Source organism: Paenibacillus sp. FSL K6-1217 (assembly GCF_045040735.1).
GTDB lineage: Bacteria > Bacillota > Bacilli > Paenibacillales > Paenibacillaceae > Paenibacillus_AQ.
In genome coordinates, this window is record NZ_CP150271.1 from 749731 (window position 1) to 1672476 (window position 922746).

The 922746-nt window shown below is 52.6% G+C and carries 815 protein-coding genes, 1 tRNA gene, 7 pseudogenes and 2 riboswitches (2 of these 825 cut by a window edge); of the genes and pseudogenes, 642 read left to right on the forward strand and 181 right to left on the reverse strand.

The features are described 5' to 3' along the window. The 14 genes from MHH28_RS03035 to MHH28_RS03100 all read left to right on the forward strand — a co-directional run. Positions 1-645, forward strand: partial view of a hypothetical protein gene (locus MHH28_RS03035; protein ID WP_405111615.1) — the final stretch only. The gene continues 1557 nt to the left of window position 1, outside the view; only the last 645 of its 2202 coding nucleotides appear in the window; the start codon falls outside the window, past its left edge; it ends in the stop codon at positions 643-645. A gap of 57 nt (positions 646-702) precedes the next feature. Continuing rightward, a complete protein-coding gene (locus MHH28_RS03040; protein ID WP_405111618.1) occupies positions 703-1749 on the forward strand; it encodes an RICIN domain-containing protein in 1047 nt (348 codons plus the stop codon). Positions 1750-1813: 64 nt separating this feature from the next. Beyond that, positions 1814-2986: a hypothetical protein gene (locus MHH28_RS03045; protein ID WP_405111621.1), complete on the forward strand. Its 1173-nt coding sequence runs from the start codon at positions 1814-1816 to the stop codon at positions 2984-2986. 37 nt (positions 2987-3023) lie between these two features. Then, on the forward strand, positions 3024-8492 hold the full coding sequence (locus MHH28_RS03050; RefSeq protein ID WP_405111623.1) for an RHS repeat domain-containing protein: 5469 nt from the start codon (positions 3024-3026) through the stop codon (positions 8490-8492). 13 nt (positions 8493-8505) lie between these two features. Continuing rightward, complete coding sequence (locus MHH28_RS03055) at positions 8506-8712, forward strand: hypothetical protein (protein WP_405111626.1); 207 nt, start codon at positions 8506-8508, stop codon at positions 8710-8712. An 85-nt stretch (positions 8713-8797) separates the two neighbouring features. Next, complete coding sequence (locus tag MHH28_RS03060) at positions 8798-9007, forward strand: hypothetical protein (RefSeq protein ID WP_405111628.1); 210 nt, start codon at positions 8798-8800, stop codon at positions 9005-9007. Positions 9008-9059: 52 nt separating this feature from the next. Then, on the forward strand, positions 9060-9683 hold the full coding sequence (locus tag MHH28_RS03065; RefSeq protein WP_405111631.1) for a DUF4279 domain-containing protein: 624 nt from the start codon (positions 9060-9062) through the stop codon (positions 9681-9683). Between the two features lie 258 nt (positions 9684-9941). Next, on the forward strand, positions 9942-10499 hold the full coding sequence (locus MHH28_RS03070; protein ID WP_405111633.1) for a hypothetical protein: 558 nt from the start codon (positions 9942-9944) through the stop codon (positions 10497-10499). Then, on the forward strand, positions 10496-10711 hold the full coding sequence (locus tag MHH28_RS03075; protein WP_405111636.1) for a hypothetical protein: 216 nt from the start codon (positions 10496-10498) through the stop codon (positions 10709-10711). Before MHH28_RS03070 ends, MHH28_RS03075 begins: the two co-directional genes overlap by 4 nt. Before the next feature lie 261 nt (positions 10712-10972). Further along, a complete protein-coding gene (locus MHH28_RS03080) occupies positions 10973-11200 on the forward strand; it encodes a hypothetical protein (RefSeq protein ID WP_405111639.1) in 228 nt (75 codons plus the stop codon). Between the two features lie 200 nt (positions 11201-11400). Beyond that, on the forward strand, positions 11401-14778 hold the full coding sequence (locus MHH28_RS03085; protein ID WP_405111642.1) for a X2-like carbohydrate binding domain-containing protein: 3378 nt from the start codon (positions 11401-11403) through the stop codon (positions 14776-14778). Positions 14779-14957: 179 nt separating this feature from the next. After that, a complete protein-coding gene (locus tag MHH28_RS03090; RefSeq protein ID WP_405111645.1) occupies positions 14958-15551 on the forward strand; it encodes a sigma-70 family RNA polymerase sigma factor in 594 nt (197 codons plus the stop codon). Then, positions 15530-16522 (forward strand): hypothetical protein, encoded by a 993-nt coding sequence (locus MHH28_RS03095; RefSeq protein ID WP_405111648.1) that lies wholly within the window; start codon positions 15530-15532, stop codon positions 16520-16522. The genes MHH28_RS03090 and MHH28_RS03095 overlap by 22 nt, the downstream gene beginning before the upstream one ends. A 640-nt stretch (positions 16523-17162) precedes the next feature. Next, positions 17163-17771, forward strand: coding sequence for a hypothetical protein (locus MHH28_RS03100; RefSeq protein ID WP_405111651.1), 609 nt, complete (start codon positions 17163-17165; stop codon positions 17769-17771). 76 nt (positions 17772-17847) lie between these two features. Here the strand turns inward: MHH28_RS03100 and MHH28_RS03105 are convergent, their stop codons facing one another. Beyond that, complete coding sequence (locus MHH28_RS03105; RefSeq protein ID WP_405111653.1) at positions 17848-18465, reverse strand: nitroreductase family protein; 618 nt, start codon at positions 18463-18465, stop codon at positions 17848-17850. Between the two features lie 324 nt (positions 18466-18789). Between MHH28_RS03105 and MHH28_RS03110 the strand changes: the two genes are divergently transcribed. The 10 genes from MHH28_RS03110 to MHH28_RS03155 all read left to right on the forward strand — a co-directional run bounded on the left by MHH28_RS03110 (position 18790) and on the right by MHH28_RS03155 (position 27942). Beyond that, positions 18790-19227, forward strand: coding sequence for a DUF1641 domain-containing protein (locus tag MHH28_RS03110; protein WP_405111656.1), 438 nt, complete (start codon positions 18790-18792; stop codon positions 19225-19227). Between the two features lie 31 nt (positions 19228-19258). Then, a complete protein-coding gene (locus MHH28_RS03115; protein ID WP_405111659.1) occupies positions 19259-20437 on the forward strand; it encodes an NAD(P)/FAD-dependent oxidoreductase in 1179 nt (392 codons plus the stop codon). Positions 20438-20603: 166 nt separating this feature from the next. Beyond that, a complete protein-coding gene (locus MHH28_RS03120) occupies positions 20604-21233 on the forward strand; it encodes an SGNH/GDSL hydrolase family protein (protein WP_405111662.1) in 630 nt (209 codons plus the stop codon). 218 nt (positions 21234-21451) lie between these two features. Beyond that, on the forward strand, positions 21452-22198 hold the full coding sequence (gene map, locus MHH28_RS03125) for a type I methionyl aminopeptidase (protein WP_405111665.1): 747 nt from the start codon (positions 21452-21454) through the stop codon (positions 22196-22198). A gap of 153 nt (positions 22199-22351) precedes the next feature. After that, a complete protein-coding gene (locus MHH28_RS03130) occupies positions 22352-22639 on the forward strand; it encodes a carboxymuconolactone decarboxylase family protein (protein ID WP_405111668.1) in 288 nt (95 codons plus the stop codon). A 107-nt stretch (positions 22640-22746) separates the two neighbouring features. Continuing rightward, positions 22747-23169 (forward strand): Rrf2 family transcriptional regulator, encoded by a 423-nt coding sequence (locus MHH28_RS03135; RefSeq protein WP_405111671.1) that lies wholly within the window; start codon positions 22747-22749, stop codon positions 23167-23169. A 382-nt stretch (positions 23170-23551) separates the two neighbouring features. After that, on the forward strand, positions 23552-23944 hold the full coding sequence (locus MHH28_RS03140) for a hypothetical protein (protein WP_405111674.1): 393 nt from the start codon (positions 23552-23554) through the stop codon (positions 23942-23944). Between the two features lie 38 nt (positions 23945-23982). Beyond that, positions 23983-24657, forward strand: coding sequence for a DUF4085 family protein (locus MHH28_RS03145; RefSeq protein ID WP_405111677.1), 675 nt, complete (start codon positions 23983-23985; stop codon positions 24655-24657). Between the two features lie 208 nt (positions 24658-24865). After that, entirely contained in the window at positions 24866-25732 is an 867-nt protein-coding gene (locus MHH28_RS03150; protein WP_405111680.1) for a VOC family protein, read from the forward strand. A gap of 179 nt (positions 25733-25911) precedes the next feature. Continuing rightward, entirely contained in the window at positions 25912-27942 is a 2031-nt protein-coding gene (locus tag MHH28_RS03155; protein ID WP_405111683.1) for a Na+/H+ antiporter, read from the forward strand. A 205-nt stretch (positions 27943-28147) separates the two neighbouring features. On the opposite strand, the gene MHH28_RS03160 is transcribed toward MHH28_RS03155, so the two are convergent. The 5 genes from MHH28_RS03160 to MHH28_RS03180 form a co-directional block, all read right to left on the reverse strand. Then, entirely contained in the window at positions 28148-28579 is a 432-nt protein-coding gene (locus MHH28_RS03160; RefSeq protein ID WP_405111685.1) for a threonine/serine exporter family protein, read from the reverse strand. 27 nt (positions 28580-28606) lie between these two features. Beyond that, positions 28607-29374 (reverse strand): threonine/serine exporter family protein, encoded by a 768-nt coding sequence (locus MHH28_RS03165; RefSeq protein ID WP_405111688.1) that lies wholly within the window; start codon positions 29372-29374, stop codon positions 28607-28609. A 151-nt stretch (positions 29375-29525) separates the two neighbouring features. After that, positions 29526-30107, reverse strand: coding sequence for a YitT family protein (locus MHH28_RS03170; RefSeq protein ID WP_405111691.1), 582 nt, complete (start codon positions 30105-30107; stop codon positions 29526-29528). Between the two features lie 197 nt (positions 30108-30304). After that, positions 30305-32740 carry a GH36-type glycosyl hydrolase domain-containing protein gene (locus MHH28_RS03175; protein WP_405111693.1) on the reverse strand — a complete coding sequence of 812 codons (2436 nt, stop codon included), beginning with the start codon at positions 32738-32740 and terminating at the stop codon, positions 30305-30307. 113 nt (positions 32741-32853) lie between these two features. After that, positions 32854-33912, reverse strand: a complete 1059-nt coding sequence (locus MHH28_RS03180; protein WP_405111696.1) for a LacI family DNA-binding transcriptional regulator — start codon at positions 33910-33912, stop codon at positions 32854-32856. Between the two features lie 191 nt (positions 33913-34103). On the opposite strand from MHH28_RS03180, the gene MHH28_RS03185 reads away from it, so the two are divergent. The 7 genes from MHH28_RS03185 (at position 34104) to MHH28_RS03215 (ending at position 43348) form a co-directional block, all read left to right on the forward strand. Next, on the forward strand, positions 34104-35927 hold the full coding sequence (locus MHH28_RS03185) for a sensor histidine kinase (protein ID WP_405116812.1): 1824 nt from the start codon (positions 34104-34106) through the stop codon (positions 35925-35927). Next, positions 35902-37509 carry a response regulator gene (locus MHH28_RS03190; RefSeq protein ID WP_405111699.1) on the forward strand — a complete coding sequence of 536 codons (1608 nt, stop codon included), beginning with the start codon at positions 35902-35904 and terminating at the stop codon, positions 37507-37509. Before MHH28_RS03185 ends, MHH28_RS03190 begins: the two co-directional genes overlap by 26 nt. Positions 37510-37572: 63 nt before the next feature. Next, complete coding sequence (locus MHH28_RS03195; RefSeq protein ID WP_405111702.1) at positions 37573-38487, forward strand: carbohydrate ABC transporter permease; 915 nt, start codon at positions 37573-37575, stop codon at positions 38485-38487. A 3-nt stretch (positions 38488-38490) separates the two neighbouring features. Next, positions 38491-39330 carry a carbohydrate ABC transporter permease gene (locus MHH28_RS03200; protein ID WP_405111705.1) on the forward strand — a complete coding sequence of 280 codons (840 nt, stop codon included), beginning with the start codon at positions 38491-38493 and terminating at the stop codon, positions 39328-39330. A gap of 36 nt (positions 39331-39366) precedes the next feature. Continuing rightward, positions 39367-40686 (forward strand): ABC transporter substrate-binding protein, encoded by a 1320-nt coding sequence (locus MHH28_RS03205; RefSeq protein ID WP_405111707.1) that lies wholly within the window; start codon positions 39367-39369, stop codon positions 40684-40686. Between the two features lie 84 nt (positions 40687-40770). Next, positions 40771-42423, forward strand: coding sequence for an MGH1-like glycoside hydrolase domain-containing protein (locus MHH28_RS03210; protein ID WP_405111709.1), 1653 nt, complete (start codon positions 40771-40773; stop codon positions 42421-42423). A gap of 25 nt (positions 42424-42448) precedes the next feature. Next, a complete protein-coding gene (locus tag MHH28_RS03215) occupies positions 42449-43348 on the forward strand; it encodes a glycoside hydrolase family 43 protein (protein WP_405111711.1) in 900 nt (299 codons plus the stop codon). 60 nt (positions 43349-43408) lie between these two features. Here MHH28_RS03215 and MHH28_RS03220 read toward each other — a convergent pair whose 3' ends face one another. Beyond that, positions 43409-44686, reverse strand: coding sequence for a hypothetical protein (locus MHH28_RS03220; RefSeq protein ID WP_405111714.1), 1278 nt, complete (start codon positions 44684-44686; stop codon positions 43409-43411). A 168-nt stretch (positions 44687-44854) separates the two neighbouring features. On the opposite strand from MHH28_RS03220, the gene MHH28_RS03225 reads away from it, so the two are divergent. The 7 genes from MHH28_RS03225 (at position 44855) to MHH28_RS03255 (ending at position 48527) form a co-directional block, all read left to right on the forward strand. Further along, the gene (locus MHH28_RS03225) at positions 44855-45070 is read left to right on the forward strand and encodes a hypothetical protein (protein ID WP_405111717.1); all 216 of its coding nucleotides are present in this window, start codon (positions 44855-44857) and stop codon (positions 45068-45070) included. A 164-nt stretch (positions 45071-45234) separates the two neighbouring features. Continuing rightward, positions 45235-45906, forward strand: a complete 672-nt coding sequence (locus tag MHH28_RS03230; RefSeq protein WP_405111720.1) for a stalk domain-containing protein — start codon at positions 45235-45237, stop codon at positions 45904-45906. A 168-nt stretch (positions 45907-46074) separates the two neighbouring features. After that, positions 46075-46641, forward strand: coding sequence for a hypothetical protein (locus MHH28_RS03235; protein WP_405111722.1), 567 nt, complete (start codon positions 46075-46077; stop codon positions 46639-46641). A gap of 183 nt (positions 46642-46824) precedes the next feature. Next, on the forward strand, positions 46825-47448 hold the full coding sequence (locus tag MHH28_RS03240) for a hypothetical protein (protein ID WP_405111725.1): 624 nt from the start codon (positions 46825-46827) through the stop codon (positions 47446-47448). Further along, positions 47441-47968: an accessory gene regulator ArgB-like protein gene (locus tag MHH28_RS03245; RefSeq protein ID WP_405111728.1), complete on the forward strand. Its 528-nt coding sequence runs from the start codon at positions 47441-47443 to the stop codon at positions 47966-47968. The genes MHH28_RS03240 and MHH28_RS03245 overlap by 8 nt, the downstream gene beginning before the upstream one ends. A gap of 2 nt (positions 47969-47970) precedes the next feature. Beyond that, a complete protein-coding gene (locus MHH28_RS03250) occupies positions 47971-48114 on the forward strand; it encodes a cyclic lactone autoinducer peptide (RefSeq protein WP_405116814.1) in 144 nt (47 codons plus the stop codon). 17 nt (positions 48115-48131) lie between these two features. Next, the gene (locus tag MHH28_RS03255; RefSeq protein ID WP_405111731.1) at positions 48132-48527 is read left to right on the forward strand and encodes a LytTR family transcriptional regulator DNA-binding domain-containing protein; all 396 of its coding nucleotides are present in this window, start codon (positions 48132-48134) and stop codon (positions 48525-48527) included. Positions 48528-48607: 80 nt separating this feature from the next. Here the strand turns inward: MHH28_RS03255 and MHH28_RS03260 are convergent, their stop codons facing one another. Then, positions 48608-49138 carry a GNAT family N-acetyltransferase gene (locus tag MHH28_RS03260; RefSeq protein WP_405111734.1) on the reverse strand — a complete coding sequence of 177 codons (531 nt, stop codon included), beginning with the start codon at positions 49136-49138 and terminating at the stop codon, positions 48608-48610. A 279-nt stretch (positions 49139-49417) separates the two neighbouring features. Here MHH28_RS03260 and MHH28_RS03265 point away from each other — a divergent pair, with 279 nt between their 5' ends. Then, complete coding sequence (locus MHH28_RS03265) at positions 49418-49960, forward strand: hypothetical protein (RefSeq protein WP_405111737.1); 543 nt, start codon at positions 49418-49420, stop codon at positions 49958-49960. A 482-nt stretch (positions 49961-50442) separates the two neighbouring features. Here MHH28_RS03265 and MHH28_RS03270 read toward each other — a convergent pair. Continuing rightward, positions 50443-50514 (reverse strand) — tRNA-Val (locus MHH28_RS03270). A gap of 170 nt (positions 50515-50684) precedes the next feature. On the opposite strand from MHH28_RS03270, the gene MHH28_RS03275 reads away from it, so the two are divergent. From MHH28_RS03275 to MHH28_RS03285, 3 genes are all read left to right on the forward strand, one after another. Beyond that, a complete protein-coding gene (locus tag MHH28_RS03275) occupies positions 50685-51107 on the forward strand; it encodes an NUDIX domain-containing protein (protein WP_405111740.1) in 423 nt (140 codons plus the stop codon). Positions 51108-51169: 62 nt separating this feature from the next. Then, the gene (locus MHH28_RS03280; RefSeq protein ID WP_405111743.1) at positions 51170-51979 is read left to right on the forward strand and encodes a helix-turn-helix transcriptional regulator; all 810 of its coding nucleotides are present in this window, start codon (positions 51170-51172) and stop codon (positions 51977-51979) included. Positions 51980-52131: 152 nt separating this feature from the next. Beyond that, positions 52132-53085, forward strand: a complete 954-nt coding sequence (locus MHH28_RS03285; RefSeq protein ID WP_405111745.1) for an aldo/keto reductase — start codon at positions 52132-52134, stop codon at positions 53083-53085. A 153-nt stretch (positions 53086-53238) separates the two neighbouring features. Here the strand turns inward: MHH28_RS03285 and metG are convergent, their stop codons facing one another. After that, the gene (metG, locus tag MHH28_RS03290) at positions 53239-54891 is read right to left on the reverse strand and encodes a methionine--tRNA ligase (RefSeq protein ID WP_405111748.1); all 1653 of its coding nucleotides are present in this window, start codon (positions 54889-54891) and stop codon (positions 53239-53241) included. A 504-nt stretch (positions 54892-55395) separates the two neighbouring features. Here metG and MHH28_RS03295 point away from each other — a divergent pair. From MHH28_RS03295 to MHH28_RS03320, 6 genes are all read left to right on the forward strand, one after another. After that, on the forward strand, positions 55396-56472 hold the full coding sequence (locus tag MHH28_RS03295) for a site-2 protease family protein (RefSeq protein WP_405111751.1): 1077 nt from the start codon (positions 55396-55398) through the stop codon (positions 56470-56472). A gap of 76 nt (positions 56473-56548) precedes the next feature. Further along, positions 56549-56758, forward strand: a complete 210-nt coding sequence (locus MHH28_RS03300; protein WP_405111754.1) for a hypothetical protein — start codon at positions 56549-56551, stop codon at positions 56756-56758. A gap of 123 nt (positions 56759-56881) precedes the next feature. Beyond that, on the forward strand, positions 56882-57325 hold the full coding sequence (locus MHH28_RS03305) for a GNAT family N-acetyltransferase (RefSeq protein ID WP_405111756.1): 444 nt from the start codon (positions 56882-56884) through the stop codon (positions 57323-57325). A 92-nt stretch (positions 57326-57417) separates the two neighbouring features. Beyond that, positions 57418-57654, forward strand: coding sequence for a DUF3892 domain-containing protein (locus MHH28_RS03310; RefSeq protein ID WP_405111759.1), 237 nt, complete (start codon positions 57418-57420; stop codon positions 57652-57654). Positions 57655-57911: 257 nt separating this feature from the next. Next, complete coding sequence (locus tag MHH28_RS03315) at positions 57912-58466, forward strand: copper amine oxidase (RefSeq protein ID WP_405111762.1); 555 nt, start codon at positions 57912-57914, stop codon at positions 58464-58466. A gap of 83 nt (positions 58467-58549) precedes the next feature. Beyond that, a complete protein-coding gene (locus tag MHH28_RS03320) occupies positions 58550-58873 on the forward strand; it encodes a DUF1292 domain-containing protein (protein ID WP_019911532.1) in 324 nt (107 codons plus the stop codon). A 76-nt stretch (positions 58874-58949) separates the two neighbouring features. Here MHH28_RS03320 and MHH28_RS03325 read toward each other — a convergent pair whose 3' ends face one another. Next, on the reverse strand, positions 58950-60425 hold the full coding sequence (locus MHH28_RS03325) for an aminotransferase class I/II-fold pyridoxal phosphate-dependent enzyme (RefSeq protein WP_340754106.1): 1476 nt from the start codon (positions 60423-60425) through the stop codon (positions 58950-58952). Between the two features lie 145 nt (positions 60426-60570). Here MHH28_RS03325 and MHH28_RS03330 point away from each other — a divergent pair, with 145 nt between their 5' ends. From MHH28_RS03330 to MHH28_RS03345, 4 genes are all read left to right on the forward strand, one after another. Beyond that, on the forward strand, positions 60571-61860 hold the full coding sequence (locus tag MHH28_RS03330; RefSeq protein ID WP_405111767.1) for an MFS transporter: 1290 nt from the start codon (positions 60571-60573) through the stop codon (positions 61858-61860). Between the two features lie 330 nt (positions 61861-62190). After that, positions 62191-62787: a hypothetical protein gene (locus MHH28_RS03335; RefSeq protein ID WP_405111770.1), complete on the forward strand. Its 597-nt coding sequence runs from the start codon at positions 62191-62193 to the stop codon at positions 62785-62787. 265 nt (positions 62788-63052) lie between these two features. After that, positions 63053-64465: an NADP-dependent phosphogluconate dehydrogenase gene (gene gndA / locus MHH28_RS03340; protein WP_405111773.1), complete on the forward strand. Its 1413-nt coding sequence runs from the start codon at positions 63053-63055 to the stop codon at positions 64463-64465. Positions 64466-64659: 194 nt separating this feature from the next. Next, positions 64660-65166, forward strand: a complete 507-nt coding sequence (locus MHH28_RS03345; protein WP_405111775.1) for a shikimate kinase — start codon at positions 64660-64662, stop codon at positions 65164-65166. Between the two features lie 42 nt (positions 65167-65208). Here the strand turns inward: MHH28_RS03345 and MHH28_RS03350 are convergent, their stop codons facing one another. Further along, a complete protein-coding gene (locus MHH28_RS03350) occupies positions 65209-65514 on the reverse strand; it encodes a rhodanese-like domain-containing protein (RefSeq protein WP_405111777.1) in 306 nt (101 codons plus the stop codon). 127 nt (positions 65515-65641) lie between these two features. Between MHH28_RS03350 and aroA the strand changes: the two genes are divergently transcribed. From aroA to MHH28_RS03390, 8 genes are all read left to right on the forward strand, one after another. After that, on the forward strand, positions 65642-66934 hold the full coding sequence (gene aroA / locus MHH28_RS03355; RefSeq protein WP_405111780.1) for a 3-phosphoshikimate 1-carboxyvinyltransferase: 1293 nt from the start codon (positions 65642-65644) through the stop codon (positions 66932-66934). Next, positions 66931-67473 carry a GNAT family N-acetyltransferase gene (locus MHH28_RS03360; RefSeq protein WP_405111783.1) on the forward strand — a complete coding sequence of 181 codons (543 nt, stop codon included), beginning with the start codon at positions 66931-66933 and terminating at the stop codon, positions 67471-67473. The genes aroA and MHH28_RS03360 overlap by 4 nt, the downstream gene beginning before the upstream one ends. Before the next feature lie 215 nt (positions 67474-67688). Next, positions 67689-68123, forward strand: coding sequence for a CoA-binding protein (locus MHH28_RS03365; RefSeq protein WP_405111786.1), 435 nt, complete (start codon positions 67689-67691; stop codon positions 68121-68123). A 256-nt stretch (positions 68124-68379) separates the two neighbouring features. Beyond that, positions 68380-69051 carry a hypothetical protein gene (locus MHH28_RS03370; protein ID WP_405111788.1) on the forward strand — a complete coding sequence of 224 codons (672 nt, stop codon included), beginning with the start codon at positions 68380-68382 and terminating at the stop codon, positions 69049-69051. A gap of 523 nt (positions 69052-69574) precedes the next feature. Next, on the forward strand, positions 69575-71461 hold the full coding sequence (locus tag MHH28_RS03375; RefSeq protein ID WP_405111791.1) for a glucose PTS transporter subunit IIA: 1887 nt from the start codon (positions 69575-69577) through the stop codon (positions 71459-71461). After that, on the forward strand, positions 71458-73224 hold the full coding sequence (gene ptsP / locus MHH28_RS03380; RefSeq protein ID WP_405111794.1) for a phosphoenolpyruvate--protein phosphotransferase: 1767 nt from the start codon (positions 71458-71460) through the stop codon (positions 73222-73224). Before MHH28_RS03375 ends, ptsP begins: the two co-directional genes overlap by 4 nt. A gap of 248 nt (positions 73225-73472) precedes the next feature. After that, on the forward strand, positions 73473-73997 hold the full coding sequence (locus tag MHH28_RS03385) for an RNA polymerase sigma factor (protein ID WP_405111797.1): 525 nt from the start codon (positions 73473-73475) through the stop codon (positions 73995-73997). Position 73998: 1 nt separating this feature from the next. Continuing rightward, positions 73999-75402, forward strand: coding sequence for a hypothetical protein (locus MHH28_RS03390; RefSeq protein WP_405111800.1), 1404 nt, complete (start codon positions 73999-74001; stop codon positions 75400-75402). A 105-nt stretch (positions 75403-75507) separates the two neighbouring features. Here the strand turns inward: MHH28_RS03390 and MHH28_RS03395 are convergent, their stop codons facing one another. Continuing rightward, positions 75508-76032 (reverse strand): type 1 glutamine amidotransferase domain-containing protein, encoded by a 525-nt coding sequence (locus MHH28_RS03395; protein ID WP_405111802.1) that lies wholly within the window; start codon positions 76030-76032, stop codon positions 75508-75510. Positions 76033-76267: 235 nt separating this feature from the next. On the opposite strand from MHH28_RS03395, the gene MHH28_RS03400 reads away from it, so the two are divergent. The 3 genes from MHH28_RS03400 to MHH28_RS03410 all read left to right on the forward strand — a co-directional run bounded on the left by MHH28_RS03400 (position 76268) and on the right by MHH28_RS03410 (position 78875). Further along, on the forward strand, positions 76268-76705 hold the full coding sequence (locus tag MHH28_RS03400) for a hypothetical protein (RefSeq protein ID WP_405111805.1): 438 nt from the start codon (positions 76268-76270) through the stop codon (positions 76703-76705). A 318-nt stretch (positions 76706-77023) separates the two neighbouring features. Continuing rightward, entirely contained in the window at positions 77024-78034 is a 1011-nt protein-coding gene (gene ccpA, locus MHH28_RS03405; protein ID WP_405111808.1) for a catabolite control protein A, read from the forward strand. Between the two features lie 145 nt (positions 78035-78179). Then, on the forward strand, positions 78180-78875 hold the full coding sequence (locus MHH28_RS03410) for a 5'-methylthioadenosine/adenosylhomocysteine nucleosidase (RefSeq protein WP_405111810.1): 696 nt from the start codon (positions 78180-78182) through the stop codon (positions 78873-78875). A 20-nt stretch (positions 78876-78895) separates the two neighbouring features. On the opposite strand, the gene MHH28_RS03415 is transcribed toward MHH28_RS03410, so the two are convergent. Next, positions 78896-79528 carry a GNAT family N-acetyltransferase gene (locus MHH28_RS03415; protein ID WP_405111813.1) on the reverse strand — a complete coding sequence of 211 codons (633 nt, stop codon included), beginning with the start codon at positions 79526-79528 and terminating at the stop codon, positions 78896-78898. A 161-nt stretch (positions 79529-79689) separates the two neighbouring features. On the opposite strand from MHH28_RS03415, the gene acsA reads away from it, so the two are divergent. Further along, on the forward strand, positions 79690-81414 hold the full coding sequence (gene acsA / locus MHH28_RS03420) for an acetate--CoA ligase (RefSeq protein ID WP_405111816.1): 1725 nt from the start codon (positions 79690-79692) through the stop codon (positions 81412-81414). Between the two features lie 149 nt (positions 81415-81563). Here acsA and MHH28_RS03425 read toward each other — a convergent pair whose 3' ends face one another. Beyond that, positions 81564-84560, reverse strand: coding sequence for a transglycosylase domain-containing protein (locus MHH28_RS03425; RefSeq protein WP_405111819.1), 2997 nt, complete (start codon positions 84558-84560; stop codon positions 81564-81566). A 223-nt stretch (positions 84561-84783) separates the two neighbouring features. Then, entirely contained in the window at positions 84784-85383 is a 600-nt protein-coding gene (gene rpsD, locus MHH28_RS03430) for a 30S ribosomal protein S4 (protein WP_405111822.1), read from the reverse strand. Positions 85384-85867: 484 nt separating this feature from the next. Between rpsD and MHH28_RS03435 the strand changes: the two genes are divergently transcribed. The 5 genes from MHH28_RS03435 to MHH28_RS03455 all read left to right on the forward strand — a co-directional run bounded on the left by MHH28_RS03435 (position 85868) and on the right by MHH28_RS03455 (position 90914). After that, positions 85868-87874, forward strand: a complete 2007-nt coding sequence (locus MHH28_RS03435) for a GGDEF domain-containing protein (protein ID WP_405111825.1) — start codon at positions 85868-85870, stop codon at positions 87872-87874. A gap of 97 nt (positions 87875-87971) precedes the next feature. Further along, a complete protein-coding gene (locus MHH28_RS03440; RefSeq protein WP_405111828.1) occupies positions 87972-88835 on the forward strand; it encodes a hypothetical protein in 864 nt (287 codons plus the stop codon). A gap of 97 nt (positions 88836-88932) precedes the next feature. Continuing rightward, positions 88933-90048: an aminopeptidase gene (locus MHH28_RS03445; RefSeq protein WP_405111831.1), complete on the forward strand. Its 1116-nt coding sequence runs from the start codon at positions 88933-88935 to the stop codon at positions 90046-90048. A 139-nt stretch (positions 90049-90187) separates the two neighbouring features. Beyond that, positions 90188-90430, forward strand: a complete 243-nt coding sequence (locus MHH28_RS03450; RefSeq protein ID WP_036695008.1) for an HPr family phosphocarrier protein — start codon at positions 90188-90190, stop codon at positions 90428-90430. A gap of 181 nt (positions 90431-90611) precedes the next feature. Further along, complete coding sequence (locus tag MHH28_RS03455) at positions 90612-90914, forward strand: YlaN family protein (RefSeq protein WP_036695007.1); 303 nt, start codon at positions 90612-90614, stop codon at positions 90912-90914. Positions 90915-91012: 98 nt separating this feature from the next. Here MHH28_RS03455 and cax read toward each other — a convergent pair whose 3' ends face one another. Further along, on the reverse strand, positions 91013-92083 hold the full coding sequence (gene cax / locus MHH28_RS03460) for a calcium/proton exchanger (RefSeq protein WP_405111834.1): 1071 nt from the start codon (positions 92081-92083) through the stop codon (positions 91013-91015). Between the two features lie 154 nt (positions 92084-92237). Between cax and MHH28_RS03465 the strand changes: the two genes are divergently transcribed. Beyond that, complete coding sequence (locus tag MHH28_RS03465) at positions 92238-92603, forward strand: Asp23/Gls24 family envelope stress response protein (protein ID WP_019911482.1); 366 nt, start codon at positions 92238-92240, stop codon at positions 92601-92603. Between the two features lie 78 nt (positions 92604-92681). Here MHH28_RS03465 and ftsW read toward each other — a convergent pair whose 3' ends face one another. Together ftsW and MHH28_RS03475 are read right to left on the reverse strand one after the other, a co-directional pair. Beyond that, positions 92682-93950 (reverse strand): putative lipid II flippase FtsW, encoded by a 1269-nt coding sequence (gene ftsW, locus MHH28_RS03470; RefSeq protein ID WP_405111840.1) that lies wholly within the window; start codon positions 93948-93950, stop codon positions 92682-92684. Next, positions 93947-94294 (reverse strand): YugN family protein, encoded by a 348-nt coding sequence (locus tag MHH28_RS03475; protein WP_405111843.1) that lies wholly within the window; start codon positions 94292-94294, stop codon positions 93947-93949. Before MHH28_RS03475 ends, ftsW begins: the two co-directional genes overlap by 4 nt. A 240-nt stretch (positions 94295-94534) precedes the next feature. Between MHH28_RS03475 and MHH28_RS03480 the strand changes: the two genes are divergently transcribed. From MHH28_RS03480 to MHH28_RS03525, 10 genes are all read left to right on the forward strand, one after another. Next, complete coding sequence (locus tag MHH28_RS03480; protein ID WP_405111846.1) at positions 94535-95716, forward strand: amidohydrolase; 1182 nt, start codon at positions 94535-94537, stop codon at positions 95714-95716. A gap of 340 nt (positions 95717-96056) precedes the next feature. Continuing rightward, complete coding sequence (locus MHH28_RS03485) at positions 96057-97769, forward strand: DNA repair helicase XPB (protein ID WP_405111848.1); 1713 nt, start codon at positions 96057-96059, stop codon at positions 97767-97769. Beyond that, a complete protein-coding gene (locus MHH28_RS03490; RefSeq protein ID WP_405116817.1) occupies positions 97769-99826 on the forward strand; it encodes a helicase-associated domain-containing protein in 2058 nt (685 codons plus the stop codon). Before MHH28_RS03485 ends, MHH28_RS03490 begins: the two co-directional genes overlap by 1 nt. 46 nt (positions 99827-99872) lie before the next feature. Then, positions 99873-100310, forward strand: coding sequence for a YlbF family regulator (locus MHH28_RS03495; RefSeq protein WP_405111851.1), 438 nt, complete (start codon positions 99873-99875; stop codon positions 100308-100310). A gap of 42 nt (positions 100311-100352) precedes the next feature. Beyond that, entirely contained in the window at positions 100353-100616 is a 264-nt protein-coding gene (locus MHH28_RS03500; RefSeq protein ID WP_405111854.1) for a YlbG family protein, read from the forward strand. 65 nt (positions 100617-100681) lie between these two features. Next, positions 100682-101161, forward strand: coding sequence for a MarR family transcriptional regulator (locus MHH28_RS03505; protein ID WP_405111857.1), 480 nt, complete (start codon positions 100682-100684; stop codon positions 101159-101161). 159 nt (positions 101162-101320) lie between these two features. Further along, positions 101321-102568 carry an MFS transporter gene (locus MHH28_RS03510; RefSeq protein ID WP_405111859.1) on the forward strand — a complete coding sequence of 416 codons (1248 nt, stop codon included), beginning with the start codon at positions 101321-101323 and terminating at the stop codon, positions 102566-102568. A 162-nt stretch (positions 102569-102730) separates the two neighbouring features. Continuing rightward, positions 102731-103174 (forward strand): hypothetical protein, encoded by a 444-nt coding sequence (locus MHH28_RS03515; RefSeq protein ID WP_405116819.1) that lies wholly within the window; start codon positions 102731-102733, stop codon positions 103172-103174. Between the two features lie 84 nt (positions 103175-103258). Continuing rightward, positions 103259-104158, forward strand: coding sequence for a selenium metabolism-associated LysR family transcriptional regulator (locus MHH28_RS03520; RefSeq protein WP_405111862.1), 900 nt, complete (start codon positions 103259-103261; stop codon positions 104156-104158). A gap of 69 nt (positions 104159-104227) precedes the next feature. Next, positions 104228-105142, forward strand: coding sequence for a PHP domain-containing protein (locus MHH28_RS03525; protein WP_405111865.1), 915 nt, complete (start codon positions 104228-104230; stop codon positions 105140-105142). A gap of 679 nt (positions 105143-105821) precedes the next feature. Here the strand turns inward: MHH28_RS03525 and MHH28_RS03530 are convergent. Beyond that, a complete protein-coding gene (locus tag MHH28_RS03530) occupies positions 105822-107708 on the reverse strand; it encodes an NFACT family protein (protein WP_405111868.1) in 1887 nt (628 codons plus the stop codon). A 191-nt stretch (positions 107709-107899) separates the two neighbouring features. Here MHH28_RS03530 and MHH28_RS03535 point away from each other — a divergent pair, with 191 nt between their 5' ends. The 5 genes from MHH28_RS03535 (at position 107900) to MHH28_RS03555 (ending at position 115871) form a co-directional block, all read left to right on the forward strand. Continuing rightward, a complete protein-coding gene (locus MHH28_RS03535) occupies positions 107900-110710 on the forward strand; it encodes a calcium-translocating P-type ATPase, SERCA-type (protein WP_405111871.1) in 2811 nt (936 codons plus the stop codon). A gap of 115 nt (positions 110711-110825) precedes the next feature. Continuing rightward, positions 110826-111662, forward strand: coding sequence for a diaminopimelate epimerase (dapF, locus tag MHH28_RS03540; protein WP_405111874.1), 837 nt, complete (start codon positions 110826-110828; stop codon positions 111660-111662). Positions 111663-111817: 155 nt separating this feature from the next. Further along, complete coding sequence (locus MHH28_RS03545; RefSeq protein ID WP_405111877.1) at positions 111818-113554, forward strand: spore germination protein; 1737 nt, start codon at positions 111818-111820, stop codon at positions 113552-113554. Continuing rightward, a complete protein-coding gene (locus MHH28_RS03550; RefSeq protein ID WP_405111880.1) occupies positions 113544-114746 on the forward strand; it encodes a Ger(x)C family spore germination protein in 1203 nt (400 codons plus the stop codon). Before MHH28_RS03545 ends, MHH28_RS03550 begins: the two co-directional genes overlap by 11 nt. A gap of 24 nt (positions 114747-114770) precedes the next feature. After that, positions 114771-115871 carry a GerAB/ArcD/ProY family transporter gene (locus MHH28_RS03555; protein WP_405111883.1) on the forward strand — a complete coding sequence of 367 codons (1101 nt, stop codon included), beginning with the start codon at positions 114771-114773 and terminating at the stop codon, positions 115869-115871. Here MHH28_RS03555 and MHH28_RS03560 read toward each other — a convergent pair. After that, the gene (locus MHH28_RS03560) at positions 115844-116098 is read right to left on the reverse strand and encodes a hypothetical protein (RefSeq protein ID WP_405111886.1); all 255 of its coding nucleotides are present in this window, start codon (positions 116096-116098) and stop codon (positions 115844-115846) included. The genes MHH28_RS03555 and MHH28_RS03560 overlap by 28 nt on opposite strands. 166 nt (positions 116099-116264) lie before the next feature. Here MHH28_RS03560 and MHH28_RS03565 point away from each other — a divergent pair, with 166 nt between their 5' ends. From MHH28_RS03565 to spoVM, 16 genes are all read left to right on the forward strand, one after another. After that, positions 116265-118139, forward strand: a complete 1875-nt coding sequence (locus MHH28_RS03565) for a bifunctional homocysteine S-methyltransferase/methylenetetrahydrofolate reductase (protein ID WP_405111889.1) — start codon at positions 116265-116267, stop codon at positions 118137-118139. 38 nt (positions 118140-118177) lie between these two features. After that, positions 118178-119068 carry a YicC/YloC family endoribonuclease gene (locus MHH28_RS03570; RefSeq protein WP_405111891.1) on the forward strand — a complete coding sequence of 297 codons (891 nt, stop codon included), beginning with the start codon at positions 118178-118180 and terminating at the stop codon, positions 119066-119068. A 52-nt stretch (positions 119069-119120) separates the two neighbouring features. Continuing rightward, positions 119121-119381, forward strand: a complete 261-nt coding sequence (remA, locus tag MHH28_RS03575; RefSeq protein ID WP_006209218.1) for an extracellular matrix/biofilm regulator RemA — start codon at positions 119121-119123, stop codon at positions 119379-119381. An 18-nt stretch (positions 119382-119399) separates the two neighbouring features. Continuing rightward, positions 119400-119969, forward strand: coding sequence for a guanylate kinase (gmk, locus tag MHH28_RS03580; RefSeq protein ID WP_173126280.1), 570 nt, complete (start codon positions 119400-119402; stop codon positions 119967-119969). A gap of 55 nt (positions 119970-120024) precedes the next feature. After that, positions 120025-120225 carry a DNA-directed RNA polymerase subunit omega gene (gene rpoZ / locus MHH28_RS03585; RefSeq protein ID WP_405111905.1) on the forward strand — a complete coding sequence of 67 codons (201 nt, stop codon included), beginning with the start codon at positions 120025-120027 and terminating at the stop codon, positions 120223-120225. A gap of 239 nt (positions 120226-120464) precedes the next feature. Next, positions 120465-121697 (forward strand): bifunctional phosphopantothenoylcysteine decarboxylase/phosphopantothenate--cysteine ligase CoaBC, encoded by a 1233-nt coding sequence (gene coaBC, locus MHH28_RS03590; protein ID WP_405111908.1) that lies wholly within the window; start codon positions 120465-120467, stop codon positions 121695-121697. Continuing rightward, the gene (gene priA / locus MHH28_RS03595; protein WP_405111911.1) at positions 121697-124228 is read left to right on the forward strand and encodes a primosomal protein N'; all 2532 of its coding nucleotides are present in this window, start codon (positions 121697-121699) and stop codon (positions 124226-124228) included. The genes coaBC and priA overlap by 1 nt, the downstream gene beginning before the upstream one ends. Before the next feature lie 109 nt (positions 124229-124337). Then, positions 124338-124823: a peptide deformylase gene (def, locus tag MHH28_RS03600; protein WP_405111914.1), complete on the forward strand. Its 486-nt coding sequence runs from the start codon at positions 124338-124340 to the stop codon at positions 124821-124823. Between the two features lie 5 nt (positions 124824-124828). Then, positions 124829-125770: a methionyl-tRNA formyltransferase gene (gene fmt / locus MHH28_RS03605; protein WP_405111917.1), complete on the forward strand. Its 942-nt coding sequence runs from the start codon at positions 124829-124831 to the stop codon at positions 125768-125770. After that, entirely contained in the window at positions 125767-127227 is a 1461-nt protein-coding gene (gene rsmB, locus MHH28_RS03610; protein ID WP_405111920.1) for a 16S rRNA (cytosine(967)-C(5))-methyltransferase RsmB, read from the forward strand. The genes fmt and rsmB overlap by 4 nt, the downstream gene beginning before the upstream one ends. Before the next feature lie 149 nt (positions 127228-127376). Then, positions 127377-128417 (forward strand): 23S rRNA (adenine(2503)-C(2))-methyltransferase RlmN, encoded by a 1041-nt coding sequence (rlmN, locus tag MHH28_RS03615; protein ID WP_405111923.1) that lies wholly within the window; start codon positions 127377-127379, stop codon positions 128415-128417. 6 nt (positions 128418-128423) lie between these two features. Further along, positions 128424-129200: a Stp1/IreP family PP2C-type Ser/Thr phosphatase gene (locus MHH28_RS03620; RefSeq protein WP_405111925.1), complete on the forward strand. Its 777-nt coding sequence runs from the start codon at positions 128424-128426 to the stop codon at positions 129198-129200. Continuing rightward, the gene (gene pknB / locus MHH28_RS03625; RefSeq protein ID WP_405111928.1) at positions 129197-131467 is read left to right on the forward strand and encodes a Stk1 family PASTA domain-containing Ser/Thr kinase; all 2271 of its coding nucleotides are present in this window, start codon (positions 129197-129199) and stop codon (positions 131465-131467) included. Before MHH28_RS03620 ends, pknB begins: the two co-directional genes overlap by 4 nt. 126 nt (positions 131468-131593) lie before the next feature. Further along, entirely contained in the window at positions 131594-132499 is a 906-nt protein-coding gene (gene rsgA / locus MHH28_RS03630; protein WP_405111931.1) for a ribosome small subunit-dependent GTPase A, read from the forward strand. Between the two features lie 4 nt (positions 132500-132503). Next, positions 132504-133175 carry a ribulose-phosphate 3-epimerase gene (gene rpe, locus MHH28_RS03635; RefSeq protein WP_405111935.1) on the forward strand — a complete coding sequence of 224 codons (672 nt, stop codon included), beginning with the start codon at positions 132504-132506 and terminating at the stop codon, positions 133173-133175. 214 nt (positions 133176-133389) lie between these two features. Next, positions 133390-133470 (forward strand): stage V sporulation protein SpoVM, encoded by an 81-nt coding sequence (gene spoVM, locus MHH28_RS03640; RefSeq protein ID WP_020431362.1) that lies wholly within the window; start codon positions 133390-133392, stop codon positions 133468-133470. A 173-nt stretch (positions 133471-133643) separates the two neighbouring features. Here spoVM and rpmB read toward each other — a convergent pair whose 3' ends face one another. Continuing rightward, on the reverse strand, positions 133644-133832 hold the full coding sequence (gene rpmB / locus MHH28_RS03645; RefSeq protein WP_076074411.1) for a 50S ribosomal protein L28: 189 nt from the start codon (positions 133830-133832) through the stop codon (positions 133644-133646). Between the two features lie 191 nt (positions 133833-134023). Here rpmB and MHH28_RS03650 point away from each other — a divergent pair, with 191 nt between their 5' ends. The 4 genes from MHH28_RS03650 (at position 134024) to MHH28_RS03665 (ending at position 139153) form a co-directional block, all read left to right on the forward strand. After that, complete coding sequence (locus MHH28_RS03650; protein WP_405111938.1) at positions 134024-135808, forward strand: DAK2 domain-containing protein; 1785 nt, start codon at positions 134024-134026, stop codon at positions 135806-135808. A 63-nt stretch (positions 135809-135871) separates the two neighbouring features. Next, positions 135872-136732, forward strand: a complete 861-nt coding sequence (locus MHH28_RS03655; protein WP_405111941.1) for a DegV family protein — start codon at positions 135872-135874, stop codon at positions 136730-136732. Positions 136733-136747: 15 nt separating this feature from the next. After that, positions 136748-138799, forward strand: a complete 2052-nt coding sequence (gene recG / locus MHH28_RS03660; protein WP_405111944.1) for an ATP-dependent DNA helicase RecG — start codon at positions 136748-136750, stop codon at positions 138797-138799. A gap of 66 nt (positions 138800-138865) precedes the next feature. Then, positions 138866-139153, forward strand: a complete 288-nt coding sequence (locus tag MHH28_RS03665) for a stage VI sporulation protein F (RefSeq protein WP_036694485.1) — start codon at positions 138866-138868, stop codon at positions 139151-139153. Between the two features lie 423 nt (positions 139154-139576). Here MHH28_RS03665 and MHH28_RS03670 read toward each other — a convergent pair whose 3' ends face one another. After that, positions 139577-140449, reverse strand: a complete 873-nt coding sequence (locus MHH28_RS03670; protein WP_405111947.1) for a YitT family protein — start codon at positions 140447-140449, stop codon at positions 139577-139579. A 409-nt stretch (positions 140450-140858) separates the two neighbouring features. Between MHH28_RS03670 and MHH28_RS03675 the strand changes: the two genes are divergently transcribed. Together MHH28_RS03675 and MHH28_RS03680 are read left to right on the forward strand one after the other, a co-directional pair. Beyond that, a complete protein-coding gene (locus tag MHH28_RS03675; RefSeq protein WP_405111950.1) occupies positions 140859-141203 on the forward strand; it encodes a DUF2500 domain-containing protein in 345 nt (114 codons plus the stop codon). 137 nt (positions 141204-141340) lie between these two features. Continuing rightward, complete coding sequence (locus tag MHH28_RS03680) at positions 141341-144076, forward strand: calcium-translocating P-type ATPase, SERCA-type (RefSeq protein ID WP_405111952.1); 2736 nt, start codon at positions 141341-141343, stop codon at positions 144074-144076. An 85-nt stretch (positions 144077-144161) separates the two neighbouring features. On the opposite strand, the gene MHH28_RS03685 is transcribed toward MHH28_RS03680, so the two are convergent. Next, entirely contained in the window at positions 144162-145097 is a 936-nt protein-coding gene (locus MHH28_RS03685; RefSeq protein ID WP_405111955.1) for an NlpC/P60 family protein, read from the reverse strand. A gap of 326 nt (positions 145098-145423) precedes the next feature. Here MHH28_RS03685 and MHH28_RS03690 point away from each other — a divergent pair, with 326 nt between their 5' ends. The 7 genes from MHH28_RS03690 (at position 145424) to MHH28_RS03720 (ending at position 153477) form a co-directional block, all read left to right on the forward strand. Then, a complete protein-coding gene (locus tag MHH28_RS03690; protein ID WP_405111958.1) occupies positions 145424-146497 on the forward strand; it encodes an ABC transporter substrate-binding protein in 1074 nt (357 codons plus the stop codon). A 68-nt stretch (positions 146498-146565) separates the two neighbouring features. Continuing rightward, positions 146566-147495 (forward strand): ABC transporter permease, encoded by a 930-nt coding sequence (locus MHH28_RS03695; RefSeq protein WP_405111961.1) that lies wholly within the window; start codon positions 146566-146568, stop codon positions 147493-147495. Next, a complete protein-coding gene (locus tag MHH28_RS03700; protein WP_405111964.1) occupies positions 147482-148276 on the forward strand; it encodes an ABC transporter ATP-binding protein in 795 nt (264 codons plus the stop codon). The genes MHH28_RS03695 and MHH28_RS03700 overlap by 14 nt, the downstream gene beginning before the upstream one ends. A gap of 168 nt (positions 148277-148444) precedes the next feature. Beyond that, a complete protein-coding gene (locus tag MHH28_RS03705; RefSeq protein WP_405111966.1) occupies positions 148445-149236 on the forward strand; it encodes an SDR family oxidoreductase in 792 nt (263 codons plus the stop codon). Between the two features lie 238 nt (positions 149237-149474). Next, positions 149475-150197: an MgtC/SapB family protein gene (locus MHH28_RS03710; protein WP_405116822.1), complete on the forward strand. Its 723-nt coding sequence runs from the start codon at positions 149475-149477 to the stop codon at positions 150195-150197. An 81-nt stretch (positions 150198-150278) separates the two neighbouring features. Then, a complete protein-coding gene (locus MHH28_RS03715; RefSeq protein ID WP_405111969.1) occupies positions 150279-151274 on the forward strand; it encodes an aldose 1-epimerase in 996 nt (331 codons plus the stop codon). A 418-nt stretch (positions 151275-151692) separates the two neighbouring features. Further along, entirely contained in the window at positions 151693-153477 is a 1785-nt protein-coding gene (locus tag MHH28_RS03720) for an LTA synthase family protein (protein WP_405111971.1), read from the forward strand. 14 nt (positions 153478-153491) lie between these two features. Here MHH28_RS03720 and MHH28_RS03725 read toward each other — a convergent pair whose 3' ends face one another. The 4 genes from MHH28_RS03725 to MHH28_RS03740 all read right to left on the reverse strand — a co-directional run bounded on the left by MHH28_RS03725 (position 153492) and on the right by MHH28_RS03740 (position 156735). Continuing rightward, on the reverse strand, positions 153492-154490 hold the full coding sequence (locus tag MHH28_RS03725; protein ID WP_405111974.1) for a hypothetical protein: 999 nt from the start codon (positions 154488-154490) through the stop codon (positions 153492-153494). Then, on the reverse strand, positions 154487-155494 hold the full coding sequence (locus MHH28_RS03730) for a hypothetical protein (protein ID WP_405111976.1): 1008 nt from the start codon (positions 155492-155494) through the stop codon (positions 154487-154489). The genes MHH28_RS03725 and MHH28_RS03730 overlap by 4 nt, the downstream gene beginning before the upstream one ends. Beyond that, on the reverse strand, positions 155491-156405 hold the full coding sequence (locus MHH28_RS03735) for a helix-turn-helix transcriptional regulator (protein WP_405111978.1): 915 nt from the start codon (positions 156403-156405) through the stop codon (positions 155491-155493). The genes MHH28_RS03730 and MHH28_RS03735 overlap by 4 nt, the downstream gene beginning before the upstream one ends. Positions 156406-156546: 141 nt before the next feature. Continuing rightward, the gene (locus MHH28_RS03740; RefSeq protein WP_405111981.1) at positions 156547-156735 is read right to left on the reverse strand and encodes a hypothetical protein; all 189 of its coding nucleotides are present in this window, start codon (positions 156733-156735) and stop codon (positions 156547-156549) included. A gap of 211 nt (positions 156736-156946) precedes the next feature. Between MHH28_RS03740 and MHH28_RS03745 the strand changes: the two genes are divergently transcribed. From MHH28_RS03745 to dnaN, 13 genes are all read left to right on the forward strand, one after another. Beyond that, complete coding sequence (locus MHH28_RS03745) at positions 156947-157960, forward strand: substrate-binding domain-containing protein (RefSeq protein ID WP_405111984.1); 1014 nt, start codon at positions 156947-156949, stop codon at positions 157958-157960. 21 nt (positions 157961-157981) lie between these two features. Continuing rightward, complete coding sequence (locus MHH28_RS03750) at positions 157982-159865, forward strand: sensor histidine kinase (protein WP_405111987.1); 1884 nt, start codon at positions 157982-157984, stop codon at positions 159863-159865. 7 nt (positions 159866-159872) lie between these two features. Beyond that, complete coding sequence (locus tag MHH28_RS03755; RefSeq protein ID WP_405111989.1) at positions 159873-161108, forward strand: response regulator; 1236 nt, start codon at positions 159873-159875, stop codon at positions 161106-161108. Positions 161109-161519: 411 nt separating this feature from the next. After that, positions 161520-162632, forward strand: a complete 1113-nt coding sequence (chvE, locus tag MHH28_RS03760) for a multiple monosaccharide ABC transporter substrate-binding protein (RefSeq protein WP_405111992.1) — start codon at positions 161520-161522, stop codon at positions 162630-162632. Positions 162633-162754: 122 nt separating this feature from the next. Beyond that, complete coding sequence (gene mmsA / locus MHH28_RS03765; RefSeq protein ID WP_405111993.1) at positions 162755-164263, forward strand: multiple monosaccharide ABC transporter ATP-binding protein; 1509 nt, start codon at positions 162755-162757, stop codon at positions 164261-164263. Between the two features lie 6 nt (positions 164264-164269). Continuing rightward, positions 164270-165433, forward strand: coding sequence for a multiple monosaccharide ABC transporter permease (gene mmsB / locus MHH28_RS03770; protein WP_405111996.1), 1164 nt, complete (start codon positions 164270-164272; stop codon positions 165431-165433). A gap of 201 nt (positions 165434-165634) precedes the next feature. Then, positions 165635-166303: a TraX family protein gene (locus MHH28_RS03775; protein ID WP_405111998.1), complete on the forward strand. Its 669-nt coding sequence runs from the start codon at positions 165635-165637 to the stop codon at positions 166301-166303. Between the two features lie 92 nt (positions 166304-166395). Then, on the forward strand, positions 166396-167904 hold the full coding sequence (locus MHH28_RS03780; RefSeq protein WP_405112001.1) for a copper amine oxidase N-terminal domain-containing protein: 1509 nt from the start codon (positions 166396-166398) through the stop codon (positions 167902-167904). A gap of 264 nt (positions 167905-168168) precedes the next feature. Beyond that, a complete protein-coding gene (locus tag MHH28_RS03785) occupies positions 168169-168528 on the forward strand; it encodes a BlaI/MecI/CopY family transcriptional regulator (RefSeq protein ID WP_405112004.1) in 360 nt (119 codons plus the stop codon). Next, positions 168525-169952 (forward strand): M56 family metallopeptidase, encoded by a 1428-nt coding sequence (locus tag MHH28_RS03790; protein WP_405112007.1) that lies wholly within the window; start codon positions 168525-168527, stop codon positions 169950-169952. Before MHH28_RS03785 ends, MHH28_RS03790 begins: the two co-directional genes overlap by 4 nt. 150 nt (positions 169953-170102) lie before the next feature. Beyond that, positions 170103-171317, forward strand: a complete 1215-nt coding sequence (locus MHH28_RS03795; protein WP_405112010.1) for a chromate transporter — start codon at positions 170103-170105, stop codon at positions 171315-171317. Positions 171318-171588: 271 nt separating this feature from the next. Continuing rightward, positions 171589-171765 (forward strand): ribbon-helix-helix protein, CopG family, encoded by a 177-nt coding sequence (locus MHH28_RS03800; protein WP_405116824.1) that lies wholly within the window; start codon positions 171589-171591, stop codon positions 171763-171765. 27 nt (positions 171766-171792) lie between these two features. Further along, a complete protein-coding gene (gene dnaN, locus MHH28_RS03805) occupies positions 171793-172920 on the forward strand; it encodes a DNA polymerase III subunit beta (RefSeq protein WP_405112013.1) in 1128 nt (375 codons plus the stop codon). Between the two features lie 214 nt (positions 172921-173134). On the opposite strand, the gene MHH28_RS03810 is transcribed toward dnaN, so the two are convergent. Further along, the gene (locus tag MHH28_RS03810) at positions 173135-174550 is read right to left on the reverse strand and encodes a metallophosphoesterase (RefSeq protein WP_405112015.1); all 1416 of its coding nucleotides are present in this window, start codon (positions 174548-174550) and stop codon (positions 173135-173137) included. A 277-nt stretch (positions 174551-174827) separates the two neighbouring features. Here MHH28_RS03810 and MHH28_RS03815 point away from each other — a divergent pair, with 277 nt between their 5' ends. Beyond that, positions 174828-175427, forward strand: coding sequence for a nitroreductase family protein (locus tag MHH28_RS03815; protein ID WP_405112018.1), 600 nt, complete (start codon positions 174828-174830; stop codon positions 175425-175427). A 79-nt stretch (positions 175428-175506) separates the two neighbouring features. Further along, entirely contained in the window at positions 175507-175701 is a 195-nt protein-coding gene (locus tag MHH28_RS03820) for a DUF2188 domain-containing protein (RefSeq protein WP_405116826.1), read from the forward strand. Positions 175702-175865: 164 nt separating this feature from the next. Here the strand turns inward: MHH28_RS03820 and MHH28_RS03825 are convergent, their stop codons facing one another. Next, complete coding sequence (locus MHH28_RS03825) at positions 175866-177068, reverse strand: peptidylprolyl isomerase (protein WP_405112021.1); 1203 nt, start codon at positions 177066-177068, stop codon at positions 175866-175868. Between the two features lie 245 nt (positions 177069-177313). After that, positions 177314-177649 (reverse strand): LytTR family transcriptional regulator DNA-binding domain-containing protein, encoded by a 336-nt coding sequence (locus MHH28_RS03830; RefSeq protein WP_173126417.1) that lies wholly within the window; start codon positions 177647-177649, stop codon positions 177314-177316. Between the two features lie 185 nt (positions 177650-177834). Here MHH28_RS03830 and MHH28_RS03835 point away from each other — a divergent pair, with 185 nt between their 5' ends. Then, positions 177835-178941, forward strand: coding sequence for a lactonase family protein (locus tag MHH28_RS03835; RefSeq protein ID WP_405112024.1), 1107 nt, complete (start codon positions 177835-177837; stop codon positions 178939-178941). Positions 178942-179078: 137 nt separating this feature from the next. Here MHH28_RS03835 and hfq read toward each other — a convergent pair whose 3' ends face one another. After that, positions 179079-179300: an RNA chaperone Hfq gene (hfq, locus tag MHH28_RS03840; RefSeq protein WP_173126423.1), complete on the reverse strand. Its 222-nt coding sequence runs from the start codon at positions 179298-179300 to the stop codon at positions 179079-179081. A 112-nt stretch (positions 179301-179412) separates the two neighbouring features. Here hfq and MHH28_RS03845 point away from each other — a divergent pair, with 112 nt between their 5' ends. Then, complete coding sequence (locus MHH28_RS03845) at positions 179413-180096, forward strand: phosphatase PAP2 family protein (RefSeq protein ID WP_405112027.1); 684 nt, start codon at positions 179413-179415, stop codon at positions 180094-180096. A gap of 97 nt (positions 180097-180193) precedes the next feature. Here the strand turns inward: MHH28_RS03845 and MHH28_RS03850 are convergent, their stop codons facing one another. Continuing rightward, complete coding sequence (locus tag MHH28_RS03850) at positions 180194-180694, reverse strand: hypothetical protein (protein ID WP_405112030.1); 501 nt, start codon at positions 180692-180694, stop codon at positions 180194-180196. Between the two features lie 230 nt (positions 180695-180924). Here MHH28_RS03850 and MHH28_RS03855 point away from each other — a divergent pair, with 230 nt between their 5' ends. Both MHH28_RS03855 and helD read left to right on the forward strand, forming a co-directional pair. Further along, positions 180925-181980, forward strand: a complete 1056-nt coding sequence (locus tag MHH28_RS03855) for an FUSC family protein (protein WP_405112033.1) — start codon at positions 180925-180927, stop codon at positions 181978-181980. 29 nt (positions 181981-182009) lie between these two features. Further along, complete coding sequence (gene helD / locus MHH28_RS03860) at positions 182010-184367, forward strand: RNA polymerase recycling motor HelD (RefSeq protein ID WP_405112035.1); 2358 nt, start codon at positions 182010-182012, stop codon at positions 184365-184367. A gap of 457 nt (positions 184368-184824) precedes the next feature. Here the strand turns inward: helD and MHH28_RS03865 are convergent, their stop codons facing one another. The 3 genes from MHH28_RS03865 to fsa all read right to left on the reverse strand — a co-directional run bounded on the left by MHH28_RS03865 (position 184825) and on the right by fsa (position 187355). Continuing rightward, a complete protein-coding gene (locus MHH28_RS03865; RefSeq protein ID WP_405112038.1) occupies positions 184825-186018 on the reverse strand; it encodes an MFS transporter in 1194 nt (397 codons plus the stop codon). A gap of 12 nt (positions 186019-186030) precedes the next feature. Beyond that, positions 186031-186474, reverse strand: coding sequence for a MarR family winged helix-turn-helix transcriptional regulator (locus MHH28_RS03870; protein WP_405112041.1), 444 nt, complete (start codon positions 186472-186474; stop codon positions 186031-186033). A 233-nt stretch (positions 186475-186707) separates the two neighbouring features. Beyond that, positions 186708-187355, reverse strand: coding sequence for a fructose-6-phosphate aldolase (gene fsa / locus MHH28_RS03875; protein WP_036694437.1), 648 nt, complete (start codon positions 187353-187355; stop codon positions 186708-186710). Positions 187356-187584: 229 nt separating this feature from the next. Between fsa and MHH28_RS03880 the strand changes: the two genes are divergently transcribed. Then, entirely contained in the window at positions 187585-188052 is a 468-nt protein-coding gene (locus tag MHH28_RS03880; protein ID WP_405112044.1) for a hypothetical protein, read from the forward strand. Then, entirely contained in the window at positions 188036-188590 is a 555-nt protein-coding gene (locus tag MHH28_RS03885; protein WP_405112047.1) for a macro domain-containing protein, read from the forward strand. The genes MHH28_RS03880 and MHH28_RS03885 overlap by 17 nt, the downstream gene beginning before the upstream one ends. Before the next feature lie 51 nt (positions 188591-188641). On the opposite strand, the gene MHH28_RS03890 is transcribed toward MHH28_RS03885, so the two are convergent. Then, a complete protein-coding gene (locus MHH28_RS03890; protein WP_405112050.1) occupies positions 188642-188839 on the reverse strand; it encodes a hypothetical protein in 198 nt (65 codons plus the stop codon). 124 nt (positions 188840-188963) lie between these two features. On the opposite strand from MHH28_RS03890, the gene rpiA reads away from it, so the two are divergent. From rpiA to MHH28_RS03925, 7 genes are all read left to right on the forward strand, one after another. Beyond that, the gene (gene rpiA / locus MHH28_RS03895; RefSeq protein ID WP_405116828.1) at positions 188964-189644 is read left to right on the forward strand and encodes a ribose-5-phosphate isomerase RpiA; all 681 of its coding nucleotides are present in this window, start codon (positions 188964-188966) and stop codon (positions 189642-189644) included. Further along, positions 189613-190119 (forward strand): VanZ family protein, encoded by a 507-nt coding sequence (locus MHH28_RS03900; RefSeq protein WP_405112052.1) that lies wholly within the window; start codon positions 189613-189615, stop codon positions 190117-190119. The genes rpiA and MHH28_RS03900 overlap by 32 nt, the downstream gene beginning before the upstream one ends. A gap of 60 nt (positions 190120-190179) precedes the next feature. After that, positions 190180-190620: a GNAT family N-acetyltransferase gene (locus MHH28_RS03905; protein ID WP_405112055.1), complete on the forward strand. Its 441-nt coding sequence runs from the start codon at positions 190180-190182 to the stop codon at positions 190618-190620. A 195-nt stretch (positions 190621-190815) separates the two neighbouring features. After that, positions 190816-191268, forward strand: a complete 453-nt coding sequence (locus MHH28_RS03910; RefSeq protein WP_405112058.1) for a MarR family winged helix-turn-helix transcriptional regulator — start codon at positions 190816-190818, stop codon at positions 191266-191268. Beyond that, positions 191265-194423 carry an MMPL family transporter gene (locus tag MHH28_RS03915; protein ID WP_405112061.1) on the forward strand — a complete coding sequence of 1053 codons (3159 nt, stop codon included), beginning with the start codon at positions 191265-191267 and terminating at the stop codon, positions 194421-194423. Before MHH28_RS03910 ends, MHH28_RS03915 begins: the two co-directional genes overlap by 4 nt. A 202-nt stretch (positions 194424-194625) precedes the next feature. Then, positions 194626-195159 (forward strand): sigma-70 family RNA polymerase sigma factor, encoded by a 534-nt coding sequence (locus tag MHH28_RS03920; protein WP_405112064.1) that lies wholly within the window; start codon positions 194626-194628, stop codon positions 195157-195159. After that, complete coding sequence (locus tag MHH28_RS03925) at positions 195156-196301, forward strand: DUF4179 domain-containing protein (RefSeq protein ID WP_405112067.1); 1146 nt, start codon at positions 195156-195158, stop codon at positions 196299-196301. The genes MHH28_RS03920 and MHH28_RS03925 overlap by 4 nt, the downstream gene beginning before the upstream one ends. Positions 196302-196373: 72 nt before the next feature. Here MHH28_RS03925 and MHH28_RS03930 read toward each other — a convergent pair whose 3' ends face one another. Then, positions 196374-197045: a tetratricopeptide repeat protein gene (locus tag MHH28_RS03930; protein WP_405112070.1), complete on the reverse strand. Its 672-nt coding sequence runs from the start codon at positions 197043-197045 to the stop codon at positions 196374-196376. Positions 197046-197314: 269 nt separating this feature from the next. Between MHH28_RS03930 and MHH28_RS03935 the strand changes: the two genes are divergently transcribed. The 5 genes from MHH28_RS03935 (at position 197315) to MHH28_RS03955 (ending at position 200572) form a co-directional block, all read left to right on the forward strand. After that, positions 197315-198316, forward strand: coding sequence for an aldo/keto reductase (locus MHH28_RS03935; RefSeq protein ID WP_405112073.1), 1002 nt, complete (start codon positions 197315-197317; stop codon positions 198314-198316). Between the two features lie 36 nt (positions 198317-198352). Then, positions 198353-198715 carry a hypothetical protein gene (locus MHH28_RS03940; RefSeq protein WP_405112076.1) on the forward strand — a complete coding sequence of 121 codons (363 nt, stop codon included), beginning with the start codon at positions 198353-198355 and terminating at the stop codon, positions 198713-198715. A gap of 174 nt (positions 198716-198889) precedes the next feature. Next, on the forward strand, positions 198890-199528 hold the full coding sequence (locus tag MHH28_RS03945) for an Hsp33 family molecular chaperone HslO (protein WP_405112078.1): 639 nt from the start codon (positions 198890-198892) through the stop codon (positions 199526-199528). Between the two features lie 5 nt (positions 199529-199533). Next, entirely contained in the window at positions 199534-200220 is a 687-nt protein-coding gene (locus MHH28_RS03950; RefSeq protein ID WP_405112081.1) for a MerR family transcriptional regulator, read from the forward strand. 193 nt (positions 200221-200413) lie between these two features. Next, on the forward strand, positions 200414-200572 hold the full coding sequence (locus tag MHH28_RS03955) for a hypothetical protein (RefSeq protein ID WP_405112084.1): 159 nt from the start codon (positions 200414-200416) through the stop codon (positions 200570-200572). A gap of 384 nt (positions 200573-200956) precedes the next feature. Here the strand turns inward: MHH28_RS03955 and MHH28_RS03960 are convergent, their stop codons facing one another. The 3 genes from MHH28_RS03960 to MHH28_RS03970 form a co-directional block, all read right to left on the reverse strand. After that, entirely contained in the window at positions 200957-201304 is a 348-nt protein-coding gene (locus MHH28_RS03960; protein WP_405112086.1) for an HNH endonuclease, read from the reverse strand. 3 nt (positions 201305-201307) lie between these two features. After that, positions 201308-201520: a hypothetical protein gene (locus MHH28_RS03965; RefSeq protein WP_209873220.1), complete on the reverse strand. Its 213-nt coding sequence runs from the start codon at positions 201518-201520 to the stop codon at positions 201308-201310. A 185-nt stretch (positions 201521-201705) separates the two neighbouring features. Next, complete coding sequence (locus MHH28_RS03970) at positions 201706-202788, reverse strand: thermonuclease family protein (RefSeq protein WP_405112089.1); 1083 nt, start codon at positions 202786-202788, stop codon at positions 201706-201708. Between the two features lie 199 nt (positions 202789-202987). On the opposite strand from MHH28_RS03970, the gene MHH28_RS03975 reads away from it, so the two are divergent. The 18 genes from MHH28_RS03975 to MHH28_RS04060 all read left to right on the forward strand — a co-directional run bounded on the left by MHH28_RS03975 (position 202988) and on the right by MHH28_RS04060 (position 226235). After that, positions 202988-204349: an extracellular solute-binding protein gene (locus tag MHH28_RS03975; RefSeq protein ID WP_405112092.1), complete on the forward strand. Its 1362-nt coding sequence runs from the start codon at positions 202988-202990 to the stop codon at positions 204347-204349. 99 nt (positions 204350-204448) lie between these two features. Further along, entirely contained in the window at positions 204449-205399 is a 951-nt protein-coding gene (locus tag MHH28_RS03980; RefSeq protein WP_405112095.1) for a carbohydrate ABC transporter permease, read from the forward strand. Further along, complete coding sequence (locus MHH28_RS03985; RefSeq protein ID WP_405112098.1) at positions 205396-206259, forward strand: carbohydrate ABC transporter permease; 864 nt, start codon at positions 205396-205398, stop codon at positions 206257-206259. Before MHH28_RS03980 ends, MHH28_RS03985 begins: the two co-directional genes overlap by 4 nt. A 186-nt stretch (positions 206260-206445) precedes the next feature. Beyond that, the gene (locus MHH28_RS03990; RefSeq protein WP_405112100.1) at positions 206446-208173 is read left to right on the forward strand and encodes a sensor histidine kinase; all 1728 of its coding nucleotides are present in this window, start codon (positions 206446-206448) and stop codon (positions 208171-208173) included. A gap of 14 nt (positions 208174-208187) precedes the next feature. Next, positions 208188-209555: an ABC transporter substrate-binding protein gene (locus tag MHH28_RS03995; protein ID WP_405112103.1), complete on the forward strand. Its 1368-nt coding sequence runs from the start codon at positions 208188-208190 to the stop codon at positions 209553-209555. Between the two features lie 17 nt (positions 209556-209572). After that, entirely contained in the window at positions 209573-211168 is a 1596-nt protein-coding gene (locus tag MHH28_RS04000; RefSeq protein ID WP_405112106.1) for a response regulator, read from the forward strand. A gap of 329 nt (positions 211169-211497) precedes the next feature. Continuing rightward, positions 211498-212565 carry a fatty acid desaturase gene (locus tag MHH28_RS04005; protein WP_405112109.1) on the forward strand — a complete coding sequence of 356 codons (1068 nt, stop codon included), beginning with the start codon at positions 211498-211500 and terminating at the stop codon, positions 212563-212565. A 171-nt stretch (positions 212566-212736) separates the two neighbouring features. Then, positions 212737-213876, forward strand: a complete 1140-nt coding sequence (locus MHH28_RS04010) for a sensor histidine kinase (RefSeq protein WP_405112112.1) — start codon at positions 212737-212739, stop codon at positions 213874-213876. After that, the gene (locus MHH28_RS04015) at positions 213873-214475 is read left to right on the forward strand and encodes a response regulator (protein ID WP_405112115.1); all 603 of its coding nucleotides are present in this window, start codon (positions 213873-213875) and stop codon (positions 214473-214475) included. Before MHH28_RS04010 ends, MHH28_RS04015 begins: the two co-directional genes overlap by 4 nt. 296 nt (positions 214476-214771) lie before the next feature. After that, the gene (locus MHH28_RS04020) at positions 214772-216217 is read left to right on the forward strand and encodes an SWIM zinc finger family protein (RefSeq protein WP_405112118.1); all 1446 of its coding nucleotides are present in this window, start codon (positions 214772-214774) and stop codon (positions 216215-216217) included. Positions 216218-216276: 59 nt separating this feature from the next. Continuing rightward, positions 216277-218133 (forward strand): HEAT repeat domain-containing protein, encoded by a 1857-nt coding sequence (locus tag MHH28_RS04025; RefSeq protein ID WP_405112121.1) that lies wholly within the window; start codon positions 216277-216279, stop codon positions 218131-218133. Positions 218134-218216: 83 nt separating this feature from the next. Next, entirely contained in the window at positions 218217-219320 is a 1104-nt protein-coding gene (locus MHH28_RS04030) for an AAA family ATPase (protein WP_405112124.1), read from the forward strand. Further along, positions 219317-221662 carry a DUF5682 family protein gene (locus MHH28_RS04035; protein WP_405112126.1) on the forward strand — a complete coding sequence of 782 codons (2346 nt, stop codon included), beginning with the start codon at positions 219317-219319 and terminating at the stop codon, positions 221660-221662. Before MHH28_RS04030 ends, MHH28_RS04035 begins: the two co-directional genes overlap by 4 nt. Next, positions 221663-222904, forward strand: coding sequence for a VWA domain-containing protein (locus MHH28_RS04040; RefSeq protein ID WP_405112129.1), 1242 nt, complete (start codon positions 221663-221665; stop codon positions 222902-222904). Between the two features lie 122 nt (positions 222905-223026). Beyond that, positions 223027-224112 carry an aspartate-semialdehyde dehydrogenase gene (asd, locus tag MHH28_RS04045; protein ID WP_405112132.1) on the forward strand — a complete coding sequence of 362 codons (1086 nt, stop codon included), beginning with the start codon at positions 223027-223029 and terminating at the stop codon, positions 224110-224112. Positions 224113-224257: 145 nt separating this feature from the next. Next, positions 224258-224440 (forward strand): DUF3934 family protein, encoded by a 183-nt coding sequence (locus MHH28_RS04050; RefSeq protein ID WP_405116829.1) that lies wholly within the window; start codon positions 224258-224260, stop codon positions 224438-224440. 117 nt (positions 224441-224557) lie between these two features. Beyond that, entirely contained in the window at positions 224558-225253 is a 696-nt protein-coding gene (locus MHH28_RS04055; RefSeq protein WP_405112135.1) for a pseudouridine synthase, read from the forward strand. A gap of 37 nt (positions 225254-225290) precedes the next feature. Continuing rightward, the gene (locus MHH28_RS04060; protein ID WP_405112138.1) at positions 225291-226235 is read left to right on the forward strand and encodes a hypothetical protein; all 945 of its coding nucleotides are present in this window, start codon (positions 225291-225293) and stop codon (positions 226233-226235) included. Between the two features lie 85 nt (positions 226236-226320). Here the strand turns inward: MHH28_RS04060 and MHH28_RS04065 are convergent, their stop codons facing one another. Beyond that, positions 226321-228147, reverse strand: a complete 1827-nt coding sequence (locus MHH28_RS04065; RefSeq protein ID WP_405112141.1) for an ABC transporter ATP-binding protein — start codon at positions 228145-228147, stop codon at positions 226321-226323. Positions 228148-228322: 175 nt separating this feature from the next. Here MHH28_RS04065 and MHH28_RS04070 point away from each other — a divergent pair, with 175 nt between their 5' ends. Continuing rightward, positions 228323-228895, forward strand: a complete 573-nt coding sequence (locus MHH28_RS04070; RefSeq protein ID WP_405112144.1) for a GNAT family N-acetyltransferase — start codon at positions 228323-228325, stop codon at positions 228893-228895. Between the two features lie 133 nt (positions 228896-229028). On the opposite strand, the gene thiE is transcribed toward MHH28_RS04070, so the two are convergent. The 7 genes from thiE to MHH28_RS04105 form a co-directional block, all read right to left on the reverse strand. Beyond that, a complete protein-coding gene (gene thiE / locus MHH28_RS04075; protein ID WP_405112146.1) occupies positions 229029-229694 on the reverse strand; it encodes a thiamine phosphate synthase in 666 nt (221 codons plus the stop codon). Next, positions 229691-230518, reverse strand: coding sequence for a bifunctional hydroxymethylpyrimidine kinase/phosphomethylpyrimidine kinase (thiD, locus tag MHH28_RS04080; RefSeq protein ID WP_405112149.1), 828 nt, complete (start codon positions 230516-230518; stop codon positions 229691-229693). The genes thiE and thiD overlap by 4 nt, the downstream gene beginning before the upstream one ends. Before the next feature lie 28 nt (positions 230519-230546). Continuing rightward, the gene (gene thiM / locus MHH28_RS04085) at positions 230547-231350 is read right to left on the reverse strand and encodes a hydroxyethylthiazole kinase (RefSeq protein WP_405116831.1); all 804 of its coding nucleotides are present in this window, start codon (positions 231348-231350) and stop codon (positions 230547-230549) included. A gap of 110 nt (positions 231351-231460) precedes the next feature. Further along, positions 231461-232543: an ABC transporter substrate-binding protein gene (locus MHH28_RS04090; protein ID WP_405112152.1), complete on the reverse strand. Its 1083-nt coding sequence runs from the start codon at positions 232541-232543 to the stop codon at positions 231461-231463. Then, entirely contained in the window at positions 232540-233316 is a 777-nt protein-coding gene (locus MHH28_RS04095; protein ID WP_405112154.1) for an ABC transporter permease, read from the reverse strand. Before MHH28_RS04095 ends, MHH28_RS04090 begins: the two co-directional genes overlap by 4 nt. Beyond that, positions 233297-234076 carry an ABC transporter ATP-binding protein gene (locus MHH28_RS04100; protein ID WP_405112157.1) on the reverse strand — a complete coding sequence of 260 codons (780 nt, stop codon included), beginning with the start codon at positions 234074-234076 and terminating at the stop codon, positions 233297-233299. Before MHH28_RS04100 ends, MHH28_RS04095 begins: the two co-directional genes overlap by 20 nt. A 130-nt stretch (positions 234077-234206) precedes the next feature. Further along, positions 234207-234309: riboswitch (TPP riboswitch) on the reverse strand. A gap of 68 nt (positions 234310-234377) precedes the next feature. Then, entirely contained in the window at positions 234378-235034 is a 657-nt protein-coding gene (locus tag MHH28_RS04105) for a TetR/AcrR family transcriptional regulator (protein ID WP_405112160.1), read from the reverse strand. 181 nt (positions 235035-235215) lie between these two features. On the opposite strand from MHH28_RS04105, the gene MHH28_RS04110 reads away from it, so the two are divergent. The 4 genes from MHH28_RS04110 to MHH28_RS04125 all read left to right on the forward strand — a co-directional run bounded on the left by MHH28_RS04110 (position 235216) and on the right by MHH28_RS04125 (position 239395). Next, positions 235216-236736: a DHA2 family efflux MFS transporter permease subunit gene (locus MHH28_RS04110; RefSeq protein ID WP_405112163.1), complete on the forward strand. Its 1521-nt coding sequence runs from the start codon at positions 235216-235218 to the stop codon at positions 236734-236736. Between the two features lie 273 nt (positions 236737-237009). Then, positions 237010-237864 (forward strand): amino acid ABC transporter substrate-binding protein, encoded by an 855-nt coding sequence (locus tag MHH28_RS04115; RefSeq protein ID WP_405112166.1) that lies wholly within the window; start codon positions 237010-237012, stop codon positions 237862-237864. 94 nt (positions 237865-237958) lie between these two features. Further along, the gene (locus MHH28_RS04120) at positions 237959-238627 is read left to right on the forward strand and encodes an amino acid ABC transporter permease (protein WP_405116833.1); all 669 of its coding nucleotides are present in this window, start codon (positions 237959-237961) and stop codon (positions 238625-238627) included. Between the two features lie 18 nt (positions 238628-238645). Continuing rightward, positions 238646-239395, forward strand: coding sequence for an amino acid ABC transporter ATP-binding protein (locus MHH28_RS04125; protein ID WP_405112169.1), 750 nt, complete (start codon positions 238646-238648; stop codon positions 239393-239395). A gap of 409 nt (positions 239396-239804) precedes the next feature. Here the strand turns inward: MHH28_RS04125 and MHH28_RS04130 are convergent, their stop codons facing one another. Beyond that, positions 239805-240479, reverse strand: coding sequence for an S-layer homology domain-containing protein (locus tag MHH28_RS04130; RefSeq protein ID WP_405112171.1), 675 nt, complete (start codon positions 240477-240479; stop codon positions 239805-239807). Between the two features lie 83 nt (positions 240480-240562). Next, complete coding sequence (locus MHH28_RS04135; RefSeq protein ID WP_405112174.1) at positions 240563-241138, reverse strand: hypothetical protein; 576 nt, start codon at positions 241136-241138, stop codon at positions 240563-240565. Positions 241139-241526: 388 nt separating this feature from the next. Here MHH28_RS04135 and MHH28_RS04140 point away from each other — a divergent pair, with 388 nt between their 5' ends. Then, a complete protein-coding gene (locus MHH28_RS04140; RefSeq protein WP_405112177.1) occupies positions 241527-242000 on the forward strand; it encodes a Fur family transcriptional regulator in 474 nt (157 codons plus the stop codon). 97 nt (positions 242001-242097) lie between these two features. On the opposite strand, the gene MHH28_RS04145 is transcribed toward MHH28_RS04140, so the two are convergent. Both MHH28_RS04145 and MHH28_RS04150 read right to left on the reverse strand, forming a co-directional pair. Beyond that, complete coding sequence (locus tag MHH28_RS04145) at positions 242098-242778, reverse strand: TIGR00266 family protein (RefSeq protein ID WP_405112180.1); 681 nt, start codon at positions 242776-242778, stop codon at positions 242098-242100. A gap of 459 nt (positions 242779-243237) precedes the next feature. Beyond that, positions 243238-244056 carry a helix-turn-helix domain-containing protein gene (locus MHH28_RS04150; RefSeq protein ID WP_405112182.1) on the reverse strand — a complete coding sequence of 273 codons (819 nt, stop codon included), beginning with the start codon at positions 244054-244056 and terminating at the stop codon, positions 243238-243240. A gap of 312 nt (positions 244057-244368) precedes the next feature. Here MHH28_RS04150 and MHH28_RS04155 point away from each other — a divergent pair, with 312 nt between their 5' ends. Genes MHH28_RS04155 through MHH28_RS04175 form a run of 5 tightly spaced genes read left to right on the forward strand, consistent with a single transcriptional unit; the run spans position 244369 to position 249330 of the window. Continuing rightward, the gene (locus MHH28_RS04155; RefSeq protein WP_405112185.1) at positions 244369-245136 is read left to right on the forward strand and encodes a sugar phosphate isomerase/epimerase family protein; all 768 of its coding nucleotides are present in this window, start codon (positions 244369-244371) and stop codon (positions 245134-245136) included. After that, positions 245129-246226 carry a Gfo/Idh/MocA family protein gene (locus MHH28_RS04160; protein WP_405112188.1) on the forward strand — a complete coding sequence of 366 codons (1098 nt, stop codon included), beginning with the start codon at positions 245129-245131 and terminating at the stop codon, positions 246224-246226. The genes MHH28_RS04155 and MHH28_RS04160 overlap by 8 nt, the downstream gene beginning before the upstream one ends. Before the next feature lie 48 nt (positions 246227-246274). Next, complete coding sequence (locus MHH28_RS04165) at positions 246275-247345, forward strand: Gfo/Idh/MocA family protein (protein ID WP_405112191.1); 1071 nt, start codon at positions 246275-246277, stop codon at positions 247343-247345. Between the two features lie 41 nt (positions 247346-247386). Further along, on the forward strand, positions 247387-248355 hold the full coding sequence (locus tag MHH28_RS04170; RefSeq protein WP_405112194.1) for a sugar phosphate isomerase/epimerase family protein: 969 nt from the start codon (positions 247387-247389) through the stop codon (positions 248353-248355). Positions 248356-248358: 3 nt separating this feature from the next. Then, on the forward strand, positions 248359-249330 hold the full coding sequence (locus tag MHH28_RS04175) for a phosphotransferase family protein (protein ID WP_405112196.1): 972 nt from the start codon (positions 248359-248361) through the stop codon (positions 249328-249330). 55 nt (positions 249331-249385) lie between these two features. On the opposite strand, the gene fabV is transcribed toward MHH28_RS04175, so the two are convergent. Beyond that, a complete protein-coding gene (gene fabV / locus MHH28_RS04180) occupies positions 249386-250576 on the reverse strand; it encodes an enoyl-ACP reductase FabV (RefSeq protein ID WP_405112199.1) in 1191 nt (396 codons plus the stop codon). A 315-nt stretch (positions 250577-250891) separates the two neighbouring features. Between fabV and MHH28_RS04185 the strand changes: the two genes are divergently transcribed. After that, entirely contained in the window at positions 250892-251962 is a 1071-nt protein-coding gene (locus tag MHH28_RS04185; protein WP_405112202.1) for an ABC transporter ATP-binding protein, read from the forward strand. 431 nt (positions 251963-252393) lie between these two features. Next, entirely contained in the window at positions 252394-253827 is a 1434-nt protein-coding gene (locus tag MHH28_RS04190; protein ID WP_405112205.1) for a glycoside hydrolase family 43 protein, read from the forward strand. Between the two features lie 135 nt (positions 253828-253962). Here the strand turns inward: MHH28_RS04190 and fabF (MHH28_RS04195) are convergent, their stop codons facing one another. After that, on the reverse strand, positions 253963-255201 hold the full coding sequence (gene fabF / locus MHH28_RS04195; protein ID WP_405112207.1) for a beta-ketoacyl-ACP synthase II: 1239 nt from the start codon (positions 255199-255201) through the stop codon (positions 253963-253965). A gap of 132 nt (positions 255202-255333) precedes the next feature. Here fabF (MHH28_RS04195) and MHH28_RS04200 point away from each other — a divergent pair, with 132 nt between their 5' ends. Together MHH28_RS04200 and MHH28_RS04205 are read left to right on the forward strand one after the other, a co-directional pair. Next, positions 255334-256185: a helix-turn-helix transcriptional regulator gene (locus MHH28_RS04200; RefSeq protein WP_405112209.1), complete on the forward strand. Its 852-nt coding sequence runs from the start codon at positions 255334-255336 to the stop codon at positions 256183-256185. Between the two features lie 115 nt (positions 256186-256300). Then, entirely contained in the window at positions 256301-257410 is a 1110-nt protein-coding gene (locus MHH28_RS04205; protein ID WP_405112211.1) for a citrate/2-methylcitrate synthase, read from the forward strand. Between the two features lie 183 nt (positions 257411-257593). Here MHH28_RS04205 and MHH28_RS04210 read toward each other — a convergent pair whose 3' ends face one another. Both MHH28_RS04210 and MHH28_RS04215 read right to left on the reverse strand, forming a co-directional pair. After that, the gene (locus MHH28_RS04210; protein ID WP_405112214.1) at positions 257594-258076 is read right to left on the reverse strand and encodes a hypothetical protein; all 483 of its coding nucleotides are present in this window, start codon (positions 258074-258076) and stop codon (positions 257594-257596) included. A 232-nt stretch (positions 258077-258308) separates the two neighbouring features. Then, entirely contained in the window at positions 258309-258596 is a 288-nt protein-coding gene (locus tag MHH28_RS04215; RefSeq protein ID WP_340023200.1) for a hypothetical protein, read from the reverse strand. 175 nt (positions 258597-258771) lie between these two features. On the opposite strand from MHH28_RS04215, the gene MHH28_RS04220 reads away from it, so the two are divergent. Continuing rightward, positions 258772-259539: an exodeoxyribonuclease III gene (locus MHH28_RS04220; RefSeq protein ID WP_405116836.1), complete on the forward strand. Its 768-nt coding sequence runs from the start codon at positions 258772-258774 to the stop codon at positions 259537-259539. Between the two features lie 178 nt (positions 259540-259717). On the opposite strand, the gene MHH28_RS04225 is transcribed toward MHH28_RS04220, so the two are convergent. Continuing rightward, the gene (locus MHH28_RS04225; protein WP_405112217.1) at positions 259718-261286 is read right to left on the reverse strand and encodes an amidase family protein; all 1569 of its coding nucleotides are present in this window, start codon (positions 261284-261286) and stop codon (positions 259718-259720) included. A 15-nt stretch (positions 261287-261301) separates the two neighbouring features. Further along, a complete protein-coding gene (locus MHH28_RS04230) occupies positions 261302-262447 on the reverse strand; it encodes a VanZ family protein (protein WP_405112220.1) in 1146 nt (381 codons plus the stop codon). Between the two features lie 132 nt (positions 262448-262579). On the opposite strand from MHH28_RS04230, the gene MHH28_RS04235 reads away from it, so the two are divergent. The 4 genes from MHH28_RS04235 to MHH28_RS04250 all read left to right on the forward strand — a co-directional run bounded on the left by MHH28_RS04235 (position 262580) and on the right by MHH28_RS04250 (position 266533). Next, entirely contained in the window at positions 262580-262927 is a 348-nt protein-coding gene (locus MHH28_RS04235; protein WP_405112223.1) for a hypothetical protein, read from the forward strand. Between the two features lie 137 nt (positions 262928-263064). Then, positions 263065-264297 (forward strand): aminopeptidase, encoded by a 1233-nt coding sequence (locus tag MHH28_RS04240; protein WP_405112226.1) that lies wholly within the window; start codon positions 263065-263067, stop codon positions 264295-264297. A gap of 576 nt (positions 264298-264873) precedes the next feature. After that, positions 264874-265410, forward strand: a complete 537-nt coding sequence (locus MHH28_RS04245) for a sigma-70 family RNA polymerase sigma factor (RefSeq protein WP_405112228.1) — start codon at positions 264874-264876, stop codon at positions 265408-265410. Continuing rightward, positions 265400-266533, forward strand: coding sequence for a DUF4179 domain-containing protein (locus MHH28_RS04250; RefSeq protein ID WP_405112231.1), 1134 nt, complete (start codon positions 265400-265402; stop codon positions 266531-266533). Before MHH28_RS04245 ends, MHH28_RS04250 begins: the two co-directional genes overlap by 11 nt. 78 nt (positions 266534-266611) lie before the next feature. Here the strand turns inward: MHH28_RS04250 and MHH28_RS04255 are convergent, their stop codons facing one another. From MHH28_RS04255 to MHH28_RS04265, 3 genes are all read right to left on the reverse strand, one after another. Further along, complete coding sequence (locus tag MHH28_RS04255) at positions 266612-267160, reverse strand: hypothetical protein (RefSeq protein WP_405112234.1); 549 nt, start codon at positions 267158-267160, stop codon at positions 266612-266614. A gap of 170 nt (positions 267161-267330) precedes the next feature. Beyond that, the gene (locus tag MHH28_RS04260) at positions 267331-268632 is read right to left on the reverse strand and encodes a DUF5050 domain-containing protein (RefSeq protein ID WP_405112236.1); all 1302 of its coding nucleotides are present in this window, start codon (positions 268630-268632) and stop codon (positions 267331-267333) included. A gap of 159 nt (positions 268633-268791) precedes the next feature. Next, positions 268792-269640 (reverse strand): ornithine carbamoyltransferase, encoded by an 849-nt coding sequence (locus MHH28_RS04265; RefSeq protein ID WP_405112239.1) that lies wholly within the window; start codon positions 269638-269640, stop codon positions 268792-268794. A gap of 229 nt (positions 269641-269869) precedes the next feature. Here MHH28_RS04265 and MHH28_RS04270 point away from each other — a divergent pair, with 229 nt between their 5' ends. Next, positions 269870-270793, forward strand: coding sequence for a helix-turn-helix transcriptional regulator (locus MHH28_RS04270; protein ID WP_405112241.1), 924 nt, complete (start codon positions 269870-269872; stop codon positions 270791-270793). A 123-nt stretch (positions 270794-270916) separates the two neighbouring features. Here the strand turns inward: MHH28_RS04270 and MHH28_RS04275 are convergent, their stop codons facing one another. Genes MHH28_RS04275 through MHH28_RS04285 form a run of 3 tightly spaced genes read right to left on the reverse strand, consistent with a single transcriptional unit; the run spans position 270917 to position 274494 of the window. After that, the gene (locus tag MHH28_RS04275) at positions 270917-272056 is read right to left on the reverse strand and encodes a toxic anion resistance protein (RefSeq protein ID WP_405112243.1); all 1140 of its coding nucleotides are present in this window, start codon (positions 272054-272056) and stop codon (positions 270917-270919) included. A 26-nt stretch (positions 272057-272082) separates the two neighbouring features. Then, positions 272083-273768: a VWA domain-containing protein gene (locus MHH28_RS04280; protein ID WP_405112246.1), complete on the reverse strand. Its 1686-nt coding sequence runs from the start codon at positions 273766-273768 to the stop codon at positions 272083-272085. Positions 273769-273786: 18 nt separating this feature from the next. Further along, positions 273787-274494: a hypothetical protein gene (locus tag MHH28_RS04285; protein WP_405112249.1), complete on the reverse strand. Its 708-nt coding sequence runs from the start codon at positions 274492-274494 to the stop codon at positions 273787-273789. 341 nt (positions 274495-274835) lie between these two features. On the opposite strand from MHH28_RS04285, the gene MHH28_RS04290 reads away from it, so the two are divergent. From MHH28_RS04290 to MHH28_RS04335, 10 genes are all read left to right on the forward strand, one after another. Next, positions 274836-275198: a BlaI/MecI/CopY family transcriptional regulator gene (locus MHH28_RS04290; protein ID WP_405112252.1), complete on the forward strand. Its 363-nt coding sequence runs from the start codon at positions 274836-274838 to the stop codon at positions 275196-275198. Between the two features lie 2 nt (positions 275199-275200). Beyond that, positions 275201-277333 carry a M56 family metallopeptidase gene (locus MHH28_RS04295; protein WP_405112255.1) on the forward strand — a complete coding sequence of 711 codons (2133 nt, stop codon included), beginning with the start codon at positions 275201-275203 and terminating at the stop codon, positions 277331-277333. A gap of 302 nt (positions 277334-277635) precedes the next feature. Continuing rightward, positions 277636-278598 (forward strand): EamA family transporter, encoded by a 963-nt coding sequence (locus MHH28_RS04300; protein WP_405116839.1) that lies wholly within the window; start codon positions 277636-277638, stop codon positions 278596-278598. Between the two features lie 353 nt (positions 278599-278951). Further along, entirely contained in the window at positions 278952-279788 is an 837-nt protein-coding gene (licT, locus tag MHH28_RS04305) for a BglG family transcription antiterminator LicT (protein ID WP_405112257.1), read from the forward strand. Between the two features lie 109 nt (positions 279789-279897). Beyond that, entirely contained in the window at positions 279898-281796 is a 1899-nt protein-coding gene (locus MHH28_RS04310; protein WP_405112260.1) for a beta-glucoside-specific PTS transporter subunit IIABC, read from the forward strand. Positions 281797-281830: 34 nt separating this feature from the next. Next, positions 281831-283312, forward strand: a complete 1482-nt coding sequence (locus MHH28_RS04315) for a glycoside hydrolase family 1 protein (protein ID WP_405112262.1) — start codon at positions 281831-281833, stop codon at positions 283310-283312. A gap of 103 nt (positions 283313-283415) precedes the next feature. Further along, a complete protein-coding gene (locus tag MHH28_RS04320) occupies positions 283416-283739 on the forward strand; it encodes a hypothetical protein (protein WP_405112265.1) in 324 nt (107 codons plus the stop codon). 181 nt (positions 283740-283920) lie between these two features. Beyond that, complete coding sequence (locus tag MHH28_RS04325) at positions 283921-284220, forward strand: heme biosynthesis protein HemY (RefSeq protein ID WP_036729071.1); 300 nt, start codon at positions 283921-283923, stop codon at positions 284218-284220. Between the two features lie 115 nt (positions 284221-284335). Further along, positions 284336-285139 carry an Rpn family recombination-promoting nuclease/putative transposase gene (locus MHH28_RS04330; protein ID WP_405112268.1) on the forward strand — a complete coding sequence of 268 codons (804 nt, stop codon included), beginning with the start codon at positions 284336-284338 and terminating at the stop codon, positions 285137-285139. Positions 285140-285332: 193 nt separating this feature from the next. Further along, complete coding sequence (locus MHH28_RS04335; protein ID WP_405112271.1) at positions 285333-286922, forward strand: ABC transporter substrate-binding protein; 1590 nt, start codon at positions 285333-285335, stop codon at positions 286920-286922. Positions 286923-287005: 83 nt separating this feature from the next. Here the strand turns inward: MHH28_RS04335 and MHH28_RS04340 are convergent, their stop codons facing one another. Further along, entirely contained in the window at positions 287006-288358 is a 1353-nt protein-coding gene (locus MHH28_RS04340; protein WP_405112274.1) for an FAD-binding oxidoreductase, read from the reverse strand. 220 nt (positions 288359-288578) lie between these two features. On the opposite strand from MHH28_RS04340, the gene MHH28_RS04345 reads away from it, so the two are divergent. Continuing rightward, entirely contained in the window at positions 288579-289562 is a 984-nt protein-coding gene (locus MHH28_RS04345) for a diaminopimelate dehydrogenase (RefSeq protein ID WP_405112277.1), read from the forward strand. A gap of 365 nt (positions 289563-289927) precedes the next feature. Here the strand turns inward: MHH28_RS04345 and gdhA are convergent, their stop codons facing one another. Beyond that, positions 289928-291304, reverse strand: coding sequence for an NADP-specific glutamate dehydrogenase (gene gdhA / locus MHH28_RS04350; protein WP_405116842.1), 1377 nt, complete (start codon positions 291302-291304; stop codon positions 289928-289930). A gap of 274 nt (positions 291305-291578) precedes the next feature. On the opposite strand from gdhA, the gene MHH28_RS04355 reads away from it, so the two are divergent. The 9 genes from MHH28_RS04355 to mnhG (MHH28_RS04395) all read left to right on the forward strand — a co-directional run bounded on the left by MHH28_RS04355 (position 291579) and on the right by mnhG (MHH28_RS04395) (position 299745). Next, entirely contained in the window at positions 291579-292241 is a 663-nt protein-coding gene (locus tag MHH28_RS04355; protein ID WP_405112279.1) for a DUF2625 family protein, read from the forward strand. Continuing rightward, a complete protein-coding gene (locus tag MHH28_RS04360) occupies positions 292238-293086 on the forward strand; it encodes a metallophosphoesterase (RefSeq protein ID WP_405112281.1) in 849 nt (282 codons plus the stop codon). The genes MHH28_RS04355 and MHH28_RS04360 overlap by 4 nt, the downstream gene beginning before the upstream one ends. A gap of 162 nt (positions 293087-293248) precedes the next feature. Continuing rightward, positions 293249-293857: a universal stress protein gene (locus tag MHH28_RS04365; protein WP_341186164.1), complete on the forward strand. Its 609-nt coding sequence runs from the start codon at positions 293249-293251 to the stop codon at positions 293855-293857. A 67-nt stretch (positions 293858-293924) separates the two neighbouring features. Beyond that, a complete protein-coding gene (locus MHH28_RS04370) occupies positions 293925-296792 on the forward strand; it encodes a Na+/H+ antiporter subunit A (RefSeq protein WP_405112286.1) in 2868 nt (955 codons plus the stop codon). Next, positions 296792-297127 carry a Na(+)/H(+) antiporter subunit C gene (locus MHH28_RS04375; protein ID WP_039306114.1) on the forward strand — a complete coding sequence of 112 codons (336 nt, stop codon included), beginning with the start codon at positions 296792-296794 and terminating at the stop codon, positions 297125-297127. The genes MHH28_RS04370 and MHH28_RS04375 overlap by 1 nt, the downstream gene beginning before the upstream one ends. Next, positions 297124-298602, forward strand: a complete 1479-nt coding sequence (locus tag MHH28_RS04380) for a Na+/H+ antiporter subunit D (RefSeq protein ID WP_405112289.1) — start codon at positions 297124-297126, stop codon at positions 298600-298602. Before MHH28_RS04375 ends, MHH28_RS04380 begins: the two co-directional genes overlap by 4 nt. A 6-nt stretch (positions 298603-298608) precedes the next feature. Further along, entirely contained in the window at positions 298609-299088 is a 480-nt protein-coding gene (locus tag MHH28_RS04385; RefSeq protein ID WP_405112292.1) for a Na+/H+ antiporter subunit E, read from the forward strand. Further along, positions 299085-299378, forward strand: coding sequence for a Na(+)/H(+) antiporter subunit F1 (locus MHH28_RS04390; protein WP_405112295.1), 294 nt, complete (start codon positions 299085-299087; stop codon positions 299376-299378). Before MHH28_RS04385 ends, MHH28_RS04390 begins: the two co-directional genes overlap by 4 nt. Beyond that, positions 299353-299745, forward strand: coding sequence for a monovalent cation/H(+) antiporter subunit G (gene mnhG / locus MHH28_RS04395; RefSeq protein WP_405116845.1), 393 nt, complete (start codon positions 299353-299355; stop codon positions 299743-299745). The genes MHH28_RS04390 and mnhG (MHH28_RS04395) overlap by 26 nt, the downstream gene beginning before the upstream one ends. Positions 299746-299809: 64 nt before the next feature. Here mnhG (MHH28_RS04395) and MHH28_RS04400 read toward each other — a convergent pair whose 3' ends face one another. Beyond that, on the reverse strand, positions 299810-301042 hold the full coding sequence (locus MHH28_RS04400; RefSeq protein ID WP_405112298.1) for an MFS transporter: 1233 nt from the start codon (positions 301040-301042) through the stop codon (positions 299810-299812). A 174-nt stretch (positions 301043-301216) separates the two neighbouring features. On the opposite strand from MHH28_RS04400, the gene MHH28_RS04405 reads away from it, so the two are divergent. From MHH28_RS04405 to MHH28_RS04420, 4 genes are all read left to right on the forward strand, one after another. After that, complete coding sequence (locus MHH28_RS04405) at positions 301217-302329, forward strand: metallophosphoesterase (protein WP_405112301.1); 1113 nt, start codon at positions 301217-301219, stop codon at positions 302327-302329. Positions 302330-302452: 123 nt separating this feature from the next. Then, on the forward strand, positions 302453-302839 hold the full coding sequence (locus MHH28_RS04410) for a GntR family transcriptional regulator (protein WP_405112304.1): 387 nt from the start codon (positions 302453-302455) through the stop codon (positions 302837-302839). Then, positions 302829-303692, forward strand: a complete 864-nt coding sequence (locus MHH28_RS04415) for an ABC transporter ATP-binding protein (protein WP_405112307.1) — start codon at positions 302829-302831, stop codon at positions 303690-303692. The genes MHH28_RS04410 and MHH28_RS04415 overlap by 11 nt, the downstream gene beginning before the upstream one ends. A 1-nt stretch (position 303693) precedes the next feature. Continuing rightward, positions 303694-304332, forward strand: coding sequence for an ABC-2 transporter permease (locus MHH28_RS04420; protein WP_405112310.1), 639 nt, complete (start codon positions 303694-303696; stop codon positions 304330-304332). On the opposite strand, the gene MHH28_RS04425 is transcribed toward MHH28_RS04420, so the two are convergent. Further along, a complete protein-coding gene (locus tag MHH28_RS04425; RefSeq protein WP_405112311.1) occupies positions 304311-304835 on the reverse strand; it encodes a MepB family protein in 525 nt (174 codons plus the stop codon). The two genes, MHH28_RS04420 and MHH28_RS04425, sit on opposite strands and share 22 nt — an antisense overlap. 154 nt (positions 304836-304989) lie before the next feature. Between MHH28_RS04425 and MHH28_RS04430 the strand changes: the two genes are divergently transcribed. Further along, complete coding sequence (locus tag MHH28_RS04430) at positions 304990-306912, forward strand: serine hydrolase domain-containing protein (RefSeq protein WP_405112314.1); 1923 nt, start codon at positions 304990-304992, stop codon at positions 306910-306912. A 367-nt stretch (positions 306913-307279) separates the two neighbouring features. On the opposite strand, the gene MHH28_RS04435 is transcribed toward MHH28_RS04430, so the two are convergent. Next, positions 307280-307759 carry a MarR family transcriptional regulator gene (locus MHH28_RS04435; protein WP_405112316.1) on the reverse strand — a complete coding sequence of 160 codons (480 nt, stop codon included), beginning with the start codon at positions 307757-307759 and terminating at the stop codon, positions 307280-307282. A gap of 286 nt (positions 307760-308045) precedes the next feature. Between MHH28_RS04435 and MHH28_RS04440 the strand changes: the two genes are divergently transcribed. Both MHH28_RS04440 and MHH28_RS04445 read left to right on the forward strand, forming a co-directional pair. After that, entirely contained in the window at positions 308046-308447 is a 402-nt protein-coding gene (locus tag MHH28_RS04440) for a RidA family protein (protein WP_405112319.1), read from the forward strand. A 24-nt stretch (positions 308448-308471) separates the two neighbouring features. After that, complete coding sequence (locus MHH28_RS04445; protein WP_405112321.1) at positions 308472-309968, forward strand: monooxygenase; 1497 nt, start codon at positions 308472-308474, stop codon at positions 309966-309968. A gap of 150 nt (positions 309969-310118) precedes the next feature. Here the strand turns inward: MHH28_RS04445 and MHH28_RS04450 are convergent, their stop codons facing one another. From MHH28_RS04450 to MHH28_RS04470, 5 genes are all read right to left on the reverse strand, one after another. Further along, complete coding sequence (locus MHH28_RS04450; protein WP_405112324.1) at positions 310119-311048, reverse strand: carbohydrate ABC transporter permease; 930 nt, start codon at positions 311046-311048, stop codon at positions 310119-310121. 17 nt (positions 311049-311065) lie between these two features. Next, complete coding sequence (locus MHH28_RS04455) at positions 311066-312025, reverse strand: ABC transporter permease (RefSeq protein ID WP_405112327.1); 960 nt, start codon at positions 312023-312025, stop codon at positions 311066-311068. A gap of 118 nt (positions 312026-312143) precedes the next feature. Continuing rightward, positions 312144-313826, reverse strand: coding sequence for an ABC transporter substrate-binding protein (locus MHH28_RS04460; RefSeq protein WP_405112330.1), 1683 nt, complete (start codon positions 313824-313826; stop codon positions 312144-312146). 122 nt (positions 313827-313948) lie between these two features. Next, positions 313949-315691, reverse strand: a complete 1743-nt coding sequence (locus MHH28_RS04465) for a sensor histidine kinase (protein ID WP_405112332.1) — start codon at positions 315689-315691, stop codon at positions 313949-313951. 18 nt (positions 315692-315709) lie between these two features. Further along, positions 315710-317263: a response regulator gene (locus MHH28_RS04470; RefSeq protein WP_405116848.1), complete on the reverse strand. Its 1554-nt coding sequence runs from the start codon at positions 317261-317263 to the stop codon at positions 315710-315712. 460 nt (positions 317264-317723) lie between these two features. On the opposite strand from MHH28_RS04470, the gene MHH28_RS04475 reads away from it, so the two are divergent. After that, the gene (locus MHH28_RS04475; protein WP_405112334.1) at positions 317724-317909 is read left to right on the forward strand and encodes a hypothetical protein; all 186 of its coding nucleotides are present in this window, start codon (positions 317724-317726) and stop codon (positions 317907-317909) included. 107 nt (positions 317910-318016) lie between these two features. Here MHH28_RS04475 and MHH28_RS04480 read toward each other — a convergent pair whose 3' ends face one another. Together MHH28_RS04480 and MHH28_RS04485 are read right to left on the reverse strand one after the other, a co-directional pair. Further along, positions 318017-318385, reverse strand: a complete 369-nt coding sequence (locus MHH28_RS04480) for a nuclear transport factor 2 family protein (protein WP_405112337.1) — start codon at positions 318383-318385, stop codon at positions 318017-318019. 39 nt (positions 318386-318424) lie between these two features. Continuing rightward, positions 318425-319324 carry an SUMF1/EgtB/PvdO family nonheme iron enzyme gene (locus tag MHH28_RS04485; protein WP_405112340.1) on the reverse strand — a complete coding sequence of 300 codons (900 nt, stop codon included), beginning with the start codon at positions 319322-319324 and terminating at the stop codon, positions 318425-318427. 203 nt (positions 319325-319527) lie between these two features. Here MHH28_RS04485 and MHH28_RS04490 point away from each other — a divergent pair, with 203 nt between their 5' ends. Continuing rightward, positions 319528-320811: a hypothetical protein gene (locus tag MHH28_RS04490; protein ID WP_405112343.1), complete on the forward strand. Its 1284-nt coding sequence runs from the start codon at positions 319528-319530 to the stop codon at positions 320809-320811. 81 nt (positions 320812-320892) lie between these two features. Here MHH28_RS04490 and MHH28_RS04495 read toward each other — a convergent pair whose 3' ends face one another. The 7 genes from MHH28_RS04495 to MHH28_RS04525 all read right to left on the reverse strand — a co-directional run bounded on the left by MHH28_RS04495 (position 320893) and on the right by MHH28_RS04525 (position 330277). Next, a complete protein-coding gene (locus MHH28_RS04495; protein ID WP_405112346.1) occupies positions 320893-322953 on the reverse strand; it encodes a methyl-accepting chemotaxis protein in 2061 nt (686 codons plus the stop codon). Between the two features lie 158 nt (positions 322954-323111). Then, the gene (locus MHH28_RS04500) at positions 323112-323858 is read right to left on the reverse strand and encodes a (2Fe-2S)-binding protein (protein ID WP_405112349.1); all 747 of its coding nucleotides are present in this window, start codon (positions 323856-323858) and stop codon (positions 323112-323114) included. A gap of 14 nt (positions 323859-323872) precedes the next feature. Further along, positions 323873-324802, reverse strand: coding sequence for an ABC transporter substrate-binding protein (locus tag MHH28_RS04505; protein ID WP_405112352.1), 930 nt, complete (start codon positions 324800-324802; stop codon positions 323873-323875). A 153-nt stretch (positions 324803-324955) separates the two neighbouring features. Next, positions 324956-326602, reverse strand: a complete 1647-nt coding sequence (locus tag MHH28_RS04510) for a helix-turn-helix domain-containing protein (RefSeq protein ID WP_405112355.1) — start codon at positions 326600-326602, stop codon at positions 324956-324958. A gap of 201 nt (positions 326603-326803) precedes the next feature. After that, a complete protein-coding gene (locus MHH28_RS04515) occupies positions 326804-328297 on the reverse strand; it encodes a 4-hydroxyphenylacetate 3-hydroxylase family protein (RefSeq protein ID WP_405112358.1) in 1494 nt (497 codons plus the stop codon). 423 nt (positions 328298-328720) lie between these two features. Beyond that, positions 328721-329167: an OsmC family protein gene (locus MHH28_RS04520; RefSeq protein WP_405112361.1), complete on the reverse strand. Its 447-nt coding sequence runs from the start codon at positions 329165-329167 to the stop codon at positions 328721-328723. Positions 329168-329389: 222 nt separating this feature from the next. After that, on the reverse strand, positions 329390-330277 hold the full coding sequence (locus MHH28_RS04525) for a sulfurtransferase (RefSeq protein WP_405112364.1): 888 nt from the start codon (positions 330275-330277) through the stop codon (positions 329390-329392). A gap of 134 nt (positions 330278-330411) precedes the next feature. Between MHH28_RS04525 and MHH28_RS04530 the strand changes: the two genes are divergently transcribed. Beyond that, on the forward strand, positions 330412-331380 hold the full coding sequence (locus MHH28_RS04530) for a phosphotransferase (protein WP_405112366.1): 969 nt from the start codon (positions 330412-330414) through the stop codon (positions 331378-331380). Between the two features lie 17 nt (positions 331381-331397). On the opposite strand, the gene MHH28_RS04535 is transcribed toward MHH28_RS04530, so the two are convergent. The 3 genes from MHH28_RS04535 to MHH28_RS04545 form a co-directional block, all read right to left on the reverse strand. Next, positions 331398-332333 (reverse strand): aminoglycoside phosphotransferase family protein, encoded by a 936-nt coding sequence (locus MHH28_RS04535; protein WP_405112369.1) that lies wholly within the window; start codon positions 332331-332333, stop codon positions 331398-331400. Positions 332334-332668: 335 nt separating this feature from the next. Further along, positions 332669-333337, reverse strand: coding sequence for a hypothetical protein (locus MHH28_RS04540; RefSeq protein WP_405112372.1), 669 nt, complete (start codon positions 333335-333337; stop codon positions 332669-332671). 142 nt (positions 333338-333479) lie between these two features. Then, a complete protein-coding gene (locus MHH28_RS04545; protein ID WP_405112374.1) occupies positions 333480-333851 on the reverse strand; it encodes a hypothetical protein in 372 nt (123 codons plus the stop codon). A gap of 257 nt (positions 333852-334108) precedes the next feature. On the opposite strand from MHH28_RS04545, the gene MHH28_RS04550 reads away from it, so the two are divergent. Genes MHH28_RS04550 through MHH28_RS04570 form a run of 5 tightly spaced genes read left to right on the forward strand, consistent with a single transcriptional unit; the run spans position 334109 to position 337640 of the window. Further along, positions 334109-335083, forward strand: coding sequence for an ABC transporter ATP-binding protein (locus MHH28_RS04550; RefSeq protein WP_405112377.1), 975 nt, complete (start codon positions 334109-334111; stop codon positions 335081-335083). Next, complete coding sequence (locus tag MHH28_RS04555) at positions 335076-335822, forward strand: ABC transporter permease (protein WP_405112380.1); 747 nt, start codon at positions 335076-335078, stop codon at positions 335820-335822. Before MHH28_RS04550 ends, MHH28_RS04555 begins: the two co-directional genes overlap by 8 nt. Then, positions 335822-336205: a GntR family transcriptional regulator gene (locus MHH28_RS04560; RefSeq protein WP_405112383.1), complete on the forward strand. Its 384-nt coding sequence runs from the start codon at positions 335822-335824 to the stop codon at positions 336203-336205. Before MHH28_RS04555 ends, MHH28_RS04560 begins: the two co-directional genes overlap by 1 nt. A gap of 5 nt (positions 336206-336210) precedes the next feature. Then, entirely contained in the window at positions 336211-336912 is a 702-nt protein-coding gene (locus tag MHH28_RS04565) for an ABC transporter ATP-binding protein (protein ID WP_405112386.1), read from the forward strand. Then, entirely contained in the window at positions 336906-337640 is a 735-nt protein-coding gene (locus MHH28_RS04570) for a hypothetical protein (protein WP_405112389.1), read from the forward strand. The genes MHH28_RS04565 and MHH28_RS04570 overlap by 7 nt, the downstream gene beginning before the upstream one ends. A 107-nt stretch (positions 337641-337747) precedes the next feature. On the opposite strand, the gene MHH28_RS04575 is transcribed toward MHH28_RS04570, so the two are convergent. Then, on the reverse strand, positions 337748-338023 hold the full coding sequence (locus tag MHH28_RS04575) for a PilZ domain-containing protein (protein ID WP_405112392.1): 276 nt from the start codon (positions 338021-338023) through the stop codon (positions 337748-337750). A 248-nt stretch (positions 338024-338271) separates the two neighbouring features. Between MHH28_RS04575 and MHH28_RS04580 the strand changes: the two genes are divergently transcribed. From MHH28_RS04580 to MHH28_RS04590, 3 genes are all read left to right on the forward strand, one after another. Further along, entirely contained in the window at positions 338272-338877 is a 606-nt protein-coding gene (locus MHH28_RS04580) for a pentapeptide repeat-containing protein (protein WP_405112395.1), read from the forward strand. A gap of 185 nt (positions 338878-339062) precedes the next feature. Further along, on the forward strand, positions 339063-340694 hold the full coding sequence (locus MHH28_RS04585; RefSeq protein WP_405112398.1) for a diguanylate cyclase domain-containing protein: 1632 nt from the start codon (positions 339063-339065) through the stop codon (positions 340692-340694). A 415-nt stretch (positions 340695-341109) separates the two neighbouring features. Further along, positions 341110-341208, forward strand: a complete 99-nt coding sequence (locus tag MHH28_RS04590; RefSeq protein WP_405112401.1) for a YjcZ family sporulation protein — start codon at positions 341110-341112, stop codon at positions 341206-341208. A gap of 93 nt (positions 341209-341301) precedes the next feature. Here MHH28_RS04590 and MHH28_RS04595 read toward each other — a convergent pair whose 3' ends face one another. Together MHH28_RS04595 and MHH28_RS04600 are read right to left on the reverse strand one after the other, a co-directional pair. Further along, positions 341302-342066, reverse strand: a complete 765-nt coding sequence (locus MHH28_RS04595) for a DUF3169 family protein (protein WP_405112404.1) — start codon at positions 342064-342066, stop codon at positions 341302-341304. Beyond that, positions 342059-342286 carry a helix-turn-helix transcriptional regulator gene (locus MHH28_RS04600; RefSeq protein WP_405112407.1) on the reverse strand — a complete coding sequence of 76 codons (228 nt, stop codon included), beginning with the start codon at positions 342284-342286 and terminating at the stop codon, positions 342059-342061. Before MHH28_RS04600 ends, MHH28_RS04595 begins: the two co-directional genes overlap by 8 nt. Positions 342287-342484: 198 nt before the next feature. Here MHH28_RS04600 and MHH28_RS04605 point away from each other — a divergent pair, with 198 nt between their 5' ends. From MHH28_RS04605 to MHH28_RS04625, 5 genes are all read left to right on the forward strand, one after another. Continuing rightward, positions 342485-343288 (forward strand): glucosaminidase domain-containing protein, encoded by an 804-nt coding sequence (locus tag MHH28_RS04605; protein ID WP_405112410.1) that lies wholly within the window; start codon positions 342485-342487, stop codon positions 343286-343288. A 5-nt stretch (positions 343289-343293) separates the two neighbouring features. Further along, positions 343294-343575: a holin gene (locus MHH28_RS04610; RefSeq protein WP_405112413.1), complete on the forward strand. Its 282-nt coding sequence runs from the start codon at positions 343294-343296 to the stop codon at positions 343573-343575. 118 nt (positions 343576-343693) lie between these two features. Continuing rightward, positions 343694-344116 carry a hypothetical protein gene (locus MHH28_RS04615; RefSeq protein WP_405112416.1) on the forward strand — a complete coding sequence of 141 codons (423 nt, stop codon included), beginning with the start codon at positions 343694-343696 and terminating at the stop codon, positions 344114-344116. 156 nt (positions 344117-344272) lie between these two features. After that, positions 344273-344407 carry a YjcZ family sporulation protein gene (locus MHH28_RS04620; RefSeq protein WP_405112418.1) on the forward strand — a complete coding sequence of 45 codons (135 nt, stop codon included), beginning with the start codon at positions 344273-344275 and terminating at the stop codon, positions 344405-344407. A gap of 177 nt (positions 344408-344584) precedes the next feature. Next, the gene (locus MHH28_RS04625; RefSeq protein ID WP_405112421.1) at positions 344585-344836 is read left to right on the forward strand and encodes a YjcQ family protein; all 252 of its coding nucleotides are present in this window, start codon (positions 344585-344587) and stop codon (positions 344834-344836) included. A 98-nt stretch (positions 344837-344934) separates the two neighbouring features. On the opposite strand, the gene MHH28_RS04630 is transcribed toward MHH28_RS04625, so the two are convergent. Further along, positions 344935-345510 carry a hypothetical protein gene (locus tag MHH28_RS04630; RefSeq protein ID WP_405112424.1) on the reverse strand — a complete coding sequence of 192 codons (576 nt, stop codon included), beginning with the start codon at positions 345508-345510 and terminating at the stop codon, positions 344935-344937. A 66-nt stretch (positions 345511-345576) separates the two neighbouring features. On the opposite strand from MHH28_RS04630, the gene MHH28_RS04635 reads away from it, so the two are divergent. From MHH28_RS04635 to coaD, 4 genes are all read left to right on the forward strand, one after another. Further along, positions 345577-345822, forward strand: a complete 246-nt coding sequence (locus MHH28_RS04635; RefSeq protein ID WP_405112427.1) for a hypothetical protein — start codon at positions 345577-345579, stop codon at positions 345820-345822. A gap of 75 nt (positions 345823-345897) precedes the next feature. Continuing rightward, positions 345898-346278, forward strand: a complete 381-nt coding sequence (locus MHH28_RS04640; RefSeq protein ID WP_405112430.1) for a hypothetical protein — start codon at positions 345898-345900, stop codon at positions 346276-346278. Between the two features lie 361 nt (positions 346279-346639). After that, complete coding sequence (rsmD, locus tag MHH28_RS04645; protein ID WP_405112433.1) at positions 346640-347248, forward strand: 16S rRNA (guanine(966)-N(2))-methyltransferase RsmD; 609 nt, start codon at positions 346640-346642, stop codon at positions 347246-347248. After that, a complete protein-coding gene (coaD, locus tag MHH28_RS04650) occupies positions 347232-347750 on the forward strand; it encodes a pantetheine-phosphate adenylyltransferase (protein WP_339256363.1) in 519 nt (172 codons plus the stop codon). Before rsmD ends, coaD begins: the two co-directional genes overlap by 17 nt. Here the strand turns inward: coaD and MHH28_RS04655 are convergent. Further along, on the reverse strand, positions 347722-348984 hold the full coding sequence (locus MHH28_RS04655; RefSeq protein ID WP_405112437.1) for a nucleoside recognition domain-containing protein: 1263 nt from the start codon (positions 348982-348984) through the stop codon (positions 347722-347724). The genes coaD and MHH28_RS04655 overlap by 29 nt on opposite strands. A gap of 101 nt (positions 348985-349085) precedes the next feature. On the opposite strand from MHH28_RS04655, the gene MHH28_RS04660 reads away from it, so the two are divergent. Beyond that, positions 349086-350126 carry a SepM family pheromone-processing serine protease gene (locus MHH28_RS04660; RefSeq protein WP_405112440.1) on the forward strand — a complete coding sequence of 347 codons (1041 nt, stop codon included), beginning with the start codon at positions 349086-349088 and terminating at the stop codon, positions 350124-350126. On the opposite strand, the gene MHH28_RS04665 is transcribed toward MHH28_RS04660, so the two are convergent. Next, on the reverse strand, positions 350116-351354 hold the full coding sequence (locus tag MHH28_RS04665) for a nucleotidyltransferase (RefSeq protein WP_405116850.1): 1239 nt from the start codon (positions 351352-351354) through the stop codon (positions 350116-350118). The two genes, MHH28_RS04660 and MHH28_RS04665, sit on opposite strands and share 11 nt — an antisense overlap. 139 nt (positions 351355-351493) lie before the next feature. Here MHH28_RS04665 and MHH28_RS04670 point away from each other — a divergent pair, with 139 nt between their 5' ends. From MHH28_RS04670 to MHH28_RS04775, 22 genes are all read left to right on the forward strand, one after another. Beyond that, complete coding sequence (locus MHH28_RS04670; protein ID WP_405112443.1) at positions 351494-352015, forward strand: YceD family protein; 522 nt, start codon at positions 351494-351496, stop codon at positions 352013-352015. Positions 352016-352066: 51 nt separating this feature from the next. Continuing rightward, positions 352067-352240, forward strand: a complete 174-nt coding sequence (rpmF, locus tag MHH28_RS04675; RefSeq protein WP_076154019.1) for a 50S ribosomal protein L32 — start codon at positions 352067-352069, stop codon at positions 352238-352240. A gap of 373 nt (positions 352241-352613) precedes the next feature. After that, positions 352614-353210: a transcription factor FapR gene (gene fapR / locus MHH28_RS04680; RefSeq protein ID WP_405112446.1), complete on the forward strand. Its 597-nt coding sequence runs from the start codon at positions 352614-352616 to the stop codon at positions 353208-353210. Further along, a complete protein-coding gene (plsX, locus tag MHH28_RS04685) occupies positions 353194-354183 on the forward strand; it encodes a phosphate acyltransferase PlsX (protein WP_405112449.1) in 990 nt (329 codons plus the stop codon). Before fapR ends, plsX begins: the two co-directional genes overlap by 17 nt. Positions 354184-354191: 8 nt before the next feature. Next, a complete protein-coding gene (locus tag MHH28_RS04690) occupies positions 354192-355181 on the forward strand; it encodes a beta-ketoacyl-ACP synthase III (RefSeq protein ID WP_405112452.1) in 990 nt (329 codons plus the stop codon). A gap of 90 nt (positions 355182-355271) precedes the next feature. Continuing rightward, positions 355272-356195 (forward strand): ACP S-malonyltransferase, encoded by a 924-nt coding sequence (gene fabD, locus MHH28_RS04695; protein WP_405112455.1) that lies wholly within the window; start codon positions 355272-355274, stop codon positions 356193-356195. A 51-nt stretch (positions 356196-356246) separates the two neighbouring features. Next, positions 356247-356996, forward strand: a complete 750-nt coding sequence (fabG, locus tag MHH28_RS04700; protein ID WP_405112458.1) for a 3-oxoacyl-ACP reductase FabG — start codon at positions 356247-356249, stop codon at positions 356994-356996. A 123-nt stretch (positions 356997-357119) separates the two neighbouring features. Then, on the forward strand, positions 357120-357353 hold the full coding sequence (locus MHH28_RS04705) for an acyl carrier protein (RefSeq protein ID WP_238655165.1): 234 nt from the start codon (positions 357120-357122) through the stop codon (positions 357351-357353). Between the two features lie 192 nt (positions 357354-357545). Continuing rightward, the gene (gene fabF / locus MHH28_RS04710; protein ID WP_405112461.1) at positions 357546-358784 is read left to right on the forward strand and encodes a beta-ketoacyl-ACP synthase II; all 1239 of its coding nucleotides are present in this window, start codon (positions 357546-357548) and stop codon (positions 358782-358784) included. A 14-nt stretch (positions 358785-358798) separates the two neighbouring features. Next, positions 358799-359503 carry a ribonuclease III gene (gene rnc, locus MHH28_RS04715; RefSeq protein WP_405112464.1) on the forward strand — a complete coding sequence of 235 codons (705 nt, stop codon included), beginning with the start codon at positions 358799-358801 and terminating at the stop codon, positions 359501-359503. 222 nt (positions 359504-359725) lie between these two features. Beyond that, positions 359726-363295 carry a chromosome segregation protein SMC gene (gene smc / locus MHH28_RS04720; RefSeq protein WP_405112467.1) on the forward strand — a complete coding sequence of 1190 codons (3570 nt, stop codon included), beginning with the start codon at positions 359726-359728 and terminating at the stop codon, positions 363293-363295. Positions 363296-363534: 239 nt separating this feature from the next. Then, positions 363535-364530: a signal recognition particle-docking protein FtsY gene (gene ftsY, locus MHH28_RS04725; RefSeq protein ID WP_405112470.1), complete on the forward strand. Its 996-nt coding sequence runs from the start codon at positions 363535-363537 to the stop codon at positions 364528-364530. 452 nt (positions 364531-364982) lie between these two features. After that, positions 364983-366446 carry a circularly permuted type 2 ATP-grasp protein gene (locus MHH28_RS04730; protein ID WP_405112473.1) on the forward strand — a complete coding sequence of 488 codons (1464 nt, stop codon included), beginning with the start codon at positions 364983-364985 and terminating at the stop codon, positions 366444-366446. Between the two features lie 34 nt (positions 366447-366480). After that, positions 366481-367434, forward strand: a complete 954-nt coding sequence (locus tag MHH28_RS04735) for an alpha-E domain-containing protein (protein ID WP_405112476.1) — start codon at positions 366481-366483, stop codon at positions 367432-367434. Next, positions 367431-368297, forward strand: a complete 867-nt coding sequence (locus MHH28_RS04740) for a transglutaminase N-terminal domain-containing protein (protein WP_405112479.1) — start codon at positions 367431-367433, stop codon at positions 368295-368297. Before MHH28_RS04735 ends, MHH28_RS04740 begins: the two co-directional genes overlap by 4 nt. Before the next feature lie 205 nt (positions 368298-368502). Beyond that, the gene (locus MHH28_RS04745) at positions 368503-369312 is read left to right on the forward strand and encodes an SDR family oxidoreductase (RefSeq protein WP_405112481.1); all 810 of its coding nucleotides are present in this window, start codon (positions 368503-368505) and stop codon (positions 369310-369312) included. 27 nt (positions 369313-369339) lie between these two features. Next, entirely contained in the window at positions 369340-369684 is a 345-nt protein-coding gene (locus MHH28_RS04750) for a DUF1801 domain-containing protein (RefSeq protein ID WP_405112484.1), read from the forward strand. Positions 369685-369859: 175 nt separating this feature from the next. Then, a complete protein-coding gene (locus MHH28_RS04755) occupies positions 369860-370627 on the forward strand; it encodes a DUF2087 domain-containing protein (RefSeq protein ID WP_405116852.1) in 768 nt (255 codons plus the stop codon). A 25-nt stretch (positions 370628-370652) separates the two neighbouring features. Further along, positions 370653-371033 carry a GIY-YIG nuclease family protein gene (locus MHH28_RS04760; protein ID WP_405112487.1) on the forward strand — a complete coding sequence of 127 codons (381 nt, stop codon included), beginning with the start codon at positions 370653-370655 and terminating at the stop codon, positions 371031-371033. Positions 371034-371068: 35 nt separating this feature from the next. Continuing rightward, complete coding sequence (locus tag MHH28_RS04765) at positions 371069-371467, forward strand: DUF1992 domain-containing protein (protein ID WP_405112490.1); 399 nt, start codon at positions 371069-371071, stop codon at positions 371465-371467. 984 nt (positions 371468-372451) lie between these two features. Further along, positions 372452-374944 (forward strand): ATP-dependent helicase HrpB, encoded by a 2493-nt coding sequence (hrpB, locus tag MHH28_RS04770; RefSeq protein WP_405112493.1) that lies wholly within the window; start codon positions 372452-372454, stop codon positions 374942-374944. A 119-nt stretch (positions 374945-375063) separates the two neighbouring features. Continuing rightward, positions 375064-375660: a general stress protein gene (locus MHH28_RS04775; RefSeq protein ID WP_405112496.1), complete on the forward strand. Its 597-nt coding sequence runs from the start codon at positions 375064-375066 to the stop codon at positions 375658-375660. A gap of 91 nt (positions 375661-375751) precedes the next feature. Here MHH28_RS04775 and MHH28_RS04780 read toward each other — a convergent pair whose 3' ends face one another. After that, a complete protein-coding gene (locus MHH28_RS04780) occupies positions 375752-376270 on the reverse strand; it encodes a GNAT family N-acetyltransferase (RefSeq protein WP_405112498.1) in 519 nt (172 codons plus the stop codon). A gap of 41 nt (positions 376271-376311) precedes the next feature. After that, entirely contained in the window at positions 376312-376764 is a 453-nt protein-coding gene (locus MHH28_RS04785; protein ID WP_405112501.1) for a MarR family winged helix-turn-helix transcriptional regulator, read from the reverse strand. A gap of 664 nt (positions 376765-377428) precedes the next feature. Here MHH28_RS04785 and MHH28_RS04790 point away from each other — a divergent pair. Further along, positions 377429-377788, forward strand: a complete 360-nt coding sequence (locus tag MHH28_RS04790) for a helix-turn-helix transcriptional regulator (protein ID WP_340941066.1) — start codon at positions 377429-377431, stop codon at positions 377786-377788. Between the two features lie 41 nt (positions 377789-377829). Here the strand turns inward: MHH28_RS04790 and MHH28_RS04795 are convergent, their stop codons facing one another. After that, complete coding sequence (locus MHH28_RS04795) at positions 377830-378393, reverse strand: TraR/DksA C4-type zinc finger protein (RefSeq protein WP_405112503.1); 564 nt, start codon at positions 378391-378393, stop codon at positions 377830-377832. A 188-nt stretch (positions 378394-378581) separates the two neighbouring features. Between MHH28_RS04795 and MHH28_RS04800 the strand changes: the two genes are divergently transcribed. From MHH28_RS04800 to MHH28_RS04825, 6 genes are all read left to right on the forward strand, one after another. After that, positions 378582-378977, forward strand: a complete 396-nt coding sequence (locus MHH28_RS04800) for a DivIVA domain-containing protein (RefSeq protein WP_340753844.1) — start codon at positions 378582-378584, stop codon at positions 378975-378977. Positions 378978-379050: 73 nt separating this feature from the next. Continuing rightward, positions 379051-381783, forward strand: a complete 2733-nt coding sequence (locus MHH28_RS04805) for a CHASE3 domain-containing protein (RefSeq protein ID WP_405112508.1) — start codon at positions 379051-379053, stop codon at positions 381781-381783. A 186-nt stretch (positions 381784-381969) separates the two neighbouring features. Beyond that, positions 381970-382836 (forward strand): PRD domain-containing protein, encoded by an 867-nt coding sequence (locus MHH28_RS04810; RefSeq protein ID WP_405112511.1) that lies wholly within the window; start codon positions 381970-381972, stop codon positions 382834-382836. A 21-nt stretch (positions 382837-382857) separates the two neighbouring features. Then, positions 382858-383373, forward strand: coding sequence for a PTS glucose transporter subunit IIA (locus MHH28_RS04815; protein WP_405112514.1), 516 nt, complete (start codon positions 382858-382860; stop codon positions 383371-383373). 43 nt (positions 383374-383416) lie between these two features. Continuing rightward, on the forward strand, positions 383417-384871 hold the full coding sequence (gene nagE / locus MHH28_RS04820) for an N-acetylglucosamine-specific PTS transporter subunit IIBC (protein ID WP_405112517.1): 1455 nt from the start codon (positions 383417-383419) through the stop codon (positions 384869-384871). 169 nt (positions 384872-385040) lie between these two features. Continuing rightward, a complete protein-coding gene (locus tag MHH28_RS04825) occupies positions 385041-386321 on the forward strand; it encodes a stalk domain-containing protein (protein WP_405112520.1) in 1281 nt (426 codons plus the stop codon). 208 nt (positions 386322-386529) lie between these two features. On the opposite strand, the gene MHH28_RS04830 is transcribed toward MHH28_RS04825, so the two are convergent. Next, a complete protein-coding gene (locus tag MHH28_RS04830; RefSeq protein ID WP_405112523.1) occupies positions 386530-387234 on the reverse strand; it encodes an NAD(P)-dependent oxidoreductase in 705 nt (234 codons plus the stop codon). Positions 387235-387399: 165 nt separating this feature from the next. Between MHH28_RS04830 and MHH28_RS04835 the strand changes: the two genes are divergently transcribed. From MHH28_RS04835 to MHH28_RS04855, 5 genes are all read left to right on the forward strand, one after another. Further along, positions 387400-387963 carry a TetR/AcrR family transcriptional regulator gene (locus MHH28_RS04835; protein WP_405112526.1) on the forward strand — a complete coding sequence of 188 codons (564 nt, stop codon included), beginning with the start codon at positions 387400-387402 and terminating at the stop codon, positions 387961-387963. A 61-nt stretch (positions 387964-388024) separates the two neighbouring features. Further along, complete coding sequence (locus MHH28_RS04840; RefSeq protein ID WP_405112528.1) at positions 388025-388540, forward strand: sigma-70 family RNA polymerase sigma factor; 516 nt, start codon at positions 388025-388027, stop codon at positions 388538-388540. A 23-nt stretch (positions 388541-388563) separates the two neighbouring features. Beyond that, positions 388564-389694, forward strand: a complete 1131-nt coding sequence (locus tag MHH28_RS04845; RefSeq protein ID WP_405112531.1) for a hypothetical protein — start codon at positions 388564-388566, stop codon at positions 389692-389694. Continuing rightward, on the forward strand, positions 389691-390686 hold the full coding sequence (locus MHH28_RS04850) for an ABC transporter ATP-binding protein (RefSeq protein WP_405112533.1): 996 nt from the start codon (positions 389691-389693) through the stop codon (positions 390684-390686). The genes MHH28_RS04845 and MHH28_RS04850 overlap by 4 nt, the downstream gene beginning before the upstream one ends. Continuing rightward, positions 390683-391564 carry an ABC transporter permease subunit gene (locus MHH28_RS04855; protein ID WP_405112536.1) on the forward strand — a complete coding sequence of 294 codons (882 nt, stop codon included), beginning with the start codon at positions 390683-390685 and terminating at the stop codon, positions 391562-391564. The genes MHH28_RS04850 and MHH28_RS04855 overlap by 4 nt, the downstream gene beginning before the upstream one ends. Before the next feature lie 95 nt (positions 391565-391659). Here the strand turns inward: MHH28_RS04855 and MHH28_RS04860 are convergent, their stop codons facing one another. Then, on the reverse strand, positions 391660-391986 hold the full coding sequence (locus MHH28_RS04860; protein WP_036728810.1) for a helix-turn-helix domain-containing protein: 327 nt from the start codon (positions 391984-391986) through the stop codon (positions 391660-391662). A gap of 245 nt (positions 391987-392231) precedes the next feature. Here MHH28_RS04860 and MHH28_RS04865 point away from each other — a divergent pair, with 245 nt between their 5' ends. The 17 genes from MHH28_RS04865 to MHH28_RS04945 all read left to right on the forward strand — a co-directional run bounded on the left by MHH28_RS04865 (position 392232) and on the right by MHH28_RS04945 (position 408674). Continuing rightward, positions 392232-393014: a GTP cyclohydrolase II gene (locus MHH28_RS04865; protein ID WP_405112539.1), complete on the forward strand. Its 783-nt coding sequence runs from the start codon at positions 392232-392234 to the stop codon at positions 393012-393014. Between the two features lie 75 nt (positions 393015-393089). Then, complete coding sequence (locus tag MHH28_RS04870; protein WP_405112542.1) at positions 393090-394145, forward strand: ATP-binding cassette domain-containing protein; 1056 nt, start codon at positions 393090-393092, stop codon at positions 394143-394145. Positions 394146-394215: 70 nt separating this feature from the next. Then, positions 394216-395010, forward strand: a complete 795-nt coding sequence (locus MHH28_RS04875) for an ABC transporter permease (RefSeq protein WP_405116855.1) — start codon at positions 394216-394218, stop codon at positions 395008-395010. A gap of 8 nt (positions 395011-395018) precedes the next feature. Then, on the forward strand, positions 395019-395804 hold the full coding sequence (locus MHH28_RS04880) for an ABC transporter permease (protein ID WP_405112544.1): 786 nt from the start codon (positions 395019-395021) through the stop codon (positions 395802-395804). A 235-nt stretch (positions 395805-396039) separates the two neighbouring features. Next, positions 396040-397023: an ROK family protein gene (locus tag MHH28_RS04885; RefSeq protein WP_405112547.1), complete on the forward strand. Its 984-nt coding sequence runs from the start codon at positions 396040-396042 to the stop codon at positions 397021-397023. Positions 397024-397700: 677 nt separating this feature from the next. Then, on the forward strand, positions 397701-398633 hold the full coding sequence (locus MHH28_RS04890; RefSeq protein WP_405112550.1) for an NAD-dependent epimerase/dehydratase family protein: 933 nt from the start codon (positions 397701-397703) through the stop codon (positions 398631-398633). A 115-nt stretch (positions 398634-398748) separates the two neighbouring features. Then, positions 398749-399279, forward strand: coding sequence for a hypothetical protein (locus MHH28_RS04895; RefSeq protein ID WP_405112553.1), 531 nt, complete (start codon positions 398749-398751; stop codon positions 399277-399279). Positions 399280-399327: 48 nt separating this feature from the next. Further along, positions 399328-399672: a DUF6054 family protein gene (locus MHH28_RS04900; RefSeq protein WP_405112555.1), complete on the forward strand. Its 345-nt coding sequence runs from the start codon at positions 399328-399330 to the stop codon at positions 399670-399672. Positions 399673-400028: 356 nt separating this feature from the next. Beyond that, complete coding sequence (locus MHH28_RS04905) at positions 400029-400499, forward strand: DinB family protein (RefSeq protein ID WP_405112558.1); 471 nt, start codon at positions 400029-400031, stop codon at positions 400497-400499. A 142-nt stretch (positions 400500-400641) separates the two neighbouring features. Continuing rightward, complete coding sequence (locus MHH28_RS04910) at positions 400642-401211, forward strand: TetR/AcrR family transcriptional regulator (protein ID WP_405112561.1); 570 nt, start codon at positions 400642-400644, stop codon at positions 401209-401211. Positions 401212-401278: 67 nt separating this feature from the next. Then, positions 401279-402733: a DHA2 family efflux MFS transporter permease subunit gene (locus MHH28_RS04915; RefSeq protein ID WP_405116858.1), complete on the forward strand. Its 1455-nt coding sequence runs from the start codon at positions 401279-401281 to the stop codon at positions 402731-402733. 201 nt (positions 402734-402934) lie between these two features. Then, positions 402935-403267 (forward strand): PadR family transcriptional regulator, encoded by a 333-nt coding sequence (locus MHH28_RS04920; RefSeq protein ID WP_405112564.1) that lies wholly within the window; start codon positions 402935-402937, stop codon positions 403265-403267. Then, positions 403264-404598, forward strand: coding sequence for an FtsW/RodA/SpoVE family cell cycle protein (locus MHH28_RS04925; protein WP_405112567.1), 1335 nt, complete (start codon positions 403264-403266; stop codon positions 404596-404598). The genes MHH28_RS04920 and MHH28_RS04925 overlap by 4 nt, the downstream gene beginning before the upstream one ends. A 69-nt stretch (positions 404599-404667) precedes the next feature. Then, positions 404668-405435, forward strand: coding sequence for a M15 family metallopeptidase (locus tag MHH28_RS04930; protein WP_405112569.1), 768 nt, complete (start codon positions 404668-404670; stop codon positions 405433-405435). 101 nt (positions 405436-405536) lie between these two features. Continuing rightward, on the forward strand, positions 405537-406313 hold the full coding sequence (locus MHH28_RS04935; RefSeq protein WP_405112572.1) for a stalk domain-containing protein: 777 nt from the start codon (positions 405537-405539) through the stop codon (positions 406311-406313). 204 nt (positions 406314-406517) lie between these two features. Next, positions 406518-407144, forward strand: a complete 627-nt coding sequence (locus MHH28_RS04940) for a TetR/AcrR family transcriptional regulator (RefSeq protein WP_405112575.1) — start codon at positions 406518-406520, stop codon at positions 407142-407144. A gap of 42 nt (positions 407145-407186) precedes the next feature. Then, a complete protein-coding gene (locus tag MHH28_RS04945; RefSeq protein ID WP_405112578.1) occupies positions 407187-408674 on the forward strand; it encodes a DHA2 family efflux MFS transporter permease subunit in 1488 nt (495 codons plus the stop codon). A gap of 634 nt (positions 408675-409308) precedes the next feature. On the opposite strand, the gene MHH28_RS04950 is transcribed toward MHH28_RS04945, so the two are convergent. Next, positions 409309-410208 carry a DMT family transporter gene (locus MHH28_RS04950; protein WP_405112581.1) on the reverse strand — a complete coding sequence of 300 codons (900 nt, stop codon included), beginning with the start codon at positions 410206-410208 and terminating at the stop codon, positions 409309-409311. A gap of 120 nt (positions 410209-410328) precedes the next feature. Here MHH28_RS04950 and MHH28_RS04955 point away from each other — a divergent pair, with 120 nt between their 5' ends. Continuing rightward, the gene (locus MHH28_RS04955; protein WP_405112584.1) at positions 410329-411204 is read left to right on the forward strand and encodes a LysR family transcriptional regulator; all 876 of its coding nucleotides are present in this window, start codon (positions 410329-410331) and stop codon (positions 411202-411204) included. Between the two features lie 112 nt (positions 411205-411316). On the opposite strand, the gene MHH28_RS04960 is transcribed toward MHH28_RS04955, so the two are convergent. Further along, positions 411317-412630, reverse strand: coding sequence for a transcriptional regulator (locus MHH28_RS04960; RefSeq protein ID WP_405112587.1), 1314 nt, complete (start codon positions 412628-412630; stop codon positions 411317-411319). 224 nt (positions 412631-412854) lie between these two features. Here MHH28_RS04960 and MHH28_RS04965 point away from each other — a divergent pair, with 224 nt between their 5' ends. The 5 genes from MHH28_RS04965 (at position 412855) to MHH28_RS04985 (ending at position 418394) form a co-directional block, all read left to right on the forward strand. After that, entirely contained in the window at positions 412855-414081 is a 1227-nt protein-coding gene (locus MHH28_RS04965; protein WP_405116860.1) for a M20 family metallopeptidase, read from the forward strand. A 29-nt stretch (positions 414082-414110) separates the two neighbouring features. Continuing rightward, positions 414111-414950 carry an enoyl-CoA hydratase/isomerase family protein gene (locus MHH28_RS04970; protein ID WP_405112590.1) on the forward strand — a complete coding sequence of 280 codons (840 nt, stop codon included), beginning with the start codon at positions 414111-414113 and terminating at the stop codon, positions 414948-414950. Continuing rightward, positions 414940-415773, forward strand: coding sequence for an enoyl-CoA hydratase/isomerase family protein (locus MHH28_RS04975; protein ID WP_405112593.1), 834 nt, complete (start codon positions 414940-414942; stop codon positions 415771-415773). The genes MHH28_RS04970 and MHH28_RS04975 overlap by 11 nt, the downstream gene beginning before the upstream one ends. A 65-nt stretch (positions 415774-415838) precedes the next feature. Then, positions 415839-417047, forward strand: a complete 1209-nt coding sequence (locus MHH28_RS04980) for an L-serine ammonia-lyase (protein ID WP_405112597.1) — start codon at positions 415839-415841, stop codon at positions 417045-417047. A 186-nt stretch (positions 417048-417233) separates the two neighbouring features. Continuing rightward, positions 417234-418394: a Gfo/Idh/MocA family protein gene (locus tag MHH28_RS04985; RefSeq protein ID WP_405112600.1), complete on the forward strand. Its 1161-nt coding sequence runs from the start codon at positions 417234-417236 to the stop codon at positions 418392-418394. Positions 418395-418561: 167 nt separating this feature from the next. Here the strand turns inward: MHH28_RS04985 and MHH28_RS04990 are convergent, their stop codons facing one another. Then, positions 418562-419455, reverse strand: coding sequence for a helix-turn-helix domain-containing protein (locus MHH28_RS04990; protein ID WP_405112603.1), 894 nt, complete (start codon positions 419453-419455; stop codon positions 418562-418564). A gap of 124 nt (positions 419456-419579) precedes the next feature. Between MHH28_RS04990 and MHH28_RS04995 the strand changes: the two genes are divergently transcribed. The 3 genes from MHH28_RS04995 to MHH28_RS05005 all read left to right on the forward strand — a co-directional run bounded on the left by MHH28_RS04995 (position 419580) and on the right by MHH28_RS05005 (position 422449). Further along, entirely contained in the window at positions 419580-420467 is an 888-nt protein-coding gene (locus MHH28_RS04995) for a sugar phosphate isomerase/epimerase family protein (RefSeq protein ID WP_405112606.1), read from the forward strand. 16 nt (positions 420468-420483) lie between these two features. Next, positions 420484-421548, forward strand: coding sequence for a Gfo/Idh/MocA family protein (locus MHH28_RS05000; protein ID WP_405112609.1), 1065 nt, complete (start codon positions 420484-420486; stop codon positions 421546-421548). A gap of 349 nt (positions 421549-421897) precedes the next feature. Then, a complete protein-coding gene (locus MHH28_RS05005) occupies positions 421898-422449 on the forward strand; it encodes a class I SAM-dependent methyltransferase (RefSeq protein WP_405112612.1) in 552 nt (183 codons plus the stop codon). A 91-nt stretch (positions 422450-422540) separates the two neighbouring features. Here MHH28_RS05005 and MHH28_RS05010 read toward each other — a convergent pair whose 3' ends face one another. Next, the gene (locus tag MHH28_RS05010) at positions 422541-422747 is read right to left on the reverse strand and encodes a DUF1657 domain-containing protein (protein WP_036728736.1); all 207 of its coding nucleotides are present in this window, start codon (positions 422745-422747) and stop codon (positions 422541-422543) included. Positions 422748-422967: 220 nt separating this feature from the next. Between MHH28_RS05010 and MHH28_RS05015 the strand changes: the two genes are divergently transcribed. The 5 genes from MHH28_RS05015 to MHH28_RS05035 all read left to right on the forward strand — a co-directional run bounded on the left by MHH28_RS05015 (position 422968) and on the right by MHH28_RS05035 (position 428479). Further along, positions 422968-423828 (forward strand): DUF421 domain-containing protein, encoded by an 861-nt coding sequence (locus tag MHH28_RS05015; protein WP_341186054.1) that lies wholly within the window; start codon positions 422968-422970, stop codon positions 423826-423828. 111 nt (positions 423829-423939) lie between these two features. Next, positions 423940-424917: an aldo/keto reductase gene (locus tag MHH28_RS05020; protein ID WP_405112617.1), complete on the forward strand. Its 978-nt coding sequence runs from the start codon at positions 423940-423942 to the stop codon at positions 424915-424917. A 164-nt stretch (positions 424918-425081) separates the two neighbouring features. Beyond that, complete coding sequence (locus tag MHH28_RS05025) at positions 425082-426059, forward strand: AAA family ATPase (RefSeq protein ID WP_405112620.1); 978 nt, start codon at positions 425082-425084, stop codon at positions 426057-426059. A 3-nt stretch (positions 426060-426062) separates the two neighbouring features. Further along, a complete protein-coding gene (locus tag MHH28_RS05030) occupies positions 426063-427151 on the forward strand; it encodes a DUF58 domain-containing protein (protein WP_405112623.1) in 1089 nt (362 codons plus the stop codon). Next, on the forward strand, positions 427148-428479 hold the full coding sequence (locus tag MHH28_RS05035) for a hypothetical protein (protein WP_405112625.1): 1332 nt from the start codon (positions 427148-427150) through the stop codon (positions 428477-428479). The genes MHH28_RS05030 and MHH28_RS05035 overlap by 4 nt, the downstream gene beginning before the upstream one ends. 178 nt (positions 428480-428657) lie before the next feature. Here MHH28_RS05035 and MHH28_RS05040 read toward each other — a convergent pair whose 3' ends face one another. From MHH28_RS05040 to MHH28_RS05050, 3 genes are all read right to left on the reverse strand, one after another. Next, positions 428658-428990: an AzlD domain-containing protein gene (locus MHH28_RS05040; protein WP_405112627.1), complete on the reverse strand. Its 333-nt coding sequence runs from the start codon at positions 428988-428990 to the stop codon at positions 428658-428660. Next, positions 428981-429745 (reverse strand): AzlC family ABC transporter permease, encoded by a 765-nt coding sequence (locus tag MHH28_RS05045; protein WP_405112629.1) that lies wholly within the window; start codon positions 429743-429745, stop codon positions 428981-428983. Before MHH28_RS05045 ends, MHH28_RS05040 begins: the two co-directional genes overlap by 10 nt. Before the next feature lie 575 nt (positions 429746-430320). After that, positions 430321-432384 (reverse strand): beta-galactosidase, encoded by a 2064-nt coding sequence (locus MHH28_RS05050; RefSeq protein WP_405112631.1) that lies wholly within the window; start codon positions 432382-432384, stop codon positions 430321-430323. 144 nt (positions 432385-432528) lie between these two features. On the opposite strand from MHH28_RS05050, the gene MHH28_RS05055 reads away from it, so the two are divergent. The 6 genes and pseudogenes from MHH28_RS05055 (at position 432529) to MHH28_RS05080 (ending at position 442579) form a co-directional block, all read left to right on the forward strand. Then, on the forward strand, positions 432529-433362 hold the full coding sequence (locus MHH28_RS05055) for an AraC family transcriptional regulator (protein ID WP_405112633.1): 834 nt from the start codon (positions 432529-432531) through the stop codon (positions 433360-433362). A gap of 184 nt (positions 433363-433546) precedes the next feature. Then, the gene (locus tag MHH28_RS05060) at positions 433547-436159 is read left to right on the forward strand and encodes a hypothetical protein (protein ID WP_405112635.1); all 2613 of its coding nucleotides are present in this window, start codon (positions 433547-433549) and stop codon (positions 436157-436159) included. Between the two features lie 54 nt (positions 436160-436213). After that, positions 436214-436879: pseudogene (locus MHH28_RS05065) on the forward strand (ABC transporter ATP-binding protein); the annotation flags it as partial. Between the two features lie 245 nt (positions 436880-437124). Continuing rightward, positions 437125-438513 (forward strand): ABC transporter permease, encoded by a 1389-nt coding sequence (locus MHH28_RS05070; protein ID WP_405112637.1) that lies wholly within the window; start codon positions 437125-437127, stop codon positions 438511-438513. Positions 438514-438539: 26 nt separating this feature from the next. Next, on the forward strand, positions 438540-439640 hold the full coding sequence (locus MHH28_RS05075) for an efflux RND transporter periplasmic adaptor subunit (RefSeq protein ID WP_405112639.1): 1101 nt from the start codon (positions 438540-438542) through the stop codon (positions 439638-439640). Between the two features lie 392 nt (positions 439641-440032). Next, entirely contained in the window at positions 440033-442579 is a 2547-nt protein-coding gene (locus MHH28_RS05080) for a Spaf_1101 family AAA-like ATPase (protein ID WP_405112641.1), read from the forward strand. A gap of 295 nt (positions 442580-442874) precedes the next feature. Here MHH28_RS05080 and nagZ read toward each other — a convergent pair whose 3' ends face one another. Next, the gene (gene nagZ, locus MHH28_RS05085; protein WP_405112643.1) at positions 442875-444206 is read right to left on the reverse strand and encodes a beta-N-acetylhexosaminidase; all 1332 of its coding nucleotides are present in this window, start codon (positions 444204-444206) and stop codon (positions 442875-442877) included. Between the two features lie 115 nt (positions 444207-444321). Between nagZ and MHH28_RS05090 the strand changes: the two genes are divergently transcribed. From MHH28_RS05090 to MHH28_RS05115, 6 genes are all read left to right on the forward strand, one after another. Continuing rightward, on the forward strand, positions 444322-444825 hold the full coding sequence (locus tag MHH28_RS05090) for a ferritin (protein WP_405112645.1): 504 nt from the start codon (positions 444322-444324) through the stop codon (positions 444823-444825). A 323-nt stretch (positions 444826-445148) separates the two neighbouring features. After that, entirely contained in the window at positions 445149-446012 is an 864-nt protein-coding gene (locus tag MHH28_RS05095; RefSeq protein ID WP_405112647.1) for a cation diffusion facilitator family transporter, read from the forward strand. A 195-nt stretch (positions 446013-446207) separates the two neighbouring features. Then, positions 446208-447113, forward strand: coding sequence for an NUDIX hydrolase (locus MHH28_RS05100; protein WP_405112650.1), 906 nt, complete (start codon positions 446208-446210; stop codon positions 447111-447113). A gap of 339 nt (positions 447114-447452) precedes the next feature. Next, positions 447453-447866: a bacteriohemerythrin gene (locus tag MHH28_RS05105; protein WP_405112653.1), complete on the forward strand. Its 414-nt coding sequence runs from the start codon at positions 447453-447455 to the stop codon at positions 447864-447866. 16 nt (positions 447867-447882) lie between these two features. After that, the gene (locus MHH28_RS05110; RefSeq protein ID WP_405112656.1) at positions 447883-448293 is read left to right on the forward strand and encodes an HIT family protein; all 411 of its coding nucleotides are present in this window, start codon (positions 447883-447885) and stop codon (positions 448291-448293) included. A 9-nt stretch (positions 448294-448302) separates the two neighbouring features. Further along, positions 448303-448464, forward strand: a complete 162-nt coding sequence (locus MHH28_RS05115) for a hypothetical protein (RefSeq protein ID WP_405112659.1) — start codon at positions 448303-448305, stop codon at positions 448462-448464. Between the two features lie 178 nt (positions 448465-448642). Here the strand turns inward: MHH28_RS05115 and MHH28_RS05120 are convergent, their stop codons facing one another. Next, a complete protein-coding gene (locus MHH28_RS05120; RefSeq protein WP_405106101.1) occupies positions 448643-449746 on the reverse strand; it encodes an IS4 family transposase in 1104 nt (367 codons plus the stop codon). Between the two features lie 374 nt (positions 449747-450120). Between MHH28_RS05120 and MHH28_RS05125 the strand changes: the two genes are divergently transcribed. The 7 genes from MHH28_RS05125 to MHH28_RS05155 all read left to right on the forward strand — a co-directional run bounded on the left by MHH28_RS05125 (position 450121) and on the right by MHH28_RS05155 (position 457056). After that, a complete protein-coding gene (locus tag MHH28_RS05125; RefSeq protein ID WP_405116862.1) occupies positions 450121-451311 on the forward strand; it encodes a metallophosphoesterase in 1191 nt (396 codons plus the stop codon). Between the two features lie 174 nt (positions 451312-451485). Further along, positions 451486-451929, forward strand: a complete 444-nt coding sequence (locus MHH28_RS05130) for a MarR family winged helix-turn-helix transcriptional regulator (RefSeq protein WP_405112661.1) — start codon at positions 451486-451488, stop codon at positions 451927-451929. 98 nt (positions 451930-452027) lie between these two features. Then, positions 452028-452843, forward strand: a complete 816-nt coding sequence (locus tag MHH28_RS05135) for an SDR family oxidoreductase (protein ID WP_405112664.1) — start codon at positions 452028-452030, stop codon at positions 452841-452843. 75 nt (positions 452844-452918) lie between these two features. Beyond that, a complete protein-coding gene (locus MHH28_RS05140) occupies positions 452919-453596 on the forward strand; it encodes a response regulator transcription factor (RefSeq protein WP_405112666.1) in 678 nt (225 codons plus the stop codon). A 17-nt stretch (positions 453597-453613) separates the two neighbouring features. Then, on the forward strand, positions 453614-454981 hold the full coding sequence (locus MHH28_RS05145; RefSeq protein WP_405112668.1) for a sensor histidine kinase: 1368 nt from the start codon (positions 453614-453616) through the stop codon (positions 454979-454981). 282 nt (positions 454982-455263) lie between these two features. Next, positions 455264-456382, forward strand: a complete 1119-nt coding sequence (locus MHH28_RS05150) for an ABC transporter permease (protein WP_405112671.1) — start codon at positions 455264-455266, stop codon at positions 456380-456382. Continuing rightward, positions 456379-457056: an ABC transporter ATP-binding protein gene (locus tag MHH28_RS05155; protein WP_405112674.1), complete on the forward strand. Its 678-nt coding sequence runs from the start codon at positions 456379-456381 to the stop codon at positions 457054-457056. Before MHH28_RS05150 ends, MHH28_RS05155 begins: the two co-directional genes overlap by 4 nt. Before the next feature lie 331 nt (positions 457057-457387). Here the strand turns inward: MHH28_RS05155 and MHH28_RS05160 are convergent, their stop codons facing one another. Together MHH28_RS05160 and MHH28_RS05165 are read right to left on the reverse strand one after the other, a co-directional pair. Next, complete coding sequence (locus tag MHH28_RS05160) at positions 457388-458242, reverse strand: SDR family oxidoreductase (RefSeq protein ID WP_405112676.1); 855 nt, start codon at positions 458240-458242, stop codon at positions 457388-457390. 55 nt (positions 458243-458297) lie between these two features. After that, positions 458298-458990 carry a GntR family transcriptional regulator gene (locus tag MHH28_RS05165; RefSeq protein WP_405112678.1) on the reverse strand — a complete coding sequence of 231 codons (693 nt, stop codon included), beginning with the start codon at positions 458988-458990 and terminating at the stop codon, positions 458298-458300. A gap of 154 nt (positions 458991-459144) precedes the next feature. Between MHH28_RS05165 and uxaC the strand changes: the two genes are divergently transcribed. Continuing rightward, positions 459145-460554, forward strand: a complete 1410-nt coding sequence (gene uxaC / locus MHH28_RS05170; protein ID WP_405112681.1) for a glucuronate isomerase — start codon at positions 459145-459147, stop codon at positions 460552-460554. A 106-nt stretch (positions 460555-460660) separates the two neighbouring features. Here uxaC and MHH28_RS05175 read toward each other — a convergent pair whose 3' ends face one another. Then, entirely contained in the window at positions 460661-461494 is an 834-nt protein-coding gene (locus MHH28_RS05175; RefSeq protein ID WP_405112683.1) for an AraC family transcriptional regulator, read from the reverse strand. Positions 461495-461653: 159 nt separating this feature from the next. On the opposite strand from MHH28_RS05175, the gene MHH28_RS05180 reads away from it, so the two are divergent. The 4 genes from MHH28_RS05180 to MHH28_RS05195 are packed head-to-tail and all read left to right on the forward strand — an operon-like array spanning position 461654 to position 465772. Next, entirely contained in the window at positions 461654-462817 is a 1164-nt protein-coding gene (locus MHH28_RS05180) for a Gfo/Idh/MocA family protein (protein ID WP_405112685.1), read from the forward strand. 38 nt (positions 462818-462855) lie between these two features. Beyond that, positions 462856-463632, forward strand: coding sequence for a sugar phosphate isomerase/epimerase family protein (locus MHH28_RS05185; protein ID WP_405112687.1), 777 nt, complete (start codon positions 462856-462858; stop codon positions 463630-463632). Next, positions 463629-464717 carry a Gfo/Idh/MocA family protein gene (locus tag MHH28_RS05190; protein ID WP_405112690.1) on the forward strand — a complete coding sequence of 363 codons (1089 nt, stop codon included), beginning with the start codon at positions 463629-463631 and terminating at the stop codon, positions 464715-464717. Before MHH28_RS05185 ends, MHH28_RS05190 begins: the two co-directional genes overlap by 4 nt. Before the next feature lie 38 nt (positions 464718-464755). Next, positions 464756-465772, forward strand: coding sequence for a Gfo/Idh/MocA family protein (locus tag MHH28_RS05195; protein ID WP_405112692.1), 1017 nt, complete (start codon positions 464756-464758; stop codon positions 465770-465772). A gap of 107 nt (positions 465773-465879) precedes the next feature. Here the strand turns inward: MHH28_RS05195 and MHH28_RS05200 are convergent, their stop codons facing one another. After that, positions 465880-466440: a TetR/AcrR family transcriptional regulator gene (locus MHH28_RS05200; RefSeq protein WP_405112695.1), complete on the reverse strand. Its 561-nt coding sequence runs from the start codon at positions 466438-466440 to the stop codon at positions 465880-465882. Positions 466441-466794: 354 nt separating this feature from the next. Between MHH28_RS05200 and msrA the strand changes: the two genes are divergently transcribed. Then, a complete protein-coding gene (gene msrA, locus MHH28_RS05205) occupies positions 466795-467316 on the forward strand; it encodes a peptide-methionine (S)-S-oxide reductase MsrA (RefSeq protein WP_405112697.1) in 522 nt (173 codons plus the stop codon). A 203-nt stretch (positions 467317-467519) separates the two neighbouring features. Continuing rightward, entirely contained in the window at positions 467520-468884 is a 1365-nt protein-coding gene (locus MHH28_RS05210; protein ID WP_405112699.1) for a glycoside hydrolase family 64 protein, read from the forward strand. On the opposite strand, the gene MHH28_RS05215 is transcribed toward MHH28_RS05210, so the two are convergent. Then, a complete protein-coding gene (locus MHH28_RS05215; protein WP_405112701.1) occupies positions 468865-469920 on the reverse strand; it encodes a hypothetical protein in 1056 nt (351 codons plus the stop codon). The two genes, MHH28_RS05210 and MHH28_RS05215, sit on opposite strands and share 20 nt — an antisense overlap. A gap of 73 nt (positions 469921-469993) precedes the next feature. Between MHH28_RS05215 and MHH28_RS05220 the strand changes: the two genes are divergently transcribed. The 9 genes from MHH28_RS05220 (at position 469994) to MHH28_RS05260 (ending at position 484561) form a co-directional block, all read left to right on the forward strand. Then, positions 469994-470713, forward strand: coding sequence for an HAD family hydrolase (locus MHH28_RS05220; RefSeq protein WP_405112703.1), 720 nt, complete (start codon positions 469994-469996; stop codon positions 470711-470713). A 484-nt stretch (positions 470714-471197) separates the two neighbouring features. After that, positions 471198-473111: a threonine--tRNA ligase gene (gene thrS, locus MHH28_RS05225; protein ID WP_405112705.1), complete on the forward strand. Its 1914-nt coding sequence runs from the start codon at positions 471198-471200 to the stop codon at positions 473109-473111. Between the two features lie 44 nt (positions 473112-473155). Then, positions 473156-473752, forward strand: coding sequence for a GNAT family N-acetyltransferase (locus tag MHH28_RS05230; RefSeq protein WP_405112707.1), 597 nt, complete (start codon positions 473156-473158; stop codon positions 473750-473752). 611 nt (positions 473753-474363) lie between these two features. After that, positions 474364-475869 carry a hypothetical protein gene (locus MHH28_RS05235; protein ID WP_405112710.1) on the forward strand — a complete coding sequence of 502 codons (1506 nt, stop codon included), beginning with the start codon at positions 474364-474366 and terminating at the stop codon, positions 475867-475869. A 12-nt stretch (positions 475870-475881) separates the two neighbouring features. After that, entirely contained in the window at positions 475882-476640 is a 759-nt protein-coding gene (locus MHH28_RS05240; protein WP_405112712.1) for a DUF6063 family protein, read from the forward strand. Next, positions 476627-481132, forward strand: coding sequence for a hypothetical protein (locus MHH28_RS05245; RefSeq protein WP_405112714.1), 4506 nt, complete (start codon positions 476627-476629; stop codon positions 481130-481132). The genes MHH28_RS05240 and MHH28_RS05245 overlap by 14 nt, the downstream gene beginning before the upstream one ends. 40 nt (positions 481133-481172) lie before the next feature. Beyond that, positions 481173-482003: an aldo/keto reductase gene (locus MHH28_RS05250; protein WP_405112716.1), complete on the forward strand. Its 831-nt coding sequence runs from the start codon at positions 481173-481175 to the stop codon at positions 482001-482003. A gap of 127 nt (positions 482004-482130) precedes the next feature. Next, positions 482131-483621, forward strand: coding sequence for a TPM domain-containing protein (locus tag MHH28_RS05255; RefSeq protein WP_405112719.1), 1491 nt, complete (start codon positions 482131-482133; stop codon positions 483619-483621). A 430-nt stretch (positions 483622-484051) separates the two neighbouring features. Continuing rightward, positions 484052-484561 carry a GNAT family N-acetyltransferase gene (locus MHH28_RS05260; protein ID WP_405112722.1) on the forward strand — a complete coding sequence of 170 codons (510 nt, stop codon included), beginning with the start codon at positions 484052-484054 and terminating at the stop codon, positions 484559-484561. A gap of 68 nt (positions 484562-484629) precedes the next feature. Here MHH28_RS05260 and MHH28_RS05265 read toward each other — a convergent pair whose 3' ends face one another. Further along, positions 484630-485355 (reverse strand): DUF4303 domain-containing protein, encoded by a 726-nt coding sequence (locus MHH28_RS05265; protein WP_405112725.1) that lies wholly within the window; start codon positions 485353-485355, stop codon positions 484630-484632. 149 nt (positions 485356-485504) lie between these two features. On the opposite strand from MHH28_RS05265, the gene MHH28_RS05270 reads away from it, so the two are divergent. From MHH28_RS05270 to MHH28_RS05285, 4 genes are all read left to right on the forward strand, one after another. Further along, entirely contained in the window at positions 485505-486644 is a 1140-nt protein-coding gene (locus MHH28_RS05270) for a phosphodiester glycosidase family protein (protein WP_405112727.1), read from the forward strand. A 125-nt stretch (positions 486645-486769) separates the two neighbouring features. Then, complete coding sequence (locus MHH28_RS05275) at positions 486770-487702, forward strand: LysR family transcriptional regulator (RefSeq protein WP_405112729.1); 933 nt, start codon at positions 486770-486772, stop codon at positions 487700-487702. 17 nt (positions 487703-487719) lie between these two features. Then, positions 487720-488838 (forward strand): 5-methyltetrahydropteroyltriglutamate--homocysteine S-methyltransferase, encoded by a 1119-nt coding sequence (locus MHH28_RS05280; protein ID WP_405112731.1) that lies wholly within the window; start codon positions 487720-487722, stop codon positions 488836-488838. Further along, entirely contained in the window at positions 488829-489149 is a 321-nt protein-coding gene (locus MHH28_RS05285) for a hypothetical protein (RefSeq protein WP_405112733.1), read from the forward strand. Before MHH28_RS05280 ends, MHH28_RS05285 begins: the two co-directional genes overlap by 10 nt. Positions 489150-489298: 149 nt before the next feature. Here MHH28_RS05285 and MHH28_RS05290 read toward each other — a convergent pair whose 3' ends face one another. Next, positions 489299-489709, reverse strand: a complete 411-nt coding sequence (locus MHH28_RS05290; RefSeq protein WP_405112735.1) for a hypothetical protein — start codon at positions 489707-489709, stop codon at positions 489299-489301. Positions 489710-489971: 262 nt separating this feature from the next. On the opposite strand from MHH28_RS05290, the gene MHH28_RS05295 reads away from it, so the two are divergent. The 11 genes from MHH28_RS05295 to MHH28_RS05345 all read left to right on the forward strand — a co-directional run bounded on the left by MHH28_RS05295 (position 489972) and on the right by MHH28_RS05345 (position 499536). Beyond that, a complete protein-coding gene (locus tag MHH28_RS05295; RefSeq protein ID WP_076078109.1) occupies positions 489972-490691 on the forward strand; it encodes a YebC/PmpR family DNA-binding transcriptional regulator in 720 nt (239 codons plus the stop codon). Positions 490692-490780: 89 nt separating this feature from the next. After that, positions 490781-491215, forward strand: a complete 435-nt coding sequence (locus MHH28_RS05300; RefSeq protein ID WP_405112737.1) for an NUDIX domain-containing protein — start codon at positions 490781-490783, stop codon at positions 491213-491215. Between the two features lie 29 nt (positions 491216-491244). Continuing rightward, on the forward strand, positions 491245-492009 hold the full coding sequence (locus tag MHH28_RS05305) for a TSUP family transporter (protein ID WP_405112739.1): 765 nt from the start codon (positions 491245-491247) through the stop codon (positions 492007-492009). Between the two features lie 80 nt (positions 492010-492089). After that, complete coding sequence (locus MHH28_RS05310; RefSeq protein WP_405112741.1) at positions 492090-493262, forward strand: alanyl-tRNA editing protein; 1173 nt, start codon at positions 492090-492092, stop codon at positions 493260-493262. Between the two features lie 104 nt (positions 493263-493366). Next, positions 493367-494191, forward strand: coding sequence for a GNAT family N-acetyltransferase (locus tag MHH28_RS05315; RefSeq protein ID WP_405112743.1), 825 nt, complete (start codon positions 493367-493369; stop codon positions 494189-494191). 61 nt (positions 494192-494252) lie between these two features. After that, complete coding sequence (locus tag MHH28_RS05320; RefSeq protein WP_405112745.1) at positions 494253-494813, forward strand: AAA family ATPase; 561 nt, start codon at positions 494253-494255, stop codon at positions 494811-494813. A gap of 142 nt (positions 494814-494955) precedes the next feature. Next, the gene (locus MHH28_RS05325) at positions 494956-495939 is read left to right on the forward strand and encodes an aldo/keto reductase (protein ID WP_405112747.1); all 984 of its coding nucleotides are present in this window, start codon (positions 494956-494958) and stop codon (positions 495937-495939) included. A gap of 9 nt (positions 495940-495948) precedes the next feature. Then, positions 495949-497985 (forward strand): GTP-binding protein, encoded by a 2037-nt coding sequence (locus MHH28_RS05330; RefSeq protein WP_405112749.1) that lies wholly within the window; start codon positions 495949-495951, stop codon positions 497983-497985. Beyond that, positions 497978-498379 carry an NUDIX domain-containing protein gene (locus MHH28_RS05335; protein WP_405112751.1) on the forward strand — a complete coding sequence of 134 codons (402 nt, stop codon included), beginning with the start codon at positions 497978-497980 and terminating at the stop codon, positions 498377-498379. Before MHH28_RS05330 ends, MHH28_RS05335 begins: the two co-directional genes overlap by 8 nt. A gap of 209 nt (positions 498380-498588) precedes the next feature. Continuing rightward, on the forward strand, positions 498589-499014 hold the full coding sequence (locus tag MHH28_RS05340; protein WP_405112752.1) for a DMT family transporter: 426 nt from the start codon (positions 498589-498591) through the stop codon (positions 499012-499014). An 18-nt stretch (positions 499015-499032) separates the two neighbouring features. After that, on the forward strand, positions 499033-499536 hold the full coding sequence (locus tag MHH28_RS05345) for a DMT family transporter (protein WP_405112754.1): 504 nt from the start codon (positions 499033-499035) through the stop codon (positions 499534-499536). A gap of 395 nt (positions 499537-499931) precedes the next feature. Here MHH28_RS05345 and MHH28_RS05350 read toward each other — a convergent pair whose 3' ends face one another. Both MHH28_RS05350 and MHH28_RS05355 read right to left on the reverse strand, forming a co-directional pair. Continuing rightward, positions 499932-500981, reverse strand: coding sequence for an anthranilate phosphoribosyltransferase (locus MHH28_RS05350; RefSeq protein ID WP_405112756.1), 1050 nt, complete (start codon positions 500979-500981; stop codon positions 499932-499934). A 12-nt stretch (positions 500982-500993) separates the two neighbouring features. Then, positions 500994-501590 carry an ANTAR domain-containing response regulator gene (locus tag MHH28_RS05355; protein WP_405112758.1) on the reverse strand — a complete coding sequence of 199 codons (597 nt, stop codon included), beginning with the start codon at positions 501588-501590 and terminating at the stop codon, positions 500994-500996. A 339-nt stretch (positions 501591-501929) separates the two neighbouring features. Here MHH28_RS05355 and nirB point away from each other — a divergent pair, with 339 nt between their 5' ends. From nirB to MHH28_RS05380, 5 genes are all read left to right on the forward strand, one after another. After that, a complete protein-coding gene (gene nirB, locus MHH28_RS05360) occupies positions 501930-504359 on the forward strand; it encodes a nitrite reductase large subunit NirB (RefSeq protein ID WP_405112760.1) in 2430 nt (809 codons plus the stop codon). An 18-nt stretch (positions 504360-504377) separates the two neighbouring features. Then, a complete protein-coding gene (gene nirD, locus MHH28_RS05365; protein ID WP_341186810.1) occupies positions 504378-504689 on the forward strand; it encodes a nitrite reductase small subunit NirD in 312 nt (103 codons plus the stop codon). Positions 504690-504726: 37 nt separating this feature from the next. Then, positions 504727-505596 carry a formate/nitrite transporter family protein gene (locus tag MHH28_RS05370; protein WP_405112762.1) on the forward strand — a complete coding sequence of 290 codons (870 nt, stop codon included), beginning with the start codon at positions 504727-504729 and terminating at the stop codon, positions 505594-505596. Further along, positions 505593-506360: a uroporphyrinogen-III C-methyltransferase gene (gene cobA, locus MHH28_RS05375; protein ID WP_405112764.1), complete on the forward strand. Its 768-nt coding sequence runs from the start codon at positions 505593-505595 to the stop codon at positions 506358-506360. The genes MHH28_RS05370 and cobA overlap by 4 nt, the downstream gene beginning before the upstream one ends. Positions 506361-506595: 235 nt before the next feature. Then, positions 506596-506916 (forward strand): iron-sulfur cluster biosynthesis family protein, encoded by a 321-nt coding sequence (locus tag MHH28_RS05380; protein WP_339256587.1) that lies wholly within the window; start codon positions 506596-506598, stop codon positions 506914-506916. Positions 506917-506995: 79 nt separating this feature from the next. On the opposite strand, the gene MHH28_RS05385 is transcribed toward MHH28_RS05380, so the two are convergent. Next, on the reverse strand, positions 506996-507754 hold the full coding sequence (locus MHH28_RS05385; RefSeq protein ID WP_405112766.1) for an SDR family oxidoreductase: 759 nt from the start codon (positions 507752-507754) through the stop codon (positions 506996-506998). A gap of 136 nt (positions 507755-507890) precedes the next feature. Here MHH28_RS05385 and MHH28_RS05390 point away from each other — a divergent pair, with 136 nt between their 5' ends. The 3 genes from MHH28_RS05390 to MHH28_RS05400 all read left to right on the forward strand — a co-directional run bounded on the left by MHH28_RS05390 (position 507891) and on the right by MHH28_RS05400 (position 511082). Further along, positions 507891-509264, forward strand: coding sequence for a sedoheptulokinase (locus MHH28_RS05390; RefSeq protein ID WP_405112768.1), 1374 nt, complete (start codon positions 507891-507893; stop codon positions 509262-509264). 132 nt (positions 509265-509396) lie between these two features. Continuing rightward, entirely contained in the window at positions 509397-510032 is a 636-nt protein-coding gene (locus tag MHH28_RS05395; RefSeq protein ID WP_405112770.1) for a type 1 glutamine amidotransferase family protein, read from the forward strand. Between the two features lie 132 nt (positions 510033-510164). Beyond that, entirely contained in the window at positions 510165-511082 is a 918-nt protein-coding gene (locus MHH28_RS05400; RefSeq protein ID WP_405112772.1) for a class I SAM-dependent methyltransferase, read from the forward strand. A gap of 23 nt (positions 511083-511105) precedes the next feature. Here MHH28_RS05400 and MHH28_RS05405 read toward each other — a convergent pair whose 3' ends face one another. Then, on the reverse strand, positions 511106-511699 hold the full coding sequence (locus tag MHH28_RS05405; protein WP_405112773.1) for a hypothetical protein: 594 nt from the start codon (positions 511697-511699) through the stop codon (positions 511106-511108). Between the two features lie 132 nt (positions 511700-511831). On the opposite strand from MHH28_RS05405, the gene MHH28_RS05410 reads away from it, so the two are divergent. From MHH28_RS05410 to MHH28_RS05440, 7 genes are all read left to right on the forward strand, one after another. Continuing rightward, positions 511832-512314 (forward strand): GNAT family N-acetyltransferase, encoded by a 483-nt coding sequence (locus tag MHH28_RS05410; protein ID WP_405112774.1) that lies wholly within the window; start codon positions 511832-511834, stop codon positions 512312-512314. 122 nt (positions 512315-512436) lie between these two features. Further along, the gene (locus tag MHH28_RS05415; RefSeq protein WP_405112776.1) at positions 512437-514590 is read left to right on the forward strand and encodes a hypothetical protein; all 2154 of its coding nucleotides are present in this window, start codon (positions 512437-512439) and stop codon (positions 514588-514590) included. Then, entirely contained in the window at positions 514591-515076 is a 486-nt protein-coding gene (locus tag MHH28_RS05420; protein ID WP_405112778.1) for a hypothetical protein, read from the forward strand. Between the two features lie 144 nt (positions 515077-515220). Beyond that, a complete protein-coding gene (locus MHH28_RS05425; protein ID WP_405112780.1) occupies positions 515221-515334 on the forward strand; it encodes a hypothetical protein in 114 nt (37 codons plus the stop codon). Beyond that, entirely contained in the window at positions 515312-515740 is a 429-nt protein-coding gene (locus tag MHH28_RS05430) for an SMI1/KNR4 family protein (protein ID WP_405112783.1), read from the forward strand. The genes MHH28_RS05425 and MHH28_RS05430 overlap by 23 nt, the downstream gene beginning before the upstream one ends. 294 nt (positions 515741-516034) lie before the next feature. Then, on the forward strand, positions 516035-519937 hold the full coding sequence (locus MHH28_RS05435; RefSeq protein WP_405112786.1) for a discoidin domain-containing protein: 3903 nt from the start codon (positions 516035-516037) through the stop codon (positions 519935-519937). A 351-nt stretch (positions 519938-520288) separates the two neighbouring features. Then, on the forward strand, positions 520289-521110 hold the full coding sequence (locus tag MHH28_RS05440; protein ID WP_405112789.1) for an RCC1 domain-containing protein: 822 nt from the start codon (positions 520289-520291) through the stop codon (positions 521108-521110). Between the two features lie 54 nt (positions 521111-521164). Here the strand turns inward: MHH28_RS05440 and MHH28_RS05445 are convergent, their stop codons facing one another. Further along, the gene (locus tag MHH28_RS05445) at positions 521165-522148 is read right to left on the reverse strand and encodes an SHOCT domain-containing protein (protein ID WP_405112791.1); all 984 of its coding nucleotides are present in this window, start codon (positions 522146-522148) and stop codon (positions 521165-521167) included. A 216-nt stretch (positions 522149-522364) separates the two neighbouring features. Here MHH28_RS05445 and MHH28_RS05450 point away from each other — a divergent pair, with 216 nt between their 5' ends. From MHH28_RS05450 to MHH28_RS05585, 28 genes are all read left to right on the forward strand, one after another. Beyond that, positions 522365-525025: a DUF4118 domain-containing protein gene (locus tag MHH28_RS05450; protein WP_405112793.1), complete on the forward strand. Its 2661-nt coding sequence runs from the start codon at positions 522365-522367 to the stop codon at positions 525023-525025. Further along, complete coding sequence (locus MHH28_RS05455) at positions 525018-525734, forward strand: response regulator (protein ID WP_405112795.1); 717 nt, start codon at positions 525018-525020, stop codon at positions 525732-525734. The genes MHH28_RS05450 and MHH28_RS05455 overlap by 8 nt, the downstream gene beginning before the upstream one ends. Before the next feature lie 257 nt (positions 525735-525991). Further along, on the forward strand, positions 525992-526330 hold the full coding sequence (locus tag MHH28_RS05460; protein ID WP_405112797.1) for a hypothetical protein: 339 nt from the start codon (positions 525992-525994) through the stop codon (positions 526328-526330). A gap of 231 nt (positions 526331-526561) precedes the next feature. Beyond that, positions 526562-526639 (forward strand): potassium-transporting ATPase subunit F, encoded by a 78-nt coding sequence (locus tag MHH28_RS05465; RefSeq protein ID WP_076154139.1) that lies wholly within the window; start codon positions 526562-526564, stop codon positions 526637-526639. A 98-nt stretch (positions 526640-526737) separates the two neighbouring features. After that, positions 526738-528414, forward strand: coding sequence for a potassium-transporting ATPase subunit KdpA (gene kdpA, locus MHH28_RS05470; RefSeq protein ID WP_405112799.1), 1677 nt, complete (start codon positions 526738-526740; stop codon positions 528412-528414). A gap of 18 nt (positions 528415-528432) precedes the next feature. Further along, the gene (gene kdpB, locus MHH28_RS05475) at positions 528433-530466 is read left to right on the forward strand and encodes a potassium-transporting ATPase subunit KdpB (protein WP_405112802.1); all 2034 of its coding nucleotides are present in this window, start codon (positions 528433-528435) and stop codon (positions 530464-530466) included. Positions 530467-530509: 43 nt separating this feature from the next. Then, on the forward strand, positions 530510-531130 hold the full coding sequence (kdpC, locus tag MHH28_RS05480) for a potassium-transporting ATPase subunit KdpC (RefSeq protein ID WP_405112804.1): 621 nt from the start codon (positions 530510-530512) through the stop codon (positions 531128-531130). A gap of 63 nt (positions 531131-531193) precedes the next feature. Continuing rightward, positions 531194-533515: a histidine kinase gene (locus MHH28_RS05485; protein ID WP_405112807.1), complete on the forward strand. Its 2322-nt coding sequence runs from the start codon at positions 531194-531196 to the stop codon at positions 533513-533515. Positions 533516-533685: 170 nt separating this feature from the next. After that, on the forward strand, positions 533686-534627 hold the full coding sequence (locus tag MHH28_RS05490; RefSeq protein WP_405112808.1) for a ketopantoate reductase family protein: 942 nt from the start codon (positions 533686-533688) through the stop codon (positions 534625-534627). 550 nt (positions 534628-535177) lie between these two features. After that, positions 535178-535663 carry a nitroreductase family protein gene (locus MHH28_RS05495; RefSeq protein ID WP_405112810.1) on the forward strand — a complete coding sequence of 162 codons (486 nt, stop codon included), beginning with the start codon at positions 535178-535180 and terminating at the stop codon, positions 535661-535663. A 45-nt stretch (positions 535664-535708) separates the two neighbouring features. Beyond that, positions 535709-537454 carry an ABC transporter ATP-binding protein gene (locus MHH28_RS05500; RefSeq protein ID WP_405112812.1) on the forward strand — a complete coding sequence of 582 codons (1746 nt, stop codon included), beginning with the start codon at positions 535709-535711 and terminating at the stop codon, positions 537452-537454. Next, a complete protein-coding gene (locus MHH28_RS05505) occupies positions 537438-539279 on the forward strand; it encodes an ABC transporter ATP-binding protein (RefSeq protein ID WP_405112814.1) in 1842 nt (613 codons plus the stop codon). The genes MHH28_RS05500 and MHH28_RS05505 overlap by 17 nt, the downstream gene beginning before the upstream one ends. A 770-nt stretch (positions 539280-540049) precedes the next feature. Further along, positions 540050-540730 (forward strand): response regulator transcription factor, encoded by a 681-nt coding sequence (locus MHH28_RS05510; RefSeq protein ID WP_405112817.1) that lies wholly within the window; start codon positions 540050-540052, stop codon positions 540728-540730. After that, positions 540727-542481, forward strand: coding sequence for a sensor histidine kinase (locus tag MHH28_RS05515; protein WP_405112819.1), 1755 nt, complete (start codon positions 540727-540729; stop codon positions 542479-542481). Before MHH28_RS05510 ends, MHH28_RS05515 begins: the two co-directional genes overlap by 4 nt. A gap of 40 nt (positions 542482-542521) precedes the next feature. After that, a complete protein-coding gene (pssA, locus tag MHH28_RS05520) occupies positions 542522-543046 on the forward strand; it encodes a CDP-diacylglycerol--serine O-phosphatidyltransferase (RefSeq protein WP_405112821.1) in 525 nt (174 codons plus the stop codon). A 6-nt stretch (positions 543047-543052) separates the two neighbouring features. Next, positions 543053-543547: a DedA family protein gene (locus tag MHH28_RS05525; protein ID WP_405112823.1), complete on the forward strand. Its 495-nt coding sequence runs from the start codon at positions 543053-543055 to the stop codon at positions 543545-543547. A 124-nt stretch (positions 543548-543671) separates the two neighbouring features. After that, entirely contained in the window at positions 543672-546788 is a 3117-nt protein-coding gene (locus MHH28_RS05530) for a GNAT family N-acetyltransferase (protein WP_405112825.1), read from the forward strand. 20 nt (positions 546789-546808) lie between these two features. Further along, positions 546809-547681 (forward strand): amidohydrolase family protein, encoded by an 873-nt coding sequence (locus MHH28_RS05535; RefSeq protein ID WP_405112827.1) that lies wholly within the window; start codon positions 546809-546811, stop codon positions 547679-547681. A 483-nt stretch (positions 547682-548164) separates the two neighbouring features. Continuing rightward, positions 548165-548674 carry an alpha/beta fold hydrolase gene (locus MHH28_RS05540; protein ID WP_405112829.1) on the forward strand — a complete coding sequence of 170 codons (510 nt, stop codon included), beginning with the start codon at positions 548165-548167 and terminating at the stop codon, positions 548672-548674. Then, entirely contained in the window at positions 548578-548856 is a 279-nt protein-coding gene (locus tag MHH28_RS05545; RefSeq protein WP_405112830.1) for an alpha/beta fold hydrolase, read from the forward strand. Before MHH28_RS05540 ends, MHH28_RS05545 begins: the two co-directional genes overlap by 97 nt. Before the next feature lie 36 nt (positions 548857-548892). After that, on the forward strand, positions 548893-550020 hold the full coding sequence (locus MHH28_RS05550; protein ID WP_405112832.1) for an NAD(P)/FAD-dependent oxidoreductase: 1128 nt from the start codon (positions 548893-548895) through the stop codon (positions 550018-550020). Between the two features lie 161 nt (positions 550021-550181). Then, a complete protein-coding gene (locus MHH28_RS05555; RefSeq protein ID WP_405112834.1) occupies positions 550182-551780 on the forward strand; it encodes an ABC transporter substrate-binding protein in 1599 nt (532 codons plus the stop codon). Then, positions 551777-552766 carry an ABC transporter permease gene (locus MHH28_RS05560; RefSeq protein WP_405112836.1) on the forward strand — a complete coding sequence of 330 codons (990 nt, stop codon included), beginning with the start codon at positions 551777-551779 and terminating at the stop codon, positions 552764-552766. The genes MHH28_RS05555 and MHH28_RS05560 overlap by 4 nt, the downstream gene beginning before the upstream one ends. After that, positions 552763-553629 carry an ABC transporter permease gene (locus MHH28_RS05565; RefSeq protein ID WP_405112839.1) on the forward strand — a complete coding sequence of 289 codons (867 nt, stop codon included), beginning with the start codon at positions 552763-552765 and terminating at the stop codon, positions 553627-553629. Before MHH28_RS05560 ends, MHH28_RS05565 begins: the two co-directional genes overlap by 4 nt. Further along, positions 553626-554384, forward strand: coding sequence for an ABC transporter ATP-binding protein (locus tag MHH28_RS05570; RefSeq protein ID WP_405112842.1), 759 nt, complete (start codon positions 553626-553628; stop codon positions 554382-554384). Before MHH28_RS05565 ends, MHH28_RS05570 begins: the two co-directional genes overlap by 4 nt. Then, positions 554381-555136 carry an ABC transporter ATP-binding protein gene (locus tag MHH28_RS05575; protein ID WP_405112844.1) on the forward strand — a complete coding sequence of 252 codons (756 nt, stop codon included), beginning with the start codon at positions 554381-554383 and terminating at the stop codon, positions 555134-555136. The genes MHH28_RS05570 and MHH28_RS05575 overlap by 4 nt, the downstream gene beginning before the upstream one ends. A 25-nt stretch (positions 555137-555161) precedes the next feature. Continuing rightward, positions 555162-556226 (forward strand): pyridoxal-phosphate-dependent aminotransferase family protein, encoded by a 1065-nt coding sequence (locus MHH28_RS05580; RefSeq protein ID WP_405112846.1) that lies wholly within the window; start codon positions 555162-555164, stop codon positions 556224-556226. Next, positions 556223-557377, forward strand: coding sequence for an amidohydrolase family protein (locus MHH28_RS05585; protein WP_405112849.1), 1155 nt, complete (start codon positions 556223-556225; stop codon positions 557375-557377). Before MHH28_RS05580 ends, MHH28_RS05585 begins: the two co-directional genes overlap by 4 nt. 189 nt (positions 557378-557566) lie before the next feature. Here MHH28_RS05585 and MHH28_RS05590 read toward each other — a convergent pair whose 3' ends face one another. Continuing rightward, positions 557567-558499, reverse strand: a complete 933-nt coding sequence (locus tag MHH28_RS05590; RefSeq protein ID WP_405112852.1) for a hypothetical protein — start codon at positions 558497-558499, stop codon at positions 557567-557569. 367 nt (positions 558500-558866) lie between these two features. On the opposite strand from MHH28_RS05590, the gene MHH28_RS05595 reads away from it, so the two are divergent. The 3 genes and pseudogenes from MHH28_RS05595 to MHH28_RS05605 all read left to right on the forward strand — a co-directional run. After that, positions 558867-559718 (forward strand): HAD family hydrolase, encoded by an 852-nt coding sequence (locus tag MHH28_RS05595; protein ID WP_405112854.1) that lies wholly within the window; start codon positions 558867-558869, stop codon positions 559716-559718. A gap of 300 nt (positions 559719-560018) precedes the next feature. Then, positions 560019-561500 (forward strand): Lsa family ABC-F type ribosomal protection protein, encoded by a 1482-nt coding sequence (locus MHH28_RS05600; protein WP_405112856.1) that lies wholly within the window; start codon positions 560019-560021, stop codon positions 561498-561500. A gap of 41 nt (positions 561501-561541) precedes the next feature. Continuing rightward, positions 561542-561865 (forward strand): annotated as a pseudogene (locus MHH28_RS05605) (aldo/keto reductase); the annotation flags it as partial. Between the two features lie 23 nt (positions 561866-561888). Here the strand turns inward: MHH28_RS05605 and MHH28_RS05610 are convergent. Next, the gene (locus tag MHH28_RS05610) at positions 561889-562782 is read right to left on the reverse strand and encodes a LysR family transcriptional regulator (RefSeq protein ID WP_405112858.1); all 894 of its coding nucleotides are present in this window, start codon (positions 562780-562782) and stop codon (positions 561889-561891) included. Between the two features lie 160 nt (positions 562783-562942). Between MHH28_RS05610 and MHH28_RS05615 the strand changes: the two genes are divergently transcribed. The 10 genes from MHH28_RS05615 (at position 562943) to MHH28_RS05660 (ending at position 571815) form a co-directional block, all read left to right on the forward strand. Beyond that, a complete protein-coding gene (locus MHH28_RS05615) occupies positions 562943-563737 on the forward strand; it encodes an SDR family oxidoreductase (protein WP_405112861.1) in 795 nt (264 codons plus the stop codon). A 471-nt stretch (positions 563738-564208) separates the two neighbouring features. Next, on the forward strand, positions 564209-564916 hold the full coding sequence (locus tag MHH28_RS05620; protein ID WP_405112863.1) for a response regulator transcription factor: 708 nt from the start codon (positions 564209-564211) through the stop codon (positions 564914-564916). Beyond that, a complete protein-coding gene (locus tag MHH28_RS05625; RefSeq protein WP_405112865.1) occupies positions 564894-566318 on the forward strand; it encodes a sensor histidine kinase in 1425 nt (474 codons plus the stop codon). Before MHH28_RS05620 ends, MHH28_RS05625 begins: the two co-directional genes overlap by 23 nt. Positions 566319-566342: 24 nt before the next feature. Then, a complete protein-coding gene (locus MHH28_RS05630) occupies positions 566343-566930 on the forward strand; it encodes a tunicamycin resistance protein (RefSeq protein WP_405112867.1) in 588 nt (195 codons plus the stop codon). Between the two features lie 129 nt (positions 566931-567059). Continuing rightward, positions 567060-568139 (forward strand): hypothetical protein, encoded by a 1080-nt coding sequence (locus MHH28_RS05635; RefSeq protein ID WP_405112869.1) that lies wholly within the window; start codon positions 567060-567062, stop codon positions 568137-568139. Positions 568140-568316: 177 nt separating this feature from the next. Beyond that, on the forward strand, positions 568317-568661 hold the full coding sequence (locus tag MHH28_RS05640) for a YojF family protein (protein ID WP_405112871.1): 345 nt from the start codon (positions 568317-568319) through the stop codon (positions 568659-568661). Between the two features lie 86 nt (positions 568662-568747). Next, the gene (bshB2, locus tag MHH28_RS05645) at positions 568748-569464 is read left to right on the forward strand and encodes a bacillithiol biosynthesis deacetylase BshB2 (protein ID WP_405112873.1); all 717 of its coding nucleotides are present in this window, start codon (positions 568748-568750) and stop codon (positions 569462-569464) included. A gap of 15 nt (positions 569465-569479) precedes the next feature. Next, complete coding sequence (locus MHH28_RS05650; protein ID WP_405112875.1) at positions 569480-570022, forward strand: GNAT family N-acetyltransferase; 543 nt, start codon at positions 569480-569482, stop codon at positions 570020-570022. A 56-nt stretch (positions 570023-570078) separates the two neighbouring features. After that, positions 570079-570387 carry a hypothetical protein gene (locus tag MHH28_RS05655; RefSeq protein ID WP_405112877.1) on the forward strand — a complete coding sequence of 103 codons (309 nt, stop codon included), beginning with the start codon at positions 570079-570081 and terminating at the stop codon, positions 570385-570387. 96 nt (positions 570388-570483) lie between these two features. After that, positions 570484-571815, forward strand: a complete 1332-nt coding sequence (locus MHH28_RS05660) for a serine hydrolase domain-containing protein (RefSeq protein ID WP_405112879.1) — start codon at positions 570484-570486, stop codon at positions 571813-571815. Positions 571816-571919: 104 nt separating this feature from the next. Here MHH28_RS05660 and MHH28_RS05665 read toward each other — a convergent pair whose 3' ends face one another. Further along, on the reverse strand, positions 571920-573302 hold the full coding sequence (locus tag MHH28_RS05665) for an MFS transporter (RefSeq protein ID WP_405112881.1): 1383 nt from the start codon (positions 573300-573302) through the stop codon (positions 571920-571922). A 111-nt stretch (positions 573303-573413) separates the two neighbouring features. On the opposite strand from MHH28_RS05665, the gene MHH28_RS05670 reads away from it, so the two are divergent. Genes MHH28_RS05670 through MHH28_RS05680 form a run of 3 tightly spaced genes read left to right on the forward strand, consistent with a single transcriptional unit; the run spans position 573414 to position 575635 of the window. Beyond that, entirely contained in the window at positions 573414-574286 is an 873-nt protein-coding gene (locus tag MHH28_RS05670) for a LysR family transcriptional regulator (protein ID WP_405112883.1), read from the forward strand. A gap of 22 nt (positions 574287-574308) precedes the next feature. Further along, a complete protein-coding gene (bshB2, locus tag MHH28_RS05675) occupies positions 574309-574995 on the forward strand; it encodes a bacillithiol biosynthesis deacetylase BshB2 (RefSeq protein ID WP_405112885.1) in 687 nt (228 codons plus the stop codon). 28 nt (positions 574996-575023) lie between these two features. Next, positions 575024-575635, forward strand: coding sequence for a sugar O-acetyltransferase (locus tag MHH28_RS05680; protein WP_405112887.1), 612 nt, complete (start codon positions 575024-575026; stop codon positions 575633-575635). A gap of 36 nt (positions 575636-575671) precedes the next feature. Here the strand turns inward: MHH28_RS05680 and MHH28_RS05685 are convergent, their stop codons facing one another. From MHH28_RS05685 to MHH28_RS05695, 3 genes are all read right to left on the reverse strand, one after another. Further along, positions 575672-576379, reverse strand: a complete 708-nt coding sequence (locus MHH28_RS05685) for a lactate utilization protein C (protein WP_405112889.1) — start codon at positions 576377-576379, stop codon at positions 575672-575674. After that, a complete protein-coding gene (locus tag MHH28_RS05690) occupies positions 576376-577803 on the reverse strand; it encodes a LutB/LldF family L-lactate oxidation iron-sulfur protein (protein WP_405112891.1) in 1428 nt (475 codons plus the stop codon). Before MHH28_RS05690 ends, MHH28_RS05685 begins: the two co-directional genes overlap by 4 nt. Before the next feature lie 113 nt (positions 577804-577916). Next, positions 577917-578648 (reverse strand): (Fe-S)-binding protein, encoded by a 732-nt coding sequence (locus MHH28_RS05695; protein WP_405112893.1) that lies wholly within the window; start codon positions 578646-578648, stop codon positions 577917-577919. A 206-nt stretch (positions 578649-578854) separates the two neighbouring features. On the opposite strand from MHH28_RS05695, the gene aldA reads away from it, so the two are divergent. The 5 genes from aldA to MHH28_RS05720 all read left to right on the forward strand — a co-directional run bounded on the left by aldA (position 578855) and on the right by MHH28_RS05720 (position 583962). Further along, positions 578855-580285 carry an aldehyde dehydrogenase gene (aldA, locus tag MHH28_RS05700; RefSeq protein WP_405116866.1) on the forward strand — a complete coding sequence of 477 codons (1431 nt, stop codon included), beginning with the start codon at positions 578855-578857 and terminating at the stop codon, positions 580283-580285. A 250-nt stretch (positions 580286-580535) separates the two neighbouring features. Beyond that, on the forward strand, positions 580536-581168 hold the full coding sequence (locus tag MHH28_RS05705; protein ID WP_405112895.1) for a DUF2239 family protein: 633 nt from the start codon (positions 580536-580538) through the stop codon (positions 581166-581168). Beyond that, the gene (locus MHH28_RS05710) at positions 581165-582055 is read left to right on the forward strand and encodes an alpha/beta fold hydrolase (protein ID WP_405112897.1); all 891 of its coding nucleotides are present in this window, start codon (positions 581165-581167) and stop codon (positions 582053-582055) included. The genes MHH28_RS05705 and MHH28_RS05710 overlap by 4 nt, the downstream gene beginning before the upstream one ends. An 89-nt stretch (positions 582056-582144) precedes the next feature. Beyond that, positions 582145-582519 (forward strand): BlaI/MecI/CopY family transcriptional regulator, encoded by a 375-nt coding sequence (locus MHH28_RS05715; protein ID WP_405112899.1) that lies wholly within the window; start codon positions 582145-582147, stop codon positions 582517-582519. Positions 582520-582528: 9 nt separating this feature from the next. After that, positions 582529-583962 (forward strand): M56 family metallopeptidase, encoded by a 1434-nt coding sequence (locus MHH28_RS05720; protein WP_405112901.1) that lies wholly within the window; start codon positions 582529-582531, stop codon positions 583960-583962. Between the two features lie 117 nt (positions 583963-584079). On the opposite strand, the gene MHH28_RS05725 is transcribed toward MHH28_RS05720, so the two are convergent. Next, positions 584080-585228: an epoxide hydrolase family protein gene (locus MHH28_RS05725; RefSeq protein ID WP_405112903.1), complete on the reverse strand. Its 1149-nt coding sequence runs from the start codon at positions 585226-585228 to the stop codon at positions 584080-584082. Between the two features lie 70 nt (positions 585229-585298). Between MHH28_RS05725 and MHH28_RS05730 the strand changes: the two genes are divergently transcribed. The 8 genes from MHH28_RS05730 (at position 585299) to MHH28_RS05765 (ending at position 593169) form a co-directional block, all read left to right on the forward strand. Then, positions 585299-586132: a class I SAM-dependent methyltransferase gene (locus tag MHH28_RS05730; RefSeq protein WP_405112905.1), complete on the forward strand. Its 834-nt coding sequence runs from the start codon at positions 585299-585301 to the stop codon at positions 586130-586132. 392 nt (positions 586133-586524) lie between these two features. Beyond that, on the forward strand, positions 586525-587763 hold the full coding sequence (locus MHH28_RS05735; protein ID WP_405112907.1) for an FprA family A-type flavoprotein: 1239 nt from the start codon (positions 586525-586527) through the stop codon (positions 587761-587763). Between the two features lie 16 nt (positions 587764-587779). Further along, complete coding sequence (locus tag MHH28_RS05740; RefSeq protein WP_405112908.1) at positions 587780-588991, forward strand: NAD(P)/FAD-dependent oxidoreductase; 1212 nt, start codon at positions 587780-587782, stop codon at positions 588989-588991. A 31-nt stretch (positions 588992-589022) separates the two neighbouring features. Beyond that, a complete protein-coding gene (gene rd / locus MHH28_RS05745; protein WP_405112910.1) occupies positions 589023-589205 on the forward strand; it encodes a rubredoxin in 183 nt (60 codons plus the stop codon). A 40-nt stretch (positions 589206-589245) separates the two neighbouring features. Next, positions 589246-589956 (forward strand): Crp/Fnr family transcriptional regulator, encoded by a 711-nt coding sequence (locus MHH28_RS05750; RefSeq protein WP_405112912.1) that lies wholly within the window; start codon positions 589246-589248, stop codon positions 589954-589956. 162 nt (positions 589957-590118) lie between these two features. Further along, positions 590119-591210 (forward strand): PRK06851 family protein, encoded by a 1092-nt coding sequence (locus MHH28_RS05755; RefSeq protein WP_405112914.1) that lies wholly within the window; start codon positions 590119-590121, stop codon positions 591208-591210. A 232-nt stretch (positions 591211-591442) separates the two neighbouring features. After that, on the forward strand, positions 591443-592213 hold the full coding sequence (locus tag MHH28_RS05760) for an endonuclease/exonuclease/phosphatase family protein (RefSeq protein ID WP_405112916.1): 771 nt from the start codon (positions 591443-591445) through the stop codon (positions 592211-592213). Positions 592214-592257: 44 nt separating this feature from the next. Further along, positions 592258-593169 (forward strand): glycerophosphodiester phosphodiesterase, encoded by a 912-nt coding sequence (locus MHH28_RS05765; protein ID WP_405112918.1) that lies wholly within the window; start codon positions 592258-592260, stop codon positions 593167-593169. Between the two features lie 110 nt (positions 593170-593279). Here the strand turns inward: MHH28_RS05765 and MHH28_RS05770 are convergent, their stop codons facing one another. Further along, positions 593280-594455, reverse strand: coding sequence for a serine hydrolase domain-containing protein (locus MHH28_RS05770; protein WP_405112920.1), 1176 nt, complete (start codon positions 594453-594455; stop codon positions 593280-593282). Positions 594456-594706: 251 nt separating this feature from the next. On the opposite strand from MHH28_RS05770, the gene MHH28_RS05775 reads away from it, so the two are divergent. Continuing rightward, on the forward strand, positions 594707-598183 hold the full coding sequence (locus MHH28_RS05775) for a glycosyl hydrolase 53 family protein (protein WP_405112922.1): 3477 nt from the start codon (positions 594707-594709) through the stop codon (positions 598181-598183). Between the two features lie 154 nt (positions 598184-598337). On the opposite strand, the gene MHH28_RS05780 is transcribed toward MHH28_RS05775, so the two are convergent. Continuing rightward, positions 598338-599300 carry a helix-turn-helix transcriptional regulator gene (locus MHH28_RS05780; RefSeq protein WP_405112924.1) on the reverse strand — a complete coding sequence of 321 codons (963 nt, stop codon included), beginning with the start codon at positions 599298-599300 and terminating at the stop codon, positions 598338-598340. Positions 599301-599398: 98 nt separating this feature from the next. Here MHH28_RS05780 and MHH28_RS05785 point away from each other — a divergent pair, with 98 nt between their 5' ends. Then, positions 599399-599884, forward strand: a complete 486-nt coding sequence (locus MHH28_RS05785; RefSeq protein WP_405112926.1) for a GyrI-like domain-containing protein — start codon at positions 599399-599401, stop codon at positions 599882-599884. A 23-nt stretch (positions 599885-599907) separates the two neighbouring features. Then, positions 599908-600372 carry a phage tail protein gene (locus MHH28_RS05790; protein ID WP_405112928.1) on the forward strand — a complete coding sequence of 155 codons (465 nt, stop codon included), beginning with the start codon at positions 599908-599910 and terminating at the stop codon, positions 600370-600372. A 124-nt stretch (positions 600373-600496) separates the two neighbouring features. Here the strand turns inward: MHH28_RS05790 and MHH28_RS05795 are convergent, their stop codons facing one another. Both MHH28_RS05795 and MHH28_RS05800 read right to left on the reverse strand, forming a co-directional pair. Next, on the reverse strand, positions 600497-601747 hold the full coding sequence (locus MHH28_RS05795; RefSeq protein WP_405112930.1) for an MFS transporter: 1251 nt from the start codon (positions 601745-601747) through the stop codon (positions 600497-600499). Then, on the reverse strand, positions 601744-602574 hold the full coding sequence (locus MHH28_RS05800) for a TrmB family transcriptional regulator (RefSeq protein ID WP_405112932.1): 831 nt from the start codon (positions 602572-602574) through the stop codon (positions 601744-601746). Before MHH28_RS05800 ends, MHH28_RS05795 begins: the two co-directional genes overlap by 4 nt. A 232-nt stretch (positions 602575-602806) precedes the next feature. Here MHH28_RS05800 and MHH28_RS05805 point away from each other — a divergent pair, with 232 nt between their 5' ends. Beyond that, positions 602807-603433 (forward strand): lysozyme inhibitor LprI family protein, encoded by a 627-nt coding sequence (locus MHH28_RS05805; RefSeq protein WP_405112934.1) that lies wholly within the window; start codon positions 602807-602809, stop codon positions 603431-603433. A gap of 280 nt (positions 603434-603713) precedes the next feature. Here the strand turns inward: MHH28_RS05805 and MHH28_RS05810 are convergent, their stop codons facing one another. Then, positions 603714-604613: a DUF1835 domain-containing protein gene (locus MHH28_RS05810; RefSeq protein WP_405112936.1), complete on the reverse strand. Its 900-nt coding sequence runs from the start codon at positions 604611-604613 to the stop codon at positions 603714-603716. A gap of 261 nt (positions 604614-604874) precedes the next feature. Between MHH28_RS05810 and MHH28_RS05815 the strand changes: the two genes are divergently transcribed. From MHH28_RS05815 to MHH28_RS05835, 5 genes are all read left to right on the forward strand, one after another. Continuing rightward, on the forward strand, positions 604875-611270 hold the full coding sequence (locus tag MHH28_RS05815) for a GDSL-type esterase/lipase family protein (protein WP_405112938.1): 6396 nt from the start codon (positions 604875-604877) through the stop codon (positions 611268-611270). Between the two features lie 783 nt (positions 611271-612053). After that, the gene (locus MHH28_RS05820) at positions 612054-613361 is read left to right on the forward strand and encodes a BNR-4 repeat-containing protein (protein ID WP_405112940.1); all 1308 of its coding nucleotides are present in this window, start codon (positions 612054-612056) and stop codon (positions 613359-613361) included. A gap of 296 nt (positions 613362-613657) precedes the next feature. Next, complete coding sequence (gene ppsA, locus MHH28_RS05825; protein WP_405112942.1) at positions 613658-616270, forward strand: phosphoenolpyruvate synthase; 2613 nt, start codon at positions 613658-613660, stop codon at positions 616268-616270. Positions 616271-616311: 41 nt separating this feature from the next. Next, on the forward strand, positions 616312-617085 hold the full coding sequence (locus tag MHH28_RS05830) for an ABC transporter ATP-binding protein (protein WP_405112944.1): 774 nt from the start codon (positions 616312-616314) through the stop codon (positions 617083-617085). 134 nt (positions 617086-617219) lie between these two features. Further along, on the forward strand, positions 617220-618476 hold the full coding sequence (locus tag MHH28_RS05835; protein ID WP_405112946.1) for a peptidase G2 autoproteolytic cleavage domain-containing protein: 1257 nt from the start codon (positions 617220-617222) through the stop codon (positions 618474-618476). A gap of 87 nt (positions 618477-618563) precedes the next feature. Here the strand turns inward: MHH28_RS05835 and MHH28_RS05840 are convergent, their stop codons facing one another. Continuing rightward, entirely contained in the window at positions 618564-619862 is a 1299-nt protein-coding gene (locus tag MHH28_RS05840; protein WP_405112948.1) for an alpha-glucosidase/alpha-galactosidase, read from the reverse strand. A 180-nt stretch (positions 619863-620042) separates the two neighbouring features. Between MHH28_RS05840 and MHH28_RS05845 the strand changes: the two genes are divergently transcribed. From MHH28_RS05845 to MHH28_RS05910, 14 genes are all read left to right on the forward strand, one after another. Then, entirely contained in the window at positions 620043-620939 is an 897-nt protein-coding gene (locus MHH28_RS05845) for a helix-turn-helix domain-containing protein (protein ID WP_405112950.1), read from the forward strand. Continuing rightward, positions 620936-621703, forward strand: coding sequence for an AIR synthase related protein (locus MHH28_RS05850; RefSeq protein WP_405112952.1), 768 nt, complete (start codon positions 620936-620938; stop codon positions 621701-621703). Before MHH28_RS05845 ends, MHH28_RS05850 begins: the two co-directional genes overlap by 4 nt. A gap of 293 nt (positions 621704-621996) precedes the next feature. Further along, positions 621997-622962 carry an NAD(P)/FAD-dependent oxidoreductase gene (locus MHH28_RS05855; protein ID WP_405112954.1) on the forward strand — a complete coding sequence of 322 codons (966 nt, stop codon included), beginning with the start codon at positions 621997-621999 and terminating at the stop codon, positions 622960-622962. A gap of 74 nt (positions 622963-623036) precedes the next feature. Then, on the forward strand, positions 623037-624461 hold the full coding sequence (locus tag MHH28_RS05860) for a spore germination protein (RefSeq protein ID WP_405112956.1): 1425 nt from the start codon (positions 623037-623039) through the stop codon (positions 624459-624461). Between the two features lie 35 nt (positions 624462-624496). Further along, the gene (locus MHH28_RS05865) at positions 624497-625606 is read left to right on the forward strand and encodes an endospore germination permease (RefSeq protein WP_405112958.1); all 1110 of its coding nucleotides are present in this window, start codon (positions 624497-624499) and stop codon (positions 625604-625606) included. 16 nt (positions 625607-625622) lie between these two features. Beyond that, positions 625623-626801, forward strand: a complete 1179-nt coding sequence (locus MHH28_RS05870; protein WP_405112960.1) for a Ger(x)C family spore germination protein — start codon at positions 625623-625625, stop codon at positions 626799-626801. A gap of 47 nt (positions 626802-626848) precedes the next feature. Beyond that, positions 626849-627067 carry a hypothetical protein gene (locus MHH28_RS05875; protein WP_405112962.1) on the forward strand — a complete coding sequence of 73 codons (219 nt, stop codon included), beginning with the start codon at positions 626849-626851 and terminating at the stop codon, positions 627065-627067. 137 nt (positions 627068-627204) lie between these two features. Next, positions 627205-628155 carry an ABC transporter permease gene (locus tag MHH28_RS05880; RefSeq protein ID WP_405112964.1) on the forward strand — a complete coding sequence of 317 codons (951 nt, stop codon included), beginning with the start codon at positions 627205-627207 and terminating at the stop codon, positions 628153-628155. After that, entirely contained in the window at positions 628149-629054 is a 906-nt protein-coding gene (locus MHH28_RS05885; RefSeq protein ID WP_405112966.1) for a carbohydrate ABC transporter permease, read from the forward strand. Before MHH28_RS05880 ends, MHH28_RS05885 begins: the two co-directional genes overlap by 7 nt. A gap of 147 nt (positions 629055-629201) precedes the next feature. Further along, the gene (locus tag MHH28_RS05890; protein ID WP_405112968.1) at positions 629202-630773 is read left to right on the forward strand and encodes an extracellular solute-binding protein; all 1572 of its coding nucleotides are present in this window, start codon (positions 629202-629204) and stop codon (positions 630771-630773) included. Positions 630774-630877: 104 nt separating this feature from the next. Further along, positions 630878-632344 carry a response regulator gene (locus tag MHH28_RS05895; RefSeq protein ID WP_405112970.1) on the forward strand — a complete coding sequence of 489 codons (1467 nt, stop codon included), beginning with the start codon at positions 630878-630880 and terminating at the stop codon, positions 632342-632344. Positions 632345-632484: 140 nt separating this feature from the next. Then, positions 632485-634179, forward strand: coding sequence for a sensor histidine kinase (locus MHH28_RS05900; protein ID WP_405112972.1), 1695 nt, complete (start codon positions 632485-632487; stop codon positions 634177-634179). Positions 634180-634694: 515 nt separating this feature from the next. Further along, on the forward strand, positions 634695-637817 hold the full coding sequence (locus MHH28_RS05905) for a family 43 glycosylhydrolase (protein ID WP_405112974.1): 3123 nt from the start codon (positions 634695-634697) through the stop codon (positions 637815-637817). Between the two features lie 20 nt (positions 637818-637837). Next, positions 637838-639550, forward strand: coding sequence for a hypothetical protein (locus MHH28_RS05910; protein WP_405112976.1), 1713 nt, complete (start codon positions 637838-637840; stop codon positions 639548-639550). Positions 639551-639632: 82 nt separating this feature from the next. Here the strand turns inward: MHH28_RS05910 and MHH28_RS05915 are convergent, their stop codons facing one another. Beyond that, the gene (locus MHH28_RS05915; protein WP_405112978.1) at positions 639633-640613 is read right to left on the reverse strand and encodes a biotin--[acetyl-CoA-carboxylase] ligase; all 981 of its coding nucleotides are present in this window, start codon (positions 640611-640613) and stop codon (positions 639633-639635) included. Between the two features lie 239 nt (positions 640614-640852). Here MHH28_RS05915 and MHH28_RS05920 point away from each other — a divergent pair, with 239 nt between their 5' ends. The 43 genes from MHH28_RS05920 (at position 640853) to MHH28_RS06130 (ending at position 689172) form a co-directional block, all read left to right on the forward strand. After that, positions 640853-641404: a biotin transporter BioY gene (locus MHH28_RS05920; protein WP_405112980.1), complete on the forward strand. Its 552-nt coding sequence runs from the start codon at positions 640853-640855 to the stop codon at positions 641402-641404. Between the two features lie 6 nt (positions 641405-641410). Continuing rightward, the gene (locus MHH28_RS05925; protein ID WP_405112982.1) at positions 641411-642901 is read left to right on the forward strand and encodes a class I adenylate-forming enzyme family protein; all 1491 of its coding nucleotides are present in this window, start codon (positions 641411-641413) and stop codon (positions 642899-642901) included. Continuing rightward, on the forward strand, positions 642898-644055 hold the full coding sequence (locus MHH28_RS05930; RefSeq protein WP_405112984.1) for a thiolase family protein: 1158 nt from the start codon (positions 642898-642900) through the stop codon (positions 644053-644055). The genes MHH28_RS05925 and MHH28_RS05930 overlap by 4 nt, the downstream gene beginning before the upstream one ends. A 41-nt stretch (positions 644056-644096) precedes the next feature. Further along, entirely contained in the window at positions 644097-644897 is an 801-nt protein-coding gene (locus tag MHH28_RS05935; protein ID WP_405112986.1) for an energy-coupling factor transporter ATPase, read from the forward strand. Further along, positions 644882-645736, forward strand: coding sequence for an ATP-binding cassette domain-containing protein (locus tag MHH28_RS05940; protein ID WP_405112988.1), 855 nt, complete (start codon positions 644882-644884; stop codon positions 645734-645736). The genes MHH28_RS05935 and MHH28_RS05940 overlap by 16 nt, the downstream gene beginning before the upstream one ends. Then, positions 645733-646488, forward strand: a complete 756-nt coding sequence (locus tag MHH28_RS05945; protein WP_405112990.1) for an energy-coupling factor transporter transmembrane component T family protein — start codon at positions 645733-645735, stop codon at positions 646486-646488. The genes MHH28_RS05940 and MHH28_RS05945 overlap by 4 nt, the downstream gene beginning before the upstream one ends. Positions 646489-646536: 48 nt before the next feature. Next, on the forward strand, positions 646537-647739 hold the full coding sequence (locus MHH28_RS05950; RefSeq protein ID WP_405112992.1) for a phosphoenolpyruvate hydrolase family protein: 1203 nt from the start codon (positions 646537-646539) through the stop codon (positions 647737-647739). A 74-nt stretch (positions 647740-647813) separates the two neighbouring features. Next, entirely contained in the window at positions 647814-649031 is a 1218-nt protein-coding gene (locus MHH28_RS05955; protein WP_405112994.1) for a Tm-1-like ATP-binding domain-containing protein, read from the forward strand. A 25-nt stretch (positions 649032-649056) separates the two neighbouring features. After that, complete coding sequence (locus MHH28_RS05960; RefSeq protein WP_405112996.1) at positions 649057-649887, forward strand: phosphoenolpyruvate hydrolase family protein; 831 nt, start codon at positions 649057-649059, stop codon at positions 649885-649887. Between the two features lie 411 nt (positions 649888-650298). Beyond that, positions 650299-651696: an erythromycin esterase family protein gene (locus MHH28_RS05965; protein WP_405112998.1), complete on the forward strand. Its 1398-nt coding sequence runs from the start codon at positions 650299-650301 to the stop codon at positions 651694-651696. 194 nt (positions 651697-651890) lie between these two features. Next, positions 651891-653213, forward strand: coding sequence for an ABC transporter substrate-binding protein (locus tag MHH28_RS05970; protein ID WP_405113000.1), 1323 nt, complete (start codon positions 651891-651893; stop codon positions 653211-653213). Positions 653214-653351: 138 nt separating this feature from the next. After that, complete coding sequence (locus tag MHH28_RS05975; protein ID WP_405113002.1) at positions 653352-654233, forward strand: carbohydrate ABC transporter permease; 882 nt, start codon at positions 653352-653354, stop codon at positions 654231-654233. Next, positions 654233-655051, forward strand: a complete 819-nt coding sequence (locus tag MHH28_RS05980) for a carbohydrate ABC transporter permease (RefSeq protein ID WP_405113004.1) — start codon at positions 654233-654235, stop codon at positions 655049-655051. The genes MHH28_RS05975 and MHH28_RS05980 overlap by 1 nt, the downstream gene beginning before the upstream one ends. Positions 655052-655069: 18 nt before the next feature. Next, entirely contained in the window at positions 655070-656773 is a 1704-nt protein-coding gene (locus MHH28_RS05985; protein WP_405113006.1) for a beta-N-acetylhexosaminidase family protein, read from the forward strand. Then, positions 656766-658295 (forward strand): DUF4127 family protein, encoded by a 1530-nt coding sequence (locus MHH28_RS05990; protein ID WP_405113008.1) that lies wholly within the window; start codon positions 656766-656768, stop codon positions 658293-658295. The genes MHH28_RS05985 and MHH28_RS05990 overlap by 8 nt, the downstream gene beginning before the upstream one ends. 42 nt (positions 658296-658337) lie before the next feature. Continuing rightward, a complete protein-coding gene (locus MHH28_RS05995; RefSeq protein WP_405116868.1) occupies positions 658338-659045 on the forward strand; it encodes an N-acetylmannosamine-6-phosphate 2-epimerase in 708 nt (235 codons plus the stop codon). Continuing rightward, on the forward strand, positions 659032-659865 hold the full coding sequence (locus tag MHH28_RS06000) for a MurR/RpiR family transcriptional regulator (protein WP_405113010.1): 834 nt from the start codon (positions 659032-659034) through the stop codon (positions 659863-659865). Before MHH28_RS05995 ends, MHH28_RS06000 begins: the two co-directional genes overlap by 14 nt. 372 nt (positions 659866-660237) lie before the next feature. Continuing rightward, positions 660238-661152 (forward strand): ROK family protein, encoded by a 915-nt coding sequence (locus MHH28_RS06005; protein ID WP_405113012.1) that lies wholly within the window; start codon positions 660238-660240, stop codon positions 661150-661152. A 26-nt stretch (positions 661153-661178) separates the two neighbouring features. After that, positions 661179-662765 carry an FAD-dependent oxidoreductase gene (locus tag MHH28_RS06010; RefSeq protein WP_405113014.1) on the forward strand — a complete coding sequence of 529 codons (1587 nt, stop codon included), beginning with the start codon at positions 661179-661181 and terminating at the stop codon, positions 662763-662765. A 169-nt stretch (positions 662766-662934) separates the two neighbouring features. Further along, positions 662935-664491 (forward strand): stalk domain-containing protein, encoded by a 1557-nt coding sequence (locus MHH28_RS06015; protein ID WP_405113016.1) that lies wholly within the window; start codon positions 662935-662937, stop codon positions 664489-664491. Positions 664492-664682: 191 nt separating this feature from the next. Then, complete coding sequence (locus tag MHH28_RS06020) at positions 664683-666230, forward strand: PAS domain-containing protein (protein WP_405113018.1); 1548 nt, start codon at positions 664683-664685, stop codon at positions 666228-666230. Positions 666231-666285: 55 nt separating this feature from the next. After that, positions 666286-666783 (forward strand): DinB family protein, encoded by a 498-nt coding sequence (locus MHH28_RS06025; protein WP_405113020.1) that lies wholly within the window; start codon positions 666286-666288, stop codon positions 666781-666783. Positions 666784-666984: 201 nt separating this feature from the next. After that, on the forward strand, positions 666985-667662 hold the full coding sequence (locus MHH28_RS06030) for an MBL fold metallo-hydrolase (RefSeq protein WP_405113022.1): 678 nt from the start codon (positions 666985-666987) through the stop codon (positions 667660-667662). Between the two features lie 28 nt (positions 667663-667690). Continuing rightward, entirely contained in the window at positions 667691-668695 is a 1005-nt protein-coding gene (locus MHH28_RS06035) for an acyltransferase domain-containing protein (RefSeq protein WP_405113024.1), read from the forward strand. After that, complete coding sequence (locus MHH28_RS06040) at positions 668664-669377, forward strand: response regulator transcription factor (RefSeq protein ID WP_405113026.1); 714 nt, start codon at positions 668664-668666, stop codon at positions 669375-669377. Before MHH28_RS06035 ends, MHH28_RS06040 begins: the two co-directional genes overlap by 32 nt. Further along, entirely contained in the window at positions 669374-670405 is a 1032-nt protein-coding gene (locus tag MHH28_RS06045; protein ID WP_405113028.1) for a sensor histidine kinase, read from the forward strand. Before MHH28_RS06040 ends, MHH28_RS06045 begins: the two co-directional genes overlap by 4 nt. A gap of 86 nt (positions 670406-670491) precedes the next feature. Next, positions 670492-671259 carry an ABC transporter ATP-binding protein gene (locus MHH28_RS06050; RefSeq protein WP_405113030.1) on the forward strand — a complete coding sequence of 256 codons (768 nt, stop codon included), beginning with the start codon at positions 670492-670494 and terminating at the stop codon, positions 671257-671259. Then, positions 671249-673207, forward strand: a complete 1959-nt coding sequence (locus tag MHH28_RS06055) for an FtsX-like permease family protein (RefSeq protein ID WP_405113032.1) — start codon at positions 671249-671251, stop codon at positions 673205-673207. The genes MHH28_RS06050 and MHH28_RS06055 overlap by 11 nt, the downstream gene beginning before the upstream one ends. A gap of 214 nt (positions 673208-673421) precedes the next feature. Then, positions 673422-675242, forward strand: a complete 1821-nt coding sequence (locus MHH28_RS06060; RefSeq protein ID WP_405113034.1) for a sensor histidine kinase — start codon at positions 673422-673424, stop codon at positions 675240-675242. Beyond that, the gene (locus MHH28_RS06065) at positions 675239-676087 is read left to right on the forward strand and encodes a response regulator (protein WP_405113036.1); all 849 of its coding nucleotides are present in this window, start codon (positions 675239-675241) and stop codon (positions 676085-676087) included. The genes MHH28_RS06060 and MHH28_RS06065 overlap by 4 nt, the downstream gene beginning before the upstream one ends. A 240-nt stretch (positions 676088-676327) precedes the next feature. Beyond that, a complete protein-coding gene (locus tag MHH28_RS06070) occupies positions 676328-677623 on the forward strand; it encodes an ABC transporter substrate-binding protein (RefSeq protein WP_405113037.1) in 1296 nt (431 codons plus the stop codon). Positions 677624-677708: 85 nt separating this feature from the next. Then, entirely contained in the window at positions 677709-678593 is an 885-nt protein-coding gene (locus MHH28_RS06075) for a carbohydrate ABC transporter permease (protein WP_405113039.1), read from the forward strand. Positions 678594-678605: 12 nt separating this feature from the next. Continuing rightward, positions 678606-679433, forward strand: coding sequence for a carbohydrate ABC transporter permease (locus tag MHH28_RS06080; protein ID WP_405113041.1), 828 nt, complete (start codon positions 678606-678608; stop codon positions 679431-679433). A gap of 22 nt (positions 679434-679455) precedes the next feature. Continuing rightward, a complete protein-coding gene (locus MHH28_RS06085) occupies positions 679456-681072 on the forward strand; it encodes a bifunctional metallophosphatase/5'-nucleotidase (protein WP_405113043.1) in 1617 nt (538 codons plus the stop codon). 158 nt (positions 681073-681230) lie between these two features. After that, on the forward strand, positions 681231-681686 hold the full coding sequence (locus MHH28_RS06090; RefSeq protein ID WP_339225041.1) for a GntR family transcriptional regulator: 456 nt from the start codon (positions 681231-681233) through the stop codon (positions 681684-681686). Then, entirely contained in the window at positions 681679-682368 is a 690-nt protein-coding gene (locus MHH28_RS06095) for an ATP-binding cassette domain-containing protein (RefSeq protein WP_405113045.1), read from the forward strand. The genes MHH28_RS06090 and MHH28_RS06095 overlap by 8 nt, the downstream gene beginning before the upstream one ends. Continuing rightward, entirely contained in the window at positions 682365-683174 is an 810-nt protein-coding gene (locus MHH28_RS06100; RefSeq protein ID WP_405113047.1) for a hypothetical protein, read from the forward strand. Before MHH28_RS06095 ends, MHH28_RS06100 begins: the two co-directional genes overlap by 4 nt. A 14-nt stretch (positions 683175-683188) precedes the next feature. Continuing rightward, on the forward strand, positions 683189-684451 hold the full coding sequence (locus MHH28_RS06105) for a hypothetical protein (RefSeq protein WP_405113049.1): 1263 nt from the start codon (positions 683189-683191) through the stop codon (positions 684449-684451). A gap of 119 nt (positions 684452-684570) precedes the next feature. Further along, positions 684571-685560 (forward strand): alpha/beta fold hydrolase, encoded by a 990-nt coding sequence (locus MHH28_RS06110; RefSeq protein ID WP_405113051.1) that lies wholly within the window; start codon positions 684571-684573, stop codon positions 685558-685560. A 183-nt stretch (positions 685561-685743) separates the two neighbouring features. Beyond that, positions 685744-685899: an N-acetylmuramoyl-L-alanine amidase gene (locus MHH28_RS06115; RefSeq protein WP_405116871.1), complete on the forward strand. Its 156-nt coding sequence runs from the start codon at positions 685744-685746 to the stop codon at positions 685897-685899. A 125-nt stretch (positions 685900-686024) separates the two neighbouring features. Then, on the forward strand, positions 686025-687269 hold the full coding sequence (locus MHH28_RS06120; RefSeq protein ID WP_405113053.1) for an MFS transporter: 1245 nt from the start codon (positions 686025-686027) through the stop codon (positions 687267-687269). A gap of 251 nt (positions 687270-687520) precedes the next feature. Continuing rightward, entirely contained in the window at positions 687521-688399 is an 879-nt protein-coding gene (locus MHH28_RS06125; RefSeq protein ID WP_405113055.1) for a type II CAAX prenyl endopeptidase Rce1 family protein, read from the forward strand. Positions 688400-688416: 17 nt separating this feature from the next. Then, a complete protein-coding gene (locus MHH28_RS06130) occupies positions 688417-689172 on the forward strand; it encodes a MerR family transcriptional regulator (RefSeq protein WP_405113057.1) in 756 nt (251 codons plus the stop codon). 42 nt (positions 689173-689214) lie between these two features. On the opposite strand, the gene MHH28_RS06135 is transcribed toward MHH28_RS06130, so the two are convergent. Then, a complete protein-coding gene (locus MHH28_RS06135) occupies positions 689215-691506 on the reverse strand; it encodes a helix-turn-helix transcriptional regulator (protein WP_405113059.1) in 2292 nt (763 codons plus the stop codon). Between the two features lie 261 nt (positions 691507-691767). Between MHH28_RS06135 and MHH28_RS06140 the strand changes: the two genes are divergently transcribed. The 38 genes from MHH28_RS06140 (at position 691768) to MHH28_RS06325 (ending at position 737396) form a co-directional block, all read left to right on the forward strand. After that, positions 691768-692736 carry an ABC transporter permease subunit gene (locus tag MHH28_RS06140; RefSeq protein WP_342478084.1) on the forward strand — a complete coding sequence of 323 codons (969 nt, stop codon included), beginning with the start codon at positions 691768-691770 and terminating at the stop codon, positions 692734-692736. Between the two features lie 15 nt (positions 692737-692751). Next, a complete protein-coding gene (locus MHH28_RS06145; RefSeq protein ID WP_341185793.1) occupies positions 692752-693621 on the forward strand; it encodes a carbohydrate ABC transporter permease in 870 nt (289 codons plus the stop codon). A gap of 43 nt (positions 693622-693664) precedes the next feature. Beyond that, the gene (locus tag MHH28_RS06150) at positions 693665-695233 is read left to right on the forward strand and encodes an extracellular solute-binding protein (RefSeq protein ID WP_405113062.1); all 1569 of its coding nucleotides are present in this window, start codon (positions 693665-693667) and stop codon (positions 695231-695233) included. Positions 695234-695317: 84 nt separating this feature from the next. Beyond that, positions 695318-698374, forward strand: coding sequence for a DNRLRE domain-containing protein (locus MHH28_RS06155; protein ID WP_405113064.1), 3057 nt, complete (start codon positions 695318-695320; stop codon positions 698372-698374). 197 nt (positions 698375-698571) lie between these two features. Then, positions 698572-699348, forward strand: a complete 777-nt coding sequence (locus MHH28_RS06160) for a glucosamine-6-phosphate deaminase (RefSeq protein WP_405113066.1) — start codon at positions 698572-698574, stop codon at positions 699346-699348. Continuing rightward, positions 699345-700511, forward strand: a complete 1167-nt coding sequence (locus MHH28_RS06165) for an N-acetylglucosamine-6-phosphate deacetylase (RefSeq protein WP_405113068.1) — start codon at positions 699345-699347, stop codon at positions 700509-700511. The genes MHH28_RS06160 and MHH28_RS06165 overlap by 4 nt, the downstream gene beginning before the upstream one ends. A 47-nt stretch (positions 700512-700558) precedes the next feature. After that, entirely contained in the window at positions 700559-702436 is a 1878-nt protein-coding gene (locus MHH28_RS06170; RefSeq protein ID WP_405113070.1) for a DUF4838 domain-containing protein, read from the forward strand. A 34-nt stretch (positions 702437-702470) separates the two neighbouring features. Then, the gene (locus MHH28_RS06175; RefSeq protein ID WP_405113072.1) at positions 702471-704024 is read left to right on the forward strand and encodes a glycoside hydrolase family 3 protein; all 1554 of its coding nucleotides are present in this window, start codon (positions 702471-702473) and stop codon (positions 704022-704024) included. Positions 704025-704218: 194 nt separating this feature from the next. Beyond that, the gene (locus MHH28_RS06180; protein ID WP_405113074.1) at positions 704219-704782 is read left to right on the forward strand and encodes a hypothetical protein; all 564 of its coding nucleotides are present in this window, start codon (positions 704219-704221) and stop codon (positions 704780-704782) included. A gap of 21 nt (positions 704783-704803) precedes the next feature. Beyond that, entirely contained in the window at positions 704804-705772 is a 969-nt protein-coding gene (locus MHH28_RS06185) for a hypothetical protein (RefSeq protein ID WP_405113076.1), read from the forward strand. A gap of 131 nt (positions 705773-705903) precedes the next feature. Beyond that, positions 705904-707766 (forward strand): beta-L-arabinofuranosidase domain-containing protein, encoded by a 1863-nt coding sequence (locus MHH28_RS06190; RefSeq protein WP_405113078.1) that lies wholly within the window; start codon positions 705904-705906, stop codon positions 707764-707766. A 175-nt stretch (positions 707767-707941) separates the two neighbouring features. Beyond that, positions 707942-708502: a TetR/AcrR family transcriptional regulator gene (locus tag MHH28_RS06195; protein WP_405116874.1), complete on the forward strand. Its 561-nt coding sequence runs from the start codon at positions 707942-707944 to the stop codon at positions 708500-708502. A 20-nt stretch (positions 708503-708522) separates the two neighbouring features. Then, positions 708523-709275: a (S)-benzoin forming benzil reductase gene (locus MHH28_RS06200; protein WP_405113080.1), complete on the forward strand. Its 753-nt coding sequence runs from the start codon at positions 708523-708525 to the stop codon at positions 709273-709275. A gap of 3 nt (positions 709276-709278) precedes the next feature. Next, complete coding sequence (locus MHH28_RS06205) at positions 709279-710295, forward strand: hypothetical protein (RefSeq protein WP_405113082.1); 1017 nt, start codon at positions 709279-709281, stop codon at positions 710293-710295. Positions 710296-710428: 133 nt separating this feature from the next. Continuing rightward, on the forward strand, positions 710429-711355 hold the full coding sequence (locus MHH28_RS06210; protein WP_405113084.1) for a hypothetical protein: 927 nt from the start codon (positions 710429-710431) through the stop codon (positions 711353-711355). A 597-nt stretch (positions 711356-711952) separates the two neighbouring features. Next, complete coding sequence (locus tag MHH28_RS06215) at positions 711953-713320, forward strand: transcriptional regulator (RefSeq protein WP_405113086.1); 1368 nt, start codon at positions 711953-711955, stop codon at positions 713318-713320. A gap of 257 nt (positions 713321-713577) precedes the next feature. Next, positions 713578-713793, forward strand: coding sequence for an aspartyl-phosphate phosphatase Spo0E family protein (locus MHH28_RS06220; RefSeq protein ID WP_405113088.1), 216 nt, complete (start codon positions 713578-713580; stop codon positions 713791-713793). Beyond that, positions 713768-714445, forward strand: coding sequence for a response regulator transcription factor (locus tag MHH28_RS06225; RefSeq protein ID WP_405113090.1), 678 nt, complete (start codon positions 713768-713770; stop codon positions 714443-714445). The genes MHH28_RS06220 and MHH28_RS06225 overlap by 26 nt, the downstream gene beginning before the upstream one ends. Beyond that, a complete protein-coding gene (locus MHH28_RS06230) occupies positions 714442-715452 on the forward strand; it encodes a histidine kinase dimerization/phospho-acceptor domain-containing protein (RefSeq protein ID WP_405113092.1) in 1011 nt (336 codons plus the stop codon). Before MHH28_RS06225 ends, MHH28_RS06230 begins: the two co-directional genes overlap by 4 nt. Positions 715453-715543: 91 nt before the next feature. Next, complete coding sequence (locus tag MHH28_RS06235; protein WP_405113094.1) at positions 715544-716257, forward strand: ABC transporter ATP-binding protein; 714 nt, start codon at positions 715544-715546, stop codon at positions 716255-716257. Beyond that, complete coding sequence (locus MHH28_RS06240) at positions 716254-717039, forward strand: ABC transporter permease (protein WP_405113096.1); 786 nt, start codon at positions 716254-716256, stop codon at positions 717037-717039. The genes MHH28_RS06235 and MHH28_RS06240 overlap by 4 nt, the downstream gene beginning before the upstream one ends. Further along, a complete protein-coding gene (locus MHH28_RS06245; protein ID WP_405113098.1) occupies positions 717036-717785 on the forward strand; it encodes an ABC transporter permease in 750 nt (249 codons plus the stop codon). The genes MHH28_RS06240 and MHH28_RS06245 overlap by 4 nt, the downstream gene beginning before the upstream one ends. A 108-nt stretch (positions 717786-717893) precedes the next feature. Next, positions 717894-718061: a hypothetical protein gene (locus MHH28_RS06250; RefSeq protein ID WP_405113100.1), complete on the forward strand. Its 168-nt coding sequence runs from the start codon at positions 717894-717896 to the stop codon at positions 718059-718061. Positions 718062-718382: 321 nt separating this feature from the next. Continuing rightward, positions 718383-720629, forward strand: coding sequence for a hypothetical protein (locus MHH28_RS06255; protein WP_405113102.1), 2247 nt, complete (start codon positions 718383-718385; stop codon positions 720627-720629). Positions 720630-720909: 280 nt separating this feature from the next. Beyond that, positions 720910-722634, forward strand: a complete 1725-nt coding sequence (locus tag MHH28_RS06260) for an ABC transporter permease (protein ID WP_405113104.1) — start codon at positions 720910-720912, stop codon at positions 722632-722634. A gap of 11 nt (positions 722635-722645) precedes the next feature. Beyond that, positions 722646-723926, forward strand: coding sequence for a nitrate/sulfonate/bicarbonate ABC transporter ATP-binding protein (locus MHH28_RS06265; RefSeq protein ID WP_405113106.1), 1281 nt, complete (start codon positions 722646-722648; stop codon positions 723924-723926). Further along, positions 723919-724314, forward strand: a complete 396-nt coding sequence (locus MHH28_RS06270) for a GNAT family N-acetyltransferase (protein WP_405113108.1) — start codon at positions 723919-723921, stop codon at positions 724312-724314. The genes MHH28_RS06265 and MHH28_RS06270 overlap by 8 nt, the downstream gene beginning before the upstream one ends. 79 nt (positions 724315-724393) lie before the next feature. Further along, complete coding sequence (locus MHH28_RS06275) at positions 724394-725968, forward strand: peptide ABC transporter substrate-binding protein (protein ID WP_405113110.1); 1575 nt, start codon at positions 724394-724396, stop codon at positions 725966-725968. A 552-nt stretch (positions 725969-726520) separates the two neighbouring features. Continuing rightward, positions 726521-728260: an ABC transporter ATP-binding protein gene (locus MHH28_RS06280; protein ID WP_405113112.1), complete on the forward strand. Its 1740-nt coding sequence runs from the start codon at positions 726521-726523 to the stop codon at positions 728258-728260. Between the two features lie 150 nt (positions 728261-728410). Further along, on the forward strand, positions 728411-729157 hold the full coding sequence (locus MHH28_RS06285) for an SDR family NAD(P)-dependent oxidoreductase (RefSeq protein WP_405113114.1): 747 nt from the start codon (positions 728411-728413) through the stop codon (positions 729155-729157). Positions 729158-729200: 43 nt separating this feature from the next. Continuing rightward, a complete protein-coding gene (locus tag MHH28_RS06290) occupies positions 729201-729548 on the forward strand; it encodes a winged helix-turn-helix transcriptional regulator (protein WP_405113116.1) in 348 nt (115 codons plus the stop codon). Positions 729549-729761: 213 nt separating this feature from the next. Further along, a complete protein-coding gene (locus tag MHH28_RS06295) occupies positions 729762-731654 on the forward strand; it encodes a beta-glucoside-specific PTS transporter subunit IIABC (protein WP_405113118.1) in 1893 nt (630 codons plus the stop codon). 47 nt (positions 731655-731701) lie between these two features. Continuing rightward, complete coding sequence (licT, locus tag MHH28_RS06300; RefSeq protein WP_405113120.1) at positions 731702-732541, forward strand: BglG family transcription antiterminator LicT; 840 nt, start codon at positions 731702-731704, stop codon at positions 732539-732541. Between the two features lie 10 nt (positions 732542-732551). Beyond that, positions 732552-734018 (forward strand): glycoside hydrolase family 1 protein, encoded by a 1467-nt coding sequence (locus MHH28_RS06305; protein WP_405116877.1) that lies wholly within the window; start codon positions 732552-732554, stop codon positions 734016-734018. 488 nt (positions 734019-734506) lie between these two features. Next, on the forward strand, positions 734507-735343 hold the full coding sequence (locus MHH28_RS06310) for a class I SAM-dependent methyltransferase (protein ID WP_405113122.1): 837 nt from the start codon (positions 734507-734509) through the stop codon (positions 735341-735343). Between the two features lie 92 nt (positions 735344-735435). Then, positions 735436-736467, forward strand: a complete 1032-nt coding sequence (locus MHH28_RS06315; protein ID WP_405113124.1) for a hypothetical protein — start codon at positions 735436-735438, stop codon at positions 736465-736467. A 23-nt stretch (positions 736468-736490) separates the two neighbouring features. Beyond that, the gene (locus MHH28_RS06320) at positions 736491-736793 is read left to right on the forward strand and encodes a MazG-like family protein (protein ID WP_405113126.1); all 303 of its coding nucleotides are present in this window, start codon (positions 736491-736493) and stop codon (positions 736791-736793) included. Positions 736794-736811: 18 nt separating this feature from the next. After that, positions 736812-737396: a GNAT family N-acetyltransferase gene (locus MHH28_RS06325; protein WP_405113128.1), complete on the forward strand. Its 585-nt coding sequence runs from the start codon at positions 736812-736814 to the stop codon at positions 737394-737396. 89 nt (positions 737397-737485) lie between these two features. Here MHH28_RS06325 and MHH28_RS06330 read toward each other — a convergent pair whose 3' ends face one another. Together MHH28_RS06330 and MHH28_RS06335 are read right to left on the reverse strand one after the other, a co-directional pair. Beyond that, a complete protein-coding gene (locus MHH28_RS06330; protein WP_405113130.1) occupies positions 737486-737791 on the reverse strand; it encodes a spore coat protein in 306 nt (101 codons plus the stop codon). Between the two features lie 12 nt (positions 737792-737803). Then, positions 737804-737992, reverse strand: a complete 189-nt coding sequence (locus MHH28_RS06335) for a spore coat protein (RefSeq protein WP_405113132.1) — start codon at positions 737990-737992, stop codon at positions 737804-737806. A 361-nt stretch (positions 737993-738353) separates the two neighbouring features. Here MHH28_RS06335 and MHH28_RS06340 point away from each other — a divergent pair, with 361 nt between their 5' ends. From MHH28_RS06340 to MHH28_RS06390, 11 genes are all read left to right on the forward strand, one after another. Further along, a complete protein-coding gene (locus MHH28_RS06340; RefSeq protein ID WP_405113134.1) occupies positions 738354-738545 on the forward strand; it encodes a hypothetical protein in 192 nt (63 codons plus the stop codon). Between the two features lie 126 nt (positions 738546-738671). Beyond that, the gene (locus MHH28_RS06345) at positions 738672-740228 is read left to right on the forward strand and encodes a BCCT family transporter (protein ID WP_405113136.1); all 1557 of its coding nucleotides are present in this window, start codon (positions 738672-738674) and stop codon (positions 740226-740228) included. A 138-nt stretch (positions 740229-740366) separates the two neighbouring features. Beyond that, the gene (locus MHH28_RS06350; protein ID WP_405113138.1) at positions 740367-740618 is read left to right on the forward strand and encodes an ATP-binding cassette domain-containing protein; all 252 of its coding nucleotides are present in this window, start codon (positions 740367-740369) and stop codon (positions 740616-740618) included. Between the two features lie 29 nt (positions 740619-740647). Continuing rightward, on the forward strand, positions 740648-740896 hold the full coding sequence (locus MHH28_RS06355; RefSeq protein ID WP_405113140.1) for a hypothetical protein: 249 nt from the start codon (positions 740648-740650) through the stop codon (positions 740894-740896). 121 nt (positions 740897-741017) lie between these two features. Further along, positions 741018-741956, forward strand: coding sequence for a nickel ABC transporter permease (gene nikB / locus MHH28_RS06360; protein ID WP_405116880.1), 939 nt, complete (start codon positions 741018-741020; stop codon positions 741954-741956). A gap of 23 nt (positions 741957-741979) precedes the next feature. After that, positions 741980-742885, forward strand: coding sequence for a nickel transporter permease (gene nikC / locus MHH28_RS06365; RefSeq protein ID WP_405113142.1), 906 nt, complete (start codon positions 741980-741982; stop codon positions 742883-742885). Next, positions 742821-743606, forward strand: a complete 786-nt coding sequence (locus MHH28_RS06370) for an ABC transporter ATP-binding protein (protein ID WP_405113144.1) — start codon at positions 742821-742823, stop codon at positions 743604-743606. Before nikC ends, MHH28_RS06370 begins: the two co-directional genes overlap by 65 nt. A 40-nt stretch (positions 743607-743646) precedes the next feature. Further along, entirely contained in the window at positions 743647-744480 is an 834-nt protein-coding gene (locus tag MHH28_RS06375; RefSeq protein ID WP_405113146.1) for an ATP-binding cassette domain-containing protein, read from the forward strand. 116 nt (positions 744481-744596) lie between these two features. Then, positions 744597-746117, forward strand: coding sequence for a nickel ABC transporter substrate-binding protein (locus MHH28_RS06380; protein WP_405113148.1), 1521 nt, complete (start codon positions 744597-744599; stop codon positions 746115-746117). A 31-nt stretch (positions 746118-746148) separates the two neighbouring features. Continuing rightward, a complete protein-coding gene (locus MHH28_RS06385) occupies positions 746149-746898 on the forward strand; it encodes a class I SAM-dependent methyltransferase (RefSeq protein WP_405113150.1) in 750 nt (249 codons plus the stop codon). Positions 746899-747111: 213 nt separating this feature from the next. After that, complete coding sequence (locus MHH28_RS06390) at positions 747112-748575, forward strand: alpha/beta hydrolase family protein (protein WP_405113152.1); 1464 nt, start codon at positions 747112-747114, stop codon at positions 748573-748575. 267 nt (positions 748576-748842) lie between these two features. On the opposite strand, the gene MHH28_RS06395 is transcribed toward MHH28_RS06390, so the two are convergent. Beyond that, positions 748843-749742, reverse strand: a complete 900-nt coding sequence (locus MHH28_RS06395; RefSeq protein ID WP_405113154.1) for a helix-turn-helix domain-containing protein — start codon at positions 749740-749742, stop codon at positions 748843-748845. Positions 749743-750062: 320 nt separating this feature from the next. On the opposite strand from MHH28_RS06395, the gene MHH28_RS06400 reads away from it, so the two are divergent. The 6 genes from MHH28_RS06400 (at position 750063) to MHH28_RS06425 (ending at position 756865) form a co-directional block, all read left to right on the forward strand. Then, positions 750063-751484 (forward strand): MDR family MFS transporter, encoded by a 1422-nt coding sequence (locus MHH28_RS06400; RefSeq protein WP_405113156.1) that lies wholly within the window; start codon positions 750063-750065, stop codon positions 751482-751484. A gap of 35 nt (positions 751485-751519) precedes the next feature. Next, complete coding sequence (locus MHH28_RS06405; protein ID WP_405113158.1) at positions 751520-752692, forward strand: FAD-dependent oxidoreductase; 1173 nt, start codon at positions 751520-751522, stop codon at positions 752690-752692. Positions 752693-752747: 55 nt separating this feature from the next. Next, a complete protein-coding gene (locus tag MHH28_RS06410; protein ID WP_405113160.1) occupies positions 752748-753434 on the forward strand; it encodes a TetR/AcrR family transcriptional regulator in 687 nt (228 codons plus the stop codon). 37 nt (positions 753435-753471) lie between these two features. Continuing rightward, complete coding sequence (locus MHH28_RS06415) at positions 753472-753897, forward strand: SRPBCC family protein (protein WP_405113162.1); 426 nt, start codon at positions 753472-753474, stop codon at positions 753895-753897. Between the two features lie 141 nt (positions 753898-754038). Next, positions 754039-754605 carry a dihydrofolate reductase family protein gene (locus tag MHH28_RS06420; RefSeq protein WP_405113164.1) on the forward strand — a complete coding sequence of 189 codons (567 nt, stop codon included), beginning with the start codon at positions 754039-754041 and terminating at the stop codon, positions 754603-754605. Beyond that, on the forward strand, positions 754583-756865 hold the full coding sequence (locus tag MHH28_RS06425; protein WP_405116883.1) for an ATP-binding cassette domain-containing protein: 2283 nt from the start codon (positions 754583-754585) through the stop codon (positions 756863-756865). The genes MHH28_RS06420 and MHH28_RS06425 overlap by 23 nt, the downstream gene beginning before the upstream one ends. A 13-nt stretch (positions 756866-756878) precedes the next feature. On the opposite strand, the pseudogene MHH28_RS06430 reads toward MHH28_RS06425, so the two are convergent. Beyond that, positions 756879-757181 (reverse strand): annotated as a pseudogene (locus MHH28_RS06430) (DUF2306 domain-containing protein); the annotation flags it as partial. Between the two features lie 19 nt (positions 757182-757200). Then, positions 757201-758137 (reverse strand): annotated as a pseudogene (locus MHH28_RS06435) (DJ-1/PfpI family protein). A 182-nt stretch (positions 758138-758319) separates the two neighbouring features. Between MHH28_RS06435 and MHH28_RS06440 the strand changes: the two are divergent. The 9 genes from MHH28_RS06440 to MHH28_RS06480 all read left to right on the forward strand — a co-directional run bounded on the left by MHH28_RS06440 (position 758320) and on the right by MHH28_RS06480 (position 767114). Beyond that, entirely contained in the window at positions 758320-759006 is a 687-nt protein-coding gene (locus MHH28_RS06440; RefSeq protein WP_405113166.1) for a response regulator transcription factor, read from the forward strand. A gap of 1 nt (position 759007) precedes the next feature. Beyond that, complete coding sequence (locus MHH28_RS06445) at positions 759008-760345, forward strand: sensor histidine kinase (protein ID WP_405113168.1); 1338 nt, start codon at positions 759008-759010, stop codon at positions 760343-760345. A gap of 113 nt (positions 760346-760458) precedes the next feature. Continuing rightward, positions 760459-761466 (forward strand): LacI family DNA-binding transcriptional regulator, encoded by a 1008-nt coding sequence (locus tag MHH28_RS06450; protein ID WP_405113170.1) that lies wholly within the window; start codon positions 760459-760461, stop codon positions 761464-761466. 408 nt (positions 761467-761874) lie between these two features. Next, positions 761875-762138 (forward strand): hypothetical protein, encoded by a 264-nt coding sequence (locus MHH28_RS06455; protein ID WP_405113172.1) that lies wholly within the window; start codon positions 761875-761877, stop codon positions 762136-762138. Beyond that, positions 762135-763148, forward strand: a complete 1014-nt coding sequence (locus MHH28_RS06460) for a CehA/McbA family metallohydrolase (protein ID WP_405113174.1) — start codon at positions 762135-762137, stop codon at positions 763146-763148. The genes MHH28_RS06455 and MHH28_RS06460 overlap by 4 nt, the downstream gene beginning before the upstream one ends. A gap of 19 nt (positions 763149-763167) precedes the next feature. Beyond that, the gene (locus MHH28_RS06465; RefSeq protein ID WP_405113176.1) at positions 763168-763869 is read left to right on the forward strand and encodes a glycerophosphodiester phosphodiesterase; all 702 of its coding nucleotides are present in this window, start codon (positions 763168-763170) and stop codon (positions 763867-763869) included. Then, positions 763866-764783, forward strand: coding sequence for a carbohydrate ABC transporter permease (locus MHH28_RS06470; RefSeq protein WP_405113178.1), 918 nt, complete (start codon positions 763866-763868; stop codon positions 764781-764783). Before MHH28_RS06465 ends, MHH28_RS06470 begins: the two co-directional genes overlap by 4 nt. A 16-nt stretch (positions 764784-764799) precedes the next feature. Beyond that, positions 764800-765645, forward strand: a complete 846-nt coding sequence (locus MHH28_RS06475; protein ID WP_405113180.1) for a carbohydrate ABC transporter permease — start codon at positions 764800-764802, stop codon at positions 765643-765645. An 89-nt stretch (positions 765646-765734) separates the two neighbouring features. After that, positions 765735-767114 (forward strand): extracellular solute-binding protein, encoded by a 1380-nt coding sequence (locus tag MHH28_RS06480; protein WP_405113182.1) that lies wholly within the window; start codon positions 765735-765737, stop codon positions 767112-767114. 181 nt (positions 767115-767295) lie between these two features. Here MHH28_RS06480 and MHH28_RS06485 read toward each other — a convergent pair whose 3' ends face one another. After that, a complete protein-coding gene (locus tag MHH28_RS06485; RefSeq protein ID WP_405113184.1) occupies positions 767296-769059 on the reverse strand; it encodes a sensor histidine kinase in 1764 nt (587 codons plus the stop codon). Next, positions 769056-769781, reverse strand: coding sequence for a response regulator transcription factor (locus tag MHH28_RS06490; RefSeq protein WP_405113186.1), 726 nt, complete (start codon positions 769779-769781; stop codon positions 769056-769058). Before MHH28_RS06490 ends, MHH28_RS06485 begins: the two co-directional genes overlap by 4 nt. A 209-nt stretch (positions 769782-769990) precedes the next feature. Between MHH28_RS06490 and MHH28_RS06495 the strand changes: the two genes are divergently transcribed. Continuing rightward, positions 769991-771031 carry a M23 family metallopeptidase gene (locus MHH28_RS06495; protein WP_405113188.1) on the forward strand — a complete coding sequence of 347 codons (1041 nt, stop codon included), beginning with the start codon at positions 769991-769993 and terminating at the stop codon, positions 771029-771031. 251 nt (positions 771032-771282) lie between these two features. Here MHH28_RS06495 and MHH28_RS06500 read toward each other — a convergent pair whose 3' ends face one another. Continuing rightward, positions 771283-771699: a VOC family protein gene (locus MHH28_RS06500; protein ID WP_405113190.1), complete on the reverse strand. Its 417-nt coding sequence runs from the start codon at positions 771697-771699 to the stop codon at positions 771283-771285. Between the two features lie 176 nt (positions 771700-771875). Between MHH28_RS06500 and MHH28_RS06505 the strand changes: the two genes are divergently transcribed. The 10 genes from MHH28_RS06505 (at position 771876) to MHH28_RS06550 (ending at position 782576) form a co-directional block, all read left to right on the forward strand. Next, positions 771876-772538, forward strand: a complete 663-nt coding sequence (locus MHH28_RS06505; protein ID WP_405113192.1) for an MBL fold metallo-hydrolase — start codon at positions 771876-771878, stop codon at positions 772536-772538. Positions 772539-772690: 152 nt separating this feature from the next. Then, a complete protein-coding gene (locus MHH28_RS06510; RefSeq protein ID WP_405113194.1) occupies positions 772691-773539 on the forward strand; it encodes a hypothetical protein in 849 nt (282 codons plus the stop codon). Positions 773540-773812: 273 nt separating this feature from the next. Beyond that, positions 773813-774676 (forward strand): AraC family transcriptional regulator, encoded by an 864-nt coding sequence (locus MHH28_RS06515; protein WP_405113196.1) that lies wholly within the window; start codon positions 773813-773815, stop codon positions 774674-774676. Between the two features lie 149 nt (positions 774677-774825). Then, the gene (locus MHH28_RS06520; RefSeq protein WP_405113198.1) at positions 774826-776166 is read left to right on the forward strand and encodes an ABC transporter substrate-binding protein; all 1341 of its coding nucleotides are present in this window, start codon (positions 774826-774828) and stop codon (positions 776164-776166) included. Continuing rightward, positions 776163-777029 (forward strand): carbohydrate ABC transporter permease, encoded by an 867-nt coding sequence (locus tag MHH28_RS06525; RefSeq protein ID WP_405113200.1) that lies wholly within the window; start codon positions 776163-776165, stop codon positions 777027-777029. Before MHH28_RS06520 ends, MHH28_RS06525 begins: the two co-directional genes overlap by 4 nt. A 12-nt stretch (positions 777030-777041) precedes the next feature. Then, the gene (locus MHH28_RS06530) at positions 777042-777917 is read left to right on the forward strand and encodes a carbohydrate ABC transporter permease (RefSeq protein WP_405113202.1); all 876 of its coding nucleotides are present in this window, start codon (positions 777042-777044) and stop codon (positions 777915-777917) included. Between the two features lie 33 nt (positions 777918-777950). After that, the gene (locus MHH28_RS06535; protein WP_405113204.1) at positions 777951-778904 is read left to right on the forward strand and encodes a family 43 glycosylhydrolase; all 954 of its coding nucleotides are present in this window, start codon (positions 777951-777953) and stop codon (positions 778902-778904) included. A gap of 57 nt (positions 778905-778961) precedes the next feature. Continuing rightward, the gene (locus tag MHH28_RS06540) at positions 778962-780950 is read left to right on the forward strand and encodes an AbfB domain-containing protein (protein ID WP_405113206.1); all 1989 of its coding nucleotides are present in this window, start codon (positions 778962-778964) and stop codon (positions 780948-780950) included. A gap of 167 nt (positions 780951-781117) precedes the next feature. Continuing rightward, positions 781118-781684, forward strand: coding sequence for a TetR/AcrR family transcriptional regulator (locus MHH28_RS06545; protein WP_405113208.1), 567 nt, complete (start codon positions 781118-781120; stop codon positions 781682-781684). A 160-nt stretch (positions 781685-781844) separates the two neighbouring features. Further along, positions 781845-782576 (forward strand): SDR family oxidoreductase, encoded by a 732-nt coding sequence (locus MHH28_RS06550; RefSeq protein WP_405113210.1) that lies wholly within the window; start codon positions 781845-781847, stop codon positions 782574-782576. Between the two features lie 18 nt (positions 782577-782594). Here the strand turns inward: MHH28_RS06550 and MHH28_RS06555 are convergent. Further along, a pseudogene (locus tag MHH28_RS06555) lies at positions 782595-782705 on the reverse strand (M4 family metallopeptidase); the annotation flags it as partial. 6 nt (positions 782706-782711) lie between these two features. Between MHH28_RS06555 and MHH28_RS06560 the strand changes: the two are divergent. The 6 genes from MHH28_RS06560 to MHH28_RS06585 all read left to right on the forward strand — a co-directional run bounded on the left by MHH28_RS06560 (position 782712) and on the right by MHH28_RS06585 (position 790105). Further along, entirely contained in the window at positions 782712-782903 is a 192-nt protein-coding gene (locus MHH28_RS06560; RefSeq protein WP_405116886.1) for a 4-hydroxyphenylacetate 3-hydroxylase C-terminal domain-containing protein, read from the forward strand. Positions 782904-783043: 140 nt separating this feature from the next. Beyond that, positions 783044-783628 (forward strand): TetR/AcrR family transcriptional regulator, encoded by a 585-nt coding sequence (locus tag MHH28_RS06565; protein WP_405113212.1) that lies wholly within the window; start codon positions 783044-783046, stop codon positions 783626-783628. Between the two features lie 169 nt (positions 783629-783797). Beyond that, entirely contained in the window at positions 783798-785729 is a 1932-nt protein-coding gene (locus MHH28_RS06570) for an FAD-dependent oxidoreductase (protein ID WP_405113214.1), read from the forward strand. A gap of 188 nt (positions 785730-785917) precedes the next feature. Next, positions 785918-787084: a sensor histidine kinase gene (locus MHH28_RS06575; protein ID WP_405113216.1), complete on the forward strand. Its 1167-nt coding sequence runs from the start codon at positions 785918-785920 to the stop codon at positions 787082-787084. Positions 787085-787095: 11 nt separating this feature from the next. Then, a complete protein-coding gene (locus tag MHH28_RS06580; RefSeq protein WP_405113218.1) occupies positions 787096-787749 on the forward strand; it encodes a response regulator in 654 nt (217 codons plus the stop codon). Between the two features lie 244 nt (positions 787750-787993). Continuing rightward, on the forward strand, positions 787994-790105 hold the full coding sequence (locus MHH28_RS06585) for an MMPL family transporter (protein WP_405116889.1): 2112 nt from the start codon (positions 787994-787996) through the stop codon (positions 790103-790105). Positions 790106-790121: 16 nt separating this feature from the next. On the opposite strand, the gene MHH28_RS06590 is transcribed toward MHH28_RS06585, so the two are convergent. Beyond that, complete coding sequence (locus MHH28_RS06590) at positions 790122-790682, reverse strand: TetR/AcrR family transcriptional regulator (protein WP_405113220.1); 561 nt, start codon at positions 790680-790682, stop codon at positions 790122-790124. A 172-nt stretch (positions 790683-790854) separates the two neighbouring features. Between MHH28_RS06590 and MHH28_RS06595 the strand changes: the two genes are divergently transcribed. Next, complete coding sequence (locus MHH28_RS06595) at positions 790855-792387, forward strand: NAD-dependent epimerase/dehydratase family protein (protein ID WP_405113222.1); 1533 nt, start codon at positions 790855-790857, stop codon at positions 792385-792387. A gap of 38 nt (positions 792388-792425) precedes the next feature. Further along, positions 792426-792629, forward strand: coding sequence for a hypothetical protein (locus tag MHH28_RS06600; protein ID WP_405113224.1), 204 nt, complete (start codon positions 792426-792428; stop codon positions 792627-792629). Between the two features lie 129 nt (positions 792630-792758). Here the strand turns inward: MHH28_RS06600 and MHH28_RS06605 are convergent, their stop codons facing one another. Both MHH28_RS06605 and MHH28_RS06610 read right to left on the reverse strand, forming a co-directional pair. Further along, a complete protein-coding gene (locus tag MHH28_RS06605) occupies positions 792759-793601 on the reverse strand; it encodes an oxidoreductase (RefSeq protein WP_405113226.1) in 843 nt (280 codons plus the stop codon). Positions 793602-793691: 90 nt separating this feature from the next. Next, entirely contained in the window at positions 793692-794060 is a 369-nt protein-coding gene (locus MHH28_RS06610; protein ID WP_405113228.1) for a MerR family transcriptional regulator, read from the reverse strand. Between the two features lie 263 nt (positions 794061-794323). Here MHH28_RS06610 and MHH28_RS06615 point away from each other — a divergent pair, with 263 nt between their 5' ends. Then, a complete protein-coding gene (locus tag MHH28_RS06615) occupies positions 794324-794779 on the forward strand; it encodes a GNAT family N-acetyltransferase (RefSeq protein WP_405113230.1) in 456 nt (151 codons plus the stop codon). 125 nt (positions 794780-794904) lie between these two features. Here the strand turns inward: MHH28_RS06615 and MHH28_RS06620 are convergent, their stop codons facing one another. Then, on the reverse strand, positions 794905-795534 hold the full coding sequence (locus MHH28_RS06620) for a FadR/GntR family transcriptional regulator (protein WP_405113232.1): 630 nt from the start codon (positions 795532-795534) through the stop codon (positions 794905-794907). A gap of 260 nt (positions 795535-795794) precedes the next feature. Between MHH28_RS06620 and MHH28_RS06625 the strand changes: the two genes are divergently transcribed. The 26 genes and pseudogenes from MHH28_RS06625 (at position 795795) to MHH28_RS06750 (ending at position 828063) form a co-directional block, all read left to right on the forward strand. After that, a complete protein-coding gene (locus tag MHH28_RS06625; protein WP_405113234.1) occupies positions 795795-796751 on the forward strand; it encodes a sugar kinase in 957 nt (318 codons plus the stop codon). 31 nt (positions 796752-796782) lie between these two features. Continuing rightward, positions 796783-797448 carry a bifunctional 4-hydroxy-2-oxoglutarate aldolase/2-dehydro-3-deoxy-phosphogluconate aldolase gene (locus MHH28_RS06630; RefSeq protein WP_405113236.1) on the forward strand — a complete coding sequence of 222 codons (666 nt, stop codon included), beginning with the start codon at positions 796783-796785 and terminating at the stop codon, positions 797446-797448. A 3-nt stretch (positions 797449-797451) separates the two neighbouring features. Then, complete coding sequence (dgoD, locus tag MHH28_RS06635; RefSeq protein WP_405113238.1) at positions 797452-798600, forward strand: galactonate dehydratase; 1149 nt, start codon at positions 797452-797454, stop codon at positions 798598-798600. A gap of 240 nt (positions 798601-798840) precedes the next feature. Then, complete coding sequence (locus MHH28_RS06640) at positions 798841-800268, forward strand: VanZ family protein (protein ID WP_405113240.1); 1428 nt, start codon at positions 798841-798843, stop codon at positions 800266-800268. Positions 800269-800529: 261 nt separating this feature from the next. After that, positions 800530-801162: a universal stress protein gene (locus tag MHH28_RS06645; protein ID WP_405113242.1), complete on the forward strand. Its 633-nt coding sequence runs from the start codon at positions 800530-800532 to the stop codon at positions 801160-801162. Between the two features lie 34 nt (positions 801163-801196). Next, on the forward strand, positions 801197-804052 hold the full coding sequence (locus MHH28_RS06650) for a Na+/H+ antiporter subunit A (protein ID WP_405113244.1): 2856 nt from the start codon (positions 801197-801199) through the stop codon (positions 804050-804052). Then, positions 804040-804372 carry a Na(+)/H(+) antiporter subunit C gene (locus MHH28_RS06655; RefSeq protein WP_405113246.1) on the forward strand — a complete coding sequence of 111 codons (333 nt, stop codon included), beginning with the start codon at positions 804040-804042 and terminating at the stop codon, positions 804370-804372. The genes MHH28_RS06650 and MHH28_RS06655 overlap by 13 nt, the downstream gene beginning before the upstream one ends. Then, positions 804369-805844 carry a Na+/H+ antiporter subunit D gene (locus MHH28_RS06660; protein ID WP_405113248.1) on the forward strand — a complete coding sequence of 492 codons (1476 nt, stop codon included), beginning with the start codon at positions 804369-804371 and terminating at the stop codon, positions 805842-805844. Before MHH28_RS06655 ends, MHH28_RS06660 begins: the two co-directional genes overlap by 4 nt. A gap of 5 nt (positions 805845-805849) precedes the next feature. Further along, complete coding sequence (locus tag MHH28_RS06665; RefSeq protein WP_405113250.1) at positions 805850-806332, forward strand: Na+/H+ antiporter subunit E; 483 nt, start codon at positions 805850-805852, stop codon at positions 806330-806332. Next, positions 806332-806625: a Na(+)/H(+) antiporter subunit F1 gene (locus MHH28_RS06670; RefSeq protein ID WP_405113252.1), complete on the forward strand. Its 294-nt coding sequence runs from the start codon at positions 806332-806334 to the stop codon at positions 806623-806625. Before MHH28_RS06665 ends, MHH28_RS06670 begins: the two co-directional genes overlap by 1 nt. Continuing rightward, positions 806615-806974 carry a monovalent cation/H(+) antiporter subunit G gene (mnhG, locus tag MHH28_RS06675; protein ID WP_405113254.1) on the forward strand — a complete coding sequence of 120 codons (360 nt, stop codon included), beginning with the start codon at positions 806615-806617 and terminating at the stop codon, positions 806972-806974. The genes MHH28_RS06670 and mnhG (MHH28_RS06675) overlap by 11 nt, the downstream gene beginning before the upstream one ends. 178 nt (positions 806975-807152) lie before the next feature. Next, positions 807153-807455, forward strand: coding sequence for a transposase (locus MHH28_RS06680; RefSeq protein ID WP_405108415.1), 303 nt, complete (start codon positions 807153-807155; stop codon positions 807453-807455). Beyond that, a pseudogene (locus tag MHH28_RS06685) lies at positions 807365-808330 on the forward strand (IS3 family transposase); the annotation flags it as partial. The gene MHH28_RS06680 and the pseudogene MHH28_RS06685, both read left to right, overlap by 91 nt. A 248-nt stretch (positions 808331-808578) precedes the next feature. Further along, positions 808579-810888: a helix-turn-helix domain-containing protein gene (locus tag MHH28_RS06690; protein ID WP_405113256.1), complete on the forward strand. Its 2310-nt coding sequence runs from the start codon at positions 808579-808581 to the stop codon at positions 810886-810888. A gap of 156 nt (positions 810889-811044) precedes the next feature. Next, positions 811045-812679 carry a hypothetical protein gene (locus tag MHH28_RS06695; RefSeq protein ID WP_405113258.1) on the forward strand — a complete coding sequence of 545 codons (1635 nt, stop codon included), beginning with the start codon at positions 811045-811047 and terminating at the stop codon, positions 812677-812679. Positions 812680-812782: 103 nt separating this feature from the next. Continuing rightward, on the forward strand, positions 812783-813712 hold the full coding sequence (locus tag MHH28_RS06700) for an ABC transporter permease (RefSeq protein WP_405113260.1): 930 nt from the start codon (positions 812783-812785) through the stop codon (positions 813710-813712). 15 nt (positions 813713-813727) lie between these two features. Beyond that, a complete protein-coding gene (locus MHH28_RS06705; RefSeq protein ID WP_405113262.1) occupies positions 813728-814627 on the forward strand; it encodes a carbohydrate ABC transporter permease in 900 nt (299 codons plus the stop codon). A gap of 39 nt (positions 814628-814666) precedes the next feature. Beyond that, positions 814667-816511, forward strand: coding sequence for a hypothetical protein (locus MHH28_RS06710; protein ID WP_405113264.1), 1845 nt, complete (start codon positions 814667-814669; stop codon positions 816509-816511). 470 nt (positions 816512-816981) lie between these two features. Continuing rightward, on the forward strand, positions 816982-817647 hold the full coding sequence (locus MHH28_RS06715; protein ID WP_405113266.1) for a GntR family transcriptional regulator: 666 nt from the start codon (positions 816982-816984) through the stop codon (positions 817645-817647). A gap of 20 nt (positions 817648-817667) precedes the next feature. After that, positions 817668-819356, forward strand: coding sequence for a dihydroxy-acid dehydratase (ilvD, locus tag MHH28_RS06720; protein ID WP_405113268.1), 1689 nt, complete (start codon positions 817668-817670; stop codon positions 819354-819356). Between the two features lie 400 nt (positions 819357-819756). Continuing rightward, the gene (locus tag MHH28_RS06725) at positions 819757-820722 is read left to right on the forward strand and encodes an ABC transporter permease (RefSeq protein WP_405113270.1); all 966 of its coding nucleotides are present in this window, start codon (positions 819757-819759) and stop codon (positions 820720-820722) included. 13 nt (positions 820723-820735) lie between these two features. Further along, the gene (locus tag MHH28_RS06730) at positions 820736-821617 is read left to right on the forward strand and encodes a carbohydrate ABC transporter permease (protein ID WP_405113272.1); all 882 of its coding nucleotides are present in this window, start codon (positions 820736-820738) and stop codon (positions 821615-821617) included. A gap of 38 nt (positions 821618-821655) precedes the next feature. Further along, entirely contained in the window at positions 821656-823149 is a 1494-nt protein-coding gene (locus MHH28_RS06735) for an extracellular solute-binding protein (RefSeq protein ID WP_405113274.1), read from the forward strand. A 60-nt stretch (positions 823150-823209) separates the two neighbouring features. Continuing rightward, the gene (locus tag MHH28_RS06740; RefSeq protein ID WP_405113276.1) at positions 823210-825063 is read left to right on the forward strand and encodes a sensor histidine kinase; all 1854 of its coding nucleotides are present in this window, start codon (positions 823210-823212) and stop codon (positions 825061-825063) included. Continuing rightward, the gene (locus tag MHH28_RS06745) at positions 825044-826672 is read left to right on the forward strand and encodes a response regulator (protein WP_405113278.1); all 1629 of its coding nucleotides are present in this window, start codon (positions 825044-825046) and stop codon (positions 826670-826672) included. The genes MHH28_RS06740 and MHH28_RS06745 overlap by 20 nt, the downstream gene beginning before the upstream one ends. A gap of 41 nt (positions 826673-826713) precedes the next feature. Continuing rightward, the gene (locus MHH28_RS06750; RefSeq protein WP_405113280.1) at positions 826714-828063 is read left to right on the forward strand and encodes an FAD-dependent oxidoreductase; all 1350 of its coding nucleotides are present in this window, start codon (positions 826714-826716) and stop codon (positions 828061-828063) included. Between the two features lie 168 nt (positions 828064-828231). Here MHH28_RS06750 and MHH28_RS06755 read toward each other — a convergent pair whose 3' ends face one another. Further along, entirely contained in the window at positions 828232-828975 is a 744-nt protein-coding gene (locus MHH28_RS06755; RefSeq protein WP_405113282.1) for a suppressor of fused domain protein, read from the reverse strand. Positions 828976-829156: 181 nt separating this feature from the next. Between MHH28_RS06755 and MHH28_RS06760 the strand changes: the two are divergent. Continuing rightward, a pseudogene (locus tag MHH28_RS06760) lies at positions 829157-829291 on the forward strand (3'-5' exonuclease); the annotation flags it as partial. 19 nt (positions 829292-829310) lie between these two features. Here MHH28_RS06760 and MHH28_RS06765 read toward each other — a convergent pair. The 4 genes from MHH28_RS06765 to MHH28_RS06780 all read right to left on the reverse strand — a co-directional run bounded on the left by MHH28_RS06765 (position 829311) and on the right by MHH28_RS06780 (position 832525). Beyond that, positions 829311-829778, reverse strand: coding sequence for a hypothetical protein (locus MHH28_RS06765; protein WP_405113284.1), 468 nt, complete (start codon positions 829776-829778; stop codon positions 829311-829313). Positions 829779-829983: 205 nt separating this feature from the next. Beyond that, positions 829984-830147: riboswitch (cyclic di-AMP (ydaO/yuaA leader) on the reverse strand. A gap of 547 nt (positions 830148-830694) precedes the next feature. Next, positions 830695-831189 carry an arsinothricin resistance N-acetyltransferase ArsN1 family A gene (locus tag MHH28_RS06770; protein ID WP_405116892.1) on the reverse strand — a complete coding sequence of 165 codons (495 nt, stop codon included), beginning with the start codon at positions 831187-831189 and terminating at the stop codon, positions 830695-830697. A 21-nt stretch (positions 831190-831210) separates the two neighbouring features. Further along, positions 831211-832017, reverse strand: a complete 807-nt coding sequence (locus tag MHH28_RS06775; protein ID WP_405113286.1) for an arsenite methyltransferase — start codon at positions 832015-832017, stop codon at positions 831211-831213. A gap of 58 nt (positions 832018-832075) precedes the next feature. Next, positions 832076-832525, reverse strand: coding sequence for a MarR family winged helix-turn-helix transcriptional regulator (locus tag MHH28_RS06780; RefSeq protein ID WP_076075083.1), 450 nt, complete (start codon positions 832523-832525; stop codon positions 832076-832078). Between the two features lie 134 nt (positions 832526-832659). Here MHH28_RS06780 and MHH28_RS06785 point away from each other — a divergent pair, with 134 nt between their 5' ends. The 19 genes from MHH28_RS06785 to MHH28_RS06875 all read left to right on the forward strand — a co-directional run bounded on the left by MHH28_RS06785 (position 832660) and on the right by MHH28_RS06875 (position 857804). Then, the gene (locus MHH28_RS06785; RefSeq protein ID WP_405113289.1) at positions 832660-832986 is read left to right on the forward strand and encodes an ArsR/SmtB family transcription factor; all 327 of its coding nucleotides are present in this window, start codon (positions 832660-832662) and stop codon (positions 832984-832986) included. Positions 832987-833096: 110 nt separating this feature from the next. Next, positions 833097-834392 carry an arsenic transporter gene (locus MHH28_RS06790; RefSeq protein WP_405116894.1) on the forward strand — a complete coding sequence of 432 codons (1296 nt, stop codon included), beginning with the start codon at positions 833097-833099 and terminating at the stop codon, positions 834390-834392. A gap of 21 nt (positions 834393-834413) precedes the next feature. Further along, a complete protein-coding gene (arsC, locus tag MHH28_RS06795; RefSeq protein ID WP_076075075.1) occupies positions 834414-834833 on the forward strand; it encodes an arsenate reductase (thioredoxin) in 420 nt (139 codons plus the stop codon). 602 nt (positions 834834-835435) lie between these two features. After that, complete coding sequence (locus MHH28_RS06800; protein WP_405113291.1) at positions 835436-837412, forward strand: sigma-70 family RNA polymerase sigma factor; 1977 nt, start codon at positions 835436-835438, stop codon at positions 837410-837412. A gap of 596 nt (positions 837413-838008) precedes the next feature. Next, the gene (locus MHH28_RS06805; protein ID WP_405113293.1) at positions 838009-843336 is read left to right on the forward strand and encodes a sugar-binding protein; all 5328 of its coding nucleotides are present in this window, start codon (positions 838009-838011) and stop codon (positions 843334-843336) included. A 267-nt stretch (positions 843337-843603) separates the two neighbouring features. Beyond that, positions 843604-844752 (forward strand): AMP-binding protein, encoded by a 1149-nt coding sequence (locus tag MHH28_RS06810; protein WP_405113295.1) that lies wholly within the window; start codon positions 843604-843606, stop codon positions 844750-844752. Then, the gene (locus MHH28_RS06815) at positions 844745-845026 is read left to right on the forward strand and encodes a phosphopantetheine-binding protein (protein WP_405113297.1); all 282 of its coding nucleotides are present in this window, start codon (positions 844745-844747) and stop codon (positions 845024-845026) included. The genes MHH28_RS06810 and MHH28_RS06815 overlap by 8 nt, the downstream gene beginning before the upstream one ends. Before the next feature lie 20 nt (positions 845027-845046). Further along, entirely contained in the window at positions 845047-845325 is a 279-nt protein-coding gene (locus MHH28_RS06820) for an acyl carrier protein (RefSeq protein ID WP_405113299.1), read from the forward strand. Between the two features lies 1 nt (position 845326). Next, complete coding sequence (locus MHH28_RS06825) at positions 845327-846286, forward strand: DUF6005 family protein (RefSeq protein ID WP_405113301.1); 960 nt, start codon at positions 845327-845329, stop codon at positions 846284-846286. After that, a complete protein-coding gene (locus tag MHH28_RS06830; protein WP_405113303.1) occupies positions 846237-847610 on the forward strand; it encodes a glycosyltransferase family 4 protein in 1374 nt (457 codons plus the stop codon). The genes MHH28_RS06825 and MHH28_RS06830 overlap by 50 nt, the downstream gene beginning before the upstream one ends. Beyond that, the gene (locus MHH28_RS06835) at positions 847597-849393 is read left to right on the forward strand and encodes an ABC transporter ATP-binding protein (RefSeq protein ID WP_405113305.1); all 1797 of its coding nucleotides are present in this window, start codon (positions 847597-847599) and stop codon (positions 849391-849393) included. The genes MHH28_RS06830 and MHH28_RS06835 overlap by 14 nt, the downstream gene beginning before the upstream one ends. Continuing rightward, the gene (locus MHH28_RS06840) at positions 849390-850934 is read left to right on the forward strand and encodes a class I adenylate-forming enzyme family protein (RefSeq protein WP_405113307.1); all 1545 of its coding nucleotides are present in this window, start codon (positions 849390-849392) and stop codon (positions 850932-850934) included. Before MHH28_RS06835 ends, MHH28_RS06840 begins: the two co-directional genes overlap by 4 nt. Further along, entirely contained in the window at positions 850918-851175 is a 258-nt protein-coding gene (locus MHH28_RS06845) for an acyl carrier protein (RefSeq protein WP_405113308.1), read from the forward strand. The genes MHH28_RS06840 and MHH28_RS06845 overlap by 17 nt, the downstream gene beginning before the upstream one ends. Then, positions 851172-852314, forward strand: a complete 1143-nt coding sequence (locus tag MHH28_RS06850) for a hypothetical protein (protein WP_405113309.1) — start codon at positions 851172-851174, stop codon at positions 852312-852314. Before MHH28_RS06845 ends, MHH28_RS06850 begins: the two co-directional genes overlap by 4 nt. A 4-nt stretch (positions 852315-852318) precedes the next feature. Beyond that, on the forward strand, positions 852319-853311 hold the full coding sequence (locus MHH28_RS06855) for a hypothetical protein (protein ID WP_405113311.1): 993 nt from the start codon (positions 852319-852321) through the stop codon (positions 853309-853311). Between the two features lie 46 nt (positions 853312-853357). Then, the gene (locus MHH28_RS06860) at positions 853358-854170 is read left to right on the forward strand and encodes a sugar phosphate isomerase/epimerase family protein (RefSeq protein ID WP_405113313.1); all 813 of its coding nucleotides are present in this window, start codon (positions 853358-853360) and stop codon (positions 854168-854170) included. After that, complete coding sequence (locus MHH28_RS06865) at positions 854167-855453, forward strand: ATP-grasp domain-containing protein (RefSeq protein ID WP_405113315.1); 1287 nt, start codon at positions 854167-854169, stop codon at positions 855451-855453. The genes MHH28_RS06860 and MHH28_RS06865 overlap by 4 nt, the downstream gene beginning before the upstream one ends. After that, positions 855450-856721, forward strand: coding sequence for a hypothetical protein (locus tag MHH28_RS06870; protein WP_405113317.1), 1272 nt, complete (start codon positions 855450-855452; stop codon positions 856719-856721). The genes MHH28_RS06865 and MHH28_RS06870 overlap by 4 nt, the downstream gene beginning before the upstream one ends. 30 nt (positions 856722-856751) lie before the next feature. After that, on the forward strand, positions 856752-857804 hold the full coding sequence (locus MHH28_RS06875; protein WP_405113319.1) for a hypothetical protein: 1053 nt from the start codon (positions 856752-856754) through the stop codon (positions 857802-857804). A 101-nt stretch (positions 857805-857905) separates the two neighbouring features. On the opposite strand, the gene MHH28_RS06880 is transcribed toward MHH28_RS06875, so the two are convergent. Then, a complete protein-coding gene (locus tag MHH28_RS06880; protein ID WP_405113321.1) occupies positions 857906-858979 on the reverse strand; it encodes a substrate-binding domain-containing protein in 1074 nt (357 codons plus the stop codon). A 112-nt stretch (positions 858980-859091) separates the two neighbouring features. Then, positions 859092-860057 carry a DUF1861 family protein gene (locus MHH28_RS06885; protein ID WP_405113323.1) on the reverse strand — a complete coding sequence of 322 codons (966 nt, stop codon included), beginning with the start codon at positions 860055-860057 and terminating at the stop codon, positions 859092-859094. A 149-nt stretch (positions 860058-860206) separates the two neighbouring features. On the opposite strand from MHH28_RS06885, the gene MHH28_RS06890 reads away from it, so the two are divergent. The 7 genes from MHH28_RS06890 to MHH28_RS06920 all read left to right on the forward strand — a co-directional run bounded on the left by MHH28_RS06890 (position 860207) and on the right by MHH28_RS06920 (position 870410). Beyond that, positions 860207-861058, forward strand: coding sequence for an AraC family transcriptional regulator (locus tag MHH28_RS06890; protein WP_405113325.1), 852 nt, complete (start codon positions 860207-860209; stop codon positions 861056-861058). A 219-nt stretch (positions 861059-861277) separates the two neighbouring features. Further along, positions 861278-862192, forward strand: a complete 915-nt coding sequence (locus MHH28_RS06895; protein ID WP_405113327.1) for an ABC transporter permease — start codon at positions 861278-861280, stop codon at positions 862190-862192. A gap of 12 nt (positions 862193-862204) precedes the next feature. Next, a complete protein-coding gene (locus MHH28_RS06900; protein ID WP_405113329.1) occupies positions 862205-863101 on the forward strand; it encodes a carbohydrate ABC transporter permease in 897 nt (298 codons plus the stop codon). A 71-nt stretch (positions 863102-863172) separates the two neighbouring features. Continuing rightward, positions 863173-864798, forward strand: coding sequence for an extracellular solute-binding protein (locus tag MHH28_RS06905; protein WP_405113331.1), 1626 nt, complete (start codon positions 863173-863175; stop codon positions 864796-864798). Positions 864799-864883: 85 nt separating this feature from the next. Continuing rightward, the gene (locus MHH28_RS06910; RefSeq protein ID WP_405113332.1) at positions 864884-867883 is read left to right on the forward strand and encodes an alpha-mannosidase; all 3000 of its coding nucleotides are present in this window, start codon (positions 864884-864886) and stop codon (positions 867881-867883) included. A 5-nt stretch (positions 867884-867888) separates the two neighbouring features. Continuing rightward, entirely contained in the window at positions 867889-869538 is a 1650-nt protein-coding gene (locus MHH28_RS06915; RefSeq protein WP_405113334.1) for a hypothetical protein, read from the forward strand. Between the two features lie 29 nt (positions 869539-869567). After that, the gene (locus tag MHH28_RS06920) at positions 869568-870410 is read left to right on the forward strand and encodes a sugar phosphate isomerase/epimerase family protein (protein ID WP_405113336.1); all 843 of its coding nucleotides are present in this window, start codon (positions 869568-869570) and stop codon (positions 870408-870410) included. Between the two features lie 144 nt (positions 870411-870554). Here the strand turns inward: MHH28_RS06920 and MHH28_RS06925 are convergent, their stop codons facing one another. Then, entirely contained in the window at positions 870555-872807 is a 2253-nt protein-coding gene (locus MHH28_RS06925) for a helix-turn-helix domain-containing protein (protein WP_405113338.1), read from the reverse strand. A 331-nt stretch (positions 872808-873138) separates the two neighbouring features. On the opposite strand from MHH28_RS06925, the gene MHH28_RS06930 reads away from it, so the two are divergent. From MHH28_RS06930 to MHH28_RS06960, 7 genes are all read left to right on the forward strand, one after another. Beyond that, positions 873139-874005 carry an ABC transporter permease gene (locus MHH28_RS06930; RefSeq protein WP_405113340.1) on the forward strand — a complete coding sequence of 289 codons (867 nt, stop codon included), beginning with the start codon at positions 873139-873141 and terminating at the stop codon, positions 874003-874005. 30 nt (positions 874006-874035) lie between these two features. Then, positions 874036-874947, forward strand: a complete 912-nt coding sequence (locus MHH28_RS06935) for a carbohydrate ABC transporter permease (RefSeq protein ID WP_405113342.1) — start codon at positions 874036-874038, stop codon at positions 874945-874947. A gap of 38 nt (positions 874948-874985) precedes the next feature. Continuing rightward, entirely contained in the window at positions 874986-876524 is a 1539-nt protein-coding gene (locus MHH28_RS06940) for an extracellular solute-binding protein (RefSeq protein WP_405113344.1), read from the forward strand. Between the two features lie 39 nt (positions 876525-876563). Then, positions 876564-877586, forward strand: coding sequence for an SGNH/GDSL hydrolase family protein (locus MHH28_RS06945; protein ID WP_405113346.1), 1023 nt, complete (start codon positions 876564-876566; stop codon positions 877584-877586). A 54-nt stretch (positions 877587-877640) separates the two neighbouring features. Then, positions 877641-878114: a glutamine amidotransferase-related protein gene (locus MHH28_RS06950; protein ID WP_405116897.1), complete on the forward strand. Its 474-nt coding sequence runs from the start codon at positions 877641-877643 to the stop codon at positions 878112-878114. An 856-nt stretch (positions 878115-878970) separates the two neighbouring features. Beyond that, complete coding sequence (locus tag MHH28_RS06955) at positions 878971-879780, forward strand: AraC family transcriptional regulator (protein ID WP_405113348.1); 810 nt, start codon at positions 878971-878973, stop codon at positions 879778-879780. Positions 879781-879855: 75 nt separating this feature from the next. Further along, positions 879856-880827, forward strand: a complete 972-nt coding sequence (locus tag MHH28_RS06960; protein WP_405113350.1) for a proline dehydrogenase family protein — start codon at positions 879856-879858, stop codon at positions 880825-880827. A gap of 178 nt (positions 880828-881005) precedes the next feature. Here the strand turns inward: MHH28_RS06960 and MHH28_RS06965 are convergent, their stop codons facing one another. Both MHH28_RS06965 and MHH28_RS06970 read right to left on the reverse strand, forming a co-directional pair. Beyond that, the gene (locus tag MHH28_RS06965; protein WP_405113352.1) at positions 881006-881464 is read right to left on the reverse strand and encodes a zinc-binding dehydrogenase; all 459 of its coding nucleotides are present in this window, start codon (positions 881462-881464) and stop codon (positions 881006-881008) included. A gap of 1819 nt (positions 881465-883283) precedes the next feature. After that, entirely contained in the window at positions 883284-884477 is a 1194-nt protein-coding gene (locus MHH28_RS06970) for a hypothetical protein (RefSeq protein WP_405113354.1), read from the reverse strand. 450 nt (positions 884478-884927) lie between these two features. On the opposite strand from MHH28_RS06970, the gene MHH28_RS06975 reads away from it, so the two are divergent. Beyond that, positions 884928-885503: a dihydrofolate reductase family protein gene (locus MHH28_RS06975; RefSeq protein WP_405113356.1), complete on the forward strand. Its 576-nt coding sequence runs from the start codon at positions 884928-884930 to the stop codon at positions 885501-885503. 18 nt (positions 885504-885521) lie between these two features. Here the strand turns inward: MHH28_RS06975 and MHH28_RS06980 are convergent, their stop codons facing one another. Next, positions 885522-886415: a LysR substrate-binding domain-containing protein gene (locus tag MHH28_RS06980; RefSeq protein ID WP_405116899.1), complete on the reverse strand. Its 894-nt coding sequence runs from the start codon at positions 886413-886415 to the stop codon at positions 885522-885524. Between the two features lie 126 nt (positions 886416-886541). Between MHH28_RS06980 and MHH28_RS06985 the strand changes: the two genes are divergently transcribed. Further along, positions 886542-887582 (forward strand): YeiH family protein, encoded by a 1041-nt coding sequence (locus MHH28_RS06985; RefSeq protein ID WP_405113358.1) that lies wholly within the window; start codon positions 886542-886544, stop codon positions 887580-887582. 5 nt (positions 887583-887587) lie between these two features. Here MHH28_RS06985 and MHH28_RS06990 read toward each other — a convergent pair whose 3' ends face one another. Continuing rightward, complete coding sequence (locus tag MHH28_RS06990; RefSeq protein ID WP_405113360.1) at positions 887588-889405, reverse strand: ABC transporter ATP-binding protein; 1818 nt, start codon at positions 889403-889405, stop codon at positions 887588-887590. Then, the gene (locus tag MHH28_RS06995) at positions 889392-891134 is read right to left on the reverse strand and encodes an ABC transporter ATP-binding protein (RefSeq protein WP_405113362.1); all 1743 of its coding nucleotides are present in this window, start codon (positions 891132-891134) and stop codon (positions 889392-889394) included. Before MHH28_RS06995 ends, MHH28_RS06990 begins: the two co-directional genes overlap by 14 nt. Before the next feature lie 109 nt (positions 891135-891243). Between MHH28_RS06995 and MHH28_RS07000 the strand changes: the two genes are divergently transcribed. Then, positions 891244-892074 carry a MerR family transcriptional regulator gene (locus MHH28_RS07000; RefSeq protein ID WP_405113364.1) on the forward strand — a complete coding sequence of 277 codons (831 nt, stop codon included), beginning with the start codon at positions 891244-891246 and terminating at the stop codon, positions 892072-892074. Positions 892075-892156: 82 nt separating this feature from the next. On the opposite strand, the gene MHH28_RS07005 is transcribed toward MHH28_RS07000, so the two are convergent. Together MHH28_RS07005 and MHH28_RS07010 are read right to left on the reverse strand one after the other, a co-directional pair. After that, a complete protein-coding gene (locus tag MHH28_RS07005) occupies positions 892157-892630 on the reverse strand; it encodes a C40 family peptidase (RefSeq protein ID WP_405113366.1) in 474 nt (157 codons plus the stop codon). Between the two features lie 125 nt (positions 892631-892755). Continuing rightward, on the reverse strand, positions 892756-894534 hold the full coding sequence (locus tag MHH28_RS07010) for a glycoside hydrolase family 2 protein (RefSeq protein ID WP_405113368.1): 1779 nt from the start codon (positions 894532-894534) through the stop codon (positions 892756-892758). 134 nt (positions 894535-894668) lie between these two features. On the opposite strand from MHH28_RS07010, the gene MHH28_RS07015 reads away from it, so the two are divergent. Further along, a complete protein-coding gene (locus MHH28_RS07015; RefSeq protein ID WP_405113370.1) occupies positions 894669-895469 on the forward strand; it encodes a helix-turn-helix domain-containing protein in 801 nt (266 codons plus the stop codon). Here the strand turns inward: MHH28_RS07015 and MHH28_RS07020 are convergent. Then, positions 895437-895631 (reverse strand): hypothetical protein, encoded by a 195-nt coding sequence (locus tag MHH28_RS07020; RefSeq protein ID WP_405113372.1) that lies wholly within the window; start codon positions 895629-895631, stop codon positions 895437-895439. The genes MHH28_RS07015 and MHH28_RS07020 overlap by 33 nt on opposite strands. A 183-nt stretch (positions 895632-895814) precedes the next feature. On the opposite strand from MHH28_RS07020, the gene MHH28_RS07025 reads away from it, so the two are divergent. Then, entirely contained in the window at positions 895815-896396 is a 582-nt protein-coding gene (locus MHH28_RS07025; RefSeq protein WP_405113374.1) for a TetR/AcrR family transcriptional regulator, read from the forward strand. Here MHH28_RS07025 and MHH28_RS07030 read toward each other — a convergent pair. Continuing rightward, positions 896393-897346 (reverse strand): NADP-dependent oxidoreductase, encoded by a 954-nt coding sequence (locus MHH28_RS07030; RefSeq protein WP_405113376.1) that lies wholly within the window; start codon positions 897344-897346, stop codon positions 896393-896395. The genes MHH28_RS07025 and MHH28_RS07030 overlap by 4 nt on opposite strands. A 205-nt stretch (positions 897347-897551) precedes the next feature. Here MHH28_RS07030 and MHH28_RS07035 point away from each other — a divergent pair, with 205 nt between their 5' ends. Further along, a complete protein-coding gene (locus MHH28_RS07035; RefSeq protein WP_405113378.1) occupies positions 897552-897914 on the forward strand; it encodes a ribosomal protein L7/L12 in 363 nt (120 codons plus the stop codon). A gap of 91 nt (positions 897915-898005) precedes the next feature. Here MHH28_RS07035 and MHH28_RS07040 read toward each other — a convergent pair whose 3' ends face one another. From MHH28_RS07040 to MHH28_RS07060, 5 genes are all read right to left on the reverse strand, one after another. Beyond that, the gene (locus MHH28_RS07040) at positions 898006-898644 is read right to left on the reverse strand and encodes an ABC-2 transporter permease (RefSeq protein ID WP_405113379.1); all 639 of its coding nucleotides are present in this window, start codon (positions 898642-898644) and stop codon (positions 898006-898008) included. Beyond that, the gene (locus MHH28_RS07045) at positions 898637-899506 is read right to left on the reverse strand and encodes an ABC transporter ATP-binding protein (protein WP_405113381.1); all 870 of its coding nucleotides are present in this window, start codon (positions 899504-899506) and stop codon (positions 898637-898639) included. The genes MHH28_RS07040 and MHH28_RS07045 overlap by 8 nt, the downstream gene beginning before the upstream one ends. Further along, positions 899503-899883 carry a GntR family transcriptional regulator gene (locus tag MHH28_RS07050; protein ID WP_405113383.1) on the reverse strand — a complete coding sequence of 127 codons (381 nt, stop codon included), beginning with the start codon at positions 899881-899883 and terminating at the stop codon, positions 899503-899505. The genes MHH28_RS07045 and MHH28_RS07050 overlap by 4 nt, the downstream gene beginning before the upstream one ends. A gap of 190 nt (positions 899884-900073) precedes the next feature. Then, positions 900074-900754 carry a succinylglutamate desuccinylase/aspartoacylase family protein gene (locus MHH28_RS07055; protein ID WP_405113385.1) on the reverse strand — a complete coding sequence of 227 codons (681 nt, stop codon included), beginning with the start codon at positions 900752-900754 and terminating at the stop codon, positions 900074-900076. Between the two features lie 198 nt (positions 900755-900952). Beyond that, on the reverse strand, positions 900953-903499 hold the full coding sequence (locus tag MHH28_RS07060; RefSeq protein WP_405113387.1) for a diguanylate cyclase domain-containing protein: 2547 nt from the start codon (positions 903497-903499) through the stop codon (positions 900953-900955). Positions 903500-903717: 218 nt separating this feature from the next. On the opposite strand from MHH28_RS07060, the gene MHH28_RS07065 reads away from it, so the two are divergent. Both MHH28_RS07065 and MHH28_RS07070 read left to right on the forward strand, forming a co-directional pair. Beyond that, complete coding sequence (locus MHH28_RS07065; protein ID WP_405113389.1) at positions 903718-903840, forward strand: hypothetical protein; 123 nt, start codon at positions 903718-903720, stop codon at positions 903838-903840. A 308-nt stretch (positions 903841-904148) separates the two neighbouring features. Then, positions 904149-905306, forward strand: coding sequence for a C45 family autoproteolytic acyltransferase/hydolase (locus tag MHH28_RS07070; RefSeq protein ID WP_405113391.1), 1158 nt, complete (start codon positions 904149-904151; stop codon positions 905304-905306). Between the two features lie 7 nt (positions 905307-905313). Here MHH28_RS07070 and MHH28_RS07075 read toward each other — a convergent pair whose 3' ends face one another. Then, positions 905314-905844 carry a GrpB family protein gene (locus tag MHH28_RS07075; protein ID WP_405113393.1) on the reverse strand — a complete coding sequence of 177 codons (531 nt, stop codon included), beginning with the start codon at positions 905842-905844 and terminating at the stop codon, positions 905314-905316. A gap of 93 nt (positions 905845-905937) precedes the next feature. On the opposite strand from MHH28_RS07075, the gene MHH28_RS07080 reads away from it, so the two are divergent. The 3 genes from MHH28_RS07080 (at position 905938) to MHH28_RS07090 (ending at position 907843) form a co-directional block, all read left to right on the forward strand. After that, positions 905938-906108 carry a hypothetical protein gene (locus tag MHH28_RS07080; RefSeq protein WP_340753466.1) on the forward strand — a complete coding sequence of 57 codons (171 nt, stop codon included), beginning with the start codon at positions 905938-905940 and terminating at the stop codon, positions 906106-906108. Positions 906109-906239: 131 nt separating this feature from the next. Beyond that, complete coding sequence (gene murI, locus MHH28_RS07085) at positions 906240-907073, forward strand: glutamate racemase (protein ID WP_405113396.1); 834 nt, start codon at positions 906240-906242, stop codon at positions 907071-907073. Positions 907074-907090: 17 nt separating this feature from the next. Then, a complete protein-coding gene (locus MHH28_RS07090) occupies positions 907091-907843 on the forward strand; it encodes a GNAT family N-acetyltransferase (RefSeq protein ID WP_405113398.1) in 753 nt (250 codons plus the stop codon). 265 nt (positions 907844-908108) lie between these two features. Here the strand turns inward: MHH28_RS07090 and MHH28_RS07095 are convergent, their stop codons facing one another. The 11 genes from MHH28_RS07095 to MHH28_RS07145 form a co-directional block, all read right to left on the reverse strand. After that, positions 908109-909311, reverse strand: a complete 1203-nt coding sequence (locus tag MHH28_RS07095) for a response regulator (RefSeq protein ID WP_405113400.1) — start codon at positions 909309-909311, stop codon at positions 908109-908111. Then, positions 909308-911095, reverse strand: coding sequence for a sensor histidine kinase (locus tag MHH28_RS07100; protein WP_405113402.1), 1788 nt, complete (start codon positions 911093-911095; stop codon positions 909308-909310). Before MHH28_RS07100 ends, MHH28_RS07095 begins: the two co-directional genes overlap by 4 nt. A 91-nt stretch (positions 911096-911186) precedes the next feature. Next, positions 911187-912011, reverse strand: coding sequence for a carbohydrate ABC transporter permease (locus MHH28_RS07105; protein ID WP_405113404.1), 825 nt, complete (start codon positions 912009-912011; stop codon positions 911187-911189). An 18-nt stretch (positions 912012-912029) separates the two neighbouring features. Continuing rightward, complete coding sequence (locus MHH28_RS07110) at positions 912030-912920, reverse strand: carbohydrate ABC transporter permease (RefSeq protein WP_405113406.1); 891 nt, start codon at positions 912918-912920, stop codon at positions 912030-912032. Positions 912921-913090: 170 nt separating this feature from the next. Beyond that, positions 913091-914467: an extracellular solute-binding protein gene (locus tag MHH28_RS07115; protein WP_405113408.1), complete on the reverse strand. Its 1377-nt coding sequence runs from the start codon at positions 914465-914467 to the stop codon at positions 913091-913093. Between the two features lie 92 nt (positions 914468-914559). Beyond that, positions 914560-914997 carry a GNAT family N-acetyltransferase gene (locus tag MHH28_RS07120; protein WP_405113410.1) on the reverse strand — a complete coding sequence of 146 codons (438 nt, stop codon included), beginning with the start codon at positions 914995-914997 and terminating at the stop codon, positions 914560-914562. 1026 nt (positions 914998-916023) lie between these two features. Beyond that, the gene (gene yidC / locus MHH28_RS07125) at positions 916024-916863 is read right to left on the reverse strand and encodes a membrane protein insertase YidC (RefSeq protein ID WP_405113412.1); all 840 of its coding nucleotides are present in this window, start codon (positions 916861-916863) and stop codon (positions 916024-916026) included. A 395-nt stretch (positions 916864-917258) separates the two neighbouring features. Then, on the reverse strand, positions 917259-917900 hold the full coding sequence (locus tag MHH28_RS07130) for a hypothetical protein (protein ID WP_405113414.1): 642 nt from the start codon (positions 917898-917900) through the stop codon (positions 917259-917261). A 156-nt stretch (positions 917901-918056) separates the two neighbouring features. Beyond that, on the reverse strand, positions 918057-920258 hold the full coding sequence (locus MHH28_RS07135) for a DEAD/DEAH box helicase (protein WP_405113416.1): 2202 nt from the start codon (positions 920256-920258) through the stop codon (positions 918057-918059). Beyond that, positions 920255-921574, reverse strand: a complete 1320-nt coding sequence (locus MHH28_RS07140) for an ATP-binding protein (RefSeq protein WP_405113418.1) — start codon at positions 921572-921574, stop codon at positions 920255-920257. Before MHH28_RS07140 ends, MHH28_RS07135 begins: the two co-directional genes overlap by 4 nt. Positions 921575-921584: 10 nt before the next feature. Next, positions 921585-922746, reverse strand: partial view of a TerB N-terminal domain-containing protein gene (locus MHH28_RS07145; protein WP_405113420.1) — the 3' portion only. Its footprint extends 629 nt past the window's final position; the window shows 1162 of its 1791 coding nt (coding positions 630-1791); its start codon lies off the right edge, out of view — the gene reads right to left on this strand; it ends in the stop codon at positions 921585-921587.

Genomic DNA, 922746 nt, shown 5'->3' on the forward strand with positions numbered 1-922746 from the left:
AGTTCCAACTTATTGGATAACGCTGACTTTGAAGTAAGTAATTATGGGTCAGAAACACCGCTGAACTGGACCATTCATAAGCCTTTAGGAGTAGAGGATGAAATACGGTTGGTTGAGAATAGTCCGGCTAAGGGTGTAACTACTAATTCTTATTCGGCAGCGGGACGTTTGCTTAATCAGACGCTTGTACAAGGAACCCAGACTTATAATACATTTTACAAATATGATCTGAACGGAAATTTAACGAAGAAATCAACGGTGATAGGTACACTAGAGGCATTTCATGATCAAAAGTCAGTGGAAGTCAGGGGATTCGGGATTCCGGTTAATCAATTTGTTGGCATCTCTCAGACTCTACGTGTAATTCCTGATAAGTCTTACATGGTTACAGGGAAAATTAATATTAGCATGTTGAATCAATCCAGAGTGCAGATGTATATTGACTTTTATGCTATGGATGGGTCATTCGTCTCCAGCAGTATTAAAGACACCACTGAAGCGAATGGAAAGTATGTGTTACTGACGAATGAGGGGGTCATCCCAAGTAAAGCTGTATTCGCAAATGTATATTTTCTAATCAGATCTGCAGGAGATTCTGGGGCGGGGACGTTCTATCTTGATTCGGCTAGCTTTGATTATAGATGAAATTAGGAAGTAAGGGGTGATCACAATTGCACAATTCAATGGATGGGGAGATAACTTATGAAAAAAATTGCATTAGTTTTTTTAGTATTTGCTTTATTTATTAACTCTCAGACTGCCATAGCAATGAAATACACCTATTCCAGAACAGGTGGGTTAAATCTAATACGAATATCAGAAGAGAAGTATATGAATTTTCAGTATGATAACAACGGCAATTTAATTGGAAGGAAAAATCTAAATTGTAAACCATCTGAATACAAACTGTTGAATGTGAATAGCAATAAAGCACTAGATGTGTACGCTGGAAATACTGTGAACGGGACCAAAATTCAAATTGAAACAGATAACGGGACAGATGCACAGCGATGGTTGCTATGTTATGCAGAAAACAACTCTTTTAAGGTGATCAATGTTAATAGTGGGAAGGCACTAGATGTAGCAGGTGGAGAAACTTCCAACGGGACAAGGGTTCAGATATGGAACGATAATGGAACCGCAGCTCAGGTATGGCGTGTAGTTGAACAAGGGGACGGTTCATTTGAACTAATAAATATACATAGCGATAAAGCTCTCGATGTTGCAAATGGTGATACAGCGAATGGAACCCCAGTACAGATATGGGCCTCTAACGGAACAACTGCTCAGAAGTGGAGACTCATTAAAACGATTAGTAATGGAGCAGAATACAAAATATTAAATGCTGGTAATGGAAAAGCCTTGGATGTGACAGGGGGAAATACTACTGACGGTACTCCTATTCAGATATGGACCCGTAACGACACCGCATCCCAAAGATGGAGAGTCTATGATACTGGGGGCAATAACTATAAGTTAATCAATGTGATTAGCGGCAAGGCACTGGATGTGAATGGTGGAGGTACAACTAATGGTTCTGCTATTCAAATTTGGACGGAGAACGGTACAACCGCTCAACAGTGGAAATTCAAAGAGAATGCAGATGGATCAATTAGTTTCATCAATGTAAACAGTAATAAATTGCTTGATATTACAAATGGAAATAATGAAAACGGTACGCCCCTCCAAATATATGAGGATAACGGAACAAGCTCGCAAAGGTGGAGATTAATCAAATATATTGATTAGGGAACAGTTATTATTTAATACTTAATTCTAGATAGGAGTGTGTTTTTCTTTGAGAAGGATCTTCTTGATATTTCTATTTTTATTAACTTTAGGTGCTAGTCATGCTTATGCTTATCCCATTAATGAGAATATCAATGGAGGGTTTGAACAGGATCAGAACAACAATAACCTTCCTGATTTTTGGGAAACCGTTTGGAGAAATGGAACTAGCGTCGGCTCCAGCGCTTCAAAAGAAAGTTTCGAACCCATTGAAGGAAAATATCATTTCAGATTATACAATGGTAGTGGAGATAAGAATTCATATATGTATGCTTTATCGAATCCGGTTACTATCGAAAAAGACCATTTGTACAAAATTAATGCTTTTATGAGATATACTCTCCCTGTTGGAAGAGCAAGCATAACGATCATCGAAACTGACCGCTATAAGAATATTGTATATGAATCCAATCGTTCCTTCTCTAACGGCGGATGGCAATGGCATGATATTACCATATATCTAGCCCCCAAGGACAATACAGAATACATACAAATCCGCTTTGAAGTAGGCGGAGAAGAAAAAGCCTATTTAGATATCGATAAGGTCAATATTGATTCTATTGAAATTAACGAGAGCTTCGAAGATGATCTGAATAACAATAATCTACCGGATTTTTGGGAATCAGCATGGAGAAATGGAACGAGTAGTCAATCCAGTGTCTCAAAACCAGGTTATGAGCCTATTGAAGGGACCTCCCATTTAAGAATGTACAGTGGGACGGGAGATCCGCAATCCTTTGTTTATGCGCTGTCAGATCCTATTCCAGTTAGTAGTGGATATTCTTATGATATGAGTGCCTTTATGAGGTATACCTTACCAGAAGGAAGGGCGGAAATAACAATTATTGAAGTGGATAGCAATGATAGTGTTGTTACCGAGTATGAGAGGAGTATGAATAACGGCGGATGGAAATGGCATTATCATTCAGTTTTAATTACTCCTAACTATCAGACCAGTTACATACGAATACGTTTTGCGGTAGGGGGAGAAGAGAGAGCTTATTTGGATGTTGATCAAGTTTCTTTGAAAAGAGTTGCAAATCCAGCGGCATGGAAAATAGATATACCGAGTCAAAATCAAATACGCTACTTCTATGATGCTAACGGCAGGCTTCAATATGTGCTGCTGAATAATGGGAAGATTGTAGCATTTAAATATGACAGAAATGGATCACTGATTAAGAAAGAAGCATTATAACTAAATTTATTTAAAGCGAAGATTAGGAGAGTTACTAATGAAAATATCAGATTTATCTAAAAAAATTATATTGTTCTTGCTGTGTTTTGTTTTAATATTGCCAGATGAGCCTATGTTTGCGCAAACTAGCAAAGCAGTGATAGAACAGAAATCCGGACAGACACAAGACATCGACCCATGGGACAGTATGAGGAATCCCCAGAAGCCTGTAGATAATGGTCAACCATTGACCACTCAGGAGGTTGTGGAACCGACACCTCTCGATCTGCCACAGTTTGATGATGATTCGTTGGCTGAGGGCACAGATACGGCGTTGCGCCAAAACTCTGTTGTAGCAGATACCTATGAATCGGCAGACCCGACCCAACTTGAGATTCTGAAGCTAAAAGCGAAAACGCTGGAAAAGCAAGGTCTTCTACCGGCTAACGGAGCTTCCATGCAGCGGGGATTATCCGATGCGAATATCTCCAAGGCGTCCGATAAGAACTTATCCATCGAAGTGATCAAGGAGTTGGACCTGCGGGGGGCTACCAGGCTGGAATTTTACTGGATGAACCTGTTGTTTCAAGACCATCCGGATTGGAATCTGCCCGAGGTATGGGATTGGAAGCAAGAGTCCGGTTATGATTGGGAGACCATCTACAACAACCCAGCCTTATTCACAGCTTCTTCCTCACTTCAATTGAAGCGAAACGTAACCTCTCAGGTATATCAAGAAGAGGCACAGGATTGGAGTCCGGCAAGTGTAACTTCAGAGGTATATAATTCGCTGGAAGTGTCCAAGAACAGTTTAAGCTTTGCGGCTGTGAGCATGAGAGCCTTTGATAATGATGTGGACAACGTCACCAAAAACCGGTTGCAGGCTCAAATTAATCAGACCGGCAAGCCTCAATATGGAGACCGTTACAATGCGGGAGAATTCGTGGACCCCGTTACTGGCTCCCTGAGCTGGAAGCAGAATCAGATTCATCTGCCGGGAAGAGACGGCCTGGATCTGGATATTGGAATAAGGTATAGCTCCAACGAAGCCATGGCCTTCTATACGTCCAGCGACTATAATCCTAACTTCAACAGCTACGATGTGACAACTAGCCTATATAATTCGTCTGTTCTGGGAGCAGGCTGGTCCTTCCAGTTCCCGTACATTCAGAAGATTGGGGATTATAACTATTACTATCACGATGGCAACGGTAGTGTCTACCCTGTCGGTGATGGGGGTGGACTGTCGAGCTACACCCAACTGATAAATTATGAGGGCAAGGACAAGCGCTACATCTGGGAAACCTCGGTTTGGGAGAATGAATTCAGCAACGGTAAAATTGGCTCCAAGCACTATATTGAATATGCCGACAAAAGAAAAGAGTACTTCGACCGCGATGGGAAGTTACTCGGGATCAAAGACCGGTTCGGCAATACCATTACCTTCAAATATGAAGGACCGAACTCTTGGCAGCTCTCCTCCATTGTGGATTCCGTAGGTAGAGAAGTGAAGTTTACCTACGAAGATAACCTGATGAACAGCAATTTTAATGGGGAAAATGTAAGTATTCAAGTATTCGACGAGAACGGACGTCCCAGTGAATCAGTCATGCTAACCAAGGGCCGGCAAGCGATTAAAGTCAACGAACTTCAAACTTATGTACCCTTTCTGCAAAAGGTGACCAATCAAAAGGGGGATAAAATCTATTTTGACTATCAGCACGAGTTGGCCAGATACAATCCGCAGGGCATTAACCGCAACTATGAGAACAAGAATTACTATGCACTCTTAAAGAAGATTCAATTTCCGAATTCAAGCTCAGAATATAGCTACGACAAAGTCGTACGCAATCTTCCTTATGAAGATTCGGTAGAAGAATTCCGTATTAATTCCCGGAGCGATCATACTGGACTCAAAGCCTATAACCAGTATAAATACACCTATTGGAAAGATTATACGGGGGAACATTTCACCCAATGGCCGGGTCATCTCCCTGACGGTTATCAATACAGCACCAGTGTCATCCAGATCAGTGACTCAGCAAGCAATGGAACGACAGCGCTAAGAGTATTCGATAAAGATAACAAGCTACTGCGGACCGAGACTCAAGCACCGAATGGAGAAAAGAAAGTAGTCAATAACACTGCGTTCGATCCTACCTTTATCCATCGGCCGGTAAAGACAACTCTATCCGATTACGGAGTAGGCGACAGTGAGCAAACGGCGAATCACCTGTACACTGAAACGGTTTACAATGAGTGGGGCTCTGTTCACAAGGAGACATCACCGCTAACCTGGGAACAGTTGAACAACGCAGCCGTCAAAGAGCATTACACCACTACGTATGACTATGAGCCTAATTATCAATTTATCCGTGCCAAGACGTGGTATCAGAATGTATCCGATGTTGCACCGCGCAGCGAGACGTATACTTACACTGGAGACGGGCGTCCAGCACAGAGCGTCAATGCCATGGGGGAAGAAACCCGCTACAGCTATAGCTACGACTCCAGCAAGGTTGTAGTGGTACAAGCTGAAACCTGGGCCAATGGGCAGTGTGTCGCTACTGTCATCACCCGATACGGGCCGGAAAGCAAAAATGCGTATCCGACCGAACAGCGTCAAATGCAGAATCCCGGCGGTGGAGACAGGCAAGAAGTCATCACCAAGATGAGCTATGACCTGGGAACCGGGTTGCTGAGGAAGATGACAGATGGATTGGACCGTGTAACATCCTATGAATATGATCCGCTTGGTCGTCCCACCAAGATTACTTATCCCGAAGCGTTGAACGGTAATGGTAGCCGCTACACCCGGACTGAAGAATACAGCTACATGTACTATAGTCCAGACGGACTGGATGCGTTCAATGCAGGTACCCCGACCCTGCGGGTAGGAACCAGCACCAAACTGACCGAAGTGGCGACCGGCAAGCAGTCGTTCACGAGCGGAGAAACGTATTACAATGGGCTGGGACTGCCTATTCTAGAAAGTAACTGGGATGCCTTTGGTGCAGTATCGGTCATGAAGCAGTATCATTATGACGATCAAGGACGTCCGGTATACATGATGGACCCGGAAGGAAATATCGTGACCGTTGGCTATGATGCCTGGGGCCGTCCAAATGAATCTAAGGATGCCTTCGGCAATCGCATGATCGCAGAGTACCAGTTGAAGGCCCGTCAGGATGTCAGCTACCTAGTTCCAGCCGATGGCAGCGGAAATCTTAATTATATTCATCAGCAGTATGACCCATTAGGTCATGTAACCCAGCAAGTGACGTATAAAGACTGGCCTCAGAATACACAGCCCCTGACTGAAGACTATCAATACGATCTGGACGGGAATATCACGGCGTACACCGATGCGAACCGAAGCCGGAACAATGAAGGAGTGACCACTTCCTATCGGTATGATGCGCTGGGACGGTTAACATCCGTTAAAGATGCGCTTAACCAGACCACCCAGTACACCTATGACGGGACCGGACAGATTAAGGAGGCGTCGATCCAGGCGTTGGGAGGCGTAGCCCAGAAGATTTTCAGCAAAGGATTCAACGGGCTGAGTCAAATGACGATGAAAGAGGACCCCTCTTCTCAAAGGGAAAGCCTGACATATAATGAACTCGGACAGCTTGCTACCCGTACCGACCGGAATGGGACGTCGTTTACTTATGACTATGATGAGTGGGGACAACCTAAATCAGTGAAATTGGCAGGCGCTGGAACAGTAGCTCAGCAAAGTCTGGAGACAAAGTTCCGCATTAGTGGCAGCAGCATCTGGGATACCGTCACCGAAAAAAATGGCGGACCGGTAAAAGCGACACATACACAATGGAATGACAGCCTGAACCGTATCCGGGCTATATATGAAGAAGTGAACTGGAACGGAGCCGTTCACAACGCGAATATCACGAACACCCTGGACCGTATGGGCCGATATACACAGGTTAAGGATGCAAACCTGTCGTTCTCTACCAACTTCCAGTATGATCGGAGTCGGTTGTTGAAGGTACAGACCAATGGTGCGTCTGCTCTTAATGGAGCAGCTTCAGCGAATGCAGAGTATCGGTATTATCCGAATGGACTGGTGGAATCAATCACGTATCCGACGCTGGCAGATGGAAGCCGTCTGGTCACGAGATATACGTACAACAAAGCCCTGAACTGGGTTGAAACGGTAACGAACGAGAAGAGCGGTGTGGTCCTGTCGAAGTTCGACTATGGTTATGACAACAACGGCAACATCATAAAGGTAACTGAGAAGCGGCTAAATGAGGATGAACGGGTGACCGCCTATACCTACGATGCACTGAACCGTCTGCTGACCCTCAACCAATCTAATGGGGCGCGTGACGCCTATACTTATGATGTGCGCGGAAACCGCTTGACCCTGGAAAGCAGCGCCACGCTGAGTGCAGAATCAACGGAGACCAGCTATCAGTACGATTTGGAGAATACACTGACCGGACTGACCAAGGGAACACAGAAGACTGAGTTCGCTTACTATGCCAATGGTCTGCGTGTAGCCAAAGCGACCGGTGCCAAGAAAACAGAGTACAACTACAATTTCAACGGTGAAGTTATCTCGGAAGTGAAGAGCGGCAACGGAGCCTCGGAACAGTCCAATTACGTACGCGGCGACCGGGTACTGGTGAAGAAGGAACAGAAGACAGGCAAGGATTATTACTACCTATATAATGGACATGGCGATGTGGTGCAGATCGTAGATACCACGGGTAAGATTGTGAATAACTATGTGTACGATGAATGGGGCAACATCACCAGTCAGAAGGAAGAAATCTCGAACTCCTTCAAGTATGCCGGTGAAATTTATGACGAGGAGACTGGGCTCTATTACCTGCGGGCGCGCTATTATGATCCGAGTATGGGGCGGTTTTTGAATGAGGATACTGTTGAGGGGCAGATTGATAATCCGCTGAGTTTGAATTTGTATACGTATGTAGAAAATAACCCTCTTATGTTTAATGATCCAAGTGGTAATGTTAAAATGAGAGTTGATGGTAATCTCGCGCTTGAATTTTTCGGGATTACGTTCTCAGATTATCATCCTGATAATACAATAGTATGTAGAGGATCACTAACCTATGAGAGAAGTAAGGATAAAAAAAATCTACAAAAACATGAAAGGTATGTCGTTGATTTGTTGTTAGAGATGGGTAAGGATGTTTATTTAAATCCAGAGGCAAAGGGAGAATCTAAGCAGTATGATTTTAAAGTTGAAGGGTATTATAAGGTTGAATTAAAAACAGCTTTTCCTGAAGGTAGGAAGTTTAAACTAAGTAGTGCATTTACAGCTATAAAATACGGAATAGAGGACCAAAAAGCAAACGTTGTTATATATGATTTAACATTTTATAATGTTGAATACGAACTTACGGATATTATTAATCTTAATTCTGAATTGTACAATTATTTTGGAGATAAACCTTTTAGATATGATGTTCAAATTTGGACAAATGAAGGGATATACTTTTTTAGTGATAGAAAACCAACAATTATTTAGAAGGAGGGGTTTAATGGATAACAACGATATATTTATGAGTGGTTACATAAATAAAGTTATTAAAATCACATTTCTTGATAACTTATATGTGACGGGAACGTACGTTGATTATTGCTATTCTACCAATGTTGTGGTTTTAGTACCTGAGAACGGACATGGGAATGCTCGTCTTTTGATTCCTATGACTGCAATAAAAACTATAGGTCCCTGGCTCTATTGATTTATATCAATTTTTGTAGGAGCAAGATTTGCATTATTTTGTGCATATTTGAGACGAAAGTTAATTTATTGATAGGAGGATTATAATGGAGGAAAAAGAAATATTTATGCAGGGTTATTTAGATAAATATATTAAGATAACATTTCTCGATAATTTACATGTAATAGGGATGTATCTTAATTTTTACTCATTCAATAACACTATCGTTATCATGCCCGAGGAAGATCATGATGATACACGCCTGCTAATTCCGTTAAGTGCAGTGAAAACTATTGAGCCATGGCCGATTGATTAGTGTTCATCTAGGATAAAAAATGGGTTAGACCACGTGTGAGCCTAAACACTCCATGTGGTCTTTATCATTTAACAATATGGCAAGGCTTCAGCAGGACTACGAATTAGCAACACTAACATATGGATACTATTCCATAGAACCTGATCTGGTTTTAGTAAAAAATGTGAGTAAAGAGGAAATTGAATTTGTTGTGAAAAGATTATTTGAACAGAACTATTTTGAATATATACAGCCAATCGATGATGAGAATATCTATAGTCATTTTGAAATAAAATTGCAAAAAACGAATGTGAATATCGAGTTCATAATTTCAGGTGAAAGCTTTGACCCTAAACTTGTATCAACAATTTTTGGGCTGGATGAAGAGGGACATTATTTAAAAGGGGATAAGCTTTCTACTAGAGCCAGTGAGTTATCGCGCGGAGAAACTTGTTGGTTCTACAGTATCGGGTACAGTGAGACATATGATGTTAATTTGCAGATGGAGAAGATACTAGACATTTTTGAGAGCAAAGAAAATACTTTGATTAAGATGAAAGAAGAACTAAATCTGAATTATAAGTTGGTTGTATCAATACGCATAGAGAATGGTGAGATTCCTTCTATATACTTTTGCCAGAGAGTTATTTCATTTTCAAGTATGATACAAGCTGACATGGATATCGATATTAACTAAAATCGTGCCAAAATCCCCCTCTTTATGTTTTGAAAAATAAGTAAGGAGATAAATACCATGGACAAATACGATGATTGGATAGAGCAGTTTTATAAAGCGCAGAGGGGTTATAACTCTTTAACATCATTTCATTTCACCCGGACCTGCAAGGTTGCATTACATGCGGGTATCATACTAAAGAGGCTACAAGCTGGATATTGCAGGAACTGTATTGGCGCTTGATTATCTGTAATGTATATAGGGAACCAGGAGGAGGGAATGAAGATACAATTAAGACTAGAAAAACTATGGAAGAGGGCACGTATAGAAAGAAGCTACTTTAGTCTGGAGAAAATATCAGATAGATTTATTTTGGTGAAAATAGTATTTGACTATGATAAGGTGAAGGATTATTACGGGAGACTGGTATGGTGTTTTTATGATGAAGCTGAACCTCTCATTATTTACTTTGATAAAAGCAGGGAAACTTATACAAGTGAAGAAGTTTTGCTCCCTAATGAGTTGACATTTTTTGTTGACTCATTCTCAGATAAGTTTGTAAATTATCCGCAGGTAAGCACCTCCGGGCTTCCCGCTTTATCTTTAACATCAGTGGAAAGGATGGGTGATGACTTTCTTGTTGAGGAGAGAGGCGAGTTAACAGTGGCTTATAAAGACAACAGCATCTATTGCCTATTGAATGCAAGTCAACCTGACGAGATTGTACAAGTGGGAGAGAATATTGGTTTTTATTTCTCTAACAAAATGCTGTCTGGAATTAAGCTGCAGTTAACCGATCATGATAAACTGCTACTCCAGCAGGCCCATTTAATTTGACTAATACAGATTTATGGAGCGAGGTGATCCTAATAGCTGCTAATTTCAATATAGTCCTATATTCTAGAGACCTCATTGCCCCGGATAAGTTGCTGAGAATTGTGCGAGACAAGGGTTTTGCACCTGCCATCAATCATATCGAATCAATAAGAAATTGGGAATATGAAGATTTGAAAACCCACATGATTCAGGGACTGCTGGCAGCCGCTTAGGAAGAAGGAATCTATCTAACAAGTATTGCAATCAATACGCAACATTTAGATTACTTAGACGATATACTTAATGAACGTAACCAGCCCTTCTATGATGCACTATCAAACCTATTGTTATCTACCAAACTGACGAATGATTTCCTTGTTGCCGCATTAGGTGTGGAAGTGGTGGTAAACTACCATACCGACCCAAATAAGATGATGTGCAATAGTCACAACGTGCTGAAATGGATATTTAACACACCAAAGGAGGCTCCCGAAATGTCCCTATCCCGACAACAACTAATCGAACTCGTAACCAAAATAGTCAACGCCGAAGGAACGGAGGCGGAGTTGGACCAATGGCTGGAGATCGTAGCGAGCAATGTGGCTCATCCCGGCGTGAGTGATTTGATTTTCTGGCATGAGCCGGAGCTTACGCCGGAGGAGATTGTGGATTCTGCGCTAGGTTATCAGCCGATTGTGCTGCCGCCCCCTGCAGAGAGTTAACTCGCCATTCACCTTGCGACTAATGATTGCGAGGTTTTTTCAATTACACAGTACCCTAATCCCCAATTTCGCCAAGTGTGAAAATGGTGCGCTAATTGCTGACAAAATTCCCGCATAATCAACCATTTTCTCTCACAGCACGGGCGAAATCCGCTCTATAATGGAAGCGTTACCAAAGTATGCTTGGGGAGGTAAGGATCATGAGTCGAAAACGTACCCGAAGACTAGGAATACTCGTCCTGCTGGCAGCGATGTCAGGCTCTTTGTTGACCGTTTCTCCCGCAGTAACCCAGGCCGCAGCCAGTGAAGATTATAACTGGAACAGTGTGGTTACCGGTGCGGGCGGCGGTTTTGTGCCGGGGATTATTTTCAACCAGACGGAGCCGGATCTGATCTATGCACGGACGGATATCGGCGGGGCATACCGCTGGAATGAGGCGGACGGGAGCTGGATTCCGCTGACGGATACCGTCGGCTGGGCGGACTGGAACAAGAACGGTGTAGATGCGCTGGCGACCGATCCGGTTGACCCGGACAAGGTGTATATGGCAACCGGAACCTACACGAACTCCTGGGATGGCAATGGTCAGATTATGCGTTCCAGCGACCGGGGAGATACCTGGCAGTCCACGCCGCTTCCGTTCAAGGTTGGAGGCAATATGCCGGGACGTTCCGCCGGGGAACGGCTGGTGATTGACCCGAATAAGAACAGCATCCTGTTCTTCGGGGCGCGGAGCGGCAACGGTCTGTGGAAGAGTGTGGACTCCGGCGTGACCTGGTCCAAGGTTACCTCCTTCACTAATGTAGGGACGTATGTCCAGAATCCGGCGAATGAGTATCAGAGTGATATCGTGGGCTTGTCCTGGATTACTTTTGATAAAAGCACAGGTTCAGCGGGACAAGCCACCCAGAGTATCTATGTCGGCGTAGCGGATACCGCGAAAAGTGTGTTCCACAGCACGGACGGAGGAGCCACCTGGTCTGCACTGCCCGGCCAGCCCGTAGGCCTGCTTCCGCATCATGGGGAACTGTCCGCTACCGGCGATCTGTACCTTACCTACAGTGACGGGGTCGGGCCGTATGACGGACGCAAGGGCGAGGTGTGGAAATATAACACAACCAGCGGGATCTGGAAAAATATCAGCCCGTCCACAGGCGCCGACAACTTCTACGGCTTCGGGGGACTTGCGCTGGATGCCCAGCATCCGAATACACTTATGGTCGCCAGTCTCAATGCCTGGTGGCCGGATGAGGTGATCTTCCGCAGTAAGGACGGCGGGGAGACCTGGAGCCGGATCTGGGATTGGGGCTTCTACCCGGAACGCAATTATAAGTTCGAGATGGACATCACGGCGGCTCCGTGGCTTGATCATGGACTCTCATCGACATCACTTGATCCTGCGCCGAAGCTGGGCTGGATGATGGGGGACCTTGAGATTGACCCGTTCAACTCGGACCGGATGATGTACGGCACGGGTGCTACGATCTACGGTACGAATAACCTCGGAGACTGGGACACCGGCGGCAAAGTCAAGATATCCGTGATGGCAAAAGGAGTAGAAGAGACCGCAGTGCTCGGGCTGATCAGCCCGCCAGCGGGTGCCCACCTGATTACCGCGCTTGGCGATGTGTCCGGCTTCCGGTATGAAGATCTAACAGCGGCACCGGTCAAGTTCCAGACCAGTCCTTCCTGGGCTTCTACCACCGGCATTGATTATGCGGAGCTGGACCCGGCCTATGTCGTCCGTGTCGGCGGTGCGGACAAAGAGAAGTATCCGAACAGCAAGTCGATTGGGATTTCGAATGACAACGGCAAGAACTGGTATATGCCCAATGCGGAACCCTCCAGAAACGGCAGCACCACGGTAGGCCAGGGCCAGATTGCTGTATCGGCGAGCGGCAATGCGCTGCTGTGGAGCACCTCAGATATCGGGGTCTTTTATTCCAAGACCGGGGGCAATGCTTGGACCGCAAGCAGCGGCGTACCTGCCGGAGCGAAGATTGCCTCGGACCGGGTGAATCCGAATAAATTCTATGGCTTCTATGAGGGCAAGCTCTATGTCAGTACGGATAGCGGAGCTACCTTCACTGCTACGGCGGCCACCGGATTGCCTGCCAATAACGTGAACGGCCTGCAGCCCAGCCAGGCACAGGTCAGTCTTAAGGCGATGCCAGGCGTTGAAGGAGATATCTGGTTCGCCGGCGGACATGAGCAGGATAAGTATGGCATATGGCATTCTACCAATTCAGGTGCCAGCTTCACGAAGTTGAGCAACGTCGAAGAAGCGGACCTGATCGGATTCGGCAAGGCCGCACCGGGAGAGAATTATATGGCACTCTATACCGTTGCCCAGATTGACGGGGTAAGAGGAGTCTTCCGTTCGGATGACGCCGGAGCCAGCTGGGTGCGGATTAATGATGATAATCATCAGTATGCCAGAATTAATATGGCGATTACAGGTGATCCGCGGATCTATGGACGGGTGTATCTGGGGACCAACGGACGCGGAACTTTATATGCTGATCCCGTAAATCCTCCGGCGGCAGGCTCTGTAATTACACCGGTCACAGCCAGCTTCGATAAGAAGACAGGGAATCAGAGCGACATTGAAGTGACGATGACCTTGAACGGAAATACCCTGTCTTCCATCACCAATGGCTTAACTGCATTAACCGCCGGAACAGATTATACGGTGAGTGGTTCCACAGTGACGATTCACAAGTCTTATCTGGCAGCCCGGGCTGTGGGAACAACCACGCTGAGCTTCCATTTCAGTGCCGGAGCTGCGAAGACTTTAACGGTTACGGTGGCAGATACGACATCAACGGCCAATGATTCTGCGATAACACCGATCACAGCCAGCTTCGATAAGAAGACAGGGAATCAGAGCGATATCGAAGTGACGATGACCTTGAACGGAAATACTTTAGCTTCTATTAAAAATGGCCCGGCGGCGTTAACCGCCGGAACGGATTACACGGTCGCTGGTTCGGCAGTGACGATCCACAAGGCCTATCTGGTAGCACAGCCTGTGGGAACAACCACGCTGAGCTTCCAGTTCAGCGCTGGAGCTGCGAAGACCCTGGCGGTTACAATAGCCGATACGACTGCACCCGTGGATGGCGGTCTGAAGGTCCAGATGTTCAATAGCAGCACGGCTGCTGCTGTCAATGCCCTCAGCCCGCGGATTAAGCTGGTGAATACCGGCACGGCGGCGGTCTCGCTCGCTGATGTGAAGCTCAGATATTATTACACCAGTGACGGCGAGCAGGCTCAGAATTTCTTCTGTGACTGGTCGCAGGCGGGAAGCGCCAATGTGACCGGAACGTTCGTGAAGCTTCCGTCAGCCTTAGGTGGAGCGGATCATTATCTGGAGCTGGGCTTCACAGCAGCAGCAGGCTCGCTTGCTCCGGGAGCCAGCATCGATATCCAGATGCGGGCCTCCAAGGTGGACTGGACCAATTATAACCAGTCCGATGATTATTCCTTCAATGCAGCGGGCACAGCTCCTGCGGATTGGGCCAAGCTTCCGGCTTACCTCTCCGGCAATCTGATATGGGGGAATGAGCCCTTATAATCTGTTTAACGCATAGCCGGGCAGGTTCCGGCGGCAGCAGAATCACCGGTTGCACATGACGAAACTCATGGGCAGCCGGTTTTTGATATGTCAGGATGTAATAAATTGCCTAGCAAGGGAACCTTCCGCCTGTAGCGGACCAATATAGAGTGTAAGCAAGATAGAGAGGGGAGAGGAAGATGACAGAAGAAGAGCTTCGGGATTGTCTGCAAAGGCTGGGCAATGGAGATAAAGAAGCATTCACCTTACTACATAACAATATTAGGCAGCAGGTATACGGGACGGTCTGTCTGCTGGTGAACCGGCAGGCGGATGTGGCCGATGTAGTCAATGAAATCTACATCGAGCTGTTCCGCAGTCTGTCGAAGTATGATGGCAAGCGGCCATTCGGGGCATGGTTGAACGGAATGATTGTGAGACAATGCAGCAATTGGAAGCGGAGGAGCTGGCGCAGGCTGCGGCTCATGAACCGCAGCCGGGAGCATGCAGCTGAGAATCTATATCCGGGGGCGGACGCGCAGCTTCTGGTCCAGGAACAGCAGGGAGAGCTGATGCAGCTGGTCAGCGGACTGCCGCCTAAGCTCCGTAGCGTAATTGTCCTGCGTTACTATGGGGAATGCAGCTATGACGAGATTGCCTCGGCCCTGGACATACCGCTGGGCACTGCGAAGTCGAGGCATCACAAGGCGCTGCGTAAGCTGCGGCAGCAAGCGGCTTTTACGGAGGAAGAGGAGATGAAGGGGGAATGGACATGTCTGCCGAAAGTCAACTGAAACAGAAGTTCAACAGGTATAAACAACATACAACGATACCGGAGCCGCTAGAGCAGCGGTTAGCAGCGAGCTTTGAGCAATTCCATCAGCCGCAGCAGAGAGGAAATACTGTTACCGGGAGGCCCGTGCGCGTGCGCGGGACAGCGAGGATCGCCCTGGTACTCTGCGGACTGATGCTATTCGGCGGCGTGGTCTATGGTGCGGAGCGGCTATGGCAGGTTACCTATGGAGCCACCAGGCTGGAAGTGAACATTCAGCAGGAAGGGAATGAATCGGCAGCCTTTGCCAACAATACCCGGCGGATGATTGCGGATATTCAGTCTCAGCTTGGAGTGAATGAATCGGCTATGCTGTTAATTGCCAGGCCAAACGGAATGAAAGAGCTCCGTATGATTAACCGTCCGCAGATATTCAAGGATATCGAGAGCTGGAGGAAGGCTATAGAGCCTGTCGCTGGTGAGCTGAGCGTGCCGGGCAGATTGCCGGAAGGATATCATTTTGCCGAAGGAAGATCAGACAGTACGGTGGGCATTACCGATGATTCCTGGATTAAAAAATACACCAATGTTCTAACCAAACGGCTGAAGCCCGGTGCGCATTATGCCTGGATCAAGAGCTTCAACGTACCCAACCAGTTGGCCGGGACGGTAAGTCCTCAGCTGGTATATCAAGGTCCTAAGGGAGAGAATGATTTCATCTCCGTTACCTATTCCCCGCTCACTCCTTGGGCACAGCTTATGTCTGATGTTTGGGCGGATACAAAGGTTGAGCATCTGAAGGTAGGTTCTGAGGAGGCCTTGTATGTGGAGATTCACCAAGCATATGAGAATAACAGCAATGGCTATTATGCTTACATCCGCTGGATTGAGCTGCGGGAGAACGAGGAGAGAAATATAATGCATGAGGTAGGAACCGGATCGGCTGAAGTCACCAGAGAGATGCTGCTAAAAGTGGCTGAAGGCCTGCGTTAACCTAGAGCGGCGGTAAGACTGTGCAAACACATATAAACCTCTATTGTTGATCAGTACATCAACAATAGAGGTTTATATTGTTACCACTATACCCATGTTAGTCTCAGACTCCTTATCCTATCCTTTGTACTCAGCCGGGTAGAAATCGTCCGAGGCGGCAGTGAATTTTGCCTATCCTGCACATTCATACTGCTCTAACTGATCCTCTTGCCACGATAGGATTGGATGGTGTAGCCTGTGAGCTTTAAGAAGCTCATACCGTTTCGCGCAGGGATCGAGATTTAAAAGGCAGGAATGCCAGGATCAAAGATATAGTCTCAGTCACAAGGAGTAGCGCTGCTTAAGATTAGCTGCCGGAGATGCTGCCCTGGCCTATGCTCTTATTGCAGTGTGTATTTCCTTGAGCTGATACCTGAATTATATCGTCAGTGCCTGAAATAGTAAAAAGCCGAAATTTTTAAATTTGCACTTCCTGTTATGGGAATGGTCTTGTAAGCGCTCTTATTCTGCGGTTTGCTTAGAATCTGCTGCATTCAAATCCCTTAGCCTTTGCTGTATAATGGAAAGGATGGTTTCAATGCTTCGTACACTCCGGCAGTCTTGCCAGGAGGGAAAGGACACGGAAATGAGCTTGTATGGAATGAAGCTTGACGAAATCGGCAGCGGGCTGCTGAAGTCCTTTTTGGAGAATAATTATATATGTGCAGGCTATCCCGGCGTGGGTGATCTGGAGCATAACAGCAGAGAAGAGATTATTCGTAAGCTGGCTGCTGCCAGCTATCACGGGCAGGAGCTGGAAAGTGCAGCGAATACCCTGGATATCTTCGTCAATGCGATGCAGGATGGAGATTATGTGCTGATTGCCGATGAAGAGTGGGTATATCTCGGGGATCTTGGCGATTATTTCTATGATACCCGGCACAGCGGCACAGAGGATAGTACGGCCCACCGGCGCGGCGTCACCTGGCTGAAGAGTCTGCCCCGCACTGGGGTTCATCCGGCTGTAACAGAGCTGCTTGCATCTGACAGCAGAATAACTGCCTATTCAGGAGTGCTGCCCACAGCCCGAATCGATCTGTGGCTCGGGAATCAGGCTGGTGAAGGCGGGAGTACCGCCGGTTCCCCTTCGGTTCAAGTGGATGAAGCTACGGTAGCGCATGCACTGGCTATCCTTAAAGCGGCCTTGCACAGTACGGATGTGGAGCGGCAGGAGCGTGCGGCTGTGGCGATTTTGCAGTATGCCCGGTGAGTATGGGATTAAGAATACGGCATGATGGTATAGCTAAGGGTCTTCCGGTTTATTAGCCGGAGGACCCTTTTTGCGATCAGATAAATTCAACAAACTCATTCACCGGCTTGCGGTAGCCGCGCGGTCTGATCTTGTGCTGGTTATCCTTGCCGATGGTAATCAGCATCACCGGAACCAAATGGTCAGCGAGACCGAGGGTAGCCTTCACAGCCTCCGGATCGAAGCCGATCATCGGGCAGGTATCCCAGCCCTTATCCTTGGCAATCAGCATGAACTGCATCGCCGACAGCGAAGCATTGCGGATCGCTTCATCCCGCTGGAACGCATCGTTACCGGTATAAGCAGCATTAATGGATTGAATGGTTTGCTCATAAGCATCCTCGCTCATCGCTCCCAGCAGCTTAAGCCCGCTATAGATTTCAGGAGCCTGCAGGTAGGCATTCTTGTCCCCCAGCACCACAATAACAGCAGACGCGGTGTGAATCTTGTATTGACCGTACGCGTTACTGCGGATCGCTTCCTTCACCGTGTTATCACTGATTACCTTGTAATGTGCGTGCTGAAGATTATAAGCCGAGGGAGCCAGGCGGGCCAGGGAGAACATCTCTTCAAGTTCGCTCTGCGGGATGGTCACACCTTCCACGAAATTATTAGCGGATCTGCGGGACTGCACCAATTCGGAAAAAGTACTCATAAATAATTACCTCCATCTACATATGTATGCTGCTTAGTTAAAATCAATTGCTAATATTAATTAATAAACTTACATTTAGTTACTTGCTTAAGATATCACGACTCTCAGTATACGTCAATGAATAAATACATAATAAATTGAAAATTTATCCTGAACAAACGGCTGGATTCGATGAGTTTCCTTTGATAGTGATTAAAATCACAAAAAAATACTGAAAAACCAAAAAGATTGTGACAATAATAACAAATAGAGTGTTATAATAGTCACATAGTTTCACTTGGATATCATTGTGCAAAAATATCATTTGTAAAAGGAGACTTCGATATGTCAGAAACGGTTACCCAAACTATGCCTGAACAAGAAATACCAGAAGCAGCCCTTCCCAGAGAGGATGTGCTGAAAGAGCTTATGAAGCCGGAGGTTCAGCAATCTCTGATGGTTCTGGTAGAGCAGCTGCCGCAGATCACACAAATGGTCAGTGTATTATCCAAATCACTAGAGTTTGTGCAGTCCGTAGCCACGGATGAAGTACTGAAGAATGATACAGTTGGTGCGATCAAGGAAATAGCAGGACCTGTGGTGGACTCTGCCAAGAATCTGGCGGCCACTGCCATTGAAGCGAAAGACCGCGCGGATGCAAGCAGCGAGACGATCAGCGTATTCGGCATGATGAAGATGATCAAGGACCCGCAGGTACAGAAGGCGCTCCGGTTCATGAATGCCTATCTGCAGGTCAGCGGTGAACGTCAATCGGGCAAATAAGCCCGTACTACTTAATGATGGAGGAATAATCATGTCAAAACATATCGTGATTCTGGGCGCAGGCTACGGCGGTCTGCTGAGTGCCTTAACCGTACGCCAATATATGAGCAAAGCAGAAGCCAAAATTACAGTAGTCAATCAATATCCGACACATCAGATTATTACGGAATTGCACCGGCTTGCAGCGGGCAGTGCGTCTGAACAGGCCGTGGCCATGCCGCTGGCGAAGCTGTTCGCCGGTAAAGATATTGATTTGAGAATTGCCAAGGTCAATTCGTTCTCCGCAGAGAACAAGCAGGTTATTCTCTCGGACGGCGTCATGCTGACCTATGATGCTCTCGTGGTCGGTCTGGGCAGCACAACAGCGTATTTTGGGATTCCGGGACTTGAAGAGTACAGCATGGTGCTGAAATCAGCAGCGGATGCGCTCCGGATTCGCCGGCATATTGAAGACCGGATTCGTGACTACTCCAAAACACGCAACGCGGCGGATGCCACGATTCTGATCGGCGGCGGCGGACTGACCGGCGTGGAGCTGGTGGGCGAAATTGCTGACATCCTGCCTAAGCTGACTAAGCAGTACGGAGTGAATCCTGCGGAGATCAAGCTGCTGCTCGTTGAAGCGGGTCCAAAGATTCTCCCTGTCCTGCCGGATCATCTGATTGAACGTGCTACGGCCAGCCTCGAGAAGCGCGGGGTTCAGTTCCTGACCGGCCTTCCGGTTACAAAGGTGACTGACAACATTATTGATCTGAAGGACGGGCAGCAGATTGTGGCGAACACCTTCGTCTGGACAGGCGGCGTGCAGGGTAATCCGCTGGTTGGTGAATCCGGTCTTGAGGTCAACCGCGGCCGGGCCACGGTGAATGAGTTCCTGCAGTCCACTTCACATCCGAATGTATTTGTAGCCGGCGACAGCGCCGTTGTCTTCGCGCCGGATGGACGTCCTTATCCGCCAACGGCACAGATCGCCTGGCAGATGGGTGAACTGATTGGTTACAATCTGTTCGCTTATCTTCATGATCAACCGCAGGAAGCCTTCAGCCCGGTCAATTCCGGCACACTCGCCAGCCTGGGACGCAAAGACGGGGTAGCCATTGTCGGCGGCAACTCCACTCCGCTGAAGGGCCTGCCGGCTACGCTGATGAAGGAAGCGAGCAATATCCGTTACTTGACTCATATCCATGGCTTGTTCAGCCTGGCGTATTAATCGTCTATCCTAAGATCCCCCCGGGGCTGTCCTACGGCAGCCTAAGGGGGATTTCTAATTTAAATAGAAGGAATAATTTTCAATGAAAACGTGTCCGCAGGAAAGTCAATTTGCTATAATGATCATGTTTATATAATACAGATGTTTTCATAGGAGGATTTCAGGCATGCCATTTCAAAAGAACGATATCATCCTGTTCCAGGGGGATAGTATCACGGATTGCGGACGCAATTACGCCGATGCTTCATCGCTGGGTGTAGGTTACGCGCTGATGGCGGGCGCCCGGCTTGGACTGCAGTATGCAGAGCAGAACCTTACATTCCTGAACCGCGGGATCAGCGGCAACCGCGCGGTCGATCTGCAGGAGCGCTGGGAGCGGGATTGTCTTGCGCTGAAGCCAACCTGGGTGTCTATTTATATTGGAGTGAATGATACCTGGCGGCGGTATGATTCCGGTCAGGAGACTACAGCGGCTGAATTCGAGTCTTCGTATCGCGATCTGATTGAACGGACCAAGCAGCATCTGGATGCCAAGCTGGTGCTGGTGGAGCCGTTCGTATTGCCGGTGCCGGAAGACCGCAAGGGCTGGCGTCAGGATCTGGACCCCAAAATCCATGTGGTCCGTGAACTGGCCCGTGAATACGGCGCGGTGCTGGTGCCGCTGGACGGCCTGTTCGCAGCGGCATCCGTCAAGGCCGAGCCGGCCTTCTGGGCCGGGGATGGCGTGCATCCTTCCCCGGCGGGACATGCGTTAATCGCCGAAGCCTGGATGAAGGCCGTAGGTGCCATCCGCTAAAATGTAAAGCAGCGGGAGCATTGCTTAATATTGAAATCGCCGCGCTAACCGGTCCTTGCAAACGCAGGGGCCGGTTTTTTGACATTTATCTTGGCAGGCCCTTAGCCGCTGAACGGCAGGCGGCGTACCGTAGATTTCACTCTGCGTAACAAGGCTGTTATACTTGTAGGATACATACTCAAGGTGAAGCTTGGATAACGAGAGGAATGTGAGCCGGAATGACGAGCGAGACGCTCCAGGATATGCAGGGACTGAAAGCAGCGGGTGCAGTGGTAGGCCATACCATTGCGGAGATGAAGAAAAGTGTAGTTCCCGGAATGACGACAGCGGAGCTGGATGAAGTGGGGGCGAAGATTCTGAACCATTTTGGCGCAAAATCTGCTCCAAAGGTAACCTATAACTTCCCTGGCACCACCTGTATCAGTGTCAATGAAGAGGTGGCACATGGAATTCCGGGACAACGTGTGATTCAGGCCGGGGACCTGATCAATATTGATGTATCCGCCGAGCTGAACGGTTATTATGGCGATGCCGGGGTATCGTTTCAACTGCCTCCGTACAATGAGAAGCTGGTCCACCTCTGCCGGAGCACGGAAGAGACCATGATGAGCGTGATTAATCACCTCCGGGCGGGAATGAAGGTGAACGAGATCGGCCGGGTTATGGAGTCGGAAGCACGGAAGCGCGGCTATAAAGTAGTGCGTAACCTGTGCAGCCACGGCATCGGCAAGTCTTTGCATGAGAAGCCGTTTGAGATTCTGCCCTTTTATAATCCGCGTGTGACGACAGTGCTGAAAGAAGGCCAGGTTATTACCATCGAGCCGTTTCTGTCCACAGGCGCTGATTTTGTAGAGCAGCAGGCGGATGGCTGGACACTCAGCGTTGCTGACAACAGCCGCGTGGCCCAGTATGAACATACGATTGTGGTCACCAAGGGCAAGCCGATTATTCTGACCAGTGCGTGAAGATATATAGGAATATTTTACAGTTGTAATGTATGCATTACGCAGGAAACCCTCATACTAAAGATGATGTTATGATATGGAATGCAAGGATTTTTTTCCAGAATCGGAGGGTTAATTAAAGTGGACAATGTACCTCAAGTCAGTCAAGCCTTCATGACGTTTATGAAGGAAGCGCCGGAGCAGCAAAAGGCCCTGGGAGAAATTGTAAAGAAGCTGGATGCCGCAAGCAGCCTGGATGCCAAAACCGAAGAGATTGCCTATATTTCCGTACTTGCGGCGGTTAGGCTGGAGAGCGGACTGCCCTTCCATGTCAAGCATGCCAAAGCGCTCGGCGCGACCCGTGAGGAGATCATCAGCGCAGTGCTGCTGCCCCTTCCGGCGGTAGGCAATGTGGTGATTCAGGCTCTGCCGGTGGCTTTGCAGGCGTATGACAGTGAGTAGTGTTCTGTTGACTGCAAACTCCGTACAGGATTGACAATTGCTCTAAATGTAACTATTATAGTTGCATCTGGCGGAAGCATTCCGGCCAGTGTGAAGGAGTGATTGTCATGAACATCAGCACGCGGTTTGCGGTAGCTATTCATATTCTAACCTTAATCGACAGCAACAAAGACGGCAAAAGCACCTCCGAATGGATCGCCGGGAGCGTGAATACGAACCCGGTGGTGATCCGCCGCCTTACGGGTATGCTGAATAAGGCGGGACTGGTAGAGGTCCGGCCCGGTGTGGCCGGAGCGAAGCTGGCCCGCAGTGCAGCTGAGATTACGCTGCTGGAGATCTATAAGGCGGTGAATGCCGTGGAGGAGGATTCCCTCTTCTCTGTCCATGAGCATCCGAACCCGGAGTGTCCGGTAGGCAAGAACATTGCAGGAGCGATTGTTCCAGTGTTCTCCCTGGCGCAGAAGGCGATGGAGAATGTGCTGCAGGAGGTCACCCTGGATCAGATCGTACATCAGATTCCGGTCGCTTGAGACAGCAATCTGATGTCAGTAAATTTAAGGAAAATTTCAGCCCTGCTTTATGTCTTTTTAAGGTTCAGGGAGTATAGTGAAGTTCTCCACCCCCCAGTGGAACCATTTGTGGAAGACCCCGCCGTGATTCGGCAGGGTTTTTCTTTTTCCAGCGTGTATTCTATTCATTTTCATTAAACCTTTATGTACTTTTCATCTGGCTTTAAGCTTCACTCCTTATAGTAGACACATGACCCCCTTACAATAGACTTTGGCCCTGCCGGTTCCCGGCGGGGCCGCTTTTTTGACGGGGGAGCTGCTTAGCGTTAACTTTACACTTCAAATACTATGGTTTAGACTGACACATAGGTGACAGGGGAGTAATAGTAAGGAGATGCTGTACATGAAGAATCAATATACCATCCTGGGAGCTGCCCTGATTCTGGGCCTGTGTGTGGTGGCGGGCAGCTTTGTGATCGGCGATCGGCTTACAGCGAGGGATGAGATGCAGACACCTGCCGGAGTGCAGAGTGGAACGCAAGATACGGACCACCCTTTGATGACACTTGCAGAGACTGCACAGTTCCTGCGTCTGAGCGAAGATCAGGTCAAGAATATTATGAAGGCAGAAAATGCAGTGTTGCGCAATGACGGACCTTTTAAGGGGATGAAGCTCCCTTATCTCAGAATAGATAACGAATTCCTGTTCAACAAGCAGCAAGTGTCGGTCTGGATTCAGACGGCTTCGCAGGAGCACAGGGTATACCTGGGAGAGAAGCTGACCGGTAACCGGTAAATAAGGGTTGCTACAGGCAGAGTGGAGGAAGCGCCGGAATGAAATTTTTCACTGTACCCTGGTATGAAGAAATGCAGGTGCGCGGGTTCATGGTATTCCCGGAGTCAGAGCAGGACTGGGTGGAGGATGTGGCCTGGCATGCGGCGGAGGGGATCAGCTATGAGGAGCGGGCCGGGGATTTCCTGGACTATATGAAAGTAGACCTGCTGAAATACCTTCCCGCTTACTTCCATGCTTCAATACATGACGGAACGATAAATTCCACCTATCCGGCTCCTGAGTTCAAGGCAAAGGCGTTGCAGTGGGGCAAGGAATATGATGAACGGATGCAGGCGATCTTCAGGGAATACCGCAATGGCTATGAAGCTATTAAGCATGAACTCCCGGTCAATGCTGTAGAGTTAGTCGAGAAGAGTCTGCATGATGCGAGCGTAATCTCCTATGCGATGCCTGCAGAAGATGTGCTTGAGATGATGCTGGACTGCAGCGGGGCGATGCATTACCAGTGTGAGATTAGGCTGACGTTCAGCGGTGTGACGGGACTACGCTTGCCGGAGCCGCTTGAGCAGAAATATTGGCTGTATGATGAGATCTATGCTGTAGAGCAGGGATTCGAGCTTCGTGTGCTGATGGCTTCCCCGCCGGGTGAACTAAGAATTACTGCACAGGATGTATCGATAGAGCTGCTGGGTGAACCTGAATATCTGGAATGACTGCTCCGGAAGTCTGGCCTGTTGGCTGGGCTTTTTTTGTAGGGCATGAAACGTGTTGTAAAAGTAATTGACAAACATATAGATCGCAACTATACTTAAGTAAGTTAATGTGCAACGGAAATTGAAGTTACCTTTGCATGGACAGGGTAGGAATAGTAAAAACTAACCGTTATTATGTGTGATATGATTCATTTCAGGAGGGATTCCTATGACAGCAACAGCTATATTACCGCAAGCACTGGAAATCGGACTTGTACAGATCCGGGTAAGTAATTTGGAGCGCTCGCTCAGCTTTTATCAGAATGTGATCGGACTGAAGATCCTGCGGCAACAAGGGCGCGTGGCAGAGCTGACGGCGGACGGCCAGCAGGTGCTGCTTGTTCTGCGGGAGATTGAGCAGGCTCAGGTGCTGCGCCGGAACTCGGCAGCCGGACTGTATCATTTTGCAATTCTGCTGCCGGACCGTCCTGCTCTTGGACTGGTGCTGCGCAATCTGATCGACTCCGGGATATCCGTAGGCCAGGGTGATCATCTGGTCAGTGAAGCCCTGTACATTGAGGACCCTGATCATAACGGAATCGAGCTGTACCGCGACCGGCCCCGTGATACCTGGAAGTATGAAGCAACAGGCAATGTGGTCATGACCACAGATCCGGTGGATGTGGACGGCCTGCTGGCTGCCTCCGAAGGCATGAGCTGGACCGGGCTGCCTGCGGGCACTGTAATCGGTCATGTTCACTTCCATGTTGGCGATCTGGCGGAGGCCAAGAAATTCTACGTGGATGCCCTTGGATTCGCGGTGACTGCCCATTACGGCGATGCGGCCCTGTTCATCTCGGCAGGAGGGTATCATCATCATATGGGGTTGAATACCTGGGCTGGACAGGGGGCTCCGGCGGCTCCCGCCAATGCGGCAGGCATCGATTATTTCACCTTGCTGCTGCCGGATACCCGTGATGTGCAAGAAGTGGCCGAACGTGTGAAGCGTGCCGGATACCTTGTGGAAGAAGAAGGCGGGATTACGACGCTAAGGGACCCGTGGAATATAGGCATACAGTTGCTGGTGAAACGATAACATAACAAGGCAGGCGGCTTAGCGTTGCTGTTTACTGCGAACCGGCGGCGGAAGCTGTAACTTATAGGATAACGGAAGGTACGGGCGGAGGGTTGTCATTCCGCTGTGCCTTCCGTTTATTGACGTTCGCCGGGGCATCGCGATACTATACTTTAGAATCAGACGGGGAGATGATGGGCTTGGAGACTTTTCTGGCTGTGCTGTTAATGCTTGGACTAATCGCCGTATCGAATATCTTGAACCGCTTCATTCCGTTCGTCCCGGTTCCCCTGATTCAGATCGGACTTGGAATCATTGCCGCACTCATTCCGACAGGCATACATATGCACTTCGAGCCTGAGCTGTTTTTTGTATTATTCATCGCTCCGCTGCTGTTCAATGACGGGCGGCGGACGCCGCGTGGGGAGCTGTGGAACCTTAGGGCGCCTATTCTGCTGCTGGCGCTGGGACTGGTGTTTGTCACGGTATTTGTAGCAGGCTATGCGATTAACTGGATGATCCCTTCAATTCCGCTGGCCGCATCCTTCGCACTGGCCGCCATTCTGTCTCCTACCGATGCTGTTGCGGTAAGCGCGCTGGCTGGAAGGGTTCATCTGCCCAAAAGTATTCACCGGATTCTCGAAGGAGAATCGCTGATGAACGATGCCTCCGGCCTGGTCGCGTTCAAATTTGCGATTGCGGCCATGGTTACCGGAGTGTTCTCTCTGCCCAAGGCCTCGCTCAGCTTTGTGATGATTGCCGCAGGCGGACTGCTGCTCGGTGCGGTGCTGTCATTCCTGCTGATCCGGCTGAGCGTATTCATCCGCAGGTTCGGCATGGAGGATGTGACGATCCATGTGCTGCTGCAGATCCTTACACCGTTCATTATCTATCTGATTAGCGAAGAGATCGGGGTCTCGGGCATCCTGGCCGTTGTGGCGGGCGGTGTCATGTACGCCATTGAGAAGGACCGGGCGGTCTCCCCGCAATATAAGCTTCAGCTTGTATCCGCCAGCACCTGGTCTGTGCTGCTGCTGGTGCTGAACGGGCTGGTGTTCCTCATTCTAGGCGTATCCGTTCCGGATGTAGTTGAGGTCATTTACCGGGATCAGACGCTGAATAACTTCAAGGTTGCCGGTTATGTCCTGGCGATTACAGCGCTGCTGATTGTGCTGCGCTTTCTGTGGGTCTATGCGTATTCCTTATGGGAGAGCAAGCGCCTTAAGGCAGACAAGGCTCCGCTGAAGTCACAGATTATTACTTCGATCTCGGGAGTGCGGGGGGCTGTAACCCTTGCAGGTGCCTTCTCGATTCCCTTGGTGCTGGGTGACGGGGTGACGCCTTTTCCGGAGCGGGATCTCATTATTGCGCTGGCGGCAGGTGTAATTCTGATGTCGCTGGTTATCGCCAGCATCTTCCTTCCGCTGCTTGCGGACAGTGAAGAGACTGTGGTCCAGACCGCCGGGGGCGGCCACGGGAATAGGGAGCTGGTGGCCAGAAATGTGGTCATTGATGCCGGGATGTCGATGCTGCGAAGCCTGGTCGCAGAGAGCCCGGAGCGCTCAACGCAGCCCGTGCTGCTGGAATTCACAGACAAGGTTGACAGACTGTGTGCGGCGAGAACGGATTATGATCCGGCCCATGAGCAGTTCCTCCGGCTGGGAGTGGAGGCGCGCAAGAGCGCGCTTGAAGCCGAACGCACAGAGCTGCGGCGGATCATGGAGAACGGGGCGATACCAGAGCCGGTTGCCGTGAAAATGGAGGAGCTGCTGGATCATACGGAATCTCTGCTGTGCAAACGGCTGGATACGCAGATCAAATTCTCTTTTACAGAAATTCAGCGCCTGTTCTCCGGACTGTTCTCAGGTAAGCTCAGCGGGGCAGAAGGACGGCTCGCCTTGCAGAATGCCGAAAGCGCGCGGACGGCGAAGATCGCCATGTGCCAGGCGGCGGTATCCGCCGTTAGTGCGGGAATGAGTGATGAGAACCGGCTCGCGTCACAGAAGGTCATCGACAAGTACGAACGGCTGGAATCCCGGCTGGAGCAGAGAGACGGCTGGACCGAGGACGGTGTGCTGGACGATGAGAAGCTGGAGCTGAAGCTGCAGGCGATTCAGGAGCAGCGGAACACCGTACAGGAGATGTACCAGAACGGGGCGATTAATCTGAAGGTGGCGGGCAGGCTGCGGCGGTTCGTCGATCAGCTCGAAACCTCAATCTGGGAGGATTAAGTTCAGATATGAAAAGCCCGCTTGCCGCAGGGATCATCCCTTCCGGCAAGCGGGCTTTCTCTAGTTGCTGAAGCTTCCGGCTCATCTGCGGAGGCAGCCGCTGCTATCGCTAGGCGCTTTTTTTGAAATATAAGAAATTATAGGTTTCACACGATAATTTATCCTTCTATGTCTCGCTGAAACGGGTGCCGTCCCTGAAAGGACGTCAAGGCCGTTTCCACTTGATGCGCATGAACATCTGTCCGAGCACCTCGCTCAAGACCAGACCGGCCGCAATCGCTCCGGACAACAGAAGCGCCTGCACCCCATACTGGATGCCGTGGTTATTGTCGTTCTCCACGAACCTCCGCATGGCATCATAAGCAAGGCCGCCCGGCACGAGCGGAATAATGCCGCCGACACTGAAGATGATAACCGGCATCTTGAAGGAACGCGCAAAAAACTGGCTGATCAGCCCGACCACAACGGTAGCTCCGAAGGTAGCGACTACGGTATCGGAACTGTAATCCAGCAACAGGTACAGCATCCAGCCGATCATTCCGGCGAAGCCGCATTGCAGCAGCGCCCGCACCGGTGCATTGAATAGAATGCAGAAGGTGGAGGCAGCAATGAAACTGGTTATTAGTTGCAAAATCATGGAAGGACGACCTCTTTCACATAGGTGTTAAAAAATCGACAGGACCAGCCCGATCCCGGTCCCGATGGCAAATGCGGTCAGAAAGGCGTCGGCCCCCTTGGAGATGCCGGATACCAGATGGCCTGCCATCAGGTCACGCACCGCATTGGTGATGAGCAGCCCCGGTACAAGCGGCATGACGCAGCCGATGATAATCTTGTCCATCTCCAGTCCAACGCCAAGCCTGACGGAGTAGAAGGCCAGCAGGCCGATAATAAAGGAGGCAAGGAATTCTGCGAAAAAACGGATCTGCACCAGACGGTGAAGATAAGTTGCCGCAGCGAAGCCTGTCCCGGAGATCAGCAGGGACGGCAGCGCATCCCATAGGCTCCCCTTGAACATTACAGTGAAGCAGGCTCCGGTGAGCGCAGCGGCAACAATCTGCAGCCATACCGGGTAAGCGTGTGCCGCATCATCGACGACGTGAAGACGCTCAAGCGCCTCGGCCGCTGTCAGCTGGCGTTCGCTCAGCCGCCGGGAGATGTCATTGACCTCGGATACCTTTTGCAGGTCTGTCGTCCGTTCGGCAATCCGGAACAGCTTGACCGGCTCGGTCCGGCTGGTGGTGAACATAATGACCGTCGGCGTGACGTAGCTATGCGCACCGGGGAAGCCGAGTACCGCCGCCATCCGGCCCATCGTATCCTCCACACGGTAGGTCTCTGCACCGCTCTGCAGCATGATCTTGCCCGCCAGCAGGCACAGGTCGACAATGTCATGCGTGGAAGTATTGTTAGTAATGCTTGTGCTATCCAACTTCGTTGATCCTCCCCGGGAATGTTATCTATTCGATTGTCGCCTGAAAGTGTGAAAATTACAACCTTTATTCCCTAGCATCCGGCAAATCCCGGGTTTTTATCAGCAACAGCGCAGAAATCAGGCTCACGGGATGGTTATGGCTTAGCAGCTACTCTTCCAGCGTGCATAAGCCCGTAGCCACCCCTCCTGAAACAATCGTCAGAATCGAATGGAAAAAAGTCTCCTTGGAGATGAGCAAACCGCCTGCACCGATGATCAGGAAGTCCGTCAGGAAGATAATCAGTCCGACATTCAGCGGAAGGTAATGCTGGATGTATCTGGCCAGCAGATCTGTTCCGCCTGTACTGGCTTTGAACCGCAGCATCAGCCCGAGCCCGGTGCCCATCAGGAAGCCGCCGATAATGGCGCTTGAGATGGAGCCCAGCTCAATATAGTAGAGGAAGTAGTACTGAAGCGGGAAGAGCAGCTCGATCAGCAAGGAGGAGGCCAGCAGACCCAGGATGCTTTTGTAGAAAATCTCCCGCTCACGGAACCAGGCCAGCAGGAAGATAGGCAGACTGCACAGCATAATGCACAGTCCGATCTTGGCGCCGGAAATATAATTGATAATGAGGGCGATGCCGATAATTCCTCCATCGAGGATTTTGTAGGGGACCAGGAAGAAGTTGGTTCCAGTTGCAATCAGCAGGCTGGCCAGCAGAATAATAACATAGCTTGGATAAGATCGCATAGTCAACATCTCCGGAATTAAGGCATGTCTTAATCATTATGCGCCTATCTGGAAAAAAATAGCTAAAAATTCTGCCCTGTCCGAATTCGTTGACCATAAACCTTGCCCCGGCAGCCGTCTGTCCATAAACAAACAACCCGGCTGCACCGCTTAAGCGGGCAACCGGGTTGTTATGCTTTTATAGGAGTGACAGATAATTAGCCGAGAGTGACTACTACCTGATGAACCGCTCCGTCGCCCACAGGAGCGATGATGTTGCCTTCCACGGCAGCGCCGTCGAGGGTCAGGCTGGCTACACCTTTGGACACATGATTCGGATTCTGAATCGAGATCACATAAGTGTCGCCGCGGAAGACGCGGGTAATCTCGAAGCCATCCCACTCCGCAGGGATACAAGGGTCAACCTTGAGTCCGGCGAAGTCCGCCTGAATCCCGAGGATAGACTGTGTGATCGCTACATAGTTCCATGCAGCCGTACCTGTCAGCCAGGAGTTCTTGGCTTCGCCGTGACGGACGGCATCTTTACCGGCGATCATCTGCGAGTATACGTAAGGCTCCATGCGATGCACTTCGCTGATGTCCTCCAGGTAGGCCGGAGCGATTTTACGGTAGATGTCAAAAGCTCTGTCGCCATGTCCAAGCACCGTCTCGGCAATCATGATCCACGGGTTGTTATGGCAGAAGATCCCGGCGTTCTCTTTGTAGCCCGGAGGGTACGTGGAGATTTCACCCAGGTTCAGATAATACTTGGAGTATGGCGGCTGTTGCAGCACGATACCATAGTCCGTATCCAGACGTTCCTGCACGGAAGTCAGGGCGCGGGCCGCTTCACCGTTCTCCACACCGATACCGGCCATGACGCACATGCCCTGCGGCTCGATGAAGATCTGGCCTTCCTCGTTCTCCTTGCTGCCGATCTTGTCGCCATAGTGGTCATAAGCACGCAGGAACCAGTCGCCGTCGAAGCCGTGGGACAGGGTGATGGCACTCATGTTCTCGATCTTCGCAACTGCGTCAGCGGCTACATCATCCAGCCCGCGCATGCGGCAGATCTCGGCATAGTCCGGTCCGACGAAGACGAACAGGCCGGCGATGAACACCGATTCCGCCACGCCGCCAGCGATATTCTCAGTCGTCTGGAACGATTCGCCCGGCTCGGTGGAGAAGCAGTTCAGGTTCAGACAGTCATTCCAGTCCGCGCGTCCGATCAGCGGCAGGCCGTGAGGCCCGAGGTTGTTCGTGACATGCTCGAAGCTCAGCTTCAGGTGCTCGAACAGGGTAGCGGTGTGATTCGGGTTGCTGTCAAAAGGAACCTGCTCATCAAGAATCGAATAGTCACCGGTCTCCTTAATATACGCTGCTGTACCCGAGATCAGCCAGAGCGGATCATCATTGAAGCCGGAGCCGACTTCATTGTTGCCCTTCTTGGTAAGCGGCTGGTACTGGTGATACGCGCTGCCGTCAGGGAACTGGGTAGCGGCGATATCAAGAATACGTTCTCTGGCCCGCTCAGGAATCTGGTGGACGAAGCCGAGCAGATCCTGATTGGAGTCGCGGAAGCCCATGCCGCGGCCAATCCCGGATTCGAAGTACGAAGCGGAACGGGACATGTTGAACGTCACCATACACTGGTACGGATTCCAGATGTTCACCATCCGGTTCAGCTTGTCGTCCCCGCTCTGAATCTGGTATTTGGACAGCAGGTTATCCCAGTGCGCAGCCAGAACCTCAAGGGCGGCATCTACTTGGGCGTCGGTAGCGAACTGGTCGATTACAGCCTGGGCAGGCTTCTTGTTAATAACGTTCAGGGATTCCCATTTCTCATCTTCAGGATTCTCGATATAGCCAAGGACGAAGATGAAGCTTTGTTCTTCACCCGGCTCCAGCGTGATGTCCAGAGCGTGGGAGCCGATCGGCGACCAGCCGCTGGCCATAGAGTTCGAAGCTTCACCGGCAGCGACGGCCTGCGGAGCATCCAGACCATTGTACATGCCCACGAAGGATTCGCGGTCCGTATCGAAGCCGGCAATTTGCTTATTCACAGAATAGAAGGCGTAGTGGTTTCTGCGCTCGCGGTATTCAGTTTTGTGATAGATGACGGAATCCTTCACTTCCACTTCGCCGGTGCTGAGGTTACGCTGGAAGTTGGTCATATCATCGTTCGCATTCCACAGACAGAACTCGGCAAAAGAGAACAGCTTCACGCTCTTCTTCACATTGCCTGTGTTCTTAACGACCAAACGGTGGACTTCCGCATTGTGGCCCATCGGTACAAAAGCAAGCTGATTCACAGAAATACCGTTGCGCTCGCCTGTAATGGAAGTGTAGCCAAGGCCATGGCGGCATTCGTAGAAGTCGAGATCACGCTTCACCGGCATCCAGCCCGGGGTCCAGAAGTCCCCGCCATCGTACAGGTAGTAATAGCGGCCGCCGGTATCCAGCGGAATATTGTTATACCGGTAACGGGTAAGTCTTCTCATCCGCGCATCGCGGTAGAAGGTATAACCCCCGGCAGTATTAGAGATCAGGCCGAAAAACTGCTCGTTGCCGAGGTAGTTAATCCAAGGGTAAGGGGTTTTGGGGGTGTTGATTACATACTCCTTGCGGGTGTCGTCAAAATTTCCGAATTTCATGAGAGACAAGTCTCCTTTCGATTGTGAACGCGCGTTTACAAAACGGAGAAAAAATTCCCTCGGGGCAAGGGATTTTTCTGTAACCGGATATAAGTGCAATATGCTGTAGAACTTTAAGGCTTCTTCGGCGGCTGACAGGAATCTCTGGTGATCAGACGCGCCGGGAAACTGATGGTGCTGAAGGTCGGCGTTTGTGAATCACATAGCTCAATGACCTTCTCGACAGCGGCTTTGGACATTTCGTAAATCGGCAGACGGACAGAGGTCAGCTTGGGATGAATCCGCGCAGCAAGCTGCACATCGTCGAAGCCCGCAATGGAGATATCCTCCGGCACGGAAATGCCGTGCTCCGAGAATGCTTCCATGGCCGAAATAGCCATATCATCGTTGGAGGAGAAGAAAGCTGTGGGCAGCGGTCCGCCGGACTCCAGCAGCTTCTTCACTTCCTGATAGGCAGTCTCCTTGAGAAAATCGCCCTGAAGGACGAAGTCCTGCTGCAGGGCAAGTCCATGGCGCTTCAGCGTATCCTCGTAAGCCATGTAGCGCTCCCGCCCGGAATAAGTATTCATCCGCCCGCAGATCATGCCGATCTCCTGATGGCCGAGGCCGATTAAGTACTCAATGGCTTCTACCGTACCTTCATAATCCTTGGAATTCACAATAGCGAGATGATTGCGGTCCAGATGCTCGGACATAATCTCCGAAATGTCATAATCGATCAGCACAAGCGGAGCGCTGAGACCGACCATTTCCCGGACAATTTCGATATCCTTCTGGGTGCCGACAATGATGCCCCCGTCAATCCGCTTCTGCAGGAAGGCCTGCTTGACCTTCAGGAAGTCGTCGGGGGAATAGACGGTGTGAATCAGAACATAACAGCCGCGGGCATTCGACGTATCTACCACAGCATCGACGAACGGGGCAAAATAATTATTCTGATAGATTCGTGTCGCGTTCTCCTTCTCGTTCATACTGATGGCAAACAGCCCGATCGTGTCGGTCTTCTTGCCGGCCAGAGCCCGGGCGAAGCTGTTCGGCTCGTACTGATGCTGTTCAATCACCTTCAGCACCTTGGCCCGGGTCTCTTCAGGGACATTGGAATAGTTGTTGATCACACGGGATACGGTGCTTCGCGAAACCCCGGCCAGCTTGGCAATATCCTCGCTTCGCATAATGTACCCCCTTTAATGTAAACGCGCGTTTATGAACTCATTGTAGAATAAATCTGCCCAGCGGTCAATCGTCCGCCGCAACATTTTTGCCATGCGATAAGAGCGTTTCCACTTGCCGGATTCTCTGATCTGCGTTACAACTAGAGACAAATCATAGCTCCACAGAGCTGCAGGGAGAAGGAGGGCTAATTATCTTTTATTCGTTGAAAAACCGTTTGATCGCATTCTTCGTTGTGCTGCTGGTACTGTCCTTCGGCACGATGTCGCTGCTGCTGTTCAGCCAGTCACGCTCGATTATCCGCTCTTATATTGAATCCTCTGCCCTGGAGAAAATGGACGAGTACGGGTCGTTTATCAATATGGCATTGCAGCAGAGCTACGACTTGTCCTCTCTGGTCTATAACAGTGATATCACCCAGAAATGGGATGCCCAGCTTACGAATCCCGCTTCTACCGAAGGACAGAAGATGCTCGCAAACATCACTATGAGCAAATTCCTGACGCAGACGACCAACAATTATTCGATTGTCTCCTCCGTCAGCATCTACCGTGAGGAGGGGCTGCGGATCGGAGCCGAGAATCAGGTGGTTACAGATACCTCCTTCAGGCAGGAGGCCTGGTACCGCAATTTCATTGAACACAGCAATCATTGGGTCCCGGCCCATACCGATCAGGCGGAGATCAAGGGGGCCAAGCCATATGAGGTGGTGAGCCTGCTGCTGCCGATCGGGATCTTTGAGCCTTCGCTGGCCAAGAATGTCATGAAGGTAAATATTAAGGCGGACTTTCTGCTGGAGCCGCTGAATCGCATACACCTGGGTGAAAGCGGTACCATCTTCCTGCTGAATGAGCAAGGCAGCCCCATTCTGTCCCAGGAGGAGTACAGCGCTTATCCGGAAGCGGCGAAGGAGGTTGACCGGGTCAGGTCAGGCCGGACCTTGCAGGGGGTGAGCTACCTGGAGAATCAGCAGGGTGCCTCTCATATTCTGGTCTATAAAAAGCTGCCTATCACCAACTGGCTTCTGGTGGGCTTTGTCTCGGAGAGGGACCTGTATGCGAATCTGTTCAAGCTTCAGAGAAGTATCATTGTATTCGCTTCGATTATGCTGATAGCCGCCTTTGTACTGGCTTACTGGATCTCCTACGGGATTACCAAGCCGCTGTCCCGCCTGGTGTCGGCTATGCGCCATGTGCAGAAGGGGGACTTCGCCCAGGCCGAGCGGCTGACCCCGCCTGAGCGAAGGATACGGAGTGAGGTCGATTATGCCACCGATACCTTCCGTAACATGGTCCGGCAGCTGCGGCATCTGATCCGGACCGAGTTCGAACAGAAGCTCCTGCGCCAGCAGGCGGAATATAAGGCGCTGCTGATGCAGATGAATCCGCATTTCCTGTTCAATACGCTGGAGCTGATGAGCAGTCTGGCTATTCAGCAGCGGACGAAGGAGACCGTTACGGTCATTGATTCGCTGGGCAAAATGCTCAGGTTCTCGCTGCGCATCAGCGAGGATCTGATTCCGCTGCGCGAGGAGTTAAGGTATGTCCGCTATTATATGTCCATTCTGGAAATCCGCTTCGGTCCGGGTCTGGATCTGCGGCTGGAAGAGGAGGGGACGCTTGACGATCTGGAGATCGTCAAGTTCCTGCTTCAGCCGCTGATTGAGAATGCGGTGAAATATAGCTTCATTCACCAGGCGCATGCCAAGGTGCGGATTATAGTGAGACAGGACGGGGAACGGCTGGTTCTGTCCGTGGCTGACAATGGCATCGGGATGGACCCGGAGCTGCTGCGGCAGCTGCATCATCAGGATATGCGCCAGCAGCTGGAGCAGCTTCTGCAGAGCCGGACGCATCAGATTGGACTGCGCAATGTGCTGGCCCGGTGCTGGCTCTATTACGGCGATTTGTTCAGCTTCCGGATCGATTCGGATCAAGACAAGCGGGGCACCTCTATTGAGCTGAGCCTGCCCCTGCAGAGGAGGAATGAAGATGTATCGCGTATTGATCGTGGATGATGAGCCGGAGATCCGTCAGGGCCTGCGGCTCAAGGCGGACTTTGCCGGTCTCGGGATGAGCGTAACCGGTGAGGCAGGCAACGGGCTGGAAGCCATGGAACGGCTGACCCGTGAGCCGGTTGACATTGTGATCACAGATATGAATATGCCTGTCATGAACGGCGTCTCTGTGCTTGAGGATTGCCGCAGGCTCTACCCGGAGCTGAAGCTGATTGTGATTACCGGCTATGAGGATTTCCAGTATGCCAGAGCGGCGGTCCGCAATCAGGCGCGTGATTATTTGCTGAAGCCGGTGACCGGGGATGAACTGACGGCGGTACTCCTGAAGGTGAAGGAGGAGCTGGACCGGGAGCGTAGTGAACAGGACCGGCAGGCCTTCGCCCAGTGGCGTCTGTCCCAGTATTACAAGGAGATGAAGGAGCATTTCCTGGTGCAGCTGGTCAAAGAGGAGGTGGAGCAGGCGGCTGTGCTGAAGGAGCGTGCCGCGCTGTTCGAGCTGGGCGAGTGGGATCTCGCCGAAGTACGCTTCGTGACAGCCGGACTCCGCGAACGGACAGGGGATGCACCGCAGGCGCCGGAGCGCACGCCCGGTATGCTGCGTCTGCCGTTTGAGCTGCTGGGCAGAGAATTCGCAGGCGGATACGGCAGCCCTTGCTCTGTATTCCGCGATCCGAATTATCCGGGGCTGGTGCATTATATACTGCAAGATGGTGGAACAGATCTGGCACACTTCAGTGCGGAGCTGGCCGGATGTGTCACCGTACATCTCGGCTACGAGCCGGTCATCGGCTATAGCGGACTCAAGCTTGGCTTCAGCCAGTGGAAGGAAGGCTATCTGGAATCGTTGCTGTCCTGGAATCTCTCGGAGAATGCGGCCATCCCCTTGGCCGCAGGAAGGGCAGAACCGGAACCCGTTCTGACCGATGAGCTGGCACGGACCTTGCGCCGCCTGCTGCTTCAGGGAGAGCGGGACGCCACCCGGCAGACGGTGAGGCGTGAATTACAGGCAGCCTTCGCCCAGTCGCGGTCCTGCCTGGTGAAGCTGATCTTCCAGCTGTATTTGCTTGTGGATACTGCGGTTGGCGCTGCGGCAGACCGGGGCGGGCAGGCCCAGCAGCTATGGCTGTATCCCGAAATGGTCCATAGACTGGATTCGGTAGACAAGGCTGAACAATTCCTCATGGAGCTTATAGACCATGCGGACCGTGCGGTGCAGGCGGCTGGAGATGCCGAGGATTCGGTCATCCGTACGGCGACACAATATATCGACAGCAATTACATGTATGATCTCAACCTGACCCAGCTCGCCCAGCGGTTCAATTACAATTCATCGTATTTCTCGGAGCTGTTCAAAGCCAAGGTCGGCCGGAGCTTCATGGCCTATCTGACCGGCACCCGGATGGCCCAAGCCACGCATCTGCTGGTGAGTACAACCCTTGGACTCTGGGACATTGCCGAGCTTACCGGGTTCTCGAATGCCAGCTACTTCAGCGCAAGATTCAAAAAGATGTACGGCATCGCCCCGTCGGACTTCCGCCAGAACCCACCCGAAAAATTCAATAGCCAGCAGCCGAAGAAATAGCATTCAAGCAGGCGGCGCTTCTTCCTATAATGAGCCTATATCCATGAAGAGGAGGAGGCGCATATGAAGACAGCACACAGACCGGCTATGTGGAGAAGGAGCGGCACCGCTTACCTGTTCCTGCTCCCGTGGCTGATCGGATTTTTCGGACTGACCCTGGGTCCCATGCTGGGTTCGCTCTATCTGTCCCTGACCAAGTATAACCTGCTGAATGCCCCGGAATGGCTGGGGCTGGCGAATTACAGGCACATCTTCACAGCAGACGAATATTTCTACCAATCGCTGTCGGTAACCTTCCGGTATGTGCTATTCTCGGTTCCGCTGAAAATGGCCTTTGCCCTCTTGGTCGCCGTTGCCTTGAACAAAGGCATCCGGGCGCTGGGCATCTACCGGACCGTCTATTACATTCCCTCCCTGCTCGGGGGAAGCGTAGCGATCGCGATCGTCTGGCGTCAGATTTTTGACGGGGAAGGGCTGGTCAATCATTTCCTCGGCTGGTTCGGGATCGAGGGTCCGGCCTGGATCGCCCATCCCAGCTACATTCTCTCCACCATCGTCACCTTGTCGATCTGGCAGTTCGGCTCCGCGATGGTCATCTTCCTGGCTGGAATCAAGCAGATTCCGGCTGACCTGTACGAAGCGGCGCAGGTGGACGGAGCCGGGAAGCTGCGGCAATTCGCGCGGATTACACTGCCGATGCTGTCACCCGTGATCTTTTTTAACCTGGTCATGGGGATCATTAATTCCTTCCAGGTCTTCACACCGGGATACGTGATTGGGGACGGGCGGGGCGGTCCAGTCAACTCCACTCTGTTCTATACGCTGTATTTGTATCTCAAAGGCTTCTCCTTCTTCGATATGGGCTATGCCGCCGCTCTGGCGTGGATCATGCTGATCATTATCGGCCTGTTCACCTCGATCGTGTTCATAACCTCCCGGTTCTGGGTGTTCTATAGCGACGGAAAGGACGGGCGATAATTCATGGCTGAATCCAAAACGATCTTCAGGCTCGGCAAGCATGGCGTCATTATTCTGTTCGGGCTGCTGATGCTGTATCCGGTGCTGTGGCTGCTGTCCAGTTCCTTCAAGCCCAATGAGCTGATCTTCTCTCAGCCGGGTCTGTGGCCTGGAACATTCACGCTGGAGAACTATGTGAACGGGTGGAAGGGGCTTCAGGGAATTTCATTCAGCCGCTTCTTCCTTAATTCCGCTACCATCTCAGTGCTGTCGGTAATCGGCAATATTCTGACCTGTTCGCTGGCGGCTTACGCCTTTGCCCGGCTGGAGTTCCGCTTCAAAGGTATACTGTTCGCCTGCATGCTGGTGACGATTATGCTGCCATATCATGTCCTGCTGATTCCGCAATATATTATTTTCAGCAAGCTGGAGTGGGTGAACACATATCTGCCGCTGATCGTTCCCAAATGGCTGGCGCATGATTCGTTCTTCATTCTGCTGATGATCCAGTTCATCCGCGGCATTCCGAAGGAGCTGGATGAGAGTGCGACCATTGACGGCTGCGGACAGGGCCAGCTCTACTTCCGGATCATTATTCCGCTGCTGGTTCCGGCGCTGATTACTACGGCGATCTTCACGTTCATCTGGAGCTGGGATGACTTCTTCAGCCAGATGATCTATCTGAGCCGGATCAATCTGTTCACGGTACAACTGGGCATACGTTCGCTCTATGACCCCTCGGGATCATCCGACTGGGGCGCGCTTCTGGCGATGTCCGTGCTGTCGCTTGTGCCGATTATGACGATCTTTCTGCTCTTCCAAAAGCATTTCCTGGAGGGCATTGCTACAACCGGCCTGAAATGAGCAAGCGATTACAATCACTCTTGGGGGGACTTAATCATGAAAAAGATCTTGGGTCTTACATTGGCTGCACTACTGCTGGCGGGAACGGCTGGCTGCTCCGGCGGGAATAGCGGCAAGCCTGCGGCGGCGGGGAATAAGGATTCCGCAGAGCCATCCGGGGATCAGGTGGAGCTGCGGATCATGTGGTGGGGCGACCAGAAGCGGGCGGACAAGACGAACGAGGCGCTGCGCAAATTCGAGGAGAAGCATCCGAACATTAAGGTGGTCGGGGAGTTCGCCCCGAACTCCGGGTACTTTGACAAGCTGAACACGCAACTGGCTTCGGGGACGGCTCCTGATGTGTTTTTCCTGGGAGGGAATGTTACCGATTATGCCGATAAAGGCGTGCTGCTGGATCTGCAGCCCTATGTCGGCAAAGAGCTGGATCTGACCGATATGGATCAGACGATGATGGAGTACGGCACGCTTAAGGGCAAGCTGGTGCATATCTCGGCCGGAGCCAATGCCAGAGGCATGGTCCTGAATACCGAGCTGTTCAAAAAAGCGGGCATCGAGCTTCCGGCTGACGGCTGGAGCTGGGAGGATTACGCGAGCATCAGCAAAGAGATCTCCGGGAAGCTGGGCAAGGGCTTTTACGGTACCTATAATTTCACAGTCGAGGGCATGGACATCTATATGAAGCAGCGCGGGAAGCAGGTCTATGACATGGAGAAGGACGCGCTTGGCTTCGGCCAGCAGGATGCCGAGGACTGGTTCAACTACTGGAGCGGGCTGGCGGAGAGCGGCGGGATGGTGACCCCTTCGATGCAGGTATCCAATCCGCCGGGGGATACGAGTAAATCGCTGGTGGTGACGGGAAAAGTGGCGATGAGCCTGATTCCGTCCAACCAGTTCGCTGCCCATCAGAATCTGATTCAGGACACGCTGACCATGGTGCAGGTGCCGCGCGGACCTAAGGGAACGGGAGTCGTCTTCGAATCCAGCCAAGGGCTGTCCGGGTATGCGAAGACCGCGCATCCGAAGGAAGTGGCGGAACTCATGAACTACTGGATCAATGATCCCGATGCCGCCCGGATTCTGGGCAGTGACCGCGGCGTGCCGGTGACCTCGAAGATGCGCGATCTGCTGATGAAGGATGCGACTCCGCTGGAGCAGACGGTCTACGACTTCACGAGCCGGGTTTCGGAAGCGACGAAGAAGGAGCCTTTTGCCATCAGCTATAATCCGCCAAGCTTCACCGAGTTCACCAAGCTGGCCGAAACCGCTGTGCAGGAGATTGGCTTCGGGCAGAAAGATGTGAAGCAGGGAGTAGAGGACTTCTACAATGGGGCGATGCAGCTATTCGGTGCCAAATAGGCATGAAGGGAGAGAAGCAGGCTGCCCGGGCGAGTTGCTTCTCTGCTGCCGGACGGGCAAAGTGAAGATACAGGAGGGGACAGCATGACTGCTAACAGCATATTACAGCAGCTGCGGAAGATTACCGTGGAGGACAGGATCGGAGCGCTTACAAAGCTAGAGGACCGTGAATCTCTGGAGCAGTGGAAGCAATCGGGAGTGGTCTTCGCTGCCTCGTCTGCGGACATGGAGAATGTCTACTATTCCGCGCTGCATAAGCTCATGGATTGTATCGTGCCAATGGATGGGGGCGGCCTGGTCCTGCATGAAGGCGGGGTCTATCTCGGGAGCTGGCTGGAGAGTACCGGCACGATCAGCGCCGAACGGCTGTCACGCTTCATGCCGGAGGTGGCGGAGGCGACCTTCCGGCTGTTCGCGGAATATCAGCGGGAGGATGGGCTGATTCCCTACAAGGTAACCCCTGCTGGACCGGCGTTCCTGCAGATTCAAATGGTCACCCCGCTGGCCCGGAGTGTGTGGAATCATTATGAGCGGAACGGATGCAGCCGGGAATTCCTCAGCACCATGTACCAGGCAATGAGCCGGTTCGACGAATGGCTGGCGTCCCGGCGCGATACACAGGGTACAGGCTGCGTTGAAGCCTTCTGTACGTTCGATACCGGTCATGATCTCTCCCCGCGTTTCTGGCATGTTCCGGATACGCCCCATCTGGAGGATGCGGCCAGGTTTCATCCGGATTCGCCGCTGCTGCCCTTCCTGGCCCCTGATCTAACTGCCAATGTCTATTGCCAGCGGCAGTATCTGTCCAGGATCGCAGAGGAGCTGGGGGAGAGCGGGGCCGGGTGGCGGGCTAGAGCAGCAGCCAGCAGCCACAGCCTTTTCAGCCATTGTTATGACGGGGAGGATGCATTTTTCTATGACCGCGACCAAGGGGGAAGGCTGGTCCGGGTGCAATCGGATGTCTTGCTGCGGGTACTGGCCTGCGAAGTGGGGGACCGGGAGTTCTTTGATGCTGCACTGCGCCGTTACCTGCTGAATACCGGCAAGTTCTTCGCCAAATATCCATTCACCTCACTTGCGATGGATGATCCGAGGTTCGACCCTTCCTACGGTTATAACACCTGGGGAGGGACGACTAACTTCCTCAGTCTGATTCGTGCGCCGCATGCCTTCGAGCATCATGGGCGTTACGTCGAGCTAAGCTGGGTGCTGCAACCTATTCTGGCGGCATGCTCACGGATGACCCGGTTTGCCCAGACCTTAAGCCCGTGGACGGGAGAAGAAGGCTATACCGAAGCCTATTCACCGGCCATATTGTGCCTGCTCGATTATGTAGAGCGGTTGTGCGGCATTCTGCCGGCAGGTGGGGAGGAGCTATGGTTCACCTGTCTGCTCCCCTATAATATGGATCACGGCCGGGAGACGGCCCATGAGACAGGCTACCGCCGGATCGTGGATGGAACCGTATTTGAGCTGATTAATACGCATGAACAAGCTGTGATCTACCGCAATGAAGAGGAATACCTGCGCTGTCCGTTTGGAGTGCGGGTGGTGCTGGACCGGGCCGGACACCTGCGGAAGCTGATTGGCATGAGTGTCCGCCAGATTGAAGGAGAGGTCCGGTATCTGGGCAAGAGCCTTCCGTTTAAGGTCAAGGGAAATGAACAGTTGGAGTATGCGGATGGCGGATTTGTCAGCATCAGCGATATCGGAGTGGTACTGCCGGAATACCGGTAGTAAAGCCGGGAAGAGAGGAGATATTATGGTAGATAACAACGGCCTGCAGATCAGAGATCCGTTTGTGCTGCCGCTGGCCGGACAGAGGCAGGGAGAGGGACTCTACTATTTATATGGCAGCACGGACAGTAATATCTGGGGCAAGGGGACCGGCTTCAATGCGTATACCGGCAAGGATCTGGAGCATTGGGAGGGGCCATTCCCGGTATTCCGGCCGGGGACGGATTTCTATGCAGAGCGGAATTTCTGGGCACCGGAGGTCTATGAATACGGCGGCAGCTACCTCATGTTCGCTACCTTCCGGCGCAAGGACAATGATCTGCTGGGTACGGCTGTGTTAATCTCGCAACATCCGCTGGGCCCATTCCTCCCGCACAGTGAAGGACCGGTCACTCCGGCGGATTGGAGTTCGCTGGACGGAACGCTGTATGTAGATCAGCAGGGCCAGCCGTGGATGGTCTTCTGTCATGAATGGCAGCAGACTGGAGACGGGGAAGTGTGCGCTGTGCGGTTAACGGAGGATCTGCGGAGCGCCGCAGGAGAACCCGCCGTGCTCTTCCGGGCCTCGGAAGCTCCGTGGACGACTCCATTCGTATCTGCGCGTTATATGGATCAGCTCAATTATGTAACCGATGGGCCGTTTCTGTTCAGGGCAAACGGCGGTACGCTGTATCTGCTGTGGGCCAGCTTCATTAATAACACCTACGCACTGGGCATCGCCCGTTCCGGGAGCGGAGAGATCACCGGACCGTGGATTCATCAGGAAGAGCCGCTCTATACTAAGGACGGCGGACATGCCATGGTATTCCGCACCTTCAGCCATCAGCTGATGCTGGCGATTCATACACCGAATCAGACGCCGGAGGAACGGCCGGTTTTTGTGGAGCTGGAGGAAGAGAATGGTATGATGAGGGTGAGGGTGTAAAAAGAAAAACGATTGCCGGTCCATCACGGATCAGCAATCGTTGTGTTCTAACGATAGAGCTTATTCAATATCTATACTCCATTGTCCGTCTGCTTCCACAGAAAAGACATAAATTCCGTCGGTGTCGATTTTTTCCGCGGTAGAGCCGGAATAATTACCAATTTCATTCACCAGCCCGCTATCATTCAATCTGACGACAAAGTTCGATTCACCTGTATGTTTGGAGGTGAACCGGGTCAGCTTGCTTTGCAGCTTTGCAAACACAACATCGTTACCCTTACCGGATAACTTAACCGGTGCGCTCTTGATATTCTCAGGGATGCTCTGCTTAATGTCCGCCTTCCAGGAGCCATCCGACTCTACCTTCAGCATATACTTCCCGTCTTCGGGAATCACCACTAAAGACTTGCCCTTGTATGGTCCAATCTCATTAACTACATATTCTTCAAAGTCTCCAGTTTCATTATACATGTGGATAATAAAGTTAGAATTCCCGGCGTCTGAGGCCTCCACAATTGCGATCCCGCTATTAAGTTGGAAGAACTCTGTGGCCTGGTCTTTTTTTCCTTTGAGATGGATGGCTTCGTCCTTTGCCGCTGCTGGCGCTGGCGTAGCGTTTGCCGATGCTGAACTAGGTCTGCCTTGGTATAACGGCAGCAGCTCAGCGTATAGCTTTTCAACAGTTGCCTTGTCATCATCTTGAATGGCAAGGGCCATTTCCTTGAATTTGCTTTGATTTTCTTTATTTATAAACTCCAGACTATTGAGAATAACTGCTAATACTTCATCTCTAAGTTCTTGGGTGAGGTTCTTTTCCAGATAGCTTTTGGCTAAATTAAGAGATCTGGCTCCTAACTCCTGGTTTGCTTCATCAAAGGTGTTAATAGTATCCCCGCCAGAGGGTACATCCGTTGGATCGGGTGTGGGCGTAGGATCAGGATAGCGGGCTGCAACGGAAGCAGGTAGAACTCCACCAATTTTCGTAAAAATCTTCTTTACATTTTGCACATCATTTTTCTCAATAGAGTCAGCAATCTCCAGATAAGTGAAGGTATTCTCTTTATCCTCTCTGGCCTTAATCCGGATGTTCTCGGCAATTTCTTTGGACGACTCAGCATTCCAAGCACTGGTGCCGAAGTTCTCTAGGTATTCCTGCGTCTTATCCTTCACAGAGAAGTTCTTCAGCTCTGGCGCTGGAGTAGGAGACGCAGTCGGTGCAGCAGAAGGAGTCGCGGTTACAGCTTGCGTAACCTCGGCAGACCCGCCGCATCCGCTCAAAGTCACCAGTGAAGATAACAGAGCCAGCGCAACAGTACCTTTGGTTAATTTTACGTACATAAGTAATTTCCCCCAAATATTTAATTGTGCATAGCTAGTATAGCAAATTTAAATTATTTTTGGGTGAATATTCATAGAACTTTGCATTCTATCTGACTAATATGTCAAACTTATAGATGATTGGATGAAAGTGCATGAAATATCTAGATGAAAGGGGGTGTGGACAAATTGTATTTTACAGGTTTTGGGTCCTTGCTTGCCGGAGGGTTCAGCATTTTTGCTCTTTTGCTCTGGTTCACTTGTCTGGGGATGGGGATTTATTTATTTGTTCTGGTGGTGAAGCTTGCACGCAGGGGAATTGTTGCGCTGGACTTGTATAATCACTCCAAAAATCTGGAGATCCGCGAACGTTATGAATCCGTTGGGCGGAGAGATGGACTCTAAGTTGCTTTAGGGTACATAAGAGTATCGGATGCCCTGCCGGATTGGCGGGGTCTTTCTTTGGCTTGACAGGCTACTATATGTCATGTTGCATCTGATGGCAGGATTCATTATACTCCCAATATGGAATATTCAAATTTGTTATAAATGGAGAGGAGTTTGATCGAATGAAGAAGAAGATGACTGCTGCACTGACTGCATTTGCGGTACTTGGAGGAATGGGTACGGGCGTGTATGCCGGAGCCAACCTGCAGGAGATCAAGGCTTATCTGAATCCAAGCATCAAATTCAAGATGAACGGCCAGCCCGTACAGCTTAAGAACGGCAGCGGTGCAGTGATTGCCCCAATTTCCTATAAGGATACCACGTATCTGCCGGTCCGTTCCGTATCCGATCTGCTCGGGGTTACCGTCAAGTTCGATGCCGCAACGAATACGATCTCTCTGGGCGAGCAAACGGCAGGTGTACCGATTGCTACCGGCTTTGACAATATGTATCACACCAAAGACCCAGGCAAGACCGTCTATAAAGATAAGGACTACAAGGACGTCTTCTTCGATAACGGCAGCGGCGACCGCGGCAGTTCATTCATGCTGGAGCCGAACAAAAAATATCAGAAGCTCTATCTCCAGGTAGCTGCGATCGGTGGAGAGATCAAGGATTTCGAGGTACAGGATAGCGATACTAACACAGTGCTGAAGACGCAGACTATTGACCCGGCTAACGGGTTGACTACTATCGAAGTGGATATTGCCGGAGTCAGAAGCCTGTATGTCAACGGAGATGTGAAGGACGGAACAACGGTCTTCGTCCCGCTTACGACATCGTATTATAAATAATTCTCTGAACTTATAAATAAAGTCACAGATGACCCGGAAGCCTTGGTTTCCGGGCTTCTTTTTGTCTACATTTGTTGTTTGGAGGAATGTGAAAAGGGGTATTATCCGGTAAGCCATTGAATCTAACTGGCGATGTTAAAGTTCATTGAAATCATGAGGAGTGAGAAGATGTATACCAAAAAACTAATAATGACCTTATCCTTGACGTTGTCCCTTGTGGCCCTCAGCGCATGCAGTAATGCAGAGGATAAGCCGTCAACCGAATCGATGCAGACCTCGGCACCGACAACCGAGGCTGTGCAGACTCCTGAGCCGACGACAGACGCAGAGCAGACTCCAGCACCAACGGCAGAGCCGGAGCAGACTCCTGAGCCATCGTCCGGAAGCAATGATACGGCTGCCGGATCTGCGGACCTGCCGAAATATCTCCCGGAGGATTTCCCGATGCCGGAGAATGTAACAGAGACTGTCCTGTCCACTACAGCGGAGAATGAGGGCAAGAAGTCAGCCATGCTAATCTTTAGAACAACGGACAGTATGGAATCGGTAACGAAGCTCTATGACGATTATCTGGCCTCGAAGCTAGGCGATCAGTCTGTGAAGACTATTGATCCCAAGAACCTGATCATTCAAGGCAACACCAAGGACGGTAAGCAGAGCTGGTCCATCATTGGCGGTCCGCTTGCGTCCAAGGAGGGAACCGTGGAGCTTAACGTCATCTGGTCCGAAATTTAATACGAACAGCCAAGCTGTTATATACAGAGGAACATCCTTTGAGGCTCGATTCAGAGCATTCAACGGGTGTTTTTTTGACTTGAGCAAAAAGTGTCGAATTTTGTATTTAAGTAGTATACGCCAGGCATGATGGAGTTATATAATTATTCTTGTGAACGAAAATTAGTCAGGCGGTGTTTTGGTTTGTCGTGGGAACCTGTAGGCTTTATGTTTTTCTCTACGATAGAGACGCTTGCGCTCTATTATCTGATTATGTCTCTTTATAGATTCAAGTGGAGATGGTACATCTGGCAGGCTTTATTTGTCATCTTGCTTAACAATCTGCAAAGCTATTTGTTACGCAATGAACTGGGTATGTCGAATGTCGCACCGCTTGTATTAATCCTGATTTTCATCTTCTTTTTTGCTGCAGTGGTGAGGATGCCGCTGATTCTATCTATCATTGCAACGATATCAGGGTTTGCTATTTTCGCCGGGATTCAGACGTTGATTCTTTGGAGTGTCTTCCGCTCCGTTTCGAATATCGACAATAAGGCGAACGGGTATTTCCTTCAGGTTGCGACCGCTGCTATTGTCTTTGGAGTGTTCGGCTACCTTTACCGCAAAGGCAAGGGCTTCACCTTCGATCTGGATAAACTCCGCTTCAAAATAGAGGATATCCTGCTGTCCGTACTGATTTGTGCATTTGTAATAGTAGTATCTCTCCTGCTCTATTACAATGATATTTTGTTAAACGCACTGATTTTTTTGGTTATGTCTGTCTTCCTTCTATACTATTCCACCCGGAAGGAGCTGGAAGATGCTTGAGCACATGTCCGGCAAGCTTGCACTGCGCATTAAAAGTGTAGTCCCTGAGCATCCGGCATCCTTGGCGGTTTTGAAGTTCGCTATTGCTATCATCCTTAATGTGTTGTTCATTATCGGTCTGACCTTGGCGGTATCCCTTCTGACAGGCCGGACAACGGAAGCTCTGCTGATTCTGATCTCTTTTGCGTTATTGCGCCAGGTCTCCGGCGGGGTACACCTCAAATCGGGTATGGCCTGTGTTTTGTATACAGCAACCTTATTCACGCTCTTGTCCTTCATTGAAGTGGGCAGTACAGCGGTTCTGCTTATGAACGGAATTAGTCTGTTGATTGTACTGTGGCTAGCACCGATCGGAATTGAACGTCAGACCCGGATTCCCAGGCAGCACTGGCCTAAGCTGAAGGTCATAGCGGTAATCCTTGTGGCGGCCAATGTTGTGGCAGGGTCCCCGGTGGTTGCGGCCAGCTTTTTGGCTCAATCTGTCAGTCTGATTATGGCTAGAAGGGGGGTGAGAACTTGAGAATGAGGGGGTTAAAGACGCTGCAACGCAAAATAGTGTATAAATTAGCTTCCGGTTTATCCGCTATGGCTGCAATTGTTGTGTTAGTTACCGCCAGTGTGTTCTACGTTAACCAACCGGAGGTTCCTGAAGAGTTACTTAAATAACATTGGAGTTGATCCCTTTGAGCACGATATCTGTTACTAGAGACACAGAGGGAAACACTGGTGTATTCTCACTCGATATTGCGAAAATAACTTTTATGGAATTTGAACGGACTATCTATCGGATCATTGTCCATACGTACGATCAGACCTTTTATACAGTAGGTACGCTGAAATATTGGCTTAATACCCTGGCCAGTTCAGGATATAATTTCGTTCTAGCAGATAGAAACACGTTAATTCAGGTTTCTAATATTATCCAGTTGGATAAGACGTTTCATATTGCTTATTTTGGGGAAGACCACAGAGGAGTCGAGCAGAAGTGTTTTCTGTCAGAGAAGGGCTATAAAGAAATTCTCAAATACGTAAAAACATCCGCATCGGATATTAAATTAGTGGAGCTGCCCCAGTGGTAGCTTTATTTTTTATGGTATATAAAATAAGACTGACCCTGCGCTGTTCTGCTGCGTCCCGGGCCAGCCTTATTCAGGTTAGCTTAATCTGTAGCTAATTTGGAATACATACAGAGATCAATGAATGTTCCTTTGGACCGCTCACTCTGCCTTAAAGTTCCTTCCAGCGAAAAGTTTAATCTCTGCAGCACCTTAATAGAATTGATATTAGCAGGCTCGACCTTTGCTTCTACTCTATTGAAGTTCAGTGTATTAAATGCATAATCGATCAGAGCGAGAAGGGCTTCGGACACATAACCTTTTCCCCAAAACTCCCGGCCAAGGTCATAACCAATCTCTGTCTTGGCGTTGTCATTATCCAGACTATTGAAACCGCAGGAGCCTATGATCTGTTCAGACTCTGCCTTAATGATTGAATAGCGGATCGCCTGATTCTCTGCGGCCAACTTACCAAGCAGCTCAATCATTTCCACGGCTTGACTTTCATCCGTGAAGCTGCTGATATTCATGAACCGGGTGACTTCAGGATCAGACCAGATTGTGAAGAGGCTGGCTGAATCGGCTGTGCTCATTTGTCTCAATATTAATCTCTCAGTACGTAATTCAGTAATCAATATATTACCTCCATTAAAAGAATATTTGGCTTGTGGGGTTAAAATATTGATATCTGCGCATAGTTCAGTCCTTTCCGTGTGGAAGCTGCCTCTATTATATATAATTTAATGAATTTCCACAAAGAAGGATAATCGGCTTGGTAAGGATTTCTAACCAGAGACGTCGACCCCGGGTTTTACAAGTCAGATGACCAAGAGTTAACTGGATGCTTATTTGCAGCCTGTTTCTAAATCCGCTGAACATGGTAAGCTTTAGGTAAAAACATCCGGGAGGGCATTATGAAAAAAACCGTACTGATATTGTTGTTTCTGTTGGTATTAACAGCTTGTGCGAATTCAAAGGACGGGGTGACCACCAAAGACTTAGCCATCCAAAAGGTGGGGGACAGCAAAGCCATTGTTCAGTACGGAATGAGCCGTGCGGAAGCGGAAGAGGTGCTGGGCAAGGGGGAAGATAAGGGGCTCGCCAATTCATTCATGTATAGCGCTGGCGTAAGGATTATGTACCGGGAGGATAAAGTGGCCGGCATTACTCTGACAGAGGAATCGAAAGAGGCGTATGAAACCGTCGGCGGTTTCCAAATTGGCATGTCCAAAGATGACTTCAAACCAATCTATGGCGATCAATATCTGAACGATACGGAGCGTAACCTGGACTATGCTTATGATTCAATCAACAAGCGTTATTTGCAGGAAAAAGAATGGGCAGCGAAAGCGGAGGACGACACGAAAATATTTGTGATTTCAGCTCTGTTCAACGGAAAAGGTGAAGCAGACGGCGTTGTATTGGTGGATAAGCGAATGGCGATTATGTTTAGGTGAATGGGAGGTGCTGGTGAAGAATGATCCTGTGTTGAACAAGGCGATGCATACGCTGGATTTTCTGAGTCAGGGTTGGGCAGGGGAATCTGAGGCAAAATAGGGGCTGTTAAAGCCCCGGCAGATTATTTCCGTTTCTTTCGTCCAATTAAGCCGCCTACTATCCAAAAGATCAAAATCCCCACAAAGGCAAATACAATCCAAAAAGCAATACGCACAATTATCACTCCTTTAAAGCAACAATACGACAATAGTAAATTTTCCGCAATAAAAGGGGCTTTTATACCTGGGGAGGGAACAGATATACAGCGTATCATCCTGCTACAGCTATTAAGGGGCTGCCATAGGCTCTCCGCAGATAAACAATCTATTTATCTGGCATACCCCAATATTTTTTTATCCAAGAATGATGAGTAGATCAAAAAGTCTGCTTAACAAAAAGAAAAACCCTTATTTTATAAGGGTTTTTCTAAGATGATGCAGTATAGGACGGATGGGGTTCGAACCCATGACCCCTACCCTGTCAAGATAGTGCTCTCCCGCTGAGCTACCGTCCTGCAACGAAATTTATAATACCATAGGAGGGGAGGAGATGGCAAGAATTTTTTATTATGCACGACACCCCATCCGCAGTATATTACAATAAACGATGATGGTCTGGAAGAAACTCTCATTCCATCCTGTATACATAATGGCCAACAATGAACCAAAAAGGTGGAATTCTATCATGATCGTAACGTTGTATGAAGCGGAGCGCCCTGAGGTGAGTCTCAAGTATGTGGTAATTGTCATGAAGCAAGGGGAGGAATGGGTTCTGGTGCGGCACCGCGAGCGGTCCACATGGGAATTTGCCGGCGGGCATATTGAGGCAGGCGAGAGTCCAGGGGAAGCAGCGGTAAGAGAACTGTATGAAGAGACCGGTGCTGAAGAGTACGAGCTTCATTCATTATGCATCTATTCAGTTAGCAGTGAAGGGCTGGAGGAGAGCTTCGGGATGCTGTATTTTGCAGAGATTAAGAAGTTCGGAGCTTTGCCCCCTTATGAAATGGCGGAGCTTCGAAGCTTCAGCGAGCTGCCGCAGGCGATGACGTATCCGGGGATCTACCCGGCGTTATTTGCGAGAGTCATTGAACATGTGAAGCAACTGTGAGGTAACCGTGATCGCATTTCTGGTAGAATAGATACACGATTGGCTGAGAGGAGGCCCTGTTCATGAGTCATGGGATTACGAGGTTCAAGCGGCTTGGCGACTTTTTGAGATCACGCCGGGAGCGTCTGCAGCCTGAAGCTGTAGGGATCAAGGAGACGAACAGTCAGCGCAGAACACCTGGGCTGCGGCGGGAGGAGGTTGCCGTTCTAGCCGGTCTTAGCAGCACTTATTATGCGTGGCTGGAGCAAGGCAGGGAGGTTACCGCTTCCAGAGAGGTCATGGAGAGTCTCAGCCTGGCGCTGCGGTTGTCACCGGATGAGAAGAAGCATCTGTTCGAGCTATGGAATCCGGGTTTGCCGGATACCATTACTTCTATTAATGAGGGAAGTCCTGAGCTGAATCCGCAGTGGCGGGACATTATCGGCCAATTGTCCTATCCGTCTTTTATAACGAATGAGCGCTCTGAGGTGTTGGCCTGGAATGATGCGGCGGGTGAGGTTCTCAGTGACTTCGGAAATTTGCCTGCTTCAGAGCGTATTATGCTGCGTCTCTTATTCCTCGATCTGGAGCTGCGCCGCCGGATGCTGAACTGGGAGGAGTTCGCTCTCTATTCAGTGGGGGTGTTCAGAACCTATTATGACATGAATCTGCACGATCCCTGGTACAAGGAGATGGTCGATCAGCTTTGCGAGGACAGTGCGGATTTCGCCGGGATATGGAAGCAGCATCATATTCAAGGCAAGAGGGTCAACCGTGTGGTCATAGAGAGCCTTGGCACGAATCAGCCGGTAGTCTACGATATCAATTCTATGGCGAATCTGGCGGATCATCCGGGTCTGCATATTTGTATCTATACGCCTGTTATAACGTAGCAGACGATCTCGGGGGACATACGCCATACGTTTCCTCCGCTTCCTGGTAATGATCTTACTAGCATGAACGTACTGTGGCTGCTCCACGGCAGGACGGTTAGAATAAGGGCATGTTCACAAGATCCTTTACAGGGAAAAGAGGGAGACACCATATGCACACAAGAACACTCGGGAACGAAGGGCTGAGCGTATCGGCTCTGGGACTCGGAACGATGATGATGCCGGACAATGAAGAGTCTGTACGAACCATTCACGGCGCGCTTGATCTGGGAGTAACCCTGCTGGATACAGCGGACATCTATGGAGCCTTCGAGCAGCAGCGCTTCGGCGGCAATGAGCGGCTGCTTGGCCGGGCGCTTAAGGGCAGAAGGGATCAGGTTGTGATTGCAACCAAATTCGGCATTACGCATACTCAGGGACCCAAGGGAGACCCGGCTTATATCAAAAAATCTGTCGATGCCAGTCTGTATCAACTAGGCACAGATTATATCGACCTGTACTATCAGCACCGGCCTGATCCGAACACCCCTATTGAGGAAACAGCCGCTGCACTGGCTGACCTCGTCAAGGAAGGGAAGATCCGCTACATCGGCTTATCCGAGGCTTCGCCCGAACTGATCCGCCGGGCACATGCGGTGCATCCGCTCACGGCTCTGCAGACAGAGTACTCGCTCTGGAGCCGCGAGGTGGAGGATGAGATTCTGCCGCTGGTCAAGGAGCTGGGCATCGGCTTCGTTCCGTATAGCCCGCTGGGCCGGGGGTTTTTGACCGGCCAGATCAAGAGCTTCGATGATCTGCCGGAGGATGATTACCGCCGCCATTACCCGCGCTTCCAGGGAGAGAACTTCACCCGAAACCTGGAGGTCGTCTCGCTGATCGGGCAGATGGCAGAAGAGAAGGGCTGCGCTCCGGCACAGCTTGCGCTGGCCTGGCTTCTGGCACAAGGAGAGCAGATTGTGCCGATTCCCGGCACCAAGCGGCTGGAGCGTGTAGAAGAGAACCTCGGAGCGCTTCAGGTTACATTGTCGGCAGAGGAGCTCGCCCGGATTGAGCGGATATCCCCGCAAGGGGTTGCAGCCGGAGGACGTTACCCCGGGCAGAACTAAGTCATCACGAGGTATCAAGAGCCCTGAGCGTTCTTGCCTGTGCCGCTTGTTTGTGAGCGGTATGCGGGCGAGAACGCTTTTTCCACCTCCATTCCATCCAACCTCCCCCGGCACTCTTGTAACCCCCGGCATGTCACCGTTCCCGCTGCACATCTAGTTACCCATCCGCTCCACTTCCTCCTCTATGCGCTGCACATCTATCCGCTCAAACAGTAATTCAAGCTCTACGATAGGCTGCTGCGCACGTACGGATACCGGCTGCCAGACAGGCTGTTCCATGGACAGGAAGCCTCTAATCTTCCCGCAGGAGAAGGGGAGGAACGGGTTCAGCAGGTTAGACAGGTTGGCAATAATCTGAACACAAGTGTACAGCGTGTTGCCTCCGGCCGCAGGGTCATGCTTAATCTGTAGCCACGGCTGCTGCTGGTCGAAATACTTGTTGGCCTGGCGGATATACGAGAAGATGAATTCCAGCGCTTCCTTGAAGTGTCCGGCTTCAATCAGTCTCCCAGCTTCCGTATACAGATGTTCCAGACCATCAGCCCATGCTACGTTCAACGCGCCGTCTGGAACTTTGCCATTCCAGAACTTATTCACGAATACGAGACTGCGGTTGACGAAATTGCCGAACGCACCCAGCAGTTCACTGTTATGGCTATAGATGAACTCTCTCCAGGAGAAGTCGGCATCCCGCTTCTCAGGACCGTTCGCAGTTAGGAAATATCGGATGGAGTCCGGGTCATAACGGCTGAGAATATCCGGCACCCAGACCGCCCAGTTGCGGCTGGTGGAGAATTTTTGCCCTTCCAGGGTCAGGTATTCAGAAGAGAAGATCCGGTCCGGCAGATGCAGATCCTCAGCGCCCAGCAGGAGTGCCGGCCAGATCAGGCTGTGAAAAGGGATATTGTCCTTCCCGTGTACATAATAGGCAGTTATAGGCGGCTGCCCATCGTTATCCTGCCCGGATGGCACGGACCAGAAATCCTCCCACCGGTTGCCGGTCTCTGCCGCCCACTGCTTGCTGGCAGAGAGGTAGCCGCTGACGGCTTCGATCCAGACATAGATCTTCTTGTCTGTGAAGCCGGGAGCGGGGACATCCACGCCCCAGTCCAGATCGCGTGTGGCCGCGCGGTCCTGCAGTCCTTCCTGCAGATATCTGCGGGTCAGCCGGACCGCATTGTCTCTCCAGCCCTGGGCGGATTCAGCGTATTCCGTGAGTGCATGCTGGAAGCTGGACAGCGACAGATAGTAATGCAGGGTGGAGCGCAGCACAGGCGTGGACCCGCAGAGGGCACAGGTGCGCTCCAGCAGATCCACCGGATCGAGAATCGTGGAACAGTAATCGCATTGGTCCCCCCGGGCCTGCTGTCCGCAGACCGGACAGGTCCCATTCACATAACGGTCCGGCAAGTAGCGCCGGTCCTGTTCACAGTAGCACTGGAGCGTGGATTTCTGGTACAGATACCCGTGATCCAGCAGCTTAAGGAACAGCTCCTGCACTGTGCTGTGATGATGGGCCTGATCGGTCCGGGTATACAAATCATAGGTGAAGCCTAAGGCGCGGAAGCACTCTGCGAACTCCTCATGGTACCGGCTGGCGAATTCACCGGGCGATACCCCCTCCTGTCCCGCCTGTACAGCAACGGGGGTGCCGTGGCAGTCACTTCCCGATACATACAGTACAGCGTCGCCTTTGGCACGGTGGTAGCGGGCCAGAATATCTCCCGGAAGAATGCTGGCGAGTCTGCCCAGGTGCAGGGAGCCGTTGGCATAAGGCCAAGCCCCTCCGATAAAAATGTTAGTCATATCTCTCTCCTCCTCAAGTTGTATGGACGCAAAAAAGGCACTCATCCCCTAAAGGGACGAGAGCCTGTGCTCACGTGTTACCACCCAAATTCATCAATGCCTCGCGGCATCCACCTCTTCAGGTACGTCCGCAGAAAATAAGCGGGTATACCCTAGCATGGTAACGGATGCGGGTTCCGGCGCAGCCTACGTCCCGTTCATGCCGGGATTCGGTGCGCAGCTCTGAGACCATATTCCCGAGGGTTTTCTTTGCTCCTTTTCACCGGCCGGAGCTCTCTGTGGAAGAATTGCCAGGGTACTCTTTCTCTTCGCAGCTATTGTGGTTATCCTAATTACTGGATATCATATATGCAAGCCGGGAGATTTGTCAACACCCTAAGCCTATTTGCAATCCATAGCACTCCTGTGCGACAGTAGAGAATAAGGGCAAACAGGGAGCAGGGGAGCGCCTGACCCGTAGCCTGGAACTGGAGCGACACAGAGGTCAAAAGGAGATTGAGACTATTGCAGGAAAACAAACAGGAGAAAAAAAGCTCGGGTGCATGGGGATGGCTGGGCAGCGGGGCGGTCCTGCTGCTGCTTAAGGGGAAAGCCATTATCTCTCTGCTCAAGCTGGGGAAGATCGCAGGTCCGCTGATCTCCATGATGGTATCGATCTGGGCTTATGCCCTGATTTCACCATGGCAGTTTGCTGTGGGCTTCGTGGCGTTATTATTCGTCCATGAGATCGGCCATGTGATTGCTGCCAAGCGGATCGGCCTGCCGGTAAGCGCACCGCTGTTCATTCCTTTTATGGGCGCACTCATAACGATGAAGAAGCAGCCGCTGGATGCCAGAGAGGAAGCTTATGTCGCTTTTGGCGGGCCGGTGCTCGGAAGTATCGGCGCGCTGATTGTATTCGGTGCAGCCTATTATTATCATAGCCCCTTGTTATATTCACTGGCCTATATCGGCTTCTTCCTTAATCTGATTAACCTGCTGCCGATCCACCCGCTGGACGGGGGGAGAATTGCCACGGCAGTTACACGCTGGTTATGGCTGGTAGGGCTCATTGGCGGATTAGCTGTAATCATCTATCTGAAATCTATCCTGTTCGGTGTGATCTGGGTCATGTTCGCTTATGATATGTATAAGAAGTACATCAGCCGGCGTACGAAGAATCAGATGCATACTGTGCTCAAAAGCTTCCTGATCCCCATCGGGGATCTGCAGGAGCAAGGATATCTGATCCCCGGCCCTGAGCATAAGCGGGAGCTGCCGTTCACCACCTACAGCGAGTTGAACCGCCAGCAGTTCGTCGGGGTACGCTGGGATAATCTGGACTTCTACGGAACGACCACTATGCCCGTGCAGTCCCTGATCGGAAAAGTCAAAGTCGTGCAGCTCGACCAGCTGTACGTGGATGCCAGCCTCCAGCTGAAGATGACCTGTGAGATCAGCTTTACGATCCATGACAATGATAAGTATTATGAAGTGCCGGCTGCTTCCCGCTGGAGATATGGCGCTGCATATTTTGCGCTTGCCGCTTTTCTGGGGGGAATGATGTATCTTGTGCATGTGGTCGGCAATGTAAATCTGTAAAGCTCCGTTTATGAACCTCCTGATTCGTCAAAGCTGTAAAGAGCCAAGAAGGATGAGGGGGTTCGAAGCAATGCGCATGGCAAGAGTACGTATACTATCCATCGGAGTATGTCTTCTTGCGGGAATCGCCGGATGTACGTCCGGCCAAGAGGTCCCTGAATATACGGATGTTCACAGTATGACCGGACTGGACGGGGGCCTGGATTCACGGGATAGCCTGACCTCGCCGATTCTGCGGGATGTGTATGACCGCTCGATTCCCGAGGAAGTCTATGACACTCCGTAAGTAAGATGTTCGGCGGTTCCCTGCTCACGGGCCCAGCCCGGAAGGTCTCAGGCTCTATACAGGATATTAATAATTCTGTATAATGCTCAATATTGATTGGACCTACAGAGAGGAGCCAGGGGGATGGCAGTGGAAATCGTACATGTAACTACAGAGGAGCAGCTTCAGATGGCGCTGGAGATCCGCAAGAAGGTATTTGTGGAAGAACAGAAGGTGCCGGTAGAAGAAGAAATCGACGAATATGATGCCATCAACGAGCATGTGCATCATTTCCTGCTCATGGAGGGCGGGCAGCCGGCTGCAACCGGCCGGCTGATCTACTATAAGGCGGACACCGCCAAGATGCAGCGGATTGCTGTGCACCAAGCCTTCCGCACCAAGGGATACGGACGTATCCTGCTGCTGGCTATGGAAGAACGGGCCCGTGAGCTGGGTCTGCAGGCTTCCGTTCTGGATGCCCAGTGCCAGGCACAACCATTTTACAGCAAGCTCGGCTATGAAGTGATCTCCAAGGAGCCCTTCTATGATGCCGGGATTCTGCATGTTAGAATGAATAAGGCTCTGTAATCTGCCGGGGTACATACTCTTCCGCTGCTATGGACAAGCTAGAATTAGGCCATATGGATGGCTAATTCTTAGTGCGAAGGAGACGATCCTAAGTGATGAATCAAGAACGGGAACGCTTTATTGCCGCCAAACGCAACGGTGACGGAGATTTAACCGGGTTCCAGACCTCCTCCGGGCGTGAGCTGGATTATCAGCAGGCACTTCAGGAGGTTCAGTCCGGGAGCATCGAAGGGGTCAATGTCTTTAAGGGAAAAGACGGCGAAATGTATATCCGCGGCGATGCAGACGGAGATCCTACGAACAATCTGGATCAGCTTCCGCAATTTTAGCCGGGCATAGATAAAAGGGGGAAAGGCCGGACTGGCGTCTTAAGGACGCTGAAGTCCGGCCTTTTCTATGTATCAGGGGAGAGTACGGCTCCTCCGATAATGCTGCGTTGACGGCTGCCGTACAAGCCGAAACCGGTTGCACAAGGGCTTGATTTTCTTTTCTTCTGCAAAAAGAAATAATTCCCTGAATTCTGCGCAACTTGTCGATGGCTTAGCAGTATACATTAACAGCATGAATTATTTGGAGGGGCTTTGCAATGAGATGGAGAAAAATTGCTCTGTGTACGGTTGTGTTTTTCATGATGGGAAGCTCCTATTTGTTCGCGGATGCTGTGAACCAGAAGATCAAGGTATGGAGCAATGGAAAGGAAATAGCCGATGGCGGCTATTTGATTGACGGCAAGACCTATATTCCCGCCAGGGAGGCAGGGGGTGTCGTCAGCTGGGACGGCTCGGGCAGAGTGACGATCCTGAAGCCGAATGTTCATATCGTACTGTTCAAGGGCGACACCGTGTTCGGCAATGTCAATACAGGCAAGCTGAAAATGAAGATTCTGACGCAGGTCGACAGCCTGAAGGACAGCATCGCTGCCGTGAAGGTGGCAATCACCGATCCGGCCGGGAATGTGAAGGATATTCTTGAGGATGCCGGCGGCTCCAAGAACGAGGATTTCTGGTTCTCCACACCGGAATTCACCTATGATTTCAAGGAACCGGGCAAATATAGCGTAGGCTTCTTCATGAAGGCCTCCAAGAGCGGAGATTACATTCTTGTGTCCGAGAAGGTAGTTACAGCTTCATCCAAGAATTAAGTCCCTCCTCTAAATTGACCTGTACTTATCTTACGTGTTACGATACCAAATGTAGGATAAATCAATTAAAGTGAGGTATTTCAATGAGCGATCACAAACATGAGCATGGCCATGAACATGGTGAAGCATGCGGTTGCGGACATGATCACGACCATGAGCACGAGGAGTTTGTGCTGACCTTGACGAACGAGCAGGGCGAAGATGTAGAGATGGTACTGGTGGAAACGTTCGACGTAGGCGAGAAGTTGTACGCCCTCCTGCTTGAGCGCGAGAACCCGGAAGCAGACGGAATCATCCTTCGTATGGAAGAAGAAGACGAAGAAATGGTTCTGTACAACATTGAAGATGAAGCTGAATGGAAAGCTGTTGAAGAAGCTTATAACGAGCTGCTTGCCCAGCAAGAATAGATTTCAGGCATTCATGCAGAACCCCGATACATAATACGTATCGGGGTTTTGCATGTCGTATGCCAGCGGACAAGTCTTAGGAGATTGGCTCTGCTTCGACAATCACTTTTATATTGGTAATGCTGCGGTCCTCGGGTCCTTTGACAGGTAATCCGATTTCTACATGGTCGATGATATAGTCGATATTATCCTGGGTAATAACTTCTCCAGGGAGAAGAATAGGAATACCCGGCGGATACACGTAGATGAATTCTGCAATGATGTAGCCGGCAGACTCCCGGAAGGGGATCAGCTGCGTATCCGCGTAGAAGGCATCTCTCGGGATAAGGGCCAGCTGCGGAATATTCGGCACCTGCACCTTAAGCTCGTAGATCTCACCCTTGCTGTAATGGATCGCTGAGAGCACCTGCAGAGCCGCAAGCAGCTTATCTACAGATTCCTTAGTATCTCCAGGGGTAATCAGGCAAAGAATATTATACATGTCGCTGAGTTCAACTTCGATGTTATACTTCTGCCGGAGCCAGTTCTCGGTCTCGTAGCCGGTAATCCCCAGGTGCCGGACATGAATGTTCAGCTTCGTCGGATCATGATTGAAGGTGGCTTCGGTTCCGAGAATTTCTTTGCCGAAGCTGTACAGTCCCTCGATCTCGTTAATCGAATTGCGGGCATAATTGGACAGGGCAATGGTTCTCGCCGCCATCTCATGGCCGTTCAGGGCAAGGTTGCGTCTGGAGGTATCCAGAGAGGCAAGCAGAATATATGAGGTTGAAGTGGTGGTCAGCATGCTGAGAATGGTCTGCACCCGCTGTGGGTTGACAAGACCCGTCTTGGCATTGAGATTCAGTACCGAGCTCTGCGTCATGGAGCCGCCCAGCTTATGCACGCTGGTTGCTGCCAAGTCTGCACCGGCCTGCATGGCCGATACCGGTAAGTCCTCATGAAAATGAATCAGTACTCCATGTGCCTCGTCCACAAGTACGGGAACCCCGTAACTATGGGCCAGGTCGACAATCGAACGGAGGTCGGCGCATACGCCGAAATACGTCGGATTGATAACGAGGACACCCTTGGCATCCGGATGGCGCCTTAAAGCCCGTTCCAGCGAGCTGGTGGTTATGCCGTGGTCTATCCCAAGATTCTCATCCTGTACAGGAGAGACGAAAATAGGCTTGGCTCCGGAGAAAATAATGGCCGACATCACCGATTTGTGAATATTGCGCGGCACAATAATTTTGTCTCCTTCTGAGCAGACAGAGAGGATCATAGTCATGATGGCATTGCTCGTGCCCTGTACACTGAAATACGTGTAGTCGGCGCCGAAAGCCTCTGCAGCCAGCTTCTGAGCTTCAAGAATAACCCCGGTGGGCTGATGAAGATCATCAAGCGGTGCAATATTGATCAAATCTATGGATAGAGCGTTATCGCCGATAAACTCACGGAATTCGGCATCGGTCCCGAGCCCCTTCTTATGCCCCGGAATATGGAATTGAACTGGATTTCCGGCGGCATGCTTTTTGAGAGCAGTGAAGAGGGGAGTAGCTTGTTGATTCATTTAATGCTGTCACAACCTTTCGCGAAGAGTGGTTTTTTAGGTTTCGCTGAAGCATAAGGCGTCCCCGGAGGGACGGAATACCCATTTCTACTTGAGCAAGCATCAGTATAACAAATCAATCAACATAATACTAGGATGTGATGAAATGTCTGGCAAAGTAGCGCAACGTATGCATATCAGTTTATCCTCACCGTTCATATTGGAAATGTGGATCATTATTTTCCTGGTCGAATTCGTCAAAGGCTCGCTGCTGGTAGCCCTGCTGCCGGTCTATATGGAGAATATTCTGGGCCTCTCCGTCACGGTGGTCGGATTCGCCTTCGCGCTGCAGTATCTGGGGGATAACCTGTTCCGCAGCCCGTTCGGCTGGGTGATGGAGCGGATCGGCTACCGCTGGACGATGACAGGGGCGCTGCTGCTGCTGGTCGTGGCTGTCGGGCTGATTATCTATGCCAAAGATGCCGTAAGCTTGTCTATCGCCTGTCTGATTCTGGGGATTGGCACCTCGCCGCTGTGGCCTTGCACGATGACAGGCATCACCGAGCTGGCGGGCTCAACCAAGAGCGGCAGCAGCGGCGCAGCTATGGGGGCGGTGGAGATGGCTTCCCTGGCCGGAACCGGAGTCGGGCCGATTATCGTCAACTTCATGATGGATCATGGCGGACAGGGCTACCGGACGGTCTTCCTGGTGCTGATGGGCTTCGCTGCCGCCGTTGTAGCCGTGGCGCTGTTCCTGCCTTCGAAGATCGGCGGGCATGCGCCGCGTGTGGTCCGCGAGGTATCGGCAGAGGGGCCGCCGGTACCGCGTAAGCCGGTAAGACCCTTGCAGAGTCTGAAGCGGACCTGGAAGCAGGTGACCTCCTCTCTGAAGGTAAGCCGCCTGCTGTTTCCTGCCTTGTTCCTGCAGGCTTTTGCCATCGGGCTGATGACGCCGGTGGTTACCCTGTTCGCACGCTCAGAGCTGCATGTCACTCCCAACCAGTTCAGCCTGCTGCTGATTGCCGGAGGGGGGATCACTGTACTGACCCTTATACCGGCCGGGAAGCTGGTCGACAAGGTCGGCACCTCCATCTTCCTCAACATCGGCTTCCTGCTGGCAGCCTGCTCCATGGCCTTCTTCTCACAGGTCCGCTGGCTGCCGCTGGCCTTCGTCGCTGTGGCACTAGTCGGGATCAGCTATGCGCTGATTCTTCCGGCGTGGAACGCCTTCCTGGCCAAGCAGGTGCCGGAGGGCGAGCGCGGGACCGTCTGGGGGCTCTTCCTGACCTTGCAGGGCTCTGGCATGGTTGCCGGTCCGGTGGTGTCAGGCAAGCTGTGGGACACCGTCAGCCACGGTGCACCTTTTCTGGCCAGCGCCGGAGTCATGGTTATATTATTCGGTCTGCATCTGCTGATTGTCCGCCGGACAAGGCTGAAGCACGGCAGAGCGCACTGAGCAGAGCAAGCACCGGGTAGTGAGCCCGGGGACGGAGATCAAGAAGCCGCAGACCGCCTGAAAACGAGCGGAATGCGGCTTTTTTGCTGTTTTTGCGTATAATAAGGCTCGTCACTAAGCTCAAAAGCAGCCCCCGGCGTTTGGAAAAGGCCTAAAACGGGTAAAAATAGTCAATAAACCAAGTTACCGCTACATAAGATGAAGTATAAAATAAGTGTAAGCCAAACACTAAATCCACAAGGTTCAAGCGGAGGTCCGGCAGTCTGTTCTGCTCTTAGGTTAGGCCATGAAGCTGACAATGCTCAAATCAAGCCGTTAGGGGGGAGTGCCGTGAACAAGAACGATGAAGTGGAGTATTGTAATCTGGAGCTGCGGTTCGACAGACAGCATATCCAGGATTTAATCAAGGATCTGATCCAGGAAGGCTATTCCCTGTACTGGAGTGAGAACGAGAATGTTTTTCTTATTTCGGTGCGCACCGGCCGCAAGCTTGTGAAGCTGCGCTTCCAGCGGATTAAGGACGGCTTCAAGCTGGTGGGAGATTACATGATCCGTGATGCGCGCCTGTCAGAATGGATGGAGAAGCTGATTGGGGATATGAGAGGTCATGCCGTTGTCAAGCGCTTCCGCGACCGTCAGATTATTATAGAGAATATTTTATTCGGTGAAGTCATCCGCCTAGTGGAGATTTCAGGTTATCAGCAGCGGGTGCTGTACCAGAAGGGGCCGCTGCTGTCGGATCAGGAGCTGACGAAGCTGTTCTACTCCATTGAGGGCGAAGAGCGAATCCGTGACCGCAGGCTTGCGGTGGATGAAGAGCTCGACCGGCTGAGTGAAGCGATGCGTGGCAGCGATACTGATGCAGTGGCGGCCAGCACAGCGAGGCTTGAGCAATTGACCAGGGAGCTGGCAGCGCTGGAGTGGTAGGGTGCGAAGTGAATACAGGCGGTTAAGGGCATCCCAACGCGGGGTGTCCTTTTATTGAGCCTTTCTTGAGGACGGGGGTTCACTTCTGCGGACAAAACCGTTAAAATAGTCATTGTGAGCAATTTCCCTGATGGATCGAAGTTTGTCAATGAAATTGATCTCTCTTTCGCAGGCAGAACTTTGCTGTCTCTGACAAAGGGTGGTATTCTTATACTGCGAGAAATGGATTTCACAAAAATACAGGGTGCAAAGGGTGGAGAACCAGATGTCAAAACAACAAATCGGCGTTATTGGCTTGGCGGTAATGGGCAAAAATTTGGCTCTTAACATCGAGAGCAAAGGCTTCAGCGTATCCGTGTTTAACCGTTCCCCGGAGAAGACACATGATCTGGTCGCAGAAGCAGCAGGCAAGAACCTGGTGGGCACGTTCTCCGTTGAAGAGTTCGTACAATCACTGGAAGTACCGCGCAAGATTCTGATCATGGTTCAGGCTGGCCAGGCAACCGATGCCACCATTGAGCAGCTTCTGCCTTACTTGGATCAGGGTGATATCATCATCGATGGCGGTAATGCTTATTTCCCTGACACGGTACGCCGCAGCAAATATCTTGAAGACAAAGGCTTCCGCTTCGTCGGTACCGGTGTGTCCGGCGGTGAAGAAGGCGCGCTCAAGGGACCTTCCATTATGCCAGGCGGTCAAGAAAGCGCATATAAGCTGGTTGAACCTATTCTTACGGCGATTTCAGCTCACGTGGGCGGAGAGCCTTGCTGTACATATATCGGGCCGGACGGTGCAGGACACTATGTGAAAATGGTGCATAACGGCATCGAGTACGGTGACATGCAGCTGATCGGCGAAGCCTACCACCTGCTCAAGGACGTCCTGGGTCTGGATGCCAAGGAGCTGCACAGCACCTTCGCAGAGTGGAACAACGGCGAGCTGGACAGCTATCTGATCGAGATCACGAAGGATATCTTCGCCCAGTATGACGAAGAGACCGGCAAGCCGATGGTTGATGTTATCCTTGACGCAGCCGGACAAAAGGGTACCGGCAAGTGGACAAGCCAAAGCTCGCTGGATCTCGGCGTGCCGCTGTCCATGATTACCGAATCCGTCTTCTCCCGCTTCCTGTCGGCGATGAAGGAAGAACGCGTTGAAGCCAGCAAAGTGCTTAGCGGACCTCCTGCGGTAGCCTTCGACGGCGACAAGGCAGAATTCATCGAGAACGTGCGCAAGGCATTGTTCGCCAGCAAGATCGTATCGTATGCCCAGGGCTTCGCCCAGCTGCGTGTAGCTTCTGACGAATACGGCTGGGATCTGAAATACGGCGAGCTGGCCAAGATCTGGCGCGGCGGCTGCATCATCCGTTCCCGGTTCCTGCAGAACATCACAGATGCTTATGCTAATAATGCAGACCTGAAGAACCTGCTGCTTGATCCGTTCTTCAAGAATGTTATGGATAACTACCAGTCGGCTTGGCGCAAAGTTATCGCTTCGGCTGTAACTCTGGGCATTCCGGTTCCGGGATTCGCCAGCGCTCTTGCATATTACGACAGCTATCGTACAGAACGTCTTCCGGCGAACCTGCTGCAGGCGCAGCGCGATTACTTCGGCGCCCACACCTTCAAGCGTGTGGACAAAGAAGGCGTGTTTCACCACAACTGGCTGGCAGAATAACAGGCAGCCGCTTCGCTTCATGCTCAGGAACCCGAGATGCTTTCCGCTTCATGCGGAGGGCTTTCGGGTTTTTTGCATGGATGAGGCAGGGCAGGCGGCAGGCACAGCCGTCTTCAAATTGGAGGCCGCCCGGCATTGTGCAAACTTTTCACCCTGTGTTATGATATGACAAATGTCGCGGCTTGGAGGTAGTTATGAACGATCGAAATATCATTCTCGTCGGGATGATGGCTACTGGGAAATCGACAGTAGGCGCCATTCTGGCCGGGGAGCTTGACTATGAATTGATAGATCTGGATGCAGTGATTACCGGAAGAGAGGGCCGCAGCATTGCGGATATCTTCGCAGAAGGCGGAGAGCAGGCGTTCCGGAGCATTGAATCAGCGGTCCTCCAGGAGATGCTGCAGGGAGAACGCAGAGTGATCTCTACAGGCGGGGGGGCGGTACTTGCGCCCGGGAATGCCGAGCTTATGCTGGAGCATGGATTCGTTGTGGCGCTTACAGCCTCCGAGGAGACGATTATTGAACGGGTCAGCGGGGATGAGAACCGGCCGCTGCTCGCCGGCAATGCCGAAGAACGGATACGCTCCATTATGGAACAGCGCAGGGAGGCTTACCGTTTCGCACATTGCACGGTCGATACAACGGAGCTGAATGTGGCCGAGGTCTCGCAATACATTTTACTGCGTTACCGCGCTTGAGCTTTTATGTGTGTTGGCGCTTAAGCTTCAGGATGAAGTTCATTACGCTTCCGTTTCGTCCCACTCAATCATGCCGCCGCTCAGGTTCGAGCCCTTAATGCCGAATTGCTGCAAATATTCACAGACACGCTGGCTGCGGCCGCCGGAGCGGCATATGAAGATGATCTCCGTATCAGCTGGAAGCTCCTCCGTCTGCTGCGGAATCTGGCCCATCGGGATATGCTGCGCACCGGGAATCATGCCGAAGGCAACCTCATCGTCTTCACGGACGTCGATCAGCAGAAGTTCTTCACCGGATGCGAGTCGCTTACGCAGCTCCTGCGGTGTAATTTGCGGAATCTCATTCATGGTAGTACCCTCTTTTCTGTTCGAATATTTATGGACTGGCTTCACGCAATGATAACACAACTGCGGATTACCCTGTCAAACAGGACCGTACATACAGACTACTATATTATGAAGGAGCGCTTATACTATGGACGTTATTGTTAGGCCTACGCCGACGCTGCAAGGAGAATTTGGAGCCCTGTCCTCCAAAAACTATACGACTCGCTATCTGCTGGTAGCCGCCCTCTCTGAAGGTGTCAGCACGATCTATCATCCCGCACACAGCGAGGACAGCGACGCCATCCGCAGATGCATCGCCGATCTCGGCGCAGTTCTGACCGAGGATGATGAGAAAATCGTAGTGCAAGGATTCGGGCGTCATCCCCGTAATGTCAAGGAGCTTAATGTCGGGAATGCCGGTGCAGTACTACGGTTCCTGATGGCGGTGGCTGCGCTCAGCCCGGAGGTTACCTTCGTGAATACGTACCCGGATTCCCTCGGCAAACGGCCGCATGATGATCTGATCCAGGCGCTGGGTCAGCTCGGCGTCGAGGTGGAGCATAACCAGGGCAGGCTGCCGATCACGATCCGCGGCGGCAAGCCGCAGGGTGGACGGATTACCGTCTCCGGCGCTGTCAGCTCGCAGTATCTGAGCGCACTCTTATTCCTGACTCCGCTGCTTGAAGAAGACAGTGAGATCATCGTGCTGGATGATCTGAAATCCAAGGTCGTCATCGGCCAGACGCTGGAGGTCATGGAGCAGGCCGGAATTATCGTGCATGCGGCGGACGATTATATGTCCTTCCGGGTGCCGGGCCGCCAGGCTTATGCAGCCAAGTCCTACACGGTTCAAGGGGATTATCCGGGGTCAGCCGCAGTGCTTGCTGCCGCAGCGGTGACGAAATCGGATGTGACCATTCACCGGCTGGCTGAGAGAAGCAAGCAGGGGGAGCGGGCCATTGTCGATGTGCTGCGGATGATGGAGGTGCCGCTCACCCATGAGAACGGTTCGGTGCATGTGCAGGGGAACGGCATCCTGAAGGCGGTGGAATTCGACGGGGATGCGGCAACCGATGCTGTGCTGGCGATGGTGGCCGCAGCCGTATTCGCTGAAGGGACCTCGCGCTTCTACAATGTAGAGAATCTGCGCTACAAGGAATGCGACCGCATCACAGATTACCTGGCCGAGCTGACCCGTGCCGGTGCGAAGGTTGAAGAACGCCGGGACGAGATTATTGTGCATGGCACACCCGAAGGGGTGGAGGGCGGGGTAACCATTAATGCCCACTATGACCACCGTGTGATCATGGCGCTTACTGTAGTTGGCCTGCGTGCCCGCCAGCCGCTGCGCATCAAGGATGCCCACCATGTGGCGAAGTCTTATCCGCAGTATTTCGATCACTTGCGTTCGCTGGGTGCAGATGTGGAATGGGTGGAGTGAGAACTTTAGATTCATTAAGTATCACACCTCTTGCTCCGAAGGACATCCCTTCCGTATCGAAGCTGTTCAAGGTGACGATCGCCGACGCCTTCGAACGGGAAGGAATGGGTCACCTGCAGGCAGACATCCGGCAGGAGATCGCAGCCAAGATACAGATGGCCAATGCTGCGTTGAATCCGCAGGATACGGATGTGTATTTCTGGCTGGCCAGAAGCGGCGGAGTGGTTATCGGCACTGTTTCTTATGCGCCTTGCGGAGAGGACATACGGAACTGCACCGATAACCGCCTATCGGCTGTCGGTGAGCTGGGAAGCTTGTATGTCCTGCCTGAATTTCAGGGACAGGGTGTAGGCTCAGCTTTAATTGAGGAGGTCATGGTCTTTCTCAGAAAGCGGGGAATTTCCGGATTCTGCCTGGACAGCGGATATAAGCGGGCGCAGGACAGATGGCTGCGGAAGTTCGGAACGCCCTATGCAGCAGTTAAGGATTATTGGGGGCCGGATTCTGTTCATATGGTGTGGCTGTGTACTGTGAACTGAAAATGCCGCTTCACAGCAGGCATATAACTACAAAGTGTATAATCCTTACCTTAGTGAGATGAACAATACAGCTGGATCATGCGGACGGTCCGGATTTGGAACTTTTCCTGATGCGCGGTATGATGTAGTTGTAGCTGAATCTGGTATGTGCCGTGGGCTAAGCAGCCTTGTGCTGAGGATACCACGGGCACGATCAACGGGAAGGGGTAATACACATGAGCTTTGAGAACCCAAGCAGGGATCAAATTGGAGACATACTGGCGGCGGCAGGCAATATTGCCGTAGTAGGCCTATCGGACAAAACAGACCGCACCTCTTATATGGTCGCAGGCGCGATGCAGAGCCGGGGGTACCGGATCATTCCGGTCAACCCGTCAGTGGACGGGGAGATCCTGGGCGAGAAGTGTTATCACACCCTGGCGGAGATTCCTGAGCCGGTGGATATTGTAAATGTGTTCCGCCGCAGTGAATACTGCGCGGCTGTTGCGCAGGAGGCGGCTGATATCGGGGCGCGTGTTCTCTGGCTGCAGCAAGGGATCATTAGTCAAGAGGCGGCGGACATCGCCGCTGCGAATGATATGATCGCAATCATGGACCGCTGCATCAAGGTGGAGGAAGCGATCACGATGAAGGGCCGGAACCGGGGCTAAGGATTTTATAGTAGAGGCTTTGAGATAAGGGCTTTAGGGTAAGAGCTTCGAGGGAAGAGCTTCAAGGGAAGAATCTTAGGAACTCCGGCTTCCGCAGGTATACCAGCCAGGCTGTCACAACCGGCAGCGCTGCTCATACAGAAGAATAGATTGAAGGCTTAGCTATTTGTTATAATTAACGCAGACGAAGAACGTCCTTTATCCGCTCATGGCGGGAAAGGGCGTTTTTTGTATTTTGCGGGAGGGGGAGATAGAGGTGGAATTTGATCAGGCACACGGCAGCTTCATTGAAGCACATACGAATGGGAGGACGGGTGAACGGCGGGGGCGGCTGCTGCGCGGACATAACTATGCGGAGAAGCTGTTTTTGCTGAATGTATGGTGGCCGCTATTCGAATCACTGGAGCATTTGCACCCTGAATATGAGGTGTACGATTGGAACCGGAAGTCGCAGTTTCTGGATTTTGCCTTTCTGCCGCAGAACGGAACCCGCTTTGGGATTGAGTGTGACGGCTATCAGAGCCATATCAAGGATATGGACCGGGAGAAGTTCAACTATGCGCTGAACCGGGATACCTTCCTGACAGCCATGGGCTGGAAAATGCTGCACTTCTCGTTCGACGACATCCAGCAGCGCCCTGAAGTCTGCCGGATGCTGCTGCAGCTGGCGCTGGCGCCGTATTTGGCGCGGAGCAGAGTTGCCGGAGAACATCTGTTGTCTGGAGAAAAAGATGTGTTACGTTTAGCCTGGCAGATGGGCAGAGCACTTCGTCCTAAGGATGTAACGGATTATTTCGAGATTAACTTTAGAACGGCACGCAAACTGTTGAACGCTCTGAGCGAGAAAGGACTGCTTCAGCCTGTCGGTGGCGGGAGAGGGATAAGATCCTATGAACTGAGGCCTATGCATCAGGATCAAAGTTGGTGAGAAGACGGGACATCATTGTTTAAAAGGCTTTGAATAGTCGCAGCCGCACCAGTGTGAATGTATTTTGTACATTAGAATTTAGTCAAAACCCGCGATTTCGAGCTTCTGTTGCTTTTTATACAGTAGAATTTTGATTTATGGTTGGTTATGATGTAATTCTGAGATTTCTAATGTACGAAATACAATAGATCGTGGATATGAGCGGAATTTCGGCCAATCTGTTGTATAAAATACAATCACCGCTCTATTGGTAGGCTGTCTATGCCCATGCTACACTTTAGCGGGTGCGAAGGGTGCGAAGGGTGCGAAGGGTGCGAAGGGTGCGAAGGGTGCGAAGGGTGCGAAGGGTGCGAAGGGTGCGAAGGGTGCGAAGGGTGCGAAGGGTGCGAAGGGTGCGAAGGGTGCGAAGGCGCGAAGGTGCCGTCTTCGTAGCGCGCTTCACCTCCGGTTCATCCCCAGATTCTTTTGACAAAAACTGTTGCAGCGCTTACCATTCAATATAGAAAGAAAGGAGAGGGTCGCCTTGAATTGGCTCGGATCTTTGCAGCAGTTGGGCAGAGCCATTATGCTTCCTACCATGGTGCTTCCGGCTGCAGCCATCCTGCTGAGTCTGGGCAGTCTGCCGTGGTCTGCATGGGGACTTTCTTCGGTATCCGAAGTGACGACGTACGCGGGGCAAGGAATATTCTATTTCATGCCTTATTTGTTTGCTGTCGGTGTGGCGTGGGGGTTGTCCAATCAGGCCGGACCGGCCGGACTGGCCGCACTCGCCGGGATGTTCACTTATGACCGGATTGTTTCCAACATGGGAGACGGGGCTGTACAGCCTGCAACATTAATTGGAATTATCCTTGGGATTGTAGCCGGTGTAGCGCATAACCGGTTTAAGAATATCAAGCTGCCGGAGGCGATCCAGTTTTTTGGAGGGTCGCGTTTTGTTCTGCTGTTCATGGGCTTATTCTCGGCGCTGTTCGCCTGGGTGATGCTCGGAGTGTCCCCGCTCCTGCAGGAGCTGCTCAATGAGCTGTTCAGGGTGGTGCAGGTAACCGGCGGGTATGGTGTGTTTGTCTACGGGGTGCTGTACAGGGTGCTGACGGCCTTCGGCCTGCACCATATCCTGAATAATGTATTCTGGTTCCAGCTGGGCTCCTTCACGACGCCTGACGGCAGTGCGGTCGTGCAGGGGGATTTGCCGCGCTTTTTTGCCGGCGACCCTACAGCGGGTGTGTTCATGGCCGGGCTGTTCCCGATCATGATGTTCGCCCTGCCCGCAATTGCCTTTGCGATCATTCAGGAAGCGCGCGAGGACCTCAAGCCCAAGATCAAGAAGACTTTTTTGCGTGCAGCGTTGGTGTGCTTCCTGACCGGCGTGTCGGAGCAGATTGAATTTGCCTTCCTGTTCGCGTCGCCGTATTTGTTTGCACTGCATGTGGTCATGTCCGGGCTGGCGATGGTGCTGACCTATTCGCTCGGGATTCATCACGGCTTCTCCTATTCCGCCGGGACCATCGACTTCTTCCTCAACATGCATCTGTCCCAGCGGGCCTGGCTGCTGATTCCGATCGGAATCGGCTACGGCATTGTCTACTATAATGTGTTCCGCTGGGCGATCCGCCGGTTCCAGATTCCTACGCCGGGCCGTGAAGAGGGCTCGGAGCTGGGCGACTGGGCAGGCAATATCCCGTATCAGGCTCCGCTGATTCTGGAGGCGCTGGGCGGCAAGGAGAATATTGTGCAGGTACAGGCCTGCATCACCCGGCTGAGATTAACGGTCCATAATGACCGCTTCATCGATACAGGGGCGCTTAAGGGGCTGGGCTCTGCAGGCATTATCAAGCTGGGCGGCGGCAACGTGCAGGTCGTCTTCGGGACGTATTCGGAGCTGATCCGCGAGGAGATCGATAAGCTGATGCTGCGCGATCTGCCGCAGGTGCTGTTCAGCTCGCCGATTCAGGGCCGGATGATGCCGATTGAAGAAGTGCCGGACCATATTTTTGCCGCGAAGCTGGTGGGAGATGGAGTGGCCTTTGTCCCGGACAAAGGAGAGCTGGTCTCGCCTGTATTCGGCAAGGTGATGCACGTATACCCTACGATGCACGCAGTGGGCATTGCTACGCCCGAAGGGCTGGAGGTGCTCATGCATATCGGGATCGATACTTCGCAGCTTAAAGGGCCGTTTGAGGCGCTTGTACAGGAAGGTGACAGTGTGGAGCCGGGGCAGCTGCTGGTCAAGTTCGATCTGGCCTTCCTGAAGGAGCATGCGGCTTCGCTGGCGACACCGATGGTCATCACCAACCCGGACCGGGTCAAATCCTGGAGCTACGCGCCATTCAAAAACGTGAAAAAGGGGCAGTCTTCCGTCATGTCCGTGGTACTACATGAAAGCAATGTTGGAGGGATCGAAGCATGATACAAGGCATAGGCGCTGCAGCAGGTGTTGCCATCGGGAAGGCCTTTGTCTTGCCGAACTGGGAATGGAGTCTGCCGGACACCCAGGTGAATCCGGTGGATCTGGCCAAGGAGTTCGAACGGTTGTACGAAGGCATCCGGACCTCCAAGGACGAGATCGAATTTATCAAAAAAGAATTCCGTGAGGTCGTTGGACCGGAGGAATCGAGTATTTTCGATGCCCATCTGGCGATCCTGGATGATCCGGTGTTCATGAGCGAAATCCGTGGCATTATCGAACGCCAATACAAAGCGGCCGAGGTAGCGGTCAAGGAAGCAATCGACCACTTTGTAGCGATGTTCGATCTGCTGGACGATGAATATATGAAGGAACGGGCCGTGGATATCAAGGATGTCGGCAACCGCCTATTGAAGCATCTGCTGGGTGCGCCGGAAGTTACACTACCGTCCGATACCCAGCCGTACATTCTTGTGGCGAAGGAGCTGTCTCCCTCCCAGCTGGCCCACTTGAATCCGGCGTATGTGCTGGGCATCGTGACGATGATGGGCGGCAAAACCTCGCATTCCTCCATCATGGCCCGCGCGCTCGGCATTCCGCTGGTGGCTGGCCTGGAGAACAAGCTCCTGACCCCGATCCAGACCGGGGATATGCTGGTACTTGATGGCGAGACCGGGACGGTTATGCTTCATCCAGATGAAGCGACACTGGATGACTTCTACACCAGACGGGCGAAGCAGCAGCGGAAGCGGGAGCAGCTGGAGCTGCTTGCTACTGTCGAAGCGGTGACGAAGGACGGTGTATCGCTGCGGCTGGCAGGCAATATCAGTTCCGTGAAGGAGCTGAACATCGCGCTGAAATACGGGGCCGAGGGAGTCGGGCTTTTCCGCACCGAATTCCTGTATATGGACCGCAGCTCCTTCCCGACTGAAGATGAGCAATTCGAAGTCTATAAGCTGGTCGCGGAAAAAGTCGGCAAGGAGTCCGTGGTCATCCGTACGCTTGATATCGGGGGGGACAAGCACCTGGATTACTTCCAGCTGCCGGAGGAGCAGAACCCGTTCCTCGGCTACCGGGCCATCCGGATCAGCCTGGACCGCAAGGACATGTTCAAAACGCAAATATCGGCGATTCTGCGGGCCAGTCATTACGGCAATGTCAGAATGATGTTCCCGATGATCTCCTCTGTAGAGGAGGTGCAGGCGGCCAAAGCGGTGCTGAACGAAGTGAAGAGCGAGCTGGACAGCCAGGGTGTGCCGTATAACCGCGAGATAAAGGTGGGGATAATGATCGAGGTTCCCGCCGCAGTGATGATAGCCGACCTGTTGGCGGAAGAAGTGGACTTCTTCAGTATCGGCACGAATGACTTGGTGCAGTATGTACTGGCGGTGGACCGGATGAATGAGCAGATTGCCCATATGTATCATCCCTATCACCCGGGAGTGCTGCGCATGATCCGCATGACGGTGGATGCGGCACACAGCGCGGGCATCGACGTCAGTGTCTGCGGCGAGATGGCCGCGGACGAGCGTTCACTCCCGCTCTGGCTGGAGCTTGGGATCAGCGTGCTGAGCATGTCACCGCAGGCCCTGCTGAAGGTGAAGCACCGCACGCTGAACACGCTGGCCTCCGAGGCCAGGGAGATCGCGAAGCTCTGCTTCCGCAACCGGACCAGCACGGAGACAGAGGCGCAGCTCACTGCTTATGTTGGGCGCAGCGGATTCCCGCTGGGGGCCGGCGGAGATCCCAAAGGGAAGATGTCATAGCCGTGGAACGGCCGAACATTAAGGGCTTACAAGACAAATAGAAAGAATACCCATATATAGTCCGGTGTGAGGGTCCAGGGGGCCATACACACCGGGCTTTTTGCTGTAGAGGGAAGCGCAATCATCCACTACTGGGCTGCTGCTTCATTCACGGGCAACAGCTTCATTCTGCAAAAAGTAAAACCGTTTGGACTACTGGACAGTCAGTATATACAGAAGTCAAAAAAGAAGGGGGAGACTAAGCCTCGATGGAACATACATGGGAAGGCGAGCGGGTGAGCCACTTGAATGATCAAGAGCAGCTGTTTATCGGACGGGTACTGGAACAGAAGAAAATACTCTACAGCATTGCGTACAGTTACTTGCGCAGCGAGGCGGAGGCACTTGAAATGGTTCAGGAAACTACATACCGGGCCTGGGCCAAGCGCGGGAGCCTGAAGGACAAGGAACGGTTTGCACCCTGGCTGACCCGGATTCTGATCAACTGCTGCAAGGATGAACTGAAGCGCAGGAAGCGGATGGCGGCTCCAGTGCCGGAACAGGCGGGCGGCGGACTGCAGGAGATGACCAGCGACCGCAAGCTGGATATGGAGCAGGCCCTGGAAGCGGTGAAGCCGAAATACCGCCAGGTGCTTGTGCTGAAGTATTACCGGGATATGACGCTGACGGAAATTGCCGAAGTGCTGGGCAAGCCGGAAGGAACGGTCAAGACCTGGCTGAACAAAGGACTCAAGCAGTTGCGAGACAAAATGAGAATTAAAGGGGGACTATAGCATGGTCAGAACTGAAGAGGAACTGCTGAAGGAGTACTATCACAGTCTGTCGGCAGAGGCGGAAGAGGTCGCAGAGCTGAAGCTTAATACGGCAATCCGCAGAGGGATCACCCGTTCACGCAGAAGCTCTATGTCACTCAGGAAGCGCTATGCTCTGGGTATAGCGGCTGTGCTGGCCTTTGTGCTGCTGTTCTCCTTTCCATGGGCAGGCAGGATGTTGAAGCCCCAAGGGGCTGTCATGCATACGGGAGCTATGAACCAGAATAATTTGAAATTTGAAAAGTACCTTACAAACGTATGGAGCAACACCACCGTATCCTCAGCCGTTGATGCAGGATTAGTACAGCGGATCAGCGGGGTTACGGCGGAGCAGAACGGATTGGTCCTGACCGTAGATGGAATTGCTGCAGACCGGAAGGGAATTATCCTTCTGTATTCATTACAGAATAATACGAACAAGAACGTTGCTGTGAATTCTATGCAGCTTACAGGAAGTAGCATGAACTCACTGCATTCGTCCCGGGGGCCAGGTGTGTCGAATACTCCGAACAGTATAACCTATGGTTATGAAGTAAGGCAGTGGGAGAGCGATTACAGCTCGCTTCCGGATCAGATTAAGTTTGAGCTGGAGCTTGGTGAGAATAAGCAGTTCACCTCTGCTTCGGCAGACGCCCCCCCCACCAAGCTGTCTGTAGCCATTCCGCTGGACCGGAATCAGATGGCCAAGGCAGGGGAAACCATACGTGTTGACCAAACACTGTCGATAGACGGCCAGGAACTCGGAATTAATGAAGTCTATCTTGCCGCCTCGGGCATTTATCTGGACTACACCAGCAACCCGCAGAACTCCAAACAAATCTTCTCCATGTATAAACCGCGTTTGTTGGCAGGTAGCGGCAATGACTATACGCTTCTGGAATTACGCTCCGCCAGCTTTACAGACAGTAAGAGCAGACTGATTTTTGCGAACGACAGCCGTTTGAACCAGTCGCTCCAGCTGCAAATTAGTGGAATTATGGCGCTGGATAAGAAGGCAACCCAATTAGTGATTGATACGGACAAGCAACAAATCATCAAGGCTCCCGATCAAACTCTGCAAATGTCCGTGCACAACACGGAGAAGGGCTCCACGATGGTTTTGGAATATGATACTGAAGCCCAGAGTAACTCGATCTACAATACATTGATGCTGGGTCAAACATTTACCGATGGAGCAGGTACAGTCCATGCGGCATACAAGTTTGACATTGATATTCCGCAGCGCACCGAGCAGGGGAATGGGAAGTCAATCCCTGTTCTGTACTATCAAGGTCTGGGCAGCAATAAATACCCGCAGCCGCTGACATTCATCCTTGAGGCCTACCCAGCCCTGATTAAAGAGAAGCTGTCCGTCCCTATCCGCTAATCCCCCTTTAAAAGCAGCAAGAAGCCCTGAACCCTGTCGGCAGACAGGTCAGGGCTTCTTGGTTAGTTTGTTGCGTTGCTTGAATTATTCCAGGTCCGCTTCAGCTTATACTCCTGCCAGCGCATCACAGAACGCTTTGCCGTAAGGCGGCAGGTCCGGCGGACGGCGGGCGGAGATGATATGGCCGTCAGTGACGACAGGCTCATCCTTCCAGATGGCCCCGGCATTCTCCATATCGTCACGGATGCCCGGGGTGGAGGTGACGGTGACGCCTTCGAGAATTTTGGCGGAGATCAGGACCCACCCGGCATGGCAGATCTGCCCAATCGGCTTCTTCGCGGTATTGAAATCCTGCACCAGCTTCAGCACTGCGTCGTACCGGCGGATTTTGTCGGGTGCCCAGCCTCCGGGAACAAGGATGCCGTCATAATCGGCAGCCTTCAGCTCGTCCCAGCTATATTCAGCGGTGGCGGGTACGCCATATTTGCCGACATACGTCTTGCCCTTCGTGAGGCCTGCCAAATGAACCTCAGCCCCTTCCTCACGAACGCGGTATACGGGATACCACAGCTCCAAGTCTTCGAATTCATCGTCTACAAGCGCAATGACTTTTTTACCGGTCAGTCTCATTGCTTACAGCTCCCTTCAGCATTAACTTCCTGAGTTCTATGTCATTCTATCAAAAGAGAAACTTGAAGTCACTTTTCAATATGGGAATTCTTAATACTATTGCCAATTTAAACATGATATGCAAACTGGCAGGGATTCAGGGGAATGAAGTCGAATACTAGATTAGGGAAAAGGCAGAACTATGCCTTTTTTAAAAGATCATTCTGAGGTGTGGGAGATGTATAAGGAACAATTAATGAAGAAGTCTTGTGGCTGCGGCGGGATCATGACCATACATATGCATACACTGATTTATAGTGCGAAGATCAAAATTACTCATGTCCCTGTATATACCTGCGGGCAATGCGCCCGTTATGAGCCCCTGCCGGTTATTAAGCGCGACCTGGGTCAGCTGATCAAGGAGCTTGGAGAACGTCCCCCGGGCAAGCTGAACCTTTCCTTTGCGGACCGCAATGAGTGGGCCAGTGTGCTGAAGGATACATTGGCTGCGGGCCTGTTTGCCGGCGGGATGCCGGAACTGGAGGAGTCCATCCGTAAGGCTATGCAGAGCCGTATTGATCTGCTGCTGGATGTATACCGCACGGCGGCGGATCTGTCCGACCGGAAGTGGATGGAAGAGATCGGTCTCCGGCTCTCCCAGCTGACGGCTCATTCGGCAGAAAGTGCCAAATAAAGAGCATTTTTTGACATTTTGAAAAAAAACCTGCAAAAACAATGAAAAAGTTTCAACGAATGTTGGATTTTTCACGCGCTTTTTGATACGATAGAGAAAGCATACAGAATTCTTGAAATTTTAAGGGCTTTCAACTGGAAGCTATTGGAGAATCAGGAATTGGCGGAAGGCGTCAAAGCCGCGCCAGGACTGGCGTTTCAACCTTTGAAAGAAATTTTGAAAGGAAAATGAAGCGTTATCATTGCACAATTGTACAAAGTGTCGTATCATAATTTTAATTAGTCGAACGATAAAATTTATCGCAATGGAGAGAGTAATTTGACGGTAACCATTTACGATGTAGCTCGAGAAGCAGGCGTATCTATGGCTACGGTATCACGGGTTGTGAATAATAACCCCAACGTGAAACCGCAGACCCGGAAGAAGGTTTTTGAAGCGATTGAGCGTTTGGGCTATCGTCCGAATGCTGTGGCGAGAGGTCTCGCCAGCAAGAAAACGACAACCGTAGGGGTTGTTATCCCTGATATCTCAAACTCGATTTTTGCGGAAATTGCACGCGGGATTGAAGATATTGCCAATATGTATCACTACAACATTATTCTCTGTAACGCAGACAAGCGCAAAGAGAAAGAAATTCGTGTCATTAACACCTTGCTGGAGAAGCAGGTGGACGGGCTGCTGTTCATGGGCGGAACGGTTACGGAAGAGCATATTCAGGCTTTCCAGACCTCTGCTGTGCCAATCGTTCTCTGTGCGACCCGCGATGAGAAGGGGACGTATCCTTCTGTCGATATCGACCATGAGACGGCTGCATTCGATGCAGTGAATACACTAATCCGCCACGGTCACCGTGAGATTGCAATGATCAGCGGCACGCTGCAGGACCCTGCGAACGGCTATGCCCGGTTCCACGGCTACAAGAAGGCGCTGGAAGCGGCAGGTATCGAGTATCAGGAGGATCTGGTGCGCATCGGTAACTATCGTTACGAATCCGGTGTCGAAGCCATGAAGTACTTCCTGGGTCTGAAGAAGAAGCCGACAGCGGTCTTTGCCGCTACCGATGAGATGGCGATTGGTGCCATTCACAGCATTCAGGATGAAGGTCTCAAGGTACCGGATGATTTCTCGATTATCAGTGTAGACAATATCCGTATGGCTTCAATGGTTCGTCCGCTCCTCACCACTGTAGCGCAGCCAATGTATGATCTTGGTGCTGTAGCGATGAGACTGCTGACGAAGCTGATGAAGAAGGAGACGGTTGAGAATCCGCGGGTTATTTTGCCGCATGAGACCATTCTCCGGTTGTCTGTCAACCATGTCAACAAGTAAGATCTATACGTCCAGCATGAATAGATTTCATAAGAAGCTCCTTCGGGGGCTTTTTATGTTTCGGGTTAATGAACATCGGGAGGGAGAGCTGTCTCCCGCTATACATAGTGTAATATCAGACAAGCTACAAATGGAGGGGAATTCAATGAGTGAGGTTCTGGGCCTGATCGGCGCCATGGATGAAGAAATCAAGCTGCTGCTGGAAGAGATGGAGAATCCGCAGACAACGGTGAAGGCGGGGATTAGCTTTTATGCAGGCACAGTGTTCGGGAAATCGGCTGTAGTCTGCAAATCAGGGGTCGGTAAGGTGAACGCCGCAGTAACCACACAGATTCTCCTGGATAGCTTCTGCGTTAAGCGGGTGCTGTTCACCGGAGTGGCAGGGGCGCTGCATCCAGAGCTCAACATTGGAGATATTGTCATTTCGTCATCCTGCATTCAGCATGATATGGATGCTACAGCCCTGGGGTATGCCAGAGGTGTGATTCCTTATCAGGAGACCTCCGCCTTCCAGGCAGATCCGGTACTGGTGAAGCTGGCCGAAGAGGCCTGTCGAGAGCTGCAGCAGAAGTCTGTGACGGGCATTGTGCTGTCCGGGGATCAATTCATTGCCAGCAGGGCGTCTGTAGCTATGCTGCGTGAGCAGCTGGACGGGGCCTGTGCTGAGATGGAGGGAGCGGCGGTTGCCCAGGTCTGTCATATGAACGGGACGCCCTTTGTAATCGTACGTTCCATGTCGGACAAAGCAGACGGCTCAGCCCATGTGAATTACAGTGAGTTCACCGTGACGGCCTCGCAGCATTCGCATGCCATTCTAGAACATATGCTTAAGGCCATGTAATCCATGGGCAATACCTCCGGTTAATACATGAACCGCTGTCTGAAGCGCACCCGGTCGAAGGTCTCGCGGGAGGACAGCGGTACAGCCTGGCCCATACGGACCATCAGGCAATTGGCCGGGTGCGAGCAGATCTCCGGGTCATCGGTGGCATACCACACCATATCTACCGTCTTCATCAGCTTCTCCATCATCTGGCGGTACTCCCATACGGTAAGGCCGCTCCCCTTGAGGTCCCAGTGCCAATAATATTCAGTTGTGAATACGATGCAGTTCTCCAGTTGTCCCTTCTCAAAAGCGCTCGAAACCAGCAGCTTCGCAAGGCCGCTCCCGCGATACTCGTCAGCCACTTCGATGGCTCCCAGCTCGATCAGATCTTCCATCCCGCCCTGAGACCATAGCTCCAGCTCATCCGGGTAATGAAAAGTGACATACCCCACAATAACATCTGAGACCACTGCCGCCACGATACGTCCCTCAGGTAAGCCGGATATCTCTATCAAAGCTTCAAGCTGCTCCTGGGGCTTGCGGAAGGCATCCAGATCACGGTGCATGCTTAGCGTCTGAAGCGCGCCCGGGGATAGGGGTCCACGGACAGAAATCAGCCGGCCTTGGTGCTCTAGAGTATGAGATACAGGGATTTTATGGTGCTCCATGCTTGGCCTCCCTCCGGTTCACTATAATATGGAATGTAACCGTTTGCTGTGGTATACTGATTCCGACACGGAATATTCACAAATGAAACATTGACAGCAATTCATAGAATCAGATGGTTACTCTTAAAGCTTAAAGCAAACCAGTAGGGGAGGCAAGAGCAATGGGGCAAGTCCACAACGAAATTTTGCCGGGCCGGGTAACACATTCGAACATGGAGGATTATTCCCGGGCAGTTGATGAATTCCGGTGGGAGGATGTCGAGCGCAGCTTCTCCTGGCATGGGACCGGCAAGGTGAATATGGCGCATGAAGCCATAGACCGTCATGTGCAGGAGGGTCGGGGGGGCGCTACGGCGCTGATCTACAGCGACGCAGTGCGCGAGGAGCGGTACACCTTCGCCGACTTGCGGGAACGCTCGAATAAGTTCGGGAATGTGCTCCGTAAATACGGAATCGGCAAGGGCGACCGGGTGTTCATCTTCATGCCGCGTACGCCGGAGCTGTACTTCAGCCTGCTTGGCATTCTGAAGACGGGAGCGGTGGCAGGTCCGCTGTTCGAGGCGTTCATGGAGACGGCGGTGAAAGACCGCCTGGAGGATAGCGGAGCGGTGGCGCTGGTGACTACACCGGAGCTGCTGCACCGGGTGAAGCGTGAGCAGCTTCCCGGGCTGCGGCATATCTTTGTGGTCGGAGCCGCAGCGGACGAGGAATCCGGGCTGCTGAGCTATGAAGCGGAGATGGCTGAAGCCTCTGCCGAGCTGGAACCGGAATGGCTGAGCCTGGAGGACGGTCTGATTATGCATTACACCTCCGGTTCCACCGGGAAGCCCAAAGGCATCTACCATGTGCAGAGAGCCATGATCCAGCACTATTATACAGGCAAGGTGGTGCTGGATCTGCGGCCGGACGATGTGTACTGGTGCACCGCCGATCCGGGGTGGGTGACCGGGACCTCTTATGGAATCTTTGCTCCCTGGCTCAACGGGGTAGCGAATGTGGTCCGGGGAGGCCGCTTCAGCCCGCAGGACTGGTATAAGACGATTGAGCGCTTCGGTGTAACGGTATGGTACAGTGCGCCTACGGCATTCCGGATGCTGATGGGTGCAGGCAAGGAGAGCCTGGAGGCGGTTGACCTCAGCAGTCTGCGTCATGTGCTGTCTGTCGGCGAGCCGCTGAACCCGGAGGTCGTTCGCTGGGGAGACAAATTCTATCACCAGCGGATTCATGATACGTGGTGGATGACGGAGACGGGGGCACAGCTCATCTGCAACTACCCGGGAATGGACATCAAGCCCGGCTCCATGGGGCGGCCGCTGCCCGGGATTGAAGCCGCTATTCTGGATGACCGCGGCAATGTGCTGCCGCCGTATGCCATGGGCAATCTGGCTATCCGCACACCCTGGCCGTCCATGATGGGTAAGGTGTGGAATAACCAGGCCAAGTATGATGAGTACTTCAGAATTGAAGGCTGGTATATCTCCGGGGATTCGGCGTACATGGATGAAGACGGTTATTTCTGGTTTCAGGGCCGGATTGATGATGTGATTAATTCCTCCGGGGAACGGATCGGACCCTTCGAGGTCGAGAGCAAGCTGGTGGAGCATCCGGCTGTTGCGGAAGCGGGGGTAATCGGCAAGCCGGATGTCATGCGCGGAGAGATCATCAAAGCCTTCATCTCGCTGCGCGACGGATACACTCCGACCACGGAGCTGAAGGAAGAGATCGCGGCATTTGTCAAAGCAGGCCTGTCTGCCCATGCTGCACCGCGTGAGATCGAGTTCAAGGATAAGCTGCCCAAGACCCGGTCCGGCAAAATTATGCGCCGTGTACTGAAGGCCTGGGAGCTGCATCTTCCGGAAGGCGATTTGTCGACCATCGAGGATTGAGCGGCAGATCTGCAGCTGCTGCAATCATGCAAGCGGAAACGTATTTAGAAAAAAGCCCGTTCCCCTTATCCCGGGGAACGGGCTTTTGAAGCTTGCTCGAAAGTGATTATTTGCAGCATGCACTACAAGGTATACAGAGTCTGTTGAGCTTAGCGGCCGGTGTTGCCTGCCGCATTAGTGGCGGCACTGCCACCGGTATTCCCGCCAGTGCTCCCGCTGCCATTGCCTGCAGGCTTCCCGCTGTTAGTACCCGTGGCCTTCCCGCCACTGTTCCCGCCGGTTGCGTTGGTACCGCCTCGCGGAGTTGAAGTCTCCACAGCAGGCGGCTGAACAATGATCATGCCCGGGTCCTCTGTACTGTCCGGGATGATTCCGGCGTCCGGTGTAGACTCAGCTTCCGGCGTAGGTTCCGGTGTAGGCGTAGGCTCCGGTGTCGGCTTGATTCCGCCAGCCACACTGCCGGAGGCAGTCTCATGTCCGGCTACGTCCACAGCTGCCACATAGAAGGTGGCATTAGCGCCTGCCGGGGTTCCCGGCCTGAAGACGGTGCTCTCTCCGGCCGGGAGAACGTCCTGCTTCTGGAAAGATCCGCCGTTCAGGGAACGGTAGAGGCGGTAGCCGACAACATCCGGCGAACCGCTCGGGGTGAAGGTAACTACAGCCTTGCCGGTACTATAGGAGACGATGACTTCTCCGGGAGCACTTGGCCCGTTGCCGTCATCCACCCGCGGATCGACCTCAGTCGGATAATCGGTTTTGGCATCCTGCGGCATGTAGTAAGACAGTGATTCATGCGACTTCATGGCCGGGAAGGCGGCACGCAGCTCTTTGACCAGCTCCTGAATCGGCTTCTCGCGCTTGACTACGATCTTCTCCTTCAGGAAATCCTCGGGAGTTCCTTCCAGAGGGATGTAATTCACCCCGTTATAAGTGATGTACTTGGCCTTGGAAATTCCGTCGTCGCTCTCCTTGGGAACAAATTCAGCATTGAACAGATCTGTTGTGAATCTATCCGTCAGCTTGGAAGGCTTCTTGCCGCTGTATGCGGAGACTGTCGCCCTGACGATGCCCTCCGGCTTGGCGAATTCCTTCGTGCTGAACAGCTCGGGACGCTTGTCAATCACTGTATTCATTACCTTGGTCCACAAGGTCTGCGCCTGACGCTTCTGCGTATCCCCTTGGAGAGTATTAACCTGCTCTTTGTATCCCACCCATATTCCCAGGGTGACATCCGGGGAATAGCCCATGAACCAGACATCCCCATAGTTCTGGGTGGAACCGGTTTTGCCGACAATCGGTACTTCCTTGAAATGCTTGTAGTTCCTCTTCACTGTAGTTGCAGTTCCGTCAGTGATTACGGTCCGCAGCATATCTGTCATCAGATAAGCAGTCTGCTTGGAGAAGACCTGCTCCGGGTTCACTTTATGCTGGTAAACGATTTTGCCCTGATAGTCAACGATCTTCTCGATCATATAAGCATCATTGAAGGCACCCCCGTTACCGATGGAGGAATAGGCGTTGGTCAGCTCTTCCACCGATACTCCGTAACGGAGCCCCCCGATAACCCCGGTCTGTGCGCTATAGTCATTATCCTGAATGGTGGTAATCCCCAGCTTCTTGGAGAAGGCCCAGGCCTTCTCAATGCCGACCTTGTCATTGAATAGCTTAAGAGCCGGAAGGTTCAGGGATTTGTTCAGGGCATAACGTGCAGTAACCAGACCCTGGTAACGGTTGTTGGCATTCTTGGGAATGTGGTAGCCTTTGCCCCCGTCCTTCATGACGATTGGTGCATCATCCAGAATGCCGGCAGGCTGAATGAGCCCTGCATTAAGTGCAGGCAGATACGCTGCAATCGGCTTCATGGTGGAGCCGGGCTGGCGGATCATCTGGGTGGCGTAGTTCATTTGCTCGATGTTGAAATCGCGCCCTTCGATCATGCCGAGAATAGCCCCGGTCTTGTTGTTGATCATCATGCCGGCCGTCTGTTCCTTGCCTCTGGCCTTGCTGTCCTTCGTGAAATTACTGCTGTCATCCGAGATGCTGTGCATCGCGCTGTACACTTTCTTGTCAATGGTGGTGTACACCCGGTAGCCGCCGGTCATCAGCTGCTGGCGGGCTTCCTCCAGAAGCTGGGGGGAAGCGGTAGCTGCATCTGCCTTGTCTGACGTACCCTGATTCAGCTTCAGCAGGATCTCGGACGCTTTGCGTTCGGTCTCCATCATGAGATAAGGGAAGGTGGCATAGGCCTTCTTCGTATGCGGAGCAAGGGAGCTCTTGATATCGAAGAGCAGCGCCTCGTCATACTGGGAAGTAGTGATCTTGTTCTCCTCCAGCATCCGGCGTAAGACCAGCTTCTGACGTTCCATCGCCCGTCCGAAGGCGGTCTCGTTGAATTCGCCCACGCCGTTGAAGGCAGAGTACCTGGACGGGAGCTGGGGCAGACCGGCAAGATATGCCGCCTGGGCCACGTTCAGCTTCTCCAGATCATTGATGCCGAAGATGCCTTTGGCGGCGGCCTTGATGCCGAATACATTATAGCCGTTGGAACCGTTCCCGAAAGGAACCTTATTTAAATAAGCTGTTAAAATTTCCTGCTTGGACAAGAAGCGTTCCAGCCGCAGCGACAGCAGGATCTCCTTCACCTTACGGTCTTCCGTGCGGTCCAGGTTCAGGAACACGCGCCGGGCAAGCTGCTGGGTAAGGGTGCTGCCCCCGGTCTGAACGGATTCATTCAGTACCTTCTGCTTGACGGCCCGCAGGGTGCCGCTGAAATCCACCCCTTTATGATTGTAGAAATTATTGTCCTCTATAGCGAGAACGGCATCAATCACAAGCTGTGGAATATCGTTGAATTCAATAAGTCTGCGGTCTTCTTCCGTGCGGAGCTGGCCGATTGGCTGTCCGTCACTGAAATAGGCAAAGCCGGTAATGGCGTTCAGCCCAACCTGCTGCTGGATTAGTTCTTCGGGCCGGACCGGGTCGTTCTTCACTATGGAAGTGACGTAGCCAGCCACAGCGCCTCCCGCAAACAGGCAGCCGAGTATACCGAGTATGAACATCCACTTCACAACTGAACCGAACCTGCGGAGCCAGGATCTGCGCGGTGGACGCTGTTTTGCGGTCTTCTTTTTCTTCTCCTCAACCATCGACGATAATCCTCCTTTTAACGGAACTATTATAGCACAATTTGGCGATTTTGAATGCGCTTCTGCCGGTAGGAGCGATTTTTTAGCAGGAACCGGATGCAAAATAACCCCACAAAGTGAGGATTAAGCTTCGGGGAAGACTCAGGTACTTTGCCGTTATGTATAAAAAAAGCTCCCGGATAGAAATCCGGGAGCTTTGATCAGATTGCGCTGTAAGCGAATCTTAACGGTTGTAGAATTCGACGATTTGCTTCTCATCGATATCCTGGGACAGCTCGGCACGTTCTGGCAGACGAAGGAACTTGCCTTCGAATGATCCGTCAGCATATTCCAGGTAACCTGGAAGGTGGGAGCGGTTGTCAAGAGCTTCCTTGATTGAAGTCATAGTGCGGCTTCTTTCGCGGAGTCCGATAACGTCGCCAATGCTTACACGGTAAGAAGCGATGTCGACTTTTTTGCCGTTAACGGTTACGTGGCCGTGGGATACCAACTGGCGTGCGCCTGCACGGGAGTTAGCGAATCCAAGACGGTAAACCAGGTTGTCCAGGCGGCTTTCGAGCAGGAACATGAAGTTTTCGCCCGCAATACCCTGGAGCTTTTGTGCTTTGGTGAAAAGAGTTTTAAACTGCTTTTCGCCCAAGCCGTACATGTGGCGCAGCTTTTGTTTTTCCATAAGCTGCATGCCGTAGTTACTGATTTTTCTGCGTTGGTTAGCGCCGTGCTGTCCTGGAGGGAAAGGGCGTTTCAGGTCTTTGCCTGTACCGCTAAGGGAAATGCCCAGACGGCGGCTGAGTTTGAATTTAGGTCCGGTGTAACGTGCCATATTATAGTAGACTCCTTTTAATAAGAAAATGTATTGTAGGGCCTATTTGCGCCGCAAATCGTATCCGTGAAAGCGTTAAATGGTTTCACACTGCACAGGGAAGTTCAGCCGCTGCCCCGGCAGTAACGAAATGCGTAGAGGGTGACACAACGTTACGCCCAATAAGACTTGTTACAGTCTTGTTCAACAATAAATATTATATGAAAATGACAGTCAAAGTCAAGCGCAACTTAAAAGAGTTTTTGTCTTTCTTTGTCGTTAGTTCTTTGGTCCTAAAAAAAATCCCGGTTTTGCGGAAAATATAATGCAATACGTAAAGAAAGGGAGTAAAATATAACTAATTGGATGTTATCGGAAAACTGTGATTTCAAATGTCCTGACTATATTTACACTATATAACGCTGGATTGGTAATGTCTCTACTATAAGAATCAGGGGGCGTACTCTGGTCTGGCCTGATTGAAGATGCAAAGGAGGTCCTCTTTATGTCAGAGCAGGAGACATACGGCCATCAGGATCGGGACAGCCGTATGCTGTTACAGGACATGAGGCAATCAGGCGGAGAGGATGAAGATCCCGCCGCCTGGCTGAAGGAGACGGATATCGTGTCGCACGATTTTCCCTACGCCGCCAGCCTGATTGCCGAGAGCTTCAGGGAATGGCAGGGACAGGGAGTCCCCTCCTTCGCGAAGACCTGGAACTGGTGTGTGCTGAATTATAAAGGTGATTGGATTGAGCCCGGCTCTGAATTCCGGCAGGGGCGCTGGAATTCAGAGTGGGAGGAAGCGGCGGGGATCTGCCTGCAGACCGGCATGATGTATGCCGCCCGGATTCAGGAGGAAGGACAAGCCTATTCAATTCTGGCTCTGCCTGTATTTACGCGCGGGCACCGGGAAATATTTGCCGTCCTTGGCTGCAGGATGCCGGCCGAGCAGTACGAGACGGGCGGAAGGCATACAGCCGAAGCGATGTCGATGCATTTCCAGACCTGCTTTTATCACCGGTTTGAGCATGTGTTTGTCTCGGATCTTGCAGGGATACAGCTGCATGCCGAGCGTGAGGGCAGCCGCCGTTCGCTGCTTTTTCAGATTGTCCAGCGCATGCACGACAATATCGATGTGGATGCCGTGCTGACGGAGGTCATTGACAGCATCGCGGCGATGTATCCGGGGGCGCGGCTTGATCTCTTCATGTCCCAGGACCACCGCAGCGCGCATCCTCAGGTCAAGCCGCTTCCGCTGAACTGGGCCGGCGATGATGTCTGTGCCCGGGCCTTCAAGGATGGCCGGGTTACGCTTCATGCCGGGCGTGAAGAGAAAGGGACTGTGGAGGTAGGGCTTCCGCTTGGCGGCAAGCAGGGGGTATACGGCGTGTTCCATATGATTATGGACAAGGCCTCCTTCCATGAGCTGGATCTCAGCTTCCTGACGATGGTCGCGGATACCGCAGGTACAGCCTTTGAGAATGCGAAGCTCTATGAACGCTCCAACCAGCTGATCAGGGAGCTGCGCATGAGCAATGAGCTTACCCAGCGGCTTAATCAGAGCCTCAGACTCGGCGATATTTTTCAGTTTGCCTTCGAAGAGCTGCTGGCGATGTTCGAGGCGGATTATTGCTGTATCCTCCATAAGAATGAAGAACGTGGCGGCCTGGAGGTGATAGCCTGCAACCATCTGCCGCTGCTGGGCGAAATAGTGGAGACCGGTCAGGGACTCGGCAGCCAGGTCTATGTTACGGGGGAGCCGCTGCTGCTCTCTGATTACAAGTATGCTGTGGAGCAGACTTCAACGCTGATGGATGCAACCGGATCACAATCGCTGATCGCTACTCCGCTGTGTGTGGGAGGAGAGGTGCGCGGAGCCATTATGCTGGCCCATAAGCAGGCCCATTTCTTCTCCTATGACAGCTACAGGCTACTGCAGGCGATGGCCGGTCATATCGGGCTGGCTGTCGGGAATGCGAGGCTGCATGCCGAGGTGCGCCGCCTGGCGAACCGTGATACGCTGACCGGGCTCTTCGCCCGCCACTATCTGGATGAAGAGATCAAGCAGCGGCAGTCCAGTGATTTCTGCGGGACTCTGATTGTGGTGGATATTGACCAGTTCAAGATGGTGAACGACACCTATGGACACCAGAAGGGCGACAAAATCCTGAAGCAAGTCAGCGACATCGTGAAGACCTCGATCCGCCAGGGGGACGTCGCCGCCAGATGGGGCGGGGAAGAGCTTGCAGTCTATCTGCCGCAGCTTGGAGTGCAGCAGGCCGTATTCGTAGGTGAGCGTATCCGCAAGCGCGTGATGGGAGAGACGGAGCCGCAGGTGACCGTATCCTGCGGGGTCGCCGAGTGGAGCTGGACCGATGACCGGGTCAGCGTCGAATCGCTCTTTTACCGGGCGGACATGGCGCTCTACGAAGCCAAGAACAACGGGCGCAACCAGGTAGTGATCGATACCAGAACTGTGGAGAACCATTCGAAGAATCCTTGGGCGTAAGCCTTAAGGATTCTTTTGGTGTATAAGCTCCGTATTCAAGGAGACGCTAGGTAGAATGCATGTACACTCTACTTTTTGCGGAAAGGGCTTGATGGCCATGATGAAATTATTATGCGTCCGTACGGGAATCCTTGCACTGCTGGTACTCTCTATCCTTCCGTCCGGCGGGTGCGCGATGATGAAGGACAAACCGGCTGCGGAGGACTTGAATCTGGTAATGGCGGGGATGGATGGCAGTGACGGAGTGTCCTTTGAAGGGGCGGCTGCGCTGCTGATCGACGGGAAGACGGTCCCTGAATCCTCGCTCTACTATGGGGGAAAGACCATGGATCATAACCAGATCAGTCTCTATTCGCTCCTGCCGGACGGCGGTCATCCCGCTGCTGCGGCGGAATCCGGTCCGCATCCTCTGAAGCAGGGCAAGGGAGATGCGCCCGTCTATTATACCCGGATGGTGAAGGAGGACGGGAGATGGACGAGGAAGCAGGCCTCTCCGGCCTTGGACGGCAGCAATCCCCTGGAAGCGCTGAATCCGCTGCGCCAGCTGGAGGAGCTAGAGAAGGTGGACAAGAAGGTGACAGAGGAAGCGGGCAGCGCCAGAGGGACCCGGGTCCTGCGGATTGAATTAACGGCAGAGGAGGCGCGCAGGCAGCTCTCGGCAGAGCTGGAGGAGAAGATGCTGGCAATTAAGCCGGCTGCCCCGAGCGGGGCTGCTGCGCCGGCTGACACCCGCGCTAAGGCATTTGCGGCTAAGATCACACTATGGGAACAGAAGCAGGCGGAGCTGCAGCAGAGGCTGAACCAGGCGGATATCCGCACGGTGTACTATCTTAAAGTGGACCCGAAGCGGAATCTGCCTACCCGGCTGACCTCGAACCGCACCCTGACCTATCCCGGCAAGGCCGGAACAAGTACGGAAGAAACCTATATTACGCAGGTGGATTTCTATGGTTATAAGTGAGCGGTTCCCTTTCCGCAGATGGCTTGCGCTCCAGGACAGGCGTGCTACAATATAACGGTATGTTTATTTTCAGCAAGAGGAAGGAAGAGAGAGACAGATGAATGATCCCCGGATTCAAAAGCTGGCGGCGAACCTTGTAGGTTACTCCGTAAATGTTCAGCCCGGCGAGAATGTACTCGTCGAAATGATCGGCAGTGAACGAGATTTGATCAAAGCTGTTGTGGAGGAGATAGGTAAAGCCGGAGGCCATGCATTTGTACAGCTGACCGACCGTACCGTTCTGCGCAGTATGCTCAAATATGCAACACCTGAAGGAATCAAGACCTGGGCGGAGATCGACCTGAACCGGATGAAGCAGATGGACTGCTATATCGGCATCCGTGCCGGTGAGAATGTCAATGATCTGTCCGATGTGCCGGAAGAGAACATGAAGCTCTACAATTCCCTGTATTCCCACCCGGTACATAGCGAAGAGCGCGTCAAGCGCACCAAATGGGTAGTCCTGCGTTATCCTAACGCCAGTATGGCCCAGCTTGCCAACACGAGCACCGAGGCCTTTGAGGACTTCTACTTCGCAGTCTGCAACCTGGATTATGCCAAAATGGACAAGGCCCAGGATTCGCTGGCTGAGCTTATGCGCAGAACGGACAAGGTGCGTATCGCAGGTCCCGGAACAGACCTTACATTCTCTATCAAGGGAATCGGGGCGGAGAAATGCTCCGGCCAGAAAAATATTCCTGACGGAGAAGTGTACAGCGCGCCTGTCCGGGATTCCGTGAATGGAACGATCAGCTATAATGCCGCATCGATCTACAACGGCGTGACCTTCGAGAATGTGAAGTTCACGTTCGAGAACGGCCGGATCGTAGAGGCTTCCAGCAATGATACGCTGCGCCTGAATGAAATCTTAGATTCCGACGACGGCGCGCGCCATATCGGCGAGTTCGCCATCGGCTTCAACCCGTACATTCTGCATCCGATGAAGGATATTCTGTTCGATGAGAAGATTGCCGGCAGTCTGCACTTCACACCGGGCCAGGCTTATGATGTGACGGATAACGGCAACCGTTCGTCCATCCACTGGGACCTTGTCCTCATTCAGCGTCCCGATTACGGCGGCGGCGAGATTTATTTCGACGATGTGCTGATCCGTAAGGATGGAATTTTTGTGGTGCCGGAGCTGGAAGGTCTGAATCCGGAGAACCTGAAATAAAATGATACAAAAGCAGTGCTTACAAAAGCGCGCAAGGCTTGTTTCCAAGAAACACCTTGCGTGAGTAAGCGGATTCAATGTATCATGGAATTGGTAACAAGTGAACATAAGTTTATAATCAAGTTGCGGAGGGATTCCTATGTCCAACAATGCGGCAATCGTGGATATTGCACAGACAGCAAGCCAGTTTAATTCATCTATCGTTCTTCAAGCGGACAACAAGTACATTGATGTCAAGAGCATCCTTGGCTTGTTCACTACCTTGGTATCCAGCCAAAGCTATGAGCTGCACGTACATGGCACAGATGCCGAGGAAGCCAAGAAAGCCATGAGCGAAGTTTTCGCCAAACACAATTTGAATTTTACAGTAGTAGCAGAGTAATTGAAGATTCTCCTCAGACGTCCGGCCTTGCGGCTGGGCGTCTTTGCTGTGGAACCGGGTGCTTTTGCAGGAACTTCAGCAATAACCCAAACTGCAATCTTGTATTAGGTCCTAATTTCGACTAATATTAAGAATAATAAGCATTAGCAGCTGTAACTTTTGGACATGGGGGGGAAAATGCATGACTTCATCGGATTTGCAGGAACAGCTCAATATCAAAGCAATCAATCTTCTTCAAGAAGATGCCGATAAAATTCAGAAGCTCATTGAAGTACAGATGGAGAATTTGGCAACCCGTTACTGCCCTCTCTATGAGGAAGTGCTGGATACCCAGATGTACGGCTTCTCCCGAGAGGTCGATTTTGCGGTCAGAGCAGGGCTGGTGCCAGAGCTTACAGGCAAGCAGGTGCTGAGCAAGCTCGAACGCAATTTGGCTGTACTGTATGAGGCACTGAACAAGAAGGCTGAGGAGCGGGAGATGTAAGTCCCGGTCATTCATAGAAAACGCACATGAAAGACCCCGGGGTCGATCATGTGCGTTTTTTTATACAAATATAAGAAGGTATAAGCTGTGCGGCTGCTTCACACCAGATAGAACGATACGCCGAGAATCATGTAGACCGCCAGCAGCAGCAGACCCTCGTACCAGTTAGTTGCGCCGTCCTGGATAATCGACTTGGCGATGAACACCGATACGGCAATGGCTACGATCTCAATCGTGGTGAAGACAATCGACATGGTGTTGCCCATGAAATAACTGGCGAAGATCAGCACAGGGGCGACGAACAGGGCAATCTGCAGACTGCTTCCTACGGCGATCTCGACAGCGGCTCCGATCTTGTTCTTCATGGCGAGCATAATGGCAGCGCTGTGTTCTGCGGCGTTACCGATAATCGCTACGAGGAAGGCGCCGACGAACAGCTCACTGAAGCCGAAGCGCTCGGTAAGGGTCTCCAGCGTCCCGACCAGCCATTCACTGACGAACGCGACCATCACTGTGGCAAGGACCAGATAGAGGATCGAGCGGTTCCGTGACCAGACAGGGGCATGCTCATTCGGCAGTTCTTCCGCTCTATCGTCCGTAACATCCGCCAGATATTTCTTGTGGGTAATCATGGAGAAGACCAGCCAGGCGAGGTAGGCGGCAATCAGCAGGCCGGCGACGACAAGGCTCAGCACATTGGTGTCTTTCTCGGTAATAGAGTGGGTGTTGAAGAACATGGCCGGGACGAACAGGGCGATGACCGCAACAATCATCAGTGAGCCGTTCAGACCTGCGAGTGTGACATTGAAGTTCTGAACCTTGAACTTCATGCCCCCTGCAAAAATGCTAAGTCCGAGCACGAGCAGCAGATTGCCGATGATCGAGCCGGTCAGACTCGCTTTGACCATGTCAAACAGCCCTTCCTTGACCAGGAAGAAAGCGATAATCAGCTCGGCTGCATTGCCGAAGGTGGCGTTCAGGAACCCGCCGAGCCGCTGTCCGGCATAGTGGGCTACGCTCTCTGTGGCCCGGCCGAGGAAGCCGGCCACGAAGATGACCGAAACGGCGGACAATACGAACTGAAGGGTATGATCCCAATTCGCGTAATGCCCTATGGCGCTGAGGATGAAGCTGATGACCAGCAGCGCCGGTGAGATCCATTTTTTCAAGGGGAAGCACTCTCCAGTCTCTATATGTAGGTTGATTTCATAATCAATATACCCAAATTGTTCCTGGCTGTAAACGGGGGTGAGAGAAAGTCATTTGCTTTTTAGCCTGCTTTGGAATTACAATAATTGATAATGAGAGTAGGGGGGATATGGCATGGCAGAACAGCTTCAACTGGAAATGGGAAATATACGGATATCGAATGACGTAGTCTCAAAAATTGCCGGCCTGGCCGCGCTTGAGACTCCCGGAATTGCAGCCATGTCTGGCGGTTTGTCAGAGGGCTGGGCAAAGCGCCTGAGCGGCAAGAACGTGCAGAAGGGTGTTACTGTCGAAGTGGGCCAACTGGAAGCTGCAGTAGACTTACGCATCATCGTACTGTACGAAACGCCGATTCATGAAGTGTGCCGCATGCTTCAGCAGAATGTCCGCGAGGCTGTGGAGAGTATGACAGGGCTTCACATCGTAGAGGTTAACGTTAAGGTCGAAGGCGTGGCATTCAAGAACGACGAGATTTCTTAAGCACAATTATATTAGACATCCATGCAAAAGGCAGTCCGGAGATATTCCGGACTGCCTTTCTGTTCAATGTGCCACCCCTTAGCGTGCACGGGTGCCGGCACTTCTGTTGTTGCGCACCTGTCTGACTGTAGTCACGGACTTCACCACTTCCTCTTTGGCTGGACGGTTGGTCTCCCGTGAGATGCTGAGCATGATTCCCATGCAGAGCATGGTGACAAGCAGGGAGGAGCCGCCATAGCTGATAAAGGGTAGTGTAACCCCTGTAAGCGGAATCGTATTGGTCACACCGCCGATGTTGATGAAGGCCTGAATGGCGATGAGCCCCATGATGCCGATGCCGACCAGGGTACCGAAGGGATCGGTGCACCGCAGTGAAATCAGAATTCCTCTCCAGATAAAATACAGATAGAGCAGCAGGAACAAGGCGGTTCCGACAAATCCCAGCTCCTCACCGATGACGGAGAAGATAAAGTCGGTATACGGATACGGCAGATAATGCAGCTTCTGGATACTCTGGCCGAAGCCGGAGCCTTGTGTGCCCCCTTCGCCGATAGCGATCAGGGATTGCATGATATGATAGCCGCTGCCCTCGGAATTGGCCTGCGGGTCGAGGAAGGCTTCAATACGGCCCTGTCTGTAATCCTTCTGAACCTCAGCCTTCTCGGTGGGCGGGGACAAGGAATCAATGGCTGCCTTCGCGCCTATGACAAGGGCTACCCCCAGAATCAGCAGAGCGATCGATCCCATGATATGCTTCATGCTGGCGCCGCCGGCATAGATGACAAGCCCGCTGGTCGCTACGAGAATCATACAGGAGCCGAAATCCGGCTGCAGCATAATCAGTCCGGCTACGATGCCGACGATAATCATGACAGGGATATACCCTGTCCGCAAATCGCGCAGACGTTCGCCCTTCTTGGTGATCAGGGCAGCCAGATAGAGAATGATAGAGATCTTGGCCAATTCGGTCGGCTGAATCCCCAGAGTTCCGATACTCATCCAGCTCTTGGCGCCGTTAATCCCCTCGGTGGTCGCTACGAAAAGCAGCAGGACCAGTGTAAGTACGAAGATCGGAGCATACCACTTCTTGAACTTGCTGTAGTGGATATTCATTACGACGAACATAATGAAGCTGCCCAGCACAGCCCAGACCAATTGTCTTTTTACGAAAAAAAACGCATCATTGCTGAATTTGCCGCTGGCAAGGGTCAAGCTGGAGCTGGAGCTGAACACCATAAGCAGGCCGAAGCCCACGAACAGCAGGGTAAGAATAAGCAGCTGGAAATCGGGCGTCCCTCTTTTGGGCGTGCTGGCTTTGGCGGCCGTCTTTCCCCTCGCAGTACTCAAGCTTCGAGCAGCGCTTTCAATTCATCGATATGCTTCCGGGCCGCCTCAAGCACCGGCTGAGGCACCGGAGATTCGTACTCCAGCCCGTGGGGGAAGGTGGCCTTGCCCAGATATACGGCTTCAATCGCCAGCACCGCGTCCGCCTTCTCCAGCTTCCCCTCGACAGCACGGGTATTAATGCGCAGGAAGTATTCGCCGCCGTCCTTGCGGTCTTCTATCTTGCAGTCGTAAGTCGCGCGGTAGTATTCCCATTGCCATCTGATGAAGCCTGCCTTGGAGGCACTCTCGTCGAGATAAAGAAGGTCGCTCTTCAGTCCTTCGAGGCCCGTGTTCTCAAATATCATAGCGCACAACTCCCCTTAATGAAGTATAATGATTCATTTGTAATTAAAATTTGCTATTGTTCTTCCTCATGATAGTCTGTTTCCCGGGGTTGTGCAAGATAGAACGGGCTGATCGATACCTACTTTTTTGCGTTTCTGCTACAATAAAAGAAAGTTGGCAGGCTGCGGAGCGGGCAGAGCTGAATCGCTTGTACCGCAGGCTTATCCGCAGGATGCTGCCAGAGAAGGGAATGGGGAGTAATGGAGAGGCTAGAGATCGGGGAGCTGCTTCCGGAAATGGTCAAATGGCGCCGCCATCTGCACCGTCATCCGGAGCTGTCCTATCAGGAGAAGGAGACCTCCGCCTATGTCGCAGACAGGCTTACTGAGCTGGGGATTGAGATCCGGCAGAGTACAGCAGGCTACGGATTGACAGGTATACTTAAGGGCCGGGAGTCTGGCAGAACGGTAGTTCTGCGTGCAGATATGGACGCGCTGAATATTACGGAGGAGAGCGGCCGGGAATATGCTTCACAGCATCCCGGGGTGATGCATGCCTGCGGACATGACGGGCATACCGCCATGCTGCTGGCTGCCGCAGCCTATTACAGCTCCCGCCGGGAGGAGCTGAAGGGAGAGATCCGCTTTCTGTTCCAGCCGGCGGAAGAGATCTGTCCCGGCGGCGCAGTGGGCATGATTGCGGAAGGCGTGCTTGCGGGGGCGGATGCCGTCTACGGGCTGCATCTGTGGACACCGCTCCCGCTCGGGACGGTAGGCAGTGCGCCGGGGCCGCTGATGGCCTCAGCCGATGAGTTCTTCATTGATCTGATCGGCCGGGGCGGACACGGCGGTATGCCCCATCGTACAGCAGACAGCATTGTGGCCGGTGCGGCTCTGGTCACCGGGCTGCAGACGATTGTCAGCCGCAACGTTGACCCGCTGCGCCCTGCTGTCGTCAGCGTGGGAACGATTCAAGGCGGTTCAGCCCAGAATATCATTGCCGAGCGCTGCCGGATTACCGGGACGGTGCGGGCATTCGATGAAGAGACGCGTCATCTGATCCGCCGCCGGATTGAAGAGCTGGCGGCCTCCGTAGCCGCAGCGTATGGTACAGAGGCGAAGGTGGATTATCTGATGGGGTATCCGCCGCTGGTGAACGACATTGCTGAATATGAACGCTTCGCCCGTGTTGCCCCCGGGGCGCTGGGGGCAGATGCCCAGGTGATGCTGATGGAGAAGATTATGCCGGCGGAGGACTTCTCTTATTATGTGCAGGAGATTCCCGGCTGCTTCATCTTCGTCGGCGCAGGCAATGCGGCCAAGGATGCCGACTATCCGCACCATCACAGCAAATTTGATTTCGATGAGGATGCCATGCTCTACGGTGTGAAGCTGCTGGTCGCTATGGCCGACTCCTGCCTGAACGAGCCGCCATCTGTATAAATGTTACCGCTCCAGGAAAAACTACTCTCAAATGCCATGGATACGTGGACAGGAGGGTTCCTTCATGAAGATAGTCAAAGAAGTGATGACCGCGCATCCGGTGTCGGTCACTCTGCTGGACAATATCTATGAGGCCGCTGAGGCGCTCCATGCAATCTCGCAGCGGCAGCAGCTGCATTAATAGAATGACGAATGGCTCATATCCGTTAGGCGGAGGTGGGCTTTTTCGTTATCTGGAGGGCTAAATGAGCAAATGAGGAGCAGAAGCGCCCTATAATGCTGGCTGCCAACAGAAGCAGGGGAATAATGGTCAGATCTTAGCACACAAGGAGGGAACAGGATGAACGGAGCAGAGGCGGGGCCATGTATCACACGGAACGACTGGACGATTCTGCTGGAATGCGGACATCCCGGATTTGAGGAGGCGCGGACGGCTCTAAGCGGATTCGCCGAGCTGGTCAAAAGTCCTCCAGCCTACCACACTTACCGGATCACGCCGTTGTCACTATGGAACGCCGCAGCCGGGGGACAGTCTGCGGCAGAGGTCATTGAAGGGCTTCGCAGGCTGTCGAGGTGGGGGATTCCTTCCGGACTTGAGGGTGAGATGGAGCTGCTGATGTCCCGTTACGGAAGCTTGCGCCTGCATACCGATGAGAGTGACCCGCAGCTTGTTGTGTTAACCGCTGACCGGGCCGGTCTGCTGGAGGAACTGGAAGACTCTGAGGAGCTGAGGGAGCTGGGGCTGCACCGCACAGGAGAACAGGAGAGCCATTGCCCCAAGATAAACCGGGGCCTGCTGAAGCAGGAGTTGACCAGGCTGGGGTATCCGGTTCTTGACTATGCCGGTTACCGGGACGGTCAGCAGCTGAAGCTGGCCTGGCGGGAATTCGTAAGCGGGGCGGCGGGGCGGGGCGGCGCTGAATTCAGGCTCCGGGATTATCAGCGGGAGGCTGTCGTTAAGTTCCAGGGGATCGGCGGCCATGGAGGCAGCGGTGTGGTCGTGCTGCCCTGCGGGGCAGGCAAAACGGTTGTCGGCCTTGCGGTGTTGGAGCAGCTGCAGTGCGAAACGCTGATCCTTACTTCAAGCACGACTTCAGTAGAACAGTGGCGGGAAGAGCTGCTGCTGCGGACCACCCTGAGCACAGACGAAGTTGGGGAATATACCGGGGAGCTCCGGGAGGTGCGGCCTGTGACTATTGCGACCTATCAGATGCTGACCCACAGACGTTCCAAGGGCGGGGCGTTCGTCCACATGAATCTGTTCCAAGAACGGAATTGGGGGCTGATTATCTATGATGAGGTCCATCTGCTTCCGGCGCCTGTCTTCCGGGCGACCGCAGATATTCAGGCTACGCGGCGGCTGGGGCTGACGGCGACACTGGTCCGGGAGGACGGGCGGGAGGGCGATGTGTTCTCCCTGATCGGCCCGAGATGCTACGACCTGCCCTGGAAGGTGCTGGAGCAGCAGGGGTGGATTGCGGCTGTGGATTGCATCGAGGTCATCGTCCCGATGAACCAGAAGCTGCGGCAGCAATATCTGTATGCCGGAGCGAAGGAGCAGTTCCGGCTGGCGGCAGGCAATCAGGCCAAGGCGCAGGCGGCAGCGCAGATTGCAGCATCGCATCCCGCAGCGGCGATACTGGTGATCGGCCAGTATCTTGACCAGCTGGAGCAGCTGGCGGCGGAGCTTGCAGCCCCGCTGATCACGGGCAAGACTCCGCAGAAGGAGCGGAACGCGCTCTACGCCGCCTTCAATGAGGGCAAGGTGCCGGTGCTGATCGTCTCCAAGGTGGCGAACTTTGCTGTGAATCTGCCGGATGCCTCGGTGGCGATTGAGGTATCCGGCGCCTTCGGCTCCCGGCAGGAGGAGGCGCAGCGGCTGGGCCGCATCCTTCGGCCGAAGCCCGGGGATAACCGGGCGTATTTCTATACGCTGGTCACGGAAGACAGCCGGGAGCAAGACTTCGCCCTGCGCCGCCGGATGTTCCTGACGGAGCAGGGCTACGAATATGGGGTCCGTGTGCTGGACCTGGAGGAAGGAGCTGTTCTGTGATGGAGCTGATACCGGTATCACCGGCAGAGGATGTTAGTAATCTGTCTGCGGACGCCTGTGAGGTGCTGCTGCGGATAGCGGCCGCGTATGCGGCTTCGCCGTGTACAGCGGATGCTGTAGAGCGGCTGCGGCCTGAATTCCTGTGCAAGGCCGAGCAGGTGCTGGCCCTGGAGGAGCTGCTTCACGCAGGGATGCTGGAGCTGCGGCAGAAGGTCTGGGGCGAGCGGCTGTATCAGATTGCGGCACAGCAATACCCCCTGGTCCTGCGGAGCTTCTGGGCAGGCTGTCCGCAGGTGCGGGTGGAAGGGGCAGTCCGGGTGGAGCTTGCCGCCTGTTCAGAGCTGACAGGAGAGATATTTCAAGGGCTGCTGTTCATAGCGCAGGAAGGCCTGCCTCTGACGTCCAAGGGAGTGATACATAAGAAGCAGCTCAGCCGGTTAGCCGGACGGCTGTCCATACCGGAGGAGCCTCTCGCCCTGATTCGGTCGTCCTCAGGTCCGCTAAGCTATCCGCTGCAGGTGGCAGTAATTATGGATCTGCTGGGCGCGCTGGGGCTGTTGACCTCCGGCAACAGCGGGTATGGCATAGACAGAACGATGCTGCAGCGCTGGCTGGCTCTTCCCGCACAAGAGATGGCGGACACACTCTACACCTTGATCATCAGCCGGTACGGCGCTCCGCTGCCTGAAGACCAGCATTTCAGGCATTTGCTCTCGGCAGCAGCGTTTAAGGCGGATGAGTGGTATGCGTTAGCGCCTGTTCTGAACTGGATGAGACAGAATGGTCTTGCCGGGGAGCCGTCTGAGCCGGGGGCGGCAGGGACTGGCTCAGGACTTAATCAGACCGCCGTTGACTGGATTCGCCTTCTGGCCGGCTTCGGCTGGTGTGAGCTGGGAACTTCGGCGCAAGGGGAAGAGTGCTTCCGCTGGAAGATAGTGAAGCCGCAGCTAACGGGGGAGATGCCAGGAGGAACTCCGCAGACAGACATCAGCCATATCGTGTACAGCACCGCTGAAGCTCAGGATACTGTCCACGGCGCGCCGAAATCCGCAGAAGCTGAAGCGGTCCCGCTGCCGCCAGCACCGGCTTCAGCGTCCCCCGGCTTCATTGTTCAGCCGGATTTCGAGGTGCTGGTCCCGCCGGAGGTCCCTTATACGGTCCGCTGGATCTTGGCCGGGTGCGCGGAGCTGCTGCACCACGAGGATCTATGGAGCTTCCGGCTGACCCGGGAGCGGCTGGAAGCCGCAGCGGATCAAGGCAACGCTCCGGGTGAGGTGATCTCCTGGCTGAGCGCCCATGCCGCCGGAGGACTGCCGGAGCAGGTCGCGCCGGCGCTCCGGCAGTGGGCCAGAGCCATCGGGCGGACCGAACTAACGGAGGTGCTCCTGCTGTCCTGCGCCGGAGAGCAGGAGGGCGAGGATATCGCCGCCCATCCCCGGCTGCAGGACATCGTTACCCGGATCGGCCCGCTCCACTTCATCGTCCGGCCGGAGGCAGCCGGGCAGCTGCGCAAGGAGCTTGCAGCCGCCGGTCTGGCGCCGTCCGTAAGAGCCGGGGAGGTGAACGGGGCAGCCGGGCAGCAGCGGCTGTTCGAGTTCGAGCCGTCTGGACTGAACGGGCCCGCTCCGCGTTACGAGCTTCCTGCCGCAGCCGGGGAACGGGGCCTGCTGGGAGCGGCCCCCTCCCCGAAGCTCCTGCCGCTGGATAGAGGCGGCCCGGCAATGCTGGAGCTGCCGGGTGAGGAGACCGTACCGCAGATGTGGTTCAATCAGTGGAGGCAGTATCATATCACCACCGCGCAAAAGCTAATGGAGCAGGCATTAAGCTGGGGAATCAAGGTCCGCCTCTCTTGCCGGGGCCAGGCGGCGGACTTCATTCCCGAGCGGATCAGCGGACGTCCATGGAGGGTACGGGGCGTTCTGCTGCCTCCGGGAACGGAGACGGGAGAGGAGACTGAGCTTGCAGCGGAGGACTGGCAGGAAATCCAGCTGCTTCATCCGCTCAGGCACAGAAATTCTTCTTCTGCTGGGGCGGGCGGATATGTTATGATGAAGTAGTCTACCGCTGCGGTAGAACATTAAGCACAGAAAAGAGTTGGAGTTCATGAGCGTAGCGGAATTAAATACGGTTGATATGGCCGAAGTGCTGACATACGCCTATGAATTAGGCGATATGATTAATCAATCCGCAGAAGTGTCGGATTACCTATACTGGAAGGGCCAGGTGGATACCCATCCCGAAATCCAGGCCATGATCAAGCGGCTGCAGAGCAAGAAGGAGCTGTTTGAGGAGACACAGCGGTTTGGTCATTTTCACCCGAACTATCATTCAGCCAAGGATGAGGTTGCGGCTGTAGAACTGGAGCTGGAGCAGTTCGAGGCGGTGATCCGCTTCAAGAATGCGGAGAAGACGCTGGATGATATTCTCCATTCCATGTCTGAGGCAATCGCATTCTCAGTCTCGGACAGCATCAAGGTTCCAAGTAACGACCCGTCCCCTAAGGGCGGATGCGGCAGCGGCGGCAAATGTTCTTGCGGATAAGCTGACCCATGAAGAGACAGAGAAAGAGAGGCGGATGAGCTTATGTTTGCGGAACGGACAGGTTATATCGTATGGGTTAGCGACGTCAAGGCGGCGCGTAATCTGGAGAAATACGGCACGCTGCACTACGTTTCCCGTAAAATGCACTATGCAGTAATGTACGTCAATGCTGAGCGCGCCGAGGAAGTCATGAAGAATGTCCGCAGACTTTCCTATGTGCGCAAGATTGAGCGTTCTTACCGCAATGAGCTGAAGACGGAATACACCAGCAGCGGACCGGACAAGTCCCGGTACTTCGGTCTGTAATTCTTGTATAGCAGTTATTTTAGACAGGCGCCGCTGGCGTCTGTTTTTTTGGAGGGGGACCGGTAATGAATAAAGAGGAACAGGTCTTAACCGCTTTCCGGGAGTTATTCAATAAGATGACCTGGCTGAATAAGTCGAAGATGGAGAGCAGTCTGAAGGGCAACAAACCCTCTGAGGTCCACTGTATTGAATATATCGGAAGACATACAGACGTCAATGTGACCAAGCTTGCAGAGTCCTTGTACATGACCAGAGGGGCGATCAGCAAGATTACACGGAAGCTCCTGCACAAGGGGCTTATCGAGAGCTACCAGAAGCCGGAGAATCAGAAAGAAATCTATTTCAGGCTTACCGGTCAAGGCAGGGCTGTGTATCAGGTCCATGACGAATTGCACCGGGAGTTCCGGGAGCGGGACAAGCCTGTGTTTGAACAGGTGACCGACAGCCAGTACGACAGCATGCTCCGCTTCATGGAGAATTACAACAGACATTTGGATGAAGAAATTAAGCGGCAGGAGCTGGAGAACAGCACCGGAGAAGAATGATTTTCCTTATATCTCTATATTTCAGGCAGAGCTACATCCCCATTTCACCCGGCAGGGTGTTTTTTTATGAGAATTATTTTGTTTCCCCGGAATCAAAAATGTGTTAGAGTGGTATTGTTTCTTAGGAAACAAATAATCAGCTCTAAGGAGAGAAGATAGATGCCCACTTCCCGGCCGGATCACCATCATGATCCACATTCAGAACCAAAAATAGAAAAACACGCGCTCCTATTCGGACTAATCTCTGTATTTTTATGCGGAATCGGCTTCAGTATCATTGCTCCCGTAGTCCCTTTCCTGGTCCAGCCCTATGTTAGTGATCCCGGACAACAGGCGTTGATGGTTACCCTGCTGACTGCAGCGTATGCGGCCTGCGTGTTCTGTGCGGCGCCTGTGCTGGGAGCGCTGAGTGACAAATACGGCCGCCGTCCGCTGCTGCTGCTCTGCTTGCTTGGCTCTGCCGCCGGGTACTTCATCTTTGGCCTCGGAGGGGCCTTATGGGTGCTGTTCGCCGGGCGGATTATCGAAGGAATTACAGGCGGGAGCATCAGCACGATATTTGCCTATTTTGCAGACATCCTTCCGCCGGAGCAGCGGACCAAGTATTTCGGCTGGGTGAGCGCGGTGGTGGGGGCGGGTACCATTATTGGACCGGCGCTCGGCGGATTGCTGGCCAAATTCGGCTATTCGGTGCCGATGTATTTCGGAGCTGCGGTAACTTTGGTGAATGTGGGCTATGGCTTCTTCTATATGCCTGAGACCCTGGAGAAGCAGAAGCGGCTGAAGGAGATCTCCTGGCTGAGGCTCAATCCCTTCTCGCAGCTTGCAAATCTGCTGTCCATGAAGAACTTGAACAGGCTTCTGGTGTCGGCGTTCCTGCTGTGGATACCGAATGGATCATTGCAGGCCATCTTGTCACAGTTCACGGTGGATAATTTCAGCTGGAAGCCGGTCATCATCGGCCTGATGTTCTCGATCATGGGCTTACAGGATATTCTGTCCCAAGGATTCATAATGCCGAAGCTTTTACAGAGATACAGTGACAGACAGATCGCCCTGCTCGGAATGGTCTCGGAAATTGCGGGCTACGCCTTATTTGCCCTGTCAGCCTTGTTCGCCTTTTATCCTCTTTTTATCGCAGGGATGTTTATCTTCGGCTTCGGAGATTCGGTGTTCGGACCTTCGTTCAACGGGATGCTGTCCAAATCTGCCGCAGCGGGCGAGCAGGGACGGGTTCAAGGGGGCAGCCAATCGATTCAGGCACTGGCGAGAATGATCGGGCCGCTGATTGGCGGACAGCTCTATGTATCACTGGGACCGGCTGCACCGGCATGGATGGGGACGATTCTCATAGCAGCGGCGATACCCGTGCTGTATAAGATGAACCGGGCGGGAACCTTGTCGTAATAAGTCATGTCGATGACAGCGATATCAGTATGCACAGAACGGGCAGCTGAGGTTTCGCCCTGCAAGACTCCCGGGGATGGCGGTATGCTTGAACAACGGCCGTCAATGCGGTAAGATTGACAACAATAAGAGCATGCCAAGACCCTTTTTACGTGGAGTGTGATGACTATGCAGGGCAAGGGGATGGACTGGTGGGGGGAGTACGAGCCCTTCCATATCATGCTGAATAATTACGGGATTGCCGATATCGTGCTGACCCGGCATGCCAAGAGCCGTTATACGGACCGGGTAGCGGCTGAGGACAGTGCGAACATTGAGGTGACCGCCTGGATCTGGCAGGCTCTGAAGCAGAACCGGCTGAGGCCGTACTCGAGCAGTGACTATAATGCCTATCTGATCGATAATGATACGGTGATCGTGGCTGATTTCAGGCAGCTTGAGGGCGTGACGTCCCTCTCCGGAGAGCCGCTGTATGTCATGGTAATCGTGTCTTTTCTGGGCAAAATATCGGTGACTCCGCAGCTCCGGGATCTCAAGAGATACTATTCCTGGCTGCGCCATTCCCGGCGCATGAAGCTGTCCAAGAAACGCCGCAGGCGCAAGTAGGATATGTTGAACGAGGGAGGCATGCGGCTCAGGGCTGCGTGCCTTTTTGCTTGAAATCTGGAATTAGCGAAGGAGTAAGGCTCTATGAATTTTCATCAGCTTCATATTTTCTATACCGTATCGGAAAGGGGCAGCTTCTCGGCGGCGGCGCAGACTTTGCATATGACCCAGCCTGCGGTGACCATGCAGATTCAGGCGCTGGAGGATTATTTCGGAACCAAGCTGTTCGACCGGTCCACCAAAAAAATCATGCTCACCGAGGCCGGTCTGACGCTGATGCCGTTCGCGGTGCGCAGCATGCAGCTGATGCGCGAGACGGATCAGGCGATGTCGGCCTTCACCCACATGCTGGAGGGCCGCCTGATGCTCGGAGCCAGCCTGACCATCGGCGAATATGTGCTGCCCCGTCTGCTGGGGCCGTTCGGCAAGGAATATCCGAACATTTCCATTATGATGAAGGTGATGAACACCTCACAGATTATGGATGAGATTCACAAGCATCAGCTGAATTTCGGGCTGATTGAAGCGCCGGTCTCCCACCCGGATATGGTGAGTGAACCGGTCATGGGCGATGAGCTGAAGCTGATTGTGCCCGGGGATCATCCGCTGGCCGCTCAGGGGGAAGTGACGCTTGCACAGGCGCTCGCCTATCCGTTCGTGCTGCGTGAGCGCGGCTCTGGCACACGGCGGGTGATGGAGGAGCAGCTTGAGGCTAACGGGCTTGATCCTGCGGCAATGCAGATTGTGATGGAGCTGGGCAGTACAGGGGCGGTGAAGTCGGCGGTAGAGGCAGGGCTGGGAATTACGATTATCTCGACATCCTCGGTCAAGCATGAAGTGGCGCTCGGCCTGCTGAAGATTGTTAATCTGGCGGATGCTTCATTTAAGCGGCAATTCTATGCCATTCATCTGAAATCGACCTTGCTGCCGATCTCGGCGGTAACCTTCCTGAGCTTCCTGCGCCAGCATGCCGGTGGACAGTAACAGATAGGAGCAGCCGTGTACAGCTACAAGAAAGCACGTATAACCTGAATGAAAGAATGGAGGAATTCTATGGTATACCATAATCATCCCGGCAGAGCATCAGAGGCTGCCGCGTCAGGGACAGCGAGCCCTGCTGATACAGCCGGCAGATGCGATCTGCATACCCATACCCAGGCTTCGGACGGCATGCAGCCGCCGGCGGAGAATGTGCGGCTTGCCTATGAGGCAGGCTTGGCAGGGGTAGCGATTACCGACCATGATACGGTCAGCGGTGTGGCGGAAGCACTGGAAGCGGGCAAGCGGTACGGGATTACAGTGGTTCCCGGTGTAGAGATCAGCACCCGGCAAGGCGGTAAGGAGATCCATGTCCTCGGTTACTATATCGACACGGAGCAGGAGCTGCTGCTGTCCCGGCTGGAAGAGCAGCGAAATACCCGGCTTGGGCGCAATGAAGCGATTCTGGAGAAGCTGCGCGGACTGGGCATTGCGATCACCCTGGAGCAGGTAGTGTCCGGGCTTGGCCGGGAGCTGAAGCCGGACGAGAGCATCGGCCGCCCGCACATTGCAGATGAGCTGGTCCGGCTGGGTGCGGCCGTGGACATGCGGGATGCCTTCGACAAGTATCTGGGCGAAGGTGCGGCGGCGTATGTCTCGCCTCCGCGCATTACACCGGAGACGGCCTGCCGGTGGATTCGTGAAGCCGGCGGTGCGGCAGTGCTGGCACATCCGGGAATTTACGGAGATGACGGACTGGTGCGCAGCATTGTGGAACAATGTGACCTGGACGGCATCGAGGTGTATCATTCCGACCATGGCCCGGCAGAGCATGAGCGCTATCTTGCGCTGGCTGCGGAATTCAGCCTGCGGGTTACCGGCGGCTCGGATTTCCACGGTGCGCGGCAGGGGGTAGTATTCCACGGCGATATCGGCAGTGTGAGTGTGCCAGCCGCTGTGCTGGAGCAGCTTAAGGCTGCTAGAGGCTGACCGCAGGGCACAGAGCAAAGGGCATAGGATACACGAAACAGGATACAAAAAAACTGACACAAGGCACCAAACCACAGGACACCAAACCACAGGACACCAAACCACAGGACACCAAACCACAGGACACCAAAAACCCAATAAAACCTCCCTCCCTTAGCGCAGGCGCTACAGGAGGGAGGTTTTTTGTAGGAGCAATCCCTACTGTTGGTAAAGTGCATGAGCAGTAAGAGGAAACCACCTGCTATTGTGTGTTCGGTTTTGCGCATACATGGTGCCGATTACCTTTGCGCGAGCGGAATATATTCGGTTTTCCACATACATTTCGCCCACGCGTCTTGAGCGAGCCGATTGTGTGCTGTTTTCCGCATACATTTGACCCACGCGCCTTGAGCGAGCCGATTGTATGCTGTTTTCCGCATACATTTGGCCCACGCGCCTTCACTCGAGCCGATTGTATACTGTTTTCCGCATACATTTGGCCCATGCGCCTTGAGCGAGCCGATTGTATGCTGTTTTCCGCACACATTTGGCCCATGCGCCTTGAGCGAGCCGATTGTATGCTGTTTTCCGCACACATTTGACCCACGCGCCTTGAGCGAGCCGATTGTATGCTGTTTTCCGCATACAATGTGCCAGTTACCTTCGCGCGAGCTCAATTTGTTTGCACACTACTGGAGCCTTAACTCCGCAGCACGCTTGGGAGCTGCTTGATCCGTTCTTCATCCGGTGTGACGAACAGCGTCCGCTGATGATCGTAGATGACGAAGCCCGGCTTGGCCCCGCTTGGCTTGCGTACATAGCGGATCAGGGTGCAATCCACCGGCACGCTGCTGGATTGCTTAGCCTGGCTGTAATAGGCGGCGATCTGGGCGGCCTCCTCCAGGGTGGCATCTCCGAATTCCTCGCTGCGGATCACCACATGCGAGCCGGGAATATCCTTGGTATGCAGCCAGGTATCGTTCGGTGAAGCAAGCCGGTTGGTGACATATTCGTTCTGCAGATTGTTTTTGCCGACATAGATATCCACCCCTTCAGAGGAAGTGAACACCTGCAATGTGGGTTTGGCGGCCTTCTTTTTCTTCTTGCCTTTTTTGCTGCGGTCGCGCAGATAGCCTTGGCTGACCAGCTCCTCGCGGATCTCCTCGATGTCATTCAGTGAAGCATGAGCCAATTGCTGGAGCAGCAGCTCCATGTAGGCTATCTCTTCGTGTGTCTTCTGGACCTGCTCGCCGATCACCCGCAGGCTGTTCTTGTACTTGTTATACTTCTTGAAATACCGCTGGGCATTGTCCGTTGGGCTTAGCAGCGGGTCGAGCGGAACGGTAATCTCCGCCTGATTCTCGTCGTAGTAGTTCACCAGTGTTGCTTCCTTGTCGCCTTTGTTCAGGGTGTGCAGAGAAGCGAACAGCAGCTCTCCCCAGATCCGGAACTGGTCTGCATCCTCGGCTTCATTCAGATCCTTTTGCAGGTTGGCCAGCTTCTTGATATTCTTGCTGCGCTCGTTGCTGAGGAAGCGGAGAAGGTCGCTTACCCGCTGCTTAACCGTATCCTTCTCTGCCTTGTCTCCGTAATAATCCTCCAGGCACAGGCTAATCGAGCTGTAATGCTTCACATTCCCGCTCATCAGCTTCAGCGGAATAGCCGAAAAGATCGGCTTGCCCTTGACGTTCAGCCCGGTGACCGGAGCGAATTCCTGCTTCCTGACCGGCTCCATCACGGAATGGAAAGCTTCCCACAGCTGCACTGGCTTATCCATCACGCTGCGGTAATCTTCAGCTTCGCCGCCTGTCTCCTTGTACCGGTGGAGAATCTCCCCGGCAATCAGCGGACTTAGGCCGCTGAAGGCATGGACCAGCCATCCGGCCGGATCGGCTGAAGGGGCGGGCCCGCCGGAGCCGTCAGCCTGCGGTGCTTCCAGAGAGGCCAGCAGTCCGGCGATCTCGCCCTCGATCATATCCTCCTGAGGCTCGGGCGGATGCTCAGCGGCGAAGCGGGCCGCTTCCTCTGCCGAGGCCATCAGGGTGAGAAAATCGGTCTGGCTGATCTGCAGGGGATTCAGCTTATGCTGCTGCGGCGGCTGGGTATAGGCCGCTCCCGGCATAACGACCCGGTAGCTGCTGATCGATGGGGTGACATGATGAATGCCGTCGATAATCGTCCCCGTGGCCAGCTCGGTCAGAATGATATTGCTGTGGCGTCCCATCAGCTCGATGATGATTTTTTTGGCCGAGACATCCCCCAGCTCATCCCGGGTTCTGATGGTGATATGAATAATCCGCTCAAGCCCCACCTGGGTAATGCTCTCGATGGTGCCGCCTTCACAATGCTTGCGCATCAGCATGCAGAACATCGGCGCTTCCGCCGGGTTGATGCTGCTTCTCTCAGTCAGGTGCAGCCGGGGGTACGTCGGGTTCGCTGACAGCAGCAGCTTGCCGCCGCCGCCCGCACCGCGCAGAGTGAAGATGAGGTCATGTGTGCTGGGTTGATATATTTTGCCGACGCGTGCACCGATGAAGGGCTGAAGCTCGTGCACGATCGCTTGGGTAACAATGCCGTCTAATGCCATGATAAGTTTCTCCTGTCGCCTGATAATAAAGTACTCCCTCTATGATGCCATACTTTTACCGGTTCACGCAAAAGGAGAAACCTAGATGCGGTGATATTTTGGGACGACCATGAATACACTTGGACATGAACAGGTGGAAAAGCTGTGCGCCGCCGGAAGTCAAGAAACGACCGGGAGGGGAAAGATTAGTCATGGAACAAAAAAGCTGGCACCGGCTCGGTGCAGAGGAGCTGAAGGAGATGTTCGGCGTAGAGCCTGGAACGGGTCTAAGCGCCGAGGATGCCGCCGCAAGACGCAAAGAGAGCGGGTACAATGAGCTGTCCGAGGGCAAAAGGGTATCGCCTTTTACGCTGTTGCTCAATCAGTTCAAGGATTTCATGGTACTGGTGCTGATGGGGGCGACCCTGGTATCCGGCCTGCTCGGCGAATACTTAGACGCCATTACGATTGTCGCGATTATTCTGCTTAACGGGGCACTCGGGTTCGTGCAGGAGTTCCGCGCCGAGCGTTCGCTGCGGGCGCTGAAGCAGCTCTCCGCGCCTACGGCCAAGGTGATGCGCGGAGGGAAGCAGGAGGTGCTTCCGGCCAGAATGCTGGTTCCCGGAGATATCGTCCTGCTGGAGAGCGGAGACCGGATTCCGGCAGATGTCCGCTGGCTGCAGTGCAGCAGTGTCTATGCCGAAGAGTCGGCGCTGACAGGGGAATCGCTGCCGGTCTCCAAGCATGCCTCGGCGATCTATGCCGAAGAGATCCCGCTCGGCGATCAGAAGAATATCGGCTTCATGGGCACAATGGTGACCCGGGGAACCGGCCGGGCAATGGTCATCCGCACCGGCATGGCTACCGAGATGGGCAAGATTGCCGATCTGATCCAGAATACCGAATCTCAGGAGACCCCGCTGCAGCACCGCCTGGAGCAGCTCGGCAAGATTCTGATCTATGTCTCACTGGGGCTGACCATTGTGGTGGTCCTGGCAGGAATTCTGCACGGCCAGCCCGCAACGGCCATGTTCCTGGCCGGGGTGAGTCTGGCGGTAGCGGCAATTCCCGAAGGACTTCCGGCGATTGTGACGATTGCGCTCGCGCTGGGTGTCCAGCGGATGATCAAGCGCAAGGCGATTGTCCGCAAGCTGCCTTCGGTAGAGACTCTCGGCTGCGCCTCCGTGATCTGCTCGGATAAGACAGGAACCCTGACGCAGAACAAAATGACGGTCACCCGGCTCTGGAATGCCGGACGGACCCTTGAGGTGTCTGGAGAAGGTTATGCTCCGGTCGGCAGTGTGCTGCAGAAGGGCCGGCCCGTTGATCTGAAGAACGACCAGAGTCTCCGGCGCATGCTTCAGGTGGGCGCATTATGCAGCAATGCAGAGATCTATGAGAGCCTTCCTGATACCCGCAGCAAAAAGAAAGGCAAAGGCGCAGATGCCGATAAAGGATCTAACGCCCAGCCGGTCTGGGAACTGAAGGGCGATCCAACGGAAGGTGCGCTGGTCGCTTTGTCAGCTAAAATGGGACTAACTGCCCAGACTCTTGCCGTAACCTATACCCGGGAGACGGAGTTTCCGTTCGATTCTGAACGCAAGCTGATGTCGGTGATTGTGAATCATCCCGGCGGACGGATGATCTGCACCAAAGGCGCACCCGATGTACTGCTGAACTGCTGCACGTATATGCTGTGGGAGGGCGGAGTCGTGCCTTGTACGCCGACCTTGCGCCAGAAGGTGCTGGAGGCCAACGAACAGATGGCTTCCGGCGCGCTGCGTGTGCTGGGGATGGCTTACCGTGACCTGCGGAGCGGAGAAGTGGCCGGCAGCGAGAAGGAAGCGGAGAGCCAGCTTGTCTTCGTCGGGCTGGCCGGCATGATTGATCCGCCGCGCAAGGAAGTGCGTGATGCGATCAGCGTAACCCGCCGGGCGGGCATCAAGACGGTCATGATCACCGGCGACCATGGGACAACCGCCGAGGCCATTGCCCATCAGCTCGGCATTCTGCAGCGCGGCGGCACGGTTCTGACCGGGAGCGAGCTTACCCGGATGGACGATGATGCGCTCGACAAGGTATCGGACCATGTCTTCGTTTATGCCCGGGTATCGCCGGAGCATAAGCTGCGGATTGTGAAGTCGCTGCAGCGGCACGGCCATGTCGTTGCGATGACCGGCGATGGTGTGAACGATGCCCCGGCGATCAAGGCGGCCGACATCGGAATCTCGATGGGCATCACCGGGACGGATGTGACGAAGGAGGCGTCGGCCCTGGTCCTCGGGGACGATAACTTCTCGACCATTGTGGCGGCCATTGAAGAGGGGCGGAATATCTATGAGAATATCCGCAAATTCATCCGGTACCTGCTGGCCTCGAATGTCGGCGAGATTCTGACCATGTTCTTCGCCATGATGCTCGGGCTGCCGCTGCCGCTGGTACCGATCCAGATTCTGTGGGTCAATCTGGTTACAGACGGCCTGCCCGCTATGGCGCTGGGGGTAGACCAGCCGGAGAAGGATCTGATGGAGCACAAGCCGCGCGGGGCGAAGGAGAATATTTTTGCCCGGCGTCTGGGCTGGAAGATTGTCAGCCGCGGGCTGCTGATCGGCCTATGTACCCTGGCGGCCTTCTGGTTGACGCTGCGGATTGATCCGGGCAGTGCCCAGCAGTTAATCCGTGCGCAGTCGGTTGCTTTTGCCACTCTGGTCATGGCTCAGCTTATTCATGTATTCGACTGCCGCAGCTCCCGCTCGGTATTCTTCCGGAATCCGTTCCAGAACAGATATCTGGTCCTTGCGGTTCTGTCCTCTGTGATCCTGATGCTGGCTGTAATGTATCTGCCTGTGCTTCAGCCTGTGTTCAAGACCGTTCCGCTCAGCTTCCGTGAATGGTGTCTGGTACTGGTGATGGCCGGAATCCCGACCTTCCTGATGGGAGCGGGCAGCGTATGGGGCGGCAAGAAGAACCGCAGCCGCAGCGGCGGACGCCAGATGATAAAAAGTACAAAGTTTTCAGCATAAAATCAATAGCCTCACTCCACTCCGATAAGGTATGCTGGTTTCACTGAGAAGCTTGGTTTATGATGAGCCGGGAATGTGAATACAGCTGATATTATTTATAGGAGTGGACCTGACAATGGAATTTACCAAAATGCACGGTTTGGGCAATGATTTTATTATCGTATTCGGTGAGGATGAGCTGCCGGGCAATGCCCCGGAGCTGGCTGTTACGCTGTGCAACCGGTTCTTCGGCATCGGCGCAGACGGACTGGTATACATTCTCCCTTCGGAGCGCGGCGATTACATGATGCGCATCATGAACTCCGACGGCTCGGAGGCAGAGCAATGCGGCAATGCGATCCGCTGCGTCTCCAAATATGTATATGAGCAGGGTCTGGTGGAATCGGAGCAGATTGTCATCGAGACGATTGGCGCCGGGGAACAGAAGGTCTCCCTGAAGGTAAAAGACGGCGTTGTGGAAAGTGTAACGGTGGATATGGGTGAGCCGGTCCTGTCTGGGCCGCAGATTCCTGTAGCCATCGATGCTGAGCCGGTGTTAGACCAGCCGATTGAAGCAGACGGCACAGCATTCCGGTTCACCGCCGTCTCCATGGGGAACCCTCATGCGGTTATTTATGTGGACGATGCGGTATCGTTCGACCTCACTACCTGGGGGCCGAAGCTTGAGGTTCATCCGCTCTTCCCGCGCAAAGTAAACGTGGAGTTCGCCACTGTCCGCAGCCGCGGCCATGTGGACATGCGCGTCTGGGAACGCGGTGCCGGTCCTACGCTGGCCTGCGGAACAGGTGCCTGCGCTACCCTGGTCTCCTCCGTGCTGAACGGAGTGACGGACCGCTCGGCGGTCATCAGCCTGAAGGGCGGCGATCTGTTCATCGAGTGGAACGAGGAAGACAACCATGTCTACATGACGGGGCCTGCGCAGGTTGTATACACAGGTTCGGTGGATATCTGATACCGTGATAGATCCATAACAGCATATACAGAATGCCCCGCGAGCCGGTAGCTTGCGGGGCATTTTTATGGAGATGGAAGCACACCGATACAGCCCTTGTAACAGGAATGCAAATCTGTTTCTGCTTGTTGCCCTTAGGGGAGACCGGCCGAATAATGGCAGGGATATCCGCGAATAATAGAATTCTGGATGAATCAGGAAGGGATGAAGCGGAGATGAAGTCAGGGTCAAACCGAAAAGCGCAGGCAGCAGGAACAGGCTCTACAGCGGACCAACAGCCAGGCAGTGCCCCTCTGGGCCTGGCGGATACCGTATCCCAAAGTCTGATCAACCTTCAGACCGAGCTTGGGGGCAGCCCGGATCTCAAGATCCGCAGAGTCCGGATTGGCGGAGACAGCCGGATAGAAGCGGCTGCCGTTCATCTCAGCGGCCTGGCAGATACAGCGGCTGTGAATGAATTCGTGATCGGGTCTCTGCTGGACAATACGGGTGAACTGATCCGGGACAAGCCGGAGGACGGGGCCGGTACTTCTAATGAACAATCTCCGCTTCCGCAGGCCGTCCTAAGCCGCGCCCTTGTCATCGGCGATGCGGTTCTTCAGGAGGAATGGAAGGAGATCATGCTGGCCATTCTCTCCGGGGACACTGCGATCCTGCTGGAGGGCTGCCTCGAAGCGATCATTTGTGATACCAGGGGTGGTGAACAGCGGGCGGTCAGCGAGCCTTCCTCACAGCTCGTGGTCCGGGGGCCGAAGGATGGGTTCGTCGAGTCGGTGGCTACGAATATTTCCCTGATCCGACGCAGAATCAAATCCTCCAAGCTGCATCTGGAGGTAATGAAGATCGGTTCAGAGACACATACCCATGTGGCCCTGATGTATATGAAGGGAGTGGCCGGGGAAGATTTGGTCCAGGAGGCCAGAGATCGCCTGCGTAAGATTACCTTGAATGAAGTGCTGGAGTCGGGGTTTATAGAAGAGCTGATCCAGGACAAGACGTTCACACCGTTTCCTACGATATACAACTCGGAACGGCCGGATGTGGCTGCAGGCAATCTGCTTGAAGGCCGTGTGGTGATTATTGTGGACGGGACCCCGTTTGTACTGATTCTTCCGGCGGTCTTTACGCAGTTTTTTCAGTCTGCCGAGGATTATTCCCAGCGGTTTGATATAGCCATCTTGATGCGACTGGTACGTTATTTGAGCTTCCTTGTCCTGATTCTGGGTCCTTCGATCTATCTCGCGCTGACCACCTATCATTATGAGATGATTCCGACCACGCTGCTGATTAATCTGCTCTCCCAGCGGGAGAATGTGCCCTTCCCGGCATTTGTGGAGCTGCTGCTGATGGAGACGGCATTTGAGATTCTCCGTGAAGCCGGGGTGCGTATGCCACGCGCCATCGGGCAGACAGTATCTGTGGTCGGAGCGCTAATTCTGGGAACGGCGGTGGTAGAGGCCGGAATTATTGCGCCAATCATGGTTATCGTCGTTGCGCTGACCGGGATTGCCAGCTTTGCCGTTCCGGCGTATAACATGGCGATTGCCGGCAGAATTATCCGGTTTGCTTTTCTGATTCTGGCGAGTCTGTTCGGCTTCTACGGAATTACGCTGGGTCTGATTGTTCTTGTGGCCCACATGAACAGCCTGCGGTCGTTCGGCGTACCTTACCTGTTCCCCTTCGTACCTCTCTCTGTCAACGGGCAGAAGGATACCATTCTCAGACTCCCGCTCTGGGTCGTAGGGAGTGACACAACACCGAAGCAGATGAGTAAGGAGCTGCCGGAGTATATGCAGTTAACCACAGGCCATGAAGCGCAGCAGGCACCGCTCATTCTCAAGAATAATACTTCTGCAAAGCAGAAGAAGGAGGGGGAGACCGGTGAGAAATAGATCGTTCTGCCTGAGCCTGGCCCTGCTGCTGGCCGTTCAAGTGCTGCTGACAGGCTGCTGGGACAATGTTGAGCTCAACCGGCGGGCCATTATTTCCGGGATAGCCATCGACAGGGGGGACTCGGAGACGGAGAAGTACAAGATTGCTTTTCAAGTGATTGTGGCTGAGGAAATATCCGGGGAGAAGAGCAGGGGGATCTCGCCGGTTGCTCTATACACAGGGATAGGCCGGACTATGTTCGAGGCGCTGGCGGACGCTTCACGCCAGACGGCACGTTTCTTATCGCTGGGACATGTGCGGGTACTGGTGATCTCCGAGAAGTTTGCCCGCGAAGGCATCAAGGACATACTGGATGTACTGGAACGGGAGAGTGATACCCGGCTCAACAGCGAGATCTTTATCTCTAAGGGACAGCCTGCGCGTGAATTGATGTCTACAATGACAGTGTTCAGCAAAATTCCGGCCAATGACCTGGTAGAAAAGCTGGAGACGACCTCCAAGCAATTCGGGTATAACTTCAGGATGGCGGTAGATGACGTAATCCGGGGAATTCAGATCAGGGGAGGCGGTCCGATCATCAATGGGGTATATACGAGCGGAGACCGTGAACAGGCAGGCAGCAATGACAGCCTGAAGAACATTGAACCCAAGACGATCCTGAGAGTCTCCGGGCTGGCGGCATTCAAGGATGACAAATTGAAGGGCTGGCTCGCGGGCGATGCCGCGCTGGGCACTGTTCTGCTGCATAACAGGCTCAAGGAATATCCAAGCCTGATCAAAGACAAGGAGGGCGGTTATTTATCCTTCAATATCTACCAGTCCCAGGTGACGCTGAAGGTCCGGTCGGCAGACCCGGAGCATCCCGTCATTACTGTCAAGGTCACCCAACAGGCGGCGCTCAAAGAATCTCCGAATACGCTGGATCTTACGTCTCCCCGGGTCCTGGATGAACTGTCGGACCAGCTTACAGAAGAAACGGTGAAACAGATTAAGGCGGCTGTAAGTGCTGCAAGGGGATTTAAGAGCGATTATCTGGGCTTTGGAAAAGCACTTCAGCGTAAGAACCCCAAGGGCTGGAAGAAGATAAAGAATCATTGGGAAGAGGTATTTACCACCTGTGGAATCAGAATCGAGGCGGATGTAGTCATCCGGCAGACGGATATGCGCAGCAATTCTTTTCAAATCCAATAAGTTTATCCGGGAGGAGATTCAGGGATGGGGAAGGTCAAAATTGGATTAGGTGAGTTTTTTTGCTTGACGGTTCTGTTTGAGCTGGGCACGGCGCTGGTTGTTAATCTGGGTATGGAGTCAGGCAGGGATGCGTGGCTCTCTATCCTCGTCGGCTGTGTGGCCGGGCTGATTGTGTTCACAGGGTATGCCTATCTGTACCGCAAGCAGCCGGATCTGCCATTTACAGCCTATACGCGGCAACTGCTCGGCAAATATATCGGGACCCCGGTAGCTTTGGCGTATATTGTTCTCTACATTAATCTTGCCGCCCGCGATCTGCGCGATGGCAGCACTATGCTGGCTATGTCAACTATGCACAACACTCCCCTATTCATCCTCAGTACCCTGATGCTTTTATCGGGAGCATATGTGCTGCATAAGGGACTGGAGGTGCTGGGCAGAACGTCCATGGTATTTGCTGTTGTGGTTATGCTGATCGGCCTGTTCGGTACCCTGATGCTGATTCTCTCGGGAACGATCAATCTGAACAGATTGTTGCCGGTACTTGAGAATGGAATCCAGCCGGTGCTGGCCTCCGTAATTCATCAGAACTATATGTTTCCGTTCGGGGAGATGGTGTGCTTCACGATGCTGATGCCTTATCTGTCCAATGTCAAAAAAGGGCCGTGGGTCATTGCCGCCGCCATGCTGTTTTCCGCGCTTTTGCTCAGCTTCACTATGGCTTTGAACATTTCAGTCCTGGGTGAAGACATTGTGGAACGTTCCCCGCTCCCGCTGATGCCGACGATCAGCAAGATCTCGATCTCGGATTTCATTCAGCGGGTGGATATTTTCGTGGTTATGGTGCTGATTATCGGAGTGTTTTTCAAAATGGCGGTATTCTTCGCTGCGGCGCTCGTCGGAATTTCAGAGCTGTTCCGGATGCCTTACCGGAGGATGCTCTATCCCTGTGCGCTGATCATTCTGTTCACCTCTATGCTGGACGCGCGCAGCTTCATTGAACATCTGGATGAGGGAGGGACCCTGCTGTACAGGGTATATCCCTATTTGATGGTCGCCGTTCCGGTGGTGCTGGTGATTGTAACGGCGGTCCGGGATCATTTCTCCGCCCCCCGGCCGGGCTGATTCCCGCGAATCCAGTAGATGATGTCGGGAATGATCAGCAGCAGCAGCAGTACTGCGGCAGTCAGCTTTTCGGACGCGGTGTATAGCAGATAGTTCAGGATGTAGCTGATATTCTCCGGGCCATAGCCCAGCATCCAGTCCATCAGGTACAGATATAACAGGGAGAGCGCAGACAGCAGGAGAATTACGGCATATTTGCGCAGCAGCAGCTTCCTAGTATTGTTCATTATTTCCCGGCTCCTTCTGCAAAGATTAACCGTAGTATGAATCATTTGCCGGACCGGCATACAAGAATAACAGACGGCCGCCCCTTTTGCCTGCTAAAGCTTATCAACCATCCCGATTTATGTTACATTAGTATGAAACTAATGTCAGTAAGGGGAGGTTCTTGCGGTGAAGCCGGATTTGCGCTCTGCATGGGAGAATAACGTGTTGGTCGGAGACGGAGCGATGGGAACTTTTTTGTATCAAAAAGGGTTCCCCGTCGGCATCTCCTACGAGGAATTGAATCTGACCTCTCCGGAGGTCATTGAGGATGTGCACCGGAGCTATATCAATGCAGGTGCTGTACTGCTGGAGAGTAATACCTACTCAGCGAACTACGACAAGCTGTCCAAGTTCGGACTGGAAGCCAAGGTGGCGGATATCAACCGTGCGGGGGTCCGCATTGCCCGCCGGGCTGCCGGCGAGAATGGCTATGTAGTCGGTGCCATCGGCTCGATCCGCGCCGGCAAACGGGCGAATCTGTCCTCATCCGAGCTGAAGAAATTCTTCACGCAGCAGATTGCCGCCCTCCTGGAGGAAGCGCCTGACGGAATCATGCTGGAGACGTTCTATGATGTCGAGGAGCTTCATCTGGCGCTGAAGGCTGTGCGTAAGCTTAGCGCGCTGCCGGTAATCTGCCAGTTGGCTGTGGATGATTCGGCGCGGACGCTTGACGGGTTAACCCTGCCTGAAGCCTTCCATATCCTTGAGCAGGACGGAGCGGATGTGATCGGCTTCAACTGCAACACCGGACCGAACGGAATCAAGCGTGCGCTGGGTACGCTACAGGGCAAGCTGGCGCTGCCGGTGTCGATCTATCCGAATGCGGGCGTAGCCGATTATGTAGACGGCCAATACCGCTACGGGGCATCACCGGAGTATTTCGGCCAGATGGCACCGGTGTTCGCGGATATGGGCAGCCGGATTATCGGGGGCTGCTGCGGCACCACTCCTAAGCATATCGCTGAAATCTCCGCTGCCTTGAAGGGCTATGTGGTGGAGCCGCTGCCCGAACCTGCTCCCTTCAATACGGCGGAGCGGATCGCGGTGCAGGAGCATCTGGCGGATGACGGGGGCCAGGAAGGCGGCGAACCGACGCTGGTCGATCTGGTCAAGGAGCGCCACACCGTGATCGTAGAGCTTGATCCTCCGCGTGATCTGGACATCGCGAAGTTCATGAAGGGGGCAGAGGCACTGCGCCGGGCCGGAGCCGATGCGCTGACGCTGGCCGATAATTCGCTTGCTGTAACCCGGATGAGCAATATGGCGCTCGGACATCTGGTCCAGGCCCGCACCGGGCTGAGGCCGCTGGTGCATATCGCCTGCCGCGACCGTAATCTGATCGGCACACAGTCGCATCTGATGGGCTTCGATGCCCTGGGGATTGACCATGTTCTGGCTGTGACCGGAGATCCCGCACGGTTCGGGGATCTGCCCGGCTCAAGCTCGATCTATGACCTGACTTCATTTGAAATTATACGTATGATCAAGCAACTCAACGACGGGGTGGCCTTCTCCGGCAAGCCGCTGAAGCAGAAGGCGAAGTTCGTCATCGGCGCAGCGTTCAATCCCAATGTCAAGCATCTGGACAAAGCGGTCGAGCGGCTGGAGAAGAAGATTGCCTCGGGTGCAGATTATATTATGACCCAGCCTGTGTATGATCCTGAACTGATTGCCCGGATGGCCAAGGCGACCGAGCATCTGGATATTCCGATCTTCATCGGGATTATGCCGCTGGCCAGCGGACGCAATGCAGAGTATCTGCATAATGAGGTTCCGGGCATTCAGCTCTCCGCCGAGGTACGCAGCCGGATGGCCGGACTTGAAGGCGAAGCGGGCCGGGCCGAAGGTGTCCTGATCGCCAAGGAGCTGCTGGATGCGGCCATCACCCATTTTAATGGAATCTATCTGATTACGCCGTTTATGTTCTATGATATGAGCGTGCAGCTCCTGGAGTATATTTGGGAGAAGCAGGGACGGAAGTTATCCCCCTTGTTTCGCTAGTAATAATCAATTACAATAGTGTAATGGATGTGATTCCGTTGTCATTTAGTATGACCGGATACGGTCAGTCAGCCCTGCAATACGGCGGACACAAGATAACGTTCGAGGTCAAATCGGTGAATAACCGGTACTGTGAGGTTGTGCTGCGGCTGCCCCGGGAATGGACGGGGTATGAGGATAAGCTGCGCAGGATGGTTCAGTCCCGTATCCGGCGGGGACGGGTAGATGTCATTATTAATAGAGAACTCACCGACGGGGCGGCTGACGCGCATGTGCTGGACCGCCGCATGGTGAACTCCTATCTTGCTGCAGCGGAGGTACTGAACCGGGAGTATGGCTTCAAGGGAGAGCTGTCCCTCCGCGATATCCTTGCTATGCCCGGTGTGATGGAACCGAAGGAAGAGACTGCTGCCGCAGACTCCTCCGGAGAACTTGCAGATCTACTGGAGCAGGGTCTCCGGCTTAGTCTGGAGGCCCTGCTGGAGATGCGCGGGAGTGAAGGCTCCTATTTGGCGGCGGATCTGACGCGGCGGCTTGACCGTCTGGAAGAGCTGCACGCCGGAATTAGCGGATATGCTCCCCTGGTTGTGGAGGAGCAGCGCGAGAAGCTGCGGCAACGGCTTAGCCTGCTGCATGACGGGAGCTTCCCGTGGGATGAGCATAAATTCGGCATGGAGATTGCCATTTTCGCCGACCGCTGCAATATAGACGAGGAGCTAACCCGGCTTCACAGCCATTTCGGCCAGTGCCGGGCCTTGCTGCTGGGCAGCGAACCTGCCGGACGCAAGCTTGATTTTCTCATCCAGGAGATGAACAGGGAGACCAACACGATCGGGTCGAAGTGCAGTCATCTGGCAGTTGTGAATCTGACGCTTGACATGAAGGCGGAGCTTGAGAAGATTCGTGAGCAGGCGGCGAATCTGGAATGACAGGAACCAGGGAGCAAGCAATGATGTTACTTATGGGGGGAACGACCGGAACATGGCAATCAAATTAATCAACATCGGCTTTGGGAATATCGTGTCAGCGAACCGTATTATTTCCATTGTCAGCCCGGAATCGGCGCCGATTAAGAGAATTATCCAGGAGGCCAGAGACAGGCATATGCTGATCGATGCCACCTACGGGAGGCGGACGCGGGCTGTCATTATTACGGATAGCGATCATGTGATTCTCTCGGCTGTACAGCCGGAGACTGTAGCTCACCGCCTGTCCAGCAAAGATGACGATAACGACGAATAACAACAAATGGAGTGTATTATGTCAAAAGGATTGCTGATTATATTGTCCGGCCCTTCCGGTGTCGGTAAAGGCACGGTATGCACAGCGCTGCGGCCGAGAATGCCTGAACTCGTCTATTCCGTATCTGCCACCACACGCTTGCCGCGTTCGGGTGAAGAGGACGGAGTCAATTACTTTTTCAAATCCAGAGAGCAATTCGCGGACATGATTGAAGGCGACAAGCTGCTGGAATATGCGGAGTACGTAGGCAATTATTATGGTACTCCGCGTGACTTTGTAGAGAGAACGCTTGAGAGCGGAAGAGATATTATTCTGGAGATCGAGGTTCAGGGAGCGCTCAAAGTCAAAGAGAAATTTCCCGAAGGCATCTTTGTATTCCTTCTTCCCCCGTCTATGGACGAGTTGAAGGACCGTATCCGCGGACGCGGCACGGAGCATCCCGATGTGATCAGCCACCGCATGTCGGTGGCCGAGGACGAGATCGGTTTGATCCGGCATTATGATTATGCCGTGGTGAATGATGAGATTGATCTGGCCTGCAAGCGAATAGAAAGCATTATTATCGCCGAACATTGTAAGGTCAGATGATCGGTTCTACAGGATTGGTCCATGTTCTACAGTAAAAGATGAAGAGGTGCCTTACATGCTATATCCATCCATTGACGAAATGATGACTAAGGTCGACAGCAAGTATTCCCTGGTAGTCGCTTCCGCCCGCCGGGCCAGAGCACTCCGTGAAGGCGGCAAGACCGATATCGTTGCGCCTAAATCGCATAAGTATGTCGGTGTTGCGCTTGAAGAGATCTATGAAGGCCGTATTACTGTAACGCGCGGCGAAGAATAGGACGGATCTGACGGCACAGGGCAGTAGTTGCCTGGTGCAATAGAGAATTCGTATATTTCCCGCTGAAATGGTGCCGCCTTGGATAAGGGCGGCAGAGCCATTTCTGCCGGGCAAGTAATCTTATATTTTGATAATAGCCCGTACCGGGCTGTTCCTGACAACCGGAAGGTTGTTATTTTTTTCTCTATCTATATGGAAAGGTTGAAGGTGCAAGATTCAGAAGCGGGGGGAGAACACTAGTGAAGAGCTTACAAGGGAAGTCGATTATACTCGGAATTACCGGGGGGATTGCTGCGTATAAGGCGGCGGCGCTGACCAGCAAGCTTACCCAGAAGGGTGCCGAGGTGCATGTCATTATGACAGCATCGGCCAAGCAGTTCATTACGGAGCTGACGCTCCAGTCGTTGTCGAAGCAGCGGGTGTACAGTGACACGTTCCAGGAACGCGATCCGTCCTCGATTTCACATATTGATCTGGCGGATGCCGCCGATCTGGTCCTGATTGCCCCGGCTACGGCCAACATTATTGCCAAAATGGCCCACGGCCTGGCAGACGATATGCTATCCACCACACTTCTGGCCACAACAGCGCCTATTATGGTCGCTCCGGCGATGAATGTCCATATGTATCAGCATCCGGCGGTCCTCAGCAATATGGATACCCTCTTTAACAGAGGCGTTCAGTTCATTGAGCCCGGGGAAGGGCTGCTGGCCTGCGGGTATGTGGGCAAGGGAAGGCTGGAGGAGCCGGAGGAGATTGTGAAGGTAGTTGAGAACTTTTTTGTGTTGCAGAAGGAGAAGACCTCCGGGCCGCTTACCGGCAAAAAAGTGGTGATTACCGCAGGAGGCACAGTGGAGCGTATTGATCCGGTCCGCTATATCTCCAATGATTCGTCCGGCAAAATGGGCTTCGCCCTCGCGCGCGCCGCGCGCGCCATGGGCGCTGCGGTGACTCTGATCGCAGCGCGTACCGACGAGGCACCGCCCCGTGATGCCGGAATCCAGCTGGTCCGCGTCCAGTCGGCACAGGAGATGCACGAGGCCGTTATGGACTGCTGGAGTGATTGCGATATTCTGGTGAAAGCGGCGGCGGTTGCGGATTACCGCCCGCGCGAGAGCAGTGAATCGAAGATTAAGAAGAGTGGCGACACCATGACGCTTGAGCTGGTGAAGACGACCGATATTCTGGAGAATCTGGGCCGAAGCAAGGATAAACAGTTCCTGATCGGCTTTGCCGCGGAGACCGGAAACGCTGAATTCTACGCCAGGGACAAGCTGATCCGCAAGAACCTCGACCTGATTGTGGCCAATAATGTGACGATGGAGGGCGCCGGATTCGGTACGGACACCAACATCGTCAAGGTCTATGATACTGAAGGGCTGGTGCTTGATCTTCCGCTGGCTTCCAAGGATGAGGTGGCACGCCGGATCCTGCGGCTGGCTGCGGACCGTGTTGCCGGAGCCTTATTATAATGGATATTGCCAAGGTCATTGTCGATGTTCCTGTACGCAGCACCGACCGGCCGTTTGACTATATTATCCCGGATGCACTGAAGCTGTGGATTGAAGTGGGCAGCAGAGTGGCCGTTCCGTTCGGCCCCCGCACAGTTCAGGGGTTCGTGGTGTCCCTAGAATCGGGGGAGACCGGCAGTGTCTCCCGGATGAAGCCGATTGTAGAAGTGCTTGATCTGCTTCCTCCGCTGTCGCCGGAGCTGGTGGAGCTGGCCGACTGGATGAGCCAAAGATACGCCTGCAGACGGATCTCCGCACTGCAGGCGATGCTTCCGACTGCCCTGAAGGGCAAAGCCGAGCGGCTGATCTCGCTCGGAGATACCGAAGAAGCGCCCGGCGCCCCCGCAGACGAGCTGTTCCCGCTCTTCCTGGAAGCGGACAATGAAGAGCAGCTGATCATCGACTTCGTAAGACGCCACAGCGAGGTATCCATGAAGCTGCTGACCCGTACCTTCCCAGAGGCTGCGGAGACGATCAAGTTCATGGTGCGGCGCGGCGTGCTGGCGGAGAGCCAGTCCATCAAGGATAAGATGGGCAAAAAGAAGCTCAAGGCTGTTGACCTGGCCATCGGCCTATCCGCAGCCCGGGAGTCGCTCTCCAGCTTCCCGGCGCGTTCGGCGCGCCAGAAGGAAGTGCTCTCCTACCTGATTGATATGGAAGCCATGCTGCCGATGCCGCTGAAGGATATTCTGGCGATTCTTCAGGTCACTGCGGGCACGGTCAAGACGCTTGCGGACAAAGGTTATATTGAGATAAGCGAAATCGAAGTCTATCGTGATCCTTACCGGGGACGGGACTTCAAGCCGAGTACCCCGCTTCCGCTGACAGCGGAGCAGGAGGTTGTCTACAAGCGGATTGTGGGCACTGTCGAGCAGCAGACGCATGAAGTCTTCCTGCTGCACGGGGTGACCGGCAGCGGGAAGACGGAGATCTACCTGCAGACGATCCAGCGCTGTATCGAGCAGGAACGGCAGGCTGTGGTGCTGGTGCCCGAGATTGCGCTGACTCCGCAGATGGTGGAACGGTTCAAGGGCCGGTTCGGGAGCGGGGTGGCTGTGATGCACAGCCGCCTGTCTGTCGGCGAGCGCTATGACGAGTGGCGCAAGATCCGTGAAGGCAAGGCGATGGTGGCGGTGGGAGCGCGCTCTGCGGTATTTGCCCCGTTCGCGAACCTGGGTCTGATTATTATGGATGAAGAGCATGAAGGCTCCTACAAGCAGGAGGAGAATCCGAAATACCATGCCCGTGATGTGGCTGTCCGCAGGGCAGAGCAGGGCGGGGCTGTTGTTATTCTCGGTTCGGCTACCCCTTCCCTGGAGAGCTATCATGCCGCCAGATCGCAGAGCGATATTCACTTCTCGCCGATTCTGCTGGAGATGCCAAGCCGCGCACTCGGTAATGAGCTGCCGAAGGTGGAGGTCATTGACATGCGGGAGGAGCTGAAGGAAGGCAACCGCTCGATGTTCAGCCGCAGCCTGCATGCCGCTCTGGTAAGCAGGCTGGAACGCGGCGAACAGACGGTGCTTCTGCTGAACCGCAGAGGCTTCTCGACCTTCGTCATGTGCCGGAGCTGCGGCTATGTTGCAGGCTGCCCGGAATGCGATATCTCGCTGACCTACCACAGCCGCAGCGACAATCTGCGCTGCCACTACTGCGGACACGCCGAACCCGCGCCCAAGCTGTGCCCCGAATGCGGCAGTGAGCATATCCGCTTCTTCGGAACGGGTACACAGCGGGTAGAGGAGGAGCTGGGCAAGCTGTTCCCCGGTATCCGGGTCATACGCATGGATGTGGACACGACCACGGAGAAAGGCTCGCATGAGAAGCTCCTGAACCAGTTCAGGGACAAGAAGGCCGATGTGCTGCTGGGCACACAGATGGTCGCCAAAGGACTAGACTTCCCCGATGTAACACTGGTTGGGGTCATTACTGCGGATTCTGCGCTTAATCTGCCCGATTTCCGGGCGGCAGAGAAGACCTTCCAGCTCTTGACGCAGGTTGCCGGTCGTGCAGGGCGGCACCAGCTCCCCGGCGAGGTAGTGGTTCAATCGTATACACCGGAGCATTATTCGATTATCCATGCCAGCGGGCATGATTACCGTTCCTTCGTCCGGGACGAGCTGAAGCACCGCAAGGAGCTGCATTACCCGCCCTATTGCCGGCTGATTCTGGTCACATTGTCGCATGAGCAGCTTCCGCTGCTGCTGAAGCTGGCGGAGAACTATGCGCTCAGCATCCAGGGCAAAGCCAGACAGCTGCGCTGGTACGGCAGCCTGGATAAGCTCTCTTCAGATGCGCTGGATCTGCTGGGACCGGTGGCTTCGCCGCTGCCCCGGCTGAAGGGCCGCTACCGGTTCCAGTGCATTATCAAATGGCGCGGTGCAATAGACGCCATTGCCCTGGCCCGCCAGGTGGCGGAGGAGCTGGAGGATTCCGTCCGCGATAAGGGGCTGCAGATCAGCATTGATGTTGATCCGCAGATGTTGATGTAATTCTCCGGCGTGTTACAATGGTAAGGCCGTTTCGGCGAGAAATAGAAGGATAATGTATAGCATGAACCATATACATTCTTATATTTGAACAAGGATGGTGTTAGTGTAAATGGCAATCAGGCTGATTGTGAAAGAACCGGATGAAGTATTGCACAAGAAAGCAAAGACGGTGACCACCGTTACCCCCAATGTACAAAAATTGCTCGATGATATGGCAGATACGATGTATGACGCGGAAGGCGTAGGCCTCGCTGCTCCGCAGGTGGGCATCCTGAAACGGCTGATCGTAGTGGATGCCGATGAAGAGCATGGATTACTGAAGCTGATCAATCCCGAGATTATCAGCATGGACGGGGAGCAGTTCGGACCCGAAGGCTGCCTGAGCATTCCCGGCCTGAACGGGGATGTCCGCCGTGCGGAGACAGTGACCGTACGCGGCCTGAACCGCGAAGGCGAGGAAGTGACCATTACCGGAAGCGGCCTGCTGGCCCGGGCTTTTCAGCATGAGATCGACCACCTGAACGGTGTGCTGTTCACGGACATCGCTGAGAAGGTCTATGAATATACGGCAGAACGCAGTGAAACTGAGGAGTGAATGAAATGAGAATAGTGTTCATGGGAACACCGGCCTTTGCGGTCCCCTCCCTGCGCATGCTGCTGGAAGAGGGCTATGAGGTAGTGGCTGTGGTGACTCAGCCGGACCGGCCGCAAGGCCGCAAGAAGACGCTGGTGCCATCCCCGGTGAAGGCGGCTGCGCTGGAGCTCGGACTGCCGGTCCTTCAGCCCGAACGGCTGCGCCGCCCGGAATCGGTGGCTGAGCTGGCTGCCTATAAGCCGGATCTGATTGTTACCGCCGCTTACGGACAGATTCTTCCGAGGAGCGTCCTTGAGATGCCGGAGAATGGATGTGTGAATGTCCATGGCTCCCTGCTGCCCAAATACCGCGGCGGTGCTCCGATCCAGCGCTGTATCATGAACGGCGAGAAGATGACCGGTGTGACGCTGATGTACATGGCGGAAGGCCTGGACACTGGAGATATGATCTCACGGGTTGAAGTGGCGATAGAGGATGAGGATACCTCGGGCACTCTGTTTGAGAAGCTTAGCACAGCGGGACGGGATCTGCTCAAGGCTGAGATGCCGCGTCTGGCAGCCGGCCGTGTGGAAGCTACCCAGCAGGATGACAGTGAAGCAACCTATGCCCCGAATCTAAGCCGTGAAGATGAACGGATCGACTGGAGCAGAGGCTCGCTTGATCTGTACAACCAGATTCGCGGTCTGGTGCCGTTCTCGGGTGCATTCACCCTGTGGAACGGCGAGACCTTCAAGGTGTGGGCTGCGGTACGGCCGCAGGCAGAGAAGGCTTCTGGCGGCAGCGCGGCTCCGGGCACAGTGCTGTCCGTGAGCGAACGCGGGGTTGAGGTGAAGACCGGCGACGGGACGCTTCTGCTTACAACTGTTCAGCCTGCCGGCAAAAAAGCAATGAGCGCTGCCGACTTCAGCCGCGGTGCAACCCTTGCGTCCGGCACGGTGCTCGGTTGAGCGCGGGCGGCAAGGGAGGGGGCGGACCGCGTCCGCGTACTCCAGGCAATCAGCCTGCGGCTTCCGGCAGAACGGGCAGACAACATACAGGCGGCAAGCCTGCTGCGCCGGCTTCTGCGCGTGAGGTTGCCCTGGGTATTCTTGTCCGCGTAGAGCAGCAGGGGGCCTATAGCAACCTTCTTCTGGGAAGCAGCCTCCAGAAGGCGGACCTTAGCCGGGAGGATACGGGACTTGCTACAGAGCTGGTGTACGGAACTCTCTCGCGGATGATTACGCTCGATTATGTCCTGGGCAGCTTCGTCAGCAAGGGGATTGCCAAGCTGGAGCCCTGGGTGCGGAGTCTGCTGCGCCTTAGCCTGTACCAGATCATGTATCTGGACCGGGTGCCTTCGCATGCAGCCGTAAACGAGGCTGTGAATATCTCCAAGAGGCGCGGCCATCAGGGCATCTCGGGTATGGTCAACGGAGTGCTGCGCAGTGTACTGCGGGCCGGAGACCTGCCAGTGTTGCCTGCGGGACTGAGCCGGGAAGAGCGGATCTCTATCCTGCACTCCCATCCCCTGTGGATGGTGCAGCGCTGGTCGGCGGAATATGGCCCGGATACGGCCGAAGCGATGTGTGCGGCGAATAATGAGCCGCCCGCAGTCAGTGTCCGTGTCAATACAACGATGATTAGCCGGGAGGCCATGCTGGCTGAGCTGCTGGAAGCCGGTCTGGATGCCGTCGAATCGAAGGTGAGCCCTGCCGGGCTGATTATTAGGGGCGGCGGCAATCTGGCACTGAGCTCTTGGTACCGGGACGGCTATCTGTCCGTTCAGGATGAGAGCTCCATGCTGGTAGCGGAGGTTGTCGCTCCCGAAGCCGGGATGAAGGTGCTGGACTGCTGCGCTGCCCCCGGCGGCAAAAGCGCCCATATGGGCGAGCTGATGAGGGACGAAGGCTCCATACTGGCCAATGACCTGCATGAGCATAAGGCCAGGCTGATTGCCGAGCAGGCAGCACGCCTGGGCCTGGACTGTATTACCACCGCAAGCGGCGATGCCCTGGAGCTGGGTGAAGCCCTCCAGCCGGAATCCTATGACCGGGTTCTGCTGGATGCTCCTTGCTCGGGGCTTGGGGTAATCCGCCGCAAGCCTGATTTGAAATGGCGCAAGCAGCCGGAGGATATTGCCAGCGTGGCTGCGCTGCAGCTTGAGCTGCTGCAATCGGTCTCCGGGCTGCTGAAGCCGGGCGGCGTGCTGGTCTACAGCACCTGCACTACCGAGCAGGCGGAGAACAGCCGGGTTGTCGCCGCTTTCCTGGAGCGTAACCCCGGCTTCGCGCCGGTCAGCTTCAAGTCAGCCGTCTGGGAACGGCTGGAAGGAACCGCCCTTGCTGCCGGTGACGGCATGCAGCTGCTTCCGCATCACTATGGCAGCGACGGCTTCTATATCGCCCGGCTGGAGCGACTCTTGTAATATAGCGATTGCCCAGGAATTACAGCTTCCCGCCCGCAGAGTCCTTCGCGCGGCGGGCTTTTCTTTTACCGGCTCTGAGTTTTGTGTTAAAATAGGAAGAATGAGAAACAATATGCATATAATTTATGAAAGCACAGGTGCACAAACCAATGAAACCTTTAATATATGATTTTTCTTTAGAAGAGTTGCAGCAATGGGCCAAGGACAACGGAGAACCGGCTTTTCGCGGCGGGCAGATCTTTGACTGGCTGTATGTGAAGCGGGTCAATGACTTTGAATCGATGAGCAACCTCTCGAAGGCGCTCAGAGCCAAGCTGGCAGACCAGTTCAGTATTGCCGCGCTCACTGAGATTACGAAGCTGGAGTCCAAGGACGGCACGGTGAAATTCCTGTTCGGTCTGCATGATGATCATGCGATTGAGACTGTTATTATGAAGCATAATTACGGAAACAGCGTATGTGTCACAACTCAGGTGGGCTGCCGTATCGGGTGTACCTTCTGTGCCTCGACCCTTGGCGGTCTGAAGCGGGATCTGACTGCCGGGGAGATCGTTGCCCAGGTCGTCCGTTCCCAGCAGATTCTCGATGCGCGCGGCGAACGTGTCAGCAGCATTGTCATTATGGGGACAGGCGAGCCCTTTGAGAATTATGACGCAACCATGAGATTCCTCCGTCTGATGATTCATGAGAAGGGCCTGAATATCGGCCAGCGCCATATTACCGTATCCACCAGCGGAATTGTGCCGAACATCTACAAATTCGCTGATGAAGATACGCAGATTAATCTGGCGATCTCGATTCACGCGCCTAACGATGCCCTTCGTTCCAAGCTGATGCCGGTGAACCGCCGCTATCCGTTCGACGATGTCATCGAGTCCCTGCGCTACTACCAGGCCAAGACGGGCCGCCGGATCAGCTTCGAGTACGCCTTGATCGGCGGCGTGAATGATCAGCCTGAGCATGCAGAGGAACTGGCGGGTGTGCTGAAGACCATGCTCTGCCATGTGAACCTGATTCCGGTCAATCATGTGCCTGAGCGCAAGTATGTCCGGACTTCCCGCAATGATATCTTTGAATTTCAGCGTATACTGGCCGACCATGGCGTGAATGTTACCATCCGCCGCGAGCAGGGCCATGATATTGCGGCCGCATGCGGACAGCTGCGCGCCAAACATATGGAGTTGGGGTGAGGATATTTGATCAGAACAGTTCAAGCCAGCGACATTGGCCGGGTACGTACCGTCAATGAGGATTCAGTCTGGATCGGCGCTACGCGCCACGGTTATACCCTCGGCATTATTGCCGACGGAATGGGGGGGCATCTGGCTGGCGATACCGCGAGCAGGCTTGCGCTGGAGACGGTCAGGAATATTCTGGACCAGCTGGAGCCGGAACTCCCGGAGGCAGAGCTGAAGGAAGCGCTGACTGCCGCCATTATGGAAGCCAACAACACGGTTCACAGAGAAGCCCAGAGCGATGAGAAGCTCCACAATATGGGGACCACCATCGTTGCTGCCCTGCTGAAAGGGTCGGCAGGATATATCGGCCATATCGGGGACAGCAGGGCTTATCTGATTCAGAACGGTGAAGCCAGGCAGCTAACCGAGGACCATACGCTGGTGAATGAGCTGTTCAAGAACGGCCAGATCAGCCTGGAGGAGCTGGATAATCATCCGCGCCGCAATGTGCTCACCAGGGCGCTGGGGACGGATACAGTGGTGTCTGCTGATCTGGCATATGTTACGCTTGCAATCGGTGAGCTCCTGCTGCTGTGCAGCGACGGGCTCAGCAATTATGTCAGCCAGGAGCATCTGGGCAAGGTAGCCGGAATTAACGAAATATCTCTGGAAGAAAGAGCAGAGCGATTACTTCAACTGGCATTGCTTGCGGGCGGCAGCGATAATATAAGCGTTGCTATGCTGGAACACCAAGGCGAGGCCGCAGTGCCCGAGATAAAGGAGTGGGAAAGATGATCGGTCACGAATTGGGCGGCCGTTACCAAGTCATTGAACGGATTGGCGGAGGCGGCATGGCGCTTGTCTACAGAGCCCATGATATTCTGCTTAACCGGAATGTTGCTATCAAAGTACTGCGCAATCAATTTGTGCATGATGAGGAATTCATCCGCCGGTTCCGGCGGGAGGCGCAATCAGCTGCATCGCTATCTCATCCCAACGTAGTCAGCATATACGATGTCGGCCAGGAAGATGAAGTCCATTATATCGTTATGGAGTATATTGAAGGCAAGAACCTGAATGAAATTATCAAAGAGCGGGCACCGATGCAGGTGGATGAATCTGTGCGGATTGCCTCGCAGATTTGTGATGCGCTGGATCATGCGCATATGAACCAGATTATTCACCGCGATATTAAACCTCATAATATTCTGATCGGCCGCAACGGGCGGGTGAAGGTTACCGACTTTGGAATTGCCCGGGCGGTTACATCCACTACGATTACCCAGACGGGCTCTGTCGTGGGTTCCGTGCATTATTTCTCGCCGGAGCACGCCAAGGGCGTAACAACAGGCGAGAAGTCTGACCTCTATTCCCTGGGCATCGTGCTCTATCAGATGCTTACGGGCGTGTTGCCTTTCTTGGGCGAAAGCCCGATCAGCGTGGCACTGAAGCATCTGCAGGAGGAATTCGAGGAGCCGCGCCTGCTGAATCCGCTGATTCCGCAAAGCGTGGAGAATGTCATCCTGAAGTCGATGCGCAAGAACCCGGAGGAGCGTTACCAGTCCGCCAAGCAAATGCTGCAGGATCTGGAGACCTGTCTGCTGCCTGAACGGCGCAGCGAAGCCAAGATGCAGTTCCAGGATGATGATGATGAAGACCGGACACGTATCATTCCGGCGATCAAGCCGCTGCAGCGCGGGCTAAGCAGCCGCGGCGGCGGTGACGAGCGAATCCGTAGTATGGAGGAAACTCCGGCGCCAGCTCCTGTGAAACGCAAAAAAAGCCGCGCCGCGCTGTGGATCAGCCTTACGCTGGTCGTGCTGATTGCCATGAGCGGGATTGTGTGGTATGTCAATTCCATGCTGTCGGTCGATGAAGTCTCGGTGCCTGCGGTAACGGGTAAGACCTTCCAGGAGGCTAAGGCTGAGCTTGAAGCCGTGGGACTGTTTGCCGAGGAGCCCGCGCTGGTAGAATATAATCCTAACTTCGAAGAGAATATTGTCTGGAAGCAGAACAAGACCAATACAATGGTCAAAGAAGGAACTCATATTATCCTGACGGTAAGTGCCGCGAAGGTTCTTCCTAAGCTCAAAGATGTCTCAAGCCTGAGTTACGACGATGCCGTCAAGGAGTTAATCGCGCTGGGCATAGCCCAGAGCAGAATCACTCCGGATGAACGCTACAGTGAGGAATTTGCCAAGGGTAAGGTCATCAGCTCTGAGCCTGCCGCAGACACTGAATATGATCCTGAGACGGTAAACGTCAAGCTGATCGTGAGCAAAGGTAAAGAGAGCACCAAGATGCCGGACCTTCTCGGGAAGACGGAGAAGGAAGCCAAGGCTGAGCTTGAGAGTGCAGGTCTCGTGCTGGATGCGGTCAAGGAAGAGCCAAGCTTCACTTATGAGAAGGGGAAGGTTACGAAGCAGTGGGCCTACGAGGCAGGGGATCTGGTCCCTCCAGGCGAGAAGATCACGATCTACATCAGCACTGGATACCCGCCGGAAGCGCTGGAATTTACATTCAATGTGCCGGTAGCACCGGCTGCGGACGGCAAGAAGAGCAAGATCCGTATTGTGTTTGCGGATGCGCGCAATGGAGGCGAGAACCAGGAGTGGGGTACCCGCACGATTGGCAAAAGCCAGACCTTGTCCGTAAATATGCTGCTTGCCCCTAACAAAGACGGTATGGTATCCGTATACCGGGACGGGGAGTTCCTGGAGACGTATCCGATCACTTATGTAGATGTCAAGAATAACACTGTGCAGCAGCCTGAACCCTCTCCGGTGGAGACACAGGCGCCTGCACCGACTGTTGCTCCTACCGAGACGGTCCAGCCTGCCGAGACTCCGGTTCCAGACCCTACAGCAGAGCCGGCGATTATTCCGCCGGACACGGGAGAAGGAGAGGTGACGGGCGAGACGGACCAGACGGGTTATGTACCGGGTAACGGACAGAATAGCAGTGAGCTGGCTTCCGCCCTCAGCGATAGTAACAGTAATAATGGTAAGGGTAATGGCAAGGGCCCTAAAGACAAGCCCGGCAAAGATAAAGGCCATAAATAATAGAACAGAGATAAGCTTCAGCCGGGCTGCCGGGGAATTCGGGCAGGGCTGAGGCGGCGAAATGACCCGGGGTTCCTGCACTTGGGTCATTTGCGCAATATACAGGAGAGGAAGGGTAAGTAATGTATGCCTGAAGGAATCATAATCAAAGCGTTAAGCGGATACTACTATGTGAAGCCGGTCAAGGATGAACAGATTATGACTGAAGTAGAGGCGGTACAGTGCCGGGGGCGGGGGATTCTGAAGAAAAAGGGGATTGCACCGCTGGTCGGTGACCGGGTGGTCTATGTGCTGACCGAGAACGGAGAGGGCATGGTGGATGAGCTGCTTCCCCGTGAATCCGAGCTGGTCCGCCCGCAGGTGGCCAACGTGAAGCTGGCGGTGCTGCTGTTCTCCGTGCGGGAACCGGATATGAATCTTAATCTGCTGGACAAGTTCCTGGTCCATATCGAGCATTCCGGCCTGGACACGCTGATTGTGCTCACGAAGCAAGATCTGGCCGATGATGAAGGCCGGACTACGGAAGCCGTCAAAGCGCTGTATGAGCAGATTGGTTACGAAGTCATGGTCACAAGCTCACTGAACGGCTCGGGGGCGGAGGAGCTGCGGCAGCGCCTGTCCGGAATCATCAGCGTCTTCTCGGGACAGTCAGGTGTAGGGAAGTCTACCCTGCTCAACCGGCTTGTGCCAGGCCTTGCGCTGGAGACAGGCGAGATCAGCCTCCGTCTCGGACGCGGGCGTCACACAACACGCCATGTGGAGCTGATGGACATCGGGAACGGCGGCTTTGTGGCCGACACACCGGGCTTCAGCCAGCTGGATTTCCTGGAGCTGGGCGTGGAGGAGCTGTCCGAGTGCTTCCGGGAGTTCGCCTCCTATGCGGAGCATTGCAAATTCCGCGGCTGCAGCCATCTGCATGAACCGGGCTGCAAGGTAATAGAAGCCTTGAAGGCAGGGGAGATCGCAGACAGCCGTTACGGGCATTACAAGCTGTTCTATAATGAAATGAAAGATAAAAAGCGGAGGTACTAAACCCATGGTAAAAATTGCTCCTTCCATATTGTCAGCAGATTTCGCAGCGCTTGGCGCAGAGGTGGCTGAAGCGGAAGCCAGCGGTGCGGACTGGATTCATGTAGATGTGATGGACGGACACTTTGTGCCGAATATTACACTGGGTCCCGCGATTGTATCAGCGGTGAGATCCCATACTTCATTGCCCCTGGATGTTCATTTAATGATTGAGAACCCGGAACGCTATATTGCTGATTTTGCAGCGGCGGGTGCTTCTGTAATTACGGTTCATGCGGAAGCCTGTGTGCATCTGCACCGTGTAGTCCATCAGATCAAGGAGCTCGGCCTGATGGCAGGGGTAGCGATTAATCCGGCTACACCGGCATCGGCGGTACGTGAGGTCCTGGAGGATGTGGATATGGTGCTTGTGATGACCGTCAATCCGGGCTTCGGCGGGCAAGCCTTCATTCCGCGTACGCTGCACAAGATTACGCAGCTCCGGGAGTGGGCGGAGGAGATCAATCACAAGGGGCTGCATATTGAGGTGGACGGCGGAGTAGCAGAAGCTACGGCACCGCTGGTAGCTGAAGCGGGGGCGGATGTGCTTGTGGCAGGCAATGCGGTGTTCGGCCGCAGCGACCGTGCGGGAGCGATCAGGGCCATTCGTGAGGCGGCGGATAGCGCAGTCCGGCGATAGGCGGAAGATCCCCCTTGTGTCAATGACGAATAGACCCTCAATCTACTGCATTTGCATACTGAAGGTATAGGCCAAGTTGTGGGCGCATAAATATGGTTACATGAGCAGAAATCTCATGTAGCCTTTTTTAGGGAGGTCTGCAATCGATGGTACATTCTTCATCAAGACAGGATAGTCTCCTACTGCACGGCATGAATTGATGGGAGGGTTAATCATGAAATTTTATACGTTCAAGCTGCCAAGATTTTTGGGAGGTTTTGTTAAAGCGATTTTGAACACGTTTCAGAAGAGTTAAGCCGAAGCAGACAAGTAAATATGAAAAAAAGCACCTTACGAACGTAAAGGGTGCTTTTTGCTACAAATATAATATCTCTGCTATTCTCGCTGAAACGGATACCGTCTATAAAAGAACGGCATGCCCGTTTCTACTTGGGTTGAGAGATCGCCAGATCCGGAAATGTTCGAAAACTAGACGCGTTCAACTTTACCGGATTTCAAAGCACGGGTGCTGACGTACACGCGCTTCGGTTTGCCGTTCACCAGGATACGAACCTTCTGAACGTTAACTCCCCAAGAGCGACGGTTGCGGTTGTTAGCGTGAGACACGTGGTTGCCGCTGCCCGGTTTCTTGCCTGTTACTGTACATGTGCGGGACATAGATTACACCTCCTTGTTACTTACACCTGCGTAAAACAATACTTGAATATCATATCACAGCAAAATTTGCTTCGTCAACCGATTCAAAAACATTTATTTCTGAAGACTCTTATAGTACAATATAACTTAGTGCATTATGTCCAGTTAATCTTCGAATTGATTAGGCATGAAGTTAGGAAGGGGAATTCTCATTGAGTAAGCGTTCTATAAACGGGACAGATTTCACCGCAATGGTACTAGCCGGCGCGGAAATGCTGCAGCAGCATGCCGAGCATGTCAATTCACTGAATGTGTTTCCGGTGCCGGATGGCGATACGGGAACGAACATGAATCTGACCATGACCGCAGGCGCGAACGAATTGAAGAGAAACAACACAGCTTCTGTCGGGCAATGTGCAGGAGTGCTGTCGAAGGGACTATTGATGGGCGCGCGGGGGAACTCCGGCGTTATTTTGTCACAGCTGTTCAGAGGTCTTGGACGTTATGCGGCCCAATATGATGAGCTTAATACACAGCAGTTCGCTGCTGCCCTGCAGACCGGGGTAGATACCGCCTATAAGGCAGTGGTGAAGCCGGTTGAAGGCACCATTCTTACGGTTGCCAAGGAAGCTGCCAGACATGCGGTGTATTATGCACGCCGTACAACGGATGTTACCGAGCTGATGACCGAAGTCCTGGCCAAAGCCAAGGAGGCCTTGGCGCATACGCCCGAGCTTCTGCCTGTGCTGAAGCAGGTAGGCGTGGTGGATTCGGGCGGCCAGGGTCTGGTCTACATCTATGAAGGCTTCCACCAGCATCTGACGAGCGGATCTGCTTCTGCACCTGTACAGACTCCTGTGCAAGGACAAGCTGCTGCACCTGTATCCGTGCCGGCACCGGTGCTGACCAAACCTGAGAATGCGCTGTCCTCCGTACAGTCTTCCGCGCAATCACAGCTCTCTACGGAAGACATTGAATTTTTATATGATATGGAATTTTTCATTAACCGTCAGCTTGGCTCCTCCGTGAAATCGGATTTTGATGAGGAAGCTTTTCGGAAAGCGTTGTCAGTCAACGGGGATTCGATCATCGTCATCTCGGATGATGAGACGATCAAGGTGCATGTGCATTCTAAGACTCCCGGAGAGGTGCTTAACCTGGCGCTTGTCCACGGGGAGATCACTCAGATTCACATCCTTAACATGCGTGAACAGCACCGCGATCTGCTGACGACTGGTATGGACATTGCGCCGATGCCGGATGTCTTCGCCGATATCCCAGAAGAGAAGGCCAGCGTGCAGGCGCCGGCGGTTCCTCCTGCGGATGATCTGGCGCCGTACGGCTTCATTGCGGTCTCCTCGGGAGACGGAATCTCGGATATCTTCCGCAGTCTGGGCGTCGATGCGATTCTGGCCGGCGGCCAGACGATGAATCCAAGCACAGAGGACTTCGTGAATGCGATCTCTTCGATCTCGGCGAAGCATATCTACATTCTGCCGAACAACTCCAATATCGTCCTGGCTGCGCAGCAGGCCAAGGAGCTGCTGGAGGGCGAACGTGAGATTACGGTGATCCCGAGCAAGAGCATTCCGCAGGGAATCTCGGCAGCCTTTGCCTTCCAGGAAGAGGATGCGGTAGATACCAACACCAGCAATATGCTGGAGGCGATTGCCCAGGTCAAGTCCGGGCAGATTACCAATGCTGTGCGGGATACGGTGATTGAGGATCTGGAGATCAAATCCGGCCAGTATATCGGCATTGAGAGCTCCAAGATTGTCGCTGCTGCCGATGATCTGCTCACGGTCAGCCAGCAGCTGCTGTCCAGCATGCTGGTGCATGGGGACGAGATCGTAACTGTGCTGACCGGTGCAGACACCGAGGCTGAGATTACGGATGCCCTCGGCGGCTGGCTGGAAGAGACGTATCCGCAGGTTGAGGTAGAGATACATGCAGGCGGCCAGCCGCTGTACTATTATCTTTTCTCAGTCGAGTCGTAGAATCTCTTAAGTTCTTAAGCAAGCAGAGCGGAGCAGCCAAATCATAGTATGGGGAGGAACATTATGAATCGTACCGTAATCGTTACCGACAGCACATCCGATATCCCGCCTGCTCTGGCGGAGCAGTACGGCATTGAAGTCGTTCCGCTGACGCTGATGTTCGGCGAAGAGGCTTTCCGGGATAATGTGGATATGACGCCGGAACAGTTCTACGAGCGTCTTCCCCGCTCGCCGCAGTTGCCAACCACTTCGCAGCCGTCTCCTGTCGAATATATGAATGTGTATCGCCGTATCCAGGAGCAGCATCCGGGCAGCTCCATTCTGTCCTTCCATATCTCCTCCGGCTTAAGCGGCACCTATCAGTCTGCCGTAATGGCCAAATCCATGCTGGAAGAGGAAGGCGAAGCTATCACCGTTGTGGATAGCCTGTCGGCCTCCTACGGCTTCGGATTCATGGTGGTGGAAGCCGCCCGGCTGGCGGAGCAGGAGCATGCTCCTGCAGAGATTCTGGCGAAGGTGGAGAGTCTGCGCCAAACCCGCAAGCTGTATTTTCTCGTGGATACCCTGGAATATCTGCAAAAGGGCGGCAGAATCGGCAAAGCTTCTGCAATCCTGGGCACGCTGCTCAATATCAAGCCGATCCTGTCGATTGATGCGGAAGGCATTATCTACGCAGTAGAGAAGGTCAGGGGGCGTAAGAAGGCAGTCGCCCGCATGATCGAGCTGTTCAAGGCCGATCTGCCGGGTGTGAATACAATACATGTGGCCGTGGGTCATACAGCTGAACCGGCTTCCGGCGAAGAATTCCTGCGGGAATTAGCCGGACATTTCACCTTGAAAGAGAAGGTTCTGACCAACGTGGGCCCGGTCGTGGGCAGCCATGTCGGGAACGGGACCTTAGCCGTATTCATCTGGCCCGCTTAAGGTTAGGGGATGAACATGGTGCTTACCTTGGATTCAATTGATGTGAAACAAATAACTGGCGTGAGCGCTCAAAAGCAAAGCGAGCTTCACGCCTTTGGCGTTTTTACAGTGAAGGATTTGCTGGAGTATTACCCTTTCCGGTATGAGGATTTCCGGCCGAAATCTCTCAGCGAGGTCAAGCACGGCGATAAGGCGACTGTGGTGGCCAAGGTCATCGGCATTCCGGTGCTCCAGCGCTTCGGGGGCAAATCCCGCATGAGCTGCAAGATGGTGGCGGAGCCGTGGATGTTCACCGCTACCTGGTTCAATCAGCATTATGCGCGTGAACAATTGACTGTCGGCCGTGAAGTGGTGCTGACGGGGAAGTGGGACCAGAAGCGCAATCAGATTACGGTGACCAATTATGAATTCCCGGACCGCGGTGAAGGCAAGACAGGAACGCTGCAGCCGGTATATTCAGTCGGGGGCAAGATTACGCAGTCCTGGATCCGCAGAATTATAGGACAAGCCCTGCAACAGTACGGGGACCTGATCCCGGAGATCCTGCCGCACAGTATTATGCGCAAATATGACTTCATGTCACGCAAGCGGGCCATAGCCACGATCCATCAGCCGGAGGACACGCGTGAGGGCCAGCAGGGAAGACGCCGGATGGTGTATGAGGAGCTGTTCCTGTTCCAGTTGAAGGTACAAGCCTTCCGCGTGCTGAACCGGGGCCGGATGGACGGTGTGGTTCATACCGTGGACAATGCAACAGTGAGGCAATTCGTGCGCAGCCTGCCGTTTGAGCTGACCGATGCCCAGAAGCATGTGGAGCTGGAGATTCTGCAGGATATGCGCTCAGGGTATTGCATGAACAGGCTGCTTCAAGGAGATGTCGGCTCCGGCAAAACCGTACTCGCGGCCATTGCGCTCTACGCGACTGTAAGATCTGGCTTTCAGGGGGCGCTGATGGTGCCGACTGAAATTCTGGCAGAGCAGCATATGCGCTCGCTCACGAGGATGTTCGAGCCGTTCGGCATTACCGTCGGCCTGCTTACCGGCAGCGTAACCGGCCGCAAGCGGAAGGATCTGCTCGCCTCCCTGCAGATGGGAATGCTGGATGTGGTAGTCGGGACGCATGCCCTGATCCAGGAGGATGTCTTCTTCCGCAGCCTGGGGCTTGTGGTTACGGATGAGCAGCACCGCTTCGGGGTGAACCAGCGCAGTGTCCTGCGGCGCAAGGGGTACAACCCGGATGTGCTGACCATGACGGCCACTCCGATCCCGCGGACGCTGGCAATCACCGTCTTTGGTGATATGGATGTGTCTACACTGTCCGAGCGGCCGAAGGGGCGGGTGCCGATCACCACCTACTGGGTGAAGCCCGATCTGATGGAGCGGGTGATGAACCTGATCAGCCGCGAGATCGGGCAGGGACGGCAGGCTTACCTGATCTGTCCGCTGATTGAAGAATCGGAGAAGCTGGATGTGCAGAATGCGATTGATCTGCATGTGCAAATGTCTCAGGGGTTTCCGGATTATAAGGTGGGTCTGCTTCACGGTAGAATGACGCCGTCCGAGAAGGACGAGGTGATGCGGAGCTTCTACAGCAACGAATTGCAGCTATTGGTGTCTACGACGGTCGTAGAGGTCGGTGTCGATGTCCCGAATGCCACGCTGATGATTATCATGGACGCCGACCGCTTCGGTCTGTCCCAGCTGCATCAGCTGCGCGGCCGGGTGGGCAGAGGGGAGCATGCTTCCTACTGTGTGCTGATGGCTGATCCGAAGTCAGAGATCGGGCGCGAGCGGATGACTGCGATGACCGATACGGATGACGGGTTCGAGGTATCACGGCGGGATCTGGAGCTGCGGGGACCGGGGGATTTCTTCGGGACCAAGCAGAGCGGGTTGCCGGAATTCCGGCTGGCGGATATGACTGCTGACTTCGAGACGCTGGAGCTGGCGCGCGATGACGCCACAGAGCTGCTGCGGGAGGCTTCCTTCTGGACTTCGGCGGAGGTAGCGCCGCTACGCTTGTATTTGCAGCAGGAGCAGATTTTCCAGGGGGATTTAATTGACTGAACAGGCACATATGGGCACCTGCCCTCATATACTGTGAATGATTGGATATGACAGGAGGTGCTGTGCTTGGGTTATCAGCAATATGGAATCAGTCCCCAGCTGGTGGAGCGCATCAAGCTGAAGATGAAGAATCCGGCGGTCAAGGAACGCGTCAAGAATATGATTACCGGCATCTCCAAACAGGAGCTGCAGGATACAGCAGTCGTACGCAAGCTGGTGCGCAATGCGTCATCTGTGATGCATGAGAAGCTGACATCTGCCCAGGAAGAGCAAATTGTGAAATTCGTCATTGCCCAAAAGATCGACCCCGGCAATACGTTTCACTTAATCCGCTTATGGGGGATGTTCCGCTGAAATATAGCGGGATTCAGGAATCTCCGATAGGCTTGCAATCCAAAAAGCGTTCCCGTTAGTAAAACACGGGAACGCTTTTTACTTGTCATATAGGAAACTATAGTTTCCTGCTGCTGTGGAAAAGGTGAGTGTAGATTTGTGGACAGAAGGAGGGCATATGAAACAAATGTATGTGAAAAACAGCATACATTGTGCTCGCAAGCAGGCATACGGACCAATTGTATGTGAAAAACAGCATACATTATGTTCGCAAGTAGGCATACGGCCCAAATGTATGTGGAAAACAGCATACATTGTGCCCGCAAGCAGGCACACGGCTCGAATGTATGTGAGAAACAGCATACATTGTACTCGCGCGAAGGTGATCAATTCATCCGTTAAGATGATTTTGTTGTTATTCGCCGCCCTGGAAAGCCATTTCGCTCACCCCGGCGGCTTATTGCGGAAGAGTGCGCGAATCCGGTTGTTCCGCGCTGCATTGATCACGATCTTGCTGTCCTGATCGCACTCATGCACGATAGATGCGAGCTGTTCTTCTTCCAGCCTGCTTGCCAGGCAGAAGACTGTACCGGGCTCGCCCTCCGGGCCGGTGGATCGCACTAGCTTCACCTCGCGGTCCAGCGATTGCTGGAGCTTGCGGCGGATCTCTTCACATTGGCTGCTGGTAATAAAGACCGCCTGCGTGAGTGAGAGGTCCCTTAAGGAGAACCGCAGCGCTTCAAAGGCGAGCAGGTAAGCAATGATGCTGTACATCGCTTGATCCCAGCCGAACAATGAACCGCCGTAGAGCAGGATGAGCATGTTGAACAGCATAATCGGCATTTCGGCCGATTTGGGCGGTCCCCCGTTCAGCAGCCGGACGCCCTGCTTCTCGCTCCCTGCGGTCAGCCCCCCGAAGCGTACAGTGATGCCGAGGCCGAACCCGAGGCAGAGCCCCCCGGCAATAGCCGCGGGCAGCGGCTCGCTGGTTGCCGCCGGGAAATGGTGCAGGGCCAGGGACCCTGCCGTCAGACAGATTAGGCCAAGCATCGTATATAGGGCAAAGCGGAGATTAATCTGCCTGCGCGACATCAGAATAAACGGAAGGTTGAACAGGAACAGGAATAATCCAAGCCGCATTTCAGTCAGATGTGACAATAGGGCGGATAATCCGGCAATGCCGCCCGGGAGCAGCTTATGCGGCATCAGGAACAGCTCAAGACCAACGGCAGCAAGCAATCCTCCGAATACAATGGAGAGCAGGCGCAGCGTTTTGGAATTACGTGAGGGTGCAGATTTTCTATATCTGACTTTCATAAGATTTCCTCCTTTCAGCAGGAAACCGGTATTTGTGTTGCGGATACGGGCCGTTACAGCTTCACGGGAAGTACAGCCGCGCTGTTACGAAATGTGCATGACATTTGGGCGGAATCAGCAGCAGCCGCTTCAGCAGAATGTAAATGAAGGGGCTCCTATGTTGTATATTGTAGTTAAAGCATATCATAGGATCTTAGCGGGGCCAAATATAATGCACTGGTATTTTCCGGCCCGAAGCATACGGGAGAACGAAACCAGAGCTGCTACGCTGCGTATTCTCTAGTAAATTGAACTTTTTATGGAAAAATTTTCGGAAGGGGCGGTTAATTTGCATAATGCAGGCATATTTAACGGTTTGCACCCCGCATCGGTAAGCAGCCAAAGCGGGTTTCTCTCGGAGGGGCCATTCTTGTTAAAGCTCATCCTCCTGCTGATTGCAGGCTTTGTGGCATACATGATTTGGAGAGGGCTCAAGACCTGGATGGCCAACCAGACCAGTCCCCTGCAGTCAAAGGTCGTCACGGCCGTGGCCAAGCGGACGGAGGTCTGGGGCGGAAGAGGGTATATGGGGACCCATACGAGCTATTATGTGACCTTTGAATTCCATAGTGGCAGCCGCAGAGAGCTGGAAGTGAAGCCGAAGGCGTATGCCATGATTGTGGAGGGGGACCGGGGAGAGCTGTCGTATCAGGGCAGCCGGTTCAAGGGGTTCGTGCGGGCGGGGATGCAGAGGGACAGCGGCGGCAGCCGCTGATTCTTCGAGCGGGCAGAGCCTTCTTCGCTGTAATTTTAGATGAATGTACATAGGTGATCAGAATCCTCCAGCTATTTTTGGGTAAAACTCCATATATGGTTATTTTGCACAGAATAGATCGCTAAGGAGCTGATGGCTTGGATACGGATTCTGCCAAAAGAAAGGGCCGGGAGCACACTGCCTTCCACACGCTTGAAGCTGCGGAGGTGCTGAAGCTGCTGGAGAGCGGGAAGGAAGGGCTGAGTGCCGAGCAAGCGGCAGAGCGGCTTGCGCGTTACGGCAGCAATGTGCTGCAGGAGGCGAAGCCCCAATCGCTGCTGGCCAAATTTATCGCGCAGTTCAAGAATGTGATGATCTTCATTCTGCTGGCCGCTGCGGTATTGTCAGGGATTCTCGGAGAGTGGACGGATACGGTTATTATTCTGCTGGTTGTTATTCTGAACGCTGTGCTGGGTGTGATCCAGGAGAACAAGGCGGAGCAGGCGCTGGAGGCGCTCAAGAGCATGTCCTCCCCGCAAGCCAGAGTCCGCCGGGGCGGGCAGGTCACCGAGATCAAGAGCGAGGCGCTCGTGCCCGGCGATCTGGTGCTGCTGGAGGCCGGGAATGTGGTGCCTGCGGATGTCCGGCTGCTGGAAGCGGCCTCGCTGAAGACGGAAGAGGCTGCACTGACCGGTGAATCGCTGCCTTCGGAGAAGCAGGCGGGCGTGCTGGAAGGCTCAGATCTGGTGATCGGCGACCGGACGAATATGGCTTATATGAGCAGCAGCGTCACTTACGGGCGCGGCGTTGGAGTAGTCACGGCTACGGGCATGGACACAGAGGTGGGACGGATTGCCGGATTTATCTCGGAGTCTGAGAATGAAATCACCCCGCTTCAGAAAAAGCTGGATGAACTCGGCAAGTACTTCACCTTCATTATTCTGGGGGTCTGTGTGATCATCTTCATCGTCGGCTGGCTGGAAGGCCGGGAGCTGCTCGATATGCTGCTGACCTCGATCTCGCTTGCGGTAGCGGCCATTCCAGAGGGGCTTCCCGCCATCGTGACCATCATTCTGGCCCTTGGGGTCCAGCGGATGGCGAAGCGCAAGGCGATTATCCGCAAGCTGCCTGCGGTGGAGACACTGGGCAGTACGGAGATCATCTGCTCGGACAAAACAGGGACCCTCACCCTGAACAAGATGACGGTCGAGAAGCTGTATATGAACGGGGAGACGGTCACGGCAGACGCCAAGCTGAATGAAACACCGGGCGGTGAACTGCTGCTGCAGGCGATGACCCTGTGCAATGATTCCAGCATTGATGACGGCGCGGGCGCAGCAGGTAAGCCTTCACCGGAGAAGCCTCGGGCGGGTGGCGGGACTAGAAGCGGCAAAGCGATCCTGGGCGATCCGACGGAAACGGCGTTAGTCGACTATGCGCTCAGCATAGGGACGGATAAGCGGGAGCTGGAGCAGCGGTATCCGCGTGCCGGCGAGCTGCCGTTCGACTCTGACCGCAAGCTGATGACCACGATCCACAAGCTGGATAACGGACAGTTCCGTGTTCTGACCAAAGGAGCCCCGGATGTACTCGTCTCGAAATGCACGCACATCTATGAGAACGGCGAAGCTGTACCGCTGACGGAGGAGCATACCCGCCGCATTACCGCGAGCAACAAGGAGCTGGCGGATGAAGCCCTGCGGGTATTGGCCTTTGCCTACCGGGATGAAGCTTCGCAGCCCGCAGCGCCTTCGCCTGAGGAGACAGAGCGGGCGCTGGTGTTCGTGGGGCTGACCGGAATGATCGATCCGCCGCGCGAGGAGGTCCGGGAGGCTGTGGCGGTCTGCAGACGGGCGGGCATCCGTCCGGTGATGATCACCGGGGACCACCGGGACACGGCAGCTGCCATTGCCAAGCGCCTGGGGATCATCGAGGATGACCAGGCGGTATTGACCGGGCGCGAGCTGGATGGAATCAGCGAGGCGGATTTTGCCGCAAGAGTGGCCGATTATTCCGTGTACGCCCGGGTCTCACCCGAGCATAAGGTGCGGATTGTCAAGGCCTGGAGGGCCAAAGGGAAGATTGTAGCCATGACCGGCGATGGGGTCAATGACGCCCCGGCCCTGAAGTCCGCCGATATCGGAGTGGGCATGGGGATTACCGGGACGGATGTGGCCAAGGGCGTATCCGATATGGTGCTGGCCGACGATAACTTCACAACCATCGTAGTCGCGGTGGAGGAAGGGAGGAAGGTCTACAGTAACATCCGCAAATCGATCCAGTTCCTGCTGTCGGCCAATCTGGGGGAAGTGGTCACCCTGTTCATCGCCACGCTGATCGGCTGGCGGATTCTGGAGCCGATTCATATTCTCTGGATCAATCTGGTGACGGATACCCTTCCGGCACTTGCCCTGGGGCTGGAAAAGGCGGACGGGGATACCATGGCGAAGCAGCCGCGTAAGTCGAGCAGCAGTATTTTTGCAGGCGGTGTGGGGGTCTCGATTATCTATCAAGGCCTGCTGGAGGCTGGGCTGACGCTCATGGTCTATTACTGGGCGCACACCCATTATGATGAGGGGATTGCGGTCACGATGGCCTTCGCCACCCTGGGGCTACTGCAGCTTACCCATGCGTTCAACGTCAGATCCAATACCAGGTCGCTATTCCAGATCGGCGTGTTCAGCAACCGCTATATGCTGGGCGCATCGGTGATCTCCGGCCTTCTGCTGGTGCTGGTGATCCTCATTCCGGGGCTGAATGCATGGTTCGGCGTAGAGCATCTGAACGGCCTGCAATGGGGCTTGGTCTGCGGGGCTGCGCTGTCTATCGTGGTCATTGTCGAGCTGGTGAAGCTGGTTCTCCGCCTTAGCGGGCGTACGAAGGACTGGGAATAGTCTGTTCCAAAAAATGCAAGGAAGAACACCGGGTCCATCCAGACACCGGCGTCCTCCTTGCATTTTGTCAAAATATAAGAACTTATCAGATCACGCGCTGCATGTGCAGAATGACGTTGCTCCAGTATCCGCTGTCCAGCTCGCTGATCTGTACGCCGGGGTCTCCCCAGGTGTGAATAAAGTTCCCGCCGCCGAGGTAGATGCCGACATGACCGGGGACCGCGTCGCTCTCGAAACGTCCGGGTACAGTGAAGAAGATCAGATCGCCGGGCTCCAGCGCGCTGCGCGACACCCGTCTGCCGATGTTGTCCTGATCTTTGGCCAGCCGGGGGAGGTCCACCCCGAATTTCTGAAAGACATGGCGTGTAAAGGACGAGCAGTCGAAGCGCTGGGTCTCTTCGTACGGTCCGGCGCCGAATTCGTAAGGTACGCCGAGAAATTTTTTGGCATAAGAGATCAGCTCGCCCGTATCCACATTCGATACACTCTGAATCCGCAGCGGCTTGGCAGCCTTCGCCTGGCCGGAGTCCTCTGAACTCTCCCTGTCAGAAGGCGTGGCGATATTAATCTCGCCGGTAACGGGATTCCAGCCGACCTCTGTCTGCAGCAGCTTGGACAAGGCGGTTGGGGTGATGTAGATTTGACCTTCACGGCGGATAGGGACATCGGGAAGGGTGATTTTCTGGCCCAATGAGAACACCTGGCTGGAATCCGGCCGCAGCATATACATCACATCGCTATAGCCTAGCTTGGTATATCCGCCGCTGGCCGTATCATCCTTCATTCTGAAGCCGATAGAGGCCGCAGCCGGTTTGAGCGGAATCCAGTACTTGCCCTCCTTGTCGGTAAAAGAATTCTTCTCATAATAGCTGCCTGCGAACGTTCCGGACGGCGTCAGCGAGTTCACCTTGGGAGTGGTCTCCTTACTGGTGTAGCTGCAGGCGGTTGTTCCGGCAAGGGCAGTAATTACGATGGCGGAGGATAGTATAATTTTGCTTGTACGCAGATTGTTTATTGGCATAGGGCACGCTCCATCTTCAAACTTTAAGGTAAGTTTGTGCAGGAGCGTTTTTTTTATGTGCTGCAAGCTTTAGCAATCAATGTCAAGGGAAACCGCAGATTGTTGAAGCGAGGAGACACTTATTGTGCGTATTTTGTAATATATGGACCACACTTAAATGATTGACGGGAAATCAACCTACATATAATATATGTTTAATAGATTCGGGGAGCGGATGGGAAAAGGGTGCGGGCGTTCGCTTTAATGCTTTTAAAGATGAAAGCGATAATGCTGGACTGCTAGCCCAGGTTCTCGCGCTGAACCCGTATAAGAAGAGGGGTTATCTGATGAAGACTAAGAAGATGTGGCTGGGCCTAAGCATGGCCTTGATGCTCGTGGCTGCCGGGTGCGGGAACAATAATGCAGCAGTGAAAAATGAAGCGGGCACCGGCAATGCTCCAGCCGCTGCGACGGAAGCTCCGGCGAATGCAGGCTCCGGCGATTCCAAGTCGTACAAGATTGCTATCTCGCAATACGTTGAGCATCCATCGCTGGATGCCACCCGTGAGGGATTCCTGGCTGCGCTGAAGGATGCTGGGATTGTCGAAGGCGAGAACCTGAAGGTGGATCTTCAGAACGCCCAGGCCGATCAGGCCAACAACCTGTCCATTGCCCAAAAGATTGCCGGTGACAAAAACGATCTGGTACTGGGGATTGCAACCTCTGCGGCTCAGGCTGTCGTGCAGAACGTGAAGGACACCCCGATTCTGTTCGCTGCGGTAACCGACCCTGTCGATGCCAAGATTGTAAGCGATCTGGAGCATCCCGGAGGTCAAGTGTCCGGTGCATCGGATACCAATCCGGAGTCCATTAACCGGCTGATGAACTTCATTGCCACGCAATTCCCCAAGGTGAAGAAGCTGGGGCTTGTGATCAACGAAGGCGAACCGAATGCTGTAGTGATGGCGGATATTGCCAAGGCTGAGCTGGACAAGCACGGCATTGAACTGGTGAAGGCCGCGATTACCAATACTTCGGAAGTGAAGCAGGCCGCGGAATCCCTGGTAGGGCGTGTAGACGCGCTGTACATCACGCTCGACAACTCCGTTGTCAGCGGCGTAGACAGCATCATCCAGACAGCTAACGACAATAAGCTTCCGTTCTTCTCGGCAGACCGTGATACGGTAGAGAAGGGTGCTTTTGCTACTGTCGGCTTCAAATACTTCGATCATGGCTATCAGGTAGGCGAGATGGCGGTAGAAGTGCTGAAGAACGGCACCAGTCCCGGTGATATGAAGGTGAAGATGCAGGAGAAGCTGGATGTGATTCTTAACCTGAAGGCGGCGGCGGCACAAGGGATTGAAGTAACCGATGCTATGAAGGCCGAGGTCGCTGACCCGGCGAACAATATTATCCAATAACATACAGAGATCGTAACGGGGCGTATCCAAGTTGGGCGCCCTTTGCCGCTTGAGGGAGGAAGTCAGCGATGTATAATTCATTAATCGGAGCCCTGGAAATGGGCCTGCTCTACGCATTCATGGCACTCGGGGTCTATATTACCTTCCGTATTCTGGATTTCCCCGATCTGACGGTGGATGGAAGCTTCACAACCGGCGGCGCGATTGCCGCAGTGATGATCGGCAACGGGTATTCTCCGCTGCTGGCGACCTTATGTGCACTGCTCGGCGGAATGGCGGCAGGGATGTGTACCGGGCTGCTCCATACCAAAGGGAAAATCAACGGGCTGTTGTCCGGCATTCTGATGATGATTGCCCTGTATTCAATCAATCTGCGGATTCTGGTGAAGCCGAATGTCTCCCTGATGGGGGACGATACGTTATTCAGCTCCATCAATCCTCTGCTGGTCATGCCTTTTATTGTCGTGCTGGTCAAAATCCTGATGGATCTGTTCCTGCGCACCGATCTGGGACTGGCCCTGCGGGCCACCGGCGACAACTCGCGGATGATCCGCAGCTTCGGGGTGAATACCGATACGACCACCATTCTGGGGATCAGCCTGTCGAACGGGCTGGTGGCACTCTCCGGCGCATTGATCGCGCAGTATTCTACCTTCGCCGACGCTTCGATGGGGATCGGTATGATTGTCATCGGCCTTGCATCGGTGATTATCGGTGAGGCGATCTTCGGTGCGAAGAACGTCTTCCGGGCCACACTGGCGGTGCTGCTCGGCTCGATTGTATACCGGATTGTGGTCGCCCTGGCGCTGCGGGTGCCTTGGCTCAAGGCTTCCGATCTCAAGCTGATTACCGCAATTATCGTTATTATTGCCCTGGTCTTCCCGTCGGTTCAGCGGTATGTCAAGCAGAAGAGCACGGCCCGCAGACGGACCGCAGAGCTGGCCGAGCTGGCCCAGCGCAGCAAGCAGAGAGGAGGCGCCGCCAATGCTGAAGCTTGATAATGTCTGCAAGCTGTTCAACGCCGGCTCGCCGGATGAGAAGGTAGCGCTGCTCGGCATTGATCTTGCGCTGAACGCCGGCGATTTCGTCACGATTATCGGCAGCAACGGCGCCGGCAAATCTACGCTGATGAATATTATCTCGGGCGTGATGAAGCCCGATCTCGGGGAAGCTTATATTGAGGGCAGCTCGATCAGCCATCTGGCGGAATACCAGCGCGCACGCTGGATCGGCCGGGTCTTCCAGGACCCGATGGCCGGCACGGCGCCGCATATGACGATTGAAGAGAACCTGGCCATGGCCTACAAGCGGGGCAAGCCCCGCGGGTTGTCCCTGGGGGTCAATGCGCAGAGACGCACGCTGTTCCGCGAACAGCTCAGCCGCCTGGGCATTGGCCTGGAGGACCGGCTGCGGGCTAAGGTGGGCCTGCTCTCAGGAGGCGAGCGGCAGGCGCTGAGCCTGCTGATGGCGACCTTCACCCAGCCGCAGATTCTGCTGCTGGATGAGCATACAGCTGCGCTGGACCCTTCGCGCGCCGAGCTGATCACCACCCTTACGGAATCGATTGTCCGTGAGATGAAGCTGACTACGCTGATGGTTACCCATAACATGGACCAGGCGATCCGGCTGGGCAACCGGCTGATCATGATGGACAAGGGGTCGATCATTCTCGATTTCGATGAGAAGCGCAAGAAGGACCTGACGGTAGAACGTCTGCTGGGCGAATTCGAGGCGATCAGCGGCCATAAGCTGGCTGATGACCGGATGATGCTGGGCTGATGCAGTATGTTTTTCGTTAAGGCTTGAGCCGCTGCCCGTGACTCCGGGTGCGGCTCAAGCCTTTTGGTATTTGTGCTGCCGTAATCCGATTCATTTCAAGGTATGAGAGGTAAAGTTAAGGGAAAGAACATAACTGAACATCATACACCAATGGAGGCGACTGCGCATATGACTGCGAAGAAACTGGAAGGTAAAGTAGCTATCGTTACAGGAGGCGGTTCGGGCATCGGCCGGGCCTCAGTGCTGGAGTTCGCCAGAAGCGGGGCCAAGGTGGCACTTCTGGACCGGACGGTGGAGAATGCGGAGAAGGTGGCCGTTCAGATCAGGCAAGAGGGCGGAGAAGCCGAAGTGTTTGAATGTGACATCGCTGAACCGCAGCAGGTCGAGCATGCTGTGAACCAGGTGGTGGAGAAGTGGGGGCAACTTGATGTGGTCTTCGCCAATGCCGGAATCAACGGGGCGATGACACCGATTGAGACGATGGATATTGAGTCTTGGGACCAGACGATTCAGATCAATCTGCGGGGAACCTTCGCTACCGTCAAATATGCAATTCCCCATCTCAAGGAGAAGGGCGGCAGCATCCTGATCAACAGCTCGATCAACGGCAACCGGGTATTCTCCAATATCGGATTCTCCGCCTACAGCACTACCAAGGCCGGTCAGGTGGCTTTTATGAAGATGGCTGCGCTTGAGCTGGCCCAGTACCGAATCCGTGTGAACGCCATCTGTCCGGGGGCGATTACCACGAATATCGATGACAATACCTATCCTTCGGATGACCTCAAGGAAGTGCAGATCAAGGTGGAATTCCCGGATGGCGGGCAGCCGCTGGAGAAGGGGCCGGGGCGGCCGGATCAGGTGGCCAAGCTGGCGCTGTTCCTGGCCTGCGAGGATTCCGATCATATCAGCGGTACGGAGATCTTCTGTGACGGAGCCGAATCGCTCCTGCATGGCTGATCCTTCTATCCGTCAGTCATCGCTCATATTATGAGATAAGTGAAATCTTCACTGAAGCGGACGATGTTCCTTGCCGGAGCCTCAGGCAGTGCTGCCTGAAGCACCCGGATAGCGGGGATAGCCGTCCGTTTCTTTTGTTGAACTGCTGACGAAAATTTCAGTAAAGATTGCAGCGCTTTTCAGGTATACTGTTTCTATGTGCCATGAAGGGCGAGGAAGGAGGGAAAAATTCATGAATATGGACCTGTTGCACACGGAATCGATTATTAAGCTGCTAGTGGCCATGCTGTTCGGGCTGTTCATCGGCATTGACAGGCAATTAAAGCAGAAGCCGCTGGGAATCCGGACCAGTATGGTCATCAGTATCGCCAGCTGTCTGGTTACCCTGGTATCGATTCATGCGTATGACAAATTCGGCGGACCGGAGCATCCGAGCATGGACCCGATGCGTCTGGCGGCGCAGATTGTCAGCGGCATCGGGTTCCTGGGGGCGGGCGTCATTCTGCGCAGAGGCGGAGATGCCATCTCCGGGCTGACCTCGGCGGCGCTGATCTGGACGGCATCCGGCATCGGGATTGCGGTCGGCGCGGGCTTTTTTGTAGAGGCGGGTTATGCGGTTGTGCTGCTGATGTTCGCGGTTAACGCTGTGCCCCTGCTCATCAAGGCGGTTGGACCCGAGGTGCTGAACAAGCACGAAATCTCCATCAAAATCATCATGGAACCGAACTATATTCTGACCGATGTCATTCAGAAGATTGAGCAGCGGCATGTCATGACCGATCAGCGCAAAACGCGCAAAACCGGCCGGACAATCCGGCGGATGAAGATCAAGGATCTCGAAGACGGCCGGCAACTGATTGATATGGTTATCTCGGCACCAGACAAGGATTATGCTACGGAAATCTATTATGATGTGAAAAAAATCGAGCATGTCATGAGTGTCGAAGTGGAGCAGCTGTAAAATGGCATGTTGCATCGCGGACAGATGTGGTACTCTATCTATGAGAGAGTCATTTTGATGATATGGAAGGGGAATAATATAATGACGTCGATTACAGCATTTGAAGGACACTATGAGGGAGAAGCTGCGGTCTGGCTGAAGGCCGGACGTTATGAAGCGGCTGTTCTGCCGGGCATCGGCGGGAACCTGATCTGCTTCCGTGATACTGAGAGCGGTTACCGTTTCCTGCATGAGCCGGGCGCGGAGGAGATGGAAGCGTTCAAGGAGAACCCTGGCATTCATGGTATTCCTGTGTTATTTCCGCCGAACCGTTATGAGGATGGGGAGTTCCCGTGGAACGGACAGACCTACCACCTGCCCGTCAATGAAGCCAAGACCGGCAACCATCTGCACGGGTTCCTACATACAGCTGCATGGGAGGTTGAGGAATTCGGCAGCGGCACAAGCGAAAGCTTCGTCACTGTCGCCATCAAGGTGGATGAGAATCATCCGTCCTATCAGTATCTGCCGTTCAAATACACTGTCAAGCTGCGCTATACGCTCGGTGAAGGCGGCTTGTCCCAGCAGCTGCTGGTCCACAATGACGGCGATGTGCTGATGCCTTGCCTGCTGGCATTCCATACTGCAATTAATGCACCGTTCGCACCCGGCAGCAGCGCGCAGGATTACCGCGTCAAGGTGACTATCGGCGAGCGCTGGGAGCTGAGCAGCGACCGGATGCTGCCTACCGGCAAATTCCAGGAGCTGACTGCCGATGAGGTGGCTCTGCGCGGCGAAGGAGTGTATCCATTCTATGCGTCGATGGACAACCACTATACCGCAGCCGCCCAGAATGGACGGAACCGGATGGAGCTTACCGACCGCAAGGCCGGAGTTACGCTGGTGTATGATGTGGGCACCTCGTATAAGCAATGGATGATCTGGAACAACGGCGCGACCGAAGGCTTCTTCTGCCCCGAGCCTCAGATCAACCTGGTGAACGCCCCGAAGGTGGATCTGCCCGCCGATGACATCGGCTTGTTCGGGCTGGAGCCTGGGGAGTATTGGGAGGAGAGCAGCCGGATATATGTGAAGTAGGAGGAGATAGCCTGAACCGGTAAAATCCACTCAGGAATTGTCCGTGACTGCAGAGAATGTTTGACTTCCGGCCGCTGTTAGGTTTGTATTTCATGATCTAAACTGCTGTTCGCAGTAGAAATACAAACCTAAAGGCGAACGCTATCGCTCCTACAGTTCAAACTTCTCTTCCGCCACTTCACCCTGAGTATGTTACACATCCAGTCTATCTCTTTGGGATGAGAATAGGAAAGAGACAAGAGAGCAGCGTTTGACGCTGCTCTCTTTTTTGTCTCCAAATCATAGTGGTGGGGGAGTAAACAGAGGTTGTGCCTTTTTGGATACTGAATTTTAAGGCGGTTTTAAGCTAAAAGGCGTATACTACTCCTTTAACAGTTAGGAGTGAATGCACTTGTCGCGGTTATTGCCATCGAAGCGTTTGTCGTATTTATTGATGATTTTACTGGTTGCAGGGTTTGGGCTGAATTTGTTTTTGCAGGCTGCTTCTTACCGTATGGATGTGCTTCATGCGTTAGAGTGGGTTGGCGCTTACCCTTGGCTGTATTGTACCGGAAGCTTGTTCATCTTCTTCATCCTGCTCTTAAGTTCAGTGATTATGCCGAACGCGTATGCGGGACCGGCGGTGGTCTCGGCCCTGTTCGTGCTGCTGGGGATTGCCAGTGACCAGAAGCTGGCCACGAGAGGGGAACCGCTGTTTCCGTGGGATCTGATGCTGCTGAAGAATGCCGGTGAGATGAGTAAAATCACCAGCGGAATGATCTCTCCGCTTGCTATAGGTGCCGCAGTTCTGCTGATTGCCGGACTGGCCGTTGTGATTATCAAGCTGCCGAAGAACCGGATCAGACTGTCCTTGCGCCTGACGCTGGCAGGGGTATCTGTGGGACTGAGCGCATGGTTTCTTGTGCTGGTCACCAGTCAATCTCCTGTGGTGGCAGCGATGAACTATCAGAACATCTTCTGGAACCAGAAGGTGAATTATACGCAGAACGGGTTCGTGTATGCCTTCGCCGGGAATCTGCGGCAGAGCCTGATGGACAAGCCGGAAGGCTACAGCCGCGAAGCGGTTGAAGCGGTGGCTGCGAAGTATTCGGCATTGCCGGATGTGGCGGTGCAGGCCCGTCCGGAGGAACAGCCGAACATTCTGTTCATGATGAATGAGGCGTTCTTCGACCCTACCCGGCTGCCCGGATATACGTTAAGTGAAGATCCGCTGAAATTCATCCATGAGGTGGCGGGCCAGACGCCGTCCGGTTATTTGCTGTCCCCGGAATTCGGCGGCAATACGGCCAATGTGGAGTTCGAGGCCCTGACCGGGCTGTCGATGTATTTCCTGGGGGATGGCACAATTCCTTACCAACAGCGCATCGTCAAAATGTCCTCCCTGCCGTCGATCGTCAGTATTCTGAAGGACAGAGGCTACGAGGCACTGGCGCTGCACCCGTTCGATGAGACCTTCTATAACCGGAACCGGGTCTATCCGGTACTGGGCTTCGACCGCTTCACAAGTGAGAAGGATCTGCCGGCAGCCGACCGCCTCACTCCCGAGGGGTATGTCTCGGATAAGGCGGCTGTACAGGAGGCGGTCCGGCAGCTTCAAGAGGCTTCGGGCCCGGCGTTCCTGCATCTGGTGACGATGCAGAATCATTTTCCATTCGTCAAAGGCGTGAACGGACCGAATACCATCACCGTCCAAGGCGGACTGCCAGAGCAGAAGGACGAACTGGAGACCTACGTGCAGGATACCAAGCTGACTGATGAGGCCATGGCTTATCTACAGCAGGAGCTGCTGAAGATTAAGCGGCCCACCATTGCGGTGTTCTGGGGAGACCATCTGCCCGCGCTCAGCGCCGGGATCTATACCGGAGCAGGCTGGGATCAGCAGCCAAGGCTGAAGCATGAGACGAAGCTATTAGTACTCTCTAATTTCGATATTGGGCAGGAGCCGCTCGGCACGCTTAGCCCTGCCTTTCTCGGCCCTGCAGTCTTCCGGTTATCCGGGCAGCCGCTGCCGGCCTTTTACAAGCTGCTGGAGCAGGTACGGACGGAAATTCCCGGCCTCAGCAAGAAGGTGCTGATCGGGCCAGGTGACAGCGGAATCCTGAAGGAGCTAACTCCGGAGCAGCAGGCGCTGCTGGGTGACTACCGTCTGATCGAATATGACCTGCTGGAAGGGGAGAAATATGCAGAGTCACTGATGTTCTGAGCGCACCGCAGGGGTTAGCGCAGCCCCACATCCTGGAAGCGGTTCTCGATCGGCTCACGCAGCAGCAGGCGGATGGATTGAATCGCTGCGGTCTCGATACAGCCTGCTTCGCGGATCAGCGGAACCAGGCGCCGGGATGCATTGGAGCCGAGAAGCTCAGCCTGCGCCGCGTATCTGCTTGCCTCTGCGGCAAGTTCATCATAAACGGCCGACAGGGCAGCATAATGGTTCGCAGGTTCTTCCAGCTCCGGCCAGTATAGGCTGGCTTCTCTGGTGTAGGCGGCTGCATCCTTTTTCGAATATGCATAATACACCAGGGTGTCATAAGCTCCGGCCGCCCCACAGGTATGGCCTGTCAAGGCTTCCTGCATGGCCTCATAGGCCTGAAGTCCGCAGGCATATTGCGCCTTCGGCAGCATCAAGTCATGAACCTCTGCCTTGTACACCGCCTGAATGAGTGACTCCCGGATGACTTGCAGCGGCTCCTTGCGGATCTGCCTTTCGTACCCCTGCAAATACCAGTAGGGAGTCTCATTCCTGCCAAGCTGCTCGTAAGGCAGTTCGTGCTCAGCGGCTGAATTCAGCTCCTTGTAATAAAAGAGCCGCCGCTCATCATCACAGCGGGTAATGACCACGAACCGGTCCTTCCAGCAGACCACCCCGGTGCCCTGCTCAAGGGATTGGCGGATTGCGGCAATAGCCTGCTTCTGATAGAGAGGAAAGGTAGGGCTGAAGTTAAAGCCTGCACCCTGGCTGGCGATCATGCCGATTAGATCAGCCGCCACCGCGTGTTCAGCTGCCCAGTTATAAGCCGTAGCTGAATCCGGGTGAAGCTGCCTGTGCACGGACAGGCGGAAACACAAGGCCGTCATGCCGGACAGCATATGGACGGGCAGGCTGAACCAGCCTTTGGCCGAGAGAACCTGGTGCATGGCATCTGCAAAAGAAGAAGAGAGCGGCACACGCAGCTGATCCGCAGCGGCTGAAGCTTGTTTGTTATGGTAATCACTCATCGTGCGGTATGCGCCCCCCATCTTGGCAGTGTGGACCGTTTTCGGTCCGGGTATTGTTCTGAGATGACTCTGACCTGCTGCATGGCTGCTTCCTCCAGCCTCAAGGCCTTCTCCAAAGCAGAACAGAGGGAGGGAAGCTGCTCAGGGATTAGCATCGTACTTCCGTTCATTACGGTAAGAGCAGCCGCGAACGGCCCCCTCAGTCCTTCCCCCAGCTCAGCATACAAGCGCTGAACCGCATCCAGCCCCGGCAGTACAGATTGAACCTCCTGGAGATAAGCGCAGATTTCAATCCGCGAGGTCTGGTACGATTCAAGAATATAGACAGCGCCGCTGCTGTCGAACTCCACCTGCTGAAGCGCCCGGATCAGGAAGCTGTAGGCGAGGCGGCCTGAAGCCAGACTTAGGTCGGGCAGTGTTTTGTGAGGCGTCTCCCAATCCTCCAGCGCGAGCCGCAGCGACTCCAGTACAGCATCCTGCAGCGGAATCTTCACCCGCTCTCCGACATACATACAGTCCCAGAAGGGCGTGAAGTTAAGGCCGAAGTTATCATACAGCACAACCTGTGTCTCACCGGACCAGCCATCCTGTACATAGAATACCTGGTCGTCCTCATCATAACCATGGATCACGCCGAATTCCGGTATCCAGTAGATGCAGGCCCGGCCATGGTCCAGACTCAGCTTCACATTGTCAATAGCGAGCCGCTGGTACTCCCCGAATGAATCATGTCTTGTTCTCCCGCCGTCATACTGGAAGAAGATGCCGAGGTTATCGGCCGCCCGGCTATGCTCTGTGCCCCACTGCCCATAAGCCGTTACGGAGTAGGGGAGCAGCTTCTCATGTACGGTGAATTTGAAGGCCATGCCGCTTAGCCCCGAGAGCATGAATTTGGGTCCATCGAATAACCCGGCAGCAGTCAGTACGGCATAGAGCGCATCGGTAAAAGATTTGGACTCACGCTTCATCCGGACGTCAAGAATTACGCTTGTTCTCTTGCTCACTGATCATTCTCCTGTTCATCCAGCCGTCTCACTACTGCCTCACAGCTGCTGCGGAGCTTCTCCTTCAGCCATTTGGGGGAGAGGAGGGCACTCCACTCCGCATGGAGCAATTGTGCGATGAACGCGCTGGTATCATAAAAATCAACCTCATAGACATCCTCAGCGGCAGCGCGGAGCCTGTAACCGCCCCATGAGCTCTCCCGAGGCGCTTCCTTCATGCGGATTCTTGCCGTGAATGGCTTCAGGAGTCTGGCCTGCTCCGCCGGAGCCGCCGGACCGTCTTCTCCGGCTGCAAAAACCCTGCCAGTCAACGTTAGCTGGCGGATGCCGGACAGGCTGAAATACTCACTCCGTCCGTCTCCCTCTACAGTCGCCACCAGATAATCCTCCTCTACCCGCCGGCTTAGCTGCCGGGGGCAGAGATACAACTCCTGTGGAGAGTCCTGTCCGTCCCTGTAGAGAACATGGACCACTCTGCGGGCCAAGATGGCCTGCTCCAGCATCTCCATCATCTGTAGGCGGTGGGCATTCACTTCAAACACCGGCAGCCTCAGCTCCTTGTCCGTGAGGGGCTGATCCGTGAACCGCTCCAGCAACCCCCCGATCTTACGGATGGTTCGGGCATCCTCATAGTCATAATGGCTGTAGCGGTAGGCCAGATATTTCAGCACCCGCTGCTCCTCGTCCGTTATGTACAGATGAGGCAGCACGAAGCTGTTGTCCTCGTAGATATATCCGCGCTGCTTCGCCACGTACCGGAGTGGAGCCCGCAGGGATTCTGCCAGGTATTCAATATCCCGCTGGGCCTGGCGTCTGGAAATCTCGAATTGCTCCGCCAGAAGCTGGCTGTTCGGATAAGCGGCCTGGCGGACCTGCTGGTCGAACCACTGGATACGGTGAATATGGCTCATGCGGCTCCACTCCTTTCTATTTAGCCTCCAGTATAGCTGGTGATGACTTGTAAGGCCAGTACGACCGTTCCCGACAAGAAACAAGGATGCTGCCCGGCATCCATGCACGAAGCATGAAGCAGGGGGCATCCTTGCGTCATTTTACCGGCTTGCTGCGTCCACTCTAACCTGCGTGGCTTTGTCGCAGCGCTTGCAGACCTTCAGGGCGGTGCCGTCAGATTTTATTTTGGTGTAGAGCAGCTTGATTCTGGTGCTTCCGCAGACCGGGCAGGTGCCGCGTCCACGGGAAGGGAGGGTCCAAAGGACCCGTCCGCGTTTTGTTTTTGCCATGTGTGTAGTCCTCATTTCAGTAATTTGATTGATACATGTCCAGTATAGAACAGGTGGTACGACATAAAATGTCGCAGCAGATTCACGGGATTTATCCATCGACCGCGTAACGTAATTGACGGAACGCCTGCCAAGCTATTAGACTAGATTGGATATAGATGGAAGAAGCTGGAGGCTACGAATATCCATTGTTGTGAAAGGGGTTACATATGTGAAAAAGCTCTGGCTCGTCTACGTGCTGCTCATCGGCATCTTCGTGGTCTACGTGCTGAATTACAAGCAGCAGGGGAATGCGGCAGACCCGTGGGAGACCGCCGGACTGCGCGGGAAGATTGAGGACAAATATGTGATGGTTACGTTCCAGATCGGCATTGATTACTGGAAAAGCGTGCTGAAGGGCTTCGAGGATGCCGCAGAGGAGCTGAATGTATCCGTTGAATATCACGGCTCCACCCAGCACAACGCGAGTGAACAGATGACGGTGCTGGAGCAGACCATCGCCAAGAAGCCGGCGGGGATTGCCATCTCGGCGGTGAATTCCAAGCTGCTTACCGCGACCATTAACAAGGCTGTGGAGAGCGGCATTCCGGTAGTGCTGTTTGATTCGGGAGCTGAGGGCAGCAAGGCGTATTCCTTCCTCGGCACAGACAATTATAATGCCGGAACGAAGGCAGCGCATACGATGGCTGAACTGACCGGAGGCACAGGCGAGGTCGCTATTATTACCACACCGGATCAGCATAACCATCAGGAGCGGACGGACGGCTTCACGGATACGATCCGCAGCAAGTACCCGCAGATGAGACTGGTGGCGGTCAAGGATGGGCGGGGAGATCAGGTGGCGTCCAGGGAGGCCGCCGAGCAGCTGCTGGTGCGGTATCCGCAGCTGACCGGGATTTTTGCCACAGAAAGTAATGGCGGCATCGGGGTCGCGGAGGCGGTGGATGCCGCTCGTGGCAGCGGACCGGTTCCGCAGATTATCAGCTTCGATACGGATAAAGGCACACTCGATCTGGTCAAGGAAGGCAAGATTGCCGCAACCATGGCCCAGGGCACCTGGAATATGGGCTACTGGTCGCTGACCGAGCTGTTTCATCTACACCGCGATCTGGAGGCTGATCCTGATGCCTATGCCAATAACAAGCCTCTGCCTGTCCCCGATTCTGTAGATACCGGAATTGATGTAGTCACGCGGATGAATGTGGACAATTATTATGCCAAATAGGCGGCAGAGGGGGAGCCTGTAATGCGCAAGACCGGCGTAACAATGGAGAAGCTGAAGCTGAATAATATGCCGATCCGCTACAAGCTGATTATTCACTTTTTGCTGATCAGCATTCTGCCTTCCATTGGACTCGGGCTGCTGATTGGCTGGACGGTGGACCGGATCGTCGAGGACCAGAGCACTGAGAACACGATGCAGCTCATCCGCAAGGTCAATACAGCCATTGAGAGCGATGTGGAGAATCTGCAAAAAATCACATACCTGATCTCGTTCGATCCGGGTGTGCAGAAGTTCCTGAAGGGAGAACCGGCGGTTGCGGCACAGCCGGACCTAGCAGCGGGCAATGGAGAGTCGGCGGAGTACAATATCCGCAAGTTTTTGCAGGGCTTCACTACGCTCAGCTCGGAGATTGCCGGGATCATGCTGGTCAACCGTGAAGGCGGTTACATCAGCAATGAGATGTATACCCGTTCCGGTACCCGGCTGACGGAGGAGAGCTGGTACAAGCAGGCGGCTGAGAATAAAGGGATCTTCCTGATCGTGGGGCATCCGTATGGCCGTGATGTCAGGTCCCACGTGGACTATAAGGAGAGCGAGGTTGTCTCTGCCGTACGGGCCATTGTGAATCCTGAGACGCAGGTGGTACAGGGCGTGGTGCTGGTCGATCTGAAGCTGCGGGTGATCGCGGAGACGGCCAGAGATGTCACACTCGGCAAGACCGGTTATCTGACGGTGGTGGATAATCATCACGGAGAGATGATTTATGCGCCGCAGCACCCGTTGATGGATACCATTCCGGCAGGCCTGTTCACCGAGTCCTCGGGCATTACCTCTGAGACGATAGACGGCCGTGAGCTTCAGCTGATCTACCGTTCCTCGCCGTTTACCGGCTGGACCACGATGGGCGTATTCCCGATGGATGAATCGGCTTATGGCATCCGCGAGATTACATTCAATGTCGTCACCTTTGTATTCGTGGTCTGTATGCTGGGCATGACCGCCTCGTTCTATCTGGCCTATTCAATCTCCCGACCGATCGGCCAGCTGGCCTCTTTCATGAGCAAGGCGCAGTCCGGCGATCTGACGATCCGCTACTGGGGCAGCCGTTCCGATGAGATCGGGCTGCTCGGCCGCAGCTTCAATACGATGCTGGCCCAGATCAGCCGGCTGTTATCCCTGACCGAGCTCCAGGCGCGGCAAAAGCGGGAGGCGGAGCTGCGCAGTCTCCAGGCGCATATCAAGCCGCATTTTCTGTACAATACGCTGGATACGATTCACTGGATGGCCCGCAGCAAGGGGGCGGAGGATATCGCCGAGGTGGTGCAGTCCCTCTCCAGGCTGTTCCGGCTGGGCCTCAGCAAAGGGAGCGATATCATCCCGCTCTCCGATGAGCTGGAGCATATCGTCAGCTATCTCAAGATTCAACATGTCCGTTATAGCACTAAGCTGACGTATTCTATTGAAGTGGAGCCGCACTTACAGGAGCTGTATGTGCTTAAGCTGCTGCTTCAGCCGATGGTGGAGAACGCGATCTATCACGGCATCAAGGAACGGCGCGGCCCCGGACACCTCTTGATTGCAGTTGTGGAACGGGATAACGAGCTGTATCTTACCGTGCGCGATGACGGCGCGGGGATGGCTGCGGATAAGCTGAAGGAGCTCAGGCAGCGGCTCGAAGCGGTAGGCACAGAAGAGCCGGAGTCTACAGAGACCGAAACGGCTGTAACAGGCAGTGCAGGAAGCGGCTACGGCATATTGAATGTGCAGGCACGGATCAGGCTGACCTATGGGGAGCCGTACGGTATCCAAATAGAGAGCGAACCGGGTCAGGGGACGCTCGTAACCGTCCGCCATCCGGTCGTTCGTGAGAGCTATGCCGAGAAGCATCAGGACAGAGGAGGATGATCTGTACATGGAAGACAAATGGAAAGTAATCATTGCCGATGATGAGCACATTATCCGTGAGGGCATCCGGCAATGCGTAGACTGGGATAGCCTCGGCATGGAAGTGGCCGCAGAGGCGGAAGACGGGGAAGAGGCGCTGGAGCTGGCCGTGGAGCAGGCTATCCATATCGCTCTCGTAGATTTGAACATGCCGATTATGCACGGCATGGAACTGATGAAGCGGCTGCGGGAAGCGCTGCCCGGCTGCAAAATCATCGTGATTACCGGCCATGATGAATTCGCCTATGCCCAGGAGTCGATCCGGCTCCAGGTGAATGATTATATTCTCAAGCCCGCAGAGCCCAAGCAGCTGATGCAGGTACTGCGGGGTGTCCGTGATGAGCTGGAGTCCGAGCGGCAGCAGAGCCAGCATCTGGAGCAGGCCTCCCGGCAGCTGATGAAGAACTTCCCGCTGCTGCGCGAGCGCTTCTGCCAGGAATGGCTGGACGGCAATCTGAGCCAGGCGGAGATCTGGGAGCAACTGCAATTCCTCAAGCTTCCACCGCAGCGGCCGGAGCTGATCGGCATCATCCGCTGGAGGTGGGAGAGCCGGCAACCGGCGATGAAGGAGAAGGAACGGCAGCTCTTCCTGTTCGCCATTGAGAATATCGCCGCCGAGCTGCTGGACTCCTATCCCAGAGTGATGTTCCGGGACGCCGCCGGACTGATCGTCATTCTGCTGTGGGATGCATCAGGCGAACGCATCCTGGCCGGAGTGGAGTCCGCGGTACGCAGCCATCTCAAAATCGCGGTTGAAGTCGCCACCCGGCTGGTCCAGGGAGAGATTACAGAACTGGCCGCCGCTTACCGGAGCTGCCGGATCGCGCTGGTCAAGGAGCAGCCGCTGTCACCGCTTGTCCGCCGGGCGAAGCAGCATATCCAGGAGCATTACAGCGAGTACGGGCTGACGCTGGAGGGGACAGCCGGACTGCTTCAGGCCTCGCCGGTCTATCTCAGCCGCCTGTTCAAGCAGGAGCTGGGCGAACCCTTCGGCATGTATCTGACCCAGACCCGTATCCGCCGGGCCGCCCAGCTGCTGCATTCCACGGAACTGAGTATTAATGAAGTGGCGGAGCAGTCGGGGTATGAGAGCCAGCATTATTTCAGCACGGCCTTCAAGAAGCATACCGGGGTGCCGCCGCTGCAATTCCGCAAAGGGGTGCAGGCTGAGGTACGTGGTGAGAGCAAGCGAGATCAGCAATAGGAATGATAATATTAGCTGCTCTAACCACCTAACAAGCTATAAATAGAATTATTTGTGAAGCGCCTGCGGCCAACCGGCTACAGGTTTTTTTTGCTTATTTTTGCGTATGGGAAACTATGATCGCTTCGCTTCCTTATGTGAATTTCCAGAGGCTAGCCGAGGGTCGACGGGGTCAGATGTAAGCGAAAAACCGAATACAATCATCCGGCACGAAGGAAAGCGTTATGATCCGCCGGATGATTTCGTTCAACGGCGTGCTGTAGTCATTAAAGTAGCGTTCAGATAAGTTATATTTTCACAAAAACAGTAGACTCAGTGTAAATACGGCACCCGCCCCTGGTTGTTATACTCGATTTGTCACACGGGATCACCTGTGGAAGACATCAGAATAGTTCAGGGGGTAGTGCAGGAATGAAAAGATATTCAATGATCACGCTTCTGCTAACACTGGTACTCATCTTATCTGCTTGCGGTAACAGCGCAAATTCATCGACCAGCAGCGCTGGCGGCTCTTCCGGTGGCGGGGACACCTCCAAGGGCAAGGTAGGCATTGCGATGCCGACGAAATCTTCGGAGCGCTGGGTGAATGACGGCAACAACATGGTCAAGGAGTTCGAGAAGCTGGGCTACGGTACGGATCTGCAATATGCGGAGGATGTCGTGGAGAATCAGGTCTCGCAGATTGAGAACATGATCACCAAAGGCGTGAACGCGATTGTAATCGCTTCAATTGACGGCGAGGCGCTGACGGATGTGCTGCAGAAGGCGCATGACGCCAATGTTAAGGTGATTGCCTACGACCGTCTGATCAAAAAAAGTGAATTCGTAGACTATTACGCAACCTTCGATAATTTCAAGGTGGGCGTGCTGCAAGGCTCCTACATCGAAGAGAAGCTGGGCCTGAAGGACGGCAAGGGCCCGTTCAACATCGAGCTGTTCGGCGGATCGCCGGATGACAACAACGCCTATTTCTTCTTCGATGGCGCCATGTCGATTCTGAAGCCGTACATCGATTCCGGCAAGCTGGTGGTCCGCAGCAAGCAGCTCACGATGGATAAGGTAGCTACGCTGCGCTGGGACGGCGCCGCCGCCCAGTCACGGATGGATAACCTGCTGAGTGCGAACTATGCGAGCGATAATCTGGATGCCGTCCTGTCTCCTTACGATGGCATCAGCATCGGTATTCTGTCCTCGCTCAAGGGCGTAGGCTACGGCTCCGGTGACAAGAAGCTGCCGGTGGTCACCGGACAGGACGCCGAGCTGGCTTCGGTGAAGTCGATTCTGGCCGGAGAGCAGACCCAGACGGTATTCAAGGATACCCGTGAGCTGGCCAAGAAGGCTGTGGAGATGACCGAGAGTGTGCTGAAGGGAACCGAAGCGGAAGTCAACGATACCACCACCTACGACAATGGGGTCAAAATCGTCCCGTCCTACCTGCTGGAGCCGGTCTCGGTGGATGCGGGCAACGTGGATAAAGTGCTGGTCGACGGCGGGTACTACACCAAGGAACAGCTGGGACAATAGGCGTCAAGGTTGCAGGTCCAGCGGGCACCCGGCGGCAGCCGTGAAACAGGACAGCCGCCGGAGAACCGTTGCACAGTCACAAGGAAAGCTGGGTGAGACACTTGAGTGAGATTATTTTGGAGATGAGAAACATTACGAAGACCTTCCCCGGCGTCAAAGCGCTCTCTGGCGTTAATCTGCAGGTGAAGGCAGGCGAGATTCACGCCCTCTGCGGGGAGAACGGGGCAGGCAAATCCACGCTGATGAAGGTGCTGAGCGGCGTGTATCCGCACGGGACCTATGAAGGGGATATTTATTACCAGGGGCAGGTATGCCAGTTCAAGGATATCAAGGACAGCGAGGGCCTGGGGATCGTGATTATCCATCAGGAGCTGGCGCTGATTCCGTATTTGTCGATTTCGGAGAACATCTTCCTCGGCAATGAACAGGCCAGGCGCGGGGTGATCAACTGGAACGAAACGACGGTTAAGACCAAGGAGCTGCTAACCACCGTCGGCCTCAAGGAATCGCCGTTTACAGGAGTCTCTACGATAGGGGTCGGCAAGCAGCAGCTTGTAGAGATCGCGAAGGCGCTCTCCAAGGAAGTGAAGCTGCTCATTCTCGACGAACCGACAGCGGCGCTGAATGAGGATGATAGCGAGAACCTGCTGCTGCTCATTCTGGAGCTGAAGAAGCAGGGAATATCCTCGATTATCATTTCCCACAAATTGAACGAAATCGAGAAGATAGCGGATTCCGTCACGATTCTGCGCGATGGACAGACCATCAAGACCCTGGATATGAAGCAGGATGCCGTTACCGAGGATGTCATTATCAAAGGCATGGTCGGGCGCGATCTGACGAACCGTTATCCGGAGCGCACCCCCAATCCGGGCGAGACGATCTTCGAGATCCGGGACTGGAATGTGTACCACGAGACGCAGGCGGACCGCAAAATGCTGGATCAGATCAATCTCCACATCCGGCGCGGCGAGGTGGTCGGCATTGCCGGGCTGATGGGCGCAGGACGAACGGAGCTGGCGATGAGCGTGTTCGGGAAGTCCTACGGCAAGCGGATCAGCGGTCAGACTTTTATGCATGGCAAGGAAGTGCATCTGAATAACATCAGCAAGGCAATTGAGAGCGGGCTGGCCTATGTGACCGAGGACCGCAAGCATTACGGCCTGATCCTGATCGACGATATCAAGCGGAACATCTCGCTCAGCAGCCTGAAGAAGCTCTCCCGCCATGGCGTGATTAATGAGAACGAGGAAGTGCTGGTCGCGGAGGAATACCGCAAGAAGCTGAACATCAAGACCCCCAGCATCCTGCAAAAAACCGTGAATCTCAGCGGCGGCAACCAGCAGAAGGTGGTGCTCAGCAAATGGATCTACGCCCAGCCGGATGTTCTGATCCTCGATGAGCCTACGCGGGGGATCGATGTCGGAGCCAAATACGAAATCTATTCCATTATCAACAGTCTGGCCGCAGAGGGGAAGGGCGTGCTGGTCATCTCTTCCGAGCTGCCGGAGATTATCGGGATGTGCGACCGGATCTACACCATGTGCGAAGGGCGGATCAGCGGGGAAGTGGAGCGGAAGGACGCCACGCAGGAGCTATTAATGAAATTTATGACACGAAGCAGGGGGTAACACCGCATGGGAGCCATGAGTGAATTGTTTAAAAAAAATATCCGCCAATACGGCATGATCATTGCCTTGATTTTTATTTCGGTGTTCTTTCAAATTCTGACGGACGGCATTCTGCTGAAGCCGCTGAACGTGACCAATCTGATTCTGCAGAACAGCTACATTCTGGTGCTGGCCATCGGGATGGTGCTGGTGATCATCACCGGTCATATCGACCTCTCCGTTGGCTCGGTAGCCGCCTTCATCGGCGCCCTGTCGGCCATTATGATGGTCGATATGGAGCTGAATCCGGTACTGGCCGTAGTGATCTCGCTGCTGATGGGCGCGCTGGTCGGGGCCTGGCAGGGCTTCTGGGTCGCTTATGTCAAAATCCCGGCGTTCATCGTTACCCTGGCGGGCATGCTGCTGTTCCGGGGCCTCACGATGATTGTGCTGAACGGGCAGTCGATTGCCCCGTTCCCCAAGACGTTTCAGAAGATCAGCTCCGGGTTCGTTCCTGATGTCGCCAGCGGGGGTTCGCTGAATGTGTTGACCCTGATCATCGGTGTTCTGCTGTCGCTGCTGGTGATCTATCAGGAAATCCGCAGCCGCCGGATTACGGTGAAATATGGCTTTGAGCAATCCCCGGTCTGGATGTCCGTTGCCAAGGCCGCGGCGCTGGTGATCGTTATCAACCTGTTCACCTATGTGCTGGCGCAATATAACGGGATTCCCAACATCCTTGTCATTCTGATGGTGCTGATCGTGATCTATTCCTTCGTCATGAACCATATGACCATGGGGCGGCATATCTATGCCCTGGGCGGCAATGAGAAGGCGGCAAGCCTCTCCGGCGTCAAAACCAAACGGGTGACCTTCTGGGTCTTCGTCAACATGGGTGTACTTGCAGCACTATCCGGTCTGGTCTTCGCGGCGCGCCTGAACTCGGCCACCCCCAAGGCCGGAACCAACTTCGAGCTGGACGCTATCGCTGCCTGCTTCATCGGCGGAGCCTCGGCGTCCGGGGGAATCGGAACCGTGGTCGGTGCCATTATCGGCGGTCTGGTCATGGGCGTCATGAACAACGGCATGTCGCTCGTCGGCCTTGGCGTAGACTGGCAGCAGGGGATCAAGGGACTGGTGCTGCTGCTGGCGGTAGGCTTTGATATCTATAACAAGTCGAAGACGGCTTGAACTAAGGATAAAACAGGCCGGAACTGCTCCTGAGGGAGCGGGTCCGGCTTGCCTGTCGTTCAAGTGTTCCCGCGCAGCTTGCAGCATCTGCCTCTGGCATGGATAATAGCACCTAAGGTGCTTTATATTTCATGCTATATAGTTTGAACTAAAATTTAAGTTAATCATTAGTTCAATTTATATAGTAACAGGAGGCTACAGATGCAGATTATTGCCATGCTGACCATGCTGATTGACCATGTCGGCCTGATTTTTTTCCCGGGGGACCTTGCCTGGAGATATGTGGGGAGAATTGCCTTCCCGATCTACTGCTACGCGCTGGCGCAAGGCTATATCCATACCTCCTCCAGACCCCGCTATCTGCGGAGGCTGCTGGTCATCGCTGTGCTGGCACAGATTCCGTACAATCTGGCGATTCATCCGGGAGGCTGGAATGTCGTATTTACCCTGCTGATCTCAGCACTAGTCCTTGCCCTGCTAGATAAGCTGCCGAATCTGTGGGCGGGTATTCCGGTAGTGGTAGTCGCTGTGCTGCTGATGGATGCTCTGCCGCTCGATTACAACGCTTACGGCCTGCTGCTGGTGCTGATCTTCCGGTATACCCGTTCATACGTGCTGGTGCTGGCGCATTTGGCGCTGAATGTATTCTATCTGTTCTATTATAACTGGCTGGTACAGATGGCGAGTATCATTCCTACCCTCCTGATTGCGCTGACCCCTGCCTTCTGGAGGCTGCTGGAGAAGAAACGTCTGCCGCGCTGGGTCTGGTGGTGCTTTTATCCGGCCCATTTGGCAATACTTGCCTTGGTAAAGTTTCTCTTATTCAAGGAATGGGTATTTATAGAGTGGCGGAGTTTATTTAGCGTATGATGGTTCATCATTTCCGGGTGCTGTATTTACAAATCCATGCTCCTCTGAGATGATAGGTACGTTGCCAAATTATGAGCTAGAGGAGACATGCTATGAAGAAAATGAAAGCAAGAACCAAATGGCTGGTGCCGATTCTCGCCCTGCTGCTGATTCTGTCAGGCTGCCAATCCATTGGCGGCTTCGATGTCAATAAGGCACTGTTGGGGGATCTGGATGTCAAATCCTCTGAATCAAGCACTGCGATGACCCTGAACGCTGTTCCTGCAGCAGGCATTACCGCAGAGGACCGGGAAATCATTGATCTTATTAATTCCTTATCGCTTACGCTTGGCCATGTGAAGGTTCAGGATAACGGCAATGTCTCGGCAACGGGGGTTGTGGGTTATAAGACGATGAAGATTCCTTTCTCCCTCTACACGGACCAGAAGAACCTCGTCTTCACAGCAGAAGGCGCGAAGCAGCCGTTCTACATGCCGCTTACAAGCAATGAGATGTTGCTTGGCCTTGAAGCAACCGATCCTGCCAAGACTTTGGAATTCACCAAGCTGGCTTCCCAGTTTGTGATCAAGAATCTTCCGAATCCGGGTGCGATCACAGTGACATCAGTTAATGAATCCGTATACGGCCAGCCAACCAGCTTGACTAAGCTACATACGGAAATTACAGGGGAAGAGCTTCCGGTATTGCTTAAGAGCTTCCTGAGATCTGTGTCGAAGGATACCGAAGGCTTCACAGCCCTGATCAGCGGACTGTATGATTACATGTATCCGCTGATCAAAGACAGAGCGGAAGACCTGAACAGCATCGGTCTGGGCGATATTCCGCTTGAAGACAAGGAAGGGGTAGTCACCGTAGTGCATGATGCAGCCAAGCTGGCTGTGGATGCCCTGCTGCTCGTCTATGACAAGCAGCTGGAGAACCTCTATGAGACAACTCCTGAACTGAAGACTGTTCTCGGCAAGGATACGAAGCTGAGTGCAGATATCTTCGTAGACAGCGGCTTCCATGTCCGCAAACAGAACATTGACTTCAATGTCGCTCTTCCGGCCAGTGAAGATCTGCCGCTGCAGAGCATCAGCATGAAGCTGGTGTCCGAGACCTGGAATGTCAACGGTCCGGTAACGGCTGATCCGATCAGCACCACAGGTGCCATTGATTATTCCAAGGGAGATCTTACTCCAGGGGAGACCCTGAGAAACTTCGACCCTAATTCACAGGTCTATAAGCTGCTCAAAGAAGATATGGGAATCACCACCAAGAGCCTGATGATCGCACCGGACGATGATTATTATTATCCGACCGTGAAGAATGGCACAACCTATGTGCCGCTGCGCTATGTCGCAGAGGATCTCGACGCTAAGGTAGAGTGGGATGGAGCCAACCGGTCAATCAAGGTTACCGATGATGTATACGGCGATCAGCTCGTATTCAAAATCGGTTCCGCGCAGGCAATCATTGCCGGCAAGACCGTGAAGCTTCCACTGGCGGTATTCGTAGATGAATACGGTGATGCTAATGTGCCGCTGCGCGTATTGGCCGAAGGCCTGCACGCCACCGTTGAGGTTGAAGATGACGGTTATATCTGGATTGACCGTCCGTAATTCGTAAGAGGTAAGAATTGTCAAGAAGCCGGGACCCCTGAGTAATCAGGCGGTTCCGGCTTTTTTGTGCAAATATAAGAAATTATAGGTTTCACAAGATAACTTATCCTTCTCTTTCACGCTGAAACGGTACCGTCCTTACAAAGGACGGCAAAGCTGTTTCCACTTGGGGAGTTACCGGGAGACACCTTGACAATATAGGTTTACTGTAATAGACTTAGCATCATTAGGTCTACTACAGTAAACTTATAAGGAGTGAACGAAATGGAACCGTACAAATTATACGATGCCGAATATAAATTCGCCTGCCTGATCTGGGACCATGAGCCTATTAATTCTACAGAGCTCGTGAAGCTAAGTCTCTCGGCGCTGGGCTGGAAGAAGTCCACGACCTATACCGTATTAAGAAAGCTATGCGAGCGGGGAATTCTGAGGAATGAGGGGGCAATGGTCACAGCTGTCATCCCGAAGTCGGAGGCTCTGCGGCACGAAAGCCAGACGGTAGTGGACAAAGCCTTTGGCGGGTCTTTGCCGCAGTTTTTGACTGCTTTTCTCGGGGATAAGAAATTATCGGCCAAGGAAGCAGAGGAGCTGAAGAGGATTATCGAGGAGGCTTCCCAATGACGGACCTGTGGATCAGTATTCTGAACATGAGCATTACCGCCAGTTATGTGGCCGTCGCCGTGATGCTGGCGAGAGTCCTGCTGCGGCGTGCTCCCAAAATCTTCTCCTATATGCTGTGGTCAGCAGTAATGATCAGGCTGATCCTTCCGGTCAGCTTCACTTCAAGCTTCAGTATCCTGAAGCTGGCAGGGCCTGCGGGCTCGTCCGGCACAGGACAGATGCAATTCGTTCCGAAGAACATGGGCATACAGGCGCAGCCTGCGGTGGACACCGGAACGGCTTCTGCGGGAAGTCTGTTGAACAGCCTGCTTCCGCCGGCTGCACCTGCAGCAAGCGTGAATCCGGTGCAGATCATCCTGTGGACCGGCAGTATGATCTGGCTGATAGGCGCTATAACACTGCTGCTGTACAGCGTGTTCTCTTATGTCAGAATCATGCGCAGAGTCCGTACGGCAACCCTTGTGAAGGGGCATGTTTTTGAAACCGACCAGATTATGACTCCTTTCGTCTTCGGCTTCTTGAAGCCAAGGATCTACATTCCGGCCGGAATGAGTGAACAGGAGCTGTCCCATATTCTGCTGCATGAGCAGACTCATATTGACCGGCGGGATTATTTAGTCAAGCCGCTTATGTTCCTGCTGGTCATTCTCCATTGGTTCAATCCGCTGATGTGGCTGTCTTTTGTACTCATGAGCAAGGATATGGAGATGTCCTGTGATGAAGCGGTGATCCGGAAGCTGGGCCCGCAGATTAAAAGCAGCTACTCCGGCTCCCTCCTCGGTTTCTCGGTGCGCCGAAGCGGGCTTATGACGGGCAGCCCGCTGGCTTTTGGAGAGAGCAATGTGAAGGCCCGGATCAAGCATATTCTCGCATACCGTCAACCGACCTCAAGGAGCATGGCCGCTTGTACCCTGGTTATTGTGCTCTTGCTTATTGGATGTACGGCCAATCCCCAGACTGTGGAGCCCCCGGCGCAAGTGTCAGATTCCGGTTATGCGGTGGATCAGCTGCTGGAGAGCAAAACAATGTATATAGGAGATGCCAGTAAAGTCAGCGCGCTGCTTGGTGGGATGCCGCTGCCGGAGGGACTGGAGAGGGCGGGCATGGAGCTGACCACGGACTCCCGGCCGTATGAATTAACTATTAATTATACTGTGAACGATATCAACGGAATGTGGAGCGATGACCTTAAGGCATTAAACCGGCAGCCTCTGCTGAACAACTCGATCCTGTTGTTCAGCCTGATTGATAACGCGGATATTATAAATTACTCGCTTGCTGATGAAGGGATAACCTACAGCTTCAAGTTTACGAGAGAAGAGATTGATAAGCTGCTTGGAGAGGACGTCCGCCTGTATGGAGCAGATGAAGCTGGCCTCCGTAAGCTGATCGATCGGCTGGATCGTGTCAAGCTTACACCATAGAATCATTCAGCCCTGCAACTAGCGTACAGTGAGACAATACGCACTTTTACAGAACATTTACAGAACACTGCTGTACCTTTTATCTAATGCTTGAACTCGGATGATAATCTGGAATGAGATATATATTCTAGGGTCAAGGGAGCAATAGGTATGCAAGCAGAGAAGCAGGCGGTGCCGGGAGACCATCGGAGGGGGAAGGCTGGAGCGTTACTTGAGGTCCTGCTGGTATCGGTCAAATTGGGTTTTACCTCCTTCGGCGGACCAGTTGCCCATCTGGGGTATTTCCACAATGAGTATATCCGGCGGCGGAAATGGATGGATGAACGAAGCTATGCCGACCTGGTGGCGCTCTGCCAGTTCCTTCCGGGTCCGGCGAGCAGTCAGGTGGGGATTGGCATCGGGATAATGCGGGCAGGCTGGCTGGGCGGTATTGTGGCCTGGCTGGGCTTCACTATGCCCTCGGTCATTGCGCTGGTCGCTTTTGCCTTCCTGCTGCAAGGTTATGATATCGCCGGTGCAGGCTGGATTCACGGACTGAAGATCGTGGCGGTAGCGATTGTTGCCCAGGCCATCCTTGGCATGGGGCAGAAGCTGACCCCGGACCGGGAAAGAGTGACCATCGCGGTGATAGCGGCGGCTGTTACATTAGTATGGCAGACCGGTTACAGTCAGATTCTTACGATTGCTGTAGCAGGAATCGCCGGGTTATGGCTGTACCGCCACGATGCTGCGGAGAATCTGACGAATCTTCTAATCCCCGTTCGCCGGTCCTCCGGCATCATTTGTCTAGTCTTATTCGGCGCACTCCTGATTGTACTCCCGTTGCTAAGAGGAACGGCGGAGACGGGAGGATTTGCGATATTTGACAGCTTTTATCGTTCCGGGGCCTTGGTATTCGGCGGTGGACATGTCGTCCTTCCGCTGCTGGAGCAAGAGGTCGTCCCTACCGGCTGGGTGAGCCAAGCCGATTTCCTGGCGGGCTACGGAGCCGCGCAGGCTGTACCGGGTCCTTTGTTCACCTTTGCAGCCTATCTTGGAGCCATGACTGCCGGGGTTTCCGGGGCCATCGTGGCCACGCTCGCTATTTTCCTGCCAGCCTTTCTGCTGGTTGCGGGCGCATTGCCTTTTTGGAACAGCCTAAGAAGAAATCCGCGGATTCAAGGAGCCTTAACCGGAATCAATGCCGCCGTGGTGGGCATTCTGCTTGCCGCCTGGTATGACCCCCTGTGGACCACAGCCATCCTCGCGCCTCTCGACTTCGCCCTGGCTGTCATTCTGTTCGTGATGCTGGTCTTCTGGAAGCTGCCGCCTTGGGTGGTGGTGTTAGCCGGTGCTGCGGGTGGAATGGTGGTCGGGGGAATGTGATCGTAAGGCTGCCTAAATCTTAAGGATACTAAAATAGTTTGCTCTATATAGAACTGGCCGTTGCAACTTTGCAAGGTCAGTTTTTTGTTGTGTTTTTTTTCGCCACCAGAATCATCCATTCCTAACATTGTAAGCCCATTGATCGTATGATAAAATAGTAATATGAATATTGAAAAAGGTAACTTAAATCAAAAAAAAGAGAGGATAGATCAAATTGACTCAAAGTGATCTAAAAATAGGTCTTTCCAATAAAGAAGGTCAATTGGGCTTTATGTCTGCAAGAGGAGGTCCCCGGGAGGGAGCGGGCCGCAAGAACATAGGTGTAACCAAAAAAGTCTCAGTAACCTTAACTAATGAGCTTTGGGAAAAGGTCGAGCAGCATTGCGCGGAGCATAAATTGTCCCGATCGGAGCTTATCCGGTCTCTGATTGAGTCCAGTAATTTGTAATTTAACTTGTGGAAACGGGTGAAGCTAGTGAGGATCAGCGTAAGTAAGGATATTCTTCTCAAAGCTCTTCAGCTAGTGCTAAAGGCTGTGCCGGCGAACCAACTGATTCCCATACTGGCAGGGGTTCATATACAAGCTCTAGCCAATGAACTGATAGTTACCGCTAGCAATAGCAGTCTGACTATCCATTACCGCATCCCCAGGGAAGATACATCTTTGACGGTTCACAGAATTGGGGAAGTGGTGGTACCGGCAAGGTATTTCTGCGAAATAATACGTAAGTCTGATTCTGGGATGATTACTTTGGAAGTCGACAGTTCCTTAATGCTCACCATCTCCTCAGAACATACACGAATTCGGTTATGCGGAATGGATGCTGTGGATTATCCGGCCATATACCCGGGAGAGAGTAATCCTGCACTCAAATTAGTAGTTAATAATGATCAATTGAAGTCTTCCATTCAGCAGGTGGCAGGTTCAGCTTCTTCATCAGAACATAGGCCTGTGTTGACCGGAGTATCTTTTCAATATCGAAATCATCGGCTACAGTTAACGGCTACTAACGGTATTCGTCTAGCTTCCCGGACTATGGATGTTGAACATAAAGCAGAGATGGATAGGCATATTATTATTCCTGGCAGAAATTTAGTGGAAGCAGTTAAAATCATGGACGGCGGGGACAGAACAACTGAAGTTGAAGTGAGTCACCGTCATGTTAGATTCACTGCTAACAATATCCTGGTGCAATCTGCATTGATTGAGGGAGAGTACCCATCCCTGCACAATGTGGTCCCGCATACTTTTATATCAGAGATTACCATTGGAACAGCTCCTCTGTTAAAAGCCGTCGAACGGACAACGGTATTGGCCAGTGAAAGTATTATAAGGTTAGAGGCTACTTCCAATAGATTGCATTTGTTATCCCAAACTGCAGATATTGGAAATATTGAGGATGCGGTAGCTATACTTGAGAAGAACGGGGAGGATTTCACGATCTCGCTAAATGGAAAATATGTTGCGGACATTCTTCGCGGCACGAGTAGTGAGTTCATACGCTTGAGATTCACCGGCAAAATGAGCCCGATCGTTATACACCCGTTGAATGATCTTTCTTCAACGTTCTTTCTAATTACTCCAGTGCGAACCGCAAAGTAAGCACAAGGTATAGCCCTGTTATCCGTAAACAAAAAGCAAAAAGAAGCGAGGGGGAATTTGGAACTGTAGAGCGTTAGCGACCGCCTTTGTCACCGGATTTCTACCACGAACAGTGGTTAAAATCAAGAAATCTGGGGACAACAGCGGCCGGAAGTCCAAATGTTCACTGCAGCTCCGACCCTGCTTCGAGCTCCACTCTTAAGCTTGCTGTTAATTATTGTGTAGTCAGAACCATCTCCAGCGAGGTATTGCTCACTTCTGCATGCTCCGCCATACTGCGGATGTAGCCGGACATGAAGCCGCCCTCCATACTCTCCCACAGCTTGAATCCCGGCATCGCCCGGATCTCCTCCAGCGAATCCGCAGCTTTCCCGGCAAAATACTTCACGTTCAGCTTCGACATCACCTCAGCCATCGACTGCTTCTGCGCTTCTGTGAAGCTGCTCTCCTTCAGCCGGTTCATCGCTTTCTCATACGAATTGTCTGCGAAGATCTGCTCTGCATACGCTTTGAAGTTCAGCAGGTGCGGATCGGTCTGATGGTTGGCCTTGGCCCAGCCGTCAACATCTACCACAGCAGTCTGGTAGGTCACAGCACGTGAAGCGGGATCGAAGGTCATTCGGCCGTACTGGTGCGGATTCACCGCCATGGCGCTTGTGGCAATATCATAGACAGGCAAGGCCGGATCTATCGAAGCTTCCGGGGGATCGCGGCGAATATCCTGCATATGAATATGCCCGGATAATACCAGATTTAGCCCATCTTTGCGAAAAGCCTTCATCGTCTCCTGGCTGTTATTGAGCTTGAACCCGGATACGGCCATGGAGGTATGGCTCAGCAGATTATGATGCATCACTGTAATAATAGAGGCATGCTCCTGAGCGGCCTGCTTCACATTGTCGTCAATCCAGGCAAGAGTGGAGGGCAGCAGGCGCCCGTCGGTCTGCGGAAAATTATATTCTTCGTTATGCGCATACTGGGCACTGTCCAGCATCAGCAGCCAAAGGCCGGGAGCGGCCTTCACGACATAGCTTAAGCTGTCCTTATCCCGAGAGACTGCTTCGTTATATCCGAAATCGTCATAGATCCGCAGGAAATCGTCCACATTAATATGCTTGGCAACGACCTGCTTGTCACCGTCGAAGGATCTGGCCCAGGGGTTGTTGATATCATGGTTGCCCGGAGTCACGTAGACACGGGTTCCGGCAGCCTCCATCCGGTGCAGCTTCGCTGCCAGCTCCTTATGACTGCCCGCTTCACCGTTATTGGTGAGGTCGCCGCTCAGAATGAGAAAAGCCGGCTTGTTCAGCTGCACATCCCGGACCAGAGCTTCGGTCAGCTCATCGCTGTAAGGAAGCATTTTGCCATCGCCGCTTGTGACATACGTCTGGAAGGCTGAACCGCCATCCTCCAGGGCTTTATCCAGATAATGCGTATCGGTGGCGACCCAGAAGGATACGGGCTTCCCGGGTTCATCATTAGGGGTCCCGGCCGCCCCGGCTGCTGCTGGAACAGCGTTCAAGGAGGAAGAAGCAGAGTCTTCGCACCCGCTGAGGATGAGAAGGGAAGACAGGAGCAACATTAAGGTGAGCTTCACCGTATGGGTTGTGCCGTGAAGAGAGGTGCGCATAGCTTGACCTTCTTTCTGTATTTTAGCTGAATTATTGTAGCTTATTTAGGAGCGGGTTGTATATACGATATGTTGGCCGTTGTTTCTAAACCTCGTAAATAGCTTATAGAAAATAGTGGAAGGTGCATAAATGAAGTCAATTCAGCGACACTAAGAGCGGATATGCAAATAAAGAGCTGGTACAGGAAAAAGTTGTGAAGGATGCATTGTATTCAGGTAGGGAAAGTGTTATAATTAAAAAAAGTAAGTTACTTAATTAAATGGAGGTAGTTATTTTATGTCTAAGACTTTTTTTGAAGCGGTAAAAGGCAGACGTTCCATATACGCCATCAGTAAAGAATCCCCCATCTCTGATGAACAGATCCAGAAGATCGTTGAAGAGGCCGTTCTACATAGCCCAACTTCTTTCAATTCGCAAAGCTCCCGGGCAGTAGTATTGCTGGGCGAGCAACATGATAAGCTGTGGGACATTACGGCAGAGACCCTGCGTAAGATCGTTCCGACTGAACAATTCGAAGGCACTGCCCAGAAGCTGTCCTCTTTCAAGGCGGGCTACGGCTCCGTGCTCTTCTTCGAAGATCAGGCAGTGGTGAAGCATCTGCAAGAGAATTTTGCCCTGTATGCTGAGAATTTCCCGATCTGGTCCAACCAGTCCTCCGGGATTCTGCAATTCGTAGTATGGACAGCCTTCGCAGAAGCCGGTCTGGGTGCATCCCTACAGCACTATAATCCGCTGATTGATGATGAAGTGAAAGAGACCTTCGGCGTGCCGGCAGACTGGAAGCTGATTGCCCAGATGCCATTCGGCAAGACCTTAACTCCTCCAGGCGAGAAGGAATTCCAGCCGATTGAAGAACGTGTGAAGGTCGTCAAGTAAGGAAACCTTGCGATAAGCAGTTTAGAACCTCCCTGATCCGGCTAAGTATGAGTATAGCCAGATCAAGGAGGTTTTTATGATGCCATGGGATAAAGATAACTACCCCGATTCACTGAAGAACTTCATGGCCCCTGTTCGCAACAAGGCGGTGGAGATTGCCAACGCCCTGCTGGAGGAAGGCTACGAGGAGGGACGGGCGATAGCCATTGCCACCGCACAGGCTAAGGAGTGGGGCGAGAATCACGATAAGCAGATCCGCAAAAAAGGGCAATAGCCGCTCACTCTGTACGGATGTTGCTCAGGCATACATCTGAACACAAATAAAGAGGACAAGCGTTCATCCGCTTGTCCTCTTTATTTAAATATAAGAATTTATATGTTTCACATAATAAATTATCCTTCTACATGGTTATAGCTTGTACACCAATATAGCATTCATTATTTTGTTGCAGGAGCTTCCGTTGCCGCAGCAGGAGCTTCACTGGCTGCCGGAGTAGCGGATGCATCCGGTTTGTCGGTCAACGTATTAGTGATCTTGGCATTCTTGTTCAGATCAGCCAGCCACGTAGCAGACATCTCGGATACCTTCTGTGACATCAGGGTTTTCTTGATTTCTTCCTTCTTCTCAGCCAGTGTATATTCTTTGGCATCCTTGTGGTCGGTCACCTTAATGATGTGGTAGCCGTACTCGGATTTCACTGCGCCGCTGGTTTCGCCAACCTTCAGCTTGAAGGCAGCATCGGAGAATTCAGCAACCATGTCTCCGCGTTTGAAGAAGTCAAGATCACCGCCTTTGTCCTTCGAGCCGGTGTCAGCGGATTTTTCCTTGGCCAGTGCGGCGAAGTCTCCGCCTTCTTTGAGCTGCTTCACAATGGCGTCGGCTTCTTCCTTGGTCTTCACCAGGATGTGGGAAGCGCGAACTTCCTCTTCCTGATTGTATTTCGCTTTGTTTTCTTCGAAATATTTGGAGATTTCCTCATCGGTAATCTTTACTTTCGGTTCTACCAGCTTGCGGATTTCAACCTGGAGCGGCATTTGCTTCTTCAGGTCCTCGATGGTCATCGAGCTCTGCTGCAAGGCGTTATTCAGAGCTTCCTCGCCGCCGAACTGGGTCTTGAGGTTCTCGATTTCTTCGTTGATGTCGGCATCGGTAACCTTAATGTTGGCTTTCTTGGCTTCCTGGCCCACCAGCGTGGTGGTAATCAGGTTTTGCAGGGTGGATTCCCCGCCGGCTTCAACCAATTTATCATACAGCTGCGCTTTGGTGATGTCTGTTCCGTTCACGGAAGCAACTGCAACTTTGCTGTCATCCTTCTTGAAGGGCTGTACAATCAGCACTACGATCAGTGCTGCTGCCAGAACGAGCGAAGCAATCATCCAGCCTTTGCCGCCGCCGGATGGAGCAGGTGAAGAAGGAGGAGTACCTCCGCCGCCGACTTTGTTCATCACGGGAACGCTTTCTTCAACTTTTGGAGCTTGCGGTTTGCCAGGCCCGCCTGCGGCTTGTACAGGTTCCTGCGGTACAGGGACTGTTCCGGCAGGCTCAATGGTATCTTCCGGAGTAATCACAGAAGCGTCATTCTCTTCCGGCGTAATGCCTTTTTCCAGCTTTTCGTTTTCATTGAAATCTTTTTTGTCCATTATAATTAATGACTCCCTTCAATATAGGTGGTGCCTGTCTTTCTACAACTTTACCAGAAAACAGAATTCCAAACCTTAAGAAAGTATAAAAAAGCAGAATTACTTTTTAAGATTCCATTAAGAAACAGGTTAAACACAGGAAAAACCGGAGCAGCACGGGTGTCCCCATATGCGCTCCGGCCTGATGAGAGAGACGGTAATGAATCATTGAATAGTGCAAGAGGTCTGCGGACAAGGTGTCCGGCTTAAGAGCTTAGTCCCTTAAGCAGATGACGGATATTCTCCTGCTTCCGTCGTGGAACCCGTACCGACTTGGCGTAGAGGCCCATTTCACCGAAGTAGATGCAGTCGTCCTCAATGGAGCTGATCTTGTTCAGATTCACGTAGCAGCCGCCGTACACATGATAATAGCTGTTGCTCGACAATAAGCGGTTCAGTTGCTCGGCAGTCATTCTCTTTTTAATATTGTAGTTTCTGCCGTGAAAAATGACCAGGTCATGGTCCCCGACCTTAAAGAACAGAATGTCTGTCTCCACCTCGAAGTCCTCGTATACATTTCTGGCTTCCAGCAGGCTGCTCATTCGTGTTCCCCCTTTATCTTGATTAATAACATTAATGTTAGCGCTTTCATTATATCATACTCTGAACGGCTTGAGAAGTCTTATTTTTGAAATGTTTTTTGTCATTTTTTCCGTTGCATTTGTCAATCCTCACGAAAAAATGTAAATTATATAGATGGCTGTTTAACATGGAGGAGGAATTCTAGATGAACGAGAAGACGAAGCTGCTGTTATTTACCGGTTCATATGCCACTGCAGAAGAGAGCGGAGTTCAGGTGTTTGCTTTTGACGGTGAAGCAGGAGGGACTCTTGAACGGCTGGCTACCGCAGAAGGCTTGACGAATCCAACGTTCGTGAATGTGGACCCTTCCGGGCGGAAGCTGTATGCCATAGGGGAGAAGCCGAATGGTACAGGCGGCAAGGAAGGGGAGGTTATAACCTTCGCTATCGATCCTGAGACCGGCAAGCTGAGTGAATTGCAGCGGATTCAGACTATGCCTTCCGAAGGCACAGGCCAGAGCACGACCTGTAACATTAACCGGGATGCTAAGAATGAACATCTTGTCGTGTGCAGCTATCACGGGGGATCGGTCGGACTCCTCTCGCTGGATCAGGACGGGCTGCCTGTGGCGTTGACGGATACCGCCCAGCATACAGGACAGGGGGCAACGCCGGGCCAGGACCGTCCGCATCCGCATTCGGCGATCTTCAGCCCCGATGGACGCTTCCTGTTCGTCTCGGATCTGGGACTGGATCTGATCCGCTGCTACCGGATTCATGCAGACGCGGGAACCTTTGAAGCGATTGGAGATACCCCGCTGCATGCCGGGGCAGGGCCGCGCCATTTCGTATTTCATCCGGACGGCAAGTCTGCATATGTAATCAATGAGCTGGACAGCACGGTGACTTCGTTCCTGTATGATGCTGCGGAAGGAACGCTGAAGACGGCTGTTACGGTATCCACGCTGCCTGAAGGACAGGGGGCAGACCAGAACAGCTGTGCAGAGATTGCCTTCTCCAAGGATGGCAGATATCTGTACGGCTCCAACCGCGGACATGACAGCATCGTTCAATATGCCGTGAATCCGCAGACAGCCGGGCTGACCCTGGTGGAGCATGTATCTACCAGAGGCGGGCATCCCCGTCACTTCTCGGTCACACCGGATGGTGCCTATCTGATTGTTGCCAACCGGGACGGCAATAATCTGGTCGTCTTTTCCCTCGACCAGGGCAGCGGCCGTCTGAGCTTCACCGGGCATACTGCGGAGCTGTCTAAGCCGGTATGCGTAATGCCGGCGGTCTTCCCCGCGTAGGACAGGCTGCCTGCCACTGCTGGACCTGAGGAGACAACGGCAAAAGGAACACCGGGATGCTGCTCCGGTGTTCCTTTTGAGTTCGTAGACAGTTCATTGGTAAGAGCTTAGGTTAGAATGTGCGCCGTGCAGACAGCTTATTTGAGCGAGACGGGCTTCAGCGGCACCACTGTGGAGACGGCCGATTTGAAGAGTACGTTCTGTCTTCCGTCACCCTGACCCTGCAAGGTGATCGTATAAGCGTCGTAAGAGGTTATCAGTCCCTGCATTTTGACTCCGTTAGTTGTGAAAATCGTCACCGGCATCTTGGTTGAGATGCACTGGTTCAACAAACGTTCCTGCAATTTTAGACTTTCCACTTGGCAGCACTCCATCTTTAGTTAAAATAATTTCTCCAGGACATTATAACACGGGACAGACCATCCCAGGAAATGTGTTCATAATGCCTGACAAATAGACAAGGGGGTAGTTATGCTATATTATCATTACTGGTCCCGCGGATTCCGGTGGTTTATATGGTTTTTGCTGGCTTTTATCGTGATCGCTTTAATGGTTAAGCTGGACTTCGCCAAGGGCTTCGACCATGCGGTTATCCGGTTCGTACAATCGATGGAATCCCCGCCGCTGACCGCGCTGGCCAAAGGCTTATCGCTGGTCGGCTCCTCGAAGCTGGCGGTCGGGATATCCCTGCTGACCATGCTCATTCTCTTCTTCGCCCTGAAGCACCGGCTGGAGCTTGCCTTGTTCCTGTGGGTTGGCCTGGGCTCCCAATTGCTGAATACGCTCTTGAAGCTGTGGTTCCACCGGGAGCGTCCAACCATCCACAGGCTGATTGAACAGGCCGGATACAGCTTCCCCAGCGGGCATTCGATGGCGGCCTTCTCGTTATATGGAGTCATTGCCTACCTGCTGTGGCGGCATATGCACAGCCGGAGCGAGCGGCTGCTGCTGATTCTGTTCACTGTGCTGATGACTGGGGGGATCGGCTGGAGCCGGATTTATTTGGGCGTGCATTATCCGAGTGATGTGTTCGGCGGGTATGCTGCGAGCGGAGCCTGGCTGATGCTGTCGGCTGCCTGCTTCGAGGCTTACCGGAATCACAAGCAGCGCCAGGCGGGGAAGCCGCCTCACACAAAGAATGCCCGGAAAAAGTAATTTCCGGGCATTCGTAGCCTGTTCTCTTGCCTGCCACATAAGTCTGTAAGGAGACCGGGCCGGGATGGCCCTGTCTCCCTGAATATGCGACGACCGTTCAGGGCGCCTTCGTTGCAGCAGGCGGCTGTGACGGCTTGCCCTGGTGAAGCTGGGCCGCGCGGTGGAGGCTGCGCTTGATTAGCGTCGGCAGGCCCGGCTTCAGCTTGGCTGCGTCTTCCTGCGTCAGCTTGCCTTCTCTGACGAATCCGTCCAGCTTCAGGCTGGCGGCTTCGCTCAGCTTCTGGACATACTGGTCTTCGCTCCAGCCCTTCTTCTCCCGGGCCAGACCGGCCAGCGTCTTGCCCGACTTCAGACTGGCAATCAGCTCTTCGCGGCCCATTCCGAGCAGGTCAGCCGTTTCGCTGATAATGAAATGGCCTCCGGCCCTGAGATTCCGCTCCCCGCTGCGGGGAGGGGTATGCTCTCTGCCGGCATGCGGAGCAGTCGGAGGAGGGGAGGCAGTACCTTTGGGCAGCTGCTCGCCGTAGACGGCAGCCGGAGCTATAGTTAGCAACATGGCTGCTGCCCATGCGATTAGCGTTCGGATCGTTTTTTTCATGGATACACCTCTTCTAATGGTAGTGGTTGCTGCCTGGTATAACAGTATTCCCAGAAAGCTGAAAGAATCCTGAAGCCCGGCTTAAGCCATACTAAAATTCGCCAGTGCAGTTCATGGGTAATAAATGGTGTGGAAGGATTAGAGATTAACCGATTGCCTGCAGGATATACATAATGGGTGGACATCCGCAGTAATAATGATAAGCTTCAAGCTTCTTGGGAGGGATGGACTTGGCTTTCGGTGCCCGCATACTCAAAACAGGAATGGCCGTAACGCTTGCCCTTTATCTGTCCGTTCTACTCAACTTCGCCTCTCCTGTCGGTGCGGCCATTGCGGCAATCTTTGCCATGCAGCCGTCCATCTACAGATCATGGAGGTATTTCCTGGACCAGATCCAGACCAGCACGATGGGGGCCGTGATAGCGCTGCTTGGCGGAATGCTGCTCTCCAATGAACCGATTGCGGTCGGGCTGGTATGTATCCTGGTGATTATGATCAGCATGAAAATGAACCGTGCCGACACCATCGGCCTGACGCTGGTTACAGTCATCTCCGTCATGGAGGCATCCGGCCAGTGGCAGTTCGCCTTAACCCGGTTCCTGCTGACCCTGACTGGAATTCTGTCGGCTTTTATTATCAATATCTCTGTATTTCCGCCGCAGCCGCGCAAGCAGTACATCCAGCAGATCGAGAATGTGTTCACCAGCCTGTCGCTGCTGCTGCGGACGGCGGTGTCGCATGAGATGAAGGAAAGTGTCTTCCGGGATGAGAAGAACAGCCTGGAGGGCTCCATTAAAGCGCTGGCTGACAAATACGCCTTATTCGAGGAGGAGCAGAAGCAGCTCCGCAGGGCTAAATACAGTCAGACGAGGCAGATGGTGGTCTACAAAAACCTGCTGAATTCGCTGCAAAAGGGATATCAGGTGCTGGAGGCGATTGACCGGCATTATTTCCAGGCAGACCGGACGGGACACACCGATGAACTGTTCGACCACCATCTGGAGCAGCTGATCAAGTATCATGAGTATATTCTGCTGAAATTCGAGGATAAGCTGAAGCCCGGGGCCAATGACTCCGAGCCACTGGCTGAGGATAATGACCGCTTCCTGCAATCCGCCATTGACGGTTACGATCCGCAGAAGGCCGGGCAGCTCCGGCTTTCGGTGGTGGCGGCGGCCATCTATGACTACGGCTATCAGCTGGAGCGTCTGGACAAGGTGGCTGACCAGATCAACCGGATGAACGCAGACGACAAGGAAAACGCAGTGCTGAACGAGAAAATCTAGAGTCAACCTTCCGAAGGGGATGAAATGAATTGGATAAACATGATCACGAGTGGCAAAAGGAGCAGGAGCGGGTCAACGGCATCACCAGGCTGCTGTCTGCCCATATCCGGATGCTGTCTGAGGAGCTGGGTCTCCACCGCACGGATGTCGTGGATATGCGCAAAGACTTCTGGGAAGAAGTGACCGTGAACTTCAGCAGCCCCGACGACCTGGGGGAGACTTCAACCAGTCTGCGGCAGCAGGCACAGATCCTGAACGAACGCGAACGCCATCATCTGCAATCCAGCAAAGCGCTCAAAAAATATAAAAAGCTGGTCGTATCCCCTTATTTTGGCCGGATCGACTTCTCGGAGGCGGGGGATGAGGCGGCTGACAGAATCTATCTGGGCATCGGCTCCCTGATGGAGGATAACGGAACCTTCCTGATCTATGACTGGCGTGCACCTATCTCCAGTCTCTATTATGACGGGGCTCCGGGGCCTGCCTCCTATGAGACGCCGGGCGGCCAGATTACAGGAACGATGGAGCTGAAGCGTCAGTTCGTCATTGACAACGGTGAGATTGAAGTTATGTTCGACACGGGCGTCACCATCGGCGATGAGCTGCTGCAGCAGGTGCTGAGCCACAGTGCAGATGACCGGATGAAATCCATCGTAGCCACCATCCAGAAGGAGCAGAACGCGGTTATCCGCAATGACCGGAGCCGGATGCTGGTGGTGCAGGGAGCCGCCGGCAGCGGCAAGACTTCAGCGGCGCTCCAGCGGGTAGCCTATCTGCTCTACAAGTACCGTGAGGTGCTTCAGGCGGACCAGATGCTCCTCTTCTCGCCTAATCCCTTGTTCAACAGCTATGTATCCACTGTGCTGCCGGAGCTGGGGGAAGAGAATATGCAGCAGACGACCTTCCAGATGTATCTGGAACACCGGCTGGGCCAGGAATTTCAGCTGGAGGATGTGTTCAGCCAGACGGAGAGTCTGCTGAATACACCGGACGGGGAGGAAGCCTCCATCCGCCGCGCAGGCATTGCCTATAAATCATCGGTGGCCTTCCTTAGCGCCATCCGGCAGTATGTGAATCTGCTGGAGCATGAAGGCATGCTGTTCAAGCCGCTGATCTTCCAGGGGCGGGCCGTTGTCTCTAAGGAAGAGATGGAGCGCCAGTTCTACAGCTACGACCCGGGCATCAAGCTGGCGAACCGGATTGAGTTGATGACAGGGTGGTTGCTGAAGCGAATCGCTGCGTTCGGTGTAGAAGAGCGGACCGCGGCATGGGTAGACGAGCAGATTGAGCTGATGGACAACAGCGATTATCAGCGGGCCTACAACCAGATGCGCCGCAAGGGCGGAGGGCATAACGACAGCTTCGATGATTATGAGGCGGAGCGAATCCTGCTCGCCCGCTACGTCGTCAGCCAGCGCCTCAAACCGCTGCGCGGCTGGACCAAGCGCGGACGCTTCGTGGATGTGAAGGCGTTGTACAGCCGCTTGTTCGAAGGCCGCGGGCTGATAGAGAGTCTGGATACCGGCGAGACGCTGCCTGAAGCGTGGGATGAGATCTGCGGACAGACGCTGGCTGCGATCAGGGAGAATGAGCTGGCTTATGAAGATGCGACTCCCTTCCTGTATTTGAAGGAGCTTAGCCAGGGCTTCCGGACGAATACGCTGATCCGTCATGTCATTATCGATGAAGTGCAGGATTACTCGCCGTTCCAGCTGGAATTCATGCGCCGTCTGTTTCCCCGGGCCAAAATGACCGTGCTGGGCGACCTGAACCAGGCGATCTATGCCCAAGGCGAGGTGCTGGGAGATCTGGCGGGGCTGGTGAGCATCTACGGCGAAGAGAACACCGAGGTAATCTCCTTGACCCGCAGCTACCGCTCTACTTACGAGATTGTGGAGTTCACACGGGCGATGATTCCCGGAGGGGAGAAGATCGTACCCTTTAACCGCCGGGGAGAGGAGCCGCTGCTGACGGTGGTGGACAGTGAAGCGGACCTATTCACCTCTGTGGAGCAGGATGTGCTGAAGCTTCATGCAGAGGGTTATCATTATGTGGCCGTGATCTGCAAGACAGCAGAAGAGAGCGCACAGGTGCATCGGGAACTGGAGAAGCGGCTGCCGGTGCGGCTGGTCACGAAGGAGACGCCTAATTTTCAAAAAGGGACGCTGGTGCTTCCGGCATATCTCGCCAAGGGCGTCGAGTTCGATGCTGTAATCATCTATGACGGCTCCGCTGAGAAATACGGGCGGGAACATGAGCGCAAGCTGTTCTATACAGCCTGCACCCGGGCCATGCATCTGCTTCATATCTACAGCCTCGGACAGCCGAGCCCGTTCCTGCCTGCGGCGGTACGCGATACGGTTACGGCGGGTACGCAGGAGAAGTAAGCAGTGGCTGGACAGAAAATACAAAACCGCCTGTGCGTGTTGACGCGAGGCGGTTTTGTTCTTGTATTAGGAAACTATAGTTTCCTAATACAGTGAATAGGTGTGTGTTGGATCAAAAGTATGTCAAAAACAGCATACATTGTGTTCGCAAGCAGGCACATGGTCTGAATGTATGTGAAAAACAGCATACATTGTGCTCGCAAGCAGGCACACGGCCCGAATGTATGTCAAAAACGGCATACATTGTGTTCGCAAGCAGGCACATGGTCTGAATGTATGTCAAGAACAGCATACATTGTGTTCGCAAGCAGGCACACGGTCTGAATTTTTGTCCAAATATAAGAGTTTATATGTTTTACTCTATAAATTATCCTTCTATTTCTCGCTGAAACGGTACTGTCCTTCAAAAGGACGGCAAGGCCGTTTCCACTTGATTCCACAGAAATGTAGCTTCCTGCTACCCCTGTAGAGCAGCCTTTCGCTTACTGTTCTGCCGGGTTACGAGTACGATAAGATAGACAGCGAGCAGCAGCACAGGTGCCAGTACGGAATACCGGTACATCACGGCATAGCTGGTGAACATGGCGACCGCACCAAGCAGCATGGAGCCGATGGCGACGCCGAGGTCCAGGGAGTTCAGGAACATGCCGTTGGCTAACCCGCGCTGGCGCGGCTCGACAGACTGGATCATCCAGGTCTGGAGGGCAGGCTGCATGGAACCGAAGCCGAAGCCGTAGCATAGGGCGGCCGGGAACAACCCTGCCGTTGTGGAGGCGAAGGACAGCAGCAGCAGGCCTGCGATGATGAAGAGGCTTCCGGGGATCAGCAGGGCAGCCGCACCGAAGCGGTCATAGATTCTGCCGGACAGCGGCCGGATTACGACGATGGCTACGGCATTGAACAGGAAGAAGTAAGCGATATGCTGGAGATGCTTCTCTTGCCCGTAGAGCGCCAGGAAGCCCAGCAGGCCGCCGTATGAGATGGATAAGAGGAAGTTCAGCAGGCAGGGAAGCAGCAGCCTGCGGTAAGGCCCGCTTCCGGGGGCGGCAGGCGCCGCGGGCGGCTCCTTGTGTCCGCCAGGCAGCGACTTCACCAGGCGGAAGCCCATGGGCAGGATGAGCGCAAGCACGACAGCCGTCCCCAGGAGCAGGGAATCGAAGCCCGGCCCCTGCAGCAGGCTGAGTCCGATCAGCGGACCTGCCGACATGGCGAGACTGGTGGATAATCCGAAGTAGCCCATGCCCTCGCCCATCCGGCGGATGGGAATGACATCGGAGGCCATGGTCGGGAACGCGGTACTGGCCATGCCGAAGCCTATGCCGAACAGCATGCGGAACAGCAGCAGAGTGAAGATGCTGCCTGCGAAGTAATATCCGGCTACTGCACAGAGGGCAATTGCCAGGCCGAGGAAGATCAGCAGGTTGCGTCCGCCCTTCTCCATGGCTCTGGCCGAGAAGAGGCGGGAGGCAATGGCACTGAAAGCGAACAGGCTGGTCACCAGGCTGACCTGCACGGCTGAAGCATGCAACGTCCCTTCCGCATAAGCGGGAAGGGTGGATAAAGTCATCTGCAATCCGATGAACAACAGAAGATTGCATAAGGTTAGTGTAATGAAAGATGTGGTCCATAGACGTTCAGATGAATGATTCAAGTGGGTAGACTCCTATTCCTGATGTATATTGCCAGTGTTGTGATAGATCTGCTCCAGCATGCTGCGGAGGTCTTCAAGCTGCTGCGGCTGCAGCCCGGCTACTGCCTTATCGATGGTCTGTTGCTCCAGTTCCATAGTGTTCTCGATGAGCGCCCGCCCCTCTGCGGTGGCGTAGAGCTGGAATGCCCTGCGGTCCTCCGGGTTGGTTGTTTTGGTAACGAATCCTTTTTTGATGAGGAGCTGGGCAATCCGGGCGGTGGTCGGCTGGTCTTTGGCGGCGGCAACGGCAACTTCCTTCTGGTTGATTCCGCTCTGGTCACAGATCATCAGCAGGACAGACCATTGCTCGGGCGTAATATCATAGGGCTTCAGCGACCGGGCGAAGCCGGCTGAGATTCTCCGGTGGGCCGAGCCCATCAGAAAGCCGAGAAATTGCTGCGGAGAGGTTCGGGTCATAAATTAGTGGCTCCTTCATAAATACTTGTTATAACAATTATAAGCATAACAAGTAAATTGGGTCAAGGAGGAGCGGTGCCCGCTCTGCATGAGGCAGCATCACCATGACGCCTCATTAGTTGGAAAATCGTTTCTTAATTTAGATGTTTTGCCGCGTGTGATCTTCCCGCACAGCACCAAAAAAGCCCCGCTCCGCTAGGCGGAAGGGGGCTTGAACGGTATGCTTTGTTGTTTTAAACCTGTGGTACCTTCTCCCAGTCCTTCAGGAAGCGCTCGATACCATTGTCTGTGAGCGGGTGCTTCCAGAGCGACGGCAGGAGTGATCCAGGGATGGTAGCGATGTGGGCACCGGCGATGGCAGCTTGCTCCACATGGGCAATGTTGCGGATACTGGCGGCGATGATCTCGGATTTCAGGTCGTAGTTGGTCAGAATCGTCTTCAGATCCTTGATCAGCTTCATGCCGTCCACGCCGATATCATCCAGACGTCCGACGAACGGACTGATATAAGTAGCTCCTGCCTTGGCGGCCATGAGGCCTTGAGCAGCGGAGAATACGAGGGTTACGTTGGTTTTGATGCCTTTTTTGGTCAGTTCATAGCAAGCTTCCAGACCATCTTCGGTCATAGGCAGCTTGATGACCACGTTCGGAGCCCATTCAGCGATCTCGTAGGCTTCCTTAAGCATCTCCTCAGCTGTAAGACCGATGACCTCAGCGCTTACAGGACCGGGAACAATAGCTACGATCTCTTTGATTACGTCCTTAAACAATCTGCCTTCCTTGGCGATCAGCGACGGGTTCGTCGTTACGCCATCCACTAATCCGAGGCGGGTAATACGTTTGATTTCCTCAATATTTCCGGTATCCAAGAAAAATTTCATTTCCAGGTATCCTCCCTTGATTTCGTATGGATTGACAAAACAGCAGGCTCCACTTCATTATGAGACATGCTACGCCAAGTTTCAACTGTTAATTTGAATATCTCAAAATAACTTTATGGAATCGGCGCCAAAAAAATGTTTTTACACGATAGGACCATTCACGGCTACTTCTGTCCATGATACTATAGAAGCGGTATTGTTCATTACAGGCGATGGGCTGGTGACAGGAATGTATACTTTAATTGCGGGAGCGGTGCTGTTTCTGCTGGTCACGGCCGGAATTATTGCCTACCAGAACAGCAGAATCCTTGCGGAGCAAGAGACCGATGCTTCCAGAACGCATACCGGGAATCTGATGTATTCGGTGTATAATCAGAGGTTCTCTGCGGACGGCGAGCTGCCGGAAGCGGTGCCGCTGTTTCAGTTCACGGTGTATGCGCGCGGGGAAGAGGACCTGCCGGAGTCAGAGGCGGGAACGACCCGCGCCCTATGCAGGGTTGCTGCCGGTACGGGCGAGCTGGCGTTATCCGATGCGCAGAATTATATGCTGGGCATTCTCCGTCAGGCTGCATTGCAGGGCGGGCGGCTTGTGCCTGTTTCTTTTTCGGGGAAGGCTGCCCGCAGGGGCGAGAAGGAACTGATCCAGGCGCTGGAGACGGCGGCGAAGGAGGAGGCCGGCTATGCAGATCAACGTTAATGATGTAGTCCTGTCGGTACAAGAGGGCGATATTACCTCCTGGCAAGGCGAGATGATCGTCAATGCTTCGAATTCCGGCCTATATGGAGGCGGGGGAGTGGACGGGGCTATCCACCGGGCCGGGGGGCCGGAAATTGCTGAAGAATGCGCGGTAATCCGCCGGAAGCAGGGCGGCATCCTTCCCGGCGAAGCTGCGCTTACCGGTGCGGGCCGGCTTCCTTTTCGCGGAGTGATACATACGGTGGGGCCGATCTGGAAAGGCGGCACGGCGGGTGAAGCTGCTGTGTTGGCGAGATGCTATAAGAGCAGCCTTGATCTGGCCTGCGCCCATGGGGTGAAGAGCCTGGCTTTTCCGAATATCAGCACAGGCGTTTACAGCTTCCCGAAGGATCTGGCCTGCACAACAGCGCTGGAATCCGTGATTCATTATGTCCGCGCGAAGAACCCGGCAGAGCTCCCGCTGCGGCAGATCGATTTCATCTGCTTCGAGCATGAGAATGCCGGGCTGTATGAGGACATGCTGGGGAATTATAGCTGAACAGCCGCTGGAGACCCTAGAGAAGAAGTGAAGGAGTGCGTTACCCGGGATTCAGGCGTGATACTTGCCTGCCGGTGCATTCAGTACCCATTCCAGCATTAGAATCATATCGTCAATCCGGGCCAGCTGGGCGTCCAGCAGGGTCCGCTGTGAGTCACCTTCCGGCAGTGGGACCAGACGCGACTCCAGAGATCTGCGCTGGAGCGTCAATTCGTTGATTTTGGATTGGATTTGGTTCTCGGTTCTCATGCAGATTCCTCCTGGTAGGTGATTGGTGTCAGGCTGATTGGTAAGGATAAGCGTTCCTTGTGGGCGGCATGGCCGTATCCACTTCGTTCATTATAACGGATAACATGGAGGGAATAAAATGAGTATCAATGTGAAACAGCTGGCAGCGGAGAAGGCAGTCGAATATGTGCAGGACGGTATGAAGGTAGGCCTGGGAACAGGCTCTACTGCTTACTGGGCTATCCGCAAGCTGGGTGAGCGGGTGAGCGAAGGCCTGCAAATTACGGCTGTAGCTACCTCACAGGCGTCTGAGGATCAGGCCCGCGAACTGGGCATCCCGCTGGTAGCGTTCAGTGATGTGGACAGCCTCGACCTGACGATTGACGGGGCGGATGAACTCGACGGGGCGCTGCAGCTGATTAAGGGCGGGGGCGGTGCGCTTTTGCGGGAAAAGATTGTCGCCATGGGCAGCGCACGCATGATCGTTGTGGCCGATGAGAGCAAGGCGGTGACCACGCTCGGGAAGTTCCCGTTGCCGGTGGAGATTGTGCCGTTCGCCTGGGAGTGGACGGTCGCCGCGCTCGCTAAGCTGGGCTGCAAGACGGAACTGCGGCGTAGCGGAGAAGACCTGTACAAGACGGATAACGGCAATTATATTGCCGACTGCCGGTTTGAAGCCATTGAATCGGCGGCGGAGCTGGCGCTTGCCCTCCAGCGTATTCCGGGAGTCGTCGAGCACGGACTCTTCATCGGGATTGCCGATCTGGCTATCCTCGGCAAGAGCGACGGCACAATTGAAATTATTGAAGGTGGCCAGGATCGCTAAGCCGAATGCAGGCCGCCGGAAAGGGAAGGCTTCTACAGCCAAGCAGGTGCTTCCGCCCGGACGCCGCTTCCTGGCCTGGCTGCTCCTGATCGCGTATAGCGGAATGCTGCTGTACTGGATGTTCATCGGATTCGGACGGACGGTTCAGCTGGACGGACCGCTTCGTTACAATCTTGAACCGCTGCGGACAGTGCGTTTATACTTTGATATGACGAATGGATTATCGTATGCCAGCAGACTGGTGAATCTTTTGGGGAATGTGGCAGTATTCGCGCCTTTTGGCATTCTGCTTCCGCTGGTGGTCACCGGCTACCGCTCTTTGATCCGGCTGACGCTTCTGTCTGCACTGGGCATTATGGTTCTGGAGCTGCTGCAGATGCTGCTGCATGTCGGGAGCCTGGATATCGATGATCTGCTGCTTAACCTGCTGGGTGTGTGGACAGGGTATGCGCTGCTGCGGCTGGTGCGGGGATAGCGGAGGCACCCGGGGCAGGTATAATTTCTGTTCAGGTATAATTTTAGGAGGATGAGACTCATGTTGATAGATGTGAAGCCGCTGGTCGGCACACCGCAGGTGAACGAACTGCTGACTTATGCGGTGATAGATGATCCGGAGGCGCTGGAGCGCACTTCGGCAGAATACAGGGAGCAGGCGGCCATGCAGCTATGTGGCTGGGAAGAGGACGGGCTGCTGCTCGGACTCACCGGATTTGAAGAGACGGAGGACGGCTCGCTCGACATCCGTCATATCGCAGTGCTCCCGGAGAACCGGGGCAAAGGGTACGCGCGCGGCATGATTCTTGAGCTGGTGACCACTCGGCAGCCGCGTTATCTGGTAGCGGAGACGGAGGACGAGATCGCCGCTGACTTTTACCGTAGTCTGGGCTTCATGGTGTACAGCCTGGGCGAGAACGCTGCCGGAATCGAAATGTTCCGTTGTGTCTATGAGGTGGAAGAGACGGAGGACGAGGACTAAGTGGGCCTGGCGGCATCGGGGAACGCAAATAGGTATAATTTAGGAGATCAGCCACTCTGCACATTACGTGCCGGGTGGTTTTTTGCGTCCGCATAAATTCATGAAAACCGGTTGACTTCTAATGAAAAGGACAATATAGTTTTACTGTGAAACTGTTCGATACGTGAACTATAAGGACAGAAGGAGGAACCGGCTTTGAGAAAAGATGCAGAGCAATGGATTAACCGCTACGTAGAGGCTTATATGGTCGTTACCAGGCAGATCAACTCGCGGCTCCGGGATATTTTTGGAGAAGGCCTGACCTCGGATCAATTCCGCATTCTCAGGCTGATTGGCGGGCAGGAGAAGTGCACCTCCACCTATCTGGCTGAGGCTGTTGCGGTCGGCAAAAGCTCGATTACGGCCATCATCAACCGGCTGGATGAAGCGGGCATGATTCAGCGGACCCGGGATGAGAATGACCGCAGGCAGGTGTACCTGACGATGACGGAGCGGGGGAAGGATGTGTATGAGACCTCTCAGAAGCAGATGCATGAGCTGATCTCCCCGTATCTGTTCCATTTCGATGATAAGGATATTGAGCATTTTGTTGTGATGTTTGAGAAGCTGGCATTTCTGATGCAGGATACAGGAGGGAGAAGCAATTGAGAACGATTTTGAAGGCAAGATGGGCGGTTATCGCGGTGTGGGTGTCTGTGGCGGCAGTGTTATTCCTCACGGCTCCCGGGATGTCCGATCTGGTGCGGGAGAAGGGACAGATTGCTGTTCCAGCTGGCTACACCTCTTCGCGCGCTGCGGAGATTATGAAGGAGGTTGCTGCGGCCAAGGACGGGGAGACCGTGCATCAGGTGGCCCTGGTATTCCATAAGCCGGAGGGGCTGGCGGCTGCAGACACCGAGAGTATCAAGCAGGGTGTGGAGCAGCTGGCCGGGAACAAGGCTTCCCTTAAGATCAGTGCAATTACTGACCCTTTCTCACAGCCTGAGTTGAAGGATACGCTGATTGCGGAGGACGGCAAGACGATTATGGTCGCATTGTCGGTCCAGGGCGGAGAAGAGGCGGTCAAGGAGCTGCCGGGTAAGGCCGCCGAGCTGCTAAGTAACGTCACAACGGAGCATTATATGACCAGTGAAGGGCTGATTACGGAGGATACGATTGCCAGCTCGGAAGCCGGTCTGAAAAAGTCGGAATACATCACAGTCGTGTTCATTCTGCTGATTCTGTTCGTGGTGTTCCGTTCGTTCGTGGCTCCGTTTGTGCCGCTGCTGACAGTGGGGCTGAGTTATATCGTGTCCCAGTCGATTGTCGCGTTCCTGGTGGACCGCTTTGACTTTCCGCTGTCGACGTTCACCCAGATTTTCATGGTCGCTGTCATGTTCGGGATCGGGACCGATTACTGTATCCTGCTGATCAGCCGCTTCAAGGAGGAGCTGGTGCAGTCGGAGGATACGCACAGCGCGATCATCGCCACTTACCGGAAGGCCGGTGGAACGGTGTTCTATTCAGGGCTGGCAGTCTTCGTCGGCTTTGTGGCAATCGGCTTGTCCAAGTTCATGCTCTACCGTTCGGCGGTGGCTGTGGCTGTCGGCATAGCGGTGATGCTGCTTGCACTGGTGACGGTGGTGCCGTTCTTCATGGCGGTCTTGGGGCAAAAGCTGTTCTGGCCCTCCCGCGGCAAGCTGGAGCACAGTGAGAGCCGGATCTGGGGAGCAGCCGGTTCGTTCTCGCTGAAGAGACCTTGGGCTGCGCTGCTGATCGTGGCTGCGGTTGTGGCACCGTTCCTGCTTACCTACAGCGGGAAGCTGAGCTTCAACAGCATGGATGAGATCGGGCCGAACTACGCCTCGGTCAAAGGGTTCAATATTATATCTGAGAGCTTCGGACCGGGTGAATCCATGCCGGGCAAAATTGTCATCAAGAATGACGACCGGATGGACACTGCTGAATACATGGGACTTGCCGAGAAGATCAGCCGCGAGCTGGAAAAGGTGGATGGCGTTAAGGCTGTGCGCAGCATGTCCCGCCCTACCGGGGAGCAGATTAATGACTTCCTGATTCCTACTCAGGTGGCTACGCTGGCGGACGGTCTGGATCAGAGCAGTGAAGGGTTAACCAAGATCCAGAGCGGGCTGAGCGAAGCAAGCAAGCAGCTGAAGGACAATGAGCCCAAGCTTGCGGAGGCGGCCTCGGGAAGCGCGAAGCTGACGGAAGGAACGGCTGAGCTGAAAAAAGGCATTGACGCGCTGGGCGACGGCTTGGTGCGGATCGAAGAGGGCATCCGCAGCGGCGGGGCCGGAGCGGGAGAGATCAGAGCGGGCCTGGCGCAGGCGGCAGGCAGTGCAAAGCAGCTGGCGCAGGCCAATGCCGCGCTGCTTGAAGGTTACAAGAAGATCGGCAGCGGCCTGACCGCGCTGAACGGAGGACTTAGCGGCCTGCAGACACAGCTTCAAGGCGTGGCAGATGCGCTTAACGGTCTGGGCGCTTCATTCACCGGACTGGAAGCCGTCTATCCGGAGCTGCTCCAGGATGTGAATTACCAGACGATCAAAGGTACCGTTACGCAGAGTGGTACGGGAGCTGCCGGACTTGCAGGAGGACTGGGCCAGATCTCGGCCCAGCTGAGCGGGGCGGCGGCCGGATTGACAGAGGCCAATGCAGGGTATTCCAAAGCAGCAGCAGGGCAGGCTGCGCTGGCGAAGGGGCTGGATCAGCTGGTAGCCGGTATCGGCAAGCTGCAGTCCGGGCTGAAGCAGGCGGCTGACGGCCAAGGGCAGATTGTCGGCAAGCTTCCGGCGATTACCACCGGGCTTACCCAGATCCAGGGCGGGCAGAAGCAGCTTGCCGACGGGTTCGGCGAGCTTACGGGCCAGCTTGGACAGCTGACGGACGGACTGACGCAAAGTGCGGACGGTCTGGGACAAATCACCGGAGGCTTAAGCTCGGCGCAGGATTATCTCAAGCAGATTCAGGATGCCAAGGATGATGAGCTAAGCGGGTTCCTGGTTCCGGCAGAGGCGCTCAAGGCCAAGGGCATGCAGCAGGTATTCGATACCTATCTGTCCGGGAACCGCAAGGTCATGACCCTGGATGTGGTCTTCGCCGGGAATCCATACAGCGCGAAGGCTATTGACAGTGTCGGACAGATTCAGGCAGCGGTGAACCGTGCTGTTGCCGGCACCAAGCTGGAGAACGCGGAAACGGCCATGAGCGGCGTGACCAGCACCTACAATGATTTGCAGACGATCTCCAATGAAGATTACACGCGAACAGTAATTCTGATGCTAAGCGGTATTTTCATCATCCTGGTGGTGCTGTTCCGTTCTATGATTATGCCGCTCTACATCATTGCCTCATTGTTAATCACTTACTTTACGGCGCTGGGCATCACGGAAGCGATCTTCGTGCATCTGCTGAACTATTCGGGAATCACCTGGACGACGCCGTTCTTCAGCTTCGTCATGCTGATTGCCCTCGGGGTTGATTACAGCATCTTCCTGATGGACCGCTTCAATGAGAACAAAACCTGGGATGTGCGTGAAGCTATCTTACACGCCATGCGCAATATGGGGACAGTGATTCTCTCGGCTGTAGTGATTCTTGGCGGTACCTTCGCCTCAATGTACCCTTCCGGGGTACTGTCGATGATGCAAATTGCCACGGTTGTATTGTCCGGTCTGGCGCTGTATGCACTGGTCTTCCTGCCGTTCTTCGTGCCGGTCATGGTGCGCATGTTCGGCCGGGCCAACTGGTGGCCGTTCCGTCCGGCGGCCGGGGACGATCAGCCTAGATCGCTGGATATGTAACGTTCTTCACTACAAGAGATGAAACAATAAAGAGCAGGTTTCCCGGTTATATGGGGCCTGCTCTTTGGCTGTTTACGCAGTAAAAATAAAAAATCACCGTGCCGATGTAACCTTATCGGCCTGTGCTTCATCTAAAGAGCATATAGAAGAAAGCACTGAATGGGGATGCGGCAGCTTCCCGGAAGAAGGGGGGCAATCATATTTGAATAACGGACAAGAGGATCTGGTCAGGCGTGCCCAGGCGGGTGACAGCGAGGTCTTCATCCAACTGGTGAAGAGTCAGGAGCGGCGGATGTACAGTATGGCCAAGTCCATGGTCAGGAGTGACGAGGATTGTGCAGATGCGATGCAAGAGACTGTACTGAAAGCTTTTAAAGCCATCTCAGGACTGAAAGAAGCGGCTTATTTCAACACATGGCTGTTTCGGATTCTGATCAACGAATGCAACTTGATTCTGCGCAAACGGGAGAGGGTAGTCGTCATGCCCAATCCGCCGGAGAGCGTACAAGCCATATCTTCGTCCGTAGAAGAGATGGATCTGCGCCAGGCCATTGGCAGGCTCGAAGAGATATCAAGAACCATTGTTAAGCTGCATTATTATCAGGGGTTAACCGTGCAAGAGATTGCCGGGCTGCTTGAGCTGTCAGAGAGTGCCGTCAAGACCAGGCTGCACCGCACCCGTAAGACGTTACAGCAATCCCTGGAGCAACCTGTAGAAAGGAAGGTGAACGGATGAGCCAGCAGCGGTTGGAGAGCAGGCTGACAGACCTTCAGGAAGAGACTCTTCCTGAACTGCCGGAGCTTGTGCATCTGCGTATGGAGGAGACGTACCGGATCATCAGTGACAAGGATGAGGTCGGCTTGGAGGCGGATTCAGAGCATCAGGAGACGCTCAGACGCAAAAGAATGCCCCGGTGGGTGTCCCGGGTGATGATCAGTGCAGCATCTGTGGCCGGAGGGCTGGTGCTCCTGATTAGCCTGGGATTCATCTCCCCGGCCATGGCAGAGACCTTGAAGCAGTTACCATTCATGTCAAGCGTATTCCAGCTTGCAGGAGATGCCGGGCTGCGTAAAGCAAACGAAGCAGGGTTAACCACAAATGTTGAGCAGACCGTTACACAGGACGGGATGACGCTAACCGTATCAGAACAAATGTATGACGGAAGCCGTCTGTCGCTGGTGCTGACCCGGTCGAAGGGCGTGTATGCGCACAAGTCTTTTTCAGATACATGGGCTATCCCTGATCCAGAGACGGGCAGCCTTATTAACCGTCCCATGGATTTTTATGTAAACGGAGAGCATGTTAATACGGGAGTGGGAATTGCACCCGGCGGGCAGGAGGCCTCCGATTCTGTCATTATTACAACTCTAAATTCAGGGAATTTGCAGCTTCCGGGCACCTTTGATTTCAAAATGTCTGTCTATCTTCCCGGGTTTGCCGACCCGTTCATTTTTGAGTTCCCCGTAACCCGCCAAGTATCGGAGGGCGTCGTTCTTACACCGGATATCCTGAAAACTCATGATCACATTAATCTGATGATTAAACGGCTGGAGGTAAGCACTACTTCAACTCAGCTGACTGTAGAATTACAAGGAGAAGCAGGGGAGCACATTACGGCTATAGAAGCAAACATTCCGGACAAATATAAGGTGAATGGTCACTTCCCGGTCTATTTTGAACTTTCAGATGAGCAAGGGCGGGAAGTTAGGGGACTCGGCGGCGAAGGCGGGACGGGCGAAGGCAATTTATTATCCTACACTTTTAATTATGAACCGTTTGAGACTATGCCGGCCCGCATCACCATTAAGCCTACCATTTGGAAGGATGGACAGAAGCTGTACATTCCCGAGCTGGAGATCACTGTTCCGGTAAAATAGCATATAAAAGCCTCCGGTCAGCAAAGGTTAATTTGCACCGGAGGCTATTTGCTTAGGAAGACCGGGATGAATTTACTTCAGCTTTGCAAAATAACTGCGCAGCGCCCAGCCGCGTTCCTGGCGTTTCTTGTACTTGGGCAAGGAACGGTAGACGGCGAGCGACTCATCAAAAGCAAGCTTGGCGTCCTGAGTCCGCCCCAGCGTCTTATACATCGACCCGGCCAGATAATAAGCTTCGCTGGAGGAGGTCTGAATCTCCTGGAATTGGCTCACATAATGCAGCGCCTTGGCCTGATCCACATGGCGGAATACCTCAGCCAGACGAAGGTAAGGCTGCCCGTATTGCGCTCTGCGGTTGATCTCAAGGCCTTGGAGCATCTGGGCTTCACCTTCAGGAAGCTGTCCCAGCTTGAGGTTGGCGTACCCAAGCTCCACCCAGTATTCAGCGGAGGTCTCATAACGGTCAGCGATGACACTCAGCAGCTCCTTGGCTTCGCTGTAGCGCTTGCGCTCAATCAGCAACCGGGCCAGATCGAACTTGGCGGTGACATCGTTCGGGTTCTGGGCAATGGTCGTCCGTAGCTTGGAGATCTGGCGGCTGCGGCGGAAGGGCTTGGCGAAGCTGGGCAGAATGCCGACATAACGGCGGTCCAGGAAATACAGGACAACCAGCAGAATAACCAGGGCCAGAATGGGATTGCCGAGCAACCTGTAGAGTAGCAGGAAACCTAGAATTTTGATCATGAGTAACAATTCCCTCCGTTACGTTTGTGGTTCGCATATGCTTCCTGCAAGCTGTAGATGAATAGAGCAGGGTAATTATACCATATCAACCTTTTTTGAGGCCACGACAAAAAAAAGGCAGCACGCACCTGCCGCTAGTCCAGGCAACCATGAGACCCTGCCCCCTCCGACTTGCTGTAATTGACAGTCCGCCTTGGAAGTCATAAGCTTTGTGTACAGTTAGATTGTCTCATAGCTATTATTAGCTCTTATAGAAAGAAGGATGAAATGTGGGCACACTTACAAGCAAGGTCCAGCTGCGTCCCCTGGGACGCTCTGAGTTGTCCGTATCACCGCTCGGTCTGGGCTGCTGGCAGTTTAGCCGGGGCAGCGGAATCGTAGGCCGCTACTGGAGCAACATTACAGATGAGGATATTCTGGATATTGTGCGGGTCAGCCTGGAAGGCGGCATGAATTGGGTGGATACAGCTGAGATCTACGGCGGCGGCAAATCCGAGGAAGCGCTGGCTCATGTGCTGGATCAGCTGCAGAAGGAGGGCAGTCCCCATGCGGCTCCGCTGATTGCGACCAAATGGTGGCCGATGCTGCGGACGGCAGGCTCCATCACCTCTACGATTGACCAACGTATCGCTTGTCTTGGCGGCAGAGGGATTGATCTCTACCAGATCCATCAGCCGTTCTCGTTATCCTCCATTGCCAGTGAGATGAAGGCGATGGCAGGATTGGTGAAGGCCGGCAAAATCCGTAATGTCGGAGTGAGCAATTATTCCGCCAAGCAGATGACCGAAGCCCACCGGCTGCTAAAGACCTACGGTCTCACCCTCGTATCTAACCAGGTCAAATACAATCTGCTGCATCGTAATATCGACCAGAATGGTCTCATGGCAGCTGCTAAGGAGCTTGGGATCTCCATCATCGCGTATTCTCCCCTTCAGCAGGGCATCCTGACCGGCCGCTTCCATAATGATCCTTCGCAGGTGGCTGCCGTCTCGCGTCCCCGGCGGATGATGTCCGGCCTGGACGACAAGAGTCTGGCCCGCAGCAAGCCGCTGATCACCTCCCTGACCGCACTGGCTGACAAATACGGATGCACACCGGGACAGATTGCACTTAATTGGCTGATTTATTATCATGGCGACACTGTAGTTGCGATTCCCGGCGCGTCCAAGGTCCGCCATGCCCGGGAGAATGTCGGCGCCATGAGCTTCCGGCTGGAGCCGGAGGAGCTGGAGCTGCTGAATGAGGCCTCCTGGGCAGCCGTGAAGAAGTAACGATAGAGGCAACTACAAGTCTGGTGGTGAACGCAAATGAATGAGAAGCATTGGCTCGTGGTACAGTATCCCTTGAAGAGCGCCAAGGGAAGCAAGCGTGATGAATGGCTTAGAGACAAAGTAACCGAATACTTGAATCTGTTCCTGGCGGATGCCGAACTTGGTTATGTGGATGGCTTTGATATGGGGAAGAGCGTGGCCGACCCGGCTGCATATGTGCTTAACCTGTTCTGTGTAGTGACAGATGAACCGCGCGGAATTGCTCTGGTCAAAAGAGTTCTAAAAGAGCACAGGCTGGATTATACTCGTATACGGATCGCCACAATGCCTTTTGAGGGCGAAGGAACGTATACGTTGAAGTATGCCGCTAAGAAAAGCGTGGCTGAATTTTCGTTATAAGTCTTTCTTAAAAATATAAGAAATTATATGTTTCACACGATAACTTGTCCTTCTATTTCTCGCTGAAACGGTACCGTCCTTACAAAGGACGGCAAAGCCGTTTCCACTTGTATCAATCAGGGGTTGTGTATCACGTAACGTGATACAGTACGATTGATGTAAGAGGTGATAGAAATGAACAATATTATAAGAATGCTATCCGTGAAACAAGATTTCAGAATGGCTGTTGCGGATACCCGTCAGATAGCTGCAAAAGCATTAAATGCGTTTACCGGGACAGCCGGCATGCGCAGCCTTTTGCAGGAGATCATAACGAATGGTGTATTATTATCTTCCATTAATGATGCTGCTCCTAAAATAAGCTTTTCTTTTCGTCTTTCTCAAGGCGTCTCAATTTTTTGCCAGATCTCTGATGCGAAGTTTACTATGGAGTATAGTGCTGAAATGAATAAATTTGACGGGGCAGCCGCTGATCTATTTGACGATAAATCTGTGCTGTCGGTAACAACAGGGAATTGGGAGACGGGGATACACACTAGTACAGTTGAGGCGCATATGGATAGCGTTGTTATGCTGTTTTCTCACTTTACAGTACAGAGCGAGCAGCTTCCAAGTCATATTATACTCGGTGAGGACAATGCTTCCAGGGGGATTTTGATGCAGCCCTTACCCTTCGCAGATAACGAATTGATGGGAAAGGCTGCTTATGAAGTGGTGTATCAAGCTAAGGAATTGGGAGAACTGCCTTGGGGGCAGGTTCCCGGGAAGTTGTCCTGTTTAGCAAAGGTAATCTCAGAAAATACGATAGAGTAGAGTGTATGACTATGGAAAAATACATTAAAACCAAAGAATTTGCAGAGCTGACTGGGGTCAGTGTGCGTACTTTGCAGTACTATGATGACATAAAAGTTCTCACTCCGGCCTATGTCAATGAGCAGGGGCACCGCTTTTATGACTCAGATTCCTTCTCCAGCATGTTTGTTATTCTTTCACTTAAAAATATGGGGATGACGCTCAACGATATTCAGCAATATCTCAACAATGACAGCTTTGACGTCAGGCTCTTTATCCGTGAGGAAAAAAACAGGATTCAGACAGCGCTATCGGATCTGCAGCTTCGATTCATGCGTCTGTCCGTTCTCGAGGAGAAGGTTAGTGAGGGACAGGACATAACCCCTTATATTCTTCCGCTTTTTTCACAGCTGCCGGATACAGGCGATTCTCCAAAAGGCAAACAGGCTTCCTTTAACCTCAAGCATTGGAATACCTTCATTAAGGAATTGAATTTCTGTGCTGGACACCGCTTGTCTGCAAAAGATGATAGAGCGGAAAAATGTGTTCAATACTGGAAAAAGAATATTCTTGAGGCAAATCAGGTACCGGAGGATACGGTAAAGAAATCAGAGGAATATTATCAGCAGAATCCGGCGAAGACTTTCGGGATCACGCAGGAAAATTACCGCTATTTAGCCCAGTTGATTGATGAGTATGATGCCGGCTTGTAAGCCATAACAAAGAGCAACGATTCTCCATGAGGGGAGAAACGCTTGCTCTTTTTATTTGGATAAATTTATAGCAGCATAACCTATAATTCAGATAAAACTGTTTAGGACTGGAAAGAGCGGTTTATATAAGGGTTAAGATGCTTCGCATTCACGCAAATTCAGGGTGAAGATTATGGAAGGAGGTTGAACTTCAATGAGTATGAGCGTACATAACCTTATGGCTTTTAATCATCAGTTTTTTAGACCTCAGCCCGTTATCAGTCCTAAAGCGCAGAGACAGGAAGATAAGGTTCAGAGCTTTCAGGAAGTCCTCAACGAGAAGCTGAGCAGCTATGGCGACATGAAGAAATAAGCAATATTGCCGCAGAACTATTGTACACAGAAGACATGGCAGCAAATCATAGAGCCTTCAGCAAAAAGCAACAAAAAGGTGCCTCCCGGTTATCGGAAGGCACCTTTTTGTTGTTTAGGAAATTATAGTTTTCTCCTTTTGTGGACAAGGTGCGTGTGGATAAGAGGAGCGGCATATGGCCCGAATGTATGTGGAAAATAGCATACATTGTGCTCTCACACGGTCATATGTCCTGAATGTATGCGGAAAACAGTATACATTCTGTTCTCACACGGGTATATGGCCCGAATGTATGTGGAAAATAGCATACATTGTGCTCTCACACGGTCATATGTCCCAAATGTATGCGGAAAACAGTATACATTGTGCTGGGCGAAGGTAATCCTATTCACCTCGAAGCACTTGCTTCATCCTGCTTCCCAGCAGATTAACGTTTGCTTCGTACGCGCTTTGATTTGTGCAGCTTCGGTCGGAGCCCGGCGCCTGCCGCATGATCCATCTCAGATAAGAGGCAATCTGCGGGTCGCTCCGCAGGCTGTCCAGTGTCGTAAGGCCAAGAACAACGAGATCGCTGTTGGTATACAGGGCATGAATCTGCCGGTGGCAAGCCTTGCACAGAAGGGCAGTCGGGAGCAGGCTGCCGCCTTTCTCGCGGGGGATCAGATGGTGAACGGTAGTTGCAAGAGGAGAACGGCCGCACAGCTCACACGTGTCCAAGGCTTGGGCAGTCATCTCTTAAGGCCGCACTTCGAAGAATTCGCAGCGGCTGCGCGAATAATAGGTTAGATCACTGACCCGCGACTGGATCACAACATCCGAATCCGTGAACCGCACTATAGTAGCGCCGGAATTCACGAGATGGTCATCCTGGAAGACGCGGACGGGCAGCTTGCGGTCAATCGCTTCCTGCAGATCCTGGTCCGTTAGTAGGGGGCGGTTAATGGGCATAGATATAATTCTCCTTCTATATAGAGATAACTGCATTTTCAGCAAATACGATCAGTATACCCGTCTGCCCGCCAGAAATCCACTTACTGGGTGTGATTCTTCAGTAACAGAAGCCCTGGATTTGTTCAGGTGCAAACCAATGGGCAGAGCATAGTAAACCCCGGAACGTTATTCCGGGGTTAAATCTATTCACACGCCACTCCGTCACCATCTCGATCAAGCTTACTGGAGTATCCTGGATCTCCAGCATAGATCGGCGCAGCACCGGCTGCTCTCACGGCAGAACAGTTCTTGTAGTAAACCTCTTGAACTGGTTGCGGGGTTGCTTTTGGTTTCGGTTTTTTAGTAGTTGCAGGTTTTTGAGTTTTGGCGGGAACAGGTTTTTTAGTAGCGGCAGGTTTCGGTGTGGCTGTGGGCTTAGGTGACGGTTTAACTGTGGGAGTTGGCTGGATAGTAGCTTTAGCCACAACGGTATCATCATAGCCTTTATCAGTTGCGTAATCTTTTAAGCTCCATATCCCTAATTTTGCTGCTTGAGCTTTTTTCTCGATAGACCTGAACTGATCAACATTTTTCACATTCGGCTGAAAGACAGCGACTCGTGCAAGACCTTTCTCCAGCAGCAATTCATTTACCATTTTATCATCAACATAGGCGTAAGCAAGGATACGTCCGTACTGGTCGCGTTCGGATACATCGAATTCAAGTCTGACTGTATGATCCTTAAGCAACTTTGTTGTAAACGCACTCGCCTCTGGCCCGAAGGGCTGTACAGGTTTTGTTTCAGGAGTGTCGATTAGGATAAGCCGCACCTTTTCAGACTTTCCATCTAATTGAACTGTGAAGGTATCACCATCAGTAACTGCGGTGACCTTTGCTTCAATGGTTGTTGTATTCAAAGACAAGCTGGCAAGTTCAGAGTTCTTCTGAGTTGTTTCAGATGTAAGCACATTTGTGCCGAGAACTTCTGTGTGGTCATCAGTCTTATTAGCAGCTTGTTCCAAGGGAGAGGCTTTTGGAATTGCAATCACGAACAAAATAAAAAATAGAATAAACATAACAGCAGAATACTTGGTAATTGTTTTTCGATTTCCCCAGCGAACAATGGTCGGCTTAAACATGCCTACAAACCAAAAAATAATTACAGCAAGTGATGCAAGAAGAAAGTTCATCCCTATGGCTTCTCTCAAGGACATGCCTGTAAAAATAGCAATTTCTAATAAAGCGATGATTCCGATGGAAATTAGAAGCTTTTTTGATCTAAACATTAAAATCCCCCTCTATACGTGTACCTTTTAAACTATCGGTAATTTACAATGATTTGTAAATACTGTAATCATAAAAATTCTCCTATTTTAGAATCGTAAGTATTTCCACCATAAATCGGCAATATGCCTCCTCAAAAAAAACCGTGGCCTACGGTACACTGAATCTTGTAAAAGAAACCTTTGAGAGGGGTACAGAGGAATGAAAAAAACAAAAAACCTGGCGCTGACGCTGGTCTCCATCATGCTCATGAGTTCACTCGCAGCATGCGGAGGAAATAACAACGGCGGCAACAAGTCCGCGGAAGGAAATACGGGTAACAACGCAGCAAGCACAACAGCACCGGCAGCCGAAGGAGACAAGGCAGAACCGGCAGAGAAGGTCGAGCTGTCGTTCTGGACGCTGGGCAACGTGAACTATGAAGAGCTGGCTGCTGCGTACACCAAGGAACACCCTAACGTAACCATTAAAATTCAGAATACCGGTGACCAGACGGCCCACCATAACAATCTGACCACAGCACTCTCGGCGGGTTCAGGCGCACCTGATATTTTCCAGCTTGAGATCGGTTTCATGGAACGCTTCCTGGGCGCCCAGGACAAATTCTACAACCTGAATGATCTCGGAGCCAAGGATATTCAGGCGAACTATCTCGACTGGAAATGGAAGCAGGCGTCCTCAATTGACGGCAGCTTCCAGCTTGGACTTCCTACAGATATCGGCCCGACGGTAGTCTACTACCGCACTGATCTGGCTGAAGCAGCCGGCCTGCCGAGCGATCCTGAGGGCTTCGGCGCAGCCATCGACACATGGGACAAATTCGCTACAGTAGCCAAGGCTTTCAAAGACAAGACAGGCAAATATTTCTCCGATCTGACCGATCTGACGTACAATGCGCTTCGTGACCAGTCCGCTGACGAGATCTATTTCAGCAAGGCGGACGGCAGCTTCATCGGCGATACCAATCCGCAGGTGAAGAAAGCGTATGATTTTACCGTGAAAGGAATTCAAGAAGGCTGGATCAGCAATGTAATGCTGTGGTCGCCTGAATGGGGCCAAGGCATGAACGATGGATCGTTCGCCGTAGTCATGGGTCCGGCCTGGATGGCCGGCAATATCAAGAGCAATGCGCCGGATTCCTCCGGCAAATGGAAGATTGCACAGCTTCCTGAGGGAGCAGGCAACTGGGGAGGTTCCTTCATCACGCTGCCGAAGGAAGGCAAGCACTCCAAGGAAGCTTATGATTTCATCCAGTGGCTCGTGAATAAGGATAACCAGCTGGAATCGTTCAAAACCAAGGGACTGATGCCTTCCATTCCTGCCCTGTATGAAGATCCTGCGTTCGTAGATTTCAAGGATGACTTCTTCGGCGGACAGCAGACCGCTGTTGAATTCGGTAAAGCGGCTAACCGCGTGAAGCCGGTATACTACGGACCGCTGCATGACCAGACCGATACCTTCTTCAAAAATGCGCTCAAAAACGTACTTGAGAAGAAAGCCGATCCGGCCAAAGAGTGGGACGATGCTGTGAAACAGGCGAAGACACTTGCTGAACGCGGCTAACCTGTAAGTAGCGGGGAACTGGCTTCCCCAACTGTCCGGATTCATGGGGGATTCCCTCTGTGAATCCGGATTTAGATATGAATTCCCTGGAGGTGTGACATGGCAGAGCCCGTAATTACGAGTCCGCATGCCGAGAGCAAACGCCCTTTCTTCACCGAACAAAGACGGAGCCGCATCACTGCATATACATTCATTTCACCGTTCTTTATTCTGTTCTCGATATTCGGACTATATCCAATCTTCTTCACATTCTATTTATCGTTCTTCAAGTGGGATGCCTTGGGTCCAATGAAATACGTGGGCTTCAAAAACTTCGAGCTGATCACCACGGACCCGACCTTCTGGATCTCCTTCAGCAACACGCTGATTATGGGGCTTATGGGTACTGTGCCGCAGGTCATTCTGGCGCTGCTTCTCGCGGTGCTGCTGCATTCGGGGATGACCCGGTTCAAGAAGACCTTCCGCATCCTCTATTTCATGCCGAATATCACTTCGATTGTGGCCGTTACGCTGGTATTCAGTACGCTGTTCGGCAACAACGGGATGATCAACTGGCTGCTTAATGGAATGGGGCTTGACAGTATGGCCTTCAACTCCGGCTGGTGGGGGGTCAAAATTGCCATCTCCACCATGGTTATGTGGCGCTGGACGGGCTACAATGCCATCCTGTTCCTCTCAGGCCTGCAGAGTATTCCGATGGATCTGTACGAATCTGCCAAAATCGACGGAGCCAACCGCAGACAGCAGCTGTTCTCTATCACCCTGCCGCTGCTTAAGCCGTTCATTATCTTCGTATCCCTGCAATCCACCATTGGTGCTCTGCAGCTCTTCACAGAGCCTTATGTCTTCCTCGGCCAATCCGGTACCGGCTCTACCCGGCAGGAAGGGATCACGATGGTCACTTACTTGTACAGTGAAGCTTTCCGTAACGGCTTCTTCGGCACAGCGGCGGCTACAGCGGTTCTGCTGTTCCTCGTTACGATTCTGTTCTCTGTCCTTAATATGCTGATCTCAAGAGGCGGCAGAGAGTCTGGAGGGAAAAAAGCGTGAGTACACTGCGTATGTTCAGAAAAAAACCGGATGATCTCGGCTTCTTCGGCAAGCTGGGCTTCTATTGTCTGCTGATTCTCGGGGCGCTCGTCTCGATCTTCCCGTTCTATTGGATGTTTGTGGTCGGAACCAATGACAAGGGAGCCGTATTCCACGTACCGCCGCTGCTGACCATCGGAGACCAGTTCTTCGAGAACTTCAAGCGTGTGCTGGACAAATCGGACTTCTTCCAGGCGCTCGGCAACTCGCTGTTCGTATCGTCCATGGTGACGGTCTCGGTCGTGTTCTTCTGTACACTGGCCGGGTATGCTTTTGCCAAATATGAGTTCCCCGGTAAAAACGTGCTGTTCGTGTTCGTGATCGCCACCCTGATCGTTCCCCAGCAGCTCGGCGTATTGCCGACCTATGTCATTATGGCCAAGCTTCACTGGATTGACAGCTTCAAGGCGCTGATTGTTCCGGCGATGGTCAATGCCTTCGGGATCTTCTGGATGCGGCAGTACATCTCTTCGGCGGTGCCTACCGAGCTGATTGAAGCAGGACGCATTGACGGGGGCGGCCACTTCCGGATCTTCTGGAAAATTGCCGTTCCGGTCATTACACCGGCGATGGCTACCCTGGGTATTCTGAATTTCATGACGGTATGGAATGACTTCTTCTGGCCGCTCGTGGTCTTGAAGAACAAGGAGAATTTCACGATTCAGATTGCGTTACAGCAGTTATTCACTACACGGGACGGGTTGGATTACGGGATGATTATGTCCGCTACCTTCACGGCTACGCTGCCGCTGCTGGTTGTCTTCCTGCTGTTCAGCCGCTGGGTAATAGCCGGCCTGACCTCGGGCGCGATTAAGAGCTAACCATCTATCTATTCAATAAGCAAGAGGATTTACAGAATGCTGTGAAGAATAATAATCAAGTGGAAACGGCTTTGCCGTCCATTGTAAGGACGGTACCGTTTCAGCGAGGAATAGAAGGATAAGTTATTGTGTGAAACATATGAATTCTTCTATTTGGACAGAGACAGCAGGAGGAAGGGACCGGTTATGAAGCTCCGCCGCAAAATCTTGTTCGCTATTATTCTTCTTGTATTCATTCCTGTGATTGTGATGGGGATTGTTACGTATGTGAATTATTCGAATGCCATGGAGAAGAAATCAAGCAATTTCTACTGGATCTCCCTGCTGGAGACGGACCGCAAGCTGAAGTTCGCCCTCAGTGAGATTTCATCGATCACCAATTCTGCCATCACCCAGCCTGCGATCCAGCAGTCGCTGAAGCAGAAGAATTTCGTCCTCACCTATGACCGCAAGCAGGAAATCAACAACCTGCTGATTAACCATCCGATGATCACCTCGTTCAGCCTGTACGGCAAAGACCGGTTGCTGTATCAGTACAATGCGCCGATGTCTTTTGCAGATATGCATAAGCAGGTCTGGTTCGGAGCCATGCAAGGTGCCGAAGGGCGCCCCGTCTGGTCCGGTCCCGGGGAGAACGGCTCGGCCAGCGGCGATAAGCCGGTGCTGGTCCATGCCAGAGTGATCAAAGACTATTATTCGCTGGAAGATATCGGATATCTGGTTGTATATGTGAAGCCGGATCTGCTCGATCAGATTTTCTGGGAGGCTGCGACCCTGAAGAAAGGGGATATCCTGCTGGTCAACAAGCAGGGCAATATCGTCTTTAACAAGTCCGGGGAGCATATCGGAGAACGGACGGATTTTCCTTTTTTGCAGGAGAATTATAACCAGGAGCAGGATTATTACATTGACAATTATCAAGGGGAGCGGTCGCTGATCACTTTCCTGCCTTCACATAACGCGGACTGGTATCTGGCTGCCATTACACCGATGAACCTGATCTCCTCCGAATCGGTCTCCATCCGCAATATTGCCATTATTCTCGGCCTGGTGTCGTTGCTGTCCGCCTTCCTGTTCGACCATTATTTCATTCGCAGGCTGGTCCGCAGCATTAACAGTGCCGTGAACGGCATGAAGCGGGTGAAGCAGGGGATATTCACTCCGATCCCAGTACCGCTAAGGGCCAATGATGAGAGCGATTCCCTGATTGACGGCTTCAACCGGATGAGCTCGCAGATCAATGAGCTGATTGACCAGGTCCAGACCGAGCAGGGACGCAAGAAGGAAGCAGAGATGCAGGCGCTGATGGCCCAGATCAACCCGCATTTCATCTATAATTCACTGGAATCGATCAACTCTATGGCGGTGCTGGCTGGCAACCGGGATATCAGCAAAATGGTCATCTCGCTCGGCCGGCTGCTGCGGATCAGCATCAGCCAGAATCAGGAGCTGATCCCGCTGCAGATGGAGTTCGAGCATGTCCGCCATTACCTGGATATCCAGAAGTTCCGGTTCGAGGACAAATTCTCCTATGAGCTGGAGCTGCCCGAGCCGCTGAAATATGTGATGACCCAGAAGCTGATTGTTCAGCCGATTGTGGAGAACGCCTTGTATCATGCCATTGAGCAGATGGAGGAGCACGGGACCATAACGGTCACCGCCCAGGAGAACGGCAAGGATATTATCATTATTGTGCAGGATAACGGGCCCGGCTTCGATCTGGAGGTGCTGATGAGCCAATGGAACAAGGAGCGGAGCAATCCCAAGAAATACAGCGACAGCGGGGTTGGACTGAAAAATGTGCATGAGCGCCTGAACATCCGGTTCGGCAATCCCTATGGTATTCTGGTCTGCTCCTCACCGGGCTTCGGAGCAGCCATCTGCATCCGGATTCCGAGGATACAGCCGACATGAGGGGGAGGAGCCAAATGAAGGACCAGCGGCATGTGCGTAGATGGTTGATCAACTGGGGGTGGATTCTGCTCTATATTGTGCTGATGTCCGGCGCCGTATGGTTCATTATGCAGGAGGACCGGGAGCAGATTGAGGATACCTCGGCCGAGAAGATCACACTGACCTTCCGGCATTTCTGGATCAAGGAGCATGACCGGCCGCTCCTGGCTATCTTCGAGGAGGTTGTGCGCAGCTACCAGGAGAGCCACCCGAATGTGAAGGTGAACTTCGAGGGGCTGGATCAGAATATCCACCGGGAGCAGAAGCTGAAGAGTGAGATGGTTACCGGGACACCGCCCGATATGTTCGTTCTGTTCGGCGGGGCGGAGATTGAGCCTTATGTGCGCTCTGACCGGCTGATGGATCTGACTGAGTTCACAGCTCAGAACGGTCTCAGCAACCAGTTCAAGGATCTGCATCTCTGGACCTTCAACAACCATATCTACGGACTGCCGATCGAGGGCAATGCGGAACCGCTTTATTACAATAAAAAAATCTTCACCAAGCTAGGGATTCATACCCCAACTACGGTGGCTGAGCTGGATACGGTGATGGAGAAGCTGAAGGCAGCGGGGTATATCCCGTTTGCGCTGGGGAACGAAGACCGCTGGCCTGCGGGGATATTCGCCCATTATCTGATGGACCGCTACGCGGGTCCGGATCTGATCCAGAAGCTGGTTACGGGCGAGGATCAGTCCAGCTTCCAGAACAGCGGCTACCTGGAGGCGTTCCGGCACCTGAACAGATGGGTGGAGGCCGGCTATTTCAGTGAAGACTCTAATGATACCTCCACTGAGGGTGCAGTCCGCCTGTTCACTGAAGGCAGGGCAGCCATGTATCTGAACGGCAACTGGGATATCAATTTATTCTCGGGGGACACTGCACCGGACGATTTCCAGAGCCGGGTTGGAGTCATTCCCTTCCCGGCGCGGGAGGCCGGGACAGAGCCGTCCATTGCCGGAGGGTATACGATCGGTATCGGGCTGTCTTCGGGCCTCACCGGAGCCAAGAAGACAGCAGCCCTGGAGTTGATGAAGGGCTTCTATACAAAGGAGATTCAGACGCGGATTGTCTATGAAGGCCTTAGAATTCCGTCCATGCGGATTGCATTCGACCCGGATAAGACCGGACCGGTCTTCGCCCAGGTCATGGATATGATGGAGGAGAATGAGCAGAGCTTCGTCCCGTATGACAATGTGTTGTCGCCTGAAGTGAAGAAGACCTTCCTCAGTGTCATTGAGGAGATGATTGATGGAGGGCTGCAGGCAGAACAGGCTCTGCAGCAGCTGCAGGATGCGTCCAAGCAGTACTGGAATCTGATCCGGAGTTCTTCGGGTCAATAAGTCTGGGGGTGTAAGAGATGAAGGAGCAGCAGGAGAAATATAAGGTACTGCTCGTAGATGATGAACCGATTATACTGCGCAGCCTGAAGGTGGCGATTCCCTGGGATGAGCTGGGTCTGAGCATCGTGGGGGAAGCGAAGAACGGCGAGGTCGCATTGCAGCTGATTCAGCAGACCGCGCCGCATATCATAATCAGTGACATCCGTATGCCGGTGATCGACGGGATCACGCTGATGAAGGAGGTGCTGCCGCGTAGCGCCAAGCTGATCTTCATCTTCATCAGCGGCTACGGGGAATTCGAATATGCCAGGGAAGCCCTGCGGCTGGGAGCCTTCGACTATTTGCTGAAGCCGATCGACCATGACGAGCTGATGGTGATGCTGAAGCGGGCCAAGGAGCGTCTGGACCGCCAAAAGGAGAACGAGCAGCTGATGCTCTCGGTGCAGACCCTGTCGCTGCTGGCCCGCGAGCGCATGCTGGCCGAATTTACGCTGGGCAATCCGCGGCCGCTCCAGCACCTCAAATGGCTGGAGAACAGCGAGCTGGAGGACGAATACTTCATGGCCGTGGTCCGTCTGGACGACTATGCCGCACTGACGGCGAAATGGAGCGCCGGTGAGAAGCAGCTGTGGCTGTTTGCCGTGCGCAATATCCTGGAGGAGTGGTCGCTTACGAATGGCGCTTTGTCCATCTTTCCCTTCTATAACGGGGAATGGATTCTGCTCTTCCCGGCCAGCCTGAGTGACGGCAAGCGGGAGCTCGGGGAACAGCTTATTGCCGGAATCAAGCGCTATTCCAAGCTGAACTGCTCGGTAGGCGTCAGCAGAAGCACCAGAGGGATTGATCAGCTAAGCGCGGTATATCCGTTGGCATCCCAGGCGCTATACCGGCGCTTCTATTCCGGTCAGGCCGGTGTCTTCCTGGAAGAAGAGACCGCAGGGGCCGGAAGCCGTGAGGTGCAGTATCCGAAGGAACTGGAGCTGGCGCTGATTGAGAGTATCCGCACGCTGAACCTGACGCGGATGCTGGCTCTTTTTGACGAGATGTCCGTCTTCATTGAAGCCCAGAGTCTGCCCCAGCCGCTGGCGGAGCGCCTGATGATTGAGATGAGTGTGGTGCTGTACCGGCAGTTCGAGCATTTGAGTACCCACAATGACTGGTCCATTGAAGGGCTGCTGAGCAAGCTGAACGGACTGGGTACGTTGCCGGATATGATGAATGTTCTGAAGTCCACCTTCCGCGACTGGCTGGAGCAAAGCCATAAGACGGCAGCCCGGGAAGACGGCCGGAGCATCATTGAGAAGGTCCAGCGGTATATTGAGGCCAATTACCATAAAGATCTCAGCATCGAGGAGGTGTCTGAGGTGGCCGACCTCAGCATCAGCCATTTCTGCACCCTGTTCAAGCAAATTTCGGGCTACACGTTCCTCGAATTCGTCACCCACTGCCGGATGGAGAACGCCAAATACATTCTGCAGAGCAGCAATGTGAAGGTCTATCAAGTCGCACCGCTCGTCGGTTATCAGGACCCGAGATACTTCACCCAGGTGTTCAAAAAAGCAACCGGCAAGACGCCGACGGAGTACCGGGAGGAGTATGTGAAGCAGGCTTAGCCCAGACGGCGTACAACACCAAACACGAAGATATCATAATGTCAAAATACCATGCACCCATGAACCATAGGGTGCTTTTTTGCCGTGTTGCTGCCCGGCGGAATGTTTATTATGAGAAAAGGTAAAACTATGAAGCCACAAATGCTGTTATCCGTAGGTTTGCCGATCAGAACGTAGGAAGCAGGAGTGCCATCTCTCCAGAGCAGACTATGACATTTGTCATACACCAAGGTTGATATATATGACTTACGGGCATGACACTTCTTTCTTTATAATGGAAATATAAGAAGTATCCTTGAATGGATGCATCCGAGGAGGAAACGATCCCGATGACTAACAACCAGATACCCCAGCTCTCTACCTTAAAAAAAAGCGTAGCCCCTTACGAGAAAACAGACCGCAATACGAGCATAAAACAGCTCATCAATACCCTTGGGCCGCTGGTGCTCTTATGGGCTGCCGCCTACTTCAGCTTATCCGTGTCCTACGGGCTGACGCTGCTGTTCGCAATTCCGGCTGCGGGCTTTGTGATTCGCACCTTTATTATCTTCCATGACTGCTGTCACGGGTCGTTCTTCAAGAACCGCAAGGCCAATGATATTATCGGCACTATCACCGGTGTGCTTACCCTGGTCCCTTACCGTCAGTGGAAGCACAGTCATTCGATCCATCACGCCGGAAGCAGCAATCTCGACAAAAGAGGCACCGGGGATATCTGGATCATGACCGTGGACGAATATATGGCTGCCAAGCCGCTGCAGCGGCTGTATTACCGGATCTACCGCAACCCGCTGGTGTTGTTCGTCATTGGACCGATCGCTGTCTTCCTCATCCAGTACCGGTTCAACGCCAAAGGCGCAAGACGCAAGGAACGGATGAATACGTATCTTACCAATGTGTCCATAGTCGGTTTGTATGCCGGGATTATCATGCTCATAGGCTGGCAGGCGTTCCTGCTGGTGCAGCTGCCGATCGTATTCGTATCCGGCTTCCTCGGCATCTGGCTGTTCTATGTGCAGCACCAGTTCGAGCACACCTACTTCGAGCATGATGAAGAGTGGAGCTACGTGAACGCCGCAGTTGAAGGAAGCTCGTATTATAAGCTGCCGAAGGTGCTGCAGTGGATTACCGGCAATATCGGGTTCCACCATGTGCATCACTTGAGCCCGAAGGTGCCGAATTATAATCTGGAGCTGGCCCACAATGCCAGTCCTCCCTTGCAAAAGGCGACCACCATTACACTCAGCACCAGTCTCGAAGCTCTGAAATACCGTCTATGGGATGAGGAGCGCAAGGTCTTCGTCAGCTTCAAGGGATTGAAGCAGCGGCTGCGCCAGAACGAACCTGCGGCATCAGAGGGGCTGAAGGTGATCAAGCCTGGATTCCAGAGCGAATAGAAGCTATAACATGCCAGAAAGACAGATCCGGAGCGCAGGATGCCGGGTCTGGGCTTTCTTTTTTGGAATAGAAGCAGCGATAGAAGCAGCATGTGTGAAGGAAATTGCCTGTTATAGGCTGGTTTATGTTAAAATGGGGGTATTAACTTGCTGGCAAAAAGGATGGCTAACATGCAGAAGTGGCATCATATTTTCCATAAAAGCACGGGATTGAGCCCTTATGTGTGGGTTATTTTTTACATTCTTCCCTTCTATTTCATCTTTCGTTCCTCCTCGGCGGACCGCTGGGTGTACGGGATTCTGATGATTATGGTCTTTTTTGGCTGCTATGTGCTGTCATTTAAGTCCAAAGGCTGGGTGGTCTATTTCTGGACCAGTGTGCAGATGGTGGTCTCGATTACGATGACGCTGCTGTTCGGGTATATGTATTTTGCGCTGTTTCTGGCCTTTTTTATCGGGAATATTCAGAAGAGAGCAGCCTTCTTCACCCTCTATCCGATCCATCTGCTGACGACGATTGTCGCGATTAACTTCGAGCTGATTATGCGCAACCCCGTCTTCCTCTCGCAGTTGCCGTTCGTGCTGGTCAGTATCATTGCTGTGGTACTGCTTCCGATCACGACCTATAACCGCAACAATCAGGATAAGCTGGAGGAGCAGCTGGAGGATGCCAACAAACGGATCTCCGAGCTGGGCATTATGGAGGAGCGCCAGCGGATCTCCCGGGATTTGCATGATACGCTGGGACAGCGTCTGTCACTGATCGGGCTGAAGAGCGACCTGGCCGGGAAGCTGATCACCAAGAATCCGGCTCAGGCCATGATCGAGATTAACGATGTCCGCATGACGGCCCGCAGCGCGTTGAAGGAAGTCCGCGAGATGATTACCCAGATGCGCGGCATCCGGCTGGAGGATGAACTGGTGCGTGTCCGCCAGCTCCTTCAGGCGGCCGGGATCAGCTACGAGCTGGAGGGCAGTCCCGATCTGACCCAGACCTCGCTGATTACCGAGAATGTGCTGAGCATGTGCATGAAGGAGGCGGTAACCAATGTGGTGAAGCATAGCGGCGCCTCACTCTGCCGGATTCAGATAGAATCCTCGCGCACGGATCTGGTCATTAAGGTGAAGGATAACGGCGGAGGGATTGAGGGAGCCAAGCTGTACCATAAGGGGCATGGTCTCCAGGGAATGAGGGAACGGCTTGAATTCGTCAACGGTTCGATGGAGGTCATCCAGGATGAAGGGACGACACTGGTCATCAAGGTGCCGAATGCGGCTCAGCAGCCGGACATGGAGGTGAATGCGCAATGATATCAATCGTGATAGCCGAAGACCAGCGGATGCTGCTGGGAGCGCTGTCGGCTCTGCTGGACCTGGAGGAAGACATGCGGGTGGTCGGCAAGGCAGGCAACGGGGAAGAGGCTGTGAAGCTCGTGAAGCAGCTCCAGCCGGATATCTGTATTATGGATATTGAAATGCCGGCCATGACTGGCCTGGAAGCGGCGGAAGCCCTGAAGGGGGCTGGCTGCAAAATCATGATTCTGACCACTTTTGCCCGGGCGGGTTATTTCGAGCGTGCGGTCAAGGCCGGAGTCGATGCCTATCTGCTGAAGGACAGTCCGAGCGAGGAGCTGGCGCTGTCGATCCGCAGTGTCATGGACGGCAAACGGATGTACGCGCCGGAGCTGATGGATGAGGCCTACAGCAAGGAGTCGAATCCGCTGACCGAGCGGGAGAAGGAAGTGCTGGGGCTGATTGCCGACGGCAAGAATACGAAGGAGATCGCCAGCCAGCTCTATATCACCACCGGAACGGTCCGCAACTATATCTCGGTCATTCTGGACAAGCTGGATGTGGGCAACCGGATCGAGGCAATTACACGCTTCAAGGAAAAGGGCTGGTTCAAATAAATATCCACGCACGGAACCGGAACGGCGGCTTTCTTTAGGAGGGCTGGCCGTTTTTTTGTTAGCTATAGAGCTTTGTGGAGGCGTGGATCTAGGACCTAATGATCATTTTATCTATGAAAGCGGTTACTCTATTGGATCAGACGCCAATATTTGCTAATATAAATGCAAACATGTGATCCTATTGTGTGATCTTTTCATACAAAGGTGGGTAATGAATACTTGAGCCCCATGGGCGCGTACATCTATCACGTACCTCTATTCTGCTTACATCCTAATTCAGCCGGGAGGAATCTAATTTGCCAGAGCTAACATCCACGTACGTTGATTCACTTGCACCCAATGCTGCTGCCATCAAGAACGGCCAGGGGCTGGTCCGCAAAAAGAGCTTTGTGGAGCTCCATCAGTCGGAGAACGGAGAGCTGTTGTTCGGAAAATGTGCCGGTAGCGGCAAAACGCCCTATGAGTGTTCCGTGGACTTCATCACACCAGACAGCCCGGTCTTCCGCTGTAGCTGCCCTAGCCGCCAATTCCCCTGCAAGCATGCACTAGGTCTGCTGTATGCCTATACCGAAGGCCAGACGTTCACGCCTGCTCCGGTTCCTGAAGACATCGCCTCGAAGCGCGAGAAGGCGGAGAAACGGGAAGAGAACAAGGTGAAGCAGGCGGCTGAAGGGGTAGAACCCAAGCCAAAGAAGGTTAACAAATCGGCCCTGAAGAAAAAAATCAACGCTCAGCTCGAAGGGCTCGATCTGCTGGAGAAGCTGGTGCTCTCCTTCGTACGCAGCGGCCTGTCCACCATTGACAAGTCTGCGGCCAAGACGGTTCAGGGGCATGTGAAGCAGCTTGGGAACTATTATCTGTCCGGTGCGCAGATTGAGCTGCGCCGCTTCGCGAATCTGATGTTCAGCGGCAAGGATCAGGAACAGAACTATACATATGCGGTGGAGCAGCTGACACGGCTACACGCATTTATCAAGAAGGGCCGCGCGTATCTCCAGGCCCGCAGCGAGGACCCGGAGCTGGCGCTGGATCACGAATCCACCATTGATGAATGGCTGGGCCATGCCTGGCAGCTTAGTGAACTGAAGGAATACGGGCTGGTGAAGGAGGGGGCGGAGCTGCTGCAGATAGCCTTCTACAGCTACAACGATGCAGCCCGCCAGGAGTTCGTAGACCTTGGCTTGTGGCTGGACCTCTCGGCGGAAGGCGGGGAGATCCGCCGGACCTTGAACTACCGCCCTTACAAGGCGGCGAAGCTGATGCGCGAGGAAGACAGCTTCTTCGACATTGCCGTGGTTCCTCAGCTGTATACCTATCCTGGGGACATGAATGCCCGGATCAGGTACGAGTCCATGTCTTCAAGACCGGTGCAAGGCGCTGATCTGGAGCGGGCTGCCGCCAAGGCTCACCGATCTTATGCTGAAGTCTTCAAGAAGGTGAAGAACCAGATCAAGAACCCGCTGAGCGACAAGCAGCCGGTCCTGCTGCTGCATGCGGCCTCTCTGGGCGTTACAGAGAACGGCCAGTATGTCATGATTGACGGGGAAGGCACAAGGCTGCTGTTGGAGGATCTTCCGTCCATTCCGCAGGGCACGGTGGAGCTGCTGCCGTTCCTTCCGGCTGGAGCCCGGGAGGACTGTGCGGTTCTGGTTATGTTCGAGCATGACCTGGATCAGGGACGTCTGCGCGCACAGCCGCTAACAGTCATTAAGGATGAAGAGATGGTTCGCCTGCTGTACTAGAGTACTTAGCCTATATTAAACAGCACTAATATAAATATATTTATATGGGAGGACAATCCATGAGCACAGCGTTATTACAGGAGCTGCATCAGGAGTTCAGAAGACTGTATATTGCCGGGAGCGAGCTGGCGGCAGGAGATTTCCGCCTGAAGCGGCTGCTGCCGCAATTTCAGCAGCTTGGCGAACGGTCACCGGTCTTCAAGAAGCTCGGCGAGGGAATCTCCGCGCTGCTTGAACCCGGCAGCCCTGACGGAGCGGCCCCGGGTATTCAATTGCAGGAGCATACCCTGCTGCTGGAGTCCGTACTGTACACCCAGGGGACGACAGCCGTGGATGGAACTCCCGGACCCTTGCCGGTACGGAGTTTCACCCTGCATACGAAGCAGCCTTACCGGAAGCTTGCACCTGTGCTGGAAGCACTCACCACTACCGGAAGCGGCAGATATGAGATTGTAGTGGATGCGTATAAGGATGGGATCTTCCAGGACCTGCGATTGCTGCCGCTGGCGGTCTCTGCGCTGAACGACCCGTATGCGGAGCTGGCGGAATATGCGATGAATCATATTCTCCCGTCCTACGGGCCGGTCATTGCTAGCCACCTGCTGGAGAGTCTTAATCTGTCAGGGGGAAGAAGTGAGGTCCGCAAGCTGGAGGTAATCTGGAAGGTCGGTGCAGACGAATTCCTGGATAAGATCTTCCACGCTGCCGAGAATGGAAGCGAGGAGATCCGCGCTGCAGCCATCAAATGCCTGGGCGGTTATGAACAATTCACGCCCAACCTGCTGGAGTGGTCCACGGACAAGAAGAAAGCCATCCGCGAAGCGGCCTATGCGGCGCTGGCGGCAGGCGGTACGTTACAGGGAGGGGAACGCCTGGTTGAGGCATTCATCCAGAAGAAGGACCGCGAGATTCTGGGCAGAGTGCTGGCGGACGGGCATTCCGCAGAGGTGAGTGCCCGTCTGGCGGCATTATTCATGGAAGAGCTGCAGGCAGCCCCGCAGAAAAATGACGGCGTGAAGCTGACAGACAAGATATGGAGTGAGCTTCTTCCCTTCCTTACCGCTCTTCGCCGGGTACGGAGTCCGCAGCTGGATGAAATCTACAGCTATATCCTTCAAGAGTATCCCCGGTTCTCGTCACTGGGCTGGATTCCGCTTTTGGACCATGCAGCCTTGTATAAAGAGAAAACTCCTGACGGTGCTGCTCTGGCAGAGCTTGCGGAGCTGGAGAAGCGGAGCGTGCGTTTCCTGCCGCATTATTTCCATGCCGCCCAGCAGTCTATGAGTCCGAAGGAGCTGTTCGACCAGTTCGCCGGCGGAACCTTCTTGGATAAACTCAAAGCGCTTGTGGGTAAAGAGGCCAAGGATGCGGCTCAGCGCTCCCAGCTGCTGATTAATACTATTGAGGATCAGGTTGTGGATATCCGCCGGAGGAATTATGAAGTAGAGTGGGATGCAGCGGGAATCAGACAGCCTTACAGCAGGGAGATGCTTCCGGCTCAGGAGATTGCCGCAGCTTGGGACCCCCGCTGGCTGGACTGGTTCATCCAGCACAATGCTGTGAATCTGGCCAGTGCCTTTGCCCGGCCGGGTCACAAGGGCGTGCGGAACTTTCTGGTTGATAAGCTGCAGGACCTGTCCAAACGCCGTGCCAGTGATTTCATTCCCAACATCTTCAAGGGACTGGAAAGGGCCGGGATGCCGGAGCCGGAGCGTCTGGAACTGTTGATGAGTGCCCTGGAGACTAAGAGTCCTCATAACCCGTATACCTTCGAATTGTATATATTTAAAATGATGGAGCGCTTCCCTGCCAGCTATGCAAGCCGTGTGGAAGCGGTTATTCCCAACTATAGATATGAATGCAAGCAGCAGCTGGAATATGTGCTGGACAGCCTGCGGAGTGCCAAGAATACCTGACCCTTATAACAGCTACCCTGTTCCTCGAAGCCATACATTCTTAACTTTAGCTTTTCACAAAACAGTTGCAAGGAGAGGTGTACATGTCAACAGAACAAGATCAGCTTCAGGAATACATGCGTCTGCCGGCTGAAATTCTGTACCGTGAGGAGCTGGAAGCTCTGCGCAAGGAGGACACCGGACGTATTCCTGCCGGCTGGCAGATGTCCCCGCGCTCAGTCCTCACGTTCATTACTGGCGGCAAGGCGGGCAAGACCGTGATTACCCCGAAATATATGGGGAACACCCGGCTGATCGAGATGGCGGTTGCCACGCTGGTCACTGACCGGGCACTGCTTCTGATCGGCGAGCCGGGCACAGCGAAATCCTGGCTGTCCGAGAATCTGGCGGCGGCGATCTACGGCAACTCAGGCATGGTTGTGCAGGGGACGGCGGGAACAAGCGAAGAGCATGTGCGCTATTCCTGGAACTATGCCATGCTCCTGGCGAACGGCCCAACGCCGGAGGCGCTGGTCAAGAGCCCGATTATGCGGGCGATGGAGGACGGCGGCATTGCCCGGTTCGAAGAAATCTCCCGCTGTGCCTCCGAGGTACAGGATGCGCTGATCTCGATTCTGTCGGAGAAGACGATCTCTGTGCCGGAGCTGGGCAAGGAGACCAGTGCCCGCAAAGGATTCTCCATTATTGCCACCGCCAATACGCGGGACCGCGGCGTCAATGAGATGTCCGCTGCCCTGAAGCGGCGCTTTAATATCATTGTGCTGCCTGCGCCGTCTGACCTTGAGACGGAACTGTCCATTGTGAAGAAGCGGGTCGGCGAGATTGCCTCTTCCTATGAGCTGCAGGCTGCCGTTCCGGCGGATGAAGCGCTGTTGAAGGTGGTCACCATCTTCCGCGAGCTGCGCAGCGGTATGACCCTCGACAAGAAGGAGAAGGTCAAGACTCCAGCCGGTGTAATCTCTACGGCAGAGGCCATCTCTCTGCTGACGAACAGCATGGCTCTGGCAGCCAGCTTCGGCAGCGGAGAACTGACCGATGAGGATCTGGCAGCGGGACTCCAAGGGGCTATCGTCAAGGATGACGACAAGGATAAGCTGGTCTGGAAGGAGTATCTGGATAATGTAATGAAGAAAAAAGGAGCGGACTGGCGCGGACTCTATCAAGCCTGCAAGGAGATGAACGAGTGAGCAGGGCAGCGGTTGCCGGCGTTCATGTCTTTGGGGTGCGGCATCTGTCTCCGGGCGGTGCGAAGCATGTCCTGGAATACCTGAACGAGCTGCAGCCGACCGCCGTGCTGATTGAGGGGCCAAGTGATGCAAGCGGAGAGATCCGTCATTTAACCCATGCGGTAACGAAGCCTCCGGTGGCGATTCTGGCCTTCACCGAGGATCTGCCCGTCCGGACGGTACTCTGGCCGTTCGCTGTCTATTCCCCCGAATATCAGGGGATGAAATGGGCGCAGGAGCATGGAGCAGAGGCGGAGTTCATCGACCTCCCTTCCTCCGTAACTCTAGGGCTACAGGATGCATTACGGCAGGATGCCGGCAGCCGCCCGGAGCTTAAGCCGGTGGCAGAGGAGCAGGGTGAGCCGGCGGAAGAGGAGACCCGCGAGCCGGAGTCGGTATACAGCCGCATTGCCCGGCTTGCCGGTGAGCATGACTATGATATGTACTGGGAGCGTAATTACGAGCATAACGCCAGCAGCGGCGCTTACCGCGCAGCTATACTGTCCTTCTCTGCCCAGATGCGGGAGCTGTCGGAGTCCAAGGAGCGCGCAGAGCAGCCGCGGGAATACGCATATAACGCATTACGCGAGTCTTATATGCGGCGGCGGATTCAGCTCAAGATTGATGAAGGGCACCAGCCGGAGAAGATCGTCGTCATCTGCGGGGCTTATCACGCCGCTGCGCTGGCTGATCCCTCGGATGGGATGAGCGATGCGGAGCTGGCATCGCTGCCCTCACGCTCCACCAAGCTGACGCTGATGCCGTATTCCTATTATAAGCTCTCCACCATGTCGGGATACGGTGCGGGCAATGCGGCTCCGCACTACTTCGAGATGATGTGGGAGCTGATGGCTTCCGGCCGCTCTGAGGAGCTGCCCCATCTCTACCTGTCCTCTGTAGCCCGATTGGTGCGCAGAGCAGGGACACACCGCTCTACCGCCGAAGTCATTGAAGCGGTTCGGCTGGCGGAGTCGCTGGCCGCGCTGCACGGCGGAAGCGCACCTACGCTGCGCGATCTGCGCGATGCAGCGCAGACCCTGCTCGGCCACGGGGATCTCGGCGTCATTGCCGATTCGCTGGCCCGGGTCGATGTCGGCACGAATATCGGGAGTCTGGCCGACGGTGTCAGCCAGACACCGATTCAGGATGACCTGAACCGGCTGCTGAAGCGCTACAAGCTGGAGAAGTACAGATCGACCGTAGCCAGCGACCTGGCACTGGATCTGCGGGAGAACCGCCGGGTGTCAAGCAGTGAAGCGGCTTATCTAGATCTGCACCGCTCCGTACTGTTCCATCGGCTGGAGCTGCTCGGCATCCACTTCGCCCGGAATGTGCCAAGCGGCCAGTCCGGGGCGACCTGGGCGGAGCACTGGGTACTCCAGTGGGCGCCGGAGGTGGAGATTGAGGTGGTGGAGTCTACCCTGCTCGGGGAGACCATTGAGGTGGCGGCAGCCTACGTGCTGCGCGAGAAACTGCTGGAATGCGGTTCCATCGCTGAGGCATCGGCGCTGATCGTCACGGCCTGCGAATGTGCCATGACCACGCAGATGGAGGAGAGCAGCCGCGTGCTGCAACGCCTTGCCGTGGACAGCCGCGATGTCGTCTCGATTGCCACGGCTGCCAGGGAGCTGGCCAAGATCATCGGATATGGCGATATCCGCAAGGTGGACACGGCCCCGTTCGTACCGCTGCTGGAGGAGCTGTTCCGCCGGGGCTGCCTGTTCCTGCTGGATGCCAGCGGATGCAATGATGAAGCGGCGGCGCTGATGATCGGCGCAATGAATGATCTCAACAACATCTCGCTGGAGCATAGCGAGATTGCAGATACCGCGCTGTGGCTCCAGGAGCTGCTGCAGCTGGCGCAGCGGGATGACCGTAACCCGAGGCTGTCGGGCTTCGCCTGTGCGATCCTGATGGAGCGTGGAGCGATCCCTGCCGGGGAGGTTGCGGCGGAGGTGTCGCGCCGCTTGTCTCCAGGGATACCGGCGGACCTCGGAGCAGGCTGGTTCGAAGGCCTGTCCATGCGTAACCGCTATGGACTGCTGTCGCGGATGAGCCTGTGGGAGCAGCTGAATGACTACATCAACGCCTTGGAGGATGAGGAATTCAAGCGTGCCCTGGTCTTCCTGCGCCGGGCGTTCAGTACCTTCTCCCCGCGTGAGAAGACGATGATCGCCGAGCTGCTGGGTGAGCTGTGGGGCGTGAACACAGAGCAGGCCGCCGAGATTCTGACAGGAGAACTGAAGGAGGAGGAAGCCAAAATGCTGGATGATCTGAATGATTTTGACTTCGGGGATCTGTAGATGAGTGATGAAGAGCTGAAGGAAGAACTGAAGGATGATAACCAGAACGGCGCCCTTACACGCTGGCGGTTGATTCTGGGGCAGGAAGCGGAAGAGGCCTTGCCCGGTTACGGCCAAGGCAGCGGCCGGACGCTGAGCGAAGAAGAGCTGATTATGGATGCGGCGCTGGCGGCTATCTATAATGAGACAGGCTCGGGCCAGTCGAACGGGAATACCGCCGCCGGACCGAAGGGCAGAGGTGCAGGCTCGGGACATGCTGCGATTAACCTGTCCAAATGGCTCGGCGATGTGCGGAATTTCTTCCCGGAGGATGTGGTCTCGGTTATTCAGACCGATGCGATGGAGCGTAAGGGCTGGAAGCAGCTGCTCTTCGAGCCGGAGTTGCTGGCGGCGGTGAAGCCGGATATTCAGCTGGTCGGTACGCTGCTGGCACTTAAGGGCAAAATCCCGGAGAAAACCAAGGAAACGGCAAGAATGCTGGTCCAGGCGCTCGTGGATGAGCTGGTCAAGCTGCTGGAGACCGATATCCGCCGTGCAGTGACCGGAGCACTTAACAAGCGGCAGCATTCCCCGCTGCCTTCGCTCAGCGGACTGGACTGGAAACGGACGATCGAGCGCAATCTGAAGCACTACGATGCAGAGCGGCGGATGATTATCCCCGAGCGCTTCTTCTACTTCGACCGTGCCCGCCGCAGCAAGGAATGGACGGTCATCGTGGATATTGACCAGAGCGGTTCGATGGCCAGCTCTGTGATCTGGGCTTCGGTGATCGGTTCGATCTTCGCCAGCATTCCGGCGCTGAACACGCGTGTCGTTGCTTTTGACACCGAAGTGGTAGACTTGACGGAGCAATGTGCGAATGATCCTGTGGATATGCTCTTCGGCATCCAGCTCGGGGGTGGCACGGATATCCATAAGTCGGTCAAATATTGCGAGCAGTTCATCGAGGAGCCGAAGAAGACGCTGTTCATCATCGTATCGGACCTGTATGAGAACGGCAATCAGGCCGGGCTGGTCCGGCGGATGCGCGAGCTGCGGGAATCCGGGGTGCGGACTATGACGCTGCTGGCACTGTCCGATGAAGGCAAACCCTCCTATGATGAACGGCTGGCCTCCCAGCTCGCCCGTGACGGAACCCCTTGCTTCGCCTGTACTCCGGCCTTGCTGCCTGTCCTGGTGGAAGGGGCGCTGAAGGGCCAGGAGCTGGGTGAATTGGCCAAACGGCTGGGGATGACTCGATAATTTATAATGAAGAGGAAACACTTACTTTACAATCACATATTGTGTAACATGCCGCTATCCTTTATAATCGGTTATTAAAAAGCGCCTTTTGCTAGGTGCAGCTTGAAAGGAAATGAATTTCTATGTCGAGGAAGCTCAGAGCGGGTATTGTTGGCGGCACCGGTATGGTCGGCCAGCGTTTCATTGCACTTCTGGAGAATCATCCATGGTTTCAGGTAACGGCGATTGCGGCAAGCGCGAATTCGGCCGGCAAGTCCTATGAGGAGTCTGTTCAAGGAAGATGGAAGCTGTCCACCCCTATGCCCGAAGCCGTCAAGGGCATTATGGTTCAAGACGCCTCCAAGGTGGAGGAAGTGGCTGCGGATGTGGATCTGATCTTCTGCGCTGTAGATATGAAAAAGGAAGAGATCAAGGCGCTGGAAGAGGCTTATGCGCGGACCGGAACGCCGGTGATCTCCAACAACTCGGCGCACCGCTGGACACCGGATGTTCCGATGGTGATTCCCGAGATCAACCCGGAGCATCTGGAGGTCATTGCCCAGCAGCGCAAGCGTCTGGGGACCGAGACCGGCTTCATCGCCGTGAAACCGAACTGTTCCATTCAGAGCTATATGCCTACCCTGAATGCGCTACATGATTTCAAGCCTTCCAAGGTGGTTGTCACGACTTATCAGGCGATTTCGGGTGCAGGCAAGACCTTCACTGACTGGCCGGATATGGTGGATAACGTGATTCCTTTCATTGGCGGGGAAGAAGAGAAGAGCGAGCAAGAGCCGCTGCGGATCTGGGGTAAGGTAACCAGTGAAGGCATCGTTCCAAGCGAGCAGCCGGTAATCACTACACAGTGCATTCGTGTACCTGTCGCTGACGGTCATATGGCGGCTGTCTTTGCCTCCTTTGAGCAGAAGCCTTCCCGCGAAGAGATTCTGGAACGCTGGAACAGCTTCCAGGGGCGTCCGCAGCAGCTCGGTCTGCCGAGCGCTCCGAAGCAGTTCATCACGTATTTTGAGGAAGAGAACCGTCCGCAGACCCGTCTGGACCGTGACATTGAGAACGGCATGGGCATCTCCGCCGGACGTCTGCGCGAAGACTCACTGTACGATTACAAATTCGTCAGCCTGTCCCACAACACGGTAAGAGGCGCCGCCGGCGGTGCGGTACTGATCGCCGAATTGCTTAAGGCCGAAGGATATATTCAGCCCAAATAAGTAACTCCAGGCCCTTATAGATTCCCGTCATGCAGCCTGCCGGATGCTCTCCGCGCAGGCTGTTTGCAGTTGGACCTGACAATCCGGCCGAAATAATGGTAAGATAGAGTAATGGTTGACGAAAACTGAATATTGACGGAGTGATATTGTGGCAAAAAGTAAAGGCGGCGGTACAGGCAGAGGAACAGGCAGCAAGGGCTGGACCCGCTGGAACAAGACGGCAAAACCCGTGAAGCCGGCCAGAAGCGGCCCTCCCGGAAGCCAAGGTACCAATGGAGCCAAGCCGGTTAAAGGCGGCAGCAGCAACAAAGCCGGAGGCGCTAAATAAGCGGGCAAGATGCCCCTTGAGGATTACTAAATATAAGGGTTATAGGTTGGAGGCAACATCTGATGGGTATGTGAATCAGGTGTTCTTTCATATGTAGGACCTGAAAGCGGGTACTTCATGAGAATTAACAAATATATCAGTGAGACCGGCCTCTATCCTCGCAGAGAGACGAACCGGCTGATTGCCGCTGGAAGGATCACGGTTAACGGGAAGGTCTGTGCGCCTGGAACAAGTGTGGAGCCTGGAGATACGGTGGCTGTAGACGGAATGACTGTGATACCAGACCAGGAGGAACGTGTATATCTGGCGCTGAATAAGCCGGTAGGGATTACCTGTACAGCCGCCCGGCATGTGGAAGGGAATATTGTGGATTACATCGATTACCCTACCCGGATCTTTGCCGTCGGCAGACTGGATAAGCACTCGGAAGGGCTGATTCTCCTGACGAATGACGGGTCGATTGTCAACCGGATGATGCGCGCCGAGCATAGTCATGAGAAGGAGTACAGGGTGACGGTGGACAAGCCGGTCACCGGACATTTTTTGGCGGAGATGTCTGCGGGTGTAGATATTCTGGAGACCCGGACCAAGCCGTGCCACACGCGGCGGATCTCGGACAACGAGTTCATGATCATCCTGACTCAGGGGCTGAATCTGCAGATCCGCCGGATGTGCAAGGCGCTGGGCTACCGGGTGCTCCGCCTGGAGCGGATACGGATTATGCATATCACGCTCAGCGGCCTGCCGCGCGGAGAGTGGAGGCGGCTGAGCGAGGAAGAGCTGGCGGAGCTCCATGCAAGACTGGATGGTTAGCCGGAACTCACTACAACACTACATTTAGGAGGATCACATGCGGATTATAAGCTTATTGATAGCATTAGCAATCATAGCGGGGTGCTCAAGCACCGGGGATGGCGGATCAGCGGGTCCGTCCGCAGCGCCAGCCGCATCCCAGGCAGCAGATCTCTCAGCAGTACCTGGAGGACATCCGGAGGAGGACGCGGCTGCCGCAGCGCTCGCTGAAGTGTCCCCGGAGATATCGGATGAGTACTCGGGATTCGTACATATGGATGCGGTTCAGTTGAACGGGCAGATTTTTCAGGTGTATTACTGGAACAAGGGAGAATTCAACTATACACAGTTCGCCATTGTGAAAGAGGGCAAGATGGTCTTTGACAGCAAAAAGGCCGGGCTTACCATAGAAGGCGGCGAGATTTGGAATGAGGAGGAGCAGCTCTGGGCCGAGGCGGTTGTGCAGAACAACCGGAATACCTTCTTGTTCAGTCTGATGGACAATCGTCCCCAGTACGCCTCTATTGTGGTCGAGGAGATTGACGGCGTAATTCAGGTAACCGTTAATGATCTGTTCAGCGTGAAGTATGAGGATGTGGATCAGGACGGAAGCGAGGATCTGCTGGCCAGCCCCTATCCGGGTCAATCCCCTCTGGGTCCGGCGTTAATGGGCATCTATCAGCTGGAAGGGATGAATTATGTGCCCGATAAGCTACTTACCAAGCAGTATGCGGACGAGCAGCTTCAGTCCAGTGAGCAGGAGTATAAAAATAATCCGTCCGAGCAGACGTTAGAGCAGCTGCTGAATGCCTACCTGATTCTCGGCAAGCGCGGTGTTGCGCTGACGCGGTTCGAAGAGTTCCATGAGTGGGCCGGGCAGCGTGCCGGTGACGGCGGTTATGTAGACGAATACCAGAAGCTGCTGCGGAGCACGGAGACCGCTGAACAAATCAGCGGCTGGATGGACAAGCTGAAGCCGCTGCGGACTGCGAAACCAGACTGATCTCGAACAACCATAGAAGGGATTCCCGGGGCAGGTGATGCTGCTCCGGGAATCCCTTTCTCATTAAGGCTTCGTGCCTATTGGCCTATGAACGTTCCCGCTGAAACTGCTTGTTGTACAGATCCTGGTATACCCCATCCTCTGCCAGCAGGGAAGTATGCGGCCCCGACTCTACAATTCTGCCGTCCTGAACAACCAAAATGTTGTCGGCTGCCATGATCGTGGAGAGACGGTGGGCGATAACAATGCTGGTCTTGCCCTGCAGCAGTTCATGCATGGCTTGCTGGATATAATATTCCGATACCGTGTCCAGCGATGAGGTGGCTTCATCCATAATGATGACGGGCGGATTCTTGAGCAGCACGCGCGCGATGGATATCCGCTGCTTCTCACCGCCGGACAGCTTAATGCCCCGGTTACCGACAACCGTGCTATAGCCCTCAGGAAGCTTCATAATGAAATCATGAATATAGGCGGCTTCGCAGGCGGCTGTCAGCTCGGCATCCGTAGCTTTAGCGTTAGCATATAACAGATTCTCGCGGATCGTCCCGTTGAACAGGTAGGTGTCCTGGGTGACGAGGCCGATCTGCGAGCGAAGCGAATGCAGTGTGAACTCGCGGATGTCCTTGCCGCCGATACGGATAACGCCCGAATCAAGCTCATAGAGCCGTGGAATCAGGTTCGTAATGGTGGTTTTGCCTGCTCCGCTGGGTCCTACCAGGGCGGTCAGTGATCCGGCGGCTGCCGTGAAGGAGATTCCCTGCAAAGCGGGCTTGTCCGGTTGGTAGGCGAAATTCACCTGCTCGAAGACAATGTCCTCCCCCTCAACGCGGCTGGGCCGAGCCAGCGGAGCATCTACAATCAGCGGGTCCATATCGAAATAGTCAAAAATCCGCTCAAACAGCGCCACTGAACGGTTCACATCCACGTAGAGATTGGTCATCTGCAAAACAGGACTATATAATCTGCCCAGCAGGGCGACAAAAGTGATAATCGCTCCGATGCTCAGCTCTCCCTGGATGAATAAATAACCCCCGTACAGATAAATCAGCATCGGCCCGATACTGGTGAAGGTGGTGAGGACCAGCATGAACCAGCGGCCGGCCATGGATTCGCGGATCTGCAGCCGTGTTGCCTGAGCGTTTACGGTTCGGAAGCTGGTCAGTGCGGTGTCCTCTCTGGTGAACAGCTTCATGAGCATATATCCGCTGAGGCTGAGCGTCTCCTCAATAATCTGATTCTGCTCCGAGATCTTTTCCTGGGTCTCTTTGGCCAGCTTCCAGCGCACATTGCCCATTTTGCGGGTGGGTACGATGAACAGGGGAACGACCAGAATACCGAGCAGCGCCAGCTTCCAGTTCATGATGAACAGAGTGACCGCTGTGGAGACCAGAATGAACAGATTGCTGGCACAATTGACGATGGTGCTGTTGAACACCCCTTGAATCCCGGCAATGTCGCTGGTCATCCGGGTGATCACCTCGCCTTGCTTGACGCCCGAATAGAACTGCAGCGGCATGCCCTGCAGATGGCGGTACATCTGGTTTTTCATATCATGGACAATCTGCTGGGAGATAAAAGAGTTCAAATAATTCTGCAGCACGCCCAGCAGTCCAGACACAACTGTTGTAGCCAGCGAGGCGGCAACGAGCAGGGTGAGCAGCTGCAGATTTTTCTCCGGGAGTGCCCGGTCAATGATCTGCTGAATCAGGATAGGAGGGAGCAGCCCCAGCACTGCGGATATACACAACACGGTCATCACCAGCAGCGTCTGCTTCCAGTAGGGCAGGAAATAGTTAAGGATACGAAGCAGCAGTGCTCTGGATATATTCGGCTTCGCCCCCTCCTCATCGAACTTTAATTTGCCATGCCCGAATCCTCCGGGTCCTATGGCTCTGAAGCCTCTCGACAATAGGGATCACCAGCTTTGCTTGAATTGGTAGAACACTATATATGTAAAAAAAATCCGGTACCGGTTCTGTCATGGGCATTATACGCCTGGATTTTCCGGATGTAAATGCTAAACTGGGTAAGCTGGAGTCAACCGGAATGAATGGATGCCGGCGGAGCAGAGAAGGAGTGAGAGAATGATTATAGATGCTCAGGGATATGAGAATAAAGGGCTCCGTTACACGGTGAGATCCGCCGTGCCGCAGGATGCCGGGCAGCTGTCTGCACTGAGGCTGAAGGTAGACGGGGAGACGGAGAATTTAGACCGCGTCCAGGGGGAAGGGTTCATCGACCCGGAGGGATTCCGCTCGCTTATAGCGGCAGATACAGCCAGCAGCACGAACCTGTTCCTGGTGGCCGAGGTTGAGGATAGGCTGGCGGGCTTTGCCAGATGTGAAGGAAGCCTGCTCCGCAGGCTGGCTCATCAGGCTGAATTCGGGGTCGGAGTGCTGCAGGAGTACTGGGGATTCGGAATCGGCCGGAGCTTGCTGGAGCAATCTATCAGCTGGGCGGATGCCATAAGCTTGGAGAAGCTGAGCTTGAAGGTCCTGGAGCGGAATGACAAAGCCATCCGGCTCTATGAGAGCCTTGGTTTCGAGGCCGAAGGTGTCTTGCGCAGAGACAAGCGGCTGGCAGACGGACACTTCTATTCTACTATTCTTATGGGCAGATTACGCGGGGACAGAGGGGGGAGCGTAAGCCAAATGTAATCGGAAAACCGAACACAATGTGTGTGCGCCCTGGTTAATGTTATATGTCGCCACAATGAGACGGGTGGAAAAGTGAAGTACATCCTATGCGCGGCTTGAGCATCAACATCGTACCACCCGCAGTGTGCCTGGTCTAAAGTGAAGGAGCAGTGACGAGCTGCGCGAACCTCCGCGCGGTTTCGCGTATATCATCAGCTCCGGCAATGGCCGAGATGATGGAGAGTCCATCCGCACCGGCCCGGATCACTGGTGAGGCGTTCTCCAGGGTGATGCCGCCGATTCCCACCACAGGAATACTCAGGCCGCTTCGTCTTAGCTCTTCAATGACCGTAGTCCCCCGCACAGCCTGGGCATCATCCTTGGATGTAGTAGGGTAGACGGGACCGACTCCGAGATAATCGGCGCCGTCCGTGATTGCCTGCCGGGCTTCTGTCAGATTGTGCGCGGACACTCCGATAATCTTATGCTCACCGAGTTGTTCCCGGATCAGCCGGGCAGGGAGGTCATCCTGGCCGACATGTATGCCGTCGGCATCCAGCGCTGCGGCAAGTTCCAGATCATCATTCACGATGAACGGTAGGTTATAGGCCCGGCATATCTGCCGGAGCTGCTGGGCCAGCTCTAACAGCGCGGCACCCTTGAGCGCAGAGGGACCTTTTTCCCGGAACTGGAAGAGAGTGATCCCCCCGGCGGCGGCAGCGGTTAGAGTGTCCTCCGGAGATTGGCGGCAGTTCACACTGCCCATAATGAAGTACAGCTTCAGCAGTCTGCGCATATCCTCACTGTGTATCCGTGTCATAGCGTTATCCCCCTTGATCTCATCCGGCTCCCGTAAGCAAAATGATTCGTCGGCCCCTGCCCGGACCCGATATTCAGACTATCCTCAATCGCTGCTTGAATGAAGGCCTTGGCAGTATGCACCGCTTCAGGCATGGAGCGGCCGAGGGCAAGCCCTGCCGTTACCGCAGCGGAGAAGGTGCAGCCGGTCCCATGGGTATGCTTAGTTATAATCCGCGGGCTGGACATATACTGGAATTCCCGTCCGTCATAGAGCAGATCGACCGCCTCATCCCCTGACAAGTCATGTCCGCCCTTCAAGATAATATATTCGGGTCCCATCTGATGAAGCAGCCTTGCCGCCTTCTCCCGGTCTTCCCGCCCGTGAATCTTCATACCGGTCAGCATCTCTGCTTCAGGAAGATTGGGTGTAATGGCAAGCGAGAGTGGAAGCAGGCTTGTAATCAGCGCCTGCACAGCCTCCTGCAGCAGCAGCTGTGAGCCGCCCTTGGCGACCATTACAGGATCGATCACCAGCCGCTGCTGCCAGCGGTATTGCTGAACTTTACTGGCAACCACGCGGATAATCTCACTGCTGAACAGCATCCCCGTCTTAACGGCATCCGGCGGAAGATCACTGCCGATCGAATCGAGCTGTGCGGCAACGGTCTCCGGCTCCACCGGATAGACGCCTTGTACGCCTAGTGTATTCTGTGCGGTGAGTGCTGTAAGTGCTGACATGCCGTACACTCCCAGCTCCTGAAAAGTCTTCAAATCCGCCTGAATGCCAGCCCCGCCGCCGCTGTCAGAACCGGCAATGGTCAACGCTTTACGTATGCTAGTCATCGTATTCTCTCCTTTGGGGGTGTACGGTTTAGGCTTCGAGCAGCTTCAGCCGTGAACGGCTGCTGTATTGGTCCGGGGTCACCAGCGATAATTGATTCAGGAACTCGATCTGGAAGCTGCCGGGACCCTGGGCTTCAGCCGCTTCGGCCGCAAGCTCTGCTGCCACGCCGTAGAAGGAGAGGGCCTCGGCAGCAGCCTCCAGGGCTTCCCCTCCGCTAACTGCAAGAAATGCGCCGACCACCGCACTGAGCAGGCAGCCGGTTCCGGTCACCCGGGTCAGGATAGGGTGGCCGTTACTGGCGATATACGTACGCTTGCCGTCAGTAATGATGTCCTCCTTGCCGGTGATGATCACGACACAGTTCAGCTTCCGTGCCGCCTTATTCGCCAGCGCAACTACATCGCCTTCACCTGCCCCGGCATCCACGCCCTTGCTGGCCCAGCTCACCCCGGCCACATTGGCAACCTCGGCCACATTGCCGCGCAGCGCGGTAAGCTGAAGCTCACTGAGCAGCCCCGCCGTAACGTCAGTGCGGTAGGCGGTAGCCCCTGCTCCAACGGGGTCAAGCACGAGCGGCACATGGTGGCGGTTCGCCGCCTTCCCGGCCTGGAGCATGGAAGCGATGGCGGCTTCATTCAATGTGCCGATGTTCAGCACAACCGCCCCGGACATGGCGGCGACATTCGCTACTTCTTCAATGGCATCAGCCATGAACGGCGAGGCTCCCAGAGCCAGCAGCCCGTTCGCAGTGAAATTAGCGACTACGATATTCGTGATATTATGCACCAGCGGGTTCGCCTGGCGGACTTTGGACAGATAAGACATTTGAATTCCTCCTGAAAGATGTAATGGTGATGAGGGGTTAATAAGACGAACTTAGTATTAGAACGCGAAGCATGGTCGTCGCTGCGCTGAACATTTGGACTTTCGGCCGCACCATTTTAGAAATTAATAAAAGCATTCTTAACATCCACTGCTCCGGCCAGCAGCCCGTTCCCGCTCAGCCACTGGTTTACCTTCTCCCACGAATCGCTGTCCTGGTAGCCGAAGGGCTGGGAACCGGCATCCATCAGCGGGAGCAGAATCGCAAGGCTCCGCCGCTCGATGGCTTCATCCAGCGGAGCGGTAGCCTCCTGATGCGCAAGCAGCAGCTTCAGCGCTTCATCCGGGTGATCCGCTACATACTTCTGGCCTTTTCGGATCGCATTCACGAATTTATGATAATAGCCCTGTGCATCCTGCAGTCCCTGCTCACTGGCCGCCAGCACCAGCTCATAATAATCTGGAACCCCGTAATCCACGGGATTGAAGGAGCGGACCGGATGGCCCTCCTGCTCCAGAATCAGCTGCTCATGGTTGATGAACCCGCCCATAATTCCATCCACCCGTCCCGTGGAGAGCGCGGGAATCAGCTCATAGCCGACATCAATCAGCTTGAGTGAGGAGGGATCACCGCCGTCATTTTCAACCATCGTATTCAGCATGGCCTCATATAACGGAACGGAGGAATATCCGGCTTGCTTGCCGGACAACTCTCCAGGGCGGGTGATGCCGCTGTCTGCGGCTACCATGAGATGATTCAGCGGGTGGCGCACCAGAGCGGCGATCGACTTGACTGGAATCTGCTCACCCCGTGCCATCAGCACCTGCGGCTGATAGCTGAGTGCGAGATCTACCTTCCCCGCCGCAACTAGCTTCAGCGCATCATTGGTATCGGCCGGCATCTGAATCTCAACCTCCAGACCCTCCTCTGCAAAATAACCTTCAGCCTGTGCCGCATATAAAAAGGAGTGGACAGCATTGGGATACCAGTCGAGCATAATCGTCAGCTTGTGGGCGGCACCCTCAGTCCCTGCCTCAGAGGTTGCGGGTGTACCCGCAAGGGAGCCGGAGGCCGCCGGACTGTTCGTATTGGCGCATGCCGCCAGGACAGGCAGCATACAGAGCAGCAGAGCGGTTAGCAGCAGCTTGGCAGGCCTTGATTTTCCATTAGGAAAATAACGCGGATAGCGGGTAGTAGTCATGAATAACGTCCTCTTTTCTTCAGAATAATCTTCTCCAGCACGGCGACCGCCAGGAACAGCAGGATACCGAGCACGGATAACAAGACAACAGCGGCGAACATCTTGGCACTCTGCAGATTCCCTGCCATTCTGCGGCTGAAATAGCCCAGCCCCTGGCTGCCCCCAAGCCATTCTCCGATGGTTGCACCGATGACACAGTACACAGCCGACAGCTTCAGTCCGGAGAAAAAAGAGGGCAGAGCCAGCGGAACGCCCACCTTCCCGAGAATCTGCCAGCGGTTCGCGCCATACGTCAGCAGCAGCTCCCGGTAGGCATCCGTGTTCTTGGACAACCCGTCATAAGCGCCGATGACCACCGGGAAGAACGCGGTCAGGAAGACAACGGCAACCTTACTCCATAAGGTATAGCCGAACCACATAATAAACAGTGGGGAGAGTGCAATTAACGGAATCGTCTGGCTGATAATCAGCAGCGGGTACAGCGCCTTGGCCAGCGGACTGAACAGGTGCATGGCTGTTCCCAGCAGGCTGCCGCAGATAACGGACAATACGAAGCCTGTGAGTACTTCAAGCAGTGTGGCGGGCAGATGTACCCCGAACATTAGATGTTGATCTTCCATCAATGCCATCCACACCGCAGACGGAGCCGGAAGGATGAAGGGAGGAACCAGGCCCAGCCGGGCTACGGTCTCCCAGACCGACAGCGTCAACACGGCGAGCAGGGCAGCCGGACCGTAATGCTGGAGCAGCCTTCTAGGAGAGCCGGTTCTCATATAACATCAACTCCAATTCCTGGCGCAGGGCAGCGAACTGCGGTTCATAGTTCAGACTCTGATGGCGCGGACGGGGGAGATTGGCAGTGAATTCCTGCATGCTGCTGCCGCCTTGGCCGCCGCTGCCAGTCATCAGGTAGATCCTGTCACTGAGCAGCAGCGCCTCCTCCAGGTCATGGGTGATGAACAGTACCGTCTTGTCGAGCTCCGTCCACAGCTCCAGCAGCCAGCGCTGAAGCGAGCGCTTGGTAATGGCATCGAGCGCCCCGAACGGCTCATCGAGCAGCAGCAGCTCATTCCCTGCCGCCACGGTGCGGAGGACCGCCACGCGCTGGCGCATCCCGCCGGACAGCTCCTGCGGATAAGCCTCTTCGGTTCCGGCAAGGCCGAAGCGGTGCAGCATAGTGCGGATCTCGTCAACGGCCGCCGCCCAGGGACGGCTGCGCTTCAGTTCCCAGGGCAATAGACAATTGCCCAATACGGTCCGCCAAGGCAGCAGGAGATCCTGCTGCGGCATATAGGCCACGGTGCCCAGCCTTTCCGCTGCTGTTGCCGATGCTGTTCCGTTCAGCGTAAGGCTGCCGCTGCCGGGCTCCAGCAGGCCGACGATGATTTTGAACAGGGTGCTTTTGCCGCACCCGCTGCCGCCCACGACAGAGACGAATTCGCCCCGGCGTACCTGCATGGACAGCCCTGAGAACACGGATGTCCGGGACGGACCGGACCCGAAGGCGTAGGATAGATTGCTAATGTTGATCATTGCTGTGTACGAAACCTCCCCCGGATGTTGATTAAACGCTGTACAAACGTCAAAAAGCCCCATTCATTCCCGGAGGAAATGAATGGGGCGGAAGGTACGCTCAGCTGCGGTGATGACGCGAGAATCACGGGTACATTCAGCTCCACTTCCCTCCGCTGGTATGATCCAGATCAGGTTCAAAGGGTCCGGAGCTTAAGCTCCGTCTCAGTCGGCCGACTCCCCTAGTGAAATAACAGGTCTATTGAATTCGTAATTGCTAATTAATATACCACAAATTTCCCTCTTGTAAAGAAGCGGAGGGTCAGCGCCTGGAGAGACCGGTCACGAACAGGGCAACAATGCCGCGGGAGATGTCCAGCTTGGAGGCGTCGTTCCGCTTCTGTTCATACAGGTACAGATCGGGGCTGAGGACAGAGATTAAGGCCGTGGCCGCGAAGCCCGGATCGATATCAATGATCTCTCCGCCCGCCGCAGCGCGCTGCAGCAGCTCCGTCATGATCACCCCCAGCCGCTGAAAAAAAGGATGCTCAAACTGCGTGAGCTGCTTCTTGCCGGTGAACTCGGCCTTGATCATATTCAGCAGCTCGGCATATTGCTCAATGAAATCGGCAATCTGCTCAATGCTGCGCTGCAGCTGCGCGAGGGCCGGGGCTTCACCGGCACCCGCAGCCACCTGCTGCTCCAGCCCGGACAGGAATTGGTCCGCACTGCCCTTCAGCAGCGCAGAACAGATCTCGCCCTTGTCCGTGAAGCGGCGGTACAGCGAGCCTTGCCCTATGCCTGCCCGCTTGGCAATGCTGTACATGCTGACCGCCTCAAGTCCGCTCTCGGTGAACAACTGGCGGGCAGCTTCAAGAATTCGCTGTACATAAGGATCGGCGGACTCGGACGGAACGGATTCTATAGCTTGCGGAGCTGCCGGGGGGAGCTGTGCAGCATCGGTTTTTGGCTTGTTCATGAGGGCCCCTTTCAGAAATAAATCAGCGGTTTACAGAAAAACAAATAAAAGAATTGACACAACGGACAATTGTCCGTAGACTATGAATTGCACTTACGGACAGTTGTCCGTTCACTCATTATATAGAACAATCTGCCCGCAGGTCAATGTAGCACGCGGACAGCTCAGGAGGAGAAGAGAGATGGATCAGACCTTGAAGCAGGAAGCGGATTTCCGGCTGTCCAGCATTCTGGTTCCGCTGCTGGCCATTATTGCCGGTGTATTTATGGTTGTGCTGGACAGTACGGCGATGAATGTGGCGTTGTCCAGACTGGTGGTGGATTTCAAGACGGACCTGCACACGCTGCAGTGGGTAGTTACCGGATATATGCTGGCTCAGGCTTCCGTTATCCCACTGTCAGGCTGGCTGTCGGACCGGTTCGGGGCCAAGACGGTCTTCCTGACGGCGGTAATTGTGTTTACGATAGGCTCGATTCTGTGCGCTACGCCAAGCAGCGCCGAATGGCTGATTGTGTTCCGGGTCATTCAGGGACTGGGCGGCGGTTGTGTGCTTCCTGTCGGAATGGCCTATGTGTACAGACTGGCTCCCAAAAGTAAGGTTGGCGTAGTCATGGGGATTATGGGCATTCCTGTTCTGTTTGCTCCGGCCATTGGTCCGGTATTGTCGGGCTGGCTGGTTGAGTACCATTCCTGGCGTTGGATCTTCCTGATCAATATCCCGATTGGCATCATCTGTGTGCTGATCGGCCTGCGTAAGCTGCCGAATGCGGCGAAGAACAGTGTGCCCGGCATGGATAAGCTCGGTATGGTCCTTGGACCGCTGGCGTTTGCTTCGCTCACTTACGGGGTCAGCCAGGGTGCGCAGAGCTGGACCTCTGAGAAGACGCTGATCGGGCTGCTGCTGGGCGCTGTGGCTCTGATCGCTTTTGTCATCGCAGAACTGCGCTCCAAGACACCGCTGCTGGAGCTGCGGATTCTGAAATCCGTTGATTTCACGACAGGAATCATTGTCCAGTGGATTGCCCAGTTCGGCTTATACGGCGCGTTATTCCTGCTCCCGCAATTTCTGCAGCAGGCCCGCGGCTTCGGCGCATTCGATACCGGTCTGACGCTGCTGCCGCAAGCCATCGCTTCCGGACTGATGATGCCGGTTGCCGGGATACTGTTCGACCGGATCGGCGTCCGCTGGCTCGTGGTCTGCGGTCTCAGTCTGGTCTCCGGCGCGTTATTCCAGTATTCCCATGTAGATCTAACTACGGAGAGCCGTGACCTGATTCTTCCGCTGATCATGTGCGGGGCCGGAATGGGCATGATGATGATGCCGATGAACACGCATCTGCTCAACAAGGCGCCAAGCCAGCTGGTGAACCGGGTCACCTCGCTGACTAACTCCATGCAGCAGGTTATTACCTCGCTGGCCGTCTCGACACTGGTTACGATTCTGACTGCCAGAACAACGGCGCGCGGGGTCGAGATGCAGGAGGCCGCTGCCGCTGCCGGGAAGAGTACCGCTGGCGCTTCACAGGAAGCGCTGCTGCTGGCCAAGCAAACCGTATTGTCGCAGGGCTTCGCGGACACGTTCCACATTATGATGTTTGTCGCGCTTGGCGGTGCGGTGCTGGGACTGCTGCTGCGCCGGGGCCGTCATTCGGGAACTGAGCGTTCCAAGGACAAGGCGGCGCCGGAAATCATGCACGGATAGTTTGAGGAAGCAGGGATTATAGCATTAACAGAACAGCGATTCTCCATTTATCGGAGGATCGCTGTTTTTGCCTGTTTATACTTGGGAAATCTCCTCAGAATCCTGATGCTGCAGCAGAATTTGGGGCAAGCTAACCTATGGAAAATTAATATATTACAAATCCGATGAATATAATCGGAAAAAGGTATTGACGCAGGTCACACCCCGGTGTTACGATTCATTTTGCCGGTAATTACGGAACCTAAAGAGAAGATACGAGAGGGGATTCATCGAATGAAAAAACTTAGTCTAACTATTGTGCTGCTCCTGACCATGGTCACGGCTGCGGCTTGCGGAAACAACAATACGGGCAATACAGCAACGGGAGGCAATACGGGTACTGAACCCACGGCAGCGGCTACAGAAGGGGCAGCTTCCGGGGAGCAGAACAGTCTGGAGGCCGTCAAAGCCAGCGGCAAGCTGCGCATCGGAACCGAAGGAACCTACGCACCGTTCACCTTCCATGATGCGGACGGCAAGCTGACGGGCTTCGATGTCGAGATTGCCGAAGAAGTGACCAAGCGTCTGGGTGTGAAGCCGGAGTTCATTGAGACACAGTGGGACGGAATTTTTGCCGGGATGGATGCGAAGCGCTTCGATGTGATCTTCAATGAAGTCTCCATCACCGATGAGCGCAAAGTGAAATATGATTTCTCCGATCCGTATATTGTGTCCAAGGCGGTGCTGATCGTGCCGGAGGATAATCAGGATATCAAGACCTTCGCCGATCTGAAGGGTAAAAAAGCCGGCCAGTCCCTCACCAGCAACCTCGGCAAAATTGCCACGGACAACGGTGCCGAGATCGTCTCTACCGAGGGCTTCAATCAGGCGATTGATCTGCTGACCTCCGACCGGATCGACGCCACCGTCAATGACGGCTTGTCCTTCCTTGATCTGAAGAAGCAGAAGCCGGATATCAAGATCAAGAAGGTCGATGAGATTGCCGAAGGCTCGCATAGTGCCGCAGTCTTCCTGAAGGGAAATGACGAGCTGGTGCAGGCGGTGAACGAAGCGCTCACCGCTATGAAGAGTGACGGAACCTACCTGAAGATCTCCGAGAAGTACTTCGGCGCAGATGTATCGAAATAAAACCACGCGCTGATCAGGCATTGTCAAATAACGAATGGGTGCAGGGTGGGGCCGGAAGCCCCCACTCTGTATGTCCAGGAAGGGTATCAGAATGATGGATGACCGCCAAATACAAATTTTTCTCGATTCTCTGCTGCCTCTGTTCAAAGCCGGGGTGGCTTTTACCCTTCCGCTTGCGGGGGTATCCTTTATTCTCGGTCTACTGCTGGCGGTGGTTACCGCACTTGCCCGGCTGTCCTCCTGGAGACTTCCAAGGCTGATCGCCAGGTTCTATGTCTGGGTGATCCGGGGTACGCCGCTGCTGGTGCAGCTGTTTATTATTTTCTATGGATTGCCGGCAGCCGGGATCGTGCTTGATCCGTTCATCGCCGCTGTCATCGGGTTCACGCTCAGTGTCGGGGCCTACTCCTCGGAGATTGTCCGGGCCGCTATCCTGTCGATCCACAAAGGCCAGTGGGAAGCCGCGTTCTCAGTGGGGATGAGCCGGAAGCAGGCTCTGCGCCGGGTGATATTGCCTCAAGCTGCCCGTGTGTCGGTTCCGCCGTTATCGAATTCTTTTATCAGCCTGGTCAAGGATACGTCGCTTGCGGCGAGTATTACTTATGTCGAGATTTTCAGAAAAGCCCAGCAGATTGTGGCGACATCCTATGAACCCCTGCTGCTGTATTGCGAAGCGGCGCTGTTCTATCTGCTGTTCTGCTCCGTGTTGTCGGCGCTGCAGAATTACTTGGAGAAGCGGCTGGACCGGTATTCAGCCAGTTAAGGTGAAGGAGGCACAAGCATGATTGAAATCCGCGATTTACATAAGTCCTTCGGGCCGCTGGAGGTGCTAAAGGGGGTGGATCTCACCGTTGAACACGGTCAGGTCATGGTCATTATCGGACCTTCCGGCTCCGGCAAAACCACACTGCTGCGCTGCTTCAACCTGCTGGAGATTCCCGACAAGGGCAGTCTGATGCTGAACACGATTAAGCTGGATTTCACTCCGAGCGCCGCAATTCCACAGCGCACCATTCTGTCCCTGCGGCAGCAGACAGGGATGGTGTTCCAGTCCTATAATCTGTTCCCGCATATGACGGCTATCGGCAATATCATGGAGGGTCAGATCACGGTGCAGAAGCGCTCCAGGGAGGAGGCGCGCAGCAAGGCGCTAACCCTGCTGGACAAGGTGGGTCTGGCTGACAAGGCGGATGCGTATCCGCATCAGCTGTCCGGCGGCCAGCAGCAGCGTGTGGCGATAGCCCGCGCCATGGCGGCTTCGCCGGAGGTGCTGCTGTTCGATGAGCCGACCTCCGCGCTTGATCCTGAGCTGGTCGGCGAGGTGCTGAAGGTGATCAAGCAACTGGCCCGGGAAGGCATGACGATGGTCATCGTCACCCATGAGATGAAATTCGCAGCCGATGTGGCCGACCGGATCATCCTGATGGAAGGCGGGGTCATTCTGGAGCAGGGCACCCCCCGGCAGGTGCTGGAGCAGACAAAGAACCCGCGCGCGCTGCAATTCCTGAACCGGCTTAGTGGGGAAGAGTGATTTTGTTTCTGAACGTGGCTACATGAACTAATGTAAGTGGAAAACAGCATACATTGTGCTTTCAAGGAGGCATAGGAGCAAATGTAGGTGGAAAACAGCATACATTGTGCCCGCAAGCAGGCATACGGAGAAATGTATGTGGAAAACAGTATAGATTGTGCCCGCAGCAGGCATATGGAGCAAATGTGTATGAAAAACAGCATACCTTGAAGGCGGTAATCTCCAGACTGCTGTCAGAGACAGTGTTTTGAATGGATTCATCAGTTGGAGGAGAGCAGTATGTATACCTCATAATAAGCCTACGTATTTACTGTCAAAAAAACAAGGCTGCCCCTAGCCGTAACGGCTTCCGGGACAGCCTTTTATCTATCATACGCGATAAAGCGGTATGAACGAATCCAACTTTCCTTTACTTCTGTGTGCCTCCATCGCTAACGGAGTTCAGATAGTCCAGGGTGTTGTACAGCATAACAGCTGCTTCAGCGCGGGTGATAGTACTCTTCGGATTGAACTTGCCGCTGGCATCAAGCGAGGTGATCTTGTATTTCAGCGCCCGCTGGACGCTGCCCTGATAGGAAGGGTCCAGCGCATCTGCATCTGCAAGTTCGGCCGGGACGATATTGATCATCGGCAGGTTGCCGGCCTTCTCCACGGCTTGAACCAGCATACTGGTATACAGCTCTTTGGAGATCGGCTTGGCCGGATCAATATCGGCAGGGATAGTCACACCATTATAGTGGGCATTGATGAAGGCTTCCGCGTACCAGGCATTGTCTTTTACTTTGGAGAAAAGCACACTGGCCTGGGGAGCCTTATTGAAGTCAATCGCAGCCAGGCTAAGCTGGAGACCGCCGGAGATGAACTGTACAGCTTGTGCAGTGGACACCGTTGCTCCCGGAAGAAACTGGGTATCGGAGATTCCTTTGATCCGTCCTTGCTCCTTCAGCGTATTGATTTTATCATTGCCGCTTATACTGCCGATATCCTTGAAGCTGCTGCCAGCCGCAAACATTTGTCCCCCAAGAGAGAAGGAAAGGAGGGTTGCTGCGGTTATAGCTGCGATCGTGTTTTTTTTCATACTCATCTGAATTCCACCTCTATATTAGGTTTGGGCCGTTTGGCCTGTATCAACTCCTCTAACGTAATGAGATCAGAAAAGGTTGCAAGCTACATCAATTCCTGAAACAGCAGATTGCGGTAAGGGTACTTGCTGAACCTGGTTTTGAACAGCAGCGCTACTCCGCTTTCTTCAATAGATACAGATTTCAGCGACTTCGTCTTCACCAGACTGCGCACCATCGCCCTTACTGCGCGGCTGTCCTTGCGCCGGATGGCCGCAGCCATAGCTTCTGCGAAGCTCCGGTTAACCGCAAGCTCACGGTAGAGCGGAAGGATAGAACGCGCAATGCTGCGGTGGACCTCTGTATTGAAGGTGAACTGGGTGGTTCCCGGCGGAATCGTCGTTCCGTTAGTATAGAAGGCAACCGGCAGCGGAAAAGGAAAAGAGATAAAATAACCGATGCCGTTCGTTCCGTAATTCTCCGCGCCCGCAAGCGCAGGAATGCTTGAGAGCAATCTGCCCATCAGGTCCAGGTCGGCAGTGACAATAGCGGTTGTCCATTGCCTGGCATAGCTGCGGTTTCCGGCAATTTTCCGGTAGAACGGCAGCATGGCCGCAGCTACACTGCGCAGTATACGGGCGGTTACAAGCCGCTGTGTCTGCTTAGGTTGTACTTTCGCCATCCGGATCATCCTCACTTTTTAACAGATTCGTGTAACGATAAGCATGCACAGGTTTCACCTGATCTTGTTATAGAGTATGGGGATAGCGCGCAGTTCGGAATGGGCGGACCCGGTCCTGGCCGAAAAATTATCACAGTGCGATTACAGCAGAAGGAGGCTAAGGCGGTGAAGTGATGGTATACTGAGGTCAGGACTTTTCTTTGACGGGCAAGTTTGTTATGCTTATATCGAAATATAAGAAATTATATGTTTCACATGATAACTTATCCTTCTATTTCTCGCTGAAACGGTACCGTCCTTACAAAGGACGGCAAAGCCGTTTCCGCTTGTAACGATTACTAAATTATTCTGCGGGAATTGTTCTGCTTCCGGAAAGGTGGGAACCCGGGTGAACCGAGTGGCAAATATCAGCCAGCAGTTTGCGGCTCATCATTATAAGCTTACACCACAGCGTGAGGCGATAGTGAGGGTACTGCTGGATAATGAGAAGGATCATTTAAGCGTGGAAGAGGTATATATGCTGGTTAAGCGCAAGTTTCCGCATTTGGGGCTTGCCACCGTCTATCGTACCTTGGAGCTGCTGTGTGAACTTCATATTGTGCAAAAGATGAATTTCGGCGACGGCGTGGCCCGTTATGATCTGCGCGACGACGATCATATGCATATGCATCATCACCTGATCTGCAATGTATGCGGGAAGCTGGAGGAGATCAAGGATGACTGGCTAGTGGAGCTTGAGGCGCGGGTAGCCCGTGAATATGGCTTCAGTGTGACTGATCACCGCCTGGATTTCAAAGGCACCTATAATAGCTGCCAAAAGAGCGGCTGCAAGGGCGACAAAGAATGCCGCGCAGTCTCTTAAGCAACACCTGTAACATCAAGAAGGCGCAGGGCTGAATATCAGCCTGCGCCTTCTTGATGTTGGTGTATGAGTATGTGAACCCTGCGGACTGCTAAGGCTAGGGACGGTTCGGTACGAAGGATTTGATCCACGTTCCGAAGCTTCCGGGATTGCGGGTCTGCACCAGGACAACCCCTTCGCCGCGGAACCGGCAGACCAGGGCCTCTCCGCTGGTTAAGCTGTTCAGCCAGCCGGAGGCTGCTTTTTCCACCTTGTAATTCATATAGTCCGGCCAGGCTACCAGATGTCCGTTATCGATGATCATCTCTTCGCCCGGACCGAGGTTAATGGCGTGAATCGCTCCGAAGGAGGAGAGGAAGACGGTTCCCCTGCCGCTGATTTCGAGAATGAAGAAGCCTTCGCCGGAGAACAGGCCGCGGGTCAGATTCTGCATCTTGGTATTGACCTGAATGCCTTGGGTTCCCGCCAGGAATCCGTCCTTCTGAACGATCAGCTTGTACGATCCATCCAGCTCAATAGCCTGTACATCCCCGATGGAACCGGGTGAGAGCAGCACCTCGCTCTGCCCGCGCGTGGCGGTCAGCTCCTGGAAGAAGAATTTCTCCCCGCTCAGCATGCGGCCCAGGCCGCGCATAATTCCGCCGTCCACCGTGCCTCGCAGCTCCACATTCGGTGACATGGCGACCATCGCCCCCATCTCCGCCTTAACGCTCTCGCCCGGTTCCAGCATAACCTTCAGCATGGCGAAGGCACCGTCATACAGCACATCATACTTCATAATACTCCTCCTCCTCATTCTTGCGATTATTGTCGTATGACCACAGGTATGTAGCTTGCTCTACAAGGATACTGTACCAAGCTGTGCGACTGCAAGCCGGACCTAAGGAAGCAAGGGGCTGTTATGCAGTAACAAATGAATATAGTAAACAGTACCGGGCAGGGGTCAGGATATTGTGTTAAAATGAAGCGGACAGTGCAGCCGCATTGAATCTACGAACGACAAGGAGTGTCGCCGCTTATGGCACGAACAAGAACACAGAAGGCGCTGCTTAAGGCAGAGCGCTCAGGGACATGGTGTGCAGAAAGAAACCGCAGACTTAATCAGGATTACGGGGCTATCTCCCAGTATGTCAGAGTTACACCCGGCAAACGGGAGCAGCTGAATAAGGTCAAACACAAGGAGCGGATCTTCCATGATGGCGCTCCTTTTGCATGCCTGGGTGCTGTCTGGTCATACTTATACCTGTGCTCTGCTGTGAATACGGTACTCCTTGGGCGACATGCCGAAGCGGCTGCGGAAGATCCGGTGGAAGTAGGTATAGTTCGCAAATCCGCAGGTCTCGGAGACATGCTCCAGCGGCATGGGGCTGAACGTAATCTTCTCCCGCGCCATATCCAGCCGCACATCATTTACATATTTGACAATCGTGGTGCCGAACGCTTCCTTGAAGAGATGAACGGCACGGGAGACTGAAATATCGACATAACCGGCTACATCCTCAAGCCGGAAGGCGTAAGAGGCATGCTCCTCAACGTATTGCTTCATCCGGTAAGCCAAATAGGCCTTGGGTGAAATTGCGGGCTGATCAATCATCAGCCGGTCAATCTCCATACACAGAATCTGCAGATAACAGGAAGAGATCTCCGGTGAGGAATCCGACAAGCGTCGCTGCTCCAGTACAAGCTGGCGGAACAGGCCGAGAATATGATCGCTCATCGGCAGGCGGAGAACGGCCGGACGCTGCTTGCGCTTCCACCATTCCTCAATCCATGGCCCGCTGCAAAAGATATGATAGTCGCCGCTCTCGATCCTTGGCTTGCCGACGGGATAGACTTCCTTGTCGATACTCAAATAGTAGGGGTCACTTGGTGCGAACAGCATAAGATCCCCGCTCTCAACGGTCGTGATAACTCCGTTCTCCCTGGTACGGCTGCGCCCTTCGGTCTGGAGCCGCAGCAGATAATACTGTACGCCTTCGCTGCGTGACATATGGAACGGTTTGCGGTGGAAGGAGAATCCGGCGGATAGAATATGGCAAGCTGCAGATGTTGTCATGTGTCCCTCCAAGTCTGATAAATGATAAGCAGATTGTTCATGTTTTAATCATATTATTCATTTTATTATATACGCTTTCATATTACCATGTAGCTAAGTCAAAAACATATAAATGATGTGGAGAAGGCCGTATTGCGGCGCTAATCGCTACATTTACAAACTCTGGAAGCAGTGGATGAAACCAAGAGAGAAGGGCGTTCTCCAATGTTTACAGCCCGTTTGTTCAGGTGATGCACTTCAAGGAAGGCAACCGGGAGTGCGGCGGCGGCAAGAACAGGATGACTCTGGATCATATAAGGAGTGGGATTAACAATGCTCAAGGTTGGACTTCAGCTGTACACGCTAAGAGAAGAACTGGAACAGGATTTCGAGGGGACGATACGTAAGGTAGCCGAGCTGGGCTACAGCGGGGTGGAGTTCTTCCACTATTTCGGCCGTACGGCCGCACAGGTGAAGGCGCTGCTTGATGAGACAGGGCTTGTGGCTGTCGGGGCGCATCGCCCATACGATGCGATGCTGAATGATACGGAGCAGGAGATCAGCTTCAATCTGGAGATCGGCAACCGCAATCTCATTGTGCCTTTTCTGACAGAAGAACAGCGTAACTGGCCGGAGGTAGCGGCGGGTCTGCGGACCATCGGCGACAAATGCCGGGCTGCCGGTGCTGTTCTGTCTTATCATAATCATGATTTTGAATTCACGGAGAAGGTTGACGGCCAGCCGGCGTTTGATTATCTGTTCGAAGCGGTGCCCGCTGAACAGCTTCAAGTAGAGATGGATACCTGCTGGGTGTATTATGGCGGATATGATCCGGCAGAATATATTCATAAGTACGCAGGACGCCTGCCGATCATCCACCTCAAGGATGTGAAGAAGAACGAAGACGGCTCACCGGAGACTGTGGTGCTGGGCGAAGGTGAAGTGGATCTGGCAGCGATCATTGAAGCCGCCGCTGAAGTAGGTGTGGAATGGGCAGTGGTGGAGCAGGACTTCTGCAGCCGCTCACCGCTGGCAAGTGTAACTGACAGCTTGAACTGGATCAAAACATATGCGAATCAAGGAGGAAGTATTCATGTCTAACAAACTCAAAATTGCTATTATCGGTTGCGGTGGTATCGCAAACGGCAAACATATGCCAAGTCTTGCCCGTCAGGAGGATGCCGAAATGGTGGCATTCTGTGATATCGTGGAAGAACGTGCCCAGGAGGCCGCCAAGACCTACGGAGCAGAAGGCGCTGCCGTATTTACAGATTTCCGTGAGCTGCTGGCAACAGGCGGATTCGATATCGTGCATGTATGCACTCCGAATGACAGCCATTCCGAGATTACGGTTGCTGCGCTGGAAGCCGGCAACCATGTACTGTGCGAGAAGCCGATGGCCAAGACCACTGCACAGGCTAAGGAAATGCTGGATGCCGCCAAGCGTACCGGCAAGAAATTGTCTATCGCTTATCAGAACCGCTTCCGTGCGGACAGTGAATATCTGAAGGGCCTGTGTGAAGAAGGAGAACTGGGCGAGATCTATTACGGCAAGGCTATCGCGCTTCGCCGCCGCGCCGTTCCAACCTGGGGTGTGTTCCTGGATGAAGAGAAGCAGGGCGGAGGACCGCTGATCGATATCGGTACCCACGCGCTGGATCTGACACTCTGGCTGATGAATAACTACAAGCCGCGTATGGTGGTAGGCTCCACCTTCCATAAGCTGGGCCAGAAGAAGAATGCCGCGAATGCCTTCGGCCCGTGGGACCCTGAGCAATTCAAGGTTGAAGATTCCGCCTTCGGCTTCATTACGATGGAGAACGGTGCTACAATTGTACTTGAATCGAGCTGGGCGCTGAATGTATCCGAATTCGGCGAAGCCAAGACGATGCTTGCCGGAACGGAAGGCGGAGCGGATATGAAGGACGGGCTGCGTCTGAACGGCGAACGTGCCGGCCGCCTGTATGAGACCAAGGTGGACCTGTCCTCCGGCGGTGTAGCCTTCTACAGCGGAGCTGCGGAGAATGAAGCAGACCGTGAAGCCCGTCTGTGGCTGGAAGCTGTAAGAGAAGACAAGGACCCGGTTGTTCTGCCTGAGCAGGCCTTCGTAGTTACCCAGATTCTTGAAGCAGTGTATGAATCAGCACGTACCGGACGCGCCGTTTATTTCGACGGAAGTTCTGACAACTAAGAGCCTCTTTCGGTTCACGCGACTATTTGACAAACAGGAGTGGAATCCATGAGTTCAATCAAACATACTGTAGCCATCGTTGGTTACGGCGGAATGGGAAGCTACCATACCCAACTAATCAAAGAGAGTGACCGGGTGGTAGTGACCGGTGCCTTCGATCTGCTGGAGAATCGGCGCGCCTTGGCTGAGGAAGCAGGCTACACCGCGTATTCCAGCTATGAAGAAATGCTGGCAGATCCGGCTGTGGACATCGTTCTGATCGCTACACCGAATGATGTACACAAGGACATTGCCCTTCAGGCCTTTCAGGCGGGCAAGCATGTAGTCTGTGAGAAGCCGGTTGCCATGTCCTCGGCAGAATTCACCGAGATGCAGGCTGCTGCGGAGGCGGCCGGACGGGTGCTGATGGTGCACCAGAACAGACGCTGGGATGAAGATTTCCGCGTAATCAGGGAGATGTATGCGCAGGGGACGATTGGATCACTCTTTCAGATTGAATCCCGGGTACACGGTGCCAATGGGATTCCCGGCGACTGGCGTCATGTGAAGGAGCAAGGCGGCGGGATGCTGCTCGACTGGGGCGTGCATCTGCTGGATCAGCTGTTGTTCATGATTGACAGCAAGGTGAGCAGTGTCAGCAGCAGTCTGAGCTTTGTCCTCGGCAACAATGTGGATGACGGGTTCGATGCGGTATTGCAGTTCGAGAACGGCATCAGAGCCATCGTAGAGGTTGGGACCACCAACTTTATCACCATGCCAAGATGGTACGTGAAGGGCACCCGGGGAACAGCTATTATTGAAGATTGGTCGCTCAGAGGCAGAATTGTAGCCCCTAACCACGAATCGGAAAAAATCGAACCGACACCGATCCGTGCCGGTGTAGGCTTGACCAAGACGATGGCCCCGCCATCCGAGGGCTCGACCGTCCTGGAAGAGCTGCCTGCGGCATTAGAGATGCCCACAAGCTTCTATGATAATCTGGCTGCTGTCATCGAAGGTACGGCAGAGCCGATTGTCAAGAATGCCGAGGTGCTTCGTGTTCTAAGGCTCATTGAAGCGATCTTCGAAGCGGCAGAGCGCAATGAGACGGTTAAGAATTTCGATATTTACGGAGCTTAAGCTAGGCTTCAATACGATCTTAGGAGAGGTGGAATCTGCAAATGAAACTTGGAGTATTTATGGTGTTGTTCGGTGGCCGCAAGCTGGAGGATGCACTCGATTATGTGGTCTCCAAAGGCCTGAAGGCTGTGGAGATCGGTACCGGAGGGTATCCCGGCAACAGCCATTGCAATCCCAGAGAGCTGCTGGAGAATGAAACGGCCCTTCAGGAATTCAAGCACGCGATTGAATCCCGCGGCTTGATCATCAGTGCGCTTAGCTGCCACGGCAACCCGCTGCACCCGCAGAAGGAGCTGGCGGACAAGGATCACGAGGTGTTCGTGGACACGGTGAAGCTTGCGCAGAAGCTTGGGGTCAAGGTAGTGAATACCTTCTCCGGCTGTCCCGGAGACCATGAAGGCGCGAAATACCCGAACTGGCCGGTGGCCCCTTGGCCGAATGATTACCAGGAGATTCTGGCCTGGCAGTGGGAGAATAAGGTCATTCCTTATTGGACCGAGCAGGCGGCCTTCGCAACAGCCCATGATGTGAAGATCGGTCTTGAGCTGCACGGAGGCTTCTCGGTACACACTCCGGCTACTCTGCTGAGATTAAGAGAAGCTGCCGGAGAGGCCATCGGGGCGAACCTGGACCCGAGCCATATGTGGTGGCAGGGTATTGATCCGGTACAGGCCATTCATATTCTCGGCCGTGAAGGTGCGATCCATCACTTCCATGCGAAGGATACTGTGATAGATCCGGTGAACGTCAACAAGTATGGCCTGACGGACATGCAGTCTTATGCTAACATGCTGGACCGCGCCTGGCAGTTCCGTTCCGTAGGCTACGGACACGATGTCAAGGTCTGGGCAGATATGATGAGCGCTCTGCGTCTGGTAGGCTACGACTTTGTAGTCAGCATCGAACATGAAGACGGCCTGATGTCCATTGAAGAAGGCTTCTCCAAAGCCGTAGACAATCTCAAGCAGGTGCTGATCGAAGAGCCGCTGTCCGAGATGTGGTGGGTCTAACCGGTGGAGAGCTTCACTAAAGTCCAGTTGAACGACTGGCAGCTCAGTCTGTTGACTGGCGCAGCCTTTGGTGCACAGGTGAAGATCGCCAGCAGCAAGGAGTTGACCGCAGGCTACTTTAATACGGCCTATGATCTGGAGCTTAGCGATGGCCGTTCTGTCATTCTGAAGGTGGCTCCGAACCCGGAGACGGAGACTCTGAGCTATGAGAAGGATATCATGCGTGCTGAGGTGGAGGCTCTCCGGCTGGTACGTGCGGCAGGCGGCGTACCTGTGCCTGAAGTGTACAGCTATGACGATAGCCTGCAGCTGATTCCCTGTCCGTATTTCTTCATGGAGAAGATTGCAGGACAGCCGTACAACGAGGTGAAGGAGAGTCTCACCGAGGAGCAGCGGTACTCCATTGAGTATGAGCTGGGCCGGTATCAGCGGAGAATCAATGCGATCGAAGGTCTAGCCTTCGGGCTGTTCGGCAAAGAGCCTGACGGGAACGGACGCACCTGGAGGGAGACCTTTCGGTCCATGCTGTTGAATGTGCTTCAGGATGCAGCCAGACTGGAGGCGCGTTTACCGGCTGGTCAGCAGGAAATAGAGCAGGTGCTGGAGCTGTATCTGCCGGCCCTGGACGAAGTGACGCAGCCGCGGCTGGTGCACTGGGATCTGTGGGGCGGTAACCTTTTTGTACAGGATGGGGTAATCGTATCGATTATTGACTGGGAGCGGGCGATGTGGGGCGATGTGCTGCTGGAGTATTATTTCCGGCATTTCGAGGGCTCGGAAGCGTTCTATGAAGGATACGGATCGGCGTTCACCAGCAGGAATGAACTGCTGCGCAAGCAGCTATATGACCTGTATCTGGATCTGATCCTGGTCATCGAATGTTACTCACGCCAGTATAAGGATGAGAATCATATTAACTGGGTGCACGATAATCTTGCGGAATCCTGGACACGGTTCACAGCACTGGTACTATAGCATACTTATGAGGCCGGGTCTCTTTATGAGATCCGGCCTCATAACCTGTTGCTCCTCAGTAACTGTTGCGGATGGTTACAACCGGATGAATATCAGCTTCATAGTCAACGCCGCCGGTCTCGAAGCCGAACAGCTGGAAGAACTCGCGTCTGTAGCCGGCCAGATCGGAATATTCGTAGACATTCTCCGTGCTTAACATAGGCCAGATCCGGTCCACTTCCGTCTGCACAGCGGGGCTCATCTCATGGTCATCAATCCGTATCCGTCCTTGTGCGTCAACCGGAGTTCCTTCCGGGTTGTACACGAAACCGGTATACAGCCGGTAGGCTTGTTCAATGCAGCCTTCGTGCACTCCCTGCTCTTTCATGACCTTGTAGAGGACTGCCATGTATAGCGGAACTACAGGAATCGCCGAGCTGGACTGGGTCACCAGACCCTTGCTTACTACTACATAGGCGCGGCCGCCCGTTCGTGATAATTGTGCATTCAGCTGAAGGGCTGTGGCTTCCAGATGGTCTTTGGCCCGGCCGATGGTGCCGTTGCGGTAGACGGCCTGTGTTAGCTCTGGACCCATGTAGGAGAAGGCCAGAGTGACCGCATCTGCTGCCAGAACACCGGAATCCTGGAGCGCTTCAATCCATAGCTGCCAGTCCTCGCCGCCCATCACATGAACGGTATCATCGATCTCAGCTTCGGTGGCTGGTTCAATCTGTACAGTGCTGAGTTCTCCGGTATGGAAATTAACCGTTGTATTGGTATAGGTGCTGCCGATCGGCTTCAACACAGAGTGATGCACTGCTCCGGTCTGCGGGTCTGTTCTGCGTGCCGAAGCTACGCTGTAGATGACAAGATCAACCTGGCCCAGCTCGCTGCGGATCAACTGGATGGTTCGTTCTTTCGTCTCAGCGGCAAAAGCGTCCCCACATACGCTGTAGGAGCGCAAGCCGGCCGTATGCGCCAGCTCCTCAAACGCTGCGGAATGATACCAGCCTGCGGAGGCGGTACGGGTCTCGCTGGCTGCACTCGGTCTATAGACACCTATCGTGGCTGCGCCTGCACCGAAGGCTGCTGCAATTCTTGATGCAAGCCCATACCCGGTTGAAGCTCCGATAACGAGCACATTGCGGGGACCGGTGAATTTTTCTTGGCGCTTTACATAGTTCACTTGCTCTTGTACCTGTTGTGCACAGCCTGCCGGGTGGGCAGTCGTGCAGATGAACCCGCGTGTTCTCGGTTTTATGATCATATGATTAATAACCTCGCTTTCATCGGTGGTTGCAGGGATTGCTGCAATAACCATACCAGATGATAACTTTCTTTGGCAAAGGGACGGATGTTTGGCATTGGGCATAACCGCCGGGAATTTTGCTATGGATGTGCTCTTCGTGTATATTCTCATAGTAGGGGAAACGCCCTAGTCCCGGATGATGATTGTTGACGGTGACGTTTTCAGAAAAATCTTGACGTAAGCCCCTAAAGATAGATAAAATAATAGTATTGCGTGTTTTTTGGAGATTAAGAATAAAGATCATACTTGAAAAGAAACAGAGAGGGTGACAGGATGGAGCGCCTTTTAGAGGTAAAAGACCTGGCTATATCATTCAGAACACGCGGAGGAGAAGTTCAAGCAATCCGTGGTGTCAGCTTTCATGTAAATAAAGGGGAGACACTGGCGATTGTTGGCGAATCCGGTTCCGGTAAGAGCGTAACCTCGCAAGCCGTCATGAAGCTGGTTCCTCAGCCTGCGGGCGAATATAAGCGTGGACAGATTCTGTTCGATGGACAAGATCTGATCGGCAAGAGTGAGAAGCAGATGCAAAAAATCCGCGGCAAAGAAATCGGAATGATCTTCCAAGATCCGATGACTTCACTCAACCCGATGATGAAGGTAGGCCGGCAGATTACGGAAGTGCTGTTCAAGCACGAGAATATCACGAAGGAAGCCGCCTACAAACGCGGTGTGGAATTGCTCAATCTGGTCGGGATTCCGTCACCGGAACGCCGTTTCCAGCAGTATCCGCATGAATTCAGCGGCGGGATGCGCCAACGTGTCGTTATCGCTATGGCATTGGCCGCTAACCCTAAGCTCCTGATTGCCGATGAGCCGACCACCGCGCTTGACGTAACCATTCAGGCACAGATTCTTGATCTGATGAAGGACCTGCAGAAGAAGATTGATACGGCAATTATTTTCATCACCCATGACCTTGGGGTTGTGGCAAGAATGGCTGACCGCGTAGCTGTTATGTACGCCGGACAGATCGTCGAGATGGGTACTGCAGAAGAGATCTTCTACGATCCAAGACATCCGTACACGTGGGGCCTGCTGGCTTCCATGCCGAGTCTGGAGAGCAAGGGCTCGATGCTTACCGCTATCCCGGGCACACCTCCCGATCTGATCAAGCCGCCTAAGGGGGATGCCTTCGCCCTGCGCAGCACCTATGCCATGGCGATCGACATGGAGAAGGAGCCGCCAATGTACAAGGTATCGGACTCCCATCTGGTGAAGTCCTGGCTGATGCATCCGATGGCACCAGCGGTGGAGCCGCCGGATGTCGTGAAGAAGCAGCGCCGCGTCTTGAGCAACGCCTACCCGGAGCCGGTTCTACTCGCCAACAGCAGCGAATACTAAGTTTAATGAATTAGATCAGCGTCAGGCCTTCATGGGCCTGGCGTTTTTTTGTATGGTGATGGGCTTAGGTAACTATTATATGCATTCGATTTGTGATGAAGAGTAACAGTTGAAGGCTGAGGGCAGTCATCTACAACAACCGGGTTGGCGCTATAGCAAACGGGCCGAATGTATTCGGAAAACCGAACACATTTACTGGTAAGAAGGTGTATGGGCGGAATGTAGTCTAATGGGAGTAAATGAGGAGCACTAGTGCACCTGAATCCGCAGGAACCCCCAGGTGTAGGTCTAGGGTAAGCTTCAGCCCGATCTTCCTCCCACTTATATTTCATATAAACATAAAACTAAACTAACTAATATAAATAAAATTATTGACTAAATCTCATTTGCCCAGCAAAATGTAAGGGTATACATAGGGAGGTTATGATGAGATGAGAAAAAGATCATTAACGGCGTTGATATCCTTATCCCTGCTGTCGGCTTGCAGTGGCCGGAATCCGGAAGGACCGCCGGAGTTCGGGAATGTATCGGTACATGATCCCTCTGTAATCAGGGTAGAGGATACGTATTACGTATTCGGTTCGCATCTGGCCTCGGCCAAATCCAAAGATCTGATGTCGTGGACACAGATCTCCTCCGGCGTGACGGATGATAACGTGCTCATACCGGGTGTAACCCAGGAGCTCAGTGAGACGCTTAGCTGGGCCCAGTCGGATACGCTGTGGGCGCCGGATGTCATTCAACTGGCGGACGGGAAGTTCTACATGTATTACGATGCCTGTAAGGGAGATTCACCGCTGTCGGCGCTTGGCATTGCTGTGGCCGATGAGATTGAAGGCCCTTACAAGAATAAAGGCATCATTCTGAAATCGGGAATGTCCGGCATAGGCGATGACGGAGAGGTCTATGATGCTACGGAGAAGCCGAATGTGGTGGACCCGGATGTGTTTTTTGATAAAGACGGCAAACTGTGGATGGTCTACGGCTCCTACTCCGGCGGGATCTTCATCCTGGAGCTGGACCCGGCTACGGGCTTCCCGCTGGAGGGCCAGGGCTATGGCAAGAAGCTGCTCGGGGGGAATCATGCCCGGATTGAAGGGCCGTATATGCTGTATAGCCCGGAGACTGATTATTACTACCTGTTCCTGTCCTACGGAGGGCTTGATGCGAATGGCGGCTACAATATCCGGGTCGCCCGTTCCAAGCATCCGGCTGGCCCGTTCGAGGACTCGGAAGGCAAGGCTATGCTGGACGCGCAGGGTACGCCTGGAGTGCTGTTCGATGATCCGGCCTACGCGCCTTACGGGGTTAAGCTGATGGGAAATCATGAATTTGTGAACACGGATGAAGAAGCCGCAGAAGCGGGCACAGGGTATGTCTCCCCGGGACATAATTCGGCGTACTATGATGAGAAGAGCGGGCAGTATTATCTGATCTTCCACACCCGGTTCCCGGGTCTTGGTGAACAGCATGAGGTCCGGGTGCATCAGATGTTCATGAATGAAGCGGGCTGGCCTGTTGTCGCGCCTCACCGCTACGGGGGCGAGAAGATAGGCAAGTACACCGCCAAGGAGGTGACGGGTGCATACAAGCTTGTGAATCACGGCAAGGAGATTTCGGCTGAGCTGGCGGAGTCGCAGATTATGGAGCTGAATGCAGACGGGACGATAAGCGGGGCAGTAACAGGCACATGGACCTTGAGCAATGATCATATGGCGAAGCTGACGATGGAGGGTGCGGAGTACAGCGGGGTGTTCCTGCGCGAATGGAATGAAGCTACCTCAAGCCAGGTGATGACCTTCACAGCGCTTTCAGCGGAAGGTGTTGCGGTCTGGGGAAGCCATGTATCTCCGGCGAAAAAGTAAGCTGATCCCGTGAAACTCTAGTCGCGGTATATCCATAACAATAACAAATAGCGGATCTCCGTATACCGGGGATTCGCTATTTGATATACGCGGGCTTTTTGCGGAAAAGCAGGCTGCTGCGGGAATGAGCCCGGTTTAAGCTTCATATTTACGCAGTACAATGACCGCGTTGTGGCCGCCGAAGCCAAAAGAATTAGAGATTCCAATCTTCAGCTCCGCCCGGCGGGCTACGTTAGGGACATAGTCCAGGTCGCAGGATTCGTCCGGCTGCTCCAGATTAATCGTCGGCGGGATCAGCCCTTCCTGCAGGCTTAGGAGCAAGGCAATGGCTTCCAGACCACCGGCTGCGCCAAGTGCATGTCCGGTCATCGATTTGTTCGCAGTGACCGGAATCCGGTAAGCCTGCTCTCCGAACAGCTTCTTGATTGCCAGAGTCTCCGAACGGTCCCCGACAATCGTGCTGGTCGCGTGCGCGCTGATGACATCCACCTCTCCGGGAGCGATTCCAGCCTCGCTCAGCGCCAGCTTCATCGCCTGGTAGGCGCCTATGCCCTCGGGATGGGTTGCCACCATATGATAAGCGTCCGAACTGGCGCCATAGCCGGTAACCTCGCCATAGATGACGGCGTCTCTGCGCAGGGCATGGGAGAGGGACTCCAGGATCACAATCGCTCCGCCCTCCGCCATCACAAATCCGTCTCTATTCCGGTCAAAAGGACGGCTGGCCCTCTGCGGCTCATCGCTGCGGGCAGATAAGGCTGTCGCATTGCCGAAGCTGGCCAGGGCAATCTCGGTCACAGCCGCTTCAGCACCTCCGGCGACGATCACATCGGCACCGCCGTAGCGGATCAGGCGGAAGGCTTCGCCGATGGCCGTGTTCCCGATGGAACAGGCGGTCACCGGCGAGAGTGTCGGCCCCTGTGCACCCAGCCTGATGCTGATCATCGCTGCCGCCATATTGGAGATCAGCATCGGGATCAGGGTAGGGCTTACCCGCTCTGGTCCCCGGGAACGCAGCAGTTCTCCCTGCTCCATCAGTGTCTGGATACCGCCTACGCCGGAGCCGACATAGACACCCAGCCGTTCCCGGTCCAGCTCCTCCAGCCGCAGGCCGGATTGTGTCCAGGCCTCCTCTGCGGCGGCAAGCGCGAACTGGCTGAACCGGTCCATCCTCCGGGCTTCCTTGCGCCCGAATCTTGCATCCGGGTCGAAGCCCTGTACCGAGCCGGCAATCTTGGTTTTGAACCGGGTGGTATCAAAAGAATCAATCGGCGTAATCCCCGATTCTCCTGCCGTAAGGCGGCTCCAGAACTGGTCTATGGTATTGCCAAGCGGAGAGATGACGCCCATTCCTGTGATCACGACACGTTCCATTTTGTACTCCTCCTGTTATTCTGAATAAGCTCATTTTTTCATTTTCTTTATCCTATTACAAGTTGTAGTTTATACTAGTATAATTACTACCACACTAACAGGCAGACGAACCGGAAGGCAGGTTGAAGCACAATGTCCAATCAGAACAGGCTTCAGGCATTATCGGAGTTCCTGAAAGCAAGACGCGCGGCTATCACCCCGGCAGCGGCGGGACTCCCGGAGGGCACCCGCAGGCGGACGCCGGGGCTCCGGCGCGAGGAAGTGGCGCAGCTCGCCGGAGTGAGCAATACCTGGTATACCTGGCTGGAGCAGGGGAGGGACATTAAAGTGTCCCCATCCGTTCTGGATTGTATTGCCGCAGCATTGCGGCTGACGAAGGATGAGCGGAGCTACTTGTTTGCCCTGGCGCTGGAGAACGGACCGGGAGTAGCAGCCTATCCCCAAGAGGAGAATTCGGTGATTCATCCGTCCCTGCAGAAGATATTGCAGGAGCTGAAGACTTGCCCGACCCTCATCTCGGACCGGCACTGCGGCATTGTCGGCTGGAATGAGGCAGCGGCGCATGTGTTTCTTGATTTCGCCAAGCTTGCTCCGCAGCAGCGCAATATGATCTCGCTTTTGTTCGAGCGCAAGGAGTTCAGGCGGCTTGCTGTGAATTGGGAGCAGTTCGTCCGGGGGTATCTATCGATCTTCCGCGCTTATTACGGGCAATACCTGGAGGACCGCTGGTATGATGATTTCATTGCGGAGATGAAGGGGCGGCATCCTGAATTCAACCTGCTATGGGAGGAGAGCCGGGTTAGCTCCGCGCCGGATGTAGTTCTGGAATTCCGTCATGCCAAGGCCGGCAAAATGCTGTTCCATCTCACCTCGCTACAGGTGCAGGGCGCAGCGGATCTGCGTTGCAGCATCTACACACCTGCGGGCGAGTCCAATACAGAAGCCAAGCTGAAACAGCTCATGGAACCTAAGGAATATAGGTGATAGATTTTTATTATGGATTCATAAAAAACTATAAATATGCAATATAGACTTTGCAGTTTATACTCCTAATATGATGAATTTCTTCCTGCGGGACCGGAAAAGGGGTAAGGGTATAATGGCTAAAGTTACGGGATTAGAAGGCGTAGTTGCCGGAGAGACAGCAATTGGACTGGTAGATGGGGAGAAAGGGTATCTGGTGTACCGCGGCTATTGGGCCAAGGAGCTTGCGGTGAGCAGAAGCTATGAGGAAGCCGCTTATCTGCTCTGGAACGGACACCTGCCTGACGCAGAAGAGCTGGAACAGCTCAAGACGCAAATGGCAGCGGAGAGAGTGATTCCTGAATATCTCTGCAAGATGCTTGATCTGTATCCGGCTTCTGTACCGCTAATGCTGGTGTTACAAAGTGCAGTGGCTGCACTGGGGGATGAGGAGAACGCTACCTGGCCGCCCACGTTGAAGCAGGCAGTGCGGCTGACGGCCATGCTTCCGGCAATCATAGCTTACAGGTACCGCAGACTTCAAGGATTGGAGCCGCTGAAATCGCTTCCTGAGCTTGACCATGCCGCGAATTATCTGTATCTGCTCACAGGCAAGCTGCCTGAGGAGGCTCATGTGAAGGCGATTAGCGCCTATATGATCCTTTGCATGGAGCATGGCATGAATGCCTCGACCTTCGCCGGGCGGGTGGTGCTGTCCACGGAATCGGATCTGTGCGCGGCTGTAGCCGGGTCCATCGGGGCTATGAAGGGTCCGCTGCATGGCGGCGCGCCTTATGAGGTGATATCCATGCTGGAGGAGATCGGGACGAAGGAACGCGCGGAGCCTTGGCTGAGAGGGAAGCTTGAGGCCGGGGAGAAGCTGATGGGCTTCGGCCACCGGATCTACAAGACCAAGGACCCCCGGGCGGAAGCTCTGCAACTTGCGACACTTACGATGATCGGCAAGGACACTTTCTTTGATCTTGCGCTTCATGTGGAGGCTACAGCGGTTGCGCTGCTGGAGGAATACAAGCCGGGCCGCCGCCTGTTCACCAATGTCGAATTCTATGCTGCGGCTATTCTGAAGGCGCTGCAGCTGGTGCCGGAGATCTTCACGCCTACCTTCACAGCGGGAAGAATTGTCGGCTGGACGGCCCATCTTTTGGAGCAATCGGAGAATAACCGGATTTTCCGTCCGCAATCTGCTTATATCGGACCTATGCCTGAATCAGAGACTGCCTTGTAAAAGCACATACCATCCGCCCAAACGGTGTACAAAAACATCTCCAGCCGCCTAACAGCCGGGGCAACCCGCAGCGAGGCGCATGGGAAACGTCCCGGAACGTAAATAATGCCCTTTTCACTTCCTGCTGGGAAGGGAAAGGGCTGAAAAGTTTGCGTTCATGGTACTGGGAGGACTCGATGATACTTATTGACCGGCTGTATTTGAAGCCCAGACAGGATACCAGCCTAAAGCCACGTTCTTAGTGTTGTACAGAACTAAATTTCCGTCATCTTGAACGATTAGCAGGTCACCTACGAGGTTGACTGGTACATTAGCTTGTCCGTACCACGCAGTAGCCCAGGCATTATTGTCAGATGTCCAGAATGGAGTGTTATTCCAATCCATTAACTTAAGTCTGCCATTATATTGATCAATGACGAGCTGGGATATTCTAAAGTCGCTGGTATTGGTGTGCCATATCATGGTGCGTTTGTTATTATTCCATAACTGTATATCTCCGGAAGGCATTAAATTCAGTATATATTTCATGTTGTTTGATACTAACGGGCTCGCATTCCCAATAAATCTTTCGCGAACCGTGAGACGTTCTCCAGCTGCAAATGTTGCAGGAGCAATAGGGAGCTGGATCAGGAACACGGCCAATAAAAGCAGAATAATCTTTTTCATAATAGCCTCTTTTCTGGTATATTTTATCATTTTCTAACCAACTATATCATAAATTTTATATAAAAGAGAGATTAACCTAAAGATTGCAAAATATATTTCTGAATTGGGAGATTAAATCCAATAAGCGGAATGGATCGTGTGTCCTGAAACGACAAAAAGATGGACTCCCCGGGATAGCGGGAAGTCCAAAAATAGTCAACAGAGCATGAGGGAGGTACTCTTACATTAGATTTTAGAAATCAGAGGTTGCCACTTCGATAGTGCCAAATACGGCACCGGCCGCCGTGCTCAGAAGTCCGGCCACAAGCAGTGCATGAACGGACAGGGTAAGACTATTAAATGCAGGGATAATATAAGTGACCACTGGTGCATTGACCCGGTAAATAACAAGATCCACGGGGAACCCGGAATTGTTGTTTACAGTCACTGCCGCGTTGATGCCACCTGCCAGATTTTCATAGAAAGATTTTCCTACAGAAGCCGGCAGGTTGAAGAATTGTTGCGGTAATAAGATAGCCATTGTAATGTCCTCCTTTTCCTTGTGATAGGATAGTATATTCGGCGAAACTATGATTGCTGTAACGATTGTCATGGGAGATTCACACATTTCACTAGAATACCCGTAGCTTCATTGCCGAGCCGGATCTATGGTACACTGGATCTAATCTATTGACAGGTAAGGGGAAATGACAACGATGAAGCTGGTGTCCTGGAATGTTAACGGTCTGAGGGCTTGCGTGAATAAAGGGTTTAATGAGTATTTCCGGGAGGTTGACGCAGATATCTTCTGTGTACAGGAGACGAAGCTCCAGGAGGGGCAGATTGTTCTTGACCACGGAGAGGAATATGCTCAGTACTGGAACTATGCACTCAAAAAAGGATATTCGGGTACGGCGGTATTTACTAGAATCAAGCCGCTGTCCGTGCGATATGGACTGGAGCAGGATACGGAGGATGAGGGGAGAATTATCACCTTGGAATTCCCGGATTTCTATCTGGTGAATGTATATACGCCGAATGCCAAACGCGATCTGTCGAGACTCGACTACCGGATGGAGTGGGAGGACAGGTTCCGCACCTATCTGCTGAAGCTGGATGCGCACAAGCCGGTTCTCGTCTGCGGGGATCTGAATGTGGCGCATCAGGAGATTGATCTGAAGAATGCGAGATCGAACCGGGGGAATTCAGGCTTCACCGACGAAGAACGCGGCAAAATGACCACGCTGCTCACAGCCGGATTCGTGGATACCTTCAGATTCTTCTACCCCGAGCTTGAAGGTGCCTATAGCTGGTGGTCCTATATGCCCAAGGTCAGAGAGAAGAACGTAGGCTGGCGGATCGACTATTTCCTGGCATCGGAGCGCTTAGCCCCGCGTCTGCTGGACGCCGGGATTGAGTGTAATGTACTTGGCAGTGATCATTGTCCGGTGGTCCTATATCTGGCGGATGCGGCGGAAGTATAAATAGAATAGATTCCCTCTTCTTCACAAAAATAGAGGCTGTATCCCGATGTATGGGAACAGCCTCTATTTTGTTCATGTGTTTCATATATCGTAGGCAGGCCAAGTGTAAGCGAAAAACCGAATACATTGTGCCGCTGGGGAGCAGAACGTTTTTTACCCGCTCTATAAATTGTTACTTCTAAGTTTGCGCTTCTGGAATGGCCGTGTCACCAATGCGTATTTGCCGCCCAGCGCTGCCTGGCTCAAGCACCGGCGGACGCCGGTGCTTCGTGGCCTGTTCGTAACTATATGCAATCCCTAGCAGCATAGCTTCACTATGGGCGGAGGCGCAGAAGGTGACGCCCTGCGGTCCCTTAGTGAGATAGCCGCCCGGCGCAACGATACCGTCAAGGGTATAGCCCGCAGGAACTGTAATCAGCGGGTAACCGGCCCTTGCCGCCACTTCACATCCATGGTCTCCGGGGAAGAGGATGGCATCCAGACCGTAATACTTAAGGGCATAATCGATTCCCTGCTTACCGGCCAATGAACGGGAAGTTTGTAGCTGCTCTAGATATTGCTGCTCAGTAATGTCATCCCCGGAGGTATTCAGCCATTCCAGTGTTCCCTGGCCGTATTTCAGCGTCTGCTCGCTATGCTGCTGATTGAAATCGATCAGCTCTTGCAGAGAATGCACAGGAGCGGCTTCAGGCAGGCTGCCCAGATAGCGGTTCAATCCTGATTTGAACTCATATTGCAGAATCGCAGGCTTCCATTCAGCGTTCTGGCAGGGCAGCTCTACAGGGTCGATAATCTCTGCGCCCAGCTCTCGCAGGTCTGCTATAGCAGATTCCATCATGCGCAGTGCCTCAGCATCTAAAGCCTGATAATAGAAGCGCGGAATTCCGATCCGCTTGGATTTCACATAACCAACCTTCAGACAGGCCGTATAATCATCTCTGCCTGCTGTTCCATCGGGTGCAGCCTTAAGAGGATGTTCTCCGGTACCGGCCATCACATTAAGCAGAAGTGCAGCATCCTTGACGGTTCTGGCCATCGGCCCTGCGCTATCCTGGCTGCCGATTCCTGGTATAATCCCCTTGTTGCTGACCAGTCCCCAAGTAGGCTTCAGGCCGACGAGGGAATTATGGGCCGCCGGGCTGATGATGGAGCCGGAGGTTTCGGTACCGACAGCGACAGTGACAAGGTTAGCAGCGACAGCAGCCGCACTTCCTGAGCTGGAGCCGCCAATGAACAGCTCCCCGGGGCCGTAGGGGTTCAGTACAAGCCCGCCGCGTGAGCTGTATCCGGCCCACATCGAGGGCGACATGAAGTTGGCCCACTCGGTCATATTGGCTTTGCCCAGAATCACGGCTCCGGCTGCTCTTAACCGCGTGATGAGCTCAGCGTCTTCAGCTGCTATGCAATCTGCAAGCGCCAAGGCTCCTGCACTGGTGTGCAGCTTGTCTGCTGTACCAATATTATCTTTGACCAGTACAGGAATTCCGTGCAGAGGTCCGCGGCTGCCCGTATCCCTCCGTTCCTTATCGAGCCTTGTAGCTATCTCAAGGGCATCCGGGTTCACCTCCAGCACGGAGCGGAGCAGACCGTCCAACCGGTTAATCCGTTCCAAATACCAGTGTACCAGCAGCATGGAGGTTAAGCTCCCTTGTGCCATTTGCTGCTGAATGCTGGTGATGTCTGCTTCTATCAACCACTCTTGTCCATCTTGCACAAGGGATTCTATGTCTAAGCCGTTATTTTTCACAATGAGTGTATACCTCTATTCCTTGTCATTTACAGGCTCAGGGGCCTCGCTTGCCGCTGCCTCATGCCGCTTTGGCCAGGTAATTACATTGCGGGTTCTGCTAAGCTCCTCGTAGATAAGTGGACGGTCACGCTTGATCAACCGCAGCACCAGATGAATGAAGAAGGCTACATCTACCGCCAGGATGACCAATTTCACCACGGCCGTCAATACTGTGCCGATGCTCAGGAAGATCGCGGAGTCTGGCGGCAGGGCATTCATCCCCCCGAGGACGCCATAGAGTAATCCATACCGTACCCACACCTTCCAGGGTCTGAGCGGACCGTCGTCCTCGCTCCTAAGCCGGATGCGCACAACCCATTTGCCGAAGGTCCGTCCGCCGGTAAGCAGGGGAATGCTCAGGAAATACACCAGGCTTACTGCCCACATCGAGATGCTTAGTGAGAGCAGATTGAGGATTAGTGTCACCGCGAACAACAGGATTGAATCCAGCAGGAATGCAAGGGCGCGGCGGGTGTAGGTCACTTTTTTGGCGGAAAGGTCCACTTGGCTGTCAAGCTTCTCAATCCGCGGCAGCAGGCCGGAGATCCATAGGGAGAGCTTGAATCCTACAAGGCCGCCCAGCGTATTCGTGATCATGTCATCGACATCGAAGATCCGGTAGGGATGGTCGAAGAACCCGTAAATGCCGGTAATCTGCGTAATCTCGAATAACAGCGATAGCGCAAAGGACAGGATAATGCAGACTACCCAGCGCGTGCGGAAGTAGTAGCCCAGGAACATACCGAAGGGCACCGTTAGCACCACATTGAAAGCAGCCAGCAGAAAATCCGGTCCGGTCAGCACATTAAGGTAGCTGGAAGGGTCACTGCGCGTAATTTGCGTATTATGCAGAATATCCTGGATGAACTGCAGTGGCACAAGCTGGATCATGCTCCCGGACGGGGCTGCATTATGCCTGGAATCGGGGAAGGGCAGAAGGACCAGGAAGAACGCGTTAAGCAGGTACAACAGCAGCAGATACAGCACCAGGGCCCGGATTTTATTGATATAGCCGTGCCGGCGGTATTGCACGATTAGAAACGGCAGGGTAAAGAACAGTGCCGCAACCGGAAAAGCCATGAATGCATAGGAAATCGGAAATAGATAAGTCTGAAACATGGGTTCACCTGCTGTCTGATTTTTGTCACAACGACTTCATTATAGAATTAAACATAAACGGTCTCAACAGAATTAATCATTCTAACCGTTCTTTCCTGCATAGACATGTTAGGAGAGGAGCGTGAGGACTGTATGGAAAAGAAGGTTCAGCAGTATTATAAGCTCAAGGCGAAGCAGAAGGAGCTGGAAAAGGAGCTGGCCGGACTCCGGCAGGAGATCCTTGCCCATATCCATGAAGCGGGGCAGACCGAAGCGGTGTTCGGCAGCTATAAGGTGAAGCTGGTCACTCAGAACCGCAAGGAATATGATGACGACAAGCTCTATCAGACCTTGTCCGATCCTGAGCTGTGGAGGCTGCTCTCCCGGGCAGACCCGGCCAAGGTGGCCAGTCTGACGAAGCTGAAAGTGATTGCGGAAGACAAAATCGCCCATACGTACGATGTGAAGACCATTCAGCTACTGCAGGTGGATAAGCAGTAAAAGCAGTGCTGCCGGAAGCGGAATAGTGACATCCGGCTCTGCTTCCGGTTCTACATAGACGATAGATTACGTGCCTTCTTCCCGGTCTTCCGCTATAATTATACAGAGAATGTAGAAGATATGGAGGAAGAGAAGCGATGAAGGATTTTGGGCAAATGCTGGAGAAATACGCAGAGCTGGTAGTGAAGGTCGGTGTGAATGTGCAGCCGGGACAAGTGCTGATGGTTCACGCCCCGCTGGAGACAGCGGAGCTTACCCGGCTGATTGTAGGCAAAGCCTATGACGCAGGAGCGAAATACGTGCTTGTGGACTGGGACGATGAAGCGGTCACACGCATCCGTTACGAGAAGGCTCCTGAGGAATCGTTCGGGTATTATCCGCAGTGGCATGCCGATATGCTGGAGGGATTCGCTGAAGAAGGCGGAGCTATATTACATATAAAAGTACCGGACCCGGAATTATTCCGCGGGATCGATTCGGCTAAGGTGTCCACTGCCGTTAAGGCAGCGGCGGTTGCGCGCAAGAAATACCAGGCCTACACCCGTAACAGCAGAATCAGCTGGTCGCTGATCAAGGCGCCGACACGTGCCTGGGCGGACAAGGTGTTCGCAGATCTGCCGGAGGAAGAGCGGATCGATGCGATGTGGGAAGCGGTGTTCCAGATGAACCGTGTGAACAGCGAAGACCCGGTGGCTGCCTGGCGCAGTCATATCGGCGAGCTGAAGCAGAGTCAGGACCGTATGAACGAGAAGCGCTACAAAAGCCTTCACTACCGTGCTCCGGGCACGGATCTGCGTGTCGAGCTGCCGGAAGGCCATCTGTGGCGCGGCGGCGGCGGGGAGAATGCGCGCGGCGTTTATTTTGTAGCCAATATGCCTACAGAAGAGATCTACACGATGCCCCATCGCACCGGCGTGAATGGCACCGTCAAGAGTACGCTTCCACTGAACCTGAACGGGCGGCTCGTCGACGGAATTACCGTTACCTTCACGGACGGTAAGGTGACAGCATATGACGCTGAATCCGGAAGAGAGCATCTGACCTCCCTGCTGAATACGGATGAAGGCGCCTCCTATCTCGGAGAAGTGGCGCTGGTACCGCATGATTCGCCGATCTCCCGGCTGAACAGAGTGTTCTACAACACCGGGATTGACGAGAATGCTTCCTGCCATTTCGCGCTGGGCAGCGCCTATCCGGTTAATATTGAAGGAGGCACCTCCATGACAAGCGAAGAGCTACTATCCAGAGGGGCTAATGTCAGCCTTACGCATGTCGACTTCATGGTAGGCTCCGATGCGCTTGATATTGACGGAGAGCTGGCTGACGGCACGATTGAGCCGGTGTTCCGCAAGGGGAATTGGGTACTCTAGGTGCCTCCTATCTAGAAATGAAATAATTTACAGGACAAAATCATCCTAACAGATGAATAAGGTTACCTTTACGCGAACACAACGTATGCTGTTTTTCACATACGTTTGGTCCATGTGCCTGCTTGGGAGCACAACGTATGCTGTTTTTCACATACATTTGGTCCATATGCCTGCTTGTGAGCACAACTTATGCTGTTTTTCACATACATTGAGGTCTTGTGCCTGCTTGCGAGCACAATGTATGCTGTTTTTCACATACATTCAGGCCGAGGCCTGCTTGGGAGCACAATGTATGCTGTTTTTCACATACATTCAGGCCGAGCGCCTGCTTGGGAGCACAACGTATGCTGTTTTTCACATACATTTGGTCCCACACCTTCTCCACAGCAGCAGCAAACTATAGTTTCCTATATAACAAGAAAGGCCGCAATATTCCTGGCAGCGGGGATTGCGGCTTTTTTTAGTATATTTATAGGTTTTATTCATGGAAGTTATAAAATAATTGCCGCAGACTAAAACTGTTTGCATAACCTCTCCGTCTAATTCATGTAAAAGTGATGGAGAGGAGAGGGAGAGATGACGATGTCCGGGGCAGAGATGAAGCGGGTCACTGCCGCTGTGCCGCTTGAGGAGACGGATTTTGTCAAAGCGGTGCTGGAGCACAGCGACCAGCTATACCATATTGCTTACAGTTATCTGGGCAACCGCAATGACGCGCTGGAAGCGCTCCAGGAGACCACCTGCCGGGCCTGGATGAAACGGAGAACCCTGAAGGACCCGAGCGTGTTCAAAACCTGGCTGATCCGAATATTAATCTATGTCTGTATAGATGAGCAGCGGAGAAGAAAGAAGGCAGTCCCTACGGCCGCAGAGAATATGCAGCAGGGGGTCATGCAGAACAGTACGGATGCCATGGAAATGCAGTGGGCGCTCTCGCAGGTGAAGGTGAAATACCGCCATGTGCTGCTGCTCAAATATTATAATGATCTGACCCTGGCCGAGATCGCAGTCCTGCTGGGCAAGCCGGAGGGAACCGTCAAAACCTGGCAGCACAAGGGCCTGAAGCAGCTTAGGGAAATTATGAAGAACCGGGGTGAATGGAATGAACAGTAGCAGAGAAGAACAGGCCATGCTGTCTGATGCGATACGTATCCGTGAGGAGGTACGGGTGGACTGCGGGGGCAATGAGATTAGAGGGGCGGTTCAGGCGGGGTTCGAGCGCGGACGCAGACGAAGCCGGCAGGGCAGACTCGGCAACGGCACCTTGGCCGGTCTGGCCGCTGCCGCGGTGGTTGCTTTTATCCTGTTTTTTATTCCAATGATCCACGATCTTGCACCACAGTCTGCAGCACCTGCTGAAACTGCGGGTTGGGGAGCACTGGAGAACATTTTGCGGCTGTATCCCTTCGACACAGAGGCGCCAGCGCTGGATTCGGCTATCCGGCACGGCTATATTCAACAGGTTAATCAAAGTGCATCCAGCGGAGATTACCGGATTACCTTGGATGCTGTAACGGCGGACGAGAACAAAATCATCTTTTTGTATACAGCCCATACCGCTGCGGGTCAGGAAATATACAGCGTGAACAGTGCCAGAATAAAGAATCTTTCGACTGGCGATAATCTCGATAGTGAAGGACAGATCGGCGGTCACGATGTACGAAAAGGTTCTGAGAAGAATCGTGTGTACTACGGCCGTGGCGTTATCCGTCTGGACCGGAATCAGCCTTTCCCGGAGCAGCTTGAAGCGGATTTCCAGATCGCCTCTGTAGACCCCGGCAAATTGAAAGATCCCAAGACAGGCAAGAATGCAGCGGAAATGAATTATTCTCCAAGACTTAAAGTCAGCTTCAAGCTGGACCCGAAATTCAAAGAGCAGCAGACGGTCACTGTTAAGCCGGAGGCAGACTTTATGCTGGAGGGCATTCAAATGACACTGAAGCAGGTCGAGCTCTCGCCGTTAATGACCCGGGTTGTAATGGGAATTAAGAACGGGTCTGAGAATACCTGGCCGAACAAGCAGAAGATATTCATAGCGATGGGTGGGAATGAGATTCAGTCGGTTACCCGGGCCGGAACGGCCTTTATAAGGAAGTCGTCAGGATCCGTAACTGATGAAGGGTTTGAAGAAGGGTATGGCAGCAATTTACTTGATCATCCTGAGTCCATGAATTTGATTCTGAAGACCGGAGAAGGCACGAATATCAAGGATATCACAGTCCCAATTCTGCCGTGAACCCTTGCATGTGGAAAAGGCTGACTACCGGTATGCCCGGCGGACAGCCTTTTTTTACAATTCGGTTAGAGTGGCCCGTTATCCCCGGTTATCAAACCTGAAGGCAAGCTTGTGTCCGTCAAAAGTCTCCCCGCTCCGCTCCGAATATTGGCCCTGCGTGTAGCGGGAGACAGTCTTGCGCCAGAAGCTCTGACCGGTGATATTCTTCGCTGCCGGGTTGGTGAACAGCTCCCATTCGCCCCGGAATTGTTCAAACACCAGCACCGCCGCCTGTTCCGCGATTCCAGTCCCTCTGAAGGGCTGCAGCAAAAAGTAATCACTCACGAAATAATCGACGCCCTGCGCACAATATGGAGGGGTAGCAATCCGTGCGAAGCCTGCCGGCATCGAATTAGCTTGAATCAGAAAAGAGTACAGAATGCCCGGCTTGTCCCACCAAATATTCTGCACCTCATACTGATCTGCCAGCGTCCTGTATTCGTCCGTATCCTCAAAGATACCATGCCGGTTAGGCAGATGCCCCTCCACAAGTCCGTAATGACCTGAAAGATCATGCAGATAGAGCGGTAACATATTTTTGATAATATAGGCTTCATCCGGTCCGGTAAGCTTGATTGATATATTCATTGCCAGCCTGCTTTCTGTAATTATCTATAACGCCTACTCCCACTGTATACTGGAAATGATGCCTCTTCATAGGCAAGTATCTGTTATAAACCGAACTTTATCTATTCCCATCTCTAAAAAAAAGCCGAAATTTCCTTATCGGAAATTCCGGCTTAATCTCTCTCTGACTATTACTTAGCGGAGACCAGTGCCAAATAGCTAACCGGGCCAGTGGACAGCTTGATTTTGGTTTTGCCGTCATTGCTGTAGCGGTACAGGCAGTCGTTATCCAGACCGTTAATATAATATAAGCCCGGAATATCGTCTGTAATTACAGAGTAATCGGATTCTACACCGCTCATTTTGGTTAAAGTTGAATCGGCATTCAGTGCGTAAGCATCGGACTTGGTGAACAATACGGTGGTGAGCGCCGCTCCGTTCTTAACCGTCCGGATATCTTGGACATTCGCCAGCGGCAGAGCCTTGGATGAGGTGATTTTGCCATTGGCCAGTGTGCTGATGTAGGCTTTGCCTTTGGAATCTGCATAGACCAGCTTATTCGGGGTAAGCTCGCTGATGCTGATCACACTGTTCTGGCTGAGCTGCATGATCTTGCCGTTCTTATCCATCAGGAAGCCCTTGCCGGTGTTATAATCCAATTCCTCGCCTGCGGCGTCCACTTTAATGCCCTTGTTGAACAGAAAATAATGGTTGGACCAGGTACCGGAGGTGGCGGCATTGGATTCCAGCGGATTTTTGGCATTGGCTGCTTTGGGAGCTCCACCGCTTAGAGGGAGGGTGTAGAGCACCATGGAGTCCAGAGAATACTCGGTTTCGGCGGGTTTGTTGTCAATCATAAGGTTAATACTTGTAGCGTAGGGATGATAAAATTTGCTCTTTTGAATAGCTCCGCCGGCAATCCACTGAATGACTCCACTCCCGTCACGGGACTTCGAAGCAACCCAGGTTGTGTTGTTCTTCAGCGCATTATAGTAGATCCGCCCGCCGAAGACATCGAAGGACCGGAAATTCACATCGGCATTGTCTGCTATCAGTGTAAGCTGTGAATCATCGTCAGCGTCGGCCAAGGTACGGTAGATGTGGCCTGTATCATCCAGGAAGTACAGATAGGGACCATCGAACAGGTAATAGAGGATATTCCGGTCCCCAAGGAAGCTTGTAATTAAAGCATCGGGATCGCTCAGGGACAGCCGCTGAATTCCCATACCGTCATCATAGTAAAAATACAGATATTTGCCGGTCGAGTCTAATCCGTTGCCGTCATAGTTCTCAGCGATCTTCTGTGTCTCACTTCCATCTGTGGTCACACGGTATAGAACATCGTCAGAGACATAATACACATATGATTTCGTAGAAGCAGCCGCTGCCGCCGTGTGTGACTGTCTGCCTCCCCCAACTGTACCAAGTGACGCCAATAGCAGTACAAGCAGAAGGACACCTGTTTTTCTGGATAGTAAGTGTAAAGCCTTCATAGTAATTCTCCCCTTCAGCCAATGTGGTGAACAAATGAGCAAATACTGTTCTAATAAGATATCGGAGGAATCGGCAGTTTCAAATATACAGCTTAAGCCTTAAAAGGCTTGCATGAAAGAGAAAATGAAGCGTGCGCGGGGACCCATGGTCCTGTAGCATCAATGCGATAGGCAATAGATCAGGATGGCTTGCTGGAGATAGATCAGGCTTTTCTTGAACCCGAATCCGGCAAAATAAGGCGAAGCAATCACCTCTTCACTGACCTCCTCATTGCGGAAGAAGGGAGGACAGGGGTTCAGCAGCGCCCCGGGTCTTGTCTGCTTCATCCGGTCCAGTGTAATCTGATAGGCACTGATATACTCCGGGGTCAGGAAATCCTTGGGCAGAGAATCGGTAAGAATCACATCGCTCTCCGGTAACACGCTGTCCAGGCTCGTATGAAAGGTATAGCCCGGGTGATTGCCGCTGGCCATCTCATGACCTGGTGTGCATACATGATGGAACGAGAGATTCAGGACTTGCGCCGCCTCCAGCCAAGTTCTTGATATATTGCCGGGTGGTCCAACGAAGGTGTAGGTCAGCTCCCGGTAGTTGTCCCGGAGGGTGCGCAGAGCATACAGGTCAGACAGAATCTCGCAGGGGTGATTATGTGCGGTCATCGCATTAATAACGGGAATAGAGGCGCAGGCGGACAGCTCCTCCAGTTTGCAGAGGTCAGGGATTCTGGCAATGATGCCATCCCCCCAGTTCTCCAGGTAGCGGACGATATCGCCCGGCGCTTCTTTCTTGTCGAGCGTCTCCGGCGGAAAGGTAATGCAGGCCCCACCCAGGTCACTGATGCCTTTCTCGAAGCTGACCCGTGTCCGCAGACTGGTCTCCGGGAAGAAGAGAATCATCGTTTTACCTTCGAGCAACAGTTCTGATTTTCGGAGACGAAGCCGGTCGGTTAATTCAAAGATATCCAGAATCTGCTCTGAAGTGAGCTGGTTGATATTCAAAAAATGCATAGATGAATCCCCCGGTAGATTAGAAATCAGCAATAAGTGCCAGTTGAATAAATATACAATAAAAAGGAATAGTATACAACCCATTTTATGTTAAGAAGAACATTCTACCGGCAGTTGAATCAGAGGGGATACAGCCATTCAACCAGCGATTGATAGGATTGTGTATGCTGAAATGCTATGCTGTTTTTGGCAGTGCGCACTGTACATTTGATTAACTTGGAGGTATCACATGCTCGACTTGCGCAGAATTGGAGCTTATATTTCGAAGCTTCGCAAAGATCAGGATTGGACACAATTGGAGCTTGCCGATCAACTGAATGTAAGCCATCAGGCGGTATCGAAATGGGAACGGGGCGAATCGCTGCCGGATATTGGAACGCTTCCGCAGGTTGCTAGGTTATTCGGCAGAACGGTAGACGATATTCTGAATGCAGGAGACCCCCCAGACAACCGGGAGCACCCGCACATAGGCTTGATCGTTGAGAAGTTCGCAGAGAACAGGCCGGGCCAGGTGGCAGAGCTGGTCAATACCGGTAAGCTGGAGATGGATGAGCTGGTAGAAGTAGCGCCGTTTGTAAAAGCAAGTACTCTGCATATGGTTACAGAAGGCATAGACAGCAGCGTGATTAAGCTAGAGGTAATCATGAGGCTGGCTCCTTTCCTTGGAACAGGTACACTAGATGAACTGGTTCATCAGGCGGAAAAGGAAGAAGTGACATGGAGTGCCATTACCGGGCTCGCTCCGTTCGTTAGCAGAGCCACCTTAAGCCGGCTGGTGGATACATCAATTGACGATTTCTCAGAGATAGACGATCTGGTTGGCATTGCCCCGTTTCTTGAAAGAGAACATCTGGACCGGCTGGTTCAACAAGCAGAAGAGCGCAGTCCCAGCTGGCAGTCCATTCAAGAGCTGGCTCCCTTTATAAGCAGAGGAACGTTAGGCAGCTTGGTAGACCGGGTTGCAGATGGCACTGCCGATGCGCACCAGATCATGAGTCTTGCCCCTTTTCTGGACAGGGTTGGCCTGGAGAAGCTGCTGGACGGAGTCGAAGCTGAACATCTTAGCCCGGAGCTGCTGGCGAGCCTCGCTCCTTTCCTTGATCAAGGAACATTAAGCAGAATGGTTACAAGCTTATTAAATAAAGCAAAGTAGTCACAAGTGGAAACGGCTTTGCCGTCCTTTTAAAGGACGGTACCGTTTCAGTATGTGCAAAAAACAGAGCACCGGCCTATCCTGCGCCGGGCTCTGTTCTGCGTTATATCTGGAGAAGCGTTGCTACAGCCCGAGCGATTTGCCCTTTTCCAGCCGGTGAATCTGCTGCTCGCCGTTATCTGCAAGCTCCCGGAACTGGTTGATGGTCTCCCGCATCTTGGGGAGTGCCTCCTGCTTGTAGGTACTGATCGAATCCAGGGCGGAGAGGACGTCGGTGAAGGCCTGCTTCAGCGTGTCGACCGAAATGCTGGTTTCGAGCGATTGCTTATGAATGGCAGCACCCTGCTCCTTAAGCATTCTGGAGGTGCCGCTGATCAGATTGTCGGTGGTCTGGTTCAGCAGCTCGATTTTTTGGAGAACGATCTTCTGGTTGTATAAGGCGCTGGCCACCGTAACCGAAATTTTGAGCGCAGATACCGTAACATTCCTGGCTCTGTCGACACCACGGATCAGTTCCTTGTTGTTGCGGATGACAACTTCAATCGCCATAATTCCCTGTTGGTTGACCACCAGCATCTGCTGCAGATCCATCACCCGCTGGCGCAGCGGGAACAGTACTTCCTCCGTGATGAACCGCACCTTATCCTCATCTTCACTGCGCTGCTTGGCCGCTTCAATCTGCTTTTCGATTTCCTCGTCCATCAGGATACCGAGCTGAATCTCCTTCTTAAGCCGCTTGGTCAGCTCCCGCAAGGTCTGCTGTTCAATCTCCAGTGTAGTATTGTCATTCTTCAGCACGGCTTTGCCTTTATCCAGGGATAGAATGATGTCTGAGATGACGGCATCGGCCTTTTGATATTTGGCGAAATAATTACGCAGGGGGTGGAAAAACTTGCCGAGGAACCCGCTCTTGGCGAAATCAACCGCACTCGGGTCCAGATCCTTGAGCTGCTGATGCAGCTCGGTTAATCCCTTGGCGACCTGGCCGCCTTCATCCCCGGTCTTGGACAGATTGCCCACCGATACTTGAAGAAGGGAGTTCTTCTCCGAAGAGGAGCGCATGGTGCCCATCCCGAAGCTGTCAATCGACTGCAGCACGGCCTTGCGTTTCTCCAGAGACTCGAAGTCCAGCTCCAGTATACTGGATACGTTATTGATCGCCTGCTGCTTAAGCTGGGTGACTTCCTCCGGCTCCGGCTGAACCTGCTCCTCAATAACCGATTTCAGCTTCTCGGGACTGGGAATTTCCATGGTGAATGACATATGAACCCTCCTTCAGAATATAAAGTCTACATCTGCACGTTGAGCAGGTTGCCGATTTTGTATACTACATCCTCTGTGTCCGCGTTGATATTGGCCGCCTCGTTGATGCCGGAGATGCTCTCCAGTGCCTTGATATTGGCGTTATACCCGATGGTGTATACCGGAATCTTGTACGTCTCGATCAGGCCCCGGATATCATCCAGGGAATGGCCTTCGTTGGTCTCCCCGTCGCTGAGCACGAAGATCAGAGGCTTCAAGTCCGGGTTCAGGGCCAGCTCATCCTTCAGCATCTTCATGGCAACCACCAATCCGTCGAAGGTAGCTGTACCGCCTACAGGCTGTAGGCTGTTAATCGCACCTACGAACATGGACTGCTGATTGGTGTCATATTTCCCGATGGGCAGATTGATGGTCACATCACTGGAATAGGAGACAAAGCCGATGCTGTTGTCCTTGCCGAGGAATTTCTGCCCCTTCAGCAGCGACTCCTTGAGACGGTTCAGCGGCTCCCCGGCCATGCTGCCCGATACATCGGCTACGAATACGGCCGCAATCGGTTTGCTGCCGTTCTTTTTCTCCTTCCAGAGCTTCTGGGCCGAGGAGAGGATGGATCCGTCCACCGGCGCCAGCTCTGAGACATAGTCGGTCAGGCCGTTGAAGCCCTTGTCCGCAGCCGTCTTCTGATACTTATCCTGCTGGACGAACTCGCCGAACTTCTTAAGGATCGCCAGCTTCTCCGGCGGCAGCTGCCCGAGTGCATAGAGCGGGCTGTCATGTCTTACCCCGAACGGGGTGAACACATAGCCGCTGGTCAGATCCTTCGCATTGACGAAGGTCTGATATTCAAGGACGAAGGCATCCAGCATACCGGATTTCGCCGCTTCCCGCATTTGCAGGGTGGTGGAGGCAATGAAGGGCACATTGGCCTGGAACTTCTCGAAGCCTTGAACAGCCTTGTCTCCCAGCAGATCCTTACTGTCGAAGGTACTCAGTGCGGTTACCAGGAAATTAAGCCCCGTGGAGCTGGCAAAAGGATCGGTGTACCCCATAGCCAGCTCATTAGCCGCAATGGCGTCGGTAATCGTCTTGACATTGATCGCGCCGTATTTGTCGACCAGCTGATCATACTTCTGCTTGCTCATTACAACTCCGGCTACGTTGCCGGTCAGACGCTTCGTGACTAGCTCGGTCTTAAGACCATCGGCCTTGACCATCTCGCCCCACAGCTCATTGGAGGGAGTGAAGGCGTCAGGCACATATTTGCCGGACCGGATATAATCCGCGGCTGTGCCGGAAGCGATGTTGCGGATTTTGACGGAGGCCGGCTTGCCGTCTATCGTAATACCGGCAGCGTTGAAATCTGTGGCGACCTCATTCAGCCAGCCGTCGTTGCCGGTTCCCGACTTCTCCGTGGAGGAGAAAATCTCGACGAAGCTGTCCGTGGTGCTCTCTACGGAGATGGGGAACTTGGAGATATCGGGCAGCGAATCACCGATGGAGGCCGGATCAAGATCGATCTGCCCTTTTACCGGCTCTGCACTGGTCACGTTGATATCCTTATAGATCCGGTTCAGTCTTTTATCGGCGTCTTCGGCAGAGATTTCTGTCTTGGATTTGCCCAGATTGGACGTTAAGGTAATTCCGAAATAGACAAGTGCGAAGACGGATGCGGCTATAATGCCGAGTATGAACAGTGTTTTGCCTTTCCTCATAGGGTCATCTCCTTTTCCTTACTGATAGAGTTTCGTCTGCCCGATCAGGGCGGTTAATTCCTGCATGCACGGCATTTCTTCCACATTGGCATAATCTGTGCTGCCCAGCTCGGTGATCTCCAGCAGCAGCTGATCCATCTTGAGCAGAATCTCCTCATTGGCTCCGAGACAGCCTTTGACATAGGAGAGATATTCGTTGTATATCGCGGTTTTCTTCTGAATCAGGGAGCTGGAGAACCGGCTTGATGCGTTACCGGCACTGAATTTGGCAAACTCTGAGGCATCGAACACACTGAGCTTGCCCAGCAGCCCCCGGATATTCAGATAGAAGAGCTTCTCGACTTCCATAATGACGGAATGAAACTTGCGGAAGCTGAGCTCAGCCGGATCAAACCTGCGGCCCAGCACTTGGAGCAGTGCGGTCTTCTTCTTGCCGATCCGCTCGATCTGGTCCAGGGCGAGGGAGATATCGTCCTTCAGCACCTTCACATTCCGGTGGCGGCTGAGGCCGGTAATGTAATCCTCCCGCGTCTCTAACTGTACGCTTGCGGGCTTGGCGGCCGGGGGTCTGAAGAGCAAGGTGTAACTCCCGTATAGGACGACCAGCAGACTGATGATTAGCAGGGTGACCGCCGATGCCGTTTCCAGCGGGCTTCCGCCGATCTCGACACCAAGCAGGCCGGGAGACAGGACGATGACATTTAAGATGACAACTCCGGCAATCATGCCGAGGAGCTTAACGGGCCCGGATCTGTTCAGGGTCTACACCTCCTCCATAGAAGTATATTTGGGGATAGCAGCGTGAATCACATGAAATCGGTTGGAATGAAGGCTATTACAGACTGCTACGTATCGAAACTTGTCTATGTTTCAAATTTTTACGATAGTCCTTGATTGAGGACGGCACCTTACCATATGTATGGCTCCTTTCAGATGAACTGCTGAATTGAGATATATTTTATCATAATTTGGGGAGAGTAGGGTCTGTGTTTGTATTAAACCATTTACAAATAGGTCTACAACCTGTAAACTAAGTCTATAACATGTAGACCGAAAGGCGGGACCGTATGAGTAAGATTGCATTAACTGAAATGGAGAGCCGGTTCGCAGAGCTGATCTGGGACCGCGAGCCGGTTCCTTCCGGGGAGCTAGTAAGGCTGTGTGAGACAGAGCTGAGCTGGAAGAAATCCACGACCTATACGATGCTGAAGCGTCTGGAGAGCAAAGGGATCTTCGAGAACCGTAGTGGCCTCGTTACAGCAGTGCTGAAGAAGGAGGACTTCTACGCCGAACAGAGCAAGCAGTTCGTAGAAGAGACCTTCGAGGGCTCTCTGCCCCGGTTCCTGGCTGCATTCACCCGGAGCCGGAAGCTTAGCGATAATGAGATTGATGCCTTTCTGAAGATCATCAAGGAGCATAAGGAGGAATAGCCGTGGAACCGTGGTTTGCACAACTGATTCAGATGAGTATAACCGGCAGCTACTGCATCCTGGTTGTGATCCTCGCAAGGCTGCTGCTCCGTAAGATTCCGGCCCTCTTTTCCTATGCACTCTGGTCTATTGTCCTGTTCCGGCTGATCTGCCCGTTCTCCTTCGAGAGTCCGATCAGCTTCATACCGGCAGATACGCAGCGGATTCCGCTCACACCGGCTGCTGCTGAGGCCTCAATACCGGACATGAGAGGGGCCTTTCAGGCTTCTTCCGAGTTGCAGGTGCCTAAGCCACAACGACAGACTAGTGATGCAGGTACCCCTACGCAAGGAATGAAGACTCCTGCTCAGACTCCGGCAGCTTCCACAGAACCGGCTGCGGGTACGTTTGCCAGCAACCCTTGGATGAAGACTATCCAGTATTTATGGCTCGTTGGAACCGGTGTTATGATTATCCATAGCATAGTTGCTACAATCCGGCTGAAGCGCAGCCTCAAGAGCGCACAGCACATATCCGGCAATCTCTATCAAAGCAAACAGATCACCACCCCGTTTGTAATCGGGCTGTTGAAGCCTAGGATCTATCTCCCTGCGGGGTTACAGGAACAGGAGAAGACATACATCATCAAGCATGAGCAGGTGCATATCCGCAGGCTTGATCATTTGATTAAGCCGGTTGCTTTTGCGGTGCTCTGTCTGCATTGGTTCAACCCGCTTGTCTGGCTTGCGTTCTACCTGATGAGCGAGGATATGGAGAAGTCCTGCGACGAGAGCGTGATTCGTCAGCTAGGCAGCGGAATCAAGCAGGACTATTCACTGTCCCTGCTAGCCCTGTCGTCCGGGAGACGCTTTACCTACCGCTCTCCGCTTGCGTTTGGAGAGAACGGGACGAAGGGGCGTATCCGCAATATTTTACAATACCGTAAACCGGCCTTCTGGGTCGTTCTGCTCTGCATTGCCGGAATCTCTTCTCTGGGTGTAGGGTTACTCGGCAACCCAAAACAGCAGGCGGAGAGTGTGGAACATACAGCACGGGAGTACGCACAGCAATTCATTAATACTGTAATCACCTCTTACTCAACACGAGTTCCGGACCTTACCTTCAAGGAGCCTGTGATCACGAAATGGGAGCAGATCGGTGAATATGATAAGCTGCTGGATATCCCTGTATCACTCTGGGCCTTGGAATACCGGCTGAAGCCCGAGAACACTGACCTGTTGAAGCAGCTTGGAGATGTAAGTGTTGAAGAGGGTATGCTGACCGAAGAGGGGGGCATGGGCAAGCCGATGCTTGTATTCTCATATAAGGATTCTGTGGCGGACTATCTGGGAGTTATCCGGGATGGGGAGCACGATATGACAAGTCCGGCCGGTCAGGAAATGGCGCTGCGTGTGTTCTTGGAGGAGAAGGGCCAGCTTCCGCATGAGACATTCAGCGGACAACATGTGCTGGTCCAGTTCCCGCTAACTACAGGGGAGACCAGCCAGCTATTGCTGTCCCAGCCTGTGAAGCAGGGGGATGCGGGCATATGGACGGTAGAACGCTGGAAGGATACGAACGGCAATGAATACTATCATACGCCGCAGACGGAGAAGACGCTCGAAGCCTATTACGCAGATCAGCAGTCCGGTGCAGAGCAGGGGAAGGACGCTTCACTCTTTGATCCGGTAGAGGTGGCGGTCCAATATATCAAGACGGATCTTGGCCAGCCGGTATCCAGAGATAAGCTTGTAGTGAACTATGAAGCAACTTCCGCAGATTTCGCAGTTACACCTGAGAGCCGCTTAACGGGTTATGTAACAGGTCTTGCAATGAATACGGATTCTCTGGACTTCGATCAGGTGGAGTGGTTGACGCTGGCGGATGCAGACCGTTTTGCCGCTCTGAATATTAAGGCGGACGATTTGCCTGGCGGATTCTATATCCTCAATAAGTACGAGATTAACGATCCTTACAAGGTCACTCCCGAAACAGAGTACAAGCTTGTTAACCGTGAGCAGCCGGGCACTTATACAAGCGTCAGCAAGCAGGACTTCATCCGTTACTTCGGGCAGTTAACTGATCTCGCACCCCCGTGTACTATAACCATAAGTAAGGGCACGGTGAACAGCATCACAGAGGTCTATCTTCCCTGAATTTCAAATTTAAAAGAATTAAAGGTTGACGTCAGCTCACTTGGCGTGTAACATATGAACAGTCGTCAACTAGACGTACCAGGCAATAATTCCATAACTCTATATTGTTCTCGTATAACCTCGCAGCCATTCCGATGTCACAGGGCGAGGGTTTCTACAGGAAGCCTATTCTTCCTAACTACGATGATAAGGACCACGAACCAGCGGTCCTTGTCCCGGAGTTAGGATTTTTTGCGTCTGGCGGTCCTTGGCGCAGTAGCATTCTGATCAGAAGATTCAGGAGGATAACCAGAATGAAAGATATGAAATATTTAATCTCCGTACTTGTAGGCGCTATGAGCTACGGTATCCTATCCACTATTGTTGTATTGGCCTATGGGCAAGGTTATAAGCTGGGAGAGGTGGTCGGCACCCAACTCTTAACCGGCTGTATTCTCGCCTGGCTGCTTGCGTTATATACCAAGCTCAGAGCGAACCGTAAGCAACGCAGCACAGCGAACGTTGCGGCGCCCGCCAAGGCGGTTCCCACCCGGCTGACCTGGAAGCATCGAGTACTGCTGATGCTGGCGGGCGCACCCACGGTGGTTACCGGTCTGCTGTATTACCAGTCTCTCCGGTATATTCCCGCTTCGCTGGCGATTATCTTACTGTTCCAGTTCACCTGGATCAGTGTGCTGATTCAGGCCGTAAGCAAACGTCAACGCCCTGACAAAATCACTGTACTTACACTAATCCTGCTCTTCGGAGGCACCCTACTGGCTGCAGGTATTCTGAATCAGGGAGCAGCCGAGTTTAACCTGCTGGGGCTGATGCTCGGATTGTTATCGGCAGTCAGCTATTCCATGTTCATTATCTTCAGCGGCAAAGCCGTTCCTTCGGCCCATCCGGCCTACCGGAGCGCCTGGATGGTCACTGGCGGCCTGGTGCTGCTGTGCATCCTGTTCCCGCCGACCTTCCTGTTTAACGGCATGCTGTGGGGACCGCTGCTGCTGTTCGGCTTCCTGCTGGGCTTGTTCGGCGCCTTTATCCCGCCGTTGCTGTTCGCCATCGGGGTTCCGCATATCGGCGGCGGTATGGCCGGTATTCTGGGCGCCGTCGAACTGCCCGTTGCCGTCTTAATGTCTTCGTTCGTATTGCAGGAGCATGTAAGTCTTCTGCAATGGACCGGAGTGGTGCTTGTGCTGCTGGGTGTGGTATTGCCGGAGCTGTATAAGCTGCGGTGGGGAAATAGAAATGCCCAGGCCGTGAGCTCGTCATCGGTCTGAGTTCAGGCGGATAGAAGAGGAGTGTTCCCTGTAAATAGGGGACACTCTTATATGTTTTGGGGCCCCCGCAAAGTACCTGAGTCATCCTCGAAGCTAAAGCTCCACTTTGTGGTTTTTTTATGCAGCTTCAGATTTTTGTAAGCGCAAACATTTTTGTTGCCAAAAGTGAAATTCAGTGCTATTCTGAATTTGGGATTGTTACTGCAAAGGCAAAACCCAAAACATGGTCACGTGTTTTGGGTTTTGCCTTTCTTTATGTTAAGGGCCCTGCGGGACGCCGCAAGGAACCTTGACCCGTCTAACATCCTGTAAGCAGTGCCAAATGAAATTCGGGGTAAAGGAGGGCAGCTTGGTTGATTATCGAGAAGATTTTCAATAACAATGCCATTATTGCCAAGGATTCAGGTAAGGATGAATTGGTTGTTATGGGACGCGGCATCGGCTTTAAGAAGAGCCCGGGCGATCCGGTGGATGTCTCTCTGATCGAGAAGACATTTGTACTGAAGCGAAATGACGCGTCCGAGAAATTCAAGGCCTTAATGGCGGATGCCCCCGCCGAATATGTAGCCTTAAGCTATGACATTATCGAGTATGCCAAGCAGACGCTGAAGGCCCGGCTGAGCGATTATATCTATGTGACCCTGACGGATCATTTGACTCATGCGCTAAGGCTTCATGAGCAGGGTATCCGCAATGACAATCCGCTTCTCTGGGAGATCCAGCGCTGTTACCCGAGGGAATATGCCATCGGGCATCATGCCATGGGGATGATTGAACAGGTGACCCGTATCCGCCTGCCGGAGGATGAGGCCGGGAACATTGCACTCCATCTGATTAATGCGCAAATGAACAGCTCGGGCAACAAGATTGCAGATCTTACCAGGCAGACCCAGCAGATTGATGACATTCTAAATATTGTGAAGTATTCATATAACAACGAAATTGATGAGCATACGGTCAGCTACGAACGGTTCATCACCCATCTGCGTTATTTCTTCCAGCGCTCGCGCAAGCAGGAGTCTGAGGAGTCCGTGGATGATTTTCTGCTCAAGCAGGTGAGGATGAAATACAGGAAGGCGCATCACTGTGTGCTCAAAATTGAGAAGTATCTGGACCTGAAGCTCCTGGATGAAGAAATCCTGTATCTGACGATTCACATTCAGCGGGTAACGCAAAGACAAACTGAATAAAACCACTTGGATTGTTACTGGTCATGCAGGCGAAACCAAATCAGGCAGGAAGCTGCCGGGATGGTTTCGCCTTTTGCTTATCATTCATCAGGAAACGGGAGGATTTACTATGAAATATGAGGCACTAGCCAAGGATATTATCAAGCATGTCGGCGGTAAGGAGAATATCAACGGACTCAGCCACTGCGTCACCCGACTGCGCTTCAAGCTGAAGAATGAGGCCGTGGCGAATACGGATGCGCTGAAGAATATGGACGGAATCGTTACGGTGATTCAGAGCGGCGGCCAATACCAGGTCGTTATCGGCAATCATGTGTCTGAGGTCTATGCCCAGGTGATGGCAGCGGGCGGATTGCAGGAAGGCGGATCAGAGACAGCCTCCGGTGAGAAAATGGGTCTGTTCAACAGCTTCATCGACATGATCTCCGGCGTATTCTCGCCGACGCTTGGCGTATTGGCTGCAACCGGGATGATCAAGGGCTTCACCGCCCTGTTCCTGACTGTGGGACTCCTTACCAAGGAGTCGGGGACCTACCAGATTCTGAATGCGCTCGGGGATTGCCTGTTCTACTTCTTCCCGATCTTCCTGGGGTATACCTCAGCCAAGAAATTTGGGGCCAATATCTTTATCGGGATGGCCATAGGCGCTACGCTGGTGTACCCGTCCTTCGGCACGATTACGGCGGCGGGCGAACCGCTGTATACGCTTTTTAGCGGAACGATCTTTGAATCGCCTGTGTACATTACCTTCCTGGGGATTCCGGTCATCCTGATGTCCTATACCTCCAGCGTCATTCCGATCATCATCTCGACTTATATTGGCTCCAAGCTGGAAGCCTTCTTCCGAAAAGTGACGCCGAGCGTGGTACGTACCTTCCTCGTCCCGTTCTTCACCCTGCTGGTCACCGTTCCGCTGGCGCTGATTGCAATCGGTCCGATCTCCACCTGGGCCGGACAGCTGCTGGGGCAGGCAACCTTATTCCTCTACAACCTCAGTCCGGTTATTGAGGGGCTGCTGGTAGGCGCGTTCTGGCAGGTCTTCGTCATCTTCGGGCTGCACTGGGGTCTGGTGCCGATTGCCCTCAATAACATGGCTGTGTTGAAGTCTGATCCGATTCTGGCGGCGTCCTTCGGCGCTTCGTTTGCCCAGACCGGTGCTGTGCTGGCGATTATGCTGCGGACCAAGAATGCCAAGCTGAAGTCATTGTCGATTCCGGCCATCATCTCAGGCATCTTCGGCGTTACGGAGCCTGCTATTTACGGAATTACGCTGCCGCGTAAGAAGCCGTTCATCTTAAGCTGTGTTGCGGCGGCGGTCGGCGGCGGTATCGTCGGTCTGATGGGCACCAAAGGCTATATTCTCGGCGGTCTGGGGATTTTCGGTATCCCTAGCTACATTAGCCCGGAGGGCATGGATACAGGCTTCTACGGCGCAATTGCAGCCATTGTAATCAGCTTCATTCTCGGGTTCATTCTTGTTTTCTTCTCCGGGTTGAAGGATGAGGAAGCTGTGGACAGCAAGAGTAGAGGGAACACGCGAAGCACACTGGTGAAGCAGGAGACGGTGGGCAGTCCGCTGAAGGGCCAGATCAGAGCCTTGTCGGAGCTGACAGACGAAGCCTTTTCTACAGGCGCAATGGGTAAAGGTATAGCGATTGAACCGCTGGAAGGCAAGGTGTACTCTCCGGTTGACGGGGTACTTACCACCTTGTTCGCCTCTGGACATGCGATTGGCATCACCAGTGATAACGGGGTCGATATTCTGATTCATGTCGGCAAGGACACGGTCAAATTGAAGGGCAAATACTTCACCCCCCGGGCCAAGCAAGGCGATACGGTCACCAAAGGCCAGCTGCTCATGGAGTTCGATGTTGCCGCGATCAGAGAGGCGGGTTATACGCTGACCACGCCTGTGATCATCTCCAATTCCGGCGAGTATCTCGATGTCATTGAGACAGACCAGAAGAGTATCGATTACCGGGAGAATCTGCTGACCGTCATGATCTAATCGGTATGCTAATCCAATCTCAGGAGGAGTTAATATGAATAAGAACGTGAATGTGAATGGGAATGTGAGCAACAGAAGTTTTCCGGCAAATTTCCTGTGGGGCGGCGCAACGGCTGCGAATCAGCTCGAAGGCGGGTTCGATGCGGGCGGCAAGGGGTTAAGCACGGCGGATGTGATGACTGCCGGAACGCATACGGTCTCCCGGAGAATTACTCCAGTGCTGGAAGCCGGGGCTAATTATCCAAGTCATGAAGCGGTTGATTTCTATCACCGGTACGCGGAGGATATCGCGCTGTTCGCCGAAATGGGCTTCAAGGTGTTCCGCATGTCCATTGCCTGGTCCAGGATCTTCCCGAACGGGGATGATACCGTGCCAAGCGAAGAAGGGCTGAAGTTCTATGACCGGGTTTTTGCCGAACTCCATAAGCATGGAATCGAGCCGCTGGTGACGATCTCGCATTATGAAGCGCCTTACCATCTGGCTGAAGCCTATAACGGATGGGCGGACCGCAGAACGATTGATTTCTACGTCCGTTACTGTGAAGTGATCTTTAACCGCTATAAGCACAGTGTGAAGTATTGGCTGACCTTCAATGAGATCAACATCCTGACTATGCCCTTCGGGTCATTCATGGCAGGAGCGATAAAGCCGGAGGGGAACGCCGAGCTGTCGGCATCCGCCCAAACCGATAATGAGCAGTTAAGATACCAAGCACTCCATCACCAGTTCATCGCCAGTGCAAAGGCCGTGAAGCTGGGACATGAGATTGATCCCGACTGTCAGATCGGCTGTATGATTGCCTATATGTGTTCGTATCCGCTGACCTGTAGTCCTGAGGATGTGCTGCTGGCCCAGCAGAAGGATAATCTGAGTAATTTCCTCTGCTCTGATGTCCAGGTGAGAGGCGCTTATCCGGGCTTCGCCCTGCGATACTTCCGGGAGAAGCAGATCCGGCTCCAGATGGAGGATGGGGACGAACAGATTCTTAAGGAAGGCTGTGTGGACTTCTACACCTTCAGCTACTATTCATCCACCTGCGTAAGCGCAGCCCCGGCTCAGGAGGCGATTGGCGGCAATCTGTCGATGGGGCTGAAGAACCCTTATCTGCAGGCAAGTGCCTGGGAATGGCAGATTGACCCGCAAGGCTTGCGGTGGTCCCTGAATAATATCTATAACCGTTACGGACTGCCGATGATGGTGGTGGAGAACGGGCTTGGTGCGGTAGATACCGTAGAAGCAGACGGCTCGATTCGTGATGGCTACCGGATAGAGTATCTGCGTGAGCATATCCGGGCAATGGAGGAGGCGCTGGCTGACGGCGTGGACTTAATCGGCTACACCTCTTGGGGCTGCATCGATTTGGTCAGTGCTGGCACCGGAGAGATGAAGAAGCGATACGGCTTCATCTATGTGGATAAGGATAACGAAGGCAAGGGGACGCTGGACCGCTCCCGCAAAGACAGCTTTTTCTGGTATCAAAGCGTAATTGCCAGTAACGGAGCTAAGCTGGAGTAATCCGCGTCTGCCGTCAGCTCACTTTTTACAAATATCTGTCTGCTGTTTCAGTCCGCTATCCCTACGGTATATGATAATAAACAACCGTTAAAGGGGATTTCCTATGATCATAAAAGGGATCGAAAACATGGACGGCGGCAATATGATGAGCCAGATTCAGCAAGGCGGTAAATTCGTGATCTATACGTATTGCTTCTCTGTGGTCCTGATGACGTTCAAACGTAGCTCGAGCATCTATTTCATCAGGGCGGGCGAGGGCTCCGTCAAAAAAGGATTGAAGTACACCTTGCTGACCTTCTTTGTAGGCTGGTGGGGGATTCCCTGGGGGCCGATCTATTCCATCGGCGCGTTCATCTCCAACTTCAAAGGCGGCAAGGACGTCACCAATGAAGTGTTAGCCGCTCTGTCGAATCAGAACGCTTCATAATAGTAGTACATACGAGAAGCTGTCCCGCATGCCGTGAATATATGGCTGGTAGGGCAGCTTCTTGTGATGTGGTGATCTGTGTTATCCTCACCGGAATAACCACTAAATTATCTATAGCACCTTATAATATGTTATAATGAATTTCTGATTTTATACTAAGCAGAATAGAGGTCGCCAGAGGATGAAAGTAAAAATTAACCGCAATGCAGCTAAAGTTCTAAAAGATATGCTGAACAGCCCGGAAGCGGAAGGCAAAAAAATCCGCGTGGTCATTACCCAGAATCACGGAGATCACGGACACTATGATGTGGCGCTTGATACACCTACTGAGCACGATGAAGTGGTCGCTACAGACAAGGATATCGAGATTCTGCTGGACACGCGCGAGCCGCTGCTTGACGGCGTCTGGATTCAGTATTTCTATGTGCCGCAGGAAGGCTTCTTCATCACCAATCCGTCTACCGGATTCCTGGAGAAATAAGCAGCAAATCACTATCATATTGTGTTGCCTTAGGGGCGGCACCGTCTGAATCAGCCTCACCCGGCTGGTCAGACGGTGCCGTCTTTTTGAGCTATTCTTTCCTGAACTGGGTGCTATGCTGGACTATAGTGAGACCCGGTTTCTGATGCAGGAGTTACTGGTGGATATTGTCGGCGAGGAGGCGCGGGAGCTGGATCTGCTGCTGGAGACCCGCTACAAAGGGCTGGACGGTTATATTCTGATTCACCTGGAGCCGCAATCGTACAGGGATAACGAATTCCGTGAACGAATGTTTATATACTACAGCCGTTTATTCGAGCGTTACCGCAAAGACCACAAGCTGATCATCCCTATTGCGATCTTTACATCAGATGAGGTCAGGGAGGAGCAGGATACGCTGGAGATATCCATCCCCGAGCATTCCATTCTGCGCTTCCAGTTTCTTAAGGTGGAGCTGCGCAAGCAGAACTGGCGGCGGTTCATCGATTCAAATAATGCGGTGGCTGCTGCGTTATTGGCGAAGATGGGGTATACTACCAGAGAAGAGAGAGAGGTGCGCCGGGAATTTCTGCGCATGTTCATGAAGCTGAAAGCGCGGCTGGATCAGGGCCGGTTGGCGCTGATTATGTCCGTAGCAGATCTGTACTTCAAGCCGGACCGGGCACAGGATGAGGAAATTTTAAGAGAATTAATCGATGACTACCCGGAGGAGGGAGAAGTAATTATGGAACTCATGCCAGCTTGGAAGCGTTGGGGCTATGAAGAGGGTATTGCGGAAGGTATGGAGAAAGGTATTGAGAAAGGCAAAGAAGAAGGCCAGGCGGAGACGATCCGTAAGCTGCTGCTCCACGGATTCTCTCCCGAGGCGGTATCTAAGGCGGTTGAATTGCCGCTGGATGAGATTAAAAAGCTGATATGAATACAGACCCGGGCGGATGTTGCCCGGGGTCTTTTTTTATGACAGGTTATATACAGTAATATTATGTTATTCCGCCCTGAAAGTCGTTGCAAAAGTATGTATAATCGTTGAATGCCTATATTAGCGGGGAGCGGAAATTTTATTATACTGTTCTTGTAAGCGATTACACACATATAGCTGGGGGGAAATTCTAGTGAATAAGAAAAAAGCAATGACACTGATGTCCAGCATCCTGATGGTCTCTCTGCTTAGCGCATGCGGAGGCGGTAACGGCAATGCTGGTGGAAACGCAGGCGAGCCGAAGGCCTCAGCCGCAGCAACGGAAGCCGCAGGAGCGGGCGCCCAGCCAGCCAAGGATTCCGGCACAGTGGACACCTCTTCGCTGGTTACCCTTAAGATGATTTTTGTGGGGCCGAAGCCGGTTGATTACGATCAGGTATTCGGAGAGATCAATAAGAAGCTGAAGGAGAAAATCAATGCCACACTGGAGGCCGAATTCCTGGACTGGTCAGACTGGGCGCAGAAATATCCGCTTAAGCTGGCGGCCAATGAGGACTTCGATCTGATCTATGCGGCCAACTGGGCCGGCTACAACGACCAGGCGCTCAAAGGCGGATTCCTGGAGCTGACGAACGAGCTGCTGGAGAAATACGCACCCATGACCTGGAAAGCGATGCCGGAGGTAGGCTGGGGTCAGGCGAAGGTGAACGGCAAGCTGTATATGGTACCCCAGAACCGCGGCGAAACGGTCGAGAAGCTGATTCTGTACCGCGAAGACCTGCGCAAAAAATATAACCTGCCGGAGATCAACAGTCCGGAAGCCTACGCCAACTATCTCAAGACCATATCCGGTAAAGAAAAGGGTATGACTCCGTTCGTACCGGAGACCGGGGACTGGAAGCTGCATAATCTGGACCGGATTCTGCTCAAGCAGCAGAACGAATGGAATCTGTTCGACCTTGATCTGCCGATGGGCTTCAAGCTGGATGATCCGGCTGGCAAAGTGTTCAACTTGTATGAGACTCCTGAATTCAAGGAGCTTGTCTACTATTATAAAGATCTGGCCGAGAATAACGCCTGGTCGAAGAGCGCACTGAACAGCAAGCTGGATCATCAGCAGGAATTCAAGGCAGGCAAAGCAGCCTCCATCACCCACAATCTGGGTACGCTGGGCGCCTTGATGACCGATATGCGGGAGAAGAACTCCCCGTATGAGCTGGCTCTGGCCGATATCAACCCGGATAAGAAAAAATCCGTTGCCGTCTCTACCCAGAACGGCGTAGCGATTCACTCCACCTCCAAGCACCCGGAACGGGCGCTGATGATGATCGATCTATTGCAGAATGACAAGGAACTGCATGATCTGATGATGAACGGCATCACGGCTGTGCATTATAATCCTGTCGGCGACGACAAATTCACGAACGCCGAGAAGAACGCCAACTACACCGGCTTCTCCAACTGGGGCTTCAACTCCCCGCTGAACCGGGATAATGCTTCCTTCCCGGATGAAGCGAACGCCCTGACTAACAAATGGGAGAAAGAGGTATATCACTATCCGCTGGAGACCTTCGTCTTCGATAACAGCAAGGTGAAGACAGAGGTTGCCAATGTCGGTAATGTCATGCTGCAATACGGCATTCCGCTGGAATACGGAACGGTGAAGGATGTGGACGCAGGTCTGGCCAAGCTCCAGCAGCAGGTTAAGGCAGCCGGTATTGACACTATCATCGCAGAGGTTCAGCGCCAAATTGATGAATTCCTGGCGAATTCAGGCCAATAAGGCTGGAACCACTTCTATCATTTATAGAATTTCGAGAAAACGAGCAGGAGGGGCGTAACCCCTGTCTGCTCGTTTTGGCGAACTTAGCCTGTGGTACGCGCCGGCGGAATACTCTGCGGATTGTTGAACACATTGCCGGGGTCATACTTCGCTTTGACCCTGCGCAACCGGGGATAGTTCGTTCCATAATAGACCGGGCCGGAATGCTTGATGCCCTGGTCAGGCACATTGATATAGCTTCCCACGATGAACGGCTGCAGCTTTCGGCGGGTGTTGCGGACGTAGAATATGTTTTTGGCGGCATCTGCTTTTTTGATCCAGGAGCTGTTCCACTCCACATAGAATTTGGCCTTTCGCCAGTAGAAGGCGGTAGCTTTAGGAGATTTACGGCTTACGGCCCCACCCCAGTTGAGGAAAAAGAACCCGGCGTCTTTCCCCTCCACCTTCTCCAGGAACTCACGCATCGGCTTGAATGCCTGCTGCGGGAACGGTTTCCGTCCGAAGCCGCTGGAGAACTGGTTGCTGAACCGCTGGGTCTGTACCGGATCGGGAGCAAGCAAGAAGCTGACTACCTGCGGATAAGGCAGAGAACGGATCGTTTGGATCGTAGGCGTTCCTACGCTTGTAATGGGCTTCAAGAGGCGGACCGCCTCGGCCTTAGATCCGAGGAAGAGCCCCAGCATGCTGACATTTCCGCCTTTTTTGGGACCGATGGATAATTCGCTGCCCAGTCTCGTATTCACTGCGGGCGCCCAGCGCTGCCAGGTCTTCAGCACCTTCTCGAACTGGCTCCAGGGCCAGGTGATACGGAATACCGTTGCTGTGGCCGGAGCCGGGCGTACTTTGAATTTGTAACGGGTGCATACGCCGAAATTCCCTCCGCCGCCTCCGCGGGAAGCCCAGAGAAGATCGGCATTATTCCTTTTATTTGCGATAATAATCCTGCCTTTGGCATCGACCATTTCGAGCTCCACCAGATTATCGCTGACCAGCCCCAGGGTACGCTGAAGCGGGCCAATCCCGCCGCCCAGGGTAATGCCGCCGATCCCAACGGTCGGACTATCCCCGAAAGGCGCCATATACCCCTTCCGGGCAAGTGTATGGGCGATTCTCCCTACCGTATTTCCGGCTCCGACCACGGCTGTTCCCGCTTTTGAGTTGAGCTTAATGCTTTTCATTTCACTGACATCAATGACGATGCCGCCGTTCACCTGGGACAGATTGACCTCAAGCGCATGTCTGCCGCCTCTGGGCCGGATGGGGAGCCGGTGCTCGTTGGCATATTTGATGGCATTGGCTACATCCTGCGTCTTCTTCGCGAAGACAAATACCTTAGGGAAGCGGTCGGTATGCGGGTCCCAATTTTTGCGTGCGGTCTCATACCCGGGATCACCTTTAAAGATTACGCGTCCGGTAAGCTTGGTTCCTGAGTTCACTGGTTTCCAGCTCCTTTTGAGCTAATGATAGAATTGCATAAATATATCTTTGACCAGATATTGTATGCAGGGCATGAGTCTATGGCGTGGGCTCTGAATGAGTATGTTGATCGGCTATAAAAAGGTACAACTTAATGTTTACAATTCGTGTAATGTATATATACTTAACTTTTGAAGGATTCATATCTCCGGGTTAACCGGCAAGGAGGATATTACAGACATGACATCAACTATTAGAGTAGGGATTGTCGGATACGGCAATTTGGGCAAAGGGGTACAGCAGGCCATTGCGCAGAACTCCGATATGGAGCTGGTAGCCGTATTTACCCGCAGAGACCCGCAGCAGCTGGCAGACATCACAGGAACGCTCACCGAGCACATCTCAGCCGCCGAGCAGTACATAGGCAAGATTGATGTAATGATTCTGTGCGGCGGTTCCGCGACAGATCTGCCGGAGCAGACCCCGCAGCTGGCCCGGTTGTTCAATACCGTAGACAGCTTTGACACCCATGCCAAAATCCCCGAGTTCTTCGCTGCGGTGGACAAGTCCGCCCGGGAAGGCGGCAGCGTCAGTGTGATCTCCACCGGCTGGGACCCTGGAATGTTCTCCATGAACCGTCTGCTGATGCAGTCCATCCTGCCGGTAGGCGAGGATTACACGTTCTGGGGCACCGGGGTTAGCCAAGGACATTCGGATGCCATCCGCCGGGTTCCCGGTGTGAAGGCTGGCGTGCAATACACCGTGCCGGTTCAGGAGGTCATTGACAGCATTCGCGCTGGCGAGACCCCGCAGCTGTCCACCCGTGAGAAGCACCGCCGGGAATGTTATGTAGTGGCCGAAGCAGGAGCTGATCTTGAAGCCATTACCCGGACGATTGTGGAAATGCCTAATTATTTCGCAGACTATGATACGACGGTTAATTTTGTGACGGAGGAGGAGCTTGCAGCGGAACACTCAGGGATGCCGCATGGCGGCTTCGTTATCCGCAGCGGCGTAACCGGGGGCGGAAGCAAGCAGATTGCCGAATTCGGGCTGAAGCTGGACAGTAACCCGGAATTCACCGCCAGCGTGCTGGCTGCCTATGCCCGTGCTGCTGTGCGCCTGAAGCAGGAAGGCCAGACAGGAGCCAAGACTGTATTCGACATCCCGCTCGGCCACCTGTCCCCAAGATCAGCGGAGGAGCTGCGCCGCGAGCTGCTGTAGACCGGAGTAGCGGGCAGCTTGGCATGAGCTGCCCGCTGATGAGGAAAAGCAGGGGATAAATCCCTCTGATCCCACTGAAAGATGGCTGGATGAGGAAAAGAAGGGAATAAATCCCTCGGATATGGTTGAGTGTGGCTGAAGGAGAGTGATGAGGAGCACAAGTGCACCTGAATCCGTCGAAAGTCAGCTAAATGAGCGAATGAGGAGCACAAGTGCACCTGAATCCGCCGAAAGTCAGCTATATTAGCGAATGAGGAGCATAAGTGCACCTGAAAGTCCAGAACCCTGCCTTTTACGCAAAAAGAGGTGTCCCTAGCCAATGGCTTAGGAACACCTCTTTTTTAGATTCATAGAGTCTGAGCAGGTTACACGATACCCTGCGCCAGCATCGTATCCGCGACCTTCAGGAACCCGGCGATATTGGCTCCGGCAACCAGGTTACCGGCAACGCCGTATTCCTCAGCCGCCTGAACGGTGCTGTTGTAGATATTTTTCATAATGACTTGCAGCTTCTCGTCCACCTCTTCGAAGGTCCAGGACAGACGCATGCTGTTCTGGCTCATCTCTAGACCCGAGACTGCAACGCCGCCTGCATTGGCAGCCTTGGCTGGAGCAAACAGCACCTGGTTCTCCAGGAACAGCTCCACCGCTTGGAGGGTGGTCGGCATATTGGCGCCTTCGCCGATGGCCTGAACTCCGTTAAGAATCAGCGTCTGGGCAGACTCCAAATTCAGCTCGTTCTGCGTGGCACACGGCAGGGCGATATCGCAAGGCAGCGTCCAGATTCCGCTACAGCCCTCAACATACTCGGCATGCGGGTGCTCCTTCACATATTCGCTGATACGCAGGCGATCCGTTTCCTTGAGTCTTTTGACCGTATCCAGATTGATGCCCTGCGGGTCATGGATGTATCCGTTCGAATCACTGCAGGCAATTACCAGGGCCCCAAGCTGCTGGGCCTTCTCGATGGCATAGATCGAGACATTCCCTGACCCGGAGATGACTACCTTTCTGTCCTTGAAGCTGGCTCCGCGTGAGGAGAGCATTTCTTGCACGAAGTATACACAGCCGTAGCCGGTAGCTTCCTTGCGCGCCAGACTGCCGCCGTAGAGCAGCCCTTTTCCGGTAAGAACCCCGGCAGCATGCCCGCCGTGAATCCGTTTGTATTGGCCGAACATATAACCGATCTCGCGCGCGCCTACACCGATATCTCCTGCAGGAACATCTGTATCCTGCCCAATGTGGCGGTACAATTCCGTCATGAAGCTCTGGGTGAAGCGCATAACCTCTTGATCCGATTTATCCTTGGGATCGAAGTCGCTGCCGCCCTTGCCGCCGCCCATGGGCAGGCCGGTCAGCGAGTTTTTGAAAATCTGCTCGAAGCCCAGGAACTTAATAATCCCCTGGTATACGGAAGGATGGAAGCGCAAGCCGCCTTTGTAGGGACCGATGGCACTGTTGAATTGAATGCGGAAGCCGCGGTTCACCTGGGTATTGCCGGCATCGTCCACCCAAGGGATACGGAAGGAGATACTGCGCTCAGGTTCAACCAGCCGCTCAAGAATCCCGTGCTTCATATATTGCGGGTGGCGGGTCAGAACGGGGGTGATGCTCTCCAGGAATTCCTGAACAGCCTGGTGAAATTCGGGCTCATGCGGGTCGCGCTTCTGGACCTCTGCATAGATCCGCTGCACATACTGCACAGCCTCATTAGATACTTCTGACGTTAGTGTAGGAACGATGGACACTTTGGCAAGCACTCCCTGTCTGATTGTGATTCGGGCTATCCCGTATTAATTAGAATTTAAAAGAATTCTATAAAACCTGACATCAATTTGCCAATCAATTATTTTTGGCATAGTCATTAAGAAATTCTATGAACCTTACATACTATGCAAGCTAAATGCGGCAGAATGTTAATAAACCTCTGGTCAATTCAGGATTGCAGTTCCCCTTGAATAGGGTATATATAAATATTGGAAACAGCTTAAAGCATTGAGAGAGAGGCGGAAGCATATGCACTTATTATCTGTAGCAGAATTAGTAGATGTGGAGAATCATGCCTGGGAAGAGATCAGGGAGCTGCTGAGCCAAGGGCCGCGAACCTACCGGCTGGAGGCCGCAGAGCCGGAGGCAGCCGCGTTGACGCTCGTCCGTCTGCAGGTAAGTACGAGGTCTTATCTAGGAGCCATTGCTTATGAAGCCGGAGGTATTATCTTCGAGCATGGCTGGATTACCTTGCTTGGCGCTGGAGCAGAAGGGGTCTGCGGCAGTCTTGCTTCCTGGAACGGTCTGGGGGATGCAGCGGACACAGTCCCGCTGCCGGGTGTGCTGGTTGTAGCTTATGATGCGGCCGGAGGCTTCTTCGGTCTGGATACCGGGCGGTTCGGACAGAGCGGGAATATCTATTATTATGCCCCCGATGCGCGAGAATGGGAGACGACGGAATTAACCTATTCGGGCTTCATCGGCTGGCTGGCGGAAGGTGACCTGGATCTGTTCTATGAAACGTTCCGCTGGGAAGGGTGGGAAGAGGAGACGCAGAAGCTTGCGCCGGATCAGGTCTTCGGGTATTACCCGCCGCTCTGGACGGAGGAGGGCAGCGGCTGCGCCAGCAGCAAAGCACCGGTCTCTATTCTAGAGGCATGGCGGGCAGCGAGAAGTGCAGGTGCTGAATGAAGCGGCGTAAGGCTGAACGCGAGCAGCTTAGAGTCTTACGGGTAGCGGAAGAACCGCTGGAGGTGGTCCACTTTGTCAGTGCGGCGCCCGGCAGCCAGGGAATAATATATGGTGGGCTTCCGATATATCCGGGAGAGATGCAGGGACTGCCGGAAGAGGTGAAGGTGCTGATCTTCGCATCTGACCTTCAGGGAGTTGCCTTGTCAGACAATGGAGATTACAGCGATCTATTGGTGGGTGAGAAGCTTGCTGCCACACTGGAAGATCTGCTTATCCGCCATATGCCGGATGTCCGCCCGGATCAGGTGCTGGTCTGTTTATGCGGCGATCTATATGGAGACACTGCAGTAAGAGGTTCTAGCGGTGATCCGCTGCCGGTATGGCAGGCCTTCCGCCGCAGATTCGGAACGGTACTCGGCGTGAACGGCAACCACGATCTTCTGACTTCGGAAGGGGAAGCCGGGCTTGCCTCCACTCCGGGAATGCATCTGTTCACCGGACCGGCGGTCCTGCGCCATGAGAATATGCTTATCGCTGGACTTGGAGGCGTCACGGGAAGAGCAGGCCGGCCGAACCGCACGCCGGAGAAGGAGTATCTGGAGAGACTAGAAGGTCTGCTGCAACGCGGACCCGATCTGCTGCTGCTGCACCAGAGCCCTGACCTTCCTGGAGCAGGGCTACCGGGACATGCAGGCATCCGCGAGCGGCTGGAAGCCGGGCCGGAGGTACTGGTCTGCAGCGGGCATGTTCACTGGGACCAGCCGCTGGCGGAGCTGGACAACGGTGTCCAGCTTCTGAATACAGACGGAAGGGTGCTGGTATTCACAGCCGCAGGCCTGTGCTAAGCGTGCGCTTGTCCGTAAACTTTACAAACAGCATCGGAATAGGTATAATTTAAGTATATTTCAGGGTTTGAAACAACAGAGAGGGGCCTAACGCCATTAGGCTCCTTTTGTATTTTCACCCATGTTAACAGGAGGGCGAAAGTCATTCACAAGGAAAAGATTATGGTATGTGTTCATTATGGGCCGCATGGGGAGCGTCTAATCCGGCGTGGTGTCGAGCTGTCTGAGATGCTTGGGGCACCGCTCTATGTGCTTAATGTGGATAGTTCGGACAGCGATGAATATAATCATAGCAAAGAAATGTATATGGCTGTCTGGAAGCGGCTGGCGGAAGAAGCCGGGGCAGAATTTATGGTCCGCAAACGCCGGGGCCGCAAGACAACGGATGTTATTGTTGAAGCTGCAGAAGAGAAAGAGGTCACTCAGATCATTATTGGCCAATCCGCCCAGACCCTGTGGCAGGAGCTGACCAAACGCAACTTTGTCAATGAGCTGATCAGCAAGATGAATATGATGGATCTGCATGTCGTTGCAGTTCAGCGTATGCGCGCCGGTCTCGAAGAGACCCATGAAGAAGGCGTAATCTCTTATCTGGTGAAGAATGAGGGAGTATACCAGCTCAGCGATGAGCCGGAAGGCGACGATTACATCAAAGGCAAATTTTTTCATGAATTGCACACCGAATTTGAGAATGGCTTGTTCAAAATTGAGCAAGATGGTAAAGCGAGATATTTGCATATCTGTGAAGGAACGCTGACCGAGCCATTATAACCGGCTCTTGTTTTCAGGAAGTAAGTACCAGCGTTCACAACCCAAATTGTAGAATGAAAAAGGAGGCTTGCCTTTGCTGCATATAACCGTTCTTGTTCCGTTTCTCCTGGCCCTGATGATAGCGCTTCTGCGCGGGAGGATGCGAAAGCTCCATAGAGGATGGCTTGTATTAGCCGCACCGCTGGCGTTATTCATATATTTCTTGACCCGGATTCCAGTCATCAAGGGAGGGGAGCTCGGATACGAGACCCTGTCCTGGATTCCTTCCCTTGGGATTGATCTGGTCTTCCATCTCGATGGATTAAGCTTGCTGTTCGCCTTGTTAATTACGGGCATGGGCACTCTGGTCTTTATCTATTCCATATTTTATCTCGATAAACGCAAGGAAGAGCTGACGCCGTTCTATGTATATCTGCTGTTATTCATGGGGGCGATGCTTGGAGTCGTGCTGTCCGATAATCTTATGGTGTTATACGGATTCTGGGAGCTAACGAGTGTCTCGTCGTTCCTTCTGATCGCCTACTGGCACCGGAGACAGAAGTCACGCTATGGCGCACAAAAGTCCATGCTGATTACCGTCTTCGGCGGTCTGGCGATGTTCGCAGGCTTCCTGATGCTGTATGTGATGACGGGTACGTTCAGTATCCGCGAGATCTGGAGCCAGGTGGGCGATATCAGCGGAGAGACGCTGTTCATTCCTGCGATGCTGCTTATTCTGCTGGGTGCCTTCACCAAATCGGCCCAGTTCCCCTTCCATATCTGGCTGCCTGATGCGATGGAAGCGCCGACTCCGGTCAGTGCGTATCTGCACTCGGCAACCATGGTCAAAGCCGGTTTATATCTGGTAGCACGTTTCAGCCCGGTGTTCGCGGGGCAACATGAGTGGTTTTGGATTGTGTCGGGTGTCGGCCTGATCACCTTGATCTATGGATCGATCCAGGCGATGAAGCAGACGGACCTGAAGGCTCTGTTAGCCTATTCTACAATCAGTCAGCTTGGACTGATTATGGGATTACTCGGTATGGGTTCAGCCGCGTCCTTCTACACAGGGGAAGAGGCTGTATTCTATACCGCCGCAACAACGGCAGCCCTATTTCATTTAATTAATCATGCCATATTCAAAGGTTCGCTCTTCATGGTGGTCGGAATTGTCGACCATGAGACGAATACCCGTGATCTGCGCAAGCTCGGCGGTCTGGTGTCTCTGATGCCGGTCACCTTCACGCTGGCGTTGATCGGCAGCTTCTCGATGGCGGGTCTTCCGCCGTTTGCCGGATTCCTGAGCAAGGAAATGTTCTTCACGGCTGTGCTGAATATCAGACAGCTGGATATCTTCAGCCCGGGGGCCTTCTTCACCCTTTTCCCGGTGCTGGCGTGGATTGCAAGCATATTTACCTTTGCATACAGCATGATTATGGTCTTCCAAACCTTCTTCGGCAAATATCAGCCGGAGAAGCTGGACAAAAAACCGCATGAAGCGCCATTCGGCCTGCTGCTTCCGCCAGTGATTCTGGCATTACTGGCCGTAGTCACCGGCTTCTTCCCCAATATATTGTCGAAGTCACTGATCGTGCCGGGGATGAATGCGATTCATCCGCAGATTGCCGCCAGCTCGCCTTTTTATGTGAATATCTATTTCTGGCACGGGTTCACAGCCGAGGTCTGGATGACGCTGGGTGTGATCCTTCTGGGGATTATCGTATACCGCGTATACGGCCGGTTCAGTCTGGTCGAGAAGGAATGGCGCACCGGACTTACGCTGACCCATGTGTATGACGGGAGTATCCGTCTCGTGGAGAATGTATCCCGTGCAGTGACAGGCCTGTACATGACAGGTTCAATGCGTCATTATCTGATGTACATTTTCACCCTGATTATCGCCGTTGTCGGCGGCACGATGCTGTACTCGGAAGGCATTACGTTCGGCCAGGGGCAATATGCTCCGGTTACATTCTTTGAAGTTGTTGCCGTACTGGTCCTGCTGACAGGCGCGCTTGCCATTCCGTTTGCCAAGTCCAGAGTCTCGGCGATTCTGATGACGGGAATGGTCGGTTACATGGTGACGCTGCTGTTCGTCCTGTTCCGTGCACCCGATCTGGCCCTCACCCAGATGATTGTTGAGGTAGTCTCGGTCACGCTGTTCCTGCTCTGCTTCCGGCATCTGCCGAAGCTGAAGCGGGAGAAGGTCAGTCTGAAGGTTAAGGTACCCAAGCTGGTCATCGCCCTGGGTTTCGGCGTCACGATGACGCTGGTTGCATTGGCTGCGCTGGGCAGCAGTCCGTTTGAGCCGATCTCCACCTACTACGTGGAGAATAGCTATAAGCTTGGCGGCGGCAAAAACATCGTTAATGTGCTGCTGGTGGACTTCCGCGGCTTCGATACCATGTTCGAGATTACGGTGCTGGGGCTGGCATCGCTGGCCATCTATTCGATGATCAAGCTTCAGCTGGAGCAGGACAATACGCCTGTACTGGTGAGAAACAGACCGGAGGCCAGCAATATCCGACGCTATGCCCGGAGCAATGATGTACTGTTGCAGTCGGTAGCTAAAGTGGCCTTCGTGATCATCATTACCTTCTCCCTGTACCTGTTCTTCGCCGGTCATAACCAGCCGGGCGGCGGCTTTATCGGAGCCTTAATGGCGGCGGCGGCGCTTGTGCTGATCGCAATTGCCTTCGGGACGGAGTTTGTGGAGAAGGTGCTGCCGGTCGATTACCGCAAGTTAATCGCAGTCGGGATTATGATCGCTTTTCTGACCGGAATCGGTTCCTTTGTCTTCGATGCTCCGTTCCTGACCCAGGCCTTTGACTACTACGACCTGCCGGTCATGGGCAAGACGGAACTTACCACGGCGATGCTGTTCGATCTGGGAGTGTATCTCTCGGTCATCGGTGTCACTATGAATATAATCTTTACGGTCGGGAGGGATAACTGATGGAGATCCTTATTGCCCTGGCGATCGGTGTCTTGTTTACCGTAGGTGTATATCTGGTCCTGTCCAAAAGCCTGCTCCGCATTCTGCTGGGAACCACGCTGCTGACCCACGGTGTTCATCTGCTGCTGCTGACGATGGCTGGACTGAAGACGGGCGCTTCACCTCTGCTTGGCGAGAAGGCGGACAGTTATGTCGATCCGCTGCCGCAGGCGCTTATCCTGACTTCCATTGTAATCAGCTTTGGGGTATCCGCGTTCTTCATCGTCCTCGCCTACCGGGCATACCGCTCGGCGGGTATGGATGATGTGGAAGGAAGCAAGGGGGAGAGACCATGAACAACCTGCTGGTACTGCCTTTGCTGATTCCGGCCTTTACGGCGGTAATTCTGATTTTTCTGAAAGAGGAAATTAAACTGCAGCGTATCATCAGTGCAGTCAGCGTTCTGGTGAATATTGCAGTAGCGCTGATCATTATGTACCAGGTCCATACAGACGGCATTCAGACGCTGTATATGGGAGGATGGATACCGCCTTACGGCATTGTCTTCGTAGCCGATATGTTCGCAGCGCTGCTCGTCTTGACGGCTGCGGTGGTAGGAGCAGCTTGCCTGTTCTTCTCCTTCGCCAGCATCGGGGAAGAGAGGGAGCGGTTCTATTACTATACGTTCTTCCATTTCCTGCTGACGGGCGTGTTCGGCTCGTTCCTCACAGGTGATCTGTTCAACCTGTTCGTCTGCTTCGAGGTACTGCTGGTGGCCTCCTACGCCATGATTGTGCTGGGCGGAACGAGAGTCCAACTGCGTGAGACGCTTAAGTATATCCTCGTGAATGTCATTTCCTCCACCTTGTTCGTAGCGGCAATTGCGTATCTGTATGCTGCGACAGGCACGCTTAATATGGCTCATCTGGCTATGCGTGTGGCAGAGGCCGGGCAGGGCGGAGTCATGAATGTAATTGCCGTGCTGCTGCTGCTGGTCTTCTCGCTCAAAGCGGGCCTGCTGCTGTTCTTCTGGCTCCCGGATTCGTACAGTGCGCCTCCGCAGGCGGTACGGGCATTGTTCGGCGCTTTACTCACCAAGGTTGGGCTGTATGCCATCACCAGAACATTCACACTGATTTTTGTACAGGATATGGGTCTGACCCATTCGCTGATCGGCTGGATGGCCGGAGCTACTATGATCCTTGGAGCGATTGGGGCACTGGCCTACAATGATCTTAGCCGGATCTTCAATTATAACATTGTAATCAGCGTGGGCTTCATCGCTTTCGGCATATCCGTGGCTACCCAGGATTCACTGAGCGGGGTCGTCTTCTATCTGATGCACGATATGATTGCCAAGGCACTGCTGTTCTTCCTCGGCGGGCTGATTGTCGCGGCTTCGGGAACAGAGCAGCTCAGGCTGATGGGCGGTCTGATCCGCCGGTATCCGTGGACGGGCTGGATGTTCTTCGTCCTGACGCTGGCGCTGGTCGGCGTTCCTCCGCTTAGCGGTTTTGCCGGGAAGGTCATGATGGTCCGCAGCGGCTTCGGGGAGCAGCATACCGCGCTTGCGCTTATCGCTCTGGCCTCCAGCTTCGTCGTCTTGTATTCCCTGATCAAAGTGTTCCAGCAGGTGTTCTGGGGAGGCGAGAAGAACGAAGAAGAAATCCGCCCGCTGCGCTATAAAGCGATGATGGCACCGGCTGCTGTGCTGTTTGTTCTCGTCATCCTGATGGGCGTCGGCGCTGAACTGGTGAACGGCTATGTATTGCAGGCCGGCGCAGTCCTCGCTGATCCGGCAGCGTACATCAATGCTGTCATGAAGGAGTAGATGAAGATGGCCTTTCAAATATTATTGAATCTCATGATCGCCTTCCTGTGGATGTTCCTGAATAATGACTGGACGGCCTCCGGCTTCATCGTCGGTTATGTGCTGGGGGTGGCCGTGCTTGTGGTCATGCGGCGCTTCTTCGGCGGACGGCTGTATCTGGGCAAAATATGGGCGATTCTGAAGCTGGTGGCCTTGCTGCTGCGGGAGCTGGTAGTATCCAGCTATGTAGTGGTGAAGGCGGTGCTTAGACCGAATCTCAACATCCGCCCGGCTATCCTGATGTACCATACAGAGCTGGAGTCGGACTGGGAGGTAGCTGTGCTGATTACGATGCTCTGCCTGACGCCTGGTTCTGTCGTGCTGGAGGTGTCCAAAGACAACCGCACCTTATACATTCATGCTATGGACATAGAGGATGTGGAGCAGTTCGATGCGAATATCCGCAATACCTTTGAACGTGCGATTCTGGAGGTGACCCGCTCATGATATACTCGATTCTTATGCTGGCGCTGTCGATTATGGTCATCTCCATCGCGACCTGTGCCTGGAGGCTGGTCAAGGGGCCATCGCTGCCCGACCGGGTAGCTGCACTCGATACCATCGGCATCAATCTGCTGGCGATGGTCGCCGTCCTCTCGGTCCTGTTCAAGACGCAAGCCTATATTGAATATATCCTGCTGATAGGAATCCTCTCTTTTATCGGGACGATGGCCTTGGCCAGATATATCGAAAGGGGAGTGGTGTTTGAACATGGACATGATCAAGACGATCATTGAATATCTGTTTGTCCTGCTGATTCTGACCGGTGCCCTGCTTAGCGCGGTCAGCTCTGTCGGGCTGATCCGGCTGCCGGATGTATATTTAAGATCACATGCCGCCGCCAAAAGCGCTACGCTGGGGGTACTCTGTGTCCTCAGCGGCGCCTTTCTCTATTTCGCCTTTTTCCTCGATTTCATCAGTGCGAAGCTGCTGCTCGGAATCGTGTTCGTATTCATGACCTCGCCGCTCTCTGCCCATCTGACCGGCCGCGCGGCCTACCGCTCCGGGGTTCCGCTCTGGAGCCGGCGCATCCAGGATGACCTCAAAGGGGCGCTGGAGAAAGAACAGGCAGCGGAACAGGTGAAGAGCGACGCATCACCATAAAGAACAGGGATGTCCACAGCGCTAGAGCTGCTGCGGACATCCCTGTTGTAATATTCGGCCGGGTTCACACACTCTGACGGGCCGTCCGTCTGCGGTACAGGTGCAGCAGCACATACGAAGCGGCGAACGCTGCGGTAACCAGCCACAGCGGAATTCTCGGGTCAAGCTTATAGGCCCAGCCGCCGATGATGCCGGCCGGTGCGGTGAACAGCAGGATTAGCACAGACAGCATGGAGAAGACCTTGGCCCGTTTATCATCATCGATGGCGTTCTGCACGGCGGCCTCCAGATAAGGGGAGCTGATCATCAGGCCCACAGCGGCCAGAATGGTGCTCAGCCCGATCCACAGAAAGCTCGCCGAAGGGTAGAGAACCAGCATGGCATTCGACAGAGCAGATAAGCCGAAGCCTGCCATCATGGCGCGGTTTTCGCTCCGGTCCGGGATTCTCGGCATCAACAGCCACAGCGTCAGCAGCATGATGACGGAGGACACTGCCGGGAACAGAGAGAGGATACTGCTGTCCAGATGGATATAGTCGGCCAGATATAGATACAGGTAAGTGCTTTTCAGCGTGGCTTGGAAGTTGAACAGAATGTATACGCCGAAGATCAGCAGCAGATTGCGCTCCGCCCCCAGATCACGGAAGGCGCCGCCGTATTCGATCATACTCTCCCTAAGCCCGAGCTCCCGGGTCTCCTGTCTTTTGCGGATGCCGGCCTCAGTCTCCCGGGTGGTCAGATGACGGCCGACGAACTGGAAGGTCATGAAGAGGAAGGCCAGCACATACATGATCCGCATGCCCGTAACCATGCCATACTGGTGGACAAGCAGACCGCCCAGCGGGGCGAACAGTCCTCCGATCACCCCGATGATCTGTAGCAGGGTGAATACATAGGTCCGGTCCGAAGGACGGGTATCTTCTACAATCAGGCAGTAAAAGGCGATATGCGGCACACGCTGGAAGCCGTTAATCACGGCAGCCGCCACGAAGAACCAAAGGTTCTGTGAAAAGGCCCATAATAAGGTTGCCAGGCTCCAGCTAAGCAGGTCAAAATATAGAATAGCCCGCTTGCGTCCCAGACGGTCCGTTAAATATCCGCTGAGCAAGGAAGAGAATACCTGTACAATCAGTCCAATGGTCGTTATCCAGCCGATGTTCAGCTCCGTCAGTCCAAGCTCATACATGTACAGGGTGGCATAGGTAGAGAACATGCTGAAGGGAATCAGGAAAAAAGGCTCAAAGGTCAAGCAGCCCCGGCTGTTTCCCTCAAGCCGCGGAAAAAAGGGTTTTGCCATGATGAAATCCTCCAGGTTGTCATTTAACTATCCTATTCTATGGGAAGCAGCAGGGTATAATCAAGAGCAGAGCTATATATTTATAGGTTTTGGGCCTCCGCAAAGTACTTGAGTGAGCATTGAAGCAAAACCTAACCTGCACTTTGCGGAGTAATTTAGATTGGAGTTGAGCGCATGTTTATTATTCTCGGGCTGGTATTTATTGCGGTATATGCCCTGATTGTCTTCTACATTGGCTGGAGCGGCTGGGGCTGGATCAAGCCGGTCGTCTCCGGACGGTTCCGGCTGTTGTATATCATTGCGCTGGTCTTCCTGGCCAGCTCGCTGATCCTCTCCCGAGTCGTGGCCGGGTCGGCGGTCTTAAGCGTCATCGGCAGCTACTGGCTGGCCGTATTCAGTCTGCTCCTGATGCTGCTGCCGCTGGTCCATCTGATGGTTTGGCTTACGAAGCTGGTCAGGCTGCCGCGCCGCGCGGTTCAGAAGTGGTCCGGTATCCTGACGCTGGTTATTCTGATCGCCCTGATAGGATATGGAAGCTATAATGCGTACAGCCCGGTTGTGCGGTCCTATGAGGTACAAATAGACAAGCCGGGTCCGGCCGGCGGTAAGCTTCATATTGTGATGGCTTCGGATATGCATTTCGGTTATTTATCCGGCAAACGCCATGCGGAGCGGATGGTACAGGAGATTAACGCCTTGCACCCCGATCTGATCCTGCTTCCGGGCGACATCGTGGATGATGATGTTAGGCCCTATAAGGACAAAGGCCTCGGCGCTGTGCTGGCGAAGCTTGAAGCTCCGCTCGGCGTGTATACTTCCCTGGGGAATCATGACCGCTTCAAGGGCGGGACAGAGGAGATTATCAGCCTTCTGGAAGAGAGCGGAATGCAGGTGCTCTACGATGAAGACGTCGAGGTGGGCGGCTGGCTGACGCTGATCGGACGGAAGGATTACAGCGATAAGGAGCGGGCCAAGCTGGCTGATCTGACCAAGGACATAGATCCTTCCAAGCCGGTGTTCATGCTGGAGCATCAGCCGGTGGAGTTCGGGATTGCTGAAGAGCAAGGCATCGACTTGATGGTCTCCGGCCATACCCACCGCGGGCAGATCGCACCAGCCAACCTTATCACTTCCAGGGTGTTCGAGAATGACTGGGGGTATCTGAAGAAGGGCCAGCTTCATACCGTTGTCTCTTCAGGCTATGGCTTCTGGGGCCCGCCGATCCGTATCGGTTCACGCTCGGAGGTAGTGTCCATTCAGGTGGAGTTTTCTAACGTGAATAAGTAATTTGGAAGGGCTGACCCGTTGTTCGGGTTAGCTCTTTTTTTGGATGATATATTTACAAAAACCATTAGATCAGTTATATTGTACTGGTACAATAAGTACACTGTTCACGCAAGGAGGAAGCGTGTGGAGATTATCATCAGCAGTAACCGGAACAAGCCCATTTATGAGCAGATCACCTCGCAGATTAAGGGCAAGATTATGAGCGGAGAGCTTCAGGCAGGAGACCCGATCCCTTCGATGCGTGCCTTGGCCAAATCTATTCAGGTCAGTGTCATCACCGTTCAGAAGGCATATGAGGACCTGCAGCGCGACGGATTCATAGAAACGACGGTCGGGCGCGGAAGCTTCGTCTCGGCCGTGAACCAGGATGTTTTTCAGGAAGAACAGCTGAAGAAGGTGGATGAGCATCTAATGAAGGCAGCCGAAATCGCCCGCGCAAGCGGAATCAAACTGGAGACGATGGTGAATATGCTGACTAACTTTTACAAGGAGGGAAATCATGAATCTTAGTTTGGAAATCACCGGACTGACCAAGTCCTATGCCGGTTCCGGCTTTATGCTGGACAATGTATCATTTTCTGTTCCCAGCGGAACGATTATGGGGTTCGTGGGGGAGAACGGGGCAGGGAAGACGACAACGATCAAGTCCATCCTGAACACGGTTCAGATTGACAGCGGGACGATCCGGCTGTTGGGGCGGGAGATGAAGGATAGGGATACCGTCTTGCGCGAAGACATCGGCGTTGTTTTTGATTCAGCCAATTTCCCGCCGGTCTTGACGCCCGGCAAGCTTGCCAAGGTAATGCGCGGAATTTACAAACAATGGGATCAGGAGCTTTATGTGAAGCTTACGGACAAGTTCGCCCTGCCCATGAATAGAAAGATTAAGGAATTCTCCCGGGGCATGACGATGAAGCTTGCAATAGCCGCCGCCATGTCGCATCATCCCAAGCTTCTGATTCTAGATGAAGCGACCTCAGGCCTCGATCCTGTGACCAGAGAGGAAATATTGGAGGTGTTCCTGGAGTTTGTGGAGGATGAGCGCCACGCTATACTGATGTCCTCCCATATCACAAGCGACCTTGAGAAAATTGCCGATCATATCACCTTCATTCATCAAGGGAAGATTATTCTGACAGCGGTGAAAGATGAGCTGATCTATGACTACGGTGTTGCCCGCTGCACAAAAGAACAGTTCAAGCGTATTGCTAAGGAAGATATACGGGCTTATAGAGTAAAGGAGCATCAGATTGATGTGCTTGTCGAGGATAAACAAGGCTTTGAACAGAAGTACAGCGGCGTTACGGTGGATCAGGTATCCATTGATGAGATTCTGCTGCTGCTCGTAAAGGGGGAGAAATAATATGCGCGGGCTGCTGTTAAATAATTATTACTCACTGCAAAATAACATCAAATCCTCCCTCGGCATTGCGCTGCTTCTGTCGCTGGTTTCCTTTGCCGGGGTGGATCACAGCGTACTGAATGCAGTCATCGCGGCGCAGATTTGGATTTTTGTGTTGAGCATCGGGGCCTCCCTGCAGATGGATGAGGCTTCTAAATGGAACCGGTTTGAACTCACTATGCCGATCAGAAGGAGAACGGTCATCCATGCGAAGTATTTATCCTTCCTGATGTTAATCCTCATGGGCACCGCTGTAAGTCTGGTTACTCTGGCATTAACCTATGTAAGCAAGGGAGACATAGCACATTTGAACCTGTCCACCGGGTATACCTTCGGTTTATCTTTATCTATCTCCACCCTGGCGATCTATTATCCGGTCATTCTTAAATTCGGTGTGGAAAAAAGCGAGCAGATGGTGATGATATCGGCAGGGCTATCGCTGGGCCTTCGTTTCCTGGTGTGGATGCTGCTGAACCTGTATATGGACGATGTGAACTTTAATGGTCCTGAGACCGGGTATGTCACCCTGATCCCTGCTGTACTCCTGTTCGCAGTGTCATATCTGATTGCCGTGCGGATTCATCGGAATAAAGAATTCTGATACAACGAGGTTAACACCTGCATATGGTGATTATTCATCGGATCAACTAGTCCAAAATAGGGGAGCTGCCATTTCTGAGTTGCTAAAGCCTGCTTATTGGTTACGGTATCCCAGGCCGGATATACCCGTATCGCCATTTTTCCCGGTGCATTAGCGGTAGCGAGTACGCCATGCCTTTTGAGCACGTCTTTGGGAAATACAAACTGTCCAAGCTCCCCGCTGACGGGGTGAAAGGTGTTAATGACCAGCACATCGGGGGCGCCGGTATAGGAGAAGGGCTGGTTTTTGAGCCCGGCATTTTTTTCCCACATCGCGACAAATTGACCGGTCTTGGCAGGGGTGATTTTGGCAACCCGAAATCGGACCGACAGGGCACCCAGTTGAAAGGTACCGGCTCCATATTCGGCATTCTGGGGTTCTTCACGTATGGAATCGACAGTTAAGCGGGCTGGTGCGTACAATATTTCATTTATATGAGCTAATGTGGTCTGAAATTTATTCATGGGCAGGCCCTTCTTCCATACAGATGATCATACTGCTTCTCCTAAAGATACTAGCAGAGAATTGGCTGCGAAGTAAAATTCCCGGTAATCGGTGAGGATTTTTGTTAGAATAGGAGGGCTGCATGATTTTACTTGACTAAAGGAGAGGTCTTATTTGTTCAAAAAGAGTTTAATAGTTATGCTCTCGGCACTATTGCTGCTCACAGGCAGCATTCCGGCATTTGCAGCAGAACAAGGCAGCGGCGGAGCAGGGGGAGCTACCCCATCCGGCATTCCGCTCATCGGTCTGGAAGCTTTTGTCGACAATTATGTAAAAGAGTACATAGGAAAGCAGACTGTAGGAGCGTCTGTTGTAATGGTGAAGGATGGACAGGTGGTTCTGTCCAAGGGGTACGGCTACGCCGATGTGGAGCAGCAGATCCCCGTCACCCCGGATACGGTCATGGAATGGGGCTCCATCAGCAAGCTTGCTGTATGGGCATCCGCAATGCAGCTGGCGGAGCAGGGCAAACTGGACCTGAATCAAGATGTCCGTAAGCTGCTGCCGGAGAATTTCCTGACTAAGCTGGCGTATGATGAGCCGATTACGATGCTGAATCTGATGAATCACAATGCCGGATTCGAAGAGTATATGTTCGATATGGCCTACCAGTCTCCTGAGAAAGTGCGGTCACTGGAAGAGGGGCTGAAGCTGGCCCAGCCTGCACAAATCTACAGACCCGGAGAGGTAGTCGCTTACTCTAACTATGGCAACTCACTGGCTGCCTATATTGTGGAGCGCATCAGCGGACAGCCGTATCATGAATACGTCCAGCAGCATATTTTTGAGCCGCTGGGCATGAAGCATTCCATGGCGTATTCCGTGGTGGAAGACCGCCCGGAGCTGCTGGAGCATAAGGCCAAGGGATACTTCTTCGCCGGACCAGGCTCCTTCAATCAAGGGTCATGGAATTATATGTCCATGTACCCGAACGGCGGAAATAACGGGACGGCGGAGGATCTGGCCAAGTTCGCCATGGCCTTCATGCCTGCCGCCGGAGAGCAATCCCCGCTGTTCCGGAAGTCTGGTACGCTGGATACGATGCTGACCCGCAGTCATTCCGCTGCTGAAGACATGCCGGGCATCGCCCACGGGTTCTGGGAGTATCCGGGAGTTCACCGGACGCTGGGCCATGGCGGGAACACGATTGCTTTTGCCACCAATCTGATGCTGGTGCCTGAAGACCGGTTTGCAGTCGTGATTATGACGAATCAGGCGGGCGAATCCCATATTGTTCATGGTCTGACCAAGGCAGTAGTGGGACAGAGAGCGAAGACGGAGGCAGCGGTTCTGCCGGATGTATCAGAGGTGGAAGGCCGATTCGTGGCTGCGCGCCGTCCCGGACATGGCTTCATGAAGCTGTTCCCTTATCTCACGATGATGAAGCTTGAGCCTCAGGGAGCAGATCAGCTTAAGGTGTCACTTGCCGGGATGAGCGGAAGCTATCAGCAGGTTCAGCCTTACCTCTATGAGAAGACTGGTGGGGATTCAGGGCTGGATGCCTGGCCGATGCTGTATGCCAAAGTCAGTGAGGGGAAGGTAGAGGCCGTCTCGGTGTATACCTCCGATTATCTGCCGCTCACACCAGGGCGTTCCATGCCGGTATTGCTGCTGAGTGCAGCACTTGCGGGGCTGGCTATCGTCTATTTCGTAATTGCTCCGTTTGTGTGGCTGGTACAGGCACTTCTGGGCAAACGGAAAGCTCGCCGTAACCGTCTTGCACCCCGAACCGCCAACCGGAAGCTGACCGCCGGGCTGACCTTGACCGGTACCGGTCTGGTGGTGAACAATCTGGTGCTGGCCCTGCGGATGCTCAGCAACAATGAGCGTGCCTATGCGGAGGTGTATCCGCAGATTATAGTGAATATTGCACTGACCGGACTGGCTGCATTGCTTATAGCTGCGCTGTTGCTAACCTTGATGAAGCGCCGATCCCCGTCTGTCTCACCGGCCCGTAACCATTGGCCGGCCATCGTGCCCATGGTGATGATATCGATTCTGCTGGCCCAGCTTGTATTCTGGGAATTCTACAGTTAAGCAGCAGGGGAAGGGCGGAGAAGCGGCCATCTGAGGACAAGAAGCCAGCAGGGTACGGGGGAGAGCGGGCGTACGTTTTTCCACTTGCCTGCTACTATAGAATTACTTATTACATCCCACGTGTGCGACAATTATCTGTTAGTGGCGATCGACAGAATACCTTTCATTTTCTGTATAAATGGCTACGCTGTCCTTAAGAGGATGGCGTAGCCGGTTTCATTTCTGCAATAGGGCTAAGCAGCCTTTAGGCACTCAGTCCGCCGTCTACCCGCAGGATGACCCCAGTTACGATTAAAAGCAGCCTCTCACTTGAACTGTATCCCCAATTATTATTGATATCTAACCTATGTACAATTTATTGGGTTCGTTAGCGATAGAAGTCCACCATATCTCCAAACAGCCGTTTAATAAATTCGAGCTCGCTTTCGTTATATCTTTCCAAAAATTCGTACATTCTTTGCTTTTCCTTCGCATGAAGCTCATCATGAGCAGCAAATAGCTTTTTGCCGATAGGCGTTAGCCGAAAATACACTTCCTTTTTGTTGTCGTTGAACTGGGCTTTTCGCACCCAACCTGCCTTTAGTAATTTATTTGCGATCTTGGAGGTATTTCCTTTACTTAAATTGATTCTCTCCGCGATGGAAGTGAGATTGATCGGCTCCTGCTCTCCGATGCACGCAATGGTGTGCAGTTCCGTCATATTCAAGCTGAATTCTGATTCAATATGCTTCCGGATATCTTTCAGGTATGTGGCAGTTATTTGGGTTTCATATTGCTCTTTTTGCTCAAGAAACTGAACGAAAAATTCATGAATGGCAGTTTTGTTTTTACTGGCAGTATCCATCATTATGCTGGCTCCTCGACTTATTTGTTTTATTATATCATAGATTGTTCTCTGAGAAACATACGGGAATACCCATATTGGGATTGGGGTTGACATGGTTAAGAGTAACCAAGTAAACTGATATTGTTTCGTTTGAAACTAAAATTGTATATAATTTTCATCACACTTGTTTTAACAGGCGATAAAAAAGGTTCTAACGAAACAATAATTGATGAAGGAGGTTTGCCGGAAATACTTGTCCACTTTTCAAGAGGGAATTTATAAATAGGGAAATGGAGCATACCTGCCTATGGAAGTCGTAAATCCGAAGACCTTGACGGATAAGGTTACATCTGTAATTTCTCATGTCGTGATAACTACTGCCTCCCAATTGGCCTTCATCTCAGGTCAGGTTTCTGTAGATGAAACAGGATCATTGGTCGGTTCAGGGGACTATTACGCGCAAGCGATTCAAGTGTTCACCAACCTTAAGTATGCATTGGAAGCCGTGCGAGCGGATCCCTTGTACATTGTAAAAATGAATATTTTTGTTGTAAACCACAACCCGGAATTGATTTCGATTATTTTTGAGGCAGGATTTCATGTGTTTGGCCCTAACTGGCCTAAGACAGCAAGTACCTATATAGGCGTTCAAGCACTAGCCGATCCTGAATGGCTTATCGAAATAGACGCTATCGTGATCTTCCCATAATGTTTAAGAAAAGAGGCTTTTGATATGAAATATGAAGTCATCCTGATCGGTGGCGGACCTGTCGGCATGATGCTGGCCGGGGAATTGGCATTAGCCGGTGTAAAGGTCTGCGTCATTGAGCGATTAAAAGAGACAACCCCTTATTCACGTGCGCTTACCGTACATCCTCGAACTCTTGAAATATTAGATATGCGTGGAGTGAAATCACAATTAATCAGTCAAGGCCGCTTACTTTCGAGAGGACATTTCGCCGGATTAGAAACACCTTTGGATTTCACGGTGTTGGATTCTTCTTCCAATCACACTCTCTTTTTACCGCAGAGTGAGACGGAGAAGGTGTTGGAGGAATGGGCGCTTAGCCTTGGCGCAGAGGTCTGGAGAGAGGTTGAGGCTCTATCTGTACACCAGGATGAGGATGGGGTTGACGTTAAGATCGCAGGACCTCATGGAGAAACAACGTTAAGATCAGCTTATGTGGTAGGGACGGATGGAGCCAGAAGTTTGGTTCGCAAGCATGCAAATATATCATTTGAAGGTACAGATGCGACCTTCACGGCGATTCTGGGGGATGCCGTTCTATCTGATTTGGCTCCTATGAGTGTCATATCCCGGATTACAGAAAAAGGATTGGTCAGCATCATGCCGATCAATGATCATATGTATCGGGTCTTGATGATTGATATGGAGAGACGTAACATCTCTAAGGATGAGCCCGTTACATTGGAAGAGTTTCGTTCATCGCTCATCCGTACAACCGGAAGCGATCTGGGATTGAACGATGTGAAGTGGATGTCCCGTTTCGGAAATGCGACGCGGCAAGCTGGACGCTATCGGAATGGTCGATTGTTCTTGGCGGGAGATTCGGCGCACATTCATTTTCCCGCTGGTGGACAGGGAATGAATGTCGGCTTACAAGAAGCGATGAACTTAGGCTGGAAGCTTGCAGGAGCAATCAAAGGCTGGGCTCCGGACTGGCTATTGGACAGTTATCATGCCGAACGCTTTCCATGGAATACGACCTTACTCCGGAATACCGAGGTCCAAACCCTGCTTCTGGACGTGACTCCCCCTATCACGGAACTTCGAAGTATGTTAGCTAAACTGATTCAAATACCGGAGGCAAATTATCAAATCGCCGCACAAGTTTCCGCAATGGATGTACTTTATGCTCCAGACGCCGAAGCGCCTCCCCATCCTTTAAATGGGAAACGTTTCAAGGATCTAAGATTAAAGCTGAAAGACGGGCAATTGATTAACTCCTATCCGTTACTACAAAAAGGTACTTTTCTTCTGCTGCATTTCCATCCTAATGAACAGAATAGCGGTCAATGGGAAACGTATAGCAACCTTCAAGTTGTACATGTCTCTTTGGCTGAGGCTGAGGCGGATTGGAACGACGTCCACACGGCGCTTATTCGGCCGGATGGACATATTGCCTGGGCGATTCCTCTATCCGATCCAAATCCAATGCAAACCATAAATGAAGGAATCACTCGCTGGTGCGGGGACATTACCGTATAGTAATTCGTTCGAGGTGCGTAACTGATTCGCTACCACGTTCAAGGATCTAATGAATTAGGGCTTGCAATTAAAAACAAGCGACCCTCCAGAGGCGGACAGCCCCCGGAGGATCGCTTGTTTATTTTAATAGTATTCATTGGACCGTAAGACTTAACCTTTGACCCCGCCGACAACCATTCCTTTGACGAAATACTTCTGCAGGAACGGATAGACGATGATAATCGGCACACTGGCCACAATGGTCATCGTAGCACGGATAGAGGTCGGTGTAACGGTCGATTTGTTGCCCTGCGCGTTCGCAAAGGCATCGGCTGCCGAGGAACTTGACATCGCGGTGTTGGATGTTGACAGCATCTTCATCAGCTCGTATTGCAGAGTACTCAGGCTTGGCGTGGAGGAGTTGTACAGGAAGACGTCAAACCAGGAATTCCACTGATAGACCGCTACGAACAGGGAGACGGTAGCCAGCGCCGGAACGGTCAGCGGAAGCACAATGCGCGAGAAGGTGATGAAGTCGCCTGCGCCGTCGATTTTGGCCGATTCCATCAGTCCCTCAGGCAGTGCCTCAATGAAGGAACGGATCACGATCATATTGAAAACGCCAATGATGCCCGGGATAATATAGACCCAGAAGCTGTTCAGCATGTCCAGCTCTTTGATCAGCAGGTAGCCCGGGATCAGACCGCCGCTGAAGTACATGGTGAAGATAAAAGTGACGGATACGAACTTCTTCAGCTTATATTCCGGACGGCTTACCGTATAGGCCAGCATCGCTGTACAGAATACGGAGACCACAGTTCCGACAATCGTCCGTGCTGCGGAGATAAAAGTCGAATAGAAAATGTTGGATTCACTGAACACATACTCAAAGTTGCGCAGTGTCCATTCCCGCGGCCAGATATAAATGTCTCCGCGTACGGAGTCATTCGCTTCGTTGAACGATAGAGCAAACATATTCAGGAACGGGTAGAGGGTGACAGTCACTAACAGAATCATGAAGATAATATTGCATACATCGAAGATGCGGTCGCCTAATGAAGAGTGGCGGTATGCATTGGAATTCGTTTTTGCTTTGGCCATTACATGTGTCCTCCTTTCTAGTACAATCTGCTTTCGCCCATACGCTTGGCGATATTATTGGCTGCGATTAAGAAGATGAAGCTGACCAGCGTTTTGAACATACCCGCTGCGGTGGCAAGCCCGAAGTTATTCATCTGCATCCCGTATTTCAGGACGAAGATATCCAGATTCTCCGAGTAGTCGAGGTTCATCCCGTTACCTAACAGGTACTGTGCCTCGAAGCCGGACTCCAGAATATGGCCCAGATTCATGATCAGAATCAGTACGATGACCGGCTTGATACCCGGCAGGGTAATATAAAACATTCTTTGCAGACGGGATGCCCCGTCAATCTCAGCCGCTTCATATTGAGAAGGGTCGATGGAGGTGATGGCTGCCAGATAGATGATGGTATTCCAGCCGACATTCTTCCAGACTTCCGTAACCCCGAGTATTCCCCAGAAGTACTTGCCTTCGCCCAGCCACAGAATTGGATGATCAATAAGCTGCATTTTGACCAGCAGCACATTGATGATCCCTTCCGGTGCCAGTGCCATTTGTACAATATTGGCCGCTACGACCCAGGAAATGAAGTAAGGCAGATAACTGATCGTCTGCACGGTGCGTTTGAAGAACACATTGCGCAGCTCATTCAGCAGCAGGGCCAGTACGATGGCTGTAACAAATCCGAGAACCAGGTTAATGGAGCTCATAACCAGAGTATTACGAAGGACGCGATAGAACTGCTGTTCCTGGAACAGGAACTTGAAATTGTCCCAGCCGACCCACTTCTGGTCGAACAGATCCTTGGCTGGCTTGAATTTCTGAAAAGCAATTGTCCATCCCCATAGCGGGAGGTATTTGAAGATGATCACCCAGATTAGGAAGGGCAATGACATCAGCATCAGCATTTTCTGTTTAGACAACTCTCTAAAAAAGGTTTTGAAGCGCGAAGTGCCAGTATTTGATTTCGTTAACTGCACAGCGGTTTTCCCCACCGGTACCGTCCCCTTTCCAAGCTCTATATTCTCTCTTTGCTAACAAGTGTAGAAGGGAAAAGTGAAGGCACTGCTTCACTTTTCCCGGTTCATCATGTTGCATCTGGGAAGCAGACGCTTACCATTTGCCGTCGATGCGGTCCTTGATCTTGTTAGTCATGAATTCTTCGTAGCCCTTAGCATCGAGCTTGTTGTATTCGGCCAGGTATTCACTCCAGACCTTTTCAAATTGGCCAGGGGCAGCAAGCACCATGCGAGGATAGTACTTCTGCTGCAAATCGCCTGCTCTCTGGCTGAATAACTGCTCAGGGGAGCCCGGTTCTTTCTCAATACTCCAGGCAGGGTACCATGGACGCTCTACCGGCTCGGCATAGAAGTCGGAGAAGGTCTTCAGGTTATAGGCCTTCAGCAATGCTTTGTCGCCTTCGGTATAGTTGATAGCTGCAACTTCCGGCTGATTGAACGGAACGTGGGCGTTGCCGTCATCATACACGGAGTTATCTCCATAACGCGGCCATTCATAATCGAAATAAGCGAAGCCAAATTTACGTTTGAAGTCATTGTCGTTGCGGTTTGTCAGCTGTTCTTCGTTCATCACCATACGGCCTTCAGCGTTCTTAGTGTAAGTTTCGCCTTCAATGCCCCACTCTACAAGCTTCTGGTTCTCATCGGTCAGCAGGTTGTCAAAATACTTGATGATGCGGACCGGATCCTTCGCGCTGACAGAGATGCCCAGCCCGCGGTTGTTCACGAAGGACGGAGGATCAACATAAGCGTCTTTAATGCCTTCTTCATATGTGATAGGAAGGGCAACGTAACGCAGGTCGTCATTACCGGCGGATCTCAGGTTGTTAGTAGCGTCGTTGATCTGCCAGGAATAGTTGACATATCCGAGTACACGGCCGGAGGTCAGCTTGGCTAGATACTGGTCTTTATTCGCTGTGAACGTCTCAGGGTCAACCAGACCCTTGCCGTTCATTTCGTTCAATTTGGCCAGCCAGCGCTTTTCATCTTCGGTTCCCTGATACAGCTTGGCTTCATGAGACTTCATGTCCACCAGGACGCCGCCTTCATTCGGATAACCGGCCAGATGCATTGGCTGGTTGGTGATGGTGAAGAATTCACCGGCAGTACCGGCGAAGGTGACGAAGCCGATGGTGTCTTTACCATCCACCTTAGGGTACTTAGCCTGGTATTTCTCGATCAGGTCAAAGTACTGGTCCAGCGTCTTCACTTGCGGGTAACCGAATTCCTTGAGAACGCGTCTCTGCATCCAGAAGGTGCTGGTAGGATCCGGGGGCGATAAGTATCCGTTTACATTTGCAGTGAAGGGAAGGATATAGATATTGCCTTCTTCATCCTTGATCTTGTTCATGTAGTCGCCGTAGACACGTTTGATGTTAGGGCCATACTTCTCAATCAGATCATTAAGCGGAATGTATGCACCGGCATCGAGCAGCTTGGCCAGCTCGCCGACTGGAGAGATGACATCCGGATAGTCGCCTCCGGCAATCATAACACCGGACTTGGTGCTTCCATCGCCAACTACGTATTCCATTTTCCAGTCTACACCTGTCTGTTCCTGAAGCTTCTTACCGATGGTGGTATCACTGGCCATGGTATCCTTGTTGGCCCCGAAGCCGAAGTAAGTGAACGTTACCGGCTCAGTGCTAACCTCGCTGTCGTTGCCTTTGGATGCACTGTTCTTGTTCCCGGAGTTGTCGCCGGAGCAGCCGGCAATCAGGAGGGCCGAAGCCATCACAGCGGCCAAGCCGGTTTGCAACCATTTCTTTGTACGCATTTCATATCCCCTTTCTTTTCTGTGTGCCTTGGAACATCTTCATTATAAAAGAAAGCGTTTTACATTGTTACAGGGCAAACCTTAGATCGGTCTTTGAATAATTAAGGTGTACCCTATATTTATTACTTGTTATCCAGAGGCAGCCGCAGCAAAATGCGTGTTCCCGCTCCGGGTTCGCTTGTAATGGTGAAGGTAAAGGACTCCCCGTAGGTAATTCTCAGCCGGGTGATGACATTCTTCATCCCGATCGAATCGCCCATGGCAGTGTCATCCTCCAGGTAATGCAGCAGCTCACTGATCTTCGCCTGGTCCATGCCGACACCGTTATCGGCAATGACGAAGACAATCTGCCCGTTCTCCTGGGCGATCTGGATGTTGATATACCCGATGCCGGGTATATTCTCAATACCGTGGATACTGGCGTTCTCCACATACGGAAGGAAGGCCATCTTCGGGATTTCAATGCTCAGCAGCGATTGGTCCACCTCGATGTGATATTCCAGCTTATTGTCGAAGCGGTATTTCTGAATCTCCAGGAAGCTCTCGATTAATTCAAGCTCCTCGCGGATCGTAACGAAGCTGCTCTTCCACAGAATCGATTTGCGGAAAATCTTCGCCATATTCTGAATCGTTCTGGCAGTCTGGGTCTCGCCCTTCATCATACTGCGCATCCGGATCGTCTCCAGCGCATTGAACAGAAAGTGAGGGTTAATCTGGCTGTGCAGCGCATGCAGCTGGGCCTGCCGCTGCCGGAGCTCCAGCTCCTTCTTCTGAATCTCTGCAACATATACATCATTGATCAGATTCTCGATCCGCTTCCCCATCCGGTTGAATTCTACCGTAAGCTCACCGATCTCATCCCGCTCCAGATGGTAGGGGATCAGTCCGAAGTTTTTGTCTTTTACAGATTTCATATGCCTAAGGATATTCTTGATGCGCGTGTGAATCGAGCGGGACATAATCATAATCACGATGGTGGGGACCAGGAAATTAATGCCGGCGAACCACAGGATAAATTGCCCGGATTGTCTGACGTCAGACAAAATGAGGGTCTCGTCGAGGACACCGTAGATGGACCAGCCGCCCAGATAACGGTTCTTCTGATAGGTCTTGTCGATCACAATAGCCTGCTTAGGCTTGGGTATCTGATCTGGGGTCAGAGTGTGCTCCGCCGTAATCAGCGTGCTGGGCTGACCGCTGGAGAGACGGCTGAAGCGCGCCTGGCCCGCCGGGTCGAGAATATAGAAGTCACCGCTGAAGCTGGATAAATCCAGGATCTGCCGGATATAGTTCATGTTAAGGTCGATTTTGAGCACATGCTCATAGGTCTCCAGCCTGCGGTCAGTGAGGCGCTGGATTACGCTGATGCTGTCGGGCGTCACATAAAGATGGGGAAGGGTGTTGCTGAATTGGCTAATCTGGTTATACCAGTCCTGTCCCCGCATGTCGTCTTCCAGCCTGATAATATGCGACGAGGCCAGAACCGTTGGATTGTCGGTCATGATGACCGAGGAGCTCAGCACCTTGTTCTCTTTGTCAGTCCGGTTGAACAGATTCGATATGGCGTTCAGCGACTCCACATAGCGGTCCGTTGAAGCATAGGTTGTATTCAGATGCTGGATCAGCTGCCGGTCAATGGAGTAGAGGTAGGATATGCCTGCCGCATCCTCAATGACGGTTCTCAGCTCGGCTTGCAGCAGATTCATCGCCTGCTCGGCATCCGCAGTCTTCTGAGTTTTGATATTGGCGGTGGTGACCTGATAGAACATCACATTGGTCAGGATGATCGGGATGAACACACACACAATGTAGATGACAATCAGCTTGCTTCTAAGCTTCATATGATTCAGACGGAAGTTGAACACTGCAGGGAGCCTCCTTATTTACTGCCCAATCATCATATTGCGATAATCGGTCGGCGTCATATTCTCAAGCTTTTCAAACTGGGTGGCAAAATAATCCGCATTCTGGAAGCCGACCAGCTCAGCGATTTCGTACATCCTTTTCTTGGTTTGCCGCAGCAGGCGTTTGGCCTCCTCAATCCGCAGTGTCAGCAGGTATTCATTGAAATACACCCCGTAGGTTTTGCGGAATAACTGTCCCAGATAGACCGGGTTCATATCGAAATCGGCGGCAATGCCTTTGAGATAGATGTTCTCCCGGTAATGCCCGTCGATGTATTTTTTGATCCGCTCAATATTGCCTTCGCTCTTGCCGCCGCGCTTCTCGGCGATATATTCTGCGGCCTCGGCGATAAACTGCCGGAACACCTGCTTCAGCTGGTTCAGATTGCGGTATTTGAGCGGCCAGTTGAGCAGTTCGGTCATCCAGTGCAGCGTGTTCTCATCCCCTTCGAGCTGGCGGATAATGTTGATGATGGCAATCATGCTGCGCCGGATCGTGTTCGTAACCGCTCCCGGCGCGAAGTGGCGCTCCTGAAACAGGGTGAAGATAGCGTCAACGGTCGAGCTATAGCCCTTGTGGTCATTGGCTTCTACCTCGTAGATCAGCTTACTGTGCAGGCCTTCATCGATATCGAAATAGTACAAGGGCAGCTCCAGCAGCTCGTCCGCCATATAAATGCCCTTGAAGCCGGCGGCAAAACGGTATTGGAGGCATTTCTCGGCACTGGCTCCCGAAGATACAATCTGCTTAAGATGGCTTACCCTCCGGCCCACGAACAAAGCAATGGTTGTTCCAAGCTCCCGCTCCAGTGTATCCAGCATAGCCCGGTAGCCTCCCCTGGGGGAAGGATTGGGTTCATCCACCCACTGGCTGGGCACGATCATCCCGTACTGATTGTTCGTGCGTACATGAAGGAGCAGTGTCTGAGCCTCTTGACGGAAATAACGCAGCAGCGAGTCCTTCAGAGCAGGCAGGTAATCGACTTCTCCCGCGGGGAGCTGATCCTGCATTTCTGCGATGATATACGTATAGGAAGAGGTAAGAGGAAGCTCCAGCGCATAGGCAATCCGCCCCATAACCTGATCATCGGGTTCTGTCTGGAGCAGGCTTTCAATAACCGTCTCGACCAGAGGCTTCTCCCGGGTGATCGAGAGGAGCTGCTTGTTATTCAGCATATGGGCGATTTTGCCAAGCGCAACGGTAAGCTCCTGTTCGTCAACCGGCTTGAGAATGTAATCGGAGACATTGTAACGGAAGGCTTGCTGGGCATAGGAGAAGTCGGCATATCCGCTCAATATGATAAAAATCGGCTCCTGCACCAGCTCTGTCTTTACTTTCTTGATCAGTTCCAGCCCGTCCAGCACAGGCATACGGATATCGCATATCACCAGCTCCGGGTTCAATTGTTCAATCAAGGTAAGCGCTTGCTCCCCGTTCTCGGCTTCACCGCATATTTCAAATTGCGGCGAGCATTCGTTTAATATCCGGATCAGGCCCTTGCGCACAAAAATTTCATCATCTACAATCAGCACCTTATACAATGGACTTCCTCCTTGGGCTTATTCTGGATTGTTTGCTCCTGTTACATCCTCGGTCAAGTCGCAGTGTGATCATTATAAGCTAATTCTCTGACAGAATTCGAGAGGAAACGACTTTTTCTGAGCAAAAGGGGGTCAGGTAGTGCCGGAGCGAAGCTTCCGCAGCTTCATATCCTACCGGATATGGGAGCATACATCCGTACTTTTACGAACCCGGCCTGCTGAGTCAGCCTCTTCTCCGCTCAGCCGGCCTCACCCTGTGTGAGCCCGGATGCTCCGCATTGGGTGAGCCGGGTCTTTCCCGTATAATAATAGACGTTACGCCGGAAGTCACATTACAGCTTACCTCGGCGTATGAACTCTAGCTACAGGAAGGGAATGAAGATTGTTGACTTATACGAAACTGTTGGAACGAAAAGGCGAAATTCTCAAGCGAACCGTGGAAACCTGGATCATGAAAGAGAATCGTGACGGGCTGGACCGTCAGGAAGCCCATATCTACAGGAATATGGTCAAGGAGCTTCATCAGAACGAGCAGGAACTCCATGTGGCGCGTGTAGATGAACTGGATAAGAGCCCGGATTCGGACACAGAGGGAGCAGCTTCCGCCAAGCGCGAGCTTGTATCACAGGGTGTGTGAAACCGATAGCCTATGAAGCTGTATTATTACCAAATCATACAATGAAAAAAGCCGCCCGGATTTCGCGTTAGCGAAGCGGGCGGCTTTTCGCTGAAATAAACTTCATGTCAGGGTAGCCTGATCCGGTAACAGCTGGCGGCGGCCACCTCTGTGCCTTTGGTCGTAGCGAAGCTATAGTGATCGCTGAAGGCGTAACGAATCCCGCCGTGAGTTACCCAATTACCGCTCACAGCAGCGATTTTACCGTGGGAGATAGCGTGTTCAATCGTCAGTGAAGTGAGCTCAGGAACTGAAGCTGATCCCTGGAGAACGGCAGACAACGGATAACGTTCGCTGCCTATAAGTTCCACAACAGCATCGGCTGTCAGCAGATGGCCTAATGTCTTGGTATCTCCAGTGATAAGGGCGACTGCTAAATCTTCAGCCAGCTTGTTCTTCGGTGAATTGCCGCACATGCCGCTTAATTGTATGTCCATTACTCTTGTGCCTCCTTCAATAATGTATGAATGGACAGTCTAGAGTCTCACTATCCGCCGGTACACCAGACAGTCCATCAGATCCGGCCAATCCAGCTCGCTCTCATACGGATCGCGGAAAGCGGTAGCGGTAGGCAGATACCCCAGAATAGCGCCCTGGCCGCCGTGCAGATTGCAGCCGCCGTCGCCGCCTTTGCCTGTTATGCCGTCCGGTGTTACGACCAGCTCCTTCTTGTAAGGATCACCGGGGAAGAGAAGGCCGAATGCATTCGGCAGCTCCAGCGGGTAGGGGCCTGAATTACCGGTCTCATCAGAGCCGGATACATGCCTGAGACGTATGGATGCGTCAATCTCATCGCCCCATGGAAATAATGTCCGCGCGCCCGCGCTGTACAGATACTCCCATTCATCTTCAGTCGGCAGGGCGAACCCCGCAGGCAGCTCCGCCTCGCACCAATCCCCGAAAGATTCGCTGTCGTCGAACAGGAACAGCACGATTTGTTCGCCGTCCCGCTCCAGCCGGAAATACTGGGAGTACTCATAGCTGGTGTGCGGCCCCTGGCGGAACTCCTCTATGGCTTCAAGAATATCCTCGTCTTCTTCAGGATCCAGCCCCTCAACCGCATATTCATACCAGCCTGCAGAGATAGGTTGACGCTGCACCAGCATCGGAGTGATCACCGCTTCGCGAAGGGGGGACATCGGGGCATGGGGATGAACCTCCGCCCGGCCCAGGGTCACGGTGTCGCCCGGTACGTACAAATATTCACTGCCATCATACATGAAGACACCTGTTTCTATGGACTGTCCGTAACGCTCGAACCTCTCTAACCGCAGCCACTTGAAGCCAGCGGGCAGCCGCTCAACCAGCTCTTGCATCGCGGTTTGTTTCTCTTCTATTGTTAATTGCTCCCATGCGGCACGGTCCCATGCTTCCATGTCATAATCTCCTCCCGGGAATCGGCATTATCAGCCTGTTTACTGTCATTGTAATGGACAGCCCCGGGTAGTGGCAAACCAGCCTGGAATGCTGCTGGACACACCTGTTAAAAGCATCCATTTATAACCTGTCCTTATTATCTGCGTGACCCTATAATAGATCAGATTGGAACATTAATACATAGACAAAGAGGGATAGAAGTATGAATTCAAATCGACTCAAAATCTTCACAGGAGCATTTGCGCTGCTGCTGGCCGCACAGGTACTGCTTCCCGGGCGCTCGTCGGCTGCTGCAAAGGTCATTGAACAACTGCCTGCGCCGGAATGGAGCTATACGCTGCCGAATGGACTTAGCTTCTGGGGAACTATAGACACGCAGCAGAGTAAGCAGCGGATGTTCATTCCGCTGGTGAAGACCGTAACGGTGTCACCGGGCAAGACGAAATCTTCCGGCATGTTGTACGCATCCGTTGACCGCATTAACGGTTCTGCCAATTGGGTATATGACTATTCAGACATGGCCAACGACCAGCCGTTTACTGCTCATGGTTTTTATTCTGCCAGCAATGGTTACTCCTATTTCTACAAAATGAAAGGCGGCATTCCCTACGATCTGACGGCTGTCGATCCGAACGGCAAACGGAAGTGGACCAAAACGATAACCGATTCCTACACGCCGGTGTTTCTGGATAACGGAAATATTGTTATTCGGTCCGGTATTAGTACGAACAGAAAAACTATTGCTTTTACGGAATATAATCAGGAGGGGAAGCAGGTAAGCAAGCACACTCTCACCGGCAAATGGACCACAGGCATACTTGAGTTGCTGCCGAACGGGTACGTCATACATGAGTTGCTGGATAAACAAAACCAGGTCGTTGGTATCAGCGTATACCGCAGCCTAACTGCGCTGACGACACCGCTGGCTACCTATACTGCTCCCAAAGCAGTTAAAGATCCTTATTTCCAGGTGCATCCGCTTCGCGGCGGGTCGTTCCTGATTCAGATGAGCGGTAGGGATACCTTTCTGTTACTCGGCTATGACGCAAGCGGCACCAAGAAGTGGATACGTCCGGTGAACAAGACGGACCGGATTGATACGACAGGCAACAACTATCTGATCCAGAGCGGTAACGTCTACAAACTGTACAGTAAGGACAACCAATTGCTTGGCAAGCAGCAGTTTGGTGAAGCCGGGGACCGCGACTGGTACTGCCGGATCACACCATCGGGCGAGATTACGGTCGAGAAGCAGTACCAATGGCAGGAGCGTCCGGCTGTCATTGATCCTGAGACGTTCGAGGGGGATATTGCCAAAGAGGATTTCTATGTGCTGGACCCGGCAAACCTGCAGATTAAATATCATCTCTCAACAAGCTGGCACGACTACGAAACCGGGCATAATTACATTTATGCCGGAGGCGGGGAGCTGTACATTACGAGGAGCTATGCGCCTAAGACCATAAGCAAATATATGTTAAAATAGCACCGAGCCGAGCATATGCCTCCGAATGATAAAAACAACGCCAAGTGGGACATCCACTTGGCGTTGTTTTGGCATATTCCGCTACTCCAGTTTGAACTGCCTCAGCTCTTCCTCCAGCTTCTGCGAGATTTGGCTCAGCTCTCTGGACAGTTCAGCGACCTGCTCAATACTGCCTAGCTGTTCTTGCGTGTTGGCGCTAACCTCTTCAGTGGAGGCGGAATTCTCCTCGGTGGTGGAAGAGATGACCTCAATCGCCTGCAGAATCTCATCCTTGTGCTTGTGGACAATCGAAGTGTTATTGCTGATCTGCAGCATCCGTACCTTAAGCTCCTCCAGGTCGCTGTTCAAGCTGAAGAAGACCTGCTTCGCATTCTCGACAGATTTAGCATTCTCCTCCGCAATTGTAAGGTTAAGCGTAGTGTGTTCTACGGATAGGCTTGTTTTTTCCTCAATGGCGCTAACCTTCTTGTAGATTTCTTCAGTAGCCCGGGCCGTCTGCTCGGCAAGCTTGCGTACTTCACCGGCCACCACGGCGAACCCTCTGCCATGCTCACCTGCGCGCGCCGCTTCAATGGAAGCATTAAGGGCGAGCAGATTGGTCTGCGTCGCTATTTGATTCACTGTGCCTACAATACCCGAAATCTCATGACGGCTCAGATCAATATCCTCAATGAGCGATGACATCGCCTGTGTAGATCGGTGATTGTCTTCTGCAGCTTTGGAGAGCTGCTCCACCAAGTCAAGACCGGAACTGCTGAGCTCTGCTGAGGTCTGTACCATGGTTCCTACAGTCTGGGCATCACTGGTGATTTCGTCAATTTGATCCGATAATGCACCAGTTTTGTGAAGAATGCTCTCGGATTCAGCGGACTGGTAGTTGGTGGCATTCGCAATTTCATTGATGGCCGTAGCCGTTTCGTTCATGGTTATCGCCGTTTTGGTAGAGATAGCTTGCAGGTTGTGGGAGGATTGGGCCAACACCTGAGTCGTATTATGGATCACCTGAATCATGCCCTGAATCTTCTGGACCATGCCCGCGATGCCATGAGCAATCTGTCCGATTTCATTGCGGGAGGCATCACTCAGCTGAACCGTTAGGTCTCCGTCTGCAATCCGTTTGATAGCGGCCAGCAGTTTTGGAATGGAACGTAACAGGTAGCGCAGTGTGAGATAACAGATGAACACCAGGACCAAAGCGGCGACAGCAAAACCGGTGATGGTCGTCCGGGTGAAGGACGTCAGTTCGCTAAGCGCCTCTTGCCGGGTAATGGTTAAGCCTACAGACCATCCGGTATCCTTGCTGGTGGCATAGCCGATATAGCGGGATTCCCCGTTATCATCAATGAGCGATACGCCGGATTCGCCGTTCATCATTTTCTTGCCGATGGCTCCGAGCTCGCCTGGACTCTCTGTAATTTTCTGCTTCAGCACTTTGGCCTTATCCGGGTGGTAGAGAATGTCGCCTGTGCGGGTAGCCAGAATGGAGTACCCGGTGCTTCCCAAGGAATAGCTCTGCATGATATTCGGGATGTCATCGAAGGCAATATCTGCGGCAATGAAGCCGATCATTTGGCTGCTCTCATTCAGAATCGGATAGAAAATGCCCATCAGCATTTTGCCGCTAATGACGTCGGCGTAAGGTTCAGAATAATAGAGACCCTTGGATTCGGATACGGGCTTGAAGTAGGGGCGGGCGCGGATATCAAAGTCTGATTTAGAGGTCAGACCGTCATGCTGGAGAAAATATCCCTTCCCGGATAACCCGGCCACCCAGGCATCGGCGAAGGAGGGCTCTGACTTTACAATGTCCGCCAGTGTAGCGAGTGCTTCTGCGGCGTGGGGGGAGGTGGTGATTTGATCTGGTGTAGTGCTTTCAATATATTTTTGGAAAATCGAGTTGGTAGCCATTTGTTTGACCAGTGAGCCCTTCTCCTTGAACAGAGCATCGAACTGGCTGACAATCCCCTGAGTCTTGGTCATCAGGATCGACTCTTGCTGACTGACCAGAATGCTTCGGGTGCTGGAATAGAAGAAGGTACCCAGAATCGAGAAGACGACAAGAATAATGACGAGCAGCACAATGGCCAATGTGTTGGCGATGCTGGTTGAACGGACTGGCCGTTTTTGAATGAGTTGTGACATAGGTCATCCCCCGGATACGTATTAGAGCAAAGGCTCTTAGGTAATATGTCGGAATTTGACGGATATTCTTGTAGAGTGAAATAGGTTAAATTTCATAAAAAAACCGGATGGGAAAAAGATCCCAATCCGGTGTGGAATTCTATGAGAGTAGTGTCAGCTTAAATGATGGGGCATCCGCCGCAATAACCATGATCTGCTCTGAGCTTATACGCCAGACAGCAGGTGGCCTTAACGGATATCGTATGGTGCGGCGGGTCGGGGTCCGTTCTGAATTTGGGGGTGATACGCAGCGGATTGCTACGAAGTCCGAAGACTTCCGGCTCCAGCTCCCATAATGCAGCTTGAAATTGACTGTGAATCTGGTTGCGGCTGCAAGTACTGGAGGCGTCAAGGGCATCCTCTTCTATAAAAGTATACAGCTGATTATAGATCTGCTTCCACAGCATCACAGCTCTGGTCTGTGAAGCCTCGGCAAGCGCAGCTATAACAGGTCTGACAACGCTGCTGTAGAACAGGCCAAGCTCGCGGGATAATTCTTTTCCATTCCCATCCTGGTCATAGGCACCCTCGCCCTGATCATGGATCAGGAAGGCGAATTCGGGGTACCCCTCCGTGCGAATGAGCTGCACAGACAGGTTATCCAGGCGCAAGGCATCGGCCAGCGGGTCTGCGGCTGTGAGCAGTGCGTATTTGGCTCCGCAGATCCCGGCGATCCAGCTGCACAGGATGGCTGCCGCTATACGCTTATCCTCAGTCCCGAGCATAGAAGCATAAGTGGTAAGCAGATGCTCCGCTTGTGCGGGCATACATAATTCAGTCAGCGGTAACGTAATCACTGCATTCTTAGCGGTTTCCGGGCAGATGTAGAATCGTTCAATGCCCTGAAGCTTGCCAGTGTCGCCCATCCTGAGCACCCCCTTTATTTGGAGCTGCCTTCAAAGGCTTGAACCACCGCATCCACCGCATACCGGTTAGCCAGAGGGGACATGCCCAGATTGAACCAATCCTTGCCCGCCATCGTATAGACCTGATTCTTTTTGACCGCAGTCATGTTCTTCCATAGTGGACTCTTCAGCAGATCCTCATAGGTTTTCTTCACCGCAGCATCGTCCTCGTTATTCAACTGAAGGAAGATGTGATCGGGATTATACTCCGGCAGTTTTTCCAGCGAGATCGATAAGGAAGGATCTTTAGCCGGAAAATTCGGGATCATCTCCAGCCCAAGCGTAGTGTGAAGGAACTTTCCACGGTCAATCTGATCTCCATAAAGAACGAAGCTGCCCGGCATAACCATCATGTACATCACCGTTTCATTACCCACCAGATCATCCAGCTTCTGCTTGGCTTCCGCCTCCTGAGCTTCGAGATCCTTGATTACCTTCTCTGCAAGCTCTGTCTTGCCGAGCACCCCGGCGATATCCTTCAGCTCATCGCGCCAGTCATCGCGCTGCGGCAGCAGAACCGTCGGAGCGATCCCCGACAACTGGTCGTAATCCTTAGCCGACCACCATGTAGGAGCGAGGATCAGATCGGGATTGGCAGAGAGGATCATTTCGAAATTCGGGGTCTGGGCAATGCCCATCTTCAGCGTATCCTTGAACGGCTCCTGCAGATAGGTCGGGAACTCCTCCTGGTAGTTCTGCACAGCAACGGGAGTAACGCCTAAGGCCTGCAGGAATTCCGGGTAGACCACAGACAATCCAATCACTCTGGCCGGGTGGGCAGGGATCTTAATCTCGCCTTTCTCACTGTTGACAGTCCGGTAATCAGCTTCGGAGTCTGCGGCAACCTTGGCCTGTCCGCTGTTATTAGAGCAAGCTGTCACTACCAATGTCAATACTATCGCCATGCAGAACATCATTCTTTGTCGCATCTGTCGCATATCTTCCATAACCTCCTGAGTATCTTTACCTATCGCCCCACCTGAGAGTGAGAATCAATATCACTTATAGGAGTATAAAACAATCTGCATGATTCGACTATTGACTATCCCGCCAATATTTCATATCCGATTACGCCAGAGTGTCGGCGCTACGTCAAGCACCAGCTCCTGGGTGAATGAGTTATACTCTGTCCAGGGGTAGGAAGGGAGGTGTTCGATACGTGAGAACCCTGCGGAATCAGGTGACTTCAAGCACTCGCTGTCCCGGAACTTAGACCAGACAGCCTGGGATACAGCATCCTCATCCACAATGAATAGCAGCTTGTCCGCATCTGCCGACCACAGCTCCTCCGGGGTTAGTGTCTGCTTGCTAAGATTACGCTCCACAACAGCTGCCGGGATAAAATGCAAATCATCGTAGAACACCTCAGCCAAGCTTCGCTCAGATAGCACGGTGATTGTCTGCCAGGATATACGGACAAGGAGCAGCTTGCCCCTCGCTGGACCTTGATCTAATTGGGCACGGACGCTCTTGGCCTTACGTTCATAGTTGTCGAGCCAACCTGCTGCTTCCGGCATCTTGCCCAGGCATTGTCCAATGAAGCTTAATTGCGTGCGCCAATCCGTCTTGCGCGGAGACACAAGGAAAGTGGGGGCAATCGCCTGAAGCTGCGGCAGCATAGTCTGACTGACCGGAGGCTCCAGCTCCAGAATAGAATCAGGACGCAGAGAGCCGAGCTGCTGTAGCCGGAGAGACTCCTCCCGGGCAAGCGGCAGCACCGCATCCGTCTTGTATTTTCGCCGGTAATATTCAGCCCAGGGATGGTCCGCAGGAGCCGCGCAAGGAATAATATTCAGGGTAAGCAGCGCCCCGATGAGGCTGCCGTGGCAAACTGCGATTTTGAGCTTGCTATTGCGCATGAAGGTGGCCGGTGCTACCCCGGTGAGCTGCTTGAATTTGCGCCGGAAGTAAGGAACATCCTTGTAACCGACGTACGCAGCGATATCCTTCAGCTCATAATCCGTATGCGGCAGCATCAGGCTCCTCGCTTGTCTGATCCGGTATTCGGTCAGGTATTCTATCGCGCTGAGACCATAGGTCTGCTTGAACAGCCGGATGAAGTGCCTGACGCTCGTGTCTGCCTCGGCAGCGAGCAGAGCGATGGAAATCTCTTCACGGTAGTGCTGCTCAATATAGAGCTTGGCCCGCTCCATGGCAGTATCGGTATCGCTTGGCTGGAATTCTCCGGCACTGCTGAACAGGCTGTACAGCAGCTCATAGAACCGGCTTTGGGCAAGCAGACGCTGCAAGGGGTTCGGGCTTCCCAGACAGTCGGTGATGGCCTCGCAATGCTTGCTGTATGTAATCGTTGACTGAACAGCTATATTTCCTTCCAGCGGGAAGGGGAGGGAAGGCTCAGGTGAACGGATCAGCTCCGGCTGTTCAGGCAGGCTAGGCTGGCTATCCACATCAAACCGCAGAATGTATATACTCTGTTCGCCTGTGTTCTCCAGGGAGGCCTCGATTAATTGCCCCGGCCGACAGACGAACACAGATCCGGCCGTGAGCTCGCAGTACTTGCCATCCACCGTGATAGAGAACCGGCCCGTAATGGGAATCAGCAGCATATTCGATTCCAGAAATTGCAGCCGCAGCGGCCACTCTCCCCCCGAATGGCTGCCATGTGTGATGCTTCGAAGCCTGAACCACATCCGGTCAAGCTGTCCGAAGGTTGCCTGGGGCGGAAGGATATCCTTGTCGTTCATTCTTTGCACCACCTTTCGTTATACGCAGCTTCAATTCATAACATGTATTATATCTCACTTGATGGGGACATCCTATTTGGGAGAGGCGTAGACACCCTGACCGAGCAGGTGCCGAAGCTGCAGGAATAGACACTCTCCTCAGCATATTGAGAGGAGTGCCTTGAAGCCACCGGATTCCCCGCATAACTAATTCAGTCCTTTTCAGTCGTTAGAAACTCCATCCGTTGTTAAATCAGGTGAGCGTTCTTCTGGTGCAAGAAACTCATGAATGATCTGGCGGAAGGATTCGTGATTATCATAGCTGTTGTACATGCGCCAGGCCAGTGTCTGGGCGCTGCCAAAAAATAATCGCTCAAACTGGATTTGCCGCCCCCCGAATGCACCCGCGCCCAGCTCCCAGGCGAGCCGGAATACCGCGTTTCGGAACCAAGCCTCTGAAACCGTACCCTTCAAATACTGATTGAGGTACGTGCCCGCGCTTGCAGCGAAGTCGGATTCCGAGAGGATCATGATGAGACCACTTGAACTGAGATTGCGGACCATTTCAATCAGTTCCGGATAAAACTCCGAAAAGTGAATGGACGATGCCAAAAGAGGACCTTGGTCTGGAACGAGATAGCCGAATTGGTCTGGGGCAGCCCCTAGTTCAGAAGCAAGCCTTAAAGCTTTGAAGGTCTCTAAATAGGTTATTGTTCTGGAAATAGGCAGAATAGTACGGGGCTCTAGGATAACGTCTTGTTCTTCCGCCAAAGCTTCCAGCAATCCGAGAAAGAACTCTGTTTTTGCAATATAGCGGGTGATGATTTGATGTGCCATATGCGTATGGAAGTGACTCTCGCCAAACAATCGGGAACAGTACATTTCATTGCCGTAATAAAATATACGATCATGAGGGATAAGAACACGGTCGAAGATGACCAGGGTATCCATTTCTTCATATCTGGAGCTTAACGGATGGTCGTAGGCCGATGAGGCTGCGTAGCTTTCACGGCAATAAAAAGTCATCCCGGGCAGATCATTAGGCACTGCAAAGGCAAAAGCGAACGGATTATCATCATCCGCAAACGAGGGGGAAGGGGTCGGGAAGACAAGCATTTCATCACATGTAGCCCCTTGGGTTGCCATCATAAAAGCACCGGTTACAATCATTCCTTCATCATTGATTTCTACGACTTTAGCAGCGATAGAATCCTCTGTAGCATCAATCTGGCCGGATATTTTGCTTGCTTGAGGCTGGATGAATGCATGGGATAAGGTAATGTCATGATCCCGGCAGTAAGCATAGTACTTCCTGAGATTCTCGGCATATTTCGGATGAAGCTCCTCAAGGATATCGGCTGCTGTATACAGAGACATGATGGCTGTATTCATATAATCCGGGGAACGGCCTAAAAAACCGTGATGCCGGTTGGACCAGAGTTCAATCATTATTCTCCGGCGTTGTAAATCTTCAGCATTCCTGGGTGGAAGAAAAGATAGACCAACAGGCTCGCCTGTATCGGGTGAAGGATAGGTCATCTGCTCTAAATAATGCTCATCACACTGCATGTTGTACATTTCGGCTTGTGTTTGTACGAGACCTTGAAATGCGGGATGCTTGGATATAGGACCTTCGATACGTGTTCCTTTGTAGAAGATATTGATATTTTGCCGGTCGATCCGTTCGATATATTGGTCACCTGTTTTAATAGGCACACGGTTCACCTCTTTGACAGACAGCTTTGACTACAAAGCCGTGTTAATGCTTCAATATACGTAAGCATGGTCCGCTGTGTACATTGTCCGCAGATCGCGTGAGAGACGGGGGAGTTGTATCCAAACTCAACAGAAAGAGGATATCCCGCTAGCCTCTTATTCCAAGCTCGGGCTGATCCAGGTATACGTAGTGTTCTACGTACGCATACCTGGAATTTCAGCATACAAAGAAACTCCAGTGCTCATCATACAACCGCTTGCCCCAACCTGACTGGGTCATAGTGTGGAATGTAAATCCGTACGATTTGGAATCACGAGTTGTTGACAAAAAAACCAAAGAGGGCTGGGACAGGTCACTTCCTCTTAACCTGTCCCAGCCCCCAAACCCGCGTCCGACGAAGCTTCCCGGTTCTTATCGGTTGCTTAGCTTTCGATGATAATGCTTTCCAGCTTGAGATTAACCGGGTTTGCGAGCGTATCTCCAACTGGGCATTTGCTTTCCAGGAATCGTACAAATTCTTCAACCTGTTCTTGGGGTGAATCTGTTTTAATACGGAAGGTATACCGAATTTCTGAATATCCCGGACGCACCTCCGACTTGTTGAAAAAGCCATCCAGATCAAGATCGCCTTCTACATCCACGAAGAAATCCTTGAGGTTCACGCCGAATTTAGGCGCATACACTCTGGCTACGATAGACTGACATGCTCCCAGTGAGGCCAGCAAAGCTTCGACCGGATTCATACCGGTATCAGTTCCGCCCAAGCTTTTGGGCTCGTCAATAATAAATTCAAAGTTTCGGGATGCTACTTTCACTTGGACTCCGTCTTGCAAATGCGCACATGCTTTAAAGGTTTGGAGAGCGGTCATTTTTATAATCTCCTTCTATAGTTTAGTTTATAATAATTTAAATCATACTTTTCCGCTGTGATTATCTTAAATTTAACGGGCCACATTGTCAATCCTCAAATTACCAACTTGCCGATCTCTGGAACAGTGTGCGCGAAAATGCCGAAAAAGGGCCGTGAGTAGCCTGCCTTCCGGCAACCTGTCACAGCCCCAAAACTCGATTCCGATGCGGTCAATCGGCTCTTACTCGTCTCCCGTAGCCACCGGATTCTCCTCATAACTAATCCAGTCACTCCAGCTCCCCGCATACAGCCGCACATTCTTGAATCCGGCGCGTTCCAGCGCCAGGACATTCGGGCAGGCGGTGACGCCGGAGCCGCAGTAGACGATGATCTCGCGGTCCTTGTCGAGTCTGGCAAAATGCTCCGCAAGCTCAGCGGCGCTCTTAAAGCTGCCGTCTGCATTCTGCGTGTCTTTCCAGAAGTAGTTGACCGCACCGGGGATATGGCCCCCGACCGGGTCCAGCGTCTCGTTCATACCCCGGTAGCGGTCATTCGCCCGGGAGTCGATGACGATCGGGAGAGCACTAGGCGAGGAAGAGTCGCCTGTGCCAGCATTTGTTCCTGCACGTAGCGTCTTTTCCGATATCAGTCTTACCTCGTCAACTCCTGCGAGCATCTGCGGCTGCACATTAGCAACAAACGTGCTTGGCACCCGTACCGGCTGATGATCCGTCACCGGGTAGTTGTCTGCTTTCCAGGCGCTGAAGCCGCCTTCCAGAATGAATACCTGTTCATGCCCAAGGTAGCGCAGCAGCCACCACAGCCGGGCGGCGTTCATACCGTTCTCATCATCGTAGGCCACAATGCGGGAATCATTGCCGATTCCAAGCTTGGCGAGGCGTGCAGCAAGCACTTCAGGGTCGGGCAGGGGATGGCGGCCGCCATGTTCGCCTTCAGGGCCAGACAGATCCAATTTCAGATCGAGATAGACAGCGCCGGGAATATGTTCTTTTTCATAGCTCTCTCTGCCGGCCTCAGGTTGGGCTAGTGTGAACCGGCAGTCTACGATGGTCTGCTCCGGCTCATAGAGTCTGGCGAGCAGCCAGCGTTTGGTTACGGTAGAGTCCATAGATATACCATCCTTTGCTAGTGTTATATGGTGTCTATTATAGCGGATAATTACGTGCCCGTATAACAGCGCGGCCAGTCTGATTATTTGACACTATCCCGATCTGATTCTACAATGGCTGGATACATAACCTATTGGGAAAGGGGCACAAGCCTACGGAAGCCATCGTTAGTCAGGTCTGGCCTGAATGGAAGGGAACACTGCGCAAACGGAGCGGGGGCTGGAATAATACCACTTATTTCGTGGAGAGTAGAGAGCACCGCGCAGTGCTGCGTATCTATGACACACATAAGGACAGGAACAAAATTGAGTTCGAGCATGCTGTGCTGGAGAGGCTGGCCGGTGCGGGTCTGCCGTTCCGCACACCTCTTCCGGTCCGAACTGCGAGCGGTGAGACCTTGATTCAACTCGAAGACAGCGGGAAATTCGCCTGCTTGTTTGCTTACATTGAAGGGGAATCCCCGTCCGGGCAAGCTTCGGATTACTTTGAGTCCTTCGGAGAAGCGGCAGGAACTTTGTCCGCTGCACTGGCTGAGATCGATACGGGGCTTCCGGCCGTATACCGTCCATACTATGAGCTGCGGACCTCCTATCCGCTATGTACCCGTGAAGCGCTGCATGGTCTGGTACTGGACCCGCCCGAGCCTCTCAAGGAGCTGTTGCCGGAGCTGACAATATTAGCTCAAGCTTACGACAATGTAGCAGACGCGCTGGAACAGCTTCAGAGCCTGCCGCATCAGCTGGTGCACGGCGATCTGAATGCTTCCAACCTGCTGGTGGACGGTGCGGATTCCGCCCGGGTGACAGCGCTGCTGGATTTTGAATTCTGCACATGGGATGTACGGGTTATGGACGCTGCTGTGATCCTGTCGGCACTGCTCGGTCATGAGGATTCGGAGCGGATCATCCGTGATTTCTGGCGGGGGTATAACCGCAGGGTTACGCTGACTCCCGGGGAGCTGGCGGCTATTCCGGTGCTCATGCTTCTGCGCAAGCTGGACGTATTCCTGCACTTCCTGACCCGTTACTGGGAAGGGACTGATGAAGTGAATGTCCTGCAGCAGCAGGTGAAGGAGCTGGCGGCTGAGGTGGCTGCGATGTAGGCTGCCAAGCAGCCTTATTACAGGAAAAGCTGCTGATTATGTATCCTTTTCATAAGCTCTCTGCCGGATCGGACGACCTCGGGTTGATGATGGTGAGTACCCCAGTAGATATCGCCGAGGGCCATTTTGATGCAGCATATTTGTATCTCAGCAGCTTTGTCCTTAAGCACTTCAGGTCCATACCCTGCAAAATATGCATTTCTGGCGGACGGGTTATCTATGAAATATCTGGCGAACAGAATGGAGAAGTTGTCCACATCCAGCCCCCACAGCATATTCTCGAAGTCAATCATTCCCGTCACAATCCCCTTGTCATCCACCAGCCAGTTTCCGGGCGTAGAATCCCAGCTAATAGGCACAGGTCTGCTGTGCCGGAATACATGAGCGTTCTGAAGTGCCCACTCAGTTAATTGTAGTTCAACGACTTGCAGCAGGCCCTCCTTAGCACACTGTGAAGCTACATCGCGGATCGCATCAGCAACATATTGTACCGGGTCTGCATTATGGTTGAGCTCTATCGGATTCCCGTATTGATCGGGGCGGCCGAACCAGGGGCCCGTCTGCGAAAGGTGCAGAATTTTTATTAATTCACCTGCTGTATAAAAGGCGGCTTCAGCAGCACATGCGCTTAGTGCCGTCTCTCTCATAATGGACCCATCGATTGCAGTAATTAGTATGGCCTGCCAACCCTCCCCCTCGTAAGCAGCTATTAACTCAGGCACATACGGCTTCAAGTGACCCACCCAATGACGGTATGCATAGACTTCCGGGTGCCATCTCTGTTTGCGGCTGTATGTTTTTATGTAATAACATCTAGAGTCCTGAGCGGATTGCAGCTTCCAGACTCCGGTTCTCTCACTATTCAGCCTGTAATTCGCCAAGACCTGAAAGGGGCCAATGTCGGATTGAACCCGCCCGTACAACGCTGATGGATGGATATCCAGTGGTTTCATGCTCTGCTGGTCCTCCTCGCGTAACGCTGATTTTTCCATACTATATAGATTGAACTAAAAATTTAATCTAAAGGAAAAGTGGCGGAGGAGAATTTTGGAACTGGAGGAGCGGTAGCGACCGCCTTTGTCTGCGGATTTCAACCGTTAAAACGGGATGAATCAAGAAATCTGCGGACAACAGCGGCCGGAAGTCCAAAACTTCTCTGGAGTCACGGCAATCCCAAAACATAAAAACCATTAGTTCAATTTATATAGTACTTTATCGAAAGAACAAATATGTAACCGCGTCAAAAAGCACATTCATTCCAAGTAACCGGAAATTCATGAACAGGCGCTCACTGCAGCCAGCCCTCCGCGGCACGGATATTAATGATTTTGCGGGAAGCAGGAAGAAAGCGGATGGCGGTTATTTGCGGCTCGCGGGCCACAATAAGGCTATTCATGTAGCCTCTTACACGAAACCGGCCCTCGCCTGAGGTGTCTACGACAAGTGTACAGCTGCTGTTAGGTCCACAGCTTTTGTAGGTGTTGGTAATATGTACAGACTTCTCAGTGAAGCGGCCGCTTGTCCAATACTGCACCAGATCGGCTGTCTGCTGCTGAGCCTGGAAGACTAGGGTAAGCAGCAGCAGAACCGCAGCGGGCCAATTCAAAAAGCTGAAGTAATAGAAGAATCGGTAGCCGCCTTTGAATTTATCTTTGGCTCTAACCGTCATGGCGTACAGCTTCAGAGTTAATAGAATTCCAGTGATCCACAGCAGCGCAGCTTGCACGGTTATAGCCGTAATCAGCCCCTGCTGGACCCCGAGTCCTAAAGTTGTGGCATAATAGCGGTCAGCAAATGCCAGTACGTATAAAACAAGGGCCCCTACTGCCAGCGGCCAGAAATACCTCTGAAGAAACGGCTTTGGGCGTTGCTGTGCCAGATTCTTCATCGGCCGGGAATATGCAGGAGCTGTGCTGCCCGGGTTCAATTTTGTTCCGGATGATTTGGATAAACGCAAGATGATCTTCTCCTTATTCTAGTCTTTAATTAATAACTGTTCCAAGATTACCCGTATTCTAATCTATTGAATACACACCAGAACAGGGCACTCTCCGGCTGGGTGTTACCGGAGGGTGCCCTGTTTGGCCTATCGTGTTCTGCTAGATTAACCGGTAGCCCGCAGGAAGATCCCCGCTGCTGCGGATACGGCGGATTTGGGCCAGCGTCAGTCTCTGGTTGGTAGAGATGATCGATTCGACATCATTGCCGGAAATGTAGTCATCCAGATCACGGATGCTGTGGTTGCCGCGAAGCACGCGGAAGCTGCCTCTGAACCGGGTTCTGCTGAACAGGACGAGCGTGGCATTGCTGCTGGTCGAGAAGAAGCGGAGGCTTTCGATTCCATCCAGTATATTGTCCGTATTGCGGATGCCCAGATTGCCCCGGTAGATTCTGCTTCTTCCCCGGAAGTTTTCTTCGCTGTACACCGTCAGTCTTGGAAAAGTCTGAGAGATATGAACCTCTTTATTCATGCATATTCCTCCTTGGAACGGTTTTGGCAATAGCAGTACAATACTGCCGGCTGCAATACTATTCTATGTATTGTGAATGAGACAGGTATGGTCAGAACTCCCTAACGAATAGCCTATTTACAAACGACTCAGGAAATTTTTCACAAACCTCCTTTACAAACTCAAATGCCTAGTGTACTATTTAACTAACACACCAACACAGTATTAAAAATTAGAATTCCCGCCCCACCCATACCTATCTGCACAAGGAGGCTGTCATGAATTCAACCGCTCACCATGCCCAGGGGCCGTCAGGCCCGGCGCAAGAACATACCGTTCTGGAAATGCAGGGCGTCAGTAAAGTAATCAAAGGGAAGGCAATTGTAGATAATCTAAGCTTCAAGATCCAAAAGGGTGAGATTGTCGGGCTGCTCGGACCGAACGGCGCCGGCAAAACGACCACCATCCGGATGATGACCGGACTGATCCGCATGAGCGGAGGGGATGTTCTGATCCATGGGCACAGCATCCGGCAGAATTTCAAGCAGGCCATCTCACAGATCGGGGCGATAATCGAGAATCCCGAGTTCTATCCGCATATGACCGGGTATGATAACCTGCTGCAATATCTGCGTATGAGCGACGGAGCCGGAGCATCGCGGATTGAGGAAGTCGTGGAACTGGTTGGACTGCAGGAGGCGATGAACAAAAAGGTGGGGGCGTATTCACTCGGCATGCGCCAGCGTCTGGGAATCGCTCAGGCCTTGCTGCACTCGCCGAAGCTGCTCATTCTGGATGAGCCGACCAACGGGCTCGACCCCGCGGGCATCCGGGAGATGCGCGACTATATGCGCAGGATCGCCGAGGTGGAGGGCATAGCCATTCTAATCTCCAGTCACATGCTGGCCGAGATTGAACAGATCTGCCACCGCGCAGTTGTCATTCAGAATGGCAAGCTTGTAACGGTTACACAGCTTACGGAAGCGCCGGAGGCGCGGAGTGAGGTAGCGCTTGCGATCCGGGTAGATAAGCTTGAAGCTGCGCGTACAGTGGCCGGAGCGTTGCCGGGAGTCAAGGTCACAGGAACCGGTGAGACCCATTCCGAGCTGCATGTGCAGCTGCCGGATGAAGCCGTGCCGGGGCTTGTGGCGGCGCTCAGTGAGGCCAAGGTCGGAGTATACCGGATCACAGAGCACAGACAAAGTCTGGAAGAGGATTTCCTGAAATGGACAGGGGGCAACCGCATTGCGTAAATTTAATCTGCTCGTGCTGAATGAATGGCTCAAAATCACCAAGAAACGCAGCTATGTTGTTCCTTATGTCATCCTGCTGGTGCTCGCTCTGGCCGTGGGCTATATAACGCGTACATTTGCCGCAGATATCTATGCTTCAGCGGCAGACTTTACGGCTGATTCCCTGCAGCCGCAAGGTATTGGCCAACTTCTGGCCATTCTGGTGATTGTCGGAACAGCGGGCATAGTATCCAGGGAATACAGCCAGGGGACGATCAAATTTCTGCTGATCCGCGCCCGCAGCCGCACAGCGATCCTGGCCTCCAAATATGTAACGGTGCTGCTGTATACACTGAGCATGCAAGTGGTTGCAGCAGCGGCATTGTTCATCTCAGGCACGGTCTTCTTCGGACTCAGGGGAGGGGAGGCGGGAATAATCGCGATCCTGACTTCGCTGCTGTATTCAACCGTGTATTGCATAGTGTATGCCACGATTGGGTTCATGCTGGGGATTCTGACGAAATCAACGGGTGTAACGATCGGGGCAACCATCTTCGCAACAACCATCGACAAGCTGGTTATCTCCCGCGAGTTCTACAAATATGTGCTGTTCCCTAACCTTAATCTAGCAGCCTATCAGGAGGGTGGAGCGCCGATGCAGGGAATGACGCTCGGCTTCTCCATTATCCTGCTGTGCATCTACATGACGCTGTTCCTGTTCGCAGGCTTCGCCGTCTTCAGACGCAGGGATGTTGCTTGATGGTGATCGAATTCGATAATAACCAGCCGATTTATCTGCAGATCATGAACTACATCAAGGGAGAGATCGTCACCGGCAAGCTGAAGCCCGGAGACAAGATTCCCTCTGTCCGTGAATTGGCCGCCGAACTGCAGATTAACCCGAATACCGTACAAAGAACCTTTCAGGAACTGGAGCGTGAGACCATCGTGGAGACCCGCCGCGGCATGGGCAGATATGTGACCGGAAGCGAAGAGACGATTCTGACCGTCAAGAAGGAGATGGCCCAGGGGGTGCTGGAGCGGTTTATCCGGGGGATGCAGGAGCTCGGCTTCCAGGGGGAAGATATTCTGGCTGCAGTAGCAGAGAACATTCATCAGCGGGACAAAGAACAGGGGGAGTAAGAAGAGTGGGTGATATACTTGACGTTCAGAAGGTAAGCAAACAATTCGGCCCCAGACAAGCGCTGAAGCAGGTCTCCTTCAAGCTGGGCAGCGGCACCATCACCGGGCTTCTGGGAAGCAACGGCAGCGGCAAAAGCACGCTCATGAAGCTGATCGCCGGACTCGCTTGGCCGGGCTCGGGACGGATTTCAGTCCTCGGGGTACCCGTGGGCGTGGAGAGCAAGCAGCTCGTCTCCTTCATGCCGGATGTGCCGGTCACGGAGTCATGGATGAGTATTGGAGATGCGCTGAGATTTCAGCAGGATTTCTACCGGGATTTCGATCAGGCCAAGGCTATGCGGATGCTTGATTTCATGAAGCTGCGTACAGAGGATAAGGTACGGACGTTATCCAAAGGGATGAACGAACGCCTGCAGCTGACGTTGGCACTCTCCCGGAAGGCCAGATTATATTTGCTGGATGAGCCGATTGGCGGCGTTGATCCGGTGGCCCGGACCAAGATTCTGAATGCGCTGATGGAGTTCTATGAGGAGGACAGCAGCATCCTGCTCTCCACCCATCTGGTGACGGATATCGAACGGATCTTTGATGCGGTGATTTTCCTGAAGGATGGGGAGATTGTGCTGCATCGTCCGGTGGAGGAGCTTAGACAAGAGCACGGGAAGAGTGTAGATGAGCTGTTCAGAGAGGTGTTTGCCGAATGCTGAAGCTATTAAAATATGATCTTAAACGCAGAATGCAGCGCATTCTCGTCTTCATCGTCATCGCGTTGATCGCTCAGGCCGGACTGTGGATCTCCAGTGCACAAGTAGATGCGGACTTGGCGTCACTGAATCTGGCCGGTTACTGCGTGCTGGCCATAGCACTGATATTTATAGTCGTCACCGGTTATTTCCGTAATCTTAAATCTTACCAGCGGCGGCTTCTGCCGGTCACTGCGCTGCAGACGGTCTTGTCTCCCATGCTGCTGGCGCTGCTCCTGACCGGGGTAGTGATCCTCCTCGGTCTGGCCCATCTGGGGATCTACAAGCTGCTGTACACGATGGATTTCCTGCCTGGAAATCTGCAGACGGTTGGCTTCAGGGCATTGTTTCAAGCGGTCTGGTCCACCTTATTTCTAATGGTGATGGTTATGTTCTCCTTTACAGTAGCCTTGAGTCTGCACATGAATGGGAGAATCTGGATTGGCATCGCCCTTCTGGTCCTGCTGGAGAACGGATTCGGTTATCTGGAGAAGTTTTTCTTCAACACCTATTTCATCAGTTTGGAGAATGCCTTTAGCTTCGAGATCTACCCTGGAAGACTCCAGTCCGGCAGTGATTACACTATAAAATATTCTCCAATCAATCAAGGGGCGCTGCTGTTTGAAGTGGCGGTTGTCTGCATGATGATCTACGGAATGGTCGTGCTGGTGAAGCGAAGAATCGAGGTATAACGGGAAGTGTCGTAGAGGGGGAGTGAACCGTTCATTCATATGTCACGCAAGCAAGGCACCTAATCAGCCTTGCTTGCGTTGGTGTGCATAATCAGAGCGCGGACGGGCTACAAACCTTGCGCGCTTCTTCCGCTTGTCCAGATGTCCAGCTCCCGCAGCAGCTGTTCTTCCTCGTCTTCCTGCAGGTCCAGCCGTACCCCATACTGGTATTGCCCAAGGCCGAACATCCAGCCCCAGCGGACACTGCCTTCATACTGAAGCTTCTCTTCCGCCAGCTGAAAATGAATAATCAGCTTCGTATCCCCTGCGGTGAAGCGGAGGTTCAGCGAGGTACGGACCTTGCAGCCGGAACGGCTAAGGTCAAGCAGGATACCTTCAGTCAATTTTCCCGCTCCCGGCCCTGAATTACCGGCGGGAATTTCAAGCCAGCAATCGATGGGCTGGTTCATTACATAACGGAATGGTTCTTTTCTGCTGGAGTCATCCATCATTTACCTCCGCGATTTTATTTGCTATTATATCGAAACGGCCACACTTGGACAATCTCCTAAAGTAGTATATTTAAAGAATAATATAGTATCTGTTATACCATACCTTTGCTCGAATACCCAGACAAAGAGGTGCTTAGACCATGTATCAGTATCATAATGAAACGTTTCAAGAGCATAATTTTGATTACGCGGCGCTGCAGGATGGAGAAATAAACGGCTGTACCTTTGAACGCTGCACCTTCCGGGGAGCTTCCATGGAAGAGATGACCTCCAGCGGCTGCCGGTTTGTGGATTGTGATTTCACCGGTGCCCTGCTGAATGCTTCGCTGCATACGGACGGCGCGTTCACCAACTGCAAGTTCACCGGAGCGAATCTGTTCGTGGCGAAGTTCGAGAACTGCAAGATGGTGGGATCGGATTTCGCCAATGCCTATATGGACGGAATTACACTGAGCGGAGGGGACTGGGCCTATACGAATCTGCGCCATCTGAATCTCAGCAGGCAGGATTTGCGCGGCATCCGGTTTACAGAGGCAGATATGCAGGGCTGCGATTTGCAAAAGGCGGATCTGCGGGGGGCTGATCTAAGCCGGGTCCAGCTTGCCCAGTGTAAGCTTGCAGGGGCGGACCTGCGAGACGCCAAGCTGGAAGGGATTGAACTGAAGAGCCTGGAGCTCAAAGGGGTACGTCTGGATGTGGAACAGGCTGTGCTGCTGGCTCGCTCCTTGGGAGCGAAGGTGGGTTAACGCACAAGGGCTATATGGATAGTGCTTATAGCATAATATAAGAAAAAACAGCCGTGTGCAGAAGCTGTATTATATTTCTGCCGGACTTTTCCGATAAAGAAATATCGACCCTTTTCGACATGTTGCCGCAGGATATCTTCAGTGGTCGGAAGCATGAACAAGGTCATCGGAAGAGGAGAGTGTACATGTCATTAAGTCTTCGCACCTTATTTTCAACAGCCTTTGCAGTCATTATTATTCTGCTCACGGCCATGCTCAGCTATGTGATCGGCAACCGGGCCACCGCTTCCGTAGAGGTCGGTATCGGCAGTTCCCTGGCCGCAGAGGCCAACCAAATGTCCGAGAAGCTGGATCATTTCATGTGGTCACGTTCCGGTGAAATAGAAGTTTTGAGTAAGCTGAGTGCTTTTCAAGAGCCGGTGGAACCGGCAGAAGCCGGGGGTCTGCTGGATCAGCTGAAGAAGAGTCTGCCGGTATTCACCTGGGTGGGCTTTTTGGATAAGACAGGGAATGTGATTGCTTCTACGGATCAGATTCTACAGGGGACAAATATCAGCCAGAGGCCGGTCTTCCAGCAGGCGCTTAAGGGAACCTTCATCGGGGATGTCCACGATGCAGTACTGCTCTCCAAGCTGCTGCCTGCTCCTACGGGGGAAGCCCTGCAATTTGTCGATGTGAGTGTGCCGGTCATGGACAAGCAGGGCCGGACAAGCGGCGTACTGGCGGCGCATCTTAGCTGGGAGTGGTCACGCGAAGTCGAGGCCTCCATTGTGAACCCGCTCAAGGAACGGCTTAAGGGGGTGGAGGTGTTCGTGGTCAGCAGGAAGGATGATACCATTCTGCTGGGACCTGAAGCGCTCACCGGCAAAAGAATGACAGCCGGGGTGCTGCAGCAGGCCCGCAGCGGCAAGAGCTCATATGTGATTGAACGGGAGCGGGGCCGTGACTCCTATTTAACCGGATACGCGTACGGGGACGGTTACATGAACTACCCGGGCCTCGGCTGGACGGTGATTATCCGTCAGCCGGCGGACATCGCTTTTGCCTCGGTCCGTCAGCTGGAACACTTCATATTGATCAGCGGTTTGCTGACCGCAGCGGTCTTCGCGCTGATCGGCTGGCTGCTGGCCGGTTGGATCAGCCTACCGCTGCGGAACATCACCCGCACAGCCGACCTGCTTAGCTCCGGTGCCGATGTAGAGATTCCCACCTCTACCCGGTTCAAGGATGTGGCAATCCTGTCGGCCTCCCTGCGGAGCCTGGTCAATAACCTGACCAAGACAGAGACCAAGCTGAGCTATATGTCGGATATGGCGCTGCATGATAAGCTTACCGGCCTGCCCAACCGCGCAGCGCTGGATGAGTTTCTGGCTCATGCGGTCAGTAAGGCCAAGCAGAAGCGGACGACGTTAAGCTTTTTGTACATGGATCTGGACGGCTTCAAAAAAGTGAATGACAGCTTCGGCCATGCGGTTGGAGATGCCCTGCTGCAGGAGGTAGCCTTCCGGCTGATGGATTGCACGCGGGACAATGAGATTGTTGCCCGGCTGGGCGGGGATGAATTCGTGATTATTCTGAATACCTCGGCTGGCAAGCCGATGAAGGAAGCGGAGGTGGTGGCTTCGCGGATTATCAGTAAGATCAACCAGCCGATTCTGATCAAAGGCGAGGAGCTTCGGGTAGGCTGCAGCGTAGGGGCGGCTGTATGGACACCGGATTGCGGCGATACGACCCTGACCATGCGGCTCGCAGACGAAGCCTTGTATATCTCCAAGCGGAGCGGGAAGAACCGGATTACCTTCGAGGCGGCTTCCTAGCATCAGGGATTATTTGCACATAGAAACCTCAAACAACCTTTTATCAGCGTGACGGGGAAGCCCCTCTTATGCCGGATAAAAGGTTGTTTTGCGTGTTCTCACTACATTTGGCGTAACCGCTTGCGTGGTTTAGACCACCATTTGATCCACAGAAATCCCTCGTCATCCCGGAATAATTTCATGCCTATCCAGCTCAGCGGGGTCCAGATTTCTTTGAAATAATATGAAGGCATAGTAAAATAGTCCCTCCGATATAGTTAATTATTACTAGTTTAAGCCAGGATGGAAGATTTAACAATACTTTTTTTACATATTAATCCCATATTGTGCGTTCGCCCAGTTTTTTTGGGACTACAGGCATATGATGTAAGGGAAGCGGAGCTGGGCATGTGCGTACAGAAGGGAGGTCCTGCAAGTGGGAGAACATGTAAGAGGTTATGGCGGTCTGAGAACGTCAACGGCCACCATACTGGTGCTGTTTATTTTGCTGATCATTATCCTTAGCGTATTTTAGCCGGAGAGACATACAGGACCATACAAAGAAGCGCCGGGGCAGATGCTCCGGCGCTTCTTTGTATATAGGATACACAAGGTAACCTACAGCGGGTCAGCTGTATTTAAGGACTTCGCGATAATACACAGTTTGCTGAATAAGGAGTATAAGCGCAAGCACAATGATCGGCATTGGGGCAAAGCCGAATAAGAGGGAGTACAGGGCGAAGAACAGCATCCCCATGACCAGACAAACCGTAGTTGCTTTGTAGCTGGAATAGGAGGAGCGGTATACAATCCAGCGCTCGCCTTCATCCATTTTGGCGAACAGCTCCCGCTGTGCATTCTGTGAATTGCCCAGACTGAGATCCAGCTGGCGGTCCGGATAATTATTGTTGTACAGCGTAAACGAGCGGTTCAGTAAGTAAAAAGAAAACAGCATGAACACCAGAGCTGTGATCATATTGGTCATCATGAAGGGGGCATCCTCAGACTCCTTGCCGCCGGGACCAAGTGCGTGTGCAAAGCTCATGACCAGCCATAATAGTGTAATAATCATAGTGTAATAGCTGAACTGCATAACTCTGCTAAGCGCCTTTTCTTTAAGATTATGAATCTCTCCGTCACTCTTCGGTTCATCCTTCATCCGGCGGGTCTGAACCAGGCCCAGTACAGTAAGAACGGCCAGCAGCAGGGAGAGCAGGGCTATACAGCCGAACATGATATCATACTCATAATAAATAGAAGGATTCAAGCTGAAATTCTCAGGTACAACAACCGCACCGGAAGCAAACACATACCCGATACATCCTCCGGTAGTCATACTTCCAAGCAGTAATATAAGCCCGCGCATATTCGCTCTCTTCTTCGCCTCATTCATCCTGTCCACTCTCCTTCTCTTTGTTAATCCAGAATACCGACTCTACGGTTACCGCAAACACCTCTGCGATCTTGAGTGCCAGCACTACGGAAGGTGAATAGTCTCCGCGTTCTATAAGGGCAATGGTCTGCCGGGAAGCCCCGATTCGCTGGGCAAGCTCGCTCTGGGACAACCTGTCCCGGGCTCTGTATTCCCTGACACGATTATTCAGTTCGTTCAAGTGCTACACCTCCTGTTATGAATTGTATATTAATATTGTCATAATGTAAATTATAATATACAAAAAGACGATAATTATAGTCAAAATATTAGATTGCCGTACTGGATTCTACAGGTTTCCATATACATCATAACAGGGATAAGCACAGGCATCCGCAGCTGAAAACGCATTTAATATAGTAGGAAAGGAAGTGATTCAATGACGGAATCTGAATTCATCTCCAAAATGGTCTCCTTCGCGGTAGCCGATATGCAGCGCAGCCGTATCCCGGCTTCGCTGACGATTGCCCAAGCTGCGCTGGAATCCGGCTGGGGAACCAGCAGCCTGACCGTTAAGGCTAACAATCTGTTTGGGATCAAGGGCAGCGGTCCTGCGGGCAGTATGCCGTTCAAGACTACGGAATACAGGAACGGCCAAGCTGTGCAGATCTCTGCGCCGTTCCGGTCCTATCATAACTGGGGAGAATCGGTGGCGGATCATTCGGCACTCATTACGGAAGGAGTCTCCTGGAACCGCCAACTCTACAGTAAGGCAATCGGCGTGGACGGCAAGACGGCTGCCCGGGAGATGGCTGCTGCAGGTTATGCAACCGATCCGGACTATGCTGCCAAGCTGATTCGGATTATGAATTCATATAACTTAACTCAATATGATGAAGTGAAGGAGGATGAGGAGATGTCGGCGGAAGACAAACAAAGAATTGCAAGGCTGGAAACAGAGCTGCGGGAGCTGAAGGAGCTGCTGGCAGGACTGTCTGTCAGCAGAGATACGTTGAAGGCCGGAGTTCAGGAGCAAGGCCAGTCTATTCAATCGGTAGCGGAGCGGCTGGCTGTCATCGAGAGCCGGGCAGTAATGGAAGTGCCTGACTGGGCCCGGCCTGCGGTACAAGCAGCGGCAGCAGCCGGGCTGCTGGATACGCCATCGGGCGGCAGCTATGATTTCTACCGGATGCTGACTGTGCTGAACTGTGCAGGCCTGCTGGTTACCGGTAAGGAGGTGTAGCGGATATGTACTACGATGCGCTCAACGATGTACTCGCATTTGCATCGGTATTGGCCGTGTTCGTGATGGCGCTGGTGCAGCTGGTGAAGAACAGTGTGAACCTTCCGCGCAACGTAGTTCCTGCGGTGGGGCTGGCCATAGGCCTGTTGGTTGGAGCTATCGCTTACCCTTTTACAGATATGAATCTTATTCTTCGTCTCTGGGCCGGAGGTCTGGCCGGATTGTCGGCAACGGGACTGTTCGAGCTGGCGTTCAATAAGCGGAGCGGAACTACGAAAGAAGGTTAGGCGAATAGAATCTCCAGGGAAGGAAGCTACTAAATATGGGGGTTAAGCATTGGTGATTGATCCAAGCGATTGATAGAATCTCGAAATATACTAAATATGAAGAAAGGAGGTGCTTCAAATGGGAACTTATGTTGATGGAAGAACCTCGCAGAACGCGAGTACTGCCAATTCTATTGCGATTCCAATTCTAGTAATTAATACTCCGCAGCTCTTCGGTCAAATTGGTCTGATCACTGCAGGGGTAGGCGCAAACCCAAGAGTCATGCTAAAAGGAACGGTATCGGTGCAGCTTCCGCTGGCACTGGTAGGTGTCACTATCACCATCGTTCGGGGAACGTTGTCTTCGGACCCGGTGGTATATTCTGCCACATCCACGTTCAGCCTTAGTGTACTGGCACCACAGGTTATCGCTTTCTCGGCCGATGATTTTCTTCCGACCATTACACCGCAGTTAACGTATACTGCATTTATCAGCTCCAACCTTCTCGGTACGGTTCGGGTAGGTCCTGAGAGCTTTGATGGAATACTGGTGTCAGATTAATCTGGTGAAGATATGGGGCTTCCTGCTCCGCTCACATGTTCGGGCGGGCAGGAAGCCCTTGTACATACGCCCCAAATTATGTCCGTTTCGCCCAATCTGATGAGGCAACTGGCTCATATGCTGTTCTGTAGTCATCATTAAGAAGGAGGTAATCTCATGGGTGCAGATTGCGGATACGGTGGTAATGTAGGCGGCGTTAATAACTGTGCGGTAAGTCCTTGGACATCGACAGGTGCGATTCTGGTTCTTTATATCCTGCTCGTTATTATTCTGAGTGCCTGCTTCTACTAAGAGAATACATCAGGCAGCGCGGTCCCGGTAACCCGGGACTGCGTCTTTTGCAGCTATTGCGATGGACAAGCCCTGCTGCCTGGAGGTGAATTTAAATTCGCCTTGCCCCGAAAGGATGTGCGATAATAGAAGTCATTGTCTTCAGGGCAATCAGTGCTGGTAAGAAAGAGGTGCAGGATGGAAGAGAAGGAAAAGATATATGCGATCCTCAAACGGATTGAAGCGGATCAGCCGGTCAATCAGGAGGTTATGGAACTGGAAGCCGGAGCCTTCGCCGACATTATGGAGGAGCTTATAGACAGCCGGATGGTGGAGAACGTTAAGATCTCCAGGTCAGGCAACGGTATGGTGACAGTCAGGGCCACTGAAATCAAAATGACCCGGCGCGGTCTTGATTTTATTTTGTTGAAGGAGTCCGGCAGAATTTGATCGGAAAAATAGATGTCATTACCCGGCACTGAAAGTGGCCGGGCTATTTTTTTGCACTGCACCTCATTATCCGCCATGAAAAGAATGGAATTCATTCTTTATTTGGTTGTGAGCTCAGACAACGCCTTGTCCATCTGCGCTTCATTCGACTGTACTGCTTCGCTATCCACAGCTTCAGAGCCGCGGAAGACATACTTGGTGTTCTGATAGAAGTCAAAAGCGAACTTCTTCATAGCTTCACCGTCAGGGTGATTACGCTCAACGACTGTCGCCTTGAACAGGTTCGTCAGCATGTACCCGGCGTCCTCGCTATGAGCGAGATAATTCCCGGCGGTATACTCCTCCACAATCTGCGATTCAAAATCCTTAAGTTCCACAGCCGACGGAGTATAAGATTTCGCCAGAACCTCCGCTGCATCTGCCTTTTGCGTGGCCTCCGTATCGGTTTGCGCAATTTGTTGGATAGCGGATTCCCAGTTAATCGACCCGTTCCCGGCAGACGGTTCGGCGACCGGCGCGGGGGTGGGCGGGGCTGCTGTCGGCTGCGCTGCTACGGTGGGGGTTGGGGCGGCTTGATTAGCTGGAGCGCTGCAGCCTGCGGTCAGTCCGATGGCACCGCCGAATACGATCGCTAGGGCAAGGGACGACATCTTTTTATACAAGGGCTTCTTCATAGCGGTTCCTCCTGAATCTATCTGATATCCATATACTATATATATATGTAACCTTGTCCGGACGGATTGAATTTATTCGCTAATGCGACTAATAGATATGTCAGTTCAACAGGAACCATCAAGCTTCGTGCTGAAGCGCAGGAACAAGATAAGATCCCCGATGAAGGCTCGGCCAACGCCTCAATTAAAGTCTCCACCCTTAAGGATACCCAGAACAAATCGCTGACAGTGAAAGTAGTCGAAAACCGCGGGCGGTATTCCGGAAATACAGCCTCCTGGAAGTTTGTGTTCAAGATCGATAAGGTCAAATGACAAGCAGAAATGAAGTAGAATAATACATTTGATTCTGGTACAATCTAAATATTAAGCTTTAAAGGAGCGGAGCACATGGATAATGATCTGGAACAATTATTGCGGTCCGTTATTCGGGAAGAGTTAGTTTCCATTAAGGATGACGTGTCCTCAGTTAAGGATGACTTGTCCTCGGTTAAGGATGACGTGTCCTCGGTTAAGGATGACCTGTCCTCAGTTAAGGATGACGTGTCCTCAGTTAAGGAGGAATTAGTCACCGTCAACGAGCGTTTGGATCGAATAGAGACAGAGCAGCAGAACATGAAACAAGATCAGGAACAAATTAAACGTGCTGTGCTGGAAACAAACGAGCGGCTCATCAACGTGGAGTCTCTTCTGGAGAATCAGCACAGAATAATCGAACTTCTCTCTGCGCGCTCCATTGAGCAGGAAGCCAAGCTGAAGCGGATTATATAAGCAGAGTCGATCCGATGCCCACAGGGCGTCGGATTTTTTAAAATAACCAAATAACAAAAATCGAGGCTCCCTTTCGGGAGCCTCTTTCATGGGAGAGGAGAAACCGGACGAAGAGCTTATGGGGAAACGTAAGCCTGCTCCGCGGTTGTCTACGACATTTTGTGATGTCGATAATTATAGGATGACCCGGATGAGGGAGTTTTATACATTTGCTTGCCAATATTCTTCAGGTACGCATTGTGACAAACTCGGACAATCTTTTTATTTCATGGAATAATTGTGGTACTATAGGCTTGGACTTATGCCCTGTAGCGGCATAGTAATGTAGAGACATAAAAGCTAAAAAGCAGGTGGATGATCGGTGAGAGTCATATCGGGAAGTGCAAAAGGCAGGCCGCTTAAAAGTGTTCCAGGCAATGGCACACGGCCTACTACCGATAAAGTAAAGGAAGCGTTATTCAGTATGATCGGGCCTTATTTTGAAGGGGGTACAGTGCTTGATCTGTATGCCGGTACCGGAGGCCTGGGGATCGAAGCCCTGAGCAGAGGGATGGAAGCCGCTGTATTTGTGGATATGGAGCAGAAGGCGATTGACACGGTTCGCGCCAATCTGAAGGCAGCCCGGCTGGAGGCGCAGGCTGAGGTTTACCGCAACGATGCGGGAAGAGCGCTTGGGGCACTGGAGAAGCGGGGGAGAGCGTTTGATCTTGTTTTCCTGGATCCGCCTTACCGGTTGAAGCATGGAGACGAACTGATGGTTGCGCTGGCGGACAAGCGGCTGCTGAACCATGATGCAGTGATCGTGCTGGAGCATGAGTCGGGATATGCCTATCCGGAGGATATACCCGGGTTCGTGAGAACGAAGCAATCCGTCTATGGAGAGGTTACGATCTCTATCTACCGGTATGAAGCTGCTGTTCCAGAGGCTGCCGCAAGCGGCAAGGAGGTTAATGATGAGTCTGCAAATTAGAAAAGAGCGTGTCGCCATCTATCCGGGAACCTTCGATCCGGTTACGCTGGGACATATGGATATTATCCACCGGGCCGCCAAACAGTTCGACAGGCTGATTGTGGCGGTGCTGAACAATCTAAGCAAGAACCCGTTGTTCTCTGTTGAGGAACGGACAGAACTTCTGCGCCAGGCGACAGCGGATATTCCGAATGTTGAGGTGGACAGCTTCCGTGACCTCCTTGTTAACTATGTGAGGCAAAAGGACGCCCAGGTCATTGTCCGGGGAATCCGGACAGTTACGGATTTTGAGTATGAGCTGCAGAACGCATCCATTAATCATAATCTTGACCCTGAAGCGGAAACCATATTTATGATGACCAATCCGAGATACTCCTATCTTAGCTCCAGTGTGGTGAAGGAGATTGCCCACTTCGGCGGGAAGGTCTCGGATTTTGTAACCCCTGAAGTGGAGCAGGCCATGAAGCTTAAGTTCAGCCGGATGGACGGCGGTTCGAAGTAAGCAGCTTCACGGCAGCGGACAGGACCAGCAGCAGCATAATAAGCAGGGCCTGAAGTCCCAGGATCTGCGGGATCAGCGTCCAGATTCTCAGCGCAAGACCCGTGTCCTGCGGCAGAGCTACCGGGGCGGAACCGGCAATAACCGGCAGCACCGCAGATTGAATGTGGAGAAGCGGTCTCCACAGCAGGAGCGTGAACGCAAAGGCAAATAGTCCATGCAGCAGCCTGACTGCGGTGAACGGGAGGAAGCGGACATTCGCTGCCTTCAGTACAGTCTGTGCCTGAAGCTGGGCGCAAATACCGCTCCAGGCCAGTCCGGCGGACAGCAGTGCGGGGCCAAGCAGGCCGCTTATGACGAAGCCTTCAAGACCTGTTCCTGCTGATGTCATGGACCGGGCACCGAGATGAATCTCGAGCATGCTTGCTGTAACCAGAGCCGGCAACCCCGGGAACAGTCTGGTAACAATATTTACGACAACTGCGAACATGATCATATAGCCGCCTACAATCATCAGATTCTGTACGGCGGCGGATACGGATTCGCCGAGCACCTTGCCGAAGCCCCGTCCATCCTTTGAACGGGCATCTGCTGCTGCCTGATGGATACGCTTGGGCCAGGATGCTTTTTTGGTATGGGGGCGGCTGCCGGTAAGTCCGGGGCCGCTTGCTTGCGGCGGAATCGTTGAAGTTGTCTTGCGGCGGCCGCTTAAGCTGGCGGACAGCATACCTGCGGCTAAGCCTGACAGCCAGTGGATGGCCAGCAGGGCATACCCTGCGGCTGGACTATGCAGGAACGCTGTTCCGACGACTATAAGCAGTGTGACCGGACTGGCATAATGGACGATAGCCGCCAGCCGCCCGGCCTCCTTGTCCGTAAGTTCCCCCTGCTTATGCAGCTGCATCACGCCTCCGGCTCCCGCCGGGAAGCCGGCGGTGAGGCCGAGCACAAGCGTCCAGCCGCCCGCGCCCGGAAGCCGGAAGCACCGCTTCATCAGCGGCTCAAGCAGGACGCCGATACCGTGCACGAAGCCTGATGCGCTCAGCATCTCTGACAGAATAAGGAATGGCAGCAGCGCCGGGAAGACCAGGGTCCACCAGAGCGTCAGGCCCGTAAGTGAAGCCTGGAATGAGGATTCGGGTGCCACGACAATGGCTATAGCGAGCAGAATGGCTGTAACCCCGGGTATAAATGGAGCTGAACCCGACAGGAAGCGTCTGAATCTAAACTTTATCATTAGAGTTATCCCCTCTTCATAGCTTAGGACATGGACAGATCTTGTTATCAATTTATGCAGGGGAGACAACCATCATGCCGCAGGAAAGAAGGGGAAGAGACTTGAGGCAATATAAACGCCGGGTAGGCCTCCGCGCTTCAGCCTATTTATTTTCATTCATAGTCGTTCTCTATGTTGTGGTCTTTATGAACACTCCTTACATTGTGTATCAGCCGGGTAGCGCCTCCGAGGTGGCACCGATGATCAGGGTGGAGAATGCCGATCCGCAGGAGCAGGGAACCTTCATGATGACTACGGTCTCTGCAAGCTATGCGAATGTGGCACTTCTCATCGCGTCCGTGTTCAATTCCAATTCCGAGGTGGTATTGAAAGAAACCCGTCTTCAAGATAAGACGGAGCAGGAATACGCGGCGGAGCAGGTATTCTATATGAATAGTTCGCAGTCCTATGCCGTGCAGGCAGCTTATCATGCTGCTGGTGTCCCCTATGAGGATGTCGTGGATTATCTGTATGTGTTCTCCGTCCCTGAGGCGGCCAATCAAGACAGGTTCAAGCCGGGGGACAAAATCATCAGTGTAGGCGGGCAACGGGCAGCCGATCCGGCCGCTCTGTCCAAACTGCTGTCCGTTCATCAAATCGGTGATACGGTGGAGGTATTGCTCCAGCGTGACGGCAAAGAGCTTAAGGAGCAGGTCAAGCTGGTCGGGGTCAAGGATAAAGAGGCTGCGGCTGCCCGGCCGGGCTTCGGAGTGGTCATTGGTGCCGTTCAAAAGGTGGAGCCAAAAGAGGAAGGAAAAGCCGTCAGTTTCGTGGATACCAACGTAGGCGGTCCCTCTGCCGGACTGATGTTCACCATGGAAATCTATAACCGGCTTACGCCGGGAGATCTGACCAAAGGCCGCAAGGTTGCAGGCACGGGGACGATAGATGCAGAGGGTAATGTGGGGCCGATCGGCGGTGTGAAGCATAAGATTGTAGCGGCCGACCGCAAGGGTGCGGAGATCTTTTTCGTTCCGCTCAAGAACTATGACGAGGCCAAAGCCAAAGCGGATCAAATCGGCACGAATATGAAGCTGATTCCTGTCTCCACGCTATCCGATGCCCTCAAATACATGGAGGAGCTGCCGGTCGTTAGATCCTGACCGGCGGCTGGAGATAATCGCTGTACAGATCGCTGCGCAGCGGGTCGGCAAATGTCCCGGCGAATACAGCGGCCGCCTGAAGGTCCCGCTCCAGCATGGGATGGGTATAGCGGGCAGGGCTTGTAATCACCGGAAGCGCGGCCTTCTGCTTCATCTGCTTCAGCAGCTCCCGGCCGCTGTCGCGGAAGCCGAGGACCCGGATATAGCCCGGTCCCTGGGCGAGAACGGAGCGGGACATCTCAGCTTTGCTGTGGTTCAGCAGGGTGTGGAGCAGCAGACGCTGGAGCCTGGTAAGGGTATACCGTCTGCTCTTAAGCTCCTGAAGCAGTTTGCTGACTGTGAACTTGTCCAGCTGGGGCAGGATGCGGAGCAGCCGGTTCTCCAGGCCCTCGTTCATGTCCTGCACCGTGTGCAGCTCCGCAGCGGAGCGCGTGGAGAGCACATGGCGCAGCAGCCTGCTGAAGTCTTCGAGCTGCACCGGGCCCCGGCCCGCTGCAAGCTCCCGCTCCAGGATGGCCTGGCTGTACTCCGGCATGTAAGCCGCCGGTGATCCGCCCTCCAGCAGCAGCCTGCGGATGGCTGTTGCACTGGCAATGGCCGACCCGCCTTCCAGCGGGTCGTGGAAGCCCGCGCCGGTACGCGGCACGGTCAAGGGCCTGATCGCGCTGCCGAGCCGCCGCAGCGCGATCAGGTAGTGAAGGCCGAGGCTATTGTTGGGCTGCCGCAGCAGCGCCTCGGCTTCTTCAGGGTTCCCGTTCCACTCGGGAGTCCCCTTCCAGGCCGCCGCCGCAGCAGCGCTGTAGGCGGCGGGGAATCCCGCGCCCCCGGAGAGGCGCGCGCGGATCTCCTCCTTAAGCGTGCTGCTCTCCTCGGCCAGGAAGCCGGCCAGAGGCAGCAGCACGCCCAGCGTGCCCGCTTCGGAACCGAAGCACAGGCTGTCGACGACGCCGGTCGCCTCCAGCAGGGATACCGCTCCGAAGGCGAACCATTCGGCCGGTTGGACGGCGTACGCCACCGGCAGCTCAATGACCAGATCGGCGCCCATATGCAGCGCCATCTCGGTACGGGCGCGCTTGCTGACCGCCGCCGGCTCGCCGCGCTGGGTGAACGGTCCGCTCATAATGATAACCGAGCGGTCCGCTCCCGATATTCTTTTGGCCTCGGTGAAATGATGGACATGCCCGTTATGTAAAGGGTTATATTCGGCTATAATACCTACAGTTGCCACAGTTGCTTCACGCCCCATTCTGGAATCTATATTGTATATCATAAATTGTCACGCCACCTGAAACAATATAAAGGGAAAGTGGTTGACAAAGTCAGGGAATAATAGGTATAATAAATTTTGTTTGTTTGGAGTGATAGTAATGAACATTCACTTTCGCAAATTAGCGAATGCCGACGAGCCTCTGGTTCTCCACGAAATGGTGGATGTCAGTGGTGTTGTCACAGGGCGCAAGGATATACTTGCTGTTGCACCACTCTCAGTAGACCTTAAAGCGCTGCCCGCGGGAAACGATAGTGTGAACGTGGTGGGAACACTGAGCGGAGAAGTGGACATGTTATGTTCACGTTGTCTCACGGAGGTCAAGAGTAAGCTGAACATTCCTTTCGCTGAGACCTTCAAGTGGCTTAAGCAGCCAATTCTTCCGGAAGATGAAGATGAGGAACTCATTTACATCAAAGATGAGATTGTGGATCTTATCCCGTATGTGGAAGAAAATTTCGTACTGCACTTACCGGATTCGGTATTGTGCAAGGCAGACTGTCTTGGTCTTTGTCAGAAATGCGGACAGAACTTGAACGAAGGCACCTGCAGTTGCGACAACACAGTGATCGATCCAAGACTCGCTGCGTTGAAAGGATTCTTTACCAAGCAAGATGACTAAGAACAAATCCCAAGTCCACTTGGGTTACACACAATCAGGAGGTGTCTAACAATGGCAGTACCACAACGCAGAACGTCCAAGACTCGCCGTGACAAGCGTCGTACTCACTTTAAACTGGTTGTTCCAGGTATGGTGAAATGCGAACAATGCGGAGAGCTGAAGCTTTCCCACCACGTATGTAAAGTTTGCGGAACATACAAAGCAAGAGAAATCATCAAACAATAGTTTGCACTTAAGAGTAGCACTTCATCTGCCGGTGAAGTGCTATTTTTATGCGGATTTAAGAATTTATAGGTTCACACGATAACTTCTCCTTCTATTTCTCGCTGAAACGGTATCCTCCTTTAAAAGGACGGCAAAGCCGTTTTCACTTGGGAAATAAAGCCGGCAGCAGCGTTGCCGAGGCCTTGCAATGCCCGGGTTTCAGGCGCTTTTCAAGCCAAAGCTTTATTTTTGCGGCGGCATGCTTTATACTACATATTAGTACCTGGTTCTAAATGGTAAGGAATAACAGAGAAGCGTGAACTACAGCGGCCACTCATGCGGGCCGGATGCTGCACATCAGGCCTGTGCCGGGAGGTGAGCCGCTATCGAGCGGATGTCCAAGAAAGAACGTCAGCAGCAACTGCTGGCTATAATTGAAAGGAACCCGTTTGTAACAGACCGGGAATTGACCCGCCAGCTGAAGGTGAGTATCCAGACGATCCGGCTGGACCGGCTGGAGCTGGGGATTCCGGAGCTGCGTGAGCGGATGAAGCAAATGGCGGAGCATTCGTATGATCAGGTGCGTTCCCTGCCAGCCGATGAAGTGGTCGGTGATATCGTGGATCTGCAGCTGGACCGGAGCGGGATCTCGATCTTCGAGATCCGGGATGAGCATGTGTTCTCCCGCAACGGAATTGCCCGGGGCCATTACGTGTTCGGCCAGGCGAATTCCCTCGCAGTTGCTATTATTAATGATGAGATTGCCTTAACGGCTTCGGCTGATATGCGGTTCGTACGCATGGTCCGGCTGGGCGAGAAATGCATTGCCAAGGCGCAGGTGCGGTCACTTGCGGGCCGGAACGGCAAAGCTGAAGTGGATGTATTTACATATGTCGGAGAAGAGCTGGTATTTCAAGGCCATTTTATAGTGTATCGTTCTGCAACTGAAGAGTACAACGAAGGGGGAAACCGGAGTGCGGATCGCCATTGATGCCATGGGCGGGGATAATGCTCCTGAATGTAATGTGGAAGGCGCGCTGGCCGCGGCTGCGGAGTGGAGTGACATAGAGATCATACTGGTCGGGGATGAAGCGCGGCTTGAGCCGCTGCTGAAGACTAAGCCTACCAACGTTACGGTACGTCATGCGGGGGATGTGATCGGTTCGGATGAAGAGCCCGTGAAGGCCGTCCGCCGCAAAAAGGACTCATCCATGGTCGTAGCCGGACGCATGGTCCGTGAGGGCGAGGCGGACGCCATGATCTCCTCGGGCAATACCGGGGCGCTGATGACTACAGGACTTCTGGTAGTCGGAAGAATGGAAGGGATCGAGCGGCCGGCACTCGCTCCGATGATTCCGACGCTGGATGATGTCGGTGTGCTGGCCCTGGATCTTGGCGCCAACATGGATGCCAAGCCGCAGCATCTGGCGCAGTATGCCCAGATCGGCAGCATATACCGCAACAAAGTGCACGGCATTGCGAAGCCCCGGGTAGGCCTGCTGAACGTCGGGACGGAGCCGGGCAAGGGGAACGAATTGACCAAGGAAGCCTATCCGCTCCTGGAGGCGCTGCAGGGCATTCATTTTGTCGGCAATGTGGAAGCGCGGGATGTACTCACCGGAAGCTGCGATGTGCTGGTCTGTGACGGCTTCGCCGGTAATATACTTCTGAAGACGCTGGAAGGAACGGCCGGCGCAATGTTCTCCCTGCTGAAGGAGCAGTTCAGCAAGTCGCTTAAGACGAAGCTGGGTGCAGCCATCCTGATGCCGGAGCTCAGAAGCCTGAAGGGCAAGATGGATTATAAGGAACACGGCGGAGCACCGCTGCTCGGTCTTAGCGGCCTGGTAGTGAAGGGGCATGGTTCGTCCGACGGCAATGCGGTGAAGAATGCGGTAAGACAGGCGCGCATTGCACTGAAGGCCGATCTGGTGCCCAGTATATCGAAGGAAATTAGCGGGAAGTGAGTGACGACATGAGACAATTACGTCCGGTAGGCATTATCGGGACAGGGAAATATGTACCTGAGAGAATATTAACCAATAGCGATCTGGAGAAGATCGTCGAGACGAACGATGAATGGATTGTCAGCCGCACGGGCATCCGGGAACGGCATATCGCGGCCCCGGAACAGGCCACCTCTGATCTGGCCTATGAAGCAGCCCTGAAGGCACTGGAATCCGCAGGCATGAAGGCTGAGGAGCTTGATCTGATCATTGTAGCTACAGTGACCCCTGATAGCGCCTTCCCGTCCACGGCCTGCATTCTTCAGGACAAGCTGGGGGCCAAGGGCGCAGCCGCTTTTGACCTGTCGGCAGCCTGCTCCGGCTTCGTCTACAGCCTGGCTACAGCAACGGGCTTTATCCAGAATGGAATGTATAACAATGCACTGATAATCGGTGCGGATACGCTGTCGCGCATTACAGACTATACAGACCGCAATACCTGCGTACTGTTCGGTGACGGTGCCGGTGCGGTAATCGTAGGCGAGGTTCCGGAAGGACGCGGCTTCCAGTCCTTCGATCTTGGAGCGGAAGGCTCCGGCGGCAGCCTGCTGAATCTGGAAGCGGGCGGATCGCGTCTGCCCGCTTCCCAGCAGACCGTGGAAGACAAGAAGCACTTCATCTATATGAATGGCCGCGAGGTCTTCAAGTTCGCGGTACGCGTCATGGGATCGGCCACGGAGCGTGTGCTTACCAAGGCGGGATTGTCCAAGGAGAATATTGACTTGTTCGTGCCGCATCAGGCCAACATCCGGATTATTCAATCCGCTATGCAGCGTCTGGAGCTGCCGCCGGAGAAGGTAGTAGTCAACGTTGATAAATACGCGAATACCTCCGCAGCCTCCATTCCGCTGGCTCTTGTTGAAGCAGCCGAGGAAGGCCGGATGAAGGAAGGCGACACGGTGCTGATGGTCGGCTTCGGCGGCGGACTTACCTGGGGCGCTTCTGTGCTGATCTGGTAAGAATTGGGGCATTAATAATAGTAACGAAGCGGCTCTAATTCGGCGGATATCCGGGTGGGCCGCAGGTAAAGGGAAGGAGCGTTATACCTCATGAGCAAAATCGCATTTGTCTTCCCCGGTCAGGGTGCACAGGCAGTCGGTATGGGTAAGGATGTATATGAAGTATTGCCCCAGAGCCGGGCGGTCTTTGAAAAGGGTGACGAGGTGCTTGGGTTTGCGCTGAGCGGGCTTATATTTGAAGGGCCGGACAGCGAGCTTAAGCAGACAGTGAACACTCAGCCGGCACTGGTTACCGCCAGTGTCGCTTATCTGCAAGCGATTAGCGGCCTTCAGATTACGCCGGATTATGTGGCAGGCCACAGTCTTGGCGAATATAGCGCTCTTGTGGCAGCCGGAGTGCTGTCTTATGAAGATGCTGTACGTCTGGTCCGCCTGCGCGGACAGTTCATGGAAGAGGCTGTGCCTGGAGGACAAGGGGCTATGGCAGCGGTGCTTGGTGCCGGCCGTGAGGCGCTTACGGAATTGTGCCAGAGTATTACAGCGGCGGGTAACTCCGTTGAACTGGCGAATGTCAATTGTCCGGGACAGATTGTAGTCTCGGGTTCGGTGGATGGAGTGGGTGAAGTCGTTCAGCGCGTGAAGGAAGCCGGAGGCAAACGGGCCATTCCGCTGGAGGTCAGCGGGCCGTTCCACTCTTCATTAATGAAGGGTGCGGCGCAGCGGCTGGCTGCCGAACTGCAGAAGGTAACCTTCAATGCTCCTGCTATGCCGGTAGTCGTCAATGTGACCGCTGCTCCTGTAACAGACCCAGAAGAAATCCGCAAACTGCTGGTAGAACAGGTATACTCTCCGGTGCTCTGGCAGGATAGCGTGGAATGGCTGATTGCCGCCGGAGTGGATACTTTTGTAGAGATCGGGTCCGGCAGCGTGCTGGCGGGTCTGATCCGCAAGATTGACAGGAATGTCAAGATTGTGAACATCAACAGTCTGGAGAGCGCACAGTCCGGCTGGTAAGCAGCCTGGCTTAACCGCAGCCGCATGATTATTGAAGGGGGACAACATAGCATGTTTGCAGCACTCAAAGGTCAGACCGCCCTTGTAACCGGAGGGTCCCGGGGCATCGGCCGCAGCATTGCCCTGGCACTAGCTGCCCATGGCGTGAAGGTCGCGGTGAACTATTCCGGCAGCCTTCAGGCGGCTGAAGAGACCGTGGCCCGGATTCACGAGCTGGGCTCGGAAGGATTCGCGCTGCAGGGGAATGTCGGCAGCAGCAGTGACGCCGAGAACCTGGTCAAGGAGGTTATCCAGGCCTGGGGAAGAATCGATATCCTGGTGAACAATGCGGGCATTACCCGGGATAATCTGATCATGCGTATGAAAGAGGAAGAATTCGATCAGGTCATCGAGACGAATCTGAAGGGTGTGTTCAACTGCCTGAAGGCAGTAACCCGCCCGATGATGAAGCAGCGGTATGGCCGGATTATCAATATTTCCTCTGTCGTGGGCGTGACGGGGAATCCCGGCCAGGTGAACTATACCGCTGCCAAGGCGGGGGTAATCGGCATGACGAAGTCTGCGGCCCGCGAGCTGTCTTCACGGGGAATTACCGTGAACTGCATCGCGCCCGGCTTCATTGATACCGACATGACCCGCGAGTTGTCCGATGAGGTCCGCAGTGAGCTGATCAAGGGAATTCCCTTGGGAGAGCTTGGGCGGGCGGAGGACATTGCGAATGCGGCCGTATTCCTGGCCTCGGAAGGGGCAGCCTACATGACAGGCCAGACGCTTCATGTGGATGGCGGAATGTACATGTAAGGCTTCGCAGGGCGTCAGATCATTACGGGGGAAGATGGACAGAGGCGGCCAGAAGGCGTTTTTTATGCTCTATGGTATTTTGACTTCATATCTCGTATAATACCAAAAGAGGAGGTGAACCGGATGTCCGATGTATTGGAGCGTGTAAAACGCATTGTCATCGACCGCTTAGGTGCCGATGAAGCAGAGGTAACATTAGAAGCGTCTTTCAAAGATGATTTAGGTGCTGATTCTCTTGATGTTGTAGAATTGGTAATGGAATTGGAAGATGAATTCGATATGGAAATCTCTGATGAAGATGCAGAGAGAATTACGACCGTGGGTGAAGTTGTGAAGTACATACAATCTCATACCTAGAGTCATATGATTGAGGGTCCCGTTCCTGCCAGGGCGGGACTTCTCCTCATTTTACAGTTCTTTAAGCTTATGAAGATAATAACAGAACCGCAGATTAACTGATCCTGCGGCGACTGCAGTTTATATAGACATCTGGCGTGTTTACGTTTACAAGTTGTAGAGGTACACAGCCTACAGACGGGGTGATGGTGTTTGAATCATAGAGTGGTTGTAACAGGTATGGGTGTAATGACTTCGCTGGGCAAGGATCTTGAGACGTTCTGGGATAGCCTCATGAGCGGCAAGTCCGGAGTATCCCTGGTCGAAGCTTTTGATGTAAGTGAGTATCCGACGCGGATCGCTTCTTCGGTCAAGGATTTCGATGCGGAAGCGCGCTTTGGCCGCAAGGAAGCCCGCAAGATGGACCGTTTCGTACAATTCGCGGTTGCAGCCGGTGAAGATGCGCTGAAGGACAGCGGACTTACCATCGGTGAAGATATTGATGCAGAGCGGATCGGGGTATCTGTCGGCTCCGGGATCGGCGGCTTAGGGACATGGGAAGATAACCACAACCTGCTGCTCGAAAAAGGCCCGAAGCGGGTCAGCCCATTCTTCATTCCGATGATGATTGCCAACATGGGCTCCGGCCAGCTGTCGATCAATCTCGGTGCCAAGGGACCGAATACAACGACAGTGACCGCTTGTGCGACAGGCAGCCATTCCATCGGCGAATCCTTCCGTCTGATCCAGCGCGGTGATGCGGATGCGATGATCTGCGGCGGTGCGGAAGCCACCATTCGTCCTACGGGGATGGCAGGCTTTTGTGCGATGAGAGCCATGTCCACCCGCAATGACGAGCCTGAGAAGGCCAGCCGTCCGTTTGATGTGGACCGCGACGGTTTTGTCATGGGCGAGGGTGCGGGAATCCTGATTCTCGAATCTCTGGAGCATGCAGAGAAGCGCGGAGCCAAGATCTATGCTGAAGTGATCGGATATGGCCTCAGCGCGGATGCCCATCACATGACGGAGCCTGACCCTGACGGTGCAGCACGCTGCATGAAGATGGCGATCCGTGATGCCGGAATCTCTCCAGAGGATATCGACTACATTAATGCACATGGCACATCCACGCCGGTAGGCGACAAATCGGAGACAGCGGCTGTGAAGAAGGCGCTTGGAGAGCATGCGTACAAGGTTGCGATCAGCTCGACCAAATCGATGACAGGCCATTTGCTTGGCGCTGCCGGCGGGGTGGAAGCGATTATTTGCGGTCTGTCCCTGCAGAAGGGCATGATTGCCCCTACCATCAATTTGGACAACCCTGACCCGGATTGCGATCTGGACTATGTTCCGAATGTGCCGCGCAAGGCGGAACTGAATATCGCCATGTCGAATTCCTTCGGATTCGGAGGGCATAACGCAACCGTTATTCTCAAAAAATATAATAAGTAAGGGGAGACAGTGCAGTGAAAGGAGACCTGAAGCAGTTACAGAGCCAACTTCAAATCCAATTTCACGATCCTGTACTTCTGAAGCAGGCTTTTACCCATGCATCTTATGTGAACGAACACCGGTTCAATCAGCATCAGGACAATGAGCGCCTGGAGTTCCTGGGTGATGCGGTGCTTGAGCTGACGGTGTCCGAATATCTGTACAATCTGCTCCCGGACAGACCTGAGGGGGAATTGACCAAGCTGCGTGCTGCGATTGTGTGTGAGCCGTCGCTGGTCCGGTTCGCCGAAACCTTGGGCTTCGGGCGGTACGTACTGCTGGGAAAAGGGGAAGAGCTTACGGGCGGGCGTACCCGCCCGGCACTCCTGGCCGATGTGTTCGAAGCATTCGTGGGAGCGCTCTATCTCGACCAGGGCCTGGAAACAGCCCGCAGATTCCTGGATAATCACGTATTCCCGCTGGTTGAAACCGACGGCAAGCTGCAAATGCAGATGAGCGATTTCAAGACAGAGCTTCAGGAACTGATACAGCATCATGGGTTGGGTACGCTGGAATATCGGATTGTTGAAGAACGCGGACCGGCGCATGAGCGTGAGTTCGTTTCTGAAGTCTATATGGCCAGCCGTTCACTCGGCAGCGGCAGCGGCCGCTCCAAGAAGGAAGCGGAGCAGCAGGCAGCGGCAGCGGCATTATTGCTTCTGAAGGAAGACGGTGCCTGAAGGCATTTTTGAACAAAGCCCCACTTTGTGGGGATATTTTGAGCAATGCGGAGTAGAGCAGCAATGGTCTGAATGCCGGCGGTTCGGCGGAAGTCAGACTTTTGCTGCTCTTTTTCGGAATATCAGATATTATATGTTTTGGCGAAGCAGGTGCACCCCTTTGTGGGGGTGTTTTGGCAAGGAAACACTATGGTATAATGGGTCAGAGGTGATAGGCGAGTTATGTTTCTGAAACGGATTGAATTAGCGGGCTTCAAGTCATTTGCCGACAAAACGGAAATGGAATTTGTGCGCGGTATTACGGCTGTAGTCGGCCCGAACGGAAGCGGCAAAAGCAACATATCCGACGGCATACGCTGGGTGCTTGGGGAGCAAAGTGCCAAATCCCTGCGCGGCGGCAAGATGGAGGATATTATATTTGCCGGAAGCGATGCCCGCAAGGCAGTCAACTACGGCGAGGTCTCGCTGACGCTGGATAATGAGGATCATGTGCTGCCGCTGGATTTCAGCGAGGTGACCGTGACCCGGCGTGTCCACCGCAGCGGAGACAGTGAATACCTGATCAATAAACAGGCCTGCAGGCTGAAGGATATTACGGAGCTGTTCATGGATACCGGTATCGGTCGTGAAGCCTATTCGATTATCGGACAAGGCCGGATAGAAGAGATTCTCAGTACCCGTTCAGAAGACCGGAGGGGTATCTTTGAAGAGGCCTCAGGTATTGTTAAATATAAGTCACGCAAAAAGGATGCCGGCCGCAAGCTCGATGAGACCGAGCAGAATTTGCTGCGAATTCATGACCTGATCAGCGAGCTTGAAGATCAGGTGGGACCGCTGAAGGACCAGTCTGAGAAGGCTATAAGGTATAAAGAGCTGCGTGAGCAGCTGAAGCATCTGGAGATTTCGGTATATGTGCATCAGATCGAAGGCATACATACGTCCTGGCAGGAGGGCAACGCCCGCCTGGAGGTGCTTAAGACAGAGCAGTTGGAGCTGTCCACTGTAGTCTCTGCACACGATGCCAAGCTGGAGAGCGGCCGGGCGGAGCTGCGTAATCTTGAGCAGGAAGTGGAGAAGCTGCAGGAGCAGCTGCTGCGCAGCAGCGAAGCCAACGAGAAGAGCGAGGGCTACGGAGAGCTGCTGAAGGAGCGCCGCAGGAATCTGGAGCAGAACCGGGAACAGCTCATGCAGACGCTGGGCTCTGTAGGTGAACGTTCCGAGGGGCGGCAGCGTGAGCTGGCGGAGCTGGAGCATAAGCTGAAGCAGACCAGGCAGACGCTTGCGGAGCTGCGGGCACAGCTTGCCGATGAAGAGTCGAAGCTGCAGGGTGTGGCCGGAGGCATCAGCCAGAGCAAGGAAGAGAAGCTGAAGAGCGCTCTGCTTGAGCTGATGAACCTGATGGCCCAGGCGCGCAACGAGATCCGCTATGCGGATCAGCAGAAGGAGAGCCTGGAGCGGCGGCTCAGCCGCAGCCAGGAGGAGAGCGGCAAGTGGACAGCCCGGCTGGAGGAGCTTGTCACCGCGCAAAGCGGGCTGAAGGATAAGATTGCCGGACTCGGCAAGGAGATTAGCCTGCTGCGCGGCGTGTACATTACGGAGAGCGAGCAGACCGGCAAACGGCAGAAGCTGCTCGAAGAGACGCAGAGCGGCCTGCGCAAATGGGAGCAGAAGCGCGAAGCCCAGGTGTCCCGGCATGAGACGATGAAGGAAATGCAGGATGATTTTGACGGCTTCATGCTTGGGGTCAAAGAGGTGCTGAAGGGTGCGCGCAAAGGACAGCTAAGCGGGGTGCATGGTGCAGTGGCTGAATTGATCTCCGTTCCCGAGAAGCTGGAAATGGCGATTGAGACAGCGATGGGCGCTTCCTTGCAGCATGTGGTCATGGAGAATGAGGCCGTGTCCCGGCAGGCGATTGCTTTCCTGAAGCAGCGTCAGCTCGGGCGGGCAACCTTCCTGCCGCTGGATGTTATCCGGCCCCGGCAGATTACCGGCAGTGACCGCAGTATGGTTCAAGGCGCCGAAGGTTTTGTCGGCATCGGTTCGGAGCTGGTCGGTTATGAAGACAAATATGGAAGCATTATCGGAAGCCTGCTCGGCAATGTCGTGATCGCCGAGAGTCTGGAACAGGCGAACCGCATTGCGGCCAAATGCCAATACCGCTACAGAGTGGTTACGCTGGAAGGCGATGTCGTGAATGCTGGGGGTTCGATGACGGGCGGCAGCCAGCATAAGAAGAACAACAGCCTGCTTAGCCGCAAGCGTCAGCTCGACCAGCTCTCCGGCGAGATTGAAGAAAGCGAGCAGCAGATTGCCAAGCTGAAGCAGGGGATCAGCCGCCTGCGCGCCGAGCAGGACAAGGCCGCCGAGAAGCTGGAGCAGCTGCGGCATGACGGTGACGAGAAGCGCCTGGAGGAACAGCGCGTATCCGGCGATCTGAAGCAGCTGGAGCAGGAGCTGCGGCATGTGCAGGAACAGGTTGAGGGCGCAGGCGCGGAGCGCAGCGGCTTCGAGAACGAGGCGCGCGGCCTGGACGAGACCCGCAAGCAGGCCGAAGCCGAGCTCGCCCGGCTGGAGAAGGAAGAGCAGGAAGCGCATGCGGCGATCCGCAGTGCCGAATCGGACCGCAAGGCGAATGAATCGGCTAAGGAAGAGCTGCAGGGCAAGCTGACCGGGATGAAGGTTTCGGAGGGCAAGCTGGACCAGGAGATCTTCTCGCTGGAAGAGCAGCTGCGGCGGATGAGGCAGGATGCCGGCTCGCAGGAGAAGGAGCTGCGCCAGAGCCGCAGCCTGCTGATGACGATAGAGCAGGATCTGGAAGAGAATGCACGGGAGACCGTGAAGCAGAAGGAAGAGGTCAACAGCCTGCGGCTGAGCAAGGAAGATACGTCGGCGAGGCTCGATCTGGCCCGTGCCGACCGCGCGTCGATCTCGCGCAAGCTGGAGCTGGCCGAAGGCGAGACCAAAGACCAGCGGCAGGCGCTCCGGGCGGTCGAAGACAAGCTCCGTTCCACGGAGGTTGCCGTCGGGCGGCTGGATGTGGAGCTGGACAATATCCTCCGCAAGCTGAGCGATGACTATGAGCTGAGCTACGAACTGGCGAAGCAGCGGTATCCGGTGCCGGAGGATGTGCCCGCCGCACAGCTGGAGGTGCAGCGTCTGAAGCGCAGCATCTCCGGTCTGGGCGAGGTCAACCTGGGTGCAATTGAAGAGTATCAACGGGTACATGAGCGGTATACGTTCCTCAGCGGGCAAAAGGATGATCTGGTGGAGGCCAAAACGACACTGTATCACGTGATCCATGAGATGGAAGAGGAGATGTCGAAGCGCTTCAAGCAGACCTTCGATGCCATCCGCCGCGAGTTCGGTACGGTGTTCGCGAAGCTGTTCGGCGGCGGCCGGGCAGACCTTCAACTGCTGGACCCCGAGCATATGCTCGATACAGGAATTGATATCGTGGCCCAGCCGCCGGGGAAGAAGCTGCAGAACCTCCAGCTTCTCTCCGGCGGGGAACGCGCCTTGACCGCTATGGCTCTGCTGTTCGCTATTTTGCAGGTGAAGCCGGTGCCGTTCTGCGTGCTGGATGAGGTGGAAGCGGCGCTGGATGAAGCCAATGTGGTGCGCTTCGCCCAGTACCTGCGTGAGTTCTCACAGCAGACGCAGTTCATCGTAGTGACCCACCGCAAGGGAACGATGGAGGAAGCCGATGTGCTCTATGGCGTGACGATGGAGGAAGGCGGCGTGTCCAAGCTCGTATCCGTGCGGCTGGAGGATGAAGAGGCAGAGATAGCTTAACGAAATAGATTAAACTAAAAACATAAGTTAAAGGAAAAGTGGCGGAGGGGAATTTTGGAACTGTAGGAGCGATAGCGACCGCCTTTGTCTGCGGATTTCAACCGTTAAAAACGGGATAAATCAAGAAATCTGCAGACAATAGCGGCCGGAAGTCCAAAACTTCTCTGGAGTCACGGCTAATTCCAAAACATAAGTTCATAAAGTGATCCCTATAACCCTTTAGGAGGAAGCATAAGCATATGAGTTTTTTTAAAAAACTGAAAGACAGCATCTCCGGCAAAACAGAAAGCGTAACGAAACAGTTCCGCGACGGTCTGGAGAAAACACGCAAGGGCTTCGTCGAGAAGGTCTCTGATCTGATTATCCGCCGCAAAAAGATAGATGAAGAGTTCTATGAGGAACTGGAGGAGATTCTGATCGGCGCCGATGTAGGCGTCAATACGGTGATGAATCTGGTGGAGGAGCTGCGCGCCGAAGTGAAGCAGAAGCGGATCGAGGACGCGTCAGAGCTCCAGCCGATTCTGTCCCGCAAGCTGATGGAGCTGCTGCGCGGCGATGACGACAACAGCTTGAACGAGAATCCGGACGGGATTACCGTCATTCTGTTCGTCGGCGTTAACGGAGTCGGGAAGACGACGACCATCGGCAAGCTGGCGCACCGCTACAAGCAGGAAGGCAAGAAGGTGCTGCTGGCGGCAGGAGATACCTTCCGTGCCGGAGCCATTGAGCAGCTTGAGGTCTGGGGCAAGCGTGCCGGGGTTGATGTCATCAAGCAGCAGTCAGGGTCAGACCCGGCTGCCGTAATGTTCGATGCGGTGCAGGCTGCCAAGCAGCGCAGTGTGGATGTCCTGATCTGTGATACGGCAGGCCGGCTGCAGAACAAGAGCAATCTGATGGAAGAGCTGAACAAGATCTTCCGTGTCATCCAGCGCGAGATTCCAAGTGCCCCGCATGAGGTGCTCATGGTGCTGGATGCGACTACCGGGCAGAATGCGCTGACCCAGGCCAAGCTGTTCGGCGAGAAGAGCGGCGTGACCGGTCTGGTACTGACGAAGCTGGACGGTACGGCGAAAGGCGGTATCGTAGTAGCGATCCGTCAGGAAATGAACCTGCCGGTGAAGCTGGTCGGTCTCGGCGAGAAAATGGAAGATCTCCAGCCATTCGACTCCGACCAGTTCGTCCATGCCCTGTTCGCAGGTATGATCTCGGAGGAGGAAGCGGACTCCGGGGAATAAACCATTCAGGCATGGACTGAACCCGTGACCCGTGAGGGTGAACGGATAATCAGCGAATGCTGAGCCGGATCACCGGCAACGATTGAACGAAAAAACGGCTGCTCCAGCCTCCCCAGGGAAGGAACGATTCCCGGGGAGGTTTTTTGTTGATTAACTATTAAAAATACATCATATGAAAAATTCATAATAGTACTGCTTGTCTGCGCACCGGCATACAATTGGATGTGGAATGAACATGGAGCACCTCAAAAGCGAGTTTAAGAGAAAGGAAGCGATTCCAATCCGGCAGGAGGATTCAGGTCCTCCATTTTGCTGTTATATATATTGACATGGATAATATCATTTACGTATTATGGAGGTAGAACTTAATATTTTCGTGGTTAAATTCTAATATTTGAAGTTGTTTGTTAAGAAACATGACACATTATACTGATCCGAGAGGAGTCGGGCTCATGTCCAAACTAGATCCTTTGCCCGGTCTGTCTCCGTATCCGCTGCAGCATTTCTATGATGAGATGTACGCGGATGAACGGAACGTCCGGCCTCATTACAAGCATGTGAACCGCATGTTTTCCGGGATGAGCCCCGAAGAGCTGCAAGGCAAGCAGAAGCTGATGCAGCGTCGGATGATGGAAGAAGGCATTACCTTTACCCTGTATAACCCGGCACAGGATCAGCCGATGGAGCGGACGATTCCGTTTGACATGATTCCGCGCATTATCCCTAAGGGGGAATGGGAACGGCTGGAGGCGGGCATTGTGCAGCGGATTACCGCACTGAATCTGTTCATTCATGATATTTACCATGAGCAATACATCGTGAAGGACGGCATTGTACCGCGGCGGATGATTATTTCGAACTGTTATTTCCGGCCGGAAATGTCAGGACTCCGCGTACCTGGCGGTGCTTACATCACCACTTCAGGAATCGATCTGATCCGGCATCATGACGGCGAGTATTATGTGCTTGAGGATAATTTGCGTACACCTTCTGGCTTCTCTTATCTGTTCAAAGGCAGATCGCTCATGAATCAGCTGTTTCCTGAATTGTCGTTTGCCAGCTCCATCCGCGATGTAGATCACAGTCTGAACCGCTTCCTGTCCGTGCTGCGCAGCCTGTCTCCGTCCCGGACGAAAGACCCGGTCATAGCCCTGCTGACACCGGGTGAGTACAACTCGGCTTATTATGAGCATGCTTATCTGGCGCAGCAGATGGGCATCCATCTGGTGGAGGGCCGCGATCTGGTCGCCCAGGATCACAAAATCTACCTGAAGGTGATGAACGGCCTGCGCCGGGTCGATGTGCTGTACCGGCGGCTGGATGATGATTTTATTGATCCGCTCGCTTTTCAGCCGAGCTCGCTGCTTGGGGTTGCAGGTCTGATGAATGCCTACCGGGCAGGGAATATTGCGATTGCCAATGCGCCCGGAACCGGAGTAGCCGATGACAAGGCCATGTATGTATATGTCCCCGATATGATCCGCTATTATCTGAACGAAGAGCCAATTCTGGGCAATGTGCCGACGTATCTGCTGTCAAGGCCGCAGGAGCGCCAGTATGTGCTGGATCACCTGCCGGAAATGGTGGTGAAGGAGACGTCTCTCTCCGGGGGCTACGGAATGCTGATCGGAAGTGAGGCCACGAAGGAGGAGCTTATAGATTTCCGGCTCAAAATACTGGCAGAACCGGAGCGTTATATCGCCCAGCCGATCATGTCGCTGTCCCGTGCGCCGGTTTTGTCAGAGGGGAGTATGGCTCCACGGCATATTGATCTGAGAGCCTTTGTGCTGATGGGGGCCGACCGCAAGCCGCATGTCATTCCTGGGGGCCTGACCCGGGTGGCGATGCGTGAAGGCTCGCTGGTCGTGAACTCCTCCCAAGGCGGGGGAGTGAAGGATACCTGGGTCATGGCTTAGAGACAAGATTATCTAAGGTAAAGGGGTGGCTGGAATGCTGAATCGCAATGCGGAGGCTCTATTCTGGATCGGCCGGTATATTGAACGGGCTGAGAATCACGCCCGGCTGATCGACGTACATTACCATATCCAGCAGGAAGAGGATTTCCGGGAAGAGGGCCACAAGTGGTCGCGCCTGATTGACGCGCTTGGGGTGCGCAGTGAGTATCTGCGGCAATTCGAGAGCTTCAGTGAGCAGGATGTGTTATCCTTCATCACGCTGGATCTGGGAAATACCAATTCCTTGTTCTCCTGTGTGCATCAGGCGAGGAATAATCTGCGCACGCTGCGCCAGCATCTGCCCAGCGAGCTATGGGATATTGTCAATGGCTTCAACCTGTGGCTCGGGGAACAGTCGGTCGCGGATATTATGAGAGGTCCCCATCCCTTCTATCGGCAGGTCAAGGAACGGGCGGCGATGTTCCTCGGCGCCGAGCAGTCGGTGATGCTCCGGGGCAATGAATGGCATTTCATCGAGAGCGGCCGGTTTCTGGAACGGGCTGAGAATACGACACGTATCCTGCAAGCTGTCACGGTATCCTGCAAATCGAAGGATATCAGCTCTATCTATACCCAGCTTCAGGCCGTACTGAAGTCGGTGAGCGGCTATCAGTCCTTCCGCCGGTATTACGCCGATGATATGTCGCCGGAGTGCATCCTGGAATTCCTGATCGTGAACCCGCTCTTCCCCCGTTCGGTCCGCTTCTCCTTCCACAAGCTGGAGGAGCATCTGGCCAAGCTGGAGCTGGATTCCTCAGAGAAGGGGTCAGGGCATGAGAAGGTAATCCGTCAGGCGGGCAAGATTAAGGCGGAGCTGGATTACATGGAGAAGGAAGAGATGTCCGGCGACCTGGTGGAGGATGTGCTGCAGTCACTGATGATATCCTGTCAGAGGCTCGGCAGAACGATGGACGGTGCTTTTTTTCGCCGTGAAGGAGTCTCGGTATGAAAATACAGATCAACCACACCACCACCTACAGCTATCCCGAGCCGGTGACGGACAGTGTCAATGAGATCCGGCTGACGCCGCGCACGAACTACCGCCAATCCTGTTATCATCATGAGGTGGAGGTGCATCCGCCGGCCAATCTGCTCACCTATGAGGATTTCTTCGGCAACCGGGTCCATGCGTATTCGGTGAACAAGCCGCACACAGAAATGGTGATTCACACCAAAGCTACGGTTGTCACGCTCGACAAGGCGCAAGGCGCCGACCTGCCGCGTATTCCGCTAGAAGAGCAGGTGAAGCTGCTGAATGACGATAAATTTCAGAACCGCTATATCGAGTTTATTCTGCCTACCCGGTACACTGAGGTGACGGCGGAGCTGGTGGAGTTCGCTTCGCAGCATCCTTTTGAGGAGGCCGAGGATATGTATGAATGGACCCGGAAGCTGTCCTCCACCATCTATGAGCAGTTCACGTACGACCCCGAGGCAACTAGCGTCAATACAACGGTGAAAAGAGCGCTGATGCTCAAACGCGGAGTCTGCCAGGACTATGCCCATCTGATGATTGCCGTCTGCCGCAGTGTCGGCCTGCCCTCGCGGTATGTGAGCGGGTACCATTTCGTCGGGGATCTGCAGGGGGGCAACGCCGACTTCGAGCAGGCCTCGCATGCCTGGGTGGAGACGCATATTCCGGGTACGGGCTGGCTGGGCTTCGATCCGACCAACAATGTGGAAGTGAACTGGCGGTATATCAAGCTCGGGCACGGGCGGGATTACAAGGATATCGTTCCGGTCAAAGGCGTATACCGCGGAGCAGCAGGCAAACTTACGGTCAAGGTGGATGTACGGCAGCTAGAGAAGTGAATCAGTGAGCGAAGGCCCCGCAGATGTGGGGTCTTTGCTGTTCCCTATAAGCTGCATGGCAGGCCCGTTTGGCTGATGTGCTGTGCATGTTGCACAGGGTTTGTGCAATTTTTTGCATCACCTGATTATAATCGAGCATCAAATGGGTAATCTTGAAACAGAGCCATTACTAGCAGAATGGTATTCACGGAAGGAGAGTGTACATATGAGCCCGAATATAGCAAAAAAGCAGCGTTTTCAAGGGAAAACAGCCATAGTTACAGGTGCGGGCTCGGGGATCGGCAGAGCGGCGGCGATCCAGCTGGCACGTGAAGGGGCGAATGTTGCCTTGTTCGATCTGGTGAATGAACGTTCCTCAATCCTGGAACAGAAGCTGAACAAGCTGCGCAAGGACTGCGCACTCGCCATTGATGTAGATACTTCGGATGCCGGCCGGATGGAGGAAGCCGTACGCAGGACAGTCGAGCATTTCGGGGGTCTGGACATCGTGTTCGCCAATGCGGGCATTAACGGTGTGGTCGGGCCTATTGAGGAGTTGAGTGTAGAAGATTGGGAGAAGACGCTGTCCGTCAACCTGACAGGCACCTTCCTGACGCTGAAATACAGCATTCCCCATTTGAAGGAGCGAGGAAAGGGCAGCATTATTATTACCAGCTCGATCAACGGCAACAGCAGATTTACCAGCTTTGGCTGGTCGCCATACAGCACTACCAAGGCTGGCCAGGTAGCTTTTGCGAAGATGGCTGCGCTGGAGCTGGCCAAGTTCAAAATCCGCGTCAATGTCATTTGTCCGGGGGCCATCGCCACCAATATCGACGAAAGCACGGAGTTTAATGATGAAGTGGAGTCGATTGTCATTCCGATTGAATTCCCTGAAGGAGCCCAGCCGCTGGCTGACGGTCCGGGCAAACCGGAGAATGTGGCTGATCTGGTTGCCTTCCTGGCCTCGGATGAATCCATTCACATTACCGGTTCGCAGATTGTTATTGACGGTGCGGAGTCGCTGCTGTCCTAATCACATCCTTCAGGAAAAGGTGATTCCATGAACCAGGAAGTTACAGATTACATGGCTCAAATCAAGCTGCCCTGGCAGTCGGAGATCTGCGCCAAGTTACGTGATGTCATTCACGAGGCGATCCCGGAAGTCACAGAACGGATTCAGTACGGCAAACCGCATTTTCTCAAAAACGGGAAATATGCCGCCGTCATCTCTACCGCCAAAGGCTGGGTCAGCTTCTCCATCTTCGGTGCAGCAGCGCTGGAAGTGCCTGAGGGCTCATTCGAAACGGGGAGCGGTGATCGTCTGACAACCAAGCTGACAGAGGGCAAGGCTGTGGATTATGAACTGCTGTCCACCTTGCTGAAGCAGGCTTCAGCAGCATTATAAGTACCAACCAATACCGACCCTTTGGGATATAGAGACACTGCCATTACTGGCGGTGTTTTTCTTTTCTCGAAATGATCTAATTAGATAATTGTAAAATAACAAACAAAATGATATAATGTCTATATAAAAGCAAACAAAGGTTGTGGTGATCCAGTTGGCGGAAGCGAACGAAGCAGTGCGGATATCGGAGAAATTCTGGAATGCTACCATTGCGGAATTGAAGCAGGGCTATAATGTGGAGACGGAAGGACGTACGGAAATATATCATTGTCTGGTGTGCGGGGAACCCTTCGAGAAGGGCCTGATCTATAAGGATGGAGAGCAGTATTACGAAGCGGAGAAGTTCGCAGCCCTGCATGTGGACAGGGTTCATGGGGGAATGTTCAACTGGCTGCTGACGCTGGACAAGAAGCTGAGCGGATTAACCGATTTGCAAAAGGGGCTGCTGCAAGCCTTCCGCCAAGGTCTAAGCGATGCGGAGGTTGCCAAGGAGCTGGGAATCGGCAGCACCTCCACGGTCCGCAACCACCGGTTCACCCTGCGGGAGAAGGTGAAGCAGGCGAAGCTGTTCCTGGCGGTCATGGAGCTGGCGGAGGAGAAGCCGGGAGCTTCATCGCCTTTTGTGAGTATTCCGCGCACCGCGGTGATGGTCGATGAACGGTTCGCCATTACGGAACAGGAGAATGCCGAGATTCTGGGCGCTTATTTCAAACAGGGCCCGGACGGCCCGTTGTCAGAGTTCCCTAAGAAACAGAAGCGGAAGGCGGCGATTCTGCGACATTTGCTTCAGCGTTTTGAGACAGGACGGAAGTACAGCGAGCAGGAAATCAATGCGGTGCTGGGTGCGGCTTACCCCGATTACGTGACGCTCCGGCGTTATCTGATCGATTACGGGCTGCTGGACCGCGAAGAAGATGGAAGCAGCTACTGGGTGAAATTATAATGGAGAGAAGAAGGAGAGAGAAGTCATGACGGATAAATCCAGACGCAAGGAACTGGGATATAATTATGCGCACACACACAGGCCAATGGGGGTCTACCGGATTGTGAACACCGGCAATGATAAAATGTATGTTGGAAGCAGTCTGAACCTGCACGGGGTCTGGAATAAGCATAAATTCATGCTGGATATCAAAGGCCATGATAACAAGGCGCTGCAGGAAGACTGGAACGAACGCGGTGAAGCGGGCTTCCGCTTCGAGATACTGGAGCAGATTAAGCCGGAAGAGGATTTCGTGGCGGATGTGCAGGAGCTGAAGAAATACCGCAAGATGCTGCCGGACATGGAGAGTAAATGGCTGGAGCAGCTGTCCCCTTACGGGGAGCGCGGATATCATAAGCAGAAGTAGGGAATCCCAAGCTGCTGATGAAAGGGACGGTGTGTATGGCTATATTATTTTGGCTTGCAGAACAGAGAATTCAGGAGGCTATGCGCAGCGGTGAGTTCGCCAATCTGCCAGGGCACGGCAAGCCGCTTGAGCTGGAGGATCTCTCCGGCGTACCCGAGGAGCTGCGGATGTCTTATAAAATGATGAAGAACGCCGGTCTGCTGCCGGAGGAAGTGACGCTGCGGGCAGAGTGTGTGACGCTCGAAGAGCTGCTGGTGGCCTGCCACACCAGCGGTAACAGTGACACTGGCGAACGCAGGGAGCTGGAATCCAAGCTCTCGCTCAAGCGTCTTCGTCTCCAGAGGCTGCTTCAGGAACGCGGGCTGGAGGGCAATGCGGCATACTCGGATTACGGGGACATGATCCGGCAGCGGCTGACGGGAAGGGAAGAGTAAGGCGGGCAACCTCCGGTTCTACGAACTGGAGGTTTTGTGCTGGGCAGGCAACCGGCGGAGGGTATTTTCCGCAACGTCAGCCTTTGGCTATGGATTTCCACCGCGAAGGGCGGAATAGAACATACCACCCCGAAGGGCGGAATAGAACAAGAAGTTTGTTGACGGACAGGGGGCGGAAGTGTGGAAGTCTGGGAGTCTGAAAGTCTGAAAGTCTGAAAGTCTGAAAGTCTGAAAATCTGGAAGTCAACAAGTTCACTGCTTCACCGCGGTGACGATGAAGCTTCAAGTTCACAACTTAAGTGTGTTTATGATCGAATGAACCGCAGCACAAACTTAGTATCTTATCAGATTTAAAATAGTGGTGCAGACGCAATCCCCCTTCAAATTACATCTTTTTTCCAAGCGGGCCCTATTCTTCAGGGGCGTTTCGCTTAGCGTAATGGACTGAGGCGCTCTTATTTAGGAGGAAAGTCGCCAATTAGGCGAGTAACGGACTCCACAGGCCTTATCCTTTGCACGTCAGCTCCGAAACGTCTCATAGAGGGACTATAAGGTCGCCTGAGTCCGTTACGCTGCAAAAAGTGGCGTTTTCGCGGGGATAAGATCTCTCCGGTCCGTTAGATTTTGGGTGGATTATCTCCACTTGCTGATGATCGGATGAACCGCAGGTCAACAGCAGTTGGAAAAATAGCACCTAAATCATCGCATTTCACCCAAAGTAGCTTACCACCACTAGTAGTTGCTGTTTTTCCACTTGTTCGTCCACTTTCCTCGGAAATCTACCAATTTAAGGCGCATTTATCCACCTGCTTTACAGGGTGCATTGCGGTGCAGGCAGAAAGGGATCGCGAAGTAGACAGTAGCCGGAAGTCTATATGTTCACCGTAAAGAGGATGCAGCTTCTACTTGATATCCGGGACGGTTTCACCCATGATAATGAAATGGATAGGAAACTTAACTTTTAGCGGATGATGGAGAGATGAAATGAATCAGCTTCCAATTATGCAGGTGCTTCCTGACCTGAAGAGGATTTTAACTAACCGTACAGCGGCTATTCTGATCGCCGAACCTGGAGCGGGGAAGACTACGGCAACCCCTCCTGCTCTGCTGGAGGAGCCTTGGCTGGCCGGTAAAACTATTCTCATGCTGGAGCCCAGACGTCTGGCAGCCCGTTCTGCCGCAGGCTACATGGCTTCCTGTATGGGGGAGAGTGTCGGCCAGACCGTAGGATACCGTATGCGGATGGATACCCGGGTCGGTAAAAATACACGTATCGTTGTAGTGACTGAAGGCGTTCTGACCAGAATGCTGCAAAGCGACCCGTCGCTGGGGGATGTCGGTCTTATTATCTTCGATGAATTCCATGAGCGCAGCCTCCATGCGGATCTTGGGTTGGCGTTGGCGCTTGAAGCGCAGAGTGTACTCCGCGAGGATCTGCGCATCCTTGTGATGTCTGCGACACTGGACGGCGAACGTGTATCTGCTCTGCTGGGAGAAGCCCCGGTTGTGCATTGTCCGGGCCGTACATATCCGGTGGAGACCATCTATGTGCCGGATGCCGGCACGGTCAACCCGGAGAAGTCTGCGGCGTCTGCTGTCCGCAGGGCACTGGCTGAGCAGCCGGGAGATATTCTTGTCTTTTTGCCCGGTGAGCGGGAGATCCGCAGGACGGAGCAGGAGTTGGCCACCGCAGGCCTCCCGGCGGGAACGGTGCTGCGTCCGCTCTACGGACAGCTGCCACAGCAGCAGCAGGATGCGGCGGTAGCCCCTGCTGTGGCAGGTGAACGGAAGGTCGTTCTGGCGACCTCCATCGCCGAGACCAGTCTGACGATTGAAGGGGTGCGGACGGTGATTGACACAGGTCTTCGCCGGACCCAGGTGTTCTCTGCGCGGACCGGCATGCCGCGCTTAACCACGGTGCCGGTCTCGAAGGCATCGGCTGATCAGCGCCGCGGCCGCGCAGGCCGCACAGCGCCGGGTGTCTGCTACAGGCTGTGGAGCCGGGAGGCACATGATCATCTGCCGGACGACAATGTGCCGGAGATCATGGAGACCGACCTGGCGCAGCTCGCCCTGGAGCTGGCGCTCTGGGGCGTGCGCGAGCCAGCCGCGCTCGCCTGGCTTGACGCGCCGTCGGCCGCGCCTTATGCGCAGGCCACGGCGCTGCTGCGCCAGCTCGGCGCGCTGGACGCCGGCGGCGCCATTACGCCGCACGGCCGCAGCATGGCCGTGCTTGGCGCGCACCCGCGCATCGCGCATATGCTGCTGCGCGCGGCAGACCTTGCAGCCGCGCCGCTCGCCGCCAGGCTCGCAGCGCTGCTGCAGGAGCGGGACCTCTTCAAGGGTCCCGCAGCTCTCGACAGCGACCTCACGCTCCGCGTGGAGGCGCTGCTCGGGTTCGAGCGCTCCGCCGGCAGCGGCGGAGCGGACCCGGCGGCCTTGCGCGCGGTGCAGCGCGAGAGCCGCAGCTTCCTGGCGCAGCTGCAGGCAGCGCCGGGCGAAGGGCCCGGCGACATCAGCCGCAGCGGCCTGCTGCTGTCGTTCGCCTATCCCGACCGCATCGGGCAGAAACGCGGCGACGGCGCGTTTCTGCTCTCGGGCGGCCGGGGGGCGGCCATGCGCGAGGGGCAGCCGCTGGCGCGCTCGCCCTACATCGTGGCACCCGGCGTGGATGACCGTGCCGGGCAGAGCCGGATTATGCTTGCCGCAGCGCTCTCCGAGCAGGACCTGCTGAAGCATCATGCGGACAGCCTTCTGGAGGAGCGCGAAGTCTACTGGGACAGTGAGAGCGGGAGCGTGAAGACGAGAAGAGTGACCCGGCTGGGGGCACTCATTCTGAAGCAAACGACACATGAACGGGCTACTCCTGAAGAGACGGAGAGTGTACTGCTGAAGGTAATCGCAGCGGAAGGACTACAGCTGTTGCCCTGGGAGAAGGGAACTCTCCAGCTGCGGCAGCGGATGGAATTCATGCACGCGCTGCGGGCAGACTGGCCGGATATGTCGGATGAGGCGTTGACGGATACTTTGGAGGATTGGCTGGCGCCTTATATGCACGGGATGCGGAATCTCCGTGACTTGCAGCGGGTGAATCTGACGCAGGCGCTGGAGGGGATGCTGGACTGGAACAGCCGCCAGCAGCTGAACAGGGAGGCGCCGACACATATAACGGTACCGAGCGGTTCGCGTGTCCCTTTGGATTACAGCAATCCGGGAGCGCCGGTACTTGCGGTAAGGCTCCAGGAGATGTTCGGGCAGATGGATACCCCGCGGATAGGCGGAGGGAAAGTGCCGGTGCTGCTGCACCTGCTGTCTCCGGCGAGAAGGCCGATGCAGATCACCTCAGATCTGGCCAGCTTCTGGCAGAACACCTATTTCGAGGTGAAAAAAGATCTCAAAGGCCGTTATCCCAAGCACTACTGGCCGGATAATCCGCTGGAGGCAGTGCCGACCAACCGCACCCGTCCGTCCAAATAGAATAGAGCGGTCCTTGTTCTTAATGTTATTCATAGTGCAACCGGAGAAACATTTCCTGTTTGGCCGCCGTGTGAACGGGTAATACAATAGCGAACAACAATTACGAAGGAGGGCTTCAAGTGACAGAGAAAATTATTGGTGTATTCGATACGGAACAAGAAGCAACCAGAGCAATTGAAAGTTTGCAGAGTCAAGGGTTCACGAACGATGAGATTTCAGTAATTACGAAGGATCGGGATGACCTGAAACACATATCTGAAGATACAGGAACGATGGCGCCTGAAGGCGTTGCTACTGGAGCGGCTACCGGCGGCGTAGTTGGCGGAATTACCGGACTGCTGGCGGGGATCGGCGCACTGGCTATTCCGGGGATTGGCCCAATTCTTGCAGCAGGCCCGATCGTTGCTACGTTAACCGGGGCTGCAATCGGAGTAGGAGCGGGCGGTCTGGTGGGCGGATTAATCGGACTCGGAATTCCTGAAGATGAGGCCAGAGATTACGAAGGCTACATTGACAGCGGCAAAATCCTCGTCCTGGTCGATGACAACGGCCGTGGAAGAGATATCCACACGGTATTCCGGGGGAACCGTTCACTCAACTCCAGCCGGTATGACAGCCTGTACCCGGAGGATACCAGAGTCGGCAACTCTTTGGGCAACAGGGGCGCGATGAACACAGACCGTGATCCAGACCTCTACAACCGTGACAAAATCTAATCTTACAGTGGCTAACCCCCGCTAATATAGCTTCATCCAACAGCTGCCTGGGACAACCCCGGGCAGCTGTTGTGCTTGCTGCCTGGTTGTTCTAGCGGATGATTCTCGTCATGATCAGATCCGTTTGCTCCTCGTCACCCATATAGAAAGAGTGAGTTCCCGTCTGTACGAAATTCATATTGTTGTAAAAAGAAATCGCGTTCCCGTTTTGTTCCCAAACCCCCAGCCAGAGCTTCCTTTTATTCTTTTCGACTGCAAGTTCCACTGCCTTGTCTATAAGATGTTTCCCTAGCCCCAGCCTGTGAAAGGGCCTTCTAATATAGATCCGTTCCACTTCAAGCGAGTCCTCGCCCATCTTTTCAGATTGGGCATCCTCAGTGTTAACCTTCAGGTACCCGGCAATTTCTTCATTATAATAGATGAAATGAAATTCAGAATTGCGGTTGGTGCATTCTTTTTTTAACTGCTCTGTATGAAATGCTTTTTTGATATAAGCTTCTATAGCTTCTGGTGAATTTTGATTTTTGAAGGTGTCTGTAAATGTTTCAATACTAATTTTTTGCAGGGTGCCCAGATCGCCGGAAGAGCATCTCTTTATCAAAATAGCCATCTATAATTCTCCTTTTGTATAATCAATAGTCACTTGTACAATCAATAGTCCCGTCTGTTTCCCTTTTTTACATACTCCCAGTCTTTTTCCACATTGGATCTTACCCTTTGCAGCAGTTTCACCAGGGTATCTGCCTCACTTTCGGAGAAGCCGGACAGCGCAACGCTGTTGGAATGATCGTTTTCTCTTTTGATCAGAGGGTAGACGGCTTGCCCTTTCTCTGTAGGCATCAGCCGTTTAATTTTTTTGTTATGCTGATCTTCATGTTTTTCAATAAAACCGTTACTCTCAAGCTTCTTTACAGCACGTGCGGCGGTTGTCCGGTCCACCTTAATCATTTCAGCCAGCTTCTCCTGGATGATCCCCGGATGCTCACAGATCCGCACCAGATACAGATATTGGCCCCTGGTTAGGTCGTACTGTTTAAATTCGATATTGCTGATAGAGTCCAGTGCCCGGGCAATCATTCCAACCTCGCGTAGAATCTCCTTCATAGATTGCAGCTCCATTATTCATATATTTTCCAGCCCCTCAACAGTTCCCCGCATCTCCTCCGCCACTTTTTCCTGTCTGTATAATATCAAGAACACTCTCTATGGTTTTAAAATAATATAGGATTTTTATTGTAATTACAACAAAAATGTTCGTGAGAAGAGGTAAAAAGTTGGGGGATTTAGGTGAAAATTTTATGTTAATTCACCATATGAAAAATTCATAATAATTGCAAATATAACATTCCAAAAATCGCAATCCCATTTAAGCAGAAGCAGCTAACCATCAACACAATATGAACCGGAAAGCTTTTCAACTTAACTATAAACCTAATTTCATCATATGAAAAATTCACAATGGAATGAATAAAACAAACAACCCCATCTACCTACAATCCCACATAATCAAACTCCACACCTGTCTATCTCCTTAAACCAGGAAAAAGTGAAAAATAACATCTTCACCCGGCAACGCAAATACCACAAGTGCCCGAAATCTCAAGCTATCTGAAACTTAAGCTTCATGACTAGCGGACGATATTGATGTCGCTTGGATTTTATTCTCAAATTACTTGTTGTGAAGGCTGGGAAATAGGGTTTATACTAGAGACATAGTTTAAATTTGCAATTCTCAAATCGTACAAAAAAACACCCCGGGAGGTGTCCTATGGCGTTCATGATTGCCCAGCGGGCGTTTATAAAGGTATACCTGATTACGATGGTCGAGCAGCACAAGGGGTACGGTTATCAGATGCTTGAGGATTTGCGCAGAGATTTCAAGGCTCATGGCTATTCGCCTCCTCAAAGTGAAATTTACCGCGCCCTGCATGAGCTGGTGCAGCAAGGGATACTTTACCGCACCAAGCAGCTTAAGGGGAACGACCCGAAGGTCGATTTTCAGGAGATTGTCCTGTATCATTTCACATCGGACGGGGAGGAGAAGGCCAAGCTGTATAAGAAGCAGGTGAAGACCGACCTGGACCGCTGTCTGGGTATTCTCAATAAAGCGGTAGCGGACAACTTCTGATACTACCCAATCCAACAGCCCGCAGGCCGTGGCTTAGCGGATCAGGCATCCTCTTCTTCAGCATCCTGGCCCGGCGGGGTTACCGGCGAGCTTGCGCTGCCATAATCCTCAACGGCTTCCCAGGCACCGGCGTCGTCGAACCTTCCGCTATTCTGCTGCCGTCCTTCACCTGCACCAGCCGGGGGTGGCGTCATGACCTCCTCTTCCACAGGGCGTCCGCCGGTGTCACTGCTGGTTGGGGCGTGCTCCACGGTATAGCGGGTGTAGGGGATGGCTTCAAGCCGCTCATAAGGAATCTCTTCCTTGCTGGCTTCGCAGATGCCGTAGGTTCCGTCATCCATCCGCGCCAGAGCCGCCTCGATCTCGGTTAATTCTTCGGATAACGAGGTGTTGATGGACAGGTCACGGCTCCGTTCGAAGGTCTCCGTTCCTGTATCGGCAGGATGATTATCGACCGAAGAGAGCTCGCCCGTAGAGAGGATCAGGGAATCGCCAAGCAGGCTGTCTTCAGCCCCGTTGCCGGAGAAGTGCTGCTCCAGGTCTGTCTTGCGTTCCTCAAGGGAGACTTTGAGTGTACTTAGTTGGTCTTTGGTTAAGTGGCTCATGTGATCATCTTCCTTTCAGCTTCATAGTAGTTATACTGTCGTAATCTTTCCTTACCCTATTGTCTTATAAGGCAATCAGCAGACTATTCTATTGCTGAATTGTAACTTTAGTGATATTTTCAGGCTGCTTTCACCCTGTTATAATGAGTACTGCCGGATGAACGCAGCATATACTTGGAGGTTATGAAATGGACGAACATATGAAACGGCGGCTGGATAAGCAGAGAAAGCTGTTCAGCCAGCTTGGAATTACACTGGATGCCCTTACGATTCATGAGAAGGAATTCAGTATGAAGCTCCGCGGATATGATGCCGAAGAGGTAGATACTTTTCTGGATAGCGTAATTAAGGATTATGAACGGTTCTATGCCACTATAGCGGATCTGATGGATAAGTGGCAGGAACAGCAGATTGAGATGAAAGAGCTGAAGGCAGAGGTGAAGACAGCAGCGACTCCGGCCCCGGTTCCGATTATTAAGGGGATTGATCCGCAGGATCTGGAGGATATCATCATCAAGCTGGAAGCCAATGTGCGTCAGCTCAAGGACAGATTGCCAATGCCCCGCACAGAGGGATATTTGTAACCCCTGTAGAGCTCTACAGCGTGAGAGAAATGAATATGCAGCATAAGTATAACTCTGGACGGGGGTTGGACCATTGCCGGAGAAGCGTGCTTGGAGCTTGAAGATCCGCGGCAAAATCGCACTTGGATATGTCATGATACTATTAATGTTAGGCCTATTTCTGATTATAGTCTCCGGCCGGATTAACAGTCTGGAGAAAGAAACCGTGTTCTTGAGCGATCATGATATTGAAGTTCATGAACTTACATATCAAATTGAGAAAAATGTACTGGATATGGAGACCGGCCAGCGGGGTTACGTCCTTACCGATGATGAGTCTTACCTGGCACCGTATAATGACGGGCTGGTGCAGTGGAGGATTAATGCAGCGAAGCTGAATAAACTTATCGCCGATAACCCGAATCAGGTCCGGAATCTGGATACGATTACGGATAATATCGAGAAGTGGGTCGATGTCGCCGGGCAGCATGTGGTGGAGCTGAAGAAGAACGGGCATACGGAGGCAGTCAACGCCTTTTTTCGCAACGATACGGGGAAAAATCTGGTCGATACGATCCGCTCCCAGTCCGATTACTTTCGTGACATCGAACGGACCCTCACGAATGACCGGATCAGCAATCTGAAGGACAGCAATTATAAACTGCTGATTACCATGTATATCTTGTGGGGATTGGTGGTCGTCCTGGCGCTGCTCATTACGTATCTGCTCTCGGCCAGCATCGTGAATCCTCTGCACAGTGTCATACAAGCGATCAACAGTATTGCCTCTGGCGGGAACCGCTCAGAGCGGATCAAGGTGAAGACGCTGGATGAGGTCTATGACCTCGGAGAAGCGACCAACGGACTGCTGGATAATGTGCAGCGGGAGCAGTGGATGAGCGAACAGCTCACCTCGATGTCGGTTGCCCTGCAAGAGACCGTGGATTTGCCTTCGCTATGCAGGATTTTTGTCAGCCGCTTATCTGTTATGCTGGAAATGCAATATGCGTCTATATACGTGCTGAATGAAGAGGAGCTGTTCGAGCGGATCTACTCCTATGCAGGAGAAGAGAATAAGGAAGCACGTATCGGACCGGAGGTGATTCAGCCGGGAGCAGGACTGGTCGGGCAATGTGCGCTGGATCAGCGGATGAACGTGATTGAGCGCTTGCCTGAGGATTATATCTACATCAGCTCTGCCCTCGGCAGAACGGCGCCGAAGTTTGCTGTGATCGCTCCGATTATTTTTGAGAACAAGACTGTTGCCGTCCTGGAGATTGCAGCACTGACGCGCTGGGCTCCTTATCATTTCGAGCTGCTGAAGGAATTGCTGGACATGATGGGCGTTACCGTGAATTCAGTGAAGACCCGGATGGAGATCCAGAGACTCTTGCACGAGTCGCAGGTAATGAATGAGGAGCTTCAGGTTCAATCCGAAGAGCTGCAGACACAATCCGAGGAGATGCAGATGCAGACGGAGGAGCTTCAGAGTCAGACGAGCGAACTGCTCGCCGTGAACAAGGAGCTGGAGAACCAGAAATCTGTGGCCGAGAATGCAGCGATTGAGCTGGAGCGGTACAATGAGCAGCTGGAGCAAAGCTCACGCTACAAATCCGAATTCCTGGCCAATATGTCGCATGAGCTGCGTACCCCGCTGAACAGTATGCTGATTCTCTCGCAGCTCCTGACGGAGAACCGCAATCATACCTTAACGGAGGAAGAACTGGGCTATGCCTCGGTAATCTACAATTCCGGCAGTGATCTGCTTAGTATGATTAACGATATTCTGGATCTCTCCAAAGTGGAAGCCGGCAAAATGCTGGTGGAAATGGACGCCGTTAATCTTACAGAACTGCCATCGCTGCTGCAGGGTTATTTCGGCAAGCTGGCGGAATCGCAACATGTGGAGTTTAGCGTGACCCTGAACCCGGAGGTTCCGGATCTGTTCTTCACGGATGAGATGCGCCTGCACCAGATTCTGCGGAATCTGCTGTCCAATGCCTTCAAATTCACGGAGCAAGGCTCGGTTACGCTGGAAATTACCAAGCTGGCTTCGTATTCGGATCAGAGTTACACCTCAGGGGAGCCGGTGCTGGCCTTTGCTGTACAAGATACCGGAATCGGCATCTCTGCGGAGAACCGTGAGCTGATCTTCGAGGCCTTCCGCCAGGTGGACGGAACGACAGCCCGCAAGTTCGGAGGAACGGGACTGGGCTTATCCATCTCCCTGCAATTAGCCCAGCTTCTGGGCGGACATATCAGCCTGGAGAGCGAAGAGGGAGAGGGCAGTACCTTCACCTTGTATCTGCCTTGCCGTGAACTGGACAGTGAGGAAGTGCCGTTCCATCCGGCGGAGCAGGCTCAGGCCGCAGCCGGGGTGGAGCCATCCATGGCCGTTCAGGTCAATGTGCCGCCAAGCAGCAGCCCGGATGCATTGTTCGAGAAGGAATATGCCATGCTTCATGGCCGGACCGTGCTGATCGTAGATGATGATCTGCGCAACATTTATGCTCTGCAGAAGGGTCTGGAGCCATACGGAATGATCATCATGACCGCCCAGACGGGCTATGAATGTCTACAGGTGGTTAGAGAGCAGCCGGAGGTGGATATCGTGCTTCTGGATATTATGATGCCGGTTCTGGACGGCTACGATACGTTGTCTATTATCCGTGAGGAAATGCATCTCACCGACCTCCCGATCATTGCGGTCTCAGCCAAGACGATGAAGGAAGACCGTGAACGCTGCCTGTCCGCCGGGGCTACGGATTTCATAAGCAAGCCGGTACTGATGCGGGACGTAATCACACGAATGTGCCGCTACATTTGACTTTTCCAAAAACCCATTGACGGGAATACAAGGTATGATTTATGATGGGTTTATAAATGATCATTTATATGAAATGGCGTGTTACCTTAACAGGGCATGAGCCAAGATTCGTTCTCATTTCTTTGAGTCCAGTCTTGGCTCTTTTTTGTGCGAAAAATCAGGCAATGGGCGGAAAGGAGGGGGAACTTGGCGAGTGACACTGAACAATTTCAGGTGCTGCGGGTGATCGGGAATAATGTCGTCATGGTTCAAGGGGGCAAGAAAAGCAAGGAATATGTAATTATCGGAAAGGGCATCGGGTTTGCGCTTAAGGACACAGGCGTAATCGATGCGGATGATCCCCGGATTGAGAAGCTGTTTCGGCTGGAGGACCGGGAGGAATGGAGCCAATATCAGATTTTGCTGGAGGATATTGATCCCAAGGTCATGAGGATTACGGATGAGATTATCTCGGATATCGCCCGTGAGTTTCCCGGCAAGTTAAACGACAAGATCTATTTGGCGCTCCCCAGCCACATCCAGTTCACCATTTTCCGCTTGCGCAGCGGGATGGACATTGTGAATCCATTCCTGGAAGAGACCCGGATGACCTTCCCCAAGGAATTTGAGATCGCTTCCAAAGCGGCCGGGAAGATCAGCGAAGGCTTTGAAGTGCAGATCCCTGAAGACGAGGTCGGGTTCCTTACTTATCACGTATATTCTGCGGTCAGCAATGTGCCGGTGGGCCAGCTGGTCAAGGCTTCCAACATTGTCAGCGAGCTGATGGAGATGATCCGCAGTGAACGCAAGATCCGCTTTGAGCAGGGAAGTATGAATCATGTCCGGCTGATGGTCCATTTGCGGTTCTCGATTGAACGGATTCTGCAGGGTTCGCTCATCGACAATCCTTTTGTGAAGCATATCAAGAAGGAATACAAGGATGAATACAAGCTCGCCCACAGGATGGGCAAGGTCATGCAGGGCAAGCTCAGTGTAGACGTACCCGAAGAAGAAATCTGCTTCTTGGCTATGCATCTGCACCGGCTGTTCCAGACGATAGAGAAGAATAAATAGCAGCGGCAAGGAGTGACTTTTATGTTTTCGAGATGGAAAGCTAAAAAAGAAGAGAAACCTACTGAGGCGGTAACCCGCCTGGAGATATACGCCCCGGTCAGCGGACAGTCCGTTCCGTTAACCGAAGTGCCGGATGAAACCTTTGCCGGTGGGCATATGGGCCAAGGTATTGCCATAGAACCTACAGAGGGGAAACTTATCGCACCCTTTGACGGAAAGGTGGCCCATGTCGTCAAAACCAATCACGCTCTGATTCTGGAGCATGCCTCAGGCCTTCAACTGCTGATGCACATCGGGATTGATACAGTCAGCTTACGCGGAGAAGGCTTCATCAGCCATATTGCCACCGGTGATGAAGTGCAGGCAGGACAGACGCTGATCGAATTCAATCTGGAGGCCATCCGGGCTGCGGGCTACCGCACTGTTACTCCGGTGATTGTAACGGGCAACGGGGAGGATACCCCGGAGGTGGATTGTCATTACGGCGTTGTCTCGGCAGGACAGAGCAGTGTACTTACAGTGGCTTCACAGCATTAAAGCATACATGTATTTAATATGAAACCAGGGGGATGATTTCATTATGCTAGCTTTTCTACAGAAATTAGGCAAATCACTGATGCTGCCCGTTGCAACTTTACCGGCGGCAGCAATTCTGCAAGGGTTCGGACTGATTAATTATGAGAAGGACTTCCATCTGGGCAGTACCGTAGGGGGATTCCTCAACCAGTATGTGGCCCCTTTTCTGAATGCGGGCGCGGGTGCAATCTTCAATAATCTGGCGCTGATTTTTGCGATTGGGGTAGCCATCGGTTTCGCAGGGGATGCGGTTGCAGCGCTGTCGGCCCTCATTGCTTATCAGGTGCTGGATAATATTCTTAAGGTCCTTCCCGCTCAGATGCCATTCATCGCCGATGATGTCAAGCTGAATATGGGCGTGCTGGGGGGGATTTTTGCCGGAGCCTGGGCTGCGTACCTGTACAAGAAATATCATAATATTAAAATGCCGGATTGGCTTGGTTTCTTCGCAGGTAAACGGTTCGTGCCCATTATCACGGCTATAACCACAATGATTCTTGCTGTGCTGGTTGGCATGATCTGGAGCCCGATTCAGGATGTCATCAGTGACTTCGGTACCTGGGTTGTCGGTCTGGGAGGTGCCGGGGCATTTGTGTTCGGGACGGCTAACCGTCTGCTGATCCCGTTCGGCCTGCATCATGTGATCAACGCCATCGCTTGGTTCCAATTGGGTGATTTCACGAACGCTGCCGGAGATATTGTTCATGGAGATCTGACGCGCTTCTTCGCCGGTGATAAGACCGCAGGAATGTTCATGACAGGCTTCTTCCCGATTATGATGTTCGCTATGCCGGGTGCAGCCCTGGCGTTCATTCATACAGCCAAACCCGGGAAACGCAAAATGGTCGCGTCCATCTTCATCGGATCGGCGATTGCTTCCTTCCTGACAGGGATTACGGAGCCGCTGGAATTCTCCTTCATGTTCATCGCACCGCTACTATATCTGGTACACGCTTTGCTTACCGGCTTTGCCGGATTCCTGATGTATGTGCTGGATGTCAAGCTCGGGTTCGGCTTCTCCGCCGGGTTGATTGATTATCTGCTGAATATGAAGCAGTCCACCAATGCCTGGCTGCTGATTCCGGTAGGACTTGGCTTCTTCGTCCTCTACTATGTGCTGTTCCGGTTCATCATCGTCAAGTTCAATCTCAAAACTCCCGGACGCGAGGATGAGACGGAGGATGACTTGATTGATCTGTCCAAAGACGGAGCGACTGTATCCGGTTCTTCCAAAGCCGCCAAAATCCTGGAGAACATCGGCGGTCCTGCGAACATCCGCAGCATCGATGCCTGCATCACCCGTTTGCGACTTAACGTTAATGATGACAAGGCCATTAAGGACGCCGCTCTTAAGCAGCTGGGTGCTTCCGGTGTCATGCGGCTTGGGCAAGGCGCTGTACAGATTGTGTTCGGACCGCAGTCCGAGCAGCTTAAGGATGATATCAAGAAGCTGATGTAGCGTCAGCAGAACAGAATAGCAATGTACTGGCAGGCATCCTTCGCGGGGTGTCTGTTTTTTTGCGCAATTTCACCGGTTTGCGTTTTGGATACTTTGCTTCCGGGTAAGGAGATAAAAATCTGTTTGTTTAGCTATCTATAACTTGAGGTCTGCGAAAGGATGGGTATACATGAGAAAGAGGCGAATGGCCGGACCTGTAATCCGGTGGATATGGACGGCTGTTATCTGGCTGGGGGTAGCCGTAGCGCTGGGTATCTCAGCGGACCAGGCGCAAGCTTCGCCGGCAGCGGGTAAGACGATTGAGGTCAATCTGGATGATAAACCGTTGTCTTTTGAGAAAGCTCCCTTGCTGGATAAAGGAACAACACTGGTTCCATTCCGTCCGCTGTTCGAAGCGATGGGGCTCAAGGTAGGCTGGAATCCCGCACAGCAAACAGTAACCGGTACGAAGGAAGGTCTAACCATCGTCATGAAGATAGGCAGCAAGACGGCCACCGTCAACGGCACCAGTGTTCAACTATTGCAAGCGCCAACAATTATCGATAATTATACAATGGTCCCGCTCCGCTTCGTTGGGGAATCAACCAAGGCGCTGGTGGCATGGAATCCATATAAGCCGCAGATTCTCGTCTACACCGACCCGTACTTAGCGGCGAACGGCCTGACCCAAGCTACGGCGAAGGCGGCGGTTGACAAGCAAATTGCCGAATTTAAAAAAATATATGACGAGCAGATCGCCAGCCAGCCGTCTCAGCCCAAGCCGCCAGCTCCAGGGGCTGTGCCGAATGCTCCTGCCGGAGACGGTTCCTACAAGCCAGCCGCTTCGGAACAGGTGAATCTGAGCAATCTGCAGGGAATGTATTACGGCTTCAGCCCGGACTACGACGGGTATGAATGCGGCGGGATGTGCTGGAATATCATCACCTTTCTGCCGGGCAATAAAGTGGTTGTAGATGCTCCAAAGCAAGGCGGACCGGAGACGATCAACTGCTCGCGTGACGGCTGCCAGACATACTCGATACAGAACGGTAAGCTGAAGCTAAGTAACGGAGACACCTTTGATATTACAGTCAAATCCGGCAAGCTGCATATTGACGATGTTGAGCTCAGCCGGGTCAAGACGGTCAAGAACGGGCTGACCCTAAGCGGAAGTTATGTTCATCGCGGCTTCCAGGGGCTGGCCGGGATATCTGCCGGATCGACCTCCTGGACACGGACGCTGGTGCTGAACAGCAATGGAACCTTCACCAGCGATAACCTGATGCTGGGTACCGTCCAGGGCGGCGCACCCACAACAGGTGGGGCCGGAGGCTCAGATACCGGTTCATACAAGATAAGCGGCAATACCATCGTATTCTCTTTTGGCAACGGCAAGATATCCAGCTCCCTATTCTTCCAGCATGATGACGGCAGCATCCAGGTTGGCGATGAGAATTATGACAAGGAATAGCAAGAAGCAGCAACATAGAAACGGTCCACGGGAATACCCGGAGGACCGTTTTTTTTGAAAATATAAGAATGTATATGTTTACGCTACCCATTATCCTTCTATTTCTCGCCGAAACGGTACCGTCCTTTAAAAGGACAGCAAAGCCGTTTCCACTTGGCACGGATAGTATATAGCTCTTCGGTACCTTGCTCATTCGTCCGCTTGCTCCTTATCGGCCGACGTTGATCACCTTGCGTGTCCAGGACGGCTCGCTGCCAGCCGCACGCAGCAGGCAATCGGCACAGGCAGCATAAGGCAGCGCCTGAAGCGGATGTATGCGGGCCGATGGGCCTGCCGTATAATCAGAGAAACTCTCTGCGTATTTAAGCACGGATGCCCGCACGATCACCCAGTCCAATCCGCTGCGCATTACTGCTTGTTCAGCAGCAGCCTTATCCTCAATCGCTTTGCGGAAAATGCGGCGCATCAAGCGGACAGCCCAGCGGTTGACGAGTGACAACTCCCTTCCGTCACTCAGATTAATCCCGCTCTGCATCACCAGCCGCTGAACTCCATGATGCTGACAGGCTGCAAGGATATTTGGAATTCCTTCTGACATGACGGTACCCGGCGAGAAGTTGGCCGCCATGACATTTTTGCCTGCCTTAAGATTTACCAGGCCCTTCTTGCCGGCAGTATCCGGGGAGACGTTGCTTGGAGGACCAATACAACTGATGACCGCTTCACTTCCGGCAAGGGCCCCAATCATGCTGGATTTGTCGAATACATCCCCTTGCCGGATAGTGAGCCCCGTTGCAGGGGAGAGTGCCTCTGGTCTGCGTACCACTGCTATAACCTCATGTCCCGCTGCAAGTGCCTGCTCCATTACTTTTCTTCCCGTTCCTCCAGTGGCTCCGATAATTGCAATTTTCATTATGATATTCTCCTTTAAATGCACAGTCGTGAATTAGTAAGCATGTATGTATAATAATAGGGAGAATAACATACGATACAAGTCTTAAAAAGCCTGATTCTGTGCATTAATTCACGACTTCAACGGAATTGTGCAGTAATCTGCAGGAAAGCTGGTGAGGATAGAGTGTTAAAGATCGACAGGAGAATACGCAAGTCCCAGGAAGCCTTAAAAAAGGCTGTTATTGAGCTGATGCTGGAGAAGGATTTTGATCAAATTACAATACAGGACATTGCTGATAGAGCGGATGTCAGCCGTAGAACCCTTTATCTTCACTACACAGACAAATTTGATCTTCTGGACAAGCTCATAGAAGAGCATATAGGCAATATACGCGAAATCTGCGAAAGTTCTGACGATGCTACTGGGTATACCGAAATGGGATTGGTATGGTTTGAATATTTCGAGAAGCATTCGATGTTCTTCTCTGTGCTGCTGGGGAGTAAAGGCAGTGTGTTTTTCCGCGGGCGGTTTCTTGAATTCTTCCTCGGAGAGCTGGGGAAGGATAAGAGCCTGTCTGGAGGGAGCGGCAAGGATGCAGCCAACATCAGAAATGTGGACATCCATTTTTTGGGATCGGCGATCGTTGGGGTAGTGGAATGGTGGTTCAAGAATGGACAGCCGTTCCCGCCAGACGTTATGGCGCAGCGGATCGGGAACTTGCTGGAGAGAAATCTTGAGGCAAGGTGATACAAATCTGCCTTAGCCTTCGTCTTACTTATAGCTGCAGCGGATAAGGAGGATTTAACTAATGAATATTCCGGAATCAGACCCATACAAATTAATCTTTTATGAGCATTACCCGAGTGTGCGCCGCAAGCTGGCGGCACTAGTGAGGGACGAGAGTGCTGCCGATGATCTGGCGCAGGAGGTTTTTATCAGACTCTACCGGAATCCGCCGGATGATCCGGCGGCTCTGGGAGCGTGGCTGCATAGAGTACTGACGCGGATCGGATATGATTATCTGAATCAGCGGGTGAGAGAGCGGCGGCTGATCAACAAGCAGGAACTGTTATATGATACGGGGGCTTCTGCTCCTACAGGGGAAGAAGTTGTGCTTAGCAAGCTAGATCAGGAAGATGTGCGGAACTGGCTGGAGGATCTTCCGGAACGGGACCGGCAGGCCCTGCTCCTGAAGTATTCAGGCTACAGCTACGCCGAGATCGCCGGGGAGCTGGGCGTGAGGCCGCCAGTAGTAGGAACCCTGTTAAGCCGGGCGACAGCCAAACTGAAACACCATGCGGTGAAATCCATTCCGCAAGAATAATGAGATCCGGGAGGTAAGAAACTATGAATAGAGCAAACGGGCAGTTACAGCCCCAGAGCACTGATGAGGCTTGGGCTAAATTACAGAAGAAGCTGGGAGAAGAGCCGGTCAATCCGGTATGGGCTGCATGGGGCAAGCAAGAGACCCTTCTTGAGGAGCAAGCTGCCAAGACTGATAGATCAGATAGAGCAGAATTGGCAGCAGATGCAGTGCTTCCGGCAGCAGCGGCGGATAACCTTGCAGCAGCGGAAGCAGTGCAGAATATAGGGCGGAAGTCACGCCAGCCTAAGATGAGCCGCACCCGCAAGTGGGCCGCAGCGGCAGCAGGCGTAGCGATTTTCGCAGCAATACTGGCTACTCCGGTAGGGAATACAGCCATGGCAGCCCTGCTGAACCAGTTCAAGATGCAGGAGGCTACAGTTGTTGAAGAAGGCGATCTGCGGGATATGTTCTATCAGATAACAGAGAATGGAAATGACCGCAATATCGAGAAATCCCTTGAGGCCTTCGGCGACGTCTCCATCACGAATGGTGAGGTAAAGGAGAATATTGCCTTCAAGGATATCCAAGGCTTGCTGGGCTACGAGCCGCTGAAGGGGTCTGTTATGGATTCCGTCAAGTTTGTTCGGGTAAGCGGCTCCCATGATATCACACTGAACCTGAAGGTGGAGGAAGTGAATAAGGCACTGAAACGTCTGGGCTCGGACAATCTGCTGCCTGCATCTGTAGATGGCAAGCCGATTACGCTTCATATCCCCGAGCAGGTGAATTACGATCTGGGCAGCGATCAGCACTGGGGAGCCTTGTCACAAATGAACACACCTATGGTAACCGTAGATCCTTCTGTGGATCTGGATGAAGCGGTTGATGCGCTCGTGAACTTCCCACTGATTCCTGATAATCTGAGAAACAGCCTGCAGAAGAGCAGGATCTTGTCCGGTGATCTGCCGATGCCGCTGATTAAGGGCAGTCATGATGAACAGATTGCGGTGGCTGGTACGCCGGTGATTCTTACTGAAATGAAGTTCAGTAACAGCAACAGCTATACGGCTGTCTGGGTGCAAAAGGGGCAGCTTCTGCAGTTTTACGGCGGAGATATCTATCCTGACCGCGAGCAGTTCATCCAGAAGGTACAGGAGTTGATCACGCAATGAGCAGTACCCCTGCGATTGAAGCGAACACTTTAACCAAAGCTTATCCGAATGGTCGCGGTTGCCGGGATGTTACTTTGACTGTGGGGAAAGGGGAAGCCTTCGGCTTCCTCGGTCCCAACGGTGCCGGCAAGAGTACCTTCGTCAAAATGCTGGTGGGACTCATCTCGCCAACGGGCGGCAATGCTACCATTCTGGGCCATCCGCTCGGCTCCATTGAAGCCAAAATGAAAATTGGCTATCTGCCGGAATTGTACCGCTACCAGGAATGGCTGACCGGTGAAGAAGTGGTCAGGCTTCACGCCAAGCTATGCCGGATTCCGAAATCCGTCATGGATGAGAGAATTCCCCGGCTCCTGCAGGAGGTAGGCATCGGGCTGCGCGGAAAGGACCGGGTCAAGCATTATTCCAAGGGAATGCAGCAGCGGCTGGGTCTTGCGTGTGCGCTGGTGAATGATCCTGAGATTCTTTTCCTGGATGAACCCTCCTCGGCCCTTGATCCCATCGGGAGAATGGAAGTGCGGAAGATTCTGCAGCGGCTGAAGGAGCGGGGAATCACTATTTTTCTCAACTCTCATTTACTTGAGGATGTTGAAGTGCTGTGCGACCGGATGGCTCTGCTGAGTAACGGAGCGGTCCTGCGGCACGGCAAAGTAGCGGAGATGCTGAACAAACGGACAAGCTGGCATTTCAAAGTGGGCGGATACACGCCTTTTTTGCTGTCCTGGCTTAATGAGCATACAGGGTTATCCATCCAGCAATCAGTGCCTGCGGCAGGTAAATCGGGCTATGATCCGGCACAGGAGGGTGAACCCGATGCCAGTATCGTATGGCTGGAGGCGGAGCTGGATCATGAGGAACAGGCAGGCTGGCTGAACGGGCTGATGGTGGAGCAGGGGATGACGCTGTATCAGGTGAGCCGCCAGACTGAACGGCTGGAGGACTGGTTCATGGATGCGGTAGCCGGGCTCAGTCATAGGGGGGAGAAGGAATGAGAACCATACTGGCAATGACCTGGAAAGAAATGCTGCGCAAAAAAGTGATGATGCTAACCCTCCTGCTAACTCTGGTGTTCCTGATTGCCTTCTGGTTTGTGGCCGATACCGTGGGAACGAACGATCAGGGGGCCGGAACGTTGGCTAACGACAGCGGGTTATTCACGCAGTTCATAAACGGCGCTTTTATTCTGAGTCTGGGCTTCTTCTTCGGCGCATTCGTTATTGCCTTTCTGGCGATCTTCAGCTCCTTCTCGGTGATTGCCGGTGAAGCGGAGCAGGGGGTCATGCAGGCTCTGTTACCCCGGCCGCTGCCGCGCTGGAAATGGTATTGTGGCCGCTGGCTGGGCTTCGTTACGCTGGGAACGATCTATGCATTCATTCTGTTCACTGCGATTCTGCTGATTACAAGTGCCCATGCGAATGTTCCCAGAGATGTAGCCGTGCTTACGAAGTCATTCCTGCTGTTCGCCTCTGTAGTTCCCTTGTTAATTTCCGTATCCATGCTGGGTTCAGGACTATTCTCGGCGCTAGGCAACGGTGTGTTCATGACGATGCTCTATGGGGCAGGATTTCTTGGGGGGATGCTGGATAAGGTTAGCGGGTCGCTGAGACTGGAGGAGGACGGACTGAAGGTGCTGAATAATCTAACCGGAATCATCTCGATGATTATGCCGGCAGATACCTTGCAGCGCCGAATGATTGTCGAGCTGTTCAGCATGAAGGATCTGAATGGTCTCGTCTCCATGAATAGCGGGGCGCTCAGCATACTGAATATCAGTTCTTTTCCGTCTAATACCTTCATTATGTATGCTGTGGGCTACACGGTGATTATCTTTGCACTTGGGCTTTTGCGCTTTCAGCGTAAGGATCTGTAGGAACCAACCATGCGTACTATAAAAAACAAAGCAGCGCCCTCAAAGTTTCCTGGAACAGGAGCTTCAAGGGCGCTGCTTCGCGTGCCATGCGGGAATCATTTGGTCACGCCGATCTCGATCCAATCCGTGGACCAGTTGCCAATTTCGCCAAGAATGGGGGCAAGTGCCGTACCTTTATCGGTTAACGAATACTCAATACGTACTGGCATCTCGGGGTATACAGTACGCTGTATAATCCCTTCTGTCTCCATTTCCTTCAACCGGTCCGATAAGACCTTGCCGCTAAGGTTGGACAAGCAATGCTCGATTTCCCCGAACCGCCGCGGACCATCCATCAGGACGAACACGATCAGGGCTACCCACCGCTTGCTAAGGACATCTACCGCTTTCTCAAACCTGGGGCACATCTCAAAATCATTCATAAGGATCACCTCAGCATTCATTATATCATAAACTTACAATAAGTAATCATAAATATTTAAAGATATATTATAACTTGACGAAGTTATATTACAATGATAAACTAACTTACAAATAGTTACTATGGCAAAACTTAAATATTCAAATTCAAACTAAGCAACTGCTTCCGAGGCGAGTTTGCGTAATGGAATTTTTGCGTGATGGATCGAAGAAGCGTGTGCTATCAAACTTTTAGGACGGTGCTCTTATGATCAACCCTGATATCCTGTCTATACTACACAACAAAATCAGCCGGATTCCTATGGAACATTCCACGAATATACTTGTTGGACCGATTACTCTGCCTGTGAATCTGGACGGGGAGACGATTACCTTCAAATGGTACAGCTGGCTGAACGTGACGGACGAAGAGCTTCAGCGCGCTGAAGGCAAGGAGGCTACCGAGCTGCTCATTAGCCGGTTGTCATCGATGAAGCTTGCGGACGGACAGCAGTCCAGTGTTCTGGTCTACGGAGATTTCGAGCATTCAGAGGAAGCGCTGATCCGGATGCACAGCATTTGCCATACCGGGGACATCTTCGGCAGCAAGCGCTGCGATTGCGGCTTCCAGCTGCACCAGTCGATGAAGATGATTTCCCAGCATGGCTCCGGGGCACTCTTTTACCTGGCGAATCATGAAGGCCGCGGCATTGGCCTGTTCAGCAAAGCGATGGCATATCTGCTTCAGGAAGAAGGGTATGATACTGTAGAGGCCAATCTTGAGCTTGGGTTCGCCGATGATTCCCGGGATTACACGGATGCGATCAGCGTGCTTCAGCATTTGCGCAGCAAGCCCGTGACCCTGATCACCAACAATCCGAAGAAGATGGAAGCCCTCCGGGCAGCAGGAATGAACACAGTGAAGCGGGTACCGCTCTGGGGCGACATATCGGTGTTCAATGAAAAGTATCTGCGGACCAAAGTGGCCCGTTCCGGTCATCTGGAGGCTGTGCCGAGTGCCGAGTTTTTTGAAGGCCGAGTGGCTAAATAAGCAGGCTGGACGGAAGTACATCCGTTCCCTTATAATGGGGTACTGAACCCAATTCTGAGCTTAGTGAGGTAACCTATGAATGCAATTCAAGTGCAGGACTTGCGCAAGACCTTCAAAGTCCAAAAAAACCGCGAGGGCCTCAAAGGGGCCTTCGCTGATTTGTTTAAACGGCAATATACCGAAGTGACAGCAGTAAAGGACATCTCGTTCAGCATTCCCGAAGGCGAAATCTGCGGCTATATCGGGGAGAACGGGGCGGGGAAGTCCACTACGATCAAGATGCTCACCGGGATTCTGGTTCCTACCGCCGGCAGTCTGACTGTCGGCGGCTTCGTGCCGTACGAGGAGCGGGAGAAGTTCGTTCAGAACATCGGCGTGGTGTTCGGCCAGCGCAGCCAGCTCTGGTGGGATATCGGCGTCATTGAATCGTTCCAGCTGCTGCGTAAGGTATACCGTGTTCCGGAGCAGGCATTCAAGAAACGGCTGGATGAGCTGGTAGAACGTCTGGAGCTTCAGGAGCTGCTGAACCGTCCGGTCCGCAAATTAAGTCTGGGCCAGCGGATGCGCTGCGAGCTGGTAGCGGCACTGCTGCACAATCCGTCCATTCTGTTCCTGGATGAACCGACAATTGGACTTGATATTGTGGTGAAGTCGGAGATCCGCGAATTCCTGAAGGATATGAACCGGGAGCATGGCACAACCATCCTGCTGACGACACATGATCTGCAGGATATCGAAGCGCTCTGCTCACGGGTGATTATGCTGGATGACGGGCGGATTATCTATGACGGTGGATTGGACGATCTTAAGCAGCGCTGGGGAACCGGACGCGAAGTGCAGTTCCAGTTCGGAACGGCCACGAAGCTCCAGCAATTGATTGACTGGACGGAAGGGATGCCGGTTACCTGGACAGCGGAGAATGATCTGGCGGCGAAGGTATGGATTCCGCTGGAGCTGAATGTATCGGATGTGCTGGGCCGGGTCGTAGGGCAGGCAGATATCACAGACATCAAAATCATTGAAACGAATACGGATGACATCGTCCGCAGTATTTATCAGTCAGGCTCGGCAGAGAAGCCGGAGGAGCGGATCGCCGCACTCAGCGATGAGAAAGAGGCTATCCATGTCTGAGAAGCTGGCAACGGCAGTTCCCTCCTCCGGCGGTTCTCCGGGCGGTTCCCGGGAGAATGGGCGGAGGCTGCTGCTTGGCGCTTATTTCGATTTTATCCGTATCCGGTTCCTGACGATGCTTGCTTACCGGGTGAATTACTATTCGGGGATTCTGATCTACACGCTCAATATCGGGGTGAATTATTTCACCTGGAGAGCGATCTATGGCGATGGTCAATCGCTCGGCGGCTTTACCGGGGCGCAGATGACCACGTATGTCGCGGTCTCCTGGATGGCGAGGGCTTTCTATTTCAACAATCTGGACCGGGAGATCTCCACTGACATCCGTGACGGGAGCATCGCGATCCAGTTCATCCGGCCTTATAATTATGTGCTGGTCAAAATGATGCAGGGACTCGGCGAAGGCCTGTTCCGCTTCATGATGCTGATGATCCCGGGCATGGTGATTGCCGTTCTGCTGTTTCCGGTAGAGCTGCCGACAGAGCCTTCGGCCTGGGCCGGGTTCCTGGTCATGCTGTTCTTCAGCTTCCTGATCAGCTCGCAGATTAATATTATCACAGGCCTGTCTGCCTTCTTCGTGGAGAACAATGAGGGGATGATGCGCATGAAGCGTGTGGTCGTGGATCTGTTCTCAGGGCTGATTGTGCCGATTACCTTGTTCCCGGACTGGTTGTCCTCTGTGCTTAAGGTTCTTCCCTTCCAAGCGATTACCTATCTGCCGGGCTCTGTATTTACAGGCCGGGTGCAGGGGGTAGGCATCTGGAATGTGCTGGGTATCCAGGTCATCTGGTTCCTGATTCTGCTCGTTCCGATTGTCTGGCTAAATCATGCAGCGCGCCAGCGGCTGTTCGTGCAGGGGGGGTGAGCTAAGCTATGTACTACCTGGGCTTATTAATGGAATATCTCAAGAATTATATGAAAACACGATTAACCTACCGCGCGGATTTCTGGGTGGAGGTTATCTCTGACCTGCTGTTCCAGGCAACGAACTTCATCTTCATCCTGGTCATCTTCATGCACACCGACAGCCTGGGCGGCTGGAATCAGAACGAAGTGGTGTTCGTCTACGGCTTCTTCATGGTGCCGTTCGGCGTATTCAGCTGCTTCGTCAATATGTGGGGCTTCAGTGAACGGTATATTGTCAAAGGCGAAATGGACCGCATTCTGACCCGTCCGGCGCATAACCTGTTCCAGATCTTCCTGGAGAATGTGGACCCGCCGTCCCTGTTCGGCTCTTTCATCGGACTGGTTGTCATGGCGATCAGCGGCAGCAATCTAGGCTTGCCGTTTGAATGGTGGACCCTGCCGATGCTGATTCTTCTGACCCTCAGCGCCGTAGCCATTTATACGGGGATCTATACGACACTGACATCGCTGTCGTTCTATTCGGATGCTCCGACAGGCATTCTTCCGCTGATGTATAACATCCAGACGTACGGACGTTATCCGGTAACGATCTACAACCGGGCGATTCAGGTACTGCTTACCTGGATTATCCCGTTTGCTTTTGTCGGGATCTACCCGGCAGCCTTGTTCCTGCACCGCGATGAGATGCGGACGATGGCGCTGCTGACCCCGCTGGTTGGCGTGGTCTTCCTCAGCATCGGCCTGATGGCCTGGAGCTTCGGAGTGAAGCGGTATAAGGGCGCTGGTTCTTAACGGGTTGGAATCAAACAGAATTACCGGGAGGGTTGTCCCGCAGCTTCGCAAGAGGCTGCCGGGGCAGCCCTCTTTGTCAATACAATAACAGTAATCCGAATCTGCAGGTTGTTCGCTTTCAAGTGAAACGTACTATCCATATGCTCTGAAAATGCTACTTATCTAAAAATTGAAAGCGCATAATAAGAGGAGAGAGGCTACAGTATTCTAATGGTGGAAAGAAGGATGGGGCAGGATGGACAAATACATAGTCGGCGTTGACCTGGGCGGAACTAATATTAAGGCAGGCCTATTCGATGAGCAATTCACAGCGCTAGAGGAGCTATCAATACCCACAGAAGCGCAGCAGGGTCCGGCACATGTGCTGGAGCGGATCAGGCTTGCCGTTACGCAACTGTGTGCGGGAAGCGAGATTTACGAGTCGCAAATTGCCTGTATGGGCATGGGAATCCCTGGGCTCCTCGACCCTGAGGAGGGCCTGTCGGTATTATCACCGAATTTTCCGGGCTGGGAGCAGGTCCATGTGGTCAACGAACTGAAGCCATACTACGGCTTCGAGGTCTACATAGATAACGATGTGCGGGTTAATCTTTACGGGGAATGGCACCATGGTGCCGGACAAGGATACAAGCATCTGATCCTGCTTACACTCGGTACCGGCCTCGGCTCAGGGATGGTTCATGACGGCAAGGTGCTGTACGGGACAACCTTCAGCGCTGGTGAAATCGGACATATGAATATGTTCCGGCAGGGCCGGCCCTGCCGCTGCGGAAGCTCTGGATGCCTAGGGCGGTATGTATCTGCGGTGGGGATAGTGAATACTTTCAAGGAGAAGCTGGAGGCAGGCAGGGTCAGCCTGATTCAGACCTGGACCGGGCAGACCCAGAAGCAGATCACGGCTCAGATGATCTCAGAGGCTTATGATCTTGGAGACCCCTTGGCAATTGAGGTCATGCATGAGACGGGGGAGCTGCTGGGATTCGGGCTGGCAAATGTGATCAATCTGCTGAACCCTGAGCTGGTTATTATCGGGGGCGGCATGGCCGCAGCAGGAGACCGGCTCTTGAACAGTGTCCGCGATACTGTAAATGCCCATGCGCTGAAGCTGTCAGCAAGCCGGTGCCGGATTGTTCAGGCTGAACTGGGCAGCCGAGCGGGTACGCTGGGTGCGGCTGTGTATGCTTATCAGAAGCAGAGCCGGCACAACTATATAGATTGAACTGAAAAATACTAGTAAAGCATCAGATTAAAAAGAATGGATAAGCTTGTAAACCCTATCAACCCAAATTCTAACGGACCGGAGAGATCTTATCCCCGCGAAAACGCCACTTTGTGCAGCTTAACGGACTCAGGCGACCTTATAGTTTCGCTATGAGACGTTTCGGAGCTGACGCGCAAAGGATAAGGCCTGTGGAGTCCGTTACTCGCCCAATTGGCGACTTTCTTCCCAAATAAGAACAGCTCAGTCCGTTACGCTAAGCCAAACGCCCCTGAAGAACAACGCCCGCTTGGTAAAAAGATGTAATTCGAAGGGGAATTGCGTCTGCTCCACTATTTTGAATCTGATAAGGTACTAGTTCAATTTATATAGACCATTCTAATTGAGCAGAAATGCAATGATGCAAAACTATTGAAATCCAATAATTCACCATATGTCCATATAAAAGCTCCTAATCGACATTAATCGTCAAATTATCCCAATGAATACAGCAACTTGAAGGCGGTATACTGGGTACAGTGGCATATTTACTGGTATATATATCCTGCATCTCTGGAGTAAGCAACATCGATATTCCGGTTCATCATGACTGCGAATCATACTCACGGGCAGATTGAATGGACCGTCATGCAGCTTGCTGAAGGTATTCATGCGTTCGAGAAGGAGCCGTTAATGTTATGAATCTCGTAATTGGAGGCAATGGCGGTCTGGGCCATTCCATCACACAAGAATTACTTGCACGGGGCAGACTGGTGAAGGCTACCTACCACCGTTCCAGTCAGGCTCTGCGCAGGCTGAAGGGCCCGCTGCTGACTCTGGCGGCAGTGGATGTAATGAATGAGAAGGTGCTTGCTGAAGCGCTGAATGGGGTAACAACCGTCTATTTCTGCCTTAATGTGCCGTATCAGGATTGGTATTCTGTCATGCCAGGGGCACTGGAGCGGGTGACCCGCCTGCTTAAGATCGGTCAGACGCTGGTATTTCCGGGCAATATCTACGGTTACGGCAAGCTCCAATATCTGCCGGCGGATGAACGCCATCCGAAGGAGGCGCGTACCCGGAAGGGGAAGCTGCGGAACCAACTGGAGGAGCTTCTTAAGACGGAGGCTGCGCTGCGCGGATTCCGTTACGTGATTCCGCGGTATCCGGATTATTACGGTCCCAATGTCACGAACCGGCTGTTCGGTCCGATCTTCAGCGGAGCCCTCCAGGCCAAGACGATCAAGTGGCCGGTGAAGCTGGATGTCCCGCATGATCTGGTCTATATCCGTGACGCAGCCAGAGCGGCTGTGCTGCTGGCGGAGAGCGGAGAACAGGGGGAGTGGCATATATCCGGCTCCGGCGCTATTGAGGGGCGGCAATTCCTGATGAACATCCAGCGTGCGGCCGGCAGCAAGGGAAAGTGCTGTGCGCTGCCAGCCTGGGCTGTCGGATTAGCCGGTATGTTCAATAAGGAAGCGAACGAATTCCATGAGCTTCTCTATGAATTCGAGTATCCGTTGCTGCTGAATGATCATAAATTCATGATGCGGTTCCCCGAATATAATCCGACTTCGTATAAAAAGGGGATTAAGGAGACCATCGACTGGTTCCGCGAAGAGCTGGGTTAGCGGACTTAGCCGAGGGGAAGGAGCAGCGGTGCTTTTAAAGACAAGCTTGGGGAATTGTACGCCGTCCCGGGTAGCATGATATGCTATAGGAAGTAATCACACGGGAGGTAATATGATGACACGGGACATACAGCATATGCCTTATGGCTATGAACCGCCAGCCAGTGAACGCAAGGGAACGCTGATCTTCTATGATTCCTTTGAGCATATATCGGATAGGGAGCTGCTTAAGGCGGCGGAGACGGCAGTGGAGCGTAAGTTCACGAAGCTGGTGCTCTACCCGCTGCATGAAGAAACCGTCCGGCGGATGACGAAGGAGCCGGTGAAGGCCTGGTATAAGCGGGACGACCGGCTGCATGAGTGGAAAAGGGAGCAGGGACAGTCCTTCATCACCGTGGAGAGCCTGGAAGGGAAGCGGAAGAAGTATACCCCGCTGGATTCGGCGCTACGTCATATCAGCGACATCTACCCCGCACCGTATTTTCTCTATCTGACTCCAGATATGGCAAATCAGTTTGCCTCCTTCTCCTCCTTCGAGGAGTGGATTGTCAAGCTTCGCCTGCTGCTCTCCGAAGCTCCGGCACAGGTCCATCCGCGTCTGGAGAAGTTCCGTCACCGCTGGGATGTGGCAGGCGGGGAACGCTGAACGGGTTACACCTTAGATTCGAAGCATAATTGCGTGAGGAGGATAAGCATGGGAGAGTCTTATCAACTGAATGTCGAATTGCAGCCGGGCGCGGTAATGATGCTGATCAAAGAGGGGATGACAGAGCGGTCGGAGCTTCTGTATGAGGAGTTTAACGAGCTGGGGGATGGCCGGATGATCGGGACGCTGATTTATGAACGATTTTACTTCCGGTCCAGAAACCAGGCGGCGCTGGTAATTATCGTGGATAATCTGCTGCGGGGAACCGTGAGTAATGTCCGTCTCATTCCGGCAGGCGCCTCCCAAGGCCTGATCCTTAAGATGGATTGGGGTGCAGGGCAGAGTTTCGCATCTACAGTAGAAGAGATCCTGAAAGAATATATAGTGAAGTAAGCGGTAAAGAAGAAAAGGGAACTCAGGCCAGCCATGCCTTGACAGCAGTGTGGACTGCTGCAAGGACGGGCTGGCCTGTTCTGTGACAAGCTAAAAATCACTCGCTTTATCCTTGACGCAATGAAACATAATAGTTATTATAGATATCTATAGTCTATGTTTGCGGTGATTATCAATGAAGCTCTCAATGGCTACCGATTATGCTCGACATACAATGCTCTTTTTAAATCAATTATAGACAACTAGTACCTTTAAAGGATGTGATACAGAATATTAGTTGGGTTTGCGTCTTTTGGTTGCGAAATGAAGGTTAATGTAGCTATTGTCAAAACGGATATCTAAAGGAGAGCGGGAAGATGAATGTATTCAAAAGCCAGTATGAGATGATCCAACGCACAAGGGAATCATTATTTCGTTTTTGCGAAACTTTGTCCCCCACCGATTATGTTAAAGAAATAGAAGCCTTTGGCGGAGTTTCTATTCGCAGTCTGCATGCTCATGTAGCCGATTGTTACCGGATATGGTTAGGAAATCGCGCCCTTGGTAAATCACTTCCCAAAGTGAACCCGGAATCCGTTGACAATATAGAGAAAATGCGTGAAATTTTTAAGAACACGGATGAACTGGTTTATGAATTTCTAAATGATTTTAAAATCAAATGGGATCCTGCCATTACCGCATCCTGGCAGAGTGACAGTGTAGAGTTAACCGAATTATGGTTATTTACGCACACCATCACCCACGAATTTCATCATAGAGGACAAATTGTAAAAATGGGCAGGCAACTCGGATATATCCCGCCGAAAATGAACCTCGCTAAACCTTAGTAACCAATTTCATATCACCATGGATTCTCGAAAAATTTAAATTTGAAATTATTATCCATTGACAATAGGCGTTTTTTTGTGGTTTTATTATGTAGACCAATTGTTATAATCGTTGGATCGTCAGGATAAGGAAGTGTCCCGCTTGTCGAACAAGCACAATGCACGTGAAGCCATTGTGGATACGGCTTCCAGGTTGTTTTTTACACAGGGTTACCATGCTACCGGTCTGAATCAGATTATCAGAGACAGCGAATCGCCCAAGGGTTCCTTGTATTATTATTTCCCCCACGGCAAAGAGGAGCTGGCATTGACCTGCATTAACCGGACCAGTGAAGAGGTAGCCCATTTATTGCGTCAATATATGGAGAGTGAAGCGGCGCCGGCTCAGGCTGTGCAGAATTTCATTCTGTCTATGGCAGATGAAGCGGAGAAATCCTCTTTTGAAGGACTCGTTCCGTTCAGCTTCTGGGTGGCCGTGGAGACCTCCTGCGTCAGCCATGAACTGCGCACCGCTTGCCAGTGTGTCTTCAGGGGTTGGCAGGATATCATAGCGGAGCGTCTGATCCGGGAGGGGGTAGAGGAAGAAACGGCAGGCTGCAAAGCCTCTGTGGTGGTCTCCTTGTTCGAGGGAGCGCTGCTCCAGGCGTTGACCTGCAGAAATATTCAGCCGCTGGCGGCGGCAGCAGAGTGCATTCCGGCAATACTGGCATAACCGTAAGACGCAAGACCCTAGAGAGAGATTATACACATATCAGGAGGATACGAGAGTGAACGCAACTATGACTGACAAGGGGCCAAGCGAGCCCCGGCAATTCAAGACTTTACCCATTCTGATCTCCCTGCTGATTGCCGGCTTCATCGGCATGTTCAGTGAGACCGCCCTAAATGTAGCCTTAAGCGATCTGATGAATGTCCTGCAAATCACACCATCGACGGCGCAGTGGCTGACTACCGCCTATCTGCTGACGCTGGGCATTCTGGTTCCAATCTCTGGACTGCTGCTACAGTGGTTCACCACAAGACAGCTGTTCGTCGCTGCCCTATGTTTCTCCATACTGGGCACGTTTCTTGCAGCGATATCACCGAATTTCGAGTTTCTGCTCACCGCGAGAGTGGTGCAGGCCATGGGAACCGCACTACTCCTGCCGCTGATGTTCAACACCATTCTAATCATCATTCCCGCTGAGAAAAGAGGGGCGGCGATGGGACTTATCGGCTTGGTGATCATGGTTGCCCCGGCGATTGGACCTACGATTGCCGGTCTGCTGATTGAGGGTCTGAGCTGGCACTGGATTTTCTGGCTGTCCCTGCCGTTCCTGGTCATCGCTCTGCTCAGCGGAATTCTCTTCATGCAGAACGTCACGGAAGTCACTAAGCCGAGGATTGATGTCCTGTCAATTATCCTGTCGTCCTTCGGCTTCGGCGGCATTGTCTACGGATTCAGCAGCGCTGGCGAAGCGGAAGGCTGGGGAAGTCCGAAGGTCATCATCGCCATCGTGATCGGTGCGGTTTCACTTGTTCTGTTCTGCATCCGCCAGTTGACGATGAAGCAGCCCATGATTGATCTGCGCGCCTTCAAGTTCCCGATGTTCGTGGTAGGGGTGTTGATGGTCTTCATCTGTATGATGGTCATTCTCTCCTCGATGCTGATTCTTCCTATGTATCTGCAACAGGGACAAGGGTATTCGGCCTTCAAGGCAGGACTGCTGCTGCTGCCGGGCGGAATTATCAACGGCCTGATGTCGCCGGTTATGGGACGCCTGTTCGACAAATACGGTCCGAAATGGCTGGTTATCCCTGGACTGGTGCTGGTCGCAATCTCCTTGTGGTTCTTCTCAGGGATTACAGCTACGTCCACTGTTGTCTTCGTAATCGTGCTTCACAGTGTGCTGATGATCGGAATCTCCATGATAATGATGCCCGCACAGACGAACGGCATCAATCAGCTTCCGCTGGAATACTATCCGCATGGTACAGCCATTATGAACACACTCCAGCAGGTTGCGGGAGCGATTGGTACAGCGCTGGCGGTAAGCATCATGACCTCCGGTTCCAAAAGCTACATGCAGACCGTCACTAACCCGGGCGATCCGATGAATATCGTCGGAGCCTTCACTCATGGCGTGCAGAATGCCTTCATCTTCGGCATGGTCATGGCTATTGTAGGTCTGGTGATTGCGTTCTTCCTTAAGCGTGTCATCGTTTCCCACAAGACTCAGGCTTCGATGCATTAATTAATCTGCTTTTGAATAAGGACCTCTCCTTGGTAAAATGGGCAACCATTTGGCGGGAGAGGTTTCTTCGTGTTTATTTTCGTGTTTATTAATGTACATTTCTACAATAGTTTGCCGGGGAGGCTGGACTTCATCTGGTCAATATTGTATATTAAGCATAGATTAACGAGGTATAGGCGAAACAAACAGGAGGGAACGCCGATGAAGGTCAGCAAAGAAATGCTGAAGGGAAGCACAGGAACTATGATTCTCACCCTGCTGCTGGACAGGCCGCTGTATGGGTATGAGCTGATTAAGGAGCTGGAACAGCGCTCGCAGGGGGTTTTTGCGCTGAAGGAGGGGACGCTCTACCCGATTCTCCATGCGATGGAGAGTGAACGCTGGGTAGAAGCGTATTGGATGGAGGTAGACGGACGCAGACGCAAGTATTACCGGCTACTGGATGAGGGCAAGCAGAAGCTGAAGGAGAAGAAGGCGGAATGGGCGCTGTTCAAGGGTGCCGTCGATACCGTACTGGGGGAGGGCAGCGGATGATGGAGCAGGGAAAGAATGAGCTGGAGCGTTATCTGAATAATGTATGTGCCGAGGTCAGAGCCAAAGGGATGCACAGTGAAATCCGGGACGAGCTAAGCGGGCATTTCGCCGACCTGGTGACGGAGCGGCTGGAGCTTGGTGCTTCCGAAGAAGAGGCACAGCGGTATGCGATTACGCAAATGGGTGACCCGCAGCTTGTCGGCAGAGAGCTACACCAGATTCATAAACCGCGCATTCCCTGGGGGCTGCTGGCGGGTGTAATATTGTTGTCGGCGGTTAGTCTGCTGGGGATGGCAGCTGTGGAAGCGGAGTTTGCAGACTCCCCGATTCCTGATGCTCTTATGCTGCGCCAGTCCGTATACATCGTTCTTGGGATCGCGGTAATGGCCATCATGTATTTTATCAATTTCAAGCATGTGCAAAGAGCCTCGGGATTGATCTATGGTGCTACCTTAATGGCGATCATTATCAGCCTGTTGTTGGGTATGGATATGATTAATGGTACTGCCCGGTATGTGAGTGTTCTGAGATTTCCGTTCGATGTGATCGGATACAGTCCATATGTGTTCGTGGTTGCTCTGGCAGGGATCTGGAACAGGCAGAGCTTCATGAAGTCCTGGGGCGGACGAACGAGAGATTTGGCGGAAATATCGTTATTGCTGCTGCCGGCCGTGATTTATGCGGTAATCCCCGTTTTTTCTGAACTGATTCTCTATCTGGCAGTATCCCTTACGCTCTATGTCTGGATGACACGCCGCTGGATTACAGGTGCGGTCATGGGTGTAATTTCTGTAACAGGCGGGGCAATCTATATGTGGAACCAACGGTATCTGCGGGAGCCGCTCATCGCGGCATTTCAGGCCGATCAAGGAGATACGGGCGCTGGCTACCTGAATAGTGTCATTCACAACACCCTAACCTCCGCTGGCTGGAGTGGACAGGGAATGGGCTATAGAGGGGCGGAAGAACGTTTGATGTTTCCGTATACGGACCTTTTTCCGGTGTACCTGATTCAAACCTTCGGCTGGGCCGGGGGGCTGGTGCTCCTTGGGTTAACCTGCTGGTTTGTGCTGAAAATGGTCGCCTACGCCCGCGCAGTCAGCGATACCTATGGCCGGATGCTGATCCTTGCGCTGACCCTGATGCTCTCGATCCGCATACTGTATGGCCTGTCTATACTAAGCGGCAGAATGCCGCTTGTGTCCATACCGTTCCCGTTCCTGAGCTACGGGCAGCATGTCTTCACTGAGTTCGCTGCTGCCGGGCTGCTGATGGGGGTATACCGGCGCAAAGATATGCTTCCAGCGGGGCAAGCTCCATCTTCGCTATAGACTCTTCCTGTGGCTGCACCGTATACTGGAAGGGTAAATATGGGATAAGGCAGGTGAGGAGTAAGCATTGTGAACAAGCTGCGATATACAGGCACAAGACTCGGAGTACTGCTAAGTGCGTTTTTTGTTAGCGGGGCTGTACTTCTGGGCGCAGGGACAACGGCTGCAGCGGCACCCGTGACTCCTGAGACACCGTTTACCTCAAGTACAGTTGTGAAGAAAAACAATCTCCCCGGCGGGTTTGTCTATCTGGATGAGGTGATTCCGTCGGCGCAATATGAGATCCGTTATTATAGTGAGAATAATTTCACCGGCACCAAGGTGGACGGGTATAAGGCACCGCTCGCGATTTTCACGAAGACTGCTGCTGCTGCACTGAAGAAGGTTAGCGAGGATCTGGAGCAGAAGGGCTATATCCTGAGAATCTATGACGCGTACAGTCCGCAGCAAGCTGTCAATCACTTCGTGCGCTGGTCGCAGGATGCTGCCGATCTGAAGATGAAGCCGCAGTATTATCCTAAGCTGGACAAGCGCAATTTGTTCAAGCTGGGCTTCATCGCCAAGAAATCGGGGCACTCCCGGGGCAGCACCATCGACCTGACACTGGCACACCGGAGCACAGGCAAGCTGGTGGATATGGGCAGTCCTTATGATTTTTTCGGTGAAATCTCTTACTATAACACTACGCTCATCAGCAGTACCCAGCATGAGAGCCGCAAGCTCCTGAAGGATGCGATGACGAAGCAGGGCTTCAAGCCGTATGTCAAGGAGTGGTGGCATTTCACACTGATCAAGGAGCCTTATCCGAAGCAATATTTTAACTTCCCAGTGGAGTGAGGGCTGTTCCACAGCTGTGCAGAACGGTTAATGTATAATGTAAGGTTAATCTCTGAAGCATGCGTGCATAATATTCGAATATAGGAGAGGTGGGATCGATTTTGTTCAAAAGAATCGTAGCCGTATTCCTTAGTGTAATGTTATTTGCAGCAGGAGCAGGTGTATTGACCAGTTATAATGTTAAAGCCGCTAGCAGCTTGCGGATTATCGTGAACGGCCAGGAGCTGCAGACGGGTGGGGCATCGGCCTATACCAACGGAACGGAGACCATGCTCCCGCTGCGGGAGATGGCCCTAGCCCTCAAGTACAAGGTCACCTTCAGCGGAGCAACGGGAACGTTCCTGCTGGAACGGTTTCAGGAGAGTATTCAGTTCAGACTGTCCGGTCAGGAGCTTGTGCTGGACGGTAAGAACAAAGTACCTTATACAGGCGGCATTGAGTTAAAACAAAAAAAGGCGTACGTGCCGCTGTCTTTTTTTGCAGCGATCGGGTTAGTCACTTCCTATAATCTGGCAACCGGCCAGATTGAAGTATACACACCGGAGGTAATGGCAGGCGCTGTAGCAGGTCTGCTGGCTAACGGCAACTATCCAGAGCTCTATGAGCGGTACTTCGCCAAGGATGCAGACCCCGCTTCTCTTCCGGTGCTCCAGCAAAGCTGGGAGGGGATCAACCTGCCTTCGGCCAGCTATTTTGGTGTGAAGTCGACCACAAGCACACAGCAGGACGGAACGATTACGATTGTCAGCGTGTTGTCCTTCACCAAAGCGGAGGCCGTGCTGACCCTGGAGCTGGGTGCTTCCGGCAAGCTCACCAAGCTGACACTTACGCCAGTTCAGGCAGCAAGTGAAGTATTGGCCAGCCCGTCCCAACCCTAGGTTCATATAAAACATAACCTCACTCCCAAGGGAGAATTCCACGGCTTAAGTACAGCTGCAGGAATTCTCCCTTTATATTTCTGTTGACAGAATGCCGTAAAGAGAGTAATTTTAAATTCGAATTAAACAATGTTTAAATCATTGATTAGATCATTGATTAAGATTCTGTGACAGAGGAGGGCGACAAGCTGCATTATGGTTAAATTGGGCAACAACGCTGATTCTTCAGATAGAGATACGAATAAAGATACGAAGCAGATTATTCTGGATGCCACCGTGGACTTAATCCGTGAGGACGGATTCCGCTGCATCACCCTGCGCAGTATCGCAGCGAGGGCAGAGACCAATCTGGCACTGGTGAACTACTACTATGGCTCCAAGGAGAAGCTGTTCGGCGATGCGGTGAAGCAGCTTATGGCGACTTTTGACGATGCCTTTAAGATCCTGGAGGATACATCTTTGCCGCCAAAAGAGCGCTTGAAGCTGTTCTTCACGCGGTACATTGTCAATCTCAATCGATATCCCGGGATGGCCCGGCAGATGCTTGACCAGCGGCATCATATTATGGGCTCCCACGATGAATATGCGAAATATTCCAAGCTGATGCGGATTGAGCGGATTCTGGACGCACTTGGGGAGATTACCGGAGAACAGGACCGCGATAAACTCATGATGATGAATATGCAGATCTACGGGGCGATTGTCTTCCCGGTGATTATGGTGAGCAGTTTCCCGAAGGAGCGGGAGGATCTTCAGCAGATCTTCAAGCTGGCCCCGCTGGAGGAGCAGATTGACGGATTGTTTGAGCTTTATTTTCACAAGTATAACTAAACATGAATAGAGAAAAGAGTGGACAAGAGAATGTCAAAACCTATGAATCCAAGTAACACCGCCGCCGCAGAGGCGCCGTTCTCGCTGAGAGCTATACTGCCGCCGCTGCTGGCGATTATTGTCGGCATGATCATGGTTATATTGGACAGTACCGCGGTCAACGTGGCCGTTCCGAATCTGGTGCAATATTTCAATACAGATCTGAAGACCGTGCAATGGGCGATTACCGGCTACACGCTGGCGCTCGCCGCTGTAATTCCGCTGGCAGGCTATATGACGGACCGCTTCGGCTCCAAGCAGGTGTTCCTTACGACGATTGCCATGTTCGTCCTTGGCTCTGTGCTATGCTCTGTAGCCCAGACCTCGGGGCAGCTGGTCCTGTTCCGCGTCATTCAAGGTCTTGGCGGCGGTATGGTTGCTCCGATCGGGATGGCGATGGTCTTCCGGCTCGCTCCGGTGGAGCGCAGAGGCTCAATCATGGGGATGCTTGGTATCCCTATGCTGCTGGCCCCGGCCCTCGGACCGATTCTTTCGGGCTGGCTGGTGGAGTATGTGAGCTGGCACTGGATTTTCCTGATTAACCTGCCAATTGGTATTGTAGGTATTATTCTGGGCCTCAAATATTTGCCGGTGACCGAGAAAAAGGGAAGAGCCCACCTCGACATCCTTGGGATCATTCTGGCCCCGCTCGCGTTCTCGATGCTGGCTTATGGCGTCAATCAGGGCGGCGGGGAGAGCTGGACTTCAACCGGAGCCATCGTAGGCTTGTCGGTTGGCGGTGTCGCGCTGGTGATCTTTGTTATTGTTGAACTGCTGCAGAAGCATCCGCTGCTGGAGCTGCGCGTCTTCCGTTCCTCGGACTTCACGCGCGGGATTATTCTGTCCTGGGTCACACAGGCGGCATTGTTCGGCTCCATGCTGTTCGTTCCATTGTATCTTCAGCAGATCCGAAATTACACGCCGCTTGAGACGGGTCTGATCCTGCTTCCCCAGGCGCTGGCTTCCGGAGTAGGGATGCCGCTGGGCGGCCGCCTGTTCGACCGGATCGGGGCGCGTCCGCTGGTATTCGTAGGCCTCAGTATTATATCCACTGCGTTGTTCCTGCTCTCAGGAGTTACCGTAGACACCAGTCTTCCGGTTATTATACTGTCTCTGGTTATGATGGGCCTTGGCATGGGTCTGTCGATGATGCCGGTCAACACTCATGTCCTGAACTCTGCGCCGCGTGAATGGGTGAACCGGGTCACTCCGCTTACCGCCGCTGCCCAGCAGGTCGTGGTCTCGTTCGCTGTTGCGGGCATGACCGGGTACCTGACCAGCCAGATTGCCGTGCATATGGGCGCGATGACCGCCGGAAGCAACCCTCTTGCCGCTGCCGTACAGGGCTTCGGGGATGTCTTCTTCCTCTCGGGCTGCATCGCCGTGGCCGGAGTGGTCCTCAGTCTGATTCTGCGCCGTCCGAAAGCATCCGGTGCTGCGCCATCTCCTGAAGAACAGCAGACGGATGCCGCGATGATGATGGGGCATTAATCGGAGATAACTGTTATGGATACAAGTTGTAGACAAACGTTATAGACATACAAAGAGCGTCCCTGACTGCCTGATGGCGGGGGACGTTTTTTGTTGTTCTCAATGAATGATGCGGGGGAGGGTGGTGTGTTAGAAGAGGGGCGTTGGGTGCGGGGAGGAGGTATGCGAAAAATCGAGTAAAATAGGATGGTGTGAAGGTGCAGGGGCTAAATGTAGGCGAAACCGAACAGATAGGGCAGGTACGGGAGTGTGTGGGCTGAATGTATGCAGAAAACCGAACACAATGTGCAGCAGCCAAGTAACCTGGGCCTAACGTATGCGGAAAACCGAATACAATTGGGGGAACGATGGTGCGTGGAGCGGCTCTAGCCTAAAGGTAGAAGAATGAGGTGCACTAGTGCACCAGAATACGCGGGAAGTAGGCTAAAGGAGCAAATGAAGGGCATTAGTGCACCTGAATTCGAGGGATGCGGGCAAAAGGAGCAAATGAAGAGCACTTGTGCACCAGAATATGCCAGATGCGGGCTAAAGGAATAAATAAGGTGCACTAATGCACTAGAATAGGCGGGATGCCCCCAAATTCGCCGGATGTTTGACTAACGCAGGCTGCCTCCCCCTATCTCCCGCGGCTGGGCTACAGATGCGCCCGCCGCTTCTTCAGCATCCTCGCCGGCGCCACCAAATGCAGCTTACCCAGCAGCTCGGAGGCCAGGATGCCTAGCAGCACCAGCGCTGCGCCGGTGTAGCCCTGGAGCGAGAGCTGCTCATGTACGAACCAGTAGCCGAAGAAGGCGGCGAACACGGGTTCAAGCGCGAAGATCAGACCGGTACGGGTCGGTGTAGTGTACTTCTGGGCCACCGGCTGCAGGATGAACCCGCAGGCGCTGCAAAAGATCCCCAGAGCCAGAATGGCGATCCAGCCCGGAAGGGTGGACGGGAGCGAAGGCGTCTCGAAGATAGCCGATAGAATCAGGGCATAGCCCCCGGCGAAGCCTAATTGCAGGATGCCAATATTCAGCGAGTCACTGGTCTTGACCGCCCGGCCTGTAACCAGGATCTGCACCGCATAGAAAACGGCGGACAAGATGCAGAGCAGATCACCGGGCCGGACCTGCAGCGAGCCATTAAGCGTAAGCAGCCCGATGCCGCTGATAGCGAGAACAGAGCCGAAGATCTGCGGGGGCGCGACTTTTTTGCGGAAGACCAGAACCTCCAGCATCGGAACGAACACAACGGTCAGAGCAACTAGAAATCCGGCATTTGAGGTCGTGGTCGTCTTCAGGCCGAAGGTGATACAGGTGAATACGCCTAGCAGCAGGAAGCCGAGCAAGGCACCGTATTTCAAGGTTCTGGCATCCACACTTCGCAGCCTTTTGCGGAACAACAGCCCCGCCAGGATGAAGGCCAGCCCGAAGCGCAGTGCGATCAGGTTGAACTCTCCCAGTGTACCCAGTCCCAGCTTCATGAACAGGTAGGAAGAGCCCCAGAACAGTGTTACTACAATGAGCATTAGCTCGGCCTTAAGCGGCTTCATTCATTCATCATCCTTCTTTATTTCAAGTAAATATAGTATAATACGCTCGAATACATAAGGTAACTGAATGTTTATCATAAGATACATGAGTAATTCTCATGATAAGTGAGGAGATGGGACATGAGCCTGATTAAGTATGAAGTGTTCCTGAAAGTGGTGGAGCTGGGCAGTCTGACCAGGGCCGCAGAGGTGCTGGGATTCACCCAATCCGGCATCAGCCACACGCTGAACAGCCTGGAGAATGAATTCGGATTCCCGCTGCTGGTGCGCAGCCGTTCGGGTGTGAAGCTGACAGTGAACGGGGAGCAGGTGATGCAGCCCATCCGGGAGATCCTCAACTGGAATGAGCAGCTCAAACAGCAGGTGGCGGATATTCACGGTCTGGAGACAGGGACAATTACGATAGGTACCTTCACGAGTGTCTCTGTCCATTGGCTGCCGGATATGATCAAGCAGTTCCGCCGGGAATATCCTTACATTAAGTTCAAGCTGATGGAGGGCGGATATCTGGAGATTGAGCAGTGGATCGAGGCCGGGGTGGTGGATTGCGGCTTCCTCTCATTACCGACAAGGGAGAGGTTCGAAGTCATTCCGCTTAAGCAGGACCGGATGCTGGCGATTCTTCCGCTGGACCATCCGCTGAGCAAGGCGCCTCATATGCCGCTGGCTCAGATCGCCTACGAGGACTTCATCATTCCGAAGCCAGGTTCGGATTATGATGTGCAGCGGGTGCTGGAGAAGGCCGGAATTAAGCCGAATATCAAGTTCTCGGCAGGGGACGATTATGCGATTATTGCCATGGTGGAAAAAGGCCTGGGCATCAGCATCCTCCCGGAGCTGGTCACCGGGTTCCAGCATGAGCGTGTAGCCATGCTGGAGTTGGAGGAACGCAGCTTCCGTTCCCTCGGCATCGCGGTCAACTCCATGAAATATGCTTCACCTGCCACGCGGCGGTTCTTGCAGCATGTACAGAGCTGGGTGAATGCTAATAGCTAATCTACCGAATAGGATGCATCCACCCAGGAAGTGATTGGACTTGGTTAATAAGCGCACAAAAGGCATGTTTTCGAAACTGAAAACATGCCTTTTTCTCATGGTCATCCGCGCATCATTTGCTTAATTTGCGTCCTTCATTGTCGAGAAACAACAGCTCGTAGTATTTTTTGGGCCGCCCTTTGCTGTTGTCCCGTTTTTCAAATACCGTTTGCACTTGTTTACTTTCTTCAATTTTGTTAAGGATACGGTTTGCACCTCTGACGGTCATGGACAGACACTCCGCAACATCCTCAGAGGATAGTTTATTGGTCCTCATAATTTCTGCGTAGGATATGATTTTTTGCAGGTTGATGTTGTTGATTCCGATGGTTTTGGCGAGTGCAATAATTTCCGGGTCCCCCTGTTCAGAGAACTGAATGACATTCATGCTCCGCATGGGGCCGGCAACCGTCTGATTCTCGTCTATGAAAAAGCTGGAACTGCCCGTATAGGCTTCCGCCTGTCGGTGAGCCTTGGTGGCGTTGACGTTCGCTTGAAAATATTCATGCCCCGAGCCCCACCCGATCTTCACCTTGCCCTGTATGCGATCCTCCAGATACTCCAGGAGGCTGCAGTGATGCGCGTTAGCGGTGATTCGCATGAAATTTCCGTAGGTGGTGTACAGTCTGACATAGCCTTCTGAGATTTGGGCCGTGTCTGCCAGATTCATGCTGCGCAGAAAATTGCCGACCAGGACTTTCAGTTCATGAAGCTCCTCTTCGGAGGACTGCTGATCCTTTTGGACCGATAAACACGCAACCACTGCCCTCTGGTTCTTAAGCTTAAGGATGGTAATTTCGTTGATGATTTCGCTGATGGTCTCTTTAACGCTCTCCAAAGTGGGCCGGATTAAGATATATTTGACGCCGTGCTTTTGGAGTTCTGGAACAAAGTGGCCAAACGCCGTAATGGACAGATCGATCTTCTTCTCTTCCCACAGCGTGATATGGTTCTCCAGCATGCTCTCCACCCGCTCCAGCAGATCTCCGCTGCTAACGGGCTTTACTTCATGAGTCAGGTACTGCTGGAATTCGCTGAAGGACTCGATGATATACGCATAATCCACATAGATCCGGGAGATATCAAGTTCAGGTTCTGTAACCAGCAGCCGGAAAAGCTCCCTGTACAGCAGGTTCTCATCATCATGCAAAATGTGAACAGGGACCTTATCGTCCAGGCATTCCTTGTCGATGGCCTCGTAAAGCATCCTTCCGCTGATCACAAATCCATCCACCGAATCCAGGTTTTTGAGATAAATGTCTGTGGTTTCCCGGAAGTTGCTGATGGTAAGGAAGCGGAACTGGCATAGGGGCCGCATTTCTTCTTCAATAGCGTGGAAATAATCCATATGGGACTCTGGCGTGATAATACCCAGCTTGATTTTCATAATAGATTCCTTTCATGAACAGTGCAATCAAAAGAGTTATATCACAATAAATGTGATATTACAATGTTCCGGCAGCCGCTGAAATAACGTTCTTAAAATGTCTTAATATCTCTTGACAGCGAATGAAAATGCCAGTACGATGAAAGTGTTCTTAAAAAGTCCTAAAATGTAAAGGGGGTAAGATTTACTCTAACTAAACGTTCATTTAATTTATGTTGCGGGAGATGTTCATTGTGATTGGAGAAGCTGGAGACTTAATGAGTATGGCCCAGCAGTTGCAGGACAAAATGGTCACGTACAGGCATCATCTTCATACGATTCCAGAGCTTGATTTAAGTTTGCCCAGAACCACGGCCTACGTAAAAGAGAAGTTGGAGTCGATGGGGCTTAATCCCGTTCCTGTAGGGGAATCAGGGCTAACCGTTACGATTGGCGGACGGCAGGAAGGGAAGGTGGTTCTGATCCGTGCGGATATGGACGCTTTGCCCATTTCGGAGGAAACGGAGCTTTCTTACGCGTCGTTGAATGGAAATATGCACGCCTGTGGGCATGACATGCATACTTCCATGCTGCTGGGAGCTGCAGAGATCCTAAAGGCTAATGAAGCGCAGCTTCGCGGGACGGTTAAGCTTATGTTCCAGCCGGGTGAGGAGACGCTGCACGGGGCAAATATGATGCTAGAGCATGGAATTTTGGGCAATCCCAAGGTGGATGCCGCCATGATGCTTCATGTGTTGACCGGAATGCCGCTTCCTGTCGGACAATTTGTAGTGCCTGAGGAAGGTGGAGCGATCTCTGCTTCTTCGGATTGGTTCGAAATCATCATCCGGGGGAGAGGCTCACATGGCGCTATGCCCGAGGCCGCAGTGGACCCCTTAAATGTGGCTGCTCATCTACATCTGGCACTGCAGGGCATCCTCAGCCGGGAAATTTCGCCGATTGATAATGCAGTGCTTACCATAGGCGTGATGGAAGGCGGAACTACGAACAACGTGATTCCCGATACGGCCAGATTGAAAGGCAGCGTGCGCACATTTAACACCGCATTGCGGGATAAAGTGGAAGCCCGTATCCGCGCAATTACCGCAGGGATCGGAGATACTTTTCAGGCAAAAATGGAAGTGATCTATACGCGGGGTTGTCCTGAAGTGAAAACGGATGGCGGACTTAATGAGCAAATGAGGGCTTCGATTGCAAATACCTTTGGGGCCGGCTCCTATATCGGTATAACTGAGCTGGTACCCGGCGGCAAATTAATGGGCTCGGAAGACTTCGCCTTTGTCTCACAGGCGGTGCCAAGTACCACAGTGTTTCTTAACGCAGGCAATGCCGAAGAAGGCTATAGTTACCCTGTACACCATCCTAAGACGATGTTCTCGGATGAGGTGCTTCATAGAGGGGCTGCGGCTTACGCAGCTTTTGCCAGAGACTGGCTTGAAAGTAACAGTTAAGCTCTAAACCAAACTTAGGAGGAATTACAATGACAGAGAGACGTATGATTGGACCCACCAAATTCGAAGAGTATTCGGAGAAATACAAGGAATTCCTGTTAATGACCCGCCGTGACGGAATCCTTGAAGTACGTCTTCACACGGACGGAGGTTCGTACAAGCACAATTGGGAAGCCCATACCGCCTGGTCTCATGCCTGGTCAGATATTGGCCGTGACCCTGAGAACGAAGTCATGATTATTACGGGAACCGGGGATAAATGGTTGATTGGCGATCCTGAGGTCTGGAATACGAAATTCATGGATTGGCCGAAGCAAAAGAAGCTCGAACAGTATCATGAATCACTGAGACTGCTTGAGAATCTGATCTTCTGCATTGACATTCCGACTATCGGGGCGGTCAACGGGCCGGGAACGCACTGTGAACTCGCAACGCTCTGTGATATTACCATTTGTACGGAAGACGCTGACTTTTTCGATCCGCATTATCTGGGAGGCACGCCTCCGGGAGATGGAATGCTGCTTACACTGCAGAGCATGATCGGTTTCAAAAAAGCAGCCTATTACGCCTACACCGGCAAGAATATCAATGGTCAGACCGCCTTGGATCTGGGTATTGTCAGTGAAGTGCTGCCCCGCGAAAAGCTTCTTCCACGCGCTTGGGAGCTTGCGGAGATGATCATGCAGGCACCGCGTTCAACGAGACATCTGTCTCACTCCATTATCTCCCGGCCATGGAAGCAGGCTCTGGTCGCCGATCAGGGATTCCAGCTTGCCCACCAGATGTACGACATGGCCATTGATGAAGAAGGAGCGCTGGAGCGGCTGAAGAAAATGCAGGGACGCCTGATGGGCAACGATGTTCAATAGAAAGATGACGGGACCTACCCGGCTCGAAGAATACTCGGAGAAGTACAAGGACTTATTCCTCATGACCCGCCGCGGCGGTATCCTCGAAGTGCGTATGCACACTGACGGGGGACCTTTACAATTCGACTGGCCGGTTCAAGCGGCATATGGTCATGTATGGTCAGATATTGGCCGTGATCCTGAGAATGAGGTCATGATCCTTACAGGGACAGGAGAGCTGTGGCAGACAGGCAATCCTGAGGTCTGGAATACGAAATTCATGGATTGGCCGAATCGCCGGAAGCTGGAAATGTACCATGAATCACTCCGAATGATTGAAAATATGGTTCATTGCCTTGACATCCCCACGATCGGGGCGGTCAATGGCACAGGCGCACACTGGCAACTGGGAACACTTTGTGATATTACCATTTGTACGGAAGACACAGCGTTCTTCGATGCCCATTATCTGGGCGGTGTACCGCCTGGAGATGGAATCGTTCTGGCCCTTCAAAGGATACTGGGAACCAAGAAAGCGGCATACTATGCATACACGGGGTTGAACATTAATGCTCAAGAGGCATTAGATCTCGGTTTGGTCAGTGAGGTGCTGCCTCATGAACTGCTTCTTCCACGGGCATGGGAGCTGGCAGAAAAGATCATGCAGGCACCCCTCTCTACAAGACATCTTACGCATTCAATTGTGTCGCACCCGTGGAAACAAGCTTTTGCAGAGAATCAGGGTCTCCAGCTTACTCACCAATTGGTTGACATGGCTATTGATGAAGAGGGGATTCATGAGCGGCTGATGAAGCTCAAGGAACGTTTTCAGAGAAATGGGTAATAAGCCTGATCAGGCCGCAGGAGGAAATCTTAAGCCAAAGACAACTTAGAAGGGATGAGGGTGCTATGAGATCGTTGACTGAGCTATTTAAGATTGGCAGCGGACCGTCCAGCTCCCATACCATGGGGCCGGAGAAGGCGGCCGGAATCTTCAAAGCAGAAAATGAAGACGCAGACCAGTTCAAAGCGTTGATCTATGGTTCTCTTGCCAAAACAGGCAAAGGCCATATGACGGACAAGGCCATTATTCGGGCACTCTATCCAGTCCGGACGGAGGTTCAATTTGTTCCACAGCCTGACTTTGATCTGCCTCATCCCAATACAATGGATTTGTTTGCTTACCAAGACGGTCAGCAAACAGCCTCCATGCGTGTTGCCAGTATCGGCGGCGGGGAGATCGTGATTGATGGGCGGGAGGAGACGCGGGGACCTGATGTCTACCCGGAGAACAGCTTTGCCGAGATTAGCGCCTATTGTAAAGCGAATCATATCCGCCTAAGCGATTACGTTGAGCAGCGTGAAGGCACATCGATCTGGGAGTTCCTCCAAGGCATCTGGGAAGCGATGAAGCGGTCGATCGACGAAGGGCTGTCTGTCACAGGCATTCTGGAGGGTGGTCTGAATGTCGAACGCAAGGCGAAATATCTGTATCATCAGGGGACTGAGGATGAGAGCCCGGAGACTCGGGAAAACCGGATCGTCAGCGCGTACGCTTTTGCCGTCAACGAACAGAATGCGGCCGCCGGCACGGTCGTAACGGCTCCAACCTGCGGGGCCTGCGGTGTTGTGCCCGCCTCGCTCCGTTATATGCAGGAGAAGCTGCAGGTCCCGGATGAACGGATTCTCCGGGCACTGGCCGTCGGCGGGCTCATTGGCAATCTGGTCAAGCATAACGCCTCGATCAGCGGCGCTCAGTGCGGCTGCCAGGCGGAGGTGGGCACAGCTTGCTCTATGGCAGCGGCTGCACTGGCTGAACTGTCCGGGATGGAGATTGACCAGATTGAGTATGCGGCGGAGGTGGCGATGGAGCACCACTTGGGGTTAACCTGTGATCCGATTAACGGACTGGTGCAGATCCCTTGCATTGAGCGGAACGCTGTCGGTGCGATGCGGGCGATCAATGCGCTGAGTCTGGCTAAGTTCTTGTCTGGTACCCGTAAAATATCCTTTGATCTGGTTGTACAGACCATGTACGAGACTGGCATCGATATGAACAGCCGTTACCGCGAAACTTCAGAGGGCGGGCTTGCTAAGTTCTACAACATGGGCAGTTAATGATAATGATACTGCTATAGACATAAAGCGTCCCTTGCTGCCTTTTGGCAGCAGGGGCGTTTTTTTGCTGGAGGTTATGTAAGGCAGTTCAGAATGTCCGGCAATAAGGGATTTGACTTAAGCGCAGCCTGAATGAGAAAATGTATGCGTGTACATTGAGTAGTCTATTCAGTGAGGAGGCACCAAATGAAACAGCTGCGCATTGGAATGATAGGTTATAAATTCATGGGCAAGGCCCACAGCAACGCTTACCGCAGTCTGCCGATGTTCTTCCCCAAGGCCGTCAAGCCGCAAATGTCGGTCATCTGCGGACGCAATGAGGAAGCTGTACAAGAAGCGGCAGCACAGCTTGGCTGGTCGGAGAGTGTGACCGACTGGAAAGAGCTGATCGCCCGCGAGGATATTGATCTGGTTGATATTAATGCGCCAAGCGATGCTCATAAAGAGATTGCTCTGGCGGCCGCGGCCGCAGGCAAGCATATCTTCTGCGAGAAGCCGCTGGCGCTGAATCTGGAGGATTCCCGCGAGATGCTTGCGGCTGCGGAAGCCGCAGGCATTGCCCATATGATTGGCTTCAACTACCGCTTCTCCCCGGCGGTGCGTCTGGCGAAGCGTCTGATCGAGAGCGGACGGTTGGGCACAATTTATCATTTCCGCGCGTGGTTCCTGCAGGACTGGATTCTTGACCCGGAATTCCCGCTGGTCTGGAGACTTCAGAAGGAGATTGCAGGCTCGGGATCGCATGGTGATCTGGGGGCGCATCTGATCGATCTGGCTCATTTCCTGGTCGGAGATGTGCAGGAGGTCATCGGCATGAGCGAGACCTTCGTCAAGGAGCGTCCGCTGGCTACGGAGATGACCGGTCTCAGTGCCAAGGCAGGCAAGGATGCGCCGCGCGGTCCGGTAACCGTGGACGATGCGACCTTGTTCCTGGCGAAGTTCGCGGGTGGTGCATTGGGCAGCTTCGAGGCGACACGCTTCGCCGCCGGACACCGCTCGACTAACTCTTTCGAGATTAACGGCAGCCTGGGCAGTGTGAAGTTTGATTTTGAACGGATGAATGAGCTGGAGGTCTATCTGACCTCGGATGACGAGGATGTGCAGGGCTTCCGCCGTGTGCTCGCCACCGATCCGTCCCATGATTATGCGGAAGCCTGGTGGCCGCCGGGCCATACGATCGGATTCGAGCATACGTTCATTCACGAGATGCTGGAGCTGTCGAATGCCATTGAGGAAGGCCGCCAGCCGGAGCCGAACTTCAACGATGGCGTGAAATGCCAGGCGGTGCTGGAAGCGGTCGACCGTTCGATTGAGCAGCGGCGCTGGGTTCCCATATCCGAGATGTGAGCTGAAGATTGAGAAACACCGCTGGCTGCTGAGTGGCCAGCGGTGTTTTTTGGCTGCTGCCGGACAGGCCGGGAAGGCGTGCGAGCCAAATATAGCCGAAAAACCGATCACAATTGGACTGTGCACGCCACGTAAGCCTGATGGTCGGCCGGAGCTCCCACTTGGGTTTACTCCTGCTTTCGTGCCTGGGAAGGGGTCAGACCCTTGTACTGCTTGTACAGCTTGGTGAAGTAATTCGGATTGTCGCAGCCGACCCGGCCTGAGATCTCGGTAATCGTCAGGCCCGTCTCCAGCAGCAGGCGCTGTGCCTCATCCATTCGGCAGAAATTCACATAATCGATGAACGTCCGCCCGGTGAGCTTCTTGAAGGTTTTGCAGAAATGAAAAGGGTTCAGATTCACGAACTTGGCAGCAGCCTCAATCGACATCTTCTGATCCGTGTGGTTCTCCAGGTGTTCCAGCAGCGGCTTGAAGCGCTCCCGGTAGATTGAATGGCGTTCGCTGTGCTCCCGCTCGCTGCGCTGCCGTGCCGGGAAGGCGCGGGAGAGCAGGGTGAAGAACAGGTGAAGCTGATTCTTCACGACAAGCTGGAAGGCAGGCTCCTTGGCCTCCACCTCGCGGATGATCCGTTCCAGCAACGGATAGTACATGGCGCACTCGGGATTCTGCGACGCAGGCATAACCGGGAACTGATTCAGATTGTTGAGATAAGGAGCTACAAATTGCTCATGCTGGGAATCCTGGTTCCGGTCCTTGAACAGCGAGGCATGGAACACAATAGAGACATAGGACAGGTCCCCACTGCACTGGCTGTAGCCCACATGAAGCCCGCCGGACGGCACTATAATGACATCCCCCGGCCCGGCTTCATAAGGCTTGCTGTCCACATGAAAAATGGCCTGTCCTTCGCGCATAATGATGATCTCGAAATGCTCGTGCCAGTGCAGGAACAGGATGTTCTGCTCAGGCGATACGTCCCGGCAGGTGTTGAAGAACAGACGGAACGGATATGTTTTCTCTTCCAGCCTGGGATATTCCTTAAGTTCCTTCGGATAGGTCATGCTTGGTTCAACTCCCGCAAGATTCAGCTAGTTTAGCACAAGATAAGTAGAGATTTTGCCCAAAATGAGCGATATACTAGGAATGTTGAATTAACTATAAACCAATATTGGAGTGGCATACAAGATGCAGGATACATTAAGAATCGGAACACTGGTTGGAGGCGGGGATGCGGTCAGAGTCATTCCGCAGATTGTTGGACATGGATTCGAATCCTTCAGTTTAACTTTTTGGCAGACTACAGGGACTACTGATTTGGCAGAGACAGCGGCACGGGTGCGTGAACTGGCTGCGGAGCATGACTTCATCATTTCTTCAGTCGGCATATTCGGGAATCCGCTTACAGGGACAGGAGATAATTCGGATACGGTAGCCAGCTGGGAACGGCTGATCGACCATGCCCATTTGTTCGGTACGGATCTGGTCTCCGGCTTCACCGGACGTCTGCCCGGCGTATCTATAGATGAGTCGATTCCGAAGTTCGCTGAGGTCTTCGGTGAATTGTCGAAGCGGGCGGGGGAGCGCGGGGTCAAGATCGCTTTTGAGAATTGCTCGATGGACGGGAACTGGCGGGCTGGGGACTGGAATATTGCACATAACCCTACAGCCTGGGAGAAAATGTTCAACGCGGTGAATGCTGATAATCTCGGCCTGGAATGGGAGCCCTGCCACCAGATGGTGCAGCTGATTGACCCGATTCCGCAGCTGCGCAAATGGACGGACAAGATCTTCCATGTGCACGGTAAGGATGCAACCATCGCTTGGGATATTATCAAGGAATACGGAATCCACGGGCCTAAGCCTTATGTGTGGCACCGGACGCCGGGCTTCGGGGATACGAACTGGACCGATGTAATCTCGATTCTCCGTCAGGCTGGATATAAAGGAACGATCGATATTGAAGGCTGGCATGACCCTGTCTACCGTGACGACCTGGAGATGACCGGGCAGGTCCATGCACTGAATTATCTCAAAACCTGCCGGGGTGGCAGCTTCATCCCGAACCCGGTGTAACTTGGAGGAGAGAGTGATGACAGCAGGACATCGTGTGGTTGTGGCGGGCTGCGGGGCTATGGCCAATGAATGGATCACCTATGCACTGAAGCATGCTGATGGAATAGAGATTGTAGCGCTCGTGGATATCCGGCGGGAGTCCGCTGAGGCTATGGCAGAAAGACACGGGCTTACTTGCCCGGTATTTACTGATGTGGAACAGGCGATTGCCGATACAGCGGCTAATCTGGTATTCGATGTGACGGTGCCGGCCAGCCATTACAATGTTGCCAGCAGTGCACTTGAGGCCGGTTGCCATGTGTTCGCGGAGAAGCCGCTGGCGGAGACGATGGAGCAGTGCAACTCGATCGTCAGCATCGCTGAACGTACCGGCAGGAGCCATGCGGTGATGCAGAACCGCCGGTATGATCCGCGCATCCGCTCGTTGCGGGAGCTGATAACGTCTGGAACGATAGGGCGGACAGGCTCAATCAGCGCGAATTTCTTTCTGGCTCCGCATTTCGGCGGATTCCGGGATGCGATGGACAGCCCTTTGCTGCTCGACATGGCGATCCACACTTTCGATCAGGCCCGCTACATTACCGGTGCTGATCCGGTAAGTGTGTATTGCCAGGAGTTCAATCCGCCGGGATCATGGTATGCAGGGAATGCGGCGGCGGTCTGTATTTTTGAAATGTCGGACGGCTCCGTGTACTGTTATCAGGGCTCCTGGTGTGCGGAAGGCGCGCCTACATCTTGGGAAGCCTCTTGGCGGGTGCAAGGTGAAAAGGGCGCTGCGATCTGGGATGGCCGGGATCTGCCGTATGCCGAGGTGATTAGTGCCGGGAGTGAACACTCCGGCCAGTTCCTCCATGAATTCGAACGGATCGAAGCGCCGGAGGTACTGATGGAGGAGACCTTCCACCAGGGCTGCCTCGATGAAATGTTCCGTTCGCTGGCAGAAGGCCGTCCGGCCGAGACGGATTGCCGCGATAACCGCTACAGCATGGCCATGGTGCTGGGTGCTCTGGAGAGTGCGCGGACTGGCCGCAAGCTGAATATTGCCGAATTCATAGAGGGCGCTGAGTTGGCGGGGATTTAGAGTAGGAGATAGAGTAAGAGTTGAAACGGGAATGTTAGCAGGATAGAGGTAGCAGGAGGGCAGCCGGGAGGCTGCTTTTTTGCCGTAGGCGTGTTAACACAGATACATTATGCTGCTGCGAAGTACATGGCCGAAGTATGCGAAAAACCAAACACAGATTGAGTATGTTAGCACGGGAGGTGAGGTCCGGCTACTGTGGAGCGGAATTAGTTGGATTTTTTTCCTCTTGCTGGACGGCAATGAAAGTCACATAACTCCATATCCTCCTCACATCGCTGCATTCCAGATCTGTGTAATGAAGCTTAGAATAAATACCAGATAGTGGATGTAACAAAAAGGGGGAATCGCGATGGATGAGAAGTTAAAAGTTGTAATTGGCAGCGGCGGAAGTCGGCATAACCAGGGATGGCTGCATACGGAGGAGAGGGAGCTTAATCTTTTGCAAGAAGAACAGTGGGCCGTCAGGTTCAAGGATAGCTCCATACAAGCAATCCTTGCGGAGCATGTCTGGGAGCATTTGACGTATGAGGAGGGGATACAGGCGGCAAGAATTTGCTATCCTTATCTGGCACCTGGGGGGTATATCCGCTGTGCTGTGCCGGATGGGTATTTCCCGGATGAAGCTTATCAGAGAATAGTACAGGTCGGGGGGCCGGGCCCCCTGGATCATCCGGCGGCGTCCCACCGTATTGTACATACTTACACTACACTTCGCAGCATGTTCATAGCCGCCGGATATCAGGTGAACCTGCTGGAATATTGCGATGAATCCGGGCAGTTTCATTATAACCACTGGGATGAGGGCGGAGGGTTTATCTACCGTTCCAGACGCTTTGACCACCGCAATACAGAGGGAAGGTTAGGTTTTGTCTCGCTGATTGTGGATGCCGTTAAGCGATAACATATAACATCTCCTCCTGACAAAAAGGCTGATCCCCGCAGCTCCATTCGCTACGCTAAGATCAGCCAGTCCTTCATTCGGTAAGCCCGGGCTAGAAGCCCCGGTATTGCGGTTCTTCTTTTTCCAGTTCGGTTACGCGGCCTTCCACCTGCTGAACGATCTGCTGGGTCTGCTCGGCGGCATTGGTGAACAGGGTCTTGGCTTCCTCATTCTGTGTCTCCATGGCGAATTGCTCCAGGCTGGCCTGGGCGCTCTTCAGCGAAGCTACGCAGGTCTTGACTTGTGAAGCGACAGTCATCGGTGTTCCCTCCTCCATATCATAGAAATGGATCATAATCCACGGATTCTAGTATCTGCATTCCCGCAGCTCCTATTCTGGAAAATCACTCCAGCCACGAAAGCACATGAAGAACCGGCAGGAAATCTTATGGTTAAATCCCCCCTGGTTTGACAAATACTGAAGCAGAATGTCTGAGCACACAGAGCATGAAATATCACAATACAGGGGGGTTATTCGAATGCCGGAAGCACTGGAGGTTGTCCTGCGAACCTTGTTTGCAGTGGTCGTAATGTTTTTTCTAACCAAGATACTCGGTAAACGGCAGGTTTCGCAGCTGTCTTTTTTTGAATATATTACGGGAATTACGGTGGGGAGCTTGGCGGCGTATATCTCACTGGACACGGATAAGACCTGGCATTTGGGCCTGATTGCCTTAGGCGTGTGGGTTGCCTGCTCGCTGGGAATCGAATATCTGCAGATTAAGAGTAAGAAGGCCCGGGATTTCATTGACTTCAAATCGACGGTGCTGATTAAGGACGGCAAGATTCTGGAGAATAATATGAAAAAAGAGCGTCTGAGCGTCGATGAGCTGCTGGAGGAATTGCGCAAAAAGGATGTCTTCAAGGTGGCCGATGTGGAATTTGCGATTATGGAGTCGGATGGTGCGATTAACGTGCTTTTGACCAAGGAGAATCAGCCCTTCACCCCTAAGGATCTGGGGATAAAGGTGGCCCCGGAGAAAGAGACGCTCGCTGTGATTATGGATGGTGAGATTCTGGACGAGCCTCTGGATACGCTGAATCTGTCCCGGAAGTGGCTGCAGACCGAGCTGGAAAAGCTGAATCTGACCGTGAAGGATGTCTTCCTCGGCCAGGTGGACTCTTACGGTGAGCTTACCGTGGATCTCTATGCCGACAATGTGAAGGTTCCGCAGCCGCAGGATAAACCGCAGCTCTATGCGCTGCTGAAGAAATGCGAAGCCGATCTGGAGCTGTTCGGCCTGTCTACGAAGAATAAGGCGGCGAAGCAGATGTACGGAAATTGTTCAGAGCAATTACAGGAGCTGCTGCAGAAGCTGAAGCCTTTTATCCAGAACTAACAGCCATTGTCCTAAGGGGCATCGGGGAGATTTTCCATTCGGGCGCTGTAGAGGTATACTATAATCGATTTCATAGGATCTACTTCTACTACAAGGAGGATGCTGCCGATTATGGACTATGTGAAGCTGGGGACGACCGGACTGGATGTATCACGGATCTGCCTGGGGTGTATGAGCTATGGGGTACCGGAGCGCGGGAGTCATCCCTGGTCGCTGAATGAGCAGGAGAGCCGGCCGTTCATCCGCAAAGCGCTGGAGCTGGGCATTAATTTCTTCGACACGGCTAATATCTATTCGGATGGGACCAGTGAAGAGATTGTCGGACGGGCCCTCAAGGAGTTCGCCTCCCGTGACGAGATCGTGCTGGCCACCAAGGTGCACGGGCGCATGCGGCCCGGCCCCAATGGGGGAGGACTGTCGCGCAAAGCCATCCTGAGCGAAATCGATCACAGCCTGAAGCGGCTGGGTACAGATTATGTGGACCTGTATCAGATTCACCGCTGGGACCCGTCCACGCCGGTTGAAGAGACGATGGAAGCCCTGCATGATGTGGTAAAAGCGGGCAAAGCCCGCTATATCGGTGCTTCTTCCATGCCTGCGTGGCAATTCCTCAAGGCACTGCATACGGCAGAGCGCCATGGCTGGACCCGGTTCGTATCGATGCAGAACTATGTGAATCTGCTGTACCGGGAGGAGGAGCGGGAAATGCTGCCGCTGTGCGCCGCAGAAGGGATCGGCGTCATTCCCTGGAGTCCGCTGGCCCGCGGCCGCCTGACCCGGGACTGGCAGGAGACAAGCACCCGCTCGGAGAGCGATCAGTTCGGTAAGCTGCTGTATTCACAGACGGAGGAAGCGGACCGGCTGGTGGCCCTGCGGCTGAAGGAGATTGCGGAGCAGCGGGAGATTCCCCGTGCACAGGTGGCACTGGCCTGGGTGTTACAGAAGAAGCCTGTTACAGCACCGATTGTCGGAGCAACCCGGATGAGCCATCTGGAGGATGCCGCCGCAGCGGTATCGGTTACCCTCACTCAGGAGGAAATCCGCCGGCTTGAGGAGCCGTATGTGCCACATCCGGTGATGGGCTTTTAGCCCGGGCATCATATCATAATAGTGAATTGTGTAGGAGCCGTTATCCGGCTCCTTATTTGTGCGTCACAGCTTGGAATACTCGGTATTATATAATGTAGACGCTTTCTGGTATGATTAGTTTATATGTACATACCTTTTTTTGGAATAGGATGGTGTTATTATTCATGAATCTCCAAGAGGCAACCGCTCTAATTGAATCGATCCGAAGTAATCTGGCCAAAGTCATTGTGGGCAAAGAGAGCGGTGTGAATCTGCTGCTGACCGCTTTGCTGGCGAATGGTCATGTGCTGCTGGAGGATGTGCCCGGCACCGGAAAGACACTGCTCGCCAAAACACTGGCCCGTTCCCTGGACTGCACGTTCAAGCGGATTCAGTTCACGCCCGACCTGCTGCCGTCCGACTTAAGCGGCATCAATTACTATAATCAGAAGACCGGCGAATTTCAATTCCGCCCCGGCCCGGTATTTGCCAGCATTCTGCTAGCGGATGAGATCAACCGGGCCACGCCCCGTACCCAGTCGAGTCTGCTTGAATGTATGGAGGAGCGGCAAATTACGATTGACGGCGTGACGCATGGGCTGGAGCGGCCGTTCCTGGTTATTGCTACGCAGAATCCGGTGGACAGCCAGGGGACCTTTCCGCTGCCGGAAGCACAGCTGGACCGGTTCCTGATGCGGATTACCAGCGGGTATCCGACCTTTGAGGAAGGGGTACATATCCTCCAGAGATTCCGCCAGGATAACCCGCTGGAGGATACCGCTGCGGTGGCCACGGCCCGGCAGATTCAGGACATTCAGCGCCTGGCTGCGGAGGTTGCCGTCAGTGACGAGCTGCTCGCTTATATGATGCGCGTAGTCGAAGCCACCCGCACCTCCCCGGCGGTGCGGCTGGGAGCAAGCCCCCGGGCAGCCTTCGCCCTGCTGCGCGCCTCGCAGGGATACGCACTGATTCAGGGCAGAAGCTACTGTATCCCGGATGATATCAAAGAGGTTGCGGTTCCAGTGCTGGCGCACCGGCTGATTCTCCAGCGCGGTCCCGGAGTCCGCGAAGGCCAGTCGGCAGAGGTCGTGCTTCAGGTGTTGCGTGAGATTGAGGTGCCGGCTGAGCCTGCGGTCCTGTCCAGGGGCGGAAGGGTGGAGTGATCCATGTCGCTGCCGTGGTTCATTGCAAGCACGTTCATCCTGCTGGTCCTGATCTCGCTGGTCTATGACCGGAATGCACTGAAGAAGGTCACCTATACCCGTTACTTCTCTGCCAAAGCGGTGTACGCCGGTGAACAGGTAGAGATGGTTGAGGAGATTATGAACAAGAAGCTGCTGCCGCTGCCTTGGCTGCGGCTGGAATCGAGCATAGCCAAGGGGCTGGAATTCGATAACCAGGAGAATCTAGGCATCAGCAGCGGAGAGATTTCACAGAATCATGTCAGCCTGTTCTTCCTGAGGTCTTACCGTCATATCAAACGGCGCCATAATATCACTTGCAGGGAGCGGGGGCTGTTCGTCCTGGAGACGGCAACCATGACTACCGGCGATCTGTTCGGACTGAGCCGCAGCGCCAAGACCTTCCCGCTTCATCTGGAGCTGCTGGTCTATCCCGGGCTGCTGCGTTTTCATGACCTTCCGTTGCCTGTTCATAGCTGGCTTGGCGAGCTGCCGGTCAAGCGCTGGATTGTCGAAGATCCGTTCCTGACCGCCGGTACAAGAGAATACAGCGCCGGGGATTCCCTGGCGAGCATTAACTGGAAAGCAACAGCCCGGACGGGAATGATGCAGGTGCATCAAAAGGATTACACCGCCGATTCCCGGCTGGTCATCTGCCTGAACGTGGAGACCAGTGAGTCCATGTGGAGAACGGTTACCGATGTGCAGCGCATAGAGCTGGGTATCCGCTATGCGGCGACTGTAGCCGAGTATGCGATCAGCCACGGTATTGAGGTCCGGCTGCTCAGCAATGGAAGACTGGACGGCAGCGGGGCGAGAGATTCGGTGGACACCTGGTCCATAGCCCATACAGAGGAGTTCCTTGGCCTGCTGGCCAGACTGAATCTGGACCGGACCGTGCCTATGAGCAGGCTGATGGAGATTGAAGCGGATAAGGGTGAGGGAGATATGGATTATCTGATCATTACCTGCCACCGGGGGGCAGAGCTGCAGCTGGCTGCCTCAGGGTTAAGCTTCCTCGGGAACGGTGTAGAATGGCTGGATATTCCGGCAGAAGGGGGCGGTGAGCTATGAATTCCCGAATCCCGGATGCCTTCAAAGAAAACTTCGCCATATGGATGTCAGCCCTCATCGAATGGCTGCTGCTGCTCCCCGTATGGCTGGTACTCCAGACTTATTTCCAGCCCGAGGCCGAGGCGCTGCGCTGGATCTATCTGCTGCCAGTACTGGCCGCAGCCGGTGTGCTGCTGCGGAAGATATGCAACCGACGCTGGAAGCAGCTGCTGGCTTCGCTGGTTCTCGGAGCTATTGCAGTTGCATTAACCGGTACGCTGACACTTATGGGGCTTCCGCTGGCAGCCGGAGCGGCAGTGTCTGTCTTCCTTGGTATGACGGCAGCCACACGGGTGAACCGGCTGTGGCTGTATATCAGCGGGATTATACTTTATTTTGTCGCTTCGATTGTCTTCTCGCGCATACCCGGTCTCCAACCGAGTGCAGCGGTGCTCACCTGGAGCGGCAGCTTGTGTCTGATCCTGGCACTGCTGGCTACGAACAGTACCCACCTGCGTTATAGCTCCTTGAACGGCGGTGCAGGAAATTTGCCACAAGGACTTCGGCGACATAACCGGATGTTCGTGGTCGGTTTCATTATTCTGGCAGCACTGCTTGCAGCGGGGGGCGGCAAGGCAGTAGGAATGCTGCTATGGAATATGACGCGGGCATTCTTCGCCTGGCTCAGCCGGTTATCCTCCGGTTCCGAGGAGACCCCGCCAGCAGAGGCACCGCCTGAGGCCATCCCTCCCATGCCCGCAGCGGAGCCGGGTGAACCGGGCTTGCTGTCGATGATTCTGAATATTGGCTTCTATATTCTAGGAGCGGCAGCTATTCTTGCGGTACTCTATTTTATCCTGCGTTGGTTATACAGAAATACAGGAGGTATCCTGCGCAGAGTGATGGACAGGCTGTTGTCCCTGCTGCGTAGAGAGACTCCCGCGGCTGGTGGGTATCAGGATGAGGAGACCAGCCTGTTCAACTGGGAGCAGACGGTTCAGGATTTCCGACAATACGTGCGCTCCAAGCTGACACCAGCCAGCCGCCGGGACCGCTGGGAGGGGATGGACGGAAGCCGCGAGCGTATCCGCTGGCTCTACCGGCACTGGCTGCGGGCCAGACATACGGAAGGGTATGAGGTGAAGCCTTACCTGACCCCGCAGGAGACAGCCGCCGATGTAGCCGCCTGGTCGCAAGGCCGGAAACGTTCGATCAAGCACCCCGGCAGCGATCAAACAGTCCACAGCCGCCTGCTCGGCCTATATCATAAGGCCCGATATACCGAGGAGGAGCTGCCTGAACTTACTGACGCTGAGGCGGCATCGCTTAAGGAGCAGTTGAAGCTGTAGAGCTCCAGATCTGGGAGAACATGTGGTGCGTCTTTCAGCTGATGGCTGCCATACTTCCGGAAGCTCAGCAGGCCATCGGAAATATAGGCAGTTTCATTAAGAGGATATTGCAACTGGAGGATAGGCAGGGTTAGCAACCGTAGCCTGAACCGAATGTGATCGTAAGAATTACCCAGGGTCAGGCTCCGAACAGCAGGCGCAGCAGCATCAGCGTCACAATACCAGTCAATACAGTGGCCAGCAGGCTGCGGGTCTTGACGGCTATCCAGAAGGTAGGCAGAGCAGCGATTAGCTCCACATTGGTGGACAGGGCTGCGAACCTGCCGCCGGTTACAAGCAGCTCTTGGGCAACCAGTGCAGCCATGACTGCAATCGGCACATAGCTCAGCCAGCGCATGCCCCATTCCGGGATCGAGATCCGGCTCAGCAGCATCAGCGGAAGGACACGCGGAATGAAGGTGACGAGAGCAGCTCCGAGAATGATTACAGCAATATCGAGTCTTATTTCCATTGTTCCATCACTACTCCAATCGTTGAGGCTACCAGCGCCGCAGCTATAACGCCCATGCTGGGAGACCACAGCACGGAGACGAGCACGGCGACAATGACTGCCGCTATGCCGACTGTAATATCCAGTCTATACTTGCGCCGTCCCATAATGGTCAAGACCAGCAGCCCGATGAACATGGCTGGCAAGGCGAAATCCAGTCCCCACTTCTCGGGGCTGGATATCCATTGGCCGAGAATAGCGCCGGCGATATTGGCCAGGAACCAGTTGAGATAAGCGGTAATATTCAGGCCGTGCATCCATCTCTCGCTGATCTGCTTCCTTGCGGCACTCTTCTGAATGGCTACGCCGAAGGTCTCATCTGTGAGCAGTGAGCCGATCAGCAGGTTGCGCAGCGGGGTCAGATGCCGGAAGTACGGCGACAATGCTGCGCTTAACAGCAGATGACGCAGGTTAACCAGCAGAATCGTAATGACAATACCGGAGGCGCTGCTCCCGGCGGCAATCATGCCTGCGGCAATGAACTGGGCGGAACCGGCGTACAGTATGATGGAGATCATGGCGATTTCGGCCAGGGTCAGCCCCGCTGTTTTCTCCACAACGCCTGCGGCGAACCCGATGCTCAGGTAACCGAGCAGAGTAGGGAGGCAGTCCTTGAACCCTTGCCAGAACGTATCGCTGCTCTCCGGCACACTTGGGCTATCTGTAACCAGGCTGCCACCGGATAGCGGCTCCTGATGAATGGATTCAGGCTTCATGGGCATGCTCCTTCTGGGTAATGGAATAACGACGACAAGTACAGCGTCAGATTTAAACTAGTGGATGGGGCGCTATCATACCTGAATGAGTATAGGAGTGGAGTCCCCCTACAGGTGTCATTCCCAGATGAAGACGAGATTTGTCCACTAGGGACGGTTGGCCTAACGTAACGGACTGAGGTGCGCTTATTCTGGTATAAAGTCACCACTTGGGCATGTAATGGACCTCATGGAGCTTATTCATGGAATTTCTACTCCTAAACCTCTCGTAGAGAGACGATAAGGGCTCCTCAGTCCGTTAAACCGCAAAAAGTGGCGTTTGACTGGGGATAGGGTCTCTCAGGTCCGTTAGGAACCCACTCTTCCGGCCGGTGTAGTTTCGTTTTACGGAACCTCCGGAATTCGACCCTATTCACAGAATTACCTCGGATGCTCTACTAAGGCCGATAATAAATACATTGTATTAATATCTAATAATTCACAGCGAATTGCAAGGGAATATGTGCTGTAATTGTAAAAGGGTTCCGCCCTCCACAGAGCGATCTGCGGCAGCGGAACCCTTTTGGAGTTCTTGGTTATTTCAAGACGAGTACGCCGAACCCTTCCATCGTATAGCTGCCCGACAGGGTCTGGCCGCTTAAGAGATCTGTCTTGGGAGCCTTAAGCACAATCTGTGCCGGTTCTTCGCTATAGTTGAGCAGGAAGGCGACCCCGGAGGACGCATCTTCCCCAGTGGAACGAATCTGTAATTCAACCTCTGGCGGCAGCTCCGCCCAGTCTGCGGACGGAGAGGACAGACCCAGGCTGCCTAGCATCTGCAGCACAGCAGGCTCATTGAATACGGCCCCGTAATACCACACTTCCCCTTTGCCGCGGGTATTGCGGGTTACTGCCGGTTTGCCGGCATAGTAATCAGTTGCATAGGTTCCCATCACCTGGACACTGTCCGCTTCCACATGCAGGATGTCATTGAAGGCATCTGCACCGGTCAGCGCCTCAGGATCATGATTCCAGCGGATGGAGGTAGGCTTGCGTGTTCCTTTGACCAGCGTGAATTCTTCAACGGTTACCCCGCACAGTTCCTGAGCCGCACCGGGAAAAGGCCGCATGTAACATTGTCCGGTAATATCCTTATAGCCTGTACGGCAGCCGAACACCAGCTTTCCGCCTTGCTGCACATACTGATCCAGCAGGGCCGCCGTATCGTCCGTCATAATCGCCGGATGCGGATAGACCAGCACCTCATAACGGGCAAGCTCCGCAAGCGTTGTATTGCTTCGCATATACAGAACGTCGTTCGGAATATGCTTGCGCTGTAGAGCCTTGAACCATTCCTTGTTGCTCTGCCACATGAACGGGCCGTGCCAGACATCATACTCCCCGTCCCACTCATTGTCATAGTCACGCACGATGGCAACGTTCGCCTGCGTCCGGCTGCCGATGAACTGCTGTCCGATCCTTTCCAGCTCCTGGCCGATCTGCTCGGCTTCCCTTACCCGCCGGTTAGGCTGGTTATGGTAGTCGTTCAAGCCGTGCCAATAGATCTCATTGCCCATCGTGGCGGTCCGCCAGCGGAAATAGAGCAGCATGTCAGCGCCGTGGGCGACTGACTGGTAGGTCCACAGCCGCATCTGTCCCGGCTTCGGTGAAGGCATGTCCAGCCGGTTAACCCAGCCCCCGGGGCCGGATTGCTGTTCCATGACACAGAAGTTGCTGCTGATTGAACGCACGGCCGACAGGGACAATCCCCAGCCGCGGTCCAGCATCGGGTTCACCTCTGCCGGATCGAAGCCGATGGTGGAGAATTGCGGATACGAGTCGTAGCTGAAGAAGTCCAGCAGCTCATCGTTCAGCTCATGGCTGTCCAGATGTCCGAACAGACCGTTCGTGGTCACCCACTGGTCAGGGGCCAATTCCCGGAGGATATCTGCCTGGATTTTGGCGAAGTGGATCGTGTTATCAGAGATGAAGCGCTTCTCGTCCAGAGCCTGGTGCGGGTTCGGCTGGTTCGGTGAAGGGGTCGGCCGGGTGAGGCAGACCTGTGACCAGCTCGTATAGGTCTGATTCCAGAACACGGTGCCCCAAGCCTGATTAAGCTTATCCAAGGTGACATACTTCTCCTGCAGCCAGAGGCGGAAGGCGTGATGATCACTCTCCGAGTAGAATACATTGATCTCACAGTTTAGCTCGTTGTCAATCTGCCAGCCGACGACGCCCGGATGATTGCCGTAATGTTCGGCGAGCTTGGTTACGATTCGCTCACAGAGCTCGCGGTATTTGGGACTGCTGTAATTGTAATGGCGGCGCATGCCGTGCTGTAGCGTCACACCTTCATAAGTAACATTCAAGGCCTCAGGATATTTCTCTGTAAGCCAAGCGGGCGGGGTGGCCGTAGGCGTCCCCAGGATAACCTTCAGCCCGTGGCTGTGGGCCATGTCGACCGCACGGTCAAACAGGTCATATTGGAACACGCCTTCTTCCGGTTCAAAAATGGACCAGGCGAACTCAGCCAGACGTACAATGGTGAATCCGGTTTCAACCATACGGCGGTAATCGTCAGCCCACATGGATTCAGGCCAGTGCTCGGGATAATAGCAGACGCCCAGTTCAAATCGTTCTGCTGCAACAGGTTTCTTCATCTTAACCTCCAAGTGTAAAAATATGCTTTATTTAAGCTACCAATCTATTGTATTATCAGCAGTGTATCCACTTATATAACAGAATATTGCGATTATATCATTATATTGCGTGCTTGATTAAGCGCAGGGCAGGAGGAGAGACACATGAGAAAGCACTGGGTTCTGCCGCAGCCCGCTTATGCCCATTATGTCTGTTATCCGGAGATGCTGGGACATTACAGCGAGTTCCCGGAGCATGCAGAGCGCAGAAGCGAGGGGTTCCTGAACAGCTATAATCTCCACATGGTTTATGGGGGAGAAGGGTATGTATTTCAGGGCGGAGAGCGGATTTCGATGAGGCGGGGCAGCGGGTTTCTTTTTCCCAGGGGGGCTTATCAGCAGTACGGTTCTGATCCCGGAGCCGCCTGGGATGTACGCTGGATGCACTTCGCTACGGCGCTCCCCCTGCCTATGCTGGAGGAGGCGGATCAGTCGCGCGGCTACTTCTTCACCTTCGATCCCGGCACCGGTTATGAAGCGCTCTTCGAGGAGATGTACCGGCTCAGCGCAGGCTATGAGACCCGGAGTGAACCGCGCCTCTCTACGCTGCTCTATGAGATTCTGGTTACGCTAATGCAGAACTCCGAGCCGCTCCACGGCTCCGTTCCGCTGGAGATCCGGCATTCCATCCGGCTTACCGCCGACAGGATCTACAGTGAGTGTGAGCGGCCCTGGACACTGGAGTCGATGGCCAGTCTTGCCGGTTACAGCAGCTACCATTTCCTTCGCCTGTTCCGCAGCATTATGGGCAAGACGCCGAACCGGTATTTGAGCGATTGCCGGATGGCCCGCGCCAAGCTGCTGCTGGCCTCCACGAAGCTGTCTGTTGCACAAATTGCCCTGCAGAGCGGATTCCAGCAATCCAGTTATTTCATCAAGGTGTTCAGACAGCTCGAAGGGATGCCGCCGAACCAATATAGACGTTCCTTCAACTCATAGAATCAAGGTGTTTTAGGACCTAGTATCAAGAAAGTTTGTTACATTTATGGCAGGATTCTCGCCGCGATAGTCTTGGTTGTGTGACAGAAAGTTACAAATGGCAGCAAAGGGTTACAAAGTGGATACAAATTCCACGCGCCCAGCAACTATACTATTGCTAGTAAATACATCTGGAGGGAAATAAATGAGAAAGTATAGAGTTACATATGCTGCGCTGCTGGTGAGTTCACTGGTTGCCGGCCAAGTGGCAGGCAGCATCACTGCGCCTGCTGCACATGCAGCCCCGGCGGCGAAGTCCCCCGCAGTATCCGCTCCGGCGGCCTTCAAGTTCAATACCGTTCCCATGGGTGCCGGAGTGAGCGCAGTACTGGAGAATATCAACATATGGAGCCAACCCGGCGGGAACATCTTGTCCTACACGCTTAAATATACGAATTCCGGCAACTCAAGTGCGAGTCTGATGCATTATTTCTCACGCGTGGTCACTCCGGGGGGCTCAGTGCTTCCGGGTAATCCCCTGGGTGCAGATGCTCTGAAGAAGAAGGTCGGCGCCAAAGAAACCCTCAGTGTGACCTACTACGTAAATGTGGGACAAACCTCTTCCTTGCAGGGGATCAAAATCTCCATGCTTGTCTGGGATGCCAAGACGAAGGGATATCTGAAGCAGACGGGTTCTTTTGGAGTGCCTGCGAATTATTCTACTACGGCTCCGGTGGGTACAAGCCTGAATACAGCCATGAATGACATCCCCGTCGCGGCCACTGCAGACTCTCTCCAGCTCTATAAATACAGCGGCAAGGTCTATGCCAAAGTTGGGGTCAGTCTGACCAACAAGGGGAATAAAGTCCTCAGTGATCCGGGCTATTCGGCGTATCTGGTCTCTGCAAGCGGCACCTCCTTCGCGCTGGCGCTGAGCGGCACACAGGCGGATTACAATATTCAGCCACAGGAGAAGCGGAGCATTTATTATATTACCGAAATCCCGGCCTACCTCAAAACAGATAATATGAAGCTGCAATTCACGCAGCGGGATGAGACCACGAAGCTGGAGCTGGCCAAATCCTCATATAAGCTGCCCGCAGCAAGCTCGCCTAATCTTGTAGTCGGCAACGGGGTAGTCAAAAAGATTACAGTGAACAACAATACCGTAGACACGCTGCTCCGCAACGCCAATGTGTATTCACAGGATGCCGATGCGGTATGGACGTTCCAGATGCAGCTCAAGAACACCGGCAACAAGGCGGTTACCTTGCCAAGCTACGACCTGGCGGTCAAATCGGTGAAGGGCAAGGTATATCCGGTGAACTCCAAAGGCATCAGCGGAATAACCCTCAAACCGCTTGAGACCAAAATCGTACCGCTTACGGTCCGCGTACCGCTTGAAGTCGAACAGTCCGGACTTCAGCTGATGATGATAGAATCGGTAGGCGCAGAGAGTGCAAGTGTACCCGAATCTAACGGAACCGGCGGTGAGACAACAGGGAATACCGGCACACAGCCGCCTGCAACACCTGCAACACCGGCAACACCGACTGCCAAAATGATTTTCCCGGTAGCCTACTTCGTCATTCCCTACGCCCTTCGTACGGAAGTAACGTCCGGCCAGGAGTATCTGACCACGAATTCATACGGCTCCTTCTCGTACAGCATTCAATCTCTGCAGCGTTATCCTTGGAGAGATGATGACATCTTAGCGGCCAGACTGAGAATCACCAATACCCAGAACGTGTCCCTTACACTGCCTGAGCTGAAGGGTACCATTAAGCTGGATAAAGAAAACCTGCCCGTGACTACGGAACTGTATATTGACAATAAGGATACTTCGGTGTTGGCGCCAGGGAAGTCGGTGGAGCTGTATGTACTTGGCAAAATCGCCTATACCTCAGAATTCAGGGATATGCGGATCGCCCTGAACGGCACACAGAATACAGAGACCGTTCCGTTCCTTGATATTAGCGTCAATAACTCGATTAACAGTATTCCGACCATCGAGAAGGGCAAGAGCTACACGATCAGCGGCAAAGGCAAAACGGCAAGTGTACAAGAGAACCGGACAACGATCTATCAAGGAGAGAGCCACAATCTGGTGTACACAGAGCTCTATCTGAGCAGCGAGGAGAAAAGACAGAGCAAAATGGCCCGTCTTCAGGCTTATTATAAGACCAAGGACGGCCAGTATTTCGAAGCGGGCACCAGCCAGTCGGAGAACAGCGCGTCACCGGGAGCCAAGCAGCTCGTGGTCCTATGGGCCAAGGTGCCTAAGGCTACGGACATCACGGATGTCTCGCTCTACCTCGGTGCCGGTATCAAAGAAGGCAAGCTGATCGAGGCCAAGGAGGAAGCGACCGGGTTCGTCAATGTGGCAGCGCTCCAGCTGAATCCGCAGGCTAATGTACCGAAGAATACGCTGGAAGCAACGGTAGTATATCCTTATACGATTTCTGTTCTGACCTCTGAAGGCAAGCGGATGAAGTCATCGGATACCCTGGATATCACTATGAACTACAGCTTGAGGAAGGATAATCTGTATGATGCAGGTGCCCTTGAACATAAGCTGATCCTGCAGATTACCGATCCGTTCGGCATCGCTACCGAGAAGGTCCTTACACTGGGTACAGATCTGATTGAAGGGACGAACAACCAGTACTCCTTCTCCCTAAGCAGACCTGTATACAAGACGATGGACGGCGGCGCTTATAAGTTAGCCTTCTATGATGAGTTCCAGGGTGAACGTCTGTTGCTGGGCAGCCAGGCCTTCGGAGTCACTAATGTGGTTCCGAACAAGACAGAGGAATGATCGCCATTCACTCAACTAAAACATTCTTGTATTTTCAAAAAAGGAGCAGCTTCCATGTTGCGTGTTGAAGAGATTACGCATTCGTACAAAAGCGGTAATGAATGGACCTCCGTTCTTCATAAAATCAATTTCGCTGTCAAAAAGGGAGAAATGGTTGCACTGCTGGGCAGTTCAGGCTCCGGTAAGTCAACGCTGCTCAATCTGATGGCCGGCCTGATGAAGCCGACGGAAGGTCATATCTACATTGCCGATCAGGACATTGTAAAAATGGGTGAGAATAAGCTTGCCGAGTTCCGCCGTAAGAATATCGGATTTATCTTTCAGGCGTACGAGCTGATTACCAGCTTAACGGTCCGTGAGAACGTGGAGCTGCCGCTGGTCTTCCAGTCGGTCTCGCCCAGGGCCCGTAAGGCGAAGGCGCTGGCGCTGCTGGAGCAGGTGGGGATTCCCGACAAGGCGGATCTCTTCCCCTCGCAGCTCTCAGGCGGACAGCAGCAGCGGGTCAGTATCGCCCGGTCGCTGATTACAGAGCCGTCGGTCATCTTCGCCGATGAACCGACGGGGAATCTGGATTCCAAGACCGAGGAAGAGATTATCGGCATTCTGCTCAACCTGAACCGTACGATGAAGACGACCTTCATTGTCGTTACCCATGAATACAAGGTGGCTGAACAGATGCAGCGGATTTTTACGCTGAAAGACGGCTTCCTGGTCACTGAAGCGCAGACAGAACCGCAAGCAGAGACAGAACCGCAGCTTGAGCTGCAGACAGAAGAACAGGTTGAAGAGCAAATTGCTGAGGAAGCTGAACCGCAGACCATGGTAGAGGTTGAAGAACAATTAGCTGCAGGAGCTGAACAGGAAGCTGTAGAGCCGCAGACAGCAGCAGCGGATGAAGATCCGCCGGCTGAGGAACCTGAACACCAGACCGCTGCGGAAGCTGATCCTGCAGAGGGAGGGAAGCCGTGAAGATCAGAGACATTTCACGGATGGCCTGGGAACAGGTCAAACGGCGCAAGGTGGTTACAGGTCTGTGTATGACCGGGATATCTATCGGCTGCGCAGCCATTATTGTGGCCCTGAGCGTAGGCCAATCTGCCCAGGTCTATGTGACCGAGCAGGTCAACCAGAATTTCAAAATGGATGAAATTATGGTAACGCCGGGCGGAGGGCCGCCAGACCTCGGCAAGGGAGCCAGTGCAGGCGGCTCGGGTGAGGTCAATGAGAATCTCGACCCCGGCAAGCTGACCGACCAGAAGCTGAAGATCATCCAGGGGCTGAAGCACGTGAAGGCGGCTTCGCCTTTTCATCAAGCCGGATATCTGCAGATGGTAACCATTGACAACAAAATCTCCGATGTCCAGGTCATCGTCGCCGATCTGCAGAAGCTGTCGGCCTACGATCACAAGTTCAAGCAAGGAGGGGCGAATGGTCAGGTGGGATCGGTCGTTCTGAATCACGGGGCTACACTGGGCCTAATTGACCTGGAGACCCGGCAGAAGCTGTTCGATCAGATGAGTGCGGATCCGTTCAACCAGGAGCTGTATCAGCAATATGACAAAATGGCCACTGTGCCGAGCGAATTATACCGCAAGCAGATTCAGATCCAGGCTCAGGACTATAGCTCTACAACACCCGTGTTCAAGCTGAGCTCGCCCCTTCAGGTTGGCGGCATTCTGGCGAGTCCCAAGGGAGTGGATGATCTGCGGGCATCTTATGAGAAGATTATGTATATGTCGCCCGAAACCGCCCAGCAGCTCTCCAAAGAGCTAATGTTCGATAATTCCACCACCAGTGTGCTCACTCTCCCGCCGGAAGGGAGCTACAACTCAATTACGGTCAAAGTGGACGATGTAGCGAACATCAAGCCGGTCGAACAGATGATTCAGAAGCTGTCACTGAACGCCCAAGACAATCTGTTCCAGCAGGAGATGCTGAAGGAACAATTCGATATGATCAAAATGGCGGCTCTCGGCATCGGGGTATTCATCTTGATCATCGCCTCGATCTCGATCATAGTGGCCATGACCATGTCCACCCATCAGCGGCGGCGCCAGATAGGGATTATGAAGGTTCTGGGAGCCAACATGGGGCAGATCCGCAATATGTTCATTACCGAAGCTGCGCTGCTGGGGCTGCTCGGCGGCCTGCTGGGTGTCGCATTCTCCTATTTAATTGTCATGGGACTCAACAAGCTGGTAGGCAGTGCAGGGGACGGGATGAATTTCTTCATTCCGACGATGAATCTGCCGGTCGGAATGTCCTTTGCCATTATGACCGGTGTGCTGTCGGGGATCTATCCTGCGATCAGCGCCTCCAGAACCGATGCATTAACCGCTATTAAACGAGACTAACCCTAAGCTAGAAAGGAAGCCGAATAATGAAGAGGACTCTAAAGAAGAGCCTGAAGTGGATCATAATCTTAGGTATCATCGGAACCGCAGGGTATTTCGGGTATATCAAATTCTTCAAGGGCGATGACCTAGCCGAACTCCCGCCCGAACCCATGCAGGTGATCAGCTTCCCGGTAACGGAAGAGACGTTAACCAGCTCTGTGCAGATCAAGGGCAGATCGCAATACCAGCAGGAGACGCTGGTATACGCACCCTTTGCTTCCAAGGTGAATTCCTGGAAGGTGGAGAACGGGGCACAGGTGAAGAAGGGCCAGGTGCTCTTCACCCTGGATCAGAGCATACTCCGCAATGAGATTGCAACGGCGGAGGCGGCTGCCCGCAAGGCGAAGCTGGAAGGGGAGCTGAATGCTTTTGTCGCGCAGCAGGAGGATGATTCTGCGACCCCGGCGGGTACGGAAGCGGAACGGCTGAAGGCCTTGGCTGCCCAGGAATCCGCCCGTCTGAATGAAGAGCTGAACCAGGTAAATGCCGAGATTCAAGCCAAAGAGCTGACCGAGAAGAAGGCCAAGCTCAACACTGCGATATTCCATGCACCGGAGAACGGCATCTTCCTCTTCGACAGCAGCACGGAACGGCCGCAGACCGTCACCGACAATCAGTACATCGGCAAGATTGTGGACACGAACAAGGTGGAATTCATTGCACAGGTCGGGGAGCAGGATATCTTCCGCATCAAAAAGGGAATGAAGGTCAAGGTGAAGATGACTGCCGTAAAAGATCTGGTCCTGAACGGTGAGGTAACCGAGGTGGCTAAGTTCGCCACAACTACGACCGGACAGAACACAGCTGGTCAACTCCCGCAATTCGAGGTGGTCATCTCCATGCAGCCGGACGAGCATTTAATCGGCGGCCTCAGCCTGAGCGGAGATGTGGAGACTTCGCGCAAAGAGAAGGCGGTGGTTGTATCCAATATCGCCGTCATCCGTGAAGGGGATCTAGCCTTCGTTATGGTGGACAAAGGAAACGGCAAGTATGAACGCAAAGAGATCAAGACCGGACTGGAAACGACCGATAAAACAGAGGTGCTGTCGGGACTGAAGGCAGGAGACACCGTGGTTCTGCAGTAGTTAGAAGTAGTTGATAGCAGTTGAAAGCCCCAAATAAACCAGAGTAATAACTGTCGGTGGACAAGAACATAGTCCCATTTGAGCCCGCGCCCAGCGCGGGTTTTGCTATTTAAGGAACCAAGTTCTTGTCCTTTTCTCTGGACAAGAACATAGTATTATTGCTGATTTGATACGTATCTAATCAATTACAATACCAGCAAGGTGACTACAAACAAATTGATATTCATCATGAACAACTTATAATTCAACATATTTTGATACAAATAGACTCACCTACTGATGGTACAATGTCTATACAGCGAAAAGGACACATTCTACTCCAAATTATTCATAATGTAATTCGGTTTTTAGTGTCTTTTTGACTAGTGAATTTCTGAGAGGTGAATTAATTAATGAGTACTTCTTTACCACAAAACTATAGAAAGCTCATCAATGTTCGTCGTAAATACGGGAAATTAAGAAAATGTGAATTTCACATTCATACTCCAGCATCTCATGACTATAGATTAATTAAAAATAAAGAATACCAGAGTATAACCGTTGAAGAAATAATTCACTTTGCTTATAACGAAAAATATTACAATGAAGAACAACGAGATTTGATACTTCATAAATATTTAAATGGAGAATTAGATGACATTAGCTCTCTTCAGTATTTTGCCGAAAAAGGCTACAATTCATTTAAAGAATTTTTATCATACCATTTAATTGCGCACAAACTATATGAAAATCAAGTGGAAATTGCAGTAGTATCTGATCATAATACTATTTCTGGTTATAAAAAATTAGAGGGAGCAATATGTAACTATTACATAGAAAGATTAAAAGGTACTGAGCAAAAGAAAGAGATGATTAAACTATTACTTGGGATTGAAATATCATGTTCAGAAAAAATACATTTAGTAGGTATTTTTGATGAAAAATTATTCGATAGAGTAGATGATTTGATTAGAAATCATATTCCTTCTCAAGAGCTAGGTACATATGAAACAAGTTTATCAATGATTGAAAAGATTAGCTTAATGGGAGGTATTGCTTATATAGCTCACATTAATACAGCGGATTTGAAGAATACTACACGTCTTTATAAGCAAACGTTATTTAATAATAAAAATTTAAATGTAATAGGATTAACAGCTTTAGAAGTAGATCGACAGTTGGGAATTCTTCAATCACATGGGGCAGTAAATCCACATGAAAAATTTTGTTTAGTTTATGAAGGAGATTCTCATCAAATTGATGAAATAGGTAGAAAAAATACATGGATAAAGATGAGCAGGGTTGGATTTAGTTCATTGAAAAAGGCATTCTACAACCATAAAATTTGTGTGTTTACTGAAGAGCCAAATAGAACAGATAAATACATAAAAGGAATGCTTATAGAACCGGGAAGGAGAGGATACCTGAAGGGCAAGAATGGTGAAGGGGCATTTATAGTGGATTTTTCAAATGATCTTAACTGTATTATAGGAGGTAGGGGGACTGGGAAAAGTACCGTTCTGAATATATTAGAGGTTATTTTCACTCTAGAATGTAATTCATATGAAACTTTAAGTTTCATATGTAGAAACGAATACATTATAGTAAATTTTGTTTGTGAGAACTCTGAGTTTTTAGTAAAGTTCATACCACAGGTCAAGAAAAAAAATTACACTCCAGAAGACATATTTGAAGAAAAATCTTTTGTTGAAGAAGACAAAAAGTCAGGGTACTATATTTTACAGCAACATTGGTTAGAACTATATAAAGTAGTTCATGCCAGGACTGAAACTTTATTTCATAAAATAGATGATCCAGATGAAGTATCCAATATTTTAGAAAATGTATATCGGAAAAGTTATTCAATAAACAATATTATCAATCAAATAAATCATCAAAAAACAGGTGACTTCATTAAAGAAGTTGTATTTAATGGTGTGCCTTTCGAAAGAAAGGAGGACTTTCTTCGTACATTCAAAAGTCTATCGTCAACTAAAACAAGAACATTCTTATCAAAGGAACTCTCTTTAGTAAATGCAGTTCTAGAGCATAGAAAAGAAGAAATCAATAGTAAATTAAATTCATTTAACAGGCAATATAGCAAGCAATTTCAAGTGGTTTATTCTCCTAAAGCAAAATCTGATAGATTTTACCTTGAAATATTATTTTTCTCCTTAAGAAGAAAGGGCTCATATTTGCTCGGTTATAATATTACTTGGGATAATATCGAAAGATTTATGCTAATTGTATGTGAAAAAATAGGATTCATTAACTTTTTGATTCTTTTAGTGAATAACAAGTTTCGTAATATAGAGTCTTATAATTCAATAATATTATATGCTAATCAAGATGCCACTAGTGTTGAAAGCATAGATCAGGAGCGAGAAAATCTTAATAAAGATAATTTAATTGATGTGTATCGAGGAATCAGAGATAAAATTTTAGCCAATAAAAAAAGCTTAACTAATTGTTTAGAAAATTATTTTGAAGCAGTGGATGATTTTTCACTTCTGTTTAACATTAACTCCAAAGAAGATGTTAAGACAATACCTCCATCTATGAAAGATATTAGTTTGTTATCTTTAGGTCAAAAAGTAGTAACAATATTAACTTTTATTTTTGAATATGGTAAATTTTTCAGAGATAGTACACCTCTTATTATTGATCAACCTGAAGACAATCTGGATAATCAATATATTTATAGGAATCTTGTGAACAGTTTAAAACTTATTAAAAATACGCGACAAATCATAATTGTTACTCATAGTTCAACTATTGTTACTAATGCAGATGCAGAACAAGTAATTGTCCTTGAATCAGACTACCGACATGGATGGGTAGTAAATAAAGGATACCCAGATGATGATATAATAACACGTCACATAATCAATTATTTGGAAGGAGGAGAAGATTCATTTAGACACAAAATTGGTATGTATCAAAAAGTACTAAATGTATAGATGAACGCAGATGCAGGTATGACTTTATGTTTAGGCTTGTGTTTCACCTAGGAAAATATAGGCGATGGAGTTCTTCATTACCGTTGTAAGGATATAGACTATAATGCAATCGAATTTGCTTCATTATTGCAACCGGGTTAAGTAGAACTACACAAAGTTGCATACCCTAAAAAGCCTTATAACTTTGTGTCAGTCTACTTACCGAATTTGGGGTTTTTCTGTGGATTGTAGCCCTGAGTGAAGGGCAGCCTGTTTGATTTTGTCCACTTGTTGCTGAACGATTTGAGTATTGTTACTACCGTATGAACGGCTTACGCCAAGCCTTGATGTCGCTGTTCAGTCCGGCAAGGTCAGGCAAGGGCACTGCTTCGTCCATTAACTGATACTTGGCCTTCAGCGCCAGAATACGGTAGACACTCTCATCAATTCGCGCTTCAGAGATGCTGCCGTTCTTGACGCTGTCCAGCAGTGCGGCGCGTACAGCTTGCTCGTTCTTGTATTCATGGGCCACTAGCAGGATATCGCTGCCGGCCAGTACGGATTCTACTGCCGCAGCAGGGAGCCTGTAATTCCAGATGATTGCGCCCATGGTCAAGTCATCCGTAATGACTACTCCTTCGTATCCCATCAGCCCGCGGAGCTGCTGGCCGATAATCACTTGGGACAGGGAGGCAGGCTTGTCCGGGTCGAGCTTCGGATATAGAATATGGGCCACCATTACAGCATCGGCCTTCTCCTTGATGGCTGCCTGGAACGGCAGCCATTCCAGTTCTGCCAGCTGGGCCTCCGTCTTGTTGATGACGGGCAGCTCCAGATGGGAGTCCACAGAGGTATCACCGTGGCCGGGATAATGCTTGACCACGGGAATTACGCCTTCACGCTCCATCCCCTGCATCTCGGCAATACCGAGCCGGGTTACCAGATCTGCGCTATTGCCGAAGGAGCGGTCACCAATCACCGGGTTATCCGGGTTGCTGTTGATGTCCAGCACCGGCGCAAAGTTCATATTGAAGCCGGAGGATTTCACCGCCCGCCCGAGCAGCTCGCCCATGGTTCCGGCAGCGGCGGAATCACCTCCGCTGCCGACAGCAGCGTTCGAAGGGAAGGCAGCATAGTCATCAGGCAGACGGCTGACCTTGCCGCCTTCCTGATCGACACTCATGAACAGCGGCGCGGGATTTCCCGCGTTGCTCTTCTTCAGGGCGTTGGTCAGCTGTACCAGCTCCTTCAGGGTGCCGACATTATTAGAATACAGAATAATTCCTCCCACCTTATCTTCGGCAATCATCTTCAGCGCTTCAGCTCCTGCCGTTTTGCCTTGGATGCCGACCAGCAGCATCTGCCCGATCTTCTCCTCCAGGCTCATTCCGGCGAGCACGCGGGCTACGGGGTCAGTAGTGGCCGAAGCTACAGGCGACGGTGCTGCTGGAGCTTCGGTTGCCACAGGGGTCTGTGCAGCGGCCGGGGAAACTGAAGCCGCTGGCGGAGAAGAGCTGCTGTTAGCTTGAGTAGCACTTCCATTCCCCTCACAGCCGCTTGCCAGAAGCAGGCAGGCGGAGGCGGCGAGCAGGAGGAGAGAGCGGCGGGGGGAATTGTTTTTTATTTTTTGACGGCTGAACCATTTCATTAGTGGAATCTTCCTTTCGATTGCGGTTTGGCGGATAAGAATGATAGAATGAACAAGACATTACATAAGAACTGCATCAAGCATAATCAATACTATAGGATGAGGTGACCTGTCAATGAAAGAGCAATTAATGAACACGCTTAATGAACAAATGAATTTTGAATTCTATTCTGCTCATGTCTATCTGGCGATGGCTGCGTATTGTTCCGGTGAGAGTCTGGATGGATTCGCCAATTTCTTTTTGGTGCAGGCTGAAGAAGAACGGTTCCATGCCATGAAGATCTACAAATTCCTGAATGACCGCGACTACCGGGCCACCCTCGCAGCAATGCCTGAGCCGAACAATGAGTATAGCTCCATGCTGGATGCATTCGAGCACGCCTTCGCCCATGAGCAGCAGAACACGAAGAAATTCTACCATCTGGCGGACCTGGCCCTGGATGAACGGGAGCATGCGACCATCTATTTCCTAAAATGGTTCATTGATGAGCAGGTCGAAGAAGAGGCGCTCTTCAGCAACATTATCGCCAAGCTCAGACGGATCGAAACGGACAGCAACGCCTTCTATATGCTGGATGCAGAATTTGCAGCACGTTCGTTCACACCGCCAGCAGAGTAGATCACAGCCAGTGTAACCCATAATACGCACACTCAGCGGCTTTCTCCTGAAGAGGGGGAGCCGCTTGTTTGTGCGCGCGTGCCTCTTGAGTCGCCATATATTTAGACTACGCCCGAAGAGAAAAGTTACCCTGCCTGTCAGCAGCAAATGAGCCGCAAAGTTGAACAAGGGCAAAGAATGTAGGAGTCTGCAACTTACTTCCGGCTTCCCAACTCTATTTAGCGGGGTTAACTCTTGCGCTGTCCGGCAACACTGTTTCTCTAGACCCACCCATAAGTCAGCGTGTAGTATGGAACAATACTAATCTTTGGAGGTCCTTTTTCTTGGAAAATTACAGCGATATCAAGCAAAGTGAAAAAGGAGCATGGCTAAGTCTATTAGCATACATACTCTTATCTGCCGTCAAATTATTCATAGGAACGGTGTCAGGCTCTCAGGCCCTTCTAGCGGACGGGCTGAATAACAGCACCGACATCATTGCTTCTCTGGCTATTTTGACCGGGCTGAGAATATCCCGCAGACCCCCGGACTCCAACCATGGGTATGGTCATTTCAGAGCAGAGACAGTTGCCGCACTGGTCGCCTCTTTTATCATGATTGCTGTAGGCTTTCAAGTGCTCTATCAGGGTGTGAACAAATTCATTCAGCCTGCGCTGGAGACCCCTGATCTGATTGCCGCGTGGACGGCAGCTGCCTGTGCTGTGGTGATGATCGCAGTATACCGGTACAACATCAGGCTTGCCCGCAACCTGAACAGCAATGCCATGCATGCGGTGGCGCAAGATAACCGCTCGGATGCGCTGGTCAGCATGGGGGCATTCGTCGGCATTATCGGCTCACAGTTCGGAATTCCCTGGTTAGACCCGCTCACAGCCACGATTGTCGGACTGCTGATCTGCAAGACGGCCTGGGATATTTTCCGCAAAGCTACACATGATCTCACCGACGGCTTCGATGCCGGTAAGCTTGAGCTGATGAAGCAGACGGTGGCTGAGATCGAAGGCGTTGAGTCTATTAAGGATATTAAGGCCCGGATTCACGGCAATAATGTACTTGTGGATACTACTGTGCTGGTGGATTCCAATCTGAATGTGGTACAGAGCCACGATATTACAGAGGAGATCGAAGATCAACTTAAGGACCGGCATCAGGTCGCTACCGTACTTGTCCATATTGAACCGATGTGATCAACAGGTGCGCAGTAAGAATAGGTTACATGAATTGCCTTGCTTTCGGGTAGGGCAATTTTTTGTTTTTTTTAGTATGGATAAAATTGTGCTTTCTCCCGGCAGACTTGCCCGCACTCCAGCAACATGTATATAATATCAATATGTTATTAACAACCGATTCCTATTAATCGATTCAAGACAAGGAGAATATCCATGCCAAATCAACCGGTCACTGACCCCAACGGCTTAACCGAGGAGCAATTCCTGAAGAATTATCAGCCGGGAAGCTATGAACGGCCCTCTGTTACTGTCGATATGCTGATCTTCACCGTGATGGAGCAGGAGCAGGATAACTACCGCAAGCTGGCCGAGAAGTCCTTGCAGCTGTTGCTGATTCAGCGCGGGGAGCATCCTTTTCTGGGACAATGGGCCTTGCCGGGAGGATTCGTAGGGATTAACGAGAGTGTAGAGGAAGCCGCCCGCCGGGAGCTGTACAGCGAGACGAATATCGATAATATATATATGGAGCAATTATATACGTGGGGCGATGTGGAGCGTGATCCGCGGATGCGGGTCATCAGCTGTTCTTATATGGCACTGGTGGATCGCAAGTCGCTGACGGTTCAGGCCGGGGATGATGCCGCCGATGCTGCCTGGTTCGAGGTTTCGTACCGTGTGATCGAGACGCGCCGCGAGGTGGTGGAGCAGGATATCCGGCAGGAGACACTGGTGGAGATTATTCTGGAGAGTGAGCAGGAGAAGCTTAGCGGGGTGGTCAAGCTGACCGAGACTATTCAGGGGCATGTCCGCAGGATGGAGCGGGAAATTGTGCGCAGTTCGGGATTTTCTTTTGACCATCTGCTTATGGTTCAATATGCGATTGAACGCCTGCGCGGCAAAGCCGAATATACGGATATCATCTTCAATCTCATGCCGCCGCTGTTCACCTTGTCCGAGCTGCAGCGTGTGTATGAGATCATTCTCGGCAAGGAGCTGCTCGCCGCCGCCTTCCGCCGCAAAATTGCAGAACGGGTCATCGAGACCGATCAGAGCACCCGGGATGCCGGACACCGCCCGTCGAAGCTGTACCGGTATAATCCTGAGTGGAATTTATTTTGAGAATGCGAAGTAAATGCTGAGGCCCAGTAGCCCTGTCACTACTACCCAAGTTAGCGGATGAGCAGGGTTAAGCGTCCAGCCGATGCCGGAGAATTTGCGGGTGATGAGTGGGGTTTGACTTCTTTTACGGAACATGGCACATGACTCCTTCAACAGTAAGTTGGCGATAACTCTGCACATATAGTACTCCTTTCTGAGAGAAATGCAAAGCTGAATTAGTGGACAAGCTCTTGCCCGGCCAGCCGCCCTGTGATGTTGTTAATAGAACATTCATGGGGAAAAGCGGACAATAAATTATGTTTTGAATATGTAATTTATGGAAAAGGACAGGGTGAGCTTATGATTAGCTGGAAGGATTCGTATGATATCGGAGTAGAGAAGATTGATTGTCAGCACAGACAGCTGCTGGTGAAGCTGAATGATTTTTTTGAAGCCTGCAGCAACCAGCAGGGCAAAGAAAAAATCGAAGAAACGCTGAAGTTCCTCAAGGACTATACCGTGGAGCATTTCGGCAATGAAGAGCAACTGATGAAGGATATCGACTTCCCGGAGCTGACGGAGCATCAGAAGACGCACGCAGAGTTCGTGCAGACGGTGTTGGAACTGGAGGAGACGATTAAGACCAAGGGCGTATCCGTGTTATCCACCATCAAGCTGAACCGGACGCTGACGGACTGGCTGATCAATCATATTCACAAATGCGATAAGCTAATCGGTGAATGCATCGCGGCCAAGGGCAACCGGGCGGTCTAGAAGGGAGAAGACCAAAGTGGAATGTCTGGGCTGCAGAATTGCGAACGGGGTGGAACCCGGCCTGCATATCGTCTATGAGAATGAATATATCACCTGTGTACTCGATATCGATCCCTTCAATGAAGGCCATACTCTGATTCTGCCGAAAAAGCACTATTGGGACGTCGATGAGATGGATGCGGAAACTGCTCATGCCGTTATGGACGCTTCACAGAAGCTCTCTGCGCTGCTCAAACGGCTGTACCAGCCGGACGGGATCCGAATCATTGCTGATGGCGGGAAATTCAACGATCTGACCCACTACCACATGCACGTGCTGCCCCGGTATGAGGGGGATGGGCTACAGTGGGGAGAACCGCTGCACCCGGATGGGGCCGGGGAACGGCTGGAAGGGACCAGATTGAGGATGGTGGAAGCCTTGGCTTAGAAAGAGCCGATGCTGAATAAAGCGATGGATACGCTGGAGTTTCTGAGCCAGGACGCGGCAGCACAAATGGCTTATGATGTCCGGATGAAGGCGCTGAGCGACGAGCGCATTCCCGTATTGAGACAGCCAAGTCAGAGACATGTCAGAGATAAGTGTATTCTGTGCAATTAAAAACAGTGAAACGGAAGGCGTTCCCCTTCTAACTGTAGTCTGTACAACTAAATCTGCCCGAATGGGCAAAAATCCAGGTATATATGTATTTTAGTTGCACGAAATACAGCTAAACAGAGATTTGGTGGCACATCCGGCGAATTAGTTGTACAAATTGCAGGCCTGTTGATTAGCTAAATTATGGGAATGCAAGATCATTAGCGAAAAAGGTAATCCATTCTACGGGTAAACATTGCAGCGTAAATAAGCGGTCAAAGTCGGCAAACGTTAGTTTTGCGCTCCAATGCACCCCTGCATTCCCTTCGTCAAACAGGAATTTTAATAACACATAAACCAGTAGAGCCGTATATAACTGGCCGTACACAGCGTTTGGTGTGGTCCCAAATAAGGTTGGAATGTTTAAGTGCTGCTTAATCCAGCGAAAAAACACTTCAATCTGCCACCGCTTTTTGTAGATTTCTGCAATCCGCTCGGCGGAGTGCCAGTGCAGATTCGTAGCAAGGATCACCGGATTGCCTTGCGGATCTCTTAGGATCACCACGCGAAAACGATTTTTGGAAAGCCCTTGTTTTTTTCCCAATTGGCAGGTGAAATCTTGTTCGAGTGTTCCCGTGAAGGGTTCGCTTCGCGTTCGGGAGACCGGGGAGTGAAAGAGCGTGTTGTCCCGAAGCCGAATAACAAAGAATTGGTGCCGCTCCAGATAGTCATCGAATCGTTTGTAACCGCTATACGCCCGATCAGCTACGAGAATAAACCGCTTGTCGGTCACCTCGGGACAGCTTTTGAAATCATGGGAATTCCCTGTGGTCTCGGTCACCTTATGGAGCCGGCCTTCATCGGCCACTACCGACACGTGCAATTTAATTCCCGCTCGTTCGCCTTTCAGCAGAGCCCAAGGAAGCCGCCCTTTACCCACGGTAATTTTAGTGGAATCGACGAGCAGTAACGCTTTGGGAATCCCTAAATGTCTTCGGGTCGAGCGATTACACCGATCGATCATGAGGTTCAGCAGTTGCTTAAAAAGCTCGAAGGGAACCTTCTTCGCTTTTTTCGAGAGCGTAGAATGGTCTACGGGTCTGAGGCTGCTTGAAACCATGCGTACTTCACCATCCCGATACCCCTTCCACTGCTGGAACGAAGCCTCCGCCAAGAACAAGAAGAGGTCATAGACGGTGAATTTCCTTGCTTTATCGACATATTCAAGTTCTTGAAGAAACGGTGAGAGTTTCTCTTCGGGAATCACCGATTGCAGAATGTTCGAGATTGAAGTAGACTTTTTCATGAGGTCGCCTCGTTTCGGATGTTTGTAGGGGTACAAACACTTTACCGAATGAGCGGCCTTTTTTCTACCTTTTTTTAGCTAATCAACAGGCTTGTACAAATTGCAATTAAGCCTATCCATTGCACCCTAATCAGGCATAGCAATTCTTCAGCAAGTGATGAGTTAAAAGTAAATCTCACACGTTTAAATCTGATGTTCAACGTACTCCATCAACGGCAGCCGCAGGGCTGTCTTTCTTTTTCCTTTTTGTCCAAGGAGAACTCGGGTTTATCACAGGTTGACGGCACAGTTTATACCCGGTGAACACTTTGTGTTATGATTTGAAGTAGATAGGATAGAAACTTACTTTAAGGGAGTGGAATGAAGTGAAAAACATGCGGATGCTGGCCGGGGCTGCGGTCATGGTGCTGGTGCTTGGACTGGTGAATGTCTACATTGGATGGCATTTGTCTATATTGCTTCAGGCATGGCTGCCGGGGATGAATGGGGCTGTGTACTGGACGGTCTTTCTTGTCATTTCCTTCTCTTATATGATTGGCCGGATCCCCCTGCCGCAGGCGCTGAGACCGGTAGGCAGGTTGTTCAAAGTAATCGGTTCTTATTATCTGGCCTGTATGGAGTTCGCCGTGATCATGCTGCCGCTGGCCGATCTGCTCTATGGTGTGCTGGCGCTCACTGGCGCGAATCTCTCCGCATACGTGACGGAAGCAGGTAGTACAGTGCTAGCACTGCTCGCCGTCTTCCTGATCTGGGGTTCACGCAATGCCTGGAGTACTGTGGTGCGGACCCACCAGCTCAAGGTGGAAAAATCCATCGGAACCAGCGTTCCGCTCACGGTAGCGGTAGCCTCCGACCTGCATCTGGGCAACATTGTCGGCAACCGCCACCTGCGCAGAATGGTGAGGGAGATGAACGCGATGAACCCGGACATCATTCTGCTGGCCGGAGATGTGCTGGATGACAGCATTGAGCCTTTTCTCCGTAATGGGATGGAGCAGCAGCTGAAGCAGTTGAAGGCACGTTATGGGGTCTACGCCGTGCTGGGGAATCACGAATATTATGGAGGCTCGATTGCTCAGTATACGGAGGTTATGCGGAGCGTCGGCATTCAGGTGCTGCAGGATGAAGTGGTGGAGACATCGGGAGTCTACGTGGTAGGGCGCAAAGACAAGACTGCGGAAGCCATGGAGGCCGGTGGACGGCTCAGCGTGGAGGCTCTGCTGGAGGGACTTGACCGCAGCAAGCCGATCTTGATGATGGATCATCAGCCGACCGGCTTCGATATCGCTGCGCAGGCTGGAGTGGATGTGCTGCTGTCGGGACATACCCACCGCGGGCAGATTGCACCGAACCACTGGATTACCCGGCGTCTGTTCGAGCTGGATTGGGGTTATCTGCTCAAAAACAAGCTGCATGTCATCGTCTCTTCCGGCTACGGAACCTGGGGACCGCCGATCCGGCTGGCCAGCCGCTCGGAGCTGATCAAGCTGGAACTTGTGCTGGAAGGCAGCATGAGCTATGGTGAAGAAACGGTGCCATCTGCGGCTAAGCCTGTCTTAATCTAACAGAATACTGCATCTGGCTGGATTATGAGCCCCCTGTCTTCCCCGTGAAGGACAGGGGGTTTTTCGTATGGATATGGGGAGAGCAGCGCTATGCCTTTGACAATCCTGGCGGAACCTGTTATTCTGTCTGTAAAAATAGTTAAGCTATTAACTAAATGGAGTTGACCACTGTTCATGGATGATTTACAAAAGTTTGTGACGGAGCTGCCGCTCGCCAATGAGGTGTTCTTCGCCTTGGTGGGAGCGACAGCAGGCACCGTAGCCGTCTCCGAGAAATACTGGCAGGCGCAGGGGCTTAACGGGGCCAGAATCCGTGTACTCGTGGAGATCGCGAAGCACGGGGGAACGATGCTGCCTTCGCTGCTTGCCGCGAGGATTGGGGTAACCAAGGCCAATATCAGCCTGCTGCTGACTCCGCTGGAGAAGGATGGCTATATCACACGGGCCGGTCATGCGCAGGATGGGCGTAAGACAGTCATTTCGCTGACGGAAGCAGGCGGGCGCCTGCTTATGGAACAACTGCCGGGGAACCGGGAAGCGGTCGCGGCTGTAATGAACCGGCTGGAGGAAGCGGAGCAGCGTGTGCTGCTGGAGCTGCTGAACAAGCTGGGCGGCTGACAACAGCGGCCGGGAGTCCAAAGGTTCTCCGCAGCAACGACTAAGCTTCGAGTTCACATCTTAAGTGATGCTTACATTACAGGAGGGAGTTATCGTATATGACAATTATGATCACTGGAGCCACCGGACAGCTGGGGAGTCTGATTATTGAGCAGTTACGCCAGCGTCTCCCGGCCGGACAGATTGTTGCGGGAATTCGAAGAATGGAGCAAGCGGCTGATTTCCGGGAGAAGGGGATTGAAGTCCGTTATGCCGATTATGATCAGCCGGAATCACTGGAGGAAGCCTGCCGCGGGATTACCCGGCTGCTGCTGATCTCCAGCTCGCATGCGGATGATAATGTACGTCTTGCCCAGCATAAGCGGGTCATCGATGCCGCGAAGAGAGGCGGGGTAGAGCATTTGCTGTATACGGGTTTTGCCTTTCCTCAGCAGAGTACGGATCAGAGTAAGCCGAAGAATGTGCACATACTGACCGAACAGGCAATCCTGGAGTCAGGGCTGGGCTATACCTTTTTGCGAAACGGATTGTATATGGATTTCTTAGGGGTGATGGGGCTGAAGGAAGCAGTCTCCAGTGGAGTGCTGGCTACGGCACCGGGAGAATGGCGTTTCAATTCGGTAACGCGGGCAGACTTGGCTGAGGCTACGGCTGCTCTACTTGGCAGAGGAGATTCCGGCAATCATGTGGTTGAGCTGTCAGCTTCTCAGACCTGGGATCTCGCGGATCTGGCCGGCCTGTTGACAGAGATTGCGGGGAAGCCGGTTGTACATGTTCAAGATGCGAGTATTCAGCACTGGATCTACGCTTGGCTCCGTACGCTCGATACTGCCTCCACCTCCAGGGATTTGGAGCGGCTGATGGGCAGACCGGCTACCCCGCTCAGGGAGAGCATTCTGCCTTTTATCGTGTAGGGTGTATTGTCTTAAACAGGGTTTGTTGCTAGTATGATGACATTGATCAGGCAAGCCGGAGGGAGCGTACTTAAGTTGAAAAAGATACTGGTAGCCGACGACGATGTTCATATCCGCACGCTGCTGCGGCATGTGCTTACTAGAGAGGGATATCAGGCTGTAGAAGCCGGAGACGGGCTGGAAGCAGCGGCCCGGATGAAGGAGCAGACGGTAGATCTCGCAGTGGTGGATGTGATGATGCCGCATATGGACGGACTGGAGCTGTGCGCCTACATAAGGGAGAACTATGACATTCCCGTCATTCTGCTAACGGCCCGGCAGCAGCTTAGCGATAAGGAGCAGGGCTATCTGCACGGGACGGATGATTATGTGACCAAGCCTTTTGAGCCGGAGGAGCTGATCTTTCGCATCAAGGCCTTGTTCCGCCGTTATTCCATCGCTTCTGATGATCGGATCCGCCTGAATTCACTGGTGATAGACCGTAAGAATTACGAGATTAGTGACGGAACGGAGGTACTGCTGCTGCCGGTGAAGGAGTTCGAGCTGCTGGCCCAGCTGGCCCAATATCCGGGACGCCTGTTCTCGCGCAGTGAGCTGATTGAGCTGGTGTGGGGAGCGGATTACGAGGGGGACGAGCGGACGGTGGATGTGCATATCAAACGCCTGCGCCAGCGGTTCAGCGAATACCAGAACGATTTCACCATCCGCACGGTCCGGGGGATCGGCTACAAAGTGGATATGGTGAACGCATGAGATCGCTCTATGTACGAATGAGTATTATTTTCTGCTCGGTGATTATGATCAGCAGTGTGCTGGGATTTCTGGCCTCCAACCTCTATTACCAGTCCCGGATCAAGCCGAAGAATGACGCCAAGCTGACCCGGATGGCGACCGGATTGCAGCAGTTTATTGAAGATCACCCGGATGCGGTAGAAGAATATCTCCTGAGCACTGCTTCCCTGGGGTATAAAATGTATCTGGTCAATGCCAATGGAGAGGAACGCTTCTACGGCCTGCCTTTCCGCAAGAATGACCTCAAGGAAGAGGCGCTGCGCAAGGTGCTGGGCGGCGAGATCTACCATGGTGTGGGGAATTTCCCCGGCCAGCTGTTCGTGACAGGCTTCTTCGATAATCAGCTCAGTAATTCCATTGGCGTGCCGGTCCATATCAACGGGGAGACCTATGCCCTGTTCATGCGTCCGGATGCGCAGGTGCAGTTTGGGGAGCTGCGGATCTTTTTCGGCGTGCTGATCGTGGTTATTATTCTGCTGAGTCTGGGGTTTGTGCTGATCAGTGCATTGCATGTGGTGAAACCGATCACCCGGCTGACCGAGGCCACACTCCTAATCTCCAAGGGCCGCTACGACATTAAGCTGTACACCGCACGCCGCGACGAAATCGGCCAGCTGGCCTCCCATTTCATGACAATGAGCCGGGAGCTGGAACGCACGAACCGGGCGAGGCAGGAATTTGTCGCCAATGTCTCGCATGAGATCGAGTCTCCGTTAACCTCTATCCAGGGCTTCGCCCATGCGCTGCAGGACGGTGCCCTGCCGGAAGCCCAGCGGCTGGAGTACCTGTCCATCATCGGCGACGAGAGCCGGCGGTTGTCCATGCTGAGCACGCAGCTGCTCACCTTATCCTCGCTGGATTATGATGAGAATGCCCTGCAGAAGAGAAGCTTCGATCTGCGTGCCCAGCTGCGCCAGGTCATTCAGATTATGGAATGGCATCTGACGGAGAAGGAGCTGGCGGTGCGGCTGCATGCCGGGGACATTACCCTTGCGGGCGACTCCAATCTGCTCTATCAGGTGTGGATGAATCTTGTAACGAATGCGATCAAATACACTCCGGCGGGAGGAACGATCAGCGTCGCAGCACATGTGGAGGGCCAACACTGTATTGTAACAGTAACTGACAACGGTGCAGGCATCCCGGCGGAACAGCTGCCGATGATCTTCGACCGGTTCTACAAGGTGGATCAGTCGCGCTCCCGTGAACGTAACAGCAGCGGTCTCGGGCTGGCGATTGCCCAAAAGATTATCCATGCACACAACGGAACCATCGAGGTGACTAGTACAGTAGGGGAAGGAACTACGTTCACTGTCACTCTGCCCTGCCACCCTGCCGCTATATAGGTTGAACTAATAATTTAAAGTTAAAGGAAAAGTGGCGGAGGGGAATTTTGGAACTGGAGGAGCGGAAGCGACCGCCTTTGTATTTGAATTTCTACCGCGAAGAGCGTTTCAATTTGGAAATTCAAATACAACAGCGGCCGGAAGTCCAAAACTTCTCTGGAGTCACGGCAATCCCAAAACTTAAAGCCCTTTAGTTCAATCTATATTGTGTAATTCTTTATTCATACTCCGTTCATCTTCACTCTCTAAACTGTGGATATACAGATTAGAAGGAGTGGTTATATGTTCTTGGCAATTCGGGAGATGAGGCACTCCAAAGCGCGCTACAGTCTCATTATGGTGATTATGCTGCTGGTCTCGTTCCTGGTTCTGTTCGTTACGGGCCTGGCCAGAGGACTTGCTTATGCCAACATTTCGGCGCTGAAAAATATGCCCGCCAACTACTTTGCCGTGCAGAGTGACGCGGAGCATACCTTCAGACGTTCACAGTTAAGCGATACGGAGCTTGCGGCTGCCCGGTCGGTAGCCGGAGAGGCCAAGGCGACTCCGCTTGGGGTACAGACCAGCACGATTACGGCCGCCGGTGCCGAGGTTAAGGCGGATATCACGTTTTTTGCCGTAGATATGACGGGGATGCTGGCTCCTGAAGTAACGGAAGGCGCCGGATTCACCAATGAGGTGCAAGGGAGCGCAGTTGTGGATGCCAAGCTGGAGCAGTCCGGCGTTACACTCGGCAGTACGATCCGTGATCAGGCGTCCGGCATGAGCTGGACGGTTACCGGCTTCGTGAAGGACACCTCTTACAGCCATACGCCGGTGGTCTATATTAATCAGCTGGACTGGCAGGCGATGAAGCAGGGGACGGCGGTTCAGGGCAGCGGCACAGGCAAGGTGCCTTATAACGTGATCGCTCTCGATGTAACCTCCGAGCAGGCCGCTCAGATTGCCAGTCAGCAGCCGTCCGTAGAGGTGATTACGCAGAAGCAGGCAATAGCCAGCGTTCCGGGTTATGCCGCCGAGCAGAATTCGCTGCTGATGATGATTGTCTTCCTGTTCGTGATTGCCGCCGTAGTGCTTGCTGTATTCTTCTATGTCATTACGATTCAGAAGACCAGCCAATTCGGCATTCTGAAGGCGATGGGGACCAAGATGTCCTATCTGGCCTGGAGTGTAGTCGGTCAAGTGATGCTGCTGTCTGTCGCCAGTCTGGTGCTAGGCATTCTGCTTACACTGGGAATGAATATGGGATTGCCGGATAGTATGCCGTTCGAGCTGGATGGACAGACGATAGCAATGACGAGCCTGCTGTTCATCGGTATGTCTCTGCTGGGTTCATTGATCTCGGTAGCAAGAGTAGCCAAGGTGGATGCCTTGGAAGCGATAGGGAGGACTGGAGCATGAGTGCGAAGCTGGTAATGAAGCAGGTAACCAAGACCTATGGGGATGGGGACGGAGCGATGACCGTCTTGAATGGTCTGAATCTTACGGTGAACGAAGGCGAATTCGTTGCCGTGCTGGGGCCATCCGGGTCCGGGAAAAGCACGTTCCTCTCCGCAGCCGGTGCGCTCCTCACGCCTACCAGCGGAGAGATTCTCCTGGACGGTGAATCGCTGCGTGACAAGGACAAGGGAGCACTGACCGAGCTGCGGCTGCAAAGAATCGGGTTCATGTTCCAGAGTGCGCAGCTGCTGCCGTTCCTGAAGGTAGAGGAGCAGCTGCTCTACGTGGCGAAGCTGGCTAAGCTCAGCCAGAAGGAAGCGAAGGAGCGGGCCGCCTATCTGCTGAAGCGGCTGGAGATCTGGGAACGCCGCAACCATTACCCCGAACAACTGTCCGGGGGCGAGAAGCAGCGGGTGGCCATTGCCCGGGCTTGGATGAACAAGCCAGCGATTCTGTTCGCCGACGAACCGACGGCGAGTCTGGATTACAGCCGTGGCCGCGAAGTGGTGCGGATGATCGCCGATGAAGTGCGCAGCGAAGGCAAAGCCGCCGTAATGGTGACTCATGACGAACGGATGCTGGAATGGTGCGACCGGGTGCTTCATCTGGAGGATGGAGTGCTGGTTGAGGCGTAGAATACAGGTATGATAAAGGACTGAACCCTGGGGACGGGGTTCAGTTTTTTTGATTAACTAACAGGAATGAAGAAGGCCACCGATTGCAGACAAATATGCAGAAGCAGCAAGCGCATAAGATAGGTGTATTCTGTACAATTAAAAACAGTCGAAAGGCAGGCGTTTCTTTTCTAACTGTAGTCTGTACAACTAAATCTGCCCAAATGGGCGAGAATCCGTGTATAGTTGAATTTTAGTTGTACCAAATACAGCTAAATGGATATTCGGCGATAAACTTAGTGATTTAGTTGTACAGAATGCACTTAAGTATGTGGCTGGTACCGTAATCGCCTTACACGCCGGAATAGGCCATGAAGCCTCCATCCACCGGCACAGTGATGCCGGTAATGAAGCCTGACATCTGCTCATCGGCCAGCCAGAGCAGGGTGCCGAGCAGATCCTCCGGTGTGCCGAAGCGGCGCATCGGGGTCTGGGAGATGATTTTGAGCGAACGTTCTGTCAGTTCACCGTCCGGGTTCATCAGCAGCTGTTCATTCTGTGCGGTGACGAAGAAGCCGGGGGCGATGGCATTCACCCGTATGCCGGACTCTGCCAGATGAATCGCAAGCCACTGCGTGAAGTTGTTGATGCCTGCCTTGGCCGCGCTGTAAGCCGGAATTTTGGTCAAGGGTGAGGCGGCACTCATAGAGGAAATGTTGATCACCGCAGCTCCGGGGCGTCCGAGCATCTGCTTGGCGAAGATCTGGGTTGGAATTAATGTTCCGGTCAAGTTCAGGTCGAGGACGTTGCGGAAGCCGCTCACAGACAGATCGAAGAAGGAGACGATATCAGGATTCTCCAGGTCCCCAGTCTGGAAGGTCTCCTTGGTGGTGATCGCCGAAGGCTGATTACCCCCGGCGCCGTTGATTAACAAATCGCAGGGCCCCCAGTGCCGGTGAATCTCATCCGCTGCCTGCCGGACACTTGCGGCATCCATGACATCGCAGGCCAAGGCCAGGGACTGGCCGCCGCCGGAGGTGATCTGCGCAGCCAGAGCCGCTCCCTTGGCCCCGGTACGGTTCAGAATGGCGACCTTCATGCCTTGCCGGGCCAACTCCAGCGCCATTGCGCTGCAGAGTGCTCCGGCGCCTCCGGTAATTACAGCGGTCTTGCCTGCCAGTGCAGGCTGTATTGCCAACTCGGACATAGTGATCCAACCCTTCTTGGTGAAAGTATAATCGTGCGTCAGGTTCAGGTTATGTTCAGTCTGCGGATCTTTGCTTATAATACTGCGGATATTTCTCCATCAGCATCTCCTGGTCGGCGATCGTCAGGGCCATATGCTCCTGCATGATCTGATCCCCTTGCTGGATATTATGCTGCTCAATGGCTTCATATAGACCATAATGCTGCCGGTACAGGTGCTCCCAGTTGTGATCCGCCGTGAGCTTGAGCATCCGGCTGCGGTTCAGATGAACCTTAATCTGCTGGATGACCTCCCAGGTGTTCTTCTTAATGCAGCCCATGAAAATCACATGATGGAACTCTTCGTCCAGCATGAACATTTCCTTATAGTCCTGGTCTTCGATGCAGAGTTTCTGCTTGTCCAGATTGGCCTTCAGATCAATAAGATTCCTGGCCTGGAAGGTGCTGCACGCTTCCCGGACGACCGCACGCTCCAGATGCTCACGCATGAAGCGGGCTTCTTCCACGAGTTCGGAATCAATCAGGGAGACTACCGTTCCCCGCTGGGGATATACGGCAAGCAGTCCCTCCTGGGCCAGACGGACGAAGGCCTCTCTGACCGGAGTGCGGCTAACACTGAACTTCAGCGAAATTTCTTTCTCCGAAATCCCGGTTCCGGGCGGCAGCTCTAGCAGCAGAATCTGATTCTTCAGTGCACGATACACGATGTCCCTTGTGGAGAGCGCTTGTGTACCGATCGTATATTCCATCGTGTAACCCTCCTGTTATCGATTGTGTAAGCACTACCATACTACCATACAAGTATGGTAGTATGGTAGTGCGAATGGGCAGAAGCGGCGGCTGTACGCTTAAGGACGGTATCCGTGGCCCTCCCATATCATAGACGAGAGGCTGGAGAATAATATGAATACCTCATCTTTTATTCATGATGACTGGCTGCTGTTAAATGCAAGTGCGCAGAGATTGTATCACGATTATGCCGAGCAAATGCCGATTTACGACTTCCACAGTCATCTGAATCCGCAGGAGATCAGCAGTAACCGCAAGTTCCGCAATATCGCCGATCTGGCCTTATCCGGGGATCATTATAAGTGGCGGGCGCTCCGCTGGCTCGGCATTGACGAACAGCTGATTACCGGGAATGCGCCGGACCAAGACAAATTCAGGGTCTGGGCGCGCTCTCTGCCTGAGATGGTGGGCAATCCGCTGTATCACTGGACCCACCTGGAATTGAAGCGTTATTTCGGGATTGACGAGCTGCTCTCCGGGGAGACTGCGGACCTTGTGTGGGAACGTTGCAACGAGCAGCTTCAGGGCGAGGATCTGACGACTCAGGGAATTCTCAAAAAACTGAATGTCCGTGTGGTCTGCACTACGGATGATCCCATCGATTCGCTGGAGCATCACATCCAGCTTAAGAAGGATAACGTACTTCAGACCGTCGTCGCCCCAACCTTCAGACCGGACCGGGTGCTGAACATCCGTGATGAAGGCTTCACCGGATATGTCGGCCTGCTTGGTGAGGCGAGCGGTCTTGAAATCCACGATTACTCCGGGTTCATCCAGGCAGTGACGGCGCGGATCGATTATTTCCACAAGCATGGCTGCCGGCTGTCGGATCAGGCCTTCGGCGAGCTTCCGCATGCCCAGTCTACAGAGCATGAAGCGGCATACATCTTCGCCCGGGCCTTCAAAGGTGAAGAGATCAGCCCGCAGGAGGAACAGAAGTTCCAGAGCCATACCCTGCATAAATTAGGCAGACTCTATCATGAGCGGGGCTGGAGCATGCAGCTGCACATCGGAGCGCTGCGCAACAACAACGCGCGGATGTTCAGTGCCATCGGCAAGGACAGCGGCTTCGATTCCATTCTGGATTTCAATATGGCCCGCAGTCTCAATGCGCTGCTCAATGAGCTGGATGCCAGCGGACAGCTGCCGAAGACCATCGTCTACACGCTGAATCCTTCACAATATGAGATGATCGCCACCGCGATCGGCAACTTCCAGGGGCCTGGCATCAAGGGCAAGGTGCAGATGGGCTCCGGCTGGTGGTTCCATGACCAGAAGGAGGGCATGCTGCAGCAGTTGAAGGCGCTCGCAAGCATCGGCCTGATCAGTCCTTTTGTCGGGATGCTGACCGATTCCAGAAGCTTCCTCTCCTTCACGCGCCATGAATACTTCCGGCGGATTCTCTGCAACCTGTTCGGCACGTGGATGGAAGAGGGGGACCTGCCGCGCGACTATACATTGATCGGCCGGACGATTGAGAATATATGCTACAACAATGCGGATGCGTATTTCGGGATTAAGTAGAGGCTGGAGCACCGCAGATCATCGATTCTATTAAAAAGCATCAAAAAAATCAGCAGGTCTCCTTAAAGAGGCGTGCTGATTTTTGGTTGAAAACTTCCGTTATATTCTACTTCGTACTGCTCCGGTAAGCAGACGGGGATACGCCGGTCGACTTCTTGAACACCTTGGAGAAGTGGGCCAGCTCCATGCCGACCTGCTCGGCGATACTGGAGATGCTGAAGTCGGTGTAGGAGAGCTGTCTCTTGGCCAGCTCCATTCGCTTCAGCTGGACGTACTGCATCGGCGGAACGCCGATGAATTTCTTGAAGTAGGGAATGAAGTAGTTCGGGTGCAGATGAACCAGCTCTGCCAGCTCCTCTACTGTCAGCGGCCGCATTAACCGTTGATCGATGTAGCCCAGCACACTCGCCAGCTTGCCCTGGTCGCTCGTATGCGTCAGGTCGTCAAGGAAATTGCTATACCCTCCCGATTCAAGGCAGAGCGACAGCAGCGTAAGCAGCGCGGCTTGCGTCCGCAGGGTAGCGAGGAAGCCAGTATCCTGAAACCATTCAATCATCTCCGCAAACATCGTCCGGGCCGCCTCCGGGTCAGGCACATCACAGATATAGAGCTTATTCGCCGAATGAAACAGCGGCCATTCCCCGATCTGCGCATCGAAGTGACAGTAGTAGCGTGTATAAGGATCAGCCCGCGAGGTATCGGTGGTCTGGGTGGAACCGGCGGGCATAATCATCAGCTGACCGGGTCTGGGATAATAGGCCACTCCGTTGATAATGACCTTGCCTTCACCGGAATCTATATAATACAGCCGGTTGAAGGAAGGGGTCTCATTCGTCCGGTTCCAGCCCGGGTATCTGCTGGTTAACTGGGCATGGGTGACGGTAACCGTCAGGTTATGCAGCAGGCGTCCGGTCAAATTGCCGTTCGCAGTCCTATTCATGTCGGGTCTCCTTCAAATAAGGCTTTAAAGCTATTATAACGCTTTCATTTATCTAATGCATCTTATTTATATACAAATATACCTTAATTACAGTCATGGTCACCACCGGCAAATAGGGTTATCCTCATATCATAAACTGTTTCAGGAAGGGACTGGGAGATGGATAAGGTACGATTTGGAATTATTGGAGTAGGCAATATGGGGCGGACCCATGCACAGAGTCTGCTGAGTGATATTAAGGGAGCTGAGCTTACAGCGGTATGCGACAGCAGCCCTGAGCGGCTGGATTGGGCAGAGGAGCATTTGCCGGATAGCGTGCAGCGCTTTTTGTCGCCGGAGGAGCTGTTCAAGTCCGGGATCATTGATGCGGTGATGATTGCCACCCCGCATTATGACCATCCGCCGCTCGCGATCGAAGCGCTGGGCTACGGGCTGCATGTATTGATTGAGAAGCCCGCAGGCGTGTATACGAAGGCAGTACAGGAGATGAATGACGCCGCAGCGAAGTCTGACCGCAAGTTTGGCATTATGTATAACCAGCGGACGAACCCGCTCTATCAGAAGCTGAGAGACTTGATCCAGTCCGGGGAGCTGGGGGAGATCCGGCGCACGAACTGGATTATCACCAATTGGTACCGCTCTCAGAGCTACTATGATTCCGGCGGCTGGCGGGCAACCTGGGGCGGGGAAGGCGGCGGGGTACTGCTGAACCAGGACCCGCACCAGCTTGATCTCTGGCAGTGGACCACTGGTATGATGCCTAAACGGGTACGCGCTTTTTGCCATTTCGGGAAATACCGCAATATCGAGGTGGAGGATGATGTCACCGCTTATGTGGAATATGAGAACGGCGCAACCGGGCTGTTCATCACCACTACAGGCGAAGCACCGGGGACGAACCGGTTCGAAATTAACGGCGACAACGGCAAAATCGTCATTGAAGACGGGAAGCTGACCTTCTACCGCCTCCGAACAGCTGCACCCAAATTCAATGCTGAATACACCGGAGGGTTCGGCGCACCGGAATGCTGGAAGTGCGAGATTCCGGTGGAGGCCGGAAATGGAGAACAGCATAAGGGCATTCTGCGCAACTTCACCAATGCTATTCTGCACGATGAGCCGCTGCTGGCTCCGGGAGAAGAGGGCATTCACGGCTTGACCCTGTCTAATGCTATGTATTTGTCCGCGTGGACCGATAACTGGGTGGACCTGCCGATCGACAGTGAGCTGTTCTATGCGAAGCTGATGGAGCAGGTGGAGAATTCGACTTTTCAGAAAGCGCCGGTCAGCCAGAAAGCCCTGGATGTATCGGGCACGCACTAGAGCCCAATCAAACTATACTCAAGGAGTGGATCTTTAATATGGAGCGTTCAAATATCGCGGCCCAAATGTATACCCTGCGTGAATTTACCCAGACACCGGAGGGCTTAAGAGAGAGTCTTCGTAAAGTCAGCAGCATCGGCTACCAGGCAGTACAGATTTCGGGAATCGGCAAAATGGACCCTCAGCTGGTGAAGGACTACGCGGATGAGTTCAACCTGAAGATCTGTGCGACGCATGTTCCCTGGGACCGGCTGGTGAATGATCTGGATGCGCTCGCTGCCGAGCATAAGCTGTGGGACTGCAAATACATTGGCTTGGGTTCGCTGCCGGGAGAATATCAGACCAGCCAGGAGGGTTACCGCACCTTTACTAAACTGGCTTCCGGCATTGCCCGTACCCTGAAGGAAAAGCATGGCCTGCAATTCGTGTATCATAATCATGATTTTGAATTTGAAAGCTTTGACGGGCTCACCGGCATGGAAGTGATGCTGAAGGAGAGTGATCCAGAGGCCTTCGGCTTCGAGCTGGATCTGTACTGGGTGCAGGCCGGGGGCGGAGATCCAGTAGAGTGGATTCATAAAGTGGAAGGCAGAATGCAAGCTGTGCATTTCAAGGATATGGCGATTCTGAACAAGAAGCCTGTGTTCGCCGAGATCGGCGAAGGCAATATGAACTATGGAGCGATCATTGAGGCCTGCCGCAAGACTGGGGTGGAATGGTATATTGTGGAGCAGGATGTGTGCCAGCGTGATCCGTTCGAGAGCCTGGAGATCAGCCTCCGGCATCTGCACGCCAGATTGCGGGAACAGTCATGAGCCGCAAGGATGGTATGATGTATGCCCCTGTACATGAGGCGAAGCCGGTTGTAGGGCCCGGTGAATTCGTGATCGCCGCGCTGGCACTGGATCATGGGCATATCTATGGGATGTGCAACGGGCTTGTGGAAGCGGGGGCTGAGCTGAAGTGGGTATACGACCCTGACCCCGATAAGGTAAAAGCGTTCCTGAACAAGTATCCCGGTGTCAGAGCCGCACGTTCTGCCGAAGAGATTCTTGAAGATCCTGAGGTCCGGCTTGTCGCAGCGGCGGCCGTTCCTTCGGAGCGCGGTCCGCTCGGTCTGCGCGTGATGGCGCACGGGAAGGATTATTTCACGGACAAATCTCCATTCACCTCCCTGGACCAGCTTGCGGCGGCCCGCCTTCAAGTGGAGCAGACGGGGCGGAAATACATGACGTATTACAGTGAAAGACTGCATGTGGAGAGCGCTGTCTATGCCGGTCAGCTGGTGCAGCAAGGGGCGATTGGCCGTGTGCTTCAGGTCATGGGGCTGGGTCCGCACCGGTTAAATGCACCGAGCCGGCCGGAATGGTTCTTCCAGCGTGACAAATACGGCGGTATTCTCTGTGACATCGGCAGCCACCAGATTGAACAGTTCCTGTTCTATGCAGGCTGCCGCGATGCCAAGGTGCTGCACAGCAAGGTCGCCAACTACAACAATCCGGCTTACCCGGAGCTGGAGGATTACGGTGATGCTACGCTGGTTGGGGACAACGGGGCTACGCAGTATTTTCGTGTGGACTGGTTCACTCCTGCGGGGCTTGGGACCTGGGGTGATGGACGGACGATCATTCTCGGCACGGAAGGTTATATCGAGCTGCGCAAATACAGCGATATCGGCCGCTCCAGCACACCGGATCATGTCTACTGGGTAGACGGCGGGGGAGAGCATTATGAGCATGTGGCCGGGAAGATCGGCTTCCCGTTCTTCGGTGAGCTGATTCTGGACTGCCTGGAACGGACGGAGAAGGCGATGACCCAGGAGCATGCGTTCAAGGCGGCTGAACTCTGTCTGGAGGCGCAGCGGCAAGCAGTGAATCTGACCCCGGATACGCTCAAATAGTTGTAAAGCAGCTATCAGAAGATCGGAAGGTGGATAAGATGAATAGCACTCAAGCAGCGATAGTTGGCTGCGGGGCGATTGCCCCGCTGCATGCCAGAGCCATTGCTTCGATCCCGAATGCGCGGCTGGCAGCCGTGGTGGACAGTGATCCTGTTCAGGCAGCACAGTCTGCTCAGGATTATGAATGTGAAGGCCTGACGGATTACAGGGAACTGCTGGAGCGGACAGATATTGGCGTAGTCCATCTGTGCACGCCGCATCATCTGCATGCCGGAATGGCGGTGGAGCTGCTGAAGGCCGGCAAGCATGTGCTGACCGAGAAGCCGATGGCGCTGGATGTGCCGTCGGCCCGCTTGATGCAGGAGGTTGCAGAGCAGGCTTCGGGTCAGCTGGGTGTAGTGTTCCAGAACCGCTATAATGAGCCTTCGGTGCGCATCAGGGAAGTGATAGATTCCGGTATTATGGGGAAGCTCCTCTGCATGAAGGGCGTGGTGACCTGGACCCGGAGTGAGGAGTACTACACGAACAGCGCCTGGAGGGGCCGCTGGGCTACTGAAGGCGGGGGTGTACTGATCAATCAGGCGATCCATACCCTGGATTTGCTGCAATGGTTCGGCGGTGACATCGCTGCCGTGAAGGGCAGTGTCAGCACCGATGTCCTGGATGAGGTCATTGAGGTCGAGGACAGCGCACATGCGTGTATCGACTTCAAGAACAAGGTGCGCGGACTCTTCTACGGGACCAATGCGTATCAGGCCAATTCGCCGGTGGAGCTGGAGCTGGTCTTCGAGCAAGGGACCCTGCAGCAGCGCCGGGACAGCCTGTATCTGTGGAAGGATGGTCAGGAGACGATGCTCTGTGAGCCGCAGAATATCAGCAGCGGCGGAAAATCCTACTGGGGCAGCGGACATTCACGGTTGATTCATGATTTCTACGGCCATATCCGTGAAGGCCGCAGGTTCTGGATTGACGGGGCTGAAGGAATCAAGGCGCTTACGCTGATTGCTGAGATCTATAAATCCTCGGGGAGCCGGAATCTGATTCCCCAGGTCTAGCATTCATCAACCGGCCGGGTGCCGGAATAGGCTGTCTCTTATGCAGAGCTTCTGCTTGGGAGATAGCCTTATTTGTGTTCCTCTAACCAAGAAGAGACCGTAAGCCGTTAGAGCTTGATCGCAAGCCAGCAAGCTTCAATGGTCTGCTGAATCTGCTGCTCATTGAGCGGGTATTTCCCATCCAGATAGCCCTTGATCACAGCGGTCAATATGCCGTAGATCAGCTGATAGCACAGGCAAACATTCATTTCGCGGATGATCCCCTGCCGCTGGCCTTCTTCAATAATGGAGAAGATCTCTAAGGTGGATGGGGCAAGCGTGTTCCGCAATTCCTCCGAAATATAAGGCGAGGAGCAATAGTTCTCTGTGAAATCTACCTCTTTGGGGTATTGAAGCGAATAGTTGGCTGTGTTTTTCAGGAGGCTCTTCACACGCTCATAGACCGTTAAGCCGGGGTCGTAGCCGTTCATGACGAACTCATTTTTATGTATGCGGACTGTATGGTACAGATCGTTGACCAGTTGCTCTTTGTTTCCGAAATAATGGTAGAATGTGCTGGAGCCGACATTGGCTCTCTTGAATATTTTGGCAAAAGTAACAGATTGTAAGCCTTCTTCAGTAATCAAATCAAGGGTTGCCTGAAGAATATCATCGCGTTTACCCATCATTACACCTCACCAGCGGAAAAATCATTCTATAAAATAGTACATCTCCTGCAAAGAAATGTCAATTAACAGAATATGTATTCCGCTATAAAGGTTAAGAAAGATAGATTTCGGGGCAAAAATAACGATAAAAAACAGGTTTATTGACCGGGACTATTAAAAACCGCAATTCCCAAGCGAAATCATTTGAAGTTTAATCTTCTTTGTTTTTGAATATCAATAGAATAAATATTCTATTTATTAAGCTTAGGGATGAATGATTAATGCAAGTGATCCAATTGACTTTATGATCATTAGGTATTATCTTCAGTACAGGCTTTGACGGGAGTCAGCAGATGAGAGACAGGGAGTGGGAGTATGGCTAGTGAACAGGCAATGTTTGCCGGAGGCTGCTTCTGGTGCATGGTTACACCATTCGAAGAGCTTCCCGGAATCCAGGGGATTGTATCGGGTTACGCAGGAGGAACGGTAGAGAACCCGACCTATGAGCAGGTGAAGACAGGGACAACCGGTCACTATGAGGTGGTGCAGATCACGTATGACCCGGAGCTCTTCCCGTATGAGCAGCTGCTTGCGCTATTTTGGCCGCAGATTGATCCGACAGATGACGGCGGGCAGTTTCAAGACCGGGGAACGCAGTACCGTACGGCGGTATTCTACTATACAGAAGAGCAGCGGCTGGCTGCGTTGGCTTCCCGGGAACAGGTGGCGGTTAGCGGCAGATTCGAGCTTCCTGTAGTGACGGAGATTCTGCCTGCACCGATGTTCTATCCGGCAGAAGACTATCATCAGAACTATCACAAGAAGAATCCGAAGCATTATAAGGAGGACCGTGAGCAGTCCGGGCGGGATACCTTTATTTCACAGCATTGGGACTAGCGGATAGGATGTAGAAGCGCAAAAAAGCCTTTAATGACCAGGCATCTGGGATTTAAGGGCTTTTTGATATTTTCGCAGCACAAAACCAAAATATGGGAACCTAAATCCGAAATTTCGTGCCTACTAAATCGCAGAAGACGATACTATAATCATATTTGTAAACGGATACAGAAATACCAATATAATTCAGGAGGAATGTTAGGATGTCCAAAAAATGGCTAATGACGATGCTTGCGTTCGTGCTTTTGCTCTCATGCCTGCCCTTGTTCAATTCCAAAGCAGCCGCTGCAGACTTTACCCAAGGGGTAGACCTGTCGGGAACCTCGGCCACTATCTGGTTCAAATCTTCAGTCAATACGAGCTGGACCGATGTGCATTACAAAGTAAATTCAGGTACCCAGCTTAACTACCGTATGACGTATAACAACAGTAAAGCGCGTTATGAGCAGGTGGTTACAGGTGTTTCCAGCGGCACAGCACTCTCGTACTTCTTCACTTACAACAACGGCACTCCGGCCTATGATACCGGCTGGTTCAACTTCACGGCAGGAACCGGGCCGACATCGACGCCGCCGCCTTCCGGCTCTTCAGGCTCGATCTATTCCATTGCGGCTTCCTCCATCCCGGCACCGCCCGCCGGCTCTGTGTCGGTCAAGGTCATGAATGGAACGGGAGGCGTGTATCCCGACAGCCAGATCTATTGGGGCGTAATCGGCATTAACCCGGCCAACGGCAAATGGAGCTATCTGGATCTGAGCGGCAATCTGGTTCCGATCTCGAATGCCCTGAATAATGCTTCCGGCCATTTGTCCAAGAATGGAGTCAACTATGCCAATATTTATCATACGGTGAATCAGGCTTCCTGGGTGACGCTGCCCAAAATCACCTCCGGCCGCATGTTCCTCAGTGTGGGCACGCCGCTGTATATTAAAACCTATGACGACGGCTTCGCCGGACCGGATATTGATAATCCGACCGATCCTAACCGTAATCTCTATTTCGACTTCGTAGAATTCACGGTAGATGCTACAGGTTATCATGGCAATACCACCCGTGTAGATGCCTTCGGCTTCCCGATCCAGCACCGGCTGGTAGGCTTGTCCGGCGGGTATGATAAGACGGTTGGTGAGCTGGAATCAGAGACACGTGCCGGGATTTTCAGCAAATACCAGAATGAAGTTCCTGCGGCCTTCAAATCGCTGGCAACCGAGCAGGCACCTTACCGGATTATTGCTCCAGTGCATGGATCGTTCAAAGCCGGCGGGGCTAATAGCAACTATTTCGCAGGCTATTCCAGCTACAGCACCCAGGATATTCTGCGCAATGACGGGTCGCTTATAGATGCGGCTACCAGCGCTGCAATTAACCGCCATGTCTTCACCTCCAGTAACTGGAACAATGTCGCGGACTATTACAAAGCGGCTCCTGCGAACTTCTATGCGAAGTTCTGGCATGACCACAGCATCAGCGGACTGGCCTACGGCTTCCCTTATGATGATGTGAACGGCCAGGCCGCCTATCTGGAAGTCGGTGACCCTAAGGGTCTGATTATCCGCGTGGCTTGGTAAGCACGGAGCGGATGGCTTCCGTGAGTGCTGCTTCCTCAACCATCAGCAAATGAGGGATATCGTGCAGAGAGCCGGTCCTGAACATCAATAGGCTGCCGGCCCTCTCACACGATTGAATCTGTGAATACTGGGAGGGATCATCATCCAGGGAAGGGAAGACGACACTCGCAGGCACAGGTTCATATCCGGCAAAAGCCCATTCATCGATACGCTCCATCTTCGCCGGGTCAAACAGGAAGAAGCGTTCATTCGAATTTTGCGTGATGGTCTGACCGTTCTGAAGATAGAGCATTCCATACCCCGGATAACTGTCCTCTTCCTCAACCTCATCTTCGTAGTCCCCGTCGTGCGGGCCCTGTTCCTGGAGCAGCTCCAAGGCTGGATAGGAGAAGCGGGCGTATACCTGCATATCGTTCTCTAATGTGAATAATTGCTTGCCGTCAGGATGCCACGCCGGTGCAAGGTAACACCCCTGCGGGAACATCTCCCGGCTGCGCAGCCCATCCTCTTGAATGGATAACTCAAACACGGATATCCCATTCTGACCCGCTGCCAGCTCAAGGGTTACAGCATCCGATTCAGGGATGTCACTCAACCGCAGCATACTGTCACCGAAGGGATCTTCCAAGTCTAGTGAATGTGCTAACGTTCCGTCCCCGCTATGAAACACTGAAATCCGCAGATGTTCTTCGTCCAGCTTGTCTACAGACCAGATTAGACCCCCATCACGCGAGAAAAGAACACATACATACGCTCCGGCTTTGCTCCACAGCAAGCCGCCTGTAAAGTCTCCTGCGCCTATTGCCGCATCCTGCATAATGAAAGCCGCCATCTCCCGCTCAGGATGGAACGAAAGAGAGTCCAGGTTAAGCGGTTGTAAGTTATAGAGCTGTCCGGCGTCACGAGGCGTGAAGTCCGCATCCAGGCGATACACTCTGCCTTCCTTGTCATATACAACAACTTCAGGTCCGGCATTGTTCCTTGCTTCGAAGCGATAGTCACCTATGAGTATTGTGGCGGGATTCAGTAGTATCATCGTATTCCTCCTGCTCCTCGAATTGCCCTGAATTATAGCATCCTGAGGATGGAAAATAAACAGGAAGAAAGGTATGATAGATAGCAATTGCACACGAAGGGAGCATCCGGGAGAGATGAAGAACGGCTTGAAGCACATCTTATTTGATCTGGACGGCACATTGACTGACCCCAAGGAAGGCATCACCAAAAGCGTGGAGTATGCGCTTAACCAATTCCGCATAGAGGTGGAGCATCCTGACCTGCTGATTCCGTACATAGGTCCGCCGCTATATGATTCTTTTATCGAAATTCAAGGCTTCACAGCAGAGGCAGCGGCACAGGCGGTGGAGTTCTACCGGGAGCGTTACCGGACGCTGGGGATGTTCGAGAATCATGTGATTCCAGGCATTCCCGAGCTGCTGGAGCGTTTGAGAGACGAGGGGTTCGAGCTGTATGTGGCGACCTCCAAGCCTATCGTATTCGCTGAACAAATCCTTCGCCATTATGCGCTGGACGGCTTCTTCCAGTACGCAGCAGGCAGCAACCTCGACGGCACGCGTTCGAAGAAGCGCGAGGTGATTCAGCATGTACTGGACGAGAATAATCTTCTTGCTTCGCAGTCGCTGATGATCGGAGACCGGGAGCATGACATTATTGGTGCAAAAGCCTGCGGCGTAGCCTCAGTGGGCGTGTTGTTCGGCTATGGTTCTGAAGAGGAATTATCGGCGGCCGGAGCGGATTATATTGCGCATACGGTGGAAGAAGTGGGGGATATTATCCTGCGGATACAGAGGAGTGAGATGAACGGATAAGGCCTACAAGTTAAAGGATTAAGGGAGTTAAAGTTTAAGAATTAAGCGGTCCAGCGGAAAGCGGATTTTAAGTTTTTTTCTGCGCGGTATTGACTTTTGGCGAAGGCCGCGAGTATTATGTAACCAGCAACACCATACTCAAGGCAATGACCAGAGACAGGATATCCTGTGAGGACTGACCAGAGAGAGAAGTGCAAGGTGAGAGCTTCTTACAGAGACCAGCCGGATGTTACCCCTCTATAGCCGTGACACTGAACCCTCCTGCTGTTAGCGAGGCTGTAAATGCCACCGACCCATCCCCGTTAGCGGATGCCATGAGGATTGTACTGAACATCTTTCCGCCGAACAGCCGGGGGTTAGGTGACGTATAATCGAATTAGGGTGGAACCACGAGCTTAAGACGCACTCGTCCCTTTCCGGGATGAGATGCGTTTTTTTGTGTTTTTATATACGAATATACACTCAAGAAATGGAGGCCATAATCATGGAGATTCAAGTGCAGCTGCCGGATGGAGCAAGTAGGAGGTATTCGCGTAACACCACGATTGCGCAGATTGCCGAGTCAATCAGTGTAAGTCTAAGGAAGAAGGCGGTAGCCGGCAAAATCGATGGCAGACTCGTTGACCTTGATTGCCCGGTTGAAGGGGACAGCCTCGTGGAGATCGTATTGGAGGGCAGCAGCGACGGGCTGATGATTCACAGACACAGTACAGCCCATCTGATGGCCCAGGCTATCAAGCGGATCTATGGAGAACGGAACGTGAAGCTGGGCATTGGTCCGGTAATCGAGGACGGCTTCTATTACGATATAGATATTGCACAGCCCCTATCCAGCGAGGATCTGGCTGCGATTGAGCGGGAGATGGAGAAGATTATCAAGGAGAACCTGCCGATCCGGCGCCGGGCGGTCAGCAGAGAGGAAGCGGTGCTGTACTTTGAACAGCTCGAAGAGCCGTTGAAGCTGGAGCTGATCCGTGATCTGCCGGAGGACGCGGTGATCAGCCTGTACGAGCAAGGTGAATTCACTGACCTTTGCCGGGGGCCCCATCTGCCCTCCACTGGACGGATTAAGGCGTTCAAGCTGCTTAGTGTAGCGGGTGCCTACTGGCGCGGGGATGCTGATAATCAGGTGCTTCAGCGGATATACGGCACGGCCTTCCTGAGCGCAGCCGCGCTGGAGGAGCATCTGTACATGCTGGAGGAAGCGAAGAAGCGGGATCACCGCAAGCTGGGCAAGGAGCTGGGACTGTTCATGTTCTCCGAGGAAGCGCCGGGCATGCCATTCTACCTGGCCAAGGGGATGCTGATCCGTACAGCGCTGGAGGATTTCTCCCGCAGGCTGCAGCGCGCGGACGGTTATGAGGAGGTTCGCTCCCCGCTGATGATGAACCGGCGTCTGTGGGAGCAATCCGGGCATTGGGACCATTACAAGGATGAGATGTATTTCACGAAGGTGGATGAGACAGACTTTGCACTGAAGCCGATGAACTGTCCCGGCCACATGCTGATCTACAAGAACAGCCTCCGTTCCTACCGGGACCTGCCGATCCGGATTGCGGAATACGGCCAGGTTCACCGCCATGAGTCTTCCGGCGCGCTGAACGGGATGATGCGGGTCCGTACCTTTTGCCAGGATGACGCCCATCTGTTTGTCCTGCCTGAGCAGATTGAGTCTGAGATCAGCCAGGTGCTGAAGCTGATTGATCAGTTCTATTCCATCTTCGGATTCGAGTATAAGGTCGAGCTGTCTACACGGCCGGAGGATTACATGGGGGATGAAGCCCTGTGGGATCAGGCGGAGGCGTCGCTTGCGCGGGTACTGCAGAATAACGGAATCGAATACCGGGTGAATGAGGGAGATGGCGCTTTTTACGGGCCGAAAATTGATTTCCACGTTCTCGATGCCCTGAAGCGGAGCTGGCAATGCGGTACCATTCAACTGGATTTCCAAATGCCCGAGAAGTTCGACCTGACGTATATCGGCGAAGATAACAACAAGCATCGTCCGGTGGTCATCCACCGTGCGGTGTTCGGCTCCATTGACCGGTTCATGGGTATTCTTACAGAGCACTATAGCGGAGCGTTCCCGCTGTGGCTGTCTCCGGTGCAGGTCAAAGTGCTGCCAGTCTCTGTGGTTCATGACGAGTATGCCGAGAAGGTCAGAAGACAGCTGGCAACAGCCGGACTGCGGGTGGAGGTAGATTCCCGGAATGAGAAGCTGGGCTACAGAATCCGTGAAGCTCAGCTGGAGAAAATCCCGTATATGCTGGTGCTGGGAGATCAGGAGCAAAATGACGGGACAATCTCGGTAAGAAGCCGTGCGCAGAACACACTGCTCACGCTGAACGCTCAGGAGTTCATACAGCAATTAACGGCTCAGATTGACGGATGGAATTAAATCGCTTCATTATATAAGATGAGAACCGCTCAGGGGGAGACCGTGTGATTTCAACAGATTATAAGCAGCTTGAGGGAAAGGCCATCAGACTTGTGCCCATGATGGAAGAACATAGACAGGAACTGGTGAAGTTGCTGCACAATCCGCTAATTTGGGAATACACCTGGAGACGGATCAGCTCAGAGGAAGAGACAGGACAACTGGTGGATGCGGCTCTGGCGAATCAGGCAGCAGGCAAGGATATGCCCTATGTGATGGTGGAGCAGGCATCCGGCCGGATCGTAGGGACTACGCGGTTAATGCATCTGGACCTTACGCATCGTAATGCAGAGATTGGCTGCACCTGGATCTCGCCGGAATATTGGAGAACGGCGGTGAATACGGAGTCGAAGCTGCTTTTGCTGCAATATGGCTTTGAGGTGCTGAACCTGATCCGGGTGGAGTTCACCATTGTCAGTGGCAATCTGCGCTCGCAGCAGGCCATAGAACGGATTGGCGCGGTCCGGGAGGGCGTTCTGCGCAAGCACAGGATCACCGCTCACGGAGAGGTTCTGGATAATGTGGTGTACAGTATCCTCGATCAGGAGTGGCCTGCGGTGAAGGGGAATCTGCAATATCTGGTGAATGAGAAGTACAATTAGTAGAGCATCAGATTTCAAAGGATGGATAAGCTTGTTAAACCCTATCCACCCAAAATCTAACGGACCGGAGAGATCTTATCGCCGCGAAAACGCCACTTTTTGCAGTTTAACGGACTCAGGCGACCTTATAGTCTCTCTATGAGACGTTTCGGAGCTGACGTGCAAAGGATAAGGCCTGTGGAGTCCGTTACTCGCCCAATTGGCGACTTTCTTCCCAAATAAGAGCGCCTCAGTCCGTTACGCTAAGCCAAACGCCCCTGAAGAACAAGGCCCGCTTGGAAAAAAGATGTAATTTGAAGGGGAATTGCGTCTGATCTACTATTTTAAATCTGATAAGGTACTAGCGTTATGCTGTGAATTCGTGCCATAACATAGAGGGGTCCTGACAAGGGCTCCTCTATTCATTTTGCAAATAGCCATATCTATGAAACATTGTTATAATAGAAAGACATGAGAATAGAAACATACATTCCCATTATTTCGGGGTCCTGAGCATTTATACAACGTCTATATCTCTGTAGGTTCTGGCCCATACTTCACCCTGCGGTGCGGATTTGGGTTTATGTTATGTTGTAGGGAAATTATGAAGTGATGGCGAGGTTGGCAAGAGCATGAACTGGAATGATTTCGGAGAACGGAACAAGCGGCTGAATCCCCTATGGAGTCTGGGTGCAGGCATGAATCTGGGTGAGCTGCAGCCGTATAAGGAAATGATTGCGCTTAGTGTGCTGCTGCAGGTCTATTATCTGGAGCTGGAATCGAATGAACAGCGGGCCAGGGAGGATCTGGTGGATCTGGCGTGGAGCTCGCTGGAGCGCTTCGGCATTGCGAAGCTGGGCAGCCCGGAATCGGTGGAACGGCTGGTAGACGGCCTGCTGTGGAGCGGTAGCGGCGGGGACTTCGAGGCCCATTATTACGATGACCATACCCGGCAGATCGTGATACAGAAATACAAGTATTTCACCGTGGATGAGGATGCTACACGCATCAGCTGGGAAGAGAACGGCACCACCATCTACCGGCTCTCCGAGTATGCGATGGAGCTGATCTTCATGAGCCATGAGATTATCGATGAGTTCCAGATCAGCATCAAGCTGCTGGAGATTCAGATGCATATCAAGCATGGACGGGTGACCCGGGCGATGCAGGATGTGAATGAGCTGATCTCCCGCGTGCGCAAAATGATTCAGCAGCAGCAGGAATACCGCAATGCCCTGCGCCGTAATCCGAAGCATATCTTCAGCGAATACGGCACTCAGCGGCATGAGCGGCTGGAGGAGATTCACCAGCAATTTGACGAGGAGCGCAAGCATTTCGATAATATTCACCGCTCGCTGGCCCGGCTGGCCAATGATGAGAAGGATGTCATAGATTTCAATGAGCTGCGTCAGCTCTCCGAGCGGGTGGAGCTGTCCCGGCGGGTGCATGACGAGCTTGCTGAGGTCGTGCTGAGCATCTTCGAAGCGGAGACGAATCTGCGGCTGAACTTCCCGGAATTATTCTGGGGTGCCGCAGGCTTCAACTTTCGTACCCATGTATGGGAGGAATGGGTGAAGCCGGAAGGACTGCCGGACGGGGACAGCCTGGAGACCTTGATCAGCGGGCTGTTCTCGCCCGGCCAGGATTTCATCTATCCGCTCGCCTGGGCCTGGGAAGAGCAGGATGTCGGCTTCCTGCCGGAGGATACGCTGGATGCACCGGAGGAAGCCGGGGAAGACGAGGACTTTCATTATGTGCCCAAAGGCATTCCGTGGACAGAGGTATGCGAGCTGTGGCTGCCGGTTATAGCGGGAGTGGCTGCGCACGGCCTCTTCACCTTCACTGCGGAGGCGTTCACGGAGCAGGAGCAGCGGCGCTGGGCGGATTGCCCGGATGCCGTGGATTTGTGGGTGCAATTTTTCCATGCCGTAATTACGGTCGAGGAACAGGAGGCGGAGGGCCACGGCGTGGCGGACGAATGCCAGAAGCTGCTTCAGCGTCTGATGTTAGGCCACCCGGAGCTGGAAGTGCTGCGCGGCGCAAGGCTGCGGACCACCATCTCTGCACAGCAGCAGGGCAGCATCCGTATCCCCGGCCTAGAGATCAGCCCTTATACCATTACAATAGTAGAGAAGTGAGATGATTCGGATATGAGTTATTCCTTAGAGCAAGTTCAGCAGGCTTCCCGGCTGTTCTTCGACCTGCTGCGGCGCAAGGTGATTCCGCTGGATGATCCTGCCGCCGCCGAATGTCTGCAGGATAGCGCCGCTTATGATGCCCTGCAATACGTAGCCAAAGAAGCCGGATGCCGGATTATGAATTCCGGTCACCGTCTGCATCTGCTGGTGAGTCCGATCGGCTCCGGGTTCGCCAGTAACTTCACCCAGCTGCGCAATAAATATTCGCGGATTGAGCGCAAGACGCATTTACATATTATCAACGTGATTATTCTCGTGTTCCTGGCGGAGATGGATCAGGATGAGCAGCACTTCAAGCCGGGGCAGGACAGCATGTCCTATATTCAGTTGTCAGATCAGGTATCCGAGCTGTTTCAGACCTGGATCGGCATGGATGATGACGGCAGCTTCAGCAAGCAGTGGCGGCTGGATATCCAGGCCATGCACAGAGTGTGGACCAGCCTCTATATGCAGACCCGCAGCCAGGAGGAGGGCGACTCGCTGACCCGCGGTGCCGGCTCAAGAATCGGCCTGATTCACGAAGGGATGAAGCTGCTGGAGGAGGAGCATCTGGTGTTCATTTCCGAGAATGAGAAGCGGATTTTCCCCCGGGAAGAGCTGTACGAGCGGATGCGTTATCTCTATCACGATGTGGACCGGTACAAAGAGCTGAAGGCTCTGGTTGGCCGGACACTCAGCGAACAGGAGGGTGAAGCCCATGCCGCGCATTGAACGAATCCGCATCGCCGGACTCAAATACGAGAAGATGCTGAAGAAATATGAGGATATGATCCTCGATCTGTGTAATGAAGAAGGACCGGCCAATACCCTGATTACGCTGATGAACGGCGGGGGGAAGGGCGTGCTGTTGCAGTCGATTTTCCAATTGCTGATGCCAAGGGCGGCCTGGGGCAAGGATAATGAGAACCAGGTCGAGGCCTTCTTCCATAATCACAAAAAACAGCTGAAGCCCTACACCTTCCACGTGGCCATTGAATGGCGCCTGGATGACAAGGAGCGGACGGAGTATATCACCACCGGGATTGCGATGACTGCCCAGCATTCCATGGACCAGCTTGAGATCAAAGTGGATTATCTGCTATACGCGCTGTTGAAATATGAGGAGACGGCTGAGCTTACGCTGTCTACCCTGCCCTTATATGACCACGAGCTGAATAGTCCCGCCAGCTTCGAAGCCATTCAGCAGTTTGTCCGGGAGCGGCGCAGTGAGATCAACGTCTACGGCAGCCACAGCTCCGATCTGAAGAAATACTATGCCTACCTGGCTGACCATGATATCCATATCGATGAATGGCGCAATATGCGCAGAATCAACGGGGAAGAGGGCGGTATCAAGGGCTATTTCCAGAAAAGTGACGCCTTCACCAATCATAATCTCTTCGAGCGGTTGATTATCCCGGAGATTGGTGCAAGTCTTGGGGGAAGCCTGCGCGAGGATGAAGGCTCGCTTCAGCGGATGTTCGTGGACACCGCTACGGTTGCGCAGCGGCTGCCGATGCTGGAGCAGCGCGAGCGGGCTTTTGCCGAGTTCACCTCTCTTGCGGCTCCTTTGTATGAAGCGGTGAAACTCGGAACAGAGGCGGACCTCAGCTTCCGGGAGACCGAGCGGCTCGGCTCGCAGCTATACACCGTCATCCATGATGAACTGAAGCAGGCGGAAGACAAGCGCCGCAGAACAGCGGATGAGCTGGCCGGACATTATCAGGAAGCGAAGCTCCTTAGATTCGAGAGCGATAATCTGAAGTACCTGCGGCTGAAGGAAGAGCATTACGGCAAGCAGGAGCACTTCAGAGCCGTCTCGGATAATCAGACACGGGCTAAGCAGCGTCTGGAAGAATCGAAGCAGAGAGAGAAGTCGCTGGAGGTCGCCCATTATCTGGCCCGGCGCAAGCTGCAGCTGCGCCAGATGGAGCAGTGGCAGAAGGAGATTGAAGCCATCGAAGGGTCGCTTGCGATGAAGGAGCGCCAAGAGGTGATTCAAGGGGCCAAGCAGGAGCTGCGGATACAGTGGGAGCAGGTATACCGGTTATGGCAGGCGAAGAGCCTGTACTACAGCGGACAGCAGCGGTCCCATGCAGCGGAGGAGCAGATTCTGCGCAAGGGCAGGGAGGAGCTGCTGCTGGAGCTGGGCCGGGTGGATGGTAAGCTGCAAGAATTAACGGGCATGATCCGTCAATATACGGAGGATCTGGGCGTGTTCGCTTCCCGCCACGGGCAGGAAGCCGCCCACTCACCGGCCGCTGCCCTTCAGCGCACGCTGATTGCAGCCCGAGGCCTGGCTGAGCAGATCGACGCCTTGAGCGGACAGCGCAAGACTGCTGAAGATCAGAAGCTGCTTCTGCACACGCAGCATACCCGGCTTGCCGAGAAGCTGCTGGGGGCCGAGGTCCAGACAGAGGAGCTGACCGGACGGATCGAAGCCCAGATGAATAAGGAGTCACAGCTCTGGTCACAGCTTGTAGTACTGCTGGAGATGTACGAGGAGCATCAGCTGCTTGGCGCGACAGCGCTATTCGAAGCGAAGGGGCAGATTCAGGAGCGCTTCATCCGCAGGCTGGAGGATACCGAGCAGCAGACGAAGCGGCTGCGGCGGGATTATTACCAGCAGCTGCTGGATGTCGAGCTGCAGCAGGAAGCCTACTGGCTGCCTAACCATGATATCGTAACGGTGAAGGATACGCTGGATGCCCTCAAGATTAGTTCCATGACCGGCACCATGTATCTGAACGACCAGCCTTATCTGGTCCGCGAGGAGGAGCTGGATCGCCATCCGCTGCTTCCTTACGGCCTGATTGTCACGAAGCGTGAAGCGGCTAAGCTGCAGCCGGAGCTGCTTAAGGAGCTTCTGCTCAAGGCTCCGGTTCCGATCTTCGTGCGCGAGGAGATGGCGGAGGGCGGTGGAGACACCTTCCTGCTGCTGGCCCATCAAGGACCGCAAATGGTTTTGCAGCCGGATCATTTCCAGGAGTGGAAGCGGGGGATGGCCTCCAGACTCCGTGAGCAGGAGGAGGAGCTTCAAGCAGAGGAAGCGTATCTTGCCAAGCTGAGGTCTGCCCGGCAGGAATACGAACGCCTGCATCAGGGTGAGCATACGGTAAGTCTGCGAAGTAAGCAGAAGAGTGCAGAGACCTTGCTGCAGGAGCTTCGCAGCCAGCTGAATGAACTGAACGCAGAACAAGCACGCTATGAAGAGGTTCTGGCTGGAATTTCCAGAGACCTGTCGGCCTGCGAAGCGGATCAGTCTGAGCAGGAGGCCCGCACCGCGGCGCTGCGGGAGTGGAGCGAGCGGAGCCGGAAGCACGAGCAGAACTACACAGACAAGCAACAGTCTGTGGAGCTGAAGAATACTCTGGGCAAAGAGATTGCCGTGAAGGACCAGCAGCTCGCCCGGCTGAAGGCAGAGATGGACAGTCTCGCCTTACAGCGCGAGAAATGGATTGGGGATGCGCGTTATTCCTTATTCCCGCGGCTGCAAAACTGGTTCCCGGACATAGAGTTTCCCGTTGAGTCTGCGGGCGCGGAGGATCAAGCTGCGGATGCGGGAGGAGCTGCTGCCGATGAGACGCTGAATGAGACGGCGCAGGACAGGCTGCTGCAGCTGCTCAGTACAGTTGAGAGTCTTCAGCAGTCGCTGAGTCAGAATGAGCTGGAGATCCGCACCAGAACAGCCCAGATCAAGGCGGCCAGAGAACAGCTGACCGAGCTGGAAGCTGCTGTGCAGCAGGTAGATGCCGGATGGCAGTGTGCCCCTGAGCCGCAGGATTCACCGGATATGCTTCAGTCCGCCAGAGTCCGCCAGAAGAGCGACACGCTGATACTGGACGAGGACTACCAGCAGCTCCGCGATTCTTTCATCCGCTGCCAGACCGAGCTTGACACCCTGCGCAAGGAGCTGGGCAAGTCCGAGAAGGCGATCAAGGAGAAGCATGAGCGGACGGTAGAGCTGTGGCATGAACCGCTGGCGCAGAAGGAAGAAGAGATCAGTCTGCGGGTCCGGGAGAATGAGCATCTGCTGAATACCTGTAAGCAGGCGCTGGCTTCCATGGATCAATGGCTGCAGATTCTCGGTAATCAGAGCCGCATCATGGATACCCATGTCGAGAACCGTGTGCCACTACGGGAGGTGGCGGAAGAATTGCAGCTGAATGTACGGGAGAGCTGCGAGACGCTGGTGGAGGATTGGCTGCAGCGCAGCAAGGCCAGCCGCAGCCAGCGGGCGGATATCTCCCGCAAGGTGAAGGAAGAGAAGACTACGCTAAGCGGCAAGGTGGCCAAGTCCGGCTGGAATGCGGAGCTTGAGACCAAGATCCAGGAACGTCTGAACAATGTTCACTGGGAGGATTTCTCCATCGCGCTCCAGGTGTTGGATTCGATGCTTCAGAGCTCGCGTGATCAGATTGAGAGCATCCGCAGCGATAAAGAGGATATGGAGCTGTCCCGCAAGCTGTGGGTAGGCCGGGCCGCCAAGCGTGTGGTGCAGATCGTGGATATTCTGAAGCGGATGGAACGCCGGATGATCATTCATAATGAGAACGGCCATGCCTTCCCGCTGGTCAAGCTGAATTACAAGAATATTAACGTTCCACGGACGACGGATGACATCGAACCGCTGGTCAGCGAGTACTTTAACCGCTGCATCAGCAGCTTGCTGGAGCGGTTCCCGAAGATGGAGCAGGTTCCGGCTTCAGCCGTCAGAGAGCTGATTAATGACGGACGCATGGTCTACGCGGCGCTGCAGAACCGCTTCCCGGTATTACAGGTATACAAGCCGGTGACGGAGAATTATTTCCTGTATGCCGCTCCCGAGGATTACCATTATTCCGATTGGGAGGTCATCAACCGCGGTGCGCTGGATGAGGCGGTAGGCAGCGGCGGACAACGCCAGTCTGTTCAACTGCTGGTGGCGATGATGATTATGACCCACAAGCGGGTTAACCGGGAAAATAAAGGCTGGACGGTCTTCCTCTACGATAACCCGTTCGGTGAGATGGTCTCGAATAACGTGCTTGATCCGGTCTTTGAGATCTCGAAGGCACTGAAGTTCCAGTGGCTGATTGTCACGCCTCCGGAGCTGGTCAAGAATGATGTCAGCGTCCGCTTCGGCGTGTACTGGCAGCTGTATTTTGGCGGAGATAAAGGGGATGCACTGGATTCAACTCTGGTCAAGGGCGGCCGCAAGCTGATCCCTGCTTCATTATTCTAGATAATCTAACAAATCGAAGTAGACAGGTGGTAGTGTGATTATGATGAATCTTAAATCGGCAACGAAATTAGCTAACGGTGTAGAGATGCCCTGGTTCGGGCTGGGTGTCTTCAAGGTACAAGAGGGCCAGGAGGTTATTGATTCGGTCAAAGCAGCCATTAAGGCCGGTTATAGAAGTATTGATACCGCATCTGTATACGGAAATGAAGAAGGAGTCGGACAGGCTATCCGCGAATCAGGAATAGCGCGTGAGGAGCTGTTCATCACCACCAAGGTATGGAATACAGAGCAGGGCTATGATTCTACGCTGGCAGCATTTGACCAGAGCTTGAGCAAGCTGGGACTGGATTATGCCGATCTCTATCTGGTACACTGGCCGATCCGGGCCAAATACAAAGACACCTGGCGCGCCCTGGAGAAGCTGTATGCGGACGGCAAAGTCCGGGCCATCGGAGTATCCAACTTCCAGATCGATCATCTGGAGGATCTGCTTACTGTGGCTAAGGTGAAGCCGATGGTCAACCAGGTGGAGCTGCATCCGCTGCTTAACCAGCTTGAGCTGCGCGAGTATTGCAAGGCGCAGGGCATTCAGATTGAAGCCTGGGCCCCGCTGGCCCAAGGGCATCTGCTGGACAATGAGGTGCTTGCCGACATTGCGACCCGCCACAACAAAACATTGCCGCAGGTCATCCTGCGCTGGGATCTGCAGAACGGAATCGTGACGATTCCTAAGTCGGTTAAGGAGGAGCGGATTATTGCGAATGCGGATATTTTTGACTTCGAGCTGTCGGAAGAGGAAATCCGCCGGATCAACGGCCTGAACCGCGATCAGCGCTTCGGCTCTCACCCGGACCGGTTCAATCACGAATAAGCCCCGGCAGACTCTTTTGAATAATTACTAGATTCGGACATACACATAAGAGAGATGGAACTATACGTCCATCCTGTGCGTATCGGGTATAGTAATAGAAGAGATACGAGAAGCCGGAGGGGATTAAATGAAGCGTGCAAGAATACTGCAAACAGTGCTGATCGCTATGCTGATGATTATGCTGCTGCCGTTCATTCCGGGGAAGGCGGAGGCGGCCGTGCCGGCTCATTCGGAGGCCTTTTATGTGAATGACTTCGCGAACGTGATTGATGAGAAGACCGAGAATTACATGGTCAATTTCGGGGTGAAGCTCTATCAGAAGACCGGAGCGCAGGTAGTCCTGGTCACGGTGAATTCGACGAACGGCGTGTCTATGGAGAAATATGCGACCTCGTTGTTCAATTCATGGGGAGTCGGCTCGGCGGACAAGAATAACGGACTTCTGCTACTGCTCTCCATTAAGGACGATGATTACTGGGCTGTTCCCGGCAAGGGACTGGAGAAGGAACTGAACAGTGCTGTAATCTCGAAGATTCTCTCGGCCTCGCTGGAGCCGGACTTCGCTGCCAAGAAATACAGTGCGGGTGCAACCAAAACCTATGGTTCCTTCATTCAGAAGCTCGGGGGAAGCTACTCGGAAACGCTTGGCAACAAGAGCTACGTCTCGGACAATGCCGGAGTCTTCCCGCAGGTCACCAGGGATTATCTGAACCAGTCCAGCAACCGTTACGCGGCTACTACCGGGAGCGGAATCTATGTGGTAACCGTTAAGAATACTGGCACCAAGAGCTTGCAGGATTACACCTATGCGAAGTTCGCCGGGGTTGCAGCCGGACCCAGAGATGTGATGCTGGTGCTGGATATCGGCGGAGATAACTATCATGTGCTGCAAGGCAAGTCGATCGACAGAGTGCTGACGAATGAACGGATCAGCGGGATTCTGGATACAGTGCTCGAGCCCAAATTTGCGGCAAAAGATTATGCAGGCGGCGCAACCGGGACGGCGAATGCTTTCTACAACTTCTTCCTGGCCCGGGCAGATGCCGCTTCGGGAAAGGCCGCAGTCAGCAAACCGGCTGCTGCGCCCGCCACCGTCAGCAAATTGCCTGTGACAACGAAAGACACTGTGGAGCTGGTGCCGGTCTCCAGATCCAAGGGGATGACGATTCTCGGTATTTTCCTGGTTCTTGTAGCACTGATCAGTCTGGCTGCCGCTGCGCGCAACCGTTATGTTGCCCGTTACGGAATACGGCTGAATCCGCATAACCCGCGTAATATCCGGCGTTATGGCGCCTGGACCGGCCAGCCCGGTTATGGCTACAGCCAGCGAAGAAGATACCGGCAGCCTCATCATCACTCCTCCTCGGGGGGCAGCTCATCCAGCTCCAGCAGTTTCTGGGGCAGTAACTCAGGGGGCGGCGGGTCTTCGAGCGGAGGGGGAGCGGGGCGGTATTCCGCGCGTGACGACGATGAGGATGACGATCGTAATAGCGGCGGTGGCGGATACTCGGGCGGCGGCGGAGCCGGCCGGTATTCCTCCCGCGATGACGATGATGACAGCAACTCAGGCGGTGGCGGCAGTGCAAGCAGCGGCGGCGGTGTGGGTAGACACGGGTGAGCCGGGCACTCTAACCCGTTAAGGGTTAGGCATTGTTCGTCCATGTTCTGAAGTGCAACGCTCACAGAATGGACAAGTAGGGGGAAGCCGTGCAGGGATGCGCGGCTTTTTTCATAGCCATAATGTGGTTGAGTAACCATTGGTGTACGAGTCGAGAAGGGAGAATGCAGATTAGACACGGACGTACGGAGGGCATGCAGCAAATAGATGTATTCCGTGCAGCTAAATGACGATGTAAATCTGGATTTGTAAGCTTAGATGTATTCTGTACAACTAAAAATGGTCGAAAGCCCTCTTTTACCGAATATGGGAGAATTTAAATGTACAGAGTGCAATTAAGTCAGTCTCGGCGCAATAATTGGGAGTTTTAATTGTACAAAATACACTTAGGGGATAGGCACAGTCCAACTTGAAAGGAATGATTGACTTTATGAGTACACCTATAAAGGTCCGCAGGATGAAGTCCGAGGACATTGCATTGATACATGAAGGGCTGGCCCCACATGATGTCAGAAAACCGGTAGCGTATATTGAACATTGTTGGCAGGAGAACGAAGAGAAGAAGCGGCTTACGCTCTTAGCCTTTCATGAGAACGAGTTCGCAGGCTGGGGACATATCGTCTATAACTCGCACTATCCGTACTTTGCGGAGAACCACATTCCCGAGATCCAGAATCTTGATGTGATTCCCCCGTTACGCAAGTGTGGCATCGGCAGTGTGTTGATGGACGCTCTCGAAGCAGAAGTGTTCGCTACATTCGATACGATTGGCATTGGGTTTGGACTGTATGCCAGCTACGGTACTGCACAACGGCTGTACACCAAACGCGGCTATATTCCGGATGGCCGGGGACTCATGTATGACAATCTGCCCGTGGTTCCTGGAAGTCAGGTGCGGGTGGATGATGAACTCACGCTATACTTGACAAAATCAAGGTAGAGCACGAATGCCATTGTTACAGCGGCAGTCAGGGACGTTAATGTCCGGGCGGCCGCTGTTTGGTTTCTTTAGATTTCAGCATCATAACGCGCTAAAAAATCTGGAACCCATTCAGGATTTGTCATAAGCGCTACCGATTCATTCTCTAATTCCTCAGCCAGCTCATCGTCGGTCATGGATATAAAGAAGATAATGTCCTCTTTGGTTTGATTATATTTTGTGAATACATCGTCCTTGGTTTCATTAACAACCTTGGCAATGATTTTGACCATTTCATCTTTATATTGGTATACATTATCCTCTGCATATAAAAAACGGCTGATATGATTGAAATGCGAATGCTCACCATATTGAAATTCGGAAATTCCCCATTTGTAATAAAGCTCTGTTTCAGCATCATCACATAAGCCTTCACTTGCCATATCGGCAATATGTCTGGCAAGGGATTGCTCAGTATTGACAGCAAGGAACAGAGTGACAAAGTCGCTATCCGTCCCGACTGCGCAGACATATACCTTCTCATGTACTACTTCCGCCAATATAGCTTCAAGGTCAGCCACAAAGCCCTCGCGAATCCGTTGTTCAAATTCAGTTAGAAAAGCGTTCATTATAACCCTCCTTTTAGTGCGATTTCGTATGACTTCACTTATAGAATAGTGGCGGTGCGTATGGGAATGCAAGCAGCTGTCTTTGTTGCCTCCCCGGGTGATATGGTTGTGCAGATCGCCTTTGGGTATTTGCCGTATCAACTCCCGATTGTTCTGCTCCAAGGCTGTGATGAATTGCTGTTTCATGCCGCTGTCCTCCTATGTTTTAATTGGGCCGGCCTGCGCTTATATGAACTAGTTTACAGTTTTTGGACAGAGTTAAACAAACTGAAACTTTTAAATCAGAGATTTCGTCTATCATGGAAGTTGTGAGTTTATAGACTTAACCATTCAGTATGTTAGGGAGGATTTCAGAAGTGAGCTCTTTACCACAACGTTCCACTGTCCGCAAGAAGAAGAAACCGGCACCAAAGCGCAAGAAAAGAGGTTTCTTCCGTACACTCTTCAGAGTGTTCATGGTCTGTTTCATTGTAATGATAGCAGCCGGAGGCTGGCTCTATTTCGCACCGTCGGCCCAGAATACGCGCTTCCTGATTGCAGATACGCTGATTACGACACAACACCGGCACTGGGCCAAATATATTATCGGCGAAGAAGAGCTGAAGCACCGCGTAAGCGATTATACCAAGCGCTTCGAGGAGATGGGCGACGAAGTAGACACCCATGAGATCAAGCCTGAGCCAGTAAAAGAAGCGGAGCATACACCGCTCGTTCAGATTGAAGAAGTGACGGGCAGCGGGTACAGCGGATATGTCATGATTGTGAACGACCCTAAGAAGGTGCGCCTGGGTGTGCCGAGCAAAATCGGCTCCGGGGAGAAGGTATCCAGCATGGTGCATCGGACGGGTGCTATCGCCGGGGTGAACGGCGGCGGCTTCGCCGATCCGAACTGGAAGGGCAACGGCTTCAAGCCGATCGGGCTGGTGATCTCGCAAGGTAAGCTGTTCTACAATGGATTGGGCGGCAAGAAGTCCACTCAGATTGTCGGCATTGATAAAGAAGGCAAAATGGTCGCCGGTAACTACACGCTGGATCAGCTCAGCAAGATGGGGGTGCAGGAGGCGGTTTCTTTTCAGCCGCGGATTATTGTGAACGGGAAAGGCCAGATTAAAAATGCCGCCGAAGGCTGGGGCATCGCTCCAAGAACAGCTATGGGTCAACGGGCGGACGGTGCGCTCATCTTCGTAGTCATTGACGGGCGGCAGCCGGGCTACAGCATCGGGGCGAACCTGTATGATGTACAGCAGATCATGCTGAAGCATGGGGCGGTCATTGCGGCCAATCTGGACGGGGGATCTTCGACGGTGCTGGTGAAGGACAACGAGATTGTCAACAAGCCTTCTTCGCAGTATGGTGAGCGTTACTTGCCTACGGCATTCCTGGTGTTCGAAGACCCGGAGAACGCGAAGATCAAGAATATCTGGGAAGGGCTGGACCCGGCTAAAATCGACGCAGGCAAGAAGCGCACCCAGTAGCATCCATAGGTTCCCTGCTTCATAATCTATAGTAGATCAGACGCGGCAGGTGTGCTAGGATAACAAGTAAATTCTTATTTTGCTGAACCTGCCAGGTGAAGTCCTTGATCGGAGGGGGAAAAGGTTTGACTTTGCAACAGCTCCGCTACGCGATTGAGATTGCGAACAGCGGCTCTATGAATGAAGCGGCCAAACGGCTATTTGTGTCGCAGCCCAGCCTCTCGAATGCTATCAAGGAGCTGGAGAACGAGCTGGGCATCACGATTTTTGAACGGAATAACCGGGGAATCAGCATCTCGGCGGAAGGCATGGAATTCCTGGGCTACGCCCGGCAGATTATTGAGCAGACCGAATTCATGGAGAACCGCTATACCGGCAAAAAGCGCAGCCCGATCTATTTCTCGGTATCTACACAGCATTATGCGTTTGTTACGGATGCTTTTGTGAAGCTGATGAAGGAGAGTAAGGTGCAGGAATACAATTTCAGCCTGCGAGAGACGCAGACCTATGAGATTATCGAGGATGTGCGTACCCTGCGAAGCGACATCGGGATTCTGTATATCAACGAGAGCAACTACAAGATCATGAACAAGCTGTTCAGTGACGGGAACCTGAAGTTCACGCCTCTGTTCAATACGAATCCTCATGTATATGTGCGGGCAGGACATGCCTTGGCTGCAAAAGAAAGGATCACCGCGGAAGATATTCATCCGTATCCTTACATTACCTTTGAGCAGGGGGACAACAATTCGCTGCATTTCTCGGAGGAAATGCTTAGCTTCACACAGATTGAGAAGAATATTAAGGTGACCGACCGGGCCACGCTGACTCATTTGCTGCTCGGAAGCGATTCGTATACCGTGGGGACCGGAATTATGGCCTCTGAGCTGGATGATGCGGGGCTGATCACGATTCCTTTTGACAGCAAGGAAGTGTTCTCAGTTGGCTGGATTGCCCACAAGGACCGCAAACCGAGTGAGATTATGTCTACATATATCGATATCTTGAATGATCTGGTGTCGGGTAATCTTTTTGAGCTTGAATCTTTCTTACTATAAAAGAGCAGGAGGGACGTATGAGCAGTCCAGTGATCGGATCGACAAGAAACGCACCGCCCTTCCGTTACGACATTGTCGGGAGCTTCCTGCGTACAGAGGAGATCAAGAATGCGCGCAGCTTGCACGCAGAAGGTGAACTAACCGCGGGACAGCTGCGGGAAATTGAGAATATAGAGATTAGCAAGCTGTTGGAGCAGGAGAAGGCGCTTGGGCTGAAGGCGGTAACTGACGGAGAATTCCGCCGTTCCTGGTGGCATCTGGACTTCTTCCTGGGGATTGAAGGTACTGGAAGGATTACGCTTGGCGGCACCCCCGGGGCTACCAAAGAACAGTTGAACCGGGCCGAGAGCTTCAGGATTACCGGTAAAATCGCCTTCGGAGACCATCCGATGGTCGGGGAATTCCGCACTTTGCAGCAGATGGCCGGAGAAACCATGGCCAAAATGACGATTCCTTCCCCCTCTTTGTTCCATTTCGTGCAGGAGTATAACGGCAACGAGATTTATTCCGATACCGAAACGCTGTATGGGGATATCATTCAGGTGTACCGGACGGCGATTCAGGCCTTCTATGATGCTGGCTGCCGTTATCTGCAGTTGGATGATACCACCTGGGGGACGCTGTGCAGCGGCAGACATCGGGCTCATCTGCGCAGCAGGGGCGTTGACCCGGATCAGCTGGCCAAAGACTACGTCCGGCTGATCAACGAGAGCATCGCCGGCCGCCCGGCGGACATGACGATTGCCCTGCATGTATGCCGGGGCAACCTGCGCTCCACTTGGTTCGCCGCCGGAGGGTACGGGCCGGTCGCCGAGGAGCTGTTCTCGAATACGAACGTGGACGCATTCTTCCTCGAATATGACAATGAACGCTCCGGTGACTTCGAGCCGCTGCGCTTCATCCGGGACCAGTTCGTGGTGCTGGGACTGGTGACGACCAAGCATGGGGGTCTGGAGAGCAAGGAACAGCTTATCGCGCGTATCGAAGAAGCTTCACAGTACGTGGACATCAACAAGCTATGCTTAAGCACACAATGCGGCTTCGCCTCTTCGGAGGAAGGCAACATTTTGACGGAAGAAGAGCAGTGGGACAAGCTGCGGCTGGTGATTGAGACAGCGAATGAGGTGTGGGTGTAGCGTTGGATTTGGGGGGATTGCCGGGGATGGCAATCCTCCTTTTGGTGTGCTGGTGGTGGGGTGGGGGACTAAAGGTGGATTTTTTACACTTGCTGATGAGAGAATGGACTTTTCCAGGAGAACAATTGGACAAACAGCACTTAATTTCTCACATTTTCCCCAGTGACAGCCTAACCCCCTCCAACAGTTGCTGTTTTTCCATTTATTCTCCTGAAAACATAAGAAAGCGAAAAATCAAGCTACATTATTCCATTTGTTTGCTGAAGGTTAAGCCAGAACAACAAAGCATTTTGCCCTGCGCCGGTAATTAATTAGATTAGTCAGTAGAACGTTATTAGGCATGCATCTGACCACAAATAGCCCTCCTGCAAAGAGGGCTGATCGATGGGGCTATAGGAGCTAGAGACATTCGAATCTATTAGTCGCATAGACCTGAATCGTAATTTTTTTGCTGTACCTGTTACATACTGTTGAGAGCTTTCTCTATTTCAACTCCAAACTCTGTTTCATTTAGCTTGGGTGTTCTAGTTTTTGAATCGACGAGGGCATAATAGAGAACTAAATATTTTCCAGATTGGTAGACAATTGGGGCGTGGGAACTAAGAAGCTGAATACTTTCTTCAAAGTGCTTTATTCCACTTTCTCGTTTCTCTTCCGATCCGAAAGCGAAAACTTTTATAATTTCCTCATTACTCAGTTTATAGCTAACTGGTTGAATACCCTCAAGAATCTGGTCGTCAGGTGATTCAATTGGTGTAATGTTTTTTTCAAGGGACATCATGGCTTCATTCACGTTAGAATATTTTTGTTGAGAAGAACAAGCAATAAGAAATAATAAGCTAATGAAGGTGAAGTATAGAATTTTTTTCATGAATAACCCTCCTTTTTTTCAGGACACAGATAAGAAGAGACGAGACCCACCTAAAGCAGAAGTTACAACAAAACTCATTTTATCAAAAATAGCGAAGAATGTACTAATATTGTGAACAGGAACCGAATGCGATTGCTGGAACGCATACTGAATTTGCTGGATTTGTGAAGGAGCGGGGACTGCCCTTTACGGGATCGATTGAAGAGAGGTATAATGTACAAGACTGTTTTACATCAAATGTTGGAAAGCGAGCGGTAACGATATGGGTCGTAAATGGAATAATATTAAGGAAAAGAAAGCATCCAAGGATGCTAATACAAGTAAGGTCTACGCCAAGTTCGGGGTAGAAATCTATGTTGCAGCGAAGAAGGGCGAGCCTGATCCGGAATCCAACCGGGCGCTGAAGGTCGTTCTGGAGCGTGCCAAGACTTACAATGTACCGAAGGCAATCATTGACCGTGCCCTGGAAAAGGCTAAAGGCAGCGGCGATGAGACCTACGTGGAGCTGCGTTATGAAGGCTTCGGTCCAAGCGGCTCGATGATTGTAGTCGATGCGCTGACGAATAACGTTAACCGCACGGCTCCGCTGGTCCGTTCCACGTTCAGCAAGAACGGCGGCAACATGGGCGTCAGCGGATCGGTTACGTATATGTTCGATCCGACAGCAGTAATCGGGGTGGAAGGCAAATCTGCGGATGAGGTGATGGAGCTGCTGATTGAAGCAGACCTGGATGTCCGTGATGTGCTGGAAGAGGACGAGGCGGTCATCGTGTATGCTGAGCCGGACCAGTTCCATGCGGTACAGGAAGCCTTCCGCAGCGCGGGAATCACCGAATTCACCGTAGCGGAGCTGACGCTGCTCCCGCAGAACTACGTAGCTATTCCTGAAGATGCGCAGGCACAGTTCGAGAAGCTGATCGATGCGCTCGAAGAATTGGACGATGTACAGCAGGTCTACCACAACGTGGATTCGGAAGAATAGAATAGCGGGAACTTAAATAAGCGGGCAAGCCGATTTCCAGGCTTGTCCGCTTATTCTTTCGTGAGCGGTAGGAGAGGGGAAGAGTTGGAATGGAAGTCTTTCGATTGGTCAGCGTGGTCCATGTATTTCTGATTCAGGACGGGCAAGTTCTGCTGTTGAGACGTAAGAATACGGGACATCATGACGGGGAGTATGGACTGCCTGCCGGGAAGCTGGATGGCGGCGAGCCGCTTCATACTGCCGCCATCCGTGAGGTCCGCGAAGAATGTGGTGCTGTTATAGCTCCCGCCGATCTTACCCTGATCGGAACGATGCATCTGCGCACCTTCGGGGATGAGCGGGTGGATTTCTTTTTCAGAGCGGAGCAGTGGACTGGAGAGATCTGCAACATGGAGCCGGACAAATGCGATGAGGTATGCTGGTTCCCGCTGGATGCGTTGCCGGAGAATATCATCCCGTTCGTACAGGAGGCCTGGGATACATTCAGGGACGGCGTCTGGTATGCCGCTCACGGATGGAATTAGATTAGAGTAGCAGGGGGAATGGCGCAGTAATGGAAGACTGGACGCTCAGTATGGTTCTTATATTGGTGGGGTGCGGATTTCTGGCCGGATTAATTGATTCTGTAGTGGGCGGCGGCGGACTGATCGCGATTCCGGCCCTGCTGTCGGCGGGGATTCCGCTTCACCTGCTGCTCGGCAGCAGCAAATTGGCCGGATCGATGTGCTCGCTGACTAGCACCGCCTCGTTCGTGCGTTCCGGCAAAATCAATTTCAAGCTGGTCCGCACCCTCATCCCGTTATCCGTCATTGGCGCGATGGCCGGAACGCTGACTGTCCGTCAGGTGCCTTCCGAGTTCCTGAAGCCGCTGGTTATTGTGATGCTGGTGGTCATTACGATCTATACGCTTTTCAAAAAATCCTGGGGAGATATCTCCACCTTCTCCGCAAAGAGCGGCAGGATGCGCCTGGCCGGAAGCATGGCAGCGCTGGTTATCGGCTTCTATGACGGGTTCTTCGGCCCGGGAACGGGATCGTTTTTGATTTTCGCTTTTCTGATGATGGGGTTTGAATTTGTAACTGCCGCAGGCAACGCCAAAATCCTGAACTTCGCCAGCAACATCACAAGCCTGCTTACGTTCATTGCCCTGGGCTCTGTAAGCTACACCCATGGCCTGATTCTCGGAATTCCGATGGTGATCGGAGCCATTGTCGGCTCCCGGATGGCTATCCGCAAAGGGGCGGCGTATATCCGGCCGTTATTCATTACAGTCACTGTTATATTGATCGGCAAGCAAATATGGGATACGATGCATTAAGCAGCAAAGGCGGTAAGGAATACGCGGTCATGGAGAAGTTTTTCGGGCCTGTAACAGATGCGAAGGGGGAAGCTTAAGGAATGACCAAGAAGCTATATTATGATTCAGCTTATATTCAAGAATGGAGTACCGTGATCACTTCCACGCTGGAGCGTGAAGACGGGATCTATGTGACGCTTGCGGAAACGGCCTTCTACCCGCACGGCGGCGGACAGCCCTGCGATACGGGAACCATCGGCGGGATTGCTGTGCTGGAGGTGGTGCTGGAGGATCAGGAGGTGCTGCATAAGGTAGCGGAGCTTCCCGTGCAGACTGATGTGGATTGCGCCATAGACTGGACCCGGAGATTCGACCATATGCAGCAGCACAGCGGCCAGCATCTGTTGTCGGCGGTATTCCGCGAGCGGTATCAGGCACTGACACAGAGCTTCCACCTGGGCAGCGATTATGCCACGATTGATCTTGATCTGCCGGAACTATCAGCAGTGCAGCTGGAGGAGGCTGAACAAGAGGTGAACCGTCAGATCTACCTGAACCGCAGCATTACCAGCTACTTCGTGACCGCAGAGGAAATGGCCAAGCTGCCGCTGGTGAAGCTTCCTAAGGTAACAGAGGATATCCGGATTGTCGAGATTGAAGGAGTCGAGCATAACGCCTGCGGCGGCACCCATGTCGCTTCGACCGGGGCGATTGGGATGATTAAGCTGCTGCGGTCCGAGAAGCAGAAGGGTAATATAAGAATTACCTTCAAATGCGGAAGCCGGGCACTTGCCGAATTCAACGACCATATGCAAATTATGAGTCAGCTATCCGCCCGATTCAATACAGGCAAGGACGAAATTATGGACCGGATCGGAAAGTGGGAGCAGGAGCAGAAGCTGCTGGTGGCGGAGCTGGCTGCCGTCAAGGAGCAGAACGACAGCTATCTGGCCCGGGATCTGTTATCTTCTATGCAGGAGGGCAGCCGTGTGCTTACGCATATCTCGGACGCCAGACCGCTTAAAGATCTGCAGAGTCTGGCGGCGAAGCTGACGGCGTTAACCGACTTTCCGGTGCTGCTGCTGAGTGCGGCGGAGAATAAGGCTGTACTTGCGCATAGCGGATCTGCGGATCTCTCATGCGGAGCCTTCTTCAAGGCTCATCTGGGCGGATATCAGGGCAAGGGCGGAGGCAGCGATAAGCTGGCTCAGGCCGGATTCCCGTCATGGGAAGACGCCTTGGCGTTCTATGAATTTGCCGGGCAGCAATTCTAATTGAAGAGATTCCAGGAGCTATGGAGATTCTGAGGCCGTAGCTCTTTGTGTGTGCGCAATGTACGCGAAAACAGCTGCTATCGCACTGGCATGGAGGAGATACAATGAATGGGCTGATTGAACTGACACCGGAGGACTATCCTGCGGTTTATGATCTGTACAATGTTAAGAAGCAACACATTCCCGCCTTATCTGTCCTGCTGGAGAACTATCCCGGGCGGGTATTTGCCGATCATCCCGAAGCGCCAACACTGGCGGTGGTCTGGGCTACAGGAAGATGGATGTATGCTGCCGGAGATATCGGTACAGAGACCAACCGGATGAAGCTAATCAGCTTCTTGCAGACTGTAGTCGTGCCTGATTGCCGGCAGAGACAAGAGAAATGGTTCGAGATTTATACGGATGATCGTGAGACATGGACAACACTATTCAAGCTTGGAGTTGCCGGACTGAGCGTAGACAGACATATGGAGTCGGTTTATGAGTTCAATAGCGAACGATTTTTTCAACTGAACAACCCGGTTGCTGCTGGCTCCTCAGAGGGTGATGTATGTGTCACCTACGAGGAATTTCCCGTTCTCGCCCAACAGCATCAAAGTGTATATGCAAGAGATGACAGGTTCAAGGGGTTGACAGCCACCGGTGCTGTAGTGAGGGTCAGGGATAAGGTCGTCACTATCTGTAAAAACAACGGCTTCATCGTGGATAACAGATACTTCGTAGATGTAGATACTTATGCAGAATCGGAGCGCGGGAAGGGCTATGCTACGCTTGCTGCCGCATCGTTAATTAGTCACTATCTTGCCCAGGGAATGCTTCCTTTATGGGAAACTACGCACGAAAATATAGCTTCACATAAGCTCGCGCTGAGGCTCGGTTTCGAGCCGGTGGAGAGCTATCCGGTATTTGCTTTTGTCATAGAAGAGTAGACTTAGTTGCTGAGAGAGTACAGAAGAGCTAAGTACCTTTTATCGTAGAGGAGCGGTATTAATGAATAGGTTAGCAATCCTTACAGTCGGTAAAACGCATAGCGGGAAGACCACATTTGCCAGAGAATTAGAGCGGAGCTTACCTGAATCAGCCGTTATTGACCGGGATGATCTGGCTGAATTCATCAATACCCGGTACGAAAGCCTGCTGCCCAAGCAAGGGGCGAATACGCTCAAGGACGCTCTGACCCGAACGTTAGTGGATTATGCCGTTCATGAGTCGGAGCAGCACATCATCATGTGTAACAATAACTCCAATAGGGAAGGCCGGCTGCGAATGCTGGATTGGTTTCACCAGAAGGGATTGGTTAGTGTGCTGGTATATTTCAATCTGCCGGATGAGCTGCTGTATTCGCGTATAGCGAGTAGTGAACGGAGTACAGCTATCCTTAGAAAATCAAAAAGCTTCGATGTAGTGCTGACCCGGCAAATCGCGGATTCACAAAATGGGCTGGCGCAGCAGCCAACAGAGAGTGAGTCGGAGTATCTGTTTGTAATCAACGACAGCGAAGAAGTACCCGGTACGATTCAGAAGATCGTCCAGATTGCACGGAGCTTATAAGTCATTGGATGCAGAGTAGCGCGGCGGGATGCCCCAATGTATGTTCAAGAGGAGCCACGAGCTGGACCTGACTGCCCAGACCCTTCATAATAAGAAGAGTTGTGAACGGTTCCACACTAACTCATAAACGGAGGTTCATAGGATGAAATACCGCGAGCTGGGAAATACGGGTCTGTCTGTCAGTGAGGTCAGCTTTGGCACTTGGGCGATTGGCGGGGATTGGGGCAGCAGCAAGGATGAGGACGGTCTGAGAGGCTTGCAGGCGGCGATGGAGCAGGGCGTGAATTTCTTCGATACGGCAGATGTCTATGGCGGCGGCCATGCGGAGGAGCTGCTCGCCAAGGCGACCCGGGGCAAGCAGGATGAGATACATATTGCCACGAAGTTCTGCCGCGCCGGAGATATCCATGACCCGGAGAATTACTCCGCGCGCCGGATCAGTGAATACTGTGGGCAGAGCCTGCGGCGTCTGGAGCGGGAAGCGATCGATCTGTACCAGATCCATTGTCCGCCGATTGAGATTCTGCGCGATGGCAGCGTGTTCGCGGCGCTGGACCAATTGAAGGCCGAGGGTAAAATCCGTCACTACGGCGTCAGTGTAGAGACTATCGAGGAGGGCTTGCTCTGCCTGGAGTATCCGGGAGTTGCGGCACTTCAGGTGATCTTCAATCTGTTCCGCCAGCAGCCGGCACGGGAGCTATTGCCGACGGCTGCGGCTAAGGGTGCAGGAATTCTTGTGCGTCTGCCGCTGGCCAGCGGTCTGCTGACCGGCAAGTTCACAGCGTCCAGTACCTTCCAGGAGAACGACCACCGCAGGTTCAACGCAAACGGAGAGCAGTTCAATGTGGGCGAGACTTTTGCCGGGCTGCCCTTTGGTAAGGGGGTTGAGCTGGCGCAGAAGCTGGAGTGGATCGCTGAAGGACGCAGCAATATGGCACGGGCCTCCATGCGCTGGATTCTGGACCATCCGGCTGTCAGCTGTGTGATTCCGGGCTTCAAGAATGAGGCTCAGGTGAACGATAATCTGGCCACACTGGAAGTACCCTCCTTCAGCTCAGGGGAGATGGAGCGCCTGGATGCCTTTTACCAGTCAGAGGTAGTTCCGCATATCCGTGGAGAGGTGTAGCAGCGCTGTATGAATATAACTGTCGGACTGCTTGCCCATGTAGATGCCGGGAAGACGACCTTCGCCGAGCAGCTGCTCTATCATACCGAAGCCATCCGCAGCAGGGGGCGCGTGGACCATCAGGATACGTTCCTGGATACCCATGAGATTGAAAAAGCACGCGGGATCACCGTCTTCGCCGATCAGGCGGAGTTCACTTATAAGGATGCCCGCTATTTCCTGCTGGATACACCGGGCCATGTCGATTTCTCCCCGGAGATGGAGCGCTGTCTGCAAGTGCTGGACTATGCAGTCGTTATTCTCAGCGCGGTGGAGGGTGTAGAGAGTCACACCGAAACGCTCTGGCAGCTGCTGCGCCAGCACCGGATTCCCACCTTGTTCTTCATTAACAAAACCGACCGCGCAGGCAGCGACCCTGAACGTGTCCTGGAAGAGATCCGGCAGCTGCTTAGCGGCGATGCCCTGCTGCTGCCGGAGCAGCCGGAAGCCGCGTGGACCGAGGAGATGAAATCATTCCTTGCCGAACGCGAGGAGATGCTGCTCGATCCCTATCTTGAAGGCACGCTGACGGATAGCGATTGCCTTAGTGCGCTAAGGTCTATGGTGAAGCGCGGAGAGATCTTTCCGTGTATGCAGGGCTCGGCGCTGCTGGACCAGGGCGTGGGTGAATTTCTGGAGTTTCTGGATGCGCTCACCTTCACGGAGTACGATCATACGCTGCCTTTTGCCGGGAGGGTCTATAAGATCCGCCACGATGCCAGAGGGACACGTATCACCTACATCAAAGCCCTTCAAGGCGTGCTGAAGAACCGCGAGTTCTTGACGTATGGACCCGAAGCAGAACAAATATCCGAACGGATTACCGGAATCCGCAAGTACAACGGTACCGCTTATAGCGCTGCGGACTGGGCCGCCGCCGGGGAATTATTCGCGGTAGTCGGCCTTAGTGCGGCCTTGCCGGGTGCAGGAGTGGGAGCCATCCGGGATGTTCAGGGCAGCGGACTCATTCCCACCCTGAAATCCAAGGTGCTCTACAAGCCGCCCGTGCACTTGAAGGAGCTGACACATGCCTTCGGACAACTGGGCGCGGAAGACCCGTCACTGAATGTGAGCTGGGACGAAGAGCTCCAGGAGCTGCATATTCATGTGATGGGCGGGATACAGCTTGAGATTCTGGAGCAGATTGTGGCGGAACGGTTTCAGCTTAAGATCTCGTTTGGCCCGCCGGAGATTCTCTATAAGGAGACCATTGCCGGTACGGTCTATGGCTGCGGGCATTTCGAGCCGCTAGGCCACTACGCCGAGGTTCATCTGATGCTTGAGGGCGGGGAACGGGGGAGCGGGATCACCTTCATGAACCGCTGCCACCCGGATGATCTCGCGGCAGGCTATCAGCATCAGATTGAGCAGCATCTGCTGGAGAGCGGCCATCACGGCCTGCTGACCGGTTCTCCGCTGACGGATCTGAAGATCACCCTGCTTACGGGAAAGGCGCATAATAAGCACACGAGCGGCGGCGATTTCCGGGAAGCAGCTTACCGGGCCTTGCGTCAGGGGCTGGAGCAGGCAAAGAATCTGCTGCTGGAGCCGGTCTACGACCTGAAGATCCGGATAGATCCGGACGATGTGGGAAAAGTTATGAGTGATATCCAGCAGGCCGGCGGCCGCTTCCATCCCCCGGACATTACACCGTCCAAAGCCGTAATTACCGGCACGGTTCCGGCGGCAAGCTTCATGAATTACGGGGTGAGACTGGCGGCGATGACGCAAGGCAAAGGAGCGATGTCGCTCAGAGTAGCCGGATATGAGCCCTGCCACCAGACCGGGGCGGTGGTGGAGCAGCGGAATTATAATAAAAATGCGGACCCGGCCTACTCCTCGGCGTCTATTTTTTGTGCCAAGGGTGAGGGGTATGCCGTGCCCTGGGAAGAGGCCGGACAGCATATGCATGTTCAAGCAGCAAGCAGGAACGGCTACACGGTTCTTAAGAGAGCAGTACCGTTTCAGTGTGAAATCGAAGGAAAGGTGCAGATTAACAATGACTAATGTAATAGATAAGGTAGCCTGGATCTATGTGGTGGACGGCAAGGTGCTGGGCGCGCGTTCCCAAGGCAAGGACACCTATTATTTTCCCGGCGGCAAGCGGGAGCCCGGTGAGACGGATGCCGAGACCCTGGTCCGCGAGATTGAGGAAGAACTGTCGGTTCAGATCCTGCCGGAGACGATTGCGGAGTTCGGAAGCTTCGAGGCCCCGGCACATGGCAAAGCGGAAGGCATTCTCGTGCGGATGACCTGCCTGACCGCAGATTACACAGGCGAGCTTACCCCGGCTTCAGAGATTGAAGAGCTGGCCTGGTTAACCTATGAGGACATCGACCGGGTGTCGGCAGTCAGCGTCATCATCATGGACAAGCTGCGGGAGATGGGCCTTATCTCCTAAGAGTCAGGCGTGCAATTATCTTGTGCCGAAAAGTCTATGCAAGCCCGTTTCGAGCCGAAATCCGGCCTGAAACGGGCTTGCTGTCTCTTTAGCAGGCCGAAGCAAGCGGCTCAGCACAGATGTTTTCAGATTGAAGGACATATGTCCTTTTCCAATCCGGCGAACTGGCTTTTAATAAGTACAGAGAAGCAAAAAGAGGAGAGAGACAGATGAGAGGGATCATATTCGCATTTTTGGCCGGAGCCTGCATTACCCTTCAAGGGGTAGCCAATGCCAGAATCAGCCAGGATATCGGCACGTGGCAGGCGGCAACCATTACCCAGCTTACCGGATTCATCATGGCGTTAGCGATAGCGCTAATCGTACGGGACGGCAAAAAGCACGGCTTCCGCAAGGTTCATCCGTTATACATCAGCGGCGGCGGTCTGGCCGCCTTCGTGATCTTCAGTGAGGTGACGGCCATTCAGAACATCGGGGTTACGCTTACGATCTCGGCGCTGCTGATTGCCCAGCTCTGCCTGACGTTTATCATTGACATCAGGGGCTGGTTCGGAGTCGTCCGGCAGAAGATGAAGCTGCCGCAATTTATCGGCATCGGGATGATGATTCTCGGGGTAGTTGTACTGAAGTTCTAAACGAAGGGAGCAAGGGATATGTTAGCAGGATTAGTACTTGCACTGATCGCGGGCGCGCTGGTCAGTTTACAGAATATTTTCAACACCAAGGTTAATGAGCACACGGGCTCCTGGTCAACTACTACACTGGTGCTGGGCATGGGCTTCGCCGCCTCCCTCGTCATGGGGCTGATTATGGAAGGAAAAAACATGTTCACGCTCCAGCACATGCAGCCCTGGTACTGGTTAAGCGGAATGATCGGCGTGGGGGTCGTGATCTGCCTCGTCCAGGCCACCAGAATCCTTGGCGCCACCTATGCCATCTCGATTGTACTAACTGCCCAGCTCGGCTTCGCCTTGCTCTGGGATTCAATGGGCTGGCTGGGCCTAGCGAAGGTTCCATTCTCGTTCAACCAGTTGATCGGCGTGCTTATTATCGTAGGGGGGATATTGGTGTTCAAGCTGGGAGGCACAAGTGATGCCAAAGATCCCGCCGGTGCCCCCGGTTCCGGCAAGCCGCAGGGTGCGCTGCATACGGATTAACGGAAGCATTTGCAGTAACGGAAAAGAGCGTGCACCGCAGGAATGCGGGTGGCACGCTTTTTTTTGGGGATGTGTGTGGAAAACCGAATACAATGGTGGCTGCGAGGGCGCGTGGGCCGATTGTGTGCGGAAAACCGAATACATTGGTGGTTGCGAGGGCGCGTGGGCCGAATGTGTGCGGAAAACCGAATACATTGGTGGTTGCGAGGATGGCGGGCCGGACACTAGGCAAGGGGAGTGAATCAAGTGCTGAAGTGCACCCGAATTCGCCATACACAGTCGAAAGCGGCAAATGAGGTGCAGAAGTGCACCTGGATTTCCAGGAGGCAGCCCTACAAGTTTGTGTGCACCTCACATAACTGGGGAACGTAGAAGCCGGGCTCTGCCGGCCACTCTCAACCCTGCCCTAGTGAAGCGGCCCTTCTGCCCGCCAGTGTGTGCTGCCAGCGCTGATAGGTCGCCCAGGCTTGACCGTTATCCAGCAGAGGCTTGCAGGTATAGACGCCTTCCTCAATCGAATCCACACGCCCGGCGGCATGAAGTCTGGCAGCGGCGTTAAGCAGCGTCTGGTTGTAATAGGCCATATGCCCGCCGCCTTGCAGGACCTCCTCTGCCGTACGAAGCTGCCGGAGAGCGGTCCATTCCTGCTCCGCAGGCACGGGGACCTCCAGGCCAAGCGACTCGGGGTCGATGATATCCAGCTCCGCCGCTCCATCCTGAATCCGGTATATGCGGTTCGGGCGGTCAATGTACAGATCCTCCGAGCCTTCCACACCTTGCACCACCAGCCCCTGCTGATAGCCGAGCTTCACAATGAGCCGGGAGATCCGGTCGAATACCGTATTATGGAATATACCGAATACAATGCACGGTGAGCAGGAATAGTCGATCAGCTTCTCCGCCGTATTGAAAATCGTCCGCATCCCAATGTCCTCCCGGAGTCCGCGAAGCTCCCCCAGCGGCGGGCACCACTGCTCGGACTTCACGAACAGAACCCCGCTGGCTTCGGCGGCATGAACCGCGTCACTGCGGCTCAGTCCGGCTATATCCACTCCGCTGGCCTGGACGATGTCCTGCAGCGTAATGCCCCATTTAGGCGGCAAGCCCGCTGAACCGTGCAGGGTAACCGGCAGACCTGCGGCCGACAGCAGAAAGGCCGTAGGGAAGGTAGCGATGAAGGAATGCACCCTGCCGTCATACGGACCGGCGCAGTCGATTCCCTGGTGAACAGGCTCACGGAAGGCGTATTTACGGCAGACTGCCACAAAAGCCTCCAGCTCCTCCAGGCTCTCCAGCTTCATGCGCTCTGCGATCAGGAACGCGCCGATCTGCACCGGCGAAGCGGCCCGAGTGAGTATGGCTTCGGCCGCATATTCGGCTTCCCCGTAGCTTAAATCCTTCGCACCGCGTTTGCCGCGGGCAACTTCCTTCAGAATATTAATCATATGGCGTTCTCCTTAAGTTTGATCCTGCAGCATCTGGTAGACCTTGACGATGGAGGTTGCTACATCCACGATCCGTTTGCGTTCATTCATCGCCTGCTTGCGCAGCAGGTCATAGGCTTCCGATTCACTGATATTCTTGGCTTTGGACAGAATGCCCTTAGCCATATCGATCCACTTGCGTTCCTCAATCCGGGAGAGCAGCTGCTCCCGCTCCTTCAGCCATTGCTTCCGCTCGAAGCATTGCCTGGCACTGAAATGAAGCGTCCAGTGAATCTCCGGCGGCTTCATGGCAGGGGACAGAATGCCGTCCACCATAATATCGTCGCCGCAGGCAGAGACGGAGAGGTTAGCGGTATGAGGGGTGCACCACCAGATTACCGGCGCGATCCTTTGCCGCACCAGCAGGGTTCTCCAATAGCTGATATCCGTCACCGGAAGATTGAGGATGAAGGCATCGGCATCGCCGATGAACGGGGCAGCCAGCTCCGGTGACGCTGCGCTTCCTACTACATAGCCGCAAGAGCTTAGGATGTGGTCAGGGCCTTCAGAGGAGCGCGCTTCTGCGGGATTCTCTGTTCCAGCAGGTTCTATAACGAGCAGGGAATGCATGGGGAACGACGCTCCTTTTACCTAAGAATAGAGACATCTTGTATGATTGCTTACAATCCGATTACAGGATAGTTTATGTTATATTATATAACACTAATTCGGCGTTCTTGTCGATAAATTAAATTAATTAAATTTTATATGTCATAATTATTGACGTATCGTAGGCGGCTGTAGTATATTCGTTTTAACAAATTCAACAATTCACGAATACAACGATGTATTCGGCTGAAGCGGCAATGGCGCCTGCTCTCACTTATATCGCTTACGGGAAATGTATCTTTTCCGGGCGGAGTGAAGCGGGCTATTTCTGTTGTGCACCTGGAGAGGAGAGAGATACAGATGACAGTGAAGCGTAAAAAACTGATAGTAGTCGGCAATGGGATGGCGGGGGTCAGAGCCATTGAGCATCTGCTCAAATTGGCGCCGGAGGCCTACGAGATTACGATTTTTGGCACAGAGCCTTATCCCAATTATAACCGTATCATGTTATCCTCCGTACTGGCAGGCGGGGCAAGCCTGGATGAAATCGTCATTAATGATCTCGCGTGGTACCAGAGCTTCAACATCAAGCTATATACCGGCCACACAGTAACTTCTATTAATACTACTGCACGTACAGTCAATACGGATAAAGGAGTTACCGCCGCGTATGACGAGCTGATTCTGGCAACTGGCTCCAACCCCTTCATGCTGCCGATCCCGGGAACGGAGAAGGAGAACGTCATCGCCTTCCGCGACATCAAGGATACGCAAATCATGCAGGACGTCTCGCAAAAATACAGCAAGGCGCTCGTCATCGGCGGCGGGCTGCTCGGACTGGAGGCGGCCAGAGGGCTGCTGCATCTGGGGATGGACGTCTCGGTGGTTCACATCCACGAGTATATTATGGAGCGTCAGTTAGACGAGGCGGCTTCCCGGATGCTACGTGGGGAGCTGGAAGCTCAGGGCATGAAGTTCCTGCTGAAGAAGCAGACCGAAGCCGTTCTCGGCAAAAAAAGGGCCAAAGGACTCCTCTTCGCAGACGGTGAAACGGCGGAGGCTGACCTGATCGTGATGGCTGTCGGGATCAAGCCAAATGTTATGCTTGCCCGGAGCAGCGGGATTGAGGTGAACCGGGGCATCGTGGTGAACGATTATATGGAGACCAGCCTGCCCGGCATCTACGCCGTCGGGGAATGTGCGGAGCATCGCGGTATTGCTTACGGCCTGGTGGCCCCGCTCTATGAACAAGGTGCTGTGCTGGCCAAAAGACTGGCAGGCGCCCCCACCGAAGGATACGCCGGTTCGGTGACTTCTACGAAGCTGAAGGTGTCCGGCGTCGATGTTTTCTCGGCAGGACAGTATAACGAGCAGCCTGGAACGAAAGCGCTCCGCTTCCAGGATGAGACGGAGGGAATCTACAAGAAGCTGGTCATCCAGGATGATAAGCTGATTGGTGCCGTACTGTTCGGCGATACGAATGACGGAGCGCAGCTCTTCTCGATGATCAAGAAGGGCGAGAATATCAAGGGGCGCGAGAAAGAGCTGCTGCTCGGCCTGGAGGCTGGTGCGCTGGCTTCGCCCAAGGGCAACCGGCTGGAGGGGATGCCGGATGACGAGATCATCTGCGGCTGCAACGGAGTCACGAAGGGAACCATTGCCGAAGCGATTACCGCCGGCGGCTGCACCAGTGTCGGACAGATCAAGGCCTGCACCAAAGCCTCTGCCTCCTGCGGCGGCTGTAAGCCGCTGGTAGAGGGACTGCTCCAGCTCTATGCCGGAGAGGCGGCCGTTACCGTCAAGGAGGGAATCTGCGGCTGCACGACGCTTGGGCGGGATGAGATTGTCGCCGAGATCAAGCGGATGAAGCTGACCACGGTGAAGGAAGTCATGCATGTACTGTCCTGGAGCAATGAGGAAGGCTGCCCGAAATGCCGCCCTTCGCTGAATTATTACCTGGGTATGCTCTGGCCGGAGGAATACGTGGATGAGAATGAATCCAGATATACGAATGAGCGCTACCATGCCAATATCCAGAAGGACGGGACTTATTCTGTCGTGCCGAGAATCTACGGCGGGGTCACTTCTCCTGCGGAGCTGATCAAGATAGCGGAGGTCGCGGTGAAGTACGATGTGCCGCTGGTCAAGTTCACCGGCGGGCAACGCCTGGATCTGCTGGGCGTGAAGAAGGAGGATTTGCCGAAGATGTGGGAGGAGCTGGATATGCCCTCCGGCCATGCCTACGGCAAAACGCTGCGCACTGTAAAGACCTGCGTAGGCTCCACCTTCTGCCGGTTCGGGACCCAGGATGCGCTGGGGATGGGGATTCGGCTGGAGAAGGCTTTTGAACGGCTGAATGCTCCGGGGAAGGTGAAGCTGGCTGTATCCGGGTGTCCGCGCAACTGTGCGGAAGCGACAATCAAGGACTTCGGGGTGGTGGCGATTGACGGCGGCTGGGAGCTCCATGTCGGCGGCAACGGCGGCGTTCATGTCCGGGCAACCGACCTGCTCTGCGTGGTGAAGACCGATGATGAAGTGCTGGAATGGGCAAGCGCGTTCCTGCAGTATTACCGCGAGCAAGCCGGATGGAATGAACGGACCGCACAGTGGATTGAACGCGTAGGCCTGGACAGCATCAAGCAGGCGCTGGAATCCCCGGAGGAACGGGCGGCGCTGGTGGAGAGAATTCAGAAGACGCTCAGCCTGACTACTGATCCATGGAAGCAGATTGTGAATACCCCGGAGCTGCGCAAGAATTTCGAAGCGATCTCGTTACCCGAGACGGTCTAAGGAGGAACCGAGATGACAATGACCAAACTGCTAATCGGCAACCTGAATGAGGTAGATATCAAAGGATCACGAAAATTACGGGTAGGCGATACCGAGATTGCCTTGTTCCGGCTAAGCAGCGGAGAGGTGCTGGCTGTAGAGAATAAATGTCCGCACAAGGGCGGGCTACTCTCGGAAGGCATGGTCTGCGGCTCCAAGGTGCATTGTCCGCTGCATGACTGGCGGATCGAGCTGCATACAGGCGAGGTGCAGGCCCCCGATACGGGACATGTGACTACCTATGAGGTGGAAGTCGATCACGCCACAGGCAGCTTGTACTTAACGATCTAATGCATTCATACAGGGACATGTATAAGGGGGATTCATAATGGACTATGTCAAACCAGGCGAAGTGCTGGGCTCCATGATTGAAGCGGGAAAAGCCAAAGCGGAACTGGGCATCATGCAGCTCATTGTCCGCGGCGGTCTCGGCGGTGCCATTCTGGCCTGTGCAACTACACTGGCCTTCACCGCTGCGGCACAAACCAAGATCCCTATGGTGGGCGCCATTCTTTTTCCGGTAGGCTTCGTGATGATTATTCTTCTCGGGCTGGAGCTTGTCACCGGCAGCTTCGCCTTGATTCCGCTGGCCGTGCTTGAGAAGCGGACCACCGTCAGACGAATGCTGGGGAACTATTTCTGGGTCATTCTGGGTCATTTGATCGGGTGTGCCGTCTATGCCGTATTATACGGGCTGACGATTACGAAGATGGGCACCGATCTGTCGAACCCCATGGTGCAGACGCTGATTACGGCAAGTGAAGGGAAGACGACGGCTTATCAGAGTCTGGGGGCAGAGGGAATTGGGCTGGCCTTCATCAAGGCGATGCTCTGCAACTGGATGGTTACGCTGGGGGCTGTCATGGCGATGACCTCAAGATCCACCTCCGGCAAAATCCTCGCCATGTGGCTGCCGATCCTGACCTTCTTCGGCCAGGGCTTCGAGCATACGGTCGTCAATTTCTTCGTCATTCCGGCGGGAATGATGCTTGGAGCGAATGTGACTATGGCGGACTGGTGGATCTGGAACGGCATTCCGGTGCTGCTCGGCAACTTTGCGGGAGGGCTGTTGTTCACGGGCCTGCTATTCTATTTATCGCAAAAAGGCAGCAGACCCGGAGCAATTGCGGCAGCAGAGCTTCCGGGACGTGTAGAAGCGGGGCTCCCGGGCACACCTGCCCTGGAGAAAAGCCTATGAAACAGGGGAGCATATCCATTGTAGGTGCAGGCCCGGGCGATCCCGAGCTGATTACATTGAAGGCGCTGCGGCGCATTCAACGTGCCGATGTGATTCTGTATGACCGGCTGGTGAATGAGGAGCTGCTGGAACATGCCAGGGGCGATGCCGTGCGCATCTACTGCGGCAAAGCGCCGGGTCTGCATTCGATGCCGCAGGAGACGACCGAGCGGCTGATGCTCCGCCATGCCGCAGCCGGAAGCCATGTGGTCCGGCTGAAGGGCGGCGACCCGTTTGTCTTCGGCAGGGGCGGGGAGGAAGCATTAGCCGCCGCCGCTGCCGGTATTTCCTATGAGGTGATTCCCGGAATCACCTCAGCGGTAGGTGCAGCCGCTTCTGCTGGCATTCCGCTGACCCATCGCGGTGTGGCGGCTTCCTTCGCCATCGTGACCGGCAGCCGCTGCCAGACCCAGGATTCGCCGCTGCGCTGGGATGCGCTGGCTCATGGTGTAGATACGCTTGTGATTTATATGGGCGTAAGCAAGCTGGGGGAGATATGCAAGGAACTGCTGGTACACGGCAAAGATCCGCAGACCCCGGTTGCATTAATTGAGAACGGAACAACGGTGCGCGAACGGATCGTAACCGGCATGCTTGGCAATATCGACAAGGTCGCCGCCGCGATGAAGATCAGCAATCCGGCCATGATCATTATCGGTGAGGTGGTCCAGGTCAGGGCGGAGCTGCTGAATCTGGAAGAAGCCGTACGTTCGCAGATCGGGTGAAGCAGAATAGGGCAGGTGCTAACATCTCCAGGCCGCGGGCCGGGTTATGGCAGCGCCTGTTTCTGTGTTATATTCAAAGGGAAGAATTCATCGCTGCTGCGGTATGCTGCGCTGATAGTCATATTTTCACATTCACAGTGACTGCTGTCACACGGGTCTGCTTAGATTAAGGACTATACTTGCCGCCTACAGATACAGCATACCGGACAGGTTGTCCTGAGAGGAGTAATTACAGATGCAGATTGAGCTTAATGCAATGACCCGCGAACGGCTGGAGCAGAGCTTGGCCGGGAAACCCGGGCAATTCAAAATGTTCTATGATACGGAGGATTGCGGCTGTAACGGCGTACTGGTCATCCGGGTAGTCAGCGAGCCTTCGCCGACAGATATTGTGTTTCAGACCGAGCCGTTCACCTTCCTGTGTGACCGCCAGCAGGAATTGCTGTTCGATGACGTTATGCGCCTCGAAGCAGAGGCCGGATATCCGGCCTACAAGCTGACAAGTGATTCCACCTTGTTCGGGAGCAACATTAGAGTGCAGGATGCACGGAGCTGAAGCAGAATAGGGCAGTTAAGAAAGAAGGCCATCTTCCCGCAGCATGGGAGAGATGGCCTTTGCTATGGGTCCAACAACCTTAATAAGCCGTCCATCCGCCGTCTGCGGTAATGACAGTTCCATTCACAAAGCCTGATTCCTCTGAAGCCAGGAACAAGGCGAGCTGTGCGATTTCGGCGGGCTGGCCCATCCGTGGATTAAGGGCCATACCCGGCTGTGTACGTTCCATGCCAAATGGATTGATATGGGTCATGGTGGAACCAATATTGGTCTCTACACCGCCCGGCGCAATCGCATTGCAGCGGATTCCCTTGGCAGCATACATGAATCCGGTATTCTTAGTGAAGCCGATAACCGCATGCTTCGAGGCTGTATAAGCTGCACCGGCCCGGGCACCGAACAGACCGCCTACCGAGGCAACGTTAATAATAACACCCTGTTGTTTTTCCAGGAAAATAGGCAGTACCTTGCGCGTAGCACGCATCACCGAAGTTGTATTAACGGCGAGCACCCGCTCCCAGCTCTCATCCTCAATATCACCCGCCGGTTCAAAGTTATCCATAATCCCCGCATTATTCACCAGAATATCTACAGTGCCGTAAGTGTTGACTGTACTGTCGATCAGATTCTGGATGTCAGACTCGTCTGCTACATTAGCTTGTACCGCTAGGGCTTCCCCGCCGCCTGCTTTAATATCACGAGCTACCGTCTCCGCAGCCTCCAGATGAATATCCGCTACTACCACCTTGGCCCCTTCCTTCGCATAAAGCACGGCAATCGCCTTTCCCATCCCGGATGCCGCCCCGGTAACTACTGCCACCTTGCTGTTAAGTCTCATTTATGTACCTCCGTTTATAGTTATACTTTCTCTGTTCTAGTATCTTTTGCTTCCTAGTGTTTTATGCGCCCGGTTGACGCTATCCTTCGCGAAGGCTTAACATATGGGCTATACAACAGGGAAGAGGATGGAGCCTATGATTACGGCTGGACTAGATATCGGAACCACATCCATCTCCGGGCTGCTATACGATCTAGAGAAGCGGACGATTCTGCATAGCCTTACGGAAGCGCAAGCGAGCCTGCCTTTCAGCCCGAATCAGGAATGGGAGCGGCTGCAGGACCCGGAATTGATTTTGAAGCAGGTGGGACGTATACTTGAACATCTGCTGGCGCACCAGCCGGAAGTAGCAGGCATTGGCTTAACCGGGGCGATGCATGGGATTGTCTATTTGGATAAAAGCGGGAGAGCCGTAAGTCCGCTCTATACCTGGCAGGATGGACGGGCGGGACAGCTCACCGGAGGGACGGGCAGTACTACCTATGCGCAGCAGTTCAGTGACCTTACCGGTTACACTGTAGCTCCCGGCTATGGACTCGCTACCCATTACTATAATGTGTGCCGGCAGCGTGTCCCGGAAGGAGCAGTCGGCTTCTGCACGATTGCGGACTATATTGCAATGAGGCTGGCGAACGGTGATGTACCGCTAATCGATGCAACACAGGCAGCGGGGATCGGGGGCTTCAGTCTGGGGACAGGGGATTTCGATAGAACCGCGATTAGTATGGCCGGGATCGATTGTTCGTTATTGCCGCAGGTCGTACCCTCCGGGACGGCAATCGGTAGCACATCACAAGGCATTCCCGTATACACCTCGCTCGGGGATAATCAGGCCAGCTTCCTGGGCAGTGTGCCGCAGTCCGGAGAATCCCTGCTGTTGAACATCGGCACAGGGAGCCAGCTGTCGGCCTGGCTGCCTCACTGCGTCAACACTCCAACCGCCATGGAGGTACGTCCGTTCCCTGGCGGTGGGGTGCTAATGGTTGGCGCAGCCCTTAGCGGCGGCAAGTCTTATGCCCTGCTGGAGGGATTCTTCCGGAAGCTGATCACCGCATACAGTGGAGAAGCGCCGGCAGATGTCTATTCCCTGATGTCCAGGCTGCTCAGTGAAGAGGTGCCGGGAAGCGGCAGCACAGGACTTACGGTGAACACACAGTTCCTGGGGACGAGGACAGACCCGGAGAAGCGCGGCAGTGTGCAGGGCATCACGCTGGAGAATTTTACTCCCGGCGGGCTGGCCCATGCTTTTCTGCAAGGAATGGTAGATGAGCTGCACGGCTTCCTGGCAGAGCTGGAACAGCAGGGCACGGCCACATTCAGCCGCCTTATAGGCTCAGGCAATGCGCTGCGGACGAATCCGGTGCTGTGCGCCAAGGCCGAAGCAGCCTTCGGACTGCCGCTTGAGCTTGGTGAACATGCTGAAGAAGCGGCGGTAGGGGCGGCGCTTTGTGCTGCTGTCGGCAGCGGGGAGATCTCCAGCTTCAGTGAAGCTGGGGCTTATCTTGGATAGTTGCAACACTAAGTAAACTTAAATGCGGCATCGCTGCATTCAGATTTGTATCCGCCAAACTTCCCTGACACCGTCTGTCAGGGGAGTTTTACTATAATAGGCTATATCAAATAGTGATGGGAGAGTTGCAATATGCAAAACAGACAAGCTTATCTATATGTATTCAATACGATGTCAGACTGGGAATACGGGTATTTGGCCGCTGAACTGAACACAGGAAGATACTTCAAAAAGGGTACAGCCCCTTTAAAAGTCATTACGGTATCCGCGACCAAAGAATCGGTTACAACCATGGGGGGACTGAGGGTTCAGCCGGATCTCACCCTGGATGAGTGTAGTTTGGCAAGCGGCGATCTATTGATTTTGCCTGGAGGGAATACATGGGGAGAGGCCGAGAATCAGCCAGTCTTGGATAGGGCCCACGATGCGCTCAAGCTCGGCGTAGTTGTTGCTGCTATCTGCGGAGCGACCGCGGCGCTGGCGGATAAGGGTTATCTGGATGCAGTGCCGCATACAAGCAACAACCTGGATTATCTGAAAATGGTCAGTCCCGGCTATAAAGGGGAAGCTTATCATGAGGATGGGCCTGTAGCTGTCAGCGGGAAGCTGGTCACGGCATCGGGCATCGCTCCGCTGGAGTTCGCGAGGGAAGTGCTAAGGGTCTTAGAGGTATTTGCTCCAGCAACCTTGGATGCATGGTACAGCCTTAACAAGACACATGAGACGGAATACTTTTTCCAGCTCATGGGCTCGTTAGATCAGGGGTAAACAGGAAATATTGTAACATCTATCATTGACAAAAAAATATTATATATGCTATAATTTACATATTGATATTTTGTGTATATAATAAGGTTCTCCCGGCCGGGGGGAATCTTATTTTTTATGGGGGAATTCCAGATGAAGCAGAACAAGTCCAGCGTGACTGCCTTAGTGTCCGCATTTGCCCGCGCCTATCACAGTCAGTATGACAGTCCCAAGATCTTCAATGATGATGTGGCGCCGAAGCTGATTACACCGCAGGAGTTCGCGGATATAAGCAGGAATATGGTGCAGGGGATTGCGTTCTTCAATCCCGAGATCGCGGAGAGGTACCAGGATGATCCTGACGCCATACTGAGATGGATTACCCAGGTTCAGTTATCCCCAACTCCGCTGGCCCGTGCGGCTTACTGTGAAGCTATCGTGCAGCATGAGCTGGAGCTGGGGCTGAAGCAATATGTGATTCTGGGGGCAGGGTTGGATACTTTTGCTTACCGTCATCCTGAACTCAGGGAGCAGCTGGAGATCTTTGAAGTGGATGCTCCGGCTACACAGGCGTTCAAGCAGCAGCGGCTCAGCGATGGACAGCTTGCGGTTCCGGGGAATCTCCACATGGTTCCCATGGATTTTACAGGCGGATTTGCTTATCCCAGTCTGCTCGCACAGGGGTTCGATCCTGAGGTCAAAACCCTATTCAGCCTGCTGGGCGTATCCTACTACCTCACGAAGGAGGAGAATGCCCACTTGATCAGCGCATTGTTCGCGAATCTGCCTGCCGGAAGCTCCATCGTGCTGGATTATGCAGATGAGCGGCTATGGGAGGAGCAGGGCTTGTCCGGCCGGGTCGGCAAAATGGTTCAGCTGGCTGCCGCCGGCGGCGAACCCATGCAATCCTGCTTTGCTTACGCGGAGATGGAGCAGTTGCTAGCTGAGGCCGGTCTCCTGGTCTACGAGCACCTGTCCCCGGAAGCCATCCAGGAGCGGTTCTTCGGTAACCGTTCGGATGACCTTGCTGCTTTTGAGACGATTCATTATATTCATGCGGTCAAGCGGTAGCGTCCAGATGTCATAATCCAGTATTAAGGCGTATCTCCATATATAAAAGCCTCCACCGCCGCGATCGCAACCTGCCGGTCGGGATGGGAATTGTCAATCTGCGCCACCTGTGCTGGCGGGAGCGGCCAGGCTATAGTGCGGCTGCCAAGGGAGGCGCTGAACTGCTCCCAATGGGCGAACTTCCACGCATCCAGTGGTGAGTGCCTGCCCTCTATCCGTTGACGGTACACGGCGGCATCTGACAGGCTTACCATGACTACCTTGACCTCAACTTCATCCAGCGTGCGTCCGATGCGCGCCAGCTCGCGGCCGATCCACTCCGGATCGGCCGCTTCTTTGGTGAAGGGCCCCACCACGAAGATATCGCTGGACAGACCGATATTATCGAGCGCGGCGTCCATAGTGATGCGGTAGCCGAGATCGCGGCATAATCTTTTATACTCAGCGGAATCTCTGTCATCGGGGTCCAGTCCATGCATGGTCATGATCGCGGTCGCTGCCGGACGCAGCAGAATATCCATATCGAACACCGCCGCCGGACGCCGGGCTGCAACAGCCTTGGCTAATGTGGTTTTGCCCGCCCCTCCGGGTCCGAGGAAAAATACCAGCTTGTTCATCTGTCTCACTCCTTATCCTACTTGCAAATTCCAGTATATCAGGCGCAACGTTAAGCGGGAAATGATAAGATAGATTAACTATACATCGAAGAAGGAATCGAAGCAGATAGAGGGTAAAAGGAGGACAACTATATGATCACCATCCGTCCCATTGAGCGCAGGGATAATGCAGTCATTGAGGGGATTATCCGGGAGTGCCTGATTGAATTCGGCGGCAACCGCGAAGGCTTGGCCTGGGCAGATGACAGCATGCATGACTTATATACCTATTATAATAGCGCGGCGAACCGGGCTTACTGGATTATTGAAGAGGACGGTCAGGTGCTTGGCGGCTGCGGGATTGCAGCTTTTGATGAAGCACGGCAGATCTGTGAATTGCAGAAAATGTACCTGTCCGCAGCCATCCGCGGCCAAGGCGTTGCAGCAGGGCTACTGGATACGGCGCTTGCTTTCGCTAAGCAGCATTACCGCAAGTGTTACCTGGAGACGCTGCTGACGATGCAGGCCGCTGGCCGTTTCTATGTCAAGCACGGGTTCAGCCGGATGGATGGCCCGCTTGCCGGTTCCGAGCATTTTGCCTGCGATGCATGGTATATCCGGGACTTACCTATCTGACCTCCTGTGGAACTATGGGCACTATGAAGAATTCACTTCTATCTAACGTAATGGAAAATAAATCCGATAATAAAGGGATATGTATATCATTAATGGATATATATTGAATCCTTAAATGTGTATTGGAATCCATTCTGGAGAAGGAAGCAGGGATCATAGTGTCTTCCACGAAGCTTGTATTTAACGAAGATGAAGTCAGGCGCCTGCAAACGAAGATCGGCCAGGTGAGTCAGGACACGAACCGGCTGTATCTTCAATTGAAGGGCCAGTCCAGTGGCTGGGGCGGCATTCCTATGGGCGATCATATGGTCAAGGCCCAGGTCCTGATCAATGAATTAACCGTAGAAGCGGAGAAATTGGAAGATATCATCCGGGTCGCCCTGAGAGGCGTATCAGAGCTGCAGGAAGAGAATAAACGGCAGGCGGACAAGTTGACGGGACAATTTAATCTTTTGTTCGCGGCCTTCGGAAGCTTGGGACTGCAACCAGCCGCCGGACGGTTCTCCATCCCCGAATTTGTGCAGCGAAGTGCGACGAACCTCATCACTTCGATTGCCGCTCTATCGGGAAAAGATGAGCTCAGCAGGGACCCGATGGTACAGCAGCTCAGGAGTTTTATTCAAACCTCCGGCCTGCTGACCGTAGAGAGTATCGCTGCACAAAGTAAACTGAACGATATCTTCGCGGCACGGAATCAGATCGCCAAGGCACAGATGGCCTTTAAGGTGTATCAAGCGTTCGGAAACCAGGCGCAGATGGAGGTTGTCCACGCGCAGGCAGAAGAGGCCCGGCAGAAGCTGGCTTCTCTAGGCATAGCCAAGATTTACTATGAAGCCGGTAAGGATCTAAGTGGCCATTACAGACAACCGGCGGTTACCGCCTGTGCGTATGAACCGTCGATCACAGCGGAGAAAGTTCCGTTACTACATAACGAAGAATATTTGCTGCTCCTGCGGCTGGCAATGGAGAAGAATGCCGCAGGAGCGTATGCGCGGGGTCAGCTTGCGGCGAAGCGGCAGGAAATTCAAACCGCAGCGGTTCTTAAGCAGGCGCAAGAGCAGATCGAAGCAGAGCGGCGGTTGAACGGGCCGCCGCTCACGTTGCCGGACGGCACGCCAATTACTGCAGACAACAAGGTCAATGAGACCACGTGGGACTTTTACGTTAGGAAAGTCCATGTGCCGAGTGAATTTCCGGCTCCGATACACACTTTGTATACCGGGTGGCTGGATGAGACTTACGGGCTTACACCAGTGGAGAGCCGAATACGCCAGTCGGGGGATGTGGTGCTGGCTTTTACCGAAGGCTTGGTAAAAGAGGTTGTCATGGGCGTGGCGGATACGGCAACCTTTGCCTTCAAGCTAGTGGTAGACCCGGTCAAAACCACCACAGAAATGAAGCAGCAAGCGCAATATCTGATTGACCATCCGGAAGTGCTGGTGGAAGCGGCTAAGATGGCGTATCATCAGTTTGACGAAGGCACCCCGGAAGAGAAGGCTGCCATGCTGGGCTCGGTCGCCGCCATCCTCGTCCCCGGATTCCAGGTCACCAAAGCAGGCAAAGCGGGTAAAACGCTGGGCGAAGTGCAAGAGGTCGTCAGCCAAGCTGCGAAGGATGCCCTGCAAGGGATTAAGCAGAAGCTTCCGAATCTGGGTCGGGTGGTACAGACGCCGGAAGGGTTTGTTTTCAAGATCGGGGAGATCCAGGGTACTCCAGCCTTGCCGAAGACGCCGGTGCAGCAGCGGTATATGGATGGGTTGGAGGGAAAGGAACAACCGCTTAGTAATGGGAGTGTAATTAAAGACGGGAATAAAACAAAATATACGAACCCTTCGGGAAATGAAGTAATTTGGTCTGATCAACATCCGAAAAATATTAGTCGTGATATTGAGACGTTCCTTAATAGTCCTAATATAGGTAAAGCTACTGAGGGGAAAGTTGCAAAATTTGTTTCCGAACAAAAGGAAGTTACAGGTTTTGGACAAAAAGTTCAGAGGGCTGATAAAACGCCAGCTGGAGATTTTGATGTGATGACAAAAGATGAAATTATTGAAGTAAAAGCTTCTGCTGGCGCTTTAAAAGTGGAGCAAATTGAAAAGTATACTAAGACAACTCACAAAGATTTTTTGAATCCAGAGAATAAAAGAGTTATTGTTTACATTGAAGAACCGTTGGTTAACTTAGCACCTGAACAAATACTAAAATTAAATAAGATTAAAGATATGGGGGCAATTGTAGTGAACTCACTTGAAGAATTGAAAGGAGTTTTAAAGTAGATGGGAACTTCATCATTTTTTTTAGTTGAAAGAGACACTTATTCACTAGATGATTTATTATCGTCAGTAATGTTAGCTTCATTTAAATCTGATGCCATGCTTTTTTATAAGAATGAAAAATACTTTACTGAAGAAAATCATTTTAAATATACAACTATAAGTATTATGTATCATCCTGATACTGAAGAAAATAAATTTTTAATGTACATTGATGGAGTTGAGAATGACGGTCTGGCGTTTTACAATGACGGACAATTTTCTGGCTTGAATCCTTCACTGAATTTGTATCAGGTTGGTTGTATCGAGGATGTTGATGATAATGAGCAACTGCTTTTTAGCTTTGTTTATGAATACTTGAAGCTAAATCCAAAACAATATTATTGGTTGGGAGGTTATCATTGGGTCTATAGTTTAGAGGATATGAGGAAGCTAAAATCTCTGCCGTATGACCCGGATTGGTGTTATAAGAATCCTAGAGACAATTGATGTTACTGTACCAAAAAATCCTCAAGAAGATTTCAAAAAGGCAAATCTAGAGGCAGGTCTTAATAAGGATTCTGATCCACCTGTGCCAGCAATTAATAGCCTCCCGAAGGTTACACGTGGCATCACCATGAAGACGGAAAGACAATGATTCTTGTCGATGAAGACATACATAGAGAATTTAGACATATTGGAGGTCAGTCTGCAGTAATGGAAAAAATGAAGAAGGAAAGTAATTATGGCGAATATGGATCGAACTAACGAGAAAATAAATATAAATGAAATCCGTGAATTTGAAGGTCAATATGTTCTTAGTCTTCCTGAGCAGTATATTGATTTTTTACTTAAATATAATGGAGGGTATCCCGAAGCATCCACTTTTAAGATTTCTGATGAAGAGGGTGAAAGTGTAGTAAATAAATTTTACGGAATCGGTGATATGAAAGGAAACTTGGCAAAAGTGTTTGAGGTTTTAGATGGTGAATTACCTGAAGGATTTATTTCGATCGGCAGTGATCCAGGAGGAAATGAGATTTGTATAGGGGTTAGTAAGGAGTACTTTGGAAAAATATATTTCTGGATGCATGATATGGAGTCAGATGAAGAAATGGACAACATGTATTTTTTATCTAATAGCTTTAACGATTTCTTTGATAATTTATACTAAAATCGCACAAACAACCAACAATGCCACAATGCGAGCTAGCCGCCCGTGTTGTGGTCTTTTTTATCCTCTATTCTTGTCCATCCTGCTCATTGATCACTTTCATTGAATCACCTATCCTTTCCGTAGAAATAGCTCTTAAAGAGTTCCCTGCATTAATCCTATAATGAGTGTGTATTGCAGAGAGGGGAGGGTGGGCTGAGTTATTCATTAATTTTGTAAAAGTTGTAATCGCTATCATTAGAGGGCTGTGAATATCACTGTGTGTCGTTCCACATCAGATTAAGGAGGAATAGAATGCGCAACAAGTATGTTACATGGTCGCTTGTAGTTACGCTGCTCATCTCAACGCTATTCATGGCGGCCGGTCCGCTGACCCGTTCGTCGGCTGCTGGCGGAACGAATCTGGTTCTTAACAAAACCATTACCGCCAGCGGACAATCCCAGAATTATACGCCGGATAACGTTAAGGACAGTAACCAAAGTACGTATTGGGAGAGTACAAATGATGCTTTTCCCGGGTGGATTCAGGTCGATCTGGGTACGCTCACCAGTATAGACCAGCTTGTATTGAAGTTACCCGTTAGCTGGGAGACGCGGACCCAGACACTTGCGGTACAGGGCAGTGCGAACGGCACCAGCTTTACAGATATCGCCGGTGCAGCTGCGTACGAATTTAATCCTTCGGTGGCGGGCAACAGTGTCACGATTAATTTCACATCTGCCAATACGCGTTATGTCCGTCTGATGTTCAGTGCGAATACTGCCTGGCCTGCGGGCCAGTTGTCCGAGCTTGAAATCTACGGTGCCAGCTCCCCAACCCCTGCGCCTACAGACGGGCCTACTGCATCACCGGTTCCAGCGGGCACCTATGAAGCAGAGGCTGCTGCGTTATCCGGCGGAGCGCAAGTGAACACGGACCATGCCGGATACTCCGGCACAGGCTTTGTTGACAATTATTTGGCTCCAGGTCCGGCTACCACCTTCACGGTCAATGTGCCTGCGGCGGGTACACGGAACGTTACACTGAAGTACGCCAATGCAAGCGGAAGCGGCAAGACGATCAGTATTTACGTGAACGGAGTTAAGCAGCGTCAGACCACCCTGCCTAACCTGGCGAACTGGGACACCTGGGGCACGAAGACTGAAGCCCTCCCGTTGAATGCTGGCAGTAATAGCATTGCTTACAAATACGATGCGGGGGATACGGGCAACGTCAATTTGGATCTAATTACGGTAGCGTCTGCAATCATCGCCACGCCCGCACCTTCACCTACAGTAGCTCCCACTGCTGTACCTACAGCTACAGTAGCACCTACTCCCACACCAACTCCTACCCCGGTGCCAACAGTAGCTCCAACACCAACTCCAACAGCGACGGCTTCCCCTGGCGGCAATATTGCACTGGGTAAGACGATCAACGCCTCCTCCAGCACACAGAATTTCGTTGCTGCGAATGCGAACGATAACAACACGGCTACTTACTGGGAAGGCAGCGTGAATCCAAGTACCCTTACGCTCGACCTGGGAGCCAATTATACAATCTCATCGATTGTCCTGAAGCTGAATCCGGCGGCCGAATGGGCGGCCCGGACCCAGAACATTCAAGTACTCGGACACAATCAGAATTCGATGACCTTCAGCAGCCTCGTTTCAGCTCAGAGCTATACCTTCAATCCGGCTTCGGGCAATACGGTAACCATTCCCGTGACAGCAACCGTTAAGCGGCTGCAGCTTAATATCACTGCCAACTCTGGCGCACCTGCCGGACAGATCGCTGAATTCCAGGTATACGGTACACCGTCAGCGAACCCGGATCTGACGATTACAGGCATGAGCTGGACTCCTGCTTCTCCGGTGGAGACAGGCAGTGTAACTCTGAATGCAACGGTTAAAAACATTGGCAATGCCGCAGCAGCAGCCACCACTGTCAATTTCTACTTGAACAACGAACTGGCGGGTTCGGCACCGGTAGCGGCTTTGGCAGCAGGAGCTTCGGCATCCGTCTCCTACAATGCAGGAACGCTAACAGCCGGAACTTATCCGCTCAGTGCCAAGGTCGATGATGCAGGCCAGATTATTGAGCAGAACGAAAGCAACAATGGCTACATTAATCCTGCTTCCCTGGTCATTGCTCCTGTGTCCAGCTCCGACTTGACCGCAGCGACCTCCTGGTCACCGGGAACACCGGCTGCGGGGAGTAACGTGGCCTTCACCGTTAGTCTCAAAAATCAGGGCAACCTTGCTTCCGCAGGCGGTGCCCATGGATTAACTGTAGCCTTGAAGAATGCCGCAGGCTCTACTGTGCAGACCTTCACCGGCTCCTACACCGGCGTAATTGCTGCCGGGGCTTCGGTTCAGGTCTCTCTCCCCGGCACCTGGAGTGCAGTGAACGGAAATTACACGGTCACTACAACGATTGCCGCAGATGCTAATGAGGTAACAACCAAGCAGGCCAACAACGTGAACACTGCGAACCTGGTCGTATATGCTTTACGCGGCGCAAGTGTTCCGTACAGCCGGTATGATACAGAGGATGCAACCCGCGGCGGTTCGGCGGCGCTGAGATCTGCACCGAATTTCGATCAGACGCTGATTGCCTCCGAGGCTTCGGGACAGAGTTATGTGGCCCTGCCTTCTAACGGAGCTTATGCACAGTGGACAGTGAGAGCGGGGCAAGGCGGTGCCGGAGTCACCATGAGATTCACGATGCCGGATTCGGCAGACGGAATGGGTCTTACAGGTGCGCTTGACGTATATGTGAATGGAACCAAGGCCAAGACCATTCCGCTTACCTCGTATTATGCCTGGCAATACTTTTCTGGAGATCAGCCGGGGGATGCGCCGGGTGCCGGACGTCCGCTGTTCCGCTTCGATGAAGTCCACTGGAAGCTGGACACACCGCTTCAGCCCGGGGATGTAATCCGCATTCAAAAAAATAACGGAGACAGTCTGGAGTATGGTGTGGACTTCCTGGAGATTGAACCTGTACCGGCAGCCATCGCCCGTCCGGCCAATTCGGTATCGGTCACCGATTACGGCGCAGTGGCAGGAGACGGACAGGACGACCTGGCCGCCTTCAACAGTGCGGTTACAGCCGCCGTCACCAGCGGGAAATCTCTCTATATTCCGGCGGGAACCTTTAATCTGAGCAGCATGTGGGTCATTGGCTCGGTCAGCAATATGATCAACAACTTCACGGTCACCGGTGCAGGCTATTGGCACACCAATCTGCAATTTACGAATCCCAATGCAGCTGGCGGAGGCATCTCCTTCCGTGTTCAAGGCAAGCTGGATTTCAGCAATGTCTATATGAACTCGAATCTGAGATCCCGGTATAACCAGAATGCCATCTATAAAGGCCTGATGGATAACTTCGGCAACAATTCGGTCATCCATAACGTGTGGATTGAGCATTTTGAATGCGGCATGTGGGTGGGGGATTATGCGCGGACGCCGGCGATTTTTGCGAACAATCTGCTTGTAGAGAATAGCCGCATCCGCAACAATCTGGCGGACGGCATTAACTTCTCCCAGGGGACCAGCAATTCTACTGTCCGCAATACCAATGTGCGCAATAACGGGGACGACGGACTGGCCGTCTGGCCAAGCAATACGTTTGGGGCGCCGGATGGGGTGAATAATACTTTTTCGTACAATACGATTGAGAACAACTGGCGTGCCGGCGCTATCGGCATCTTCGGGGGCAGCGGTCACAAGGCGGATCACAACTACATTATCGACACGGTGGGCGGCTCCGGTATCCGGCTGAATACGACCTTTCCGGGGGCGCATTTCAACAGCAATACGGGGATGATTTTCTCGGATACGACGATTATTAACAGCGGCACCAGCCGTGACTTGTATGACGGGGAACGCGGGGCAATTGACCTTGAAGCTTCGTCTGACCCGATCAGGAACGTTACCTTCACCAACATCGACATCATCAATACCCAGCGTGATGCGATCCAGTTCGGATACGGCGGCGGCTTCTCAGGTATCGTATTTAACAACATTAACATTAACGGCACCGGCCTCGATGGAATCACTACTTCAAGATTCTCCGGCGCTCATAAGGGTGCGGCAATCTACACGTATACCGGCAACGGCTCGGCGACCTTCAACAACCTGACGACCAGCAATATCGCGTATCCAAGCTTGTATTATATTCAGAGCGGGTTTGGGCTGTCGATTCAGTAGGGACAAAGATTGATAAAGAGGGGCTCTGTGGAGCTCCTTTTCATTGTAAAGGTTCATTGGATTCTCCTTGTGATTATTTACGACAGCGTAATATCAGTTCTTCGTGTTATTGTAATATCGAATACATAATGTGTTGGTAAAGGAGAAACGTTGATGAAAAGGTTGTTTCAGATGAGGAGAGCATTACGACTGTCATAAAAGAATGGCTAAACGCGCTTAATTATGAATGAACATAAATATATCAAGGCTATTGAGAATGCGCTCATAAGGGCGTTGAAAAGTAACAATTATTTTGCAATACTAGCTATACCATCATAAGAATCCTATATAAAAAACAAAGGAGCAATGCAGATGCCTACAGTTTCATTAGCCCCTATCGCGGCGGGATACCGCCATTCTGTACTGCTCCTGCCGGACGGAACTGTGCGGGCTTGCGGCGAAAATACATATGGGCAGTGCGAGGTGAGCGGCTGGTGTGATATTGTTGCGGTTGCAGCAGGCAATGCTCATACCGGGAATTCGCATACAGTAGGACTAAGGCCGGACGGAACGGTGATCGCTGCCGGCTGGAATAAGCATGATCAATGTAACGTGGGCGATTGGCACGATATCGTTGCGGTTGCGGCAGGCTGGCGGCGGACGGTCGGGCTGAAGGCAGACGGAACGGTAGTCGCTGCGGGAAGAAATAATGAAGGACAATGTGAGGTAGGCGGATGGACGGATATTGTTGCTCTTACCGCAGGGGACTGGCATACGGTTGGACTCCGGGGCGACGGCGCAGCCATTACGGCGGGTAACAACCGCTACGGGCAGCGGAATGTGAACGGCTGGCAGGAGCTGACGAGGATCGCAGCAGGTTATCTACATACTGCCGGACTCCGAGCAGACGGTACTGTAGTAGCTGTAGGGCTGAATAAGCGCGGACAATGCGGAGTTGGCGGCTGGCGCACAATGAAGGCCATTGCGGCAGGCAGTCATCACACCGTAGGCCTTCAATCCGATGGCACAGTGACTGCTGTAGGTTGGAATGATTACGGACAATGCGAGGTAAGCGGCTGGACGGATATTGTTGCCATTGCGGCAGGCTGCACCCACACGCTCGGCCTTCAGGCGGATGGTACCGTAGTTGCGGCGGGGAGTAATGCGTATGGGCAATGTGATTTTAAAAAATAGCTATGAACGCTGCCTAAAGCAGGCTCATAGCTATTCATGAACAAATGCAGGAAATTAACCGTTCAATAATTCCGACTTTTTACGGTCAAATTCCTCTTGTGTGATCGCGCCCATATCCAGCAGCTGTTTGAATTTCAGAAGTTCGTCAGCCACACTGAAGTTCTCTTTGCCCGCAGCAGATGAGGTTACCGGCTCTTGCTTCGAGTCAAAGCCCAAGTCAAAGAACTCACCTTCAATTACGTTAATCTCTTCATCTTCTGCCGAACGTTTCACTTTCTCGTAATCCTGCTCGAACTGTGCCTCTGAGTAGTCGTTGCTGGCAGCTGACAAAGCCTCACGCAGACGGTTACCCATCGGTTTCATCGAGAAATACGTCATTCCGCCGGAGAGGAGTCCGCCCAGAACCGGTACGAATTTTGATGCGCCTTGGGCGAAGGTTTTTTTGGTGATTTTGATGCCGATATAAGCTGAGATTTTCTTCAAAATCGGATAGTATATCGTCTGGGTCAAAGCCTTCTGTGGAAGCTTCTTCAATAGCTCCTGAGAGATCTTCGCGGTCAACATCTTCAGCATGGAAGCTGAACCAGCCACTCCAAACATAACGCCCAGATACAAAGTCAGCTCCCGGGTAACTTGCTCTGAATCTGCAGAATCTTCCTCCCACAGGTCTGTGCGGCCATACAGATAAGCCAGCTCTTGAGACAATCGCAGCACTACGCCAAAAAACTGCAGGGTATCTGCCGGAATGGTCGCTGCCATGGCTAACCCGCCTGGAAGTCCAACGGCTGTCGAGGCTACTGTACTCAGAAGGGTCCGTTTCTCAATTAACGTTTTGGCCATTTTATCAACCACAGCCAGGCTGATTCCGGCTTCAAGCGGCCCTTTGTCCAGTATAGTGTGCATATTCCCATAAGTATCATATTTGGCAAACTGCTGAGCGAGGAATTCACGCCGGTCTACCCGCACTCCGGGAATCTTGATTGCATTCGCCAGAATTACTTCCATGGTTCCTTGTGTGCCATTCTGTTCATTGGTCATCTTAGTAGCTCCTTAGAATCGTATGTAAAAATTATGCTCTGAGCTTATATTCGGGAAGCATGCCGGTTTCCCCTCTTTTGACTTACGCTAATCTTAATACAATCTTAATGCCACAGCCGAATCCATAATACTATGCTCATTATGCACATGCTATACTAACGCTACAGTGTACAATGGCTGGTCTAAAGATGGGCTTAGCGGGAAGGAAACCTTCAGATGATAGGGGAAAATACAGCGAAGAAGCGGCGCGGAAGGCTGAGGATATTCTTCAGCTATGTACCGGGAGCAGGGAAGACCCGGGCGATGCTGGAGGCTGCCCATGCGGAGCAGAAGAACGGTCAACAGGTGCTTGCGGGTTACATTGAAGCCCATGACAGAGCAGATATAGCGGAGCTTATTAACGGACTGGAGCTGTTGCCGCCGCTGGACATTCCTGCAGACGGGACCATCGTGCAGGAATTCGATCTGGACCAGGCGATCCGCAGAAGCCCGGACCTGATTCTGCTGGATGAACTGGCCCACATCAATGCTCCGGGAGTACGTCACAAGCGGCGGTACCAGGATGCGGAGGAGCTGCTGCGTGCAGGAATAGATGTCTATACTACGGTTAGTATAGAACAGGTGGAGAGTGTGACCGATGTTGTAGCTTCCCTGACAGGAACGCCTGTGCTAGCGCATATTCCCGACAGTGTGTTCGAGCGTGCAGACCAGGTCGAGTTCATTGATATCAGTCCGGGAGATTGGCTGGAACGTCTGCGTGAGGGACGAATCTACCCTGCGGAGCAGCTCCGACAGGAGGCCGGTGATCTGTATACTCCAGAGAAGCTGATCGCTTTGCGGGAAATGGCTCTACGGTACAGGGCGGATCAATTGAAACGTTATGAGGGCAGGTTAGGGGAACGGGCAGTGGAAGTAAGCTTGTACAGCAGAGAACATATCCTGGTGTGCCTATCGTCGGCAATATCCAATAAGAAGGTCATCCGCACCGCGGCGAGAATGGCCGAAGCCCTACAGGGGGAATTCACTGCTCTCTACGTGGAGACCTCAAGAACGAAAGAGTTAACGGTGAGGAACAAGACGGAGCTGCGGGAGAATCTGCGTCTGGCCGAACAGCTTGGTGCGCAGGTTGCCACTGTATACGGTGAGGATGTGCCGGGACAGATCGCCGAATATGCCCGAACCAGCCGGGTCTCCAAAATCATCCTGGGCCGGTCGCAGAATCGCAGCCGCTTACCAGTCACTTCGAATTTCGTAGATAAACTGACGGCTGCTGCCCCGAATATCGACATCTATATCATCCCGGATCAAGAGTCTGCCTTGCAATCCAAAATTCCGCAATATGCCAGACCTCCGTTGCTGTCGCTGGCTGATACAGGCAAAACCCTGGGGATTCTGCTGGTCTGCACGATCATCGGGTTATGGTTCAAGGTTCTCGGTTTCAGTGAAGCGAACATTATCACTGTCTATATTCTGGGTGTACTGCTCGATGCGATGGTTACAAAAGGACGGCTGTACAGCGCGGTGACGTCGATTTTGAGCGTGCTGGTCTTTAATTACTTTTTCACGGAGCCTTATTTCTCGCTGCAGGCCTACGATTCCGGGTATCCGGTGACCTTCCTTGTGATGCTGGCCGCCTCGTTCATCACCAGTACGTTAACGCTGCGGGTGAAGGAGCAGGCCAGAGAATCGGCACAAAAGGCCTACCGCACCGAGGTGCTCCTCGAGACCAGCCGGAAGCTCCAGCAGGCCAAAGACACGCCCGCCATCTTGAGCGAGACCGCGCTGCAAATGCTTAAGCTGCTGGACCGGAGCATCATCATCTATGAGGTTGTGGGCGATGGGCTCTCGGAGCCTCTCGTGTGCAGCAAGGAGGGTTGTGCGGTGAGCAACCAAAAGGCTATGCTCGAAGCGGAGCGCGAGGTGGCGGAATGGGTGCTGCGGAACAATAAACGGGCCGGAGCATCTACCGATACGTTCTCATCCGCTCATTGCCTGTATCATGCGGTACGCAGCGGCGATGCGGTGTTTGCGGTGGCGGGAATTGTGATGCAGCAGGAGGAGCCGCTGGAGGTGTTCGAGTCAAGTCTGATGATCGCCATGCTTGGCGAATGTGCCCTCGCGCTGGAGAAAGACAAGCTGAACGAGCTGCAAAAGGAAAGCTCTCTGCAAATCCGGCAGGAGCAGCTGCGTGCCAATCTGCTGCGCGGCATCTCGCATGATCTGCGCACGCCGCTTACCAGTATTTCCGGCAACGCGGGCATCCTGATCGGCAACTCGGCCGTGCTGAGCGAGGAGCAGAAGCAGGAGCTGTACAGCGATATCTATGACGATTCCATCTGGCTGATCAATCTGGTGGAGAATCTGCTGTCGATTACCCGGATTGATAATGGCGCGCTTCATTTGAATTTTCAGGCGGAGCTGCTGGAGGAAGTGATCGCGGAAGCGCTGTTGCATGTGAACCGTAACAAGGAGGATCATGTGATCCGGGTGGTGCTCGAAGATGAGCTGCTGATGGCCCGGATGGATTCGCGGCTGATCATTCAGGTGATTATCAATCTGGTGGATAATGCGATAAAGTACAGCGGGTCCGGCTCGCATATTACTCTATCCGCCAGACAGGAGACGGGGCTTGTTGTGGTCGAGGTCGCAGACGACGGACCGGGGATATCTGCTGAGGCGAAGGCCAAGGTGTTCGAGATGTTCTATACGGCGGACAATGTGCGCGGAGACGGCAGGCGCGGGCTGGGTCTGGGTCTTGCGCTCTGCAAATCGATCATTCATGCCCATGGCGGCCATATTGAAGTACAAGATCATGCACCGCAGGGAACGGTCTTCCGCTTCACCCTGCTGGCAGAGGAGGTGAATGTCCATGAATAAACCCATGATTCTGGTCGTCGAAGACGACAAGCCGATCCGCAAGCTGATTACCACAACACTGGAGACTCAAGGGTATAAATACCATACCGCAGAGACGGGAGAGGCTTCGATCCTGGAGGCGGTATCCAGTCAACCGGATCTTATGATCCTGGACCTGGGTCTGCCCGATATGGACGGGGTGGATATTATCCGGAAGGTCCGGGCGTGGTCGAACCTTCCGATCATCGTGGTTAGCGCCCGCAGCGAGGACCGCGACAAGATCGAAGCGCTGGATGCCGGAGCCGATGATTATCTGACCAAGCCCTTCAGCGTGGAGGAGCTGCTCGCCCGGCTGCGGGTCAGCCTGCGGCGAATCCGGGGGGACAGCGAGAAGCTGATGAAGGATTCGTCTGTTTTTAGCAATGGACATCTGAGAATCGACTACGCGGCGGGATGTGTCTGGCTGGACAACGACGAGATTCATTTGACCCCGATTGAGTATAAGCTGCTGTGTCTGCTGGCGAAGAATGCGGGCAAGGTCCTGACCCATAATTACATCCTGCATGAAATCTGGGGCAGTCCTACGTACGACATTCCGGCGCTCCGTGTCTTCATGGCTACGCTACGCAAGAAGATTGAGCGCAGCCCTTCCCAGCCTAAGGTGATTCAGACGCATATTGGTGTGGGCTACCGGATGCTCCAGGCGGGGGACGACAGCCGAGTGATTTGAAGAGGCAGAGTCGAGTTGTCATTGAAATGCAGAACCATGTCAATTGAGGCATGGTTTCTTTGCTGTTGCTGCAAGTTCAGCCGAGAGAGGGGCCGGGCAGGGGGGGGGCGTAGCTCCCTCGGCAGGATGTTCTTTTTAACTGTCCCGGCGATATTTTAACGCAATCTTAATCTGCTGAACCAAACCCTAATCCTGAACTAATGGCCGGAGTGGTACGCTGAATTCAGAAGTTAACCTACTGGAGAGAAGGCTTGGAGATGGATGTGTGGGTGAGGAATATCGGATGGGTGACGGTGCTGACAGCGCTGCTGGTGCTGATCAAGAGACAATATGACCGGATCTATCTGCTGCAGGACTGCATCTATGAGAATAGCGGGGTGTATGCTGCTGCGGCCCGGTTTGCCGGCGGGGCTTCGGACCGTGAGGTCAGGGAGCTGCTTGTTACCAGCTTCGAGTTCGACCGGCAGGAGACGGAAGTGATTATTGCCAGAGCACTCCCTCACAGAATGGAGCCGGACGGAGGGTATGGTGCTTTTATAGAAGCGGTTAACCGGGTGCTGGGTGAGGAGATCTACCGTTCACAAGTGAGAGCTTAATCCGATCTTAATGCAGTCTTAATGCTCCTGAGGAAACCCTAACCCTGAACTAATGGGAGAAATGATACGCTAGACCGGAAGTTACCACAGAGAGATTAACTTAAGGTGAGGAGTGGCAAAGACAATGATGGATGTGTATATGACGGCAGTGCTGGCAGCGATATTCACCGTATTCTATGCGTTTGTGCAATGGTGCGGCCGTGTGACCGATGAGCAAGGGGGGAATGAGTGATGGCGGTTGTCCTTGCTGCTACGGCACTGTTGTTTCTTTATTTGGGCTATGCTTTGATTCATCCCGAGAAATTCTAAGATGGAGCTGTTCAAGCTGAAAGAGAATCTAAGTTGATGGATCATACGTGCCTGCTGAGAACATTAAATTAATAGTTATATTAAAAGGAGGGTCATCCGTGGGGATTGTACAGATTCTAGTCGTCATCTTAATACTCGTACTGCTGGTGAAGCCGGTGGGCACTTATCTATATCATGTATTCTCAAATGAACCGAACCGGACAGACCGGGTGTTCGGCGCAGCAGAGAAAGGGATCTATCGTCTGATCGGGCTGAAGCAGCAGGGCGGGATGTCCTGGAAGAAATATGCGCTCAGCTTCATCGTAACGAATATTGTGCTGGTCGTGTTCAGTTACCTCTTTCTGCGGCTGCAAAAGGGGCTTCCGCTCAACCCTGGCGGGATTGGAGGGATGGAACAGACCTTGACGTTCAACACAGTCATCAGCTTCATGACGAACACGAATCTGCAGCATTACAGCGGGGAGACAGGCGTGTCCTACTTCTCACAGATGGCGGTTATGACGATGCTGATGTTCACCTCGGCAGCCAGCGGCTTCTCGGTTGCGGTTGCTTGCGTCAGAGGGATTACAGGCCGCCAGTCGGTGGGGAACTTCTTCGAGGACTTCGTCAAAGCGCATATCCGGATCTTCATTCCGCTGGCGCTGCTTGTAACAATGGCGCTTGTAGCTCTTCATGTGCCGCAGACCTTGAAGCCTACGCTGGAAATCGCCACGCTCGAAGGGCAGACCCAGCAGATTGCGATCGGTCCGGTGGCCTCCCTGGAGTCCATTAAGCATATCGGCACGAACGGCGGGGGCTTCTTTGGAGCCAACTCTGCGCATCCTTTTGAGAATCCGGGTCCGCTGAGCAATGTGCTGGAGATCCTCTCTATGTGGCTGCTGCCCGCATCTCTGCCGTATATGTACGGGAAGTTCGCCGGGAACAAGCGGCAGGGTTGGATGATTTTTGGCGCGATGATGACGTTGTTCGTGGTATTGCTCGGAGTGAATTACGCTGCGGAAAGTGCGGGGAATCCGGCGATTAACGCGATGGGGATAGATGCTTCACAGGGCAGTATGGAGGGCAAAGAGGTCCGGTTCGGCATCGCACAGTCGTCGCTGTTCACCACCGTTACAACGGCGGCCACTACCGGCAGTGTGAACAATATGCATGATACGCTGACGCCGCTCGGCAGTATTACCCCGCTGACCCTCATGATGCTGAATAACGTGTTCGGCGGCAAAGGAGTCGGGCTGATCAATATGCTCATGTATGCGATCCTCGGCGTGTTCCTCTGCGGGCTGATGGTGGGCCGGACGCCGGAGTTCCTGGGCCGCAAGATTGAAGCGCGGGAGATGAAGCTGATCGCCATCGCAATTCTGATTCATCCGCTGATTATTCTGGTGCCGACGGCGGCTGCTTTTCTGACGGATCTCGGTAAAGGCAGTATCAGTAACCCCGGCTTCCACGGAATGACCCAGGTGCTGTATGAATATGTATCGGCTGCGGCCAATAACGGCTCGGGCTTCGAAGGGCTGGCGGATAATACCTCCTTCTGGAATATCACCACGGGTGTTGTCATGCTGCTGGGCCGGTATGTCTCGATGATCGCCATGCTGGCGGTTGCCGGTTCCCTGCTGCGCAAGAAGCCGGTGCCGGAGACCATTGGGACCTTCCGCACAGACAACGGCCTGTTCACCGGCATCCTGATCGGTACGGTGCTAATTATCGGCGCGCTGACCTTCCTGCCGGTGATTGTCCTCGGTCCGGTTGCAGAATATTTGACTTTACGGTAGGGAGAGGGAGAGAAGAGAATGAGTACTGTACACAGAAAGAAGCTGCTGACGGGTCCCATCCTGCTAAGTGCTGCCAAGGATAGTCTGGTGAAGCTGAACCCGGTGACGTTAATGAAGAATCCGGTCATGTTCGTTGTGGAGGTTGGGACGGTTATCGTATTGCTCATGGTGCTGGCGCCCGGGTATTTCCATGCGGAGCAGGCGGTAGGCTTCAATATTACCGTGTTCTTCATCCTGTTGTTTACCGTGCTGTTCGCCAACTTCGCAGAAGCGCTGGCGGAGGGCCGGGGCAAGGCGCAAGCTGATTCGCTCAAAAAAACCAAGCAGGACATCACCGCCAATAAGCTGGCGGGATCAGCGGTCAAGCAGGTACCCGCCTCCGAGCTGCGTAAAGGCGATATCGTGGTCGTCAGCCAGAACGAATTCATTCCCGGTGACGGGGAAGTGATTGAAGGGCTGGCTTCCGTGGACGAATCGGCTATTACCGGGGAGTCGGCTCCGGTCATTAAGGAAGCCGGGGGCGACTTCGGCTCCGTGACTGGCGGTACCCGCGTTGTCAGTGACCAGATCAAGGTGCGGATCACCAGTGATCCGGGGGAATCGTTCCTGGACCGGATGATCTCGCTGGTCGAAGGGGCGAAGCGCCAGAAGACACCGAATGAAATTGCCCTGAACACGCTGCTGATCAGCCTCACGATCATCTTCCTGATTGTTGTAGTGACCCTGCGACCCATCGCGGATTATATCGGGGTGAAGCTGGAGATTCCAGTCATGATCGCACTCTTGGTCTGCCTGATTCCGACCACCATCGGCGGGCTGCTGTCAGCCATCGGGATTGCGGGCATGGACCGTGTGACGCAGTTCAACGTCCTGGCGATGTCCGGGAAGGCCGTGGAAGCCGCCGGGGATATTAACACGATGATTCTGGATAAGACGGGGACGATTACCTTCGGCAACCGGATGGCCAGTGAATTCGTTGCAGTGGGCGAAGCAACTGTAGCCGAGCTTGCAGCCTGGGCGGCGGTCAGCTCGCTGAAGGATGAGACGCCGGAAGGGCGCTCGGTCCTGGAGCTGGCGAAGAAGCTGGAGCTTTCGGTTGACACCAGCCTGGCAGAAGGCGGGGAGTTCATTGAGTTCAAGGCGGAGAGCCGGATGAGCGGGATGGATCTGAAGGACGGGCGCTCCGTGCGCAAGGGGGCGGTCGATTCCGTGAAGAAGTGGGTGCTGGCCCAGGGCGGTGCAGTGCCATCCGATCTGGACAGCAACTCGGATGCCATTGCCCGGCTGGGCGGCACACCGCTCGCGGTTGCCGTAGACAACCGGATCTACGGGCTGATCTATCTGAAGGATACAGTGAAGCCCGGGATGAAGGAGCGCTTCGATGAGCTGCGCAGTATGGGGATCAAGACGATCATGTGTACCGGGGATAATCCGCTGACCGCCGCTACGATTGCCCGTGAAGCCGGAGTCGATGATTTCATTGCCGAGAGTACCCCGGAAGATAAGATTGCGGTAATCCGCCGGGAGCAAAATGAGGGTAAGCTGGTAGCTATGACCGGTGACGGAACCAACGATGCCCCAGCGCTGGCTCAGGCCGATGTGGGGCTGGCGATGAACAGCGGGACAACCGCTGCCAAGGAAGCGGCCAACATGGTCGACTTGGACTCAGATCCGTCCAAGATAATAGAGGTTGTAGCCATCGGGAAGCAGCTCCTTATGACACGCGGAGCGCTGACCACCTTCAGCATTGCTAACGATATTGCCAAGTATTTCGCCATCATTCCGGCGATGTTCACGCTCGCTATTCCTGAGATGGAAGCCCTGAACGTCATGGGCCTGGGTTCCCCAAGCTCGGCGATCATCTCGGCGCTGATCTTCAACGCCATCATCATTCCGCTGCTGATTCCGCTCGCTATGCGCGGGGTCGCTTATAAGCCGATGAGCTCGTCCAGACTGCTGGCGCGCAACATTGTCATCTATGGTCTGGGCGGTATCGCTGTTCCGTTCGCGGGCATCAAGCTGATTGATATGTTAGTCAGCATATGGATCTAGGGGTCCGGCAGACGATTGACTATACAAGGAGGGCGTAATCATCATGGCACAATCTATTCATGAGACAACCGGAGAGCAGGGCTCCGCTTCAAAAGCTGCTTTTTTCTTCACTACAGTGAGGTTAAGCATTGTATTCATTATTCTCTGCGGAATGATCTATCCGCTGGCTTCCACGGCGCTGGCCCAGGTGCTGATGCCTGCCCAGGCGAACGGCAGCCTGCTGAAGGATGCGTCCGGGAAGGTGGTCGGTTCGGCGCTGATCGGGCAGAGCTTCACGAACCAGGCTATGTTCCAAAGCCGTGTGTCGAGTATCGGGTACAAGGCCGAGGCTTCGGGATCGAATAACTACGGGCCGTCGAATCCCGATATGCTGCAACGTACTAAGGATTCCATTGACCAGTGGAAGCTGGACAATCCAGGCGTCCCTGTAAGTCAGCTGCCTGTGGATCTGATCACGAATTCAGGCTCGGGTCTTGATCCGCATATTTCACCGGCTGCGGCTCTCGTGCAGATTCCCCGGATCAGCAAGCTGACCGGCATTCCGGCTGACCGGCTTCAGGTGCTGGTTGCGGAGCATACCGAAGGGCGCGATCTAGGACTGTTCGGAGAGAAACGGGTGAATGTGCTGAAGCTCAATCTGGCGCTGACGGAGATGGCGAAATAAGCTGACTCCGCACAGACTGCTTCCTCCAGTTGAGAGTTGTGAGAATAGAAAGAAGGTGAGTCCGTGGCGCCCTATAAACGCAAATCTCCTGAGGAGATTCTATATTCTATCTACCAGCTCCAGCGGGGGCGGCTGAAGATTATCATCGGCTCGGTCAGCGGCTCCGGCAAAACCTATCATATGCTGGAGGAGGGCAAGCTGCTGAAGCATCAAGGAATCGATGTGGTGATCAGTGCCGTCTCGACCATGGGCCGGGCGGAGACGGTTCAGCAGCTCGGCGATCTGGAGCGCGTGCCCAGCATTCACTGGCTGAAGGACGGCAAGGAGGAGAAGGATCTTCCGCTTGAAGCTCTGGTGGAGCGCAACCCTGAGGTGCTGCTGGTCGATGGCCTGGCCCACCGCAACCGTGCCGGGGCCCGCTTCCCGACAAGGCTTGCCGACATCCGCTATCTGATGGATCAGGGAATCAGCGTAATCACTACGATTAATGTCTACGAGCTGGCCGGTGTAGGCGAGCAGATCTATGAGATGACCGGCATCCGGGCGGAGGAAACGGTACCGCTGAACACACTGGAGCTCGCCGATGAGGTGCGGCTGATTGATGTCTCGCCGGAGACGATTCTGAAGCGGCTGGAGGATGGCGTGCTTGGTGAGGGCGCACATCCGGCATTATCTCTCCGGGGCAACCTTGGCGTACTCCGCGAGGTGTCGCTGCGGCTGATGGCCGAAGGAGTCAATGATTCCCTGGAGAAGCACCGCGAGGCCGAGGGACTGATCGGCCCTTCGGGCGCAACAGAGCGGATTCTGGTATCCGCGCAGTATCACTGGAATGGCTCCCTCTATATTAGAAGGGGACAGCAGATTGCCAAACGGCTGAATGGAGACCTGCTTATTGTTACCTTCCTGCTGCGCGGCCGCCCGCTGACCAAGGATCAGCAGGTATTCAAGCGCTCCATCCGCAAGCTGACCGAGCGGATTCAGGCCCGGTTCGAGGAGCTGGAGCTGCTGCGCCTGCGGATGCTGCCCACCATGCTTGTACGCTATGCCATTCAGAACAATGTCACCCGAATTGTGATGGGGCATTCGCAGAAAAGCCGCTGGCAGGAGAAGTGGCAGGGCTCCATAGCCAGCCGTGTCCTGCGGCGGACGAGGAATATCGATGTGTTCCTGATGGCTGACCGTGCCGAGCAGGAAGGAGAACGAGTTCTGCCGGTCCGTCCCGCAGTGAAGATGGCGGCAGAACCGTTCCACCGGCTGACCGGCCGGGAGCTGGAGCAGCGGATTGAGGATATCCGCCGGGGCACCTTCAAGGTGTACATTGGCGCAGCCCCTGGCGTAGGCAAAACCTACAAGATGCTCCAGGAAGGCAATCTGCTGCTGGGCAGGGGCATCGATGTGGTCATCGGGCTGCTGGAGACCCATGGCAGAGAGGAAACCGGCAAGCAGGTGGGCAAGTTAACGATGATTCCTAGAGCACGGATTGCCTACCAGTCCACCGAGCTTACGGAGATGGATACAGCGGCGATTATCGCCCGCCGTCCCGAGGTGGTGCTGGTGGATGAGCTGGCCCACACTAATGTACCCGGAAGTCTGACCCGGAAGCGGTATGAGGATGTTATCCAGCTGCTGGAGAACGGGATCTCGGTCATTACGACGGTCAATGTGCAGCATCTGGAGAGCCTGAACGATGCGGTGGAGCAGTTAACCGGCGTGCGTGTGCGCGAGACGGTGCCGGATGCTATCCTGCGGATGGCCAGTGAGGTGGAGCTGATAGACGTTACTCCGCAGATGCTGCAGCAGCGGATGCGGGAAGGGAAGATCTACGCGCAGGAGAAGGTCAATCAGGCGCTGGAGTCGTTCTTCAAGATCGGCAATCTGATCGCGCTGCGCGAGCTGGCCCTCCGCGAGATTGCCGATGATGTGGATGAGCGGCTGGAGGCCTGGGAGCGGGAGCCAGCCCTGCGCGGGCCCTGGAGCAGACGCGAGGTCATCTTCGTCTGTGTAGACACGGGGCCACAGGCTGAACGGCTGGTCCGCCGCGGCTTCCGCATTGCACACCGCCTGAAGGCGGAATGGCATGTACACTATGTGCATTGTGCCCGCATGAAGACGGCAGAAGAGCAGAAGCGGCTGGACACGCTGAAGGCTCTGACGGAACGGCTGGGCGGGGTCATGGACATCACGGAGGCGGGAAGCCGCAGGCATCTCTACAAGCATCTGCTCCAGCGGATGAATGACATGCAGACTACACAGCTGATCATCGGCCAGTCCCGCAGACCGTTCCTGCGCAGCCTGTTCTCCACCAGCTTTGTTCAATATCTGCTGCGGTATGCCCGGCATATGGATATGCTGATCGTAGCCGTCCACACACAGAAGCTGGAATGAGGCTGCTCTGCACCGCAGAAGCGGTGCGGGTAATGTACAATTCACCCCGCTTTGTTCAATAATTGACATCCTTGCTGCCATTGACAATTGCCCCACAGCTTCTCCGCTGATAACCTAATGAACAGATGTTCAATTAAAGACAACTGTTTGAAGTGGAGAGGGGATACAATATGAGGATATTAGTGATGGGTGCAGGTGTCATAGGGAGTTATCTGGCACATGTGCTAGTACGTGGAGGGAATGATGTCACGATTCTGGCAAGAACGAAGCGGGCGGGCCAATTGAAGAAGGACGGACTGGTCCTCCGGCATTATTTTCAGCGCAGAACGACTGTGGATCAGGTGAAGACGGTCTCTGAGCTGCGGAGGGATGATATCTATGATCTGATCTTCGTGGTGATGAAATACAATGACTTCCCGGCGGTGCTGCCGGCTCTGGCGGACAACGGAAGTACGAATATTGTGCTTGTCGGGAACAACGGGGATACCCGCGGGATGCAGCAGTTCTTCAAGGAGAATAGCCGGATTCCCCAGAATATTGCGTTTGGATTCCAGATTAACGGCGGGACCCGTGAGGAAGACGGGCGTGTAATCGTTGTAAGCGGCGGCGGCAAGATGGTGCTGGGCAGTCTGGAGGGTGAGGTTCCGTTCAAGACGGAGCTTGCCGAGGCCTTCCGTCAGACGAAGTACAAGCTTGATTATTCGCAGGATATTAACGCCTGGCTCCTAAGTCACATTGTTCCGATTGTTGCGATTATGTCGGTCATTTATCTCTATGATTTTGATTTGGCAAAAGCAAGCAAAGACTCCGCCCGCTGGAAACAGGCGGTTGCCTTAATGGATGAAGGATTCCGCCTGCTCTCCGCACTGGGCTTACCCGTTAACCCCGCCTCCCTTGTTAACGGGGCGAAGAAGCATCCGGCACTGCTTGCCCAAGGGTTGAGATGGGTGCACAAGCTGCCCTTCATGAAGCTGATCGATGGCTCATTCAGCGAGATTGCAGCGCTCTATCAGGCGTTTGAGCCCCTGCAGCAGCAAGCCAATCTGTCCACACCGGCGTGGGATGACCTCAAGCAGCAGACGATGAGGAAGTATGCGCTGGAGCAGGCCTGAGATTTCAGGCTATCGGATCTTGTGGATATAGATGTGGTATAGATGAAGGGATGAACGGATGATAATAGTTCCTCCAACGAACAGCTCAGGAAGCTCTGCTTATGCGGGTTTGCTGGGCTGTTTTTGCTAATTAAGTAAATCACTATGGTTTTCTTATGTGAATGCTAAAAACCACATACAATGTGCAGGTACGAGGGCGCCCGGGCCCATTGTATGCTGAAAACCACATACAATGAGCAGGTACGAGGGCATCCGGGCCTATTGTATGCTGAAAACCACATACAATGTGTAGTAGCGAGGGCATCCGGGCTCATTGTATGCTAAAAACCACATATAATGTGTTGGCCTGAAGTTGTATGAGATGCTGCCGCCCAAAAGGAGCAAATGAGCAGCAGCAGTCCAGAAACATTCCCCATAAGTTCGCCGGATGCCGCTATTAACGCGATATACATAATGTTCCAATCTACTTATAAAGTATTGTAATTTAGCGTGTTTAAGAGATATGCTTATTAAATGCAGTTACAAACACAACCGAAGGAGAGGACCCACTATGACTATCATCGATACCATTCAAACAAGAAGAACGATTAAGGCCTTTCGGCCGGACCCGATCAAGCCTGAGGAGCTGAATACCTGGCTGGAGGCGGCAAGCTATGCGCCGAACCACCGGATGAATGAGCCGTGGGAGCTGCTGTTCATCGGGCCGCAGACCCGGGCGGCGCTGAATCATAAGACCGATTTTGGCGGCGCTCCGCTGCTGATTGGAGTCCTATCCAAGCCTGCCGCTTCTACAATAGAGCGCGAAGAGAATATCATGGCTGTGTCCTGTTATATCCAGAATTTCATGCTGGCAGCCCATGAGGCAGGAGTAGGTGTGTTCTGGTCGTCTCTCGGCGGTACGGCCAAGGGCCGTGAAGTGCTTGGCATCCCTGAAGGGCAGGATGTCATTGGAATGCTAGCCGTGGGTTATCCCTCGGAGGTCCCTGCGGCCAAGCAGAGAACGCCAATCACTGATAAAATCACCCATTTACCCTAAACAAGCTAAACGGATGCAACGATTGATGAGATGAAGGTGAACGGAATGTGGAAGCTAAGGGGCTTCATGAAGCCTTACGCGCTCTGGAGCGTGCTTGCCCCGCTGTTAATGGTAGTTGAAGTAGTGATGGACCTGCTGCAGCCTGCACTTATGGCCAGCATTGTGGATAAAGGCCTGATGAAAAATGATCTGCCGCATATCCTTTCGACAGGCGGAATTATGATTGGGATCGCTCTCATCGGGATGGCCGGGGGAGTGGGCTGTGCGGTATGTGCCAGTATCGCCTCACAGAATTTCGGCAATGATCTGCGCATCAGGCTGTTTGAGCATATCCAGACCTTCTCGAACCGCAATCTGGACCGGCTGAAGACCGGCTCGCTGATCACCCGGCTGACGAACGATGTGGTGCAGCTCCAGACCTTCGTGCAGATGATTCTGCGGAGCTTCGTGCGCTCGCCGCTGCTGCTGATCGGCAGTCTGGTCATGGCGGTGCGGATCAGCCCGTCCCTGGCGTTGATCCTGCTGGCTGCGGTTCCGCTGCTGTTCATCCTGCTGTATGTGGTGATGAGGCTTTCTTTTCCGTTATTTGGCCGGATGCAGGAGAAGCTGGATGGGGTGAGCAATGTGCTGCAGGAGAATCTCACCGGCATTCGCGTAATCAAAGCCTTCGTCCGCGGGGACCATGAGCAGAAACGGTTCGATACCGCCAATACCGGCTATACGGATACCGGAATCCGGGCGATCCGCCTGATGGCGCTGAATATGCCGCTCATGATGCTGATTCTAAATGCCAGTATCATTGCTGTTCTCTGGTTCGGCGGGCTGCAGAACTGGAACGGGGCGCTGCCCGTTGGTGAACTGATTGCCTTCATTAACTATGTTACCCAATTGCTCATGTCGATGATGATGCTGAGCACGATGCTTGCCTTCGTATCACGGGCCAAAGTGTCAGGTGACCGCGTGAATGAAGTATTCGCCGCCTCAAGTGAAATTATGGAAGCGCCTGCGGCGGATCATGGAGCCGTTACACTCGGACGGATTGAATTCCGTAATGTCTCTTTTGCCTATAACCGCGCAGATGAGAATCTTGTGCTGGAGGATATCAGCTTCGCTGCCAGCCCTGGGGAGACGATCGCTATTCTGGGGGCTACCGGAGCAGGCAAGTCTACGCTGGTGAGTCTGATTCCAAGATTCTATGAGGTCCTGTCGGGTGCCGTTCTGATTGACGGGATAGACATCCGGGAGATAGGAATAGACCATCTGCGGAGCCGGATCGGCTTCGTAATGCAGCAGTCCCTGCTGTTCAGCGGCAGTATCAGGGATAATATCCGTTACGGACGGCCGGAAGCAACAGATGAAGAAGTGGAGCAGGCGGCTATAGCTGCCGAGGCGCATGGATTCATTACAGCGATGCCCCAAGGATACGATACGCAGCTCGGGCAACGCGGGGTGAACCTGTCGGGCGGACAAAAGCAGCGTCTGTCTATTGCACGCGCGCTGCTGATCAAGCCGGCTATTCTGATATTGGATGACAGCACCAGCGCTCTGGATGCGGTTACCGAGGCAAGCATTCGCATGCTGCTGAAGACGGAGCTTCAGGATTGTACTGTCGTTATGATTGCCCAGCGGGTATCCTCCATTATAGATGCCGACCGGATTTTGATTCTGGAGAATGGCCGGATCGCCGCGCAGGGAACGCATACCGAGCTGATGGAGGGCAGCGAGATCTACCGTGATATCCGCCATTCCCAGCTGAAGGAAGAGGAGGAGCCCAATGTCCAGTCAACGTAAAATGGAGCAGGCTCCCGGCGGACCTGGAGCGTTAGGCGGAGGGCCTCCGGGCCGGGCTGGTGTTACACCCAAGGTGCGCCCGAACAACAGCAAGGCAACGATCATCCACATCTGGTCTTATCTGAACCGTCAGCGCACAGGGCTGATTATGGTCTATGTATTCACGATACTGAATGCTGTTCTTGCACTAATCGGACCCTACCTGCTGGGAAAAGCTATTGATTCCGCGATTCTCCCGCGTGATTACAGCCTGCTCGTCCGCTTCTGTCTCCTGCTGGGCGGCATTTATCTGCTGGGCAGCGCCGTCTCCTGGGTGCAGGCTTATGTGATGACCTCCGTATCCCAGCGCACGGTGTATGAGCTGCGGCGGGACCTGTTCGCCAAATTTCAGGAGCTGCCGGTCAGCTTCTTCGATACTCATGCTGACGGTGAGCTGATGAGCCGTGCGACCAATGACATCGACAATGTCTCGAACTCGCTGAATCAGAGTGTAACCCAGCTGCTGAACAGCCTGATTACACTAAGCGGTTCTCTGGTCATCATGCTGATGCTGAATGTTCCGCTGACGGGAGTGGCTCTGATAACTATTCCGCTGGTCGTGCTGGCGAGCCGCCGGATTACCGGCTTAAGCCGGATCTACTTCAAGGATCAGCAGCAGCATCTGGGTGAGCTGAACGGCTTCATTGAAGAAGCGGTCAGCGGCCAGAAGGTAATTAAGCAATACCGCAGAGAGCAGGCGGAGGTCACCAGATTCCGCGGAATAAGCGGAGAGCTTAACCAAGCGAGCATTAAGGCGCAGATTGTATCCGGCCTGGTAGGGCCGGTAATGAACCTGATTAACAATCTGAACTTCGCGCTGATTGCCGGAATCGGCGGCTGGATGGCCTATCATGAACTGCTTACCGTGGGGGTTATCGTCAGTATGCTGAACTATGCCAAGCAGTTCGGCCGGCCCATCTCCGACCTTGCGAACCAGTATAACCTGATTCAATCAGCAATTGCCGGTGCGGAGCGTGTATTTGAAGTGATGGATAGGCCTTCCGAGTATAGCGGGGAGCAGCCTCAGGAGCTGGAGCGGATACGCGGGGAAGTTATTTTCCGGGAGGTAGTGTTCGGATATAAGCCGGGCGAGCCTATCCTGAACGGTGTAAGCTTCACTGCGCAGCCGGGTGAGACGATCGCCTTGGTGGGGCCGACCGGTGCGGGGAAGACGACCATTGTCAACCTGCTGACGCGCTTCTATGAAGTGAGCGGCGGCGAGCTGCTGATCGACGGCATGGATATCCGTGCGCTTAATCGAAACGGGCTGCGCCGCCAGCTCGGTATGGTGCTGCAGGACGCACACGTCTTCTCGGGAACCATCCGTGAGAATATCCGGTTCGGCCGCCTGGAGGCCACAGACCGTGAGGTGGAAGAGGCCGCTAATCTCGCCAACGTCAGCGGCTTCATTGCGCGGATGCCGCAGGGGTACGATACGCTGCTGGGGACGGACGGGACCACCCTGAGCCACGGCCAGCGCCAGCTGCTCACAATTGCCCGGGCTATTCTGGCCGATCCGGCCATCCTCATTCTGGATGAGGCCACGAGCAGTGTGGATACCCGGACAGAGATGCATATCCAGCAGGCCATGCGGACCTTGATGAAAGGCCGCACCAGCTTCGTGATCGCCCACAGGCTTAGCACCATTCAGGATGCCGACCAGATTCTGGTCATCCAGCACGGCCAGATCGCCGAGCAGGGTAGCCACGCACAGCTGCTTGCGCTGCAAGGCGTATATTCTGAGCTGTATAACAGCCAGTTCAAGCAAGCCTTTGAAGCCGGGTAACCAAGGCGCCAAATATATGAACGTAAACAGCGATCCTCCGGTTATGTGAGAATCGCTGTTTGCGTTTCAGTTCAGCTGCTGTTAAATTGGTGCCGATCACGCATTGTTCCGATGTTAATATTGGTTACAAAGTGCAACAATGTGCATAATCCAGCACCACGCTGGGGAATTCCTGCACTAATTACAACAATGTGTGTTCCTTAAGGGTTCAGTTGACGGAATTCCTGCACAGAATGCAACAATGTGTGTTCCTCAGCTGCATAACTCACCGAATTCCTGCAATAAATACAACAATGCGCTTTATCTAAGCTCAAACGGACGAAGTTCCTGCAAAAAGTACAACATTTATCCAACGCGGTGTTCAGTGAGGTGTTTAATGAGGCGTTTAATGAGGCGTTTAATGAGGCGTTCGGTGAGGCGTACAGTGATGCTACTTTCCCTTTCAAATTTCTGTTCAGTGGGACCACTTTCTCTTTCAGTATGTTTTAGGTCCATTCGCTACCCTACACTCAAACAGCGGAGCGGGCGGAACGATTGTGTAAAAGCGGAGCGTTCGCCTTTGTGTCCGGATTTTCACCGCTAAGGGGAATGAAAAAAATCTGGACACAACAGCGATTGTAACAACGTTCCGTTTGCGTAGCGTCCACCCGAGCGCTAACATTTTGTATACTCTATCACTCATTTTTCAGCTAATTTCACCCCAGGACACATAAAGGACATAACACTCGACTATGCTGAGAGGTATAAACGGGTTGAAAGCAGGGAGTACATTGAACAAAAAATTACTGCTTGTCGAAGACGAGCTGCGTATCCGTGAGCTGGTGTCGGATTACTTCATACAGGACGGCTGGGAGGTGCGCGAAGCCGATAATGGGCAGGACGCGCTCCTATGGTTCGATTCGCTTCTGCCGGATCTGGTGATTCTGGATATTATGATGCCCAAAATGGACGGGTTTCAGGTATGCCGGGAGATCCGCAAGAAATCGGCGACCCCGATCATTCTGCTGACCGCCAAATCCGCCGATGATGACAAAATACACGGCTTCGAGCTGGGAGCCGATGATTATGTGACCAAGCCGTTCAGTCCCAAGGTGCTGGTGGCCCGGGCTGCGGCGCTGATGAAACGGGTCGAAGGCGCACACCAGCCGGAATCCGGTGTAGTGAGATTCGGCTCGGCCATTTTCAATACTATGGCGCACCGTCTAGAAGTGGAAGGCGCCGATGTCGAGCTGACCCCGAAGGAATATGATCTGCTATGGCTGCTGATTCGCAACAAGGGCCATGTAGTCTCGCGGGACACCATCCTCAGCCGGGTCTGGGGAATTGAATTCGAGGGCGACTCCCGGGTCGTAGACAGCCACATCAAGAAACTGCGCAGCAAGCTGGGGTATGAATCCCGCCACATCCGCACAGTCATTGGAACCGGCTACAGATTCGAGGACGAAGAATGAAAAGATGGGGAATTACCTTCAAACTGTTCGTGATGACTGTGATCTTCTTCGTCTGCTTCTACGGGATGGTAATCCTCAGCCAGTTCCTGCTGTTCGACCGCTTCTACCAGATACAGAAGGAGTCCCGTGTGGAGAAGCATCTGAAGAGCTTCGGGACAAGCTACACCAAAGAAGCCTGGGGCAGAACCCGCACTTCCCGCGAACTGGTCCGGTTCATGCTGCGCAACAAGACACAGATGGTCATTATGAAGCCGGATGGACGGATGAAGTCGGAAGATCCGTTCCGCATGAAGCTGATCGACGATAAAGGGCAGACTCAGGTGATTCCCATGTCCCTGTTCATGAATCAGTTCGGCGACATGCTGAGATCGGCCCATCTGAAGGAGAATGACCGTGTGACTATACGGGGAGAGCATGTCGTCAGCGCAAGCGAGCTCGGGCAGCTGTTCTATCCGGTTAATATTACCAAACAAGGCGGAACGCCGGTAGGCGAGGAGGCGGATTCGGACAATACCAGCATTACCGGAACCATTACGGAGCTGGTCCTGCCGGATTTGAAAATATGGAGTCCGCGTCAGGGCATCCTGTTCGAGGCCATAGAGGACTGGTTCCCGTTAAATCCGGGTCAGCTGGAGAGCCTGAGTAATCTGAACATGGTCAAGGAAGAGTGGACGGCTCCCTGGAGCGGTATCCGCAATTCCGTAATGATTCTGCCCGTGAAGCAGGCCAGCGGAGAGATTGAACTGTTGTTCTCTGTGACCTCGCTGCAGGATGTTAAGGATTCCAATGAAGCGCTGCGCTGGTTCTTTTTATACCTGGGGCTTGGCGGGTTCGTACTGATTCTGGTCCTGTCGCTGTTCTATTCCAAGATGGTGACCCGGCCCTTAATCAAGCTCAATAATACGGCCAAACGGATGGTGGCGCTCGATTTCACCGGTCATAACTCCATTCGCCAGAAGGATGAGCTGGGTAACCTGTCCAGAAGCATGTTCACCTTATCGCAAAGTCTGGACACTGCACTGGGCGAGCTTCGGGAGACGAATCAGCAGCTGGTGGAGGAGATGGAGCAGAAAAAGAAGCTGGAGCAGATGCAGCAGGACTTTTTTGCCAGTGCCTCCCATGAGCTGAAGACGCCTCTTAGCATTATCAAGGGCTTCGCCGAAGGGCTGGAGGACGGGGTGAGCGCCGGCAAGCAGGATCATTACATCAAGGTCATTATCGAAGAGGCCGACAAGATGGAGTTCCTGGTAAAAGATATGCTGGACCTGGCCCGGCTGGAGTCCGGCACGATCAAGCTGCGCAAAAGCTCCTTCCTGATAAGCGAAATGACGGAGAAGGTGACCGATAAACTGGTGCATTCCCTTCAAAATAAGCAGCTGGATGTGGTCATTATTCCGGCGAATGAATTACCAGTATATGCGGATGCTACATGGATTGAACAGGTGCTCAGCAATCTGCTGACCAACGCAATCCGTCATGCCGAAGAGGGCAGTACCATAACCGTTAGACTGGAGAGTCAGCCCAAGAAGCTTTTGTTCACCATACACAACAAAGGGGAGCGAATCCCCGAGGATCAGCTGGCGCATGTCTGGGAGCGGTTCTACCGGATCGAGGCTTCACGCAGCCGTCTGACGGGCGGGACCGGACTCGGATTATCCATTGCGAAGCAAATTTTAGATATGCATGGCTGCCGGTATGCAGTGATGAACACCATGGACGGCGTCTGTTTTAGTGTAACCTTTGGAGGCTGAGCCGCCCCATTACTAACTTGTCAGGAAAGGAGTGAACAGCATGAAATGGAGCTGGCTGCCTTCAATGTGCACACTGGGAAACCTGGGCTTCGGATCAATATCCCTGCTATTCACGATTCAAGAACGTTATGATCTTGCTTTATTAATGATACTGCTGGCTGCCATATGCGATGTTATGGACGGACTTCTCGCCCGGATGCTGCATTGCACCAGCGATTTCGGCAAACAACTGGACTCTTTGGCAGATATTATTTCTTTTGGCATCGCTCCCGTCTTTCTTATTCTGTTATACCGGCTGGAGAACGTGCAGTGGGTCGGCCCTGTGGCTGCAGTCGCATTCCTGATCTGCGGAGCGCTGCGCCTGGCCAGATTCAATATCTCGGCTCCCTCCAAGGGCTTCGTGGGAATGCCGATTACTGCTGCCGGGGTGCTTTTGTCGATGACCGCACTTATAGATGAACGGCTGAAGCCGGAAATGGTCATTTTAATTATGGGACTGTTGTCCATACTGATGATAAGCAGGGTTCCGTTCCCTTCGTTCAAAAAATTCGTTAACAGGAAGTGATTGTTCATGCCATGGGTCATCGAGATGATCTCACAATACGGTTATATAGCTATATTCGCGCTGCTGGCGCTCGGGCTTCTCGGACTACCCGTTCCCGATGAGCTGCTGACGCTGTTCGTTGGCTATCTATCCTCTACCATGGTGCTGGATTTCTCGCTTTCGGTTCTGGTCTGCTTCATAGGTTCGATTACAGGCATGCTGATCAGCTACACCATTGGTCTCAGAGTGGGGCAGCCTGTTGTGGACCGGTATGGGAAATGGGTGGGCCTGACGCCCAAACGGTTCGCCTATGTCAAACGCTGGTTTTTCCGGTTCGGCAACTGGACGATATTCATCGCTTACTTCGTTCCGGGTATCCGGCATGTGACCAGCTACATCTCGGGCATCAGCGCCATGTCCTTCCGGAAATATCTGCTGGTCACCCTGGCCGGTGCCTTTACCTGGTCACTCCTGTTTGTCTCTATCGGCTATTTGATAGGTTCCAAGATCACCTTTGTCTAATTAAGTAATATTCTTTTATAATCAAACAGGATCTTACAGTGGCTGATCGTTCTGTTATATACTGCAAGTAGTATTTATGGCTATGAGGGTAGGAACTATAGCGACACAAGGAGGTAGTACTGTAATGCCCGAATTACAAGATATCGTGATTGAAGAATATGTGCCGGCCCGGCACGCCGCTTCGATAGCCGAGATGTGGAACCTAAGCTCAGAGAGCTGGGGCGGAGACGGGGCATACCGGACAGAGGAGAGCGTGCTGAGGGAACATGAGAACAGCCCGATGCTCAAGTTGTTCCTGGCGGTAAGCGGATCTGAGGTCATCGGATATTGCAGCTTCTCCCACTATAAGGAGGACACCGGGGCGCTCTACATCGCTCTGCTCAACGTAAGACCGGATTACCATGGACGCAAGGTCGGCAAGCGGCTGGTAAGGCGTGCAATTGAAGAGACGATTCAGCTGGGCTGGCCGCGGCTGGACCTCTATACCTGGCCTGGTAATGTCAAGGCCGTGCCTACGTATAAGAAAAGCGGGTTCTTCTGGGAGAACCGGGATGATACCACCCACCTGATGAACTTCATTCCTTCTGTGCTCCAGACTGGAGCGGTGAAGGCCTATTTCGAGCGAATCGACTGGTATAACGACAGCATCCGTGAGATTCGGGTCGAGCCTGACGGCCACGGGGCAAACGGGTTCGACTATTTTACGTATGAATGGTTGAAGGACGGCCTGTCGCTGAAGATGGAATATGAGCGGACCGGCCGCGGCCTGCGCCTGATTGAGACGGAGGATTACCGGATACAGGTTACGATTCCTGCACAGCATGAGCTGCCTTTTGGAGCGGAATACCCTGTCATTTATGAAGCCGTTAACAAAAGCGGGAAGCCTTTGTCGCTGCAAATTAGCGGTAAAAGCAACGCGCAAATCCGCTTGGAGCTGGAGGCTGCCCGGGAGATCGAATCGGAGGCACGGATCGAAGGCCGTTTCTTCGTCCAGCCAGTGGAGGAGGAGCAGGATCTCTATCAGACCCACCCTGTGGTAGAGGCTGAGCTGCTTATTAACGGGCTGCCTGCTGTCTTCAAGCTTGGCATTAAGCCAAAGTTCCCGGTCAAGGTGAAGCTGCATCTGCCGGACCGGACGCTCTTCGCGGGCGAAGCGGTGGAGCTGGATGTAACGGTGGAGAACGAGTACAGCAAGGACACCGTGTTCAGCTTTGAGCTGCCGGAGGACGAGATCCTGGCGTTCGGCCAGACCCGGATTACCGTAGAGGTTCCGGCCAAGAGCCGCAGAACGGTTACCGCAGCAGCCCGGCTGCTTAGCTACGGCATTTGGCATCATACCGTGAGCATCCGCAGTGCAGAAGAGGGTGCGGACTCTGCTCTGCTGGAGCAGGAGCTGAGTCTGGTCTTCACCGGAGCCGAGGCTGTTATCGGCGGCAAGACCGATAAGGATTGGATCATCAGCAACGGCCGTTATTCGGCTTCCCTGAATAAAGCAAGCAATGCGATTAATCTGTTTGAAGGCCGCAAGTATATCATGAGCCTGCCTTATCCTAAGCTGGGACTGCCTTATACGAATGAATTCAAGAAATTCTCCGCGCTGGATGTGAAGATCTCCAGGGATCAAGAGGCTATCATACTGGAGGCCTCCTATAAGGCCGGCATCAGAGAAGGCCTGCTGCTGACGATGGTTGTGAAGCTGCTGGGCAACGGGCTTGTCTCCCGGTATTTCAGAATCGATAACCCGCAGGAAGCCGATCAAGACGAAGAACTGTTCCTGAAGGACAGCTTCCTCTTCAGCTTGCATGGAGGCGTCATCCCTTACCGCGGCAAATATATAGATCTGAGCATAGGGCCAGAAGCCTCAAGCCCCGATTACTGGGAAGCGCAGGAATTCACGGAGAACTGGATGTTCGCTGCGGATGAAGGCTTCTCCAGAGGGATTAGCTGGCCGGCAGAACTCCAGCTGATTCAGGAGTCGTGGATGCATGCTGTGGAGCACTCCCTGGGGCGGATTCCGGCAGGCGGTCATAAGGAGACGCTACCGCTGCGGATTGCGCTGGGAACCTGGGACGAATGGCAGGATTTCCGGGCGTATGCGCTGCATAGCGGCAACAATGGGGAGGAATTGACCACTACAGAGCAACTGGAGCTGAGTCTGAATAACGGGAATCCGTTCTTGAATGGAGACGCTGAGCTTCTCCTTCACGAGCTGAAGAAGAGTTATCTTGATGGTGAGATTCGTATATCTTCGGGAGCAGGCAGCATGGAGGCAACCAGGCTAACGGTGCAGGAGAAAGAGAAGCTTAGAGAAGCGGCTCTGCCGCTGACAGTGCCAGCAGGCGCTGCCCCGGATGTGCTGACCCTGCATCTGGATATGGACAGTTATATGCAGGATCATTCCTTTCTGGTCTTGCCGGTCGCGGATGAACGTGTCCGGCAGGAGAGACTCACAGTAGAAGGGGCACAGGTACTGGCTGTGGACAACGGGATTCTGCGGATCCAGGCCAGCCCTGACTTTGCGCCGGGATTGTTCTCGCTTGCCCGTCAGGGCGAGGAATGGCTGGAATCTTCTTTTCCGCAGCCGGTCGCGAAGTCCTGGTGGAATCCGTGGGTGGGCGGCATCGTAACCTGTGTGGCAGATATCGCCTTGCGCAGCTTCATGAATGAGCCGGTTGCCGCTGATTTCGCAGAACTGACGGATACTAAGGGCAACCGGTGGTCGGGTATACGCATGAGCGTAACCATTCAGAAGAATGATAATTACAAAGGACTCGTGTTGCATCAATATTTCATGCTGCTGCCGGGCGTTCCCATGCTGGTCTCTACGGTACATGTGGAGCAGCATGCAGGAAGACCTCTGCGTCCGTTGCAGCTTGAGACTTCCACCTTCTATACCGCCGCCTCAGGCATTAAGGATGGCCGGGGATACCTCAAGAACAGCCGGGGTGAAGAGCTGGTGTATAAGGCAGGCCGGGCACAGGCAGGCGCTAAAAGTACAAACGGGCTTCTGCAACTGGGTTCAGGGGAGCGGCAGCACCGCCTGACATTAATTGCAGCACCTGAGCATTCCTCGCCCTCTCTTATGGTGAATGCCGATGCAATAACGTCTTATACGGAAGAGTACCTGCATCTGCAGGATGGCAAGGAGCAGTTCACCAAGCCGCAATTCTATCTGATCTCGGATCTTCAGGTACCTGAGCAGGCCTATGGGGATCTGCTGTCGATCCGGTTCAAGAAGTGAGTCAGAGAAAGGAAGGTTCCATGAAAATCATTGACGCACATGTGCATTATTCCAATATTGCAGCCTTCCACGACACGGCGCAGACCTTGGCGCATATCGATTATACCGGCAAGGGACTCCTGGAGGAGTTCCGCCGCAGCGGCGTCATTGCCGGAGTCGGCATGGGAGTGACCGAGACGGTTGCCGGAGCTTTTCCCGATTCCGCTGCCCTGAATCCCATGCTGCTTGACCTGAGCGAGACGCTGCCGGACAATCTGTTCACCTGCGTGGGGATCAACCCGCTCACCCTTCATCTGGAGGGGCAGCTCGAAGCGCTGGAGCAATCGTTGCAGCGGACGGATGTTGTGGGCATCAAGCTGTACGCCGGATACTACCACTTCAATGTGGGGGATGAGATCTATGATCCGGTCTATAAGCTGGCTGCGGCCTACGGTCTGCCCGTTGTCATTCATGGCGGACTGACTTACGCCGACCAGGGGCTGCTGAAGTATTCCCATCCGCTGTCCATGGAGGAGACCTTCCTGAAGCACCGGGAGATTACCTTCATGCTCTGCCATCTGGGCGATCCCTGGGTGATGGACACCGCAGCCCTGCTGGAGAAGAATCCTAACCTGTATACGGACTTGTCCGGCTGGATTGTCGGTGATCAGGCCAAGGTAGACCGGCTGCTGACCGAGCAGACCTATACCGATCATTTCCGCCGGGCGATTGTGTTCGCCGAGAAATACGACCGGCTGGTCTTCGGCACCGACTGGCCGCTGGTTCCGCTGGATGCTTATATTACCTTCGTGAAGTACCTGATCCCGGAAGCCTACCTTGAGGATGTCTTTTATAACAACGCACTCCGTGTGTTCCCTAAGCTTGCGGAGCGGATCAGAGAACTGAATCTATAATGATGGTTTTTATTGCATGCCCCCGGAATGGTATTCCGGGGGTTTTCGGTTTGTTGCGCGGGGCAGGCTACTACTTCTGACGAATGACCTGTGGTAAGCTGAGAGTAGTGCTGCAACAGTTTTACAACTGTTAGAATGAACTTTAGGGTGTTAAAGTCTGAGCATGAACATCGAGCTGATAGCGGGCTGAACCTGCACCCGTGAGGAAGATTTCATTCTGTTCGTAGCTAACCCCCTGCGATAAATGTATTCTATGCAACTAAAAACAGGGAAAAGGAAGCCTTTCCTCTTTTAACTGTAGTTTGTACAACTACATTTGCCGGGATGGGCGAATAACTGTAGTTTGTACAACTACATTTGCCGGGATGGGCGAAAATCCAAGTATAAAAGCATTTTAATTGCACGAAATACATCTAAACGGGGATTTGGCGGCGCATTAGACGATATAGTTGTATAAATTGCAATTAAGGCACCGGAGAAACGTTGATCTTCCTGCACAGTCATTATTCCCGCAGCATGCTGGCCTTCAGCAGCCAGGTTCTGGATTTCCAGAACCAATACAGTTGTTACTTCCCGGATCTGAGAGGGCATGGAAGGACCCGCTGCCGGGATCTGGACTGGTCTACTCCACGAATAGCTGAGGATGTCGCCGGATTCATGGATCGAATGAACATTGAACGGGCACATCTTATTGGATATAGTATGGGAGCGGGCGTAGGGCTATACCTGGCAGTGAATCATCCGGGACGGATTGCTACGCTGACTACGATTGGAACCAGCGGCTTCTGTGAACCGGCTGGAGCCGGGAGTACGAACCTGAACAGCTGCTGGCGAATCAGCCAGCAAGCCTTCATTGATCAGATGATCGAGAGGCATCAAGAGGCCCATCAGGGGAATTGGAAATATTATTTGCGGCAAACGGTGCAGGACTGGATCAGATACCCGGATCTCACGGAGGAGCAACTGGGCAGTATAACCTGCCCGCACTGCTAATTTCAGGGGAGCATGATCCGTTTGCGGGAGAGGATAGAACAGCGAAGCTCGCTTCCCTCCTTACGAATGCAAGGACACTGATCGTTCAGGGAGCGGGTCACCGCCCGCATATGCTAAGGGAACAGTCTATCCTGGTGAACGATACCATTCTTGAATTCCTTGCACAGAACCCTATCCACTAACACAAGGGGATATCCACATCCAGAAAGGAAGTACAGATGAAGAAAGTGATCGTGATCGGAGCGGGCATTCTCGGAGCCTCGGCAGCCTACCAGCTGGCAGTGATGGGGGCAGAGGTGCTTGTTGTAGACCGTAAAGACAATGGACAAGCTACGGATGCAGCCGCAGGCATCATCTGTCCCTGGCTGTCGCAGCGGCGCAATCAGGCCTGGTACCGGCTGGCGAAGGCGGGGGCGCGGTTCTACCCTGAGCTGATTCAGCAGCTGAAGCAAGGCGGAGAAGCGAATACCGGTTACGCCCGGGTTGGAGCTCTTAGTATACATACGGATGACAGCAAGCTCGACAGGATTGAAGAACGGGCACGGATGCGGCTGGCGGATGCACCGGAGATCGGCGATATCACGCGGCTTACCGCACAGGAGACCCGTGAACGGTTCCCGCTGCTGGCGGAAGGATACGCCTCAGTTCATATCAGCGGTGCCGCCAGAGTGGATGGCCGCGCCTTGCGGGACGCTTTGCTTCATTCTGCACAGCAGCAGGGCGCGGTCATGGTTACAGGTGACGCTGCGCTGGCCTTTGAACCGGGCCGGGTAACCGGAGTCAACGCAGGGGGACACTATTATCCGGCGGATGAAGTGATTATTTGTGCAGGTGCATGGGCGAACCCGCTGCTCCGGCCGCTGGGCATTGACTTCAAGGTGAGCTACCAGAAGGGGCAAATCATGCATTTGCAGGTGCCTGACTCTAAGGATACGGAAGTCTGGCCGGTGGTGATCCCGCCAAGCGATCAATATCTGCTCGCTTTTGCCCGGCAGCAGATTGTGATCGGAGCTACTCATGAGAATGATATAGAAGGATATAATACCAGAGTGACCGCCTGGGGGATGCAGGAGATTCTGGATAAGGGACTGGAAGTGGCGCCTGGGCTGGCAGATGGAATCTTCGGCGAAGTGAGGGTCGGCTTCCGGCCGTTCACTCCGGGATTTCTGCCGGTCATAGGGGCTGTCCCCGGGTGGAGTGGAGTCCTTGCGGCCAATGGGCTTGGGGCATCAGGGCTTACGATGGGACCTTTTATCGGTTGTCAGCTGGCGAAGCTGGCACTCGGCAGAGCGCCTGATCTGGAGCTGGACGATTATAGCCTTCAGAGAGCCATAACGGGCGGATGATTACGAATACATTTCCTTCATTGGAACATTATGATTCAATTCGGCTGACCGGATGAATTTTTGTTTGACAGAAGTGAAGGTCTGATCCATAATACAATCCATACTAAACATATATGATTTATAGGAAGGGTGGATCACACGTGATTAAATTGAAAGCTTCTATGAGAAAAACAGCAGGGCTAGGCACACTTGCGGTACTGTTCGTATCGCTGCTTGCCGGCTGCTCCGGGTCCGCTAATCCTGCGGATTCTGGTAATGGGACTCAGGCTAGTAGCGCTCCAGCCGCAACGGAAAGTGCAAGCACAGCAGAGCCTGCTGCAGGAGGCACCTTCGTGTATGGCCGCCCGGCTGCCGTAACCTCGTTTGATCTGCATAACCAGATTACCTCGAATAACGCGTTTGCGATTGATAAAGTATTTGAATCGCTGGTTGCTTTTGACAGCAAGGGTGAAATTACCGATCAGCTCGCAGCCTCGCATACGGTCAGCGAAGACGGCTTAACCTATACGTTCGTGCTGCGCGATGGCCTGAAGTTCTCGAACGGCACGCCGGTGACCGCAGAAGATGCGGTATTCTCCCTCCAGCGGCATCTGAAGGTTGGCGGTCCGCTGGCCATCTCGGCCAAGGTGGATACGGCTAAGGCACAGGATGAGAAGACACTTGTAATCACGCTAAAAGAGCCTTACACCCCGTTCATCTCGGAGCTGTCGAACTTCTCGAACGGCATTATCCCGAATAACTTCGGCGGAGTGACTGAAGAAGAATTCTTCAAAAAGCCGGTTGGCACCGGGCCATTCGTGATCGAGACATGGGACCCGGCAGGTGATGTGACCTTCACCAAGAATACCAACTACTGGAAGGAAGGGCAGCCTTATATCGACAAGCTTGTCTATAAGCTGATCCAGGACGACAGCCAGGCCATCAACCAGCTTAAAGCTGGAGCGGTGAATGCAGTTGAAGCCCTGTCGCTACAGAATGCAGGCGAGATCAAGGACGGTGCAGACACAACAGTGGTTACGAACGGAAGCTGGGTGACAGAGCAGCTCTTCTTCAATACCCTGGATAAGCACTTCTCCGATGTGCATGTCCGCCGGGCGCTGGCACTGGCTCTGGACCGTGACGGGCTGACCAAGGCCCTGACCTTCGGCTATGCGCAGACGGCAACTTCCCTGCTGCCGACAACGATTCCATACAATGCCAATGACAAGATCAAGGCACTGAGCTTCGATCCGGCGGCTGCCAAGGCAGAGCTGGCCCAATCGGCCTTCCCTGACGGCTTCTCCACCAAGCTGCTGGTAGCCTCCGGCAACAGCACCCGGGCCCAGGAAGCCCAGATTATTCAGGCAGCCGGTCAGGCCATCGGAATCAAGATTGAGATTGAGTCCGTGGAGCTGGCTACCTTCCGTGAACGCTTCTTCGCCTATGATTTCGCGGCGATGCTGAACAGCGGCCAGGCGGATTCCCCGGAAGCGAACTCGATCCTGGCGTTCCAGACCGACCCCGAAGGCTTCAGCAAATCGTATTGGACTCATTACACAAATGACAAAGTAACCAAGCTGTTATATGAGGGCCAGAAGACAGCTGACGGTGAAGGCCGGGCTACCATCTACACCGAGCTTCTCCAGACGCTTGCAGATGAAGTTCCTTACATTCCGCTGTACTATCCGGATATCCTGATTGGCGCCCGTTCTTCTGTAGACGGACTCGTGGTTCTGCCTAACGGCAGCGTCCGTCTGGAAGCTGTCCGACTCTCTAAATGATGAAATCCAGGCTAAACCTTAGCGGTGCAGCTGGACACAACGGTTCTTACAAGTGGCTGGCCTTAGCCCTTGTAAGAGCCTTGCTTGTTATCCTCTGCGTAATGACGGCTGTCTTTTTTCTGATCCGAATCGTACCCGGGGACCCCGCCAAAATGATTCTCGGCGAATACAGCACACCTGAAGCGCTGAAGAATATGCACCACACGCTGGGACTGGATCTCTCCTTATGGGAGCAGTTCACCCGTTTCGTGAAGCTGCTGTTCACTCAGGGAGATACCGGTAACTCGATTATAGCGGGTACCTCGTCCAGAGAGCTGATCGTTGAGCGCGCTCCTGTCACCTTGCTGCTGATTGTGATCGCCTCGGTGCTGGCGATGATTACAGCCCTTCTGCTGGCCACGGTTGCTGCCACCCACAAGGATAAGCTGCTGGACCATCTGATCCGGATTATTCCGGCAATTACCCTGGGGATGCCGGTCTTCTGGGTTGGCATTCTGTTCATTCTGTTCTTCAGCGTCCGGCTGGGTTGGTTCCCTGTTGGGGGAATCGGTGAGGGCTGGCTGGGTACGCTCCATAGTCTGGTGCTTCCGGCGGTCACGATTGCTTTTTCACAGATTCCTACACTGGTCCGTTCGCTGCGTGCGCAGATGCTGGAAGTGCTGGAATCGGAGTTCATCGTCACGCTCCGGGCAGCAGGCATCCCGTCCAGGGTGATCCTGTTCAAGCATGTACTGCGCAATTCGGCACTGCCGACCCTGATGCTGCTTGGAGTGAATGTCTCCTACCTGATCGGGGGGACGCTCGTTGTGGAGCAGGTCTTCGGCATCAAGGGCATCGGCAGTCTGCTGTTCACCTCCATCTCGAATAGGGACTTCCCGGTAATTCAGGGGATAGCGCTCTATTGTGCGCTGGCTGTGGTGGTCATCAGTCTGCTGATCGAAATCATCTCCGGGTGGCTTGATCCCAGAACGAAGGGGCAATCATGAATACTACACAGATAGACACAACCTTGCCGGACACCCGGAAGCCCGCAGGCGGACTGCGAAGAGTACTTCACACCCCGCCCCTGCTGATCGGGATCATTATGTTCGCTGTACTTATATTGCTTGCCATCTTCATCCCGTATTTAAGCCCTTACGATCCGTCTGAGCAGAATCTGAGCGCTTTCCTGCAGCCGCCTTCCGCTGCCCACTGGCTCGGCACCGACCAGCTTGGCCGTGATTTGTTCACCAGACTGGTGTATGCCGCCCGGACGGATCTGACGATCATGGTGCTGGCTGAGATTATTCCGTTCTGCACGGGAGTCATGCTGGGCATGATCTCGGGGTACTATGGCAAATGGACGGATAGAATCATATCGCTGATCACGGACACTTTTATTGCCTTCCCGTTCTATCTGATCGTCATTATTGTGGCCTTCGCCAGCGGGGCAGGGGAGCGCGGGATCTATATCACCTTCATTCTCGTAGGATGGATTGTCTTCGCCCGTGTGGTCAGAGGACTGAGCGCTTCTTTCCGTAAGCAGGAGTGGATTGCCTCAGCCCAGACGCTTGGTCTGCCCGGACACCGCATCCTTCTGCGCCATCTTCTGCCCAATGTATTGCCGCAAGCCGTTGTCGTGCTGATGACGGATATGATCGGACTCCTGGTGGCCATCGTTACGCTGGGTTACCTGGGGATCGGGATTGCACCGCCTACGCCGGACTGGGGGACGATGATCGCAGATGGACAACCTTTCATTACAACAGCTTGGTGGCTGTCAGCGGTTCCTGGCTTCGCGGTCGTGTATACCGGAATTGCGTTGTCACTTCTGGGAGACGGGCTGGCTGATATATGGAGGAAAAAATGATGACTACACAACCTGTCCTTGAAATCGAAGGACTGACACTCACCGCCTTATCGAAAGAAATTCTGGTCCATAACGTCAGCTTCGCACTGCAACGCGGAGAAAGTCTCGGACTGGTCGGTGAATCCGGCTCCGGCAAATCACTTACGCTGCGGGCGATCCTCGGTCTGCTGCCGCGCGGTGTGGAGCAGACTGGCGGAATGGTCCGCAGCAAGGTGAGCAGTGCGATGGTGTTCCAGGACCCCAGAGGTGCGCTGGACCCGCTCTGCCCGGTAGTGAAGCAACTGACCGAGGTCGTATACTACAGACAGCGAACCAGTCTGAAGGCTGCCCGGCGCATTGCCCTGGAGCTGCTTGAACGGCTGGGGCTTCCAGACTCGCTGAAGACAACAGACCGTTATCCGGGACAGCTCTCCGGCGGCCAGTGCCAGCGTGTGGTCATTGCGCTGGCGCTGGCCTGCAAGCCGGGCATACTGCTCTGCGATGAGCCGACTACCGCGCTGGATGTGACCGTTCAGCGCCAGATTATCGATACGATCACCAGTCTCCAGGAGGAGCTGGGCTTCGCTATGGTCTTTGTGACCCACAACCTGGCGATTGCCTCCAATCTCTGCTCCAGACTGGTTGTAATGAAGCAGGGCCGGATGATTGAGCATGGGGAGACACATAGCCTGCTGCGGCATCCGGCTGAGGCGTATACACAGATGTTAATCGATGCGGTGCTCCCGCTGCCGGAGCTGGAAGGAGGCAGAGCATGATGACAGTTGCCCTGCAGGTGAAGGATATTACAGTCCGTTACGGAGGATTCACTGCCCTGGATGAGATCCGGCTGGAGCTTGAGCGGCACACTACGCTGGGCCTTGTCGGTGAATCCGGCTCCGGGAAATCAACGCTGGCCCGGGTTATCGCCGGATTGATCACCCCTGACCAAGGACAGATTCTGCTGGGTGCTGAGCCACTAGGCAAGAAGCGGAGCAAGGCGCAGCATAAGCAGATTCAGATGATCTTCCAGAACCCGGATGCGTCGCTGAATCCCCGGCATACCGTCCGGCAGATTCTGGCCGAAGCCTTGTTGTTTCACCGGATTGTAGAGCGTTCGCAGGTCGAGCGCAGAAGTAAGGAGCTGCTTGGGCAGGTGGAGCTGGATGCCAGATCCCTGGACAGATATCCGCATGAATTCTCCGGCGGCCAGCGCCAGCGGATCGCCATTGCCCGCGCGCTTAGCGTGGAGCCGGGCCTGCTGATCGCCGATGAGCCCACCAGTGCCTTGGATGTCTCTGTGCAGCGCAGCGTGCTGGAGCTGTTCCACACGCTGCAAGCCGAGCTTAATCTTACGATGCTGTTCATCTCCCATGATCTGGGAGTGATTCATGCCGTCTGCGATACCGTCGCTGTCATGCGTCAAGGACAGCTGGTCGAGGTGAACACGAAGGATGAGTTCTTCGTGCGGCCGGGGCATGAATACAGCCGTGAGCTGTTGTCTGCGGTGCCCAAGATGCCGCAATATTGAACATTCAACCCATCAGGAGGAATATATGAACCGTCAAACCACAGGATTCGTACCCTTGTCGCTATCTGAGCTGGATACATTAACACAGCAGCTTTCCCGGTTATTAGGGACACAGCATCCGCCGGTAATTATTCCGGGGGAGGCAATTATAGGCATTGAGGCGGTAGCAGCAGGAATCGCGGCCCCGGGCCGGACGATTCTGAACGTAGTGACCGGACCTTACGGCAGCTTGTTCGGAGAGTGGCTGGAGCGCGGCGGGGCTATAGTGGCGGAAGTGAAGGTGCCTTTCGACCAGGTGGTTACGGCAGCGGAGGTCGAAGCAGCGATTGAGCTGCATCGGCCGGTTGCGGTTTCTTTGGTGCAGGCAGAAGTGGTTACAGGCGGCTCGAACCCTGCGGAAGAGATCTTCAAGCTGGCCCGCAAGCATCAGCTGATTACCGTGACGGATTCCGTCTCGGCAGTGGGGGGAGAGAAGCTGTCCGTGGATGAGTGGGAAGTCGATTTCGCTGTAATGGGGGCGCAAAAAGCGCTCGCCGGGCCTAATGGGATCAGCGCGGTCAGTATTTCCCCCCGCGGCTGGGCCTTCTTGGAGTCGAATGACCGGGCTCCGCGCAATTCCATTCTGTCCTTGCTGGATCTGCAGCCGTCCCCGGATGGAGCAGCGCCGCTCCGCGTCCCGCCGAATATCCCGGTCCTGGAAGCCAGAGCCCTGATTGATGCCCTGGAGGCCGTTGCCGAGGAGGGCCTGTCCCAGGTCATCAAGCGCCATGAACGGGCAGCGGCTTCTGCTGTCGCCGGGATCACGGAGCTTGGGCTGGAGCCTTGGCAGAAGGACAGCAGGCATTATTCCACCCTGACGACCACGGTCCGGGTTAACGAGCAGCCGCTGCTGCTGATCAAGCAGCCTGTCGGTATCGTAGCTCCCGGAGACGGGGAATTATTCGGTCAATTGCTGCGCATTAACCATTTCGGAAATAATGCCAGCCGCGAGAGTGTGGAGGCGGCTGTGCAGACGCTGGCCAGACTGCTGAAGCGGGAGGCTGAACCGGCCTTGCAGGCCGTCCGCCGCGTCTGGGAGGAAGCCGAATGATCCTCAAGCAGCCGCAATTTCAGGCCTACACGGGAATCCATATTGCAGGTATCGAGGGGAAACGCTTCGACATCGAGATTACGAACGGACGGTTCACCGCAGTGGCTGAAGCGGGTCCGCAGGAGGAAGCGGCGGAAGGCTCCCGGCAGCAGCAGCTATGGATCAGTCCGGGCATTCTGGATCTTCATACCCATCTGGCCTGGACCGACTTCGACCATGACGACCAGCTCCGCAGAGACAGCCGTGAGATCGAGGTAATGCAGGCAGAGGCCTTCGCTGCTACGCTACGGACGGGAGTGACCACAGCCCGCGATGCCGGAGGTATCCTGCCGGCCACAATCCGGCATCTGGTGAAGTATTACCAGCAGCCGCTGCGTGTGGAGACCAGCAGTGAAATGCTGGGATCGGCCGATGCCAAGGGGATCAAGCATCTGGAGCACCGCCTGACGGAGATCTACGCGACAGGGGCAGGCTGGGTCAAAATCATGGCAACCGGCGGTCTCGGCGCCGAGACCGAGAAGGTGACGGAGCCGAACTTCTCCGGGGAGGAATTCGCCTTCATCGTCCGGCATGCCCATGCAAACGGGAAGAAGGTGCTGGTGCATACCTGGGGCGGGGTGACGATTGACTGGTCCATCCGGGCCGGTGTGGCCTCCATCGAGCATGGGATGTTCCTGACCTGGGATCAGGCCGGGAGACTGGCCGAGTCCGGCGTGGCTTACGTGCCGACCACTTCCATCTACCGGATCGCCGCCGATCCGAAGGGAGTACTGGCGCTCAGCCCGGTCATCTGTGAACGGGCTGCCCGGGCTGCGGACGCTCACGCCATTGCGCTCCGATATGCCAGAGAGGCAGGCGTGCGGCTTGGCTTCGGCACGGATTACGCTACTCCGGCGCTGCATGGCTATAACCTGCAGGAATTCGACACGCTGCTGGAATATGGCCTCAGCCGGGCGGAGGCCTGGCGGTCAGCAACAGAGGACGCAGCCTTGATTCTCGGAAGCGGCCATGAGCTGGGCAGGATTGCGGAAGGCTACATTGCCGATGCTGTAATCTATGCGGCCGATCCGTATCAGGCCAAGAACGCCGATCAGCTGCGCACAAGCATTGTTACGGTGATTACCGGTGCGCAGGAGGAAGATTTGCTGTAACGGATGCGCAAAGAGGCTGTCCTTTCTGATGAAGGACAGCCTTTTTGCAGTCTGATGGCCCGGGGCCAAATGTATGTGGAAAACCGAACACATTCGGCGCTCTGGAGGCGTGTGGGCCAAATGTAATTTCCTCAGGAGAGTGTCCCGCTTTTCACCCGCCAGCGTGCTTCTCTGTTCTTATCGTAGCATTTATAGCGCCGTATACTGTTTAAGCACTTGATCCAGGTAGGCTGCAACCGCAGGTGTCTTTTGATTACCGTAAGTATTCAGGAGCGTTACCAGCTTGCCCAGGATGTTCAACACTTTGTTATCACCTGCACCCTCCGTCAGGACTTGGTCGTAAGCCCGGCGCAGCTCAGGGTCTAGTTCATTAGTGTCGTAATCGTAGGCAGGAGTGTTATCCGAGCCGAGCAGCACTAGGGGAACCGTATAGGACATTTCATTGCGGATGGCCGCCGTCCGGTTCGAATTTGGATAATCCTGGACAAAATCACTCATGATAGCCGCTCTGCCGATCAGCTCATCCCAAGTGATCACGATACCGGCATCGAAGGTGGAAGGATTGTTGCTCTCCGTTGCCATGATATCAATATACGCAGCAATATCCTTGCTGATATAGGGCTTGAATAACTTGTATCCTTCATAATGCATGACCGGATAATACATGCCTTCGCTGCTCTCCAGCTTGTAGCCTTTGTCCCAGATTTCCTCGATCAGCTTGCGGACCGCAGGCGCTTTAACCCGCTTCAGAATCTCCGTATAGGTCATGTCGTTATTAATTTCGGCATCCATGAGTGCTCTTTGCACAGAATCACTATAGAGTTTCTCAGAGAACCGCTCAAGCCCCGCCTTCTGGGCATTCTCCAATTGAAGGGTCATCACCGTGCCGTACCAGGAGCCTGCTTTGGAGATATGGTTCATCAGGTATTTACGCGCCTGCGCCAGGCTTGCGGGATTGCTGACGTATTTGCGGAACTGGTTGTAGACCGCCTGGGCATCGGAGGCGGATGCAGCAGCTACCGGCTGTACACCTGTAAATACTGTGCCGCCTGCCAGAGTCAGGGCTGTACCGAGCAGCACCGCTTTTGCTGTTTTTGTTAAAGAATGTGGAATAGTTCTCATCATGTACCTCCTGCTGGATGAAATGCTTGTTAAGACGCACTAAAGAAATTAACGAAAAGCAAAAAGAAACGGAGGGGAAATTTGGAACTGGAGGAGCGGTAGCGACCGCCTTTGTCAACGGATTTCAACCGCAAACAGCGGGTAAATTGAAGAAATCTGTTGACGGCAGCGGCCGGAAGTCCAAATGTTCACCGCAGTGACGACCAAGCTTCGAGTTCAAACCTAAAGTGCGTTTTTATCTATCCTATTTATTTGTACAAATTTAGGGTAAGTGAATCGCACGGCCCCTTCTGAAATAACGCTTGACTTGGAACGCATTTCATAACCTATAGTTCAGTGGAAGACTATACAAAGGGGAGAAGAGGACATGAATCAGAGCAGCAGAAAGATTATTTTCATCGATATTGACGGAACGCTTCTCATGGAGAATGGAATGGTCCCGGAATCGGCAGTGCAGGCATGCCAGCAGGCACGGAAGAATGGGCATTTGCTGTACCTGTGCACTGGACGGTCCAAGGCTGAAATCTATGATTATATCTGGGAGATCGGGTTCGACGGGTTGATTGGAGCGGCCGGCGGATATGTGGAGAGCCGTGGCGAAATGCTTTATCATAAAAAAGTGACCCCGGAGGATGCGAAGCATTTGATCGATTATTTTAACGCGAACGGGGTCGATTTCATTCTGGAATCCAATACGGCGCTTCACGGCAGCCGCCATTTACAGCCCCACCTGGAACGCAGAATCTATGGCGACTTGCTGAATGATCCCGAAGCCCAGGAGAGAAGACGGCAATCGCCCCATCCTTATATCGCAACACTCACTTACGGGGACGAGGAGTTATATCTGGATGATGTCAACAAGGTATGCTTCTTGGAGAGCAGCTTGCCCTTTGATCAGATTCAGGAGGAGTTACAGGACCGGTTCACGGCGATTCAGTGCTCCATCCCGATCTTTGGCGAGAACAGCGGGGAGCTGATGATGCCAGGCGTTCATAAAGCTGCGGCTATTGCCGATGTCCTGCAGCATTTGAGTATCCCGCGTGAGGACAGCATGGCGATTGGTGACGGGCTTAATGATCTGGAGATGCTGGAGTATGTTCAGACGGGGATTGCTATGGGCAATGCCCGTGATCCGCTCAAAGCGGTTGCCGATGATATCACCGATTCTATTGAGAACGATGGGCTGTATAAGAGCTTCCTGAAGCATGGATTGATCTGACTGCGGGGTTGATCTCAGGAAGAAGTCGTGTTAGAATGCACTTAATTAAGCGACGGGAGTTGAAGAGTATCGTGCGGAATATTCTTGCGTAATTTGACCAATAAACAAGCGTTATTTGTGGCGCGCAATTTATGGTTTATATGCAAGAAGGTTCTGCATTTCTTCACTCGGGTCCAAATATCCTTATTCATGTCTGCCTGGATGTAGTGTCCCGGGGACTGAATTTGCTGTATTTATTTGAGCTGCGGGAAGAGAACCTTCTTGCAGCTTTATTTTTTTTGAATACAGGAGGATATGTGTATGTCTATGATTAATGTGAGCAAGCTGACGTTTGCCTATGAGGGCACCTACGATAATATTTTTGAGAATGTAAGCTTTCAGCTGGATACGGATTGGAAATTGGGCTTCACCGGCCGCAACGGCCGCGGCAAAACCACCTTCCTGAACCTGCTGCTCGGCAAATATGAATATAGCGGAACGATATCCGCGCAGGTGGGCTTCGAATATTTCCCGTTTGCGGTTGCTGACCCTGCGGCCTTGACTGTGGATGTCATGCAGGAGATCGACCCGGAAATGGAGCACTGGAAGCTCATGCGCGAGCTGTCGCTGCTGCGGGTAGCGGAGGATACGCTTTACCGGCCGTTCGAATCGCTGTCGAACGGGGAGCAGACGAAGGTGCTGCTGGCCGCTCTGTTCGCGCGCGAGAACCAGTTCCTGCTCATTGACGAGCCGACGAACCATCTGGATGTAAAGGGCCGTAAATTGGTCAGCGACTATCTCCGCACCAAGAGCGGGTATATTCTGGTGTCGCATGACCGGGCTTTTCTGGATAACTGTGTGGACCATATTCTGTCGATCAACAAGACCAATATTGAGATCCAGAAGGGCAACTTCAGCAGCTGGTGGGAGAACAAGTCCAGGCAGGACCAGTTCGAGCTGGCGGAGGACGAGAAGCTGCGGAAGGACATCAAGCGCTTGTCGGACTCGGCCAAAAGAACGGGCGGCTGGGCGCATGAAGTCGAGAAATCCAAGAATGGCACCCGGAGCTCCGGCAACAAATTGGATAAGGGCTATGTCGGCCATAAGGCCGCCAAGATGATGAAACGCTCCAAGTCTATTCAGCAGCGCCAGGAGACCGCCATTGCCGAGAAGTCGAAGCTGCTGCGGAATCTGGAGAGCGCGGACAGTCTGAAGATCGCACAGCTTCCCTATCATAAACAGCAATTGGTGGAGCTGGAGGAGCTGTCGATCCGCTATGAAGATAAAACGGTATGCTCCGGCGTTAGCTTCACACTGGAACAGGGCGACCGGCTCTCCCTCTCCGGCAGCAACGGCTCAGGCAAATCAAGCATTCTGAAGCTGATCTGCGGCGAAGACATCAGCTATACCGGCCACTTCTCACGGGAGAACCAGCTGACCGTCTCCTATGTATCCCAGGATACCTCGCAGCTTAAGGGAAGCCTGAGCGAATATGCGCGGGAGCAGGGGATTGACGAGAGTCTGTTCAAATCGATTCTGCGGAAGCTGGACTTCTCCCGGCTGCAATTCGAGAAGGATATGTCCACATACAGCGGCGGGCAAAAGAAGAAGGTGCTGATTGCCGCCAGCCTCAGCGAGCAGGTGCATCTGCACATCTGGGATGAGCCGCTGAACTTCATTGATGTCATCTCCCGGATGCAGATCGAGGAGCTGCTTCTGGAATATACCCCGACGATCCTGTTCGTGGAGCATGACCGGGAATTCTGCGCGAATATCGCAACGAAGCAGTATAATTTGGATTGACAATTCTTACGTGAAAACGGGGAATGATCAATGGAATATGTGATTACGCGAACCGGGATGAGATCGTCCTGACTACAAAGGTTCATGGACAGATGCAGCCCGGTCCGAACGGCGGGGGACTATCCCGCAAGGCGATTATGAGCGAGATTGATAAAGCCTTAAGCGTCTGGGAACCGATTATGTCGATCTGTACCAGATTGGCCTGGCTGTTGCAGAAGCAGCCGGTAACCGCTCCAATTATCGGTGCAACGAGTAGCTCCCATCTCAGGGATGCAGCAGGTGCACTCTCTATTCAGCTCACTTCTGAGGAAGTAGCCTCCCTGGAGGAACATTATGTTCCCCATCCTGTTGTTGGGGCTCTGTAACGAAAAGATGGAGCAGTTCTCCCTTAGTGGAGAGCTGCTTCTTCGCGTGAAGTCTGCTGAACATAATCCAGGAAACGGCGGGAGGCAGGGGACAAATAATGGTCCCGCCGCCATTTTAACCCGACCTCCCATTCCCAGCCTTCTTCCTGAATCGGAATCCAGACCAGGCCGTCCAGCATCAGGCCGAGCGTCTGCGGAAGCACGGAGACGCCCAGCCCGGCTTTGATGAAGCCGGCTACGGTAGTCAGATCCTCGGCATAATAGGTGGAGGCCAGCTCGAAATTTGTATTTTGGAACAGGGCAGTAATGGTCTTCCTCAACCCGCAATTCGTCTTCAGTCCCACGAACGGCTCACCTGACAGCTCGAACAGACTCAGAGAGGGGCGTGAGGCGAACCGGTGGGAGCTGGAGACCACGATATAAATCGGCAATCTGCGGATCACCATCCATTCCTTATCCTCCGCCGTAGTCTCTCTGGACGTAATCAGCATATCCGAGGTCCCGTTATCCAGCGCTTCGTCGATATCCCCGTGATTCCCCTGGTACAGGTCAAACCGCACCTGCGGATGTTCTGCCTGATAGTCTCTGATGAGCGAGGGGATCAGGTCCACGCCAAGAATATTCAGATAGGACAGATGGACAATCCCGCTATCTGCATTCGACCATTCCCCGATCTCCCGCACCCCGTTACCGATGTTCCTCAGCGCTTCCTCTACCCATGAACTGAACATAACCCCATAGCGGTTCAACTGGACATTGCGGCCCTTACGCTCGAATAAAGGAACCCCCAGCTCACTCTCCAGTTTGGAAATTGCATGGCTCAGAGCAGGCTGCGTAATTCGCAGCGCTTTGGACGCAGAGGTCATATGCTCAAGCCGGGCTACGGTAAGAAAATACTCCAATTGTGTAAGCTCCATGCAGACAGCCTCCTTTTTATATTAATATTATTAATGAATTTAATGAAAATAATAAATTAGACGCTCATATTAATCAAGTCTTAAGATATACATATAGACCTTAGGGCAGCTAGACTTCCAGCCTAACCTGAGGAATCCCTAATGAAATGAGGCTGTAACGATGGCTATAACTTATGCAAACCCAATGACAGAATACGAAGGCAAAAGAATCCTGGTAACAGGCGGTACCAAGGGGATGGGACAGGCAATCGCTGCCCGGTTCACAGCGGCAGGAGCTGAAGTTATGACTACTGCCCGGACACTTCCGACGGAAGGGCCCTCTTCGGATTTGTTCGTCCAGGCCGATCTGTCCACGCCCGAAGGCGTGGAGCGAGTCATTGCCGCAGTCAAAGCCCGGTTCGGGCGGATCGACATTCTGGTGAATAACGCTGGCGGCAGCTCAACACCGGCTGGGGGATTTCTCGCAACATCCGATGAACACTGGATGGATGCGCTGAATCTGAACCTGCTGGCAGCTGTGCGGCTGGACCGGGGACTGATCCCGCTCATGCTGGAGCAGGGCAAGGGAGTCATCATCCACATCTCTTCCATTCAAAGAGTGCTGCCGCTGATCGAATCGACCATCCCCTATGCAGCCGCCAAAGCTGCGTTAAGCAGTTACAGCAAGAGCTTATCAAAGGAATTCTCTCCGAAGGGCATCCGGGTGAACCGGGTCGCGCCGGGCTTCATTCAAACCGAAGCAGCCGGGGACTTCTTGAAGAGTATCGCGGAGGTGACAGGCAGTGTGGAAAGTGCGCTGCAATCGGTAATGGACGCGCTGGGCGGCATACCCATCGGACGCCCCGGCTTCCCTGAGGAGGTGGGCGAGCTGGTCGCCTTCCTCGCTTCCGACCGCGCTGCATCCATTACGGGTGCCGAGTACGTGATTGACGGCGGAACCGTACCTACGGTGTAAAATGATCCTGCATCCTTACCAGTAAGAGCTGCATAAGCCAGCATATACCTCATAAGACAGTCCGTTGCGCCATTCATTGGCTGTGCGGGCTGTTATTTTTGTCTGTTTCGGGCTATTATTTCTTATCAGCAGCGAAGCTGAGCTAAAGGACCGTCCAGTATAAGAAGCAATTAAGAAATAAACAAAAAGCAAAAGAAGCGGAGGGGAAATTTGGAACTGTAGGAGCGGTAGCGACCGCCTTTGACTCCGGATTTCAACCGCGCACAGCGGTCTAATAGAAGAAATCTGGAGTCAACAGCGGCCGGAAGTCCAAATGTTCACCGCAGTGACGATGAAGCTTAAAGTTCAAATCTTGTGTGCGCCTTAGATATTCTTTATCTTTTCTTTAGATTTGGTTTAGACTGGATTAAGAATGGCAGGCTATAGTTACAAAGAGCGGGGCTTGCATGACAAGATAGAGGGGGATTCACCATGTATACCATTCTCATAGCCGATGACGAATCGGAGATTGTTGAGCTTCTGCAGCTATATCTGGAGAAGGAATATCATATTTTGACGGCAGAGAACGGAATTGAAGCGCTTAAGCTGATGCAGAATAACAAGATTGACCTGGCCATTCTGGATATTATGATGCCGGGGATGGACGGACTGCAGCTGCTGAAGCGGATTCGTGAGCATGAGCATTTCCCTGTACTGTTCCTGTCCGCCAAGAGCCAGTATCATGACAAAATTCTGGGGCTGGAGCTGGGAGCGGACGACTATATCTCCAAGCCCTTCAATCCCCTGGAGATAGTTGCGCGTGCCGGGGCTATGCTGCGGCGGGTGCATCAGTTCGATGCCAAGGCAGCGGAGGAAGAGAAGCCGAATGAGCAGATCGTGCTTGGCAGGCTGACGCTGGACCGGAGCACCTGTCAGGTTGAGGTGGCCGGGGAGGCCGTCGCTCTGACCTCTACCGAATACAAAATCCTGGAGCTCTTGATGCAGCAGCCGGGCCGCGTATTTACACGCAAGAAAATATATGAGACCGTCTGGGAAGATTTCTATGTCTACGAGGACAACAGCATTATGGTGCACATCAGCAATATCCGCGACAAGATCGAACGAGATTCCAAGAGACCGGAATACCTGAAGACGATCAGGGGATTGGGGTACAAAATTGAAGCACCCGTGGAAAAGTAGGGATAACCGCCCGCTGCAGACGTCACTGACCATCGACTTCCTTCTGTTCAACTGTATGCTGCTGATGCTGGTGTTAGTGGTCTATCTATTCGTCCAAAAGGATATTGCCCAGGTCATCCGGGAGCAAATGAAGCCTGACCCCAATCTCTCTGTGGAGGCCGGGGCGTACCTGAATGAGATGGGCCAAGGGCCGGAGAGTGACCGTCTGCTGAAGAGCGGGGGCTGGCTGGAGCTGCTCGATTCCGGCAAGCGGGTCATCCAGGTGGTTGGCGAGAAGCAGGATGAGGTTCAGGTTTATGACGAGGACAGCCTGTATTTGGGACTGGAGAACCGCAGCGACCAGCCCTTCTATTATTCTATGACAAGAGTAACGGAGGGGGACACCGGGGCAGCCTGGATGTTGCTTAAGATTCCCCGCGATGTAATCAATATCTCCATTAACAACGAGTTTCTGGTCTCCTATCTGAATCATTCGGTGTTCTTTTATGTATTCCTGGTCAGCGGGTTGATTCTGCTGCTGATCTTCGTGTACAGCTATTGGGTCTCCAGACGGATCAAGAAGCCGCTGCGGGTGCTGAATCTAGGCTTGAACCGCATGATGGAGGGGCATTACAATACGCGGATCGCCCTCTATGCGGAGACGGAGTTCCTGCGGATCGGCCACAGCTTCAACTATATGGCGGATGTAATTGAGAAGACCACCGAGGAGAAGCGCCAGGCCGAGAAGAGCAAGCAGCGGCTGATGGTTGATCTGTCGCATGATCTGAAGACCCCGATTACCAGCATCCAGGGCTACGCGCAGGCTCTTATCGAAGGACGCGTGACCGACCCCGAGCGGCAGACGAAATATTTGAATTACATCTACACCAAGTCTGTGCAGGTTACGAAGCTCATTACGCATATGCTGGATCTGCTTAAGCTCGACTCACCGGATTTCATCCTGCGCATAGAGCGCCTTGAGCTGGGCGACCATTTGCGGGAGATTATTGCCGACACCTACGGCGAGATTGAGCAAAAAGCCTTCGAGCTTCACCTTCAGGTGCCCGATGAAGAGGTCCATGCCCGTTATGATCCCGAGCTGTTCGCCAGTGTCATCAACAATCTGATCTCCAATGCCCTTGCCTATAATCAGGAAGGGACGCGCATCCGGGTATCCGTGATTCCCGAGGATACGGAGATTCGGATCGAGATTGCGGACAATGGAGTCGGCATTCCGAAGGAGCTGTGGTCCACCATCTTTGATCCGTTCGTACGGGGAGATGAGGCCCGGACGACAGCAAGCGGCGGGACAGGGCTCGGTCTCTCCATTGCGAAGAAGAACGTGGAGAAGATGGAAGGCTCGCTGCTGCTGGAGAGCAGGGAAGGGGAGCCGACGGTGTTTGTGATCCGTATTCCGAAGTAAGTATTTTTATGATGAGGTGCTAAAATGATCGTTTGGATAAATGGAGCCTACGGCTCCGGCAAATCGACTTGTACCTATGAATTAAACAAAAGACTGCCTAATTCATTTGTATATGATCCTGAGAACATAGGCTATTTTATCCGTAAAAATATACCTCTCGACTTACATGAACCCAATTTTCAAGATCATACTCAATGGCGTATATTTAATTATGAGATGTTGAAATATTTGTCTTCAGCCCACCAGGGTACTATTTTTGTACCTATGACATTGATTAAGCGTCAATATTATGATGAAATAATTGGTCGCCTAATTTTGGACGGAATACAGGTAAATCATTTCATTCTCTATGCTGAAAAGGAAACTATTGAGAGACGGCTCAAAAAACGGTTTGAACGCGGTACCTGGGCAAAGTCACAGATTGAACAATGCATCTATGCTTTTAATCATATTATTACAGAAGAAAAAATAACAACTGACGATAAGGGCATTGATCAACTGGTTGAGGAAATAGCATATCGAAGTAATCTAGATTTAATTAAGGATAGCAGAGGTGCTTTTAAGAAAATAATTGATAGATATACAACAACCTTTAAGCAAATAAAATTCTAAGACATTCTCTGCCACTTAGTCTGTGTAATGAAGGAAATAATTAACTTCTTGTCGAATGTACTGATCTGGAAGATTCCGGCACCTTGCCGGGACACCTAACTTACATTGGGGGAAGGAATTAGAACATCTATGAAAAAACTTGCATTACTGCTCACCACTCTGCTGCTTACGCTCGGACTGGTCTATCCGGGAGGCGCCGGACAGGCAGCGGCCGCAGCCGCACCGGCGTATACGGAGATTGCTACATTTGTCGAAGGCAAGCTTCTTATCTCACCTGTGAAATCCGTACTCGTAAATGGCTCTGCCTATGTACCGGTCAAGCTGGCCGGTCAGATTCCGGGCTTCACTGTGGCGGCAGGTGCCACTGGCGTAACGCTCACAGGCAGCAAAGGAAGCACCAAGCTGAACAAGGATAACTCCATCTTGTATAAGAATACCAACTATGTAGCCTTCAAAACTCTGTTGAAGCTCGGAGCGATCGACGGCAAATATGCCTCCAGCGCTATAGCGTTGTTCGTCTGGAGCACAGAGGACGGCAAGAATAAGAGCAACAGTATGCTCTACGCGATCAGCAAACTGCCTGGAACGATGGGCATTGTGCTTGGCAAAAAGGTCTACTTATATGGACATCCGGGAAGTCACTGGGTGAAAAGTGTACAGTACGTTGATGATTACAACCAGAACTTTGTGATGCAAAATGAAGCCGGAACCGAGTGGGTCCTGGACTTGAACGATTTTGTGGACAATACCATGTACACCATGGAGAGTATAGACTATTTGAAGTATTACTATAATGGACTAACGGTGTGGACCCGGAACGCCATGATTCCAGATAGTCCGTTCAAGAACTTTGAGAAAGCAACCATCGCCAATTTCCGCTCGAACCCAGCAAGTGGTAATTTAGAAATGATCATCCGCCGGGCTAACGGACAGGAGGTTCCGCTCGAGATTGAACCACTCGATGACTATAGTGAGTATGTGGACAAAATGTTTTATTTCAAAAATCCGCGTACTGTCTTCAAGGTCACTGATAAGATGTGGGCTGCCATCCGTGAAGAGCAGGTGATCAGCGGGATGAGTGTGACGGAAGTCTACTTGTCTTGGGGTGATCCAGATCAAGTGAATGAAGAATTAAGATATTTCGTTTACGGAGATCAATACGTTTATTTTAATAATAATGGTAAGGTCAGCTTTGTCTATAATCTGTAGATGGCGTGGATTTGCACCGGGCTTGCTTAAGGAATTCATGGAATTCCTTAGGCAGGCCCGTTTTCTTTTGCTTGGACAAGTTAGCCGGTGCAACTCTTCCAGGTTTTGAGCTTCAGGGATTTCATGTATAATGAATGCACTGGAACCAGCTATTCTTTTACACTATAGGAGGACATTATGCAGCTCATTAAGCCCCAGGCCATTCAGACTCGAATCGACGATTTCACCGGCGTGAATCTATATATCCATCTCGAACTTACCACCGGCGCTTATGCCAGCCACTTCGACAGCACCCGTCCGCCGGGCTCAGCATTCATCAGCAATGCCGAGATCCGTTACACCCACGGCTCCATCTCAGGGACAGGGCCTTACCGGGTTGGGCTCAAGACTGAGAAGGGCTGGATCTATGCCGAGGGACTTACCCATGTGGATGAGCACGATACGGAGCGGCTGATTCTGGCCGGTCATGACAGTCAGGGCAAGCTGATTGTGGCGTTGCAGCTTAGCCGGACCCCTTTTTAAAAAGGATAAGAAAGTATATGCTTCGCGCTATAATTGTCCTTATCTCAATGCCGTTTCCACTTGTGAAATTGAAGGAGTAAGCAGCCATGAATAACAGATCTATGAAGAATAAAAGAATCCTGGTGGTGCTTCCCCATCCCGACGACGAAGCCTACTTCGTATCCGGGACACTGGCGATGTATATCGCAGCAGGTGCAGAGATTACCTATGCCTGTCTGACGCTGGGGGAGATGGGCCGGAACATGGGGGTTCCGCTCATAGCAAACCGCACGACCCTGCCCGCCATCCGCCAAGCGGAGCTTGAGGCTTCCTGTAAGGCTATCGGGATTGGGGACCTGAGGATGCTGGGCTTCCATGATAAAATGATTGAGTTCGAAGACCCGGCGCTGCTCGATAACCGGATATTGTCGCTGGTCAAGGAGCTGAAGCCGTCGCTGGTTATTACGTTCTACCCCGGTTATAGCGTGCACCCGGATCATAATGCCACCGGTGCAGCGGTGATCCGTTCGATTGCCCGGCTTCCTGCTGCGGAGCGTCCGGTTGTACATAGCGTGGCTTTCTCGAACGGCCATCAGCAGCGTATTGGAGCAGCCGATGTAATCATCGATGTAACGCCTTTTATCCATATCAAAATCGAGTCCATTCTGGCGCACCGCACCCAGTTCCAGCCCGAGAAAGTGCTTGGCGGTCTTAAACCAACCGATCCGGCCATCTGCGGCAAGTACGGTACGGAACGCTTTTGGACCTATCGCTTCCCGGAATGCAAGGAACAGCCAGAGGAAGCGGCAGTATGCTGCAATTAGATTGGAGGCCTAGAGATGACAGAACAACGGGTATATATCCGGTTTCCCGAGCCTGAAGATGCCGCTGAACTGACGGGGCTGTATTTACGCAACCGTGCTTTTTTTGAAGAGCATTCGCCAGAGATCAGTGAAGACTTCTACACCGATGAGTATCAGCGTGAGAAGATTGTGCAGTATGCAGAGGACAGGGCGGCGGACGAGAGATATGACTTTGTGGTGATTCACAAGGCTGACCGCCGGATTATCGGCAGTGTCAGCCTATCTTTTGTCGTGCGGGGACCCTTGCAGAGCTGTATGATCGGGTACAGTCTGGACAAAGACTATAACGGTAAAGGCTACATGACGGAGGCAGTGAAGCAGGTCGTGCGCTATGCCTTCGAGGAGCTGAAGTTCCACCGGATTACAGGAGAAGCTTCCCCGGACAACCCCGGCTCCATCCGTGTGCTTGAGCACGCTGGGTTCCACAAGGAAGGTATTGCCCGGCTGAATGTGAATATCCGCGGCGTATGGAAGGACCACCAGATCCTTGCAATCATCAACCCCGCGGATATTAATTAACGGAGTTAACACTAACGGGTTTTTAACCTGAATATTAAATTTGTGGAGGATCATCGATGAGCCAGCGTTTACGTATCACCCGATCCATGCAGGAAGAGAATGCAGAGCAGGCTCTTACTCTGGAGGAATGCCAGCAGTACTTTGCCGGTAAATCCGGCTTCAGTTATTCACAGGTCTATACCGTTCAAGGTGCGGAGAGCACGATGTCGATCGAGGGGGATTTTTTCATGTGGAGTCATGAAGGCATGGAGTACCCGTTCCGGCTGTACATGGGCGATCTGTACGTGGCCTTGTCCATGGAAGCTATTGTACCGGTGATCCTTGAGATTGCCACGGACCTGCGGGCCGATGTGGTTGAGGGGTAGGCTGAGTAAAGTTCGGATTAAGCTGTTTTTTACACATTTTGTATGCTCCCCGGATGTTATATTGATCCAGTACATATAAGAACTGGGGGAACCGGAATGAATACATATCAGAGCAGAGTACAAGAGCTTCACACGATGCTGACCCGTTTTATGGAGAATGGACCGTTTACCGGACTACAGGTGGGGATCGTTAGTGAGGACAAGATTCTTTTTACAGGAGAGTATGGCAGCGCTAATGTGTCTACAGGTGAGCCTGTGGTTAACAGCACTCTTTTTCACCAGGCATCCGTCTCCAAGACCTTCGTAGTTACGGCTGTGATGCAATTGGCAGAGCGTGGGCAGGTAGAGCTGGACTCACCTATCGTGAGCTATCTTCCGTATTTCAGAATGAACGACGAACGCTATCATCAGATTACAGTAAGACAATTGTTGAATCATACCTCCGGGATACCGGATGAGGACGACTATGCCTGGGACCGGCCCGAATACGACGAAGAGAGTCTCGAACGGTATGTCAAAAGTATCAGCCGCCGCAAGCTGTTGAGCGAACCCGGTCTTCTTTTTGCCTATAGTAATATCGGTTATGAGATACTAGGGGATCTGATTGCCAAGGTTAGCGGGCTAAGCTTCGAGGAATATATAAGCCGTAATATTCTTGAACCGGCGGGGATGAAATCGAGTTCTTTTTTGAAAGAGGAGATCGAAAGGGATCTGGCTGCTCCTCACGTGCTTAGGAACTCTACAGGTTACGGCCCTTATGTAAGCGAAGTGTTCCCTTACCATAGAGCGCATGCACCCAGCTCCACACTGTATACGAATGCACAGGAGATGTGCCAATATATGCAGATGCACCTCGGGCAGGGGCAGGCTGAGGACAGATATAACGCCCTACAACCCGGCAGCTATGAACAGATGTGGAGTCCTACTATGGCTACAGGCTGGGGGCCGGAGCATGAAGATGTGGGTCTGGGCTGGTTCCTGGGCCACTATAATGGCTCCCGGATACTCTCGCATTCCGGGTGGGATACCGGATTCCTCAGTGAACTGATTCTGCTTCCGGATGACAACCTGGGTATCTCCATAATGACCAACTGTGACCATGTATGGCTGGGCAGTGTAACCCGTCCTATTCTGGATCTGCTGCTGGGCATAGAGGTCCGCCAGTTTAAGCAGTCAATGGTGCATCATCTTGCCAAGACTGTTATAACCAGCGGCACCGCTGCGGCCATTAACGAATGCCAGCGTATCCGCCGTTCGGAGCAGAACGCGTATTATGAGGCGGATTTTGAATTTGTACGGATTGCTGATACCTTAAGTTATAGCGGTCACTTGGAGGAGGCAATTCGCATTCTTTCCTGCGCGGAAGCTCTATTCCCGGATAGCGAAGTTGTTGCAGGCAAGCTGCAGCAGCTTCTGACAGAAGCGTAGATCTTCCATATTGGTTGAAGGCTTCCCCGCTGTCATCCGGACTGTGGCGGAAGCCTCTTTTATGGAGGATGTCAGAACTTATTCAACTGTCAAAGTGAGTTATACTATGTGGACTTCTGCTCAGTTATCTTGCGCCGCCGGGACATGAACACCAGACACAGGGCAATCACGGCAAGGATCATGCCCAGCACCCGGAATCCGCCGAAGCTGAACTGATTGCCCATAATGATTCCGATCAGCAGGGAGGACAGGATCGTCCCGAAATATCTGGATGTGCTGAATAAGCCGGAGGATACCCCGATGATCTCTTTCGGTGAGTTATTGAACAAGGCTGCTTGCATGGCGACATTGTTCAGTCCGTTGCTGATTCCGAAGGCAGCCAGGGCCAGAATGATACTGATTACAGGCGATGCCGGACTCAGCATCACAATCCACACCGACCCGATGGTCATGAGGATTGCCGATACTGCCTGCGCCGGCCGGGGCCCTGAGGCATTGATCCATCTTCCGGCGAGTGGAGAAACGGCGAGCGAGCATAGGCCCAGACTCAACATCAGCAGTCCGGTGTGGAATTCACTGACCTGACGGACAAGCTGCAAATAAGAAGGAAGACCGAAGAAGACGGAATAGAATAACAGATTAACCAGCATGAATTCGGCGTTGACACGGATCAGCCCGGGATATCCGGCGAAGGTACGCAGAGGAATGAAGGGCATCGCTGTTCTTAACTCATGCCTTACGAAGACCGCAAGCAGGACCAGCCCGGACAGGCCGATGATTACATTGAATAGGGAGACATGACCGGAGGACTTGGCGGACAGCATCTGTCCAAGCACAGCCACCAGCCCCACAGTGAACAGCAGGATTCCAGGCACATCCATCCGGCTCATCCATTGCCGCAAGGACGGCTTCGGCAACAAAGCTGCGGATGGCTTGTCTTGCGGGATGGTTCTCCAGGCTAACAGGAAGCTTGCGACTACAAATGGAAGGTTAATATAGAAGATAGCAGACCAGCCCCACAGATGAATCAAGACCCCGCCGATGAACGGCCCTGCCGCTGCTGCTCCTGATGTAAACATCGACAGCACGGACAGAGCAGAGGCTTGCTTGTCTGTAATATTCACCCGGATGATAGCCATCCCAACAGCCACCACCATACTGGTTCCGATGGATTGGACAACCCGCAGAACGATAAGTCCCCCGAAGCCCGGAGACCAGGGCGCGAGCAGGGAGGCTGCGAAGACGATGACCAGTCCGGCCAGAAAAATCCTCCTGCGGCCGAAGATATCGCTGGCTCTGCCCATGACCGGCTGGGCAACAGCACTGCCAATATAGAATGAAAAAATAATCCAGGAGACAACGGTGAACTCAAGCTTGAACGCATGCTGCAACCTGGGGATCGCCACAGCCACCATTGAAGAGTTAAGCGGGTTAAGCATTATCCCCAGCCCAACGGATATCATTAACCACCAGTTCCGTGCATTCATTGTTATTCCCCCTCAAGTACTGTACAGTTATCGTACAGGATAAGAGTCATTTACTCCAACGCATTTCATGTTATGATTTCATAGACTCGAGGGAATGAATGGAGGCGGGATATGGAACTTCTTCAATTGCAGTATTTCATCACGGTTGCCCGCCTGGAGCATATGACCGAGGCTGCACACAGGCTGCATGTGACCCAATCCTCCCTGAGCAAGACTATTCAACGGCTGGAGGAGGATCTTGGAGTTCCATTGTTCGACCGGAGCGGGAGGAAGCTGCGGTTAAATGGACCGGGACGCAGATTTCTTGAGCGTGCAGAGAAGGCGCTGTTTGAATTGGAGCAGGGGAGGCAGGAGCTTAAGGACCTGTATAGTCTGGAGTCCGGCACCCTTGAATTAGCGGTAACCACCGCAAGCACATTGCCCGGTATCCTCCGGGCGTTTCGCCTCAGGCAGCCGGACATCCATTTTCACGTACAAATGCTGCCCATGCAGGAGATGATTGCCCTTCTCCAGCGGGGAGAAGTTGATTTCTGCTTGTCCTCCCCTCCGGTGAGAGGGGAAGAGATTGAATGTCAGGTGGTCTGTAACGATCACATCTACCTTGCCGTTCCAGCCGGGCACCCCCTGGCAGACCGCAAGAGCCTCGCCTTGATAGAGCTTAAGGATGAGTGGTTTGTCGGTGTCAAACAGGGCTACGGGATTCGTGATCTGGTGGATTCCGTCTGCCAAGCATCAGGGTTCATGCCACGCTATGCGTATGAGGGGGACGAACCGGCCCGGCTGATCGGTCTGGTGGAAGCCGGAATCGGAGTAGCCTTCATACCGGGTACGGCGAGGAATGCGCAGGATCATATCCGTCTGATTCCGCTGGAGGACCATGGACTGGTCAGGGAAATCGCTTTGTTATGGCATAAGAACCGCTATATTTCACAGGCGGGCCAGATTTTCCGCGAGGTTGTTATCGAGTATTTCACTAAGCTATAATGTCACCGGGAGGAATGAACCTATGAACGATACACAGACTACAGAACATAAGCGCATACTGGTGGTGTTTCCGCACCCTGACGATGAAGCCTTTGCTGCCGCAGGCACACTGGCACAGTATATAGAACTTGGTGCTGAAGTTACCTATGCCTGCCTGACGCTCGGGGAGATGGGGCGCAATATGGGCATTCCGCCGTTTGCCAGCCGGGTGACGCTGCCGGTGATCCGTAAGGAAGAATTGCGTGCATCCTGCCAGGCTATCGGCATACAAGACTTACGAATGCTCGGCTTCCACGATAAAATGATTGAATTCGAGGATCAGCAGCTGCTGGATGATACGCTGCTGTCGCTACTGCACGAGCTGGCGCCGTCTCTTGTGATTACGTTCTATCCCGGTTACAGCGTACACCCGGATCACGATGCCACCGGAGCTGCGGTTATCCGGGCGGTCCGGCAGCTTCCGCCTGCGGAGCGGCCAACGGTTCACTGCGTCGCATTCGCCATCGGCCATGAGGCGCATATCGGCCTACCGGATGTGCATGTGGATGTGACTGCGGTCCTGGAGAAGAAGATGGCCTCCATCCGGGCACACCGTTCGCAATTTCAGGCGGCGGAGCTTGTCGGCAGTCAGGAGCTGACGGCAGCGGACATTCAGCTCCGCTTCGGGCAGGAAGCCTTCTGGACCTACCCCATGGATACACAACACTAAGAGAAGGCAGGAATCACCTATGAATCTTATGAATCAGAAAGAAAGAATGCTTGCAGGACTACCTTATAAAGCGTGGCTGGACGGATTAACCGAAGAACGGACAGCCGCCCGGATGCTGGTTCATCAGCTGAATTCACTCTCTCCCGACGCACATGAGGAGAGAGACGGGCTGATCCGTAAGCTTTTGGGCGCAACGGGGGAGCTTGTGCATATTGAGACTCCCTTCCGCTGCGATTATGGAGCGAATATCACAGTAGGGAACAACTTCTACGCTAATTTTAACTGTACGATTCTGGATGTCGGCAAGGTGACCATCGGCGATAATGTGATGTTTGCTCCGAACGTATCGCTCTATACAGCCGGGCATCCGCTCCATCCCGATTCCCGCAATTCAGGCTATGAATACGGGATTGCCATCACCATCGGCAACAATGTGTGGATCGGCGGCAATGTGATTGTGAATCCGGGCGTAACCATCGGGAACAACGTCGTCATCGGGGCGGGCAGTGTGGTGACCAAGGATATCCCCGATAATGTGATCGCCGTAGGCAGCCCGTGCAGAATAGTCCGTGAGATTACGGAGGAAGACCGGAAATTCTATTATAAAGACAGGGAATTCGACGTTACGGATTACAAGTAGAATCGGCTATGCCGTCCTTAAGGAACAGAATTCGTGTCAAATAAGTACGTAAGTAGCCCTCAGCGGGCCGTGTACCCCGACTACCAGCTTCATTTCAATATCTGCCGAATTGGAGGGACCGGAGATGAAATTAATCGATGAGCCTACCGGTTCCCCGGCTTGAATTCTCCGGTTAAGCGCTGCGGCGGCATCCGTGGATCGAAGCACCAGCTTCTCGCGTTCAATCACCGCAATATAATGGGCGGGCAGGAAGTGGAGTGACCGGCCCTGATCGGGGCGGCTCTCCACCACAACCGTTCCAGATTCCGCAAGTGCACAGTCGGCGAAGACTATTGCTGTATTCGCCGATTCAGCACGCCTGATATTCTCCGCCCGTCCCGCCGCTTCTTCCCACACGGCAGCATCCGGGAAGGCCAGCCCGTATTCCCTGAAACGCGGATCACCGGAAGTCATCACCGTCCCGCCGCCATTTGCTTCTACCAGATCATCTAACGTTCGTTGCAGAATCTCGCGTGTCGATTCAATCACCTGAGTGTGGATGAAGAAGCATTGCTCCTTAAGCATCTCAACCAGATCTTCTGGGGTAAGCGGGCCGTAGCTGTCCGGAATGAGCTCCTGCATAGCCGGACGCTGAACCTCAGTCTTCCGTTCCCGGCCCAGCTTGGAGGCAATCCTATTCAGGAAAGCCTCCTTATTCGTGTTTGTATTCGTGCTCGTGTTCGCGCTTGTATTCCTGGATGTCATTGCTCTGAGTCTCCTTTCCGCTCCTTCATCCATGCCCGGAAGCTGTCCTTCTGCTTGACGGGCTGCTTCAGGTCCCGCGTATTAATCCAGCCTTGAATCAGAGCCGGTCCTCTAACAATGCGACCATGCTTGCTCATAATCCGGCTGGCAGAATGGGCGAGCCTAAGGGTTCTGCCGAACAGGGCAGGGGAGGAGAGCAGCTTGGCGGCCGCCTTCATCTGGATTCGGTCGGAAGCGCCAGTTCTCTTCTGCTCCACAATCTTCTGGCGGTGCATAATCAGCTGCTCATGCAGCGGAATTCTTACCGGACAGACATCTGTACACGCTCCGCAGAGGCTGGAGGCATACGGAAGCTCCTTGTAGTCACCGTAACCGCCCAGCAGCGGTGTAATTACCGCCCCAATCGGACCGGGGTAGATGGAACCGTAAGCATGCCCGCCGATATGGCGGTAGACCGGGCAGACATTCAGACAGGCTCCGCAGCGGATACACTGCAAGGCCTCGTTGAATTCACTTCCCAGAATATCGGAGCGGCCGTTATCAACGACCACCAGATGGAATTCCTCCGGTCCGTCAGTTTCACCGGCCGCTGAGGGGCCCATGACCGTGATGTAGCTGGTCAGCTTCTGGCCGACAGCACTGCGGCAGAGCAGGTTATCCAGAATCTCCATTTCCTCAAGTGTAGGCACAATCCGCTCCATGCCCATGACCGCGATATGTGTCTTGGGGATCGCAGCGGTGAGATCTCCGTTCCCTTCATTGGTTACCAGATTAATCGCCCCCAGATTGGCTACGGCGAAGTTACAGCCCGTAATCCCGACCTCCGCATCCAGGAACTTCTGGCGCAGGACGGTGCGGGCGAACCCTGCCAGCTTCTCCGGCGTCTCATCGCCGGTATATCCGAGCTTCTCGGCGAAGACGCGTCTGATCTGCTCCCGGTCTTTATGCAGTGCAGGGGCTACGATATGGGAGGGAGGGTCCCAGTCATCCATCTGCAGAATGTACTCTCCCAGATCGGTCTCAATCAGCTCACAACCGGCTTCAAGCAGCACATGGTTGAGCTCAATCTCTTCAGTAACCATAGATTTGGATTTCACGATCCGGGTTGCCTGCTTGCGTACAATAACATCCCGTATATAACTGCTGGCCTCTTCCTTGGTTGCGGCAAAATAGATATGTCCGCCTTGCCGCTCAACATTATCCGCAAGCTGCTCCAGATAAAAGTCCAGATTCGCCAGCGTATGCTGACGGATAAGCTGGCCGACCGTCCGCCACTGCTCCCAATCTCCCAGCGCGGCAGCGGCTGTCAGCCTCCGTGTCTTGAGGCTGTCTTGTGCCGAGCCCACGGCACTGCGCATAAAGGAATCCCCAAGGCCCTCCGTGGTCCGCTCGCTGAAGTTACGTGAATCCGTTTGCAGGCTCAAGTCAGTCTCCCCCTTTTATTGAAATATAAGAATTTATATGTTTCACGCTATACATTATCCTTCTATTTCTCGCCGAAACGGTACCGTCCGTCAAAAGAACGGCATAGCCGTTTCTACTTGACCGCAGGCGTATGCTGGTTCAGCACCTCTGCAATATGCATGACCCGTACCGGCTCACCCTTACGGGACAGGCGTCCCCCGATGTTCAACAGACAGCCCATATCCGCACTGATTAAGATATCCGCTCCGGTATCCAGCACACAGCCGCATTTCTCATCGACCATCTGCTCCGAGATTTCAGGCATCTTCACCGCAAAGGTGCCGCCGAACCCGCAGCAGTTGTCGCTGTTCTTGAGCGGCTCAAGCTTCAGTCCCTTAACCTGCTCCAGCAGCTGGAAGGGAGTCTCCTTCTCACCCAGCAGCCTCGTCATATGGCAGGAGCGGTGGTAGGTGGCCGTACCTTCGAGCGTGGCACCTACATCAGTGACACCCAACACTTTTACAATGAACTGGGTGAGTTCATAAGATTTCTCTTTTAGAGCAACCGCTTTCAATTCCCAGCCGGGGTCACCGCTGAAGATCTTGGGATATTCATGAAACATAGCAATGCAGGAGCCGGAGGGACCTACGACATAATCCGAAGCTTCGAACGCCAGCATCATGTTCTGCATAGCAAGCTTGGATTCCTGCAGATACCCGCTATTATAAGTGGGCTGGCCGCAGCAGACCTGTGAAGCGGGGTAATCAATTTCGCACCCGAGCCGCTCCAGAACCTCAACCATGGCAATACCGGCATTCGGAGCCATAAGATCTACCAGACAAGTTGAAAAAATACTGACTCGCACTCCCATCCCTCCCATCAATGAAAACTTATACTCACAGCTTAACTCAACAAGTCAATGAAAAACAACACAAAAACAAATAAAAAATGTGAAACTTATTGACAATAAATATTGATAACGTTTACACTATGGTTGGGTAATTGGACAAATGGAATAATCTACAATGGAATAATCTACCTTGAGGGGGATGAACAGTGACTAAGCATTTCATGTATATCAACGGCCAGTTTACGGAATCCGAAGGCAAAGAGTGGATGGAAGTGACCAATCCGGCAACGGATGAAGTCATATCACAGGTTCCCAAGGCAACCAGGAATGATGTCATACGTGCCATTGATGCAGCGGAGCAGGCCCAAGCCGAGTGGGAGGAGACTCCCGCAGTAGAGCGCGGCAAGTATTTGCATGCCATTGCTGATGGTATTCGGGCAGAGGCGGACAGCATCGCCAGGCTGATCTCGGAGGAAGTCGGCAAGACACTGGAATTGTCCACCGTAGAGGTTCATTTCACTGCGGATTATTTGGATTATATGGCGGAGTGGGCACGGCGTTATGAGGGAGAGATCGTGCAGAGCGACCGTGATAATGAGCATATTTTTGTCTTCAAAAGAGCGATTGGCGTCACCACGGGGATTCTGCCCTGGAACTTCCCGTTCTTCCTGATCGCCAGAAAAATGGCCCCGGCGCTTATCACCGGCAATACGATTGTCGTGAAGCCCAGCGCCGAATCTCCGAACAATGCTGTGGCGTTCAGCCGGATCGTGGATCAGGCCGGATTGCCCAAGGGGGTATTCAACCTTGTCACAGGCAGAGGGGCGGAAGTGGGCAACGAGCTGTCGAGTAACGCCAAGGTAGGCATGGTTAGCCTTACAGGCAGCGTACCGGCAGGGCAGAAGGTGATGGAGGCTGCGGCTGAGAATATCATCAAGGTCAGTCTGGAACTGGGCGGCAAAGCGCCGGCCATCGTGATGAAGGATGCCGATCTGGAGCTGGCTGTCCAGGCAATCGTGGCTTCCCGGGTCATTAATACAGGCCAGGTCTGTAACTGCGCGGAGCGTGTCTATGTGCATGAGGATATCAAGGAAGAGTTCACCACACGGCTGGTGGAAGCGATGAAGGCTGTGAAGTACGGAGATCCGCTCAAGGACACGGACATCCAGATGGGACCGCTCATCAACAAGGCCGCGCAGGAATCGGTACAGCAGAAGGTGGACCGGGCCGTTCAGGAAGGGGCTAAGATTGCCCTTGGCGGTAAAAAAGTAGCAGGAACAGGCAGCTTCTTCGAGCCGACAGTGATCATAGACGCTACGAATGAGATGGAGATTGTGCAGGATGAAATTTTCGGTCCGGTTATCCCCGTCATTTCATTCTCTACCCTGGACGAGGCGATTGCCCTCGCCAATGACAGTGAATTCGGCTTAACCTCATCGCTATATACGCAGAATCTGAATGTCGCCATGAAAGTGATCAAGCGGCTGAAATACGGGGAGACGTACATTAACCGCGAGAATTTCGAAGCGATGCAGGGCTTCCATGCAGGCTGGAGAAAATCCGGCATCGGCGGCGCTGACGGCAAGCACGGCTTGAACGAATACCTCCAGACACATGTTGTCTACCTGCAATATGATAAATCGGTGAATTAAATACGCAGCGCTTCCGCTGCTTGCTGATGCGGCCCTTGTTTTGGGGGCCGTTTTTTTGTTGTTTTTCGGAGAGGCAGGCGTGAGGCGAGATGTAGGCGGAAAATCGATCACATTCGGCATGGCGGAGGCATGTGAACCAAATGTAATCGAAAAACCGATCACATTAAGTAGTTTTTTACCCGGGTAATATTGCAATTTTAATTTTACCCGGGTATAATTAAGCCGAATAGACGGGAGGTCGACATATCATATGAGTACGGGTATTGAACAGAAACATTCTTGCTATACGGCATTTTTGGGCGTGGAGATCGTTGCCAGCGGTTCCTTACAGCACGTGGTTACTGCGGTGAAGAGTAAGCTGAGTGACAGGGAGCTCGCCGGGCTGCTTATTTTTAATGATTCTACGGGGAAGCCGATAGATGTTGATTTGCGCGGGGAGACGGGTGAAGTGCTTGCCGGATTAGAAGCACCGGTGGGGGAGTCACCCGCTGGAGAAGGGAACCCTCAGACCGTGCGCCGGGCCGGACGGCCCAAGCTGGGGGTCGTATCCGGTGAGGTTACTTTGCTGCCAAGGCAGTGGGAGTGGCTCAAAGCCCAGCCTGGAGGGGCATCCGTAACCTTGCGCAAGCTGGTGGATGAAGCCCGCCGTGCCGGAGAACCGCAGAGCGTGATCCGCAAATCCCAGGAAGCAGCTTATAGCTTCATGACAGCGATGGCCGGGGATTTCAGCCATTACGAAGAAGCGCTGCGCGCGCTGTATGCCGGTGATTCGGAGCGTTTTGACCAATACACTCAGGACTGGGCCCCTGATATCCGAAGCCAAGTTAAGAAATTAGCGATAGGTGCATTTCCAAAAGATGAATCGAAGGAGAATCGACCATGAATATGATACAAGCGAACGGCATGGAGCTGGCATATGACAGCTTTGGCAACGAGAATGACGAGGCTATCCTCTTGATTGCCGGACTGGGAACCCAGATGATCCGCTGGACGGGAGCTTTTTGTGAACAATTGGCAACCCGGGGCTTCCGGGTGATCCGTTTTGACAACCGTGACACGGGATGCTCCACACATTACAGCCATTACCCGGCAATGGATTTCAACGCCTTGGCGGCTGCGCTTATGTCGGGACAGCGGCCGGACATGCCTTACACGCTCGATGATATGGCCAGTGATGTGATCGGACTGCTCGACGCTTTGGAGATTGAACGGGCACATGCCGTTGGCCGGTCCATGGGCGGAATGATCGCCCAGCTTGCAGCCAGTACCTATCCTGACCGGATACTGTCGCTCACCTCTATCATGTCTACTTCCGGGAATCCTACCCTTCCGCAGGCTTCCCCGGAGGTGATGGGGATGATGACTGCCCCGGGGCCGAGCCCGCTTGAGGATGAGGCAGGATTTTTGGTGCACAGCATGGCTTTTGCCAAGCGTATTGCAGGGACTGGCTATCCATTTGATGAAGAGGCTTACCGGGCACTCATTAGGGAGGAAGTGCGGCGGAACTATGACCCAGGTACCGTAGGACGGCAGATTGCCGCGATTGCGGTCTCCGGTGACCGCCGTCCGCTTCTGGCAGCCATACAAGTCCCTGCACTTGTCATTCACGGGATGGACGATCCCCTGTTCGTTCCGGTCTGCGGAGAGGACACCGCTTCCTCCATCCCGGGCGCCGAGCTAATGCTCGTTGAAGGCATGGGACATGACCTGCCGCACCAGTTGTATGAGCAAACGATTGATGCCATCGAACGGACCGCTCATCGCAGTTGACTAACCACTACATTATGTAGTAGATTATAACTACTACGTAGTGTAGTAATAATGTTATGGACGCATAACAGATCTAAGAGGTGTTCACAGTGAACAAGATTCAGAAGTTATCGGATACGGAATTAGAGCTGATGGAAGCGATATGGGCAAGTACGCCGCCCGTAACTTCAACGGAGCTGTTGAACCAGTTCGCGCAGAAGGGAAGGGACTGGAAGGCGCAGACGATCTCTACCTTTTTGTCGCGGCTGGTGGATAAGGGGTTTCTAACCGCTACCCGGCATGGACGGCTCAACAAATACGTCCCCGGCATTTCGCCTGAGGACTATAAGCTGGTGGAGACTCAGCATGTCCTGGACGGGCTGTATCAGGGTTCGGTCAAGAATCTGATCTCGGCCATGTATGACGGCGACAAGCTGTCGGACCAGGATATTGACGAGCTGAAGCAATGGTTCTCGGAAAAGTAGGTGATGACAATGAATACCTTGCTAAACCTGCTGATCACGTTAACCGTTGCCGGAAGTGTAGTGACTCTCAGCATCCATGCGCTGGGGAGACTATCGACCGGGCATGTTCCGGCCAGGTGGCGTTATGGACTCATTAAGCTGGCCTTGTTCTTCTATTTATTCCCGATAGCTATTGTTCTGCTGCGGATAGCAGCGCGCCTGAGTACACCGCATGTAGCAACAAGTCTACAGAATACGCAGACTGGCGGACTAACCGGGAATATAGCGGCATCCCTCCAGCCTGCAACATTAACTTTAACAACAAGTACCGCCTATATCCTTCTGGGCATTTGGGCCGCAGGGACCGTCTCTTTTGCCGCCTGGCAGTGTTATGCTTACCGCAGATTTACCAGAGCGCTTGAACGTACCCGTACCCTCGTACCGGAGGATAGTAGGGCAGCGATTCTGCTGAAGAGTGTCAAGGAGCAGCTTTGCCTCACAAGCAGTGTCCGGCTAATGTACACTCCTGCCGCACGAAGTCCTTTTCTGGCCGGTCTGTGGAGACCGGTGATCTATCTGCCTGTTCAGAGTCCTGACAATCTGGATATGGAGATGGTGCTGCGCCATGAGCTGGTTCATCTGAAGCGCAAGGATCTGTGGTTCAAGGCCTTGCTGCTGGCCATCCGTGCGCTGCATTGGTTCAATCCGCTCGTGTACACGCTGCGGAACGGGCTTCATACCTGGAGCGAGCTGGCCTGTGACCAGGAGGTGGTCCAGAACATGTCCCATACGGAGCGCAAACGCTATGGCGAAACGATTCTGAGTGTCATGGCAGGACCAACAAACCGGCCCGGAGCATTCTATGCTCTACTATCCGGTGACGGCAAACAACTACAAAGGAGATTAATCCATATGCTTAACGTCAAAAAGCTGAACAGACAAACTCTATTCTTATCGGTAGCCGCAGCCCTGTTAATCGCAGGGATCAGCACCTCTACCGCTGCCTTAGCATCCAGGGTTACACCGCAGGTGGTGGCGGACACGCAGGATGGGGATTCACGAACAACCGCTTCCGAAATAGCTCCTTCTAAATCGTCAGAAGGAGGAATAACCGAGCCAGCTCAAGTATCTGGAACCCAGCCTGCCGAGAGTAGTACCATCCCCGTCCAGCAATATAAAGCAGGACAACTCGTAGCTGGTTCTGCTGAATCTGCTGATTCCGTAACAGTTCCCGCTGAGCAGGTATCTGCCGCTCAGGCGTTACCTGAGCTTGTAGCCGCTCCTGCGGAGAGTGCCCTTGTAACGGTACCGAAAGGAAGCAATACCGTGTCTGACTCCGGGCCTGCTCCGGCGCCGGTCGCTGCCGAGGCGCTGCCCGAAGTGGTGCCTGCTCCTGCTCCGGCAGCGAGCGTGCCTGCTCCTGCTCCCGCTCCCGCTGAGAGTGTTCCCGCGCCTGGTAAGTAGACTTGTTCTCACACTTAACCTGCCGATATATAATTACAGCCAAGAGCAGCTTCCTTGTCGGAGGCTGCTCTTGGCTGTTTCTGGTACCTCTCAATTTTGCTATGAAAGATAGGCTTATTAAGCCCTTAAGGGTCTGAAGAATTCTCGGATGTCCTGCGCCAGAGATTCAGGTTCTTCCATCGCTGTGAAATGCCCGCCGCGCGGCATTGTAGTCCAGCTTGTGATGTTCAGATTACGTTCAGCCCATTCCCTGGGCGGCAAGGCGACGTCTCCGGGGAATACAGCAACACCCGTAGGCACTTCAATATAACCCAAGGGCGGCAACGTGTGGGTATTCTCATAATAGATATTTGAGGTAGAACCTGCCGTATTGGTAAGCCAATAGATCATAATATTCGTAAGCAGCTCATCCTCGCTGAAGCTCTGCCGCAGGTCGCCCTTGCAATCACTCCAGGCACGGAATTTCTCAATGATCCAAGCCGCCAATCCTGCAGGAGAGTCGGAAAGTCCGTAAGCAAGCGTCTGTGGCTTCGTCGATTGAATCGACATATACGCCCCCTCATCGGCGATCCACTGCGAAGTACTCTTGATGTACTGAAGCTCTTCTTCAGTCAGCCCTGACTTATCCTGCACAGCCAGGAGACTCTTGATCAGGCCGATATCCGTAAGGTGGATTCCGGTTAGGAGTTCAGGATGTTTGAAGGCCAGATACCTGGTAACACCGGAGCCGACATCTCCGCCAGCCGCTGCAAATTTAGAGTACCCCAGATGTTCAGTCATTAGTTTGGACCACAGCTCAGCGACATAGGCAATATTGATTCCCCTGCGCTTCAATCCGTTTGAGAAACCAAATCCTGGAACAGAAGGGACAATGACATCGAAGGAGTCTTCAGGATTCCCGCCATAACGGACTGGGTCCGTGAGCATGGGAATTATTTTCTCATACCGCAGGAAGCTGTCCGGCCAGCCGTGTGTGAGGATAATAGGCTGTGGTCTAGGACCTTTGCCGCGTTCATGCACGAAATGGATATCCACCCCATCAACATTACAGCGAAAGTGGGATAGGCGGTTCAATTCCGCTTCCCGGGCGCGCCAATCGAACTGGTCCCGCCAATAGGTAACGAGTGACCGCAGATAACCCTGATCTGTTCCCCGGTCCCAGTCAGACGGCTCTAACAAATCGGGCCAGCGAACATGCTCCAGTCTGTATCTCAGATCTTCAAGAACTTCATCAGCCACACGGATTTCAAAACGTTCAATCGCCATCAATAATCTCTCCCTCAGAGTATTAACTACAGCATCTATATGACAACTATACCACCAGAAGGAAGGTTACATGTCAATAAAACGAATCCCAAATAGGACTCATCGACAGTATGAAGCTCGAATAATTCTTGAAGCTGGCGGAGGGGAAATGCACATTCCTGGAGAAGTACTTTACGTAAAAAAAGCGCGAGGTGAGGGAATGGACAGGTTAGCCAAGATCAGATCCGAAGAGAAGCTGTATCATGATCACTGTTACGATAACAACAAGTTATTTGAGCCAGGCTCCTGGCTGCACAAACCCGTTACTACAGTCATTAATCTTATAGATCAGTATAAGCATGTAGGGGACATAAGCATACTTGATCTGGGAGCTGGAGTTGGCCGGAACAGCATTCCGGTCGCCGAATCTATTAAGCATAGAAATGGAAAAGTGGTATGTGTGGATCTGCTGGAATCAGCCATAGCGAAGCTGAAGAGTTACAGCCGGCAGTTCGGTGTCGAGCCTTACATTGTACCCATTCTATCTGATATTGAACACTTCTCTATTGAACCAAATGAGTATGATATTATCATAGCCGTATCTTCATTGGAACATATGAGCTCGGCCCAGGCGATGGAGCAGAAACTGAGTGAAATGAATGCCGGGACAAGAGCGGGCGGGGCGAATTGTATTATTATCGCGTCCAATATCCGGGAAATGCTTCTAGAGAATAAGTATGAGCTGGACCCCATGTTTGAAGTGAATCTGCCTACTGAAAGAATGATTGAACTATTGAAACAGCAGTTTGCCGGATGGGAGATAGAGCAGCTTCTCGTAAAACCTTTAGCATTTGAGATTAACAGAGACGCGCAGCCCGTCAAGCTGACCTCTGATTGCATCACCTTTGTAGCCCAAAAAAATTAACAAAAAGCAAAAAGAAGCGGAGGGGAAATTTGGAACTGTAGGAGCGGTAGCGACCGCCTTTGTATTTGGATTTCTTCCGCTAAGAGCGGTTCAAATCAGGAAATATAAATACAACAGCGGCTGGAAGTCCAAATGTTCACCGCAGTGACGACCAAGCTTTGAGTTTTATCTGAAGCAAGGAGTTGACTCCAATCCATATAAACTAGATTTTCTCCCCCGCCTGTGACCACACGCACCCCATCTTCCGTGAATTAGGCTACATTAAGAGTATGCCAAATGAAAGGATTCACAAACTTCCGAAATTTGATTTGAATCCTCCTTTTTAAGCGGCCGGCGTAATAGAATGAGGTTGCTGATAAGGATTATCAATCAAATATTGGAGGCTAACACTAATGAGTACACAAACCAGACAAATCGCTGAAGACATCCACTGGGTAGGCAAAATAGACGACCGTCAAGTTCCGTTTCACCGCCTGATTCTCGCCAAGGGAACAACTTATAACTCCTATCTCCTCAAAACAGGCAAGCCGACCGTCATCGATACGGTGGATATGGAATTCGGCCGCGAATATGCTGAGTGTCTCGCCGGAATGATTGACCTCATGGATATTCATTACATCGTTATTAACCATACTGAGCCTGACCACTCCGGCGGACTGGCGGCACTGGCGGCACAGGCGCTGAATGCTACGATTGTCTGCACCGGGATCGCTGTACCGGAGCTGCAGGAGATGTATAAGCTGCACAGCCGTAACTTCCTGGTGGTGAAGGACGGGGATACGCTGGATATCGGCGGCAAAACCCTGCTGTTCAAAGAAACGCCGTACCTCCACACCGCAGAGACCATGATTACCTACTGCATCGAGGACCAAATCCTGTTCCCTTGCGATATTTTCAGTACACATGTAGCAGTCAATGAACTGTTCAGCGATGAAGCAGGCTTCGATATCACTGAAGATTACAAAGGCTATTATGCAGCGATTATCCATCCGCACAGAAGATATGTAAGAACGCTGCTGGAAGCGGTGAAGGATCTGGAGATCCGCATGATTGCCCCTTCGCACGGGTTCCTGATCCGTGAGGACATCCCTAAGTTCATCGGGCTGTATGCCACCATGAGCCGGGAGACCACCCAAGGCAAGAAGGCTGTCATTGTCTACACCACCATCAAGAACAGCACGAAGAAGATGGCCGCGATCATTGAGAATTGCCTGAAGGAGAACAATATCGAGACTGAAGTCTGGAATGCAGATAAAAGCAGTACCGCAGACATCCTCCGCAGCATTGAAGCGGCAGACGCCGTCTTCATCGGCAGCTCAACCAAATATGCAGACATGATCGGGAACCTGGAGGAAGTATTGAAGGGCATGCAGGAGATGAACTTGGAAGGTAAGCTGGCTACGGCGTTTGGCTCCTACGGCTGGAGCGGAGAAGCGATCGAGGTCATTCAGGATTACCTGAACGGAACGAACATGACTGTACAGAGCACCTCCGAGGTTATCAAAACCACTGGCATGACCCATGTGGAGTTCCCCGTACGGGTGAGATTCTCCCCAAGAGAGCCTGAGAAGGTCCAGAAAATCAAAAATGCGACCGAATTTGTCTCGGATCTGCTGCTCAGTTCAATCTAGGGAGGAGGAAGCGAATATGACGAAGCATTACGTAATTGTTGGCGGCGGTGTAACCGCCGTCCATGCCGCCAAAGCGATCCGCGATCAGGACGCGGACTCGGAAATCTCGATCATCGGGGAAGAGAGCGGTCTGCCGTATAACCGGATCAAGCTGACCAAGGGCCTGTTCACCGACCTGCACAGCGAGAAGGTGCTGATCAAGAAGGACAAATGGTACCGCGATAACCGCATCACCGTGCAGTCATCCACCCGCATCGTGTCCATCCACCCGGAGCGCCAGACGGTAGAGACAGAGAGCGGCCAGTGTGTGGAATACCATAAGCTGCTGCTCTGCATGGGTGCGAAGAACCGCGCATTGTCTACCCCGGGGGCCGGTCTGGCCAATGTACACAGCATCCGGGAGCTGGCTGACGCCGACCGACTGAAAGACAGCCTTAAGGAAGGCAGCCGCGTAACCGTCATCGGCGGAGGCGTACAGGGAATTGAGACTGCCTGGGCGCTCCACGAAGCAGGATATACGGTGACTGTGGTTGAATATGCACCTGTCCTGATGGGCAGACAGCTCGACAGCTACTCTTCCAAGCGTCTGCAAGACACTCTTGAAGAGTCCGGGGTGAAGGTGATTCTGCAAGCGGGTGTGGCTTCAATAGAGGGGACAGAGGTTGTCACCGGGGTTACGCTGAATGACGGCGCAAGCTTCCCGTGTGACCATGTGGTCTACTCCATTGGGATTGTTCCGAATACTGCGCTTGTCCAAGGCTCGGAGATTGAGGTCCGCAGCGGCATTATTGTGGATGAGCATCTGCAGACCAGCGTACCGAACATCTATGCAGCCGGTGATGTTGCCGAGTTCGGCGGACTGGTGGAAGGCTTGTGGGGCGGAGCGATGGAACAGGGCAAGATTGCCGGGAGCAATATGGCCGAAGCTGTGAGTGTATACCGCAGAGCGGTTCCGGTGACCTTGTTCAATGCGTTTGGAGTATCCTTGTTCTCCATCGGCAACACCGATGAGCGGAATTGTGATGAGTCGGTATGCGGAGAAGAGAACGGGGCGTATACACGGATTTTTGTGAAGGATCATGTCATTGTCGGGGCGTTGTCCTGGCAGGGCGCTGCGGCTTCGCTGGCTTACAAGGCGGCTGTTGAGCAAGGTGTCCGGCTGAGCGGAAGTGCTGACGGCAAGCGCATCGAAGACATTATAGCGGAAGCGCAGTCTGTTCTGAACTGATTAACTACTAAGGATATAGGAGATGAGTAGAATGAAAAAATATATCTGCACTCCTTGCGGCTACATCTACAACCCGGCGGTAGGCGATCCCGATGAGGATGTAGCTGCCGGCACAGCGTTCGAGGATCTGCCGGAGGATTGGGTCTGCCCGGTCTGCGGCGAGGATACCAGCCACTTCGTACCACTAGAAGAGAAGAACACGATTACTCATTAGACACACCAGACTTCATATGTCACATTACAGGGGGAACGGTATGAAAGAGCATTCCTGCCAGCACGCCGCAGAACCTTGTACACGCAAGGTACCGATTTTTGCCGCACTGACCGATGAGGATCTTACCCGGATCAGCGCCATGATTAAGCACCGTAAATTCACCAAGGGCCAGCCGCTAATTCTCGAAGGAGCGCCTTCCGATACGCTGTACATTATTCAGCAGGGACATGTGAAGTTATCCAAGATCACGCCCGAAGGGAAGGAGCAGATTCTGCATATCCTGACGAACGGGGATTTCTTTGGGGAACTCAGTATCTTCAACAGTGACGAGCTTAGCAACTTCAGTGCGTATGCGCTGAAAGACACCCATATCTGCATGCTGACCCGCAGCGATATGGAGCAGATCATGACCGAGAACCCCGATATCTCACTGCGCCTGCTCCAAAGCCTGACCAAACGGCTCGCCCACACCGAGAATCTGGCCCAGAGTCTGGCGACCAAGGACCCGGAAATCCGGATCGCGTATATGATTATGGAGCTGAGCGACAAATACGGCAAGCCGCGCGGCGGACGCGTTCATATCGACCTGCCGCTGTCCCGCGAAGAGCTGGCCAGTTATGTCGGAGTAACCCGGGAGACGATCAGCCGGAAGTTCTCCAGATTCGAGGACTCCGGTCTGATCAAGCTGATCGGCAACAAGCAGATGGTAGTCATGGACCCGGCGGGTGTGGAGCGGTTCATGGGAATTTAAGGGGAATGAAATATAGAATAAGCGGCATTCCTGTCATATCATGATGGGGATGCCGCTTTTACATGGAGTGGATGTTCATGCCCGCTTCAGACACCTTACAAATACCTGACGCATATTGTATGGTTATAAGCCTACAGGCGACAAGGGGAAAGGAAGTGGAGTATGGCTGCGGGAATATTAAGATATTTTGCAGGCGGGAATACGGCTCTCGGTTTCTACAGTTTGTTCGAATCGAATCTTCAAGGGCTCCGGCGGATATTCATCTTGAAAGGCGGCCCCGGTACCGGGAAATCATCCCTGATGAAAGCCATCAGTACGGAATGGGCGGAGCGGGGATACGATATTGAACTGATTCATTGTTCATCCGATAAGGAATCCATTGACGGAGTCATTATTCCGGTGCTTGGCGCGGGCATTGTTGACGGGACTGCGCCCCATGTGATCGAGCCCAAGGCTCCCGGAGCGATTGAGGAATACGTGAACTTGGGCGAAGCGTGGGATTCGGCAGCATTGATCGGCCAAAGGGAGATCATTGAAGAGATTAACCGGAAGGTTGCTGGTGCCTATGCGGCGGCCTATAGCAAATTTGCTGAGGCCCTGAACATTCATGACAAATGGGAGAAAATTTACTTCGGGCATATGGACTTCAGCAAGGCGGATCAATTAACGGCCCGGATGCTGGAACAGCTCTTTGGTGAAGCACATCTTCAGAGGAGTGCTAACGTGAAGCACCGTTTCCTGGGCGCAGCAACACCGGCAGGGGCGGTTGATTTTGTACCTAATTTGACCGAAGGGCTGTTAAGACGCTTCTTCCTCAAAGGCCGGGCCGGAACCGGCAAATCAACCATGCTCAAAAAAATCGCCTCCGAGGCGGAGAAGAGAGGCTTTGATACGGAAATCTATCATTGCGGATTTGATCCCCGCAGTCTGGATATGGTCATTGTGCGTGAGCTTGACTTTGCGGTCTTTGACAGCACCAGCCCGCATGAATATGACCCGGAGCGGGAAGGTGACGTCATCATCGATACGTATGAGGCCGTTGTTGCGCCGGGAACGGATGAGCGCCTTGCCGGACCGCTTGAGGAAGTAAGTGCACAATACAAGGCCACAATGAAGGAGGCGATAGCCGCACTGGCAGAGGCCAAGGTACACCGGGATGAATTGGAGAAAATTTATATCGCAGCGATGGATTTTAGCGTGGTGGACGCCGCCAGGAACCGGATTTCTGCTGAACTGGATAGCATACAGGCTTAGCGTTTCATAGGATCTGAACCAGCCTTGGGGCTTACCCTGCGGAGGTATTTGCCGTCCGCAGGTAAGCCTCTTTCGGCTTAACCGGGTTCTGTAACAAACGGACATGGCTGCGGGCCAGTGCGGTGCGCTCCTGCCGGTTGACGCGTTCTTCATCAAGGTATAAACTTATTACCTTAAATATGTAACCAGAGATCATTACAAACGTTTACATTCCAGAGGGGAGAGAATAGCAATGACAACTTACGAAGTGGCTTCCTTTAATATCCGCCTTGACAATCCGGGAGACGGAGAGAACCGCTGGGCGTTACGCAAGGAGCATATGCTGCGCATGATCAGGCATTACCGCTGGGACGTCTTCGGACTGCAGGAGGTGCGGGGCAATCAGCTGAAGTACCTGGCGGCACTAGAGGATTATGAGGTGGAGGGCATCAGCCGTGATCATGATCCCGATAGCGAACACAGTCCTGTTTTTTATAACAAGTCGGTATTCACCAAAGAAGACGGGGGCACATTCTGGCTGTCGGAAACGCCGGAAGTTCCTTCCAAGTCCTGGGACTCCGCTTACAACCGGATCTGCACCTGGGTGAGGCTGCAGGATACAAGAAACGGGAACCGGATTCACTTTGTGAATACCCATCTGGACCATATCAGCGAGGAAGCCAGATACCGCGGCGCGCTGCTGATTCTGGAACGGGTCCGTAATCTGGGCGGGAATCTCCCGGTTGTGATCACAGGGGATTTCAATGCTTTACCGGACGAACGATGCTACCGGGAGATTACAGCGCAGCTGACCGATACCCGCAGAGCGGCTGAGGCACATTATGGCCCCTGGGGTACATTCACCGATTTTCGCTACGATATTCCGTGGGATGAGCTGATAGAGATCGATTATATTTTTACGGACAAGCAGGTGAAAGTCCTGAAGACCCGGACGGTAACCGACAGCTTCGACCGGAAATACCCTTCGGATCATTATCCTGTTACAGCAACATTAGAAATCTGACGGGCGAGACCCGGATATAATCACACACAAATGGGGACAACGGCATGATGAGGATCTTCAGACATAAGGGTTATTTCGTCGGAGTGCATATTGTATTGTGTATATCCTTGTTCTCCACACTCTATGCGTATTCTCCGGTCATCCGGGTGAAGGTGAAGGAGATCATCGAACCGGCAGACAAAGTCTATACAATTGCCCATCGCGGCGCGTCCGGTTATGCCCCGGAGAACACTATGCCGGCCTTCGAGCTGGCGCGAGAGATGCATGCTGACTCGATTGAGCTGGATATCCATCTGACCAAGGACCTGATTCCGGTTGTGATTCATGATGAGACGGTCAACCGCACCACCAGCGGCACAGGCTACGTGAAGAATATGACCCTGGAGCAGATCAAACAGCTCGATGCAGGCTCGTGGTTCAATCAGGAGTACCCGATGTTCGCCAGAGATCTATATACAGGGCTTACCGTCCCCACCCTTGAAGAGGTATTCGAGACGTTCGGCAAGGACATCAACTATGTGATCGAGATCAAGGAGCCTGCCCCGAAGGCCGGGATTGAAGCGATCCTGAATGAAACGATACACAAATATGACCTGGACAATATGGTAGCCGTTCATTCCTTCAGCGCAGCCAGTCTGCGGCAGCTTCATTTGATCAACCCGGACCTTCCGTTATACCAGCTGGTATGGAATGATTATGCGGCTTCGCGGGTCACGCAGTCCTATCTGGATCATGTGAAGACCTATGCCGTAGGCATCAGTCCGAATTTCCAGGGAATCAGCGCCGCTTATGTAGCGCAGGTGAAGAGGGCCGGGCTGAAGATCATCCCGTATACGGTGAACTACCAGCTTAACATGGATAAAGCCTACTCCTGGGGAGTAGACGGAGTGCATACGAATTATCCCGACCGCTTCCTTGAAGTGATTGCCGCCAACAGGGCGAAGGCCAAATGGTAGGAGTGGAGGATGGGGGAACAGAGCCGCTCATTTAAGTCCTGAAAAAGGTCCAGAAAAAGGGTCCAGTTCTTGTCCGTTACCCGGACAAGACTGGACCCTTAATGTTGTACTTAAAATGCGCTTAACACAATATTACGCAGCTTACGCGTAATGGGCAGGGTTCCGGCGTCCTTCTTCTGAATCATGAACAGAAGGGTCAGATCCTCCTGCGGACAATTGGCAAAATAAGCTCCCAGCCAGCCGTCCCAGCCGTATTCTCCCAGGCTGCCAAGTCCGCCCGCCTGGCCCGGATGGGTCAGAATACGCATCTGATTGCCATAGCTGTAGCCTTGCAGCGAATGCCACGGGTTGAAGCCCTGCTGCTGCCAGTGGGTCAAGCTGGCCGAGGTCATATACTGAACGGTACGGGGCTTCAGCAGCTGAATCCCGTTCAAGCGGCCCTGATTCATCAGCATGGTGGTGAATTTGGCTGCATCCTCAATCGTGGAGACCAGTCCGGCTCCGCCTGATTCGTAAGCCGCCTCCCGGTCCATATGATGGCTGACGCCCAGGTGACTCTCCTCATACCGCATCAGGCCGCCCTCCCCGTCATCCTGATAGACGCGGGCCAGACGGCCCCTCTTGTCTTCGGGCAGCCAGAAGCCGGTATCCTTCATTTGCAGCGGGCCGAAGATTTCCTGTTGCAGGAATTCGCTGTACCGCATGCCGCTGACGACTTCCACCAGCGCCCCGAGGACATCTGCCGAGGTTCCGTACTGCCAGGATGATCCCGGCTCGAAGGACAGCGGGCCTTCACCCAGCCGGTTGGCGAATTCCAGTGTGCTCATCGGATTATCGCCCGGCAGACGGCTGTCGAGTTCCCGGAACAACGCCTCCGTATGCTGACCGGCCCGGTCGGTTCCGCCGTAGACCAGTCCTGAGGTCATGTTCAGCAGATCATGAATGTCAACCTCCCGGCTGACCGGCACAAGCGCCCCGTCCAATTCAACCTTCTGGTTCTTGAATCCCGGTATGTATTGGCTGACCGGATCGAACAGGTCGATCTCCCCGCGCTCCAGGAGCAGCATAACGGCTGCGGCGGTAACCGGCTTCGTCATTGAGTACAGGCGGACAATCGAATCTCTGGACATCCGGCGTCCAGCTTCGATATCGGCTAACCCATCCTCATGGTAGAACACTTCCTGCCCCTTTTGTATCACCATGAAGTTTGCTCCGGCAATTTCCTTATGGGCAATGCTTGCGCTCAGCGCTTTTTTTAACAGCTCAGTAGTTTGTGCATCCAGCATCTCTAACGTCTCCTTTGTTATGGTCCGTTCCCGGAACTCCCGAACGAACCGGCGTTCACATAGAGAATATTATACGTCTTTCGGGTGTTTGTATATTGGAAAAAGAGATTTCACCAGCGATGCCGTCCGGAATGTAAGCGGTTGTCAGCGAAACCATTGAAAAAGTATGGGTTATCGTTGCTTCGCTTAATTCAATGTAACCTCTATCGTCGTCTATACTATCGGGGAGACTATAAAAGGGAGGCAATATTTTGAAACAGGGAACAAGATGGCTTGCGGCGGTTCTAACCCTTACACTGCTTATGATGTCGCTAACTGCACTTGGAGTACCGGCGAGGGCAGAAGCATCACCTGCGGCGCAATCTTTCGCCAAGGGCGCAGATGTCAGCTGGCTGCCTCAAATGGAGGCCCAAGGCTACAAATTCTATAATGATGAGGGCGATCAACAGGATCTGCTCCAGATCCTGAAAGACCACGAGATCGATTCCATACGCATCCGGGCTTTTGTCAATCCGTCCGATGATCCTTCTAACGGCCATAGCAGCACGGAAGAGGCAGTGGCGTTGGCTTCCCGTGTAAGCGCTCTCGGATTCAGGGTGATGATCGATCTGCACTACAGTGATTCCTGGGCCGATCCCGGCAAGCAGGTAACTCCGGCAGCGTGGGCAGGTGATAATCTGGAGCAGCTCAAAGTGCGTGTCTCAGAATATACCTCTGAGGTTATGAATGCGCTGAAGACCGCTGGCGTTACCCCGGAGTGGGTGCAGATCGGTAACGAGATTAATAACGGGATGCTGCATCCGCTGGGAAGCTACAGCAATACGGCGAATCTGGTGCAATTGATCCAGTCGGGATCACATGCCGCCAAGGCGGTGTTTCCAGAGACCAAGATCATTATTCACAGAGCCAACGGGGCAGATACCGGTGTAGATCCGTTCTATGCCGGTCTGGTCGAAGCAGGGCTTAAAGACAGCGATTATGACATTATCGGGTTATCCTATTACCCGGATTCTATTTACACTTCCTCCATCAATGAATTATCCTCCAATATGAACCTTCTGGCTGCAAAATATGGCAAGGAGGTTATGATCGTCGAGGTTGGCGGCGATGTGAGCAAGAATGTAGATAATGTATATAACATGCTGGTCGCTGTTCAGAATGGCGTGAAGGCAGTACCTGGCGGCCAGGGAACTGGCGTCTTCTATTGGGCACCGGAGGGAGTCTATTTCGGCTATGGGCTGTCTGCATGGAACCCGGACGGAACGCCTTCCTTCGCGATGGATGCTTTTATTGAAGGTGCTTCTGCCATCAACCGGGTGCCGGTTCAGTCGGTCAAAGTGGAGAAGCAGGCCGCAGTTCTTGAAGTAGGCGGAACCGGCAGCTTGAAGGCAACGATCAGCCCGGCGAATGCCACCTTTAAGGGCTTAACCTTCACCAGCTCCGACGAAGCCATTCTCAAGGTAGACAAGTATAAAGGGACGATCTCCGGGATATCTGCGGGGACCTCTACTGTGACAGCGGTTACTTATGACGGCGGATTTACAGATTCTACTGAAATTACAGTCTCGCCAAGTACAAGCTTCATTCAGAATCCCGGCTTCGAGGATGGGCTGAATGGCTGGAGCGTAAGCGGCGATAGCACGGCGGTAAATGTGGAGTCGGATGCCCATTCCGGTTCGGCTGCACTGCACTACTGGAGCTCACAGGCTGCGGAATTCCAGGTCTCCCAGACGGTCACCGGACTTGAGAACGGCACCTATCAGTTATCCGCTTGGGTCTCGGGTGTCGGCGGGGAAGAGACGGCTGAGATTTTTGCGGGCCATCAGAAGCAGCAGTTTGTCAACACAGGCTGGCAGCAATGGAGTAATCCAACCATCGATAATATTGAAGTTACGGATGGAACACTGACACTAGGCGCTAATCTGAAATACGCGGGCGACAAGTGGGGGAATCTTGATGATTTCAAGCTGGTCAAAAAAGCCGGAGCCGTCAGCACCGATAATCTCACGGTGAACGGTGCTAAGTCCGACTGGTATCTCAGTGGAACCAAGCCAACGACCTTCGGAGACAGCAAAGCTTCAGGCGGCTTCGATTACGGGGACGACAAGCCGATTGACTTCACGCTTACTCATGAGCTTACGGGACTTGAGCCCGGAAACTATACTATTCAGGCCAAAATCTTCGGGGACAAAGGGGAGCCTGCCCCAGGCTCGGTCATGTATACGATCTCCGAGGGACAAACGTATTCGGTGCCGGTTACCTATTCGGGCAGCGCTTGGCTGAAGCCCCGGACTCTGACGCTAAAACATGTGCACATAGGAGAAGACGGAAGAGCGTCGCTGGGCTTCAAGGTTATCACGGACTCAGATAATCATTACGGTTATCTGCAAGAGGTGACCTTCGTGCGCGATAGCACGACTCAGCCCGAGGTTCCAAGTGAACCAACAGTACCTCCAACAACGAAACCAACAACAAGCCCGGAAGGGAATACTGAACCAAGTCCGGCAGCCAGTCCAACGCCAACACCAGCTCCAACAACGGCGCCAGGAACAGACTCTGGTTCAGGATGGACAGCTCCGCAGGCAACAGCAACGGCAACAGCATCAGCCACACCGCAAGCCACACCACAGCCGGAAATCTTAGTGGTATCGCGGCCGGAAGTGGATGCGCAGAAGCAGATTGTGATTCCAATGGCTGAAGGGCAGAGCGAAGTAAGAATTCCCGCAGACGCTGCGGCGCTTAAGGGAATAGCCGCGCTGAAGCTGGAAGGGAAGAAGGTAGCTGTAGAGATTCCAGGCCAGGTGGTTCAGCAGCTTCAAGCTTTGGCCGGGACATCTGCAGCTGGCAGCATGATCTCTGCCGCATTAATCCCAGGGTCTGCGGAACAAAAGTCCGGCTGGTTAGAGCAGGCCAGCAGCAAGAGTGATGCAGTTCTGAGAATAGCCGGTGAAGTGTTCCAGCTCCGTCTGTCTGTTCTGAATCAGCAGGGGGTAGAGACTCCGCTGTCCTCCTTCGCGGAACCGGTCACCCTTCGCTTGAAGCTCCAGGAGAGCGGCAATCCGAAGCTGGCCGGTGTGTACGCGATCGCAGTCGATGGAACGCCCGAATATATGGGCGGCACTGTGGAACAAGACCGGATGACCGTTAAAATCCAGCAATCCGGCAAATATGCTGTACTGGAGTATGACAAGAGCTTTGCAGATGTAAGTCCGGCGGATTGGGCCTACGCTGCCATTAAGGAAATGGCGGCGAAGCATATTATTGCAGGCAACGGCGACAGCAGCTTCGCACCGAAGCGGGAAGTGACCCGTGCCGAGTTCGTGGCCATGCTTGTCCGCGCCCTTGGGCTGAAGGCGGAAGGTGGCGGTTCGTTCGCTGACGTAGACAGCAGCAAGTGGTACGCCGATGATGTGGCAGCCGCGTATGCTGCCGGAATCGTTAAAGGAGACTCCACCGGCAAGTTCGTACCGGAGTCGCGTGTTACGCGGCAAGAGATGGCGGCGCTTCTTGTGAGAGCTTACGAGCTGCGCTCTGGAAACACGGCTCCGGCAGGCACACTAGCCGCTTATTCCGATGCCGGAACAATCGGTGGCTGGGCCAAGGAGGCCGTGGGTGCCGCCGGCACACTCGGCTTCATATCCGGTACACCGGACGGATTCTTCAAGCCCCAGGCCAATGCGACCCGCGCAGAGTGTGCGAAGGTATTGAGCTTGCTGCTTAATCTGTGAGCAAGAGTACAAGAGTATAAGTATATAAGTAGAAGAAGAGCAGCGATTTTCCTGATTAGGGGGCGCTGCTCTTTTTACTGGCATGGGATAGGGCGGTTGCGAAGGAGCTGGGCGAAATGTATGCGGAAAACCGATCACATTGTGGGCGCCCTTCCTAAAGCTGATACAGATCTATCCTCGCTTGCAGCTCCGCTCTAACTTCTTCCGGAACTTCCTTCATCTTCAGGTCATTGCCCAGGAATAACAGCCAATTCGTGACTTCCTTCACTTCTTCGGGCCTGTTCACTTCGATATCCATCTTCAGAATTGCGGTGGTCTGATAGGGGTTGGTGTAGGCTAGCGCCACCCTGAACGGGTGATATTTGCGGTATTGGGCAATGGCCCGGGGACCGAGCTCCAGGACGAGGTTGTTGTTCACGTGTTGCTTGCTCAGCTTCTCGTGGATTTTTTTCACGCTCAGCCGTTTGGACTCCGGGTAGGGGATGACATCAGTGAGCTGGTCTACAGGGATCATCCGTTTCCTGGACGCGTCCAGGTCGAAGGCCTCGATGAGCCACAGGCTTTTCTCCTGATAAAGACGTAAGAGATACACAGAATAAAAGATATTCTGCTGTTCTTCCAGGCAGGTAATCCGCAGATAACGGTCCACCAACAGGAGCCGGATCAGCTTCTCCAGCATAGGGTGGGGGAGATCGGACAGATCCAGCAGATCGGGATTGCCAGGGTGAGTGCCCTCGAACAGCAGGATCTGATTCAGAAGCACAAGGTCCTCCTGCTGATTCTCCGAGATGAGCGCCAGTAATTTCTCCGTCAGGGACTGACGGCTTGTGAGATAAGGAAGCTGCCCGTTCCTTGTGGCCATGAAGGCAATGAACAGGGCTTTGACCTCATTATCCGTGAACCGGACCACCGGAAGCACAGAGTTACGCATGACCGAATACCCGCCATCCCGGCCGACCTCCGCGACCAGCGGCATCCCGAGCGCCTCGATTTCCCGGATATCCCGGATAGCGGTCGAACGCGAAATATTGAATTCCCGCATGATTTCTGTCAGGGTAAAATGGGCACGATTATTAATGTACCGCATGATGATGTTGATCCGTTCCACTTTTTTCATCGCGGCTCCTAAACAGGTTCATTTTTTGACATGATTTAAGGTTATCATATACATATCAAGTGAAGAAGACAAATCTAATATTAGGGCAGGTGCGGAATATGGCAGGGTATACTATTGAAGAGAAGGACAGCTTCACAGTGATTGGGCTGGGGATTGAGCTTAAGAGTGATTACACCGATTATGCCGGGATTCATAAGGAGAAGGCGGATTTTTGGCAGGCGGTCAGTGAAGATGGCAGGCTCAGCTTGTTAAAAGGGATTGCGGCGAATGACTATGTGTTTGTGGTGAACGAAGCGGTGAACGGCAAGATGATGCATTATGCCGGGGTGATGGCCGAGGCGGCCGCGCAGGTACCGCAGGAAGCCCGGGTGATCCAGTTCCCGAAGGGGGAATACGTCGTAGTCGCAGGAGAAGGAGCGACAACGGAGGAATTAAGCAATACCGTGACGGGCCTGGCCTTCGGACAAGCTTTGCCGCAAGCTGAAGGATACGCCTACGTGGGCGGGCCGAATGCAGCAGTGGAGATGGGCAGCCGGAATGGTTCGCTATATGGCGAAATGTGGATTCCCGTCATCCGCAACTAAAGTGATTATTATGGAGGGTAACTATGTCGTATACCGTTGATTTCAAAGAAGTATCTCTGCAAGGCCTGGAGTCGTCACCCGTTGCTGAAGAGCTGGCCGGTCTGCGTGCGAATGAGGCACGTTATTTCATGAACAAGTATAAGCATGAATTCACAGTCGTTCCGGCCAGTAACAGCCAGGATGCGCTGGATTATGTGAATACGATTCTGAGCAAGGAGCGGGATATTCATTTTGCGGCCAAGCCGCTGGAAACCTCGCAGTTTCAAGTGGAGAATATCCGGTTCACCTACGTTTTCTATGAGGATGGCCTTGCGCTTAACGTAATGTATACGGTGGATGATCCGAAGAAGCGGGCAGTCGGGTTCAAGCTCTCGGAAGGAATGGAAATTCCTGCGGAGCTGGCGGACAAGTTCAAGTTCGCGCGGCAGAAGTCGAAGCTGGCGGGTACGATCCGGGGATCGTTTTTTGTAATTAAGGGCGAGTACTAATAAAAATCCCCACAAAGTGAAGTTAAGCTTCGGAGTCTATTCAGATACTTTGCGGGGGCCCCAAAACCATATACATTCTTGAACGGCCATAAGGGGCTGCCAATCTGGCAGCCCCTTGTATCGTTCAAATCTCCTCCGCTGTATACGTCTTCTGGGTGCGGAGCACCGGGAAGAACCGGTACATCCAGAGGACGGTGATGATCAGGGTGCCCAGCCCGCCGATCACCGTGGCAGGGACGGCCCCGACCAGTCCGGCCATCGTGCCGGACTCGAATTCGCCAAGCTGGTTCGAGGTGCCGATGAACAGGGAATTCACCGCGTTCACCCGGCCTTGCATCTCCTGCGGCGTATTGACCTGCACCAGTGTCGAGCGGATGACGACACTGACGACATCGGAGCCACCGATCAGTACCAGCGCGAACAGGGACAGCCAGAAGCTGTGTGAGATCCCGAACAGCATCGTTGCGAGGGCGAAGACGACCAGCGAGGCGAACAGCATCTTACCGATGGCCCGCTCCACTGAATAGCGGGTCAGGATGAGCGAGACGATAATGGCGCCCACCGCCGGGGCAGAGCGCAGCAGACCGAGACCGAGTGAGCCGGTCTTCAGAATATCCTCGGCGAAGATCGGCAGCAGCGCCGTGGCCCCGCCGAGCAGTACAGCGAACAGGTCCAGCGAGATGGTGCCGAGGATAATCTTGCGGGCGAAGACAAACCGCAGGCCGCTGAGGAAGGTGTCCATGCTGACTGCGTCCAGCTTTTTGACGAAATGAACGGTCTTGACGAAGAAGATCAGTACCGTGGAAATCAGAAGTGCAGCCAATGAGGCGATATAGGCGGCGGCCGTGCCCCAGACGACAAGAACCCCTCCGAGAGAAGGACCGACGATCATCGCCGTCTGCATGGCGGAAGCGGACCAGGCTGCCGCCTTCGGCAGCTGCTCGCGGTCCACGATGTCCGGCACCAGCGCAGCCGAGGCCGGACTCTCGAAGGTGCGGCACGCGCCAAGAACGGCTGCGGCCGTCAGCAGGTGAACCGCGCCGAGCCAGCCCTCTATGCTGCCAAGAACGAGCAGCAGCACGACAAGGCTCTCTGTAAGCTGGCACAGGAAGACGATGGTGCGGCGGTCATAACGGTCTGCCGTCTGTCCGGCAGGCAGGGTCAGCAGCAGCATAGGCAGGAATTGGGCCAGCCCGACCAATCCAAGCTGGTAGGCGCTGCCGGTCAGCGCGTACATCTGCCAGCCGATCGCCACCGACAGCATCTGGAAGGCGCTGGTGGAGAAGATCCGCGCGATCCATAAGCGCAGGAACGAGCGGTTATGCAGCACGGATGTGCGGGGAGAATTCGCATTTGGTGTATTCGGTGTATTCAATGGGTGTCATCCTCCAAGCGATCAGGTTCAAGTACAGGCTCCGGCTTCCTTGAGCGCATCTCTGGATGCTCCCGGAAGATCAGTTCATAATTCTTGCCGTAACGCTCCTCCAGCTCTGCGGCGAAATCCTGCTCAATCCGCATCATCACGACATCGTGATAATAAGAGGTCTGAATCACATTCAGCACAGCCGGATGGTTGCTCTCCAGCGCCGAAGCCTGCGAATGGCGGGTGAAGCTGCCCAGGAGCGAGGTCTCCTGATCCAGCAGGAGCGAGAAGTTCCGGGCCGCAGGCGGCCCGCCTGCCGGTACGCTGTGCACGATAACACGCGATAGTGCTGTAGGCGTATCGCCTATAACCATCAGGTGGACGGCAATGCCCTGCTCTTCGGCGGCAAGCAGCACGTCCTCTACCCGGTGCAGGTCCTCCGCCCAGATATCCACCAGAATCTCCGCGCTGGCGTTGGCGGCCAGACGCCGGACCGCCAGATCCACCTGCGCATCTCCCTTCCAGTTGCTGAAGAAGGGTGGTGCCGCAGGCAGGTGGGTCAGCTCGTTCTCCAGCAGACGGGCTGTGCGCTCGAACTCCGTCTGGAGCAGCTTGACAACCTGCCGGACCGGGATCGCGGCGAATGTGACCGGATCGCCCTCCACTGTCCGGCAGACCCCCTTGTCTACCAGACTGCGCAACGCGGCGTATACATTGGACCGGGACACAGACACCTGCTTGGCGACCTCATAGCCCGAGGAGGGAGGCTGGCCATGCAACGCCAGATAGCAGCGGGCTTCCAGATCGGATAAGCCGAGCTTGCGTAGTGCTTCAATCATCGGTGAACCGCCTTTCTCTGAATGAGTAATGCTACATGGGATGTAGGAGTATTACAAAATACTACTCCGTTAAATAAGGACTGTCAAGCAGCAATTCCCGCCGGTCCGTGAGCCGTTGCCCTGCACAAAAATGATTAATTCCGGGTGAAATCAGGTAATAACCCACAAGGCGGCTTATGAACAGCTGGTAAGCAACAGTCTCGACTATAACTCAATGACAGGATGATGACTTATGCGTAAAGCTATTCTAACTACCCTATTAATCTCCAGTCTGCTAGTGGCTGGCTGCGGCAATAATAACGATGCGGATAGCGGGGGAGCGGCAGCCCCGGCAGAGACCGGACAGGAAGCCACTGCAAGCCCGCAGCTTACACCGGAAGCTACGCCGGCACCGGCACCTGAGGCTACAGCAGAGCCCGCACCGGAAGCCACTGCACAGGCTCCGGCACAGACGGCCGCGCCCGCTGCCACGCCGAAGGCCAGTGCGGAGGCGGGGGACTCGCAGCGGCAGGCTTATTTTGACAAGCTGGATAAGATTGAAGAGGGTCTCAGCGATCTGAAGGCGGTGTCAGCCAGCGGCGTCACGACAGATATGAAGGAGGCGGCCTCCAAGGAGCACGAACGCTGGGACAAGGCGCTGAATGAAATCTACCAGGCGCTCAAAGCGCAGCTTCCCGAGGCGGATATGAGCAAACTGAAAGAGGAACAGCTAAACTGGATCAAGGAACGCGATAAGGCCGCAGAGGAAGCGGCTGCCAAGTATAAGGGCGGAACGATGGAAGGGCTGGAGTACGCAGCGACCTTGGCCTCTGTGACGAAGGAACGTTGTTATAAGCTGGTGGAGCTGTATATGAAGTAATCAAAGAGCGCAGCGATTCTCTCTTTAGGAGGGCCGCTGCGCTGTTTTTTGACCATTTGTATGACCTGATGAATTGATAAGTGTATTCTGTACAATTAAAAACCGTGAAAAGGCAGGACTTCCCCCTTCTAACTGTAGTCTGTACAACTAAATTTGCCCGAATGGAGAGAACTCATGGATAATAGGAATTTTAATTGTACGTAATGCAGTTAAGCGGATAATAGGCGGTAAATTAGACGATTTAGCTGTACGTAATACAACTAAGCCACTAATTATTCACTTACTCTGCAGATGCCCGTCTAAGCGAGAATTGATGCAACTCCCCCGGTTGTCCGATGGACATCAAGACGCCCTGCTTAATCAATTCTCGCATTCTATTGACTATAAATGAAGTGTCCACGAGCTGCTGTGAGACTTCGAACACCCGGATGAAGACACTGCCTGCGTTAACGTATCCCTTCCTGATCTGATTGCGCTCCTGCTCCATTTCCAGTTCAATAACGGACCTCAGAATTACCTCATCCAGCGCGCTTTCATCACAGCTGATAATGACGGCATCTTTCCACAGACGCAGCATTTGATTTTCCTCCACCAACCTCAGCCAATCCGATTCGTAGCCCCTTCTCTGATCAGATTCAAGAGGAAGGCCTTGACCATGGCTATCTACGATAAATAAATAATCCTCACGATTGGTTTCACCTATAAAATGAGGTGTGACCTCTTCTGTGCCATGAACTGCGGCTGAATGATAAAGCTCTGTCACATTAACCATATGCACCGGCTGTATGCGATCCCGCAATACATGCAATACGAAACGCAGCCCGGTCTGGTCATGCGCATTATCCGCCACCCAAATGACGATGATCTTATGGTGCGGAATACTCTTCACAGTCTGCGCCATGTGGACAAGCTGATTCTCTTGGTTGTGATGTTGGCTAAGGCTGTAATTCTCATCACGTTCCATCATCCATAGCTGTCTGTTCTGCATTCCGGTTATTGTATCCAAGACTGATAAAGGTCCAATTGAGAATAATTCATTAAAAGCCAGGACTTGGTTTGCCTCACGTTTGCCAAGAGCACTGAGTGTTACTTTTAAGGAACCAGCATCAGACATGCCGAAAAGTATATGTACATATTCTTGTTCAGTTCGTTCATTTGAAACTACGTGTGCCTGTGCCATAAACACTCCCCTAACCAAACATATTCCTGATAATACCACATATTGGAATCCTGTATACACATTATAAAAGTCGATTCTAGGCTGAAATCGCTTTTTTTTGAGCAGAATGAATCCCTGTTATTTGTTACGCTCCATATGAACGCTGCCATGAAAGGAGGCGGGCGCTGCTAAAGCTCAAGCTGGAAGACAACGATGAGGGCTTCTGCACAAGTTTCCCCTGATTTCTAAATTGATTTTAGAATAATAGGAGGCCTGAAGTTCATGGGTAGAAAAAAGAGGTCGGTTAAAAAAGCAATGCTCGCGTTCTTGTTATCCTGTCTGCTGGTCACCCCGCTTGCTCTCCCGCCTGCACCGGCACTTGCAGCCTCTACCGGAAATCATCCCGCCCGTCAGGCAGAATATCTGGACCGTGGATTGGTGGCGGTTCTGACAGATGGCGGCGTCTTTCTGAGTTGGAGGTACCTGAATACGGACTCGGATGAAATCGCTTACAACGTCTATAAGAACGGCATGAAGGTCAACCCGGCACCAATCGTGAACTCTACCAACTATGTGGATGCCACGGGTGCAGACAGCTCACAATATCAGATTTCTACGATTGTTGCCGGGAAGGAGGAAATGCAGCCGGAGCGGGCAGCGGTATGGCATAACTCTTATCTGCCGATTCCGCTGGATAAGCCTGCCGATGGCCGGACCAAAGACGGGGGGACGTATTCCTATTATGCCGGAGATGCCTCTGTTGGGGATCTGGATGGGGACGGGGAATATGAGATCGTTTTCTTGTGGAGTCCCAGCAATGCGAAAGATAATTCACAAGCCGGCTATACCGGCAACGTCTATATTGACGCGATCAAACTGGACGGCACTAAGCTCTGGCGCATTGATCTTGGCGTGAACATCCGGGCCGGGGCGCATTATACGCAGCTCATGGTGTATGACCTGGACGGCAACGGCAAAGCCGAGGTCGTGGTCAAGACAGCGGACGGCACCAAAGACGGGCAAGGCACAGTCATCGGTGACGGCACCAAGGATTACCGCAATGACGGCGGATATATCCTGGACGGGCCGGAATATCTGACGCTGTTCGACGGCCAGACCGGCGCTGCGGTGTCCACCGTTGACTATGATCCGCCAAGGGGCAATGTCAGCGCGTGGGGAGACGGTTACGGCAACCGCGTAGACCGGTTCCTGGCCGGGATTGCTTACCTGGACGGTGTGAAGCCCAGCGTGGTTATGGCCCGTGGCTATTATACAAGAACAACGCTTACCGCATACGACTACACAGGTGGTGCATTAGTGAAGCGTTGGAATTTCGACACGAATGATGCCGGTGCCCAGTACGAAGCGCAGGGCAATCACAATCTAAGTGTGCTGGATGCGGACAATGACGGCCGGGATGAGATCATGTACGGTGCGCTGGCGATTGACGATGACGGCACCCTGCTCTATAGCACCGGACTGGGTCATGGAGATGCCATGCATGCCGGGAAGCTCGATCCGAACCGGGAAGGGTATCAGGTGGTCAGCGTGCATGAGCATAAGGATGCGGCCTACGGGCTGGAGATGCGCGATGCCGCTACGGGCGAGATCCTCTGGGGCCAATTCACCGGAAAAGATACCGGACGGGGGATGTCAGCCGATATCGATCCGAATCATCCCGGCTATGAGTCTTGGGCATCCACGATTGTAAACGGGCAGATGGACCCGTTGTCCCGCGGCTATGCGGCTGACGGTGAGGTGATCTATGAGCAGAATGAAGTTCCGCGAAGCGCGAATTTCGCCATCTGGTGGGACGGGGATCTTCAGCGGGAGCTGTTCGACCACGATTGGAATAACACTACAGCGGAAGGCATTCCGCTCATTTACAAGTGGGATTACCGGAATAAGCAGCTGAAGGAGATTGTCCGGGCGGCGGGTAGTTTGACCAACAATCATACCAAAGGCAACCCGGCGCTTCAGGCGGACCTCCTGGGCGATTGGCGCGAGGAGCTGCTGCTTCGCAGCGCAGACAGCTCGGAATACAGACTCTATACCACTACGATTCCTACAACCTACAGAATTCCAACGCTAATGCAAGATCCGGTATACCGGCTGGGGATCGCCTGGCAGAATGTGGCGTACAATCAGCCGCCGCATACGGGGTTTTACCTGGGGACAGAGGCTACAGCATTCCCCAAAGCAAATCTGGCACTGGCCGGCTCTCCGCAACCGCTGGAGCAGGTCTACCATTTCGGGTTCGGTACTCAGCAGCCAGCCGGAACAACCTCTGTGCAGGCTACGCCGTACACTGAGAGCACGGGATATGGTTTCGAGAGCATAAGCGGAATCACCTTGGGTGTGAACCACGCTTCCCTGCCGGAGAACACCAAGTTTGCGGTGGACCTGCCGAATGCCAATTACAAGGTGACGCTCAAGCTGGGCAGCGGAGACAGAGACTCGAACGTAGGGGTCAAATCCGAATTTGTGCAAAAGCTGGCGCTCACTGAGGTCCCTGCCGGAACACCATTGCTCTATTCCTATGACATTGCAGTGGTTGACGGGCAGTTAGAGTTTATTTTCTACGGCAAGGCTGCCGATGTGCAGGAGATTAAGATTGAAAAGTACCCGCAGAAGATGCCGGGAACCGGAACCACCATCTATATGGCCGGGGATTCGACGATGCAGTCCTACAGCGGGATGCAGGCTCCGCAGGAGGGCTGGGGCCAGCCATTCGGTAAATATTTCAGCAGCGGCGTAACGATCCAGAATGATGCCATCGGCGGCAGAAGCAGCAAGTCATTCATGGTGGACGGCCGTCTGGATAGTATTCTGCAGCGGATCAGGCCGGGGGATTACTTCTTCATCTCCTTCGGCCATAACGATGCCAGCGCAGGCATTCCTGACCGTTATGCCTCTCCGGCAGATTACGCAGCCTACTTGGCCCGCTACGTGGCCGGAGCCAGGCAGCGCGTGGCTACTCCAATTCTGTTAACGCCGGTAGGTCGCAGGGACTTCAATACGATCACTCAGGAATTCAATGCCAGCTTTCCTGAATATGTGAAGGCGGCGAAGGAAACAGCGGCTGAACTGAACGTCCCGCTGATTGATCTGAGCCAGTTAAGCATTGCGGAATATAACCGGATCGGCCTGGCGGCTACGGAGAAGCTGTTCCTCTACGCCCATCCGGGGGAATATCCGAAGTACCCGGACGGGGTCAGCGATAATACCCATTTCAGTACCTACGGTGCGCAGGTCATTGCCGGTCTGGTAGCGGGCGCAGTGAAGAACATGGGCCTCAGTCTATCGCCCTTCGTGACCGATCCCGGAATAACGGAGCCGGAGCCAGAGCCGGAGGTACAGCGTTACGAGGAGGACTTTGAGGACGATCCGGCCGCTGCACAATATTCCATGGTGAATGCCACGGGCATTGCCGGGACCATGGCGGGGATGGTTACAGAAGAGAACGGGAACAAGGTATTGTCCGTGGCTGGTTCCGGCTCTGGTAACCGCGCCAAGGTGTTCCGCCTGTTCGATGCGGTGAACGGCGACATCGTGGATGTCAATTTCAACTGGCATTCCGGCAATGTGGGCGCTGTCCCTTCGGAGGGACATCTGACGCTGATGGATGCGAGTGAGAATTTGATTCTCACCCTGTTCACCAAGACCGGTACGGCAAGCCCAAATACGAACATTCATTATTTCACCGGCCCGTATACACATGACTATGGTACCGGCAGCACTGCCATTCCAGGGGGCGGAACCGCTACGGATATTCCGAAGAATCAGTGGGTGAATGTTAAGGTGAAGATTGATTTTGCTGGGAAAAGCCTTGATCTCACCTTGACAAGTCTCGCTAACCCAAGTGTCACCCAGACGATCCGCGATATTCCGCTGAGTCCTGGCGTCTATGCGAATAACGTTAGGGGCTTGCGGTTCCTGGGTACGCGAAAAGGAGGAGGAGGCACGCTGAACTGGACCACCCGGATCGACAATGTGAAGATTGAAGGCACGAAGCTGCCGGTGGCAGCAGGCGATATGGCGGCATTGATTGCACTACATCAGGAGGTGAAGGCGATCGATCTGGCAGGATACACGGAGGCTTCCGCAGCTGTACTGCATCGAGCCGTGAATGCTGCCGGAGCGCTAATCGGAACAACAGCTACGCAGGCGCAAATTGATCATGCGGTGAACATGCTTACCGTTGCGCGTGATTCACTGACCCGTGAGCCTGCGGGTGATATTACTGCATACTCCTTTGATTTTGGCTCCGGCAGTGCTGCCGAAGGTTATACCAAGGTGGATGCCAAACGGGCTTACATTGAAGGGAATGGCTACGGGTTCGCCGACACTGCGCTGGTCAGGGACGAGAACCGGGGTACCGGCAATCCGCTGACAGAGGACTTCACACGGGTGAATGGTACCTCTTTGCTGGTGGAGATGAAGCCGGCGAATTACCGGGTGACGATGACCATTGGGGATGCGCAGGAAGCGACCCAGGCCGGTGTTACGGTGGAGCAAATGAACAAACTGCCGGTGACCACCGTCCCCAAAGGGGAATTCAAAGAAGTCGTCTACGATATTGCCCTGATCGATGGCGTATTTAACTTCAGCTTCTCCGGCAGCACGCCGAAGATCAACGCGCTGAAGATCGAGCGTCTGCCGGAGCAGGGGGCGGCCGATAAGCCAACTCTTTATCTGGCGAGCGATTCCACGGTGGCCAATTATGCGGAGAGCTACCGTCCGCAGGCCGGATGGGGCGAGACGCTGGGCCGTTATTTTGACCTGGAGAAGATCCTTATTGACAACCGGGCAGTCGGCGGACTAAGCAGCAAAACCTTCCTGACCGGCGGATATCTGGGCGATATTCTGCTCGGCATTCATGAGGGGGATTATCTGTTCATGCAGTGGTCGCATAACGACTCCACGCCGTCCCGGCCGGAACGTTATCTTACCCCGGAGCAATTCAAAATCTATCTGAAGGATTACATTAACGGCGCTGTGCAGCGAGGTGCGGTACCGGTGCTGGTTACACCCGTCAACCGGCGGGATTTCACTGGAGAGGTGCTGAACAAGAGCTTCCCGGCATACGTGCAGGCAATGAAGGAAATCGCGCAGGAGACCGGTACGCTGCTGATTGACCTGAATCAAGCAAGCTGGGAGTACTTCCAGGAGCTGGGCACAGAAGGCACCAAGTCTATTTTCATGTGGACGGGAACCACGGAGGACAACACCCATCTGCAGATGAACGGTGCGATTAAGGTATCGGAGCTGGTAGCGGGGCTTGTGAAAAAGCTGAACATTCCGCTGTCTGCCTGGGTCAAACCGGATGGAGAGCAGGCGGACCAGACCCCGCCGCAGACGGCTGCGGCAGTGAAGGGAACAGAGCAGAACGGCTGGTACACATCGGCGGCCGAAATAACGTTAACCGCAAGCGATGAGCAATCGGGAGTGGAGACGACCTATTTCAAGGTGGACGGCGGTGAGCTGCAGACCGGCAGCAAGCTGACGTTAAGTGAAGAGGGCAAGCATACCCTGACCTACTGGAGCGTGGATCGGAGCGGTAACAAGGAGGCCGGGCAGACGCTGGATGTGGCGATTGACCTTACTCCTCCGGCGGTCGTCATTCAGGGAGAAGCTCAGTATACGATTGACCGGCAGGTAGAGATTAGCTACACGGCTTCCGATACGGTGTCCGGTGTTGCGGAGCCTGGCGGCGGGCTGCTGAACGCTCCTGCGTATACGCTTGAACCCGGTCTGCATACAATAACGGCCACCGTTAGCGATCTTGCAGGCCGTGAGACTAGTGTGGATTTCAGCTACAGTATATACGCTACGTTTGCAAGTCTGGCAGAATTGACCCGCGCCTTCGCGGGTGAATCGGCAGACCCGGGTGCAGCGGCACATGCAGAGCAGCTTAGCGGTAAGCTTATGCAGGCGGAGCAGGCGGTCGGCGTGCGTGAAGGAGCGAAGGCCCGGTCGCTGCTTGTTGCATACAGCCAGGATGTCGGCACAGGCGTTGCTGAAGCTTTTACTGCGGAACAACGGAATGTCCTAACGAGATGGGCCGCTTGGATCAGCCAGGGCATCCCGCTCGCGGACAGCGCTCCAGGCATGCCGGTGTTGTCTGATAATAACGGGCATGATACGGGGCTGCGGGACGGTGATTATACGGTTACCATGAATCTCTGGTGGGGCAATAACGGTACCCGCTTCAAGCTCTTCGAGAACGGCGAAATGATTGAAGAAGGTGCTCTGACCGACCAGTCCCCGTCAGCGCAGTCCGTGCAGATCGATATTGCCGGCAGGCAGAACGGGACTTATGTCTATACGCTGGAGCTCAGCAACCCGCACGGATCGGTAACAAGCGAACCTTTGACGGTGACGGTAACCGATGCGTCCCCCGGGCAGGCCGTATTATCCAGCGATAACTGGGACGGGGACGGCAGCTATGCGATCACGATGAATCTGTGGTGGGGGACGAATGCAACGGAATACCGGCTGTACGAGAATGGAGTATTGGCAGATACCCAGACCCTGCAGGCCCGCACCCCGGATGCCCAGTCCGCAGTCACTGCAATCTCCGGTAAAGCTCCCGGAACCTATGAATATGAAGCCGTCCTGCGCAACGCGGCAGGCGAGTCCAGATCTGCGAAGCTGACAGTGACTGTAGGCAAGTGAGCGGTTGGCTGAAGAACGAATGATGCGCATGTTCGAGTGATGATTTCTGGAAAAGCCCGGGAAACCGGGCTTTTTGCGCTTCGGCAGATACCCCTCATGGCTTGGGCTGAAAGTTTGATGTAGGAGAGGTAGGAGAGGTAGGAGAGGTAGGAGAAGTAGGAAATGTAGGAGGAAAACAAGGAGGAGAAAATGTAATCTGTTGAACACGAAGGTTAGTGGGCAAAGTCTTGTTGAAGGCGAGCCGGGAGGGGCACTAGTGCCCCTCATATTCTGAAAACCTCTGCCAGCGCCCGAATGAAGAGCACTAGCTAATGCGTCCCAAACGAGCAAATGAAGAGCACTAGTGCACCTGAATTCAGCGAATGCGACCCAAGCGAGCAAATGAAGAGCATTAGTGCACCTCCCTACGCCGGATGCCGCTAAAAGTAGGCGATGCGAGAAAGAGAGTGGGAATTCATGCCGCTTAGTGCAGCTATAACAATAAAAGCCGCCAGTTACAGCAATCTTGCCCCCCAGTTACAGCATTCTTGCAATAGTACAGTAACAATCTTCATGGCTGCATGCTATTGTTGGGCCAGCAACACTAGCAACTAGCGTACAGTAGCACACATTACACATCACACTAGTCCCAAGTACACTAATTTCAGGATAGTTGCGGGAACGGGGAGGCGGTGCCGGAGAAACTTGTATGCGTTTACATCTCGTTAAGTTTGTATTCGTTTATGTTCGTTTGTATTCATTTGTGTTCGTTTCTAAGGCACAGAATTAAGGGAGGCGTAATCGTTGAAGCAGAACAGAATGTTAAAAAAGAACACAAAGCTGAAACAGAACAGACCTTGGCTGCTTGCTCTTGTGATGACGCTGCTGCTGAGCGTGCTGCCTGCGGGGACGGGGAGCGCGGCTGCTGTGCTGGAAGAGGTGCCTTTTCCGATGGATTCCAGCAATCAGGCCGGATGGTGGTCTCCGCTTGCCACTTACGGGCTTGGCTATGAGTATGCCTATATGGCCTATAACGCCCCGGGAGCAATACCCGGCAAGCATACGGTAGCCATTGCAAGAAGAGACAAAGACGGGCTATGGACCAAGCTTCCGCTCATGGATGGGACAACCCCTGCGGAATATGTGGACGATCTCGGACATAATCAGCCCTCCATGGCCAGAGACGGGAGCGGGCGGTTCCACGTATTTGCTTCCATGCATAGCACAGCCTGGCAATATTACCGCTCAGATACTGTAGGCGGGATTCCGCAGAACCATTCGGACGAGCTGCCCGCAGGCATGAATGTAACCTATCCGGTTGTGACTACTGCTCCGAATGGAGATCTGTATTTACTGGTGCGTGTTGACAAAGACCCGGCCGGCAAAAGAGAGGCCGTGCTGTTTCGCTGGAACAATGCTGATTCGGTCTGGACTCAGGTCAAGACCATTGCGGCGCACCTGAACCGGTCTGTCTACCCGGATGATCTGGTCTTTGACGCTAACGGCGACTTGCATATCTTATTTGAGTGGGCGTACTTCGCCGCCAGCCCGCTGCGCCATCAGTTAACCTACATGAAGTACAGCCCGTCCACGGGTGTATTCAGTAAAGCGGATGGAACTCCGGTTACAGCGCCGGTCTCACTGACTACGGCGGATATTGTGCAGCCTATGGCTCCAAGCGAAGCCTATGTTCAGAGCGGCAGTGACCCCGGCGGGCCGGGCGTACAGAGCGCCAAGATGACACTTGATTCGGCGGGAAGTCCGGTGATCGCTTACCGTTACCGTGAGGAGGGGGGCACAAGCTTTGCGGTGAAGCAGGCTACGTACGGTGCAGGAGGCTGGAACCTGCAGACCGTCTATGACGCTGCTCCCACTAACGCTGCAATCGATGTGACCTGGACCGGTACAGCAGCAAGAATCTATTATGTCAAAAGCAGCGGAACTGACCGTGCGTTCATGGCAGTGAATACCGGGGGTGGCTGGACGGAAAGCTCGCTTGCACCGGGCATCCCGGTCGAACGGCTGGCGGCAGACCGCAGTCCAAAGGGCATTGATATCCTCTATCTGGTAGATGTAACGAACCTGAAGCTCTACTACGGACGAAATAACTAGACTATGCTGAGGCATCCCAGACGATACCCTCTCAGCGGGAAATAGAAGGATAAGGTATAGCGTGCAGCACATACATTTATATTAAAAAAAGAACCCGGGCTATTGTCCGGGTTCTTCCATATTGCATCTATCCATACACGATGATATAATCAAATACGGCTGTTTTTAAAAATGAGAATAGAGAAGAGACATCTTATATTACTAATATAACATGCCGCCACGCTGATGTCAATTTTTTTCTCGCTGAACAGGCTTGCGGGTTACGGCTTCTAATTCACATGTCAGGGGAGATCGAGATGCAATCACTGGTTATAGGGCTTAAGGAAATGGACAATGCACAGCTGCTGCTGGCGGGTGGGAAGGGCGCGAATCTTAGCAGGCTGTCCCGGATGGAAGGCATCCATGTGCCAGAAGGCTTCTGTGTGACTATCGAAGGTTATCAGGAAGCTACCCGGAATAATGAAGCGTATCATGCTTTGCTGGACCGGTTAGCGGTGGTACAAGCCGAAGACCCGGCACAATTGGCTGACATCAGCAGAGCGATCCGCCAGACGATTGAAAGCGCGGAGATTCCGCCCGGAGTTGTGGCAGCAGTTACGCAGCAGCTCTCCCGGCTTGGGGATGATCAGGCGTATGCGGTGCGCTCCAGTGCAACGGCTGAAGATTTGCCGCAGGCGTCTTTTGCCGGTCAACAAGACACGTATCTGAATATTATCGGGTTGGACTCCATTCTTGAGCATATCCGCAAATGCTGGGCGTCGCTGTTCACGGACCGTGCGGTAATCTACCGGATGCAGAATGGTTTCGACCACAGACAGGTCTACTTGTCTGTAATTGTTCAACGAATGGTCTTCCCGCAGGCCTCAGGCATTCTGTTCACCGCAGATCCGATTACGAATAACCGCAAGCTGCTATCTATTGATGCCGGGTATGGCCTGGGTGAGGCGCTGGTCTCGGGCACGGTGTCTGCGGATGTCTACAAGGTGCGGGAAGAGAGTATCGTCGAGAAGCGGATAGCGTCCAAAAAGCTGGCAATCTACGGTCTGCCGGGAGGCGGCACAGAAACCCGTGTGCTGGGTCCCGGTCAGCAAGAGGCTCAGACGCTCACGGAACCGCAGATTTTACAGCTCGCACGTATCGGGAGACACATAGAATCTAATTTCGGGTCCCCCCAGGATATCGAATGGTGCTTGGCCGAGGATACCTTCTATATCGTCCAGAGCCGGCCGATTACGACTTTATATCCCATCCCGGAATCCAGTGACCAGGAGAACCGTGCATATATATCCGTAGGTCACGGGCAAATGATGACTGACGCTATGAAGCCGCTGGGCTTGTCATTTTACCTGATGATATCCCCTGCCAGCATGCGTAAAGCCGGCGGACGGCTGTTTGTCGATATCACCTCCCATTTAACTTCACCAGCCAGAAGGACAATCATTGATACGCTTGGCAAATCCGATCCGCTGGTCAAAGATGCGCTTCTGACGATCATCGAACGGGATGATTTCATCCCTGCTCCCCCGGAGGCCGAACAGCCGCCTGTTCCTGACAAAAGCATTACAGCCAAGCCTTCCCCCGCAGATCAAGCCCCTGCCGGAGGCGATCCGGCCATCGTTACGGAGTTGATTAAGAGCTGCGAAGCGTCGGTAGAAGTACTGAAACAGAGCATCCGGACGAAGTCAGGCTCAGCCTTATTTGATTTTATCCGGGAGGATATACTGGAGCTTAGGCGAGTTCTATTCAATCCGCAGAGTACGGCGGTGTTTATGGCTGCCATGGATGCTTCGTCATGGATCAATGATCATATGTACGAGTGGCTGGGTGAGATTAACGCCGCAGATACGCTTTCGCAGTCTGTGCAGAACAATATCACTTCAGAGATGGGCCTGGCGCTGCTGGATGTCGCCGATGTGATTCGCCCTATTCCGCAGGTCGTAGATTATTTACAGCAGGCACAAGGGGAAGAGTTCCTGGCCGGACTGTCTACATTAGAGGGCGGACAAGAAGCCTATGACGCTCTGACAGACTACCTGGACAAATACGGAATGCGCTGTACAGGGGAAATTGATATTACCAGACCCCGCTGGAGCGAGAAGCCGTCTATGCTGCTGCCTATCATCCTCGGGAACATCAGGAACTTTGGGCCTAATGCCGGCAAGCAGAGATTTGAACAGGGACGGGAGGAAGCCTGGAATAAGGAACAAGAGCTGTTGGCAAGGTTGAAGCAGTTGCCGGATGGTGAGCATAAAGCCCGGGAAACTAAACGGAATATTGACCTGGTCCGTAATTTCATCGGTTACCGGGAATATCCCAAATACGGCTATATTAACCGTTTCATGGTATACAAGCAGGCAATGCTGAAGGAAGCGGAACGACTGGTTGAAGCAGGGATTATCCGTGACCTGGAGGATATATTCTATCTCTATTATGAAGAGCTGGAAGAAGCCGTCCGTACCAGTTCATTCGATTATCAACTCATCCGCACACGTAAAGACGAATTTAATAGGTATCAAAAGCTCACTCCCCCGCGTGTAATAACGTCTGACGGTGAGATTCTCTCAGGCCGGTACAAAAGGGAGCAACTGCCGCCTGGAGCGTTGGCAGGTCTGCCTGTATCATCGGGTGTTGTCGAAGGACGGGCCCGGGTCATCCTTAAGATGGAGGAGGCCAACCTGGAGGAGGGGGATATATTAGTTACCTCCTTTACAGACCCCAGCTGGACCCCCTTGTTCGTCTCTATCAAAGGACTGGTCACCGAGGTCGGGGGACTGATGACACATGGTTCCGTGATTGCACGGGAATATGGTATACCGGCGGTGGTTGGAGTGGCGGATGCGACCAAGCTGATTCAGGACGGGCAACGCATTCGTATCCATGGAAGCGAAGGGTATATTGAGCTGCTATAATATTTCAATGAAGATCAGAGCAAGGGAAGGGGGCACCAAAAATGATTATCTCGCTTGAACATGTATCCTGGCGGCGGGAACAGACGATAATTCTGCACGATATGAATTGGCAGGTACATGAAGGACAGCACTGGTGCATAGTCGGTCTGAACGGCTCAGGCAAGACGTCCATGCTGAATGTCGTGAACGGCTACATCTGGCCAACGGAGGGACAGGTTGAGGTGCTGGGCCACCGCTTCGGCGATGTGGACCTGAGAGAGCTGCGCAAGCGGATCGGCTGGGTCAGCACCTCTTTGCAGCAGAAGCTGTACGGCCATCAAACGGCGCTGAATATCATTCTGAGCGGCAAATTTGCCACAATCGGGCTGTACGACAAGACGGAAGAAGAGGACCTGAAGCAGGCAGAGGAGCTGCTGGAATTCCTGGATTGCTCGGCCCTGGCCACTCGCACTTATGATACCTTATCACAGGGACAGCGCCAGAAGATTCTTATTGCACGCGCGCTGATTGCAAATCCCGCACTGCTTATTCTGGACGAGCCGTGTACGGGACTGGATATTTTTGCACGGGAGCAGCTTCTGCACATGATCGAGAAAATCACGAAGCAGGAAGGCGGGCCCACCTTGCTGTATGTGACCCATCATATTGAGGAAATTACGCCGTGCTTCACGCATACTCTGCTGGTTAAGACAGGAGAAATCTACAAAGCTGACGAAACTGCGGAGTGCTTGAAGTCCGGGGTGCTCAGCGATTTCTTCGATACCCCGGTTGAGGTGCAGGAGCACCATAACCGGAGATGGCTGACTTTGGGGTGAAATTAAGAGACATTACAGGAAGCCATGACAAATAATATTTTGTACCCGGGAGACATGCCCGTGTCCATTCCATCAAGTCCACAATATTGTGTAGGGTAGGACCATAATAACCACAATATTAGGAGGAATGACTTATGGCAGATACAGGATGCAGTCAGACCGCTTCCGGATCTTGCTCACATGCAGAGGGGAACTCCACTACCGCAAGCGGGTTTGCTTCTCATGCTGAGGGGTATGAGACCACAGCCACTGCTTCTGCGGCTCATGCTGAAGGGTACCAGACCCTTGCAGTATTGGACACGGCCCATGCCGAAGGGAATGGTACGCTTGCATCAGGACCGGCATCACATGCGGAAGGCTACAGTACCCTTGCAATCAATGACGCTGCCCACGCTGAGGGAGGTTTAACTGTTGCCTCTGCACCTCAATCTCACGCTGAGGGTGCTCAGACGACTGCTTCGGGTGTAGCTTCACATGCGGAAGGCAATCAGAGCACTGCTAGTGGTGAATATTCCCACTCAGAAGGCTTCCAGACTTTAGCTGCTGGTGGTGCTGCTCATGCAGAAGGCTTCTTCACTCAGGCAAATGGGCTTACTTCTCATGCGGAAGGTTCCTTCACTGAGGCAAATGGAAACTTTTCGCATGCAGAAGGTTCATCTACAATTGCAGGTGCACAGAACTCTCATGCTGAAGGGAACAGTACGGTTGTTCTTCCAGAACACACTGAGGCTCATATTATGGGTATTTTTGGTCAAACACTGTTTCCTGCATCTTGGCATTTAGCTAATGGTACTCCATCCACACCTGGCTTGGCTGCTGCGCTTGAGGGGTCATCCGGAAATTTATACCTTCAAGGCACGGTAATGCCTTTTGGCGCCGATTATGCCGAAATGTTTGAGACCGTGGACGGGTTGCCGATCGAACCGGGCTATTTCGTAACCACAGAGGGTGAACAGGTCAGAAAAGCAACTTCGGCAGATCAATACATCCTGGGTGTGGTCAGTGCAAATCCTTCTGTACTTGGCGATTCTAGCCCTTTGAACTGGACGGGCAAATACGAAAGGGATGAATGGGGCAGGGTTAAATATGAAGATCGGGAAGTGAAGCCAGTAATAGACAGCAAGGGCAAAGTTCTGGCGCCTGCATATACTATGAACTCGGCTGTTGTTAATCCAGAGTATGATCCGTCTCAGACGTATGTGCCACGGATCGATCGTGCAGAATGGGTGGCTGTAGGAACCATGGGCAAGCTTCTGGTCCGGGATGACGGAACCTGCCAGGTGAACGGCTATTGTCTGCCTGGTGAGAATGGAGTGGCTACCTCCGCTACAGAAGGATACCGTGTTTTGGCCAGAACAGCACCGAATCAGATCAAAATTTATGTGAAATAAATAATTCTGCATGTGGACGAAGCTCAAAAACATAAGGCAGCAATTCTCCAGTTATAGAGGATTGCTGCCTTTGTTGTTATTTAGAATTTATTGATACTTAGGTAACCAGTCACCATGGGCAGCAATCAGATCATCGCACATGCTGATGATATCGTCCATCGACAGTTCGGCGGCAGTATGCGGGTCCAGCATGGCGGCGTGGTAGATATGCTCCTTTTTGCGTGACATAGCGGCTTCAATAGTCAGGAGTTGGGTGTTGATGTTAGTCCGGTTGAGCGCTGCGCACTGTGGAGGCAGATCGCCTACAAAGGTTGGCGTCACGCCGCTTCTGTCCACGAGGCATGGCACCTCGACACAGGCTTCCTTCGGCAGATTGGTGATCAGGCCTGTGTTCATCACATTGCCGCCAATCTTGAACGGCACATCCATCTCCATCGCTTCGAGAATATAAGAGGCATACTCATGGGAACGCTCATGCTTCAGCTCCTGATTGTTCACCAGCTCCCCGCGCATCTGTTCCCACCCCTTGATCTGCTCTACACAGCGGCGCGGATATTCGTCCAGCGGTATCTGGAAGCGTTCGATCAGTTCAGGGTAGTTCCGCTTGATGAAGTATGGATGGTATTCGGCATTATGCTCGGAGGATTCCGTAATATAGTAACCGAATTTCAGCATCATTTCATAGCGGACCATGTCGTAGTGAGGCTCAAGCTGCTTCTCGGCTGCACGCCGTTTGATCTCCGGGTACAGATCCTCGCCGTCCTTGGTGACCTCAAGCAGCCAGGCCATGTGGTTGATACCGGCGATCTTGGCCTGTACTCCTGTCTTGTCGATCCCCAGATGATCGAATAATCCAGGGATGCATTGCTGTACACTGTGACACAAGCCGACGGTATTCACACCGCCGTAGGTATTCATCACATTCGTCAGAACCGCCATCGGGTTCGTATAGTTCAGGAACAGCGCATCCGGGCAGACCTCACGGATATCCGCCGCGAAATCCAGCATCACCGGAATGGTACGCAAATTACGGAAAATGCCGCCGATGCCTACAGTGTCCGCAATGGTCTGGCGCAAGCCGTATTTCTTGGGAATCTCAAAATCCGTAATCGTACAAGGATCGTACCCGCCAACCTGGATGGCGTTAACCACATATTTGGCACCGCGCAGCGCTTCCTTGCGGTCGGTATACATATTGACGGTACAAGTGCTGCCGCTGCTTTTCTTCAGATTCTGCAGCATGCTGGCAGAGTCATTCAGACGCTGAAGATCAATATCATATAAGGCAAGCTCGAACCCTTGCAGAGCGGGGGTAGCCATGATATCCCCGAGCACGTTTTTGGCGAACACTGTACTTCCGGCACCGATAAATGTAACTTTAGACATAAGAGTTTGGCCTCCTGTAAGTTGCGGAAAAGGCTTCTGTCCTCCAATAACATGAACATGAGTCTGACAGAAAGGTAAGGTTTCAGAAGCTTTTTTCGCTGTTTTCTTCTATAATCACTATAGAATAGAACCGAAGGTCCGCCTATGGAGAAAGACAAGATACATATGGAGGAATGTTGCATGAACCCCGAACATTATGAATTCACCCTGGGCATTAACCTGACGCCTGAGGAGCAGGAGCTGTCGGTGCTGTTCAGCGGGGAGGGGCGGCCGCATCCCGGCCATACCGTCGGGCCGTCCGTTCACGACTTTTACTTAATCCATACCGTTCTGGAGGGCCGCGGCCTGTTCGAGAGCGACACCTTCTCGGCGGAGTGCCGGGCGGGTGATACCTTCGTGATTATCCCGGGCTCATTATTCAGCTATAAGGCCGACCCGGATACTCCATGGCATTATGCGTGGGTGGCCTTGCAGGGTATTGGGGTACTGGATCTGCTTAGAGCGGTGGGTATTACGAAGGATCAGCCATTTATCCGTTCCGGCGAAGGTAATGCCGCTGAGCTTCATAGCTTATATGAACGTATCCGGCAGGCATTCAAGCAATCCGCCTATCCGCGCCTGGAGAGTCTGGAGGCTTCGGGCTGGGCAAGGCTGCTGCTGCACCGGTTCGGGCGGGATAATCTAAGTGCCTTGCCGCCGAACCCGTCCGGGATGCCGGAGATGATCGACCGGCAGATCGACCAGGCGATCCGCTGGATCTCGCTGCAATACCATCAGCAGATCAGCATCGATCATATCGCGTCCTCGCTCGGCTATCACCGGGTTCATTTATCCAAGGCCTTCAAGCAGCGGACCGGTCTGTCGCCCAAGCAGTTTCTGCTCAAAATCCGAATGAACAAGGCCAGAGAGCTGCTGGGCAGCATGCTGACCATTGAACAGGTAGCCTCTTCGGTGGGCTTCAACGATGCCTTGTATTTCTCCAAGCAGTTCCGCAAAGCTACCGGCATGCCGCCGAGCGAATACCGGGCCGGGCTGAGGAACGGAACTGAAAAAGATACAGGAGGATTGAAACTATGAAACCGCAGGTTGAGCGAATCCGTGATCTGACCGTAGTACGGAGGGGAGGAGGCCGCGTGCTGGTCATCGGCTGTGATTCCAGTGCCAGCATCGGGAATAAGCCGATGGATGTGGTGCAGACTCCTCCGGCTGTCGCTGGCTATTACGCCGCCCGAGTGGCAGTGATGGAGGTGCTGTCTGTGGGGGCGGAGATCTTAACGGTCATCGATACCCTGGCGGTAGAAAAGGAGCCTACAGGAAATGAGATCATCCGGGGCATTCACAAGCTGCTGCATGAAGCCGGACTCTCTGCCGCCCATGTGAACGGCAGCACCGAGGATAATTTCGTGTCCTGCCAGACCGGCATCGGCATCACCGTGATCGGTGAAGCTGACGAAGAGCGGCTGAAGCTGGGATGTTCACGTACCGGCGACTGCATTGTGATGCTGGGCGAACCGCTGGTCGGAAGCGCTGTTCTGGAGCAGGAAGCAAGCTTGTGTACCATCGGGCAGCTTCAGCTTTTGGCAGGTGCGCCGGAGGTCCGTGACATTCACCCGGTCGGCTCTAAGGGAGCCGGATACGAAGCGGAGCTTCTGGCTGAGCTGAACGGCTGCGGCTTCCAGCCGATGCCGGGAATGGCAGATAAGCTGAAGGCATCCGGGGGACCGGCGACAGCGGTGATTTTTGCGGCAGCGGAACTTAGCCTTGCAGAGCTTCAGTCCAGAATAGGCGGCAAAATGGAGATTATCGGTTATTTGCAGAATTTGCAGAATTTGCAGCCTTGAATGGAGCATTTGATGGATACAGTGGAGAAAATCCACCTACATTCGTTCCCGCGAAGAAGCAGAATTGACAGTCCTTCGTTTAACGGTTATTATAGATACTCATAGTCCTTAATAGAGATGCAGACATTAAGTCTATCGAGGTAGTGACCTTAATATGAACGATAAAATGTCTTAGCCTTTTGCGGGACTAGCTTTTTTGGATTAATTAAAGACTATATTAGTCTCTAATGTCCGCAATGTTGATCGCCGTCACCTACACACCGTCCACACACCAACCCAAGGAGGAATTACAAATGAAGAATCTGGAAAATGCAGCTGCAACAGAGCCAGCAAATACAGCAGATGTATCAAATGCAGACGTAGTGATTATCGGAGGAGGTCCCGCCGGGCTGAACGCCGGGCTGATGCTGGGCCGAGCGCGGAAACGGACGATTGTCATAGATGAAGCGCGTCCGCGTAATGCGGTAACCCGGGAAGCGCATGGCTTCCTGACCCGGGACGGGATTGCTCCGTTTGAACTCCGCCGGATTGCCATAGAGCAGCTCGGGGTTTATCCATCGGTCTCGCACATGGAAGATACCGTTGTATCCATTACCGGGGAGGATGGCGCCTTCCAGCTGGAGACTGCTTCAGGTCTTAAGATGACTGCCAAGAAGCTGCTGTTCGCCGCAGGCATGAAGGACCGCAAGCTGGATATTCCGGGACTGACTGAGGTCTACGGAACCAGCGCCTTCGTCTGCCCGTACTGTGACGGCTGGGAATTAAGAGATCAGCCGCTGGTGGTTATTAGCCGAGGAGCGGCTCTCATGCATCTGGCCCCGTTATTGTACGGGTGGACGAAGCAATTCACGGTATGTACCAACGGACCGGATGAACTTAGCGATGCGGAACGGGAGGAATTGCGTGCTCATGATATTCCGTTATTCGATACTCCGATCCGGGAGATTTCATCCAGTAAGGGCATGGTTAACCATGTGAAGCTAATGGATGGAACAGAAATCCCGTGTACCGGAATCTTTTTCAAGCCGGAGCTGCTTCCGGGAAGTGATCTGCCGCAGTCCCTGGGCTGCCGGATCTCTGAGATGGGTATTCTGGAAGTCGGCGAGTTCGGCCAGACCAGCGTACCCGGCATTTACGCCGCAGGCGATGCCGCCACAATGATGCATCAATCCATTGCTGCCGCTGCATCGGGCGCTCTGACTGCGGCGGCGATGAATGGTGAATTGAACCGGGAGGTCTGGAAGGCCGGGCTTGCATAATTTTTCCCTTCATAGCAAAGGATAGCATTACTATGAATATGAAATGCAAAGTGTAGAGCAGGGAGGGAGTACAGGTGAACACAGTAGCGGAAGCAGAACCGGAGATCCGGCTGACCCGGCGGCTGGCGGAGAACGAACAGGTATTGCGCGGGATTTTTGCAGGCTGTGAGGATATTGTGTTCCATTCGTTCCAGACCGTTCATCTTACTTCTGCGCTCTGTGTGTACTGTACAGGATTATGTGATACGGAGCGACTGGAGCAGCAGGTGTTGGCTCCTCTGGAGCAGACCGGCCTTGTAGTTGAACCGGCAGGAGAAGGGGCTGCTCAGGTCCCGGTCGCCTCGATGAACCAGATTGTCAGCGTAGAACAGGCTACTGCAGCAATTCTGGACGGCGAAGCTGTACTCCTGCTGGACGGCCAGGCTGCGGGTACGGGTTATCCGCTATATAAGGTGCCCACCCGAACCCCGGAAGAACCCGCGGCTGAATCCACCGTCCGCGGTGCCCGTGACGGATTCACGGAATCCCTGGCCTCGAATCAGGCGCTGCTGCGTATGCGGCTTAAGACGCCGGTACTGAAACTGCATACCCGGACCATTGGAGAGTACAGCAACACGAAGGTTACCCTTGTATATATGGAGGGAATTATTCAGCCGGAGCTGGTCACCGAAGTCAGCCAGCGGCTAAACCGCCTGAAGATCGAAGAGGTGCTGGAGAGCCAGTATATTGAACAGGGCATCATTGACCAGCCCTCTTCACCGTTCCCGCAGATGATAGCCACGGAGCGCCCGGATGTGGTGGCCTCCAATCTGTTGGAGGGCCGGTTTGCGCTGCTGATTGACGGAACTCCCTTCAGCCTGATTGCCCCGGTCAATATGTTCTCCATGCTGCAATCCCCCGAGGATTATTACGAGAATATCTACATGAGCATTTTTGTCCGCTGGCTCAGATATATCTTCTATGCCTTGTCGCTCCTGCTGCCCTCAGCTTATGTAGCGATCACCACCTTCCATCAGGAGATGATCCCCACCGTGCTGCTGCTGAGTATCGCGCGGGCGAGAGAGGAGATTCCTTTTCCGGCTCTGGTTGAAGCGCTCATTATGGAGATTGCCTTCGAGGCGCTGCGGGAGGCGGGCGTGCGGCTGCCGAAGCAGATCGGTTCCGCCGTCAGTATTGTGGGCGCTCTGATTATCGGCCAGGCTGCGACCACAGCGGGAATTGTCTCCGCTCCGATGATCATCATCGTGGCCATCACGGGCATTGCGTCCTTCATGGTGCCGCGTTATGCCGCCAGTATCGCAACCCGCCTGCTGCGCTTCCCGATGATGATTCTGGCAGGCACACTGGGGCTGATCGGCGTCATGCTCGGCATCATCCTGGTGGTTATTCATCTCAGCAGTCTGCGTTCGTTCGGCAGGCCCTATCTGTCACCGGCGGCTCCAACGTTCAGCAGGGGCCTGAAGGATGTATTATGGATCTCCCAGCCGCGGAGCAAATGACAGAAGCCGGATCACATCATTAGGAAGGGATCATTATGCTGACTGACAAAGGGAAAATATCTGTGACCCAACTGGCCTTTCTGGTGTTTCCCTCCATTCTCGCCACGGCCATATTGTCTGTCCCCGGGATCACTATGCATTATGCGGGACATGACATGTGGTTATCGCCCATCTGGGGCTCGCTGGTTGGACTTACGGCAATTGTTATCTCGCTGGGACTGAACCGGCTCTATCCCGGCAAGACCATTGTGCAGTCCAGTCTGCTGATCGCCGGGTGGCTGCCGGGCAAGCTGATCGGGCTGGTCTTTCTGCTCTACTTACCCCATTTGAACGGCCTGATTATTCTGGAATACGGCGAATTCATTGCGAATAATGCGCTGCCCAAGACGCCCTTACTTGTCATTATGGGCTCCATGGTAGTGGTCTGTGCAATCAATGTCAGACAGGGCATTGAGGTGGTCAGCCGGACCGCCCAGGTATTCGTTACGCTGCTGGTGGTGATGCTCTGCGTGATTTTTGTGCTGCTGATCCGGGAGCTGCGGCCCGCTGAGCTGCTTCCGTTCATGGAGAACGGGCTGGTTCCTACCATTAAGGGCGCGGTGGCTCCGGCTGCATGGTTCAGCGAATATATTGTGCTCGCCTTTCTGCTGCCCTATGTCAACAGCAAGAAGCATCTGGGCCGGACGATGCTCGTCTCCCTTGTCATAACTACTCTGGCGATGACTGCGGCCAATCTGTTCTGCCTGCTGCTGATGGGGGATTTGACGGACAGCTTTGCTTTTCCGGTGATGATTGCGGCACGTTACATTACCATCGCTGATTTCCTGCAGCATATTGAGGCACTAATCATTGCGATCTGGATCTTCGGAATCTTCGTCAAAATCTCTGTCTTCCTCTACATCTTCGCCGCCTCGGCTGCGGAATGGTTCGGGCTGGATGATTATAGACCGCTGGTGATCCCGCTTGCCTTCGTAAGCATGGTGTTCTCTTATTGGGTAGTAACCGGTGCCGCAGGGGTGGCGGCGCTGGTAAGCGCTTCGGCGAATATATATACATTGATGGTCCTGGTGGGGCTGCCCGCCGTTGTCTATGGACTGGCTCTGCTGAAAAGGCGGCTGAAACGGCAGCGGCAGCCCAAAGGATGAAGAAGGAGGGAGGGCAATGCAGGGCTGGAGAGCCATGGTTATGCTGCTGCTGGGCAGTATGCTGCTCACCGGATGCTGGGACCGGACGGAGATCAATGATCTGGCAATCGTGCTCGCCACCGGCGTGGATTATAAGGATGGACAGGCGCAGTTGACGGCCCAGATCTTCATTCCGCGCAAGGGCGGCGGCGGGTCGGAGAGCGGCGGAGCCGGAGAAGGTGCAGGCGGGGTCACCATGATCCGCAGCGCCGAAGGGGATAACATTGCGGAAGCCCTGAACCGGCTCCAGCGCAAGGTGGCCCGCCATATGTTCTGGGGCCAATGTGAGGTGATCGTGATCAGTGAAGAGGCGGGGAAGCAGGGGCTGCGTGAATATGTTGATTTCTTCCTCCGTTACCCGCAGTTCCGTGAACACGCCTATATGTTCTCCAGCCAGGATTCCGCCAAGGATATTCTTGCCCTGCTGGATCCGCTGGAGCGGAGCACCTCCGAATCCCTGCGGGAAATGGCGAATATGAATCTGGGCACACGTGTGACCCTGCTGGAATTGTCCCAATCCATTCAAGGAGCCAGCGGCTCGGCCGTCTTAACCCGTATCCTGATTGCTCCCCCGGAACCGAATGACGGCCCGGATGCGGCGACTCCCTCGCTCAAAGGGTTAAGCCTGTATAAGCAAGGCCGTTACATGCTCACGGTGAAAGAACCGATAAGCCTCGGGGTGCTGCTGATGATTAACGAACTGGATAATATTATCATCACGGTTGCCCTGGAGGGGGAGCAGGGCTCCTTCTCCATCCATCCTAAGGATATAACTACCCATCTGACTCCGCGAATTGTCAATGGGGAATGGATGATGAAGGTCCGGATTGAGGCCAAGGGTGAGGTGGTCCTGAATACAACCGATGCCAACCTGACCGATCCGGCGAAGGTGAAGGCGCTGAAGCAGGCGTGGGAGGACAAGCTGGAGAAGGCCGCCCATCAGGCCCTCCACATGTCGCAACAGGAGCAGAAGACTGATTTCTTCCGGTTCGCCGATATCTTCCGCAAGAAATACCCGCAGCAATGGAAGGCGAAGAAGGACCAGTGGGAGGCTATATATCCCGGGCTGCGGGTGGAGGTCTCCGCCAAGACGAGTATTACAGGCAACGGAAGATCAACCGGACCCCAAGGCATACCGGAGCAGTCGGCCGACTGACGGAGGGGACGCCTGAGACCTAGCAACGATACAAGGATGTGGCAAGTATGAAAATGGCAATGATCCTGGGCATTCTGCTGCTGTCTGCCGCGATCATCATTGTTGAATTCCGGGGCAGCAAGGCCAAGAAAGCCAGACAGGTTATAGCGGGCATCACCTTTACGGCGGCCGGGCTTGCCATTCTTCTCTTGTTTCAACCGGGCCTGCCGGGTCCCACCGAGCTGGTGAAGCTGTTGTTCGGCAGAATCGATCTGATTATGAAATGAAGCACAGGGCAGCTCCTTAGGGGCTGTCTTTTAAGTTTTTACCAAATTCATTTAAGCGATTACATTTTTCTTATCTCCCGCGGTAGCTATAATGAGGAACAGGAGAGCTCCTTAATACAGCCGAAGGGATGGGAGAAATGAAAGCGGTTTTAGACAATCAACGAGATCAGATCGGATTAGTCCGAAGACATACCTTTTGGCACAGAATCAGGAGAGATGCCCTGCTATATGCCCTGTTGCTGCTGCCCTTGCTGTACATTGCCATTTTTAAATATGCGCCGATTTACGGCTTGATCATGGCCTTTCAGGATTACAATATTTTTAAGGGCACGAGCGGAAGTGAATGGGTTGGACTGGATGTGTTCCGGTTTATTTTTGAGCAGGATAGCTTCTACCGTGCCCTTAAGAATACGCTGGTCCTCAATGTGCTGGATTTAGTGGCAGGCTTCCCGGCCCCGATTATCCTGGCGATTCTGCTGAACGAGGTCCGGATGGCCCGGTTCAAGAAATTAACGCAGACCATTCTCTATCTGCCGCACTTCATGTCGTGGGTGATTATCGGCGGGATCGTCTACCTGATGTTCTCGAACAGCGGGATGGTGAATCTTTTCCTGGATAGCCTGGGCCTGGCGAAGATTGAATTCCTGTCACAGAAAGTCCCTTGGCTGGCCACTTATATTACCGTAGGCGTGTGGCAGAACATCGGTTGGGGAACGATTATTTATCTGGCGGCCATCACCGGAATCAACAAGGAGCTGTATGAAGCGTCCGATATGGACGGCTGCAGCAGACTCCGCAAAATGTGGCATATTACACTGCCGGGCATTAAATCTACGATCAATATTCTGCTGATCCTCCAGATTGGCCGAATGGTATCGATCGGGTTCGACCGCCCGTTTGTGATGGGTAATTCACTGGTCAGCGAATATTCGGACGTCATCAGTACCTTCGTGTACAGAGTGGGTATCAGCTCGGGAGACTTCTCCCAGGCAACAGCCGTTGGACTGTTCCAGTCTGTAGTAGGTCTGACTCTGCTGATCGGTGCCAACTATATTGCGAAGAAATTGGGTGAGGATGGGATATGGTGAAAGCGTCAGGGATTATACGAACAAGACGGATTGGACGGAAAAGAAGTGTGGCAGATATCGCGATTATCGTCTTTATTGTGGCCTTGTCATTCACCTGTATTGTTCCGTTCTTATATATGATAGCGCTATCACTGAGTTCCAACGAAGCGATTATCTCGCAAAAGGTATCGTTATGGCCGGTAGACTTCACACTAGAGACGTATAAGACGATTTTGAGCGATGTCGACATGCTGTACACGCTTGGCTACAGTATTGTACTTACGATTTTTTACACGGCGGTATGTATGTTCCTGACCATCTGCGCAGCGTACCCGTTAACGAAGAGACGGCTGTGGGGCAGAAACTTTATTCTGTCGGCTCTCGTCTTCACCATGTATTTCAGCGGCGGTCTGATTCCCTCCTACATTCTGGTCAAGAACCTGGGGATGATGGATACAGTATGGAGTCTGGTGCTGCCGGGCGCGATGAGCGTATTCAACCTGATTATCCTGAAGACCTTCTTCAGCTCTCTTCCCGAGAGTCTGGAGGAATCGGCTTCGATTGACGGATGTTCGGATCTGGGGATTCTCCTGCGGATCGTACTGCCTCTCTCGTTGCCGTCGATTGCCACCTTAAGCCTGTTCTATGCCGTAGACCGGTGGAACGGATTCCAGGACGCGCTATTCTATATCACCAAAAAAGAGCTTTATCCCATGCAGCTTAAGCTGTACCAGATCATCTCAGCCAACCAGCAGCTGGACAGCCAGCAGGGCGGCGAAGGCAGCATCGGCTCATTCATTGTGCCGGAGTCCCTGAAGGCCGCGAGCGTGATGTTCACCACTATTCCCATTCTGCTGATCTATCCCAAACTGCAGAAGTATTTCGTTGACGGTGTAATGACCGGCGCGATCAAGGGCTGACGGGGCTATACTCCAGGGAAAGGGGGGATTCCGGCTGGCGGAAGGTGGATGTGTCGGGGCAAGGAAGCTATAATCTGGATGACTATCATGATAAGGGATGAAAGGGTGGTATATGTGAAGACGGGCATAAAGAAACTATCAGCCGTTATGTTCAGTACAGTACTGCTGGCCGGTGTTGCGGCCGGCTGCGGAGGCAATAACCAGGATAGCAAAGAGGGCGCGGCACCGGAGGCGTCGGGTACAGCTAAAGCACCTTCCAGTACTCCAGTAAAACTGACGGTAGAGGTGTTCGACAGAGGGGTTCAGGGCCAGCCGGATTTGAATAATAATACCTGGACGAAATACGTCAATGAGCATTTCGGCAAGCCCAATAACGCCATTGTTGAATATGTACCGGTTCCCCGGTCACAGGAAGTTGACAAACTGAACGTATTAATGGCTGCGGGTCAGGCTCCGGACATTTCGTTCACCTATGACGGGGCGCTGGTAACCCGCTTTGCCAAAAGCGATGGCCTCCACACGCTCGACGAGCTGCTTGAGAGCCAAGGTAAGCAATTGAAGGAATATCTCGGAGAGAACGTTCTGTCTTACGGCAAATATAACGGCAAGCAGGTATCGATCCCGGGTAAGCGCACCCTGCTCGCCTGGAACGGGATGTTCATCCGTAAGGATTGGCTCGACAAGCTGGGAATGCCGCTCCCGACCAACAGGGATGAGCTATACAATACGCTGGTGGCCTTCCGCGACAAGAACCCGGGCAACGTGAACGGCGTCATTCCCTGGGCAACGGCGGCAGCCGGCATGAACTACACCTTCGGCAACCTGGTTCAATCCTTCTGGGGCCAGATGTCGGAGGAGGAATTCGTCACCACGCCGAACTGGCTGAAGCCGGGCAACAAGGACGCGTACAAGTGGCTGAACAAGCTGTATAACGAGAAGCTGATCAGCCCCGATTTTGCCCTGGACAAAACCACCAAGCAGGCGGATGCCGATGTCACCAACGGCAAGGTAGGCTTCTATGCCGCCAACTGGGATTATCCGATGACCCAGAAAATCCGTGAACCGCTGAAGCAAAATGCGCCGGACGCCAACTATATTCCGATTGATACCTTCAAAAACGCTGAAGGCAAATACCTCAAAGAGGTATATAATGAGAATGGAATATTCTCCTTCATCCCTAAAAGCAGCAAGAACGCAGAGCTGGCTATAAAATATCTGAACTGGATGGCAGACCCGGAAGTGATGTTCTTCCTGCAGTTCGGTGAAGAGGGCGTTAACCATACGCTGAAAGACGGCATCCCGCAAGGGATTTCACAGACCGGCGAGAATATGATGACGAGTAATTTGAATATGGATTATACCGTGATTGTGAACGGCGCTGAGCTGGGCGACACCGAGAAGAACGTCAAAACCTATGCCGCAGCCCTGGCCTCCGGGGATAAGCAGTATGAGGCCCTCGCTATGGAATCGTACAAAATCAACACGACAGACGGCTATTCATCCTTCTATTACGGGATGCCGAACGAAGCCAATATCAAATACGGCAAGACGCTGGGCGATATGAACAAGCAGATGATTGACCGGCTGATCGTTGCCAAGGAGGCCGAGTTCGACGCCTTATACGAGAAGCTGGTGAAGGAATATATGGACGCCGGCGGTAAAGCGGTCCAGGATGAGAATGTGAAGCTCTACAGAGAAGTCAAAGCCAATAACAAATAAGTCTTGAAATACGGATAAACCACGAGGATGATAAGAAGTGGTTTATCCGTGTTCCGTTTGCCGGGTAAGCACCGATGAATTCACACAGGTTCAGGAGGATATCCATGTACAAGGTCATTATTGTAGATGATGAGTCGTGGGCGATTAGAGGGATCAGGAGCGCCTTTGACTGGGAGCAGTATGGCTTTGAAATTTCGGGACAGTTCACAAGTGCCTACCAGGCGTGGGAGGCCATCGTTACACAGGAGCCCGATCTGGTATTCACAGATATCCGTATGCCGGAGATTTCCGGCCTTGATCTGATGAAGCGGGCCAGAGCACGGGGAATAGACACGGAATTCGTGATTATCAGCGGGTATGCGGAATTTGAATACGCCCAGGAAGCGCTGCGCTTCGGGGCCTTGGATTATTTCCTGAAGCCGCTTGATGTAGATATGGCCGATACGTTCCTGGCGAAGATCGCTTTGCATTTCTCCAGGCGCAGTGCGGCGCGCAATTACCTTCTGCTGGATGCGCTTACCTCGGCCGATGAAGAAGAGATCAGGAGCTGCCTTCCTGCCGGCTCGAATGCCGGCTGCTGCCGGGTGCTTGCAGTCCATTATGAGGCAGACCGGCCGAAGATCAGCGGACTGCTGAAGCCGGACGGGCAGCCGGTTCAACTCCTGGAGGTGGAGACTGGAGCGAACACCCTGCTGGCTGTTCTGGTCGCAGAGGAGAAGACGGAGCTGGAAGGGATAACGGATGAATGGACTCCTGGCGTGAGCAGCGCAGGGCTGCCTGTTGTGGGAATCAGCAGCATCGGCAGCGGGCTTAGGCAGATCAGCAAGCTGATCAAGGAAGCGGAGCTGGCGGCCTCCGGGGTATTCGTTGCGGAAGCCTCCGGCGCCGTTCACTACAGTCCCAAGCATCATCTGGTGAAGCCTTGTATAGATGAGCTGCACACTATTGTACACGGGAATCAATACGACAGCATCGACACCTACACCCTTGGCTTGCAGGACTATTTCAGGCTTCATCAGCTGGGAATGAGCGAGGTAGTCTACTTGTGGAATCAGGCAGTCGGCCTTCTGATTAATGCCTATTCGGAGGAGCTCCGGGATATGGAGCTGGAATTCCTGAATTATTCCGAGCTGAAGGAACGGTTCGAGAATCTGGAGTCGCTGTGCAGCTTCCTGCACGACGTTCTTACCGTGCTCCGGCAAGGGAACAGCCGTGCCTTGCAGGAAGGGGATATTCTATCCTGCTTCAACCGGATGATCGCCTATATCGACCGGAATTATGAGCAGAAATTATATTTGAAGGATCTGTCTGTCCAATTCTTCATTAACCAGGTGTACTGCTGTCAGTTGTTCAAGAAAAATCTGGGCAAAACCTTCTCCGAATATGTGGCCGAGCTGAGGATTAGGAAAGCCCGCGGGCTGCTGAAGCAGACAGACCTGTCCATTGAGAACATTGCCATCCAGTCCGGGTATGTGGATTACTATTACTTCAATAAGGTGTTCAAGAAGCATTGCGGGATGACGCCCGCCAAATTCAGGAAAAGGGAAGCCGATCGGAGCGGCAGGCCATGAAGACCCGCAAGGTGAAATTGAAGCATCAGCTATGGCTATTCTTCTGTTGCTCTATTGTTATATTCACGATTATGGAATTTTACTTTTTCTATAGTTTCTCTAATCTTACGCAAAAGAGAGCTGTTACTTACAGCAACCAGATGATAGAGCAGACCCGCCGCAAGATTGATTCGGTGTTCAATGATATCCGGGTCAGCACCGGCTTTGCGGTCAACAACAAGCTGATTCAGGAATTCACTCTAGCGGATGATGATTACAAAAGAGCGTTCGACAGCGCCCCCTATGCACTGGATCTGATGGAATATATGCGGTCCTTCAATTCGTATGTGAACGGAATCATGGTCAATGACCTCCAAGGAAGACGGCTCTCCAGCGAGGATTCTGCGAGCGGCGATATTTTTTATATTAAACCGTATGAGACCTTTATCCGCCCGTACAAAAATGATCCTGCGCTGCGGCAGGAAGGGAGATTCACCGCTATTCTGAAGGATAACCGGACGGGAATGGAACAATTCTTCTATATCGCACCCATTGTGGAGTCCATCGGGGGCATTCATTTCTCACAGATTACAGGTTACTGCACGGTGATGGTCAATATGGACAAAATGCAGGGGCTGGTGGCAAATACGGAATTAACGCAGAACTCCACCTTGTATATTCTGAATAACCGGGACGAGGTGGTGGCGTCCACCAATTCCTATGCGCGGGGTAATGTGATCAAAGATGTGCTGTCCATGGATAAGAACCATTTGCTTAACGGGGTAAAAGCAACGATCGGCGGCCAGGAGGTTCTCGTCCAGATTAAGGGGCTGGAGCAGGCTGACGGATGGCGTGTGGTCAGTATGATCCCGGTGCAGGAGCTGACTGCCGACATGATCCCCATGCGGAGGGTCAGCATTATCGTGGGGATTGGCATTATTGTCAGCATGATACTAACCGGCAGTTTTTTCATGAGTAATCTGATGCGCCCCCTGATGGGACTGGTCATGGATATGAAGAAGGTGGCAGGGCGGGATAGAGGCTTCCGGATTAAAGTCCGGTTCACTAACGAGGTAGGCCTGCTGGCTCAGGATATTAACCGGATGATGGACGAGATGGACGAAATGACCCGGGAGATGTTCAATACCCAGGCCAGATTGTACGAATCCGAGCTAAGCCAGAAGCAGGCGGAATTCTCTGCCCTGCAGAGCCAGATTAATCCCCATTTCCTGTATAATACGTTGAATTGTATCAGCAGCATCGGACTGGAGTACGGAAGCCGGGAGATTGCGCAGATTACGTACTGCATGTCCAAGATCTTCCGCTACAGCATCAAGAAGGATGATCTTGTCCAGATCCGGGAAGAGGTGGACTGCATTCAGGCTTATATGACGATTATTCTGATCCGCTACGAGAATAAATTCTCCATGACGCTTGATGTGGATGAAGGCTTGCTGGAGATGCAGACGCCCAAGATGATCCTCCAGCCCATCGTGGAGAATTCAGTCTACCACGGGCTGGAGCGGATGGATCAGGGCGGAACGCTCCAGGTGACCGGGAGCCTGGACGAGCGCGGGGATGTATGCTTCTGCATTACGGATACCGGCAGGGGAATGGAGCCGGAGGAGCTGACCGCTCTTCAGGCCAAGCTGGGCCTGCTTGACCTGGAGGACACGGAGCGTGTCCTGGCCGGTCCATCGGGGCAGGGCATTGGACTGATGAATATTCATAACAGGCTCCGGCTTCTGTTCGGTGAGGGATACGGCCTCACCGTAGACAGCCAGCTAGGCCATGAGACCACCGTGCGCGTGAAGATTCCGAAGCTGCCAGGCAGCGGCATGGTTCCGGGCAAGTAGGTTGCCGGAAAGCGAAATAGTAAGCGCGTGTGGAACAGGGCACCTCCGTTCATCGGGAGGTGCCCTGTTTGGCTGTAAGGGAGGGCTTAGCAGCACACCGCCGCTGTAATGGATTAAGGCTTCAGGATGATTCAGGAAGGAAGGGGAAACTGTTGGATTTAGTCCACCTGCTGATGGAGATACGTCCCGCCAGGGTGCGATAGTTGAATCAACAACACTTACTCAAGCGCTATTTACTTAAAGTGCCTGAATCCGTGAGCAGCAGTTGCTCTTTTTCCACTTGTTCCCCTGCAATCATCAGAAGTCGAGAAATTAAGCTGCGTTTATCCAATTATTTGTTTGCCAAGTATCTAATTGTTTGTTACCTGACCTGGCTCGCCGCAACGCTGTAAGTATTTACAACTAAAACGGTTACCAAAAGCATTTAAGATAGTACATTTTTTAAATGCTTCCTGGAAGGTATTATGAGTACGCTAGCCGGAGTCACCATTCAAGCGAAAAGGAGATGAGAAAAAATGAAAGCGGTTAAATTCGCCGGGGAAGAAGTGCAATTGTCCAAGAAAGGCTTCAAAGCTCTGCTGTTAGGTCTCGTAGTACTGCTCATGCTGCCGCAGTGGGGAGGGATCGCTGCTGCGGAAGAGCCGGGGCCGGTCCAACCGGAACCGGTAGTGGCTGTACAAGGAGGGGAGAACGTGAATGACTTCTACAATGTGATCATGCAGACCGGGGCCGATCCCTGGGTATACAAGCACACGGACGGCTATTATTACAACACCTTTGTCAATGCCAGCGGAGTGATGGTCCGCAGGTCGAAGACCATCACCGGCATTGAAGCAGGAGAGCGGAGTCTGGCTTGGTCACCAGTTAAGGGAACCATGTACAGCTCCAACGTGTGGGCGCCGGAGATGCACTATCTCAAGGATACGGACGGCCAGTACAAATGGTATATCTACGTTGCAGCAGATAACGGAACCAACGCTAACCACCGTATGTATGTGATGGAGAATGCCAGTGCCGATCCGATGACAGGAAGCTGGACCTTTAAGGGCAAGATTACCGATGCCACAGACCGCTGGGCAATTGACGGCACTGTGCTGACGGTAGGCGACCAGCACTATTTCATCTGGTCCGGCTGGGAGGACACAGACGGAAGCTTTCAGAATCTGTACATCGCCAGAATGAGCAATCCATGGACGATCAGCTCGCAGCGCGTGCTCCTGTCCACACCGGAGTATGACTGGGAGACATCCCCCGGCCGGATTAATGAAGGCCCGCAGATTACGATCAAGGGGAACAAGATCAATCTGGTCTATTCCGCTAACGGAAGCTGGACAGACAGCTATAGTCTCGGTCTGATTACCGCCAATATCAGCGCCGATCTGATGAATCCGGGCTCCTGGACCAAGCATGATCAGCCGCTCTTCTCCAGCGCGAATGGGGTCTTCGGCCCGGGCCATCACAGTATCGTCACCTCCCCTGACGGAACCGAGGACTGGATTATTTATCATTCCGCCCGCTGGCCCGGCTCCGGCTGGACCCGTAACGTCCGCGCACAGAAGTTCTCCTGGAACGCAGACAACACGCCGAACCTGGGAGAACCGGTCCCTCCGAACAGTCCGATAACGTTGCCCTCGGGCGAGCCGGTCCGGACGCGCTATGAAGCAGAAGAAGCTCTGCTCGTAAAGGATCCGGCGGGCACTTCGTCCCCGGCAGTCCGGCGCGAAAGCTCCGCCTCCGGCGGAATGAAGATCACGAATCTGGCGAACGCCAACGACTACGCCCAGTTCAGCGTCAATGTGCCGGAGGCGGGCTTCTATGTGCTGTCCGTGCGCAATAGCAACGGGTCAGCGAATGCGGGGGATGCCTCCCATATCCTGTCAGTCAACGGCGGGCCTGGAGCGTCGATGAACATTGTCTATTCAGGGGCGAACCGCTGGGGAGTCTCCACGGCGAAGATCTATCTGCCGCAAGGCAGCAATATCCTCCGCTTCACCAAGGGGAATAACCTGGCCGACATTGACAGCCTGGATCTATCCCGGCTTAATACATCGGAGCTGCTGTTCGGGGCTCCCGGATATACGCTTGGTCTTAACGAGACCCGCAGCCTGCCCCTCTATACAGTAACAGGCACAACTTATTCTGCTGTCACGGCAGGCGTGGTCCTGAGTTCGTCTGATACGAACGTAGCCGTTATCCAAGCAGGGAATCAGGTGAAGGCCGCCGGGGCAGGAAGTGCAACAATCACCGCCTCCTATAACGGCCGAACTGCTACCGCTGCAGTTAACGTCAAGGCTGATCCGAAAACAGTACAGTCCTTGGCGCTCACCGGGCTTGAGCCTGTGCTGATCAGCGGCCAGACCAGTTCACCGCTACGGGTAACAGCACATTACAACAATTATGAAGTTCAGGATGTAACCGGGAGTGCGCAGTATACCAGCAGCAATCCGGGAGTGGCGGCCATCGATCCGGCAACTCATACGGTAAATGCTGTTCAACCGGGCACGGCTCTGATTACAGCCTCAACCGGGGGCAAGCAAGCCACCTACAGCATAACGGTCATTGCCGCTTCAGAAGCCATTCAGGTCACTTCAACAGTGAAGACACCTTCAGGCGTGGCTCCGGCGCTTCCGGGCGTTGTGGATGCTGTCTACCACAACCAGACCGTTCAGGCCCAGGTGACTGACAGCGAGACGGCAGGGCTGGACTTCAGTACCATTGGCACGGTTCAGGTACCGGTGACCCTCAAGGTGGGCAGCGAGGAGTTCATTTCCACTATTTCTGTAGAGGTTGTGCCGGGTTATGGCCTGGACGAGATCGTGAATCAGCTTCGCAGCAAGCTGGCTAATAACTCCTATCCGCTTGGAAGCGGAGCAGGCAATTATAGTGCAGCCAAGTATGCTGACTTCGTGGCCGCCGTGGATCATGCGGAGGCGCTGGCCGGTAATGCGGAGCTGACCCAGGCGCAGTTCAATGCAGAAGTGAACGCTCTCGCTGATGCGGAAGCCGCCCTGCTGAATTCGCTGAATACCACACAGAACGGTATAACGTATAAGGCATACCGTGATTTCTCCGGCGATACGGCAGGCAAATACCCCTATGGCATTACAGCGCAGGATCTGACGAACGGCGCCGCCGCTGTGGTCCGGGAGGAAGCGGGCAACAAATTCCTGCGGCTGACCACAACCGCGGTATCGGGCAAAGCCAACCTGTTCCTGCCTTATGCGGGAGAGGTTAATGCTGAGGGGAATCAGCGCATAGTCATCGAGTACCGTGTCCGGTTAAACAGCAACTTCCAGTATGCCAACGGCGCCATGGTGAGAAATGACAGCGGTACCGGCAACTACTCTATGGTGACCGCGTTTGATTCGGGCAAAATCCTGGTGCAAAATGGCGGCTCCAACAAGGTCAAGGTGAGAGACTTCACGCTGGGCACATGGTATGCCATCAAAATGGTAGCGAACTGGGATGCCAAAACGTACAGCGTCTATATCAACAATGAATCTGTTCCGGCCGCTACGGATTTCGCCTTCCGCCATACCGGCGGCAGCACACTGACCGGACAACTGTTCGGCGTTGACGGCTACGCTAACGCGTCTATCGACTTCGACGATTTCAAGGTCAGTGTTACCGGAGAATAAACAGCGGAGGGAAAGACAACATGTCGAGTCAAGCTTACGAAAAGTTCACGCCGTTACACAACGCCAGGCTTGTGCTGGGGTATCTGACCTCCATGGTGGATGAGCAGGAAGACAATCTTCCGTATTGGCTTGTATTGCCGCATAAGAAACCTGCCGAGGCCGCACATTGCCGGGTGGATGATGCGGAACTGGTCGGCTCCTGGTATGAGGCCATAGACGCGGTGCGCAAAATGCTGAAGACAGAGGAAGGCGCTGCGGTGCAGCAATCCTTTTACCGTCATCTTATGAAGTCCTGGGGGGAGCACGGCCTGCGATTTCATGAGCCTTATCCTTGGACGCATACGAACCATAGTTCTTTTCACGAAATGGGCTATATTCTTCCTGCGCTGAACCGGATGCTGGAGAATGATCCCGGGGATGAGGAGGCTGAGAAGAGGGCGGCCGGGCTGGTGAGGGGAATGCGTTCTCTTGTGATTGAGCGGAAGGTCAGAACCTTCTGGTCGGGGGATTATGAGGAGCAGGAGCCCTTGTATGAGTTCCCCAATGATGTGTATCTGAAAGACGGCGGCTTCGATCTGTCCAGGCATACGGGGCGCGGGGAGCAGGGAATCCGCAATGCCATTATCCTGCATTCCCTGGTGCGCAGATATGAAATCACCGGAGATGAGGTGGCGCTTGATCTCGCTACAGGCATTGCCAATCACCTGCTCGGACCTTCGCGCTATTTCAATTACAGGATGGAATTCTTCGGCCATGTTCATTCCGCAGGCTGGGTAGCTTCCGGTCTGGTACGGCTGGGGCGCGTAACAGGCAAGGAGCGGTATATTACCGCAGGCAAAGGGATCTATGATTATATCCGCAGCCTGTCTTCCTCCTTCGGCTGGGTGCCGGAATATGCCCAGTGGCATCCCCAGCATGAGGAGCATTGCGAGACCTGCTGCATTAAGGATATGATCGAATGCGCCAACGAGCTGATCCTGGCCGGGTACGAGGAATATTGGCAGGACATGACCCTGTATGCGCGGAACCAGCTGGTGGAGAATCAGTTGAAGGTAGCTTCCTACGTGGTTACTGACAACACCCGGCCTGACGAAGCAGGAATAACGTACAGGGAGATTGACAAAAGAATGATCGGCGGCTTCACCGGCGGCTCGCTTGTTAATTCGATGTCGTTGTCCAAGTTCCGCTCCATAGCGGGCTGCTGTGTCGGTATGGCTCCGGTGGCCCTTGAGCTGGTATGGAACCGGGCGGTGGAATTCCATGATGGAACGCTGCTCGTCAATATGCCAGTGGATAAGGAGACGGAGGAAGCTGCGGTAAGTATGAGCTATCCCGACTGGGGCTATATATCCATTACAGCCAAGCGTCCGTGTGATGTGGCGGTACGGATCTACGAATGGATGGGACAGAACCTCAGCATGAAGATTAACGGAGCCGCCTGCACGCCCGTCAGGGAAGGGAGCCTGCTTGTTATCCGCAATGTAGGAGCAGGAGACACTGTGGAGCTGGAGCATCCCCTGGAAACGTTACCCGTGAAGGAGATCGTGCGCGGCGAGGAATACAAGGTATCATGGAGAGGCTGTGATGTCGTTGATATAGCTCCCCGGGGCGAGCACTTGAGACTGTATCAGCGCGATTTACGCATCCCGAAAGTTTATCCCGCCCCGGAAGATGTTCACTTCGCCGGAGCCGCCAATTACGGCCCTACCCAGCAGGCGCAGGGAAGCACGTAATTTCAGCACTGAAGCCTTAAGCCGCAATGGAAAAAACCACAACCCGCAGGCGTTTATTGCGGGTTGTGGTTTTTTTGGCGTGTTACAGCAGAATGCGGACCTCGCCGCTGGAGAGATACTCCTCGTCGCCATTCGCATACCGGACCTTCAGGCGGCAGTCATTGTCGATATCCATCGCGGTGGCCTCCTGCTGGTGATTCTCCTTAATGACCATAACTGTCTTGCCCAGGGACATCATGCGCTGCCGGTAGTCAGGCAGGAACAGCCGGTCCTTAAGCTGCTCATAATAGCCTAAGAAGCGGTTCAGCACTTCAGCGGCAAGCCGGTTGCGCAGATCACCCGGGGGCTTGTCTTCCCCGTAGACAGAGGCTGCAACTTCCGACAGCCCGGCGGGGAAGCCGCCGGAGGGCAGCGCCACGTTGATCCCGATCCCGAGCACGGCATAATCCAGCCACTCATTCTCCAGGGACAGGGAAGCCTCGGTGAGGATTCCGCATACCTTTTTGCCATTCATGAAGACGTCATTGACCCACTTAATCCGGGTGTCCAGGCCGGAGACATGCTCGATGGCCAGCGCGACTGCAACGGCAGCGGCGGTGGTCAGCAGCGTTGCATCCGCAGCAGACAGCTTCGGACGCAGCAGGAGGCTCATATAGATGCCTGTGCCCGGGGGAGAGAAGAACGGCCGGCCTTTCCGGCCGCGTCCGGCCGTCTGTTCTTCCGCCAGAACGACGGTGCCTTCCGCTTCGCCGCCAGCCGCCCGCATCTTCACCAGCTCGTTCGTTGAGGCTACGGTCTTGAACGCTTCAAGACGCAGCTTCTGCCGCCCCCTGGCATCCAGATATTTGGCGACCGCAGCGGCGGACAGGATGTCCGTCTGAGTCGACAGCGAATAGCCTTTATTGGTGACAGCCTCTATGGAGTAGCCTTCAGTCTGCAGGGATTTGATGGCCTTCCAGACTGCGCTGCGCGTCACGGATAGCTGCCCGGCGATGTCCTCGCCGGATATGTATTCACCCTTGCGGCTGTCCAGCAGGGCGAGAATATGTTCTTTGACTGTCATGCCTATAACCCTCCAAAAGTATCACTTTCCGATCCTACCTCTCTAAGTATATTACCACGCTCAGCCGCCAATAGAAAAACGAAGGATGGACCCGCACTGAATATAACTCGATTGTAAACCTTAATTAATTAATGGTTTACAATCGTCCGGGCCTCCCTTATAATTCAGCTTGTCGGCCGAACCCGATCATCTGGAGTCCGGCCCGCGCACTATATTTTATTCCATGGAGGTTAATTAACTTGAGAACCAAAGAGCTTGTCTACGCGGCCCTATTCGCCGCACTTATTGCTGTGCTTGCCCTGATTCCACCGATTTCTCTTGGCTTCATTCCCGTTCCGATCACCGCCCAGACGCTTGGTGTCATGCTTGCCGGCTGTTTTCTGGGGCGGCGGATGGGGGCGCTTAGCCTCGTCATCTTCCTGATCCTCGTTGCGGTTGGCTTGCCGGTGCTGCCCGGCGGACGCGGCGGGTTGGCGGTCCTCGCCGGGCCGACTGCCGGATATCTGTTCAGTTGGCCGCTGGCGGCTGGACTGATCGGCTGGTGCGCTGAAGCCGTCTGGCCGAAGGTACAGGCCTGGAAGCTGCTCGCAGCCAACATTATTTTTGGCGTCGTGCTGGTCAATCTGATTGGCGCGTCCAGCATGGCCTGGATCACGAATACCCCGCTCTGGACCGGGCTGGCCGGTTCACTCGCGTTCCTTCCCGGCGATCTGATCAAGGCTCTGCTGGCAGCCTTAATCACGATGCAGCTTAGAACACTCAGCCCAATTGAAGACAAGAGGAGGGCATAAGCAGCCATGAATCTGGCAGAACTGATTCTGGAGCGCGGGCAGCAGGTTCCGCACCGCATCGCGATATCGGATGGTCAGGAAGGGCTTACATACGCAGAGCTGGCGAATCGTGTCCGGCAGGTGGCGGGCGGCTTGCGCCAGGGAGGGCATACGAAGCAACCCGTTGCTATCTTAAGCGGCAACCGGCTGGAATTCGCCGAGTTTCTGCTTGGCGCTATCTACGCCGGGTGCGTACCGGTGCTGCTGGACCCGATGTGGCCGCAGGCGGTGCTGGAGCAGGTGATCCGGCAAGTTGAACCCGGGCTGATCACTTATGAAGCACGTTATGAAGCGAAGCTGACACACGCCTTCAGCGGGATTGCCCGGCTTAACTTCGGCTGCGGTCCGTCAACCGGTAACTACAGAGCCTGGCTGGCTGGCTTCGAGCCGGAGGCTGCCGCAGAGGAGAATCCGCAACTGCTGTTCATCGGGTATACATCAGGGACGACAGGCGTACCCAAAGGCTATAGGCGAACCCATTCCTCCTGGGTCAGGAGCTTCACGGCCACGGAACAGGCCTTCGGCTTGCAGCAGATGCAGCATGTGCTTGCCCCCGGCCCCTTCGTGCACTCCCTGTCACTGTTCGCTTTGCTGCAATCGCTGTACAACCGGGCTACCTTTCATCTGCTTCCGGCATTCGATGCCGCACGCATATTGTCGCTCTGCTCCCGTCAGCCGGGAATGATTCTGTTCGTAGTGCCCGCCATGGCCGAAGCCTTAGTGCGCCATGCCGATGCAGCGGACGCCAATGTATCCGTGCAGGCGATCATCAGCTCCGGCGGCAAGTGGCCTGTGTCTTCCGTACAGCGCTGCCGCGGGAGGTTCACGGGGGCGAAGCTCTACGAATATTACGGTTCCTCCGAGGCCAGTTATATCAGCTATCTGGAGATTACGGGAGCAGAGCCTCCGGATGCTCTCGGCCAGCCGTTTCCCGGGGTACATTTATCCATCCGTGACGGGCAGTCCGTGGAGGTTCCTCCGGGAACGGTTGGCGAGCTGTATATCCGCAGCGATATGATGTTCGCCGGATATTACTGCCTGCCTGAAGAGACGGCACAGGTCTTCAAGGACGGCTGGCTGCGGACCGGGGATTATGTCTATCTGGATCAGGTGCAGCGGCTGCGCCTGGCCGGACGCGCAGGCAGCATGATTAAGAGTGGAGGGCTGAAGGTGTTCCCCGAGGAAGTGGAGGCCGTGCTGCTGCGTCACCCGGCGATCCGGGAAGTGATGGTATGCGGCATCGCGGATGAAGGCTGGGGGGAGCGGGTCATCGCGCTGATTGCCTGGAACGGCCCGCAGCGGCCTAAGCTGGGGGAGCTCCGCAGCTACTGCCGCCCTTATCTGGCAAGCTACAAGCTGCCTAAGAAGATCATCAGCGTTGAGGAATTTCTCTACACCGCTTCCGGCAAAATCGCGCGCCAGCTCATGAAGAGCCGGGCGGAGGAGGGGCTGACATGAAGGAGGCCGTTCTGGTCCTGGCCAAGCGTACTCCGATCGGCAGAATCGGCGGTCAGTTCAGTACACTGGAGCCTGAGCAGCTCCTGGCTCCGCTGATTCAGCAGCTGGTCCATGAGGCCCGTCTGCCTCCCGAATGGATTGACGATGTCATCATTGGCAATGTAGTCGGACCCGGAGGGAATATCGCACGCAAGGCGGTGCTGGAAGCTGGACTCCCTGAGACGGTTCCCGGTGTGACCGTGGACAGGCAATGCGGTTCAGGGCTCGAAGCCATTATTATGGCCGCGCGCCTGATCCAGAGCGGCGCAGGCGAGATCTTCCTCGCCGGCGGGGTGGAGAGCACCAGCCGGGCCCCCTGGCGGATGCTCAGGCCGGACACGCCAAGCGGAATGCCAACGCTGTATACCCGTGCAGCGTTCACGCCTGCGGCGTTCGGTGACCCTGATATGGGGCGGGCTGCCGAGTATACGGCTCAGAAATACGGAATCTCCCGCCAGGCGCAGGACCGCTATGCGCTGGAGAGCCATCGCAAGGCTGTCCAGGCCAGACGTACAGGCAGATTCGCTGCGGAGATTGTGCCTGTCAGGATGGATGGCTCCGTGATCACGGATGACGAATGTCCGAGGCCGGATACAAGCCTTACGAAGCTGAGCAGGCTGCCGCCTGTATTTGTGGAAGGAGGGACGGTTACCGCCGGCAATGCCTGTCCCCTCAACGATGGTGCTGCACTCGTGCTTATGATGTCACGCGGGGTATGCGAACGGCTGAACCTGACCCCGGTTCTCCGGTTCGTGGACGCGCAGGCTGCCGGTGTAGATCCGCAGCTACCGGGCATGGGGCCGGTCCCGGCGGTCCGAAAATTGCTTCAGCGCCAGCACCTCCCCATCCATGAGGTCGATATTGTTGAGTTCAATGAAGCCTTCGCTTCACAGGTATTGGCTTCGCTGCAGGAGCTTCAGCTCCCGCCGGATAAGGTCAACCTTGGCGGCGGCGCACTTGCGCTGGGTCATCCCTTTGGAGCTTCGGGGGCCATTCTGATGACGCGTCTCTATGCGGAGATGCTGTATAACCCCTACCGCAGAGGGCTGGCAACCCTGGGCATCGGCGGAGGGATGGGGCTGGCAGTGCTTGTAGAGGGCATAGCCTATAGATAAATCCGGCGTCCCGGAAGTCAGAACAGGAAGGAGCCGTGCCAATGCTGGTTTTTGACCGGGTAGATTATGATTACCGGCAGGAGAAGCCCGTACTCCGGCAGCTTAGCTTCGGAATTCATCCCGGAGAATTCGTTGCCGTCATCGGGGCAAACGGCAGCGGGAAATCGACAGCCGCCAAGCTGATGAACGGGCTGCTTCAGCCCAGGAAGGGAGAGGTGAGACTGGGGACACTCAATACCCTGAACCGGGAAGATCTCTTGAAGATCCGCGAGCGGGCAGGGCTCGTCTTCCAGAACCCGGACGACCAGTTCATCACAGCATCGGTTCTGGATGAAGTGGTCTTCGGGCTGGAGAATCTGCGGGTGCCAAGGCCTGAGATGAGCCGCCGGGCCAGCGCGGCACTTAGGGCCGTGCAGATGGAGGCTTACGAGGACGCCGCGCCGCATCAATTGTCCGGCGGACAGAAGCAGCGGGCTGCCATCGCTGCGGTAATAGCCATGCAGCCGGACATTCTGATCCTAGATGAAGCGACCTCCATGCTCGATCCGCAGGGCAGACAGGAGCTTCTCCAGCTCCTGCGCCGCCTGCACCGGCAAGGCCAGACGATCATTCACATCACCCATCATATGGATGAGGTTCTTGCCGCTGACCGCGTTCTGCTGCTAAGCCACGGGGAGTTAGCCTATGACGGGCCGCCTGCCCGCTTGTTCAGCAAGGACACTATCGCCGGGCAGCCGTTGGAGCTTCCTTTTGCCGCCAGATTATTTCAAGCCTTAGACCTGGAAGTACCCGTGCAAGCGGACTGGAAGGAGACGATCGAACAATTATGGGCTATGCGTTAACGGATGTAAGTGTAAGGCTGGATGGCGGGGATATTCTGCACGCTGTAAGCTGTAATCTGCCGGAAGACAAGTGGATCTCGCTGATCGGCCGGACCGGGGCCGGGAAGTCTACCTTCGCCAAGGCGGTCAAAGGACTGGTTCCTTTCTATAGAGGGGAATATACACGGAACGGCCGGACCCTGCCCAAAGACCGCCAGGGCCGGCTGAAGGCGGTTCCGCAGATCGGCTATGTCTTTCAGTATCCTGAACAGCAGCTCTTTGCGGCGACGGTCGAACAGGAGCTGGCTTTTGCGCTCACCATGCAGGGGGTGTCGCAGGCAAGCACAGAGCAAGCGATTCATACCGTCATGGAACAGACGGGGATACCCGCAGCGCTGCTTCAGCAGAACCCGTTCCAGCTCAGCGGAGGGCTTAAGCGGCTGGTGGCTATCGCTTCTGTGCTGATTGCGGACCCAGAGCTGCTGATTCTGGATGAGCCGGCGGCAGGGCTTGATCCCGGACGCAGAAGGGAGCTGCTCTCCCGGCTCCGAAGGTGGCAGCAGGAGAAGCAGCGGACGGTGCTTTTTATCTCGCATCAAATGGAGGATGTAGCCGAATATTCGGATGAGGTGATTCTTATAAATGAAGGGTGCATCCTGGGACATATGGGGGTTCATGAATTATTCCTGAAGCGGGTTGAACTGATGGAGCAGGCAGGGCTGCCTCTGCCCGAGCAGGTACAGCTCTTAAGACTCCTGGAGCGGTTATCCGGGCGGAGGCTCCAGCCTGCAAGCTGCCGGGAAGCCGATGTGATGGAGCTGGCCAGATCCGTCTGGTTCAGCAGAGGCAGGGAGACATGACCACCACCACCGGTTGGGGTCAGTATATCCACACAAGCTCGGTCATTCACCGGCTTGATCCGCGGACCAAGCTGCTAAGCGTTGTGGTCTTCACCCTCTTCTGTATGCAGCTTAGAGTACCCCACATGTATATGGCAGCGACTGCGTTCGCAGGCGCTGCCATATTATTATCCCGCATCCCGCTTCGCCTGTACCTTAGAGGCTTACGGCCGGTACTCCTCTTCCTGCTGCTGCCACTGGTCTATCATCTTGTGTTCAACCGGAACCAGGACGGAATCATGACGGAAATCTTCACCCTGTGGCGGATTCTGCTGCTGGTCTCGTTCGCCCTGCTCCTGACACTGACCACGAAGCCGCTGGATCTGGCCAAAGGCCTGGAGCTGCTCTGCAAGCCGCTCTCCCGCCTGGGGGTTCCGGTGGAAGCCTTCGCGCTGATGGTTATGCTGGCAATCCGCTTCATTCCGACCATCAGCCTGGAGCTGGACCGCATTCTGCTGGCCCAGAAGGCACGGGGGTACGAAATCGGGGCGCTCCGGGGCCGTCAGCGGATTCAGGCCTGTCTGCGGTTAGTCATTCCGCTCCTTGCGACCACGATCGGGCGGGCGGAGCAGCTTGCTATGACCCTTGAGGCCAGGGCTTACGGGAACGGACAAGGGCGGACCTCCTTCAGAGTGCTGCGTTATTCGCGTATGGATGGTGTTGCCGGGGGAATCCTGCTGCTGTATATTCTGCTGATTCTGTCCAGCCAGTGACCATGGTAAGATGGACGGGAAGAGAACATGTTCAGAGAGAAGGGATTCATGTTGAACCGGACTGCCATTCTGGAACGTCTCCAGGCACAGCTGCGCGAAGGCAACCACATTATCGGCGTCTCGACAGGCACGGGGATCACCGCCAAAGTAGCCGCTGAGAGCGGAGCGGACTTCATCCTGCTGCTCAACTCCGGCAAGTTCCGGCAGATGGGGAGAAGCTCATTAGCGGGCTTCTTGCCGTTCTGCAACAGCAATGAGCTGGTGATGGATTTTGCCTCCAGAGAGATCGTGCCGCTGGTGAGGCATACACCCGTGCTCTTCGGGCTGGACGCGAATGACCCTACCAGAGATATGGCTGAGTACATAGAAGTGATCAAGGCCAGCGGCTTCGCAGGTATCAATAATTATCCGACCGTAGGACTGATTGACGGGATGTTCAGAGAGGCGCTGGAGGAAGACGGCATCAGCTATGACAAGGAGGTTGAGGCGATCCGTCTGGCGCATCAGAAGGAGCTATTCACGGTGGCCTTCGTCTTCGATGAATCCCAAGCGGTCCGGATGGCGGAAGCGGGGGCGGATGTGATCTGTGTGCATCTCGGCTTGACTGTAGGCGGATTGCTGGGGGCGAGGAAGGTCGTCTCCCTGGAAGCTGCCAAAGCAAAGGCACTGCGCATCTTCGCCGCCTGCGGGCAGGTTAAGCCGGAGGTGATCCAGATGATCTACGGCGGTCCGGTCAAGACTCCTGTCGATGTCCAGTACATGTACAGCGGCAACACGGAGATTATGGGCTACATCGGCGGCTCGGCCTTCGAACGCATTCCCTCCGAGCAGTCGCTCACGGCCATTACCCGTGATTTCAAGCGCCTGGGCAAGCTGGATGAGGATGATCTTATGGTCAAAATGCTCAGCGGCATCACCCGGCATTATGATTACGTAGAATTCGTCAAAGAGTATGTCGCCCAGAACTACAGCGAGGAAGTGGTGTTCGCGGATCTGGCCAAGGTGGCGCATGTGTCGCGCAGTTATTTGAGCAGCTTATTTAAAAAAGAAGTAGGCTGCAGCTTCCAGAGCTATCTGGTCGGCTTCCGTATCCAAAAGGCTGCCATCCTGCTCCAGGCTCCGCACCTGCCGTTATCCGAGGTATCCGCGATGGTCGGGTACCCGGATTATGCCCAGTTCAGCAGAATGTTCAAAAAGCTGATGGGCTGCCCGCCCAAACAGTACCAATCTAACCTAAACACAAAAACATAGAACATAAAAGCGTTTTCATCAGCAAGATTGCCCGGTATGATGAATCTATGATTCGTATACAAGGAGGCAGCAGAATGAAGACTATCGCCATAGCTGGAACGTTTGATACGAAGGGTGAGGAGTACCTGTACATCAAGAAGCTTGCAGAGGAGCTTGGCCTCAGAGCCCTGATGATCCATACGGGCGTATTCGAGCCGGCTTTTGTTCCCGAGGTATCGAACCGGGAGGTCGCTTCCGCCGCCGGGATGGAGCTGGATGAGCTTGCCGCGAAGAAGGACCGCGCTTTAGCTACAGAGGTGTTGTCCAAGGGACTGGAGCAGCTCGTTCCCCGGTTATACCGGGAGGGCAGATTCGACGGCATTATTTCCTTCGGGGGAACCGGCGGAACCTCACTGGTCGCACCTGCCATGAGAGCCTTGCCGATCGGCGTACCGAAGGTGCTGGTATCGACGGTTGCATCCGGAAATACTGCCCCCTATGTCGGCACCAGCGATATTATGATGATTCCGTCAGTGGTGGATGTCTCAGGCCTCAATTCGATCTCAACGAGAATATTCAGCAATGCGATGTTTGCCATCGCGGGCATGCTCCTGTTCGAAGCAGACTATGAACCGGAGAAAAAGCCGCTGGTAGCAGCCACCATGTTCGGAGTGACCACGCCCTGTGTGACCGAGGCACGCAAGTACCTGGAGGAGCGCGGCTACGAGGTGCTGGTATTCCATGCAACCGGAATCGGCGGACAATCGATGGAGGCGCTGATTGAAGCGGGCTTCATTGAAGGGGTGCTGGACTTAACCACGACCGAATGGGCGGATGAGCTGATCGGCGGCGTCCTGAATGCAGGACCGCACCGCCTGGAGGCCGCTGGCCGCAACCGTATTCCGCAGGTAGTCTCGGTGGGCGCGCTGGATATGTGCAACTTCGGTCCGGCGGATAGTGTGCCGGAGAAGTTCAAGGATCGCAGGCTCTACCACCATAATCCGACGGTTACACTGATGCGGACGACCGTTGCCGAGAATGAACAGCTCGGCAGGAAGCTGGCGGAGAAGCTCAATATGGCAACGGAGAACACGGTGCTTATGCTGCCGCTTCGCGGCATTTCAGCCATTGATGTGGAGGGACAGCCCTTCTATGGTCCCGAGGAGGACCGGATGCTGTTCGATACCCTGCGCCGGCAGGTGGACCGCTCACGGGTTGAACTGATCGAATTGGAGCTTGAGATTAATGATCCGGCTTTTGCAGAGGCGGCAGCCCGGAAGCTGATCGACCTGATGCAGGCCGCAAATGCCTGAACCACACAATAAGGAGGAGCTACGGATGAATAAGCAGACCAGAGCGGAGATTATGGAAAGATTCAAGCAAGAGGTGAAGGCGGGCAAGATTCTTCTTGGTGTCGGGGCAGGCACTGGGATTACGGCCAAGAGCAGTGAGGCAGGCGGAGCAGATATGCTGATTGTATACAATTCCGGCCGGTACAGAATGGCGGGACGCGGTTCACTGGCAGGCTTGCTGTCTTATGGAGACGCCAATCAGATTGTGGTGGAGATGGGTTCTGAGGTGTTACCGGTTGTCAAGGATACGCCCGTTCTGGCAGGGGTATGCGGCACCGACCCGTTCCGGGTGATGGAGGTATTCCTCAAGCAATTGAAGGAGCAGGGGTTCAGCGGCGTGCAGAATTTCCCTACGGTCGGCTTGATTGATGGCGTATTCCGGCAAAATCTGGAGGAGACCGGGATGGGCTACGGCCTGGAGGTGGAAATGATCCGTATCGCCCATGAGCTGGATATGCTCACTACCCCGTATGTGTTCGACCCCGAACAGGCACGGGCGATGGCGGAGGCAGGGGCCGACATTCTGGTCGCCCATATGGGCCTCACGACCAAAGGGACCATAGGCGCGGTAACCGCGCTGACCCTGGATGATTGTGTAGAGCGCATCGAAGCGATTATCGAAGCCGGACGGGCGGTGAACCCGGACATTATGATTATTTGCCACGGCGGCCCGATTGCCGAGCCGGAGGACGCGGCATATGTCATCCAGCGGACGAAGGGCATCCACGGCTTCTTCGGCGCATCGAGCATTGAGCGGTTTGCGGCGGAGCAGGGGATTACCAAGCAGACGGAGTCGTTCAAAGCGATTCAGCAATAAGAGCGCGTATAGCGAAAGGGCTTGTCCACAAAGCTGTCTCAAAGGCCATAAAGTGGCTGATTGAGGCAGCTTTTTTGTTCGGAGAAAGCACGGCATCTGCACTTGGTGAACGTTTCGCTATATAAGCCAGCGCATCTCGCCCGCACACCCTCACGCCCGCCAAATGTGTTCGGTTTTCCGCCCACATTCGGCCCACGCGCCTCCGCCACGCCTATTGTGTTCGGTTTTCCGACTACATTTGGTCCAAACGCCCTGCGTCTGCCCAATGTGTTCGGTTTTTCTTCTACATTCGGCCCGCCACCTCCTGACGATAAAGACACACCTCTTAACTAAATTTTAAACTTGGCCGCAGGCTCGTTTTAACCTTCAGATGATAAGCTCATCTTCATACACATGGAGAGGGGTTACATTATGAATTCATTGATCCGCAAAGTTCTATTATCCGCAATCGTATGCAGTTTCGGGGCAATACCTGCCGGGCAAGCTGCTTATATGTCAGGCGCACCCGCAGCAGACACGCCACTCACGCTGTCCGCAGAATCCGTCTGGAAGGAGAGTGTCCGCTCCGGCGCGAACACCATTAACCAGATTCACACGAAGGAAGGAGACGCCTACGCCGACTTGGCCTTTCTTCAGCAGGTGCTGGCGGATAAACGGCTTGTGAGCCTGGGTGAAGCCTCGCACGGAGCAGCCGAATATAACGCGGTGAAGGTGCGGCTAATTAAGTACCTGCATGAGAAGCTGGGATATAACGTCATCGCGTTTGAGTCCAATCTGGCGGCTGCGGCGGCTGCGTATGCGCAGGCAGATCAGCTTAAGCCTCAGGAACTGATGGAGAACTCTGTCTACGGCGTATGGCAGGTAGAGGAGAATCTGCCGCTGTTCGAGTACATAGCAGAGCAGAGCCGTACGGATCATCCGCTGATTCTGACCGGATTTGACTCCCAGGCGACGACGGACTATTTTATTAGCTTTGCAGAACAATGGTTTGCCGGAGTGGACAGGGAGAAGGCTAAGGCTTTTGCCCAGACGGAACGCTGGTATCTGAAGCTGAATATGATTGACGACATTGCAGCGTTCGATGCCCAGAAGGAGCAGATCAAGGGGAAATACAAGGTGTTTCAAAAGTTCGTGAAAGACCGCAAAGCTCAGCTAAATCGAATCTATCCCGAACAGCCTAAGCTGGTGCCGACCATAGAGCGTGTCCTCCAGAACCGGATCGATATGCTGGATAATTATCATCCGCACATCGTTAAGTTGCTGGCCGGGACCAACCCGGAGCAGGAAGTCAAGCAGGGCAGCTATGAACGGGACCGTGTGATGGCGGGGAATGTCACCTGGCTGGCCAACACCGTATATCCGAACGAGAAAATCATTCTCTGGGGCCACAACTACCATATCCGCAAACATAACTCTACGATGATTACCGAGCATAACGGCTTCGGTTATGACCAGAACCCTTATCCGACGATGGGGGAGATGCTCCCCTGGTCTCTGAAGCAGGCCGGTTATGTGATCGGACTCTATGCCTATGAAGGAAGCTCCAGCAAGAACAACGGCAAGGAGGAACAGGTCAAGCCGCATGACAAGGGCAGCCTGGAGGATATTCTGGGCAGCGGCAACGGCAGTGGTCCTGCGAAGTTTATGAACCTGAGAGATACGGTGTTAAGCCCAGCGGCAGAATGGATGTATACACCGCGTACGGCCAAAGCATGGGGCGTCCTGGACGAGGTTATGATTCCGCGCGAACAGTATGACGGGATACTGCTTATTCAGCAGATTCATCCTTCCAAACCTGCCGAAGAATAATTGTAATTTTTCTGCCCTGAAAAATTATTCTTGATGCAAAAAGAAAAATTATTTCTTTTTTTAAATTAATTTTGGAAAAATACTTCATTTAATTTAAATTTCTGATATACTCATTGCAAAGAGGGAGCAACAAGTCAGGAATCCTGACGCAGGCAGGGCGCTCGCCTTACACCAAACCTGAGGGGGAATGTTGTGTGGGAACCAACAGAAAGGGCTTCACGGTATCATTGCTGCTGACCATGTCTATGCTGCTTGCGGCTTGCGGAGGAAATGGCAATACGAAGGGTACACCGGATGCCGGAAGCACCGGAGAACCGGGTACGGGAGCCAAAGCTACGGCTGCGGCGGAGCCGGTGAAGCTTGAATTCTGGACCATTGCGCTTCAGCCTACGTTCAATGATTACTTCAATGGTCTGATCACCAAGTATGAGGACAGCCACCCCGGGGTGACGGTGGAGTGGAAGGACTATCCCTATGATGCCATTTCGCAACGGCTGTTAACCAGTACAGCGAGCGGCAAGAGCCCAGATGTCGTGAATCTTAACACCGAGTTCGCCAGCCAGTTAGGCAGCAAGGGAGCGCTGCTCAATCTGAACGAATACCTGACGGATGAGCAGGCGAAGAGTTATTTTGACGGCATTTATAATTCTACAGTGTTCGATGGCAAGGCTTACGCGCTTCCGTGGTATACAGGCACCGAAGTACTGTTCATGAATAAAAAGCTGGTGGAGAAGGCCGGGCTTGATCCTGCCACCCCGCCGCAGACCCGTGAAGAGCTGGTGGAATGGGCCCGCCAGGTTCATGAGAAGACCGGAGCTGCAGGATATGCCCAGCAGCTTGTCTCCAAGCTGTTCCCGATCGACGGTATTGCGATTCTGAACGAGGACAAGACGGCGGCAGCCTTCAACACACCTGAAGCTGAGGCGATGATCGCCCAGATGCGCGACCTGATGAAGGAAGGCGTAGTGCTGAAGGAGGACGCGGATTTCAGCAAGCAGATCCAGTATTTCTCCGGCGAACAGGTGGCCTTCCAATTATCCGGTCCAACGTTCATTAACTTCATCAAGACCTCTGCGCCGGATGTCTACAAGAATACCATTGCGGTCCCGCTGCCGACAGGCAAGGCGAACCTGCGTCTCTCCAATTCGATGAATCTGGTTGTGCCGCAGAAGTCGAAGAACCCGCAGCAGGCAGTGGAATTCGCCGCCTTCATTACGAATGCCGAGAACCAGACAGCCTTCTCCAAGGTCGCCAACACGCTGCCGTCAAGCCGGGCTTCGATCGAAGATCCATTCTTCACCGATTCTGACGGCTCACTGGAAGCCGAAGCCAAGGTGGCTTCCTCGCAGAGTCTTGACAAAGCTACCGATTACATGGTCGGCGTACCAAGCGCCGCAGATATCAACTCTGCACTGGCGCGGGGGTTACAGGAGATTCTGATGAACGGCGCGGATATCAAGGAGACGCTGAGCAAGGTGGAGAAGGAAGTGAACAATATCCTCACTCAGGGTTCCTGAACGACGATTGCGGAACTGCTAGAGGAAGGGAGAACTCTCCCGGTTTATATGTTTTGAAGCCCTGCAGAGTACCTGTGTGAGCACCGAAGCTAAAGACGCACTTTGCGGGGTGATTTGAAGAAGAAGGAGGTGGAGCGGGTGTACAAGGGGTTTCGGTCCGAATCTTTTACCGCATGGGCGTTTATGACGCCGGGGCTGCTGTTCTTGGCAGTGTTTACCTTTTGGCCGATTATTTACGGGATACCGCTCTCCTTGACGGATTATTCTGTCATTACGGAGACGAGTTACGTGGGTCTGGATAACTTCACCCGGGCCTTCCAGGATCATAATTTCCTGATTTCCCTGTGGAATTCACTGGTGTATGTGCTGATTGTGCCGGTGATCCAGATTATTTCGATATTGATGGCCATTCTGGTCAACAGCCGGATTCCGGGGGTCAAAATGTTCCGGGCCGCCTACTATATACCGGTCGTAACCTCAATGGTGGCGGTGGCGCTGATCTGGAGCTGGCTGCTCGGCAATAATGGAGTTGTCAATTACCTGCTGCTGAAGGCAGGGATTATCAGTGAGCAGGTCTCCTGGCTGTCCACGAGCAGCACGGCGCTGTATGTCCTGATGTTCATTACGATGTGGAAGGGTCTCGGCTACTATATGATGCTCTATCTGGCAGGACTTCAGGGCATTCCGGCAGACCTGTATGAGGCCGCAAGGGTAGACGGGGCAGGGCCGCTGCGGCTGATTGTGCATGTGACGCTTCCGCTGCTGCGCCCGCATATTCTGTTCTGCACTCTGATCTCGGTCATGGGCGCGATCCGCGTGTTCGACGAGGTCTACATTCTGACCAAGGGCGGGCCGGGGACATCCACGTTGACCTCAAGCGTCTATATTTTTCAAAAAGGGCTGGAGCAATTCAATTTCGGCTATGCCTCGGCGCTTGGGCTGATCGTCAGTGTGATGGTAGGGGCGCTTAGTGTGCTCGTATTCAGACTGAACCGGAAAGGCGGGGTGAATTCCTATTGATGCCGCGTAGCTTGCGTTATTTCATAACCTACCTTCTGCTGATCCTGCTTGCCCTGTTCATGATGGGGCCGTTCCTGTGGCTGCTCAGTGTCTCGCTGATGCCGGGGCGCAACGTGTTTGCGAACCCGCCGGCGATTCTGCCCACCTTCATCGCGTTCGATAACTATGTGCAGGTGTGGAACTTCATGAATTTCCCGCGTTACATTCTGAATACTGTTATCATCACTCTGCTTGGAGTCGTGTTCAACATTCTGCTGTCCTGTCTGACGGCGTATCCGCTGGCGGCCTTCCGCTTCAAAGGGCGGAACCTGGTCTTCACCCTGCTGATCTCGACCATGATTATTCCGTCGGCTACCGCCATGATTGTGCATTATTTGACGATTCAGGCTTTTCAGCTGGGCAATACGTTCTTCGGCGTGGTGCTTCCGGCTGCGGTGTCCGTGTTCAATATCTTCCTGATGCGGCAGACCTTCCTGGGCATTCCGGCAGATATCCGCGATTCGGGCAAAATGGACGGAGCCTCCGAGCTGCGGATCTTCATTCAGCTCGTGATGCCGCTCGTCAAGCCGGGGATTGCGGTCATTGGCCTGCTTGAGGTCATGGCCTTCTGGAACAACTTCCTGTGGCCGATTGTCGTATTGGACGACCCGGAGAAGTATCCGCTCGCGGCGGCACTTACGTATCTCAACGGACAATTCTCCTATAACTTCGGCTGGATTGCCGCCGGAACCATGATCTCGGTGCTGCCGATCATCCTCGTGTTCCTGTTCACACAGAAATATTATATGGAAGGCATAGCCGGTGCGATTAAAGGCTAACTAAGGAGGCATAGCTTCATGGGAATTTCATTACGGGACTGTCAGTATCTGTTCCGCGATTATTATACGCAAGGCAAAGAGCTGGTAATAGACGGCTCGCAGCTGCGCTGTGAGCTGGCCTCACGGTATTCCATGAATCAGGATGTAGCGGGGCTGCTAACAGAAGGCGGAGACATAGTGATTCTGAAGCCGGCCGGACCGGGCGTAGCCACCGCCGATAAGGGCAATGCCGAGCTGATGCTCGAATATGACGGCACACTGGCTGCGGACGGATACCGCCTTACGATTGGAGAGGACGCGAAGCTGGTTCTTGCCGCACCTAACCGGCGGGGGTTGAAGTACGGGCTGGATGCGCTGAAGCGGCTGCTTACCGTGGAGGAGGATTGCTGCCGCCTGCCGGTGGTCACGGTGGAGGATGAGCCTTCTTTTGCGGTGCGGGGCATTATTGAGGGCTTCTACGGAGTGCCGTGGAGCTTCGCCGACCGTATGGATGCCGTCCGGTATATGGGCGGGCACCGGATGAACGCCTTCATGTACGCGCCGAAGGATGATCCCTATCACCGGGAGCTGTGGCGCGAGCCGTACCCGGACGACATCTTCGCCGGGATTCATGAGCTGAAGCAGGAATGCGACAAGCATCTGGTGGATTTCTACTATTGTATAAGTCCGGGCAATGATTTGGAATTCCGCAGCCAAGGCGACTTCGCGAAGCTGGAGGAGAAGCTGGGGGCCATGATTGCGGTTGGCGTACGGCATTTCGCGCTATTAATGGATGACATTGATTATGTGCTGCAAGGTGACAACAAGCAGTTCCTGGAGCGCTCCGGGACCGCCCATGCCTATGTGACGAACCGGGTCTATGATTACTTAGCCGGATGTCTGCCGCACTTCACCCTGGCGATGTGCCCCTCGGAGTATTGGTCATACTGGGACACCGAGTATAAGAGGGATATCCGGGAGCAGCTTCATCCTGCTGTCAAAGTATTCTGGACCGGTTATTTCGTCTTCGCCCCGGAGATCGGCCGGAAGCATGCGGAGGATAACCATGGCTATTATGGTCATGAGCTGTGGCTGTGGGACAATATTCCGGTGAATGACTGTGATAAGGACCGGTTGTTCCTCGATCCGGTGCGCGGTCGCAGCTCCCGGCTCGGTCAGCTGGGGCATACCGCCGTTGTGGCCAATCCCATGAACCAGTGGGAATGCTCCAAAATCACGCTCACCACTATGTCCCACTACATGTGGAACAGCGAGCGCTACATGGCGGAGCTGTCCTGGGAGCTGTCCGTGCGTGAATTCGCCGGAGAGCTTGCAGAGGACATGATGTTCTTTTGCCTCCAGAACCTGAACAGCCGCCTGTATTCCGGCGGATACCCGGAGCTGGACGATGCGCTTGCACGCCGGGACTTGGCGTGGCTGGATGGCTATTTCAACCGGCTGGAGCAGACTGCCGTGCGGCTTGGCGGCTTGGAGAACGCCAAGTTCATAGAAGAAGCAGGGCCATGGCTGCGCCGGGCCATCGCGGATGCCGTGCTGTGGCGGGCTGTCCGCAGGCAGCTCACGGACCCGTTGAACCCGCAGGCACAGGCGGAGGTGCTCCAGCGCCTGGAGACCTGCCGCAGCTATGGGGTGCGTCTGGGCAGTGACCCGGCCGTACATGCAGCTGAGGCTCTGGGGATCGAGCTGCCGGAGGAGATCAAGGAGGAGACCGGAAATGATTAAGCACAAGAAGCTGATCGTTGTTCCACTGGATGAGCGGCCTTGCAATTATGAATTCCCTTACCTGCTGGCCAAGGAGACGGAATATGCCGTGGAGCGGCCCCCCAGTGAAATTATGGGGCTGAAGAAGCGCCCTGGAGCTGTTGAACCGTTATGGTCCTGGTTCGAGGCGGGCTGTGCAGGGGCGGACGGTGCGGTGGTCGCGCTGGATACACTGCTCTACGGAGGCATTATTCCTTCACGGCTGCATCAGCTGGAGCTTGACGAGCTGGCTGCACGGCTGGAACGGCTGCGGGAGATCCGGCGACGTTATCCGCAGCTTAAGCTGTATGCGTTCCAGCTCATTATGCGCTGTCCGCAATACTCGCTGTCAGACGAAGAGCCGGATTATTATGCAGACTGGGGCCGGGAGATCTTCCGCAAGGGCTTCATCGGCCACCGGCTGGAGCTGGGCATTGCCACGGATGAGGAGATCCGTGAGCTGGCCGACATTGATCTGGTGCTCCCGGCAGAGGTGCTGCAGGATTATCTCGGCCGCAGAGCGATTAATATTGAAGCGAATAAGCTGGCGCTGGAGCTGGTCCGCGAAGGGGTGATCGACTTCATGATTGTTCCGCAGGATGATTCGGCCCCGTATGGGCATACCGCCAAGGATCAGGAGAAGGTGCGGGCACGGATCACGGCGCTTGACCTGGAGCTTAAAGTCTATATGTATCCGGGCGCAGATGAAGTAGGCTGCACACTGCTCGCCCGGATGATGAACAAGTCCGAAGGGCGTACGCCGCTGATCTATCCGCGCTTGTCTTCTATACAAGGGGCGTTCGTGACTCCGCTGTTCGAGGACCGCTTCTTCTACGAGACGCTGAAATATCAGATCCTGGCCGCAGGCGGACTGATCGCATCCAGCGCTGCCGAGGCGGATCTGGTGCTGCTGATCAGCACACCGGGGGAGACGATGGAGGAGGCGGTGTCGCAGAAGCACGCTTTTCACAGCTATGATGTGTACCGGAACCTGATGGAGCTTGTAGAGTACGGGGACTACCTGCTGCGGAGCAAGGGGATGCCGGTAGCTGTTGCGGATGTCGGCTATGCCAATGGCGGAGACCAGAAGCTGGTCAAAATGCTGCGGCAGAAGAACATGCTGTTCGATCTCGCCGGATACGCCGCCTGGAATACCAGCTCCAACTCGCTTGGAACGGTAATCTCGCAGGCAATGATCTATCTCATCTGCGGGCGGACACAAGGGCATCTGGATTTCCTGGCGCTCCGCTATGCCGAAGATGTATGCTATTGTTCAGTAGTGCGGGGAGAGCTCAGTGAGGGTCCGGTGCAGGAGATGGGCTTCGGCAAATATGAGCTGGATGGACCGCGCGGCCGTGTGGCTGCCCGTGTACAGGAACGGCTGAGTGAGGAGCTGGCTGTGCGGATTGACAGCTCTGCTGGGTGTGTTAAGATCACCGATTGCTATATGCCTTGGAACCGGATGTTCGAGGTGGGCTTGTCTGTAGAGTATGTGCCCTCGTGAGGGCGGGATAGTTATATAACATAAGGAGAGAGGGTGGGGACCCTGAGCAATAATATACTGGAACACCTGCATCTGGGGCTGATTGTCTCCTGCCAGGCGCTGCCTGACGAGCCGCTGCACGGGCCGGAGATTATGGCCCGCATGGCCGTGGCGGCAGCGCAGGGCGGGGCCGTCGCCATCCGGGCGAACGGGGCGGCGGATGTGCGGGCGATCAAGCAGGCGGTTCCGCTGCCTGTGATCGGTATCGTGAAGCGCGATTACCCGGATTCCGCCGTCTATATCACCCCTACGCTTAGAGAGGTTGAGGAGCTGCTGGAGGCGGGGGCGGATATTATCGCCTTCGACGGGACCCGGCAGAGCCGGCCGGAGAAGTGTACGCTGGAGCAGATTATAGACCTGTTGAACGCAAGCCCGGCTGCTTCCATGGCGGACATCTCCACCTTGGAGGAAGCGCTATATGCCGAATCGCTTGGGGTCGGGTGTGTCTCGACCACCTTATCGGGATATACACCGTATTCCCGGCAGCAGGAAGGGCCGAATCTGGAGCTGCTGGAGCAGGCCGCCCGGCGTCTGCAGATTCCGGTCATTGCCGAAGGCCGGATCAGTCAGCCCGCCCAGGTGGAAGCAGCGCTGGATCTGGGAGCCTACGCGGTGGTGGTAGGCTCGGCGATTACCCGGCCGCAGCTGATTACCCGGCCGTTCGCAGCAGCGGCAAGAAAAGTGAGGATGAACCGTAATGGAAATGAATGACCGGATCAACACGTATTATCCGTCCATGACCAAGTCTGAACAAAAGGTGGCCCGGTGTGTGCTGGAGCATCCGGACAATCTGATCTATCTGTCTGTTACCGAGCTGGCCGATTTTGCCGGAACGGGCGAGACCACAGTTATGCGCTTCTGCCGCAAAATTGGCTTCAAGGGCTACCAGGATTTCAAGCTGATGCTGGCCCAAGGGCTGCCGAAGCGGCAGACCCCGGCGGATGGCGAGCAGGGGGCGGGCGAGGGAGATTACGCTGACCGTCTGTATGCCTTGATGGTTGGCGTGCTGCAATCAAGCCTCGGTATGCTGGACCGGGAGCAGCTAGAACAGGCTGTAGGCGCGCTGGATCAGGCGCGGTATGTCCAGTTCTTCGGCGTAGGTTCTTCGGGCATCACGGCTCTGGATGCCAAGAACCGCTTCCTGCGCATCGGACGGCGGGTCGAAGCCAATGCCGACAGTCATATCCAGTCGATGATGGCGGTGACGATGGGCCCGGGCGATGTGGCTTTTGGCATCAGTGTATCGGGCAGCACGCTGGATACGAACGACATGCTGATGAAGGCCAAGCAGAATGGGGCCAAAGTAATTGCCATGACGAACTATGCCAAGTCGCCCATCGCTTCTATCGCCGACATCGTGCTGCTCACGGCCGGGAAGGAATCGCCACTGGAAGGCGGCTCCGTAGGGGCCAAGGTCTCGCAGCTGTTCATTATCGACCTGCTCTGCCAGGGGCTGGAGCGCCTGAATGCCGAAGAGACCAAGCGGATGAAGGAGCGGACCGCCCGGGCAGTCATTGACCGGATTTATTAAGACGGGAGAAATTAGTGTGCTGGTTCGTGGGCGCGTGGGCCGGGTGTATGCGGAAAACTGAATAGAATGTGGCGATGCGCGGATATGAGGTGCACTAATGCTCCTGAATCCAGCGTAAGTGGGTGATGCGCGGAAATTGGGGAGACCGGAATGTGCTGGTCGAAGGCGTATGGGCCAAATGTAAGCGAAAAACCGAATACAAATAGAACCAAGAGTATTATTGTTCCTCATGGTAATGCTGTATGCCGCCAGAAAGCAGGCGGATGGAGCAACATGAGGTGACACTTAAGAGCTGAAACGGCACCGTTCCCAAAAGGAAGGTGAGGCCGTTTCCGCTTCATACAGAAAGACGCAGTAGTGGAGGCGGTGCGGATGCGGCAAGTAGTGGGCGTGGATATCGGGGGGACAGGCATCAAGGGGCTTGTGGTCGATGAAGCGGGGACGGTTCTGGCGGAAGCCGGGCGCGACACGGAGGCCCGGCTGGGCCGGGAGGTTATTCTCGGCCACCTGCACAGTCTGGTGGAGGAGCTGCTGGCAGGCCATCCTGCCGTGGAAGCGCTGGGAATTGGCTCGGCGGGCCGGGTCAATGCGGATACCGGTGAGGTGGTCTACGCCACCGGTAATCTGCCCGGCTGGCAAGGCGTGCAGATTACGCAGTCGGTGGAGGCTGCCTTCGGACGGCCAGCGGCGGCCGATAACGATGCCAACGCGGCGCTGCTGGGCGAGGCCTGGCTGGGCGCGGGACGCGGCAGGCCGAGCCTGGTCATGCTGACCCTGGGCACCGGGGTCGGCGGGGCTAATCTGGCGGAAGGCCGGCTGCTGCGCGGGTACGCCTGGAGCGGTGGCGACTGGGGGCACAGCGTGCTGGTGCCGGGAGGTCGCCTCTGTAATTGCGGCAAGCGCGGCTGCGCGGAGCAATATGTGTCCGGCCAGGCGCTGCTGCGGCTGGCAATGGAGGAGACCGGCCGCGTGTATACGCATGGCCGGGAGATTGTGGCAGCGGCGGAGCTTGGCGACGCGGCAGCGCTGGCAGTGCTGGAGCGCTTCACAGCGGATCTGGCGCTGCTGACAGCTAATATCGGGGCGGCGGTAGACCCCGAGTTGATCATTATCGGCGGCGGCGTCATTCAGAGCCGCGCCGTCTGGTGGCCGCTGCTGGCCGGGAAGGCGGGCAGCTTGGCTGACCGGATCGTGCCAGCGGAGCTGGGCAACCGGGCAGGCTGCTTCGGCGCGGCCCGGCTGGCGCTGGAACGGCTGCGCCGGGACGAAAGTGAACGACAGATCTAACTGCCGCGGCAGGGAGGAGATGGAGCATGGCTAGTGAACAAGAGAAACGTTCAGATCTTGTAATTATCGGCGGCGGCCTCGGAGGAACGGCTGCGGCGCTGGCCGCAGCCAAGGCCGGGCTGCGGGTGCTTATAACGGAGGAGACGGACTGGCTGGGCGGGCAATTGACCTCCCAGGCCGTGCCGCCCGATGAGCACCGCTGGATTGAGCAATCGGGCAGTACCGCATCTTACCAGGAATTCCGCACCAGGGTCAGGGAGTACTACAGGCGGAATTATCCGCTTACGGATGAAGCCCGGAGCAATCCTCTGCTGAACCCCGGCAACGGCTGGGTCAGCCGTCTGGCGCATGAGCCGAAGGTGGCGCTGGCCGTGCTACAGGAGATGCTAGCCCCTTATGTGAACACCGGACGGATTGAGGTGCTCTATCATACGGTACCTGTTACGGCTGATACCGAGGGCGATCATGTAACCGGCGTTACTGTCCGTCAGGGACCGGAAGGTAACATGATCCGGCTGCACGGAGACTACTATCTGGATGCCACGGAGTGTGGCGATCTGCTGCCGCTTGCCGGAGTGGAGCATGTCAGCGGGGCCGAAGCCCGCAGTGAGACGGGAGAGCCACATGCGCTGGAGACAGCGGACCCGCTCGACATGCAGTCGATTACCCATGTGGCGGCGGTGGACTATGTTCCGGGCGGAGACTACACAATTGCCCGGCCAAAAGATTATGATTACTGGCGCGAATATGTCCCATCGTTCTCACAGTATCCGATCTTAAGCTGGTTCGCTTCCGATGCCGACGATACGACCAAGCTGAAGCAGTTCACGATGTTCCCGAATGAGCAGGGAATTGTCTCCCTGTGGGATTACCGGCGGATCGTGGACCCGGCCATCTGGATCGAGCCGCTGAATGACGGCGAAGTTACGCTGCTGAACTGGGCACTGAACGATTATTATGCCGGACCCATTATCGGCGTATCGCTGGAGGAACGGGAGCGGCATCTGGAGGGAGCGCGGCAGCTTACCCTCTCGCTCGTGTACTGGCTTCAGACTGAAGCGCCCCGCCTGGATGGCGGGCAGGGCTATCCGGGCGTACGGCTGCGCGGGGATGTGCTCGGCACCGAGGACGGGCTGGCCAAGGCCCCGTATATCCGGGAATCCCGGCGCATCCGCGGGCTGTACACGATAGCCGAGCAGGATGTGAGCAAGGAGCTGCGCGGACCGGCAGGGCCCAAGCGTTATGAGGACAGTGTGGGGGTAGGCAGCTATCATCTGGATCTTCATCCGACCACAGTGAGTCAGCGGACCTTTTATATTCCGAACCATCCCTATGAGATTCCTCTCGGATCACTAATCCCGGTAAGGGTCAAGAACCTGCTTCCGGCCTGCAAAAATATATCCATGACCCAGATCGCCAACGGCTGCTACCGCCTGCATCCGACCGAATGGAATATCGGGGAAGCGGCGGGAACGCTCGCAGCTTATGCCATCCGCCAGCAAGTCGAACCATCGGCGGTCAGGGCTTCGGCGGAGCATCTTCAGGCCTATCAACAGCAGCTGATTGCGCTCGGTGTCCAGCTGCACTGGACTTCCGAGGAGTTGGAGGCCTAAGCACCACCTCTGGTAGCGCGGCACAGATGTTGAGGGTTTCAGACACTCCATGCGCAATATCCGCATATCCACTTAGGTACCCTGTCTGCGGGGTGCCTTTTTGGAATACAGGAAAAAGCATACGAATGTCGAATCTAGTCACTATGACAATTCGAGGAGTGAATTTATTTTGTGTAAGACGATCAAATTTGTGTCAACCACTGTACTTGCTTTCCTGCTATGCTTCATCTCCGTTCCATCCGTATTTGCAGAAGCCTCTCTAATCCCGGACAAGAATCTGGAACAAGCGATTCGAGTTGAGATTAAGAAACCGGCTGGCCCCATTACAAAAGAGGATCTACAGGCCATAACATCACTCTATCCCAGTGATCCTGAGCAGACAATCACCAGTCTAAGCGGACTGGAGTATGCAGTTAATGTAAAAAGCCTAATGCTCCCAGGGCTTGGTATTACCAATATTGAGCCACTTCAAAACCTACATAAAATCACCTTCCTGGCTCTGAATGGCAATCAGATCACTGGGCTTGAGCCGCTGCAATCGTTGTCCCAACTGGAGCAGCTTAATCTTGATTCGAACAACATAGAGCAGCTTGATGCACTGGCGGGATTATCCCATTTAACAGATTTGTTAGTCGGCCATAACCAGCTTGAGGATCTGACGCCAGTTCAATCATTAGTTAAGCTGAAGTGGTTAATCATTAACGATAATCAAATCCAGTCGCTTGAACTGCTAAGAGATCACCCGGAACTGGAGCATTTATATTTCGAGAATAACCTCGTCCAGGACATTAGCGTCTTAACCAGTCTTCCGAAGCTTAAGGAGGTATCGCTCAGCAATAATCCTTTGAATGCGAATGCAAAGAAAATTATGGCCGAACTCGCTGCCAAAGGCGTGAAAGTGCTAAATGAAGATGTTAAAGAACCAATACCACCTGCAGTTCCTGACGACATCATAGTGCAGTTGAATGGGGAGAACATTACATTCCAAGCTCCGCCCATCCTGCAAAATGGTTCTGTAATGGTTCCGTTCCGCGCTATGTTCGAGGCATTCGGACTGAAAGTTGAATGGGAGCCAAAAACGCAAACGATCAGGGGAAGCAAACCGGGTACGCTCATCAAGCTTAAGGTGGGTTCAACTACGGCAGAGATCAATGGCCATCAGAAAAAACTGACAGCAGCTCCTTCTAACATCAAGGGCAGCACCTACGTACCATTGCGTTTCATCGGCGAAGCAGCGGATGCGAAGGTGAACTGGCTGGCGGAGATTCAGACCGCCATAATAGTTACCAGGCAGCCCTTTGCAACCAAGGACAAAAAAATCCAAATCACCGGCTACGAGGATTGGCAGGACTTAACTTCTTCCATGGAGGATGCAGGAGATCACCAGCTTTTTTTAATCTCGCCCGAGAAGAATATGCTGCTCATTCGGCATTATAGTAAGAGTGAGTTAGATATGAACTTCGAACAATATGTCAGCTATGTTAAAAAAGATATAACGGAGAAGAAGGTAGCGAAAATCACGGAGCAGTCCGTAAAGGCAGGGAAAATCAATGCGAAGCAGTTGACCTATACTTTGAACGATACAGATGAAAAGCTCATTTTTCAAATGATTCTATTCGAGAAAAATAATGAAATCTATACCTTGGTATCAACTTATCCGGCTAAGATTAGCAAACAAGCCAAAGCTGAATTCAATGACATATTGAAAAGCATACAAGTGAACTAACTCAACGGGAAACCACTATACGTTAGTCCAATAACAGCGGCAGTCTGAGACTTTTTGTCAAGTCTTATTCTGCCGCTGTTTTATATTAAATTTTAAATATAAATTTATATATTAAATTTCATGTGTGTTATATACTCATTCTAGTCTTTCTGATGCAGTTGACACCACGAGATGAGGAGAACTGAAATTACATGCCAATTCTGAACAGATTCAAAAGAAATGCAGCCCAGGCAGCTCAGGGCAACACCCTGCACCAACAAGCCGAGCATAAGTTAATGGAAGCCTTACAACAGTACGTTGAGCTGGCCGAACGCGGGGAAGAAGAGCAGTCCGGTACATATTTTTCATCCAATCAAGAGGAGCTGCGCGGTCTGGCAGACCGACTAACGTCCGTGATACATACACGCGAGGATTACTACAAGGTCAGATTGAATATGATTACCGAAGCGATTGAGATCTCCCTGTGGGAGATGGATGTCTATGAAGGAGATCCGGTGAATCCGCATAATGAGTTCAGGTGGACGGATGAGCTGCGCCGGATGATCGGCTATACCGATGAGCATGATTTCCCGAATGTCCTGGAGAGCTGGTCCAGTTGCCTTCATCCCGAGGATAAGGAGGGCGTGCTGCAGTTGTTCGCAGAGCATATGCTGGACCGGACGGGCACAATCAAATATGATATTGAGTATAGGCTGAAGACGAAAGCGGGCGATTACAAATGGTTCCAGGCAACGGGCACAACCGTACGTGCAGCTGACGGAACACCCATTATGGTAGCTGGAGCTTTGCTGGATATTCATGACAAAAAAATCAAGCAGGACGAGCTGGGCGCCTTGGTGGTCCGCTACGATCTGGTGAACCGCGCCCTGGTGGAAGCACCTTGGGATATGGTGGTTATCGCAGGCGATCCGGTCAACCCGGATAATGAGTTCTGGTGGTCAGAGCAGTTCCGCAGAACGATTGGTTTTGAAGGCGAGCATGATTTCCCGAACCTGTTAAGCAGCTGGAGCAACCAGCTGCACCCGGAGGATCTTCAGCCCACGCTGGATGCCTTCGCCAATCATCTGAATGACTACACCGGGCAGACGGACTATAAAGTGAACTACCGGTTGCGCTCCAAGAATGGCGGGTACCGCTGGTACCACGCAGGCGGCGAGACCATCCGGGACGAGCAGGGCATCCCTCTGCGGGTAGCGGGAACGATTCGTGATATTACGCAGGAAATCAATAAAGAGGATACGATTAGAAGAGTAAATCTACAGATGGAGGGCTTGCTGTCTGCAATGAACGAGATTGTTAGCGGGATTGTATCGGTAACTGAGCAGGCCCAGGATATCGCCGAAGTCCAGGAGCAGTCCTACAAGGCAGCAATCGATGTGAAAGAAAAGACGAATGAAACCAAAGAAATCACCAAATTCATCAGCGAGGTGTCGAATCAGACCAGCCTGCTTGGACTGAATGCTTCCATTGAAGCAGCTCATGCGGGTGAATATGGCCGTGGCTTCTCCATTGTGGCAAGCGAGGTCCGAAAGCTCGCAGACCATAGCAAGATGGCTTCGAACAATATTGAGAAAACCACGCAGGAGATGAATGAGCGGATCGACCATATTATCAGTACAATCAACGGCATGTCCAGCTTGACCGAAGCTCAGGCTGCACTGACGCAAGAGGTTAATGCTTCTGTAGAGGAAGTAAGCAGGATGTCGGAGGAGCTGTTAAGGATTCTGCGTACCTTATAACTAATCTTAAGGAGACGTCCCATATTTAAATTATCTAAAAGGGAGGGACATATTCATGTCTGAGTCCAATCCAGCTTTTAGTCAAGCGTTAGTGAAATCTCTGGTGGGGGAACGCGGGCATATTCCAATTGCCAGAGCCTTGCCGGACCTCACACTGGAGGTTGCCGGTTATACTATAGAAGGAATTCCCTACTCCATCTACCAATTAGTGAAGCATATGGGCTACTGGCAGGATTTCATGCTTACCCATCTGGAGGGCGGCAAGCCGCAGCCGCCTGCAAGTGTGCAGGAGAGCTGGCCTGCGGAGAAGGCTCCGGCAGAGGAGGCCCGCCTTCAGGAGGCGATTGCCCATCTACTGGAAGGAATCGATAAGGCTGTCGCCATCGCTCAGACCGTCCAGCTTGACGAGCCGCTGGCCCATTTTCCAGGGGAGACTAAGGGCGGCCTCCTGCGCAACATCGCCTCCCATAACACCTACCATCTGGGCGAGATTGTTCTGCTCCGCCGTCTGCAGGGAGCATGGCCGCCGCCAGGTGGCGGGTATCCTGCTTAAGATGCATTGTCAGCCTGTATGACAATCGTCTCCGGTTGCAATAAATAATAGATTTGACGAGTCTGCAATGTTAAGTTGCAGGCTTTTTGGTATGGAAGCAATAACATTCATTGACAGTTCGAGAAAAAGTAGAAGATAATTTAATAGATTCATAGAACAAATTATGGAAATCAGATTCATCAAATCTTCAAGGAGGCGGGCATGGAAGCAACCTATGAGCTGTTTACGCTCAAAACACATTGCATGAATTTCCTGAACTACGCTTATCTCGGTATTGACAAGACCTCCCGCAAAGCTTTTGTGGTTGATCCATCCTGGGATGTATCGCAGATGATCCGTATTTTGGAGTCGCATGAGGCTACAGTGACGGCTGTTCTGCTGACCCACTCTCATTTTGATCATACCAATATGGTGAAGAAGCTTGAGCTGCTCTACCGCCCTACCGTCTATATCTCCAGAACCGAGGCAGATTACTATAAATACCGCTGCAACCGGCTCCGAACCGTCGATGACATGGATCTCATTCATATCGGCGATTCACGGATAACCTGTCTGGTGACCCCCGGCCATACCCAGGGAAGTGTCTGTTACTGGGGGCAGGACCATCTGTTCTCCGGGGATACGGTGTTTATTGAAGGCTGCGGCTTATGCGACAGCAATGGCGGTTCGGCAGAGGATATGTTCAACAGCATCCACCGGCTCATCCGGCTGATTCCTCCGAGCACAAGGGTATTCCCGGGTCATTCGTTCGGCGACCCGCCGGGTAAGGAGATGAGCTATCTCTACAAGAATAATGTGTATTTCCAGATCGATGACATCCAGCATTTTGTGAATTTCAGGAACCGGAAGACTAATGGCAGAATGTTTAATTTCAAATAAGCCGCTCCATATTCAGGAGGCATGTAACTTGCATAACGAAATCGTATTTATGTTCTCCGGGCAAGGCTCGCAATATAATAAGATGGGGCTTGAATTGTTCGGGAAGCAGCCGGTATTCCGGCAATCCATGGAACGCCTGGACCGGATTTTTCATAAGCTGACCGGCAAGAGCGTGATTGAGGAGCTGTATCTGAACACGCAGAGTAAGGGAGACAGCTTCGGGAATATTTTCTATTCTCATCCTGCAATCTTCATGGTGCAATATGCGCTGGCCGAGACTCTGGAAGCTGAGGGAATAACCCCACGTTATACGCTGGGGGTCAGTCTGGGAGAGTATGTTGCGCTGGCGGTTGCCAAGGTGCTGACGTCTGAGCAGGTGCTGGAGCTGATTATGAAGCAGGTCAGTCTGCTCCACGAGACCTGCAACCAAGGCGCGATGATTGCCGTTCTGGATCATGTGCAGTTCTACCACGGGAACGCTGAGCTGAACACCCGCTCCGAGCTGATTGCAGTGAATTTCGACCAGCACTTCACCATCGCCTGCCCAAGCGGGCATACCGGCGGAATCCAGCAGTTCATCCGGGCACATGGCGTGGCCAGCCTGAAGCTGCCTGTGAACTACGCCTTCCATTCCGCATTCATCGATGAACTGGAGAAGCCTTACCGTACATATATGCAGAAGCTCGAATACAAGACCCCTTCCCCGGGACTGACACTGGTATCGGCCATGACAGGGGGGAGTGTGCAGCAGGTGGATGAATCCTTCCTGTGGGATGTGGTGAGGAAGCCGATGAATTTCCGCGGCGCACTGGAGAATCTGATGTCCGGCGGGCCGCGGCTGCTGCTCGATCTGAGCCCCTCGGGTACGCTGGAGAACTTCAGCAAATATATTCTCGGCAAGCCGGCGGCTCAGCAGGCAAGGTCGGTGCTCACGCCGATGGGCAGCGAGCTGAAGAAGCTGAATGAGCTTGTGAATGTTACCTTAGGAGGACTGCGGAGAGGTGAGCGAATTGTTCAAGATCATGATCGTTGAGGATGATATCACAATCCGTACGCTGATGACTGATATCCTGCGCAAGTACAGCTATGAGGTGGTGGAGGTTGCAGATTTCCAAGCGGTGGAGAAAATCTTCGAGCAGGAAGCGCCGCAGTTGGTGCTGCTTGACCTGAACCTGCCCTACTATGACGGATTCTACTATTGCCGCGTATTCAGAAGAAAAACAACGGTCCCGATCATTATCATCTCCGCGAGGGACGAAGAATCCAGCCAGGTGCTCAGCATGGAGCTGGGCGCCGATGATTATATCGTCAAGCCGCTGAATATCCAGGTGCTGCTGGCGAAGATTATGGCGATTCTGCGCCGCAATTACGGGGAGTATGCCGGTAAGGCCGAGCCGCTGCCGGAGCCGCTCCCCATTCATCTGGATGACCGCAACTTCAGCATCTCCTGCAAGGGCGCGGTGGAGGAACTGAGCAAGAATGAATATAAGCTGCTCAAGAAGCTGATGGAGCAGAAGGATACCATCGTCACCCGGGAAGAGCTGCTGGAGGAGCTGTGGGACGATGTGCATTTCGTGGTGGACAATACGTTGACGGTCAATGTGACCCGGGTCAAGAGCAAGCTTGCGAACCTGGGGTTTCAGGATGTCATCCGGGTCAAGCGGGGCGTGGGCTATATTTTTGACTCATCGGTGTTGGGAGGGACGCGCAAGTGAGCATCAGGCTGTTCCGGGCATTTGCGCGCGACCATCTGTCCTTTTCCCTTGTCTATTTCGCCAGCCATGTGCTGGTGAGCGTCTACTGCTACTTTTATGTCAGTGGCAATATTCAGCTCATGTATCTGCTCAGCATCTATGTGTATATTTTCATCCTGTTCATGGGCTTCCGGTTCATCCGCTACGTCTCCACCCACCGGGAGCTTCAGCGCTTGTCCGAGAATATCGAGATTGAAGAGAAGGGCTTCTCGGCCGAGCAGCAGTCTGCCATCCAGCTCATACACCAGCTTCACCATAGCTACCAGGACCAGATCTATGAGGTCAAGGCCCGGGCCGACAACACCCATAAGTTCATCTCCCAGTGGATACATAATCTCAAGACACCCTTGTCGGTCATCGACCTTATTCTCCAGAATTACACAATGAATCCCACCGGCCATGCCCTGGCCCTGCAGCATATTGAAGAGGAGAAGGACAAAATCCTCAGTATGCTGAACCAGATGCTGAAGTTCTTCCGTCTGGAGCATTTCACCCGCGACTACAACCCCGGACCGGTCAACCTGCTGGAATCGCTCCGTCATCTGATCAACAGCAAGCGGAACCAGTATATCTACAACAATGTGTACCCGGTGATTGAATGTGCGGACGAGCAGATCGTGGTCATGACGGACAGCAAATGGAACATAGCGATGCTTGATCAGATTATCTCGAATGCGATCAAATACTCGGAACCCGGCGAAGAGGCGAAGGCCATCCATTTCCATGTGGAGCAGCGGGGCGATCAGGTGGTGCTGTCGATCCGGGACGAAGGAGTTGGAATTGAGCCTGTCGATTTACAGCGGGTCTTCCAGCCCTTTTTTACCGGCAAAAACGGCCGTACCCATCATCAGGCTACCGGCATTGGCCTCTACGTCTGCTCGGAAATCGCCCGGAAGCTGGGCCACCGGCTGACCATTACCTCCGAAGTCAATCAGGGCACCGAGGTGCAGATTTCGTACCTTGCAAAATTGAAAGACAATATAACTTAAATGGATGGATGTGGAATTGTGGATGGACTACACTGGAGCTACCGGATAGAAATAAGCTGAATACATGATAAGCGGGAGATGAGGCTGTGAGCGTAGTACTGGAAGTTAAAGAGGTGAAGAAGGTATATGGTGTGCAGAACGGCGAGCATTCGACAGTGGCACTGGATTCCGTGAGCTTCAACGTAGAGAAGGGGGACTTCATCGGCATTATGGGGCCCTCCGGCAGCGGCAAGACCACCTTGCTTAACATCCTCAGCGGGATCGGCAAGCCGAGCTACGGCGAGGTTCTGATCGGGGGCAAGAACATTACCTCCATGGATAAGAACCAGATGGCGCTCTTCCGCAGACAGCATCTGGGCTTCGTCTTCCAGGAATTCAACCTCATGGACAGTCTGACCCTGAAGGAAAATGTAATGCTGCCCATGATTCTCGACAAGCGGGATAAGGAGCATATGGAAGCCAAGAGCGAGGAGATCATGAGACTGCTGGGCATCGACGAAATTGCCGGCAAATATCCGTACAACATCTCCGGCGGACAGCAGCAGAGAGTGGCGGTCAGCCGGGCGCTGATCAATGATCCGGACATTATTTTCGCCGATGAGCCTACAGGTAACCTGGATTCCAAATCTTCGAACACCGTAATGAAATGTATCGAGAAGATGAACCGGGAGCGGGACAGCACCATTCTGATGGTTACGCATGACGCCTTCGCCGCCAGCTTCTGCAAGAAGATTATCTTCATTAAAGACGGCATGATCAGCATGGAGATTGTCAGCAGCGGGGTCCGCAAGGAGTTCTTCGACCAAATTCTCGATTGTCTGGCCATCCTTGGAGGGGAAAGCAATGACCTTTAGAGAGGTTGCGATCAAAAATTTCAAGCGCAATGTCCGCAATTTCTTCTCCTACTTCATGTGCAGCGCCTTTGCGATCACGATTTTTTTCCTCTATGCCGCGCTCTTGTTCAATAAAAGCATACGCGAAGGAGCGACGGAGGATGTCATCCAGATTGTGCTGATGCTGAGTCTGGTTGCGCTGACGTTCTTCTCCATGTTCTTCATCAACTATGCGCATTCCTCATTCATTAAGGCCAGAAGCAAGGAATTCGCCATCTTCATGTCGCTCGGGATGCATAAGAATGATCTGCAGAAGATCATCCTGCTGGAGAATCTGATGATCAGTGTGTCCTCGCTCATTGCCGGGATCATCACGGGTGCGGTCTTCTCCAGGCTGTTCCAGGATGTGGCGATTCACCTGCTGGATCTGCAAGGCGTAGCATATTCACTCAATGCGGCGAGCTTCATTGTCACGGCGGCGGTCTTCACCGTAATCTTCGCTGCCTCGCAGCTGATCTCAAGTATCAAGGTCGGCAAGCTCGATATCGCAGATCTGATGAAGGATTCCCGCAAGCAGGATAATCAGGCGAAGGCAAGCAATACCAAGCTGGGTCTGCTGGGGGTGGGGCTGGTTGTAGCCTCCATTCTCTTCCTGATCTTCATCTCGAACGCGGAGAGCCTGAATACCAATCCCTTCATGATTATTACCTATGTGCTGATGAGCTTCACCGGGATCTACATGGTGATCTCTCATCTCGGGAATACGCTGATTACCTTCCTCAAGAACAAGAAGTTCTACTATCGGCATATCCTGTCGATCACCGAAATTAATTACAAGTTCAATCAGAACAAGCGGATCCTGTTCATCCTGAGCATTCTCAGCGGGATGACGATCTTCCTCGTCGCTTCACCTTTCTCCCTGCTCCAGCTGTCGGAGAGCATCGCCGAGCGGAACAAATATGATGTGGAGTACATCTCCGTAGCTGGCGTACATGTACTGGAGAAGAGCCAGCTGGAGCAGGTGCTGAAGACGTCCGCTCAGCCGCTGAAGTCGGTCCGGGAGACCCGCTTCCTGAATCTCAGGATGAATCTGGAAGGTGATAAATACGATATCCTGAAGACGAAGCCGATCCTCTCGCAGGATATGTATAACACGCTGACCGGGGAGAAAGTATCGGTGGGTGCAGGTGAGGTCCTGAATATTGTTACAGCCTGGGAGCCGGGCACCCACGGCATCGGAGAGGGCCAGAAGATCCAATTCACAGACGGCAAGCAGAGCTTCGACTACAAGGTCAAGGCCTCTTATCACGGCAACTGGTTTGCAACAGCCAGCTCGTATCCAGCCAGTTCTGGAATCGTAGTGAACAACGAGGATTACAAGAATATGGAGTCCAAGGTAGGGGCGGCGGCAACCGGAACTCATTATGGAATTGATTTTGCAGGCTGGAAGGGGACGGACGGGGTTATTCAGAAGCTTAAGGATACCCTGGATGCTACAGACAAGGACGGAAGCGGTAAGCTGTTTGCTGTAGCGTCCAAGGTGGATGCCTACAAAGCGCTGAAGAAAAACTATTCTCTCTTTGTATTCGTCACCTCATTGATCGGGGTATTATTCTTTGTCGCGGGCGGAATGGTGCTGTACTTCAAGCAGTATACCGAAATCGGAAACGCCACTATCTTTTTCAGGAAGCTGTACAAAATTGGGATCAGCGACAAGGAGATCCGCTCGGTCGTCTCGGCAGAGCTGTTCATTACCTTCTTCGTCCCGCTGCTGCTTGGAAGCATCCTGGGCTATTCGGTGATCTATCTGATCACCCATGTCATGAGCGGGTCGGATATCGCCATCGAGTTCATGAAGAACACCACCCTTGTGGTCGCGGTCTATATCGTGTTCCAGCTCAGCTTCTTCTTCATCACCAAACGCAAGTACAGCCGGGAAGTCGTCCGCAAGCTGACTCGCGCGGCTTAAATCAGTCTGTGCTCTGTGCCAGCCCGGCATATGTCCGTGCTGCACCTCTATGACCTGTGCAGATATCCTCATTTCCTGCTTCATCCGCAAGCAGCGGTTACTCCAGTTACGGAGAACCGCTGCTTTGCTGTTGTTGTAATTTGTGTATAATACATGTACAACGATACATATAACGGAGGGTACGATGAAACGGTCCATGCCATATCCATCCCTCTTGAAGAGGTTCCGGGCACTCCTGCCCTTTCTGTCCAGCGGAAGTATGCCGCTGCGGCGGAAGATTCTGCTCAGCAACATCCTGATTGTGTCGCTGGCACTGGTAATCTTCATGGTCAGCATTCAGCGGATTGTCTTCAACCAGGCTCTGGAACGAACCACGGCCAGCTCACAGCAGGAAGTGCGGCTCGTGAAGCAGTCAATGGAGACGGTATTCCAGTCGGTCCAGAATTTCACCAAGTTCGTGCTGATCAATCAGGATACCCAGAAGCTGCTCAGCAGAGACACCGGCGCCAGTAACGATGTGGCTGCGCTGAAGTCGATCTACAACACACTGGCGGCGATGCTGGTGACCGAGCCGAATATTGATTCCGTGATTATTGAATCCTTGGGCGGCAGCCTCTATTACACCTCCAACCTGACCGGCGTTACCCGGGAGAGTCTGGGGATCTATCCCAAGGCCGAGATCGATGCAGCCAAAGGCGGGGCAGTCTGGGCCGATTCGCTTACGCCTGACTTTCTGTCCGGAGCGAAGCACAAGAATATGATCAGTGTAGGCCGGGTCATTATGAGCATGGAGAAGGGGACCCCGCTTGGCTATATCTATGTCAACATTGACGAGCGGACGCTTGCCCGTCTCTACCATAATGAACAGACCCCGGAGAGCTCTACGCTGGTCATTAACCGGGACGGAAGAATCATCTCCGCGAATGAACCTTCAAGGGTGAACCAGCCGGTGGAAGAGGAATCACTGGCAGATTGGGTGAAGTCGGTCCCGCAAGGAACCCGGACACAGGAGGTTGCCGGAGACCGCTATTTAGTGTCGGTGCAGAGCCTTGCTCCCTATGACTGGAAGCTGGTCCATCTGGTGACGATATCGGAGCTAACGTACGGATACTGGAAAATCGCTCTGCTGCTGGCCGGCTTCGGCCTGATCAGCATGTTGTCGGCTGCGCTCCTGTCCATTCTTTTCTCCCGCCGGTTGACCCGGCCCCTCAGCCGGCTTAGCGAGGTCATAGTCGAGGTGGGCAGCGGGAATCTGGACCGGCGCGCCGCCGCCGATACGGAGGACGAGGTCGGGCGGCTCGGGGCTACCTTCAATGAGATGGTGGGGCGGATTCAGCGCTTGATGTCCCAGGTGGAGACGGAAGAGAAGACCAAGCGGATGCTGGAGCTGCGGCTGCTCTATTCGCAGATCAAGCCGCATTTCCTGTACAACACACTGGACACGATCCGTGCGATGGCTGTGATATCGGGTGCGAAGGACATCAGCAAGATGCTGAAGGCGCTGGGTGAGTTCTACCGGATATCGCTTAGCAACGGTCAGGAGCTGATAACGGTGTCCCAGGAGCAGAAGCATCTGGAGAGCTACCTGTATATTCAGCAGATCCGCTTCCCTAAGCTGAATTACCGGATCACGTTCGAACCGGGGCTGGAATCCTGTCTGGTGCCGACGATGCTGCTTCAGCCGCTGGTCGAGAATGCCATACACCATGGCATCAGAGGAATGGCGGACGGAGGCTGGTGTGAAATTACCTGCGGCAAGGAAGCGGTGGATGGGCAGAGCCGGCTCTGCTTCACCGTCCGCGACAATGGCAAGGGCATGAGCGATGAGCAGCAGCGGCTGATCTGGTCCGGCCATGGCAGCGAGGAGAGATACAGCTTCGGTCTCCAAAATATCCAGGACCGCATCCGGCTGCGGTTCGGCGAAGCCTATGGAATCGCCCTAACGTCTGAGCCGGGCCAGGGAGTGGAAGTGAAGCTGTACTTACCGCTGCTAGTGCAAACGAACGAACAGGAAGAGGGGACAGTCAGATTATGAATACAGCACCGGTAGCCCGTGTCCTGATTGTGGATGACGAATATTATTTCAGGCAGCTCCTGATCCGCCTGGTGGATTGGGAAGCCGCCGGGTTCGAGGTGGCCGCAGAAGCCGAAGACGGCTCGGCCGCGCTACTGATCATCGGGGAGCAGCCAATCGATCTCATCATTACGGATATTGAGATGCCGAATATGAACGGGCTTGATTTCATTCAGGCGGTGCGCAAGCTGAATTCGGCGGCCAAGCTGATTTTCATCACCAGCTATGATAATTTCTCTTATGCACAGCAGGCCATATCGCTTGGAGCGGACCATTATCTGTTGAAGCCCGTTGATGAGGATGCTGTCGAACAAGCCCTCCGCACGATACGGGCACAATTGACAGAGAAGTGGGAGGCAGAACGCTATATCACCCGGCTTAGAATCAAAGCCGGTGATGTGCCGGAGCCGCAGGCGGGCGGTGCCCGTGTGCAGAAACGGCAGAGCAGCGGCACTGCCCTGATCGGCAAGACCCTGGCCTATGTGACAGAGCATTATGCCGAAGATACGTTGTCACTCCAGAATACAGCCAGCGCCCTGTTCGTGAACCCTAGCTATTTAAGCCATGCGTTCAAGAAGGAGACCGGCGATTCTTTTGTGGAATATGTAACGAACGTCCGTCTTGGCGAGGCCATGAAGCTGCTCCGCCAGGAGACTGCCGAGGGTGAGGCTTCAGCTCCCAAGATCGCAACGATCGCCCGGCAGGTAGGGTATAAGGACCCGTTCTATTTCAGCAAATGCTTCAAGAAAAGATACGGAATGACCCCGAATAAAATACACGGCGGCTCTTCTTCGGATACCTATTGAGTTGAGCAGCCCACAGCAGGGTCCGGTTTTTTAGCCGGACTTTTTTGTTCCATCCAAGTAAAGCCTGTGTCAAGCTGCCGTTAACATGGGAACGCCCCGTAAAGTGAGTGTAAAGTAATCTAACACACCTAAAAATTTTACTGTTAGAACCAATATATCTCCATTCGTACATGGCGGTTCACTTGATAAGATGATACCTGTAAGTCGAATCCGTAAATATTGAAAGGTGGTCCAACACAAATGTTCGGGAAAAAGCTTGGGGTAGTTGCAGCATCCATCGCGCTCAGCAGTGTAGTACTTAGTGCTTGCGGAGGAGCGGAAGAGAACAATGGGGGAACCCAGAATCAGGATGCCAAGGCGGCGGAAGGCAAGGAATCTGTCTCGTTATGGATGTTCGATGCAGATCCGATGTATCAGGCTGCTGCCGAGGCTACCGCAGCGGAAGTCGGCGTGGATCTGAATTATGAGTACATACAGGATGAGACCTACAAGACCAAAATCAGTGTTGCCCTGGCTGCCAATGAACTGCCGGATGTGTTCCAGCAGCATGCCGGGAAGTCCTACCGGACCCCTGTGCTGCAATCGAAAACGGTTGCCCCGCTGAACGATACTCTGGATTCCACAGGACTTGGCGCGAAATTCCTGGACAACCAGCTGGTGAAGGAGGAAGACGGCAATATCTATTCCGTTCCTTCCAATATCAGCACAACCCTGGTCTTCTACTATAACAAAAAGCTGATGAATGATCTCGCCGCTACGCCTCCGGCAACCTGGGACGATCTTCAGGCGCTTGTGGCCAAGGCCGAAGATAAAGGGATCATCCCTATTGCGCTGGGCGGCAAAGAAAGATGGCAGGGCGATCTGCTGTACAACCTGCTCGTAGCGCGTCAGGATGTCAATGCTTTTGACAATGCGCTCAAGGGTGAAGCGAAATTCACGGATGCCCCGTTTGTCGATGCAGCGAAGCAGGTAGCCACCCTGGTGAGCAGCAACGCCTTCCAGAAGGGCTTCCTCGGCTCGGCTTACCTGGATGCCCAGGAGCTGTTCAAGAACGACAAGGCTCTGATCTGGATTGACGGCAGCTTCAACTTCGGCGCGCTGTCGAAGGCCATGGGCGATAATCTCGGATATATCGCATTCCCGAAGACTGGTGCAGAGGATGTCTACAGTGCGACGATCGGCTTCCAGAACTCGGCAGCGCCTTACTCCTTGTTCGTGAACAACAGCTCCAAGCACGTGGACAAAGCCAAGGAATTCGCCATCAAGCTGTCCCTCAAGCTTAATGATGAGTTCGTACGCAAAGGCCTGCCGGGCTATGCGGCCAGCGAAGTGAAGTCGGAGTCGCAGAACGAGCAGCTCTCCGCTTATGCTTCCGATATCAGCAAAACAGCCAAAACCCAGGCGATGTGGTTCGGCCTGCTGTCGGCAGATACGGGTCAGGAATACCGTGATATGACGCAGCAGCTCTATGGCGGCAATCTGACGCCTGAGGAATACACCGCACAGTTAGAAACGTTGCTCCATTCGGCAGAGTAAGACACGCTTTACAAATATAATAGGGGAAAGGCGATGCAGTCTCTTGGACCGCATCGCTTTTCTGCACTCTGATAGGTGGATAGTGATGGAAAGAGCGCTCTCGGATAAGAAATTAATCGCTTTGTTTCTAGTGCCCGGTTTAACCGTATTTCTGGTCTTCTATTTCGTGCCAATTCTCATGACGGCGTATTACAGCTTCCAGGAGTGGGACGGAATTAACCCTATGGCCTTCGTGGGCCTGGACAATTACACCAAGATGTTCACCGCAGATAAAAGCTTCTGGAAGGCGGTATGGAACAGTGTGGCCTTCCTGCTGACAGGCGTGTTCATCCAGCTTCCGCTCTCGTTCGGCCTGGCGCTGCTGGTCTCCCGCAAAATGAAGGGACGCAAATGGTTCCGCAATATTTACTTCTTCCCGGTGGTCATGTCAACGACGATGGTCAGTCTGCTGTGGGTCAAAATCTACGATCCGAACATCGGGATGCTGAACACGCTGCTGGAAGCCGCTCACCTCGGCAGCTGGGCGCAGGCCTGGCTTGGGGATACCAAGACGGCACTCTTGTCAGTCCTGATCGTAACGACATGGCACTATGTAGGCTATAACATGCTGATCTTGTTCGCCGGTATCCAGGGCATCTCAGAGCAGTATTATGAGGCCGCGAAGCTGGACGGAGCTGTGGGCTGGAAGGCAGTCCGTTATATCACGCTTCCGCTGCTGTCTGATGTACTGCGGATCTGTGTCGTGCTGAACGTGATTTACGCGCTCAAGACCTTTGAAAGTGTGTATGTCATGACCAATGGCGGACCGCTGCATTCCACGACAATGATTGCCCTGAAAATGTTCCAGGAAGCGTTCCTGAAGCAGAACTTCGGCTACGGCAGTGCGCTTGCCGTATTCATGGTGCTGGAGTGTCTGATCATCGCTTGGGTACTCAATAAAGTGCTGACCCGTGAAAAAATTGAATATTAAGGAGGACCGGACATGCTGAAGACTACCAAAAACACAGGCCTCTATCTGCTGATGGGCCTCATTGCCGTCCTCCAGTTGTTCCCGCTCTACTGGCTTGTGGTAAGTGCCTTTAAGGATAATTCGGAGATTATCGGCGGAGTGGTTTGGGCGCTCCCCACAGAATGGCGGTTTAGCAATTTCTCAGAGGCCTGGGTAAGCGCCAAGGTGAATCAATACTTTTTCAACAGTGTGTCAGTTACGCTGATTACCCTCTTTTTTGTGCTGCTGTTCGCTTCGATGATGGCTTATGCGCTGACACGGATGAGATTCAAATATAACGGACTGATTCTGTTCATTCTGCTCATGGGGGTCATGGTGCCGATTCATGCGACGCTGATTCCGCTGTTCATAATCCTGAAGAATCTCGGCATTCTCAGCTCCCGGCTGTCGATTATACTGCCGTACATTGCTGTGAATCTGCCGATCGGCGTATATATGCTATCGGCGTTCCTGCGGAGTATGCCGAAGGAGCTGGAGGAGGCCGCGTTCATCGACGGCTGCGGGGTGGTGAAGTCCTTCTTCAAGGTCGTGCTGCCGCTGCTGAAGCCGCCGCTTGCCTCGGTTGCGATCTTCGTGTTCCTCGCCGTGTGGAATGAGCTGCTGATGGCGGCAACCTTCATCCAGAAGGAATCGCTGCGGACGCTGCCGCTCGGGCTGATGAACTTCAGCGGCCAGTACAGCATTAGCTGGGGACCGCTGGCCGCAGCGATGGTCATCTCCACGCTGCCGATTCTGCTCGCTTATGTGCTGTTCAGCGACCAGATGGAGAAGAGCTTCACCGCAGGGGCAATTCTGAAATAGAGAAAAGAGAAGGGGGAAGGATATGATGGAACCGGAAGCAAACCGGGAGCTGTGCAAGATCGTGATTATCGCTACCTCGGATGTTCACGGCAATCTGTGGGGCTACCGTTACGAAGACGGCCTGGATACAGCCAATGACGGACTCGCCAGAGTAGCCGCTTACGTCCGGGAGCTTAGAGAGAGCGGAACCGAGGTTCTGCTGATTGATAACGGTGACGTATTCCAGGGGAATATGCTGACTGACGATGTCTACAATAAGCGGCCGGATGACAGGCATCCGGTCGCGACAGCGCTGAATGCCATGGGCTATGCCGCGATGACGCTGGGCAACCATGAGTTTAACTTCGGCCTTGGCCTGATTGAGCGAATCAGGCAGGAGCTGAACTTCCCGGTGCTGGCTGCGAATGTCTGGGATACGGAAGGCCGGCCCTTTGCAGAGCCGTATGTGATTCTTGAGCAGCACGGCATCCGGATTGCGGTCATCGGACTGACGAATCCCAACATTCCGCGCTGGGATGGGAATAAGGTTGAGGGCCTAAGGTTCGGCCATATGGCCGGGACCGCACAGGCGATTGCCGCCTCCCTCCGGGCGGAAGGGAAGGCGGACCTGATTGTGATCAGCGCCCATGCAGGCATGGTAGCAGAGTTCGATGAAGAGGGCGGCTCGGATGCTGCCGGACGGATTGCAGAGCTTGTGCCTGAAGCAGATGTGCTGCTGGTCGGGCATATGCATATTACCGTGAACCAGCGTATAGGAAATACTGTCATTGGTGGACCGCGGGACCGGGGGCGGGAAGTCATTCGCTTCGACCTGACGCTGGAGCTGAACGGCGGACAGCCCAAGGTCGTGAACCGGGAGGTCACGGTTGTGGATATGAGCGGCTGGGAGCCCGACCCGGAACTCTGCAGTCTGGTGGCAGAAGCGCATGAAGAGACCCTCCGGTTCATCGCCGAAGGCGGCGGAGGTCCTTCGATAGAGGGAGAGGGCGGCATTCTGGGCTATGCGGCCGCCGGCTTTCAGCCCCCTGAAGAGACCGCCGGCCTGCCGGCGGGACGAGTGCAGGATACGGCGGTCATTACCCTGATCCAGCGGGCCATGCTGGAGGCCAGCGGAGCGGATGTTGCCGCTACCAGCTTGTTCAACGACAAGGCGGATCTGAAGCAGGGACCGCTGACGTATGCCGATGTGTACCGCATTTATCCTTTTGACAATGTGCTGTATGTCGTCACGGTCACCGGCAAGGAGCTGAAGGCTTATATGGAAGCTTCGGCTGCCCATTTCCGGCAGTGGCAGCCGGGGGACACGAATATTGCCGCCGATCCCGAGGTGCCGAGCTACCTCTACGATATGTTCGCCGGGGTCGATTATCAGATTGACATTTCGAAGCCGGTAGGCAAGCGGATCATCCACCTGGCCTACCGGGGCAGGCCGCTTACCGATACAGATACGTTGCAGCTTGCTGTCAACAATTACCGGTACAGCAGCCTGTTGAAGGCCTCGGGACTGGTCAGCGCCGTGAAGCACTGGGAGTCGGACTGCAGCGTCCGCGATATGCTGGTCCATTACATCCGGGAGCGTCAGACGATCATACCAGAGGTCGATCATAACTGGTCTATTGTTGGAATGGATTTGAAATAGGAGCAGGCCCCTCATGGATTCAATGAGGGGTCTATTTGTGTTTACCCCACTTCAGTAATTAACCAGCTATTGACAATCCGATGTATTAACTGCATAATACACTTTGTAGTGTATGAACCACTTAATACACACACTTGCAAGTATAAGGGGTGTCAATTTTGAACACAGTCAACGATTGGTCCGGCATCTCCTTCAATAGCCGTGATCCTGTCTATTCTCAAGTCGTTCGCCTTTTCAAAGAGAAGATCGTAACCGGCGTTATTCAGTCCGGGCAAACCATACCGTCCAGAAGAGAGCTGGCAGCACTGTTAAAGATCAACCCGAATACGGCTCAGCGGGCCTATAAAGAAATGGAGGATCAGCGATTGATTATAACGGAGGGGAACTCCCCAAGCCGCGTCACTCTGGAACTGGATGTATTAAGGCAAATTCGTGCGGAGCTGCTCGGTACAGCCGTTGAGGCCTTCGTGGCTTCCATTCGCAACATCGATGTTCCTCTTGACGAGCTGTTGAATGTGGTTCAACAGAAATATACCGAGGCACAAACGGAAATCAGCCAGAATCCCCCGGGAGACTCCGTTGATGATGGAAGAGGAGGAACGAATCTTGATTGAACTTATGCATGTTAGCCAACGGTACAGAACCAGGGAGGTCCTTAAGGATGTCACATTCACTGCCGAGAAGGGACAGATCACTTGTCTGATCGGAGTTAATGGAGCAGGTAAATCCACTGTACTCAAAACGGTAATGGGACTTACCCCGATTCAGGGGGGAAGCATTCAGATTGATGGCAAGCCGATTAGCCCTAATACTTATGAACTGATATCCTATATCCCGGACCATTTGGCTATTCCAGCTTCCATGAAGCTCTCAGATGCACTTCGGTTCATGGAAGACTTCTATAACAGCTGGAACAGGGAGAGGGCAGACGAACTTATGCGTTTCTTCGATCTTGATGGCAAGGAACGGGCAGGGCGCTTGTCGAAGGGGAATGCTGCGAAGTTCAATCTGGTGCTCGGCTTGGCTCAGACTTCCGATTATGTGATTATGGACGAGCCCTTTGCCGGGATTGACTTGTTCATCCGGGAGAGGATCGCAGAGGTGTTCTCCAGTGAACTGGTCGGCAACCGCGGTGTACTCCTGACGACACACGAAGTGAGAGAGATCGAGCATCTGATCGACAAAGCCGTGTTACTGCGTGATGGAACTGTAGCCCGTAGTTTTGAATGCGAACAGGTCCGAATGGAGGAGAACAAATCTGTCGTTGATATCATGAAGGAGGTGCTTCTCCCATGAATCGATATCTCAAGCTTGTCCATCTGGAAGTTCACCGCTTCAGGTATGCTATCTTCAGCCTGATGTTCCTGACGGCTGCTATTCAAATGATCGGACTGGTGCACACTACCCGGCTAAGAGTTGCGGGGCGGAGAGAGGCAGCCCTCCTGGGAGATCATCCGCGTAACTTTTCATTTGCCGATATCATCGGAGATTCTCAGTTCTTGTTCACGATACCTATTTTGATCAGCATAATCGTATTGGGGTTGTATGTCTTTGGGATTTGGTACCGTGACTGGACTGGCAGAGATAAGTTTGCCTACCGGTTATTCACCCTTCCGGCGGCAAGACGCCACGTATACATGGCCAAAGCCACTGCAATCTTCATATTTGTCTTCGCTATGGTTTCATTCCAATTGTTGCTGCTGCTGCTCGAACGCCAGTTATTCGACTGGATGGTTCCCTCCGAATATTGGATGCCCTCGCTGCTGGCCGAAGCGGTCGCTTCTAACCTGGTGTTTGTGCGATACTTGCTGCCGCCAGACGGATTAATGTTTGCCGTCTATTACGGAACCGGGATTCTGGCTGTCTTTGTGATCTTTACGGCTATATTGCTTGAGCGAAGCTACCATCTGGCCGGTATAATCTATGCAATCTTGTATGTTGCTTCATGCGCGGCGGTAATCGGATTCGCATTCTCCCTACATCCGTATGTGTATTTCTATCCCCGGGAGATAACAGTCATCCGTTTGTGCATTTATATTGTTGTCATGAGCCTTACACTCACGCTTGGCTTCAGGCTCGTCTCGAAGAAGATCACCGTATAGGGAGTGAATGACTAGTGAAACGTTACACGATTACGGGCGCGCTTGTTCTGTTAATAGTGGCTTCGCTTGGAACTTATTATGCTTATGGGGCAGAGTTGCGCCTGCCGGAATATCAGTTGCAGACACTGGAGGGGGATTCGGCCGAAGCAGCCCCTGTGAATCTGATTGGGAGCTATGTGGGCGGGAAAGGCTCTTATGCTATTGAAGTGTCCGCATCGGGCAGCAAGAGAATTGAGCAAACATTCAAGAATCAATGGATGACAAACAAAGGACCTTCAGAGGCGCAGGCTTATTTCGATTTCAATGCGCTGTATGAGGAGTTTTCAGAATTTATGAGGGGGAAGAAGGGGACGAGCGGCTATTACCGGGATCAAGACACACTCATTTTTGCCAAGTCGGCTTCTATCGGTTCAACTAACTTGAAACAGGAGGGCAAGATTCGCTGGAGCATCGATGTGCTGGATCTGGCCACGCGAAAGCAAGTCCATTATACGGATGAGCAACCCTATTCCGCACAATACGCCAGCGTGGAAGACGTACAGAAGGCTGGGTCAGAAATTCATGTACTTACTAACGTTAACAAGGTGAACCAAGATCATGAGATAATCGATAACGTGTATAATGTTCAGACGGGTTCACCGATCCGCAGTGTCAAACTGCCCTTAGGCACACCCTCCGGAAAGGATCGCGGGCTGGAGATACGGATCATCACTGAAGCAAAGCAGACAGCAGCCAACAGCAGAGTGCTATTTCTGGTGAAAGAGCGCAGCAAGATCTGGACTGATGGTACACCAGCGGCAACAGACAACACTTCTGTTGTGTTCTCTGAAAGACTTTTTGAATACCAATATGCTTCTGGAGAAGTGAATGAATTGCCGCTAGCTGCCAAGAGGGAAGAAGAACGAGCACCGGGGCCTTGGACTCATTATATCCTGGAGGGAGATACGCTCACTACACTTCACATAGCTGAGGAGGCGGTGACACTCAACCGCTATGACCTGTCAACCAAGATCGCTCACCCCCAAGTGACTATACATGCGAGCCAACTCGGCAAGGGGAAAATCAGTCAAGCCCAGGCGGCGAACGGCCGGGTGTATCTGCTGCTGCAAACCGGGAGCGATGTTAGCAGGAACTACAGCATGCCAATTACAGCGGTCGCTGACATAACTGACGGCCATATTCTCTACAAAGGTACACCTGCGCTGGTCAACGCCAATGGGAGACCCGTTAACCAGTTGGATGATGTCAGCTTATTGAATATGAGCATTACGCGATAAGTATCCCCCAGTTCATACTCCGTTCATATTCCCGTCACAATGAGGACATCTTAAGCTGGTACACTCTACCTAATACCGCTAAGGCGAATCTACAGATAGAAAGACAGGAGAAGATGGACATGGCAGGAACCGCTGAATTAAATAAACCTGAAAAGGGACGCAAGAAACGGAAATTATGGTTGAAAATATTAGGTGGCATCATCGGAGCACTCGTGCTGTTCATAGGCATCACCTTTATTGTTAATGTTATCAGTACCGGAATAGAGAAGAAGAAGATCGAATCGTACGGGCAATACGTCAATGTAGACGGGAAAAAGATGAATGTGCTGATTCAAGGCAGCGGGGAACAGACCATCGTTCTCTTGCCGGGGCAAGGAACCGCTTCGCCTGCGCTTGATTTCAAGCCGCTGATAGATCAATTGACGCCTTCGTACAAAGTCGTAGCCATCGAGCCTTTCGGCTATGGCCTGAGCGATGGGACGGATAAAGAAAGAACGACAGAGAATATCATCAGTGAAATTCATGAAGCTGTGCAGCAGCTAGGTCTGAAGCGTTACATTCTGATGGGACATTCCATTACGGGACTCTACTCCGTGTCTTATGTGAATGCTTATCCGAACGAAGTTCAAGCCTTCGTAGGGATTGACAGCAGTGTGCCCAATCAGCCAGGCATGGATGTGAAATTGCCGCTGAAGGCCATAAAGTTTGCCAAGGATTCAGGCGTGATGCGGCTGCTAACGAAGCTCAGCGGAGATTCGTTTAAATCGCTTGACTATGATGAGCATACCAAAGAGCAGATGAAACTGATCACCAATGTACACGGCAATAACTCCACCCTGATGAATGAGCTGGACCACCTTGGCTCCAATTTCAAAAATGCTGAAAAACTGAAATACCCGCAGGATTTGCCGGTCTTGCTGTTCGCGCAATCCAATAATGAGAGCAACAAGCAGTGGATTCCACTGCATGAGGAGCAGGCGAAACAGTCTACACAGGGTAAATTGATCCCGATGGAAGGCCCCCATTACCTGCACCATACGAAGTACAAAGAAATCGCGGAGCAATTCAAGGAATACATGAAGACCGTTCAGTTGAAGCAAGCGGAGTAGGGAGATTGGAATTAATATAGTGCGGCGCCCCTCGGGGTGCCGTTTTTTCGTAGATATAACTAATTATAAATGCTCAATTTCGCAACCTAATCCAATTATTGGAGTCTAATGGGGCCTCCCATTCGCTGGACACCGCTGCCCGGAACCGTAACGGAACCACGCTGGTTCCGCTAAGACAAATATATCGTATTGAAATATTCCAACATGCCCGCTACGCTGCTGGAGGTTGGTTTCTTGTCCAATGCCGCCGAGGAAGCCATCCTGTTCTCCGACGATTTCCAGAACCGGGTAGCGGCTGCTATCGTAGCGGGGCTGAAGGAATATTTCCGGGTCGCTTGACCCCGTCTGTTCCTGCATTTATAGCTTTCAAGATTGCGGTCCGCTCCTTATAATATAGAGAGTGAAAGGAGAACTCCGCCTTAAGAAGCTGAGCGTATTATATCGATAAATAGGGGGTTAAAGGATTGAATCAGCATGACAAAAGCGCAAATTCACCAAGTCTGTTCCGTAACCGGTTCCTGCAGACGATTCTGTTATCCAGTGTGCTGCTGCAGATCGGGATTTGGGTGCGTAATTTTGCTATTCTGCTATATGTTGCGGAGAGGACCAACAATGATCCCTACGCGATCTCGCTGATCAGTGTAGCTGAATTTGCGCCTATCTTTGTTTTTTCCTTCATCGGAGGAACCTTTGCCGACCGGTGGCGGCCGAAGCGGACGATGATCTGGTGTGACTCCCTGTCTGCGGTATCTGTATTCGCCGTTCTGCTCAGCATTCACTTCGGTTCCTGGGAATCCGTATATCTGGTCGCCTTCATCTCGGCCATTCTGTCGCAGTTCTCACAGCCTTCAAGCATGCGGTTATTTAAGTTCCATGTGCCGGAGGAACAGCTGCAGCAAGGGATGGCGCTCTTTCAATCGCTAATGGCCATCTTCATGGTCCTCGGGCCTATGTTAGGCACTTTCGTGTACAGCACCTTCGGTCTTGAGATTTCCATCGCCGTAATGGGCGTGGCTTTTCTGCTGTCTGCGCTCGTGCTTATTCGTCTGCCGGAGGATCGCATGGAAGCCGGGACAGTTGCCGAGAAGGGGCAGTTCCGTAAGGACTTCACCGAAGGCTTCCGGTATGTCTGGCAGAGCCAGGTGCTGCGGATGCTTGGACTTGCCTTTGTACTGGCGGGACTTGCTGTGGGCGCAGCCCAGGCGCTGAATCTGTTCATCGTCACAGAGCGGCTTGGCAAAACTGAAGAGTTCCTGCAATACATGCTTATGGTCAACGGTGCAGCCATGCTAATCGGGGGCGGGATTGTGGCCGCTTTCGCCAAAAAAATTCCGCCTCAGCTGCTGCTGGCCATGGGGATGCTGGCTGGTGCCGTATGCACCACTATTGTCGGGTTCTCAACCAGCATTCCGCTCACGCTGACCATACAGTTCCTGAACGGGCTGATGTTCCCTTGCATTCATATCGGGATCAGTACCATGATTCTGAGATGGTCTAATAGCTCGATTGTCGGCCGGGTTAACGGAGTGCTGAATCCGATGTTCGTCGGGATGATGGTGGTGTCCATGTCGTTCGCCGGTGCGCTCAAGAGTGCCTTTCCGCTAAGTACCATCTACAGCGGAGCCGGAATTCTGTTCCTCCTGGGCGCACTCATGATGCTGCCCATCATGAAGCATAAGGCGCCGGAGCAGACACAGACTGCACAATAAAACAAGTGGAAACGGCTTTGCCGTCCATTTAAAGGACGGTACCGTTTCAGCGAGAAATAGAAGGATAAGTTATTGTGTGAAACATATAATTTCTTATTTAACTGAAACCATATCCCCTTAAAAGCCGCTGATTAGCGGCTTTTTGTCGTTATACCAGGCAAGCAGGTTAGAGCTCCGCGCATGGCATGGCTTGGCAAGCTTGACCCTGACGTATACTGAAGGGTTTACAATGATTGCAGGAGGGATGCACAATGGATAAAATAACACCACCTGCAAGTCACAGCTTGAGCCGGGGACCCACCGGCAGATGGCTGGCGATTACAGTGTTTGGATGGTTAGCAATGACGCTGGGCCTGTTCGCAGCTACAGTTGCCGGGAACGCCGTCCGGGCTTCCGGCGGGGCGGACAATGCAATTGCTGCCGTTCAGGCTGTGACCGCAGCGCTGCTTATTGTGCCTGCCGCTTATCTCATTCAGCGCCGGTTTCGGCTGACCGTCAGGCTGCTACCCTTAACTCCAGCTGCATTTCTGCATTTGCTGGGGGGCGGCGCGTTAGCCTTGCTGATGGGGGGACTGGGCTTTATGATTACCGGTGCGCTGGGCTGGACTACCATTATTGCCTGGCATTTCTCTGTGGATTTGCTGCTGGCTGTAGTCTTCAATACATGTATTGCTTTCCTGTACGAGGCGCTGCCGGAGGAATTGACGATGAGAGGGATGGTATACAGCGGCTTGCGGCTGCGGCTGCCTGCCTATGCTGCATATGTCGTTCAGGTGCTGCTGTTTGTGCTGGTGCCGGTCACTGTGAACCAGCTGCAAGCCTGGAGCGGACAGGGCCGCGGAAATAACATTAACGCAGACTATGTGATTTTGCTGCTATGCTTCGGCACAGTGCTTCAGCTATGGCGCAGCTTGACCGGATCGCTATGGGCTTCCATCGGCTTTCATCTGGCGTATCTGGCAATGGCAAGGTTTGTTATTCTACAGAAGGATCGGAGTATACTAACATACAGTGAACTGGAGGCGGGGACAGCACCGGTTATCATTCAATTTGGTATAATCATTATCGGCAGCGCTGTGCTGCTGGCGCTGCTGGGTCTGTTGGTGCGATGGCGCCGCTTGCGTGTGTAAATGTTGGGAGGAAGCCGATGTATACTGTAGGGCAATTGTCCAAGCTTACCGGTGTGTCTGTCCGTACCTTGCATTATTATGAGAAGCTGGGCCTGCTCCAGCCTGACAGGAATACCGGCAATCAGTACCGTTCTTATGGTGAAAATGATATTTTACGGCTGCAGAAGATTGCTGTGCTGAAGCACATGCATTTTAAACTGAGTGAGATTAAGATTATCCTGGACAACGGGGAGGAGGCTCACCAGGATGTTGCCGTCTGGAGCCGGGCCCTTACGCAGCAGATGGCCTTCGTGAAGCAGCAGCAGGAGAAATTGCAGGCAGTGGAGCATTTGCTGTACTCTACCCTATACGCCATGCGGGCAAGTGAACAAGTGAATATCGATGAGATGCTTGGATTTATCCGTGAGCTTGAACAGCCTCCGCAAGGCAAAGAGCTGCGGCAGCAGTATTTCTCACCGGAGGAACTGGAGCTGTTGCCGATCAACGATGTAAGCCATCCGCTGACTATGGAGTGGGCCGATATTCTCAGGCGTGTCTCAGGTCTGCTGGCAGAACCGCCCGATTCACCGGCAGCGCAGCAGCTTGCGTCATCAATTATAGAATACGCCGATAGAATGTTTGGCGGAGATGAACAGCTCATAGAGAAATATTGGGACTACATTACTCCGCAGGAGGGTCAGCCTGCACGGGTGTACGGAATGACCACCGAAGTCATGCAATATATGAATGCGGTCATCCGTATTTATATGGGCGGGGAAGATCCCCGCCCGTGATCGTTGTTCCATGAAGCGTGCCAGCATTAGGGGCACGCTTGTTTATTTATTCCCCGACGCCGAAGCCGGCCCCTGATTCTCCCCGCCAGCCCGCTTGCGGTACTCGCCCGGCGTTAAGCCGGAGCTGCGCTTGAACATGCGGATGAACGAATTCACGTTCTGATAACCGACCTGAAGCGCGATGTCCTGGATGCGCAGGTCGATGTTCATCAGCAGATCCTTGGCCCGCTCGATCCGCAGCGTGTTCAGATATTCGCTAAAGTTGATGCCGGTCTTCTCCTTGAAGATGCTTGACAGATAGCCGGAGGTCAGATTCAGCTTATCGGCAACAATGTTCAGATTGATGTCTTCCCCGTAATGCTTGTCCAGATATTCCAGCACGAAGCTGATGACCGGGTCCCGGGTCTCCGAGCCGCTGCGGATCGCCGCAAGCACTGGAGACACCAGCTCCTGGAGCCAGTCCCTGTACTGCTGCGTGGAATAGAAGACGGCGAACGGCTCACCGGACAGGGCCGCAAGCAGCCCGATTTCAAGCTCCGGCAGATTGAGCTTCTGGATTGTTTTGCCTGCCTGCTCTGCAACCCCCGCAGCAAAAGCCCGGAAATCCTCCGCAGCGGCATCCTTATTCTGCAATTGCTCCAGCTGGCGGTCCAGCCAGCCGATGACCGCCTCCTCGCTGCCGGACTGCAGCAGATTATGCAGCTCTTCCCCGTGAGTGACCCTCAGATGGAACGCCTTGGCCGAAGAGGCCCGCGGCTCTACGATTATCTGCGTCTCTCCATTTAATCTGCGTTCCTTCAGCAGCTCCGACAGGTTGTGGTAAGCATCGGTAAACGGGGTTTCCCCTGAATATACCGGGCTGACCGCTATGGTAAGGTAGAGAGAACGTTCCTCAGCCAGCAGCTCCTGCAGCGTGCCCAGCACCTGGAGAATTCCGCTCTGCGGGCCGGGATTGAACATCAGCAGCAAGAGCAGATCCTGCTCCGGCTGCAACACCACACTCTCTTCTTCACCTGCGGTGAACAGGCGTTGAATCAACTGCCATAGGGCCAGCGTATGCTGCTCCGGCTCCTCCGGCAGGCGGGTGAAGCTGAGCTTGAACAGGATGGAGACATACGGGCCCTCGGAATGCAGGGCATCCTCCAGCTCACCAAGGCTTGCGTTCAGCGGAATGTTTTTAACCTTATGGGTATACGCATACTGGCGGACCAGCGAATTCTTGTGCGCCAGATCGTTCTGAATGAACCGGTTGTTCTCCAGGATCGAGCTCAGGCGGTCGCCGATAATGGCGAACTCCTTGACGCTGCTCACCTTGCCGGGGGCGCTGCCCGATTTGCGGTCGAACGCGGCGATCAGGCGCTGGAGCGGCTGGTTCAGCCGGTAGCTGAACAGGAGGGAGAACAGGAGGCTGACCAGTACCGCAGCAGCGAGCAGAACGGCGAGCAGCAGCCGCATGCCGCGCAGCCCGCTCGCGATGGCGGCAACCTCGGTGACCCGGACGTAGGTGAAGCCGGTCTGCGCCCCTTTTTGATAGAAATAATACTGGTCCCCGATCCGCTCATGTGAGCTTGCAGTAACGGCATCCCCCAGAGCAGGCAATTCCGTCTCTGCGGTGGAGAAGAGCAGCCGGTTCTGCGCATCCATTATATAGAAGGGATTCTTCCCGGCATCCCCGTACGCCTGCTCCAGCCGCTGCGGGTTCAGCATCACAATGCCGTAGACCTCTTCATAAGGAATGGCCTTGATCATGACCGGCATCAGCCGCCCCAGCGGACGCGAGGAATTCATCGTAGTCTCTGTGAAGGAGGCGGCGGGCAGGACCTTCAGATACTGGTTGTCCATGGTCTGGGTGCTCCAGAAGTCCGCCGGATATTCTCCGCTGTAATAATACTTGCCGAACATATCGGCCGCGGTACTCAGCCCCTCTTTCTCAAGCACATATCCCTCCGCCTTGAAATACAGAATGAAATTCTCAATATGCAGAAAAGGGTTCCCGTTCAGCGTCATCAGATCGGACTTCACCTCGCTGACAATATCGTAACGCCGGTTCTCCTTCAGATGGCTGAGAATGCCCAGGTTGGCCGTCCACGTATCCGACTGGGTGAGCGCCAGAATCATATTCTGGGTCAGCCGGAAGTGATTCTCGTACCCCTCCACCGTCTGCTTCAGACTCTGCTCGTTCTGCCGGACCACCTCCTGATAGACCTTCCCGCTAAGATATAGATGAGAGAACAGATTGAATGAAGCCAGCAGCAGGATGACACTCAGGAAGCTGAGCATGAGCTTAACAAACAGGCCGCTAAGGGCAAATTGGCTGGTAAGCGGTCTCTTCATAGGTATTCCCCCTTCAGGTGCAGCCGCTTGGTTATCGTTTTATCCTATCATAGCGGCCCAAAGCTGACACGCACAATATGCACTTTTACCGATTTATACACCTTAACCGGGAAATATGCAGATCGGGAGAAAAGTTATATAACATGCTGATAGCGCTTTCCAAAGGGTTGCCGCTATAATTCGGAGACAAGCCCCGGAAGCAGAGGGGAAGTAAGCTGACATTAAGTGAGCTGCATCATTAAGAACAAGAGGGGAATGCCTATGGCTCAAACGAGTGTAGTACCTGACAATTTGCGAAAGGAATTGAAAGATCCTTACCGGCGTCAAGGGCGTCTGCTGCGGACCTGGAACCATAACAAAACGCTATGGCTGCTGTTCCTGCCGTGCCTGCTCTACTATCTGATTTTCCGGTATGCACCGATGTTCGGCCTCGTCATTACGTTTAAGGATTATAATCTGTTTAAAGGAATCTGGGCCAGCGACTGGGTGGGGTTCAAGTATTACCGGATGTTTTTTGAGAATCCTGACTTTTGGCCGCTGATGAAGAACACTCTGCTCCTGGGCCTGTACAAGCTGGTGTTCGGTTTCCCGGCTCCGGTGATCCTGGCGATTCTGCTGAATGAAGTCCGTAAGGCCGCTTTCAAAAAATTCGTGCAGACCGTCAGCTATCTGCCGCATTTCATCTCAAATGTCATTGTGGCGAGCATGGTTATTATGTTCCTGTCACCGACCGGCGGCCTGATTAATAATCTGCTGGGCACCTTCGGGATTGGACCGATTAACTTCATGAATGAGCCGGGAATGTTCCGGGGCATCTATGTTCTGTCGGAGATCTGGCAGCATATCGGCTGGGAGACCATCATCTATCTGGCGGCATTGACGGCAATCGATCCGCAGCTCTATGAAGCAGCCGACATGGACGGGGCCAGCCGGATGCGCAAAATATGGCATGTTACACTGCCCGGCATCTCACCGGCGATTGTCATCACGCTGATTCTGAATATCGGCAAGGTGCTGGAGATTGGCTTCGAGAAGGTGTTCCTCATGCAGAACCCGGCGATCTACGATACGGCCGACATCATCAGCACGTATGTGTACCGGGTCGGGATGGAGCAGGGGAACTTCAGCTACGGTGCCTCCATTGACCTGTTCATGGGCATCATCAGCCTGATCTTCATCTATAGCGCCAATTACATCAGCCGCCGTGTCAGTGAGACAAGTCTATGGTAGAGGAGGGGTGTGGTGATGAGATCACCGAGAATTTCCTGGTTTAATGTGATCAGCACGTTCTTTCTGCTGGTGGTTGTGATAATTACGCTCTACCCGTTCCTGCACATGCTTGCGGTGTCTCTGAGCAGCGATGTCAATGTCATCAAGAACACGGTTTCGTTCTGGCCCAAGGGCTTCAATGTGAAGATGTACGAGCTGGTGCTGGGAGACCCGAAGATCTGGACGGCCTATAAAAACACGCTGATCTACACCGTGCTCGGCACTCTGATCTCGCTGGTGGTTACGTCTACCGGAGCCTATGCGCTCTCCCGCCGCGATATGGCGCTGCGCAGGACCTTCACCATGCTGATCGTCGTCACGATGTTCTTCAGCGGCGGGATGATCCCGACCTTCCTTGTGGTCCGCTCCCTGGATATGGTGGACACCGTGTGGGGCATGGTGCTACCGGGCGCGGTCAGCACCTGGAATCTGATTCTGATGCGGACCTTCTTCTCCGGCATTCCCAAGGAGCTGGAGGAATCCGGGCGAATGGACGGATTGAATGATATCGGGATATTCATGCGCATTATCATTCCGCTGTCGAAGGCTTCGTTCGCCACCATTGCCCTGTTTTATGCGGTGGGCATGTGGAATAACTTCATCTATCCGCTGCTGTATCTGCGCACCCCGGATCTGTTCCCGCTCCAGGTGCTGCTCCGCAATCTGGTGCTGGCGGGAAGCGCAAGCTCCGGGGATGTGACCGGAATCGGGGGAGACAACCAGGTCGTGGAAGAGTCGCTTAAATATGCAACGATTATGGTCTCTACGCTGCCGATTCTCACGGTATATCCGTTTGTTCAGAAGTATTTTGTCAAAGGCGCCATGATCGGTGCAGTGAAGGGCTAATCCGGCCCTGAACCATAACTACTACTTGAGGGAGAGATGAGGAATGAACAAATGGAAGTCTGTAATGCTGCCCCTCGCGGCAGCGGCAATGCTGGTGAGCGGCTGCAGCGGGGGCAATAACAATAATGCCTCACCTGCTGCCACGGCTGCACCGGGCGGAGAAGCTGGAGCCGCCACTGCGGGAACGAAGGAGGCACATACCTTCACCGCACTGCTGGACAACAACCCAACCTTTCCGTATTCCAAGGACTGGCCGGTGTGGGGCTGGATCAAGGACCAGACCGGCGCCACCCTGGAGGTGCAGACGCCTTCCGGGAAGCTGGCTGAAGCGCTGAATCTGGCGGTGGCCTCCAATGCGCTGCCGGATCTGATGTACATGCCCAACCGTAAGGAATCGAACAAGTTCGGCCAGCAGGGGGCACTTGTAGACCTGATGGAGTACATGGATAAACTGCCGAATCTGACCGCCTGGATGAAGCAATACCCGGATGAGGCGAAGGCGGCACTCTCGGCCGACGGCAAAATGTATATGTTCCCGAACCAGGGCTTCGGGGAGACGAACCGCATGATCTGGATGTACCGCCAGGATGTTTTTGAGAAGGAGGGCATTCAGGCTCCCAAGACTTATGATGAGCTGCACACGGCCCTTAAGACGCTGAAGACCAAGTACCCGGACAGTTACCCGCTGTCGGTCCGTTATGGCCAGATCCCGGATGAGATGAACTCCAGCATGACGGTCAATTACGGGACAGGCGAAGGGGCTTACTATGATTATGACAGCAAGGAATGGCGCTACGGACCTACCGAGGATAATTACAAGGAAATGGTCGGCATGTGGAAGCAGTTCTATGATGAAGGTCTGATTCCGCCGGACTTCCTGTCCTTGCAGACCAAGCAGTGGCAGGATATGGTCTCCACCGGCAAATCATTCGTGACCGTGGATTACATCAGCCGGGTGGACTTCTTCAATAATGCGATGCGCAAGGAGAATCCAGAATTCAATATGCAGTTCCTGGCTCCCCCCGCAGGTCTTGAAGGCGGCAAACAGCTCAACCCTTACTTCCATTACATGGAGGGCGGCCTGACGGTAGCTTCCACCTCCAAGAATATCGAAGACATCATGAGTTATATGGACTTTTTCTATTCGGAAGAAGGCCGGACGCTCAGCAGCTGGGGTGTGGAAGGCGAGACGTATGTGAAGGAAGGCGAGACGATCAAGTTCAAGCCGGAATATACCGATGTGATTGAGATGCGGAAGCAGACGGGACTTCAGACCAGCGGAACCTATACTTGGATTGACTTCAACGCCCATCTGTCCCTATTCTCGGATGACCTGAAGCATGCTTATGAAGAGGCTGTCAAGTATGATCCGGCCAACATGCAGCCGCGTCCGGCCTTCACCGAGAAGGAGAATGAAGTCATCTCGATCACCGGACAAGCGATCAAGAAGCACCGTGACGAGAGCTTCGCCAAGTTCGTGACCGGCTCCCGCAAACTGGCCGACTGGGATAAATATGTCGAGGAGATCAACAATCTTGGCGTAGACAAGCTGCTCGCGACGTACAAGGAAGCGTATGACCGCGTTCAGAATATTCAATTAAGCAGCAAGTGAGCGAAGCTTGACGCAGGGAACAACCGCTGAAGCACAGGCAAGACAATCAGGGTATTCGCTTGACCACTAAAGGAGGCGCCGCTTATGAAGCAACAGCTGCAAGGCTCTGGCAAACGGTTTGGATGGATTCTACCCTTGGTAGGTCTGATTGTTGTACTCTCAGCAGTGGCGGTCCCGGGCACAGCCCGGGCCGCAGGCACCATTACACTGGATGAACCGCCCGGGGGATATGTCTCCTCCGGCGGGCCGGTGGAGGTCAGCGGCACCTATACCGGACTGTATGATGTCCGGTTATATGTGAACGGGACGGCCCAGTTCGAAGCGCTGCTGGAGGACCCGGACGGGGATGACAGCGGCAGCTGGTCTTATACGCTCGACACCTCCCGTTACAACGGTTCGGTCGAGCTGGTCGCCCGCGGGCTGGATACCTCCACCCGCTATGGGGTGTGGAGCCCATCCGCAACCCTTGAGGTAACCAACTCCGCAGGCACCGCGCCTGTGGTGACGATTACGGGTCCGGATGAAGGGATTGCTGTGACCGGACAGGTGGCGGTCACCGTTCAGGCAGAATCGGCTGCGCCGGTCTCCGGCGTTCAGGTCAGAGTGAACCGGGGCCCTTGGCAGCAGGCTACTTATAACGGCACGGAATATGTATATGCCTGGAATACGGCGGGCATCGGCGACCGCACGATCAGCCTGGAGGCACGGGCCACGAATGCGCCTGGACGCTATGGCTATAGCCCGACCGTCTATGCGCAGGTCGGTGCGGGCACCCATGAGCCGGCAGTTCCTCTGCCGGATCAGGACCGGGCGATGTGGATCTGGGAGCCGGAGAGCTATAAGCTGCTGCTGAATCCAGGCTCGCGCGAAGTGCTGGAGTCCTTCGTTACGGACACCGCGACCTTCGGTTCAGAGCCGGTCACGACCCTGTATCTGGCTGTCGGCAATTATGCCGGATACCGGGCACTGGAGGAGCAGGAAGACGAGCTGCGCTCCTTCATGCGCTGGGCGCATGAGCGGAACTTAAGTGTTCATGCTCTTGTGGCGGGCGGAACCTCCCCGGCTTATATGGGCGCTTATGAGCGCTACCACCATCATGCCGTGCGGGAGATTGAGCAGATTATCAACTACAATCTAGCGGCGGATGCGGATGAGAAGTTTGACGGGATCAACGTGGACATCGAGCCGTATATTTCCCCGGACTTCAAAGCTCCAAGCAAGTTCCTGCAGAAGGAATACCTGGATGGTCTGCGCAAAATGATTGACCGCCGGGATACAGCCGGTATCCGGCTGCCCTTCGGCCCGGCTGTACCCAAATGGTACGATTCTTCCGAGCAGGGAGCGAATATCCAGTGGAACGGCACAACGAAATGGCTGTCCGAGCATATCCAGGACATCTCCGATTATATCTCGATCATGGATTACCGCGATTCCGCAGACGGAACCGCAGGCATCATTGCCGGGGCTGCCGGTGAGCTGGCCTATGCTGAGACCATCGGCAAGCCGAACTCGGTAGTCATCGGAGTGGAGACGCTGGATATTGCCAACAGCGGCGACCCGGAGACGATCACCTTCCTGGAAGAAGGGCGCACCCATATGGAAGCCGAGCTGGACAAGGTCTATGCCGCTTCCGGGCTGAGCAGCGCCTTTGGCGGAATCGCTGTCCATCACTATGATTCCTACCGGGCACTGCCTTCGTATTGGGGACCGGGCGGCGTCTACTGGACCGCACCGGAAGACCATGAAGCACCGTCGTTTGCTGCGGGCACACCGTCCGCTGTTGCCAGCGACTATCAGAGCATCCGGCTGACTTACGGCATGGCGACTGACAACTTAGAGGTAGACCGTTACATGATCTACCGCAGCACGGTCCCCGGCTTCACGCCAACCTCGGCGGACATTGCCGGACTCGCCCGGGGCCTGAATTACCAGGACAAGGGGTTGCTCCCGGACACCACTTACTATTACCGCATTGCCGCCCGTGATCTGGCGGGCAATATCGGGCCGCTCTCCAGCGAAGTATCTGCGGTCACCGGCAGCACAGCGCTGAAGCCGATGATCGTGACAGATATGCTGCTGTCCTATACTGGAACCGCTACAGCAGCTTCGATGAAGGTGCGTGATTATGCTACAGGAGCAGTGATTCCTGGAGCTGCGGTGGAAGGCCGGTTCACGTATTCCGCAGGCCGTTATGCAGCGGCAGTTACAGGAGCAGACGGACGCGCAGCCTTCACTTCAGAGGCGATTCTCCCAGGCCGTCAGGCCGGGTTCGAGCCGAGAAGAGTTCAGGCCGCCGGTTATTACTACGCCAGCGCGCATGACCAGCCGCACACCACGGCGCTGCTGCCGCATGGCGGGCTTAGCGGATTAACGCTGTCGGCTGGCAACTGGGACAAGCCTTTTGCCGCCAGTGACAAGGCTTATACCGTGACTGTGGGCAGCAATGTAACTTCGCTACAGGTCACCCCGGTTACCTCCAAAGCATCGGATACGGTACGGATTAACGGAATGCCAGCGGCTTCGGGAACAGCCGCATCCATTACGATTGGATCACAACCTGCTGATGTGCCGATCCTGGTACATCACGAGGATGGAACTGCCGATCTGTATCTGCTGCATATCGAGAGAAGCGCACCGGCAGATCCGGTGATCCCGGTGGAAATGGATGCTTATGTTCATGAACACCAGCCCTCCGTCAATATCGGGCAGGCTCCGGTTCTGGAGGTCGCCGATCTTCCGAATGCCCAGGGCGGAGGGGACCGCATCGCCTTCATGCAGGCGGAAATGAATCTTCCCGGAACTCAGGTACAATCGGTTACGCTGAATGTCTATGTTACCGCAGCGCCTGCATCCCCGGTTACGCTTGCTCTGAAGGGCTTCAGCGGAGTACAGTGGACCGAGAGCAGCATCACATGGAATAACCGTCCCGTCAGCGGCGGAACGAATCTCGGAACGGTCCGGGTCGCCGGGTCCGGCTGGTACAGCGCCGATGTTACCGCTTATGTCCTAGCGGCTGCGGCAGCCGGAGTACAGCCAACCTTTCAGTGGAGCGATCCCAATACTTCCGGCATCGTGGTATCGCTGGCCAGTTCGGAGAATTCAGATAACAAGCCATATTTGATGGTGAGTGGCGGGTTGTAAGCGAGTGTATGCGCTAGACAGAGCGTGACTGGAAGAGAAGAACTGGAAGAGTATAAGTGAATGAGCGTAACGAGAAGAGCGTAAGTGGGAGAGCGTGACTGGATAAGTGTAACTGGATGAGTGTAACTGGATGAGTGTAACAAGCAGGGGCGGCCCCCCGCCCCTGCCACACCCCAATAAGGAGGAATGACGTAGCTATGAATGATAGTACGGCTCCGGCTGAGGAGCAGCAGGTGGAACGTATGCGTGTTCTGGTTTTTCACCACCGCAGTGAGATGGGAGCGGCGGCAGCTGGTCAGGTTGGACAGAGAATCCGAGACTTGCAGAAGGATTCCACAGCTCCGGTTCGCTTTGTATTTGCAGCGGCCCCATCACAGAATGAGCTGTATGAGGGGCTGGTCCGGGAGCAGGGGATTGACTGGTCCCGGGTGCATGCTTTTCATATGGATGAATATATCGGTCTTCCGGCTGACGCTCCCGAGCGCTTCGGGAACTTCTTGCAGGAACGGCTGTTCAGCCGGGTAAATCCCGGACGGGTCGAACTGCTGGGCAGACCGGGCGATATTGAAGAGGAATGTCAGAGATACGCCGCCCTGCTGAATGAAGCGCCTATTGATATCGTCTGCCTCGGCATCGGGGAGAACGGACATATTGCATTCAATGATCCGCCTGTGGCCGATTTCGCCGATCCGCTCCTCGTAAAAGCGGTCGAGCTGGACGAAGCCTGCCGGACACAGCAGGTGAATGACGGCTGCTTCGCCAGCCTGGACGATGTACCCACCCATGCGCTGACGCTGACTGTGCCTGCCTTGATGGCAGGACATCATCTGTTCGCCATTGTTCCCGGCAAGGCCAAGCAGGCCGCGCTGCAAGCAGCGCTTCATGGCCCGGTCAGCACCGCGTGTCCGGCAAGTCTTCTTCGTACCCATCCCGCCATTACGCTGTTCACGGACCGGGATGCCTTCGGCCCATGAACGGTGTGATCTCGGGAAGACATTACAGAACCGGCCTGCCGGTTGAGGTCCACGTTAACGATGGTGTCATCGAAGCGGTTCATACGCTGGCCGAGAGCCGGCATATGGCAGATTGGCCCTGGCTTGCGCCGGGGCTGGTTGATTTGCAGGTGAACGGCGGCTGGGGACTGGACTTCAATACGTTGCCGCTTGAGCCGGAGACCGTTGCCCGACTCTCACGCCGCCTTCTCGCCCGTGGAGTCACTACGTATTGCCCGACTCTGATTACGAACGGGCCGGACCAGCTTACCCAAGCGGCGTCCGCCATTGCCATAGCGGTGCGGGAGCAGCCGGATACAGCCGGGCTGGTCGCAGGCATCCATCTGGAAGGGCCTTTCTTGTCGCCGGAGGACGGTCCGCGCGGTGCGCATCCCTTGGAGCATATCTGTCCGCCCGACTGGGAAGCCTTCTGCCGCTGGCAGGACGCAGCGGATGGGCTGATCAGGATCATTACCGTGTCGCCCGAATGGCCCGGAGCCGCAGCCTTCATCTCCCGGTGCACCGCCTCCGGCGTCCGGGTCTCCATAGGACACACGGCGGCTGCGCCGGAGCAGATCCGCGAAGCGGTAGCCGCAGGCGCGGTGATGTCCACCCATCTGGGCAACGGCACACATCTTACGCTTCCGCGGCATCCCCACTATCTTTGGGAGCAGCTGGCCGCCGATGAGCTGTACGGCTGCATGATTGCAGACGGCTGCCATCTGCCCGATGCGCTGCTGAAGGTGATGCTGCGGGTGAAGCGCAGCCGGGCGATCCTGGTCAGCGATGCTGTCTCGCTGAGCGGCATGGCGCCGGGCGCTTACCGGCTGCATATCGGCGGTGACGTGGTGCTGACGCAGGAGGGGTGGCTGCATCTGGCTGGCCATCCGAAGCTCCTGGCCGGGTCGGCCATGATGCTGCCGGATCAGGTAGCCTATCTGGTCAAGGCCGGGCTGGCCCCGCTGGAGGAAGCGCTTGATTGCGCGTCCGTCCACCCGGCCCGGCTGCTGGGACTCCCGCAGGCTGCGGGGCTTGCCGCCGGTGTGCCTGCGGATCTGATCGGCTTCCGCAAGAACGGCGGAGCCATGGATATTCAGGCGGTATGGAAGAACGGCCGGATGAGAGCGGCCGATAAGGATAATTAGAGCTCTGATTCAGTTTAAACCTGACGTTGTACTAGGAGGAGAGAGCGATGCTTAGCTTAATACCCGAGCCGAAGCAGGTGAGGATGACAGAAAAGGAGCCATGGCTGGCAGGCGGGGAAGTCCGTCTGCAACTGGCCATGGAAGTGGAAGATCCCCGGCTGATGCTTCATTGCCGGCGGGCTTTTCCCGGCCGGGAAGTCACCGCCGACTCGGGAGCAGGTAGGGGATACTCGCTGCTGATTGAGAGGATTGTCAGAATCAAGGGAACTGAGGGGACTGAGAGCACTTCAGCACAGGCTGAACCTGGAGATGCCGGGCAAGATACCGCCAGGACTGCGGCTGTGGATGAGATAGACTTGTCTGCGCTGGAGGGCAGGAAGGAAGGCTATCACCTGGAGGTTAGCGCAAGCGGAGCCGTGATCCGCACACTGGACGCGCCCGGACTCTATTACGGCTTGCAGACGCTGCAGCAATTGCAGTGCCTGCACGGGGATAGCGATATTCCGGCCGTATCTATTACGGACTGGCCCGATACGGAGCTTCGGGTGATGAATTTCGATCTGCGCCAGACCTTCTCGAAGCCGGAGCGGCTGATCGAATATCTGGCTGAGTTCTCCCGCTTCAAGACAAACGCCGTGCTCATTGAATATGAGGACAAATTTCCGTTCAAGGCGCACCGGGAATTCGCCCATCAGCAGCACGCGCTTAGCCGGGAACAACTCGAGGCGCTCCAGGCCGCAGCCCATGAGCATTATATCGAAATAATTCCGCTTCAGCAGAGCTTCGGCCACCTGGAGTATGTGTTGCGCCATGACTCATGGAAGCATCTGCGGGAAACCGAGGAGTCTACCGGGGAGATCTGCCCGTCTCATCCGCAGACGTATGAACTGATCACCGGACTGCTTGCTGAGATGATGGATGCCCATCCCGAATCGCGCTATATCCATCTCGGCTGTGACGAGGTGTATAGTCTGTGTGAATGTGAAGCGTGCCGGAAAGCGTTCGGCGGCGTTCGGGAACGGGCCTTCATCTCCTTCCTGAACCGCCTGATCGAATTCACGGCCAGCCGGGGCAGACAGCCGATTTTCTGGCATGACATGCTGGACAAATGCCCGCCCGGGGAGCTGGCGAAGCTTGATCCGCGCAGCGCGGCGATGATCTGGATCTATAACGGGCGCAACATACAGGATGAGGTCACTTCCTTGACCCGCAAGTTCCGGGCGCTCGGCATTGAGGTGATGGGCGCACCGGCGGTCCGCAGCTTCGACTGGGCGGAGCATCAGAATTATCCGGTGATAGACAAACGGACCGACAACCTGCTGCAATGGGCAGAGACCGCAGAGCAGCTGGATATCCGCTGCATGGTGGCTACGAACTGGACCGGGCCGTTCAGCCTTGGCGTGCCTTACGGCGTATTCGAGACCACCTGGTATCCGATGCTGCTGCACGCCGATCTGGCCTGGAACCGCAAAGCTGATGCAGACACCTTCATCGACCGCTTTCTTGAACTGTTCCACGGGATTACTCCCGAGATTGGCCACGCCCGGCTCGGCAATTACCAGCTGGAGGATTATTACGATATCATCTGGAAGCTGCGGGAGAATGTCATGAAGAATAAGGACTACGCCGAGCTGATTGCAATTATGCATGACTTCGAGGTAGCGACCGACCGCTCCAGGGCAATCCACAAATACGCCTACCGCTGGGAACTGTACCCGGGCGACAGCGCAGAATGGCGCTCGCTGCGTAATAATTACACGCGTAACCATAACGGCCGTGAAGCGGTCCGGCCCCGGATGCTGGAGGCACTCCTGCAATACCAGCCCCGCGATATGGCAGAGCATTTCGTATTGTCCCGTTTCTATCTGCATGATTATTTGGAGCGGACACTATACCGGGAGATCGGGCTGGCGCACGGGGAATGAGCATCTAACAGAATTACAGGAGGACACAACACTTATGCAGCAGAACGAATTGAATTCGCTACACGATCCGGCCACCATGAGCCTGGAGGACAAAATATCGCTAATGTGCGTTGTAGGCACCCCCTCCACAATAGCGGAGCCGGACTTCCGTGAACGGATGTCCCGGAACCGGTTCGGAGGAATCGGCCTGTTTCCTCATAATGTTAAGGATGAGCAGCAGACGCTTGAGCTGATGGCGCAGGTTCAGGCCATTGCCGGGGACTACGGTATTCCGCAGCCGTACTATGTCTCGATAGACGAAGAGGGGGGCACACTCTCCAAATTCAAGACTTTCTATCCCTACATCCCCGGCAACCGGGCCGCTGGGTTAAGCCCAGACGCCGAAACCGCTTATCTCCAGGGTAAAATCATCGGCAGCCAGCTCCACGCACTGGGCATTCCGATGAACTGGGCGCCGGTGCTGGATGTGAATACGAATATTGACAATCCGGTTGTAGGGGTGCGTTCCTTCGGCGAGGACCCTGAAGTGGTTGCCGCCTTCGGCAAAGCCTATATTCAGGGGATGCATGAGGCAGGGGTAGCCGTCACAGCCAAGCATTTCCCCGGCCATGGACAGGTCAGCGGGGATTCCCATGTGGTCCTGCCGGAATGTGAATTGACGCTGGAAGAGTTAATGGGCGGGCCGCTGCGGCCATTCATCGCTGCCATTGAAGCCGGGGCCGATTCAATCATGATGGGCCATCTGCTGTTTCCCAACATTCCCGAGTCGGACGGGCTGCCTGCTTCACTCAGTCCTTTCTTCGCTGCAGACCTGCTGCGGGGGCGTCTCGGCTTCGAGGGCGTCATCTGCACCGATGACATCGAGATGGGCGCGATCAAGAAGAATTTTAACCCGGAAGATGTGGGAGTACTGGCTGTGCTGGCCGGCAATGACATGATTCTGATGTGTCATACGCCGGAATTCCAGGAGCGGGTCATCGCTGGCATCCGAAAAGCTGTGCTGGAAGGCGTCATCGCCGAATCCAGAATTGACGAATCAGTCAGCCGCATTCACCGCCTCTACGCAAAATTCCGGCAATACCAGGCGGCAGCCCGGCCCATTCCACGCGAGAACTGGAATGAGGCGGCCCTGCAATATGCGCGCCGCACGATCAAGATCAGCCGTGACCCGCAGCAACTCCTTCCGTTGTCTGCAGAACACTCATATCTGCTGATCTTGCCGCGCCAGGAGCAGCTCACCATCGCCGACAATTCCGGCGGCCAGACCATCGGCTTGGCCTTGCTGCTCGAAGCCCAGGGCTTATCCGTACAGGTAGAGTATTGCAGCATGAAGCCGGAAGCCGCTGAGATCTCGGACTTATGTGCCAAGGCCGCCGGACATACCGTGATTCAAGGGACGCTGAACGCCCATCTGTTCGGCGGACAGCTCCGGCTTGCCGAGCAGCTTGCCGCCGCCGGGCCGCTGCTGAACCTGGTGCTGCGTAACCCGTATGACGATGCTTACCTGCCGCAGAGTGCAGGCAGCATTCTGCTGTGCTCCACCTCCGATTATTCGCTTCAGGCACTGGCAGAAGTGCTGGTTGGATAAGCTTAATCACACAGTCAAGAGCAGGCTCTCATGGTAGCAATGAGGTCTGCTCTTATTTGTGTTGATAGAGACAAACATAGTACTATGGTTAAGGCATAGCAACCCAATTCCTGGAGGAAACACGAACAAGTCGGAGAAGGGAAAAACACATGATGACCCTAAAGCGGATGTTCTCACTCACTTATTTAGTACTTATGATTCCAGTACTCATTCTGAGCTTCTACACCTGGAAGGATTACAAAAGTTATCTAATGAACATTACCGACTATTTCCCCTCAATGGAACAGATCTATCTGCTGGACGGGGGCAAGCAGATGCTAGGCCTGTCCAAGGAAGATACATTTGATGAGAAATACGACGTATATCTATGGGACACCGCTACAGCAGCTCTGATCCGGCAGACCACCATCCCCACCAGCTTCCAGAGCGAGCCGGGACCAGTCACCTATCAGCAGGATGGTATTCTCATCCCGATCTATACCAAAGCCTCAGGACTAATGCTGAATCTCATCCGGCCCACAGGCGAGATCGAGGAGCTGTCGCAAGGTACGCTCCATATTCCGTTCTCCTTGAGTTCGAATGCGTTCTCCTGGCGGGGCAGATTGATTGCCGCCGGGAATATCACGGACTCCGAATGGGTGATTGCCCAGGTGAAGGACGGCAAGCTGGAACGGGTGATTCTGGATAAGCAGAAGCTTCTCCCGGCTAGACCGGTCCGGATGTCTGAGTTGATAGGCAGCTTCCAGAATGAACTGTAGGTCCCATTATTCTCGGTCAGCTTGAAGGATAACCGTTCAGCCTTGGTCAGCGGAATTCTGGACAAGGCAGGCAAGCCTGCCGTGCTGGTGGGGCAGGAGGATGAAGCCTCATTCGCTCTGCAGGACCGGGCCAGCGTACAGTTCGCCAAGGTCTTTGGCTTCAATAACGCCAAGCTGGTCCGAGTGCATGACGATTATCCGGGCATAGCTGCCTTCTACAACAGAAACGAGAAGGAATGGGGAGCTGCTGTTCCTGTGCCGAAGCCGGTCTATCAAGCCCGTGTCTTCCTGCTGAATGACGATGAGTTGCTAATCGCCGGATCTACGGCAGAGGATGAAGTGGAAGGGCAGGTTACAGGATATATTTTCAATGAACGGACCGGACAGTTTCAGGATGCTTCATCACTTCTGAAGCAGTTAGCGTATGACCATATCAAGGATACGGACACCCGGTTCTATAAGCAATCAGGCAGCAGCACGCTATATTATAGCAGCGGCAAACAGGAAGTAGGGGCTGCCGATCTGGAGATCGGGAAGGCCAACGTATACACCAATCAGCAGGTGGAAGGCTGGCTCATAACGGACAACGATACCCGGGTCTCCTTGGTAAGCTTCTGGAATTATGCCAAGCAGGGCGGAGGACTTATCATCAACTGGGCAGTATGGGTCGTGATTACCTTGGCCATGCTGCTGGGCTTTGCCATTATTCCGCGGAAGCTGATGAACACCAGACGCAAACAGATTCTGTCAGGCCAGATCGTTCAGGGCAACATTAAGAGTATGCAGGAGACTGGTCTCTATGTTAACGAACAGCCGATGGTCCGTTTCGTGGTGGAATTCGTGGACGAAGGCCGGCTCAAGGAGGTTGAGATTAAGCAGGTCATCTCCTTCCTCAGTCCGCTTAAGGTAGGTGATCCTGTTCAAATCAGCTACAACCGCAAAAAGCATAAAGCCGTGTTCATCACCGAAGAGGATCTGAGGCAGCTATGATTTCCACCCGAAGTTGACGCAATTAAGCCGTATGAATCAACTTTATATTCGTATCCATCATTGGATTGCCGGATAGGCTGTCTTATAATTTCATTGTGCAATCAATGTCATTCCATTAAGGGGCTGCAGCAATGAGAGAACTGAAAGGCAAACAGGTTGTTCTTCAAGATAATGACTTGAAGCGCAGGGAAGGGGCCAACCGCCGGTATCTAATGAAACTGACGAATGATAATCTCCTCTTTAACTATAAAGTAGAAGCAGGCAGATTTGACGGCAGAGATATTCCAGAGGATGCACACGGGGGATGGGAGACACCGGTCTGCCAGATTCGCGGACATTTCCTGGGACACTGGCTGTCAGCGGCAGCGATCCGGTATCATGAGACCGGAGATATGGAAATCAAGGTGAAGGCTGATCTCATCCTGGACGAGCTGGCTGAATGCCAGAAGGACAACGGCGGACAATGGGCTGCGCCGATTCCTGAGAAATATCTGCACTGGGTGGCCCAAGGCAAGGCGATCTGGGCGCCGCAGTATAACATCCATAAGTTATTCATGGGACTTGTGGATATGCATCAATTCACTGGCAGCGAGAAGGCGCTTGAGATCGCGGACCATTTTGCCGACTGGTTCGTGAATTGGAGCACCGGCTTCACCAGGGATAAATTCGATGACATTCTCGACATGGAGACGGGCGGTATGCTGGAGGCGTGGGCGGACCTGCTTCATATCACCGGGAATGCCAAGTACACAACCTTGCTGGAGCGTTATTACCGCAGCAGACTGTTCCGCCCGTTATTGGAGAACAAGGACCCGCTGACCAACATGCATGCCAACACAACCATTCCGGAAGTACTGGGCTGCGCCAGAGCTTATGAAGTCACCGGGGAGCAGCGCTGGATGGACATTGTCACGGCTTACTGGAAATGTGCTGTAACTGAACGGGGAATGCTGGCCACAGGCGGCAACACGGCCGGTGAGGTATGGATGCCAAAGATGAAGCTCAAGGCCCGCCTTGGAGACAAGAATCAGGAGCACTGTACGGTATATAACATGATCCGCCTGGCAGAATTCCTGTTCCGGCATACCTCAGATCCTGCCTATGCGCAGTATATCGAATATAATATGTACAACGGGATTATGGCCCAGGCCTATTACCAGGAGTATCATCTGACCGGCAATAAGCACAGCGATCCTGCAACCGGCTTGCTCACCTACTTCCTGCCGATGAAGGCCGGGCTGCGGAAGGACTGGAGCACGGAGACGGACAGCTTCTTCTGCTGCCACGGAACGATGGTCCAGGCTAATGCCGCGTTGAACAGAGGCATCTATTATCAGGAGCAGGACGACCTGTATGTCTGCCAGTATTTCCGCTCGGAGCTGAGCACAGAGCTGAACGGCGGGAGCGTAAGGCTTCAGCAGACCCAGGATTATATGAGCGGAAGTATGCTGAACTCCTCGAACACGGCCGGGCAGCAGGAATTGAATGAGATTACAGCGCTGCATGAGAATATGCCGGATTACAGAAAATATGACTTCACCGTTCATACCGGCGCTGCCAGTGAATTTGCCATCCATCTGCGGATACCGGACTGGATCATGTCGGAGGCTGTCATCTATGTAAACAGCGAGCTGCACGGAAAGTCTGCGGATCACTCCGCCTTCTATACTATTCTGCGGAACTGGCAGGACGGCGACCGGGTCAGCATCATTCTGCCGGTAGGCATCCGGTTTATCCCGCTGCCGGATGATGAGCAGACCGGAGCCTTCCGGTTTGGACCTGAGGTCCTCGCCGGGATCACTGAGCATGAACGGATTCTGTATACCCCGTTAGCGGATGCAGCAGGTGAGATCATCATGGAGAACGAACGGGAGTGGGGAAGCTGGCGATATTTCTTCAAGACCACCCGTCAGGACCCGGGCATTCAGCTGCGGAGAATCCGCGATATCGGGTATGAGCCTTATCAGGTGTATTTCCCTGTACGAAACGAATAGTTGTTAGAGCGGCCACCTGCATCCTTGCAGGTGGTTATTCTTTGCATAAACTTTTTTTGAACGATCGGTCGTTAAATTATTGACAATTCATTAGACAAATCCTTATAATGACATTAATTCACTAGAAGGGAGCCTGAGGGTTATCAAAAAGAAAGAGATTACATCCAGTTACATCATCCAGGCAGCATTTGAGCTTTTTGCTGAGTATGGAATTGAGAAAACGAGTTTGGGCTTAATTTCAAAAAAAGTGGGAATCACCAAATCCTCTATTTATTATCATTTTGCGACCAAAGAAGAGCTGATCAGCCGGACCTTTGAGCATATTTTCCGGGATCATCATTTTACTGCATACTTTGATACGGAGTCCGCCAATAAAGACAATTACGCAGAAATACTGATCAGCGGCGGTCTGAACATGCTGCCAAGCGGCGGGGAAGAGTATCGCTCTACATTAAGGGTGCTAAGTGAGTTTGCGATGCTGGCGGAGCGGGATGAACAATTTAGAGCACCATTTTTGAAAATTCAACAAGATTTTGTAAATGGTTTTGTTCAACTTCTGTCCAAGGGCGCTGAATTCGGGCTTATCGCTTCTTCAACCATCGGGGTTAACGCAGCCATTCTTGCCCTGCTTATAGATAATTTGTCCAGATGTAAGATGATGAAGATGGAGCTTGAGTATCAGATGATTTGGGAAGAGGCTGTCCGAAGAATGATTCTTCAGGAAGATCACAATTAAATTACTGGAGGCAGATACACTTGAAACATATTATTATTACAGGTACATCCAGAGGAATCGGTGAATCCCTCGCGAATCAATTCATCGACCCGTCCCACCATCTGATATGTATATCCAGAACGGCTAATCAAGGACTCATGGATCGTGCGAAGGAATTAGATTGTCCAATGGATTATTTCAAATATGATTTAACGGATATCCTTGGTATCGATCAGCTTTGTGAAGAAATATTCAGCCGAATTGATCTCCGTTCCAGCGATGAAGCCGTCTATCTTATCAATAATGCCGCTATGTTGACTCCTGTGAGCCCGATGGAGCAGTTAGAGACGGAGCAAATCGTAGAGAACCTCCATTTGAATTTATTAGCACCGATGGTCATCACCTCCAACTTTTTACAGCTCACTAAGCATATGAATATAGACAAAAGAATCCTGAATATATCATCAGCTTCTGCAAAGTACATACTGCCTTCACAAAGCGCCTACAGTACTGCCAAAGCTGGTTTAGACTCTTTTACCAAGTGTATAGACATAGAACAGAAGTTGGCTACGTATCCGGCAAAAGCAGCAGCAGTCTATCCCGGTATGATCGACACAAGCTTGCAATCGGACATACGGTCCGTCTCCAGAGAGCTTTTCCCCTATGTTAATGAGTTCATTCAACTATCTGAGGAAGGGAAACTGCAATCGCCGGAATACACAGCGTCTAAATTAATCGAAATTCTTGTAAGTAATGATTTCGGAAAGACTGTTATTATTGAAACCATTGATTAAGCAATGGAATACAGTGAAATATCTGGTATAATACTGCTAAAAAATTATGGATGTGAGAATGTATATGGACAGATACAGAAATTCACCTTCACTAGAGTTGCGGCTGTCTCCTTCCGGAGGGCTGTGCCTATGAGAAACGCTGTGGAGGACAATCAGAGTAGCGGACAGCAGGAGCACTTCGAGATATTGCCGATGTTCTCTACGAGGGACAAGGGAATGCGGATGACAGTGCTCCGGCCGGGACGCCGCGTCGGACGTGCGGCGCCGCTTCTGCCGTGGCTGCTCACAGCTATGGTACTGTGGGCGATGACAGGCACCGTGCTGTTCGGCACGCTGCTCGGCCTGGCCCCAACACCGGCAATCGGCACGCTGCTCGGTCATCCAGTCGCAGTAGGCGCCGCCGTAGTACTGCTGTTCGCCGCAATTATTGCAACTACGGGATTGTACTCCAGAGCGGCCGGGCAATTCGGACAGAGAAGTGCCGCGGGCCTGTTTGCGATGCTCGCGGTTACCGGGGGGCTTGCTGCGGATGCGGGAGTCCTCCTGCTCTGGATGCGGATCATGGATTCTTCGCGCCCCTTCGACTTCAAGACCATTGCGACGTCGCCGACGGTTCCGCCGGAGCTCGGCGCCATCGCCGGAGCCGGCTTTGCCCTCTTGGCCGCCATCGTGCTCTTAAGGCTGTCCGGCTCGGTCGCCCACGCCCGTCGGCGTCAGACAGACATCGAACGCCTGCGGATGGAGGGTTTATCATTCGCCGGGACACTTACCACTAGGCGCTTCACCAACAGCTGGCTGTATAGTTTCCCGATGTTCAAGGTTGAGATAGGTTACATCGTCGACGGTATGCCTCGTGTTTTCTCAGCACACATGCTCACCAGCGCCGATCGCGTCCCAATCGTCGGTTCGCGCATGCTTGTGCTGACCGATGATCGCGGAACCAGCCACGTGGAGCTGGACCCGTCCAATGGGGCTGAATTCGAGCCAGACGTGAATAAGTACGCTGCATCGCACGACTGACACTGTGTTTTCAACAGCTTCTGCGGATAACGGATAACGCTACAGAATAGAGGTGTTCCAAATAAATGCTTCCCGGAAATACAGCAGCTTCAGCCAGCTAGACGACTTCATGTCATCTGGCGGTTATATAGAAATGCCGGAAAATCGCGGACGGACGCTTCAGGATCTCATGCTTGCCTGTCAAACCGCCCTCAGAAGTGAACGCCACCTCGGCTTGGAGTTCGAGTTCCGGCATTGCGATGTAACCGTGATCTATCTGAATAACAGCTATTACGGGTCACATATTGATTTTAGCCGGCTCAAGAATCTTATTACCCGGGATCAGATCGTCAAGAGCTGTACCCTTCACTTCTGGTCTTATTTCGAAGATTATATAGCAGTGCTGGGTCTGACCATCGTCACATGCACGCCAACCCTTAACAACATAAGAGTGGTGCTAAGCAACGGATTGCGGTTGGTTTTTCGTTACTCGAAGGCCCATCATGAACTCCTCATAGAGGAAATAAGCAGCCGGTACGGCAACAAAAGGATCATGAATCTCCTCCATGCAGAGCCTCACCTCCTTGAGATGGAGAGCATGGGTTTTACTTTTATCCAATACCTGAAGCATGGCGGTTTCTTAAGCGTACCCGGCCTGGAGAACCGCCGCTTCACGGATCTGCTCATGCAGTGCACCACCAAAGAAAGCCACAGCAGTATAACGGGCACCATCTTGGGATTTCAATTCAAAGACTGGTACATGGAGTTTTTTTATGATGAGAAGCTGCAATTCACCGGGGAGAATATGAAATTCATCGGGGAACACGGAAGGGAAGACAGGGAGGAGCGGCAGCAGGATAACGATTTCTACAGCTGGGGAGATTTCCAGGTGTTTGCCCGGCATAACGATATCCAGATCATAGAGCAATGCCGTAGTCTGGATGTCATGATCGTGTTCCTGGATACGGGTGCCAACGTGCATTTTAATTATTCCGATGAGCTCGGGGATTATGCTGTCAGTGTGGTCGAGGGCGACGGAATGCGTTTTCGGGACAGCTACAGGAGAATTTATAAGGATTGATGAGTGATTGTGACTTATTATGAAGAAAAACCACCAGTGAAGGTTAAGAACCTCGCCCGGTGGTTTTTTGCAATGGAAATTCAATTGCCATTTTTGGACACAGCTGTGCGGGGATTAGAGTATTTCCATTCATCTACTTCACGGGGATCAACGCCACACAAATGACTAATGAGAAGCGCCAATGTAACATTCGGGAGCACCACACCGTACTCAATATTCTGGTAGTTACGCAAGGTGCATTTCATGGTGTCATTAATCTGATGTACGATGGATTCTTGGGTGAACCCTGCGGCTTTGCGTGCATCCTTTATCCTCAAAATGCGATATCTCCCTCAACTTTTCGGTATGTTTTTATGATAGGGGAGTAACCAAGTTAATTTAACGCTTTATAATACACGAATTATATTGCGTAAATTGTTTTTAGGTATATAATAATAGATGTAAACGGGTTAAATAGTAAAATATCCCTTAATTTTTGACCATCGTTCGATTCAACATTTATTATCCACTATTCGCATGTTTTTAATTCTATTTTATGGAAGGAGGTCCATGGGTTTGGGAGTGGTAAATTCTATCCGGAATGAACTTCTCGCGTATATGAACAGAAATCAAATGATACATTCACATTTTGCTGGGTTCTCAGGTATCAATTCAGGTACGCTCAGCCGGATCTTGAAAGGCAATCATCCAATCTCTATGGCACAGCTTATTGCGATCACTGCGGGAATGGAGCTGCGGGAAGACTATTTTTTTGAAGACTATATAGATGAATGCTTTTCTTTTGTAGTCTCCATGCGGCGGATACGGCCGTTTATTTTCAGATGTGCAGAACTGGGGCGTTTGGATTGTATTGAACAGATTGTGAACCGTCTGCTGGAGGATTTGTCTTATGCACCTTTACTATTTGAGTTCGCTGAACTTTTGTATAAGGACGATAAACGCCATGCTGCGAGGATACTGTATCAAGGTGTGAGCGAAGCCGAAAAGTATCAGCATTCCGAACGGTTAGCGTTATGTCAGTACCGGATATTTCGGATTGAATTAGAAGAACAAACGGATTTGGAAGAGAAATTACGTGCAGCCACTCAATTTGAGTTGTATGTTAACCGCTTGGATGCAGCCGATCAGCTCGATGCAATGAAACAGCTAATGCATATTTATGGTCTGGTACACAAGTGGAAGAGAGTAGACGAACTCGCTAAGGAAATGCACCGGATTGCATCCGTTCAATATGAACTGGAAAACCGCCGGTCAGACACCATAGAAGGAGGGTTGAAGCGTCCGGAGCGTCCTTTCTACTATTATATCCTGTATGCATACTTAGCCAGGGCTACAGCCAGCGAAGCGTGCGGCGATTACGGGCGGGCCTTATCTTTTGTACAACTGTATGCAAATGCTGAGCGCTGGGTACACGAGAACGATGAACAATCCCGGCAGATCATTGCCCAATTCTCAGAATGGGCCGTTGCGAACACCTATCTGTACCGGTTAATGTCCGGAGAATTGGATGTAATAGATGAGTATGCAGACTATATAGCGCTTCATGAGAATGAAATATTTGTGGCAGTGCGTTATATCGTTCAAGCGGCGAATGTATTTAAGCTTAATGTCGACAGCATCTTAGATCGGTTCGCACCATACATACCCTATGAATTGGGCAAGACAGATTGTGGCGATTACAAGCAGGCCATTCTGCAAGAGAGGTATGCGCAATTCCTCATCGATCTGGCAATCTATCAATTCAATCACAGCAAGGGTAAGGAGCAGGCATTGAACACTGTATTGAAAGGCTTGGAAATATCTATTGCCATGAATAGCAGCCAAAATATAATTGCTTGTATGACACTTTTTGAGGAATATAGGGAATTTGCGGATCAGGAACTACAGGAACAATTCAAAAATCTATCAAGTGAGGTGTATCAGTTCAATGCGAAAAAAGATCTTATTCTTCTTAACGCTCTGTAGTGTTTCAATTGTTATCTCTACAACACTAACCTTGGTGACTACGATGGGGCATGGCTGGGGAACTTAATCATTATCATGAAAATAAACAGAGGTGCTCCTGAAGTTTCGGGGGTGCCTTTTTGTATGTTCCGGGGTCCCCGCAAAGTACCTGATTCACCATCGAAGCCAGGCCACACTTTGTGGGGTTATTTTGTGCAATCAAATGAATATCCTATTATCTGTCATATAATCCTAAGATAGCATTAAGGGAGGATTCTATGGTGAACAGAAATATGCTTGTAGAGGTCCGTATTGAACAGGCCCGGAACCGGCTTCATATACTGGCAGAGAAACATCAGGATTTTCAGCATCCTGCGGTCCTTAAGCAATCCATGGTATTGGATGAATTGATTAACCAGTATAATATGAAGGGAGAGCAGCAGAGATTAATAGAGAGCAGGAAATCATTTGAGAACAAGCATACTTTATATTGAAGATAATGAGAAAATCGGCACTTGGGTAAAAGAGGAGCTGGAGCAGCGGGGATATACGGTACAGTGGCTGCTGTCCGGTGAGGGAGCCGAAGCCGCGGTGGCACAGTATGATATCGTTATTCTGGATATTATGTTACCCGGATTAGACGGATTCACCGTAGGCAAACGGTTAAAAAAAGCAGCCCCCGCCGTTCCTGTACTGCTGCTGACCGCCCGAACCTCCATAGACGATAAGGTGGAAGGCCTACAATTCGCGGATGACTATCTCACGAAGCCCTTCCATACCGATGAATTAGTGGCCAGACTGGAGGTGTTAATCCGCCGCAGCGGCGGAGTTCCTTCGGAGCGCATTACACTGGGCACTCATATTGAAGTGGATACGAAGCTACAGACCCTCTATGACACGCGCACAGGCGAAGAGATTATATTGACAGGGAAGCAGCATCAGATCCTAATGTATTTCCTGCGCCATCCGAATCAGGTGCTGACGAAGGAACAGCTCTATGAAGCCATCTGGGAGGAAGCGTATATCCCTGGCGACAAAACCTTGCTGGTTCATCTCCACCGGCTGCGGCACAAGCTGGAGCGTGACCCGGAAGCGCCGGAGATCATTGAGACGCTGAAGGGAATCGGCTACCGGGTGAAGCTATGAAGCAGCCCCGCTCCTTGTTCCGCCATTTTCTTAAGCTGCACTTTCTGTTCATTCTTCTTCCGCCGCTGGTGCTTTTGGTCATCTCATCGTTCTTTGGAACTTCCGGGCCCGGGCCAAGGTTCAATACGCTGAACCTGTTTTACATTACAGTACTTATGTTCACTGGTATCATCGTGGCCTTCGTTGTTCTGTCCTGGCTGTTCTTCTGGAGACTCCGCACACGTCTGACCCGCTTACAGGAAGCTATGTCCGCTGCTCCCGCTGCTGCGGATTCGTCGCCTGAGCCTGTCTTGATTCAAAAGGGCCGCATGGATGAAATAGACCAGTTAGGCGGTTCCTTCAACCGGATGATCCGGCAGCTGGAAGACAGCCGCAGGCGGGAGCAGGAAGAGGCAGAGCTGCGGCAACGGCTCATTGCCAACATGTCCCACGACCTGCGGACACCGCTGACTATCCTGCGGGGACATGTCACCCGGCTGAACAAAGAACCCATGAGTCCTGAAGGACAGAGCTCCTTAGCCGAGATCAACCAGACTATTACCCGGACCGGAGAGCTGATGGATGATTTGCTCTCGTATACCTTGCTTACCTCAGGAAAATATCCCTTCGAGCCTGCTCCCACAGACATGGTACGCCTGGTAAGAGCCTCGGTTGCTGCGTGGTATCCGGTTTTTGAAGAACACGGCATTCAGGTCGATGTTGATCTGCCCGCAGAGGAGACCTTCCACTGGACAGCAGATCCGAAATGGATGACCCGGGTGCTGGATAATCTGTTTCAGAATATCATCCGCCATGCAGCGGACGGGAAATATGCTTGTATCACCGTGGAAGTGCAGCAAGAACGGATTCTTGTCGCTGACCGAGGCCCTGGCTTGGATCACTCCGCATACGGTGGCGGGGCGGGAATAGGACTGTCGACCGTACAATACATGCTGAATACAATGAACTTGAAGGCTGAATTCAACTCAAACGGGCAGGGGACGAGAGTAGTCATTGGCAGAATGTAACCTGAAGTTAACCCGGAAGTAAACGGACTGCCCACCGGGATGTAACCTTGCAGCTGTATACTTAGCACCATAACGAAAGGATGTGTTATGGTTGCTTACCATCAATAACTTAGTCAAACGCCGCGGTACGCAGGAGATTCTATCCGGGATCACCTTCGAAGCCAGACCGGGAAGAGTCACGGGATTCCTGGGACCCAACGGAGCCGGCAAAAGCTCTACACTCCGTATCCTGCTCGGACTGGATCATGCTACCTCCGGCAGCGCCTTGATTCATGGCAAGCCCTTCGCAGAATTAGAGCATCCGCTGCGAACCGTGGGTGCTGCACTGGACGGATCTGGAGCCCACCCGATGCGGACAGGACAGGCACACCTGCGCTGGATTGCCCGCGCTGCCGGTCTGCCCCGTTCACGTGTCGATGAGGTGCTGGATATTGTCGGTCTTACCAAGGCAGCGGGCACTAGAGTGAAGCGATATTCTCTCGGCATGGGGAGAAGACTGGGAATCGCAGCAGCGCTGCTTGCAGACCCGGAGATTCTGATTCTGGATGAACCTGTGAATGGGCTCGACCCGGAGGGCATCCGCTGGATCCGGACTTTTCTGCGTAAGCGGGCAGAGGCCGGGAATACGGTGCTGCTCTCCAGTCATCTTATGGGCGAGCTGGCCGAGACCGTGGACGATGTGGTGATCATTAAGCGGGGGAGAATTGTCGCAGACGGCACCTTGCAGGAGGTAACCGGCAGTCATTCCACGCTGGAGGATGCCTTCTTCGCCCTGACCTCTGAACAGGCAGGTGATGCCTGGTGAAGGCATTCCATGCAGAAATCTCGAAATTGCTCTCGCTGCCGGGAATCTGGCTCGCCCTGCTTATTGGAGCATTGGCTCCTGCGGTGGTGGCTGCCCTCGATAGTCTGGCCCAGAAGGAGGACATTCTGGCTGGCGTCAGCACACGGCTCCCGGAGGTTGGTTATATCGGGTTAGGCTTTGGTATACAGGGCGTTATTATCCTTGGCGTGCTTGCAGTCAGCAGCGAGTACCGGACAGAGAGCAGTGAAGGGGCCGGAGGGCAGCAGATTTCCACAAGTCTGATGGTTGTGTCATCGCGGCTTCAGTTGTTTCTGGCAAAAGCAGTCGCTGTATCTGTCATCAGCATCCTCCTGTGTATCCTTGCTGTGATTCTGATTGTGCCAACCACACGCTATATATTAGGTGACTATGCCCCGCCACTTGAATGGACCCGGCTTGCCGGTGCCGTCTGCTACTGGACTTTCACTGCACTGTTGGCCTCCGGGCTGACACTGCTGACGAAGCAGGGCATGATCCCGCTTACCGTGCTCATGATTAATTCATCGCTGGTATCCTTCAGTGTCCTGCTGGCCAAGGTGACGAAGCTGGCATTCTATTTGCCGGACCGGGCCGGCTTAGAGATGTTTATGTTTACGAAGGACGGCGTGGCGCCCGCTGCTACAGGCAGTGTGTTCGACAGCTATCACACCCCGGTTACCGGCGGTTTGATCATGTTTGCCTGGGTAGCCGTGCTGCTTGGGATTGCAGCCATTGTATTCCATAGGGGGGATGTGGCGGCATGAGTGTCTCATCCGGCAGGAAGACTATACGAGTCCTTAGGGCTGAGCTGGACAAGCTGATGACATTGCCATGGACATGGACTGCTGTTACGGTTACATTTCTTGTTCATCTTCTTTTGACCGCCGCCTTCACTTCCGCCTCTCTGCAGGAAGGAGCCGCAGCACCCGGAATCCTGAATACAGGACTTGCCCCGATGAGCTATCTTCAGGCAGGGTTCATTATTCTGGGGATCTTAGCGGCTTGCTCCGAGTATACGGGCGGACAGATCCGCACAACGTTAACGGTAATCCCCTGGCGCGGGCGTCAATTATTCATGAAGCATCTGGCACTCACCTTGATTACGATTCCCGCCGCACTTATCCTTACAGCCTCTGGTGTCTTATATGCGGGCTGGAGGCTGGACGGTCATGCAGCAAGGGTTGAACCTCATGAAATCATACAAGCATTGCTCGGGGCCACGGGCTATCTGACCTTGACCACACTGCTTAGCGCGGCGGTAGGGGCTTTATTGAGAAGGACCCTTCCGGCCCTGGTGATTCTGCTCGGCTATTATTTCATTATCAGTCCGTGGTCGCGGGGGCTTCTGCCGGCTTACTTCCCGGATACGGCTGGACGTTACATGTACCTGCTGCCTTCCTCTGGCGAACTGAATGTCCTTACACCTGTGCAGGGGGCCGGTATTGTAATGATCTGGACAGTATCCCTTGTGGCAATAGCGATTGTATTCTACCGTACACGGGATGCCTGAGGCTAAGCGGAGGGTCACGCGGCTGACGGGCTGGTCCTCCGGGAAGGCCTGGCCAATACTGCCAAGCATGCGCAGGCTACAAGCGCCCAGATCACCGTGTCTGCAAGCGTGGAGCGGAAGATCATCTCCCGGGCCAGAGGAACCCGCGATGCCCTGGATCAGCGCAATATCATTACCACTTACACCAAGGCGTTTTTTGACAACTATTTGTTGAAGCAGGCCACGGACCTTGACAGCCTCACCTTTGACGGGGTAGAGATGATTAAGAAGCCTTGAAAAGAGGGCTTGAAGAGGGCTTGAAAAGATCTATAACAGGCTGTATTGAAGGATGCCATGCGCAGTGGCGTCCTTTTTGTGCGTTTTTAAGCAAATGGATAATCACGACGAAGTAGTCCCTCCCCGGCGGTGACAATCACAGCATGATCTCAACAAGATCTTTGCAACCTAAAGACTCTGGCCCGATTCATGCTTGAATCTTAAGGTGAAGGGTATATAGGATGGCGTGTATCCAAGGCGTATTTACGCCGATTACGCTACAGACGTTTCAGTTTACGACGTATTTACGCAGCTTGAAACATGCAGAGGAGCGAGAAGGCGATGAGAAAATCATTTTTGTCCTTATTTATTCTAATATTCTGGATTCCTGCAGTGATCCTTGGCTTCCTGGTCTGGAACGATTACACCGGGTCAGTCCGCAGTACAGCGGATCGCCTGCTCCCTGTCAAGGCGCTGTACTATCTGGACCAGGGCAAGAAGGTGCTTGCCCTCACAGACAGCAGCAACGGGTTAATGGCGACGCTGTATGATGCAGGCACTCATAAGGCTGAGCAGGAGATCGAGCTGCGCTCCGACATCCACCGGCAGCGGCTGGTCTCTTATCAGGCCGGTAAGCTGGTGATCGCAACCAAGGATACAACGGGCCTGCAGGTGAATGTTATCGATTCGGCGGGGGGCACGAAAGAGTTGGTACAGGGAAGCTTTAATATCCCGACATTTCTGAGCTCGGATGGACATCAATGGCGGGGCCGGTTACTGTTCGCGGGAGCGGACAAAAGCTTGGCGGTCCATGTGGCGGAGGTCAGCCAGGCTCAGCTACACTACGCGAATCTGAACGGATCAGCCGCTCTTTCCGCTCGGCCGGTCTCCATTCGGGAAGCCTCCTTCAGCTTCCAGGATGGTTATTCCCTCCCTGTCTATGAAGTAGGACTTAAGGATGGGCGCACCGCCTATGCTTCGTCCCTCTTCGGTAAGAACGGCACACCGCTCCTTGCACTGAAGGGAGAGCAAGAGAGTGCGCCCCAAGCTCTGAAGCGGATAGGGCAGGAGTTCGCCGGGCCATTCGGACTGGACATTACCCGGCTACTGAGGGTAGGCTCCGAATATCCAAAGCAGGTGCAATATTACAACGGGGCTGCGGGTGAATGGGGAGAGCCCGTCAAGACGCCGGAGCCGGTCTATCAGGCCAGACTTTTCCCGCTGAACGACCAGGAGACGCTGATTGCCGGGTCCACTGCGGAAGACGAGATCAAGGGTACCTTACGCGGGTATTTGTATCATGAGCAGACCGGGGAATTCACGAATGTCACTGCCGCGCTTGAGACCTTATCCTACGATAAGCTGCAAGATCCGAAGCTGAGCTTTTATAAAGAAGCCAACAATGATACACTGTACTATTCAATTCCTGACTCATTGGGAGGCTGGCTGCAGGTCAAGGAAGGGCTAAGCGGCCAGATCACCGCCGGGGAGCTGCAACAGTGGCAGATGGCCGCCGGAGAGGATCAAGTATCTGCTGCGACCTTCAAGAACTATGTGCTGCAGTGGAATGCATTGGTCGTGAACTGGGTGATCTGGCTCTTTATTCCCTTGCTGATGGTAGCGGGAATGGTCTTACTGCCACGGCTGTTCACCCGTAACCGGCGGCGGAAGCTGGCCGAGGGAATTCTGATTCAAGGCACGGTTATCAACCTGATCGAGACCGGGATGCTGGTCAACGAACAGCCGCAGGTCCGGCTCACCGTCCGTTTCACGGACCAGGGCCAGAGTAAGGAAGTGCAGATCCGGCAGGTCATCTCTTATCTGAACCCTATCCGACCGGGGGATAAGGTGATGATCAGCTATAACCGGAGCAGGCATAAGGCGATCCTGGTACGGGACAGCGAGCTTAAGGATCAGGCACCTCCCCGGATCATTCAAGATGCGGTACTACGGCAGATTGAGTCCTGTGGACCCGTGAATCGCGGGGAAGCACTGCTGCTGCATTTTGAAGCAGCCGGTCAAACCTACAGTGTACCTGTGGTGCAGCCCTCCGGCTTCGTCTACCGTACCGGAGAACGGGCAGATCTGATCGTTAGGGACAACATAGTCAGATTGTTGCGGTATGGTCCAGCAGAGCGGAGGGATCAGGCCAGTCAGCTAACCTTAGAGGCTGAAATTACAAGCATTCATAGGGTCCCGGTGAAGCTTGCCGGCCAGCAGCTGCTGCTGCTTGAGATTGTGATGATGCACGGACAGGAACGTCTGCGCAAGGTGAACAGCCAGTTCGTCCCGGAACATCTGGAAGTCTCCGTAGGTGGAGTGGTTCCGGTGAGTGCGAAGCCGGAGGAGATTGCAGAGCAAACGCGGCTGCTGCAAGGCAAGCAAGGCAGTGCGAGAGTGCTGTCCGTAAACTACCGGGGAACAACCGGCGATCGGCCGCTCGCCACCATCACCGTGGAACGCGGCGGACAGAGCTACCGGATCAGGCAATCCATAGAACCGGTGTATGGCGTTGAAGCTGGCGATGAAGTATGGGTCGCCTACGATGAGCGCACCGGGGAAGCCACAATTGTTAACTACGCCACGTAAGCACAGTCAAGGATTGGTAAATTCATTTAATGAAGGGAGGGAACTGGAGATGGACAGCAGAAGCCGAATAAGCAATCTTACGAACCTATGGTTGTGGTTAAGCAGGAAGCATCTCCTTCCCCCATTGCAGTATAGGTCTATTGTATTCAGTCTGTCTTCAGGCCCCCCTGAATGACTGAATCGGAATAGCCTTGCAGCTCTCGTGAATGAAGGAATGTGTAGCTCTCCCTGCTGATGCAGAGGAGAGTTTTTTATTTGGAGCAGATTGGAGTTGTAGACGATGCAATTGAATTATTTCAATAACGGGAACCAGCGCAGACCTTTCGGCTGGGCGGATATTCTCGTCATATCCTTGTTGTTATCCATCCTGTATGCAGCGGCAAAGTTAGGCTCAGGGATGCAGGTGCCTTTAGATCCAGAGGAACTGTCCTCGCTCAGTCTGGCCCCTAAGTGGCTGCCTTACTATGCAGGCCGCTCGCTCCTGCGCATGTTTATCGCTTTTGCAGCATCCTTGATCTTCACCTTCGTGTACGGCCGCATTGCGGCGTATAACCGGACAGCCGAGAAATTCATGATTCCCGCCATTGATATCCTGCAATCCGTTCCGGTGCTTGGATTTCTTTCGGCCACTGTCCTGGCTTTTATGGCATTGTTTCCGGGGAGCCTGCTGGGGGTGGAAATGGCTTCAATCTTCGCTATTTTCACCAGTCAGGTCTGGAATATAACACTCAGCTACTATCATTCCCTTAAGACGATCCCCCGCGATCTGAAGGAGGCTGCCGCAATGAATCAATTGGGCAGATGGCATCGGTTCACGAAGCTGGAAGCGCCATTCTCGATGATCGGCCTAGTCTGGAACAGCATGATGTCGTTTGGCGGAGGCTGGTTCTTCCTGGCGGCCAGTGAATCGATCAGCGTTCTGAACCAGGATCTGCATTTACCCGGCATCGGGACGTACATGGCCTTGGCCGCAGATGAAGGTAATATTAAGGCCCTGATCTATGCGATCCTGGCGATGGTGGTGCTAATTGTGATGGTGGACCAGTTCTTCTGGCGTCCGGTTATTGCCTGGAGCCAGAAATTCAAGAATGAACAGACAGAAGCAGGCGAGGCGCCAACCTCATGGGTGTTGGAGCTTCTGAAGCGGGCAGGCTTTGTTCATGCTCTGAACCGTAAGCTGCGCGGTGGGGTTCATGACGGATTCTTGCGGCTCTCCGCCACAAGCTCACAGGTGAAATTGCCGCCTGTCCCGTCACGGGTCAAGACAATCTTCAAATGGCTAATCTTGCTTGTGGCCGCTGTACTTATGCTCCGATATTTGTATTCGGGGATTCTGGAGATTGCCCGCTTAAGCTGGAGCGAGCTGATTCATGTGGTATTCCTCGGTCTGCTAACCGGGTTACGCGTTGTCGTTTCGACACTTCTGGCTGTAATCTGGACGCTGCCTGTCGGGGTGTTCATTGGAACGAATCCTCGGCTGTCACGAATTGTTCAGCCTGTTGTGCAGGTGTTGTCTTCTTTTCCGGCGAACATGGCATTTCCGGTATTCACGATTCTGTACTTGAAGTTCGGGATCTCGATGGAGATTGGGGCAATTCCGCTGATGATGCTGGGGACACAATGGTATGTATTATTTAATGTGATTGCCGGTGCGATGGCCATTCCTTCTGATCTCAAGGAAGCTGCGGTGACTTTGAAATTGACACGCTGGCAGACCTGGAAAAAACTAATTCTCCCCGCCGTCTTTCCATTTCTTGTAACCGGCTGCATTACGGCAAGCGGAGGCGCCTGGAACGCCAGTATTGTCTCCGAAATCGTATCGTGGAAGGATCAGAATCTTCAAGCAGCCGGGTTAGGTACGTACATCGCTGAGGCCACTACGAACGGCAATTGGCCGCAGATCATCTGGGGAATATTCGTCATGTGCCTGCTCGTTGTAATTGTGAACCGCCTGGTGTGGCGCAAGCTGTATGCATTAGCCGAAAATAAATATCACTTGGATTAGAGGTGTAGAACATGACCAAAGCATTGATTGAATTAAAGCAGATCAGCAAACGTTATGATCAGCCGAAACAGGCAAATGTAAGCATTATGGAGGATATTAATATCAAGATTAAGGAGGGCGAGCTGGTATCCATCCTGGGACCTTCAGGTTCAGGGAAATCGACTCTTCTGCGAATCATTGCAGGTCTTGTCCCTCCTTCACAAGGCTCGGTGCTCTATAATGGACTCGAGATTGCCGGTACTAATCCGGGTGTGGGGATGGTATTCCAATCATTTGCATTGTTTCCTTGGCTTACAGTCCTGGAGAATGTGAAGCTGGGGCTGGAGAACAAACCGTTACGCGAAGCCGACAAAATGCGTAAAGCCCTCTCGGTCATCGATATGATTGGGCTTGACGGATTTGAAGGAGCGTACCCCAAAGAATTGTCCGGAGGGATGCGCCAGCGTGTCGGTATCGGCCGGGCGCTCGTTATGGAGCCGGATATTCTCCTGATGGATGAGCCGTTCTCCGCCCTTGACGTATTGACCGCAGAGAACTTGAAGCGCGACCTGCTGGAATTATGGACGGAGAAGCAAATCCCTACCAAATGCATCATTATGGTCACCCACAGTATTGAGGAAGCCGTCTACATGTCGGACCGGGCCATCGTCCTCTCCAGGGACCCCGCCCATGTAATCTCCGATATTCCCATTCCCATGCCGCACTGGAGGGATAAACAAGATCCGCAGTTCACATTGCTTGTGGACCAAATCTATTCCATACTAACCCAAAGGGAAGTGAAACCTGCCGGTCCGGCCGAAGAAAAGCAAAATACCATCGAGAAAATACCACCGGTTCCGGCAGGCGCCCTCACAGGCTTCATTGAACTGATTGACGATCTGGGTCAACAAGTGGACTTGTACAAGCTGGCCGATCAATTAAGTCTGAAACTGGAAGATTTCCTGCCCATCGTCGAGGCGGTGGAAATGCTGCAATTTGCTGCGGTTCTGCATGGAGATATCGAGTTGACAGAACCAGGACGCCAGTTTGCCAATGCAAGTGTTCTCTCCCGGAAGGAAATTTTTAAAGACCAGGTGCTGGAGCATGTTCCCATCATGGAGAAAATCATCTGGATACTGCAATCGAAAACAAATAATAAAATGGAAGGGGCCTTTTTCGTGGAGATTTTTGAGAAGCATTTTGAGACAGAGGAAGCCGCACTTCAACTGGATATACTGATCGACTGGGGCCGATACGCGGAACTGATTGCCTACGACAAAAAAGCAAAGGTGTTGTATCTGGAAAATGATTGAAATCAACCTGGACATTCGAGCGGAGGAAGTTCCTGGCCTAAGAGAAGCCGTGGGCTGGACAAGAAGAGACTCTGACTATCCCGCCCTGTTTCAGCGGTGCAATTTCTGGGCGGGAGCCAGAGATCCCGCCGGGAGACTCATTGCCTTTGGCTACGTTGCCGGAACCGGCCTGGAGCACGGGTATATGGAGGACATTATCATCCATCCAGAGTATCAGAGGCGCGGAGTGGGGCAGCAGCTTGTTAAGGAGCTATTGAACGAGTCTATTCGACGCGGATTGACCATAGTAACCCTCACTTATAGCCGTGAGCATAAGGAATTCTATGAGCATTGCGGATTCTCGTCTACAGCGGCCGGGATCTGGCGGGTGAAGGAAGGACTGGAATGAACAATTTCACATGGTAAAGTTTACCGCCTGTGGTAAGATGGGAGGGATGCGAAAAATACATCGTTAAGGGGAAGTTCAGATGAAGAAAATGTGGATTGCCTTACTCGTAGTACTGCTGACCCTGGCGGGGGCCAACCCCAATGAAGCCAGTGCGGCGGGGGCAGAGAAGCAGGTGCTGAGAATTGGCATGGATGCGTTACCGGTCCTGCTGGACCCGGCCAGCATTGAGGGCTTAGACCGGGATAAGACAACCGTTATCAAAGCATTATACGAAGGTCTGGTAAGGCTGGACAAGAATGGAAAGCCGGTTCCCGGGGTAGCCCAATCCTGGACGGTGGGAACGGACGGGAAGACGTACACGTTCAAGCTGCGGGCCAATGCCAAATGGAGCAACGGCAAGAAGCTGACGGCCGCCGACTTTGTATTGGCTTGGAAGAAGGCTCTCACACCGGGACTGAAGAAGGGGAATATATTCAGAATGTACTATGTGGCCGGGGCAGAGAGTTATCATACCGGCAAGCTGAAGGATTTTGCCAAGGTCGGGGTGAAAGCCATCAATGACAATACCCTCCTGGTTACACTCAAGGGCAAATATGCCTATTTCCCTACTCTTCTGGCGGAGCCGGAATATTATCCGGTATCGCAGGAGGCCAAGGAAGCAGCAAGCATCTCCAATGGACCTTTTCAACTGCAAGCAGGGACTAATAAGGAGATTAAGCTGGTTAAGAATCCTCACTACTACGATGCTTCGTCCATCCGTCTGAGCGGGGTTGATCTGCTGTCTGCGCCGGGTCTGAATTCGGAGAATGCGACAGCGGCCTTCGTCAACGGACAGGTGGATTGGGTGGGCGGCGGCAATACCATGCTAGATTATAAATACAAGGATATGGCAGCAGAGAATGAGTACTTGCAAGCACCTTATGCCTCCACCTACTATTATCAGTTCAATCTGGGGCAGAAGCCCTTCAGCAACATCAATATCCGCAAGGCGCTGGCCTTGGCTGTGGACCGGAAAGCTATGCCAATGGCCATGCCCGCTTACGGATTCGTACCCTCGCCTATCTTCGGCTCCAGAGCACAGTATCGTACAGAGTTTAGCGACGCTGCTTACTTTAAGGAGGATCTGAACAAGGCCAAGGAGCTGCTGGCCAAAGGGCTCAAGCAAGAAGGGCTGACAGCGCTGCCGCCGTTCACCGTCATCGTCAATGGTGGATACAATCACGAGGCATTGGCGAACGCACTGGTCAAGCAATGGAGTGAAAAGCTCGGCGTAACCGCCACCATCAAGGTACAGGACTGGCAGACTGTCCTGGCCAACCGGCAAAGCGGCAGCTTCCAGGTAGCCCGTGCCGGCTGGTCCGCTGATTACAACGATCCCTCCACTTTCCTGAATTACTTCCGCTCAGATAGTACCGACAACGACTCCGGCTGGTCAAATAAGCGGTATGATGATTACGTTAAGCAGGCCGAGCAGACCTTCGACTCCGCGAAGCGGGTCCAGCTCTATGCCAAGGCCGAGCAGCTGCTGATGAGTGAAGCGGTCATGCTTCCGTCGCACAACTATGTGGCCGATATTCTGCGCAATCCCCAGATTGCCGGTGTGTACATCGATTATGACGGCTCCATCGCCTTCAGCCGGGGATATTGGAAGTAATTCTGTAATCATTCATAATCATTCGTAATCATTCGTAATCATTCATATTGTTAGTCAGAAGCCAGCGATTCCTAGCGGACGCTGGCCTATTTAGTTGTTTAGGAAATGTTATATTTAAACTTAATTGGATAATTAATGGTCGGAACAGACCCCATGCTCCCAAGCCAGTAACACTTATAATGAAATCCTGCAAAAAGTGCAACAATCCTGCCCCATAGAAGCGGCCTATGCTGAAATCCTGCATGAAATGCAACAAATCCAGCGCTAACTTGCTCTAAATACTGAAATTTGTGCAAATAATGCAACAATGTAGCGTAGCCAGTAACATTTATAAAGAAATCCTGCAAAAAGTGCAACAATCCTGCTCCTTACAAGCGGCCGGTGAGAGAAGGCACCAGCACCCTTCACCCGCAGGGTAATTTTGTTCCGTTTTGATCAGTAATAATTCTATAACCTGACAGGTAATTATCTATTATTTGACAGGTTAAGTTCATGATCCCGATCCGCTATGATTACATAAGCTGCGCTCATTGAAGGAGGTTCTGTGGGCTTATGAATCCGACCCGGACATTGATTAAGGAGATATTGTCTAATAGTAAGAGAATCCTTGTTTTGATCCTGCTCTTCAATATCTCAGCCGCATTCGTCTCGGCTCTTCAGCCCCTCCTGTTCAAAGACCTATTCGACGACATCCTGCCAGGCAAGCAGATCGGTACGGCTGCATTTTATATGCTTTTGCTAATTCTAATTCCCGTAATTTACGCCGCCTTGAACTGCGTCACCTCTTATTACAATAATGAGCTTGGCAATCATTTATCCAGGAATCTGCGCCTGCGGCTGTTCTCAGATGTACTCCAGACCCGGCCAAGAGATGTGGACAGCATCGGCAAGGGGGAAATCATTAACCGGATCACCTTGCAGGTGGGGATGCTGTGTGAAATTTTCGTGGTAGACACCCTGATGTCCATAGTCTCGAATGCTATTCTGCTGATCGCGACCCTGTGGATCATGTTCTCGATGAGTACCGAGCTTACACTCGCGGCCATCCTCTCATTCCCTCTGTGTATGTACGGCTTCAAGCGCTTCAGGAGCAAGACAGAGCGCCTGGATAAGCAGTATCATGGTATTTTGGATAAGGGCATGAATTATTTGAATGATTTCTTCACGAATCTGAAGGCGGTCCACAGGTGTAACGGACATCAGGCAGAGCAGAAGCGCTGGAGGGAGTGGAATGATGAGGCGTGGAGGATATCCAGACAGTCCAGGCTATTACATCATGTGGTGTTGAACCTGGTCGCGGATACGGTCATTTCCATCATTACAGGCATCATTTACGGCTACAGTCTGTTCCTGATTCTGAGAGGCCGCATCTCACCAGGCACATTGCTGGCCTTCATTGTGATTCTTCCAAGGCTGTATAGCATTTTCAAGTCGCTGTTAACACTGAACATCGATAGGAGCCGGATGACGGTCATTATTAACAACCTGAATGACATCCTTGAACTGGAGAAAATCGATTCGGGAGTTAAACCTCCTGGTTATAGCCGCGTCCCCCTCCTGCAGATGAGGAATGTCTCGTACCGGTACGCTCCTGAAGATTCTTTTGGAATAACAGACTTTAATCTGGACATTGAGCCAGGAGCCTTCGTGGGGATTTTTGGATTAAGCGGCTCAGGGAAATCTACTATATTCGAGCTGATCCACAGATACATCGAGCCGGATGAAGGGGAGATCTGCCTGGACGGCGTTCCGATCCAAGAACTGGACATTCATGAACTAAGACGATATGTCGGCTATTCCCCGCAAAAGGGAGTGCTATGGAACAAGTCCATTCTCGACAACATTATTTATCCTTTGCAGAAGGAAGACATGAACGAAGAGACCTGGCAGAAATTCAGCACTGCTGTTGAGCTTGCCCATGTGGACACATTTGTTCTAACCATGCCTGAGCAATATGGCAAGCAGGTGGAGAACCACGGTGACAATCTCTCAGGCGGCGAGGTCCAGCGGATTCTATTAGCACAGGCATTCATGAGTGAACCCCGGATTCTAATGCTGGATGAATACACCTCGGCCCTGGACGCCTTGACGGAGAGTGACCTGAACGATACCTTGCTCAGCCTGAAGGGGAAGCAGACGATCCTGGTGATCGCACACCGGCTGTCCACTGTGAAGAATGCAGATGTTATTCTGGTCGTAGATAAGGGCTGCATTGTTGAGCAGGGCAGTCCGGCAGAATTACTGTCCCAACAGGGAATGTATTATAGGATGGTGGAGAAGCAGAAAATTTAGAGCTCCAGCAGAATAACACAGCTTAAATACGGCTCAATTATCACCTTTTGGTGACTATATCACAAAAAAGTGGGTACTGTTTTTCTTGTAACTTTTCCCCCATACTAGCGTTCATAGGAACTACAAACCATAAAAGGAGTGTATAATAGTATGGGCAGATTTGACGGGAAGGTAGCAGTTATAACCGGAGGAACAAGCGGCATCGGGCTTGCGGCGGCACAGCAGCTCGTAGAAGAAGGGGCTTACGTGTATATCACAGGACGCAGACAACGTGAGCTGAATGAAGCCGTACAGCAGATCGGTAAGAATGTTACAGGCGTTCAAGGGGACGTCTCAAAGCTGGAAGATCTGGATACCTTGTTCGACACTGTACAGCGGGAAAAGGGGCACCTGGACATTCTTTTTGCCAATGCTGGACTTGGGTCATTCCTGCCGTTAGGCGAAATTACGGAAGCCCACTACTACAAGACTTTTGATGTTAACGTCAAAGGAACTATTTTCACCGTACAAAAGGCATTACCCTTGTTCCCTAACCAAAAAGGTTCCATTATCCTGACAGGCTCTACGGCCGGATCAATGGGGGTCCCAGCGTTCAGTATCTACGGCGCCTCCAAGGCAGCGATCAGACAGCTCGTCCGTAACTGGATTCTGGATATGAAAGGGACGGAGATTCGGATGAACGTCCTTAGTCCGGGTTCAGTCGTCACACCGGCGTACGATGAATTATTTGGCTCCCAACTTGAGAATTACCTCGAACAGGCCAAAATTGATATCCCGCTCGGCAGAGTTGGACAGGTAGAAGAGATCGCAAATGCTGTCATGTTCCTGGCCTCTAATGAGAGCAGCTATTTGAACGGCATTGAATTATTCGCAGACGGCGGAGTGGCTCAAATCTAAATCGCTTAACGTTTTGTATCAACTCGGGAGATGATGGATTGTTATGAAAATCTTTCACTGTGAACTGGAAGTTACACTAGAGGTGATCGGAGGGAAGTGGAAGGGGCTTGTTCTGTACTATTTAATCAAAGGACCCAAGCGGACAGGAGAGCTTAAACGGCTTGTTCATAATATCTCGCAAAAGATGCTGATCCAAACGCTCCGGGAACTGGAGACAGACGGATTAATCCGCAGAACCATGTACAATCAAGTACCGCCTAAGGTGGTATACTCAACGACAGAGCTGGGGCAATCCCTCGAACCCGTTCTGAGACTGCTGTGTAACTGGGGAGGGAAGTATGCAGGACAATCCTACACTCCGGGCGAGTTTAAGATTTTAAATCCGGATTAAGTGTTGTCTTTTTCATCCGGACATGTTAAAGTTGCTGTGTAAACGGTTAATTGATTTTTTATTTCCGGAAAAACAAAAAATTAATTTCATATCATCCAATTACAGCGTGTTACTGTTCGGCAGGCAAGGCTTGAATTGGGTGGGAATGCTTGATATTCCTACCCGATTTGGGCCTTTTTTTATGCTTCTATTTCCAATAGTGAGGTGCTCAGCATGGACTACAAACAAACCGCGAAGACTATTTTCGACAAAGTGGGCGGGAATGATAATATCAATGAAGTCATTCACTGTTCTACCCGTCTGCGTATGAATCTTAAGAATCCGAAAGAAGCCAAAACCGATGAAATCAAATCCATAGATGGCATCATGGGAGCCGTATACAGCGGCGGCCAATACCAGGTGATTGTTGGTAACGATGTCGGTTATGTGTACAATGAATTGATTAAACTACTAGATACGAAGAAGAAGCCAGCCCAGGAGGAACCGAAGAAAAGAGACCTGAGCTTCAAAGGACTGTTCGACAGCTTCGCGGGAATCATCACCGGGATTTTCCAGCCGATCATTCCGGCGATTGCCGCCTCAGGGATGCTGAAGGCATTGCTGCTGCTCAGCACCTCGCTGAACCTGCTGACCAAGGAGAGCCAGCTCTACCTGCTGCTCAGCTTCATTGCAGACGCCGCATTCTACTTCTTGCCGGTGCTGCTGGCCTTCTCCAGCTCCCAGAAGTTCAAAACCAACCCGTACATCTCGGTTACTCTGGCCGGAGTGCTCTTGCATCCTAAATTAATCGCCTTGCTGGCAGGTGAAGTGCCTGTCCAGTTCGCCGGACTGCCGGTGCCGAATGTCTCGTATGCTTCAAGCGTCATTCCGATTATCCTGACAGTCTGGCTGATGTCTTACGTGGAACGGTTTGCCGAGAAAGTCTCGCCGGGACCCGTCAAGATTTTCCTGAAGCCGATGATCGTCATTCTGGTGATGGCTCCGCTTGCGTTAGTGGTGTTAGGACCTCTTGGGAATTACTTGGGTCAAGGCTTGTCCGACGGACTGTTCTGGATTCAAGGGAAGTTCGGCTGGCTGACAGTAGTGATATTATCTGTCATTCTCCCGTTCATTGTTATGTTCGGGATGCACAAAGTGTTCTATCCGGTTATTTTTGCCGCTATGGTGTCGCCGGGTTATGAAACGCTGATTCATAGTGCCATGCTGTCCTCCAACATTGCGCAAGGCGCAGGTGCCTTGGCAGTATGGTTCCTGGCTAAGGATAAGAAGCTGAAGCAGATTGCCTTACCGGCGGGAATCTCCGGATTGTTCGGGATTTCAGAGCCGGCATTATACGGAATACATCTGAAGCTGAAAAGAACCATGGTCGCTTGTATGATCGGAGCCGGTTCGGCCGGGCTGTTCGCCGGGATCGTCAATCTGAAGGCTTACGCTGCTGTGGGTCCGGGTATCGCTTCACTGCCGATGTTTATCGGGGAAAAGAACAACTTCATGTACGCCCTGATTACGCTGGGGATCTCCCTGGTCGTTACGCCAATCGCGGTGTACTTCATCGGGTTCAAAGAGGACACCGGCGGACTGCAGCCGGAAGCTGCCACAGTGAAGTCCTCCGATGTACCGGCAGCACCACAAGAAACAGGAAGACTAAAATCCCGGATGGTCATCTTCGCACCGATTGAGGGAGAAGCTATTCCTTTGAGAGAGGTTAAGGATGAAGCCTTCGCACAGGAGGCGATGGGCCAGGGGATGGCGATTAAGCCGGGCAAGGGAGAGGTCGTCGCACCTTTTGACGGAACCGTGGAGACGGTATTCCGCACCAAGCACTCCATTGGCCTGAAATCGGTGGAGGGGGTAGAAGTCCTGATTCATGTCGGGCTGGACACCGTCAAGCTTAAGGGGCAGCATTTCAATGTCGTAGTGCAGGAAGGGGACACGATCAAGCACGGACAGCTGCTGATGGAGTTCGATATGAAGGCGATTGAGGCAGCCGGATTCGATACGACTACGCCTGTGATCGTCACCAACACTCCGGATTATCTGGAGATTCTCGGCCATGAATACACCGGGAAGATCGGGCCGGAGATGCCGTTAATTACCGTTTTATAAGACATTATGGGGTCTAAGATGCCCTGGAGAACGCGAGGTATACGCCGATGAGAGTAGTGAAAATTCTCAATGTAAACATAGTTCTGGCCGACCGCGAGGATGGCAAGGAAGTCATCGTAATGGGGAAGGGAATCGGCTTCAAAAGTAAGCCGGGGGATACCGTTAATGAACAGGAGATCGAGAAGGTCTACATCGTCGAGAACAAGGACATGGCTTCCGATATGACCGCCTTAATGCGCGAGACCCCCAAGGAATATCTGATTCTGGCCGATGAGATCATATCGTATGCAAAAGGCGTTCTATCCAGGCATCTTAGCGAGAACCTCTATGTATCCCTGACGGATCACTTATATATGGCAGCCAAACGCTTCAAGTCCAATATAACGATCCAGAACCGGATGCGGTGGGAGGTACAGAAGTTCTACCCGCGTGAATATCAGATCGGGCTGCAAGCGCTGGGGATGATCCAGGACAAGATCGGAATCTCTCTGCCGGAAGAGGAAGCCGCGAACATCGCCTTTCATCTGGTGAATGCCCAGCAGACCGAGGACAACATGAGCCAGGTGCTGATGATGACCAAGACGGTCAACGATATTTTGAATATTATCAAAATCCATTACGGTGTGGATTTTGACACGATGAGCATTAATTATTCACGGTTCTTGACTCATCTCCAGTTCTTTGTGCAGCGTCTGATCGAGAACAAAATGCTTGAATCGCAAGACAGCGAGCTGCTTGACCAGATATCTAATAAATACCCGGAAGAAGGAAAGTGTGTAGCTTCCATTAATACCTACATTGGAGCCCGATTTCACCGGTTCATGTCTAATGAGGAGATGCTCTATCTGATTATCCATATCAGCCGGGTGATGAACAGAAAAGAATAGTGGAGGGGTCATATTGAGTACACAGCGGATTTTTCCAGACGGATTCTTATGGGGCGGAGCCATCGCTGCTAATCAGGCAGAGGGTGCCTGGAATATAGATGGCAAAGGGCTGTCCACGGCAGACATGGCTACTTACAAGAGAAACCTGGGCAAAGGGGACTACAAGAAGCATAACGCGGTGAGCGAAGAGCAGTTGCAGCGGGCAATGGAGGACAAGTCAGACCAGGACTATCCCAAAAGAAGAGGCATTGACTTCTACCACCGCTATCCCGGGGACCTGGCCTACATGCAGGAAATGGGCCTCCGAACCTTGCGGCTCTCCATCGCCTGGACACGCATCTATCCAAATGGTGATGAAGCTGTGCCTAATGAGGCGGGTCTGGCGTTCTATGACAGGCTGTTCGATGAAATGCTAAAGCGGGGCATCGAGCCGCTGGTTACCCTGTCACACTATGAAATGCCTATGCATCTGGTGAACCAGTACGGCGGCTGGACCTCCCGCGAGGTGGTTGATTTCTTCGTGCGCTACTGCACAACTGTATTTGACCGTTATAAGAGCAAAGTGAAGTATTGGATCACCTTCAATGAGATTGACGGAATTGTCCGCCACCCGTTCACGAACGGCGGCATTGTGCCAGACCGATTCGGAGAGGCAGAGCAAGTGGAGCAGGCAGTCTATCAGGCGCTGCATCATCAATTTGTGGCCAGTGCGCTGGCGGTGAAGCTGTGTCACGAGATTATTCCCGGTGCGAAGATCGGCTGTATGCTCACAAGCCTGCTGCATTACCCGCATACCTGCAATCCGCAGGATGTGCTCGCCGCGCATAAGAATAATGAATTCAACCTGTTTTTCACCGATGTTCAGGTCCGCGGAGCTTACCCGGGATATATTCAGCGCTTCTTCAAGGAAAAAGGTATCGTCATTGCCAAGGCCGAAGGAGACGATCTGGTGCTGCGCGAGCATACCGCAGATTTCATCTCCTTCAGCTATTACAATTCCTTCGTGGCCGGTGCGGAGAGCGAAGGCCTGGAGAAGGTCAGCGGAAATACGATGGGCGGCATCAAAAATCCTTACCTCCCGCTTAGCGAATGGGGCTGGCAGATTGATCCGACCGGATTACGGCTGACGATGAATAATCTGTATAACCGGTATCGTATACCGCTGTTTGTGGTTGAGAACGGATTGGGTGCCTACGATAAGGTCGAGGAAGACGGAGCCATTCATGACCCTTACCGGATTGAATACCTCCGCTCCCATATCGAACAGATGCATGAAGCGATCCTGGACGGGGTAGAGGTTATCGGCTATACCGCCTGGGGAATCATTGACCTGATCAGCTATTCTTCCTCTGAGATGGAGAAGCGGTATGGCCTGATCCATGTGGATCAGGATAATGACGGAAATGGGACGCTGGAGCGCCGGAGGAAGGACAGCTTCTATTGGTATAAGAATGTAATCCAGCATAATGGCCTGTAAGCTGCTTATTGTGTATTAATATACTATACTAACCCGAGGAGCCTGCTGCCAGCAGGCTTCTTCTGCGTATCGGGACGACCGGGTGGGCGTATACAGCTTCAACCATGAGCGGGAAAGGGGGATTTTGGAGCGGTAGGAGCGATAGCGACCGCCTGAAAGCTTTCCGCAGGAAAGCTCGCATCGGAAGCACAGCAGTCACCGGATTTCCACCGCGAACAGCGGTTTAAATCAAGAAATCTGGGGACAACAGCGGCCGGAAGCCCAAAACTTCTCTGGAGTCACGGTAATCCCATACGGAGGAACTTTTCTTTGGGAGCTTTTGTTTGAAATTTAGTTTGGGAAATTTAGGATGTCAAATGGGCCGAGGCCTAGTATAATAGGTACAGACGGATTCCAAGGAGGAGGTGGTTGTATGAGTGCAGGCGATATTAGCGACATTAGCGGCATTACTCCGATGTTCCAATTGAATATGAAAAGGAGAGGCTTTCATGAGCTACAACCCCGAAATCCCGAGAAGCCGGTATGACAACTATGGTGACCGTGAATGGACACGGCTAACGAAGGATGGTCCAGGCGAGCTTTTGTATCAGGTGCATCTGGATATTCTTCAGCGTTACATCCATCCTACAGATACAGTGCTGGAGATTGGCGCAGGTTCAGGCAGGTATACCAAGGACATCGTGACCATGTGTTCTGAGTTGACCGTCGCTGATCTGTCGAGCCATCAGATTGAATTCAACAAGTCCAAAATGCAAGAGCTGTCCCTGGTGGACAGAATCAAGGCGTTCCATGTACTGGATGTACTGGATATGAGCGTGTTTGCAGATGCTTCTTTTGACTCTGTGGTATGTATCGGCGGTGTCATTAACTATCTCTTGGACAAAGAGTCAGATGGTATCCGGGAGCTCCTGAGAGTACTGAAGCCGGGCGGGGTACTGATCCTGGGATCGATGAGCTTCATCGGTGCATCCATGTATTATCTCGATGGCATCCGATATGAGAAAGACCAGTTTGGCATTGAAGCTACCCGGTGGATCATGAACACAGGGATTCAAGACGAAGAGCATTATCCCGTGCCCAGCAAGCATTACATCCATATGATGAGAAGCTCTGAATTAGATGCTTTATTTGCCCGGTTTCCGGTTAATGTTCTGGAGAGAAGCTCTGCCGGACTATATACGCAAGCTGGAGATGCTGCCTTAGAGAACGCCCGGGCTGACCAGGAATTCTGGAAGCTGATTGTCGAACAAGAAATTGCGTTCACCAAACTGCCGGGCACTCTAGATAGCGGAATGAATCTCATCTACGTGGTGCGTAAGTTATAAGACTGCTACTCAATAAGTATGAATAAGCCAAAATCCCGTCTGCCACAAACAGGCGGGACTTTTTATATCCGAAGGAACGGGGGATCACAGTAATGGGAGTATGGACGAGCTCTATGAATGGTGCACCTTGGACCAAGAATAAAATGAATACAGCGGTGAAACAGCTGCGCGAGCGGGCGCTTATTTCGTATGTCATCGATGTGGACGATCCACAGGATCTACTGGAGTTAGATCAGCATGTATTTGCGAAACGCCCCGATCTGGTGTTGTCGGTTAGCCAGGTGGACATGAAAGGGAGATATACCAAGGAATTGCTGCAGACGATTGCGGAGTTACAGCACATTACGGCCTTGCAGCTCAACCTGAATCATAGCATTGATCTGAGTGTTCTCGGAACACTGGAGCGGTTGCAGTATCTATCCATTACGGCCAAAAAGCCGGTGGACCTAAGCTTCCTCGCAAGTTTCAGGCAGCTGCACTATCTTTCCGTCCATGGGAGATTTCACGACTTAACACCGATAGGCGATGCTTCCAGCCTGGATACTTTAATCTTGCGGACTACGGTTCATGAGCTGGAGTTTGTCCGCCGGTTACCGAAGCTGCTGTGCCTCTTCATTCACGACTCCATTTTGAAAGGGTCACTGGATGCGCTCGCAGACTCTACAGTCCCCATGCTTAGTCTGGCGGCCATCCGTAACTTAACGGGGCTGGATGTACTAGAGTCCATGCACAATCTTATTTACCTGCGCTTATGCTTGCCTAAGGTTGAGGCGTTGTGTGACTTTTCGAATATGCCCAAGCTTCTACAGCTTGAACTCGATCAGATGAAATCGCTGGAGGTTATTGACCCGTTATGGTCCGCAACACAGCTGGAAATGCTGGAACTCCGGGAGATTTCTGCGGCCGTGACAGCGAAGGAGTTAGAGCCTTTAACCGCGATGGAGCACCTGAAGCAGGTGGACTTCCAGTACATTGATTTCAATAAAGGGAGGATCACCGCGTTACGCGAATGGTTTGCCAAGGCCGGCAAGAGCCATATTTTATATGAAAATATCGCCGAAGCCCAGCGGATCAAGCCCATGTCGTTAGTGCATTTACGCAAGCATATAGGGTTAAATCAATAAATTACGGGATAGGAGAGAATACAATGATTGATTTAGCACAACTCCAGAAGAGAGTGTATCAGAATAAGATCGAGAAGGGATTCAATGTAACTGATATATATCAGGAATTCTGCCTGATCCACGGCGAACTGTCTGAGGCCTGCGAAGCTTACCGGAAGAAGAAAGATGACCTCGGTGAAGAATTGGCGGACGTTGCCATTTACCTGATTGGACTGGCGGAGATTCTGGAGATTAACCTGGAAGAAGAGATTATGAATAAGATCGTCAAAAATGAAAAGAGGAGCTATGAGAATAGGGATGGCGTGCTAGTAAAGGTGGAGGAATAATCTAAAAGGAGTGCATTTATGAAATATTATAAGAAATTAACCGGAAAGAAGTGTTACTTAAGCACGGTGGCTGCAGACGATGCAGAAGCCTGGACCCGCTGGTTCAACGATCTGGAGGTGACCGCTCCGCTTGGAAACGAAGCTTATGTACTAACTTCTCTGGACAAGGAGCGTGAAGGAATAGAGCATGCTCTTAAGTCTGGAGCACATATGTTCAGTATTGTGGACCTGGAGAGCGACATGGCCATTGGACGCTGCCTGCTGTTTGATGTCAATCTGATCGACAGGAATGCCAAGGCAGGTATTTTTATCGGCGATAAGGAGTTTTGGGGCAAAGGATTCGGCTCTGATGCCATGAGACTGCTGCTTGATTACGGGTTCAATCTGCTGAATCTGAACAATATTATGCTTGGGACGTTCGCCTTTAATGAAAGAGCAATTCAATGCTATAAGAAGGTCGGATTCAAAGAGATCGGAAGAAGAAGACAGGCCCGCATTATCGGAGGCGTAAAGTATGATGCGATTCTGATGGATATGCTGGCCGAGGAATACGAATCGGTATTCGTGAAGCCGATCATCACAGGCTCGCCGGTCAGCCGATAGGTTAGCTATACAAGACAAAACACACCGCCAAGGCACCTGGCGGTGTGTTTTGTCTTTCAAGTTATTATGAGCAAATGCTGCATACTTTCTTATTTCAACAGATCAAGCGCAGTTTCAGCTTTCTTCACATCATGCTCGACCTGCCCCGTGAAATCATAAGGGTGGTACATTTCATTCTCAATCATATAAGCGGCAATGCTCTGATGCGTCTTAATTGCAGTATCAAGTTGAGCCTTGAGAACTTTGTGCACTTTTGGAGTTGCCGTCTCGGTAAGGGCTATAGCGTAGCTGCGCACAGCGGCTTTGGCGGACAGCAGCATGTCGGTAGCGATGGCCAGATCATCCATAGGTGCAATGGCTTTAACCAGCATTTCTTTTGTTTTTGTTGTCGGCATGAGTACAACCTCCTATTTTAATAGTGATGTCAGTTCTTCAATTGCCTTTGACGAGTTTTTAAGATCCTCTTCAATTAGAGCTTTGAGCTTTTCGTCCTTGACGAGTTCCAGCATAGTAACTGCTTTGGTAGCGCATGAGGTTTTCAGGGTCAGAAGCTCATGTACTTCGAGTTGTTCATGCAGTGCCAATTCTTTAGCCATAATAACTTCTCCTCCATCCGGTAGACTTAATAAATTTTTCAGTTATTAGTACACTTGTCCGGTAGAAAATAAACATAAATTAAATATATTTATATAATCTCTTTAGTATTTGATTGCCTCTTATTCTAAGAGGTTAATGAATGGCATTAATGATCGATGAAATGCCTTGCAGGCCAGCCTGAAGCAGCTAAGGCCTCATGAGGAATCAGACAAAGATCAGAACAACCTCTCGCTTGGAACCCCCCGGGCTTGGAACAGTTTCGCATCCTTTCGGTGAACAACGTGCATAAGCACCCCGATAGTATGGAGAAACTTCTATAGTGCAGATAAACAGCATGATTAGATTTCTCAGGAGGTTAGTATGATGACAACTCAGGACCCGAAGGAGCTTTTGAAGCTGAAGCACGAGCAGGATGAGGAGAAGAGACAGTTCACTAACTTTGCCCGGGCTGTATCCGAAGACGGGGAAGTAGAAGCAGGTCAGGAATTCAGTCATGACCGGCTGCCTGACGACCAGAACCGGATGAAATCGGTGGAGAACAGACAGAACTGAGCAAGACCCTGACGGAAAAGTACAATGGATGGACCCTCAGGAAGCCTTTTATGCGTTTCCTGAGGTTTTTTGGTTTTTTGGTTTGTTGCTTGGAATACTACATACATTACACATGGAGGTTCATTTATGGTTTTTATCATCTCAATTACCATCGTAGCCATTTTTGCATTATGGGGAGCTGTAGCGCCTGATCAGATGGCAACTACAGCTAATGCTGCGTACAATTTCTCCATTCATAATTTCGGCTGGTTCTATTTGCTGGCCACTCTGTTTTTCTTAATCTTCACCTTCTATTTAGCCTTCAGTAAGTATGGCAGTATCCGGCTGGGAGACGATGACGATGAACCGGAATATTCCACGCTCTCCTGGCTATCGATGTTATTCAGCGCAGGGATGGGGATCGGGCTTGTCTACTGGGGAGTAGCTGAACCGTTGTCCCATTACTTATCTCCGCCGGAGGGCGTAGCGGGAGGGACGACAGAAGCAGCGCGGATCTCCATGAGGTATTCTTTTTTCCACTGGGGACTGCACCCATGGGCGATTTATGCCGTGATTGGATTGACGCTTGCTTATTTCCAGTTCCGGAAGGGATATAAAGGCCTGATCAGCTCAGCCTTTATCCCTTTACTCGGAGAACGGCTCGTATCCGGCTGGCTCGGCAAGGCCATCGATATTTTAGCGGTGATTGCCACTATTTTTGGAGTAGCGACTTCGCTGGGCCTCGGGGCTCTACAGATTAATGGAGGGTTGCATTATTTATTCGGGCTTCCGAATACGGTAGGCGCTCAGATTGCAATTATTGCTGTCGTGACCGTGCTGTTCCTCATCTCCGCCACCAGCGGGCTAGACAAGGGAATCAGAATCCTCAGTAATACCAACCTAGTCATCGCCGTTCTTTTGATGCTGTTCGTATGGATAACGGGTCCGACCTCATTTATCTTCGAGACCTTTACAACCACGCTAGGCAGTTACCTGCAAAACATCGTCAATATGAGCTTAAGATTAACGCCTTTTTCCAAAGGGACCTGGGTCGGGGCGTGGACTTTATTCTATTGGGCCTGGTGGATTGCCTGGGCACCCTTTGTCGGAACGTTCATTGCCAGGGTATCGAAGGGAAGAACCATTAAGGAGTTTGTCATATGCGTGCTGATTATACCGAGTCTGTTCGGCTTCCTCTGGTTTTCGGTATTTGGCGGAACGGGCATGCAAATGGAGTTGTTCGACGCTGTCCAGCTGGCTGAAACCGTTAAAGGAGATACGACGACCGCCCTCTTCGTCATGCTGGAGCAACTGCCCTTAGGCACCATAATATCGTTCATAGCTACGATCCTGATTATGATCTTCTTCATTACTTCCGCCGATTCGGCTACCTTTGTACTAGGCATGCTGACCTCGGACGGCAAGCTGAACCCCAGTGCAAGAGTCAAATTAACATGGGGTATTCTGCAATCTGCCATTGCTGTTGTACTGCTGATCAGTGGCGGATTAGGCGGGCTTCAGACCGCTTCCATTGTAGCAGCCTTGCCCTTTGCCATTGTGCTGATCGCAATGTGCTTCTCCCTGCTCAAGGCGCTCAAGGAGGAGGACAAAGAACGCCGTCAACGCGAGAAGCTCCAACGCCAGAAGCTGAAGCGGCTGCTGGAGGAGCATGAGGCGCCCCAGCCTAATGTGGATTCCATTTGATCATTCATTGTGTGAAAAGTTAATTAAAAGAGTTCTCTACAACCCCGCTTCCAAGTTCCAGTGTTATCCTTGACTAAAATTATAAAAAGGTGTGTGTTAAAGATCACAGCGGATAACCTGAGAATAGAACCTAAGAGGATGGAGCTAGTTGTAGAGAATTTAGAAAAAGGTTTCGGCGATAAGCCTGTATTGTCCGGGGCGGATTTTGTATTTGAGCAGGGGAAGATTTACGGACTGCTTGGCCGCAACGGGGCTGGTAAGACGACATTATTCAATTGTTTAGGCGGGGAAATCCAGACAGACGGCGGAAGAATGAAGCTGGTCCAAGGCGATGACACCAGAGATCTGCAACCGGAGGATGTCGGTTATGTCTATTCCCTGAGCCGCTGACTTCGTTAGTTGTCATCGTGGCCTTAGAAATGAAGCAACTGCTTCGGGAGATGAAGCATGATCATGTGTTGATTTTCTCCACACATATTTTGGAGCTGGCAGCCGATTTGTGCGATGAGCTGGCCCTGCTTCATCAAGGCAAGCTGACGCGCATATCGGCAGAATTGTATATGCGGGCAATATTGGTTAACCGCTATGTGACTTTTCTGTTGTACCAATGGATTGCCATGAGGGTTAGCCATAAGATTCTAGACTATCAAAAAAACCAACCCCGATGATTGTATAGTCGGGGTTGGTTTTTTTGATGCGGGATCGGCAGGATTGAAATAAATAAATTTAAGCCTTTCAATTTAAAACATTTATGCTATAATCGTAATTATTACGATTAATATTTTGGAGATGAAGGCCATACTACGATATTTGTTGCAACGCTTATTACAGCTCTTCCCAGTGCTGCTCGGCATCTCTGGCATTACCTTTGCGCTAATGCGCTTAACACCTGGTGATCCGGCAGAGATTATGCTGCGTGCTGACGGTATTAAACCTACCTATGAAGCCATTGAGGCAACCAGATATGCACTCGGTCTGGATGGTCCTGTACATATGCAATATTTTCATTGGTTATACCGGATACTCCATCTTGATTTGGGCAACTCCTACAGCAGCGGTCGCCCAGTGTTCACAGAGCTAATGAACCGCTCTCCTGCAACATTGCTGCTAAGCAGCTGCTCTGTATTGGCCGCTGTTCTTATTGCCTTACCTATTGGTATAGGATCTGCACTATATCCGGGCAGATGGCTTGACCGACTGGGAAGGGTCTGTGCGCTGCTTAGTGTTTCGATGCCAGCTTACTGGTTAAGCCTGCTCCTGATTTATTATGGTGCAGTGAAGCTGAGGCTATTTCCTGTAATGGGAATGGACGGGGTGTCCAGCGTTATTCTGCCTGCACTTACACTTGGATTTGGAATGGCGGGAGTCTATATCCGTTTGATTCGTTCAAGTCTGCTAGATGTCTTACGGATGCCTTACATCAAAGCAGCAAGAGCGAAGGGATTGCAGGAATGGAGAATCATCACTATTCATGCCCTTCGCAATGCGCTACTTCCAAGTCTCACACTCCTTGGAGTTAACATCGCAGGGCTACTCGGCGGTTCTGTGATCGTTGAGACGATATTTTCCTGGCCGGGAATCGGGAAGTATGCCATCGAAGCGATTTTTGCGAAGGACTATATTGTCATTCAGGGTTACGTATTATGGATGGCTGTTGCCGTTGTCTTGATCAACTTGATAGTAGATGGGTTACATCTGCTGCTGGACCCGCGAATCAGGCTGCGGTGACGCTGAAGAAGGAGCAGATTATCATGTTTAGGACTGGCCTATTTACGAATAACGAAGCGAAGCTGGGAGCGGGTATCGTACTTTTGTTCATCGGTGTGGGGTTGCTGGCACCTTGGCTGGCACACTCCGATCCGCTGCAAATTCACATGGAGCAGAAGCTGAGTCTCCCTTCCTGGCAGTATCCGCTTGGTACGGATCATCTGGGACGCTGTGTTCTATCCCGTCTAATCTACGGGACAAGGACTTCCCTGTATTATTCGTTCATGGTGTTGGCCGTTGTTTTTGCGATTAGCATCCCTGCCGGTCTACTGGCCGGGTACGCAGGTGGCAAGATTGATCATTTGATTATGCGGATTACTGACATTTTACTTGCTTTTCCCAGCTTGATTCTGTCCCTTGCAATTACAGCCATGTTAGGTCCCAGTATGAAGAATCTGTTAATCGCATTTGCAGCAGTCTGGTGGACGGGGTATGCCAGAGTCATCCGGAGCATGGTGCTTCAAATTAAGGAAAGAGGATATATTACTGCGGCCCAAGCGTCAGGCACTTCCCATTTGCACATTATTCTCAGGCATATTTTGCTGAACGCAGCACGGCCTATTCTGGTTCTGGCTTCAATGGAGGCGGGAACAATTATGCTATCCATTGCAGGTTTGTCCTTTTTGGGTTTGGGTGCTCAGCCGCCTACACCGGAATGGGGAATTATGCTGAATGACAGCCGGGCCTATATTCAAACCGAGCCGCGGCTGATGCTCTACCCTGGAATGGTAATCATGCTTGCGGTTCTGGGCTTTAATTTGCTGGGGGAAGGCTTACGCCGATCTGCGCATGGTTCAATTCCGAGGGGAAGTGAGGGGCCGGCATATGAGAACAGAACCGCCACTACTGAAGGTCAGTCATTTATACACCAGCTTCCACACAGGAAGTGAGCGAGTCAAGGCTGTTGAGGATGTAAGTATCGAGGTGAATTCCCGGCAAATTGTTGCGTTGGTGGGCGAAAGCGGCAGCGGGAAAAGTGTTACGGCGATGTCCATTTTAGGATTATTAGATCCTCCTGGCACCATAGATAGTGGAGAAATCTGGCTGGGAGGTACCAATCTTCGTGGATGCACCCGCCGCCAGTTGAGGAAGCTCCGGGGAACTGAAATGGCTGTCATCTTTCAAGATCCCGTGAATGCGCTGAATCCGGTACTCACTATTGGCAGACAGATCATGGAGACCATTCTCCTGCACCGGCGGGTAACGAGACAAGAAGCAAAGGTACTGGCTATACAGCAGATGCAGCAGGTAGGCCTGGCCAATCCTGCACAGCTGCTGAATAAATATCCTTTTCAAATTAGCGGAGGCATGTGTCAGCGGGTGATGATCGCCATCGCACTTGTCTCTGGTGCAGGTCTGCTTATTGCAGATGAGCCGACAACGGCACTGGATGTAACTATCCAAGCCCAGATTCTCCAGGAGTTGGACAGGATCAGGTGGGCAAACTCTGTCGGTATCCTGTTAATTACGCATGATCTCGGCGTTGTTGCAGAGCTTGCAGATTATGTCTATGTGATGAAATCCGGAAGGATTGTGGAATCGGGCAACGTCTTTGACATATTCTCTGCTCCGGTGCATCCCTATACTCAATACTTAATGAATTGCAGATAACAACATAAATATCACATTAGTATAGAGGGGAGGGTGAACCATGAAGCTGCTGGAAGCAGTAAATCTGAACAAAAGGTATGGGATGGAAAGGGGGTGGTTCACACCTAATGCCAGGACTGTGCAGGCTGTGAAGAACCTGTCCTTCAGTCTGGAGAGCGGAGAGACTATGGGACTTGTGGGTGAAAGCGGCTGCGGGAAAAGCACTTTGGCCAGATTGCTGCTGGGACTGGAGAAACCGTCTTCCGGAAGAGTTCTGTACCAAAGTGAAGACTATACAGACTGGAGCTTTAGCGAGCTGCGGACGATCCGTAAGAAGCTGCAGATGGTGTTTCAGAACAGTCTGGCTTCCTTTAATCCCTTGTTTACAGTAGAGCAGATTATCGGGGAGCCTCTTCGAAACTACGGAGAGAGGAAGGCCGAATCACGCAGGGTCATGGCAGCAGACACGCTTGAGCGGGTTGGACTTGAACGGCGGTACCTTCACCGTTATCCGCATGAACTCAGCGGCGGCCAGCAGCAGAGGGTCGGAATTGCCAGAGCGATCGTGCTTCGCCCGGAGCTGATTATCTGTGATGAACCGTTCTCAAGTCTCGATGTCACCTTACGCAAGCAAATGATGGCTCTGTTGCAGGAATTGAAGCGTGAGCTGGGTTTGTCCTATATTTTCATTACACATGACTTGTCAGTTGTAAACCGCTTCTGCGACAGTGTGGCCGTGATGTATCAAGGAGCTATTGTGGAGAGGCAGACAGGTGAGCACATCATGCAGCACGCAGACCACCCTTATACTAGAAGATTGCTCTCCTCCGTACCAGTGCAGGACCCCCGGTTACGGGACCATAGGATAAGTAAAGAGAAGGAGTACAGAGAATGAGCACAAATCTACAGTCAATAAGCCTATTCACAAAATCGTTATTCTTAATGCTCCTTGTAGCAATTATAGGGATATCGGGGTGCAGCAACATTACTGCCAACAATGGAGCAGCACCCATGTCTGAAACTCCAGACCAAACAATCACTGTTGCCATATCGGCTGATGCCGGTATAGACCAATTGGATGCCGGTGTTTATGAGGGTTCGATGAATGTGCATGCGATGATATATGATGGATTAGTAGAGTATGGTGAAAAAGGCGAAATCATGCCGTCACTCGCTGAATCCTGGGACATATCAGAGGATGGGAAAGGTTATACATTCCATCTACGCCAGGGCGTCAAGTTCTCAGACGGTACGGAATTTAATGCCGATGCGGTTAAGTTCTCCTTCGAACGCTGGATTAAGGACCCGGCGAATTCGTTAAATGTAGCTACAGCGATGGAATCAATTGTTGTTGTGGACGAGCATACCCTTACTATGACATTTAACAAAGCGTATTATCCTTTTCTGACCGAGCTCTCCTTTGCAAGACCCGTCAGGATCATCAGCCCTTCCGCAGTGGAGCCTGCAGGTGATATTAATGGCACATTCATCAAAGCGGTAGGAACCGGAGCTTGGATGGCAGAGAGCTATAAGACGGATCAGGAGGCCGTACTCGTCAGAAATCCTAATTATTGGGGAGAAATGCCGAAGCTGTCCAAAATTATCATGAAGGTAATCCCTGATCCACAGTCCAGAGTATTGGCGCTGCAAAGCGGGGATGTTGATATAGCCGGGGGACAAATGGGTAAGATCCCAATAGAGAGCATCCCCGTGATCGAAGCGGATACCTCACTACGCTTGCAAATAGCACCAGGTACCAACTCACATTTCATGATCTTCAACTACAATTCGCCAGTCCTTCAAGATCTGAATATACGCAAAGCCATTAATTTAGCCATTAACAAAAAAAGCATTGTGAACGATCTCATGGACGGTATTGGGCACGAAGCCAAAGGCTTGTTCCCGCTGACAGTTCCCTATGTGACAGAGTCAAATCATACGTGGTATGGCTTCGATCCCCAGGAAGCGAAGCAGCTGCTGGAAGCAGCCGGCTATAAGGATTCGGACGGAGACGGGATAGCCGAGAAGGACGGAATACCGCTTGAGCTTCATTTCGTGCTTCAGCAAGCCGAATATCCCGAATGGAAATCCATCAGTGAGCTGATCCAATCGGATCTGAAGGAGATTGGCATCTCAGTGGAGCTTCAGGTGCTTGAACCAAATGCCTATTATGATGCCTTATGGACAAGCAAAGCCTACGACCTCATCCTGTATCGGACTTACGATGACGCCTATAATCCGCATGCGTTCCTTCTGTCCCTGTTCCATCACACCCCTGAAGCACCTGCTGTGGTATGGTCTGATGCTGAGCTGGAATCGCTGATTGACACGGCAGTGGGAACCACTGAGATTCAGAAGCGTCAGAGCACCTATGATTCAATCTTTTCAAGGATGTATCAGGAGGCTATGTTTGCAGCAATTTATTTCCCCGATGATCTATTGGCTGTGAATCAAAGAGTGACCGGATTCAAGCCAGGGCATACCACGTTTAGCCCCGTCTACTGGAATCAGCTTGATATAGGTGAAGAATAAAATAATATTGCCAAGAAGGAGTGAACGACCATTGAGTATACAGCAAGAGGTTGAACAGTATTGGGAAGGTGAAGCAGAGCTTTACAGTGAAGGCATTCAAAAGGAACTGAACGGTTTCCAGCGGGAAGCCTGGCTGAAGCTTATTCAGGAAAATGCTCCGAAGCAGGAGAGCCTGCATGTGCTTGACATTGGCTGCGGCCCGGGCTTTTTCTCTGTGATTCTCTCAAGTGCCGGGCATTTGGTCACTGCGATTGATTGCACTGACAATATGCTGGAAGAAGCGCGTGCCCACTCCAGCCGGGAGGGGGTCAACGTTACTTTCCGCAAGATGGACTCGCACAAGCTGGACTTTGCTGCGGAGAGCTTCGATCTGATCGTGTGCCGTAATGTCACCTGGAGTCTTGCCGATCCGAAGTCAGCCTATAAGGAATGGAGAAGAGTTCTCAAGCCGGGAGGGCGGCTGCTGATCTTCGATGCCAACTGGAATCGTCATCTATGGGACGAAGAGATGCGGCAGAAGCATGCAGAGGATCAACAAGCCTATGTAGCTAAAGGCTATGGTGAGCTTCCGCACCACAACGATATCGAGGAGACTGACCGGCTGAGCCTGGCATTGCCGCTGACCAGAGAGTGGCGCCCGGAATGGGATGTGCGTTCGCTCAAGGAGGAAGGTTTCTCCGCCGTCTACACTGAAGAGAATCTTAACTCCAAAGTATTGGAGGAGAAACAACAAGTCTTGTACCGGTCCACACCGATGTTTATGATTTGCGCTGAGAGATGAGAAGGACCGGATTTATAAATGAATAAAGTAAACAAAGAGCAATCTCCAATGAGGTTGCTCTTTGTGTTACAGCTAATTTTGCCAGTTCACCTTCAGTTCATACTGACGTCACGGAGAATACACTTTCATGGCTTAAGCTTTCATTAGCATCAAATGAAGACAGTCAGAGAAGTAACCATTCTGTGAAAGTCCGTATGAGAGAGAGGAATTTAAATGAGATTATTTGAGGTGCTTTTAGTTCTATCCTGTTTCGCCTTACTTGCAGATCTTTTATTTGTGAAAAGAAGTGCAAAAAAGACAGGACTTGTTGTGGGTGTAGGAAGTAGCGTTATATTATTAATTCAATTGTTTGTTGAGGGATACAGATGGCAATTGCTTGTAGTATATATTATGACGGCGCTGCTCATACTCATCGTTATACTCAGGCATTTAGGTAAGATGGGGAATATAGGGAATATGAAAGCAGGGAAGCTGTTGAAGTATAGTTCATCTTCCATCATCGTCATTCTGCTTGTTGTTTCTACCGCCCTGTCTGTATACTTGCCTGTCTTCCATTTGCCGAAGCCTGAGGGTCCAGAGAAAGTGGGTACGCAAAGCTTTCATTTTACAGATCAGAACAGAGATGAAGTCTTAACGGAAGATCCAAGCGATAAGCGGGAACTAATGGTTCAAGTGTGGTACCCTACTGAAAATAGCAGCAACAAGAAGAGTGAAGCTCTTTTTCCAAAAGATAAAGCAATGTTCAAAAAGTATATCCAGACCTATTCTAATTCATTAAACCTTCCAGACTTTGTATTCGATTACTGGAAGTATAGTACAACCAACTCTTATGACAATGTAGAACTATTGCCTTCTACAAGCCCTTATCCCGTGGTACTGCTATCGCATGGTATGGGAACCAGTAAGGTTCTACATGCATCCCAGGCCGAGAATCTGGCCAGTCACGGGTATATCGTGGTCACCATCGATCATACGTATAGTACCTTTGCTACTATTTTTCCAGATGGCCGTGTAACGGACTATACCACTAAGATGACTACCGTAGAAGATCGCAGAAGAATCGGTAATATATGGACGAAAGATGTGGAGTTTGTACTCAATCAAATGGAACAGCTAAATTCAGGTGCAATCGAAAGTCAATTTAAGGGGAAAATCGATTTAAATAATATAGGTGTGATGGGGCATTCTTTCGGGGGTGCAACCGCGTTTAATACAGCTTATCTCGATCCTAGAATTAAGGCCGGGGTTAATATGGACGGGTCACTGATTGAAGTGGACAATAGAGATGATCTAAACAAGCCGTTTATGTTCATAAGATCGGGGGTGTTTAAAGACTGGTTAACCGATTTTAAGAAGGATACCCATCCGGATAACGAAGTCACTAAACAGCTTGAGGAAGAGCTGCACATTATTAAAAATGTAATCAATCAGGGAGGGCCTGCGATTTATATAGAGGGTACCCAACACTTCAATTTCACGGACCTTCAGTTCTACTCCGAGTTGATTAAACTTACTGGAATAACCGGAGACATCAATGGTACAAGAGGATCAAGCATCGTAAATCACTATGTTCTCGATTTCTTTGATAAGCAGCTGAAAGGAACGGGCGGAGATCTGATTCAGGGTCCGAACGACAGTTATCCAGAGGTGAAATTTATAAAGGCGGAAGAGCTTTAAAATGAAATAATATACGATATTGATATAATTACAAACGATTTCGGGAGCAGCACCCCCTTCTTTATACTATTCTGAGAATAGAAATAAGAAGGGGGTGCTGCTTATGATACTTCAAGTTACGATAGGAATTCTGTTGCTTCCATTCCTGTTTTTCGGTATACGGGCTATAGTGCATTCTAAATGGGGTGACAAAATAGCCAGACAGCAGGAGGAACGGTTCACTCATTATATCAGTCAAGAATACGTTGACGGCAAGGAGTGCGGCCGTTAAGTACCGTTGCCCGCAGCAGCAGATTGCTTGCGGAAGTCTTGCGGAATTTGTCCTAATTGTTTACCGAAGACATACGAAAAATAACTTGCCGTTTGAAATCCGCAGGCCATGGCGATCTCTCCCACAGGCATCGTTGTCTCTTTCAGCATCTCACAGCTTTTTTGAATACGATAGCGGGTTAAATAATTATTAGGTGTCCAGCCAACATGCTTTTTGAATAGCTCACAACATCTGCTTCTGCATACTGAACCGGCAGCGGCAATCTCATCAATGGTTAGTTTAGCGTCATAATGCTGGTGAATATACCCGGTCATTTTACGGATCGTCATCCATACCTGTTCATCATTCGGATTGCCCGGTGCTTGCTGTATATGATCAGCTATACCCGCACATATGGACACAGCCTGGGATACTAACCGGAGCAGGTTCCCTTCATGGCTGTGCACTTCATTATACAACTCAGTTAGTGCGAGCAGTATCTCATGCTGCCAAGACGTTTGAGAAGATAACAGTAAAAAATCATCGGTTCCGGAACCGAATTTTTCTTCAAGATATGCTTTTCCCGCAAGCGTATTTTCGCCTAGAAGTGCAGGATGAATGACGATGACCAGAAAAGTACAATCGCTCTCCCTAGCAGAGAAGCCATAGTGGAGGCGTTTACTGTTAACAAAAATTCCGTTCCCTTTACCGAGCTGGACCGTTTGTCCGTTCACATAAAAATCCATTGTCCCGTCCAGCACCAAAATAAACTCCAAATCCGGGTGCCAATGATAAGCGGCCGCGAAGCGGTCGAATTGATGCAGTGCTCCTTTTTTAGCATACAGCGGGAAACCCGGCAGATTATAATTCAGTCTTTCAGATAAATCAGAGAATACCTCGAGAGCGAATTTTTCCATCGCTACACCTCATTCATGGATTATACGATTTTGATACAATGATAACTGATTGAAGAGGAGAAAACAAAAAAATGTCATAAGGAGCCAAGCCTACTGAGATTAAAATAGGGGTTTGGAAGAGACTACGAGCTAACGTATCTCTAACTCAAAAACAAAGGGTGTCTTATAAGCCATTTCATGGCTTATGGGATACCCTTTTATTCTAAGAAAAACGCATAACCAACAACGAACACCGTTCTTGACGAACAATGTTCGTTATGTTATAAATGTATCATCTTAACTAATTCATACGCTTATGTAAGGAAAGGAGGAGAGCATGTATGTCTGATACAAATAGTGGCCACAGTGTGCAAGCAGCCTTTTCCTTAAAACAAATTTTGCCCATACTTCTAGCTGTTGCTTCAGGAATGTTCCTGGTGATCTTAGACAGCACCATCATGAATGTGGCTGTACCGAAATTAGTGAATGCCTTCGATACCAATCTTAGTACGATTCAGTGGGTCATTACGGCGTATACCTTGTCTTTATCGGCAGTCATTCCGCTTGCTGGCTGGTTCTCCGACTGTTTCTCACCCAAACGGATGTTTATGATTAGTATTGTGTTGTTTGTTCTCGCTTCTGTGCTGTGTGCAATGGCCACCACTCCTAGTCAGCTTATCGTTTTCCGCATCATTCAAGGTCTGGGCGGAGGCATGGTGGCTCCCATCGGGATTGCCACTGTATTCATGGTCGCTCCACCTGACAAAAGAGGATCGGTCATGGGCATCCTCGGTATCCCGATGCTGCTTGCTCCCATTCTTGGCCCCTTATTGTCGGGTTGGCTGATCGAGTACATCAACTGGCACTGGATCTTTTTCATCAACGTTCCGGTTGGCATCTTGGCTTTATTCATGGCCTGGAGGTACTTACCTGCATCGGGTGCAACATCCAACAACAAGCTGGATGTGACCGGCGCACTGTTGGCTCCGGTTGCCTTTACTTCAATTGTGTTTGCCGTACATCAAGCAGGAGAGAAGGGGTGGTCCAATCTATGGACGTTAGCTCCTCTGGCTTGGGGCCTGGTTATACTGGCTATCTTTATCTGGAATGAGCTGCGGCACAAGCACCCGCTGCTGGAGCTGCGAGTATTCCGTTCGCCTACCTTTGTACATGGCATTTCTGTCGCCTGGCTGAATCAGATCGCTTTATTCGGAAGTATTCTGTTATTCCCGCTGTATTTACAGCAAGTGAGAGGGCTAACCCCTCTTGAGGCTGGACTATATGTGATCCCGCAAGCCCTGTTATCTACGGTCGGCATTAATGCCGGCGGCCGGTTGTTTGACCGTTTCGGTGTGCGCCCGGTAGCCATCATGGGTATTCTGTCACTTTGCGGGTCCTTACTTGCTCTGACGCAGATTGATGCCCATACCAGTACGTTATACATCATTTGCAGCTTTGCTTTTGCAGGGCTTGGGCAAGGATTAACGATGATGCAGATCAATACACATGTCCTCAGATCAGCTCCCAAGGAATTAATCAGCCGTGTTACTCCCATCACCACTTCAGCCCAGCAGATTATGTCCTCCTTCGGCGTTACTATTACGATGGCTTTTCTGGCCAATCAAATCAGGGGACTTCCCGCACAGCATTCACCCGATCAATTAGGTCATGCCTTCGGCTCAACATTCTGGATTACTTTAGGTTTTGCAGTTAGTGCAATGGTTTTATCTTTGTTTTTTGCAGGCAAGAAGCACGATTCCTGAGAAAATAACTTTCAACCAAAAGGAGATGTCTATACATGACAACAAATAATTCTACAGAACAACGCCGGATCGCAATTATTGGAGGGGGACCAGGGGGGCTAACGCTTGCCTTGATTCTGCAGCAGCATGGTATTTCCTCGACGATTTACGAGCGTGAGCATGAGGACCTAAGCCATGAACGCGGAGGCTCCTTAGATATTCATGAAGAATCCGGGCAGCTCGCGTTGAAGGAAGCCGGATTATATGAAGCTTTTCTGCAGGCAGCACGGTTTGAGGGCGAAGACTTCCGGCTCATGGATAAGACGGGGAACCTATACCTGGATGAAGTGGCCGACGATGAGAGCGCGGAAGGGCAGAGACGCCCGGAGATTGACCGCGGTGTGCTTTGTGACTTGCTGTTAAACAAATTAGATCCGTCTACCATACAGTATGGTTATAAACTGGAGAAGGCTGTATCCCTTGGGGAGGGTAAAACGGAGCTTCATTTTGAGAATGGACATATCGCTGTGGCTGATCTTGTAATTGGTGCAGACGGTGCCTTTTCCCGCGTTCGTCCTCTGCTTACGGATACAGATGTGGAATATTCAGGTCTGACTATGCTGGAGCTTAACGTTATTGCCGCCGATCACCCGGATCTGGCAGCATTCAATGCTCGTGGCAAGATGTTCGCACTGGATGATCACAAAGGGATTCTGGGCCAATTGAACGGCAACGGACGGATCAAAGTATATGCGAGCTTCAAGGTAGAGCGGGACTGGTTAGACGAAATTCGAAATGATAAGCCACAGGAGATTAAGACAAAGCTGCTTGAGCTGTTTCACGATTGGAGTGAACCGCTCAAGAATTATATCCGGTATGCAGAAGATGCGGTTGTGCCCAGACGGATCTACATGCTGCCAGTCGGGTTTCGCTGGGGACGCAGCGCTGGTGTGACGTTGATTGGAGATGCGGCTCATCTCATGTCCCCTTTTGCGGGAGAAGGGGTGAATCTTGCAATGCTGGATGCGCTGGAGCTGGCTCTGGCCATAGCAAGGAACAAGGAGACATCTGTGGCGATTGAAGAATATGAGGAGAAAATGTTCCAGTATGCCTCAGAGAAAGCCTATGTGTCTAACGAAAATCTCATCCTGAGCTTCTCAGAGAACGCTGCTCCCAAGTTTGCAGCACTCATGCAATCTTATCAAGACCTGTACGAGCAGCAAGGATGATGTTATCTTCCGCGGGTGTATTTACTATTGGCTTCCGGCATGTTATAAGAAAAGTATGATGAAACCTACACGCGAAATTGTGAGCCGCCGTAACCGGCCAGCCAAAGAACCCCTCAGTCATGAATTGATTGTCAAGAACGCGTATGAGCTGCTGAAGCAGGAAGGGACCTCCGGCATGAGTATGAGGAAGGTAGCCAAGCAACTGGACACCGGACCTTCCTCCCTGTATGTGTACGTTAAAAATCTGCAGGAATTGAGCTCTTATGTGCTTGACCTTGGTCTTGGGGAGTTGAACCTGCCAGAGCTTATGGACGGTGACTGGAAGGAGCAGTTATTTCAAGCGCTTCATGCTTATGCGAATCTGCTTATCGAGCAACCCGGGTTAGCTGAGCTATCCCTGCAGACGATTCCTATTGGGAATAATGCTTTTCGTCTGAATGAGTATTTACTTACCGTCCTGCAACAAGGCGGAATCACCTCAACGTCGGCTGCTTGGGGAACGGACTTATTGCTCCTGTATGTGTCTTCTATTGCCTTGGAGAAGGCGAAACGATCGAACGAACAAATGGCCACTGCCCAGAGTTACTATAACGAAGCTGATCCGGTTCGTTTTCCGTTGATGAACAGCCTGAAGACTGATTTATTCTCTGGAGATACAGCCTCCAAGGAGAGGTTCTTCTGGGCCATTGAAGTGATACTCCAGGGGATATTGCACAAACAGTTGGGAGACAATGGTAAGTAACCAAGCGACGAAGATCATGAGAGAGGTGTCTATTGCAATGAAAGAGAACCAACCGACGAAAGTAACCGTACAAACCGTGGTACAAGCCCCTATCGAGAAGGTATGGCGCTACTGGACCGAGCCGGAGCACATCACGAAGTGGACTCAGGCCTCCGAGGACTGGCATGCGCCAAGAGCCGAGAACAATCTGCGGGCCGGAGGGACCTTTCTGACACGGATGGAAGCGAAGGATGGCAGCATGGGCTTTGATTTTGGCGGCGTATACGATGTCGTGAATCAGCATGAGGTGATCAGCTACACCATAGAAGACGGAAGAAGAGTGGAGATTACGTTCGTCGATCAAGGAAATGAGACGAAGGTCATTCAAACATTCGATGCGGAAAACGCCAATCCCGTAGAGCTCCAGCAAGCAGGCTGGCAAGCGATCATGGACAATTTCAAAGCGTATACGCAGCATAACTAATTATCAAAGAAAGGCGCCTGGGATCCCAGGCGTTTTTCTTTTTGAAGCCTTAGTACAGGAGAACAATCGTTTTAAATATGACATAAGGTGACATGATTAAGTTCTATAATGATTATAGATCAACGAGAGGAGCAATAAATCATGAGTAGAAGAATCTTATTAGACTTGGCAGTAACTTTGGATGGTTACATTGAAGGGAAAAATGGGGAAGTGGACTGGTGCATCATGGACCCTGAGCTGGAATTCGCTCAATTTTTGAATCAAGTGGATACCATATTTTATGGAAGAATAAGCTATGACCAATGGAGAGAACATGCGAAAAATCATGAAGATTCGGATGATGATAAAGAACTTTGGGAACTAGTCCATAGTAAAGACAAATATGTGTTCTCCAGGTCGCAGCAGGGGACGGGTCATGAAGCTATTTTTATTAACGACCATATTCTTGAAGAAGTTAACAAAATTAAGCAGAGACCCGGTAAAGACATCTGGTTATATGGTGGAGCAAACCTGATTACAACGTTTATCCAATTAGGACTTGTGGATGAATTCAGATTATCCGTTCACCCTGTTGTTCTTGGAGAAGGAAAACCGCTGTTTGCGGACATCAAAGAACGGTTGAATCTAAAATTGGCTCATACCCGAAGCTTCTCCTCCGGACTTGTTCAGCTTATATACCATTGGGATGGTGAGCCTGGTGAACGCTAATGATATCGTCATCAAAGGCGCGAGAGAGAATAACCTGAAAAACGTGAATGTCCGTATCCCGAAACGAAAAATCACGATCTTCACTGGCGTATCGGGTTCGGGCAAATCTTCGCTGGTCTTCGACACTATCAGTGTCGAAGCTCAGCGGCAGCTTAATGAGACGTTCTCTGCATACATCCGCAACCGGCTGCCCCGGTATAGTCAGCCAGACGCTGATCTTATCGAGAACTTGTCTACGGCCGTTGTCATCGATCAGAAAAGACTCGGCGGCAACTCCCGTTCAACAGTTGGCACGATCACGGATATCAATGCTATGCTCCGGCTGCTTTTCTCCAGAATCGGCAAACCGTTCATTGGCAATTCGCATGTATTCTCCTTTAACGACCCGGCTGGTATGTGCCCGGAGTGCTCCGGAGTGGGACAAGTGGTGCAGTTCGATGTAGAGAAGCTGCTTGACAGGTCCAGGTCGCTGAATGATGGCGCGATCCTGTTCCCCGCTTTCAAAGTGGGGGGCTGGTTGTGGAATACATATGCCCATTCCGGACTGTTCGACAACGATAAGCAGCTCGCTGAATACACACAGGAAGAAATGGATGTCCTCCTGCATGGCAAAGAGAGCAAGATCGTCTACAACACCAAAGGCGGAGCTATCGAATCGGATTACGAAGGTCTATTGCCCAAGCTCACACGCCTGTATCTGAAGCGGGACAGCAGCGAGCTGTCCGAAGCCAAACGCGAATCCATTGACCGCTTCTTGTCCTACAGTGAATGCAGCCTGTGTAAGGGCAGCCGGCTTAATCAAGAAGCCTTAGGCTGCCGGATTAACGGATACAACATCGCACAGTGTGCGGCTATGGAGATTGGCGGGCTTATTCGTATCATCGAAGCCATTCAGGAACCCGTTGCCGGGCCTATGAAGGAGGGAATCCTGACCCGGTTGAATCATCTGGTCTCGATCGGGCTGGAGTATCTCAGTCTGGACCGGCAGACCTCAACATTGTCGGGAGGAGAGTCGCAGCGTATTAAGATGGTCCGTCATCTAAGCAGCAGTCTTACCGACATGATCTATATTTTTGACGAGCCAAGCGTCGGGCTGCATCCGCGGGATGTTCATCGTCTGAACGGCATGCTGCGCCAGCTCCGGGACAAAGGGAATACGGTACTTGTTGTTGAACATGACCGCGAAGTGATGGAAATCGCTGATTATATTATTGATGTAGGACCTCATGCAGGTGCCCGTGGCGGTACAATCGTCTATGATGGTGACTTTGCGGGCCTACTCCGTGCGGATACGTTAACAGGACGGTACTTGAAGCAAAGTCTGCCCTTGAAGACATCTGTCAGAGTGCCAAAGGGACAAATGAGCATAGCCTGCACCAGCCTGCACAATCTGAAGGAGGTAACCGTTGATATACCTGCCGGTGTATTGACGGTGGTGACTGGAGTAGCCGGCTCAGGCAAAAGTACGCTGATAAACGGAGCCTTCCTGCCCTCATATCCGGAAGCCATCGTCATTGATCAGTCGGCTGCGGGCACATCCATCCGCTCTAATCCGGCTACCTACACGGGAATAATGGACGACATCCGCCGGCTGTTCGCAGCCGCCAACAAGGTAAGTGCTTCCCTGTTCAGCTTCAATTCCAAGGGAGCCTGTGCCAACTGTCAGGGTCTAGGCATGATCTACACAGATCTGGCGTTTCTCGAGCCCATACGGACGACTTGTGAAGTGTGTGCGGGGAGACGGTTCAGTGATGAAGTATTGGCATACAAGCTGAATGGACAATCCATCAGCGACGTCCTTGCCATGACGGTACGGGAGGCTTCGGAATTCTTCAGCAAGAAGGAGCTGCTCCGCAAGCTGCAGACACTGGAGGATGTGGGACTTGGATACGTAACGTTAGGCCAGCCTTTGAGCACTTTGTCGGGCGGTGAGTGCCAACGGATCAAGCTGGCTGAGGAGCTTCACAAGGAGGGCAGCCTCTACGTTATGGACGAGCCGACAACCGGACTGCATATGTCCGATATCTCTGGTCTGATGGACATCATGAACCGCCTGGTCGACGGGGGCAACTCCGTGGTGGTCATCGAACATAATCTGGATGTGATCAAGAGTGCAGACTGGATTATTGACATGGGTCCCGAGGGCGGACACCGGGGTGGGCACATCGTATTCGAGGGCACACCTGCCCAGCTTGCCGCTGCTGAACATTCTATAACGGGAACGTATCTGCGGAAGGCTCTCCATTCTGATTTATTCTGATAATGATTTCAGCAATAACTAGCAGCAGCGCTATTGAGCCGTACACGCCGATGGTGTAACTAATAGGGTAACTTTTTTCCAATATCCGATTCGAAAAGTTAATCAACCCCGATGCCATAGCCACACAAGCGAATGCAACATGAACATACATGACATTCAGCCAAACCGGGAGATTGAGTTCGCGCTTCAGCCCGGTCTTATGGCTTAAAAATCCCGAAGCCCCTGGATCGATCCAATAGTTTTTCACCAAGGTGTGTAGTATAAATAGAATGCTGACACAAGCCAGCAATAGATATAACGATTTGCTTTTCTTCATCCGTTCGCAACTCCCTAAGCTAGGAAATTCGATTTCCTGTTAATTTGGATGCAGGCAGAAGACCCGCTTTTGCAATACCAAGGATTTGATCTCCATTGACACCAACTTCAAATTTGAGATTCAAGCGCATCGGTTTGGTAATTCGCAGTGACCAGCTCAGCTTGTTATCTTGGAGCACCGGGTTCATAAACTCGCTGGTCTCATCTCCTTGTATCGCCGTGCCGTAGATCTTATTGTTTCTTGTGGAGATGGAGAGCTTGACCCCCAGCTTCCCTATGGGCGTAGCGAGCGTAGTATCCCAATTTCCATCAAAAAGCGATGGCCGCGTGTTATTGCTATGCAGCGTGCCGGACGCGGGGTTCATCGCTGTTTTGTTCACCGTGGTGCTTAGTTCATCGCTTGCCGGTGAGTTATTTACGCTTGGATTTATGCCGGTATCCTTCCAAACTGTGCCTCTACGTTCATACTCGAATAATTGCTCAACCGCGTGCGTGATACGGGGCCCAAGCTCCCGTTCCACCAGATATAGTGCTACATCCAGTCCTGAAGTTACGCCGCCGCCGGTCTGCCTTCCAGAAGGCCGCCCATGGCAAGCACCAGTGAACCGCCGCAATTATCCTGTCGTCGTGCTGGAGAGCCTGCCCGATCATGCCGGTCAATTCGGTCTCCATGGCCCGGCGCAGAAGAGCCGGAACCGAATCGGGCCCATCTCCCTCGGCATCCCCGGACGCGCCAGGTACGAGAATGATGGCCTCCCGTTCCGGGTCCAGTCTGCTGCTGGCTTCAATCCTCAACCCGTTAATGCCGCTAGGCACAGATCTCGGTCCCTCGGTGGTGACCAATTCTACATGTAACGAATTTTCAGCATACATAGCGGCAGCACAGAAGACCTCGTAAGGGGCTATCGCATCCAGAAGGTCGAAGCCGTCAAACAGCACAATTTGAACATTAAGCATCTGTAAATCCTCCCTCCTAGTCTTCGTTTTCACTGTTGGCCATAGCAGAAGCATACCAAACGAATATCTCAAACAAAGCTGCAGAAAGGTAACAAAAGTATAAACAAATCATCACAATCCATAAGCACACGTTAGTTCCAGACAAAAAAATGATAAACTATGAAAGCAAAGGTGGGATAAACGTGAGCGGATCAAAGACGATTCTGGTGGTAGACGATGACCCGGATATTGTTGAATTATTAAGAGACTTTCTGGAGAATGACAACTTTCAAGTGATTACCGCTTGCGGAACCGATCAGGCGTGGGACATTTTTAAGGAAAACCCGGTGCATGGTATCGTTCTTGACATTATGATGCCGGGACAAAATGGATTTGAGTTTTGCCGCCGGATTCGTGGGGAGAGCCAGGTTCCGATCCTGTTCTTGAGTGCCCGCAGCGATGATGTGGATAAGATTCGTGGTCTGACGCTCGGAGGCGATGATTACATCGTCAAAACGGCTTCGCCGGGAGAGATCGTAGCCAGAGTGAAAGCCGTATTACGGCGTTCCGCTTCCCCACAGCCAATGGACGACAGAGTCCTGGATTACGGACGCATCCGGTTAAACCTGTCCACAAGAGAAGTAGAAGTGGATGGGAATATCGTCGCGCTCACACCCAAGGAATATGAATTGCTGCGATTTTTTGCCGAAAACCCGAGACATGTATTTTCCTATGAACAATTACTGGCGAATTTCTGGAACGGGGTCGGCGACCGGCATACCATTCGGGTCCATCTTAGCCGGCTGCGTGAGAAAATCGAAGCTGATCCGAACCAGCCCCTATTCCTGGTCAACGTATGGGGAGTAGGTTATCGCTTTGAGGGAGGGTAATATGAGGTCAATCCGCATTCGTACGTTTACTATGCTGTGCTTCTGTTTTATCCTCTTATTGCCGTGGATCTTCTATGTTATTACGCACTTTATGGAAACTAAGACACTCAGCTTCGAGCAAGGCCGGCTGCCGAGCGAGACCCTGCAGCGCGATATATCGGAAATAACACAGCGAATTGAACAGGGCACAGACCAATGGACGGATCGGGATTGGCAAACCCAATTGTATTCCGCACTGGATGAAGCAAACATGGATGTGCTTATTCAATCCGCAGCAGGACAGGACATTTATCGTTCCAATCCGGAGCGGCGTGGTTCAAGGCTGTCAACCGAGCGTTTCTCCGTCATCGAGGATGGTCAATTGCTGGGAAGGGTTATTCTGTACTACCCTGAGTCCAATCCAATTCAAGTGATGTCGGCTTTTGCCGGACTGCTGCTTGCGCTCTTTGTTGTCGGAATGGAAATGAGGCGATTCGTGCTCAAACCACTAGAGAAGCTGGGCAATGCAGCAAGACAAATGGCAACAGGGGATTGGAAGGTTCGGTTACCCATATCCAGAGTCACCGAAATCGCTGAAGTCCGCGATGGATTCGAGGTTATGGTCAAGGGAATGGAGCAGTCCTACCGAAAACAGGCTGAACTGGAAAAGGAGCGCCGGTTCGTCATCGCGGCTGTTGCGCATGATTTACGGACACCGTTGTTCGCTTTGCGCGGCTACCTGGATGGTCTCGAGCAGGGGATCGCTCAAACCCCAGAGAAAATGGCACAATACGTGGCGGTTTGCAAGGATAAATCCGCACAATTGGATCGTTTGGTAGAGGACCTGTTCACCTTCACCAAAATAGAGTATATGGAGCCGGAACTAAACACGGAAAAGATTAATTTGAACCGCGTGATCCGGAATTCGTTAGACAGTCTGAGTCCTCAGGCCCGGCAGAGAGGAACATCAGTTTCATTCCATAAAGCAGATGGCTGCAACATCCACGGAGATGTGCATTTATTAGAGCGGGCCATGAACAATCTTCTGGATAATGCCGTAAGACACACACCTGCGGGTGGGGACATCGAGGTCCAATGTAAACAAGCTGGTGATAAGGTTGAGTTCATGATACGCGACACCGGGCCGGGCTTCACTGCGGAAGAACTTGAGTATGTATTTGAACCCCTATACCGCGGGGAAGCATCCAGAAGCCGTGCAACCGGCGGCAGCGGATTAGGATTAACTATTTCGCAAAGGATTATCAGGCAGCACGGAGGCGGACTTGCCGCAAGCAATCATCCGGAAGGCGGAGCACTGCTTGAAGGATGGTTACCTGCAGCAGCGTTTGAGCAACAATAATCGTTAACACAGGCCTTACACTTCGCCATGCATCAGTCTGTATAATGGGTGATATGAAATCTCTAGGTAGTTGTATGAATCATCCGTACCGACCTTGCTAAGGAGTGAACCGCATGAGCGCAAGAATTAAAGATGTAGCTGAACGGGCCGGTGTATCTGTTACTAGTGTATCCCGGGTTCTAAATAGTGAGAAATATATTAGCAAGCAGATTCTGGATAAGGTGAATCAGGCGATCAAGGAATTGAACTACACCCCAAGCCAGATTGCCCGCAGTTTAAAAAAGCAGAAAACCGATACCATTGGTGTCATCGTTCCCGATCTGACAAACTATTTCTGCTCAACGATATTAAGCATTATTGAGGAGAGTGCCAGTGAGTATGGCTATAATCTGATCATCTGCAATATTGCCGAGAATCTGGATAAGGAATTGAAGTATCTGCATGCCCTGCAGGAGATGAGGGTAGACGGGATCATCATCATGCATCAAAAGGTTGACGAACGGATCCTGTCTTTTATAGAATGCGCTACTATGCCAATCTTATTTTCTTGTGTCCGCTCTCCGCTGCCGGGCAGGTTCTCAGTGTTAATTAATGACTACCAAGCGGCGCTGGATGCCACGGAATATCTCATCGGATTAGGCCATCGCCGGATTGCCTTCCTGGGCGGAGATCTGGAGGATATAACGGCTGGCTACAGCCGGTATCAAGGATATTTGGATGCGCTGAGCAAATCCGCTATTCCACTTAATCCCGATTTTATCAGGTTCGGCAACTATAAGCAGGAGAGCGGACGATTAATGATGCAGGAACTGTTAGAGCAGCAAGAGCGGCCTACTGTTGTATTTGCCGTCAGTGACGATATGGCAGTAGGCGCGATGAACTGTATCCTTGATTACGGGCTTCGCATTCCTGAAGATATCTCTGTCATGGGATTTGACGACAGTCTCTTCGCCGAAGCCGTGAGGCCTATGCTTACTTCAATGCAGCAGCCTGTCCGGGAGCTCGGAAGAACTTCACTTGAATATCTGCACAATTTAATTCAAAACGGGAGTCAAAATGGCTGTAAAGAAGTATACCTGCCTCACCGGATCATGGAGCGGGCCAGTTGCCGCAGAATATAATCTGAAACAAATGTACAAGCAGGCTACCCGGATAGGGAGTCTGTTTTTTTTGTAAATTATCAATTAAGCCCCCAACTTACTTTTAATATAAATAGGCTGGAAAGAAGGATTTCTATTAACAAGTAGTGAGTATGCTAGTGAAAGATTAATTTTCAGGTATCGATACCATATAGGTGATTAAAGGGGAAAGAGGTACAGGCCATGCGTAAAGATATCATTAGGGTTCAGGGAAAAATCACGCCGAGCAGCTCTAAAACGCATATTGTATACCAGTTTCATTTGGAGCATTCTATGACTTCCTTGGAGATTGACTTCGGTTATGCCCCAAAACAATTCTTGGATCGGGAAGAATCAAAGCCGTTGATATTAGAGGCGATAGAGAGATACTCCGAGCCAGCTTCGGCCGAATTGCATAAGAGACAGTGGGAGAATTACTATCCCCTGCAGAATCTGCTGACCTTATCGCTGGACAGCCCCTCAGGCTTCCGTGGTTCTGCACACCGGCATGCTCCAGAGCAGAAGCATACCATCTGCCCGGATTGGAGCAAGACTTCTCCCGGCTTCATCGCCGGAGATGTCCCCGCTGGCGTATGGAAGGTAACCATCAGCGTACATTGTGTAATTACACCGGATTGCAGCTATGAATTAACCGTGAGGGGGACCGGCAGATGAAATGGCTTCCATTCGAGCTTCACACCCACACGCCGCACAGTGACGGGACACATTCTCTGCTGGAGATGTGCCGGACAGCCTCAGAGCTGGGACTTGCAGGTATTGCGCTTACAGATCATAACACTGTATCAGGACTGGCAGATGCCGAAGCCGTTAACAGGCAGACAGGCATCACGATCATTCCCGGCATGGAATGGACAACGTTCTATGGCCATATGCTGACTCTTGGGGCGCCTTACTGTGAATGGAGAGATCTCGGTCCGCATGATATTCATAAGGGCATATCGCGTGTTCATGAGCAGGGAGGCATCGTGGGCATTGCCCATCCCTACAGCTTAGGCAGTCCAATCTGTACAGGCTGCCACTGGGATTACACAGTAAGTGACTGGAATCAGATTGATTATATCGAGGTATGGCATGAGATGATGCCTTCTATGAAAAATCATAATGTACCGGCATTTAAACAATGGACCGGTTTGTTAAACGAAGGATACAGGATATCCGCTACTGCCGGCCGGGATTGGCACAGATCTGAGCCTGCGGACAAGCTGGCAGCATATACGTATATTGGTCTACCTGATAGACCCATACAACGATCTATTGCTGACATTATTGCGGCAATCAGGCAGGGTCAGCTCTGTCTGAGCATGGGCCCGTTACTGGAGGTCGGCCTCTCTCTTGGAAATGAGCGATACGGGCTTGGAGATCAAGTTCCCTTAGCTGCCGTTGATACCTATGCCATTGCCGGACTAACTGTACAGATTACACGTTCAACCCAGCCGGAGCGTCCTTGGAGAGCAGAGGAGGGGAACTGGATCATCGTAGATTCCAATCAGGGGGAACTCGCCAGATTACCAGCCTCTGAACATAACGGACTGCCTATTATGCTGCCTACAGAAGGGTTAATGTGGCTGCGGGTACAGCTTTTTGGCATCATCGACGGTGTTCTGACAACAATAGCCTGCACCAATCCGATTTATTTCGCAAATGGACTTCTGGAGGAAGAATAATACAAAAGGAGGGAATGCTGTGCAATACCCAAAACTGATTGCCCATACAGGCTGCGAGAGCACAAGCTATAATTCGCTTGCCTCCTGTGAAGCCGGAATGAAGGCGGGGGCTTCGATTATAGAAGTGGATGTGCGTGTAACCAAAGATCATGTTGCTGTTCTCCTGCATGACGATCAGCCCCCTGTCAGCCGCTTGAACTATGAGGAGCTATTAGGGTCAGGCGAGGAGCCGGAGACACTGAACCGGATACTGACAAGGTTCAGTCAGCTTCCTGCCGCTTTTAATCTGGATCTTAAAACAGAACAGGCGGCGCAAGCAGCCATAGCCGAAGTAACAGCCACCTCTACCTGGAATAAGGTATGGTTCACCGGAGCTACAAGGCTGATAGCAGAATCCGGTTATCCGGGACACGTAATCTGGAATTTGCCTGATAAGCTTTCTGAGCTGGATGAAGCAACTTACCGGGAGCAAGCGGAAGAGCTGTGTCGGCGGGCAGCTGAAGCGAAGTTCGGGGGGCTAAATGTTCATTATGAAGGCTGCCGGCCTCATCTGGTGCAGCAGGCACATCTTCACGGGCTGCAGGTTTGGATTTATACATTACCCTATGATCCGGATTTATTCTATACCTATGTGAATATGGGAGTAGATGCCATTACTGTTTATGAGGTCACAAAGTATGTTCATGCAGGGAGGGATAAGAACCCTTGTCCGACCATATGACAAAAGCTACAACACTAGGAGTCTTAGACCGGAAACTTCTGCGTAACCGCAACAAAATAATCCGGAGGCAGCCTGCTCTGGCCTGGTACCTGTTTCTCCTGCCCACCTTGATTGGCATTGCGGTGTTTATGATCTACCCGCTGGCAGAGTCACTACGGCTTAGTTTTACCAAGGGGGCTGACCAGCATTACGTTGGACTTGAGAATTACGCCAGTGTACTGGAGTCAGGCACCTTTTGGTATTCCGTATATAACACGCTCTACATTACCGTCTTCCAGCTTCTGATTGCCATACCGGTTGGTTTCATCATTGCTTGTCTGATCAACAATTTACGCCATGGCGCCAATTTCTTTAAAGTATTGTTTTATCTGCCCAATGTCACTTCTATTGTTGCAGCAGCCACCGTTTTTCTGGCCGTTCTTCATCCAGATGGGCCGCTCAACTATGTGGTGCAATTGCTGGGATTCGAGAAGATAGTCTGGCTGTCACAGCCTCTCTCTGCCAAGTGGGGCGCGATCATCCTTTCAGTCTGGCATTGGTTAGGCTTTGTTATCATCATTAATCTGGCTAATCTGCAGGCCATATCAAGCGATTACTATGAAGCAGCCTCCATAGACGGGGCTTCGCGATTCAGACAATGGCAGTACATCACCCTGCCGAATATGCTTGGAAGTCTGACTGTTCTGTTCATTATTGGCTGGATCGGCGGCCTTCAACGGTTCTCTGACGCTTATATGCTCGGCGGACTGCAGGGTAGTCCGGCCCGGTCGCTGCATACTGTAGTCGGTTTTATCTTCGAGCGGGGATTCGGCGGTAACGAATATGGCCTGGCCTCTGCGGCGTCCTATATTTTGTTTTTCTTTATTCTTGTGTTCACTTACATCAATACCAAGGTCACAAAAATGAAAATATAGGAGGGAAACCTGTGACATGTTGAGCGCAACAGGAAAAAATAAAATGTCGGGCGGACTGCTGTTCCTGCTCCTGCTCGGATTGGGCGCGTTGATGTTGTATCCCTTTCTATGGATGATAAGCGTCAGCCTGGAAAGAAGCAGCAATATTGCCGTCCCGTTTCCTCCCCGGTTAATTCCAGAGCAGTTCTCCCTATTCAACTATAAGCTGGTTTTCGAGAATGGGGTTCTATTCAAGACCTATGCCAACTCTGCAATGATTGCATTGTTTAGCGTCATCCTCAGCGTGTCTTCTGCCTTGCTGGCCGGTTACGCCTTTTCCAGAGGGGAATTCAGAGGGAAAAAGCTTTTATACTTCGCAGTACTGGCTACCATGATGATTCCATTTGAAGCCAGACTGATTCCAATGTTCACGATGTTCAATGATCTTGGAATGATCAATACGAAATACCCCCTGATCTTCCCGGCAATCATTAATGCGCTTGGCATTGTGCTGGTGAAGCAGTATTTTGACCGCCTCCCTGAAGGGCTGCGCGAATCCGCAAAGATGGATGGAGCCAATGAATTCACCATTTTTGTGCGGATCTTTGCTCCCCTTACGGGACCGATTACAGCGACACTGGCCATTTTGGCCTTCCAGGATAGCTGGAATTCCTTTCTTTGGCCGCTTGTTGTCATCAACGATCAGGACATGAAGACCGTACCCTTGTTTCTATCCAGCTTTTCTTCCGAAAATGGCAACAGGCTGGTGGGCGTTACGATGGCTACCGCAGCCATGAGTATCCTGCCGATCGTACTGGTGTTTCTATTTTTACAAAAATACATCATTCGCAGCATTGCCCTCAGCGGCTTAAAGGGGGAGTGATCACCGGAACAAGCAAGGTCCAGAGTAATAAATTTATAAAAAAAATGGAGTAGAGGGAGCTAACCATGTCTAATAAATCAACCTTGAAGATGACAGGAACGCTGTTGCTGGCGTCCACTATGATTTTGAGTGCATGTAATAACGGGAATTCGAATCAGACAGTGAAGGCAAACACTGAACCGGCTGCAACAGAAGGCGCAAGCAATGCAGTGCCTGCTGCTGAGAAACCAACAGGAACACTGAAGGTGCAGCTCGTGGGCGATTTCTCGTTGGAGGACAAGACCGATCCTATCTCCGGCAAAACCTCTAAGGGTGTAAAAATGCTTAAAGAGGAGTTCGAGAAGCAGTATCCTGATACATCCGTCGAGTTTGTACTTATGGGTTGGGATAACTATAACGAGAAAACTCAGACGATGCTTCAGTCTGGAGCAGCAGATGTATATCAAGTCCCGGGGATTACCACTTTTGTTGAACAGGGGCTGCTGGAGCCGCTGCAGCCGTATATTGATAAGGACAGCTATGATTTAGGAAAATACTTGAATGGACAGGTGGAAGGCTGGAAGGTAATGGGACCGGATGATCAGGAGCCGCAGATTTATGGCCTTCCGTTTATCGGCGATGCCCGGGTAATTGTATATGACCGTCAACTGTTTGACGATTGGGGAGTGGACTATCTGCCCGAGTCGCCGACCATCGAGGAAGTCCTGGACAAGGCCTCCAAGATGACAGGCAAGAATCCCAAAACAGGTGAGCAGAACTATGGTCTGACCTTTAAGGGTAGCGATGCTGCCGATTCGGTAATGAATATCAATGAATCGCTCGGCGGGCAATGGGGCACAGGTTTTCTGTGGAAGGATATGAAGCTGGAATTCAATAGTGATACTATGGTGCAATCCCTCGATTTAATGAAGGAAGCGATAAAGTATGCACCAGAGGGTGTAATGGCCGGACAAGGCGCCGAGAACTTCCTGACTGAAAAAAACAATATTGCCATCAACCTGCGTGAATCCCCGGGGTTTATTAATAACCTGGCTAACCTTGGGCTGGAGGACCGTTACGAGGCTGCCTTGTTATTCAAAAATCAGAAAACAGGAATGGGTGGTATGTTCGCGGGAAGTCCGTTTGCCATTGGAGCCTCAAGCAGTAATAAGGACCTGGCTTGGGAATGGCTGAAATTCAGCGGAAGTGAATTCTTCCAGCAATATATGTGGGAGGAGCAGCGTTCACAGAGTATGCCTGTTATTAAGGCGGCAGAGAACTGGTCTTCTGTGCAGGAGATTGGACAGATGGACACCATTCTGAAGCAAATGGGCCAGTTATGGACACCACGTTATCCATACCGGTCCGGTCAGCCGCGCTATATTCTATCTGAGAATGTGGAGCGTGTCCTGTTAGGTGAGCTGAACTCAGCCGATGCGCTGAAGAAAGCTCAGGAGGAAGCCACGAAATGGCTGGCAGACCAGCAGTAATTAACCGATCTCAAGTGGAAACGGCATTGCCGTCCTTTTAAAGGACGTTTCCGTATCAGCGAGAAATAGAAGGATAATTTATCGTGTGCAACATATAAAGTCTTATATTTTCAAAGAAGACGCCAGGGCAGATGCCCGGCGTCTTTCTTTTGAAACCTTGATGGCTGTCCAAGTCTCCTGATTATACCACCCTCGAACGGGCATCCCATATCAAACGTATTTCCGTTCCCTCTTCAGGGCTCGAGCGAACCTCGATTCGCCCTTGCATCGCCTCGATCAGCCCTTTGGTTACGGCCATGCCCAGGCCTGAGCCGACATCGGGTGCCGCTGTATCTGTGCCGCGATAGTATCGTTCGAACAGCTTCCACACTGTCTCCTGATCCATGCCGCGTCCATTATCGGCAAATTGAACGATGAAATCGCCTGCTTCGTTACCTGGCTGCACACTTACGATCAGCTTCGCCTCCGGCGGATTATGCAGCAGGGCGTTGGCGGTCAGATTATCAACGATTCGTTCAAAGGAGGGAATGTGTACATGTCCCAGTACCTCTGCCGGAGCAGGCTGAAACGTAATGCGGCCCTCTCCATAAGCCGGGTTACGTTCAGCACGCTGTACCAAATCCTCAAGCAGAGCATTGATATCCGTTAACTCAACAGGGGGCTGGTATCCGCCACTGCGCAAACGGTAGGTCATAGCCAGGTCGCTTACCAGCCTGTCCATGTACATCGACTTGTCCAGCATAATGCCCGCGAATTCGCGTACTTCATTAGAAGCCCACTCGTATTTCTCTGCTTCCAGCATGTGTGCATAACCCTGGAGCGAGGATAGGGGTGTTTTTAAATCATGGGTAATTCCAGCAATCCATTCCTCCCGCAGAGAGTCGGTCTGTTTGCGGAGTTCCTTATCCTGCTTCAGGGTATCGGATAACGTTTGGATAGAATGTAACACTTCCGTATATACCCGATAGTTCCGCCGCCATTTCCCGTTCTTCTTCTGGCTAAGCGGCCTGCCGCGGGGGCCGGCCGGCTCCTCATATTGTCCGCGTTCAAGCCGCTGCAGCCATTGGAGCATATGGAGCATGGGATAACCGAACAGGTTGGCATACCAGACAGCAAGCAGGATCAGCAAACTAATAATGGATACCAGAAGTGCAATCAAGGCAGGTCCAAAAATAAACCCGAAGGGGTTCACGTTGCTACCCGCCGGATTGCCCGCAAGAGGAACACTCAGCATCCAGGTAGAATGATTCTGCTCGTCATAGCTGGTCACTGTAGTCATTCCATACCGGGAGGGGTAACGTGTAAGCAGAATCAGATCCTGGATGCTGTAGCTGTCCGGGATGCCTGCTGCGGGCTTGTTGAAAGAAGCCATCTCCTGTCCCTGTTCGTCCAAAATCTGAAGATAGGCATCCGCCGCGCGGATGATGTCCTGCTGCCCGGATGCCAGTTCAAGCTTGTTATTGGCATAACGGCCCCCGTTATATGCTTGATCCAGCATGGTTACGGCCTGGTTGTTCTCTCCATACAGCAGGGTGAAATTGATCCCTTGCCGTTCCCGGATAAGCAGATACAGCTCGTAGGGAAAGGGCTTTTTTCCTTGCCAATAGGATATGAGCTCTCCAGGTTTATAGTGATCCGGCACATCGGGAGGGGTATGAAAAACATCTAGCACACGGCCCTGCTCATCGAGAATCTGCAGCCAGCCGTTGTTCTCTTCGATTCGCTTCAGCAGATCGGGATCATACTTAACACTGCCGTCCGGCAAAATATCGGCTGTACTGATTAGCTGGTCGAGCCCGACAGTGGCAAAATCTTCAACAAGGTTGGCCTCATTCAGCTGCTGAATGACCCAATAAGCTATACTTCCTGCGATGACCAGGATCAGGACCACCGTACCCGCAAGCAGGCCAATGAACCGCGTCATCAATCTGCGTCTTACACTCATCGCCCAGGCCCCATGTCGGATTGAATGAGCTTATACCCTAGTCCGCGAACGTTCACTAATAGCTCAGGGTTGGACGGATCTGCCTCAATACGCTCACGAATCCGGTGAATATGGACCATGACGGTGTTGTCATCCGCAATGGCCTCCGATCCCCAGACCCGCTCATATAATTCAGACTTGGTGAAGATACGATTCGGATGTTTGCAAAAGAACAGCAGCAACTGGTACACCAGCGCAGGGCAGTTCACCAGTTGACCTTCTACTCTAAGCTCACCGGCTGGCTCCATGACCTGAAAGCGTCCAAAATCATAGATGCCTTCCTGCGGCAGTCTTTCTGCTTCCGTCTGTCTGGGCAAATACCTTCTAAGCAGGGATTTGATCCGTGCGACTACTTCCAGCGGGTTAAAGGGTTTGACGACATAATCGTCTCCGCCAACCGCGAAGCCGGTCAGCTTGTCGTAATCGGTGGTTTTTGCAGTTAGAAAGAGAATAGGGGCATCTGTAATTTGACGCAGAAACGGGCAGATTTCCAGCCCGCTTCGGCCTGGTAGCATCACATCCAGCACGATGCAGTGATAGGTTTTCTTTTTACATGCAGCAATCGCGTCTTCACCGGTAGTGACCGTATCGATATCCAGGAATTGCTCTTTGAGCAATACCGTTCGGAGCATATGCAGAATCGCCTGTTCATCATCAACAAGCAGGATTGAAACTTCATCCATAACGAAATAGAACCTCCCAGCTTTTTATATAAGTATCATACCATTCTGAAAGACTGTGCTGCGTGCCGGCAACCTTAACGGATGCTTAATTTTGGAGATGTAGCTCACCGCAAAGTTAAGGTAGACGTAAGAGTAAGTTAGGCGATAGATAAGATTGATGTCGTACACTGGACTGGAAAGATATCGTTCTAACAAAGGAGTGCAGGGAAATGACTAGAGTATATTCGAAAAGCTGGAAGCTGCTTGCCGCAGCGCTTGGTACGTGTGTGATGTTGTCTGCCTGCGGCACCTCGAAATCAGCTGAACCACAAGAGCAATTACCAGTAACACAGACAGCCACTGCTGCCCCATCTGAGGAAGCTGCGAATGGAGCCGGGGAGGGCGCAATGATTACACCTGACAATTTCATGGATACCTTAATGAAAGGATCGAAGGAGGACATCTACAAGCAGATGAGTCCGGAGCTACAGAAAATCATATCACTGGACGAATTCAAGACGTCAACCGGCAGCTTTATGGAAGGCGTTACTACATGGAAACTAGATACGGATTTTAAGATGAACAAGCTGGTTGAACGCTCGTGGAAGGATCAGACGGGGACGAAGGGGATTCAGGCCTCTTTTGCCGAAGATCACCAGATCGCGGGGCTGCTTATTCAGCCGCTTGATACTCATGAAGCAACAGACAAGGCGTTGACCAAGACTGAATTCCAGTTTCCGATGAAGGGCGAATGGTTTGTGTTCTGGGGCGGGAATGATGTGTTATCCAACTATCATTATGCTCATGAAACACAGCGTTACGCACTCGACATTATCCGCACTGTGAATGATGCAAGCTATCAAGGGGAGGGAAAGAACAACGAGGACTATTATGCTTTTGGTGAACCGCTCTATGCAGCATCAGATGGCAAGGTGGTTGAAGTCAAAAATGACATCCCGGATAACACTCCGGGCATGATGAACGCTGAAGAACCGGAAGGGAATGTTGTGGTCATTGATCATGGAAATAGGGAGCACAGCATCACAGCACATCTCAAACAAGGCAGCGTAGCCGTCAAAAAAGGGGATAACGTCAAGCAGGGAGATCTCATCGGACATCTAGGTAATTCAGGGAACTCCAGTGAAGCACACTTGCATTTTCAAGTATCGGACGGGCCCGACATCTTCACTTCACGTTCGATTCTGATCCGCTGGGCCGATCAGAGTCAGAAGCTGACACGGGGGAAAACGTTTCAGGGACTGCACGAATAATTGCGTCAGTTTTTATAAAAGGCATCCTTTCCAAAGGACTCTTGCACCCGCAAGAGTTTTTGCCGTCCTGCAAAATGTGCAACATTGCTGCCCCGTAGAAGCGATCTATGCCCCAATGAGCTGGTGTGAGGCGTAAGGGGCGAATGTATGCGGAAAACAGTATACAATGGGCTCGCTGAAGGCGCGTGGGGCCCAATGTATGTGGAAAACAGCATACAATCATCTTAGTAAGAGCGTACTCTCCGTTAGCCTCAGCCTTGTGCCGCATCCGTGTTCATGTAGTTAATCGCCCACAGATGGCCGTCCAAATCCACGAAGCCCCAATGATACATGAACCCATGATCTTCAGGTTCAGCATGCAATTTCCCGCCTAAGGAGAGCGCGGTATTCACGATTTCATCGACCTTTTCCCGGCTCTCGAAGGCCAAAGCGATCGTCATCTGCGCATACTTGCCCGTATCGACGGATTCTTTCTCCGTGAGGGTATTAAAGAATACTTGATCGATCAGCATAACTTGCAAATTGTCGCCGATCACGATGGCTGCCGATGTCTCATTATCAGGGTACTCAGGGTTGAGCCCGAATCCGAGTCCGGTGAAGAACGCCTTCGATTGTGCTACATTTTTAACAGGCAGGTTGAGGCTCGTGAATGCGGACGTTAATGCCATGTTCCATACACCTCTTCGTCATATATTTGTAGATGTTTCTTATGATTATATCACATCAAACATATTTGTTATCATCGATAGAAATGAGGATAATATAATAGAGTGCTCAACGAGGGGATTGCGTTTATATTGATTGTTCTATTTTTGAAACAGGAAAGGATGATAAAGGAATGGCCATGTCTCGACCGGATACCGGAGTTAAATCGATAGAGCTTCGAATGGGATCTTTTATTGTATATCCAACATTGTTGTGGGATGAACAGAATCTTGTACTTGTGGATACTGGAATTCCCGGGCAATTGGATAAGATTCGTAGGTTACTTGAAGCAGAAGGCTTTGGACTTGATCAACTGACGCATATCATCATTACGCATCAAGACAGCGATCACATTGGCAGTCTGCCGGAGCTGGTTCAGGCAAGGGGGAACGAGGTGACGGTGCTCGCACATGAGAAGACTGTACCCTATTTGACGGGAGCTGTTCCGCTTATTAGAGGTACAACTTTTGCACCGTCCGTGCACGTTCATACGGCACTGAAGGATAGAGACATTCTGCCCCTGGCCGGCGGCATTCAAGCCGTCTTTACACCAGGACACACGCCAGATCATATGTCGCTATATCATATCCCAACGCAAACGTTAATCGCCGGCGATGCCTTAAATTCAAAAGATGGGAAGCTCCTGTCCTGTGACAGCTATTACACGTTAGATCACCCTACTGCACTGAAGTCGATTGCCAAGCTGCTAGAGCTGGATATTAAAAAAGTGATCACGTATCATGGTAACGAAGCTACTCATCGAATCAAGGAAAGTCTCCAGAAAATAGTAAATGCAAGATAAAGGAGATCGAACTCTTTGAAACCTGCCCTAGTTGCAGGTTTTTTTCGGTTGAAAGGAGGGAATGGCAATTTAAGAGCCAACAAATTAATTGACCATAGGATGGAAAAGACTTATTATTGCAATAAAATGGTCTGTAAGGAGTTAATTAGGAGTTGTTGGAACTTGATGGTATGAATGCCGACTCTTTAATAGCTATGCTAAAAGCTTCATTCACCTTAGACAATTTTACAGCAATGATAGATATATCAGACAAGATTATTGAGATGATCGCAGTAATACATGCCACAGCCCCCAAAGGATTTGAGGCTCAAAGGTTAAGGCGTCCTATAGTGTATTACTTTGGGTTTAGTCTTTGTGCGAAAGGCATTGCTCTCCAAAAACTTGGCGATTACAGAAGCGCTCGACAGTGTATAGAGAAGTATTCAGATTTGAGTTGGGTCCAACTTGATGACGAAGAGTCAGTGGAAGAAATTGAATATTATAAAAATACCGCTAGGGCAAACGCCTTCGTTCTTGACTTACTTGAGGGAAAGGAGGAAATATTGCCTGAATACGTGAATTTTCTCAAGCTGGGTGCTAGGGAAGAGTTGACCGCTGGTTTGCTAAATATCTTGGACTCCGCATTAAGATACAGCTATCCGGTGGACTGGGTATTGGAAGAGTTGCAAATTGGCATTGAGAAACCTGAGGATACCTCACCTGCTGTAGATGTTAGGTACTACATAGAATATATTCATCTATTATCAGTTTATTTATATAAACGGGGGAAGTCAGCTATTGCAATAAACCTAACACTGGAAAATATCGTATTAAGTGGTAAACTATTAGATAGAGCAGGCTTTCGAAAAGCTATTGCTTTTTATGAGCTTGTTAGAGCTGAGGCCAATATTTCACAGCTACAAGAGTATCATGCAATAATGCGAAATATTTTAGAAGGGGAGTTCAATGATGAAAATTATGAAAAAGAAGCTTTTGTTATTGACAACCGTATTGCTGATTAGCTCATTAACCATTTTGACTGCCGCAAGCGCCGAGGAAATCACTACACTTCAGACCACAACAGTCACAACCAATAGCCACGGAATGGGCCACTAATTTGTCTGAAATAAATGAATTTCTATCTTTATTAAGGAAAGACTCTGTCGTCAAGATAGAGTCTTTTTGATTTAGCCCCCATATATTGCTCCGCTAGAGAACTTACTTACACTCCCCTCTCTCCCAAATCTATGTTCATGCTAAAATATACTCATGTATTGAACAAAGGGGAGTATACAATGCAAAATGATACTAAGAACTTCGTAATCAGCATGGAGCGTTTTATGCCCCATACCTTCCAGGCGGAGAAGGGTGAAGGCCTTTTTATGTCTCATTCCCACGAATATGATGAACTGACTCTTATTTTGGAGGGTGAAGGGTATTACAGTTCGCTGGATCAGAATATCAAGGTGTCCAAGGGGGATCTTATTCTGATACCGTCCCGGCTTCACCACGGTTTTGTCTGTACCGAGCCGTGGCAGGGGATCTCTATACATTTCTATCATGACAAGCTGCCGGCATACTGCCAGTATCTCTTTCATAACGCAGAGCGGGAGCAGGACCGCATCCGCAGCGCCTATCTTAGTGAAGAGGATATGCGCTGGGCGGAGATCAGCCTCCTTCAGCTGGAGAAGGAATGGAAATTAGACAGTTATAATGCAGATTCCTATGTTTTAATGCGGGTAGCCATGGAGACTATCCTGCTGCTGTTCCAGCGGAACAGGGTGACCCTGCGAATGCCCCATGGCTTAGATGACCAGCTAACTATTCAGGAGGTATTGAAGGAGATCCATGCCGGCTATCATACCCAGATTACTGTGAGCGAGCTGGCTGCACGGTATTTTCTGTCCGAAAGCAATCTGCGCAAGAAATTCACAGAGCTGATGGGCGTTTCGCCCAAACAGTATATGATCAATCTTCGCCTGCGTGAAGCCAAGCGCCTGCTGCTGCAGACGGACAAGGCCGTCGAGATCATTTCACACGAGGTCGGGTTTACCTCTTCCAGCCGGTTTTATCATTTTTTTGTTAAAGCGGAGGGAGCTACACCTCTGGAATGGCGCAAAAAAGCCGCTGAACAGGCATTGACGAATAACCACTCTTAAGGGTGGTTATTTTTTTTGACCGTCGAAAACGCTTTTAGTTAAGATTTTTTTAGCTACAAACTAAAGCGTTTTCATAATTGTTCCGGACAGCGTTTCCCCTAATAATTAAGGAGCAGGAAATAAATAACGTTAAGGGGTGTCGAATCAAAATGAATGTACCCAAAAGGAATCCCCGTAAGTATCTGCTCTTGTCTCTATCCGTGGCACTGCTTACCGGCGGGCTGGCCGGATGTGGTAACAGCAAAAAGGAGGCGGAAGCCGGAAATAACCCTAATGCCGGGGGGCAGGTTACGATTCAGTTCGCCGGATGGGGCGATCCGTCGGAGAAGGAGGTATTTACGAAGCTGATTCAATCCTTCGAGAAGGCGAACCCCTCCATTAAAGTCGATTATCTGCACATTCCCTCGGGGGATTATGTAGGCAAGATGAATACGATTCTGGCCGGAGGAAATGCCCCCGATGTATTGTATGTGCCGGACGGCGACTTTGGCCGCTGGGTGAGCCAGGATCTGCTGCTGCCTATTGAGGATTTGGTGAAGAAGAGCAGCATTGATACCGGCGACATGTGGGCGTCCGGCCTTGACCGTTACCGTTATGATGGCTCGGCCAATGGTCAAGGTGAGCTGTATGCGCTGCCTAAGGATATTGGTCCTCACGTGTTGTACTACAACAAGGATATTTTCAGCAAAATGAATGTTCCCTTCCTGTCCGCAGAGACGCCAATGTCCATGGAACAACTGCTGGATACGGCCAAGAAGCTGACGGTCAGCAAGGATGGCAAGACCACACAGTATGGAATGGGACCGGTCTGGTGGGAGGACTTCGTGCTGGCACACGGCGGCAGCTTCCTCAGTGACAACAAACAGGAATTCGTAGGCAACAGCCATGAGACCATCGATGCCCTGCAGTTTGCCGCAGATCTTACCAACAAACATGGAGTTGTTCCAAGCTCCTCTGCGCTTAAGGATCTGAACGACAGTGAGATGTTCAAGACTGGCAAGCTGGCGATGATGGTCAGCGGCCGCTGGATGGTGCCGGAATTCCGCAAGCTGAACTTTGACTGGGATGTAGCGCCGCTGTCCGGCAAGGACTGGGGCGGAATCAGCGGTTCGGTAGGACTTGCTATCTACAGCAAGACGAAGCAGGTGGAAGCAGCCTACAAATTAGTGGAATACTTGGGCGGACCGGAAGGGCAGAAGGAGCAGTCCCTGATGGGCTTCTCCATTCCAAGCTTCAAGTCCATGGCCTCTACCGATGTCTTCCTGCAGCCGGGCCAGAAGCCGGAACATGCCAAGGTGTTCATCAAGGCGGTTGAAAAAGAAGTGTCAGGACCATGGACGGCCCTGCCGAACGCCAAGTGGTATGATCTGCTCGCCCAAGGGCTGGCTCCGGTGTGGGAGGGCAAGAAGCCTGCTGCCGATGTATTGAATGAGCTGAAGCCGAAGATTGATGCAGCCATCAAAGAAGGCAACTCCGGACTGTTCAAATGAAGCGAAGGGAGCATCTATGGGCGTATTCCTTCATTGCCGCACCGATCCTGGGCTTCCTGCTGTTTGCGTTCATCCCGCTCAGCTATTCCGTCTATGTCAGCTTCACGGACTACAGCGGCTACCAGACTCCCGTATTCAATGGCGGAGATAACTATGTGAAGCTGGTTCAGGACGAGCTGTTTTGGAAAACGCTGCGCAATACGCTCTATTCAGCTCTTAGCATCCCCATTGGCATGATCTGCTCGTTGGGCTTTGCCACCGCGTTGAATCAGAAAATACGGGGGATCCGCTTTTTCCGGACGATGTTTTTCCTGCCGACGATCAGCTCGGTCATCGCACTTACGCTGCTCTGGAAATGGATATTCAATGATACCTACGGGTTGTTGAATCATTTGCTTGAGCTTATTGGAATCCAGGGGCCTGCCTGGCTCAGCAGTGAGCAGTGGGCGATGCCGGCCATGATCATTCAAGGGGTATGGTCGGGCCTTGGCATCAATATCGTGCTGTATCTCGCGGCGCTGCAGGGCGTGCCCAGAAGCTTCTATGAAGCGGCAGAGATTGACGGTGCGGGCGGCTGGCAACGGTTCCGCCATATCACAGTTCCCTGCATATCGCCGACTACACTCTATATTCTAATCACTGCCATCATCGGAGCGCTTCAGGATTACCCGCGGTTCCAGATCATGACCGAAGGCGGTCCGAACTATTCCACGACGACGATTGTCTACTATCTCTTCCAGAATGCATTCCGTTATATGAACATGGGGTTTGCATCATCTATGGCGTGGATTCTCGGGTTCATCATTCTGGCCGTCACGCTGCTGAATTTCTACTTTTCCCGGCGCTGGGTGCACTATGAATAGGAGAGGATACGCGTGAGTACGAGAATAACAACAGCAAGCGGCGCCCGGGTCAGCCAAAAACAGGCCAAAGAGCGTACCTTCACAGGCTTCGCCTATCTGTTCCTGTCGGCCGGAGCGCTGGTTATGGCTGTTCCGTTTCTGTGGATGCTGTCCACTTCCCTGAAGCAGCATGGAATGGAGTTTGAGATGCCGCCGAAATGGATACCTCAGCATTTGGAATGGAGTAACTATCGTTTTGTATTATTTGAATCCGATATTGTTCAAGGGTTTATAAACACATTGCTCATTATTCTGCTGCCTTGTCTGGTAGGCTTGTTTACCAGCGCGCTGGCTGCCTATGCCTTCGCCCGGCTTGCTTTTCCGGCCCGGAACCTTCTGTTCGGACTACTGCTGGCAACCATGATGATTCCCGGTGTGGTCACGATGATTCCGACCTTCATGCTGTTCAAAACCATCGGCTGGATTGACAGCTGGATGCCGCTGATTATACCAGGGATGTTCGGCGCGGCAGCCGCCGTATTCCTGCTGAGGCAATTCTTCATGACGATCCCGCGGGAACTGGAGGATGCGGCCAAGGTAGACGGAATGAATCCGCTGCATACCTTCCTGCGTATCATACTGCCGCTATCTAAGCCGGCATTGATTACGCAAGGACTCTTGAATTTTATAGCAGGCTACAACGATTATCTTGGACCGCTGATTTATATCAACTCGCCGGAGAAGTATACCCTGCAGCTGGTGCTTGCTTCCTTTCAGGGGTTCTATACCTCGCAATGGACTTATATTATGGCCGGCTCCGTGCTGGCGCTGATTCCCACGCTGCTGGTGTTCTTTTTTGCACAGAAATATTTCGTTGAGGGCATTGCGTTGACTGGGATGAAGGGCTGAACGATAACACCGATAAGATGAGGAGACAAGAACATGGCAGGTACAGAAACATTCCGCAATCCCATCGTTACCCGCGCTGCCGATCCTTGGGTACTGAGGCACACCGACGGGAATTATTACTTCATGCACACCCAGTCGGGAGGGCTGGGGTTAACAAAGTCCTCCCGACTGACCGGTCTTGCCCAAGGCCGGAAGAAGATCATCTGGTCACCGGAGCCGGGTGGACGGTACAGCTACAACCTGTGGGCACCGGAAATTCACCATCTGGACGGTACATGGTATATCTATTTCACTGCCAATGACGGCGGGGGCGATGAATCGCGCCGCATCTGCGTCCTGGAGAACAGGGCAGCCGATCCGCTGGAAGGGGAGTGGGTATGGAAGGGCGCGCTGCCGACCCCTGTCCCCGGACTGGATGGAACTGTGGTTACGGTACAGGACCAGCTTTATTTTTTGTATGCCGGCTATGGACATTTCCCTGATTATGGTTCTGCGATCTACATCATGCGCATGAGTAACCCATGGACACTGGAGGGGGATCACGTCCTGCTTACAGCCCCGACGCTGGACTGGGAGAAGCAGGGGGGCATGGCGATTAATGAAGGGCCGGTGACGCTGCACCGTAACGGACGCATCTATCTTGTCTATTCGGCCAGCACCACCTGGTCGGAGGATTATGCGCTAGGGATGCTGACCATGGAGGAGTCGGCTGACCCGATGGAGCCGTCTTCCTGGACCAAGTCTCCAGTCCCCGTGTTTCGCAAAAGCGCCGAGAACGGAGTCTATGCCACCGGTCATAACAGCTTTACCGTGTCGCCGGACGGGGAGGAGGACTGGATCGTCTATCACGCGCTTCCCGCTCCGGGCGCGGATGCAGGCCTGCGGGCAACCTGTATTCAGAGATTCACCTGGAAGAAGGATGGCACCCCGGATTTCGGCATTCCGGTGAGTGCGGGTGAGGATATTGCTTCACCGTCAGGGGAATAAGCTAAGCGGCCATTCATTTCTTGTTATCTAACTTATAGCGAAGGGATGAGGATCAGTATGAAAAAAGCTATGCTATTGACTCTAATCGCAGCCTTGTTCGTCATGGGAATTTCGGTAGCGCCTGTACAGGCGTCAACGACAGGAACGGTAATCTCCAGCAGTGCAGCGGAGCCGGAGCCGTATTATGCAAGGGCCGTGAAGCTGGAGAACGGGAATCTGCTAAGCACCTTCACCCGGAGATTCCCCGGAAATGCCGATTGGACAGGCATGAAGCCTTTCCCGTTCTACCAGAGCACGGATGGCGGGGCGACCTGGTCTCTGCTCAGTGAGATTGATCCCAACAATTACGGCCTGGACCGGAATCAGCAAGGAATGACAACGTTATATGTGTTACCGCAGAAGGTCGGAGATTATCCGGCGGGAACGCTGCTGTTCGCGTCGACGGATTGGAACAATTCGGTTCCGTATACGATCCACATCTGGAGAAGTACCGACAATGGAGCTTCTTGGCAGTTCCATAGCAATCTGGCTGCGCGGGGAACTGCAGGAACCCAGCGTACATGGGAGCCGGAATTCTCAGTAACCAGCGACGGGCGTCTGATTTGTTATTATTCGGATGAACGTCAGCCGGGCTATAATCAGGCCATCGCCCGGGAGATTTCAAGCGATGGAGGACTGACCTGGGGGAACTACAGTATTATCGTCGGCAATTCGTCGAACTGGGACTGGCGGCCGGGGATGCCGCGGGTAGTGAAGGTGAAGAACGGAACTTATTTCATGTTCTTTGAAATGCTGGGCGCAGCCCCGAATTTCGCCGTTCGCTATAAAACGTCAACCAACGGAGTGGATTGGGGAAGTGCAACGGATCTGGGGAACGTAGTCGGTACAGGGATTTACCGCGCCTCCCAGACGCCGGAGATTGCCTATATCGATGACGGGACTACGAACGGCAGATTATATGTGCGCGGCATGACCGATGTGGTCTCCTCCGCCAATAAAATGTTTACAAGCGGAGACTACGGTGCCACCTGGACCCAGGTTGATGCGCCGCTTACGGTAAAGGGCTCCAATCAGAACACACCTGCAGCCTGGAGCGGTACGCTCCTGCCCCTCAGCCATTCAATGCTGCTGGAAGTCAACACGGTGAAGGTAGGGGACCGGAATGAAATCCGCGCTAATGTGGCTCAGGTGAACGGGGATTCCTCGATTGTATCCGGCGGAATCTACAAGTTGATCAATCAGAATAATAACCTGCTGCTGGACAATGCCGGGGGCGGCTCGCCGGCCGGTACCGAAATCATCCAGTGGGGTGATCTTAATGCGGATACCCAGTGGTGGCGTCTCGATTACAGAAATAACGGCTTCTTCCGGGGAATGAGTGTGAACAACAATCTGGTCTGGGAGGATCCGAATGGAGCCACGGCTCCGGGGACCAAGGTCATCCTCTCGGCGAACAATGATCTGGACACCCAGCGGTGGACATTCGCCCACAAGGGCAGCAGCTATTACACCGTCATGAACGGGCACAGTGGGTTGATGCTGGATAATGCCGGGGGCGGCTCGCCGGCCGGAACCAAGGTCATTCAGTGGGGAGCTAATAGTCTGGATACCCAGAACTGGAAGCTGGTCCGGGTAGATACGGAGATTCCGGTCAATCAGCTGGAGAGCTTCAACATGCACAGCTATGTGCAATATCAGGACGGAAGAGGAAGAATAGACGGGGCACAATACAGTGCAGAATCCCAGTGGAGACTGGTCAAAGGACTGTCCAATGAATCCGCCGTGTCGATCGAATCCGTTACTAAACCGGGCTTCTACCTCCGTCACAAGGACGGGAAGGTCTGGCTGGAGGCTAACGACAATTCTACCCTGTTCAAGAATGATGCCACTTGGCAGTTGCGCGCCGGACTGACCGGCTCATGGGCGGCTTCCTTTGAATCCTACAATATTCCGGGAGCTTATATGAGACACCGGAATGGCTTGCTGGAGATATCCACGATATCAACGTCTGTAGATCAACAGGATGCCACATTTTACGTGAAATAAGCGGTAAGCTCCCGTTGAACGGATTAAGACCATCAATTTCGATGGTCTTAATTATTGTTATAACATTTAGCCGTGCCTGAGATCCTCCTACTTAGTTGACTTGCTCAGAGGGTTATGCTAAATTTAATTTGGTTGGACGACCAATTAGGAAGATGAGGAGGGTTGACATGCTCAAAGAACCGCTGAACAATCGGAACCTCATTATTGCCAAGACACATGAACTGTTGATCATACATGGATTCAAGGCTACTTCAGTGAAGTTAGTGGCTCAAGCTGCCGGTGTTGCTCCGGGTTTGATCCATTATTATTTTAAAAACAAGGAAGAGCTTATTGTGGCTGTACTTGATGAAGCTAAGCAGCACTGCCTTAGGGACTGGGATGAAATCCTTCAACATGCGAAGGAGACCAGAACCAGCGGCAATATTTTAGACTTAGTTAAGAAACGGATACTTACCGATCTGGAAGTTTACCGTCTGCGGTTTGAACTGTACTCCATTGGACTAAACAATTCGAACCTGAAGGTGCATGTGAATGCACTCTTACTGGAAGAGCAACAAAAAATTGCCGAGCTAATTACGTTACTTGCCCGAAAAGAGGGCCTCAATCACGATGCGTTGGCGGCTTCCTTAACCGCTGCGTTTGACGGGCTGGCTTTGCGAAAATTGACTGATGAGGATTTTGATCTGAACGCAGCCTATGAAACATTAACTGATATGTATCTTTCATTCATTTAATGTTTTATGCGACTTGTTGGTTGGTCGACCAACTTATGATGATTAGCTCAGATATACTGCGATACTGCGATAGAAGCATTAAATGATATGCAAGCTTATTCATTTGATGTTTTATATAATCAATTGGTTGGGCAACCAACCCATGAGGAGGAAATATAAGATGAAAGAATTGAATGAAAAGAAAATTTTGATTGTCGGAGGCAGCTCTGGTATTGGACTTGCAACTGCAGAACTGTTGCTGGAAGCCGGGGCAAAGGTGATCATTGCCGGACGATCTCAGGCCAAGCTGGACTCGGCACGGGAACGCTTCGCTTCTTATTCTGATCATCTTGAAGCTTATGCCCTGGATATGATGGATGAAATGCAGGTGATTCAATTGTTCGAGCAACGAATTAAGCAATTCGATCATCTCGTGATTAGTGCTTCGGAAACATCCCTAGTTGATTTTAAGAATTCTGAGATGTCGACTGTTCAGGAGCTGTTTGCCAGTAAATTTTTCGGCCCTTATCAAATCGTTAAACATGCAGCACCATGGTTATCGAAAGATGGCTCTGTAACGATGTTTTCGGGAGCCGCCGCTTTTAAGCCAAGCAAAGAAACGGTGGTGTTAGGCTCGGTAAATGCGGCTGTTACTTTCTTGGGTCAGGCTTTAGCCATCGAGCTTGCACCTATCCGGGTCAACGTGGTTTCTCCTGGCATGATTGATACACCAGCTCACGGCAATATGGACGCTACAATCCGCGATCAGGTATTCCAGCATGTGGCCAGCGGTCTACCCGTACAACGGATCGGAACCGCTGAAGAAGTTGCCCAAAGCGTACTCTATCTCATTCAGAATGAATACACCACGGGCAGCGTATTACATGTAGATGGCGGGTTATCGATTGCGTAATAAAAACATGCATACAAGTGCATTGTAATAGATTTGAACGGCATGCTCACGGCCAATACCTGTAACCGTTACACCGTTAAACGTACCGCCTTGAGCAGCCAGATAGAAAGCTTTGTTATTTGAGCCAGCGGCTTTATCCGTCTATATGTTAAAGGACAGGATACATCAACCCGCGACCGGATTGCTCTTTTCCGTCTGACCTGGGAACTGGCGATCGGTCCCTTCGGCGGCAGACAGAAACAGTTTGAGCGCTTTTCTTCGGAAACACCCGTGCGCTTACTTCCCGGATGTATAACGTGTACAGACTTGATAAATACAAGGCGATGATTGATGAATTTCTGCAGCGTGGAGAAACCCAGGTCTTTTAAAGACTCTGGGTTTCTTTTGTATTTCAACGACAAGCCGTAATTGCTGCAAGATTGCCGTGAAAGTATAATGGCTAAGAGAGAAGTAATGGAGGGGATCATATGAGAGAGCTGAAAAATATTGAAGAACGTATCCTGGACCGCGCGCTGTATCTGATGGGGAAGAACAAAAGCTGCAATATCGCGATCCGGGCGATTGCCAAGGAAGCGGATGTTAATGTTAGTGCCATCAATTATTATTTCCGAAGTAAAGAGGAAATGCTCAACCTGGTTAAGGAATTCTACATTCAGAATATCCTTACGGTATTGTCTATATTACAAGATGAAGCCTGCAGTCCAAAAGAGAAGCTGCTGCTGGCCGCCAACGAGATTATGGAATATTCGCTGCGTTTTCCCGGTAACCGGGTAATCTACACCCATTCCTTAGAGTGTTCAGATGATGATAAAACTTCAAGACGCGTTATTGATCTGTCAGAGGAGATTGGCAGCCTGCTCAAAGCGTGTTTACGTAAGCTCATACCAGAAGATGATGATAACTTCAGGTTCAAGTATTTGATTTTCACTTCATCTATTAATTATCCTACGGAATACGAAGGGATTACGGAAACAGATGGATTATTCCTGACTGACAAAGAAGCGCGTATAGAATACCTTAACCTGTTGATTGATTCATTATTTTCCGGTTAACAGATCGTATGAACAACGTCGCAGAAAATTCAAACATTTTGTTTTAAACATATTGTCATAACTCATTCACTCAGGTATATTTGAGGTGTCAGTAATCAGGTCGAACTGATTATGTGAAATATATAACAAAGTTTTGGGCCTTGAAAAAGAATGTGAAGGAGAATGTATTATGGCTTATCCTGCCTTGTTCAGTCCTATTAAAATCAGAGGGTTAGAGTTGAAGAACCGTATTATCTTTCCGGCCATGGGCACCAAAATGCCTACTGAGGAACGCTTTGTTACCCAGCAGCTTATCGATTACCATGTAGCCAGAGCAGAAGGAGGCTGCGGCTTAAATTTCACTGAGGTATGTTCAGTATATGGGCCAGCTGCGCCTAAGAAGTTCCTGGCCATCTCTGATGATAAATATATCCCGGGTCTACAGCAGCTCACAGAGGCCATCCATGATGCCGGCGGCAAGGCAGGAATTCAGCTATGGCTGGGTGGATTGGCTGTTGCGAGTGATACAGAGCAGATGATCATAATCCCGAGTCCCGTGCCTGGTACAGAATATACCCTTCCGGGAGCCGAAATCGGGACCTTGCAGGCTGCAGCCAAGGCCTTCGGAGAAGGTGCACGGCGGGCAGTAGCAGCCGGCTTCGATGCCATTGAATTTCATGCAGGCCATAACTATACCCCGCATTCTTTCCTGAGCCCCTTCTTTAACCGGAGAACCGATGAATACGGGGGAAGCCTGGAGAACAGAGCCAGATTCCTCATTGAATGTATTACGTCTATCCGTCACAACATTCCGGCAGATATGCCGTTGTTTATGCGTATTGATGCTCACGATGATTATCTGGAGGGCGGACTGAGTATAGAGGATGTTATTGCATTCTGTAAAATGGCAAAAGCTGCTGGCGTGGATGCGCTTGACGTCTCACGAGGAAACTTCTCTTCTGCAGCAATCAAATATGAGGTGCCTCCTATCGACCTGCCAAGAGGGTTCAATGTCGATAATGCAGCCAGAATCCGCCGGGAAACCGGAATGCTGACTGTAGCGGTAGGGCGTATTAATGCTCCTGACCAGGCAGAGGAAATTCTGGCGGACGGCAAAGCAGATATGGTGGTGATCGGACGCGCACAGCTTGCTGACCCTGAATTCTGCCTGAAGGCAGCGTCCGGCAACAGCAACGATATTGTAGAGTGTGTCGCCTGCAATCAGGGCTGTTATGACGGATTTGTCTCAAGTGAAGTGCCGTTCATTACATGCCTACGTAACCCGGCTTTGGGCAGAGAAGCGGAATACAAGCTGATGATGACAGATCATCCCAAGAAGGTAGTAGTTGCCGGTGGCGGAATCGCCGGTTTGGAAGCAGCTATGGTCCTGAAGCGCAGAGGACATCAGCCGATTGTATGCGAAGCGGCAGGAGCGCTGGGCGGCCAGTTTGCCCTGGCTGGAGAAGCGCCAAGAAAAGAAGAGATGAAAGCAGCCGCTATATCCCGGGGAGAACAGGTAATCAGAGAGGGCATTGAGGTCCGACTGAATAGCCCGGTTACGGAGTCGCTCCTGGAAGAACTTGAGCCGGACGAAGTGATTGTGGCCGTAGGCGCAGCCCCCATGGAGCTGAGAATTCCCGGAAGCCAGTTGACCAAGGTTACGAATTCGCATGATGTACTGTCTGGAGAAGCAACGGTAACCGGAGAAGTCGTTATTGTCGGCGGGGGACTTGTTGGTCTTGAGGTTGCCGAGTACCTGCATGGTAAGGCTTCCAAGATCACTGTAGTCGAGATGCTGGATAAAGTGGCTAAAGACTTGGGTGAACTACGCTCGATCTGTGTCATGGAAAGCCTGCATGAATCAGGGGTCCAGCTTATGACCAACACCAAATGCCTTGAAATTACTGAGTATGGAGTCGTCATTGAAAACAATGGTGAAGTATCTGCGTTCCCATGTGATTCCGTAGTTGTCGCCATTGGGGCAAAGTCACGGAACTATGAGGGGCTCCAGCATTTTTGCAATGAGCATGATATCCCTGTTCATGTGATCGGTGATGCCTTGCGTGCCCGCAGAGCCTTAAACGCTGTCAGCGAAGCGCATGAAGTAGCGAGAATGATCTGACCCCCAATGAACCGAAAGATACGTTAGAATAAGAGGGCGTTGTAGGATTACTACAATGCTCTTTTATTTTAACGTGAACTAGAATTCATCAGTATGAAAGAGCTGCAGAGTATATCCATTTCCCTTTCGTACGATTCTATAATTATTGATCTATAGTACAATCGAGTAAATATGAATGGGGGAGTGAAATGAGAACTTCAAAAATAGATGAATTGATGGTTGCGCGGGTACCCATACTTATCTGGGTTTCTTTAGTCTACATCGCTTCCATGATTCTGCAAAGCACCAGTGGCCTGGTCTTTTTGAATACTATAATTTTCACCATAATTTATATTCTCCATAGCGTTCTTCATTGGTGCCTGTACCGGATCTCCTTCAGCCAAACCTGGGCTTATTTCATCGTACAAGGACTATTCATCTTCACTTGCGCTTTACTGATGCCCATTAGCTCACCTGCTATACTCATTGGTCTGTTTCCTGTACTCATCGGGCAAAGCATTGGGTTGTATTATCAGAGGCGGAAGATAGTGCTGGTTAGCCTGTACTCTATTTTGATGTTCTTCTATGCGCTATTCTATTTAGGAAACGAATATGATCCGGTGCTACTCGTTTTATTGTTCCTCTTAATGCTGATTATTGTTGGTGCATACGCCTCTTTATTTTTTCAGCAGGTACATGCCCGGGTTCGGACCCAAGTCTTTCTGGAGGATTTAGAAAAAGCACACCAAAAGGTCGAGGAGCTTACCCTTGCTAATGAACGACAACGTATGGCACGTGATCTGCATGACACCTTGGCTCAGGGAGTGGCTGGTCTGATCATGCAGCTTGAAGCAGTCGATGCGTATATTTCACAAGGCAATGTTCAAAGGGCACAACAATTTGTTGAGATCTCCATGCGTCAGGCACGGCGGACACTAGCGGAGGCTCGTCTTGCAATTGATAATCTGCGGGTGAAATCCGCTTCCGGGATAGACTTCACAGAAGCTATTACAGATGAAATACGAAGATTTAATCAAGCTACGGGGATAGACGTTATTCACCAAATAAGCATTAGCTCGTTACTGCCGGGAACACTGAAGGAGCACAGTCTGCAAATCATCAGTGAATGCTTAATGAATGTAGCAAAGCACGCTAATGCTACTAAGGTATGGATAAGTATTCTAGAGCAGAATAACCGCATTCACATTGTTATCAAGGATAACGGTGTAGGCTTTGATACCAAACTTATCGGAAAAACTAGCGGACATTATGGCATATTGGGATTATACGAGCGTGCACGGTTAATCGGAGGAGAAATTAATATCGTGAGTCTGTCCAGCGGTACCACCATCCAAATAGAAGTTCCATTAAGCTAAGGAGACGGGATATGCATCCATATAAAATACTTATCGTTGATGATCACTTAGTGGTACGGGAAGGATTGAAAATGATTTTGGAGACCGATCAGCGCTTTAGCATTGCCGGTGAAGCGGAGAATGGTCAGGTTGCTCTACACTTAGTAGAAACACTTGTGCCCGACGTGATTTTGTTGGATTTAAATATGCCTGTGATGAGTGGACTTGATACACTAAAGGCTTTAAATACTAAGCAATATAGCATTCCTATCATTATTTTAACAACCTATAATGAGGATGAATTAATGATCAATGCTCTGGCCCTTGGGGCCAAAGGGTATTTGCTCAAAGATACAAGCCGGGACGAATTATTCCGGACCATTGAATCGGCAATCCGGGGGAGTACCCTGTTACAGGCTGATATCCTAACTAAAGTATTCGCGGCCAAGGAACGGACAAAAATTGCCGGGGCAAAGGATACAGAACCCGTTAACCTTACGGATAAGGAGCTGCTCATTTTGCAGCTTGTGGCCCGGGGGTTTAAAAGTAAAGAAATTGCCTTTGATATGGGCGTTACGGAGCGGACAATCAAATCGCATTTGACCAATATTTACAGTAAGCTTGGAGTAGAATCACGTGCCCAGGCCGTAGCTACTGCCATAGAACAGCGCATTCTTCATATCTAGTCATTAGACATTATCTAGCTATTCCTGTATGGGATATGCCGGGATAATGTCTTTTTCTTTTGCTGTCCGTTTTCTTCCCAAAAGTACATGTCTACGCCTTCCCCTTGGTACGATTCGCCCCTTAAGCTTTTCCTATACACTAAATACATAGAGAATACACAACAATAGGATGTCGGGAGGACACGAAATGGCAAAATATTTATACCGTTTAGGTCATTGGTCAGCAAGCAATGCGAAAGCTGTTATGTTTGGGGGATTTGCCGTTTTAGTGGCATTTGCAATACTTGCGTTGAGCTTGGGGCCAGCGTTCAATGACAGCACATCTATTCCAGGGCTGAAATCCCAAGCAGCGATTGATCTGTTAAACAAAGAATTTGCCGGACCGCAGGAAGATGGGGGACAGACTAGGCTCGTCATGAAAGCGCCACAAGGTCAAACCTTGTCCTCAGAAGCCTCTCAGGCCGTCATTCAGAAAACACAAAAAGAGATTATGGAAGATCCGCAAGTGAAGTCCGTAGCCGGACCTTATGATAACCGGTCGCTAAGTGCGGACAAGACGATAGCCTACATGGACATCACCTACAAAATACCTGCTGGTGAGGTCACAGAAGCTTCCAGAGAACATATCGCAGCTGTAGCTGAAAACATGCGCTTCTCAGACTGGCAAGCTGAACTGACGGGGTCTGCTTACGTCCAGATGAAAATCATGGGTCCGTCCGAAGTCATTGGTGTACTGATCGCTTTCTTGGTTCTGTCTATCACCTTCAGTTCCTTCCTGCTCGGAGTATTGCCAATTGCAACTGCAGTGGTAGGCCTCGGGATTGGCTTGCTCGGTGTAATGATTGGCTCCAATATGCTGGATATTCCCTCAACCTCCATGGCACTCGCCGCTATGCTTGGGCTGGCGGTGGGCATAGACTACGCGCTCTTTATTGTCTCCAGGTTCCGTCAACAATTGGCGGCGGGCTATAGCAACCGGGAATCAATAGCAATCGCAAATGCTACAGCAGGCAGCTCCGTAGTTTTTGCAGCCATTACGGTCATCATCGGACTCGCCGGACTGGCCGTCGTGAACATTCCGTTTCTGACAGCCATGGGGCTGGCTGGTGCATTCTGTGTATTGTTAGCCATGCTCACCTCGATCATCCTGGTTCCTGCTGTGCTCAGCGCGGTGGGGAGCAAGGTCACTGCTTCAAGCGGAAACAAGTGGCTGAAGCCTCGTAAACGGATGAACGCAAAAAGTAACCGTCTGGGGCATTTTGTAACAAGTAAGCCTTGGACGATAGTTATTCTGGGGATGATCTTGCTGGGTGTAATTGCCTTGCCTTTCTCACATCTGCAGTTGGGGAGTTCCGATGACGGGCTGAAGTCAACGGAAAAAACGGAGCGCCGGGCGTATGACCTGCTCTCGGAAGGGTACGGCGAAGGCTATCACAGTCCGCTCATTGTTCTGGCCGTTGCCGAAGGTGAAGGAGACTTCATGACCAATGTATCAAGCGGGGTAAAGGAACTGGAGACTATCCCCAATATAGGTACGGTATCACCGGCTATTCCCGGACCGTCCGGAGAAGTTGCACTGATCAATATTATCCCGGCGACGGGGCCGCATGCTAAGGAAACGACTGAGCTTATAGATGCAATCAGAGATCAGGCTCCTGATATTCTAGAGAAGAACCATGTGGAATTTATGGTCACAGGCGGCACAGCCGTTAACCTGGAGATTTCCCAGAACCTGAGTGATGCGCTGCCTAAATTCTGTCTCATCATCGTCGGACTGGCGTTTCTCCTGCTGATGGTCGTATTCCGTTCGCTGCTGGTGCCAGTGAAGGCGGTGCTGGGCTTTATTCTCTCCCTTGCCGCAACCCTTGGATTTGTCGTCTTTGTCATCCAGGATGGGCATCTGGGCAGCGTCTTTGGCTTCTATGGTACAGGTCCGGTTCTAAACTTTCTTCCTATCATCGTTGTAGGCATTCTGTTCGGCCTTGCGATGGATTATGAGGTCTTCCTCGTTAGCCGGATGCGTGAAGAATTCAAACATACAGGGGATGCCAAGCAAGCCGTGCTGGCGGGCATGGGCCACAGTGGCGGTGTAGTAACGGCAGCGGGTCTGATTATGGTCTCTGTATTTACCGGCTTCATGCTGGCCGAAGATCCGATTATCAAGTCGATGGGCTTCGCGCTTGCCTTTGGTATTCTCTTCGATGCCTTTGTAGTCAGACTGCTTATCGTTCCGGCTGTAATGACCCTAATGGGTAAATCCGCATGGTATCTGCCGAAATGGCTGGACCGCATTTTGCCTAATCTGGACATTGAAGGTGAATCGGTAATGAAAGAGCTGGAGCGTAGTGCTGCTTAGATTATTCAATAGATACTCACTTCTCTTTGAGCTGCGTAATCGCCAATAAGGAATGGTCGGCCAAAGAGAAGATGAGCTCAGCCAGTTCATTACTGGAGAGGATAAATCCTTCTTGTATCCATTCTTGGATGATCGCCAGGCTTCCATTGACCAGGTAGGAATAAGTATACCGTTTCAAGTGTTCAGGTACGTTGAGTTGAAGCTGACTATCAATATTCTTGAGTATTTCACTCAGAAGGCGTTTGGGAAATAACAAATTTTCATTAGAGGTGAGGAGCATGACAGTGAATAGCTCCTCATCTTTTTTAATGTACTCCAGAAATGCCAGGATATAAGTAGTACCACTGTCTCCCGCTTCAATTTTATCCAGATAGGCACTCGTATTATTAATAATCTCCTGTTCAACATTCTCAAGCAGGTCGTAAGCATTGGCATAATGTAAGTAGAACGTGGAGCGGTTGATGCCTGCTGCCGTGCACAATTCCTTAACGCTGATTTGGCTTATATTCTTCTCTTTGAGCAAGCGGATCAAGCTCTGCTTCAACAATAGTTTGGTTAACCGTTCCCGTTGATTCATGGTCAAATCATCTCCAAGCCATAAAATTTCTATAAAAATAGACACTGTGATCTCGAATGTCTAGATTACATCAATGCATAAAACAACTGATGGTTGTTAAATAGACACTGTGTCTGTAGTATGAAGGTAGACGAATGACTTGTCAATAAACTAATGATGCAGGTGAACAATAATGAAGAAAAAACGGATCATGATTACAGGCGCCGCAGGCAATATGGGTGGAGAGACATTAAAGCTACTGATAAACGATCTGGCGAAATGCGAACTGCTGCTCTTTGATTTAGACAATCCGAACAGCCGTGAGAAGCTCCAGCGGTATGAAGGGCTGAACGGTGTGAAAATAGTCTATGGTAATTTGTTGGACCGCAGCCTGGTGGAAGAATGTGTGAAGGATGCTGACATTATTCTTCATATCGCTGCTTTTGTTTCCCCTGCAGCTGATGAGTTTCCCGAACGGGCCATGCAGATTAACTATGGTTCGGCCAAAAACATTGTTGACGCTATTAAGAAAAGCGGCCGTGCAGGGATAACACGCTTTGTAAATATCGGTACAATTGCTGAGACAGGCGACCGTATGCCGCCGATCCATTGGGGACGTGTGGGCGATCCTCTCAAGCCAAGTGTGTATGATTATTATGCCGTCTCTAAAATCGCTGCCGAGCGTATGGTGATTGAATCCGGACTCAGCTATTGGGTGAGTCTGCGCCAGACGGGTATTATGGGACCTGCGATGAGCAAGATTCAGGACCCGATTATGTTCCATAACTGTCTGGATAATGTGCTTGAGTATGTGTCGGACCGGGATTCAGGACGATTAATGCGTAATCTGTGCATCCAGGATATTGACGGAGAGCTTGATCAGGCATTCTGGCAGCATATTTACAACATTGGCGGAGGCGAAAGCTGCCGGGTCAGCACGCTTGAGATGTACCAGGTGCTGTACGGCAAGCTTGGCATTACCAATCTGGATCATGTCATCAATCCGAAATGGTATGCCACCCGGAATTTCCATGGACAATACTATCTGGATTCTGACAAGCTGGAGGATTATTTCCACTTCCGCCGGGATACTATGGAATACTTCTATCAGAGCTACCTCGATAATCTTGGCGCACTCGTCCCCGTAGCGAAGGTCATCACGAAGCTCCCGGGAGGGCAAAAATTCATGGGGGCAATGATTAAACGTACAATGAAAAAGCAGGCTGTGAAAGAACGCGGAACGCTACGTTTTATAGAGGATAATGATCTTGAGAAAATCGATGCTTATTGGGGGAGCAAGGCAAACTGGGAGGCGATTCCGGAGAAGCTATCCGAAATGAAGAAATTCTCCGATTGGAATAAAGTGATCAAGCTTGACCATGGTTACGATGAGAATAAGCCTGCCTCAGAGTTGAATATTGAGGATATGAAAGGGGCGGCAGCCTTCCGCGGTGGTGAATGCCTGTCTGCAGAGATGAAGACGGGGAATTGGACGGATAAGCTTGATTTCAAATGTGCATTCGGCCATACCTTTAATGCCAGCCCCAAACTGGTTCTGGAGGGAGGACATTTCTGCCCGCAATGTGAACGTGAAACCTGGAATTACAAAGAACGTGCCAAACGCGAGCCATTTTTCGCCCAGGTGTGGAACCCTATTCAAGGCAAGGATGATGGCCGGGAATATATAAAAATCGTATCTGAGTTAGATGTCGCCGATCATTCCTAGCTAAAATAGACGCCAACCAGCGGGAAAGTGGAGGGACGATGAAGAGTAAAACTAAATTCAGATTATCTGAAACGCAAATCGCTAAACTGGTTGAAGTGAATTTCGGAGATGAAGGAAAGTTGAGCTCCATTCATGAGTTAAAAGGCGGGATGTTTAATGCAGCATATCTGATCCAAAGAACGGGGGACCCCTACGCTGATTTTCCGCCGGCAATATCTTTACTCCCGGCAAGTGGTGAATAGCTGTCTTAAACGTCTGGAGCTGTAGTGATGCACGGTGTGATGGCATGCTAGTCTAAGAAAAAGTGAGCCTACAGAAATTACTAGGCTCACTTTTGTATTCTTAAGGTGCAAACTCCAAACCTATACATTTTATTGTTTATAATCTGTGTTTATCGTTATTTCTTTCCATTGTTCTATGCTGGCAAGCAGGTTGTTAAATTTATAGGTTGCTGCTTCATAGGCTTGTTGTCCAAGCAACAATCGAAGAGGCGGTTCTGCTGATTCCACAACTTTAATCACTGCTTCAGCAGCCTTTGCAGGATCTCCGGCTTCTTGACCGGCACCGAGCGCGATCCCTTGCAGCATTTGTCCGACGGCGGATTCTTTCAGCTCAGGGATGCTTGTCTCTGTTTTGACAGAAGAGCGGCCCCCCCAATCGGTGCGGAAGCTGCTTGGCTCTATCAAAGTCACATGAATGTTAAAAGGCTGCAATTCTTGGGCAAGACTCTCGGATATGCCCTCCACAGCGTATTTTGTAGCATGGTAATAGCCAAGGGTCGGGAATGAAGTCAGACCGCCAATGGAAGAGAAGTTTATAATGTGACCACTCTTTTGTGATCTCATATGAGGAAGAACAGCATTGGTTACATGCATAAGTCCCCAGAAGTTCACCTCGAACATCTTACGCGTTTCTTCCTCTACGCTTTCCTCGACGGAGCTGAAATAACCGATCCCTGCATTGTTCACAAGCACATCAATACGGTTAAACCTCTCCATCGTGCGGTCAACCACATTGCGGATCTGCTCTGGACTAGTGACGTCCAGCGGGAGAGCAATCACCTGATCCTCATGCCCGGCGGTAAGCCCGGTTACCTGGTCAACATTCCGTGCGGTCACGACAACTTTATAGCCGGCTTCAATCGCTTGCTGCGCGATATGCCGTCCAAATCCGGTTGAACATCCTGTGATAAGCCATACTTTTGCTTCAGACAATCTAATCACTCCTTCAAGGGTATAACTTCACTATAAATCTTAAAGTTAACTTGAAGTCAATACTGATTTTGCAATATGAATATTCATAGACTATTCCATCTTCTTATACATCAAAATATCGTAGATCGCTATCTTGCGGATAATCTTCTCCAGATGAAATTGAGTCTGAGCCACACTGCGTTCCACTTTAGCTTTATGCATAAGCAAAAATTGTTTTCTGGCCTCCAGAGAAGGATCTCCTTGTCGAATCAGCTCTGTATAAGTCTTAATATCTTCAATCGACATTCCCGTATCTTTGAGAGCGATAACCAGTTCAAGCCACTCTAAGACCTCATCCGAGTATTCTCTTCTACCTGAAGCATTCCGTTCAACATGCGGCAAGATGCCTTCTTGTTCATAATAGCGCAGAGTGGAGGGGCGTAAACCTGTGATCTTCTCAATTTCACTAATACTGTACATGCCAAAGTGCTCCTTTCATAGTTAAAGCTAACTTGAAGTGAATTATACCTTTTTCATGAAGCAAATGCGAGGAGATTCAACATTGGTATGCAAAAAAGAGTAGCCTACCTGGAGAACAGCATTTTTCAAAGCTTAACGTTAATTTCGTATACCTTCCTCTACCTTCATCATAGGGTTGTCAGAAAACCTGCCATCGGAGTAATATGATATACAGAAAGTTAACAGGTATAATTCATACTTAATATTAACTAGGAGTGGTAGCAATGAAGATTGTTGTAGATGATTTGAGCGGGGCACAAGTGATTGGATTAATTGCAGAACATCTGCAAGGAATGGCCGAGGACTCTCCGCCAGAGAGCATTCATGCCCTTAATCTGGACGGGTTGAAGCAGCCTGAAATTACATTCTGGTGCGCTTGGGAGGATGAAGAGCTTCTGGGTTGCGGGGCGATCAAGGAATTGGACAAAGAGCATGCAGAACTCAAATCGATGCGGACCGCCAAGAAGCATTTGCGCAAAGGTGTAGCCAGAAATATTCTTGCTCATATTATTGAAGTAGCCGTAAGCCGCGGATACAAACGGATCAGCCTGGAGACGGGCTCCATGGATTCATTCATCCCCGCCCGCAAGCTGTATGAAGATTTCGGGTTTACGTATTGTGAGCCATTTGCAGATTATATCCCGGATCCGAACAGCAGATTTATGACGAAGGAACTGTAGTTTATTATAAAAAACACTTGAAGAACAGCATTCTGTAGTTGCAGAGGATGCTGTTTTTTGGCGTATACACGCTTTATAGTATCTTAAACTTAACGAAAGAAGAGAAGGAGACGTATATGTTGAATTTACTTCTTCAGTGTACTCAGCATACTTTGAATATGGCTTTCCATTAGCTGCCGTGCTGTTTCGCTTTGCCGCTCCTCGATGGCAATGGCGATCAGAACATGGTAATTGGAGGCCTTGGTCCGCATATTGGGCAGCGTATTGGTCTGCTTGCGCCCTTCAGCCAGCAAGGGAAGAATCGAATTCAGCATCCGCGCCACCACCGGATTGGCTGCCCCTTCGGCGATTAACTGATGAAAGGCGAGGTCGGTCTCGAAGAAGGAGCCGCCTTCCTCCATTTGCCGCACCATTCGGTCAGCCAGTACCCGCAGCCTGCGGATCTGGTCCTCATCGGCCCGTTGCGCGGCTAAAGCGGCAAGTTCAGGCTCAATGAGCAGTCTGGCTTCCAACAGGTCCACAATCGATATGTTATCTAACTCCTCTAAAGCAACCGCCGGATCATCGAGCAAGAGCGGATCGTTTCGTACATACATCCCGCGCCCGTGCTCAATGCTGACATTCCCCTGACTCTCTAATATCCGCAGCGCCTCACGTACTGTAGTGACACTCACAGAGAAATCAACGGCCAGCTGCTGCAGCGTAGGGAGCCGATCCCCCGGAGCCCATTCCCCATCGAGAATTTTCTGCTTCATAAGCTCTATTGTAGCTTGAAACGCGGTTTGTTTATTCTGTTTCATGTTTAGCCGTCCCTTTGATTTAGAATACATCCATATTAGCATAAGAGCTTCGTGACTATAAATAGATAAGCCTAAGTATTGATTTAGTATTGACTAGCGAAGAACAAGATAATATGATCTTACCGTATAGATCATATCTATTTAAAAAAATGATAATAAAGATATGATCTTTGTGGAGAAACACTATCAGCGTAGAATCCAAAGGAGGAGGGACAATGGAGGTCGTAACCTTTGGGGAAACTATGGTACTTCTGGCACCGGACCGGATGGTTCCCCTGGAGTACGTGAACGGTTTTCACAAGCATGTTGCAGGAGCCGAGACCAATGTAGCCATTGGGCTTGCCCGTATGGGGCATAGCGCTGGCTGGTTCAGCAAGCTCGGAGATGATCCGTTTGGCCGGTATATCAGGCAATTCGTAAGAGGACATGGCGTTGATATTTCCGAAGTCAAGGTTACTGCTGAAGCGCCGACGGGAGTGTTCTTCAAAGAACAAATATCTCCGGACAAAATACAGGTGTACTACTATCGCAAACATTCGGCGGCCAGTCTGATGCATGAGGATGAGCTTAATGAGGCATATGTTGGTAACGCCCGCATCCTGCATGTTACCGGCATTACTCCGGCGCTTAGCACGACATGCAGGAAATTAACCTTTCGGGCCCTTGAAGCGGCAAAAAAACACGGGACGGCCATTGTGTTTGATCCCAATATCCGCTGGAAGCTATGGAACAGAGAAGAGGCCTATCGTGTTCTTAACGAAATTGCGGCTCTTGCCGACTACGTGCTGCCCGGCATGGATGAGGGACAGTTTCTGACAGGATGCTGTACGCCTGCTGACATCGCGGACCGGCTGCTGAAATCCGGTGCTGGTGCTGCCGTAATCAAGCTCGGCGCGGACGGGGCTTATTACAGTGACGGACGAATCTCTGGAACTGAGCCAGGATTTCCCGTGAAGAGACTCATTGATCCGATGGGTGCCGGAGACGGATTTGCCGCAGGCTTTATCAGCGGTTTGCTGCTGGGGGAGGATCTGCCTTCTGCCGTGCGGCGAGGCAACGCTGTGGGTTCCATGGTTGTGGGGGTAAGCGGCGATGTGGAAGGACTTCCGACCCGGCAGGATGTGGATTTTCTCTTGGCAGGGGGAACCGGTATGGAGGATATTATCCGGTAAGTGAGGGACATTCCAAGGGAGGAGGAAAGAAATGGACAAAGATAAGCAGATGGAGCAGCTGATAACTTCCGGACTGGTCGCCGTTATTCGCAGACCAGCGCCTGAACGGGTGGATCACATTGCAGCGGCACTGGCAGACGGCGGGGTCGGAGCGCTGGAGATTACAGCCGATACGCCGGAAGTGTACAGGTTGATCGCAGACATGAAGGAGAAATATGGAAATCGCCTGCTGGTGGGAGCGGGTACCGTACTGAAGCTGACGCAGGCTGAGCAGGCGATCGCGGCGGGAGCCGATTTTATTTTCTCCCCAAATTTGAATGAGGATATTGTGGGGCTGACCTTACAGCACGGGCGAATCTCCATCCCCGGCGTAATGACACCGACCGAGGTAGTCAGAGGGTACGAAGCGGGTGCAGACCTGCTTAAGGTGTTCCCGGGCGGTTCTCTGGGTGCCTCCTACATCAAGGAACTGCAGGGGCCACTTGGCCACATCCGGATGATGCCGACAGGAGGCGTGACCCTTGCGAATGTCGGAGCCTTCATTGCCGCCGGAGCTGTTGCTGTCGGTTTGGGAAGCGCTCTCGTAGATCGGGAAGCGGTGGAGCAGGGCGACTATGGGAAGATCACAGAGACGGCCCGCCAATTTGCCAATGAAGTCAGCAAAGCCAGAATGAATAACACAAAAGGAGCCAAATAATCAATGAAAATCACCGGATTTGAGACCTTTATCGTTCCTCCCCGCTGGCTGTTTCTGAAGATTGAAACCGATGAAGGCCTATCCGGCTGGGGGGAGCCGGTGGTCGAAGGCAAGGCGCATACGGTGCAGGCCGCAGTGGAAGAGCTGATGGATTATGTGATTGGGCAGGACCCCCAGCGGATTGAAGACCTATGGCAGCTCATGTACCGGGGAGGCTTCTATCGTGGCGGGGCTATTCTGATGAGTGCGATAGCAGGGATCGATCAGGCGCTCTGGGATATTAAAGGGAAAATCTACAATGCGCCTGTGTATCAGCTGCTGGGCGGCGCCTGCCGCAATTCCATGCGGGTGTACTCCTGGGTAGGCGGAGACCGGCCCATCGATGTTGTCAAAGCGGCTCTGGAGAAGAAGGCCGCCGGGTTCACGGCGATTAAGATGAATGCCTCGGAAGAGATGCAGTTCATTGATACACATGACAAGATTTATGCTATCGTCGAGCGGGTCGCCGCCATTAGGGAGGCCTGCGGACCGGAATTCGGGATTGCTGTCGATTTTCACGGGCGGATTCACAAACCGATGGCACGCGGACTGGCCAGAGAGCTGGACCCCTACCGTCTGATGTTCATAGAAGAGCCGGTGCTGCCGGAGAACAACGAAGTACTGCGGGAGATCGCACATCATACCAGCACTCCGATCGCGACGGGCGAGCGGATGTACTCGCGCTGGGAATTCAAAAATCTGCTGAAGGATGGGGTGGTTGACATTATCCAGCCCGATCTGTCCCATGCAGGAGGGATCACGGAATGCAAAAAAATATTCGCCATGGCCGAGGCGTTCGATGTCGCGGTCGCTCCGCATTGCCCGCTTGGGCCGATCGCCCTGGCCGCCTGTCTTCAGGTGGATGCAACGTCTTACAATGCGGTCATTCAGGAACAAAGCCTCGGTATCCATTATAATCAGGGAAATGACCTGCTGGATTATATCACCGATCCTACCGTCTTTGCCTACAGCGACGGTCATGTCCAGATTCCTTCCGGACCGGGTCTTGGCATTACAGTGAACGAGGAGTATGTGCGTAAGATGGCGGAGGACGGCCACCGCTGGAGAAATCCGGTATGGCGGCACCGGGACGGGAGTATTGCGGAGTGGTAAGGCTTATCATTGCTTAGCAACTACAAAAATGGATTCCAACCGATGCAAACTACATTAAATGTGGTTAGCATCGGTTATTTTAATTCCCATTCTGATAAACAGAAGTCAGCACCATTCGACCATCTGAAAATTTATTCAAATGCTGATACATAATTCATGTTAGTTCAGTCTTTTATACAGTAGGCTTCTTAATTACGAATATCACATAACCTGCCTACGCTAAAATGGAGGTAAGATCACATGGATTTTCAAGGTATAATCAGCACATTGCTGCCGATTCTGTCTAAGGTATTGATTATTGGGCTAGCGGGATTAGGCGCTCTTGCTCTATCTTATGCTTTATATCGCAAGAAAGGCGGGAAAAGAAAGCTCCCGCTCAAGAAGAGCATAACTGTTCTACTGCTCATCATGTGGTTTGGCATCGTAATGGTGTTGACCACCTTTAGCAGGGGACAGAACTTTGAGGGATGGGTTAATTTGCGGCTGTTCAGCGGTTATCTGAGTGCCTGGCATCAATGGTCGCTAAGCGAGTTTCAGCTGATAATTTTCAACATGCTGATGTTCATGCCACTTGGATTTCTAATTCCGCTGCTTGGGATGAGAACCCGGCGTTTTATGCCTGTGCTATTGACTTCTCTGGCTGTGACCACCGGTATTGAGCTTATCCAAATGTTTAGCCGCAGAGGCATATTTGAACTGGACGATATCCTGCACAACACGATCGGCAGTATTGCAGGTTATTTGATAATGAACGCCATATTAGACAGTGTGAAGCAGCGCAAGCTGGCTTTTCGTTCAGCAGGGCTTGCGCTATGTATTCCGCTGGCTTTCGTTCTATTGTTCACCGGCGCGCTAGCTGTGTATCAGACTAAGGAGCTTGGTAATCTATCCATTCGTCCGGCTATTATGCAGGATATGCGCGGAGTCGAGGTTGAACTTATGGCCGGGCTTCCGGAAGAGGCAGAGCCAGCGTCACTTTATGTCAGCGATAGGCTCTATAATTTGGGGTATGGACAGGAGATGGCAGCACTTGTCGAGCGGTCCTTCGATCTGCAGCGTAAAGGAGGGAAGCGAATTGATGGAATGAATCGGGTCTGGTCATTCGCGGACCCTGACGGGAATCCGTACACCTTCAACTATAACTTAGGGGACGGCGGTTGGCAGTTGTATATCCAGGGCGAGCGGAATTCCGCGATGAGTGAAGAAGAAACAGCGAAGCATAAAGAATTCTATGAGAGTTGGATGCGGTCCAACCATATTCTGCCTGCGGACGCCATCTTCAGCATACAGAACGGGGATACGCTGAGATGGGATATTAGTCATTCTAAGGCCGCGATTGCAGAGAACGAGAAGGATTTTGCACAGGGAATGATTATGTTGATTCCGTCTTCTGCGGGTCAGAAGGCTCCCCTTGATTTGTTCTATGCTATGAACGAGAATAAGTATGTCCGTAAAGTGGAAATAATCAGTCCGGCACAGGCTTATGAGGAAGTCCTTCAGGGGAACTTCAACATGTATAACGATCTGAAGAAAGGCGATTTGCTGCGCATTGAACAAGTTGAGCTGGTGTACACCTATGATTCGAAAGGGTATTATCAGCCGGTCTACAACTTCATCGGAACGGTGAACGGGGAAGATTGGGAGACTCAAATACCTGCTATCCATTAATTACCGAACTGAGCGCTGGCGTTGATTCATGGCAACAAATCGTTTAATTGCTTGGAAAATGTTTTTCTACCCTCCGGGTGCAGAAGGTATCACAAATTGCTCCAGATGGAGTGTGCAATATTCACCGTCAATGTTCTTTACTTTCTCTCTTGAGAACTATATAATAAAGCCAATTGTATATGGATAGACCGGAGGAGCCTGCCAACAGCGGGCTCTTTTTGTGTTTTTACCTGGAAAAAATTAACTTACGGAGGGTTTCACATGGAAATGAAGATGGAGAGTATCATGGTGTGTGTGCATTACGGGCCCCATGGACAGCGGTTGATTCAGAGGGGCGGCGAGCTGGCCAGAAAGCTTCAGGCTCCGCTTGTTGTGCTTACTGTAGATGCCAGCGAAGATGGTGAATATAACCACGAGAAACAGTTGTACCTCTCCGCTTGGGAGCAGCAGACCAAAGATGCCGGAGGGCAATTTCTGAACCGCAAATGCAATGGGAAAAAGACAGCCCAGGTTATCGTGGAAACTGCACAAGAATACCAAGTGACACAGATTGTGCTGGGGCAAACCAGCCAGACCCTGTGGCAGGAAATTACACGCGGCAATTTCATCAATGACCTGATGGAGCGGGTCGGCACTATTGATCTTCATATCGTTGCCGTTCAGCGGTATCCCGAGCTTCTTGAGCAGACACATGAACGGGGATTTACGGCCTATCTGGCCAAAAAAGACGGCCGTTATATTCTTATGGAGGAGGATGCTGGTAACAAAGCGATAAAGGGCACCTTCTTCCGGGAATTCGATACCGATTTTAATACCGGTCTCTTTAAAATGGTTACCAATGGCGAGTCACAATATTTAAGAATTGTACAGAATGAATGGGTCAAGCCGAAGTGAGCAATATAACTAAAATAGAAAGGGGTACGGAGCCGTGCTGCATATCATAATCCTTCTTCCGTTTATACTATCTGCGCTATTATTGCTGACGAGACAAACTGTGCGCTTCCATCTGGGATGGCTCGTTCTGCCCCTGCCGGCGGCTCTTTTCCTGTATCTGTTGACGAGGATTCCTGTAATTCGGGCAGGAGAATCGATTGTAGACACATTTGCCTGGATGCCGTCTTTTGGAGTGAATATCACCCTGATCCTGGATGGACTCAGTCTAATCTTTGTCCTGCTGATTTCAGGAATGGGAGCACTCGTTGTGCTGTACTCTATTTATTATCTCGACAAACAGACGGAAGGAATCCGGCGGTTCTACATGTACCTGCTCCTATTCATGGGGGCCATGCTGGGGGTAGTGCTGTCGGATAATCTGATCGTACTGTACGGGTTCTGGGAGCTTACAAGTATCTCCTCATTCCTGCTTATTGCCTTCTGGTACGGCCGGGAAAGATCCGGTTATGGGGCAGTGAAGTCTATGCTGATTACGGTGTTCGGCGGATTAGCCATGTTTGCCGGATTTAATCTGCTGTATGTAATGACCGGTACTTATAGTATCCGGGAGATTATTGCAATGGCAGGAACCATCACGGATAACGCTATGTTTATCCCGGCCATGCTGCTGATTCTGCTGGGAGCCTTTACGAAATCGGCCCAGTTTCCTTTTCACATCTGGCTGCCTGACGCCATGGAGGCTCCGACTCCGGTCAGTGCTTATCTTCATTCCGCAACTATGGTCAAAGCAGGGATTTACCTGGTGGCAAGGCTTACTCCTGTCTTTGCGGGGCAAGCAGAGTGGTTCTGGCTGGTGTCTGCAACAGGCCTGCTCACTTTAATCTATGGGTCATTCAAAGCGATCCGGCAGACAGATCTCAAAGCATTACTGGCCTATTCTACAATCAGCCAACTGGGCCTCATCATGTCATTGCTTGGTCTGGGATCAGCAGCCGGCTTTGTTAGCGGAAAGCAGGATGCGGTTTTTTATACGATGGCTACTACAGCGGCGCTCTTCCACCTCATCAATCATGCTGTTTTCAAAGGCAGCCTGTTTATGGTGGTAGGCATCATTGACCATGAGACCGGTACCCGTGATCTCCGTAAGCTGGGCGGACTGATGTCTCTTATGCCGGTTACCTTCTCGGTCGCACTGATGGGGGCGTTCTCTATGGCCGGGTTGCCGCCATTCAGCGGATTTCTCAGCAAAGAGATGTTTTTTACTGCTGTACTGAATATCCGCGAGTTTGATGTTCTGAATTCAGCATACTGGCTGCAGCTCTTTCCTGTCATTGCCTGGATTGCGAGTGTCTTTACTTTTGTATACAGTATGATTCTTGTATTTAAGAGCTTCGGCGGTAAGCTACACCCGGACAAATTGGACAAAACGCCACATGAAGCCCCGCTGGGTCTCTTGCTGGCACCGGTCATCCTGATTTCTTTCTCCCTAATATTTGCTCTATTTCCGGATCTGGTCACTGGTACGCTGATTGAACCGGCAATGGCATCCATACACACGGGGATGCTCTCTCCGGGGGAGAGCTTCGAGGCATCTATTCATTTCTGGCATGGCTGGACACCCGAGATCTTCATGACACTTGGGGTTGTAGCAGCCGGAATGCTCCTGTTCAAAAGCTATACCCGTCTGCGGGTGCTCGACCGTGAAGCCAGGGGGCGGAATACGCTTAACCGGGTGTATGATGCATCGCTCCGGCTATTGGAATGGGGTTCTGCGCGTTTGACGGATGCCTATATGACTGGCTCTAACCGCCATTATCTACTATATATCTTCAGCTTTTTGATCGTGGCCCTGCTTGGTGTTCTCCTGCGGGAACCCGGGATCAGCTTTGGCATGAAACAGTATGCGGACTTGTCCTTCTATGAAATGGCCGTGATTGCCACGATGCTGCTGGCAGCCTTTGCCGTTCCTTTTGCCAAATCAAGGGTCAACGCCATCCTGTTCACCGGTGGTGTCGGGTACATGGTGACGCTGCTCTTTGTCCTTTTCCGGGCACCTGATCTTGCGCTAACCCAGATGATTATTGAGACCGTGTCCGTCATCCTGTTCCTGCTCTGCTTCCGGTACTTGCCGAAGCTGAAGCAGCAGAAGGAGAACATGCGTTTCAAGCTGCCTAACCTGATCATCTCGCTTGGTGTGGGTGTAACGGTAACACTGGTCGCTCTGGCAGCGATGGGCAGCAGTCCGTTCGCGTCCATCTCCGAGTATTTCTTGAAAGAGAGCTATGCTTTGGCGGGAGGAAAAAATGTGGTTAACGTCATTCTTGTAGACTTCCGAGGATTTGATACTTTGTTTGAAATCATGGTGCTTGGTATCGCCTCGCTGGGCATTTATGGCCTGGTCAATCTGAGAATGGAAGAGGAGCCTAAGCGAATTAATCCGCAGCTGGCTGTACCTCTACGCAGTAATGATGTCATTCTACAGACGATGTCCAAGGGGATTGTCATCATCATTCTGATCTTCTCCCTGTATTTGTTCTTTGCCGGTCATAATCACCCGGGGGGAGGCTTCATCGGCGCATTGATGACTTCTGCAGCGCTGGTACTGATAACTATTGCTTTTGGCATGGATCAGATTCGCAAAGTGTTTCCTGTAAACTACCGCCTGCTTACTGCAGCAGGGCTCTTGCTGGCTATTCTTACGGCTTCGGGCTCATTTCTATATGGGGTTCCTTTTTTAAGCCATTCCTTCGGACACTTCCATCTGCCTATCCTTGGAGATGTCGAACTGGCAACTGCCGTGCTGTTTGACTTAGGCGTTTATTTGGCAGTGGTGGGTGTAGCGATGAACATTATTTTAACGATAGGAGGGGATAAACGATGGAACTCGTAATGGCGATAGCAATAGGCATTCTGTTTACTATAGGGGTGTACCTGATTTTGTCCAAAATCCTCCTGCGGATTGTCCTGGGGACTTCCTTGCTGACACATGGTGTACATCTGCTGCTTCTGACCATGGCCGGACTTAAGAGAGGAGCTGCTCCTGTGCTGGGTAATGAGGAGTCTTATGTTGATCCTTTGCCGCAGGCTCTGATCCTGACCTCCATCGTGATTAGCTTCGGCGTAACTGCCTTCTATTTCGTGCTTGCTTACCGTTCTTATCAGGCCTTAGGTACGGATGACATCGACAGTATCAAGGAGGCCAAAGAATGAATAACATTCTGGTTCTGCCTATTCTGATTCCCTTATGTACAGCAGTGATCCTGATTCTATTCAAAGAGCAGATACGCCTTCAGCGGGGAATTAGTGTGGTTAGCGGTATCCTTACTATTCTTTGTACCGCCTTGCTGGTTACACGTGTACATGCTGATGGCATCATGACCTTACAAATGGGAGGATGGGCGCCTCCTTACGGGATTGTATTTGTTGGAGATATGTTCGCGTTACTAATGGTAATGATGGCTTCCATCGTGAGCTTCGCCATCCTGCTCTATTCCTTCAGCAGTATTGGAGAGAAGAGGGAACGGTATTATTACTACACTTTCTTTCATTTTTTGCTGGTCGGGGTATACGGCTCATTCCTTACAGGAGATATTTTCAACTTGTTCGTCTTCTTTGAGGTGATGCTGATTTCTTCATATGCCCTTATCTCTCTGGGTGGAACCAAGCTGCAGTTACGAGAGACAGCGAAATATCTGCTGATCAATATTGTGTCGTCAACGTTGTTTGTAGCAGCCGTAGCCTACCTCTATGCGGCGGTAGGAACGCTGAATATGGCGCATTTGTCACAGCGTATTGCTGAAGCGGGGCAAGGAGGCATTTTGAACGTAATTGCTGTACTTTTTTTAATCGTATTCTCCTTAAAAGCGGGGCTGTTCCTGTTCTATTGGCTCCCCGGATCATACAGCGCACCTCCTTCAGCGATCAGAGCACTATTTGGTGCACTACTTACCAAAGTAGGGCTGTATGCAATCATCCGTACGTTCACCCTGATGTTTGTTAATGATACCAGTCTCACGCATAGCTTGATCGCCTGGATGGCTGCGGCAACCATGATTCTGGGCAGCATAGGGGCAGTGGCCTACAAAGATATTCCTCGTATTCTTAATTATAATGTCATTATAAGTGTTGGATTTGTGGCTTTCGGGCTTGCTGCAGGTACGACGGATTCGCTAAACGGAGCCATCTTCTATCTGCTTCACGACATGTTGGCCAAAGGACTCCTGTTCATCCTTGGCGGAATGATTATAGCCGCAGCAGGGACAGACCGTTTGAGCGGTATGGGAGGCATGATTAAAAAATATCCGCTGATGGGATGGATGTTCTTTATACTGGCTCTTGCTTTGGTAGGAATTCCGCCGCTGAGCGGTTTTGCCGGAAAGCTGCTGATCATCCGCGGAGCTCTGGATGCCGGTATGCTGACATTGTCTCTTGTCGGTCTCGGATCAAGCTTTATGGTGCTGTATTCCTTAATCAAGATGTTCAGGCTGGCCTTCTGGGGAAATGAACCCGAGAGAGAATTGCCTGCTGTGAACCTGAAGAGTGCTTCGGCTGTCGCCGCTGCACTGCTGGTACTTGTCCTTGCGATGGGAATCGGAGCAGATGCTCTATATGCCTATGTATCGCAAGCCGGTGAAGTTCTGGCATCACCTGCGGAGTACATTCAAGCCATAATGAAGGAGTAGATAAGATGGCCCTACAATTGTTATTTAACCTGTTAATTGCTTTTCTGTGGATGGCGATCAATAACAGCGGCTCTGGCGCCACTTTTCTTATCGGGTTTCTGCTTGGCATGGGAATGCTGCTGTTATTCAGAAGATCCACGCCTCAGACCAGGCCCTTTTACCTAAGACGTCTCTGGTTCATATTGAAGCTGCTGCTGATCTTTATCCGCGAACTGACCATCTCGAATTTCGTGGTGATCTATCATATTCTTCGTCCGAAGCTGGCTATCCGCCCGGGAATATTCGCCTATGAGACGGCTTTAACCTCAGCTTGGGAAGTTACACTGTTATCTTGTCTGATATGCTTGACTCCAGGCACGCTGACCCTTGATGTATCAAGGGATGGGAAGACCTTATATATTCATGCCATAGACATCAAAGATGCAGAGGAGATGGTTAAGCAGATCCGGGGGAATTTCGAACAAGTGATTATGGAGGTGACCCGCTAATGGTCTCAGTACTGTTAAGTACCGCATTGGTTATTCTGGGAATAGCCATACTGGCGTGTCTGTACCGGCTCCTGAAAGGGCCTACCCGTTCGGACAGGGTGGCTGCCCTGGATACGCTAGGCATTCATGTACTGGCTATGATTACCGTGCTTAGTATGCTGCTGGATACCCGCGATTTTCTTGAGGTCATCCTGGTTATCGGTATTCTGACGTTTATTGGCACAACTGCACTCGCAAGATATATTGAACGAGGGGTTGTGGTGGAAGAAGGAGGGGAACTGCATGACAGGTGAGTTGTTTAGCTCGATTTTAGTGGTGCTTGGCGCCATTTTCTGCGGGATCAGTGCCTTCGGCCTCATCCGGCTGCCCGATGTTTATCTGCGTTCACATGCGGCCACCAAAAGTGCAACGTTCGGGGTATTATGTTTATTGGGCGGCGGCTTCCTGTACTTTTGGTTCAAAGATGGAGCGGTCAGTGTCAAGCTGCTGCTGGCGATTCTTTTTGTATTCATCACTTCACCGGTCGCAGGCCATCTAAATGGCCGGGCGGCCTACCGTTCGGGCGTTCCCTTGTGGAAAAACAGCATACAAGACGATCTGCTGACCCATACGGAAAAAAGTGAGGAACAGTCTGCGAAATAACGGATAATCGCTGAATGTAGATCCGGCATCCGTTGACAATGTACAGAAAAAAAGAACCTCGCTAAATCTTAATGATGTCATGGAGTAAGAACCTGGTATTATCCCCTTCAAGTAGACACTCGTAAAAAACCTCATGTGTTAACATGAGGAGATGAGTGAACTTGGAGGGGATTTTTGTATGGCCAAAAAGGGACAAGTATATCAATCGTACACAGAGGAATTCAAGACAGAGGCTATTCAAGCCTATTTTACAGGAGGTGAGAGCTACAAGGTCGTCTCCGACAGGTTGGGGATTGCGAACTGTACTCAGCTTAAAGTATGGGTAAAGAAATATCGGAATGGAGAGCCACTCGATACACGAAAAGGGGCAACAAGCCCTTTAAAAGGACGTCCACGTTCTACATTTGCCAGTATCGAAGAAGAACGAGATTACTTAAAGGCACAGGTGGACTACTTAAAAAAGCGGTATCCAAATCTGTAAATGGAGGAAAGCTTGGACTACAAGACAAATACGCCGTCATCGAAGAACTACGTGACCAGCATGGCGTCACCCGACTATTAACCATTGCAGGTGTATCGCGGGCAAATTACTACAAGTGGCGAGGTACACAGGCTCGACGAATGGATACCCATGAGCAAGAGCACGCCATTAAGGAGCATATGGTGGCTATTCACCTGGCTCATCCCTATTTCGGGTACCCCCGAATGCGGGCAGCCCTGTGGGAGGCGGGCTACCTCGTCAACCACAAGAAGGTATGGCGGCTCATGAAAGAGCTGTCGATCCAGTCCGTCATTCGCAAGAAAAGGAGTCGTGCTGGCTCTGCTCCTTCCGTGGTCTATCCGAACCGATTAAAGCGTAAGTTTCATGCGACAGCACCTCAGCAGAAGCTAGTAACGGACATCACGTATATCTCAGACGGCACCCGCTTTTATTATCTGTCCGCTATTCAGGACCTCTTTAACAATGAGATTGTAGCTTGGCAGATCTCGGAGCGTAACGACGTAAACCTCGTCCTGGATACCATTGAACAGTGGACACGAAAAAGAGACGTGTCTGAGGCCGTGCTCCATTCGGACCAAGGCTTTCAGTACACGTCTCAGGCGTACAACACACGATTAGAGGCATTCAGCGTCAAGGGCAGCCACTCTCGCAAAGCAACCTGCCTGGATAACGCCTGCATCGAATCCTTCTTTTCGCATCTGAAGACAGAAAAGTTGTACCTTCACCAGTGTAAGTCAGAAGCAGAGATTCATCAAGCTGTTGAAGATTATATCTACTTTTATAATTACCAACGTTTTCAGGCGAAACTTAAACAGCGCGCGCCGATTGAGTATCGGCACGCGCTGGCTGCTTAGCTTTTTTCATCTGTCTACTTGACAGGGGTATGACCAAACCCGCGCCCAGCGCGGTTTTTTTGTTTTACTCTTTTACGCAATTGGCTTATCGTACTCTATGACAGAGTATATAAAAAATTGGAGGTTTAACTTTGAGACGTTCTCCTTTACCTTTATTGTAAGCGATTACACAAGAAACCGGTGCATTTTATATGAAACGGACAATCATGAAGCTGGTATTTTTCAATTATTGCAAAGGGGGGGACATCATGGTCACCGAGTTTATAAAGAGACATACGTCCTGGCTGATTTTCGGCAAACGCTTCATGAAATACGGTCTTATATTGGCCATTCTTATGCTAATGATCATTCCGCTGTATTTCAAATCCTATACGCTCGCCAAGCAGCTGACACTGGATAAAAGCAAATCCAAGCTGCTGGACGGCGTGGAATCGTTGGAACAGCAGGTGCTGCGGGCCCAAACCATTACCAGCCTGCTGCTCCAGGAGGAATCGTTCATGCATTTGTTTTTTCTGGAAGGTGTTCCGTCCAGCGAATACTACATGGACATCAAAGTGGTACAGTCCAAATTAAAAAGCCTGGCGCTGACCCAGGATATGTATTCCAACGTATATATCCGCTTCAAGGACAATCCGGTATTTATCTCCAACTATATTTCATCGGACGACTATGAAGATGTGTATGCCCGTTACTACCGGTACGGAAATCTTTCGGCGGAAGCGTGGCAGGATCGGCTGTTCGGCGAGAACTACACCATGAAGCTGTTTCCGGCCAAGGAGGTATTCTCTTCTTACTACAGCCGCAAGCCGTTCGACGGCATTACGGCCGTCATTAACAATTCCTATTTCAACGCCATTGAGCAAAAAAGCGTCCTGGCCATCGACATGGACCGTGAGGATCTTGTGGGCAAACTGCTGTATGCGGATCAGACGGATGATCACTTCGTCTACATTGCAGACAAGGAAGGCCGTATTTTACTGTCCCATAATTACGAAAACGGTGATCCGCTGGAAACGGCGGAGACGCTTGGCGAAATTGAGATTTCGGGCAGCAAGTATATCTTGCTTACGCGTTCAAGCGAACGGCTGGGACTTCAGGTCGTAGTCGGCATCCCGGCGGAGGCCTTCGCGGATAATGTTAATTCCTTGCTCGAACTTGTAGTACTCTACGTCGTAGCGGGTATGGCACTTACCATGCTTCTGGCATTCCTTTTTTCGATGAGGGAGACGAACTCTTTGAAGAAGCTGGTAGAGACGGCGGCAAGGTCGACCCAACAGAGCTTTACGCTCCGCAACGAATTCGAGTACCTTGACCATGCCTTTACTGAGATTCATATGCGGAGCGAGCAGCAGCAAGGGCGGATCGAAGCAATGAACGATTCCATTAGATATTCCATTGCCAAGCATATGCTAATTCTGGGTGCCTTTACGGAGCGGGAAAAGCAAGAAGCGGAAAGCTACTTCGGCTCCGCATTCGAGCGGTTTTGTGTGGTGAAAGCCATATACAAGGTGGACGGCCCCCATGCAGGACTTAAGGGCGTGCAGCAAAATATCGGACTGCAGTTGGAGGAACGGTTCAACGCCGTCATGCGCCATCGTCCGCTTGCGCTCAATTTTCATGCCAACGAAACGGTTTTTATGCTGTTTTTCGATCCGGAGGAAAATACGGTAGGACGTTCGGATATCAAAGTCCGGTTGTCGGAGCTTATCCGGTCGCTCAATGCCAAATCGCCGCTGGCCGTGACGGTAAGTATCGGCGTCAGCGAAATCATGTCCGGTCCTGAGCAGGCCAAGACAGCTTATCAGCAAGCGAAATACGCCCTGGGTGTCAACGAGAACGAGGTAGCCAGCGGGGTGTATCTGTTTGAACTTCCTTCTGATTCCGATACTCGTCCGGCTTTCGACAATGCCGTGCTGCTGAAGCTTCACGATGCCCTGATCGCTGGCGAGACAAGCCTGGTATCGCAAATATTGGATGACTGTCTTGGACTTCTGGCCGACTATTCTCTAACGGAGCAGGAGCAGCTGCAGATCTTTTTCTCCGTCCGGCAGACGGTGTTCAGCGCCCATAAGGTGATCGGCGGAGACAAGAGTGGTTCGGGTGAACAAACACTGACGATTCCGGCTTACGACCAGTCGCAGGATATGATCCGGCTGGCTGACCGCCTGCGGAGGACCGCGTTCGATTTATGCGACATCGTGATAGGCAACAAGAAGAGCAACAACAACAGGCTGAAAACCGACATTTTAAATTATATCGGGGCCCATTACGGAGATGCCGGCCTTTCTGCCGGCAGTATCGCCAGTGAGCTGCTTATTTCCGAAAAATATGTCTTTTCCTTTGTTAAAGAGCAGACCGGTAAAAGTCTGGGCAAATATATTGAAGAAATTCGGCTGCTGAACGCGGAGCACCTGCTTTTAACCACTGATTATTCCAACAACAGGATTTGGAAGCTTTGCGGCTTTGGCAGCGAAAATACATTCTACCGGGCTTTCTCTAAAAAGCATGGTGTAACGCCGACCGTTTGGCGGGAGAACCAGTCCAGTCTTACCGACTGACAATGAAGGGAGAATTATCAGCCTCTCTGATCTTACCCGGTGACAGCGTATAAGAGAAGTAACGGTTTTCACGGTGCAGGCTGCGGGAATACAATCGACCTGTAAGCGATTACAACACACTGTGGATCACACAATCACAAAAGGGAGGAATACCGTTTGACCCAACAGATCAGTAAAAAAAGGAAGGCGCTGTCGGCAGGTTTGCTAGTTCTTCCTATGCTGGGATCGCTGCTCTCGGCTTGCTCGCAAGGCAATCAACAGGCAAATGAGAGCGGAGAGGGAGGACGCCCCGTCATTACGGTTGCCGTTCAGGCTAATCCGAATGTAGAGGACTATGAAACGAACCATTATACGAAGCTAGTCGAAGATGCGATGAACGTCGATCTGAAGTTTCTGGAGTTGCCCAGCCAAGCGGAAGAAGCGTTGACCAAACTTTCGCTGATGGTCTCCTCAGGAGCGGAACTGCCGGATGTCGTCAACATTTATTTAAATGAATCGACGGTCTTCGATTATGCTGCGAAAGGCGTGTTCGTTCCCCAGGACGATTATTTGAATGATCCGGAGCTCGCTGTCAATTTCAACAAAATACCGGAAAAAGAATTCGTTCGCAGCTCCATGAAGCTGCCTGACGGCAAGGTGTACGCACTACCCAGATACTCCCCGCAAAAATGGAATGAAGGCTCCAACCGTGCCTGGATCAACAATGAATGGCTGGAGAAATTGAAGCTGGAAATGCCGAAAACGACAGATGACCTGTACAATGTCCTGAAAGCGTTTGTAGAGCAGGACCCGAATGGAAACGGCAAGAAGGACGAAGTCGGTTTTGTCGGCTCGCTGAACGGCTGGTCGCAGAACCCGCGCATCTATTTGATGAATGCCTTTATTTACGCTGATCCGGGCAAGAGCTACATGAATGTGAAAGATGGCCGGATCTTCCCGGCTTTCACTCAGCCGGAATGGAAGGAAGGGCTGGAGTTTATGAACAAGCTGGTTAAAGACGGCCTGTTCTCTCCCTTGTCCTTCACCCAGGATGAAACCCAGATGAAGGCGCTTATCAACGTGCCGGGCGGCATGGCTGGCGTTGTTACGGCCGGCAGCTACAGTACATTCGGTCCGGAGCTGGACAACAAAATGACGCTGCTGCCCCCGGTCAAGGGGCCTTCCGGCCTGAGCGCGACTCCGTACAGTCCGTCCCTGCCAACCCAGCTGTGGTTCATTACGAAGGACGCGAAGGATCCGGAGCTTGCCTTCAAAGTCGGTGATTATATGCTAAACCCTGAGCTGTCTATCGTCAGCCGTTACGGCGAGAAGGGCGTCGACTGGAGCGATGATCCAGCCGTTGTCGCCGAGTATGTCGGCCCGTTTGAAGAATTGGAAGGAGTGCCTGCAGCCGTTGCTGAACTGAATCCGTCCATTTGGAACAACCCGCAAAATAAACACTGGAACGATGCCAATCCCGCTTACCGTTCACTGGAACTGGGGAAAACGGTATCCAATCTCAAGAAGGACGCGGACGATGTACTGCCCAACTGGAGACCTGCATTTGAAGAAGGGTATGTACCGGCTTTCCCGGAAGAAGTCATCGTCAAGCTGAGCTATCTGCCGGAAGAGTTGAAGCAAATTGCCAACAGCAAAACGGCGATCGACAACTACGTGAACGAAAGCGCCGTTGCCTTCATCACTGGCAACCGTCCGCTGTCCCAGTGGGACGATTATATTGCCGAACTGAATAAAATGGGGATTGCCCAGTATTTGGAAGTCGCTCAAGCCGCCTATGACCGTTCGAAGTAACGGCGGGACGGTCAATTATTCGGGATGAACCTGGCCCGGGAAGCGGGGGTTCTGTATGCCTGACTCCCGGGCCGGCGTTTCCGGCCCAGAACGGAGAGTAACTATGCGAGCATCTGTATTTAACTGGCTGAAAAAAGAAGTTTTGCCGAGCTGGCAGCTGTATCTGTTTCTCATTCCGGCCACCGTGTACATCATCATTTTTGCTTATGTGCCGATGGCAGGCGTTCAGATTGCCTTTAAAAACTTCAATTTCAATCTTGGAATCTGGGGCAGTGAATGGATCGGATTGGACAATTTCAGGCGGTTCTTCGATTCCTATCAGTTTACAACCCTGATTTGGAACACTATCAGCCTGTCCATGTACAGTTTGCTGATTTCCTTTCCTTTGCCGATTCTGTTTGCCCTGGTGCTTAATTCGTTTACGGGGCTAAAGTTTAAAAAAATCGTACAATCCGTTTCGTATATGCCGCATTTTATTTCGACGGTTGTCATCGTCGGCATGCTGGTTCAGCTGTTCAATCCGCGTACAGGTGCTTTTGGAGCGCTGTATACGTACTTTAGCGGTGAATTACTGGCGGACGCCTTTGCCAATCCGGGCGCTTTCCAGCACTTGTATGTCTGGTCCGGCATATGGCAGGGCATCGGCTGGAGCAGCATCATTTACATCGCCGCCTTGTCTTCCGTTGACGAGCATTTGCACGAGGCCGCTCAAATCGACGGGGCTTCGCGTCTGCAGCGGGTGCGGCATATCGATTTTCCGTCCATTTTACCTACGGCTACCATCATGCTGATCCTTGCGGTCGGCAATATCATGGAAGTTGGATTCGAGAAGGTGTTCCTCATGCAGAATGAATTGAATATTTCGAAAAGCGAAGTTATCTCCACTTATGTATATAAGGTAGGGTTAACTATCGGTTCAGGCGATTTCTCGTTTGCGACTGCGATTGGGTTGTTCAATTCACTCATCAACTTTGTATTGTTGATTATGGTGAACTACGCCGCCAAGAAATTCAGCAATACCAGCCTGTGGTAAGGAGGGAGAGCGGCAATGAGCCAGACCAAATTTTCAACGCATCCGACTTCGGATAAAGTGTACTACATCATTTCCGGCTTTATTTTAACTTTTATTCTAATCGCTGTGTCCTATCCGCTTATTTACGTGCTTTCGGCCTCATTCTCTTCCGGCAATGCCGTATCGTCCGGCCAGGTTCTGCTCTGGCCTGTCGATTTCAGTCTGGAAGGTTATGAAGCTGTATTCAAAAACAAAGATATCGTCAGAGCTTACGGCAACACGTTTCTGTATACCGTTCTGGGAACGCTGGTGAATGTCAGTGTCGTTATGACCTGCGCCTACGCGCTTTCCAGACCGGGGCTGAAGGGCAGAGGCGGCTTTATGTTTCTGTTCACGTTCACGATGTTTTTCAGCGGCGGCCTGATTCCGTTCTATATATTAATGAAAGACCTCCATCTGATCAACACCATGTGGGCGATGGTGTTTCCGGGCGCGCTTTCCGTATACAACATGATTATAGCGAGAACCTTTATCCAGTCTTCCATTCCGGGAGAGCTGATCGAAGCAACCAGCATAGACGGCTGCAGCGATGCGCGCTTTTTCTTCTCTTTCGTCCTGCCGCTGTCCAAAGCCGTCATCGCGGTCATCACGCTGTTCTCGGCGGTGGGCCACTGGAACGCCTATTTCAATGCTTTGATGTATCTGAATGACCGCTCGCTGTACCCGCTGCAAATTATTTTGCGGGAAATTCTGATCATGAACCAGGTGGATGTGAGCATGATTATGGACCCTGAACTGCAGGTGGCCAAAGCTCAGGCGGCGGCTGTGCTGAAGTACTCCCTGATTGTCGTGGCGACGGTTCCCATTTTATGTGTGTACCCGTTCATTCAGAAATATTTTGTCAAAGGGGTCATGATCGGTTCGCTGAAGGGTTAGTCCTCCCAAAGAAACAGGCAAGGAGTTGAGCCTTAGAAAATGAGTCCATTACGAGATTTGCAGCCGCTGTCCGGCGCCGATCTGTATGCATATATCGACGCGATGGAGCGGCCGGCGGCTTTCGAACCAACCGGTTTCTCCAAGGATATCTATCTTGATCTGATGGAATGGTCGATTCAGGAATACAGGCTGGAGCAGGCAGACAAGAGCTGGGGGACAGACCCGCAGGGGTGTCCTGAGGATCTCCAGACCTATTGCCGCGTTGTCTCTGTTGTGGCAGGGTTGATGGCGGGCGGACGCAAGCTTGAGCTTTTTCCGCTATGGGAGAGCATGATGGAGACGGGCTGCCGGGAACTGCCGCGAACGACAGGAAATCAGATGGCCGATTTCAGTACCAAGGAGCTGCTGCTGGCCTATAAGGCGATGAAGCCGCATGTTTCCGCAGAACAATCCGTAAGATGGAAAAATGAATTAGCCCGCATTGAGCCTGCGGTCAATTATGTGTATACGCTGGCTTCCGCTACCGGGCCTGAGCGGCTGCACAATATCAACATTTACAATATGGCCGGCGAGTATTTGCGCGAAACGGAGGGAATGGCAAGTGCCGCCGGTTATTTGGCCGAGCATTGGCCGGTGCAGCTGCGGAAATTCGACGTGAACGGGATGTATATGGACCCTGGCTGTCCGCTGTTGTACGATCTGGCGGCCCGCTGCCACATCCAGCTGATGCTCGCGTCCGGGTATCGGGGAGCGTTTCATGAAGAACTGAACCGCAAGCTGGCGGCCGGCGGAATAATGACCTTGTTCATGCAATCCGCCGCCGGTCAGTTTCCCTACGGAGGGCGCAGCAGCCAGTTCCAGTTCAATGAAGCGCTGGCGGCAGCGTGCGCGGAATTTGAAGCCGCCCGGTATCGGCGGCTGGGCAGGCACAAGCTGGCCGGCGCTTTCAAACGAAGCGCCAGACTGTCGGCGCAGGCTATCTTGCGCTTCGTCCGTGATAGCAAGCCGCCGCGCCATGTCAAAAATCACTACGGCATCCGTTCCGGTTACGGGACGGAATCCTACGCGTATTATGACAAGTATATGATTACGCTAGGCAGCTTCGCTTATATGGCCTATCTGTTCGCGGAGGATGCTATTGCCGAAGAGCCTTGTCCTGCCGAGTGCGGGGGATATGTGCTGGCGACCTCGGAGCATTTCCACAAAGTGTTTGCCTCTGCCGGAGGCCAATCCGTGCAATTGGATACTGCCGCTGATCACCATTACGACTCCACGGGACTGGGAAGATATCACCGTCAGAGTGTTCTCACGGAACTGGCATTGTCCAGTCCGCTGTGTGCCGCGCCTGAATACCGCTTGCCCGGAGGAGTCCGGTCCCTGAACGCTGCGATTGGTCCTGGCTGGGAGTGGCAGGACGGGACAGCGGTATATCTGGCAGATTTGAGCGGCGGGCTGGAGCATGAACTTCAGGTCATCCGGCAAGACAGCGGCCGCGTGGAGTTCAGAATCACCTATCGCGGTCAGGGTCTGCCGGAAGACGGACGGGTGACGGAACGATACGCTTTGTCGGAGGATGGCTTGGAGATTGTTTCCGAGCTTGCTGTGCAGGATGCGGGACCTATTCTTTACCGGGTGCCCCTATTTTGCAGTAATGGACAGGAACGGAGCACGATAACGGCGGAGCCGCACACCATAAATGTCGCGCTGGGCCCCTTCCGCTATACCGTTGGCGCAACAGGCTGCTCCTTCGGGATAGAGGAAGAACACTACGGAAACCGGAACGGGGAATACCGTCTGGCAGTGATCCGGTCGCCCGGTCGATCTTTAAGTCTTCGGCTTAAATTATGGGCGGAAGGGGAAGAGGGGTGGAAAATGGATGAATAGTATTGACTTAGAGTGCGCTTAAACTCTTATACTGGTCACGTAGGGTGCAAAAAAGTGGGAGCGAAACCGGTAGTGCCGAAAAGCGAAAAAATGGAAGGCTTAGGCCGAACTAACCATTCAGCAGGCTGCTTAGATGACGGGGTTAAGCGTACATACCCTTCGTTATTACGAAAGGATCGGTATGATGGACCTTTACCCCGCGCCGAGAATGGTCATCGGATGTATTGGGAGCATGATTTTGAATGGATCGTATTATTCGCATTGATTACTATCGTTCCTGGAAAGAGGAGACCAGGCGCGAGGAAGCTAGTATGAAGTCAGCCCGGTGACCAGTTCATCCAGGATTAGTCTCCTGGAGTTCATACATTACCTTTATCAAAACAACTCTTTATGAGTTGTTTTTTTCTTGCTTTAAATATATGTATGCGATATATTGCATATAAGGAAATTGAGAAGTGAGGAAGATAACTATGCCAGTACCTAAAAATTTTGTCTCACCTGCACGGATGTCTGCGAAAGAAAGAGCCTTCTCCCAGATTCAACGATGGATTATCGACGGTACACTGCAGCCCGGGGAAAAACTGCTTGACGCCGAATTGGCTGAGTCGCTTGGTGTAAGCCGCACACCGATCCGGGAAGCCTTTCAGCTACTCGAAGTACAAGGGCTCGTATCTACTCATCCTGGTAAAGAAACCAGAGTACAGGAGATTGAGAAGGATGACATCTTCAAGATGTATTCAACGATGGCGGCTCTTCAGGCTTTAGCGGCTGAAACTACCGCAAAAATTATTATTCCAGAACAAATTGAGCAACTGCGGGCACTTAATTTAGAATTTGCCAGTGCCATTAATAGCGGTCAGCCTTACCAGGCCATGGAGGCGGATGAACAGTTCCACAATCTGATTGTGGAGCTGTCTGATAATCCCTATATCGCTTCATTCAGCGCATCCCTTCAGATTCATATCCGGCGCTTTAAATACGTGTTCTTAGAGCGGCCGATTACGGAGACACAGGCTTCAGTCGATGAGCATGGTTTAATTATTGCAGCGTTCGAGAAGAATGATTCTGATCGTGCTCAGGCAATGATGAGGCAAAATTTCATCCGTCCGATGCAGGAACTGCACGGATTACTTTAAGCAGACAGGAGCGGAGACAAATGGTGAACGGAAAAGATCTGCGTATTAACAGCAAGGTAATCAGCGAGGGTGTCAACCGGGTGCCGAACAGAGCGATGCTGCGTGCTGTTGGTTTTACAGATGAGGATTTCAAAAAACCGATGATTGGCGTAGCCAGCACCTGGAGTGAGGTCACCCCGTGCAATATGCATATCAATGAATTGGCTGTTCAAGCCAAACAAGGGGTGCGTAACCATGGTGGTGCTCCGCTTATTTTTAATACGATTACAGTCTCTGACGGTATTTCAATGGGGCATGGGGGCATGCTGTTCTCACTGCCAAGCAGGGAAGCCATCGCGGATTCTATCGAGATTGTAACAGGAGCTGAGCGCTTTGACGGCCTGGTGGCCATCGGTGGCTGCGACAAGAACACGCCTGCCTGTCTGATGGCGATCGGGCGGTTGAATGTCCCTTCCGTGTACGTATACGGCGGAACGATTCTGCCCGGAAAGCTTGACGGTAAAGACGTCGATATTGTAACGGCCTTCGAAGCGGTAGGCCAATATCATGAGGGGAAAATAACCGATGAACAGCTCCATAAGGTAGAGTGCAGCGTTTGTCCGGGTCCAGGCTCTTGCGGCGGCATGTACACCGCCAACACAATGGCCGCTGCGGCGGAAGCCATGGGCATGAGCCTTCCCGGTTCGTCCTCTACGCCGGCCGTTTCGCCTGATAAAGCGGCAGAATGTGCGGCGGCGGGCAGACAAGTCATAGCGCTGCTGGAGCAGGAGATTTACCCGAAAGACATCATGACCAAAAAAGCGTTTGAGAACGCCATTACGGTCGTTATGGCTTTGGGAGGTTCAACCAATGCGTTCCTGCATTTGCTCGCTATTGCGCATTCGGCAGGCGTAGATTTAACCTTGGATGATTTTGAGCGGATACGCCTGCGTGTTCCCCATTTGGCAGATCTGAAGCCAAGCGGCCAATATGTAATGCAGGATTTGAACGATATTGGCGGTATTCCCGGCGTGATGAAGCTATTACTCGCTGAGGGACTTCTTCATGGTGATTGCCTGACAGTCACAGGTAAGACCTTGGCAGAGAATCTGGCGGAAGCAGCTCCACTTAGAGACGATCAGAAGATTATCCGTCCTTTGAAGCAGCCGCTGAAGCCAAATGGACCATTAGTTGTACTTAGAGGTAACCTTGCCCCTGAAGGCGCCGTAGCCAAAATGTCAGGCATGAAGAAGCTCCGGTTTGACGGGCCGGCCAAGGTGTATGACAGTGAGGAGGCCGCAACGGAAGCGATTTTAAGAAATGATATCCACAAAGGCGATGTACTGGTTATCCGTTATTGTGGTCCAAAGGGCGGTCCAGGCATGCCGGAGATGCTGTCTGTTACTGCATTAATTGTAGGTAAGGGTCTTGGCGGGGAAGTGGCCCTAATTACGGATGGAAGGTTCTCAGGTGGCTCGCATGGATTCGTAGTCGGACATGTCTCACCTGAAGCGCAGGTAGGTGGACCGATCGCGCTACTGAGAAGCGGAGACATCATCACTATCGACAGCGAAACGCAGCAGATTAACTTTAACGTGACAGAAGAGGAGCTGAGTGCCAGGGCTCAAGCATGGGTACAGCCTCCGCTAAAAGTTAATTCAGGCGTGCTGGTCAAGTATGCAAGATTAGTCTCCTCTGCATCTAAAGGGGCGGTGACTGACCAAGCATAGATAGCGATCAGGTGGGAGAGATGAGCTTGATATAGTTCATCTCAAATCCGAAAGAAAAGGTGCTGCACTCTTTACTTAGAGGACAGCACCTTTTCAACTTAACAAGCGCTTAAAGCTTTCTCAATTCCTGCTGAGTATCGTCTGGATCGAACCGCTGCAGCAGGATCGTTGTGCACACCGTTAACTAATAGCTCACATATCCCAACCCGAACATGAATTCGGGTTGTTTTTTGCGTTAAGTTGATGAGTTTGGGTGTGGAATATGGTTGTTCTCGGCCAAGTGGTCAAGAAATTCACCTAAAAGGTCATGCAAATGCCCTTAAAGAAAATGCCAAACGGCAGGTACAATGAGGATGTCACACGGATAAGAGATTATGACTAAGGGTAAAGGAGGTATCCTATGGATTCAGATTTGGCAGCGGCGGATCGGCAGCCCGAGAACCATCCCCTTCGTACGGTCAAGCCGGCGCGGTTTCAGGCCCTGAAAAAGTACTGGGATTTATACCTGATTATGCTGCCGGGACTCGCGTATTTTATCATTTTTAAATATGTGCCAATGGGGGGCATCGTCGTTGCCTTTCAGGATTTTAGCGCCTTTGCCGGCATCCGCGGCAGCGAATGGGTGGGACTTGCGCATTTTAAAAATATGTTTACGGACAGCGAGTTTTACACGGTATTCAAAAATACGCTGCTGATCAGTTTATACAAGCTGATCTGGGGATTTCCGGGTCCGATTATTCTGGCCCTGATGCTGAATGAAGTCCGGCACATGCTGTATAAGCGCGGAGTCCAGACGCTTGTCTATTTACCGCATTTTCTGTCCTGGGTCATCATCGGGGGTATTCTTATCAACGTGCTGTCCCCGGCAACGGGCATCGTCAATCAGCTTCTGGGCATGCTCGGTTTGGAGCCGATCTTCTTCCTGGGCAGTCAGGAATGGTTCAGAACGGTGCTTGTGGTCAGCGATATCTGGAAAGAAGCGGGATGGGGGGCCATCATCTATCTGGCTGCGCTGGCATCGATCGATCCACAAATCTACGAGGCCGCTGTCGTAGACGGCGCGAGCAAGTGGAAGCAGTTGATCCACGTCACCCTGCCATCGCTCATCGGGACCATCGTGATCCTGTTCGTATTGCGCCTCGGGAGCGTTCTGGATGTCGGCTTCGAACAGATCTTTGTGCTCTACAATCCGCTGGTATACAATGTGGCCGATGTTATCGAGACTTATGTATACCGGACCGGAATCACGCAGGGTCAATTCAGCTTTACTACCGCTGTCGGGTTGTTCAAATCGGTCATCAGTCTGATATTGGTCGTCCTCGCCAACAAAGCCGCCAGAAAGCTTGGCAAGGACAGCTTATGGTAGAGGGGGTGAATCTATGAGACTTACTAGGGGGGAACATCTGGCATCGAGGCTTAATTACCTGGCCCTGGGTTTCATTGCACTGCTTGCGCTTCTCCCGTTCCTGCATATCGTGGCCCAGTCTTTCAGCAGCCATCAGGCGATAACATCCGGCAGGGTGACGTTATGGCCGGTGGATTTCAGTTTCGAAGCGTATGTGAAGGTACTGCGCGAACAGGCTTTTTTGAATGCCTTCAAGGTCAGTTTACTGCGCACGGTCATCGGCACGATGTTGAATGTGGTGATCACTTGTATGCTGGCCTATCCGCTGTCCAAGGCTTATATTAAAGGACGATCAGCCATCATGTTCCTGATTGTGTTCACGATGCTGTTTAACGGGGGCATGATTCCAACCTTTCTGGTCGTGAAAGCGACCGGGCTGCTGAATTCCTTCTGGGTCTATATCATTCCTGGAGCGGTTAGCGCGTTCAATGTTATTATTATGAAAAATTTCTTTCAAGGCGTGCCGCCTGAATTGGAGGAATCAGCCAAGATTGACGGCTCCTCCAATATCGGAACGCTCATCCGGATCGTCGTTCCGTTATCCATGCCGGTCATTGCCACGATTACCTTGTTCCATGCGGTCGGACATTGGAACGCCTTCTTTGACACCGTCCTGTATGTGACGGACCGGTATCTTTTCCCGCTGCAGGTGTATTTGCGTGAGCTGATCATGTTCAATCAATCGAACATCAGCAATAACAACGGGTACTCCGCCAATATCGACAGCACCCTGCTGGCCTTGGAGTCCTTAAAGGCTGCGGCGCTGATTGCCAGCACGGTTCCGATCCTGATCGTGTATCCGTTTCTGCAGAAGCATTTTGTCAAAGGGATTATGCTTGGATCCGTAAAAGGCTAGAACGGCATGTAACATGAAAAAAGAGAGGGGATTGTTATATGAAAGTCTCAATCTTTGCAAAAAGATCCGTATCCATCCTGGCGGTGACCTCCATGCTGCTGGTGTCTGCGTGTTCATCCGGCACGAAGGAGGAAGGAGCCGAAGGGAAGGAAGAACGCCAGGCCATTGATATCGTATTAAGCAATGCCGGACGGAAGTTCCCGCCGGGCATGGACGAGAACAATAATCCTTATATTGATTACATCCGCGAGAACACGGGCCTGGACATCAAGCTGATCACGCCTCCTGCGGACGGTTACGGGGATGCCCTGAACGTGATTATGGCCTCCGATGATCTGCCCGATATGCTCCTGTCCTATGATGCCAATTGGTTCGAAAGCTATGTCCGGCAGAAGGCCCTTACCCCTCTGAATGATTTAATCGACGAATACGGACCGAATTTGAAGAAAAGTATCCCGGAGGAAGCCTGGAAGGTTGTCACTGTGGACGGAAAGATCTATGCGATTCCCGGCCTGAACCCGATCCCGGGCAATGAAATCATGTTTGCACGCAAGGATTGGCTGGACCGTCTGGGGCTCAAACCGCCGACAACGCTGGAAGAATACAAACAGGTGATTCGCGCTTTTGCGCAGGATGATCCGGACGGAAACGGCAAAAACGATACGTTTGGTCTGATCCTGCAGGAAAACCTCGGCAGAGTAGCTCCGTTTATCGGGGCATGGGGAATCCAGCGGGGCCAATGGACTGAACGGGACGGGCAATTGGTGAATTCCAGCACACTGCCGGAAATGAAGGAAGCACTAAGCTATCTTGCCGATCTCTATAAGGAAAAGATGATTGATCCCGAGTGGGCTTTAAATAAGATGGCCAATGTTGACGAGAAAGTCGCCAGCGGCAAAGTGGGTCTGTTCTCCGGGAACTGGTATGATACCCGCGGCCCGATCCTGACCAACCAGAAAAATGATCCCAATGCAGAGTGGATTACCCTCGAATATCCAACCGGACCTGACGGTAAGCAGGGAACCTGGGGCAATAGCTATGTTTCCGGATTTAATGTGATTCCGGTTACGAGCAAACATCCGGAGGCTGTTATTAAGATGCTTGATTTCATGATCGGAGACGGATACCGCACACTCATGCTCGGATTTGAGGGCGAGGTATGGAATATGGAGGACGGGAAGGTGGTTACGAACTTTGATGAGCACAACAAGCATATTTACCGGCTAACGCTCGGCGAAGCGATTGTACCGTTCAATTCTGAAGTATCCAGAGAACGTCTGGACTCGCTTGGTATGGAGTTTAAGCTTAATGAGATTGTCGACAAGATTAACAAGGTTGCCATCCGTAATCAATATCTGGGCGTACCGACGCCTGGAATGGGTAAATACGGGCCTAAGCTGTCCAAAATGGAGGTCGAAGCCTTCACGAAAATCATCATAGGCCAGCAGCCGGTAGACAGTTTTGATCAATTTGTTGAAGACTGGAAGAAAAACGGCGGCGAAGAAATGACGAAGGAAGTCAACGGGCAATAAACAGGACGGATAACGGGGTCTAAGCTATAATGAAGGCAGCATGTATCGTGGGGGAATCGTATGAAGTGGCTGACGCAATTCCGCAGCGTCTTGAAGCAGTCGATACAGTTTAGGCTAACCTGTTATTTTCTTCTCATCCTGCTGCCGCTGGTGGCGTTCAGCATGTTTGCCAATGTAAAGTCTCAGCGGATTTTGGAGCAGGAGCTTGGCGAGCGCACGCTCAGTGCCATGAACTCCGCTTTGGAGTTTGTTGACTTGACCTTAAAGAGCATCCATAATCTGTCCACCTTGATCGCAACCGATACTAATTTATCCACCCTGCTGTCTCATCAGGAGAAGACCCTGACCTCCGGAGCGATTATGGACTTCACGCGTGTCATGGAAGAGATTACGAATATAACCATGGTCAATGAATATTTAAGCGACGCCATGATTTATCATCGTCCCTCCAACTCGCTGATCGCAACCAAGCTCGGGCTGCTGCACCGTGAATCCCAAGACCCTGAACCATGGTACGATGAGGCTCTGAAGGCAAATGGCGCAAGCATATACTACTTGTCAGAACGCCATGAAGAGAATTTGTCCGGACTCCCGGATCCTATCTATAACCGGAATCAGCTTATTATGATGAGACTTATGGATTTCTATCGCGCCGAAAAAGGCGAAAATGTCCTCATGCTGTCGATTTCGAAGAATCAGTTGCTCCGCTCGTTGTCCCATTTGCTGGCGAACAGCAGCTCCAAGGTCTATCTGTTTGATGCCCGGGAGCGGTTGATCGTATCGAATGCTTCTGCAGAAACGTTGTCTTTCGAATGGAGCGACGTCCAGCCAGGCAGTGTTGTTGTCCGGGAAACCCCGGAAACGGATGAGAAAAATTTGATTCTGCGGGTGACTTCTCCCCGAAGCGGATGGTCGCTGCTGCTGATCCAGCCCGAGCGTGAGATTTACAATAAGTCGAGGCCGCTGCAAATTTTTGCGTACTGCATTATTGCACTCAGCGTCGTGCTTGCCGTCTGGATTGCCTGGTTTATCTACAGCGGAATTGCTTCTCCGATATCAAGACTTGTGTCCGGCATGCGGCAGCTGCGTAAAGGCAATCTGAATATCAGGCTGGAGAACGGGCGGCAGGACGAGTTGGGGTATTTAACGGATGCTTTCAACGAAACGGCGAGTCAGCAGCGTCATCTGATCAAGGATATCTATGAGCAACAGCTCAGAATGACCAAGACGGAGCTCAAATTTCTGCAGGCTCAGATTAATCCCCACTTCTTGTACAACACGCTGGATTCGATTTATTGGACGGCCAAAAATTATGAAGCGGAAGAGATCAGTACGATGGTGCTCAACTTGTCGAACTTCTTCAGGCTGAGTTTGAGCAAAGGGCAGGAGTCGTTTACGGTGGAGGAAACGTTCAAGCACCTTCATTACTATATTCGCATTCAGCAAATCCGTTTTGCCGACCGGTTTACGGTGGAGTACTGCGCTTCTGAGGATAGCCATCATTTGCATATTCTGAAGCTGCTGCTTCAGCCGCTGGTTGAGAATGCCATATTGCATGGATTGGAGAAACGAAAAAAAGGCGGAGTATTAAGCATTCGCACCGATGTGTCTAATGACCGGCTGATCATCCAGGTAACCGATAATGGAAGAGGGATTCCAAGGCCTAGGCTTATGTGGATTCAACAGGCCTTGGCAAGAATCAGATTCGGGGATTACACGACGCCCCCCGAGAAGAACTCCGAGTTTTTTGCGCTGCTCAATGTCCAGGCTCGAATCGCCATTTACTATGGGGAGACAGCGGAATTGAAGATCGTCAGCGAGGAAGGGAACGGAACGGTGGCGGTCATCGATTTACCGGCAGACCGCTGCCGGGAGGAGAGAGGGGAAGCGGAACATGAATCTCATGATTGTTGAAGATGAAATTCGAATTTTGAATAGTCTGGCCAACAATATACCGTGGAATGAGCATGGCATCGAAGTGGTGGCGCTTGCCGAGAACGGCTTAGAAGCGCTGTCCATGATCGAACTCAGGAAGCCGGATATCGTGCTGCTCGATATCGAGATGCCGGAGATGGACGGGTTGACCTTGGCGAGAACGGTGCTGCAGCAGGAAACGCACATGAAATTCGTGATTTTAAGCGGCCATGACGATTTCCCGTATGCGCAGGCTGCTGTGGGGCTTGGCGTCATGAAGTACTTGCTGAAGCCGGCCGGAGACGATGAAATCTTGAATGCTATTCTTGCGGCTGCGGAAGAGATTCGAGAGGAACTGATGGAAAAGCACAGTATGATTGAGCTGGAGCGGAAATGGCATGACCGCCTGCCTCAGCTCCAGGATGATTTTTATAGAAACTGGATACAGGGCCGGTACGCGGACTGGGAGCTCAAGAAGCATATGGAGGAGCTGAATCTGGAGCTTGCCCTCTATAGCTGGTTTGCTGTAGCCGTATGTGAAATTGATCCGATTCACGAGCAAGGCGAACGATTTACGTCTTCGGATCAAGCCTTGCTGCAGTTTTCGCTGGAATGCATAGCGGCTGAATGCTTACAGCATGAAGACTGCCGGGTCTTTAATGATGCGGACGGAGCAACCGTGCTGCTCTTTTTGGGACAACCGGAGGAATCGGCTCCAGATATCATCCAGCGGATCAATGTTCACGTTCCCCGTCTCTTCAACATTGTGAAAGAGTGTCTGAAGCTTACCGCCAGCGCCGGACTCGGAACCGCAGGCTCATGGGATCATGTTGCACTGTCCTACCGGCAGGCACGCCGTGCGCTGCAGGAGCGGGCCATTTACGGACATGAGGTGTTCGTTCCTTACCTGGACGTAACCAACAAGGAGCAGCCGTTTCATTATGACGCTGAGTTCGAAAAGCAGCTGGAGATTGCGGTTCATACGGATCACTCGGCAGTGGTTGCTGAACTGATAGACTGCTACTTCAAGGACGTATACTCCCAAGCGGTCTCAACCCAAAAGGTATACGAGCATTTGCTGTATTTGAGCAGCTTATTTACACGTATGATTCAATCGCGGGGCTGGTCGATGCAGGAGGTGCTGCAAGAGGATTATTCGATGCTTCTATCCTTTGAATCCCTGCTATCCAAAGAGCAAATCGTGGAATGGTCCAAAAGAGTGGCCAGCCGCATTACCCAATACCGGGAACGGGAGCGAAAGCATTCCAGCCATCGGCTCGTTAAACAAATGATCGAGGCCGTGGAGGAAATGCTGGGGAAAGAAGAACTGACCTTGCACACGCTGGCCGAAAGATTATATGTCAATCCCTCTTACCTTAGCCGGCTGTTTAAGCGGGAGGAAGGGAAATCCATTTCAGAATATCTCCTGAAGCGGAGTATGGAGCATGCCAAAGAGCTCTTACACAGCGGCGTTAAGGTGTATGATGCAGCAGAAGCGGCAGGATACCGTGATGTCAGCTATTTTGCCAGAGTATTTCGTAAATATTGGGGCGTAGCCCCGAGTGAATTAAAGAAACAAGAGCGTTCGGTCTCACCGCGTTCGATGTAAGTTGAAGCTGCAATGGAAGAAATCAGATGGAGGTGGTCAGAATGACCGATATGGTACTAACCCTTAAAATACCCGAGCGCGATATTCCTGTCTACACGGAAGTGGATGTTGTCGTTGCCGGAGGAGGACCGTCAGGAGTAGCGGCGGCGCTCGCAGCGGCAAGGAACGGGGCATCTGTATTGCTGATAGAGCAAAGAGGATACCTGGGCGGCATGGCGACGGTCTCTCAGGTTCCTGCATTTTGCCCGTATACCGATCAGGTCAAGCCGGTAATCCGTGGGATTGGGCTGGAAATTCTGCTTGATATGAAGAGCAAGATGGAGGAGAGGTTTCAGGAAGCATGGAAGGACCGGCTGGATTGGGTGCCGATTGATGCGGAAATTCTAAAGCGCCTATTGGACGAGAAGATGATGGAGGCTGGCGTTAAAGTGCTGTATCATACGTTCGTCAGTCAAGTTCTTGGGCAGGACGGCATCCTTGAAGCGGCGGTCATTACCAACAAGACCGGAACCCAGGCGGTGAAGGGGAAGATATACATTGATGCAACGAGCGATGCGGATCTCACCTATCTTGCGGGCGGGCAGTTCGCCAAAGGTGGAGATGATGGAGAGCTGCAGCCGGGGACGATGTGCTTCGTTCTGAATAACCTGGACCGGAACAAATTTCTCTCAAGTGCTGAGACGCACAGTCACGATCTGAAACATGCGATCAACAAGGCGAAGAGTGAAGGGCGGTTGCGCGTCGCAAGAGATTGGGCCGGTATTTCCTGGATAAACGATCATACGGCTGGCTTCAATTTCGGGCATGTATTCGGGATTGACGGCTCCAATACGGATGATCTGACCCGCGGAGCAATCGAAGGCCGCGCGCTTGTTGAACACATTACCGGTTGGCTGCGGGAAGCGATTCCCGGATTCGAAAACGCTTTCCTGACGTTGACGGGCGAACAAATCGGCATTCGGGAAACCCGCCGGATCATCGGCGATTATATCATCACCGCCGACGATTTTCTGGCGTGCCGTTCGTTCCCGGACGATATTGCCCGAAATGCCTACTTTATTGATATTCATATGGCAAAGCCTACGAGCGGCATGACGATGGTACGTCTATCGCCGGGAGAGTCACATGGCATTCCTTATCGCGCCTTGCTTCCGGTTGGTATTCAGAACGTAATCGTAGCCGGCAGAGCGATATCAACCGATAGAGCGGCCCAAGGCTCCACCCGGGTCATGCCGAATTGCTTTGCCATGGGCGAAGCCTCCGGTACGGCCGCGGCGATTCTGACCAAGACGGGCACGCGGGAAACGCGCAGTATCGACATCACGGACCTGCAGCGCAGACTTGTCCGCCAAGGCGCATGGTTAGGAGAGCAGATTAATGAGCGGTACTAAGAAATAAAATAACCCCACAAAGTGGGGCTTTAGCGTAGGTGGTGACTCAGGTACTTTTGCGGGGACCCCAAAACATATAAATTCTATTAAAAAAGGCTGCGCCCAAAGTCATATCCTTGACTTAGGCTCAGCCTTTTAAAGCTGTTTCTAACCCGTTCATCCGGGCAGTTATTTACAAGCGTTGTGTCTATTCGGATTCAGAATGAGGAAATCCTCCGGAAGCTCGAACAGCTTGGCCATCAGCTCGTCCATCCCGGACTCCAGCTTGAATTCCATTTCCTCCCGGAACAGCGGAACCAGGAAATAAACCTGAACCTGATTGCCGTCTTTTGTATGGACGGTGCTAACCTCTTCCGGCAGAGCATACAGGATCACGCCGGACAGCTCAGTGTTATCCGCATAAGGCTCGTAATCCTCCGTGTTGGGGATCGTATGGCCGTAACCAAGCCAAGTTTGATACATATGCGGGAACCGGGCCAGCGTCTTCATCAGCCGGATGGGCCAATAGTTCTCCACGGCTTCGAAATCCTCCTGCGTAAGCGGCCAGTCCGCCGGCAAAAACATCATCAGCTCCGCGCGTTCCAGATGCTTGTACTCTTCACGGATCTCCTGCGGGAGCGTCATGGGCAGATCGCTCATCCCATTGGTGTACAGCACCCGGTATGGCTCATCAGGTGTCGCTTCCATAATATTCACATCAATATGTACGATGTCTGAAATCAGCTCATGGAACACGCCGCTTTCCCGGTTTGGAAAGACCCGATTAAAATGTTCGTTTAAATCTTCCATGTACAAAATATTGGCGGGAGGTGTAATCTGCTCCTCATCCGGAGCGTCATAACCATAAATGGTGGTACCGTCTTCCGATTTGCCCATGGTTTTGCCGCCAAACAGCTTTTTGAAAAAGTTCATGTCTTTGCGCTCCTCTGTATGGGTTAAAGTGCGAAATGAAAATAGATGTATAAACCTCACTTGGAAGTATAACAAAAGACATAGGCCCGGAGCGATGGGTCTATCGATTCGAATTTCAAAAGGAGCAGATATGAACTATATCATTTTTGATCTGGAAGCCACCTGTTGGGAAAATGACCGCAAGCGGGGCGTAGGCATGGAGAGAGCCTTGACTATGCTTGAATTGCCGCTTGAAGGTACTCACCATAGAGGTATCGATGATGCCAAGAACATTGCGAAAATCTTCGTTAAGATTTTTGACCAATTGGAGTTTTGATAATTTAAATTGATCATGTCTATAGCAGTGAATAATAGGATACCGATTCTGCAAATAAAATGGTTGGATTCAGATGACTCTTCACCGTATTAATTGAATGGATTCTTTGCTCTGTCCTTTGATGGCGATACCGCTCCGATCCGGCTCCTACCTTCATTCGGATTTGGTCATTTTGAATGAACATACTATCGAGTGCAGTCTTGATCATGTTAAGTTGATTGGGAGCCCATTCTTGTCCGTGCATCCGGACGTATTCTGTGGCTTCTTCTGCAGTACAATGACATATCTCTTTCAGAAAAGAGCCCCATTTGATTAAATCCACCGCATTGTCACCCGCACAAAGAATGCAATTCCCATAGCTGATCTGTCCTCCGAAGGTTAACTTCAACACCCCATACCAGCATCCGTAAGGCTCTGAAATATGCATGAAGGAAGGGCGGCAGCTAAATGCGAACAACTCGATTCGTGACAGTCTGGCGTTAATCATGAATAATGCCTCCTAGGTTGTCTATAGATTTCATATAACGCTGTAGATTATGGGTCTGCTCAGCTGTGGCTACATAGGCTGTCAGTTCAGCTTCATTCTCACATACAGCAGCATGCTCAAGCCAAACGGAATATTTGGTTTTCTGTACGATGGACAAGTGTAATGGAAAGGTTTTGCGGGATCGCAGCAAAAAAGCATGGTTAATGCAGGCTCTCTCCAGTGCTTACGAGGTTAGCTGACGGATTCGGACAGTGAGAGTCGTCCTACCAGTGAAGAGTTCAATCTTCTTTGGATTCACCCCATTTCGGCTGGCCACAGCCATTTGGTTCCCCCGCTTCCCGCCTGACGGGAATTCAGCATTTGTTAAAAGGAATCTTACGCTGAGCATCACTGTTTGTAAAATGCTGAAAGGTCTCTAGGAGACTAAATAAGACTCTATAGGATATAAAAATGAAGAAAATCCCTTGTAATCTCGCATTCATCCCCGATTTTCTGAAGTTATCGCGTATTTATTAACTTTTTAATGCAACCTAAATGGGGCTAAATGAATCTTAATGCTTCTTTAATCATGATATTAAGATCAGATATAAAACAGTGAGGTGAGTAACATTACGGAACAACGTGATACCCAAAAGCTAATAATTGAACTCTGGAATGAAGGCGATCTAGATTTACTTCGCCAATTAAATTCGCCAGAGATGATAGTACACTATGGAGGTCCGGAAACTGAGAAAAACTCCTAACTCGCCATAAACGCTATACTGAAATCGCACAAGAAGGTAAAGGACGAATGTTTAAGATCCTCCTGTTTCCTAGCCCGATATGCGGAGCCTCCATGAAAGTGAGATTGTAGGAATAGATCAAAAGGAGAAGTTCCTCCGTTTGCGGGTGGAACTTCTCCTTTTAATCTTCATTTTTATAGTAGCTTCTCCATAATCATCACATCAATAAACGCTCCGTCCATCACTCCTTGCTTCTCAAATACACCAACCTGCCGGTAGCCCATCTTTCGATACAATCCTTGACCACTCTCATTAAACGGAAAGGTAAAGAGAACAATTTTATAAAAGCTATTTTCCTTTGCTACCTTGTGTAAGGACTCCAGGAGGGAGCTGCCTACACCTTGCCCACGAAAGCTTCGATCAATATATACAGAAAGGTCAGCGACGCCGTTATACGCGCAACGGTGGGAATATGGGTTCAGTGAGGCCCAGCCCACGACTTCACCTTCGCGTTCAGCAACCCAAACGCTAAAACGGCCTTGGTGATCGTTGAACCATGATTCCATATATAAGGAGTCTTTCGTCTCTGTTTCAAGTGTAGCGATCCGATCCTCGATCCCCTGATTGTAGATACGAAGAATGCTTTGAATATCCTCAGGTGTGGCCTGACGAACAGTTAGTGTACTAATCACATAAACATCCCCTTAAAATTACTTTCTCGCTTTAATTACAGCAGAGACGATATATTGGTCAACGTTCGCACCTGGAACCCAATCTTTGATGAATGTTTTAGATTCGTCCTTTGGCTCAATGCTGATATCAGTAAAGCCGCATTCCTGGAGCATTACCTCCAAATCGGCAATGGAAGAGGCGCCTGAGATACAACCGGAATATAATTCATCCAGGTCATTTTTGATCTCAGGAGGAAGCTCAGCTGTAGTTACGATATCTGATATGGCAAGACGACCAGCAGGCTGAAGAACACGATAAGCCTCACGGAATACTTGCTGTTTATCTGGGGAGAGATTAATCACGCAATTGGAGATAATGACGTTGATCGAATGATCAGCAACGGGAAGATGCTCTATTTCGCCCAATCTGAATTCGGTGTTACTAAACTTACCTTTAAGGGCATTATCTCTTGCTCGACTGATCATCTCAGGTGTCATATCCACACCTATTACAAGGCCTTCATTACCTACCTGCCGGGAAGCCAGGAAACAATCAAATCCGCCGCCACTCCCAAGGTCCAAAACATGTTCACCCGCCTGCAGTTCAGCAATAGCCTGCGGATTACCGCAACCAAGACCTAAATTTGCGCCTTCAGGAGCTGAAGCGAGGTCCTCACTGGAGTAGCCTAACTTAGAAGATATGGCACTGAAATCAGATGTGGAGTCACAGCAGCTACTGTCAGCAGAAGTTCGGCTGGAAGGAGAAGTCTCAACGTTTCTTACAGCAATCTTTTGATAGCGTCCCCGTACATTTTGGCGGATCTGATCATTAGTAAGCTTGCTCATGATTATACACTCCTTAGCTGAAATAATTTGCAATATACAAGTAAAATAGAAGAGAAGGTCAACCTTTTACGGGTGCGCAGCAATTGCTGAGTTTTCCCATAGATTCGTTGAAAAGCTTAATGGACCGTAGTAATGTTTCTACTTCAAACTCACTCATGTGTGAGAAGGCCTCGTTCAGGTATTCATTCATTTGTTGATCAATAGTTGTAGCTACCATTTTACCTTCAGGAGTGAGTGACAGGTTATAAATTCTTCGATCTGAGGGATCAGATGTCTTTTTAACCAAATTCATTTTCACCAGAGATTGAACTTGTCTGCTGAAGGTTGTAATATCTGTGCCAAGTGTTTCGGCGACTTGTTGCATGGAAGGATTGTGACTCCGATCGATCTCATATAACAGATGACTTTGGGTAGCGGAAAGATTACATCCTCCTACGCTACAGCAATCCTTATTGAGTAATCCTAAACGCCGACTCATGATTTGGAGTAGTTCTCTTGGAGTTTCCATTGTTTTCACCTCTTGAACTAGTTATACTGCATTTAGTTGCAAAGTGCAAATATATATTTTGCTTAGTTGATAATTGATGATAAAGGTTTTAGAATATAAGTATTGTCTTATATACGAAGAGAGGAGATTCAAAATTGGATACATTAAATGATCTTGCAGAAGATTTAAAGCTCCTTGGAGATAAAACACGTCTCACAATTCTAATTCTTTTAAAAGAGCGAGAGTGGTGTGTATGTGAATTCGTGGATCTCTTTGACATTTCTCAGCCAGCCGTTAGTCAGCATCTGCGTAAATTAAAAAGCAGCGGATTGGTAAAGGAACAGAAAAGGGGGCAGTGGGTCTATTATTCTTTAAATATAGTAGATAAACCCCATGTTAAAGTCATCCTAAATCTTACCCCGAATGCGAGTGACCTTTTATTGCATTTGAATAAACCGTCTAATGCTGTTTGCTGCGAATGACAGTTTTCTATTGAATATATAAGTATATAATTATATAATGATGCCTGAGATTAAACTTAACTCTTTGAAGGGAGTGCTCGGATGGGTGGAGTTAGACATAAACTGGGGGAATACCATTGGTAGCTCTGGCAAGTCTGATATTTATAGTCACTTTGATTTTTGTCATTTGGCAGCCTAAAAATCTGTCCATTGGATGGTCTGCCTGCGGCGGAGCGTTACTCGCTTTAATTGCCGGTGTCGTCAGCTTGAATGATGTTCTGGATGTTACGCTGATTGTGTGGAATGCCACACTGGCCTTTGTAGCAATCATCTTGATCTCGTTAATCCTCGATAAAATTGGATTCTTCGAATGGGCTGCTTTACATATGGCCAAAGCTGCTAGCGGGAATGGAATGCGGATGTTTATCTATGTCATCATTCTTGGTGCTGTAGTCGCGGCATTCTTTGCTAATGACGGAGCAGCGCTCATTCTAACACCGATTGTGCTGGCTATGGTCCGTGCGCTGAATTTTGATGAGAAAAAGGTTTTTCCGTTCATCATTGCCAGCGGGTTTATAGCAGATACTACCTCATTGCCCCTGGTTGTAAGCAATCTGGTGAACATCGTATCGGCCGACTTTTTCGGGCTAACCTTTATGGAATACGGCGGACGGATGTTAATGCCTACCTTATTTTCCTTAGGGGCAAGCATCAGTGTGCTCTATCTCTTTTTCCGTAAAAGTATCCCACGAAACTTCGATAGCTCCCAGCTAAAAAAACCTGAAGCGGCTATTAAAGACAAGCAGATGTTTAATTTATCATGGTTTGTACTTGCGGTTCTGCTTGCGGGATACTTTGTCAGTGAATTTCTGAACATTCCGGTATCTGTCGTGGCGGGTATCATCGCGATCTTTTTCTTGCTCATGGCAAGGAAAAGTCCTGCTGTCCCCACAATAGAAGTGGTGAAGGGGGCACCTTGGGCCATTGTGTTCTTTTCCATCGGCATGTATGTTGTCGTATATGGTCTGAGAAATGCGGGCCTTACGAATGTATTAGCTGACGTCATTCAAGCTGTGGCTGATCAGGGACTGTTCACCGCAACGATGGGGATGGGCTTTATTGCTGCAATCATCTCCTCCATAATGAACAACATGCCTACGGTTATGATTGATGCGCTGGCTATTGATGCTACGCATACCTCGGGACTGATTAAGGAAGCCTTGATTTATGCGAATGTTATTGGCTCTGACTTGGGACCAAAGATAACACCGATTGGTTCTCTAGCTACCTTACTGTGGCTGCATGTGCTTTCCACCAAAGGAGTAAAGATATCCTGGGGCACGTATTTCAAAACAGGGATTATTTTGACCATCCCTACGCTGTTCATCACACTGCTTGGTCTATATATAACATTGACCTTATTTTAAAATCAAAGGAGAATGCGACTCATGGATAAGAAAACCATTTACTTTTTGTGTACAGGAAACTCCTGCCGGAGTCAGATGGCCGAAGGCTGGGCCAAGAAATATTTGAGCAATGAATGGAATGTGTATAGTGCAGGCATTGAGGCTCATGGGTTGAATCCGAAAGCCGTTCAAGCGATGAGTGAAGTAGGTATAGATATCTCAGGTCAAACGTCAGATATTATTGATCCGCAGCTGCTGAACAGCTCTGATCTCGTCATTACTTTATGTGGAGATGCAGCAGATAAGTGTCCCATTACCCCGCCTCAGGTGAAACGTGAGCATTGGGGATTCGATGATCCGGCAAAAGCGCAAGGAACAGATGAAGAGAAGTGGGCAGTCTTCCAGCAGGTTCGTGATCAAGTGGGAGAGCGCATCAAACAATTTGCTGAAACGGGTGAATAGTCACGATAGTGGAGTAACTGCTGCTAATGAGACAGGAGAGAAACTATAATGGTAAATTATCATGAACTGATTGAAGGTAAAGTATAATAGATCTTTTTTGCTAAAATTCCAAATTAAACCCGACCTTTATTACTAGGTCGGTTTTTTGGGTGCGCCTGGCATGGATGATAACTTGGCGGTGAAAGTCCGCTACAGGCTTGGCAAGAGGAACTGTTAGCTAAAGGCAAGGGTGTCCGCCGTGAGGCAGGATTTTAAGGAAGCTGGAGGTAAACCCACGGTATGACGGACATAAATCACATACAAGGTATACTGGGACGGACGAGCTTGCCACATAAAGCGAAGTTCAATACTGCCCGAATCCCAGCATGTATATGTGGTGGTCTAACAAAGGACTGTGTGTTCTCCAATATCCGTACCGGGCTGGAAGAACTGCTTCAGTGGATGAAGGAGCTTCAGCAGGAACACGCCAAGAGTAACTCCTCTTTGGCACCCGTGCTTGCCGCATGCGGGTGGTCACTTGATCGGTCAGTTCCAGAATAATGTTACATTAATTAAATCCAAACCCCCGAGTTAGCTGTCTATATAACAGGAGGTGAACGACAATGATCGATGCACAGCAACAAATCAATGCCGCACAAAACGGAGATCACGATGCCTTCGTTTCTCTTATAAAGGATCGAACGGATAAGCTGCACCGAGTGGCTCGCCATTATGTACGGGAGTCCAAAGATGCGGAGGATATCGTTCAGGATGCCCTGGTTAAGGCTTATGAGTCACTGCATATGCTGCAGCAAGCCGAAGCGTTTGAGAGCTGGCTTACCAGAATTGTGGTGAACCGGGCGCTCAATCATTTGAAGAAATCCAAGCGTGTTCACCTGAGCGAAGACCCGCAGACGCAAGAGCCATTGGTCGTTAATGATATCGATCAAACCCTGGATCTGGAGCGTGCATTGGCCAGTCTGAATCCGAAGCTGCGTCAGCTCCTGTTCTTAAAATATAAGAAGGACCTGACCCAGCAGCAAATCGCCCATCTCCTGGACATGCCATTAGGTACTGTAAAAACACAATTACGGAAGGGGCTGGAGCATTTGCGCAACGAAATGGCTCAAGATTTTCCCGAACGAGACCTGGATACATTACGCCTGCAGTTAAGACAACAGGCAGAGCACCAGTTTGCCGTTTCACCGGATTATGATTTGATCGTCAATGACTATCAAGAGAACACCATGAGGGGAACAGGGAAGGGAGAAGCGGGATTCTTATGGGTTAAAACGGGGAGTGATGACGCCGTTTCTGCTACACTCTCCAGGGACGGCAACTTGCTAGACTATGCCATTTCCTGGGCCTCATTGGACAACGGGACACGGCTATCTGAGGAGGAGCTCAAACAGCAGGCAGAGCAATTCCTGGAAGATCATTATCCCGGCGCACTGCGTGATTTTCCGTATTGTGAGATGGAGTGGATGGAAGGGATGTTTGGGTACACACGACAGCAGAAGGCGATGGGGCTGCCGCTTCCTGAGACGGGATGCCTCATTATGGTTCACCCCAGCGGTCGCGTGGTCGGATTTAGGTACTACGGAACCGTTCCAGGGCCAGCACTCCCAACCATGATCACACCAGAAGAGGAACAGATGGCGTGGATGAAGGAGAATTTTTTGCTACATGTGGAATATTGCGTATTGGACAAAGCCGTGTACACGGATGGTGACGATCAGGTCCATCTTGTTTACGCCCCTCGAAGTAGAGGACTACTCTATACTGCATCATCACAGGAGGAAGTTCCGACAGCCTATAGGGCAGAAGCTGTCCCTTCTGACCCAAGAACTCTGGACGAGTGGCCAGGTGAGTTCCCGCCCGCACGAAGCCTAGAAGAGTGGATTGGCGTAGACAAGGAACAATTTCAGTTAGTACAAGACGACAATATTGGCTCGAACACCAAGTTGATGGTGTGGAAGCAACAGAATGAAGAGCGTCCAGCCAAGAATGACCGGTCTTGGAAGGCCTATTGGGCTGATCAGATGGAGGGAGCGGTTAAGGCGCGAGTAGACAGCCAAACCGGACAACTGATTGACTTTGTTTCGCATGTTAAGCCAGATCAACTAGCTCCATTAACCTGGGATCGAGACGCATGTATAGAAGTAGCTATGGACTATGTCCGAGGACTAGCAGCCGAAATGTTGCCGTATCTCAAGCTTCTAACTGAAGAGACCGACGACGAAGATCGTTTGGAAATCATTCGCTTTGGTGTATATGTTCAAGACGTATCTGTCAGGGATGAATGCTATCAACTAGCTGTTGACCGCTCTAATGGGAGGGTCAAAAGTTTGATGTCCCCCTCCATAAGGCCAGAACAGTTAAAGAAGCTGGAGACCGTGCCTTCATTTGATTCCCAGACAGCCATCCTCCGATGGACGGCACAGGCCAAGCTGCGTCTGCAATGGGAACGGATGCACAATGCTAGGGCGGAAGAGGCCCCGTACGAACTAGTGTATCGAATGATTGGTAGCGAGTACGAGCGGACGCCCGAAGTGCTTGATGCGCATACGGGGAAGTTATACGAAAATACTTTTTACTGACGAACGGAAGCAGTTTGTTTCGTGAATAGCGACAGGTGCTACTGTTGAAGTACACTTTTTCGTAGTCTTCCTGTTGACAAGGGGCTGTCCAAAAAGTCATTTAAATAAAAGGGCTGGGCGAGAAAACGAAAGTTTTCCGTCCAGCCTTTACGCTGTTGATAATGGATTTTTAATTTTTTATATTTTAAGATCTGGAGAATTGATTCATAACATACAATTCGATAATAATTATGCAAGCTATCATCATCCCTCATTAACCACTGAATTAAGCTGCCATCAATCACCTTGTCTTTATCTCAGGACAAGAACTTGATCCTATTGCCGATTTGATGAATATCTAATCAAACTTGGGTTCAGCAATTATTGATGAAGTTGGCATCTATATAAGAAACTATAAACATTCGATAACAACACTGTTGATTGATATTTGAATAAATTGTGAAATTCTGCATAGGGTGAAATAACAACAAATTTACGGAGGAGGAAATTATGAAAGCGCTATTATTTCCGCTGCGATGAAGTAAGCTGTTGAAGCCTTGGTGTTTACGATATGGGTAAGCCGTGGGTGCACGGATCGAGAAAAAGGAGGATTTTCAATGATGTCAAAACGATTTGGCAGAGTGCTCGCGTTCCTCTGTTGCTTGCTAATGGTGGCGTCACTAATGCCTGCCAGCTTTGCCGCCGCCACTGACAACAACGAGTATACAGAAGCACTTAATGGCGACAGCAGTTCTACAGCTCTTACAAGCTTGCAGACAAATGAAACGCCGACCGCCATTTTTGGAACTCCCGAACTCGGGTCAGACGACCCGCTGTGGGCCCTGACAATGGAGCATCTTATCAACAAAAGCACTGTGCCCGGCGACCCCAGGCCCCATTCCACAGGCACAGCCAGGATTCTTTGGGACCAAGACTACCTGTATGCCCGCATAGTCGTGGAGGACAGCAATCTATATCAAGGACCCGGCAATGATTATCAGTACGACGGCCTGGAGTTTTATGCCGGCGCTGGAACCCAAGGTGCGAATCAATGGCGCATCAGCGCAACGGGCGTGTTTTCAGGGCAAAACGCTCAGGGCAGAGCTGCGTGGACTGAGATCACGGACACAGGATATATCGTGGAGATGAGAATACCTAAAAGAACCTTGAACTTGCAGGCAGGCCCGTTTACCTTTGAAGTTTATATCAATAACTCGTCGGAAAAGGGCGGTGACCGCTATGAAGTCGTTTCCTGTTTCGGAACTCCGGATGCGGCTTACAACAATGCTGCTTCTTATACAAACAGCCTGAATCTCATTGCCGCTAGTGGAGCGGACGAGAGATTCTCAATCACCGCCACGGCGGAATCGGGCGGCCGAATAACGCCGAACGCACCCGGCAATGTTCTGAGAATAGCTAGCGGCTCAGACAAAACCTTTACGGTTACCCCCGATTACGGCAAAATTGTAGATACCGTAAAGGTTGACGGAGAGGACGCAGCTCTATCCGATGATGGCACTTATACCTTTTCAAATGTTGTCGCTAACCATACCCTTCAAGTGACTTTCAAAAATGATTCAGCCGCGGAGTTGCTCCCCTTTATCGTATGGAATGACAACTTCGCCCGTGGCGAGTACACGACGGCTGTCATCATTGACTTAGGCGAAGGGAAGTCGGCGGAAGGCTCCAAGCTTAATCCGGACTTGTTTACCGTCTCGGCCAGGAACACGACCCTGAACGGCGACTCGGTAACCTTTGAAGGGACGCGCAAGATCACTAGGGTATACGCCAATGACGAACCGAAGGTACGCGGCTATCTGGGGACGGTAAGCCGTTCACCGGATTATCAGGAGGGACTGGAACGCGGTCGTTACATCGTAGTTGAGTTTGAGTTTTATTCAGAGAGCGGCGGCAATATAACACTGGATGGCAACATGAACTCAACAAAACAGGTTTACAGCGTCGTCCAAAACGGCGAGATCCCACTGACAGAAGGGGATCCGCTTAACTACGCGGTTTTTGAACAGGACAAAGTTGTGAATCCGATCCTTGATCAATTTACAGCACCTACGGGCAATTCGGTCAATCGCGCGCTCTACCTTCACAAGGATGGAAACGGTGAAGTGTCGCGGGGCTTGCCGCTGTATGTCTATACCCACGGCAGGGGACGCGGCGGCACAAGCGCTGCGACTGACCCAAAAGCGGCGATGAAATCCGCGAACGGCTCGGTCGCTCTGATGAAGAAAATGGAAAAAGATCCCGAGAAATACGCCAGCCATATCCTGAATATTTCCTATAATGGCACGAGTACTCCCTCCACAGCCAATGTTAAGAAGGTTATAGATGACCTGGTTGCCAGCGGTGCAGTAGACCCTAACCGTATTTACGCGGCGGGCTTCTCATGGGGCGGTCAGTATACGAACAGCTTAATTAACGCTTATCCCGGCTTCTTCGCGTCCGCCGCACCTATGTCTCCGGTAAGCGGCTCACCGAACGCGAACGCCAACTACGTTCACACCAACCTGGCCTATTGGATGTTTATCAATGAGTATAACGTTGGAGTATACCAGACTAACCTCGCTAACTTCATAAACACCAATATGCCAAAAATGATCAACGCGAAAGCTTCGCGCTTTGAGAGCAATGAGGCTCTTGTATGGCCTTACAATCAATTTGATCAGCCGAATCAGAAACCGAATCCGAACCATTCACCTGCCCTGAGTGATTCGGTGGCGCATGAAGTTGAAGCGGCTGTTCTTTACAATGACATAACGATGGGGACTTGGAGCATAGCGCCAACAGCACAGTCCTCTAACTTGCCGGCTTGGAACAATGATTACACTGACGTCTTTGATTGGATGTTCGCGCAGACCACAGCAAACCATCGGCCTGTTGCCGGATACGGTTCACCTGTATTGGGCACTAACGACAAACTGTGGGAACAAGCTGCGGAGTTTGACATCAACAACAGTAGCGCACCCGACCAGAAAATAGGCCCCAAGGCCACCGGCAAAGCCAAAGTATTTTGGGACGAAGACTTCCTGTATGCACGCGTTGTGGTTACAGATCCGAATGTGTGCACCGGTCACACGCCTGGCACTGAGTACATGACCGACAGCGTGGAATTTTATGTCGGTGACGGAAGAAATGGCTCAAACCAGTGGCGTATTGGCGCAAGCGGTATTTTCTCAGGTCAAGCCGCGGAGGGCCGCGACGGTTCAGTTACACGAACGGATACCGGGTATATCGCGGAAGTGAAGATACCTAGAAGAACCATTGAATTCACAAGCAATTCCCCGATTACGTTTGATGTGTATATCAATAACTCAACTGGTGCAGGCAATGACCGTTATGAGGTTGTATCCGCTTTAGGTAAGCCCGACGCGGGTTATGGCAGTTCTGACAGCTTCAAAAATAGCTTGCTGCTGCTTGGGAGCCCCACGGTAACCAGACACCCCGTTAACGCCACGGCAGGATTAAACGGCACCATCTCGCCATCCGGCTTGATTCGGGTAGCTGACGGCGGAAGCCAATCCTTTACATTCACACCGATCGGCGGTTATGTCGTGGATACTGTAACTGTAAATGGAGAGTCTGTAGAGATTGCAAACAATACCTATACCTTGAATAACGTGAACACCGATGACAAGGTAATCCATGTTACATTCAAACCCGATCCTGCCGCAACGTTACTTAACTTTATCGTATACAATGATAACTTTGCCACCGGAGAATTTACCACAGCCGTCATCATTGATCTGGGTGCGGGAAATGAAGCTGTGGGTGCCGGCCTTAGTTCAAACCTGTTTACAGTATCGGCGAGGAATACTTTGCTGGGCGGTAGCCTGGCATATCAAGGCACACGCACCGTCAATAGAGTATACGTCAATGACCAACCTAGACCCAGAGGGTATAAGGGTGTGAACCAGAACTCCCCTGATTATCAAGCTGGACTTACTAAAGGCCGCTACATCGTTGTAGAATTGGAATTTTGGACATTAACCGGCGGACAGTCCACTTTGGAAGCATCCAAATCCACCGTCCAGAATTACAACATTGTATCTAGTGGCGATATCAAGCTTGATGGCAAGGCTGCCATTGTTAAGTCGGCTTTCGCACAGTCAGGTACCGTCAATGAAATCATCGACAAATTTGAAGTGGGTCCCAAAATTGACAAAGCGGAAGCGATGCAGTATGGACTTTATATTTATAAGGACGGCAACGGCGTTCCGGTAAAAGGGCTTCCCCTTTACATCTACGCTCACGGTTCTACCCGCGGCGGTACACAGGACGGGGATACCTTTGCGCCCATCAGGTCCGCCAACGGAGCCACCGCGCTTATGAAAAAAATGGAGAAGAACGCTAAATACGCTAGTCATATCATCGCTCTGCGGGCGCAAAACAACGTTCAGGCAACACCCGCTACCTTAAAGGCTTATATCGATGATCTGGTAAGTAAGGGACTTGTTGACCCCAACCGTATTTACATGGCTGGCTTCTCTATGGGATCCGCTTATACGAATACTTTCTTGACGACATATCCCGATTTGCTCGCAGCCGCGGCGCCTATGTCTTATCCACCATCAATCAACGCGAAACAAGCCGAAGCTCTTAAAAGCTTTGCATACTGGTCATTCGTTAACACTACTGATTCTTCAACAATAAAAACAGGGGCGGAAGCTTATATAGCGAATATAATGCCCCTATTGGAAAACGCTAGGCACACGTTCATCGACAGAAATGAAATATTCGTTTGGCCTTATGACCAATGGACCAAGGCGGAAGCGCCTGTTAATGGAACCAATTGGATTCCTTCCGGCCATGAGATGGAAGCTTCAGTTCTGTGGAACAATATTTCAGGGTACACAGATACTTTGTCCAATGTAGGTTCCAACAAGGAGTGGAGCCTTAAGCCTACAGCGCAGTCCTCTAAGTTGCCGACTTGGAACAACGACTACACTGACGTCTTTGATTGGATGTTCGCGCAGAGAAAAACGAGCGTACCCGGTGCTTCTGGTGGCAATACCGGCAATACCAGCAGTTCGGGCAATACGGGCAATACCAGCACCGGGACAGTCACTGGATCGTTGAAGCCGACCTACACAGTGAACACACCGAAGGATAAGCCCGCGGTCACGGACAAGAACGGCAATACCATCCTGCCCGGCGGCGGCGAGATTACGACCAAGGGCGGGACGAAGATTAAGGTACCCGAAGGCACGACTATAGACTCAAAAGGTAAGGTGACCATTCCGGCGGGCAAGAGCGCCGAAGTGACACTACACGGCGGCGCGAGTGCCGGCTTAGACAAAAGCATGCCGCTGAACATCCATGAGGGTACGGAATTTGTATTCGATGACGACACCCCGCTGGGCTTCCTCGTGGTGTCTGGCAATCCTTTCACGGATGTCAACATGGACGACTGGTTCTACAGCTACGTAAACTCCGCCTACACATACGGTCTTTTCAACGGCACGACGTCCACAACGTTCTCACCGGGCACCTCAATGACGCGTGCGATGTACGTGCAGGTACTGGCCAATCTTGAGAACGTAAACCGCTCCAGCTACACGAATTCCCGTTTTAGCGACGTGACGGATGGGCAGTGGTACACGGCGGCAGTCGAGTGGGCGGCCCAAAGCGGCATCGTCAACGGTATAAACGCAGACCTGTTTGAACCCAATTCACCGATTACACGCGAGCAGATGCTGGTGATGCTGTACAATTACATGAAGTACAAGGGCTATGAGATACCTGAAAGTCAATCGAAGTCCTTCGCGGACGAGAGTCAGATCAGCTCATGGGCGTTGAAGGCCGTTCAGGCACAGCAGGGCATCGGAATTGTATCAGGCAAGCCAGGCAACTTCTTTGCCCCCCAAGCCAATGCCACCCGCGCTGAAGTAGCTACTATCTTTATAAAGTTCATCGAATATCTCGCTAAGTAAAAGCGTAAACAGAAACATGCGGACCCTTTCGGCTGAGCAAGATCCAGCCGGAAGGGTCTCTTTTTAGCAATCCTGATTACAAGGGAAGGAAAACGTCGTTATGTGGCGAAAATACTCAAAGAAGTAAAAAAATCTCATGGGAAAGGAGACCCCATGTTCATTGTTAATAAAGAACATTATGACCAGCATGAACTGGAACGTCGAATAAACGCGATATACGCATTATTGGGTTCCTCGGTTTGGAAGGAACGGCGGACCGCTGTATGCATGAAGGAGCCGGCGAATATTCTGGCCGCCACGGAGCTGATGATCAGGAATGAGGGTTCGGTGCTTCTGATCAACGGCGATACTCCGATTGAAAGCGCTCTCCGTCAAGCCGAAGACGCAGGCTGTACGGGTCTGCTGACCGACGCGGGAGGCAGCGCCGTCTTTCACCCTCTACACTCAAGCCTGGATCGGATTCATGGGGAGCCGTCCTTGCTTCAATTCAGCTCCGGCACGACCGGCGCTCCCAAGCTAGTGCAGCGGTCTTGGTCTCATGTGCAAATGGAAATCGAGGCCTACAATAAGCTGCTGCCCTGCAGCGGGGAGGATACACCGATCATTCTGGTGCCCGTGTCCCATTCCTTCGGATTCATCACAGGCACGCTTTCCGCACTTAAGCGCGGTGTAGAGCCGGTTATCGTGACGGACAAGAACCCCAAATTCGCCCTGCATCTCATGCAGCAGCATGATCGCCATGTGGTGTATGCGGTGCCCTTCCTCTTTCAAATTCTGCTCAGTCTGATGAGAGAGAAGGTGCTTCTTAGAAAGCTGGTATCCTCTGGTTCCCCGATGTCTGCAGAACTGCTGAACAGGCTTGGGGGTGCAGGGGTGGAGGTGATCCAGCAATACGGGTGCTCTGAGGCGGGCTGCATCTCGCTTGGCGACCGGCCCTCCGATTCCACGGATGCCGGGATTTTGCTGGAACATATGGCCATTGAAAGGCCCGGAACCCGGGAGCAGCCAGATGAAATCATCATTGCCACAGGCGGACGCCGGATTCATACCGGAGATTTGGGATATTGGTCGGGCGGCAGGCTTCATGTTCAGTGCCGGATGGATGATCTGATTAATGTGTCAGGACTGAAGGTAGCTCCCTCCGAGGTGGAGGATGTCATCCGAAGGCTGGACGGCGTTCAGGAAGCTGTCGTGCACAAGGCTCCGCATCCCGTTTGGGGGGAGGCTGTCAAAGCACGAATTGTCCGGAAGGGCGATGCGCTGTCTCAGGAGGAGGTGAAGAGGTGGTGCGCGCGGTTTCTGCCTGCTTATAAAGTTCCGGGCTTTATTGCTTTTACGGAGGACATTCCGAAGACGGGTACAGGGAAGGTTATGCGAAAACAATTGGTAGAAGAGGAGTATGGTATTCATGGATAAGGAACAAACGGTATCTCAACTGAGGCAGCTCATGTCCGAACAATTGGAGCTCTCTCTCCCGGACGTCATTAAAGAGGAAGATCGGCTGTACGAAGACTTAAACGTAGATTCGATCATGGTACTCCAATTGGTGGTATACATCGAGGAAGTGTTCAACGTAACTGTGCCTGAGGAGGAGATGGATCCTGCCGTCTTCCAAACGGTCGGTTCTTTAGTCGATTTCATCCACGCCCTTAAGGGGGCGCACATCGCCCAAGTGGAAACCAAATCTTAAGATCATAGAAAAGGATGGATATGATGAATAACTTGAATGAACAGGATATCGTACAATTCGTGATCGATCGGGTGGCCGATTTGACCTCCAGACCGGAGCTGGCGGAGGAATTGAATGGAGACGCACCGCTGGAGGATGCAGGCGTGGATTCGGTGCTGCTGGTCAACCTGATGATACAGATTGAACAGCAGTACGACATTTTTTACGAGGACGACGAGCTTCTGCAGGAGAACTTCGCCACCGCGCGTTTGATCGCACAACGCATATTGGCCAAACGGGCCGTTCAAACCGGGGTTTGACGTGAAACAAGCCCATTGCTTTCTGAACGGACTCGGTTATGGCTTGGAGCAAGCCGGATGGGATGAACGCCCGCTCTATATCGGTGCTTGGGACGCGCCATTCAGCGTTACGGAGGACGGCAAGCTGACCTATTTCTCAGCGGACGTCACTTCGGCCGAATATTTGCGGCTGTTCACCCGCCTGTACGGGGAAGGGGCCATCGAGTGGTATGATTACGGGGCCGAAAAGCTCGTCAACCTGAAGAAGTTTCTGGAGGTCCTGCGGCGTCATCCGGAGCTTCCTGTTTTGGTACAGCTCGACCTGTTTCATATTCCCTATCAAAAAAGAACGTTTCAAACCATGCATCAGCCCCATTTTGTCATCGTACACGGAATGCGGGGCGGTCAATTCATGGTATACGACCGCTATTTTGAATGGGAAGGGTTAGTGTCGACGAGCCATGTACACGATGCTTTCCTGAGCAATGAGCTGGGCGGGGGACTGCTGCTTCATCCCGAATGGCTCCATGCGCCGGACGCTCACGAGGTGGCGAGAATCTTCGAGGATACGATAGAGGCCGATCCGGGTGAACGATCGCTAACCGGCATGGTGAGGCGGAGGATTATGCAGACGGTGGAGTCGCCGGGTATGTATCCGCCCGGGGCCTTGAAGGATGCTGTATCCCAGCTCGGCATCCTCGCCAAACGCAAATACAGCTACGGGCTGCTGTATCAATATTTTTCGGAAGCGCTTAATCAAGGTACGGAGCTGTATCAGGAGCAGCTGGAAGGATTCATAAGAATGTGGAGTACGCTCGCATACCTGGCGATCCGTACGTCCATGCCGGGACGAACCGGGGAAATCGGACTGCTGGTGGATAAGGTGGAGCAGCTGCACAGGACGGAGCAACAGCTGAAGGAGGAATTGATCGATGTCTATCATCGCTGGAAACCCCGATTTGCATACGGAGTGCAGACCTAGGGTGGGCTGCTTCGACGGCCATTCCCCCCGGTTGAACGAACGGGTGATTGATGACCAATGGACAGGGTATCTGGCTGAATATACGGAGCTCATCCGCATTCCGCCGGTACGCTTTGCCAGAATCTTCGGGGGTTCGCTTCGCCAGTTCTCCAAGCAGCCGATGTCTTCGCTCCCGCAAGCATCAGAGCGGCTGGCCCGATTGTGCGAGGAATACGGAATCGATACGCTTTATGTGAACGCTCCTTATTTCATGCCTTTCCTGATGCTGGTTCGGAGCTTCGCCAAGCTTCCGCTTCGCTTCATGGTTATCGCCCATTCCGTCGCATCCGCCCGTTGGCTGACAACCTGGCTGTCCTGTGCGCCTTGGATTACAGAACAGGATGTGCTGCTTGCCAGTACGGAATCTTGCAGACAGGCGCTGGTTAATCTCTCACCCCGGTATGCGCATGCCCATAAGATCCCGTTATGCATCGACACCTTGCTGGCTGCGGAGCCGGTTCGGCCGCTTGCCGGTAAACGTCTGTTATCCATCGGCCGGCTGGAAGAGGTAAAGAACATTCATGTGCTCTTAGAGGCTATGGCGGAAATAAAGCAGCGTGTCCCGGACACTGTATTGACGATTGCCGGAGAATATACGGGGTCTTTGCAGGAAGCGGACCGGTATCAAGAACGGCTTGAAGCCCTCGTAGCGGAATATAGACTGGAGCAAGCCGTGGAGTTTACAGGTCCCGTCCACGGGAGTGAGAAAGACCGCCTGTTCCGGGAAGCCAGGCTTCTGGTCAACCTCTCCACCGATCCGGGCGAGACGTTTGGCTTCAACCTCCTGGAAGCGAAGGCCCACGGTCTTCCTGTGGTCTGCACCAGCTGGGACGGCTTCCGGGAGCTGCTTGTTGACGGCGAGGACGGTTCCTTCGTCCAGGTAGATTGGTCCGGTGAACATCCGAAGATCGATCTGGACGGGCTGGTTCGCAGCTGCACCGGGGTTCTGCTGGATGAGAAGCTTCACGACAATCTCTCGCAAGGCGCGCGGCGTGGCGCTCTAATGTACGACTATCGAACCATCATGCCGCAGATCAGGAGGCTCCTGAATGCTCCCCTTGAACAGATAGCGGGTGAGACGGAGGAGAGCGCCCTGCTGGAAGCTTCTATGAGCACGCTGAACGAAATCTATCATTGCAGCTTATTGGAAGCGACAGGCTGTTTGAGTGAATCGCCGCTGTCGGTTCTGGATTGGCAGCCGCCCGGTGACACGGAGGAATGGATGCGCAGGGTGAAGCCGCTTATTCAACATTTTGCCGGGAGGAACCATCATGCACACGTTTAAACTGTTCCGACGTCTTGCTCCCTACGTGAAGATCAAATGGAATTTAACCTTGATCGCTTATGTTAGCACGTTCCTGCAATTGGGACTCGTCATGCTTCAGCCCTTAATCTTCGCCTATCTGATCGACCACGTGCTGATTGGCGGAAACCGTAAGCTGATTGTCCCGCTGCTTAGCCTGTCCTTGGGAATAGGTGTTCTCTCCATCGTGTTCCTGTTTATCCGGGTAGGTCTGTTCCGCTATCTGGGCATCTGTAATATGCTCGATATCCGGAACGAGCTGTTGAAGCATGTCCGGCAGATCCCCATTCCGGAAATTCAGAAGGAAGGACCCGGGAAATTCTCGGCCTTGCTCGGGATGGATACAGCTACGATGGGAAATTTCCTCAACCACATCCTGGTCGAGATCACCTCACAGCTGTTTATGATGCTGATATCCCTCGGAATCCTGTACTATATGGACTGGCGGCTTGGCATCGTTGCGACGCTTAGCATCCCCTTCCTCTTATGGGTGCCAGGGCTGTTCCGCAACCCTGTGGCGCGTTATTCATCCGCCGTTCGAACCCATAATGAAGAGATTGGAACGTATCTCTATGAAGCAATCGAAAGTTCGCAAGAAATCCGGGCTTTAGGACTAGAGGGATGGGAACGGAAGCGGAATGAAACGATGTACAAGGGGCTGGTGAAGGCCAGCACCCGAGAAACACTGTATGCCGTTATGTCGTTTCAAATCAGCGGTTTCGTGATTAGCCTGATCCTGGCTGCCATCTATTGGATCGGCAGCGATCAGGTGCTCCACCAAATGATGACCGTTGGCATGATGGTTGCTTCCGTAACCTATCTGCAGAACGCTCTGAATCCGGTACAGCAGATTAACAACTTTTTCAGAGAGCTTCAAGGCGCGGAAGTTGCCATGGGCAGAATCGAGCAATTTATCCAGACCCCGATCGATCCCTATTCGGAAAACGAGAGGAAGCAGGCTTCGCCTGCTAGGGAGCCTCAGCTTGAAGCAACGTCGTCCGATATCGAAGTGTGCAGTCTGCGCGTCGGGTACGGTGGAACGGAAATCTTGAAGGATCTATCCCTGTCGCTGTCTCCGGGCAAGGTTTATGCTTTCGTCGGGCGAAGCGGGTCTGGGAAATCCACCCTTTTCCGGACGCTTATTGGGATGATGCCCGTGCTCGAAGGTGAAATTCGAATCGGCGGACAGAATCTGGAGGAGATGACCCGCAGCGCGATCAGCCGCAAGGTTGGCATTGTGTTCCAGGAGCCTTACTTGTTCCGGGGTACCCTTATGGAAAATATTGCTGTCGGGAACTTGGACACGACGGAGGAGATGGTCATGCAAGCAGCCCTGAATGCGCGGCTCGGATCTCTGCTGGATCAGCTGCCGGAAGGACTCAACACGAAGATTGACCATAAAGGCTTCCAGCTATCCGGCGGACAGCGGCAGAGGCTGGCTATTGCGCGAGCCCTCTTGCACAATCCCGATATTCTTATCCTGGACGAACCTACCTCCGCCTTGGACCAGCTTACGGAGATTGAACTCATGGATTCCATACGCCAAGTCATGGCGGGCAAGACGGTCCTGGTAGCCACCCATCGCCTGCAAACCATTATGAACGCGGACCGTATTCTGGTGATGGAGAACGGTTGTCTGGTGGCGGAAGGCGATCACGAAGAGCTCATGAAACAATCGGCTGAATATTATGCTATGGCATCGACCTTCGAGCGCGATACATCTGTGGCCGGACAGGCATCTCATAAAGAGGGGGTTCTTGCATGAAGGGCAAAGGCACCCTCAAAGAATTGTTTCAACGTGCACGAAGGCATGACCGGGGAATCACTTACGCGGCACGAAGCGGCGAGTCCGATTGGACAAGCTATGCGGAACTCGGAAGCCGCATGGACCTTCTCGCTGAACGGCTGAAGCAGGAGCAGCTGCGTCCGAATTTTATCGGGGCCGTCTGGATGGCTCCGACGCCGGAGTGTCTGGCTGTCATCGGGGCCGTCATTTTGGCGGGAGGCATTCCGCTCCCCATCCACAGCTACATGCCAGGACAGGACATGCTTCGCCTCATCCGAAAATTTGAACCCGAAGCTGTGTTCGTCTCTGAAGAGAAGCTTCCAATCCTTGCGGAATGGAACATGCAAGGGGAAGAGTTGCCATTCTGCCTGTATGCAGGTATGGCAAGCGGACCGGTTGCAGGAATCGCCGCCGCTCCGCGGCCGGTACGCCGGTACACGCCGCCAGAGGACACGCGGATGATATTCCTCTCCTCCGGTTCGACGGGAGAGCCGAAGGGTATCATGCTGAGCGACCGCAACATGCTGTCCAATGTGGACGCGATCCTGGACTACACGACTCTGTGCGACGGGGACATCGTTCTGCTCTCGAAGTCACTGGGGTATTGCTCGACCATTGTTGGGGAATGGTTCGCCGCCATGGCCTCTGGAGCCAATCTTGTTCTAAGCGGGGGCTTCGTGCATCCCTTCGAGATGATCCAGTGCGTCCGTACGAACAAGGTGACCTTCTTATGCACTGTGCCGTCTGCGGTCCTGCCTCTAGTCCATTCCGCCAAATGGACGGCGGAGGATCTGCTCACGCTCCGGCAGATGCTCATTGTCGGCGGCCCGATGCCTGCCGTCATGCTGCTTCGTTTGGCTGACCGTCTGCCTCACGTGCGGCTGACGCCCTCCTATGGACTGACCGAAGCCTCTCCGCGCGTCTCATATTTGCCCTACGCTCAGTTGAGGACGAAACCGCAATCCGCCGGGATACCCATTAACGGTGTAGAGCTGGCCATCGTTCAGGACGGAAGGGAGGCGGTAACAGGGGAGAGTGGAGAGGTGGTCGTCCGGGGGCCGAATGTGATGATCGGCTATTATGACGATCCGGACCGCACCCGCGAGATCCTAGGCCCCCTCGGCCTGCATACCCGGGATACCGGATATCTGGACGAGGATGGATATTTGCACTTGACCGGGCGAACCGACAACGCTCTTCTTGTCGGGGGACAAACGGTATACCCGGAAGCGATTGAAAGCGTCCTATTAAGCTTGCCTGGGGTGGCGGACGCTGCGGTGTCGGCCGTAGAAGATCTTCAATGGGGACATCGTCTGATTGCCGTGGTCGTATCCGAGGCTTCCACAGAACCTGTCAAGAGCCCGGAGCTTCATGCCTGGTGCGTAAAGCGGCTATCCCCGGCCTTGCGTCCCAGGGAATTCCGCTTCGTTACGGCTCTGCCCAGAACAGCCAACGGAAAGCTGGACCGCAAAGCCCTGAAATCTATGGTGAAGGAGGAAGATCATGTCCATAGAGCATGAAGATCTATTCTTTAAGGTGAGAGAAACGATAGCCGCTGTGGCCAAGAGGCTAACCAGCGAGGTCGAGCTGGACCATGCTTTGGTAGACGATCTGGGAATCGACTCCATTCAAATCCTGGAGCTTCTGTCGGCTCTGGAGGATACATTCGGCTTTGAGCTGGATGTGGACGATATTCGCCCGGAATCGTTCCGAAGCGTCCAGGCCGTATTGCATTTTGTAGAACGCAAGGTGGATTCATGAAAGTGTTCACCCCGGGCCATTTGCAAGAGCTGGCCGGCGAATTGCGCCGGACGTACCCATTTTATAACCCTTATGCGGACGTTGATTTCCATCAGCTGCCGATGACAGACAAACACTTGATCGCAGGCAACCGCGCCCTTTTCGAACATCCCGATGCAAGGCGAGTGACCGAATCGTTCACCTCGGGAACTACCGGAGTGCCGTTCCGCTGCGTGAAAACCCCGGAGGAAATATGGAAACTCTCGCTGACCCTGTATAAGCATAGAAAAAAGTGGGGGCTGCCGGCCAGGCACCGGATGATGCTGCTGAGCAACCGTCTGCTGGCGGAGCCCAGGTCCCTTAGACATTATGCAGAACGGATGATCAGGGAATATCCTCATTTTATCCAGGGGAGAGCTTCCGCTCTCTGCGCGTTGGCCGAATATATGCGTGACGAGGGATATTCGTTGCCGTCTTCCCTCCTGTTTACCCAGAACTGGGGCGAAACGCTGCATGGCTCCCAGAAAGAACGGATTGAAGAGGTGTTCCGCGTTCCATGCGTAGACTATTACGGTTTGGAAGAGTTCTGGTGTATCGCGTTCGCAGGTCCGAGCGGCCAACTGGAAATCGATGAGTCCGCCGTATATGTGGAAATTATCGATCCGGCCTCCGGACTCCATGTAGAGGAGGGGGAATTCGGCGAAGTGCTGGTCACCTCGCTGATCATGAGGAGTCTGCCTTATGTCCGTTACCGGACAGGGGATATCGGAAGTATTCGCAGGGACCCTGAAACCGGCCGTCTCCTTCTTGGGCTGCTTCCCGTTCGAACATCCCAGATTCGGCTGCCTGGAGTGCAGGTGCATTCCGCCGTCTTCCGGTATTTGGACAAGTTTTTTTGGGAGCTTGCTGCAGCCAGAGGAGTCCGCCAATTTCAGATCGTGCAGAATACGTACACCTCTTTTTCCGTCCGGCTGGCGACTGAAGCCCCGCCAAGCGAGTTCGAGGACGTGCAGACCAAGCTATCCGCTTTTCTTCACCAAGCGGCGGGCAAGCCGGTGAAATTGTCTATAGAAACCGTCTCAAGGCTCGAAGCCGATCCTGTCAGCGGCAAAATACCGTCCTTTGTTTGCCGAATTTCCTCAAATGAAGAAGGAGAATGAAGAGATGACGTCTCATACGGATACGACGGATGCCAAGCCGGAAATGATGAAGCTGGCGGCGATGGAATGTGCAGCTTCCTGCATCATGACCCACTTATACCGGTCCGGGGCCAACCCTGATCTGTTTCTGCTGGATTACTGGAATGTCAATTATGTATCGCGCATTATTACGGCGAGCCAGCATGTGCGCTTGAACAAAAGCTTGCCCTTCCTGTACGGCATCCATCTGGTTTACAAGGGAACTGGACCTGAGGCGCTAAAGCAGTCTGTTCAGTCAGGGAACCGTGCGGTAGTAAAATGCCGCCCAGCCGATCTGGATTTTTTCCCTCCCAATATGCTGAGCATGGCGGAGAGCGGATTCGAGCATTATATCCTCGCAGATAGCTTCGATGAAGCGCGTAACGCCTTCAGAGTATTCGATCCCATTGTCGGTTTCAACGGATTCCTGACCGGAGAAGAGCTTATGCGGGCATCGGCGGAGCCGGAAGAGGAGGACATCATTTTCTACGAGCTTCAGCCGGATCAAGCAGGGAAGGGGTTCGAGCCTCCCGGCAAGCGTGATATCTTCGCCTATGCAGCCAAGCGAAACTACGACATGTATGTCCGTTCTCAATACAGTTCGGGTACCGCCGCATTGGACAGCTTTGCCCGTGATTTGCAGGAATCTCTAGCTTTAAGCCCGGAACAAACCTCGAACTGGCTGAGCCAGAACTCGGTCGCCATTGCTTCCATAACCAAGCTCCGGTCTTCCATATGGAATAGCTTTGCCCGGCTGGGCGTGATGGACAAGGGGCAGGCGCTGGAAGGGACGAACCGGATCAGCGGGATCGTGAAGTTATGGACGGCACTGAATTTCCTGCTTGTGAAATACCGCAAGCACATCGGGGACGAAGCACTGCTGCGCTCGGCTCTTGCCAGGCTGCGGGAAATTCGGGATGCGGAGCTTCAATTCCTGGCCTGGATGAATGGAATAGGCGGTGATCTGACTGCGGTATAATCTATGCACGATTTCTTTTCGGCACGAGCTGGTATCCATCCGGGAGTTGCTCCGTTATGCTCATGAAACGGGCTTCAACGGTATAGAACTGTGGGGCGTCCATGCCAAGGCTTTGCTTCGCCAACGGGGACAGGAGCTGGGAGGTATGCTGGACGAAATGTTCAGCTACGGGCTCGAAATCAACATGCTGAGCGATTATATCCCTCTCATGGGGAATATCCCAATGGACGTTCTGCTTAAGGAATGGCAGGAAGCCGTACAGGCGGCCAAAGCGTTCCACACAGATAAGCTAAGGATTTTCGCAGGAAATCTGAGCAGTCAAGCTCTTGATGAGAAGGACTGGGAGCTTTGCACCGGACGTCTAAATATCCTGTGCGCCGCAGCAGAGAGGGAAGGGGTCTATACTGTGGTTGAGACTCATCCGGGAACCGCTGCCGACGGCTTAGATTCCACACTTCAACTGCTCAGGCAAACCGGCCACCCTGCCTTGAAGCTGAATTTGGACTTTCTGCACATGTGGGAATCGGGCGCTGATCCCCTTGCCGCCTACGAACGCTTGAAGCCATGGATTGTCAATATCCATCTGAAGAATGTGGAATCCCGGCAATGGCTTGAAGTATTCTCTCCTGACAATATATATTCTCCGAGCGGCAGCCGCAGAGGTATCGTACCCTTGGCCGATGGAGAAATGGACTGCCAGGCCATAATGAAGCGCCTTATCTTGGACCCTACCCGAGCCCCGGTATCTCTGGAATGGTTCGGAGCTATACCCTTTAAAATCTTAAAGTCGGAGCTGGGCTGGCTTAAAGGGCTGGAGTCGGATCACAGGCTGGAGAAAGTGGAGGTGACGGGAACATGAATAACGCACCTTATGTGGAGCATCTGACCGGAACGCGCGCACCGAAGCTCTGGTACTCCAATATTAATTGGGAACAAGGAAAAGCCGCTCAAGAGATTCGCCTACCCCATATTAACAATGCGTCCGGAGATCGGCTCGTATCGCAAATGGATCTCTACCAGATTTATTTGGCTGACCGGGATGATCTTGTTCTCCTGAAAGAGGCTCCGGATCCTGAATTCCTAGCTTATTTGGAAGAAGAGAAGATAGCACTACCCTCAATTGCGATTGGCGCACGGTCTGAATATACGGGTGAGTTTCGCAACCGGATTGCTGTTCCTTACTTGATGGACGAGCAGGAGGAGCAGTTTCTCAAGGAAAACGGAGGGAGATGGATCGGTCCGCCAGCCCGATTATCCGTGGAACTGAACAGCAAGATCGCAACGCGTAAATTATGCGAAGAAATCGGCTTTCCAGTCAGCGAGGGTAAGATATGCGAGGGGCTTGACGCGATCCGCCGTACTTGCGCCGAGTTGGAGGGAAGGCATCCTGGAGCCCGGCTGGTTGTAAAAACCGCTTACGGTTCTTCCGGTAAAGCGCTGTTCCATATCCATCGGGGCCCGGATTTGGAGATGCTGCTGGGATATTTAGAGAGGCAGATCTCTCGGGGAGGCGGGCAACCGGTGGTGACGGTGGAACGCTGGCATCAGGTCGAGCGCCATCTGACGGCACAGCTCTGGCTGGGGGGAACCAATTGCGAGATCCTGGCTATGACCGAGCAGAGAATTACGGATGCAGGAGTGTACAGGGGGAGCCGTCTGCACCCGGACCTGCCTGAATCTTTGATGGCGGCTTATACCGAACAGCTGCAACAGCTGGGTAAATCTTTACATTCCCGGGGCTACGAGGGTTTCATCGGGGTTGACTCCATACTGGATGAAGACGGAACTTTAATACCGGTTATTGAGCTCAACGCCCGTCTTACCATGGTCACGTATTTGCTTAAGATTCGCAAGCACTTGCTCGAACGCGGGGTTTCTAGAATGGAGACTCAATCCTATGATTTCAAGCTCCACCCTGGGGCCAAATTTGCAGAATTTGCCGAAAAGGTGACATCGATAAGGATCTCTGCCGGACAAGGCGGGGCATTCGTGTATGGTTTCCACCAGGATGGGGAATCGGCAGACCGTATCCGGCCTTGCAGGATCTCGACTCTGAGCTGGGGTGTGGACGATGAAGCTGAGAAGCTTGCCCGTCAAGGACTGGAGGAAGCAATCATGGAATGGAGGGGAGCTGTCGTATGACTATGGCTTCACAACGACTGTCTAATCAGCAGGAAGTGGGCCAACCCTTTTGGCTGGAAGCAGCCAAGCCGTTTGGATCACCCGTTTATGTATATGACGAGGGAAAGCTGGCCTCCGCTTATTTTTCGCTGCGGGACGCTTTACCCAAAGATGTGACGCTATATTATTCCATGAAGGTCAATCCCAATCCGGAGGTATGCCGTCTCATAAATGGCTGGGGTTCGCCGATCGAAGTCGCATCGGTTGGGGAATATGAGATTGCCCGCTCTAACGGGGTAAATCCGCACAGCATCGTGTTTACCGGACCGGGCAAAAGCGCGGACGAGATTCATCATGTGCTTCGCCATGGGATCTACGCGATTAATGCGGAGTCCATCCCGGAGCTATTCGTCATTCACGATGAAGCGGTTGCGCTTGGCATTGCCGCTCCCGTTATGTTAAGGGTCAATTTGTCTACTGGAACCAAAGGCTCGCGGATGTCATCGGTCGGACTTGCCTCGCAGTTTGGCATCGACGACAGTGAAATTAATGAAGCGGTGCACACCGCCATTAACCTTGAAGGGCTAAAGCTGATCGGATTGCATACGTACCAGGGCACGCAAAATTTCCACCTCGACTTTTATAGGGAGAGCGTTCCGATGATGTTCGGTCTCACCCGGCAGGTGCGAGACCAATTCGGCCTGCAGCTTCGATGCTTAGGGCTCGGCGGCGGTTTCGGCGTTCCCATGTTTGAAGGCGATGAGCCGTTTCCTGTCAAAGCTTTCGGGGCGTACCTTGCCGGGGAGTTAGAGCGAAACCGGGATCTGGAATTGGAAATGGTATTCGTAGAATCAGGGCGGCGAATTGCCGCAACGATGGGGATTTATGCGGCAAGAGTGCTGTACACCAAGCTCTCCAAAGGCAAAGCCTTCGCCATTGTCGATGGGGGAACCCACCACCGGGCTTTTTCCAGCCTGATGGGACGAAGCTTCAAGCAGCCTCTGCCTCTTCAGCTATGGAAGGCGGGGGAGTGCAAGCTATACGAATCCGGTGAAGGAGAAGGTAGAATCTCCTACAATGTTTGCGGTAAATTGTGCACTCCCGCAGATGTGCTGCAAGGCAGCGTCATGCTCCCCCCTCTAGAGCCGGGGGATTGGATCGCGTTTCCCCATATGGGGGCATATGGCTTAACCTGCGGCAATGTTCATTTTCTGTCTCATGCTCTTCCGAAGGAAGTTATGCTTCGCCCTGACGGTACGTTAAATGATGTGAGCTGGCTATCCACCTAATAAGTGAGTTCATCATAGGGAGTTGACCATATGACACCTACCCATCGGATTTTGCCTTATAATGACATATGGCTTGATTGTGTCAATAATAACTTGATGTCGATTCTCATTAGTCATCATTCATCGTTCGAGAAGCTGCCGCTGACTTTTAAAACGCAGTACTGGAAAAAACTCATCAACCAGACATTTCCCGAAGACAATTTTGAAAGCTTGCTGCAACAAGGATTAATGCTGCCGAAAGTTCAATATGACACGGAACAGCTCTATCATTATCTTCGCTTTGAGGATCAGCTTCTTGAGCAATCTGATATCCCTTTGCTGGATGAGATGATTCAAGGCGCTTTAGACAAGAAGAAATATGTCTTTCTCGATGTGGACCGCTTTTTTTATTCCAGTGGAAGAGAAGCCGGAAAAATACATTTTATCCATCCGACCTTTATTCATGGAAAATGTGCGGGTGGGGATGCATACACAGTCATTGAGGATTGCTTATCTCCAGGGCGGATGCACGATTATCTAACTCCACTTGAAGTCATTATGGAATCTACCCAATATCTAATGACAAGCGGCAGAAAAGTCAGATTCATAATGGTTTCTGTGCATGATGGATCGATCAGGAACTTTAACCACGAGTTTTCCGTACAGGAGTCGTTTATCTCAGAACTCAGAAGCAATCTATTGGAGGATAAAGTCGCTTTTCTTGAGCAATATGGTCTTCATTATCAGTTGGGTCTAAAAGCGTTGACCGATTATGTAGAGGAATTCGAAGAACTTGTAGGTCATTTGAACGATACCAGCATATTTGCCTTGAGAAGCAGTTCTTTTGCACAGAATCATAAGAAGAATAACAGGCTTTTTAAGTTACTGGAAGATCAATCGTCCCATACCAATCTCTATAAGAAGTTAGCAGAACAAAGCGTGGAACTAAGTCATTTATGGGAAATTTATAGAACGACAGTTATTAAAATGATCGCATCTAATCGTGTTCGTGATCAAGCTATCGTAAAACTTGAAGAGATTGTGAAGAAAGAATATAACATGGTCCAGACGATGAAAATGGCAACTGAGGTTAGTAACTCTTAGCAAAATAACCCCACAAAGTGGAGCTTTAGCGTAGGTGATGACTCAGATACTTTGCGGGGACCCCAAAACAAAAGGCCGCCAATTGGCGGTCTTTTTTTAACTTACACCGGCTTAACCGTGTCACGAATCACCAGGCTTGTAGGCAGCATGACTTTCTTGTTGCCGTAAGACGAGCCTTCTGTAATTTCATACAGCAGCTTGGCGCTCTCATAGCCGAGGACATCGAAATATTGCTTCACCGTGCTCAAGGCTACCTTGGCAAATTTGGAGCTTTCGAAATCGTCAAAGCCGATGAGGGACACTTGTTCAGGGATGCGGATGCCGAGTGCGGTTAGCTGTTCAATGGCTTCAAGGGCCCGCCTGTCATTCGCGCAGAACAGTGCCGTCAGCTCCCCGCTCCGGATAAGCTCCGCAAGCGCGGTGTAGTCCAGCTCCTTGGCCAGGAACAAAAGGGATTCAGGTACCGGAAGGGAAGCATCCGACATGGCGTTGCGGTAACCGTTATACCGGTCGACCTCCGGACTAAGGTGGTAGTCGTAAGCCGCGAATCCGATGTGGCGATGACCTTGCTTGATCAGGTATTCCACAGCTTCATAAGCTCCGTCATGGTTGTTACAAGTGACAACGTTGACCGGATAGCCGGAAGGGGAACGGTCAAGCATCACGAACGGAATCGCTTTTTTACGGATTTCCCGGAGATAATCCTTTGCCGCTTCGGGATTCGAGGAATAAATGAGGATTCCTCTTAGTTCCGTCTGAATCAGTTCCAGAACAAGCTCCCGTTCCTGTTCGAAATCATTTTCCACGAATTCAATGATCAGTTTGCAGCCGTGTTTGCCCAGAAGGGATTGGATGCCCCTCATAATCTGCATATACGAACTATCGTACAAATCGATGCCGGAGATGACGAAGGCCACCAGATTTGAATTTTTGTCGGGGATGGCTGCTTGGCTGGCGACAAAACTCCCCTTCCCCCTGACGCGGTAGATCACACCCTCGTTCACCAGCTCCGACAGTGCCTTACGAACAGTAATAGAGCTGACATCCAGCAGCCTGGAGAACTCCGACTCGCTGGGAATCCGTTCGTCCATGGTAAATTCCTGATTCTCGATCTGGGATAAGACATATTCTTTGACCATCTGATACTTTGGCAGAGCCAAATCCTTCTTGCTCAACTGCTTTCACCTCATATTAACATTTCCTCAATTATAGCGTATATTGTTTTAAAAAGTATACGTAATTTAAGCTGGATTAGGAATAACATATTGTAAAATACGAAGGATTGTATTAAGGTAGGGGCAAATAAGGTATGTGTTTTGTTACGATGGCCCCTTCCTTCTCAAACGGGTAGTCGATAACGATTCGAGCGGCTTCGGTATCGCCTATGCCGCTGTACAGGTTGGCCTTGCCATCAGGGCGCATTTCAATGCCGGCGGTGAAGGCGCAGTCAGTTAGGTGCGCCTGCTTGGCAGGGCCATCCGGATAACAAGCACGGGTACCAATGATGGTCAAGTCAGAGAATTGATTGGTCTGCGGGTCCAGGACGAAAGCCATATTCATATAGGTGGAGGTTCCGCCTTGAGCATAACAGATGTGGCCGATCACGCCGATTTTTCCGCTCTGGAGCCAATAGGCCTGGTTGCACCCGCCCCACTCATCCGCCTGGAACAGTCCGCGGATATAAGGGGCGTTCTCAATGACGCCGGGAGACAAGTCACTGAGGCTGTCGATGATCGTGAAACCCACTAAAGACTCGCTTCCGAATGCCTGACGCACATCTTCGCCGCGTGGTCGCGAGAATACGCCAATCCTGCCGTCCTGTAATTCTACGAGCCGAATGTCCTTCATTTTATCCGGGCCGGTGGTGAAGTAGAAGAGATCATTAAGATCATGGCCTTTGTAGAAATAACCGTAGAACGTGTCGAGCTTTCCCTGACTGTAACGGACATGCGTGCCGCCCAATACGAGCTGTTTGCCGATTACGCTGATATAAGGGTCCTCCAGCTGATAGATCATCGTATCAGGTACGACAGTCCATTCGTCCGGACCGCTCTCACTGAACAGGCGGACCCATGACCTTGCCCATTCGTGGCGTCTTTCCACGCGCCCGTAAATATAGCGCTTGCCTCTCCATTCAAAAGGAACCGAAGGATTGTAGACATCAAACCCTTCGACACCGCGGAAGACAAGTCTGGCGCTTTCGTAAATATGTTTGTTAGCTTCGAAATGCTGACGTTGTTCTATTAAGTGCATACCGGCTAACCTCCTCTCAGGTATCAATAACATGGTTATCTTAACCGGAAAATTCGCAGCAAATCTTGCTCTATTTTGGAATCCATTATGGTGGTTTGACCTTGGAGTAACTTGCCAGGGGCAAATACAAAGAAGGAGGACTATGACTTATGTTGAAATTGCTTGCAGCAAACGGCATTGATTCTGAAATTCAGGCGCATTACCGGCTGATCGCCTCTGTGGGGGATACAGTCGGCATGCATACTCACGACTTTTATGAATTGTTCCTGATCCTGAAGGGGAGTGTTGTGCATGTCATTAACGGCAAAGGGCAGCTGTTGCAGGAAAATACGCTGGTTTTCATACGGGAAAGTGACGTTCACTACTATGAGCGGACAGATGACTGCGATTGCCAGTTCATCAATTTGTCGTTCCAGCGGGAGGTCCTGGATGACCTGATTGCTTTCCTGGGCGAAGGTTTCCCTAGCGAAAGGCTGCTGGGGCCGTCCATGCCGCCGGCGGTCTTGCTGTCCAGAACGGAGAAGGAATATGTCCGGTACAGGCTGGATCAGCTCAGTCTGATCCCGCAGGAGAAGAAGCTGATCGTCAGAGCTGAGGTGAGGGCCATCTTGACCGATCTGTTCTCCAGGTATATCAAGGCTGAGGCGGATCACATGGATTTAAAGGGAGTGCCTGAATGGTTAAGGACTCTCTGCAATGAAGCGGGGAAGAAGGAACATTTCACGCAGGGAACGGCTGCGCTCGTCGGGCTGTCAGGCAAATCACATGCCTACGTATGCAGAATGTTCAGGAAGTATCTCGCGATGTCCCCGACCCAGTATATTAACGAATTAAGGATGGCCTATGCTGAAAATCTGCTGCTGAACACAGATATGGAAATCGTGGACATCAGCCTAGAGATCGGGCTGGATAATGTCAGCTATTTCTATGACTTGTTCAAGCGGAGACATAACCTGATGACGCCGCATGTATATCGCCAATTCGGGAATATTCGCAGATAGTATACTTATATTCGACGATTTTTTAATTAAAACTTATGTGTTGACGGGTTATAAGGTATGTGTTATTTTCAACTTAGCATAATAACTTGTGGCTGGAACATCATGATATCTGTAGGAGACGGCAGTCGGAGGCACGGCGTTTTCGACCGAACGTCAGGATACAGCCTGGAGGTGAAATTGAATGCGCTTACATATTGATAACAGTCAGGAGGTGTTCCTTTGAAGACAACCCATAGCAGGCTTGTGGCCAGAATTGTCAAGCACCGGTATCTTTACCTCATGGTGCTTCCCGGTTTTCTTACACTGCTGGTCTTTCACTATTTACCGATGTACGGGATTTTAATCGCATTCAAAGACTTCAACGCATCTAAGGGGATATGGGGGAGTGAGTGGGTAGGCTTCAAGTACTTCACTTCTTTCTTCCATGATCCCATGGCATTCAGGGTGCTCAAGAACACGCTGCTTCTCGGTTTGTATACTTTATTCTGGTCTTTTCCGGCGCCGATCATTCTGGCACTGCTGTTTAATGAACTGAAAAACAAGGGCTTTAAAAAGCTTGTACAGACGGTTTCTTATTTCCCGCATTTTATTTCCGTCGTCATTGTGGCGGGGTTGCTTAAGGAATTTACGGCAAGGGACGGTTTGTTTAACAAATTCGTCGCTTTCTTTGGCGGAGATCCCATCATGTTTCTGCTTGAGCCCGGCTATTTCCGGACTATATTTATCTCTTCCGGCATATGGCAGGGCGTCGGGTTCGGCACCATTATTTATCTTGCTACATTAAGCGGGATAGACCCTACACTGTATGACGTAGCCGAGGTAGACGGCGCAGGGCGCTGGAAAAAGGTTGTGCATGTCACCTGGCCCTCGCTTAAGCCGACCACAATTATTTTGCTGATTTTTGCCGTGGGAGGAATTCTCGGAAGTGATTTCCAGAAGATCATCCTGCTCTATTCCCCTGAAACTTACGAGGTAGCGGATGTTATCGGGTCCTATGTTTACCGCCAAGGTATACTAGGAGCGCAATACGAATACACGACGGCAATCGGATTGTTTATGTCGTTCATTTCTTTTACAGTTCTATTCTTAACCAATTGGATCAGCCGAAAAGTATCAGATACGAGTTTGTTCTAGGGCGGTGGGATTTTGAACAAGACCAGCTTGGGTTCCAGAGCTTTTGATGCCTTAAATCTTCTGATTATGCTGTTTATCCTGATTGTTGTGTTGTATCCGATCCTGAACATTATCGCGACGTCACTAAGCGGCACGGGTTACATCTCCTCGGGGAGCGTAACGATCTGGCCTAAGGGATTCAATCTTGAGGCTTATACGACGGTATTTAATGATCCGTACATTTTTAAAGGGTATCTTAACTCCATTATTTACGCAGCCGGGTCGACGGGCATTATGCTGCTGTTTACGGCTCTGATGGCCTATCCGCTTACGATTCCGGAATTCGCGGGCAAAAAATTTCTCACTATTTTTCTCATGATCACCATGTTTTTCGGGGGCGGCTTGATCCCGACCTATCTGCTTATGCGCGGATTAAACCTGCTGGATACGGTTTGGGTCATGATTCTTCCCGGAGCGATCAGTGCTTACAACGTGTTTCTGTTCCGGACCTTTTTTCTGAATATTCCTGCCGAGCTGAAGGACTCCGCCTATATCGACGGGGCGAATGATCTGGTCGTATTGTTCAGGATCATCCTGCCGCTATCCAAAGCGCTGTTTGCAACCTTTGCCCTGTTCGGTCTGGTCGGCAGCTGGAACAGCTGGTTCGAGGCTTTGATCTATCTCCGGGATCAGGATAAGTATCCTTTGCAGATGGTGTTAAGAAACTACCTGTTCACCCTGGATACGACTGCGATTCAAGGCCGGATAGGAGGCGGCGCGGTCGCCGTCAATGCTCCAGGGGACACGCTTGATCCGAAGGCGGTACGAATGAGCGTCATTATTATTACCATGTTTCCGATCATGTGCATTTACCCGTTCTTCCAGAAGCATTTCACCAAAGGAATATTTGTCGGCTCGATCAAAGGCTGAGAGGCGGATGACGCTAATGGATGTTGAGTTTGAAAACAAGCGGTTTATCGTACGAATTAGGGGGAGATGGAATGAAAAAACTGGCGAAAGTACTGATCCTGGTGTTGGCCGCGCTGATGGTTTTTTCAGGATGTTCGAATAATTCTAACAATTCTGCCGCGAGTGGAGATGGTCAGGAAGTGATGCGATTCTCGGTGACGCTGCCGGCAAGCGGTGTGGACAATCCGAATAGTCTGGTCGGCAAGGAATGGCACAAACGCATGGAAGCTTACATGGGCAAAAAAGTAGAAATCAACTATAACTATATTCCATCTTCCGAGTATGACGAGAAGGTCAAACTTATGATCGCAAGCGATGATCTGACGGACTTTTTTGTAACGCCTTTATTCTATGACACAACGGAAATGGCCGAACAAGGCCAGCTTCTCGAATTAGGACAGTATAAAGAGCTGATGCCAAACTATATGAACTACATCAGCAAGGTGAAAAACGGGATGAAGCGGGTAACGGATGCCGACGGCAAAATGTTCACCTTCAAAGAAACCTCCACGCCACGATTCCCTGAGGACCGGGGGATGCTCATCCAGAATACCTCTGCTTACCGCTACGATGTGTTCAAGGTGAATAACATCAAAATCCCGGAAACACTCGATGAATTTTATGAGGCTGCCAAAAAGCTTAAAGAGCTCTACCCCGACAAGTATCCTGTCGCGACCAAATGGAACAGCTTGAGATCCCTGTTCTCCGCGAACCATATCCGGGACGAAATTTTCTGGGACGGTGAGAAATACGTATACGGGGTGCTGGATGAAGGATATAAAGACGCGCTCCAGTTTGCGAATAAGCTGTATTCAGAGAAATTGCTGGATCCGGAGTACACCATTGACACGGACGATACGCTGAAAAGAAAAGCGCTGAACGGCGACAACCTCATGTGGCTGACACAGTGGTTTACGACCCCGGCAGAGTATACGAGAACAGCGGGCGACGGCAAGATTTTTGCGGTTTCGCTGTATCCCGACAATCCGAAATACGGGAAGGCCTGGCAGGAAATTGTAAACGGCAATACCCCTGACCTGGGCTGGGGAGTCTATGGTGTAAGCTCTAAGGTCAAAAACCCTGAGGAATTGATTAAGTTCATCGATTATCAATATTCGGATGAAATGATCCAACTCATAACCTGGGGGATCGAAGGCACGACCTATACCATCGGGGAAGACGGCGTTCCGACCTTTGTCGATTCGTTGAAAACGGCTAAGGACCCATGGCTGGAGGGCGATAAATACGGCATGCGTGCAAGCCGGAATCATAACCCCGGCTTGCAGATGGTGAGCGATGCAAGAGCGTTTGTTGATTTTGCCGCGACGGACTATACGGTATTTAACGGCAAATATGAAGAGGTGCCGATTGAAAAAGCGGAATTCCTGACGAGTCTGCCTATGCCCAAAAACGACTATGTTCCTTCCTGGTTAAGCGAGCCGTCGATACAGCTCACGGGCAGTGAAAGCCAGCGGATCTCGGAGATTATGAACCCGGTCAAGACATTTGTTACGGAAGAACAGGCCAAGTTCGTAGCAGGCAAAAACAGCTTTGACAATTGGCAGGCATTCACCGATAAGGTTAAACAAATGGGCAACATTGATGAAGCGCTGAAAATCTATAATGATGCCGCACAAAGAGCACTGGGAAATAAATAGAAACCACAGGATGTGAGAAACCTTGAGTAATAAAAAAGAGATTTTATTCCATGTAGAAAAGCTGCTGAACAAAAGAGATCAATTTATGATTACCAAGCTTTCTTCTATAGAGGTTTCCGGTTTTACGACGATGGAACAACTGTTCATTCATGAAATGGATGGGCAACCGTTCCGGAGCTTTGCTCCGGGGCAGCGTTGGGGAGAGAATTGGGGGTACGGCTGGTTCCGCTCAACCGTCACTATTCCCAGGGGAGCCGAAGGCAAACGGCTGGTGGCCATGCTTGATTACGGTTCCGAAGCGACTGTATACATCAACGGCATCGTGAGCGGTGCGAAAGACCTTAATCATCATTACTTAACTTTAACCCGTTCTGCGAAAGCCGGCGAGCGGTTTGAAATTGTTGCAGAAGCGTACGCCGGCCATTCGGATGTTCAACCGGCGGTTGGAGAGTCGCGGCTCTGCGTTTTGGAAGAAGAGGTCTACCAGTTTTTCATCGATTTGGAATGCCTGTACGATCTTCGCAATCATCTGGATGCCAAATCCCTCCGCGTTGCGGAGATCGACCGTTGCCTGACTCAGGTGTTTGCGGCGATTGACCTGACGGAGCGTCAGGAAAGGCTGGGAGAGAACGCAAAGCAATGCCGGAAGATCATGAAGCCGCTTCTGGATTGCGTGAATGGTTCCACAGCGCCGACGCTGTACCTTATGGGACAGTCACATTTGGATGTCGCCTGGCTGTGGCCGATCGCAGAGACCAAACGGAAGATTGCCCGGACTTTGTCCAATCAGCTGGCGCTTATGGACGAATATCCGGAATATACTTACACCCAGAGCCAGCCGTATTTGTTCCAGGTGGTGAAGACCCTGTATCCGGAGCTGTATGACCGGATCAAACAGGCGGTAAAGGAAGGGAGAATCGTTCCCGAAGGCTCCATGTGGGTAGAACCCGATACGAATCTGCCCGGCGGCGAGAGTCTGATCCGTCAGGCGCTGCACGGCAAACGGTTTTTTAAGGATGAATTCGGCGTGGACAATGAGATGCTGTGGCTGCCTGACGTCTTCGGCTATTCGGGGAACCTGCCGCAAATTATGAAGGGCTGCGGGATCAAGTACTTCGGCTCCGTTAAATTATTCGGAACTTATGATAATATTGCGGATCCGTTTCCGCACAATACGTTCCTGTGGGAGGGAATCGACGGTTCGCAAATCCTGTCTCATCTGCTTAACTACGGCGACTACTACCCGATCCGGATCAACCCGTCGTTCCTGATCCATCAGTGGAGCGATCGTGTCCAGCTTGAAGGGATTTCCACGCGGCTTACGCAGTTCGGACACGGCGACGGAGGCGGCGGTTCCAATCGGGATGATCTTGAGTTTATGCGCAGGCTCGGCAATCTGGAAGGTGTCCCCAAGACGGTGCATGGCTCGCCCATCAAATTTTTCGAAGATCAGACTGCCAAAGGAATTCCTGACGCCAAATATGTAGGGGAGCTCTATTATCCTGCTCACCGGGGAACTTATACGACGCAAGCGATCATCAAAAAGCTGAACCGTAAAGCAGAGATTGGTCTCCGCGAGGCAGAGCTGTGGGGAGCTGCGGCGCAGCTGCTCTATGACCAGGCATACCCGTCCGAAACTCTGGACCGGCTCTGGAAGACGCTGCTGCTGCACCAGTTCCATGATATTCTGCCGGGTTCCTCCATCCATCGGGTTCATGAAGAGGCCCAGAATGAGCTGAAGACATTGAATGAGGAAGTGCACAACCTGGATGCGGATATGAGGAGGGCGATCACGGACGGTGATACCTCCAAGGTTACTGTTTTCAACCCGCTGTCCTGGCCGAGAAAGGAGCTGGCCGTGCTGCCTGCCGGTGTTCAAGGTATCGCGGACGGGAACGGAGCGGTTCTGCCGGTGCAACTATACGAAGGGGTCCGCTATACCGAGGTTGAAGCTCCTTCCATGGGTTGGTCGGTGTACAAAGCGGAAGCGGCGGAGGTTCCTGAGGTGTCTGCTCCTGAGGTACCGGCAGTCCTTGCAACGGCTTCCCGTCTGGAGAACGAATGGATGGCGCTCGAAATCAACGAACAGGGTGAATTAACGGCTATCTATGACAAGGAGACCGGAACGGAATGGGCGGCGGGGCACTGCAACGTCATGCGGATGTACCGGGATCAAAATTCGGATTTCGATGCCTGGGAGATTGACCGGCGCTATCGTATGGCACCTGTCGGACTGAATGCGGACGCCAAGGTATCCGTTACCGCTAACGGTCCGCTCTTCGCGAATATCCGGGTAGAGCGTGAACTGAACCAATCGACCATGATCCAGAATATCCGGCTGCGGGCCGGCAGCCGCCGGGTGGAATTTCATACGACGATTCACTGGCGCGAGAAGAACAAGCTGCTGAAAGTTGACTTTCCGGTCCGTGTTCATGCGAACGAGTCGCTGCAGGAAATCCAATTCGGTTATGTCAAGAGGCCCAATCATGCTTCGCGTCCGCATGATGCGGACCGTTACGAAGTGGTCCAGCATAAATGGTCGGCGCTTGCGGAGGCGAACCGCGGTTTTGCGCTGCTGAACGACTGCAAATACGGGATTTCCGTCAACGGCAACACGATGAGTCTAACGCTGCTCCGGGCTCCGACATGGCCGGACGAGACATCAGATCAAGGGGTGCATCAATTCACTTATGGATTTACGTTCTGGAACGATGCGTTCCTAGACAGTCCTGTCGTACATGAAGCCTATGAGCTGAACTATCCTGTCAGCCTTGTGTCCGGAGGAAGCCGGGAGGAGCGGCAGTCGCTGTTCTCTGTCGATCAGGCTAATGTGATCGCGGAGACAGTCAAGCTTGCCGAAGACGGATCAGGTGATTGGATCGTGCGTCTGTACGAGAGCAAGGGAGCTTCCGTTACGTGCGGGCTTCGTTTCGGTCTGTCCATTGCAGCGGTGCATGAGACAAACATGCTGGAGGAGGTGTTGGCGGATTTACCGCATGAGGGGGAAGAGTTGTGGCTTCGGTTCCGTCCATTCGAGGTGAAGACGATCCGGTTCTCTATCAAAACGACAAAGATCGGGAGGTAAACGAAATGAAAATGAAACAGTGGAAAAATGCAGGATTATGGGCTTGCATCATGCTGATGGCGATGACAGCGCCTGGTGCCGCGACAACGGCGCTGGCGGCGGAAGACAGCACCGGACAGGAGGTAAGCGCCGCGAAGAAAACGGCCCGGGATCCGTTCGCGATCAAGATCGTGGATGCCGAGACAGGCCGGGGCATTCCTCTTGTAGAATTGAAAACTACAAACAATGTTCTATATTACACGGATAGTGCCGGTATCGTGGCCTTTGACGAACCCGGCTTGATGGATCAGTCGGTCTTCTTCCATTTGTCGAGCCATGGTTATGACTTCCCGGCAGACATGTTCGGCAACCGCGGTCAGGCTGTACAAATTAAGCCCGGGGGCAAGATTACCATTGAGATGAACCGGGTGAACATTGCGGAAAGGCTGTACCGGATTACAGGCCAAGGCATCTATCGTGACAGTTTGCTTGCCGGCGTGAAAGCGCCTATTCAGGAGCCGTTGATCAACGGCCTGGTCATGGGACAGGATTCTGTACAGACGATAGAATACAACAAAAAGCTGTACTGGTTCTGGGGGGATACCGACAGACCTGCTTATCCGCTGGGGAACTTCCGTGTGACGGGAGCAACTTCCAAGCTCCCGCATAAGGGGGGACTGGATCCGGATACCGGCGTAAACCTGAACTATTTTACGAATAATGACGGTTTCGTCAAAAGTCTGGTGCCGCAGCTGCCTGACGGTGCAGGCATAGCCTGGGTGTTTGGTCTGATGACCATGAGGGACAACGCCGGTCAGGAGCGCCTGCTCGCCGGATACAGCACGCATAATCCAGAACTCACCGCGTTCGGCATTCTCGCTTTTAACGACGATAAGAAGGAATTTGAACAGATTGTCCAGTTCCCTTCCAAAGAGGATTGGCGTCATCCGGGCGGCCAGGCGAGCTATTATGAGGAGGACGGCAAGGGATATTGGCTCTTTACCGAACACCGGGTGCCGAATTTGCGCGTTGCAGCCAGCTATGACGCCATCATCGACTATACCCAATATGAAGCGTTTACTTGCCTGAAGCCGGGAACAGCCTATAACGGGGATCAAACGTCGCTTGAGCGCGATGCGAACGGCAGACTCGTCTGGGGCTGGAAAAAGAACACTCCGCCGCTCACTCAGGATCAGGAGAAAGAACTAATTCAGCGGGGTCTGATTAAAGCTGATGACCCGCATTATTATCAGCTGAAGGATGTCGATACCGGTGACAATGTTCAACTTGCTTCCAGCTCTATCGAATGGAATGATTACCGGCAGCAATTCGTTATGATCGGGCAGCAGCTACAAGGCAAAACATCGGTACTTGGAGAAGTGTGGTACGCGGAAGCTCCTGCGCCCCAAGGTCCCTGGACGGATGCCAAAAAGATCGTAACACACAACGACTATACATTTTATAACGTTGCCCAGCATAAAACCTTCAACAAAGACGGCGGCCGGGTCATCTACTTCGAAGGAACCTATACGAATACATTCACGAGCCATGTCCCGACGCCGCGTTATAACTACAACCAGGTCATGTATAAGCTCGACTTGGCAAACCCGAAGCTTAGACTTGCGCCGGTTCAAGGAACAAGTGATAATGAAGTCAGACTAATGGATAATGACTGAAACTTCTGTTCATTGAGGGGGATTATGAAATGCTGAGAGGTTTGACCTTAAGCGGCCTGGGGGCAGTGGAAAGTGACGAGCGGTTCATCGAACTGGCCGGCAACGGCGGTTTTCAGGCGGTTGATCTGGATGCCAGAGGATTGATACAACGTCTGGGAGTAGACGGAGCCCGTGCGAAGCTACAGCAGCACGGCATCGTGATTGGTGCGATAGGTTTGCCCGTGGAATGGAGAGCTGATGAGGACCGGTTTCGGGCAGGGCTGACCGGCTTGACTGAAGCGGCGGCGGCTGCACGTTCGCTAGGCTGCACACGCTGCTGTACTTACATCCTGCCATCAACCGACGCCAAACCTGCCCACTTTTTAGCAGTCGCAACCCGTCGCCTGCGGATCTGCGCGCAAATACTGGGTGCCTATGGTATCAGGCTGGGACTGGAATTTGTCGGACCGCACCATCTGCGGACGGCCTGGAAATACCCCTTCATCTGGACGATGGAAGAGACGCTGGACTGGATAGACGCGATCGGGGAACCGAATGTCGGTCTGCTGCTGGATGCGTTTCATTGGCACACGAATGGCCAGTCTCCAGATGACATTGAGCGGCTGCAGGCGCAGCAAATCGTTCATGTGCACATTAATGACGCGCCGGATATACCTCTGGAGGCTGTGCGGGATAACGGGCGTCTGTACACCGGGGAAGGTGTCATCAACCTGGAAGGTTTTTTAAGAGGACTGCAGCATATTGGTTATGACGGAATTGTATCCCAGGAGGTTCTGACGGCAGACCAGCCGGAAGATAAGCCGGAGCAGCTGATTGTCCGCTCCAAAGCAGGGTTCGACCGCGTATTTACCGCTGCCGGAATTCCTGTGTAAGAAGATGAACCCGGTGAAGTAAGCAGCAGAACAAATAATGCCCCGTCATTTGGGTAACGCATAAGACCTTTCCGTAAAGGCTCCAGGCTTTTCGCGGAAAGGTCTTATTATGTCTTGAATACTCCTCCGGAATAGCTTCCAAATCTACCGGGGGTTCACTGATTCCCCGTGGACTTCCCGGTACTGCTTCGGAGTAAGGCTCGTGAACTTCTTGAATGCAGAGAAGAAATGACCTTTGGATATGAAGCCGCATTGATGTGCGATCTCCAGCACCGAGAGCGGGCTGGACACCAGTTTCTCTTTCACTCTCCCGATTCGTTCCTGGAGGATGTAATCAGACAATGACAGGTTCATAATCTCTTTGAATAACTGCCGGATATAGCTCACGGAGAAGGAGAAGTTGTCGGCTATCTGATCGATTGATAACTGCGCATCCTGCAAGTGATTGTCGACATATTCTTTGATTTCAAGGACGATCTCTTCCTTGCGGTTTGAAGATTTCGGCGTTTCATTCCCGGATGCGAGCGTCGTGATAATACCCTCCAGCCATGCCTGGAATTCGGGCAGTGTGCTGTACCGCTCCAGCAGCTGGTGAATGCTGCCAATCTCATGCAGGGTGCTTGATTTTTTGAAATTTTTTAGCAGATCATAAGTGAAATAGGTCAAGTTAAGCTTACAGTCACGATAAGGCAGCTCTTGGATATGTTTCATCTGCTGGCGCAGCAGAACGACGGCGGTCTCGGGGTGGCCGCGGCGGACCGCCTGAATGATATCGGCGGTCTCCAGTGCTTCGGAGGCAGAAGGGTACCCCGCCATAAACTCTTCGTAATTGCTCTCCAGGAAGATCCGCTTTTCTCCGTTAAGAAATCTGAGCATCGTCAGCTCGCAGATATGATCATAGATGTTCCGGAAATTTGCACCAAAGTCATAGGCATTGCTGACTGCGGCGGTTGTATCGACGTTCAGGATACGCACCAGCTGATTGTGCACCTCCTCAAGAAGACTGAGCAGCCGGGACTCGTCCGGTTCGTGGCCTCCAATGACCAGAATAAGATGGTCGCCGCCCATATCCAGGCCTTCGGCAGCATACGAACCGGCGCCGATGATTTCTTCGCTAATGTTGCGGATGGCGTACTTCATTAATTTTCTTGAAGGGAAATCGTAACGCCCGCAGAATCCGGTATAGGATTCGATCCGGAGGACGGCCAACAATAGAATTTTACATCCAGCCAGTTTGGTCCGGGACTGAATATATTCATAACTTTTGGTGCCCGGCGTCCCGTGCAGAATCCATTGGGCCAGAAATTCCGTCCGGACAAGCTCGGATTGATTTCTCATGGAAGTATGAAGCTGATCTACGTTATGAAGCAACATATCAATACTTTCGTTGATCCACTCAATGTCCGGCTTGGCAGCGGAAGCCTGGTTAGCAAAGGCTGCCTTCTTTTTTAATTTTTCGGACAAAAAGGTAATGGAACGCAAGGAGCGGCGTGAACTCCAGAAGAACAACACCGATACAATACACAAAAGAATTGCTGTATGCGCTATCAATTTATGCCGGTAAGAGGAGATATGGTTTGTCAAAGTACGATATTCCGTCGAGTAGTACACAGACCATTTTTCAGTAGTCAGCTTGGCTGTATGGACAAACCACTTCTGATGCGGGAGCTGAATCTGAAAATCGCTGCCCTGCTGCTGACCTGCTTGAAACAGCTGTTCGTTGAGGGCGGGATTGGACGCCCCTAACAGGACGGAACCCTGCTCGTCGAGTATCCGGATGTCCTGATCTGAAGCGATCGTGTGGCCGAACAGAAGCTTTGACAGCGTCGGCTTATCGATCAGGAGTACAAGATAGAAGTCGGACGGCTTCCCGGGTGTGGCGGGCAGAATAAGGGCCAGGCAGTCCGATCCATCCGGCGAATGACTGAAGAAACGTAAATATTGGGGGCGGAAGGATTGTACCCGCTTCAAGATGCTCTGGTCGGTGAAAGAATCAAACCGGACAATTCCGGTTTTGGAATCGACGACAAGGCCGTGCTTCAAATTAATCAGATAGGACCGCTGGATGAGCGGTTCGGTAGACATAAAGTTGGATTGGGCAACAAGCACCGAATGATCGATAAGCGGATCTTTGCTGGTATTGAAGAACCAGTTCTGAATATTCTGATCCGCGTACATGCTGAGCCCGTATGCTTTCAAATTATCAAGAACCATTTCGGCTTTTGAAGCCAGGTTGTTGACTTCATTCTGCGAATTGCTCCGTACCTCCAGCATGGCGTATTTCGAGAATTCAGCAGACAGAAAATAGACGAAGGGAATCATCGCACAGCAGAGAACAGTAGTCAGTAATAGAAACGTACGAAAATAGGTCTTCTGCATAAAAGGTTTGATCTTCATATAGTTCCGGCACCCCGCTGTTATGTATATACCTTGACCGTCTCGAATGGAAAAACCTGACCGGGACACGTTTTACTCAATCATATCCTGCCATATCCTGACTTCCCTGTGAAGTCCTCATTTTAACAAAGTATAAATTAGGATGACTCCAGATGCCGGATACCTATGCTGTAGGACCTCCAGTGACACAATGAGGACTATTCCCGCGATCCTCCTCCATCCATAATAAATACTGTCAGGGTATGGCCACATCGGACAGAATAGAGCGAATGGAGGGATAGTAACATTGAGCACGCTGAGGGACCTTGTAAAGAACAGGAGCTTGTATGCGATGGCGGTACCGGGAATCCTTTTTCTCGTGGTCTTCTCGTACATACCTCTGACCGGTCATCTGCTGGCCTTCAAGGACTTTAAGATCAGCCAGGGGATATGGGGCAGTGATTGGGTGGGGCTGGACAACTTTCGTTTCTTTTTCTCCAACCGGGATTGGATTCAGGTTACGGTCAATACAGTCTATTTAAATGCGCTGTTCATTATTTTCGAGATGGTCTTTGCGCTTCTTCTGTCGCTCTTCTTGAATGAGATTCGCTTGAAATGGTTCAAACGTACCATCCAATCCGTCGTTTTTCTTCCTTACTTCATTTCCTGGGTGGTCGTGGGGTATATGGCATTTATTCTTTTCAATAATACAGACGGTCTGCTGAACCGTGTTCTGGGTGTGAGCGGGCTTCATGCCGTCGACTGGTATCAGACTCCTTGGGTATGGCCGGTTATTCTGACCTTCACACGAATCTGGAAAAGCGCCGGATACTACTCTATTATTCTGCTTGCGGCCATTACCGGCTTCTCCGCCGATTATTATGAGAGCGCCCGCCTGGACGGAGCCACGAGGTTACAGCAAATGAGATTCATTACACTTCCTTTGCTGAAGCCGCAAGTCATCATTCTCTTACTTCTGGGAGTAGGGCGGATTTTCTACGGAGATTTCGGCATGATCTACGGAATTATCGGGGACAACGGGATTCTATTCCCGGCAACTGATGTCATTGATACGTATTCCTACCGGGCGTTAAGGCAGCTTGGCAATTTCAGCATGTCATCGGCCATTGTGTTCTATCAGTCTATTATGGGGCTTGTTGCTGTCATATCATTTAATGCACTGGTCCGGAAAGTGGATAAGGATTCCAGGTTATTCTGATTCCGGACTGAAAAGGGAGGTGTAACTACTATGAACCGACCGGTTGCTCTGACCCGGCCTGCACACGTCCGGGGGTCAAGAGCATTATCCGATAAAATGACAATGATGTTGTTCGGGCTGTTTTTGATTCTGTTTGCGCTGGCCTGTTTGTTTCCGTTCTGGCTGATGGTCGTCAATTCGTTCGCCAGTACCCGAAGTTTGGCACTCCACGGATATTCCATATGGCCGGATGATTTCACGCTGGATTCGTACCGTTTCCTCCTGCAAGGCAAGCAGATGTTTACCAGCTATGGCGTCACCATCGCGGTAACAGCCACCGGAACTGTGATCGGCCTCGCCGTTACCGCATTATTTGCTTATGTACTGGCCCATCCGAAGAACAGGTACGCCGGCTTTCTCTCGTTCATGACTTACGTGCCGATGATCTTCGGCTCAGGGCTCGTCGGCTTCTATCTTCTTGTCGTTCAGTGGCTGCATCTGAAAGATACATTGTGGGCGCTTGTGCTCCCCTATGTTATGAATCCGTTCTTTGCATTTATTCTGGTCTCGTTCTACCGCTCGCTGCCTTATGAACTGAGTGAATCGGCTACTATCGACGGCGCAGGAGAGTGGACGGTCTTCTTCAGAATTATCCGGCCGATTTCAACGCCGGTCATCGCGACCATCAGCTTGTTCTATGCCCTGCAATATTGGAACGATTGGTGGCTTTCGCTTCTGTTTATTGATAATAGCGAGTTGTACCCGCTTCAGCTGCTCCTCAGGCAGCTCATGTCGCAGATGCAGCTAACTTCGCTTAATCACGGCAATGTTCTGACCCTGCCGCCGGCGGAAGGGGTCAAGCTGGCAACGGTATGCCTTACGATCGGTCCGATTATATTCGTCTATCCGATGGTTCAGAAATATTTCGTCAAGGGTTTGACCCTCGGATCCGTGAAAGGTTGAGCGTTAGAAATCATTATACTTTGAAGGGAGTATTTCACATGGCCAAATCCATATCCAAGTTCCTGATGATGTCACTGCTCGGAGCAGCAGTTGCTGTATCCGGGTGCTCCGGCTCCGGCGGGAACGCCGCCGAATCTGAACATTCCGGAGGGGCAGGCACTTCATCCCTTGATCCGGTCACTCTGCAGGTTGTCATTCCGGGGGGGAAAGGTACTAACTTTGATGAGGTTCTGGCTGAAGTGAACAAGAGACTAAAAGCCGAGCTCAATACACAGGTTAAATTTACAGTCATTGATTTTGCCGATCTGAATCAAAAGACCAATGTGATGCTGTCCTCGGGAGAAAGTGTGGATCTGATGTTTGATGCCCCGTGGCTGCATCTGGATACGATGTCTTCCCAAGGGTATTACGAAGAATTAAGCGGACTTCTGGATCAATACGGACCTAATGTGAAAAAGACGAGACCGCAGCAAATGTGGGATGCGAACAAAATCAACGGCAGCATTTACGGCGTTCCTTTGGGAAGTGCCTATACCCAGGAGCGGGCAGTCTTCATCCGGAAAGATTTGAGGGAGCAGATGAAGTTGCCGCCCGTAAAGACGTATGAGGATTTGAAGGCGTACCTCTATGCGGTCCGTGACAGTAAGCCGGGAATTACACCGCTTCTCGCAGGTGCAGACGACGTCACCTACAGCTGGGTCAACTGGCTGATCCGGGACGATACCAGTGTCAATATCCGCCCGACGAATTTTGCAGGGGCAAGCCTGATTTTGTATTACAAGGGCAACGACGGGAAGGTCAATAATTTTTTTGAAACCAGGGAGCCGGTCATCTGGTCCAGTATCCAGGATGTCCGCAAGCTGTTCAAAGACCAGGTCATGTCGCAGGACGTCTTGACGAACAAAAGCAGCCCGGCAGAAATGCAGCTCCAGAATAAAATTGCGGCATCGCCCCAAATGGCCTTTGGCATTCCCAAGCCGTTCAACGACCAGTTGAAGCAGGTGGTGTCCGATGGTGAACTGGAAGCTGTCCGCTTGTTTGACCTGACCCCGGGGAAGAACCTGTCCAATTTCAAGATGGACAATTTCATCTGCATTGTGAAGGCGAGCAAACATAAAGAACGCGCGATGATGTTCCTGGATTGGGCGAACCGTCAGGAAAATTATGATCTGTTGGAGCACGGCATTGAAGGCGTGAACTGGAAGGCGGTTGGCGAACATCAGTATGAAACGCTGAATAATGATGCCGGCATCGTCTCGTTCCAGCTTATGCTGAATCCTGCTTTGGAAAGGGAATGGGTAGGCACTGACGAAGAAACCCGGGAGTACCGTCAATTTATTGCACAGGCCGATAATTTCACCAAGGACATCATGACCGGCTTTACTTTTGATCCGGCTCCGGTGAAGAACGAGGTGGCCCAGTTCGCGACCATCCAAGCCAAATATTATAGCGGATTATTTAATGGTGCACTTGATCCGGACGAATATTTTGCCAAGTTCAAAAAGGAAGGCGAAGCGGTGCTCAAGAAAATCCAGACCGAGATGCAGAGACAGGCCGACGCTTTCCTGGCCCAATAAAAGTTTTCATTCATCAGAATTACACCGGGAGGGGTTACTTTGGAGTTTAGTTTTACCGGAAATGCCAGGCTGATGGGAAGATTTGATCTGACGGACCCCAAAAAACCGGTATGTGCGTGGGTCAACAGCGCCGTTTTTGTTGCCTTCCGGGGCACGGGAATTTCTATGACGGCGGAGGATTCCGGCGGACAGGATTATGTGGAAATCGTATTGGATGGTGTCGCCCGGAATTGGATCAATCTGAAGGAGGGGGTTCACGAATACGTTATCGAACAAGGGTTGCCGGATGGAGAGCATACTTTAGAGATTCACAAACGTACGGGTATTCTGACGGGAAGTATTGTCTTTCACCATTTTGCTCTTCTTGACGGCGGGAGCTTCATGGCCCCGCCGGCGGCCAAATCTGTCCGGCTTGAGTATTTTGGGGATTCCATCACGGATGGAGCCGGGATCGGCCATCCGCATGTGCTTGCTGAAGCAACGCATCTCGACGACGGCTACATGTCCTATGCCGGGATCAGCGCCAGAATGTTGAATGCCGATTATCATACGATGGCCATTTGCGGGATTGGTGTCTGGCAGGATGCGATAGGGAACAAGCAGGGGTTGCCGGAGCATTTTTACGGAACGCTCGGCAAAGGAACGGAACCCTGGGAATTCTCCCGGTATATACCTGAGGGTGTGATTATTAATTTGGGCCAGAATGACTATTCAACGCCCATTGATGACGGGGAGTATATTGCAGCTTATATTACCTTCATTCAGAGCATCCTGGAACAATATACGGATCCCTATATCTTTTGCTGTGTGGGCACCATGAATAACAACTATCTTGCCAGTGTGGCAAAGGTGGTGTCTTATTTCAATCAGACGGGAAACGGGAAAGTATATGCCGTTGATCTGGGCTTAATTCATCCGGAAGTTGAGGGATGGGGCGGCCGGTACCATCCCGGATATCAGACGCATTATAGAATGGGCTCGGAACTTGCCTCTTTTATCAGCAGCAAGACCGGCTGGGAATTGCTTAAACGTCCGTCGGTGGCTACGGAATGTGTATTCTGATCGAGCAGGAGGGGGCGGCAAGCCCCCATGCTCTAATACCAATTAGGAATTTGCCTGGGAGCCCAGCTTATTGGAGAAGCTCTCGGTGCGAAATGTGAGCGTAGTCCTGAGACTGAGATAGGATGCTACCCAATCACTTTTACTGAAGAAGGTCAAAAAAATCATTTATTTTCGCACTTTGGTGAAACAAGCGTTGTTGGACATTGGCATAATGATATGCCAGGATTAACATCTAATAGTCAGATAATTGCATATAGCGAGGGGTGCCCTAGACAAATTATAAGGTATCAGAAGTTTGTGTACGGATTTCAATGCCATCTGGAATTTAATCATAAGTTGATTGAGTTAATGATTGAAAATTCAAAAGAAGAACTGATTCGCGGATTAAATAAACGTTTTGTTCAACAGACTGAAAATTTACGTAAAAATAATTACGAAAAAATGGAAGAACAATTAAATATCTTTTTGACTAAATTAGTTAGAGAATATAACGGCACGAATATTCATGGATTACCAAAAAAATTATGAATTGATTAATTACGTAAGTTCCTATATTAAGAAACATGATTATTAAAAAACAACTTCCTAGTAGTTGTTTTTTTGTGGCCAAAAGGAGGGCCTGTCGGCAATGGGACCATGTTCTTGTCCTAGAAGGAACTATGTTTCTTGTCTACCGATGTAGGAGGACAATAACATAGTCCCATTAGAGCCCGCGCCCCGCGCGGTTTTTCTGTTTTATGGAATCAAGTTCTTGTCCTTTGCTCAGGACAAGAACTTGATTCCATTGCCGAAAATGGACAAGAACATGGTACTATTGCCGATTTGATGATTATCTAAATATTCCGTTAGCTCTTAAAATCTTTAGTGTGATAATTATCCATATTCGTTCCTTTCCGTCCGTCCATAGAAGACCTTCTCAAATCATTCGGGGTTATCACTTACTTGTTTGTACAATTGTAAAGGTTGATAATGTTCATGCTCTCTAAAATGCTTTAATAGGCGTGGCAATATTAAAATATGGAGGGCTATATGGCTGTTATAGTCTGAATATGCAATTTTGTAGTGGTCGCACAGAGACGATACTCTACGACAACAAGAAAACCGTCGTTCATAGTCAAGACGAGTAAAGCAACACTGTATAGAAAACTGTTCGCACGTTTGCCAATCATTATGCTTTCCTTTTGTGTTCCCTAACGCACCTGCACAAAAGGAAACGTAGAGAGCGGCTTTGGTAATGTCTGAATATCTTTTGGCCACGCATTCGCATCTTTACCAGGATAGCCGATCGGCAAGCCTGCCATATATGGAGATGAAACTTGCGTTTTTGGAGACAAACATATAGATTAGAAATCATTCAGAGCGATCAGGATGGAGGGACGAAAGCATGCCTGAAGTTACGTTTTACCGGGATGAAGCGCTGCCATTTCTGGAGGGGAAGTACTGTACGGCGGACGATCTAGCCTACCATAGGCATTTTCACGAAGAATATTCGGTCGGGCTCATAGATGCAGGCCACACGAACGCCTGGTGCGACGGCGAACAGATTCAGGTGGCAGCGGGGAAAATGATCAGTTTTCCGCCGATGATGCTGCATGCCTGCCATCCGGAACCGGACGTGGAATGGCGGTATAAGATGTTGTTTATCCGCCCAGACTGGCTGCAAAAGCTTGGACCGGGGGAGCTTAATCGGCTGCACATCCCGTTCTTGCTGGGCGGAGGCAAGAATGAAGCGTGCCGCGAACGATTAAATCACACGATGGGCGCGCTCGCAGGCGGCGGTTCTCCGCTTGAAACCGAGACGGCTCTCATTGAACTCGTGCAAGCATTGGTTGATCCTAACGAAAATGACCTGGGGCACGCAGGCTCACCAGGTGTTCAGGAGCAAAAATACGTGAAGCTGATCAAAGACTACTTACAGGCGAATTTTACCGAGCAGGTAACGCTTGAGCAATTGGAGCAGGAAGCCGGAATCAGCCGCTTTCATCTGATCCGACTTTTCAAGAAAGGGAGCCATCTGCCCCCTCATGCCTATCAAAACCTGCTGCGCATCAATCATGCCAAAATCCAGCTGGCGAAGCAGCGTCCGATCGTTGATATCGCTGCGGAGGCAGGTTATTATGACCAAAGCCATTTTACAAAGGCTTTCTCGAAAATTGTAGGAGTAACGCCTAGGCAATATGCGATCTCGATATAGAAGAGCAATTTTTTACAAGATTGCGCCCTTCTGCGCAAGTACACTTGAAGTACTTGTAGAAGGGGGAAATGTAATATGCACGATAACAAAGATTGGGAACAGCAAGCGGCAGACGCATTAAAGTCGGTCGCCAGACGAATGGATATCAAGGCTTATGTGGAGCAATCACCATTGCTATACGGGCTACTGAAAAAGGCCGCTTTACAGTATGTAACAGGCGAATCCCGTATAGACGGGCTCGAAGCGGGTCAGAGGCTTACTGCCAAAGGCTATGCCATTTCGCTAGAGTACATTGGCGAGAATACGGTAAATGCCGAGGAATGCGAGGCGGCCGTTGAGGAAATAACAGCGCTAATCGATGATCTCGGTCAACAGGGGGCATCCGCCCGCGTATCCTTCGATTTGTCGCATATCGGACTGATGCTGGATACCGAGCTTGCTTATACGAACTTAGCCAAATTAGCGGCACGAGCGCTGGAAACAGAATTGGAGCTGTTCATCAGCATGGCAGAGTCCGCTAAAACAGAGCGGATCCTCGAGGTATACAAGCGGGCCGCGTCCAGGTATCCTAATATCGGCATTACGCTGCAGGCGCATTTACATCGGACGCCGGATGATTTGGCCGCGCTATCAGCTTCGCCAGGTCGGATACGAATCGTTAAAGGCGCCTATCAGGAGTCGGGTGAGGTCGCGATATCCCGATCCGAATTGCTGAATGAGCGATATTTGCAGCTAGTGGGAAAGGCTCTCGGAGATGGACACCGGGTTTCAGTTGCTACGCATGATGAGCACATCATTGAGGAAGCGATACAGCGAGGTCTATTGACGATGCGTGGCGCAAAGCTGGAGATGCTGTACGGCATCCGGCCGGAGCTTGGCAGCAGTCTGAAATCAGCCGGTTATCCGGTTCAGATTTATTTAACCTACGGCCATGAGTGGTACTTGTACTTATGCCACCGGATCGCTGAATATCCGCCGAATCTATACCGGGCAGTTGCGAATATGGCCGATCCGCAGCGCGTTGATCCTGTGGAGGCATATGATTGAAGGATCGCATGATGTGCTGCTGAAGTAGGGCGGCTTCTACAGTGAACTGTATTACAGTCAACTCTGAAAGAAAGCTCAATAGTAACAGCAGAGCAAGTACCTGAGCCTTGGAAGCGTTCAGGTATCTGCTCTTTTTGCGGCATTACGCGGGGTATCCACGCAACGAGGGAGTAAGGAATTATCTGTCAATAGAGTCTCTCTGAATGACTATTTTTCCTCGCTTGTTCTGCGTGTCGTAATATTCATGAGCATCAGCTACACCTTGGCGAGTAAACGGGAATACGTCCTCCACATATACATGAAGCTTATTCGCCTGAATCCAATCGATAAATGCTTCCCAGTCGCTAGCACCCGGAGTGATTAATGCAAATTGAGCATCAATACCACTAATGGAGGGCTGCTCCGCAATCGCCGGATTTACCAGGGAGATAAACGTCCCATTATCCTTTAATATTCTGTAATTCTTCAGTTCTGTTGCTCCGATTCCTGTAACTCTATCGATAACCGGGTCACGAACCATATCCAGCACGACATCAACAGGACTCATAGTCTCCGCAAAGTCGGTTGTTGTATAATCAATCACTTCGTCGGCACCGAGCTGAAGAACAAAGTTCCTCGCTTCCGCAATGGCTGACATGATTGAATGATGGATTAGCTCATCGGAGTCTTACTCGGCTGAAGAATTGGTTGATGAGTTGTGGATTCTGTTGGAACGTAATCAAATGATACCTGTACCTCCAGTTAAGGGAAGAGAGGCTTGGGTTTATTGATTGTGTTGTATTTTGCTAATCAATGGTTATCGTCAAATAAAAGAAAGAGCAGTAAAGAAGGGCGCTTAGTATTATCCCTTTTAGTAGACATTTTTAGATGTAAAAACTTTGGCCTCTATTCATGAATTTAATCGAATAAAAGGGTCTATATTGGACTACCGTGAGAATAGTGTCTTAGTATACGACTGGAATGAGAATAGGATCTCAAAGCATTTATTGAAATAAGCTTTTAACAAATTGGACATGATTTCCAAGCCGCTTTCAGAAGATTTATCTGTTAGCGGCTTTTGGTGAACTATGAGAGTTATGGGGCGGCGAAGACTGTCGGGTGCCAAGAGGAAACAAAGTTCTAGACTGAGAAAATAAAGTATTAGACTTACTATGCCTCATTAAGCTAACGGGCAGGATAGTTTCAACTAAGACACTTGCTTACGGACTCAGTAGACCTTATTTGCTGATTATTCAGTGTTTTGGCAAAGTTACGGACTCAGATGCACTTATTCAGACGGAGAATCCTTAATTTGTATGTTTTCGGGACGAATAACGGCTCTGGAGTCCGTAAGGCATACCAAAGCCCATGAATTTCAGAAATAACGTCCATTGGGTCCGTAAAGACCTCTTTATCGCGTTCTATAGTTATTCGCTGCGAGTGTGTCACAGGTGAGTATTCGTTCCAATGTGTATTATATAATAGAGAGCGATCTGACAATAAATAGGTGACCTCGCCACGGCAGTCCCAACTTGGCATTCTTTCCATTCATATGTTTTAACAGATTGCCCAATGTAATGTACTGCAATCTGACTAGGATGAAGATGTGATTCAACTAACGGGAAACGTTTGTTCAACGACAATAGCGGTAGTTTAAGACTTTATTTATTAAGTCTTAGACTACCGCTGCTTTTATTAATGGATTAGTCTAAAATTTTTTTAGAAGTTAACGATTCTGCAATTCAAAAACCGTGTTAGATCAATAACTTCAGTCTAATACTTTATTTTCACTGAACAGCAGCTGCCGCGCACCTGGTTGCTTCCGAATGAAGTCGGACGGAAACGACCGACGGAACAGGCATGAATACAGAGTTAGCGATCATTGTTCTCTAAATATAGCCAGGTTCGCCATAAGTCAAAAAGGAGGAACGCAGTGGGTGGCCGCTGTAACGGAGAGGGCAGTGGGAGAAGGTTGGCAAACCATCACTTTTCTTCATGCCTGATCTATAATAAGGTTCAGTAGCAATGTCGGTAATGCGTTACGGCCGGAGCTTCTATAATCCCGAGAATATCTGGTATGGCTATGTGCACAAGATTTGGATCAACAGTCCCAGAAAGCATACTTTGACTTTTTTGAATACAAAGTATTATAAAGTTAGCTAGAGTTTGCACTAACCAATTCAGATAACATGATTATTAAAAACAACTCCTAAGGAGTTGTTTTTTTGTGGCCAGAAGGGGGCTTTGTCGGTAATGAGATCATGTTCTTGTCCACAGACAGATACCGACAACAAGAATAGTTAAGAGGGCATTAAATTAACATATAGACATATGTACAAAATACGGGTTTTGTGAATAAGTATTATGATAACTTTATAGTTGACTACAAAAATAACTACCGCTGATTATTATCACGCGGTAGTTTCATTAATGGGCTATTCTATTATCTTTTAGCGATACAAATGCTCTCCATTTAGTTATTTTGAATTTGTAACCTTGTCTAATTTAAACTGAAATAATTGGTAACCACTCTTTAATAAATATAGATATCCATCTCCAGCATAATAATATTTCATTTGTTTGTCATCATCATCATATGGAATATGATACATAATGTTAAGAGTAATTGGATCAAGAATGTCCATCCAATTTTCAGAGTGAACCCTAATCTTATTATCTGTAGTTTCTAAGACCACATTCATAGGATCACCTAATTGAATTGGCTTTTTTACAATGAGTCCTTTTGCTCCGAAAACACTTAACTCGTTATTCTCATATACTGCATAATTCTCGCCGATGGATTGAACCGAAGCGTCTCCAGCTATATTTTTTCCCCACAACGTCTTGCCTTTTGAATCTATTGCGATTAACCGGTTTCCTGTTTTTGGTAGGTTCATACGCAGAAGTATATCACTTTTATTTATACGCCAGGACATTTCGTCAACGTATAATACAGCCCCTGCAGGAGGCGTATAAGTAAACAATCGATTTAATGTTGGGCCAAATACTTCAAGTTTGGATTTTCCAAATGGCATAGTTTGCGTGACAAGATATTGTCCGTCTATAACCGAGTACATTCGTGTTAGTGATTTCTCCCCCATCTTTTTTCCGTTTTGACTGTATGTATAAGCCCATGGTGTGCGGTTGCCTTTGGAATCTACTTTGTCGGGGTTTATTAATAACACTGTACCATTGTTCATTGCGTATAGATCCTGGGCATCCGGAACGTTTATCACCCAATTCTGCTTCCCCGAGGAGTTAACAGAATATAATCTTGACCCACCCCCGTCTTTCACCAATGCATAGACAGAACCGCTTTGACTGTAAGCGAAGTCAGAAGTCGTCCATGGATAAGGTAGCCCTTTTTTATAAAACTCAAATGACCATTTTTTCTTACCTGTAGTCTTGTCAACCGCTGAAACCACACTAACCATCCAGCTTTTTGTCTCTGAATTAACCCAGGTATTGCTATGAATATAAACTGTATTGGTATTAGGCACATGGTATGGTGCTTGCAGGAACATATCCAGTTCAGATTTGTTTGAAATGTTCCATAATGGTTTACTGTCATTACTTGGTGAGATGCTGGTAGCAGCTGATACTCCATTAAATAAATAGAATACTGCAAAAATAGTGATTAAAAAGGTGCTGGTTATTCTCTGTTTACGCAATTGCTTTTCCCCCAATTAATTTGATAAAGTTAACTTTATCATTATTATCCAACTTTTCTCTTGTTTCAACCTTTTATTTTAAATGCACTATCCAGCTTAACCACCCTCTCCACGAACACATGTTTGCCAGACTGGAAACATGATCGGTCAGATGCACAATGGAGAAGTCTCGTTTAAGGCCCAGGCCCTGTACGGGAATTTCTATGAGCTGACCGGTTTCGATCTCCTTACGGTCCGCCCACTTAGAGGGGGATAGCAACTCCCAGTCCGGCTGCGACTCCGACAATCTCCGTTGAATTTGCAAACGTCATCCCTATGTCCACATCGGGATTGTTCTTAAACATATCCTCTAGGTTACATCTAAGATCATCCCTTAAATCTTTAATATTCAAAACATAATGAGTTATACTAAGCCTAATAACCAAATTGAATATCGGAGGATCAACGAATATGAGAAAACTTGTGCTGTTCCTGCACGCTTCGCTTGACGGTTTTGTAGAAGGCCCGAACGGCCCAATGGATATTAGCTGGGTTGCCTATGATGCTGATCTGGAGAGCCACGCGAGGGAAATTCTGAGTACTGCGGACACGGTCATTTGGGGTCGTGGTACATATCAAATGATGCATAGTTATTGGCCCTCCGTCACAGCAGATCCCTCCGCTTCGCAGCACGAACGGGATCATGCGGAATGGATTGAGAGGACAGCCAAAGTGGTCTTTTCCACAACCCTGGAGAACGTTGAATGGAATAATTCCAGACTGGTCAAAGAGGACGTCGAGGAAGAGATCCAGCGTCTCAAAGAGCAGCCAGGCGAGGATATCGTCATTCTCGGCAGTCCCCGGTTCGCACACACTCTTATGCAGCTTGGCTTAATCGATGAGTATAAAATAACGGTCTCCCCCGTCCTGATCGGCAGCGGCTTACCGTTATTCCAAGGTATCCAGGAGAAGACTAATCTGAAGCTTATTGAGAACAAGACATTTGATTCTGGAGCCTTAGGCCTCGTATACCAGACTGTTAGATAACCTCGTCACTATTCCGGTTCAGGCAAATGCACTATCCAGCTTCACCAATCTCTCCACGAACACCTCGTTCCCTCTACTGGGAACATGACCGGTCAGCCGCACAATCGAGAAGTCTCTTTCAAGGCTCAGGCCTTGCACAGGAATTTCTATGAGCTTACCGGTCTCGATCTCCCTGCGGACCACCCACTTCGAGAGAATAGAAATCCCCAGTCCGTTAGCGACAGCCTCCTTCACTCCCTGACTGCTGTTGATCTCATACGAGCGCTTCATTCTTAGACCAGCCTGTGCCAAAAAATGATTGCTGAACGAACGCGTCCCCGAACCGCTCTCACGCAGCACCCATATCTGATCCTGGAGTACGCCCACCTCCACCGCGCCCGTTCGTGAGAGCGGGTGATTCTCAGCAGCGACGATAATCAGTTCGTCTTTCATAAAATGAACAACTTCCAGATCCGCCGCCTCGATGCTTCCTTCGATCAGCCCCACTTCAATCTTATTCTCCCGCAAGGCAGATACAATCTCCGTCGAATTCGCAATTGTCATCCCCATGTCCACATCGGGATATTGCTTGGCGAAGGATGAGAACAACCGGGGCAACACATATTCGCCAATCGTAAAGCTTGCCCCGATATGTAAGCTTCCGCTCACGGTATCATTCAGCCGGGCCAGATCCAGCTTCACCGACTCGTAGAGATTCAACATTTCCTTCGCCCGTCTATAGAACAGCTCCCCTGCTTCCGTCAGCTTCACCCATTTGGGCGAACGGTTCATGAGCTTTACGCCGAGTTCCTTCTCCAGATTACGGATCTGCAGACTAACTCCAGGCTGTGACAGATGCAGAAGCTCTGCCGCCCTGGAAAAGTTCCGCTGCTCCACAACCGTTACATAGACCACCAAGGATTCAAGCATGATCGTTCGCGCGCCCCTTTAAGATAACATTTTATTATGATATACATTTAAAATCTATATTTCCCTAATCAATCATAACTGAATATAGTGTTTAAAGGAACTAAATTCAACCTATTGGACGTGACTTCGATGAATCTACACTTAGCTGTGCACATGGAAGAAAAGAAGAAGCTGGGATTTGCGCTCGGTATCGCCTTGCCTCTAATGCTGGCCCTGTTCGCCAAATACGTATCCGCCTTCCCCTTCCTGTGCATTATGGGGCAATTAGTCATAGCTATCCTGCTCGGAATGATCTGGAGAGCCACGCTAGGCGTTCCAGGTTATGTAACACATGGCATCTCCTTTACCTCCAAAAAGCTCCTGCGGTATGGCATCATCCTGCTGGGCATGAGACTTAGCCTGAAGGATATCCTTCAGGCTGGTCCCAAGGTGGTGCTAATCGCCTTGGTGTGTATCGGGTTCACGATCTGTACGGTGCTTGGTCTGGCGAGATGGTTCAAGGTAGAATCCAGACTGGGGCTGCTGACGGCCTGCGGCACGGCGATCTGCGGAGCAGCAGCGGTAGTAGCCATCGCCCCGCAGCTCAAAGCAAGTGACGAGGAGACGGCGATCAGCGCGGCAACCGTTGCGATCTTGGGCACCATTTTCACACTGGCGTATACCTTACTCTACCCTTTCCTTAACCTGACCCAACTGGGCTACGGTATCTTCTCAGGGGCTACACTCCATGAAATCGCTCATGTCATTGCAGCAACCGGGCCAGCCGGCAAGCTGGCGGTTGATCTGGCTGTCATCGTCAAATTAACCCGTGTCACCATGCTGGTGCCGATCGCTGTAATCATCGGAATCTGGGCCAACCGCAAGGAGCGGCAGGAGAACCCGGAGTCCGGACCATCCAATTGGAAGTCTGTACCGGTTCCGTGGTTCATCCTGGGGTTCCTGCTAATGAGCACTGTCAATACTTTGAAGATCATTCCTGAAGCAATCACGGATAAGCTTATACTGGCTGCTTATTTCCTCATTGCTATGGCGATGGCCGGACTCGGCCTGAATGTAGATATCGCTGCTTTTAGACGCATGGGACTCAAGGCCTTCGCAGCTGGCTTGATCGGATCGGTTCTGCTATCCGGGTTAGGCTTCCTGCTGGTGAAGGTTTTGAACTTGGGTTAAGGTACTCAGTCCCACTCAAAAGCTCCCGTATATAACTGATAATATATCCCCTTCTCTGAGATCAACTGCTGATGATCCCCGCGCTCCCTGATCCGTCCCTTGTCCATCACCATGATGGCATCGGAATTCCTTACCGTGGACAGGCGGTGGGCAATGACGAACACGGTTCTGTGATCCATTAGATTATCCATCCCCTTCTGTACCAGGGCTTCCGTCCGCGTATCGATAGATGAGGTCGCTTCATCGAGAATCATCACCGGCGGATTGGCAATGGCTGACCTGGCAATCGCCAGCAGCTGGCTTTGGCCCTGTGACAGTCCATTTCCGTTCCCGTCCAGCTGAGTCCGGTATCCGTCCGGCAAGCGTTCGATGAAGCTCGCGGCATAAGACAGCTTGGCGGCCTGCATAACCTCCTCGTCACTGGCCTCCAGCCGTCCGTAACGGATATTATCGGCCACCGTGCCGGAGAACAGGTGCGTGTCTTGCAGAACGATACCAAGGGACCGGCGCAGGTCCGCTTTACGGATACGCTGTATATTGATGCCGTCATAGATGATCTCACCTTGCGTGATATCGTAGAAACGGTTCAGCAGGTTGGCCACGGTCGTTTTTCCGGCACCTGTAGCGCCTACAAAAGCAAGCTTTTGCCCAGGCTCCGCATATAAAGTAATCTCCTGCAGCACCTGCTTCTTCCCGTCATACGTGAAGCCTACCTCCTTGAACTCCACCTTCCCGGCTAGCGGCACTGTGGAACCATCCTCCAGCCGCCATGCCCATCCGGTGCCTTGCGGGTCTTGCTCCAGGGTAACGCGGCCCTGATCTTCTTCCGGCTGTTCGTCCATCAGGTTGAAGATCCGCTGTGCGCCTGCAAGCGCCACTACAAACATATTGATCTGGGAGGAGATTTCAGCAATCGGCATCGTGAAGTTACGGGACAGGCTCAGGAACGCCGCAATACTTCCCAGCGTCAAGCCTTCATTCCAGCCGGAGATCGACATGGCCCCACCCGCTATTGCCACCAGTACATAGATTAGGGTAGCCAGATTGGCGTTCACCGGCATCAGAATATTCGAATATTTGTTGGCTGTCGTGGAATTCTCGAATAGTTCATGATTCAGCTGTGCGAACTGTTCGATGGAGTGTTGCTCACGGCCGAACACCTGCACGACCTTTTGCCCGTGAATCATTTCTTCAATATATCCGTCCAGTGCGCCGATAGATTCCTGCTGCCGGAAAAAGTGGTGTGTCGCCTTCCCTCCAACCTTCTTGGTAATCCATAGCATCACCAGTGCGCCTAATACCACTACAATCGTCAGCGGGACATCCAGATACAGCATCGTGCCCAGCACCACTAAGACCGTCACCACCGTGGACAGCAATTGCGGCAATCCGTCTGTGAGCATCATATTGAGTGTATCTACGTCATTCGTGTAGTGACTCATAATGTCTCCGTGATCCTTGCGGTCGAAGTACTTAACCGGCAGCTTCTGCATATGAGCGAACAGATGGTCACGGATTCTTTTCATAATCAGCTGTGAGACTGTAATCATCAGCCGCTTGGAGATGAATGTGCTGAGGACACCGGCGGCGTAAATGACAGCAAGAATGGCCAGTGCCTGGAACAAGGCGTCAAATACCGGATGCTGATCGCCCAGCAGCGGCGTGATGAAGTCATCGATGAGCAATCCCAGGAACATAGCGGAAGCTACAGATACCGCAGAACTTACCAGCACCAGCAGAAGGGCCAGTGAGGTTCTGAACTTGAAGAGCTTAAAGTAGGCCAGGAGCCGCTTAATCGTTCTGCCATAATTAATGTTGTTCATGATGTACTTCCCCTCCCTTCGTCTGTGTGTTGTAAGCTTCCTGATAAATCGTACTCCGGCTCAAAAGGTCCTGATGGGTCCCGATATCCGCCAGCTCTCCGTCATCCAGCACAATAATCTGATCTGCGTCTTCCACAGACGCGATCCGCTGGGCAATAATGATCTTGGTCGTATCCGGAATACTCTCCTTGAATACGGTCCGGATTAGAGCATCTGTACGTGTATCCACTGCGCTGGTCGAATCATCCAGAATCAGGATTTTGGGCTTCTTCAGTAAAGCTCTGGCGATACATAACCGCTGCTTCTGCCCGCCGGATACATTCGTCCCCCCTTGATCCAGCCGGGTATCATATCCGTCAGGGAAGGCTGTGATGAACTCATGGGCCTGTGCGGCCTTGCAGGCTTCGATCAGCTCTTCATCGGTAGCCGCTTCATTCCCCCAGCGCAGATTGTCCTTGATGGAGCCGCCGAACAGTACATTTTTCTGCAGCACCATTGCGACCTGACTCCGCAGCACATGCAGATCATAGTCCTTCACATTCGTTCCGCTAACGAGCACCTCGCCTTCGGTAACATCATAGAGCCGCGGAATGAGCTGCACCAATGTGGACTTGGCACTGCCCGACCCGCCGATAATACCAATTGTCTGCCCTGAGCGAATATGGAGGTTAATCCCCGATAATGCATCCTTCTTGGCCTTACTGGAGTAACGGAAAGACACGTTGCGGAACTCCACCTCGCCTGTATGCAGTTCAGTGACCGGGGAACCGGGACTTGTGATGTCCGGCTGTTCATCCAGCAGGTCATGTATACGTCCGGCAGACGCGCGGGCAATAGCGACCATTACTACAACGATCCCCAGCGTCATCAGGCTCATCAGAATTTGCATCGAGTAAGCGAACACACTGGTTAGTTCTCCGGTTGTCATATTGCCGCCCACCACCAGCTTGGCTCCTACCCAGGAGATGATCAGCATCACCCCATACAGAATCACCTGCATAAGCGGCAGCTCATAGGCGAGGATGCGTTCCGCTTTGGCCATCTGCGCAAAGATCCTCAGCGACACTTGCTGAAACTTGGAAATCTCATGCTCCTCCCGTACATAGGATTTGACCACCCGGATACCGCGGACATTCTCCTGCACGACCTTGTTCAGCGCATCATAGCTGTCGAAGGCACGCTCAAAGACCGGGAAGGCAAACTTCAAGATGAGCATCATCCCTGCCGCAAGCACCGGAACAACGACGACAAACCAGGCAGCGATAGCGGGACTGATCCGGTAGGTCATGATCGTGGCAAATATAATCATCACCGGGCTGCGGAATGCGATCCGAATAATCATCAGAAATGCATTCTGCACATGCGTGATATCCGTAGTCAGCCGGGTGACGATCCCTGAGGTCGAGAATTTGTCCATATTCGAAAAAGACAGCCGCTGCACATGCCGGAACAGGTCTTCCCGCAGATTTCGCCCGAAGCCGGACATCGCGGTGGCCGAATGTTTACCGGCAAGTGCACCGAATACCAGGGAGACCAGAGCGAACAGGATCAGAATCAGACCATACTTCACGATCTGGTTCATCTGTCCCCCGGTAATGCCTTCGTCAATTAACTCAGCCATGAGCAAGGGAATCAGCACCTCCATGGCAACCTCTCCAAGCAAGAATATAGGAGTCAACCATGTATCCTTCTTATACTCCCGCACACTTTGCAGTAACTTCCTGATCATAAGCATTCTCCTTCTTTGTTGTGAACAAGTTGATTAACCTTAAGAACAGAGGTTATTATAAACTGTATAGTAACTATACAGTCAACCTGTCATTTAGAAGGAGATGAAGATGGCTAAACCTAAGAATGATTTGATGTCGATTAGCGCCTTTTCCAAGCTGTCCCGTGTACCGCGCAAGACGCTCATTTTCTATGATCAGATCGGCTTATTCAAGCCCGCCTTCGTAGCCGACAACGGCTACCGGTATTACATCCGCAGCCAGTTCGATACGATTGGCGTGATCTATATTTTCAAGGAGCTGGGCATGTCTCTGGAGGACATCCGTGAGTATCTGGAACGTCGTTCTCCTGTTAACACCCTGGAGCTTCTGCGAAAGCAGGAGGAGGTTGTGCAGCAGCAGATTGTGAAGCTCACCCTGGCCAGACAGATGATCCTCCAGCGCGCAGACAATATAGAGCACTCTCTGAGTGTTGACACCAGCCGGATGGTTGTCATCCACCAGGCCCGGAGGCCGCTCCTGCGCAGCCGCCGTATTCACGAATCCAGGCAGCAATTAACCGAGGAGCTATGGGATGATTTCATGGAACGTCTGCATAAGGAGCATGCACCGGCCGGATATCCGGCCGGTGCCATTATCGGTAAGGAGGACCTGCTGAGGCGGGACGGGGATATGATCTCCTATCTGTTCAGCTTCATTGCTACACAGCATCATGAACAGGAATATATGCCGGAAGGCTACTATCTGGTGTCTTATACCAGGGCTGATTATGAGGATAGCGAGAAGATTTATCCGCAGATTTTTGATTACATGGAGAAGCATCATTATGTTGTTAAGGGAGATGCTTATGAGGAATTCCTGCAAGATGAAGTCGTTATGAAGCATCCTGAGGACTATCTGGTGCGGGTGATGGTGCATATCGAGGAGCCGGCCAAGTCATGAACTCCTAATACAAACGGCGACCCGCCCCGGTAGATCCAGGGCAACGTCGCCGTTTGATTATAATATAGGATTAGTAATCGAGTTAATTTCCAGTCATCTTCTCATACATGCTCTCAGAAATGGTTCTTCTGGCAGTAACATAGCGTTCCTTATAGTAACCTGATGACAGGCTGGTGATCGTCACGCCCTTATTGCTGGAGGAATGAGCAAATTTGTTGTCGCCAACATAGATGCCTGCATGAGAAATTCCATTGCCCCCGGTTTCGAAAAAGACCAGATCTCCTGGACGTAAATCGGACTTGGCTACATAATCGCCTGCACTGGCTTGCGACTTGGATGTTCTCGGAAGATCTAAGTTGAACTTGCCAAATATGTATATTATAAATCCGGAACAGTCGAACCCTTCAGATGCCTTGGTCCCTCCCCATTTGTATGGAGTTCCCATAACTTCATTGACCTCTTGGTCAAGCCTGGAGCTGTCATCCGCAGATACTCTTTCAGATCCAAACGATAGCAATAGTACAATACCCAGAAGCCACACGATTCCTTTCTTCAAAAAGAACTCAGTCTCCTTTCTTGCCGGCCAATGCTGCCTGACAAATATTAATTTTTTGTAACTATTATGAATGATAGATTAATATTCTCCGTTCGTCAACCCCTACGGTGTTTTTTTGAAAGAGTTTACATGCCCGGCTTCAGGTTAATCTCCCGTATTCGCTCCAGCGGCACCTTCGGTTCGCGCTCTGCAGTCATCAAGCCGTTGACCTCATCCTGAACGTCCGTCACTTGGGTATAACAGTACCCGGAGATGAACGGAATGGCCTGAATTGCACGGGTTAAGCTGCCGAACCGCTCCAGAAAAGCTTCCTCGCTGTCCACCTGATGGCCATAGCCCCAGCCTTGTTCACTTTTGAAGGCAATTCCCCCATACTCGCTGATGATGACCGGTTGCCCCTTATAGCTATAACCTTCTGCAAAAGCAAACTTCCATTCATTATAGGTACCCTTGCTGCCTGTAATAGATTCCTTGTCCTTATAAGTTTCATATAACGCTTCGCCCCGCTCCACATAATCATGCAGCGTCAGAATGTCCGACACGGTGTGCTCCCAGCCGTCATTCGTAACCACCGGACGATACGGATCGATAGATTTGGTCAAAAGATAGATGCCCTCCGTGAATGTCTGCTGCCGGACGTCATGAAGGATATTCTGCACGCCCCAGGATTCGTTAAAAGGCACCCAGGTGATGATACTCGGATGATTATACTGTTGCTGCACAACCTCCAGCCATTCTCTAGTAAAGCGCTCTAGTGCCTCGTCGTTATATTCATAAGCAGCCGCCATCTCTGACCAGACCAGCAGACCTTTGACATCGCACCAGTACAGGAACCGGGCGTCCTCCACCTTCATATGCTTGCGCAGACCGTTGTAGCCCATCTCCATAATCGCCTCAATATCCTGAATCATCGCGTCTTCGGACGGCGGGGTCAGATGGCTGTCGGGCCAGTAGCCCTGATCCAGGATCAGTCTTTGATACAGGGGGATGTTGTTCAGAAGGATCTGTCCGTCCTTGATCGAGATGCTGCGCATGCCGAAGTAAGAGCCGACCCGGTCAATCTCCTGTTCACCCGCATAGAGCACGAACTCTATGTCAAAAAGGTTCGGATGCTCCGGTGACCACAGGTTCTGCAGCCATGGCCCGTTAATGCCGCCCGTCATGCTGACCTCCACGCTCATCCATGCCCTGTCCACCGACAGGCTGAGTTTATTTACCCGTTCGCCCTGATACGTAATTTCGGTCTCCAGCCTAAGATCCCGAGCATCTGTCAGGCCGTGTACACGGTAGTCGAAACGGATCATTTGACGGTTAATGTCGGGTGTCATTTTCACTGAATCCAGCCGGGTGGCGTGGACATGCTCCAGCCAGACACTTTTCCAGATGCCTGTGGTCTGCACATAGAACGAATCGTGGTTCCGGCCCGCCCAGCGCTGCTTACCCCGGGGCTGTAGACAGCTGTCGCTGTCAGTCACCATGAGCACGATCTCATTCCCGCCCTCAGGGCGCAGCAGATCGGTAATATCGAACGAGAACCGGGCATACGCCCCCTCATGCTCGCCTGCATAGCCGCCGTTCACCCAGCAGACCGCTTTATAGTCCACACCTTCGAAATGCAGCACGGTGCGCTTCACTTCTGCCTCCGGGGACAGGACCAGATGCTTGTGGTACCAAATTCGGGGATGGAATGTCTCCTCACCGATGCCGCTGGCCGATGTCTCATAGGAGAATGGAACGTTAATCGTATGTGTGGCCGGAAAATGGTCCATCCAGCGTGCGGCAACGCCTGCATTATCGTCATCGAAGCAGAAATCCCATTCCCCGTTCAGATCCAGCCATTGGCTGCGGACAAATTGGGGTCTCGGGTAGTCAGGAGTATAGAATTTCGTAGCTGCTGTAGTCATCTTAGGATTATCCTCTCTCTCGTTACTGAAGTATTCTCTATAGGGTCTAACACAGAGTACTCCCTTGTTCCGGGAAAGAAAATGATTTATCCTATCTATTGACTGATCTATCATCCAAAAAGGTGGAATTGTATATGATCACCCTGAAGCGTTGCGGTTCGAATGTAATTCATCCCGAGGGCATGACAATAGACCGCCCGGAAGGCTCCGGCGATTATGTCTTCATATTCTTTCGCAGCAGAATGGAGCTGAGGCTTCAGGCGCGGAGTGTGTATGCTGAACCGAATACCTATATCATCTATAACAAGACTAGCCAATATTTCTACAGAGATGCCGAACTACCGCTGGTGCATGATTGGTTCCATTTTGAGCTGGAGTCTGCGGGTGCTTGGTTTGAGCACTTGAAGCTTCCGCTGGATACCTTAATGAAGGCCCATGACCCGCTCTATATCACCCGCAAAGTAAACGAGCTGCACTGGGAGAATCTGCAAAACGGCAGCTTCCGCCAGGAGATTATCGACTCCATTCTGCGCTGCCTGTTCATGAAGCTTAGCGATATCCGTAATCATGTGGAAGCCCGCCCGCCGATCAGCAAATACTATGATGCGTTCCTGAGCCTGAGAAACGAAGTGCTCAGCTCCCCCTCCACCTGGCATTCCGTCCAAGACCTGGCGGAGCGGATGAACATGAGCCCGTCTTATTTCCAGCAGATCTACAAGCAGTTCTTCGGCATCCCGGCCGTTAGCGACATCATCCTGAGCCGGCTGGGGCATGCCTCCTATCTGCTGAAGAACACCACCTATACCGTCAGCCAGATCTCTGCGAGTTGCGGCTACGAGAACGATGTGCATTTCATGCGGCAGTTCAAGAAGTTCACCGGCCAAACGCCAAGTGAGTACAGATCACACAACCCACATGATCACAACAACAATTAATGCAAGAATAGCAACTGCAATTACCAGATCAGAGATCTGCCGCCAGAATCCCAAAGGCCCTTCACGATGAAGCTTCTGCGCATTGACGTCATGATTGGCTTTGTGCCCGCCGGGGTCATTCGACTGGATAGGGGGTACGCCGCCATTAGAGAATTCAGTCATGAGAATCGCCTCCCTTTTCCATAATTATACACCATTTAATCACATTTATGGGATGCGAAAAGGCTATTATGGCAGTATACATTTGAATTTTAGCTGGGAATATCCTATTTTTAATAGATAGAGCTTGATATTCAGCAGTTAACGGAAGAGGCGAATAGCGTGGGCGATACGATACATGAAATAATGTCAGCAGGAACCCGGGCATTGATTGAGGAGAACTTCCTCCAGCTCATGGAGCAAGAAGGCTTTCACAAGGTGAGCGTACGCAATCTGGCGCTTAGAACACATATTAACCGGGGAACGTTCTATCTGCATTTTACGGATAAATACGATCTGCTGGAGCAGCTTCAGCGTGAAATACTGAGCGGCCTGGAGCAGGTGATGGTTGTCAAAATCGTGCGCGAAGAGATGTCGGAGTATTATCTGAAGGGCTTGCCTTATCCGCCGCTGGTGCATATTCTTAAGTACCTCCAGCAGCACGGCGAGCGCATCCGCTTATTTCTCGGAGCTAAGGGGGAGGCGGGATTTCCGGGGCAATTACGGGAGGTCGTCAAGCGCAGCTTCTACCGGAAGCTGGAGATGAATGGTGTATTTGCCGACCACCCGGCGGTTCCGCCGGAGTATCTTGCTGCCCATTCCGCCGCGGTTTTTCTCGGGATTACGGAAGAATGGCTGCACAGCGGGATGCCTTATACTCCGGAGGAGCTCGCGGTGATCTATAATGAGGTCTTATTCATGCAAGCTACGCTGATCCCGAGGGCTTAAACCGTAATCAGTACCTTGCCGCGGAGCTTGCCGGCCTCGCTCATGGCATGTGAGGCAGCCAGCTCGGCCAGCGGCAAACGGTCGGTAATCCAGAGCTTCAGCTTACCCGCGTCCACCAACTCGGCAATCCGCGTCAGCAGTGCGCGGTCCGCTTGCGCAAAGAGCCGGTGTGCCTTAACACCAAGCTGCGCGGCCAGCGCTTCGTCCGCCGGATTCACCGCCGAGACCAGCGCGCCTCCCTCCTTCAGCAGTGGAAGCCATGTATTGAGAACCTCTGTGCTCTCGGGCGACAGATTAAGGATCAGATCCACCTTGTCCTTCAACTTGTCTGTAACGATCTCCTTGGTGTAATCAATGATCTCGTCAATTCCCAGCTCCTGAAGCATGGGCATACTGGCCGCTGAGGAAGTGCCGATGACATAGGCCCCGTGCTGCTTGGCGAACTGCACGGCATAGCTGCCAACCCCGCCTGCGGCTCCGGCAATCAGCACACGCCCGCCCTGCGGGAGATTTCCGTGATCGAATAACCCCTGCCAGGCGGTTAAGACGCCAATCGGGAGCGCGGCTGCATCGGATAGCTCCAGTGAGGCTGGAGCGAACGCAGCATACTCCGCTTTGGTGACCACATATTCTGCGGCCGCGCCGTCCCGGGACATATCCAGCGCAGCATAGACCTTATCCCCCGGTTGAAAGTCCGTTACCTCCGCCCCTACAGCCTCTACCGTACCTGATACCTCAATGTTAGGAATGTAAGGAAACTCATGCGGGAAAAAGGCTTGCAGGTAGCCATTGCGGATTTTGACATCTGCCGAATTGAAGGCCGTCCCTGCCACCTTTATCAGAATCTCGTCCGCTGCCGGAGCGGGAACCGGTGCATCCTCATACCTTAGCTGGTCTATCCCTCCAAATTGATGTATCCGTATTGCCTTCATATGTGCAGCTTCGTTCATTGCGTTCACTCCTCCAATAAATTGAGAACCAGCCGCACTTGTCTGAACAAGGGAAATGCTGTTCCTGTTATTTATTGTAGAGCCCCTGTCCTGCGCAAACAATCAACAATCAGGCCTGTTGTGTTCATTCTTCTCTCTAAGGGGTAGTAGATTATAATGGCACTGGCATCCTCGATGATAACCTGCTACTGAAAGGAGACTACCTATGGATTATATGGATACAATCGATCTCGTCGCCATTCTGGCGCTGGTGCTGGTATTATTGCTCATGCTTAGCGTATTCAGCCTGAAGCGGCGTGTGAACGAGCTGGAAGCCCGGCTCAACCAAAGAGATCCTTACGGAGGAATGCCCGCTGACCCCTCCTTCAGCCGAACCCCACATATTCCTGCGCCCATGTTCGTGCAGAACCCGGAGCCGGCACCGGATCTGGAACGGAGAATCCGTCTGCTGCTGGCCGAAGGCAAGAAGATTCAGGCGATCAAGATTATGCGCGAAGCGCGGAATCTGGGGCTGAAGGAAGCCAAGGACTTCGTAGAGAACCTGGAACGGGGCGGGAACTTCCGCTGATTGAACAGCATAGAAAAAAGCCCTCAAGCCTCCGCTGGATTTTGGAGGCTTGAGGGCTTTTTGGGGATACGACGGATACATAAATAATGAGCTAAATATCCTTGTTCATAAAAACTTTAGAGGAAATCAGGTAGGAGCTATAGATAATCACCAGGTACGCGAGCCCGCCGATAACGAGGAGCAGTATATTTTCGATTTTGCCGGTCCGTATCCATTGGATAACACCCGGAAAATCTTTATTCAAGTTGCCCAAAGCTGTGAAATTCAGCATAAGCACCATCATAAAAATGAAATTGACGATCTGCATCCCTTTTTGACCCAGCCAGTAATACAGCGGCAGATAGAACGAAGCCAGCAGCGGAATGACCGCCGTAACCAATCCCAGCTCTCTCCAGCGCAGCGGTTCGTCCAGCTTGCCTAACGACAGAGCTACCAAGTACATAATGAGGGTACAGATGAGACTGAACAGCGAGAGCGGAATAAGCGTCAGATATTTGGCTTGAATCAGCTGTTGCCTGGGGACAGGCAGCGACACTAGAAACTTCAGATTGTTATGCTGCATATCAATGGTGCAGGCATTAATCAACAGCAGCAGTGCCGGTAACAAAGCGAAGACTACATAGGCTTCTGCATTGGAATATAGCATAAGGATAAAATAGGGAATCAGCAGCAATACGAACTTCCGGCAGAGCATGAAGTCCTTACGGATCAGAGCGATAGAATTAGACATTCGCTTCAGCTCCTTTTACCGTAAAATACATAATCTCTTCCAGTGTAGGCGTCTCGCAGAGTGCCGTGTCCTTGAAGTAACGCTCACCCTCCGCCCGGTTGCTGATCAGGCCCTCGAACCCCAGCCCGTTCTCACGAATGCCGACGAACCACCGCCGGACATCCCGGTCCAGCAGCTCCTTCCCGCCCTTAACCAGCAGGTAGTGTTCACTCAGACTCTCCTTCATCTCATGGAATACAATCCGCCCGTCGTTAATGAACACAATGTAGTCGGCAATCCGGTCCAGATCCGTAGTATTGTGAGTGGAGAACAGAATCGACTTCTTCTCGTCCTGGATGTGGTCACTGAGCAACTCCAGCATCTCCCGGCGGAACACCGGATCAAGTCCCGAGGTCGGCTCATCCATAATCAGCAGATCGGCGCCATGGGACAGAGCCACAGCCAGCGAGAATTTGATCTTCATCCCCTTCGACAGGTCCTTGATTCTCTTGCCTGGCGGCAGCTTGAACAGCTCCTGAAATTTCAGATATGTATCGTTGTCCCACTCCCGGTAGAACGGAGCGATAATATTCTTCATCTGCTTCACGGTCATATTCTCATAATAGACACTCTCATCCGAGACGTAGCCGATCCGCGCCCGAATCGCTGCCTGCTCCTGGCGGTTATTCTGGCCGAACATTAGAATGTCGCCTTGATCCTGCGAGATTAAGCCCATCATCATCTTGATCAGCGAGGTCTTGCCTGCACCGTTCGGGCCGATCAGCCCTGTAATGAAGCCTTCCTTGATGGCTAGCGAAATATCCTTAAGCTCGAACCGGTCATAGCTCTTGGTTACATGGTCTAATTGAATGACATGATTCATTCCTGTTCCTCCTCATAGAGCAGCTTCAGCATCTCCGCCAGTTCGGCGTATTCCATACCGAGTTGTCTGCTCTCGTCAATGATCTCCTTCAGCTTGCCCTCCACCATCCGCAGCCGCTGTTCCCGGATATACTCCTGGTCAGCCCCGGATACAAAAGAGCCCTTGCCGACAATCGAGTTAATCAGTCCCTCCCGCTCCAGCTCCTCATAAGCCCGCTTCGTAGTAATGACACTGATCTGCAGCTCCTTGGCCAGCAAACGGATCGACGGCAACGGCGTACCCGAGATTAGCTCGCCTTGCAGAATCATCTGGCGGACCTGTCCGACAATCTGGGCATAGATCGGTTCACCGGATGTACTTGATATCACAATATTCATGCAGCAGCATCAGCTTCCTTTGTGTTCTTTGTATTTAGTGTATATATGTAATATATACACTATGATCAGTTGTGTCAACCCTGTTGCGTTATGTACTGGAGCACACACCAAGAGGCACAAGGCCTAAGGTGCTGTCCAGTGAGAATACTCCGGCATAGGTGCTGATTCCCTCTGAAAATCAGCATGGAAATCAGCCGATCATTCCCTGAGACCGCAGGAAATGACTGACGATCTCAGTCTGCATTCTTACCCTCATGGCGTAATCCAGGCTCCAGCAGGTTTCGACCGTAACGGCTCTGGCACCGAGCAGGCGTTGAAAGGCCATCCGGGAAGTTCCGGCACGCTCCCTGTAATGTATATTGAAGCGGTACGCTCTATGGGGGATCGTCAGATTCATCCGCTTCACGATCTGCTTCGCCAGCCCCTCCGCCCGGCTGGCCGGACTGATGATCAAGCTCTGGCCTACCCGCTTCGGATTCAGCTGCGACAGCCCGTTCGCCTCATGCAGATCCAGCACCCAGGATGGGCGGTTACGCAAGGCAAGCTGCCACACGGCTGCCGACAACGGATGACTGGCCGGGGTTCCCTGTCCCCGCGGGAAGGTGCGGTTCAGGTCAGGCTTCCCGCGGATTCCCTTGCGCCGGGCGATTTGGTTCACCAGCGGGACGATAATCAGCTTCCCGGAGCGCAGAATCAGATCTCCCCGGCTGAGCCGGCTGGCGATGCCCTGAGCGGCACGGCTGCTAGCCGGTTCATTGCCGTGGATACCGGAGATCATCATAAATACAGGTCCGGGAATACCGCTGCTTATCACATAGTAAGGTGTAGCATAGGGAGTTCCTGCTGCCAGCATATGCTTCTCGACAAACACTGCGTTTTCACCTCCGCCCTGGCTGATGCCGTATTCACATCCTGCAGAATCGTGACAACGGCAACGCTTATTCTGTAATGTATGCGGATTGGCTGCGGGGGATTGGACATATCGGACGTAATGGATACCCAAAAAGCCGGACAAGTCCTGTATGGACTCATCCGGCTTCTGTCGGGATGTGCACAGAGGCACGGCGTGCTAATAGAATACGACCTGATTCTTGCCGGCAGATTTCGCCTCGTAGAGTGCCTTCTCGGCCTTGGCGATATAATCAGACGGGCGGTCTGTTGGGGCAGGGACCTTCAGCAGTCCGCCTATGCTTACAGTGACCACACCCTCCTCTTCAAACCGGTCGCGGGGAATCTGCAGATCATAGACGCCTTGGCGGACGGATTCAGCTAACTGCTCCGCCTGGGAGGCGGACGCTCCGGCCATCGTGAGGATGAAGTTCGCCCCGCTGAACCGGGCCACGAAGGTGCCGTGCGTTATGCTGATAATATTCAGCACATCAGCTACGGACTGAATACAGAGATCGCCGCCCTTCAGCCCGTGTACAGCATTGTAAGAATGGAAATCGTCGATGTCAATGGACAGCACCAGCAAGGGTTCCTTGGTATTCAGGTTATCCTGCCACCGCTGATCCAGTTCACGCTCAAGCGCCTGCCGGTTCGGCAGGTCCGTCAGGGAATCCGTAGTCAGATAGCTCTGCATCTGCGTAGCCGCATCGGCATACGCTTCGCGTTTGCCTTCCGTTCCGGTCCCTGAGCTCAGGACAGCCATGATCGACGGCTTACCGCCATGAATGACAGAAGCCAGACTCAGGCTCGATTCCAAGAGTTGCCCGTCCCCGCTGATGAATTGGCCCTGATCGGATACGAACTGGGTGACATTCCGGCTCAGGTCTGAGAAGTGCTGCTTCAGAGCTGGCCGGTAGGACTCCTGCACATAGTTCAGGAACGGCTCCCCGATGAGTGATTTGCCCTTCTCTTCACCCATCAGCTCCACTGCGCGGTTATTGCAGTAGGCAATCACATCATCGGTAATCATGAAGAAGGCTACGGGAGACAGATCCATCAATTGCAGATACCGCTGTTCATTATGACGCAGACTGCGGGCGTTCTGCAGGGCCTGCTCTTCCGCCTGACGCAGCTGGTTCTCGGTCTGTCCGCGCAGTATAGATTTGAGCTGCGGCAGAATGTTAAGATGCTGCTCTCTCCACGGAAGTGAGGTGGACTGAACTACCTGCCGCCATTTCTCAAAGGACTTGCGGGGAGAGAGGCGCATACCGTCATTCTCCTGAATGACAGCCTTCGCCGGATCTCCGGCCCAGTCCACTATCTCCACCACCTCAGGCCTGAACCAGATCATGTAATTCTGATGTCCTGGAGTCAGGGCGAGATAGATGACACCGGAGGCTTTATTCTTGTAAGCTTTAGCTGATTCATATTCCAGACTGAGCCTGGAGGTGCAGTAGGTGTAATCCTTCGATTTCCCTGCCAGCCAGCCGGCAAGCTCCCGCACCTGCTCCTGGGAGGGTGCTACTCCGAACAGCATCAGCTTGTCCTGATAACACACAGCTGCGCCGGAAGCCTCCATCATACCCAGCAGTGTCTGCTCTTCATCGCCGAGCTGTTCAATCACCCGGGAAGAGCTGACGTTACCTGTGAAAATATCGACAATTCTCATCGCCTTGGTTCGCAGCTCCAGCTCCGTCTGATAATTGTCGAGCTGCTGACGCTGGTACAGCTCACTGGAGAAGAAGGCGCCCAGGAAATTACACAGATTACGGATACGGTGCGGGACATACTTGGGGGAATAGTGATGACAGGTGATCAGTCCCCAGAGCTTGTTATTATTAATCAGCGAGATGGTGGTCGTTGCGCCTACCCCCATATTCTGCAAGTATTCAATATGCAGCGGAGATACACTGCGGAGGATGGACAAGCTAAGGTTCAGGGGTTTACCACTAAGCGGCTGCAGTACCGGGGTGATCGGAACCGGAAGATAGTTCACATCGACGATCGTCCGCAGCCAGTTACGCAGATACAGCTCGCGCGCCTGCTTGGGAATATCAGACGCAGGATAATGATGGCCAAGGAACGGCTCCAGCCCCGCCTCACGGGCTTCGGCAATCACCTTGCCGTTCCACTGTTCATCGAACTCGTAGATCATAACCCGGTCAAAGCCCAGCATCTCCTTCACCTGCTCTGCGGCGGCCTGGCTGGCTTCCAGCCGGTTCGCCGTATGCTTCAGCCGTCCGAAGAACGTGCGAATCCAGTCGAAGTCATTGGAGCTGTCGCTCTGATCGATGGAGGCAGGCTCCAGTTCAACGATCATCAGACCTTCACTTTCGTGAATGATGCAGAAGAAGTCCTGCGGCTCACCCGCGACTTCAATCTGGATCACAATATATTGCAAATCGGCAGTTTCTTTCGCATTCACACTGCGAATAAGCAGCATCTCCAGCTGATCCGGGCCTACCAGGTCAGCCATAGGCGTGCCTAACAGTGCTTCGGCAGCTGTTCCCAGTAACTTATCTGTATTCAGACTGGCCTGGACAATTCGATGGGCTGTGTCCTGAGTTACGGCCAGCAATACACCATGCGGCTGAATAAGCCCCGGAATATGGATGGGCTCCTTCTCGCAGTTATTAAGATCTACGGGTTCCTTCGGGTCCAATCCTGCTTCGTTCAGCAGGGTCCGGTTCAGCGGCTGATTCTCACGTTCTATATTAAAATCTGACATAGGTGTAAAGCCTCCATTGAAGTAAATATTTCTAAGCTGTTTTGGCGTAGGTTTATTCTAACTTACTTTGGGCAGCAATAACAAACATAAGTTTGGTCTGCACCGTCTGCTTTGGCTTGTATTACAGACTTGGAATAATTATGTATAATATGGGTGGATAGCGCATAACCTTTGACGACTAATTCATTCCCATACTCCGATACTCCGAGGTGACCTTTATGAGACGAGTTCAACGTTCCGGCAAAGACCTGGTATCTGTGCTTCTTGGCGTATTCTCCATACTGATCATTGCCTTCTTCGTGATCCGTTATGTGCTTCAGACCGTTTCATTCGCACCTTAACTACCTGCCCACGCAAAAAGGAGCATTTGGGGGAAATGCTCCTCTTCGGCTTGCATATACCATGTATTAGCTTATACTTCCGGAAGAATTGTAATCCGAAAGTCTTACCAATAATTTACCTTAAAAACCTCAATAATACAAGTATTTCCTTCTATTCCAGTGAAAATGTGACTAATTCATAACAGCACTTCGCCGCTTGGCTGCGCATCAGGGGATTTGAGGCGAAGCGGGCTTTGCCGCCTGATCTATACGCCCGTTATAATGAACCTACTCTGCGCAGAGAATAACGAAAGAGAAGGAACATTCACATGGATGCCAATCCCCTGTTACATCGCAAAACCGCACAATTTTCACATCTCGTTACTGAAGGCACTTATTATGAGGTTGGACGTGCCTTGGGCGCCCATTATAAGAATAACTCCGCCATGCTATCCTTCTTGTCCTCACCCTTCATGGGAGGATCTCCGCTGACACCATATGCTGCGGACAAAGCCATGGAGAGCTTCGAACGCTACTGCCCCGGCTTGAATGAAGAAATTCAGGGCTTCGCCGATGAGACCGGCGCCCAAGCTGCCCATGTCGTATTCTACTACTCCTACTTCCAGTCGCAGGGCCACTGCACACAGGCAGCCTATCGAACCGGAGCGAGTGCGGGTCAGAGCGGACATATCTGTCATATGCGTAATTATGATTTTGGCTGGGAGGATGAGCCGTATAATCAGCTGCTGCTCAGCACCACCCGGGTGAAGGGCAAACCGGCGCATACCGGCTTTGCGCTGCAGCTGTTCGGACGTTATGACGGGATGAATGAGGCAGGACTTACCGTAACCACCACCTCGGGGAGAGTACGGCCAGAGATGATTGGGGAGGGCTTTATTTTTCCAGGTGTAGTCCGGGCCTTGCTGGATCAGTGTACTACGGCGGAAGAAGCAGTCCAGCTCATGCGCAGCATACCGGTGGCCGATTACAGAAACTTCCTCATCTCTGACGCCCAAGGGAACATCGCCCTCGTGGAGACGGCTGGTACTGAGAAAGCGATCCAGTACTACCCGGCTGCTGCCAGCATCAGCTCAAACCAGCTTGTGCTCTCAGCCAACCATTATACGCTGCCCTCTATGCTGAGACATAATCAGCAAGTCATGGAGAACTCATGGACTAGATATGAGGCGCTGCAGGCAGCACTTATGGACGACAACACGCCTATCAATCCTGTAGAAGCCATGAAAGCTGCCGCAGGACGCGAATATCCCGAAGGAATCTGCTGTCATCATTACAGCGAAGGCTTAGGCACCTTATGGTCCATGGTCTGTGACAATACAGCCCGCGAGCTGCATATCTGCTTTGGTTCCCCACAGCTGAACGGCTGGAGAACCTTCGGGTTCCATGACCCGGCGGGAATGCGTGTATACGAGGCAGTGCTGCCGGACAAGCCGTCCGCTGAGGGATTCTGGACCCATACCCGGTAGCCTTCACTCACTCTTGCTGCTGTGACGCCTTCCGCAGAATAGACTGCACAAACGCGGTCTTCCCGTCACAATATGCATCAATGTCATAACGATACTCTTCAGCCAGCCGCTGCTTGACCGCCTGATATTCCTCCCGGGCAGCGGGATGGCTGCGCAGATAATCACGGAACATCACATGCTCCACATAACCTTTGCCGTCCTTGGGACACACATAGAGATGGTATTTCATGAATCCGTCATCCTGGCTATTCTTAAAAGCCTCCCTGCCCTCAATGCCCAGGTTGCCCTGATGCTCATACCCGAACGCCTGCAACCTGCGGATAATCTCCGGCAGCTGGTCATAGCTCTCCATCACCAGATCGATATCAATCACAGGCTTGGCCCACAGTCCTTCAATCGAGGTACTGCCCACATGCTCAGACCGGATAATCAGATCTCCGACGATCTCCAGCATCCGCGCCTCAATTCTGCTATATTCCGCCTTCCAGGCCGGATCATAAGGAACCACTTCAACCACCTTGGTCTTCTCAGCCATCATTATTCTCCTCCTTCGGCCATAACCTCTATCCGCCACTGGGATAAAATACAAACCGCTATCTCATACTAACCCACAGAGACGGAGGTGAACAGTATGCCCAAGAATAGTGCAGACCCGAAGCATGACCGTGCTAACAACCGTGCCGACAGTAAGAACAACCAGCAGAATCACGCCAGCATCAGTGAAATCCCCCAGATGGTGACTCCTGATAAAGCAGCAGATGTCGTGCCGAGTCTGAACGGCGTTACTAAGAACGAGAGCTGATTACCGTTTTGATATGCTTGCAGACCAGGCTTCCCCAAGGTAAGAACGGGCAGCCTGGTCTTTTGCCGGGCAGAGCAGTTATACTATAAATCAAATCATAGTAATAGAATCATCAAGGAAAGAGTGGACGTATGCGAATTGGATTTTTTGACTCCGGAATTGGCGGGTTGACGGTGCTTCATCAGGCGCTTAAGCTCTTGCCGCAAGAGGACTACCTCTTCTATGCTGATACAGACCATGTTCCCTACGGGGAGAAGACGAAAGACGAAGTCAGGGAATACATCCTGCAAGCGGTGGATTTCATGGCCCGGCAGCCTATAAAAGCGTTGGTTGTCGCTTGCAACACAGCCACCAGCATTGTCATTGAGGAGCTGCGGCAGCGGTATGACTTCCCGGTCCTCGGAATCGAGCCGGCCGTGAAGCCGGCGGTTGAACAGTCGGAGGGCAAGCAGAAGAAGGTGCTGGTACTCGCCACCCGCTTAACGCTGCAGGAGAAGAAGTATCATGATTTGGTGCACCGTATCGGTCACGGGGAGATTGTAGACAGTCTGCCGCTTCCCGGGCTGGTCCAGTTTGCGGAGCGCTTTGATTTTGACGAAGAGAGAATTATTCCCTATCTGAAAAGTGAGCTGGCACACTTGGACCTTGAGCGGTACAGCACGGTGGTCCTTGGATGTACCCATTTCCCCTACTTCGAGGGGAGCCTGCGGAAGATATTCCCGGATACGGTTAACTTCATCTCAGGCAGTCTCGGAACTGCCAGACACCTGAAGCAGATCCTTCAAGCGGGAGGCCGGATCAACGAGGGTACGGGCGATATCCTTTTTTACAGGTCCAATGTACAGGTAGCCGATTCCGCCCTCTTATCGAAGTATAAGGGTCTGTTCGAGCGGCTGGATGACATGGAACCATCGGTTACAGAGTTTACAGAGAGTAGTCTGAGCAAAGGGAGCGATCTAACTTGAGTCACTATACAGCCATAATGGACAGATTGCGCCGGAATCCGCTGAAGAATGTAACGCTGCTCAAAATGCTGACGGCGTATCATGCCCAGATCGACAGTGTTCTGATTGAACAACAGGAGGAGTGGGGGGTGCTGCTGCTTATGCCTGCCGCAACCTTCGCCTATGATCACCGGACCTACCCGGAAGCCGACACCGTTGTGCTTATGGATTACAGCAGCCCTGAGGTCTTCCCTGCCCTGCTGAAGCTGCTGCCGAAGGATGCCAAGCTGGTGTTCAAGCTTCAGGAGGATGCGTACCGTCAGGCGCTGGAGCCGTATTTTACGCTGCGGAGGGTCCGTAGCCTCTACTCTTATTCTTCGGCCGAAGGCCAGAGGTTCAGTGCAGATGAGGCCTGCGTTGTCAGTGAGACGATCGACGAACGGCTGCTGCCGCTGTGGATGGCGAATGATTATTCGTTAGAGGAGATCACGCAATATTTTGCGGACGGAGCATTCGCTGTGTCGTTATTTGAGGGGGACACCCCACTCAGCACATGTATGGTGTACCGCAATGAGGAGCGCATCTGGGAGATTGGCGGCGTACATACCGCAGAAGCTGCCAGACAACGGGGATTGGCACAGCGCGTAGTCCGCACAGCTGTATATCATACCCTGCAAAGGGGCTACATTCCAAGATATCAAGTGCTGGAGAACAATTTCGCCTCCATCCGTCTGGCCGAATCTATCGGCCTTACCCGCGCGGTCACACTGGAGCACTGGGTCAATTATTGATGGTGTTCTTCAAGGGCGTTTGGCTTAGCGTAACGGACTGAGATGCGCTTATTCGCCAATTGGGCGAGTAACGGACTCCACAGGCCTTATCCTTTGCACGTCAGCTCCGAAACGTCTCATAGAGAGACTATAAGGCCGCCTGAGTCCGTTAAGCTGCAAAAGTTGGCGTTTTCGCGGGGATAAGATCTCTCCAGTCCGTTAGATTTTGGGTGGATAGGCAGTCTAGAGCTGTTGATTAACGGAAGAATCGAAGTGGCAGACATCATCACAGAGTACCCCTGCTCCTAAGAATGCTAATGCTCTCCGCTTGGCGGTATTCTGTGGGGGTGAGCTGGTATTTCTTGCGGAACATTTGAGTGAAATGGCGCATGTCCTGGTAGCCCACCCGCTCCGCAATGTCGGCCAGCTTCAGCCCCGGATTCAATAGCAGCAGCTTCGCCTGCTCCAGCCTCAGGGAGGTGACGTATTCCTTGTACCCCTGCCCCGTCTTCTGCTTGAACAGCTGGCTGAAATACGCCGGATTCAGGAACACCACGGAGGCCATTCTCTCCAGAGACAGCTCCTCGTGGAAATGCTCCTTAATATAGTGCAGCGCCACCTCAATCGCCTTCTCTCCGCTCCCCTTCATCGGCGCAAGCGGCGGGCCCTGGAAGGCTGAAGCCTCCCGCATCCGCTTCACGATCTCCGGCACGGCATGGAAGTCACAGCTAAGCCCGGAATGGATGATCTGAAAAGGGATTTTCAAATAATGCGTCAGATGCTTCTTCACCTCCTCCTGGAACTCCTCTACCCGGACGCTCCCGCCCGGCGTGATGAGGCCCAGCAGCTGCTGGCGGTCATAGCTGACTACGAAGCCCCGCCCATACCGCTCGATCAGCTCAGACAGCACATTCTCTACAATGAAATGCTCCAGCCGGGCGCTCTGATCCCCCGGCTCCAGCTGAATCATCACCAGATAGAAGGAATGGTAATCCTCAATGAACGCGTCGATGTCCAGATTTCCGATATCCAGACCCGAGGCCAGACGCTGAAAAACCCCCTCGCGCAGGAACCGCAGACTGGTCTTCAGCCGCTCACCTTGCCGCGAGATCCGGTGATCCTGCTGGATTTCGGTCGTCAGGCTATCGATCAGCTCGGTCAGCTTATGCTTGCCTATCGGCTTCAGCAGATAGTCCCGCGCACCGAGCCGTACGGCCTCCTGGGCGTATGAGAATTCGCTATGGGCAGAGATGACAATCCATTTCATATACGGATACCGGCGCTTCGAGATCTTCATGAATTCCAGCCCGTTCATGCCCGGCATCAGAATATCGGTCAGCACGATATGGATATGCTGCTCTTCCAGGATCTTCACTGCTTCCTCGGCCCGGTCTGCCACGAACACCTGATGCTCCGCACTAATCTGCTTGATCGTGCGCTTGATTCCTTCACGGATGGCCCGTTCGTCATCGGCTATAAGAATATTCATTTCGGCTGTCCTCCCTTCATTGAAATCGGCAGTACGATAGCCACCTGCGTGCCCTCACCGGGGAAGCTCTGAATCTGCAGCCCATACCCTTCCCCGAACATGAACCGCAGCCGGCGGTGCAGGTTCTGCAGCCCGATCCCCCTGGTGCCGCCCTCCCTACCGCCGGAGCCCGGACAACCCGGACTGTCCACATTCAGCGACTCCTGCAGCCTTGCCAGCTGCTCCCCATTCATTCCGTCCCCGTTGTCCTCCACAATCAATAAGAGACGTTCCTCCTCCTGCTTGGTATAGACCTTCAGAATCCCTTGCCGCCCCAGCGGCTCCAGTCCATGCTTGACCGCATTCTCAATGACCGGCTGCACCGTCATCTTCGGAACCCGGATATTCAGCCAGCGTTCATCGACGTCCGTCACGATTACAAGGCGGCCCTCCAGCCTGATCGAGATAATCTTCAGGTAATGCCCGATCTGCTCCAGCTCCTCGCTCAGACTCACATCGGCCCCGTCTTCCCACTGGCTGCTGTAACGGAACATGGAGGACAGAGAGAGCACCAGCTCGCCAAGCTGCTCATTGCCCTCCTCATCCAGCATCCAGTAGATCATATCCAGCGTATTGTAGAGAAAATGCGGGTTCACCTGAGACTGCAGGGCATGCAGCTCCGCATTCTTTTCGCTGACCGAGGCCAGCTTAACCCGCTCAATCAGCTCCTCGATCCGCCGGACCATCCGGTTGAAGGAAGCGACCAGAATGTTAATCTCCTGATACGAAGCGACCTTGACCATGCCGCGGAAATTCCCCACCTCCACCTGCCGCATCTCGCGGATCAGCTTCTTCAGCGGCGAAGAGATGGTCTGCGATACGATCGAAGCAATCAGCGTGGAGACCAGGATCAGCGCCGAGATGACAATCAGCAGATAACGCTTCAGCTCCACCAGCTCTACATTCAGATCCTTGTCCGGGGTAATACTCATCACCCACCACCCCGAGAAAGACAGCTTGGACGCCACAATCAGCTGCCCCCGCTCCTGCTGAACCATCACCTGCTCCGAGGCAGGGAGCTTCGGCAGACGGGCAGCGTCCGGCTGCGGGTCGGTAGCGGAGGTGACAAACCGTCCATCCGGGGACATCAGGTAGACCTGGCTGTGCGTGCCCAGCTTCAGATTCTCCAGCGCGTCCAGCACCGGCTGCGGGTCCGTCTCATACAGCACGATGCCGATGGGCTTATGCTCATTCAGGTCATAGAGCTGCCGCCCGAAGGCGAAGACCGGACTGTCCTCCACCTGGTCGATCAGGGAATGCGGGTACACCCCGAGCCAGACCATTTTCCCTGAAGAAGCCTGCAATTGCCGGTACCAGTCCTCCTGCGCGTAATTCGGATCAACCACATTCATATAGTTGCCGTAGTTGTAGATCTTGCCGCGGTCCGTAATCACATGGATGCCCACCAGATCGTCCCGCGAATAAAAAATCGAGCCGATAATGTTCGTCACCGTCTGCTCATTGATATAGGCCACCGCCGGCCCGTCCGTCTTCTCATTAATCAGGCGGATCATCTCGAAGTTATTGCTGAGCGACTTGGACAAAGCGTCATACCCCTTATAGAGAAGCGCGAATAAGCCTGCGCTCTGGGCGACGTTTTTTTGCGACAAATCACCGATCTTCTCATGCAATTGGTCTGTAGTCCGGTTATAGTACAGCAGGCTGACAATAAGCAGAATACTGGACATGCAAAAAAGAAACAGCAAGAACAACCGATGATGAATGGAATGAAAGCCGAGCTTCATAGGACTCTCCCCTTTACGCACCTTGTTCTGCCGTTTCCTATTATAAAACTATTCCATTTTTATGCAATGAGGGAATTCGGCACGCCGTACCCTATCCCTTCACTGCTCCAGCCACCATCCCTTTGGTAATCTGATTGGACAGGAAAAAGTAGATCAGAATGACCGGCAGCGCGCCCATCACCAGGAAGGCTCCGATATTCCCATAGTTGACCGAATACTGGCTCACGAAGGTGTAGACGCCGAATGGAAGGGTTTTGAGTTTCTCGGACGAGATGAACGTGGCGGCCAGGATGTACTCGTTCCAGATGTTGATGAAGGTTAAGATACAGACGGTCATGACAGGCGGTACCGACACCGGAAGAATAATACTGCGGAAAATCCGGTACACGCTCGCCCCGTCGATGAACGCCGATTCTTCGATCTCATGGGGAATAGCTCTCATGAAGCCGCTCAATATGAACACAGCGATGGGAGTTGAGAACGCGATGTACGGCAGAATCAGCGACCAGTGGGTGTTGAGAATATGCATGTTTTTAAAAATAATCATCAGCGGCAACAGCGTAGCCTGCATCGGGATCATCATCCCCATCAGGAAAATGGTCATCACGGCATTGCCGTATTTCCACCGGAACCGGGAGATTGCATAAGCCGCCATCGAGGCCAGCAGAATGACACAGATCATCGTAAGCGCGGTAACGAACACGCTGTTCGAGAGATACTTCAGATAACTGCCCGAGGTGTAGGCCTCGTAGTAGTTGTGCCACTGTAATTTTCGCGGTAAAGAAAAGAAACTCCCGTCCAGAATCTCCTCATTCGTCTTCAGAGAGTACAGCAGCAGCCAGAGCAACGGGTAGAGCTGGGTAATGACAGGAATGGCAAAAAGAAGATACACGATTCCTTTTTTAATTTTTTTCATGGTCCGCGCACTCCTTTCCTATTCGAATTTTCGCTCAAGCCGGTTGAAGATCATGTTGATAATGCCGGTGAAAATGAGACAGACCACCACCAGGAACGTTGCAATCGCACTGCCGTAGCCATACTTGAAGGACAGGAAGGAGCTGTTATACATATGGGTGGAGATGACATCGGTTGCATGGGCCGGACCGCCGCCGGTCATGACCATAACGAGATCGAAGGCCTGCAAGGAGCCGATAAAGGCCAGAATAATCGATATTTTGAAAATCGGGACAATCAGCGGCAGCGTAATGTAACGGTCCGCCTTGAATCCGTCTGCGCCGTCAATCCGGGCTGCTTCGTACAGCTCATCGGGAATGTTCTGCACCCCGGTATACTGGATCAGCAGATGGTAGCCGAAATACTGCCACAGAGACACCAGATACAGAGAATACATGGCGATGTTCGGCTCAGTCAGCCAGTTGTGCGTCCAGCTCTCCAGACCCAGGGATACCAGCACCCCGTTCAGCATGCCCCCCATGGAGGTGGGATTATAGATAGTTTTCCAGAGTTGTCCAATAATAACGACCGATAAGATCACCGGCGTGAAGTAGACCGACACCAGCGTGTTGGCTCTGCGCAGATAGCGGTTAAGCAGAATGGCCATCCCCAGACAGAGCGGGATTTCTAGCATGGAAGCCACGGCATACAGCAGCGTTCTCCGCACAGAGGGCCAGAACACCGGGTCATTCCAGAACATATTCTTGAAGTTGCCGAAACCGACAAACTGTGCAGTCGTGAGACCGTCCCATTTCAGCAGTCCTGTATATAATGAGACCAGTATGGGAACGAATACCAGGCACACGTAGAGCAGCAGACATGGCAGAATGAAGACGGCGATTGTGCGTGCCGGCACCTTAAGGACTTTCATCTTTTCCCGCCTCCTAATCAAGCAGATTCTTCTTTATCTATTAATTTATAGTGTTAATGATTAATGCCATTAACTTATTAAAGTGCATGATAAACCCGATACGAAGTAGCCTGAATCAGCTTGCTTCGCATCGAGCAGGACAGCTTTGAGGTTACATGGCGGCTTGCGGGTTATTTGTTGGCTTCAAACGCTGCCTGATGTTCTTTGGCTACCGCCTTGGAATCCATCTTCTGGACGAACAGGTTCTGGATACTGCTGAGGTGGACCTGTGCGGTTGCAGGGTTCATGGTGTTATCGAACGCCAGGTCGCCGCCCTTCACTTGGTTGAACAGTCCGGCAATATTCACCGCCAGATCAGAATACCCTGCAGCCTTGAGATCGCCGTCTACCTTTTGGCCGATCCCTACAGCGTTCTTCAGCTCAAATTGCTTCTTAGGATATTGGGTGCCGAAGAAGTTGAGGAAGTCCTTGGTTTCCTGCAGATGCTCACTGTTCGCGGATACCGCGAAGGCGCTGCCGGGGGCGAGCATGAATTCGTTGGGATCGCCTTTGCCGTTCACAGTCGGGAACTGGAAGGCTCCCACTTTACCGGCTACCGGAGAAGCATCAATCGCGCCGGTCTCCCAGGAACCGATGGACCACATGGCGGCTTTGCCTGTTTTGAAAATATTGCCGCCCGCATTGGCATCAATAGAGGTTGCGCCGTCAGGGAAAGCACCCGCTTGAACCAGCGCCTGGAACGCGTCAACCGCTTCGATGAACGCAGGGTCTTCAAAGGTCTTCTTGCCGTCCAGCACATCCTTCAGGAAGCCGGGACCGCCGTTGGTGCGCAGCAGAATGTTCATGAACAGGAACGAGCCGGTCCAGGAATCCTTTTCGCCGATGGCCAGCGGGGTGATGCCTTTATCCTTCAGGATCTTGACATCCTTCAGCATCTCCTCGAAGGTAGCCGGAGGGGCGGCGATTCCAGCCTGGGCGAACAGGTCTTTATTATAATAGACGACTTCAATGTTGTTACCGTCGGGGATGGCATACACCTTATTGTCGAAGCTGTAGTAATCGAGCAGGCCCTTCTGGTACGTGTCCTTCAGGCCATTCTGATCAAGCATGTCGTTCAGCGGAGCGAACAAGCCTGCATCGACGAACGGTTTCATCTGTGCCGCCGGGTTGACGATCGTGATGTCCGGCACTTCCTTGGACGCCGCCTGTGTCTTCAGCTTCACCTTCTGCTGGTCCGTGTTCAGCGTGTCCAGTTCAATCTTCACATTGGGATGGTCTTTCATGTACTGATCGGTCAGCTCGCGGATCATTTTGTAATTGGGCGTTGCGGGGTCAGGATAGATGTTCTGGAAGGTAAGCGTTACCTTTTTGTCGCTGGGTGCGTCTGTTGCAGCGGCATTTCCGCTGCCTGCGGCGGCGTTCGGTGCGGCGGTGTCCTTCGTCTTCGTATCTGTGTTGTTGTTCGAGTTCCCGCATGCAGCAAGGCTTAATGCCATTACAGCGGCGAACGCGACGGTGGCGGTTTGCTTCATTTTTCTGTTGACCATTAATTAAAGCCCCCTCTGTCGTGATAAGCTAATTATCATCACGCGGAGCGCTCCTAACAAGGTGGGAACTGCAGAAATAAGGTTTGTTTTTTCTAGGTAAGCGGTTTCTCTAACATCTGTTCATCGTCTTTCACATAACCGCACTGTTCGTATGTCCGAATCGCAGCAGCGTTCCTTCTGCCGGTCAGGACCTTAACCCTTCTCACCCCGCGTTCTCTAAGCTCCTCTTCCAGGCAAGCAATGATAGCCCTGGCAGCTCCCTTTCTTCGGGCGGCATCTTGTACATAGAGTTCAGTAATCTCTCCAAAGGGCTCTTCATAGCAAAAGGAATACAGGCTTTGGGCGCAGCCAAAACCCACGATGATACCGTTCAACTCTGCTAGGGCTATACATTCGTTACGGTTAGTATGTAGATGTTCAATAATTTGGGCCGGGGGTCTTGGTTCACCGCCGTTGAACTCTTGATTGAGTCGTGATAGTGCTTCAGCATCTGTAGCGGATGCGAGCCTTACAGTTATAAGTGAATTCACTTGGAGTCACCTCGTTTATTTATATAGTCATTTATTGTTTGCTCAACAAGAGGCTATCCCAGAAGCCATGAATTGACTGCCTGGGACAGCTCTTAAATAGGAGTAGGATTTACGTAAGCACTTGGGTGGACGCTCCGTAAACGAAACGTTGTTCCAATCGCTCTGGTCTCCAGATTTTTTTCATTCCTCTTTGCGGTGAAAATCCGGAGACTGCTGACTAGAGTAAAGGACTGGTGTATGGCCAGCCCCTCCTCATCAAACCGTACGTGAGGTTTTCCCTCATACGGCTTTCCGATGTTCGTCACTCTTGGGCATGCGGCCTCTTTGGCCTTGGCTCCTTGAGCTAGTTTCCTCCACGGAGTTGTTGAGCGTTTCTTGCGTGTCGTTAGCCCTTTGGGCAATCACGTACTCGTACCTCTGGGATAAACTTGAACAAAGTAGGGCCCCTTTCCTCCCGCAGGTTATGTTGTCCTACGGTTACTTGGTACTATAGGCCCCTCGGACTCCCTTCCTGCAGACCTCTCATTTCACCTTCTGGGTTTATAGAGGGTCCCTTTACCTTTTCTTTTCGGTGCAGGGGAGGGTCTCCCCAGTTCACTGCCTTCTCTTTCTAACCATGCCGTTCCCCTTACGCCGGAGGGTTCTTCGTTGCTGCTCCAAGTTCTCTGCAACTTCCTTGGCCTTCGTCCGAAAGCACGAGACTCGGCTTCCTCTTGCCCTCTTGCGAGGCCGCATTGACGACGCGGCAGGATTCACTTGATGTTGCGGCCTGGTCAGTTGCTCGCACGGTCCTACAACCGCACTTCTGTCGATGCGCTTCTACACACAGATTTCGCCATGTGCAGGCATCCTAGCTACGCGGGGGCTTGGCCCCTCCCGCGACCGGACTTTCACCGGCTAGAGATTGCGCGCTTTGCTGGGCACGCTGCTTACGATGCGAGCTTTCCTGCGGAAAGCTTTCAGGCGAACGCTGCCGCTTTTACGCGGGTCGTTTCGTCCGCTCCGCTGTTTAAGCGGAATCCAAGATCAATTTTCTACACCGGCAGATAAGTTCTTACTTGCTAAGTCCGGCTTCGCGTACATTTTATTCAGAATGACCGTCTGCACGATAATGAATATCCCGCCAACCACCCAATAGAGCGGCAAGGCTGCGGGCACCTGAAATGAGAACAGGCCCATCATGACCGGCGACAACCATCCCATCCAAGCCATTTGATTACTCGGGCTTTGCTGATTCTGTACAGCTGCGGATTGCGATACGCGGAACTGCACGTAATAGACCGCTGCGGCAATAAACGGCAGAATCATATCTGCGGTCCCCAGGTTGAACCATAGGAAATCGTGTGCGGCAATCTCCGGGGTACGGCGGATGGCGTAATAAAATGCAAGGGTAATCGGCCATTGGAGAAGCATCGGCAAGCACCCCATACTTAACGGATTGAACTGATGCTTTTGGTAGAGCTGCATCATTTCGGCCTGCTGCTGTTTTGCGGCATCTGCACTGACGTTGTTCTTATACCTCTCCTTCAACTCCGTTAACTCCGGCTGGAGGACGGCCATCTTGGCCTTCATGGCTATTTGCTTCTTCGTATGGTTCATCATCAGCGGCAGGATCGCAAGCCTGATGATGAGAGTCATGAGCACAATCGATAAGCCGTAGTTTCCTTGGAATACATCCCCGAAGAATTGGATTAAGTACGAGAACGGATAAATAAAGAAGTGGTTGAATATCCCCGGTGAATCTGCAAGAATCGGGCTGGCTTGGGATGCTGCTGAGCAGCCGCTAAGCACTAGGGCCGGGATAAGTCCCATCGCTAGGACGAGAATGGGCTTGGCCCATTGTGGATACAGGTTCATATTGTTCATTATTATCCTCCCTAATTGAATGTATGGATCTCAATATGGGGAAGGACGATTGTCTTCGTCATCAGGTGCTTCTCTTCGCCTGGCGGTTCGTGCGATCCAGCGCTGAATACTGCTCGGCTGCGTCAGTCTGACTGATACCGACCAAGTTAAACCGGGTGCAGCAAGTTCATAACCCCAGCGGATCTCCTGGATGGAAAAGTAGGTAAAGGGAATTGACACTAATGAATAGATAAGAGCGATGGAGAATGCCAATTGAATCAAGTCATAGAAATGCTCCAGTCCGGTTCACCTCCGTCTGTATGCGTCATAATGGAATAATTTGAATAATGGTTAAACGTCTATACGTCATAGTGGCGGTGCGGTTCCACGATTCCGGGTAATACCAGTGAATCTCACTAACCTCTTAAGCGTAATAGCTCTAATTCTTGAAGAACTTCCTTTACGTCACAGCTGGAATTCAAGATATGAATCATCTCTTCCGTAACGGAGAGATCCTCGTAGATTTTTGCAACAACCTCTAAGGATAGGGATAATTCAAAGTAATCTGTTGCAAATTCCACAAAATCCTCTGGTGTATGGAATATACAGCCCAATAAAAAATCAGAACCATCGCTTGTCCCTTCTGGAATCTCAACGTTTCCTTTGTGCCAGCTGGTGTCACTGTTTTTACGCCAAATACAAAATGTCACATCTTCTTTTTCAATTGCATCATCTTCAAGTAAAGATAATAATTCCTTTGGGACGTCATCATAAATCCCTTGCCATACTTTATGTTCATCTTGTGCATATGGGCTTAATTCAGATTCGTGATCGAAGCCTTTTATTATGGAGCCTTCATTGGAAAACAAAATAAATAAATGATCCCCTGCTCCATTATCTATTTTCGCCATAGTCACACCCTCATTCCAATCTTGAATAATGCTATGGTAACGAAGCCATTCCTCCTGACAAAGAATAATATTCAGTGAAGCTTGGATTTTCATTAGCTTTTGTAACATTGTTGGATCCGGTAAACGCTCTAACGCTTTTGCTTCCATAGAATCCTCACCCACCATATAATATTTTTCTAATTTTACCGTATTTCTTTGTATAATTTCCGTGGTTAAACAAAAAGCAGCTGATCACGATAGGATCGACTGCTTCTTGTTGTATAAGCGAGATACATCTCCGCATATTGGCTATCGCTATAGCAATTATGCCGGTGGTTGCTTCCACTGTTTGATCACGCTGACCAGACCTGGCACATCGAGGCCGTCGAGCGAAAAGGCTTTGCGCAGCAGATCATGCGGGATGAACTCGTCGTATTTGCCGAGGTAAGGGGCCTCATCCGGCTTCAGGAGCATGATTGCATCCGTGGCGGCAGCGGTCTCGGCGATGATCTCATCCTCCAGCTTCTCTGCATCCACTTTACCGGCGACCACCATATAATACGGTTCCATCGGCACGACCGAACGCAAGCCAAGCGGCTCCTTCAGATTGTTCTTGAGCAGGCGCTCCAGCGTACGGAACTGGCGGCTGCCAGCCCACGGAAGGATGAACATGGAGTCTCCCCCGGCTGGCAGAACCGAACGTGTCAGCAGCCCGCTCTCCTTCGCGAGCCTGCGCGCCCGTTCCAGTCTGGCGGCTGCGCTTGGCGCAAGGTAAGGGTATAGGGCCGTAGACCCTAATACTTCGCGGATCTTCGTCATGATCCGGGTATGGACATCTCCGCCTGCGCCGAGCCATAGGGTGTCCACTTTGCCGCGCGAGCCTTTGACATAGACAGCCTTATGGCGGTTGTCCACCTCTTCGACCTTCCACAGCTTGCCTGCCAGTGTGAAGCAGTAGCCTGGAGGCGGCACGGTGGTAATGGACCCGATCTCCTCCGTCCCATTATAGACGACATGCTCTTCATCGTCTTTGAATACCGCATAGAACCGGAAGTTGTTGACGATCTTCTCCCCCGCCATTCCGATCAGCAGGCTGCCCTCATCCATCTTCTCAATATGGCCCATGCCCAGCATGTACTCCATGAAATCATCATAATCAGCGGGATCGATGCTGCGGAAGGACGGCAGGCTCAGTACAGCCTCCTTCAGATCCTCCGGCTCTGCTTCGCCTAAGCTCTTCAAGATGCTCATCGTCTGATGATACAGGAGACCGACCGGGAGCTGGCGCACGGCCAGCGGCTCTACCCATTTCTCGCGTACGTACAGCTCGATCACGGCAATGGCCCGCAGCAGCGTCCACGGCATGCGCGCCGGGAGCTGCGCCTCCTCGTCCTCCTCCTCGGGCGTGACGAAGATCATCTCGGAGGCGGCGTCCCCGCGCCTGCCCGAGCGGCCCAGCCGCTGCACGAAGCTCGCGCAGCTGTAGGGTGCGCCGAGCTGGAGCACACGTTCCAGCTCGCCCAGGTCAATCCCCAGCTCCAGCGTCAGCGTCGCTGCAGCCACGGCTGGCCCCGCACCCTCACGGAGCGTAGCCTCCGTCTCCTCGCGCAGCATCGCGGAGATGCTTCCATGATGCACATGGAAGACATCCCGCTCGCCGCGCTTCGCGGCAATCCGCCGCATCTCCAGGATGGCCTCTTCGGCATCGGTGCGGCTGTTCGTGAAGATCAACGCTTTCTTGACATGCGTGTGATCATAGATGAAACCGTAATACGCCTGGCGCGCCCGCTCCAGGTGCTCGGCCTCCTCCTCATTCCGCGCATCCGGGAACGAGAAATGCTCCACGCTCAGCCGCAGCTTGCGCCCGCCCTGCGGCGCGCTGACCTCTACGCTCTCGCGCGTGCCCGCCGCCAGCCACTCCGTGACAGAGGCATAGTCGCTCAGTGTCGCCGAGAGGCCGATCCGCCGCGGATGACAACCCGCCATCCGCGAGATCCGCGCCAGCTGGCTCAGCACCTGAATGCCGCGGTCCGCGCCCATGAAGGCATGAACTTCATCGATAACGATGAAGCGCAGATCATGGAACAGGGCCGGAATCGCATTCGGGCGGTTCATCAGCAGGCCCTCCAGCGATTCCGGGGTAATCTGCAGTACTCCCGAAGGGTTCTGCATCAGCTTGGTCTTGTCCGCCTGCGGCACATCGCCATGCCAGTGCCAGACCGGAATATTCCCTTCCCGCAGTAGATCATTCAGCCGTGTGAACTGGTCGTTGATCAGCGCCTTCAGCGGCGCAATATACAGAATGCCCACCGATGCAGACGGACGCTCATACAGCTCCGTAAGCGCAGGGAAGAAGGCCGCTTCGGTCTTGCCTGAGGCCGTCCCTGAAGCAATCAGCAGGTGATGCGGCGTATCAAACAGCACACGGCAGGCATCGACCTGTGCCTCGCGCAGTGTATCCCAGCGGTTCTTGTAGATGAATTCCTTGATGAACGGGGCCAGACGGTAGAACGGGTTATCACTCATAGGTCGAACTCCGCAAGCAAGCCGTCCAGCTCATTCTGCTCCGTCCCGGCGGGCCGCGAAGTCCGCTCTCCGACCAGCTTCTCGAATGAAAGCTCCGGATGCTGGTGCAGGGTATGCAGCAGATCCATGAAATCCCGCACAACCTCTCGAGCGGTGAGCAGCTCATCAGCTCCCAGCCGGTTGACCGCCTCTTCCATGAAATGCACCAGCTGCTCTTGCGTAAGCCCCGCTTCATAACCATAATGCAGCGCATGGATATCCCGCAGCTTCTGGAGCAGGATCAGAATCTCTTCATGAGAAAGCATGTCCAGCGCGATAATCGGCCCGGTGAAGTTGTTCAATCCGCTGCCTGCATACCGTCCGGCTACCAGCCGGGAGCGCAGGGCCTCATAGCTGAACAGTCCGCGCCGGTGGTCCTCCACGAACTGCGGCGTACCGCCAACGAAGATGCCCAGCCGCTCTGCCTTCCCCTGCATCGTATCATTGAACATGGTCAGCAGCTTCTCGTAATTGCTCTGCCGCGAGATGCTGTTGGTAATCTTATAGAGGTTGACTCCTTCATCGATGAACAGCAGCAAGCCCTTATAGCCAATGGCTCCGGTGAATTCCGCCCATAGCTTCATGTAGTCATACCAGTTGTCATCATCGATGATGACACCCACACCGAGCGCCTTCCGCGCTTCTGTACGGGTCGGGAACTCTCCCCGCAGCCAGCGCAGGGAATCCTGCTTCAGCCCGTCATCGGCCAGCTTATGCCCGTTCCAGTAGGAGGCCAGCACCTTGGCGAAGTCGAAGCCATGCACCAGCCCGCGCATCCCGGAGGCTACCGAATAGATGCGCTGTTCGACCTCGTCGCCCAGCTCCGGTGCGTCAGGGCCGTAGCCCTTCTCCTGCATCACCGCCTGCTGCAGTGTCATGATCCACTTCTGCAGCATAATCTCCAGCGCCCCTCCATCCGGGCGTGTCCGGGTCGAGAGATGGCTCATCAGCTCGCGGTAGGTGGCGAGCCCCTGGCCCTTCGTGCCGACCAGCCGCCGCTCCGGTGACAGGTCGGCATCGGCAACCACGAAGTCGCGGTCCATCGCATAGTTGCGGATGATCTGGAGCAGGAAGCTTTTGCCGCTGCCGAACTTGCCTGTAATCAGCTTAAAGGCGGCTCCGCCGTCGGCGATGTTCTCCATATCACGGAGAATCGCCTCCACCTCCGGCCGGCGGCCGACGGCGATATGTTCAAGACCGATCCGCGGCACAACTCCCGCTGTCAGCGAGTTGACGAGCGCGGTGGTCATCCGCTTCGGTATTTTGAGTGGGTTCATTTACGAATTTTCACCTCTTTATATAGTCCAGCATGGATAGACATTCTTCGGTCAGTTCTTCCCCGTCAATGATGAGGTCTCCCAGACTGTCCATCGCCAGCTCATTAATCTCATCGAACAGCAGCACCGCCATCGTCCCGGCGCCTGCGGCCAGCCGCTGAACCTCAGCAGGACCACCCTCCTCTGCCAGCGCCAGCACGGCCTCCCGTTGCAGCGGAGTCAGCTCCGAAGCGAACACTGTCCAGCGGTCCGCTTCGCTATCAGAAGGTGGCGGCTGGGTGTTGGTAAGCTTGTGCGCGGCATACGGGTAAACACCGGGAAGCTCTTCCCTGCCCCCTTCTGTCGGCTCACCACCTGCCATCCGGCTAACCTGTTCTTCAGCTTTTGCAGAGCTAACGGAATCAATTTCCGCATTCGCTGATTCAGCTCCCCTGTACGTCACCTTATCTAGTGATCCGGTACCTACAGCCGCTTCTAGATCACTTTCCTCGCCCGCTGATCCGGATCTTCCAGCCGCATCACTTCCGTCACCAGCCAACTTAGTTCCTCCAGCGGCCTCTAACGCTTCATTTTTCCAATCCGCATCATAATCTTCATGACCCGGCTCCCCGGTTTCTTCCACCGTAAGCAGGGAACGCACCACCTCAGAGTCGCTTGCCAGCTGCTCCAGCTTCCGCTGGTCGATGACCACCGCCGGTCCCTTCTCTTCCTGCTCCGCCTTACGGAATTCACGCTCCAGGAACTTGGTCACGAGATCATCCATATCGGCATCGACCCGGACATCCTTCAGTCTTCCCCGGTAGCCCATCAGCGCCCGCAGCTTATTCTCGGTCAGCCGGAACAGGCGGGTAATCAGGCTGCGCAACGGAGGGGACTTGCTCACCCGGATGACAGGTACAAGAACAGAATAGCCATACAGGGAGATATCGTATACAGCGCTGCGGAACAAATACCGTTCACGGACGACCGGCGGGCCGGGCGGGAACATCGTGATCAGATTCGAGCCGTGCTTCCGCGCGACATAGGCATCGATTAAGGCTACAACCAGGGGAATGTAACGATCCGCAGCGATTTTACCTTCACCGGTGTAGAATTTCGACTTGCTGATATCATAGTCCGACATCACACTCAGCACCTCGATGCTAAGCTGCTCCGGGGCAGTAGATAGGCAA

Bases quoted from the DNA above. Each gene is read 5' to 3' on its own strand.
- MHH28_RS03040 (WP_405111618.1), top strand. From the start codon at position 703: ATGAAAAAAATTGCATTAGTTTTTTTAGTATTTGCTTTATTTATTAAC.
- MHH28_RS03050 (WP_405111623.1), top strand. From the start codon at position 3,024: ATGAAAATATCAGATTTATCTAAAAAAATTATATTGTTCTTGCTGTGT.
- MHH28_RS03055 (WP_405111626.1), top strand. From the start codon at position 8,506: ATGGATAACAACGATATATTTATGAGTGGTTACATAAATAAAGTTATT.
- MHH28_RS03060 (WP_405111628.1), top strand. From the start codon at position 8,798: ATGGAGGAAAAAGAAATATTTATGCAGGGTTATTTAGATAAATATATT.
- MHH28_RS03065 (WP_405111631.1), top strand. From the start codon at position 9,060: ATGTGGTCTTTATCATTTAACAATATGGCAAGGCTTCAGCAGGACTAC.
- MHH28_RS03070 (WP_405111633.1), top strand. From the start codon at position 9,942: ATGAAGATACAATTAAGACTAGAAAAACTATGGAAGAGGGCACGTATA.
- MHH28_RS03080 (WP_405111639.1), top strand. From the start codon at position 10,973: ATGTCCCTATCCCGACAACAACTAATCGAACTCGTAACCAAAATAGTC.
- MHH28_RS03085 (WP_405111642.1), top strand. From the start codon at position 11,401: ATGAGTCGAAAACGTACCCGAAGACTAGGAATACTCGTCCTGCTGGCA.
- MHH28_RS03090 (WP_405111645.1), top strand. From the start codon at position 14,958: ATGACAGAAGAAGAGCTTCGGGATTGTCTGCAAAGGCTGGGCAATGGA.
- MHH28_RS03095 (WP_405111648.1), top strand. From the start codon at position 15,530: ATGTCTGCCGAAAGTCAACTGAAACAGAAGTTCAACAGGTATAAACAA.
- MHH28_RS03100 (WP_405111651.1), top strand. From the start codon at position 17,163: ATGAAGCTTGACGAAATCGGCAGCGGGCTGCTGAAGTCCTTTTTGGAG.
- MHH28_RS03105 (WP_405111653.1), bottom strand. From the start codon at position 18,465: ATGAGTACTTTTTCCGAATTGGTGCAGTCCCGCAGATCCGCTAATAAT.
- MHH28_RS03110 (WP_405111656.1), top strand. From the start codon at position 18,790: ATGTCAGAAACGGTTACCCAAACTATGCCTGAACAAGAAATACCAGAA.
- MHH28_RS03115 (WP_405111659.1), top strand. From the start codon at position 19,259: ATGTCAAAACATATCGTGATTCTGGGCGCAGGCTACGGCGGTCTGCTG.
- MHH28_RS03120 (WP_405111662.1), top strand. From the start codon at position 20,604: ATGCCATTTCAAAAGAACGATATCATCCTGTTCCAGGGGGATAGTATC.
- map (WP_405111665.1), top strand. From the start codon at position 21,452: ATGACGAGCGAGACGCTCCAGGATATGCAGGGACTGAAAGCAGCGGGT.
- MHH28_RS03130 (WP_405111668.1), top strand. From the start codon at position 22,352: ATGACGTTTATGAAGGAAGCGCCGGAGCAGCAAAAGGCCCTGGGAGAA.
- MHH28_RS03135 (WP_405111671.1), top strand. From the start codon at position 22,747: ATGAACATCAGCACGCGGTTTGCGGTAGCTATTCATATTCTAACCTTA.
- MHH28_RS03140 (WP_405111674.1), top strand. From the start codon at position 23,552: ATGAAGAATCAATATACCATCCTGGGAGCTGCCCTGATTCTGGGCCTG.
- MHH28_RS03145 (WP_405111677.1), top strand. From the start codon at position 23,983: ATGAAATTTTTCACTGTACCCTGGTATGAAGAAATGCAGGTGCGCGGG.
- MHH28_RS03150 (WP_405111680.1), top strand. From the start codon at position 24,866: ATGACAGCAACAGCTATATTACCGCAAGCACTGGAAATCGGACTTGTA.
- MHH28_RS03160 (WP_405111685.1), bottom strand. From the start codon at position 28,579: ATGATTTTGCAACTAATAACCAGTTTCATTGCTGCCTCCACCTTCTGC.
- MHH28_RS03170 (WP_405111691.1), bottom strand. From the start codon at position 30,107: ATGCGATCTTATCCAAGCTATGTTATTATTCTGCTGGCCAGCCTGCTG.
- MHH28_RS03175 (WP_405111693.1), bottom strand. From the start codon at position 32,740: ATGAAATTCGGAAATTTTGACGACACCCGCAAGGAGTATGTAATCAAC.
- MHH28_RS03180 (WP_405111696.1), bottom strand. From the start codon at position 33,912: ATGCGAAGCGAGGATATTGCCAAGCTGGCCGGGGTTTCGCGAAGCACC.
- MHH28_RS03190 (WP_405111699.1), top strand. From the start codon at position 35,902: ATGTATCGCGTATTGATCGTGGATGATGAGCCGGAGATCCGTCAGGGC.
- MHH28_RS03195 (WP_405111702.1), top strand. From the start codon at position 37,573: ATGAAGACAGCACACAGACCGGCTATGTGGAGAAGGAGCGGCACCGCT.
- MHH28_RS03200 (WP_405111705.1), top strand. From the start codon at position 38,491: ATGGCTGAATCCAAAACGATCTTCAGGCTCGGCAAGCATGGCGTCATT.
- MHH28_RS03205 (WP_405111707.1), top strand. From the start codon at position 39,367: ATGAAAAAGATCTTGGGTCTTACATTGGCTGCACTACTGCTGGCGGGA.
- MHH28_RS03210 (WP_405111709.1), top strand. From the start codon at position 40,771: ATGACTGCTAACAGCATATTACAGCAGCTGCGGAAGATTACCGTGGAG.
- MHH28_RS03215 (WP_405111711.1), top strand. From the start codon at position 42,449: ATGGTAGATAACAACGGCCTGCAGATCAGAGATCCGTTTGTGCTGCCG.
- MHH28_RS03220 (WP_405111714.1), bottom strand. From the start codon at position 44,686: ATGTACGTAAAATTAACCAAAGGTACTGTTGCGCTGGCTCTGTTATCT.
- MHH28_RS03230 (WP_405111720.1), top strand. From the start codon at position 45,235: ATGAAGAAGAAGATGACTGCTGCACTGACTGCATTTGCGGTACTTGGA.
- MHH28_RS03235 (WP_405111722.1), top strand. From the start codon at position 46,075: ATGTATACCAAAAAACTAATAATGACCTTATCCTTGACGTTGTCCCTT.
- MHH28_RS03245 (WP_405111728.1), top strand. From the start codon at position 47,441: ATGCTTGAGCACATGTCCGGCAAGCTTGCACTGCGCATTAAAAGTGTA.
- MHH28_RS03250 (WP_405116814.1), top strand. From the start codon at position 47,971: ATGAGGGGGTTAAAGACGCTGCAACGCAAAATAGTGTATAAATTAGCT.
- MHH28_RS03265 (WP_405111737.1), top strand. From the start codon at position 49,418: ATGAAAAAAACCGTACTGATATTGTTGTTTCTGTTGGTATTAACAGCT.
- MHH28_RS03275 (WP_405111740.1), top strand. From the start codon at position 50,685: ATGATCGTAACGTTGTATGAAGCGGAGCGCCCTGAGGTGAGTCTCAAG.
- MHH28_RS03280 (WP_405111743.1), top strand. From the start codon at position 51,170: ATGAGTCATGGGATTACGAGGTTCAAGCGGCTTGGCGACTTTTTGAGA.
- MHH28_RS03285 (WP_405111745.1), top strand. From the start codon at position 52,132: ATGCACACAAGAACACTCGGGAACGAAGGGCTGAGCGTATCGGCTCTG.
- metG (WP_405111748.1), bottom strand. From the start codon at position 54,891: ATGACTAACATTTTTATCGGAGGGGCTTGGCCTTATGCCAACGGCTCC.
- MHH28_RS03300 (WP_405111754.1), top strand. From the start codon at position 56,549: ATGGCAAGAGTACGTATACTATCCATCGGAGTATGTCTTCTTGCGGGA.
- MHH28_RS03305 (WP_405111756.1), top strand. From the start codon at position 56,882: ATGGCAGTGGAAATCGTACATGTAACTACAGAGGAGCAGCTTCAGATG.
- MHH28_RS03315 (WP_405111762.1), top strand. From the start codon at position 57,912: ATGAGATGGAGAAAAATTGCTCTGTGTACGGTTGTGTTTTTCATGATG.
- MHH28_RS03320 (WP_019911532.1), top strand. From the start codon at position 58,550: ATGAGCGATCACAAACATGAGCATGGCCATGAACATGGTGAAGCATGC.
- MHH28_RS03325 (WP_340754106.1), bottom strand. From the start codon at position 60,425: ATGAATCAACAAGCTACTCCCCTCTTCACTGCTCTCAAAAAGCATGCC.
- MHH28_RS03330 (WP_405111767.1), top strand. From the start codon at position 60,571: ATGTCTGGCAAAGTAGCGCAACGTATGCATATCAGTTTATCCTCACCG.
- gndA (WP_405111773.1), top strand. From the start codon at position 63,053: ATGTCAAAACAACAAATCGGCGTTATTGGCTTGGCGGTAATGGGCAAA.
- MHH28_RS03345 (WP_405111775.1), top strand. From the start codon at position 64,660: ATGAACGATCGAAATATCATTCTCGTCGGGATGATGGCTACTGGGAAA.
- MHH28_RS03350 (WP_405111777.1), bottom strand. From the start codon at position 65,514: ATGAATGAGATTCCGCAAATTACACCGCAGGAGCTGCGTAAGCGACTC.
- aroA (WP_405111780.1), top strand. From the start codon at position 65,642: ATGGACGTTATTGTTAGGCCTACGCCGACGCTGCAAGGAGAATTTGGA.
- MHH28_RS03365 (WP_405111786.1), top strand. From the start codon at position 67,689: ATGAGCTTTGAGAACCCAAGCAGGGATCAAATTGGAGACATACTGGCG.
- ptsP (WP_405111794.1), top strand. From the start codon at position 71,458: ATGATACAAGGCATAGGCGCTGCAGCAGGTGTTGCCATCGGGAAGGCC.
- MHH28_RS03385 (WP_405111797.1), top strand. From the start codon at position 73,473: ATGGAACATACATGGGAAGGCGAGCGGGTGAGCCACTTGAATGATCAA.
- MHH28_RS03390 (WP_405111800.1), top strand. From the start codon at position 73,999: ATGGTCAGAACTGAAGAGGAACTGCTGAAGGAGTACTATCACAGTCTG.
- MHH28_RS03395 (WP_405111802.1), bottom strand. From the start codon at position 76,032: ATGAGACTGACCGGTAAAAAAGTCATTGCGCTTGTAGACGATGAATTC.
- MHH28_RS03400 (WP_405111805.1), top strand. From the start codon at position 76,268: ATGAAGAAGTCTTGTGGCTGCGGCGGGATCATGACCATACATATGCAT.
- MHH28_RS03410 (WP_405111810.1), top strand. From the start codon at position 78,180: ATGAGTGAGGTTCTGGGCCTGATCGGCGCCATGGATGAAGAAATCAAG.
- MHH28_RS03415 (WP_405111813.1), bottom strand. From the start codon at position 79,528: ATGGAGCACCATAAAATCCCTGTATCTCATACTCTAGAGCACCAAGGC.
- acsA (WP_405111816.1), top strand. From the start codon at position 79,690: ATGGGGCAAGTCCACAACGAAATTTTGCCGGGCCGGGTAACACATTCG.
- MHH28_RS03425 (WP_405111819.1), bottom strand. From the start codon at position 84,560: ATGGTTGAGGAGAAGAAAAAGAAGACCGCAAAACAGCGTCCACCGCGC.
- rpsD (WP_405111822.1), bottom strand. From the start codon at position 85,383: ATGGCACGTTACACCGGACCTAAATTCAAACTCAGCCGCCGTCTGGGC.
- MHH28_RS03435 (WP_405111825.1), top strand. From the start codon at position 85,868: ATGTCAGAGCAGGAGACATACGGCCATCAGGATCGGGACAGCCGTATG.
- MHH28_RS03440 (WP_405111828.1), top strand. From the start codon at position 87,972: ATGATGAAATTATTATGCGTCCGTACGGGAATCCTTGCACTGCTGGTA.
- MHH28_RS03445 (WP_405111831.1), top strand. From the start codon at position 88,933: ATGAATGATCCCCGGATTCAAAAGCTGGCGGCGAACCTTGTAGGTTAC.
- MHH28_RS03450 (WP_036695008.1), top strand. From the start codon at position 90,188: ATGTCCAACAATGCGGCAATCGTGGATATTGCACAGACAGCAAGCCAG.
- MHH28_RS03455 (WP_036695007.1), top strand. From the start codon at position 90,612: ATGACTTCATCGGATTTGCAGGAACAGCTCAATATCAAAGCAATCAAT.
- MHH28_RS03465 (WP_019911482.1), top strand. From the start codon at position 92,238: ATGGCAGAACAGCTTCAACTGGAAATGGGAAATATACGGATATCGAAT.
- MHH28_RS03475 (WP_405111843.1), bottom strand. From the start codon at position 94,294: ATGATATTTGAGAACACGGGCCTCGAAGGACTGAAGAGCGACCTTCTT.
- MHH28_RS03480 (WP_405111846.1), top strand. From the start codon at position 94,535: ATGGAGAGGCTAGAGATCGGGGAGCTGCTTCCGGAAATGGTCAAATGG.
- MHH28_RS03485 (WP_405111848.1), top strand. From the start codon at position 96,057: ATGAACGGAGCAGAGGCGGGGCCATGTATCACACGGAACGACTGGACG.
- MHH28_RS03490 (WP_405116817.1), top strand. From the start codon at position 97,769: ATGGAGCTGATACCGGTATCACCGGCAGAGGATGTTAGTAATCTGTCT.
- MHH28_RS03495 (WP_405111851.1), top strand. From the start codon at position 99,873: ATGAGCGTAGCGGAATTAAATACGGTTGATATGGCCGAAGTGCTGACA.
- MHH28_RS03500 (WP_405111854.1), top strand. From the start codon at position 100,353: ATGTTTGCGGAACGGACAGGTTATATCGTATGGGTTAGCGACGTCAAG.
- MHH28_RS03505 (WP_405111857.1), top strand. From the start codon at position 100,682: ATGAATAAAGAGGAACAGGTCTTAACCGCTTTCCGGGAGTTATTCAAT.
- MHH28_RS03510 (WP_405111859.1), top strand. From the start codon at position 101,321: ATGCCCACTTCCCGGCCGGATCACCATCATGATCCACATTCAGAACCA.
- MHH28_RS03515 (WP_405116819.1), top strand. From the start codon at position 102,731: ATGACTATGCAGGGCAAGGGGATGGACTGGTGGGGGGAGTACGAGCCC.
- MHH28_RS03520 (WP_405111862.1), top strand. From the start codon at position 103,259: ATGAATTTTCATCAGCTTCATATTTTCTATACCGTATCGGAAAGGGGC.
- MHH28_RS03525 (WP_405111865.1), top strand. From the start codon at position 104,228: ATGGTATACCATAATCATCCCGGCAGAGCATCAGAGGCTGCCGCGTCA.
- MHH28_RS03530 (WP_405111868.1), bottom strand. From the start codon at position 107,708: ATGGCATTAGACGGCATTGTTACCCAAGCGATCGTGCACGAGCTTCAG.
- MHH28_RS03535 (WP_405111871.1), top strand. From the start codon at position 107,900: ATGGAACAAAAAAGCTGGCACCGGCTCGGTGCAGAGGAGCTGAAGGAG.
- dapF (WP_405111874.1), top strand. From the start codon at position 110,826: ATGGAATTTACCAAAATGCACGGTTTGGGCAATGATTTTATTATCGTA.
- MHH28_RS03545 (WP_405111877.1), top strand. From the start codon at position 111,818: ATGGCAGGGATATCCGCGAATAATAGAATTCTGGATGAATCAGGAAGG.
- MHH28_RS03555 (WP_405111883.1), top strand. From the start codon at position 114,771: ATGGGGAAGGTCAAAATTGGATTAGGTGAGTTTTTTTGCTTGACGGTT.
- MHH28_RS03560 (WP_405111886.1), bottom strand. From the start codon at position 116,098: ATGAACAATACTAGGAAGCTGCTGCTGCGCAAATATGCCGTAATTCTC.
- remA (WP_006209218.1), top strand. From the start codon at position 119,121: ATGGCAATCAAATTAATCAACATCGGCTTTGGGAATATCGTGTCAGCG.
- gmk (WP_173126280.1), top strand. From the start codon at position 119,400: ATGTCAAAAGGATTGCTGATTATATTGTCCGGCCCTTCCGGTGTCGGT.
- rpoZ (WP_405111905.1), top strand. From the start codon at position 120,025: ATGCTATATCCATCCATTGACGAAATGATGACTAAGGTCGACAGCAAG.
- priA (WP_405111911.1), top strand. From the start codon at position 121,697: ATGGATATTGCCAAGGTCATTGTCGATGTTCCTGTACGCAGCACCGAC.
- def (WP_405111914.1), top strand. From the start codon at position 124,338: ATGGCAATCAGGCTGATTGTGAAAGAACCGGATGAAGTATTGCACAAG.
- fmt (WP_405111917.1), top strand. From the start codon at position 124,829: ATGAGAATAGTGTTCATGGGAACACCGGCCTTTGCGGTCCCCTCCCTG.
- rlmN (WP_405111923.1), top strand. From the start codon at position 127,377: ATGAAACCTTTAATATATGATTTTTCTTTAGAAGAGTTGCAGCAATGG.
- pknB (WP_405111928.1), top strand. From the start codon at position 129,197: ATGATCGGTCACGAATTGGGCGGCCGTTACCAAGTCATTGAACGGATT.
- rsgA (WP_405111931.1), top strand. From the start codon at position 131,594: ATGCCTGAAGGAATCATAATCAAAGCGTTAAGCGGATACTACTATGTG.
- rpe (WP_405111935.1), top strand. From the start codon at position 132,504: ATGGTAAAAATTGCTCCTTCCATATTGTCAGCAGATTTCGCAGCGCTT.
- spoVM (WP_020431362.1), top strand. From the start codon at position 133,390: ATGAAATTTTATACGTTCAAGCTGCCAAGATTTTTGGGAGGTTTTGTT.
- rpmB (WP_076074411.1), bottom strand. From the start codon at position 133,832: ATGTCCCGCACATGTACAGTAACAGGCAAGAAACCGGGCAGCGGCAAC.
- MHH28_RS03655 (WP_405111941.1), top strand. From the start codon at position 135,872: ATGAATCGTACCGTAATCGTTACCGACAGCACATCCGATATCCCGCCT.
- recG (WP_405111944.1), top strand. From the start codon at position 136,748: ATGGTGCTTACCTTGGATTCAATTGATGTGAAACAAATAACTGGCGTG.
- MHH28_RS03670 (WP_405111947.1), bottom strand. From the start codon at position 140,449: ATGAAAGTCAGATATAGAAAATCTGCACCCTCACGTAATTCCAAAACG.
- MHH28_RS03685 (WP_405111955.1), bottom strand. From the start codon at position 145,097: ATGCCAATAAACAATCTGCGTACAAGCAAAATTATACTATCCTCCGCC.
- MHH28_RS03690 (WP_405111958.1), top strand. From the start codon at position 145,424: ATGAAGACTAAGAAGATGTGGCTGGGCCTAAGCATGGCCTTGATGCTC.
- MHH28_RS03695 (WP_405111961.1), top strand. From the start codon at position 146,566: ATGTATAATTCATTAATCGGAGCCCTGGAAATGGGCCTGCTCTACGCA.
- MHH28_RS03700 (WP_405111964.1), top strand. From the start codon at position 147,482: ATGCTGAAGCTTGATAATGTCTGCAAGCTGTTCAACGCCGGCTCGCCG.
- MHH28_RS03705 (WP_405111966.1), top strand. From the start codon at position 148,445: ATGACTGCGAAGAAACTGGAAGGTAAAGTAGCTATCGTTACAGGAGGC.
- MHH28_RS03710 (WP_405116822.1), top strand. From the start codon at position 149,475: ATGGACCTGTTGCACACGGAATCGATTATTAAGCTGCTAGTGGCCATG.
- MHH28_RS03715 (WP_405111969.1), top strand. From the start codon at position 150,279: ATGACGTCGATTACAGCATTTGAAGGACACTATGAGGGAGAAGCTGCG.
- MHH28_RS03725 (WP_405111974.1), bottom strand. From the start codon at position 154,490: ATGAGTGATTACCATAACAAACAAGCTTCAGCCGCTGCGGATCAGCTG.
- MHH28_RS03735 (WP_405111978.1), bottom strand. From the start codon at position 156,405: ATGAGCCATATTCACCGTATCCAGTGGTTCGACCAGCAGGTCCGCCAG.
- MHH28_RS03740 (WP_405111981.1), bottom strand. From the start codon at position 156,735: ATGGCAAAAACAAAACGCGGACGGGTCCTTTGGACCCTCCCTTCCCGT.
- MHH28_RS03750 (WP_405111987.1), top strand. From the start codon at position 157,982: ATGCGCAAGACCGGCGTAACAATGGAGAAGCTGAAGCTGAATAATATG.
- MHH28_RS03755 (WP_405111989.1), top strand. From the start codon at position 159,873: ATGGAAGACAAATGGAAAGTAATCATTGCCGATGATGAGCACATTATC.
- chvE (WP_405111992.1), top strand. From the start codon at position 161,520: ATGAAAAGATATTCAATGATCACGCTTCTGCTAACACTGGTACTCATC.
- mmsA (WP_405111993.1), top strand. From the start codon at position 162,755: ATGAGAAACATTACGAAGACCTTCCCCGGCGTCAAAGCGCTCTCTGGC.
- mmsB (WP_405111996.1), top strand. From the start codon at position 164,270: ATGGGAGCCATGAGTGAATTGTTTAAAAAAAATATCCGCCAATACGGC.
- MHH28_RS03775 (WP_405111998.1), top strand. From the start codon at position 165,635: ATGCAGATTATTGCCATGCTGACCATGCTGATTGACCATGTCGGCCTG.
- MHH28_RS03780 (WP_405112001.1), top strand. From the start codon at position 166,396: ATGAAGAAAATGAAAGCAAGAACCAAATGGCTGGTGCCGATTCTCGCC.
- MHH28_RS03785 (WP_405112004.1), top strand. From the start codon at position 168,169: ATGGAACCGTACAAATTATACGATGCCGAATATAAATTCGCCTGCCTG.
- MHH28_RS03790 (WP_405112007.1), top strand. From the start codon at position 168,525: ATGACGGACCTGTGGATCAGTATTCTGAACATGAGCATTACCGCCAGT.
- MHH28_RS03795 (WP_405112010.1), top strand. From the start codon at position 170,103: ATGCAAGCAGAGAAGCAGGCGGTGCCGGGAGACCATCGGAGGGGGAAG.
- MHH28_RS03800 (WP_405116824.1), top strand. From the start codon at position 171,589: ATGTCTGCAAGAGGAGGTCCCCGGGAGGGAGCGGGCCGCAAGAACATA.
- MHH28_RS03810 (WP_405112015.1), bottom strand. From the start codon at position 174,550: ATGCGCACCTCTCTTCACGGCACAACCCATACGGTGAAGCTCACCTTA.
- MHH28_RS03815 (WP_405112018.1), top strand. From the start codon at position 174,828: ATGTCTAAGACTTTTTTTGAAGCGGTAAAAGGCAGACGTTCCATATAC.
- MHH28_RS03820 (WP_405116826.1), top strand. From the start codon at position 175,507: ATGCCATGGGATAAAGATAACTACCCCGATTCACTGAAGAACTTCATG.
- MHH28_RS03825 (WP_405112021.1), bottom strand. From the start codon at position 177,068: ATGGACAAAAAAGATTTCAATGAAAACGAAAAGCTGGAAAAAGGCATT.
- MHH28_RS03830 (WP_173126417.1), bottom strand. From the start codon at position 177,649: ATGAGCAGCCTGCTGGAAGCCAGAAATGTATACGAGGACTTCGAGGTG.
- MHH28_RS03835 (WP_405112024.1), top strand. From the start codon at position 177,835: ATGAACGAGAAGACGAAGCTGCTGTTATTTACCGGTTCATATGCCACT.
- MHH28_RS03845 (WP_405112027.1), top strand. From the start codon at position 179,413: ATGCTATATTATCATTACTGGTCCCGCGGATTCCGGTGGTTTATATGG.
- MHH28_RS03850 (WP_405112030.1), bottom strand. From the start codon at position 180,694: ATGAAAAAAACGATCCGAACGCTAATCGCATGGGCAGCAGCCATGTTG.
- MHH28_RS03870 (WP_405112041.1), bottom strand. From the start codon at position 186,474: ATGACCCGAACCTCTCCGCAGCAATTTCTCGGCTTTCTGATGGGCTCG.
- fsa (WP_036694437.1), bottom strand. From the start codon at position 187,355: ATGAAATTTTTCTTGGATACCGGAAATATTGAGGAAATCAAACGTATT.
- MHH28_RS03880 (WP_405112044.1), top strand. From the start codon at position 187,585: ATGTATACTTTAATTGCGGGAGCGGTGCTGTTTCTGCTGGTCACGGCC.
- MHH28_RS03885 (WP_405112047.1), top strand. From the start codon at position 188,036: ATGCAGATCAACGTTAATGATGTAGTCCTGTCGGTACAAGAGGGCGAT.
- MHH28_RS03890 (WP_405112050.1), bottom strand. From the start codon at position 188,839: ATGAGAACCGAGAACCAAATCCAATCCAAAATCAACGAATTGACGCTC.
- MHH28_RS03905 (WP_405112055.1), top strand. From the start codon at position 190,180: ATGTTGATAGATGTGAAGCCGCTGGTCGGCACACCGCAGGTGAACGAA.
- MHH28_RS03925 (WP_405112067.1), top strand. From the start codon at position 195,156: ATGAGCCAGCAGCGGTTGGAGAGCAGGCTGACAGACCTTCAGGAAGAG.
- MHH28_RS03930 (WP_405112070.1), bottom strand. From the start codon at position 197,045: ATGATCAAAATTCTAGGTTTCCTGCTACTCTACAGGTTGCTCGGCAAT.
- MHH28_RS03940 (WP_405112076.1), top strand. From the start codon at position 198,353: ATGAATGAGAAGCATTGGCTCGTGGTACAGTATCCCTTGAAGAGCGCC.
- MHH28_RS03945 (WP_405112078.1), top strand. From the start codon at position 198,890: ATGAACAATATTATAAGAATGCTATCCGTGAAACAAGATTTCAGAATG.
- MHH28_RS03950 (WP_405112081.1), top strand. From the start codon at position 199,534: ATGACTATGGAAAAATACATTAAAACCAAAGAATTTGCAGAGCTGACT.
- MHH28_RS03955 (WP_405112084.1), top strand. From the start codon at position 200,414: ATGAGTATGAGCGTACATAACCTTATGGCTTTTAATCATCAGTTTTTT.
- MHH28_RS03960 (WP_405112086.1), bottom strand. From the start codon at position 201,304: ATGACTGCCCAAGCCTTGGACACGTGTGAGCTGTGCGGCCGTTCTCCT.
- MHH28_RS03965 (WP_209873220.1), bottom strand. From the start codon at position 201,520: ATGCCCATTAACCGCCCCCTACTAACGGACCAGGATCTGCAGGAAGCG.
- MHH28_RS03970 (WP_405112089.1), bottom strand. From the start codon at position 202,788: ATGTTTAGATCAAAAAAGCTTCTAATTTCCATCGGAATCATCGCTTTA.
- MHH28_RS03975 (WP_405112092.1), top strand. From the start codon at position 202,988: ATGAAAAAAACAAAAAACCTGGCGCTGACGCTGGTCTCCATCATGCTC.
- MHH28_RS03980 (WP_405112095.1), top strand. From the start codon at position 204,449: ATGGCAGAGCCCGTAATTACGAGTCCGCATGCCGAGAGCAAACGCCCT.
- MHH28_RS03990 (WP_405112100.1), top strand. From the start codon at position 206,446: ATGAAGCTCCGCCGCAAAATCTTGTTCGCTATTATTCTTCTTGTATTC.
- MHH28_RS03995 (WP_405112103.1), top strand. From the start codon at position 208,188: ATGAAGGACCAGCGGCATGTGCGTAGATGGTTGATCAACTGGGGGTGG.
- MHH28_RS04000 (WP_405112106.1), top strand. From the start codon at position 209,573: ATGAAGGAGCAGCAGGAGAAATATAAGGTACTGCTCGTAGATGATGAA.
- MHH28_RS04005 (WP_405112109.1), top strand. From the start codon at position 211,498: ATGACTAACAACCAGATACCCCAGCTCTCTACCTTAAAAAAAAGCGTA.
- MHH28_RS04010 (WP_405112112.1), top strand. From the start codon at position 212,737: ATGCAGAAGTGGCATCATATTTTCCATAAAAGCACGGGATTGAGCCCT.
- MHH28_RS04015 (WP_405112115.1), top strand. From the start codon at position 213,873: ATGATATCAATCGTGATAGCCGAAGACCAGCGGATGCTGCTGGGAGCG.
- MHH28_RS04025 (WP_405112121.1), top strand. From the start codon at position 216,277: ATGAGCACAGCGTTATTACAGGAGCTGCATCAGGAGTTCAGAAGACTG.
- MHH28_RS04030 (WP_405112124.1), top strand. From the start codon at position 218,217: ATGTCAACAGAACAAGATCAGCTTCAGGAATACATGCGTCTGCCGGCT.
- MHH28_RS04040 (WP_405112129.1), top strand. From the start codon at position 221,663: ATGAGTGATGAAGAGCTGAAGGAAGAACTGAAGGATGATAACCAGAAC.
- asd (WP_405112132.1), top strand. From the start codon at position 223,027: ATGTCGAGGAAGCTCAGAGCGGGTATTGTTGGCGGCACCGGTATGGTC.
- MHH28_RS04055 (WP_405112135.1), top strand. From the start codon at position 224,558: ATGAGAATTAACAAATATATCAGTGAGACCGGCCTCTATCCTCGCAGA.
- MHH28_RS04060 (WP_405112138.1), top strand. From the start codon at position 225,291: ATGCGGATTATAAGCTTATTGATAGCATTAGCAATCATAGCGGGGTGC.
- MHH28_RS04070 (WP_405112144.1), top strand. From the start codon at position 228,323: ATGATTATAGATGCTCAGGGATATGAGAATAAAGGGCTCCGTTACACG.
- thiE (WP_405112146.1), bottom strand. From the start codon at position 229,694: ATGACACGGATACACAGTGAGGATATGCGCAGACTGCTGAAGCTGTAC.
- thiD (WP_405112149.1), bottom strand. From the start codon at position 230,518: ATGACTAGCATACGTAAAGCGTTGACCATTGCCGGTTCTGACAGCGGC.
- MHH28_RS04090 (WP_405112152.1), bottom strand. From the start codon at position 232,543: ATGACTACTACCCGCTATCCGCGTTATTTTCCTAATGGAAAATCAAGG.
- MHH28_RS04095 (WP_405112154.1), bottom strand. From the start codon at position 233,316: ATGAGAACCGGCTCTCCTAGAAGGCTGCTCCAGCATTACGGTCCGGCT.
- MHH28_RS04100 (WP_405112157.1), bottom strand. From the start codon at position 234,076: ATGATCAACATTAGCAATCTATCCTACGCCTTCGGGTCCGGTCCGTCC.
- MHH28_RS04105 (WP_405112160.1), bottom strand. From the start codon at position 235,034: ATGAACAAGCCAAAAACCGATGCTGCACAGCTCCCCCCGGCAGCTCCG.
- MHH28_RS04110 (WP_405112163.1), top strand. From the start codon at position 235,216: ATGGATCAGACCTTGAAGCAGGAAGCGGATTTCCGGCTGTCCAGCATT.
- MHH28_RS04115 (WP_405112166.1), top strand. From the start codon at position 237,010: ATGAAAAAACTTAGTCTAACTATTGTGCTGCTCCTGACCATGGTCACG.
- MHH28_RS04120 (WP_405116833.1), top strand. From the start codon at position 237,959: ATGGATGACCGCCAAATACAAATTTTTCTCGATTCTCTGCTGCCTCTG.
- MHH28_RS04125 (WP_405112169.1), top strand. From the start codon at position 238,646: ATGATTGAAATCCGCGATTTACATAAGTCCTTCGGGCCGCTGGAGGTG.
- MHH28_RS04130 (WP_405112171.1), bottom strand. From the start codon at position 240,479: ATGAGTATGAAAAAAAACACGATCGCAGCTATAACCGCAGCAACCCTC.
- MHH28_RS04135 (WP_405112174.1), bottom strand. From the start codon at position 241,138: ATGGCGAAAGTACAACCTAAGCAGACACAGCGGCTTGTAACCGCCCGT.
- MHH28_RS04145 (WP_405112180.1), bottom strand. From the start codon at position 242,778: ATGAAGTATGATGTGCTGTATGACGGTGCCTTCGCCATGCTGAAGGTT.
- MHH28_RS04150 (WP_405112182.1), bottom strand. From the start codon at position 244,056: ATGACAACATCTGCAGCTTGCCATATTCTATCCGCCGGATTCTCCTTC.
- MHH28_RS04155 (WP_405112185.1), top strand. From the start codon at position 244,369: ATGCTCAAGGTTGGACTTCAGCTGTACACGCTAAGAGAAGAACTGGAA.
- MHH28_RS04160 (WP_405112188.1), top strand. From the start codon at position 245,129: ATGTCTAACAAACTCAAAATTGCTATTATCGGTTGCGGTGGTATCGCA.
- MHH28_RS04165 (WP_405112191.1), top strand. From the start codon at position 246,275: ATGAGTTCAATCAAACATACTGTAGCCATCGTTGGTTACGGCGGAATG.
- MHH28_RS04170 (WP_405112194.1), top strand. From the start codon at position 247,387: ATGAAACTTGGAGTATTTATGGTGTTGTTCGGTGGCCGCAAGCTGGAG.
- fabV (WP_405112199.1), bottom strand. From the start codon at position 250,576: ATGATCATAAAACCGAGAACACGCGGGTTCATCTGCACGACTGCCCAC.
- MHH28_RS04185 (WP_405112202.1), top strand. From the start codon at position 250,892: ATGGAGCGCCTTTTAGAGGTAAAAGACCTGGCTATATCATTCAGAACA.
- MHH28_RS04190 (WP_405112205.1), top strand. From the start codon at position 252,394: ATGAGAAAAAGATCATTAACGGCGTTGATATCCTTATCCCTGCTGTCG.
- fabF (WP_405112207.1), bottom strand. From the start codon at position 255,201: ATGGAACGTGTCGTGATCACAGGAATGGGCGTCATCTCTCCGCTTGGC.
- MHH28_RS04200 (WP_405112209.1), top strand. From the start codon at position 255,334: ATGTCCAATCAGAACAGGCTTCAGGCATTATCGGAGTTCCTGAAAGCA.
- MHH28_RS04205 (WP_405112211.1), top strand. From the start codon at position 256,301: ATGGCTAAAGTTACGGGATTAGAAGGCGTAGTTGCCGGAGAGACAGCA.
- MHH28_RS04210 (WP_405112214.1), bottom strand. From the start codon at position 258,076: ATGAAAAAGATTATTCTGCTTTTATTGGCCGTGTTCCTGATCCAGCTC.
- MHH28_RS04215 (WP_340023200.1), bottom strand. From the start codon at position 258,596: ATGGCTATCTTATTACCGCAACAATTCTTCAACCTGCCGGCTTCTGTA.
- MHH28_RS04220 (WP_405116836.1), top strand. From the start codon at position 258,772: ATGAAGCTGGTGTCCTGGAATGTTAACGGTCTGAGGGCTTGCGTGAAT.
- MHH28_RS04230 (WP_405112220.1), bottom strand. From the start codon at position 262,447: ATGTTTCAGACTTATCTATTTCCGATTTCCTATGCATTCATGGCTTTT.
- MHH28_RS04235 (WP_405112223.1), top strand. From the start codon at position 262,580: ATGGAAAAGAAGGTTCAGCAGTATTATAAGCTCAAGGCGAAGCAGAAG.
- MHH28_RS04240 (WP_405112226.1), top strand. From the start codon at position 263,065: ATGAAGGATTTTGGGCAAATGCTGGAGAAATACGCAGAGCTGGTAGTG.
- MHH28_RS04245 (WP_405112228.1), top strand. From the start codon at position 264,874: ATGACGATGTCCGGGGCAGAGATGAAGCGGGTCACTGCCGCTGTGCCG.
- MHH28_RS04250 (WP_405112231.1), top strand. From the start codon at position 265,400: ATGAACAGTAGCAGAGAAGAACAGGCCATGCTGTCTGATGCGATACGT.
- MHH28_RS04255 (WP_405112234.1), bottom strand. From the start codon at position 267,160: ATGAATATATCAATCAAGCTTACCGGACCGGATGAAGCCTATATTATC.
- MHH28_RS04260 (WP_405112236.1), bottom strand. From the start codon at position 268,632: ATGAAGGCTTTACACTTACTATCCAGAAAAACAGGTGTCCTTCTGCTT.
- MHH28_RS04265 (WP_405112239.1), bottom strand. From the start codon at position 269,640: ATGCATTTTTTGAATATCAACCAGCTCACTTCAGAGCAGATTCTGGAT.
- MHH28_RS04270 (WP_405112241.1), top strand. From the start codon at position 269,870: ATGCTCGACTTGCGCAGAATTGGAGCTTATATTTCGAAGCTTCGCAAA.
- MHH28_RS04275 (WP_405112243.1), bottom strand. From the start codon at position 272,056: ATGTCATTCACCATGGAAATTCCCAGTCCCGAGAAGCTGAAATCGGTT.
- MHH28_RS04280 (WP_405112246.1), bottom strand. From the start codon at position 273,768: ATGAGGAAAGGCAAAACACTGTTCATACTCGGCATTATAGCCGCATCC.
- MHH28_RS04285 (WP_405112249.1), bottom strand. From the start codon at position 274,494: ATGATTGCCGGAGTTGTCATCTTAAATGTCATCGTCCTGTCTCCCGGC.
- MHH28_RS04290 (WP_405112252.1), top strand. From the start codon at position 274,836: ATGAGTAAGATTGCATTAACTGAAATGGAGAGCCGGTTCGCAGAGCTG.
- MHH28_RS04300 (WP_405116839.1), top strand. From the start codon at position 277,636: ATGAAATATTTAATCTCCGTACTTGTAGGCGCTATGAGCTACGGTATC.
- MHH28_RS04310 (WP_405112260.1), top strand. From the start codon at position 279,898: ATGAAATATGAGGCACTAGCCAAGGATATTATCAAGCATGTCGGCGGT.
- MHH28_RS04315 (WP_405112262.1), top strand. From the start codon at position 281,831: ATGAATAAGAACGTGAATGTGAATGGGAATGTGAGCAACAGAAGTTTT.
- MHH28_RS04320 (WP_405112265.1), top strand. From the start codon at position 283,416: ATGATCATAAAAGGGATCGAAAACATGGACGGCGGCAATATGATGAGC.
- MHH28_RS04325 (WP_036729071.1), top strand. From the start codon at position 283,921: ATGAAAGTAAAAATTAACCGCAATGCAGCTAAAGTTCTAAAAGATATG.
- MHH28_RS04330 (WP_405112268.1), top strand. From the start codon at position 284,336: ATGCTGGACTATAGTGAGACCCGGTTTCTGATGCAGGAGTTACTGGTG.
- MHH28_RS04345 (WP_405112277.1), top strand. From the start codon at position 288,579: ATGACATCAACTATTAGAGTAGGGATTGTCGGATACGGCAATTTGGGC.
- MHH28_RS04355 (WP_405112279.1), top strand. From the start codon at position 291,579: ATGCACTTATTATCTGTAGCAGAATTAGTAGATGTGGAGAATCATGCC.
- MHH28_RS04360 (WP_405112281.1), top strand. From the start codon at position 292,238: ATGAAGCGGCGTAAGGCTGAACGCGAGCAGCTTAGAGTCTTACGGGTA.
- MHH28_RS04365 (WP_341186164.1), top strand. From the start codon at position 293,249: ATGGTATGTGTTCATTATGGGCCGCATGGGGAGCGTCTAATCCGGCGT.
- MHH28_RS04375 (WP_039306114.1), top strand. From the start codon at position 296,792: ATGGAGATCCTTATTGCCCTGGCGATCGGTGTCTTGTTTACCGTAGGT.
- MHH28_RS04380 (WP_405112289.1), top strand. From the start codon at position 297,124: ATGAACAACCTGCTGGTACTGCCTTTGCTGATTCCGGCCTTTACGGCG.
- MHH28_RS04385 (WP_405112292.1), top strand. From the start codon at position 298,609: ATGGCCTTTCAAATATTATTGAATCTCATGATCGCCTTCCTGTGGATG.
- MHH28_RS04390 (WP_405112295.1), top strand. From the start codon at position 299,085: ATGATATACTCGATTCTTATGCTGGCGCTGTCGATTATGGTCATCTCC.
- mnhG (WP_405116845.1), top strand. From the start codon at position 299,353: ATGGACATGATCAAGACGATCATTGAATATCTGTTTGTCCTGCTGATT.
- MHH28_RS04400 (WP_405112298.1), bottom strand. From the start codon at position 301,042: ATGGCAAAACCCTTTTTTCCGCGGCTTGAGGGAAACAGCCGGGGCTGC.
- MHH28_RS04405 (WP_405112301.1), top strand. From the start codon at position 301,217: ATGTTTATTATTCTCGGGCTGGTATTTATTGCGGTATATGCCCTGATT.
- MHH28_RS04415 (WP_405112307.1), top strand. From the start codon at position 302,829: ATGAATCTTAGTTTGGAAATCACCGGACTGACCAAGTCCTATGCCGGT.
- MHH28_RS04420 (WP_405112310.1), top strand. From the start codon at position 303,694: ATGCGCGGGCTGCTGTTAAATAATTATTACTCACTGCAAAATAACATC.
- MHH28_RS04425 (WP_405112311.1), bottom strand. From the start codon at position 304,835: ATGAATAAATTTCAGACCACATTAGCTCATATAAATGAAATATTGTAC.
- MHH28_RS04435 (WP_405112316.1), bottom strand. From the start codon at position 307,759: ATGATGGATACTGCCAGTAAAAACAAAACTGCCATTCATGAATTTTTC.
- MHH28_RS04440 (WP_405112319.1), top strand. From the start codon at position 308,046: ATGGAAGTCGTAAATCCGAAGACCTTGACGGATAAGGTTACATCTGTA.
- MHH28_RS04445 (WP_405112321.1), top strand. From the start codon at position 308,472: ATGAAATATGAAGTCATCCTGATCGGTGGCGGACCTGTCGGCATGATG.
- MHH28_RS04450 (WP_405112324.1), bottom strand. From the start codon at position 311,048: ATGGCCAAAGCAAAAACGAATTCCAATGCATACCGCCACTCTTCATTA.
- MHH28_RS04460 (WP_405112330.1), bottom strand. From the start codon at position 313,826: ATGCGTACAAAGAAATGGTTGCAAACCGGCTTGGCCGCTGTGATGGCT.
- MHH28_RS04475 (WP_405112334.1), top strand. From the start codon at position 317,724: ATGAAAGAGAATCGTGACGGGCTGGACCGTCAGGAAGCCCATATCTAC.
- MHH28_RS04480 (WP_405112337.1), bottom strand. From the start codon at position 318,385: ATGGACATACAATTAAGCGGCATGTGCGGCAATTCACCGAAGAACAAG.
- MHH28_RS04485 (WP_405112340.1), bottom strand. From the start codon at position 319,324: ATGGAAGCATGGGACCGTGCCGCATGGGAGCAATTAACAATAGAAGAG.
- MHH28_RS04490 (WP_405112343.1), top strand. From the start codon at position 319,528: ATGAATTCAAATCGACTCAAAATCTTCACAGGAGCATTTGCGCTGCTG.
- MHH28_RS04495 (WP_405112346.1), bottom strand. From the start codon at position 322,953: ATGTCACAACTCATTCAAAAACGGCCAGTCCGTTCAACCAGCATCGCC.
- MHH28_RS04500 (WP_405112349.1), bottom strand. From the start codon at position 323,858: ATGGGCGACACTGGCAAGCTTCAGGGCATTGAACGATTCTACATCTGC.
- MHH28_RS04505 (WP_405112352.1), bottom strand. From the start codon at position 324,802: ATGGCGATAGTATTGACATTGGTAGTGACAGCTTGCTCTAATAACAGC.
- MHH28_RS04510 (WP_405112355.1), bottom strand. From the start codon at position 326,602: ATGAACGACAAGGATATCCTTCCGCCCCAGGCAACCTTCGGACAGCTT.
- MHH28_RS04520 (WP_405112361.1), bottom strand. From the start codon at position 329,167: ATGACCGCTCTCCAAACCTTTAAAGCATGTGCGCATTTGCAAGACGGA.
- MHH28_RS04525 (WP_405112364.1), bottom strand. From the start codon at position 330,277: ATGGACTCTACCGTAACCAAACGCTGGCTGCTCGCCAGACTCTATGAG.
- MHH28_RS04535 (WP_405112369.1), bottom strand. From the start codon at position 332,333: ATGAAACCACTGGATATCCATCCATCAGCGTTGTACGGGCGGGTTCAA.
- MHH28_RS04545 (WP_405112374.1), bottom strand. From the start codon at position 333,851: ATGAATAAAGAGGTTCATATCTCTCAGACTTTTCCAAGACTGACGGTG.
- MHH28_RS04550 (WP_405112377.1), top strand. From the start codon at position 334,109: ATGAATTCAACCGCTCACCATGCCCAGGGGCCGTCAGGCCCGGCGCAA.
- MHH28_RS04560 (WP_405112383.1), top strand. From the start codon at position 335,822: ATGGTGATCGAATTCGATAATAACCAGCCGATTTATCTGCAGATCATG.
- MHH28_RS04570 (WP_405112389.1), top strand. From the start codon at position 336,906: ATGCTGAAGCTATTAAAATATGATCTTAAACGCAGAATGCAGCGCATT.
- MHH28_RS04580 (WP_405112395.1), top strand. From the start codon at position 338,272: ATGTATCAGTATCATAATGAAACGTTTCAAGAGCATAATTTTGATTAC.
- MHH28_RS04585 (WP_405112398.1), top strand. From the start codon at position 339,063: ATGTCATTAAGTCTTCGCACCTTATTTTCAACAGCCTTTGCAGTCATT.
- MHH28_RS04595 (WP_405112404.1), bottom strand. From the start codon at position 342,066: ATGAATGAGGCGAAGAAGAGAGCGAATATGCGCGGGCTTATATTACTG.
- MHH28_RS04605 (WP_405112410.1), top strand. From the start codon at position 342,485: ATGACGGAATCTGAATTCATCTCCAAAATGGTCTCCTTCGCGGTAGCC.
- MHH28_RS04610 (WP_405112413.1), top strand. From the start codon at position 343,294: ATGTACTACGATGCGCTCAACGATGTACTCGCATTTGCATCGGTATTG.
- MHH28_RS04615 (WP_405112416.1), top strand. From the start codon at position 343,694: ATGGGAACTTATGTTGATGGAAGAACCTCGCAGAACGCGAGTACTGCC.
- MHH28_RS04620 (WP_405112418.1), top strand. From the start codon at position 344,273: ATGGGTGCAGATTGCGGATACGGTGGTAATGTAGGCGGCGTTAATAAC.
- MHH28_RS04625 (WP_405112421.1), top strand. From the start codon at position 344,585: ATGGAAGAGAAGGAAAAGATATATGCGATCCTCAAACGGATTGAAGCG.
- MHH28_RS04630 (WP_405112424.1), bottom strand. From the start codon at position 345,510: ATGAAGAAGCCCTTGTATAAAAAGATGTCGTCCCTTGCCCTAGCGATC.
- MHH28_RS04640 (WP_405112430.1), top strand. From the start codon at position 345,898: ATGGATAATGATCTGGAACAATTATTGCGGTCCGTTATTCGGGAAGAG.
- coaD (WP_339256363.1), top strand. From the start codon at position 347,232: ATGAGTCTGCAAATTAGAAAAGAGCGTGTCGCCATCTATCCGGGAACC.
- MHH28_RS04655 (WP_405112437.1), bottom strand. From the start codon at position 348,984: ATGATAAAGTTTAGATTCAGACGCTTCCTGTCGGGTTCAGCTCCATTT.
- MHH28_RS04670 (WP_405112443.1), top strand. From the start codon at position 351,494: ATGAACATTCACTTTCGCAAATTAGCGAATGCCGACGAGCCTCTGGTT.
- rpmF (WP_076154019.1), top strand. From the start codon at position 352,067: ATGGCAGTACCACAACGCAGAACGTCCAAGACTCGCCGTGACAAGCGT.
- fapR (WP_405112446.1), top strand. From the start codon at position 352,614: ATGTCCAAGAAAGAACGTCAGCAGCAACTGCTGGCTATAATTGAAAGG.
- MHH28_RS04690 (WP_405112452.1), top strand. From the start codon at position 354,192: ATGAGACAATTACGTCCGGTAGGCATTATCGGGACAGGGAAATATGTA.
- fabD (WP_405112455.1), top strand. From the start codon at position 355,272: ATGAGCAAAATCGCATTTGTCTTCCCCGGTCAGGGTGCACAGGCAGTC.
- fabG (WP_405112458.1), top strand. From the start codon at position 356,247: ATGTTTGCAGCACTCAAAGGTCAGACCGCCCTTGTAACCGGAGGGTCC.
- MHH28_RS04705 (WP_238655165.1), top strand. From the start codon at position 357,120: ATGTCCGATGTATTGGAGCGTGTAAAACGCATTGTCATCGACCGCTTA.
- smc (WP_405112467.1), top strand. From the start codon at position 359,726: ATGTTTCTGAAACGGATTGAATTAGCGGGCTTCAAGTCATTTGCCGAC.
- ftsY (WP_405112470.1), top strand. From the start codon at position 363,535: ATGAGTTTTTTTAAAAAACTGAAAGACAGCATCTCCGGCAAAACAGAA.
- MHH28_RS04730 (WP_405112473.1), top strand. From the start codon at position 364,983: ATGTCCAAACTAGATCCTTTGCCCGGTCTGTCTCCGTATCCGCTGCAG.
- MHH28_RS04735 (WP_405112476.1), top strand. From the start codon at position 366,481: ATGCTGAATCGCAATGCGGAGGCTCTATTCTGGATCGGCCGGTATATT.
- MHH28_RS04740 (WP_405112479.1), top strand. From the start codon at position 367,431: ATGAAAATACAGATCAACCACACCACCACCTACAGCTATCCCGAGCCG.
- MHH28_RS04745 (WP_405112481.1), top strand. From the start codon at position 368,503: ATGAGCCCGAATATAGCAAAAAAGCAGCGTTTTCAAGGGAAAACAGCC.
- MHH28_RS04750 (WP_405112484.1), top strand. From the start codon at position 369,340: ATGAACCAGGAAGTTACAGATTACATGGCTCAAATCAAGCTGCCCTGG.
- MHH28_RS04760 (WP_405112487.1), top strand. From the start codon at position 370,653: ATGACGGATAAATCCAGACGCAAGGAACTGGGATATAATTATGCGCAC.
- MHH28_RS04765 (WP_405112490.1), top strand. From the start codon at position 371,069: ATGGCTATATTATTTTGGCTTGCAGAACAGAGAATTCAGGAGGCTATG.
- hrpB (WP_405112493.1), top strand. From the start codon at position 372,452: ATGAATCAGCTTCCAATTATGCAGGTGCTTCCTGACCTGAAGAGGATT.
- MHH28_RS04780 (WP_405112498.1), bottom strand. From the start codon at position 376,270: ATGGCTATTTTGATAAAGAGATGCTCTTCCGGCGATCTGGGCACCCTG.
- MHH28_RS04785 (WP_405112501.1), bottom strand. From the start codon at position 376,764: ATGAAGGAGATTCTACGCGAGGTTGGAATGATTGCCCGGGCACTGGAC.
- MHH28_RS04790 (WP_340941066.1), top strand. From the start codon at position 377,429: ATGGCGTTCATGATTGCCCAGCGGGCGTTTATAAAGGTATACCTGATT.
- MHH28_RS04795 (WP_405112503.1), bottom strand. From the start codon at position 378,393: ATGAGCCACTTAACCAAAGACCAACTAAGTACACTCAAAGTCTCCCTT.
- MHH28_RS04800 (WP_340753844.1), top strand. From the start codon at position 378,582: ATGGACGAACATATGAAACGGCGGCTGGATAAGCAGAGAAAGCTGTTC.
- MHH28_RS04815 (WP_405112514.1), top strand. From the start codon at position 382,858: ATGTTTTCGAGATGGAAAGCTAAAAAAGAAGAGAAACCTACTGAGGCG.
- nagE (WP_405112517.1), top strand. From the start codon at position 383,417: ATGCTAGCTTTTCTACAGAAATTAGGCAAATCACTGATGCTGCCCGTT.
- MHH28_RS04825 (WP_405112520.1), top strand. From the start codon at position 385,041: ATGAGAAAGAGGCGAATGGCCGGACCTGTAATCCGGTGGATATGGACG.
- MHH28_RS04830 (WP_405112523.1), bottom strand. From the start codon at position 387,234: ATGAAAATTGCAATTATCGGAGCCACTGGAGGAACGGGAAGAAAAGTA.
- MHH28_RS04840 (WP_405112528.1), top strand. From the start codon at position 388,025: ATGAATATTCCGGAATCAGACCCATACAAATTAATCTTTTATGAGCAT.
- MHH28_RS04845 (WP_405112531.1), top strand. From the start codon at position 388,564: ATGAATAGAGCAAACGGGCAGTTACAGCCCCAGAGCACTGATGAGGCT.
- MHH28_RS04850 (WP_405112533.1), top strand. From the start codon at position 389,691: ATGAGCAGTACCCCTGCGATTGAAGCGAACACTTTAACCAAAGCTTAT.
- MHH28_RS04855 (WP_405112536.1), top strand. From the start codon at position 390,683: ATGAGAACCATACTGGCAATGACCTGGAAAGAAATGCTGCGCAAAAAA.
- MHH28_RS04860 (WP_036728810.1), bottom strand. From the start codon at position 391,986: ATGAATGATTTTGAGATGTGCCCCAGGTTTGAGAAAGCGGTAGATGTC.
- MHH28_RS04865 (WP_405112539.1), top strand. From the start codon at position 392,232: ATGATCAACCCTGATATCCTGTCTATACTACACAACAAAATCAGCCGG.
- MHH28_RS04870 (WP_405112542.1), top strand. From the start codon at position 393,090: ATGAATGCAATTCAAGTGCAGGACTTGCGCAAGACCTTCAAAGTCCAA.
- MHH28_RS04880 (WP_405112544.1), top strand. From the start codon at position 395,019: ATGTACTACCTGGGCTTATTAATGGAATATCTCAAGAATTATATGAAA.
- MHH28_RS04885 (WP_405112547.1), top strand. From the start codon at position 396,040: ATGGACAAATACATAGTCGGCGTTGACCTGGGCGGAACTAATATTAAG.
- MHH28_RS04890 (WP_405112550.1), top strand. From the start codon at position 397,701: ATGAATCTCGTAATTGGAGGCAATGGCGGTCTGGGCCATTCCATCACA.
- MHH28_RS04895 (WP_405112553.1), top strand. From the start codon at position 398,749: ATGACACGGGACATACAGCATATGCCTTATGGCTATGAACCGCCAGCC.
- MHH28_RS04900 (WP_405112555.1), top strand. From the start codon at position 399,328: ATGGGAGAGTCTTATCAACTGAATGTCGAATTGCAGCCGGGCGCGGTA.
- MHH28_RS04905 (WP_405112558.1), top strand. From the start codon at position 400,029: ATGAATGTATTCAAAAGCCAGTATGAGATGATCCAACGCACAAGGGAA.
- MHH28_RS04915 (WP_405116858.1), top strand. From the start codon at position 401,279: ATGACTGACAAGGGGCCAAGCGAGCCCCGGCAATTCAAGACTTTACCC.
- MHH28_RS04920 (WP_405112564.1), top strand. From the start codon at position 402,935: ATGAAGGTCAGCAAAGAAATGCTGAAGGGAAGCACAGGAACTATGATT.
- MHH28_RS04925 (WP_405112567.1), top strand. From the start codon at position 403,264: ATGATGGAGCAGGGAAAGAATGAGCTGGAGCGTTATCTGAATAATGTA.
- MHH28_RS04945 (WP_405112578.1), top strand. From the start codon at position 407,187: ATGAATCCAAGTAACACCGCCGCCGCAGAGGCGCCGTTCTCGCTGAGA.
- MHH28_RS04950 (WP_405112581.1), bottom strand. From the start codon at position 410,208: ATGAAGCCGCTTAAGGCCGAGCTAATGCTCATTGTAGTAACACTGTTC.
- MHH28_RS04955 (WP_405112584.1), top strand. From the start codon at position 410,329: ATGAGCCTGATTAAGTATGAAGTGTTCCTGAAAGTGGTGGAGCTGGGC.
- MHH28_RS04960 (WP_405112587.1), bottom strand. From the start codon at position 412,630: ATGAAAATCAAGCTGGGTATTATCACGCCAGAGTCCCATATGGATTAT.
- MHH28_RS04965 (WP_405116860.1), top strand. From the start codon at position 412,855: ATGTTCATTGTGATTGGAGAAGCTGGAGACTTAATGAGTATGGCCCAG.
- MHH28_RS04970 (WP_405112590.1), top strand. From the start codon at position 414,111: ATGACAGAGAGACGTATGATTGGACCCACCAAATTCGAAGAGTATTCG.
- MHH28_RS04975 (WP_405112593.1), top strand. From the start codon at position 414,940: ATGTTCAATAGAAAGATGACGGGACCTACCCGGCTCGAAGAATACTCG.
- MHH28_RS04980 (WP_405112597.1), top strand. From the start codon at position 415,839: ATGAGATCGTTGACTGAGCTATTTAAGATTGGCAGCGGACCGTCCAGC.
- MHH28_RS04985 (WP_405112600.1), top strand. From the start codon at position 417,234: ATGAAACAGCTGCGCATTGGAATGATAGGTTATAAATTCATGGGCAAG.
- MHH28_RS04990 (WP_405112603.1), bottom strand. From the start codon at position 419,455: ATGACCTATCCGAAGGAACTTAAGGAATATCCCAGGCTGGAAGAGAAA.
- MHH28_RS04995 (WP_405112606.1), top strand. From the start codon at position 419,580: ATGCAGGATACATTAAGAATCGGAACACTGGTTGGAGGCGGGGATGCG.
- MHH28_RS05000 (WP_405112609.1), top strand. From the start codon at position 420,484: ATGACAGCAGGACATCGTGTGGTTGTGGCGGGCTGCGGGGCTATGGCC.
- MHH28_RS05005 (WP_405112612.1), top strand. From the start codon at position 421,898: ATGGATGAGAAGTTAAAAGTTGTAATTGGCAGCGGCGGAAGTCGGCAT.
- MHH28_RS05010 (WP_036728736.1), bottom strand. From the start codon at position 422,747: ATGACTGTCGCTTCACAAGTCAAGACCTGCGTAGCTTCGCTGAAGAGC.
- MHH28_RS05015 (WP_341186054.1), top strand. From the start codon at position 422,968: ATGCCGGAAGCACTGGAGGTTGTCCTGCGAACCTTGTTTGCAGTGGTC.
- MHH28_RS05020 (WP_405112617.1), top strand. From the start codon at position 423,940: ATGGACTATGTGAAGCTGGGGACGACCGGACTGGATGTATCACGGATC.
- MHH28_RS05025 (WP_405112620.1), top strand. From the start codon at position 425,082: ATGAATCTCCAAGAGGCAACCGCTCTAATTGAATCGATCCGAAGTAAT.
- MHH28_RS05030 (WP_405112623.1), top strand. From the start codon at position 426,063: ATGTCGCTGCCGTGGTTCATTGCAAGCACGTTCATCCTGCTGGTCCTG.
- MHH28_RS05035 (WP_405112625.1), top strand. From the start codon at position 427,148: ATGAATTCCCGAATCCCGGATGCCTTCAAAGAAAACTTCGCCATATGG.
- MHH28_RS05040 (WP_405112627.1), bottom strand. From the start codon at position 428,990: ATGGAAATAAGACTCGATATTGCTGTAATCATTCTCGGAGCTGCTCTC.
- MHH28_RS05045 (WP_405112629.1), bottom strand. From the start codon at position 429,745: ATGAAGCCTGAATCCATTCATCAGGAGCCGCTATCCGGTGGCAGCCTG.
- MHH28_RS05050 (WP_405112631.1), bottom strand. From the start codon at position 432,384: ATGAAGAAACCTGTTGCAGCAGAACGATTTGAACTGGGCGTCTGCTAT.
- MHH28_RS05055 (WP_405112633.1), top strand. From the start codon at position 432,529: ATGAGAAAGCACTGGGTTCTGCCGCAGCCCGCTTATGCCCATTATGTC.
- MHH28_RS05060 (WP_405112635.1), top strand. From the start codon at position 433,547: ATGAGAAAGTATAGAGTTACATATGCTGCGCTGCTGGTGAGTTCACTG.
- MHH28_RS05075 (WP_405112639.1), top strand. From the start codon at position 438,540: ATGAAGAGGACTCTAAAGAAGAGCCTGAAGTGGATCATAATCTTAGGT.
- MHH28_RS05080 (WP_405112641.1), top strand. From the start codon at position 440,033: ATGAGTACTTCTTTACCACAAAACTATAGAAAGCTCATCAATGTTCGT.
- nagZ (WP_405112643.1), bottom strand. From the start codon at position 444,206: ATGAAATGGTTCAGCCGTCAAAAAATAAAAAACAATTCCCCCCGCCGC.
- MHH28_RS05090 (WP_405112645.1), top strand. From the start codon at position 444,322: ATGAAAGAGCAATTAATGAACACGCTTAATGAACAAATGAATTTTGAA.
- MHH28_RS05100 (WP_405112650.1), top strand. From the start codon at position 446,208: ATGCCAAATCAACCGGTCACTGACCCCAACGGCTTAACCGAGGAGCAA.
- MHH28_RS05105 (WP_405112653.1), top strand. From the start codon at position 447,453: ATGATTAGCTGGAAGGATTCGTATGATATCGGAGTAGAGAAGATTGAT.
- MHH28_RS05115 (WP_405112659.1), top strand. From the start codon at position 448,303: ATGCTGAATAAAGCGATGGATACGCTGGAGTTTCTGAGCCAGGACGCG.
- MHH28_RS05120 (WP_405106101.1), bottom strand. From the start codon at position 449,746: ATGAAAAAGTCTACTTCAATCTCGAACATTCTGCAATCGGTGATTCCC.
- MHH28_RS05125 (WP_405116862.1), top strand. From the start codon at position 450,121: ATGCGGATGCTGGCCGGGGCTGCGGTCATGGTGCTGGTGCTTGGACTG.
- MHH28_RS05130 (WP_405112661.1), top strand. From the start codon at position 451,486: ATGGATGATTTACAAAAGTTTGTGACGGAGCTGCCGCTCGCCAATGAG.
- MHH28_RS05135 (WP_405112664.1), top strand. From the start codon at position 452,028: ATGACAATTATGATCACTGGAGCCACCGGACAGCTGGGGAGTCTGATT.
- MHH28_RS05145 (WP_405112668.1), top strand. From the start codon at position 453,614: ATGAGTATTATTTTCTGCTCGGTGATTATGATCAGCAGTGTGCTGGGA.
- MHH28_RS05150 (WP_405112671.1), top strand. From the start codon at position 455,264: ATGTTCTTGGCAATTCGGGAGATGAGGCACTCCAAAGCGCGCTACAGT.
- MHH28_RS05155 (WP_405112674.1), top strand. From the start codon at position 456,379: ATGAGTGCGAAGCTGGTAATGAAGCAGGTAACCAAGACCTATGGGGAT.
- MHH28_RS05160 (WP_405112676.1), bottom strand. From the start codon at position 458,242: ATGTCCGAGTTGGCAATACAGCCTGCACTGGCAGGCAAGACCGCTGTA.
- MHH28_RS05165 (WP_405112678.1), bottom strand. From the start codon at position 458,990: ATGGAATATACGATCGGTACACAAGCGCTCTCCACAAGGGACATCGTG.
- uxaC (WP_405112681.1), top strand. From the start codon at position 459,145: ATGAATACCTCATCTTTTATTCATGATGACTGGCTGCTGTTAAATGCA.
- MHH28_RS05175 (WP_405112683.1), bottom strand. From the start codon at position 461,494: ATGAATAGGACTGCGAACGGCAATTTGACCGGACGCCTGCTGCATAAC.
- MHH28_RS05180 (WP_405112685.1), top strand. From the start codon at position 461,654: ATGGATAAGGTACGATTTGGAATTATTGGAGTAGGCAATATGGGGCGG.
- MHH28_RS05185 (WP_405112687.1), top strand. From the start codon at position 462,856: ATGGAGCGTTCAAATATCGCGGCCCAAATGTATACCCTGCGTGAATTT.
- MHH28_RS05190 (WP_405112690.1), top strand. From the start codon at position 463,629: ATGAGCCGCAAGGATGGTATGATGTATGCCCCTGTACATGAGGCGAAG.
- MHH28_RS05195 (WP_405112692.1), top strand. From the start codon at position 464,756: ATGAATAGCACTCAAGCAGCGATAGTTGGCTGCGGGGCGATTGCCCCG.
- MHH28_RS05200 (WP_405112695.1), bottom strand. From the start codon at position 466,440: ATGATGGGTAAACGCGATGATATTCTTCAGGCAACCCTTGATTTGATT.
- msrA (WP_405112697.1), top strand. From the start codon at position 466,795: ATGGCTAGTGAACAGGCAATGTTTGCCGGAGGCTGCTTCTGGTGCATG.
- MHH28_RS05210 (WP_405112699.1), top strand. From the start codon at position 467,520: ATGTCCAAAAAATGGCTAATGACGATGCTTGCGTTCGTGCTTTTGCTC.
- MHH28_RS05215 (WP_405112701.1), bottom strand. From the start codon at position 469,920: ATGATACTACTGAATCCCGCCACAATACTCATAGGTGACTATCGCTTC.
- MHH28_RS05220 (WP_405112703.1), top strand. From the start codon at position 469,994: ATGATAGATAGCAATTGCACACGAAGGGAGCATCCGGGAGAGATGAAG.
- thrS (WP_405112705.1), top strand. From the start codon at position 471,198: ATGGAGATTCAAGTGCAGCTGCCGGATGGAGCAAGTAGGAGGTATTCG.
- MHH28_RS05235 (WP_405112710.1), top strand. From the start codon at position 474,364: ATGAACTGGAATGATTTCGGAGAACGGAACAAGCGGCTGAATCCCCTA.
- MHH28_RS05240 (WP_405112712.1), top strand. From the start codon at position 475,882: ATGAGTTATTCCTTAGAGCAAGTTCAGCAGGCTTCCCGGCTGTTCTTC.
- MHH28_RS05245 (WP_405112714.1), top strand. From the start codon at position 476,627: ATGCCGCGCATTGAACGAATCCGCATCGCCGGACTCAAATACGAGAAG.
- MHH28_RS05250 (WP_405112716.1), top strand. From the start codon at position 481,173: ATGATGAATCTTAAATCGGCAACGAAATTAGCTAACGGTGTAGAGATG.
- MHH28_RS05255 (WP_405112719.1), top strand. From the start codon at position 482,131: ATGAAGCGTGCAAGAATACTGCAAACAGTGCTGATCGCTATGCTGATG.
- MHH28_RS05260 (WP_405112722.1), top strand. From the start codon at position 484,052: ATGAGTACACCTATAAAGGTCCGCAGGATGAAGTCCGAGGACATTGCA.
- MHH28_RS05265 (WP_405112725.1), bottom strand. From the start codon at position 485,355: ATGAAACAGCAATTCATCACAGCCTTGGAGCAGAACAATCGGGAGTTG.
- MHH28_RS05270 (WP_405112727.1), top strand. From the start codon at position 485,505: ATGTTAGGGAGGATTTCAGAAGTGAGCTCTTTACCACAACGTTCCACT.
- MHH28_RS05280 (WP_405112731.1), top strand. From the start codon at position 487,720: ATGAGCAGTCCAGTGATCGGATCGACAAGAAACGCACCGCCCTTCCGT.
- MHH28_RS05290 (WP_405112735.1), bottom strand. From the start codon at position 489,709: ATGAAAAAAATTCTATACTTCACCTTCATTAGCTTATTATTTCTTATT.
- MHH28_RS05295 (WP_076078109.1), top strand. From the start codon at position 489,972: ATGGGTCGTAAATGGAATAATATTAAGGAAAAGAAAGCATCCAAGGAT.
- MHH28_RS05300 (WP_405112737.1), top strand. From the start codon at position 490,781: ATGGAAGTCTTTCGATTGGTCAGCGTGGTCCATGTATTTCTGATTCAG.
- MHH28_RS05305 (WP_405112739.1), top strand. From the start codon at position 491,245: ATGGAAGACTGGACGCTCAGTATGGTTCTTATATTGGTGGGGTGCGGA.
- MHH28_RS05310 (WP_405112741.1), top strand. From the start codon at position 492,090: ATGACCAAGAAGCTATATTATGATTCAGCTTATATTCAAGAATGGAGT.
- MHH28_RS05315 (WP_405112743.1), top strand. From the start codon at position 493,367: ATGAATGGGCTGATTGAACTGACACCGGAGGACTATCCTGCGGTTTAT.
- MHH28_RS05320 (WP_405112745.1), top strand. From the start codon at position 494,253: ATGAATAGGTTAGCAATCCTTACAGTCGGTAAAACGCATAGCGGGAAG.
- MHH28_RS05325 (WP_405112747.1), top strand. From the start codon at position 494,956: ATGAAATACCGCGAGCTGGGAAATACGGGTCTGTCTGTCAGTGAGGTC.
- MHH28_RS05330 (WP_405112749.1), top strand. From the start codon at position 495,949: ATGAATATAACTGTCGGACTGCTTGCCCATGTAGATGCCGGGAAGACG.
- MHH28_RS05335 (WP_405112751.1), top strand. From the start codon at position 497,978: ATGACTAATGTAATAGATAAGGTAGCCTGGATCTATGTGGTGGACGGC.
- MHH28_RS05340 (WP_405112752.1), top strand. From the start codon at position 498,589: ATGAGAGGGATCATATTCGCATTTTTGGCCGGAGCCTGCATTACCCTT.
- MHH28_RS05345 (WP_405112754.1), top strand. From the start codon at position 499,033: ATGTTAGCAGGATTAGTACTTGCACTGATCGCGGGCGCGCTGGTCAGT.
- MHH28_RS05350 (WP_405112756.1), bottom strand. From the start codon at position 500,981: ATGATTAATATTCTGAAGGAAGTTGCCCGCGGCAAACGCGGTGCGAAG.
- MHH28_RS05355 (WP_405112758.1), bottom strand. From the start codon at position 501,590: ATGCATTCCCTGCTCGTTATAGAACCTGCTGGAACAGAGAATCCCGCA.
- nirB (WP_405112760.1), top strand. From the start codon at position 501,930: ATGACAGTGAAGCGTAAAAAACTGATAGTAGTCGGCAATGGGATGGCG.
- nirD (WP_341186810.1), top strand. From the start codon at position 504,378: ATGACCAAACTGCTAATCGGCAACCTGAATGAGGTAGATATCAAAGGA.
- MHH28_RS05370 (WP_405112762.1), top strand. From the start codon at position 504,727: ATGGACTATGTCAAACCAGGCGAAGTGCTGGGCTCCATGATTGAAGCG.
- cobA (WP_405112764.1), top strand. From the start codon at position 505,593: ATGAAACAGGGGAGCATATCCATTGTAGGTGCAGGCCCGGGCGATCCC.
- MHH28_RS05380 (WP_339256587.1), top strand. From the start codon at position 506,596: ATGCAGATTGAGCTTAATGCAATGACCCGCGAACGGCTGGAGCAGAGC.
- MHH28_RS05385 (WP_405112766.1), bottom strand. From the start codon at position 507,754: ATGAGACTTAACAGCAAGGTGGCAGTAGTTACCGGGGCGGCATCCGGG.
- MHH28_RS05390 (WP_405112768.1), top strand. From the start codon at position 507,891: ATGATTACGGCTGGACTAGATATCGGAACCACATCCATCTCCGGGCTG.
- MHH28_RS05395 (WP_405112770.1), top strand. From the start codon at position 509,397: ATGCAAAACAGACAAGCTTATCTATATGTATTCAATACGATGTCAGAC.
- MHH28_RS05400 (WP_405112772.1), top strand. From the start codon at position 510,165: ATGAAGCAGAACAAGTCCAGCGTGACTGCCTTAGTGTCCGCATTTGCC.
- MHH28_RS05405 (WP_405112773.1), bottom strand. From the start codon at position 511,699: ATGAACAAGCTGGTATTTTTCCTCGGACCCGGAGGGGCGGGCAAAACC.
- MHH28_RS05410 (WP_405112774.1), top strand. From the start codon at position 511,832: ATGATCACCATCCGTCCCATTGAGCGCAGGGATAATGCAGTCATTGAG.
- MHH28_RS05420 (WP_405112778.1), top strand. From the start codon at position 514,591: ATGGGAACTTCATCATTTTTTTTAGTTGAAAGAGACACTTATTCACTA.
- MHH28_RS05425 (WP_405112780.1), top strand. From the start codon at position 515,221: ATGATTCTTGTCGATGAAGACATACATAGAGAATTTAGACATATTGGA.
- MHH28_RS05430 (WP_405112783.1), top strand. From the start codon at position 515,312: ATGGCGAATATGGATCGAACTAACGAGAAAATAAATATAAATGAAATC.
- MHH28_RS05435 (WP_405112786.1), top strand. From the start codon at position 516,035: ATGCGCAACAAGTATGTTACATGGTCGCTTGTAGTTACGCTGCTCATC.
- MHH28_RS05440 (WP_405112789.1), top strand. From the start codon at position 520,289: ATGCCTACAGTTTCATTAGCCCCTATCGCGGCGGGATACCGCCATTCT.
- MHH28_RS05445 (WP_405112791.1), bottom strand. From the start codon at position 522,148: ATGACCAATGAACAGAATGGCACACAAGGAACCATGGAAGTAATTCTG.
- MHH28_RS05450 (WP_405112793.1), top strand. From the start codon at position 522,365: ATGATAGGGGAAAATACAGCGAAGAAGCGGCGCGGAAGGCTGAGGATA.
- MHH28_RS05455 (WP_405112795.1), top strand. From the start codon at position 525,018: ATGAATAAACCCATGATTCTGGTCGTCGAAGACGACAAGCCGATCCGC.
- MHH28_RS05460 (WP_405112797.1), top strand. From the start codon at position 525,992: ATGGATGTGTGGGTGAGGAATATCGGATGGGTGACGGTGCTGACAGCG.
- MHH28_RS05465 (WP_076154139.1), top strand. From the start codon at position 526,562: ATGGCGGTTGTCCTTGCTGCTACGGCACTGTTGTTTCTTTATTTGGGC.
- kdpB (WP_405112802.1), top strand. From the start codon at position 528,433: ATGAGTACTGTACACAGAAAGAAGCTGCTGACGGGTCCCATCCTGCTA.
- kdpC (WP_405112804.1), top strand. From the start codon at position 530,510: ATGGCACAATCTATTCATGAGACAACCGGAGAGCAGGGCTCCGCTTCA.
- MHH28_RS05490 (WP_405112808.1), top strand. From the start codon at position 533,686: ATGAGGATATTAGTGATGGGTGCAGGTGTCATAGGGAGTTATCTGGCA.
- MHH28_RS05495 (WP_405112810.1), top strand. From the start codon at position 535,178: ATGACTATCATCGATACCATTCAAACAAGAAGAACGATTAAGGCCTTT.
- MHH28_RS05500 (WP_405112812.1), top strand. From the start codon at position 535,709: ATGTGGAAGCTAAGGGGCTTCATGAAGCCTTACGCGCTCTGGAGCGTG.
- MHH28_RS05505 (WP_405112814.1), top strand. From the start codon at position 537,438: ATGTCCAGTCAACGTAAAATGGAGCAGGCTCCCGGCGGACCTGGAGCG.
- MHH28_RS05515 (WP_405112819.1), top strand. From the start codon at position 540,727: ATGAAAAGATGGGGAATTACCTTCAAACTGTTCGTGATGACTGTGATC.
- pssA (WP_405112821.1), top strand. From the start codon at position 542,522: ATGAAATGGAGCTGGCTGCCTTCAATGTGCACACTGGGAAACCTGGGC.
- MHH28_RS05525 (WP_405112823.1), top strand. From the start codon at position 543,053: ATGCCATGGGTCATCGAGATGATCTCACAATACGGTTATATAGCTATA.
- MHH28_RS05530 (WP_405112825.1), top strand. From the start codon at position 543,672: ATGCCCGAATTACAAGATATCGTGATTGAAGAATATGTGCCGGCCCGG.
- MHH28_RS05535 (WP_405112827.1), top strand. From the start codon at position 546,809: ATGAAAATCATTGACGCACATGTGCATTATTCCAATATTGCAGCCTTC.
- MHH28_RS05550 (WP_405112832.1), top strand. From the start codon at position 548,893: ATGAAGAAAGTGATCGTGATCGGAGCGGGCATTCTCGGAGCCTCGGCA.
- MHH28_RS05555 (WP_405112834.1), top strand. From the start codon at position 550,182: ATGAGAAAAACAGCAGGGCTAGGCACACTTGCGGTACTGTTCGTATCG.
- MHH28_RS05560 (WP_405112836.1), top strand. From the start codon at position 551,777: ATGATGAAATCCAGGCTAAACCTTAGCGGTGCAGCTGGACACAACGGT.
- MHH28_RS05565 (WP_405112839.1), top strand. From the start codon at position 552,763: ATGAATACTACACAGATAGACACAACCTTGCCGGACACCCGGAAGCCC.
- MHH28_RS05570 (WP_405112842.1), top strand. From the start codon at position 553,626: ATGATGACTACACAACCTGTCCTTGAAATCGAAGGACTGACACTCACC.
- MHH28_RS05575 (WP_405112844.1), top strand. From the start codon at position 554,381: ATGATGACAGTTGCCCTGCAGGTGAAGGATATTACAGTCCGTTACGGA.
- MHH28_RS05580 (WP_405112846.1), top strand. From the start codon at position 555,162: ATGAACCGTCAAACCACAGGATTCGTACCCTTGTCGCTATCTGAGCTG.
- MHH28_RS05585 (WP_405112849.1), top strand. From the start codon at position 556,223: ATGATCCTCAAGCAGCCGCAATTTCAGGCCTACACGGGAATCCATATT.
- MHH28_RS05590 (WP_405112852.1), bottom strand. From the start codon at position 558,499: ATGAGAACTATTCCACATTCTTTAACAAAAACAGCAAAAGCGGTGCTG.
- MHH28_RS05595 (WP_405112854.1), top strand. From the start codon at position 558,867: ATGAATCAGAGCAGCAGAAAGATTATTTTCATCGATATTGACGGAACG.
- MHH28_RS05600 (WP_405112856.1), top strand. From the start codon at position 560,019: ATGTCTATGATTAATGTGAGCAAGCTGACGTTTGCCTATGAGGGCACC.
- MHH28_RS05610 (WP_405112858.1), bottom strand. From the start codon at position 562,782: ATGGAGCTTACACAATTGGAGTATTTTCTTACCGTAGCCCGGCTTGAG.
- MHH28_RS05615 (WP_405112861.1), top strand. From the start codon at position 562,943: ATGGCTATAACTTATGCAAACCCAATGACAGAATACGAAGGCAAAAGA.
- MHH28_RS05620 (WP_405112863.1), top strand. From the start codon at position 564,209: ATGTATACCATTCTCATAGCCGATGACGAATCGGAGATTGTTGAGCTT.
- MHH28_RS05630 (WP_405112867.1), top strand. From the start codon at position 566,343: ATGATCGTTTGGATAAATGGAGCCTACGGCTCCGGCAAATCGACTTGT.
- MHH28_RS05635 (WP_405112869.1), top strand. From the start codon at position 567,060: ATGAAAAAACTTGCATTACTGCTCACCACTCTGCTGCTTACGCTCGGA.
- MHH28_RS05640 (WP_405112871.1), top strand. From the start codon at position 568,317: ATGCAGCTCATTAAGCCCCAGGCCATTCAGACTCGAATCGACGATTTC.
- bshB2 (WP_405112873.1), top strand. From the start codon at position 568,748: ATGAATAACAGATCTATGAAGAATAAAAGAATCCTGGTGGTGCTTCCC.
- MHH28_RS05650 (WP_405112875.1), top strand. From the start codon at position 569,480: ATGACAGAACAACGGGTATATATCCGGTTTCCCGAGCCTGAAGATGCC.
- MHH28_RS05655 (WP_405112877.1), top strand. From the start codon at position 570,079: ATGAGCCAGCGTTTACGTATCACCCGATCCATGCAGGAAGAGAATGCA.
- MHH28_RS05660 (WP_405112879.1), top strand. From the start codon at position 570,484: ATGAATACATATCAGAGCAGAGTACAAGAGCTTCACACGATGCTGACC.
- MHH28_RS05665 (WP_405112881.1), bottom strand. From the start codon at position 573,302: ATGAATGCACGGAACTGGTGGTTAATGATATCCGTTGGGCTGGGGATA.
- MHH28_RS05670 (WP_405112883.1), top strand. From the start codon at position 573,414: ATGGAACTTCTTCAATTGCAGTATTTCATCACGGTTGCCCGCCTGGAG.
- bshB2 (WP_405112885.1), top strand. From the start codon at position 574,309: ATGAACGATACACAGACTACAGAACATAAGCGCATACTGGTGGTGTTT.
- MHH28_RS05680 (WP_405112887.1), top strand. From the start codon at position 575,024: ATGAATCAGAAAGAAAGAATGCTTGCAGGACTACCTTATAAAGCGTGG.
- MHH28_RS05685 (WP_405112889.1), bottom strand. From the start codon at position 576,379: ATGACATCCAGGAATACAAGCGCGAACACGAGCACGAATACAAACACG.
- aldA (WP_405116866.1), top strand. From the start codon at position 578,855: ATGTATATCAACGGCCAGTTTACGGAATCCGAAGGCAAAGAGTGGATG.
- MHH28_RS05705 (WP_405112895.1), top strand. From the start codon at position 580,536: ATGAGTACGGGTATTGAACAGAAACATTCTTGCTATACGGCATTTTTG.
- MHH28_RS05710 (WP_405112897.1), top strand. From the start codon at position 581,165: ATGAATATGATACAAGCGAACGGCATGGAGCTGGCATATGACAGCTTT.
- MHH28_RS05720 (WP_405112901.1), top strand. From the start codon at position 582,529: ATGAATACCTTGCTAAACCTGCTGATCACGTTAACCGTTGCCGGAAGT.
- MHH28_RS05725 (WP_405112903.1), bottom strand. From the start codon at position 585,228: ATGGCGATTGAACGTTTTGAAATCCGTGTGGCTGATGAAGTTCTTGAA.
- MHH28_RS05730 (WP_405112905.1), top strand. From the start codon at position 585,299: ATGTCAATAAAACGAATCCCAAATAGGACTCATCGACAGTATGAAGCT.
- MHH28_RS05735 (WP_405112907.1), top strand. From the start codon at position 586,525: ATGAGTACACAAACCAGACAAATCGCTGAAGACATCCACTGGGTAGGC.
- MHH28_RS05740 (WP_405112908.1), top strand. From the start codon at position 587,780: ATGACGAAGCATTACGTAATTGTTGGCGGCGGTGTAACCGCCGTCCAT.
- rd (WP_405112910.1), top strand. From the start codon at position 589,023: ATGAAAAAATATATCTGCACTCCTTGCGGCTACATCTACAACCCGGCG.
- MHH28_RS05750 (WP_405112912.1), top strand. From the start codon at position 589,246: ATGAAAGAGCATTCCTGCCAGCACGCCGCAGAACCTTGTACACGCAAG.
- MHH28_RS05755 (WP_405112914.1), top strand. From the start codon at position 590,119: ATGGCTGCGGGAATATTAAGATATTTTGCAGGCGGGAATACGGCTCTC.
- MHH28_RS05760 (WP_405112916.1), top strand. From the start codon at position 591,443: ATGACAACTTACGAAGTGGCTTCCTTTAATATCCGCCTTGACAATCCG.
- MHH28_RS05765 (WP_405112918.1), top strand. From the start codon at position 592,258: ATGATGAGGATCTTCAGACATAAGGGTTATTTCGTCGGAGTGCATATT.
- MHH28_RS05770 (WP_405112920.1), bottom strand. From the start codon at position 594,455: ATGCTGGATGCACAAACTACTGAGCTGTTAAAAAAAGCGCTGAGCGCA.
- MHH28_RS05780 (WP_405112924.1), bottom strand. From the start codon at position 599,300: ATGAAAAAAGTGGAACGGATCAACATCATCATGCGGTACATTAATAAT.
- MHH28_RS05785 (WP_405112926.1), top strand. From the start codon at position 599,399: ATGGCAGGGTATACTATTGAAGAGAAGGACAGCTTCACAGTGATTGGG.
- MHH28_RS05790 (WP_405112928.1), top strand. From the start codon at position 599,908: ATGTCGTATACCGTTGATTTCAAAGAAGTATCTCTGCAAGGCCTGGAG.
- MHH28_RS05800 (WP_405112932.1), bottom strand. From the start codon at position 602,574: ATGATTGAAGCACTACGCAAGCTCGGCTTATCCGATCTGGAAGCCCGC.
- MHH28_RS05805 (WP_405112934.1), top strand. From the start codon at position 602,807: ATGCGTAAAGCTATTCTAACTACCCTATTAATCTCCAGTCTGCTAGTG.
- MHH28_RS05810 (WP_405112936.1), bottom strand. From the start codon at position 604,613: ATGGCACAGGCACACGTAGTTTCAAATGAACGAACTGAACAAGAATAT.
- MHH28_RS05815 (WP_405112938.1), top strand. From the start codon at position 604,875: ATGGGTAGAAAAAAGAGGTCGGTTAAAAAAGCAATGCTCGCGTTCTTG.
- ppsA (WP_405112942.1), top strand. From the start codon at position 613,658: ATGCAATCACTGGTTATAGGGCTTAAGGAAATGGACAATGCACAGCTG.
- MHH28_RS05830 (WP_405112944.1), top strand. From the start codon at position 616,312: ATGATTATCTCGCTTGAACATGTATCCTGGCGGCGGGAACAGACGATA.
- MHH28_RS05835 (WP_405112946.1), top strand. From the start codon at position 617,220: ATGGCAGATACAGGATGCAGTCAGACCGCTTCCGGATCTTGCTCACAT.
- MHH28_RS05840 (WP_405112948.1), bottom strand. From the start codon at position 619,862: ATGTCTAAAGTTACATTTATCGGTGCCGGAAGTACAGTGTTCGCCAAA.
- MHH28_RS05845 (WP_405112950.1), top strand. From the start codon at position 620,043: ATGAACCCCGAACATTATGAATTCACCCTGGGCATTAACCTGACGCCT.
- MHH28_RS05850 (WP_405112952.1), top strand. From the start codon at position 620,936: ATGAAACCGCAGGTTGAGCGAATCCGTGATCTGACCGTAGTACGGAGG.
- MHH28_RS05855 (WP_405112954.1), top strand. From the start codon at position 621,997: ATGAAGAATCTGGAAAATGCAGCTGCAACAGAGCCAGCAAATACAGCA.
- MHH28_RS05865 (WP_405112958.1), top strand. From the start codon at position 624,497: ATGCTGACTGACAAAGGGAAAATATCTGTGACCCAACTGGCCTTTCTG.
- MHH28_RS05870 (WP_405112960.1), top strand. From the start codon at position 625,623: ATGCAGGGCTGGAGAGCCATGGTTATGCTGCTGCTGGGCAGTATGCTG.
- MHH28_RS05875 (WP_405112962.1), top strand. From the start codon at position 626,849: ATGAAAATGGCAATGATCCTGGGCATTCTGCTGCTGTCTGCCGCGATC.
- MHH28_RS05880 (WP_405112964.1), top strand. From the start codon at position 627,205: ATGAAAGCGGTTTTAGACAATCAACGAGATCAGATCGGATTAGTCCGA.
- MHH28_RS05885 (WP_405112966.1), top strand. From the start codon at position 628,149: ATGGTGAAAGCGTCAGGGATTATACGAACAAGACGGATTGGACGGAAA.
- MHH28_RS05890 (WP_405112968.1), top strand. From the start codon at position 629,202: ATGTTCAGTACAGTACTGCTGGCCGGTGTTGCGGCCGGCTGCGGAGGC.
- MHH28_RS05895 (WP_405112970.1), top strand. From the start codon at position 630,878: ATGTACAAGGTCATTATTGTAGATGATGAGTCGTGGGCGATTAGAGGG.
- MHH28_RS05900 (WP_405112972.1), top strand. From the start codon at position 632,485: ATGATAGAGCAGACCCGCCGCAAGATTGATTCGGTGTTCAATGATATC.
- MHH28_RS05905 (WP_405112974.1), top strand. From the start codon at position 634,695: ATGAAAGCGGTTAAATTCGCCGGGGAAGAAGTGCAATTGTCCAAGAAA.
- MHH28_RS05910 (WP_405112976.1), top strand. From the start codon at position 637,838: ATGTCGAGTCAAGCTTACGAAAAGTTCACGCCGTTACACAACGCCAGG.
- MHH28_RS05915 (WP_405112978.1), bottom strand. From the start codon at position 640,613: ATGACAGTCAAAGAACATATTCTCGCCCTGCTGGACAGCCGCAAGGGT.
- MHH28_RS05925 (WP_405112982.1), top strand. From the start codon at position 641,411: ATGAATCTGGCAGAACTGATTCTGGAGCGCGGGCAGCAGGTTCCGCAC.
- MHH28_RS05930 (WP_405112984.1), top strand. From the start codon at position 642,898: ATGAAGGAGGCCGTTCTGGTCCTGGCCAAGCGTACTCCGATCGGCAGA.
- MHH28_RS05935 (WP_405112986.1), top strand. From the start codon at position 644,097: ATGCTGGTTTTTGACCGGGTAGATTATGATTACCGGCAGGAGAAGCCC.
- MHH28_RS05940 (WP_405112988.1), top strand. From the start codon at position 644,882: ATGGGCTATGCGTTAACGGATGTAAGTGTAAGGCTGGATGGCGGGGAT.
- MHH28_RS05945 (WP_405112990.1), top strand. From the start codon at position 645,733: ATGACCACCACCACCGGTTGGGGTCAGTATATCCACACAAGCTCGGTC.
- MHH28_RS05950 (WP_405112992.1), top strand. From the start codon at position 646,537: ATGTTGAACCGGACTGCCATTCTGGAACGTCTCCAGGCACAGCTGCGC.
- MHH28_RS05955 (WP_405112994.1), top strand. From the start codon at position 647,814: ATGAAGACTATCGCCATAGCTGGAACGTTTGATACGAAGGGTGAGGAG.
- MHH28_RS05960 (WP_405112996.1), top strand. From the start codon at position 649,057: ATGAATAAGCAGACCAGAGCGGAGATTATGGAAAGATTCAAGCAAGAG.
- MHH28_RS05965 (WP_405112998.1), top strand. From the start codon at position 650,299: ATGAATTCATTGATCCGCAAAGTTCTATTATCCGCAATCGTATGCAGT.
- MHH28_RS05980 (WP_405113004.1), top strand. From the start codon at position 654,233: ATGCCGCGTAGCTTGCGTTATTTCATAACCTACCTTCTGCTGATCCTG.
- MHH28_RS05985 (WP_405113006.1), top strand. From the start codon at position 655,070: ATGGGAATTTCATTACGGGACTGTCAGTATCTGTTCCGCGATTATTAT.
- MHH28_RS05990 (WP_405113008.1), top strand. From the start codon at position 656,766: ATGATTAAGCACAAGAAGCTGATCGTTGTTCCACTGGATGAGCGGCCT.
- MHH28_RS06000 (WP_405113010.1), top strand. From the start codon at position 659,032: ATGGAAATGAATGACCGGATCAACACGTATTATCCGTCCATGACCAAG.
- MHH28_RS06005 (WP_405113012.1), top strand. From the start codon at position 660,238: ATGCGGCAAGTAGTGGGCGTGGATATCGGGGGGACAGGCATCAAGGGG.
- MHH28_RS06010 (WP_405113014.1), top strand. From the start codon at position 661,179: ATGGCTAGTGAACAAGAGAAACGTTCAGATCTTGTAATTATCGGCGGC.
- MHH28_RS06020 (WP_405113018.1), top strand. From the start codon at position 664,683: ATGCCAATTCTGAACAGATTCAAAAGAAATGCAGCCCAGGCAGCTCAG.
- MHH28_RS06025 (WP_405113020.1), top strand. From the start codon at position 666,286: ATGTCTGAGTCCAATCCAGCTTTTAGTCAAGCGTTAGTGAAATCTCTG.
- MHH28_RS06030 (WP_405113022.1), top strand. From the start codon at position 666,985: ATGGAAGCAACCTATGAGCTGTTTACGCTCAAAACACATTGCATGAAT.
- MHH28_RS06055 (WP_405113032.1), top strand. From the start codon at position 671,249: ATGACCTTTAGAGAGGTTGCGATCAAAAATTTCAAGCGCAATGTCCGC.
- MHH28_RS06065 (WP_405113036.1), top strand. From the start codon at position 675,239: ATGAATACAGCACCGGTAGCCCGTGTCCTGATTGTGGATGACGAATAT.
- MHH28_RS06070 (WP_405113037.1), top strand. From the start codon at position 676,328: ATGTTCGGGAAAAAGCTTGGGGTAGTTGCAGCATCCATCGCGCTCAGC.
- MHH28_RS06075 (WP_405113039.1), top strand. From the start codon at position 677,709: ATGGAAAGAGCGCTCTCGGATAAGAAATTAATCGCTTTGTTTCTAGTG.
- MHH28_RS06080 (WP_405113041.1), top strand. From the start codon at position 678,606: ATGCTGAAGACTACCAAAAACACAGGCCTCTATCTGCTGATGGGCCTC.
- MHH28_RS06085 (WP_405113043.1), top strand. From the start codon at position 679,456: ATGATGGAACCGGAAGCAAACCGGGAGCTGTGCAAGATCGTGATTATC.
- MHH28_RS06100 (WP_405113047.1), top strand. From the start codon at position 682,365: ATGAATCGATATCTCAAGCTTGTCCATCTGGAAGTTCACCGCTTCAGG.
- MHH28_RS06110 (WP_405113051.1), top strand. From the start codon at position 684,571: ATGGCAGGAACCGCTGAATTAAATAAACCTGAAAAGGGACGCAAGAAA.
- MHH28_RS06125 (WP_405113055.1), top strand. From the start codon at position 687,521: ATGGATAAAATAACACCACCTGCAAGTCACAGCTTGAGCCGGGGACCC.
- MHH28_RS06130 (WP_405113057.1), top strand. From the start codon at position 688,417: ATGTATACTGTAGGGCAATTGTCCAAGCTTACCGGTGTGTCTGTCCGT.
- MHH28_RS06135 (WP_405113059.1), bottom strand. From the start codon at position 691,506: ATGAAGAGACCGCTTACCAGCCAATTTGCCCTTAGCGGCCTGTTTGTT.
- MHH28_RS06140 (WP_342478084.1), top strand. From the start codon at position 691,768: ATGGCTCAAACGAGTGTAGTACCTGACAATTTGCGAAAGGAATTGAAA.
- MHH28_RS06145 (WP_341185793.1), top strand. From the start codon at position 692,752: ATGAGATCACCGAGAATTTCCTGGTTTAATGTGATCAGCACGTTCTTT.
- MHH28_RS06150 (WP_405113062.1), top strand. From the start codon at position 693,665: ATGAACAAATGGAAGTCTGTAATGCTGCCCCTCGCGGCAGCGGCAATG.
- MHH28_RS06155 (WP_405113064.1), top strand. From the start codon at position 695,318: ATGAAGCAACAGCTGCAAGGCTCTGGCAAACGGTTTGGATGGATTCTA.
- MHH28_RS06160 (WP_405113066.1), top strand. From the start codon at position 698,572: ATGAATGATAGTACGGCTCCGGCTGAGGAGCAGCAGGTGGAACGTATG.
- MHH28_RS06165 (WP_405113068.1), top strand. From the start codon at position 699,345: ATGAACGGTGTGATCTCGGGAAGACATTACAGAACCGGCCTGCCGGTT.
- MHH28_RS06170 (WP_405113070.1), top strand. From the start codon at position 700,559: ATGCTTAGCTTAATACCCGAGCCGAAGCAGGTGAGGATGACAGAAAAG.
- MHH28_RS06175 (WP_405113072.1), top strand. From the start codon at position 702,471: ATGCAGCAGAACGAATTGAATTCGCTACACGATCCGGCCACCATGAGC.
- MHH28_RS06180 (WP_405113074.1), top strand. From the start codon at position 704,219: ATGATTCCAGTACTCATTCTGAGCTTCTACACCTGGAAGGATTACAAA.
- MHH28_RS06190 (WP_405113078.1), top strand. From the start codon at position 705,904: ATGAGAGAACTGAAAGGCAAACAGGTTGTTCTTCAAGATAATGACTTG.
- MHH28_RS06205 (WP_405113082.1), top strand. From the start codon at position 709,279: ATGGAATACAGTGAAATATCTGGTATAATACTGCTAAAAAATTATGGA.
- MHH28_RS06210 (WP_405113084.1), top strand. From the start codon at position 710,429: ATGCCGGAAAATCGCGGACGGACGCTTCAGGATCTCATGCTTGCCTGT.
- MHH28_RS06215 (WP_405113086.1), top strand. From the start codon at position 711,953: ATGAACAGAAATCAAATGATACATTCACATTTTGCTGGGTTCTCAGGT.
- MHH28_RS06220 (WP_405113088.1), top strand. From the start codon at position 713,578: ATGGTGAACAGAAATATGCTTGTAGAGGTCCGTATTGAACAGGCCCGG.
- MHH28_RS06230 (WP_405113092.1), top strand. From the start codon at position 714,442: ATGAAGCAGCCCCGCTCCTTGTTCCGCCATTTTCTTAAGCTGCACTTT.
- MHH28_RS06245 (WP_405113098.1), top strand. From the start codon at position 717,036: ATGAGTGTCTCATCCGGCAGGAAGACTATACGAGTCCTTAGGGCTGAG.
- MHH28_RS06255 (WP_405113102.1), top strand. From the start codon at position 718,383: ATGAGAAAATCATTTTTGTCCTTATTTATTCTAATATTCTGGATTCCT.
- MHH28_RS06260 (WP_405113104.1), top strand. From the start codon at position 720,910: ATGCAATTGAATTATTTCAATAACGGGAACCAGCGCAGACCTTTCGGC.
- MHH28_RS06265 (WP_405113106.1), top strand. From the start codon at position 722,646: ATGACCAAAGCATTGATTGAATTAAAGCAGATCAGCAAACGTTATGAT.
- MHH28_RS06270 (WP_405113108.1), top strand. From the start codon at position 723,919: ATGATTGAAATCAACCTGGACATTCGAGCGGAGGAAGTTCCTGGCCTA.
- MHH28_RS06275 (WP_405113110.1), top strand. From the start codon at position 724,394: ATGAAGAAAATGTGGATTGCCTTACTCGTAGTACTGCTGACCCTGGCG.
- MHH28_RS06280 (WP_405113112.1), top strand. From the start codon at position 726,521: ATGAATCCGACCCGGACATTGATTAAGGAGATATTGTCTAATAGTAAG.
- MHH28_RS06285 (WP_405113114.1), top strand. From the start codon at position 728,411: ATGGGCAGATTTGACGGGAAGGTAGCAGTTATAACCGGAGGAACAAGC.
- MHH28_RS06290 (WP_405113116.1), top strand. From the start codon at position 729,201: ATGAAAATCTTTCACTGTGAACTGGAAGTTACACTAGAGGTGATCGGA.
- MHH28_RS06295 (WP_405113118.1), top strand. From the start codon at position 729,762: ATGGACTACAAACAAACCGCGAAGACTATTTTCGACAAAGTGGGCGGG.
- licT (WP_405113120.1), top strand. From the start codon at position 731,702: ATGAGAGTAGTGAAAATTCTCAATGTAAACATAGTTCTGGCCGACCGC.
- MHH28_RS06310 (WP_405113122.1), top strand. From the start codon at position 734,507: ATGAGCTACAACCCCGAAATCCCGAGAAGCCGGTATGACAACTATGGT.
- MHH28_RS06315 (WP_405113124.1), top strand. From the start codon at position 735,436: ATGGGAGTATGGACGAGCTCTATGAATGGTGCACCTTGGACCAAGAAT.
- MHH28_RS06320 (WP_405113126.1), top strand. From the start codon at position 736,491: ATGATTGATTTAGCACAACTCCAGAAGAGAGTGTATCAGAATAAGATC.
- MHH28_RS06325 (WP_405113128.1), top strand. From the start codon at position 736,812: ATGAAATATTATAAGAAATTAACCGGAAAGAAGTGTTACTTAAGCACG.
- MHH28_RS06330 (WP_405113130.1), bottom strand. From the start codon at position 737,791: ATGCCGACAACAAAAACAAAAGAAATGCTGGTTAAAGCCATTGCACCT.
- MHH28_RS06335 (WP_405113132.1), bottom strand. From the start codon at position 737,992: ATGGCTAAAGAATTGGCACTGCATGAACAACTCGAAGTACATGAGCTT.
- MHH28_RS06340 (WP_405113134.1), top strand. From the start codon at position 738,354: ATGATGACAACTCAGGACCCGAAGGAGCTTTTGAAGCTGAAGCACGAG.
- MHH28_RS06345 (WP_405113136.1), top strand. From the start codon at position 738,672: ATGGTTTTTATCATCTCAATTACCATCGTAGCCATTTTTGCATTATGG.
- MHH28_RS06350 (WP_405113138.1), top strand. From the start codon at position 740,367: ATGGAGCTAGTTGTAGAGAATTTAGAAAAAGGTTTCGGCGATAAGCCT.
- MHH28_RS06355 (WP_405113140.1), top strand. From the start codon at position 740,648: ATGAAGCAACTGCTTCGGGAGATGAAGCATGATCATGTGTTGATTTTC.
- nikB (WP_405116880.1), top strand. From the start codon at position 741,018: ATGAAGGCCATACTACGATATTTGTTGCAACGCTTATTACAGCTCTTC.
- nikC (WP_405113142.1), top strand. From the start codon at position 741,980: ATGTTTAGGACTGGCCTATTTACGAATAACGAAGCGAAGCTGGGAGCG.
- MHH28_RS06370 (WP_405113144.1), top strand. From the start codon at position 742,821: ATGAGAACAGAACCGCCACTACTGAAGGTCAGTCATTTATACACCAGC.
- MHH28_RS06375 (WP_405113146.1), top strand. From the start codon at position 743,647: ATGAAGCTGCTGGAAGCAGTAAATCTGAACAAAAGGTATGGGATGGAA.
- MHH28_RS06380 (WP_405113148.1), top strand. From the start codon at position 744,597: ATGTCTGAAACTCCAGACCAAACAATCACTGTTGCCATATCGGCTGAT.
- MHH28_RS06390 (WP_405113152.1), top strand. From the start codon at position 747,112: ATGAGATTATTTGAGGTGCTTTTAGTTCTATCCTGTTTCGCCTTACTT.
- MHH28_RS06395 (WP_405113154.1), bottom strand. From the start codon at position 749,742: ATGGAAAAATTCGCTCTCGAGGTATTCTCTGATTTATCTGAAAGACTG.
- MHH28_RS06400 (WP_405113156.1), top strand. From the start codon at position 750,063: ATGTCTGATACAAATAGTGGCCACAGTGTGCAAGCAGCCTTTTCCTTA.
- MHH28_RS06405 (WP_405113158.1), top strand. From the start codon at position 751,520: ATGACAACAAATAATTCTACAGAACAACGCCGGATCGCAATTATTGGA.
- MHH28_RS06410 (WP_405113160.1), top strand. From the start codon at position 752,748: ATGATGAAACCTACACGCGAAATTGTGAGCCGCCGTAACCGGCCAGCC.
- MHH28_RS06415 (WP_405113162.1), top strand. From the start codon at position 753,472: ATGAAAGAGAACCAACCGACGAAAGTAACCGTACAAACCGTGGTACAA.
- MHH28_RS06420 (WP_405113164.1), top strand. From the start codon at position 754,039: ATGAGTAGAAGAATCTTATTAGACTTGGCAGTAACTTTGGATGGTTAC.
- MHH28_RS06425 (WP_405116883.1), top strand. From the start codon at position 754,583: ATGGTGAGCCTGGTGAACGCTAATGATATCGTCATCAAAGGCGCGAGA.
- MHH28_RS06445 (WP_405113168.1), top strand. From the start codon at position 759,008: ATGAGGTCAATCCGCATTCGTACGTTTACTATGCTGTGCTTCTGTTTT.
- MHH28_RS06450 (WP_405113170.1), top strand. From the start codon at position 760,459: ATGAGCGCAAGAATTAAAGATGTAGCTGAACGGGCCGGTGTATCTGTT.
- MHH28_RS06460 (WP_405113174.1), top strand. From the start codon at position 762,135: ATGAAATGGCTTCCATTCGAGCTTCACACCCACACGCCGCACAGTGAC.
- MHH28_RS06470 (WP_405113178.1), top strand. From the start codon at position 763,866: ATGACAAAAGCTACAACACTAGGAGTCTTAGACCGGAAACTTCTGCGT.
- MHH28_RS06475 (WP_405113180.1), top strand. From the start codon at position 764,800: ATGTTGAGCGCAACAGGAAAAAATAAAATGTCGGGCGGACTGCTGTTC.
- MHH28_RS06480 (WP_405113182.1), top strand. From the start codon at position 765,735: ATGACAGGAACGCTGTTGCTGGCGTCCACTATGATTTTGAGTGCATGT.
- MHH28_RS06485 (WP_405113184.1), bottom strand. From the start codon at position 769,059: ATGAGTGTAAGACGCAGATTGATGACGCGGTTCATTGGCCTGCTTGCG.
- MHH28_RS06490 (WP_405113186.1), bottom strand. From the start codon at position 769,781: ATGGATGAAGTTTCAATCCTGCTTGTTGATGATGAACAGGCGATTCTG.
- MHH28_RS06495 (WP_405113188.1), top strand. From the start codon at position 769,991: ATGACTAGAGTATATTCGAAAAGCTGGAAGCTGCTTGCCGCAGCGCTT.
- MHH28_RS06500 (WP_405113190.1), bottom strand. From the start codon at position 771,699: ATGGCATTAACGTCCGCATTCACGAGCCTCAACCTGCCTGTTAAAAAT.
- MHH28_RS06505 (WP_405113192.1), top strand. From the start codon at position 771,876: ATGTCTCGACCGGATACCGGAGTTAAATCGATAGAGCTTCGAATGGGA.
- MHH28_RS06515 (WP_405113196.1), top strand. From the start codon at position 773,813: ATGCAAAATGATACTAAGAACTTCGTAATCAGCATGGAGCGTTTTATG.
- MHH28_RS06520 (WP_405113198.1), top strand. From the start codon at position 774,826: ATGAATGTACCCAAAAGGAATCCCCGTAAGTATCTGCTCTTGTCTCTA.
- MHH28_RS06525 (WP_405113200.1), top strand. From the start codon at position 776,163: ATGAAGCGAAGGGAGCATCTATGGGCGTATTCCTTCATTGCCGCACCG.
- MHH28_RS06535 (WP_405113204.1), top strand. From the start codon at position 777,951: ATGGCAGGTACAGAAACATTCCGCAATCCCATCGTTACCCGCGCTGCC.
- MHH28_RS06540 (WP_405113206.1), top strand. From the start codon at position 778,962: ATGAAAAAAGCTATGCTATTGACTCTAATCGCAGCCTTGTTCGTCATG.
- MHH28_RS06545 (WP_405113208.1), top strand. From the start codon at position 781,118: ATGCTCAAAGAACCGCTGAACAATCGGAACCTCATTATTGCCAAGACA.
- MHH28_RS06550 (WP_405113210.1), top strand. From the start codon at position 781,845: ATGAAAGAATTGAATGAAAAGAAAATTTTGATTGTCGGAGGCAGCTCT.
- MHH28_RS06565 (WP_405113212.1), top strand. From the start codon at position 783,044: ATGAGAGAGCTGAAAAATATTGAAGAACGTATCCTGGACCGCGCGCTG.
- MHH28_RS06570 (WP_405113214.1), top strand. From the start codon at position 783,798: ATGGCTTATCCTGCCTTGTTCAGTCCTATTAAAATCAGAGGGTTAGAG.
- MHH28_RS06575 (WP_405113216.1), top strand. From the start codon at position 785,918: ATGAGAACTTCAAAAATAGATGAATTGATGGTTGCGCGGGTACCCATA.
- MHH28_RS06580 (WP_405113218.1), top strand. From the start codon at position 787,096: ATGCATCCATATAAAATACTTATCGTTGATGATCACTTAGTGGTACGG.
- MHH28_RS06585 (WP_405116889.1), top strand. From the start codon at position 787,994: ATGTTTGGGGGATTTGCCGTTTTAGTGGCATTTGCAATACTTGCGTTG.
- MHH28_RS06590 (WP_405113220.1), bottom strand. From the start codon at position 790,682: ATGAATCAACGGGAACGGTTAACCAAACTATTGTTGAAGCAGAGCTTG.
- MHH28_RS06595 (WP_405113222.1), top strand. From the start codon at position 790,855: ATGAAGAAAAAACGGATCATGATTACAGGCGCCGCAGGCAATATGGGT.
- MHH28_RS06600 (WP_405113224.1), top strand. From the start codon at position 792,426: ATGAAGAGTAAAACTAAATTCAGATTATCTGAAACGCAAATCGCTAAA.
- MHH28_RS06610 (WP_405113228.1), bottom strand. From the start codon at position 794,060: ATGTACAGTATTAGTGAAATTGAGAAGATCACAGGTTTACGCCCCTCC.
- MHH28_RS06615 (WP_405113230.1), top strand. From the start codon at position 794,324: ATGAAGATTGTTGTAGATGATTTGAGCGGGGCACAAGTGATTGGATTA.
- MHH28_RS06620 (WP_405113232.1), bottom strand. From the start codon at position 795,534: ATGAAGCAGAAAATTCTCGATGGGGAATGGGCTCCGGGGGATCGGCTC.
- MHH28_RS06625 (WP_405113234.1), top strand. From the start codon at position 795,795: ATGGAGGTCGTAACCTTTGGGGAAACTATGGTACTTCTGGCACCGGAC.
- MHH28_RS06630 (WP_405113236.1), top strand. From the start codon at position 796,783: ATGGACAAAGATAAGCAGATGGAGCAGCTGATAACTTCCGGACTGGTC.
- dgoD (WP_405113238.1), top strand. From the start codon at position 797,452: ATGAAAATCACCGGATTTGAGACCTTTATCGTTCCTCCCCGCTGGCTG.
- MHH28_RS06640 (WP_405113240.1), top strand. From the start codon at position 798,841: ATGGATTTTCAAGGTATAATCAGCACATTGCTGCCGATTCTGTCTAAG.
- MHH28_RS06645 (WP_405113242.1), top strand. From the start codon at position 800,530: ATGGAAATGAAGATGGAGAGTATCATGGTGTGTGTGCATTACGGGCCC.
- MHH28_RS06655 (WP_405113246.1), top strand. From the start codon at position 804,040: ATGGAACTCGTAATGGCGATAGCAATAGGCATTCTGTTTACTATAGGG.
- MHH28_RS06660 (WP_405113248.1), top strand. From the start codon at position 804,369: ATGAATAACATTCTGGTTCTGCCTATTCTGATTCCCTTATGTACAGCA.
- MHH28_RS06665 (WP_405113250.1), top strand. From the start codon at position 805,850: ATGGCCCTACAATTGTTATTTAACCTGTTAATTGCTTTTCTGTGGATG.
- MHH28_RS06670 (WP_405113252.1), top strand. From the start codon at position 806,332: ATGGTCTCAGTACTGTTAAGTACCGCATTGGTTATTCTGGGAATAGCC.
- mnhG (WP_405113254.1), top strand. From the start codon at position 806,615: ATGACAGGTGAGTTGTTTAGCTCGATTTTAGTGGTGCTTGGCGCCATT.
- MHH28_RS06680 (WP_405108415.1), top strand. From the start codon at position 807,153: ATGGCCAAAAAGGGACAAGTATATCAATCGTACACAGAGGAATTCAAG.
- MHH28_RS06690 (WP_405113256.1), top strand. From the start codon at position 808,579: ATGGTCACCGAGTTTATAAAGAGACATACGTCCTGGCTGATTTTCGGC.
- MHH28_RS06700 (WP_405113260.1), top strand. From the start codon at position 812,783: ATGCGAGCATCTGTATTTAACTGGCTGAAAAAAGAAGTTTTGCCGAGC.
- MHH28_RS06705 (WP_405113262.1), top strand. From the start codon at position 813,728: ATGAGCCAGACCAAATTTTCAACGCATCCGACTTCGGATAAAGTGTAC.
- MHH28_RS06710 (WP_405113264.1), top strand. From the start codon at position 814,667: ATGAGTCCATTACGAGATTTGCAGCCGCTGTCCGGCGCCGATCTGTAT.
- MHH28_RS06715 (WP_405113266.1), top strand. From the start codon at position 816,982: ATGCCAGTACCTAAAAATTTTGTCTCACCTGCACGGATGTCTGCGAAA.
- ilvD (WP_405113268.1), top strand. From the start codon at position 817,668: ATGGTGAACGGAAAAGATCTGCGTATTAACAGCAAGGTAATCAGCGAG.
- MHH28_RS06725 (WP_405113270.1), top strand. From the start codon at position 819,757: ATGGATTCAGATTTGGCAGCGGCGGATCGGCAGCCCGAGAACCATCCC.
- MHH28_RS06730 (WP_405113272.1), top strand. From the start codon at position 820,736: ATGAGACTTACTAGGGGGGAACATCTGGCATCGAGGCTTAATTACCTG.
- MHH28_RS06735 (WP_405113274.1), top strand. From the start codon at position 821,656: ATGAAAGTCTCAATCTTTGCAAAAAGATCCGTATCCATCCTGGCGGTG.
- MHH28_RS06740 (WP_405113276.1), top strand. From the start codon at position 823,210: ATGAAGTGGCTGACGCAATTCCGCAGCGTCTTGAAGCAGTCGATACAG.
- MHH28_RS06745 (WP_405113278.1), top strand. From the start codon at position 825,044: ATGAATCTCATGATTGTTGAAGATGAAATTCGAATTTTGAATAGTCTG.
- MHH28_RS06750 (WP_405113280.1), top strand. From the start codon at position 826,714: ATGACCGATATGGTACTAACCCTTAAAATACCCGAGCGCGATATTCCT.
- MHH28_RS06755 (WP_405113282.1), bottom strand. From the start codon at position 828,975: ATGAACTTTTTCAAAAAGCTGTTTGGCGGCAAAACCATGGGCAAATCG.
- MHH28_RS06765 (WP_405113284.1), bottom strand. From the start codon at position 829,778: ATGATTAACGCCAGACTGTCACGAATCGAGTTGTTCGCATTTAGCTGC.
- MHH28_RS06775 (WP_405113286.1), bottom strand. From the start codon at position 832,017: ATGAGCAAGCTTACTAATGATCAGATCCGCCAAAATGTACGGGGACGC.
- MHH28_RS06780 (WP_076075083.1), bottom strand. From the start codon at position 832,525: ATGGAAACTCCAAGAGAACTACTCCAAATCATGAGTCGGCGTTTAGGA.
- arsC (WP_076075075.1), top strand. From the start codon at position 834,414: ATGGATAAGAAAACCATTTACTTTTTGTGTACAGGAAACTCCTGCCGG.
- MHH28_RS06800 (WP_405113291.1), top strand. From the start codon at position 835,436: ATGATCGATGCACAGCAACAAATCAATGCCGCACAAAACGGAGATCAC.
- MHH28_RS06805 (WP_405113293.1), top strand. From the start codon at position 838,009: ATGATGTCAAAACGATTTGGCAGAGTGCTCGCGTTCCTCTGTTGCTTG.
- MHH28_RS06810 (WP_405113295.1), top strand. From the start codon at position 843,604: ATGAAGGAGCCGGCGAATATTCTGGCCGCCACGGAGCTGATGATCAGG.
- MHH28_RS06815 (WP_405113297.1), top strand. From the start codon at position 844,745: ATGGATAAGGAACAAACGGTATCTCAACTGAGGCAGCTCATGTCCGAA.
- MHH28_RS06820 (WP_405113299.1), top strand. From the start codon at position 845,047: ATGATGAATAACTTGAATGAACAGGATATCGTACAATTCGTGATCGAT.
- MHH28_RS06830 (WP_405113303.1), top strand. From the start codon at position 846,237: ATGTCTATCATCGCTGGAAACCCCGATTTGCATACGGAGTGCAGACCT.
- MHH28_RS06835 (WP_405113305.1), top strand. From the start codon at position 847,597: ATGCACACGTTTAAACTGTTCCGACGTCTTGCTCCCTACGTGAAGATC.
- MHH28_RS06840 (WP_405113307.1), top strand. From the start codon at position 849,390: ATGAAGGGCAAAGGCACCCTCAAAGAATTGTTTCAACGTGCACGAAGG.
- MHH28_RS06845 (WP_405113308.1), top strand. From the start codon at position 850,918: ATGTCCATAGAGCATGAAGATCTATTCTTTAAGGTGAGAGAAACGATA.
- MHH28_RS06850 (WP_405113309.1), top strand. From the start codon at position 851,172: ATGAAAGTGTTCACCCCGGGCCATTTGCAAGAGCTGGCCGGCGAATTG.
- MHH28_RS06855 (WP_405113311.1), top strand. From the start codon at position 852,319: ATGACGTCTCATACGGATACGACGGATGCCAAGCCGGAAATGATGAAG.
- MHH28_RS06865 (WP_405113315.1), top strand. From the start codon at position 854,167: ATGAATAACGCACCTTATGTGGAGCATCTGACCGGAACGCGCGCACCG.
- MHH28_RS06870 (WP_405113317.1), top strand. From the start codon at position 855,450: ATGACTATGGCTTCACAACGACTGTCTAATCAGCAGGAAGTGGGCCAA.
- MHH28_RS06875 (WP_405113319.1), top strand. From the start codon at position 856,752: ATGACACCTACCCATCGGATTTTGCCTTATAATGACATATGGCTTGAT.
- MHH28_RS06885 (WP_405113323.1), bottom strand. From the start codon at position 860,057: ATGCACTTAATAGAACAACGTCAGCATTTCGAAGCTAACAAACATATT.
- MHH28_RS06890 (WP_405113325.1), top strand. From the start codon at position 860,207: ATGTTGAAATTGCTTGCAGCAAACGGCATTGATTCTGAAATTCAGGCG.
- MHH28_RS06905 (WP_405113331.1), top strand. From the start codon at position 863,173: ATGAAAAAACTGGCGAAAGTACTGATCCTGGTGTTGGCCGCGCTGATG.
- MHH28_RS06910 (WP_405113332.1), top strand. From the start codon at position 864,884: ATGATTACCAAGCTTTCTTCTATAGAGGTTTCCGGTTTTACGACGATG.
- MHH28_RS06915 (WP_405113334.1), top strand. From the start codon at position 867,889: ATGAAAATGAAACAGTGGAAAAATGCAGGATTATGGGCTTGCATCATG.
- MHH28_RS06920 (WP_405113336.1), top strand. From the start codon at position 869,568: ATGCTGAGAGGTTTGACCTTAAGCGGCCTGGGGGCAGTGGAAAGTGAC.
- MHH28_RS06925 (WP_405113338.1), bottom strand. From the start codon at position 872,807: ATGAAGATCAAACCTTTTATGCAGAAGACCTATTTTCGTACGTTTCTA.
- MHH28_RS06930 (WP_405113340.1), top strand. From the start codon at position 873,139: ATGGCGGTACCGGGAATCCTTTTTCTCGTGGTCTTCTCGTACATACCT.
- MHH28_RS06935 (WP_405113342.1), top strand. From the start codon at position 874,036: ATGAACCGACCGGTTGCTCTGACCCGGCCTGCACACGTCCGGGGGTCA.
- MHH28_RS06940 (WP_405113344.1), top strand. From the start codon at position 874,986: ATGGCCAAATCCATATCCAAGTTCCTGATGATGTCACTGCTCGGAGCA.
- MHH28_RS06955 (WP_405113348.1), top strand. From the start codon at position 878,971: ATGCCTGAAGTTACGTTTTACCGGGATGAAGCGCTGCCATTTCTGGAG.
- MHH28_RS06960 (WP_405113350.1), top strand. From the start codon at position 879,856: ATGCACGATAACAAAGATTGGGAACAGCAAGCGGCAGACGCATTAAAG.
- MHH28_RS06965 (WP_405113352.1), bottom strand. From the start codon at position 881,464: ATGTCAGCCATTGCGGAAGCGAGGAACTTTGTTCTTCAGCTCGGTGCC.
- MHH28_RS06975 (WP_405113356.1), top strand. From the start codon at position 884,928: ATGAGAAAACTTGTGCTGTTCCTGCACGCTTCGCTTGACGGTTTTGTA.
- MHH28_RS06985 (WP_405113358.1), top strand. From the start codon at position 886,542: ATGAATCTACACTTAGCTGTGCACATGGAAGAAAAGAAGAAGCTGGGA.
- MHH28_RS06990 (WP_405113360.1), bottom strand. From the start codon at position 889,405: ATGAACAACATTAATTATGGCAGAACGATTAAGCGGCTCCTGGCCTAC.
- MHH28_RS06995 (WP_405113362.1), bottom strand. From the start codon at position 891,134: ATGATCAGGAAGTTACTGCAAAGTGTGCGGGAGTATAAGAAGGATACA.
- MHH28_RS07000 (WP_405113364.1), top strand. From the start codon at position 891,244: ATGGCTAAACCTAAGAATGATTTGATGTCGATTAGCGCCTTTTCCAAG.
- MHH28_RS07010 (WP_405113368.1), bottom strand. From the start codon at position 894,534: ATGACTACAGCAGCTACGAAATTCTATACTCCTGACTACCCGAGACCC.
- MHH28_RS07015 (WP_405113370.1), top strand. From the start codon at position 894,669: ATGATCACCCTGAAGCGTTGCGGTTCGAATGTAATTCATCCCGAGGGC.
- MHH28_RS07020 (WP_405113372.1), bottom strand. From the start codon at position 895,631: ATGACTGAATTCTCTAATGGCGGCGTACCCCCTATCCAGTCGAATGAC.
- MHH28_RS07025 (WP_405113374.1), top strand. From the start codon at position 895,815: ATGTCAGCAGGAACCCGGGCATTGATTGAGGAGAACTTCCTCCAGCTC.
- MHH28_RS07030 (WP_405113376.1), bottom strand. From the start codon at position 897,346: ATGAACGAAGCTGCACATATGAAGGCAATACGGATACATCAATTTGGA.
- MHH28_RS07035 (WP_405113378.1), top strand. From the start codon at position 897,552: ATGGATTATATGGATACAATCGATCTCGTCGCCATTCTGGCGCTGGTG.
- MHH28_RS07040 (WP_405113379.1), bottom strand. From the start codon at position 898,644: ATGTCTAATTCTATCGCTCTGATCCGTAAGGACTTCATGCTCTGCCGG.
- MHH28_RS07045 (WP_405113381.1), bottom strand. From the start codon at position 899,506: ATGAATCATGTCATTCAATTAGACCATGTAACCAAGAGCTATGACCGG.
- MHH28_RS07050 (WP_405113383.1), bottom strand. From the start codon at position 899,883: ATGAATATTGTGATATCAAGTACATCCGGTGAACCGATCTATGCCCAG.
- MHH28_RS07060 (WP_405113387.1), bottom strand. From the start codon at position 903,499: ATGTCAGATTTTAATATAGAACGTGAGAATCAGCCGCTGAACCGGACC.
- MHH28_RS07065 (WP_405113389.1), top strand. From the start codon at position 903,718: ATGAGACGAGTTCAACGTTCCGGCAAAGACCTGGTATCTGTGCTTCTT.
- MHH28_RS07070 (WP_405113391.1), top strand. From the start codon at position 904,149: ATGGATGCCAATCCCCTGTTACATCGCAAAACCGCACAATTTTCACAT.
- MHH28_RS07075 (WP_405113393.1), bottom strand. From the start codon at position 905,844: ATGATGGCTGAGAAGACCAAGGTGGTTGAAGTGGTTCCTTATGATCCG.
- MHH28_RS07080 (WP_340753466.1), top strand. From the start codon at position 905,938: ATGCCCAAGAATAGTGCAGACCCGAAGCATGACCGTGCTAACAACCGT.
- murI (WP_405113396.1), top strand. From the start codon at position 906,240: ATGCGAATTGGATTTTTTGACTCCGGAATTGGCGGGTTGACGGTGCTT.
- MHH28_RS07090 (WP_405113398.1), top strand. From the start codon at position 907,091: ATGGACAGATTGCGCCGGAATCCGCTGAAGAATGTAACGCTGCTCAAA.
- MHH28_RS07095 (WP_405113400.1), bottom strand. From the start codon at position 909,311: ATGAATATTCTTATAGCCGATGACGAACGGGCCATCCGTGAAGGAATC.
- MHH28_RS07100 (WP_405113402.1), bottom strand. From the start codon at position 911,095: ATGAAGCTCGGCTTTCATTCCATTCATCATCGGTTGTTCTTGCTGTTT.
- MHH28_RS07105 (WP_405113404.1), bottom strand. From the start codon at position 912,011: ATGAAAAAAATTAAAAAAGGAATCGTGTATCTTCTTTTTGCCATTCCT.
- MHH28_RS07110 (WP_405113406.1), bottom strand. From the start codon at position 912,920: ATGAAAGTCCTTAAGGTGCCGGCACGCACAATCGCCGTCTTCATTCTG.
- MHH28_RS07115 (WP_405113408.1), bottom strand. From the start codon at position 914,467: ATGGTCAACAGAAAAATGAAGCAAACCGCCACCGTCGCGTTCGCCGCT.
- yidC (WP_405113412.1), bottom strand. From the start codon at position 916,863: ATGAACAATATGAACCTGTATCCACAATGGGCCAAGCCCATTCTCGTC.
- MHH28_RS07130 (WP_405113414.1), bottom strand. From the start codon at position 917,900: ATGGAAGCAAAAGCGTTAGAGCGTTTACCGGATCCAACAATGTTACAA.
- MHH28_RS07135 (WP_405113416.1), bottom strand. From the start codon at position 920,258: ATGAGTGATAACCCGTTCTACCGTCTGGCCCCGTTCATCAAGGAATTC.
- MHH28_RS07140 (WP_405113418.1), bottom strand. From the start codon at position 921,574: ATGAACCCACTCAAAATACCGAAGCGGATGACCACCGCGCTCGTCAAC.